This is a genomic window from Dyella caseinilytica (assembly GCF_016865235.1).
GTDB lineage: Bacteria > Pseudomonadota > Gammaproteobacteria > Xanthomonadales > Rhodanobacteraceae > Dyella_B > Dyella_B caseinilytica.
The window spans coordinates 1,886,938-2,809,683 of record NZ_CP064030.1; the positions used below are offsets into that span (position 1 = coordinate 1,886,938).

Below are 922,746 nucleotides of genomic sequence, written 5' to 3' on the forward strand. Positions count from 1 at the left end.
CTATTGGATCGGGCCTGAGCCGGTACATTGGTGTCCGCAGATTGATGTGGTCCGACATGCTTTTGCTAAACGCCGATTCGATGTTCTGGCCGTGGTGATGTGGGCAATAGTGCTGGTACCGGTGACTTACGTGTCTGCGTGCAGCTATCGATCCCATAGCGCGAATGCCGTGTTCGATTCGATACACATTGGGGACGCAGAAGCGACCGTGCGTAGAGCTATGGGGGAACCGTTGGCACATGAAACGAATGGCGGGCCGCGTGGCGTGCCCTTCTCGAATGGCTGTAAGGGTCGCTGCGCCGAAATCTGGTGGTACGAAAACCGTCTGGCGCTTGATGGTGAATCGTGGTCGATCACGTTTGACGATCATCGTCGCGTTATCGACAAGGTTGCGTGGCATTCGCCGTAGATTTGCTTATTTGTCGCTGTAGTGGGCAGCTAAAAAAGTTATTGAAGCGCCCCTATCGCGGCCCGCGCCAGCCTGGGAATGGGTGAAGCTGAAGCGTCCTCGTTCCTTTGAGTCATTCAGAAGTAGAGGTTAAGGCTGATAATGCCATGGCGTAGTGGACGGGCGACAGCCCGCCCAATGAGCGATGGGGTCGATCATGGTTGTAACGGTGCCGCCAGTCTTCGGTCATGCGGCGCACTTCATCCAGCGTGGTAAAAACATAGCGGTCCAGTACTTCGGTTCGTAAGGTGCGGTTGAAACGTTCGATGTAAGCATTCTGAGTGGGTTTGCCGGGCTGGATGTGCACCAACTCGATGCCGTGTCGCTGCGCCCATTGGTGCAAGGCGGCGCTGATAAATTCCGGGCCATTGTCCAGACGTAACCTCCGAGGTGAGCCACGCAGTTCAACCAACTCGTCCAAGGCCCGAATCACTCGTTGGGATGGCAAGCTGGTGTCGATCTCGATACGTAGCGACTCACGATTGAAATCGTCGTTGACGTTGAAGGTGCGAAAGCGTCGGCCTGACCAGAGGGCGTCGGCCATGAAGTCAGCCGACCAGGTGTGATTGGCCTGCAAAGGGACCTCCAACGGCTCGCGAATGCGATCGGGCAAACGTCGCTTGCCGCGACGAGGCAAGTTCAGTTTCAGCGCCACATAGACACGCCAACTGCGGGTTTTGCCGAAGCCTTGGGGTCGCAGTGCCTGATCGAATAAAAGGCCAAAGCCATGGCCGGGATTGTCCTTTAGATGCCCTTGGATGACGTCGATCAGCGGACTGTCGTCGTGTGGCCGAGGCCGATAGTGCCGGGCCGAGCGCGACAACCCTAGCGTGCGATCGGCACGCCGCGCACTGAGGCCATGGTGGGTTTGCATTGCCAGACTCAGCTCTAATCGCCGAGCCTGGCTCAGAGCTTTCGCGAAAGAACGTCCTTCAGAGCGTGATGCTCCAGCGCTAGGTCCGCGTACATGCGTTTGAGTCGGGCCAGTTCGGCCTCGACGTCCTTCAGGTGACGCAGCTGCGACACCTCCATGTTGGCGTACTTGCTCTTCCAGACGTAGTAGGTCGGTTCGCTTATACCGTGCTTGCGGCATGTCTCGGCGACCTTGGCGCCCGACTCGACCTCTTTGAGGATCCGGACGATCTGTTCTTCGCTGAATTTTGACTTCTTCATGCAGAGCTCCTTGGGATGGGAACTCTACTTCTAACTGGCTCGAATCGGCGAGGACGCTTCAGACGCTTCACAGGTTCACTTCTCAGGCCACAAAAAGTGAATCTGGCCTCTCTGAGACCTTATCTTTCCGCGTTGCCAAAGTGTACAGCTGCATTCGTCCGGAGCTTTATAAGGTCACTGGCTTTACGAAGTCACCGCTATGGGGAATGGCGACCACCTCTAAATAAAGTTGACGATAGGCTTCGACCAGGCCGTCGAGAGTGAATGCACGATTTCTTCCGCTGGGATTGGGAAGGACCCAAATTGCGGCGCCCTGCATGGAGACCGGCTGCAATCCCCAGGTGATGTCTCGTTGGCGCGAAAGTCCGGAGTACGCTGCTTTACCTAGAAAGGCGACAAAGCGTGGCGCATGACGTGCGATCTTCTGCTCGAATTCGGCGGCGGCAGAGATAAATTCTTCTGGCGAAAGTTGGTCGGCACGTGCAGTGGGTCGTTTCACTACCGACGTCAGGCCGTATCCGTATTTGAGTATCGAGTGGTCTTTCTGCGGCGAAATTTCCTCGGGGGTAAAGCCCGCGAGATGTATGACTCGCCAGAAGCGATTATTTCTTCCAGCGAAATGATGTCCCGTCGCAGCCGCTGTCATTCCGGGATTGATTCCACAGAACAGTACCTTGAGCCGTGTGGCAATGATGTCGGGAAGCTCGTCAGTCAAGACATACCTCGTAAACTCGGACAGCGCCAAGCTCGATCGGAAAAAGGCCATGCTACTCCCTTCGCGGATACAGATCGCCTATTGGCCTTCGCAGCAATTCCAGTGATGCTTTCGACCAGAGAGTGGCGTACCTTTAGAAACAACGGACGTCCGGTTGAGTGCCTTTCTCCAGCATCTCGACGAGTTGCGCTATAAGTCGTCCAATGCCGTGAATGGCTTACGACAAGAGAGCATAAATATGCCTGCTTCAGAGAGTCTTCGCGATAAGAAAATCACTCTCAACCACGGCGGCGGCGCAATCCCAGTCGTTGGATTCGGTACGTTGATTCCCAATGCCGTCGCTGCGAAGCCTGCGATTAAGGCCGCGCTGGAATTCGGATTCCGTCACATCGATGGCGCAGAGGTCTACCGCAACGAAGACGTGGTCGGTGATGCGATGCGGGAGGCTTTTGAAGTCGGCACGGTCAAGCGCGAAGAGCTCTTCGTTACCACGAAGCTATGGAACAACAATCATCGGCCCGATCGCGTCAAACTCGCGTTCGAAGCAAGCCTACGTCGTCTTCAGCTCGACTACCTTGATTGCTATTTGATCCACACGCCTTTCGCCTTCCAGCCGGGCGACGAACAGTATCCGATGAACGAACGTGATGAACCGATCTATGACACGGGCGTAACGCTGGCTGAGACATGGCGTGCGATGGAGCGTCTCGTGGACGAAGGTCGGTGCAGATCCATTGGGTTATCCGATATCACTCTGGATAAGGTAAAAGAAATTGTTGCGATTGCGCGTATCAAACCCTCCGTAGTACAGGTCGAGTGCCATCCTTATCTTCCAGAATGGGAGCTGCTTGAGTTCTGTCAGCGACATGGAATTGTGTTACTTGCATTCGCGCCGTTGGGTCACGGCATGGAACCGAGAATAACGGACGACCCGGTGATTAAGGCCATCGCCCAACGTGTCAACAAAACACCGGCGCAAGTTGCGCTGGCTTGGGCTGCGCAGCGCGGTACAGCATTCCTGACGACGTCAACCAATCCTGCGCATATCGCAGAGAATTTCGACATTTCCCCGCTGCCCGAAGACGCGATGCAGGAGATGAAAAATCTCATCACGACAAGCATCCGATTGAACGCGGTGGTGGAGACGGGAGTGCCCGGGTTTGTTCCTCGGGGTGCGTAAATGGGGTGACTCGAAAATCATTCTTGCGGCTGTGCTATCGAACTAATTGAGCATCTGCCAGAAATAGTCCATGGCTTTGACTTGCTGAGTACCGTCGCTTTCCTCAGCTTCTCGGCACTCATTGTCGACGCTCGCGATCGGCCAAGATGGCGGCGAGCATGAACCCGCCGATCAGCCCAATGTGCTCGAAGAAGGCGTTGCGATCATCAAATCGCATGACCGGGTCGGCCACGGCCCAGAAGGGATACGCAACCGTCGCGGCAAAGAAGGTGAAGATGGCCTGTGCGCCTGTGGCAAGCCAGGTCAAGCGACTGGTGATTACCGCGAGCGATCCGCCCAGTTCGACCAATAGGGTTATCGCTAATATCAACCAGGCCGGGTGTAGGGCGAAGGCCTTTACTTCGTTTAACGAGCTCCTGATGTAGATCAGCTTTACGATACCGCTCGTCCAATAGGGGAAAGTGAGTGTTACGCGAGCTAGCACTCCAAACCACGGACATTCGAGAAGCGCGATGATGGGTTTAGGCGCCATAGGGAATGGGGCGCTTCGTCACTTGCTATAAGCCTGAGCGACTTGTCCGACCAATTTCGCCCAGGCCATGTCCATCGCTGCATAGACTTCGAGGGCTTCCGGTCGCGCGTTGTCCTTCAGTATTTCGACCATCAGCGTTGCATAGTCAGAAAGGATGACGCCTGCTTGCTGCATACGCATCAAGCCAGCCTGGCGCTTCGTTTCGGAAAATGTGCCGGACGCATCGATAGCGACGTAAGCGTCGAGTCCTTTTGCCACCGCCGTCATGGCCGGAAACGCTGCGCAAACCTCCAGAGAGATGCCTGCAAAGATGAGCTTCTTTCGACCCGTCGCTAAGATGGCGTTGGACACCGCAGGATCGTCGAAAGCGTTCACTGACGAGCGATCGATGATCAGCGTGCCCGGCAATGCTTCCACAAGCTCCGGGAAAGTTGGTCCCCACATGCTGTCTCGCGCAGTCGTCGTGACGACGATCGGCAGCTTGAGCGCCTTGGCCGCTTTGGCAAGGGCAACAACGTTGTGCTTGAGCTCACCCGTGGAATAGTCGCGCACGCCAGTCATAAGGCCAACTTGGTGGTCGACGAGCACCAATGCAGCATTTTCGGATGTCAGTGGGCTGTAGGCATTTTTCACGTCAGACATGACAGTCTCCTTAGGCGGTGAATGGGCTAAGGCGATGGCCGCTGGCACTACGCCCAACATGGTTGCGGTGGTAGCAACCAGACCCGATCGATAAAACTCACACGGCTTCATTGGCTCTCCCATCGCGAACCTGCGTGATCGCTCCAATGAGCGACCGGCGCTTATCACCGCTAAATGCCATCCTAGGCATTGAACCTATGGACAAGAAGTAGGTAAATATGGAATTCAATGTCCAATCCATTGGACAAAGGAGTTCCTCGTGCTGGATCTGAATGATCTTTTCCTTTTTGTGCACGTGGTCGACCGGGGTGGTTTTACCGCGGCGAGCCGAACGCTAGGTATTCCCAAGTCGACGCTCAGCCATCGCATGCAGAAATTGGAGTCTGACCTGGGCGTGCGCTTGCTAAATCGCACCACGCGCCAGTTCGGGACGACCGATGCGGGCGGCGAAATTTTTACCCATGCGATGGCGATGCTGCGCGAGGCCGAGCGTGCGGAAGATTCCATCAAGCAGCGGCTGATTGAGCCGAAGGGGACGGTCCGGTTTACCGCGGGTCTGGTCACCATGCAGTTCGCGCTGGATGAATTAGTGTCGGGCTTTCTGCAGCGTCATCCAAAGGTCAACGTGGTTGCGCACGCGACCGACGACTATGTCGACATCGTCGGGGAGAATTTTGATGTGGCGATTCGCGGTCACTCCGATCCGCTACCGAGTTCGACGATGATCCAACGAACCCTGGCGCCCGTTCCGTGGTACCTGTTTGCAGGCGCGAACTACTTCGATGCGCAAAAGCCCCCGCAATCTCCTGCGGATCTGCACAAACATCCCTCCCTCTTTATGATGCGCGGTGACGTATCACCGGTGTGGCACCTTCGTCATTCAACCAAAAGGGGAGAGGCGGCAACCATCAAATTGGCGCCACGGCTCTTGAGTGATGACATCACAGCCCTGAAGCGGGCAGCCGTAGACGGCGTCGGCATCGTTGCGCTGCCGGGCTATTCATGCCGCGCGGAATTGAGATCGGGCGCGCTTCGCCGCGTATTGCCGACATGGATCGCTGGCGACTCCACACTCACGGCGGTGATGTCCTACCGACATGGCCGATTGCCTTCGGTGAATGCATTCCTCGATTTTCTTGCGGCCGAGTTGCCGGCAGCCGTGTCTATTTAGAGCAACGATACGTCGTGCACCCAGGTGTCCCAGCCCAAGAGCCGAACTACGCTTTAGCGCGAGGTCTCAGAGCGAATTCGGTATGCTTATCCCGTGCAGTATTGACCGGCCGTGTCAGCCACGCGGCAAGCGTAAAAACTTGAGACTCACTCATATCATGATTCGTAAATTTGTGATTGCCTCCCTGCTCGTCGCGGGAGTAGCTCTTTCCGGTTCGGTAGTGGCCCAGCAAACTCCGTCCGCTCCCGCTTCCGGGACCCCGGCCACCGCAGCGAGTGCCGCCTCCAGGGCCGCTGCTAAAGCCCAAGCCAAAGCTGCCAGCAAGGCCGCCAAGCAAGCCGCAAAGGCTCAAGAGCATTCTCAAAGGGAGGCGAAAAAGGCCACCAAACAGGCCGCGAGTGCCAGCAAGCAAAAGGCAAAAGCGGCGGAAGGAAAAAATTCAGGCTCCCACAAGAAGGCACAAGCGAAGCCTCCCAAGGAGTCGGCAGCCGCCAAACAGGCCGCGAAGGTTGCCAAGCAAAACGAAAGAGCGGAGAAGACACAGGCTAAAGCCGCCCGCAAGGACAAGAAGTCGCACAAGCATTCAACAAAGGCTAGCGCTGAGATCCCCACTAGCACTCCAGCCGGTTCAGCGGCTTCTAGTAACTCTGCGGGCGGCGAACCCTAAAACATGTGTGCGAGTGGTTTAGGTAAGTACCAGATCCGACGGGCGCGCCAGGGATGCCAAGCGGATCACACGTGACGGTAGATTTGGCGGTAACTTAAAAACGCAAAGTTGAAATCGTTGTGTGCCGAGTTTTTTTAAGTCGCTTGAAGTATCTGGGGCAGGACAGGCGCTTCTCGGTTCGCGCTAAGACGCGATAACTTAGTAAGTCGATTGTCAGCACTTACGGAGGGACGTCTCATGAAGCAGATCCAAGTCCTCGGCGCCATGGTTGCCATCGCAACGACCCTCGCGAGTGCCACGCTGTTAATGGCAGCCGATAACGGCTACGACAGCACCCAGATCTTCGGAGGGAAACTCCCTGACGGATACCGTGACTGGAAGTTGATTTCCGTTGCTCACGAAGAAGGTAAGCTCAACGATATACGTGCGATTCTCGGCAACGACATCGCCGTCAAAGCGTATCGCGAAGGAAAGCTTCCGTTACCGGATGGAGCAATCATCGCCCGACTCGCATGGGCATATGGACCGTCCGACGTAAACAACAAAGCATTTGGCCGTACTCAATCGTTCGTGCCTGGCGCTCCGACGAATGTCCAATTCATGGTCAAGAACTCACGCGCATACGCATCGACCGGGGGGTGGGGGTTCGTGCAATTCGAGAACGGAAAGCCCGATCACATCGATGTACAGGCCTGTTTTGCCTGCCATACACCCGTCAAAGATCGCGACTACGTCTTTACCCATTATTCGCCCTGAATATCGACGGGTGAACTCCAAAGCTTGTAGATGGGTCGTTGAAAAAAAGTTCGGGATGTCTGCTTTCGATTGCGGATTCAGCCGGTGGATGCAACACACTGAAGACTGCGCGAGCAGCAGGAGTGTTGCAAGATGTCCCACCGACCACAGATCCATTACAGCCAGACTCAGAAGGCACGGATGTGGGATCGCTGGCAAACATGACCCTATTTCAGCGTCGCACCCTGTGCTCACTTGCCGCCAGTGACATCGAGGAATGTGCCGGTGATAAAGGAAGCCTCGGTGCTTGCTAGCCATAGGACCGCCCGCGCAACTTCTTCAGGCTGACCGCCTCTCCCCATGGGGATCGAGTCTTTGACGCGATCCACCCGTCCCGGCTCGCCACCGCTAGCATGCATGTCAGTGTAGATGTGCCCAGGGCGAATGCAGTTGACGCGTATCCCCTCCCGCGCGACTTCCTTGGCGAAGCCGGTGGTGAATGTCTCGAGAGCACCCTTCGACGCAGCGTAGTCGACATATTCGTTTGGACTGCCGAGCCGGGCCGATGTCGACGAGATGTTGATCACAGCGCCACCTCGCCCGTTGTAACGATACGACATGCGTTTCGCTGCCTGCTGTGCACATAGGATAGGGCCGATCGAGTTGACCGCGAAGATACGCTGCATACGCTCGAATTGGAGATCCTCTAGCCGAGAGTGCCGCGCAATGATCGCGGCGTTGTTAACCAGTACATCGATCCGGCCGAATTCCTGGTCGATCGCGGCGAATAATTGAGCGACCTGCTCTGGATCTGCGCTGTCTGCGCGCACGGGTAAGGCCCGGCGCCCGGCGGCTTCCACGTCAGCCGCCACCGCAAGTGCGGCAGGCTCGTTGGAGACGAAACTGATCGCCACATCGTAACCTTGTGCAGCAGCAAGCCGCGCAGTCGCTGCGCCTATGCCACGACCTCCACCTGTTATCAGAATCAGCGGTGTCTGCGGAACGGTATCCATTTGGCGAAACCTTCATGTGGTGGCGGGATCAGGCGGACCTCTTGCATGATCCCACAGTGGAGTTGCGCAGATGGGGCCGCAGCGTCAGTACAAGCGGAACGATCAGAGCGGCGGTCGCCGCCGAGGCCAGCATGCCGATAGTTCGATTGCTGTGATCGGCAACCGTGCCGTAGAGGATCGGCGCGATACCTCCAGAGCCGATGACGCTCGTATAAAAGATCGCGAAGGCGCGGCCCGTATCGCCATCGGAAAGCTCCGGCACAGTGCCGTAGAGCACCGAAGAGGTACCGTTGAGCACGATGCCGAGCAGCGGCAACAGCATGAGCGTTGGCGTCAGTGGCGTGAACAGTGTCGCCACGATCAGCAAGGCTGTTGCGGCTTCGGTCACTATGACGCTCGCGATAATACCCAGCCGCTCCCCGAGCCAGCTACACGTCGCCTTTCCGAAAGCACCGCCGATGAACAGCAGGGCGAGCGCGATTCCAACCGTCGGCGAGTCCCCGCCCCTCCCATGGATGAGGAAAGGTAGAAACAGCAGATAACCCATACGTGTTGCCGTATCGAGCGCACCGACCGTCGTTAGAATGCCAAAGCCGCCGCGGGCACGGCCAGAAGCTGCTTCTTGCGTGGCATTCCTGGTGATGGGAGCCGCTGGTGCCAGTGACATCAGGGCCACCGCCAAAGCGATTCCAAGCACCGCCATCAGGCCCAGTACGGGGCGCCAGGCGAGGATCGGCAGCAGTACTGCAACGAGCGCCGGCAACACGGCTTTCCCTAGATCGCCTGAAAAATTGTAGATGCCCAGTGGGCGTCGCGACGCTTTGCCATAACTGTCGGTGACGAGCGTCGAGCCACGTGGGTGCTGGATGCTCGATCCGATGCCGGCCACGACGAGGCCAACGCAAAGACCCACAAAGCCAAACGGCAGCGCCATGATCAACAAGCCCGTCAACGCGACGACAGTCGACAGGATGAGTGCCGCTCGTGGCGACAAGCTGCGAAGGGCTCGGTCGGCCGGGATTTGAAGACCTCCCATCGTTCCGAAATAGAGCGCGCGAACGACGGCAAGCGCCGCATAGGAAAGGCCGAACTGCGCCTGCCACCCTGGCAGGAAGGCATAGAGACTGTCGGTGTAGCCGTCATGAAGTGCGTGCGTGAGGCATGCGGCCAGCAGACTGCGTGATTGGGTCGCAGCAGACGAGCCTGGATCATCCATTGTCGGGTGAAGGGTGGTCGAGGTTGCCATCGCGCTATGATAATAAGCGAGAAATTTTCAACAAGACGACCATTGCTCACGATATACGTTAGTTTTACTCACGGAATTTATGCGTCGCCTGCCATCTCTCAATGCACTACGGGTATTCGAGGTTGCCGCTCGAACGGGTAGTTACGCCGACGCAGCGGCGCAGCTCGGCGTCACCCATGGCGCGGTGAGCCGGCAAATCGCTGCGCTCGAAAGTTGGTTAGGGCAGAGGCTCTTCACGAAGGACGGCCGCCGCATGGTCGCGACGCCGATGGCGAGAATCTTCGCAGCGGAAGTCGGTCTTTCGTTCGATCGCTTGGCTGTTGCGGCGGAAGCGTGTGGCCGGCCCGGTGCGCGCCGCATCCTGCGCGTAAGCGCCCCGACCAGCTTTGCGATGCGCTGGCTGATCCCGCGGCTCAATCGCTACCACGCCGATCATCCGCACGTCGAAGTCGCGGTTACGACGGTTTCGACGGTGTTCGAAGAATTGCGTGGCGGCGTCGATGTGGCGATCCGACGTGGCGCTGCTCGGGAGCATGCGTGGCCTCAGCATCGCGTCGTTCCGGTGCTGGATGATGTGGACACGCTGATCATGAGCCCTGCGCTGTTCGCGCATCGGCCGATCCTGAAGCCAGCCGACATCGAGGGACATACGTTGCTTGCAAGTGAGACTCGCGCCGGCGATTGGGCGGACTGGCTTGAGGCGGCAGGGCTCCAACACCTTGCCGGACATCCCCGCCAGATATTTGATCATTTCTTCGTGACGCGACAGGCGGTGGAAGATGGGCTTGGCGTTGGAATCGGCCCACTGCCGATGCTGGAGATCGACATTGCCAACGGAAGGCTGATGACGCCGCTGCCAGACATCCGGGTTCCGCGGACGGGTTATGTCGCGATCATCCCTCGTCACGCTGATGCTGGAGACTTATTTACCGGATTCGTTGATTGGCTTGTCGGTGAGACGCGCGGATCCACTGGCGCTAATTCAGGAGGCGCATAAGCGGAAGTAGGGTCGATCAGAATGCCAGCTTGCTGCACCGGGCTGATGTTTTGACGTGGTCCGAAATGGCTTGGATTTTCCCGCAAGCTTTTATCCCTCGCCAGAAGATGCAATCGCGTGCATGCTTGCTGATCTTGTTCCAAGTCGCCGCAGGAAGATCTACATGCACTACCTGATTCGCCCGGGCCTTATCCTTGCACTGGCCTTGTCGAGCGCGGCCATCGCTGCGCAAACGTCGCCCGCCGTAGGCGATCATGGCGTCGCTATTGCCGATGCGCCGGTACCGCGTCCCGCTGTCACGCCCTGCATCGCCAACCTGTATACCGATGTCGCATTCGATGATCACGGCGAAGCCACCTCGCGTGAGGCGAAACCCCGCGAATGGACGTACGCACCGCCTGCGCAATGCGCAGGTTCATGGTCGAAAGTGGTGCTGGAGGCGGATTTTTCGGTAACTGCCGGGCGGCAATACGACCGCACGGTCAGCCTGTGGCTCAAAGGCGTAAATCTCTTCTATGGCACTACGCAAGAGCCCGCTGCCAAGGTCAGCCCGCGCTGGCACGTCGAGCGCGACGTGACCGATTACGCCAGTCTGTTCCGTGAGGCCGGGCATGGCCAGACCATCCTCAACAATTGGATAGATACCACGCGTAGCGGCGTCATCCACGGCAGCGCGCGATTGGTGTTCTATCCGGCAACGCCGAACAGCAAGGCCGCGTCATCCGCCGATCTCGCCATGGGTCTGGTCGGCGATAACGACGGGCATCCGGTGGATGTACAGAACGGCAATGAAACGCTTTCGCGCATCATCACCTTGCCGCGCAACGTTGAGCGTGTGGCATTGGATCTGATCGCGCAGAGCCAAGCCGTGGACGAACAGTGGTACATGTGCATCGACGATGCCGATATGGAGCCCACGCGTGAATTCTCTCTGGGACCGCCGAACGCGGGCGATCCACTGGAGCAATGTCCTGGTGGCAACTTTCGCGAAGTGTCAGTGAGCATCGACGGCCAGCCGGCGGGTCGCGCGCCGGTCTATCCGTGGACTTACACCGGTGGCGTGGATCCCAACCTGTGGCGGCCCACGACGGACATCCAGACACTCAATTTCACGCCATATCGCGTGGATCTGACACCCTTTGCCGCGCTGCTTGACGACGGCAAGCCACACACCGTGGCGGTGCGTGTGCTGGGCGCACACGACTTCTTCAGCCTCGCCGCCAACCTGCTGGCTTGGCGCGACCATGGACGTGACGTGCTTACCGGCAAACTCACGCAAAATACGCTCGCCACGCAGCAGAATGGCCAACAACCGCCAGTACGGCGCAACTTCAAACAGGGTGCGGACGGCACGCTGCATGGCGAGGTCGATACCCTGCAAAGCAGCCACTATGTGATCGCTGGCGAACTGCAGACCTCGCACGGCAAAGTCGTCACGCGCATCGAACAACAGGCGGATTTCGCCAACCGTCAGGGCTTCGATCATCCGTCGAAGGACCTCTACAGCCAGCGCATCGACATGCACACGCAAGTGGTCGATAACATAAGCATTATCACCGCCGCCGGCACCGTGCAGGACATGCATAGTCTCGATTATCCACTGCTGATCGACATTCGCAAACAGGTTCACGCGAATGGCGATTTCACCGCAGATATCACCATGCAACAGGGTTACCTGAGCAAGCGCCAGCGCATGGAGGACGGCCGCGTAAGCTTCTGGTCCACGCTGGACAACCATCTAATCAGCCACAGCAACACCGATTTTAATGCTGGTGGGACGGGCATCATCGGTTCGCGCGACCAACACGGGAAGCAGTCGTACCGCTTCAGTGATTCATTGGGAAGTTGCTACGCGCGAAGCGTGGAAACGCGTGACCAGGCTGTCGTCGCTGTTGAGTCAGGCGAAGGTTGCCCGAACCAAGTCAATCATTGAGATGGCCATTCGGCGCTTTGAAGCGTATGTCGTGTGCACGAACTTGGCGGCCTGAATCTATTGCCGCTAGACCTATTTTTCATGCAGTGAATGTTGCGGACGCACTTGTCCGCAACTGAACGCGACACGGATTCAGTACGACAAGTTAAGGCGATGCGTATTGTCAAGTGATGTGTTTGTTTAATTTTGACGCTAATTGGATCTTTCTCCATAGTCATCCGAACGGCAGTCTTCCCGGGGCGCGTAACGCCCGCGATATACATTTCACTTGACTACAATGAGAAGCACATGCCAACACTTGAAACACTTGAGCGTTTCATCACTCGCGTTGAACAAAATGAGCATGCGGAAGCTTGCGAAGAATTTTATGCACCCGATTCTTCCATGCAGGAGAATCAGGGGACGCCGAGAATAGGGCGGGACGCACACGTGGCGAATGAGCGAATGGTGTTCGCCAGAGCCAGGTCTGTCTCTTCAAAATGTATCCGGCCGGTATTCGTCAACGGCGATCGGGTGGTTGTACGCTGGATTTTTCGCTTTGAGTGGCTCGATGGCACCGTTACACAGATGGAAGAGCTGGCTTACCAGCGCTGGGACGGTGAGCGCATCGCGGAAGAACAGTTTTTCTACGACCCCGCCCAGCGAGTGCCCAAGAAAGTTTAAACGTGGCTAGATGTGCAAGCGTTGCCCAGACGCTTCGCTTGGATAGCTTCGCGGAACGCCAATGGGTACTTCGTGAGCTTTTTCGTCTACGAAAAAGCCTGACTTCTTCGTTTAGAAGAATTTGCGTGCTGCGCAGATTTTGCATCGCAGCGTGCATGCGAGAGCGCCTTGCAATATGTTTTCAGCAAGTTGGAATTAGATCGATCTAAATGGCGTGAAATTCGCGTGTACGAATTTCACGCATGATCTTTTTACCAACGGGGAACGGCGAAGCCACACTATCGATGGAAGTAGGCATGGCAGGCGAGAAAAGCCGCGCCAGGGATCCTTGCGTCGCTAGTTTTTGTAGAACGCTTCGGGCTTCGACGTCAGCGCATACGACTAAGCACCCACCGGAGTACGACTTATGGATCAAGCATCTTCGCGTCACCGCAATCGGACATTTTCCCGCTTGGCAGCAGCTTTGCTCGTTTCGTTTGTTGGCATCACCACTGCATCGACCGCATCCGCCCAATCGACGGGTTATACCGGTATTTTTGGCGGCGGACCTATTTATAAAAATCTCAACAACAATATTACGGAGCTGAGCAATTCGGGCTTCACCGAAGTCATTGTCTGGAGTATCGAAGTCAGTTCGACCGGCAACCTGAATTTCAACGGAGAATTTCCGCTGGTGACCAATGGGGCCTATGTAGGTAACCAGACTTATCCAGATTTTCCTTCCAATCTGGCCGCGTTGAAGAGCGCCGGGGTGAAGCGCATTACTTTCAGCATCGGCTCTTCTAATTACGGTGACTTCGAAGACATCAGTGCGTTGGTGAACAGCACCGGTTCCGGCGGTGGTACGGGGCCAAACAGCATCCTTTACAAGGATTTCCAGGCTTTGAAAAAAGCCATTCCGTCGCTCGACGCCATCGATTTGGATGACGAAAACGGCTACGACGCATCGACCACCGAGGCATTCGCGGTGATGCTCGGTAATCTTGGTTATCACGTGATGCCGGATGCGTACACGAGTGCGAGTTATTGGACATCACTGGTAACGAGCATTAATACCGCACTTCCCGGCACGGTCGACGGCGTGCATCTGCAAACCTACTCCGGTGGCTCGGGCAACAGTCCCTGTTCCGGCTGGAATTTCGGCTCGGTTCCCGTCTATCCCGGCATAGCCGATTCCAGTGTTTCTGGAGGCGTCTCGGTATCGGGCGCACAAAGTACGGTGGGTGGTTGGGAACAACAGTGCAGCATTACCGGTGCTTTCCTGTGGCTTTATGACGATGTCGCGGGTCAGACGTACGGTAGTGAGTCTTTGACCGCTGCCTATGCAGGCGCGATCAATGCGGGTTTGAGTTCCACCGAAAGCTCAAGTAAAGCCAAGCCTTAAGGCAAATGGAGGGGCAGGGTCTCTTTTTGCTCATGCCAGAATGAAAAGAGCACTCTGTCCCCTGGACCGACATAAAGGGAAAGAACACTTTTCTACGACGCTTAGGGTCGGGAAAGGTGTTCTTATCCTTTTCGCTCTATCAAGCAGGCGCGACAGATTTCATATAGTCAATGAATGCTCGCATGGGAAGCGGCACGTGCTTTCGCGAGTAATAGTAAATGACCGGACCATTGAATTCGGGCAGCCAATCCCGCATCAAGGCGACCAGTCTTCCATCGCGGATCCATCGCGATACATAGTCTTCGAAGATAAGAAGAAATCCGGTTCCGCGTAGCGCTGCGGAAACTGCGACGCGTGGGTTGTCGGTGATGAGACGGTTGTTTGGTTCAACCCTGATCAGTTTCCCCTTCCGCGAAAATTCCCAGGGAAGCAGCGTGCCGCTTGGAAAGCGGTGACGAACGGCAGGGACACGCGACAAATCGGTAATGCTCGATGGCGTTCCTGTTTTATCGAGTAACGCCGGAGCCGCTACGAGGACATAACGTTGTTTGCTCCCAATCGGGACACTGATCATATCGGCCGATAGGTTTTCGGCGTAACGGATGCCGAGGTCGAATCCTTCGCGCACGATGTCGATTAATGCATCTTCGACGGTGAGTTGAATATCGATGCCTGGATATTGCGCCAGAAAGCCCGGAAGGTGAGGGGCCAGGATCAGCTCGGCGGCAGGAGGCGCTGCGTTGATCTTCAGTATTCCAGACGGCTCGCTATCTCCGGCTGTGGCAACTTCTAAAGCATTGTCCAGTGCGGCCAGCGCGGGCTCAACATGCGTAAGCAGCGCCAAGCCCACTTCGGTCAGGGCCATACTGCGCGTGGTGCGGTGAAACAGTCTTACCTGCATCTGTTCTTCAAGAGCCCGAAGGCGGTCGCTCATCCGGGAAACAGGTACGTTGTACTTGGCCGCGGCGCGTCTCAATCCTCCCTCTTTGGCGATCGCGATAAACAAGTCGAGATCGGTTTCCGTGCGCAATTTTGTTCGCATTTTCGGACACCTTGTTCGAGATTACTAAGATTGTCCGATCACTGTGCCAGGCGCAAGATGCGTGAACCTCAAAAGGAGCAGGCACCATGTCCGAGCCAGTGTTCAGCAATCCCGATACGCTGTTTCCACCACCGGGATATAGTCAGCTTGTCGAAGTCACGGGTGGGAAGCTTGTGTTCGTGGCGGGCCAGGTGGCTTTAGACAAAGGCGGATCCCTGGTCGGCGCCGGGAATTTCGCGCGACAGGCCGATCAAGTGTTTCAAAATCTGCGCGCAGCCATTGAATCGCGCGGAGGGACGTTGAAGGACATCATCAAATTCACGATGTTCGTCACCGATATCACGCAGCTCCCAGCTTTACGAGAAGTCAGGGACCGACATCTCGTCGGCGTCAAGAATCCTCCAGCAAGCACACTGGTGCAGGTTTCTGGACTATTTCGGCCTGAATTCCTGATCGAAATCGAAGCCGTGGCGTGGTTGGGCGCTTGATTGCCTAGGTATGCGAATAAAGTCAGCGCGGCTAGCTACACAGCGCTGGCATTTTCATGTGCGAGAGTCATTCGGCTCGCGAGTGGCGGCTTGCCAAGCGGTCGCATAGGGACTGGCCGCAATCATGCGTCAGCTGTTGACCTTGCCGAAGCGAATGACGTTGGTCGTCGTTCCTCGTTTGAGACCGATTTGCTTTGAACTGTATATGAAGCGTTTCTTTCGCATGACTGTCGTTGTGGTCGGCAATGCGACGATGCTTCGTTATGCATACACTTCTCTTTCGCGCGCGCTTCAACCTACGTACACGGTGATGAAAAGCGGCTAAACGTCAGGCTTTTTTCACGTTATCGAACACGCGATTTTTGACAGCGCATTCACTGTTTTCATCTCTAAGCTCGCTATCTGGGGGAGATCCACGCGTATTGCGTGGCGTTTTGTAACGAGTGATATCTCATAAACCTATGTGGGGAGTCGTACATGAAAAAGTGTAATGCACGTTATATGGTGTATGTCGCGGTGACATCCATGCTCGCGGGTGCCGCTACGCTTCCATCCGCATTTGCCGCTTCATCGTCGCCGGATCTTGAGGCTCAGTTTCACGCGGCTTGGCGTCAGACCATGCAGCACACGTCAGCACCGGCTAAAGGCTGTTATCACGCCAGTTATCCCAGCACGGTCTGGGCAAAGGTCGACTGCGTCAAGGCACCGAATCGCCTTTATTTGCCGCGGCATAAGCCCGAGGCGCAAACGGTCGGCAATGGCAACGATTACGCTGCGGAGATTTCTTCTGGCGTGATTTCGCAGACGGTTGGAAGTTTTCCAAGCGTATCGGGCGTCACGAGCGAAAGCGATGATGGCGAAAGCAACGATTATTCGCTACAGCTCAATTCGAACTTCATGAGCACCGACGCTTGCAATGGCGTATCGGGTTGCCAGGCCTGGGAGCAGTTCGTGTATGCCTCGGGCGAAGGCGAAGCCTTCATGCAATATTGGTTGATCAATTACGGTGACACCTGTCCAAGCGGCGGTTGGATGTCGTATCAAGGGTCCTGCTACATGAACAGCGCCGCGGTATCGGTACCCGACGACGACATCAGCGACTTGGGAAACATGACGCTCACTGGCACTGCCGTGGCCGGCGGTAGTGACACGCTGACCTTCACCGACGGCACCGAAGCCTATACCACCAGCGGCGACGACAGCGTGGTTGATCTGGCGACGGCCTGGCAGGCTTCTGAATTCAACATCATTGGCGATGGCGGTGGATCGGAGGCTGATTTTAATTCGGGATCTTCGGTCACGGTGAATGTCTCCTTGACTGATGGATCAAGCGACGCACCGACTTGCGCTTCGAACGCAGGAACCACCGGCGAGACCAACAATCTGAATCTTGGCTCGTGCTCCACCTCCGGCGGGTCGACACCGTCGATCCAGTTCACTGAATCGAACTGAGCAGGCGCTTCACCCTTGACCGGGAGTTATCCCGGTCAAGGGGCGCTCGTGTCTGGTTCTTCTTAGCAACCGCGTATACGTTCCGAAGTAGCGTTGTCCGTGTGTTGTCCGGACAACGCGGACACCTGTCCGCGGACAATGTGGCTCAATCCAGCCATGCCGAGAAAATGTCGCTGTGATGCGGTTTTTGGAGCATCGATGCTGTTGGCATCGACTTTGCAACACCTCTCTCGAAGACCTCATTCACTCATCGAACGGAGAGCCACCATGAAATTCGAAACCTTGATGCTCAATAGCTTCTTCGCCGCCTGCGTTGCGATCTGCGTGTCGACTCTGGCTGCCATGCTGACGTAAGTCGTCGCTGAAGTTTGTACTCGCTGCTCGCACGGCTTTATCAGCACCTATAACAACCTCGCACTCTTCTTTATAAGGAACGGTCATGTCTCGACGGAGGGTGCAGAGCAAAAAATCTGCAGCGTGGATTAAATATTGGTTTAGGAATGCTCTGACGCTTCTTTGCGCGACCCTCGCGACGTCGGCATTCGCTTTGGCGACAAGCGTACCCAGTGACAATCCGCATCACTCTGCGTTGGATGACGCCGTCGATAAGGCGGCCAGCAACTACTTCCGCAATCAGTGTCATGTTGGCGTCTCTATTGCGGTCGTGAAAGCAGGTCATTCCTACTTCTACGACTATGGCAGAACGTCTCGCAGCAAAGCTGTGGTACCAACCCCGCAAAGCATCTACGAGCTTGCATCGGTCACCAAGACGTTTACCGCGGCATTGGCGGCGCGCGCGGTCGTTGATGGTCGTATGACCATGGATGGTGATTTCCGCGATAACTTACCCGGCGACTACATTAATCTCGCCTGGAACGGACAACCGATCACTTTGCGTACGCTGGTTACGCACTACTCCGGCATGCCGCGTGACATTCCCGACACAGACGCGCTCTTTTCCAACAAGAGGGCGCCCGACTTCAATGCACGCATGATTGCCCTCAACCAGGGCTTTGGTCGTGAGCAATTCGCGGTGGCACTGCATGACACTAAGCTGCGTAGCGCTCCCGGTGAAAAGCAGGTTTACTCCAACGCTGGTTTTCTGGTGATTGGACTGGGTTTAGACAAGGTCTATGGCAAGCCGGTCGATAAGCTGTTGCGTCAATACATCACGCAACCGTTGGGCATGACATCTACCGGCTTTGAGCTCGATGGCAGCGAGCGATCGCGCCTCGTCAACGGCTACGATCACTTCGGGCGCCTTGCACCGTATCATTTCAAGAACGCCGGCGCGGCGTGGGGGCTCTATGCCTCTGCCGAAGACATGGCGAAATATGCCAGCTGGCAGCTGGATGATAACGATCCTGTCATCCATCTATCGCATCAGACTTTGATGGGAAACACGAGTGATGGCGATGCCATGGCCTGGAACCTGGGGAGCGACCAGGGCCAACCTGTTATTTGGCATGGCGGTGGCAGCTTCGGTATGTCAAGCCAGGTGGTGCTTTATCCCAAACAGCACGAAGGCTTCGTACTGTTGGCCAACGATGCCTGTGACGGCACCGAGAGTGCACTGAAAGCCATTGCTGCGGCAGTTCATGAGCACCCAACTAACTAGATAGTCTTCTTTGTGCTAGCTCGCCATCCTGGCCATGGCTGACTTTGAATCCGTCATTCCAGCTGAGAAGCGGCGTTATGCGATTTAGCTGCTAAGTGCCGGTTCTTAGATGGGATCTCAAAGCAGCAATGTCGCGCCTTGGCGGTGCGCCAAACATGCGCGCGTACTCGCGGCTGAATTGCGAGGGACTTTCATAACCGACCTGAAGCGCTGCCGTTTCGACATTCGCGGCGCCAGCGGCGAGCAGGTGACGTGCCTCCAGCAGGCGAAGCTGCTTCTGGTATTGAAGCGGCGTCATGGACGTCAGTGCTTTGAACTGGCGGTGGAAAGCGGAAGCGCTCAGTTGCGCGATGGCGGCGAGGTCTTCGATGCGCAAGGTTTCCTTGAACTGATCGCGCAGCGTGTAGATGGCGTTGATGACTCGATGCGTGTGGCTACTCGCGAGCGCGATCTTGGCGATCTCGCCACCGTGAGGGCCGGTGAGAAGCCAGTAGTAAATCTCGCGCATGATCATCGGTGCGATCATGGGGATGGCTTTGGGGGTATCGAGCAGGCGCACCATGCGCAGCACGCAATCGGCTAGCGGGCCGTCGAAGTCGGTGACGAAGACACCTTGCCCCACATGACCGACCACCTCGGGCGGCACGTCGAGTTCCTCCAGGACTTCGCTCATGATCTTCAAGTCGAATTCGATGATCACGCCAAGATAGGGCTCGGTCGGACTGGCTTCCGCCACTCGGCTGAAAGCGGGCATTTCGACGCTTACTACCAACGCTTGTCCTGCCCGGTAATCGAATCGCCTGTCACCGAATATCGTCCATTTGGCGCCCTGTACGACGACACAAAGCGCGGGCTTGAAGATCAGGTGTGAGGGAAGCTTCTCGTGATCCGAACGCAGCATGTAAAGACCGTCGACGGCCGTTGCCAGCGGACTCACCCCTGGGTGTGTGTCGGTGTGGTGCCTGACGATCTCTAGTAAAGCATTCGGCATATCGAAACCCGCGCTGTCGCTACGCTCGGATCCTACGGGTATTTGCCCCGCTTTATAGGCCCCGGAGCAGGATTAGGCAAGAAATGGGAGAGTTCGGACATTCAGCTCCTGACGCGGCACCGATAGCCTTTCGCTCATGCCTTATCGCTCAGGAGCGCAGTATGTCGAAAGAAAATCCCACCGTTTCCCCAACCAAAATCGCGATTGTCACGGGCGGTAGCCGCGGGCTTGGGCGTAACACGGTGCTGAACCTTGCCCGGCGTGGCGTCGATTCCATCTTTACCTTCAATGCTAATCAGGCAGAGGCCGAAAAGGTGATTGGACTGGTTGCCGAGACCGGTCGGAAGGCTATCGCCTTGCAACTCGATACGGGAGACATCGGTTCGTTCGACGCCTTCGTGCATCATGTGCGTGATGCGCTTTCAACGTGGGGCGCGGAGCATTTCGACTATCTCGTCAACAATGCGGGAACCTCCAATCACACTCCATTTGAACAGACGACGGAAGCGGAGCTGGACAGTTTGTACAACGTCCACTTCAAAGGCGTTTTCTTCCTGACCCAGAAGCTACTGCCGCTGATCAATGATGGTGGACGCATCGTCAACATTTCCTCCGGCTTGACGCGCGTTGCCGTGCCGGGAAGCTCTTCCTATGCGTCGATGAAAGGCGCCGTCGAGGTGCTTACGCGTTATCTGGCAAAGGAGCTTGGGCCGCGCCGGATTGTGGTCAATACCGTGGCCCCTGGTGCCGTCGCGACGGACTTCAGTGGCGGTATGGTTCGTGATAATCCCGAGATCAACAAGCGTGTTGCCGAATTTACGGCACTTGGCCGCGCGGGTTTGCCCGATGACATCGGCCCGATGATTGCGTCGTTGCTTTCCGAGGACCACCGCTGGGTCAACGCCCAACGTATCGAGGTTTCAGGCGGTATGTTGGTCTAGTCGTAGAAACACACCCAACCGCGGGCGTGGGCACCGCGAAGCTCAGCAACAAATCGAGTGGCGGGTCATTTGCGGGGTTTGACCTTCGTGCGCTTGCTATCTGGCATTTTTCCACTACTCGCCACAGGTTCCCGTACCTTGCTCGATGATGCTCCCATGTACCCCACCAGCTTCTGGCGCAGTTGGTTGATATCGCCAAGTCGATCCATCACAACCTCGCCCTTTTCCTGGACGACGGACGTCGCCAACAGGCTGAACAGCGTCATGTAGGCACTGTAGCTGTGCCATACCCAACTGGCCTGGATCATCAGCACGTGCGGAGTGAGCTCGCGTGCCCAGTAGCAGTCGGTGTCGGTAATCATGATCAACGGAATGCCGCGCGCGACAACTTCTTCAGCCAGCGCACGGAATTGCTTGAAGTAGCGGCGCATGTCGATCAACACGATGCAGCTGTTGCGGGTGGAGTCGAGCAGCATGTCGACGTAGGCGCCGTCAGTGCCGGTGTTGCAGAAAACGTTCGACCTGAGCTGCTCCAGCGTCTTGGCGAAGGACAGGCCGAGAAATGCTGCGTGCTGGAAGCTGGCTACCGAGACGCGATCGGCCGAGACCAACAGCTTCACGACCGATTTCCATTCCTTGCTGCCGGTCAGCGCATGCACATCGGTCAGCGCACGAATTTCCGATTGCAGGTGCGCGGCGATGGCATCGGTGTCTTTCGGCTGCTCAGGCTCCTTGTAGAGCTGTCGCCAGGTTCCTTCGCCGCGCAGCTCTTCCTTCAGATCGCCAACGCCGTCGTAACCGAGGTTGCGCAGGAAGCGTCCTACCGTCATCTGACTGACGCCGACATGCTTGCTCAGCGAAGCCGCCGTCTCGAACGGTAGATCGCGGATGTTGCGCAACAAATAATTGGCAATCTTTTGCTCGGATGCGGTGAAGCTATCCCAGTGATCCTTGAGCTTTTGTTGCAGGTCCTTGGTCATCGTCGTTCTTCATCTGGAGAGCATGGTAGCCAGCCCTGTATTCTCGCGCTTTTCCACATGTCCCATGCGCAGGCCCAGCGCGTATAAAAGCGTAGCGGCAATGCCGGCCACGCAGCCAATCAGTACGAAAAACCATCCGTGCGTCAGTGGGCTCCACAGGGTTCCCAGCGCGCCCGCAAGCAGATTGCCAAAGAATCCGGCGAAGAACCAGATCGCGATACTGGTGGCGCGAAATCCCTCCGGCGCCATGCGGCCGAACAAACCCAGGCCTACCGGCAGAATGTACAGCTCGCCCAGCGTCATCAGCACGAACCATCCGGCCAGCCAGGCCCAGTTGGCGCGCGCGCCATGCGTTTCAGCCCAGGCGGCCACGCCCGCGAGCAGCAGGTAGGACAAGCCCACCGTGGCGGCGCCAAAAGCCATCTTGAGCAGCCACGGCGTTTCAATCCCGCGTTTGGCCAGGCGTGTCCAGCGCGCGAGCAGCAGCGGTGTCGCCGTAAAGACCACCAGCGAGTCCAACGACTGGAACCAGGTCATGGGGATGCTCCAGCTGGCTGTGACGTGGCGATTCACGCCTTCATCCGCCCACAAGGCAATCGTATTGCCCACTTGTTCGTAGGCCCCGCGAAAGACCACCACGATGGCGGCAACGCCGACCAGGAAGGCGAGCCGTCGGAAGGTTTCACGATCAACAGGCTTGGATGCGGATTGGCGGGTATCGATGCGCACCGTTTCCGGCGGCAGATAACGGCTGCCGCGCAAGTAGATCACCAGCGAGATCAGCATGCCGATACCGGCGGCCGTAAATCCCCAGTGCCAGCCGTACGCTTCGCCAAGGCTGCCGCATATCAGCGGTGCGATGAATGCGCCGAGGTTCACCCCGACATAGTAGACGTTGTAGGCGCTCTTGCTGCGCGGATCACCCTCGCGATAAAGCCCCTCGATCTGGCTGGCAAGGGTGGGCAGGAACAAGCCGTTGCCGAGCGCGATGGTCGCCAGTGCCGGATAGAACAAGGCCTCCGATGCCATCATGAAATGACCCAGCGCCATCGTCACGCCGCCGATGATCACGGCCTTGCGCTTGCCCAGCCAGCGATCCGCCACGACGCCACCGAACACTGGCGTGAAATAGACGAACGCGGCATACACGCCGTAGATCAGTGAAGCGTGTTCCTGATGAATATCCAGCCGCTTGGTCATGTAATAGACCAGCAGCGCGCGCATGCCGAAGAACGAGAACATCTCCCACATTTCGGTGAGGAACAGAATGGTGAGGCCGGGAGGGTGGCCGAACCAGGTTCGTTCGCGTGGTGGGTTGTCGACTTCGGACATGCACGCTTTCCTATCGGTACGGAAGTGAGGTGTCGCTCTTGAACGGCGTGTTACAAAGCGCGATGTCATTCCCGCGCAAGCAGGAATCCATGTTGTTCCTTGGCGAAAAGCGAAAATGGATTCCCGCTTTCGCGAGAATGACGTCGCCGCCCTTGTCGACGCTACGGTAGGTCAATGGAGTCATCATGCGACTGCAGTAGTTGGGCCGCCCCATACGCTATCCGGACACCATACATGCCCATCCTGATAACTGACTGACGGTGTGCGATCACTCAGCATATAGATCGGACCGTCCAGATCCACCACCGAACACAGTGAGCCAAGCACGAACGCCGGTGCCATCGACCAGGATGTGCCGCCCATATTGCCCACCATCAGCTTGAAGCCAAGATCACGTGCCTGACGTGCCATCGTCAATGCCTCGGTGAGTCCGCCGCATTTATCCAGTTTGATGTTGATGACCTGCACGCGACCGACCAGATGTTCGAGATCGGTGTGATCCTGCACGCTTTCGTCTGCAGCGATGGGAATAGGGGCATTCAAACCGTCCAGCCAGGCCTCGCAGCCGATCGGAAAGGGTTGCTCCACGACGGCGACCCCGGCTTCCACGAATGCCGGCATCGCTGCCGTCAGTGATTCGCGGGTAAAGCCCTGATTGGCGTCCACCATCAGCCATGCGCCGGGGCGTGCTTCCCGTACGGCACGCACGCGCTCGGCATTGTGGTGATCGTTGGTGAGCTTGAGCTTCAGGGCGCGTGCGTCGTTGAGCTGGCGCGCGTAGTCGGCCATCACCTCGGGATCGTCGGCGCTCAAGGTGAACGTGGTCAGCAACGATTGCGGTGCGGACATGCCAGCCAATTGCCACACCGGTTGGCCGTGCCGTTTGGCCTCCAGATCCCATAGCGCGCAGTCGAGCGCGTTACGCGCGCCGCCAGAGGGAAGGAGTTCCAGCAGCTGTTCGCGTGTTGTCCCACGTTCGATGTGTTCGCGTAAGGCTTCAATCTGATGGAGCATCGAGTTTGGCGTGTCGTGGCGGTAGTAGACACCCAGCCCTTCACCACGCCCCGTCAGCTCCCCATCTTGCAGCGTGACGACCAGCATCGCGCACTCGGTAAAGGTGTAGCCAGTGATATGGAACGCATGGGTCAGTGGCCGTTTTTCGATCGCGGCACTCAGCTTCAACGGTGCGTCTGATAGTTTTGTCATGATGGTTTCCTGTATCAGTAGCTCACGCTGAAGCTGACCATCCCGAAAGCCAGGATGAACCAGGCCAGATAGATCGCTGCGAGCGCCAGCAGGCTTTCACCGGTGCGCACCAGCCAGCCGCGTTGCGCTGGGTACCAACTGCGCCATGTGTGCACCACGATCGCCACGACGCCGAGCAGCGCGATCACGCCAAGCGCATAGAGCACGTAAAGCCAGGGCGTTGCCGAGCCATGCAGTATCACGTTCTCATCAACCGCTGTGGCGACTAGCAGCAATACCCAGCCCAGAACGTCAGCCAGCAAGATCAGCGCGCCGAGTCGTGACAGCAGCCGGGTGCGATGCAAGGCCGTCGGAAGATCGAGCGATGTGTGATAGTGACGGCGCGTCAGCCAGCCGAACAGCCAGATCAGCAGCGCTACCAGTACGATCAGTGTGGCAATGCCGGCTAGCAAACCTGCGCTGCCAAAACTCTTGTAACTGGGTACACGTTGGAACACCTCGACGGCAGGAATCCAGTCGGTAGCCCAGTAACGGATGCTGCCATCCGGATTGGTGACGAAGGCAATCCGGTCTTGTCCGTTCACTTCGCGATATTGCAACGGACCCACTTCACGCCAGTGCAGAGGTTGCCCGGCGTAATCGGTGAGCATGGAAACGGTGAGCGTACCATCCGGTTGTGCGGCGACGCTGGTTTGCCCGGCAAGGTAAAGCACGCGCATCGCGCTTTCATTACGGCGGCTGGCCTGATACCAGCCGGCCACCCGTGCCGCATCTGCCTTGGCGGTCGACGAGGTCGCTTGCGTTGGCAACGTATACGGGAAATAGCGATCGAGGAAGGCATCGAAGATCGCCGTGCGCACCATCAAGGTGCCGCCCGCTTCACTACTTCCAGCGCTGTTGAACGACATGAAAACGCCGATGTTCTTGTCGAGCAGCAAGTGCAGGTCGCTGTGAAAAAATACGGTGTCACCACCATGGCCGATAATGCGCAGGCCATTGCGGTCTTCCTGGTAGAAGCCAAGGTCGAAACCAGGCATGCCGGGTGCCGGTGTGTATTGCGGGCTGTGCATCAACTCAGCCGTCGCTGCCTGCAGGATGCGCGTATTGCCATAGGCACCGTTCTGCAACTGCGCAATCATGAAGTGCGACATGTCCATGGCGCTGGTGCTCATCGCACCGGCTGGCGCTGGATCGACCAGTTCGAAAGGCTGCGGCACGCCATCGGACGCGCTCTTGTAGCCTTTCGCCATCAATGGCGCGAGCGAAGGTGGCAGTGGTTGCGCGAACGTCGAATGCGTCATATCCAGCGGTTGGAAGATGTGATGCTCGATGTAATCTTCGAAGCGCTCGCCGGAAACGCGCTGCACGATATAACCGGCCAAACCACAGCCATAGTTGGAGTAGGCAACAATTTCTCCCGGCGGGAAGATGCGCTCGGGAAGATGGGTTTTCAGATAGCGCTCCAGATCGACGTCTGCAATCGATGCGGGCAACAGCCCTTTGCCTGAATCCTCAAATCCCGGCGTGTGCGTCATCAGGTTGCGCAAGGTAATCGGTTTGCCCTGATACGGCGGGATCTTGAAATCGAGGTAGTCGTTGATATCGCGATCCAACTGCAGCTTGCCTTGCTCGACCAACTGCATTACGGCCGTCCAGGTGAATAGCTTGGACGTTGATCCCGGCCGAAACAGCGTGCTGTCCGGCGATACGGGCGTGCGCTGCGCGAGATCCGCATAGCCATAGCCCTTGGCGAACAGCACGTTGCCATCCTTCACCACCACGATCACACCTCCGGCGATGTCGCTGCGCCGGAGGGCAAAAGGGATAAGGCCATCGAAGAACGAGCCGAGGTCTTGTTGCGTCAGCGCCGGTGTCGATACTTCGACGCTGCTGTCGGATTGCGATGCGGTGGTACCTGACGGCGACGACGGCAATCCCTGCGCTGCGGCGAGATTGGCGGTAAGGCCGGCAATCAGGGCCACCAGGCGTTGGACATGGCGGTTCATGCGGACACTCCGTGCAAAAGAAGCTTAGAAATCCACGGTGGCAGACATGCCGATCGTGCGTGGCGTCTGGTACGTGGCTTGGAACGGGCTGGCGATCGAACTGAGCGTTTCCGGCCACATCGAGGTAATGCCGCGCTTGTTCGCCAGGTTCTTGGCGTACAGTTCGACAGTCCAGTTGTCGTAGTTCACGCCTACGTGCATATCGACGTTGTTGTAGCTGGGCAGGCGAAAGCGTGGCGCGGGAACCGTATTGAAATCCGCGTAGCGCGCGCCGATGTAGCTGATATTCCCGCCCACGAAACCGGACCAGCCACCGCCTAGCGGAAAGTCGTAATCCGCCCCCAGGTTTGCATTCCATGTCGGCACGTAGGGCAGGGGATCGCCGTTCAGGCCGTAGACGCCGCCGGGTGGCGTATTGGCGGCCAGTTCCGCCTTGGTGTACGTCGTATTCGCCCACAGCGTGAGTCCAGCGAGCGGCGTGTAGCGCCAGCTGACTTCGGCGCCCTTGCTGGTGGCTCTGCCGCCATTGCCAAGGAAGCTGAAGCCACCCGCCGTCGTGGTGAGCTGCACTTTGCTCCAGTCGATGTAAAACACATCGGCTTCTACGCTCATGTGCTTGTCGAGCATGAGCGACTTCAGGCCCAACTCGTAATTCACCAACCTGTCTGGCCCGAAGGTCAATGGCGCCCCTAAGCCTGGCGGCACGCCAACATTCGGGCCGCCAGGACGAAAGCCCGAGGCGACACGTACATAAGCCATCAGATCGTCGCTGAACTTATAGCTGGGATTGAACAGGTAAGTGACCGGATGGTCGTGTCCGCGCGTGGTGAAGTCGGTCGTGCCGGTCAGCAGGCCAGTGGTGGTCTGCGTATACGATGTGCTGTCGCTGCTGTAGCGTGCGCCGACCATGATGCTCAGTTGCGATGTGGCATGCCAGGTGAGATCGCCATAGCCCGCCCATTCACTGAAAGTGGCAGGACCGACGACCACATTGCCCAGCGTCGGCAACGCGATGGGAACGCCGGTGTTGTAGTTGAAACTCAGGATGTCCTGATTATCGGTAGTGTGTTCGTGAGTAAAGAACGCACCAGCGCGCCACTCCCAGGTCTGATCCGCGGGTGATTGCAGACGCAGCTCCTGCGTCACCTTGTTCAAGGCGATGGGTTGGTATTCCGAATAGCCGCCGTTGGTCAGGCCGAAGATCGGGTTCAGCACGGGACCGTAGAGGTCGGTAATGTCGGTGTTTTCATTGAAACGCAGCGTGCCGTAGCTGGTGGTTGAAACCAGTTTTGCCCAGCCGAAATCCGCATTCACCGATAAGTCGTAAAGGCGATATTTGATCTTGAACATGCCCGTGCCAGCTGCGCGCGCCTGGTTTGGCCAGCCGTAGATCGGCTGCAGTGTCGCCGGATTGATGTCGATGCCCTGGTTGGCAAGGCCGTCGCTGCGCAGGTTCTGCGCCAAGGCCGAAAAGCGCACCGACACCTTGTCGTTGGGCGTCCACAACAACTGCGCACGGCTGCCGCTGACCTTGGCTTTGTCGATATCCGACTGACCGGTGGTGATATTGCGGATGTAGCCGGGATCGTCGCGGTCGTAGACGTTGACGCGCAATGCCAGCGTATTGGCGATCAGCGGGATATTGACCGTGGCGTGGGTGCCGTACCCGCTACCGCCGCCTGCGATGCTGCTGGTATCGACACCGACGCGAGCGCTGGCTTGGGTGGTATCGGGCGGTGCGGTTACGAATTTGACCAGGCCGCCAAGCGTATTCGATCCATACAACGTGCCCTGAGGGCCACGCAGCACTTCGATGCGCTCCAGATCATTGGGATCGATATCCGGCGTGAGCATGCTTCCTGCGGCGTAAACGGTGCTCGATCCGTAAGGCGTGTCATCGATGTAGGTGCCGACCGTGGCATTGGGCTGCCTGCTGCCGGAAGTGATGCCACGCAATACCAGCTGGGTCCAGCCTTCGCCGGAGGAGATGATATTGAGCCCCGGTACCTGCGAGGCGTAATCGGTAAAGCTGGTGGCGTTCTCGCGTTCGAGCTGCGTGTCGCTCACTACCGATACGGCCATCGGCACGTCCTGCAGGCGCTCTTCGCGCTTGTTCGCCGTAACGATCACCGTGCCAAGTTGCACCGGTGCCGAACTGCCGCTTGCGGGTCGCTGGGCATTGCCCGATTGCCCCGCGTTGGATGCGGGTTTTTGTTGCGCTTTGCTGTCAGTACTGCTGGTTGGACCTGGCTGGCTGCTGTTGTCCTGAGATTGTGCGTTGACCCATAGCGGACAGCCCAAGGTCAAGGCAATCGCCGCGCAAACACGACGGCGAACGTACGGTGAGCGACACATATCCACGACACCTCCCCCGAGATACCGGTAGCTTGTGGGTGGATTGTTATCTCAATAACATTTATGTGTCAATGATATCTATATAACATTTTGGCCTGTGGCGCTGGGGCAGCTCCCAAAGTGCAAAGTAAAGCTGCCTATATAGATGAAGAGTCTTGCCTCGCCGTCATCCCGGCCTTCGTCAGGATGACGATTCGCGCTGATGGATGCTCAAGGAAAACAGATGCGTCATGGTTTATGCGAGGACGTCGCGTAATGACGATCGTTTAGCGCCGCAGAATGGCGATAACAATCTCCACCACAATCAACACAATGATCGCCAGTTCCAGCAGTTCAGCACGCTTGCCAGACGCTTCCTCATAAAGTGCCGCATACGTATCGCGAATAATCGATAGTTTGCGATCCACCGCAGCACTCACATGGCGAACACGGAACAGATCCAGTGCTGAGGTATAGACGCGCGCAAGGTAGACGTCTTCGGTCACCTGCAGGGCGTTGTCGACCTTTTCGGTGATTTCCGTAACTTCTGCCACCAGGGTATAGAGCTTGCGCGCAAGGTCAGCGAAGTGGCGGGCGGCGAGTGGGTTGCCCGCGTGGTGGGCGACTTCCACCATGTCGTACATGCTTGGCAGTTCGGCGTCGAGCAGTTCGTCGTAGAAGCGCATTTCCAACAACTGCGCGTTGGCGACTTCCAGGATGTCCACCACGTCGGAATCACCGCGTGGCTCGTAGATGAAGGCGCGATCCCAGGTCAACACGACCAGATCATCGGCGTAGTAGGAGAAGCGTTGCTGTAATAAATCTCTGCGGGCTTGTTCGGATAGCGGGCGCTGCTCGCCGGAGAGCAGGGGGACCAGGTCGATCCGTTCGTGCATGGAAGCGATCGGTATGGGCTCGTCGAAGTTGTGCACGATGCCAAGCAGATAATCCTCATGCAATGAGGCAGGGCTGGGGCGCGTCAATGCAGGCATAAGCACGGTTCGCACATGTTGCAGCAACTGCGCCCAGATCGGACTGTCAGCGCTTGGGCCCAGCAATGCGTCCACCGCGTTCACCAGTTGCGAGAACAACGCCCAGTTGCAGCTCGTCACCGGCACGTGGACGGAAAACGCGGCGGCGCCGAAGTCATACAACCGCACGGTGACGTACGCCCGATAGGACTGTCCAAGCAGTGAAAGCTCTACCTCATCCAGCCTCAACAGCACCGGCGGCACACCGAAGGTGACGGCCTTCGGCGGCGTGCTGCTCAGCTTGCTGCGGATACTGGCCGGGCGGCTTTGCTGTGCCCACAGCGCTTCGACGTTGGCAAGGTCTATCGCATCGGCGATATCAACCAGGTGCATGGCGATGACGACGGCCGATTGAACTGTAGGTTGCTCATACGGCATGAATGCGACACCCGTTGCGAATGCCGGAATAGGGTATCAGGGATTGGGGTGTTTCCGTGCTTTCAGACAGATGGCATTGATTAACGTGTGGCGTTTTTTACGCGGCGTTTGCGCTGGCAGGACGTTGTCTTAAAACCTCATCCATCGAGCGAGGCAGCCGCAGCGCAGCGATGGCGGTCGCGGCGTGCAAGACGCAAAGCAAAGCGAACGCAAAGGCATAAGGTGTGAGCGATGCGTGAGCTGTTGGCTGCAAAGCCAGGCGCCAGCCCAGAAAGGTGGCACACAATGTGGTGAAGGTCGGACCGCCAAGGCGCTGAACGATGTTGAGTGTAGTGGTCGCCATGGGCAGCTCGCTGCGCTTCACCGACGCATACGCTGCGGACATCGAGGGAATGCCGACAGCGCCCTGGCCGACGCCGCGGATAAACAACGCGACAGCCAATACGGTGAGGCTCAGCGCGTGATTGGCGAGGTAGAAAAGAGGCAGCGTGCCCGCCAGGGCGAGCAAAGCGCCGCTAGCGGAAACGTTGCGGATGCCGAAGCGGTGGGTCAGTGCGCCCATCAAGGGATAGGTGCACATCATGCCCAGGCCCAGCGGTGCCAGCAGCCAGCCCATTTCGCCAGGCGAACGGCCGCAATCGCGGATCAGGTAGAACGGTATCAGCATCTGTCCTGCGAACAGTGCGCCGTTGGACAGGAATTGGGTTAACGCTGAGGCGGGAAACACTTTGCCTTTGAACAACTGAAGATCTACCAGTGCACGGTCGCCCTTGCGATGTGCGCTCCAGAAGAACAGTCCCAACAATGCAATCGCTGCAAGCATGATGAGTTGCCCAGTGCGCTCGCCAATGCGATCCGATCCGTAAAGAAAGATCACCAACCCAGGCGAGAGCAGGGTGAGGCCGACCCAGTCCAGTTCGCGTGGTCGGATATCTTCGTGATCGTTAGGCAAAAAGATCGCGGCCAAGGCAATGGCCAGTACGCCAAAGGGCAGGTTGATCAGGAACAGCCAGCGCCAGGACGCATGTTGAAGAATCATGCCGGCCATCACCGGCCCGAGGATCGGTGCCAGCAACACGGGCACCGCGGCATAACCCACCACGCGTGCCATGTGTTTGCCGGCGGCGCGCGCCATCATCATTTGCGCCATCGGTGCCAGCAACCCGCCGCTGATGCCCTGGATCACACGGAACGCGATCAACGATTGAGCCGACCACGCCAATCCGCAGAGAGCGGAGGAGAGCGTGAACGCGGCAAAGCACCACAGATACACCGGTTTGGCGCCGATCCGGTCCACCAGCCAGCCGCTCATGGGCAGTGCAAGGGTGAGCGCCAACAGATAGCCGCTGGTCACCCATTGAATGGTCGAGAGACCCGTATGCAATTCGGTGGCAAGGCTCGGCAGCGACACATTGGCAACCGTCGCGTCGAGCTGCGCAAGGAACGAGCCGAGCACAGCGACAGCGGTGATTTTCCAGATCGCCGGGTCGAGCTGATCGGACGCGTCAAGCTCACCGGATTTTGTTGGAGCATTCATGACCGAATCACTGCTGCAGGTTGCCGCCGTGGAAGCGTCCGAAGTGCGTCGCCGCAAACAGGCTGAGCAGCAGTGCGCCAAGTCCCAGTGCGATCATCGGTTCGGCGGCGTGGATATTGAAATCACCTACGCACACGAGCAACAGGTAGGCGCCGATAAAGTTGATGAAGCCCCAGATCACATTGAGCGTCGACGACGACAGTCCTTCCCCGGGCGGCTTCGCAAAGGGTGTCTGGAAAGGACGCCCCATGCTGCCGCTGACGAAGTGAGGGATCGCGTTGGCCAGGAACGCGCCGCCGAAGAAATAGGAGAGATCGTGCAGCCAGTTCACCATGATGAGTCCTTCTTGGGATGCGTTGTCGTGCCAGTGGTGACATCACGCGGCTGTGCGTGGCCAGTGTGTGATGCGATGACAGGTCGATGCCATGAAATCTGCGGTTAGGGCTCGCTCAGGCGTTTGATCAGGGGAATGGCGGCGATGAGTGTCTGCACTTCCGCGGGTTCCAGCTTGTTGATGGCCGCGAGCAACCATTCGCGTTTGGCGATGCTGCGTTTACGGCGCAATGTCGCGCCCACAGGTGTGAGTGCAAACAGAATCTGTCGTCCGTCGGTGGGGTGCGGGTGTCGCTCAACCAAACCTTCTTGTTCGAGGCCCGCCAGAATGGTGCCCATCGACTGCGGTTTCATCGTCTCGGCACGCGCCAGATCCGCTGTGGTCATGCTGCCGTGCTGATCCAGCCGCGATAGCACGCTGAGTTGCGAAAGATTGAGTTCTTCCGAGTTGGCTTCCGAGCGCAGGCGGCGCAGCAATTGGCCAATGCTTGCCGTGAGTTCGCTGATAGCGGTTTCGAGCTCGGCCTGGGGGCGGACGGGTTGTGTCATGGGGCGCACCTTACATTTTAGAAGTTCAACTTGCAAGTTAAACTTTCTAATTTGCCGTGGCTTTTGACAGGAGAGGCGGTGAGATCCGGCGTGATAAAAAGCCATGCCCATCAACGGGCGATCCGGCACGGTACGGTTCTTATGGCTATCGCAGATATCCGTCATGCGGAATTTCCACGTGACGCCGACGTGGTTCGCACACTTTTCCAGGAATACGCTGAAGGTCTGGGAGTCGACCTGTCATTCCAGCGCTTCGATGACGAGGTGGTTGCCTTGCCGGGTAAGTACGCGGTGCCGGAGGGGCGTCTGTTGCTTGCCTGGCACGGCGAGCAGGCAGTCGGTTGCATCGCCTTGCGCCGAATTGATCAAAGCGTTTGCGAGATGAAGCGTCTGTACGTGCGGCCCCAGGCGCGCGGCGAGTCGCTGGGGCGCCGGCTAGTGTTGCGTCTTTGCGACGAGGCGCGGCTGGTCGGTTACTCGCGCATCTATCTGGATACGCTGGCCTCGATGGCATCGGCGCAAAAACTCTACGAGTCCCTGGGTTTCATGCCGATCGACCCGTACGTTTACAACCCGCTTCCCGGCACGAAGTTCCTGGCGTTGGAGCTGGGCCAGGCTGAATGCTGAAACGCTGGCGTCACGAAAGCTGTTGGCGGCGTGTCACGAGCGGGTCACCTCAACACGTTCTACTCGATGCCGCCGGTCAGGTTCACCGACCTCGCTCACGGAAGAGGGTGCACCATGGTGCTTCATCGTATTCAACAGTTGGCGATACTCGGATGCATGATCGGCCTGGTGACAGGCTGTGCCACCAAGGGTGTGCCTGCTAGCTCAACGGATCCCGCCGCTTCATCGACGACGGTTACGTGCACGATCAATGCGCCTAGCGCGATGCCATGCGCCGATCAGGCGAGGCAGGCTTGCAGCAGCGATGTCCGCTTGCAGACGATTCGCTCGCGCAACGAGATTCCGGTCACAGAGGGCGCGCCGCAATATAGCGCGCCCTTATATCAATACACCGCGACCTATGCCTGCCACCGCTGAGGTGCGGTAGCAGGCAACCTGGCTGGAAAGCGGGATTACGCTTCTTCTTCCGTTTCCTCGGCACCTTCGGCCGTAATCTCGATCACGTCTTCATCGGCAAAGCCTTCGCGCACGATCACCAGTGCATTGGGATTGGTGTAGCAGAAGATCGGCGCGATATCGTCCGCGTAGCCATAGGTTTTGCACACCTCCAGCCATTTGGCGTGGATCTGCTGCCATTCCGTGTTGCCGATCTCGTCCGCGCCGAGCCACATGCATGCGCGGTCCCAGCGAATCGTGGCGGAGCCGTTCAGGAAAAGGGATTCCATGAATTGCGTAAATTCGATCTCGTGATGACGCTGCATGGTGGTTCCTTGATGGGGAAGTGAGGAGCTGGCGATTCTAGATGGCTTGTGTTGCGCTGTCCTGTCTTGACGGCGCGAAGCCACTTCGATCTGCGTTTGCGTTACTGCAGGATCATCAACCAACCTTTACCTGGCTCGACAGGAATGGCGTCGCCGGGCTTGAAGGTTGCCGCAGGCTGAAAGCCCGGGATGGCTGGTGCCACGAGCGTGGCTGAATCGCGCTTGATGCCGAGCGCTTTCCAGTCGATATGCAACGTCACGCTGGTATTGCCTGGCGCCCACGAAGCGAGAGCGATCATGGTCTTGCCTTGGCGCACATAGCTGGTGGCGAGCACATCATCACGATGGGTTTGTACGGGCGTGTCGTGCACCCACCAGCCGATCATGTCGGCTTGCTCGATGCCGAAGCTGTCCCACAACTTCCACAGTTCGCGTGGATCGCCACCCGTCCACGGCAAGCGGTTCGTCATGCCAAACAGCATGCCGCGCCACGGATTGCCGCCGTCTTGCAGCATCTCGCCCATCAAGCCATAGGGAATGCCAGAGATCTCGGTGAGCCAGTAAGCGGGAGAGGTGTGCTGGTAATCAAACTCTTCACCGAACCACAGGCGATCGATATACGGAAACAGTTCCATGTACAACAGCGTGCTGTTGATATAGCCATCGCGCGGGTTGTACTGATTGGCCGAATGCAGATCGATCAAGGGATGTGGGCGGTGCGCATCAAGCACCTTGCGCACGCGTTTCATCGTGGTGCGGTCATAAGCCACATCGTCGAGATAGAGGCCATCGATGCCGATGTTGCGCGCGAGCCAGTCCAACCCTTCGATGTAATAGTTGTGCCAGCGGCTTTGGCCGGCGTCGATCACTGCCGCATCGCGATTCTCGGGTACGTGCCAGGCAGCGATATAGTCGCCATCCAAGTGTTCCTGCAGCCATGAAAAACCGCCACCCGGACCAGCGCTAATGATTTCATGCCCCAGGCTTTCCAGTGCCGGCAGTTCCGGCGCGCGATCGGACAGCTCGCGAATCGTGTCGTAGATCTTGACCTCCATGCCACGCTGATGCGCAGCATCCACATAGGCGCGCATCTTCGCCGGTTCCAGGAACGGGTAATTGATCCACGGATTGATCGGCGTGGCGTGATGGATGTTCACTACGTTGGCGCCTTGTGCCTTGATCGTGTCCAGATCGCCGTAGGCGTGGAAATAGCGTTCGGCGAAATGCTCCGCCGGATGGATCGTCTTGAACGGCGTGACGCGCATGACGATGTCGTAATGCAGCGTTTGCCCCGTCGTCATGGTGCGTGGACCACTGAACGCCGTGACCAGATAACGCGTGCCATCGTGCTTGAACGTCACGCCGCCGTGCCCGTCGTTGTCCCACGAGGTGGGCATGACCAGAGGCTGGTCGTGATAGAAGTTGGTATTGAGTGGACGGCGGTAGTGTTCATCGCGAAGATGAAATTCCAGGCCGCCGTTCACGGCGCCGATCCATGCGCCGTCCTGATTGTTCTGCACGTTCCAGCGCCAGCTGAAATCGGCCGGAGCGTGATCGCCGGTCCGGCCAAGGCCAAGCTCATACTGCGCGGCGTTATCCCGCAACGGAATCTGCAGCCGGATGTCACTCAGCGAAACCGGTTGGGTGGCGGTCAGTGCGATGGAGTAGGTCAGCGTACCGTCCGCTTCCAGGCTGGCTTCGACAGTGCTCTGCAACGGGCCCGCTGTGCCGGCGGTTTGCCAATGGACTTTGGCCGGTCCGTCGATCTGCACGTTTGGTTCAGTGGATGAGGTCAGTGCATGCGCGCCGCCAGCATCCTCCACCAGCAACTGCATGGGAGCGGCAAGCAGCGATAGCGGCGTCTTCGCAAAACCCGTCATGCGTTCGTCGAAATGGCTGTCGATTTGCGCTGGCAAGCCGCCATGCGAAAGCGTGATATCGCGCCCGAGAATGCCCAGCTTTTCACCCTGCACCGTCACTGCCGTGAAGGGCTTGACGAGGTTGTTGTCCTGCGCGAGCGTGGAGTTGAGCCAGCGCAGGCGGGTGAGTTTGAAGGGATCATCGTCACCATGCGCCACGGCTTCTGCGCTGCCCACGGTAATGGCCAGCGGTATCGTTTGTGCGGGCACCCCATCTGCGCGGAGTGTCACGTTGCCGCGATACATGCCGGGTTTGGCCGTGGCAGGGATGTCCAATCCCATCCATAGCGGTTGAACGCGGCCCTGTGGAATGTCCAAATGCGTGACGAAGGGCTGGCCGGTGTAGTCGGTGCCGCCGAGGTTGAAGCAGGTAAGTGCCGAAGCGGCGATCACTGAGCCATCCGGACCTTGCAGATCGGTAAAGCTCACTTGCACGTTGTGCACGGCTTGACGAACTGCCCAGGCGCCAACCTGGAAGCTTAGGTATTCGTCACGCAGCGCGTTATCGGCGAACGTGCCGCCTGCACCGCGTTGTGCCCAGCGTTCGGGGATCTGGTCGAACATCCGAACCGGATGCTCGCGCGTTTCCGGAAACAGCAGCCAGGGCGCGTCAGGATGCACTGCAAGCACGGCCTTGATTTCCTGCGGCGTAGCGGTGCGTTCCATATCGGTGTAGGCATCAAAATCATCCACCGCCTGATAACCCAGTAACTTGGCTTGAGGCAGTTTTGCTTCGTGCGCAGGATCGTTTGCGCCACTGGATCGCAGCCATGCGGCGTCAGCGGTATCGCGCGGCGCCAGATAAGTCACCATTGGGTAATTGGCGCGGCCGCTTGTTACGTAGGGCTGATAATAGATGGCGTAAACGCCTGCCTGCTTTGCCTCGAAGACCAGTTCGCCCGTTGCCTGATCGATATGCACGCGCGCCATGTTGCTGACGATCTGTCCATCCGGACCGACGACGATGATGGCGACCTGGTCCGGGTGCGCGTCGCGCCTGCGCCAGGGTAGGGTGGCGCGTACCGCTGCTGCGGGTTTGTCCACCTGCACGGTGTAGCGATGATTGCCGAAGCGATCCGCATTCCAACGTAGTGGTACGGGTTGGGTTTCTGCCCTGAGGCTTGCCGTAAAGCTCAATGTTGCCAGTGCCAGCATGCAGGGCACGAACCGCTTGTCCATCGTTTTCTCCAACCAGCCATCGATATATGGCCTGTCTAACGCGTGGAGAAAATGCAATCAAGCACTGAAAGTCACGAATGAACCACAATGACTTTACGCTTATGCATGACAACGATGGTCATGCATAAGCAGCACGAGTAATTACTTCGCCGGTGGAAACCACAAGTGCTGAATTTTCCCTTGGCGCACTTCGTACACCGCAAAGGCTTCCGGTTGTCCTTTGCTGGCGGGCAGTCCGATGACGCGCTCGTGATCGACCACAATCGGGCCGCTGGCCGAGCGCTGCACAATCTCGACATGAAAATCTTTGGGCACCTTGGCTAGAAACGCAAAAGTGGTTTTCAGGGCGGCGATGCCGTGGACAGGCGAATCTTTGCCGCTCAGATCGGTGATGGTGACATCGTCGGCATAACAGGCTGCAAAGGCTGCAATGTCATGGGCATTGTAGGCATCCACCTGAGCCTGCACGACCTGGACGGGGTCGCTGGAGTGGCCGCAGGTTTGTGCCAGTAGCGCTGCTGGCATGCATGCCAGGCACAGGGCTGCGACGTTCTTCGATAGGAACATAGATCCTCTCAACGCTGTGCTGGGGTGAGAGGATGATAATCACGTTGCAAGCCGCTTGTTGGTATGACTGATGGCATCCCTACGATGCTTTGTGCTTCCCTGCATCGTGCCAGCTCATCAGCAGCGTGCGCGTCTGCTCATGCACGGCAGCTTTGATCATGACGGCCTTGGCGGCGTCGATTTCCTTCCATTCAAGCAGATCCAGGCAGGCGCCGGGTGGATAGTAGAAAGCCAGCACCAGACCCTTCAGGGTAAGCAGTCGGATGCGAGTGATGGTGTCACCGGGACGGGTGTGCATGATGTTTGCGAGCAGCGAAAGCATCAGCTTGTTGATCGGCCGCTTCATTTTCTTCTGCAGCATTTCCGAGGCAACGTTGGGGGATTCGCCCGCCAGTTCCCGCCCGACCAGGCGCCCTTTGGAAAGATGCGGTTGTACCAGCACGCTATCGAGGGTCAAGGCCTGGATACGCAAGTAGGCATCGATCAGTATGTTGACGTCAGCGTTGTTCTTCAGCGCGTCGCGGATTTGCTTCATGACCGGTGCGTAGCGAGCCTTCAGGTCATCGGTGATGTACTCGGCGCAGGCTTTGTACAGGCCTTCCTTGCTTTCGAAGTAGTACTGCAGCGCTGGCGCATTCACGCCGGCGGCAGAGGCGATATCGCGCGTCGAAGCGCGTTCGAAGCCGTGTTCCCCAAACAGCTGAATGGCCGCATCGATGATGCGCTGGCGGGTTTCGTCGCCCCGGGCATATCCGCCGGCGGATGGGCGGCGAAGGCGCTTGGCTTGAGTCATAGGGTTCTCCATCTCTGCCACCAAGATAGCATTTGACAAAAATATACCGATCGGAATAAATTTACCAGATGGAATAATTTCGGGGTCGATGGGCATGCCTGCTTCCAATACAAGCGCATCGGGTGATGCGCCGAATACTTCTGCCGCCGCACCGGCGCGGCGTAATGTGCCGCGTTTTCTGTTGCCGGTCGGCCTTGCGCTGGCGGTAGTGGCCGTGGTCGCACTGGCCTATTGGTGGATCGTCGGCCGCTTCATTCAGAGCACCGACGATGCGTACCTGCAAGCCGACAGCGTCACCGTGGCGCCCAAGGTCAGCGGCTATGTCACGGATGTTTACGTGGGCGATAACGTGCCGGTGAAGGCGGGTGACCCGTTGGTACGGCTGGACAGCCGCCAGTATCAGGCGGCGCTGGATCAGTCCAAGGCGACGGTCGATGCGCGCAGGGCGGACATCGAGCGTGCCCAGGCGGGCATCCAGCAACAGCAGGCGGCCATCGAGCAGGCCAGGGCGCAGCTGCAGGTCGCGCAAGTCAGTGCAAAGCACGCGGAAGACGAAGTACGCCGCTATAGCCCGCTGGCGAAAACCGGCGCGGAGAGCGGCGATCAATTGTCGGTGTTGATCAGCAACCGGGATCAGGCGCAGGCCACGCTGACCGCCGACAAGGCTGCGCTGGATCAGGCAGAAGCCCGCATTGCCGATCTCAATGCGCAGATCGCGCAGGCGCAAGCACAGCTGGAAGCTGCGCAGGCTTCTGCCAAGCAATCACAGCTGGATCTGCAAGACACCTTGGTACGCAGCTCACTGGATGGCCGCGTCGGCGATCGTACGGTTCGCGTGGGGCAATATGCCCAGCCGGGTACACGCCTGATGACGGTGGTGCCGGTGCAGAGCATTTATCTCACCGCCAACTTCAAGGAAACCCAGATCGGCCGCATGCGCGCGGGCCAGTCGGCCAAGGTGCATGTGGATGCTCTGCCCGGTGCGGATCTGCATGGGGTGGTCGACAGCTTTGCACCGGGTACCGGTTCGGAGTTCGCGCTGTTGCCGCCGGAAAACGCGACCGGCAACTTCACCAAGATTGTGCAGCGCGTGCCGGTGCGCATTCGGATCGACACCGATGAGCAGACGCGCAAGCGGCTGGTGCCGGGCCTGTCGGTCACGGTGGACGTGGATACCCGTTCGGAAGGCAGCAGTGTGCAACAACAGGCTTCGGTGGTAGGCCAGCATGGCTGAGACCGTCGCCAATCCGGCCCAACATCCGGAGCGCGCCAGTGTCGGTGACTGGATTGCCGTGGCGGCAGGTTCGCTCGGCGCGCTGATGGCGACGCTGGATATCTCGATCACCAATTCGGCCTTGCCGCAAATCCAGGGCGAAATCGGTGCCACTGGCACCGAGGGTACGTGGATCTCGACCGGCTACCTGATGTCGGAAATCGTGATCATCCCGCTTGCGGCCTGGCTGTCGCGCGTCTTCGGGCTGCGCAACTTCCTGCTCGGCTGCGCGGTGCTGTTCATCCTGTTTTCGATGATGTGCGGCATGTCGCACACGCTGACGATGATGATCATCGGGCGCATCGGACAGGGTCTTACCGGCGGCGCAATGATTCCGACCGCGCAGACCATCATCCGTACGCGCTTGCCGATGTCGCAGTTGCCCATCGGCATGACGGCGTTCGGACTGATTGTGTTGCTTGGCCCGTTGCTCGGTCCGGTGCTCGGCGGCTGGTTGACGGAAAACATCAGCTGGAGCTGGTGCTTCTTTATCAATCTTCCGGTTTGCATTGGCTTGATCACGTTGCTGCTGGCCGGTTTGCCATCGGCGCCGCTGCATCTGGAGGCGCTCAGACAAGCCGACTGGCTGGGCATCATCGGGCTGTCGGCGGGACTGAGTTCGTTGACGGTTGTACTGGAAAACGGTCAGCGCGAGCGCTGGTTCGAATCGGACATGATTGTCTGGCTCAGCGTGTTGTCAGCGATCGGCATGGTGTTGATCGCGATCTCGCAGTTCACCGCCAAGCGGCCGGTGATGCGACTGAGTCTGCTCAGCAACCCGCGCTATGCGAGCGTCATTTTCATCGTATTGGTGGTCGGCGCGGCGCTGTATGGCGTGATCTATCTGATTCCGCAGTTTCTCGGCTTGATCGCGGGTTACAACGCGGAGCAATCCGGCTGGGTGATGCTGGTATCGGGTGTGCCTGCCTTCATGATGATGCCGATCCTGCCGCGCCTGCTCGGCCGGGTGGATTTCCGCATTCTGGTCATCACCGGTCTGCTGTGTTTCGTGTTCAGCTGCATGCTGGACATTCATCTGACGGCGCAAAGCGTGGGCCACGATTTCTTCTGGTCGCAGCTGGTTCGCGGTGCCGGGCAGATGTTGGCGATGATGCCGCTGAACCAGGCGTCGATGGCGGCCGTTTCACGCGAAGAGTCGGGTGATGCAGCCGGTATCTACAACATGGCGCGCAATCTTGGTGGTTCGATTGGTCTGGCGATCATCGGCACGGTCATCGATCGGCGCAATACATTCCATGTCGCAGCCATACGCGAATCGCTGACCGCCAATTCGGTGCTGGGGCAGGAACGTATTGCCGCCAATGCGGGGAGCTGGTTCGCGCGCACCGGCGACATGGCGTATTCACAGATGCGTGCGCTGGGTCAGCTTGCCGGCCAGATCGAGCAGCAGGCCATGGTGATGACCTTTTCGGAAGTCTTTTATCTGCTGGGAATCGCTTTGCTGTGCTGCATTCCGCTTGCGTTGTTGCTCAAGACGCCGCGCTATCACGCGCCGGTTAGCGAAGGCCATTAAAGGTGTTTGTTATGTCCATTTCTTCCTTGCGCTACGCACGCATCTCTTGTGCAGCGCTGCTGACCGCAGTGGCGGGGCTTTCCGGATGCACGGTGGGGCCTGATTATCGTGGTGCCCCGGATGTCGCCCACGGCGCGGCGCAGGCGGGAGCGTTCGTGCGCGCGCCGTCCGCTGGTGTGACCTCGGCCGGGCATGCGCCAAGTCGCTGGTGGGAATCGCTGGGTGATCCGCAATTGAACGCATTGATCGACGCGGCGTTGCAGAACAATTCGGATCTGCACGCGGCTCAGGCACGCCTGCGCGAATCACGCGCCCAGTTGCAGCAGCAACGCGCGGCGGATATGCCGAAGGTATCGGCGGACGCTGCAGCGATGCGTATGCGCGAGCCGGATCTCTCCGGTTTGCAATCACTGGAGCAAAATTCCGGCAATACGCAGAACAGTGGACAGACTGCCAGCACCTCGCACGGACAGGGACCGCTGCAGCTGTATAGCGCTGGATTCGACGCGTCCTGGGAAATCGATCTGTTCGGCGGAACGCGCCGCGCCATCGAAGCCGCTTCGGCACAAGCCGAGGCGGTCAACGCCGATCTGGCTGACACGCAGGTGTCGCTGGCCGCGGAAGTGGCCCAGGCCTATATCGATTTGCGCAGCCAGCAGCAGCGCCTCGTACTGGCCAATCAGTCCGCGCAGCTCGAGCAGAAAACGCTGGATCTGATCCGGCAGCAGCGTGAGCGTGGTGTGGTCACCGACTCAGATGTCGAACGGCAGACCACGCAAGTGGAAAACACCAAGGCCACCCTGATCCCGTTGGACGAGCAGATCACCGAATCACTCGACCAGCTTGCCGTGCTGACCGGTCAGGCGCCCGGCGCATTGGATAGCGAACTTTCCTCACAGGCTTCACTGCCTTTGCTGCCGGCATCGGTGCCGGTTGATGATCCGGCGACGGTGTTGAAGCGTCGTCCGGATATCCGTGCCGCCGAGCGCCGCCTTGCTGCAAGCAATGCGCAAATCGGTCAACACGAGGCGGATCTGTTTCCCAAGGTGACGATGCTTGGCTTTATCGGTTCCAATGCCTCCGATCCGGGACATTTGACGCGCAAGAGCGCGCTTACCTGGCTGGGTGTGCCTTATTTGCAGTGGGATTTGATGGACTTCGGCCGTACGCGCGGCAGCATTCGCCAGGCAGAGGCGAGCCGTGATGAAGCGGCCGCCCATTACACGCAAACCGTGCTTGCCGCCTTGCAGGACGCCAATAACGCGCTCTCGCGTTATGGCCATCAGCGTGAGAGCGTGGCGCGTCTGCAGCTGATTGAAGCATCGGCGGACCGTTCCGCTACCTTGATGCGCCAGCGCTACGAGGCGGGTGCCTCATCGTTGATCGATCTGCTGGATACGCAACGGGTGCAATTCAGCGCCCAGCAGAATCTGGTCCAGGGCAGGGCGGAGCTGCTCAATGATTTTGTATCGCTGCAAAAGAGTTTTGGACTCGGTTGGGCTTCCGCGCAATAGACATCTGCGCCGCCAACATGACGGTTTGAGACGTCAAAGCTTTTGCAGTCAGCCCTTATTTGGGGAGCTTCACTAGGCTGCAGCGGCTTTGTGGTCAATCAGATCGGTGGTTATCTCGACCAGGCTGGCTGCGGCAACCGAAGCCAGTCGCTGCGGCCAGCAGTCATGAATGTGTTCGGCGACCAAGCATGGTTCGCCCACGCTGCACTGAGGGCAGGTGCGGTTATGCAACATCAGTTCTTCGATGACGGATTCGGTCATGGCTGGATTCCCCATGGACGGCTCGGCATGAATGGCCGCGCCGGTTGATGGCTTGCCTTGGTTGTATCGGCCGGCTGGCGCATGACTTGAGTATCAAGTCACCGCATCGGCGCCCCATAGGGCTTCCATGCTGACGCTCAGATCCAGCTCGTCCAGATTGACCGCCTCGCTGATGGCGTGCGCACCCACATCGCCGCGCCGGCGTATGGGTGTGGTGACACGCAGGCCGTCATGGGTGGTGATGGAAGACACTTGCGGCGTCAGGCTGTCGTTACCACGGTGCGTCACGACGGCGATGCTGCCATTGCGCAGCCGTACGCCGGTGCCAGGCGGATAAATACCCAGCGTCTTGATAAAGCTGGTGGCAACTTTGTCGTCGAGCCGCGCGCCTTCGTTCAGATAAAGCCGGCGTAGGGCGATGTGAGCCTGGAGCGGTGGCCGGTAGTTGCGACCCGTGACGCGAGCGCAATACACATCTGCCGAGGCGAGCAGGCGTGCGGGCAGGCCGATGGCGTCGCCGCGCTTGCCTTCAGGGTAACCGCTGCCGTCCGAGCGTTCATGGTGATCCAGCACCACCTGCAACCATAGTTCATCGGTAACGCCATACTCACGCAGCAAGGCTACGCTGTGCGCGCAATGTTGGCGCACTTCATGATGTTGATCGTCGTTTAGCGGGCCATCCACGGTCAGCAATGACTGCTGCAAATCCAGCATTCCTACGTTCATGGTCAAGGCTGCAGCCATGATCGACATGTGTTCCTTAAGCGGCAGTTCCAGCGCAGCGCCGACCAGCTCGCAAGTGATTGCCACGTTCACCATATGCCGCGTGGCGTAATGCCCTTCCCGATTCAGGAGGATGGAGGCGAGCGAGAGATCGGCATTGGTCTGGCACGCGCGGCGAAGCAGCTCCGTTATGCGCTTTATTTCGCTGGGAAAGTCCGTGGATTCGGCATCTGTAAGCAGAATATGCAATCGGCTTCGCGCCGAAAGAATCTGGTTCAGCGGGCGATTGGCCAACGCGCTGTCGTCAAACATGCCCGACCGTTTTGCCGAAGAGGTCGTGTCATCGAAATAGGCGACGCGCACCAGGCGTTCCACCGATGCCTCGCTGGTCAGCACATGGCCGGCACGGAGCAGCAGTTTGCCACGCTCGTCATAAGCGTCAAAAGGCAGAGCCTGGCCCACTTGCAACTCGCCCGACTGAATCGGTCGCATGGATGCCAGCCCCTCCCGCCAGCATGATCTTTGGTGGCGGTCGTTTGCCGCCTCGCACAACTGAGTGTTGTGACGCCTGCGTAGAACTGCGCAGGGCATCCCTACCTCTCAGCAGGAAGATCGGCAGCGGACGGCGAAACTTTAGGGTGGCGCAAAAGCGGACGTGCCCGTTCGTATACAAAGCCATCGCGAAACTGAAATGTCGCTGTACGTTATCTGTACCGGACATGTCGCTGAGGCTCAGTAAATCGCGCTGACAGGGCTTCAGTCAGCGCTGATTCGTCTGCGATCCCTACCATCGAGTTGCAGGATCCTTGCTATGTCATGCGCACGGCATGCCATTCACTCGCCAACCGGAGTTACGACATGACCAAGTTATTGCTGGCTACGACACTAGTAAGTCTTTGTCTGTCTCTTGCCGCTTGCGGCGGATCAAGAGCCATCGCCCAGAACAGCGGTACCTGCGGCAAACAGCTGACTGACCTGCAAACGGCGCTCAACTCGGGCGCGATGACCCAGTCTGAATATGACAGCGCACGCAGGGAGGCAATCAGGCGGTGTAACGGTGATGAGAACTGATTGCACAGGTTCTGCGCTGGTACACCGGCTGATGGGCACAGAATATGCATGCCATTTCCCGGGGATGTGAATCCGGGAAATGGTATGACGTTCGCACGTATTGATCAGATAACCCGAAGCGTGATGGCGCTTTGTCTGTGGCTGGCGGCGGTGACGCTGAATATGGGTGCTGTGCTGTGGCTGGGGTTCCAGATACTGCGCTGGCTGCACGACGGCTATTGGACAGATCAGCCCACCGTGATGTTCTGGTTGCGGGATTTCTTCCCGGACGCGTCCGCTTACCTGAATAACCCGCATTCCTGGTATGGGGCGGCCAAGGCGGCGTTGGTGTTGTCCAGGATGCCTTCCGGCTTTGCTCTGGTGTGCATCGGGACCTTCTTCGCTGTGCTGAATGTGTCGGTTAGCGATCGGCGGCCGGAGGCGCCCATGGTCACAAAGTCACGCGCTGCGGCATCTTTTTAACGCGGTCCGTAACAGGCGGTTTCAGATCTCAACCCGGTTGCGTCCACTCAGCTTGGCCCGGTACAGCGCTGTATCTGCGGCCTGCAGCATGCTGTGCGGGTCGCCGGCATGGCTGGGTACCTGGCTGGCAATGCCAATACAGACGGTGCTGGTGATATCGCCGCCTTCCACTTTGAACAGCACGGTTCTGGCAATGGCGCGGCGTATGGATTCGGCGAGTTGCTGCGCGTGTTCCGATGACGTATTTGGCAACAGCACGGCGAATTCCTCGCCGCCATAACGCGCCACCACATCACCAGCCCTGGCGGCCATCGTTCGCAGCACCAGGGCTACCATTTTCAGAGCATCGTCACCGCGCAGGTGGCCGAAGTCGTCGTTGATGTGCTTGAAGTGATCGACGTCGATCAGCAGCAGGCTCAGCGCGGTCTTTTCGCGAGCGGCACGTCGCCATTCCGTTTCGAAGATTTCATCGAAGCGGCGGCGATTGAGCGTGCCGGTCAAGCTGTCCGTGGAGGCTAATATCTGAAGTTGGTGATTCAGAACCTCCATTTCCGCTTTGGCAATACCGAGCTGCACGTTCATGTGAATCAATTGCAGATGTTGCTCGATGACATCGCGGAACTGCATCAGCAGGTTTTCATGCAGATCGGAATAGGCGTTTGTCTTGTTGTCCAGCACACAGATCGTGCCGAAAGGGGTTCTATCTGGCCAGCGAATCGGAAAGCCCAGATAGGAAATCATGTTGAGCTTGATATCCGGGTTGTTCTTCCAGTCGTCGTCCTCCAGCGCATTGGGGACAAGCAAGTGGTGATCGCTGCGGATGACCGTTTCGCAATAAAGCCCGGACTGATGCAGGCGCTCGCGGTCGCCAACACGATAAGGATTGCCAGCGGTTTTACTGGAAACAAACACCTGGATATCGTTGTCGACCACACGCATGATCAAGCTCGCCGGCGCGGCGATTAACTTGGCCATGGTGTCAACGATGTTCTGCCATTTCTCCAGTACGTCGTCGGGTACGTCAATGCGCATACGCCCCACCGACCAGGATCAGGCCAAGACAGGCCAGCACAAACAGGATGGTTGCCGCGGCCAGCAGCACGGGCTCGACGATGGCCGGATTGGCAAGTCTCGTCAGCAGCGCATGCCATACATGGTGGTGCAGGGCGCGCAGTTCGGAAGCGAGTTGGATGGCGCCATGGTCACTAAAGAAATGAGTGGTCTGCCACATCGGAATGACCCCCTAAGCAGTCGTCGCTGAATTCCATTCCGGCGAGGGATGTACGTAGTGTCCAAGCGATGGGCCTCGGTCTGTATCAGAAAACTCCGAAAATAGCCGGGCGCCGCCGGAAAGGGCGCAGATCCAGGCGTTCGCCGTGAGCGTTGCGCGCCGACCGGCAACGCGCTTGGCGAGATATGGCATCCGCTTTTGTCCCCGTTTACGGTCTTAACGGGTAAAGTCGGGGTTCCATCATCTTGAATGACGAAGGAAGCGTGGCGCATGGGGAAGAGTGTTGCAGGCAAGCAGGCCGCCTTATGGCTGCTGATCGGTATGGCGGGTTGTTCACAAAATCTTTGGGCAGACGCGTCGCCGGCTCAGCCGGTCACCTCGATGGCGGTGACGAGTCGTCAGCTCGATGAACCCCAGCCGCAGCCAGGACCGGGCCCCAGCACGGAAACCATCAAAGCCTGGCAGGACCGCAAGTTCGGTATGTTCATCCACTTCGGCCTGTATTCGCTGGCTGGCGGGATGTGGAACGGGCAGCGCGTGAACAACGGTTACAGCGAGCAGATTATGGCCAACGGCCCGATTCCGATGAAGGAATACGAAGCGTTGGCATCGCATTTCGATCCGGTGCACTTTGATCCGGATGCGATCGTGGCCTTGGCCAAGGCGGCGGGCATGAAGTTCATCGTGATTACCGCCAAGCATCACGATGGATTCAATCTTTTCCACACCGCGCAGACGCCTTACAACACGGTGGATGACACGCCTTATCACCAGGACATCGTCAAGCAGCTTGCCGATGCTTGCGCGCGCGGTGGCCTGAAGTTTGGCGTCTACTACTCCACCATCGACTGGCATCATCCGGGTGGCAATACGTATATCGACGGCAACAGCAATCCGATCACGCCGGGGCAGGAGGCTTTCAACGTAGCTCAGCTTAAGGAGCTGATGAGCCATTACGGACCCATCTCCGAAATCTGGTTCGACATGGGCAAGCCCACGCCTGCGCAAAGCCGGCATTTTGCCGAAACGGTGCATGGACTGCAGCCGCAAACCATGATCTCCGGGCGCGTGTGGAACTACGAAGGGAATTTTGCCGTGATGGGCGATAACGCCGAGCCCAACGTGGCCATGGAAATGCCGTGGCAAGCGCCCGCATCCATGTTCCCGGAAACGTGGGGCTATCGCTCATGGCAAGTGCGCACCGATTTGCCGGGCAAGATTCGCGAGAACATCACGCGACTGGTCAGGGTGGTCAGCCAGGGCGGTAATTACATTCTCAACATCGGGCCGGAAGGCGATGGCTCGGTGGTGCCTTACGAAGCGCAAGTGCTGCAGGGCATCGGCGAGTGGCTGAAGCACAACGGAGAAGCCATTTATGGCACCCGCAAGCAACCCTTTGCTGCGCTGGATTTTGGTTATGCGACGGTGGGGCCGCACGCGGTCTATCTGTTTATCGCAAAGATGCCGGCGGATCACCAGCTTCATCTGCCCGGTGCCGCGGATACGGCATTTGGCCGTGCGTACCGGCTGGGATCGTCTGAATCATCGGTCGCGATTCAGCGTCATGGCGATGATGTCTCCATTGCGCTGGATCAGCTCGCAGGCTGGCCCAAGTCCGATTCGGATGGTGGCAACATCGACACATTCATGCCGGTCATCGTGTTGCCCTTCGATGGCGCACTGCGTGTTCGCCCTGAGGCCATGGCCGCTGCGAAGGATGGCAGCTTCCATCTGCAGCCGGCACAAGCAGAGCACTATCTCAATTACAACGGCGAGGGTTATGAGGCCCCTTCCACGCTTTATAAGCTGAGCTGGCAGCTTGATGCGAATGCAGCGAACTATTCGCTCACGCTGCACTACACACCACCGCAACAGCGCTCGACACTGGATCTCTGGGTCGACGGGCAACGTTATGCTTTGAATCTGGACAGCGCCACATCGGGGCAAACGAGTACCGCCAGCAAGACCGTCCGCATTCGTCGTGATCGCTCAACCCATCCTTATGCGATGCAAGTGGAGCTGACACCCGCCGCGCCTTTTGTGCAGGGCACCCCGTTGCCGGTAACGATACAGAATCTGGAATTGCTACCGCAGCCATGAAGTAAGTCACTTGTCACCCATCCACAGGCTGCGCATCATGTTAAGCCTGTGATGGTCCCGGACGTCTTGTTTGAAACATGCTTGCCGGGGACAGGTGCTTTTTTGATGCGGAGCATTGATGTATGAGCGCGAATCAGCAAGACGACGTGTTGAAACTTCAAGGTGGTTGCTATTGCGGCGCGGTACGCTATATCGCCGAAGGGAAGGCGGTGATGAAAGGGCAGTGCCATTGCCGCGAATGCCAATACATCAGCGGTGGTGCGCCGCAGATGTTTTTGCTTATGCCGCGTGAGGGCTTCCGCTATACGCAAGGCTCGCCAAGGTCGTTCACGCGCAGTGACCTTGAGCATCCGGTGACACGGGAGTTCTGTGGCGAATGCGGCACTCACCTGGTCACGCTGCGCAAAGACCTGCCCACCTTGGTGGTGTTGAAGGCTGGACCGCTCGATGATCCAGCCCTATACGGCCATCCGCAGATGGCGATTTTCACCGTCGACAAGCAGCCTTTCCACCATGTGCCGGATGGACTGCCATCCTTCGAGCGTATGCCGGTGCGGTGAGCGGCAAGTATCAGTGCCGGATTATTCGGGCGCTGTCGGTGCTCCGTGGGACTTTTTTGCCAGTTGCTTTCGGAATTCGGGGACTGGCAAGCCACCCCATCCGAAATTTTCCAGTTCTACTTCTTCAATGACGACAAAGGTCGCGTCGAGCGGCTTGTTCAGAACGTCGAGCAGCAACTGGCTGGCGCCCTTGATCAATGCTGCCTTTTCTTCAGCCGTGGCGGCATTGCGGCCTGGGCCGGACCCTTCGCGGGTGATGGTGATGTGGACGATAGGCATGATGGTTTACCTCGTGGCTATAGCTATCGGGTAGGGATCAGTGACCGGCGCTCTGGCCACCATCGACATGCAGGATTTCGCCCGTGACGAAGCCGGCCGATTCCAGATAAAGAATCGCTTCGACGACGTCGCTGATCTCGCCCATGCGGCCGACCGGATGCAATGAAGCGAGCGCAGCATGTGTTTCTGGCGAGTGCATGGGCGTCTTGATGACGCCAGGAGCGACCGCATTGACGCGAACGCCACGCTTGGCGTACTCGATCGCCAATGACTTGGTCGCTGCGTTGAGTCCACCCTTGGTCAACGATGCCAGCACGGAGGGCACGCCTTCGATCGCGTAGTCAGCCAGGGTGGTGGTGATGTTCACGATGTGGCCGCTGCCTTGCTTCACCATCTCCGTCGTGGCCAATTGCGTGATATGGAAAAAGCCATTGAGGTTGATGGCCAGAGTGTTGGCGTAATCTTCTGCCGTGTAGTCCGTGAAAGGTTTGGCGACAAAGACGCCGGCGTTGTTGACCAGTGTATCGATGCGGCCGAAGTGCGACATGGCTTCGCGCACAATGCGCTCGGCAACCGAGCGGTCGGTAATATCGCCAGGTATCGCCAGCACATCCGGATCGCTGAATGGTTTGATCGAACGGGAATTGGCGATAACGCGATAATCGCGATCGCGAAATGCCTTGACCAGCCCTGCGCCGATGCCTTGCGATGCGCCGGTAACAATAGCGACTTTGCGTTGCGTGTTCATAGTGTGTGACTCCTAGAAAAGATTTAGCGATGCCGATCGGGCCCGGTGGCGCCGACGTGTCTAATCTAGGAGCGAGGACGGGATTAGCGAATCCCTGCTATTCGGCAAACACTCTTCCGCGCCGCGGTGGAATCGGCGCATCAGGCTTGGTTTCAGCATCCTTGATCAGGCACGCAAATCGCGCACGCAGGCGCGGCAATGCGAAATCGACAAAGGCGCGCACCTTCGGTACGGACAGACGCCCATACGGTGAAACGAGATGGACTGGAAATGGGGGCAGTTCTGCATCGGCAAGAACAATGCGCAGCTGATCCTGTTTGATTTCGGAGGCCACGTGATAGGACAGCAGGCGCGTAACGCCGTGTCCTTCCACCGCCGATCCGACGGCTGCACGTACGTTATTGACCACCAGCCGCGGCGTGAAAGAAACGGCACGAGGCACCGAGGACCCTTCAAGCGGCGGAAAACTCCAGGAATCCTGACCCATGTGCTGCATGGCGATGATCGAATGCTTGGCCAGATCGGCAGGCTCCACGATACGTGGATGCGTCGCCAGATAGCGCGGTGACGCGACGATAACCCTGCGCACTTCGGCAATGCGTTGAGCGACCAATGTCGAGTCAGCCAGATGCGTGATACGCAAGGCCAGGTCCATGCCTTCGTCGATCAGGTTAACCGGGCGCTCGAGCAGATACATGCGCACGCTGACGGTGGGGTATTCATCCATGAAGGCGTCCACGATGGGGCGCAACAATTCCACGCCCGCGAAGACGGTCGCTGTGATAGTGAGCGTGCCGCGTGGCACGGACCGTTCGCCCGCCGCGTTGCGGTCGGCCTCCTCAAGGTCCATCAGTAGCTTTCGGCACGCGGTTGCATAACGTTCGCCGGCTTCGCTAAGTTTTATCGAACGCGTTGTCCGGTGTAGCAAAGGCACACCGACATGCGCTTCCAGAAAGGCAATGGCGCGGCTTACTGCGGCGGCCGAACGTCCGGTTTTGCGACTCGCTCCCGCAAGACTGCCCTCATCAAGGGCAGCCACAAAGACTTTCATGGCATCGATGCGGTCCATAGGAGCCTCGCGTGCGTGCAGCGTCATTGCCTGCAGCAGTGTGCTACAGGTGCGGGGGACCTTGAAAGGTGTGAATCGTCTCGCGGGACCGTGTGGCGCGTGAGGCCGAAACAGCACAACGCCTGCACTGCACACGCGGGCACACAGCACGCCGATGCAAAGTAGGAAAGGGGCGGGTATCAGCTCAGCGCGTGGCCTGGTCCAGTTCGGCCTTGAGTGTTTGCATCAATGCTTGCGTGGTCATGCTACGGGCCAGCGGAGCCCCCTGACCAGCCCACTGCGCCCCGTATCCACTTTGGCCGGCGGCCTTGCCTGCCGCGTTGAGTGATTTGCCAGCGTCGTAGGTTATCGGGTAGTCGGGCACGTCCGCGTCGGGCACGGTAGCGCCCCAGCGCGTGAATGCGTTGGCGAGACAGCGGGCCGGGCGTCCAGAAATCACGCGCGTCATCACGGTGTGATGCGCGGCGTCGCTGAAAAGGGTTTGGCGGAAACCAGCATCTGCCAGTGATTCATCGGTGGCTATGAAGGCCGTACCCAATTGCGCGGCGCTCGCGCCCAACGCCAATACTGCGGCAATGCCTTTGCCATCCATGATGCCGCCTGCAGCAATCACAGGGACCTTGACTGTTTTTGCCAGCACGCGTGTAAGGGCAAACGTGCCAAGACGGCTGTCTTCGGCGTCCGGATTAAACATGCCGCGGTGGCCGCCTGCTTCGTAACCTTGAGCGACCACAGCGTCGATACCCGCGGCTTCGATCGCCAGCGCTTCTTCCACGTTTGTCGCGGCGGCCATCAATGTGATGCCAGCCTTGTGCAAGGCTTCGATCTGGTCTTGGTGTGGCAGCCCGAAGTGAAAGCTTACAACGCTTGGTTTTTCCTCCAGCAGCATCGTCAACATGTCGTAATCGACAAGAAAGGACGTGTAAATCTCGCGCAAGGCTTGCGGAGGCTTGGCACCGGTTCGTGCAAATTCCGCGCTCAATCGCTGCAGCCACGCCTGTTCTTTATGCGGATCGGCCTGCGCCGGGCGATGGGTGAACACATTGATATTGAGTGGCCCGCTGCTCAGCGCCCGGAATTGATGGATGGCATCCCTGGCCTGCGTTGCTGTCATGGCGCCTACACCCATCGAACCAAGGCCGCCTTGGTTGCTCACCGCCGCGGCCATCGCGGGCGACGATACACCTGCCATCGGTGCCTGAATGATGGGGACCTGGATTCCAAGCAGATCGAGTGCGGACGAGTGATGAGTCGGCATGACCAGTGATTCCTGTGTCGGTGGGAAGCGTAACGAACCACCGTTAGCTGGGGATGCATACAACTGTAATGCCGAAGCCGTCCCCGGCGAAGCTATGCCATGCGGTCATCAGTCTTTCACGGCATGCAAGAATCCTTCATGACACGCGCGCTAGCGTTATTCCGCTGTGTTATTGGCAAGAAGAGCCACAGCGCTGTCGACGCGCTGGGCGAGATGATCAAAGCAATGGGCGAGCGTGTTGCGGCAGATCAGTACTTCCGGATTGCGCGCCGCCTGTCGTGCGGCAACGGCGGCGAACAGGCGCAACTCGTCGCGGACGCTGCAGAGGCCTGCATACGCCTCCTCGGTGACTACGTGGCGACCTGATCGAGATGTGTGAAGGGAGGCAGTGGGCTTGTTGGTCATGATCATATCACTTTGAAATAGAAGGGATATTTCATTGGTTGCCGGATCCTGCCTGCCGGTGGTCGGCTTGGCGAACCTGCATGTCGGTCATACCAGTCTAGTTCTTTTTGTAATCGTAATACAGGTAAAAAACTGACTTTCGCGTAACCGTAAGGCGAGTAATAACGTCGTCGCCGACCTGAAGAAGGACGGTTATGAAGCGAAAGGGCATTCATTCAGCGGAACATCGCGAGCTGGTGACCCTGCTTTTCGATTTGCGCCGCGAGGCTGATCTCACTCAGGCGGAAGCCGCCAAGGCCTTGGGCCGGCCGCAGACTTATGTGTCGGCGGTGGAAGTGGGACGACGCGGTGTGGATCTGGTGCAGATCCGCGAGTTCTGCGCCATCTATGACGTGAGCTTCCCTGAGTTTGCCGAGCATTACGAAGAGCGTTTGAAAGCAGTCACCAGTGAGGCGCGTCCGCCGCGGCTCTCCACGCGCAAGCGCGCTGCGGCAAAGAAGACGGCATCCAGGGCCAAAGCGGTCAAAGACAAAACGAAGCCGAAGTAATCGTTGATGACTATCAGCACTCGTATCGAGCCGGATCGGTGCTAGCGTTATCCGATCTGTGAGCACGGGCGTCCCATAGGCACAGCCGTTCTGTATGTTGCTTTGTCATTGCTGACGAGGGTGATATGACGGTCGCAGTGGTTGATGTGTCCCAGCGCAAGGCTGCCAGGATAGCCGGTGCCCTATACATGCTACTGATGGTATGTGGTGTCTTCGGCGAATTCGGCGGCCGCGGCAGTCTGATTGCGAACGATGATCCTGCAAAGACAGCCAGCAATATTCTCGGGTCCTTACCGCTTTTCCGGCTTGGCATTGTCAGCGACCTGGCCGCCTTTACCGGCGATATCGCCATCGCTGTTGCTCTGTATGTGCTGTTGAGGCCGGTGGGCCGCAATCTGGCCTTGCTGGCGGCATTCTGGCGTGTGGCGGAAGCAGCCGTGCTCGGCGTCATAACGCTCAACAGTTTCACCATGTTGCTGCTGCTGACCGATCCACGTTATGCAAAGGTGTTTTCCAGCGAGCAGTTGCAGGATCTGGTCTGGCTGTTCAACGACACGCACGATGCTGGCTACAACATTGGCATGATCTTTCTGGCGTTGGGCTGCCTTGTCTTTAGCTGGCTGTTGTTCAAGTCGCGCTACATTCCGCGGCTGCTGGCTGGCTTTGGCGTGTTGGCGTATGCCGCGATGCTGATTGGAAACATTTTGACCATCGTTCGTCCGGATTATCCGATCGGCACGAATTTTTATATGCCGGCCGGCATCTACGAGATTGTCATCGGCTTATGGCTGTTGGTACTAGGGGTACGCGGACCCGCCCGCGCATAGACGGAATTCGCGCGATCGGGCAATTTTTCCGCAGCATCGGGCATCGTTCTGTCATGCTTGTGGTCCGACAATTGGCGGATGTATCGGGCGGTTCTGAGCATAGCGGCTCCCGCACCCGATACAGCAGGTTTCAAGACAGGGATAGCGTCGTTACCGTTTTCATTGCAGCAAGCAGAGAAAGGTTATGGCCAAGCACGCGTTCATTAGGTTGTCCTCGTTTTCTCCCCTATGTGTTGCGTTTGTCGCAGGCCTTTCCGGCTGGGCTGTAAGTGCTGCTTGTGCTGCGGCCGATACGACCGCGTTTCATGATGCGCCCAGTGCAGCATCCTCGGTGGTGAATCCCTATCAAGGCCAGCCGGCGGCGATCAGCGCTGGCGGTCAGCTGTATGCCGCGCATTGCGCCAGCTGTCATGGCGGCAGCGGGCAGGGTAGCGGCAATATTCCGGGGCTGGCGCATGGCGCCACTCAGCAGGCGACTGATGGTGCTTTGTTCTGGTTCATCACCCGGGGCGCGGTCAATAATGGCATGCCGTCATGGGCGGCCTTGCCCGCGCAACAGCGTTGGCAGATTGTTGCTTACCTGAAAACCTTGCCGACGGCGAAAGCGGTGCCCGTGCAGCAAACCGCGGCGATAGCATCCACCATTACGACACCGCCGCCACAGCCGCCGTTTACCGACTTCCGTTACGAATCACCGGGCAAGGTGCGAAAGATCACCGTGAACGATCTGCCGCCGCCCTATGCCACGGAATCCGCCGGCAATGGGCCGACCATGGCACCGCGTCCTGATGGCGTGATGCCGAAGGCGCCCGAAGGCTTCAAAGTCAATCTGTATGCAGAAGGCCTGGGCACGCCACGCGTCATCCGCGTGGCACCGAATGGCGATATCTTCCTGGCGGAAAGTGGTACGGGCCAGATCCGTATCTTTCGCGGCATGACCGCAGACGGCAAGCCGCAGCAGACATCGGTGTTCGCAACGCATCTCAACCGGCCCTATGGCATTGCGTTCTATCCGCTGGGGCCGAATCCGCAGTGGGTTTATATCGGTGATACCGATGCGGTAGTGCGCTTCCCTTATCACAATGGTGATCTACAGGCGCGGGGCAAGGCGGAGCATGTGGTCGATCTCCCGCATGGCCCAGGCCATTGGACGCGCGACGTCGCGTTCTCACTCGATAACAAGACCATGTATGTCGCGGTGGGATCGGGTTCCAATGTCGACGATCCTGATACCACGCCGGCCGAGAAGAACCGCGCGGACATCCTGGCGTACGATCCGGATGGCTCGCATATGCGCGTTTATGCATGGGGCATACGCAATCCATCCGGTATCGCGATCGATCCGCAGAACGGACAACTGTGGACCACCGTGAACGAACGCGATGGCCTAGGTGACAACCTGGTACCCGATTACATCACGTCAGTGCGTGAAGGTGGTTTCTACGGTTGGCCGTGGTGGTACATGGGATCGCACCAGGATCCGCGCCACGCGGGCAAGCATCCGGAACTGAAGGACAAGGTCATCACGCCGGATGTGATCTTGCAGCCGCATAACGCATCGCTGCAGATCACGTTCTATGAAGCGAACCGCTTTCCTGAGTCTTACAAGGGAGATCTGTTCGCCGCCGAGCACGGTTCCTGGAATCGTTCCACGCGCGTTGGTTACGAAGTCATTCGCATTCCTCGGCATCATACGAGCAAGGCTGGCGGGGAATACGAGGATTTCCTGACCGGCTTTGTCTTGCCGAATGGACAGGTATGGGGAAGGCCGGTGAGCGTGACAGCGGCACCGGACGGTTCCTTGCTGGTCACGGACGATGGATCGAACTCGATCTGGCGGGTCGACTACGTTGGTGCAAAGTAGAACCTGTCTACAACACTGAAACTATCGTCATTTAGCTTCGTAGCCCCGGCAAAAGCCGGGGCTTGGTGACGACTGGTCGCGCGGTTTTATCGCTTGTTAGTGTCCTGCTTGTCGTCATCCACTTCGCCCAGCACCCACTTGCGCCATTTGGGCGGAAGCGCAGCGGTCTGTCCTAGCGGTGGCGATCCGGGTTTCCCGCGGTGTTGCCAGACGCGCCACAAAACGATGCATGAGCCCACTGCGGTGGCGGTAAGCCAAAGCGCCAACATGGCCGATTTAACCAGCGGCGAATGGGTGTTGACGATCAAGGTCAGCACGAACAGTGCCATGCCCAGCTCCGCAAAAGCACGCGGACTACCCCATGAACTGCGTTTGGCTGGCTTGTTCATTGAGCGAGTCTAGCATTCCGAAAGAAGCACCATAGACGAGTGCGCCACTGGCTTGCCCGAAAAAATCCATAGGACTGGCCGCTGCCAAGCCGAGACGGCGTGCAGAATTGCAACAGGGGTTCTACCTGATTTCCTGTCTCGATCTTGCGATCTTGGCCGCGCGCCAACATGGAGGAGCGTTATGAAGCTGTGGACGATTGCCCTGTGTCTGCTGGCTGTATGGGGAAGTGCGTATGCGGAGACGGTCGTTTGGCAGCCCGCCGCCGGACACTCGCAAATACCGATATGGCCGGGAGCAGTGCCTGATGCCAAGCCCGTGCCAGGACCGGAATACGCCGAAACAGATGCCAAAGCGCTCATCGCTGGCAAGCCTTTGATTGCGGTAAGTAACGTCTCCCAGCCCACGATGACGGTCTATGCCCCTACAGGTAAGAACACTGGAGCGGCGGTTGTTGTCTTTCCAGGTGGCGGTTTCCAGATTCTGGCTATGGACCTCGAAGGTACCGAGGCGTGTGACTGGCTGACATCGAGAGGCATCACGTGTGTGTTGTTGAAGTATCGCGTCCCGGGTGTGCCTTACGTCTGGCAATGCGATTGCCGTCCGCACGATTTTGAGATATCGGTGCCGTCGTTGGAGGATGCCCAAAGAACGTTGCGGCTGGTGCGCTTTCATGCGACGGAGTGGCACATCGACCCCCACAAGATTGGCGTGCTCGGATTTTCAGCGGGAGGGTATCTGGTGGCGGAAGTGAGTACGCATTTCAAACGCAGCTTGTATAAGCCGGTCGATGCGGCCGACAAAGAAAGCAGTCGTCCTGATTTTGCCCTGGCGATTTATCCGGGACATCTGGCAACCGATAATGGGACGTTGAATCCCAACGTTCCGATTTCTCATGAGACACCACCTACGTTTTTAGTACAGGCAGAAGACGACAGCACGGATGGTGTAAACCAATCGCTGGTTTACTACGCCGCGCTGAAGAAGGCTGGTGTGCCGGTGGAAATGCATCTGTACGCACACGGAGGGCATGCCTTCGGCTTGCGGCCGACGCAGCTTCCGATTACGCGGTGGCCTGAACTGGCCGAGGCGTGGCTGCGGACGATCGACATCGTCCATGAGTGAAAACGTGTTTGTATCGCCGCCTACGCATGTGAGATCTGTTTGCCACGACACCCTAGTCTTTGGCATATCTCGACACGATCCAAAGCCTGATTCGTGTCGTTGCAAACATCACCAAGGTGAGCGCTGACAGACCGATCAGAATGCCGAGCAAGCGCAACGCTGGCGCCGTCGCATCGGTGGACCAGCGTTCGTCCTGCACAAAGGTCATGATGAAGCCGATACCGAACTGGGTGCCCAGGTAACTGGTATTTGTTGAGCCTGCCTGCACGTGCGCGGCAAGCCATACGCCCGCTGCGAGGGTCATCATGCAAAGCCAGGGCTTGTTGCCGATAAACGGCAGAAGCACGATCGCCAGTAGTGCTGCGGCAAGACAGCCAAGCGCGCGATTGGCCATGCGCAAACTCACCAGGTCATCTTCCCCCTGCTTGCGCAGCAGCGCAGGCAGCGGCACCAGCAATACCGCGGTGATGGAAATAAGGGTCTGCGGAAACGACGGCAAATCGTGGTGAAAGGCAAACAAGCCAAGTACGCCTATGGTGATGGCACCTTGCGAGGCCTGCAGGGCGCGGAGTCGGCGCATTTTCCAGCTGTGCCGATCGAGGCCCGTGGTTGTACCAACTTGCGTGGCGGCGGAGCTTTGCATACTTGCCGGCACTTCTTCTTCCTCGTGCGGCAGCAGACGACGCATGAGTTCACGTGCAAGATGCACGGCGACAACCACAGCCATCGATGCGCTGATGCCGACCGCAACGTCACAAACACGGCGCAAGGCAAGTTCGTAGACGCTAAGACCCTCTAGCTGGTGCGCCTCACTCATCACCAGCAGTGCGGTCACCGTGCCAAGAATCCAGGCGTAGCTGCGCGGCGAGCCGATAGCCCGATACAAGCCGAGCCCGGCGAACAGCGCCAACAGCAGCACAAACCATGCTTCGTCATGGGGCGTCAGGCTGATCGCCAAGGCACTCAGCGCGGCGCCGACGAGGGTTCCGGCGATGCGGTCGAGGCTACGCCACAGAGAAACTTTCAAGCTGCCGCGGACAACGACGTAAGCGCTGATCGCCACCCACCAGCGATCCTTCAAATTGAATGCATCGGCAAGCAGTAGCGATAGCACCACGGCGCCGACTGTTTCGGCACAGAGCAGGGCACGCGGGCCGCGGAGGCGCAATTGCTTCAGTTCGTCGCGCAGGCCGAGTGCGCTAAGGCGAAAGAAGCGAGCGATGCGAGTCTTTACGGTCGTGTCGAGCATCATGGCCGTGGTAAACCCCGGAGGTTGCCTATCATAGGCTGAGGCCAGCCATGGTTCGTACGGGTGTGGTCTCCATGGATAATGAGCAAGACGGTAGCCGGTTCATGGGTCGCTGGCAGTCTAAGGCGCTGCCAGGGTGCCGCCAACATTATTGAGGATAGACTTGTCACATCTTGCAGGGTGATGGGGGACGCGTGGAATCCTTGGACAATGTGTCGCTGAGTGATACCCGTTCCCTGCGCCGCACCGACGTGTGGGTGGGGCTTTGGTTTGGCGTGGTCACGCTGATCGGCTTGTTGAATGCACTGCACCGTTACCTCAACAACGTCGCAAACGGCATCCCCGCGTCGTTTACCTTTAACCTGATCGAGGAGCTAACCGGCAGCCTGAGTTTCGGGTTGATGCTGCCCGTGCTGTTCGCCGCGATCAGGCGCATCCGGCAGCTCACACATCGATGGATGCGTTATGCCTGCCATGTTCTGCTGGTACTGCTGCTATCGGTGCTGCATACCAGCCTGACCTGGGGCTCGCGTATATGGCTGTTCCAGCTGGCGGGCCTGGGCCACTACGACTATGGCGTCATGTTTTGGCGCTACGTGATGGAGTTTCCCAGCGATGTTTTCTACTACCTGCTGGTGGCCGTGGTGCTGTGGCTGATCGACCGCTACCGTACGGCGCAGCGGCGTGAGCTGCGCGCGGCACAACTGGAATCGGCCCTGTCGGAAGCACGCCTGGATGCGCTGCGCCTACAGCTCAATCCGCATTTTTTGTTCAATGCGCTCAACGCCATTTCTTCCATCATGTACGAACACCCGCGCGTCGCCGATGAAATGCTCGCGCGCATCGGTGAACTGCTGCGCGCGACACTTAGCGCCAAAGCGCAGGAGCACAGCTTGTCGGAGGAATGGCGGCTACTGGCGTTGTATCTGGATATCCAGCGTGCAAGGTTCGGCGAGCAACTGATGGCCCATATCGACACGGATCCCGCCCTCGGTAAAGCTCAGGTGCCTTTTCTGGTATTGCAACCGCTGGTGGAGAATGCGATCGAACACGGTGGCGGTGATATACGGAAGGTCGAGATAACAGTGCAACGGTGTGACGGAAACCTGGAGTTTCGCGTAAGCAATCCTGTTGCGCTCGGTGGCGGAAATACGCATAGCGGCCATGGCATTGGCCTGAGCAATATCGAAGCGCGGTTGAAACACCTGTACGGCAGCCATGCAGGCTTGCGCCTGGCGCGCGACGAAGGGCAGGAGGCCAGCGTGCGATTGTGGCTGCCTTATCGTGAAGGAGCGTCCGCGTGAGCCTGCGTCTGGTCATTATCGATGACGAAGCCCCCGCCCGAGACAAGCTTCGACGTTACCTGGCCCATTATGAAGATGTGCACATTGCAGGCGAAGCGTCGAATGGCCGTGATGCCTTGACGCTGATCTCCCGCGAGCAGCCGGATGTGGTGTTGTTGGATATCAACATGCCGGACATGGACGGCTTTGCCGTGTTGCAGGCACTAGGCGAGCCACTTCCCGCAGAAATCGTCTTTGTGACAGCTCACGATGATCGGGCGTTGCAAGCTTTTGACGTGCATGCCTTCGACTATTTGCTCAAGCCGGTAAGTCCGGACCGTTTCGACCGCCTGATACAGCGGCTGCGCGAACGGCTGATGCCACGGCAGGATATCGGTAAGCGCCTCGACGGATTGCTCGAAGCCTTGCCAGCGCCGATGCATTATCTGGAGCACCTGCTGGTGCAGGCTGACGATAGCGCTCAGCTTCTTCGCATCGATCGCATCAGCCGTATGGAGTCCAGTCGCAACTACCTGGATGTGTACGCAGAGGGGCATTGCTATCGCTTACGTGGCACCCTGGAAAACATGCTTTTGCGCCTGAATCCCGTACGCTTTGCCCGCATCAACCGCTCCACGCTGGTACGCCTGGATGCCATTCGGGAAGTACAGCCCTGGCCGGAGGGGGAGTACCGCTTGCTGCTCGACGATGATGCTCGTGTCACCTGGACGCGGCGCTACTTGGAAAACCTGCCGCCTGGTTTGTTGTTGCGGCTTTGATGCGCATTTGCCGGATAACTCCATCAAAATTAGAAAACCTTTCATGCTAGCTGTGATCTTTCTGGGCGCCTTATCGTCATCCCAGCGAAAGCTGGGATGACGAGCGAAAAACGAGCTAAGGCGTAAGCGGTTGATGCCTCTTCGTCCCAGGCCTGCCAGCTTTCGTCCCAACACCACGCCAATGCCTTGGTAGCCATGGCACGCTGCGATGCAGGTGCATTGACGGCGGGGATGACGACATGATGAAGCGCGTGATGGTAGTAACGGGTGTGGGGCTGCTGGTTGTCGTTGTCGCGTTTATCGCGATCCGCCGCCCAGGCCGGGCAGCATTGGTCGGGGCTGGCATGGCGGCGCATAACCTGTGCTCCGCGACTTTCGTGGCCGGCCTGGATCCCGACGCGACGCTGCAGGAATTGGTGCGTCCTGTGATCGGCGAACCCTTGGGACGTTTCGTGCATTACCGCATCGATCGCGCCGATCAAAGCGTGGAAACAACGTTCCTGGGCGTGTTTCATGCACACGCGCATTTCACGCCGGGTTATGGTTGCCGGATGGTGTTTGCCGACACGCCACCGGCACCGGCGCCGCGCGCGTTGTTGCCGGCTGAGGTATCCGATGGGTTTGCTCCTGCGGGCCCTGTTATGAGCACCGATCCGTCGCTCAACACCGCACTGGACCATGTGTTTGATGAACACCCCGGAGAACCGATCAAGGACGTCAAGGCGGTGGTGATCGTCAAGAATGGTCACGTCATTGCCGAACGCTATGCGCCGGGATTCGGCGTGAATACGCCCCTGCTGAGTTATTCGGTAGCCAAATCGTTCACCAACGCCTTGCTTGGCGTGCTGGTGCGGCAAGGGCGCTTGCGGGTGGATCAGCCGGTGGGCGCACCGGAATGGCAACGCACCGGCGATTCGCGCGCGCACATCACCATCGAAGATCTGTTGCGTATGCGCAGCGGTCTGGATATCGAGGAGAGCGATTCGGGTTTCGATCCGGTCGGACGGATGGAGTTTCTGCATGACGATATGGCTGGTTATGCCGCGCAGCAGCCCTTGCGCGTGCCGATCGGTAGCGAATGGGATTACACCTCAGGCAACACTCTGATAATCGATCGACTGATGGGACAGACCGTCGGTGGCGGTGCCAAGGGCATGCGCGATTTTGCCGAGGAGGAGTTGCTGGAGCCGGCTCACCTGAGCAACCTCACGATGGAGTTCGATGGCAGCGGTGTGTTTTTCGGATCGTCGTATGTCTATGCACCGGCGCGTACCTATGCGCGCTTTGGCGAGCTTTATCTCCATGACGGTGTCGCGCCGAATGGACAGCGCATTCTTCCGGAAGGATGGGTTGCCTGGTCCCGGCGCTCGACCTTGGGAACGCCTTATGGCGCGGGTTTCTGGACCAACGACGGGCCCAGCCGGGTCGCGGCGTGGCGCGTTGCACATGGATTTCCCAAGGACGGCTTCTTTGCCAGTGGTTTTCTGGGACAACGCATTTACATCGTGCCGTCCGAACAACTGGTGGTGGTGCGATTCGGCTATTCGCGCCCGCCGGATTTCGGTATTGAGGACGACGTGGCTTTGATTGCCGCGGCGATTCACGCGACGCATGGGCAGGTGAAGGATGTGGCAACGCAGCGCTAAAAGCCTGTCGAACAGTACTTTCGACCCTGCCACTGCATCGGTCAACTTGTTAAGGTCATTCTGCCAAGGTGCCAGGGAGTCCGGTTATGCGTCGCTATTGTCTTTGCATCGCCATTGCCATGCTCGGTTGGAGTTCGACAGGCATGGCGACGGAAGCGTTCGGTATTGTGCTTCATCGACCGTTGGTCACGCAGGAGTGCCTCAAGCGGCAGGATGCTTATCTCTCCGATGATCATGAGCAATGCTACAAGTGGCCGGATGGTGCGGCGGTTTCGAACACGCTTCCTAGAGACGGACAGATCATCGTCAATATTCCCTTGCAGGATCGGCCGGGTTACATGAGCGGCAGCGATGTGATGGTGGGCTTGAAGGATGGTCTGGTGGTGAGCTTGTCGGTAAGAACGCACAGAGGCGAAGAAAATCTGCACGATTACCGCGCGCTGGTGGATGAGTTCGGCGAGCCGCCGGGTGCGGCCTCGCAGCAAGCCGCCCTTCCCAACGAGTTCCATTCCCTGTTGGCAAACTGGACGCTGCCAGACGGCGCGACCGTCTATTACAACAGCACCGAGTGGAACGCGGTTGCCGGATTGGTACGCGTGCAATGGCCGACGGCCAACGCGCATCAGTCAGGCGCATGGGATTGAAGGTCATCGTGTAACGCGGTGATAGACGCATCGATATCTGCACTTTCCGGTTTTGCCATGAACCTTTCCGGCGTTGCGATATCGATAACATTGCGTACGTGTTGCTGAAGATTTGTCATCAAGCCGGCAACAAAGAAATTCAAGCCGCACTGCACCATGTGTAGAGCGTGTGAATGCGCAAGAAATCAGTTGACCTGCAGCATTTTCTTGCACTATACGGTTGCGGCGGTGTCGCAATGACACTGCGTTGTGTGGGGCAATCGTAGCAACGTTTCTATTCCTTCTAACTAGAGCAAGGAGAGAGTCATGCTTAATGCTTCGCAAGAGCAGATCAACCAATGGCGCCATCACGCGGGCGAAGATAGCCCGGCCGGTCCGCTTTTCGTGAGCGGCCAATTTGCCGAATCCGACATCGTTTCCAGCACGAATGTGCTTACGTTGGGCGCGGTTTGTTCGGGCCGTTGCGGTTCGGCCTGTAGTGGCTCGGCTCACGCTGAATGCTGCTGAGCGAAAGTGGCTTCGGTCGCTTTCACTGATAATTTCATCGAGTCGCTGGGTTGTCTGCTGGCCCCGTCGTTGGGAAAGCTGGCAACCCAGCTCATTCTTATTCCGGAACTCTCTTCGCGCGAGCGCGAGGTAATTCTCGAAGAAACCCGGGAATCGCTCTCAGGCGTGCTGCACGCGAAGCTGACGCGGTTGCTGCTGGTTGAATTGAATGCAGCCCGTGTCGGCGAACGCTTGAGCGGCGAGGATAGTGCGGAGCGATGGAACGAGTTTATTGCCCTGGCGTCGCAACGTTCGTTCTGGGAGGAGCTCTCTGAGCACTATCCCACGTTGCTGCATCGCGTGGAGCGCCTGATTCATCATCGCTGCGAGGCCTCCTATCTTTTTGCGCAGCGGTGGGTGGCTGATCGTACAAAGCTTGCGACGCTGTGCGACGGCCCTGTGGGCGAGTTGCAGGCATTGAGCTTTGGTGCCGGAGACAGCCATCGTGGCGGTTTGACCGTCGCGCTGCTTCGGTGCGAGGGCGGCCGGGTGGTGTACAAGCCTCGCTCGGTGGCTGTGGACGCCGTGTTGCGGGATTTCATCGCGGTGCTTGCAGATGAGCATGGCGCTGACCTCAGCATCCAGGTGCCGCGCGTCATCAATGGCATCGATTACGGCTGGGCCGAGTTTGTCGAGCATTGCTATGCAGCCGGCGAACATGAGCTGAGCTGTTTTTACACGGGGATCGGGCATCTGTTGGCGATCATGCACGTGCTTGGCGCCAGCGATCTGCATGCCGAAAACCTTATCGCACATCGCAACACGCCCGTCGTGGTGGACTGCGAAACCCTCTTTACGCCCAAGCTCGCCATGCCGCCTTCGGGTTTCGGCAATGCGCTGGATCGTGCGGCGGAGCTTGTTTCCGGCACCGTGTTGCACATTGGTTTGCTGCCGGGGCGTGCACAAGCATTGGGCTGGCGCGGTATCGATTATTCCGGTGTTGGTTCGCTGCCCGGTCAGCAGCCGATGATGTCCCGGCCGGCGATTCTCAAGGCGGGCACCGATGAGGCGTACCTTGGTACAACGATGATGCCGGTGCCGGTTGCAAAGAATCATCCCAGTCCCGAACCCGCGCTGGCGACGTATTGGCCCAATGCGCTGGAAGGGTTCGACAGCCTGACTGCTACCTTGCGTCGGCTCGACGCCGCCGGCTTGCTGTCGCCGCGACTGCAGGCCTTTGCCGATTGCCGCGTTCGTGTAGTGGTGAGAGCGACCGAAGTCTACGCGGAGATCGGCCGCATGCTCTGGCATCCAGTGTCGTTGCACAATGAGGCACAGGCGAGGCAGCGTGCGCATGAACTGTTCGCCAAAATGGCTGCGAATGTCGTGCTCGCACCCAGCGATCCGTTAGTGATCGAGAGCGAGATCGAGGACTTGCTTGTTGGTGACATTCCGTTCTTCAGTACCCTGGTGCGCGACGGACAGCTGCATGGCTCTCGCGGCGTAAACTGGCTACCACCGGGCAATCTGGCCGACGCGGCGTTACAGCATTGGCGCGCGTCAGACTTTGCATTCGAGCGCAATGTGATTCGCGCCACGATGGTCAGCGCCTATCTCAACGATGGCTGGACATCGATGGGCACGACGCTTGTACCGCAAGTGATCCGTGATGGCGATCTGGATCAGCGCCGGCGCAAGCAAGCAGCACAAATCGTGCAAGGTTTGGTCAGCAACGCCATCCGTGGCAATGATGGAAGCGTGGCCTGGATTGCGCCGGTGCTCAATGTGACCGGTTGGTCAGTACAGCCGCTGGCGGTGGATTTATATGGCGGCCTGTCGGGTGTTGCTTTGCTGGCGGCTGCCTATGTGCGCGAAATGCATGCGGGCCGGGCCGATCCTGTGGCAGGTATCGAAGCGTTGTCGCAGGCCATCCAATACACCTTGCGGTTGGCTGAAGTGAAACTCGCGGCGACCTTGCACGGCAATATCAAGACGCGCCCGCCTACGATCGGCGCGTACATCGGGTTGAGTGCGCAGATCTGGACCTTGCTGATGCTGGCGCAATGGAATCGGCAACGTGGCGACGAACTCGATCGTGCCATGGCACTGGCGGACGGCGTGCTGGACGCAGCCGCCGAGGATGAGACGAATGACATCCTTACTGGCAGGGCTGGCGCGATTCCCGTTGTGCTGGCGCTTGCGAAACAGACGGGTGAACAGCGTTATCTCGACATCGCGGTTCAGCTGGGTCAGCAGCTGTGCGATCTGGCACGGCACGATGGTGACAGGGCGTATTGGGTGCACCCGCAGATGTGGCCGACCGGACTCGGCGGCTTTTCGCATGGTGTCACCGGCGTCGGCTGGGCGCTGACCCACTTGGCGCGCGCAACGGGTGAGACTCGCTTCGAGGAAGTGGCGCAAGCGGCGTTCCGCTTCGAAGATGCCGCATTCGACGAAGGTGAACAGGGCTGGACGGATCTGCGCAACCTTGGCGGTCCCAAGACAGCATCGGTGTGGTGTCATGGAGCGGTCGGTATCGGCCTGGCGCATCTGGATCTTGACCCGCGCATGGAACAGGCACGGACGCGAGCGCTGTTGCAGCATGCCGTGCGCGCGACAGCCAGCAAAGGATTGGGATGGAACCATTGCTTGTGTCATGGCGATCTTGGCGCGTGGGAACTGCTGCACCAAGCCGTCCCGCTGGGCGTTGCGCCGGATGGGATGACGCGTGAGAGCTTGCTGGCGCATATCCTGAGCAGCCTGGAGGAGTATGGGCCGTCCTGCGGTTTGACCAAGGGCGTATTTGTGCCGGGGTTGATGCCGGGTCTGGGCGGCGTGGCGTATCAGCTGCTGCGGATACATCCGGAAAGCCGCTTGCCTTCGGTGTTGCTACTTGGGAACAGTTAATACCGTTCGAACACCGTTACGCAGTCTCTTTGGGAAAACTCAGACGCGCCGTCAAAGCGAGCGTGTCCGTATGCTTGCCCAGCTTGGATAGTCGGTTTTTAACCACTTCTCAGTCGCTTCGTTACGCATGCCTAACAAGCGCAAGCGCACATTGATGATCCGGGCAGCGCAAACTGCCCCCCGCCCACTATCCTGCAATGCGGTCGAGGCCATTCATGAACACTCAAGGCACACCACATGCTCGTTCGCCATGGCAACTCAGCACATGGTCTGATTATTTCGCCCGTTTCGTTCACCTTACGGGGAAAGACTCCCGCCAACAGGCGCCCGTGCGTATAACGCGCCGGCAGGAGTTGCTTGCTGCGCAGGACAAGAAACGGCAGGAACATCGCGCCCACGTGCTGGAGTTGTTGCGTGAAGTGCGAGAGAAGCACCAGCACGCGCCGTAACCGTCTTTAGACCACCGCTACAGCCAGTGATCGATCGGCCCAGGGTGGCCGAGCAGATAGCCTTGTCCCATTTCGCACCCCATGCTGAGCAGGGTGTCGAATTGCGCCTGGGTTTCGATGCCTTCGGCGATCACCTGGATATTCAACGCATGCGCCAACGCCAGGATGGCGGCGACCACCGTGGTGCTGTTCTTGCTGCCGACCTTGTCGAGTTCGTGCACAAAGGCGCGATCGATTTTCAGCATGCGCATGGGCAGCGAATGCAGGTAGCTGAGCGATGAATAGCCGGTGCCGAAGTCGTCGAGCGCCGCGCCGACGCCGACGCTGCGCAGGCGATCGAGCATGACGCGCACGCTTTCCGGATTATCGAGCAGGGCGCCTTCAGTTACTTCGGTCACGAGCCGGGAGGGTGAAAGTCCCGTGCGCTCGAGCATCTTCAGGATGCGCGTGTCAAAATCGGAATGACGCAGGTGCAGCGCCGAGACATTGAAAGTGACGAACGTTTCGGACGAACCTCTTTGCGCCAGCATGCGGCAGCTGATTTCAAACAAGCGCCAGTCGATGGCTTCGATCAGGCCGCTATCTTCAGCAATGCGTACGAAATCCATCGGCCTCAGCAATCCGCGTTGCGGATGGTTCCAGCGGATCAGGGCTTCGTAACCCATGATCTTGCCGTCGTCGAGCCGGAAGATCGGTTGGAAGAAAGGCTCGAATTCGTTCTGGCGCAGCGCTTTGCGCAACTCGCTTTCCATGGTCAGCACGTCGACCATGTCCTTGGCCAACGCTTCATCGAATATGGCAAAGCGTTTGCGACCTAACTGTTTGGCCTGATAAAGCGCCATGTCTGCATCGCGGATCAATTCATCGGCGTCCAGGTAGCTGGAGTCGCCGCAAGCGATGCCCACGCTGACTGAGGGTTCAAGTTCTTTGCCGGAAATGCGCAGTGGTGTCGCCACCGCTTGCAGTACACGGTCGGCGATCGCTGTGGCATTGGCGGTCACTTCGATGTCTTCAAGCAAAATCGCGAATTCGTCGCCGGAGAGCCGCGCCACCATATCCGGCTCGCGGACATGGGTAAGCAGCCGCATGGCGATCGCTTTCAGGAATTCGTCGCCGGCCAGATGGCCCAGGCTGTCGTTGATCACCTTGAAGCGGTCGACGTCCAGGTAGAGCAAGGCGCAACGGCGGTGTGGTTCGTGCTGAATGGCGGTGAGGATGGTGTCGAGTCGTTCGCGCAGGTAGCCGCGGTTGGGCAGGCCGGTTAACGGGTCGTGCATGACCTGATGATGCAGCTGTTGTTGCATTTGCTCGCGGCGGGCGATTTCCGCGCGCAATTCGCGTGTGCGTTCCTCGACGCGATGTTCCAAACGCAAGTTGGCCATATGCAGGGCGGCAGCGGAGCGGCGCCGGTAAATACTGTTGGCGATCTGCAGCGCGACGAAGCTCAGGAGTTCCTTTTCCGCAGGCCCATAACTGGCATTCTGGTCATAGCTCTGGACCACTACCACGCCGATGGTGGATTCGTCCACTTTCAGTGGCACACCCAGCCAGCAGGCACACGGTTCGCCGATGCCGTGCCGTACTACTTCACCGTCGCGCATCAAGGCGATGATGTCGGCCTGTTTGCCCGACCACGGTTCACCCAGCCTGATCACGTATTCGCTCAAGCCGCGCCCCACCGGCCGGCTTATCGTGTGATGGACGCCAGTATCGATGTAATAGGGAAAATCCAGCTTGCTGCGATCGTCGCTGAGCAAGGCAATGAAGAAATTCCTTGCATCCAGCAGGCCCCCGACAACGGTATGGACGCGTTCGTAAAAGGCGCTTTCATCGATATCGGCAGTGGCCAGCTGCGCCAGCTGGAACAGCGCCTCCTGCAAATGTTCCGCACGCTGACGTTCGCGCACTTCCTGCCGCAATCCGCGGTTGACCTCGGCAAGCTCTTCGGTGCGTTGGCGAACGCGGCGCTCCAGTTCGTTCTTGCTTTCCTTGCGTTCCAGCGCGGTGAGGATGTGACTGCCGACAAATTCGAGCAGGGTCAGATCGTCGCGCGAATACACCAGTCCGGTACTGTAGTTTTGCACGACCAATGCGCCGTGCACGCTGCCGTTGTGCAGCATGGGGACGCCAAGCCAGTCATCGCTGTCTGGTCCGGAAAGGATCAATGGCCCATTGACCTGTGCGATCAGTTGTTCGTCACTGCCCATCAGCGGCTTGCCTTGGGTCAGCAGGTACCAGGTCAGCGTATGGCGACGGTCTTCGAGCTGGATTTCGCGTGTTGTGTCGGGCTGGTCCTGGTCCTGGATGTCCGCGTAGTACAGAAAGCGCATGGTGTCGCGCTCGGGGTGATAGCGCACGATGAAGAAGTTCTCGGCGTACATCAGCCCGCTGACGATGCGATGGATCTCGTGAAGCATGTCCGGCATGTCGAGATTGGAGCCGGAAAGGTCGGAGATCGCGAATAGCGCGCGCTGCAGGTTTTCCGAATGTTCGAGCTGGGCGTGGGAGTCGTACAGGTCGGCCAGCTTCATTGCGTGATAAAGCTGCCGTACGCCAAGCTGAAGATAAGGGCTCATGCCACCCAGCAGGGTCTTGGCGGCGACATCGCCAGTCAGGCCAAGCAGCACAACCACCTGTTCCTGGCTGAGCAAGGTCAGTGCGTAATGCTTGCCATCCGGAGAGAGCAGACCTTCGCCTGCCTTCAGGGTGTTTCGCGCAAGCTCCACGACGCCGCCGTCGGGCAGGGGCGTATCCGTGGCGTGGTGGTGACCATACGGGTTCAGCCACAGCACCTGCGCACGAGCACAGCCGGGCTGCTTCATGGCCAGCGCCTCGATCAGTGCCCCCACTTCCTCAGGCGTGGTGGCCTCGATAAGACGGCTTAGCCAGGCCGCATGGTCCGGCTCCTCGACGGGTCGTGCTTGGATAGGGAGAGTTCGGCTCATGGCCACCCAGCTATCGATGAGACACCTATCAACGAGTACCTGTTGTGTAGAAAACGTGAAATAGCACGGATAAGGCTAAATCCATCGATACATTGCGATATGTATCGGTCAAGTCGGTCTCTCGCTTGAGCCTGTTCAGGTGTCACATCCCCTGTATGCGGGGCCAGCATAGCGTGAATTCAGCGCGTTATTACACTGGCTGCGGTGGTGACGCCGATACTGCACTGCAAAAGAGACCAATGGCCATTTTTGGCGGGTCAAATGGCTCTTGGCGATGATCTCAATTTCAGCAACATGGGGACGCTTGATGGAGTGACTTCAGGCAGGGGCCGGTGCGCCCGTTGCAGGGGGATGATGCTTGCAGGGAGCGGGCCTTTAAAGAGCAGGGCCTACAGGGACTACACAGGAGGGTAGTGATGAAAAAGGGTATAGCAGCGGCGATGGCCGCGTTGGTTTTTGCAGGTTGCGCCACGACTGGCGTGAAGGTCGTCGACAAGCAAGCCCTGGATACGCTCAAGCCGGGCGTCACCACGATTGCCGATGTAAAAGCAACTTTTGGACCGCCGTTTCAGGAAACCAAAGAACCTGATGGCACTGACCAGATGCAATACATAAGCAAGATCCGGGTGCGGGACGATAGCGGCAATACGGGTCCGGTGGTCGGCTCGAATATTCCCAGGCAGATCGAAAAAAACGTTTCGGCCATGCTGGTGTTCGACCAGGCAGGCCACTTTTTGCATGCCTGGACCGCCGATAAAACCGTGGATGAAAACGTGCCGGGCAATCTCGGCAAAACGCAGGCGGGTGATGTCACCCGCGGTTCCCTTGCCGGGCATGGCATATAGCCTGATGCACTGGAATCCAGCGCGAAAGCCCGCGATAACGCGGGCTTTTGCTTGATCGGCGTTGCGGCAACGCCCAAGTGCTTCGTGGTCTTCAGTCAGCCACCACGGTGCCTTGATGGTAAACGATCTTCCAGCCTTCCACCGTGCGCCGCCACAGCGTGGCCCGGCGTGTCAGGCGTTCGCCTTGCTTGAGGGTATAAGTCAGCAGATAGTTGTCGGCGGCGATTTCGCGGCAATGAAAATTGCTGGCTTCCCATGCGTCTTCATCCGGATGTTTGAAGCGTTCCTCAAGTACATCGAGCACATAGGCGCGGCTGTAACGCTTGCCGGAGGCGCCGACTTCCCAGAAGTCAGGTTCGGTCATCGCTTCGAAATCCTGACGAGTGGTGCCGAATTCAGGACGATGAAAAATCGGTTCGCGTTGCTTCAGTTCATGGAGAACCGGGAGCAGGGCGGGATTGGTGACTAGGCTGGGTTCCATGTGGCTGGGCGTGAGTGGGCCTGTCATGGAGCATATCGAATGCGGCCTGTCAGGACAGGCTTGCCGGAAACTGTTTGTCATCCCAGCTTTCGCCGGGATGACGAATGGGAGAAGTCACGTGATGAACTTCAAACCGGCGGCGGATTGCGCTCGTCAAAACCACGCTGATGCCAATACGGATAAGCCGGTGTCACAACGCTGGCAACATCGAGCTTGGCGACTTGTTCGGCGGTAAGGTTCCAGCCCACGGCGCCAAGGTTCTGCCGCAGTTGTTCCTCATTGCGCGCGCCGATCACCACGGTGGAAACGGTAGGACGTTGCAGTAGCCAGTTCAGCGCGATCTGCGGTACCGATTTGCCGGTTTCCTGGGCGACTTCATCCAGTGCATCAATGACGCGGTAAAGGTACTCATCGTCTACCTGCGGTCCCATATCGGCCGTCTTGTGCAGGCGGCTGACCGACGGCAGCGCCTGACCGCGACGAAGCTTGCCGGTAAGGCGTCCCCAGCCCAGCGGACTCCAAACGACCGCACCGACGCCCTGGTCCAGACCCAATGGCATCTGTTCCCATTCGTAGTCGCGGCCGATCAGTGAGTAATACGCCTGGTTCGCGACATAGCGCGAATAGCCGTAACGATCCGCGACAGCCAGCGACTTCATCAGATGCCAACCGGAAAAGTTGGACACACCCAGGTAGCGGATCTTGCCCGCGCGCACCAGGTCATCCAGGGTGGAAACCGTTTCTTCCACCGGCGTCATGGCATCGAAACCGTGCAACTGAAACAGGTCGATGTAATCCGTGCCCAGGCGTTTGAGCGCAGCATCGCAAGATTGAATCAGGTGGTAGCGCGAGGAACCGACGCTGTTGGGTCTGTCATCGAAGCGGAAGGTAGCCTTGGTGGAAATCAGTACCTGATCGCGACGCCCTTTGATGGCTTCGCCGAGCACTGATTCGGCGGCACCGGACGAGTAGATATCCGCGCTGTCGAACATGGTGACGCCCGCTTCCAGGCAGATATCCACCAGACGCCGTGCTTCCGCCACATCGGTGCTGCCCCATTCTTTGAAAAAATCGCCTTTGCCACCAAAGGTGCCGGTACCAAAACTCAGCACGGGCACTTTGAAGCCCGATGCGCCCAAACGACGGTATTCCATTGCAACATCCTCTCGATGATGGGGAAGGTCGATAACGATCAACCTCAAGTCATAGCAGCACCCAAGTCAATTGCAAGCGCGACAGGATTGTTCTGGAGCATCGTGCAAAAAAACAGGTCATCCGGGCAGCGTCGGCAAAAAGAAAGCCGCCATTGCGGCGGCTTGGTCGGAAGACTCTCGGAGCAGGGGAACCCCGGGAGGCATTGTCGCCCGACGGTGTTTTTGTCGCATATCAAATGTGATGATGGCGCAAAGAAATGCGACAGCGTTTATGTCAGTGGGTAATGACAGTCCAGGTCATTCCTACGTTGTGATGGATGCGTGAAAACAAAGTAGCGCCGTCACGCACATTAGATTTTTTATCGAACTTGTGTGGTGCGTGAAGGTGAAAAGAATACGAGACAATCTCTCCTTCACATGTAAGCCCGACATCCAGGCTGCGGCGTATCAGGTGTAGGGGATGCTGACCCAGCCACCACCTTGTGTGTATTGGATGGTGTCTTGGTTCCATCGCACGCGCAGCGGGACATTCGGCGTTTGCACCCAGGTCTCAATCCCCAGGCGTTGCATCAGCGAAGTGAAAAAGTTGCGCACTTCGGCCGACTGGTTGGCTTGCCAGAAATCGATGCGCCCGAGGCAGGCCCGGAAATTACCTGTGCCTTGCATGATGCCGTCGATCTGAGTGACGACGTTCGAATCGGGATCGTAAATAGGCGTGCCATCGCCGCTGAATATGGACAGGTGAATGGCGCGGATAGAGTTTGCCGTGTCGGGAGCCTGCTCGACCAGCGTGATGCAACTGGTGATGGCTCCGAAATCGATCTCCGGCGCGTCACCCCAAAAACGCTCGCCAACCAGCAACGGGACGGGGCCGTGCGCGTGTTGAATGATGTAGGGCATAGCTTCCTCGTTCAGATCAGGTGATTGATCCAGACACGCAGGTGTCAGGGAATAAGCGGCCAACGCTGCATTTGGGCGGTACTTGGCACGACGGGAGAATCGGGAGCCAAGCCGGGGTAGGCGGGGCAGCGCTGGCCGCCTCCTGTTGAACGTTGGAGCTGCGGCGTTGTGAATCTGCAGCCGCTGCTGGACAGGGGCGGCGACGTATGGGGAGGTTGATGGGTTTATCAGTGGTGCGGGCTAGAATAAAGGCATGGCCTTCAGGTTCATGATTCAGCGACCACCGTGGTACGCAACGCGTAAAACGATATGACGAAGCCAGAACAACGCTGGCGTCCCATTACCTATATGCCAGCGTTCAAATTTGCCGTCAGCAGCGCCGCCGAGACCGCGCACGAGCAAGCGGAGCATATGCGCCTGGCTATTCACCAGCCGGGGCTGATCAACCGAGTTGAACTCGCACGCATGCGGCTTGTTTATCAAGATACGGCGCTCTATGCGGACATGTGCTGCGAGCAATTGAGGCGCTGGCGCGTAGAGTGCACGACATCGGAAGAAGCAAAGCTTCTGGATCAGCTGGATGTTCTTACCCAGCAATGGGTTGAAGATACGAACGCCGTTATTGATGCGGTGAAGACGTTGCTGGATGAAGGGAAGGGTAAGGCGTTCAAGCCTTCTTGAGAAAGCGAGTCTTGAGTACAAGCCCCCGAAAAGAAACATGCCGCCCGAAGGCGGCATGGTCGGGGCGTCGGCTTCCTTGATGCGGCGGGCCCACCGCGGACGCCAAAGGACTTCCCAACGACACATAGTGTGGCGGTAGCTCACGAGCATACCAAGTGGCGATCATTCAGCCGTTTGGATGTCTGTCAGGAAAAAGCTGCTGCGGTGGCTTGTTGGACCCAGTTCTCATGAAAGATGGCTTTGAAGGCCATGGAGTGGCCCAACGGGACTGGTTATTACAGAGTGCTCGTGATGGCTGCTTTCACAATCGATATCTCAGTTTGCAATGTGCGCCGCTTCACCCTCGCACGAGGAGGTAAGATGTTCGCAGGGGAGTAGGGGGGCAGACTTCACTTGCGTTTCACGGCCGACCCCGGATCTTCACATCCTTTATTCCAAGCGTCATGGATCCACCTGGGGAGTTGGAGACGATGCAGGAACTTATGAGGTCGTGGGCAATGCGTGGATGGCGACATGTCGCCGTTGCTTTAGCTTATGCGGCAGCACTTTGGTTGTTTCGACAATTCATCATTCCCCACTATGTGCTTCTGACTGGGCTGCGCATGGTGGTGTTGATTCTGGTGCCGTATCGCTATTGGCCAGCGCTCTTCGTGGGCGAAGAGTTCGCGCTGGTTCCTATGACCATCGCGTGCTGGACGGAACTGGGTCCTGTATGGAGTGTGTTGAATCTTCTGCCGGCCACAGCGTTCAGCGCACCAGTGATTTATGTCGCGCGCCAACGCGGTCCTTTAGTTGGACGGACGGGCTATGTCCATGTCGGTGTGCTGCTGGCGGCCGCGCTGGCGGTGTCTATCGTTTGCACCGCTTACAACTTGCTGATGGCGTTCACCGCCAAACTCCCTCAGAACTACCCCTCGATCCATTACGACCAATTGGCGGCCGAGTGGCTGCTGGGCAACTTCTTGGGGATCTTGACGCTGGCGCCTGCTGTCTTGGCCATCCATCGGGCCGTAAAACAGCACGGATGGAAAGGGCTGCTGCATCATGCGGGCGAAAGCCGCATCTTTTTTGAGAGTGCCTGTTTGACCGTGCCGATGCTGGCGGTCTTGTTGTGGATCGGCTTCACCTTGCCGCATGTGAGGGAAGTCGCCCAGGTCTGCATGTTCCTTCCGGTCGTGTGGCTTGCGTTGCGACATGGCTGGCAAGGAGCTGCCATCGGCGGCACATTGGGCAGCCTAGCCGTTGTGGTGTTGATGCCGGAAAAGTTCGACCACGGCACGATGCAGGCTGAAGTCATCGTTGCATTTGCTATCAGCACCATGCTTCTGGTCGGCGCACGCATCGGTGCACTCAACCAGCAGGCCGAGAAGGAACGGGCCGATGTCCGACTGGCGCTTGAACTGGCCCGCAGCAACTTCCAGATGGGAGAGCTCCAGATGCGGGCCACCTCCCATGCCTTGGACCAAATCCGGGAAACGGTGCGGGGCGGCTACGCGATGATGCTGGGGCGCCTTCGACACCTGCAGCCGGCTGTGGATGACGTGGGCTACCAGCGGATGGCTCTGTCGGCCCAGGATCAAATCCTTCGCTTGGCGGACAGTCTGCACCCGATCTCGTGGCGGGAACGCGGATTGCCCGCTGTGCTCCGTGAAGGACCCATCGCACGGATGCTGACGGAGGCCGGGGTGCGCTACTTCTGCGATCTGCATGGCCCGATCAGCCAGTTGTCCATGGTGCTGCACCTGGTCATCTACCGGACGGTCTGCGAATCCATTGCCGAGGGATGCGGTCGCCAGGACATCAGCGACGTACATGTGCGCGTGCGCAGCGGGCGCATCGCCGGGCGACGGGTGGTGGCTATCCGGGTTGGGGTTTATCGCCGACATGCGATGGATCTGGCCCACGTGCGTTGGAACGAATTGATGCCTCGCTTGAAGCGATCGAGCACGGGTTTGGGGATGAAGGCCTTGAAGGATCGCGTCGCGAGTTTTGAAGGCGTAGTCCGAGATCGGGATCGACCCGACGGGCGCACCATCAGTTGCCTGATGTTGGACCCCTGAAAAAGAAAGCCCGGCAGATGCCGGGCTTTCTCGTCATAGAGTATTTGTCTTCAGGAACCGTGCGTGCTGCATGTCACGACATCACAATCGTCTGCGCTAAGCGCAGGCGTGGCTTGAAGTTGAGTGGTGCCATCAGACATCGGGGTGGCGCTGATGGTGGTGGTGCCGTCGTTGTAGACCTGTGTGGGCGCAGCCGCCGGCTTGGCGCTGGTGGTAGCCGCTTGCTGCGGAGTGGTCACCAGCTGCGAGTGGCCGATGGGTAAGACGATGAACTGTCCCCCCGCAGCGCCGACACTTCCCAACACGTTCCCATTCGCGTCGTTGATCTGGATGTATTGAACCCCCGCCAGAACAAACACATAGGCGTGATAGTTCGGATTTACGGAAACGTCCGGAGCATTGGGCCATGCCTGACCCAACCCGGTGGATGGAGGCTGGGCAAACGCAGTTGCTGAAAGCAGGCCAGTGGCCAACATTGCTGCTAAAACGGCACGACGAGACATCCTCTGCATGGTTTTCCCCTCAATGGTGTGTTGGAAGTGGGCACTCCTTTGCATCGCCGAATCTAACATCAGACAAGCCAACAAAACGTCAGCTCGTCCGGCGGCGGTACGAAGGTGGTTAAGCCCAACGCTGGCACTGTGAGGGTGGCGTGAAGGCTTGCACAGGGGGATTTGGACTCGTGTGCGTCTTCAGGCGCAGGCTCGACTGCCACCACCTCCACCAATGAAGCAAAAACGCCCGGCGATAAGTCGCTGGGCATTTTTGTTTGGGTCTGTTTGCGGCATCTAAGACGGTTGAGAAATTGAACCCGCCACCGTTATTGAGTGGAAGGGTTAAGGGACTAGGTGTTCATTCCTGATAATCGGGAAAGGGTTTGGACACAACCGGGCGACACATTTTATTAAGCAGCACACCGTGTTTTCCTAGATGCAGCACTCCATGTGAGTAGATGGAGTTACCAAAAAAGATAGGGCTCTTCCAAACGATACGGCATGTTTTTGTATCCAATGCGTACATTGTCCGTTCGCTACCCGAGTAAGTGGCCACGTATAAAACATCGCGCCCCAACAGCACGGGGTTTTCCACAATAGAGACAGACTCACTAGCTGTGCATGCAGGCTGTCCGCCTACGGAAATCTTCACGGGCCCTACCCATGCCTGAGGGTTATCCACGTTATATGGCACGTTGTCTGGTTCATCTTCTATTGTCACCGTAACGCTTCCGGCGGTCGCCGAATTTTTAGCGAAAGTTAAATAGATAAGGTTGCAATCACTGGCGAATGTTTGCGTCGAAGCCAGCAGCGCCGCGTACAACAAAATGTGTAAGCGCATGATCGGCCATCCTATGGTATCTGCCGGGCAAAGTATTGCACCGTGGGAAGGTCCTCAGGTCTCCACGCCTTAGTGATTCTCTCGTTCTTCATGCCCGTTCCACCGTATTGCCCCCAGTAACCATATGGGTATTTCACGGCATGTGATACCGGAACAATAATCACGACGTGACCATGACTTTTAGCCTTGGTTCCAGCAATAACAAGGTATCCCTTATTGGCATAGTCCTGTGCTTTCTGCGGGTCGTTACCCAACACGGTCCATCCACTCCCGGGTACATTTAAATCATCCATCATTTGATTGGCGGTCCCCGTTATCGGAATGCCAAGGTCCGTCGTCACCGCATTCACAAAGCCACTGCAATCATGCTTCCAGTGATCCCAGTTTTTTTCACAAGCAGCCACAATATCCATCAGCTCTACAAGCTATTCCACGCATCACGGAATTGCAGATTGCCATCCAGATAGCGCCATGTGATTTCTTCATAACGCAACTGGATCTGCTCGATATGATTTTGGGTTGCGGATGATGGTTCTTTGATATTCGTAACGCGAGGTGTTATGGCTACAACCTTGACGTTGCGCATCATCATGTTGAAGTACTCGACCTCTCGGCCAGAGTCATCGATGCGGTACCACTTAATCTCGGCGGATTGCAAGGTTTGCGCGCGAGCAATCGTCATGTAGAGCACGGGGGACGATCGGTCGATTTCTTTTTCCATCATCACGGGCCAATGTACGCGGCTACCCAACAATTTCCCTGAAACTCCGTCTGTGGGGGAAATCATGCCGTGTTTGAAGCTCAAAACTTCGATACTTCCTTCGCGGCCAACTACTTGGCTTGAGCCACGAATATCACTCCCGCTGCTGTCCTTGAGCCATAGATGCAATGGAATCGACACGTAGTATCACTTGGGGGGTTGATGCAACCCAATGTGTACTTCCGCGAGATCGTTTAAGAAATCAGGCGACTCGGAATAAATCGGTAAGGTTTTCAGCCGTATATGGAGTGGGAGTGGCGACAAAACACGATTGGCTTACTTCTGAAGTTGGAATGCCTTCGATGTACGTTTCTTCTAATCCTGGAAAAACAAAAACGCCCGACGATTTCTCGCCGGGCGTTTTGCTTTATTGGGGTGGCGTCTATCTAACTGTCTCTTGAAAGCTTTGTGTGCCAAGGCCTTCCGAATTTACTGGCTTAGAGTTACCCCCAAAGTTACCCCCATCAGAACTTAGTTGCTCTCCCCGGACGGCGTGGCCATCGTATCGTTGGTCGTGGCATGGTTTGCCTGAGCATTGGTCCGTTGGCGGTTATCAGGAGCGCCTGACGCCACCTTGACGTATGAGATGCCCGACTTGCCATTGGAGGGCGACGGTGCCGGCTGCAAGGCAACAACTTCGGCCTGCAACTGGGCGAGATCGACGTGGAGCTGGTTCAAGGCTGTTTTAGCCGCCGTAATATCACGACGATCCTGGTTAGCTTGATCCTTGATCGTTGCCGATACTGTGTCTTCGGGTGGTTTGGGCGGCCAGACGTGTTGTACGAACGCCTGCCCCAATACAACCAGAAGGCCACTCAAGCCGACCGTGCCTATCCAGCGCAATGCCGTCCAGCGATGCTCCGTCCATTTGCTGGGTTGCCATATCCCGTTGTCGGAATGTCGGCCAACGTAACGGAGCCTGCGCACACGCCATTCCGTTGCTCGTGTTGGGCATCCGGCGGCCCACCAGACCTGCATATAAGCACTTAGGGCCCGCCAATGACGCTTCAGCACGGGGTCGGTGAGGCCCTCTGCTGTAGCCAGGGTTTCGAGTTCGATTGCATGTGGCATGAAGGATATCTGACTCAAAACAGGATCGACGAGCACGACCTCAACCTCACCAGAAGGGCGCACTTGATAGCGAAGGCCCACGGCGCGTCGACGATCCGCGTCTAATCGTGCTGGACCCAAAATACCTTCAGGAATGATCTGCGCGAATCCAACTGTGAGCGGTGTGGGTGGTGTATCAGTTCGACCAAATACAACGATTCCCAGTGGTTCGCGAAAACTTGCCAACCCGAATCGCTCGAGCAGATAGTCAACGCGATCGTCGTTCCGGTCGGCCATGGCCAGCTCCGAGAGACGTTTTACCGCATTTTGCTCAAATGTCCGGTAAGCCTTCAGCGCCTCGGCGCGGGCCTTCAACATAACTTCGTTTGGCTTGTCATCAGCCATATCCATATCCCCTGTGACATCTTGATTGACCTACGGGGATCGATTTTAACGGCCTCTGCCAAGTGCCATTGTCAGAGGTGGAAAAATTTTCAGCTCGCCCGGTATGCCACTCAGGCCGCCGCCATGCTCATAGCGCTCCATCAGCTCGGCGTGCACGCGTGCCATGGCGTATCGAGCTTAACCCTTCAATTTCACGATTCTTTCACAGTCTCGATGAAGTAATCCACACGCTGCTTATGGTTGATCGGAACCCTCCAGTAAAGGTTTGGAGCTCCGGTGTTAACGCGTGGCTCGCAGAAACAAGGGGACAATATGAAGCATGCTGAACTCACCGTCGCGAAGGCCTCCACGGCAACGCCCAAGCCTTTCAATTTCAATGGTCGCTGGACCAACGAATTGACCTCATACATGGATCTTGTAGTTCAAGGCTCTGCAATCTCAGGGACCTATCACAGCGCTGTAGGTGATCCGTCTGCGCCACCGAAAAAGCCTCTAACCGGATCGGTCAGTGGTGATCTCATCAGTTTTACGGTGAATTGGGGAGACTCGATTACAACATGGATAGGTCATGGGGTTATTGATGATCAGGGTCATGCGCAAATTGAGACACTTTGGCAAATCGCCTTGGCAGTCCAGGATGAAACAAACCCACAGGTCTCGTGGAAAACCGTATTAGCAGGTGCCGATCAATTCTCGCAGTAACCAAGGAAGTGCAGTCATCACCGCCGGCAGTCAAAGCCATTCGCGTACGCGCGTGCTGGGCAAGAAATCCGGATAAGCGTCGTACTCCTCGGAGCGATCAGGACGATTGCCCATAACTCATTCGCGCGCACACGCGTGCGCGAAGTGGGATGGATGGATTATATCTCTCGCCCCTTTTTTACCACTATCACTATGGTTCGCCGAGGAAGTGAGACTACTTCGTCTGTGGGATTTCCTTCGGAATCCAATACCACTGCATGAACTTTGTCTTCCAAGCGGAGCCTTTGCTCATTCGCACCATCTTGGGGGGCAGCGCTCTCCAGCGTATATGCGTCGCTATTAGCCTCACTCTCATGAGATTCCGAGACACCTGTAGAATCTTCAATATGCTTCTGAACGTCAGTCCCGCTTTTCCTTTGATTCATATCTCCACCTATTTTCAGCGTTGCCGGCTTAAGCGTATTAAAAAAGTGGATCAATAGACGGTGAAGAACCTAATTGATCACGCAGAGGAAAAGTTTGTGCGGGAGAGGTCTGAAGCTATCTCAAGTTCCCCCCTTTGCTGCCGATGCACTATCCACATCCATGAAAAAGGACGCCTCATGAAGCCACTGTTCGCGCTGCTCATTTCCGCTTTGATCGTCACTGGCGCTCATGCTGCCGATCAAAAATCCGTGGTGACATCAACTAACCCGGATCTGTTGTCTGTAAGTGACAGTAAGCCCGCGGGTTATCCGAAGTCATACGTAAAAAAGGACCCCTTAGGAAATTGTACAAAGTACGACGAGGACTATGTACCGGGACCTGTTGTTAAAACCCATAAGACCTGGCGGAAGATTACTCATATTCAATCCCTTGGTACTAAATGCCCCCCAGATGCTTCAACCCCGTAAGGGAAGCTAGATCACGCATATGAGCTGCCTGGTCGGTTAGTCGGAAAACTTCGTCATCCATTTGTTCTGCTTATGCAGTACGCGAGCCAGTGTGCGGAGCATTGGCCGCTTACCGCCCTTCCAGGCATTACGGCTGGCGCTTGCCTTGCCGGTGTCGGTCCGCGGGCCTGTGGAGAACCGCCATGGTTGCCATCGTCTTATTGCTTCCGCTTGCCGTGCCCGTCGCTCCGGTGTCCATCCGTTCGCCATGGTTATATCCCAATAGTTTGTTTGGCTTGTTTTCAATTTGCCCCGCGTGCGCATGAGGCGTGCCGTTATTTACCTGCTGGTGCCCATGCGCGATGTTGGCCTGCTTGGCAAACACTACAGGCGGATTCTTAATGGCGGCCAGAGTCTCCAGCGTCATTCGACACTGATTCTGTGCCTTCAAGGCCAATCGAAGGTTGGTGTCGAATTGATTCAGGTAGTCCTGTGCAAGCGCCCTGCAGGACAAGGCTGAGAACATGGCATCCAAGGCGTTCGCCTGCGAAATAAGTAACGATTCAGCGGCGCGCGTGTCCCCGCTGAATACCAGTTTGCACTTATCCGCCAATTCGTCGTGAATGGCTTGGAGATCGAGTTCACCCCATACCTTTCTTCCATACGCCTCCACCACCAACGTGGAGTTACTGACCGAGTTCGTGGCGCTGTGTGATTGCTTCCTTCTTCGCTCTGCCGCTCTCTGGTCGGCTTCCTGCATTGCTACAAGATCCGCTTCTGATACCGCTTTCGCCGGCGCTTTCGTTTCCTTTTTTAGTTTCGACTTTGTCATCCCTGCAGTCCTCCTGTGTCAGTGGGCGTGCCGCGTTCGAGCCGATGCGCGATCGGCGGCGAGATATCGATCGCGCAAAGGTTTGTCATGGCATCATCATTTCTGTGGTTACGAATCAACTGAACTCGTAGACGATGACAACGCCTGCGTTGCCTGCATGACCGGCAACACCCGTACAAGAAGGACCGCAAGAAGAACCACCCGCGCCAGCACCGGGGCCAGCGCCTCCTTGCCCAATATCGCCTGCTGCCGCTCCGTTGACCGTCTGACTACCGCCAATTCCGAACAAGGAGTTTCCGCCGTTAGAGCCGATTCCGAATGCGGCGCCGAATGTAAAAACGTATCCACTGGATGAGCCGTTAGCGTTGAACATGTTTCCGCCACTTCCCACACCGCCCATTAGGGCGCCCGTTTGGAACGTCGAGGTAGCAAAGGCAACTGCTGCACCTGCGCCACTTCCCGTGCCGCCGGTGGCTTGCAGGACGGAACCGAAAGACGTCGTCCCGCCATTGCCACCGGATGTACTGGTGGTGCCTGCCGTGCCTGCTGTGCCAATCGTGACGGTGACACCAGAGAAACCACTCGTCAGATAACTTTCTGCTGTTCCGCCGCCGGAGCCGCCTGCAGATGCGGACACCTGGCTAGATGTCGTCGTAGCAACACCACCACTTCCGCCGCCTCCGCCAACAACATAGACGACGACTTTGTTCGTTCCGGCATCGGGCGTATAGGTGCCGGTTGTCGTGATGACGACAACGTTGATAAGGCGCCCAGGGAAACCAGTGAGCGTGCCGGACGCAGATAGATTGGTGAAACTGCCGGCCGCGGCGGTCGTTCCGCCAATAGCCGGTGGGGATGCAAGATAATTGCTGAAACCGATTCCGCTAACCGTACTGCTTGCAGACAGCGTCGTGAATGCGCCAGTGCTAGCCGTCGATGCACCAATGGTGGTTCCATTGATGGAGCCAGCAGGGATCGTTACTGAGCCCGTAAAGGTTGGCGATGCAATCGGCGCATAGGTGCTTGCAGCGCCACTTGTCGTAAGCAGCGTGCCGCTCGTTGGCAGCGTGACACTGGTGGTGCCCGTCGTGGTCAGGGTAAGTGAGCTGGATCCAGATGTGGCGAAAGGACCGCCGAGCGTGATTGTGGAGCTGTTCGCTACACCTGTTCCGCCGTAGGTCGAAGCAAGCGGCGCTTGTAGTGTGATAGAGCTAAATGTCGGCGATGGGTAGGTTTGTGCGACTGCGAGTGTGGGAGAGAGAAGCGCGATCAGTGAAAGACGCTTAACGATATTCTTAATCATGATGTGTAATCCAATGTGATCTAGTTGAAGTTGATGGCTGCGCGATTACCATTGCAGGACGAGGATTCCGCCTTGTCCGTTACCTCCCGCTCGAGCGAGACCGCTAAAAGCAATGTCATACGCGCCACCGCCGCCGGATCCATAGGCGGTTCCACTGATGCCACCGTTATTGCCGGAGCGCCCGCCACCTCCCCAATACGACGCGCCACCCGCTGCGGTGAGCAAAAAGGTGCCTTGCTGCCCATCGCATCCATAGCCGCCAACGATGTTGATTTGCCCGCCCGATGCACCACCGCCCTCGCCACCGGCTTGCGATGTTGACGTGTTGAATTGACCGCCCTGTCCGGCAGAGGCAATGAAGAAGGTGCTGAATGAGGTATTGCCACCAAATGCGCCAGATCCGGGGCCAACGATTCCGTCTCCGCCAGCGCCGACCGTGACCGTGTACTCCTCGCCAGGCATGACGTCGTAGAACCCCATGCACGTTCCACCTGCGCCGCCACCGCCACCGCTAAAGGTTTGCGATGAACTCGTGGCTTCGCATCCCGACCCACCGCCACCGCCAGCCGTTCCGATTGCGAAGACTTTGTAGACATTGGCTGGCGCAGTGAAGGTATATGTTCCAGGTGTCGCGTAGATCTGTTGATTGGTGAAGACGCCTGCAGGTGCAAAGTTTTCCATTTGCCCAGCAGTGATGCCGCTATACGCGAAGTCACCTGTATTCCAGGAGAGAGCAGCAGTGCCTTCCTGCGCACGCAGAAGATTCGAGCAGGTTGCACCACTTATGGATCCTACGTAGATGATTTCGCTTTCTTGCCCCGTCGCGGCGTCTTGCAGCGAAACAACCCAATATGCGCCAGAAGGAATCGAAGTCGGAACATTGAGCGTGCTAGATAGATTGAATTGGGTCCCCGTACTCGATAAAGGTCCGGCGAGTGTCGTGTTGACGTTGTTCGCGTAGATGAAGGTGAATGACATACAAAGCACCTGATTTATCAATTTATGTGAGAGTTAAGAATTTCTACCTGGAAATGGTGGATGCCGGATCTCGTTTGGTTGTTCTTCTTTTCGATATCGTCCCGGTATTTCTTAGCCAAGATGCGCTGGTATTCGGGATCTTTCATGAGCTCGTCAGGGGTGGGATTACTGCGGCCTTTGTTTGAGGCCTCGCTTCCACCCGTGGTCTTCTCATTGGCGTTCTCGATTACTCTGCCATCCAAATGCGCAATGGTTCCGTCGGGGCGAAGAACCACCAACGTATCGCCGTCACGGATTTTCGTGGTCACTTCGCGCGTGCCGACTTCCGTGTTGATCTTTGCCACGAAGCCGCGGTGCTTAAACTGCCCCCATGCAACCTCGGGGTCGCCCTCGTAAACTGTTTCCATATAGCCGGGATTGGTGCCTCTCGTATGGGCAAGAAGAAATCCTTTTCCCACTGATTTCTCGCGCGCTTGATCGATGGCCTTGCTTTCCATGAGGTCAAAAGCTGCAGGTTGTTCCAGCAGTTTCGGGAAGTCCCAGCTTTTATCGACGACACCCAGTCTTTGCAGCTTCATCAGCTTGTGCGCGCGGACCAGCGGTGGGCCTTCCCCATCCATCAAGTTGCCATTGATGATCCGGGGATCGTTGACTTGTGGTCGCTCGGTTGCGAATTTGGTCGGGCCGTGTTTTGGCATGGTTGATCTCCTCGGTCCTTAAAGTTGCGATACCGATACAGCACCGCAGGTGCCAGGCTTGATGACCAGGCCACCCGGTCCAGGCCATTCGTATTCCAGCGTCGTGCCCGTTGCCGGATAGTCGGACGTCTTTTCGAAGAGGGCATTCGAGCTGGATGCTCCGGCGACCGACGGCGCGGCATAGACGCCAAACGTTCCTGCAGTGGCGGCTGCTGTGATGACGATGCGAATCGGACGCCCTGGAATCGGTTTGATCAGTTCGGGAAACTTGATTCCGACGGCGTGCTTGTCGCTTATGCGTTGGGATTTGTATTGCGGCATGATTGATCTCCTGTTGCGATTTTTGGCTGTCGTGACTCAAACGGGGCGCTTTTGTCTAAGGCCCGCGGGCTTGCGGTTACTCTCCCAGTCGAAGGCCAGGAATGTGGCTTCCTCTGTGAGTCGATCAAAAAGACGCTCGCCGACGATGCCCTGCAGCGCAGCCCTCGGATGGTTCGTGGCAATCACCACCGGAAGGTTGTTTGCATAGCGGGTATCGAGGACTTCGAAGACAAGGCGATCGGTATGTTCCGTGCTGCCGGCGCCGAGCTCGTCGAGCAGCAGCAGCGGCACCTGTGCGTAGTGGTCGAAGAGTTCCGATTCAGATCGGTCGGATCCGCGCTGATAGGTGGCGCGAAACTCACGCCCCATTGCTGCCTGCGTGGTGTAGTGCGATCGGACCTGGGCATTGGCGAGTGCCACCGCCATGCAGGAGACGAGCATGCTTTTGCCCGTCCCAGGACGACCGGAGAGCGCCAGCCAACCTGGATAGTTACCTGAAGCGATGCTGCTTGTGTAACGCTGGCACAGCTCCAGGATTCGCTTCTGCGCAGGCGAGGTTGCGATGTAGTCGGCGAATGTAATTCCCCGGTAGCGCAGCGGCAGGCAGGCGCTGTTGATGAAATATTCCACCTGCTCCAACTTGCGGCGCTCTTTTTCCTCGCGCTCCTTCGCAGCGCTCCGCTCGGCACAGCAGGCCGGGCATTCGGGCGCCCGATTGACATTGAATTCAACTCCGTCGATTGATTTGATCCGCCGCACTGTCTGCTGCCCGTGCTCCGCGCATTCCACTGAAAGCTCCACCTGCTGAATGTCGATGCTCATGCAGGACTCCTGAGCGATTCGGGCAACTCTTCGTCGGACGAGCTCTCATAGCTGGTTTTGGTGAATTGGTCCGTGACGGACGGGCGGCGGTTCACCGGCTGCACTGGATCGTTCCAGCGCTCCTGGTTGAGATACGTCAATGCGTTGGGGACGTAGCCATCGAGCCAGCGGCGATCCCTCTCGGATTTCGCGGCTATGTCGGCAAGCATCAGGTCGACATGCTCGTCGAGACCATCGGCAATCCATTTCTCAGCGCACTGCCGTTTTTCGGTCTTCGTCGGGTATGCGTTCCAGAACTCATCGAATCGAGTCCCGGACATATCCGGCGTACGTTTGCGCTGATGGTTGCTCTTATTGAGGGTTAATGATGGTTCTTGATGGTTAGTGTCCGCCTGGCGGACCTCGTTTACCGTCTCCCGGACCTCGTTTACCGCCAAACGGACTAGTCCGCCGTCATCCAAACTAGTTCGCGTCGCGGACTGGTTCGTATCAAGGACTAGTCCGTTAGGCGTGAATAGGTCAGGAGTGACGGTGTACGAGGTCTTGTAGCGATTGGATCGATCGGCCTTTACCACGCCATGTGCCTCCAGCCATTTGATGGCTTCGATGACTGCCGTTTTGCCAAAGCAGGTTCGTTCGCAGATCTTGGTCAATGAAGGAAAGCAGGCGCCTTTGTCGCTTGCGTTGTCAGCCAGCGAGATCAGTACCGCTTTCGGTGTTGGTGGCATCTGCAGAGGCCAGCAGGCGTTCATGACGGCATTGCTCATGCCAAGGCCCCCAGTCCGATCAGGTCGCGTACCGCGGCTTTGAACGGCAGGCCACGAAGGCGCATGTGGAAGCCCACTAGGTCACCGCCACCGCAGAGGCCGCTGCAGCGCCGGTGACCGCGCTCGCCGGTGAGGTTCACCGACAGGCTGCCAGGAGCTGCGCGTTGACCTCATCCAGCGGCCGGTTGCTACCGCTCATGCCGCGGCCTGCTGGACCAATGCGCGAATATCCTCTACGCGCCAAGCTGTGATCCGCTCACCCAGTTTCACCGGCCGGGGATAGAGGCCAGTGCGAATGCCAGCGAACCAGGTTGATTTGCTAACCGGAATGATCGCCGGAAGACCGGGATCGCCTTTCTCGATATTGGGCTTTTTGCCAATAATCTGCGGAAGACGCAGATAGCCAGTGGCAGGTAATGCGGGGGTGTTCATTGCGGCGTTTCTCCATCCATTGCGGGATGGAGAAAGTCTAGGTCGATCTTTAGAAATACTACGGGTAATCAACCATTGTCTAAATTGACGGAACTATACCCATCTCGCATGGACTTTCGATATGCGCTGCCATTGGTGTTTGCGTCGTAATCGGTGTAGGTGGCTGCCTCGTCAGAATTGACTATGCCAACTGCGCCCTTGAGGATTTGAAATACATCGACGGCTTCATTTGCAGTCGGAATATCGAACCTCATGTCTCCGAAACGCCGCCCTAGCATGAAGAGAAAGCTGATATTTCCAGCATGCCTGTCATAAAGGATGATGGTCTTGCGCAAATCGATTGCCATCTGTGCCAGCGATGTTATGGCACGTACAATACATCCCGGCCCGTTGACGCCTCTCATAAGGCTCAGAAAATGTGGGCTTACTAGGTCCAAGTCTTCTTGTGTCATACGGTCTAAAACATAGTCGCCAGTTATGCGGCCTTTCATTCCGAGAACTTCAAGTGCTCCCTCAAGTTTTTCAGCCTGTTCGCGATAGTGAGTGGCGGCATCATTGTTTCCGTATCTAAGGAAATCCAGGCAAGCGTTGCGAAAAATCGATGCGACATGCACGCCCGCATACAGAACGCTGTCGAGGCTTTTGCGTTTCACATAGCGTTCTGCAATAAGCTCGATGCGGTGATCGTGATTTATGATTCTGAAGGCCGATGTGATTTCGGATTCTTTCACTGGCGCTCCTTCAAGCGCCCTTCAAAGGGAGCCGCGCCAGCCACGGAAGGTGCGTGGTTTTCGGATGGCCGTCCTAGGCGCGGCGTAAAGTGTTAGACGCGACCGATGAGATCATGTGCCCAGTCAATCATGTTCTCTATTGCCTATGCTACGTTGGATCGGGTCGTCCTGTCTTCGATGTGTTGCAAGGTGCATGCGATCGCGGCCGCCTTGACCAACAAGTGGCTGGCGTCTGTCCATGCTTCTTCGGAGATGACGTGCTTGCTCATGCGTTTGTCTCCAAAGCTACGGCTTCGGACAGTTGTGAGAGAATGATGATCGAATCTGCAATGTCCCCAATGGGCAGCATGGCAAAGCTGGTGTCGATGCTGCTGTCATTTTCGGCGCGGTAAATTACCGCTTTCGCTGCAATCGCCAAGCCTTGAATCATTTTGTTCAATTGGCTGCAGTGATCGATGGTAGGTGGAAACTTTTTGCTCTGTTGATCAATGGCAATGGTCAAAACATCGTGCTCGCCTATCCATAAGCCGTGCTCGCTTCCCTTCATCGGATTGGCGTTTGCTGGAGTAATTGCGGCGTTTTCCGGCTTCATGTTCATGCGCTACCTCTGGAAGATTTGGGGGTTTCTATATCTGGAGTCCAATTAAGTTAGACGGTCCAATCTATCGACAATGGACCTAGCAGTGATCAGGTCCCAATGGGCACGCGATAGCTCGCGACCTCTTCGGCCGATGTAAAGAGCTTTTCGGCTTCTTCGATCTGATAAAGCACGCCATAGAGCGCGCGCGTGACAACTTCAGGATTTGCACTCAAATCACCGCCGCCGTCCAACCCGATGATGAGCGCATGAATCATTCCTCGCAGTCCCTCAAGGCGACAGTTGCCTTTGCTGAGCAGATCATTGAGGTCATCACCCGCGGAGATTTTCCTCGGATTAATAGCTCGGGTCGCATCGCCTTGAACGTGTTTATCGTCTTGGCAAAATGAGTGAGTAGCTTGGCTCGCGTTAATGGTGGTATTCGCACGGGCGTTCATATGTTCACCTCGCTGGACTTGCATGGTTACAGTCCCTTCTGGGTCAGTTCGTCCATGTAGGCCGTGATCGGGACGCCACCCTTCACCAGCGTCCAGTCTCCCTGCTGCGTGCAGGGTCGGCGCATGAAGTCGAGCATCGCCGAGGCATATGCTTCGCTGTGTCCGCCGTCGACGAATAGATTGAAAATCTCGCGTTCGGTGTTGGCCAGGTGACGATCGCGCGCCGAGGTGGTGTTCCCGGAGGAGGCATCAAAGACGCGCGCGTCATCGCCTTCTTCGTCCCAGTGCTGGAACACCAGGCAGAACAGGTGATCCGCCGGCTGCAGGTTGCCTCTGGAGTTTGCTTCGTTTGCCATAGCTCAGCCCTCAGGTGAGCCACCAAAGCCATCGCAGCAAGGGTGGCGGACGTGCAGGGTTGGCGAACCGGTTCAGAAGGTCACCGGCCAGCCCGAAGGCTGCCCCACACGTCCGCCATAGAAGCGGGGTGCTACGCAACGGGCACAAAAAAAGCGCCTATCGGCGCCGTTGCGCCTTCTGAAAGTCAGGTCGCCAAACCTGGTCCCCGAATTGGCGGGGACGGGCGCACAGTGATACTTTGCCCCAGCCGTGTCAAGGGATGCGATTGCTTAACACTACAGTACCAGGGGGAGCGATGAGCATAGGATGGGCGACGATCGTGCCGGGCACAGAAATGCCGGCTGGCGCTGGTACTACCGGTGCTGTGCGGTGCATATTGGCGTCATCTGGTCGGCCAAACTTCGCAGCAATAGTTAAGCGGGATGCTGTCCATCAGGTAATTGCTGAGGCCTTTTGCGCTCTCTTGCTCCGTGGGTGGGGAATCCCGGTGCCTGATCCGTACTTGGTTGTTGATGCTGAAAACGTAGCTTTTGGGAGCGCCGATGCTACATACCCAAACCTCAGCCAGCGATTAGGTATCGCAGGGCTTGAGACTTCGAGTCCAGAATATGAAGCCGCCGTGAGGCTTGCAATGCGGGTGGCAAGTCAATTTTCATCCGCGCCTCTTGTAGCTGCCGCAGATGAGGCGATCGACAATCGCGATCGAAATCTTGGAAACATTCTCTGGGATGGCACAAATGAGGCATGGATTGATCACGCTTTCGCCTTGGGGAATGGCGCACAACTTGATGATGTGAACAAGCTATGCGAAATGGCCGTCTACAGTGGACTGTCTGAAGAAATGCGTTCATCCAGCACCACTCAATGGATGCTCATGGATCGAAACAAGCCTGATATGGTGAAAGAGGAGCTTGACACCGTCATAGATACAAGCACTCAGGCACGCTTTGTTGCTGATCGGTTGAATCAGTTAGGTATGCGCCTCTTAGCTCGATTTCCTTCACCTCAGGATTTATTATCAGTTCCATGAACGCGATCATTCCGCCGCCTATAGCTAGCGTCATTGGCGCTGCGCGCTCACCATGGCGTCCTCTTTTTTGGGAGCCTGTTAATGGAACAGGCGAACGCCTCATGGCTGGCGCCATCTATATGCATGAGGGAAGGATTGGTGCCACTCGCATCATTCGTGATGATGTTTTGGACAGCCTTTATGGAAAGCAATCTGCGGGTGCAAAAAGGATCATTGAACATGGCCTCGCTGTCTTCTGTGAAGCAGCGGGAGCAGCCAACTCACTAGAAAAGTTGAGTGCGCCCATAATGGGGCTGATTCCTGGGGATCTGCGCATCACGGCTGCCCGATCCCTCCCAGAGCTGCTGCGAACGATTGCGATACTACATTCCAGCCTGGCCAATCTCGACAAACTGGAAGAGCTTGAAGAGTCGGATGCGCCAATGCAGGAAGAGGTCAATCGCCGGTTCAGTACGGAGGTGCGCGACCTCATTGTCAGGGAAAGGCCAGACCTGATGCAGTACTTCGGAAGAGAAGCTAAGTTGGTGGATGGAGGCCAAAATGTACGTTTTGGTTTCTGCTCACCTCGTGTTGTAGCTCACTTCAACGTGCTTCACCCCATCAGGGTCAGTGCAAGTTTACGCGATGCGCGCGCACGCCTTTTTGAACTTCAGCGCGTCCAAGCAATGATCAGTCTGCCAAAAGCAGCGCTTATCGGCGCAGTTACGCGCGATGATGATGCCACTTTGAGCGCAAAGCAGATCAACAATCTTCTTGAGGCGCGCAGAGAAATCACTGAGGAGGCACTGGCTGCAGGCGTGGAGTATTTCCCAGTTACGAATGCGTCAGATGGTGCCCAGCGCGTTCTTAAGCTGGCCGCTTGAGTCGTTTAACTAACTTTGCTCTTAAACGCGACCACTTTGCCGCCAGCGCGCAAGCCATCCAGATAGTCCGCCCACGCCTGCATCATCTTCTTGCGCTCGGTTAGATGTGCAGTGCGGTTGTAGGCACGCCCGTTCGGGTCACGTACGGCATGCGCAAGCTGGTGCTCGATGTAGTCGGGACGGAAATGCAGTACTTCGTCTAGCACAGTGCGCGCCATAGCCCGGAAGCCGTGCCCGCTCATTTCATCAGTGGCGTAACCCATTCGGCGCAGGGCGGATAGCACAGCGTTGTTGCTCATAGGGCGCTGCGGGCTACGTGCGCTCGGGAATAGATAGCGGCCACGTCCAGTCAAAGCATGCAGTTCGCGAAGGATCTCGACAGCTTGCGGCGCCAGCGGCACGAGATGAGGTTCGCGCATTTTCATCTTCTCAGCGGGCAGGTTCCATTGCGCTTTATCCAGGTCGAACTCTGTCCATTCCGCTTGTCGGAGCTCACCGGGTCGCACGAACAGGAGCGGTGCCAGCTTGAGCGCGCACTTAGTGACGAACGAGCCTTGGTAACCATCGATCGAACGGAGCAGGGCGCCAATAGCATTGGGATCAGTGATAGCGGCGAGGTGAGTTTGCTTGACGGAGGGCAGCGCACCGCGAAGGTCTGCGGCAGGGTTGCGCTCGGCACGTCCGGTTGCGATTGCATAGCGAAACACCTGGCCGCAGTTCTGTAGCACACGATGAGCGGATTCCGCGGCGCCGCGGTCAACGATGCGATTTAGGGTGGCCAGTAGCTCCTTGGCAGAAATGTCTGCGATAGGTCGAGTGCCGAGCCAAGGAAAGATGTCGTTTTCTAGGCGAAGCATGATGCGGCTCGCATGCAGCTCCACCCACGACTTGGATTGCTTGGCGTGCCACTCGCGCGCAACGACTTCGAAGCTGTTTGCTGCGCGCTCTTCGCCGGCCGCTTTCTCCGCTTTGCGGTGGGCGCCTGGATCAATGCCTGCAGCGAGTTGCTTGCGTGCAGCGTCGCGCTTCTCGCGTGCGTCGGCGAGGCTTGTATCGGGATACGTGCCGAGTGATAGCAGTTTCTCTTTGCCGGCGTAGCGGTACTTGAAGCGCCACCACTTCGAGCCGTTCGGATTGAGCAACAAATACAAACCACCGCCGTCAGCCAGCTTCTTAGGCTTGTCGGGGTGAGGGGCTTTGCGGATGCCGGTGTCAGAAAGCGCCATGGGGGTAACACCCTGTGGGGGTAGGCCAGTTACCCCGAAAGCTACCCCCAGTTACCCCCGGATTTCAATGGATGGGGTTGGACTACATTGGACAAGAAAAAGGCCGGAACCCTTGCGATGCTTAGGTTTACCGGCCTTCGTTGGACTTGCTTGGACTACTAATTGGTGGAGGTGGCGGGAGTCGAACCCGCGTCCGAAGGCGCTTGACGCCCAGTACTACATGCTTAGCTCACCGTTAGATCTCGTCCCGCGACAGCACGATGTGCGAGGCGCATCGAAGGACCAGCCCGCTTGATTTAACCCTGGCCGGCAGGCGGCAGCTTTGGGCGATCCCGTGATAATGACCCTACATCCACTAGCACAGGCACACGTGGGTTCGGGGCTAGGCCTTAAGCGGCCAGAGCGTAGTTGTCGTCGTTGGCAACTATAAGTTTGCTGCTGGATTAACGAGGAAAGCTGCCCCCTCGGCATGCACCAAGCTATCTCACTACCCCCGTCGAAGCCAGGACACCCCCGGGGAAAAAAGATCGCTGAAGCGTTATCGATTATACACGCTTGATTCGTTTTGATGTTTGGTGGGGTCTGAGCATCAAAACGGTGTTGTGGTTTGGTTGTCTTGCTTTGCTGGTCCCAATCAACGCTGATTGACGTCACTGGGTCCCGGCCTGCGCCGTGACGACGGGATTGGGGGATTTGCGCGGGGTTGGGTTTAGGCGTCGCGGTTGTGTGCGCGCATGGTGCGTTGCTTTTCGCGCTGCCAGTCACGTTCTTTTTCGGTGTTGCGCTTGTCGTGTTCCTGCTTGCCGCGCGCGAGGCCCACTTCCACCTTCACCTTGTTGCCTTTCCAGTACATGGCGATGGGCACCAAGGTGTAGCCCTTGCGTTCTACGGCGCCGACGAGCTGGTCGATTTCCTGTTTGTGCAGGAGCAGCTTGCGGGTGCGACGATCGGCCGTCACCACGTGGGTGGAGGCACTGATCAGCGGTGGGATGGACGTGCCGACGAGGAAGATCTCGCCTTTCAGCACGACAGCATAGCCGTCACCGAAGTTGATCCGGCCGGCGCGCAAGGCCTTCACCTCCCAACCCTGCAAGGCGATACCGGCCTCATAGCGCTGGTCGATGTGGTATTCATGCCGGGCGCGCTTGTTGAGCGCGATCGTGCCGCCGGCATTTTTCTTGTCCTTGTCCTTCGCTTTGGCCATGTCCGTTAAACTTTGGGCTCGTCGCCTGGTGCGCGTTGCTTGCACACGGGTTTGAGCTGGATTCTTGAAAAGAGGCTACTGTGATCGAAATCCGCCGCAGCGCCCTGGTGAAATATTCGCCGGCGCAAATGTTCGACCTGGTGAATGAGGTCGAAGCATACCCAAAGCGCTTCGCTTGGTGTGCCAACGCCGAGGTCATCGAGCGTGGGGATAACATGCTGGTGGCGCGGCTCGATCTCAAGTTTGCCGGCTTCCATCACAGCTTTACTACCCGCAATACCATCGACCGTCCGCGTCGCCTGCAGGTGAGCCTGGTGAATGGGCCGTTCCGCAGCTTGGATGGCTTTTGGGATTTCATCCCGCTTGGTTCGGACGGTTGCAAGATCGCCCTGGAGCTGGATTTTGACTACGCCGGCCGCTTGGGTGGGGCAGCGTTGAAACTAGGCTTTCAGGGGTTGGCCAATCGCATGGTGGACGATTTTTGCCGTGAGGCGGAACGTGTCTACCGATAAGCCGATTACCGTGGAAGTGGTGTGCGCCACGGCAGATCGACAACGGTTGCATCGATTGACCTTGCCCGCTGGCAGCACGGTGATCCAGGCCGTGCTGCAGTCGGGCATTTTGCAGACGATGCCGGAGGTCGATTTTGATCCATCGCGCCTGGGAATTTTTTCCCGTCGCGTGGCACCGAATGACACATTGCAGGACGGCGACCGGGTGGAAATCTACCGGCCGCTTACCCTCGATCCGAAAGACGCCCGCAGGCGCCGGGCGGGCTAGGGCAGGTCATACCTCCACCGAGGCTTGACGCTGTCGATCAGTTGCCGCCGTTGTTGCCGCCGCTGTCGCCACCGTTATCACCGCCGCTGTCGCCACCATTGTCGCCACCGCCGTTGTCACCGCCACTGCTACCACCGGAGCTCTTGTCGCCGGACGTGTCGTTGACGTTGTAGTTGGTCTTGTACTTGTTGCTCTGCTGGACCAGCTTCTGGGCATCCTGGAAGTACAGAGTGCCTTCGGTGCGGACGAGCACGTCGTTATTGAAGAACAGGCTCATCGACTGGAGCTTCATCTTCTCGCCACGATGCGAGTAGGTGGAAACGTAGTCCCAGCGGTTCTGGTCGAACGGCGAAGCGACGGACGGCGTACCCAGCAGCACCAGTACCTGGCGCTTGGTCAGACCCGGTTTCAGCTGATCGGCAAGGTTTTTGTCGATGGTCTTGTCGAACAGATTGCCCTGGGCCACGTCGGGGGTATACACGAGATGGCAGCCGGCCAGAGGAAGTGCCAGCGTGGCGAAGCCCAGCGTGCGAATCAGCTTTTGCATTCGTATTGCGTCCGGATCGTGAAGGTAACGGATGATACACTAATGGCTTGATTCCACCGCGTATCGGGAGCTTGCCATGGAGCAGGAAACCCAAGAACTCCGCAAGGCCGGGCTGAAGGTCACTCACCCCCGGATGCGTATTCTCCAGATCTTCGAGGAAGACGGCGCCCGGCACATGACCGCCGAGGACGTCTACAAGAAGCTTCTGGGCCATCAGGAAGATATCGGCCTGGCTACGGTGTACCGGGTGCTGACCCAGTTCGAGGCCGCCGGCATCCTCAGCAAACACAACTTCGAGGGTGGCCAGGCGGTTTACGAGCTGGATCGCGGTCAGCACCACGATCACATGATCGATGTGGACAGCGGAAAGGTGATTGAGTTCGTCAGCGAGGAGATCGAGCGCCTTCAGCGCGAGATTGCCGCCCGCCATGGCTACGAGATCCAGGACCACAGCCTGGTGATGTACGTCCGGCCGCTCAAGGGCGGAAATCGCAAGTAGGGAGTTGGAAATGGGAGGGGCACCCCGGCTCGCGGGTGCTTGACGACTCCCGATTCCCAACCTTCAGGCATAAAAAAAGCCGCGGGAGGACTCCTGTCCGCCCGGCGGCTTACCGTTGTCTCTTGACTGCTTGGGTATCCGAGTTGCTCGAGATACACGCGTTTGTCCAGACTCCGGCGGAATGGCGTCCTGCCATTCTTCGGGCCTGCCGTCCCCACGGCTGGCCCGTGCTCACCATCTTGCGATGGCGGCTCCCCCACATCGATGAGCTGATCCTAACGAACCCTTTACAGGGTCGGTATTGGAAAATTTCCTAGTTACAGTGTCACAGGTCACTTGTTTCGCGGCGTGCAATGGTGCTACGCAGCAAAATACGCAGGTGGACGCCTTGCTTATCGGGGCGCAGTCGGAAAAGCCCACCCAGTGATGTCACGCGGTCGCGCATGCCCTGCAGGCCCCGGCCGCCGCGCGGTACGCGCTCGGGCAGGCCGACGCCGTTGTCGCGGATATCCAGCAACGCTAACGCCGTACCCGTGCGCTCGCCGATGCGCAGGCGCAGACGGAATTCGCTGGCCTGGGCATGTTTCACCGCATTGGTGGCGCTTTCTTGTGCCAACCGGTAGATCGCGGTGCGGATGTCTTCTTCCAGCAAACGCGGATCGCCGTGCAGTTCAGTGTGATAAGCCATGCCGGCGGTGGCCATCAAGTCGCGGATCGGGCCTTCGTCCAGTGCGCGCATCAGGCCGAATTCGTCGAGCACCGCAGGACGCAGATCGTCCAGCAGTCGATGCAGGGCGCGTCGCATGTGGCCAAGAATGCTGTTGATCGACGTGACAATGTCTTCCATGCCGGCTTGCAGCAGGCGAGTCTGTGCGAGCTTCACGTGCGTCTGGATGGCAGTGAGGTTCTGGCCCAGTTCGTCATGCAGTTCTGCGGCCATGTGGCGACGCTGGTTTTCTTCAGCCTGCATGTTGCCGCGGGCAGCGTCGCGCAATTGCCGCGCAAGATGATCAAGACGCCGGTTTACCGCAGCCAGGTACACGTTTTGTTCTGCCACGCGTGCACTGCTGCGTCGAAGTGCATCGGTGGCCGAGCCAAGCATCAGGGCACCGGTGCCGGCGACAGCAAGGAACATATGCGAGGACGCGGTAGGTATCACATGGGTAAACACCCGGTCGACCAAGGCCATGCCCAAGCTGGAAACCAGCATCGACAGACTGGCGCCACGCCAGCCATGACGGAAGGCAAAAAACAGCACTGGCGCCAGCGAAAGCACACGGGCGAATTCGCGTTGCGGTGCAGCCTGTTCGGTGAGAATCAGCAGGATGATCAAGGCGGGCAGCATCACCAGCAGACCATCCATCAGCAGCTCGGACATCTCCTGCTTCGACGGCCTTGCACGCCAGATCATGATCAATGGTGGCACCAACAACAGCAGGCCTACGTAGTTGCCAAGCAGTTCGTCGCCCAGCGCATGCAGCAAGCCTACCGGCGGTAGCTGATGGACCAGGGCCAGCATCAAGGCATCGGTGGCGGTTGCCGCGACCACCGTGAAGCCGGCCGATAGCAGTAGCCGCGACACTTCTTCCGGATCGCGAAGCGCAGGTCGCAAGTTGGCGCGGCGCAACAGGCCCAGACACAGCGCCACCACGATCGGTTGCGGCAGATCGCCATAGACAAAAGCGCGCCAGCCCATCGAATAGCCGTGCAGGTAATCGATCAGACCTGCGGCAATCAATTCACCGCCAATCAGCCAGCCCCAGTAACGCACGGGAGAAAGCAGTAGCACGCCGAAGCGCAGGCCGAATTGCAGGGTCCAGTCCGGCTGCGCCGTGGGCCATAACAGCGCCCAGAGCAGGGCATAACCGAGGCCGACGAGCGGGCCTGATGTAAGAGTAAGGGCAGATTTGAGTTGCATTCGGAGATGGTACATGCGGACCGCTTCCGTCCGCCGCGCAGGCTGCTACAGTGCATCCATGCACAGCATAGTTCTGGTCGACGATCACGCTATCGTCCGCGAGGGGTTCAAACGGCTTATCGAGATGGAGCCCGACCTGGAGGTCGTGGCCGAGTGTCGTAATGCCGATGACGCGGTGGAAGCCATCAGCCAGCGCCGGCCGGATCTGGTCGCGCTCGATCTTTCATTGCCCGATGGCAGCGGCTTGCCGTTGATCGAACACCTGCGCAGCGTGGCTACCGGAACGCGCATCGTGGTGCTGAGCATGCACGATGGCGAACCTTATGTTTCTGAAGCGCTGCGCCGTGGCGCCAGCGGCTACGTCACCAAGGGCGCTGCACCGGAAGAGCTGGTGGCTGGCTTGCGTGCGGTGATGCGTGGCGAGCAGTTCCTCAGTTCCGACTTGCGTCAGCGTCGCGCCGAGCGGCCGAACGATACGCTGGATCCAATCGACCGCCTTACCGCACGCGAGCACGAGGTATTTCTGCTGCTAGCGGCGGGGCGTGCCCCAAAGCAGGTGGCGGCAGAGCTGGGGATCGGGCAGAAGACGGTTTATATCCATCGTGCCAGCTTGATGGGGAAGCTGGGAGCGGGGTCGGAACTGGATTTGTACCGGATTGCCAGTGAGCGGGGATTGCTGCCGATTCGTGGATGAGATTGCAGCGTGTTGGGTTTCCCCCAGGATCGAATCTGGAGTAGCCCAACCTACGATACGTATCTCACCGCATCGTCATTCCGGCGAAAGCCGGAATCCATCGTCGGCTATGCGTCATGGGTGGACAAGAAACGGTTTTGCGTGCTTTACGCAAGTATAAAAATGGATTCCGGCCTTCGCCGGAATGACGGCGCGGTAAGTCAGGTAATTGGAAGGCGTGGTTTCCCGGCTAAATAACGAAACAGAAGCTCAAGAAACGCGAGCACTCAAGCTGTCTGCGCCTGCTCCAACATCTTCTTTGCATGCGCCCTGGTTTCTTTCGTGATTTCCACGCCGCCGAGCATGCGCGCCAGCTCATCGCGTCGCCCTTCGGTATTCAGCGCCTCGATCCTCGTATGCGTCGAGTTGCCTTCACTGTGTTTGCTCACCCGCAGATGCGCATGACCTTGTGCAGCAACCTGCGGCAGATGCGTGACGCATAGCACCTGGCAACGCGAACCGAGCGCACGAAGTTTCTGGCCGACGACTTCGGCCACGGCGCCGCCGATGCCGGTATCGACTTCGTCGAAGACCATGCAGCCGATGGTGTCTTTACCCAGTGTGGCAACTTCGATGGCCAGGCTGATGCGGGCGAGTTCGCCGCCGGAAGCGACCTTGCGCAGCGGGCGTGGTGGCTGACCGGGGTTGGCGCTGACCAGCAGTTCGCAGCGTTCGCGGCCTTGCGGATCCGGATCGCTGTTTTCAGCCGGCTCGAGCGTGACTTGCAGTACGCCGCCGGCCATGCCGAGTTCGCTCATCAACGCGCTGACTTCTTTGCCAAGCCGTTTGGCGGCAGTCTGGCGGGATTTGCTCAAGGCATCGGCGGCCTTGGCGTAATCGCGTTGCAGCTGATCGCGTTGGGCAGCGAGCCGTTCGAGCGCATCGCCTGCGTTTTCCAGCTCGGTGAGCTCGGTCTGCATCGCGGCGCGCTTGTCGTCGAGTTCGGCCGTTGGCAGGCGATGTTTGCGGGACAGTTCGTGCAGGCGCATCAGGTGCGTATCGACTTCGGCATAGCGCTCCGGGTCGAGATCGACGTCTTGCGCGTAATGTTCCAGGCTGTCGACCGCTTCGTTGAGCTGGATCTGTGCGTTGTCGAGCAATTCCAGCATCGGTGCCAGGCGATCATCGAGCGCGGCAAGCCGACCCAGTTCGGCGTGTGCACGGCCCAGGGCCTGACGCAGTGCGAACTCGCTATCGCCGTCGAGCAGTTCGACCACGCCCGTGATGCCTTCGGTGAGCTTGCTGGCATTGGCCAGGCGCTTGTGGCTGGCCTCCAGCTCGGTCAGCTGAGCGGGAGGGAGCGCCCACTTTTCCAACTCGGTGAGTTCGTGGCGCAGCAATTCGAGGCGGTGCTCGCGATCGTCGCCGCCGCTCAGCTTGCGGATGCGCGCACCAATCTCGCGCCACTGCTGGGCCAGATCGCGCACCTGGGCGACCTGCTTTTCATTTTCCGCATAGGCGTCGAGCAGGTTCAGTTGATGTGCGCGTTCCAAGAGTGCCTGGTGTTCGTGCTGTCCATGGATCTCGACCAGCAGCGCCGCCAGCTCGCCCATCTGGCCGATCGTGGCGGGGCGGCCATTGATCCACGCGCGGGAACTGCCTTCGGCACGGATCACGCGGCGCAATTGGCAGGCGCCGTCCTCGTCCAACTCCTCCCGCTTCAGCCAGCCATGGGCGTCGGGCAGCTGTTTCAGGTCGAATTCGGCTACCAGTTCGGCGCGGTCACTGCCGGCGCGCACGATGCCACTGTCAGCGCGGGCGCCGGCCAGCAGCATCAGGGCATCGACCAGCAGCGATTTGCCGGCGCCCGTCTCCCCGCTGACCACGGTCAGACCAGGGCCAACGTTGATGTCGGCTTCTTCAACAACGGCGAGATGGCGGACGTAGAGGGAGGTGAGCATGGTCAAGGGCGGCAGTGGATCGGACGATTGTAAGGTGGAGCAGGGCATGCGGGGAGGCCACACTGATATGGTCGGCTTTCCTAGTTCCCCCACGCTCAGAGGAGCGAGAACAGAGAATGCCCGGACGCCGCAAGCCGCGCGTTCCCGGGTCCCTTGCTCCTTTCTTGCATTCTCTGCGCGCAAACCTTATTTCTTTACCGTCTCACGGATTGCCACAGCGCATGCCCCATCATCACGATCTCGATATTCGCGCCCGCCGCCTGTTGCGCACCTTGATTGCGCAATATCTGGCCGATGGCGAGCCCGTGGGGTCGCGTACGCTGTCGCGTTCGTCCGGGCTGGACGTGAGTCCGGCCACCATCCGCAACATCATGGCCGACCTGGAAGAGGCCGGGCTGGTGGCGTCGCCGCACACCTCAGCCGGGCGCATTCCCACCCCGCGCGGCCTGCGCCTGTTCGTGGACAGCCTGATCGAATTGCAGCCGCTGCCACGCGACGAAATGGTCCGCCTGCAGCGGGAGCTGCCGCCTGGGCCGATGACCGTGCGTGACATGGTGGGCAATGCTTCGGCGCTGCTTTCGGCGATGACCCACTTTGCTGGCGTGGTGACTGTGCCGCGCCAGACCGATTTCCCGCTGCGCCACATCGACTTCATGACCTTGCCCGATGCCCGGGTGCTGGTGATCCTGGTGTTTTCGGACAATCAGGTACAGAACCGCGTGATCCAGCTGGCCAAGCCGCTGGATAGCCGCGAACTGGAGCAGGCGGCCAATTACATCAACGAGCACTTCGTTGGCTTGCGCGTAGACGACATCCGCGCGCATCTGTTGCTCGAGTTGCGCGAGGCCAGCAGTGAATTGCACCAGTTGCTTTCCAGTGCGGTGGAACTGGCCGCGGCCTCGTTCGCGCCGCAAAACGAGGATGTGCTGGTTAGCGGCCAGACCAACCTGATGGCCTATTCAGAGCTGGCCAATCTGGACCGCCTGCGCGAGCTGTTCGAGGCGTTCCAGAAGAAAAACGAGTTGCTGCAGTTGATGGAGATCTGCGCCAAGGCGCCAGGCGTGCGATTATTCATCGGTGAGGAATCGGGTTTTGCCGCTCTGGATGGTTGCAGTGTGGTCACGGCCAGTTATGGTGCGCAGGGCAGGTTGCTTGGGGCCGTCGGGGTGATCGGTCCGACCCGGATGGCCTATGAACGTGTGATTCCGGTGGTGCAAGCCACTGCGGGTTTACTCAGCGAAGCCTTGAATCGCGCGGCTACGGCCTCATAAAACGCCACGGGAGGCTGAGAGCCTGCTTATGGCCCCTGCGTGGCTCGCGCCGGGAGCTGTTTGCTCGCACGGCAAGGATGAGCGAAGGAGTGTATGTCGATACACGACTGAGCGAAGACGCAGGCGTGGGGGCAAACGGACCCGGCCCGGAGGGTTGCGATTGAGCAATCACCATATGGCAACGCGCGGCTTGACCTGACGGTAGGTCAGGCGCTGTGCCACGCGTTACCATCTGCCGGTTGCTCAATCACAACGCGGGCTACGCAGGGGCCATAAGCAGGCTCTTTTGCCCGCAAGTTTTGACGGTCGGTACAGCGTGCCGGCCACGGACGATGTTTGGAGTTATTCATGCACAACAGCAGCGATTCACCGTCGCCGAACGAGGCGCCTGAGCACGGCGCACAGGCCACTGCTTCGGGCCATGAGCTTGAGGGTTTGAAGGCCAAGGTTGCCGAACTGGAGACCAGCAACAAGGAGTTGCGCGAGACCGTGCTGCGCGAGAAGGCCGAGCTGGAGAACCAGCGTCGCCGCCTGCATCGCGATCTTGAGCAGGCCCGCCGTTTCGCCAACGAGAAGCTGCTGAACGAGTTGCTGCCGGTCTACGACAGCCTCGAACGCGGCCTGACGGTGGAAGGCGGCGATGTGAGCGCGATGCGCGAGGGGCTCAACCTCACGCTGAAGGAATTGCTTCGCATCGCCAGCAATAACGGGTTGGTGCAGGTTGATCCGGTCGATCAGCCGCTCGATCCGGAGCGTCATCACGCAGTGAGCATGGTCGAAGCGCCGGGCAAGGCACCGGGCACCGTGGTTACTGTGCTGCAGAAAGGTTATGTGTTGAACGATCGCTTGTTACGCCCGGCATTGGTGGCCGTGGCCAAGGACGACTGAACGGCGCCTGCAAATTCAGTACTGCAGGGTTTAGCTGATATTGAACGCCTTTCAGCAAAACCCCATCTGATAGCCATTCGCGGCCGAGGGGCCGCTCACGAGATTCCGGAGCATAGACATGGGCAAGATCATCGGCATTGACTTGGGCACGACCAACTCGTGCGTCGCCATCATGGATGGCAGCACCACCAGGGTGATTGAAAACTCGGAAGGTGATCGCACCACGCCATCCATTGTGGCGTTTACCAAGGATGGCGAAGTGATGGTTGGCGCACCGGCCAAGCGCCAGAGCGTCACCAATCCCAAGAACACGTTCTACGCGGTGAAGCGCCTGATCGGCCGCAAGTTCACCGATGCCGAAGTGCAGAAAGACCTGCATATCGTGCCCTACGGCATTGTCGCGCACGATAACGGCGACGCCTGGGTGCAGACCTCCGACGGCAAGAAGATGGCGCCGCAGGAAATCTCCGCCAAAGTGCTGATGAAGATGAAGAAGACCGCCGAAGATTATCTCGGCGAGCCGGTCACCGAAGCGGTGATCACCGTGCCGGCCTACTTCAACGACAGCCAGCGCCAGGCGACCAAGGACGCCGGCAAGATTGCCGGTCTGGAAGTGAAGCGCATCATCAACGAGCCGACCGCTGCTGCGCTGGCCTATGGCCTGGACAAGAAGGGTGGTGATCGCAAGATCGCGGTGTATGACCTCGGCGGCGGCACCTTCGACGTGTCGATCATCGAGATCGCCGAAGTCGACGGCGAGAAGCAGTTCGAAGTGCTGGCCACCAACGGCGACACCTTCCTGGGTGGCGAAGACTTCGACATGCGCGTCATCGATTACCTGATTGAAGAATTCAAGAAGGATCAGGGCATCGATCTGCGCAAGGATCCGCTGGCGCTGCAGCGTCTGAAGGATGCGGCCGAACGCGCCAAGATCGAGCTGTCTTCGGCGCACCAGACCGAAGTGAACCTGCCGTACGTCACGGCCGACGCCTCCGGTCCGAAGCATCTCAACATCAAGCTCACCCGCGCCAAGCTCGAAGCGCTGGTGGAAGATCTGGTGAAGAAGACCATCGAACCCTGCCGCACCGCGCTGAACGACGCTGGCCTGCGCGTGTCCGACATCGACGAAGTGATCCTCGTCGGTGGTCAGACCCGTATGCCGAAGGTGCAGGAGTCGGTGAAGGACTTCTTCGGCAAGGAACCGCGCAAGGACGTCAATCCGGATGAAGCGGTCGCCGTGGGCGCCGCAATTCAGGGTGGCGTGCTGGGTGGTTCGGTGAAGGACGTGCTGCTGCTCGACGTCACCCCGCTGTCGCTGGGTATCGAGACGATGGGCGGCGTGATGACCAAGCTGATCGAGAAGAACACCACGGTGCCGACCAAGGCATCGCAGGTTTTCTCCACGGCCGACGACAACCAGACCGCGGTGACCGTGCACGTGCTGCAGGGCGAGCGTGAACGCGCCAATGCCAACAAGTCACTGGGCAAGTTCGATCTTGCTGGTATCGAGCCTTCCCCGCGCGGCATGCCGCAGATCGAAGTGACCTTCGATATCGACGCCAACGGCATCTTGCACGTGTCGGCCAAAGACAAGAAGACCGGCAAGGAACAGCGCATCGAGATCAAGGCCGGTTCGGGCCTCTCCGAAGAGGAGATCCAGCGCATGGTGGCCGACGCCGAAGCCAACAAGGAAGAAGACCGCAAGTTCCATGAACTCGTCGGTACGCGCAACAAGGCCGACCAGCTTGTACATGCCACGCGCAGCGCGCTGAAGGAGCACGGCGGCAAAGTGCCTGGTCAGCTCAGCGAAATCGAAGGCGCTCTGTCCGAACTGGAAAAGGTGAAGGAGAGCGACGACAAGGCGGCGATCGAGTCGAAGATCCAGAAGCTGGAGCAAGTGGCGCAGTCGCTGTATGCCGCTGCCCAGGGTGGCGGTGCCGCTGACGCCGCCGGCGCACAGCAGCATGGCCCGAGCGGTTCGGCACAACCCGACGATGTGGTCGATGCCGAGTTCACTGAGGTCAAGAACGACGGCAAGGCGTCCTGATCGACTAATCAGGTGGAAAACGAGCGTCCGCTTTGCGGGCGCTCGTTGCCTTTGGAGGGAAGGCGATGGAAAAAGGGCGGCTCGAGGCCTTCAGTGATGGCGTACTCGCCATCATCATTACCATCATGGTGCTGGAACTGAAGGTGCCGCACGGCGACGGCTGGGATGTGCTTGTCCAGCAGTGGCCGGTATTCCTGAGCTATGTGCTGAGCTTTATCTACGTCGGCATCTACTGGAATAACCATCACCATTTGCTGCATGCTGCCGAAAAGGTGAATGGCAGTGTGCTGTGGTCCAACCTGCATTTACTGTTCTGGTTGTCGCTGATGCCTGTGACGACCGGATGGATGGGCGAAAACCACTTTGCCAAGGTTCCCGTGGCGATCTACGGTATGGTGCTGCTGATGTGCGCCATTGCCTGGCAGCCACTCCAATACAGTCTGATCTGCGCTAACGGGGGCAAAACCTCCATGCTGGCGCAGGCGCTCGGCAGCGACTGGAAAGGCAAGGTGGCCGTCGCCATATATCTGAGTGGCATTCTGCTGGCGTTCGTGGCGCCGTGGGTGTCGTGTCTACTTTATGCCACGGTGGCAGCGATGTGGTTCATTCCCGATCGCCGCATCGAATCGCGGATCAAGCATGAGCAAGCGTGACTATTACGAAGTCCTGGGTGTCGAACGTTCGGTAGCCGAGGTCGAGCTGAAGAAATCCTTCCGCCGACTTGCGATGAAATATCATCCAGACCGTTGCCCGGACGATCCGCACGCGCAGGAAAAATTCAAGGAGGCCAAAGAGGCCTACGAAGTCCTGTCCGACGCTCAGAAGCGCAGCATGTACGACCAGTACGGTCACGCTGCATTCGAAGGTGGCATGGGTGGTGGCCGTGGTGGCGCTGGCGGTTTCGGCGACATGGGCGATATCTTCGGGGACATCTTTGGCGACATCTTTGGTGGCGGTGGCCGCGGGCGTCCACGCCGTGGTTCCGATTTGCGCTACATCATGGAACTTGATCTCGAAGAAGCCGTATTCGGCATCGAGCGGAAGTTCGACGTTCCCACCCAGGTCAATTGCCATCACTGCAACGGCTCCGGCTCGGATGACGGCAAAACCGCGCAGTGCAAGACCTGCGCTGGGCATGGTCGCGTTCGCATGCAGAATGGCATTTTCTCGATCCAGCAGACCTGCCCGCATTGTGGCGGCAGCGGTCGCGCTATCGAAAAGCCGTGCAGACAATGCCATGGCGAAGGTCATTTGGAAGAAACCCGCACGTTGTCGGTACGCATTCCTGCTGGTGTCGACAACGGCGATCGCATTCGCCTGACCGGGCAGGGCGAAGCCGGTCCGGCCGGCACCGAGCCGGGCGATTTGTATGTGGAAGTGCGCGTGCGCGAGCATGCGATTTTCCAGCGAGAAGGTAACAATCTGTATTGCGAATTGCCGATCCGCTTTGCGCAGGCAGCGCTGGGCGCGGAACTGGCAGTACCGACATTGGAAGGCGAGGTAGGTATCACCATTCCACCGGAAACGCAGACCGGCCAGCAATTCACCTTGCGCGGACGCGGCGTCAAATCCGTACGCGGTGGCCGCACCGGCGACTTGGTATGCCGTGTGGTGGTAGAAACGCCTGTGCGTCTGACGCGTGAACAGCGCGAGTTGCTGGAAAAACTGGAAGCTACCTTCGCCGACAGCGATGCCCATGAACATACGCCGCGAGCCAAGACCTGGGTGGATGGCGTGAAGCAATTCTGGTCGCGTGTGACGTCCTAATCCGCCGATTGTTTGCTCCCTCTCCCCACAGGGGAGAGGGAACAAGAGCTTTAGGAAGTGCGTACATGCCCCAACCAATCCGCCTTGCCATCAACGGCGCTTCCGGTCGCATGGGCCAGGCTCTGCTTGCGCTGCTGCGCGAGGATCGCCGCTTTGAACTCGTGCACGCGGTGGTTTCCGCAGGATCCGAGCACAACGGCACCCCCGTTTTTGCAGGTCTTTCGACTTCGTTGCGCTATTCGCATAACTGGGAAAATGCGCCGTCCATGGATGTCGTCATCGACTTCAGTGGTCCGGAAGGACTGGCTGTGGCGTTGGCACATTGCACCGCAAACGGTATTGCGCTTGTCACGGGCACAACCGGTATCGACGCAGCGCTTGAAGCGAAGCTCGATGATGCAACCAACAGCACCGCTGTTTTACGTGCAGCCAATTTCAGCCTTGGCGTCGCGGTATTGACGCGTTTGCTGCGCGAAGCTGCTGCAGCATTGCCCGACTGGGATCTGGAGATTGTCGAAGCACATCATGGCCGCAAGGAAGATGCGCCTTCCGGCACGGCGCTAGCACTTGGCCACGCTGCTGCTGATGCGCGCAGTACCACGCTAGCAAAGGATGGCGTGTATGTGCGCGAAGGCCGTCCCGGTGCGCGACGCAGCGGCAGTATTGGTTTTGCGGTCGTGCGCGGCGGTGATGTTGTCGGCGAACACACTGCCTTGTTGCTTGGCCATGGCGAACGCGTGGAGCTGAGCCATCGCGCCACGGATCGTTCGATCTTTGCGCGCGGCGCGCTGGAAGCGGCGGCGTGGCTGGTAGCTCGCCAGCCTGGCGCCTACAGCATCGACGACATGCTGCAGGAACGCAGTCGCAAAGCCTGATTGCTGGGAACCCACACTCCCCTGCGAGGCAGGGGAGTGCCGGGTCGGGTTTGTTCAGGGTATTACTCAAGATTTGGCGATGGCTTGTCCGCAAACCTTTGCGCCTGTACCATCCGCCGCAACGTCATTGGGGAGTAGCCATCCTCATAGCATCCAGCCGTCTGGCGATGTCATGAGGAATTCGCGTCAACATACTTGAAGCCTCGTGCTTCATGGCGCGAATGGTTATCGCAGAGGATCTCTCTGCGGTGGTCCGGCGAGACCTTTGGCCACGACACGACTCACCCTGGCCGGGCGAGCTGCGTGCGTGCGCCAATGGTTTTCTCGCTCGCCCGGCCCGGAATCTTTCATGCTGATCACAGCGCTGCTGTTCCTGCTGTCCGCCGGAATCATCTATCTGGCGTGCGAGTACTTCGTCAACGGCATCGAATGGCTGGGACAGAAGCTGAACTTCGGTGCCACAGCGACCGGTACGGTGCTGGCGGCGTTCGGCACGGCGTTGCCAGAAAGTGCAGTGACCTTTGTCGCGGTGATGCTGGGTCGTACGCCGGAAATCCGCGATATCGGTGTCGGTGCGGCGCTCGGCGGCCCTCTGGTGCTTGCTACGATCGCGTACGCCGTTGTCGGCGTCGCCCTTTGGTTCAATCGGCGTCGATTGGGACGTCATGACAACCGCGTGCGTGTGGATCATGCGCGGTTGGCACGGGATCAGTCGTGGTTCCTGTCGATTTTCGTCGTGAAGTGCGGGCTTGGCCTCATTGCCTTTGCGTTCAAGCCGTGGCTTGGGGTGCTATTCCTTGTCGCCTATGCACTCTACGTCTGGCGCGAATTGAGGGGCGAAGATAGCGCCGAACATGACGAAGCGTTGGAGCCACTGAAATTCCAGCCACGTTCGGCGGTGCCATCGCTGGTGATGGTGATCATCCAAACATCGGTATCGCTATGGGTGATTGCCTACGCTTCCCACATTTTTGTTTCGCAGATCGAAACGATTGGCGTGGCGTCGCACATGCCGCCACACTTGATCGCACTGGTGCTGAGCCCGGTGGCAACGGAACTGCCGGAGACGATGAACGCGCTGATCTGGGTAAGGCAGGGCAAGGAGCGTCTTGCATTGGCCAATATCTCCGGTGCCATGATGATTCAGGCCACTATTCCCAGTGCGCTGGCATTGTTTGCGACACCGTGGATGTTTGATGCGCCGTTGATCGTGGCAGGTGTTTTGACTGCCGTCGCGATCATCTATCTAGGGTGGCTGTTCCGCCGCGGCGATGTCGATGGCCGCAAGCTCGTTCCGGTCGCTTTGCTTTATGCAGTATTTGCGGCTTTTGTCGCCTGGTATATCCGCTAAAGCCAGTCTGCGGTTTTCGTCTGGCGCGTAGATAGGCTCTTACGCGTCACGGGTCTTATGCGACGCGTTGCGATCCCGGTCGGCACCCAGCTTGCGGTCGAGCACTCCGAACAGTTTCTTGAATGCACGCGAGAATTTGCCGCGCTTGGTCTTGCGCAGTTTTTCCTCTTCGCTGGTAAGCCAGGCCACCTGGATCACGCGGCGTTCGCCTTCGTACGGCAAGTGGCCATGGAAGGAGTTGTCGCAACGCTTGAACACGGCGAACTCGCCATAGAGCGGCTTGAGCTCGGGCGCAGCCAGATCGTCGATGTTGTCGATCTTGTTGAGAAAGCGCAGGCAGCCATCGCTGGTATCGGGCCATTGCGTGTTCAAGTAGAGCAGGGCTGTGGCGACCTTGGAGCGGCTGTCGGTGTGGATGGTGCCGTGGCGCTTGTTCAGGGCGCGGCACAGGGTGACCAGGGTGGGGTATTGCCCCAGGTTGTCGATTCCGAGGTGACGACCGATGGCGACGGCGAATTGGGGCGTGGTCATCTGCTCGACCAGCGCGTTCACGGATGGGCCGCAGTCGGCAGGATCGTACGGAAAGAAGCCGGCGCTGGCGTACCTGGGGAAGTCGCGCTCCAAATCGGTGCGCGCTTCGTCGGGCAGCTGGCCGTGAGCGATCATGAACGGGAAGGGCTCTTTCCGTATATCAGTATCCGGGCGGTCCAGCCGGACGGGATCGAGCAGAGCTGTTGCGTTCATGGAGCTTCGTAACTTTGGGAGCCAAGTTATTGTCAGTCTAGCGCGAGGTTGTCGCGCATGCGGCGCCACGGTGGAATTTTTCATATTCGTTTCGGTGGACAGAAAGCTCCTTGCCGCCTATCATTTCAACCCGCCCGAGACTTTCTTTGACCCAAGGTCCACAAGCCTGCTTGATGCGGCTTGCGGACCTTGCTGCACCTAAAAGGCGGCCCCATGCCCATTTCCGCTCTGCTTGCCCTCGAAGACGGCAGCGTGTTTCACGGCCAAGCCGTGGGCGCGACTGGTGAGACCGTTGGCGAGGTCGTTTTCAACACGGCGATGACGGGCTACCAGGAGATCCTTACCGATCCTTCCTATGCCCGACAAATCGTCACCCTGACATACCCCCACATCGGCAACACCGGCTGCAACGTCGAGGATGAAGAATCCGCCGCCGTGCACACCGCCGGCCTGATTGTCCGTGACGTGCCACGCCGCGCGAGCAATTGGCGCAGCACCGAGAGCCTGCCCGATTACCTCAAGCGTCATGGCATCGTGGCCATCGCCGGCATCGACACGCGGCGCCTCACCCGCATCTTGCGCGATAAGGGCGCACAGAACGGTTGCATCGTCGCTGGTGAATCGATCGACGTCGATGCCGCGCTAGCCAAGGCACGCGCATTCCCCGGCTTGAACGGCATGGACCTGGCCAAGGTGGTCAGTGTCGACAAGCCCTATAGCTGGAACGAAGGCGTCTACAATCTGGACAGCACGTCGTTCAACCAGCCGGCCAAGCGCTTCAAGGTGGTGGCGTACGATTTTGGCGTGAAGCGCAACATCCTGCGCCTGCTCGCCGAGCGCGGCTGCGAAATCACAGTGGTGCCGGCGCAGACCCCGGCGGCCGACGTACTGGCGATGAAGCCGGACGGTGTGTTTCTGTCCAATGGCCCCGGTGATCCGGCGGCCTGCGATTACGCGATTGCGGCCACGCGCGAATTACTCGCCGCGAAGATCCCTCTGTTTGGTATCTGCCTTGGTCACCAGATCATGGGTGCTGCGGTGGGCGCGAAGACGCTGAAGATGAAGTTCGGCCATCACGGTGCGAACCATCCCGTGAAGGATCATGACGACGGCCGCGTGCTGATCACCTCGCAGAATCACGGCTTCGCGGTGGATGGCGCAACGCTGCCGTCCAACGTGCGCGTGACGCACACCTCGCTGTTCGATGGCTCGCTGCAGGGCTTCGCACTTACCGACCGTCCTGCGTTCTGCTTCCAGGGTCACCCGGAGGCAAGTCCAGGGCCGCACGACATCCGGTATCTATTCGAACGTTTCGCCAAGCTGATGCAGGAGGCCCGCTGAGATGGCCAAGCGTACCGATATCAAGACCATCCTCATCATTGGCGCGGGTCCGATCGTCATCGGTCAGGCCTGCGAGTTCGACTACTCCGGCGCACAGGCCTGCAAGGCGCTAAAGGAAGAGGGCTACCGGGTCATCCTGGTGAACTCCAATCCTGCGACGATCATGACCGACCCGGAAACGGCAGACGCGGTCTACATCGAGCCGATCAACTGGCAGACGGTGGAACGCATCATCGCCAAGGAGCGCCCGGATGCGGTGCTGCCGACGATGGGCGGCCAGACCGGCCTCAACTGCGCGCTTGATCTTGCCGACAATGGCGTGCTCGAAAAGTACAACGTCGAATTGATCGGCGCATCCCGCGAAGCCATTCGCATGGCCGAAGACCGCGAGCTGTTCCGCGTGGCGATGTCCGAGATCGGACTGGAATGCCCGAAGGCGGCGGTGGCGCGTTCGTTCGAACAAGCGGTCGAGATCCAGACCACCGTCGGTTATCCGACCATCATCCGCCCCAGCTTCACGCTCGGCGGTTCGGGTGGCGGCATCGCGTACAACAAGGAAGAATTCGAAGAGATCGTCAAGCGCGGTCTGGAACTGTCGCCGGTGCACGAAGTACTCGTCGAAGAGTCCGTACTCGGCTGGAAAGAATTCGAGATGGAAGTGGTCCGCGACAAGGCGGACAACTGCATCATCGTGTGCTCGATCGAAAATCTCGATCCGATGGGTGTGCACACCGGTGACTCCATCACCGTTGCGCCCGCACAGACGCTCACCGACAAGGAATACCAGCGCCTGCGCGATGCTTCTATCGCGGTGCTACGTAAGATCGGTGTGGATACCGGCGGCTCGAACGTGCAGTTTGGCGTGAATGCCGAGACCGGCCGTGTGGTAGTGATTGAGATGAATCCGCGCGTGTCGCGTTCGTCCGCACTCGCTTCCAAGGCTACCGGTTTCCCCATCGCCAAGATCGCAGCCAAGCTTGCCGTGGGTTACACGCTGGATGAGCTCAAGAACGACATCACCGGTGGCCTGACGCCGGCATCGTTCGAGCCGACCATCGATTACGTAGTCACCAAGATCCCGCGCTTCGCTTTCGAGAAATTCCCGCAGGCGGACGCGCGCCTCACGACGCAGATGAAGTCGGTGGGCGAGGTGATGGCGATCGGCCGCAGCTTCCACGAGTCGCTGCAGAAGGCGCTGCGTGGTCTGGAAATTGGCAAGACAGGCTTGAATCCGACGGGTCTGGATATCGCTAGCGAAGCCGGTTTGGCCACGCTCAAGCGCGAACTGCGCGAGCCCCGCCCGGACCGCGTGTTCCATCTGGCAGATGCATTCCGCGCAGGCTTGAGCCTGGAAGAAGTGTACGACCTCAGTCGCGTCGATCCGTGGTTCCTGGCCGCATTCGAAGACATCGTGGTGACCGAGAAGGACGTGCAGGAGCAAGGTATCACCGCGCTCGATGCAGCACGCATGCGCGAACTGAAGCGCATGGGCTTCTCCGATGCGCGCGTGGCCGAACTCATCAAGACGGACGAAGCCGCCATTCGCCACCTGCGCCGTACGTTGGGCGTGCGCCCGGTGTACAAGCGGGTGGACTCCTGTGCCGCCGAGTTCGCCACCACCACGGCGTACATGTACTCGACCTACGAGGAAGAGTGCGAGGCCAATCCGACCAGCCGTGACAAAATCATGGTGCTGGGCGGTGGTCCGAACCGCATCGGGCAGGGCATCGAATTCGACTACTGCTGCGTGCACGCTGCATTGGCGCTGCGCGAAGACGGGTTCGAGACCATCATGGTCAACTGCAATCCGGAGACGGTTTCGACCGACTACGACACTTCCGATCGCCTGTACTTCGAGCCGCTGACCCTGGAAGACGTGCTGGAAATTGTCGACCTGGAAAAGCCCAAGGGCGTGATCGTGCAATACGGCGGCCAGACGCCGCTGAAACTGGCACGTGCGCTTGAAGCGGCCGGTGCGCCGATCATCGGCACCTCGCCGGATTCGATCGACCTGGCCGAAGACCGTGAGCGTTTCCAGCAGATGATCACCAAGCTGGGCCTGACCCAGCCGCCGAATCGCACGGCACGCAATGCCGATGAGGCGTTGGCGCTGGCGCGCGAGATCGGTTATCCGCTGGTGGTGCGTCCGAGTTACGTGCTGGGTGGTCGTGCGATGGAAGTGGTGTACGACGACGCCGATCTGTCGCGCTACATTCGCGAAGCGGTGCAGGTGTCGAACGATTCACCAGTGCTGCTCGACCGCTTCCTCGATCACGCGGTGGAAGTCGATGTCGACATCATTGCGGACCAGGATGGCAACGTGCTGGTTGGCGGCATCATGGAGCATATCGAAGAAGCCGGCGTGCACTCGGGCGATTCGTCTTGCTCGCTGCCGCCGTATTCGCTCACGCCAGCGGTCCAGGATGAACTGCGCCGCCAGGTTGGCCTGATGGCGAAGGAATTGAAGGTGATCGGCCTGATGAATACGCAGTTCGCCATCCAGGGCGACACGGTGTTCATCCTGGAAGTGAATCCGCGTGCTTCACGCACCGTGCCGTTCGTATCCAAGGCCACCGGCGTGCCGCTGGCCAAGATCGCCGCGCGCAGCATGGCTGGCCGCAGTCTGATCGAGCAGGGTACGACGCGTGAGGTGATTCCGGCCTACTACTCGGTAAAGGAAGCGATCTTCCCGTTCCTGAAATTCCAGAACGTCGATCCGATTCTGGGGCCGGAAATGCGCTCCACCGGTGAAGTGATGGGCGTGGGCCGTAGCTTCGGCGCCGCGTTTGCGCGCGGTCATGATGCTGCCGGCATCAAGACGCCGCCGAAGGGCAAGGTGTTCGTGTCGGTGCGTGATGCCGACAAGGATCGCCTGCTGCCGGTCGCCAAGGGCATCGCATCGCGCGGCTTCACGTTGGTCGCTACAGCCGGTACGGCAAGCTACCTCACCGAACACGGCGTGACCTGCGAACGCATCAACAAAGTGGCTGAAGGCCGGCCACATATCGTCGACCTGATCAAGAACGGCGAGATCGTCTATATCGTCAACACCACCGAGGGCAAGCAGGCGATTGCTGACTCGTTCTCGATCCGGCGCGAGGCCTTGCAGCACCGCGTTACGTACTCGACCACGGTCGCAGGTGCCCGTGCGTTGGTGCATTCACTGGATTTCCACGATACCGGCGAAGTCCACAGCCTGCAGGAACTTCACAAGGAGCTGAGCGCATGAGTCGCGCCCCCATCACCAAAGTTGGTTCAGAGCGTTTGCGGGGTGAATTGGATCACCTCAAATCGGTCAAGCGCCCGAAGGTCATCGCGGACATCGCCGAGGCACGTGCTCATGGCGATCTGAAGGAAAACGCGGAATACCACGCCGCGCGTGAGCAGCAGAGCTTTATCGAAGGCCGCATTGCCGAGCTGGAAGCGGCGCTGTCCACCGCGGAAGTGATCGATGTCTCGCGGCTTGCTGCGGGCAACAAGGTGGTCTTTGGCGCCACAGTTGCACTGGAAGATGAAGACAGTGGCGAGTCGGTGACCTATCAGATCGTGGGCGACCTGGAAGCCGACATCAAGCAGCGCCTGATTGCGGTGTCCTCGCCCATTGCTCGCGCCTTGATCGGCAAGAGCGCAGGCGACAGTTTCGAGTTCAAGGCGCCCAACGGCGTCAAGCGCTACGAAATCACGGGCGTCAGCTACGAGTGATCAGCAAGATCCGCCAAACCGGCGGGTCGTTCAAAAGATAAGCCGGGCTTCGATATCGAAGCCCGGCTTTTTTGTGGTCAGTCGGATCGGGGATTGAAGCCTCTGATGAGAGCTTGAGCATTCGCCGGATCATCTTCCGCAGGGTTGTAGATCAGCAAGATCCGCAGATCGACCACGATATGTATCAGGATCGGCAGGATCAGGTTTCCGGAGAGAATGGCGAGCATGCCGAACACCAGGCCTGCAGTGGTTGTTTCGATCACGCCTTGCTTGCCTTGGTAGATATGCCCGATACCGAAAGCCAGAGAACTAAGCAGCCAGGCGGGCAGCAAAGCGAGGGAAGGGCCCTCTGCAAGATGCCCGCGCAGATATTGGAGCAGGAAGCCCCGGTACAGCAGTTCCTCGCATGCACCTGCCGTTACGCTCAACAGCACCCACCACGCTCGCTCCCGACGGGAGACGGGCAGCATGAAGCGAATGAACGACGACCGGTAGGCCTTGAGATAGGTTTTGCGAGTGCCTTTATCGAACAGGCATTTGATGCTGGGCCACAGTATCCAGAGGAAGAGCAGGGCAATGACCGCTACAAGCGGCGCGAAGACGAGTGGCCGGCCATCCAGCCAAGGAAGATCGCCAGGATGCCGTGGAGTCACCAGCAACGTGTCGAGCGGCGCTAGCGATACAGTCACCCCGGTAACTATCCAAGTCCCAATGACGCCGCGCCGATAAAAGGCCAGGCGCGCGGATTCGCTGCTGAAGCGCTTGAGGCGCTGCAGGGTCGGCAGATCGATCAAGGGAAATACCACGACCAGCGCAATCGCCAGGACAACCTGTGCTGTGCCGATGTATGGATGCAGATCCATTGAAATCTCTGGAAAGTAAATGTAAATTTACATTTACATATTTGCGATGCCGTTGTCCAGAACACGCCGATGCCTAGAGCTGTTACGCACCACGAACCCAAGCAGCAGCGCAGCCGGGACACCCTGGAGCGCTTGCTTGCAGCCACCCTGAAGATGCTGGAAGAAGAGGGGCTGGATGGCGCTACCGTTCCAAAGATCGCCAAGGCTGCCAAGGTGGCACCGGCCAGTGTCTATCGCCGGTTCGTAGACAAGGAAGCACTTCTGCGTGCCACCTTCCTGCACGTCCTTAGCCAAAGCAACGACATGAATCGCGACGCCATCGCCAAGGCGGTGCAATGCGAGACCTTGGAAGCCACCGTGGCGAGGGTGATCAGTGCCCTGTTTGAGCAATACCGACATCATCCGCGTTTCTTGCGGGCCCTGGTGCGATTCATGGACAACGACAAGGACGAGGCATTCGTCAGGGAGGCGCGGCTACATATTGCCGAAAACATCAACGTGATCGTCGACGCACTACTGCCTTTCAGTGCAGCGATTCGGCATCCATCTCCGCGTCGGGCGCTACAGTTTGCGTTGCTTTCGGCGGGTAGCGCCATGGAAGCTTATGCGCTCGACAGCAACTCGTTATGGCATACCGTGCTGCCGCTCTCCGGGAAGGAACTCAAGGCCGAGTTGACGCGCGGCTTGGTGGCGTATTTGCAGCAAGCTGGATGATGATTCCTGAGCATGAAAAAGCCGCCTTGCGGCGGCTTGATACAGCCATAAAAAAAGCCGCTGTTAAAGCGGCTTCTTTTAGGTCTTCGCGATAGCAATCAACGCTGACGCGCCTTGAAGCGCGGGTTGCTCTTGCAGATCACGAACACTTTGCCGCGACGGCGCACAACCTTGCAGTCACGGTGCCGCTGCTTGGCGGACTTCAAAGAGGAAAGCACCTTCACGGCAGGCTCCTGAAACGAGATGAGTCAAAGACAGCGCGCAAGTATAACGATTTGAATCACTTATCACAAGCCCAGGGAAGCCTTGGCGTCGGCGACCGTTTCGAGAAACTGCGAAACCACCGGCGAGGGGCTTTCGGCCCGGCTGGCTACTGCAAGCAGGAGATAGGCATCCGGATCGGCCAGGGGCACGTAGCTGACACCTGCCAGTTTGACGGCCTGCATGCTCGCTGGCACCAAAGCCATGCCGATACCGGCCGCGACCAGCGCCAGCAAACCGTTGAGCTGCTGGGCCTGCTGGCGAACCACAGGATGGAATCCGGCTTTGGCGGCCAGCCGGACCAGGCGATCGTATAGCGTTGCGGCTAGCTCGCGCGGCTGGATCACGAACGGCTCCCCAGCCACCTCGGCCAGTTCCAGTTGCTTGCGGCTGGCCAGGCGATGACCTTCAGGCAGGGCGAGCAGCAGCGGTTCGCGGTCGATCACGTCTATCCGCAAGGCGTATGCGTCATCTTCGTGATTGGGCACATCGCGCACCAGGCCGACATCGATCTGGCCCTGGCGGATCGCGGCAAACTGGGGCTCGGTATACATCTCGCTCAGCCAGATCCGGACATTGGGCGCGTTCTGGCCCATCCGGATCAAAATTTGGGGCAGGGCAGGATGGAACGACACCGAAACCGTATAGGCCAGCCGCAGATGGCCGCTGTATCCGGCCGCAGCCTCGGCCACCTGGATGCGGGCGTCATCGGCCATGGCCAGGATCTGCCGGGCATGTTCCAGGAACAGCTTGCCGGGCTCGGTAAGGGTGACATTGCGCTTGTCGCGTTCCAGCAGGCGGATACCCAGGTCGTGCTCAAGTGCCTGGATTTGCTGGGAGAGCGGCGGCTGCGAAAGGTGCAGGCGCTGTGCCGCGCGGGTGAAGCTCAGCTCCTCGGCGACGGCGATGAAGTAACGCAGTTGGCGAAAATCAAACATATATGACTTTCGTATAAATGGGGCCTCAAATATATATTTGATTCTGTATCGCGTCGATCATAATATAGTCCCTGTCGCGGCACTTACCCCCCTCCCCCCGAGTGCCGCTGACCCTCGCCCCGCAGCGACGCTACCCCCGCGGTATTCGGCATCCCTCCCCAGAGCCAATACCGACGCGTCGCTAGCGGGGCGCTTCCTTTTCTGCTTCCCAGATAACGACTTATAGCGCTTTGTTAAAGCGCTGCAGCCAGTCGTGTGCCTTGAGCGATGGCGCGTTTGGCGTCCAGTTCGGCCGCTACGTCAGCCCCGCCAATCACATGCACGCGTTGTCCCTGGGCGATCAGTGCATCGGCCAGCGCCCGGTTTGGCTGCTGGCCGGCACAAATGATCACGTGATTGACGGGAAGGACCTGAGCTTCGCCATCCACCGTGATGTGCAAGCCGTCATCGTCAAAGCGTTCGTAGGTGACGTTGCCGAGCATCGTGACTTGCTTGTTCTTCAGTGTGGCGCGATGGACCCAGCCGGTGGTCTTGTTCAGGCGTGCGCCGGGACGTCCTTCGCTGCGTTGAAGCAACCACACTTGCCTCGCCGGTGCTTCCGGTTGTGGCGAGGTCAAGCCACCGCGTTGCGCCAGTTGCATGTCGACACCCCATTCGCGCGTCCAACGTTCCACGTCCATGGTGGGCGAAGGTGCGTGTTCGGTCAGGAATTCGGCCACGTCAAAACCAATGCCGCCAGCGCCGACGATGGCGACGCGATGTCCCACCAGCTTGTTGTGGGCAAGGATGTCGAGATAACTCAATACGCGTGGATCGTTGCTGCCCGGAAAGCTCACTTTGCGCGGCGTGATGCCGGTTGCCACGACTACGTCGTCGAAGTTCGACGCGGTAATCGAGGCGACATCGGCTATTTCGCCCAGACGCATGCGCACGCCGACATCCGCGAGCCGATTGCGGAAGTAGCGTAGTGTTTCGTGGAACTCTTCCTTGCCGGGAATGCGCTTGGCGTAATTGAATTGGCCACCAATTTCGCAGGCGCCATCGAATAACGTCACATCGTGGCCGCGCTCGGCAAGCGTCGTTGCGCAAGCCAGACCAGCAGGGCCAGCGCCGATGACGCCGATACGCTTGCGCGTCTGTGTCGGGGCAATCTGCAGTTCGGTTTCATGGCAGGCGCGCGGATTGACCATGCAACTGGCGCGTTGATTCTGGAAGACGTGATCAAGGCAAGCCTGATTGCACGCGATGCAGGTGTTGATGCGCTCACTGCGACCGTTTTTTGCCTTGGTCGCCCAATCCGGATCAGCAAGTAGCGGTCTTGCCATCGAAACCATGTCAGCTTCGCCGCCGGCAAGAATCTGCTCAGCCACCTCAGGCATGTTGATGCGATTGGTGGTGATCAGCGGAATCGATACTTCGCCTTTCAGCTTCTTCGTCACCCAAGCGAAGCCAGCACGCGGCACGCTGGTGACGATGGTGGGTACGCGCGCCTCGTGCCAGCCGATGCCGGTGTTGATGATGCTGGCGCCAGCCGCTTCGATAGCCTTGGCCAGCGTCACGATTTCCTGCCAGTCCTGTCCACCTTCGACCAGATCGAGCATCGACAGTCGATAGATGATGATGAAGTCCGGACCGACCGCAGCGCGCATGCGACGCACGATTTCGGTGGGAAAACGCATCCGTCGTGTTGCATCGCCACCCCATTCATCACTGCGCTGATTGGTGCGTGCGGCGATGAACTGATTGATCAAATAGCCTTCCGAACCCATCACTTCGACGCCGTCGTAGCCCGCATCTTGGGCGAGCTTCGCGCAGCGGACGAAATCGTTGATGGTGCGTTCGACGCCGCGCGCACTGAGCGCACGTGGTGTGAACGGCGTGATGGGTGATTTGATCTTCGACGGTGCTACCGAGAGCGGATGGTAGCCATAGCGTCCGGCGTGCAGGATCTGCATGCAGATGCGGCTGCCTTCGGCATGCACGGCATGGGTGATCTTGCGGTGTCGCGGCTTGTGCCAGGGCATAGTCAGGCGGCCGCCAAATGGCTTGAGCCAGCCTTCGATGCTCGGTGCGATGCCACCGGTCACCATCAGGCCCACGCCACCGCGGGCGCGTTCGGCGAAATAGGCGGCCAGCTTGTCGAAGTCGGCAGCTTTGTCCTCCAGCCCGGTGTGCATCGAACCCATCAGGATGCGGTTGGGCAGGGTGATGCGGCCCAGCGGGAGAGGAGCGAAGAGGTGGGGGTAATCCATACGGTGCCGTCTTCAAACGATCGTATGAATGTGCCTGCTATGCGCCTTGGGCGCAAGTGGTCCCGGGAGGGCAGGTGAAGCTCAGGTCAGCAATTGTCGTACCAGTGCAATGTATTGCCGCCGGGCTTCGTCCTGCGACATGCCTTTCAACAACGTCCAGGCTTCCTTCTTGGCGGTACCTATGAAATCGAAGAAACCTGGATCGCAGCCATGGACATCGCCACCGTTGCCCTGCTTGTAGAGCGCGTAAAGCCTTAGCAGCGTGTCGTTGTCCGGGCGTTCGTGCAGTAGTTGTTTGATGTCCGCAGCGGCTTGCTCGAACTCGCGTTGGAGATCATTCATGGCAGGTGGCTGGTACGGGAGAGTGGTCGGTTGAGAGCTGGAAAGCATGCGCTTGGAACCCCTGTAAACGCGTTAAGCTAAGCACTTCCCGTGCCATCAGGTCACTCCATGCAAACACGTCCGCCTGCGCCCGTACTCACCATCGACGGACCATCCGGATCTGGCAAAGGCACCATCAGCCGGCTGGTCGCCGAACATCTTGGCTGGCGGTTACTGGATTCGGGGGCGCTTTACCGTGCCGTGGGCTATGCGGCAGGGGCGGCCGGACTGGATCTGTCCGATGCCGAAGCAGTCACCCGCTGCGCCGAATCCACCCGAATCCACTTCCGGGCGGCGCCTAATGATGGCGAAACGCGGGTAATCGTCAATGGCCATGATGCCACGGATGAGCTGCGGACCGAGACCGCCGGGGCGGCAGCGTCCGCGATTGCATCGATCCCTTCCGTCCGCAAAGCCTTGGTAGACCTGCAGTTGAGCTTCCGCAAGGCGCCCGGGCTGGTGGCCGACGGGCGGGACATGGGGACGGTGATCTTTCCCGATGCACCGTTCAAAGTGTTCCTGACCGCCAGCGCCGCCGAAAGGGCAAAAAGACGCTATAAGCAGTTGAAGGAAAAGGGACTGAGCGTTACACTTGCATCCCTTCAGAGCGAAATTGAAGCGCGTGACACCCGCGATGCCTCGCGAGCTGTTGCGCCGCTCAAGCCCGCCGCCGATGCACTGCTGGTCGATACCACCGGCATGGGGATCGAAGACGTGGTCGCTAAAGTTCTGGCCGTCGTGAAGCCGTAAAGCGGTCACGGCGGCTTTGGTGCTTCATGTCGCGGCATGAAGTTTTGGGTCAACGGTGCCAGGGAGTAATCCCGAAACACCCACAACCGGTGGGCCTTCCCTTGCGCAAACATCCGACGGCGCGCAACGGGGCTAGGGCCTTTTCTTATTTACGGAATCAACATGACTGAAAGTTTTGCCGAGCTGTTTGAACAGAGCCAACAGGCCATCTCCAAGCTGAAGCCGGGCGCCATCGTCACGGGTATCGTTGTGGAAATCCGCAACGACGTCGTCGTGATCAACGCCGGCCTGAAGAGCGAAGGCATCGTCCCGATCGAGCAGTTCAAGGACGAGAAGGGCGAGTTGGAAGTGCAGGTGGGTGACGAGGTGAAGGTTGCCCTCGATGCACTCGAAGACGGTTTCGGCGAGACCAAGCTGTCCCGCGAGAAAGCCAAGCGTTCGATGGTGTGGGACGACCTCGAGCAGGCGTTCGACAAGGAAGAGACCATCACCGGCATGATCTCCGGCAAGGTCAAGGGTGGCTTCACGGTCGACATCAAGGACGTCCGCGCATTCCTGCCGGGCTCGCTGGTTGATGTGCGTCCCGTGCGCGATCCGGTTTACCTCGAGGGCAAGGCGCTCGAGTTCAAGATCATCAAGCTGGACCGCAAGCGCAACAACGTTGTCGTCAGCCGCCGCGCCGTCGTCGAGACCGAGTTCTCCGAAGAGCGCGAGAAGCTGCTGGAACGCCTGACCGAAGGCGCAGTGGTCAAGGGTACGGTCAAGAACCTCACCGACTACGGCGCGTTCGTGGATCTGGGCGGTATCGACGGCCTGTTGCACATCACCGACATGGCGTGGAAGCGCGTGCGTCATCCGTCCGAAGTCGTCAACGTTGGCGACGAGCTGGATGTTCGCGTGCTGAAGTACGACCGCGAGCGCAACCGCGTGTCCCTGGGCCTGAAGCAGCTGGGCGACGATCCGTGGGTCAACATCTCGCGTCGTTACCCGGTCGGCAGCCGTCTGTTCGGCAAGGTCTCCAACGTCACCGATTACGGTTGCTTCGTTGAGATCGAGCCGGGCGTCGAAGGTCTGGTCCACGTGTCCGAAATGGATTGGACCAACAAGAACGTCAATCCGGCCAAGGTTGTGCAGGTTGGTGACGAGACCGAAGTGATGGTGCTGGACGTGGATGAAGAGCGTCGCCGCATCTCGCTGGGTATCAAGCAGACGCGTTCCAATCCGTGGGAAGCGTTCGCAGCGATGCACAAGAAGAACGACAAGGTGTCCGGTCAGATCAAGTCGATCACCGACTTCGGCATCTTCATCGGTCTGGACGGTGGCATCGACGGTCTGGTTCACCTGTCCGACATCTCCTGGCAGGCTTCCGGCGAAGACCTCGTTCGCAACTTCAAGAAGGGCGACGAGATCGAAGCCGTGGTGCTCGCCGTTGATCCGGAGCGCGAGCGCATCTCGCTCGGCATCAAGCAGATGGAACAGGATCCGTTCGGCCACTTCATGGCCGTCCATACGCGCGGCACCATCGTCAACGGTACCGTGAAGGAAGTGGACGCCAAGGGTGCGGTGATCGACCTGGGCGACGGCGTCGAGGGTTACCTCCGCGCCAGCGATATCGCCAAGGAGCGCATCGACGATGCCACTCAGCATCTGAAGGTGGGTGACAAGGTCGAAGCCAAGTTCACCGGGATGGACCGTAAGGGCCGTCAGCTGTCGCTGTCGATCCGCGCCAAGGACGAGGAAGAGCTGCAAGACGCCATGGCCGAGTATTCGTCCGCGTCGGGTGGCACGACCAAGCTTGGTGCGCTGCTGAAAGAGCAGCTCAACAAGGCTGATTGATTTAGTGCCTGCAGCGGGGCGGCGGTTCGCCGCCCCGCCTCGTTCCACGTCACGGACATTGGGGACCCATGACCAAATCCGAGTTGATTGAGGCGCTGGCTAGGCGCCAAACCCATCTTGCGTTTAGCGACGTTGAGCTGGCGGTCAAAAACGTGATCGAACAGATGAGCCAGGCTTTATCTACTGGCGAGCGTATCGAGGTGCGTGGTTTTGGCAGCTTTGCCTTGCATTACCGGCCGCCGCGTATGGGTCGCAACCCCAAGACTGGCGATGCCGTGGCTTTGCCCGGCAAGCATGTGCCGCACTTCAAGCCCGGCAAGGAGCTTAGAGAGCGCGTTAACATGCATCTGGAACAACAGCAGGAAGGCTGATCTTTCCTCGCTCAATGCTTATCCGACAGGCAGGCGGCCTTGGGCCGATCCTGCCTTTTCTTTTACGTGGATTGCGCAATGACGCGATCCTGCCTGAATCAATCTGCAAAGACCGCCTGTGCCACCTACGGGCAATCGGGTAAAGTTTCCCGATGCGACTGATCGTCATGCTGCTATTGCTGTTGTTCATCGCCGGGGGAGTAGTACTCGGGGCGCTTAATGCGGACCTCATCGGGTACGACCTTGGCTTTGCGCGTGTCCAGGTGCCAAAAGGCGCTGCCTTGCTGGCGGTGCTTGCACTGGGCTGGATTCTGGGTGGTCTGACCGCCTGGCTAGGTGTCACTACGCGGCATCGGCGCGAGCGACGACGCGCTGAAAAGGCCGTGGGCACGAAGGCATCGAAAACCCCATGAGCGCTCTCTATCCGCTGCTGGCTTTGCTTATACCGGCGGCTTTTCTAAGCGGCTGGTGGACAGCTCGGCGCGCTGGCGTGCGCCGCTCGGGTGTGCAGGTCAGCGAATTGTCCTCCGATTACTTCCGTGGCCTGAACTACCTACTCAACGAAGAACAGGACAAGGCCATCGAGGTGTTCCTCAAGCTGGCCGAATACAACCGCGACACCGTAGAAACGCACTTAGCGTTAGGTAATCTTTTTCGGCGGCGTGGTGAAGTGGATCGGGCTATTCGGCTGCATCAACATCTTGTTTCCAGGCCAGGCTTGTCCGAGGGGATGAAAACCGTCGCCCTGCTGGAACTGGGGGAAGACTACATGCGTGCCGGTCTGCTCGATCGCGCTGAAGCGCTGTTCTCGGATCTGGTGGCGATGAATGCGCACGCGCCATCGGCCCTGCGTCACCTCATCGCGATCTATCAGCACGAACGCGATTGGCATAAAGCGATAGAGCACGCTCGCCGCCTTGAAACCATGACGGGTGAGGAAGAAGTCACCAACATCGCACAGTTCTATTGCGAACTGGCCGAGCAGTCGCGCCAGCATGGTGCGCGCGCCGAAGCGCGCGAATATCTGCAACACGCCTTCGCATGCCAGCCCGATTGCGTGCGCGCATTCATGCTGACGGGACGCCTGCATGCGGAAGAAGGGCAGCATGCCGAAGCTGTCGATATCTACGAGCGCGCCGTCGAAGCGGACATCGCCTTTGTGCCAGAAATTCTGCCGCCCTTGTTGGATAGCTATGCGCGCTCAGGGCAAATGGAGCGCGCTGAGCATTTTCTGCGCGATATCCTGGCTCGTTATCACGGTATTTCGCCCGTGTTGGCGTTGACGCATCTGTACCAGAAGCGCGACGGCGAAAAGCCGGCGATCGAGTTCCTTACGTCGCAACTGCGCCAACGTCCTTCGGTGCGCGGTCTGATGGCCCTGATTGACGCCACCATGGACAAGATCGAAGGTGAGGCGCGCGAGAACTTCCTCATTCTGCGCGATCTCACGCACAAGCTGCTCGAAGGGCAGGCGATGTATCGCTGCAGCCATTGTGGCTTCGGTACCAAAGCCCATCACTGGCAATGCCCAAGCTGTAAAGGCTGGAGCACGATCAGGCCGATTCATGGTGTCGCCAATGAGTGATGCCGTCGTGGCCAGTCTCGCCCCGATCGCGTTCGCCGTTCTGATTGCTTTCCTGATTGCCTTGTGCGCGGTTCGCACAGCCATCGCTTACGCGCATCGCCGGGGCATGTACGACCAGCCGGGGCAACGCCGATCCCACAAGATCCCCACGCCGCGTGGAGGTGGTATCGGCATCATCGTATCCGTGGTGATCACGGTGCCAACATGCTTGTTGTATATGCAGCCTGCATGGCCTCGCACCATTGCGTTGGCTTTGCTGGTGGCGGTGTTGCTGGTGGCATGGATCGGGTGGTGGGACGACCACAGCCCCCTGCCTGCGTTGCCGCGATTCGGGGTGCAAATTCTTGCGACGGCACTTTTCTCAGTGGCCTTGATCGCTAGCGGGTTGAGCTGGCTGTGGCTGCCGTTGCTGGTGCTTGCCGGGGCGTGGAGTATCAATCTGCATAACTTCATGGATGGCATCGACGGCTTGCTGGCTCAGCAAGGCGTATTCGTCGCCTGTGGCCTGGCGCTGCTCGCGGCGCTGGCCGACCAGACCGCCCTGGCTGCTGGGTCGGCGTGCGTCGCGGCGGCCTGCCTGGGCTTCTGGTGTTACAACCGCTCGCCGGCCCGGATTTTCATGGGGGACGTAGGCAGCGGCAGTATCGGATTGCTGCTTTTTGCCCTGACCGCCATGCTCTGGCGCGTTGAGACGTGGCTGCTATGGCCCGCTCTGATCCTCAGTTCAGCTTTTGTGACGGATGCGACCCTTACTCTGCTCAACCGAGTCCTGGGTGGGCGTCGCTGGTACACTGCGCATCGCGAACATCTTTATCAATGGATTGTGCGCAGGGGCCATACACATGCCGCAGGGGCGGCGTGGTATGGGGGATGGAATCTGCTAGTGGCAACTCCACTGGCGGCGCTGGCATGGAAAAGGCCAGGGTTGGGGCTAATAGCCTGCATCGTCACCTACGCGATCGGTGCGGCGATATGGCTGATAACCAAACGCCGCATGATTCGCCGAGATCGATACAAGGTTCATCATGTCGATACGTAAATGGGTAGGGATCGTTCATCCTCGCATCGCAGTCGTCGTGCACGACTTGCTGATCACTGCACTCGCCTGGTGGGTGGCTAAGGAACTGCGCTATGCGCTGGATCCGCAGCTACCCGTCACCTTCGAGTTGTTCGAATTTCCCATCGTGCTGGCGGTGCAGGGCCTGGTCTACGCATGGACGGGGCTTTACAAGGGTGTATGGCGCTTCGCCAGCTTGCCGGATTTGTGGAATATCTTGCGCGCCGCCATCGTCGGCACCGTCGCGATCGGTGTGGCGTTGTTCCTCTACGGCCGTCTGGAAGGCGTGCCGCGTTCGGTCCTGTTGTTGTATCCCTTCGTACTGGCGTTGTTCCTTGGCACGCCGCGTCTGGCCTATCGCTTCTGGAAGGACAGTCGCATCGATTTGTTCATGAACGCCAAGACTCAGCGTGTGCTGATCGTTGGCGCGGACCGGGCAGGTGAGGCGCTTGCGCGCGATCTGCATCGCGACTCGCGCTACATGGTCGTAGGTTTTGTCGATAATCAGCGCTCGCTGCGTGGTGCTCGGATCAACGGCAAGCCTGTGCTGGGCACCCTCGAGCAGCTCCCTGATGTGGCCAAAGAAGCGGCGGTGCAGATGCTGCTGATTGCGTTGCCGGGCGCAAGCGCGCGGGAAATGCGTCAAGTGGTTGAGCTGTGCGACCGTACCGGATTGCCTTATCGCACCGTGCCGAAGCTTGAAGATGTCGTTGCCGGCCGCGCCCAGTTCAATCAGATCAAGGAAGTTTCGATCGAAGATCTGCTCGGTCGCGATGCGGTGGAGCTCGATTGGACCCGCATTCGCGAGACCCTGACCGGACGTCGTGTGCTGATCACCGGCGGTGGCGGTTCGATCGGTTCCGAACTTTGCCGGCAAGTTGCGCGATTGGGCGTGCATGCGCTCACTATCGTCGAGTCGTGCGAGTACAACCTGTACCAAATCTCGCAGGAACTGCGCGCGGCTTATCCGGAACTGCTGCTCAACAGCGTGCTGGCCGATGCGGGCGATCGCGTTGCCATGCGCAGGCTGTTCACCGAAGTCATGCCGCAGGTGGTTTTCCATGCGGCGGCATACAAGCATGTGCCGATGCTGCAGGGGCAATTGCGCACCGCGGTGCGCAACAATGTCCTGACGACACGCACGGTGGCTAACTTGGCCAGCGAGATGCGGGTGGAATGCTTCGTGCTGATTTCCACTGACAAGGCCGTGAATCCCACCAGTGTGATGGGGGCCTGCAAGCGTATCGCCGAGATCTGGTGCCAGAATCTCAACGCGCACTCCAATACGCATTTCATCACGGTGCGGTTCGGTAACGTGCTCGACTCTGCCGGCTCGGTCGTGCCGCTGTTCCGCCAGCAGATTCACGCAGGTGGTCCGGTTACCGTGACGCACCCGGAAATCTCGCGCTATTTCATGACCATTCCGGAAGCCACCCAGCTCATTCTGCAGGCGGCCGCGCTGGGCAAGGGCGGCGAGATCTTCGCGTTGGATATGGGCGAGCCGGTCAAGATCCGTGATCTGGCCGAACAGATGATCCGTCTCGCCGGCAAGAAGCCAGGGACCGAAATCCCTATCGTCTACACCGGGCTGCGTTCGGGCGAAAAGCTGTTCGAAGAGCTTTTCCATCCGCTGGAGAACTACAGCGCCACGACGCATAACAAGATCTTCCTGGCCCAGCACCGGCCCGTGTCATGGGATCTTTTGCAAGTGCAGATGGACAAGGCCACCGATGCCGTACACCAGTACGACGAAGAGGCGCTTCGCAGCTGTGTGTCCAGTCTGCTTCCATCATTCTGCTGGAGCGACGTTGCCCAACAATCGGATAACGTAGTCCCGCTTCGCCGCAACGACATTGGAGAGAAGTGAGTGAGTAAGCCATTGCGCAAGGTGGTGTTCCCTGTAGCCGGCCTCGGTACGCGTTTTCTGCCGGCAACCAAGGTCGTCGCCAAGGAAATGCTGCCGGTTCTGGATCGGCCCCTGATCCAGTACGCTGTCGACGAAGCGGTGGATGCTGGCGCAGACACGCTGGTGTTCGTCACCAACCGTTACAAGCACGCCATTGCTGATTACTTTGACAAGGCCTACGAGCTTGAAGCCAAGCTGCAGGAAAAGGGCAAGGACGAATTATTGGCGATGGTGCAGGGAACGCTCCCGCGCAACGTGCGCGCCATCTTTGTCACCCAGCCGGAAGCACTTGGCCTGGGACATGCCGTGCTCTGCGCCAAGGCGGTGGTGGGCGATGAACCCTTTGGTGTGGTCCTGCCTGACGACTTGATCTGGAACCGCGGCAAGAGCGCCCTGCGGCAGATGGCCGAATTGGCTGATGCTGAAAACGCTGGCGTCATCGCGGTGGAGGAAGTGCCGCATGATCAGACCGACAAATATGGCATCGTCGATGCCGAGCCGATCAACGAACGCAGCGCACGCATCCGCTTCATGGTCGAAAAGCCCAAGCCGGCGGACGCCCCTTCCAATCTTGCCGTGGTCGGTCGCTATGTGCTGCCGGGTCGCATCTTTCAACTGCTGGAACAGACCAAGCCAGGCGCCGGCGGTGAAATCCAGTTGACCGATGCCATCGAGGCGTTGTTAACGGAGCAGGGCAAGGTCCTGGCCTATCGCTTCGAAGGCACGCGTTTCGATTGCGGCAACAAGGCCGGTCTGGTTCGGGCCACGATGCATATGGCCATGCAGGATCCAGTACTGGCCAAGACCGTACGCGAGTTTGCGGCTCAGCTTTGAAGCCTGATTGAACAACACCCGGCCGCCCGTTTGGGCGGCCGTTTTGCTGTCTGCCACACGGCTGCCTTTCGGCGTCAGCTCGTGCCAGAATCGTGACCGCAGACTGCCATTTTTCTCCGGCAGCATGCGCATGGGGAACTCTGTTCGTAATCGCTTGCGCCGCTCGGCGCGAGCGTTCCCTGTAGGGTCGCGAACACCATGGCGTGCAATGTGCCATGGGCCATTAACGGATTAAGTATCGGGAAGCATCATGGACTTGCTGCGTTTTCTGCTTCTGTTGCCCGTGCGCCTGGTACGCGGGGTGCTCGCTGCCTTGGCCTGGCTACTTAGGCCCCTGGTCGGCCAAGTTAACTGGTCAGCGCCAGGCTGGATGCATTGGGTGCGGCGCCGCCCGCTGCATTCGGCAGGTATCGTCCTGGTGGCAGCGTTGTTGGCGACAGGCGGCTGGTTCGGCTGGCACTGGTACAAGAACCGACCGCGTCCGCAGGAGCCGCAACGAATCACCTGGGACGTGCATGCGCCAGACATTACCGATTACAGCAAGTTGCCTGTGGTGGTTCATTCGCTCGAACTTGATTTTTCCGCTTCGGTGGCGCCGATCGAGCTGGTCGGCAAGCCGGCCACTGCCGGTATCACCATGCAGCCGGATACCAAGGGTCAATGGAGTTGGGTCGACGACAAAACGCTGCGTTTTACGCCAGCTTCCGATTGGCCGATCGGGCAGCATTACAAAGTCCGCTTCGATGCTGCGCAGGCTTTCGCACATCACGTTCTGCTGGCCGATGATCATTTCGAGTTCGATACCGAGTCGTTCAAAGCCACCATCGGCAAAGGCGAGTTCTACCAGGATCCGCAAGATCCGACCGCCAAGAAGACCATTATCCAGGTCGATTTCAATTATCCGGTCGATACCGCTCAGTTCGAGAAGCGCATCGCGCTGAGTCTGGCGGGGCGCGGGGACCATTCGTCGACGCCGCTGAAATTCAGCGTGACCTACGATCCGTACAAACTCCACGCATGGATCCACTCACAACCGCTGGATCTACCGCGAGACGATGGTGCCGTATCGTTGAAACTCGACAGCGGCGTGCGAAGCACGCGCGGCGGCGATGGCACGAATGCCGAGCTGGACACCAGCGTACGTGTGCCCGGCCTGTATAGCCTTACTGTGCAGGACATCAGCCCTACCTTGGTCGATAACGATAAGTACGAGCCCGAACAGGTGATGGTTATCAACCTGAGCGGTGCCGTGCGTGACAGCGAACTGGCCGGGCTGGTGCATGCTTGGGTGCTGCCTGCGCATAACACGGATACCGAGAGTTCGGATAATTCGGATAACGCACAAGATCAGCCTTATGACTGGAGCGCCGGCGAGGTCAGCGATAAGTTGTTGCGCAAGTCGCAGCAGCTCTCGCTGCAGGTCGTGCCCACGGAGAACGATTACCAGCCGTTGCAGAGTTTCAAGTTTCATGCCGATCCCGGGCAGCGCATCTATGTGCGGATCGACAAGGGCCTGAAGTCGTTCGGTGGTTATGTGCTGGGACAGCCGACGGCGCAGGTCGTCACCGTGCCGGACTATCCCAAGCTGTTGCACTTCATGGCGGATGGTTCTCTGCTTTCGCTTAGCGGCAGCAAGCGTATCTCGGTGGTTTCACGCAACATGCAGGGCATGCGGCTGGAAATCGGGCGGGTGTTGCCGGACCAGTTGCAACATCTGGTCAGCCTGAACCAGGGTGATTACAGCCATCCGCAATTGCTGGACGGCTTTGGTGAAGAGCACATCGTCGATCGCTTCGAGGTCAAGCGCGCATTTCCCAGCGGTGATCCCGCGCATGCGCATTATGAAGGCGTCGATCTGAGCCAGTATTTGCAGGAAGGCAAGCGTGGCGTGTTCTTGCTGCATCTGTACGATTTCGATCCGGCAGCGGCCAAAAAACAGGCGGACGAAGCCGCCAAGGCCAAGGCGCTGGCACAGCAGGGCATCGCTCCTCCGCCACCAGGTTCGCAGCCCGATGCCGATACCTCCCATGACGACAGCGCTGGCGATACGGATGATTCGGGCGATTCGCCACAGGATACCCGCCTGATCGTCGTCACCGATCTGGGCATGCTGGTAAAGCGCGCGCTTGATGGCAGCCAGGATCTGTTCGTGCAGTCGATCCGCACGGGTCAACCCGTCGCTGGCGCTAACGTGTCGGTGCTGGCAGTCAACGGCCAGACGCTCTTCAGCCAGGACACTGGTGCGGATGGCATGGTGCACTTCCCGACCTTCAAGGGCCTGGACCGCGAAAAGAAACCGGCACTGTATGTGGTGAAAAAGGGCGAGGATCTGTCCTTCCTGCCGATCGGCGGCAATGATCGACAACTGGACTACTCGCGTTTCGATATCGGCGGCGAAGCCAGTGCCGTCAATCCCGGCACGCTGTCTGGCTATCTATTCTCCGACCGAGGCATTTATCGTCCCGGCGACGATATGCACATCGGCCTGATTGTTCGGGCCGCGAGCTGGACGCGTGATGTAGCGGGCATTCCGTTGCAAGCGGAAGTGGTTGATCCGCGTGGTGTGACGGTGAAGCAGATCCCGCTGAAGATGGACGACTCCGGCTTCGGCGAATTGATGTATACGCCCTCCGAAACAGCGCCCACGGGCACCTGGACGGTGAATCTTTACATCGTGCGTGATGGCAAGGCAGATACGCAGATCGGCAACACCACCGTGCAGGTCAAAGAGTTCCTGCCCGATCGCATGAAGGTCACCGCCAAACTGTCCAGCCAGGTTGCGGAAGGCTGGGTCAAGCCGGATGGGCTCAAGGGCCTGGTCGATGCGCAGAATCTGTTCGGAACGCCTGCCGCCAATCGCCGCGTAGAGGCGACGCTGACCTTGCGTCCTGCGTGGCCGGCGTTCCATAGCTGGCCCAATTACCACTTCTACGATGTTCATCGCGCCAAGGATGGTTACGACGAAGCCTTGCAGGATGGCAAGACCGATGACAAGGGCCATGCCGAGTTCGACCTCGATCTGAAGAAATACGCCGACGCCACCTATCAACTGTATTTTCTGGCCAAGGCGCATGAAGCAGACGGCGGCCGTAGCGTTGCGGCTGCCACGCAAACGCTGGTGTCGAGCAACGATTGGCTGGTCGGTTACCGCAGCGATGACAATCTTGACTATGTCGATCGCAATGCTGTGCGCAAGGTTCATCTGGTAGCCATCGACAATCAGGCGAAGTCGATCAAGCTCGATGGCCTAAAGGCTCAGCTGATCGAGCGCCGCTACGTATCGGTGCTCACCAAGCAGGATTCGGGTGTCTACAAGTACGAGTCGCGCCTGAAGGAAATTCCTGTCAACGAACAGCCCTTGCTGATCCCAGCCGGTGGGCTCGATTACGCGTTGCCCACGGATAAGCCAGGCAACTACGCCCTGGTCATCCTGCGTGGCAGCGATCGCGTCGAGGTGAATCGTGTCAGTTATTCGGTGGCTGGCGACGCCAACTTGTCACGCTCGCTCGATCGCAATGCGGAGTTGCAGCTGAATCTGGAGAAGTCTGACTACAACCCGGGCGATACCGTGAATATTTCCATTCATGCGCCTTATGCTGGCAGCGGCCTGATCACCATCGAGCGTGACAAGGTCTACGCCCACGCGTGGTTCCATGCCGATACCACCAGCTCGGTGCAACAGATCACGATTCCCAAGGACTTCGAAGGCAACGGCTACATCAATGTGCAGTTCATCCGAGATCCGTCATCGGATGAAATCTTCATGAGTCCGCTGAGTTACGGCGTGGTGCCGTTCTCGGTAAATCTGGATGCACGCCGTGATCCGGTGACGGTCGATTCGCCTGCGCTGGTCAAACCCGGCGACACCGTCACGTTCAAGCTGCACGCCGCGCATCCGGCCAAGGCTGTGGTGTTTGCGGTGGACGAGGGCATTCTTCAGGTTGCCCATTACAAGCTGGGCGATCCGCTGAGCTTCTTCTTCCGCAAAAAGATGCTGGAAGTGCAGACTTCACAGATCCTCGATCTGATCTTGCCGGATTTCGAGAAGTTGATGGCAAGCGCTGCCGCCCCCGGCGGTGATGCTGATGCAGCGATCGGTCGCCAGTTGAATCCGTTCAAGCGCAAACGAGACAAGCCCGTCGTGTTCTGGTCCGGCATCGTCGACGTGGATGGTGATAAGGACTTCACCTACACCGTGCCCGATTACTTCAACGGCAAGCTGCGCGTGATGGCCGTAGCGGTGTCATCGGATCGCGTCGGCACGTACGAAAGCAGCACCACGGTGCGAGGTGATTTCGTACTGTCGCCCAATGTACCCACCACCTTGGCGCCGGGCGATGAGACGGATATCAGTGTTGGCGTCGCCAACAACCTCACCGGTCTGAATGGCAAGCAGGTACCGGTGGCGGTGAGCTTGCAGGCGGGTCCGCAACTGCAAGTGGTCGGGGCGGCAACGCAAGACGTCAGCCTCGGCGAAATGCGCGAGGGTGTGGTGAAGTTCCGCGTCAAGGCCACCGGCCAGCTCGGTTCCGGCCATCTTGCATTCACGGCAGCGTACGCGGGCAAATCGGCGCACCAGGCGGTGGATGTATCGGTGCGGCCGGCGTCTGCTTATCGCACGCAGTTAGATGTGGGGCAGGTGGCGACACGCAGCCAGGCCGAACTGTCGCCGCTGCGTCCCATGTTCGACGCCTATGCCTCCCGTGATGCGGCCATCTCGCCGTTGCCGGTTGTGTTGGCGCAGGGTATTGCCAGCTATCTGGTCAACTACCAGCACTATTGCAGCGAGCAGGTGGTCAGTATGGCCATGCCTCGCTTGATCTTGGCCAAGTGGCCGCAAGTGCCGGTATTCGCGCACGCCCTGCAGCCGGCTTTTGCCGATCCGGATGAAAAGAAGATCAGCAATGATGAAGCCATTTCCAAGCTGCTGGACGTGTTGCATGCACGCCAGAACAGCGAGGGCGGTTTCGGGCTGTGGGCAGCAACGCCTGATGCCGAACCGTTCGTGTCCAACTATGCGATGAACTTCCTGCTCGAAGCACGCGACCGTGGCACCACGGTGCCGCAGGATATGATCGATGCGGGCAACAAGTACCTGCAGCAATTGGCCAATGACGATGGCATGGATTCGCTGGAAACATTGCGCCAACGTGCCTATGCCGCTTATCTGCTGACACGTCAGGGCAATGTCACCACCAATGCGCTGGCAGCGATACAGAAGCGCCTGCAGGACGCTTATCCGAACGTCTGGAAGAACGATCTGGCGGCGGCATGGCTGGCTGCTTCCTACAAGCTGCTGAAGCAAGACGACGAAGCCAATCGCCTGATGGCAGGTCCAGAGCAGGCGCTGACGCGTTCGAAGGCAAGCGAAGATTTCAGCTATGGGTACTACTACGATCCGCTGGTTCGCGACGCCAGCGTGCTCTATGTGCTGTCCAAGCATTTCCCTGAGCGCGCCAAGGCCTTGCCGGCACGCGTGTTCGAGAACATTGCCTGGCCGCTGGCGCACGACGACTTCAATACACTCTCATCGGCCATGACGATTCTCGCCCTGGACAGTTACGCCAGCCAAAGCGCCAGCGAACTGGACAAGCTGGGCATCGAAGCGGTGCATGCCGATGGCAGTACCAAGTCGATCGCGAACGTTGAAGGAAATCTGCTGCAGGCGGGTAGCTGGGACGCGTCCGCGACCAAGCTGCGCTTCATCAACCAGAGCAGCCTGCCAGCATGGCGCGTGGCCAGCCAGGGTGGCTATGACAGCGCACAGCCACACGATGCGATCAAGAAGGGCATCGAGATCATCCGCGAGTACACGGATGCGCAAGGCAAATCGCTCGACACCGTGACCCTGGGTCAGGAGATCGACGTGCATGTGCGCATTCGTGCCACCGGCGATGAAGGCGTGGGCAACGTTGCAGTCGTCGACCTGCTGCCAGGTGGTTTCGAGCCGGTGATCCAGCCACCACCGGCAGCGACGGACGCACAGAACACGGACAGTTCAGGCGCAGGCAGCAACAGCAACGCCGATAGTGGCAATAGCAGCGACAGTAACAGTGGTAGTGGCGAAGGCAGCGGGGATGCCAGCAGCGCCGCATCAAGTGCGCCGGCCTGGCGTTCGACGATCGGCTTGCCGCAATCCACCTGGCAGCTGGACTATGCCGATGTCCGCGAAGATCGTGTTGTGATTTACGGCACTGCCACGCCGGATGTGCATGAATTCGTGTACCGCATCCGTGCCACCAATGCCGGCAAATTCGCGGTGCCACCGGCTTATGCGGAATCGATGTACGACCGGGCGATCCAGGCACGCTCCGCAGGCGGAGCGACCTTGACCGTGGTAGACAAACCTTGAGTGGATCGCTACCCGCCTGCCAAGGCAGGCGGGTAGCCAGGCGAGTGTTCGTGGATATGGCCGGCTACCTCCGTTCGCTGCTGCACGCGCTGCTTCGCTGGATTCAGCGTTGGCAGAACTGGCTGGCGGCACTGGGCATTCTGTTCGCGGTGCTCGCCGGCTGCAGGCTGTGGCCCCATGCGCCGCTGCGCAGCTGGCTGTCGTCCTCTACAGCGGTCTATGACGATCGGGGGAGGCTGTTGCGGCTGACGCTGGCCAGCGACCAGCAATACCGCCTGTGGGTGCCGTTGCAGGACATCTCGCCTCAACTGGTGCAAGGCGTGCTGTTGCACGAAGACCGCTGGTACGCCTGGCACCCCGGCGTCAACCCGTACGGCCTGCTGCGTGGCGCCTGGATCACTTATGGCAGGCACGGTGCGCCACAGGGCGGCTCGACGATCACCATGCAGTTGGCGCGTTTGCTGTGGCGGCTCAACACGCGCACGCCGATGGGCAAACTGCGGCAGATTGCCCGTGCCGTGCAGCTGGAATTGTTTTATTCCAAGCGCCAGATTCTCGAGGCTTATCTCAATGCCGCGCCTTATGGCGCCAACGTGCAGGGCGCTGGCACTGCCAGCCTGGTGTATTTCGGCAAACAGGCCAGCCAGCTCACATTGCCTGAAGCTTTGACCCTGGCAGTGATCCCCCAGAACCCCTCACAACGCCTGCTGGCAGGACAGAGTGTGAGCAATAGGGTGCTCATCAGCCGCAATCTGGCCGATGCACGCAACCATCTCTGTGAGGCCTGGCTGTCGCAGCATCCGCAGGATGCTTCGCTCAAGCCCCTGTTTGCCCTGCCGCTGACACTTCGTCCGCTGAACCGGCTGCCCTTCGAGGCGCCGCATGCCGTCGAGCAGGTACTGGCCAGCCAGTCCTTGGACAATGGCCAAAACAGCGCCGCACTCACCACCACCATCGATCTCGATCTGCAGCACAGTCTCGAACGGCAGCTTTCGCTCTATGTAAAGCGCAACGCTTCACGCGGCATCGTCAATGCGGCAGCCATCCTGGTCGACACCCGCGACATGGGGATCCGGGCGCTGGTCGGTTCCGTGAACTATCGGGATGCATCCATCCAGGGACAGGTGAACGGCACGCTGGCCAAACGCTCGCCGGGTTCCACCTTGAAGCCTTTCATCTACGCGCTGGGCTTCGATCAGGGCGTCTTGCAGCCCCAGACCGTACTGCGCGACGTACCGACATCCTTCGGTCCTTATACGCCGGAAAACTTTGACGGCAATTTCCTCGGCCCGATCACGGCAACGCAGGCCTTGATCCGGAGCCGCAACATCCCCGCGGTATGGGTGGCGTCCCAACTGCACGAGCCAAGCCTCTACGATTTCTTGCAGCAGGCCGGTGTCAGCCGCATGGCCAGTGAACAGCATTACGGCCTGTCACTGGTATTGGGAGGTGGGGAAGTGAGCATGCAGGAGCTGGCAAGCCTCTACACGATGCTCGCCAACCAGGGCGTCTTGCGGCCGCTTCGACTGCGAACCGATGATCCTCCGGTGCAGGGGACGCGTCTGCTGAGCGAGGAAGCGAGTTTCATGGCGATGGATATCCTGCGCCAGAATCCGCGTCCCGACGATGCGATCAGCATGCAATCGATGCGCATGCCGGTCTACTGGAAAACGGGCACGTCGTGGGCCTTCCGCGACGCGTGGACGGCGGGCAGCTTTGGGCCTTACGTGCTGGTGGTGTGGGTCGGCAATTTCGATGGCAGCAGCAACCCGGCTTTTGTTGGCGCTGACGCGGCTGCGCCCTTGTTCTTTCAGGTTATCGATGCGTTGCATGCGGAGCATGTGCGCCTGGACGAGCCGGTCAGGCATATGCCAGGCAATCTTCGACGCGTGGAAATCTGTCTGGCCAGCGGCAATCTACCCACCCAATGGTGCCCGCAAAAAGGCATGACCTGGTTCATACCGGGCAAATCCCCGATCCGTGTGGACGATATCTATCGCCCTGTCGTGATCGACGATGCGACAGGCAAAGCCGCTTGCCCACCGTTTGACGATAAGCGCACGCACATCGAGGTGTACGAATTCTGGCCGTCAGACCTGCAGCGCGTGTTCCAGCAGGCGGGCATGCCGCGCCGCAAACCGCCCGTCAATCCGGATTGCGGCAAGAGCGAAAGCACACTGGGCAATGCTCCAAGCATGACCTCGCCCTTGCGTGGCAGCGCTTACACGCTGCGCTTGAAGCAGCTGGGCGAAGAGCGCATTCCCTTTACCGCGACCAGTGACGCGGATGTGCACACGCTGTACTGGTTTGTCGACGACGCCTACGTAGGGCGTAGCGAGCCGAACGAATCGATGTATTGGCAACCGCATAGCGCCGGCCAGTACACCATTCGCGTGGTCGATGACCATGGACGCACCGACCAGCGCCTCATGCAGGTCAACCTGATCGAGTGAACCGACGGCTTCAATCCGCGTTATGCTCGGCCGTCCAACCGCCCCGTGTCATCCTCACGTACAGGTATGAAGCAGTCACCGGTTCCGTCCTATTACCGCGCCACGGCGACACCGTATACGCCTTATGAGCCCCTGCAGGGGCGGCATGAAGCGCGCGTGGTCATCATTGGCGGGGGCTTTGCGGGACTGAATATCGCCCTGGGGTTGGCCGAGCGTGGCGTGCGCGATGTGGTACTGCTGGAGCGGCAACAAATTGGATTTGGCGCTTCGGGGCGCAACGGCGGCTTTGTGTTCGGCGGCTATTCGCTGGGCGAGGAAGCTTTGCGCCGTCAGCTCGGTGGCGAACGCGCGCGAAGCATTTTTGAGCTGACTACGGCCGCCGTCCAGCGGATACGAGAACGCGCAACGCGTTATGCGATTCCCTGTGACGTGGTCGACGAAGGGATCATCTGGGCCAACTGGTTTCGCGATCCGGAAGTGTTGCGCAAGCGACAGCGTCTGCTTGCCGATCATTACGGCGTGTATTGGGACTGGTTGCCCCAGGAAGAGCTGCGTGAACGGGTGCGCAGCGAGCGCTATACCGACGGCCTGTATGAACGCAACGCGTTGCATCTACATCCGCTCAATTACGCGATCGGGCTCGCTGCTGCCGCGGCAGAGCAGGGTGTACGCATTCATGAAAACAGCGATGTATGGCGTCTGCGCAAGGAAAACAGTCACTGGCTGATAAGCACGCCTCAGGGCGAATTGCAGGCCGAGCACGTTGTGCTGGCTTGCGGGGGATATCTGGCCGGTTTGCGTCGCCAAATTGATCGCTCGGTATTGCCGATAGCCACCTATGTCATGGTGACCGAGCCGCTCGGCGATCGTCTCGATGAAAACTTGCAAACGCGCGCTGCGATCTACGACACGCGCTTTGCCTTCGATTATTACCGCCCCTTGCCTGACAAACGCTTGTTGTGGGGTGGGCGCATCTCGATCCGCAACCGTTCGCCGGCTGCCGTGCAGCGATTGCTGACGCGGGATCTGCTGCGCGTGTTCCCGGCGCTGAAAGGCGTCCGCATCGATTACGCGTGGTCGGGTTTGATGAGTTACGCACGGCACCAGATGCCGCAGATCGGAAGCAGCGGCGACGGCTTGTGGTGGGCGCAGGCATTTGGTGGCCATGGTCTGGCGCCCACGTGTGCGGCGGGAGAACTTCTTGCCGCAGCGATTGCCGAGGGCGGGGAAGGCTGGAAGCAATTTGCCGAGTATGGCCTTGCTCATGCCCACAAACCGCTAGGATTCATGGGCGCGCAAGCCAGCTACTGGTGGTATGAATTCAACGATTGGTTCAAGACGAGTCTCGAAGGATGAGTGAACAAGCAGCGGTCGAAGAAATCAGCTGGGCTGATTTCCAGAAAGTGATGATCGTGGCCGGTACGGTCACCCGGGTAGAGCCTTTCCCCGAGGCCCGCAAACCCGCCTGGAAGGTCTGGGTGGATTTTGGTCCGTACGGCGAGCGCAAGACCAGCGCGCAAATTGCGGCCTTGTATACGCCCGAATCGCTGATCGGCCGACAGATTGTCGGCATTATCAACTTTCCGGAAAAGCAGATCGGTCCGTTTCGTTCCCAATTCCTGTTGACCGGGTTTCATACCGAACAGGGCGTCGTGATCACAACGGTGGAACGTCCGGTGCCGAACGGTGCGCGACTGTCCTGAGATCATCCGCCGATGAAGCTGCGCAAGGCCGGTATCGACGATGCGCCGGAAATTGCCCGGCTGGCTGAGGAACTGGGTTATCCGGTGTCCCCCGAAGCCATGTGGGCTCGTTTGGCTGCGCTCCTGTCGCACCCGGATCATCACATCAGCGTCGTGGAAGATGATGACGCACTGCATGGCTGGATTGCCGTGGAGCATCGTCGGACGCTGGAATCCGGCGATCGCATGGAAATCGTAGGCTTGGTGGTTGATGCGAGCCGCCGCGGTAGTGGGGTAGGACGGATGCTGGTGGCGGATGCCGAGCAATGGGCGCGGCAATGCGGGTTCCATGTCATTTCGGTGCGCTCCAATATCGTGCGCGAGGCCTCGCACCCGTTCTACGAGCATCTTGGCTACGCACGCCGTAAAACTCAGCATTACTACGTCAAGCCGCTAGCGAGCGCCTAACGTCGTTCGCGATCCAGCCACACGCCCAAACCTTGCGCGTTCAGTTCGATATCCGTGCCCAGCCAATGCATGAGCGCGGCGCGGTCGCCGTGCCAGCCGTGCTCGGCCAGACGCGTGGCATAGAGATCGGCAAGGGCTGTTGTAAGCTGTAAATGTCGATCCTGCGCGTCATCATTGGCATGGGTGGCAACGTTGACCATCGCATCGATCATTTCGTGCAGCCTGGCGGCAAGATGTTCGACGTTTTCCACGCGGCCGTAATGGGTGAGATACATCGCCTCCGGCTTCAGCGCCAGCAGACGATCAATGGAAGCATGCAACGCTTCGGGATCGAATTGAACCGGCGTTGTCGTCGGCAGGATGAAAGGGCCTTTGGCCGTATCGAGTTCGCGATAGGAAAGGCCAAACGTATCGCCGGTGAAACATACCTTCGCGTACTCATCGTAGATGGCCATGTGATGCTTCGCGTGGCCTGGTGTATCCAGGCAGCGTAATGAGCGGCCACCAAGGTCAATAACGAATGGGTCGTGTGCTTCCACCACGCGTTCCGCTGGTATGGGACGCAGTCTGCCATAGGCGCTTTCCATGACTTCAGCGCCATACACGGCCAAGGCACCTGCCCAAAGCTGTGAGGGGTCGATCATGTGCCGGGCGCCGCGAGGGTGTACCGCGAGTCTGGCGTTGGGTAGTCGTGCCATCAGCTCACCGGCGCCGCCGGCATGGTCCAGATGAACGTGGGTGAGGATCAGCCAATCCACCTGTGATGTTTGCATACCCGCTGCAGCCAGGCCCTCCAGCAGACGCGGAACGGCATGGTTGGTGCCGCAATCGATAAAAGTGGCGTGTCCGGCGTGGACGAGCAGATATGCCGCGTCGAATTGCGGCCGGACGAAGCCGGTGTCAATCGTATGAATGCCTTGCTGGGTCATGGCGAGTGTCCGATGGCGGCGTCAATATGGATCGTTCCAAAAGCCATTCTGATCGTTCTCGCGTCCATTTTTAAGATGAGTCCGATATTTATGAAATGGGGCGGCTCTTACGATCATCAAACCTGTGTTCCCTCCAACGGTGTTGTCCTTCAGGCCGTTAAAGCCTGAGGGGTTTTTCTTACATGGGGGCCCGGGTCTCGCGATGCCGACCGACTTTTTCCCTTGCGCAGCTACGCCATGACAGATGGTGATGTGCCCAGGATGTGCACGGCTCGACATTTTTGCACTTGCTTCGCCGAACTTTTGCCATCGCGCGACGCGTTCAGCTTGATTGCCTTTCAAGAATCATCGGACGAATAAGATGACGATGCCTGAGCCTGTTAAATATAAAGACCTTACAGGCCAGCGGGATATTTCTGCGTTGGAGAGGCATCAACGGCACTTGCTATATGGTGGCGGCGCGTTTCTTTCCGTGATCATTCTGCTGATCATGACGGCGTCCATTCTGCTCACCATCGACGACTACAAATCCGATCAGCTGGACAGTTTCCGCAAGGCCAAGATGGCGCTCGACTCCGCGTTCATTCAACGCGACGCAGGTTATATCCGCACCCTTAACATGATCGAGTACGTGTGGAAAAACAAAGCGAGCGATTTGGTTGAAAAGGGGGATGAGGAACTTCCTGGCTTCGTCACCCATGACAATGAAGCTGTCATTCGGGGCAGCGAAGAAGGTGTGCCGTGGTTGGTGCTTGGGCGTAATGGGAAAGCCTTGCCCAAGGAGAAAGTGGAGCGTTATCTCGGCTTGATCCGGGAGATGTCCATCATCAGCAGCACCTCCCTGACGATACGTAGCGATCAAAGCGGAAGCAGGCCCTCAACGGCCGTTAATTTCTACGATCCGAGTGAGATGCTGTTCGCCTTTGGCGTGGACGCCCGGGCGACCGGGCTGGATACGGTTGCCCAACACGGTGACCGCGCCGACCTGTTCGACAAGTTAGTCGTGCCCAGCGTCGATTTCCATGATACCCACGCACTCAATGATATGCGCCGGGGCAATCCGCGGCTGTTGTTCTATGGCAAAGGGTTGCCGCAGATCCTTACCTCTTTCGGCAAGAATCCGTTGACGGAGGAGCCAGCCATTCTCGGCACGATTGTCGCCATGGATGGCGACGAGCCCATTGGCGCCTTTGTGGCTTACGAGCCGGTTCAACCGTTCGTGGACGAGGTGCATCGGATTTCCTCGCTTGAGATGACGGTTGTCTCAGACGATGGTCAAGCTATCTTTGGAACAGGTTCTGCCGTGCACAGCGAAGCGGTGGCTCGTGCCGTTAAGCCCTTTCTCGTGCTGAATCCGTCGAAAAGCGATGTGTTGACGTACCGCAAAGGCGGCATGTTCTTCGTCGCCGAGCGCATTGCCGGTACACCCTGGACGCTGGTTCGCGCATATAGCTGGTCGGACATTTTGCGAAGCGAGTCTGCGCCGGTGTTGGTCGCCATCACCTTGGCCATTTTGCTGCTGGGAACATTGTGGCTACTGTTGACCCGTCAGGATCGCGGTGTTTTTGCTCCTGTACTTGCACGGGCAAAACAGGTTTATCAGAGCGAAGTTCTGAATCGCACCATGATCGAGACATCGCCGGTCGGCTTGTGCGTGATTGCGGCGAATAACGCTATCCCTTTATTGCAAAACGACTTGGTCAAGGGGTACGCCGCCGGGGTTCCCGATCCTGATAATACGTTTTATAAGCAATTGCTGCAGGACTTCATGCATGCAGAAGGCACGCTTAGTGGTCGTCCGGACGCTCGTGAGTTCAATTTTTCGCTGCAGGGCGATGATGCGGAAGGCCTCCGTCATTTATTGGTTGCGGCGATGCCCATCGTTTATCAGGATCGCCATGCGATCTTTTTCGTACTTCGCGATATCACGGCGCGGACAGAAATCGAAGAGAACCTGCGCCGCGCGAGGCAGGACTCGGAAGAGGCACGGCTGGCAGCGGAATCCGCCAGCCGTGCTAAAACCTCATTCGTAGCCATGATGAGTCACGAGATCCGCACGCCGCTCAACGGCATTCTCGGGCATCTGGAATTGTTGGGACGTTCGCGGCTGGAACCGGAGCAGTGCGAAAGGTTGGAGCGCATTCGCCTTTCGGCCGACGCCTTGTTGGCCGTCATCAGCGACGTGCTTGATTTTTCGCGCATTGAAGCGGGTCAGTTGGATATCGACCCGGTTCCATTTGAATTGCGGCCCTTGATTGAGCAAACGGCATTGCTTTACGCACCGGCGGCGCAGCGCAAAGGACTGAAGCTCTATTACGCCACGGAGCCCGGCTACACGCCATGGTACGTGGCGGATGCGCATCGCATCCGGCAGGTGCTCAACAATCTTGTCAGCAATGCGGTGAAATTCACGGAATCAGGACGAATCATTTTGCGCGCCAGGCAGGTTCCGCCGAAAGCGGATGAATCAGCACGCCTGCGCTTTGAAGTCATCGATTCCGGCATCGGCATGACGGAGCAACAGCGGGAGCAAGTGTTCCAGCCTTTCTCGCAAGCAGATGCCAGCATCTCGCGTCGCTTTGGCGGAAGCGGGCTCGGCTTGACGTTGTGTCAGCAGATCAGTGAGCTGATGGATGGCGAGGTGGATGTGCAGAGCACGCCGAACGTGGGAAGCGTGTTTTCGCTGGAAGTGCCAGTTGCCGTGGATGAGCCAGTGCGGGCGCATGAACAGGCCAGGCTCCAAGGGAAGCGGATTGCTCTGCTTTCCGCTGCATCGGAGTGGCGTAACGAGATTTCGGCGCTGCTGGCTGGCTGGGGTGCCGAGGTCATGACGGCGACCCTTCCATCTGAGCTGGACCCAGATTGGGTCCAGCAAGCCGATGTTTTGATTATCTTTGGTACATGGCGTTCGTGGCTTGATGATGACGAGCAACTTCTCGTCATGCGTGCAAAACGCACTGTAAAGGCGATTGGGAATGGGCCGCTGCTGCCGGAGCTTCGCGACGGCATTCGCTTTATCACGTGCTACTCCAGCAAGGCGTTGCTCGCTTCGATTCTCGATGCGGAACCTGTTGCGGGAGGACATGCGGTAGATCTGTCGAGGCGTGACCACAACCATCCGGCGGCGAAGCAGCGGCGTACGGTATTGCTAGTCGATGACAATGAGGTCAATCGCGAACTCATCCAGCAACAGCTCGAAACACTTGGATACATGGTGGATACCGCTGAAGATGGCTTGGCGGCTTTGCGGCTGTGGCAGGACGGGCGCTATGAGATGGTGCTCACCGATATCAATATGCCCAATATGAACGGTTATGCGTTGACGCAACGGTTGAGGGCGCAAGGTGTCACGGTGCCCATTGTCGCAGTGACGGCTACGGCGTTGGCAAGCGAGAAGGTGCATTGCAAGCAGGCAGGTATCAACGATCTCTTGCTTAAGCCCTTGTCGCTGGAACGACTTGGTGAAGCCATGGTGCACCATCTCCGTGCGGAAGCGCCTTCGACGGGCTCGTGCGTGAAACCGGCGTGGGCTGGCAAATACCCTGAAAAGGTATCCCGTATCTTCGTGGAATCGGGCACGCGTGATCTGCACGCCATTCTTGCCGCTGCTCGTGCGCAGGATCAGGAAGCAATGCTCGCGCGTATCCATTCCATGAAGGGTGCACTGCTCATGCTTGGCGAAAAGGACGCCGCGACGCAATGTGCGTCGCTGGAAAAACACATCGACGCCGAAGGCATCGACGCTGCGCTGTCGAGTCTTGAACAGCTCGAGGCCACGATGTGTCGCTTACTGCAATCCTACGCGGAATCGCTCTGACTCTTGCGGGTTTCTGCTGCGTATGAAAATGGGGCGCGTGGATGCTTACCACCTGGACTCACACCAGGGTCAATAGCCGTGACGCGTAGCATTTTCTGGCAGGGAAGCGGCAGCGCCGCGCTGTTGAGCCCTGGCGCCCTACGGAGCTATGCTTGCCAGTATGCCTGCCGTGATATCCATGCGTCGCCTGCGTTCCTCGCGTTTTCTGCGAGTCATGGCGTTGTTCGCGTGGGTGATGCTGGTGGCGGTATCCATGCCTGCGACCGCCGCGAGCACAGACGGCAGCGCGGCGTATCACGCGATGCCCGCAGCCATGGGTTCGATGATGGGGCATAGCATGCAGCACGCTGCAGCCGCTGGTGGTCATCACGATGGCTGCTGCGGCAATCCTTCTCATCCTGCCTGCCAGTGCGATGCCATGTGCGGCAGCGCATTGCCTCCTGCGTTGCCAGCCATGTCAGGTGCGGGAATACCTGCGGCCCGCTATGCCATGCTTCGGGGCATCGACGCGCCGACCGTCGACCCCATTCCTCCTTTGCGGCCACCGGCCACCTGATTACTCCACTTGATGAATCGTCCCGGCTGCCGCGTGTTCTAGCGCGAGTAGCTGGGGGTTTTTCGCGTTGCATGGAGTAATTCCCATGAATAGGTTCGATCCGCTGTCTGCGACGCATCTGTCGCGGCGGCGATTTGTCCAGGGCATGGCCCTGGGCGGTGCCGTGGTTGCGCTCGGCGTGCCACGGTCCTCCCGTGCACGGGCAATGGCCCGTGTCAACGAAACCAGCAGTTTGAGCGGTTCCGATTTCGCATTGGACATCGCAGAAACGGCAGTCAATTACACCGGCAAACAGGTCGTGGCCACGACCGTCAACGGCAGCTTGCCCGGTCCGGTCTTGCGCTGGAAAGAAGGCAGCACGGTACGCATTCGCGTTACCAATCGCCTGCGTGTGCCGACATCCATCCACTGGCACGGCATCGTGTTGCCATTTCGCATGGATGGCGTGCCTGGTATCAGTTTTGATGGCATTCCCGCGGGCGAGACGTTCGTCTATCAGTTTCCAGTCAAGCAATCGGGCACTTACTGGTATCACGCGCATTCGGGTTATCAGGAGCAGACCGGCCTGTTTGGCGCCATTTTGGTGGACCCGGCTGCTGGCGAGCGGACTCACGTTGATCGCGACCACGTAGTGATGCTCAATGACTGGACGGACGACAATCCAGGCAGCATCTTCGCTAGGCTAAAAAAACAAAGCGATTACTACAATACCGCGCAACCCACGGTGGCCGATCTGATTCGCGATGCGCGACAGGTCGGCCTGAGCGAAGCCTTGCGCATGCGCAGGATGTGGAATGCCATGCGCATGAATCCCACCGATCTTGGCGATGTTTCTGCTCTCACTTACACCTATTTGTTGAATGGTCAGGCGCCCGCTGGCAACTGGACGGGCCTGTTTACGCCAGGCGAAAAGGTGCGGTTGCGTGTTATCAACGGCTCAGCCATGACCGTTTTCGATGTACGCGTACCTGGCTTGAAAATGACTGTCGTCAGTGCCGATGGGCAGGATGTGGAGCCGGTCGAGGTCGATGAGTTTCGCGTCATGCCGGCAGAAACCTACGACGTGATCGTTACTCCGCAGGAAGATCGCGCATATACGCTGTTTGCGCAGTCCATCGATCGCAGTGGTTATGCAAGAGGTACGCTGGCGCCGCGTCCTGGTATGGAAGCCGATGTGCCCACTATGGATCGTCGCGTGTGGCTGGGCATGCAAGACATGATGGGATCCATGGATGTTGATCAGCATGCAGTCCATGACAAGCACGATATGGCGGCCATGCAAGGCATGTCTGGCATGGCGGATTCGGATATGCCGATGCATGACATGCCGGCTGCCGCTAGCAATCTCAAAACAAGCCCCGGCGTGGATACGCGTACCGCGCATCCACGCACCAGTCTCGACGATCCCGGCGTCGGGCTGCGCGACAATGGGCGCCGTGTACTTACTTATGCCGACCTGCACACGATCGGCGGAGCCATCGACCCGCGTGCGCCGGAGCGGGATATCACACTGCGCCTGACCGGCAACATGGAACGCTACATGTGGTCGTTCGATGGCGTGAAATTCTCAGACGCCGAACCGATACGTTTCAAGATGGGCGAACGGTTACGCATCGTGCTCATCAACGACACCATGATGAATCACCCGATTCATCTGCATGGCATGTGGAGCGAACTGGAAAGTCCGGACGGACATTTTCAGGTACGCAAACACACGGTCAACGTGCAGCCTGCGCAGCAGATCAGCTACGCGGTAACCGCTGATAATCCGGGACGTTGGGCCTACCACTGCCATATGCTCTTTCACATGGAAGCGGGCATGTTCCGCGAGGTGGTCGTGGCATGAATGCGTACTTACGTCATGTCGTGATCACGAATCGCTGGCGTATGGCAGCTGCATGGTTGTTCATACCGATGGCAGCTACCGCACAGGATGCGGGGATGACGATGCCCATGCCGGATATGCCATCCATGCAGCAGATGGCTGCGCCGGCATCATCGTCGAACGACGCGTTGCCGCAAGCGGCCTCGATGCAAAGCATGGACATGAGCGACAATGCTTCTCACAGCATGTTGTTGGTCGATCAGCTGGAGTATGCCCACGGGTACGGCGGCAATGGTCCGATGTGGGAAGCCGAAGCCTGGTATGGCAATGACAGTAACAAACTGTGGCTGCGCAGCGAAGGCGAGGGCAGTCGTGGACAACTCGATGATGGCGATATCGAAGCTTTCTGGAGTCATCCTGTTTCCGCCTTCTGGAGCACCCAACTCGGCGTGCGGCACGATCTGGGTATTGGACCGCAACGCAACTGGGCGGCCTTTGGACTGGAAGGGCTGGCACCTTACTGGCTTGAACTGGAGGCCACCGCCTATGCGAGTGAATCCGGCCGGCTTGCCGCACGTTTGCGGGCGGAATATACCCTGCGTTTCACCCAGCGCTGGATACTTCAGCCGGAATTCGAAACCAATCTCTACAGCCGGGACGATGCCGCCCGATATGTGGGAAGCGGTGTTTCCAATGCTCAGTTGGGGCTGCGACTTCGTTACGACGTGACGCGTCAGTTCGCCCCGTACCTGGGCATCGTCTGGACCCGCCGCTTCGCTGCCACCGCCGATTTTGCGCGCATGGAGCGCCAACCTGTTTTCGACCGGCAATTCGTGGTCGGCATTCGTATCTGGCTATAGGAAATCTCATGAAACGACGTATCGAATATCGCACCAGCATCGTCGCCGGCATCGTGGTGCTGGCCGTGCTGGCTTTTGCCTATGCCTGGTCCGGCTTCTACAACATCGGCGCTGATTCGCCGCATGATCCGTGGACCTATCGTTTCCTGACCATGGTAAGGGAGCATTCCGTACAGCGCCATGCGCGGGGTGTCGACGTTCCGAAGCTGGACGATCCGACGCTGATCCTCAAAGGGGCTGGACAATACGCAGCCATGTGTACGGGCTGCCATCTGGCACCGGGCATGCATGATTCGGAAATTCGTGCAGGTCTGTATCCGCAGCCACCGAACCTCTCACAGCAACGGATCGACCCGCGCGAAGCGTTCTGGATCATCAAGCACGGCATCAAGATGAGCGGCATGCCGGCCTGGGGCGCCACGCATGACGATCAGACCATCTGGAGCATGGTCGCCTTTCTGCAGCAGCTTCCCAGTATGACGCCTGCGCAGTACAAGGAGATGGTTGCCAAGGCGCCACCCGATGACGACATGGGTGATATGGATATGAGCAAGGACAATGATCAGGCGCATCCGGACAGCGACGGAAAAGCGCATTGAGTACCTGCTAGGGTGCGGCCCCCCCGGGTATGGTTTATGGGGGCGTTTTCGTTAAAGTGCTTCGCCATGGGCCTTCTTTCATTGCATGACTTGCTCGCCGTTCTTTGTGGATCGGTCGTCGGTTTTTCCTTGGCGCTGATCGGCGGTGGTGGGTCCATCCTGGCGATGCCGTTGTTGCTTTATGTCGTGGGATTGCACGATCCACATAGGGCGATTGGTACCAGCGCATTGGCTGTGTCAGCGAATGCTTTTGCGAATTTGCTGCCGCATGCCCGGGCCGGACATGTGCGCTGGCCGGCTGCTTTCATGTTTGCGGCTACCGGCGTTGTTGGCGCTTTTCTTGGCTCAAGTCTTGGCAAGGTCATTGATGGGCATCACCTGCTTGTCTTGTTCGCGCTCCTGATGCTGGTCATTGCCGCGCTGATGCTGCGCGGCAGGGGCGGGCACGACGGCACCGGCTATCCGCGCAGGCACATGTATGCGCGTCTGGGGCTGGTGGGCTTGGGGGCAGGCATCCTGGCCGGATTCTTCGGCATTGGTGGCGGTTTTCTTATTGTTCCGGGGCTGGTCTTTGCCAGCGGCATGGCCATGATCAATGCGATCGGCACCTCGTTGTTCTGCGTGGGCACCTTCGGTTTGACGACGGCGATCAACTACGCCGCGTCCGGCCTGGTGGCCTGGCCAGTGGCGCTGGAGTTCATCGCAGGCGGTGTCGCAGGAGGCTGGCTGGGCATGTCCGCTGCTCAAAGATTGTCCAGAAAGCGCGGGGCGCTATCGGTCCTTTTCGCGGCTGTGATCGTGGCAGTTGCCATTTTTATGCTGGCAAAAAGCTTGCTTCCCTAGTGTCCCGGGCATGCCAACCGCCGCTGAACGCATTTTTTATAGGTTTTTTTGCGTTTGCTAGTTGGCGACGCCACAAATTTCCCCTACATTTCAGCACGCCGATGAGGCATTTCAATAATCCAATAACGATGGGGTAGTCCATGGCAAAGAAGGCAGCAAAAGGCAAAACGGCATCCAAGGCCGCCGCAGCTCCGAAGCCGATCAAGGAAGCACTGAGCAAGTCCGCTCTGGTTGCCCACCTGGCTGAGGTCACTGAAGTTGCGTCGAAGGACGTGCGCGCGATTCTTTCCGCGCTGGAAGGTGCTGCACACGCATCGATCCACAAGAAGGGTGCCGGCGTGTTCACCCTGCCGGGCCTGCTGAAGATCACTGCCGTCAACGTTCCGGCCAAGCCGAAGCGCAAGGGCATCAACCCCTTCACCAAGGAAGAGCAGTGGTTTGCTGCCAAGCCCGCCACGGTGAAGGTGAAGATCCGCCCGCTGAAGAAGCTGAAGGACGCGGCGCTCTGATCCACCTGCCGGGCCGGATGCCTATGCTCCGGCCCGGCAAGCTCGGGATGCGTTACTGCAAGGCGGCGCATCCCGCTCCTGCGCATCCAACGCCAATGGCCGTTGCAGCGCCTAAGCGTTTTGCACGATAAAGATGACCGATGCCGGTTTGCTGGTAACCGGATGCAGCGGTTCACGCATTTCGCAAAGCCGCCAGCCGGTGTGCGCAAACAAGGCAACCCAGCTCGCCAGCGTTCGGAAATACCACGGTGCGGGCGAGGGGAATGTTGAGCCGAATCCCGTCCATTCCTCTGTTCTCCAGCCGTCCATATAGGCCTGCTCGCCGCAGGCGGCAAGCGGATGTACCGTTTGTACGATCAGCCGGCCTCCTTCTTCCAGCAAGCCCGGCAGCGACGTCAGCAGTTGCTCTACCGACTCCTTGCCCAGCAGGGCGAAATTGCAGACCAGCGTGTCCGCCTTGAGCTGCAAACATCCCGTGGCGATCTCCTCGTAAGAGGCAAGCTGGAACTCACCCCCTGCGTCGCGTGCTTGCGCGATCAGTGCCGGCACGGCATCCACCCCCATGGCGCGAATGCCCTGGCTTGCCAGGGCACGCACCAGCCACCCCTCACCGCAGCCTATGTCCAGCACGGAGCGCGGCTGTGCATCGCATATCGCGTTGACTATCGCGTGGTCAGTAACCAGGCGCCGGCTTTCAATATGGCCACCGCGTACCGTCTGTGCCCATGCTGCGGCATTGTGGTGCCAACTCTGCAGGACTTCGTTTTCAGGACTCTGGTGGCGATAGGTCATTGGCGTGGAGGACTCAGCGAACGAGCAGGTGGGTAAGCATGGTAGCGACTGTAAATCGCCTGTTGCGCATGCCCAGCAAGGAGATCATCACATGCAGATACCTTCGTGATTTTCACCGTTTGCTCACGTACGCAGAAGACGTTTCCTATGATTTGAGTGCCAAGGCTTTCGTATCATCACCGCTCGTGGTATTACCAGCTCAGCCACCGCGATGGATCGCAGCGTGGCCTCCGGGGGACGCAAGCCGTCGCAATAAAGAAAGTGCAGCAAACCTCGCTTTGCGTGATTCGCTCATCATTTCTATCGATCGGAGACAACCATGTTCAAACGACTCAGTGCCGAGTTTTTCGGGACCTTCTGGCTAGTACTTGGCGGCTGTGGCACAGCGGTTTTCGCCGCTGGCTTTCCAGGGCTCGGCGTCGGTTTCCTTGGTGTTGCGCTCGCATTCGGGCTTACCGTAGTCACCATGGCCTATGCATGCGCGGGCATTTCCGGTGCGCATTTCAATCCGGCCGTGACGGTGGGCTTGTTCTTTGGCGGCCGCTTCAGCGGCAAGGATGTGATTCCATACATCGTGGTGCAGGTCATTGGCGCTATCGTCGCGGCCGCTGTGATCTATGTCATCGCCAGTGGGAAGGAGGGTTTTGACGCCACGGCCACTGGTTTTGCCTCGAACGGCTACGGTGCGCACTCGCCGGGCGGTTATTCGCTATTGGCCTGCATGGTGAGCGAATTCGTACTGACCGCGATGTTCCTGATCGTGATCCATGGTTCCACCGACCGCCGCGCGCCTGCCGGTTTCGGCCCGCTGGCCATTGGCCTGACCCTGACGATCATCCATCTGATCAGCATTCCGATCACCAATACGTCGGTGAATCCTGCCCGTAGCACGGGTGTTGCCCTGTTCCAGGGAACCTGGGCGATCCAGCAGCTGTGGATGTTTTGGGTAGTGCCGCTGATCGGCGGCGCGGTGGGTGGTTTGATCTTCCGTACCCTGCTGGCCGAAGACTCGTCCAAATAGGGCAGCGGACACCGTTTTAGCAGGGGCTGGTGGCTTGGCCATCCAGCCCTTTTTTCTGCTTGCAATTGATGCCGATTGCCCCAACGATGCGGACTGCCGACATGGCGGAATTCTGATCGAGGGTCACTCCGGTGGCGCATGCGATTATCGAACTGATCGCGGAATACGGCTTACTGCTGGTCTTCATCAATGTATTGGTGGAGCAGGCGGGCGCGCCGGTTCCGGCGGTGCCCACCCTGGTGGTGGCCGGTGCGCTCGCCTCCGCCGGTAAGTTGCCGCTGGGTGCGGTGATCCTGGCAGCGCTGCTTGCCTGCCTGATCGCGGACTTGGCGTGGTATTGGGCGGGACATCGCTTTGGTGCGGCTGTGATGCGCACCCTGTGCCGTATTTCGCTGTCGCCGGATTCCTGCGTGAAGCAATCGGAACTGCGCTTTCAGCGCTGGCGCGGGGGGATTCTGCTGGTCGCGAAATTTATCCCCGGACTATCCACCATCGCACCGCCACTGGCGGGAGCGATGCGATTGAGTCCGCTGGTTTTCTTGCTGATGGATGCGCTTGGCTCGCTGATCTGGATCGGTGTGGTCGTCGGACTGGGTTATGCCTTTGCCCATCAGATCGATCATGTGCTGTTCCTGTTTGCCAGCGCCGGCACGGTGGCGATCGAAGTTATCGTCGCGGCGTTGATCGCCTACGTGCTGGTGAAATGGTGGCAGCGCCGCAAGCTGCTGCTTTCGCTGCGGCTGGCGCGTATCACTGTCGATGAACTGCACCGGCTGATCGAGCTGGGCGACAGGCCGGTGGTGGTTGATGTGCGTTCTCCTGCCGGGCGCATGGTGGATACGCGTGTGATTCCTGGCGCCGTGATGGCGGATTTGCGCACGGTCGAACGGGATATGGAGCAGGTGTCGATCGATCAGGAAGTGGTGATCTATTGCAGCTGCCCCAACGAAGTTTCAGCCGCCAAGGCAGCGAAGGGGCTGATGATGCTGGGTTACCGCCGTGTCCGCCCCTTGCACGGCGGGCTTGATGCGTGGGCGGATGCTGGTTACGCCATCGAACGGCTGACATTGCCGCAAGAGGTGTCATTGAATCCTTCTCCGGCAGCGACGGGCCACGCGCACTGACGCTGTCGTAACGGGAAGTCAGTTTTCCAGGATCGTCATCCTATGTAATGGCGATCGTCAGCTCATTTCAGGCCTTGCAGTTTGCGCTCCTCGACGAGGGGAGCATGCAGACACGGCCGATGAAGACACCGTGTGCTGGTGGCCGGCAAGCAAGTGGGTACGCGTGCACAGGTGACGGGAGGGCAACCCTCTGCCATTGGTCACGTTGTTATGTTGTAACATCGATCTCATACTCAAGGCCTTGCAAAGGTCCACGGCGGACCTTTGTTTCCAGAGGGAGACCGCTATGAAGCAGATATTTGGTTTGGCCTTGGCCGGTCTGTTTGTGGCCGGAACCGGGGCCGCCATGGCTGACGAAGGCATGTGGACGATGGATCACTTGCCTGTGAAGCAGATGCAAGAGCGCTACGGTTTTACGCCCACCCAGCAGTGGATCGATTTGGTGCAGCACGCGTCCCTGCGATTGGCGGAGGGCTGCTCGGGTTCATTCGTGTCGGCCAATGGTTTGGTGATGACCAACCATCATTGCGCCAACAGCTGTCTCTCACAGCTCTCCAAGGGACATCAGGACTACATGTCCAACGGTTACATCGCGCTCAAGCAGGAAGACGAGCCGAAGTGCCCGGATGTCGAGCTCAATCAGCTTGAATCGATCACTGACGTAACCGCGCAGGTCAATGCCGCTACTGCCGGCAAGAGCGGCGCCGATCGCGTGAAGGCTGAGCGTGCTATCGACAGCAAGCTGGAACAGGAATGCGTCAATGGCGATGCCAAGACTTGGCGTTGCGATGTGATCACGCTTTACAACGGTGGCAGCTACTCGCTGTATAAGTATCGCCGCTACCAGGATGTGCGGTTGGTGTTCGCGCCCGAGCAAAGCATTGCCTTCTTCGGCGGCGATCCGGACAACTTCAACTTCCCGCGCTATGACCTGGACGTTACCTTCTTCCGCGCCTATGTCGACGGCAAGCCGGCGAATACACCCCAATATTTCAAGTTCGATACGCAGGGACCCAAAGCGGGCGACATGACTTTCGTGGTGGGCAATCCCGGTTCGACTCGCCGCGGGCTCACCTGGACCCAGCTCTCCGCATTGCGCGATTTCCAGATTGTGCCGGGATACGCACTGCTATCCGAACTGCGTGGCATGTTGTGGGAATACGCCCGTGGTGGCGATGAGCGGGTCAAGGAATCGCAGGAACTGCAGTTCGGTATCGAAAATTCGATCAAGGCCTACAACGGTTGGCTGCAGACACTGGCCGATGACAAGTTTGTGGATCAGAAGCGTGCGCAGGACGCAGCGCTGCGCCAGTGGATGCAGGCGACACCCGAGCGCCACACCAAATACGGTGATCCGTGGACGGAGCTGGACAAAGCACAACAGCGCGGCAAGGAGCTTTCATCGCGCTACATGATGCTTGAGCGCGGCATTGGCTTTGGCCAGTTCGGTGAGTTGTTCAGTGATGCGCGCACCCTGGTACGTGCTGCAGCCGAACGAACCAAGCCGGATGCCGAACGTCTGCCGCAGTACCGTGATGCGAACCTGCCTGCCGTGCAGCAGACGGTGGAATCGGATGTGCCGGTTTATCCGCAATATGAGGAAACTTTGCTGGCCTGGTCGTTGGGTAAGTTGCGGCAGGTGTTGGGTGCGGATGATCCCACCGTGCACGAAGTGCTTGGCAAGGATTCTCCTGATCAACGTGCAAGTGAGCTGGTCAGCGGTACCAAGCTGGCCGATCCGGCCGTGCGCAAGCAGTTGTGGGATGGCGGCGAAAAAGCGATCGAAGCGTCCAGCGATCCGATGATTGCGCTGGCTCGCCAAGTCGACGCGGAGTCACGCAAGATCCGCAAGGCCTATGAAGATGAAGTGATGGCGCCCACCGACAAAGCTAATGAAGTCATCGCCAAAGCCCGCTTCGATCGTGACGGTATGTCCAGCTATCCGGACGCCACCTTCACCCTGCGCCTTTCCTATGGCAAGGTCGTTGGCTGGAATGAAAACGGTGAGCCGGTGCCGCCATTCACGCATGTCGATGGCTTGTACAAGCGTGCAACCGGTGCCGATCCGTTCAAGCTGCCAGAGAGCTGGGTGAAAGCGCAAAGCCAGTTGAATATGTCTACACCGATGGATTTTGTCACCGACAACGACATCATCGGCGGCAATTCTGGTAGCCCGGTGATCAATCGCGAAGGTCATGCTGTGGGCTTGATCTTCGACGGCAATATTCATTCGCTGGGTGGCGACTTCGTTTATGACGGAAGCAATAACCGCGCCGTTGCGGTGGATACCGCCGCGCTGGTCGAAGCGGTGCGTAAGGTCTATGGCTTGCCGCGGTTGGCGGACGAATTGACCCAAGGCCACCTGTAATAGTTGCAGTTCCGCAAACGCCTCGTCCCGACTATGGGGCGGGGCGTTTGCGTATCCGGCGCAAGGTCTCGTGAATCCTGCGACGACGTCTTGTTCATGAGTTTGTTATGCCATTTTTCACAAATGTGAAAGAGACGTTTAGGTGTCCATATTTATTTTGCTTTTTTATTTTTAAGTTCTACAATCAAAACCGCTTCATGTGTGGCAATGTATTGAATTTTCGCAGATTTATTCAGTTTCCTTGGAGGCCATGTCGGGGCGTGGTCTGACTAGAACAACAGCTTGGCGTTGAGACTCATCACCACAAGCCTGTTTGTTGCGGGGAACGTGTCATGGCAACAAGTGGGAGAGTTCCCACGGTGTGTCCATGCAGGGGGAGTTGCTGGCAGAAACCATATGCCGGTTTTCGTTCCCTTTTGTCTATTTGGCGACAGGTGTTCAATCACCTCTGTGTTGTAAGCGCGCATCCGCGCCTCGGCGACGCTTTCTCGTCGTTCGTCTTTCGCTCATCGGTAGCTCATTTCTTCTCGGACCGTGACAACGCGTGCCGTTTGAAAGTGCGCGTGCTCCGGAATCTCTCCTGTGCCGGTGCTCTGAGCCATGAATCACATCTATCGTCTTTGCTGGAATTCCGTTCTCGGGCAGTGGGTCGTTGCGTCCGAGTTGGTAAATCGTGTGGCGCCGGAAGCTGCACCACGTAGGCGTCCAGCTGGCCGTCGAATATGGGCGCTTTCTGCGCTAGCGGCGTCCTTGTGTGCGGCGGGCATCGCATACGCCGGCAACGGCGTTGTTGGCGGGCAGATCGTGTCAGGAACTGGACAGATCCAGCAGATCGGGAATGTGACCACGATCGTGCAGAGCAGCCCCACGCTTAACCTGAACTGGCAAAGCTTTAACATCGCACCCAATCAGACGGTGGATTTCCTGCAGCTCGGCAGCAGCGCGATCGCCATCAACCGCATTTTCAGCAACACACCCAGCGAGATCTACGGTCACCTGAATGCCAATGGCCAGGTGTGGCTGATCAATCCCAACGGAATTCTGTTCGGGCAGAGTGCGCAGGTGAATGTGGGAGGGCTTGTTGCTTCCACGCTGGATCTCGAAAACAACACGCTAACCTCAAGCAGCCGTGTGTTTAGCGGCTCGGGCAAGGGCAGTGTCATCAACGAAGGTTCGATAATCACCGCCAACGGTGGTTATGCGGCCCTGATCGGCAACCAGGTTTCCAATCGCGGTGTGATTCGCGCGCAACTGGGCACGGTTGCCCTGGGCGGTGGTAGCGCGGTCACGCTTACCTTCAGTAACGATCAGTTGCTGCACGTGCAGGTTAATCAGAGCACCTTGAACAATCTGGCGGAGAACCGTCAGTTGATCGTCGCCGATGGTGGCCAGGTGATCATGACTGCTGGTGCGAGGGATGCGTTGCTGGCCAGCGCGGTGAACAACACGGGTATCGTGCAGGCGCAGACGGTCGAGAATCACAACGGAGTCATCAGCCTGGTCGGCGGTATGACGGCCGGTACGGTGAATGTCGGTGGCACACTGGATGCGAGTGCACCAAATGGGGGTAGTGGCGGTTCGATTGAAACCTCGGCGGCCAACTTCAACCTGGCTAGTGATGCGCACATCACGGCGGCTGCACCGCAAGGCAGTGCGGGTACCTGGTTGGTCGACCCTACTAATCTGACCATCGACGCCGCATCGGCATTGACGATTTCAAGCACGCTCAGCGGCGGCACCAATGTTACCGAGCAGACTACCGCCACTGGCGCCTCGGGGATCGGCGTGCAATCGGCGGGTGCTGGCGATATCAATGTCGACGCAGCAATCAGCTGGACAAAACCTGCAACGGGGTCGGCAGGCAATCTCACGTTGCTGGCGTATCACGGCATCAACGTGAATGATTCCGTGACTGGCCCTGGCAGCATCACCATGCAGGCGCAAGGCGCCAATCTGACGATTGCTTCTGGCGCCACGATTACCGGCGGTGCCGGTGTCACTCTTGCTACCGGCGCGAATTTCGTCAACAGCAGCGGCGCATCGGCGGTTTCAACAGGAACGTCAGCTCCATGGCTGATCTATTCCACGAATCCGACGCTGGACACACCAGGCGGCCTTACTCCTGGCTTCATCCAGTACAACGCACCGTACGGAACCGCTTTGACCGCGAACGATACGGGTAACGGTTTCCTGTATAGCCTTGCGCCGGTGCTGAAAATCACCGGCCTTACCGGCACCGTCAGCAAGGTCTATGACGGCACCACCGCGGCAACCATTGCGGGCGCCAACATGACCTCGACCGGCCTGGTAAACGGCAACAAGATCGTTAGCGCGCCTGGGACCTACGGAACGTCGAATGCTGGTACCGGCATTCTGGTGACGGGACCGAATTCGATCGCCAACTTCGTGATGTCGGACTCCACCGGCACGATCCCGGTCTACGGTTACAGCTTTTCTGGTTCTGCTGTCAGCGCAAACATTGGGACGATTACACCAGCGGCCCTCACGGTCTCTATCGTGGGTGATCCTACCGAAGTGTATGACGACACCGTGCAAACGACGGTGGCGTCCGCTAATTATCAGATAGCCGGTTTCGTGTCAGGGCAGGGTGCAACGATCAGTTCGCAAGCGCCCAATAGCTATGCAACACCCGATGTCAGTAATCACATACTGATTACCGCAACGATTTCAAGTTCGGACTTCATCCTCAATGCCGGTACCAGTCTCAGCAATTACACCTTCAACACCACGGCGACGGGTTATGGCTCCGTTACGCCAGCACCAGTGTCGATCAGAAGTGTGCTGGCGAACAGCAAGGTCTACGACGGCACCACGGCCGATACGCTCAACGCGAGCAATGCGAGCCTATATGGCGTACTTTCAGTTGATGCAAGCTCGGTGTCACTGGATACGTCTGGTGCGGCTGGCACATTCAGTCAATCGAACGTCGGCAATGGACTTGCGGTAACGGCCAGCGGTTTCACGCTCACTGGCAGCAAGGCCTACGATTACGCCTTGATCCAGCCAACGAGCCTGACCGCCAATATCACGCCGGCCAACCTGATCGTTATGGGTGTGACGGCCAACGACAAAGTCTACGATGCCACCAACACAGCCACGTTGAATCTCGGCGGTGCGACCCTGGGCGGTTTGGTAGCAGGCGACAATGTCACGCTGTCTGATTCGGCTGCGGCGGCAACGTTCTCACAGTCGAACGTCGGCAACAACCTGGCAGTGACTGCCACCGGCTTCACCATCAGTGGTACGGCGGCGGGCAACTACACGCTCAGTCAGCCTTCGGGCCTTACCGCAAACATTACGCCCGCACCGTTGACGGTGGCATTGACCGGCAACCCGACCAAGATCTATGACGGCACCAATGCCGCTACGCTCACGACGTCTGATTTCTCCGTCAGCGGGTGGGTAGGTGGGCAAAGCGGCACGATTGCGCAAAGTGCCACGTCGACGTACGCCACGCCCAATGCGGGCAGCAACATTACAGTGACGGCGACGCTGGAAGCATCTGATTTCACGACCGCCTCCAACACCTTGCTATCGAACTACAGCTTCCCGAACGCCGTGACGACCACCGGCACGATCAACCCGATCGTGTTGACCGGTTCCATCATCAACAACCCAACCAAGGTTTACGACGGCACAACGATCGCCTCGCTCGATAGTTCCAATTATGCGCTGAACGGTCTGTTGTCCGGCCAGAGCATCACCGTCACACAGACAGCGGGTACTTATGGATCACCCAACGCAGGTGTGGAGACAGTCAGCGCGTCGCTCGATGCATCTGATTACAGTGCCGGCGCGGGCACTTTACTGACCAACTATGTACTGCCTGCGCTGATGAGCGGCTACGGGACCATTACGCCGAAGCCTGTTGGCATCGCCATCAATGCGGCGATCACGGGTAACCCGACCAAGGTTTACGACGGGAACGACGTCGCGACGATTGCGGCCAATGATTTTACCCTGACCGGATTCCTGCCAGGCGATGGCGCTTCGGTAAACCAGACCATTACCGGGCAATACGCGACCGTCAATGTCGGCTCGCAACCGATCACCGCCAACATGGTAGAGGCCGATTTCACACCGAACGCTGGCACCAATCTCAATAACTACACATTCCCGATCACGGCTTACGGCACCGGTACCATTACACCGGCGCCATTGACGGTGGCCATCGTTGGCAATCCCACCAAGGTGTACAACGGTACGACCAGCGTCACGTTGGGGGCATCCAACTTCCAGATCAGTGGCTTCGTCAATGGCGAAGGTGCTTCGTTTACGCCAACGGCGACGAGCAGTTATGACAGTCCAAACGCGGGTACGGAAGGTGTCACCTCCTACCTCGCCATCAGCGAGTTCACCGCCAATCCGGGAACCTTGTTCAGCAACTACACTTTTCCAACGGTTGCAACGGGCACAGGCACGATTACGCAGGCTCCGCTATACATCACCGGTGTCTATGCGACCAATAAGGTCTACAACGCCAATACGGCGGATACGCTCAACGTTGCCAATGCTGCGCTCGCCGGACTTGTTTCCACCGATGCAGGCAAGGTGGATCTGACCTCGGCGACCACAGGTACGTTCTCGCAGTCAAATGTGGGCAATGATCTTACAGTGACGCCTGATGCTTTCAGCATCAGCGGTTCGGAAGCTTCCAATTACACGTTGGTGCAACCGACAGGACTGACCGCCAACATCACGCCCGCAACGCTGACCATCTCGGGTGTCATCGCCAATAGCAAGATCTATGACAACACGACCGCCGATACGCTAAATACGACTGATGCGGTGCTGGATGGTGTTTACAATGGCGACAATGTCACGCTGTCATCCAGTGGCGCGACCAGTGTATTCGGCCAGACCAATGTGGGTAATAACCTGGCTGTTACTGTCGGCGGATTCACTATCGGCGGCACGTCTGCGTCGAATTACATCCTGTCGCAACCGAGCCTCACGGCCAACATCACGCCCGCACCTTTGACGGTCACGGTTACGGGTAATCCCACCAAGACGTATAACGGCAGCAGCAGTGCCACGCTCGTCGCGTCCGATTACACCATCGGTGGCTTCGTGGCAGGGCAGAGCGCCACGCTGCCGCAGACGGCGAGTGCCAGTTATGCCACGCCCAACGCGGGCACGGGTATTGCGGTCAATGCCACGCTGGCGTTATCCGATTATCTGGCTGGGGCGAATACTGATCTTTCAAACTACATCCTGCCTACGACGGGCACCGGTACAGGTACGATCAACCCGATTGTCCTGAACCTTACCGGCCAGCGCGTCTACGACGCTGCCACCGATGCCTCGTACACCTTGTTCGGCAACAACGGCGTGCTCACAGGCATCAACGGTCAATCGCTGCAGTTGGGCGGAACGGGTGAATTGTCGACCAAGAATGTCGGTGTGCAGCAACCTTTCGCGACCGGCGGCCTGGACGGGTTTACGCTGACCGGCATCGGCTCGACCATCTCCAGCAACTACACCCTGGTTGGGGGCACCGATTGGGTGACGATTACGCCGGCCACTTTGACTGTCTCCGGCACAGTCGCTTCCAACAAGATCTATGACGGGACCACCGTCGCGAGCCTGAGCGGTTCGACCCTGGTGGGTTTGTTGGGTGATGACAGCGTGACCCTGGGTAACGACACTACCGGTGCGTTCAACAACAAGAACGTGGGCACCAACAAGCCGGTCAGCACCAGCATGACGATCAGCGGCACGGATGCCAGCAACTACATCATCGTGCAGCCGACGGCGATCACCGCCACTATCACGCCGCTGGGGATCACCGTCGCAGCCGCCGGCAACAACAAGTATTACGACGGCACTACGGCAGCGAACGTCAACTTGACCAGCACCGGCGTGTTGACTGGAGACAGTGTGTCTTTTACCGACAGCTCGGCGCTTTTCAGTCAGAGCAATGTCGGCAATGGTCTGGGCATCGACGTGTCAGGCATTACCGCTGGCGGCAGGGACGGTGGCAACTACACCATCCTCGACCCCACGGCCACTACGAATGCGGACATTCTGCCACGAATCATCAATCTCACCGGGACGCGTGTCTACGATGCGGCTACCGACGCTGATGCGAGTCTGTTTACCAGCAGCGGCTCTATCAACGGTGTGGATGGCCAGACTTTGACGTTGTCCGGGGCGGGAAGTGTATCGAGCAAGAATGTCGGCACCTATACCGGTACGGCACAATTCAACCTCGGTAGTCTGGTGCTCGCGAATGGTACGGGATCGGCCAGCAATTACACGCTGATCGGCGGTACCGATACGTTGACGATTACGCCCTATCTGCTGGCCATCACCGGTGCGACGGCCGAAAACAAAACTTACGATGGCACCACGGCAGCGACGATTACTGGTGCAACGCTTCAGCCTTCCCCGTTCGCCGGAGACAATGTCAGTCTGACCAATGACACCACGGGTACGTTTGCCACCAAGAATGTCGGCAACGATATCACCGTGACGAGCGATATGAGCCTGACCGGCACCGATGCCGGCAACTACAGCATCACGCAACCGACGTTGGCAGCAAACATCACGCCGCTGGGAATTACCGTGGTTGCTGCGGGGCAGAACAAAACCTATGACACCACCGATACGGCCACTGTCAGCTTGAGTAGCAGCGGCGTCATTGCCGGCGACAATATCAGCTTCACCGACAGCTCGGCGCTCTTCACCAGCCCGAATGCGGCCAACGGTGTCCAGATCGATGTCTCGGGCATCAAGGCTGCCGGCACGGATGCCAACAACTACACCATCCTCAACGTCAACGATGCTGCGACGACCAGCGCGAACATCATGCCAGTGGTCATCAATCTTTCCGGCACGCGTGTTTACGATGCCAATACCGACGCTGATGTCTCGCTGTTCGGTCCTGGTGGGGTGGTAAACGGTATCAATGGGCAGACTTTGCAATTGTCGAGCACCAACACCAATGCGCTGCAGTCCAAAAATGTCGGCTCGGAATCGTTCGCTGCGGGTGCCATCGATAATTATTCATTGGGTGGCCTGGATGGTTCGCTGGCTAGCAACTACACGCTGATAGGCGGCACCGATGTCGTCAATATCACGCCAGCCACATTGACGGTGAGCGGCACGGTAGCTTCGAACAAGGTGTACGACGGTAACACCACGGCATCGTTGAGTGGTTCGACCCTGGTGGGTGTGCTTGGCAGCGATGACATCACGCTTGGCAACGACGGCACGGGCACCTTCGCCACCAAGAATGCTGGCAACGGTATCGGCGTTACCACCGATATGACCGTCAGCGGTTCGGATATCGGCAACTACATTCTTGTTCAGCCCACGGGCATTGCCGCCGATATCACGCCGCTGCCGATTACGGTTCTTGCCAGCGGTAACAGCAAGACCTATGACGGCAACACAACCGCCACAGTAAGTTTGAGCAGCACTGGCATCCTGACCGGTGACACGGTGAACTTCAGCGATACGTCGGCCAATTTCAGTACGGCCAATGCTGGCAACGCTATCGGTATTACCGTGGCTGGTCTTTCCGCCAGCGGCGCCGATGCCGGCAACTACACCATAAGCAATCCCAATGATACGGCGACCACCAGCGCCAATATCATGCCGGCCGTGATCAACCTGGCGGGCACACAGGTCTACAACGGAACCACGACTGTCAACGCCAGTTCCTTCGGCTCTAATGGCGTGATCAATGGCGTTGACGGGCAGACGTTGGCATTAAGCGGTACGGGCACTGCATCGAGTAAGGATGTTGGCACGTATTCCCCCTTCGACCTGAACACATTGAGCCTGAATAGCAACGACGGATCGCTGGCGAGTAACTACACGTTGGTGGGTGGTACCGATTCTGTGACGATCACCCCCTATGTGATCAACCTTACCGGTACGCGTCCGTACGATGCCAATGAGGATGCTGATGCCGGTCTGTTCGGCCCCGGCGGCGTGGTGCAAGGTGTCAACGGCGAAACACTGAACGTGGGTGGCTCGGGCATCGTGTCCAGCGCGAATATCGGCACTTATACCGGTACCAGCGAGTTCAATCTCAGCACGCTTGCGCTTTCGAATGGCACCGGCTCGGCCAGCAATTACACGCTGGTGGGCGGCGTCGATACGCTGACCATCACACCCTATGTGCTCAATTTGAGCGGCATACGCGAGTACAACGCCAGCACGGATGCAAGCGCCAGCCTGTTCGGCAACAGCGGCGTGTTGACGGGGGTGGGCGGGCAAACACTGACGCTGGGTGGTGCAGGGACGGTGACGAGCAAGAATGTCGGCACGTATACCGGGCCGGATTTCAGCACGGATGGCTTCACTCTCAGCGGCAATGGTTCGGCGCTCGCCAGCAATTACACGCTGAGCGGCGGCACCGATACCATGCAGATTGTCCCGCTGCCGATTACGGTCACTGCGACAGGTGGCGACAAGACTTATGACGGTACCGATACCGCTTCCGTCGACCTGATCGGTCACGGTTTGCTTGGCGGTGACGTACTTAGCTTTACCGACAGCTCCGCCACCTTCAGCCAGTCCGATGCAGGCAACGGTTTGCAGATCACGGTCAACGGCATTACGGCTGTCGTGGGATCGGGTGATGTTGCTTCGAACTATTCGTTCAATACGACCACTACGACCACTGGCAGCATCAATCCCGCTGTGCTGAGCCTTACTGGCACGCGCGTGTACGACGCGACGACTGGCGCCGATGCCAGCCTGTTCGGCAACAACGGCGTGATCACCGGTGTGGACGGACAAACGTTGACGTTGACGGGTACCGGCACGCTGAGCACCAAGGATGTCGGCCAACGGCAGGCGTTTGCCGTGGATGGCCTGAACGGCTTTACGCTTGCCGGTAACAGCGGGGCCAATCCCAACAATTACACCTTTGTGGGTGGCGACAACTGGGTGAACATCCTGCCTGCGACGTTGTATGTCACCGGCACCACCGCCACCAGCCGTGTGTATGACGGCACCACCACGGATGCGCTGACCGGTTCGCAGCTCTCAGGCCTGTTTGCGGGCGATAGCGTCGCGCTGGGTGATGACACCACGGGGACGTTCGCCAACAAGAACGTGGGCAACGACAAGGCCGTCACGACCAACATGACCATCAGCGGCGCTGACGCAGGCAACTACATTCTGGTGCAGCCAACCGGCCTGACGGCGAATGTCACACCGCTGGCGATCACCGTCTCCGCCACTGGCACCGACAAGGTCTATAACGGCAATACGCTCGATAGTGTGGGCCTGGACAGTGCCGGTGTGATTGCCGGCGATCAGGTGAATTTCGCCAGCACCTCGGCCAACTTCTCTGACAAGAACGTCGGCAATGGCAAGACAGTAACGGTAGACGGCATTAGCGATAGCGGGGCGGATGCGGGCAATTACATCCTGCTCAACACTACCGCGACCACCACGGCCAATATCACCCCGCTGGCCATCACCATCGGGGCCACGGGCACCAACAAGATCTTCGATGGCAACAGCCTGGATACGGTGTCGCTGTATGCCACCGGCGTGCTGCCAGGCGATCAGCTCAGCTTCGCCAATGAATCCGCGCTGTTTGGTAATCCGAATGTGGGCAACGGCAAGACGGTGACTGTGTACGGTATTACGGGCAGTGGCACGGATATCGGCGATTACATCTTCAACACCTCAACGACGACGATCGCCAATATCACCCCCTTGCCGATCACGGTGATAGCCATCGGTACCAACCGTACGTACAACGGTACCGACAACGATGCGGTTCTGCTGAGCGGCGTCGGCCTATTGCCCGGTTACCCGGTCAGCTTTGCTGACGCTTCCGCGTTGTTCGGCAGCCCCTATGTCGGTAACGACAAGCTCGTGACTGTCTCTGGTATTGATCCTACCGGACCGGATGCTGCTGATTACATCGTGACAGACCCCGTCACGACCACAGATGCCGATGTCACCGATCTGGGCACGTTGGGTTCGGGCGTGCAGGGCAGCTGGCTGGCGGCGATTGATGGCGGCGCAGGCATCCAGCCACAGGCGATCGCTACGCCTTATGGCACTGCCGACATGTCCGCCGTCGGCGTGTTTACGGGCAACCAGAAGAAGCGGCATCGCCCGATCGAGCGCAACGTGAATCGCGCCGATTTCCATTCCGGACTTCCCATCAGTGTGCAAAACGGGGGTGTACGGCTTCCCAGTGACGCCTCTCCATAAAGAGCAAGCAACCACGTGGCGCGCGCTTGGGCGCCGTCCGACAACAACAACTTGTGCCGGTGCCCCATGAAACCGATATGCCGAACGGTTCCCCAGCTCAGTCTGCTTTGTCTTGCTCTTTCTCTGGCGCTGACCGCGAATACGGTCGGCGCACAGACACGCGGCACCCCACCACCCAACAGCGGTCAGATCCTGCAGGAGACTCAGCCGCCGAACACGCCAGCCCCGCCTTCGGACAATCTAAAATTGAAAATCCAGCGTCAGCGCCGCAATGCCGCTGCGAGCAGTCAGGCATTCCTGGTGCACGAGATCCATATCACTGGAAATACGGCCATGCCCACGGCAACGTTGCATGCGATCGTGGCGCCAGACGAAGGCAAGAATCTCACACTCGGTGACCTGGACGATCTCGCCGATCGCATCAGTGATACCTATCATGCGCATGGCTATCCGCTGGCGACGGCGTATGTGCCAGCACAGACGCTGCAGAATGGTATTGTGCAGATTGCTGTGGTCGAGGCGCATTATGGCAACGTCACCCTGCAGAATCAGAGTTCGGTCGCCAATCATGTATTGAACGCCACGCTTTCACCGCTGCAATCCGGACAGCAGGTGAGCGACTACACACTGGAGCGCTGCCTTCTGCTGCTTTCCGATGTGCCTGGCGCCGTCGTCAACTCCGTCATGAAGCCAGGCACCGAGGTCGGTACGTCCGATCTGGTGGTTGATGTGACGTCAGCGCCGCGCTACACCGGTACGCTGGGGTTGGACAACTACGGCAATCGTTATACCGATGCGGTGCGCCTGAGCGGCACCTTCGCCGTCAACGGCTTGTTCCATCAGGGCGATATACTGGATTTCAGTGGCGTGAGCTCGGGCGCGGGCATGAATTACGGCCGTATCGGTTATCGCTATCTGTTGAACGGGCAGGGCACGGTGCTTGGCGTGGTGCTGACCGACCTGGACTATCACCTGCGCAACGGCTTGCAAGATCTGCATGCCCACGGTTCCGCACAAGTGGGCAGCATCAACCTCACTCAGAACTTCATTCGAAATACGGCAGGCAATCTTTACGCGCAGATCGAATTCGATCACAAGCGCCTGCGCGATGATATTGATATCGCCGATATCGAAACCAATCGGCACATCAATGCGTGGACTTTGACGGTGGCCGGCGACCAGCGTGATACCACTGGCGTGACCAACTACAACGTAAGCGGTACACACGGTCGTCTTTACTTCGATAATCCCTTTGCCGAGTTCCTCGACTATATTGGAGCGAAGACCGCGGGCAGTTACACCAAATTTGATTTATCCGTCTCGCGCCTGCAGCAGCTCGATCGCACCAATGCTTTGTATGTCGGCTTTTCGGGACAGCGTTCCAACAAAAACCTGGATACGTCGGAGCAGTTTTATCTGGGCGGACCGACGTCGGTGCGTGGCTATGACGTCGGCGTGATATCAGGCGCACAGGGCAGTCTGGAGACCATCGAATACCGCCACGACTTCAACGTTTCACTCTTGCCTGGCCCCTGGCAGGCCTCGGCATTCGTCGATAGTGGTCATGCGCAGGCCTATAAGATTGCGTTTATTCCCGGCTCCAATAGCGCACGCCTGAACAGCGTTGGGCTTGGCCTTCATTGGGCTGCGCCTCATGACTGGATAGTGAGTACCAGCGTAGCCAAGCCGGTGGGCAACCGGCCCGCGTTGCTCAGCCCGCAGGATGCGAGCGGCGTGGCGCGTTTTTGGTTTCAGGTGCAGAAGGGCTTTTACTGAGCTTCGAGGACTGCACCCCTTCCACGATGGGAAGGGGTGTGCTTTGACACGATCGCCTACATCAATGGAATCCACGCCGCGCTGTGAATCCAGAATTCCTTGCGTGACTGGATCCAGCCAGCGGCATCTTCATAGATCAGCCAGGCATCGACCACGTCGGCAAGATCCTGGTCGCCCAAGCGCACTGCGAAGGCATGCGCTGTCTTGCCGTAGGTGCTTACATCGAGCGTGTGCAACTGGTCTGGATAGGATTGCGCGAGGGCCTCCGGCAGTGGTTGCTCTGCAATCAGGCCATCCAGCGCGCCATTGCGTACATCCTGGATCGCCTTGCTTTCGTCATCGACTTCCACCAGATCGCTGTTGCCAAGGTATTCTTTGGCAGTTGCAGCGGTCACCGTTCCCGACAGTACGCCGATCTTGTGTTTGCCTGCGCCGGTTTCCAGCGTAAGCAGATCATCCTTACCTAATGCTTTGCGATTCACGACCAGCCCCAGCGCAAAGTTGCCGTAGGGGTGGCTGAATTTGATCAATGTGGCGCGTTGCGGCGTCACGCTCAGGCCCGCCGCCAGCAGATCAAAGTGGCCGGCGCGAAGATCGTCGATGCCGCTGGCCCAAGTGGTTGGCACCAGTTCGATCTGCCAGCGCATTTCCTGCGCAAACTGCCGGGCCAGATCGACATCAAGGCCGATCCATTGGCCGTTCTTGTCGCGCAGCACCCACGGGGCGTTGACCGCGACGCCCACACGTATCACGCCGCGTTTCTGGATGTTTGAAAGCGTGTCGCCCGAGGCCTGCGGCTCGTGGGCTGATTTGGCTGAAGCGCCAGAAACCATTGGCGTGTTCGCCAATGCACCCACCAGCACAAGTGAAACCAGACAGCCCATTACCTTAAGCAATCGCATGTCTATCCCCAATTGTCGGCGACAGTGGTGTCAGTCCGTTGGGCCGATATTCATGCCAAGTCCCATTCTGTGCAAGCCCCGTATTCGTGGATGTAATGCGCTTTTTCACGGATTTTGCACGTTAAAAGTTCAGGGGTGGCATACTGACCCGACTGCGAGCCGAGCGGCCTGCGCTGTGGTAGTCCTTGCAGTTCGCGGTATGTGGCTCGAAACAGGCAAGCGCAGCAGCGAAGCATGCTTAGCGCGGCGAACACCATCTGGACATTTATCTGTGAACCAAGCCGTAGATACATCCTCCACCGTATTCCTGCTGGACGTCGACAACACCCTGTTGGACAACGACCGCTTCGCGGCCGATTTGCGGGCCCACCTCACACAGCAATTTGGCCAGGAAGAGTGCGACCGTTACTGGTCGGTGTACGAACAGCTGCGCGATACGGTCGGTTACGCCGATTACCTGGGCGCTTTGCAGCACTTTCGCCGTGACAGCGATGCACGCCCGGGTCTGTTGGCGACGTCGGCGTGGCTGATCGACTACCCCTTCGAGGAGCGCCTGTTTCCGCACGCGCTTTCGACCATCGATGCATTGAACGAGCTTGGCCGTACGGCCATCTTGTCCGATGGCGATATCGTCTTCCAGCCGCATAAAATCGATCGCGCAGGCATCTACGGTGCCGTGCGCGGCAACGTGCTGATCTTCGTGCACAAGGAGCTTTCGCTGGATGCGATGCAGTCGCGCTTTCCCGCACCGCATTATGTGATGGTGGATGACAAACCCAATCTGCTGGCCGCGATGAAGCGCCAGCTGGGCGAGAAGCTGACGACGGTGTTCGTGCGCCAGGGGCACTACGCCGGAAAGGCGGATCTGGCCACGATTCACCCGGCACCGGACTACACCATCCAGGTGATTGGCGAGCTGAAAGCCTTGGCGGGTGAACTGGTCCGCGGCGAAGCTTCTTCGGTGGCCTGAACGGACCACGACCGGCTGAGACAGCGAGGCACAAATCATTGAGGTCCAGTCACGGATAATGCGCAGCGACATCCACGGTTGAGAGCAGTGCATACGTGAACGCCAAAGTTGACAAGCTGGCCGGCAAGCTCGCGCCGGAATCCATCCTGATCGACGTGACCCAACTGCTGGATGCCTATGCAGGCCTGCGGCCGGACCCGAAGGAACCCTCCCAGCGAGTGGCGTTTGGCACCTCCGGGCACCGCGGCTCGTCGTTCGAACGCAGCTTCAATGAATGGCATGTGCTGGCCATCAGCCAGGCTATCTGCGATTACCGCCAACACAAGGGCATTGACGGCCCGCTGTTCATCGGCATCGATACGCATGCACTGTCGCGTCCGGCGCTTGAGAGTGCGCTGGAAGTGCTGGTTGCCAACGATGTGTCGGTGATGATCTCCGCCGGTGACGAATTCACGCCAACGCCTGCGGTATCGCACGCCATCCTGGTTTACAACCGCGGGCGCCAGAGCGGACTTGCCGATGGCATCGTGGTCACGCCTTCGCATAACCCGCCCGGTGATGGCGGCTTCAAGTACAACCCACCCAATGGTGGACCCGCCGACACCGATGTCACCGGCTGGATCCAGCAGCGTGCCAATGCGCTGCTCGAAAGCAAGCTGGATGGCGTGAAGCGGGTCAGCTACGCGCAGGCCAGGAAATCCAGCCTGGTGAAGGAACACGATTACCTGGCGCAGTACGTGGGTGACCTGCAGCAGATCATCGATTTCGATGTGATTCGTAGTGCGGGCGTGCATATGGCGGTCGATCCGCTGGGCGGCGCAGGCGTGCACTATTGGCAGCCGATTGCGCAGCGTTACGGCATCGACCTCACCGTGGTCAGCGACGCGGTCGATCCCACGTTCCGCTTCATGACGGTGGATTGGGATGGCAAGATCCGCATGGATCCTTCCTCGCCATACGCCATGCAACGCCTGATCGGGCTGAAGGACCATTACGACGTGGCGTTCGGTTGCGATACCGATCACGATCGCCACGGCATCGTGTCTCGCAGCAGCGGTCTGATGCTGCCGAATAATTACCTTGCCGTGATGGTGGATTATCTGTATCGCCATCGCCCGCAGTGGAGCGCGCAGGCCGGCGTTGGCAAAACGGTGGTCAGCAGCTCGTTGATCGACCGTGTCACGCAGCGGCTCGGCCGCCGCCTTTACGAGGTGCCTGTCGGGTTCAAATGGTTTGCCGATGGCCTGTTTGAGGGTTCGCTGGGATTCGGCTGCGAGGAGAGTGCGGGCGCCTCGATGCTGTGCCATGACGGCACCGTCTGGTCCACCGACAAGGATGGCATCGTGCCAGCCCTGCTGTCTGCCGAAATGACCGCGCGTACCGGCAAGGATCCAGGTCAGCTCTTCACGGCCTTGACCGAGGCGCTGGGTCGGCCGTATTCCAGCCGGATCGACGCTCCGGCAAACGGCCAGCAGAAGGCCAAGCTCTCCAAATTGTCGCCGCAGCAACTGCAGAGCCAGGAACTGGCCGGCGAGAAGATCGAGCAGGTGCTGGACCGCGCGCCAGGTAACAACGCGGCCATTGGCGGTATCAAGGTGATGGCGGCCAGCGGCTGGTTCGCGGCGCGCCCCTCTGGCACCGAGGAGATCTACAAGATCTACGGCGAGAGTTTCCGCAGTGAGGCGCACTTGCAGGACATCCTCAGCGAAGCGCAGAAAATCGTGGATGCTGCCTTAGCTGACTGATTCCTTGGGGGTTGCAGTAGCACCTTACCGTCATTCCGGCGAGGGCCGGAATCTATGGCACGTTGGAACATGGATTCCGGCTTTCGCCGGAATGACGGTGAGGCAAGATTCATTCTTGCAGCGAGAAGAGCGATGTTCATGTCTTGAGGGGGGCTGAACACGGAATGCCCCCCAAATCCCTCGACCGCGTCCACTCCGCCACTACATTTTCCGCGCTAAGCTGGATCGCTGACGGGTAAACCTCCCGGGCTGCGTCGCGAGGGGAAGTCATGGCTCAAGTCGAACTGACGCCGGTGGTCCATGTCGATAACGAATGGCGCCGGTGGATCGCGGAAAACCTGCTACTGGATGGGCCGCCGCAGAGCATCTACGAGCAGATGATGCGGGCGGGTATTCCGCACGAAGAGGCTGTCCAGGAGTTGCAGCAGGCGATGACGAGCCCCTACATCGCTGGTGCGCAGCGGTTGCGCAATCGGCTCGGCAAGCATGACTGGCTGCTCGATACGCAGCGGCGCATGAACCGCTTGCGTGCTGCCGAAGTGCCGCGCCGCGATAAGTTGTCGCGCGAAGAATTTCTCGACGCGTATTACACCGCCGGTCGACCGGTGATCATTACCGGCATGATGGAAAATTGGCCGGCGATGACGACGTGGAGTCTGGATTATTTCAAGCAGCGTTGCGGCGATCGCGAAGTGGAAATCCAGCTCGGCCGCGACTCAGATGCACAGTATGAGCTGCGCAAGACGGCGCATCGCCAGACGATGTTGTTCGGCGATTATGTTGAGCTGGTGCGTAACGCCGGCCATAGCAACAACTTCTACATGACGGCTTACAACGAAGGGCAGAATCGGAAGGCCCTCGATGAGTTGTGGCAGGATATCGTGCAGATTCCCGAATATCTGGACAGCAGTGGACCCACACAGGGTTTTCTGTGGTTCGGGCCGGCCGGTACGATCACGCCGTTCCATCATGACCTCACCAACAACTTCATGGCGCAGGTGATCGGACGCAAGCGTATCCTTCTCATGCCCGCGTGCGAGATCGCCAACGTCTACAACCATGAGCATTGCTTCACACATGTGGACGGCAGCCAGATCGATCTGCAGCGTTATCCACGCATGCACGATGTGCAGGTGCTTTCCTGTACTTTGAATCCCGGTGAAGTTTTGTTTTTGCCCGTAGGCTGTTGGCATTTTGTGGAAGGCTTGGAGATCTCGGTCACCGTATCGTTCACCAACTTCCTGTGGGATAACGATTTCACGGCGCAATATCCCCAACAGTCCGCGTTCTGAGATATTCGACGGCTGGGATTATTAAAACTTGCCCCCAAGATAAGGGCCTCACCACCGAGGCCCCGGCATGATTCCTTTTTCCGTACTCGATCTCGCGCCCGTCACCGAAGGCAGCACACCCACCCACGCGTTTGCCAATTCGCTGGATCTCGCCCGATGGACGGAACAGCTTGGCTATACGCGCTACTGGCTGGCCGAGCATCACAATATGCCCGGCATCGCCAGTGCAGCGACCGCGGTGCTGATTGGGCATATCGCCGGTGGCACCTCGCGAATCCGGGTAGGGGCAGGCGGCATCATGCTGCCCAATCACGCGCCGCTGCAGGTAGCCGAGCAGTTCGGCACGCTGGCGTCGCTGTATCCAGGGCGCATCGATCTTGGATTGGGGCGCGCACCCGGTACCGATCAGCCGACTGCGCGTGCGCTACGCCGTTACTACGAAGGCGCCGAGACGTTTCCGAATGATGTGAGCGAATTGCTCGCCTATTTCGAGCCTGCTACGCCAGTGCAAATGGTGCGGGCGGTGCCGGGAGCGGGCATCGATGTGCCGGTATGGCTGCTTGGATCGAGCCTTTTCAGTGCGCAGCTTGCCGCGGCACTTGGGCTGCCGTTCGCCTTTGCTTCCCACTTCGCGCCCGATGCGATGGATGAGGCACTGATGCTTTATCGCCGCGATTTCAAGCCATCTGCGCGCCTGAGCAGGCCGCACGCCATGCTGGGAGTCAACGTCGTGGGGGCTGAAAGCGATCACGAAGCGAAGCGCCTGTTCACGACCCAGCAACAGAGTTTCATCAACCTCCGCCGAGGCCGCCCCGGGTTGATCCCGCCGCCGATCGACGACATCGAAACCTATTGGTCGCCGACAGAGAAGTATGGCGTGGAGCGTGCGCTGGCCTGTGCGATCGTGGGTAGTGCGGATACGGTAAGGGAAGGGCTGGCAGCCTTTATCGAGCGGCATCGACCGGATGAGTTGATGCTGACGGCCAACATCTTCGATCACGCCAAGCGCAAGCGTTCTTTTGAATTGGCCATGCAGGCTCGAGAGCAGCTTGCTGCCAATGCCTGAGTGGATGCTGTTGCGGTATAGCGGTGCTGCGTAACCTGGGGTCGACAACGATCAAGGTAACGTGACTCGGACCCTTTAGGGTCCGAAAGCGCCGCAGGCCATCGCTCAATTCGCGGACACAGGACGACGGTGAAAGGTGACCACTCCGGGTGGGCGGTGCTTCTTTACAGTTAAATATTACATTTATATAATATCCATAACTGAAATAAATCCCTGGCCTTGCGGAGAGTCCCATGGCTGATTTTGCGTCAACCGAACAGCGGCTGGCCGTGACCTGTCACCGCTATCCCGACTTTCCCCGCCGCCCGGCAACCGTCGTGCGGCTGATAAAGCACATCTACAAACTGGTGCACGACGAAGCTAACACAGTGCTCAAGCCGTATGGCATCAACCATCCGGAATACAACCTGCTGATGATGTTGTACGGTACAGCCAGCGGTACGATGTCGCCGTCGGAATTGGCGGATGCGGCTGGTGAAAAGTCGGCCAACATCACCCGGTTGACCAATGAGCTTTGCGAGAAGGGATTGATCAGCCGCACAGCCAGCGCCGATGACCGGCGCAAGCTCGAGCTGAGTTTGACGGCACAGGGACTGGCCTTGATCGAAAGTTTTCTTCCCGATATCTGCAAGTTGTTGTTCCGAGAGACGAGCGAGCTAACAGTCTCCGAGCAGGTCCAGTTCGAAAAGCTGTTGAAGAAGTTCCTTGGCGGGTTGGCTGAGTAAGGAACGCGTCGTCATGTCTGTCACTGAAGCCAAAGCGGTCGCCTCCAGCCGGCGCGAGCTCATCGCGGCGACCCTGCGTGAGGAAACGGCGACCTGGTTGTTCGTACTCAAGTCACTGCTGGCGTTCTACATCACCGGCTGGCTGGCCATGCGCCTGGAGCTGCCGCAGCCGTCCACGGCGATGCTCACCACCATCATCGTCGCCAACCGGCAGACTGGCATGGTGTTGGCCAAAAGCTTCTACCGCGGCATCGGCACGTTGGTCGGTGCCTTGGCGGGCTTCTTGATCGTGGCGCTGTTCCCGCAGCAGCGCGTGCTGTTCCTGACGGCCATGTCGTTGTGGATCGGCCTGTGTGCCGGCGGCGCCACGCTGTATCGCAACTTCAAGGCCTATGCCTTTGTGTTGGCCGGTTACACGGCGGCCATCGTCGCGCTTCCCGTGATCGATCACCCGTTGGAAGTGTTCAACTCGGCCGTGTTTCGCATGAGCGAAGTGTTGCTGGGTCTTGGCGTGTCTGGTGCGGTTCACGACCTGATCTTCCCTCGTCGCATCCGCGATGACATGCGCCGACTGGCCCGTACGCAGTTCGCCAACTTCATTGATTTCGTGCAGCGGGCCATGGCCGGAAAGGTGGCACGTCCGGACATCGAAAACGCGCATCTGCGTTTCGTTCGTGATGCCGTCACGCTGGAAGACTTGCGCAGTTCGGTGATTTTCGAAGATCCCGAAGCCCGCGCACGCAGCGGCCACATCATGATGCTGAATCAGCGCTTCATGGCCGCATCGACAAGCCTACAATCGCTGCATCATCTGATCAATCGTCTGAAGCGCAAAGGCCATGACGTGCCTGCGAATGCGCTGATCGAACTGTATGGGCCCATCAGCGAGGCGCTGGATGCGCCGATCGAGGCGGGTGCTGCAGCGCGTGTCCTGCTTCCGCGCCTGCAAAGCGCGCGCAAGGCCATGGATCTGCATCGGCCGGCATTGCGTGCAGGCCTGCGCTCCGACAGCGACCTGCTGGATTTCGACACGGGCGTGACCTTGCTGGACCAGTTCGCCGGCGAGCTTTACGACTACGTGGATATCTCCTCTGCATTGCAGGCACCCACGCTGGTCGGTCCGGCCGAACGCGTGCATTTCGAGCGCGGCAACGATTACATCGGCTCCACGATTGCCTTCGTACGAACTACGTTGGCCATGGGTGCGTTGAGTCTGTTCTGGATCGGTTCGGCATGGCCCTACGGTTCGTCGGCCATGCTTATCGCCACGGTCTTTGCGGGTCTGTTCGCCGCGGCGCCAAATCCATCGCTGGCGGTGAGGGAAACGTTCACCGGTTATCTGCTGGGCATGGCGGTCTGCTTTGTCTGTCTGTTCTACGTGCTTCCCGAAATGGATGGCTTTTCGTTGCTGATTGCGGGCAGCGCACCGTTCCTGATGGTGGGCCTGGCGCTGATGGCCGCTCCGGCAACCACCCGCGTCGGCGTGGGTTATTGCATGGGTTTTGCGTACATCCTGGGCACGAAGAACCAGATGGTTTTCGATGTCATGAATTTTCTCAATGACATGATCGCCCAGCTGATCGGCGTGGCATCAGCGGGTATCTCTTTCGTCATCATTCCTCCGGCCATTGGCAGCATATGGTTCATCCATCGCCAGTTGGATCGCCTGCGGCGCCAGGTTGGTTCGGCGGCTACCGCGCCTCTGACAGGCTTGCGCAGCCGCTTCGAAAGCATGAATCATGATTTGTTCGGCCAGATCGTGGCGCAGACCGAGCGCGGCAGTCAGGCATCGCGCAACCTGCTGGCCTGGGCGCTTTCCGTGCATGAAATGGGTCGCACGCTGATCGAGTTGCGCAACCAGATGGCGAACCGTTCATTGCCGGGCGAAGTTCACGGCGCCATCACACGTGCTATCGACGCATTGGCCCGGCTGTACGAACAACCCAGCGTCGTCAGCTACGAACATGCACTGCATGCGCTGAGCGCCGCTACCGTCATGACCAGCCGCGATCCATCCATGCACACACTGATGGATTACCTGCATCTGTTGCGCCTGGCGCTGGTCGACGACCAATCTGTACTTGCCGAATACATGCGATCCAAAACTCTTGCCAATGGAGCGACCCATGCCGCGTGAAATTGCCATCGGAGGCGTTCTGATACCGGGATTGCTGGTGTGGTTCCTCCTTTCCCTGGCGTTGTTGCTGCTGTTCGACTGGGTGGTTGGCCGTTACGGCCTCTATCGCTTTGTCTGGCATCCGGCGCTGTTTCGCCTTGCCTTCTTCGTCTGTATTTTCGGCAGCGTTGCGCTGCTGCTCTATTGATCAGCGACGACTGTTTCCACCAAGAATCCTATGAAAACTGCCCAGTACATTCGCATAACCCTGACCGTCGTCATCGTCCTTATCGCGGCGCTTGTCGCGACAGCCATGTGGCGGCATTACATGTATTCGCCGTGGACGCGCGATGGCCGCGTGCGTGCCGAGGTGGTGCGCATCGCGCCGGACGTCGCCGGCCTCGTCACCCAGGTCAATGTGATCGACAACCAGATCGTGAAGAAGGGTGACGTACTGTTTGTGATCGACCCAGCGCGCTACACCGACGCCGTGGAGCAAGCCAAGGCTAATCTGGCTGCCGCGCAGGCCGCCGTGAAATCGGCCGAGGCGAATATTGACGCGGCCAAGGCGGGTACCGTGCAAAGCAAGTCGAACTTCGACATGTACGCGGCGCAGGCCAAGCGTCGTCAGGATCTGAAAGACGTCGTGTCCAACGAAGACCGCACCAACGCCACGGCAACCGCCGATGCCGCGCGCGCTACCCTGAACAAGGCGCAGGCCGGTCAGGAGCAGGCGCTTGCCGCCAAACTGCAGGCAGATGCGGCTGTGAAGCAGGCGGAAGCGGCGCTCGCCACGGCCGAACTCAACCTGCAGCGCACCCAGGTGCGCGCGCCAGTGGATGGCTACGTGACCAATCTGCTGGTGCGCGTAGGCGACTACGCCAGTGCCGGTGCGCCGCGGCTTGCACTGATCGACAGCCACTCGTTCTGGGTGGATGGCTATTTCGAGGAAACCAAGCTGCCGCACATTCGCATCGGCGATGAAGTGGATATTCGCCTGATGGCCGGCGGCGTGCATCTACGCGGCACTGTCGAAGGCATCGCGCGTGGCATTGCCGAAGCGGTCGATCCCACCAGCAACGATCTGCTGGCCAACATCAATCCCACCTTCAACTGGGTGCGTCTGGCGCAGCGCGTGCCGGTGCGTGTGCACATCGACACGGATCACATGCCGGCCGGCACGGTGCTGGTGGCAGGCCAGACGGCCACCCTGATCCTGCATCCGGATCAGAAGTCCGATAACAACGGCACGTCACGGTGAGCCGGCCATGCGTTCGGACATGATCAAACTCAAACGTTTTTCCGCTGCTGCGGTAGCGCTGGCTGTCAGTTTTGCGCTGACCGGCTGTGTCACGCCCGGTGGTCTGCATACCACCGGCAAAACCATCGATGCGGGCAGCCTCAAGAGTGAGCAAAGCCTGGCTGGCGTCACGCTCAGTCCGACGGCATGGCCGACGCAGGACTGGTGGGAAGGCTTCAGCGATCCGCAGCTCAGTGCATTGATCGATGAGGCGTTGAAGAACAATCCCAATCTCACTGAAGCGGAAGCGCGTGCACGCCAAGCCGAGGCCGTGGCGGCAGGTGTCGATGCAGCACGCATGCCGCAGGTAGCGTTGGATGCTGAAGTCATCGGCGCGCGTTATTCCGAGAAGGATCCCGTTTATCCGTCCTATGCTCTGGGCACATTCGCGTGGGGCAAGGCAGTCACGGCGGGTCTGTCGTGGGATCTTGATCTATGGGGCGGCAAGCGCGCCGCGTGGGAGGCGGCTCTGGGACGCAGCCGCGCGGCGGAGATCGACGTGCATGCAGCGCGCATCCAGTTGTCGGTCAACGTAGCCCGTGCGTATGTCAACCTTGGTTACGCCTTTGCCGAACAGGACGTCGCGGAAAACGAATTGCAGCGCACTTCCAAGTCGCTGGCGTTGACACGTCGTTTAGTGGCCGGTGGCTTGGGTACGCCGCAACAGGAGGCGCTGGCCGACTCACAGGAGGCCAGCGCAGAACAGCAGAAAGCGCAGGCCGATCGTGCGATCGATGCGGCGCGCAGTGCATTGTCGGTGCTATTGGGTGAGGGGCCGGATCGCGGCTTGAGCATCACCCGTCCGCAAATGCTCAATACCGACCACCTTGCGCTGCCAGATCAACTGCAAGTCGATCTGATCGGTCGCCGCGCCGATCTGGTGGCCGCACGTTGGCAGGTCGAGGCGGCATCCAAGGACATCAAGGCGGCTCGCACGGAATTCCTGCCCAACGTCAATCTCAGTGCCATGGCCGGTTTCGTGGCCGTAGGCGGCAGTACCAGCGTGTTCCAGTTACCTGCGCGCACCTATCAATTCGGGCCTGCTTTGAGTCTGCCGATTTTCGACGGTGGCCGCCTGCGTGCCAATCTGGCGGGCGCCAATGCCGTCTACGACGAAGCCGTTGCGCGCTACAACGGCCTGCTGATTCGCGCTGTGAACGAAGTGGCCGACTTGGTATCCGCACTTAATTCGGTGCGTATCCAGATCGCGCTGGAAGAACGCGCCCAACGTGACGCCCAGAAGAGCTGGGACGACGCCATGGCTGGCTACAAGGGCGGCATCAGCGGGCAGCTCACCCCGCTCACCGCGCGCCAGCAATTGCTATTGACCGAACAGCGTCTGGCCGCGTTGAAGAGCCAACAGGCGGATCTGTCGGTTCGCATGATCGATGCATTGGGCGGCGGCTACAGCGCAACGGTAACGGCCAGCCGCTAAGGCAGACTTAAAGCAAGACCAGTCCCGGACATCATCCGGGGCTGCGGCCGTAGGTGTTTGTACGAACATTTTCACAACGCGAAACGGGCGGCGTCATGCCATGCAGGCCCGTCACTGGAAGCGTGAAAATGAATCAGACAAGCGCCAGCAAGCGCTTCTTTTGCCGCATGCTCGCATGGCTCATGCTCGTGCCAAGGATGATCGCCAGCACAAGGGACAAGAAGCGTAGCGAGCCCATCATCAACTATGGGAGCTATAAAGTAAGCGATGCAGGCGTTCGCCTTGTGTTGGAGCGCATTGCAGTCGAAACAGGCCGCGCGGTGAAAGTTACTAGCGGTGATCGGGACTGGGTGCCATCAGGCGGGGCGCGCAACAGCCTTCATCTGAACAAGCGTGCGGTTGATTTTCATGTGGAAGGCTGGCCGGACGCCCAGGTCTTCGACCTGCTGCTCGCCAAACGGGCAACCATTTTCGGAGAGTCGAAGGGCAAGGCCTTTCGCTATCAGATTATCCAGCACGGGCCGGACACCATCACCGGTGGCGCGCATATCCATATGGGCATCGTGCCGGAGCCTGGCGAGGCATACGGCCGCGGTTTTCTGGTGGAAGGCATGACGGCTGCGACGCGAGGGCGATACAAAGTCGTCGACCCGCCTTGAGTGCTGTATCAAAACGCGATGGCGCGGCGTAATCCAACACGAGCTTTGCGAATAGGTTGGATTACGCCGCAGTGTCTCAGAACTTGTACATCGCACTCAGGTTGACCTGATTACCGCTGGTCGTCGTACGGTTGCTGCCGTTGGTGGTGCTGTTGAGAATGGCATGAATCCATTCAAGGGCGAACGCATAGCTGCCCACGGTGTATTGCAGATTCGCTGCGCTCATGCGGCTCTGCAGATAACCGGTTGAACCATTATCGAGCCAGCGAATCACGTCCTGAGAGTTTGGTTTGCTTGTTGCGTAGAACAGGTTTGCACTCCAGTGCGGTGTGAATTTGTAGCCAGCCTGCACGTAGCCACCCTTGTCCTCGATGTCGCCGAACTGGGTCAGGTCGCCGAAAATCTCACCGATACCTTTGCCGGTGAAGAGCACGCTCTTGAATGTCCACGGACCGGGTGTCCATTGCGCGCCAAGGTCTACCGCCTCGCTGGAGAATTGACGCTTGATCGGCGTGGGTTCGGCGTCGCCTACGCCGGCAAGATTGATCTGGCTCCAATGCCCGGCAAGAAACAGCATCCAATCCTTTGCTTGCTGCAGACGCAGGCGCGCTTCGATCTGAGGACGGAAGCCGGCGTTGCCCGCGCTTATGTAATTGACCGGGTTGCCAGGGCCACTCCAGGTTCCTTCGAATGCGCCCAGATCCAGGTACCACAAGGGGCCGGTCGAACCGAGATTGAGCGCCTGGAAGTATTCGATGCCAGGAAAGCGCCAACCGATGATGCCCGAGCCATAGCTAAGCGGGAACGCAATATGGCTGAGCGAATCGGGCAGGATGCTCAGCGGGAACATCAAGTCCCATTGCTGGCCGATCTGGATCGTGCTGCCGGTTACCGGGTTCTCCAGCACCATATAGGCTTGGCGTAACCTTGGTAGCGGCTGCTGCTGCGAATACGCACCGGTGCCGTTGTTGCCGCCGAAGAAATCCATTTCCAGGTGCGCGCCGCCGGTCCAATTGCCTGCGATCTGCGCGCCGGTCATGTCGAACCAGAAGCGCGTGTTGCGGATATCCACGCCACTGAGACTACCGTTCGACCCGGGCAGGGGATATTCAAAATTCTGACCGTTGCCGAAATAGGCATTCCTGGTCTGACTGAATGCAGTGGCGTCGATAAAGCCATGGAACGCTACCTGCAGGCCCGGGGCGCTGGTGAAGACTGGCTTGGCGCTCGGTGCTGCCGCGATAGCTTGTGCCTGCGCTTGCTGTGTCTGCTGCGTTTGCTGGATCTGCGTTTGTTGCTGTGTCTGCTGGCCTTGCAACTGCGTCAGTGCAGCATGCAGTTGTTGCAGGTCCTGTTGCTGTTGATTGAGTTGCTGTTGCTGTTTTTCGACTAAGGCCTTGAGTGCCTTGATCTCGGCATCGCGGCTACTGTTGGTTTGCGCAAAGCTGGGTGCGGTTACAGTCAGGCCCAGGGCGGTAAGGGCCAGAAACAGGGCATGTCGTTTCATGGTTTTCTCCCTTCTTATGCGTTAACGGGCAGCACTCGGGGCGCCAATGGGCAGCACCACGCGCTTGTGCGCTTCATTGATGACTTCGGCGGCTGACAGATAGAACGCCAGTAGCGCTGTGATCAGACCGACGTAACCACCTGCGACATGCAGGCTCCCCATGCCCGTCCATTCGGCGGCGGCCAGCAGGAAGAAGGTGATCCACAAAGCGAGGAAAACCAGTTGCAGTGCACGTGCTGCTGGCAGCGAACCTATCCACATGTAGAACGTAAACACGCCCCACATAAAGAGATACCAGCCCACGAACGCACTCGGCACTTTGTCATGCAGAAACAGCACAAACAGCGCGAATGACCACCAGAACGCGCCATAGCTCAAAAAGGCCGTCACGCCGAACGTATTGTTGCGTGGCAGCTCCATGATGCCGGCAATCATCTGCGCGGTGCCCCCGTACGCTAAGGCGACGGCCAGCACCATGTTCATGCTGTCGCCGGTAAACCAGCCGGCATTGATCATGCTCAACAACCACGTCGTCAGTGCGAAACCGGCCAATCCGAGTGGTGCCGGATTCGAAAATCGCGCTTGTACCTGTTCGTTGCTCATTGCTGGAACCTCCCCAAAGATGGATGGAGTGCGTGCTCCATAGAGTCCGCAGCGTGTGGCTCCCTGGTTTTCATGTGCCGGCGATGTGCTGTCTCCCCACACACAGGCCGGTTGTTGAATGGCATCGGGAGGCCGTTTTCGCGGCTCCCGGCATGGTCATGGGCTGGTTGGTGCGGAAGTGAGCGTCAGGCGCGCAGGACAGCTAGCGCGAAGCGCCAGCAGATTTGCTGTCGTTGCAAGGGGTCGCACCAGCCTTGACATGGGCCCTCCCTTCGGATGAACAAAAAAGGCAAAGCTTTTTCGATCCGTTGCGCGGGTGTTCCTGTTGCAAAGCAGCAAGGTCACCACCCGGCGAATGGGCAGACTTTACCGAATTGCAGCAGAAAAAATAGGCCCTTTCGGGACAGAATCACCGAGAGGTGTGTATTTTTTGTGAGGACCGCGACGGTCAGCGTGTGGAAGCGGTCTGGGCGGCTGGCGTGGGACCCACGGAGGTTGCTGGCGCTGGAGCAGGTGCTTCCTGCTTTGGCAGCGTCAGCGTGGGATTGGATTCTTGCTCTTCCAGTGCGCGAATGCGTTCCTGCACAGCATCGAGTTCGTTGTTGGACGCGCGCAGATCCGCGGTGAGGGAAGAGCTCTGTTGCTCGGCCTGTTGCTGCTGCGCGGCGACCTGTTGCGCCTGCTGACGCTGGTATTCGGCATCCCGTTCCAGGTTCTGCAAATGCTGCTGGTTCATCTGCACCACGTGATCGGTGTACTGCTTGGTCGCCTGCAGGCGCAAGGTATCGATATCCACCTTGGCCAGCTCTTCCGTTTGCGACACGAAGGTGTGATAAACGTTTTGTGCCTCATCGTAGGAACCCGTGCGAATCACCCGCCAGAAATCCTTGCCGTGGAACAGCGCCACGTAATAGTTGAGCTTGTCAGGCTGGAACAGCAGGCTGGCGCCGTAGCTGCTGTTGTACGTGGTACGCAATTCAGTCAACTGGTGGCTGTCGATCAGCTGATGGAAGTCATCCACGATGCTGGCCGGTCCCTGTGCAGCGGGCGCACTGGTCGCGGGCGCGGGATTGTCTGCTGCAGAAGCGGCGGCATACACAAAGATCATCGCAAGCATGGGCAGCAGGTACAGCGGCTTGGCGGCACGACGGGTCACGAAGCTCATCCTGGTATTCCTTGTCGGTTGCATGCGTAGGAATGGAAAGGTCAATAAACCAGCTGTACGTTGTGGCATTGCAGAGACTGCAGGTTCACGGTGTTTTCGCCGAGTTGCAGACCCGTAGAAGAAAGGATGGGTGTCAGCACTTGAGAGCCCACGTCGTTGAGCGGTTGTTGCAGCGCTTGCAACAGGAAGCCGATCAGCCCGACAAAGGCGTTTGAATTGGTGCCAGTCCCGCTCCCTCCGCTGTTCAGCGCACCTTCGATCACATTGATGCATGCGGTGGAGCTTCCTGCAGTGCAGACCAAATCGCCCACTATTCCTAAAAGAGTATTTGTAACGCTACCAAGCAGATTGCCCACATCACCAAGAAGGCCAGTAACATTCAGCGTTACCGTATTGCCGAGCAGGTCGGTGACACTGGATGTAACGTTGCCGAGAGTCCCTTGAAGACCCGTTGAACTGGTCTGGATGCTGTTCAGTGCAAGCGAAAGACGAGTTGCGTTGATGTCACTGGAAGGGGTCTGATTCCACAGGTCGGTTGCGGTTTGAAGAGCCGTTTGTGACGAACTGGCCGAGGTTTGGGACGATGAGTTCGCGATCAGCGCGGTGGTGAGCGCAGTGACGAGATTGTTGACACTGGTGCCGATATTGAGCGTATCCCCAGTCGTGGCTGTTTCTCCCGGTGTGAGGGTGACGCTGCTGTTGCCTGTCAGGGCATTCGTGGCGAAGGAAGTGGTGAGGCTGGCGAGGTTGGTGCTGCCAACCGATAATTTGAATAGTTGTTCAGGCGTGCTTGCGTTGGGTATCTGGTCGCAGCTTTCTGTCGTTGAAAAGGCATTAGCTTGTGTAAGGTTGCCTACACACATTTTCAGTACAGAAGAGGTGACGGCAATGGTCGCTTCCGATGTTCCTGAGCCGCTTGTCGTATTGCAGAGACTGGTCAATTCCGCTTGCGCATTGGCAACATCGATGGCGATGGGGAGGTTTAGGTCCAGGTTGATCGCGCCGCCAAGTAGTGAGAACCCATTATTGGGCGTGGTGATATCGAGGAAGATACGAATCTGCGCCGTATAGGCCGTGGTGCCGACGCCGCCTATTCCGATCGAGGGTGGCTCGATCACACTAGCGGCCGAGGTAAGCGTAATGAGCGGGTTCGAGGTGGAAGGGAGGCTCAGGTTTAACGATTGTGCATTGATCGCATGTCCCGTCGTCGCAACGCCAATGGCCGTTTCCAGCAACTGCAACGCATTCACCTGCGCATTCAGCGCATCATTGACGGAACTATCTGGCCCAATAATCTGCGCGAACAGCCCACTAGGCGTGCTGCCGGACGAGCCAAGCGTCACATTGAGCGGGATATTGCCCACTGCCGCGTCGATCGTGCTGAGCAGGGAGACGTTAGCGCTCGTCAGCGCCTGCTGATTACCAACGACAACGATCGCGTTCAGCACATTGGCCAGGGTTTGCACGTTCGTCTGTGCCGCCAGCAGCGTATTGAGGCCGCCGACTGACAGATTGGTGGGCACTGTTACACCAAGCTGTTGCAGTAGGCCGGATGGCGTGATGTAGACGTTGGCGAGACCCTGATAGCCAACCAGTGACGTGCCGCCGGGGTTGATGCCGATGCCCGCAAGGAACTGCTCCAAAGGCGCTGCGCCGTTTACCCCCACCAAGGTTGTGCCGATGGAAAACACGGCGGTTGGGTTGGTATTGGTGGCAACCGCCTCAGCACTGACATTCGGCAACGCTGAGGTGAAAGCAAAGAACGGCGTCACCGGCCGCGATGCCACCACTTTTACCGCGCTTGGCGTCGCGCCGGCGGCGGAAGCCGTAAAACCATCTGCATTGCCCGTCGTCGCCGCCGCGCTCCACGTGCCGCAGGCGATGTTCAGCGTGCCGCTGAAGCCGTTTTCAGAAGTGGCGTTACCGAGTGCGGCGGAATTACCCGTATTGGCTGCACTGCAATCCTGCAATTGCTGTGCGCCCGCCAGCGAGGCCAGGTCGGCCACTTTCTGGGTGTCGCGCTTGGCCCAGTAGAGATAGCCGACTTCGACCAATCCAAGCATGCCGATCAGACCAAGCAATATCAGCATCATGTTGATCGCCATGGAGCCTGCCTGATGTTGTTGGCGGGGCTCACGCATCGAAGCATGGATGTGAATGGTCCGCATGGTGCTATCTCACCGTGTCGCTGTTCTTGCTAAGCGTGGTGTCATAGAAATCAGGGATCGGATGCTCGAAGCTCTTCAGGTAGCGACGATACGCGGCAGTGGCTTCGTCGCCGAGCATCGGCAGCGGTTTTCCTGCTTGCGTGCCGTCTGCCTGTAGTTGCAACACGTAGCGCGTGGTGTCACCGACTTGGCTGGCATGAAACGGCGGCGCTGATTCGGCGGGCGCAAAGCCGGGTGTCGGCGTATTCGGTGCAGTGTTTGGTGCTTGCTGCGCAAGTGCAGAAACCGGCATCAACACCGCCAGGATGAGAGTCTGTACAAAGGTGTGCGGAGTCTTCATGGCTGTGTCCCGCTCGAAGAGGTGCTGTCCAGACGATTGAGCAGCGTGGAGGGAATGCCTTGTTGCGTCGGCGTAACAAGCGCAGCCTTGTCGTTGGTGGCCGATGGCAGCGCATCGGCGGTGGCTTTGGCCTGCATGCGCATCTGCAGCGCGAGCTTGTGCACGGCGTCGCGTGTGGCTGGCGGCAGGTTCGCGCGCTGCATGATGGCGTCGGCCTGAACCTCATCGCCTTGCAGCGAAGCCCACAGCGCAAGGTTGGATACCACCTTGGTGTTGGCCGGCTCCAGTTCGGCCGCTTCCGCCAATGGCTCGTGCGCGGCGTCAACGTTGCCTGCGGCCAGCCGCGAATAGCCCAGGTCGTTCAAGTAGGTCACGTTGACGGGTTCCAACTGGGTTGCCTGCAAAAGGCTCTTTTCGGCTTCGGCATAGCGCTGCGCATTGGCAGCGATCAGCCCAAGGCCATGCCAGGCTGCCGCAGCTTCCGGGCCGCGCAACATGCCTTGATAGACCTTGCCAGCGGCTGCGTCCTGACCGGTTTCGCGCAGGGCGTCGCCCTGCAGGCGCTGCAGCTCCGGCGGATCGCCGTAACGCAAGCGGAAGGCATCGATGTGAGCGAGTGAAGCGTAATAGGCGCCTTGCTGCTGCATCTGGCGGATCAGGTCCAGATACATCGCCTTGCTGTCAGTCGATGGCTTTGATGGTTCGTTGAGGCTTGGCGTCGATGCGTGGTTCGGAAAGCCGTTGTGGAAGGTGCTGCAGGCAGCCATTAGCAGGCAGACGCTTCCAACGAACAGGGATCTCACGCGTAAACTGGTTGCAGCGTTCATGGTCAATGTCCTCGTAGCTTGGCCAAGGTACTGACCAGGGAAATCGCAGCGGGGCCTGCCAATACCAGCATCAAGGCCGGCAGCAACGTGAGCATCATCACCAGGGTCATCTTCACCGACAGCTTGCCGGTGCGTTCCTTCATGCTCATCTTGCGTTGTTCACGCAGGCGTTCTGCAAATTGGCGCAGTGGTTCCTGCACTGCACCACCATGCTCATGCACTTGCACGATGATCTGAACCAGACTCTGCAAGTCTTGATTGCCGAAAGACTCCGATAGCCGCCGCAGCGATTGCGCACGTGGCCGGCCGTGGATATAGGCAACATTCGCATCGTGGATTTCGCGTCCAAGCACCGGAATCACCGTGCGGAAACGTTCGGCAATGATCTGCAGACTCTGGTCCATGCTGACGCCGACGCCTTGAAGCAGGCGCAGCAGATCGATCAGCAGCGGTAGTTCATCATCCACACGCTTGCGCAGCCCGTTGGCCCACGCACTCAGTATGAACTTCGGCAACAGAAGGCCTGCTGCAAAGGCTGCTGCCAGATTAAGCAGCAGACGGATGCCACCGCCAGACAGCCACGGCAACAGGAAGATCGGCAACCCCATCGCCAGTACCAGGCGCAAACCAAGAAAGATGGCGCGATCCGTTGGCGTGTTTCGGTTGGCTTGATCGAGCAACAGGCGATCTTCCGGTGTCAGCAGCGCCTGTCCAAGCCGTCCACTTTCAAAATGCCGGCCGACGGATGCCAGCGTGTCGAGTGTGCGGCGCCAGAGTGACTGATCTGCATGAGCTGCAGCGTCTTGCGCGGCGCTGCTCGGCTGTTGCTGCAGGGCGCGATCGATCACGTGCACTACGTGTCCGCTTTGCCGCGATCGCTGCAGCCAATGGGCCCCGGCTATGGCCAGTCCGAGCAGCAGCGCAATCAGCGCACACGTGAAGAGAAGGGATGCGCTCATAGCGAGCGAGCCAGGCGGTAGAGCAGGACAGCGCCGAGCGTTTCCATACCAAGCGCCATCAACAGGAATTTGTGTCCCAGCGGCTGAGTGAACATCGGCGTGAAAAAGGCCGGATTGGTGATTGTCATAAAGACGGCCGTAGCTACCGGAAGCAGGCCGATCACCCAGGCGGACATGCGTGTTTCAGCCGTGATGGCTCTCAACTCCTGCCGAGCCTGGCTGAGGTCGCGCATGAAATCGCTCATGCGTTGCAGGATCAGGTCGGCGCGCCCGCCCATGCGCATGCCTGTGCCGAGCACTACATGCAGGAGTTCCAGTTCTTCCAGGCGATAGGGTTTTGACGCCAGCTGCAACGCACGATCCAGATCCAGCCCAGCCCGTACTGATTGCATGGCGCGATCCAGCACGACGCGCAGTGGCGGTTGTATCGACGGCAACGTGGCCTGGAATGCCATCGGCAGGCTGTTGCCGATGTTGGACATGCGCACGATGCCATCGAGGAAATCCGGAAGCTGACGAACGAACTGCTTCTGCAGTTTTTCCATGCGCATGCGCAGCCACAGCCAGACTCCCGCCGCATAGGCCCCAAGCAAGAGTGGCACCATCCACACGCTACCAACGCGCCACCATCCGACCAGAACCACGGCGAGACCGGCGACGCTGAGTATCACTGGCATGCGCCATCCTGCCGGCAAACCGGCACGCAGCATCAGTGCATCGGAACGTAATTCGTCCTTCGTCTGCGTTGCCGCGAGCAGGGTGGGAGGGCCGGGGCGATGAACGTCCACCGTGCCTGCAAGACTTTGTTCGATATGCGCAAGACTTTTGCGCGCCTGCCTGCGAGCAGCCGTGCCCCACCACAGTTCGACTGCACCGGCGAGCATCAGCAGAGCCATGCTAAGGAGGGCGAGCGTCTGGATCATGGCAGGCCACTGCCTGCATCGAGCAGGAATTGCCGATAGGGCTCCAGCTTGGGTGTATGCGGATGGAAGCCCAGGCCGGGCCAGCGTTCGTGCTCTACGCCATCCAGGTCGATCGCCGCTTCATAGCGGTAAAGTTCCTGTGTGGTGATCACTTCATCACTGGCGCCGATCACTTCGGTAATGGCGGAAATAACGCGTCGCCCGTTGTTGAGACGTGCGATCTGGATGATGAAATCGATGGCGCTGGCGATCTGCCTGCGCAAGCTGCTTTCCGTGCCCTGGAAGCCGGCGAAGCCGCACAGCATTTCCAGACGATACAAGGCATCGCGTGGTGAATTGGCGTGGATGGTCGACATCGAGCCGTCATGGCCGGTGTTCATTGCCTGCAGCATTTCCAATACTTCCGAGCCGCGCACCTCGCCGACAACGATGCGATCCGGGCGCATGCGCAAGCTGTTGCGAACCAAGTCGCGAATGGTGACCGCGCCGTCGCCTTCGAAGCCGCCAAGGCGGCTTTCCAGTCGCACGACATGCGGGTGATTGAGCGATAGCTCCGCCGTATCCTCGACAGTGATCACGCGCTCGGTGTGCGGTATGAAACTGGCCAGCGCGTTGAGCAGTGAGGTCTTGCCGCAGCTGGTTCCGCCGGAAATCACGATATTGCAGCGGCCCATCACCGCTGCGCGAAGCAGGGCGTGGATGGGCTTGTCGAACATCTTTCGCGCAAGCAGGTCGTCCGGTGTAAACGGGTCCTTGCGGAATTTGCGGATCGACACGCACGGGCCGGAAACCGACAGTGGCTCGATGATCGCATTCAGACGGCCGCCATCAGGAAGGCGTGCGTCGACCATCGGATTGGATTCATCCAACCGGCGCCCGATCGGTACCAGGAAGCGCCGCACAATGCGCAGTACGTGACGGTTATCGGTAAAGCGTGCCGTGCAGTGTTCCAGCACACCGCAACGCGATACGTAAACCTCCTTGTAGCCGTTGATCAGGATATCTTCCACTTCAGGGTCGTGCAGCAGGTCATCCAGCGGGCCGAAGCCGGTCAGCTCCTTGACCAGTGCAGCAGATACTTTGCGCATTTCGGCTTCGTTGATGGGAATGCGCCATTCCTACACGAAGTTGGCCGTTTCGATCTCGGCGTATTTGGTGATTGTGTCCTGCGACCAGGACGTAATGTCCAGGTGCTGTTCTTCGATGCGATTGAGCAAGAATTCGTGCGCGCCTGAAAGCACGTCATGAAATTGCTGGGTCTGATCGAAGGGTATGTTGCGGCGAGGGGCGGTGGCGTCGTCAATGCGGCGCAAAACGTCCGACAAGTCGCTATCGGCGTGTTTCAGGGCGTTTTCCATCGATGCTCTCCCTTACGGTTGAACAATCTTTTCCATCGGGACGAATCGGCACTGTCTTTCACGCCGATATGCAACTTGGCCTGCAGCGGAGCCAGTGCGCGTATGTACGCGTCATGCGGCGCCACCTGGTGCAACAGCAGACCCTGGTTGGCACTACTGCGCAGGACGCGTCCGCGATCGGGCAGGGTGGCAAGCAGTGGTAGTTCGAAGCGTTCGGCGATCTGGCGTGCGTTGATGCCACAGTCTTCGTCATGTCGGTTGATGATCAGCGATAGGCGCTTATCTCGTGCATTGAGTTGCGCAAGCTGGCGTAGGCACAGGTCCAACGACACCATGGATGCGATGCCTTGGTCGGCGACCAGCCAAATTTCATCGGTGGCTTGCAGCAATCCCTGCGGAAGATGCCGCAACGGCAGGCCGCCGGCGTCGCACAGCACCAGCTCGAACAGGCTCAGCAGGCGATCGATCAGTAGTGCAGCATCGGACCCGCCGGAGGATTCCTGTGTTTGCGAAAGGATCGCCAGACGGCTGGCGTGACGCGGCATCGCCGTGCGAATCAGTGTCGCATCGATGCGCGACGCATTGCGCAGCGCATCTTCGTAATGAAAATCACCTTTCGCGCCGAGATACAGGGACGCATCACCGTGTGGCGATCCCAGGTCGAGCAGCAAGCTGTGCGGTGCGACCGTATCGCCAACCGCGTCGTTTTCGAACTTGGCGGTTGGCATGGACAGCGCACCGAGATGTGCCGCCAGTGTGCTGGTGCCGACACCCGGACGCACGCCAAGCAGCAGCACCAATTGCCCGGGCTTACGTGATGCGGCGACGGGAGCTGCCTGCGCTGTGGCGGCATGTTCCAGCGCATGATTCAGCAAGGTGCGGATCTCGTCGTCCGACGCATCCATATCGATGAAGTCGCGTACGCCGGCGCGCAGCGCGGCGAGCACACCAGTCGCGCGATCTGCCGCTGTGGAGCCGACGCCGATCAGTGGAATATCCGGCGTCAAGGCATGGATATCGCGTGCCAGGGTGGTGGATGCATCGGCGGTTTCACAGGCGTAGTCGAGTAGCACCATGCGATGCTCGCTGCGCAACACTGCCCAGTGTTCGGGCGTAAAGCGGCGACTATCTTCCCAATGCACGGTTGCCACATTGCGCAAACGTGCAGCAAGCCGCTGAGCGCGTTGTTCATCCATTGAGTAAAACAGCAGCTTCACGCCAAGCTCCAGCTTGCCGAAAGGAATGATGGAGGCGACCGTCTGCATCTCACGGCCCCTCTAGCGGGAAAACCCGGGCAGTTGGTCGGAGCCGGCCGGATTGAGCAGGAACGATCCCCACACCGGCATCGCTTGCTGCTGCTCTCGCTCGCCCGGCAAAGGTAGCTTTACGCCGCGCGCCACGGCATGCACCAGGTGCGGTGTCACCATGATCACCAGCTCCTTGTCCTGCTTGCTGTACTGCATGTCACGGAAGAACGCACCGATGATCGGAATATCGCCAAGCAGCGGAATCTTGTTCATCTGGCTGGTGATGTCCTGGCTCACCAGTCCACCGATGACGAAGGTTTCGCCATCGCCAAGTTCCACCGTGGTATCGGCGCGTCGCGTCGTAATGGCGGGCACCGAGACGCCGCTGATCACCAGCTCATTGGTGTAGTCCAGCTCGCTGGCTTCCGGCGCCACTTTCAGCGCAATGCGATCCGGCGCGAGCACGGTGGGCGTGAGGGTCAAGCCAACGCCGTAGGGCTTATAGACGATGGCGACCGTGCCCAGGCCTTGCGGTTCGGGGATGGGCAATTCACCACCTGCCAGGAAGCTGGCGCTCTGTCCCGAAAGCGCGACCAGTGTCGGTTCGGCCAGCACGCGGGCCAGACCATCGCTTTGTAGCAGGCTCAGGTCGCCGAAAAGATTGTTCTTGTTGAAGATCAGATTGAACGCAGAGGAAATCGGCTGGGTTGCCGTAAACGTGACACCGCCGACGGTGGAGCTGCTATTGGTGCTGCTGCTGTTCTGCGTGCTGCCGACCTGCACTGAACTCAGTGTGGTGGGCGCAAAGGTGCCGAAGGTGAAGCCGCCATTGCTCTTGATCAGATTGAGCCCGATCTCGCTCATGGCCGTCTTGTCGAACTCCACCACTTTCACGTCGACCTGTACTACCTCGCCGCTGTCGATGGTCGACATGTCGGCGACAGCGGCTTTGGCGTCGCCTGACGTGGCGGCATTCAAGGCTTGCTGATGGTCGAGCAGGCTGGGTGCTTCGCCACGCAACAAGGCGGTGCCGTCCTGTTGGTCGACCTGGGTGCCGGCATCGTTTTCCAGTTGCGATTGGATGGCGCTGCGCACCACGACAGTCAAACGCTGTGGCTGAGACTGGCCGTGATGCCAGAGCAGCAGCACGGTTTCGCCGGCCTGCTTGCCGACCAGCAATACTTCGCCGCGACTCTTCAAGGTGACGACATCGGCAACGCCGGGATCGGCAATGGCGATGCGTTCGAGATCCGCGGGCAGGCGCCATGGCCGTTGCTCATGCGTCTGCAGGACAACGTCCGCAGTCGCGTCGCTGGCGATGCAGGGAACCGTTATCAGTGCCAGCGCACCCAGGCAGTACAGGTAGCCGTATCGCATCATGGTGAATGGGTTCCTGTGCTGTCGCTGCGTTGTGCGCCGCGAATGATCTCTATGCCGGAGGCGAGTTCGACGTGGCGGCCGGTGGTTGCCCGCGGCAGCGCAACGATCTGGCCGGCCAAGCCGGAGCCATCAACGCCGGCAAAGGCATCGTTCTCCGGCGAATTGAGCTGTTCATGCTGCTCGCCGGACAGGTACGCCAGCGGCGCAAGTACGACAGGTGGCTGCGGGAACAGTCGGTTGTCCGGTTGGCTGTCGTCACCGGGGTAGCGCAGTGCCAGCGTGAGCTTTCCATTTTGCGCACCCAGCAGCAGTTCATCGATATCCGCTAACGGCACCGCCAACACGGCGGTGCGAGCCTGTTCTGCCACGTCGTTTCTGACTGTGGACTGTTCGGCCGTCGAGGTCGCAGGCTTGCCAACGGAAGCTGCGGGAACAGGAAGATTGCGATCGCCATAAGCGAGCACGCGCAGGCGTGAAAGCAGCAGTCGTGTCTGGCTCTGGTCGCGGTTCGGTCCGGGGCCGGTGTTTTGCGGACTCTTCAGGCTCAGGAACACATCAACGTAGTCGCCGGGAACGATGTGATTACCGACGGCGGCGACTTCATCCACCGGCACAGCCAGTGCGCGTTCGCCCGGTATCAGCTGCATTGCCATGCCATGTGCAAGCAAGTCGGCAGTAACCGGTGTACCTGCAGGAATCCCGACCAACGGCAAGTGCCCGGCGACCGCGTCCACATTCGTGAAGCTGCCCTGGGGTGGCTGCGCTTCGTTGGTGAGGCGCAGCGACGAAAACGAAATTGCTTGGCCCGCAGGCAGTGCATCGGCAGCGACCACGACTGGTACGCCGTTACTTTCACCAGAGGATGCGGGCGTGGTGCCAACAACTTGGGATGGTATGGCCGTGTGTTGCGTATTGTGCCGCCCCAGGCTGAGCGCCAGCACAGCCAGCACGAAGGCCAGTACTACCAGCAGGATCGCCGCGATTCGAGTAATTTTCTGCATGAATGCTGTCTCCGAGTCGCGGGCCTGGGCCCTTAATCGCCGGTAAGGTCCAATTGCACCGTGGCCGAACTGCTCATCACTGCACCCATCACCCAGCCGTACAGCGTCTTCGTGCCAGGAAGGAAGGGATAAGCGTTGTAGTTGTAGGAAGCGATCACTGTCATGCACGACATCGCCGGTGTGCTGGGGCAGGCTGCAGGTGCCGATACGGCAATCGCCGTATAGGTGCTGCTAGGTCCCGAGGGCGAGGCGCAATTCGGTGTCTGTCCGGAAAAATTCAGCAGCCACGTCATCGATTCCTCTGCCGCGTTGCAGGCATTCGTTTCGCGCTGGGCAGTGGTGCCGTAGTGCAGCGCCGCGCGGGCGCCTTCTGCTGCGGCGAGACTGAGGGTTTCTTGCGCGGCGAAGATCATGACGCCTGACAAGGTAAGCAGCAGCAGAGGTAGCACGCCGAACAGGAACACCAATGCGAACTCGATCGCCACTACGCCATGCTGCCAGCGTCGGCCGGAATGTTTCGCAAGATGATGTCGAGTTGGCGGTGAGCGCATGGCGATTCGATCCTCACCAGTACGTCAGAGATGGATTGAAAAGCGTGATCAGCGCGCCGGCTGAGAGAAAAGCAGCATAAGGTGTGCCACGGCGAATCCTTTCGCTGGTGAGTGCATGTGTGGTGCTGGCATCGAGCCATCCCTGCGTGGCATGGCGCAGCCGATAATTCGACGCTAATAGGTAGATTGCATGGGCTCCCGCCAGCAAGCTTGCGATTACCCAAATCGGCAACAGTGCTTTGGCTCCGAGCAGGAAGCCAAGTGTGGCAAAGAGCTTGACATCGCCAGCTCCCATCCAATGAATGACATAAAACGGGAGCAGCGAAATCAAGCCCACGAGCAAGCCGATCATCGATGGCGACGGCGCCCCCGTCTGACCCTGCGCCCATTGAGCACAAAGAAGGAGAGCCCCCAAAATCAGCACGATGGCAAGCAGTGAGTTAGGCACGCGTCGTGCGGAAATGTCGCTGATCGCTATCAGTGCGCAAAAGGGCACAGCTAGTGCAAATAGGAGTGTGGGCATCATTGAAGTCCCGTTCGTCACAGGTCAGGCTCAGTAATGGGTGCGCAGGGCGCATGCCTCCACAGCGCGCCATCCTTGAATGGCGTGTTAGCTGCTAACTAAGGCCGCAATTAATTCAGTACGAGCCCAGCCAAGATTTAAGGCGAACTGCTTTCCTAAGTCGTGGCCGATGTGACTGCAGTGGTGAGTGCAGTCATGATGTCGTTGTAAATCGTTTTGATGTTGGTCTGGAATACGCTAATCAGTAGAGCGGCAACAATGCACGCCAAAATGCCGTATTCAAGCGCGGTAACGCCATCTTCCTCGACGAGGAAATTGCGAATCGAAGCGTTCATTTGAATCCCCCTATGGGCTTAATGCCCATGAGCCATGCCAATATGGCCAAGACACATGAAGTCACAAGACACACACTGACCGATGACCCGCGACAACGCGTCGTGGGCTGACCTTTAAAGGCCTGCGGAAATACCTAGCGGTAGGATTCCCGCCTTTCGGATTGTTGAGGGTTATTACTGGATTCACCCAATTCAGATGCTAATCATCAACCTGTCGATGGCATGTGAAGAATTACTTGCTGTTTTTATTAAACTTCTACGTTTCAAGAAATGGCGTTTTCAGGAAATCTTGCCGAGTTGCGTCGAAAATTTGACGCCTGAAAATACGTCTGCCGGCGATGCTTGCACGTACCATCATGTTGCTAGATAGGAAGCATTTATCGGGCCATCTCTATCCAGGTCATATTTATCGATTTAAATGCATCGGCTTGATGATTTATTTGTTATTGCTGAGTGAATGGCGCCGGAATAATGGCGGAATTAGCCATATTTTGTCACTCGAGAAAATGAAAATTAAAATGCTTTTCGCACAAATAGCGGGTTTCATCAGCTTCGTAGGCCATGTTGAAGGTCATGCGTGGGTCATTTTTCATGACCTGGTGCTCGGCAAATTTGCCAATCGCTCGCGTGCTTTTCTCAAGTCTTCTTGTGTGTCGACGTCGATAGTGTCATTCGACGCAAAAAGCTCGACGCGCGATGTTTCCTGCTCAATGATTTTGCGCGCGCCATGTGATCCGGAAAGCGTCATCAGCGCGGCGAAGCAATCGTGGGGAAATAGCGCGGGAGGTCCCGAAACGCCTGCATGTTCCGTTGCCAAAATGTGATCAGGCACTGCAACGTGTCGCTGAAGCATCGCCCGCAAGAACGATCCTGCGAGCAATGGTTGATCGGCCAGACAGATCAACACGGAGGACGCGTGCGGATAGGCGCGAATCACTTCGCGCATGCCGGCGGCGAACGAGTTGCCCATGCCAAGTGCCCATTCTTCACAGCGAACCAGACTTAGCGGCAAATCGTCGAGCACTGCTTCCACCTGTTCGGCGTGAGCGCCGGTGACCGCGATGACGGGAACATCCAGTTCCAGCAGGCTTCGTGCGATGCGCCTTGCCATCGGTTCGCCAGCGATATCAGCGAGTTGTTTGGCACCACCGAAACGGCTACCTTCGCCCGCGGCGAGCAGCAGGATGACAGGCGATGTGCTCATCCGTGAATCGTGCCGTTGTTATTGCGCAGCGAACTGCCGCTACGACGATTGATTACGGCCATGATTTCGGCGGCAATGGCCAGCGCGATTTCTTCAGGCGTTTCCGAGCCGATATCCAAACCGGCAGGCGCGTGCAGGTGCAGGCCATCCAGTGCCATGTCGTTGCGCATGCGTGCCACTCGTTCGCGCGAGCCCAGCGCGCCGATGTAGGCAGCCGGGGCACTTTTCAGCGCTTTGAGGTAAGCAATGTCGTGTTCCAGATTGTGCGTCATCACCACCACGGAGCTGTGTGCATCCAATGACAGGGCTGCGGGTAAGCTCGTAGGCGTTGCGCAGATCGTGTCGAGTCCGGCGGGCAGATCGTTAGCTTGCAATCGCGCGGGGTCGCTGTCGACGAGCGTGGTGCGCCAGCCAAGCGCTCGCGCCAGCGGTAACAGCGCGCGTGCTGCGGCGCTGCTGCCGATGACGAACAGAGCATGTGGCGGTGAAATTGCCTCGACCAATGCATCGGCTTCACCGAGTGCGGACGGCAGACTAAGTACGGTGGCTCGGCGCATGGTGATAGGCGGCGTGCGGGCAATAATGGCCGTTACCAGAGCCGGGTCCTGAAGCGAATCGTGCAATACACCATGAGCGTTCCATATCAGCCGGCGCGGCGTGGTAACGGCATGGCCGATGGCAAATAGCGTGGCCAAGTAGATGTTCTGTCGCTCATCGAGGTTGCGCGACAAGGTATCGATGAAATCGGTGTCGTGCGTTGTCAGAAGTGGTTCGATCAGGACTTCCAGTTCGCCACCGCAGCCCATCTCGATCAGCACATCCAGTGCGGATTCCGCGTTGTAGCTGACCAATCGCGGTTCGCCATCGGCGATCACTTCCAGCGCGCGCGCCACGATATCGCGCTGCGGGCAACCACCGGAAAGTTCGCAGACCACGCGGCCGTCACCCAATACCAGCATGCGCGTACCAGGGCGACGAAAGGTTGAGCCGCGCGTGCGGGTCAAGGTTGCCATAGCCGCTTTCGGCGATCCTTCATCATGAAGGGTGCGCAACGCGGCGATTAGGGTGCTTAGCTCATGTGCCGAGTTCATGGGGCAATCGTCGCATGCCTTTTCTGGATCTGCGATTCGGTGTTGGGGCCCGTGCAAGTGATCCGTCGTCCCGGGGAAGGCCGGGACCCAGCGTCTTTAAGCAGCCCCGAAGTCACTGGGTCCCGGCCTTCGCCGGGACGACGAGCGTGCATTTGCCGATCGCATAGCGTCATGGTGTCAGCTATATATCGCTCAATGTCAGAATGGGGCAATGGCGGCGTGCGGAGGTTCTGATGCTTTCCTTGTCCGTGAACGGTCAGTCGCATGCTGTTGATGTTCCCGACGACATGCCGCTGCTTTGGGTGCTGCGCGACGTCATCGGCCTGACGGGCACCAAGTTTGGATGCGGCATTGCGCAATGCGGCGCCTGCACGGTGCACCTGGATGGCCAGCCGGTGCGCTCTTGCGTGCTTCCGGTCGGCGCCATCGGCGACCGCTCCATTACCACCATCGAGGCTGTCGGCAATACGCCGGCTGGCCAGAAGATCCAGCAGGCATGGCTGGATGTGGACGTGGTGCAGTGCGGCTACTGCCAGTCCGGACAGATCATGTCTGCCGCGGCGCTCCTGCAGCGGACCCCCAACCCCAGCGATGCGGATATCGATGCGGCCATGTCCGGCAATATCTGCCGTTGCGGCACCTATGTGCGCATCCGCGCAGCCATCAAGCAGGCTGCAACGGGCAAGCAGGAGATCCTGCAGACAATAGTAAGCGCGCCGGAGGGGACTGCGCCATGAAGAAGCCTGCCGATCACGCGCAGCACGGGTCCGAGATTGTCGACCTTGGCCGACGTCACGCGTTGCAGGCCAGCGGGCTGGCGATTGCTTTTCTGTGGCTGGGCACTACCGGTACGGCTTCGGCGATGATCAATGCGCGCCGCCAGCCGGGCGATGCCGCCGCCGCGCAGGCCGATGGCAATCCACCGTTCGCGCCGAATGCCTTTATCCGTATCGACACCACCGGCAAGGTGCGCCTGGTCATGCCCACTGTTGAAATGGGGCAGGGCATCTACACCGGCTGCTGCATGCTGCTGGCTGAAGAACTGGGCGTCGGCCTGGATCAGATCACGGTGGAGCATTCGCCACCGAGTGATGAGCTGTATGGCATTCCGTTGCTGGGCGGCCAGATCACAGGCGGTTCCACCAGTACACGGGCGACCTGGCAGGTGCTGCGCGAAGCGGGCGCGGTGGCGCGCAGCATGCTGGTGAGTGCAGCTGCGTCGCAGTGGCACGTCGATCCATCCACTTGCACAGTGGATCGCGGCGTCGTGCATCACGCGGCGTCGGGGCGCAGCCTCGGTTTTGGCGCATTGTCTGTGGCGGCTGGCAAATTGCCGATGCCCGATAAGGTGTTATTGACCGATCCCAAAGACTTCAAATTGATCGGCAAGCCGATGCGACGTGTCGATTCGCCGGACAAGATCAAGGGCGCCACGCAGTTCGGTATCGATGTGCAGGTGCCGGGGATGAAGATTGCCACCGTGATGGCGTGTCCTACCTTTGGCGGCAAGCTCGTTGCCGTTGATGATAAAGCCGCACGGGCGGTACCCGGCGTGGTCGATGTCCTGCGACTGGACAATGCCGTGGCGGTGGTCGGTGATCATTTCTGGGCGGCGAAACAGGGCTTGCATGCATTGAACGTCACGTGGGACCGTGGCGAAAACGCCCATCTCACCACCCAACAATTACGCGACACTTTGGCCGATGCGGCACGCAACGGCAAATCCGTCGCCGCACGCAACGATGGCGACCGTCCGCAAGGCACGCTGGTCCAATCGGAATACCAGTCACCGATGTTTGCGCATGCGACGATGGAGCCGATGAACGCCACGGTGCATGTCACTGCGGATCAGTGCGAGATCTGGGTTGGCACACAAGTGCCTGCGCGCGCGGTAGACGAGTCAGCGAAGATCACCGGTCTGTCACCGGACAAAGTCATCCTGCATAACCAATATCTTGGTGGCGGTTTCGGCCGCCGGCTGGAAACCGATTGGGTCGAGCAGGCGGTGGCGTTCGCCAAGCAGGTGTCTTACCCGGTGAAAGTGGTATGGACGCGTGAGGAAGATATTCGTCACGACCGCATGCGGCCGATGTATCACGACGTGGTGTCTGCCGTGGTCGACGCGGATGGAAAACCCGTCTGGTACGGTTATCGCACCAGTGGCAGCTCCGTGTTGGCCCGTTTTGCGCCGGCTGCCATGGGCAAGGATGGCATGGATAGTGATGCTGTCGAATGCGTGGCGGAAATTCCCTACGATATTCCCAAGGGCAAAGTGGAGTGGATTCGTCACGACATGCCGACGGGATTGGTCACTGGCTGGTGGCGCGGTGTCGGCCCTACCCACAATTTGTTCGTGTTCGAAAGCTTCATCGACGAACTGGCTCATCATGCCGGCAAGGATCCGCTCGAGTATCGCCGCGCTTTGCTGCAGAAAAGTCCACGGGCGCTGGGTGTGCTGAATCTTGCTGCCGAGAAAATCGGTTGGGGCGGTCAGCCGTTGCCTGCGCGAGTCGGACGCGGTATCGCACTGGGTGAACCCTTCGGCAGTCACGTCTGCGCGATTGTGGAAGCGGAAGTCACACCACAAGGCGAGGTGCGTTTGCGTCGTGCCGTGGTGGGTCTCGACGTGGGTGTCGCCGTCAACACCAGTTCCATCGAAGCACAGGTGCAAGGCGGCATCATCTTTGGCTTAAGTGCAGCGATGTACAGCGGTCTCACTATCAAGGATGGCGCAATCGAGCAGAGCAACTTCAACGACTATCGCGTACTTCGCATCAACGAATCGCCCGTTGTGGAAGTGCATCGCGTGGTCAATGCCGAACCGCCTGGTGGCCTCGGTGAAGTCGGCACGGCCATTGCCGCGCCTGCGTTGGCCAACGCGATTTTCGCAGCGACGGGCGTGCGGCTTTACAAGCTGCCGGTGGATCGCGATCTGCTGGTGCAAAGTCCCGATGCGCTCAAGTCGGCCGCGTCCGGAACGGCGAACCAGGGGAGGAACGTGGCATGACTCGCCTCCTCGTCATCGTGGTGGTGTTGGTGCTGCTGGGAGCCGGCGCCTACGTCTATCTCAATCGCCCGGATACTTCCGATGGCACAGCGCCGGCAATAGCTGGTGCACCTCCCAGTTCGGATGTGCTGGCACGCGGCGAATACCTCGCCAAAGCAGCCGACTGCACGGCGTGCCATACCGTACCCGGTTCCGGCAAGGCATTTGCCGGTGGCGTGGCATTCAAGATGCCGTTCGGCACGATTTATTCGTCCAACATCACCGCTGACGAAACTACCGGCATCGGTAGCTGGAGCGATGATGATTTCGTGCGCGCGGTGCGCGAAGGTGTGCGCAGCGACGGACAGCATCTGTATCCGGCTTTCCCCTACACCTCTTACACTCAGCTCAGCCGCAGCGATGTGCTGGCGATCAAGGCCTATCTTTTCAGTCTGCCCAAGATCTCGCAGGCTGATAAGGAAAACCAATTGTCCTTCCCCTTCAACCAGCGCTGGGCGATGGGCTTCTGGAATGCAGCCTTCTTCAAGAGCCAGCGCTTCCAGCCAGATCCTGCGCAATCGCCGCAATGGAACAGTGGCAAATACCTGGCTGTGGCGCTGGAGCACTGCGGCGAGTGTCATACGCCGCGCAACTTCGCTTTTGCGATGGAACATGGTGATGAGTTTGCCGGGCAGGAGCTGCAAGGTTGGCGTGCCTACAACATCACGTCCGATCAGGCGCATGGCATTGGCGCGTGGAGCGACAGCGACATCAGTAGTTATCTCAGCACCGGCCATGCGGATGGCCGCGGCACAGCCTCTGGGCCGATGGCTGAAGCGGTCGAAAACAGTCTGCGCTATCTCAACCCTTCGGACGCGGCATCGCTGGTGGCTTACCTGCGCAGCGTGCCGGCGCGCGAAGGCAAGGATCCGATCACCATCGATGCCCAGGCTGCGCCGGCTGTTGCTTCCAGCAACGCAGCGCCTGGTGGCGACAGCGCCAGCGCGGACAATCCCGGCCTGAAACTCTTCGAAGGCGCCTGCGCAAGCTGCCACCAGTGGAACGGCAAGGGGCAGGAGACGCCCTATGCATCTTTGCTGGGCACACGCGGCGTCAATGACGTGCGTGGCGCCAATCTCACGCAGGTGCTGCTACATGGCTCCAATTTGCGCGCGCTGGGGCCAAACGTTTTCATGCCCGAATTCGGCAATGCGTATTCGGACACGGAGATCGCGCAGTTGGCCAATTACGTGATTGCCCATTTTGGTAACAAACAGGGCACGGTCACGCCGGACGATGTGGCGCAGCGGCGCAAGCAATTCTGATAAAGAGCGCTTACGCCTTGCTTCCAGCTTCGTGAGCGCTGACCGCGTCCATCACTCGCGCCGAGTACACCAGCGCCGCACCAGCATTGAGTGCAATCGCCACGCCCAGCGCCTCGGCGATTTCCTCGTGCGTGGCGCCGTGTTTCAATGCTTCGCCGGTATGCACGGTGATGCAGCCGTCACAGCGGGTCGTCACCGCTACGGCCAGCGCGATCAGCTCGCGTGTCTTGGCATCCAGATGGCCGGTCTTCTGGCCTGCCTTGGACAAGGTCTGGTAACCGGCCACGGTATCGGGACTGAGCTTGCCGACTTCGCCAATGCGACCCATCAATTCTTTACGGTATTCCAGCCAATCCATCATCGGAGTTCTCCCGGTTGTTGGGCGATCATCATGCACCGCAAGTGTGCCCCGGACATAGCCCTTGTTCCCGCGCAGGTGCCGGCGATGGGCCAGAAGTCATGCCCATGGCGGCCCCAAATTGGGGCTGCATCGGATTATTGTTCCAAGATTCATTTTCTGGGGAAGGGCGATGCAAACGTTCCGACGAGTTCTTGCAATGGCTGTGCTGGGCGCGCTGGCCGTGGCAGCCGCCACACCTGCCGCGATCGCAGCAAATACCGTTGCCGATAACAGCGGCATTGATCTGAGTGGCATGGATCATGCGGTAAAACCGGGTGACGATTTCTTCAGCTATGCCAACGGCACCTGGGTGAAGAACACGCAGATTCCAGCAGATCGGTCCAGCACTGGTCCGACCCAGGATCTGGAGGAGTTGACCGAGCAACGCACGGCGGACCTGATCCGCAACATGGCCAAGACGCATCCGGCGCCAGGCAGCAACGATCGCAAGATTGCCGATTACTACACGGCTTTCATGAATGAAGCTGCGATTGAAAAGAATGGTCTTGCATCGCTGCAGCCGGAGCTTGATCGGATCGCGGCCATTCGCACGCGCGATGATCTGGCGCGCGTGCTGGGCGGCGAATTACGCGCCGACGTCGATCCGATCAACGCCACCAACTTCCAGACCGAAAACCTGTTCGGCTTGTTCGTGACTCAGGCGCTGGAGGATCCTGCGCACAACATGGCCTATCTGCTGCAGGGCGGACTGGCCATGCCGAGCCGCGATTACTATCTGTCGCAGGATTCGGACATGGCCGGGTTCCGTGCCAAGTATCAGGCCTATGTGACGTCGTTGCTGAAGCTGGCCGACACACCCGATGCCGAAGCGCAGGCCAAGGCGATCATCGCGCTGGAAACCAAGATCGCGCAGGCACAGGAGAACCTGGTCGATAGCGAAGATGTGCACAAGGCTTCTACCGTATGGAGCGCAGGCGAGTTTGCGCAGAAAGCGCCCGGCCTGAACTGGAACATCTATTTTCAGGCTGCGCACCTGGGTAACCAGAGGCAATTCGATCTGTGGCAGCCCGCCGGCATCATCGGCCTTGCCGCGCTGGTTGGCAGCGAGCCCATCGACGCCTGGAAGCAACTGCTGCGCTATCACGCGATCGACAACGCGGCATCGCTGCTGCCCAAGGCTTACGCCGATCTGCGTTTTGATTTCTACGGCACCACGCTGGAAGGAACACCACAGCAAACCGAGCGCTGGAAGCGCGCCGTGGACGCCGCCAGCGACGATCTGGGCGACGCGGTGGGGCAGGTATACGTAAAGCACTATTTCCCGCCGTCGTCCAAGGCCAAGGTGCAGGCGATGGTGAAGAACCTGCTCGCTACCTTCGACGAACGCATCGACACGCTGGCATGGATGACGCCAGCAACCCGCGCCAAGGCGAAGGAAAAGATTGCAACCCTGCGCGTGGGCGTGGGTTATCCGGATACCTGGCGTGACTACAGCACGCTGGTGATTCGTCCGGATGATGCGCTAGGCAACCACCAGCGTGCGATTGAGCTGCGCTTCCAATATGCACTGGCGAAACTGGGCAAACCCGTCGATCACGGCGAGTGGTGGATGACACCGCAGACCGTGGATGCGGTGAATTTGCCGTTGCAGAACGCGCTGAATTTCCCCGCGGCGATTCTGCAGCCACCCTTCTACGATCCGAATGCAGACGACGCAGCCAACTACGGTGCCACCGGCGCGACCATCGGCCACGAGATCAGTCACAGCTTCGACAACACCGGCGCTGACTTCAACGCGCAAGGCAAGCTGGAAAACTGGTGGACGCCGCAGGATGCAGCGCATTTCAAAGCCGATACGCAGAAGCTGGTTGAGCAGTACAACCATTACGAAGCCTTGCCCGGCCTGTTCGTCAACGGCCAGCAGACGCTAGGCGAGAATATCGCTGACGTGGCGGGTTTGGCCGTTGCTTATGCGGCTTATCACAAATCGCTGCATGGCAAACCGGCACCGGTCATCGATGGACTGACGGGTGATCAGCGTTTCTTCCTCGCTTATGCGCAGAGCTGGCGTGCCAAGACCCGCGATGCGGAATTGCGCCAGCGTCTTGCGACTGATGTGCATGCACCGGACAGCCTGCGTGCGCAGACGGTGCGGAATATCGATGGCTGGTATGACGCGTTCAAGGTGCAACCTGGCGAGAAGCTTTATCTGACGCCGGATAATCGGGTGAAGATCTGGTAGTAAGCACGCATTTGCTTCCTCCCCTACGTGCCATAGGGGAGGGAGTGTTTATGCAGGTTCGCGCATTACGTAACGAACCATCTCACTCAAATCCTTCCCAAAGCAGGTCGGGAAGCTCAACGGTTCGTATCCTGTTTGGCCGCATCAGCGGCCATCTCCGGCGGCGCGGGCACCTTCTTGCCATTGCCAGGCTTGGTCCATACCGCGACGTAATCCACCACCATCGGGTGGCCCGGTTCGGTTTCCGGTGTCGGCGTGGGTTTCCAGCCGGCCATCACGAATGAGAAGCCGCCGCCCACCGCGACATCGAGCAACATGAAGTAACCGCGCTGGTCGGTTAGCTCGTGCCAGGTTTCCGCGGACATCTGGTTCTCGGCCACCTGGTTGACTAACTGTCCATCCACGAACCAGCGCAATTGCTCCGGCGTGACGCTGCGGTTCCATTCGAAGGTAAACGTGTGCGGGCCGGAAGTGCAGGCTTCATGCGGGCAAGGCAGGCGGCTGCCGATGCCGATCGGTTCGGCACAAGGGCCGCCCGGATTGATACCGCAGTGCAGGATGCCCCACACCGCGTCAAGCCCGTTGACGCTCTCCATGATGTCGAATTCGCCGGATTCGGGCCATTTCCCGTTAGCGCGGAAGTTGCTGCCCAGCGCCCAGAACGCAGGCCAGTAACCCAACGCTCGCGGTCCGGTAATGTCCGGCATCTGGATGCGGGCTTCCATGCGCAACATGCCGCCTTCGGCGACGGTGAAGTCGTCACGAATGGTTTCGAGGCGCCCGGAAGTCCATTCGCCGTCCGCGCTGCGCTGCGGTGTGATCAGCAGGTGCCCTTTTCCGTCCAGGCGGATATTCGCCGGATCAGTCGTATAGCGTTCGATCTCGGACGTGCCCCAGTTGACTGGACCATTCGGGTACGAATGGCCGGTGTCGATGCGCCAGATGCTGGTTGATGGCAGCGTGCCTGCTTGCCCGGCGAAATTATCGCCCCAGGTAAGCACCCAGCCCGGCGGTGTGGGGATGTCAGTGGCGAGCGCGGGATGGGCAAAACCCGTCATACCCACCGAGATGGTCAGCGCTGCGACGGCAGCAGGGCGGGAGACGATTTTTTTAATCTGCATAAACTTCAGGCTGTCATGGGCCTTGAATACAAAGGCCAAAAAGCAAAAATTTGGGAAGCCCCGTGCGCATGTTTAATCAGTTCGGCACCGGGAAGCAAATCTGTAGTGACGGGATGGTCCTCCCGTCATGGCTGTAACACGTCTGTCAGCGGGGGCTGGTGCGCCGCAGGCAGCGAAATACCGAGAATTTTTGCGATGGTCGGCGCCACCTGCAAGTTGGTGATGTGGCCCAGGTCGACACCTTTCCGAATGTGCGCCCCCGAGGCGATGAAAAGCGCCTGCATATCCGGATTGGTGTTCAGGTAGCCGTGCGCGCCCCTGGCGGGATCGACGTCTTTCACAATGGGCGGCTCCGTGCCACCCGAGAAGGCATAGCCCGGTTTGGCGAGGAGATAGAGCTGGGGCGCCTGATCTGTGGTGCCGGCTGTGGGAAGCCCGAGCTTTGGCGCATCATCGGCCGTGTAGACCGCCGCGATACCGGGCTGGGTCTCGAAATAGGCTTTGAGCTTTGGTGTCAGCGTGGCGCGCTTGGACGGATTGCGAATAAACAGCGACGCCTCGCCGCCTTCGGGAAGAATCCATACATCGCCTTCGTAGCTTCCATTGCGCATCTGCAACAGACCTTGTTGCACCAATGCCACATTGGGGCGAATGGCGTGTGTGTAGTCCGTGAAGCCATGATCGGATGCAACGACGAAGGTGATGCGATCCAGAATGCCGGCCGTGCGTGCGGCATCGATCAGGCGTGCGATGCAGTTGTCCGCGTCGGCGAACGCGGCGTACCCCGCTGGCGACAGTGCACCGTATTGGTGTTGCAGCGTGTCGGTCTGAAGCAGATGGAACAGCAGCAGGTTGGGCGTGTGGTGGGTGAGGATGTCGATTGCGGCGTCAGTCCATACCTGGTCGTGCCAGGCTGCACTGCCGCCATCAAGGAAGCCGGTGACCTGCTCTGGCGTTACCTTTCCTTGCGCGATCAGATCCTGCGCAATCGGGCTGTTGATGTCCGGCTTTTCCGCGAATGCCCAGCGCACATTTTTCGCACCGTAGATGGCAACCCAGTCCACCTGTCCCGTACTCATGCCGCGTTCGGCCAGTGCGTCATAGAGCGTGGTGGCATGAACCAGTTGCTCTTTGGGAACCCAGGGCTTCACCGCCACTTCGCTGCCATCGGTGGGAAGCGTGATCAGGCCGTTGGCCATGACGTGATGTTCGGCAGCCGTGACGCCGGTGATCAGCGTGGTGTGGTTCGGCCACGTCACCGAAGGATTGATCGGCTGCATGGATTGCGCATAGGCACCCGCGGCCTGCAACTTGCGCAAGGTCGGCATGGGCAGGCGTGGATCGTCGAGGGCGCGGGCGGGAAAGCCATCGATGGTGATCAGCACCACGATCGGCCCGTGCGTGGCTGCCGTGCCGTCATTCGAAACGGCTGCTGCGTCGCTGGCGTGGGAGGTTGTGCTGCCGGCCAACAACGTGACCAGCAAAGATATGGAAAACAGGATTTTTTGCATGTGTCGCGGATGAAACGGGGCAGTGCCCGGACACTAGCACCCTTTTCGGATTAACCGCGATAAAGGCGGCAACCGCGGCCTTTGACACCATCCGGCCAGCTGCTTAACCTTGCGGCAGCCATCGCGCTTCCGGCCTGTATTTCCTGTAACGATCGCTTCGAGTGACGGAGGGAATGCCATGCAGACGACTGGTGTGTTGGCATGGGTCCGCAAAGAGCAGTTTCTCGGGCTCAGTATATTGACCACGATTGCCTTCTACGGCTTCGGCGACTCGATGTTCAGCGGGCTTTCCAGCCTGTATCGCCTTGCAGTGGTTTTCTTCTGGCTGTTTGCTGTGGTGCTGGGTTCTGCCCTGGCCGTGGTACGCCATGCCGAACATCTGGCGGTGCGATTGGGTGAGCCCTACGGGACGCTGATTCTCACGCTCTGCGTGACGTCCATCGAGGTGGTGAGCATCACTGCAATCATGCTGCATGGGGCTAACAACCCTACACTCGCGCGCGATACGTTGTTCGCTGTCACCATGATTGTCCTCAACGGCATGGTGGGACTTTCGCTGTTGCTGGGTGGCTGGCGCTATCGGGAGCAGTACTACAATCTGCAAGGCGCCAACACCTATCTGGGTGTGATTATTCCACTGGGCGTGCTGAGCCTCGTGTTGCCGAATTTCGTTTCCGCGCCGGCCGGTGATCCGATGCTGTCGATGCCGCAGAAGATCTTTGTGGCTACTGTGTCGTTAGGTCTTTATGTGGCTTTTCTGGCCTTGCAGTCCAGCAGGCATCGCATGTATTTCGCCGTTCAGGGTGATGTTGCCGCGGCCGGGCACGATGAGGTTGAAGGTTCGTCCGGCTCGCCCATGAGTCTGCACGTTACGCTGCTCGTGATCTACATGGCGCTGGTGGTGTATCTGGCTGAGAAACTGGCACCGCCGGTGGATTACGTAGTCGAGACGATGGGCAAGCCGGCAGCGCTGGCTGGATTGGTGATGGCGGTGCTGGTCGCCACGCCCGAAATCATCGGTGCCGTGCGCGCTGCGGGCACGAACAACCTGCAAAGATCCATGAACATCTTCCTCGGCTCGGTGCTATCGACGATCGGTCTGACCATTCCGGCCATCATCGTCATCAGCGAGTTGACACAACACCCGGTTCGCCTGGGGTTGGAACATACAGACCTGCTGCTGTTCGTGCTCACCCTGGTGTTATGCACGGTGACCTTTTCCAGCGGACGCACGAATGTCCTGCAAGGCGGTGTGCACCTGATCCTCTTTCTGGCCTATCTGTTTCTGATTTTCGAAGGTTAAGGTTGCCGAGGAAAAAGCGTCACGGTGATGCGCCGATCACGACGATATCTTCCTTGTGCAACACCCGGCCATTGCCGTCGCTGAAGGTGAGATGGTATTTGCCTGGACGCAGATAGAGATTGCCGGAAGGCGCGTCCTGATTGCTGGTGTATACGTTGATGCGATAGCCAGGATCGATCTGAGACACTCGATCCAGCATCAGGCGATCTGCGGGAATGGCATCGGGTCCCTCGTCACTGTAACGCGCCTCGATGAGGCAGGGGTAATCTCCCTGGCAGCGATCGGCACTGATGAAATACGGAACGCGCAGGCCGCCAAGGCTCAACCATTCGGGGCGGTCGCGATCGATTCTCTCTCTCGGGAAGAACACGCTCACATCGTAGTTTGAACGCAGCGTCCACGGCTTGCCGTCAGTATTGACAAATACAATGGGCGACGTTGGCTTCAGCGTTTTCATCACGGCGGTGTAATAAGGATGATCGCCACTGCTGGACGGGCGCGGATACAACATGGTCTGTTCGACCGACAGCATCGGCAGATGCGTGAGCCGGGAAAGGTGCTCGGCCATGGATGAACCATCCAGATAGACGCCCGACTTCACAATGTGGTCGTAGCCGGCATTGACCACCAACCGCGCCGCAGGATCTTTTTCGAATACCTGCTGATAAAGATTACTGGCCTGCTCGGTTTCGCGTACATCGGTATTGCCCGTTGGGGTGACTGCTTCATAGGCAACCACCTTGAAGCCAAGTTTGAGCGCGGTACGCACCATCTCCGCGTAGATCGGTTCCTCGGTATAGAAGCCGCTGTGGTCAGTGGGATAGCCACGTGTTGACAACCCAGTGTCGGAGGCAGATAGCGTCTCTGCGGCAAAGTAATCGAAGCCCTCCTGTCGCAGGCGGCTCAGCAACTGCACGGTCAGGCTGCGTGTGAGCGCCACGTTATGCGCTTCATTGAACAACACGATGCGATAGTTTTTTGCCAGCTCGGGAATCGCGTCGAGCGCGGGTTGCGCGGTATAGCCACTGTTGGCGGCAAGTGGCGAGGGATTGTCCTCGGGATCGGGCGGCTGCGAAACGGAGAAGGTGCGCACGGCATCGGGATAGTTGCCGAGAAAACTCAAGTACCAACTGATGTATTGGCCGAAGATCAGCTGGAAAGCTTTGGAGTGATCACTGTCGTAGGCATGATGCATGGCCAGGTACTGCGCCAATAGTCCCTCATGCTGCATGGCTTGGGCCATGATGCGATCGGATTTGTTGCCTGCCGCTTCTTGTTGCGCCTCCCATTCGGCTGCAGTCTGGGCATGTGCGGCCCATGGAAAGCAGGCAAGGCATGCCACGGCGAATGCGGTCATCCATCCGATTTTTGCATGTTCGCGCATGGCTCATCCCCGTACACGCTGAAGACACGCTACGCCAGTTGGATCGTTGCCGAAATGACCACTTTCGCTCCGCGTAAAGTAGCCATTTCCGGTGACACCTGCTCACAGATGTTAATCTTCGCGTTTACGTTGTATTGCTTTAGGAGAGCATCATGAAGTCACGCGCCGCCGTTGCCTTTGCGCCGGGCAAACCACTGGAAATCGTTGAGATCGACGTTGCGCCGCCGAAGGCGGGTGAGGTGCTGGTGAAGATCACCCACACCGGCGTGTGCCATACCGATGCATTCACGTTGTCGGGTGACGATCCGGAGGGCATCTTTCCGGCCGTGCTCGGACACGAAGGTGGCGGCATCGTGGTGGAAGTGGGTGAGGGTGTTACCACGCTGCAGCCCGGCGATCATGTGATTCCGCTGTACACGGCCGAATGCGGCAAGTGCAAGTTCTGCCTTTCCGGCAAGACCAACCTGTGCCAGGCCGTGCGCGCCACGCAGGGCAAGGGGCTGATGCCGGATGGCACCACACGCTTCTCCTACCAGGGCAAGCCGATCTACCACTACATGGGCACCAGCACCTTCAGCGAATACACCGTGGTGCCGGAAATTTCGCTGGCCAAGATCGATCCGCAGGCACCGCTGGAAAAGGTGTGTTTGCTGGGTTGCGGCGTCACCACCGGCATTGGCGCAGTGCACAATACGGCCAAGGTCGAACCCGGCGCAACGGTTGCAGTGTTCGGGCTGGGCGGCATTGGTCTGGCGGTGATCCAGGGGGCAGTACAGGCCAAGGCCGGACGCATCCTGGCGGTCGACACCAACCCAGCCAAGTTTGAATTGGCGCGAGCGATGGGCGCGACTGACTGCATCAATCCCAAGGATCACGACAAGCCGATCCAGGAAGTGATCGTCGAGATCACCGACGGCGGCGTTGACTACAGCTTTGAATGCATCGGCAATGTGGACGTGATGCGCGCGGCGCTGGAGTGCTGTCACAAGGGCTGGGGCGAAAGCATCATTATCGGCGTGGCCGGAGCGGGCAAGGAGATCCGCACCCGTCCGTTCCAGCTTGTCACTGGCCGTGTATGGCGTGGCAGTGCGTTCGGCGGCGTGAAAGGTCGCACTCAGTTGCCAGGCATGGTGCAGCAGGCGATGCGCGGTGAGATCCATCTCGATCCGTTCATCACGCACACCCTGCCGCTCGATCGCATCAACGAAGCCTTCGATCTGATGCACGAAGGCAAGTCGATCCGCACGGTTATCCACTTCTGAGCACAACGATCATGCAGTTGGAACGTATCGAGCACCGCGCCTGCTTCGGTGGTTGGCAGGATGTCTATCGCCATCGCTCCGCGGCCCTCGATTGCAACATGCAGTTTGCGGTCTATCTGCCGCCGCAAGCCGCGAGCAGGGTGGTGCCCGTGCTGTACTGGCTTTCCGGCCTGACCTGCACCGAGCAGAACTTCATCACCAAAGCCGGAGCGCAGCGCTATGCCGCCGAACACGGCGTGGCGCTGGTAGTGCCGGATACCAGTCCGCGTGGTGACGATGTCGCGGATGTGGATAGCTACGACCTGGGCAAAGGCGCTGGGTTCTATCTCAACGCCACGCAGGCACCGTGGTCGCAGCACTACCGCATGTATGACTATGTTGCCCAGGAACTCCCTGCGTTGATTGAAGCGCGGTTTCCCGTGACCGACGCACGTGCGATCAGCGGCCATTCCATGGGCGGTCATGGCGCATTGAGCGTTGTGCTGAAAAACCCGGGGCGTTATCGCAGTGTCTCGGCGTTTTCGCCCATCGTCGCGCCCAGTCACGTACCGTGGGGCGAAAAAGCGTTCTCGGCTTATCTGGGCGACCACCGTGAAACGTGGAAAGCCTATGACGCCACCGAGTTGGTGAAGGCGGCAAGCGAAAGGCTACCACTGCTGATCGATCAGGGCGAGGCGGATGAATTCCTGCACACACAGCTGAGGCCTGATCTGTTCAAGGCGGCAGCCGATGCGGCGGATTATCCCATTACATTACGTATGCAGCCCGGATACGACCACAGCTATTACTTCGTGGCGAGTTTTATTGGCGAGCATGTTGCGCATCACGCCAAGGCGCTTTTGTAGGTTGAGGGGATACCCAACCCGCATGCTTCGTGCCGGATCGACCAGGGTGCCGATCCGGCACATGTGACGCATATCAATGCCCCAGCAATCCGCCCAACTTGCTTCCGGATGATGACCCGCCGCCCACGAGCGACTTGCCCTGGTTGAGCACGACGCCGCAGGCCTTGGTGGTGAGCTTGGACTTCATGTCGCTATTGCCGCCGCCGATGCTGTTCAGGTCGGTTTTCTGGCCGTCTTTGCCTTGCAGGATGCCGCTCGCACCATTCTGGTAGTCAGAGTTACTGCCGCCGCCCTGGGTTTTGCCAAGCAGCTTGCCGGCGATGCCCGAGGCACCCGAGTCGCCGCCGAGATAATTGTTCTTGACGCAGTACTGCAGGATGCCGGCCACGTTCCCCGTGCTGCCGGAAGTGCCGCCGCCAGGGAGCATGTTGCCCAGGCTGCTGCCACCCAGCTTACCGCCGAGACTGCCCAGATCCTGCGCGCTTGCCGCGCTGCCGGCGAAGCCGAGGATCATGGCTGCTGCGCAGGCCGTTGCGATACCGCCGATTCGGGTCTTCATGAGCGCATCTCCTTATGGAAGTGTGCGCATTCAACAACGAAGCCCGTTACGGTTATGTCAGGGTGACCCGTGGCAGCTGAATGGCCTAGTGGATGGAGCCTTTCAATGCTTTGGCGACTTCGCTGGCGATATCGTCCTGGATCATCAGCTTGTCGTCCCAGGAGCGATCGTAGGTCTGCGACCACACGACGAAACCATCATCGGCACGAACCAATCGTGCTGCCACTCGCAGCGTATTACCGGACTTGCGCACGCTGCCATCCAGCAAATAGGCCACATCGAGCGCCTTGGCGATCTGGGCGACGGTGACCTGCTTGCCCTTGAAGTAGAACGATGACGTGGGCGAGGCGACGTGCAGCTCCCTTGATTGGCTCAGTTTGTCGATCAGCTCTTCCGTCATGCCATCTGCAAACGGTTCCTCGTTCATGGCATCGGTCATATCCAGGAAGGGCAGCACGGCAATGGATCGTGGATCCGGTGCGGGAGCGGTGACTGCCGTCGATGATTCGAGCGGATGCGGCCGGGTCACAAAGTAGAAGGCGATGCAGGCGACAACTAGCAGGCCGCCAATCATCAGCAGCCTGAGGTAGAGGCGGCGCGAGCCGGAATGGGGTGCTGCCGTTTCGCGTTGCGGCACGAAGTCCTCATTGGCCGCCGAAAGCGCAGCCGCGGACGATACCGGCATATCGCCGGTACTGACCGGGGCGACCATGCGGTAGCCTCGCCGCGGCACCGTAGCGATGTAGACGGGTTGCTTGGGATCATCGCCGAGCAGGCGACGCAGCGATGTTACCGCTTGGTAGACCGAGTCGGGCGTCACCACCACGCCTTGCCACACCTGTTCCAGCAAATCGTCGATGCTGACCACATGATCGGCATTCTCGGCCAGACACAGCAACAACCGCATGGTGCGTGCTTCCAGGCGGACGGTCTCGCCATCGCGCGTCATCTGACCTGACAAGGGGCTGACAACCCAGTCGCCGATGCGCAAGGTGGCCTTGGACGATTGATCCAGCCCGGATGACATATAAACCTTTGTTTGTATAGGCGAACGGTTCGCCCTGAGATCTTCGCATCTGGTTCTGCGTGCGGCAACTACGCGTGCGATTCAGAGATCTTCAGGGTATTTCAGGCTCCGTTTCAGGACTTCCTGCGGTAGCACTCGCAGAGTGACGGCTGTTCACACCACAGGAGTTGCCCGCATGATCCGCCGTCTGGTTTTCGCCGCATCGCTGATGCTCGCTTGTGCGCCGCTATACGCCACCACCTACATTATTGAGCCGCAACATAGCGAAGGCATCATTCGCTGGAGCCACCTGGGCTTCTCCAACCCTACGGCGCAGTTCACCATGGTCGAAGGCTCGCTGGATTTTGACCCGGCCGATCCGACGCGCGCATCGGTTTCGGCCACCATCAAGCTCGCCAACCTCAGCAGCGGTGTGCCGGACCTGGACGACAATTTCCATTCGGTGGATTTCTTCGATGTTGCCAAATACCCGACGGCCATCTTCAAGAGTACCCGGGTCGAGCGCGGCAGTGCGCCCGACAAACTGAAGGTAACGGGCAACCTGACCGTCCATGGTGTGACCAGGCCGATCATGCTCGATGTCACCATCAACAAGGTCGGCACGAATATCCGCGACAACTTGCCCAATGTGGGCTTCGATGCGACCACCACCTTCAATCGCTCCGACTTCGGCCTGGGCTTGTACGTGCCGCAGGTGAGCGATGAGATAAGCATCCACATCACCTGCCAGGCGGATGAGGCGAAGGGATATGTGAAGCTGTTGAAGGAAGAGGCCGATGCAGCTGCCAGCGATGCCAAGGTGGCGGCGAAGAAAGCGACAGATGCGGCGGCGACTGTGCAGCCGTAGTTTCGGCTGTTGCACTAACAAGACTCATTATTGCGTCAAATCTACACACCCGTCGTCCCGGCGAAGGCCGGGACCCAGTGTCTTTGTGCACTCGTTAAGTCGCTGGGTCCCGGCCTTCGCCGGGACGACGGGTATAGTTTTTCGCAAATTGATTAATGCAAGGGATTACGACACGTCAAGAAAATTTTCCGATTAGCCATTGACCAACACGTGATACACCGCCGTAACACGAAAAGGTGTTTAATGATGCAAGGGGAGGCTAATCAGGAGAACAGCTGTCATGACTGAAGTGGTTGCATCGGAATGGGAAACGCCTCTCAAAACGCATCTTACCGGCTTCGATCTTGTTACCAAGCCGATGTTGAACAAGGGCTTGGCCTTCAGTCTGCACGAACGCGACGTGTTTCGTTTGAATGGTTTGCTTCCGCCTCATGTCGCCACGATCGAGGAACAGGCTGAGCGCCGCTTGCGCGTGCTGCGCGCCTTCAGTACCGACTTTGAGCGCTACGCTTTTCTGCGCGACCTGCAGGACACCAACGAAACCCTTTTCTATGCCGTGCTGGTGCGGCATATCGAAGAATTGCTACCGCTGGTCTACACGCCCACGGTGGGCGAGGGCTGTCAGCATTTCAGCGAGATCTGGCGCAAGCCGCGCGGCCTGTTTCTGAGCTATCCCAACAAGGGGCGTATTCGCGAAATTCTGGCCGATCCGCGCTATGACCGCGTGCGGGTGATTGTAGTCAGTGACGGTGAGCGCATTCTGGGGCTTGGCGACCAGGGTGCCGGTGGCATGGGCATTCCGATCGGTAAGCTTTCTCTGTACACCGGATGTGCGGGTATTCATCCGGATCTGACGCTGCCTATCCTGCTGGATGTGGGCACCAACAATCGTGAGCGCCTGAACAATCCGCTTTATATCGGCTGGCGTCATGAGCGCATCGTGGGTGCTGAATACGATGCGTTTGTCGAAGAATTTGTCAGCGCCGTGATCGAGCGTTGGCCGAATGTGCTGCTGCAATGGGAAGACTTTGCCGGTTCGAATGCCAGCCGCTTGCTGGCCAAATACCGTGATCGTCTGTGCACGTTCAACGACGACATCCAGGGCACCGCTGCGATTGCCGCGGGGACTTTGCTGGCTGCCGTCAACGTGACTGGCATCAAGTTGACCGAACAGCGCATTGCCGTGCTGGGTGCGGGTTCGGCCGGTTGCGGCATCTCCGCGCTGTTACTGCGCGCCATGGTGGATGCCGGTCTCAGTGAAGAGGAAGCTCGCGCTGCGTTTTACCTGGTTGATCGCAACGGTTTGCTGGTCGATGGCATGGAGGGCATCACGCCCGCACAAACGCCTTTCGTGCAGAAACGCGAAGCGATCAGCGACTGGGTACTGGATGAGCCGGGAGATATCGGCCTGTTGGAAGTGGTGCGCAATGCCAAGCCAACGGTACTGATTGGTGTCTCCGGCCAAGCAGGCGCATTTACCGAGCAAGTCGTGCGCGCGATGGCGGAGGGCGTCGAGCATCCCGTTATTTTCCCGCTGTCCAATCCAACCTCACGCAGCGAGGCCGTGCCGCAGCAGGTCATGGAGTGGACGAACGGACGTGCCTTGATCGGTACGGGCAGTCCGTTTTCCCCGGTGCAGTGGCAGGGCAAGGATATTCCGGTCGACCAGACCAACAACTCCTACATTTTCCCTGGCGTTGGCCTTGGCGTGTTGGCGGTGAACGCAAAGCGTGTAACGGATGCCATGTTTATGGTCGCCGGCAAGGTGGTGGCTGCCATGTCGCCGACCGTGAAGGATCGTAATGCGCGCTTGCTTCCGCCGGTGGATCAACTGCGTGAGGTATCACTTGCGGTGGCGAAAGCCGTGGCGATTCAGGCGCAGGCAGACGGTGTGGCGGAATCCTGCGATCAGGCGACGCTCGACCAACGTTTGAAATCACTGGTGTGGGAGCCGACGTATCGCCCTTACGAGCTTGTGAAGTGACAACAGGGCACGTGCAGGATACCTGATGGCTACACAACGTGACGCTGCATTACTCTTTATGTAGCGTCATGGATGGCGTATGTATCTTGTCGAAGCGCCGGATGCATATGCGTAGCGCTGCGCTGGATCCAGCCACAGCGAAGACCACCGGAAACAAGTAATCGTGATCGACGCGCGTAAGCTCGACTGCCATCACGATGGCGGTGATCGGCATGCGCATGGATGCCGCGAGAAAAGCAGCAGCGCCGACGATGGCGTAGGCACCCGGTGGTACGACAGGGAAAGCATGGTTCCACAAACCGCCCATGACGATGGCCAGCATGGCACCCAGCGACATGCCCGGCGTCAGTAATCCACCGCCTGCGCCAGCACGCAGACAGATCAGCATGGCAAGCGCTTTCAGGATCAGCAGGATGGCAGCCATCTGCAAGCTGACACCGTCGTTGAAACCCAACTGGATGGGTCCTTTGCCGTTGCCGAGCAATTGCGGATAGAAAATGGCCGCCAGGCCGATCAGGAGAAACGCCAGCAGGCAACTTGGCAGCAAACGCCAGTCGCGTGGCGCATGGCTGCGTGCCATGTTGACCAGACGCGAAAACCCGTAGGCCGCAAAGCCGAAAATCGGCCCGATCAGCATCGACCAGGCCATCAGCGAATCGCTCAGTTCAAACGTCGGCACAGTGTACTGCGCATCGTTGCCGAGTCCGATCCAGGCGACCGTGGCGGCAATCACGGACGTGAGCAGGGCAGGGATGGCCGCCGCCGTGGTGAAGGTGCCGAGCAACACCTCCAGCACAAACAGCGTGCCACTCAGCGGTACGTTATAGACCGCAGCCAGGCCGGCGCCCGCGCCGCAGGCAACCATCACGCGGCTTTCTTGCGGCGTCAGTCCGATGCGGTGCGACAGCCAGCCTGCAAGCGTGGCGCCGACTTCCCTGGGCGCACCCTCGCGGCCAAGCGGCGATCCCAGGCCGACGGTGATGATTTGCAGCAACGCATTCACCACTGTCGAAACAACCGGTGTGCGCGGGTCATCTGATTTCAATGCTTTGTCGACGCTGACCAGTGGCTTGCCAAACCGGTACATCGCCCACCAGCCCAATCCTGCAACGACGCTGCAGACCAACAACGCTTCGATGCGCCGTTCAGGCGTGGAGTTGGTGACGCCCTGCAGAAAACTCTGCGTACTGAGCAAGCGATGCATGCTGTAGCCATAGGCCACATGCTGGATGTAATGCAGCAGTAGCCCCAGACACATGCCTCCCGCGCCCGCAACGACACCCACGCACACGGTGACCGCCATCAAGATGGGCATGGCCGTGCGGCGTTGCGGCAAGCTTGCTTCCAGGGGCGATGTTGCGTCTGTCACGATGCTGGCTTCCTGTCGCCGTTCTTGCTGGTCGTGACGTTCGCATAAATGTTTTGGCAAAACAATCGATTATCGCGTTCATTTCGCCTATAACGATGGGTGGCGGCACACGTCGCGATCAGCTCGTCTGCCGCCGGGAAAAAGTGACATCATGGATGGCCCGTGGCGTATCCACCGCTGCATGAGGTTCAGCCGCATGTCGTGTCGTACGCAGTGCTCGCGTATCTGCTCAGGCTTGCTGTTGCTGGCTGCATTGTTGTTGCTGCACGCGTGCACCACCTTTGCGCCTTCTGCCCGGATGCCCGGCAATTATTCCGGTTTGTCTGCCAAGGATGCATTGCACAAGGCGCAAGAGTGGGCTGCCCGTGCACCGAACCAGATGGACGATGGCATGCGTGCCGACGCCTGGCTAAACTGCGGCGTGCTGGCCCATGACGCCATGGTGGCGACACAGGAAGCGGATGAGATTGCCGCGGCATCCTTGGCGACGCGTTGCAGTCGCGCGTATATCGAGATGATGTCGCAAGGGACGACCTTGAACGTGCATGCCGGTCAGATGACCTTGAACGGCCGCATTATCGAGGTGCAGTTTCGTCGCTTGCCAGATAGCCTCGGCGATCACCTGCATCTGGAATTGGCCGATGGTCTGACGATGCAGGTGCTGGATGGTGTACGACATCGGCAACCGGGGTTTGGCGTTCCAGTTGTCGCAGCTGCACCGCCATGCATGCATAGCGCGATCTGTACGCTGTATCCACCGGAAGGTGTCTTCCGGCCTGCGACCGTTTGGCTGGAGGGCGAGCCGGGCGCCCTGCATCATGACGAAGAGCCAGTACTGGTTGTGCAAAATCCGACAGCCCAACCCGTACACGCAGTGGGTAACGCCAACTATCAGCTCGCCGAGGACCTTTCAGCACCCTATGAGCAGTTGCTTGAGCGCAGCAAACTGCGGCGGCTTGGATGGTGGGGGTTGATTGGCGGTCAGGCTATTGGCCGACGTTCGGGGTTGTTCCTGCTGGAAGATTACGACCCGACAAAAACGCCAGTGATCATGATTCATGGGCTTGGCAGCAGCCCCATTATCTGGGCGCGGTTGAGCAATGCCATCCTCGGCGATCCTGATTTGAATCGCCGTTATCAGATCTGGCACATGGTCTATCAAACCAATGCGCCGTTGCTGGTTGAGCGTTATCGCGTTCAGCGTTATCTCGACACGGCGTGGAAGATTCTGGACCCTGCCGGCAATGCGCCAGCCAGGCAAGGCGTGGTGTTGATAGGGCACAGCATGGGTGGCGTGATCGCCCGGTTGCTATGCGCACAAAGCACGCCCGCGTTGTGGAATGCAGCGTTTACCGTGCCCTTTGACCGCCTGCATGGAAGTGCAGAGGATCTGGCGTTGCTCAAGAACGTTTTTGATTTCAAGCCTTATGCGGGGATAGACGAACTTGTTTTCATGGCATCCCCTCAACATGGCAGTCCCGTGGCGGGCGATTGGTTCGGCCGGTTGGCGCAGGATCTGGCGTGGCGTCACATTCCGGAGATGGACAGGCTGGAGCGGATCAGCGATGAAAACCCAGGCGCCGTGCAGGCCGGGCTGATTTCCGGTACCTACCGCATCAGTCATCTGAGCAGCGTGACCAGCCTGATACCGGATGAGCCGGTTTCGGCGGTGGACGAAACGCTGATGCCGGCTGCGGGTGTGCGCTATCACAACATTGCCGGCTCACTGCCGGGCGAACATCCGCCTAGCGATGGCTATGTGCCGTTGAGCAGTGCCGTGCTGCCTGGTGCGGCATCGACGCTGATCGTGGATGCGGATCACCACAGCGTGCCACGCGATCCGAAGGCAATTGCAGCCGTGCTGGCCATTCTTCGCCAGCACGATGTGTCATCCGCTGCAAACCTGCCATAGAAGAGGGCAGTCGCTGGCTACGCTAAATCAGACGATCGAACGCACCACGCCGCCATCCACACGCATGGCAGCACCCGTAGTGGCCGAGGCTTGCTCCGAGGCGAGATACACGCACATGTTGGCAACTTCTTCCACCGTGGCCAATCGCTTGATCACTGTAGACGGACGATGCGTCGCAATGAAGTCACGTTCGACGTCCTGCTGCGAGATACCTTTGTCGGCCGCGATCTTGCCGAAGAAATCACCCACGCCTTCCGAGCGCGTCGGACCGGGCAGCACGGCATTGACGGTCACGCCGGTACCGGCAAGCGTTTCGGCCAGGCCGCGCGATACGGCGAGCTGTGCAGTCTTGGTCATACCGTACTGGACCATCTCGGCCGGAATCTGCACGCCGGATTCGCTGGAAATGAACTGGATACGGCCCCAGCCGCGCTTGGCCATGCCCTGCGCGTAATGGCGCGACAGGCGCACGCCACTCATGACGTTGACTTCGAAGAAGCGCAGCCAGTCTTCGTCCGGAATATCGAAAAACGCTTTCGGCTCGAAGATGCCGAGATTGTTGATCAGGATATCCGCCTCCGGCACCTGCTTGATCAGATGCTCGGCGCCTTCCTGCGTGCCCAGATCGCCGGCAACGCCGCTCAAGCTTGCGCCGGATACGTCCTTGGCGATGGCTGCGAGCGCTTCATCCACGCGGGCCTGCGTACGGCCTGTAACGACCACGTGCGCGCCGGTAGCGGCAAGGCCGCTGGCAATAGCGAGGCCGATGCCGGCGGTCGAGCCGGTGACGATGGCGCGGCGATTCTTGAGATGGATCTGCATGATGTACTCCAGCAACTCAGGTAAGCGAAGTGCTTCGAGTTGGCGTCGAACCGGACGGGTTCAAGCCGGTGGCATTGTCCGATGCTACAGAAAGCTTGCCTGATCAAGCGTGGAATTTATGTTTCGCAGTGTCTTGCCACGGCAAGCCGGTAACGGTCCAGGCTATGACATGGCTCAGCGAGCATTTGCCAACCATTCCAAAAGAGCCATTGCCGCTCGTTGCGGGTAAGCTCCACTCATGAACGTTTGGTCTGACACCGGAGCTGTACTGCCCAGGGCATTTTATCGACGCGATCCGTTGGTGCTGGCGCCCCTCTTGTTGAACAAGGTACTGGTGTGCCGTCACGACGGCCGTGCCGGCCGCATCGTGGAAGTCGAGGCTTACCACGGCAGCGATGATCCCGCCGCACACTCGTATCGTGGCAAGACGCGGCGCAACGCGGTGATGTTCGGTCCGGTCGGGCATTTGTACGTGTACTTTACCTACGGCATGCATTGGTGCGGCAATGTCGTCTGCGGCGACGACGGGAATGGATGGGCCGTGTTGATCCGTGCACTGCAGCCCGTGGCCGGCCTTGACCTGATGTATGCCGCTCGCTCCAGGGCAAAGAACGATCGACAGCTATGCAATGGACCGGCACGTCTCGCTCAGGCGATGAGCATCAATGGTGCACAGGATGGTGGGGATCTTGTGAATGGCGACGCCTATGTCTTGGTCGATGATGGTACGCCTGCACCGAAACGGCCCGTGCAGACGACGCGCATTGGCCTCAGCAAGGCGGCGGAATATCCATGGCGCTGGTATGTGGCTGACAGCCCGTATATTTCCAAAAAATGACGCGCCTGAATGTCTCATATGCTTATGGCATGCAGTCATGATTCGCGATTGCATATAGGGCGCTTATAAATTTCGTGTTCGAAAAAAGCGCGACTTTGCTTAACCCAATACGAACACGTTCCTCGATAAGGTGAAACCTCGCGACAAAGACCGAGGGGCCCTTATGACAGCTACGAGCCTTGATGCGATGTTTGATCACGTGGAACCGCGTTTTGACGTTCGGCGTATGTCGCCTGATCCGTTGGAGGGATACGTACTCGATCCCTGGTCCGGGTTGTATCAGGAGACCGAGTCTGCCTACAGGGACCGTTTACGCACTCACGAATCAAGCTTGGCCTAATGCCTTTAAAAGAAAACCCCGCCCAGTGCGGGGTTTTCTTTTAAAGGCTGCTGTCTTGCTACGCCCTCGCGCTACACGCATGCATGTCTTTATTTTGTGAAATACATGGTGTGTGTATCCGCTAACGCACTACTTTTTCGTAGAAAGAACCCGTGGCGTTTTCGTTCTTCGTCAAGAAGGATGACGATGTAACCCAAGTAACAGCCCACGGCGTTGCTCATCGCCAATCTCCCCGCGCATGTCTTGCACGGGGGGAATGGAATGAACCGGAACAACGCTGCGCCGCAGCTTTCACCGCAAGTCTGCTTCCACGGATCCAATCAAGGCGACGCTTTATTCGAGCGCGCCTGGCGGGTGATCAAGTTCGATCTTCAACGCCGTGCTTTGCGTCTTGTGCGCGGCGATCGCGCGGCGGCCGAAGAGCTTGTTGCCGATACAGCTCTCAAAGCGTTGATCTACATGCGTCGCGTGCCGCAGCGCATACGCAATCCTGAAGGCTTTTTGTTCGTTGTGCTGAATCACGTGTTCCTGGACAGCGTCCGTCACCTCGATCGCGAGGAACGCGTGTTTCGGTATTCCGCAGACTTCGATGACGATCATTGGTCCGAAGCGGTTGCGCCGACACTGCAGCCGCCAGATGTGGTCGAGTTGAACGAATCCCTGTCATCCATCGCTGATGCGATCGAGCATTTGCCGCGCGAATCGCGGCAGTTGTTCGCGCTGAAATTCGAGCAGGATCTTCCGTACGCGGTGATTGCCGAGCGCTTGCACATAAGCGAGGCATTGGCGCGAAAACGCGTTGAATTGCTGCGACGTCGATTGCGGCAGAAGGTTGGCTAAGGATGCTTTTGAATGATCTTCACGGAATGTTGACCTGCTTTTTTGACCGAATCACATTCACGAAACATCGCTCGGTTCGTTCCTTTATCTGTTCGCTTCCATCCATTCCACTTCCTTCGAGGGAAATCTCATGGCGGATATCACCGCAGTCAACGCGCAGATCACCGATGCGGTTACGCAGACCAATGTCAAGGTTGTTGCCGAGGCGCCGGCGCAAGCCATTGCTTCGCTTTATCAGGTGGCCAGCCATTCGGCCGGCCTGTCGATGCAGAACGCCGTACAGAGCCAGCAGTCGCTCAACCAGATTTCCACCGCTGTGGTGTCGAAAGCGGCGGCTTTGATCATGGCCATTGGCGAATCCTGATCTGGGTGATGTCGACATGTTCATCAAGCAACCAATAGGGGTATGAGTCGATGGCTCTCTGGGATAGGTTGAAGAAGGTTGCGCGCGCGGCACCTGGTGCCAAAGGCACGGAGTCAAACATGAAAGCCCCCGCTAACGCGGCGCCGGGTGCAGTCGCAGCAGCACCAGCGGCTGCCCCCGAGCCCTCGCCGACACCAACACCAACACCAACACCAACACCAACACCAACACCAACACCAACACCAACACCAACACCAACACCAACACCAACACCAACACCAACACCAACACCAACACCAACACCAACCCCCATCCCTGCACCTGCACCTGCACCTGTTGCGTTGCCACCGGAAACGACGCTGTCCCGGATGAACAACCTCATGGTGTCGCAGCTCGCGGCGGCGCCGCCGCCGACGGATGCGCTGAACAGCCAGATTGTCCAGGCAGTCACGCTGACCAATACGGAGACGGCCAGCTATGCGCCGTCGCAGATCGCGACAGCGCCGGACATGATGATCAGTCAGGCGGCGGGATTGGTGGCGCAATCGGCAGCGAACTATTTCGATGGCATCAGCAAGGTGGCCATGGCGAGTCAGGCGGTACTGCTCAAGCAGATGACCGAGAACATTGCCAAGCAGAACCTTCCGGCTGCCGCGGAAGACGCACTGGGCGCGCTGGTGACGGATCTGCTGATGGGCGCGGCAGCAGCAGTGGCTGCGGCGGCAGGTGCGATTGAAGGCGAAGCGGCGAGCTTCGCTATCGACAAAATCGATCAGAGCATTTCCAAGTACAGCAGTCTGCTGGCCAACAGCAAGTCGAGCTAAACGTCATTCGGGGTTCGTGATGAAGAGAACCTCGTTTCCATAAACAGGGCAACGTCATGACACAGTCAGATCCGGATGTATCCGCTGCGCTTCGCAGTGTCGCCGTAGCGTGGTTGAAACGACCACTTACTCCGCAGGAAGAGCAGGAACTGGACGCCTTCCAGGCAGGGTCGGGAGCGGCTTCGGGTGGCGCATCCGATCAGGCGTCCGGCGATCCCGCTGCGTACGCCAGGGCACAGGCAGAGCAAGCCGTGAAAGAAGGGCAGGCGCGCACGGATACGGCGATCCGCGACGTCCTGCAAAAGATCCAGAGCACGACAACACAGGCTTTGCAGGCGAACGACCGCGAAACGCAGGCCATCCTGAAAGTGGTGGAGGCTGCGAAAACCCTGGCCGATTTGCGGCCGTCGGCCCTGAACACGTCAGGGGCGAGTGCGCCGACCAACAGTCGCATCGCGATGTCACAGATCGCCGACCGCCTGGCTAACCTGGTCAAGACCGAAGTCGAGCAGAGCTTCAAACAGAATTTCGGACGTTTGCAGCAACAGCTGGAACAAGCCATCGGCGAGATCAACGCCGTGCGAGAACAAGTGCAACAGACCTCATCGGTCACCAACAAGCCGCAGACCCCGAATCCACCGCAGGCGGCTACGCCGTCCGCATCAGCGCCGCAAGGCGGCATCTCGTCGGGTTAGGAAAGCCGTTCACGCGTTTCCTCGTTCGACGTTCCAGCACTTAGCGCGACATATGCCGCGCACCCACTTCAAGGAGCAAAAGATGGCTTTTCCTACCTCAGTCAACGATCAGATCACTGATGCGGTAACCCAATCCAACGTGAAGGTGGTCGGCGAAGCACCCGCCATGGCACTGGGTTCCATTTATCAGAGCATGGCGCACTCGACCGGCATCCTGTTCCAGAACGCGGTTGCCGCTCAACAGCAGCAGAACACCCTGACCCAGGCCGCCACCAATCAGGGCGTGATGCAGATCTACAGTGTCGATACCACGGCGGCAGCGGGCGCTTCGGAGAAGGTGGCGCAGACGGGTGTGGCTGACAACCTCACCAGTCTACTCACCGTTCTCAGTGCGTTCCGCCAGTAGTAATAGAACCGGTCATTCGGTTTCTTGATCTGCTGTCTTTCCATTCCAAACATACAGGAGCACAACAATGGCTTTTCCGACCTCTGTCAATAACCAGATCACCGATGCCGTCACCCAATCCAATGTCAAGGTGATCGGCGAAGCGCCAGCGATGGCGATGGGTTCGATCTACCAGACCATGGCACACTCGACCGGTATCCTGTTCGAGAACGCGGTATCGGCACAGCAGCAGCAGAACACGCTGTCGCAAGCTGCGGCCAACCAGGGCGTGATGCAGATCTACACCCTGGATACGACGGCTGCCGCCGGTGCCACCGAGAAGATCGCGCAGACCGGCGTGGCCGATAACCTGACCAGCCTGCTGACAGTGCTCAACGCTTTCCGTCCGGCTCAGGGTTGATCCGTGCTGTCGTGGTGATCATGCGCCGGAGATATTGCATCTCCGGCGCAATTTTTTTGACCCGAACTGCTGGGTGTTCAAGTAAGTAGGGTTACTTATTCCGGATCAAGCCACGGGGTAACTCAAGCTATGCAATATCGAGCGCCATGGTCCGCAGTTGATCGACATCCGTGATCAGCAGGGAGCCCTGGGTCCAGCTCACCAGGCCGCTGCGGCGCCACGCTTGCAGCTGGGCGTTGAGCTTGGGGCGGCTTGCATTCACCATCGCAGCAAGCACGCTCTGGCTGGGTGGCAAGGGCACGAGCACGCCATCGGGTGCTTCGAGTCCGCATTCGTCCACCGCAGTGACAAAGTAGCGGGCCAGGCGGGATTCAAGCCGATACAGGCATACCGACTCGATCAGCGCGGCAACATCACGCAAGCGTGAGCAGAGCAGCGCCAGCAGACGATTGAGGAATAGCGGTTCCGCGGTCAGCGGTTCGAAGTGATGGCGGCGGAGAATCAGGATGTGCGTAGGGCCGCAGACGAAAGCGGTTGTATCGCGTCTTCGGCCATCGATCAGTGCAGTTTCGCCAACGACATCGCCGGATTGAAAGTTGTTGACGATCAATTCTCGCCCATCGGGTCCGTAGACCATGGCGTAGACACAACCGGAGACGACCAGCGCGAGGAAATCTTGCGGGTCATTTTTCAGGAAAAGCACTTCGCCGCTTCGCAGGCGGCGTTCAGTGGCATGCGTTGCCACATGGTGAATCAATGCATCGGGCATATCCCGGAACAGACGCGATCGCCTGGCGACGGCGGCACGACGCTCCCATAGCACGGGCGCGCAATCGCACCCGACGGAACATTCCTTCGTTTCCACTGTGATCCCCCTGATCAGCGCTTGCGCGAAATATCCTTGAACGTTTTCGCGGTCATCCCGTGAACGGTGATGGCGGCACTGGTATTGACTAAGCGGGAAATCATCGTGGCGAAGTGGCGCCGTGAACAGATAACCACGGCTGAAAAACGCATTGATTAAGTCATTGAGGAAACTTGTCGACAAAAAATTCACGGTTTGTCGACGTGACGAGTTTCCAGCCATCTGCTCGATGTGGCTTCATGGATGGTGCCTATTCACGCGCAATATCCAGGGTCGTCCATGCATGAGCCTGTTTGCATGCAAGCGCTGCAGAAAAATGGCGCGTCACGTAGCTATGTGTTCGTACGCCGCCATGGTGATGTTTTGCCGTTTATCATTATCAACCAGGGACTTTTCGTCATGCCGAGACTGCGTAACTTTCCTTGTGAAAAACAGGAGTCTTTGTTTTCATCCTGGGCGTGTGCGGCGAGAGAAATCATCAATTGGTACGACACGCTTGCCCAGTCCAATGGCCAGTCTTATGCCAGCGACGAGGCGTTGGCACAGGCCTGGATGACCCTGACCTGGAATCTCTGCAATGGAAGCATTTACCAGCAGCAATCTGCCGCCGCTGCGCTAAGCGAACTGGGTTTTCCGAGCATGGTTGATGATCATCCGCTGCCGACGCCCAACGAAATCATCATTGCCATCGACAGCAACGAGCCTTTGCTGGCAACCGTTGGCGATGCCGATCCTGGCGGCGCTCCCAATTGCGATTTTCAAGATTGCCGCTGGGTGGTGATTGTCGGCATCGAAGAAGGTGAGGGCGCCGGAGAATTTGTCCTTCAGGTGTTCGATCCGCAGGATGGCCAGATCCATGAAGTGCTCTATGACGCGGCCGAGTATCAGACGGACGTGTATTGGCAGAGTACGTCATACGTGGATCCCTACGATCCGGCGCCCAGGTAAGTCACTTTAGGGGCGCGTAAAGCGTCTATCGGGCGGCGCGGAGGCGCTCGCACAACGCCCGTGCCGCCTGCCGCGGATCTGCGGTTCCGCATATCGCGGAAACCACGGCTACGCCATCCGCACCCGCGGCCAATACGCGTTGTACGTGCTCCTGTTTCAGCCCGCCGATGGCCACGGTGGGAACAGGACTTGCGGCGACGACCTTGGCAAGTCCATCAAAACCGAGCGGTTTTTCGTGGTCCGGCTTGGTGGGTGTCGCAAACACTGGGCCGACGCCGACATAGTCGATGATGGCCGGATCGATCAACCGCGCTGCGCCTTCGGTATTCACCGAAAGGCCAAGTATCAGCTCTGATCCAATGCGCGCGCGCGCCAGGGAGGGCGTCATGTCGCCCTGACCGATATGCAGGCCATCGACCCCCGACTCGATGGCGGCGGTCACATCGTCGTTCATGATCACAGTGGCGTTGCTGCCGCGCAGGGCTTCCATCAGGCTTCGACCCAGCGCAATGCGCTCATCGGTCGAAGCTTGCTTGTGTCGCACCTGCACCATGGTCGCACCGCCTGCAACGGCTTCGCGGGCGGTTTCTATCATCGAGTGACGCTGGCAGAGATCGGGATCCAGTACCAGGTAGAGCGACAGGTCGAACGGCTTCATGCGATCACTTTATCCGTTTGCGCCTGAAGCGCACGTGCATCGAGCGCGGCAAGCGCGTCGGTAAAGCGCCAGGCGAAAGAACCCGGACCGGATGATTCCTGCTCGGCGCGCGATCCGGCGGCACTGAAGCAGGCAAGCGCGGTGACGGTGGCAAGAAACGGGGTTTCGGGTACCGCAGCGGCAAATGCGCCAACCAGGCAGGTGAGTGCACAACCCATCGCGGTCACGCGCGGCATGAGTGCGGAGCCGCCGCCGATTCGCACAGCCTGGCTGCCATCGGTCACAAAGTCGGACGCGCCGGTGACGGCCACCACCGCATGCGTGCTGCGTGACAGTGCGAGCGCTGCTGTTTCGGCCTCTTCGACACTGTCGCCTGCATCGACGCCCCGGCCTGCACTGACAAGGCCGGCGAGCGCCATGATTTCTGAAGCATTGCCGCGGATGATGGTGGGACGAAGCCCAAGCAGATCCTCCACAGCCTTGCGGCGGAAGCCGGTCGCAAAATGTGCGACCGGATCGAGCACCCACGGCTTGCGCGTTTCATTGGCGGTTCTTGCCGCAGCGCGCATGCCTTCGAGCCAGTGTGTGGACAGCGTACCGATATTGATGGTGACGGCATCGGCGAGCCGGGCGAATTCGCCGGCTTCTTCCGGCGCATGCACCATCGCCGGCGATGCACCGGCGGCGAGCAGAATGTTGGCGGCATAGTTCATGGCGACGTAGTTGGTGATGCACTGAACGAGCGGCGAGGCGTGGCGCATGCGCTCAAGCAGATCTCCGTACGCGACCGGCGCGGCTGAGGCAGAGGTGGATGTATCGATGGCCATGAACACGGTCCTGGTCTTGCTGCAGGGATGACCCGGAACAGGCAGGCGTGAGGCGAGCGTCAGGGCGGGCAATAGCCGCCACCGGTATCCGCACCATCCCTACGCCAGCATGAACTGGATCAGGTTCAACGGGTTGCTGCACCGTGCAGACCGCACCAGCAGCATCTCAGTCCCTCGTCGGGACACCCCGGGTGAAGGGCGCAAGGTGCCGCCAGGGAGGCGGGTTGTCAAGCCGAATGTCCCCACTGTGTCGTCATCGGATGCCGTCGCAGTGCGCCGGTGCATGTCTTTCGGGCAACGGAAAGCGTAATTTAGAAGCATCGGCACACGTGGATGCCGCCGAATCACTGATCAGGATGCACCCATGCCCATCGACCCCGCGCCGCCGCAAACTGTCGCCAATCAACGCGCGATGACCATCATCGCGACGGCGGCGATCCTGGCGCTGTTGTACTTCGGCAGGGAAGTGCTGGTTCCGGTCACGCTCGCGTTGATACTCGGCCTGCTGATGGCGCCGGTGATGCGTGGATTGCGGCGAATCGGGTTTGGCCACACGCCCTCGGTGTTGATTGCCGTACTGCTGCTGACCTTTCTGCTAGGCGGGTTGCTGACGATCATCGGCTCGCAGGTGGTCCATCTAGCCCGAAGCTTGCCGCAATACGAGGCGACAATTCACGCCAAACTGCAGGTGCTGCACGACGATACGCTCGGACGGATGGAGGCCGTTTCTGGCGAGGCAGGCAAGGTCATCGGCCTGGACGACAACTACGCCACGTTGCCGAATGCCCAGGGTGTGATGACGGTTTCCACGGCAGCCGTACCTGCGGCCACGGCAACCAGCAACTCACTCAAAGCGGTGACCAAGGTGCTGTCCTCCATCTGGACGCCGCTGGAAACCGGCGGCATCGTGCTGGTGGTGTTGATTTTCGTGCTGCTGGAATACGAATCATTGCGCGACCGCTTTATCCGCCTGATCGGCGGCAAGGATCTGCGTGCTACCACCGCGGCCATCAACGACGCAGGTGAGCGCCTGTCGCGCTTTTTCGTATCGCAATTCTCGGTCAACTTTGGCGTGGGTGTGGTGATCTGGCTGGGCCTGATGATCATGGGTCTGCCCAATGCGCTGCTGTGGGGTGCCTGCACGGCGGTGTTGCGCTTCGTGCCATATGTCGGTGTATGGCTGGCGGCGATTCTTGCCAGTCTGCTGGCGGCGGCGGTGGATCCTGGTTGGTCGTTGTTGCTGATGACGGTGGGCTTGTTTGCAGCGGTAGAGATCATCGTCAGTCAGATGGTTGAGCCGCATCTATATGGACATACCACTGGACTGTCGCCGCTGGCGGTGGTCGTTGCCGCCATTTTCTGGAGCTGGCTGTGGGGCGCAGCCGGGTTGATTCTTTCCACGCCACTCACACTGTGCCTGGTGGTCGCAGGGCGGCATGTGAAGGCGTTGTCGCTGCTGGAAATCCTGCTTGGTGACCGGCCGGCGCTGTCGCTGCCTGAGCGGTTCTACCAACGCATGCTTTCGGGTGATTCACAAGAAGTGATCGCAGCAGCGCGCGAATTTCTAAAACGCAAATCGTTCGCCAAATATTGCGATGTGGTGCTTTTGCCGGCCTTGCAGCTGGCGTATATCGATGTCGTGCGAGGCGCGATCGGCCCCGAACAGCGGCTCAAGGCGCGGCGCTCGATCGTGAGGGTGATCGAAACGCTGGGCGGTGAGCCGCACGGGCGCTTCAGCTGGTGGCGAAGTCACTCCGTACTGGGTGACGGTAGTCTGGCGATGAGTCTTCGCCAGCAACGTGAAAATGTCAGCGGACGCTGGCAAGGCCCATTGGCGGTGGCGCCAAAGTCGATCGTGCTCTGCGTGGAAGCCTGCACGCAGGACGACGACATGGTGACTGAAATACTCGTGCGCGTCCTGCGTGACCTCAATATCGACGGACGCCATTTTTCGATGGACGACATCAAGGCTTTCGAATCCGAGGCGCATCCCGAGGCCACACCCGACGCGGTGTCCATGGTTTATGTCGTCAGCAGTGCGGCCGGCAAGGAAGAGGAACAGATCAATGCCACTGCCAACGATATGCGTCACCGCTTGCCCGAAGCGACCATTGTGGCTGTGATGCTGCCCCAATTGCTGGAAGCGCCTGAACAGATAACCGTTGGCGGCTCCATAGACCGCGTGGCCAATTCGTTCGAAGAAGCGGCGCAGTTTGCCATTGCTACCGTGCCCGTGCTTTCGTCGACGAAGGTGGAGACGAAGGGCGACAAATCTGCCGCTTAGTTCGTCCTATCCACGCTTACTCGCATTTATTCAATGCGGGTGACACGGTTTTGCCTCATTGCAAATCAGTCAGCTCGGTGCGCGTCAGTATCCGTTGGATCGAGCCAGCCCGCATCACGGCAGCGCGGTCGCACATATGCGCCACGACGCCGGCATCGTGACTGACCAGCAGCATGGTCATGCCGTAACGCGCCTTGAGCTGGTTGAGCAGATTCAGAATTTCGGCCTGCACCGAGACATCCAGTGCCGAGGTTGGCTCATCCAACAGCAGCAATGTCGGTTGCAATAGCAAGGCGCGCGCAATGGCGACACGCTGCCGTTGCCCGCCTGACATCTGGTTGGGATAACGCTGCTCGATACCCGGCGGTAAGCCGACATCATCCAGCGCCTGGCGCATCCGCTTTAAAGGTTCGGGGACGCGATTGATCTTCAGTGGTTCGAGCAAAGCGCGGCCGACGGTATGACGTGGATGCAGAGACGCGTAGGGATCCTGAAACACCATCTGTACCAGACTGCGCATCGTGTCGTGTGGATAGCGCTCGGGTTGCAGCGCATGGCCGAACACCGAAACCTTGCCGTTCCACTGCGAGTGCAGTCCAGCCAGAATACGCAGCAGGGTGGATTTGCCGCAGCCGGACGGACCGATCAGGCCAAAGGTTTCGCCGGGTGTCACCTGCAGATGCACGGACGCAAGCACTTGCGTGGCGCCCCTTCTGCGCGTATCGAAACCGGCGCTGAGCGCTTCGCACACGATGGCGCTCATGACGGGTTTGTCTCCAACGATTCGGGACGGAACACTGGCAGCATTTGTCCGTAGGTATGTCCATCGGGACGGCAATTCCACAGCGCGCGCGTATACGGCGAGGCGGATTCATGCAGTGCGCCAGTGGAGCATCGGTCCACCAGTTGACCGCGATACATCACCAGCACCTGCCGGCAATGGCGCGCTACCAGTGGAAGGTCGTGGCTGATCAACAGCAGACTCATCTTGTGCACATCAGCCAGCGCCATCATCAAGTCGAGCACCTGATCGCGCAGGCTGGCGTCCAACGCAGAAGTGGGTTCATCGGCAATCAGCAATCGCGGGCGATTGACCAAGGCGATCGCCAGCATCACGCGCTGCCCCATGCCGCCGGACAATTGATGCGGATAGTGTTTGATCAGTTGGCTTGGCTGCGGCAAGCCGACTTCGTTCATGCTGTCCAGCACACGCTCAAGGCGCTCACTACGGTTCAGTCGGGTATGCAGGCGCAACGCTTCGCCAATCTGCTCGCCGATGGTCAGTCGTGGATTGAGCGCGTGCCGTGGATCCTGCATGACCATGGCGATACTTGCACCACGCAATGCCTGCCATTCACGGTCATCCAGGGTGGAAAGCTCGCACCCGTCAAAACGCATTTCCTTGCTGTGCGCCTGCAGATTGGGCGGCAACAGGTTCATCAGCGCGCGCGCGGTCAACGATTTGCCGGAACCGGATTCGCCCACCAAGCCAGTGGCACCTGATTCGATCTCAAAGGAAAGTGGACCCGCCAACGGTGCTGCGTTGCCGCGACGATGCAACACTTCGAGTTGTTCCACACGCAATAGTGGACGCTCAGCCATGCCGCGGGTCTCCCAGATCGCGCAGGCCATCGGCCAGCAGGTTGAACGCAATGCAGACGATCAGGATCGCCGCGCCTGGGACGGCGGCCACCCACCATTGATCGAAAATCACCTTGCTGCCATCGGCCACCATGGCGCCCCATTCCGGCGTCGGTGGTTGCACGCCGAGGCCGAGAAAGCCGAGGCTGGAAAGCGAAAGTATGGTCGCCGCCATATCAAGCGCCAGGCGTACGTAGACGAAAGGCAGGCACATCGGTAGCACGTGTCCCCACAACAGCCGGCCGCCGCGGATGCCAAGCATGCGTGCGGCGGCAAGGTAGTCGCTGTCGCGCATGGCCAGCGTTTCCGCGCGCGCTTGGCGTGCATAACTGGGCCAGAGGGTCAGTGCAACAGCCAGTGCGCCGTTGAACGCGCCAGCGCCAAGCAATCCGGCGAAAGCCAGCGCGAGTACGAGTTGCGGGAAGGCCAGCACGATGTCCGTAAAGCGCATCAGCACGCGTTCCACCCAGCCACCGGCGTAACCGGCGACGATCCCGATCAACAGGCCCACTGGCGCGGCAGCCATCATCACCAGCGCAGCAATCCCGAGCGTGGCGCGTGAGCCATAGATCAAGCGGGAAAGGAGATCGCGACCCAGCGCATCCGTGCCCAACCAATGTCCGGGGCCGGGTGGACGTAAACGCAGGGCAATATCTTGCTGCAGCGGATCCTTGGGTGCGAGCCACGGTGCAAACAGGGCGATCAGAATCAACAAGAGCAAGACAGCTGCGCCAAGCGTCGCAGCGGGCGAGCGCAAGCCTCGCTTGAGTCGCGGGCCGATATGAAGGAGGAAAGATGTATTCGCGCTAAGGTTCATCGCAAGCGAGGATCCAGCAAGCGGACCAGCATGTCGGTGATCCCGTTGATCAAGATAAAGGCGACGCCTAGCACCAGCGTTGCGCCGAGAATGGCCGGCACGTCACCGTAAAACAACGCATTGGTCAGATAGCGTCCAATGCCGGGCCGGGCGAATACGGTTTCGGTCAACACCGCGCCTTGCAGCAGGCTGGTATACGCCAACGCAATCACTGTCAGCATCGGGCCCATGCAGTTGGGCAGCACATGGTGTACCAAAATCCATGATTGACCGGCGCCCTTGGCTCGCGCCAGTGTGACGTATTCCTGATGCAACTCGCCGAGCAGTGATGTGCGTGTGAGGCGCGCGATGCTGCCAAGCACGTAACTGGCCAGCAACAGCGCCGGCAATAGCATGTGCTTGATCGCGCTGTCGAAAGCGCCAGGCATGCCGCTGCGCCAACTATCGATCAACACCAGGCCGGTGGGCATATCTATGGTGTATTCGTAAGCATCGTCGAGTCGGCCTGGTCCGCCAGCCCAATGCCAGTGCGCATAAAACAGTGCCAGCGAGACCAATCCCAGCCAGAAAATCGGCACTGATGAACCGATCAGTGAAATCACGCGGATCACACTGTCGACCCATCCGCCCGGCCAGCGCGCGCTGAGCAGGGCAAGGCCGATACCGGTTATTGCACTGATCAGCAACGCAAGCGTGGAAAGCTCGAAGGTCGCGGGAAACACCTCGCGCAATTCTGCTGCCACTGGCTGGCCGGTGGCCGTGGAAAGACCAAGATCGCCGTGACCCAGCCGGACCAGATAATGTCCGAACCGTTCGGGCAACGGTGCATCCAGGTCCAGCGCATGCCGGGCTTGCGCATAGGTTGCAGCGCTGGCGTGATCGCCAACCTGTTGCAGGGCAGGGTCGATGGGCGAAAAGGCAGACATCACAAACGTGATCGCCAGCAGGCCGGCCAAGGTCAATGTCAGACTCAGCAGGCTGTTGCGGATCGCACGCAAAGGCGCCGCGATGCCTGACGACGTGTTGAACAACGAATGCGCAGCCATCGGTTACTTGGTGACCTGATCGTAATAGACCATGTCCGCATCCAGCCCCTGGCGATAGCCCTGCACATTGCTGCGCATGGCGAGCTGGCTGCGCTCCTGCAGGGAGATCACGAACGGCGATTCACGTTGCACCTGGCGCTGGATGTCCTGGTAAAGACGCACGCGTTCGGCTGGATCGCTGATCATCACTGCTTTTTGCGTTTCTGCCGTCAGCGTGGGCATCGACCAACCGGCACGCCACGCCAACGTATGGCTGCCGTTGTCCGGATTGGAGGCAAACGCGCTGGCCGTGGAGTGCGCGTCGAAGTAATCGGGTATCCAGTACAGCCACGCGGCCTGATAGGTGCGTGCACGCAGGCGCGTGTACACTTGCGCGCCTGCTTCGATACGCAGATGCAGACGCACGCCGGCCTGCGCGAAACTCGACTGCAGGGATTGCGCGATATCGATAAATGGTTCCTCGTTGAACACGTCCAGGGTGATGTCGATGCCATGATCCAGACCGGCTTTGGCCAGTATCGCTCTGGCCCGCGCAGGGTCAAAATGATAGGGCGTGTCATCCAGCGCACCCGGAAAACCATCGGCCAGAAAGGCCTGATGCACGCTGAACTGCCCTTGCAGCAAACCCTCAGCCAAGCCGTGATAATCGACCAACCAGCGTGCTGCTTCCCATAACGCCGGATTAGCGAGGGCAGGGTTGGATGTGTCCGTCGTGTTGAACAATAGATAGCACACTGTCGCCGACGGGAACTGCGCGATGCGGATGCCGGGCTTGCCCTTCAACGCGGTGAATTGGTCGGGACCAAGATCGCGTGCGATATCGGCATCACCCACTTCAAGCAGCAGACGGCGCGTCGCTGCGTCCGCGATGTTTCGGATGATCAACGTTTTGATGCGGGGTCCACCGCCGGGCGAACGCGGATTGGCATCCAGTACCAGCGCTTCGCGCGGCACATAGCGTCGGATGCTGAAAGGGCCGCTGCCGGAAGAGTGGGCTCTCAGCCAGCGGTTACCCTGGTCGTCATTCTGCTGGTGGGCGAGCACATCGCGCTTGTCCACGATGGAAGCGACCGTGGTGGTAAGAATGTGCAGCGCAAAATTTGTGCTGACCGACGCGGGCCAGCTGATGCGTACATGCTGCGCGTCGACCGCAATCAGGCTGGCGTCGACATTGTCTGCATTCCAGCCCAGTTCGTTGAGAATGAAGGCCGGCGACCGATTGAGTTTTACGGCACGCGACAACGAGTAAATGACATCATCGGCGGTGACCGGGTCACCGTTGGCGAACGTGGCGTTAGGCCGTAGCGTGAAGGTGACGCTGCGGTCATCGCTACCCACCACCCAACTTGCCGCAAGCACCGGTTTGAGCACGCTGGGATCATCCGGATCCGCCTGCACCAGCCGCTGATAAATACTGCCAAACAACTGTTCGCTGGACAGCTCGAAACCTTCCGCTGGATCGAGACTCACCAGGTCATCCATGGCCTGCACCACCACCAGGATGCCTGGCGGGGTGTCTGCGTGTGCAGGCCATGCGGATAGAGCCAGGGCAAAGCCAAGCAGAATGCTCGCGTATCGATGGAGGGTAGGGTGGATCATCCTGAGCATGTTGTTGTTCTTTTTCCAGCTAAACGAGACGGCTTGCCTGGTACCAAGGCTTGACGCCTCATTGTGCACAGACCTCTGTAGTACCTCACCGTCATCCCGGCGAAGGCCGGGATCCATCTGCAATACAACGCGAAAAGTGTTCAACAGCGGTATTGTCACTTTCGGAGATAGTGTTAATGGATCCCGGCCTTCGCCGGGATGACGGTGAGGCAAGATTTGCACTTACGTTACTCAAAGAAACCGATACGTAGCGCCCACTTCCACATAACGTCCCTCATCGTTATACAGCGACGGGTCGTAAGGCGTAGCCGTCGGATAAGCCAGCCACATCGGATCGAACGGCGGCGCCCGGTTCAACAGGTTCTTTACTGTGGCATACAGCGTCCATCGCTTGAAGCCCGTGTAGCTGACGTTGAGATTGAACTGACTGTACGACGATACGTGTCCCGGCGCCGATTCCAGTGCCAACTGATAGGGACCGATGTACTGGTAGCTAAGCGTGGAATGCACGTCGCCCAAACTCCAGCCCAGCGCCAGATTGCCTTTCCAGCGCGGGAAGCTCGCGCCGTAGGGCGTATTCAGCGCGCCGTCGTTGCCGGCAAAGTCGACGGCCTCGCCACCGCTGTTCTGAGTGAAATGCCACACGTAAGCCCAATCGCCATTGAGGCTGAAAGTGCCGACCGAAGTGGGCTGGCTGCGATTGAACGTCAACTCGAAGCCATCGGTGCTCACCTTGTTGAGGTTTTCGTAGTCGATATTGACGTAGGCAATCGTGCCGTTGGCATTACGCACCACCACGGAAGGATTGTTGGTGTCGACCAGCGCCTGCATATTGCCGGTGCCGATCGCGTTGTTGACCACGATCTTGTACCAGTCCAAGCCTATGCCCGTGTTGGCATCCGGTGAAAGCTCGAAACCGGCGTTGTAATTCTGCGTACGCTCGGGCTTCAGATCTGGATTGCCGCGTGTGAGTACAGCGTAGGTGAGGCTTTGCGGATTGGCAGGATTGTAGGTAGGGCTGTAGGGATCGATCGCTTCCTGGATGCCGGAAGTGGTCGATTGCGAATTCTCCGCCAAGGTCGGTGCACGGAAACCGCGTGAATACGACGCATACGCCGTGATCCAGGAGGCAGGTTGGAAGCGCAGCGCAAAGCGGGGCGAAAACGCCTGGCCAAAATCGCTGTAATGATCGTAACGTCCAGACTGACTGAAACTCAGCGTGCGCGTGATCGGCACTTCCAGCTGATAGTAGGCCGCTGCAACGTTGCGCTGGCCATCGACCGATTGCAAGTTGAAGGGAATCACCAGGCCATCGGCCTGATTCGGATAGGCCTCGATCAGGTCGCTTTCATGCCGGAATTGCGCGCCAAGTCCAAGACCGATGTCACCTGCAGGAAGGCTGTAGAGACTGTCGTTGTACGCGGTAAGATCCAACGTATCCAGCTTCGATATCGCGCGATTCTGGTCGCGGCCATACAGACCGTCCAGGCCGTTGGGCGTCGCGGATGGGTTGGCGAAATCGAAGCTGCCGTTATCGACGATGTTTTGCACGGCCGCCACATTCAGCAGTCCGGTGACTGTATTGCTGACGCGGTCTTGCGAATGGCCTACTGAAGCCGACCACGCCCAGTCACCCAGTGCGCGCGTATCCAGTACGCCGTTGATGCCGGTCGACAGACGGAAGAAATTCGACACCGCGCGTGTTTCCTGCGGCTGTACAAGGAAGGCATACGTAAGTGGCGTTGCAGCCTTGTACGGGTTATAGGGATTGCTGGCAGGTACCAGGTTGGACACCTGAGTCAGGCCGCCATTGAGCGGATCATAGGCTTCAGTGCCATCGTTGATGCTGTTGTAGCCCTGGAAAATAGTGGTTGTAGTGCGGCTGCCCCATAGATCGACAAAGGCCTGCGTATGGTCATCCAGCTTGAACGTCGCATGGATCTTGGCATTCGCGCGTTCCTGGTCTGGCAATACCGTATAGCCATTCGCGGTTGACGCAGCGCAGGCCTGGCCGCTCGATGGCCCGTTCAGCAGGTTGCTGGCAGACACGGTTTGTCCGCCATAAGGGCACGTAGTCAACGCTGCGCCCGGATTGCCGACGCCGCCCGGCTCCCAGTAACTCGCACCGCGGCTGTCTACGCCGAACGGGCGATTGCTGTAATCCTGACCGGCCGTATTGGAGCGGTCCGCCAGAGTGAAACCGTTCTGATGAAAGTAATCCGCGCCAAACGTGATGTTGTAGCGATCCCGATCCAGGTCGCCAGCACCACCCAGCACGCTGAAGCGCTTGGTTGCCGCGCCACCTTGCGTGGCATTGCCGAAGCCACCGCTGACCTGCAGTCCCTGGAACTGCTTTTTGGTAATGATGTTCACCACCCCGCCGATCGCATCCGAACCATATTCGGATACGGCGCCGGTTTTTACGATCTCGATGCGCTCCACCATATTGAGTGGAATCGAGTTCAGGTCGACAAAGCTATCCGTACCGTTGGAAGGAAATGCAAACGGCGCAACGCGTTGCCCATCCACCAGCACCAGTGTGTATTTCTCGCTGAGCCCGCGTAGCGCGATACCGGAGCCGCCGGTGGCGCCGTAATCGAAGTTATCGCCCCAACTGTTGGCGGAATCCACGGCAGTACTGCGTAGGAATTCGTCGACCGTCGTTGCGCCGCTGGCTTGAATGTCGGCTGCTGTGATGGTCTGCACCTGGTTGTAGCCGACCTTGTCAGTGCTGGGGATCAGCGATCCGGTCACTTGCACCTTTTCCAACTGGGTGGCTTGCGGCGACGTCTGATCGGTGGTGTTGCTGTCCTGGGCTGCGGCGATTTGAACATGCAACGCAACGGCAATAAGCAGCGGAAGCAAAAGCGGCGAACGGGTCGGTAAGTGTTTCATGGCGTTAATCCCGATAGCGGGTATGCGGAAGGGCGAAAGGGTTCATTCGTCGTCCCGGCGCAGGCCGGGATCCCGTGTTTTTGAGACACAACGTCACCCAATCCCGGCTCTCATCAGGGGATAACGTCAGTCCAGGGTGTTCAGCCGCCGATAACGACTAACTGATTAGTTAATAAGGCGATGCCGGCAAACCGGCTGTCAGCCGCAACAACAGTTCATTTTGGATCCCTCATTCGCCGCGATGGATGCGGGGCAGGTTCTAGTTAATCTAAACCACTGCCGGGCAAAGGCTTCTGACCAAATGGCATGTGTATATGCGTACTTGAACGGTCACTCGAGGGTGTAGGCGGCGAGAATGGCTGCCTATTCAAGAACGACAGGGACGCCCAAGCGTGAGCAAACCGATGACATATGCGCAAATGGAGCGAGCAGGTGGCGAGCGCGAAGGATGCAGTGCGATGAAGGAAACACTGCTTCGCAACAGCGCAAAATTGTTTGCGGTGCATGGTTACCACTCGGCGAAAATTGCCGATATCGTGCGTGCCAGCGGCGTCACCCAGGCTACGTTCTACTGGCACTTCCCGAGCAAGCTCGAGGTGGCGCTGGAAATCATTACCCGGGGGCGCGAGCAGATGCTGGAAGTGATCCGGCATGGTTATCGGCCGCATGCTGTGTCGGTAGAGGACATGCTGACCAACACTGAGCGATGGCTATTGCAGTTGCTCGATTTCGCGGATCGCAATCGTTATTTCATGGCAATCCTGCTTAGCAGGCTGAAGGGCGCCGACACGCAGATCGATCAAGCCATCGTCGAAACGCGCAACGCGCTGTTTAACGCCTTGCATGTCAATATCGAGCAGGCAGTAGCGACGGGCATGTTGCCGGCCGGTGCGGGTGAGGATTTGCGTACAGCATTTGTGTACCGGTTGATCGAAGGCAGTATCGAATGGTGGTTGTTCGGGGCGTCCTACCAGCTCGATCACGTTTCATCGATATCGAGCAGGGATATGGCTGAGAAGTTGGCCCGTTTTGAGTTTTTTGGACTTCTAAACGCAAATACATCCCTTTGAATTCGACGGAATTTTGCATTGCAGCAAGATTTTGCTTTCCGCACGCAGTAGAGTCCGCCCGGGGAAATGGATGTCCGGCTTGTGGCGATGTTGGCCACTGGCGCGGCATCTTTTTTTTGCCACAAAATTTAGATCGATTGAAATAAGGGTTTTAGCCTTTATATCCCATCAAGGTGGCGGATCGAATGGACGTTTCGCAGCGGTACAACGGGCTCAAATTCAAGCTGTATCTCGCGCTCTTTTGCGTTTCCATGTCGATGTTGGCGTACGCGGTTACGCCACCGCAGGATGCTACGCCGGCCGATGCCGTCAATCCGTTGATCGGCAGCAGCAACGGCGGCGATACCTTCCCTGGCGCGGTTGTGCCATTCGGCATGCTGCAATGGAGCTCGGAGAACACGCGCGGCAAGCACACGCGCACGGCTTCACCCAGCGGTTATCAGTTCGATGCAAAGCGCATTCGCGGTTTCAGCCTGACGCACCTTTCAGGCGCAGGATGCGCGGGTGCAAGCGGGGATATTCCAATTATGCCTGTAACGTCGGCGATCACCACATCGCCTTCGCTGGATGGCAAGGACGAGCGCTATGCGTCGGACTTCACCCATGCCGACGAACAGGCGACCGCTGGCGATTATCGGGTGAAGCTTGCCAACGGCGTGGCGGTGGAATTGGCTGCGGCAACACGCAGTGGTATGGCGAGCTTTGCATTTCCAGGCGGATCGCCTGCCAATTTACTCATACGCACTTCCGATTCGGAAGTGGGTAGCAGTGATGCCAGCGTGAAGATCGATCAGGCCAAGCAGACGGTGAGCGGCTCTGTCACTAGCGGCAACTTCTGCGGTTATCTCGCGAAGGCTGATCAGCACAGCTATTACACGCTTTACTTCGTGGCGCATTTCGATCGCCCTTTCGTGACCATCGGCGCCTGGCAAAACGATGCTGTGAAACCGGGCGCGCAGACCGCACAAGGTGGCACGGGCTACGACGCCAAAGGCTTTCCGCAGGCAGGGAAGGGATCGGGTGCGTGGCTGGGTTTGGATCCGTCCAAGGGGCCGGTGCTGGTGCGGGTCGGCATTTCCTACGTCAGTCTGGATAATGCGCGTGCCAACTTGGACGCCGAGATTCCTTCCGGAACGACGCTTGCCCAAGTGCGCGACAACGCGCACGACGCGTGGAACAAGGCACTGTCACAGATTGAGATTAAGGGCGGCACGCCGGATCAGCACAGTGTGTTCTATACCGCGCTCTATCACTCGCTACTGCATCCGAATGTCTTCAGCGATGTGAATGGCGAATATTGGGGCTTCGACCAGAAGGCTCATCGCGTCGAAGCTGGTCAGGATGCGCAGTACGCCAATTTTTCTGGCTGGGATGTGTATCGCTCCGAATTGCAGTTGGTCACTTGGCTGATGCCCAAGCGCGGCAGCGACATCGCGCAATCGCTGTACAACCAGGCGAAACAAAATCAGGGTGAATGGGATCGCTGGACACACAACAGCGGCGGTACTCATGTGATGAGCGGTGATCCCGCTGTGCCAGCGCTTGCCGATATCTATGCCTTTGGCGGGCGCGGTTTCGATCTGCGCGGCGCTTATGCCTCCATGCTCAAATCGGCCACCGTGCCAACTGCGCATGATCTTTCCGACGATGGTTGCAATGTCGAGTGCGTGGGTGAGCGCCCATCGCTCGATCAGTGGCTGACTCTGCATTACATCGCAACGACTTCGCATTCCTGGGGTGGAGCAGCGGAAACGCTGGAAGATGCAACTGCCGATTTTGCGTTATCCCAGCTGGCAACGGATGTGGGTGACAGTGACAACACCAAGCGCTTCCTGGAGCGCTCCGGTTATTGGCGCGATGTGTTCAATCCCAAGGCGACGCCGCAGGAAGGCTATATCCAGAATCGCAACGCCGACGGCAGTTGGCCGAAGTTTTCGCCAGACTCGGACGATGGCTTCGTCGAAGGCAGTGCTGCTGTCTATGTGTGGATGGTGCCATTCGACGTGCACGGCCTGTTTGCGCAGATGGGCGGTAACAAGCAGGCTGTCGCGCGGCTGGATCGCTTCTTCCATAACAAAGATGGAAGCTGGGCGGTGACCAACGCGGGTCCGCTGCATGCAGAATTGAATAACGAGCCCTCGGTGGAAACGCCGTGGCTCTATGATTTCGCCGGTCAGCCCTACAAGACGCAGGACACAGTGCGAACCGTGCTGGATCGTTATTGGAAGAATACGCCCGATGGCATTCCGGGTAACGACGATCTGGGTGAGATGTCTTCCTGGTACGTCTGGTCGGCGCTTGGCCTGTACCCGGAAATTCCAGGGCGTGCAGAACTGGTGATCAGCAGTCCGTTGTTTCCGCACGCTGTGATTCATCGCACTGGCGGTGATGTCACGATCGATGCGCCAGGTGCATCCAGCGAAAATCGCTATGTGCATGCCTTGTCACTGGATGGTGCGACGCGCGGACAACCGTGGCTGCCTGCCGATTTTTCTGCGCATGGCGGCCAGCTGATTTTTACGTTGCAGTCTTCTGCCGATCCGGCATGGGGTAGCACGGCGAAGAACACGCCGCCTTCGTTTTCACCTTTGGGTAGCTGAGTGCTGAAGCGCTCGGCTGGGCTTTTTTCGACTCTGAAATTGGATCGATACAAATAGGCACTTTTGCTCGCGTCGGGGAGGCGTGAGCGCAGGGACGGAGCCAGGCGTCTGGCCTGGCTGAGGGTTCAGGAAGCGCGACCGGCCATGTTCGAGAAGAGGGCGGACGGCAATTGCGTGCGCCAGAGGTCGCTTTTGACAAAGGAGAGTCGGCATAGCCGCTGCAAGCGGGCGGCAAATTCCATCGTTAGGTAGGGGAGTACCAGTTCGATGAAGAATCAATGGATGTACGCATTCGCTTTATCACTGCTTGCCTGTTCCATTGCGCAGGCGCTCGCGCAAGACACAACGCCACAGCAATCTTCGGGCAACCCACCCACAAACAACACGTCGTCCAATACGAATCAACAGAGTAGTAGTGCCACCCAAAGCAAACCCAAGAAGCTGCAGATGGTGCAGGTCACCGGTTCGTTGATTCCACAAGCGCAGATCGAAGGGGCATCGCCCATCACCACGGTCACGGCCCAGGATATCGACAAGAAAGGCTTTGTGGACACCTATGACGCCTTGCGTTCGCTGCCGATCGCCAATGGCTCCGTAGAGGATCCACAGTTCACCGGCGGGTACACACCGGCAGCGAAAACCATCAGCCTGTTCGGCCTCAGTCCGGATTTCACCCTGACGTTGCTCAACGGACGTCCGATGGCCAGCTATCCACTGGCCTATAACGGCAGTACCAACATCACGGATATTGCCAATATTCCGGTCGGCTTGATCGATCGTATCGATGTGCTGACCGGCGGCCAATCGTCCATCTACGGCTCAGCCGCCATTGCCGGTGTGGTGAACATCGTGCTGAAAGACCATATCGAAGGCACTCATGTGGACTTCCGCTATGGCGGCTACTCAGATGGCGGCGGAGAAAGCAAACGCCTGCAAATAAGTTCAGGTCATCAATGGGGAGACTTCAGCATCAGCGGCGGCGTACAGCTGTCCAAGCAAGACCCGATCTGGGCCTATCAGCGCAGCTATATCCAGTCGGTCGATGATTCCCCAGATCCGGATGGGCGCGTCAATTCGCGTACTTTCCTGCACGCGCTCGCTATTCCTGATCAATACATCGATCCAGGCGCGGCGACCTGCGCGCCGCTGAGCTACATGTTTGGCAACAGCACGACCTACAGCTATCGCCCGGGTCATGGGTATTACTGTGGCAGCCCTGACACGGTCAGTGACGCTACGCTTGCCAATCAGGAAACGGATGCCGATGGCCTGCTGCAGCTTCGATACAAGTTGAACGACCACACTGAGCTTTATTCGGACACGCTCTTCAGCTACAGCAACCCGACTTATGTGGGTGGCCCTCCGTCCTGGAGTCAGACGTTCTACAACCAAACTACAGGGCAATACGAAGACTGGGGGCGCACCTTTGCACCGGAAGAAGTCGGCACCGCCGCAGCGGAGCAGCACGTGTTTACCACCACGTATAACGTGAGCATCGGGGTGCGCGGTTCAATCGGTGATTCCGACTGGAATTACGACGCCTACTACAACCGCTCACAGTCTGATGTGATGCGCAAGGCGCAGGACTTCACTACCAATAATGGTATCCAACAGTATTACCTCGGCCAGCAATTGGGTACGGATGCCAATGGCTATCCAATCTATGCTCCCAACAGCGTTTCCCGCCTGTATCAGCCGCTGACACCGCAGCTCTTTAACGAATTCACGGCGGACAACAGTGCTTCGTCGGTTTCATGGACGCAGAACGAAACCATCACGGCCAATAATACCGATCTGTTCTCCTTGCCGGGTGGTGACGTCGGTGCGGCACTCATTGCACAGACCAGCAACCAGCGCTTCTCCAATGCATCGGCGAATCCGCTGGCTGCAGAGGGCTACTTCCTCGGCCAGACCGGCAGCACCACGGCAGCGGGCCAGAGCGAACAGTATGCACTTGGCGGTGAAATGCAGCTTCCGCTGCTGAAGTCGCTTACTGCCGACGTGTCGGCGCGTTACGACAAATACTTGTATGGCGGCGGCGAACACGGCAAGCCTACCTACAAACTTGGGCTGGAATACCGTCCGATCGACACGCTGCTTATTCGCGGAAGCTATGCCACGGCATTCCGTGCGCCCGATCTGTTTTACCTGTTCTCTGCACGCAGCAGTGGTTATTCCACGGCCACGGATTATTACAAGTGTCGTCTCGCCGGTTACAACTCGTCGGACTACACCAATTGTCCGATCGGCGATCAATCCATTTACGCCGTGACGTCTGGCAATACCGCGCTGAAGGACATCACCGCCAAAACGTTCACCTATGGCTTTGTCTGGTCCACCTCGGATAACCATCTCAGTCTGTCGCTGGACTATGACGACATCAGGATTTCCAACGAAGTGGTGACGCTCAGTACGGATGAAATCCTGCAGGAAGAGGCCGATTGCCGCTTGGGCAAATCGGAGAGTGGGGTGGCTTATGACATCAATTCGCCAACCTGTCAGGAAGTGCTCGGCGAAGTGGTGCGTTATCCCCAGTCGAACCCGGTCAACCCGGGTGGCATCGAGCAGGTGGATACGTATCCGATCAACGTGGCCTCCGAGCATCAGACCGGCATCCAATCCGCTCTCAAGTACAAGCTGCAGACGGAGCACCTGGGAGAGTTTGATTTCGAGGCCGATTATTACGATGAGTTCAAGCACACTTACCAGGAGAAGGCAGGCGACCCCACCCTTAACTATCTATGCTGCGGCAACAACGATGAGTTCAAGAGCCGTATCAGCGGCAGTGCCACGTGGACCATCGGCAAGTTCAGCTCGACACTCTATGGAATTCGTGACGGAAACACCTGGAACTCTCTGGGTAGCAGTCCGGACATCGGGCCGTGGATCACCTTCAATGGCAGCATTGCTTACAAGGTGACGCCCAAGGCCACCGTTGCAGTCACGGCGAACAATATCTTCAACAAGCGTCCGCCGATGGATTACACCAACAGTGGTTGGCCTTATTACGATGTGACTGACTACAACGCTCTGGGGCGAGCAGTGTTTCTGGATGTCGGGTTTGATTTGGGCATTTGATGTGATTTGCAGTTAGCGTGAATGAAAGGCGGAGACTTTCCCTATCGTCGCCCCGGTGTGGACCGGGGCCTAGCGGCTTTTGGTGATCAATAAGTCACTGGGTCCCGGCTTGCGCCGGGACGACGAATTTTCCGGCCGTTGCGCAAGAAAGGTACGAAACTTCCGTTGCATGTTCGAGGATCTTTACCAAAGAGTGCTGTTATGTTCAAACAACTATCCCTGATTACATTCGCCCTCGTTTTCGTCGGCCATCCGATTTCATCCACGGCCGCGACCGCGCAAGCCAATACCTTGACGCCTCAAGAAAAAGCCCAAGGGTGGCAATTGCTTTTCAATGGCCAAAACCTCGAGGGCTGGCATTCCTATCTTCAGAAAGCCCCCGGTAAGGACTGGAAGGTTGAAGACGGTGCCATCATGCTCGAGCGATCACGCACGGGCGACGAGAAGGACTTCGCTGACCTGGTGACGAATGCCGAATACAGCAATTTTGATCTAAAGCTTGAATGGAAGATGACGCCATGCGCGGATAGCGGAGTCATGTTCTATGTGCACGAATCACCCAAGTACTCCGAAACTTACGAAACAGGTCCGGAAATGCAGATTGCCGACCTGGTCTGCACCAAGCCGGACAGCCAAGTGCTTTACGAGCGTTCCGGCGATCTTTTCGACCTCATTTCATCGGATGTCGAGCGAGTGCAGGAGGCGGGCAACTGGAACCAGTTCGAGATCATTGCCGATCATGGCCATATCCAGTTCTTCCAGAATGGCTACAAAGTGATCGACACGTATTTCTGGAATGATGATTGGCGCAAGTTGATTGCGCGCACCAAGTTCGCGCAGTGGCCGGATTTCGGTACGTTCCAGACGGGACATATTTCCCTGCAGGGTACCGAAGACAAGGGCGAGCTGCCCATCCGGCTCTGGTTCAGGAATATCAAGTTGCGGCAGTTGTAATGGGATCTGGTTGCTGGCAATACCGGTCACTATGTCAATTCGTTTGTTGACGATAGTCCTTCACGATGTCCAGCAACGGCTCAAGGTGCGTTTCAAAGTGTTTCCAACGTGCGACCGATGATTTGTAGACCGGGCGCCGCACTTGTGCGGCGCTGGCGGTTCGTACAATCCGCTTGTTCTCATGAAAGTTCAGGCAGCGTGGATCCCACGGCAGTTCCAGATAATCCAACAGTCGGCGCGCCTGGCCTTCGGTATCCGCCACCATGTTTTCATAGCGAAGTTCCAGTATCGATCCAGGTGGAAGCACTTGCTGCCAATGCTGCATCAGCTGGATATAGCGAACGTAATAGCGACCAAGGCTGCCAAGTTCATAGGCGAAGTCGAGGTTGTTCTTGGCAAACAGCGTGGCGTAACACGAGAAGCAGGAATCCATCGGATCACGCATGGCATGAATGATCTTTGCGTCGGGAAACATCTGCCGGATCATGCCGATGTGCATGAAGTTCGACATCATCTTGTCAGAGATGCGGGTGGCGCCCGGAGCGAGTTTCCAGACCTGTTCGGTATACACATGACCCAGGCGCAGGAATGCGTCTTCTGACATGGCCGCGGCGACTTCCGGATAACGCTCGGTCGGTAATCCAGCTTTGGTGGCAATGGCAAAGATAAGATTTTCCAGGTCCGACAGTTCGCCAGCACCGTGAATGTCGGGGTGCGTGGAAAGGATCTGTTCGATCAGCGATGTGCCCGAGCGCGGCATGCCCACAATAAAGATCGGCGACTTGCCCGGCAAAACCGGCGCAGGTCGGCTGGTGAAGAATGGCTTGTTGAATACTTGGCGTACGTTGTCGACCAGGGTGATTCTGCTGGTCTCATTAGGTGAAAGTTGCGCATGTTTCAGAAGATTGCCCTGCGAGTATGCCGCGAATGCGTCGTCGTAGCGTCCGAGGTCTTCGCGCATCTTGCCCAGAGCAAACCAGTAGCGAATGCGGGAGTTTTCGGGTAGGGAGGGAAGTTTGGATGCCAGTTTTTCCATGCGCTCAGGCTCGACCTGTCCGGGCGAGAAACTGCGCAGTGATGCCACGTTGAAATAGGCCTCTACGGAATCTGGATTGATCGCCATGGCCTTTTCGAAATACTCGCGAGCATCTTCCAGGCGTCCTTGCCTTCGAATGCTTCGACCGAGGTTGTTGCACGCCTCGACGTAATCGGGCTTCAATTCCAGCGCGCGACGATAACTTTGCTCGGCTTCGACAAAGCGCTCCTGCGTATACAGCAATCCGCCTAGGTCGAAATGCCCCCGCGCAAACTGGCTATTGAGTGCAATCGAGCGACGATAGTTTGCTTCGGCTTCGGTGTGCATGCCCATCTCGCGCAAGGCGTTGCCGAGATTCGCATGCGCTTCGGCATCGGTAGGCATCAGTGCGACGACGCGACGAAAGCTGTCAGCCGCTTCGTTCATGTGAGACTGCCCATACTGCACCACGCCCATCGCATTGTTGATGGGTGCGCTATTGGGATAGGCACGCAATGCTTCGCGCAGGTGCGTTTCGGCGTCGGCATAATGGCCGGCGCTCATCAGGGTGAAGCCAAGATTGGCGTGTGCCTCATTGAAATCCGGGCGAAGCGCAATCACGCGCTCATATGCTTCAGCCGCTTCGCTGTATCGATTCTGTACGGCAAGCGCATTACCAAGCTTGAAATGTGCTTCGACAAATTCAGGCTTGATCGTGCGGGCGCAATGAAAACTTTCTGCGGCGGCTGCCGGCTGCTGTAAGGCCATCAAGCTATCACCCAGTACGTAATGTCCCGCTGCATCCCAGGGTGAAAGCGCGACAGCACGTCGTTGTGCTTCGATTGCTTCGGCCAATCGTCCCTGCGATCTCAGCGACGCGCCAAGCGCCTGCCATGCTGCGCCGTGCGACGGATGTTGATCCGTGAGTTTGCGGGCAAGGGCTTCCGCCTCGGCATGCTGCTTCTGGTTGATCAAGGCGATCAACGTCTGGATATCCCGGTTGTCGGGAGCTTGGTCCGTGCTTGGCATGACGTTCTGTGACATGGATCCGGCACCATCGTGGAAGTGACGTGGCAGGCGCGAGTTGCTGATATCGGGTGCGAATAAGCCGTGTGCTTTATTACGCAAGGCGTGAAGTGCATGTGTATGCACATGCATGCCTTACGCCTTGCTTACGTTAGCGTAAGCCGTGCCGGAGCGTGTGATGCGCTGCGCACGAAATATTTTTCGCGTCATCGAAATTTCACGCGCCCCCTCTGTATAAGAGACGGGCCACGCAAACGGGGCTGCCGGAAACGAAGCACAGGGGACTCAACCTTACGGCACGGAGCAAGCACATCGTCACCGGGATGGCGTGGAAGGTAAGGGCTATCCGTGTCCAACCATTTAGGGAGATTGGAATATGCGTTTGTCGTCTTCTGTTGCTAAGTTGTCTTCAGTAAGCAAGCTGTCGTGCCTTAAGCGCACTTTGCCGGTTCTGTTGATTGCCGGCGCCCTGGCGGTAGGAACTCAAAGCAGTTATGCAAGCGCCACCACCGGCGCTTTTTCTTTGTTGACGCAGGATCATGTGCCAGCAGCTGTGCGCACCGGGCAGGCCGCCACCGCGCAGGCCGTGAGTGCCGACAAGCAGCTGAAGCTGGGACTGGTGCTGCCGCTGCGCAATGAAAGCCAGCTCGATAGCCTCATCACTCAGCTCTACGATCCAAGCAGTCCGCTCTATCATCATTACCTTAGTTCGAAGGAATTTACCTCCCGCTTCGAGCCAAGCCAAGCCGATTACGACAGGGTCGTCGCATGGGCGAAGGCCAATAACCTCACTATCACCGCGACGACTGCGAATCGCCATATTGTCGATGTGCAAGGCAAGGTGAGCGACATCAATCGCGCCTTGCATGTGACCATGCGTCAATATCAGCACCCGACCGAGAACCGCCAGTTCTTTGCGCCAGACCGCGAGCCCACGCTGGACCTTGGCGTGCAGTTGCTGCACATCAACGGGCTGGACAACTACGTGCGTCCGTTCACGCATATGCGTCATCGTCCGGCTTCCGAGCAGACGATGGTCGCACATGCTTCGGGTGGTTCGGGCCCGAGCGGCAACTTCCTGCCCAGCGATATCCGCGCGGCGTACTACGGCTCAGGCTCGCTCACCGGCAGCGGCGTGACTGCGGCGATCTTTTCGTACGACGGTTATCAGAGCAGTGACCTGAGCGGTTACTACTCCGCGACCGGAGCCACCGATCCGGGTGTGCCGGTCAACAACGTGCTGGTGAACGGTTTCAGCGGTGCATGCACCAACCCGAGCACCGGTTCCAGCTCTTGCAGCGATGGCGAGCAGATTCTTGATATCGCCAATCTGGCCGGCATGGCGCCGGGCCTTACGCAGATCCTTTTCTACGAAGGCAGCAGCGCTGGCGACATCCTTAACCAGATGGCGAGCGATGACAAAGCGTCGGTGATTACCAGCTCCTGGGGCGGTGGCGACTTCGGCAGCAGCGATGATTCCATCTACAAGGAATTCCAGACGCAAGGCCAGACGTTCGTCAATGCGAGCGGCGACGCGGGTTCGTACACCACCAGCAACTGGGCGCCACCCTCGCTGGATCCGTACATCACCGATGTCGGCGCAACGGATCTCACCACCAGCGGCCCCGGCGGTTCATGGGTGTCGGAAACGGCGTGGTCCGATAGCAGCGGCGGTTATCTGTCGTCGGCAGGCTATTCGATTCCCAGCTATCAGCAGCTGGCTGGCGTGATCAACAGCAGCAACAAGGGATCGACCACCTACCGCAACGATCCGGATATCGCGCTCGAAGGTAACTTCGACAATCCCACGTATAGCAACGGGCAGCTTGAAACCGGCGTTGGTGGTACCAGCTACGCGGCACCGCGTCTGGCCGGTGTGATCGCGCTGGCTAACCAGCAGGCGGCGGCCGATGGCGTCGGCAATATCGGCTTTCTCAATACGGCGCTGTATAACTTCGGCGTGGGTTCCAGCTACCGCAGCTACTTCCACGACATCACCAGTGGCAGCAACGGCGGCTTCAGCGCAGTGGCTGGCTATGACCTGGTGACGGGTTGGGGCAGTCCGATCGGGCCGGCTTTCATTTCGGCGCTGGTGGGAACCAAGTAAGTTGAGCATGACAAGCCCTTCCCCTGTAGCAGGGGAAGGGTTTCATGAGTGGCTTCACCGCGGTCTCGTCCGCCACAGCATTCGACGTACCATCACCGCCGTCGTCAGGATGGCTGCAAAGGCACCGTAACCGTAGAGTGCGGGCATGACCTGTTTCCAGATGCCGCCGCTTTCCCGGCCGAAATTGCCGACCTGTTGGATAGCAACGTCATCGTAGGCGCTCAAGGCAAAACCCGCTGCAGCGATCAGGGCAAGCGTAATGGCCATCGCGTCATAGAGGCGGCGTTGCCAGGTGACATGAAACGATCGCGACCAAGCCCAGAAGGCCCATGCCAGCACGAGCAACCAGGGGCCGAGTAGCAATAGGGACAGATAACGCATCGCGATAATGCCTGGTCACATGCAGCCATGTCGGCTGAAAATCTGGCGTGGAGGCATTCTATTGGTCTTTTGCCAGCCTTCACGCACTGTGGCGGGGAGGCGTATTGCCGCAGACCATTAGCGAGCGGCGCGCAGGAGCGGCATGCCGCTCCTGCGCGCACGATTGGATCAGCCCGCGAATTTCAGTGCGTTGGTGAGGTCGCCCATGGGCGCTTGCCCACGGGCCATCATGGCCTTATCGCGATCGCGGATGCCGTCGAGCGTTTCCAAATCAAACACGCGGGTAATCAGGCGAAGGATGGAAGCGGTGTCGTACACCGTATGATCGACATGCCCCTTATTCGCGAACGGCGAAATAACGATTGCCGGAATACGCGTGCCCGGTCCCCAGCGATCGCCGCGCGGCGGCGAAACGTGATCCCACCATCCACCGTTTTCGTCGACGGTGACGATCACCACCATGTTGTCCCACTGCGGGCTGCCGCGCAGCATTTTGACGGCGTGCACGATGTGACGGTCACCGGATGCGACATCCGCATAACCCGCATGCATGTTGAGGTTGCCCTGCGGCTTATAGAACGTTACCGCAGGCAGCTTGCCGGACTTCGCGTCGGCGAGAAAGTGGTTGGTGCTTTCATCATCGCCCAGGCCGCCGTCGCGCAGGCGTTTTGTACGCGCCGCCGTGCCCGGTGCCAGATCTTTGAAATAGTTGAACGGCTGATGGTGATACTGGAAATTGGGCACTACGGGCGTGCCGTTTGAAAGATTGGTGCCATCCGTATCCAGCGTTTCCTGGAACGCGCCGGCATACCATGCCCAGTCGATGCCACGCTTGTCGAGCTTGTCGCCAATGTGCTCGTGCGCCTGCGGCGGCAATGCCATGGCGTTGGAAGGCTGGGTGAAATCCACAACGCCATCCGCACCCAGCTTCATCGGTGTCGGCGCGTAGGGTGGCAGCATGGTGTTGACGGCGTAGCTCAGGCGCTTGCCATCGGGCAATGTTTCGGTTGGCGTCAGGGCGCTGGGGCCGAACTGCGGCGGACCATCCATAGCGCTGCCTGGCGAATGTTCCCGTGGCTTGAGGCGAGGGTCATCCGGCTGGCCGCTGACCGTCTGAGCGATTTGCGATTGCGCAATGCTCGTGTCCGCATCGGGGTAGCGCGGCACGGCAGCAGAGATCAAGTACTGATGATTGAGGAAGGAGCCGCCAAACGCGCCCTGGAAGAAGTTGTCGCACAGCGTGAACTCACTGGCGAGGTCCCATAGGCGCAAGCTGTAATGGGTATTGGCGTAATGTCCCATCGTGAAGGCCGACGAATCGGCCCAGGCGACGAACATGTTGTTCTTACCACCATTGATCTGCATCTGGTTCTGATAGAACACGTGCCACAGATCGCGCGTGATCAGCGACAGCGGCAAATGCTCGCCCTTGGGGCCTTTCAGTTCGAAAGGCGCATTCGGCAGATTGGTTTGATACTGCTGGCCAGCCGGGTAGCTGATGCCGTCGATGGTCTGGTCGCTGAGCAGCCAGCCGCGAGGTACTTCCGGCAATTGCGGCAATACAGTCTTGCCGTCGCGGTCGAGCTGCAGGTAATCCTCCGGCTTGAGCGACGACAGCGGTTTCTCAAGGCCCGGGAAATCCGCGAACAGATTGTTGAAGCTACGATTTTCCGCAAAGATCACCACGACATTCTTCACTTTGTCGCGCAGTACGCGATCCAGCTCGGCGCCACCGACCGGCGCTGGCGCGGCCTGATCATGTTCCCCGGAGGTGCCGCAGCCACTGAGTCCGCCGCCTACGGCAACGGCAGCGACGCCGAGTCCGGCCAGGAACGTACGTCTGCCAAAATCGGGCGTTTCATCGGATGCTGCTTGGGTGTCAAGCGATACGTCAGGCGGGGAAGGCGGCTGTTGCTTCATGTCGGTTCTCTTGCGGTGTTCAAATTCGCGCCAGTGTAGCGTCCGGCTACCTGTTGCGCGAAAGGGTTGGAAGCCAGCGCAGCATGCGCAAGCTGGTCGTGCATTGTCGTTACGGCATTAGACGCTGGCGTGACAACGGTGTGGCTTGTCGCGTATCCACAAGATTGGTGTTAGATATGTTCGCGTGTGGACGCCAGCTCCTGCGTCACCCAGTCGATGAATACGCGGACACGTGGCGAGAGTTGTCGGCTATGCGGGTATAGTAGTGATACCGGCGTCGGCGAAGGTGGGGAATCGGGAAGTATGGCGATCAGCGTTCCCGCAGTCAGGTCTGCTTGAACGTGGTACCGCGGCACCTGGATCAATCCGAGTCCGAGCTTGGCCGCCGCGACATAGGTTTCCGCGCTGGTAACGGTCACCGTTGACGGCAGTGCGGCGTGTCGCGAATCGCCATTGATCGTGAACTCAAGCGGCAATGCCATGCCACTGGCAGACGAGATGAAGCCGATGCTGATATGGCCAGCGAGATCATCGATGCTGGCAGGGTTGCCGTACTGCGCAACGTAGGCGGGACTGGCGCACGTCACTTCTTCGAGCAGGGCGACGCGTCGTCCGATCATTGCGCTGTCTTGCAAGTCGCCGACGCGCAGTACGCAATCAATGCCTTCACGGACCAGATCGACGAGGCGATCGCCTTCGCCAATGTGAAGTTGCAGGTCCGGATACTTGGCAAGAAAAGCCGGAAGTGCCGGCAGCACGAAGTGACGCGTCAGCGTGCCGTGGACATCGACCCGCAATAGACCCCGTGGCTTGGCGTCGCTGAAAGCTGCTTCAGCATCTTCGACGTCACCCAGAATCGCCACGCACCTTCGGTAATACGCCTCGCCGTCCAGCGTGGCTTTTACATGGCGGGTGGTCCGCTGCAGTAGTCGCACACCCAGCCGCTTTTCCAGATCCTGGATGACTTGTGTGGCGGTTGAGCGCGGCCATTCGAGATCCTGCGCGGCCAGCGTGAAGCTCTGCCGTTCGACGATCCGGGTGAATAACCGCATGACATCCAGGCGATCCATATCAACCCCATTGTTCGTTTGCAGCGAATTATGTTGCCAATGTAGCACTGATTATTTGCTTCGGTGGAAAGCCTAGAGTTCTTCCAACCCGGCATGGTGCCGGTCCCGGAGAGAACCCATGAGTAAGCAAGGTCAAAAAGTCGCCCTGGTGACGGGTGCTTCGCGTGGCATCGGTGCCGCCATCGCTCAACGCCTGGCAGCCGACGGTTTCACCGTTATCGTCAATTACGCGGAAAACGCCGCGCCGGCCGAAGCGCTGGTGCGCACTATCGAGCAGGCCGGTGGCCATGCCCTGGCAGCAAAGGCCGACGTCAGCGATACCGCAGATGTCCGCCGACTTTTCGATGCCGCGGAGACCGCTTTCGGCGGTGTGGATGTGCTGGTCAACAACGCTGGGATCATGAGCCTCGCGAGCATCGCCGATGCCGATGACGCTTCGTTTGATCGCCAGATAGCCGTCAATCTGAAAGGTACGTTCAACACGCTTCGCGAAGCGGCAACGCGTCTGCGCACAGGTGGCCGCATCATCAACTTCTCTTCAAGCGTTGTTGCATTGCTGCAGCCGACTTATGCGGTGTATGCCGCAACCAAAGCCGGTGTCGAAGCGATGACGAGCGTGTTCGCCAAGGAGTTGCGTGGGCGCGACATCACTGTCAACGCTGTTGCACCGGGTCCGACTGCGACGGATCTGTTCCTGAAAGGCAAGCCGCAGGAAGTGGTCGATCGTCTGGCCAAGCTGGCGCCGCTCGAGCGGCTGGGACAACCCAGCGATATCGCCAGTACCGTCGCCTTCCTGGCGGGTCCGGACGGTGGCTGGGTCAACGGTCAGGTGCTGCGCGCCAACGGCGGAATCATCTGATGACGCGCGATATCGGCGCAAACAATCACGCACGTTCCAACTTCCGACATAAGGAATCCGCATCATGAAACAAGTTATCGTCATCACCGGCGCATCCAGTGGTTTTGGCGCGCTTGCCGCACGTGCCCTCGCTCATGCCGGGCATACCGTCTACGCAAGTATGCGTGAAACCACCGGCCGCAATGCGCCCCAGGTTGCCGCTGTGCAACAGTACGCGGCTGAGCATGCTGTCGATTTGCATGCAGTGGAACTGGATGTCGCCTCGGAGGCATCCTGCGAGAAGGGCATTCAGGAGATCATCGCGGCACAAGGAAGGCTTGATGTGATCATTCACAACGCTGGCCATATGTCGTTCGGCCCTGCCGAGGCTTTTACGCCGGAGCAGTTCGCCCAGCTTTACGACATCAATGTGCTCAGCACGCAGCGTGTGAATCGCGCGGCACTTCCACAGTTGCGTAAACAGGGAAGGGGCCTGGTGATCTGGGTTTCCAGCAGCAGTGCGCGTGGTGGTACACCACCTTATCTTTCACCTTATTTTGCTGCGAAGGCAGCGATGGATTCGCTCGCCGTCAGCTACGCCAGCGAGCTATCGCGCTGGGGCATCGAGACCTCGATCATCGTGCCCGGAGCGTTTACGAAAGGCACCAATCATTTCGCTCATTCGGGCTCTCCTTCCGATAAGGCTCGTGCTGCCGAATACGATCAAGGCCCTTATGCCGGTCTTCCGGAGCAGAGCCTCAAGGGTCTTGCTTCACTTGAGCCAGCCGACGCTAATGTAGGCGCCGTGGCGGACGCGATCGTGCGTGTTGTGGACACACCATTTGGCAAACGTCCTTTCCGTACGCATATTGATCCATCACAGGACGGTTGCGAGATCGTCAATAGTGTCGCTGATCGCGTGCGTGCGGAGATGTTCCGGCGCATCGGGTTAGAAGATTTGCTTCACCCGCGGGACATGGCACATTCGGCGAGCTGAAAGGCAAGGCGGGGTGGCATGGACTCGATGCCGCCCCGCATGCCGCCGAGAGAAGGTGTTTCGAGTGAATCATCGGGCTTCTATGTGGCTGCCTTACCCGAGTCGTTCCTTGAGAAATTCGATAAAGCGTTGCGTCTTCGCAGGAAGCAATCGGGTTTCAGTTAGCGCATAAACAGGCGTGGGTTTGCCATGCCAGTGATCAAGTACGCGAAGCAGCCGTCCAGCGGCCAGATCATCCATGACAATGGCTTCAGGCACCAGCATGATGCCCATGCCGAGCGTCGCCAAACGGCGGATCAAGCCGACGCTATTGATCGTAAATCGGCTGCTCGTGGAGACCTGGATCGATGCCGATGCTTTGTGCAACGTCCATGTATTGGCCTTGAGAATGTTCAGGCATTCATGTTGCTCAAGGTCGGCCGGTTCTTTGGGTTCACCCGATCGCTCAAGGTAGCGTGGCGCTGCATAAAGACGAGGCACGAGCGATGCGAGTGGACGCGCGATCAAGTGTGAGCTCTCCGGCTCGCCCATACGAATCGCAATGTCGTAGGGTTCGCTGACCAGATCGACGTGGCGCGGCGTGAGATCAAAGTCGAAACCGATGCCGGGATATCGCTCCGCAAACTCGGCGATCAATGGCGCCATATAGATCACTGCGAAGTCCACCGGTAGCGACACGCGCAATACGCCGCTGGGCTGGGCGAGCATTTCGCCCAACTGTTCATGAGCCAGTCGAGCCTCATCGACGATGCGCTTGCAACGCTCGAAGTAAATCTGGCCGGCCTCGGTCAGCTCGACCTTGCGCGTTGTGCGATGCAGTAAGCGCAGACCAATGGCCTTTTCCAATGCGCTGATTCGTCGGGAGAGGGTTGAGTTCGGAACGCCGGTCGCCTCGGAGGCGCCTCGAAATCCCTTGGCTTTGACGACCTCAACGAACAAGGCCATGTCATTCAGGAGTTCCATGGAATTGCTCCATATATGGATCAATGTTATCCACTATACCGTATTTATTCCATGAGTGGCATGGATCACCATTTCCTCGTCCAGACAAGACCGTCCAGATAAGACTTGGTCTCGTCATCACGAAGCTGGCTCCCGCTATCACCACTTCCGAGGGTTTCATCATGAATCAGCTATTCACCACCGTTCGCGTCGGCCAGTACACCCTGCAAAACCGCCTGGCCATGGCGCCAATGACCCGCAGCCGCGCCGAGTTTGATGGCACGCCGGGAGAGCTGGCCGTCGAGTACTACGCCCAGCGCGCCGAGGTTGGTCTGATCGTTACCGAAGGTACTCAACCTTCGGACGATGGTCAGGGCTACCTCACCACACCGGGCATCTATACCGACGCGCATGTCGCCGGCTGGCGGAAGATCACGTCGGCGGTGCATGACAAGGGCGCCGGCATCTTTATCCAGCTTATGCATGCAGGACGCATGTCGCATCCCGACAACACCCCACATCATCGCCAAGGTGTCGCGCCTTCCGCGATCGCGCCAGGGGCGCCCATGTTTACGGTAAAGGGCATGCAGAACATTCCTGAGCCGCGCGCTTTGACTACAGAAGAAGTGCGTCAGACCGTGGCGGACTTTCGTGTCGCGGCACGTCGAGCCATCGAGGCCGGCGCCGATGGTGTGGAGATTCACGGCGCAAACGCCTATTTGATTCAGCAATTCCTGGCTCCTAGCGCCAACGTTCGTACGGATGAATACGGTGGATCGATCGAGAATCGCGCACGCTTCGCTATCGAGGTGGCTGCCGCTATTGCTGAAGAGATCGGTGCGGACAGAACGGCCATTCGTCTGTCGCCGGGTACAACGATGTGGGGCATCAACGAAGGCGCTGAAGGCCCGGATCTTTATCGTTATCTGGTCGCCGAGCTGGACAAGCTTGGTCTCGCTTATCTGCACATTGCGCATCAGGGCGACGAGTTGCTGCTGGCCGACCTACGCAAATCTTGGAAACAGACATTGATCCTCAATCGAGCGGGTCGCCCGCGCGAGCAGATCGGAGTAGATATGGCTTCGGGGCTGGCTGACCTGGAATCCTACGGTCAGATGATTTTGGCCAATCCGGATTTCGTAGCCAGGCTGAAGGCCAATGCACCGCTGAACGAAGCGGACCGCAGTACATTCTTCGGTGGTCATGCACGTGGCTACATCGACTACCCAGCGTTGAGCGAAGCAGCAAATGCGTGAACGTTGCGGATTTCCATTGGCATCGCATCGATATGCGGTGTCAATGGACTCGTTTATAAATATCAATTTGAGCTATACAAACGGTGCCTGTAAGTTTGCTTAAAGGGCAGACGCCTTCAGCATGCTGCCAAGGGAATCGAGGATTCACTCATGCAGCGCCATGCTCATTTGTTCTTGAACGGCACTTTAGTTGTATTGGGCTTTACCGCATTTATTGCCAGCGCACAGGCACAAACTGTGCTCGATCGCGACAATAACGCCACGGCCAGCGATCGTTCCTATTTAGAGGTAACTGGCCTTGAAGGCCCGACGCCACTTCAACACGCAACATTGCTGCACTTGAGCGGCGAATGCGCGACGGAGTGCCCAGCGCAGACAGGCGGTATCCATGTGTCCGAAGGACGCGTTTCTGCCCGCAATATCGGCGATCTGAAATCTGCTGCGCCATCCTCGGAAACAGCTACGAAAACTTCACTGCCGTAAACCACACACGCTTACGGCAGCGACTGCTGCGGTGTGTGTCAATCCTTGAGTAACAAGTCTGAAGTGGCTCGGTTGACATCACTGCATCCGGTCAGAATCATGCCGACTCTGAGCTCCTCTCTGAGGATGTCCAGCATATCTCTCACTCCTGATTCGCCGGCCGCGCCCAATGCATAAGCCCATGCCCGTCCTACGAAGCATGCCTTGGCACCAAGCGCGAGCGCTTTCAATACATCCAGACCCGAGCGAATACCGCCGTCCATAAACACTGGAACGCTACCTTGAACGGCATCGACAACTTTCGGTAAGGCACGAATTGTTGATGTCACGCTATCGAGCTGCCTGCCGCCGTGGTTTGACACCACGATTCCGTCGATATTTGTCTGTACAGCGCGCTTGGCATCCTCCGGATCGAGAATGCCTTTTAAAATAATCTTTCCGGGAAAGATCGATCGTATCCACTCGATGTCTTTCCAGGTAGCCGATGCATCAAAATTGTCGTGAACAAATTTCCCATACGGGACGCCTTTGGGCATGGCTTCTGCCACGGTGCCGAACTTCAGTGGCCTGCCTTTGATGACGATATCGAGCGCCCAGCGGGGATGTGTCGCGCCTTGGGCGACGAACCCCAGCATCCCAAGCAGCGTCGGATCTTTCTCCATCCCGTCATGGACCTCGCTGTACCGGCGCCCGGGGGTCGCAAGATCAACGGTGAATACCAACACTTTCGAGCCTGCGGAAACGGATCGTTCGATCACACTCTTCACGAAGCCGCGGTCTTTGAGCATATAAAGCTGGAACCAAGGAGGGGTGCCGGTCTTTTGCGCGACTTCGTGCACATCGCACACGCCCATGGTCGACAGCGTAAACGGAACCCCAGCCGACTTCGCCGCATTGGCCGCTTTGACTTCGCCGCGGCTTGAGTACATGCCGGCCATACCAACAGGCCCGAGGACGATGGGCATGGACATGGCCTGGCCCCACAGATCAATCGATAAGTTGAGCCGTGATTCGTCCACCATCACACGTTGACGCAAAAGCGTGGCTTGTAACTCCGCAATATTCGCGCGCAGTGTGTTCTCTTGGTAAGAGCCGCCGCTGATGTAGTCGTACAGAAATTTTGGGAGTCTGGCTTCGCATTGTTTGCGATAGTCGTCAACGTTCGCGATGATCACGCTTGTCTCCCATGTGGTGACTGATATGTATGAATCCCGCGTTGAAAGAGACGGACAGGTCAATACCATGTCCCGTCCGTCGCTTGTCGATACGTCAGAAGTTCTCGCGCACGAGTTCCAACACTTCTCCACCCCGTCCGTGCAGAATGGCTCGTGTCGTATAAAGCGCCATGCCGAGAACAGGCTTCAGCTCAGTAAAAGGTGGCTTGACAAGTTCCATCGGACTTACGTGAACGTTGAGAAGGGCGGGTCCGGGTTGCGCCAGCCATTCTTGTACAGCCGCCTCAATTTCCGATGCCTTGCTGACGGTCTTACCCCATAGGCCGACGGCTTGAGCGACTTTTCCAAAGTCCGGGTTCTTCAGGCGAGTAAAGGTGTCGAGCATGCCTTCTGCCTTCTGCTCAATTTCCACGAAACCTAGTTTTGCATTGTCGAAGACCGCGATCTTGATGGGCACGTCCTCCTGGATGACAGTCAGCAATTCACCCAAAAGCATGGCGAGGCCACCATCACCGCACATGGCAATCACCTGTCGATCAGGCGCTGCCTTCTTCAAGCCGATGGCATTGGGAAGGGCCGTCGCCATGGTTCCATGCAGGAAGCTTCCGAAGATCCGGCGCTTGCCATTGGCGGTGGTGTGGCGAACTGCCCATACGATAGGCGTGCCGTCGTCGCCGGAGATAAGTGCATCCTCATCGGCGTACCGATCAATCAAGGAAGTAAGGTAAGAGCCGGGTATGGTGTCATCGTGCCCTGGAACCAGATGGCTTTTCCACGATGCCAGGGCCTTGGTGAATTTCTCAACATACGCTTGTTGAAACGATGTGTCGTTATGTTGCTCTAAGCGAGACATGAGCGCACGCAATGTGGGCTTGATGTCCCCGACTGCTCCAAATGTGACGTGATGACGTCGTCCAAGATGAGTGGGATTGATGTCGATCTGGACAATCTTGGCGTTGTCTGGATAAAACTGGCGCCAAGCGAAGTCCGCACCAAGTAGCAGCAACGTGTCGCAATCGAGGATGGCTTTGTAACCGGCTTCTGTGCCGAGAAGGCCAGTCATTCCAACGTTGTAAGGATTGTCGTGCTCCAGGAAGCTCTTTGCCCGAGAAGTGTGGGCGATAGGTGCTCCGAGCTTTTCCGCTACGACCTTGATTTCGTCAAGCGCATTCTCGCAGCCGCTGCCTGCGTAAATGGTGATCTTTTTTCCGGCATTGAGGATCTTGGCGATCTCGTCGAGTTCTTCGTCGTTAGGGACGGTGACGGGTTTGCTATGGTGAACTCGATAGGGAAAATCATCTTTGATTTCGCTATGAGAGATATCCACGGGCACGATCAGGACCGCCACGCCTTGCTTTGTCAGAGCGGTTTGGCAAGCCATCACGGCTTTTTTTCTGGCCTGTTCGGGGGACAGAATCATGTCGCAATACACAGTGCAATCTTTGTACACCGTTTTGAAATCGACTTCCTGGATGAATTCAAATCCCATGTCATTCGTCATGATCTGACTGGCGATAAGCACAACAGGTGCACGATTTCGATTTGCCTCATAGAGCCCGTTGATAAAATGCAGACTGCCCGGTCCGCAGCTCCCTGCACATGCCGTCAGATTGTTGGTAAGTAGTGCTTCGGATCCTGCGGCAAAAGCACCGGCTTCCTCATGCCGAACATGTACCCACTCGATGGGGCTGCGCTCTAAGTGCTCGGCGAATAAGTTGAGTGTGTCACCCACGATGCCGTAGCAACGCTTTACACCGGCTTGCTCAAGAACCTCAACGAGGATTTCTGCAACTTTCTTACCCATGGCTTGCTCCCGATCGTGAAGGTTGGGGTTGTTGGATGATTGCCGGCGCTAGTGCGAGGAAGGCTGTCGCCCAATGGCTAGATTCAGTGCTGCTTGCGCGATACTCACACTCGCGTTGGCGTCTTCCTGACTGGCTTCGGCTTGGGCGAGCACCGCTTCGTTGCTTGTCAGTTCGGTAACGCTGGTGAGGCCTCGCCGATACGAGTCGAGTGAGGCTTGATAGGCGACTTCGGAAGCATGGGTATAGGCAAGCGCCTGATTACGGTTGTCCAGGCTGGTTTTCAGATTGTTGTAAGCCTGGACCACTTGCTGGGAGGCCGTATCCTTGGTTTCCGCCAAAGCGTCTTCGGCTTCTGTCTTTTGGGAGACCGCCAGCGAAACGTTGGTGGCTCGCGCACCGCCATCGAACAGCGGCCAATCGAACGATACAAACAACGCATTGCCGGTCCGATTGATGGAGGAATAGGGGCTTCCGTCGCTGCTGATTTCTCCGATGTTCTGGAGCACTTGTGCTGAAAGACTGATCGTTGGACGGTAAGCGGCGCGCGCGGTGTCGATCTTGGCGTCGGACGCGGCCACCTTGTCTGTTGCGGCCAGTACGTCCGGGCGCGATTGCAGCGCTTCGTCGAGCAACTCACGTAGCGGTGCGAGGGTGCCGGCTGCCGGCGCTTCCGAGGAAGGGGCAACCTCAAAGCGCGTTTCAGGCGGCAGCCCGATCGTAGCCACCAGTGATGCAAACGCTGTGTCTGCTGCGCCGGTGGTTTTCGTTACGGCCAGGTGCATGGCTGCTGTCTCGCGCTGCGCTTCGGCAAGCTGCACCACGGTGGCACGGCCATGCTTTTTCTGATCGGCGACAGCCTGTTCGGTTAACTGCGCGGCCTCCAGTGCTTTTTGCGCAGCGCGTACCTGGCCTTGAGCAGATGTTGCTTCGAAATAGGCTTCTGATACATCGAAGACCAGCTTTTCCTGTGCGCCGAGCAGGCCCGACTGAGCGGCGGAGGCGTTGTGCCTGGCTTCCTCAATTTGTCCCTTGCGGCGGCCGAAGTCGAACAGCAACCACTTCAATTCCAGGCTCGGAAAGACTTCCCTCGTGGAGGAGACGAAATAACCCTTCGCCGAGACGATCTGTGGAATAGCCGCCGGTGTGTGCTGAATGCCGCCCAATGCTTTGACATCAAGCTGTGGTGAGTATTGGGTCTTGGCAAGCTGGACGGCCAGGTTGGCTTGAATAGCTTCCTGCTCGACTTCACGTGTGCCGGGATTGATATCCATGGCGATAGTAAGGAGTTCGGGCAGCGTATATACGCGGTCTTCAAGCGTCGGTGTGTCGGCCTGACGGGTCGTGTCCAGGGTATTACGAGGCGAGGTCGCAGCCCATGATGCCGATTGCGCATTGGCCGAGCTGTAGTGCGCGAACAGTACGGTCACGAGCAAAAACATCGCGCATGCAGACACAGATGATTCAGATCGTGCGCGATGCATGATCGATCTCCTCGTCAAGGTGTCGCCTGGCCTGATACAGAAGCGTGGATGGGTTTGAGTCAAGGTGCCCACCTGGTGCGTCAATCTCGGCCCCTTTTGAAAGCGCTACCAAGCGCTGCGAGGCGAGCTCATCTACAGCGTCATCGGATGAAAGCAACGCAGTACTTTCCTTGAGCCGAACGACGACAAAGACAGCCGATGCAAGTCGTTCCACGCGATGTGCTTCGGGAGTGGGGTGCTCTGACTGATTTCCGGGTGAAAGAAGGCGCCGCTCGAACAGACCGCGTGCGTTCAATGCAGCGGCTTCGGAAGCTTTCTTGCAGACCTCTTCTTTCATCGATGTAACGGTTGCCTCGTCCTTGGCGATGAGCAGCTCGCCAAGCTGTTTGAGGATGGAGGCCCACTTGTCGCGCGCCTCGCCGAGCGAACTGACGGGCCAGAGGGTCGTAAAGAAAATCGTGATCCAGATATTGCCAATGACGATCCCGACCAGGCGATCCCGCAGTGCCGTGAGGTCATTGGCGGGGCTATAGCCTTGCAGTACACCGAGAAAGAAAGCGAAGGCGATCTGCATGCCGGCATAGGCGATCGTCTCGCTACTGGTGGAAATCCATGCGCAAAAAGCCGATACGGCCGCCACAAGCAGACAAAGCTGGCCGATGTCGGTCAGAGACGGCAGGACAAAAGCGATGCAAAGCCCGGCGAGCAGTCCGCCAATGGCTGCACCGGATAACCGCAGGGTCAACTTGTGGACGCTTTCCCCAACGGTGGTCAGCGAAACGAAGAAGCACGTGGTAACCGCAGTGCGGATACCCGGCCAGTCAAGCAGCGTGTACGTCGCATAGGAGGCCAATACTGCGCACATCACCTTGAACGCAAAGCGCGCGTGCAAACGGTTGGTCAGTGCGGCTTCCGCAAGCGGCCTTTTCGGATGAGGCGTGGATTGGTGCGACGCGGGTGCTGGTGCGTTGCCGGAGGCTTCTTCGAGCAGTTGCTTAAGCGTGCCGCGAAGGGCGGCCTGTGCGGGATCCGTATCGGCCGATACCAAGCCGAACTCGCCGTTCTGAGTATCCACAGTAAGACCGCGGCGCTTTAAAAAATGGTTCCGGCTTTGTCGGAGTGTGGCGGCCAAAGAACGTCTTGCATCAAGCGAAACACTGGTCGGGAGGTGTCGCGCTATCTGCAGCACTTCCAACAGGATGGCGATCAGACGGTTGTCTTCCTGTGCGAATGTCTTGATCTGCTTGTTCCAAAGAAAGGCCTTGTTCTTGAGCTGGCTGAGTGACAACAGCTCATCGCGAAGTTGCGAAGGGTTCGCGGAGTAGGGGTTTTCGATATAGGAGGCGACAGCGTCCATCAGCTGTGCCGCCCGTTTTCGGGCAAGCGCAACGGGGCTTTCACCTGCCAGCAGATTGGCGAGAACCGTGACGCCAACCGGCAACGCGACCACCACCCATAGCCACAGCACCGAATGGGTCACAAACTCCGTGGTTGGCACATCGTCCAGCAGGGTCTGCGACAGCACCAAGACAAACCCGGCCAGAAAAACAATCGGGCCCAATGGACTGGTGCGCGCGAGATAGGTTCCGGCCAGCGTGCTGAATGCCAGAAGGGGAATTCTCAACGCAGGTTCGGAAGCGTCGAACACATAGAACAGCAAGGAAGCAGCCACTGCAACGGTCACCGCCACCAGTCCGCCTACTGAGGAAACAAGGGTGGAGGCTGCATCTTCATGGCTAACCAGAAAGACGAGATAGGCGACGTACGCGGGCAGCGGAATCTGAAACACCATGGCGATGGCGACGACAATCGCCGTGCATACGGTGATGCGCACCATCGTGCGAATGCGGGTATCGTTCAGCGCGAGTTCGCGCTGAAGCAACCCAGTCAGGCCCATCCGATATGGAAGTTCAATCGGTGCTTGCATGGCTCACCTTTACGGAGGCGGTTGCACCGATACGCAAGAACGATGGCGATGGTTCACTCAAGCGCACCCATACCGGGAAGCGCTGCGCTACGACCACCCAGTTCAGATTTCGATCGACTTGGGGTAAGCCAGGTCCGGCTTCACCTTCGGGCGCAACACCGGCACCCAGGCTTTCCACCACGCCGTGCAGCGGCTGGCCTTCGTGCCCCATGACCCAGACCGTTGCGTCACTGCCGGCATGCAATCCAGGCAGATCCGTCTCGCGGAAATTGGCAACGGCGTACCAGCTGTGATCGTCGATCAGCGTGAAAAGGGGGTGTCCGTCGACAGCAAACGATCCTAACGCGAGGTTGAATCCGACCACCTTGCCGTCGACCGTCGCGCGAATGACGGTTTCGCGCAGATCACGAGCTGCCAAGGCCTGCGTTGCCTGTGCGCCAAGCAGTTGTGCCTTCAGGCTTTCCACATCGCCGATGGCTTCCTTGGCCTGCGCCGCTTGCTGAATCGTCGCGGCCAACTGCGACGCTGCCGTGCGTTCGTTAGTGCGCGCCTCATCGATTTGCTGGCTGGTGACAAAGCCCTTGGGTAGTAGCGGCAACATGCGTTCGAGCGTGTCATGAGCCAACGCCAGTTGTTGCCGTGCACGATCGACTTCTCGTGCAGCGGCTTCCGCACCGGATCCCTGTGCGTTCACCTGCCGACCGGTGAGGTCGATGTCTGCCTGCAGGGCGGCAACTTGAGCATTGGCTTGCTCAAGCTTTAGCTCGAAAGGCTCCGGATCGATGTTCAGCAGGACGTCGCCCTTATGGACGAACTGATCGTTGCGAATGTGGATCTCCACGATCCGTCCACTGACCTCGGGTGTGATGCCTGCGCTGTATGCAAAAATGTAGGCATCGTGGGTTCTTGGACGTTTGTCCACGACGATCATCGAGACCACGATCAGCACCAATGCCGAAGCAATGGAAACGATGGCGACGATACGGCCCAGTGCGGTTTTGGCCTGCATGGATGCGGTCTCCACTCAGCCTAGCCACACAAGCCAGACGGCAAGCGTTGCTGCGGTCCACATGCACAGGTAAACGACGACCGGAGCGGGAAGCGCCGCATCTATGCCGGTTTTTAACAGCACGGCACGGATGACGATGACGAAGATGATGCCGAGGAGCGCGCACACCATCCAGGTTGGGAAATAGGAGCCAAGAATGTTTCGCGATGGCGAAGCGCTGCACGCGGTCATGGCCATCGAAGCGAACGACGTCAATGCCGCATAGAGGCGACCATGTCCACGTGCTAATCGATGTGATTGCATCGTCAGAACCTTCTCTTATCAAATGAATCGGGTGAGATGGCTGTCAAGCAGCCTCTACTCGCCTGGTATTGGCCTGCGACTTCCGCCATGCGCCCGGTGCAACGCCCATCTTTTGTGTAAAGACGCGGCTGAAATGGCTTTGGTCGGAAAAGCCTGCGTTGAAAGCAATTTCCGCTAGAGACATGTCGGGATCAGCCATGAGTTCAAGCGCTAGGTCGACTCGTCGGGACAACAGCCACTGATGTGGTGACATGCCGGTGCTCTTCTTGAAGCCGCGTGCCAGCGCGCCAGCGGAGAGACCACAGGCTTCTGCCAGTTCGTTGATGGAAATGCCCTCAAAGATCCGTTCACGCATCATTTGCGTGACGAGTCTCTGCTGCCATGGAGCCAACGTTCCCTTGACGATATCGGGACGGGCCGAAGATCCACTGTAGGTGGATGCCATGTAGGCGCACATGCCTTGCAGGAGATGGTCGACGAGTGCCTGATTGACGCTGGTTGCTTTGTCGAAGATGGGCAGCAATGTCTGCCCAATGCTGCCTATGATGGCATCCAGAAAGCATTCGCCTGGATCGAAGGCGAGACTGGCAATGTTGTTACTACCGAGCTCCTCGCTGGCTTCCACAATGGCACTTCGTGGCATGTAGAAGTACAGCGAATGCAATGGATCGCCAATGTATGCGATGGGATCGCGTCGCAAGTCAAGAATGTAAGTCGTACCACCTTCATAGGACGTCGAGCACACAGAATGGCCATCACACCAAAGCTCGTGTGTGCTTTGCTTGCGCAAGTTGAGGCAGACAAGGTAGGCATCTTCGCGTCCCATCGGAGACGTCATGCCGTAACCACCCCGGTCGATGCGTAGCTCAGTCACTGCGAGGCATATTCCTCGCCTGGTTCGACTATAAAGAACCGGCGGGTTGTTCAGGCGAAATGAATGGCCAAGCCGATCGCCATATGCGCCGTTATACATGAGCGTCTCTCCGAGCCTGATGGCCGTCGAGTGATCCTCGATGGAATATCGTCCTAGATGGAAAGTACGCGCATGCATCCCCAGCCGAAGCCTTCGTGAGGGTACACTTGCTGACACAAAAGGGATTAAACGAATTACCCGAAAGGGTAGGAATGTCCCTTGTGACAGTGATGCTGCAAAACGTTCGCCTTTGTTGCAGACAACAGCACTGAGCGTGCGCGCTCATTCCATTTTTTTAATGTTGATTCGGTTTGAGCCCCGCGCGGTCAACGCAAAGCTCTATTTGATCTTGGATCGATCCGATCCACACGCCTATCCCCCGCTCGGGGGACAGTGAGGCGAAGAAGGCTGTTTTTATGCCATGAGGTGAGCAAAAGTCTCCTGCAGGCGATGGCCAGCAGGGAGGCTCTCGAGAAGACGTTGTGCCTTCTTGTTGAAGAGTTGCTCATGGAGTGCGGCGTGTGTGCTGTCGCCTTGCATGCGTGACAGTTGAGCGGCGGTTCGGTGAACTCGCCACTCGGCCATCGGTGCGCCCATCATCTCGATCAGGCGCAAGGCATCGTGAATGAGTAGGGCAGCGCGTTCTAGGTCGTTTTCGGTCATGGCGATGCGGCATCGCAATTCTCGCGCCATGGCTCGCCATGTGATCTCGATGGTTCGTTCGGAGCGATCGAGCATGCGATCGCCGTATAGACGCGCCTGTACGATATCGCCGGATCGAAGGAGGGCATCGGCAAGCCACCACTCCAGCACGAATAGCCAATACCAGTCGGTGATAACGGGTTTCTCAAGCATCTCACGCTCGAGCTTCTTCAGGATTTCGATGCCCCCATCGAGATTTTCGAGTCGGGTCTCTGCCACACCTGCAAGCAGCGTGCAGTGCCGGATTTCATTGGTAAGCATCGGGGTGTAAAGCGCGGCCGGTTGATGACCTGTCTTATCTTGATAGAAACCGAGTTTGCCACAGATATCCTTGATGGCCTGAAAGTCTCCGGCCATCATGTAAAGAAATCCGCGCAGCGTTTCCAAGGTGCAAATGCTGTAGCGATTGGCATTGCCGACGAAGAGCGCTTCGCTGGCGTCGAATTCTCTGAGAGCGTGGCCCCACTCACCCAATAGCGTGTACGCCCACGGCCTTCCGAGATGGGCCATCCATATGGCACGAAAGATATTGAACTCTGGACGGTCTGCCGCATGCCGCACCAGGATTTGCAGATTGGTGTCGACAGTTTCCAGGCATTCGCGATATCGGCTGGATATCAGGCAAATCATGCTGTATTCGATCAATCCCCAGGCCGTGATCTGACGATCGAGACCATTCCTCAGGGGAATCAGGTTTTCCTCGCAGACCTTGGCCAGTTCAGGATCCCATCCACCGATCCAGATCCGCCATATGGCGCTGCTCGATTTGATACGCGCCTTGAGCTGAGGCTCCGTTTGCTCATCGCTTAAGCGAGCGGCGTTTTCCAGATGCGAGACAGCTGTAGCCGCATCCCGCCAACTCAAGGCGAAAGCCAGACCAAGTTCCGCGCGTGCCTGGACATCCGGTAGGCGTAGTCGTTCGGCCAGTTCGGCCAGGCCGGAAAAGGTCTGCTGGGCGCGCATATCGTGATTGGCCGCGTAAATGGAGGCGCGATCTTCCAGCAGCGTCATCTGCATAAGTTCTCGCTCCCCATCGGAAAGACGGGTGGCGATTTCATCGGCCTTATCCAGGATGGCCAGTGCATCCTGGTGCGCGAAACGGCGTTTTGCAGTTTGCAAGGCGATCTTGAGGTAAGTCAGTCCCTTGGACCATTCGTGGGCGTTGGAAAATTGTTCCGCTAGCTCGAACGAGGCATGTGCACTCAACTCGCTCGGATACGACCTCTCCAATTCCTTGCCGATCAATGCATGGCTTTGCGCCAGTCGAAGGGGGCCCTGGCGATTCAGCAGTACTTCTCTGAGCAGCGAGTGATTGAATCGATAGAGCCGGACGACCTCACCACCCTCCAGCTTGTCCACGTTGTGGCGGTGAATAAGGGTTCTGGTTCGGCACAGTGTCTCGCATACTTCTTCGAAACGGCGCGCGCTAACGCCCGCTGCCGCCGCAGGCACGACAGGATTGAAGATATTTCCCACTGCGCTGGCGGCCTCAAGGACGCGCTGCGTTTCGTCATCGAGGGCACCAATTTTTGTCTCGACGACATGGCTGATCGTTTCGGGTATTTCGAAGTGGATCTTGGCGAGTGGCACATTATTTTTCCATCGCCCGTGATCGTTCGATACCAATTGTGTCCTATGCAAATGGTCCAGGATCGTGCCAAGGAATAGTGGATTTCCACTGGATCGATGTAAAAGAAGCTGCACAAACGAGCGCTCCTCATCCGAGTCATCCGCCTGGACATACTCGGCAACATCCCGTTGCTCCAAGCCAGTCAAATGGATGGAATCGCACAGCCTGTGCAGCATCAATTCGTTGACCAGCTGTTTGAGCGCCGGTCCGCGCGCCGCCCATTCGTCCGAACGATAGGTGGCAATGACCATCACCTTGACGGACGATTTGCGCCTGGCGAATGCCGAGATGAGGTCGAGCGTAGAAAAGTCGCTCCAATGCAGATCCTCCAGCAGAAGCACGAAAGCTTCGTCTTCGGCGATGACTTCAAGCAGATCGCAGAATTCGCCAAGCATGCGGCTGCGAGCGGAGATGTGCGCCACTTTCTGCAGCAAGGCGCGATGTTCACGCGACAGGATGCCAGCCAGCTGGTAGGCCCAGGATGGCGCTACAGTGATCAAGGCATCCTGAACTTTGTTGCCGTTTGCTCCCTTTATCAATCGGGACAGCGCCTCGATGATCGGATAAAAGGGCTCGGCGCCACTGAAGCCTTCGATACAGCGACCAAACGAGAGCGACGTGTGCTGATTGGATAAGTCACGGCAAAAGGTTTCAACCAACGTTGTCTTGCCGATGCCGGCTTCACCATGTACGAATACAATCTTGGGCTGACCCTTGCGCGCGTGGGTGAGCGCTTCGCGTAAAATACCCAACGGCATGGCTCGGCCAATCAGCGATGGGGCCGCCACATGCGTCAGACGGTTGTCAGTCTTTTGCGTAGTGGTTACGTCGGCAATAAAACGGTATCCACGCCGTCGGTGTGTTTCGATATAACGAGGGCGCTGTACATCGTCACCCAATGCATTGCGTATCGCCAGTACGTGTCCTTTCAATACCTCCGGTTGAACGGCGACGCCAGACCAGAGCGCTTCAAGCAGCTCTTCATGTGAGATGAGGCGCCCGGCGTGCTCGACCAGATAGCGCAATACATCGAACGCTTTCGCGGTGATGGCGACGGGCGCGGATTCGCCCTCGTCGGAAATGCGCCACAGGCGGTGATTGGCCGGATCGAGCCGAAAGGATCTGAACTCCTTCATTCGATCACCGCGAGCATAGGTATGAGTGTCGTGTGTTCAAATGAGCCCCAACTCCGTAGCCCTGGATGCCGCCTCGGCGCGATTTTTGGAAGCGAGCTTGATAAAGATATGTTTGGCATGCGACTTCACGGTTTCCGGCGTAACCTGCAGCTCGCGAGCGATGGATTTATTGGACAGTCCCAGGCTCATCAAGCGTAGGATAATCGTTTCCCGTGTGCTTAGTGATTCTACAAGCCTGTGATTTGTCCGGAATTTTTTTCGAGCAAGGGGAGGCGCCATGGACGCCGCGAGAAGGCGCCCGACGTAGGGGCCAAGATGTCCCAGGCTCCTGGCTTTGGGAGATCGCCAAAGGTGTTTGAGGCCGGCCTCGATGAACGGCATGTCGTCAAGAAAGCTGCGAAACAGTCCCGTGCTGGCGCCTTGGTGCAGGGCCGCCAATAATTCTTCCTGGGCTCGCGTTACCTGACCCAACGAATGAAGCGCACTCGAGAGCAGGATCGTGAGTTTGACGACCAAGGTCGGGTGATTGCGGCGCAGAGCGGCGCTGCGTAGATCGTCAAGTGACTGGACCGTGCTGATGCTCGGGCCGTTGGCTATCTGCAGACGAAGATCCGCCGCGAGCAGCGGCCATGCGTCGACATCCTTGTTGCGGCTTCTTGCATCGAGCTCGCAAAAGAAGTTCTTCATTTGCGCCAAGGCAATCTCGGCCAGATCGGCACGCGCGTCATGAATACGTAAGGCGACTTCTTCCGCCTTGCAGTGAAGAACCAGTCGAGACCAGCGTCGTCGAACACCGATTTCTTCACCCCTATGCAAAAGAAGCAGCGCTACATTTTGATTTCCTCTTGCCGCTGCAATTTTGGCGGAGAGGATATAGGCGATGAGTGCGCTTTCGATCGCACCACTGGCTTCGATGGCGGCTAGGCGGCCCCTGAGCAGGGCATCGGCTTCGTCCACTGATCCGGCCTCATAATGCAATTGAGCCAGCACAGAAGTAGGCAGCAGCGAAGCCTGCGCTTCGATCTCCCCCGACTTGTTGCATAGGAGCAGCGCATCCCTGGCCAGATGCTCGGCCAGTTTGAAGCGAAGCTGTTCGGCTTCGGCCGCGGCTTCGACCGAAAGATTGACGATCGCCGTCAGTAGCGACATGGCATTGCCATGAGGCGCTTTTCCCCTGGACAACTCATAGAACGGCATGAAGTCACGCGTACGCCAAAAACCCAGCTTCATGATCGTTGCAAGCACCGGGCGATACCGAACGCCGGTGCCCCGTGCGGATACCGTTTGCGCACGGCGCATCGCTTCATCAACATCGTCCTCCCAGAGGCTTCCCAAGGCCAGAAGCGTTTCTACTTCGTCGCAAGGGAAACCGTGACGGAAACGATCCTGTTGCAGAAAGGCTTGACGCAACATCGCTGCAGCCGCGACCACCTCGGTTCCTCTCAAGGCACTCGCCGATTGCCACGCCGAATCCAGCAACGCCCGGAGCGCTCCGTCGGGGTTATCGAGATCGCGCCAGTGCTTTACCCATCCCGTTTGGGCGGGGGCGGTTGCGCTATGCGCAACAGATATGAGATTCATGGATCCACCTCCGGCCGTCGTGAAGAGCACTGAAGCGGGCCAATGTTGCTTCAGTCACGTACGCTGCTCGGATGGCTCCTGGTACACGCGCCCTGCGAAAAGTACGTATCACCCAATCCACTCAGCGGACCATTGGCCCTTACAACGTGTGATTCGTTCTTTTGATGAAGACATTAGGGGAGCCGAGGGTTTCTGTCGTGAAATCTCGGTTTTCGTTCGGTCTTCTTTTGGTTTTTTGGGTGAACAGGGGCGCTGCATCGTGACCTGGAACACGAAATTTTAATGGCTGTCACTTATATGCCAGTGACGGTCAGTTGCTCATACAGGTCAGGGTCGGGCGTCCATGAAGCCGCGGCGTATCGCGATCATCACGGCGTGCGTGCGATCCTCGGCACCGAGTTTTCCCATGATGCTTTTCATGCGGGCTTTGACCGTATCTTCTGAAATACATAAGGCATCAGCGATATCGCGGTTGCTGAGGCCTTCGGCGACCCGCTTCAGTACTTCGACTTCCCGTTCGGTCAGATTTTCGTGCCCGGCGTGGCAAGCGATTTCCTGTGCGACTTCCGGCGCCACGGTGTTTCGTCCAGAAAGTGCACCGCGGACGGCTTTGATGATTTCATCGCGTCGTGCTGTCTTGAGCAGATAGGACGTCGCGCCAAGCGTGAGGGCGCGTACCACACGCGCATCACCAGGAAATGTCGTAAGCACGATGATGGTCGCATCGGGAAACCCGTTGCGAATGGCTGTGATAGCTTGCAGGCCGTCGACATCCGGCATTTGCAGATCGATCAGCATGACGTCAGGTAGCAATCGCTGGAATTGCTCGATTGCCTCTCTACCATCGGAAGCTTCTCCCGCGACCTCCATATCAGGCTCTTGCTCAATGACAGCCCGAAGGCCATCCCGCATCACCGGATGGTCGTCCACGACGAGAATCCCATATCTTTCGTTCTTCTCGTTCAAGCGACTCACCTGAAAAATAGCGACTTAAAATCAATAGGTTAGAGCTATTCTGGTCGCATGCAAGCTTGCCCGCGACTATGCGCTGGGCAGAGAGGGACTTCAATGCTCGAAAGAGTAATTCGGCTCCCGGGGCATGTACACACGGTGTCAGGGGGGCTCATGGATCTACCTGCCTGGTCCATGTTCAGGGCCCAGTGTGGAAACGCACATCCCCGCGCAAAAAGATGCAAGAAAACCGGGCGGCGGCCGGCGTAACGTAGCCTTTGTCCACGTTACAAGAGCAAGGCCGTGACTATGAGAGGCATTGGTGTGCCTTGGCCACCACGAAGGACGGGTGCGTCGGCCTTGAATCCATTGACCGATGTCAGCTTCGTCTACATTTCGCGGCTGGCCTCCATCATCGAGAGCGATCCCTTTCGCGTCGAGGAGTGGTATCGGTCTGCGTGTATTCGAGAACTCGGAGGAATGACCGCGAAGGAACTTGTCAAACAGGGCAAGGCTGGTCTGGTGATCAAGTTTTTATATTCCATCCGGCGCGGTGAGCGTGATTGAAACAAGGCCACTAGCATGCGTAACGTAGATCCATTTGAGGATATGGGTACACAGTTGCAGGAGCTTCAGGCCAGGCGCGAACAAATCGCGCTCAAGGCATTTTCTGTGCTGGAAGAGCGGTTGGCCGATTTCTCCAGCATGCTGGTTATCGGCCTTGGCGACAGAACGCGCGCTGTCTTGTGGATGTGCATGCGCCACCGGAGCCTGGAAGGCAGAAATGCCTATCAGGTCATCGCCGATGGGGAGAAAGATCGCCTCTGGGAGATTTTGGAAAGCTTGTGCAGTACACAGGAAGCCTGATCGACCTTCCATAGCACGATATCCGTTTCCGGCTTTTGCGATCACATTCATCCAAGATCAGTCCAACGAGGAATGCGATAGTCATTTCGATCGTGGTCATGCCATCCGCGTTGTTGCATCCGTCCGGCGGCCATGAGACCGATGCCATCTTGTCTGACTTCATCCGGGAATGGTCAAATGAAAAGTAACTTTTTCGTCCCCTTGACGCCGCGTGGACTCTCCAACATCTCACCGCCGCCGCCATGGCACTACGCCGGTGATTTTCTGGTGATCGATTTCTGGGCCAAGCCGGAAGCCGTTGCGTCCCTTTTGCCCGCAGAGTTGCAGGCGGACGCCAAGGCGGAAGGACATGCCCAGGCGTATTTTATCGATTGGCAGTTCACCGGCGAGCATGACGAGTTTCTCAATCCAGCGCGATACCAGTACCGGGAGTTCTTCGTTCTCGTTGACGCTTTGTTCAACGGCAAGCCCGTCGCATACTGTCCTTATATCTTCGTCGACAATGACGCGGCTATGGCGCGTGGTTGGGCGCAGGGATTTCCCAAGCGGCTGGGCTTGGTTTTTCAGACGCGCACGTTTGCCGCCAGTGGTCCGGCTTCTCCGAAGCTGGCACCTGGAGGTCGATTTGGTGCGAGCGCCTCGGCGGACGGGCAGCGGATTGCACGAGGCATCGTCACGCTCGAAAAGGCCGTGACCGATCCTGCTGCCCTGGGTTCGCGTCCAACCATCAATATGCGCCATTTTCCGAGGCTGGCAGCAGGGCAATGGGAGCGTCCTGCCGTGCATGAACTGGTCGAGTCCATCATGGACAACTTTAAGGTGGCCGATGCATGGATGGGCAAGGGCGAACTGACGCTTCCTGAGTGCGAAAACGAAGAGCTGTCCGATCTTGCGCCCGTGCGCTGCGGCAATGGCTATCGCATGTCGGTCTCCTATGATGTGACTGATCTGAAGACGCTTGTGGATCATTCCGTTAAGTGACATCGGTCTGTGTTGTAACCATTGAGGGGCTTTCGGCCCCTCAATGAAGAGCCGCCCTTGGGATGAATACGTAACCGACCATGTCAACGCGGTCCGCCAATTGGGTAGCGCTGCGCGCGATGGCATGGATAGCCATCGCGCTTCCGCTTTGCCGTGGCGTGATGCAGATACAGGCAGACTACTTATTTGCCAGTGTTTGGTTGGTGCCGAGTGTCCTCGCACTGGCCATGGCGGCGACGTGCTTTGTGCTGCAGTACCAGCGCATGATTCCTGGGTCATTGGCGCGCTGGCGACGTCCAAACTGGTTTGAGAATCCCCTGGCACGACATCAACCCTTGCAATGGAGCTTGCTGCTCGGCGAAGTGCTTATGCTTGCTGGCTTGGGATGTGCCTTCGTGGACGTGCTGGCCGCAACGCATCAATGCAGATGGGAATTGCCCATGGCATCGGGAATAGGGGTGTGGCTGGGTACTTACCTATTCGGCGAATTTTGTAGCGGAAACGCGCATCGCTGATGCCATTGGCATCGAAAACCGTCGATGCCGCGAAAAAGCGCAATTTTTCCGTGTCGTCATTCCCGCGAAAACGGGAATCTATGTTGCTCTGATTTCGAAAGGGAAAATGGATTCCCGCTTTCGCGGGAATGACGGTACGGTAAATCAAAGCCCTTCGCGACGAGCCGGTCTTCTCGAACGGGAGAACGTATGGATCGTCAAACCGATTTGTCGTAGATCAGCGCAACAAATTCACCTTCGCCAGATCCACCAGCTGACCGCCGCGTCCATCGAGGACCGCTTTAATCATGAATAGTCCGAACTTGTAGGCCTCGTCGAACGTCGTCTTGGGCGGCATGGCCAGTTCTTGCCTTGCGCTAACCACATCGACCAGAGCGGGGCCATCATGCGAAAACGCTTCAGTCAGAGCCGCCCGGAGGTCTTTGGCCTTTTCCACGCGAATGCCTTTGACTCCCACGGCGCTGGCCATTTGCGCGAAGTTGGGGTTCACCAGGTCGCAGCCGGAATCGATAAAGCCGTTGGCTTTCATCTCCATCTCGACAAAGCCCAGCGTGCCGTTATTCAGCAGGACGATCTTCACTGGGAGATCAAGCTGCGTCAGCGATAGAAACTCACCCATCATCATCGCAAAGCCGCCATCGCCGGACATGGAGATGACCTGGCGATCGGGGCAGGCGACTTGCGCACCGATGGCATGCAGCATGGCGTTCGCCATGGAGCCATGATTGAACGAACCGACAATCCGGCGCTTGCCGTTGACCTTCAAGTAACGTGCTGTCCACAAGATCGGGGTGCCCACGTCGCAAGTGAAGATGGCGTCATCGGTCGCCAGCTCGCTGACCAGCTTCGTTACGTATTGTGGGTGAATGAGATCGCTTCCATGCCTCGGTTCAGCCAGATCATCGAGCCCTTCGCGCGCCTCTTTGTAATGGGCGAGTGCTGCATCAAGATGGCTGGAGTCCGTCTTTTCGGGAATGGACGGTAGCAGCATCTGCAGTGTTTCCCTGACATCTCCGATCAGGCCGAGGTCGAGCGGACAGCGGTTGCCAAGCGCCTCGGGGCGTACGTCGAGCTGGGCGATCTTGGCATGTGCTGGAAAGAACTGACGGTACGGAAAGTCGGTGCCGAGCAACAGCAAAGTGTCGCAATCCTTCATCGCGGCGTAGCCAGACGAAAAGCCAACGAGCCCCGTCATGCCGACATCGTAGGGATTGTCATATTCCATGTATTCCTTGCCGCGCAGCGTATGCACGATGGGCGCTTTCAGGCGACGCGCCAATTCCACCACCTCGTCGTGAGCACCCGCGCAGCCAGCGCCGCAGAAGATGGTGACGCGTGTAGCATCTTTCAGCAGATTGGTGAGTCGCTTCAGATCCTTCAGGGATGGATGAATGATCGGCTTCGTCGGTATGATCCAGTGCGGAACGTCTGCAACGGCGTCTTTCAGGGAAACATCCCCAGGGATGACGACGACAGCCACGCCGCGTCTGGCAACAGCTGCGCGCATGGCGCGACCGAGCACCTGCGGAAGCTGGTTTGGATTGGATACCAGTTCCACATAGTGACTGCATTCCCTGAAGAGGATCTCCGGATGCGTCGCCTGGAAGTAATCGATACCGACTTCGCTGCTCGGTATATGCGATGCGATGGCCAATACCGGTACGCCACTACGGTGGCAATCAAATAAACCATTGATGAGGTGCAGATTGCCGGGTCCGCAGCTGCCGGCACAGACGGCAAGCTCTCCGGTCAAATGAGCCTCGGCGCCGGCGGCAAACGCCGCGGCTTCCTCATGGCGCATATGCAGCCACTCAACGGAGCTGCGGCGAAAAGCATCAGTCAGGCCGTTCAGCGAATCGCCGACGACACCGTACACATGTTTGACACCTGCCTGCTCGAAGACTTTAGCGACGTATTCGGCGGATGACATGGCCATGGTGATGGTCTCCCTGGTTATCAAGCTTTGGCGCGTAGTGGGGTAGGGAACGCGATAAGTGAATTGGCTTATGGCGATCGGCGATCACGAGCATGCCGATGAGTATTCAGACGTTAACGCTAAGAAGAGCCGCAGGCTTGTACGTGTCTGACAGGCTATGGACAAAATCCATGTCTTGCCATCGAACCCATCAGTACTACAGAAGATCCGAAGAAAGTTCTGAAAGCGCGTGATTTGGCGTCGCATCCGTTCCTTATCGAACATTTTCGTCCAAGACCGCTCGGATGCCATTACTTATCGTTCACTTGCCTCTCACCATCACGTGATGTGGCTCTTTGCGTCTCGGGCTTTGACACGCGGAGTCCGTCGATACCCTTTTGCACCTCAATGGATCAGCGCGTTGGTGTGCGGGGATTTATATGGCCGAGTTTCGGAGATCGAGCATGTCGTTGCCAAATTGGCCAAGAACAACATTGAGAACAGGTGTCGCCGTCGCATGTGCATCGCTATCGGCCTGCGCCGAGGGAGTTTTGGATCCCAAGGGGCCGGTTGGAGCACAAGAAAAACAATTGCTTCTTGAAGCGCTCATCCTGATGTTGATGGTCATCACACCGATCATCCTGCTGACGTTGTGGTTTGCGTGGTGGTTCCGTGCTTCCAACGCACGCGCAAAATACCGTCCCCGATGGGAATATTCGGGCTATATCGAATTCTCGATATGGATGATTCCGCTGCTTGTCATCCTGTTCCTTGGCAGTCTCGCCTGGGTTGGGGCGCACCAACTCGACCCCTATAAACCGCTCACTTCCAGCCGAAAACCCTTGACGGTTGAAGTGGTGGCGCTGGATTGGCGCTGGCTGTTTATCTACCCCGATCAGGGGATTGCCAGCATCAATGAATTAGCCATCCCGACCGGCACGCCCATCTCCCTGCAATTGACCTCGGCGACGGTGATGAACTCTTTCTTTGTTCCGTCGCTCGGCGGACAGATCTATGCGATGCCAGGTATGCAAACAACATTGTCGCTGTTGGCTGATCAGTCGGGTAGCTATCGAGGACTGTCGGCGCAATTCAGCGGAAATGGTTTTTCCGACATGCACTTTCAGGTGCTCGCGACAGACGACAAGTCGTTTAACGCCTGGGTCGATCATGTCAGGCAAGCAGGAACACCCCTGGATGATGCCACTTACAACCAACTCGCTGATGAGCACGGCACGGGTGGTATCACCTATTACTCGTCGATGACGCCAGATCTTTTCAACCACGCTATGGATATCGCAACGAGACGGCCCTCCGTTGCACGAGTCACATTATCCGCTCATTCCGGCACGACGCTTACTGCAGCCTCCACGGAGCACTGATATGTTTGGGAAGCTGACGCTTCAGGCTATTCCTTTCGATCAACCGATCATCATGGGCACGTGTATGGTGATCATCATCGGTGTCCTGGCTATTCTTGGCCTTATCACGTACAAGCGAAAATGGCAGTGGTTGTGGACCGAGTGGTTGACCACAGTAGACCACAAGCGCATCGGCATCATGTACACACTGCTGGCGATGGTGATGCTTCTTCGCGGCTTTAGTGACGCCATCATGATGCGTTCCCAGCAGGCATTGGCCAGCGGCAATGCGCATGGTTTTCTGCCGCCGGAGCATTACGACCAGATCTTCTCGGCGCACGGTACCATCATGATTTTCTTTATGGCCATGCCGTTCGTGGTTGGCCTGATGAATTTCGTCGTGCCCCTGCAAATTGGTGCGCGCGACGTTGCTTTCCCGGTGCTCAACTCGGTCAGCTTCTGGCTGACTGCCGCAGGTGCGCTGCTGATCAATATCTCTCTGGGCGTCGGTGAGTTTGCCCGCACTGGTTGGTTGGCTTATCCGCCGCTGTCAGAGCTCTCATTCAGCCCCGGGGTGGGGGTTGATTACTACTTGTGGTCGTTACAAATCTCTGGCGTCGGCACGTTGCTGTCTGGGGTAAACCTGATCACCACGATTTTGAAGCTGCGAGCGCCTGGCATGACGATGTCAAAAATGCCGGTGTTCACGTGGACCGCATTGGCCGCCAACATGCTGATCGTTGCGGCCTTTCCCATCCTGACAGCAACGTTGGCGATGCTTATTGCGGACAGATATCTGGGGATGCATTTCTTCACCAATGACGGTGGCGGCAACCCCATGATGTACATCAACCTGATCTGGACGTGGGGTCATCCTGAGGTCTATATCCTGATTCTTCCGCCTTTCGGTGTCTTTTCCGAAATTATCGCCACCTTCTCGCGTAAGCCATTGTTCGGCTACCGGTCCATGGTCGTGGCTACGATGGCGATTACCTTGTTGGCCTTTACCACGTGGCTGCATCACTTTTTCACCATGGGATCCGGCGCTGACGTCAACGGATTCTTTGGTATTACAACGATGGTGATCGCCATACCTACGGGCGTGAAGATCTTCAACTGGCTGTTCACCATGTATGGCGGCCGAATCCGTTTCGCTTCACCAGTGCTGTGGACCATCGGCTTCATGGTGACATTCACCATCGGCGGCATGACCGGCGTGCTGATGGCGGTGCCCCCCGCTGATTTTGTTTTGCACAACAGTCTGTTTCTCATTGCGCACTTTCACAATGTCATCATCGGCGGCGTAGTGTTCGGTTGTTTTGCCGGCCTGACGTACTGGTTTCCCAAGGCTTTTGGATTTCAGTTACATGAAGGACTTGGCAAAGCGGCTTTCTGGTGCTGGTTCGTTGGCTTCTATCTCGCCTTCATGCCGCTTTATGCATTGGGTTTCATGGGTATGACGCGCCGCATGAACCATTACGACAATCCGGCCTGGCTGCCTTATCTGCTGGTTGCCGAATGTGGCGCGGTGTTCATCCTGATAGGCATTCTTCTGCAGATCACTCAGCTGGTGTGGAGCATCCGTAAACGCGATCAGCTCAGCAAGGATGCGCGTGATCCGTGGGATGGCCGGACACTGGAATGGTCTACCACATCGCCGCCGCCCGCCTATAACTTTGCGCTGCTTCCAAAAGCGAATGAGTTGGACGCCTACTGGGAGGCAAAACAAAGCGCAGACGCGTCGTCACAGAAAGTCTACGAGTCGATCGAGATACCTAAGAACTCCGGGCTCGGTTTCATGATGAGTTTCTTTGCCGTGATTGGTGGATTTGGAATGATCTGGCACATCTGGTGGATGGGCATATTGGCCCTGCTCGCATTTATTGTGCTGGTGGCTTGGCGCTCATGGGATGAGGATGACGAATACGAACTAACCCCTTCCGACATCGCGCGTCTTGAACGCGTCAGTGTCTACGCCAGGTAATTTCAGAGGCCACCCATGTCAGTCGATGCAACCACAGTGGATTCGTACCCGGAAGACAGCGCTGCGTTGCCTACACGGCAGCACGTGACGGGTTTTGGCTTCTATATCTATCTGCTCAGCGACGGAATATTGTTTGCTGCACTGTTTGCCGCCTTTGCGGTACTTCGCGGCGCGACTGACGGAGGCCCGGACAGCCATGCACTTTTCAGCGCAAGGAACGCCCTGATCGAAACCGCATGCCTGCTGACCAGTAGCTTCACTTGTGGCATTGCGATGCTGGCGTGCGATCGCCGCAACCGCTTTGTGACGCTGGTGGGTTTTCTCGTGACCGCGTTGCTGGGGGTGATGTTCCTTACGTTGGAAGTGCGCGAGTTTTCGGAGTTGATCGACAGAGGGGCAGGCCCTGATCGGAGTGCCTTTCTTTCGGCATTTTTCACACTGGTAAGCACGCACGGTATTCACGTGACCTGCGGATTACTGTGGCTGTCCGTGCTGCTTATCCAGTTTCTCGGACGCGGTTTCACACCAGCGATGGTCCGGCGTTTTCTCTGCTTCAGCCTGTTCTGGCACGTGCTTGATGTGGTGTGGATTGGGATCTTCACCTTTGTGTATCTGATAGGAGGCTACCTATGACGAACCAACTGCATGATCCGCGGCGCGCAAACCGGTGGACGCCAGGCCTTGAGACGCAGGAGAGTCATGGCACATGGCGTGGCTATGTCATTGGCTATGGTCTGGCGATCATCCTGACCCTGGCGGCCTTCGCCATCGCGCCGTCGAAGAATATGGCACCTTTCAGTATTGAGGCAGCCTTAGTGGTACTGGCCATAGCCCAGATGATCGTCCACTTGATTTTCTTCCTTCATATCAACACAGCGCCGGAACAGAAAACGAACGTCCTGGCTTTTGCCGCCACGATCCTGATCATCACTATCGTTATGGTGGGGTCGTTGTGGATCATGTCGCACCTGGCATCCAACATGGTGCCCATGGATCGGGTGATGAGCATGCAACGCTAGTGACCGTGCATGGATGCCACCATGAATACGGCCTACATATCTGCTCTGGCGGGGCTTACCGGTGCGGGAATCGGTGGCCTCACCTCCTTTGCGACCTCCTGGCTGACTCAACGCACACAGCTTGCGGTTCAGTATCGCGAGGCTGAGCGAAAAAGGCGCGAGACGCTCTTTAATGCCTTTATCGCAGAGGCTTCAAGGCTTTATGGTGACGCCCTGGTGCACGGCGAGGACGACGTCACGCAACTGGTGAAATTGTATGCGCTGGTCACTCGCATCCGTCTTACGGCCTCGCCAACCGTACTGATGACCGCAGAGCGTGCCATGGACACGATTGTCGATACGTATCTAAAGCCGAACAAAACACTGCATGAGTTGAAGATCTTTGCGGAGCAGGGCGGCATGGATTTTCTGCACGACTTTGGTGAGGCATGTCGGGCTGAACTCGCCGAAGTGATGCTGTATTCATTCCCTTCGTAGACGGCAATCGGGCGGTTTGGCGTCAATCTCAATCTCAGCGATCACGGAGAGCGTCTTCATAGTCGGCGAAATGTCGGCGACGCCTTATAAACGCTCGGCTTGCCTGGATGGCTTGCCAAGGCAGAACCAGTTCGACTTTGGTGCCTCTTGGACTGGCACCTCGGATGGTTAGCTGGCCACCAAGTTTTATCGCACGCTCGCGCATGCCGGCGATTCCCCAATGCCCCTCTTTTTGCTTGTCATGGATTTTCTGTTCGGTGACGCCGATACCGTTATCCGTGACATCGACGGTAAGGGTGTCATCGGTGTAGTTGACAGACACGACTACCCATTCCGCTTGAGCGTGCTTGAAGGCGTTGATGACGCTCTCCCGGACAATGGCGATCATCTCTTCGCAATGCATGGTGCAAAGTGGCCGTGGCTCGCCGTCAACGAGTATCGAGAGGCGAGTATCCGAATGAACTGCCGCATCAGCGCCAATGGCCTTCAGTTTTTCCATCAGGTCTGCATGGTCGGAATCGGCCTGTCGAAGCGCGCTGATGGCATCGCGTCCTTCGACGAGGGATTCGCGCATCTTTTCCTCTATTCTGGTGATCCTTTGCCGTTGCGTATCCGATAGATCACGGCTTTTGGAGAGCATCTCAATTTGCAGGAGGATGCCTTGCATGCCTTGAAGCAAGGTATCGTGGAGATTGCGCGCAATGCGCTCGCGCTCTGAGTGGCGTTCTATCCTAAGTAGTCGATAGCGCCGCTCGACAAAGCGGAGGCGAAGCATATAGACAAGCCAAAGGGCAACGCCAACGACACAGGCTACTAGCGCCTTGAACCATGTCGCCTGGTAAAAGGCTGGCGTGATCGTAAAATTCAACGTAGCGGTTCGCCCGCTGACAACGCCATCTTCGTTGAGTGCAATCACCTCGAAGTGGTAGCTCCCAGGCTGCATATTGGTATAGAAAGCCTCGCGGCGACCTCCGTCGTCTTGCCAATTTTCATCCACTTCCTTCAGCCGATATCGGAAATGTACGCGCTCCGGCATCGACAGCGCGGGCGCTGTATAGGCAATGTGGATGCTGCGCGTCCCCGGTGGTAACGAAGGAACGGAGGATGCAGGCCAGCTGGAGTCGGCCGATGCAAGCGTGTTGATCGTAACGTCCGGTGCAACCGTATTGCGCCGGATATGAGCCGGGTCGATCCAGGAAAGATTTTGCTTGGTCGCTACCCAGATGCGTCCATCCGTGCTTTCGATCATCGTTGGTCCCGGACGAATGGGCAGCGGAGCGCCGTTGATGCCATCCGCCTGGGTGAAAAGCTCATAGCTCGGCGTAAAGTCGGGCCGCTTGAGCCATGTTGCTATCTCACTTGCGCCAATCCTGTAGACGCCATCCGGCCCGTTAAGCCATAGCTCGCCGGCCTGCGTCTGGACGACGCCTGATACACCGCGAAAGGTGTTGTCACCTTTGCCTATCAAATTCTTGAATACGCCTGATGGCGATAGGTACGCAACACCATCGTCACCGGTGGCCCAGACGTGGGTGCCATGCGCATACAGACCGAATACATTTCCGACGCTCAGGCCGTTGCTGCTGTTGTATAGCGTTACGTGATCATGGTCGACGACTGCAATACGGTTGCCAGGATAAGTCAGCCAGATGCGCCCGGATTCATCATTGATGACGCGAATGGCGGGCCCTTCCGGTAAAGCCTTGAGGCCACCGTTGAGGGTCCAGGTTCCGTTGGCCAGTCTGAAAACGCCTACTTTGACGATGGATATCCATGTGTCGCCCGCTGCATCGACTGCGATACCTTGACAGGCCTGAATCACTTGCTCACCACGCTCATCAATCAGAGTGCCGGGTGGCGGTGGAACGTGAGCTATGTGCAAACCGTCGTACATTTCTACATCATTTCTTCCTGGCATCCATACAAAGCCATGGCTGTCCACCGTCGAGCAATCCGCACCCAGTCCAAAACCAGGGATACGAATAGGCGATTGATCACCCTTGATGTACAAGCCATATTCCCGAGGGCTGCCTACCCATATGCCGCCACGTGCATCGGCAGCGATGGTGACGTTGGTCACTTCGTTAGGGAAGTTGCTTGGCAAGTGAACGGGCGTAAATTTCCCGACTGAAAAGCGGTCAATGCCACCTTCTGTCGCCACCCAGATGTTTGATTCGCGGTCCATGAAGTAAAAGAGCGCGAATTGGCCCGACAATCCGTCGCGTCGATCGAAGTGTTCCTCGGAGGAGGGGGAGCTGTTTCCATCAGTCCAATGCTCTCGAGTAATGCCTTCCTGATCTTCGCGGGTGTACCAGATGGCACCTGACGGATCGCGCAAACTTGCCCAGTAGGGGTTGCTTTTCTTCAAGTCTACGCCAGCGGGAAGCCCGATAAGATCGCCCGTGGCTCGCAGATAATCGATAGGTCGCCATTGATTGCTGTGTTCGTCGAGCACGTAAGCGGTGGCGATATCGAAGAGATAGATCTTTCCGTTGACTTCTGCAAGCGCTTGCGGTCCATGCCCGAGATAACCTTGAGCAGTGCCGGCGGTTTCCCAGTGGCCTTCTTTTTGCCAGGCAATGCCGCGTGTCGTCGCAATCCAGAGTGTTCCGCGCCTGGTCCTTGCAAAACCTATGACACTTCCACCCGGCAGGGCGGCGGATGGGACATTTGATACTTTCCCATCATGTAGCAGGCTCATTCCGCCGAATGTGTAGCCTATCCACAGGTCGCCATTGGGTTCCGCATAAAGCGAAAAGATGTTCGTACTCGGCAACAAACGGGTCACACTGTTATCAAAGTGGACGCCATCAAATCGGTACAGGCCGTTTTGTGTCCCAATCCATAGAAAGCCATCCGGCGCCTGAGCGATCCAGGTCGCGTTGGATGGAGCACCATCCCGAGATAAATAGGCGTGGTGCTGAAGCTGGCTCAGCAGCAATCGGTAAGGTGACTGCGACGAGAGGGGTGAGACGAGGTGCGAGGGTTCGGCAGACCAAACCATACGCGCGGAGCCGAAGGACACCAGTAGTAAGCACGCGAAACACGCGCGCACGTACCCGCTTCGGCCGCCAATCCATCGCGCAGCTAATAGAAGGGCGTTCTTGCCGATGGTATTTGTACCCATGGAGCAACATGGAAGAGGGTGTGAGTACCTATTAGGCAACACGCCAATCAAAGGTCGCAAGCCAAATCCAATTTAGTGGTGATAGGAAGCGTGAGGGAAAATCGCGTTTTTCCCCATGAAAACGCCGCTTACTTGAATAAGCATGCTTCATATTGAACAAAGCTGTCATGACATGAGACGCATAACTACCCATTTGGGGGACGAATAGCCAAAGGGCGCAAGATAGAGTACGAGTAACCTGGGTAAACGGCCAAGGTAAACCGATGAGCGCCAGACCTGCAGTCGTTCAAGCGCCTCGAAGGGCAGAAACTGCCTACGCCATAGCGTGGGGATTCGCCGCCGTCTTCTATTTCCTGGAGTACGCCTCACGCTCGGCGCCAGCCGTGATGATCCCTGAGCTGTCTCAGGCGTTTAGCGTCACGGCGCTCGGGGTCAGTACCATCTTGGGCCTGTACTACTACACCTATTCGACCACCAGCTTGGTGGCGGGCATCCTCCTGGATCGCTTTGGTGCCAAATATGTCGTACCCACTGGCATGGTGCTGCTCGCGATAGGCTGCCTGCTATTCGCGATACCCCAAGATTCAGTGGGAAGCGTCGGCCGCCTTTTGCAGGGCGCTGGCTCAGCGTTTGCCTTCACTGGTGCGGTATATCTTGCATCGCATGGTTTTTCTGCGAAGAGCCTGGCCACGGCGATCGGATTCACTCAGTGTTTCGGTATGTTGGGCGGATCCATGGGGCAGATTGCCGTAGGGCCGCTCATTCATGGCTTCGTCAACATCCATCAATTCTGGATGGGATTGGGCGTCGTTGTGTTGCTGGTTGCAGTGGGTTTGCTGCTCGTGACGCCGAGCGAGAAGCACGTGGTCACGGCCGGCGAAAAACGCAATTTCCTCACCCCCTATAAAGTTGTTCTCAGCAATCCACAGTCGTACCTTTGTGGCATTGTGTCGGGTCTGCTGTTTGCGCCAACCACCATTGGCGATATGGTCTGGGGCGTTCGTCTGTTTCAGGAAGATAAACTATTCAGTTATCACGACGCTGTCTTCGCCATTTCCATGGTGCCTTTTGGCTGGGTCTTCGGTTGTCCACTCTTCGGTTGGCTGGCCGATGTCTTGCACCGTAGAAAAGTCGCGCTACTCATTGGGGTAAGCGCGATGTTGGTCTGTGCCTTGCAGCTGACGTTTCTGCCAAGTGTGTTACCCAATTGGGTAACGCTGTTTGTATTCGGCATTTCGTCCGGCGCGGCCATGATTCCCTACACGATCATCAAAGAAGCCAATCCGGATTACGTGAAGGGAAGCGCGACAGGTGCCATCAACTTCATCACCTTCAGCATTACGGCACTGCTTGGCCCTGTTTTTTCCAAGCACATCGGAAAGACGATTGGTTCGTCCATGATCACTCCAGAGCACCATTTTTTCGAGTCGGGCATTTTCTGGATTGCAGTCATTGCACTGGCTCTTCTGGTGTCGTTTGCGTTGCGCGAGACGGGAAAGTCGACGTGAGTCGAAGCTAACTCAACTATCCAAGGGTCGATAAACGAATGCCACTCTATACACTGGTTACGCAGAAGGGGACGCTTGACCGTCAGGCCAAAGCTCACCTGGCGAGACAATTGACATCCTTCCATTCCGCATACGCTGGTGTACCGGAAAATTGGATACATGTGGTATTTCATGACTTTCAGCCGGGTGACGGTTTCACCGCCGGCGAAGAAGCACCTGCTGCGGCGCTGACGGTACTGATTCGATCCGGAAGATCCTCCGAATACAAGAAAGGGATGCTGACTGAGCTATGGAAGATGTTTCAGACCGCGACTAGTGCGCCCGATGACCAAATCGTCATTGGTATACAAGAGGTCTCTCCCAGCCAGGCGATGGAGATGGGGCAGGTGATGCCAGAGGTCGAAGAGGAAAAATAATACGGGCCCACTGCTATGGTCTCGTTTTCGCTCGTTGATTCCAGCAAGATCGGAGAGTGATTCAAGTCAGTCGTGATCCTGGGAATCACTTGGCTGTCATTCCGGCGGAGGCCGGAATCTACGCTTCGCGCTGGTCATGGATTCCGGCCTTCGCCGGAATGATGTTTGCGCGAGAATGCGCTTTGGGGCAATAAAAAGCTCCTTGTCGTAAAGCTCAAAAAATTGGCAAATATCAGACACAGACCCTGTCTACAAAGAACGGCGCGTCTGGCGGAAAACGTTTTTCTTGCGGGTGTTACGAGGCGAAATCTCATTCTGGAGGTGTCGCGATGGATCTTGGAATTAGAGGCAAGAAAGCCTTGATTTGTGGCGCGAGCCAAGGACTTGGCCGCGCTTGCGCAGATACCCTGGCCGAAGAAGGTGTGAATCTAGTCTTGTTGGCGCGAACTCAGGCAACTCTTGAGAAGGCTGCCGACGAAATCCGACAACGTTACGGCGTCGAGGTCTTGGCACTGCCTTGTGATGTCACCTCGGTCCAGGGGCGTCATGACGCCATCGCGGCATGCGAAGACCCGGATATTTTGATCACCAACGCAAGCGGCCCACCGACCGGGGACTTTCGGAATTTTTCACTGAACGATTGGGAAAAGGCCGTTAACGCCAACATGCTTGCTCCGGTGGAGCTTATCCGTATGACCGTGAGCGGTATGATGGAGCGTGGCTTTGGCCGCGTCGTCAATATTACGAGTTGGGCAGTGAAGATGCCCACCGACGCCTACGCCCTTTCCGCTGCGCCAAGGCTTGGACTGACTGGATTTTCAAGCAATGTGGCGCGTGCGGTTGCGTCGCATAATGTTACCGTCAACAGCTTGCTTCCTGGTGTATACGACACCGATCGGTCCAAGTCATTGTTGGCTGCGCATGCCCAACATCTGGGGCTTTCGGTTGAACAACTGGAGAAAGATCAGGTTCAAACGATTCCTGCCAAACGTTTTGGAGATCCGTCGGAATTCGGCGCGGCATGCGCCTTTCTTTGCAGCGTCTATGCGGGCTACATAACAGGGCAAAATCTGCTGATGGATGGCGGTCGTTATCCAGGAATTTTCTGATCTTGTGAAAGTTCTGGAACGAACAATGGTTGGCATTTACGTCCAATAAGTAAACGTGTCTCTTGGTTAGGCTTATCTCCATGCGGAGAGATTGTCGACTGGAGACCGCATGAAACTTGTACGTTTTGGCGCACCTGGCAGTGAGAGACCAGGATTGATCGATGCGGAGGGAAAGCTACGCGACCTTTCGTATCATGTTCCCGACATCACGGGCCATCATCTGTCCGACGAGGCGCTGGCACGCATCGCCTCCATCGATGTCAAAACTTTGAGCCTCATTGAGGAGGAGGTTCGTTTTGGGCCGCCGATTTCTTCGGTCGGAAAAATGATATGCGTAGGTCTCAACTACACGGATCATGCCAAAGAAGCCGGACTTGCCATACCGACCGAGCCACTTTTATTCCTGAAGGGCTGTTCCCCAACGGGGCCCAATGACGCTATCGCAATGCCTCCCAATGCAACCCACTGCGATTGGGAAGTGGAGCTCGCCATCGTCATTGGCAAGCATGGGCTGCATATCGATCAGGCGCACGCATTGGAGCATGTCGCTGGCTATTGCGTGTTGAATGATTTTACGGAACGCGAATTCCAGCTCAATCGTGCTGGTCAATGGACAAAGGGTAAGAGCTTTCCAGGTTTTTCTCCTCTGGGCCCGTGGCTGGTAACTCGCGATGAGGTTCGAGAACCCGGAAAACTTCGGCTGTGGCTCGACGTTAACGGAACACGCCGGCAAGACGGTTCCACGCAGAACCTGATTTTTGATGTGCCTTTTATGGTCGCCTACCTATCTCAGTTTATGGCGCTTAATCCGGGCGACATCATCGCTACCGGCACGCCGGCGGGGGTTGGCGCCGGACATAAACCCGATCCAATTTTTCTCACTGATGGCGATTGCATATCGCTAGGCATCGAAGGGCTCGGTACGCAAACGCAACATATCGTCGCTTGGGAAAAGCGTCCCAAGCCATGGCTCTGACCACACGGTCGAGTTTTAAGGAAATGAGGTTATCCGTTCTGTCCCTTACACCGTACTGGAGCGCGCAGGCATGTCAAAGATTAATTTTCAGCAAACGCAGGTCGTATTGCCGGAGTCCATCAAGTGGACGAAGCAGGAAGGATTTCCCGATTTCAGCTTAGAAAACGCCTCATTGTTTGGTGACATCGATGGTGGCGGACTCTACTTTTCGCTTTTGAGATGGTATCCGGGCTATATGAGTGCGCCACATTTTTATCGTACGGATCGGATTTGCGTTGTCGTCTCCGGGACGTGGTGGGTAAACAGTGGTGCGGACTTCGATCCAAATAATTGTATTCCAACAACACCAGGCAGCTACATTCATCGCGCCGCAGGAACACCTCATTACGACGGCGTCATCGCGGGCGCAAAGGAGCCTACGGTGATAGCCATTTGTGGCATCGCTCCCGTCGAAGTTGGATTGGTTGATCCCAGCCAGCCGGGTTGGCGCCAAGTTTGAGATCGTTTCGCCAATTCTCTAACCATGGAGCAAGCAATGACCACGTTGACACTCGGCAAAGCCCACGACGCTGTAAGTTCGGTGCTTGCTTTCGCGCGCGAAAAGTCGTTCGCACCGATGACGGTCGCATTACTCGATGCAAGGGGAATGTTGAAAGCCTTCGCAGCCGAAGATGGCGTGCCGCTGGGCCGCGCTGACATCGCGATTGGCAAGGCCCATGGCGCGCTCGCGATGGGAGCAAATTCGCGCGCGTTGGAAAAGCGTGCCCAGCAACAACCCTATTTCATCGCTGCCGCGGCACTGGCGATCGGCGGTTCGTTGATCCCGGTTCCCGGAGGTGTCTTGATTCAGGAGCCTGACGGTGGCATTGCCGGTGCGATCGGAGTAACCGGCGACACGTCCGATAACGATGAAGCTGCTGCGTTTGCGGGGTTGGCCAAAGCGGGTCTGGCTGCGCATTCGAGTTAACCATTGCTGGCCGTTTCAACAGATGTGTGCAGGCTGGCTACTCTGTCCAGCCTGCGCATTGCCAGGATCAGTGCACAAATCAACCGATCCGCTCAGGCTTTGATGCAAGCTCTCTTGTTCTGATCGATAGCGTGGCAGAACGTAATGGGTGTTCGGCTGGTTCGTCTTCAATGGCCTCGATCAAAATCTGGCCTGCTTTATCGGTCGATTGAATGATGACCTGGGCCAAGCCATTGAATAGCGATCGCTTGGGCTCCTTGTCGCTTTCCAGGCAGTTGGGATTGCCATTGCCAACGCCGATCAGCTGGCCAGCTCCCGAGATCCGGAACGCGATCTTGTTGTTCGCCGTGGGCACCAGTCGGTCATGTTCGTCGAGTGCCTCGACAGTGACGATGACTATGTCCTGCCTGTCGGCCGTGATCTCCGGGCGATCGGCGGTCAAGCGGATTTTTTGCGCAGGGCCGGTGGTTTCGCGCCGCTCGATCAGGACGGTTTGGCCGTTGCGACGGCCGCGCGCCTCGATGACTCCAGGTGTGTAGACAACCGGCCACTGCACATGCCCTAGATGAGGCACTTTCTTGATGCCGAGGCTTTTGCCGTTGAGCAGCAATTCGACTTCATCGAGATTGGTGTACACCCAGACTGGGATTTCCTGACCTTCCTTGCCTTGCCAATTCCAATGCGGGAATACGTGCAGGCTGGGCGTCTTTCCCCACCAAGCTTTGTAATAGTAGTAATAATCCTTGGGAAAGCCGCACATATCGACAATCCCGAATTGCGAGTTGATCGAAGGCCAACCGTAAGGTGTCGGCTCGCCGCGGTAATCGAAGCCTGTCCAGGCGAAGCCACCTGCCAGCCAGTCGCGGCTGCCGTAGAAGCTCCACCATTGCTCGGGTGTTTGTCCCCAGTCCACGACGCCGTCGTAGCTGTTGACCGTGTTCTTTGTCGCGTCGGAGGTATATTCGCCGCGGGTAGAAATAGCGCTGGATGTTTCCGATCCGAATACAGCACGGTTCGGATGCTTCTTGTGGAAAGCGTCGGGATATTCCGTGTGGTAATTGAAACCGATGATATCTAGCGCATCCGATACGCCTTGCTCGTTGTCTCCATTGACCGCCGCGGAAACGACACGAGTGGGATCGAGTTGGCGACAATGCGCGACCATGGTTGCTGCGATGCGCGCACCTTCTTTCGCCATATCGCCCTTTTGAAGCGCCCATTCCTCATTGCCGATCGACCAGATGATGATCGAAGGCGAGTTGCGATATCGCTTTACCATGAGTTCCAGTTGCTGCAGGCCACTGGGGTTGGAGCTCATCTGGCGCGTTTCGCACATCATCATCATGCCCATGCGATCGCATGCCTCGACCCATTCGGGTGTCGGCATGTTGTGCGAGGTGCGCACCGCGTTGCAGCCCATTCCTTGCAGTACTGATATCCGGAACGATTGCAGCCGGTCGGGCAGGGCGGCGCCCACCCCGGCATGGTCCTGATGGTTGCAAGTGCCTTGAATCTTGAGCGGCTCGCCATTGAGCAAAAAGCCGCGGTTGGGATCAAATATCGCCGTACGAATGCCGAACGGAATCTGCTCTGCGTCGCGCAAGGTGCTGTCGACGAAAACTTTGACGAGCACGGTGTAGAGATGAGGCTCATCAGGCGACCAGAGTGCGGGATGGCTGACGGTTGCCGTGGCCTGATAATCCATCGACGCATTCGCGGCAATCGCCTGCGCCGGTGATGTTACCTGCGCAACCACATGACCGGCAGCATCGACGATGGTCCAATCTAGCGAGGCATTCACCGGATGCTCGCTCTCATTCTCGACAATCGTGGCAAGGGCGAGCATGGCCGCATCGCCTTTGACGTCAGGGCGCACGACGCTTTCCCATTTGCCCAGGTGAACCGGGTCCATTTTGGTCAGCCACACGTGGCGGTAGATGCCAGCGCCTTCGTAGAACCAGCCGTCGCCGAAACTCGCGTCGACACGCAAGGCTATGTAATTCTTGCCGCCATAATTGAGGAAATCAGTGAGGTCGAAGCGGAACGGTGTGTAGCCGTCGTCGTGACGGCCGATGAAGCAACCGTTGACGAACAGCATGACGTTGCGCATCGCGCCGTCGAATTCGATCCAGATGCGGCGTCCGCGATCGCTCTCGGGGATCTCGAACATGCGCCGGTACCAACCGACGCTGGTGGCTGGGTAGCGTCGCCCGAGTGGTTTATAGCCATGCGAGAGCAGCCGACTCTCTTCTTCTCCCTTGTCATCGTGAACGAATGGGAGCTCGACGGCCCAGTCATGCGGCAGATTCAGTGGACGCCAGCCAGCATCTTGGAAATCGGACGTGGCAATCTTGAAAGCCCCCGTCTTTGAAAAATCACTCTGGCCGAATCCATATCCGAAATCCTTGGTGGGATCATCGCCATTGCCAAGCGCGAACCGCCAGTCAAAATCGAACGGCAACTGTTCGCGTGGTGCCATGGCTGTCCTGCTTTGCACCCGAGGCAAAGGCTGCTTTCCGCGTATTTTCCCTGTGCTTTCCGCCCATGCGATACGCGGCAGAAGGGAGTAGCTAAACAGTCCAATACCTGAGATGACAAAGGTGCGGCGCGTGATATCGACCATGGGAATCGCAATCTCCAAGTGATTTATGCGGCATGCGCTTTTGAGCAAATAAAGAACTTGTCCTGATTTCCCCAAACATCAGCATCGGCATGTCCATCTTTCGCCATGTCGCTTGCCAGGATGGATGCTGTATCACCCCGGTGGACTTGCACAGCCATTTAGATCGTGACAAATTGTCGCTGGGAGTAACAGCCCCTATGCCGCAAAAACCATCGTAGAGACGTCGCCGGGGAGGGCAGCCATGGATATTTTGGGTTGGATTCGCGATCAGCTGACTGGCTTCTTTGGCTTAGAGCCTTGGCTGAAGGTGTTCGCCTCTGGCGATTACCGGAGTCTGCTCACAGTAGATGGTTTCGGCGGCCTGATCGGGCCCATCATCCCGCTGTTGCTGGTATTCGAACTCGTGCGCGGCATCGTGTTGCGTCGCATCAGGCGCGAGGATTACCAAGTTCCATTGCTGGTGATGGTGCTGAACCGTTTCATCGGCAACTTTCTCACTATTGCCATGGTCGGCTTCTGCATCGGCCTGTTCAACCGCTTTGCCCCATTCCAAGCCGGACTCACCTGGTACGGATTGCTCTATGGCTATGTGGTGTGGGAGCTAGCCCACTTTGTGTATCACTTCCTGGCACACAAGGTCCGCCTGTTGTGGTGTTTGCATTCCACTCACCATGCGCCCGTGGCGATGAATCTGTCTGTGAACTTTGCGCACATTTTTCTCGAAGGCCCTTATGCCGACTTTGTGCGCACAAGCATCTGCATGCTGCTGGGAGTGAGTCCACCACTGCTGTTCCTGATCATGATCATTGACAGTTTCTGGGGCAGTTTCATCCACCTCGGCGAGAATGTGCTGTCGCAAGGGAAGCTTGGCGTGTTTTATCGTGTCGTGCTGACGCCCTCACACCATCGTGTGCACCACGCACGCAACGTGCTCTACATGGACACCAACTTCTGCAACCTGCTACCCATCTGGGATCGCGTCTTCGGCACTTATATGGAAGTGCATGAGGATGTTCAGATTGAATACGGCATCACTCGACCGGTTAAGCGTTACAGCGTGCTTGATGCCTATCTGGGTGAACTCTGGTTACTAGGGCGCGACGTATGGCGTGCACCGGGGTTGCACAACAAACTGCTATACCTCGTCATGCCGCCAGGATGGAGTCACGATGGTGATCATCACACCGCCAAAGTGGTCAAGCAGGCGTTGCAGATGCAGCAGCAGGGATCTGCAACGCATGTAGAGGCTGGCATTTAGATAGGGCCAGGAGCCTTTTGCCAGCACCGTTCTGTCATCCTCAAGGCGTTTGGGAATGCGCTTGGGAAATCGCCGTTTTAGCCAGCTCGCTCATCACGGCATAGCCGGCCGGATTCGGATGGACGCCATCGATAGCCAGCTTCGCCTTGAATCCGCGATGACCGTCATCCAGCGGCGTGAAGTAATTCACGTAGACCAGGCCTTCCTTATCTGCGTATGCCTCGATCCAGTCGTTTAGTGCTTTTATCGATTCGATGGGCGTAACGGAAGGCCGCCACGGGTAACGAGCCACCGGCGTAAGCGAAGCCAGAATGACGCGGATGTGGTTGGCGCGCGCAAGCTCCACCATGGTTTTGATATTGTTTTCGATCGCACCGAGCGAGGTCGGGCCAGTATTGCCGGCGATGTCGTTCGTACCAGCGAGGATGTGCACAACAGCAGGCTTCAAATCGACCACATCCGCCTGAAAGCGCAACACCATTTGCGGCGTGGTTTGTCCGCTTACACCACGGTCAATCACATCATCGGTAAAAAGCTTTGGATCACCGGTACCCCATGCCTCGGTAATGGAGTCACCCATAAAGACCACGCGATGAGAGGATGCCTGGGGAAGCGCGGCGTTTGCATCGCGATAGCGACACAAGTCACCGAAATCCTGCAACCTTCTTTCGTCCTGCCACATTCTTGACGCTGCGCTTACCTCCGCACTGGGCTGAGGCAACGGTTGATGAAGCGCTTTTGCCTGGTCCGATTGCGCCATGAATGCCTGCACGATTGCAGGCGCCGGCAACAAACTGGCGCATGGATTCTGCACGATGCCGACTGTTTGGAGAGTTTTCGTGCTGGAGGATGGACCTGCTTTTGACGGGGATTGCGCCATGGCTGCACCACATGCGAATGCGCCGATCAAGACAGATACACCCCAAGCTTTAGCTTTCATCATCGGCTTTCTCTCTTCATGGTTGTTCGACAGCGAAGTACTGCAATGACGGCTGGACCATCATGGCATGCTTTCATTTCGCAGGTCATGACTGTTCTGGCAATCACTGCCGATTCACCGACATCGAGGGCGGTGCATCAGCCGGGTCGGCGCCCCACGCCTTGTTGGGTTCGGGTCCCATGATGAGCACCAACGTGGCACCGTTCGCGACGTCGGCATGACTGAACCAGGGCTTGGTCCACGGCTTGCCGTTGAGCGTCGCGGATTGGATGTACATGTTCTGTGCCGAGTTGTTGCGCGCGATGATCTCGAAGACTTTGCCGTTCTCCATGTGCAAGCGGATCTTGTCGAAGATCGGGCTGCCGAGGATGTAATCAGGGCTGGAAGGATCGACTGGATAGAAACCCATCGCACTGAGCACATACCAAGACGAGGTCGAGCCTTGGTCATCCATACCAGGAAAGCCGTAGCCGCTGGCGTCGCTGCCGTATAGATCGGCAAGGATGCGGCGTATCAGCGCCTGCGTTTTCCAAGGCTGACCACTCCATGCGTAGAGATAGGCTGCCTGCTGGTCCGGTTGGTTACCTTGCACGTATTCCCCGATCATGCCGGTGCAGTCGCGGCAGATGCCTTTGGCGCGATAGGGTGTCGAGAAGAATGCGTCGAGCTTGGCGTTGAACGCAGCGCGCCCGCCGAGCAGATTCATCAACCCTTGCACGTCATGCGGCACCAGCCATAACGTGGACCAGCCCGAGGCTTCTTTCATCATGAAGTTGTAATACGGCTCGCCCGGATCGAACGGCGAAATCCACTTGCCGTCCGCAGTGCGGCCGCGGACGAAGCCCACTGACGGATCGAACACGTTGCGGTAGTTCGCCGCGCGGCGCAGGAACATCTGCGCGTCTTCCGTCTTGCCGAGCCGGCGTGCAACATCAGCTAGCGCGTGATCATCCCAGGCGTATTCAAGCGTAGTGGCGGCACCGGCTTTGCCGCCAGCATAGGGCGGGCTGGGATTTTCCGGAGGGATGATGTCGGAGATCCAGCCGTTCTTCATGTACTCGGCCAGATAGTTGCGCGGCCCGTTGGGATCGGTCGCGTTCTTGCGCAAGTACGTGTAGGCGGCAGCGTAGTCGAACGGGATGCCGCGCTGCCACGCGCCATCGTAGAGAAACACGGCGTGGTCGCCGTGGAAGGAGGTGTCCATGTAGTCGTGTTCGCGTGCCCGGTCGAGCTCAGAACGCATGATGCCCTGCACGACCTGCGGCTCAAGCAGCATCAGCAGCGCAATCTGATTACGGCCGGTATCCCAGAAAGGCACCGGTCCGTAGCGGTTGTAGTCGGCGACCTGGACATGGCCGTCCATATCGGTGAAGCGCTCGCCCTTGCGTGCTTCCAGCCGCGGACTGGCGAAGGAGTGGTATAGCGTCGAGTAGAACAGCATGCGTTGCTTTGGCGTGCCACCGGTTACTTCGACACGGTCGAGCAACTGCGCCCAGGCTGCACGCGCCTGAGCGTGCACGCGCTCGAAATCCCAGTCCAGGTTTTCGGCGTGCAGTCGTTGTTCGGCTTCGTCAGCACTGTGGCCATGGGCGATCTTCACCAACACCTGCTCGCCAGCCTGCGTGTCAAAGGTGACGTAAGCGCCCGCGTAGCTGCCGGACACGGTGCGCCGGCCGGCCTGCACGTCTTCGTCGCCGATCCCGTAACCCTGGTTCTCGTGGATCGCGCGGAAAGTGCCGAAGCTGGCGAACGGCCGCGAGAACTCAGCGACAAACCAGGGGCCATCCGAGTCGTCCTTCGAACGCTCACCGGTGGCAACGCCGCGAAGCGTGTGATCGCCAACCACTTCCACATCACCGCCAAGGCGGCGCAGATTGACGACGATGTTCGAGCGATGGCTCGCCGGAAAGGTGAAACGCATCAGGCTGGTCCACTGCGTCGCCGTCAGCTCGACGCGCGTGTGGAACGTGGCGAGATCGACGGTGTAGTAGCCAGGCGATGCCTTCTCGCTCGCTTTGTCGTAGTACGACTGCGCATAGTCCGGCGGCATGGTCCAGTCACCGACCACCGGCATGATCATCGGTCCGGCGCGGCCACCATAAGTTGAACCGCCGCCACCGGTGAAACCGATCATCGTCGGGTTGGAGTAGTAGTAAGGCGCGGCCACGCCCGTGGGATAGCTGAGATCAACGTTGACGTTGACCGGTGCCGTCTCGGTCGAGCTTTGCGGCAAGCTGGCACCGGGCGAAGTCATGCCCGAATACAGCGGCTCGCCTGGGGGCGGTGCGTTGCCGATCAGCGCCTGCTGATCCAGCGGCGCGGTGCCGACCAGCGGATTGGCTTCATCGACAGCCGTCGGCGTTGTGGATGGCGATGCATTGCCGTTCTGAGCATGCGCGCCGATGCCTCCAATCGTGAAGGTTGCCAGCGCGATGGCTAGAACAGTGTGCCGCTTGCGGATCGATGAGGTACGACGCCGAAAGCGTTCGAGAGATGAATTCATGCTTTCCTCCAGTGCAGCGATAAGGACGCGCCCGCGTCCGTGCGGGCGGCAATCTTTCTCTTTTTTCCCGGCGGGAGAAGAGAGCAGGGCAGAAGGTTCGGTCGCCGCGGAGTCAGGCGAAGAACCTGACCTCGCTCGTTTTCTTTCAACCGCCATCTCCGAACTTGTACGTGAGGCCCAGGTAATACTGGCGTCCGGCATATTCAAGTTGGTACAGCCGCTGTGTGGTGTCGCTGCCCAGATATTCGCGAGACGTGGCACGCGTGAGATTGATGATCGACGCGGTCACCATCAGATGCTTGGTGAACTCGTAATCTCCGTTCAGATCGATCTGGTTGTAGGGTTGCATATAGTAGGGGAGGCCGGCCGAAAGCCCCTCCATGGTGCGGCCCGTCCAGTTGCTGGTGGCGCGCAGCAGGAGCCCGTTTTTTTCGTAGAACAAGGAAATGTTCACGGCATACTTTGCACTGCCGATCAGTTCTGATTTTCCGACTTGCGTGTTGTCGAGCGAAACAGCGGTTTCGTTGGTCTTGTTGAGCGTGTAGTTGGCGATATAGCCAAAGCCCATATCGAACGTGTGCTGTGTGTAGAGCTCCACACCTTTGGACGTACCCGAGCGGCCGTTGGCATTGGTGCTGTACTGCATGAATGGCGTGGGCGTGCCGTTGACGTCTACCGTCGTGTTGTTGACGGTGACGGGCACGACGAAATTCTTCACCGTCTTTTGGAACAGATCTACGCCGACCACCGATTCAGGTGCGTAATACCACTCGCTGGCCAGATCGAACTGAGTGGCTGTGAAGGGCTGCAGATTTATGTTGGCGCCGCTGCCATACCAGCCCGGCAGAGGCGCGCCGAACTGCTTACGGTCGTTGTAGTAAGCCTGGGTGTCATCGGTGAGACTGCCCAACTGCGCCAGATCGGTGTAGTTGGCGCGGGCCATCGCCTGCGAACCGGCAGCGCGCAGCACCACGTCATCGGCAACGGTCCACGCGACGTTGAAGCTGGGCAGCGCCTTGTTGTAGCGCCTGCTCATGGAGGCGTTGGTAAATGATTCCACCACCGCTTGTTCTTGCGGTAGGTACTGGAAATCACCTGGCGCACATGGTCCGCCTGCGATGTTCACGCCGGAGCTCGGACAGATCAGGATAGCGCCCTGCGGCGAGTGGTAATACACCGCATTATTGGTAGTAATCAGGTCGGCAACGGTGAGGTTTTGCAGCGTGCTCACAAAACGCAGGCCGACGTTGCCGCGCACCGTGCCCGTATCGAAGTTGGCCTGGACGTAGGCCGCCGAGATCGATTCGCCGAGGAAGGATTGATCTTCCGGGTGATGAAAGACCGTACTGGTGTAAGTCTGGTTGAGGTAGTTGTAATAGGCCGGAAAATTGATCGCTGGGAAGATGTTGTCGTTGAACGCCGGAGTGTGGCCATCAAGCAGATACGGTTCCAGGAAGTTCGCGGGCAAATTGCCGGCATTCGGGTCGCAGGTCTGGAACTGTTCCGTGGTGCCGGGGCAATACCAGCGAATCTCGTTGTTTTCTTGATGAGCATGGTTGTCGCGGTACTTGAGGCCGAATTGCAGTGATTGCATCCAGCTGGAATCAAAGGCCAACGTGAAATCGGTCTGCAGGAAGTTCTGCGAAGTATCGGTATTGATGAAATTGGAGCTGGTGGAGCCGAGATCCACCTGTCCCTCACCAGCCAGCATGTTCTGCAGTGTGTTTGGCGAAGCCGTAAGCGTCGGCGTGCCATTGAGGGTCCACTGGCTTAATTGGCTACCGTCCACCCATTGCCCATTGACGAAGTTACGCGGCTTGGCCGCCATGCCAAACTCCACCGACGGGCCACCTGTTGCCCAAGTGCGACCAATGTTGAATGTTGCGCTGAGGTTGCCGTCACCATCCCATTCCCCTTCGATGTTCATCGACTGCGAGGTCGCTTTTTCGATGGAGTAATTGCCCGTCAGCCATGGCGTCTGCGAGGAACAAACATCCACCGCCTGCCGTTGCGCACCGGTGACGGGGTTGGTAAGCGAATTGCATCCCTGGCCAGCGTTCGGAAGGACGTAGCTGGCACCAGTGACAATCGTGTGCGATGGATCGAACGTCAGTCCATTGGGAGCGAGCAGATTGCCCTGCTGGTCCGCATAGCTGCCGGTGGGCAGGCCCCACTCGGGAATCTCCACCGTGTTCGTGATCTGGTCTTGCTGCCGCTGGAAGCGGAAATAGTTGCCAGTTAGCAGCAAATTCTGGGTAGGTTTGAACTGCAAGGTGACCTGGGCGCCTTTGGTCTTCAGATCCAATTGCGATCTGCTGGTGCTGAACTGTTGCGGCATCCAGTAGCCCGAATAGCTCTTGCCGGCCTGGTCGGTCACACCACCGCCGGGCCATAGGTCGATGTTGGGTTCCACGGAACTGCCGAACTGCTGGCCATGCACGTTCACCGGCGGCGAGGTACACGTTGCGAACGAAGTGCAATTGTTGTCCCACCAGTGCCAGTTCGAAGCACTGGCGACGTCATCGGTATCCTTGCGCTCCTGATATGAGCCCGCGACCAGCATGCCGAAGGTCTGCGCTTTGTTTTTCCATGACCACAAGGCCGAAACCTGCGGTTTGATCTGGCTGTTGTTGTCGGCGCCTGCGGCATTCACGGAAATGAAGCCATCATTGGCGGGCATTTCCAGCGGGCGGCGCGTGTGCAGATCCACCACGCCACCGATGCCACCTTCATCCAGGCGCGCTTCCATGCTTTTGTAGAGCTTGATGTCCGAAAACATGTTGGCCGGCATCAGCGTGTAGTTGAACGAGCGCGACAGTCCGTCCGAGGTATCGGCCGAGGCCACGTAATTGCCGTTCAATTCTGTCAGCGTGAGCTCCGGCGACAGGCCGCGGATACTGACCGTCTTTCCCTCGCCGTCGTCGCGACTGATCACCACGCCGGGAACATGTGCAAGGGCGTCGGCGATGTTCTTGGCGGGAAACTGGGAAATGTTCTGCGCGTTGATAACCTCGACGACCGCATTGGAATCACGCTTGTCCTGCATGTTCTGGTCGATCGATTGGCGAAAGCTCGAGACGACGACCGTCTGGAGGGTAGTGGGGTTGGTGGCGTCCCCGGTTTTTTTCTTGTCGTTCTTATCGTCCTTCTTCGCCTTTGCATTATCGGATGCTTGTGCCGGCGGCGATGCTGTCGTTGCAGCTGCTGCAGGTGGAGCTGTCTGCGTGGCAAAGGAAACTGTGGGTATTCCCAGGCAGCCGCTCAATGACACCAAAGCGAGCGCGGCATACAACGGCTTGCGTGTAAACACGTGTGGCAGATAAGTCATCTTTTTTGATTCCCCAATGCTGGTGTGCGCGCTTCTGGAGTCGGCGCGGTCATCCCCCGTTTGATCACGTGCTGCGGGTGCGTAATTGGCTGCTGTCGTCTTCCTCCTTGCTCGAATTAGATCGATCTAAATTTTTGGGTGCGACGAATGCTCGACGCGTCAGTGGCAGGTGCTTTAAAGCGCTGAATGCGCTGTTGCGAGCGCCCAGGTCTGGGGTCGCCGAAGCGGCAAGTCGCGGCTCGCCCTGGGGCTGGCGGAGCCAATCAGATGGACAAGAACAAAGCCGCGAACGCGCGCGTTGCCGCCAAAACGGCAGCTATCCTTGGAGCGGGCAACAGTTCTCGCGGACATGTGCACGCGTGCTGCGCACAGGCCTGTCATCACGGGATTGCGGACGGTTTCTGGTTTCATGCGGCGGCTTTCAACTCCCCTCGACCTGTCTGGCGGGAAGTAGCGACATCCGGGACGGCGTCCTCATGCGCGCGTCCATAGCCACTTTCCACCCCTATCCAAGTCGTTCAGATCCTTCGCAACCGCGATATGACCCGAATCACTTTCGACTTGGATCGATCTAAATTTCCCCGGGGCAAATTAATACGCTGAAGACGCAACATGTCACGCTGCATCGCAAAAAGATGCAGCTTCCAATCGATGGGCTCAGGGGATTTCGCGCCGGCTAGTTCGTCATGGCTGGGTAGGGCAGCTACCACGCGTGATGTAGGAGCGTGCTGCGACGAACCTTCGTTTAATCGTCATGCCTGTTGTTTTCGAGCATGACGGTAGGGCTTGGACATTTGTCGGACAATTAGCCATCCTACCGTGATGGCGGTGCTCGACACCGCTCCGAGCGAAGCCGATAAGGGAAGGGTGGATGACGGGCAACATCAGAGTGCGGCGCGCGGGCGCCAGGATGAGCATGGTTGTGATCATGGCCTTTGCTTCGATCGCCGTGGCGGCGCCGGATCAGTCGACTGTCTGGAACGGAAAGGCCCCACCATTGGCGACGCCGTGGACGGCTGAGGTGTCGCCCAACAACGCATTGCCCGACTATCCACGCCCGCAGCTGGCACGTCCGTCGCTGGAGCATCCGCAATGGATAAGTTTGAACGGGCTGTGGCAATACGCTTCGGATAACGGGCAAGGCACGCCGCCATTCGGCCACACACTGAAGGATCAGGTGCTGGTGCCGTATCCGATCGAGTCGGTGCTCTCGGGCGTGCAAAAGCATTCGGATTTCATGTTCTACCGTCGTCTTGTGGACATTCCCGCTGCCTTCACCGCGCATGGCCAGCACGTGCGACTGAATTTCGGCGCGGTGGATCAGGACGCCACGGTGTACGTCAACGGTACACAAGTGGTGCGCCACGTCGGTGGCTATACGTCGTTCGATGCGGACATCACGCAGGCGCTTCGTCCGCACGGTCCGCAGGAAATCATCGTCGCTGTACATGCGCCGGTGGACAGCGCCAACGTGATGGTCGGCAAGCAGCGACTGAAACCCGAAGGCATCTTCTACACCGCGGCCTCAGGAATCTGGCAATCGGTGTGGCTGGAACCCGTGCCGGCGACCAGCCTGGCGCAACTGAATTTCACACCGGCGAGCAGTCTGGACGCTTTCACCGTCACTTCGAAACTTCACGGCCGCGACGATGACGCCACGCTCCATGTCACCGCTTACGCGGATGGCACAGCAGTGGGTGAGGCGAGTGGGCCGGCCAGCCAACCGCTGCATCTAGCTATCGCGCATCCCCATCTGTGGAGCCCACAAGATCCCTTCCTGTACACCTTCAAGGCCACGCTCACGCAAGGCGATCAACGCGACGAGGTGACCAGTTATGCCGGCCTGCGTACCATCGCTGTCGAGAAAATTGGCGGACGCAATCGCATCGTGTTGAACGGTAAACCGACCTTCTTGTTGGCGACACTGGACCAGGGCTATTGGCCGGACGGCATCTACACCGCACCCACCGACGCGGCGCTTAAGTTCGACATACAAAAGACCAAGGATCTGGGCTTCAACACCATTCGCAAGCACATCAAAGTGGAACCGGCGCGCTGGTACTACTGGGCCGACCGCATCGGCCTGATGGTGTGGCAGGACATGCCAGCGCTACCAACCGGGAGCAACGACAAGCTCAGTGACGCCGACAAGGCCGGATTTCGCGCTGACGTCTCTGCCATCGTCGAGCAGCTCAAGGGCGAAACATCGATCATCGGCTGGATCCCATTCAACGAAGGTTGGGGCCAGTGGAATATTCCGGCCGCCGCCGAGCTGGCTGCACAGATCAAACAACTCGACCCTTCGCGTCTGGTCGATGCGCGCAGCGGCGCCAATTGCTGCGACACCAAGGGCGACCCGCACGCTGGCGACGTCTACGACGTGCATGATTACCAGGGTCCCGGCCTGCCCAGCCCGGATGCACAGCGTGCCGCGATCGACGGTGAGCACGGAGGTCTGACGCTCGGCATTCCCGGCCATATCTGGCCCAACACGCCGATCAATCCCTACGGTGCAGTGAAGGACCGTGAGGCATTGACCGCCGGTTACGTTGCCAACACTGCCGTGTTGCGCGACAAGGGCGTCGCCAAGGGCATGTCCGGTAGCGTCTACACCCAGATCACCGATGTTGAAGGCGAGCACAACGGGCTGTTCACCTACGATCGCAAGATTGAAAAGGTGGATGAGGCCCAGGTTCGCGCGATCAATGAGGCGACGATACACGCTGGCGCGCAGCCCTGATGCCTGCGCATAGCAGGGTGATGAGGTTGAAATTTGCTACAACAATTAAAATGCCGATGTCACAACCTATCTGACGCCGCCGCCTGTCGGTCGCGTTGAATAATAAATTTATATCAAACCACCATACTCGCGACATAGGATGTATGGTGTCTTCACACGACACTTCCCACTCATAGAGTAGAAGTAACAGATTGGATCGACGATGCCTCGGTATCGGCGCGATAGCCTTTCTTTTGCCTCGTCGCTCTGCTTGATCTCTGAAGGGAAGATGACTTTTGAAGATCGGCAATCCGTTCAACGCATTTCAGCTTCATCGCCTCCAGGCCGCTTTTCGTCGCTATTCCCCATGGCGGCGGCACATCGAGCACACGCCCGAGCCGGCTCTACGTTCGGAGCTGTTTAGCGCCGACCAGATGGATCAGTACGGCGCGGCGCTGGCCCAAACGCACCGGTTCAGTGCGCATTCCCGGGCCAATGCGCTATTGGCGCGCCTGGCAGACAACGAGGTCGCGCTTGAGCATGCCTGCCAGATGCTCACGCAAGCCCATCGTGCAGATGGCCGCATCACGCCTGCGGCGGAGTGGCTGCTCGACAACTACTACCTGATCGAAGAACAGATCCGCACCGCACAGCGGCATCTGCCCAAAGGCTATAGCCGTGAGTTGCCGCGATTACTCAACGGTCCATCAGCCCGGTTGCCACGCGTGTACGACATTGCGCTGGAAACGATCTCCCATGGTGACGGGCGCGTAGATAACGAAAGCCTGAGTCGCTTCGTTGCTTCGTATCAGACCGTCAATGCACTCACGCTCGGCGAATTGTGGGCGATTCCGATCATGCTTCGGTTGGCGTTGATCGAGAACCTGCGTCGTGTGGCATCGCGTGTCATGGTCGATTGGAATGACCGCAATCTGGCAACCCAATGGGCTGACCGGATGACGGAAATTGCGGAGAGTGATCCGAAAAGCGTGGTGCTTACTGTGGCTGATATGGCCCGCTCCAATCCGCCGATGGCGAGTTCCTTCGTGGCAGAACTCACGCGGCGATTGCAAGGGCAGGGCCCGGCGCTGGCGTTGGCGCTTAACTGGATCGAACAGCGTCTTGCCGAATCAGGCTTGAGCATTGAACGCCTGGTGCAGATGGAGGCGCAGCAGCAAGCTGCTGATCAGGTTTCCATCGGTAACAGCATCGGCAGTCTACGCATGTTGTCGGCCATGGACTGGCGTGAGTTCGTTGAGCACATCAGCGTCGTCGAGCGCATCCTGCACGAGGATCCTACCGGCGTGTATGGCACGATGGATTTCACCACGCGTGACCACTATCGCCACGTGGTGGAGCGGTTGGCGAGGCACAGTGCCTTGTCTGAGGCCGAGGTGGCGCAAGCGGCTATCGCACTTGCCCGCGAACACGCGCTGATGGATCGCGGGAGCGTCGAGGCGCATGTGGGTTTTTACCTGGTCGATAAAGGGTTACTTGCGCTGGAGCGACGCGTTGCTGCGCGGCTTCCCTTTGCGGAGATCTCGCGGCAACTCATTCATAAGGCGCCGCTGACGGTCTACCTCGGTGCGACGGTGTTGATCACGGCCTTGCTCGCATGGCCTCTGTTGCATGCGGTCGAGGGCAGCGGGGTGCATGGCTCTGCACATGTGCTGATCGCCCTGCTAATCGCGCTCGTGGCCAGTCAACTGGCGATAAGCCTGGTGAATTGGTTGACAAGCATTGTCGTGACGCCGCAAATGCTGCCTCGCCTGGATTATTCGGAGGGCCTGCCGGAGCAGATGCGTTCCCTGGTGGTCATTCCGTCCATGTTCTCCGATGCGCAAGACGTGGAAGATCTTATCGAGGGCCTGGAAGTACGCTTTCTTGCCAATCGCGACGAGCATCTTCATTTCGCCTTGTTGACCGATTTCACGGACGCCAAGGCCGAAGTGCTGGAACAGGATGCTTTGCTGCTGCAGATGGCGCAGCGGCGAATCGATGCGCTCAACGAAATCTATGCCGCTCCCGGCCTGGATCGCTTCTTCCTGTTCCATCGCCCGCGACGCTGGAACCCTGTTCAAAAAGTATGGATGGGTTACGAGCGCAAACGCGGAAAGCTGGCGGATCTCAATGCGCTGCTTCGTGGTGGAGATGCTAACCGGTTCTCGTTGATTGTGGGGCGCATTGATGCGCTGAAAGACGTGCGGTATGTCATCGCACTGGATGTGGATACCCAACTGCCGCGTGGTACGGCGCGCCAATTCATCGGTGCCATGGCGCATCCGCTCAATCGTCCTGTTTACGATGCCCGCAAGCGACGGATTGTTGCCGGTTACGCTATTTTGCAGCCGCGGGTAGGCATCAGCTTGCCAAGCGCAACGCGATCGATGTACGCACGTTTGTTTGGCAGCGACGCGGGCATCGACCCGTATACTCGCTCCGTATCAGATGTCTATCAGGACCTGTTTTACGAAGGTTCGTTTATTGGTAAAGGCATTTATGACCTGGATGCGTTCGAGCAGGCCATCGATGACCGCTTTCCGGAAAATAGCATTCTCAGCCATGACCTGGTTGAAGGCTGCTATGCGCGATCCGGCTTGATCAGTGACGTGCAGCTTTACGAGGAATATCCGTCCCGCTACAGCGCAGACGTCAATCGCCGCCATCGTTGGATTCGCGGCGACTGGCAGCTTTTGCCCTGGTTGTTGCCTTGGGCTCCGACACGAACCAGGGGGCAGGCATCAGGTCCGTTGTCCGCGCTGTCGCGCTGGAAAATCTTCGACAACTTGCGGCGTAGCCTGGTGCCGTCCGCTTTGCTTGTGCTGCTCGTGTTTGGCTGGCTGGTCATTTCCCCGGTTGTTTGGTGGACAGTGGGCGTATTGGCTGTGCTGTTATTGCCGCCATTGCTGACCTCGTTGCTGGGTTTGTTCCAGAAGTCGCGCGATGTGCCGCTGAATCAGCACCTTCGTGAGGCCCTATATTCCACGGGGCAGCATTTTTTGCGCGCGTTGCTCATGTTGGTGTGGCTGCCTCACGAAGCGTTGTACAGCCTGGATGCGGTGGTTCGCACGCTGTGGCGAGTGATGATCAGTCGGCGACGCCTTTTGGAATGGAGCGCTTCGCGGGAAATCAATCGCACCAGCACGACGACGTTGCGCGGGCTTTATCGTTTGATGTGGATTGCGCCATGCCTTGCAGTGTTTGTGTTGCTGGCGTTGGTGCTTTGGCGGCCCTTTTCGTTGGTCGTGGCGGGGCCCATTCTGCTGTCATGGCTGGTGGCGCCAGCCATTGCTTGGCGGTTAAGCAAGCCGCCAGCACGCGTCACCTATGAGCCGGCCGCCGGCGAATTGCGTTTCCTGCGTACCTTGGCGCGCAAGACCTGGGCCTTTTTTGAAACGCATGTCGGGCCGCAGGAGAACTGGTTGCCGCCTGACAATATTCAGGAAAAACCATCACTGGTCATCGCGCACCGCACGTCGCCGACCAATATGGGTTTGTCACTGCTGGCCAATCTGGCGGCGTACGATTTCGGCTATCTGACGGTGGCGCGTTTGTTGGAGCGCACGACTGGAGCCCTTCATACCATGCAGCGCATGGAGCGGCATCGCGGGCATTTCTATAACTGGTATGACACGCTTTCTCTGCAACCACTGCCGCCGCGCTACATTTCCGCGGTCGATAGCGGCAATCTTGCTGGACATTTGCTGACGCTACGTGCAGGCCTGTTGGCGCTGGTCGATGCTCCGCTATTCGATAGACACCTGCTGGATGGCGTGGGCGACACGATCGACGTTTTGCGTGACACCTTGAAAGCGCGCAATGCAGATGCGGGCGTACTTGAGAACTTCCAACATCAACTGGATGCTGCGCGGGCGGCAGTGCCTGAAACGCTGGCTGAAGCGGAAGCTTGCGTGAGACGGTTACTCGAGCAAGGTGAGGCGATCTCAGCATTGCTGGACGTTGATGCCGAAGACGATATCGGCTTCTGGTTATCGTCCCTGCTGGTGCAATGTCGTGATCTCAGTAGCTATCTTGGCCGTTTCGCATCCGCTGCACCTATCAATGAAGGTGTGGGGCAGCACGGCATCCCATCGTTACGCCGATTGGCCGCTGCGAGCACGGAGTTTCGTGCTGACTTCACCTCATCTGTCTTCACCGAAATTCAGCGTGATGCCGCCGAATGTATCGATGCCATCGGGCAAGCCGCGCAGCAGCTGGGCGAGCTGGCCGTCATGGAATATGGCTTTCTCTATGACGCGCACCGCGACTTGCTTGCCATCGGCTACAACCTGGAAGAACGCCGGCTCGATAATGCGTTTTATGACCTGCTTGCTTCCGAGGCGCGACTCACCAGTTTTGTCGCGATTGCACAGGAGCAACTGCCGCAGGAGAGCTGGTTCACGCTTGGCCGGCTGTTGACCACCACGGGCGGCGGCCCGGTGCTGCTGTCGTGGACCGGCTCGATGTTCGAGTACCTGATGCCGATGCTGGTGATGCCCAGTTACGAGGGAACCTTGCTCGATCAGACTTGCCGTGCTGCCGTGGCCCGGCAGATCGAATACGGCAACCAGCGCGATTTGCCGTGGGGAATATCGGAGTCCGGATACAACACGGTCGATGCCCATCTGAACTATCAATACCGCGCCTTTGGCGTTCCTGGCCTGGGTCTCAAACGCGGGCTCGGTGAAGAGATGGTGGTGGCGCCTTACGCTACGGCGCTGGCGTTGATGGTGACGCCCGAAGCGGCCTGCGCCAATTTGCAGCGACTGGCTTCTGACGGGCTGGAAGGGCGCTTTGGCTTGTATGAAGCGGTGGATTACACGCCGGCGCGTTTGCCACGCGGACAGAGTTCGGCGGTGATCTGTTCGTTCATGGCGCATCACCAAGGCATGAGTCTGTTGGCGCTGGATCACGTGCTTGGGCAACAGCCGATGCAGAAGCGCTTTGTTTCCGACCCCAGTCTCCAGGCAACCCTGCTCCTGCTGCAGGAGCGCATGCCCAAGAGTGCCGTGGAATATCTGCATACCGCGGAGTTTCCTACTGCCAACGGATCGACGCTCACCCCGGAAACCACGCTACGCGTCTTCACCGATCCCGATCGGGCCAGGCCCGCCGTGCAGCTGCTTTCAAACAGCCGCTATCACGTCATGGTGAGCAGTGCCGGTGGTGGTTACAGTCGCTGTCGAGACATGGCTGTCACGCGTTGGCGTGAAGATTTCAGCTGCGATAACTGGGGCATGTTCTGTTATCTGCGTGATGTGGCCAGTGGCGAATACTGGTCTGCCACGCATCAGCCAACGCTCAAGAAGACAGGGCATTACGAAGCGATTTTCTCCGATGCGCGTGCCGAGTTCCGCATACGCGAGCGTGACTTCGATGCGCATACGGAAATCGTGGTGTCTCCGGAGGACGACATCGAGCTGCGCCGCATTCGACTGACCAATCGCGGACGGACGCGCCGCACCATCGAGATCACCAGCTATGCCGAGGTGGTATTGGCCCCGGCCATCGCTGATGCGCTACATCCGGCCTTCAGCAATTTGTTCGTGCAAACCGAGCTGATTCGCGCCTTGCAAGCCATCGTTTGCACGCGCCGGCCGCGTTCGAGCAACGAACACGTGCCATGGATGTGTCATCTGATGGCCGTGCATGATGCCGACATCGACGAAATATCCTATGAAACCGATCGCGCGCGCTTTATCGGACGGGGCCGCAGCGTGGCTCATCCCGCAGCGATGGATCAGGGCGATAATGGTAATGGTCGCCTTTCCGATAGCGAAGGCTCGGTGCTCGATCCGATCATCGCCATTCGCTGCCGGATCACGCTTGAGCCGGAGCAGTCGGCATTGGTGGACATGGTTACCGGCGTGAGCGACAGCCGCGATGCCTGCGTGCACTTGATTGAGAAATATCGCGACCGCCATCTGGCTGACCGTGTGTTCGATCTGGCCTGGACGCACAGCCAAGTCTTGCTGCGCCAGCTCAACGCCAGCCTTACCGATGCTCAGCTCTACGAGCAAATGGCAGCTTCGATCATCTACGCCAACGCATCGTTGCGTGCAGAAGCCAGCGTATTGCGCGCCAACCGGCGTGGCCAATCCGGACTGTGGGGGCAGTCGATCTCCGGCGATCTTCCCATCGTGTTGCTGCAGATTTCCGATCTGGCGAATATCGAGCTGGTACGCCAACTGGTCAAGGCGCATGCGTATTGGCGACTCAAGGGTCTGGCGGTGGATCTGGTGATCTGGAACGGTGACCACGCCGGTTATCGCCAGCAACTGCAGGACATGATCATGGGCATGATCGCGTCGGGCGTCGAAGCAAGCCTGATCGAGCGGCCCGGCGGCATCTTCGTACGTTCGGTTCAGCAGATTTCCAGCGAGGATCGCATCTTGATGCAGGCTGTCGCGCGCTTGGTGCTGGCTGACAATCGCGGCAGTCTTGCCGAACAGATCGGCCGACGCCAACTGCAGACAAAGCCTGCGCTCTTGCCGATTACCGAGAGTCGCATCCCCGAGTTCGCTCGAGCTCAGGAGACACCTGAAACGGTGCCGGACACGCTCCTTCTGAGCAGCCCCTATGGCGGGTTCAGTGCCGACGGTGCCGAATACGTGATCACCTTGGCGCCAGGACAGGCCACGCCAGCACCGTGGGTAAATGTGCTGGCCAACGCGCAATTCGGCAGCATCGTGTCCGAAAGCGGAGGGGCTTATACCTGGGCCGAGAACGCGCACGAATTTCGCCTGACTCCCTGGAACAATGATCCGGTCACCGACACGTGCGGCGAGGCCATCTACCTGCGCGATGAGCAAACCGGACGCTATTGGTCGCCCACGCCCCTACCGCGACGCGGCGAGGGCGTGTATGTGACTCGCCATGGGTTCGGCTACAGCGTGTTCGAGCACACCGAGGACGGTATCCGCACGGAATTGTGGATCTATGTGGGCTTGGATTTGCCCGTGAAGTTCATGGTGCTGAAAGTGCGTAATGGCTCCGGTCGTCCGCGGCGCCTGTCTGCCACCGGTTATGTCGAATGGGTGCTGGGCGATCTTTCTTCCCGCACGGGCATGCATGTGGTTACCGAATCAGATCCGATGACCGGGGCGCTGTTTGCGCGCAACGCTTACAACATGGAGTTTCCCGAACGGGTGGCGTTCTTCGATGTCGACAATCCCGCGCGCAGCATCAGCGGTAATCGCAGCGAATTCCTGGGTCGAAATGGCAGCGCGCGTGCGCCCGCGGCCATGGCGAATGCGCGTCTTTCGGGTCAGGTGGGGGCGGGGCTGGATCCTTGCGGGGCGATCCAGATTCCGTTTGATTTGGATGACGGCGACGAATACGAAATTATCTTTCGGCTCGGCATGGCCCATGGCACCAAGGCAGCAAGTGATCTGGTGCAGCGATGCCGTGGGCTTGGCACCGCCGCCGCCACACTCGATGTCGTGCGACTTCACTGGCGCTGGATGTTGGGCAAGGTGCAAGTACAAACGCCGGATCCAGCGGTCAATGTTTTGGTCAATGGTTGGTTGATGTACCAGACCATCGCCTGTCGCTTCCTGGCACGCAGCGGCTATTACCAGTCCGGCGGCGCCATCGGTTTCCGCGACCAGTTGCAGGATTCCATGGCGATGGTGCATGCAGCGCCCTACAGCGCACGTCAGCATCTGTTGCTTTGTGCTGCGCATCAGTTTCCGGAAGGCGATGTCCAGCATTGGTGGCATCCGCCGCTGGATCGCGGGGTACGCACTCGTTGTTCCGATGACTATCTGTGGCTGCCATTGGCAGTCAGTCGTTATGTCGTTGTGACGGGGGACAGCGCTGTGCTCGATGAAGTCGCCGGCTATATCGAAGGACGGCCGGTCAATCTCGATGAGGAGTCCTATTACGATCTTCCGGCGCGTTCTGAGTTGCGGGAAACGCTTTACCAGCATTGCGTACGCGCGATCGAGCATGCGGCTCCGCGTGGCGTGCATGGATTGCCGTTGATCGGTTGTGGTGATTGGAACGATGGCATGAACCGGGTGGGCGAGCACGGCCGCGGCGAAAGCATCTGGCTCGGCTTCTTTCTCTACGACGTGCTGCTGCAGTTCGCACCCATGGCGCGCTTGCACGACGATGCGGTTTTTGCCGCGTATTGCGAGTCCGAGGCCGTGAAGTTGCAGGTAAGCCTGGAGCAGCACGGCTGGGATGGTGCCTGGTACCGCCGTGCGTATTACGACGATGGAACACCTATGGGCTCGGCCGGCAGCAACGAATGTCAGATCGACTCGATCGCACAAAGCTGGTCGGTTCTGTCCGGTGCAGCAGGCGATGATCGGCGGCGACAGGCGATGAGATCTCTGGACCAGCGCCTGGTGCGGCGAGACATCGGGCTGATTCAATTGTTGGACCCGCCATTCGATCGTTTCGCATTGGACCCCGGCTATATCAAAGGCTATGTGCCCGGTGTGCGCGAGAACGGTGGTCAATACACGCATGCTGCCATCTGGGCGTCGATGGCTTTCGCACGGCTGGGCGATGGTGAGCGCGCATGGGAACTGTTGCGCATGATCAACCCCGTCAACCACAGCCTGTCTGACGAGACCATGGCTATTTATAAGGTCGAGCCGTATGTCGTTGCGGCCGACGTCTATGCAGCAGCCACGCACGTGGGACGCGGTGGATGGAGTTGGTACACCGGCTCGGCGGGCTGGATGTATCGGCTGATCGTCGAGTCGCTGCTGGGTCTGCGCATGGAAGGCGAGCATCTATGTATTGCGCCGGTGCTGCCAGCCGACTGGCCGTCGTTCAAGCTTGATTATCGGCATGCCGAGACGGACTACCACATTACCGTGTGGCGATCGGATGGGGATGAGGTTGGCGATCAAGTCAGGTTGGATGGCGAACTCCAGGCCGGCCAATGCATCTTTCTTATCGACGATGGCCGGGATCACTACATCGACGTGCGCTGCTGAATGACGACGTGGATGCAAGTCGACGCAAGCGTAACGTGACAGCAAGGTCATTCATGCCCGGTCTTAACGTGGCGTGGGTCATGCTCGCTACTTGTATCAGCCGCCGACTTACCTTGCTGTTATGGGCCGATTTACCTTGCCGTCATTCCCGCCAAAGCGGGAATCCATGTTGCTCTGATGCCTGGAGCCGACAATGGATTCCCGCTTTCGCGGGAATAACGACATCTTGCGGGAGTCACATCCATGAGCACCGCTATAAACCCGCTTGCGGGAAAACCAGCGCCGCCATCTCTGCTGGTCGACGTATCCAAACTGCTGGATGCCTACACGGAACTCCGTCCCGATCCGTCACTGCCAGCGCAACAGGTCGCCTTTGGAACCTCCGGCCATCGCGGCTGCTCGTTCGATCGAAGCTTCAACGAGTGGCATGTGTTGGCGATCAGTCAGGCGATCTGCGAGTACCGCAAAAGCAGGCAGATCGATGGTCCGCTGTATATCGGTATCGATACCCACGCATTATCGCAGCCGGCTTTCGAAAGTGCGCTGGAGGTGCTGGCCGCGAATGGTGTCGAAACGATGATCGCGAGCCACGCAGAGTTCACTCCGACGCCCGCGGTGTCCCATGCCATCCTTGGCTACAACCACCGGCGCAGCACTGGATGGGCCGATGGCATCGTAATTACGCCCTCGCACAACCCGCCTGACAATGGCGGTTTCAAGTACAACCCACCCAGCGGTGGACCTGCCGACATCGATATCACGGGCTGGATTCAAGATCGCGCGAATGCCTTGATGCGAGGTGGCCTGAAAGAAGTGCGGCGAATGCCATTCGCGCAGGCTCGTCATGCCTCGACCACGCATGAGTTCAACTTTCTCGACACTTATATTGGTGATCTCGGCGGCATGATCGATTTCGATCTAATACGCAGTGCCGGCATCCATATGGGTGTCGATCCGCTTGGTGGCGCTGGCGTGCACTATTGGGCGCCGATCGCGGAACGCTACAAGATTGATCTCACTGTGGTTAGTGAGGTGGTGGATCCGCAGTTTGGCTTCATGACGGTCGATTGGGATGGCAAGATCCGCATGGACCCGTCATCGTCCTATGCGATGCAACGATTGATAGGCTTGCGATCCAAGTATGACGTGGCCTTCGCGTGCGATACGGACCACGACCGCCACGGCATCGTCACGCGCAGTAGCGGTTTGATGGAGCCCAATCATTACCTCTCGGTGCTGATCGACTATCTCTTCCATCACCGTCCGCAATGGAGCGCCACGGCGGCGGTTGGCAAGACCCTGGTAAGCACCGCGTTGATTGATCGCGTCGCCAAACAGTTGGGGCGCCGGCTCTACGAAGTGCCAGTGGGCTTCAAGTGGTTTGTGGATGGGCTGCTCGACGGCTCGCTGGGTTTTGGTGGTGAGGAAAGCGCGGGTGCCTCGTTTCTGCGTCGTAATGGTGCGGTGTGGACGACGGACAAAGACGGCCTCGTCCCTGCATTGCTGTCGGCGGAAATCACGGCGCGCCATGATGGCGATCCTGGTGAGTGCTATCGGGCACTGGTACAAGCCTTGGGCGAACCATTGGCTGATCGCGTCGAAGCACCTGCGACGCCTGAGCAGAAGGCGCGGTTGTCCAAACTCTCACCAAAGCAGGTGCAGAGCGCCACGCTGGCCGGCGAAAAGGTGGAACGCGTGATCGATCGCGCACCGGGCAACGATGCTCCTATCGGAGGCATCAAGGTGTCCACCGCCAGTGGCTGGTTTGCCGCGCGCCCTTCCGGTACCGAAGATATTTATAAGATTTACGCGGAGAGTTTCAGGGACGACGCGCATCTGCAATTAATCCTGCAGGAAGCGCAGCAGATCGTCGATGCTGCACTCAAGGGCGATGCCCCCTGAGTCCCGGCAGCCATCCTTATTGCGACATTATCGAGCCAGCCAGCGTCTGGCCCTGGCCTGGATGCTTGGCGTGAAACGCGTACGGTAATAGGCCTGCGCAGCTTTCTGGATGGCCGCAGCCTGGGTGGGGTAGGCATGAATGACTCTGGCGAGTGTGCGCAATCCGATGCCGGCCACCATCGCCAGGGTGACCTCATTGATCATGTCCCCGGCATGGCGGGCAACGATGGTCGCGCCAAGGATCTTGTCGGTGCGGCCCTTGACGTGAATTTTCACGAAGCCATCTTGCTGGCTGTCCGTCGCTGCACGATCGATTTCGTGCATGGGAATGGTGAACGTCTTTATCGGAATCTCCAGTCGATTGGCTTCGCGCACATACAGACCCACGTGTGCGATTTCCGGGTCGGTAAACGTGCACCAGGGAATGACCAGTTCGCTCAGGCGCTCCCGACCGCCAAACAGTGCGTTCTCCACCACGATATGTGCGGCAGCCTCTGCAGTATGGGTGTACTTGTGTTCCAGGCACACGTCACCGGCAGCATAGATGTTTGGATTGCTGGTGCGAAGGAAGTCGTCGACGTGTACGCCGTGGATGATGTCGTAATCAACACCGGCCACTTCGAGACCGAGTTGCCGGACATTTGGCAAATGACCAATACCGGTGAGGATGGCATCAACCGCTACCTTATTTCGATAATCGTCACTAACGAGGTCGATCAGCTTCTCGCCATTTTCCATGCGCACGGCAACCGCTGTGGTGTTCAGGCGAACCTCGATGCCATCGCGCGCAAACGCATCGGAAAGAATCTGAGCGGCATCGCGTTCTTCCTTGCCGAGGAATAGTGGCTTGTCCTGCACGATGATGGTCTTTGAACCCAGTCGACAGAACGCCTGGGCGAGTTCGCAACCGAGTGGTCCGCCGCCAATGACCAGCAGTCGGCGTGGCAGCTCCGTCAGGTCGAACACATTCTCGTTGGTCAGGTATCCCGCTTCGGCCAATCCAGGAATGGGTGGGATTAAGGGATGGGCGCCGGTCGCAATCAGCGCCTTCTCGAAGCGAAGAATTTCTCCCTTGATCATCAAGGCATCCGGTCCCGTGAAACGGGCATCGCCGAAGAATAGATCGATGCCTTCCTGGGCCAATCGTTGAGCCGAGACACCACCACTGAGGTGGGTGCGAATGCGCCTGACGCGTTCCATGACGGCAGGAAAATCAACCGTGATATCACTCGGCATCTCGGCGCCGTAGCGCCGTGCGTCGCGCATTTCGGCGTACAGCTGCGCGGTCCGGATCATGGTTTTCGAGGGTATGCAGCCATTGGTGAGGCAGTCGCCGCCAATCATGTCGCGTTCGATTAATGCGACCCGCGCACCGAGGGCATTGGCCACTTCTGCTGCTGCGACGCCAGCGGGGCCGGCACCAATAATCACCAATTGGTAGGGCGTGGTCGGGGGCGGATTGTTCCAGGTATGCGGACGAACATTGGCGATGCGCTCGCGCTCATACGCATCCTCGGGTGTGATAAATGATAGCGACATCAGTTTGACTCCCTTTCATGAGCGGCAAGCTGCTGCAGCCAGCCGCCACGAAATCCAGCGCGATGCAGTCCGTCGTTGATGTAAGAACAGTCGCGCATCAACTGCCAGATGCTTCCTGTGCGGTGGTTCTCGATCATCATGAATACGATGCCCTGGTCGAGCCCGTAATGTCCTGCCGATACCCACGGACGGCCCTGAGCATCAGGGAGGGATGGATTGAAGCTGGTGGCCAGGCGACCATCCGTCATCATGTCCGGATACCGATCGATCATGTTGCGTATCGAGTTCATGACGGTTTCGGGCGCGAAGGGCAGCGATGCCAGCACCGCGGGCGCGGACAGCGTGCCGTCGTCGGGACCATACGGTACCCCGCGCGCGGCATAGCCAAACACCCGATGTGGCGCATGGGACAAGTCAGGCCGCGCGTCCGTTGGGCCATCGCAGGCGGAAAGGCCCCAGCAATGCTCATCGTAACCGACATACTCATGGGGATTGCGTTGCGTGTACTCGCGCTGGATATCGACAGCGCGCTGCGTGTTCTCGAAGTAGTCTGAGCGCGCCTCGCGCATGAAGCGGTCGCGGATACCACGGAAATCGATCCACGCATGTGAAAACTGGTGGACGAACAAAGGACCCGCATAGAGATAGTCGTGGTCGTACAGGTTTTCCCATTGGTAGGTGGCGGTCCATGATTTGTAGCAACTGGCGGTAATCGGATGGTCGGGTGACGCCATGGCCAGCACGTAGAGCAAGATGGCCTCGCTGTACCCCTCCCAGCCGTAATGCAGGAAACTGCATTCGGGCTTCCAACCTTGCCGAATCGTGTCACCGCCACCCTGGGACCAGCGCCAATCGATACGTTGGTAGAGAAATTCAGCCAGTTCTCGCAACTCCGTCTCATCCTCGGTCTGCGCCGTGAAGTACATGCGTGCAGTGAGTACACCAGCGATGAGCAGTGCGGTATCGATCATCGACAGCTCCGAATTCCACATGCGGGCACCGGTCTGGATGTCGAGGAAATGGAAGTAGAAGCCTTTGTAGCCGGTGGCCGTGGGGCTGCCACTCTGGTCGCTATCACGAAAGAAGCGTAACGCCGCAAGGCTGCGGCGAACGGCATCACGCCGATCCAGCCAGCCTCGCTCGACGGCGGCTGGATACGACGAGAGCGCAAAACCCACCACGGCGATACTCACCGGTGAGCCAGGACGCGAGGTATCTGCTACCAGGCCATTGTGTGAATTTGCGTTTAACAGGAAATAATCGAACGCTGCGCGCTGCAATTGGTCCAGCATGGCTTCGTTCGTAACGGCGGTCGCTTCTGCCATCGTATGAATCCCGAGCAATGTTGCTGGGCCAGGTGGAGCCTCTTTCATGTCGGGCAAGGCCTTGATGTGGAGTGATGTCGGGACACGCTGTGCCTCTGATCGTCCTTGTTGCTTCCCGTGCGATGAATTCATATGAAAACATCGCTCACCTTGAGTTCCTCATGCGGAGCGATTCGTGGGCAAGCTTAACCATGATGCCGCACCACGTGCATGTGCCGTGTAAGCGCTGCGCATACAAAACGTTAGCTTCACACAACATTACGCCCACAGGGCGGTATGCTTGAGCGCTTGAGATGCGATGTCATATCGCATCGCGTGCACGCGAGAGTTTCACGCCTCATGCCGCCCCAGTCTTCATTGCAGATAGATCCTCCATCACGCGTGCAACTGCTCTCGAATGGGCATTACACTGTGATGTTGAATGACGCAGGCTCCGGCTATAGCCAATGGCGCGGGCTTGCCATCACACGTTGGCGTGAAGATCCCGTAGGTGATGAATGGGGCAGTTACCTGTTGTTGCGGGACGAAGAGAGTGGTGAGGTCTGGTCGCCAAGCACGCAGCCCTACGGCATAGCTGGTGACAACGATGCGACGACGTTATATGACGATCACGTCAGCATGACTCGCCAGCGCGGCTCGCTAACCGCCAAGTTTGATGTGGCGGTGGCCGGCGATCGCGATCTCGAATGGCGACGGATCACACTCAGCAATGAAGGGGTGAGTGAGCGCGAGATCTCGCTGACTTCGTATGCGGAGCTTGTGTTAGGGCCGGGCGTTGGCGATGCAGCGCACCCCGCCTTCTCCAAGATGTTTGTCCAGACCGAATGGGTGGAGCAGGGGAGCACCCTGCTGGCGACACGCCGTCGTCGCTCATCCAGCGAGCCGGAAGTATGGGCAGCGCATAGGGTGATGGTCGAGTCTGATTCTGATGGCAAGTGCGATTATGAAACCGATCGCATGCGCTTCCTGGGGCGCGGCCGCACGCTGCGGCATGCACAGGCCATGCAAGGTGGTGTTGTGCTCTCGAAATCCTCCGGTTGCGTACTGGATCCGATTTTCAGCCTGCGCCGCCGCGTGCGGGTACCGCCTGGTGCCAGCGTGCGGGTAGTGTTCTTGACTGCGGTCGCCAGCACACGATCGGATGCGCTTACGCTGATAAGCGCATTGGACGAACGTGGCTTGGGCGACGATGTCCTTGCGGACGCGAAGGCGCATGCGGATGCGCAACGAACACGCCTGGGAATCAGCGCAGCTCTGGCTTCGCGTTTCGATGGCCTTAACGCAGCGTTGCTTTACGCTGATGCGGCCTTCAGGCCATCGGGCGAACTGCTCGCCATCGGTGTTGGTGGTCCGCCCGTTCTATGGAGTTGCGGCATTTCCGGTGATCGGCCCATCGTTCTGCTGCGCATAGGCGAAGCATCCAACATGGCGTTTGTGCATGAATTACTCCTGGCCCAGTGTTACTGGCAGGCAAAGCAATTGGGCGTCGACATCGTTCTATTGGATACGACTTCCGGTGATGACGGCGCATTGTTCGCGGCGCTGAGTGAACGAGCGAAGACTCAGAGCGATCGACTCAAGGCCGATTCGTCGGCTGTCACGGCGCAAGCATTTGTGCTCCGTGATCGCGATATTTCCGACGCCGTGCGGGCAGGCCTGATCACCGCCTCTCGTATCTTGCTGGACGCTTCCACAGGCTTTCCTGAAACAGCAACGCAACGCCAAGAAAGCCATGCTCATACATCCACCACGGCCGCTCATCAAGCTTCGCCTGGCATTTCGCGGATGTTCCGCTCAAAAGCTTCGACGTCGGCTGGCGAGTTCGGTAATGGTCTGGGGCGATTCAGTGACGCCGGGCGTAGCTACATCATCAACCTCAAGAGTGAGCAACACACGCCGCAACCGTGGATCAATGTCATCGCCAATCCCGACTTCGGATTTTTGGTGTCGGCAGAGGGTGGTGGCTACGCCTGGTCGAGCAATAGTCAGCAGAACCCACTAACGCCCTGGCCGAACGATCCGGTCAGCGATACACCGCATGAGGTGCTGTATCTGCGCGACCTGGACAGCGGCGAGCTATGGAGCGCCACGGCTGCGCCGATTCGCGTCCCAACGGTGAACTATGCCTGCGAGTACGGTAAAGGCTATTGTCGCTTTACGCACCATGCGCATGGCATCGAGGTCGATCTGCTGCAGTTCGTGCCTACCAATGATCCGGTCAAGCTTTCGCATCTTTCGTTGCGCAATGACTCGGATCGCAAGCGACGCTTGTCGATCACTGCTTACGTGGAGTGGGCACTGGGTGCGAACGGCACCGTGCCGGCACCATTTGTGGTCACCTCACGCGACCCCGTGACGGGCGCGTTGTTGGCGCGCAACGCATGGCGGGCCGAGTTCCACGAGCGCGTTGCGTTTATGGATCTTGGCGGCTTGCAGCATTCGATGACAGGCGATCGGCTTAAGTTTCTAGGGTGCCACGGCGCCGTTGATCGACCTGCTGCGCTGACTGGCAATTCACCGCTATCCGGGCAGATCGGAGCCGGGCTGGCTCCCTGTGGTGCGTTGCAGACATCCATCGATCTTTCGCCTGGCGAGCAGTTCGATATCACCTTTCTGCTTGGCGAGGCCAGATCGCCCGATCAGGCACAAGCCCTGGTAGAAAAGTATCGTACGGTCGATCTCGACGCTGCGTTGGATGATGTTCACACGCAATGGAACGATTTGCTCGATACCATTCAGGTAAGCACACCAGATCGTGCGATGGACATTCTTCTCAACGACTGGCTGCTGTATCAGGTGCTGGTTTGCCGCATGTGGGCGCGCACTGCTTATTATCAGGCGAGCGGCGCCTATGGATTCCGCGATCAATTGCAAGATTCGATGGCCTTGTGCGTGGCGCGCCCGGATCTCGCGCGCGAGCACTTGCTGAGAGCAGCGGCGCGACAATTCGCACAAGGGGACGTGCAGCATTGGTGGTTGCCGCCATCCGGGCAGGGGATTCGCACACGGATTAGCGACGATCGTATATGGCTTGCGTATGTCGCTTCTCACTACGTTAAAACCACTGCAGATACTGCCGTTCTGGATGAGATGCTGCCATTTCTTGAAGGGGCGGCGATCAAGGATGGCGATACCGACGCGTTTTATCTGCCCGGGATCGCCAATGGAAAAAGCAGTTTATACGAGCATTGCGCACGGGCGATTGACTCGAGTTTGACGTTGGGCGCAAATGGCTTGCCCTTGATGGGCGCGGGTGACTGGAACGACGGCATGAACAACGTCGGCGCCAAAGGCCGCGGTGAAAGCGTCTGGCTGGCCTGGTTTCTGCTGTCGGCCATCCATGCTTTTCTGCCGTACGTCCGTGCTCGTGATGAGCAGGCGCGCGCCTATCGATGGCAGACATATGCCGATGCCCTGCAGAAAGTGCTTGAAGGGACGCCGGGATGGGATGGGGAATGGTATCGGCGCGGCTATTACGATGATGGTGCGCCCCTTGGATCACACGAGAGCCTGGAGTGCAGGATCGATGTGATCGCACAGTCGTGGAGCCTCATGTCCGGGGTGGCCGATCCTGCCCATGCAGCGTTGGCCATGAAATCCGTTGAGAAATATTTGATAAAGCGCGATGAAAAAATTGCGCTGCTGTTCACGCCGCCGTTTGATCACACGCCACTGGATCCCGGCTACATCAAAGGCTACCCGCCAGGCATCCGCGAGAACGGCGGCCAATACACGCATGGCGCGACATGGTCGATCTTTGCCTATGCCATGCTTGGTCAGGGTGATCACGCAGCGGCATTGTTCGATATTCTCAACCCGATCCGCCACAGTGAAACCGTGGAGGCGGTGGCCCGCTATCAGGTGGAGCCCTATGTAGCCTGCGCTGACGTTTATTCGGTAGATCCGTATATCGGCCGCGGCGGCTGGACCTGGTACACCGGCTCGGCAGGGTGGCTATACCGAGCCGGTCTGGAGGCCATTCTGGGCTTTCAACGACTGGGCGACCATCTGCTGATCAATCCATGTGTCCCGACGTCGTGGCCGCGCTTTGAGATCACCTATCGTCATCGCGGCGGACATCGTGGCATCACGCACTATCTGATCGCGGTCGAAAATCCTGATGGCGTAAGTTCCGGTGTGGCCTCCGTCGAGCTCGATGGCAAGACGCTCCATACGGAACAAATACCACTTGTTGATGACGGTCAGAAGCACAGCGTTCGCGTGACACTTGGCGGCTCACGCAAGCGGAGCTAACCGAACGTTCCAGCAGTCTATTCGGTCGATCGGCTGAAATCGCAATCCAAGGCGTACATAAGCCAAGCTTTTTATTACCACAATGATTCGACAACGAAAAAGTTCATGTTGGCAGTGTTACACCTGAAATTTCTGCGCAAATCGCTGCTAGCCGGTCTTGTAGTGCCACGTCATAGGCCTGTGGATTCGGCTTCATCCGTTTGAGGTGATAGAAATATTTGCCTGTGACTTGCGCCTCAGGATTGTCGCTCACCGCTAACCACGCCTGGGTGATATGCGCCTTGCCCAGGTCGTCGGGCGCGCCAGGTCCGCCCATCTTGGTCGGCACCCAGCCGGGCTCCAAGGCATTCGACAGAACACCTGTCCAGCGTCGTGCGGCAGCGAAGGCAAGCATGGCGTCGTGGAGCTTGCTTTCGGCGTAAGCGGAAGAGCCATTCCAGCGACGCTCTTTCCAGAGGATGTCGTCCAGATTGGCATCGACATGGTGGTGCATGCCAGAGCTGAGATAGACGAGTCGCTTGGGGCGCTCAATGAGTGCGGTGAGCAGGTAAGCCGAACCAAGCGCTGGAAATACAAGCGCGCAGCCAAGGCCTGTGACGAACGCACCGACGAGTGCGACGACTTCATACGGAGCTGTCCAAAGCATGGCCTGACCGATAGCCTCGACAGCGAACGACGCATGTCGGTGATTACGCGAGTGGTTGTTCATAAACCACCGTTCGGGCTGGAAGCCCTCGTAAACTAGCCGAGGTCCCGGTTTTGCCGCCGGGCGTTCCATCAAGGGAACCCTTGACGGAAGAGCCTGTCTACCCAGGCTGGCCGCAACACGCGCTGATGGTATGCGTAAGTTTTTGCGCGGGTAATGGGCTTGAATGAGGCTGTGTCATCGAAGGAACGCGCGAGATCTTGGGTCGTAAGCACTGGAGGCAGCTGGCGCTGACACGCGAGACGCGGGTACTCGTGTTGGCTTTGGTACTGGCACTGCACGTGCTGTTCGCGCTGATGCTGTGGTCTGCGATGCAGTCCAAGTCGCAGCATCTGGCGGTCGTGCCCGTCGATGGCGATCAGATGTTGATCGTGCATTTGCCAGATGACACCCACATGCCGCGTGCCGCGCCACCGCCTGCGCCACCCACGCTGCCCGAATTGGTGCCGCCGCAGCAGGCGGCGCCCTCACGCTTGCGCCCCGTGTCGCACGAGAAGCCACGTCCTGATGCCATGGTCGTACAGGATCATGAAGCGGCGCCTGCGCCGGCGACCTCCGTGGCTTCGCCTGCCGCCTCCAGTTTATTTGCCCAGGATGGCTCGATACGGCTACCTCCCTCGCTGACGAATATCCCGATACCAACAAGCGCCGGGACCAAACCGGCAAAGCCCACGGACGATAGTCAGATCATGCGGCACGACATCAATCCCATGCACTTCAAGCCCACGCGTTTCGATAAATATTTCCCGCCTCCGAACGAAACAGCGGGTGGGGCGGTGGGTCGTCATATAGGTGATGCGATCCAGGCGATCACCAAAAGCATGTGCGATCCGACCAAGCGCAGTACGGCTACCAACTTGCTGTGCGGCGCGCCTCCCTTGCCACCGTCGCCCAAGGATCGCGACGAACGCCTCAATCTACCGTCATCGTCGTTGGCCGGCGACACGCAGCCGATCAAGCCCATGCCACTGTCGACCTGCATCGCTGAATACAACGACGGCAAGCCGCTGTCGTATGGCTGCCCGATAAACACGCCCGACTTGGCATTCCAGGCAGAAATGCGTGAATGCATCGATCTGTTCCGCGCGGGCAAGCGCCTTAAGACGTGGTGCCCAGCTGACACGCCCAAGCGTGCAGCCGCCGAGTCGTCCACGCCGGCGGCTTCCTCCAGCGTGGGTTCGCACTAAGCCCTGTATTGGACTTTCTACGACGTTATGGACTTGGCACGGGCGTTTCCTGGCGTACAACATGAAAACGCAGATCCGACCAGCCCTGGCCTTTGCCCGGTCCGGATTTGCGTGCGAGCCACACAGCGGTAAGCTCTCCTGAACTCGCCAAGTTATTAGCCGAAGCAGTTAACGCGCTAGCCCATCACGACTCCGCCTTCGATCCAACGGCGGGCTTGCGGAACTTCAACACGAACTTGTCTGTGTGACCTTTGATCTTCGGATCAAACACCGATTTGTCGTGCCCATCCCGCGGATTGCTGAGCACGTCACTGGTTCCCTCCAGTTCGAAACCTGCGGCCTTCGCTTGAGCGATGACCGTCGCCGGATCGATACGATGCAGCGTGGAGGCGTCCCTACCGCCGGAGCCGGGGGCGGCTGCATGATCGACGACGATAAAAACGCCACCTGGCTTTAGCGCTTTGAACGCGGCGGCATCGAGCTTGGCTGCCTGCTCGGGGCCAGTGCTTCCGCTAACACTGAAAACAGGCACGGCGCCGTAAACGTCGTGGTAATTCTGGGATGTCCAAACGACGTCCAATGGCGCACCGACATCGAGTCGATCATAGGGCCGGACCGCGAGACTGGTGTTACCGCTGTAGGCGGGATCGGCAACCAGCGCATGGATGGGCTTGAACTTTTCCGGCGGCACCTTGGTGGCCAGGCTCTCCGGGATGACGGCGTACACATGACCTTTTGCGCCAACTACCTTGCTGAAGATGCGAGTGAAGTAGCCGCCACCCGGCATCACGTCAGCGACGTTATCACCCGGCTTGATGCCGGCGAACGTAACCAGCGCAGCCGGCTTGCGATCATTGTCGACTTGCTTATCGGTGGCCGGACGCGCGGCATCGGCGACTGCATCGGTTATATAAGCCGGGGGAGATAGTGTCTGGGCATGCAACAGCGTTGCAGTGCCGAGGAAGAGGAGGGCGATCGCTGAATTCTTTTTCATACAGTGTGATGATTCCTGGAAATGCGAGTGAATGGGGGACCGTGGTGTCAGTCGCGCCATTTACAGATATGGCTACGATGAATGTCGCTGCGTTATCCACCTCGGCATCGTTTGAAAGCCCTATTCGAGTTTCGGGATGTTTACTTTCAGTCGGAAGCGGACTATCGATGCTTTGGAGCGCCTCCAGGTGTACGCCGGCAACTCTAGGCGTTTCGGTCCCTCTGATTGCTTATCGAATGACACGATAATTGACTGCTTTGGGCAGACATTTCTGGAGATGCGGGCCATGCCTTGCGTTCGTTGCCCAGTCTGGCGAAAGCGGTATGCATCTGGCCAGACCACTGGCTGCGCCAAACCAGCCGTTCGCTGCAGCATCGGATTTTTGCGATGACTTTGGTGTAGCGTGACAGCCATGACCAACATTCGCCCGGATACCCACTCGACCCGCTGGATTTGGATCGCGGCCATCTGGTGCGCGGGGGCGCTGTTTGATGCGAGTCAGACCATCCTCACCATGCATGCCATGGGCGCGCGAGGAGCGTGGCTGTCCCCGTTTGTTATCGAGTTCGTGTGCTGGCTGCCCTGGGCGTTGGCGACACCCTTCATCGTCGAACTGGCGCGAAGGCAGCCGATCGTTCGTGGGGCAATTGTGAAGGCGGCGATCGCACATCTGGTGGCCTTCGCCATCGTCAGCACGGTCGCTGAGGCGTGGTCGGCCATGCTTCAGGTCATTTTTAATCCGTGGCACCACAAGTCGCCGCCCATCTTCATTGATACGTGGTACGCATTGCTCTCCGACCAGATCCTGACATTCGTGATCGCCTACGCGCTGATCCTGACCGTCACCTACGTCGTAGACTCGCGTGAAAAGGTGCAACGGCAGATGAGCGAGACCGCGCGGCTCAATGGGGAGCTGTCTCGAGCCCAGCTTGCTGCGTTACGGAGCCAGATGGATCCACACTTCATGTTCAACACGCTCAATTCGATCGTTGGCCTTGTACGAGATCAGCGCAACGATGCAGCGATCGGGATGATCGTGGGCTTGAGCGAGTTTCTGCGCCGCGCGTCCGAAGACTCTCACCGGGCACAGGTGACCCTGACGGAGGAGATTGAGTACCTGCAGCGCTATATCGACATTCAGAAGGTCCGCTTCGGGGACCGCCTTCGCGTGAGTTTGAACATCCCCGTTGAGCTCGGGGATGCACAGGTTCCGAGTCTTCTGCTGCAGCCGCTTGTGGAGAACGCCATCAAACACGGTGTATCCAAGCGCATTGCTGGAGGTGAGATCCGCGTCGCAGGTGCACGCTGTGATGACACCCTTCGTCTGACGGTTTACAACGATGGCCCATGGGTTCGGGAAGATCTGGATGCGACGTCCGGTGGTGTCGGCCTGGGCAATCTGCGCACCCGATTGCAGATCTTGCACGGAGACCGATCCGATCTGCTCCTGAGGCCCGCCGATACGGGCGGCGTGGAGGTTGTCGTGACGCTGCCATTCCTGGAGGCGTGAATGGCAGCGTCTGAGAACCATTCCCAGTCGATCCACGTCCTGGTCGTCGATGACGAGGCTTTGGCGCGGCGCAATCTCACGCTTTTGTTGCGCAACGATCCCGACATAGCATCGGTGACCGAATGCGGATCAGGCCTGGAGGCGATCAAGGAGATCAGGCGATCGAGACCAGATCTCGTGTTCCTGGACGTGCAAATGCCCGAATGCGATGGCTTCGACGTACTCGAGCTGCTCGGTGCGGACATGCCTGAGACCGTCATCTTCGTGACGGCCTACGACGCGTATGCGCTGCGCGCTTTCGAGGCTGGAGCGTTGGATTACCTCTTGAAACCCTTCGACGATGCTCGCTTCCATCGTGCCCTCGCGCGCGCCAAGGAAAAGCTCGTACGTTATGCGTCAACACAACGCCGCTCGATCAGCAGGATCGCAGTAAAGAGCCGAAATCAGACCTTGTTCCTTAACGTCGCAGATATCGACTGGATCGAAGCGGCAAGCTACTACGCCTGCATCCATGTCGGTGCGGAGATGCACATTCTGCGCCGTACGCTGCAAGAGCTCGAACAGGATCTGGATGCCCGAATGTTCGCGCGCATCCACCGCTCGATCATCGTCAACCTCGAACGGGTTCGAGGGCTGGCACTGCAAGACAATGGCGAATACGAGGTCGTTCTCGATTCCTTGGCTCGTCTCCATTTGAGCCGCCGCTACCGTAAGCGCATCCAGGATCGCCTGGAAGAGCTGTCAAGCAGTCACTGATACCAAGGCGGTGTTGCCGCCAAGCGACTGGAACTTTCGGCAAAGCAAAAAAAGCTGCCCATGCCAGCCGGGATGGCATGGGCAGAGGATTGTTGCTCTTTTTAATGCTGCGCGGTGTCATTTCCCGCGGTGTTTTGGCTCATGTTGTCCTTCATCGCATTGTTGCTCTTGGCGTCCATGGACATGGCATCTTTTGCCATGCTGCCTTTGGACATCGCGTCTTTCTTCATCGCGTTTTGACCCATTGCGTCCTTCTTCATGCCATCGTGATCCTTGCTGGTTTGGCTCATATCATCATGGCTCATTGTGTCCTTGGCCATTCCGTTATCTTGGGCAAAGACGCTGCCCGCACCGAGAGCCAGACACACGACAAGCGCTACGAGTTTGATGTTTTTCATGGGTAACTCCTTGCTCTACTTGGGTGAGAAAATGCACAGGTTGGTACCGTGCGGGATGAACACAGGACGGGCAAATCGACGTCACAGAAGATCCGTGGTGATGTAAGCAAAGACAGTCCGCGGTGGCGGCGACTGGAAAAAACCGGGCGTATATTGGGTCGCCCATACCTTGGCCGCCAAAAGATTCTGGATCTGTAGACGAAGGCTGCTCTTCTTACCGAAGGTAGTGAACTGATATCGGCCACCGAGATTCACTGCCGTGACTGCGGGAAAATAAACACCGTTGTCGATCGTGGCTGGCGCTCTGCCAAAATGGTTGGCTGACACATCCAGCGACGCCGCCGGCAACCACGGAAGGTCATAGTTGGCACTGGCTACATAGGTCAGAAGCGGTTGGCCGACAGCGACCAAACCGACCCCTTCAGCAGCAAGGTTTGGCCCCGCGATGCTGACCTTGCCCTCGAGAACGCCGATATTGACGTGCACGTGCGCGACCGGTTCGCCCGCAATCGAGAGCTCGACACCTTTGGCTCGCTGCACGCCGAGCTCTCGATCGACGTTGTTCGTATCCAGATCGAAGTAGGGCTTCTGAAGCTCGAACACGCCCGCGATGATCTTGAACTTGGGCGTGACGACATAACGTATGCCCGAATCGATTTGCCACGTCTTGGAAGCCGGAAGAACCGCTCCGCTGTTGGCTGCGAAGTTGGGTGCGGCTCCGGAGTTCTCGAGCCCCTGGGTGTATCCGGCGTACAGCGTCCATTGACGAGCGAGCGAAAACGCTGCGTTGCTATAAACGCGAGGAAGATGCGCGGACATCTCGGAATCGGGCGTTCCCGGGGCGACGACGGTTTCGCGATAGTTTTCATTCTGAATGCCGATTTCGAATTCGGCGCGTTGGCGCCAATCAACGCGATAAGCCGAGCCCACACTCCACAGTTCGGTATGATCATTCGTGGTCGCCGAATACGTGAAGTCCGGTTTGGGTAACTCCACGGGCACGCCGATGACGGCGGGTCCCTCGTCGACAACATCCTCGCCGCCGTAGCGCGCCACTGTGTCCCGGCCGCGAGCCATGAAGATGAGTTGCTGACGCCAATCACCGCCCACGAAGGCGCCTGTCACGCGCACTTCACCGGAGTTGGAAGACGTGTTCTGATCGGGGTATCCCACGACCAGATGCTCGGACTGGCCATTCGGCTGGATGTCGATGTACTGATCCGCAAAGCTGACGGGATAGTCGTTTGTCGAGCGAAAAACTCCCGCCTTTAGCTGCCACACCTTGGTCAACTGCGCAGACACGATGCCGCCCAGATTCATCGTCACATTGCGGCCTTCCGCCCAGTTTTGGCCAAGATAGCGTGCGGAAATAGTGGGTGGCAGGAAATCACCCGCTGTGAAGTACAGCGGAAATGTCCTTGCGTTGCTGGTTTGCTGCCAGTCAACAATCCCGCGCACAGTGATTTTGTCGTTCGGTGACCATAGGGGCGTCGCGCCTATGCTCGTTATATTCGACGTGTATCCGGGAAAGTTGCCGTAAGCTGGCGTCTGCGTGCTGACTTGCGTGCTTACTCCTATCGGCAGAACGAGTTCACTGCCGATCAAGGGCAGGCTACCGTCGATACTGACGCCGCGGCCTTCATCGGGACCGACATTTGCAATGACCGTCGCACTAGGCACGTCGCCTCCGGCGTGACGGAGGTCGTAATCCACGATGCCTGTCGGTGCGGGAAAGGCATAGCCAATTTCACTCACACCGACCTTGATGGTCGAATCCTCGATGACACGATTAGACAGCGCACCTTGTTGATCGAAGTAAAGACCGTCGATCCGCACATTGCCGGCTGTTTGTGGATCGAATCCGCGCACCTGGCCTGGTCCATATAGGCCCACGGACTCCAACCCGAGCGTTAAACCATAGGCGTCATCAGCGGCAGAGATGGGATTGTCAGAGGCGTGTTGAGCGCTCACTGCGGTCACCTGGAAGGCCGTGGCGGCGGCGATAACGACAGGGAACGTCCGACGCTTCTTAGATGTGACGCGCATAATGTCCGCTTCAGATTCAGGCATCGAACGTGCGTGATGTTGCGAACACGAGTGTAGGTGTGCGGGTCAGACCGACACATACCGCTTGCTGCAAAAAAGCGACCGCTCACTGCAAGAACGTGCAGACAAGTCCATCTTTGGAGACGGCTCGCTGCGTAGGCTCAGCAGTTAGCGACTACCATCATCTAAGCGGGACATTGGTCAAGTTGGAATTAACTCCTTGATCGACATCGAGGGCATGATGATTAGGGACTGTCGTTGGGGTGGGTGGTAGGCACACGGAATCTACTTAGTTGGGCAACAAAATCACCATGTTCACCCAGGTCGCTTGAGCTATCAGAATTGCCATCCAGATTAGGACTGCGGCGCAATGACTGCGGATAATGTCAGGGCGCAAGGCCTGGAGTGGAAATATTTGAACGGGTGACGATTTGTGATGCGAACATCTAAAATTTCAGTGGTTTGCCCCATACGCAAGACGTTCGACACTTCCTGTGCACTCCGGTAAAACGGTATACAAAGCTATTCGCTGTAACGATTCCCGGGCGGATAGTCCATCATCGCAAGGTTACGACACGTGGCCCGTATCCAATCATCGACGGAAATTGCAGATAAGTTTCGTCGCAGATATGGACGGGCAACTTGCGCTAGCCTGACGTCGATATCCCCGGCGCTTGGTGGCCGGCGAGGACGCGGGTGGCGTCTGGCGCTCATTGGCTGGCTACTGCTGGGTTGGCTGATGTTGCCCCTGACGCTGTTCGCAACCCAACTTCCGCTTACGGTCTACGATCAGAGCAGCGGCCTGACCAGCCTTTCGGTGGTTCGCATCTATCAGGATCGCGAGGGTTTTGTCTGGGCAGGTACGGAGAAGGGTCTGTATCGATTTGACGGCGTCGCCTTCAATCAGGTTGGTGCCGAGCAGGGCTTCCAGATTTCCGAAGTGATCAGTTTCGCGGAGGACACCAAGGGACGTTTGTGGGTGGGATCTCGCGCGGGCCTGCAGTTGCGTGAGAACGAACGCTTCGGTTGGGTTCGTCCGCAGGACAAGCCATTAGTGACTGACCGGGGACAGACGCTCGCCGCAGACGAAGACGCCGGCATGTGGCTGGTGAGTGGCAATCACCTGCTGCTGCTCACAGTAGACGCCCAGGGGCATTGGCGGGCCAGCTCACCTTTCAGCAATGAGCAACTACGCAATATCCCCGGGCTCAGCCAGGTCAACGCGGTATTTCATCGCTACGGCATTACCTGGTTCGGTTGCGGCACCGAGCTGTGCAGCCTGCGTGATGGACAATTGCACCGCTATGGTCCGGGAGCCAATGTTCCGGCGGACAAGTGGGTCGGATTCCTCGGCGCCAGTGACGGCAGCCTATGGGTGCGCGGCATCCATACCGTGCGGGTGTTGCCGCAAGGCGGTCATGCATTTATCGCGCGCGACATGCCGGCGAACAGCGCGGACGTAGCCGCCTCGAGCATCGACATCGTGCAGGACCGTGAAGGTCGTGTGCTGACCCGTAGTTCGCTTGGCTTGGCGCGCTGGAGTGGGCAGCGCTGGGAGTTGTTTGGTGCCGACGACGGTTTGCCCAAGGTGGGCGTGTCATCGTTGATCGTCGATCAGGACGACACAATATGGATCGGCACCTATGGTCGCGGCCTTCTGCACTGGAACAGTCGTGACGCGGTGGAGAATTGGACGACGGCCCAGGGCTTGAGCGGTTCATTGATCTGGTCGATCACACGTGCGCGCTCAGGTTTGGTGTGGGTGGCTGACGATCAAGGTGGAAGCGTGATTGCGTCATCCCAGGATCACGCTCAGATGTGGCCCATGACGGTGCCTCCTCCGCAGCAGACACGCACGTTGCTGGCTGCCGCGGACGGCTCAGTCTGGTGCTTCCTGTTCGACGGACGTGTATTGCGTTATGAGCCTGCGAGTGGCGCTACCCGCGTGATGGCGACGTTGCCTTTCCTTGTACGTGGTGCTTTCCAGGATAGTCACGGTCGATTCTGGGCTTACACCTTGGGCGGCCTGTACGGAGTCGATGTGCAACATGGCCAGGTGGAGAGGGCCGCGCCAGACCTGATTCCCACTTCGATGTGTTCGGATCTGGCGGAGGACGGCGATGGCCGTCTGTGGCTGGCTTGCAGCTCGGGATTGTTTCGCTATGCCGCCGGGCGCTGGAGCCGGGTGCGCGTCTTGCCGCAGGAGAGCCCGAGCGGATTCGAGAGCGTCCAGGTCACACCTGACGGACGGCTCTGGCTCAGTACGCTGCAGCCGGGTCTGTTGGTTGGCAACGTGAGCGATGCGGACAGCGTGAACCTGGCTTCCGTCGCTGATCCGCTGCTCGCCGATTCACGCGTGTACTTTTTGCGTACCGATCGTCGTGGGCGCTTATGGGTAGGCAGCAACAGCGGTGTGGACATGCTGGACGGGGAGCGCTGGACGCGCCTGGACATGCGCGACGGTTTGCTCTGGGACGAGACCAATCACGGCGCCTTCTACGCGGACGAGGACGGATCGGTATGGATAGGTACGCCGATCGGTCTCTCTCATTTGCTCAAGCCGGAGGAATTGCTGGCACCGCGCCAGATTCATCCCAGGCTGGTATCGGCCCAGTACGGCACGCACGAACTTGACGGGCAGGGACCGCAGGTGGATTTCAGCTCGGGCAGCGCACTGGTGCTTCGCTTCGCGGTGCTTGGAAACAGTTCGGGCAGCCCGGTGCGCTTCCGCTATCGCCTGTCTGACATTGATAGCGACTGGGTGGAAGCGTCCTCGCGGGAGTTGCGTTACGCCTCGCTGCCGCCTGGAAGTTATCGCTTCGAGTTGCAGACCATCGATGAGAACCAGCGCCGCCTGTCGGCACCCATCAGCCTGACCTTCACGCTCAGTCCTCCGTGGTGGCGCAGCAACCTCGCTGGTGTGGCCGCTGTCTTATTGGCGCTGGCTGCGATTGTGCTGGCCTGGCGTTGGCGTGTGCGGCTTTTAGTGAGGCATGCCCAACGTTTGGAACAAGCTGTGGCGGTACGCACAGGACAACTGCAGAATGTCATGCGCGCACGCAGCATGTTGCTGGCGCGCATCAGCCACGATCTGCGTTCGCCGCTCAGCGGGATCATTGACAGTGTGCGTCGATGGCGCGGGGGAGATACGCAGCGCGACTACCCGGGTCTTATCGAAAGCAGCGTTCGCCAGCAACTGGACCTGATCGACGAACTGCTGGAATTTTCCCGAGACGAACTCGCCGATTTTGAGCTGGTCGAATCACCCGGCTACCTGCATGCCTTTTTGCAAGGTCTGGTCGAACATGCCGCATTGCACGCCGAGAAGCATCGCAATCGCTTTGAATACCGCTACGCCGAAAATCTGCCTGCACTGGTAAAGCTGGATTTCCGGCGGCTGCGCCAGGTGCTGATGAATCTGATCGGCAATGCCGCCAAGTTCACGAACGACGGCTACATCGTGTTCACGGTGACGGCGACACCGTTGCAACAGGGGAATGTGCAACTTCATTTCATGGTCGAGGACAGTGGCATCGGTATTGAGCCGTCTGATCGCGAACATCTGTCGCTGCCTTTTGCGCGCGGCAGTAATGCAGCGCCCTACAACGGCTATGGCTTGGGGCTAGCGATCGTCACGCAGATCCTGGAGCGCATGAAAAGCCGCCTGACTATCGAGGCCGCCCCCAGCGGTGGCAGTCGCTTCGGTTTTTTGTTGGACGTGCCACTAGCCGAGGAGGACGAGCTTGAACAGGACCTGTTCGAAGACGATGGCGTTTTGGGTGAGATCAACGCTGCGGGTCACACGATCATGGTGGTTGACGACCATGCGCAGGGCCGAGAAATGCTTTGCGATCTGCTGGATGGTTTTGGGTTCGAGAGCCTTTCCGCTGCCGATGGGGAGCAGGCACTCGCATTGCTGGGTCAGCAATCAGTCAGTTTGATCGTCACCGACCAAGTAATGCCAGGCATGGGTGGTTGGGCGCTATTGCAGAGAGTGCGGCATCATTATCCCGAACTGCCTGTGCTGCTCTATTCGTCGCTGCCGCCTCGGCGTCCGGAAGGTTTCGAGGCGTTGGAGTTCGACGATGCGTTGCTTAAGCCGGCCAGCGGGAAGCAGTTGCTGGTTTGCATTAGTCATTTGCTTGGACAGCCGTCGGAGCTGAGTGCGTATTGAGCTTTTTATCATTCACGGCAATGCTTCAGCTTTGCTGCCGTCATGTCCGCGAAAGCGGGAATGACGGCATCTCCTGACTCGGAGATCGCTTTCAATCAAGCTTATTAACCGGGGTGATACCTGGCGCCTGTGAAAGCGCAAGATGCCGCCGCGCAAACTGCACGAAGCTCACGGCGGCCTGGCTCATCGCCCGTTCCTGTAAGGTCAGCGCATGCAATGGCAGCGACGGCGGATCGTGCGATTCGAATGCCGTGCGCAGGGAGCCTTCCTGGAGATCGGCGTAGCAGAGATAGAGGGGTAACTGCGCGTAGCCCATGCCGGCCCTGGCTGCTGCCAGCAACGTTGATGCATTGTTGCTAACGAAGCGTGGAGATGGCCGCCGGCGCGACGTGAGAGTCTGTTGCCGTGACGGTGTTGCGGCGACATGGCTAAGGTAATGCTGATCAGGTATCAAGTCCGGATGTTCCGGCAGGTCCGCTTGTGCCAGCAATCGAGGACTGGCCACCACCACGTGGCGCACGCTACCCAGTGCACGCGCGACGATATCGGCACTATCAGGTAGTGCGTCGTCCATGCAGAGCACGACGTCCGCGCGCTGTTCCAGCAAGGCACCGATGCCATCATCACTCTGTGTGGCGCTGATCCTGGTGTGCGGGCGCTGACGCGAAAATCCTTCCAGCATGCCCTCCAGCAATGGCAACAATCGACTATCTGCATGGACGCGTACGTGGCCGCCGGGAGAGTCTTTTATTTCACTGGCGGCGGCTTCTGCGGCAGCTGCAGCTTCACGAATCAATAAGGCGTGCCTATAAACTTGTTCTCCGACTGCTGTGACGGAGAAGCGGCGTGCATTTCGATGCAGGAGTTGCGCGCCCAACCGCTCCTCCAGTTCGATGATCCGGCGGCTAAGTCTCGACTTGGTGGTGCCTGCGCGTTGCGCCGCGGCAGAGAAGCCGCCGGCTTCCACCACCAGCGTCAATAGATATAAGTCCACCAGATTGTCTGCGTTATCCACTTGCGGCCCCTGTCTTGCATTCACGTACGTCACGCCAGCCGGACCGATAAACGGTGGTAGCGCGAGGTGGCGAAAGCTTAGTCGCGCCCCACGGGACGATCTTTTGAAGGAACCGACGCGACCTTTGCAGGAGGGGAGCGTGACCTATAATGCCCATTCACACAGCTGACGCACGCCGCAAAGGGCTTGCCGTGCGCCGGTCAGGGGGTGGCGGCACGATGTTGGCGCAAAATCAACCACTTATTTTGGTTATTGATGATCGGCCCGAGGAAATTCGCGCGGTGACCGAGTTGTTTCGTAACGAGCAGTTACGCGTTAGCGTGGCCACCGATATGCGGCAAGGTTACGAGCGCGCTGTGGCACTGATGCCCGATCTGATCCTGTTGGACGTGCGAATGCCACATGTCGACGGCCTCGCCGGCTCTCGTCTGTTGAAGGAATCGCCGCGGACACGCGACATCCCCATCATCTTCCTTAGCTCTGCGGGTGCACAGGATGAGCGTCTGGAGGGGCTGCTGCACGGCGCTGTCGACTACGTACTCAAACCATGCCTGCCTGCCGAGGTGCTGGCGCGCGTGCGCATCCATCTGCGGCGGGCACCGCGTACCGTCGTGCCCGAACCATCTACGCCGCCGGCACTGCTCTCACCGGACGAGGTGATCCTGCGCGCGGCGATGCGCTTCATTGGCGCGAACCTCGCCAAGCTGCCGTCATTGGCCGAGATCGCGCATAAAGTGGGAACCCACGACAAGAAGCTCTCGGCCATTTTCCGCCAATACCTGGGTATGACGGTGTTCGCCTGGATCAGGGACGAGCGGCTGCGTCGTGGACGGGAGCTGTTGGCCGATTCGCGTATGAGCATGCAGGACGTCGCCGAGCAGGTCGGATTCCGCAGCGCCTGCAATTTCACCACGGCTTTCCGTGAGCGCATGGGGGTTACGCCGAGTGCCTTCCGGCAACGCCAGCGAGAGCGCAGCGTAGATACAGCCGATTGAGTGGCCACGTGATGCTGGAAGCGTGACCCAGGCGACAAAAAATATTCCGCCCGGCCGTCACCCGGCATCCGTTGCGGCAAAGCTTTGCATGCAAGGACTCATCACCCGTGCACGCTGCCATGGTTGTGGAAAGAGCGTGCTACCACGAGAAAAAAGCCGGGTACGCGGCTTTGCCAAAATGATCTTTCGTCGCGCGCAGCATGACGCAATTTCCTGAGTTTGTGCCTTTGGTGTCAGCGTTTTCTCACCTAGCATACCCACACGCTAGTGGGTCCGGATAACGGATTACGCGTCGTTTATCGAATAAAAAAGTCATGCTGTTGTCATTGGAATGGCATCTCGCATGGCGCGCCGTTCGGGTGGATATCCCGAACGGAGGGGGTCGTAACTTTCGCATCAATGACCAATCCACTCGCCATTACGCGGGCAGCGTGTCTGCCTGCCGCATGCATTGGGTGTGCGGGGGCTACGCGTGTCCGAGCTATTCACCAGGGGGTGTTGGTAGTGGACAGGCGACATGACGTGAACTTCCAGGATCGTTCAAGGCGACGACGCTGATTGCGGCGACGCCCTCGGTGGCGTGCGCGAGCGCAGTCGCGTAGGTAATGCGGGTTTGGGGTAACTCCCAACACTTCGAAAGCATCACCGCACGGCTAGATCAATGACCGTCCGAAAGCGCCTGGGCGTTTTCGTGTCGTGTCTTGATGCGCGCGTCATTCGCTGTCGTGGCTGCTCGCTGGCCATTGATGGGGCAGAGGCGGTTATAGCGACCGCCTCTGCCCAATCATAGGAAAAGGCTTCCATCGCGCGATCTGACGGGCCAAGCGAGCGCTGGTCATTCCTATCGTTCACACATGTCGAAGTCGACGCGTGCAATGCCAATGCATTGCATCGCTGTCGCACGCCACCACCCGCTCTGATGGTTCTGCATTGCCGGTACGAATGCGGCTTGACCTTGCAATTTATTTCTTTAAAGGCGCGTTGAACTTATGAACCACATCTACAGGTTGTGCTGGAACCGCTCCCTTTCCCAATGGGTGCCGGCCTCAGAACTGGCGCACACCACGCAAGTGGGTGGTGGCTCGCGCAAGCGCAGTGTGACGGGCCAGCGCAGCATGGCGCTCTCGCTGCTAGCCATGTCGCTGAGCATGGCCGGACTTGCACATGCAGGCGCTGCACCGACGGGTGGCCAAATCGTGTCGGGCTCCGGCCAGATCCAGCAGGTAGGTCATGTCACCACGATCCGGCAGGACAGTTCGACGCTGATGCTGAACTGGCAGAGCTTCAACGTTGGATCCGATCAGACGGTGGATTTCTTGCAGCCGGGCAGCAGTGCGATTGCCATCAATCGCATCTTCAGCAATACGCCCAGCGAGATCGATGGACATCTCAATGCCAACGGTCAGGTATGGCTGATTAATCCGAACGGCGTATTGTTCGGTCAGAGTGCGCAAGTGAATGTCGGCAGCCTGGTGGCGTCGACGCTTGATTTTGATGACAGCACGCTCGACACCAACAATCGCAGCTTCAGCGGATCGGGCAAAGGCAGCATCGTCAATCGCGGAACTATCACCGCGGCCAATAGCGGCTATGTCGCCTTGCTCGGCAACCAGGTTTCCAACCAGGGCACCATCACCGCACAGCTCGGTACGGTGGCGCTGGCCGGCGGTAGTGCCGTCACGCTTACCTTCACCGGCAGCCAGCTCGTGCATGTGCAAGTGGATCAGAGCACGCTCGACAATCTGGCTGAAAACCGTCAGTTGATCGTCGCCGACGGTGGTCGCGTGATCATGACCGCCGGAGCCAAGGATGCTTTGCTTGCCAGTGCGGTGAACAACACCGGTGTGGTGCAGGCGCAGACGGTGCAGAACCACGGCGGTACGATCACGCTGTTAGGTGGCATGACGGCGGGGCAGGTGAACGTGGGCGGCACGCTGGATGCGAGCGCACCGAACGGCGGCAGCGGTGGCTCCATCGAAACTTCCGCCGCCAATTTCAATCTGGCGAACGATGCACATATTACCGCCGCCGCACCGCACGGGCAGGCGGGTACGTGGCTGGTCGATCCGACTGATCTCATCATCAGCAGCACCGATGCCACCACGATTTCCAACACGCTTCAGGGCGGTACCAGCGTTACCGAGCAGACCACGGCGAACACCGTAACCGGCGTCGGCACGCAAAGCGCTGGCCTGGGTGACATCACCCTGGCTGCGGGTGCGCAGGTGAGCTGGAGCAACCCGGCTAGCACGCTGGCGTTGGAGGCTTACAACGGCATCAACGTGAACGGGCAGATCAGTGGTTCCGGCAAGGTGTTTATGCAAGCCACAGGCACCAGTGGTGGTGGTATCACCATCGGCTCGGGTGGCTCGATCCAGGGCGGTGCTGGCGTCACGTTGGTGACGGCGACCAAGTTCGTCAATAACGGCAGCAGCACCGCCGTAAGTACTGGCACCTCGGTGCCGTGGCTCATCTATTCAGTCGATCCGACCGAAGACACCACCGGCGGCCTTACGCCGAATTTCATTCAGTACAATGCGCCGTATCAGACCGCGCCCGCGGCATCGGGCAATGGCTTTCTCTACAGTGGCGTGGCGCCCACACTCACGGTGACGGGCCTGAGTGGCAGCGTATCGAAAAGCTATGACGGCACCACCAACGCTACGCTCAGTGCATCGAATCTCACCGACAGCGGGCTGATCAACGGCGACACCATCGCTTCGGCAACGGGCACGTACCAGTCGGCCAACGCCGGCTCGAACATTGGCGTGACCACACCCGGCACCATCGGCGGTTATGCCATCACCACCTCCGCCGGCATTCCTGTCTATGGCTACAGTCTGTCCGGCACAGCCAGCGCAAATATCGGCACGATCAACCAGGCGGTATTGACGGCGACGATCGTCGGCGATCCTACCAAGGTCTACGACGGCACCACCACGGCGACGCTGAGTTCCTCCAACTACCAGCTCACAGGTTTCGCCACGGGACAGGGCGCCACGGTAAACCAGCCCAGCTCTGTCGCTTATGCCGGCGCGGATGCCGGCTCGCAGCAGGTGAACGCGACGTTCACCATCACCAACTTCGTTGCCGGCTCCGGCACCAATCTTTCCAATTACGTGCTACCCACCTCTGCCAGCGGCATGGGCGCGATCACGCCGGCACCGGTACTGCTCAGCGGCCTGCTGGCCAATAACAAGGTCTACGACGGCACCGCCACGGATGTGCTGAACCTCAGCAACGTTGGCATCTACGGCGTGATCTCGGGGGATTCCAGCGACGTCACGCTGAGCACCGCGGGTGGCACTGGCACCTTCGCCAGCACCAATGCTGGCAACAATATCGCGGTCAGCATCAGCGGCTTCACGCTTACCGGCAGCAAGGCTAGTGATTACGAGCTGATTGATCCGACCAATCTCACCGCGAACATCACGCAGAAAGCGCTGACCATCAACGGCGTGACGGCAACTGACAAAGTGTACGACGGCACCACCTCCGATACCTTGAACGTCGGCAGCGCCACGCTCGATGGCGTGGTAGGCGGTGATAACGTTACATTGCTGACCAGTTCGGCCACCGGCAATTTCAGCCAGTCTGATGTGGGCAGCGATCTGGCCGTGACGGCGAGCGGCTTGAGTCTTGCCGGTTCGGCAGCAAGCAATTACACGCTGACAGAACCGACGGGTCTTACGGCCAGTATCACGCCACGGCCGTTGACCGTTTCGTTCAACGGCAGCCCTGCGAAGACCTATGACGGCACCGATGCGGCCACGTTGACGCAAAACGATTTCAGCGTTACCGGCTTTGTGGGCACCCAGAGCGTCACGGTTTCGCAGAGTCCAGCGATTTATGCCTCGTCCAACGCCGGCACCAACATCGGCGTGACGGCCACCTTGCAGCCATCGGATTTCACGGCCGGCTCGGGTACGTCGTTGTCCAACTACAGCTTTAACAGCATCGTGACAGGTACGGGCACGATCAATCCGGCGCCGCTGGTTGTTTCGATTGTCAACAATCCGACCAAGGTCTACGACACCAATACCAATGCCACGCTCGGAGCCGGCAATTACACCTTGTCCGGCCTGATTGGCGGCGACAGCATCTCGCTGACCAATACGCCGACCACGGGCATCTACGCTTCGGCCAACGCGGGTATCGAGGGCGTAACTACCACGCTCAATAGCAGCAACTACAGCGCGACCGGCAGCACGCTGTTATCGAACTACGTGCTGCCGACGCTGGCCAGTGGCTTCGGCACCATTACCCCGGCGGCGCTCGGCATAAGCATCACCGCCAGCCTCAATCAGCCAGTCACGAAGGTGTATGACGGCACGAACACCTACTTGCTCAATGCCACGAGCGGTAGCGGGACCACTTATACGCAGGAGTTCAACCTGACTGGTTTTCAGGGCAGCGACAGTGCCTATGTCGATGCCAACATCACTGGTTACTTCGCGAGCAAGAACGTCGGCAGCAACCAGCCCTTCCAGGTCACGCTGAACGCTTCGGATTTCACCTTCACCAGTGGCAGCGCAAGTAATTACACCTTCCCCACCTATGTGTTCACCACCGGCAGCATCACGCCCGCGCCGCTGACGGTAAGCCTGGTTGGCAATCTCAACAAGGTGTATGACGGCACCACGGTTGCACAGCTCACCTCGTCCAATTTCCAGGTCAGCGGTTTTGTCAGTGGCGAAGGCGCAACGATCACGCCAACGACGTCGTTCAACTACACCACCGCCAACGCCGGCAGCAACATAGCGATCAACGGTACGCTGACGGCCAACAACTACACCGCCAACAGCGGCACGCTGCTGTCCAACTACACGTTGGCGAGCAGCGCTTCGGGACTGGGCAACATCGCGCAGGCGCCGCTCTACATAACGGGCGTGTACGCTACTAACAAGGTCTACGACACCACCACCAATGACACGCTCAACGTCGCTTCCGACGGCCTGGCGGGATTGGTGGCTTCCGACGTAGGCAATGTCACGCTGACCAGCTCCACCTCGGGTACGTTTGCGCAATCCAATGTCGGCACTGGCATTGGGGTCACGGCGAATGGTTTCTCCATTTCCGGTAGCGCCGCGTCCAACTACAGCCTGCAGCCAATCACCGGCCTGACCGCCAATATCACGCCCGCGCAGCTCACCCTCAGCGGTGTCACCGCCGCCGACAAGATTTACGACGGCACCACCGACGATACGCTCAATACTGGCAGCGCCGCGCTGCAGGGTGTGCTCGGCAGCGACAGCGTGACGGTGAATGTGAGTGGCGCCGCTGGCACGTTCAGTACTGCTAACGTTGGCAACAACCTCGCGGTCAGCACCAGCGGCTTCACTTTGGGTGGCGCGCAGGCGGGCAACTACACACTGGCTCAACCCGGTGGACTTACGGCGGACATCACGCCCGCGCAACTCACTGCAGTGATCACTGGCAGCCCGACCAAGGTGTACGACGGCACCGATTCGGCCACGCTCACTGCGTCCGATTACACCTTGACGGGTTTCGTCAACGGGCAGGGGGCCTCGATTCCGCAGTCAGCTACTGCCAATTACGTGACGCCCAATGCCGGCACCGGCCTGGGAGTGCAGTCGACCTTGGTGGTTTCGGACTTCGTGGCCAATGCCGGCACGCTGTTGTCCAACTACATCCTGCCGACGTCCGCGACCGGCAATAACGGCGTGATTACGCCGTACGTGCTCAACCTCAGCGGCACGCGCGTGTACGATGCCGGCACGGATGCGCTGGGCAATCTGTTCGGTACAGTGACCGGCCTCAACGGTGACACGTTTACTTTGAGTGGACAGGGCTCGACGTCGAGCAAGAACGTCGGCACGTACACCGGCACCGGCGCGACCTCGGGCTCGCAGCCGTTCAATCTCGGTTCGTTGGCCCTGACTGCCGCCGGCAGCAGCGGCTCAGGTACGGACCTCGCCAGCAACTACACGTTGGTCGGCGGCGCGGATGCGTTTGTGATCACGCCGGCGGTGCTGACCATCACCGGCACCACGGTCAACACCAAGACCTATGACGGCACCACCACGGCGACTTTGGGCGGCACGCAGACGCTGCAAGGTGTGCTCAGCGGTGACAACGTCACCGTCGCCAATGACGTCGGCAACTTCAGCTCGCCGAATGCCGGCACCAACATTCCGGTTAGCTCCGCCATCACGCTAGGCGGCACCGATGCCAGCAATTACATCCTCACCGAGCCGACCGGGCTCTCCGGCACCATCACCCAGGCGGTGATCAACCTCGCCGGTACGCGCCAGTACGATGCGACCAACAATGCCAATGCGAGTGCTTTCGGCAGCAACGGTGTGATCAGCACGGGCGTGGATGGTCAAACGCTGACGGTGACAGGTGCGGGCGCGGTGTCGAGCTCGGATGTGAACACCTACACGCAGACCGGCGGCACGTTCAATCTTGGCTCACTGGTCTTGGCCAATGGCTCTGGCCTGGCCAGCAACTACACGCTGGGTACTAGCAACACGTTCACGATCACGCCCTATGTGATCAATCTCTCCGGCACGCGCCAATACGACACGACCACCAACGCCGACGCGAACCTGTTCGGCAACAGCGGCACGATCACTGGCGTGGGCGGCGAAACGCTCACGCTGAGCGGCGTGGGTGGGGTATCAAGCAAGAATGTAGGCACTTACAACGGTACTGGCTCGAGCACCGGCTCGCAGGGGTTCAACCTCGACACGCTGCAATTGAACAGCGGCACTGGCACTGCCAGCAACTACACGCTGATCGGTGGCGCGGACCAGTTGACCATTACCAAGGCGCCGTTGACCATCACCGGCACCACGGTCGACCCCAAGACCTATGACGGCACCACCACGGCGACTCTGGGCGGCACGCAGCAGTTGCAAGGTGTGTTGGGCAGCGACAACATCACCATCGCCGACGACGTCGGCAACTTTGCTTCGCCGAATGCGGGCACGAACATCGCCGTCAGCTCCGCCATCACGCTGGGCGGCACCGACGCGGGCAATTACACGCTCACGCAGCCGACCGGCCTCACCGGCACCATCAACCAGGCGGTGATCAACCTCAGTGGCACGCGCCAGTACGACGGCAACATCGATGCCACCGCCACGGCTTTCGGCAGCAACGGCGTGATCAACACCGGCGTAGCTGGCCAAACGCTTACGCTGAGCGGCGCGGGTACGGTGACGAGTGCAAACGTGGGCAGCTACACCGGTGCGAACTTCAACACCGGCACGATTGCGCTGAACAACGGCACAGGCCTGGCCAGCAACTACACGCTCGTCGGCGGCACCGATACGTTTGCCATCACGCCCTATGTGCTCAACCTGATCGGCACTCGGGTGTACGACACTACCACCGGTGCCAATGCGAGTCTGTTCGGTAACGACGGTGTGCTCACCGGCGTCAATGGCGAAACGGTGAATCTCAGCGGCTCGGGCGTGCTTAACGGCAAGGACACGGGTACGCAATCGTTCGCCAACCTGGGCACGCTGAGCTTGGCCAGCGGCACGGGTTCAGCCAGCAACTACACGCTGGCCGGCGGCACGGATCAGGTGACCGTTACGCCTTATGTGCTCAACCTCAGCGGCTCGCGTGCGTACGACGGCACCACTGGAGCCAATGCCGCACTGTTCGGCGCGGGCGGCGTACTCACCGGCCTGAATGGTGAAACGCTCGCGCTGAGCGGCTCGGGCACGGTATCGAGCGCGAATGCGAGCGTGAACCCCTACACCGGCACTGGCGCGACCAACGGCTCGCAGGGCTTCAATCTCAACACGCTGCAATTGGGCGACGGCAGCGGCCTTGCCAGCGACTACACGCTGATCGGCGGTACGGACTCGCTGACGATCAACCAGGCCGTGATCAACCTCAGTGGCACGCGTCAGTACAACGGCGGTAACACTGCGAATGCCAGTGCGTTCGGCAACAACGGCGTGATCAGCACCGGCGTGAACGGCGAAACGCTCACGGTGACCGGCTCGGGCTTGGTGACGGGCACGAACGTGGGTAACTACACGGGGGGTAACTTCAACGATGGCACGCTGGCCTTGACCAATGGCTCGGGCTCGGCCAGCAACTACACGCTGGTTGGAGGCAGCGATGCCTTGGCGATCACACCGTACGTGCTTAGCCTCACCGGCACGCGCGTGTACGACACTACCACCGGTGCCAATGCAAGCCTGTTCGGCAACGGCGGCATACTCACCGGTGTGCATGGCGAAACACTTACGCTGAGCGGCGCTGGCGTCCTGTCCACCAAAAATGTAGGCCTGCAGCAGTCCTTCGCCGCCAACGGCCTGACGGGTTTTACGCTCACCGGCAATGGTTCGGCACTGGCCAGCAACTACACGCTGACAGGCGGCACGGATTGGGTGACGATCACCCCCTACGTGCTCAACCTCGGTGGCTCGCGCGCGTACGACGGCACCACGGGCGCCAACGCAAGCCTGTTCGGCAACGGCGGCGTACTGACCGGCTTGAACGGCGAAACGCTCACGCTGAGCGGCTCGGGTACGGTGTCGAGCGCGAATGCGAGCGCGAACCCCTATGCCGGTATCGGCTCAAGTACGGGCACGCAGGGGTTCAACCTCAACACGTTGCAATTGGGGGATGGCACCGGCCTGTCCGCCAACTACACGCTGATCGGCGGCACTGACGCGCTGACGATCAACCAGGCCGTGATCAACCTCAGCGGTACACGCCAGTACGACGGCGGTGTGGGTGCCAGCGCCAATGCCTTCGGCAACAATGGCGTGATCAGCACTGGCGTGAACGGCGAAACGCTGACGCTGACCGGCTCGGGCTCGGTGACGAGCGCCAACGTGGGTAACTACACGGGGGGCAACTTCAATGATGGCACGCTGGCGCTGACCAATGGCTCGGGCTCTGCCAGCAACTACACGCTGATCGGCGGCATCGACTCACTGACGATCAATCAGGCCGTGATCAACCTCAGCGGTACGCGCCAGTACGACGGTGGCGTCGATGCCGGCGCGAGTGCCTTTGGCAACAACGGCGTGATCAGCACCGGTGTGAACGGCGAAACGCTCACGCTGACAGGCTCGGGCACGGTGACAGGCGCCAATGTAGGTGGCTACTCGGGATCTAACTTCAACACCAGCACGCTGGCTCTGGGCAATGGCTCGGGCTCGGCCGGCAATTACACGCTGGTCGGTGGCAGCGATACCTTGGCGATCACACCGTATGTGCTTAGCCTCACCGGCACGCGTGTTTACGACGGCACCACCGGCGCCAATGCCAGTCTGCTCGGCAACAACGGCGAACTGACCGGCGTGAATGGCCAGACGCTTACGCTGAGCGGTACTGGCGTGCTGTCCAACAAGAATGTCGGTCAACAGCTGCCCTTCGCCAGCAGCGGCTTGAATGGCTTCACGCTCACTGGCAATGGTTTGACGCTGGCAGGCAACTACACGCTGACGGGCGGCACAGATTGGGTCACCATCACGCCTCTCGCTATCAACGTCAGCGCCACCGGCGAGAACAAGATCTACGACGGCAACACCACCGCCGGCGTGACGTTTGCAAGCCATGGCGTACTGCCGGGCGACACGGTGAACTTCAGCGATGGCGCGGCCAACTTCAGTTCGCCCAATGCTGGCAGTAACGTGTCGATCGCTGTCTCCGGCATTACCGCATCCGGTGCCGATGCCGGCGACTACACCTTCAACACGACGGCCACCACCAGCGCAACGATCAGCCCGTACGTGCTCAGTCTCACCGGTACGCGCGTCTATGACGGCAGCACCGATGCGAACGCGGGCCTGTTCGGCAACAACGGCGTGCTGACCGGCGTCAATGGCGAAACAGTGGCGCTCAGTGGCTCGGGCGTGCTTACCAGCAAGAACGTGGGCACGCAGCTTGCGTTCGCCAATACCGGCTCGCTGGTGCTGAGCGACGGTACCGGCTTGGCCAGCAACTACACGCTGGCCGGCGGCACCGACTGGGTGACTATCACGCCACTGTCGATCGTGGTCGACGCTACCGGTACCAACCGTTCGTACAACGGGCAGGTGGGGGATGTGGTTTCGCTCACGGCCGAGGGTGTCGTGCCGGGAGATCAGTTGAGCTTTACAGATAGCTCGGCCAACTTCGCCAGTCCCTTTGTTGGGAACGGCAAAACCGTCACGGTCAGCGGCATTACGGCGATCGGCACGGATGCGGCCGATTATGTGATCACCGACCCGATCACCATCACCACGGCCGACATCACCAGTGCGGGCTTCGTCGGCAGCGGTGTGCAGAGTAGCTGGATCGCACAAATGCAGGGCGGCTTGCAATCGACGCCGATTGCGACGCCGTACGGTTCGACCGATATGGATACGGTCGGCGTCTATACCGGCAACCAGCAGTTGCGCCATCAACCGATTGAACGTAACCGCGCGCGCGTCGACTTCCATTCCGGCCTCGCCTTGCAAATGCAGAACGGCGGCGTGCGTCTGCCCTCGGATGCCTCGCCGTGATCGATCACACCAAGCTGCACCACAACAAGCTGTCCTACCGCCCCGGTGAATTCATGAAAAAAGAGCCACAGACGGCTGCGTTGCGTCTTTCCCTGCTTTGCTCGGCGCTTGCCTTGTGCGCGCCGGCCGTGCACGCGCAAACACATGTCACGACGCCGCAAACCAACAGCGGCCAGTTGCTGCAGCAGATGCAACAGCCACCGCAACAACCGTCATCCAACCTGGATCTGGACATACAGAAACAGAAAAGCCAACGTTCGGGAGACAACAGCAAGTTCTATGTGCGCACTATCCAGATCAGCGGCAACCAGCTACTGCCCACCAATGCCCTGCATGCGCTGGTGGTTTCCGGCGAAGGACATGAGCTAAGTCTCAACGATCTGGATGACCTGGCGGACAACATCAGCACCTACTACCACGATCACGGCTACCCGCTGGCGATCGCCTACGTACCGGCGCAGACCCTGCATGATGGCGTGGTGCGCATTGCGGTGGTCGAAGCGCGTTACGGCAAAGTCCTGCTGCAGAACCAGAGTGCCGTCGGCCACTATCCGCTCAGCGCCACCTTGTCGCCGCTGCAACCGGGTGATCCAGTGAGCGATTACAGCCTGGAACGCAGCTTGCTGCTGTTATCAGATATTCCCGGCGCGCTGGTCAATTCCGTCGTGCGTCCCGGCGAAGCGGAGGGCACTTCCGATCTGGTAGTGAACGTCACCTCCGCGCCTCGCTACACCGGCACGCTGGGCCTGGATGATTACGGCAATTCGTATACCAATCGTGAGCGCCTTTCCGGCACCTTCGATGTCAACGGTCTGTTCCATCAAGGCGACCTGCTTGATTTCAGCGGTGTCAGTTCCGGTGCAGATATGGATTATGGCCACGTCGGCTACCGTTATCTGCTGACCGGGCAGGGCACCACGCTGGGCCTGGGAGTAACCGGTCTCGATTACCGGCTGGGCAATGGCCTGTCCGATCTGCATGCGCACGGTACGGCCACCACCCAGAGCGTCAACCTCTCGCAGCCGTTCATCCGCAACACCCGCGGTAACCTTTATGCGCAGCTCGAGTTCGATCACAAGCACTTGTATGACGACATCGATCTGGCCGGATTGGAAACCCATCGCCATGCCGACAACTGGGTGTTGACCGTGGCAGGTGACCAGCGCGACAGCACCGGCATCACCAACTTCAACGTCAGCGGCACCTATGGCCGTTTGCATCTGGACAACTTCCAGACCCTGTTCTACGACTACTTCGGCGCGCGTACGGCCGGCAGTTTCGTGAAATTGTATTACTCCGCATCGCGCCTGCAGCAGCTCGATTCCACCAATGCGCTGTATTTCGGCTTCTCCGGACAACACGCCAACAAGAACCTGGATACCTCCGAACAGTTCTATCTGGGCGGCCCGAACACCGTGCGTGGCTATGACGTCGGCGTGGTATCCGGCGCACAAGGCAATCTCGCCACTATCGAATATCGCCACGACTTCACCATCTCGGCCATGCCTGGCCCATGGCAGGCGTCGGCCTTTGTCGATAGCGGACACGTGCAGGCGTACAAAGATCCATTTCTTCCAGGCACCAACGGCGCGCGCCTCAACAGCGCAGGCTTGGGACTGCATTGGTCTGCGCCGCACGATTGGGTGATCGCCACCAGTGTGGCCACACCCATTGGCAACAAGCCGGTGCTGGCAGGTCCACACGTCAGCACGGCAACGCGGTTCTGGTTCCAGGTGCAGAAGGGGTTTTACTGAGGAAGGGTGGGGAAGGGCATGCCTTCGACAAACCTTCCTTATCCTGATTAGAGCGAAGATCCTTATGTAATTTGCTGAGCGCGGGGATTTTCGTCAGCGCGCCATAGCAACAAACAATTAGATGAATTACGAAGGTTGCCGCACTTCGACACCTTCCATTTTATGCATTAAAGATGGGCGCCGAAGTCAACCCGTTTCAGAAACTCGTATCGTGCCGCACCTTGATCGACAGTGACGTGCGTATCCACACCAATCACTTGGCGCAAGATGCCATGGTCTTTGCTCGTGGCCGCGGGCCAGTTCGGAAGCTCCCGGGTATTGGGGTTGCCTGTTTTAATGAAGCTGGCCCAGTAGCCTTCCATGATGCTTGAAACATGGTCGTCTGCAGCAGTCCAAGCATAGACTTGGTTGCCAGATAGATTGCCCAAGGCATATTCAATTTCACCGCTATGCACTGCGCCAGCATCGAGGGCTGCGCTGCCATCGCGCTTGGCCGGACGAGCTTTGGTGAAATAGTAGTAGTACACCGGCGCACCACCTGTCCGGCGCTGCAGGTCCATCCAGCACCACGTTGAAAAAGCAATGAACTGGTCGCTGGCAAAGGCCGTCGCAGAGGCTTTGACTTCGGTTTCGGTATCGCCTGGATACAGTTTCAGTGCGTCAATGGCTTGCTTGCCCAATCGCCGCTTCATGGCATCGCGATAGTTTTCCGGCGTCGGAGCCAGGTCTGCGAGCACGCTGGTGTAATAGCCTTCTTGCGAATTGGAGCCGACCAGCAATGGAATGTGTGCCTGTTCCCCCGCTGCGTAGATAGATTCGGGCGAACGTGACAGGAAGTAGCCGTCAACGGTTGGCTTGAAGTCGGGAACTCCCTTCTCACCAGCAATCTCGAGCAGTTTGTCAGCACTCGTTTCGCGCAATTGATCCAGCGATGTTGCTCCGGCGCGCTTCTCGAAGTTTTCACCTTCGCGTTCTGCCAGTGTCAACGGCCCGGGTTTGAGATTGCCAAGCATGGCGCCACTTTCGCCTATCGCGCGTTGCATCAGGCCCTTGGACAACGGCGAGGCCATCTGGGCCGAAACTGACATGGAGCCAGCCGATTCGCCGCCTATAGTCACTTGACTCGAATTTCCACCAAACGCAACGATGTTGCGCTGAACCCAACGCAACGCGGCATTTTGATCAAGTAACCCATAATTACCAGTGGCATGTTCGGGCGACTCGTCGGCTAGAGCAGATAGGGCCAGAAAACCGAACACGTCCAATCGATAGTTCACGGTGACCACCACGATGCCATGTTGAGCCAGGCTGGCGCCGTCATATCGATGCTCTGAACCGTCACCCTCGGTGAAGCCGCCGCCGTAGAAATACACAAGTACGGGCAACTTTCCGTTGGTCGGCTGTGCAGGCGCCCACACATTAAGGTAAAGACAATCTTCGCTCATGCCGTCAGAGCGGAACACCATGTCTTTATATATCTCACGCTGCATGCAGCGTGGCCCGAAATGATCGGCCGGTCGCAGGCCGGTCCACGACGCAACGGGTTGCGGCGGCTTCCAGCGCAACGGGCCGAGCGGTGGCGCAGCATACGGAATGCCTTTGAACTCGTTCAATCCTGTCTTGGCGTCATAGGTGCCCGAAACCTGCCCCGAAGCGATGCTTGCGACAGGAGGTGGCTCAGAGGCCAGAACAGAGTAGGCCCCAAACGCTGCGGCGTTGATGATAAGGACACGAAATACACGTGTGAACGCAGTGAGCATGATTCAATGGTTCGTCGAGTTCGTAGAGATGACCAGCATGTTGAAGCAACGTGCAAAGCTTACTTTGTTGCTTAGTTAACTCTATATAGGAAACATCCATGCGGCGGCAAGCTGATTGTCAAGCGATCGGACGCGTCCAGAGAATCGCCGCTCCATAGCTCGTGTGCTGCATGCGCGCCTGGAGTCATGCCAAGCTCCTCCCAACTCGCAATCCATGTTGTTGGCTTGTCGTCCAGGTTGAACACGGCCAGATAGCGTTCGCCGGCTTTACCAGAAGCCACCCATACGCGCACCTGTTCGATGCCAACCGGCAGGTGTTCCACCGGATGATTGTCGTGGCTGTATTGATCAACTGCGATGACACCTCTATTGGTGATCAATGCACGCGTGACGTCATCCATCTCGGTAAGATTGGCGCCGAGAATCAGCGGCGAACGTGCCATGGCAAGTAAGGTCAGCTGCGTGCGTTCTTCATCCAGTGTGAGACGTGTATGACGTGGTCCGCCCAGGCCAGGATGCGGCGCGAGCATGCCGAACGGCAGCATATCGGCATCGGGCCAGCGGCCGTCGTGGGCTTGCCCTACCCATGGCAGCAGGCGATCGAAGATATTGCGCAAACCCGATGGAAAATCGTCGGAAGGATGGTCGTGCTTGAATATCCAGCCATCCCATATGTCGTTGGAAATGCGCCACATCTCGCCGTATCGGCGAATTTCCGCAGCGTGCGAAGGCTGGGTCGGTCCGGGCGATAGACTCAGCACAATCGGGCGCCCGGTCTTTTTGATCGCTGCGGCGATTTGGCGAATCTCGCTGATCCGGTAAGGATTATTGGCAATGCAATCGACTTTGAGAAAGTCCACGCCCCAATGTGCGTATAGCGCCAGCATGGCATCGTAATAGGCTTGTCCCGCCGCGTTGTCGCGAATACCGTAATCGCCGTCGTCCCACGAACAGGTGTCGGCCTTATCGGCTGCATCCTGTGCATGGAAGTTGGAACCAGCGATCGGCAGATTCGCTTCCACGGCCTGTTTGGGAATCCCGCGCACAATATGGATGCCGAACTTCAACCCTTGCGCGTGCACCCAATCTGCGATGGGTTTGAAGCCTTGTCCATCAGCGGAAGAGGGAAAGCGCTTCGGTGCGGGAATCAACAAGCCGTTCCCATCCATGGCGTAGTTGCGATGTTGCAACGTGTCGCCGAACGGATTGCCCATGTACCAGCCTTCATCGATGACGGCATAGGTCCAGCCGTAAGCGTGCAGCTTCGCGAGTTCCACGGCGTTGGCCTTGAAATCGCCTTCGTCGATGGTGAGGCCATAGGAGTCCCAACTGTTCCAGCCCATGGGCGGAGTAAGGGCGATCTCCTGGGCGCCGGCTGACGTGGCAGCGGCGAGCAGGATGGGCAGCAACAGTGCACTTCTTAGCCAAGGTGACATGGAGTCATTCATCCCTTTTTCGAATATTGAAAAATCATGTTTATTCGATGACGTAGCACTACGCCGCATCAGCCAAGCCGTGCCCCATGATCTTGAACGCGATGGCATGCTCACCCGACACGTTCTGTGGAAGTTCAAGGGTAAGCCCCAGCGCGTCACGCTTGAACTGCAGTGGTGCCCACGAGCCGATCACTTCCACGCGGTCGACGCTGCCGATCACGTTCGACGCAAGCGACTTCAGCGTCAGATGCGATGCAGTAGGGCGCCCCAATACGATGGCGAAGAGCGTGTCGCCCTTGGTGGTGAATCGGATGTCGGTTGTCGAAGTTATCGTGGTGATTGGCCAGCGCCACAAAATATTTTGCGCCAGCGGCCTTGTACAAGCGCATAAGCGCGTCAGGATCCCAATGTTCGGCTTTCCACAGATTGTCGATCTCCATGAATCCGAACTTGGACGGATGTCCATAAGTGCGGCAGTGGTAGTCGTACTGGGGACTACCTTGCATGTACATTCTTCGCGCGTACCAATCGCCTTGCTCGGGCACACATTGCGCTGTCCAGTGCGCCCAGATGCCGAACTTGGCGTCACGAAACCACGATGGCGCAACGTAGCCTTGCAGCGAGTCCCACGTAGGCTGGAATGATGCGCGAAGGGTCGAAGTTGCTCGACCCATGCGCGGTAACCAAGAGGACGAGGAAAGCCCGAGAGCCATTCCGGAGAGAAATGATCGGCGAGAAAGAGGCATCGTTGTTCCGCGTGATGTACTGGTGTGCAAAAGTCGCTGGACATCATGAGTCACGCCAAGCCTAGGCAATGCCCTCGATGCGAGGATGTCTGACGACAAAATTCGTAACGCGTACTGGCAAAAATCATGAATACCTTTCGCAGACTTACTTCATACGGCCGATGCATGGCATGCATGTTTTCGAATCGGCACAGGCCGGGATGAAATCAGCGCTTTCACGTACATGGCGATGCCGGTATTTCATCCCAGCACACTAGGCGCCAATCCCTCCCCGTAAGCAGGGGAGGGATTGCCATGCACGCATCAATTCGACGACATGCCGTAAATGATCCCCCTCCCGCCACTCGTGCCGAGATACACCCTGCCAAACGTGCGAGGATCCCCTACCACTCGTGACACGCCACCCCACTGATGCTGCGCGTCGTTGATCTGCGCCCAGGTCGCACCAGCGTTGGTGGAGCGGAACAGGCCGGTCACACCATTCACCGTGCCAGAGAGGTAGATCGCCGGGTAATGCGCACCTGCGGCGGCTTTACCGAAACCGATCGATGTTGCGGCGGTGACGGTAGAGGCGTCGATCTGACTCCAGTTCCAGCCGGAACTCTGGCTGCGATACAGGCCAGATGGTGTGGCGAGCCAGATGTCTCCCTGTACGCCGGTAACTGACACCGCCTGGCTGGTCTGCCATGACGCCAGCACGGGCAGGCCGGAAGTCGCCGACGCATACCAGCTCACGCCTTTATCCGAGCTGCTGAAGAACGTACCGGTGGCCTGATTCCACGCGTAGAATAGGTTTCCGTTCGCGCCGTCGGACAGCACTTGTACACCGGTAGGCAGGTTTGCCGTACCGCTGCTGGAGGGATACGTCAAGGTCGTCCAGCTTGAGCCGTGATTGGTGGAGGCCACCGGCGTGACATCCGTTGGCGCCCACACGATGGTGCTGCCATCGGCTGAAATCGCTACCGTGCCGCCACCACTACTGGAACCGGCCTGGTCGGCAAACGCCGTCCAGGTATTGCCGCCATCACTCGACACAGAGCCGAACACATTGTTGCCACCGGTGCCGACGCGCACGATGGTCGATGGCGCGCTCTTCGCGAAATCCAGTCCGGTGCCGTTGCTGCAAACCGGGTTGGTCACCTGCATTGCGGGCGCGCCAGTGAGGCTGGTGTGTACGAAACCGCAAACGTCGCCAAGACCGCTGATCAAGGGTACGCCAGTCGTCGGCGAAATCATGGCGAGCACGGCTGTTTCCTCGATGCCGCTGGCACCCACACTCCAGTGAGTTGCTTGCCCGGCATCGGCGGACGTGAGATCGGAGGTGCTCCAGATGCCGCCGCCAAAACCATACATCGCGTGTGCCGAATTGAAGGGATCGATCACCGCCTCGCCCCAATTGCCGAACGATGCCTGCGTCTGTCCTTGCGGCACGATCCACGGCGACAGGCTTGAATCGCGCACGGCATTCGCTCCCACATCTGTCCAGGTCGAACCGCCATTGGTCGTGCGATACATGGTGTCGCTGGGCCACCAGTGGTCCATTGTCATCACGATGACGGCACCGGCTTTTTCCGGATCTACCGCCAGGCCGCTGTAACCGGATGGGTAGTTGTACGGATCGGTCGGTGTGATGTTCTGCCAGGTATTCAAACCGATGCTGTATTTCCACACCTGACCAGCTGTCATGCCGTTGGGGCCGATGGCATTGCCGTAAGTGATGTACAGATCGCCATCCGGACCGATCAGGCCGCGCTGCGGTAGCATGCCAGCGGCGGGGCCGCCGGAAATAGGGGCCCAGGTGACGCCGCCGTCCGTGCTCTTATATAGCGACGATGCTGCTGTGCTGGTGGAGACACCAGCAAAGATGGTCTTGGTCGGCGAACCCGCGCCGCTCGATGGTTTGTAGAAAGCAATGAAAGCCACACCCGCGCCGGTGCCATCGCTGGACAGTGCATTGAAGCCGCTCACGTGACTCCAGGTACTACCGCTGTCGGAGCTGGTCCACAAGCCATTGGTGGTCGGTTGAGAGGCATCGTTGAACGTGCCGTAGAACAGAATCGAGCCTTTGTTCGGGTCCACTTGCAAACGCTCACCCACGTTGCGTCCATCTTCATTGCCACCGACGCGGAAGCTGAGCGGATACGCGGTGAAGTGCGCACCCTGGTCGGACGACACCAGCATCGCGCCATTGGAGCCCCACGATGGTGTGTACAGGCCAGCCACCATGTAAAGCATGTTTGTATTGTTCGGATCGATAGCGATGCTTTCGATGCCCATCCATTGCGAGTCGGCAGGGGGTGTCCAGTCGTTCAACGGTACCCATTGCGCGGTGGTGGCGTTGTAGCGATATGCGCCACCCACGTCTGTGCGTGCGTAAAACAGTCCTTGCTGTTTCGGATGCGCAATGATGCCGTCGACATAGCCGCCGGCGACGATTCTTACGTTGTTCCAGGTATAGGACGGCCCGCTTTGCGCAAAGGCTGCAACAGGTGATGCCGAAACAGTGGCGAGTGCGCCGCAAATCAATCCGTGGGCAATGGCCCGGTGCAAACGTGTCTTCATGGTCCCCTTCCAATTTTTTGCATGGTGGATTTTGTGGTGTATCTCCGCCTCTGGCCTATCAGGATATGACTGCAGGCGGACGACGCATTGTGCTGTCGTTATGCAACAAAAACGTCTCTTTGTGGCTTTGCTGAGTTACGCGGGACTTTGTGTCGCGCCTTCATTCCCTGGCAATACAGCGACAAGGCTTTGCTTGCTTCATGCTGACGTAGGACGTGATGCGTGCACTGCGTTGTGTCTGACAAAGGACTTTATCGCTCCTTGTCAGATGCGGCATTGCGAAGAACGCAAGGGATGCTTGCGAAAATTGAAGCTGCTTAGCAGCAATTTCATTGCGGCATGGATTTTTTGCATTGCTATACAACCAGTCATGCAAGGAGATCGCATTTTGCGATGCGCATCACAATCCATGCATCGGTTCACTTCGCCATGAATATCGATATAGATATCTGATGGGCAGAATTTTCTACTGGTCTCATTCGATGGTTACTTTTCCGCCTGAATAACAGGGATGAAAAATACTTTCGACGTTCCATAAATGATCGCGTGGCCCGAACTGACATTGAGTTGTCCTGGGGAAACATACTCATGAACTGTCTTTTTCCGCATGATGCGCCTGAAAAATGAAGGGTTTTTAATTGACTTTATGTGAGCGCTTTAGATGCGAAATAGTCGCGAGACAAAATGTCATGCTGGTTTGTAGGCACCAACTCTCACCGAATAAGGTGGTGGCGTGACGGAGTAAATGTTCTTGTGTCCGTCATCGATTCGTTTTCTCGCAAGCAACTGCTCATCAAACAAATGAAAAATAAACGAGCGAAGATCATGTAAGTCATGCGTCAGCTTTTGACGAACGCGGATAGGTACACTTCGGTGAAATGCTTTGCCTCGCGATGGAATGCAAGGGGGCTTTATCGCGTGGATCCGCTGATCGTATTAGTGACCGGAGATCCATCCATGATTTCGCAATGTCGTCAAGCCAGGACAGGCACATTCCGTCTCAATGGGCGAGTCATCGCCCTCGCTCTCGGCCTTCTTTTATGCCCTATGTCGACGCTCCGGGCCGCGACCGAAACCTTGCCCACGCTCGGCACCGATGCTGAGAGCATCGCGCAATATGACGGCACGGTGGAAGACGCCGGCCGCCCGTTGCGCTGGAATATGAACTACATGAAATACGACCAGGCGCCGAACATAAAGATGTTCGATGCGTTGGTGCAAAGAGGCGTTACGCATATCGTGGTGACGATCGGCCTCAATCACAGCCTCGTGGAGGTCGAAAGCGGTATGCTCGACAGCGATTTGCAAAAGATCGCTGTCCAGCTATACCAGTGGCAGCGCGCAAACCCGCAAGCGCAGATCATCGTACGCCCATTCCATGAGATGAATGGCGACTGGTATCCGTGGGGATTCAAAAACGAACACAACGGGAATCGGGTCACCCAGTTCAACCCCGCGTGGAAACATGTGCGTAGCGTGATGCGCAGCCGTTTCCCAGGCTTGCCGTTTATGTGGTGTGCCAACGTCAACCAGGGCAACCATTTCATGTCCTTCTATCCCGGCAACGACCAAGTGGAGTACCTGGGCTTCGACGGATACAACCACTCCACCTCGCAAGGCGGATGGCAGAACATGGAGAAAATATTCCATGATTCGATGGTTGCTCTTCGCCAAACCCCAGGCATTGACCCCAGGAAGCCGCTGGTGATTGGGGAGACGGCGACGACGGAGCCGAATGCCGCCGCTGCGGCGGCCGGGCACAGCAAGACCGAGTGGTTTGGACGGTCCTACGGCAACATGGGCTGGTGGCTTCACAGCGAGGCACCCAAGTTCGGCGTCACCACCGTGCTTTATTTCAACTACCCCGATCTCTACACGGGCAAACCCCTTCCGCCCAGTGCCTACAAAAACGACTACCTGATCCACGACCCAAAACTGCCGAGCGCCGATGAAAGCCGTATTGCGTTCCGCGCATCCGTTCGAGACTTGCCCTGATCATGCGAGAACCTACTTAGTCACTGGGGAGTGGTGTGATTAGGGCAAGTTATCGAAGGTGGCGGGAAGTGCTCGAGCTGGGAGGTGGTGCGATGCCCTGCGGAACCACACTTGCCAATATTTCAATCGGATAGCCATTCACTTTTCCACTGTACTTCTCAATTTCACTAGTTCTTCATGGAGGCTCGTGAAGTCGCTGCGTAACCGCGGTGGATACTCCCATGCCACCGCCCGAGCACCGAAAAATACCGTGATAAGATCAAATATGCCGCAATCCAGTGGCATATCTAATCGATGGAGTCTGCACATGAAACAACGTGACGTTGTTATGCTCGACTCGAACGAGAAAGTGAATAATCTCTTCGCGATCGATATGGATGGACCGTTGCCGAATCAAACGGTCATGCAGAAGCGCGCACCCAAAAATATTGGGGTCGATGATACAGGCGGCCACCGGGGCATTCTCGGTTTCGACCAGACCTGAGAAGATTTGAATTCTTTGGCTTGAAAAGTATTCACGATTGATGCGAAGCCGCCTCTTGACCAAGAGGCGGCTTTTTGCGGATAGGGGGCAATCATGCTCAAAGCGCGTATCGCGTTGTCCGATCTTTCGCTGGATGCGCAGTGGAGAGATGGCTGCATCGTATTTGGGAATAGTCGAATCGAGCCTTGTGCGCACACCATGCTCGAAACTTTATTGGTGCGTACAGAAAATCAGTGGTTTGTCACGGTAAGGGAACGCCTGGCCTCATCAGCGCATGTTGGAGTCATGGCAAGCAGGGATGTTGATGCTGAACAGTTCAATCAGCTCTATCAACAATGCATATTGTGGCGACTCGATTACCTGATGATCGAGGTCGCCAAGACAGGACACCGAATGAGGGTGCGAGCCGGTGTGCTCGGCTCGGTGCCGGTTTATTGCCACGCCATTGACGATCACATAACCATTTCCTGGGATTTTGCAGATTTCACTGCGATACCTTTGGCGATCGATCCGGAAGTCGCCAGCCATCGTCTTACACTCAATACGGCGTATTCGGCGCGGCAACTCTGTGTCGGCGTGAATATGCTGACGGAGCGTGCCTCGTTTCATGTTGAGCCAGGCAAGGCAAGTTACCGATACCCCGTACCGGCTGCCGATACCACGCCATCACCGTTGCCAGCAGGCCGTGATGCTTTGACGGCATTCAGCGAACTTTTGCAGCACGTCGTGTCATTGCGCCCGATTACGGCAGAGCGGATCGCCATCGAACTGAGCGGAGGCATGGATTCGGCTACCGTGGCCAGCGCGATGGCTATACGCCACGAACAGATGATGAGTTTGGGAATATTGCTGGATGGTGATGTTCGCCTGCCACAGATGCAACGGCGGCAGCTGATAGCTCAGCGACTGAATCTGATCGACCAGACCGTTGATATTGCCGCGTTTCCACCCAGCCTCGATTTGCGGCCGCGGCCTGATCAAGCCAAAAACCTGCATTGGGAATACTACCTGGAGGCAGGTGCCGCACTATGGGATTCCGCAATAGCCCGAGGTCGCGATGTGCTTTTCACCGGCATTGGCGGTGACGAGCTGTTTCCAGCCTATATCGATGAGATACAAGAACACAGCGGCCATGAATCCGGTGGTGTGGGCGAGGCACGCCATTACGCGGAGCAGTTGTTGACGCCACGTGCCTTGAGTGCGGCGCGCACGCATAGCGGCTTCGATGCTCCAGCAAGTCCGGTGCCCGTAACGTCGCTGCTGTCGCAAGCCTGCCGGGGATCTGATCAGTTGCGGCACGGCCAGTGGCCGGTGAATCTGTTGAGCGATCCAAGCCTCGCTGCTTTCTGTCACCGCTTGCCTCGCGATGATCGGCTCGGGCGCGCGGTCATGCGGCAATACCTGCAAATGCGCCTTGGCAGCGACGTGTTTCCGCGTGGCTACACGAAAGAAACCTTTGCGCGTGTATTGCCCGAACTGATCTCGAAGCATGTCCAAACCGTTACCTCGCAGCTGCGCGAATGCGCTCTGGCCGATCTTGGCTTGGTCGATCAGCGGGCGGCGCTTGAGCTATTGAATACGGTGGCTGCTACACGAGCACGAGCGCCGATGTCGGCGCTGGCTTCATTTCTTTGGCTTGAGCGCTGTGTGCGGCAAGTGAGCTGAGCTTGGTTCGCGCTGCAATGCAAGTTCTTGTGCCGTTTTTGAGACGTCGGGATAAGAGACCTATCGGCATGCGAGCATCCGAATTACGATGGTCCATACTTTGTCGGCCGCCGGTTGAGAGCGAGCTTCCACGCATGGAATGAGACGATCTATGGTCCGACGTTTTGTAGCCATTCTCCTGTTGGCAGTCGTCGGCGCCTCTTTGGGACAGACTCCTGGCACCAAAAAGATCAAAGTCGCTGCAGCAGCGATACGGGTCGACGAAACGGTATATTCGCCATTTGCCAGCGCCAAAACGGAATATCGGCACGCGGAAGCAGGCGCTATTCCATTTAATTTCTTGGATATCTGCTATGACATCTGTATCACCGGCCAAGCCCGCAGACTCGGAACCGCGCGGTAGCATCGCCTGTGTGGGGTTGGGTATGACGCTGGGTTCACATCTCTCGCCGCTGGCGCGCAGCCATATCCAACAGGCCGACGTGGTGTTCGCGGCGCTTTCCGACGCCATTGTGGAGATGTGGCTGGAACACCTGCATCCGGACGTGCGCAGCTTGCAGCCGTACTATGGCGATGGCACAAACAAGTCACGCGCAGTGACCTATCGCGAATGGGTCGAGGTGATGATGGCCGAGGTGCGGGCCGGCAAACGGGTCTGTGCCGTGTTTTACGGCCACCCCGGCATCTTCGCCTGGTCGCCGCATGAAGTGATCAGGCTGGCCCGTGCGGAAGGTTTCCGCGCCCACATGGAGCCTGGTATCTCCGCCGAGGACTGCCTGTATGCGGACCTTGGCATCGACCCGGGGCGTCTTGGCTGCCAGCATTACGAGGCCAGCCAGTTGCTGTTCTACGAGACGCCCATCAATCCCTGCGCCTGCCTGGTGCTATGGCAGGTGGGCCTGGTCGGCGACCGCTCGATGACACGTTTTTCCACCGGGACCGAGTACCGGCAGGTGCTGGTGGACGTGCTAAGCCGGGATTACCCGCTGGACCACGAGGTCATCATTTACCGCGGTGCCACCTTGCCGATCGAGCAGCCGCGCATTCGCCACGTGGCCTTGCGGGATTTGCCGGCGACGGAAGTGAGCAGCGATGAAACCGTGGTCCTGCGCCCGGCTGTGCCACTGCGCGTCAATCACGCGGTACGCGAGCGGTTGGCTGCGCTGGATCGGGGCATCATGGTGCCGCCGAACTAGGGCCATCGGGGTCATCGTGCGGCTTGCCGATCGGTGGTAGGCTGCATAGTGGCGCTGGGGGGCGCCGAGCTGTGATGAAATTCTGAACTGTGCGCCCACCTGCATGCAGCGTCGTCACCCTGGAGATGCATTCCATTGCGTCCAGCAGGCTGAGCGATTCATCCACAACAGGAGCAGGGGGTAAAAACATGTCCAAGACGATCGAGCTGCTGGAACTCATCGGGCAGGACGCATCGTTGCGTCACGCGTCTCAGGAAGACTTGGCGCAGGCGCTCGACGCACTGAATGCCAGCGAGGGTCTGAAAGTGGCGGCGGCATCTGGCGACAAGAGTCGTCTCGGGGAGGAGCTTGGGCACAAGCATCACCCGGTGCGCGTCAACCACAACAATGGAGGGTGCGACCCCGACGAAGACGATACGCAAAAGGAGCCAGGGCGCGAGGGTGGCGAAGCGGATGAAACGCATCCACCTTCGGATCGAAAGCCATGACCGGCTAGCCATTCGATGGCTCGCGGATTGTCGTTTCGTCTGACAGGAGCCGCCGCCATGGCGGTTTTCCTGTTATGCACCGCAAAGGCCGGCGTTCCATCGACTGATGCAGCGCCGGTCACGGCATGGTTGACGCAGGCTGATGATGCGTGGCCGGATGATGCTTTCCGTTTCCGGCACATTTTGGCGCAACTTCATCAGCACGAAGATCAGTTGAGCGCAGCGCAGCGCTGGCACTTGCGACTGCTGGATACGCGACTGCCTGTAGACGAAGGTGACTACGTCAAAGCCGAGGCCGCCCTGTACGACATCATCGATCACTCGGGTGATGAGTCCCTCTCCATCCGCGCCATGGCGGCGTTGATCCGGGACAAGTTCTTTAGCCGTGATTATGTGAGCGCTTATGCGCTGGCCAACACCTTGATGGCCGAGCTCCCCAAGGTGGCCGACCCGCAGGCACACCTGGAAGGGATGAATCAAGTCATCCAGATGTTGAACCAGGAGGCTGTGGGGCAATATGACCTAGCGTTGGATTATGCCCAGCAGATGAAGACCTCGCTTACTTCGAGCAGAGGGCAATGTTACGCCGATGTGCTCGAAACGCAGTCGTTGCTGTATGCAGGCAAAGTAATCTCGACCGATCCCGCTTTTCAGGTCGCGACCAGCATATGCCTTACGGCAGGGGCGCATCGCCAAGCGAATGCACTGCGCCTTGATCTGGCCAGTGAGATGATCGACGAAGGCCATGCCGATCAGGCCATTGCCTTGTTGCACAGCATTGCCCCCGAGATTCAGGGCATCGGATACACACCCCATGTTGCCTCCCTGCTAGTCACCCTGGCCCAGGCATATCTCAGGCTCGGCGACGCGCCAAAGGCACGAAAGTTCGCCCAGGACAGCATTGCCATCACGGGACCGGACAGTTCGCTGTGGACAGTGCAGGCCGCCTATGAGGTGCTCTATAAGGCGGAAAAGAAGGAGGGGCACGATACCGCAGCGCTCAACTATTACGAAAAGTACGGCGCCCAGAAAACCGCCGCTATGGACAACGCTAGGGCCATCGCCTTGGCCTACCAGACGGTCAGGCAGCAGGTCTTGTCCGAGAAGATGAAGGCGGAGGCCCTCGGCAAAGAGAACAAAATCCTCCAACTTAGCCAGGCCCTGGCGAACCAGGCGCAGAAAAGCAGTCAGTTGTTCAACGCGCTGCTACTGGCGGTGATCGCCTTCTTCGTTCTGGCGATGCTGTGGCTGTGGCGTTCCTGGCGACGTTTCCGTTGGATGGCGCGGCACGATGGCCTGACCCGGGCGTACAACCGCGAACACTTTTTCGTTGAAGCGGGGCGAACGCTGCGGCATCTGCACAAAGCAAGGGTCGATGCCTGCTTGATCGTGCTGGACCTGGATCATTTCAAGCGGATCAATGACACGCACGGGCATGCCGCTGGCGACCAGGTATTACGTTCTGCCGCAGCGATCATTGGGCGCGAACTGCGCCCCACTGACCTACTCGGCCGCTTGGGTGGCGAGGAGTTCGGTATCCTGATATCGGGCTGTTCGTGCGACCAGGGATTGGAGGTGGCAAATCGCATCCGCAATGCCTTAGCCACTACGCCGGTGACACTGGATTCCCAGGTCACTGTCATGGTGTCGGCCAGCTTGGGGCTCGCCTGCGCCACCAGCTCGGGCTACATGTTGCGCCTGTTGCTGATCGACGCCGACGCCGCGCTTTATCGGGCCAAGGAGGGTGGCCGTAACCAGGTCGTGGTGGACAGTCGTGCCGAGGTGCCATCAGTTGTTCCATCGGACGATCGCCAGCTACCTCTCGACGCCTGATACGGCTTGGCTCACACGTTCAGCACCGTTTCTTCAAAAACGTGTTCCAGGAAAGTTGCATGAAGCATTTCCAACGCGCACTGGCCGTTTCGGGCTCTCTGTCGATCATGTTTTCAGTTTCATCGATTGCGCAAACTCTCAACATTGTACGCGTCAGTTGATGGCCACGAGCGGGAGTTGAACAAGGAAATTTTTGAAGAGGTCGCATTCATCTAACGAATGATGGGTTAAGCGATTAGAGAGGGGCATCGAGGGTAGGGCAGACGCGCCTCCAGATTCCAGGCGACGATTTATGCTCTTTCAATGTCGTTCTTCGATGTTTCTGAGTAGCAGTCCAAATAACCCTATCTGGATTCGTATTGTCATGAGCCATGGTGCTCCGGTGCGGCATTTACGGGTTTAGGTTATAAAGGCTGCACATGTAGCGAGCTGGCGAGGGTACGGCAGGCGCATGCAGACATCCGCGCAATCGGCGACGACCGTTATCTTGCCGCGCTGGAAGCGGCGACTGTCCGTGGCAGCCGTCGTGGCGGCTGCCACGACGTTTGGGCTTACTTATAGTCTCTCCGCACCGTTGATCGCGATGAGCCTGATGGCGCGCGGTCACTCCAGTCTGTTCATTGGCGTCAACGCTGCCATGCACGCCTTGGGCGTGTTGTTGGCAGCCCCTTTGCTGCCAGGTTTGGCGGCGAGGCTGGGTGCTCGACGTCTGACAGTATTGGCCCTAGTCCTGGCCGGCGTGCTGCTTTTTCTATTCCGGCTTTGGCCGATAGTGTGGGTGTGGTTTCTCTTGCGCATTGCGCTGGGCGCGGCGGCAGAGGTGCTGTTCGTGATGTCTGAGACATGGACCAATGTGCTGAGTGACGAAACTACACGCGGGCGAACTATGGCGATTTATACCGCGGCGTTGTCATTGGGCATGGTACTTGGTCCTGCTTTATTGTCCCGTATCGGCGTGAACGATCGCGCTTTCGTCATCGGCGCGGTAATCAGTGTTTGTGCTGTGTTGTTCGTCTTACCACCGTGGGTGCTTGCGCCGGCGCGCAGCGCACCTGAACCAGCGCAACCGCTGCGCTACCTGAAACTTGCACCAGTTGCGATTGCCACTACCATCCTGAACGCAGGCGTGGAAACAGCGGGATTGTCATTTATCGCGTTGTACGCCACCGGCATGGGGTGGAGCGAGCAGCGTGCCATGCAGCTGATTTCCACATTGATGCTCGGCGCAATCTTGCTGCAGCTACCTATCGGGTGGCTCGCCGACAAAATGGATAAGCGGCGTCTGGCGCTGATACTTGCGTGGATTTCCGCAATAACTGCGTTGCTATGGCCTTTCGCCTTGCAGGAAACACCATTGGCTTTCGCCATGGTCTTTATCTGGGGCGGTTTGTTCGTGGGCATCTACACCACCATGCTTGCCATGGTGGGCAGCCGTTTTCAGGGCAATAACCTGGTGGGTGTGTATGCAGTGATGGGGTTGGCCTGGGGCGTTGGCGCGCTGGTCGGACCGAGTGCGGTGGGCTTGGGCATGATAGGCAGCGCAAGGTTTGGCTTACCCGGCGTGATTGCGTTGGCGTGCGCCTTGTTCGCGCTTTTCATGATGCGTTCGCGGAGCCGAACATGAGCGCGACAGGTCAAATGATGAACGAGGCAGCATCATGATTCGGTTGATCCTGCTGCTGCTCGGTCACGATTTTATTCGGCGCCGCTGGCCTATGCTGGCCGTGGTAGGTCTGGTGTGGACCGTGCTCGGTGCAGCCATCTTTATCGATGCGCTGGATGGCGTCATGTATTTTCCGATCCATGTTTTCGGCTATTTGTTGTTGATCGAAGCTGTCGTCACACTGATCGTGACGCCCACTGGGGCCGATACGCGTATCGTGCTACGCAAGGCGCGCGGCGTGGTATTTCTTTTGCTCGGTTTGCTGGTGGTCGATGCTCACCATGCGGCTAGCGTGATCCTGGCCATGATGTTCGGGCTCGCTTTCCTGGCTGACGGTATCTTTCGCATGGCGGCTGCGGCCGTCGTGCGCTTCGTCGGCTGGCGCTTGTCGTTTTTGACAGGATTGCTCGAGCTGGGCTTTGCCATCTTTATGTTCGAGCCGTACCCAACGTTCTACGCAGGTACGGTGCCATACTGCATTGGCATGGGCATCTTTCTCTCCGGCTGCGGCTTGTTGCGGCAGGCCTTTCGGCTTAAACGCCTGCCACAGCATGCTGCGGCTTCGCTATGGTTGTCGCGTGATCCGGGGGGTGACAGTGCGGTACTTCCCGTTGAAGAGGAGGGCGCCTTCGAACCGGTTGGCGATCTGATCGTGCATGTATGGACACCGACAGGTTCCGCCGAGGATGTCGTGCCACAGCCGATAGTCGATCGCTACATTGCAGCAGTCGATAGCAAGGGAGTGATCTCGACCGGTCATGCAGCGATGGAAGCACCGCCCGACATCTACATCAGCCATTATCCTAAAGTAGAAATCGATCGTTCGCAGACCGACTTCGCACGCATATTACGCGCCAGTGCGGACAACGATGTGCCAGGGCGTTTCCAGCCAAGCTACGCCATCGAGTCGGCAGGCTGGTGCGATTCCACGGCACAAGTGCATTTCGAGCATTACAACAGGGGGCGTCTGGTCGCGTTTTGGCGCCGCTATCGCGTCAACGAAATCTATAACCTCACCAATCGCAATTGCTCCAGCACCGTTGCCTACGCCTTGGAGGCTGCCCTAGAGGGATCCCTGGCCGAACCGGGGCTTGGCCTTCGCGCTTTGTTGCGTGCCATGTTCAATCCAGAATTATGGGTGGCTGCGCAATTGCAGCGTCGTGCCGAGGCCATGGCATGGACGCCTGGCCTGGTGCTCGACTATGCGCGCACCTTGCGCGCGGCGATCCAACCAACACCGTTGGGCTGGTCCACGCTATTTGCCCAGAGTAGCCGTTTTTGGCGTTACGCGCGCATGGTTCAACGCCGCGAGCCTATGCGTAACATCGAAACCATCCGTGATGAGGTGAGTCGGCGCAAGACCAGGGGTGCCAAGCCACATCCATGAGGGTCATCCATTATTTTACATAATATACATTATGCGCAATTACGGGCCCAGCCCTAGCCAAGTGTCGTGTCATTTTCAGAAGTTCTGTAGACAGATGTCGAAAGTCCTGTTCACAACCCCATTGCGCTAACGTGTGACTCAGTCGGATTGGCGGTCGCTCTGCTTGGTCCGCAATATCCCGTCCAACCTGGCTAGTACTTCATGGGTATCGAAATACTTTCCCGTACGCTGCGCTTCATCTCGGCTCGCAATGCCATACGCAAGAAATTCTCTCTGCTGCTGACGATGCGCGATGGCTTGACGGAGTGACGCTTCAATAAATTGTGAAAGACTTTCGCCCTTGCTTAAGACCGCTTCGGCTGCCAGCTGGAGCTCTGAATTAATGGGAATGAACTTGGATTTCATAGTGATACCCATCCTTACTATTGCTACACACGGCATGTGTAGCGTACACCGTGTGAGAGCATAGCCAGCAAGTCGAGTTAGACTCAGCTGCGATCTAGTTGGCCCAGGGTCAGGTGTTACTTGCCTGTTCGAACGATAGCTCGCGCGACAAGCCGAGTACCATCGCGCCGTCCCAGCTCATGCTTAGGCAGCCATTGACCAAGATTCTCAAGGACCTTTTTGTTGCGAACCTGGGCGGCGATCTCATCAAATTTTCCCTTGCTTGCACGCTGCCGCTCGTATCCAAAGTCATTTAGGAACGCTTGGATCAAAAGATGAAGCGCAATGAGCCTATCCCAGCGAAGACGTGCTTCGTTACGTGTCAATCCTTCTATAAACCTGAGTACTGGGAAGAATTTTGGATCAGTGTACGGACCTGAAGTAAAACCATCGAAGGTCAGCTGGTCATCCGTCGAAATACAAAGCTCACTGTAGCGGCGAAATTCGTCTGCAAAGAAATGATCGCATTGCGACTCATGAGCATAAGTTAGGCCTTCGAACAATGCAGTGTCCGTCATGACCCAATGAAACACGTCGATGTAATTTAGGAACAGGTAATCCTTCTTACTTGCTATCCGTCCATCTAAAAGTATGGCTTCCTTTTCGGCGCTGCGAACAATCGCAAAGAAATTCATTAGGCGATAGGCCGTGCTCTTGAAGTAGTATCCATCGTCATCACTGTCGCGCTCTCTCGAAAGCCAGCCACGATCGCAATTGGCATATAGATTCCACATCCGATAGCCAAGAGTATTGGCAGCTGAAATCAGTCGGCCATAGTGCCTTCCAATTACTTCGTGCTGTTTCTTACGTTGCTCATACCGATACGCGATTTCCGCGGTATCGCGAGTTTCCAAGTGCTTCGAAATCAACGTTACGGTGACAGAGATTAAAAGAGAAACGATCGCCGCCGGCAGAACGTCTGTCTTTGTCATCTCTAGCCAAGTGAGTATTTCCGACATGCCCTCCCCCTTTTGGACTGTCTATTAGGTTAAACGCCGGCCATGTGATCACATTAGTGGCGACGTCTTATCCTATGGAGTAAGTGTGGCATCAACTTATTTGTCAAACATTTCGCCAACTGTTTAGCCGTCTTTTCGTCAAGTTCCTGGCCAGGATGAAGGCCAAGTTCTATACAAGCGTCTTCCAATGCTTGTCCAATAGCCTGCTGATTCTGTTTTGCACGTACAACACTGAAGACGATGGGCATGGCGTATTCGAATGCAGCCATACGTGCCTCAAACGAAGATGCTGCCTCATTGTTTAAAACCAAGCTGTGCTCGCTCTCAGACAATGAAATCAAGTCGACTTGAAGCTCGATTTCCTCTCCGGTGGTTGGATCGAATGCGTAAGATTGCTGGATCGAGTCGCCAGAATAGTCCAAGCTCAGGTGAACTACGAATCTGGCCAAGCCAAAATATTCCACATACGCAAACAAGCGCTTATGAACAGGATCACCCGCTATAGCGACAACATGAAATATCTTGGAGTCGGGGCGGTCAACAATAAGGTCGCGCGCTAAAAATTCACCGAATGCCGGTGTCGCGTTCTCGTTTCGCAAGTAGCGAACTGCATAGTCGCATTGCCACTGCGGGATGCCAATGGAATGAGCCATAGCAATTGCCGTCTTGACGATCGATCGCCCTGCAAACTCCCCGCCAAATGAAAACTCAGCTTTAAATACTCCCGGTGTCGTCGACTCGATTACTAACCCTTCGGCCATCGAGCTAAAGTCATGCTCTGGGTACTTGCACTGGAGGCCGCGAAGTATCCGCTTAGCCTCTCTCTCCGTTCGTGCGCGGAAAGAAATTTGTCGGCCACCTTCAGGGAGCGCCACATCTTCGAATGTGGGCTTTGTCAGTTCCAGCCGGCCACCTGCATGAAGATATACCTCTTGCTGATCGATGGTCGTAATCTTTACTTTTGGCGCCGGTGTGCCTGACTCGCGCTTAATGTCAAGCACTGCAGAGAACCAGCTAAATTGTTTAGCTAATTCTGCATCCCATTGGTGCCCCGCCCTGTTATTGCAATCACGGCAGATGAAATTGCGCACCTTTCGACGCCCGCCGATGGCGAGCGGAACGATATGCTCCTTGGAGTCATTCTCCATGGCAATCGATTCACCGCAAAGTGCACACTGATACACCGGAAGCTTATCCATCGTCAGTCCACATGCTTCATTCTGTAAAGAGTTACAAGACACAGAGCCACCAAAAACCACGACAAACCTAAAACCCAGGCTGTACTCATGTGAGATGCCGCTTGCTCGTAAAGCGAGTAATGTCTGGAATCTAGGCATTTGGCGAGCGCGTCGTCCTTGCCGCCTTTACACAACGCAGAAATCGCCGCAGCAGTCTGACCTTGTTCCTTTCCAAACTGCGCCGCCATCGACAGCGAGGTCGACATGACACTGGCGACGAGACCCGTTCCCAGGGCCACCTCCATTCCATAGGACGCACGGCGGCGCTCTTTAACGTTTTCGAAGACGTTTTCAAACCGATGAGACCGTCTGGACAACTTGCTGATGTAGTTGGCTGAACTGCGATTGGGAATGTAGTGCAGTGCTGATATCTGACTTAAGCGCATCAGCTTTCGGAGGTGAGTGCGAACACGACCTTTGCCGGCGACGCCAGCAAGGTCATACGACGATCTCAATATATCGATGATAAAATGTGACTCATCGAGTCGCGCAGCTGAGCTTGCATGCGGATACAACGTAACAAATATTGATCCATTATCGGTGATCGAGTAGCAAAGAGAACTTGGTTTTTCTGACGGATTCTCGCCCTTGGATCGAAATGAACCAACGAATGGACTGGTGACATTGAGCTGCACTTTTTCGCTGTTTTCGAAGGATGAGTCGATGACGCAAAACGTATACGGGCCACCTGTCTGATCTTCGGCGATTTTATTCAGCACTGATGCAACGTTACCTCGCACGTCGCACCTCCAATTCAATTTGGACAAATATGCCTTTCGCATAGCGTCGTGCGTTGACGCTTGGTACCTAGCAATGCGCCTTTCGTAACGCTTTGTAAACAGATTAATGAGCCTGAGCCACCGCTTTTTCAGCCAATGCATCACGTGTTTAATCATGCCCCTTCCCTGCTCCTTGGAAATCGCAATAAGAGCCGCTTCTATTGAACGCATACAGATTACGTGCCGTCACACAACACATGTGGGTAGCGCTAGCGGCATTGTTTACGTGTGCATCACATAGTACCCATTGGCGTCGCGCTCTAGGCCTTCCCTGCGGAAATAGCTATCTAGACGCGGGTTGAGTACCGATTCGTAATACGTGGCGTCCCACGGATTAACAGCTTCCACGATCCGCCGAAAATTTCGAAACCAACCCCGTCCCCGGTCTTTTTCTGGGATAGAGATGCGCGCGACGTCCAGTGTGACAACAAGGCGGCCATCGAGGTAGCGATCTGAACGTCGTACGTAAACCTTGGCGCTACCTCGGCCAAGATCGAGGTTGCGATGTACCAAATCTTTGTCCACGGCGTCGATCCACGCGATGAGTTGCGTTTCCAGCGTAGGGAGTCGCGTGATGAGAACTTCGTGGTCGCGCTTGGATACTGGCGGTATGACCAATTTTCTAGGCATGCTCAGCTCGTCCTGATCTTTTCGCTCGGGTTTTGGTTTTCTTTTTGGCCGCAGTTTTCGTTTTCTTAAGTGGCAGTGCGCCGCGGAACTGTTTCAAGGTAGCTTCCAGAGCCAGCACGCGTCCGGCTTCACGGGCTGTGGCTTGCTCAGCGGTGTGTACGGCTTTGTGGAGTTGCTCTGCCTGATCTGTCAGCTGGGCGATGCGTTTACTCGTTTCGCGTTCTTCCCGCTCCCAGCGAGCCTGCAACGCTTTTGCATCTAGTCTTGCCTCGTCTACGAGGCGGTGCGCGCGATCTTCAGCTACACGAACATGATCCAACGCCACCGTGCGCTCGGCCTGTAACCGTTCGATATCCGTTTGGTATTGCGCAACCGCAGCTTGCATCAGATCGCGTTGCTGCATCAGGTCTGCTTGTTGAATCTTAAGCTGCTCCAGGAGTGCATCGCGTTCCATCAGTTGCGTCTGCACGTGCGTCCATTTAGACGCGGCTTCCGCCGTTTCCCGTTGGGCGGCTTCCACCGCAATTTGCCAGACCTTGGCCTCTTGGTTAAGGGAGGCTCGGTCGGCAGCGATGGCGTTCTGCTCCTTGATGAGCGCTTCGTTCGCCGCTGTTTTAGCGTGCTCGATGGCGAGTCGCCACACTTCCATGAAGGCCACACCCACAGGTCCGGGAACATCGGGAAGCGAGATCATCTGGGCCATGCGTTGAGCCAACTCCTCTCGCCAGGTTTCCAGCATCCGGGTGATCGTGTTTGGTGATCCTGTCCCCAAGACCTGTCGTACCTTCTCAACCGTAGGTTTGTTGCCGGCGGCGACAAGTTGATCCGCTGCAGCGTTGACCTGGTCCTGGCTGATTCCCGTCGGCATTTTCGCACCTCCTCGATCGGCGACCTGAGATCTTGGCAACGTACCCACGATAAGAGATAGTTATCGCAGGTATGTTGCCTTAAGTGTTATAAAATATATGTACAACATATGAAAAATAACCCTATTTTGCCAGTGCCCGCCGCCCTTCCCGCGGTGTCGCCTGAAACGCTCGCGTCCACCGCCGCCGCCGCAGTGCGCGACATCCTCGAGGAAGCGGCATCGGCCAACACTACCCGCAGTTATACGAGCGCGCTGCGCTACTGGGCGGCATGGTTCTACGGGCGATTCGGGCAATCACTGACCCTTCCCGTGCCGGAGGCGGCGGTCGTGCAGTTCATCGTGGATCACGTAGCGCGCCGGACCCGGGAAGGACTTCAGTGGGAACTACCTACTCCGCTGGATACCGACTTGGTCGCGGCGGGTGTTAAGCAGAAGCATGGCCCCCTTACACTCGCCACGGTGGGCCACCGCGTGGCCGTCCTATCGGCCGTGCATCGTCTTAAGAAGCTGGCCAACCCGTGCGATGGTCAGGCCGTCCGTCACCTGTTAAGTCGTGCGCGCCGTGCCGCGGTCAAGCGGGGTGAGCGGCCAGCCAAGAAGACCGCTATCACGCGCACGGAGCTGGAAGCCATGGTGGTCACTTGCGACGACTCCCTGGAAGGGGTGCGTGATCGCGCCCTGCTCTATTTCGCCTTTGCCAGCGGCGGCCGGCGCCGTAGCGAAGTGGCTGACGCTGACTTGGCAGACCTGACCGTCATCGGTCCGAATGAATATGTCTACCGGTTAGAGCGCAGCAAAACCCAGCAGGCGGGACCGCGCCCTGCCGATACGCCGGACAAACCCGTGGTCGGGGTGGCAGGGGCGGCCCTGACCACCTGGCTTGCGCGCAGTGGGCTTACAGATGGCCCCATCTTTCGACGACTCTGGAAGCAGCGGCTCGGACCGCGCCTGTCGCCGGCAGCCATCGCCCAGATCGTCCAGCGGCGCGCTGCGTTGGCGAGCCTAAAGGGTAGCTTTGGTGGGCACAGCTTGCGCTCGGGTTTCGTCACCGAGGGCGCTCGGCAAGGCGTGGCCCTCCCCGCGCTCATGGCCATGACCAATCACCGTTCGGTCGGCAGTGTCATCGGTTATTTCCAGGCCGGCGGGGTCGCCCAGAACCCCGCGGCCCACCTGCTAGATCAGCCAGGCATGGACGAGCCCAACGACGCCGGGGCGTCTCCGGCCCCTTGAAACTGGGAGGCGAATCACCATATGTGGGACATATGGGAGTTTCTTTTCGCTACCCGTTGAGTTAGTCGTCGCGAAGAATGAGACATCCCTGGGGCAAGCTACTTGGGTGGGGAGACCCGAGCAGCCGCTTTTCTACATGGGAGGATGTATGCACGTGACGTATCGTAAGTCTGTAAACGGCGGGCGTATGGGTGCCGGCGTGCGCCTGTGGCACGGAGGTGCTGCATGAGCGCCCGGAAATGGGATGAAACGCGGGCCGCCGAACGCATTCAAAGCGCGATCGATGGGCTGCCGCTGAAAGACATTGAGATCAAGCCATACGTACGCGAGACGAGCTTGGAGAATATTCCCAACGCGGTCGCGTATCGCGTGGACGGTGTTCACCTCTACGCGGACATCCTCAATATGAAGGACATGCTGCACGTGACGGATGTCGAGGGTGAGATCTGTCATCGCCGCACGCTGCGCTTCCTCAATCTGCACTACCGCGCCGTGCACCGCATCCTGCAGAAGGAAGATGTCGTACGCGTTGACTTTCATAATCAGCGGCTGCACGCGGTCATCACGAAACCCTATGACGAGGAGGCTAAACGCATCCATCGTGCAATCGCGGTTGGTCAACTCATTATTGATGTGCTCGCGCGAACTGGCGAGGATGCTGATCACCCACCCGCCAAGGTGCGCATCGGCATCGATACGGGTAAAGCCCTCGCCGTGAACAACGGACGCCGCGGTCATCGTGAGCCACTCTTTTTAGGTGAGCCCGCTAATCATGCGGCCAAGCGCGCTGGCGGTGGCAACGCCACCGGAATCTACCTCACTAATGCGGCACGCCTTGCAATCGGGTTGAAGTCGGTGGCGGACGAAGATACCGCCGCGCTCACGCGCGAGGAGATTGCCGTGAGTCAACAGCTCGCCCAGCTCAGCAGCACCGTCGATGGCGTTGTAAAGGATTGGAAAGAGGATTTGGGCAATCTTCCTATCAGCCGTTTTGAATTCAGCGGTCATACCCCGCCCTTCGCGGATCTGGATATTGAGACGCTGACCGCCAGGAACTCGCGGCGCCAGGACGCCTGCACCATCTACGGTGACATCGACGGGTTCACAGCCTACGTTGGGCGCAATATCAACGACGACACCAAGGCCAAGCACGTGGTGCGCGCGTTGCGCGTTTTGCGTAGCGAGCTCGATGCCGTGCTGCACGAGGACTTCAAGGGGCGAAAAGTCCGCTTCATCGGCGACTGCATCCATGGCTTGCTGGTGGAGGGTACTGCGCAAACCACCGATACAGATTCGACCATTCGCAACATGGTGCTTAGCGCCGGCGGCATGCGTAGCAGCTTCAACCTGGCGATTCGCAAACTCAAGGATGCGGGTACGGACGCGACATCGCTTGGACTGCAAATCGGGTTCGAGTACGGACCGATGACTGTCACGCGATTGGGCGTTAAGGGGGAACTGATTCGCTGCTCCGTCAGTCGTGGCGTTCTAACGGCCGAGGCAGAACAAGGTCGTTGCAAGGGAGACGAAACGGCGATTGGTGCACTGGCGTATAAATCGGGTGCCGACGCGGTACGTACCCTCTTCGGGGAGTCGCGCAAGCGCAAAGGACTCGATTACGACACGGCCGTTAAAGAGCTCAACGCCAAGAGCGAAAAGAATGCGAGCGATGCGCGTTCCAGCAGCAGTTTGCTGAAAGCACCCTCCACCGCCGCCGCGCCGTACTTGTTCTCTAACAATCGTTCTGGACCGGCGAAACCCGATGGCTTCGCATGATTGGTGGTACTTCGACGACCCTGCGCGATTCAAGCTCGAACGCGAAGAACTCAATGAACTGGCCGCGCGATCCGAATGGCTGACCCTGGGCGAGCTCAGGGTCAATGGCAACCTACGTCTGGAACAAGAGTTCGAGGTTAACCTGGGGCATCGCCAGGTCGCTTTCATCCTGCGTTATCCCGACAGTTTTCCGTTTTCGCCACCGTCGGTGTTTCCGCGCGACGAGCAATACCGCTTGTCGGGTCATCAGTACGGTCCCGGCGGCGAACTATGCCTGGAGTATCGCGCGGACAATTGGTCGCCAGAGTTCAAGGGCTGGCAACTCGTCCAAAGCGCCTACAACCTGCTGTCGGGAGAAAACCCCGCGCCCGGTGAGCGGGGTGAAGTGCCCTCCGCGCACGCCCTCACTGAGGGGCAGCGTACGCGAACGTCGGCATCCCGGTTGGTGATGAATAGCAATCTTGCCGTGGTTTTCGAAGCGTTGCCAGAAGGCTTTCCAATCACGGGCGACGCGTACGTCAATATACGTTCGCAGAACCGCGTTTTCTTCATCACCTCCTTGGGGGAAGCAGGACGTTTCTATAACGATGAGAGTGTTCCTGCACTGATACGCGAGGATGGGCTCCAACGGACCGTCCGCATTACTCGTGTCGATGCGGCCGCCATGTTGCCTGATACGGAGACACGCGAAGTTTTCGTTGCCACCGCCGCGCCGCTTGGATGGCAGCCGGAAGATCAACTCTTTGTCGTACTCCAGGATGGGGAGATCGTGGTGTATCGTGTCTATGACACCTGGGTGGATAACGTGACGGTTCTGCCTCCCGAGCCGAACGTTGCCCGAAGCGGTCACGACCATGAACCGCTCAATGCAAAACGTGTCGGCATGGTCGGCTGTGGGTCGCTAGGGAGCAAGGTGGCGGCGATGCTCGCGCGCGTGGGCGTCGTGGACTTCGTACTCGTCGACGATGATCTGTTTTTGCCCGGCAACGTTGAACGCAACGATCTGGATTGGCGCGACGTCGGATTGCATAAGGCGAGCGCCGTCGGCGAAAAGCTCCAACGCATCCGCACGGGAGTCAAGACGAACGTTCTACGTCGTCAACTGGGTGGACAGGAGTCTTCAACCGCATCCGAAGGCACCATGGCAGCGCTCAGCCATTGCGACTTGATCTTTGACGCCACCGCTAATCCTGTGGCGGCCAACATCTTGTCGCAGTTTGCGACGCGGATCCCAGTTGTATGGGCGGAGATCTACGCCGGTGGTGTTGGGGGCATGATCGCGCGACATCGGCCAGGGAAAGAACCGCCGATGGACTTGATGCGCCGGGCCGTGGACAACTGGTTTAGGGAAAAGGATGTTCCGGTGCCTAGGGCCGACGTTGACTATGGGCAGCGCCAGGGCGACGTCACGATGATCGCCGATGACGCGGATGTCTCCGCCATCGCGGCCCCCGCGACCCGCCTCGCCATTGACACGTTATTGGCACGCGAGCCTTCTTATTTTCCGAACTCGATGTACATCATCGGCCTGTCACCCTGCCCGCTCTTCGAACAGCCCTTTGTCACCTATCCAATCGATTTGCCTGAGCCGCCTCCGGTGGCCGAAGCACCCGCGTTGTCCGACGACGAACGACGAGAGGAACTCACTCGTATCGTCGACATGTTTCAACGGTTGCGTAACGCATGAAACTCATTGTGACCATGGCCCACATTCAGTTGCTTGTGCAAACGCTCAAGCAGGCAGGCAGGTGCGAAACGGGTGGAGTGCTCGTCGCCGAGCACGTCGGCGACGATACGTTTCGCCTCGCGGACCTGTCCGTTCAAGCCACCTGCGGAAGCACCACGCACTTTGTGCGCGACCCTGCAGAACATCGCGCCTTTTTGGATGCTTTCTTTGACCGAACGGGACACAACTACGCACGTTACAACTACTTTGGCGAATGGCATTCCCATACGATCGTGCCGCCCATTCCGAGTACGGAAGATTGCGACACGATGGATCGCATTGTGCGTGATCCCAATACACGCGCAACGTTTTCCGTACTGCTGGTTGCACGTTTAGGCATGTGGCGAACGCTTGCCATTTCCGCCACAGCTTTTCGCGATGGTCACGCTCCCGATCCCGTTGACGTACTGGATGAGGACGGCCGCATCCACCCGAAGATTCGCCACCTCCGCATCGGTCGACGACGGCGGTTGATTGCTATTTGATCGATCCACTCTGTGCTGATAGGAACTCAGTGCGGCCACCACTTACCTTGGATTTTCTCCATGAAAGAACGATTTGAAGATCGCAACGTACTCGTCGACAGTCTGCTATCACAGACGATCGTGCAAGGCAACACCGCGTTGGCCGAGCTGCTCGCGTCGCGAGGAGAGTTGGTCGAGTGTGAAGCCGGCGAGAACTTGATCGAGCAGGGTGCATCTGACCAAGACGTCTACTTCCTGCTGAGCGGCAAGCTCCGCATCATCATCAACAGCTCACGACTTCATTTGCGCGAACCGGGAAGGACAGTCGGTGAAATGTCGATGCTAAGCCCCGGTACACCGCGTTCTGCAACGCTCAACGCGGAAGAGATCTGTGTGGCACTCAAGCTAACGCCGCAGGCTTTCGCCGAATGCCTGGATGCTCATCCCAAGAGCTGGCGGCTTTTGTGCCGCGATTTAGCGCAACGTATCGAACAGCGAAACCAATACGTGAACCGCTCGAACATGCGTCCGCGCGTCTTCATCATCTGCTCGAAAGAGGCCTTGGATGTTGCTGAGGAGATCCGCCTTGGACTGAGTTTCTCCGATATGGTTGTCGTCCTTTGGAGCGATGACATGATCTTCCCCGCCGGCTCCTACCCCATCGAAGCGCTGGAACAGCAAGTCTTGGCGGCCGACTTTGGCATCGCCGTCGCAAGCCCCGATGACCTGGTCCGCGCACGTGATCGAACGGAGAAAGCACCTCGCGATAACGTGATCTTCGAGCTTGGCTTTTTCATGTCGCAGCTTGGAAAAAACCGCACGTTTCTTTTGGTTCCAAAAGCAACGGACGTAAAGATTCCCTCTGACTTTAAGGGCATCACGCCACTTCATTACGACCTGGCAGAGCCCGATCGCGAATTATCGACCGCCTTGGGGCCCACCGTCACGCGGCTCAAGAAACTTATTGCCGAGCGCAAAGTTCGGTCTTCCTTTGCACAGACGAAGTAACCGGCAGAGACAGAGGCCATATGGCGAAGGACAATCTCGATAGCGCTAGAAAACAGCTCGATCTTACCCTGGGCTTCTTCCCACGTGTGGATACAAAGCTGTCCATCGTGCTCGGCATTGATCTTGGCATGTTGGGACTCTTGCTGAGCAAGGTGCCGGACGACTTGAGTAAATTGCCCTCCTGGGTCTGGATCGCCGCGTCATTTTTTGGCGCGGCGATGATCCTAAGTTTGTTTTCCCTCTATTTCGGTTCATTTCCGAACGTTAACGGAGGCAACAAATCCCTCGTCTTCTTCCGCACCATCGCCAAGAAGCAAGCCAATCTTTTCGTCCGCGAATACCAGGCGCTGACTGAAGAGTCGCTTACGGAGGACTTGCTGCATCAAGCATGGCGAAATTCCGTGATCCTGGACAAGAAGTTTAGCCATCTCAAGTCGGCGTACATCGCGACGGTTCTTAGCCTCATACCCTGGTCCATCAATCTCTTCGAATTCATCCGTGCTGCCAGCCTCGTTAAACATGGATGACGAGTCGCTTGAGATATAGGTCGAATTGACCGCTCATACCATCAGTACGGTCGCGCTTGAACAGGAGGCATTTGCGCCATGGGGCTTAAGGACGAAATAGCTCAGGACATCAGTGCAATTTTTCGTTATTCATGGCCAACGACGGCCGCTCGTGTCGTCCCTCAACCCAGCGATATACAGTTGGGCGACGCCGCCAGAGAACTTACGGATGCGGTCGTGCTGTATGCGGATCTGGAGGGATCGACCGCGATGGTGGATGGCATGCCGTGGCAATTCAGCGCCCAGGTTTACAAGAGCTTCTTGCGCTGGGCAGCCAGGATCATTCGATCCGAAGGCGGTGACATCACCGCTTACGATGGTGACCGGGTCATGGCGATTTATACCGCAACCGGCGCAAGTGATCGCGCCGTGCGCACGGCCCAGAAGATCTACTGGATGGTGCGACACATCATCAATCCAACGATAACGACCTTGCATCCTCGCACAGCGTTTAGGGTGCAGCACAGCGTGGGAATCGATCGTTCGCGCTTACACGCGGTGCGTACAGGTATCCGGGGCGACAACGATATTGTTTGGGTGGGGAGCGCTGCCAATCATGCGGCCAAACTGACAACACTCGGCGCGAATCCACCCACTTGGATAACAAAGGCTGTCTATGATGCACTGAATGCCCAACTTCGTTGGGGATTGGACGGGAGCCCCATATGGGAGGCTCGTCTTTGGACCGAGAGACAAAATCGACCGATTTATTGCTCCGGCTGGGAGCTCTCCTTGTAAGCATTTCCATCGCCAAGCGCATGAGGTGGCTGCAGCAGACCAGATTATCGGGCACGCAATGTAAGGACGGCATATGTTGCCGTAGCGTTCCCTACCATATTTGTCGATATTTTATGGCCTAAACGGGGCTTTACCAATTATGTTCAACATAGATCCTTACGCAAAGCGCATCTATATCCGTGATGCGCAGGACCACGACAAGTACTCGTGCTCAAACATCGTTCGTGCGGTCCTGAATGACAAACATTGGCAGCCTTATGAGAACAACATAGGCTACGGCGGCACCCTAAATCTCGTCGCCATTCAAAATGAACAAGTGGTGGGCTTCGCCACGACACTACTTCCACCTCTTCCGAGCTTTAAGCCCCGTGGTATGTATGACGTACTTCGCCCTTACATTGGTTTTGTCGGGCGGCTGCCTCAGGATAAAGGTCAAAGTATTGGGATGAGCTTGGTGGAAGAGGTTTGCCAACGTTTGCTGGAGAAAGGGGCGCATCGAAATGTATTTTTGGAGTGCGAAAACGGACTCAAGACCTATTACGAACGTCTTGGGTTTCGCTATATCGGTCCAGAGAAAGTGGCAAGCGAACACAACGTGCAGGTCGCTCGCGGTCTATATCGACGTCAATGCTTAAGACACGATGCCATGAGCGATTTTCTCACATAGTGACGCAGAGTTTCGAGCCTTCATTGCACGGCCTTCAGTCAAGATCAATCGACGACGCGTGGCAAAACCTCGCCGCAGCCTCCAACCTGTCCCACGCCGATGCAGGCGGCACCAAGATCTGCGCATGTTTTCCTGAAGTTCGCATCTGATGATGCTGGATGCGTGCGAGAACATACGCCACCGCTTCGAGGACTCTTTTCACCTCTCGCATTTCCATGTGCTCGAAAACATCGCAGGGAAAGAATGGAATTTCGATCGATTCAGTCTCGTCGAACCAATCGCTCCAGCCCCGCTCATGATGCTTGAAGCAAGTCTCTTCAATCAGACATCGCAACATGCACAACCATTCTGCAACGCTCACCCGTCGACGTTTCAAATCAACGTAGCCTTGCGTCCAACCCTGCCAGGTCAAAGCATCCATCAAGCGAATCGCAGGAGTTGCCAACTGCGGCCCATCTACCCACCTGGTTTCTTCACCGGAAAAAACGGCACGTTCCAGTAACTGTCCATGGATGGGACAACTACGGAGCATTGGTAAACGCCAAATCAAGCGGTAGAACCCTTCCCCGTTCTCAGCGACACATTCACGGCATGCGAACAAGATCCACCGATCGGGCCGCCAAGGCTGCCATCCATTGTAGTGGTGAGGTTTTTGTGTTTCATCTGAGAACAAAATTTCGTAGCGGCTTAAATACTCTTTCGGTGTCGGAACGGTGGTGTCGGTGAGCAAGCGATCCCATTGGCCGGCCAGAGTCATTAAACGAATATCTGAAGCTGGAACGCCCGTTTTTGCTGAAAGACCTCGAATCACCCAATGAGGAATCTGTGTATCGGCGTCGACATATGTCGTATCAGGCCATCCAAACGTCCGGTGTAAAAGAACATCCCATTCCGTTCCATACTGACGCGCGATTCGCACAATCCAAGACGTAATTGCCTCCCCTTCTAGGGGAAGCGGATGTAATGGCCAACGCCTGGCGTGCATTACAAAACTCGCTCAAAAGCTCGCCGCCGATCGCTCGGTGATTCGTAAGGTGTCTGTAGCAGCGTTTTGCGATTGATTGATTCCTCACCCGTGCTGATAGCGGTCTCTGCAGCAGCACTCAACAAGCGTGCGATTTCACCGATCGTACCCTCGCTTCGTTCGAGAAGATATTGCGCCATATCCACTTGCTGCAAATTGGAAGGTTGCTTCAACGGTAAGGAGGCGGCGAAGGAAGCCAGCAGCGACTGCAGCTCTTCACCTTGCACCCACCGGGGCAACGGGATAGGTTCGAAGCGGTTTTCCAGTTGGGGATCTGAACGGATTGCCAAGTGCGCCTCTTGGATGCCTACGCCGACAATCGGAATGCGCAAGCTATTCCCCAAATAGCGAAGTAGATTCAGAAATTCGAGTCGATGATTACGCTGTCCGGCGAGGATGTTATGGATTTCGTCGATGATCAACATCTTTGCTCCCACTGCCTCCAGAAGCTTGATCGCCGACAACTCCAGCTCGGCGATTCGCGCACGAGGATAGGCAGGTGGGGCTCCTAACTCGAAGAGAAGCATGGAGTAAAACCGCGAAATCGTTGGATCGCTCGGCATTTGCAATGCCACTACTGGGAGCTTTTCGATTGCACTGTAACGCTTATGCACCACGTGGTTTTTACGCCGGAAGCGTTCGATGATCATCGATTTGCCATTATTTGTTGGCCCGATCAGCAGCATGTTTGGCATGCGTTGTTTGGGCGGCCACGCGAGCAAATCGTCCAAGCGTTCAAGAATGTGCAAAGCCTTCGTATAACCGATCCAGCGATCGGAACGTATATGCTGAATGCGCTCGCTATCGGGCAAAAGCGCAATTTTTTTTGCATGTGTAGTGAGATGGGGTAAGTCTGCGGCTGCAGCGCGCATAAATCACCACTCTTCTATCTCTGCAAAGGGTGGCACTTCTTTTGCCGCCGTCATGTCGGGTGGCGGGGGCGATTTGTGATGATGCGTTGAACGGTTGAGATGGCCAATTCTTGCGTTATCGCGCTTTGCACGGCGTTTTTCTTTCATGGCAGTTGCCACGATCGTTCGCATGCGTTCAATTGTTTGAAAGATCAGCTCTTCATTGACTTGGGCATAACCTTTTTCGCGCAGTACAGTGATCGCGCGACGATGTTCCCACAGCGCTATTGGGGGCGCGGATTGTGTGCGATACGGTATTTCCTGGTAGTTCCGGTTAACGGGATCGAGCACCCAAATTCGACTCAGATCACGCGGATCACGGCGAATAACAAACCGATCCAGTTGATCGCGCTGCGCGATCCAAGGTTGCAACGCATTGCTGAAATAGGTGATGTGATCGATGACGAAGCCGTGGCGCCCTATTCTTCGACGGATTACGGGGAGAAAATCGATCAGGAACTCCGTGGGTTTGGCTACGGTAGCAGGCTTGTTTTCCTCTTCGATTGCTTGAGCCCACACGGCCGCTGGCGGCGCATGTACGCCCGACTGAATGCTTGCGTGATAAACCCCGCAGATCGCATTGACCAACCAGCACTCTAGCTCTTTAAGCGTCAATGCTGCTTGCGCTTGCGAATCGTAGGCCCCCTTTTGAGCCGGATTGGAAAAGGTCGTCCCAGGTAGTTCATGGGTCATTTGCATCACGGTGCCAATTACGCGTTCAACGATGCCGCCGTAGTTGGGTTGGCCTGGAGGCCGGTAGACAATTTCGATACCGTGTTGAGCGCAGCCGCGTCGGAGTGCCTCGCTCTTAAATTCGGCTGCGTTGTCGAGATGGAGTTTCTGCGGTTTCCCATACATCGGCCAAGAGAGACTGAGCCCAAGCCGTTCCAAATAGGCGACTTTGCTGGAAACGACATGGGTAAGACAAAGAGCAACGGAAGTTGCCGATGGCGCTTCCAGCGTCACTAGCATGCCCACGATGCAACGACTGAATACGTCGATAGCCACCGTAAAGTACGGTCGTCCGATTGGCGAACGGTCGCATTCATCGACAACCATCACATCCATAACCGTGTGATCAATTTGAACGACTTCCAGCGGTGAACTGACTTTCAGCGTTGACTCTCGAGACGCATAAAGTGGCCGTGTGGCGTCTTGCCCTTCTCGCTTACTTTTAACAACAATCTGGTCGAGCGCCTTGATTCGTGCCTGGACGGTGTTACGAGCAGGGGAAGCTATTTTTGCCGCTCGGCATCTGTTCTGAATTTTGCGCATTACAGCCGACAGGCGTCGACGTTGCCGCGATAGATATAATGAGCGGATCGCTTCCGCGATGATCGTTTCTTGCTCTCGTGAGAGCCGCGTTTGTCCACGCCCGCCAGATGAGCGATGACGAACTACATCAGTAACGAGTTGCTCTTTCTGCTGCCAACGAGCGACGAGTCTATAGAACAAGCTTTTTGAAATACCGAGCTCATTCGCAGCCTCAGCTGCTGCACCTCGACGCGGCTTATTCTGCCGCAAATAATTGCGAATAACGCGAGCGCGCTGCTCGCCTTCGTCCCAATCTTGCTGTGGAACGGTATGCATGCCGGATTCTTTTGGAACCCCCGTCGGACCCATGGCGTCCTCCGGTTTTAGGTGGTCTCATATGCTGCGCGTGAAGGCGGCTTCTGACAAGAGCCTTTCAGAAGTCATCTCCACAGCCCTGATTTTTCCTCAAATTTTGTCCATAGAACTTCTGAAACTCACAGTCGTTATCCACTTAACCTTGTCACCCAACCAGTTAACCATGTCACCCCGCATAACCGTGTCACCTTTTAGCTAGCCAAGCCCTTTTACGACTCGGTGATGCACTTCAGAGCCGTCTCTCCCGGCAACCTAGTTAGTTTGCTTGGAGCTGATCCAGTCGCATGCGAGAACGGACGATAGCGTTCCCGGCCATGAGGAATAGCAAAGCCGCCGTCACAAAGAGCATTCTGGTGCCCATGACTTGGTAGGCCACCACGCCGGCCACTCCACCTGCCAGGAACGACAGGACGGTTTGGGCATGAAGGCGTAGCTTGGACTGGTAAGAGGTTGCATCATCCTGGGGTTCGCGGCCCCGGGCGATGTCAAACAACATGCTTAACTCGATGCCGATATCCGTGGACATGCCCGAGACATGGGTAGTGCGCACGCGCGCATCCGAAATACGGGTCACCACGGCGTTCTGGATGCCCATCAGAAAACTCAAACCCAGGATGAGGATGGATCCTCGCTCCATCGTGGGCATTAGGAGTTCGAAAACGCCCAGTACGACCATCAGAATGGCTTCGGCAAGAATGCCGATGGCGTAGATGCTCCGGATATTTCGACGGCGCCCTGCGTTAATCAGTAACGTTGAAACCCCTGCGCCAAAAACAAAGGCGAGCACAATGGAAAGGTAGAACGCACTCAGCCACCACTCGCCAGACGCCGCGTGATCCGACAACGAGGAAACATTGCCTGTCATGTTGGCGGAAAAGAAGCCAACAGCATGAAACGCCGCTGTGTTCAGTGCGCCGGCAATCGCGGCGAGTATGCAAGCAAGGCGCCGATCCACGGCGTGACTGCGGGCCTCACCTTGTCGTAGCAGCATGATCAAAGAGCCTTGTAAGCCTTGGGCAGCAATGAATAGTCATTGTAGGACCTGTTATGAATGCAACCGTTATAGTGGCGGCTTGTGGGATCGGTTTCGCGACCGCGATCGCGGCCGATGTGCTCCGCCATTGGTTGACCGTGGCTTCTAGTGCAGCCACGCGCCCTGCCTGATGTGCGGCGGCCTGTTCCGCAGTCCGCAAGGCTTTCTGCAGCTCCTTGTTATGATTCCTCCATTACCCTCCTCAGATGCGAATTTTTCGAGCCAGGATGGCGAACTAGTCGTAGCGCTCATTAGTTTTTTGCTCCAGTGCGAAAAATATAAGTGAAGCCAACAGCAAGAGCCGCAAAACTCAGGGAAAAACACGAAAACCAGATCATATTATCGATTCTCCAGGCGCTTATGACTTGCGTGGGCGTTTGGACAAATACTTCCCTGTCCATAGATTTTATGCTCATTGCCATCGGGATATCGCGTCTCATCGTTTTTAATTTAACGAATTTAACGACGACTGATGCCCCTCTGACTAAATCACCAGTGTGTCCAAGACACGGATAGAAACTAAAAGCTCCAGCACCGCAAAAAATTAGGGTGTTATCCACCCAGGTAGCGCTGCCACCACGAGATGCTCGATTATATTTATACTGCCCGAACATTTCCTGTTGAGTATTAAAATCCTTCACGTCTGGCGTCGGTGCATATCGATTAATAACTAGAGTTAAAGCCAGAAATGCCAGAATGAAAGTGCTGATACCTAACAGCACATAGCTTATTATCTTGCTCAGCACAGTATGTCCCTCTGCATGATTTTACTTTATTAAAAATTTAGCGTTTCGGCGACCGCGGCCCCTTTGACCATGTCACCTATTTCAGAATCTCCGCATAACCATGTCATCTTTTTACAGCGCGACGCTAGACGCCGTCACGGATTAACCTATAAGTATTCGTTTGTAAATAATTTATTCACCAAGTCAGACGAGTGACATGGTTAATTGGCTAACGAAAGCTCTCCACACCTACTAGATAAACGCATTCCCCAGAAGTTAATTGCTCTGACGCCAGAGGATTAGTGCAAACACACCACTGGCTTTTTGCAGCAGCATCAGTACCTGCGGTATTGAACCAAGCGCCCCTAATACCTCGCATCGGATAGATCATCATGCAGCTAGTTTCGAGGCACTTGCGCGCTTATGCCCCAAAGACGAAAAGCGTCCCAAGGGACGCTTTTCAAGGAAGGCACCCGGGGTGCGTCACGGCGAGCCGCGCTGCCCACCTGATCCAATGTTGCACTGGCGACATTATCCTCTTAGGTCCTTGCATGCAACGTGACTTCTTGGAGCTCCCCTAATTTCACGGAATCCTGCAGTCGGAGCTATTATTTTCGCAACTCCCTCGCCAAGTAATAGCGTGATGCCCAAGGCCGTCGAGCTGACTGTACAAATGGCTGCTGACCTTCTAAACGTCTCGCAGCCGCACCTCGTATCACTTATCGAGCGTGCGCAGATCCCGTGCCATCAAACCGACACTGGTTGCCAGCTTCTCTACGCCAGTGACGTCTTTGAATACAAACAGAAGCGTGACTCTGAGAGCTTGGCTGCTTTGCAAGAATTGGCAGCTCAGGCACAAGAACTCGACCTGGGGTACCAACTGCCCCTGAGAGAATGCTGAGCAGATAAAGCTATGTATCGAGGCACACGATAAACCTCACCTCAGCGATGCACATGGTTGCTGGGCCTCATTTGATCGCTTTCTTTGCGCGATGTCTTGGTTTGGCCTTTGCGGTCGGTGCCGGTTTGCCGGCTGCGCGTTTAGAAGATCCCGCCTGGCTGCGCCAGTGGTTGAGATTGGCTTCCATGGCGACCACTTGGCCGGCGTGATGAGCCGCTTGTTGCTCTGCTGTACGCACGGCAGTCAGCAGTTCCTCTTGCAGGGCTATTAGTTGAGTGATGCGTTTGTCGTGCTCTCGCTGCTCTCGTTCGATTCGCTGCTGCAGCACTTTGATCTCCTGACGCGCATGATCCACCTGCTGATGGGCTCGGTCTTCGACAAGACGTAGATGTTCGTGCGAGGCCCCGCGTTCGGCATGCAATGAGGCCAGTTCGGCGTTTCGTTGTTCAAGCTGATGCTGCAGCCGATTGCGTTGTTCCAATAATGAGAACCACTGTGATCTATGTGCCCGGCTACCGCCTGTACTGATCACTGGCTGGTAACGCTATCCGCTTGTGCCAGCTTATCCAGCCGACCACGAGTGAGAATGTTGCCGCGATGAGGGGTGGTATCGCATGCCCATATTCGCTGTGGACAGTAACGGTCACGAGCGCAGCGAGCATGACAGTGAAGCCAAGGGCCGATCCAAACACGCGCGTCGACGCGCGAAAAAGCAAAATGGCAGCTGTGAGTTCCAGCGATCCGGTCACGAAATGGAACCAGCTCGGATACCCCCATTTCAGGTACTCCGCGTATATAGGCCCCGGGGCGAAAATGTTGCTGAGAGAACCGACGACAAAGAAAGTTGCTAGGACCAACGGTAAGATTTGGCGCCAGGAGATTTTAGACATTTGTCCGACCTTCGATCTTGAGTTTGCTGCCGAAAATGGCGTGACCGCCCAATCGACAAGCGGACCCACGTACGATGAATGTGGCGGAAACGATGATCCGTGCGACCAGCACTCACCACAGAAGTAAGGGTGTCTGTTTCAACCAGGTGTTGGTCACCAATTGCTCCACCACGAACCGAGCGACATCGGCGCGTGCGACCTTTCCGCCCTTGATACTGGCGAGGTCAACGATGGCTCTGACGCTTCCGCGAGCTGGGTCGTTGGTGAGCATGCCGGGCCGGACGATGATCCAATCAAGTGAACTGGCCCGGATCGCGGCTTCCTGCCCGTTCTTGTCTTTGTAAGCTTGGCTAAGCAGCAAAGGCTGAAAGAGCTGGTCGAACACGAAGGCACCACGGCCCCGGCTGTCTCCCACGCCTAGAGCGGAGATGCAGACCAGGCGGCGCACGTCGCTACGCGTCATTGCCAGAATCAGCGCGCGCGTCACTTCGGTCAGCAGGCTGACCCTGCGGAAGCCCATGCCGGTGCCCAGTGCACTGATGACGGCACGACAGCCGTCCAGGGCGCGCCTAAGGGTGACTTCATCGCGGGCATCGCCCTCGATCAATTCTGCTCCCGGCAGATCGGCACCTGCCGTTGAGCGAACCAGCGCCACGACGGAATGCCCTTTCTCCAGCGCGTCGCGGACGATTAGTCGTCCGGTTCCGCCCGTTGCACCCAAAACAAGAATTTTCATATTCGATCTCGATCTTTGTTCGTAATGGACGCCGCACTCCACAAAGAAGCGGACTCTTTCGGCTGTCCTGCCAGAATCTCGATCGGATGCGAATCTTCGGAGTGAAGTCCGAAGTCGCATCGATCGCTGATCCGAGTATTTAAGCTGTAGCGGCCTTCTGAGCTGCCGCAAAAACATCGCGAGCAGACGTTGCGCCGGTGACGTGTTCCGTACCCACAACCCCGATGTCCATCGCTCCGGCGTTGACGGCGTCATACATGGTTTCGGCCGGCCCGGACTTGTCCTTCGGAATGCCGAACTGCTCGAATGTATTTGCCCAATCGGCTCGCGGGACGGCAATGGCTTTCACGTCACGCCTCATCACTTCACCTAATTGCGCCGCGACTTCATCGGCGCTCACCATTGAACCGAGTTCGATGACCCGATGCCCCAGCCAAGCCGGTCCGCTCAGCAGCGCTGCGATCACCGCGCCGATGTCGTTTGTCGCCACCATGGTCGATTTCCGATCTGTCGGGTTATAGAAGACGGGTAGCGTGCCGCCCTGAGCAACCTGAAAGCCGTAAAGGAAGTTTTCGAAAAACCCACCGGCTCGCGCGTAGGCGATCGGCAAGTTAAGGTCGCAAAAACCCTGCTCCATCAGCGACAGGGCGGTGATCAGTCCCATCCCGCTGGTTTTGTTCGCGCCCATCGACGAAAGCGCGACGACCCGCGGCACTGGCACCTGCTTGAGAGCCTCAACATAGTTCGCGATGACACCCTTGGCTTCTCTAAAATCCGGCGATGGGACCCAGATAGGCGGCAACATGACAAACGCGCCTTCGACGCCTCTGAGCGCCCGCTTGATGGAAGCCGCGTCGTTCCAGTCGCCTTCCACCAGTTCAACACCTTGGTCAGCCCAGCTCGACGCCTTCGCGGGGTCACGAACCAGCGCACGCACCGTCTTGCCCTGCTTTAGCAAATGAGTGGCCGTCGCACCGCCAACTTTTCCCGTAATGCCCATAACTAAAAACACGTGCCTTCTCCTAGATGAGTTCGATGGGCTACGGTACCCCGTGCGCTATTATTCGAATACGAGGCATATTCGGAACGGGCCGTGTAGATGAACTTAACAATCGCTCGAACGCATCTGGATGGGCTGGTCATCTTTTTGACCGTGGCGGAGTACCGAGGCTTTCGCGCTGCGTCACGGCACCTCGGTATCACACCGTCGGCGGTCAGCCAGGCGATACGCAGTTTGGAAGAACGAATTGGTGCGCCGCTGTTCTCCCGTACGACACGAAGTGTCAGGCTGACCGAAGCGGGCGACCGCCTGCTTGCTCACGCGCGCCCGGCCGTCGACATGCTCACAGCAGGGTTGGACGCCGCGAGTGGTTTAGGCGGCGAGATTACCGGCCGACTGCGCATCAATGTGCCCAGGCCGATTTTGCCGCTGCTCGTGAATCGCTTGCTGCCCGACTTTCTCGATGCTCACCCAAACGTTGAACTCGAACTGGTGGGCGAGGATCGCCCGATCGATATCGTCGAAGAAGGCTTCGATGCAGGGATACGTTTCGGAAACTTCGTCCAGATCGACATGGTCGCGATGTGGCTAACGCCACCGGAGCGCTTCGTTGTCGTTGGCGCCCCGGCATTGTTTAAGAAGTATGGCCTACCGGCGTCTCCGTACGATTTGCAGAACTTTCGTTGCATCCTGCTTCGTCAATCCGTGCGAGCTCTCGATCATTGGCAATTTGTCGTTGATGGCAAGCGCATCACAGTGGGTGTAGCGGGGCCTCTCGTGATTAACGACATCGAGGCCTGCGTTCGTTCAGCACTAAGAGGTGTTGGGCTCTTCCAATTACCAAAGTCGCTCGTGATGTCACATCTTGAACGTGGCGACCTGCAGACCGTGCTCGAACCTTATTGTGAAGAGGTTCCCGGTCTTTCTCTCTACTATCCAAGCCGAAGTCAGTCACTGCCAAAGCTTCGCGCGTTTGTCGATTTCGCCACTCAGCGAATGCGTAGGGAGTTCAAGCCGGATGACTACCTCCCGAGGCCCATGCCCTAGCCCCGATAACGCGCCCTAATCACCTCACTATGCCGATAGTGAGCGTTTCTTATCTGACTGCAAGCCTTCACGTCAGGTAGTGGAAAACGTCTGAGCGAGCTACTGCGTATCCGACACTGCTGGCTTTGACGGGTATGGCGATCTGGAGGCAGATATCATCGACCCCAACCCGGTCAAGTTTTTTATAATGCGCTCGACTCGAAACCTTATACGAACGGCGCCCTCCGCCGCTTTGAGTGGTCGAATGGCTTAGAGCCCGGGGTCACTTTGACCTAATCCCCGTATTTGTAGCGACCAAGGTAAAGCTATGGGCCGTTGGAAAGTCGTCCGCGTCATCTCAGCCAACACCGCCAGCGGGCCATTTTCGAGCGCTGAGTGTCGGTGAAAATGATTATAGTTGTGCCTCCATGATTCGATCTTTTTGCAGGCATCTTTAAGCGACAGAAACCAGCGCGTATTCACGCATTCGTCACGCGATGAGCCATTAAAGGATTCAATAAATGGGTTATCGGTCGGCTTGCCGGGATGGAAGAGATTGTTGAAGCGGCCAGGCATCCGCTCAACCCCATGATTAAAACTAAAAGCTGTACCGAAGGCCCGCGCTAACGCGCCATCCACCTGCAACCGCATCCGTCCTGGACGCGCGATCCACTTCAGCAAAAGCACGCCATTGGCCTTGGAGCTCAATTTGCCCGCCTGCTGCAAGTTCACCGGTGGTGGCATGCCGTACTGGTAAAACTACCGGTAAAGAACCACCATCCATCGAAGCGGTGAGATTCGGGCGGTCACCTACGGTGTGAATCATCGATGCTCGGGCATACACATCGCCGCTGATCGCGGTTGAAAGCGAAAAGGTCTGGCCTGCTAGGACGCCGGCGCGCGTGAAGAACGTATGGTTCTTGTTGACGTCGAAACGCACGTCATTGCTGGCACTGTAGCTGCTGGAGCCCATTGAGCCGTATGCCGCTTGTACCTGTGGCTCGATATACCTGCCATGCTCGCCCCGGAAACGTTTGCCTGCGCGTACGGACAGACTGGAGGATGACGGGCGATAACGGCCGGAGGAAGTTCCGAACGAGTCTGTGGATACATAGCTGTTACGTAGCTGCCCTACCCGCGCCACGACATCCGCGAACATGCCCTGGTTGGATACCCAGGTGCTGTATAGCCCCACTGAGCTACCTTGCAGATCGGCGGTGCCGTTCTGCAGATCGGCATGGGACTGGTCGTGTGTGTAGACGAGTCCTGTCGTGTTGTAGCCCAGATCAACGTTTGTGCGTCGATCCGCACCTATCGATACGCTGGTCTCGCTCTGCCGGTAGGTTCGGCCATCTACCGTACTGCCCTGGAGCGAGCCGCCATTTGTATCCACCCAAAGCGCGGACGCATTGGCATCTTCGTCCAGTCGCAGCGATTCACTGCGACGATCGATCGGCTCGTCGTCCACTTGCCAGATGTTCGAAAGCACTCGGGCCGCGTCGGCAGCCACCATGACTCCCGTTGAAGGCGTAATGACAGCGGCAACGCCCAGCGGCACCTTTTCGCTGCCTGTCGTGCTTAAGCTACTTTCATTGCCAGTGGAGCTGGCGCTCCCACTACCAGTGCTGTTTGAATTACCGGTGCCTGAATGGGAAGTAGTGCTTCCTGAGGCATGGTTGCCAGGATCGCTGCCAGAAGATGTCGAGGTAGTGCTGCCCGAAGAACCGGATCCATTGCCGATGATGTTAATACCTGTCAGGAGCACCTCTTTATGGTTCGAGCTCACACTGACATTCGGTACATATGAGAAACGCACCAATGCGTTCTCGTACGTTGTACTCCATTGACTGGTCAGCCCTTGAACCGTCTGGAAACTGGCATTGCCACCATCGGCCGTGCTTGCATCGATAATGACGATGGGCTTCGTCGCTTCGATGGTCGTGCCGTTTTGAAGTGTCGAGGTATTGACCCATGATGTGCTATTGAGCACCGGGTCATACGCAATGCGGATGCCGAGTGTTCCCTGCGCCTTGAAGGATGTGATGCTGCTTCCGAATACCACCTCGTCCGCACGGTCATTGCGAATATCGCTCAGCAGCGTAAACACCGCGCCATCGGCAAGATTCACGCTTGCTCCGCCGCTGGCGCTGCTGCCGATCTGCAGAGTTCTTAAGCTGTAGCTTGGAATGCTGTCGGCAGAGAAACTACCCCAGCTTGCCGCCATATCGATCGTGCTACCGGTGCCGACAGTGAGACTGCCTGAACCGAAATCCGTGACCAGCGTGCCAGCACCGGTAGGTATCCAGCTTGCGCCATGGGCGAAGGATAAGTTCGCCGTGCCTGTCCCGTACACCGCATTGCCCGATGAACCGGAATCACCCAGCACCAGACCCTTGAGATAAGACGCGCTGTCATCGAAATTAAGCGTAGTGACGCCGCTATAAGCATTGGAGCCATCAGTCACACTGCCAGTCAACACATCGCCAACGATCTTTACTGACTGGTTGCCTGCTTGATTGACGTTGAGCTGAGCGCTATCCCCGTCTGTCGCCGCATTCCAGATAGCGTAAAGATGCCCGGTTCCACTGCTTGATTCGGCCACATCAAGACCGCCAGCCAGGGTGATACTACCGCCGCTGTTCGCTATCCCATAAACATCACAAGTCGAGCAGCTTGTACTTGCTCTCAGTGTGGTTGTCTTATCAGCATTAGTGAACGAAATGACGCCATTATTGTTGATTGCGTAACTGTCGGTCACTGCCGTGACACTGACATTTGCCGTGCCCCCATAAGTCATGGAGCTTCCCATGCCATACAGGTTGCTCAACCCGGTAGGCGTACCAAAAGGAATGTAGCCAGTGGTATTCGTGACGGACACCGTCAGATCACCACCCACGTACAGGCGAGAAGTGCGAAAAGTGTTATCGATACCGAATGCAGATCTCGGGCCCGATGCAGTAATGGAAGCATTGCCGGTAACGCTTAAGTTACCTTGATTGCGAATGCCCATCACCGTCGAGCCATTCGACGTGGCAGTCAGCAAAAGATTACCGTTGATGGCGAGCTTGCTGTTGACATTGTCGTTATAAATGCCATGCACGTCGTCACTGGGCCAGATGCCGTAGGACACCAGTGTGACGTTACCGTTCATGACGATACTGCTGCGGCCACCGCCCGAGTTGTAAATAGCGTCCGTGGACGAACCGCGCGCCTGGGCGGTGATGGACGTATCACCATTGAACGTGACTTGCCCTTGATAAACCTGTAAACCTTTCGAATAACCAGGCGTGTAAGTGACAATGGAAGTAGTGCCATTGAAGGTGGCCGTAGCCTGGTAAACATTGACGCCTACGGACGAACTGTTCGGCACCGCGTCATTGGACTGGGCGTATACCGAGGTATTGCCGTTGACGGTCAGGCTGGCGCCGCCTTGCACGTTGATGGCTGTCGCCACCCCATACGTGCCGGAATCGGGTCGCAACGTAGAGATACTGAGCTGCCCCGCCCCACCGGCACCCGCCTGCAGGATCACCTTCGGGCTGTTGGTTTGCAGGTCAACGCCAAAGGTGTTTTCGGTTCCGACGCCCGTCGTACTGATGCTATCTCCGCTGGCGAAGTGGTAGACCAGGTTACCGTTGGTATCGGTAGACGTGTTGTATGCCGTATCCGAACTGGTGCCGGTCAGTATGTTGGTATAGACCGTGGGCGCGGATTTCGCCTTGGTAGCGGTCAATGCCACCAGGCTGGCCAGGATGGAGATGGGCAGCGCACGATGACGCTGCCGCAGCCGCTGCCTTTTCATGGCATCGTCGTAATGCTGCTTGATGGACAGCTGCCAGGCTTGGGGAAGTTGTGCAAATAATTGTGGTTCTCTGCGGTAATAGTGCCAGCGCGTAATGCTCGCAGTATCCGACTCTTTATTCACGATACTTTCCCCCAAAGAAAGTACGGCCGCCGACAGCGTGCATGACGCAAAGGCCATGTACGATCTTCATGGTGAAGAGGTGGCACCGAACCATGTTGACAGATAGTCAACACGCGACATTTTGTTTGGGGGTCAGCTGCCGGTCATGGTCATTTTGGGACAAGCTGCGTCGATGCTGACAGCCGCGTCTCTAAGCGTGACCGATGTCACGAGCATGGCGTGACGCGCGAAATATCGGTTGCACGCGTGCGGGAACGTCTGGTGCAGGAAATCTCAGTACATCCATACCGAGGCATCTTCCGGCAATACACGGTCACCGGCGAGCTCCCTCGCCTTTTGCCGATATTGCTCCCACGACGACGTCTGCCCTAGCGCACGATACACACATGCCTGTGTCCATGCCGCGCGCCAATCCAACTGACTCCATGCAGAAAGCTGGCCACTGACGGCCGCGGCGTCATCCACTTTGCCGACTGTCACGAGAGCCTGCGCGTAAACCTGACCGACATCGACCATAAGTTCCGGTACGCCCAATTTATCGGCCTTGTTCATAGCCAGCTTCAGCTGGCTCAGTGCCTGGTCGCGCTGGCCCTGGCTCCATGCTCCGGCCGCTTGCGCCCGCAGCAACAGAATGGCAATCCAATCGTCATCACCCGACAAGGTGGCCACCCACGTTTGCATGGCAGCCACGGCGCGCTTCACGTCTTCCGGCGTGCCGGTACGCTGGGTCACTATCACATTCGTGAGCCATGCATCGGCATAGTCGTGCTTGTCGCTATCCCACTCCAGCAGTTTTCCGCTCAGTGTCTTGGATATCCAGTCCAGGGATACCGGGATATCGCCTCGTTGCAACGCGAGTTTGGCCAGCAACGTTTCGACACAGCCCTGCAAGCCAGGCTCGCCCTTGGGGTCCAGCTTGATCTCCTCAAGCAGTTGCTCGAGCAACTTGCTTCCTTCGGTGGTGCGACCATTGTCAGCCAGTGCATGCGCACGCTCAAAGACGAGCAAGTGACGCATGACGTTCTCCGGGACTTCCCAATGCTTTTGCTCAAACGGCCAATAACGATCAGTGACGGCCAGTTCGTCCGTGTACTGCAATAGCATTCGCCGTGAAGTCACCATGTCCTGCAATAAATCCGGAAGAAACTGCCGCATGCCCATGCGCTGATATTGCTCGTAAGCACGTTGGATGATAGGAAGCGCCTGCGCGAATTGCCCGCGCTGCATCGATAGATACGCAAGGGATTCATCCACGCCGTACGCGCCAGCGGTGTCACCGGCCAACGTATAGTTGACGCGGGCGAGGCCGAAGTCCGACGCTGCCTGGTCGAACTTTCCATCGAGAATTTCCAGTTCGGCAAGCTGTGCGTAGGCGAATGCCAGGTACCCGGTGTCCTTTTGCTTTTGTAGAAGTTGCACTGCCTCGCTCAGTACGGCTTCGCCTTCGGCATATTTGTGCTCACGGAAATAGATGTACCACTGCTGCGCAAGCGTCCTGCCACGCAATACGGGGTACTTGTCGGCAGGCAAGCGCTGCAACAAGTCGGCCAAGCCAAGCTTGCAAGCCTCATATTCGCCTTGATTGCAGTGAAAGACGGCTTTCGCATAGCCAAATTCAGGTGTTTCGCGAAGATCGGGCGGCGCCTTGTCGAGTAGTTCGCGCACAGCGTCGGCGGAACCGGCGTACGACGCTGCGTCGATACGCATCAGGTATTCCTCCTTCGCGTCACTGGCAGCAGGTTTGCCGGGTTCTGTCGTAATGCCCATTTGCGCCAGCAGCAGATCGTTTGCCGAGCGAGTCGCGTTCAGCACGTTATCGGACGACGACTCTGCCTGCCATGTGCGGCCATCGGGGCTGTTCGCGTCCAGATGGACGCGCCAGAGATTGTCAGCCAGCGTGACGTGTGGATGAATGACCAATGCGAACGAAGCAAATCGTGAACTGTCTGTCGCGTTCGTCTGGTTGAGCAGGTCGAGCACGGCTTGGCTACTTTCGACGGGAACCCTTGCTTGACGTAAATCGCCAGCGATCAGATCCATCAGCCCCAGCTGCAGCCATTTCCAGTCTTCCGGGGCATCCACGTCGGCGGGCAACACGATGGAGGTACCCTGGCTAAAAAATATGGGTTTGCGATGGTCAGTCTGCCATCGCCAGTAACCGAGCGCGGCAGCAAGTATCAACAGCGGCGCTATCCACAGCGCACGTCGCAGCCATGGCCTACGCATCGCTGCCACGGCGCCCGCCTTGGTCTGGGCACCTTCTATTCGAACTGACGCTTGCTCGGCAGTATCGTTGGTGGCATTAGAAACGATGGTCGTGTCCGCCACCCAGCGGTAACCCACACGAGACATGGTCTTGATACAGCGTTGTTCATCGCCCCCATCGCCGAGTGCACGACGGAGACGCACGATGGTTTGCGCAAGCAGGTTTTCGCTGACGTCGGCCCGCCCCCACACAGCAGAGATCAGTTCGTCCTTGCCTACCGGGCGTTCGCGGTGTTCGACCAGATAGACCAGGCAATCAAAAGCGCTAACGGCAAGCGTTACCGGCACCCCGTCGCGGGTCAACTCTCTTGCAAGAGGGTCGAGGCAAAAATCATCAAAGTGGTAGGTCGGACTTCCCATGCGTGGATCTCTACCATCATCGGAGATTTATGCGGTGCTGCTCACATCTGCAGCAAGCCATGCCAGTCGCGGAGACCTGTTCAGTGAAAACGGCAGTGGGTTGCCAAAACCTACCTTCGCGGGGAGATGGACGATGGGCCAGATTGACGCCATCCGCCTGGGCGACTGGGTTTATTTTGCCACAAGTGCATGATAATTATTGCAAAAATAGCCAATTCCATCTCGCCATGCACGTTGTGCACTTTCAGCCTCCCGAAAGGGATGCCTGGATGTGACGCGCCATCCACACAACCGAAATCCCTCAAAGGCGAACTAACGGTAACGCCTCTCCGCGGCAATTCCCTGTACTGGAGATTCCTCCATTAGACCTTATATATGGGCGGGTTGTGAGCAAATACGAATCAAATCGCGAGAACCAAATCATGACCGCTCCATGTGCGCACGTTATCCCGCTCAAGGACACACCATCCGTGCGCACCGTTGCGCAGCTCCCGATTCATCTGGCTGATGGCCGTGAGGCTTCCAGCACGATCTACAGCTTCCATGGACTTTCCGATGCCAAGGAGCATGTCGCACTTCGATTCGGAAACCCCGATTCCGAGGCGCCTCTGGTCAGGCTGCACTCCGAATGCATGACGGGTGATGTCTTTGGATCGGCGCGCTGCGACTGCGGCCCGCAGTTGCAAGAGTCGCTTCACCGCCTGCATGAAGACGGCGGTTACCTGCTGTATATGCGACAGGAAGGCCGCGGCATCGGGTTATACCGCAAGCTGGATGCCTATCGCCTTCAGGAACAGGGGCACGACACCTTTGCCGCCAATCGCGCCCTTGGCCACGGTGAGGATGAGCGCGATTACGCAGCAGCCGCCGAGATGCTCAAGGCACTGGGTGTAACGCGCATTACGCTGATCACCAACAATCACGACAAGTGCACCCAGCTGCAAGCCCTGGGTATCGACGTTGTGGCGGTTGAGCCCACAGGCGTTTTTTCCGGAGAGCACAACCTGCGTTATCTGGAGGCCAAGGTTCGTCACTCTCGGCATACCCTTGCTTTACCTGATACAAGTCAGGAAAACTGACCAATTCGGAGCGGCTTACGCCGATCCTTGATGCGCCTTTTGCATCAATGCCTGATCCATGGCGCCCGGATCACCCAGAAACAGGCAATGGTCCGCAATCTCCGCGACGCTGCGTCGATGCGACACGACGATCATGATGCTTTGCGGAAGCCGTCGCTTGATCGCCAAAAGGACCGACCGCTCGGAACCAGCATCGAGCGCACTGGTCGCTTCGTCCAGCAGAGCGAGAAAGGGTTGCCGCAGAATAACCTGCGCCAAGAGCAAGCGCTGCAGTTCGCCGCCTGAAAAACGGCTTGAAGAGCTGTCCAGCGTCGTATCAAGCCCATCGAAGGATTCGGCCAGACGCTTGTCGAGGCCGACGTCCGCAAGCGCCTCCAGCATTGTACTTTCGGTCGCACTGGCATTCGCCCAGAGCAGGCACTCGCGTACCGAACGATGCCAGGGACGCACGCCCTGGCTCACATATGCGCCCCTGCCAACCAGCTTTCGATATTCATCAAAGCCCATGGGTCGCCCTTCCATACGTGCGATGAATACATCCGGGACTGCCATGCCGCCCAGCACATCGATCAGACTGCTCTTGCCAATGCCGGAGTCGCCAAAGATGAGCATCATCTTGCCGGGCATTAGCTGTAGATCGCGAATATCAATGGCCGCGAGCGGTGGCGCCAATCGTACGCGTTTGATATGCAATGAATCCGACACGCATGCAGTTTGCGGCGTCATCGGTGGTGTGTGGCTTGCGTCCAGTTTTACGTATTGCTGCCACAGTTCGAACGCAGGCCCCGCCGAGCGAAGCTGCTGGAAGCTTTGTCTTGTCAGTAAAAGGTAAGGCAGTAACCGCCCCAGCAACACGCACACGGCGATCAGGGTCGCCTGATTCACACCCTGCAGGCGACACGCGAGCATGAAAATGGCTGCAATACCTACAGCGGCGAGAAGCTCAAACGTCAATCGTCCCGATGCGATCAGCTCCAGTTGGCGGCGATAGCCCTGCCCTAGTCGTGCAGAAATCGTATTGTAAGCTGCCTTTTCCGCATCCTCACGACCAAACGAACGGACGTGGCGCAAACGTCTGGGAAAATCCTCACTCATCCAAAACAATCGGGTCATGTCTGCCACATATTGACGGCTGACACGTGACTGCTCACGGCTACTGATACGCGAGGCAGCAAGGGCAAACAACGCAAGCAGAGGCGTCGCCAGCATCAGCGTCGGCGACAGCCAGAATGCAAAACCAAGGCTCACGATTGCCGTGACGCCGGCCACCAGCAATTGCAGCAAGGCATTAAAGCCCTGGGTGATGATCTCTACGTTGTACGTCAGCACGTTGGCGATTTCCGCCGACGTGGCATCGGCCAGGGAAGTCAGCGGCGCATCCATCAGGCGTGCATGAACGGTGCGCCGCAACTCCATGCCATAACGACTGGACAGACTTGCGCCCAACCGCGCCGCCTGCCAGCGCAACAGGGCGAAGACCATGGTCACGGCTGCGAATACCGTGGCATGCGCGTCCGTACTGCCGGGCATATCGAAGATTCTTCCACCCAACACCAGCGCGTGACCGGGTTGCACCAAGGTCACCAACAACACCGCCACGATGCTGCCGGCGAGCGCACTGCCCAGCGACAACATCACGTAGACCGACATGTGCCGTAGATTGACGGCCTTCAACGTAACAAAGAATCCCCTCCACTGTTGATGGCCAAGGCGTGGCGATTCGTCTGAATGGTTCATGCGCTTGCGCGGCTGACCGAACATTTCCATTCCCTGTAGGTCATTGTCGCTGCCTGCGCGTCAACGCAACAACTGCCGTAACGCTTCAACTGCAGCGATGGGATGATTGCCGCGACGAAGCTCGTAAGCACCCATTTTCACTAGCTGTTGCTGGAAGCATGACCAACCCGGCAGGCTGGCGGCATAGGGTTGATCTGCACTCAGTTTTGCAGCGATGTCATACTTGGGAATCGGTCGCAGCAGTGCACCAGGATCATCGGCAACCTGCCTGGAAAGGAACACAGTGGCCACTAATTGCAGCGGCGCGTCTGCGCTTTTACCTGGCCCGTAACGCAGATCCGCTTCGAACTTTTGCACACCGCTGCGGCGCCGGATCGTTGGCGCCTCGCGAATCCAGCATTCGGCCTCTTTATCCTCGATAAAGTGCAATGCATCTTCTGTCACGTGCAAATAGTTGGCGACGCCGGTAGCCAGCAGGTTATCTGACTGCACCAGCACGGCATCTTCCGCCACGAAATCCAGACCCTGCAAAAAGCTGTGCAAGGCCAGAGTCGACTTGCCCGCGCCACTGCCACCCAGCAGCAGGACGCCGCGCCCAGCCCGGCCAACACAGGCGCCGTGCAAAGGCGTCAAACCCAGGCCACGTGTCGTCAGGATATAGACAGCGAATTCGATGAGCTCATAACGCAGGTGGTAGGGAAAACTCAGCATATCTTCCGAGGCAACCACCAATGCGTAATGCTGGTGAGGCGACACGATCACATAATTGGATGCGTCCATAACACCGCAAACCAATCTCTCTCCCCACTGCATCCGTACCGACGGTGGTTCATCCACATACGGAACCCCCAGTCCAGGCACGCACTGCAAGTCGATACGAAATGGCGAGGTGGTCTTCGGCAAATGATGACGTGGCAATCCGCCATAGGCTGCCTCAACCAGATCCAGTAGCGCCACGCTGTTGCTTCTAAAGTGAAAACTTCCTCCCATCAGCTGCTTGTGTAAAGACATTGGCATCGGTGACGTTTCAGCCCGGGGCTCAGTGTTAACGGCGTGAACGGCGGTCTCGTAGTTGGCTGCCATGGTGATCGGGCGCGAATGTCCTGAAGCTAAGCTCGGTTAGCTGTGAGTGTGGCCCATGGAAAGAAAGGTTGCTCTTCATAGTCATCCGGATTGCCTTGATGCGAAGGCGTGTACTTCGACGCATATGACGGCCAGGCAACCGAACCTTCCTCATCGAGCACTCACGGCCATGCAGCAGCAAACCCTTGCCGCCTGCTCATGGCTACGATTGAGGCTCCATCGAGATGCTAAAGATTCAGGTCGGCCACACCTATTTCCTTCGCTATGATCGCAAGCAATGGGACCGTGGCAAGCCTTATCCACCGCTCGCAACCATCCAGGTGGCCGCCCTGTTGCGCGACATGGGGCACGATATCAGCGTGTTCGACGCGATGCTTGCCGAAGGCGTTGAGGACTACGCAGCGTCGATCGAGGCCGCCCAACCTGATCTGGTTGTGCTCTACGAGGACAACTTCAACTACCTGACCAAGATGTGTCTTGGACGGATGCGCGAAGCGGCGTGCCAAATGATTGGCGAAGCTCGCGCGAAAGGCGCCAGGGTGATCGTGGCAGGGTCAGATGCCTCCGACCAACCCGACGCTTTCCTCGCGGCAGGCGCGCATGCCGTGCTTATCGGCGAAGGTCTGGCGGCACTCACCGAGTTGATCCGGCGTCTGCAGGCAAGTCAGGAAATCGAGATCGCCGATTGGGTCGCCGGCATTCCCGGTATCGCCGCACGCGTCAGCCAGCAAACCCATGTCGCACGCATTGGCGTGATGCCACCCGATCCACGACTGACCGTGCGTCCCGCGTGGGATCTGCTCGACATCGAACGCTATCGCTGCCAGTGGCTTGAACGGCACGGCTATTTCAGTCTCAACATGGCCGCTTCGCGCGGCTGTCCGTTCCGATGCAACTGGTGCGCCAAGCCGATCTGGGGCAATCACTATCGCCAGCGCAGCGCGCTCGATATCGCCACCGAGATGACTTATCTGAAACAGACCTTCCAGCCCGACCATATCTGGATGGCCGATGACATCTTCGGCTTCCATGTTGATTGGGTGACTGAATTGGCCAGACACCTGGAGGCTGCTGATGGCTCGATCCCTTTCACGATCCAGACTCGCGCCGACCTCATCAGCGAGCGCATGGCCGACGCGCTAAAACGCGCCGGATGCACGGAAGCCTGGATTGGCGCGGAAAGTGGCAGTCAGCGCATCCTTGATGCCATGACCAAAGGCACCACGGTGGCGGAGTTGATTACCGCACGCCAACGTCTGGGTAGGCATGACATTCGTGTTGGCTTCTTCATCCAGCTGGGCTATCTCGGAGAGCAACTGGCCGACTTGCTGGCTACACGCGAGCTGGTCGTGCTGGCTGCACCGGACGATATCGGTGTCAGCGTGTCCTACCCTTTGCCGGGCACAAAGTTCTACGAACAGGTGAAGGCACAACTCGGCAAAAAGACACACTGGGATGACAGCGCCGATCTGGCCATGATGTTTCGTGGCGCCTACGACTCGGGCTTTTATCGGCGCGTACGCGATCTGCTGCACGAACAGGTCACGCTGCAGCAATCCAAAAATAACCAGCCGGCCGAACGCTACGACGAGACCTCCGCCGCGCTGGAAGTGCAGTGGAATGCATTGATCGCCAGCGAATACGCGCATCGCACCGAACACGCCACATCATCCGCAACGGCACTACAGCCTCATGCACACCTCGCTTCCGCCGCTCAAAATCGTTAGGGATGGCTTGCACCGTGCCACCGAAGCGCTGGCCCGCGAGCTGGCCAGACCTGGCAGCACCACGCCCGAATGGAGTGATATGGAATGGCAATTGGCTGCGGCCGCTGCCGCAGCGCACGGTGTTGCTCCTCTGCTTTCGCGCTACCTGCCCTGGCAAGAGCCTGCATGGCGTGCATTCGTCAGGAGTCAGAGCGAACATGTCGAGCTGCGTCACCGGCGCATTATCGAGCTACTTGCCAGCATCGACGCCAGCACTCGCGCCGCCGGGATAGCCGTCATCCCATTGAAAGGCTGCGCCCTGCATGCGATAGGCCTTTATGCGCCAGGCGAACGCCCCATGGCCGACATCGATTTGTTAGTGCACGAAGAAGACTTGGAGCAAACCGGCGCACTGCTGTGCGCATTAGGTTACGTGCAATCGTTCACGCAGTGGAAGCATCAGGTATTCAAACCGACGGCCAGCACTTTCTTCGCTGGCCTTGGCGAGCATCGCGACACACCCATCAATATCGAGTTACACACCCGCATCCAGGAGCGCCTTCCCATCGCCGTGGTGGACATCACCGAACAGGTGTATCCAGGCACACCCACGCCGGGCCTGAACGCGTATCCCTCCTCGGGCGCCTTGATGGCTCATCTGCTGCTACACGCTGCCGGCAATATCTGTGGCCATAGCATGCGCTTGCTGCACCTTAACGATATTTCGCTACTTGCCACGCGCATGACGCCTCGCGACTGGAATGTATTGTGGGAGGCCAATTCCGGCAAGCCGCCGTGGTGGGCGCTGCCACCGTTGTATATGGTGTCCCGCTACTACACCCATGCCGTGCCCCGATCCGTACTTGCGCGCCTGCAGCGAGACTGCCCAACCTTGCTGCAAACACTGTCGCGTCGCCGGACGCTGACGCATGTCTCCTGCTCGGCGCTGTGGCTTAATGCACTACCGGGTATTGAATGGTCACGTAGTCCGAGCGAAGCAATCCGCTGCATCATCCAACGCTTTCGCCCAACCGCCGAGTCGGTCAAGGAACGCGCCGACATGGTGCGAACACAGCTCTGGCTGCAGGGCCAAAACTGGGTGACCGCCAGTCATGCACGCCGCATTCTGACGCGATTGATTCGACCCGTGCCGCGCATGGACACACTCTATGCCGTGCGCGCTGCGTTCGAGCACTTTGGCAACAACCGATCCTCGCCTGACGCATCTACTCCATCGGCTGGTTGAATATCGCCTCAGGCTTGGCACAGCCTTCCGTACAGCGCATCGAACATGCGGGCGGTGTAGTCCGCATCTTCCATCACCGCGCGTCGTTGCGCCTCCACGGCCAGCCTGAGGCGCAGATCTTCGTCGGCCAATACTCGTTGGATCGCTAACGCGATGCCGGCCGAGTCGCCCACCGGAACGGCCAGAGCGGCCGATGGCGACCACTCTGCCATATGCCCTACCGCTGTACCCACTGTGGGCACGCCGACGGCTGCCGCCTCCAGCAGCACCAGCGGCCCGGCCTCGTGCATGGACGACATCACCAATAAATCCGCCGACTCCATGATCGGACGCAATTCGTGCTGCGTCTTGAAGCCGAGAAAACGGACATGTCGTTGTAGGTTCAACCGATGAGCCAGCGCCTCGATCTCGCCGTTCAAGGTGTCTACGCCAACGATATCCATCCGGAACGCCACGCCGGCCTCAGCGACCGCAGCCAGCGCATGCAACAACGTGGATTGATCCTTGACGCGATTGAGGCTGGCGACGTGCAGCAATTGCGCAGGTCCGGTCTTGCGGGTGCGCGGCGCCATGGGCGTCCATGTGCGCAAATCCACCCCCAGAGGGACGCGTCTCGCCTCTAGCCCTAATGCCTGGAGTGAATCAATGATGGGGTTGCTGGCCGCGGTGATCATATCCGTGCTGCGTAGTATCAGCGCCTCACGCAGCCTTCCTTTCCACTTGCGCCGGCCGCCGTAGCCGATCTCACGCAATGAGACCAGTTCACCGCCTGCGATATGTACTGCACTCCTCACGCGTAGCAGCTTTGCAGCAGTGACGGCTATCAAACTGCAGGATCCGGAAAACATTGCCTGGACGAGGTCGAACGGCGCGCAGCGATGCTCGGCACGGATGGCCGCGATGGCGCGCAGGCGTGTCCTGCCTTCGCCAATATTGTGGATGTGGGCGCCAAGCATTTCCCAGCGCGCGGGTGCCGCTTCCTGATGCAGTACGAAGACGTGCAGCTCGTGTGTTCGCGCCAGCCGCTCTATCAGCGCAAGAAAGACGGGAATGACCTTGTATTCGCCGCTACGATCCACGCCTCCGGGAAGCACCAATGCGAGTTTCATCGTATGCCACCCCGGTGTTGAAGCACGTGTTCATAGGCACCTGCCCATTTGCGGCCGACCGCGTGAAACGATAGTGCTTCGTCAAAATGAGCGCGTATATGTGCACGCTTCGGTCGGCTATGCGACGCTCGCAGGAGCGCCTCGGCAAGCTTTACCGGATCACCACAAGGATAAAGCTCGCCTATACGACCGCCACCTGTGAGAGTGCGAAACGCAGGAATATCGGTCACGACCGGCAGTGCGCCACAGGCCATTGCCTCCAGCAAGGCGTAGCCGCAACTTTCGGAAAGGCTGGCGGACACAAATACGTCCGCCGCCTGCATCAACCGCTCAACCCGCGCATGAGGGACATTGCCCAGCAAATGCACGCGCCCGTGAAGTCGCAGATCACTCGCAATGCGTCGCTTGACGTCGTCCATGAGTGGTGAGGTACCGAAGGCGCACCAGAGCTGCAGGCCGGGACGTTGCGAAGCAGCTCGCGCCACGCCATCGAGCATGGTCAACGGATCCTTGCCGGGAGTGAGGTGACCTACCCAAACAATGCATGGATCACCATAAAGGCCGGTATCAGCGCGTGCGCCGTGGTGATCACCCAAGGTAAAGCGGCTGCTGGATTCCGGTACCTCGAACAGTGGTGTCGATGGGGCGAACACACCCGCATCCATGAAAGGCCCCGCCATGTCGGCCGCGGTAAACGCCACACCAGCGGCGCAACGGTACCAGCGTCGCCAGTGCAGCCTTCGCCACCAACGAGGTACATGGTCGGCGTGATCCTGAAACAGAATTGGCAGCTGCGGCAGATGGTGCGCGATGGCAAACACGTCCTGCGGGAATCCCAGGCCATGCACGTGCAGGACATCTGCTTTGATGTCATTCAACAGGCGGGCGAAACGATGGCCGCGATCGATCACCGCTTTCAAGCTGCTGACATCGTTGAAGTGATAGTCGATGCCCTGACGCGTCATCTGCTCCGTATGCCCTGCCGCCTGGATGAACGACATCCGGATGCCGGAGCTGGCTGCCGCTTCCGGAATATCCGCCATGGAAGGCCACAGCTTGAACACCTCTTCCGCGGTCAAACCTTGCGGCGACGGCAGGATATTGATCTGTGCAACGTGCAAGCCGGTCTCCGCTTAAAGACCAGACACTTGCGGCATACGCAACTTCACCAGCCGATTGGCCAAGTTGAGTTCCCACGGTCGGTCGTACCGGCGATGGCGATAGCGCCATGCCGCCATGGCACTGAGGCTGCGCTTGGCCCATGGCGGTGAACGCAGGTCTTGCACGGTGGGAAAACGGCAGCGCAGCACGGTCACGAAGTCACGAATGTGCTGACGCAGCTTGTCGCTCAGCCATGGTGCATCGGCATGGCAGGCATAGTTCACCCACTGTGGCTGTGTCCATTCTTCAGGCGTGCGTGGAAAAACGACGGGTTCGCCGTTCAGATCAAGCAGCGGAGTCGATGCTCGCTTGCCGCGATCCTTCTCGTGGCGACTGCTCTCCGGCAGCGGCGTGTAGATGTAGACGATGATTTCCGATTCAGGATTGATGCGCTTCAACTCGCGAATGAACTCAAACGTCTGCGCGGTCTCGTCTTCCGTGTTTTGCGGTGGTGCCACCATGAAAGAGAGCTCAGGGACCACACCGTGGCGCCGGCACAATTCGGCCACCTGCAGGGTCTGGTCGGGCCGTGTGCCCTTGCGGATTTCCTTGAGCATCTGGCCGCTTGGCGATTCCGCGCCGATATAGGCCATTTTCAGACGGCTCTTGCGCACCAGCTTCCACGAACTTTCCGACAGCTTCAGCAAGGCGTCCGAACGGGCATAGCACCACCACGGCAACTCCAGTTTCGCCATCACCTCGAGCAGCGGGATCATGTCTTCTTCGCGGTCGAAGAAATTGTGATCGAAGAACTGGATCGAGTCGGCGCCCAATTCGTACTTCAGATAACTCAGCTCGCGCTCCAGCCGCGTCGCGGCCGGCAATATGGTGGTGCCGCCGAACATCGCTGCCACACCGCAGAAAGTGCAACGAAAACGGCAACCAATAGCTGCTTGATGCGCGGCAGTGCGGCGCCCCAGAAAGGTAGAGGCAAGATAGCGACGCGGGTCGCCCAATTTGTCATACGGCAACACAAGGCCAGTATCGCCAAGCGAAATGCGACGGCTCGGATTATGAACAATGGTATCGCCACTCTTCCAAGACAAACCGCCGATATTCGCCAGTGCATGTTCGGGTTTGCCGAGTGCCGCGACCAATTCCGGCAGACTTTCTTCGCCCTGTCCGCGAATGGCGTAGTCCACGTAAGGCGCGGCAAGCGCCGTATCGGTATACAGCGTAGGGAAATAACCGCCCCAGATGATAGGCACGGATGGAAAGTGCTTGCGCAGTGCCTGGGATACTTCGATCGATGGCGCCATTTGCGGGCCGCCCATTACGCTGATGCCGACAGCATCGAATTTGCCTTGCTCCATCCTGCGCAACGTTTCGTTAACCAGGTCGCGATCGATATTGCCGTCGAGAATCTCGCTACTGCCCTGACGGTCCAACGCGGCAGACAGATGCAGCAGCGACAGCGGGAACCGCGCGCTGGAACGCGACGTGATGGTGGGATTGATCAACAGTGTGTGAGGGGTTCGGTTCATGAGTCGTGGCAATGGGTATCAGCTTGCGCGCCGCAGTTGAAAGACCAGTGCTACCGGTACTTCCAGCGCGATGCGATCGAAATGTGCGTCAGTGGAAATGTCGGCCTGATTCAGCATGGGTTCCAGCACGCGCTCGATCGTCAGCCCCAGCGCAGCGCACGCCGCATGCCAGTGGCTGTAAAGATGTTGCGTATGCCTGATGGCATAACGCTGCCCGCCGGCTTTGAAATCGCGCAGCCAACCCAGGGCCGGACCGATCGGATGCACATCGCTACACAACACGATGCCACCAGGCTGGGTGACACGATGAAGCTCGCGCAAAGCGTCGTGCAATCGCTCCACATGACCGATCACCAGACCGCTCACTGTAAGATCCGCCCACGCGTCCGGCAGCGGCAGTGCCGTGAGATTGCCTTGCGCAAGTGCGATATCCGCACTGAACTCGCCGGCCGTCAATTCGCCATCTGCACGCAGCAACATGTCCGGGGAAATGTCCACGCCCACCACCTGTGCCGCATGGCGCCGTAATGCATGCCGCATATAGCGTCCACTACCGCAACCGGCATCGAGCACGCGCCGCCCTTCCAGATTGGCCGGCATCAACGCAAGCATGGCGCGCTCCTCGGCCTGCATCACTGGATTGTGCGCATGGGCAGGATAAGTAGATGCCCACAATGCGTACGCTTCCAACGGAGAAAGAAGGGGTGGCCGCAGCATCAATCCACTCCACTCGCGGCAGCACACTTATGTCTTCCTGCTTGCCCGGCGACCAGCTCCAACCCTGGCTCAAGCGCTATACATGCTGGTTCGGCGAGCGATTTTGCGAGCAGCTTTGGCCTACCATCAAGCATCACCGGCACCGTCTCTATGCCGGCTGCGGCAAACCATTCGGCGAAATCGGGATCGGCAATGCGCGGTACGCCATCGCGCACCACGGCTCGCAGTTGACTTCGATGCAAGCCAACCAGGCTGCGGGCTTCGACTCCGCCTTGATCCTCCACAATCACCATATCTGCGACCGCACCCGGCGAAATGAAGCCTCTCAAAGGCATGCGCAGAATGTGTGCAGCGCGACTCGTGACCAGCTCCAGCAATTGCCACGTGCCTAGCTCATAACGATCGACAACCCCGTTCAGCTCTTCCAGCAGATCCCGCGCACCGCTCAGCCGCGAATCGCTGCCCAACGCAAGTCGGCCGGCCACGCATAGGCGACGAGGATCGAGCGTTTGCCCGAGCAACACGAAATTGCTGGACGGACACCAGACAACGGCTGCGCCAACCGCCAGCACGCGCTCAATATCCTGTTCGCGCAGGCCCACGCCATGGATCAGCACACTATTGCTCGCCAGACAGCCTGCTTGATCCAGCTGGGCAAGCTCGGCCCGTGCGATCGCATCGGTACCTTCTGCAAGATGGATCATCCATGGACAGTCGTGTGGTGTGGCGGCAAAACTCGCCACCATCGGCGGGCCGTAGCCAGGCCAACCCGGCGCATAGCTCCAGCCGTAGTCGCGCAGCAACGCCACCGGAAAATCTTCCGTATCGAGCGCCGGATGCCATGGATCGTGGTGCGCAACGCAAGTCGTACCGGCCAGCAGGTTTTTCATCGCCCCATGCCGCAGCCGCAGTGTCTTCGGCACCTGCAAGGCGGCGATCACCGCGGGATCTTCGAAATGTGCCTGGAATGCATCGATCCAGGCATAGCTGTTGGAGAACGGCGTAGTTGCCTTCAGCGGTGGCACCGCATTGACCTGCAGGTGCTCGTGCGCATTGATCAGCCCTGGGAAAATCAGGTGATCGCGAAGATCCATCCGATATCCCCGCGGTGTTACTGTGGTATCGATACGCCCCGCCCTGATTGGCAATGGCGCCCGCGAAATGCCTTCAGGCGTGATCGTCGCCGCATGGCATAGCGTGGCATTCATCCCGGACGGAATAGCGCCCATGCGCTCAACGCCGATGCATCACGATCAGGAAGTGGTCACCCATATCGCGCAACAGCGGCAACGAGCCAAGGCGATCGTCGATCTTGCCCAACTGATCACACCAGCCGCGGCGACGCCGGTAATAGTCCACCAGGTAGGGCGGCGGCAGAAACAGGCTCAGTGCGCGATAGCTGGCCAGCGAAAAATGGGGAGCGAAAGCGCGGTAGAACTCGCGCGGAAGGTAGTAATACGTCCAGATGGTATGACGGTTCATACCGACCGCAGTGGCTCCACGTGTGGCTCGCACAGTGGCGCGCCGGAAACGGCCCTTCAGCGCGTAGTAGCCCAGCTCCCAGGGGCAAACCCGGCCCATTACCGAAAACACCAGTTTGCCGCCGGGTCGCAGCAGTCGTGCGCATTCGTTCGCGACAGCCTCCAAGTCAGGCGCGCAATTCAGAGGACCGAAGTTGGAGTAGATACCGTCGAACGTGCCTTCAATACGTTCAAGCTGATGCACGCCAACGTGAACAGCTGATACGCGGGAACTCAGGCCGATTGTATCGGCGCGCATCCGTGTGCGTTCCACCATCTGTGGCGACCAGTCGCTGGCAACCACTTGATACCCACGCTGCGCAAATTCAGCCGCGTCGATGCCGGTGCCGCAGCCAAGGTCCAGCAAGCGTGAGCCAGGCACCACTTCGCCAGTCACCGTATCCCACAGCGTAAGCCGCATGCGCTGGATCAATTCGTTGTTGCCGCGGGGGCCGTCGTAATCAGCAGCCACACTGTCGAAGGCGCGCTGCGTGTCGAGCAACTGCGTCTCATCCAGCGCGACTGCGCGGCTTCCCGTGCCTGGCTTGTATACGTTGCTCACTCCGACCTCCACGCGACCGACATGCGGTACATGCATGAGTGCCGACAGGGGGCATTTTGGTTGTGCCACCTATTTGGCGAGGAGCTATGTCGGCGCCCGCGCCCGGCACAAGGCATCCCTGGCAATGGCCACCAGCATCCCGAAGAACAATCCCAACAGCAGTCCTGCCCCCCAGATCAGCGCGGCATTGGGAAACGCCTGATTAGTTGGAACATAGACCGGCCACACGAGCGACGTGTCGTAGGTGTAGTTAGCGCCCAGTCGGACGAGCAGTTCCCCGCGCGTTTGCTTCAGGGTCTGAATCTCTTCGTCTACGCTGACCAACAAGACACTGGAAAGACGATCCCTATCCTGCGATGCGGCCTGCAGCAAACCATCTCTTTCGGCCGTGGCTTTTTGCAGATCGGCCTGCACCTCGTCCAGCCGCGCATGAGCAAGTTGCAAGGGTGCCGCCTCCAACTCACGGTGCACCGCCTGCAGTTGCGCAACCGTTGCTGTGGCCAGTTCGGCGGCTTGTTGCGGTGATTGGGCGCGTACGCTGAGCTTTACCAACGGCCCGGCATAAGGCATCGGCTCCAGCTTGAGGCTCTTGCGGTAAAGCGCACCTTCAGGCGTATCCGACGACACACCTATGCTGCTCAACACCTGATCCTGGAACGGTATCAGTTGCAAACGCTCGATCACACGCAGTAACGGCTCGGCCTTAGGGTCCTGTCCCGTTGGTGCATTGCCAACCTGGCCGATCTGAATCCATGCCGTGGCTTGCCACTGGGGTTTCACGGCATGCAGAAACGCGAAGGTGACAGCCAGCGTCACAATCAATGTGGCGGTGAACCATCGCCATTGCCGGGCAAGCATGCGCCATAGGTCGATCAGATAGATTTCATCTCGTTGCATGGGTGTCTGACTCATAAGAAAGCATGCGGATGGGCAGTGCGGCATTCCTGTTCGGCAGCCAGGCTGCAAGCACCTGCATGACCAGACAGAGGCCGATGAAGCCGAAGTTGGTCCAGGTGTAGGCCTGTGGTGCAAAAGGCGACATGACGCAGACGTAAGTTGCCCGTAGAAAAATGAGCAGCGAAAACAACGACACCGAGGCGGCGACACGCCGCACGCTCCACGCCATCAATCCATACAGCACCAGGATCGAAGCGACCGCCCCGTACGCGCCCCACGCCATCAAGAAAGGAAAGAACTCGGTGCCAACGTTGATATTGGGCGCATCCAGCGGGATATCGGTGCCGGCTGTGGCGATGGAGCCGCTCAACGGCACCAGTTGATTGACCAGGAAGCTGGCGTTGCCGTAATGCTTAGCCAGGATGGCACCGAAGTTGTACGGACCGGCGCTGATATATAGCAGCAGCCACTTGATGCCTTCCGGCGCAGCACGGTACATGGCGCTGAACGGCAAGCTGACCGTATCCAGCGAACCCGACCGCAGCATGCCGAGCACCGAAAACGCGCTACCACCCAGGAGCCCAAGAAAGACGATGAGCTTCCAGGGCAGCGGCCTTGCTTCGTCCCGACGCAGCGCGGCTACAAGGGCAAGCGAAAACAACGAAGCGAAAATCCGGTTGCGATCGATCACCAAAATGGGAAAAGCGATACCAGCAAATATCAGCAGATTGCGCAGCCACCGACTCCGTACACAAAGCCAGCCGATGGGCGGCAAGGTCCAGCACATATCGGAAATATGCCGAATATGTTCATGCCCACCTTCGATCGTGGCGTAGGAAGACGGATTGTCCAGCAGTGGAACCGGAAACAGCGTCAGATCCAGCAGACAGAAAAGCAGCACCATGCCGGCATAGCCCAATCCCACCAACGATTCGCGCGTACCGACATAACTACGCAGGCGGAGTAGCTGGGGTGTCGGAAGGCGTGGCCCCGCAATACCGTCGAAAAACAAGATGACCAGTGCAACTGCAGCCAGCAACAGCACACCTTGCCAGTAATCATTGGGCAAATCGTAGGTGAGTACGGTTACCCCGCAGGCGAAGAGAATCGGCACGCTCAGATAGGCAGACGGCCAAAGCAACAACCGCTTCATGCTTTCTCCAGCGTTGCGCCTGTCCAGGGCAGACGGATCTTCGAACTCCATCGCAGCAGCACAAAAGCAAGCATATGAACGGCAAGCGAAAATGGTTGCTTTTGTAGAAAGGCGATCTTGGCGCTGATGTAATGCACTTGTGCCTTGAGCAGGCTGCGATAAGGCTCCTCGAACAGCCCCGCCCGGCGCAGCGCAACCTGCCGGGACTCGCTCAGGTTGACGATACGCGTGGCAGCATGACGGGTCTTGCTAACATTATTGCCATGCAAGCGATAGGCGCAGACACTGACATCAATAAAGCCAAGCGCATCGCAAGCTGCGAGGCGCAGGAAAAAGTCCCAATCATCGATTCGCAGCCCTTCCGTCCATCGATCGACTGTTTCGAGCGCATTCTTGCGAAGCAAGGCAACCGGGCCGCCGATCGCCCACCGGCTGATGACGGCACGCTTGATGCCTTCATCGGAATCATAAAGACGCTTGTCGGCGCCATGCAGGTCGCGCATACCGCTGTCGTGCAGCTTGTTGCCTTCGGCATCCACCACCATCGAATCGCCGATGACGGCACGCTTCAGTGGACGTGAAAGCAGGTATCGGACGAGGGCTTCTGTGCCGCCGGGAAGCAGATAATCATCGCTGGCGCCCAGGCGCAGGAACTCCCCTCTCGCGCGTGCCGCCAGTTCGTTCAAGGTGGCGCTGATACCCCGGTTTCCCCGTCGCACGAATTCCACATGCAATTCGTGACCATGCCGCGCAAGCCAGTCAGCAATGCATGCAGCCGTACGATCGGTCGAACCATCATCAATGACGATGATTTCCTTGGCGGGATAAGGATCTTCCAACACGCTGTCCAAACAACGCTGCACAAAACGTTCATGGTTGAACGCAGGAATCAGCACAGACACCAGCGGCAATTTCCCGTGCGCACTCATAACGCCTCCAGGTAGCGTCTCGCCACCCACAGATTGAAGGCCAGATACAGCACATAATTGACCGCAAACGCGTACATCGCGCCAATCAGGCCGAATGACGATGTAAATGCATAAACCAGGGCCAAATAGCTCAGTCCGAACACGCATTCACTAATCACGAACACACGCGTCATGGCCTTCGCCAGCATCAGATAGGAAAGCAAAAACGAGGTGATCTTGATCACGTCTCCGGCCAACTGCGGCGCATAGAGGGAATTGGCTGCGACGAAGTCCGCGCTGAACAGCAGTCGGGTCAGCCATTCACGTAAAACGTAGATCGTCGCCGCCAACATCATCACTGCCGGTAACAGATGGCGACAGGCATTGCGCAGCTCGAGCGTCAGCGAAGCCCGATCATTAATGGCCGCGAGCCTGGGCAGGTAATAGATATTGATGGCGGTGGTAAGAAACAGCAGGTACGCGTCGGACACTCTGCTCACGGCCTGCCAATAGCCCACGTGATCCCAGCCAAATTGCCGCGCAAGGTGATCCCGAACCGCGATATTGATCAGCAGTGGAAGCAATGACGAAGTCAGCGTCATCACGGAAAAGGCGGCCAGCCGCCGGGTCATTTCGGCATCGAACCGGATACGCAGCATGCTGCGCTGAAAATAAGGGCTGCGCCACCATGCAGGCACGCCGACCATCAGCAGCAGCACCTGGCTCAGCACCAACGCCAGCAAGGCGCCATACAAGTGCAGCCACCAGGATAAGCCAGCCACCATAACCACGCTAAGCAACGCTCCCAACACCTGGATGAAAGCTAGCCGGCGCACGTCCATAAAACCGTTGATCACAGCCAGGATGTAATTAATCAGTGCAATACCCAGTTGTGCAGCTGCTAGCACGCGGACCAGATTTTCGTAATGCACGTCGCCGAGCAACCACAACGTGATGGGATGACTGAACAACAATGCCGCGCAGCCGATCAGGCACGAGGCTGCGAGCGCATACCAGAGAGCCGCTGCCAGCAGGCGCGAAAGCCTTTCCGTGTCGTGACGGTATTCTGCGACATATTTGACGATGCCTGAGCTGATGCCGCCACCAGCCAGCACAGCAAGCAACGACATCAAACCCATGAACTGCCCCAGCCTGCCCACACCTTGTGGCCCTGCATACCAGGCAACCAGCTTGATCACCGTCAATCCCGCGACGAGTCTGGCGGCCGTGGCGAGGCTCGAGTAAAAGCCAGTGCGGACGATGCTCATGCCGGACACTCGAAGCTCTGGCAGGCGGCGATGACGCGATCGGCATCTTCGTCGCGCAACGCCGGGCTCATTGGCAGGCTCAGCACTTCGTCGTGCAATTGCTCGGTCAGCGGCAAGGTAAGCCGATGCAAGTCCGGATAGGCCGGCTGCCGGTGCGGCGGCACGGGATAATGCACCTGGCTATGCACGCCCCGCGTCTGTAGATGGCGTTGCAATGCGTCACGCCGCTGGCAACGCACGACGAAAAGATGCCAGGCATGACTCTCCTCCTGCCGTACTTGAGGCAACAGGATCGAAGGATGGCAGATGCCTTCGCGATAATGTCGTGCGATCCGGCGCCGCTGCGCCGTATCTTCATCCAGATACTTCAGCTTCACTCGCAACAAAGCCGCCTGCATCTCGTCCAGCCGTGAATTGATGCCCTGATTGAGATGGCGATATTTCACTTCGGAACCATAATTACGCAGTGCGGCGACACGGCCTGCCAGCACGCTGTCACTGGTCACGACAGCGCCACCATCACCCAGGGCACCAAGATTTTTGCCTGGGAAAAAGCTGAAACCGGCAGCATGACCGAACGTGCCAGCCTTGCGGCCCTCGCGCATCGCACCATGCGCCTGCGCGGCATCCTCGATCAGCAGCAAATTGTGCTGTCTGGCCAGTTCAGCCAGAGCTGACATATCCGCCAACTGGCCATACAGATGCACGGCCATGATGGCGCGCGTGCGAGGACCGATCGCTGCCTGTACGCATGCCGGATCAAGATTGAAACTGGCCGGGTCAGGCTCGACCGGTACCGGCACCAGTCGGTTTTCGGTGATGGCTAGAAAACTGGCGATAAAGGTATTGCCAGGGACGATGACCTCATCGCCGCTTTCAAGTGCGCCAAGCTCTTGGTAGGCGCGCAAGATCAGCGTAAGCGCATCAAGCCCGTTACCTACGCCAACGGCATGGCTTGCGCCGCAATAATCGGCAAATTCCCGCTCGAATGCGGCCACCTCCTGCCCGAGCACGTACCAGCCCGAATCAATGACACGCGCGGCAGCGGCCTTCAGCTCGTCAGCATGACGAGCATTGATATCTCGGAGACTGAGGAATGGGACGTCCATCAAAGCCCCCATTCGTAGAAATCATGCACCACGGCGCGCGCGCCGAAATGTTCTTTCTGCGTGACTAAGCCACTGTTGAGCCACTGCCCTTCCCGCTCGGTGGAAATGCCGAGCGAAAAATAGTGCCGGTCCGCGTACGTGTTTTCGATCAGCTCGGCCAGCAGTACATTAAGCGCATTGCTGTCCCGCCCTTGCTCCGAAGTGGCCAGGTACTGCGTGTGCACCGTTCGGCCAAAATCGTAGACCAGCACGCCTGCCAGCAAAGTATCACTGTCCCTCGCCTCATGTAGCACGATTTGCGTGGGGTAGCGCTCACGCAACAGGCAAAGCTCCGGCAAGCTGTGCGTTGGGGTCGCATCGTGGCGGCTGAGCAACATATCGGAAAGCAACGCATGAAAAGCAGCCAGATCGTTACTGGCGTGCAGACTGATTGCCGACTTCTTTGCTTTGTTGACGCCGCGCCTGCGCCCTTCGGAGAAACGAAACGGCTCGCGCAAGGCAATCACCGAGGATACGTCGCGCCGTTTTAGTCGGGCACCGAGCCGGTGCAGTGCGTACAAGTCTTCTTCCGCAGGATAGTTGTGGAACACATGCGGGATAGCCTTGTATAGGAGACGCTCCACGCCCCGCAGCCGATAGTGTTCACCGATCAGCTCGAAGACCTCCAACGCCCATTCGGCGCGCATGGCCTGCGTGGTGATCAGCCCGGCATAGGTAAGTCCGCCGTGACTGGTTACCACGCCGTCCTTGATGCTTGCAGGGAGCACGGCGATTGCCTGTCCATCCCGCTCCACGATCAGCGAACAATCGATGAAGCGGTCTGCGTGGTAATCCATGTAACCGCGCCGATGGAGCAGATTGCCATTCCTGGAGCACGCCACCACGTCATCCCAGGCTGCCGCATCGGCAGGTGCGTATGGCTTAAGCGAAAGCATGCGTAACGCCCTCATCTGCCATGCCGGCTTCGGCCACCCCAAAACCGTCCACACCCATGTCATTGCCGTTGTAGAACATCAACAGCTTGTCGCGCTGACGGATCAGCGCGGGATAGCAAAGTGTTCTGGAATCCCAGCCAGTGCTTGAGAGACTGATGCCGAGCGACTCATCGCGGCGTTCCCAGTAGATACCATCGTCGCTGCAAGCAAAACCAGGAAAGTATTCACCGGTGATGCGACCGCAGGTGAAATACATGACGTACTTGCCGCCGATCCGGTAAACGCGCGGACGGCCGATGCGGTATTCCTTGCCGCGCGGTAACAGACAGACATGATCCTCGCGCGGTATGGCGCCAAGATCATCCGTTTCCACATAACGAATGTGATAGCGCGGATAAGGCTGACCATGGATGTCTTCCCAGTCATCGCCCACGACGTACCAGAGACGCCATCGTCCGTTCTCGCGCATCACCGAATGCACAGCTGCAATCGTGCTCCGCCCCGGACCGCGGTCAAGGATGGGCGTTTCCTGCATTCGCTGGAAATGGTTGCCACCATCCGTAGAGATCGCCAGTCCCGTGAAAGCCAGGAACTTGGCCCTGGCCACACGCTGAAAACCCACGTAGAACATGTGCAGTCCACCGGGCGCATCGACCACATCGCCCAGGATCATGCCATTATCGTCGAAGCAACCGCCTCGCCCGATATCCAGCACTGGCTCGGCACTGACCCCTACCACCGCAGTCGGATCCTCTGCCCGTACATCGACATAGCCGATACGGCTGATACCCTCGGCATCGCGAAACCCGGCATAGACCCGAATGGTTTCTTCATCGATGCGATAAGGCGTAGGCGTGAGCGCGGAGTGTTGCATCCAGCTGCCTACGGCATACCGTGCGGTCTCGAAGACAAGTCCTCGCTTGTTCCACGCGAGCATAGGTATCAGAGACTCACGTCAAGGCTGGAGCGATCAGGTAGCGCACGTGCCGGGGACCCGACGTAGACGCAGCCGGGCTCTGTATCCCGCACCACCAGCGCACCGGACCCAATCACGCAATCTCGGGCAATCTTCACGCGATCATTGAATGTCGTATTCACGCCAACAAAGCTCGAGTCGCCGATCTCGCAATAACCGGAAATCACCGCATGCGAAGCAATGAACACGTTGTCGTGCACAACCGTTCGATGTCCAACATGATTGCCGCTCCACAGAATACAGTTATTGCCAATGTGCACGAATGGCTGGATTACGTTGTTTTCAAAGATGAAGCTGTTTTCACCGAACTCCGCATTGCGCCATACGAAAGCACGTGAGCTGATATATGTGGCAAAGCGATAGGATTTGCGTTTCGCATCCTGATAAAAGCGGGTGCGCAGCCGATTGAGCTGACTTGCCGGAATGGCGACAAAGACATCGACCTGCGCGGCTGGATACAACTGTTCCAGTGCTTCGTAAGCCACCACCGGACGATCCGCCAGCATCGGCCGGGTGATGTATTCGCGTTCCACACTGAAAGCGACTACATCGTAGTCGCTGTCGTGCTGAAAGTACTCACAGGCGATCTGCGCAAATTCGCCTGCGCCGATAAGTACCAACGGCCTTGTCATGCCGCCACGTCCCCGTCATAAGCGGCCATTCGCAGACCCGCTCTGGCCTCGCGCAGGAATTCGTCGTAGTTGGTGATGTAATCGGCCGCGTCGTAAAACTGGTCGGCCAACACCATCAGTACGCAGTCTTCGCTGAAATTGTAAAGTTCGCGCCAGACCATGCGGCCGAGCAGCAGGCCCTGCGACGGATCGTCCAGCTGTACCTCGGTAGGCCCATCGCCGTCATCGAGCAGGATCGTGACTGAGCCGCGCACCGTCACCACCAGTTGACGCAGGTGACGGTGCGCATGCCGGCCGCGATGAACTTCGCCGCGCGTGGCAAACATGTAATAGACGCGCCTGATGTCGAAAGGCACGTTGCGATCCTTCTCCAAGGCAATGAGCATGCCGCGATCGTCGCCATGCTGCTGCAACTGGATGCGTTCGATTTGCATGTGCCAGGCGCCCATGAATGTTCGAAAGAAACGGTTCATGGGTTAAGTGCCGCTGGACTGGTGAAAGGTTGCGCCGATAAAAACTGCCGCAGTCCGGCTAATGCAACCTTTCATCGAACACCCAGCACTCAGCCCAAAAGGTCCCTTTTTTCAGTTGGCGTAACTGTCACGACACGGACCGGAATCAACTTGGGGTGGAGAGGATGGCGCCGGCAAGAAAAAACGCAGCTGATGACAGGGTTGTTTCGGCATCACGCAACAAAGTGGCATTTACGCCGGGTGCTGATACACAGCTGAAAATCGAGGATACGGCACTACGGCATCCGCGAAAGATCGTGCTGCTGCACTGGCTGACCGTGTTCTGCCTGTGCGGTGCGGCTGGATTGATTCTGCTTCGCGACGAAGTCAGCGGGCGGGCGTTGCGCCAATGGCTGCTTGAAGGTCATCGCCACTTCGGCCTGTTTGTGTTGATGCTGTTCGTGATACGGATCACTGTCCGGTTGCGGGTAGGTCGTCTGGCCAGCACTGCGAACATGCCGGCATTCACCCGTGCCGCTGCTGCGCTGACACACATTGTGATGTATGCCCTATTACTTGCCCTGCCTTTGCTGGGCTGGGCACTGAGTAGCGCTCAGGGCAAGCCTGTGCACCTGTTCGGCGCCACGCTACCCGCCCTTGTCGGTGCAGACGACGACCTGGCGGACAGCTTGCAAACCTGGCACGTGGACGCTGCATGGCTATTGCTTGCGCTGGTCATTCTGCACGTTTCAGCGGCGCTCTGGCATCACTTCATTCTGCGCGATGACATCTTGCGCAAGATGCTGCCGGGCCGCCGCCGATGAAGCTGTCTATGCCGCTACGCCCCATCCGGCCGACACAAGGAAACCTCATGTCACCTGCTTTGAACTGGCGTGCAAGCTGCCGGCCCAGGAACCTCCACCTATGGTACGGCTTGGCCGCCATCCCCTTGCTTGCCAGCACTACCGCGCATGCAGTGCCGGCTTATGCACGCCAGACAGGCGCAGCCTGCGCCGATTGTCATGCGGGCTCCTACGGCCCGGCGTTGACGCCTTATGGCATGCGTTTCAAAGCCAACGGGTATACCGACACGGATGGCAGCGGGTTCAAGATTCCGGCAGCCATGCAGATTACCGGCACGCGCACGGTACCCACACAAGGTCAAAGCACGAATGAGCTGAGCGAGGCCGACCTGTATTTGGCCGGACGCGTCACCGACCAGATCGGTGGCTATGTGAAGGTAGCATCCGTCAATGAGGGTAATAACAAGTTCAACACCCAGCTGAGCGATATGGATCTGCGTTTTGTCGCCAAGGACCTTAAGCTCGGCGGCAAAGAAGCGGCGATCGGCGTTACCGTCAACAACAATCCCGGCTTCAACGACCCGGTGGACGCGTTGCCGGCCGCCACGGAAAACGGACCGCCAACGGTATCCGGCACCCTGCTCAACCCATCAAGCTCCAACACGCTGGCGCATCGCGTTATTGGTGCCAGTGTCTACGCACTGTATGGCAACGACTGGTACGGCGAAATCGGCACCTACAACGCGCTGCCGACTTCCATGCAGGATCACCTTGGTTATTCCATTTCCGGTGATCCGGGCAAGCTTAGTGACACCGGCTACGCACGCTTTGCGTACATGAAGGATCTCAAGCGTCAGTTCTTCTCCGCCGGCCTGGTCGGCCTGACCACGCGACGGCAGCTTCCGCGCACAGGCCCCACCGAGGAAGTGACTGATCTTGGTTACGACCTTACGTATCAATACCTGGGCAATCGCGAAAACATCCTGCAGCTGGCGTACGTGAACATTCTGGAGCGGCGCAAATATGCCACCACGCCTATCGGCTCGCTACCCGGCCTGATCGCTCAGCCCAACGGCACCGTCCATGATCAGACACTGACCGTGAGCTACACGTTCAAGCAGAGCTATGGCGTGGTCGTGTCTCACCTGGTGAGTTCGGGCACGCACGACATCGTGCGCTATGTGCCGTATGGCGATCCGGATACCACCAGCAATTCATTCACCCTGTTCTGGGCACCGTTCGGCAAGGATGATTCGCTTACTTCCATTGCCAACATGAAACTCGCCGCCACCTGGTTCCGATTCACCCGGTACAACGGCAGTGTCACGAATGTTTTTGGTGTCGACCCTGAATCGGGCGCCGTAATTACCGATGCGCGGGATCTCGATGCTTTCCTGCTTTCCGCAAGCGTTGCGTTCTAAACCATATCAACAGGAGTGAGTGCGTGAGCAAGTGGATTTCGGGGCGGTTTTTACGTGCAACTTTCATGATGGGTCTTTTCGCCGGCTGGATGCTTGTGCTCCCCGCTGTACAGGCAGGCGATGCCAGCGCCGGGGCGGATGTCTTCAAGGCCGAGTGCGCCGATTGCCACAGCATCAAGGAAGGCCGCAACAAAAAAGGTCCTAGCCTTTTCGGTGTCGTGGGCCGCACGGCCGGCACGCTCCCCGACTACGCTTATTCGGACGCCATGAAACAGGTTCACTGGGTATGGTCACCGGAAAAACTGCATGACTACCTGTCACAGCCAGCCAAGCAGGCGATTCCCGGTGCCAAGATGAAATATGACGGCCTGGATGATCCGAAACAGCTGGATGATGTCATTACCTACCTCGGCACCTTCCACTGAAGACATGTCCTTGTCTTGAAGGGTCAACTATAAGCATAGTGGGATCTTTGCAAGGCAGAACTGCCCTGAAACACAGCGACGCACGGTTATTCGAATCATGAAGTGATGTCACACAACGGCCCCCAGCGATCAATCAAGGGGTGCAACTCGCCGTGGCCATGGCGCTTTCACGGCGCCGTTCTCGTGCGCCAACACAAGCAAGATCTATGACGCCGCCGCATCTGTCTTGTGCAAAGGCCATCTGGCGCCGACATCGTTTCACGTTCGGACTTGCGTTCGTGATCGCCTGCATGCCCTTGCATGCCCAGACGAGCGGCCTGAACGCGACGGTGGGCCTGAGTTCGCAACTAGTCGACCGAGGCATCGCGCTCACCCCGGTAACACCCATCCTGCAAGGCGCCGTGTCCTGGGCCTCTTCCACCACAGGTTGGGCGCTTGGCCTGTCCGCGAGCACCGAGACGCGCGACCCGGGACACGCTGCCGAGGCACAGGCCCTGGGCGCCTACTATTGGTCGCTTTCCGATGATTGGCGTCTGCAGGCCGGGGCAAGCTACTACGCCTATCCGGGCAACAATGCTGCGAGCAGCTTCGATCGCGCCGAAACCAGCGTGAACTGGATGTACCGGGACGTAATGACCTTCGGTCTCTCGGCGATCTACCTGACCAATGGCAACGACCACCAACCCAGAGGTGCCGCCGACGTGGACTTCCACTGGCCGCTGCCCTGGCACCTCTCCTTCTCTGCGGGCGCTGGAGTCACCCAGCCCCTGCTCATCCGGGGGTATGGAGGCTATGCCTATGAATACCGCGCCAGCCATCTAGGTTCATACTACGGCTACGGCCATGCCGGCCTGATCTGGGATGAGGCTCCCTGGCGGGTAGAGCTTGAGCGGATCGCCACCTCCCCGAATATTGGACGGCAGGCAAACGGGGTGGCGGCCGCCCCATGGGTGGCCACGATATCGTGGTCTTTCTGATGTAAAGGCAACCTTTCGGCACCCATACGGCACCAAATAGCGAACCGAATGCCATTGGGCCACCTCGCCTTGATCCCATGAATGACGCCGATATCCACTCCGATGCCACTGACCGCCTGCTGTTGCAACGCATGGCAGCCGGAGACCGCGCCGCACTAGCCACGCTTTATCGCAGCTATCACGGCCGACTATGCCGCTTTCTGTCGCGTCAGACCCGGCGCGCCGATGTCATCGAGGAAGTGATTAACGACTGCTTCTGGATTGCCTGGCAAAAAGCCGGTGAATTCCGTGGGGAATCGCGCGTTTCCACCTGGATCATGGGTATCGCCTACCGCTGTGGATTGAAAGCCCTGCGGCAACGTGGCGATGAGCCCGTCGACGATAGCGCCATACCGGAAGAACGCATCCCCGCCACGGATCCGAATGAAGACCGTGAATTGCGCGACTGGCTGGGCAAAGGGCTTGAACGCCTGTCCGCTGACCAGCGCGTGGTGATCGAACTGGTCTATGGCACAGGCCACACGCTCGATGACGTCGCCACCATCATGCAGTGCCCGGTAGGCACCATCAAAGCACGGCTGTTCCATGCGCGTGTCAAACTTCGCAACGTACTTCCCGCCCTGGCCGAAGGCTCGTCCACCTTCAAAGAGAGCGCGCCATGACCACTTTACCGACCTACTCCAGCCCGGATTGCCCGCGTGCATGGGAAGCCATGCCATGGGTTCTACAAAACAGCGCCACGCAAGAACAAAACGACTGGCTGATGAAGCATCTCGCCCATTGCGAAGCATGCAGAGCTGAATTCGCCCAGCAGACCCGCCTGCGGACCGCCATGTCGTTGCCATCGGATATCCCAGTTGATGTCGAAGCTGGTCTGCAGCGCCTGCTTGGCCGGCTCGACACCCCCACACCTGAACAGCAACCCTTGCGTACACGCACCGGAGGCTGGCTGACTCGCGCGCTCGTAGCTGCGGTGTTACTGCAAGCGATTGGCATTGGGGCCATGGGACTCAAGCTCGGCTTGAGTAACCAGAGCGCTTCCTATCGCACGCTCAGCCAGGAGCCATTACAGGAGGCGGCGGGTGCGATCCGCGTCGTACCCGATGCAAGCATGACGCTGGCCGACTGGAATGCCCTGCTGCATTCGCTGCAATTGCAGGTTGTCGGCGGCCCCAATGATGTGGGTGCGTATACGCTTGCTCCGACAAATGCCACGCCACTGGCGCAGAACACCTTGCAGCAGTTGCGAGCATCGCGCGGCGTTCGCCTGGCGGAGCCTGTCAGCGATACGCCATGAAGCATGCTGCTCTTGTTTTCTCGACCCTGGTTATCCTTAGCTCATGGTTGCATCCGTCCATGGCGGCCGCATCGGATCATCAGGTCGCAGCATCGGCCGCGTCCGTGTCATCCATGGACAGTCAGCGTGACATCGTGCTGGCGGTCGCCAACCCGATCGAACCGCCATCTACGCATGCTGGCTCCAGTCTGCTGGGCTATGCGCCACCGGGTTATTACGGTGCGGGGCAGCGTGCGGCCTCCGCGCTTACTGACCTGAAACAAAGCTACGGACTGCGCCAGGTCGCCGGCTGGCCAATCAAGGCGCTTGGCGTCTATTGCGTTGTCCTGGAAATACCGCCGGGTGTTGTACGCGATGACATGCTGAAAAAGCTTGCCAAGGACAGTCGCGTTCAACTTGCGCAACCGCTTCAGGATTATGCCGTCTACGCGGATGCAACCCAGGACACGCATCACTACAACGATCCCTATGTCAATCTGCAACGTGGATTCGTGCAAACCGATGCTGCACTGGCGCAAACCGTCAGTCAGGGTGATGGCGTGCATGTCGCGATTGTCGATACGGGTGTCGACACCGCGCATCCGGACTTGCAGGGCCGCATCCACGATACGCACAATCTGGTGGATGACGACGCCACGGCGTTCAATCATGACCACCACGGCACGGAAGTCGCCGGCATCATCGCCGCGGATGCCGACAATCACCAAGGCATTGTTGGCATTGCGCCCAAGGCGGAACTCAGTATCTACAAAGCTTGCTGGTATGCGACAACACCGGGCTCCGGCGCACACTGCAATTCCTTTACGCTGGCCAAAGCATTAGCGGCCATCATTGATACCAATGCCCGCATCATCAATCTGAGCCTGGGCGGTCCTGCCGACCCGCTGCTCGACAAGCTCCTGACCCAATTACTGGATCAAGGACGCATCGTCGTGGCGGCGTTGCCACCAAATGGCGATCTTGGCGGCTTTCCCGACAACGCACCAGGCGTCATCGTTGTACGTATGAGCGGCGCATCATCCGCATCACCAGACATCTTGAGTGCACCCGGGGAAGATATTCTCACCACCCAACCGGGTGGCAGATACGACTTCACCTCCGGCTCATCCATGGCCGCTGCGCACGTTAGTGGTATCGTCGCGTTGTTGTTATCACTGGCCCCGAAGCTCGACGCGCATACGGTGCATCAGCTGCTGCTTCAAAGCAGCAAGGTCAGCAACGGAACGTTGCAGGTTAATGCGGCCGCGGCATTGACCGCCTTGCATAGCAAGATGAAAAGCTCGCCTTAAGTTATCCAGAACAACTCTTTTCCCTGCTTGCCCCACGGTGACAAGCAGGGAAAGAGCGTCAATCAGATAGGCGAATCCGACAGTACACTGCTCATCGGAACGAAGGCGTCAGAACAATCGACAGGACTCGACGATGCGTTCACTGAATTGGTGACGACGTCACCTGTTCCCTGCTTTGTCTCCAGATTGCCGGCAAAGCTCACTGGCGTTGGCCCAAAACTGAAATCGGTATTGGCAGGCAGTTGGCTCGGACTGCCGTTATGCCCCTTCATCGCCAAAGTGGGCTGCTCGCCATCGAACTGCACGTTCTGCATGCTGATTTGTAAAGGATATTTGGCGTATGCCGCAAACACGAGTTCTCCGCCGCCATAGCTCACGCTTCCGGTATCGTGAAATCCGTTGATGGTGATGCCCTTGAACCAGGGATAAGACTTGCCCTTGGCGGCACTGTAAAACGCGTCGAAAGCCATCGGTTCATGCACGTTGCGCATGCAAATGTCCTGATAGCTCACCGCGCTGACCACGCCACCTCGCGAGGCATCGGACTTGATACGTATGCCTACGCCATTGGGGCTGTCATAGCCGTCCACCGAGAGATCTTCGACCGCGACGTTGCTGACACCAGTATTGGTTTCGCTGCCGATCGACAGGCCATGTCCATAGTAAAGATGGTTGTGCGCAAACATCAGATCATGCGAACCGGCGCCTGATCCCGCCTTGACCGCCACATGGTCGTCACCGTCGCTGACATACGAGTATGCAAGCAGCACGTGACTTGATTCGCCCGGATCGAAACCATCCGTATTCTTGACCGTGTCAGGCGTAAAACAGGTGGCCGGTGTCACTTGATCAGGCGTAGTGCCTTTGGGACAGGCGTAGCCGGGCTTGCTATAGACCAAGCTCGGCGACAGGATCTTGATGCCCCATGCAATCACGCCATCCATAGCATCCAGCGCGATGTGAAAATTGGGTGCGTTCTCAAACGCAACGCCGTACAGCACAAAACTGCCACCACCATTCGCGTTCAACAGACGCGGATTCTGCTGGTTCACGTTGGAGGTTTTCGTCTGGTATGCCACATCCCACCAACTGCGCCGGCCAGCATTAGGTCCGCTGGTCAGCAAGCTGCCGCCGCGGCCATCGATGACACCACCACCCACGATGCCGCTGTGGGTGACGTGATCGAGACGGATCAGCGCATTACATGACGGCGTGCTGTTCGCGGTAGCCGTACCGCAGGCCCCTACCCCGTTGTCGTAGTCGGCCGGATTGCGTGATGCAAACAGCGTGACGCCGCTATCAATCCAAAGGGTTACGCCAGATTTGAGATTGATGGGACCCATCAGAAAACCAGACTGCCCTGCACCGCCCTTCACCAGGTGCACGGCTTGCCCTGCCGGACAGTTGTCGAGGGCCTGTTGGATCTGAGCCGTATCCGGCGCAGAGTTTGCAGGATTGGCATCCACCGCATCCAGCGAACCGTTTACCGGTGTTTGTGTGGCGAGCAAGGTTTTGCATACGAGCGTAGGCAATGAGGGCTCAGCGATCACACCCCAACTGGTGGTCACGCTGGCAGTCGTCTGGGCCGCGCAACCCAAGGCGCTCATCAGCGTTGCAGCCCCGAGCGATGCTCTTAGGGCGCGGGTCAATGACGCAGGGCGAGACAGCAATAAGGCAGTACGAGACATGGATTCCCCAGCTTTCATGGATAAATCGGCAGGGCAACGGACGAGTCCGCGCCAGTGAAATTCGCGTGAAAGTCTAGGCTGCCAACAACGAAGCCGATGCTGTCTGATCAGGCTTATTTTTCAGTCAATAAAGGTCGCGCCGATGTTTTCGTGATACGCACTAACAATGCCATCAAAGCGTCATGACCGCACTGGAGGATCATTCGCACGGCAAGCGAAAATGGCCCGATTGAACCGAAGCTTGTGCTCTTGCTGACAATCAAATAGCCGTCCGTAACATCTAGCATGCGTGCTGCATATCACGTTCTTCGACGGCCCGTCGAGTTGGTTCGCAGCGGTTCGCGCTACCTGTGTTATCAACGTGCAGGGGGCACGGAAATGCTATGCAAGACGATCTCGTTACTCCGCGCGGGATCGTTGGCAAGCCCGGTGGCGCCGACGATGCCCTTCACATCGTCGGCGCCATTTTTATGCCACAATGTCTGTTGTCACCACGCCATGGCAGCGCCGACACTCGCGCCTGCATCGCCACGCGAATTATCCGTAAGGTTCAGCTTGTAAACCCAGCGGCCGCCTTCCGAGATCGTCGACATACCGACCGCAATCCCGGTCTGCCCATGAAAGGTTCCAAGTGCGACTGCAGCGGCATTCTGGTCAGGGCGATAGGCTTGCGGCAATCCCGCCATGGCGATGGCTGAGGCAATGCCCGCATTGGCACGGACGGCCACGGCGTTGAGACTCTGGCTGATCGCCTGGAATTTCTGATCGGTGTAATTCTTCGCCCAGTCCTCAGCTGTCTGCACGCCGGCGTTCAACTGACCAAGATTGACCGCATCATTAGTGGCTGCGCCGTTGGCCACATCATGGATCTGCGTGGCTGCTCCGTCTTCACCAAGCGTGACACTGCTGTAATCAATACTGCCATCGCTGTTGTGGTCGTATTGAACCGAACTTTCCTGCACCGCGCTGAGCTGACTGACGTTGACGGCATCCGTGGCAGCGGTTCCATCCGCAACATTGGTGATACGGCGCTGCTCGGTGGCGGAACCCACCGAGACCACATTGGCCTGCCCACCGTCCGTTGCATTGGTGCCAATGGCAACCGAGTTCTTGCCACTTGCGTTCGCACCCGTACCAATCGCCGTGCTTTCCGCGGCCGTCGCTTGGGTGCCACCGCCCTCAGCGATGCTGCCATTGCCACTCGCCACCGCCGCGGCACCTTCCGCTATGGCATTGGCACCCGTGGCCGAACTCGCCGCGCCGGTGCCATTCACCTGGTAGTACCTGTTGTTGGCGCCGCCATTGACGACGTTTTCGACGGTGTTATTGAGGTTCTTGATCGCTGCGGCATCTGCATCCACGGCTTGATTTGTCGCATACAGCTCCGAGCCATTTACCGCATCCGTACTGGTCGCGCTGATCTGTCCCGCTGCCACATGGGTAATAGTGCGCTCGCTGCCTGTCGCGCCAACACTGACGGTACTGGTAGGATCAACTCCGGCAAAAGCATAGGATGTGCCACCGATCGTCGTACCAGCGGTGGCTGTCACGGCCGATGTACTGGAACCGGCCCCCAGTGCCACATCGCCTGTATTGGCATTGGCAATCGCCCCATTGCCGATCGATACCGCATTGGCGGTGCCGGCCGTTGCAGCAGGACCGACAGCAACACTGTTGACTCCGGCAGCAGACGAATCGGCGAGCGCAGAATTCACGTGCAGATACTTGATACCGCCACCGTTCACCGAACCACTGATCTGGTTCAGCACCGCCTGTATCGAACTGTAGCTGGCACCGCCGTAATTGAGTGACGTAGTCAGAATTCCGGTGGCGCTGTCATAGGCGCTTGCCCCGCCTATACCGAGCGCTACGCTACTGCCAAGATTCGTCGACGTGTTGCTTACTGCGGTGATCGCTGCATCCGCGGCGTAAAGCTGACTGCCATTCACCGCATCCGTACTGGTGGCGCTCACTCGCCCAGCGGCAACGTTGGTAACGGTGCGCTCGTTACCAACACTGCCGACGCTGATGGTCGAGGTGGGTGAAACACCGGCAAGCGCATAAGTATTGCCGTTGATAACCAGGCTGGACGTCGCCACGGCGGCTGATGTCACCGAACCTGCGCCAAGCGCGACTGCATTGGCTTGCGTGGCGCTTGCACCCAAGCCGAGAGCAACGGCGCTTTGCTGAGTTGCCGTTGTGGCGGTGCCGATGGCAATGGAGTCACGCCCTGTTGCCTTTTCGCCGCCATCCCACGCATCGCCGATAGCAATGGACCCAGCCTTGTCCGCCTGCGCGCCCGATCCAACGGCAACCGCCATGTTAATGGCAGACCCATCGCCCGACGCGAATGCACCTGATCCAATGGCAACGTCGTAGCTGTTATTCGCCACTGCACCGTTACCAAGCGTCGCCGTATTGGTAGTGCCCGCAGCATAAGCCAAGCTCGACGAAACAGTGCCAGCGATAATCGCAATAAAACGAAGTAAATAATGAATACTTTGAATTTTCATTTTGATGCCTCTCTAAAGGCGTGCACGACAAAGCACTGGCGCAGTAGTGCGCCATTGCAAGTAATTCCAGATCCCGGGATCAGTAGAGAGGCAACGACAACCGTTCAGCCCGTTCATGCGGCAATCGCATTGAATGCTTCCGGCTATCTATGAATACCAAATAATAATGCTATGCCGATAGACCCTATGCCCAGGCATGGACCGTATGATCATCGTAATAATGTGGCCCGTTAAATGGCATGGGATGATATGGCCTAATATCTGTCCACACGGGACAATTATCGTGATACGTATCACGAAAGCCATGACAGACCAGGCATAAGCAGGCCATCTGCAAGTCATTTCAGGACGAAAGTTATGCCGCAGTTGATAACGCACCCATGGATAAGATCCCACCCCACATTCAGCCGATCAGTGGCCTTAAATGAAAGCGATTTAGCCTTGCCCGAGATTTTGTCGCATGGTATCGACCGCTATGCTTGAGGCTTGTTTCGAAGCATTCCCTTAATTCAATTCATGTGCACGGATTGAATTCCGTACTGAATCCGTAGTGACCGTTAAAGCAGACATGATGAAACAAGCGCATAACCATCTGATCACTATTGACCAGGAATCCCGCTGCATCCGCATTTTTCGGGTCATGTCGAACGGAGAGCACCAGCCTTACGCCATGCTCGCCATTCCTGGCAATGGCAGCGACAAAAAGCGGTTGCAAATGTTTGCGCAAATGCTCGGCGAGGACATTCTTGTCGACTCTCCAGTCACCCAGCCGCTGTTTGGCTAACCGATTCGTCTACCGCGTCATCAGCACCACTTTTCAGCAGATTGACCCAACGAGACTGAAATTTGACCCTTCCTGCCATGTGCATGCGGGGCCATGCTGCACACACTGGACCTGCATCCATTTTTACCAACGCTGACAGTCTGACGCAGTACTGAAAAGCAACGTTTTCATCCAGTAAAGAGACATGGCATGTACAACGGTTAATTTGTACCCCCGTTGTAACCGTTGTTTTGGACTGGCGGCGCCGACGGATGTTCCCGCCTACATTCCCGGCGCCGTTTTTTTACCACTACTACTTAAGTCGCCCCGGAAGATCAGGCAATGGCCGGTCACCCGCCAGTTGTTGCGTCCTGGTCCGTGCAGCGTTCCAGGAATCTGTCTGACCCAGAGCGCGGTAGACACACGCCTCCAGCCAGGCTGCACGCCAATCCGTATTGCTCCAGATTGACATGCGGCCGCTCACCGCCATCGCCTCATTGAGCTGCCCTGTATCCAGCAATGCGATGCCGTAGGCCTGCCCGATGCTCACCATCACTTCCGGCACGCCCAGCTTTTCGGCCAGGTTCATGGCAAGTTTCAGCTGTTCGACCGCACCATCATGGTTGCCATCGCTCCACAGCAACGCTGCCTTGGCATGGATGACATAAACATTCACCCAATCGTCCTTGAAAGAAAGATGATTGTTCCACGCGTCCATGGCTGCCACTTCCCGTCTCGCATCATCGATTCGGTGCAGCCGCAACAGCGCCTGGATGCGGGTCAGCCAGGTTGACGCATAGTCCCGCTGATCGCCTGATTCCAGTGCAGGGGTCAATGCCTTGACCGCCAACGCTGACGCACGCTCATCATCGCCAAGGGTGAGTGCGATTTCCGCCAGCAGTTTGTTGGTCTCGGCAAGCAGTGCCGCGTCGTCATCAGGCTGGACATCGTTCACCAAACCATCGGCCAACGTAGTTGCTTCCGTCGTACGACCGTTGTCGGCCAGCGCGATCGCCCTCACCATGGTCAGTTCGCGCCGCGCCTGCCGGTCCATGAAGCCCAGATCATGAGCATCGAGCGGCCAGAAACGATCGGTGGTCGTCAGCTCATCGCTGAATTTCAGCAACATCTTCTGCGCATCGGCCATGCCGTCCAGCACTGTAGGCAACATGGAACGCATGCCCATGCGTTGAAACTGATCGTAGGCACGCTGTAGCAAGCTGATTGCCGCATCCAGCTGGGCCCGACGTTCCGCCAAGAGCCCCATTTCAAAATCTGCCTTGGCGGCACCCACGGCGTCACCCGCAAGCGCATAAGTAACACGTGCCCGCCCCAGGTCAGCCGTGGCCTCATCCAGCTTCCACTGCACTTGTTCAAGGTAGGAACGGTCCAGGAGGGCATTCGCAAGGGCCTCGGTGGCATGACCGTCCAATGCATGAATAGCGTCAGTCAGCGTCGCCAGGCCCTTGGCCAGATCGCCCTCTTGCTGGTAGATCTGGCCCAGCGTGGTGAGAACTTCGCCGTACAGCCCTGGATTTCGACTGCCATCCAAACCCTTGAGCAAGTCGAGCATCTCCTGCTTGCACGTAGCAGCCTTTCCCTCATCACAGTCAATCGAGGCAGAAACGTAAGCTATCTCGGGATCGCTCCGCAGTGCTGCAGGCGCCTTGTCGATCAATGCCCTGGCCGCCGCCGGCTGTCCGGCGAGCCTTGCCGCATCGATACGTTGCAGGAATTCAGATTTGGAGATGGCCGAATCGCGTTCACCGACACTCTTCACGCCATACCCCAGTTCAGCCAGCAATACGTCACTCGCGCCACGCACCGCTTTCAAGACATCCGTGGACGAGGAGTCCGCTTTCCACCTACGGCCACCCTGGCCTTGAGCATCCAGATGCACCTGCCAGTTATCGCCACTGAGCGTGACCTGCGGCCGAACCACTAGCGCAAAACCCGTCTGAGAAGGAAACTCCGAACCTGATGCGTCCATGCCATCCTTGAGCAGGTCCAGCACGGCCTGACTGTTTTCCGTGGGAATGCTTGCATCACGCAAGCGATTCGAAATGAGATCCATCAGGCCGAAATGCAGCCAATTCCAGTCTTCGGGCGCATGCACATCCGCCGGCAGCACAATGGCGGAGCTTTTATCGAAGCGAATCGCTGTCTTCGATGCAGAAGGATGAAGTTCGCGCCAGGTCGCGTAACCCCCGATTCCGGCGACGACCAGCGCACCTGCGAGAACAAAGTAACGCAAGCGTCGGAACATACTTACAGTGCGCAGCTCCGCGACAGATGACGATTCAGCGTCATCGCCCTCACCAGCTGATATCTCCGCAACTATCGCAGGCAGATCTGTCGGCGCGATGGCCGACTGTTCCGTGGCCTGGGTCTCCAGCATCCAGCGATAACCAACGCGGGCAATCGTCTTGATGCTGTGCTGTTCATTACCTGCATCACCGAGCACGCGGCGAAGACGAACAATAGTTTGAGCCAGCAGGCTATCGCTGACATCTGCGCGTCCCCACACAGCAGAGATCAATTCGTCCCTTCCGACGGGACGCTCCCGGTGCTCAACCAGGTATACCAGGCAGTCGAACGCGCTAGCCGATAAGGCAACCGATTGCCCGTCCTCGCGCAGCTCCCGTGCCAGCGGATTCAGGCTGAAACGACCAAAGTGATAGATCACGTTCCCCATGACGCAGATTTTAGCATTTCCCGCCAATTCACCTCTTGTCTTAAGGCGTTGGGAAGCTTATGAAATGCGCCAATACCACCCCGCCCTACCCGACCGGCTGACGCGCGTCATAGATAGCGGGTCCATTGGATCGTGCTGTTATTGTTCGCAGAGCCATTCTGACTGGTCGCTGCGCAGTTCTGCATGCACGGCACGATTCCGGGACTATAGGTACTTGGCAGCTGGCTGAAATTGAGCAGCGTGGCGCCGCTCAACGTTACGGGAGATGTATCGCTGGTATTTTCCGCCGCGGAGGTGATGTATCCATTGATCGTCGTGCTGCCGCCCGTGTTGAGGTCGTTACCAGCAAGTACGCTACCGTTTATGACCGAGCTTGCGCCAACCGTGATGTTTCCGCCGGAAAACACACCGTTGACATAACCACCGGCAAGCAACGCGACATTCCCAATCGGATTGGCAATCAAGGATTGGTTGGAGAGATTGCAAAACTCGGCCGGATAGATGCTGCTGAAATCTGCGACCTGCACAGGAGCTAGCGTCATGCCTGAAGGCGTGCTGTTTGTGCACATCTCCGCATAACCCGCATAGTTCGGCGAATCGATACGGAAGCTGCCGCTGGTGGTGATATTGCCGGTGGCAATGGCCGTATCCAGATAATAGCCATTACTTAAATTGAGATCCCCCTGGAACCACAGCACGCCACGCGCAAAGCTCAACCCGCTGATCGTCCACGCACCATTACTATAGGAAAGACAGTCGTTCTCAGTAGATTGACCCTGGCAGAGGGTCTGCGATGGCGTCGCTGGTGTGCCGCACTGTCCCACACCATTGGAGTTCAACGTTCCTGTTATCAGTTGCGTACACAGGAAGTCCTGATAGCCGCGACCGTTCGCGAACGGATACGATCCCAGATAGTACGTACCGGCTTGTATGCCAGCCACATTGCTCACCGTCACCTGCACAGCACCATTGACCATTGTGAACACATAGTTGGCTGATGACTGCAGTGCGTACGCGTCAATGGCCGGCTGGCTGACCGTGACTTGCTGCAGCGGTGACAGGGCTATAGTCGGAACAGACACCGTATATCCAGGCGTTACCTGGATGTTGGCCGGCATATACGAACTGGATTTGTTGAGCGTGCCGCCGATCGTGCCAGTTACGCCACTCCACGAATTCAGGGTGAGATTTCCTTGGGCTTGCAGCGCGGCAACGCTGGCGAAGCCTCCCATCGTCACGTTGCCCGATGTGGTGACATTTTGAGCGCCCGCGCCGGTCAGATTTACATCACCCTGCGAGGTGATCGATGTGGAGCCGGTATTGCTGCCAGCATAGGTGACCGTGCCGTTGGCCTTGATGGTCGTCGCGCTACCGCCGCTACCGGTCCAATTAACGTTACCTTCCGTCGTAATGGAGCCAATAACAACGCCGCCGGCATTGACATTGACATCGCCAATGGCAGTTACCGATGTAGCACTGCCGCCATCGAACGTCACCGTCCCATTGGCCGTGATGACAAACGGGTTGGCACCGCCGTCCACCTCGACATTGCCCAGCGCGCTGATCTGATTGACGCTGGCGCTGCCGGTCACGGTTACGTTGCCGTTGGAATAGACCTGGTTGACGTGAATGCCGCTACCGATGCTGACATTGCCAGTCGCATTGATCGAATTGACGCCGGTAATCGATGCATTATCGAGTGTGACATTGCCCTGAACATTGAGGTTTGCGTTGTTACCACCGAGCACCGTAATGCCCCCGGTCATATCCAGGTTCTTGTAGATATTGATGGTGCTGATGTTGACAGACGGCGCTGCGGAACCGCTTCCACCGGGCGTACCACCCGAAGGATTGGGTATAACGTTGTAGACCACCTGCAGGGTTGCTGTACTCGCCGCGCTAGTCGAGGTTGCAGCAGAACTAGCGATGTTTGCCACAACACGATAAACCACCGTACTGCCGGAGGTGGCGCTCGAGACGCTCACGATATTAACGGTTAAACCGGACAGCCCTGAAACCGCAAGCGGCCCCGAAAGGTTAGCGATGGTCGACGCACTGGCTGCAACCAGATAGCGGCGAACCAGCTCTGCTCCAGTCCAGGCGGATTGCTGCGCCGGCGTCATCGAATGCAGGCTCAGCTGACCTTCTTGCGAGCTGCGTACAACATGCACCACACCAATCGAAGTCACCGTCATGGCCAAACCGATCATCAGCACCAGCAGCAAATTCATTATGCCGCGCTGCCGAAAACGTGAGGTCAAAGCGCCTTCAAATGACGTACGCATGGTCGATTCTCACAAATTGAAGTTCGGCAGACAGATTGAATAAAACGGGATCGCTTCGAACTGGGCGGTCGACGCGGTCGATCCTGAAGCCGGAGTGGGTGCCGTCGTGCCGGTTTGCGGATACTGGTAATAGCTGACCTGGAGGCTGCTGATAGCCGTCGTTTGCCCGTAGGGCCAGCAAGTGGCTGGCGTCACCTGAAAATTCAAACTCGTGCCTATGCTGGCAGTGGGAATCGAGGCCAGCTGATTGCCTTGCCAGTTGACGCTTTGCCACTGCGCCGCGTTGCTGCAGCCGACAGGTGACAGCCATTGCAGGACGCTCCTGGAAACGCCATTGATAACGCTATTGGTAACGATCAAGCCCTCGCAGAGGTAACCCGAAGGATTCGGCGTGCCGGAGATGCCGGTTGGGTTGTAGCCCCAAATAACCGCATTACCCGTGACCGTCGCGCCATAGGAGGCAGCAGCGGTTCCACTCAGCTGACCTTTTGCCAGCGCTGCGCCAGTCAGTACCACCAAGTCCGTACCAGGCGCGGCGCTACTGATACCGAAACCCGCTTGTTGCAATTGCTGCTGGGAAACCAGCGAGCTGGTCGCGATCTGGCCATCGTTGGCAGCTTGCGTATTAATCTGCTGGGCAGCCGTGATCAACGAGCGGTAAAGCACAAGCATGGCAGCAATGCTGAGTACGCCGATCACCAATCCCACCAACATGCTGATCAGCGTAAATCCGCCCGAGCGCTGTTTCGCTGCATGCATCAGCACGTCACCGCGGAATTGCTTCCAACCTTCACGGCCACCTCAAAGGAATTGCCAACACTGGCTGCAGCACAAAGCACCACGCTTGTCGGCTGGCTGACCGATATACCACCCACAGCGACGGTATTGGACGTCGAACACTGCACGTTGATCTGCTGGATGCTGAGGCTTCCCGGCAGGATGACCGTTGCCATGCTGTTATCAGAGGCGCCACTGCACAGGCCTGGGCCATATTGTTGAAGCAGCATACGCATCTGCGTTACGGCAGCGCCGTTGACGCGAACATTCTTCGCGCTCACCGCCATGTGGGCGCTGATATAAGCGGTGCCCGCGCCGATAATCGACATGACAAGAACGCTTATGAGCGCCTCCAGCAGAACATCGCCGCGCTGGCGCTTCACATTACGGCAACGGCACATTGAGCGCATTCAGATCTCCGTCATTGATGTTTAGCGATGACTGCGTATTGTTTAGCGATGACGGAGTGCAGGTCATATTTCCGACGGAAACGGCCAGCGCGATGCCTCGTTCGTTATAGGCAGCACACTGAAAGACCAACCCATTCCCGGCCTGCACCACCGAAGCATCAGTCGGAAGCTGCGCATCCCAGTCGCTTGTCTGACTGCAATCCACACCGCTTGTGCCAACAGCCACAACACTGATCTGCCCCGCCACGAGACAAGCCACCGCAACAGGCAAACTCTGATTGGTGAATCCTTGCGGGTTGCGCATCGCCAATGCCTTGGCGCGCCCCAGGCCTTCGATCAACATGCCGGACGCATCCCGCTGATGCGCGGACTGGACCCATGCGCGAGTCAACGGCAGGCCGATAAGCATCAAGAAAGCAAAAAGGGCCAAGGTGACCATCAATTCCACAAGGGTCAGGCCATGCGCCGAATGCGTCCGCAGCTCGTTCATGATCCCTCACCAGGTCGTGATTGACCCGCACCCGTTGACCGAGCCGGTGGCATTCGGGCTGATGGCTTGCTGTTCGCTTTGGCTGGGAAGCTTAAGCACGCAAGTTGAAAGCGAACTGCTAACACCGGTGGCTATCAGCACGTACCCGCCAGAGCTCGAATTGACCGTATAGACAAAATCATTGCCTTCGGCAGGCCTCCACATCGGATAAGCCGCTTCTGTATCGTTCGTCGTTGTGGTGTTGTGTGTACCGTAGGCAAGCTGAGCTTGAAGCTCGTTCTCGAGATTGAGAGCCAACGCACTCAGGTCGCCTTTTGCCGCCTGAATTTTGCCGCGGGTTATGTAATTGCTATACGTACTCATGGCGATTACCGAAAGAATCGCGATAATCACGATGACCGTCATAAGCTCGATAAGTGTAAATCCGCCAGCCTGGCTGGAAAGCGATCGGGTAGATCGACTCTTCACGATGTTTGCCCCTGTGAATAATCAAAGCCATCCAAAACAACGCCGGCGTGACAGAAAGCTGCCAACACCGGCGCCCTAGGACTGCGCGATATGCCAGTGCGGCACGACTTTTCGCGGATGTGCTTTGCGTCAATAAATTTGACGTCGATGGCATCGTAATATGTGACTGGTAACTCAAAACATGGCACGAAGTGACCCATTTCTTGTCCGTATGGGCCTTGCCTATTCGTGGCCAGTATCCCCTCGTCAAAGTCCTCAACTGACAGGCAAATGGCCTTCCTGGCCATGGTTGCCGTGATGGCGTGCCGTGATCATTTTGCCAAGATCAACGAAATCGCATCTGCCATAACGAACGGCTCTGCAGTCGATCCGATGCTCGCCGCAGGCAGCGTCTTTGTTCTTATCCGGATGCTGCGAGTTACAAATTACTTATGGATGATTCCCTGGTTGCCTTTGGCGCGAACCCCATCAGCGCGTCGGACATTCGTTCCCTTTGTGACAGCGCGTTACTAAAGCTCTGCGACAAGCATCCCGAAATAAGTCTGGCCCTGGTGACAACCGCAGATGCTTGGCTGATCAGCCACCGGTTTTTGGAAAAAATGGATGCGCATCGCCTTTCTGCCATGACTGCTTCGCTGCTTGCACTGTGCGAATCGCTATCAAAAGAGCTATCGGGAGGCAGTTGCCAGTCGGCACTGCTGTCCATGGACAGCTACACCTGCGTCATCGTTCACATCAACAGCGCACAACAATCGCTAGTGCTAGCTATCGGAGTACGGCAAAACGTCATGATCGCGCTGGCTCGACGATTTGCACTGGATCTTGCCGAGCGCATTTCACTGTCGCTGCGCGCACTCGAATCAGGCGCAGACCTGTCCGCCTGATGTCGACGCTTTCTTTCACACCTCCACTGGAACATTCATGAATCATTTCAGCCTTGAATCCTTGCGCAGCATCGATGGCTACATTGCCGGCGCACTGGTCGACTGTGACAGCGGCATGCTGATGGCGGGCGACAGCAATGCCCAGATCGACCTGGACCTGGCTGCCGCCGGCAACGCAGAGGTCGTGCGAGCCAAGCGGAAAGTCATTGAAGCGCTAAAGATCAACGAAACCATTGAAGACATCTTGATCAGCCTGGAACGCCAGTACCACCTGATTCGCCCACTCGAATCGAACAAAGGTGTTTTCCTTTACGTGATTATCGATCGTTCCCGTTCGAACCTGGCAATGGCCAGGCATCACCTTAAGGGCTTCGAGAAGTCTCTCGATTTTTCCTGAGACCGGCTCATGTTTTTCTGGTAGGCGCAGTTTCATGAATATCTTGATTGGCGTAGCGAGTGTTCCTGAAGACATCGAACTGCGTCTTTCGCTTGCCTGCGGATTGCTGGCAGCGTCGCAGCTTCACGTGCAAGTGTCGCCATGGAAAGGACAGCCATGCGACGTACTCGTCGTGGACATGGAAAGCGGTTATGGACGGCTCGCTCGGGAAGTCGGCAAGCGTCGCAACCTCACGATGCTTGGTTTTGGCCGTTCCGGAAGTACAGAAGACATCCCTGGCCTGCGCCGCCTGGATCGACAGGCTCCCGCCGCGGCCATTGCGAAAACGTTGCAGGAAATACTTGTTCCCTCTAAAGGATTCGTGGCGGGCGACATACAGGGCTTGCTGGGCATTTGTCTGCACGAGAACGGAAGTGATGAAGCGATCCTGGCCAGGCACGGCAGCACGTCGGTTGTGTTGCGCCCTGACGCTGGCCGGATCCACGCGCGCTCGATGAGCGACCTGCTGGCTGCGGAGGCGCGTCTTCTGGATCTGTCCTGGCTATCAAGCACGCGAACACAAAAGGACGCGCACGAAAGCGAATGGCTGGTTTCGCGCAGCATTGAAAGCTTTCTGGTCGTTGCCTGCCGTCGTCATCAAGCTTATCTTCCCATGCTCGGGGAAGCTCCTTATCGACTGAATCATTGGCCTGACTTGGGTGGCATTTCCGATGATCTTCATTCGCTGCGTCTGGCTGCCCTGCTCTATCTCACCCCCTGGTCCGTTGGAGCATTGGCGAAACATCTCGGTCTGCACGAAACGCAAGTCAATGCATTTTTCTGGGCGACCCTGGCAAGCGGCGCGCTCCTATGCACCGATGAAACCGCAACCGGAACGGCGATACCTTCCGCGCCGACATCGGCTTCCTCCATTCTCCAACGGGTTGCCCGTCATTTCGGATTGAAGATCGGCCATGCACATGCCTGACTATGACCGTGCCATAAAGCTGCTTTTTGTCGGCCCTATCGGTGCAGGCAAAACCACGGCTATTCGTACCATTTCGGATGTGCCTCCTATTTCCACTGATGTACCTTGGACGGAAGCCACAACCGGCGGGAAAAGCACAACCACCGTCGCATTCGATTACAGCACGATACGCCTCGACCAGGACGACGTGCTGCATGTCTATGGCCTTCCTGGGCAGGAACACCTCGACTTCATGGGCCCGATCATTGGACGCGGCGCGCTGGGGGGCGTACTGCTTCTGGACGCCTCATCCTCCGTATTGCAGGAAGATTGCGCACAGGCTATCCATGGGCTGAAGCGAATCAGCCCGAGTCTCAAGTTTGTCATCGGCATTACAAAAACCGACATCTCGCCGAACTTTTCCATGAGCACCATGCGTCGACTCATGCAGCAAATGCATCTCTCGGTACCAATCTTCAGCATCGACCCGCGTAATCGCACGCAGGTCACCCAGCTCATCCGCACATTGCTGCTGGTGTTGTAGAAAAGAGATATTCGACAGTGTCAGGCAGCCATTTCGGCGCGCTCGAGCCGGAACGGCAACTTGGCGCGGTACTGGCTCGGCGATTCACCCGTCCAACGTCGGAACGCGCGAGTCAGATTGGCGGCGTCCGAGTACCCCCGGCGCTCGGCAATTTCGTCGATCGTCATGGCTGTATTGAGCACATCGCGCAACACTTCATTTTTGCGCGCATCGTCGATCAATTGACGGAAGTTCAGGCCAAGCTGGCGCAATTTTCGCTTCAAGGTGCGACTGGACATGCACAACGCCTGGGCCACGTCTTCCATGCCGGGATAGGTTCCATTCTCCAGCGGCAGCAGATTCTTGATACGCGCAATCAGACAATCATTTTGCCCATGCTTAAGACGTTCGCTTTCGCATTGCGCCTTCACCTGTCGCAGCACCAAGGCATTTGCCGTCGGGATCGGCAAATCCAGATAGCGATCCGGCATGCGCACCATGCACATACCGGTGCCGTATCGTGTTTGCGCCAGACGGTGGCGATAGCGGGCGAAGTATGCCGGCTGGTCATCGGTGAACCACATTTCCAGTTCTGGCAGCGGCTGCTGTGTCAGCTGCCCTCCAAGGCACGCCGTCATGGTCGCCAGCCTTTCCAATGCGGACCGGCGCATGGGTGCGCCTGGTGAGAGATCCTGGATATGCAACTCCACCCGCCCATCCCGCTTCTGCACGGACAGGCAGAAACCCGCCGTACGCAAGTCGAGATACTCCGCCCAGAGCTCCAGCGCCTGCCCCAAAGTGGCGCAGCTCATCAATCCAAGACCGAGAAGCCCGTGCCAAGTCAGCGTGGCGCGTAACCCAAGCTCGAAGCCCATGCCCGGGTCCCCTGCAAGGCTGATGGCATTGGCCAACAGGGCCGCGTCCTGCTGGGTCGTCAAACGGAGGTTGCCCTCGAGTTGGGCTGGCCCAATACCGGTATCCACCAACACGTCTTCGATGGGAATGCGGCGCTGCTCCAACCACTGCAACAGACCCACAGCATATTCAGCCGAGACATCGGCTCTGTACCAATCATTCATCTTTATCTCGCCCCTTCAGCAAGACCTGGGGCCACTCCACAACTGCCGCGGAGCTAGATAGCCACCATTGAGGGCGATACTTCAGAGTCACTCGCTTGTGCGCATGCGTTTTACCTATACGCAGCATGCACTTGTCATGACATTCTTTTAAATCAATGGCTTATGAATTTCATCTGACGAGTGTAGCAAGCGCGACGACTCGTTCTCCATGCCTGGTTCACGGCTAAAGTCGTCGAGAACGTTGAAGGTCTGGAAGGTTGCCGGGGTCGTTAATCAAAGCCTAACAACCCGGGTGCATGCTGTCGGCTCCACCCCGCGTTTCCAAAGAACTTTATCCGTGAATCTGTTATTGGTCGAAGACGATACGATGCTTGCCGAAGCCATTTGCGATGGTGTGCGGCAGCATGCATGGGATGTTGACCATGTTGGCGACGCTGTTGGGGCAAAAACGGCACTGGTCGACCACGCTTACGCTGCAGTTTTGCTGGATATTGGCCTGCCGGGCGATTCTGGCCTAACGGTTCTACGCTTCTTGCGCGAGCGCTATGACACGATCCCTGTCATCATCCTGACGGCACGCGGACAGCTCAGCGATCGCATCCGCGGACTGGACGCCGGTGCGGACGACTATCTCGTCAAACCCTTCCAACTCGGGGAACTGCTCGCGCGCGTGAGAGCCGTGACTCGGCGTAGCGAAGGCCAAGTCGTCGCCACCCTCATCCACGGCGAAGTGGTGCTGGATCCAGCTAAACGCCGGGTCACCAAAGCAGGCGAGCCGGTTGCCCTCAGCGCCCATGAGTATCAGATCCTTTTTACGTTGCTCAAACGCACGGGACGCGTGGTGACGCGGGATGACCTTGAGCGCGCCATTTACGGCGACCGGGCTGCCGTGGGCAGCAACACGATATCGGTGTTCGTGCATCAGCTGAGGCGAAAGCTCGGCGATGACGTCATTACGACCGTACATGGCCACGGCTACACGATAGGTGCAACAGTATGAGGTCCTTGCAATGGCGCATGCTGGCGGGGCTGGGCTTGGTGGTCGCGTTGGTTTGGAGCATCTCCATCGCCATGTTGATTTCCTATTTGAATGCCGGCCCTTCAACGGCGTGGCGTGGCAACCTCGGCGCGCTGAGTGACACGCTCGTCAAGGCATTACCTCGCGAATGGGTCCGAGTGCACGAACCTTCTGAAGCCCAAGGGGTAAGGGGAATCGCGCCTCAATCAACCCGCATAAGTGAAGAGAAAGCGCTGGCCGCGCACCCACAGAGGGTTGTGCAGCCCAACAACGATGTTGGCGGCATGCTTACCGCGATGCTCCTCAATACCATTGAGCTGGCCGTGGTTGGCGTGGTGATGTGGTGGATCGTCGTGGCCTCTTTGCGACCCTTGCGAGCTTTATCCGAAGATATCGCCAGACGCAAAGCCTTCGATTCCGAACCGCTTTTGATCGACCAAGTTCCCGATGAGCTTCGCCCGCTCATTCTGGCTTTCAATTCACTCCTGCGGCGCGTGGACACCGCCATGCGTGCCGAACGTCAGTTCATTGCCGATGCCGCCCACGAACTTCGCACACCATTAGCTGCTCTGCACATGCAAGGAGAGGTCGGACTGCGTGCCGATACGGTTGAACGCAAGAATGAGGCATTAAAGAAGCTTTTGGTCGTTTCTCATCGCACCCATCGTCTGGCCGAACAGTTGCTGGACTTGGCGCGACTCGACGCAGGATTGCATGCAACAGGTCTTCACTACACCGATCTGCTGGACCTTTCCCGCCACGTCATCAGCGAATTCAGTATTCAAGCCGGAGCACGAGGCACACGCCTGCTTCTCTCCGGAGCGTCATGCTTAGTCAAATGTGATCTTGATGAGATTGGCATTCTGCTCCGCAACCTGATCGACAATGCCATTCGACACGGCCGTGACTTTGGCACTGTCGAGATCCGCTGCGGATATATCATTCGTGAGAACGGCCGCCATCCTTTGCTGGAGGTACGCGACAATGGACCTGGTGTTCCGGAAGAGGAACGGACGGCCATTTTCAACCGTTTCTATCGCGCCAAGGATGTCGAGGTGCGAGGAAGCGGCATCGGTCTTTCGCTCGTCGCTAGCATAGCCAGGCTTCACGATGCGGTGATCGAGACGGGACAAGGCAAGAACGGTCAAGGCTTCCTCATTCGGTTCATTTTTCCAGCCGAAACACTTGGCTCGTAAGAAAAATGGACGTCGCGAGGCCATTCCACACAGATGCTTTGATGCAGCAATATGCTCTGATAAAACAAATCTTCCACAGCTACAAATCCTAATCAATTCTTAAAAACCGTTCCCTAGCATGGTCAATAAGGAGCCACATGCTCCTGTCATCGACCTCTCCCTGGCGCCGTAGCGCCCACCCGAAGACTAGGAACGTATCCATGCAAATCACCACCAAGGCCTCGTGCTTACTGTTGCTCAGTATTGCCGCTGCACTGACAGGTTGCGCCTCCACACAACCCAAACCGTATCAAGGGATCGAATCGTCCACTTATCTTCGCCCGAATGACCAGAGCAAGCGCGGGCACGAACCTTATGCATATACCTCCAACGCGGACTGGAAGCGCTACAGCCGCTTCATAATGGATCCTGTCACGATTTATAACGGCGCTGACAATCAATTCGATGCAAAGATTACCGACGAAGATAAGGCAGAGCTTGCGACCTACATGCAACAGCAGTTTGAAGACAAGCTCGAACAACGCTTCAAAAAGGAATCCTTTCCAGCGGACGGTACGTTACGTATTCATGTAACGCTCACCGGCGCCAAGCACACGACCAAGTTTTTCTCCACGTTCACGCGCATGGATCTCGGCGGAATGCCGATCAACACCGTGCAGGCCATCCGTGGCAAGGAAGGGTTGATGACAGGCTCCGTAAGCTACGCCGTTGAAATCTACGACGCATCCACGAATCGCTTACTGAAAGCCTATGTGGACAAACAATATCCGAATGCGCTGAACATGAAGGCGACTTTCGGCAAACTCGGGGCCTCTAAACGCGGTATCGATAAGGGCGCCGACAGCTTGCTTGCAGGTCTTCAGTAAGCGAACCCTCCCGCTGTTGCTACCGGGAGTGTTTAGCGCTTACGTGATCCTGATAATGTTCGCGGCTCACGGTTTCAATTCTCGCCTGATCTGGGATGATAGGGAGACTCGACCTTAATCAAATACTAAAACAAGTATGGAATGCTCCCACTCGCCCCCGCAGGCGATCCGCCTGCGAATCTACTGCGGGCAGTAGATACAACCCCTCGTCTGGTGGATTGTCTGCGGAGGCGTCTTTCAACACCATCAAGTTCCTATGCCCTAATGGGTAGATAATTGAACACCTTCGAGGTCAGGAAGCCGCATCATCAAACCCCAGCCGAAGTGCTGTACGCCGCCGCCAAAATTATCATCCAGCAGCACATCAATCTCATTCCTGCCCTTTTTAAGCGGCAAGTCAAACGCCCCGTTGTCAAGCGACAGTCGCCCATCTGGCATCTTGCTTGCGCCCGGAACGCCGTAGAGATTCTTATCGGCATAGACAAGTTCGCCATTTACGAAAACCCATGCTTCGCGCGTCCAGCCGATAGAAACACGCTTAACCTGTGCATGCTCGGACGTCACCACTGTCTTGAGCCAAGTCGCGACGATCGCGTTACCTTTTTGCGCCTCGCCCAAGGCTGCCGTCACGTTGATAAGACCCGTCGGATCCGCATACAACACGTGGCCGAATGTATCCGTGGCGGGAAGAGATTCGATAGACGGGGCGACGCCTATGTTCTGGCCTAGCTTCGCATCGAAGGTGGATGGCATGATGAATGCACTGGACGCCAGCCAGCGCGTAACGAAATGGGTGTCGCCTGCCGCAGCACTCGCCGAGCGTTCCGGATTATCTGTAGGGACGGCTGGGGCAATCGTCAGATGCGCGTAGGACGCGGGTCCGTGAAGTTTGATGGTTCCGCTATCGAATGCCCCCACCAGAAGATTGTCTCGTGGCGCAGATACCAGTGTACCGTTAACCCACACGTGCATGGATCGCCCATTTACGGACAGCTTCACATGATTCCAGACATTAGCGCCAAAAAGCGCTCGCGCCTGATTGTCGCCAAACAAATCCCATTCAAAGATTCCGTGATCGATACGCATGTACTGGACACAGTCATTCGAGGTCGCACAGTCGGCGGAAGGCCGAAAATAAAGCGCCTCGCCCGTGTCGCCTCGCATATGAAAAGTCAGGCCAACGTTGCCGCCCGGCGACTTCATATCAAATTCGATCGTCCCGCTTGAAAAAGTCGTCGCATTGAGCTCAGCACTGCCTCCTTGGGCGATAACGATGGCACTTCTATCAGGAAGAAATGTGACATTTCCTTTTGTCGTCCAGGCACTCGCGATCATGGAAGCTGTGCTCGGCGCATGATTGGCAGCCTTTAGTGGCACGGTTGAAACAAGCGCAAGTACGGCCGCAATACTCAGCCTGAGACACCCTGTCCGGAAAGAAATGCGGGGCGTGAATGTGGCGCGATGCATGATGATTTATGTGGCTAGCGGCGTATGCCTGGATAGTCAACATAGGCATCGATGAACCGAATGAACAGCACAAATGTTGTCAGCCGGACTAATTACGTTGCGAAACGGGAAAGAACTCCAGCCAAATGGATTCGCACTTCGAAATCGAGATATCCGTCTTGGATCAAAATGGGCGTCGGAATCAGAGATGTATCTTCCAAAAAAACCGGCAGCTCAAGACTGCCGGCTCAACCAGGAAAATAATCCGCTCGCTTTGTTGTCGTTACCACCCATAGCTCATGCCAGCACCCACTGACGTGTCATTCGCGGAGGCTGCGCCACCAAACGATATGTTCAAATTTGGCTTGATCTGGCGGGAGTAACCCAACGCGATCGCAGGCTGACCATTCATGTTACCCACACCCACACCAACCTTGTTCGGCGTGTTGATACCTTGGGCGCTGAAGGCCATCTGACCGTAAGCTGCGCTCATTGCGCCCATACCATTGATGCGCCGATTCACCTGGGTGAACTTTTGATTCGCCCAATCCTGCACCCCGCTAACCGCAGCCTGCACCTGTCCCACGTTAGCCGCGTCCGTAGGGCGGGTACCCGCTGCGACGTTGGTGATTTGACGCTCGTTACCGGCTGAGCCGACGGACACTGCGTTATCACGGTCAGCTACCGAGCCCGAGCCCAAGGCCACTGAATTGTTACCTGTGGCGCTTGCGTTAGACCCCAGCGCGGTGCTGTTGCTACCTGACGCGTTCGCGCCGGAGCCATTAGCAGTACTACCGTTGCCCGACGCTGTCGCACCAGCACCCGTTGCGGTACTGCCCGAGCCAGATGCCACGGTGCCATTACCCACCGCGGTACTGTTCTCACCGGAAGCGCTGGCACCGTTGCCGACTTGCGTGCTGTTTTGACCCGAGCCGCTGAAATCAGCTGCAACACCACTGCCTGCTGCGTTATCACCACCGCTCGCACCTCCGCCAGCCGGCGGCGACGCAGGGGCGCCTTGCTCAATCGCACCCACACGACCGTCGAGACCGGTGTAGTAGTTGTTGAGCTGATCGAACTGATTCTGGATGCCTTGCTGCATATCAAACAGCTGGCCGCCATTCACCGCCTGCATGCTGCCCGATGCAACCTGACCGGGCGCCAGATTATTGATGATGGTGCCGTGCGCGCCGCCCAAGGTCGCCGAGTCCAACGACAGATCATCATAGGTCAGTGCTAACAGCTCGTTGCCAGAAGGATCCACTAAGCCTGCTGCCCTCAACTGCGCCACCGTGGCCGCATCAGAATCTGCTGTACCATTCGCCACGTTGGTGATCTGACGCGTGTTGCCCACGGAGCCGACCGAGACGCTGTTGTCGCGATCCGTGACAGAGCCCTGGCCGAGAGCCACTGCATTGTTGCTCGATGCGTCAGCTAAGCGTCCAAGCGCAACCGAATAGTCGCCTGTGGCTGCCGCGCCTGAGCCCAGCGACGTCGAACGGTCACCCGACGCCACGGCCCTGTTGCCAAGTGCCGTGCTGGCCACTCCGCTTGCATTGCTGTAGTAACCGAGTGCCGTGCCGGAATCTCCCGTAGCGTATGCAAAGTAACCCACTGCAGACGAAGCGATGCCGCTGGCCGTACTATTTCCACCAATGGCAACTGCATTTTGTTTAGTGGCTGTTGCGCGCAGACCTACCGCCGTGGACGTGCCACCGCTGGCCACACTTTCACCGCCGATTGCGACCGACGACTGACCAGGCGCCCGCGCGCTTGCCCCCATGGCGAGCGAACCGTCACCAGCCGTTGCTGCAGCATCTTTTGCGTACTTGCCGCTGTTGACTTTGATGTATTTGTTGTTGGCAACAACACCGCCCAACTGGCTGTCGATCGTCGTGATGTCACTGGTGTTCTTGGCTACTTGCTGATTGGTGGCATACAGTTGCGAACCGTTCACTGCATCGGTGCTGGTCGAAGACAGCTCGCCATTGGCCACCCCGGTCAGCGTACGTGCGCCGGCCGTGCCAGTGAAATCCACCGAGTTGCCGCCCGTCGCGGACGCGACCGTGACGTTGCCTGTCGTCGCATCCTGCTTTACCAGCCCGATCTCGCCATTTGTGACTTGATTCGTCAAATCGGTGAGATTGTTGGTGTTGGTGGTTACACGGCCGTCCAGATTGGTAACCGCACCTTCAACGGTGTTAACTGAGGTTCCGCCCACGGTGTAAGTGGGGCCCGTCACCGCCCCTGTCTTCGGGTCGATGGATGCACCGCCACCCAACGCGTTCACCACCGGAGCCAACTGGCCCACGATAACCGCATCGTTAGTCTGTGTGCCGGCGCCAACACTTACGACCTGGCGCAACGTCGTACCATCGCTCACAGCAACGGTATTTGCCCGGTTTGCCACACTGCCATTGCCGAGAGACACAGCGTTACTGGCTGAGATGGTTGTGTTGTTGCCGAGCGCCACACCAGAGCCGCTACTCGTGATCGTTGCGTTGGTACCGAGTCCAACGCCACTACCCGTTAGCGTTGCACCAGAGCCTATCGCTATACCACCCGAATGACTGACTTTCGCATTCGCACCCACGGCAATCGCACTGCCGCCATAAATGTTTGCGCCGTCGCCCATGGCAATGGAACCCGCGCCGGTGACCGCAGGATTTCCGCCGGTGCCCTGAATCGTTGCATTGCGACCGAACACGATCGAACCGGCGCCGGTGTTCTGATTTTTTGCGTTCGAGCCGATGGCAATGTTGCCATCAGCAGTGCCAGCGACGTTCGACTGTGCGCCGTTGCCGATGGCAATGGTATTGGAGCCCGTTGCGGATGATGCGGTGGAGCCATTGACCTTGATGTAGGTGTCATCCAGCGCCGCCATCGTGCCTACCGACTGAACGCCCATGCTACCCGCGCCGCTGGCTGCACAGGTATTGAACGCATCCAGCGTACCCGCCTGCCCGCCGGTCGTCGTACACGACGCACCCACCATCTTCGTGTCTTGTGCGATGGCGGTGTTGCCGCCAAAGCTCAAGCCGAACACAACCGTCGCGGCCAGTCCGACGATGGTCTTGGCTTTCTTGCGGCCATTGGCCAGTTCAGATGCGACCACCCACTTGTTCGTGGTGGCATTCCAGATGACACGATAAATGGTGTTCATTCGTCTTCTCCAAAAGTCGAGCACTAGGTTCGGCTCAGGGTGCAAGACGCCATCACGCAACAGGCTGCGTGCTTCAATGTCTTGCGGGATAGCGCGGCGTACACAATGTGTGACGCTTGGACCACTCGCGGCCTTTCCGGCCGCCATACCTCCTTGGAGGCGCCACGCATAACTCTGCGTCGGCATGCCCGGCACTACTTCACTGGGCACACGCAAAGATTAGGATGAGGGAGGAGGCCCTGATACCTGACAAAAACGAAAAGGCCCGGGCGGCCGAATGAACGGCCGTTCAGCATGCGAGCGAGGCCGAGAAACCGCCGATGGCAGTGCGGTCAAGGCTTGCCCGGCTGTTCCTGCTCGTGATCCAAGGCAATCTGAGACGCTTGGATCATGCCGGTTGATATGGCGTAACGAAATAGCTCCGCGTCGCGCTCGATGCCCAACTTTCTCATCGCGGAATATTTCTGCGAGCTTATCGTGGTGGGACTGCGCGAAAAGCGTGCGGCGATGTCTTGGATCGACAAGCCTTCGGCAAGCATCCGCACCACTTCCGTTTCGCGCTTGGTAAGGCGCGGCACATCGCTTTGTTGTCCTGCAACGGTATCGTTGCTCTTCAGCAGCATGTCGACGGTCGGCGAGACAAAAGGCAGTTGCTCACACACATGCCGGATCGCCGCGCTGACGTATCCATAGTCATCCGTTTTACTGACGATAACGTGGACATCGCTTTCTTGAATGCTCTTAAGGATTTCGGCGCTCAGCACGCTGGTCAACACGACGATGCGCAGATCGGGAAAGTGCCGGCGCAAGAAGCGCAGCATGGTGATGCCATCGCCATGCCTGCCCTCCTTCATGACAAAGTCGGTCAACACGACGTCGACCGAATTGACGGCCAACAGATCGACGAGTTCCGTGGAGTTCTTGCAAGTGCCCACGATAAGCAGGTCGCTTTCGTTGGCGAGCGTGCGCTCGATACCGAACAGCGCTGCAGGGTGATCGTCGACGATAGCAACCCGGATGGTCATGACCTGCCCTTTTACTGCCTCGGGTTGCTCTTCGATGCGGACGAGATCATAGTGTCTAGCCGTAAGAACTTCCAGCAAGCGCCACATGGAGTCGGATAAAGACGAGCATGGACACCAAGCGCATCCGCATTGTCATCGCGGACGACCACCCCATCATACTGCTGGGGATTCAGGCGTGCATCGAGGAGATCTTCTCCTACCAGATCGTCGGCACAGCCCAGAACCCCGATGAGCTGATTCACGTGTTGAACACGACACTGTGTGACGTGGTAGTAACGGATTACGTCATGCCAGGCAGCCATGTGGGCGATGGCCTGGAACTCATCGACGTTCTGAAACGCGACTACCCGTCGATCGGCATCGTGATGGTGACCGCCATCGACAAGCCCGCCATCATCGGCGCCATGATGGCGCGTGGTGTGGAAAACATCATCAGCAAGACAGACGATCTGTCGCACGTCGTACCGGCTATTCAGTCTGTGCTAGTCAAGCGGCGCTACCTGTCACCGTCCATCGAGCGCATGCCAAGGGAGCACTCGACGTCGAATACCACCAAGTTGTCGCCGCGCGAGCGCGAGGTCATCGCACTTTACTTGAAGGGAAAAACCATTACGGAAATCGCTGCGACTCTCAATATCCGCAAACAGACGGCCAGCGGTCAGAAATCCAGTGCGATGAGCAAGCTGGGTTTCATGAGTGATGCCGACCTATTTCAGCATGCGGCCGACTTGGAGCTCTGGGCATTGGGAGACGATGATTGAGTGACTGCTTACTGTGCCAGTCCCTCGTCATAACGGTCCACCACCTGCTTCAAGGTAGCGGAGAGTTCGGAAAGGTCCCCTTCCAGATCTTTTATATCGGTGGTGTCTAGCTTATCGCGCAGGCGAGAACACTGTTGGCCGGTTTCCCTTTCGCCAAGCATGAACAATATGCCCATGAAAGAGTGGATGGTGTCTTTCAAGGATTGTACATCGCCCGTCGCCCGCGCATGCGCCATGTCTTGCAGATCGGTACGCCCACGCTCCACGAAGCCGCGACGCGCCTTTTCGTGCACGTCACGGTTGCCGCCCCTATCCGCGGAAACCGATTCGCGCGGAAGACGGGTGAAGGTCTCGAAAGCCTTTCGGAGACTCTCCAGCGACAGCGGCTTGAGCAGAACCGCGGTGATGCCTGCTTCCTCGCAACGCTTGTTTTCATCCGCCATGGCGCTGGCGGTGATCGCGAAGATCGGCTTGTCCACGCCACGTTCGCGCAGCGAGCGCGCCAGGTCATAACCGCTCATGCCGGGCATGTTGATATCGGTCAGCACGACGTCATGGGTGTCGTCCCATATACGCAATGCCGATTGGCCACCTTCAGCGCTATCCACCTGCAGGCCGATCACTTCCAACTGTTGTTGAATGAGCACGCGGTTGCCGGGGTGATCCTCGATCAGCAATGCCCGGCCGCGATACATCTTGTGCGGCGCTCGTTGCTGGGGCTGCGTGGTGGAAGGATCGACGGAATGCCCCATGACGGCGGAAACCAAGGCAGCGCCGAGATAACACGATACGTGCGTGATGCGACCCTTCCGCTCTGGAACGAGAGGCCCATTGGACGAAGCAGCCACGATTCGTTCAAAAGCGCCATCGTCCACGGCGGTTTGCAGGTCACGTTCATCGTCAACGACGATCAGCGTTGTCACCTCATGGTCCGTGGGCAGCTTACCCAGCGAAGTGGCAGTGCTCACAGTCGCGCCATGCGAGCGCAGCAGCCGACTTATCTCTTGCATCCATTCGGGCGAGGATGAAACCACCGCTAAGACCCGGCCTTTGAGCGGCGGCTCTGTCGCTGCGTGAGGCGCGACCCTCGTTGTGGGAATATCGAGCGTGAATACGCTTCCCCTGTCTTTGGTGCTTTCCGCCTCGATAAAACCGCCAAGCAATTTGCTCAATTGCCGACATAAGGCCAGGCCTAGCCCGCTTCCGCCGAAACGTCGTGCAGTACTGGCATCCGCTTGTGTGAAGGGCTCGAACAGCTGCTCCAGCTTTTCGCGTGCGATGCCGATGCCGGTATCCGCCACCTCGAAACGCAGATGCTCCGGGCCTTCCACTTGCCTTGACGATACGCTCAGGACGATTTGCCCTGACTCTGTGAATTTCACCGCGTTGCTGAGGAGATTATTGAGGATCTGCCGCAGACGATGTTCGTCGGAGACATACGTTTGGCCGAGGTTATCGTCGAGGCCGTAGTAAAGCTTGACGTCCTTGCGCAATGCCTGCGGCGCATACAATAGCGCTGCCTGTTCCACCAGATCACGCAGATTGAAGGGAGCCAATGCGATCGTCAGCTGCCCTGCTTCGATGCGCGAGAAGTCCAGCACGTCGCTGATGATGCCAAGCAACGAATCGGCCGACAGGCGAATTTGCTCCAGGCGCTCTTTTTGGGTTGGACTGAGCGGCGATTGAGCGAGCAACTCAAGATGACCCAATACACCGTTCAATGGCGTGCGTATTTCATGGCTCATAGTGGCCACGAAGGTTGTTTTCGCCTGGCTGGCCTGCTCGGCATCTACTCTTGCCTGTTCGGAATCGCGCCGGGCCTGGACCAGACGCTCGTTGAGCTCCACTTCCGAGGTGACGTCACGAATGACACACAGCAGCGACTGCTTTTCGTGATGTGTGGTCGGCGTCGTGATGACACGCAAATGCCGAGGCTGTCCGTCGTGTTCGAACGTGTATTGGAAGTCGTGCGAGGCGTCGACACCCTTCGGTTTCGATTCCCGGCAGATCGCCTGGTAGAGGGTGTCGACATGCGCCTCGTCGCCTCCGGCAACTTGCTCGACCACCGCGTTCTGCATCACCGGCCGGCTGGTGTCGCGATCCAGCAGTGAGAGGCCGATGGGCGACGTTTCCACGATGGCCCGGTTCAAGGCATCGCTTTCGTATACCCGCGAAGCGTCACTCAGGGCTGGCGCGAATATCCGGCGGTCCATCCGCAAAAGCAGCGCCCACAGCGCCGCAAGAATAATCAGTGTCGCCAGAACAGCAGCCGTCAGGAACCGGCCCTTTGCCGCCAGCATGTCGTGCACGGAATAAGGGTGTATGGCGATCCAGTCGACGCCATGCAGTGGCGATGCGACCATATAGACGGTCCCTTCCCGGAGTCGGACCGAACTTCTTGCCTCCTTCCGCAACGTGTCCAGAGTGGCCGCGTTTAGATGGAGATCGGAAGGCACTTCGCCTGCGTGTGCCAGTATGTCTCCACGAGGCGAAACGATGACAAACGCTTCACGGGTCGCCTGCTCCAACCTCGCCTGGACGATGCTCATCGACTCAAACGTTACACGTGTGAAGTAGGGTTTATTCTTCACATCAAGTGTCAACACAGTCACCAGCGACGGCTCGCCATTAAACGGATTTCGATCGAAGTAGTAGGCAATTTTCTCAAGCGGCATGAACATCCCGCTGACGCGCGTGGCGGATTGCAGCCGCCGATCGCTAATCATTAAGCGCGAGATGGCTTCCACCCGGGTCTTGACGTTCAGATCGTGCAGAATCGATTGCTCGTCCTTGATGCCAGTGATGGCCAGGAGCGAGCCCGATGGATCATAGCCGTAGACGATGATGGGGCCCGTCGACTGCGTTGCCGCCACGGACGCTTTCGTGTAAGCCGAGTATTGCTCGATCATGCCGAGGTAAGCAGGAAGCAGATCGCCGAGTTGTTGCGATGCATGCTGACCCAGCACGATCCACGGCGCGGAATCGCCGGGTGCCAGTATGGTCATCGCCTCATCGCGGGACTGGAACTCGGTCAAGAACGGCGCACCCCAATTCTTCAACAAGGCCGTCTGTTCCCACAACGCGTTGTTCGTGTACAAGCTATTGACGTAGGCGCGATCGCGTTGTGTGAGGTATTCGTCGATGGTTGCGCGGCCTTGCTCAAAGGCCTGCATTTGCGCAGCATGAAAATCGTTGATGCCCGACAAGACGCTCGCCAATCCAGCCAGCACGATCAGCAAGCTGACTAAGCCACCGCCCCCGTAGAGCAGCCGCCGCTGATGACGTTGCAGCGAAGTGATTCCTTGTTTGCGATCCTCCCCGCGCTGCTTTGCAACGTCGCTCATTGGTGTCGCACTCTTATCCATAAGCACCTCGACTGAATATCCGCCTATCTTGTCGATCGGAGCCCTACCCGATAGGTTTCGTACCCGTGGTACGCGAACGGCTCGATGGGTCAATCATCTCACCAAGATGAATTCGTCCTGCTCTTTGACAGGCGCTACGGCTAATCGCCCTGCCCTCGTCCGCTTGCAGTGAAAGATAGCCCTTGATATTGAAGCTTTGCGTCGATGCGCAGACCCCATGGGTTTCGGTGTACATGACTCCGTCCTTTCGTAATGCCACAAGCATCACGCCGCAAAAGGGGATTACAGTGGCATTGGGTTCGGGCATCGACCGCTGAGTGTTCGAACACTGGGTCCATTGCGTCATGGGCTTTTTTTAGACGAGAATTTTAGATCGATCCAAACACATTGGGAGGAGACATGGCCTTTCCCTTCGCGGGCATCCGAGAGGAGCGCTTCCGATCATGAGTTTCGAAGCAATACACGCACGATTACGCACGCTGCTGGCCGTGGCAAGCCTGATGATCCTCGGCGTCGCCTTCCCTTCCATGGCAACCGAACAAACGTACCCAGCCAGCCCACGAATCGACAACCCGACGGCGATCGCACGTGCGCGAATGGCAGCAGAAGTGTTGATGCACTCCTACGACCCCAACAAGGCCTGGTTTCCGTCCAGCTGGTGGAACTCGGCAGTCGCCCTGCAAACCATCGGCGACTACATGCAACGCACTGGTGACCGTCGCTATCTCAGCCAATTGAACAACACCTTCGAAAAAAACAAAGGTGTGTTTCCGGCCGGCGTCTTGCCGGACCATCCTTCGCCGGGCAACTTCACCAGCCGGGCTATCGACGACTCCGAATGGTGGGGTCTGACCTGGGTGGAAGCCTATGACCTGACCCGCAACCCGAAGTACCTGGACATGGCAGTCACCATCGCCAATTACGTGTACGGCTACTGGGACACCAGCACCTGCGGCGGTGGCGTCTGGTGGAGTGCCGAGCGCACCTACAAGAACGCCGTCACCAACGGATTGTTTATCCGGCTCACCGCCGAATTGCACAGCCGGATCCATGGCGACACGCAGTGGTTGGCGCGATCCCGCACGGCCTGGGCGTGGCTCCAAAGCAGCGGCATGATCAATGCTGATGGCCTGGTCAACGACGGCCTCACCCGCACCTGCACCAACAACAGCCAGACCGTTTGGACCTATAACCAGGGCTTGGCCATCGGTGCGGGCCTGGAACTGTGGCGCGCGACCCGGGACCCGCAGATTCTGGCCACCGTACACCGCCTGGCTGACGCCGCGATGGGTTCCAACTCACTTGTGACCGATGGCATCCTGACCGAGCGCTGTGATGCCTTGGACCAGACCTGCAGTAACGACGCCAAGCAGTTCAAGGGCATCTTCATGCGCTACTGGACCGACCTTGTCGACACCACTCGTGACCCCCACTACGCGGCATTCCTCGACCGGCAAGCCGATAGCATCTGGAACAACGATCGCGACGCCGCTGGCCGACTCGGTACCCGTTGGTCCGGCGCTACCAGCAACGACCACCCGAACGAGTTCGACTGGCGCACCCAGGCTAGTGCGCTCAGTACGCTGATCGGCGACGTCAGAGGACGGTGACTCGCAACTATCTCGTGGCGGCTGACTGCCCCCACGATGATGGCGCATCACCAAGATGGAACTCGAGCGTGCCGCCGTTCCCTACCCGGTCAAAATCTATCCACGTCGATGTCAAGGCGCTGCCATTGAGCGTAACGTCCTGGACATAAGTCGAACCTGCATGGTCTGCGTTGATCTCGAGGATTTTGCCGTCAGCAAGTCGGATCGTCACATGACTGAAGAGCGGGCTCGACAGTGTGAAGCCTGAAACAGCTGGCACTTCCGGATACAGCCCAAGTGCCGCCCACACGAACCAGCCAGAGGTGGCACCTTCGTCATCATTGCCCGGCAACCCCGACGCAGCAGTGGTGAACTGCTCGTTGACGATTCGACGCACAAGAGCTTGCGTCTTGTCCGGCCGACTAGTCCAGTTGTAGAGCCATGGCGTCGCGAACGATGGCTCGTTGCCAATCCATAGGTGCGGGCTGTGCGAGCCGGCATTCAAGTAAGCGTTGAACGTGTCGAGCCTCGGCAGCACGGCAGCATCGCCGCCAAGCGTATGGATTAATCCGGGGATGTCGAACGGTACCATCCACGTGTATTGCTCGACATTCCCTTCAACCTCATCGAATGAGTTAGCGACCCAACTGCCATTGCTATCGCGATCGGAAAGCCGTGGCGGCGTCGCGCTGAACGCGGGGCGAATGACATTCCTCCAGTTCGCCGATCGTGTCCGCATTTTCGCTGCATTCGTGATGTCACCGAGCGCCAGTGCATAACGGGAGATCGCGTAGTCAGTGGTCGCGTATTCAAGCGTCGTCGACGCGGTACCACCGTTGTGGCTGCTATCGATCCGAATGTTCGCATCGGCAGGCAGATAGCCAAGCTGTTTGTACAAGACGAGTCCGGGCAGCGCGGTTACGTTGCGGCACGTCGTGGCAGCGCCTGACGCCGTGCGGAGCATGATCGACAGCGCCTTTTGGGTGTCGAAGCTGGTGGCGCCGTACATATAGCTCTGCGCAACGACAATCGGCACATTGTCACCCGGCATCACATCGCTGTTCGTGTTGCCCTCCACCCATTTGGGAAAGGCACCGCCACACGTACTTGCATCATCGACGAGCGACTGCATCATGTCGCTGGCAGCGGCCGGCTTGAGCCACGCAATGAGAGGCATCAACGAACGATAGGTGTCCCAGCTCGAGAACGTGGTGTAGTGCACGTGACCGGCCCCAGCGTTGATGACCTTGCCATTCATGGCCACATAGTCGCCGTTGGCATCACTGAACACGCTTGGGGCAAGCAACGCATGATATAGCGCCGTATAGAACTTCTTCACGTCGTCCGTATTGCCGCCTGTCACCTCGATCGCACTGAGTTCCCGATTCCATGCGGCGTCGGCTCGTTTCGCAATTTCATCAAAACCGAGTGTGCCGGCCTCCCGTTGCAGATTGTCCTTCGCATTCTGGATGCTGACGTATGAGACGCCCACTTTCATATTCACTGTCAACGGCGTGCGGAGCGTCGACGTGAACGTGAGCAGTGCATTTCCGGCAGACAGTTTCGTGGTGAACGGCTGATCAAGCTGTGCGTAGAAGTAGATCTTGTACGTTTGTCCGCTGCTGCAGAAGTCGCCGCCATTCATCGATCCAGACAGTGCTTCCGGATCGTTCGGGTCAATCGTGATCGTGCCGCCCTGCGATGACGCGTTGGTGCTTGCGGCCACGTTGAGCTGACCAGCCTGGCCGACGGGCCAGGTGAAGCGCCCGGCGCCGCTGCGCAGCGTGGCAGTCAGTTCTGTGCGGATGCCGTTGTCGAGCGTTACGCCGTAGTAGCCTGGTCTTGCCGTTTCGTTTGTGTGCTTGAACGACGCAGCGCCCATTTGCCCTGCGACGATTGGCAACACTGGCAGAGCACCTCCACCGGGGCAGCCAACTCCACTCAGGTGAGTGAGGCTGAAACCGGTGATGCTCGTCTGGCCGTAGTGATACCCAGGCGGACTCCAGGTATGTGTCACGGAAGGTGTATCAGGCCCCCATTGCACCATGCCCGCTGGCAGCGTTGCGGCAGGTGTTGTGAAACCGCCGCCCAAGTCTTCCGGTGGCGACTCGGTCTGCGCGATAGCCGGAACGAGGGGTGGCGACTGGTCCGTGCCAATCATCGGATCGACGTACTGTGTCAGCGCGAGACCTCTTCCGCCTGTAGACGCGCCGGTATGAGAGGCCGACATGATGGCCTCATGCGAATGGCCGACACATCCCGCATTCAATAGCCCGACCACCACGGCGCCCATCGCCCAGCATGCACGTTTCGTCACTTGGAGCCTTTTCCTTTTTGTGCTTTATCGCCGGTAAGCGCAGCTGGTGTTGAATGATGAATGAGCAACGCCGTGATGTGAAGACTGTCTTTGCCACACCATCATTGGCTATCGCTTGCTGCGTGATTAAACCACACGCCAGATAGATAAGTTGGCAGCCGGCATCCCGCCAAGATCAGGATGCTGGCATTTCCAGCGTGACTTCCAGCCCACCCTCCAGACGATTGCAGGCATCGACATGACCCAGATGCACCTGCATCACCCGCTGAACGATGGATAGGCCAAGGCCATTTCCCTTCGCCAGCTTGGCATTCCCTCCACGGAAGAACGGTCGAAACAACATGCCCAATTCATCCTGCGGAACGCCAGGACCATTGTCGGCCACTTTGATGGTAGCGACGTTGCCCTGATGGCCGACGGTCACTTCAACCTTTCCGTCCGCCGGACTGAACTTGATGGCATTGGTGATGACGTTGTCCATGGCACGCTCCAGCAATATGCCACTGCCCTTCACTTGTACCGAACCATCAATGATGGTTTGTATCGCTACGCTTTTCGCCTGCGCCTCGACACGGGCTGCTTTCACACGTTGCTCTGCCAGGTCGGCAAGATCGATCGACTCCTGCTCCATGCCTGGCAATCCCGCTTCCAGTCGCGACAAGGCCAGCATCTCGGAAGTCATGCGATCCATACGCTCGATCTCCTGTTCCGCGCGCCTAAAATACGCGGTCGCCATATCCCGACCCGCATAGCGCTCAGCCAGATTCAGCAACAGATGAAGCCTTGTCAGCGGCGAACGGATCTCGTGGGAAAGGTCCTGCAAGACACCGCGCTCGTGGGCGACAAGCTGCTCGATTCGCTCGCCCATACCATTGAAGTCGCGCGCCAGTTGACCCAATTCATCATGTGCGTCGCTCCAGCGCGGCTGCACACGCACAGCAAGATCACCTTCGGCCATTTTTCGCGTAGCATCGCGTATCGCGTCGACTGGGCGCGACACACGACGTGCAATCCACCAGCCAATGGCACCGATGAGCAGCAGTGAAAGCATCATCTGCATGCCGAGCAACAGTCTTTCCTGAGCATCCCGCGAAAGGCGCCCACGAGAATCGGTATAGCCCACCAATTCCCTGGTATGCCCATCGTCACCGATCACCGGCCTGATTACTAAATCAGAATCCCGTGACAGCCTGAGTTCCGTGCTGCGGCCATCAGCGAGTGAAGCAGGCAGCGAATGGCGAACGGAAGACGGCACGCGCCATTTGTGCAGTGACTGTCCGTCTTCGTACAGATTGACTTCGATTCCTTCTTTACTTTCTTTCTCTATCCAGTCATCAAGTGCACTGCGGCCGCCACTGTCGTAGACGTGCTCGGCCGTATCGGCCAGTGCGCTCCAGTCAACGCGCCGATGGGCCAAGTAATGGATAAATCCGGTAGTAAGCCAGCCAGCCAGCAGCATCACCAACAGAGTGGCAGCGCAAAAGGAAATCAAAATCCGCCAAAAGATCGGACTGCGGAATGGGGTATGCAGGCCTTTCATGACGGTAGCGCGCCGGCAGGCAGAAGCACATAACCGGAACCGCGAATCGCGTCGATCCGCGGCGAATGAGGAGAAGCTTCGGTCAGCTTGTGACGGAGACGGCTTACGCGCATGTCAATGCTGCGATCGAAACGCTCCAACTCCCGCCCAAGCGAGGCGCGGGTCAGTGCAGGCTTGTCGATCACCTCGCCTGCGCGCTGCATCAGCGTCAACAAGAGCGAGAATTCCGCACCGGTGAGGTTGAGCTCGCGCTCTTCCACATAGGCACGTCGTTCGCCGGGCAACACGCGCAACACGCCCATAGTCAGTTCGCCGACGCCTTCCAACGTGTGCCGCCGCAGCTGCGCGCGTACACGGGCGAGCAGCTCGCGCGGCAGGCAGGGTTTGGATAGGTAATCGTCCGCTCCCAATTCCAGCCCCACGACCCGGTCAACTGGCTCGCCTCGACCGGACAGCATGATGACCGGCAGTCGATGCTGTACCCGCAGTTCCCGCAAAGTATCGAGGCCATTGCGCTCCGGCAGCATGACGTCGAGAACCAGCACGTCGGGACGGGACGTCTGATCGCGCAGTCTGGCCAGCACCGCCTCGCCGTCATAGACCACGTCCACGTGCAACCCTTCGAGGCGCAAGTACTCGCCTAACAGCTCGCAAAGTTCACGATCATCGTCGCCAATGAGCACTTTGAACATCGTTACCTCTCCACGTTCATGGGGGCGATCATGGCGGCCTCGGCCACTCCCCATACAACTTACAGCCAGGCAAGACCGAGCGGGATCAAGGTCCCTGCAACCAGCAAGGTCCAGGCGGTGCGCTTTCGACGGACATGCGAAAGACCTATCCACACCCCAAGCAGGGTCGAGGCCACCAGATTAAGCGCGACGAGTAAAAAGAACCACTTCAGCGCCTGGGTCGGCAAGGACACGGCATCGTCATCATCGGGTGGCGGCGTTGCGGCCTTTCCTTCGCTAGTCGGTGCCTGCGACTGGTGTTCATGGTGATCCAGGGCAAACACCTGATCCTTATGCATCCTGCCCAGCTTTTCGATCAGGGCTGGGGGCTGGTAGTTGCCGTGTTGCTCATGCAGATCGAATAGCTGGAGCGCCCCCGTGAAAGCAAAGAAAAGAATGGTCGGCGCACTGAACAAACCGACGTACGCATGCCATAACCGTATCTTGGACACTTATTCTTCCTCGTTGGCTGATCTATACCCACCCGGCGTCACGCACCCGTCGCACGCGCCGGCTTTGCGTTAATTAAGCCTTAGCCCTGTGACGTTGAAACCTGGTCACGTATCCGGACGTCGCCGGAAGGTAAAGAAAGGTAACCGTGCTGCAAGCGAGGCCTTCTGAGGCGTGAATCTTCGTCTTCAGCATGTTTCCAGAACGATTTTCATTCATGCCTTCAATGTCCCATTAACCTCCATCGTCATTTTCGCGTAAGCGAGAAGGACGGCGCGAAGGTGATGGCAATTACCTTTCTTTACCTCGCAAGGACGGCCGAATACAGGGGTGTGTTTCAGCATCTCTCCACGCTGTTTCACCCCAACACACGAGTCACGAGGTAGTAACCATGTACAAGAACCTTTCATTCCGTCTTCTGCTCGCATCGGCCATGGCCATGGCTACAACATTTGCCGTGGCAGCCCCGCATGACGGCGATGGCCGGGACAATGGCGGCAGCCATCATAGCGATAGCGTGCGCGGTCTTGGGCTGTCGTTGACACAACTGAACGCTACCGATGCACAGCGTGCGCGCATTACACAAATACTGAGCGCAGATTCCGCACAAATGGATGCGCAGCGTCAGGCCGTGCAAAAGCAGCGGACCGCCCTGGATGCCATGACACCGACCGACACTGGCTACCAGGCAGCCGCAGCCCGATTGGCGCAAGCCGAAGCGAGCGAAACACAAATGCGTGTTATCCAGCACGCACAAAACGAAACGCAGATCTATGCGGTGCTTACGCCCGCGCAACAAGCTCAACTGGCGACGGTCAAGGCGCAACGACAAGCACGAGAGGCGGCATGGCAGCAGCTCAAGGCCAAGTATCCGGTTGCATCCGACGTCCAGGACGGCCGTTGATTCAACCGAATCCGAGTCCTACGCAGTCTGTGACCCGCAAAGAAAAAAGTATAGGCTGACTGTGTGTTAGCCGGCGTCCGCGTCCGGCCCGGGGTGAACATGCGTAGTGCTGAGCGCGTCCCGGGCCACCTTTAAAGGGAATGTGGCATGACAGAAACCTTCATATCCAGGCTCAACTACGTTTTTCGACAGCGCAGCCTGTACGTTGCATTACTTCTTTGGATAGCGCTATGTGTTGCCGCTTATACACTTGCCCCGAGCATGCCTAGACTCGAAGGCGCACCAAACTTGCGAAGCATGCCGATCGGCAGTTCTCACTATCTTGTACTTGTCATCATCGGCATTGGCATCGCCTCTTTGCTGGCAGGGCGCCGCCCTTTTCCGGACCTTGGTCAACGCGCGCCGGATCGCTCCATCGCCTTGCGCGAAGTCATCGGCTTATGGATGTATGTCGCCGTTGTTCTCGTGGCAGGTCAGCTTATTGGCCAGCATTTTTTCGACGCAGGCATTTCGCTGCACTTGAACGGCTCACTTATGGGGGCGACGCGTGTGCAATCGCCGACGGAAGTCTTCACGTGGGCGGCTTATAACGGCTTTTTTCTTGCACTGGTGCCTTATGTTTTTTTCCGCTTACGAGGCTATTCCAATGCATCACTCAGCCTCACGTCGACGAACCTGAAGAATGATGTATTGATCATCATCGTCTTATTGGCACTTGGTTGCGCACTGGATCTTCGAGGACACCACACCATTCTTCAGCTCACACCGCATCAGCAAATAATCGGTGGCGCGCTGTCGTTCGTGGTTCATCTGTTTGGTACGGATCTGCCGATCATGATCTTTATTTACGCGATCCTCATGCCACGCTACGCGAAACTCGCATCGCCGATGACGGCCTATCTGCTCGGTGCGGCGAGTTATCCGGCGTCCCACATCTTCGAATCATGGACACAATACGGCTCCGTGACGCAAGGTGTGTCGTCCGTGATGCTGGTGTTTCTCACCTTCTTCCCTGCAGGAATAATGAAATCATTCCTGACTGTACGCACCGGCAACGCCTGGGCGCATGTATGGGCCTATCATGCGATATCGCCTCATGTGACCATTGACACGCCTCTTGTCGTGCAAGATTTCAATATCAAATAAGGGGTCGTGTCGCGGATTTACTCTTTTCCATCGAGTGAATGGGCGCCCGCTGTCGCGGGCGATCCCATCGGCACACCGTTTGCACTATCAATTGTATTTCGTCTCAATATCCGACACTTTGCCGTCGGTGATGATGATGTACACCGTCTTACCGTCCTGCAGATATTGCCACTGCTCGCTACCTGAAACCTGGTTGTTCGTCAGGCCGCCATTCTGGCCGTCCAGTAATGTGCGCACCACCGGCTGCCCCAGCAACTCCTGCACCTTCGCTGCGCTATCACCTAATGACAGCACGCGGTCACCCACACGCAAGGAATCCTCGGCATGGACCGCAACGCCAGTAAACAACAAAGCCAGCAACAGATAACGACGCATCGTGATTCTCCTTGAATCGAATACCGACCAACCACCCCGCCAATTTGCCCTGAACAGCAATGGCCGCAATGTGCCGAAGATCATGGAGCGCCTTCGCCATGATGACCATCACCGCGGCATCGACGACTTATCCCGCAGTCATCTTTTCGGATGGCCGGCCAGCCTCAATGGCTTTGCAAGTGGACAACGGCTCCATGTGGGTCAACCACCGCTAGACCTGGTGCACGACGGGGCATTGCAGACCACCGCGACAGCAATGGCATCTATATGAAATATATGGATTTTATATAGCAAGATAAATGAAGGAATTGTCGGAACAGTAAATCAAATGGCGCGTCGCAAATGGCAAGCCGACTGTACACGTTTGACGAGGACTGGCCATCATCCCGTCGCCTTACTCAATGACTGGCCACGCGTAGCGAGTGATGATCTTGTCGGATGGGGTCGGCGATGCAGCGCTGTGCTTACGAGAGCGTTTGACCGCGCTCATCGCGGCGTCGGCTCTATTGAGAAGCCCTTGGGCGTCGAGACAGCGGGGTTCGGCCACGACCACGCCGACGCTTGCACCACCGTAGTCGATAAGCGCCGAGTCCAGCTTGAAGCGCCCCTTCGTTGCATTCTCCAATCGTCGGGATAACGCCGCGGCGGCCTCGCTGGCCTTCGCCCGCTGCTCTACGGCCAACACCACAAACTCATCGCCACCCATGCGTGCAGCCATATCGCTGTCGCGCAACATTCGTCGGAGTCGCTTCGCCACTGCCTGCAGGAATTGGTCGCCAATGTCGTGTCCAAACCGATTGTTGATTGGTTTGAAGTCATCCAGGCCAACAGAGGCCACGATCAATGCCTGATCTTCTTGCTCGGACGTAAGACGCCGATGCATTTCCTCCAGCAATGCCCGCCGATTGGGTAACTCGGTCACCACATCGGTCAGGGCCGTCGTTGTCAGGGAGCTGTTGGCCTGCTGTAACGCCGCAAGCAGCCGCTCCCGCTCAACCTGCTGGCTGATCAACTGAGCGAAGAGTGTCAGGAGGTGGCTGGCGGTATCGGAGAGTCGCTTGCGCCCGTCGCTTGCGGCGCAAAGAGTGCCAAAAAGCTCCCCGCCCTTCCCGCGGACCGAGGCGCTCGCATAGGTGACTAAACCTAATGACCGGGCCATTTCGCAGTCTCCCCAATGGCCTGCGACATCATCCGTATAGAAACGCCCCTGATCCAGGGCGCGTTTGCAAAGCGTGCCCTCCCAGGGGGTGGACAGACCTTCCGGAACAGTCAGGCGATAGGTGTTGCGGGCGTACAGGACAACCAGGGCACCGGCTGACTCGTCAAGCCTGGTCAGATACGTCGATTCCATCCCCGTGGCCGTCTGCAGCAGTTCCAGGAGTGGCCGGGCCAGCCCCTCCAGGGTATGCGCATGAGTCACGGCAGCGGCCCATGCGCCGAGGAAGTTGGACGGAACCGTCATGAAGGGAGCGTGATTCATACGCATAGATATCGGCAGCTTGCGGAAGCGCTAAAACCCGCCCTGCCTAGGGCAATCGCCCGAATGTCGCCCCCGCTCAGTAGCACACTGCCGGTCATTGAGCTAGGTTGCCCGGGTACTGCCCGTTCAACGATATGTTTGCGTTCCAACCGCAGTTTGCGCTGCAAACGGCCGGATGCGGAAAAGTGACCAGAGGCGTTGCATGAAACCCTACCTTAGCCCAGCGCTTGTTGCATTGTTCGGCCTTGTTTGGATGCCGCTGGTGGCGCACGCGCAAGACACTTCCCGCGTCATAGCGGGCGATGCCCGTTTCGAGTTCCTTACGCCATCGCTGGTGCGGATGGAATACGCGCCGTCCGGCACATTCGTGGACGTACCCACCGCCGTGGTACAGAAACGGAACTGGCCCAAGGTGACCATCCGGTCTGCACAGGAAAACGGGTGGCTGGTGGTGCGCACCTCAAGCCTCACCTTGCGCTACCGGCTGAAATCCGGACCTTTCAATGCTGACAATCTGCAGGTGAGCTGGAACAACCCGGACAGTGTGCCGCACACATGGCATCCCGGCCAGGTCGACGCGCAAAATCTAGGTGGCCTCACCTACTCGCTCGATCACGTCAGCGGCAGCAACCTTACGCAGGACGATCGGCAAAGCCCGGTCAATGACATCATCCCCGGCATCGATATACCGCTTGAACCGGCCAAGCCCGGCCTTTTGAGCCGCAGCGGCTACGCTCTCATCGACGACAGCCGGACACCGCTGTGGGACGCGAAAACCGACTGGATCACGCCCCGTACCCAACCCTATGGACAGGACTGGTATCTATTTACCTACAACCGGAACTACCGCAGCGTGCTGCAGACCTATGCGCAGCTGTGTGGCAGTGTGCCGATGATTCCGCGCTACGCGCTGGGCAATTGGATCACCGATTTCAATTTCGAATACTTTCCTGATACCGCAGACGCACACGAACCGGATTTCCAGCGCTACAACCAGCAATACCTCGAAGGCGAGCTGTCACGCCTGCGCGAGAACCATATTCCATTCGATACGCTGGTGCTGGATTTCGCCTGGCATAACTACGGCTGGCAAGGCGGTTACGACTGGAGTCCGCTGATTCCGCATCCCGGGCAATTTCTGCAATGGCTACGCGAGCGTGGCATCAAGCTCAGTCTCAACGATCACCCGGGCTATGCCGGTACTGAGGAAAGCATTCTTTCCTATAACGACAGCCATGCCGCGGACGTATTGAACGCCTTGGGCAAGCCGTTGCCACCGAAGCCATCATTCGAGCTGGATATATCCAAGTCGTGGACATTCGCCATCGACCCGCATGACCAAGGCATGAGCCAGCATTGGTTTGCAGTCGATTACGATGACCGTACCTGGAAACCCATCCGCACCGACCAGTCCTGGCTGCAACAGGGCTACGCGGATTACCAGGGCATTGGCTGGTATCGCACGTCACTGACATTGCCGGCCAAGCTGCCGGACGCGCTCTATCTTTATCTTGGCGAGGTCGGCCAAACCTATCGCATCTTCGTCAACGGAAAAGAAACCACACACAGCCAGGTCCAGTGGCCCCGGCGGCTCACCTATACCGACATCAGACCCTATATCAAGCCGGGGCAGCGCAATGAAATCGCCCTGCGTGTGGTGTCGGGCGAAGACGGCGGCGGCATCATCCGCGGACCGGTGCAGCTGACGAATGTGCTACCGCCGGATCGGATCTATTTCGATCTTTCCAACAAGCAGCAGGCAGATGTTTTCATGCACGACCTGCATGCTCCGCTGATGCAGTCCGGGGTAAACGTGTGGTGGGTCGACGGCGGTGGCGGTGCTGCCTTCATGCCTGGGTTGAATCCGCAGCTGTGGACGAACAAGGTGTTCTACGACGCGTCACAGCAGATCACCGGCCAACGCGGCTTCATCCTCAGCCGCTACGGCGATTGGGGCAGCGAGCGTTATCCAGGCTTCTTCACCGGAGATACGTATTCGGAATGGCCAGTGCTGGCCTATGAAGTCGCGTTCACCGCGCGCGGCGGCAATGTGCTGGTGCCGTACATCAGCAACGATATTGGCGGCTTCCACGGCGCGAAGATCGATTTCGATCTGTATGCGCGCTGGATCGAGTTCGGTGCCTTCAGCCCGATCCTGCGCATGCACAGCGCGCATGCCAATCCGCGCGAAGGCAACATGCGTATGCCCTGGCTGTACGGTGACAAGGGCATCGCGCTAATGCGCAAATACTTCACGCTACGCACGCAGCTACTCCCTTACATCTACACCTACAGCTGGCAGACACACACGCAGTCCATGCCGCTGCTGCGCCCGCTGTACCTGCAATACCCGGATCTGGATGAGGCCTATCAGCACTCGCATGAATATTTCTTCGGCGAGGAAATACTGGTCGCGCCGGTGCTCGATGCCAGTGGCAACTGTACCTTCTACTTGCCGCCTGGTTCGTGGATCGATTTCTTCACCGGAAAGCACTACGACGGCGACCACTCCTTTACCGTGCATTACGAAACGGATGAAACGCCGGTGTTTGTACGCGATGGCTCGATCATTCCCGAGCAGGAGCCCAGCGATTATTCCGATGCCAAGCCACTTGAGACGCTAATCCTCAATGTCTATGGCACCGGTACAGGCAGCTTCGAACTTTATGAAGACGACGGCCGGTCGCTCGGCTACGCCAAAGGTGAATACGCGTTGACGGCGATGACCTATACAGCGAACGCTGACGGCTCGCACGCCTTAACCATTGCCCCCACCAAGGGCACGTACCAAGGCCAGCCGTCGACGCGTTCTTACGTGGTGCGCATCTATGGAACCGGAAAACCGCAAGAGATCAGCGCCAATGGCAAGCCGCTCACGCAATGGAGTTGGCATGATCAGGATGCAACGATCACCATCACTCTACCGAAGCAGAGTATTCGTGATGACGTCATCCTGACCTGGCGATAAGGAACCTGCAGTTAGCCGCCGCTCAAACGCGAACCGATGGCACTAGTCACGAAGATAGGTCACGATCTCGACACGCCGGTTGGGTTGCAGGCATCGGATAAGCGCATCACCGTTCGGGCCCGAGCAATTCACGACCGGATCCTGACTGGCCAGCCCTTCGGCGCGGATCTTCTCCGCGGGCACGCCCTGCTGGATCAACACCGCTTTCACAGCATCAGCACGACGCTGCGACAAATTGATGTTGTAGGCATATGTGCCGAGTCGATCGGTATAACCGCGCACCTCGACATGCCCGAACGGCTGCGCTCTAAGCCTCGCGGCAATCTGCGCGATATCGGCGATGCCTTCTGGACGGATATCGCTGACGTTACCGCGATCAAAAGGAAAGAGCGCATCGGCAGACAGTCGCTCGACACGGGGCGGTGGCGGTGGCGGCGCGACGATCACCTGTTGATAGTAGGCACCGGGTTGCACCACAACGGGAACCCAGACACCCGGCGCCCAAACATAGGCACCATGCCACCATCGCCAATAGCCGGGATGCCATGCCATTCCGTGGCGCGGCGGGGGAATGGGCTCATAGCGAGGTCCGGGTGGCGGCACCAGGATGACTTGCGCGCTTGCTGCAACAGGAGCCAGCAACGCAACACCGATCAGTGGAGCGAGAAAAGGAGTGAGCCATCGTTTCATATAAATCGCTTAGTCCGTTAAAAGATGGTTTGGTCGCACCTTGCCCTGCGCGGGATTAACCATGGGTGCCGGCGGTCGACAAGATGTTCACGGGACTAGCTAACGACAGTGTTGTCGGCGTCGTTGACGTGCCATGCATGACTTCACGATCCGAATTTACGAAGCGTTAGAAAATGAGCAGGCTTCCCTCCTGCAGCCTTTCACGCCCTATGCAAGCTGCAGCCTGCCCCGTTCAGGATCAAGGTACAGCAAAGACCGTGGCCAGCCCATCCTTGGTTCCAGGGATCCGCGCGAGATGCGGATATCGCAGTGCCCCGTGATACGGAATCTCGACAGTGGAATCTCCACCATCGGCCTCTATCGCAAGCTGAATAGCTTGGTGATCGGAAGCCGTGATAGCCGCCTTCAGGTTGACGACAGAGAATGCCGCTCCATCAACCATCTGGATACGCGTGCCAACGCTCACGCCGGCACGAAATGCTGGACCCTCCCATGCGACCGAGCGCACGACGCCCTTTGCATCGACCGTGAGTCCAATGCTGAAACTGAGATCAGTGACGCCATTTTCTTGCTCGTTCTGCAAAAAATAAGTGGTTGGCGTTGCATCGAATACCAGCTTGTATCCGTTCTTTGTGAGGCCATCCAGCAACCCTTGATCGTCATGACTGTCGAGCTTCTGCTTCAGCAGCCCGGCCCAATCATTGGGCGTAATGCGATTGAGCGCCTCGCACAAGTCAACAAACGTATAGGTACTGGTTTCGTCTGGGTTCGTGCCGCCGAAAAAGCGCCTGGCCAGGTCATTGAGCGAGTACTTGCCGTGACTCCTTTGGCGCAGTTCGGCGTCTATATCCAGCCAGAACAGCGGACCCTCCAGATAGTAATCCTCACGTCGCTGCCAGTCTTTCCAGGTGACATGATGGCCCGCATCGAAAACCGGATCGAGGCTGCTGTCGGCCAGCGATTTCCAGGTCCTTGCAGGCAACGCTTGCATCGTCGCCGCCTCGAACGCCCATTGATCCAATGTGTCCTGGCGCGAGCGTTCGCCATAACGGGCCGCCAGCACCTCGCCCCAGAATTGCGTCTGGCCTTCATAGACCCACAATAAACTGTCATCGGCGGGCATGTTGAAATCCGCAGTCCACAGACCCTGCGGGACGCGGTGTTTGCCATTCCACGCATGCACGAGTTCGTGCCAGATCAGGTCGCTTTCAAGCACATGCTGATGCTCGTTGGTGAAGAAATCCGGTGCGAGATTATTTTCAGCCGACGACAGATGCTCGGTGCCGCCCGGACCAGGAAAGTCATCACTCAAGCTCACCAGCATCTCGTAGCGCTGCCATGGCGGCGTGCCAAAAAGTTGCTCGGTCCCCTGCACGGTTCGGGCAAAACGGGCAATGGTGTCGTCGCTAACGGCCAGCGAAGGAGACGTATCGGCCAGCAAATCGAGAAACACGGGGTGTGCATCGTGGGTAAGCTGAATCTGTCGTGTGTGCATGCCGGCGTAGACAGGCGAGTCCACCAACGCCTCCAACGATACTGGTGCCATCTGCAACAAGCCGTCGGTGGCATGCATCACCGTCAGCGATGTGAAGGCTGAAAATTTCGGTGGCAGCTTCAACGTGGCGGCAAACGGAATATCGCGCACATAGTAGCCAGCGGGGTACATCAGCATCGATTGCCATTGCACGTTGATCAGCGCCGGCGTCATCGACAAGGCACCCTCGTGCGCGGTCGCTGGCGACAGATACTGAAAGTCCAGATCGAGGCTGTGCACAGCGCTCGGGACATGCACGTGAAAAGCGAACGGGTTGTAGGGATCCCGTGACCAGCTCACTACGTCGCCATCTGCGCGAATCATCAATCCTGCCAAACGACTGACCAATCCAGTGGGCGCGTGCGAAGCTGTCTCCCATTGCGGATACAACAATGTCACATCCGATCCGGCGACGACGGGTAGCTTTTCGTGGACGTGAAACACCTTGTGCCGTGTATCACTGGCATCCACCGCAAGCAGTACCGTACCTGGGAAAGCGCGGTCGATCGCCTGCGGCACCGTTGATGTCATTGGAGCAGCCGTTGGGCCGGCACTACCAAAAACCGGACCAGCCAAGAGGCATGCCAGCCCCAACCCGTAACGCTTGATCATGACGTACGCCGGCCTTGAATAAACAAGCACGCTATGACGGACATGCGCGGTTGTCATCCATGCCATTGGTAACTGTTTAGCAAACGTTAGGGCCGAGTGCGCCAAGGTTTTCGCTGATCTACACCCTCATCTCCTTGAATACGGGTCAGTCTTCACTCAGTTGTCTTCAACGCTCAACCGAGATTTGACTGACCCGTACACGTTTCCAACAGCTTACCAGCCGATACCAAATCCCATATGTTCCGGCTGTTGCGTCACGATGGTTGTGCTCTGATTGTTGTTGTCGTCATACGAGAAGCCGTACGCCAAACCACCCACCGAGTGTTGATGCCAGAACCACGAATAGAAGTTAGCGGGCGCGGATTGGTAGTAAGTCGAGGCATTCGTCCAGTTTGCGGGAGCGAGCAGTACGCCACGGTTCGTTGCTGCGCAGATCTGGTTTTCCAGCTGCAACTGAATGGCGTTCTCGTCCTGTTGCTGGGGTGTACTTCCCGCAACGCCAGTGGCCATTGTTCCGGCGCACTCCAGGATGTCCTGCGTGGACGGCTGCTGGACAACAAAGGTCTCTCCGACATTGGCTGCAGCCGGATTGACCTCGGTAAAGGTCAGAGTTGATCCGGAGGCCGTACCCGTGAACTGGCGGCCGTTGACGGTTATCGTCACGGGCGAGCCGCTGTACTGCATCCATGTGCTCGCAATGTAACTGTCGAAGTAGTTCCCGTTCGCCCCACCCGCATTGAAGGTGGTTTCCGCCGGCGAAAGAATACGCAAGTTGGTCGGCGCCGGTGTATTGAATGCTGCCGGCGTTTGATTGACGTATTCCTGGTCAAGGTTCGCGATCGATTCGTTGATACCCACCTGCATGTGGTAGGTCTCGTTAGATCCCCACACATCCAGCAGAAGCGGTAAGCCGAACTGATTGACCTGGGTGGTGTTGATAAAGATCCCACCGGTCGAGCTGTACGTGAATTCGTACCAATCGTAGTGGACGTTGATATTGGGGTCCGTGTTGTTGAGCGGATTGGGGCCAGCGTATCCATTGGAGCCGCCGTTCGCGCCCGCCACGATCGACATATAAAGCGGACTGCCTTCCGAAACGTAGATACGTCCGGCGGTCAGCGGCGGCAGATTCAGTTGATGATTAGCCTGGGCAAGCGTAAACGCGTAGTTGGGATACGTCTGTCCGTTCGGCGCGACCAGCGCGTTGGACGCGGTGTTGTCCGCCACATTGGCCGGCGTAATGGTGCCGTTGTAGTTGACCCAGGAAAGCACGCCAGTGGTCGGATCGTTGCCAAGGATCTCGACGTAGATCTGATCGTCGGTCCATGCGCCGTTGGTGTTGTTGTTGAGATCGGTAACGATAACGCCCGGAACAACCGTATAACTGGGCGAAAGGTTGACGCTCAGCGTTGCAGCTGAAGACGTAGCAGACCCTGCGGAGTTGGTGACCGTGACGGTGAAGCTGCTGGCGTTATCGCTGGCCGTGGTTCCCGGCGTGGCGTAGCTCGCGCTGGTTGCCCCAGCAATAGCAGTGCCATTCTTGTACCACTGATAACTCAGCGAGCCGCCGCTGGCCACTACCGAGAAGGCGGCTGTCCGTCCGATCGTAACCGTTTGGCTTGCCGGTGCCGTAGTAATGACGGGTGCCGTCACGGTCCCTGAGCCAGACGCCGACGTCGTTGTGATAGCGGTATTGGAAGCCAGAGACGTGCCAGCCACATCGACGGCTTCGACGACGTAGGAGTACGTGGTCGAGGCCGTCAGACCCGTATCGCTGCAAGAGGTCCCAGTGAGGCCGTTCGCGACGGCGGTGCCGTTGCGAAGGACCGTATACGTCACGCCGGACGTGGCCGATGCGGTCCAACTCAGATTGACTACGGTGGAGGACGCAGCTGTTGCTGTCAGGTTCGTCGGTGCAAGCGGAATAGCCATGGTGCTGGCGCTGGCTTGCGGCGTCGGCGCCGACGTCCCGGCGGTGTTGGAAGCCTCGACCACGTAGTAGTACGTCGTGTTCACAGCAAGGCCGGTGTCCGAATAGCTGATGCCGGTTGCGGTGGCAATCTGATTGGCGCTGGAAGGCGTAAAGCCGGACGTCGTGCTGCGGAAGACGTCGTAGACCACACCGGCCGCTGAAGATGCCGTCCAATTCAGGTTGATCTGACTGGCCGAAACAGATGTTGCAGTCAGGCCGCTCGGTGAGTTGATGGGAGCAGAGACCACTTCGATGCCATTGATCTCGGCGTTATCCGTGATCGTGGTGAACTGAAGCACGATCTGCCCTTGCGCATTGGCCGTCGCTGTAAAGGGCTCGACGATCGCCATGTCCTGCCCTCCCGCTGTCGCGATGATGTCGAAGTTGCTCAGCACCTGTGTGCCGTTGATGCTGACGTTGAACACGCGCTGCCCCGCTTGAGTCCAGTAGAACTCGTCGAAATGCAGGCGCACCGTGTAGCTCGCACCGGCAGTCAGGCCCGCAAGCGTATAGGTGAAGTTGTTGCCGACGCGTTGATGCTGATAGACCGACTGCGGCGCGGGATTTGTCACCCCGGAAATATTGATCGTCGCACCCGTATCCGATGCCGCGCCGCCGTTGAAGTCTTCATCGGCGACATAGTCGCCTGCTGCAGGACCACCAGCACTGATCGCAAGCACGTCCGAACCACAGCCCGAGGCGCAGTTGACATCGAAGGTCGTGGCCGTGGCGGTGTTGGAAGCCATCGACGTGCCCGCCGAATCGACCGCCTCAACCGTATAGGAGTACGTGGTGGAGGATGTCAGGCCGGTATCGCTATATGTCGTTCCGGTCAGGCCGTTGCCCACCGCGGTTCCGTTACGGAAAACCGTGTAAGTCACGCCCGACGTCGTCGGACCCGTCCAGCTCAGGTTGATCTGACTGGATGAAGCCACCGTCGCCGCCAAATTCGACGGCGCGTTGGGCGGCGTATTCGTCGCCGTCGCATTTTCAACTTCGATGCCGTTGACCGCGGCGTTGTCCTTCACCGAGACAAACTGGAGGACGATCTGCCCCTGCGCATTGGCCGTCGCTGAAAACTGCTCGACCACTGCAATATCCTGCCCGCCCGCTGCGGCGAAGATATCGAAATTGGTCAGCACCTGTGTGCCGTTGATACTGACGTCAAACACACGCTGCCCTGCTTGCGTCCAGTAGAACTCGTCAAAATGCAGGCGCACCACATAGTTTGTCCCTGGCGTCAGGCCGGGAAGCGTATAGGTGAAGTTGCCGAAGCGTTGATTCTGGTAGACCGATTGCGGTGCCGGATTGGTCACACCGTTGATGTTGATCGCGGCATTGGTACCCGATGCCGTGCCGCCATTGAAATCTTCATCGGCAGCGAAGTAGCCCGCTGCCGGGCCACCTGCGCTGATCGCAATGGCATCCGGACTGCTGCAGTTGGTCGTGCAGGTAGAGACGGGCGTGGTCACCGTGGCGACGCTGGAAGCCGCTGAGGCACCCGCTGCATCAGTGGCCTCGACGATGTAGTAATAGGTGGCGGCCGGAGCGACGCTCGTATCCGAATAGGTCGTTCCGGATGTCGTGGTGACCTGATTCGCACTGGAGGGGGTGAACCCTGCCACCTCGCTACGATAAACGGTGTAGCTGACAGCACAGCCACTCGCCGCCGTGCTTGCGCCCCACGTCAGACTCACCTGGCTGGCACTGTTGGCCACAGCAGTCGGTGCTCCCGGGGTGCTTGGCACTGTAGTGCAACTGTCCTGCTGCACGGTGAGTGTGGCGGGATTGCTGGTAGTCGTACCAAACACATCGCCAATGGCGACGCTAAAGATCGCGCCATTGTTGGCAGCTGTGGTGGCTGGTGTCGTGTAGGTGGACCCGGTTGCTCCGACGATGGGGCTTCCGTTTTCAGACCACTGGTACGTCAAGCTGCCGAGACCAGTCGCCGTCACACCAAAGGTCGCCGTCTGCCCAACGGTGACGACCTGGCTGCTTGGTTGCGTCGTAATGGCAGGTGCCGCCCCAGCGTCGGTGCCGGCAGTACACAACGTGGCACCAGGGTAGTTGTTGGTGACCTGGTAGGCGGAAGTGCCATCGAAGTTCACCACCGCGGTTTTCGTGGAATCATTCGGATCAACCGTTGACGTCCACGTGCTCCAGGTGCCCGAAAAAGCACAGGTGGCATTATTGACGCCGCCGATGCTTTGCGCTTCCGATTGCGTGGGCAGACGCATATTGATGCCCGCGCAATAGTTTTGCGCATTCACGCCGGTGAACTGCGAACCCGGTGCCGTGTCGGTCATAACCGTGCGGGTCCAGGTCAAGCCAGTCAGATTGTCCGTCACCAGGCTGGCATTGGACGCATTAACGGTATACCGCTCCGTTGCGCCACCGCATTGGGGCACGTTGTAGACCTGGAACTCATAAACCGAGTAGCCATACTGTGTGGCACGCTGTATCCCGTTCAATCGGATATAGCGCCCACTCACCGTCGGGAAGTTGAGCGTCTCCGTCCCACCCACACCAGCGTTGTTGGTATAGGCCACGTTCCAGGTCGGATTGGTTGAAGGGTCCGCGTTGGTATAGAGAATCTGATACTGCGTCGCGTAAGCATTTTCCCAGTTGATCACGACCGTATTGAAGGACTGCACCGAGCCCAGATCGATCTGCAGCCATGAGGGATCGACACCAGCAACGGCTGGCGTGGGTGGCGCATTGGCGACCGCTGAGCCCCACCGCGTGGAAAGATTACCGTCAACCGCGTTTTCCGCCCCCAGGCAGTTCGTGCCCGAGTACGGCGGCGTGGTTGTTCCATCGGTGCACGCGTTCTGCGAGCTACTTGCGGTTGCGACCGTATCCAGGGCCAGATTGACGCCCGGAGGTGCGAGCGTGATTTGCGCCGTGTTGCTGGTGGCGGGTGCGCCGGCAGCATTATTCACCGTGACTGTGTACGCACCAACATTCGCAGCACTTACGGCCGGAATGGTATAGGTCAGCGTATTGGACTGCTGCGTGCCACTGGTAAGAATGGTGGCGGTACCCCCAGGAGGGGTGAACTGCCATTGATACGTGTACGGCGCAGATCCGGCAACGACAGCCGTAAACTGCACAGGCTCATTGATGGGTACGATCGTACTGGCTGGCTGCGTGGCGATGGATACCGGTGTTGCAGCATCGACCGTCACCACGGCCGTCGAGGATTGAACCGAGCCGAGTTCGTTGGCAACCACCACATAGAAACTGGTGCTTCCCGCCGCGGTAAAGACAGGCGTGGTGTATGTGGCGCTGGTCGCGCCAGAAATGGCGCCCGAGCCAATCTGATACCACTGATAGGTCAGTGTCGGTGAGCCCGTCGCCGCCACGGTCAGTGTAGCCGATTGTCCGTCCACCACCGATTGAGAGGCTGGCTGCGTGGTGATGGCCACGTTGGCGGGCGCATCGACACTGAGGGTGACTGGCGTCGACGTCACCGTACCGAAGCTGCTGGCAATCGTCACCGTGTAGGTGTCGCCGTTGTTGGCGGCAGTCGTCGGAGGCGTGGTGTACGTGGCACTGGTGGCACCTGCAATGGGACCGCTCGCATCAGACCATTGATAGCTGAGTGTGCCCGAACCTGACGCCACCACGCTGAAGGTCGCGGTGTAGCCCGATGTGGTTGCCTCACTTACCGGCGGAACGATGATGACCGGCGCTTCCGATTGCGAGGAAGCAGGTGGCGTCACCGAGGTCAACGTCACGCTGCTGCTTTGCAGCCCGGGCGCACTCGCGGTCACGGTCACGGTTCCGGGTGTAAACGTGCTGCGCAAGGCGATTTTCTGCAAGCCGCCTTCGAAATTCAGTTCCGGATCGCCAGGTGAATGGAAGAACGCATAGGGCACGCCCGCAATCACATTGCTGTTCGCTTGAGAGAACGCATCCTGGTAGTAACTGGTCCACGAAGGATCGGCCACCAACTGCTGTGTGCCGCCCATGTAGGTGGCCGGCCCGCTGACGGAGAACGTGACGTTGTCTGCCGCCGTCGGCACAAGATTGCCATCAGCATCCTCGACTTCTGCAACCACAAAAGCCGCGTCCGAGCCATTGGCGGTCCATTGGAAACTCGTCCCGTCCGGCCTGGTTACGTCGGGAACAACGCTCAGAACAATCTTGCTTTCAGCGCCTGCTGTTGTGCGTGTATCGCTCACGCCCTGAACCGGATTGCCATTCGCATCCAGACATTCCGCGGTGACAGTGCCGGGAGCCCAGTTCACCATCCAGTGAACCTGCCCTGGCATGACTGTCGTGTTCTGCGCCAGATTCGTACTGGAATCGACGTTCCACGGATTGGGTGTCTGGTCTTGAAGTGGCGTACCGGTGACCGGATCGCTGGGAACGCCGTTGATAAGAAGGCGCACACCCGGACAATTGCTGAATGCATTCTCCTGGATGGGTGTTCCTGCAGTGTATTCGTAGGCGCGATTCCAATGATGCGCCAAATGAACCACTGGCTGGACCGTATACGGTATCCAGTTGGCCTGATAGATGTAATAAAGCAAGCGAGGAAAACGATTCGCGTCAGTCGAGGAGTAACCCAGCGAGCGCACAAAGTTCGACATGTTGGGCTGGTTCTGGTACTCGGCCCACAGACTGACCTCACCCGGCGACTCGGCGAAATACCACTGCGCCATGCCAAACGCATTAGCCGCCCTGCCCCGACGCCAGTCATCAAGATACGGCGCCGCAAAGGCGAGCTCATAGTCATAGGCCAGACCGCGGCCCGTGCCCATGTTGTCCCAATACTCCGCGCCAAACGCGGGATTGTTCGGATTCTGCTGCTTGTTGCCGACTTCACAGCCGGCGCCATCGCATTCGTCAATGAAACCGTAGGAAGAGCTATACGTACGGTCGGCGCTTACACGCGGATTGATGTTGTCCCATGTTGTCTCGATGGTCCCGAGTTCATCGGCAAGCGTCGGATTCATGCCGCCGTTATCGCGCTCCCAATCGAGGACAGACGGATGACTGCGGTCGCGGATGATCATGTCGCGATGCAGTTCCTGCTTCAACTGCAAATCGTCGGCAGTTGGATTGGAACTCGCATTCCAGTAGCCCTCGCCGTCGCCGCTAGGCTGGTCGATCATGATGCCGTACGCATCAGCCGCCGCCACCAACTCTTCACTACTGGTCGAATGACCGGGCCGCCATACGTTGCCGCCCTGCGCCGCAATCTGCGCCATGTCACGCCACACCTGTTCGTCGGGAACCGAAGATCCCAACGCTGGATAGTCGTAGCGGCCCGATCCACCCCAAAGATAGACAGCGTGGCCATTGAAATAAGGGAAGTTCGCATCCCACGTAATTGTGCGAATGCCCAGCGTGTCCTGTGTTGAATCGACCACGACGCCGTTCACGCTGACTATGTGGTAGACCTTGTACAGATAAGGCGATCCGCACGACACCGGCGGCGTTCCACAGGTCGCGTTATTCGGATACCACAGCGTTGGATTGGGTACCGTAATCTGCTGGTCAAACATGGGGGTCGTGCCGGACGGGAACGTACTTGGCGTCATCGCTGGCACGGACTGCGTAACCGGCGGCGCGGTGGCAACGACGTTGCCCTTTGCGTCCACAATCTGGGTCGTCAACGTGACCTGCTGTGCCGTAGCCGTCTCATTCAGCACATTGGTTTGCACATCCACGACAGCTGAAGCGGCCGCTGCAGTACCTTGCGCAGCGGCAACTTCAGATACCGTGCCGACATAGGTGCCCCAGGTCTTCTGATTCGAATAAACGTTCGGTGGAATATGAACGGGATTGGTGACGTACAGCTTCACATTGCGGAACAGTCCTGCCATGGCCTGACCGAAACGGAACGCACCCGAAAAGTTGGGCGTCTCAAACCAAGAGCTACCACGCGACACATCGATGGCAATGACATTGTCCGTCTTGCCATCGGCGGTGATGTATGGCGTCAGGTCGACGATCACAGGAATGAAACCCACCACGTGGGTCGCCTGTGCGTCGGCAGCCACGGCGCTGACGCCTTGCAGCAACGTACCGTTTATAAAGATCTGGACGCCGGTATGCGATCCTTCAAGCTTAAGCAGGAACTTCTGCCCCGCATACGTGGGATCCACCTTGAAGTGCAGACGGTACCAGTTGTTGTTTCCCGTCAAAGAACCCTGCCCACCACCAGAAGTCTGATTGATGAAGGTGCGTGGGATATTGGCATCGTAGGGCAAGCCCACTTGCGTCCAGGTAGCGGTGGTGTCGGAACTCTCGCTAAAGCCGGGCGTCGAATAGGCCGTTGAATTGTTGGTGTTCTCGAACCACCAGTTGTTCTGCGGGGCATTCGACGTCGAGCTTGCGTTTCCAATGTACTGGGGAACACCCGCGGCAAGATTGATCGTCTGACGTTGCGAGATGGGCAGTGTTGGTTCCACCTGCTGACCATCCGCATAACCCGCACTGAGCAACGCCAGCAATACAAGAAGCGTCACGAAGAACGTTCGCATTCTGCCTGCATTGATTGAACCTTCGCGCTTGATGCCGCGACCACGGGCATCAAGACCGCACCTTGAAGCAACACATTCCCAATAAGCATGCATTTCCACGGTTGTCCCCCTGTTGGACATCCAGAGCCTCGGAATCAAGAATTGCCCTATTCCAGCCAATACGACGCACAGTCCCACGCGGCGCCAGTCCTGCGATTAGGCGCGCCAACTGTTATTGCATCGATTTAAAAATCCGCCACTATCGTCAACGAAAACCATCCATGAGATGGAGATCTTCATCACGTTGACTAATACTCATGCGCCTATATTTCGAAGTGGCATAAATACCAACGAAGTATTCGTCGCATGACACATTTCTTACTGGAATATGCATATACGTTTCTTACACAAAATATCTGGCATCGAACGTATTTTTTATTCAAAAATTGCAAGCTTTATGAAAGACATTTGGCGAATGTCTCGATGCTTTCCTCGGGCTTGGCGCGTTTAAATCTGCCCGACAATCGGAATTTCTACCGCCCAGCCTATTCGATTCCGGACTGATGCAGCCGCGCCTGCTACCGGCGATTGCTAGCATGGCGTTACGTGGTTTAAGGGCATGGGATTTTGCGCACTCACCTTTGCGCAAACCTCGGCCGGCTGAGCAGCCGGCATAACGAACCATCCGATTCGTCGAGCGGCATGCCCGTAGGGACATGCCGCTTGCACACAGGATCAAGCCTGGATTACGGGGCCTTGCCAGCCTGCAACTGCTGCACGATCGCCAACGACTTCTTCACGTGATCTTCGGGATGAAGGTGATCCGCTTCCGAAGACAGCGTGGCAACGATCTTGCCATCACGATTGATTACAAAAGTAGTGCGTGAAATGAAAGCGTGATTGATCGCAACGCCGCGCACATCGGTCACACCGGCTTGCGCGGCTTCTACTTTGAGATCATAAGAGGCCGCGATCTTGCCGGTCGTGTCGGAAGCTACCGGGAACTTGCCGGCACAATAACTCGGATCGGAAGAAAACGTATTAAGCCGGTCGAGGCTGTCAGCCGAGACACCGATGATGGTGGCGCCAGCCGCATCGAACTTGGCCTTATCAGTGGCGAAGGTGTGCGCCTCGATATCACAGCCGCCCGTATACGCCGATGGGTAGAAATAAACGACAACCGGACCTTTCTTCAGCGCATCCTTGAGAGAGAAAGTGAAATCCTTGCCGGCCAGGCTGGCCTGGGCAGTAAAGTCAGGCGCTGCAGTACCTGGGGCAAGCGCAGCAATGGCAGGAGCTGCCAACAACACCGCGGTCGTCGCACCTGCCGCAAGCAGCCATTTGGACGGGTTCTTCATATCTGCCTACCTCTTTGAAAATGCTCTATGGAGTGGGGAAGCTCTTCTACGCTACCAGATCCCGCCCCCTTAACCTATGACTGAAAAGCCGAATATCACGCAGCCATGGCGACCCTGCCCACTGCAACCTTTCCCGCCCAAAGCGGCACTCAGGGCAATTCCCAGGTGGCGAATTTTGTAAAGCTCGCACGCAAATTAGTTAATTCCCCTTCTGTTATATGTCCCGGCACATCTTCATGAATCAGGGACCAAACCGTGCCTTATCGTCCAATCAAAATGGTTTTATTCATTGCATTATGTGGTTTCATGGCCACGGCAAGCGCTGCAGCCAGTAACAGTTGGGTCGATACATGGGGCTGCGCGCCAGATTCGGCCGGCCCTTTGCTGAAGACGCAGACCGTGCGGCAGATCGTTCGCGTCAGTACCGGCGGTTCGAAACTGCGCATTCGCCTGTCCAACTTGTTTGGCAGTGCGCCGCTTACGGTTGGACCGGTGCATCTTGCCCTTCACGCAAAAGATGCAGATATCGTTGCAGGCAGCGACCATACCCTGCTGTTCAACGGCAAGCCGGAGGTCACCGTCCCTAAAGGCGAAAGCGTATGGAGCGATCCGGTCGCTATGGATGTGAAAGCACTGCAAGAACTGGCCGTGAGCTTCTATGTGCCGGCTAACGCCGTAGACAGCCCCTCCACCCTGCATAACGCCGGCATGACGACGGCGTATATCAACGAGCAAGGCGACGCGACCTCGGCAGTGCAGTTCCCGGCCGATGAGAACAGCGGCAGCCGCTATCTGCTGACCGATATTGCCGTGACGGGTCCGGAAGCCCGCGATGCCGTCGTAGCCTTTGGTGACTCCATTACCGATGGCGTTGGCTCTACACAAAATGCCAATCAGCGTTGGCCGGATTATCTGGCCGCGCGCCTGCAACAAGATTCAAAGCTTTCCGCCATCGGCATCGCCAATTCCGGCATCGGCGGGAACCGCGTCCTGCATGACAACTTCGGTCCCAGCGCACTGTCGCGCTTCGACCGCGACGCTCTGGATAAACCCGGGGTGCACTGGATCGTGTTGCTGGAAGGCATCAACGATATCGGCGGCTCGGGTTACGCCATCGCCGCAAAAGACAAAGTCAGTGCACAGCAGATCATCGACGGCATGAAGACCTTGATCGCTCGCGCGCACGCCAGGCACATCAAGATCTACGGCGCCACGCTCACACCTTATGGCGGCAACAACTGGCCATATCACAGCCTCGTCGGCGAACAGGAACGCGAAGCGGTGAACGCATGGATTCGCAGCCCAGGTGCCTTCGACGGCGTGGTGGACTTTGACAAGGCTGTTCGTGACCCGGCACATCCCCTGCAGATGCTCGCCGCTTACGACAGCGGTGATCACTTGCACCCCAACAGCGCCGGCTATCAAGCCATGGCCAACGCCATCGACCTGAACCTGTTCAAGCCATGACGACGGTTCCGGGATGCCTCTGCACGAGGCATCCCGGATAATCCGGCAGTCAAATCACTCGGCGTCGACCGAGAACCAGGTGGTGGACACCCAGCCATCGCCACGAACAATTTCGCAGCCAGCCTCGACCACGTCCAGATACATCGCCGTGCTGAAGTACTCACGCCCGTTTAGCACATTGAAGAAGTGCATGATGTCGACGTTGGCGCTGCCACCAGTCGGAAGACTGGCTGGGACGCTGCTGCGCTGAGGCAAAAAGGTATAGACGTAATAGCCGGCAGCGGAGTTGTCGCCACCCCACAGATCGTAAGTCACACCATTTTCCGTGATGGCGCCGGTGGCCAGTGGCGTGCCGATCGGATAGGAGTTGTTACCCGCCCAGATCATCACCTCCAATTCCGGCGTGGAGGTCTGGCTGTCGTTGCGCAGGAACATATCGTAAGTGAAATCGCCGGCCATGTTGCTGCCGCCCGAAGCATAGGAAAATGCCGCCGGAATCGTGTGCGTCGCCGAGATCTGCTTGGGAAACAGGGTATCGCCAGTGGGATTCCAGCCGTAGTGCCAGCCGCGGATGCTGGCAGGGTAACCGTACAAGCTGTTGCTGGAGAAATTGAATGACGCTGTCCACTGCGGATACGACCCGGTGGATGAACTCCATGAAATGGCACCGCTGTTGAAATTGTTATCCCAGGTGAAATAAGGCAGATACAAGTTGTAAGTACCCGCATGAACGATGGTACTGGCCCCCATCAAAAACAATGCACCCACCACCAAAGCGGAAGACTTCTTCATAGGTGTTATTCCTTCACGACCAGAAAATCCATAGACAGCAAATTGCCGCGCCGCACAGATACATGACCCCGGCTTTGCATCATCGATCACGGCCTCGCCATCCCCTCTCCCGACGAGATCTTGCATGCTCGCGGAGCAGGTATATCGATAAATCAGCGATCTGCGCTGGTCAAATCAAATATCGCGAATATGCGTTTGAACAATGGATTTCGCAACCGCAAATTTTTTCTTTGATAAAAAGCGTGAAGAACGCAAATACAAACATCGAAGAGCCATAAAAAAAAGCCGACCAGGGCTGGGAATTCCTGATCGGCACGGGCTCAAGCAACGGTTTTTCTGGGGAAGGAAGATCGACCATTACTTGCAACGCAAAGCTTACCGAAAAAAATGATCCGTCATTGCTCAGTCGCGCTTTGCTCCTGACAGCACATCGCGATCCACGCAGCAATCACCAGAATCGACGCAGCACATTGAACTAACCCTCCATGTCTTCCAGTTCCTTGCCACGGGTTTCATGTACATAGCGTTGCACGAAGAATACCGACACTGCAGCGGCCGCAGCATACAGGCCGTAGGCGCCGGCCAGGCCGATGCAGGCAAGCAGGATCGGGAAGGTTACGGTAATGAGAAAATTCGATGTCCACTGAGCGGCTCCGGCCACGGCGAGGCCGGAGCCACGAATCTGATTGGGAAACATCTCGCCGAGCATCACCCACATGACGGGTCCCCACGACATGTTGAAGAAGATCACGTAGAGATTCGCTGCCACCAGCGCCAGCGTTCCCATCGAAGGAGAGAGCACAAGCTTGCCGTGGATATCAACTCCCGCCTCAGCGAATGCGAAAGTGACCAGGATCAGAGCGATCGCCATACCAAGCGAACCGATCCAAAGCAGCGGCTTGCGGCCGATCCGATCGATAAGCACGACGGCAATGAGACACGCACCGATACTCAATGCGCCGGAAAGAACGTTGATGAGCAGCGCATCGTTCTCGGAAAATCCCACTGCCTGCCAGAGAACCGCACCGTAGTAGAACACCACATTGATGCCAACTAGCTGCTGAAACGTGGCGAGGCCGATGCCAACCCAAACAATGGGCCGGATTTTTCCGCTGGCTTTATTCAACAGATCGGACATTTTCGGGCGATGTCGGTCCCCCGCCAATGAAGCGCCAATGTCGGCCAGCTTGGCTCGCGCCTCGCTTTCACCATAAAGCTTTTCCAATACCGCGAAAGCGTCGCTATCACGACGTTTCACCACCAGATAACGCGGACTTTCAGGAATAAACATGAGCGATGCAAAAAACAGCAATGACGGCAAAGCCATCATCCAGAACATCCAGCGCCATGCAGCCTGATGCAGCCAAAGAGTACCGGTCGACACGCCAGCCGCTTTCGCCAGCAGGTAATTGCTCAGGAACGCGCAAAAGAGACCGCTGATGATGGCAATCTGCTGCACGGTTGCCAATCGGCCACGGTATCTTGCCGGGGCGACTTCGGCGATGTAGGCAGGTGCCATGACGCTGGCGGCGCCGACCGCGAAACCGCCCATGACACGCGCGGCAACAAAGAACCAGGAACTCCACGCCGCACCCGCGCCCAGTGCCGAAAGCAGGAAGAGCACAGCGGCGATGATCAATACGGAGCGTCGCCCCCAGTAGTCAGCCACGCGCCCGGCGAAAAACGCCCCGAGTGCGCAACCAAGCAGCATGGAAGCGACTTCGAAGCCGACCTGACTGGAGCTGGAATGGAATGTCGTCTTGAGTCCGTCGACAGTGCCGTTGATGACACCGCTGTCGAAGCCAAAAAGGAAGCCTCCGAGCGTTGCTACGCAACTAATCTGCACGATAAGCCGAGTGTTCTCCTCTCCTCGTGCAAGAAGAGCATTGTCCATCGAGATGTCATTCATATCGCATACCCCATGGTCTTGTTCATGCTTGCGCATCATCAGCGCGATACATCGCAGCAAGCTGACGATACAAGGCACGAAACTTCGGTTGCCGACGTTCGCGTAAATACGCATGACGCGAAGCATCAGGCTCGCGCACCGCTACAATGTCCGGCATACGGCAGACTTCATCGATATTGGCGCCAGGCTCGGCCGCCAGATGCGCGAGTCTTGCTGCGCCCAAGGCCGCGCCCACTTCACCACCGACCCGCAAAGTCAAAGGCCTACCAATGATGTCGGCCAGCATCTGCATCCAGTATGCGCTGCGCGAGCCGCCACCGATCACCGTAATGTCGTCAACTTGCAAGCCGGTCGCATCGACAGCCTCGATACCATCGAGCAGACCCAGCCCAACCCCCTCCAGTGTGGCATTGGCCAGATCGGCACGCGTGCTGTCCACCCGTAATCCGGTAAATGCGCCGCAGGCATGCACGTCGTTGTGTGGTGTGCGCTCACCACTCAAATAAGGCAGGAAGATCGGGCCGTCGTGGCGCAGCCCTACCCGCTCGGCATCGGCCAGCATGGCAGCAACATCCGGATAGCCACCCAAGCTTGCCGTGAAATCCAGGCAGCTGGCGGCATTGAGCATTACCGACATCAAATGCCAGGTATCGGGCAACGCATGGCAGAAGCTGTGTACAGCATCTTCCGGCCGGGCGCGATAACCGTCGGAAACTGCGAAATACACACCGGACGTTCCCAGCGACAGCATCGCCTGACCGTGCCTGACGATGCCGACACCTACTGCACCTGCGGCGTTGTCACCACCACCGGCAGCAACCGGAACACGCCGCATGCCCCAGCGCTCGGCCAACGATGCACTGAGATGGCCGCTTACAGCACTGCCTTCATGCAACGAAGGCATGGCCTCCTGCGGCAAGCCGCAGGCATCCAACATGGATTGGCTCCAGCGGCGTTCCTTGATGTTCAACCACAAGGTACCTGCCGCATCGGAAACATCCGTTCCGTACTCGCCAGTCAAACGCAGGCGTAAATAGTCTTTGGGCAACAACACCTTCGCAATGCGTTCGAATATCGCAGGCTCATGCTCACGTAACCACAATAGCTTGGGTGCGGTAAAGCCGGGCATGGCGAGATTACCCGTGGTCTCGCGGAAATCCGGCCATGCTTCCATCTCACGGCATTGCGCATCGCTGCGTCCGTCGTTCCACAGAATCGCCGGGCGTAGCACGCGGTCCGCCTTATCCAGAACGGTGGCGCCGTGCATTTGTCCACTAAGACCGATCGCGGCAATGCGGCGTGGCGATATGTCTTGAGCCTTGGCCGCATTGAGCAATTGTTCGATCGATGATTGTGCGGCCTGCCACCAGTCTTCCGGATCCTGCTCCGACCAGCGCGGCTCCGGATGGGAAATGGGCAATGCATGCGAGGCCGTCGCTTGCACCGTGCCGGTCTCATCGACCAGCACGGCCTTCACCGCCGAGGTACCCAGATCAATACCAAGAAACATGCGGGCGCTCAACGATACAGATAGCGATTGATCAGGTTTTCCAGATACTCCTGCTTTCCGGATACGTGCGCGGGACGCAAATCGCGACGAACCGCTTCCTCGGCCAACGTTTGCAGGCTGAAATCGCCGCCCAAAATTTGCTTGCCGAAGGACCCATCCCAACCGGCGTAACGCGAGGCTTTGAATTCCGCCAGCAGATCGCGCTCGATCATCGTTGCGGCGCGTTCCAGCGCGAGCGCAAGAGCATCGATAGCGCCGATATGGCCATGGAACAAATCTGCCGGATCGCTGCTCTGACGACGCACCTTGGTGTCGAAATTGAACCCACCGGTAGTGAACCCGCCGTGGCGTAGGATTTCGTACATCACCAACGTCAGTTCTTCGATGCTGTTGGGAAACTGATCAGTATCCCAACCATTCTGCGGGTCGCCACGATTCGCATCGATGCTGCCGAACAAGCCCAGTGAAATAGCCGTAGCGACTTCGTGATGGAAAGAATGGCCAGCCAGGGTCGCGTGATTAGCTTCCAGATTCACACACACTTCGTTTTCGAGACCAAACTCTTTCAAGAAACCGTAGACCGTCGCGGTATCGTAATCGTACTGATGCTTGGTCGGCTCCTGCGGCTTGGGTTCGATCAAGATCGTGCCCTTGAAGCCAATGCGATGTTTGTGTTCCACCACCATCTGGAAGAAGCGGCCCAATTGCGCGCGCTCGCGGCGAAGGTCGGTATTGAGCAGGGTGTCATAACCTTCACGACCGCCCCACAACACATAGTTCGCACCGCCCAGGCGCTGTGTCGCCGCCATGGCGTGGAACACCTGAGTTACTGCACAGGCAAACACTTCCGGCTGAGGATTGCTGGCCGCGCCTGCCGCGTAACGCGGGTGGCTGAACAGGTTGGCGGTGCCCCACAGTAGCTTGAGGCCGGTTTCCGCTTGCTTGGCTTCCAGTACGTCCACCATGGATGACAGGTTGCGTACGTACTCGCTCAAGCTGTCGCCCTCAGGCGCGACATCGGTGTCATGGAAGGTATAGAAGGGTACGCCCAGACGCCGGAAGAAATCGAAGGCTGCATCCGCTTTCAGATGCGCCAATTTCATCGGATCGCCATGGCCTTGCCAGGGGCGATTGAAGGTGCCGCTGCCAAACATGTCGGTGCCCGGCCACACGAAACTGTGCCAATAGCACGCAGCCAGGCGAAGGTGCTCGTCCATGCGCTTACCCAGCACGAGCCGCGCCGGATCGTAGTGTCGGAAAGCCAGGGCGTGTGGGTCGTCACCCCTCGCCAGTTGAATCGGGGGGATGTGCTCGAAATAACTCATTGCTAATGCTCCTGTTCACCCGTAAAGCGTGCTGTGTGGCCTCTTAGGCCTGCAATTGCGAAATCCGCCAGCCGCACTGGGTTTTTCTTTGTCGCGTTGCGTCATGTACCCGGGCGATTGAGCTGTTAGCGTCCCCGACGACAGTAAATGCTGCTAAGTGGTACGACATGTCGCCTCATCGCATCGCACTCTTGTTTAACGCCAACAAGGTCTATGACCGGCAGGTGATCTCGGGTATTGGGCAATATCTGACCTCCACCCGGGTCACGTGGGACCTTTTCATGGAAGAGGATTTCCGCAGCCGCACGGTGGGCATCCATCTCTGGCGCGGTGACGGCATCATTGCCGACTTCGACGACCCACTGGTATGCGAGGCACTGGCGTCATCGCCCATCCCGGTTGTCGCAGTAGGCGGATCGTACGCGGACGATTCGCAATACCCGGCCAATACACCTTACGTGGCGACCGACAACCATAAACTGGTGCGATTGGCCTACGACCACCTTATCGAACAAGGCCTACAACGCTTTGCGTTCTACGGCCTGCCGCCCGCACCCGGCAACCGCTGGGCTTGCGAGCGTGAGCTGGCATTCAAGCGCATGATCGATGCTGATGACCTGGAAGGCATCGTCTACCGTGGCTCTTCCACCAGCGCCGGCGGCTGGGGCCGCGCCCAGGAAGAAATGGTCGAGTGGGTGCGCTCGCTACCCAAGCCGATTGGCATCATCGCTGTCACCGATGCACGCGCACGCCAACTGCTGCAAGCCTGCGTCGTGGCTGATGTGCCGGTTCCCGAACAGATCGCCATCGTCGGCATCGACAATGATCCGATTGCACAGTTATTGAGCCGTATTCCGCTGACGTCGGTCATCCAGGGGGCGGAGGAAATGGGCCGCATGGCGGCGCAAGTGCTGCATCAGATGCTGCACGGTGGCGATTGCTCCACTACCCGCATCCTGGTGCCGCCGGTCGGTATCAATGTTCAGGCCACCAGCCTGCACCAGCCCATGAAGAGCGCCTATGTGATGCGCGCCAGACACTACATCCGGCAGTATGCCTGCCTGGGGATCAAGACCGAACAGGTCGCCGATTACGTCGGCATCTCTCGCACCTTGCTGGAAGAGCATTTCAAGCGCGAGCTGAAACAGTCCGTGCATCAGACCATACTGGAGCACAAGCTAGGTATTGCGCGCACCATGCTGGCCGATTCTTCGATCCCGCTGACTGACGTGGCGATACGCAGCGGATTTACCTCGCTGCAGTACATGTATGCCGTGTTCCGGCGCGAGTTCAACTGTACGCCGCGGCAGTTTATGGAGAACGTGCGGAGTCATTGAAGGCTGGCGTTCAACGCTTCCCAACCATCCGCACAGCTGTATGTGAGCCTTGGGCGTCCACCAAACCGATCGCCATCCCGGCGACGGCCGGAGGCGCTGTGATGACAGTGGGCGAGATAGCGTTCTCTGGCCTGCATTAAGTTCGGATCGTCGCTTCGAGCCAAGGTAAGAAATTCACCACATCGCATTCCCTTTTTTCAAAGACGCGAACGAAACGCCGACACGATCGGCGATTATTGCCCGCTATCGCCCGGATTTGCGGCAAGGGGCGGCACCTTTACCCGAAACAGGGGATCGACATGGCTGGCAAGACCAAGCAAATCGTCTTCAATAAAAGATTGGGCAACGCGCACGCGCGCCTGGCTTGCGCGATTGCGCTGAGCCTGTGCGGAGGGAGTGCCCTTGCCGCTCCATTGGCAGTGTTGAATCACAACGGCAGCTATGTCGTTGTCGAGAGCTACGCACCCAATATCGTCCGCGTCACGATCAGCGATAACGCATCAAAAGCGGAGGCAGCCCCTGGCTACGGCTTCGTCGGCACCCCCGATGAAAGCGGCTGGACACACCAGGCCAATGCCAGCAGCGACCGCTTCGTTTCCAAGGCACTCACGCTGGAAATCGTCCAGCCCAAGCAAGGGCCCATGGACACCATGGCGCGCTATTTCGCGCCAACCCTGCCTCCGGTCGCGTTGAAGGTCAGCAAGCCCGACGGCGAAGTGATCCTCGATATGACGGGCTGGGAAATGTCGCCGCACAAGGTGAACGGCGAACAGACCTATCGCGTGGGCGCCAGCTTTGTCGCACCGGCGGACGAGCATTACTACGGCCTGGGCCAGAATCAGGAAGGCATCCTCGATTACCGGGAGCGCACGGTCGAGTGCAAGCACGACTATGATGCACCGGCCGGCGAAACGGTCTGTGTCCCCTTTCTGGTGACCAACAAAGGCTACGGCATCCTGTGGGACAACCCATCGGCCACCCGCATCTCCGCAGCGGTGAACGGGCGCACTTTATGGCAATCCAATGTTGGTGAGCGCGTATCGTTCTTCATCATCACTGGCAACACCACCGACGACATCTATGCCGGCTACCGCAAGCTCACCGGTGCCACGCCGTTGCCCCCCAAAGCCGCCTTTGGATTTATTCAAAGCAAGGCGCGTTACGAAAGCCAGCAGCAGATTCTCGACGCTGCCGCGGGCTATCGCCAACGCGGCTATCCGCTCGACATTATCGTGCTTGACTGGTTCTACTGGACCAAGATGGGACAGTTCGACATCAATCCCGCCGAGTTCCCCGATCCTGCAGCCATGAACAAGACGCTGCATGATGAAGGTATACAGACCATCATCAGCGTATGGCCACGCTTCGAGCGTACATCGCGATTCTTTTCATTCCTGGCCAGCCATGGCTGGCTTCTGAAGGATGCCAACGGCCAGCCGGTTGATGGCTTGCCATTTCGCAACGACCGCGCCGGCGCACTGATCGACAGCACCAACCCGCAGGCACGTGCCTGGTACTGGGGACAGATACGCGACAATCTCGCTTCGAAAGGTTTCGACTATTTCTGGCTGGACGAAACCGAGCCAGATCTGGTGCCCGACGGCTCGTTCTACAGTATCGGTTCGGGCGATCGCTATCACAATGTGTTCCCGCTGCTGCACACCGAGGGCGTGTCCGAAGGCTCGCGCCGCGACCGGCCAAACAAGCGCAACCTGATTCTGGCCCGCGCCGCCTATATCGGCGCGCAACGCAACGGTGCGCTATTCTGGTCCTCGGATATCCAGCCAACCTGGGAAGCGCTTAAGCGCCAGGTACCTACCGGCCTGGATTTCACTGCTTCAGGCCTGGCCTACTGGGGCAACGACATCGGTGGTTGGCAGCCGCTCCCACCCGAGCACACGCCAGCGCACAAACCGCTACTCGATCCATCCGATGCACGCACAGTGGTCGGCGGTTACGACGATTATCCGGAGCTATTCGCGCGCTGGTTCCAGTACGGCACCTTTACGCCCACGTTGCGCGTGCATGGCATGCGCAAGGCGGTCGAGGTATGGGCGTACGGCAAAGGCGCCGAGCAGGTGGTCGTGAAATACCTGAGGCTTCGCTACAGCCTGATCCCGTATACCTACGCGCTTGGCAAGCATACCTATGACAGCGGCGCACCATTCATGCGCGGCCTTTTCATGGATTTCCCGGACGATCCCAACGTTGCCACAATCGGCGACGAATATATGTTCGGCCCGGCTTTCCTGGTCGCGCCGGTCACCGACCAAGGTGTGGAGCACCGCAAGGTTTATCTACCGGCGGGAAGTGATTGGTACAACTTCTGGACCAACGAGAAATTCACCGGTGGCCAGACGATCGACGTATCAGCACCTATCGACACCATTCCGTTGTTCGTACGCGCCGGCTCAATCATCCCGATGGGTGAGCAGATTCCCAGCACCGCCACCCCGCAGAAGTTGGCCTCCATCCGTGTTTATCCCGGCAAGGATGCGGATTTTGTGCTCTACGACGATGATGGCGTCAGCTACAACTACGAGCATGGCTCTGGCAAGAGCACCCGGCTGCACTGGAACGATAAGCAGCAGACGCTTAGTGCGAGCGACGGCATGGACGTCAGCAAGCTGATTCAGGTGATGGGACGGTAAACAGACAGCTGTGCGAGCTGTTACGCCCTCCCCAGCTCACCGGGGAGGGCTGGAGTGAGTTGAACACTTGCCAAAAGCTCTCCCTCCAGCAAGTGTTAACTCCGCCCCCTGCCCACAGAAGCTAGCCTTGCGCCGCAAGCACAAGCAGGGGGAGGAGCAAGTATCAGTGAGTCAACGTCAGATCCGCTTCCAGCGGCGTATGGTTGGACGCATCACCGACATACACCTTGAATGAACCTGGATCGACCTTCCAGCCATGCGCGTTCACGTCGTAATACGCGAAGGCACGACGATCCAGATGCAGGCTGACATGCTGCGTCTCACCAGGCTTCAAGCGCACCTTGCGGAATGCCTTGAGTTCGCGTTCCGGACGCGGCACCGTGGCGGAAGGATCACTCACGTACACCTGTGCCACATCAGCAGCTTCACGCCCGCTGGTATTGGTAATGTCGAACGAGATCTCCGCCTCTTCGTTGGGTAGCTGTTTGGCCGACATATGCGAGAACTGGAAACTGGCATAGGAAAGCCCGTAACCGAATGCAAACAACGGCTGTGGCTTGTCGGGATGGCTGGTATACCAGCGGTAGCCGAGGAACACGCCTTCACCATACGTCACGCTTGGATGGGTGCCCTCCGGATGCGGCTTGGCGTCGTACCAATCGTGCACTGGGTTATCCGCCCACTGACGCTCAAAACTGATAGGCAGCTTGCCTTCGGGTGAGTGCTCGCCAAACAGTACCTGTGCGATCGCCGTACCGCCTTCCTGGCCCGGATACCAGTTCTGCAACAAGGCGGGCACGTGATCAAGCCAACCTTCGGTGGCGTAGCCTCCGCCCGATGTCACCGTCACGATGGTATTGCGATTGGCAGCGGCAACGGCCTCGATCAAGGCTTCCTGCCCCCACGGCAAGTTAAAGGTGCGGTCGTAGGCTTCGCTCTCCGAACTTGGATCGAAACCGACGGCCACCACGGCCGCATCCGCCATCGCCGCCATTTTTCTGGCATCGGGTGCGATCAGGTCATCAATGGCGATAACGCCAAGACCCATGCGGCTGTAATCGACATCGGGCTTGTAATCCAGGCGAACCGATACAGACTGGTTGGCGCGGAGCGTCAGCGTCGTATAAAGCGGCGCCTGTCCCTCACGATGAGGCTGCGCGGTCACTGGTTTGCCGTCGACGTAAAGCACGTACGTGTCTTCGCTCGCCGCGGCTGTCAGGAACAAATACTTGCCATCATGTTGCGGTACGAATTTGCCGCTCCAGCGAATGCTTTGCCGGTGTGTCGCGGGCGTGGTCCACAGCTCCGGTTTCCATTGATCGACATGCTGATCCACCAGCGCACTGGTGGGCTTTCCTTCGAAAGCATCGTTATTGAAGGTTTCCTTCAGCAGGCCTTGCTGCCCATCGGGCGTGGCAAAGGTTGATTGCTTGAATACCTCCATAGCCGACGGCAGGCCGCGACTGTACAGCACGTGCACCTTGTTGCCAACCAGGCGCGTGATACCGGTCAAAATACTCTGTGCCTGGAAAGTGTCGACGTGCGAACTACCACCGGCGCTGGCAATGGCCGGATCCGCATTGGGACCGATTACAGCAAGCGTTTTGATACGAGATGCATCCAACGGCAGCAACTGGTGTTCGTTCTTCAGCAACACCAGACCTTCCAATGCACCGTCAAGCGCAATCTGATCGTTTTGAAGACTGAACAACGATAGCGATAAATCCTTTTGCGGGCGGTCCAAAAAGCCGAAACGCACAGCAGTGCGCAGAATGCGGCGTACCTTGTCATCGAGCATCACCTGGGAGAGCGTTCCATCGCGCAAGGCCGGCAGCAGATGCTCGGCGCTGAACGCATCAGGCGCAGGCATCTCCAGATCGAGGCCCGCGTTGAATGCCTTCATCCAGTCGTGGCCGGGGCCGGATGTGGCGCCCCAGTCGGACATGAAGATGCCGTCGAAACCCCAGCCTTTCTGCAGAATGTCATAGCCGAGCATGCGGTTCTCGGCCGGATAATCGCCGTTGACCAAGTTGTAGCTACTCATTACGGCACCAGCATGCCCCTGCTTCACAGCCATCTCGAACGCAGGCAGGTAGATCTCGTGCAAGGTGCGCTCGTCGATATGCGTATCGAGATGGCGGCGATCGTATTCGGAATTGTTCGCAGCGAAGTGCTTGACCGTCGCCACTACGCCCTGGCTCTGTACGCCGTCGATCAAGCCAACCGCCATACTGCCGGCGAGAAACGGATCCTCACCGTAGTACTCCATATTGCGGCCATTTTGCGGCGCACGATACATGTTCACACCGGGCCCGAGCAGAAAATGAATACCGCGCGCACGCGCATCGCGACCCATCGCCTCGCCCACTCGCTCGGCCAGTGCCGGGTCCCAGGAAGCCGCCAGGCCAATGCCCGCGGCGTAGGCGGTCGATGGACCCGCACCGCGGACGCCATACGGACCATCGGACATCGTCATGGCGGGCAAGCCCATCTGCGGTTCGGCGTGCGTGGAGAAATTATCGACGCCGCTGAGCAGCTCAACCTTTTGCTCAAGCGTCAGCCTGCTCAACATGCTGTCGACGCGTTGTTCAACCGCGGGGCTATCAGGGAGTGGCATGGTGCTGGCGTACACTGAGGCTGACGCAGCAAGCGCTACACAGAGAGACAACACCATACGCTTCAACGGCGGTTTGTGCATCGTGAATCCTTTGCTTGTTTTCAAAGTCTGTACATCATTTCTTGCCGTCATTAACCAGCTTCAGCGCCGCTTCGTCATCTCAGCTCTCACTGGGATGACATCAGAGCAGGATTCCGTATGACGCGAATTGCAACTTAATAAGTCGCTAGCTTCACGTGCAGAATCTGCGGCACGCTGGTGAAGTTGAGCCCGTAATCGGTCTCATCGCCGTTCCACAGGCGCATGAAATGCCACTGCCCCTGACTGTCGTAGGTACCCTCTTCCACCCGGTCGAGCAGGAAATGCTGCTGCGCGTTGACCGATGAAAAATCGACGCGCGCGTGGTAGCCGGTGACCAGATACTCATCCTTGCCAATTTCGGCGATTAGCACTCCGCCTTGCGGAGGCGTATTGCCGGGCGCAGGCGTACCGCTGCCGAACTGCGACATGCCGTAGGACACCGTCGCCCGCCAAGCACCCAGATCCAGCGTCTGTTGATGCGTATGCTCAGGTTCGGACACACCCCATACCTTGCCGGCATAGCTGAGCGCCGCAATCAGCTCACCCATCGGCCGCAGCAAGCGGTTGTTCATGGCGAAGGGTTCGAGCGAGTCAGCGTCTGTCTTGTGCGCGCCGAGCGGCCAGTTTTCATAACCGGTGTAGTCGATGCCAAACGGCGCAAATCCCAAGCCTTGCTTACCCAGCGCAGCGAAGATGTAACGGGCGTAAGCCTGGTCGTTGCCGGTCTCAGCCACGATCAGCGGGTTATCCGGGCGTGAATAGTGATCGAGCACCGTGGTGTAGTACGCGTAATCACGGTGATAGATGTCCGGCCCCAACAGATCCAGTGCAGGCGCGGCCACTTTCCAGATGAACATTACGTTATCAGTCGGACCGCCAGTGGAGTAGCTGCCGGGCGGCGGCGGGTGCAACGGATCGCGCAGGGCCGCATTCGCATACATCGGCAAGGGATAGACCGCCTTACCGGCTGCGGCGACCTCGCCGATGAAATGGGCCACCGACCAGGCATGGAAGTATTCAGCGGCATCCCTGCCGAACACCTGGGTCCAGGTACCCGCATGCTTGCCCGTTGCCTTCAGTAGGTCTGCAGGCACCTGTTCGACGAACTGCGCATTGGCGGCTGCGGAATAATCGCGATCCGTGCCATAGGTGCCGGATTCGTTTTCCACTTGCACCATGATCACGGTGTGCTGCGTGCCATCGATCTGGCGCAGATGCGTCATGAATTGCACGAAGGCGGTGCGATCGGCCTCCAACGTGGCGGGCGCAAGCGGTGACAGCGAGTCGAGCAACTTGCCGTCACGCGTCTGCACACGCGGAAAGCGCCGGTTATCCAGCTTTACCCATGAAGGCGTATAGCTTGGGCCATTGTTCTTCCATGTGCCGAACCATAGCAGCACCAATCGTACCTGGTGCTGGCGCGCTTGGTTGACCAAGATGTCGAGAAAGCTGAAATCGAATTTACCCTCAACGGGCTCGACCTGCTCCCACGCCATCGGCACCATCACCGTATTGGCTTGTATCTCAGCGATGGCTGGCCAGACCTGATCAAGCATCGCTGGCCAGTTGCTGGAGTTGTTGACTTGTGCCCCCAGTAAGAGGAAGGGTTTGCCATCCACCGACAAGGCATGCCGACCGTGATCGGTGACGATGTGCGGCAGGTTGTTCGGTGCGTCCGCACCGGAAGCCGGCAGAGATACACCTGCTAAAAATAACGCAGCAAGCAAAGCGAACAGACAGATCACGCGGCGACGTAATGCGACATGCATGAGAAGCCTCATATCGATCGATTGCCCATCTCTAGCGGAATGTTCAGCACTAACGAGCCGTCGTACCGGCGCAGGTCGGGGCGACGAGCGCTTTCTCGCATTGTTGACAGAAACGCTGATCATGGTTGCTCCGCCCCGACGGGATCGCCGTACAGAATGCCTCGCCCGCTTCCGGCGAAATACACCCTGCCGAAAATTCGTGGGTCGCCGGTCACGTGGGTAACCTGTCCAAATCGGTGCTGATCATCATCGATGCGCATCCAATGCGAACCGCCATCAACCGAGCGATATAGACCCTGAACATCCCCGCGTTGCCCTGCGGCAAACAGTGTCGGCATGCTCTTCTCCGGTGCGGGACAACCAAAGCCAAAGCTGTCGACATCAGTAAGTTCGCCCATATGCGCCAGCAACAAACCGTTATCGTTGGCGCGCAACATCCCTTGCTTTCGGCTGCCCGCGTACAACACCCCGGCGTTATCGGGGTCGGCACGCAGCGACAGGTGATCGCGAGGCTTTGTTCGGTAATCCAGCGCGCCGCCAATGACGTGGAAATGCATGCCGCCGTCGCGACTGACGAACACCTCACCTGCAGCAGCGTCGTAGGCATAGAACCGCTGGGGATCCACGCGATCACTCAGGACATGCGCATGTGCCGATAGCCCTTCAGCAGCGAACCAGTGCTGGCCAAAGTCACGCGTGAGATAAGCCGTGGATGCGCCGTTCGGAAACCACAATACGGCACTAGCATCCGCCGCGATGGCGATGGTGCCCGCACCCTCGGTCGCGCCCTTTTCCGGTTCGCTGGCAAAAGCCTTCCAATGTGTGCCGCCATCTTGCGAATAGGCAGCGCGCATGGCTGTACCAAATGGATAGCGAAGATACCCGCTGCGTACGATCCACGCAGGTTTTCGTCCGGCCTCATCCAGACTTTCTGAATTGGCGTAACGAGGCGGGGCCGTAAACTGAAGTGGCGCGGTGCTCAGGTCATCATGCCGATAGCCATCCAGATCCCCGACCGCACTGATCAGATGCGCGCCTTGTGGTGGACTGACCAGATCCAATGCCACGGTTTCTTCAAGACCTTGATCCTGGAATTGCCAATGCACATCACTGCCGTGATCGGCGTTGCGCATATCCACCGACATCCACACACCATAGCCGGTGACGAACCACACATGATCGGAATCATGCGGATCGATGGCGATCGAAGCGATCCAATGCGGCGTGTGCTCACGTGTCCACGCCGTTTGACTGACATCGAACTGCGAGTGCGCAAAGATTTCCTGCCAATGCGCACCGCCATCGATGCTGCGGAACAACTCGTCTTTCGGCGTGTAATGCGCGAACGTCGCCGTCATCACAACGTCTGGATGATTCGGATCGACAGCCACTGCACCCCAGCCATACCCGCTGGGCTGGCCACTTACATGCGGCAACGGCGTAATGTCGCTCCACTGATTCGACGTCGGCTCGTATTTCCAGACCGCACCGTCGTGCATGCTGTCCGGCCCGGGTTCGTCGCCATAGCTGAGGTAATAAACGCCATTGCTGGCCCTTGCCATATGGTTCGGGCGTAGACCGAGCGGCTGGCTGGGCACTGCACTCCAGGTGCGGCCACCATCCGTAGAACGGAACAGGCTGGTCTCCCGGGAGGAAACGCCGGCATAGAGTGTGGTTGATGCCCGGCCCGGCGAGCCGCTGGAAGGATCGAAGACCACGAACACGATGCCGATTGCCTGACGGCGCCAATTGTTCTGCGCTGTCGCCGAAAGCGAGGTGGCTGCAGCAGGAAAGCTATCCACCCGTGACCAGTGCGCACCGTGATCATTGCTGCGCCACAGGCCCGCATCACGCGAACCGAAGAACAGAATGCGGCCATCATGGGGATCAACCGCAAGGCGCTCTCCGTTGCCTCGCCCCAACTCATTGCCGCCCAGCTTGAACGGCAGATCGCTGCGTTGGAAATGAACGCCGCGATCCTCCGAGCGGAGTATGGCGGCGTTACCGGCAGACGCCGTGTCATACATGCCGGCGGCCAGGTACACACGATTCGCGTCACCCGGATCGACAGCGAGACTGTCGATGCCGAACAGATTGTCGTCCGCTGCGCTGAGCCAATCAGTCAGCGGCGTCCATTGCGCACGTGCCTGATCCCAGCGGTAGGCGCCACCGACGTCAGTACGCGCATAAAGCAGCCCCGGTACGGTCGGCTGGAACACCAACCCGCTGACGAAACCGCCACCACCGATGTGCACGCTGGCGAAGCGATAGGAGGCGGAGGTGGCTTCACTGGCGTGAAGGCTTGCAGCAAAGAGCCACATGCAAGCAGCTACGCAAATGTGCCGGAACAATCGGAAGAAGTATGTTCTCGCATTGCCGTCATTCCGGAGCAGGAATGACGGCATCAAGCTACGCCGCGAGGTTTCCCCCTCTCGCCGGTACTTTACTGGATGGCGAGAGGGTGCAAAGAAGCGCCCCTCTCCGGACCAAGGAGAGGGAGTCGCACTTTGCTTCATCAGAAGGTGCCTCGCAATACCAGTTCTGCGCGGCGATCGGTGGTAAACCAGCCACGTGGATACAAGTGATAGTCAACGACACCGTTGCCGTAGCTGGTCGGACCCATCAGGGTTTTCACGGTCGAATTGGTGAGGTTGTTCAAGGTCAGACCAACCTGCAGGTGCGAGTCGATCTTGTAGAAGATCGAGGCGTCGAGCTGGCCGTAGTTATCCGACCAGGTCGGCAGACTGGTAGAAGCATCGCTGGTGGTAAGCAGATAGCGCGAACGGTAGCTATATGCGACACGTGCCTGCCAAGGACCGTACTGGTACATGCCAGCGAGGTTGAAGCTGCGCGGAGACAAGCCCGTCATCGGCAGCGAGAACCCAGGCACTGTCTGGCCACTATACGGGTTGGTGGCTGTGTTGACGCCGCCCTCGCTGTGCACATAGGTGAAGTTGGCCTGCATGCCCAGGCCTTTCAGCGCGCCCGGCAGGAAATCGAAGAACTGGTTGTAGCCGATCTCGGCGCCGCGGATCATGCCGTTGCCGATGTTGTAAGGACGGGTTATCGCCCACTGCTGATTGTTGTAGACCTCGGTTTCCGTTTCCTCGGCGATGTAATTGCCGATGTCCTTGAAGAAAGCAGTGGTGTACAGCAGACCAGTGGGTGCGAAGTACCATTCCAGCGCGGTATCGTACTGGTCGGCGACCATCGCCTTCAGGTTGGGGTTGCCGGCCGTACCGCTCCACCGCAACACCTCGGTATTGTTGGTGTTGAGCGTGGCACCCAGCTGCAGGTAGGGTTGCAGCTCGCTGAAATCCGGTCGCGTCATCGCCTTGGAAGCGGCAATTCGCCATTGCAGATCGTCGGTCAGTTTGAAACGCAGATTGAAGCTTGGCAGCGCATTCTGATAGTGCTGGTTGGCAGCGATCGGGAAGTATTGTCCGTAATACGCTGTCTGCAAGGGATCGGAAAGACCAGAGTAGGCCGCCAGGTTCGGGTATACGCCTTCACCGGACGTACTGACGTCGGTACGCACCAGGCGCACGCCGATATTACCGTCGAACGGAATGCCCAGCGCATCGTCATTGCCGAAGTACAGGATGCCATAGGCGGTCTTGGTCTTCTCGCCCTGGTCGTTGATGTCGCCAGGTGTGAGCTGAACCGGCTTCCAACCGCCGGACGCTTCGATAGTCTTCAAGATCGCGTAGGCTGCCGGGTAGCTCTCTGCCAACGCAGCGTTGGGGAAGTACAGCGATGGTACGTTGACTTCGCCGCGATAGAAATTTGAGAACGAATACAGCGAGGACTCATTCGTCAGGTAGCTGTTAAGGCTGGCCAAACCGCTCGGCGACGAACTGATGGTCGCCCAGGGTTCGGTGATCGCACCCCAGTTATAGGGGCTGCTGTTGTTGTTTTCGTCGCGATCGGTATAGCGGATGCCGAACTTCACGTACTGCAGCCACTTGTTGTCCGCGAAGTCGTCTTCCAGATCGAGGCGGCCAGCGCGCTCCATGCCGGTTTCGTTCTCGAAATGGTCCATCGCCGCTGACCAGAAGTAGTTCGCGGGGTTGTTGACGAAGCTCGCGGGATTGACCGTGATGCTGGGCATGCCATGGTTGCCGACGGTATTGAGGTACAGGCCTGGCAGATAGGTTTCGTCGAAAATGGTGAAGTCCGTTTCGTCGCTGGTGGATTTCACCAACTGCAGACTACCGCTCAGGATCATGTGATCGTTGAGGTTGTACTTGAAGCCGTTGGTCCAGTCGGTGGTCACCGTAGTCTGCACCTGGTAGCGGGTGTCCCCATTCATTGCCACGCCGTCGGCGCTACCTGCGTAGTTCGTATAGTTCGCATCCGAGTTCATCCAGCCGCTCTGGAAGATGCCCTGAGAGTTGTACTTGAACGTAGTTCCGGGCGCCGGCGTCATGTCATACGCGCTATCGGCGTAAATGGCGCCGCGCTCGAGCCAGTCCATGTTGTAAATGGAGCGCATGAACCGCGAATAGAACTCCAGATTATTGGTCGGCCGCCATTGGAATGCGCCGGAGATGCCGATGCGTCGACGATTGAAATCCAGCGTGCGCCACTGCGCACCGCCCGGCACGTATACCTGTTTGAAATCGGTGCCTGCCAGCGCTGCTGAATCGGTGCGCAAGGTGAACGGCTCGAGCTGAATACCATCGGTCTGGCTGGCCAACTCCGAGTAGGAGACGTCGACCAAGGCGCCGAATTCGCCAAAGTCCTCGGTCTTCCAGCGATTGCTGTAGAGGAACGACGCGGATGGCTTGCTCTTCTCCGCGATGTCGCCTTCATTGACGCCGGTGGAGAAACCGACCTGCTGTCCCGGCGCATCGAACGGCATGCGCGTGCGCAAGTCGACGGTACCGCCGATGCCGCCTTCGATGATCTCCGCGTTGGGGTTCTTATACACGTCCACACCGGCCATCAGTTCAGCCGGCACATCTTCGAAGCTCAGGCCGCGTCCGCTATTGGAGGAAAACGAGTCGCCGCCGTTCAGCAAAGTACCCACCATGGTCAGGCCGCGGATCGTGACATTGCTGCCCTCTGAAGACGGGTGATCCGGATCATTGGGCGAGATGAAGCGATCGATGGTGACGCCGCTGATGCGCTGCAGGGTTTCGGTCACGCTGCGGTCTGGCAGCGCGTTGATATCGACGGCGGTGATCGAATCGACAATCTGGTCGGCGTTCTGCTTCAGCGTCTGCGCCGATTCAAGGCTGGCCCGGATGCCGGTGACGTTTACCTGAGCCAGGTTCTTGGCGCTCTTCTTGTCCTTGTCCGCCGCGGCATTCTTCTTTTCCGGGGCCGCATTGCTGGTGCTCGTTGTTTGGGTTCCGCTGCCATTACCGGATGCGGCACTCGTATCCTGGGCGGCAGCCACAGGGCCGTACATCAACGCCAAGCCGATCGCCACCGCAGCAGCCAACTTCGCGCTGGAGATGGTTGCAGATACCGATGGGCGCACTACGCCATGCATCCTGGATGCAAGCACTTCGCTACTCATGACCGACGTTCTCCCCACAAATTCCCGTGCCGAAGGCTCATGGCCTGTCAGCTGTTGTTGTCAATTCGGGCCACTAGCCCGTCTGAAGCATCTGGCGGCATGTCCCCTAAAAGCGCTATCAGCCGGCGATGCTTGGCAGTGCGGATGCTGAGACCTTGCCTATTTGTGCACAATTACGAAATTAATGGCGGGGATTAATGTTTCTTCATTTGCGGTCGCGACAAGACTTCGCCCACTCATTCATGCGGCACTTTTCCCACACAAGGGCTGAAAACCCTTACTGCGCCTCATTTTTCGCGCTTCGATCGAGAGTCGCCAATGAGGCGCGATCGCGCCTAACTCGGCGCAGCTCATTTCGCAGGACTGAAATCCGGCTATCCGCGCCGACTCACGCAGCGCTCTAATCGCTCAGGCCAGCATTAGAAACACGCGTGATCAGCTCATCCACCTGCGACAGGAACATCTTCAGCATCGGAGAACGGTTGGATTTGCTGTACCCAATGACTAGACCGATGGTGGGTACCTTGCCTGCCAGCGGACGGCTCACCACGGACCACGGCATCAGACTCTGGACATAAGCGGGAATCAGCGTGACGCCACGTGTCGACGCCACCAGCGACATGACCATCGCGGGATTGTCCACCACCTGCCCCGGCGTCATCGCGACGCCAGCCTTTTCCAGGTAGGCATCGATCACGGCACGCAATACGGTGGCCTTGCTGCCCATGCCGATGAAGGGCTCGCCCACCAGATCCTTCGGATGAATCCTGCTTTGTGAGGTCAGAGGATGATCACTGGGCATCAGCACTACCAGCGGTTCCTGTTTGACTGGACGATACACAAGATCGTAATCGGGCTCCGCGCGCAGGAAAGCGACATCCAGTTTTCCGCGCGCCACAGCCTCGGCCAAATCCGGTGAATAGTCGCTGGACACCGTCACATCGATATTCGGCAATTCCGCGCGAAGCAGGCGCATGGCCTCCGGCAGCCAGGTCATTTCCTGCCCGGTGAGAAAGCCCATCGCGAAACGCTGCTTATCCGGCTGTGCGGCCCTGCGCGCCGCATCAATACCGGCATCTACCTGGCTCAACGCCATGCGCGCGTAATTGAAGAACACCTTGCCGGCCTCGGTGAGCGTGACACCGCGCGCACTGCGAACAAGCAGATCTACGCCTACCTGATCCTCCAGATCCTTGATCTGGCGGCTTAACGATGGCTGCGACGTGTGCAGGCGCCGTTCCGCTGCCACGGTAAAGCTTCCGGTTTCGGCAACCGCCACGAAATACCGTAGATGGCGCAGCTCCATAGGCACTCCCAAGCCATGCCTCAAAGGCATGGCTACCAGCTTACAAAGTCTTTTTCCAATCCGCCACGCAAGTCTAGATTTCGCCCCATGGCAACACCATCTGATGTAAAGCAATGCCCTGTGAGCCTCGCTACGAGGCTCTGTACCATTCAACTTTTCTTATCAGGTGCACAAGCCCACCACTGTCATCATCCTTGAAGGAAACTCGACGTGACTCAGCCAAACTCCTCTACCAACAGACCCGTCAAGCAACCCGGGCCGGACCACCCCATCACCATCGAGCGCAATCCGCAACGCGTCGTAGTGAAAGTTGCCGGACGCATCTTGGCGGACACACGCGATGCGCTGGTGCTGAAAGAAGCAAACTATCCGGCGGTGCATTATCTGCCGCGCAAGGACGTCGACATGACCTTGCTCGCACGCACCGATCACGCAACGTATTGCCCCTACAAAGGCGACTGCAGCTACTACAGCATTCCCGCCGGCGGTGGCCGCTCCATGAACGCTGTGTGGAGCTACGAACAGCCCTATGAATCGGTCGCCGCGATCAAGGATCACCTTGCTTTCTATCCGGACCGCGTTGACGCCATCGAACTGCTCGACACCTGATCTCTCTCACATCCTTTTACGATTGGAGCAGTATCGTGAGCAAGCTCACTGGTAAAACCGCGCTGGTCACGGGCGCATCTCGCGGCATCGGACGTGCCGCTGCGCTCGCACTGGCCAAGGCTGGCGCGCAGGTATTGATTCACTACGGCAGCGCGCAGAAGGAAGCTGATGCCGTGGCCGAAGACATCCGTAAGGCCGGCGGACGTGCTGAAAAAGTCGGCGCCGACCTGAGCACACCCGACGGCCCGCATGAGCTGGCCCGTCAAGTGCGCAGCATTGTCGGTGACCGACTCGACATTCTGGTCGCCAACGCAGGCGTCTCGAAAGCCGCGACGATTGAAGAGACCACTGTTGCCGACTTCGACCAACTGTTCGCCGTCAATGTGCGTGCGCCGTACTTCCTGGTGCAGCAGTTGCTGCCTGCGCTATGCGAAGGAAGCAGCATCATTTTCACTTCGTCGCTCGCCGCACGCGCGGCCGTGGGCAACCTCTCTGCCTACGCATCGACCAAGGGCGCTATCGATACGCTGGTGAAGCACTTTGCATCGGCACTCGGATCACGCGGCATTCGTGTAAACGCCATCGCACCGGGCGTGGTGGAAACGGATATGTCCAACTTCACCAAGACCGAAGAAGGCCGCAACGTGACGCTTGGCATGCAGGCACTGAAGCGGTTGGCGCAACCCGACGATATTGCAGGATCAGTGGTATTTCTGGCCTCTGACGATGCACGCTGGATCACTGGCGACACCCTTCGTGTGGACGGTGGATCACGCGTCTAACCGACGTATGCAGGCCTTCACGACACACACGTGAAGACCTGCCAAACGTCACTGGTTTGAGCTTGCGCTAAAGCTCGACGAGCACGACGCCTTTCAAATTACCCGCACAGGCTTCCGACAAAGCAAAAGGCCCCTGCTCAATACCCTGGAAGCGAGAACTCGGCGAGATGATCTTTCCTTCATGTTGCCAACGGGAAAGCCACCTCACCCATTCCGCGAATCCATCGCGATCGTCTTCACAGGCGCTATAGCCACGAAGCGTGACGCCTCTGACAATCAGCTGGAACGTATCCAGCTCCACAGGCGCCAGCTTCTCAGCCCCTTCGGCCGCCAATTCGGCACTCAGCGCGCCCAGCAAAACGAAACGTGCACCATGACGGGCGAGCGAAGCAGCCGCCTGCAAGGGCTCACCACCCACCATGTCGACGTAGACATCGATACCGTCCGGCGCAGCCTGAGCCAATTGCTGCGTGATGGGCGTGGCTCCGCGGATAACGACCTCGTCATAACCCAACTCAGCCTTCATCCAGCGCGCCTTTTCCTCGGAACCGGTGCTACCGATGACTCGGCCGGCACCAAGCTTGCGTGCAATCTGTCCAGCCATGGAACCAATCGCACCGGCGCCGCTTGAAACAAACACAACATCGCCATCGTGCACTTGCACGCCGTGTGTCAGCGCCGCGTAAGCAGTCCAGCCATGACCGAGATAAACGGCTGGATCAACGCCCCGGGCATCGATCCGGACGCAATCCTGTTGCGGCACTGTCGCGTACTCACGCCAACCGAATCCGTGCAAAACCAGGTCGCCCGGATGAAGATCGCTCTCCGCCGGCGCCTGTACCACTTCACCAATGGCGCCATCTGCAAGCGTGTCGCCCAGATTAAGCGGAGGAAATGGAATACCCTTGATGCTTTGCGCTCCCTTGCTGGCCATCAAACGCGTGGATATCGAGACGCGAAACCAACGATTACATACCAGCACCTCATTCGGAGTCGGCGGTTGCACGGGTACTTCGGCGATTTCAAAATGCTCAGGTCGCAGCGCGCCATCTGGATGCGCCACGAGTCGGACAATACGAGAAACAGAAGGCAATACCAGCATGATCAGATCCTTGCAGAAACGATTCGCGCCATTGGCGCTGAAGAAAAGAGCGTGCGCGCACACCCGTCATTTTCTGGACGGTCTGATTTAATGGCTACTCGCATTCTGCGTAACGAAAAATTTACGCGCAAAACACCACTGCAGCAGCGCTCACGCAGCACTGTAGCCGCCCTTGTCGAAGCCGGCGCCCGTGTTCTTGTACAACATGGCTGGAGTCGTTTTACGACCAATCAGGTGGCGGAGATCGCAGGTGTCAGCATCGGCTCGCTTTACCAATACTTTCCGGACAAGCTTGCACTGGCCGAGGCGATCCGACAACGGCATCTCGATGAAGTATTGAAAGTATTGACGCCAGCATCGATGCACGGCGATGGCGTGCCAAACGACACGTGGATCGCACCCTGGGTCGACGGCATCATTGCCACGCACTCGAAGAACCAGACACTGCACCGCATCCTGCTGGATGAGGTTCCCCTCTCCACACGTAGCGCCACCGATACATTCGAAATGGAATATCAGCGCCGCTACCAGGCGCTAGTGAGGGCCAGTGCGCGTGCTCGCCAGCGATCATGTCACGGCATGGCGGGACACGTGCTGGCATCGGCCGTGGAAGGCATTGTGCACACCGCTGCACGGCGTGGCGAACTTGAACTTCCGCCGCTACGGGTCGAACTCAACAACTTGGTTCGCGCGTACTTGCAGACGCTTTGATCCACGCTTAGGTAAGCGCGGCTCCCCGCTCGATTTACGAAACGGATTCCGGGCTGTAGCAATGATTTCTCACCAGTGCCGGATCGACTTCAAGCGGCTGGGAGAAATCTGCCATCAGCGAACCCTTCGGACTGAAATGCTCACGCTCGATGCCTTCCCAGGTCATCCACACGCCAACCTCTGTTTCCGTGGCTAAGCTGGATTGTTGCGAACGATGCCGACAAGGATAGACCGTCAACGTATGTTTGATGCGGGTGTACATACATGCTCCCGTGCACGGAAAACACATTCCCATGGCCAGTGCGGAAAATTTCCGCCCCTGCATCCCACTGACCGCAGGCTATTTAGTCTATCTATCTTGTCATCTTGATGACTGCCGCATCCAGTGGCACCGAAGCATTTTTACAAATGATTGATTTTATTAAAAATATCACGAAACACTCACCCTCGGTTTCGCGTGGAGCGCCATTAAACAGCGGAGCAGCCAAGGTCCTGACAATCCAGCAGCGGACTACAACACCGACGAAGGAAGCGCCTACAATCACTGCATCGATTTCAAGATTGCCGATGCGCAACGAGACTTGCCGCGTGAAAGTATTGTGATGCGCTCATCATCCAGTGTAGAAACCAGCAATACAAAAAATCGCCAGATCATGCGCGTCGGCATACGACATTCCGCCGCGAATATGAGATAAACATTGCGCCGGGAAGTCAGGCGCCGAGGAGGGGCCCCTCCTCACCATGGATGACCGATGCCCGACCAAGCCGCCGCCAAGGCGGCTTGTTTCTTTTTTGGACACCTGAAATACGAAAGTGCGTATAGACGGATGGATGTCTAAATAAGTTCTCCGTCCTATGCAAAAGGGCGGCTTAATCCGCGCCTCTTCCGCTGGAAGAGGCCAGTCCTTGGCAACTCAAACACTGCACATACCGTCAACCAGGATCGGCCGATAGCGCCTCTCTTAGTCGCGCAACCTCCTTATACAAGACATCCAGTTCCTGACGTAACGAGCGGTTGACATCCATCAGCTGCTGTATCTGTGTGCATTGCGCCACCACTGTACGCAGCATCTCCGTACTCACCACGACATGGCGTTTGCGATAAGCGCGCATACGTTCAGCCGCGGTTTTTGCCCTGCCCGTTGGCGGTCTGCCACGGCGAGGCTTTATGGGAAAAGTCATAGCAATGGTGCCGGGATCGCGTGGGTCGACCATGGGATTCCTCCTCGTTCCTAAAACCATTTTATCGTAACGTTACTTAAATTACAAGTAATTTACCCAAAAGCGGTGTTCTGGCTGAAAGAAAGGGCGATAAGCGCGTTAATACGCGACGTGACTGCGCGCATTGCGCGATCGCACGCAAGCGCCCTGCTCCGCGCAGATGCAGCAAGTCGAGAAATGGGTAACATAAAAAGATTGGGTGTCCCGGCTTCTACAGGAGTGGCCGGTAAAGCGGCGCGCCAGCCCTCAGGGAGGGCGCTGTCATTGAAATGCGTTAACGCTGCTGAGCATTTCGTTTCGCTGCGCGAAGTCCCCGATCCGCCGCGGCGTAGCATTCACAATCGAGCGTTACGGATCATCCACGCAAGCGCTTGCCAATGCCGGCGTGCCAGCATTAGCAATGCTGATTACAGTCTTCGAATGCAAAACAGGGCGGAAAGCGGCAGCAATATCAACAGCGATACCGTCGAGAACAAGGCCGGGACCGCGCCGTAATGGCCGGATATTTCGCCACCTCCGAAGAAGCCGAAATAGAAATAGCTTACGAGGGCGGAAACCAACACCAACCGATCCGTACTGCCCCCAAACAGTTGGTGCTTAGCCATCGCAAACAGTTGGAAGAAGAAACTGTAGGCGATATAGACCGCGGCTGCCGTCACGAATGGAAACAATAACCACGTCGATATACCCAGCCCTCTGGCCGCCAGCGCCATATCGGCATGGGTAGTGATGGTCCGGGTCGGAGCATAGCCCCAGACGTTGCCTGCACACATCAGCGCCAACCAAAAAAAGAACGTTGCGAGCATTCGGCGATCTATGGAAATCGCCCACCGAAATACCCAAAGGCAAATGAAATAAAGAAAACCATTCCCCATGCCAGGACCTGCCAGTGCAATCAAGGCCGCACTGAAACCCTTATGCGCTGCAAATAGGGGGTCGTAATCGACGTTTTCATCGATATCCTGCTGGAACAGAATATTCGCAACGCTTTTCTCTCCGTAATTCAAGGCCAGCGGATTTTGCTTATAACCAAGCATCCACGCAGTAAATGCATGGCAATACTCATGCGCAAGATATGCGACTGCATGAGCCAGCAAGACCATCAATGCCGTCGACACCAGAAAATACGTCAGACCGCGATAGCCATCATCCCACTTTGTATCCGACATGCCGCCCCTCTCCCGTATGCCGATGGTGTCAGCAACGACACGCACATGGATTACCGGATGCGTCGGCAATCCATCACCTGTCAGTTACTGTAACGGGAGAGTCATGCTCATGCCTATGTCTCGTCGCGATTTTCCTGGTCATGCCATCAAGGCAACAGGGGCGGCAGCCGTTATCGGCTTGCCACCCCGTACCAGCGATTTTTCCGCGCTCGTCGCAAAGCGACCTTACCGGGTAAAGGCATGGATGCAGAACAACGTAGGCCAGCGCGATTCACGCACGCTTCCGGATCACGCCTAGACGGCATTCACGATGCCTGCAGGAGCGCTCTCGACGCGGGCACAGCATTACTGCACGATGATTTCGTCAGTAAACAGCCAGATATTCTTGGCTCCGTCAGGAAACGTTGCTGGCAATGCTGAAGGCCTCAGTGCATCAACACGGATGTAGCGTGCCGTCACTGGCTTGGCTGCCCTGAAGTCGATCGATTGCAGTCGCAGGGGCGATGTGACATCCATATCCGGCGCACCGTCATAAAGTTTCGTCCAGTGCTGGCCATCCGACGACACCGAAAAAGTGACTTGCCTGGGCGGTACGATCCTGGATTGTGGTGAAGACAAGAATTCAGCTCTGATGGAGCGAAAGGTTTGTTCATGCTGCAGATCGATGGTGGCGCTCACATCATTGTCATTCCACGCCACCCAACGCCCATCGTGAAAATCCGTACTGCCGATGACACCATCGACCAGGGCATCACCTGGCGCATAGTCCGTTGAGGGCGGCTGTGCAAATGCGATGGGATGCCCTGTTGCCAGATTGTCGACCAATGTAAAGCTGATCGCGTTGTCATAACGGAGACCGTGGCGGAATGGCACCACCTTCACAGTGCCGGCCCGCTTGATATTCACTTCGTCGCCAAATGCCGGTGACTGCGGCGTGGGCTCCGATCCATCGACCGTGTAATGGTTCTGCACGTCATCGAAGCCGCGCTTGGCTTGTAGCTGCCATCCTCCATGCTGTGTGTCGACAGTCAGCTTGTACTGAACTACGGCATGGTCTTCGGGGCCATAGGCCACCTGCTGCGCATCGAGCCAGGGATACTGCGCCTGCAGCCGCTGTTCGAATGCCGTGTAACGGGCTTCGTCATGTGCACCGTTGGTCCACAGGTTTTCGGCGAAGGCGAGCATGCGCGGGTAGATCTTGGATTCCGCATTGAACGGATTGGCCCGCTCGCTCCACAGCGGCGCCTCGGCACCGAGTATCTGCGCCCGGTGTGCGGCGAACACGGCATCATCCGGCGCGCCAGCGACGTCGGTCTGATAAATACTTTTGACCGTCAGACGCTCCGCAGGCGAGTCCAGATAGAACGGCCCAGCCATGATGATACGGTTACCATTGACCAGTGCCTTGCGTGCTTCGTCATCACCACGCCAGATTTCGATGATCGCATTCTTGTCAGCGCCACCCTCAAGAATCTCGTCCCATCCAACCAGGGTCTTGCCCTTGCTGGCCAGATAGGACTGGATCTGCCGGATGAAATAACTCTGCAGTCCTTCCTCGTCCTTCAGGCCCTGCGCATGCATCAGCGCCTGACAAGAGGCGCAATCCTTCCAGCGATCTTTGGGCGTTTCATCGCCGCCGATATGTACAAGCTGCGACGGGAAAATCGTCATCACTTCCTCGAGCACATGCTCGAGGAAGGTAAAGGTATTGGGATCGCCCACACAGTCGATATCTTTTAAGACACCCCAGGTCGTGGCGACGGGAATCGACTGTTTGGTGCAGGAAAGCTCCGGGTAAGAAGCCAGCGCGGCCACACTGTGGCCTGGCATTTCGATCTCCGGAATGACCGTAATATTGCGCTGCCGCGCGTATTCGACCACATCACGCGCCTCTGCCTGCGTGTAGAAGCCGCCGTAGCGGCTACCGTCGGCCTCGGTACGCCATGCACCCACGCCGGTGAGCTTCGGATAACGATTGATCTGCAGGCGCCAACCCTGGTCTTCAGTGAGATGCCAGTGAAAGATGTTGATCTTGTAATAGCTCAATAGGTCGAGCTGCTTCTTGATGAAAGACACCGGATAGAAATGCCGGCCCACATCAAGCATGAAGCCGCGATAGGCAAAGGCCGGAGCATCCTGGATCTGGACGGCAGGAATCGCGACTGATGAACCATGTTCAAGTGGCAACAGCTGACGCAAGGTTTGCACGCCCCAGAACAGCCCTTTGTCGGTCGATGCCTGGATAATTACGCCGCGTGACGTAACGGAAAGTCGATAGGCTTCATCGCCTATGACGGAGGGATCGATCGCCAGCGCGATGCCATGCGCATGCACGCTTTCGGAAAGCCGGATGCCGGTCTGATTGCGAATGGCGTCGCGCAGAAAGGAAACGATCTCGCGTGCCCGTGCATCGTCCGGCGCGTCGATGCCGGTATTTGCGTCCAACTTATAACTGCCCTCGCCCGCTTCCATGTGTTGGGGCTCCGGGATGATCGAGATCTCGGCAGAGGCGCAGAGGCTCGTCATCAGGATCGATACACCGAAACAGCAGGCAAGAAGCGATTTCAACATCCTCAAAACTCCATCTGTTCAAACATATGTCTCTAAGCAAACGAGCCCGGCTTTTGGCCGGGCTCGTTGGAGTTACTTACATCAATCGAGCTTGTAATCGAACGTGAGGAATATCTCGCGACCGTTGTATTCGCTACCGGTCTGTCCTGTCGTAACGAACTCGAAATTACCGGCGTAGTACGGGATCGCACCGACCCTGTTGAAGATGTTGGACACGGTAAGCTTCAGCTTGGTCATATCGTTGATCTGCCAGGCAACCGAGGTATTCCAGGTGATCCACACCGGCGTCCTGCCCCAATACACGCTATCGGGAATGTTCGTCGCGACGCCATTGAGTGTCACCTGGCAGATACCGGTACTGATCGACTGGGCACCATTAGGTACCGTCAGCATGCTCGGCTGGATGCCATTGGGCAGTACGTTGCAGTTACCGTAGTTGGACGCGCGCATGCTGCCATCGCGCACACCGGAGACCGACACGTTCCAGTCGCCCTTGTTCCAGTCGGCTATCCACGAGATCCTGCTCGCCACATAGTTGTAGCGGGTGTTTAGCAATGGATCGGAAGCCAGCACGCGCTGCTTGTACGAGAGGTTGTCGGTGTAGTTGATGGTGCCAGTGAAATCGCCGTACTCGGTCTGCTTCTTGTAGTCCAATGAAGCATCGATGCCGCTGACGTACAGCGAAGCCTCGTTGAGCGGGCCGGACTTCACCGAGACGAGCTGGCCAGACGCATTGCGCACAACCCACGAATTGACCAAGGTGCAATACGCCGAATTCGATGCGTGCGCCGTATACGGCGACAAACCGGACGTACCGTTGGCCTGCTGGCCGGTAAGGCAGCCAGCATTGTCGAGCAGCACCTGGGCGGGGCTGAGGTACTCGATGGCGTTGTCTACGCCCATGTGCCAGTAGTCGGTGGAAAACGACAGGCCCTCCACGCCCGGAATCTGCCATACGAAACCATACGTCCAGGAGTGACCGGTCTGCGGTAGCAGTGCGGTGCTGCCACCCGTATTGTTGAGGTAATACTGCGACGTCGGCCTCTGCACCAGCGAGCACCACGTGCTGTTGTTCTGGCCAGCCTTGATGGCATTGATACATTGCAGGGGGTCGATGTAATCACCCACCGGCACGACAGAACCGGTCTGGTAGATCGCCTGCATGTCCGGCGCCTTGAAGTTGGTGCCGTAGCTGCCGCGAACCAGCAGACCGCTATACGGGCGCCATTCGATACCGGTACCCCAGGTGCGAGCCACGTCGGCGCGGCTGGCGTCGTGGTACTTGTCCAGGCGACCGGAGATCGTCCATGTCACCGTATCCAGCAGCGGTACACGGAACTCGTTGCCAAGCGAGTAGCGCTGGCGGGTGCCGCCACCGGTGTTGTACTCGTCGAACGGATCCTGGAACGTAGTCGAGTTGGCTTCGCGCGGATCCGGCGAAAGCTGGAAGCCATTGTGCGCAGCTTCGAGCACCGCCGCCCAACCGATCGGCTGATCGGCCACCCATGGAAGCGTGAACAGGTCACCGTTCATGCGGAACTGCGCCTGGTCCAGCCACGACGACGACGTGTTTTGGCCACCGACCGCGAACTGACTGTATTGCTGCGGCGTAATCGGGTTCCAGAACTGTTGCCAATTCATGTTGTAAACGGGAATGGTGTTGCCGTTGCTGTCGGTCGTGGTGCCCTGCTGCTTGCCGAGGAAGAAGTTGTTCATCGCGGTCTGGTCGAGGCCCGTGAAGTCCTCGTGCACGATGTACTTCTGAGCGTTGAGGTTCAAATCCCAGTTGAACCGGCTGTCGTCGAAGCTGCCGCGCAGGCCGGTCTGGAGGTTCCAGTTCTGCTCGTGGTCAGTAGTATTGCCGGCCGTACCCATTTCCTGTGACGTCAACTGGCGCTCAGCCTGATTGATGACTTGCCCCGTCGACTGGTCATAGAACTCACCGCTGGCGAATACGGGCAACTGGGTGTTGGAGATGCCCACGGTGTCATACAGCGCCATCGAGCCGTAAACCTGCAGACCGTTGCTGAAGTCGTACTCACCTGACAAATAAGCGTTGTTGCTACGACTGCCCGGTGTCAGTACCCAGTCCTTGAACAGGGCGGGCTGCGAGCAAAAAGAACCGTTGTCGGTCACGCTGGTGATCTGAGTGCCATTGGTGTTGACGGTGTGCGAGTTGCTCAGCGCAAAGTTGTTCCCGAACTTCGAGCACGTGCCCGTTGGCGGCGTAATGTATTGGCCCGCCGCGTTCGTCGCGGAGAGGCCGATAGCGCCGGCCGCGTCGTACTGGTAGCCGAACATGCGGTCAGCCGGGCCCCACGCGCCGTATCCCGCATCGGACACCGAGTCCTGATACGGACGATCACTGCCCCACAGCGCCGAGCGGTTGGATTTCTCCACGTTGTAGAGAACGTGCCAATTCTCGCCGGACTTGCCACCGAAGAAGTTGATGTCGCCATACGCGCGGCCACCACGCGTGGCGCCGCCACCGGTGACCTGCAGTTCGTCACCCTGATAGTTCTTCTTCAGGATCACGTTGACCACACCCGCCACCGCATCCGAGCCGTAGATCGACGACGCACCGGAGGCCAGGATCTCGATATGATCGATCATGCCGGTGGGAATGTTGTTGTAGTTCTGGAAGTTGCTCTGCGCGCTCAACGGCTGTGGATAGTCCACGATGCGATGCCCGTCGATCATCAGCAGGCTGAAGCCAGGGCCGAGGTTGCGCAGGTTGACCGAGCGAGCATTGACCGAAGTAGAACCCCAAGCGGCCGGGTCCTCTGACTGCTGACCGACCTGCGGCAGCGAATCCAGGAATTCCCACAGCGTGGTGAAGCCCTCTTTCTTGATCTGCTCACCGGTGATAGTGACCACCGGAGCCGGTCCCTCGATCTCCGTGCGGGGGATCATCGAACCGGTGACCGTGACGGTCTGCAGCTTCGTTGCCTTTTGCTGGTCGGCCGACTGTCCGCTGGATGAGGTGCTCTGCTGGTTTTGCTGATTCGTCTGCGAATTGCCGGAAGTCGTGCTCGATGTTTGTGCGAACGCGCTCGGCGCGAACAATGCCAGCGCCAGCGAACTGGCCAGCACACCACGGCGTACTCGTATGTTGCTCATGTTACTCCCCTACAGTTGAATGCGGTGTCTATGTCGCAGCCGGCCCCCTAATTAGCCGACAACGATGTTTTTCGGTTTGCCTTTATCCCAACGATTCGAGCGCAAACCGGAAGCCTTCTTGCTCTTCTCGATAGGCAACGATTTATGATTTAGGAGCGTTGCCCTCCCTTATGGTTTTAGAAGAATCTTGTTGCACGTCCACGCGATAGGCATACACGTGCACACCCGCAGGTTGCGTAGGCAAAATGAGATGCAGACCATCGGCCTGTTGATCGAACGAAACTGCACTGCCGGTAGCCAGTAACGTTACCGACTTCACCTTCATCGACGAGGTGATGGAATGAATCAAAGCGTGCCCCGAGGACGGCCACGCCATTTCGATCGCGTATAGACATCCGTCCTTGGTGGTGAAACGGAAGTCGTCTGCGGTATACGGCTTGGTCTTGGTGTCCTGCATGGTGCCCGCCGCGACCTGCGTAGGGCCTTCGCCGAAGCGATGCCACGGACGCGTGCCGTAGATGGATTCGCCATTGGCGTGCATCCATTGGCCTATGGCGTGCAGGATGTTTTGCGCCTGCTCGGGAATCGTGCCATCCGCCTTCGGACCGATGTTCAGCAACAAGTTGCCGTTCTTGCTCACGACATCGGCGAGCAACTGCACGATTTCATCCGGCGACTTGTAGGTATCGCCTTCCGCATAGCCCCAGGAATCGGGACTGACCGACGTTTCGGTTTGCCACGGTTGCTCGCGGATATCCGCCGCCTGACCGCGCTCGATGTTCATCGTGCCGGTGCCTGGCCGCATGTCATTCAACTTGTAGTTGAGCACCACGCCCTGCCCGTGCGCCGCAGCCTGGTTGTAGTAGAACGCGGCAAATTCGGCGAGTACTTGACGGAAGCGCGGCTGGCCGACCCACCAATCGAAATACATCAGGTCCGGGTGGTAGTCCTGCACGATTTCGGACGAGCGTGCGAGCCAGTCATTGAGGTAGGCGTCGGAAACGAATGTCCAGTCCACATCCTGGCCGTCTTCGCCCTTCGCCCCCTCCAGCGGATGCGCGGGCCCGTACAGCGCCGCATAACGCGGATCGTTCACATCGGAATTGAAAGTGCGGCCGTATTCGTAGAACCAGTCGTGCTCGGCGCGATGCGAGGACAAGCCAAGCTTCATGCCCTGTGCGCGGATCGCCTTGGCCAGCTCGCCGATGACGTCGCGATGCGGCCCCATCTTCACGGCTGTCCAGTCCGACAGCTTCGAGTTGTACATGGCGAAGCCGTCGTGGTGTTCGGCCACCGGCACGACATAGCGTGCACCGGCTTCGCGAAACAGCTTCGCCCAGGCATTCGGATCGAAGTGCTCTGCCTTGAATAACGGAATCAGATCTTTGTAGCCCACTTGCGGCATCGGGCCGTACGTTGCGATCTGGTGCCGGTAACGGTCGGAGTTTTCACCCGTGCGCTCATACATATGGCGTGGATACCACTCACCCTCGAACGCCGGGACCGAATACACACCCCAGTGAATGAAGATGCCGAACTTGGCATCCCGGTACCACTCAGGCGTGGTGTAGCCGGTAAGGCTCTGCCAATCCGGCTGCATCGGCCCTTGCCAGGCAGTCTTGAGCGCCTGCGCCAGAATGGCCTGGCGAGCAGCGTCATAGGGATGATTCGCCGCTACCCATTGCTGCTCGACAGTGGCGGCATCTGGAGGCGTAACGCTGTGCGTTGTATCGGCAGCGACGGAGGGCACGCTGTGCAACGCGATCACCGTCGCGATCCAAATACCGGTACGACGCCATGAGGAGGTATGCGCAGCCATAGGTCCTGTCAGGTTTGAGTGCAGTGATGCGAGGAGCGATCCATCAGCCAGCTTGCTGCGCCAATCACGGCGAGCTGGGCATGGTCCACCACATGCACTGGCACCGTCTGCAGGAAAGGACGCACAACGCCTTTATCCAGAAAGCGCTCGATAAAACGGCTCTTGATTATGAAATCGGTGATGCGCGAAAGAAAACCGCCGGCGAGATAGACGCCGCCCGTCGCACCGTACAACATGGCCAGATCACCGATGTAGGAACCAAGCCAGCCGCAAAATAGCTGCAGAGTCTCCAGCGCTTGCGCATCGGTGCCTGCGCACGCCGCTGCCGTGATGGCAGAAGGATCTTCAAGCACCACCGGAACGCTTTCCAGCCGACACACTGCGCGATAAAGGCGCAACAGCCCCGGACCAGAAAGCACATCATCGTAGGGAACATGGGTATCAGGCGGCGCCAGCTCAGCGAGCACTTGTTGTTCCCGCCCCACACGTGCAGCCAGTTGGATGTGTCCCGCTTCCGTCGCCAGCACTTTCGGCTGGGCGTCGGGCAAGCGCACGGCTACGCCAAGCCCCGTACCTGGACCGACAATCACCACCGGCCCCTTGCCTGCATGCTCGCGCCGCGCGGGCGCATGCAGGGTTTGAATGCTGCTTGCATCGAGATACGCCGTGCCATAAGCAAGCGCTTCGAAATCGTTGAGCACCTCGACGTCGGTCAGCGCGAGCGCACTCTTGAGGTCGGCCGGTACGATCGGCCATACCAGATTGTTGTTGACGACATGCCCTTCGTGCAGAAAGCCTGCGCAAGCGAGCACAAGTCGGCGCGGCCGCACCGCGAATGCGTCGCAGAAAGCGCGCACGATGGTATCCAGGCTGGCAAACTCCGCGCACTTGTAGACGCGGTACGCAAGCATGACGGGAGCGTCCTGATTTGGCCGCTTCACGAGCAATCCCAACCGAGCATGCGTGCCGCCCACATCGGCAGCGAGAAAGGCGCCTTGCTCCGCAGAAAGCGGGCTCACCATGACAGTCGCCGAAGCATCGGCGCGCAACGCCACAGTGCCGACGTCATTCGCGGATGGCTCTGCATGATCTGCATCACCATAGAGGTGGTAATCGGCTTTCATGTGCAGCACGCGCTCCTGCCTGCAAACGGCAGCGTCACCGCGCTACAACCCAACTGGATTGAGCCTTGCATTTCCCCTCCCGGCAGTCACTACACCCATTCCGCGAATCACTTGCCTGGCGTCGTCAATTCATATACGAACGCCTGTTTTATATTTATGTGCACACAGCTTAAACGGCACATTTAGATCGTGGCAAGTCGCATCGCAGCAGTTTTTTTACGATCGAGTCAGAAATCTCAAATCCGTTCGTAAGTCATTGTTTTATCTAGGCACAAACACCTGCCTAGGCAGGCATGACAGAGCACTGGAAAACGGGCCAAGCAAAAATCTGCGTCCGGGCCTGAACAAGGCCGTGAATCCAGCGCGAAACATTGCAAGAAACCCTGTCATCAACGCGGCAACGACTGATCTCCGACAATGACGAATGTGCCAGCAACGCCATCTCCGTTCCCCGGCTGCGCTCCACCTGCGAATAATTGGTAATGCCCCGCCTCGACTGCGCGGCCGCCTTGCGCATCCACCTGACTCAACAGGCGCGGCGTCAGCTCGAAGCGAAGGCTGCGGCTTTCACCCGCAGCCAGATGGACGCGACGGAAACCCGCCAAGGCATGCCGCGGTGCTGAAGGCATGTCTGGTGCGTCGAGGTAAACCTGCACGACTTCATCGCCTGCCCGCTTGCCGTCATTACGAACCGTAACCGTTGCCTGCAGCGATTCGCCTGCCTGCAACCGAGACGCCGATAGCTTCAAGTCGCTATAGGCAAAATGTGTATAGCTCAGGCCGTAACCGAACGGATAAAGCGGTGTACCTGTGAAATAGCGATAGGTACGTCCCTGCATCGCGTAACTCACGAACGGCGGCAGATCGCTGGTGGCGTGATAGAACGTCACCGGCAGACGGCCACCGGGGTTGTAGTCACCCGCCAGTACTTGCGCGATGGCATCGCCACCCTCTTCGCCGGGATACCACGCCGCCACGATGGCATCGGCATGCGCCTTGGCCCAATTGAGCGCGACGGCACTGCCCGACATCAGCACAACCACCAGCGGTTTGCCGCTGGCAGCGACACGCTCCAGCAAGGCCTGCTGAGACGCCGGCAGCCCGATGTTGGTACGGTCACCGCCATTGAAACCGGGCACATCGATTTTCAGCTCTTCGCCTTCTACATCCGGCGACAACCCGACAAAAGCGACGACAGCATCCGCCTGTTTCGTAGCAGCTTCCGCTTCAGCCAACTGCGCATCAGCGGGCGCGAGCCACTGCAGCCGCACACCCTGGTCCTGGCCGCCATGGACTAGTTCAAGCCGAATACTATGGGCGCGCGTATTCTCGAAATGCAGGTTGGCCGGCATCGTCGCGTCACTGCCGCGGCCATCGATCACCAGACGGTCATCCACATACAGACGCACCGTATCGTGACCGGCGCAGTCGAAACAGCGGTCGACATGCACGGCCAGAGTGTAATCCCCAGCTCCCGGCGGCAACAGTTCACCGCGCCAGCGCACGGCATAACGACTTGCATGCAAGCTATCGGTCGGCGCGACATGATCCCAATCGAAATCGATCAGGCGATCGTTGCGAGTCAACGCAGGCGCGCCGCTGAAATTCAGCGTATCGAAATATTCGCCGGTCAAGCCAGCGTGCGCACCATCCGGCGTGCGCAGCGCGGTTTCCGGAATAGGCACCGGTACGCCGCTGGCAATGGGAGAACCTTGCGCATAGCGAATCTGCTGCGCGCCGAAACGCTCGCGCAATCCCAGCAATGGCGTCACTGGCGCGCGTGCCGTGCCGTGATAGTTGGCTTCGAGTGTTTCCAGCGTGTCGGCGTTCGGCCCCACAACTGCCAGGCGCATGCCTTGTTGCAACGGCAACAGGCTGTGTTCGTTCTTCAGCAGCACCATCGATTCCAGCGCAGCTTGCAATGCGAGCTGGCGATGGGCCGAACTGTCTACCTGATCCATGCCGATCGTTGCATAGGGATCATTGGCCGCTCCCCATTCGCCGAATTGTTGGCGTGCTGCGAAAAGCCGCGTCAATGCCGCATCGAGTGACGGTTCGCCAACGTAACCCTGATGCACAGCATCCTGTAACCGGGCGTAAGCGTCGCCACAGTCCAGGTCAGTCCCGGCGCGGATGGCGGCAGCGGAAGATTGGGCATTATCCGGTTTGAAGTAATGAAATTGGGTCATGTCATCGATCGCATCGCAATCGGAAACGACATATCCCTTGAAGCCCCAGTCGTGACGCAGCAACGTCGTCAGCAGGCGGTCATCGGCGCACACGGGGGTGCCGTGCAAAGCGTTGTAGGCGCACATGATGGATGCGGCCTGCCCTTCGACGATTGCTGCACGAAAGGCGGGCAGATAAGTCGCTTCCAGGTCATGCGGGGAAACATCCACATCGAAACCATGGCGCCCCGATTCAGGGCCGCTATGCACGACAAAGTGTTTGGGTGTGGCAATGGCGCGCAAATGCACCGGATCATCGCCCTGGATGCCGTGGATAAAGCCCACTGCAAGTTGGCCGGTGAGGTAGGGATCCTCGCCATAAGTTTCTTGGCCACGTCCCCAGCGCGGGTCACGGAAAATATTGATATTCGGGGACCAGATGCTGAGCCCCTGATAACGTGCGTGATCGTGCCCGGCGCCTACCGCGTTGAACTTGGCGCGAGCCTCGGTCGATACGACCGTGCCGACTTGATTGAGCAAGCCGACATCCCAGCTTGACGCAAGCCCGATCGCTTGCGGAAACACAGTGGCATAGCCATCGCGCGCATTGCCATGCAGGCCTTCGCTCCACCAGTCATAAGCGGCGATACCAAGCCGGGGAATGGCCGGCGCTCCACTCTGCAACTGTGACACTTTCTCAGGCAACGTCATGCGCGCCACCAACGCGGAGACCTGCGTGGGTGCATCCTGCGCTGTGACACAGGCGGCAACGGCCATCCACAGCCATGCTGTCACCAGCATGCCTGTTTTCGAGATGGCGAAAACCTGTCTCATTAAGACCGCTGCCTTTGAATGGCGCATGGTTCAGCGCTGCGCAACAGGCAGCTCATCCCACACCTTGGGACCTTCCGCACCAAGCACCCACGCGCAAAAACCTTCCAGCCCATATTGCTTCACCACCGCATAGCGATCGCGAAAGCTGTGTTCATCGGGCATGAAGACCCATTCGCGCATATCGTCGCGGTAGAAGTAATACCAGGACTCATGCTCGACCGGATCCCATTGCACGTTTGCCTGCTGTTCTTGCGCCAACGGAATGGATTCATCAGCGTCGATATAGTCGGCCTTGATATTGGAAGCTTCGGTGCCGTCATCACGCACCGGATCCCCGGTATACCAGTGATAACCATACAAGGCGATGCCCAGCGACAGTTTCTCCCTGGGCACCAGGGTCAATGCATACTTCAATTGCGCCATGACCCACGGCATGCCATCCACCGGGCCCGGCACCGTCCAGCGCGTGTGCTGGTCGTAGGTCATCAGACAGATCAAATCTGCATACTTGCCCAACTCGGCGAGATCGTAAGCACCACGCCAGTACTGCCACATCCACTTGGAAAAGCGTCCCTCCCCAGCGTGCCCTGGCGCGTTGGGCACTACCGCGATCGACAACTTCAGGCTGTGCTTGTGCAAGGCTTCTGCGGTTTGCTTAACCAGCAAGGTATAAGCATCGCGGTCGGTCCAGGAAATGCTTTCGAAGTCGAACTGGAATCCGGCGTAACCGTATTGCGTGGCCTGCTGCAGCATCGCGTCGATCATGTGCCGTTTGGCGGTTTCATCGTGCAGCAGTTCATGAAAACCGTTACGTCCGGCTGACATGGATATGATCGGCTCAATCGGAAGCCGGTGTTCCTTCGCCATATGCAGGACGTACGCATTCGGTCCCCCGTTGACCAGACCTTGGTTGTCAACGCCGTACCACGTGGGAACCAGTAGACCAATCTTGTCGACATGAGCAACAAAGGAGTCGACGGACTTTTGCGTGCCCATCAAGTAGAACAACGCATCTGGCTGCGCAGCAAATGCGGTGCCGCAGGCAAGCGTCGCACCCAGTGCGCAGACCAACTTCATTACTCGCTTCATCATGGAGCCAACTCGATCTGGTAAACGTAAGCGTAATCTCCCACCGGTTTCGCAGGCAGCGAAAGGTGGAGGCCGTCTGCCTGCTGCTGCCAATCGACGCGTTTTCCATTCGCAAGCAGGCTCACTGCGCGCACATGGTCACCCGGTTTGATCGAATGGATCACCGTCTTCCCACCGGCAGGCCAGCCAAGCTCGATGGCGTAGAGCACACCGTTCTTGGTGGTGAAGCGGAAATCCTGCGCTGTATACGGTTTGGTCTTGGTGTCCTGGAACGTACCGCCCACGACTTCGGTAGGTCCTTCACCGAATACGCGCCATGGCCGGGTCGCGTAGATGGCGTCGCCATTGGTCTTCAGCCAGCCTCCCATGGCGAGCAGAATTCTCTGTGCGTCTTCCGGAATGGTGCCGTCCGCACGCGGCCCGATATTCAGCAACAGATTGCCATTCTTGCTGACCACATCCACCAGCAAGTGGATGAGCTCTTGGGGCGACTTGTAGGTGTCGTGCTCGACATAGCCCCACGAAGCGTTGCTGATCGACGTATCGGTCTGCCAATGCTCGGGATAGATGCCGGTCAGCTGTCCGCGCTCGACGTCCAGTGTCCCTGCGCCAGCTACAAAATCACCCTGCTTGTAATTGACCACCACACCGCCACGCTGAGCGCCCTGGTTGTAGTAGTACGCCAGCATCTTCGGCAGCGTATTGCGGAAGGTGGGATGGCCGATCCACCAGTCGAAGTAGATCAGATCCGGGTGGTAATCGTTGATCAGCTCTGTGGTGCGCGCGAGCCAGTCATCCAGCCAAGCCTGAGAGACATAGGTCCAATCGTTGTAGAGATCTTCGTCTTTTTTGGCGAGATGCGCTTCGGCCGGTCCGTACAATCCAGCGTAGCGCGGATCGTTCACATCAGAATCGAATTGCCGGCCGCCGTCAAAAAACCAATCGTGCTCTGCGCGATGCGACGACACGCCAAAATGCATACCTTCCGCGCGAACGGCTTTCGACAACTCTCCCACTACATCGCGATGCGGGCCCATTTTGGCCGCTGTCCATTCCGACAGTTTCGAGTCGTACATGGCAAAGCCATCGTGATGCTCGGCGACGGGTACGACATAGCGTGCGCCCGCATCATGGAAGAGCTTTGCCCAGGCCTGCGGATCGAAATGTTCGGCCTTGAACATCGGAATGAAATCTTTGTAGCCGAATTTCGATTGCGGTCCGTACGTCGCCACGTGATGAGCGAATTCCGGCGTACCCTGCTTGTACATCAAGCGCGAATACCATTCGCTGCCAAACGCGGGCACGGAGTACACACCCCAGTGGATGAAGATGCCGAACTTGGCATCGTCGTACCAACCCGGCGCTTGATAGCTCTGCAACGAGGTCCAGTCAGCGCGAAAAGGCCCTTGGCTGATGCCCTTGTCCACGTCCGACAGGAGCGCGCGGCGCTCGGGTTCGAATTTCGCCGTAGCCTTCTGCCAGATCAGATCCGCATCGTGCGGCGACAGCGTCGCGGCGGTAGGTGCGGTCGATTGCGCAAGACTGGCCCCGGCCATGGCGATGCCGGTGGCACAGATGGTCAGCGCAACAAAGGAACGTTTCAGGCTTTGCCGCCGCACCTGCGCGGGTCGACTCTCATTGAGCAGGCCCTGGCAAGCACCCGGTTTTCCCGCCTCTCCAACCTGCATCTGCATGAGTCCCCTCCCAGTAAGAGCTACGCGCTGAGCTGCCCCATTCGCATATTCATTAGCGAAACAATCATTCATATATGTTTAGATCGAGCCAAATCGAAATGCAACCTCTTTTTTCCTGGGGAGTCGACCCGCCCTTCAGTCACATATAAACCACATGTTTATATATACACGGGCAAATGAATGCGTCATCATCCGCCTAAGGGCCGTGGCGACGGGGTCCGGTACGTCCGTCTGCGCATACCGAAGGCACCCGGAGCTGCATGACACCAACCACGAACCAAACCCAATCGGGCTCAGCCAGAACCGAGCTGCAGCATGGACTCAGGTCTCGCCTGGCATTCGGTGGTGCGCCGATCGGCAATCTCTACGAATCGGTGGATGAGGAAACAGCCACCCTGACCCTGTCGCGCGCATGGCTGCGCGACATCCGCCATTTCGACACCGCGCCTTATTACGGCTACGGTCTCAGCGAAAGCCGGATCGGCGCGGCCCTTTCGGGCGTGCCCCGCGACAGCTTCAGCCTGTCGACCAAGGTCGGGCGGCTGATCGAAGCGGATGCGGGCCAAACGCAGCATGCCGATGGCTTTATCGTCGATGGACAACGTGCCCGCTTCGACTACAGCCGCGACGGTGTGTTGCGCTCAGTCGAAGCAAGCTTGCGACGCCTGCGTACCGATCACGTCGAAGTGCTGTTGTTGCACGATATCGGCGCACTGACGCATGGCGAACATCACGCTGCCGTACTGCATCAGGCGCTGAATGAAGCGTTGCCGGCTATGGAAGAACTCCGCACCCAGGGCGTATGCCGTGCCATCGGCCTGGGCGTGAATGAAGAAGCCGTATGCCTGGAAGTGATGCCGCGCTTTTCGTTGGACGTGATCATGCTGGCCGGTCGCTACACCTTGTTCGAACAGGCGCACAGCATCGGCGTGATGGCGCAAGCGAAAGCTCGCGGCATCGCGATACTTGCTGCCGGCCCCTACAACTCAGGCCTGCTTGGTAACAATGAGGGGCCGGGCCATTTCTACAACTATGCACCTGCCGACCAGACCGTGCAGCAGCGTGCGCAACGTTTCTACGATGTGCTCGGCGAGACACATACCGATGTCGGCGCAGCCGCGCTGCAATTTCCCCTCGCCCATGCTGCCGTTGCGAGCGTGGTATGCGGCCTGCGCTCTGTCGACGAAGTCGACATGGCCAGTAAACGCATGCAAACGCCCATTCCGAATGAAGCCTGGCGCGCCTTGCGTCACGCCGGCTTACTGCAACAAGACGCGCCCACGCCATGATCATCGTCGATGCACACCAGCATTATTGGCAGCCTTCACGCGGCGATTATGACTGGCTGGCGGATGCGCCCGCATTGCTGCAGCGTGCGTTTCTTCCAGCGGACATGCGCGCAGAACGGAAAGCTGCCGGCGTGACCTTCAGCATCCTGGTGCAAGCCGCACCCAGCGAAGAAGAAACGCGTTACCTGTTCGAGTTGGCCGAGCTTGATCCCGCTGTCATCGGCGTGGTCGGCTGGGTCGATATGGAGGCGAACGATGTTGAGGCGCGCATCGACGCACTGATTCGTGACGGCAACGGTTTGCTGCGTGGCCTGCGTCCCATGGTGCAAGACGTCGCCGATCCAGCATGGCTGTCCCAACCGTCGCTCGACCGCGCCTTTGACTGTATCGAAGGTCGCGGCCTGAGTTTTGATGCACTCACGAGCACGCCGCAATTTCCGGCACTGTTTCAGCGCCTGCAACGGCATCCTCATCTTAAGGTTGTGCTCGATCATGCCGGCAAGCCAGCCATCGGTGCAGCGGATACGGCTCTGTGGTCCGACTGGATCGACAAGCTGTCGCAGCATCCTCAGCTCCACTGCAAGTTATCAGGTTTGCTCACCCTGCTTGGCAAGGCTGCAGGCGAGCAGCTGATCGAACCGTACGTCGCACATCTGTTCGCACGCTTCGGCGCAGAACGCTTGATGTGGGGCAGCGACTGGCCTGTGCTCACGACACACGCCAGTTTCAGCCACTGGCTCGAACTCGCCCTGGAGCTAACCGGACGCTACGCGCCCGGCTCACAGGCCGATGTTTTTGCCGCCAACGCGGCGCGCTTTTATGCACTGGATCTCGGTGTCGCCCAATCATGAGCAGCGCCTTCTTCCATCTTCACTTTGATCGCAAAGGATTTATCGCATGAGCGGACGCTTGTCAGGCAAAAAGGCCCTCATCACCGCAGCCGGTGCCGGCATTGGCCGCGCCACCGCCCTCGCCTTCGCCAACGCCGGCGCGCAAGTACTGGCGACCGACATCGATGCACAGGCACTGGCCTCGCTCGCCGCCGAACATGCGTCGATTACTACCCAGCCGCTGGATGTGACACGAGCGGACGATATCGATGCGCTCGTAAACGCCTCTGGGCCATTCGATGTGCTGTTCAATTGTGCCGGCTTCGTGCACGCAGGCACCATTCTCGATACCGATGAAACGGGCTGGCGGCGCTCCTTCACCATCAATGTCGACAGCATGTTCCATCTATGCAAAGCCGTGCTGCCTGGCATGCTGGAGCGCGGCAAAGGCAGCATCATCAACATGTCGTCGGTGGCGTCCAGCGTCAAAGGTGTACCGAACCGCTTCGCCTATAGCACGACCAAGGCCGCCGTGATCGGCCTCACCCGCTCGATTGCCGCCGATTTTGTCGCCCGCGGCGTGCGTTGCAATGCAATTTGTCCCGGCACGGTAAAAACCCCTTCGCTCGGCGATCGCGTGCGTGCCTTGGGCGGTGACGAAGCCGCCAACTGGCAAAGCTTCATCGCGCGCCAGCCGATGGGCCGTTTGGGTGAACCCGAGGAAATTGCCGCGCTGGCGTTGTACCTCGCTTCCGACGAATCCGCCTTCACGACCGGCACCATCCACGTTGTGGATGGCGGCTGGTCCAACTAAGCAGGAGCAAGCATTCCATGAAACTGGTCCGTTATGGCGCCGTGGGCACGGAGAAGCCCGGCCTGATCGACAGCGCCGGCGCGCTTCGCGATCTTTCTTCCGTCATTCACGACATCGACGCAAAAGCGCTCGGCCACGAAGGCCTGGCTCGCTTGGCAAACGTCGACCCGCGGCAATTGCCGCAAGTGGAAGGCCAGCCACGTTACGGCACACCTGTTGCTCATGTCGGCAAGATGATCTGCGTCGGCATGAATTACGCCGAGCATGCAGCGGAAACCAACGCCCCCGTTCCACAGATGCCGGTGATCTTCATGAAAGCCACCAGTGCGATCGTGGGGCCCAATGATGATGTGATCATTCCCCAGGGCTCTACGAAAACCGACTGGGAAGTCGAGCTTGGTGTGGTGATTGGTGAAACCGCACGCAGTGTCAGCGAAGAAGAAGCGCTTTCATACGTCGCCGGTTATCTGGTGGTGAACGATCTTTCCGAACGTGACTTCCAGTTCGAACACGGCGGCCAGTGGGTCAAGGGCAAGAGCTGCGATACATTCGGACCGCTCGGGCCCTGGCTGGTCACAGCCGATGACGTTCCCGATCCGCAGAATCTGGGACTATGGCTGGAAGTAAACGGCCACCGCTATCAGAACGGCCATACGCGTACGATGATCTTCAGCGTGGCCAAGCTGGTCAGCCATATCAGCCGCTATATGACGTTGCAGCCCGGCGATGTGATCAGCACGGGCACACCCGCTGGTGTCGGCCTGGGACAAAAGCCGCCGATTTATCTGCGAGATGGCGATGTGATCGAGCTGGGTATTGAAGGACTCGGCCAGCAGCGCCAGCAGGTACACACTCACGCCTCCAGCGGGAATGTCACTGCATGAGCAGAATCATCGCGCTGGACACCTACGACGTCCGCTTTCCCACCTCGCGCGAACGGGATGGCTCGGATGCCATGAATCCGGATCCGGATTACTCCGCGGCTTACGTCGTCATGCGCACCGATCATTCCAGCCTGTCCGGGTACGGTCTGGCCTTTACCATCGGCCGCGGCAACGACGTGCAGAAAGCCGCCATCGATGCCTTGAACCATCATGTCGCCGGACTGGATCTGGATGAAGTCATCGATGATCTGGGCGGTTTCGCCCGACGTCTGATCGGCGATTCGCAGTTGCGCTGGCTCGGTCCTGAAAAGGGCGTGATGCATATGGCTATCGGCGCGGTCGTGAATGCCGCGTGGGATCTCGCCGCTCGCGCCGCAGGCAAGCCGCTGTGGCGTTTCATTGCCGACATGACGCCGGAACAACTCGTCGCCACCATCGACTTCCGCTACCTCAGCGACGCGTTGACGCCTGAAGAAGCATTGACGATGCTGCACGCAGCAGCACCCGGCAAGTCGAGACGCCTGCAGCAACTGCTTGCGGAAGGCTATCCGGCCTATACCACCTCACCAGGCTGGCTGGGCTATAGCGATGAAAAGATGCAACACCTGGCTCGCGAAGCCGTTGCCGCGGGCTTCCGCACCATCAAGCTCAAGGTGGGCATGAACGTAGAGGATGACGTACGTCGCTGCCGACTGGCACGCGAAACCGTCGGACCGGACATCGCCATCGCCGTAGACGCCAACCAGCGCTGGGATGTGCCCGACGCTATTGCCTGGCTGCACCACTTGTCGGACGTCAACCTCGCCTGGGTGGAAGAACCCACCAGCCCTGACGACATCCTCGGTCACGCATCCATTCGCCGCGCTGTGTCCCCGGTGCCTATCTCGACCGGCGAACACACCCACAACCGCGTGATGTTCAAACAGCTGTTCCAGGCCCAAGCGATCGACCTGGTGCAGATCGATGCGGCTCGTGTTGGCGGTGTGAATGAAAACCTGGCCATCCTGCTGATGGCGGCCAAATATGGCGTTCGCGTCTTCCCTCATGCCGGCGGTGTGGGCCTGTGCGAATTGGTGCAACATCTGGCCATGGCCGATTTCATCGCCATCAGCGGCAAGAAAGATGATCGCGCGATAGAATTCGTTGACCATCTGCACGAACATTTTGTTGATCCGGTAGTCATCGCCAATGGCTGCTACATCGCGCCGAATGCACCCGGTTTTTCCGCGCAAATGCATACAGGTAGCGTGGAAGAGTTTCGTTACCCGGACGGCCAGGCGTGGTGTGAGCCTGCTCACACTGCGAGGGCATCATGAGCACACCCATCACCAATGTTGCCGACTTGCGGGCCCTGGCCAAGCGCCGGGTGCCTCGCGCGTTCTTCGAATACGCTGACCGCGGTTCGTACGACGAAACTACGCTGCATGCGAACCGCTCCGCGCTGGAACGCATCGCTTTGCGGCAACGCGTGATGTGCAATGTCGACCAGCGCTCGCTGGCGACAGAAATCATCGGTCAGCCTGTATCCATGCCGCTGGCCATCGCCCCCACCGGACTCACTGGCCTGCAGCATGGTGGCGGTGAGATCCTCGGTGCCCGCGCTGCAGCCAACGCCGGCATCCCTTTCTGCCTCAGCACCATGTCGATCTGCTCGATCGAACAAGTGCATGCCGCCGTCCCGACCCCCTTCTGGTTTCAGGTTTACGTGATGCGCGACCGCGGTTTCACCCGCGAACTGATCCAGCGTGCCAGAGCAGCGCAATGCAGCGCCCTCATGCTCACCGCCGACCTGACTGTGCAAGGCCAGCGTCATCGTGAAATCAAGAACGGCCTGTCTGTGCCACCGAAAATCACCCTGCGCAACCTGCTCGACATGGCCAGCAAACCGCGTTGGGCGTGGAGCATGCTGCGTGCACCCAGCCGTTCGTTCGGAAACCTGCAAGGCCGTATCGACAACACCGACAGCCTCACCACCCTGGCGCAATGGATCGCCAAGCAGTTCGATCCAACCCTGGAATGGAAAGACCTCGAATGGATCCGCGAGCTATGGCCCGGTAAGCTGATCATCAAAGGCATTCTTGATCCGCGCGACGCGCGCATCGCCGCCGATCACGGCGTGGATGCCATCGTTGTTTCCAACCACGGCGGCCGCCAGCTGGATAGCGCGCCCGCAAGCATCGACGTGCTGCCTTCGATCGTGCAAGCCGTGGGTGATCGCATGGAAGTATTGTTCGATGGCGGCATACTCAGCGGGCAAGATCTGCTGAAGGTGCTAGCCAGTGGCGCGCGCGCCGGGTTGATTGGCAAGGCGTTTCTTTATGCGCTTGGCGCGCTCGGTGAAGCAGGAGTTACCCAGGCGATCGAGCTGATTCGCCGAGAGTTGAGTGTGAGCATGGCGCTTACGGGGCAGACAGATGTGCGCAATCTCGCGTCGGATGTGATCTGGCGCAAAGCGCCGGAGGGTGCGCTCAACATCATCAGCACTCAGTTTGATGGCGTGCCTTGTCGGCGGTGATGAACACCGTTGGTTGGGTTAGCGCAGCGTAACCGACTCATCAAGCGCAAAGCTCATGATTCGGCCAACGAAAAAATCCGCCGCATCGGCACCCACTTCTGCCCTACTTCCGCCCACGGCAAACGCTGCTGATACCCATCCATCAACGCCTCCCATTCCAGCGTCTTCGCATTCGCCGCATCCCTTTCGCGTGACACCTCATCGCCATCAACCATTTGCACAACCATCACCAAACGGTTGCCGGTGCGAAAAATCTCCATCTCCTCAACACCTGATGCGCGAATAGAGGCGATGATCTCCGGCCATACATGTCCAGGCTGGTGCCAACGCTCGTATTCTGCAATCGCTTCAGCGTCATCACGCAAATCCAGCGCATAGTAGTGGCGAGCCATCAACCGATTACCTCCACGACAGAAACATTTCGCCGCCATGCGAACAGCAAGATCACCGCAAAGCTGCATGCGGGCACACTCATGGCCGTGGTAATGCTGAAGTGATCGGATACCAGGCCCATCAGCGCCGTCAACACCGCGCCGCCGATAATGGTCATCACCAGCAAGGCCGCGCCTAATTTGCGTTCGTCATCGCTGCGGCCTTCCACGCCTAGCGCAAAAATGGTCGGATACATGACTGACATGAAGAAGCTGCATGCCACCAGCGCATAGGCGCCTGAGCTACCCGGCTCCAACACGGCATACAAGGTCAACGCGATGTTCACTGCGGCAAAAACCAGCAACAGGCGAACAGGAGCCAGATATTTCATCAGGGCTGCGCCAGCGAAACGCCCGAGCATGAAACATACCAGTCCGGCGGTAAGAAAATTGGCTGCCTCCTTGGCGGACGTACCCGGCATGTTCGCCTGCACGTAACGGATGGTGTAGCTCCATACACCGACTTGAGCACCGACATAGAAAAATTGCGCGAACAAAGCGCTTATAAAGCGGCGATCGCCCAACAGTTTGCGCAACACGCCCCGCCCTGTGCTGGAAACTTTCGCAGTGCCGAGGCTTGGGAAGCGCGTGATGACAATCAAGCAGGCCCAGGCGAGCACGACCACGCCTATCACCAGATACGGCCATTGCACAGCATGCGTTTCGCCCTGGAAATACGCTGCTCGTTCCGCCGCGCTCATGGCGGCGATCTGTGCGCTTGATCGTTCGACGCCGGTAAAGATGAAATGTTGCCCGATCAGGATGCCTGCGATGGAACCCAGTGGATTGAAGGCCTGTGCAAGGTTTAGGCGGCGTGTGGCCGTTTCTCGCGCCCCCAGCAAGGTCACAAAGGGATTGGCGGAGGTTTCCAGAAAGGCCAGGCCGCTGGCAATCACGAACAAGGCGAACAGGAACAAACCGTAAGCCGCCATCGATGCTGCCGGCCAGAACAGCAGCGCTCCTGTGCCATAGAGCACCAGACCGAAGACCACCGCACTCTTGTAGCCAAAACGGCGCATATACATGCCTGCCGGCATGGCGACCAGAAAATAGCCGAGATAAAACGCGCTCTGTACCAGACCTGCCCCAAAGTCGCTGAGCGCGAAGGCTTTCTTGAACTGAGCGATCAATACATCGTTGAGGTTGTTGGCGGCGCCCCAGAGGAAAAACAGGCTGACCACCAGGATCAACGGCAACCATGACGTCCGCTGCTCTTCGCCCTCCGCGGGGGCCGCGGCCGAAGTCGGTTCTTCCGTTACAGACTGCACACTCACCCTCTTCTCCAATGACGCGCCAGAGCGCGAATCTGAACGTGACGACCTCGCTCGTTTGTGCAAATATGAAACCGTTATTCATGGATACTACAAGACGCGCCGCAGCATCTTGTAGTGATCTGTGAGCACAAGGGCTTGTGATATGCCACCGTCAAGGGTGTGCACCTGCAAACCGGGGAAGGACAACCATGCCAACCGTTACTCCCAAATACCGTGCGCCTGCGCTCGATAAGGGTCTGGATATTCTCGAATTGTTGGCCGGTTCGAGCCGGCCGCTCAGCATTGCTGAAATTTCAGAAGGCGTCGGCCGTTCCCGCGGCGAAATCTTCCGCATGCTGCAGGTGCTGGAAGAGCGCGACTACATTACGCGCGGCGAGGGCGATGTGGGTTATTCGGTAACGCCACGGCTGTTCAGGCTGGGCATGGAGCAGCCGCCGGTCAAAACCGCGATCGAAGCCGCCCTGCCGGTGATGCACCAACTGGCCGATGCCAGCGGCCAAGCTTGTCACCTGGTGGTGCCATCGGGTGAGCAGATTGTTGTGGTGGCGCGTGTCGACCCCCCCGGCGAAGTAGCTCTCGTCGTGCGCGTGGGCCATCGCCGCCCAATGTCGCAATCAACCTCTGGCCACATTCTGCTGGCCTTCCAGGAAGAACAGGTGCGCAAGCGTTGGCTGGACATGATCTCCCGCTACGAACCAGCACTGGAGCGCAACAAACTTACCAAGTTGCTGACACAGCTGCGCGCCCGCGGCTACGCCAGCGAGGCCAGCCATGTCGTGGATGCGGTGACCGACCTTTCAGCGCCGGTCATGCAACACGGCAGCGCCGTATGTGCGCTCACCATTCCCTATATCGAGCAGCAGAATTCCGCGCAGACGATGGATGACGTCGTTGCAGCCCTGCTGCGCGCCACCAGGGAGATTTCCGAAGCGCTGCAATTTGGCGCACCGACGCGCTCGGTCTAACTACCACTTAGTGCCGCTTCGCCGGTTATCCGGCGCTTACAAACCGCTGCAAAGGCTCTTGAAGAAATGCTGCTATATCGACGTATTCTCTGCACTGCCATGTTTATGGCTGCCGCCATGGCTGGCAGCGTATCCGCCCAAAATTTCGTCGACGTAAAACCATCTCCTCAACAGGTCCATTGGCAAGACCTGCAATTCGGCGTCATCGTGCATTTCGGCACCAATACCTTTCTGGATCGCGAATGGGGCGACGGCACCGCTGATCCGAAGGTATTCAACCCGGATCATGTAGATCCCGATCAATGGGTGCGTGCGGCCAAATCCGCTGGTGCGCAATACCTGGTGTTGGTCGCCAAACATCACGACGGCTTCGCGCTATGGCCGACTGAGCAAACGGATTACTCCGTCAAACGCAGCCCCTGGATGGGAGGCAAAGGCGATCTGGTGCGCATGACCGAGGAGGCCACGCGCAAGGAAGGCATGGAATTCGGCATTTACCTCTCGCCCTGGGATCGTCACGAGCCGCGCTACAAAGATACCCCCGCCTACGACCAGTACTATCTCGCCGAAATGGACGAGCTTGTGCAGGGTTACGGCCCATTGGTGGAATGGTGGCTGGACGGCGCCGGCAGCGCGGGCCATGTCTACAATTTCAAGAAATACATGGAAGAACTGCGCACCTATCAGTCCAACACGATGGTCTTCGCCGACGTGGCGCTGTTCGATTACGGCGACATCCGTTGGGTTGGCCAGGAAGACGGCCATATTCACGGCGAAAACTGGAATGTCATCGACCGTCACGGCGAATTGCGTTGGCGTCCGGTGGAAGTGGATACACCGCTGCACAAACTGCAATGGTTCTGGCATCCGAATAGCGACCAGACCTTGAAGAGCGTCGACGAACTGGTCGATATCTGGGAAAACAGCGTCGGCCGCGGTGGACAATTGATGCTCGGCATCGCACCGAACCGTCATGGCCAGTTGCCGCATGCGGACGTGAAGCGTTTGAAGGAATTTGGAGAAGCCCTGCAAGCGCGTTATGGCATCGACAAGGATCTGGCACACCAGCACATGGCTACCGATGCAAACACCGCGGCCGCACTCGATGGTGATCGCGATACCTTCTGGTCAGCACCGGAAGGCTCGCATCACGCGACGCTTGAGGTCGACTTCGACAAATCGGTGACTATCGATCATGCCCTCAGCATGGAATGGCTGAATGAGGGTCAATGCGTACAGAAGTATGCCGTCGAAGCGTGGATAAACAGCACGTGGACACCTGTAGCCGAGGCCGAAGCCATCGGTCATATGAAGATCGACCGTTTTGCACCCGTCACCACCTCCAAGGTGCGCCTGAATATTCTTTCCAGCACCTGCACGGCGCGTATCCGGGAATTTCAGCTGTTCAATGTTGGCGATGCCCGCTAGGAATACTTGGCAAGATTTGGCGGCTCGCTGATCTGCAGCCGCCTCGCTCACGCTCCAGCCGCCAGGGACCTCGAAATAGCGCCCCCTGTCACCGCCTCGCGGCATTAATTAAGAATTCTTTGTGAACAATCGTGCTCGATAGATTTTCTCGCGCGTAACCAAAGCACAATAACGTCCTGACGGATCGCACAGCGTCACTCTTCCCGAAAAACACGCCGAGGCAGCACGCCAAACGCGAGGCTAACGCCAGAACGAAGATGCCGCTGGTTGAGGCATGGCCACGCTACGACGGTCAACAAAGCATTGACCCACGCGTTTGCCATGAGGGGCGTTTTTTGTCATGGCGTTTCGCACGTGTACCTAGCACAAATTCCTGCGGTCAAAATTATCGAGGCACCAAGATCCTGCGGCTGCACTGAACCCGATTCATTGCCGGTACTTTCTATCGTCATCTGCACACTCGATGAGCACGAGGCGATCGACAGTGTATTAAGTGAACTGGGTGAACACCTGCAGGACATCCAGCACGAAATCATTGTCGTGGACGATTCCTCGGATGAGCGGACTGGCGACGCAGTCAACGCCTATGCAGCGGGCGATCCTCGCATACGCCTGGTGCGCCGGTACAACGCCAACGGTCTGTCGTCTGCAGCGATCACCGGCTGGGATCTGTCCAAAGGAAAATTTCTCGCCATCATGGATGGCGACGGACAGCATGATCCGTCATTGATGCGCGGGCTGCTGGACAAGCTGGCATGTAAAGATGTCGATGTCGCTATCGCCAGCCGCTATCTGGACAACTCCCGCTCCGGCCTTCCCGGTTTGCGCCATATCCTGAGCCGTACCGGCATCCGATTGACCGACACGACCCTTGGCATCCCCATGGCCGACCCGTTGAGCGGCTGTTTTGCCATGACACGCGATTGGTATATGCAGGCGCGCAGCCGGCTTTCAGGGCTTGGCTTCAAGATCCTTATTGACGTGGTTGCATCCGGACCGCGGCTGCCGCGGATGGCGCAAATTCCTACCGTGCTCCGGGCGCGTGCCGGAGGAGCTTCAAAACTCGATACCCGCGTTATCGTCGACCTCATTACGCTCTTGATCGAGAAGCGCACCCACGGGCGATTCCGGGCCGAGAGCGTGATGCATGGCGCAACCATTTGCGCAACGCTCGTCGCACAATGGCTCTCCGCAAGCATCTTGCTTACACTGGCCTGCCCGCTACGGATCACCCTGCTGTTGTCGGCGGGCCTGGGGCTGGCTGGCCATTTATGGATCAAGTATCTGATGACATCGCGATCGCTCCGTCCACATAGCTTGCGCGACTTCGCGCGGCAGTGGATGGGTTTCTATGCCAGTCGCTGGAGCGACCTGCCACTGAATGCAGGCGTGGCCATCACGCTTTGCACCTTGCACTGCCCGTGGCCACTGGCCATCACCGCCGGTGTGCTGCTGCTCGAAGCTCACTACCACACAACCGATAAAGGGAGAGTTGTAGCGTGAATGTATCCGTCCGGGCTCCCGCCCGCTGGCAGGCGATGGTCTTCGGACTCGTTGCGCTGATCACTTGCTGCGGCGCCTTTGTTGGCTTGTCGACGAGCGGGCTATGGATTGATGAACTCTTCACCGTCCATCTGATTCATCATCACGGCGGTCTTGGCGAAGTGTTTCGTCGCGTACTCACCGACACGCATCCACCCTTCTACTACTTCTTTCTTTACGACTGGGCCCGACTTGCCGGTATGTCAGAGTGGGCGTTGCGCTTACCGAGCGCCGTCTTCGCCGTGCTCGCCATCGCGATCTTTGCCGCAGGAACACGGCGTGTGCTCAGCCCCGTTGCGATTACATTTGCCTGCGCCACGGCAGGACTTTCCGAATTCTGGTTCCAGCAATCGCAGAACACTCGCAGTTACGCGCTTTCCATGGCCTTCGCTTCGGGATTGCTATGGCTGGCTATCGCATTGCGCAAGCGCGCGCGTGAAAGCAACGGCTTTCCACTGGCGCACTGGCTCGGACTAAGCGTTCTCGGATTCGTGGCAAGCTTTACCCACGCCTACCTGCTTCTCGCGCTTGGCATGACGCTGCTGTTTCTGCTCATTAGCCTGCCGTCTTGGCGTGTGCGTACGGCGTTGGTGATTACCGGCTTGGTGACGCTCGCCTTCAATGCCGCGTATTACAAAATGATGATCCACTCCTCTGCGCAGGACCTGCAGAACATGTGGTTCACCAATAGCGCCGGTTTTTTCAAACTCGAGACAAGGCAGGCCTTCTACGATCTCATACCAAGCCGCATCGCCCTGGTCATCGGGGTACTGCTTTTGTTTGGGATCCAGCGAAAATTCGCGCGTACCCCCTATTTCACGTTCAATGAACTCGACACGCGCTGGACCACTTCGCTGGCCGCTTTTGTCTTGCTGGGCGTGATTTGCTGTGGCATCGGCGTATCACTAGCGGTTGCGCCGTCGTATTCGGATCGCAATCTGCTGACGTGTGCACCGTTTGCCTGGCTTTTGATCGGACGTCTTTACGATGCGGTGGGGCCACGTGGCGATACGCCAGGCAGCAAGATCCTTGCGGCACTGATTGCGCTGTTGATTTGCGCGCATCTCATCACGCTTCGGGGGCGCGAACTGTCGCGGACGGAGAGCTGGCGCCCATCTGCGCATTTCGTTGAACAGTTGCCCGGCTGTAGCTCGCAGTTGCTGCCGGTGATGCTTCCCTACCGATTTGGCCACTCCACGCCGTACTTTCGTTCGCTGGCCGAACGCGAATTCTTCGGCTACTACCTGCCGCAGGATATCCATGCACAGGCCTACATGCCGGCAGAATTGGCGGCCAGACATCCTGTCGATGGCTTGCCCGAGGTGCTCGCTTCACGTGCCGCCAACGCCGACACCGGAAGCGGATGCACGTTGCTGGCCTGGGGCATCCATGACCTGAATGAATCCTCTGCCTTGAGGGTTGCGATGGACCTTGCCCGCCAACCAGGTGTCGCACCACGCCGCGTGCTTATGCAGGAATTCATGACTTACCAATTGCACGGACTAAGTTGGCAGCAAGTACCGGAAGGTTATGTGTTCCTCGCCGAGCCTAAGGCCTCCGGTACGCAGGTGTTGCCGCCCGAGTTGCCACCGGTTCGTTTGGCAGCCAACGACGCAGCCACGCTTGGTGATCACGTCGTCGTCGATTATCTCAGCAGCTATAACGGCGCCAGCGGTCCGCCTTATGTGGTAGATGTCTATGGCATTCAGCGCTGGACCGCCGGCAAGCCCCCGCGCGAGGATTTTTTGGCTGTACATCGTCTCACCTGCGACCCGCCAACGTCCAAGTCCAATTGGGATGTCTGGCCCGATCCGGAGATTCCCGGCTGCAGCGATCGCCCCTTGCCGACCCATGCAGGCGCCACCATCGACGGGCGGCTATGATGATGCACAGGCAAGGTTTGAGGTTCCTGGTGGCCATCTGGCCGGATGAAAAAAACCAAGCGTACGCGTGAACAGAATCTTGGGATGGCGCTGGGTGCACTAGCGTCCAGGGAATGTCGTTCTCTGCAACGGGCGCTGGCCAGACACAACGACCACCATGGCGGCATTCACGACGCACGCCGATCATGCCGGCGATTGCGCAGCCTGCTCGCCTTCATGGCCGCATCGCTCGATCCGCAGCCCACAGCCAAGGCTGACAAGACGCTCAGGCAATTGACACACAGCTTTTCAGGATTGCGTGATGCTCATGTAGCCGCGCGCACGGCACGCCGGTTGGCTGCCGCGCATGCATCTACTATCACGCCTGTGCTGATTCAGCAGCTTGAAGAACGCAGCGAGTCATTGCTGGCTGATGCGCTAGAGCAGGACCCTGCCTGGAAAGATCGTCGCAGCAAAGCGGAGCGGATTGCCAAACTCATTGACGCGCTCGATTGGCAAGCCATTACGCCATCACTGGCAAAAGATGCACTCAAACACAGCGTCAGGCGCATGAAGAAAGCGCGTCGCGTGGCTTTGGAGCAACGTGAGGATGAAGCATTCCACCTTTGGCGGCGACGCACGCGTCAACTGCGATATCAGCTTGAGTTCCTGCGCAGGACCCGCCACATCGCCGGCATGAAGAAGAGCTACACCCGGCAATATGGCAGTCGCATCAAGCAGCTCAGCCTCATCATCGATCGGCTCGGCTGGCGCCAGGATTTCCAGGTATTCCTGCAAACACTGGATCAATTATCTGCTTCGGTTGAAATCACCGCCCTGCGCACGACGCTTGCGAAAACATCCAGCAGGACTGCAAAAGCATCGGCAAAGCGCGCGGCCGATTTACAGACTTAGTGACACACCAGCACGGGAACATCACAACAGCCGAGCACCCGGCTCGTTTCACTGCCAAGCAACATGCGATCGACCGTAGCATAGCCGTGCGTGCTCATGACAATCAGATCGCAATGCTGCTGCTTGGCTGCCCCAATGATGGCGACGTAAGGACGCCGATCGAAGGCATAGCCGCCATCGGAAGCGACCCCGGCGTTCTTCGCCATATCCTGTATGTCGCCAAGATGCACCTGGGCACGCGCTATCGCCCTGTCTGTATAGGAATCCTCAGCGTGCCGGATCACATCTGAGAAATACGCCACCGCCGCGAGCGGCGCCAGTACGTGAAACGCATAGATGCGCGCGCCGACTCTTTGCGCGAGTTCAATACCGACGTGTGCCGCATGCAGCGCATATTCGGAACCATCTGTCGGTATCAGGATGTGCGAGAACATGATGCCTCCTCAGGTCCTTGGACCTTTCTTGAATGCACCGTATTCGATGAAATGAACATGACATCGCGACAAGCATTACGCCTGCCTCGCTGATTTGTGTTGATTTTACTCCCGATAAAATGAACTACGCAGGTGTGTTTTGCTGCAACGCATCGTCAGGCCGGAATGCTTTGAGCCAGAGTGCGGATGTCCCTGCTTTCAAGCACGGCCTTCGGCGCGCCGCGCCTGACCGCATTCAACATCGCCTGCCCCATGATCTGTGTGGAGAGTATGGCGTTCGGGAATAGCTTGCGCAGCGGCGTGAGCAACGGTTGAGTGAGACTGTAGAAGAACTGGTAGGAAGACGTTTTGGAACGAATGCCATGCAAGGGCTGGATAATGCCTGGGCGGAACAGATACACCGCCTTGAAAGGCAGCTGTCGCAAGGCATTTTCAGTACGGCCTTTGACCCTCGCCCACATCTGCCGCCCTTGCCCGGTGCTGTCCGTCCCCGCACCGGAAACGTAGACAAAGGTCATCCCGGGATTGAGCGACGCTAGCATCCGGGCGACCGACAGGGTCAGGTCATAGGTGAGCCGTTCATAGTCGATTTCCTGCATACCCGCTGACGAAACGCCAAGGCAGAAGAAGCAGGCGTCGAAGCCTTTCAGGTCGCCGGCGATAGCGTCGCAGTGGAAAAGGTCGGCCAGAACGATCTCTCGCAGCCTGGGATGCTGCTGACCGGCCGTTGTACGACCTACCGTCTGGACCAGCGCAACATCCGGGGCCGACAGGCATTCTCGCAAGACACCTTGTCCAACCATGCCCGTGGCACCAAATAGAAGGACATTCATGGCAGCTCCTGCTGAAAAACGAGGTAGAAAGGCCACGTTGTAGCGGCCGCCGGCAGCATTTCAACGCAAGCCGTAAAACCGCGCCAGCATGGGCCATTCCAGACGCGAGGTAAAACGTGGCGTTTCACCCTTTCCCTATCGCGGGTATGCCCGCCGAAACAGGTAGCCCGATGCTGCGCGAATTCATAGAGCGGCACCGCCGCCTGTTTGTGCTGACCGGCGCCGGCTGCAGCACGGACTCCGGCATTCCGGATTACCGCGATGCCGACGGCAGTTGGAAGCGCTCCCAGCCGGTGACCTATCAGGCCTTCATGGGGGAAACACTGACTCGTCAGCGTTACTGGGCGCGCAGCCTAGTCGGCTGGCGCCGTTTTGGACACGCCCAGCCCAACGATACCCACCGCGCACTCGCCCGTCTTGAGCAGCGTGGCAACATGGAACTGCTGCTCACCCAGAATGTGGATGGCCTGCATCAGCGCGCCGGCAATACAAAGGTTCTGGACATGCACGGCCGTCTGGACACCGTACGCTGCATGGACTGCGAACAACGCTCACCCCGCCACGCCTTGCAACAGCGGTTGCTGGACCTCAATCCGGCGTGGGCCGCATTGGATGCCGCCGATGCGCCCGATGGCGATGCCGATCTGGAAGGTCACGATTTCAGCACTTTCGTCATTCCGCCCTGCCCGCAATGCGGTGGCATCCTGAAACCCGACGTCGTGTTCTTCGGCGAAAACGTGCCGCGTGACCGCGTAGCTACCGCCATGCAGGCGCTGGAAGCGGCCGACGCGATGCTGGTGGTGGGATCTTCGTTGATGGTGTTTTCCGGTTACCGCTTTGCACACGCCGCGGCGAAAGCCGGCAAGTCGATTGCCGCCGTGAACCTGGGGCGTACGCGTGCCGATCCGCTGCTCAATCTGAAAATCGAGCAACCCTGTGCGCAGGCGCTGGCATTCCTGCTGGAAGCCTCAGCGGCGGGCGCGGAAGAACTCGCGTAGCAGCACGGCCGATTCCTCGGCCAGCAATCCACCCTGTACGTCAATGCGATGGTTATGCCGGTCCGAGATCAGCGTGTCGAATACGCTGCCGGCTGCGCCGGTTTTCGGATCGATCGTGCCATAGACGACACGCCCGATGCGCGCATGCACCAACGCCATGGCGCACATGGCGCACGGCTCAAGCGTCACATAAAGCGTCGCCCCAACAATACGGTAATTGGCGAGCTTTTCGCCCGCCGCACGCAAGGCCATGATCTCCGCATGAGCGGTGGGATCGTGCAAGGTGATGTTGCGGTTCCAGCCCAGGCCGACAATCTGGCCATCCTGCACTAGCACGGCGCCGACAGGGACTTCGTTCTCGGCATCGCGGGCATGGTGGGCCAATTGCAGGGCGCGACGCATGTACGCCTCGTCATCGGCGCTGAACACGGGCAGGATGGGATTGCTGTTCAGTTCGTCAGCCATGTAGCGAGTCAGATCATCTGAGCTTGGTGCCGGCAGCGTAAAGACGGGGCAAATCACGAGGCAGGCGGTTGAATGTCTTGTTCTTGCTACGATGATTTCGCACCGTAGCAACAGGTGAAATTCTAGCCGATCTACTGATTTTCTAGTGAGTTTCGCTAGCCGAGCCCAACGATGGCAGCCTCTGCAGTCAAAAACACCCCTGCCCCAACTATGGCGACGCCCATGACTTGCGCAGTGCGCTCGCCACGCGGTGCCAGACGTTCAAGGGTAATGGTTGCCGTTACCAGGGCCATCGCGCGTAGGTCCATAAGCCCCATGATCAGAAGCAGCGCCGTCAAACCCGCGCAACAGTAAACGCAATGAACGCCAAGGCGCAGACCATATAGCCATGCTGTGCCAGCGTCTGCTGCAAATGTACGGCAACACCCCAGGTCCGCCCGGCAGCTGGCAAGGTGACGCGCCTTCCATGCTGTGAACTGGAGTGCACCTATCATCACGATCGCCACACCTGTCAAGAACGGAACGGCGCGTGCCAACGACGGGTATGTCATCGCAATCGCCGTCAGCACCACAGCTGCGGGGAAAACTGCTATTCCCAGCAATGTCCACACAAAGAAATATCCTGCACCAACGCTCACAGTCAGTCGGGCCAGAGGCGCTTCACCCGCCCTCACCACGGCTTCCCGGTAACGCCACAGCATCGGCACCAGGGAAGGCAACATCATCGCCATCATCATCGTGATCCACATGCTGAGAAACGACAGTGCGGCGCCGAACCATGTCTGCCCGGGCATACGCATCCATGCCATCGACATAGTCCAGTCACCTGGCATCGGCATATCGTCCATGGTCGACATGGGTGCGCCCCAGATGATTGTCATCGCAGCGCTGCCGATGAAGAGCAGCGCCACGATGCCGACGAAGGCATGTCTGGAAGCTCGCAGGGAAAGCATGTGCTGTGACATCTCTCGTCTCCGCTGGTGCCGATGACACTTATGCAGCCACTCAGGTTTTGTCGTATTGGTCGTGATGGCGCCACCAGACACCTTCGGCCTCGTTGCGTCCTTTAGGTGCACGATCGAGCCATTGATACGCGCCCCAAAGTCCGTCCAGTCCACGCGCGTAGGTGGAATACGTGTGATAAACAACGCCGTCTTCCAACACAAAGGCGCTCATGCCTGGCCGATCATGGCGATAGGTCGCAGTGTCGGTTCCACACATCGTGGCGAACTTGGACGCCGCGCCACCACCTTCTTCACCGGGATGCCGCTCGAGCACCGGCTCGTGTCGATAGTTGTATTCGACGTTGCCATGGCGCTCTTGCTCCTCGGTGAACCAGACGCTGAAGTCAGCGTTGAAATCGCTGGAGAACGAGGATGCCCAAGGAAAACTCCAATCCATGCGCTTTTTGAAGGCCTGCAATGCCGGCAACGGTGCTCGCGAAACCGCCCAGAGCATCACGTCGTGGTGCGCCAGATGAACATCCAGCCCATTGAAGCCATCCGCGATCATCGAGCAGGAGGGGCAACCTGCCTGGTAATCCGGTCCGAACATGAAGTGATAAACAAGCAGTTGTGAGCGCCCTTTGAAAAGGTCGACCAAGCTGGCACTCCCCTGATCGGTGTCGAATCGATAATCCTTGTCGACGCGAACCCATGGCAGCGCCTGCCGCCGTTGTGCCAGCTCGTCGCTTTGCCGCGTGAGCTCCTTTTCAGCCTGGAGCAGCCCGATCCGGGCAGCCAGCCATTCTTTACGTGTTCCGGTGATGTGCGTGCTCATACTCATTTCTCCCGTAGAGACGACGTTCGTATCGCCACCAATTCGACATGCTTTTCGGCGGCGTTGAGCTAGATTAGGCTCCGGGTGTCCGGGCATGGGAGTGACAAATGTGGCGGGATTTCCATGGACTCACTGATCACGGCCGCGGCACGCGCGCTTGCCGCGGGTGATCCACTTTGTGCGTTGAACTGGGTCGCCTTGCGGGAAGATGCTCCGGCACTTGCTCTTCGTGGCATCGCCATGGCGCAACTTGGCGAGCTTGATCGCGCGAGGGTATTGGTGCGGCGCGCCGCGCGTGCATTCGGCCCCAAAGAAGCCGTGGCTCGCGCAAAATGCATCGTCGCCGAAACCGAAATCGCACTGGCCTCGCGTGACTTGAGCTGGCCCGCTGCCCCGCTCGACGCTGCACGTGTAACGCTCGAACAACACGGTGACCGGTTGAATGCCGCGCATGCACGCTATCTGGAAATCCGGCGGCTGTTACTGATCGGACATCTGGACGAAGCCGAGTTTACGCTCGCCGAATTTGATCCAGACCTATTTCCACCCGCTTTGAGAACTGCCCACGAGCTAGTCGTTGCCGGCATTGCCATACGCCGCCTGCATGCAAAAACTGCACTCGCAGCACTTGCCAGAGCGCAACAGGTGGCACATCGCGCCGCGATACCCGCGTTGACGGCAGAAGTCGAAAACGTATCGCGCACGCTGAATGCTCCCGCCGCGCGATTGCTGGCCAATGGCAAGGAACGCATGCTGCGATTGGAAGATGTCGAAGCATTGCAAACATCGAACGCCTTCCTGGTGGATGCGTGCAGTCACGCCGTGCGTGATGAGCACAACGCCGTGTCACTCGCAAAGCGCCCCGTACTGTTCGTTTTGGTACGTGCGTTGGGCGAAGCATGGCCCGCCGATGTGCCTCGCGATACGCTGATTGCCGTGGCGTTTCGCGCAAAGTTCATCGATGAATCGCACCGCGCACGTTTGCGCGTGGAAATCGGACGCCTGCGCAAGGCGCTGCGAGCGCTGGCTAAGATAACCGCCACACGACGTGGCTTTTCACTGCTCCCGCACGATAAACGCTTGGTGATGGTGCTCAAGCGCCCTGTCGACGAACGGTATGGGGCGGTGCTTGCCCTGCTCGCCGATGGCCAATCATGGTCGAGCTCTTCGCTCGCCCTTGCGCTCGGGGCCAGCCAGCGCACCGTGCAACGGGCACTGGATACCCTCGCAGCCAACGGCAAAGTGCAATCCCTGGGTCACGGACGAGCCCGCCGCTGGATGACTCCGCCGATACCGGGATTCACGACGGCCTTGTTACTCCCCACCCCCTTGCCTGGCGATTAGGATCAAGCCCGAAACGACCATCAGCCGAAGGTGAAGCCATGAAACGATCGTCTGCCGAAATCGTCAGGGAATACGGCCCCTTTCCCGGTGTCGAGCAGGTGGGTGGCGTAAGCTTCGACGGCCAGTGCGTGTGGTTTGCTGCTGGCGACACCTTGCAAGCCATGGATCCCGTCAGCGGAAAAACCGTGCAATCGATCGATGTTCCCGCACATGCAGGAACTGCCTTCGACGGCCAGTACCTGTACCAACTCGCCGACGAACGCATCCGTAAAGTCGACCCGAAAACCGGCCAAGTCCTCGCCACCATCCCCGGCCCACCCGGCGGCGGGTCCGGCCTGGCCTGGGCCGAAGGCTCGCTGTGGGTCGGCCAATACCGCAACCGCAAGATCCACCAGATTGATGCCGAGACCGGCGCGATTCTTCGCACCATCGAATGCAGCCGCTTCGTCACCGGTGTTACCTGGGTCGATGGTGAGCTGTGGCATGGAACCTGGGAAGGTGATGAAAGCGATGTAAGACACATCGATCCGCAGACCGGCGAGGTGCTGGAACGATTGGAAATGCCGCCCGGCACGGGTGTGTCGGGGCTCGAATCCAATGGCAGTGATCAGTTTTTCTGCGGGGGCGGAGGCAGTGGCAAGATCCGGGCGATTCGTCGACCCAAAAGGGTTTGAGCGGCCGCAACAAACCCTGCCTCTTCCATTTTATTTGAGTAAGTCAGGACATTTTCCTGAGGTAATCCAAGCTGTTGACTGCGCGAGCTTAGGAACTAACTCAAGGTATGTCACTTCTTGCAGCTTGGCTGCTTGTCCTGCCCCACACCCGGTATCACCCGCTGGTATTCACTGACCGTCTCCGTCCTGGGCGGGCTTCCGTCATAGGAAGCCGTGACTTCCTCGTGGATGCAGTTATGGTCCGATGTCATGCTTGCACGGATGGTCGTATGCACCTTCTTGCCGTCGGCAACACCGTCCAGCTCCGTGGACCAGGAACTCCCTTCGATCACTGTGGTGAATTCCGAACAGCCCTGCTGATTGTCGCACCAGACGCTTTTATAGGACTTCGAAGAAACGTCCCACCAGGTATAGCTTTGACCGACTTCGTCACCACCATCACCGTGTGATGAAAAGTCCTGCACCACCGAATATCCGCCAGGGCCCGACGTGATCGTCGCAACACCCTTGTCGATACCACCTTGGGGCAAGCCAGTGCCCGGCAGCGTCCGGATGATGACTTGCCAGTGGCCAATCCGTGGATAGAGTTTGGACATTTCAGCCGGCGCTTTGCCGTTTACGGCTACCGGTGAATCCGCCGCCTTGGTGCCCTGAGAACCCGCCGGCGTCGCGATCATCAGGCAACCCGGCACAAGCAGGAGGCAAAGCCACATCGGGGAAGTCTTCATGGGTGCCCTTGAACGCCATTGTCGTCGGCGAGATTGCCCGCGGTCGAACGCCGATACATGTGCCTAATCGGCTGTCCTAATCGACAAACTTTGAGAGAACGCCAAACTCAAATGAGAACGCCCACTCAAAGGTGGGCGTTCTCGTATTAGTCACAGGGGAATTCACTCCCACTCAATAGTCGCCGGCGGCTTGCCACTTATGTCATAAACGACACGAGAAACACCACGCAACTCATTGATAATGCGATTAGAAACCGCACCAAGAAAGTCGTACGGCAGGTGCGCCCAGTGGGCGGTCATGAAGTCGATGGTTTCGACGGCGCGCAAGGCGATGACCCATTCGTAGGCGCGGGCGTCACCGACGACGCCGACCGATTTCACCGGTAGGAACACCGCGAAGGCCTGGCTGACGCTGTCGTAGAGGTCTGCCTTGCGCAGTTCCTCGATAAAGATGGCGTCGGCGCGTGCCAGCAGTTCGGCGTACTCGGGCTTCACTTCGCCGAGGATGCGTACGCCCAGGCCGGGGCCGGGGAACGGATGACGGTAGACCATTGCGCGCGGCAGGCCGAGTTCCACGCCGATCCGGCGCACTTCGTCCTTGAACAGTTCGCGCAGCGGTTCGACCAGCTTGAGCTTCATGTGCTCGGGCAGGCCGCCGACGTTGTGGTGGCTCTTGATGACGTGCGCCTTGCCGGTCTTGCTGCCGGCGGACTCGATCACATCCGGATAGATGGTGCCCTGCGCCAGCCACTTCACCTGGCCGTGACCGGCTGCGGTGACTTTGGCCGATTCCTCGTCAAAGATTTCCACGAACAGGCGCCCGATGATCTTGCGTTTGGCCTCGGGATCCGCCTCGCCTTCCAGTGCCTTGAAGTAGCGCTCGGCGGCGTTGACGCGGATCACCTTCACGCCCATGTGCTCGGCCATGGTGGCCATCACCTGGTCGCCTTCCTGCCAGCGCAGCAGGCCGGTGTCGACGAACACGCAGGTGAGCTGATCGCCGATGGCACGATGCAGCAACGCGGCGACGACAGACGAATCCACGCCGCCGGAGAGGCCGAGCAGGACGTGATCCTTGCCGACCTGTTCGCGCACGCGGGCAATCTGGTCGTCGATGATGTGCGCTGCCGTCCACAGTGTCTGGCAACCGCAAATTTCCGTCACGAAACGCTTAAGCAGGACGTTGCCCTGCTTGGTATGCGTCACTTCCGGATGGAATTGCACGCCGTACCAGCGCTTGGCTTCGTTCGACATGGCCGCGACCGGGATGCGGTCGGTGACGGCGGTAACGGTGAAACCCGGCGGCGCCTTGGCGACGTGATCACCGTGGCTCATCCATACATCGAGCGCGTGACTGGATTCGTGGTCGCTCAGGCCGGCAAACAACTGGTCCGTGGCGATCACGTCAACGCACGCATGCCCGAACTCGCGTGCGTCGGCGGCTTCCGTCGCGCCGCCCAACTGCGCGGCCATCGTCTGCATGCCGTAGCAAATGCCGAGAATCGGTAAGCCCGAATCGAACACTTCCTGCGGCGCCTTCGGTGCGCCGTGCACCGTGGTCGATTCCGGGCCACCGGACAGGATAATGCCCTTGGCCCCGAACGCTGCGATCTCGGAAGGGTTGTGGTCCCAGGCCCAGATTTCGCAGTAGACACCGATCTCGCGAATGCGCCGCGCGATCAACTGGGTGTATTGCGCGCCGAAATCGAGGATGAGGATTTTGTCGCTGTGGATGTTGGTGGTCATAGCGCTGGGAATCGGGAATGGGGAGTCGAAAATCGGGAAAGCAAAAGCACGGCATCTTTGCGGATCTGGAAACGAAACCGGGAATCGCTTTTGACGATTCCCGATTCACTATTTCCCATTCCCGGCCTTTCAGGAATTCAACCGGTAATTCGGCGCTTCCTTCGTGATCTGGATATCGTGCGGATGCGCTTCGGTCACGCCGGCCGAGGTCACCTTGACGAACTGCGCCTTGTTGCGCACGTCATCGATGGTGGCAGCGCCCAGATAACCCATCGAAGCACGCAGGCCACCGATCAGCTGGTGAATGATGTTGCGCAGCGGACCTCGGTACGGCACACGGCCTTCGATGCCTTCCGGCACCAGCTTGTCGGCGTCGGCTTCGTCCTGGAAGTAGCGATCCTTGGAACCCAGCGCCATCGCGCCCAGCGAACCCATGCCACGGTAGCTCTTGTAGGAACGGCCCTGGAACAACTCGACCTCGCCCGGCGACTCTTCGGTACCGGCGAACATGGAGCCGAGCATCACGGTGGATGCACCAGCCGCCAGCGCCTTCGGGATATCACCCGAGTAGCGGATGCCGCCATCGGCGATCAGCGGAATTTCGTCCTTCAGCGCGGTGGCCACCATATCGATGGCAGTGATCTGCGGCACGCCCACACCCGCCACGACACGCGTAGTGCAGATGGAGCCCGGGCCAACACCCACCTTCACCGCATCCACACCGGCATCAAGCAAGGCACGCGCAGCTTCACCGGTGACGATGTTGCCGGCGATCACCTGCACCTGCGGATAGTGTTTCTTCACCCATGCAGCACGCTCGATGACGGCTTGCGAATGGCCGTGCGCGGTATCGACGACAATCACGTCTACGCCGGCGTCCACAAGCGCTTCGACACGCTGCTCGGTATCGCCGCCCACACCGACGGCAGCACCGACCACCAGGCGCTCATGCCTGTCCTTGGCAGCGTTCGGGTTGTCGCGGGCTTTCTGGATATCTTTGACAGTGATCAGGCCGCGCAGCTGGAAAGCGTCGTTAACGACCAACACTTTCTCGATGCGGTTTTTGTGCAGGAGCTGCAGCACTTCATCCTGGCTGGCGCCTTCACGCACGGTCACCAGTTTGTCCTGGCGCGTCATGATGTTGCGCACCGGATCGTCATGCTTGCGTTCGAAACGCAGGTCGCGGCTGGTAACGATGCCGACCAGTTGCTCATCTTCCACCACCGGCACGCCGGAGATGTTGTGCGCGCGCGTGAGTTTCAGCACCTCACGGATCGAGGTATGCGGACCGACGGTGATAGGGCTGCGAATCACGCCGGCTTCGAACTTCTTCACCAGACGCACTTCGGCGGCCTGCTGATCGGCGGTCATGTTCTTGTGGATGATGCCGATGCCGCCATTCTGCGCCATGGTGATGGCAAGACGCGCTTCGGTCACGGTGTCCATGGCAGCGGACACGATGGGGATATTCAGTCGAAGGTTCCGCGTGAGTCGCGTGGAAGTGTCCACGTCGCGCGGTAAGACTTGGGAATGGGCCGGGACGAGGTAGACGTCGTCGTAGGTGAGGGCCTCGGCGAGGATACGCATGCGAAAAGTCTCGCTCCAAAGAGGAGATTATACGCGGGAGCGGACCATGATGCGAATTTGCTCTTTTGCGTTTGTCTCCTCTCCCCTTGAGAGGAATGTGGTGAGGGGGCCAACTTGCACCGATTTCCAGCGGAGCGCGCTTCTACCAAGCTTTATCGAAAGAGTGTCGCTTGCCCCACCTCGCCCGCGGGTAAGGGAAAAATCAAGGATCACGCGCCTCAGCCGCTTCCAACGTGTTTTCCATCAGCGTGGCCACGGTCATCGGCCCCACCCCACCCGGTACGGGTGTGATCCAGCTGGCACGCTGCGACGCCACGTCGAAATCCACGTCACCGACCAGGCGACCATCGTCCAGGCGATTGATGCCGACGTCCACGACTACGGCACCCGGCTTGATCCAGTCGCCCTTCACCAGCCCCGGCCGGCCTACCGCCACGACCAGGATGTCGGCCTGTCGCACGTAGCTTTCCAGATCACGGGTAAAACGATGGCAGCACGTTGTGGTGCAGCCGGCGATCAACAGTTCCAGCACCAGAGGACGGCCAACGTGATTGGATACGCCCACCACCACCGCATGCTGCCCGCGTACCGGGCGATCGGTGTGGCCCAGCAAGGTCATCACACCCTTGGGCGTGCACGGCCTCAGACCAAAACGGCGCAGCGCCAGACGGCCGACGTTGACGGCTTGGAACCCGTCCACATCTTTGTTCGGATCGATGCGATCGACTAGGGCGTCTTCGTCGATATGCTCCGGTAACGGCGACTGCACCAGGATGCCGTGCACGGCAGGGTCGGCGTTGAGCCGGTCGATCAGCGCGAACAACTCATCCTGGGTGGTGCTGCCCGGCAGATCGTAATCGAAGGAGCGGAAACCAATCTGGTGACAGGCTTTGCGCTTGTTACGCACATAGACGGAAGACGCGGCATCATCGCCCACCAGCACCACGGCCAGCCCGGGCTCAACCTTGCCTTGCGCCTTGCGCTCGGTTACCCGCTTGCCGATGCGGTCCAGCAGTTCCTGCGCAATGCGTTTGCCGTCGAGGATGCGAGCGCTCATGGGTTTTCCTGTCTTACAAAGCACGACATTATCCCGACTACCCTCTGGCCGCACAAACGCATCATCTATGACCACCCTGCTCCACCCCAGTCCCCAGGCGCTCGACACCCCACTGGTATCGCTGCGCCCCTGGCGTGAAGATGATGCGCCAGCCTTGCATGAAGCCGTACAGGAGTCGCTGGATCAGGTGAGCCGCTGGCTGCCTTGGTGCCATGCCGGTTATGACTTGGCAGAGGCGCTCAACTGGACCACCTTGTGCAAGCAGCACTGGAACGATGGCGAGCACTACGACTTTGCGATCCTGGATGGGCACGGCCGGCTGGCCGGTGGCATGGGACTGAACGAGCTTAATGAGCGCGATCTGCGCGCCAACCTTGGATACTGGCTGCGCACCTCAGCGACGGGCCACGGTTATGCCAGCCATGCAGGACGCGCTGTAGCCATGTTCGGATTCGAGGCGCTTGGGTTGCGGCGGATCGAGATCGTCGCGGCCGTTGACAACCTGGCAAGCCAACGCTGTGCGGAACGAATCGGCGCAAAGCGCGAAGGCATCGCGCGACAGCGCATCTTTCTGCACGGGCAATCGCAAGATGCCGTGATCTACGGCTTGCTACCCGGCGATCTTGCCTAGCCCGCCGCCGCACACAGGCGCGCAATGTCCTCGTAGCCATTGAATACTGCGTGTGAGCTACAACCAGGACAGGCCGGATCGCGTGGCAACCGCGTCTCGCGAAAATGCATGCCGAGCGTATCGAAGGAAAGCAGACGCCCGACTAGTGGTTCACCGATGCCGAGTATCAGCTTCAAGGCTTCCGTTGCCTGCAACAGACCGACGATGCCCGGCAACACACCCAGCACGCCAGCTTCGCTGCAATTGGGCGCATCCTCCGCAGCAGGCGGCTCGGGAAACAGGCAGCGATAGCACGGCGAATCCGCGCGGCGAGGATCGAAGACACTGACCTGTCCGGTGAAGCGCTCGACTGCGCCGTAGACCATCGGCATAGTCAAGCGGCGCGTCGCTGCCGCCAGCAAATAGCGTGCAGGAAAATTGTCCGCACCATCGATAACCAGATCGTTTCCGCTTAGCAAACGCTCGACGTTGTCCGCACGCAGACGTTCGTTGCGAAGCTCCACCTCGATGCGTGGATTGAGTGCCGCCAATGTCATACGCGCCGATTCGGTTTTCGCCATACCGACACGCGCATCAGCGTGAATCACCTGCCGGTGCAGGTTGGAGCGCTCGACGCGATCATCATCAATCAGGGTGAGTTGCCCTACGCCGGCCGCAGCCAGATACAGCGCAGCCGGCGCGCCCAAGCCGCCCGCGCCGAGCAAAACCACCTTCGCCTGACTGAGCTTGAGTTGCCCAGCTTCGCCAACTTGAGGCAGACGTAACTGGCGCGCGTAGCGTTCCGCAGCATCCGCATCGAGGCTGCCGCTGGTGATCGGCAAGCCTTCGCTTTTCCAGCGTTCATAGCCGCCTGCGACGGAAACGACATGGCGATAGCCCATGCGTTGCAACGCTTCGGCCGCAAGCAGCGAACGCCTGCCGCTGGCGCACAAGGCAAGGATGGGACGGTCGCGGTTGGGCTCGTTGTCTTCGATGCGCAGCTCGAGGAAGCCGCGGGACAGGCCCAAGGCGCCTGCTGGTAACCCCGCGGCGCGTTCGTTGTCCTCGCGCACGTCGATCAGGAGCGCGCCTTGCGCCTGCTGGGCAAAGGCCTCGGCAGGAGAGATTTCGGCTACGCGCTGGCGGAGGGTGGCCAGCCAGGCATCACGATTGAGGGGCGTGTTCATGAAGCTAGTTTAGCTCGCTGAAGACCGTCGCCTACGCAGCCCAGGTAAACAGCAATGGGGAGTGTTTCTGCGGCGTCTTTCCGGCTGTCGCCGGAATGACGCTGAGTAGAAAACGGGTCTACCGACCAAGCTGAAGCCCATTGCCAAGTAGCAAAGACAACCTCAGCGCTTACTTACGCCGCTTCATCTCACGAATCATCCGCTGCCGCTTGCGCTGCTGTGCTTCAGTCAGCACGTTCCTCTTGCCCGCAAAGGGATTCTCACCTTCGCGGAATTCAATGCGAACCGGCGTACCTTCCAGCTTGTAACGCTGACGGAAGAAGTTTTCCAGGTAGCGCCGGTAAGCCGGCGCAATGTGCTTGGTGCGGCTGCCGTGAATCACGATAGTGGGCGGATTGCTACCACCCGGATGGGCGAAGCGCAGCTTCGGCGCATGGCCGCGTACCAGCGGAGGCTGATAGCTTTCGTAGGCCCGCTCAAGTGTGCGGGTGAGGTCGGACGTGCCGAGTTCGCGCATGGCTGCGGTATGCGCCCGCACGATGGCCCGCATCAGTTCGCGCATGCCTGAGCCGTGCAAGGCGGAAATGAAAACGTGCTTGGCCCAGTCGACAAAAACCAGCCTGCGTTCAAGTGCTCGCTGGCATTGCTCGCGCTGGTAAGTGTCCATGCCATCCCACTTGTTGATGGCAATCACCAGCGCTCTGCCCTCGTCGATGGCATGACCGATGAGGGTGAGGTCCTGGTCCGCGAGATTTTCGCGCGCGTCGATCATCACTACGACCACTTGTGCCGCGGCGATCGACTGCAGCGTCTTGATGACACTGAACTTCTCGATACCTTCTTCGACACGTGCCTTGCGGCGTACGCCGGCGGTATCGATCAGGGTGTAACGCTTGCCGTCGCGTTCCAGCGGCACGCGGATCGGATCACGCGTCGTTCCGGCGACATCCGAAACGATCAGGCGATCTTCGCCAAGCAGGCGATTGATCAAGGTCGATTTACCAGCATTCGGACGGCCGACGATGGCGACGCGGATGCTGCCATCGTCTTCCGGCACCAGCTCTTCATGCACGTCTTCCGGCAACAGCGGCAGAACGACAGCGATCAGGTCTTCCGTCCCACGGTTGTGGGCGGCAGAGAGCGGCAAGGTCTGGGCGATGCCGAAGACGGCGAATTCCGCCAGCGCATTCTGCTCATCCAGACCATCGGTCTTGTTGACGGCCGCGATGATAGGTTTTCCGCTGCGGCGCAGCTCGTTGAGGATGGTGCGATCCTGCGGCAAAAGACCATCGCGCGCATCCACCACGAACACCAGCACCTGCGCTTCGTCGATGGCGAGGCGAACCTGCTGCGCGGTAAGTGCATCGAGGCCTTCGTCGACACCGGATAAACCTCCGGTATCGACCACCACGAAAGGACGCTCGCCAGTACGGCATACACCGTAATGGCGATCACGGGTGACGCCCGGCATATCAGCCACCAGGGCATCACGGCTACGCGTCAGCGCATTGAAAAGGGTCGATTTACCGACGTTGGGACGACCGACCAGGGCGATGACGGGAAGCACGACTCATAGTTCCCGGTATTACTTGCCGCCGAGGCGATAAGCCGCGACATGGCCTTGCACATCTTCGACGTACACCAGATCACCGGCAACCACCGGCTCCGCGCGAATCGCCTTCTTGGAAAGACGCTGACGACCAGCCAAAGCACCGTCGCCAACCTGCAGCCAATGCACGTAGCCTTCGATATCGCCGACCACCACGTAATCGCCCTGAACCGCCGGTGCGGTCACCCAGCGATACTTGAGGTTTTCGTTCTTCCACATGTCAGCGCCGCTGCTCTTGTCGAACGCCCAGACCTGCGAATCGATATTGGCACCGAACAGACTGTTGCCGCTGATCGCCAGGGAGGTATAGGTGGAGAACGGACGCTGCCACAACGGACGACCGCTGGGGCCATCAATAGCGGTGAGGTTGCCGTGATAGGCCGACGCATAGAGCGTGCTGCCGTCGAGCAATACGGTGCCGTCGGCATCGTTCATGCGCTCAATGTCAGTACGGCCTTCGCCGCTGGCCAGCTTCTGTTCCCACAACTTGTCGCCGTTATCCAGGCGCAGTGCCGTGAGCTTGCCGTCGTCGCTGCCAAAGAAGACCACGCCATTGGCCACCAGCAGCGGACCATTACCGCGCAGGCTGAGCAAGGGCACGTTACCTTGGTCGTTCACCCAGCGGCGCTCGCCGGTGTTGCTGTCCAGGCCATACACGCGACCGTCCTGCGTACGCACGATGGTAAGCGCACCGGCGACGGTCGGGGAGTCGATCACTTCCGACGGCAGCGTGCTATCCCAGCGCTGGCTGCCATCTTTCACGTTCAAACCGTAGACGTGGCCGTTGAGGGTGCCGATCACGAGCAGATCGCCGGACACGGCCGGGCCACCGGAATAGAAAGCATCCTTACGCTTCTTATCGCCCCAGCCGAACCAGCCTTTGACGCGTGTCTTGTTTTCCCAGATGGTCTTGCCGGTGGCCGCATCGTAGGCGCCGATCACACCATCGGTACTGGCCGCATACAGCACGCCACCGACCACAGTCGGCTCCATGCGCACGCCGCTTTCGCCAGCGCCATGCCCTACACGGATCTTCCACACCTGCGTCGTCTGGACGGTGGGTTTGAAATTCTTGTCCAGCGGAGTCGGCGGCTGGATGTTTTCTTTTTTGAAGGAATGACAGCCTGCGAGAGCTACCAGCGAAGCGGTCAATACGATCAGCCCAAAACGTTTCATGCACCCTGCTTCCCGGCCGTGGCCAGATCGTCGATTTTCAATTGCACTTCATTGCCCTGCTGCACATTCGGGCCCATGGCTTTCACGGCCGCCTGATATGCCTTGAGAGCATCATCGCGCCGTCCTAGCTTGACCAGTGCATCACCGCGTAGTTCCTGGCTGACGATGGCATAGCTGTCGGCCGGCATGCGATCCAGTGCGCTCAGCGCATCCTGGGCACTGCCCTTGGCCAGCTGTACGTGCGCCATGCGCAGATCCACCAGCGCCTTGAGTTCCGGACTGGGCGCATGCTGTTCGGCCCACGAGAGCGATTCCAGCGCCTTGTCGTACTGCTTGGCTTCAACCTGGTGACGCGCGCGATCGCTGACAGCGAACATCGCGTAAGGCGTGTCGGCGTAGCTGTTCATCAATTCCTGGACCAGCACGTCGCTGGCATTGCCGCTATCGATCACCGATTGCAATTGCTGGTACAGACCTGAAGCGGCCAGTTGATGCGAAGCCCGATGATTGCGCCACTGCTGGTAGCCGAAGATAGCAATCAGGCCGATGACGACACCCACAGCGATCGACAGGCCATTCTGCCGCAGCCACTTTTGTACGCGTTCGCTCTGTTCGTAGTCGTCGTATGCATCAAATGCCATGCAATCACCGTGTCGCAAGCGACGCCCTAAGGCGCCAGAAAAGGTGTTCTTGGAGCTACCGCGACCCGGCGGCAGCCGGCATTGCCCGCCCTGCCGGCGGACAATGCGCAAGCATAACCGATCAAGGATGACCGAGGGGGCTGCGGCGGCGGCCCAGCCCCCTGCGCTTCAGATCAGGCGCCCGCCGGTGCGGCCTTGCCGTCCTGGACGTCGACGCGGAAGTGCGCCACGTTGGCATGGCGGTACGGGTCCAACGTTACCGGCTGACCGTCGATGCTGACCTGTGCGCCAGCCGCGTTGCCGATGCGCACCTCGATCGGTTGGTCGCTGCGATAGGTCTTGGCAGTGCCTGCAGGCAGCAAGCCATACTCCAGGCGCGAGCCATCCTTGCCGATCACTTCCACCCAACTGCTATTGGGCAGGTTGAGCGTAAGGCTGTGACTACCGCTACCCACTGTGGCGGCATCGGCCGCATTGGCGGGTGCTGGCGTGGCGTTCGCATCACTATCCAGATTCGGCACCGGCACCATCGAAGCCAGCAGTGGTTGTTGCTCCACAGCGCGCGCCGCCGATTCGGCAGAAGCCGGGGCCGGATTGCTCGCCTGTGCCAGTCCCGCCACATTGCTCGCCAGCGCTTTGGCTGCACTACCGGAAGCTGCCGGTGCGGGCGGAGGCGCATCCTGCTGAGCGACGGGCGCGGCATCCAGCGGAGCGAGATGGCTCATGTCATGGGTCAGCGTGCCGCGCATGCCGAGCCATACCGTCGGCACCGCAATCACCAGCGTCAGCACCACATAGGTGGCCGCCGTGGCGTAGCGATCGAGTAGATAACGCGAATGCGACACGCCGCCGGTTGCCACCAGCGGCGGCTGGCTCGGCTTCAAGCGGCTGATGGCGAGTTCGATTTCAGCGTCATCGATCTCCAGATAACGCGCGTACTTGCGGATGTAGCCGCCGAGATAGACCTGGTAGTCGCCATCGAACTCGTTGTTCTCGAGTTCGCGCAGCACACGCACCGGCAAACGCAAGGCGTGACCGCAGGTCTCAAGGTCCAGTCCACGCGCCTCGCGTACTGCGCGCAAACGCGAACCAAAACCAGATGCTTCGTTGAAGCGGAATTCGGCAGCGTTCTCATCCATGTTCACTGCCGTCGTGGCGGGTGCACTGGAGGTCGTTTCCTCCTGCCCGGCCGGATTGGACTGCTCGGAAATCATGGGCGTACGGTTTGATTGAGGGCTTGTGCCTGTTCCGAGTCCGGGAACTGGCTGACTAGCCGTTTGGCGTAATTCCGGGCGGCATCCGTGTTGCCCAGGTGAGCTTCGATTTCAAAGCCAAGCTTCAGCGAATCGGGGCTGGGTTGCCCCAGCGCATCGAAGCGCTGCAGGAAAGCGCTGGCGTCGAAATAACGATGATTGAGATAAAGCACATTGGTGAGCTGCAGCAGTGCCATGGCATTGCTCGAATTGCGCTGCACGGCTTGGCGGAAACTGCTTTCTGCATTCACGCGATCATTGATTTGCAGTTGGCAAATACCCTGATTGGTAAGTGCCACGTCGGGCGTCTGGTAGAACGGATCGGCCACCGCCTTGGCAAAATACGGCAACGATTCCTGCACTTTGCCTTCGTGGCAAAGAAACTGCCCGAGATTGTTGTTCGTGTCGCCCTTGTCCGGCTGCAGTTCGACCGCACGGCGGTAATGAATTTCCGCATTCGGCAGATCGTTGATGCGCTCGTAGATGTAGGCCATCACGGTCTGCGCTGGCACATAGGTGGGATCTTCGGTGACAGCGATCTTCACCTTCTCCAGTGCACCCTGCAGATTGTTGATGTCGATGTAATGCTGCGCCAAGCGCGTATGGACATCCGCCGCACCCTGCGCCTTCTGAGCCTTCGTTTCCTGAGGCAGCTTGGGATCGGCGGGCGGAGGCGGGATCGTGGGAGAGCTATGACAACCCGCGAGTACGAGGGCAGCACAGACACCGAGCAGGAGACGATCACGCCGCATGTGCTGCATCCTCGGCCAGGCGTTTCTGGAATTCGGCCTGACGGCGCGTGCGATCGAGCACCTGGCCTTTGAGCTGGCCACAGGCAGCATCGATATCGTCGCCGCGAGTGCGGCGCAACATGGTCAGGATGTTGGCGTTGAGTAGCTGCGTCTGGAAGGCGCGAATCACTTCCATGTCCGAGCGCTCGAAGCGCGTGCCGGGGAATGGGTTGAACGGAATCAGATTGACTTTGCAGGTCGGCAGACGACGCATGAACTTGATGAGCTGGCGCGCATGCTCGGGCTGATCGTTCACACCCTTCATCAGAGTGTATTCGAACGTGATCGAAGTGCGCGGCTTGCGCGCAATCCAGCGCTGGCAGGCTGCGACCAGATCGGCAATCGGGTAACGCTTGTTAAGTGGCACCAGTTCGGTGCGCAATTCGTCGTTCGCGGCGTGTAGCGATACGGCCAACGACACGTCGATGGTTTCGGACAATTTGTCGATCATAGGCACGAGGCCAGCGGTCGACAGCGTGACGCGCTTGGAGGCGAGACCAAAACCAAGATCGTCGCGCATCAGGCTCATCGCTTTTACGACGTTGTCAAAGTTCAGCAGCGGCTCGCCCATACCCATCATCACGACGTTGGTGATGCGGCGATTCTGGTGCGTGATGTTACCGAGGTATTTGGCGGCAACCCACATCTGGCCAATGATTTCCGACGTCGCCAGATTGCGATTAAAACCCTGGGTGGCCGTGGAACAGAACTGGCAATTCAAACCGCAGCCCACCTGCGAGGACACGCACAGCGTGCCGCGGGTAGGCTCCGGGATATAAACGGCTTCGACGGCGTTGCCGCCATCCATGCCGAGCAGCCATTTATGCGTACCGTCGGCGGCGCCCTTGTCGAACATCGTCTTGGGCGGACCGATGTAGCACGAGGCTTCGAGCTTGGCACGCAGTGCCTTGCCCACATCGGTCATGTTTTCGAAGTTGTCTTCCAGGTGATGGTAGATCCACTTCATCACCTGCTCGGCACGATACGGCTTCTCGCCGAGCTGCGCGAAAAATTCGCGCAGCCCTTGGCGATCGAAGTCGAGCAGATTGACTTTTTCCACCTGGTTCACTTCCATCACATCTCAGCGCGGGAAGACTTCGGTCGCAGCGAAGAAATACGCGATTTCGACCGCAGCCGTTTCGGCGGCATCGGAACCGTGCACGGCATTCGCATCGATCGAATCGGCGAAGTCAGCGCGGATCGTGCCTTTGGCAGCATCCTTCGGATTGGTGGCGCCCATCAGTTCGCGATTCGTGAGAATCGCGTTCTCGCCTTGCAACACCTGAATCATGACCGGACCGGAAATCATGAATTCAACCAGCGCATTGAAGAACGGACGTTCACGGTGCACCGCATAAAAACCTTCCGCTTCTTTACGCGAAAGATGCTTCATCTTTGCGGCAACAACTTTCAGCCCGGCCTTTTCGAAGCGAGCGTAGATTTCACCGACGACATTCTTGGCAACAGCATCGGGCTTGATAATGGAAAGGGTGCGCTCCAGCGCCATACGGTCTGCTCCGGGTATACGGATTATTTTAGTGGGCGGCCATGACGCGGACGTCAGTGGAATTTAGAACTAAATGCTCCGCGAAATGCGGGCTTAGCGCACGAAAGTTTGACAGATTCTAGCCCATAAGCAACCCCGCCCCGCGGTAGGGAAGTCCCCCGGAACGGCCGTGGGATGCCGGCTGCCCCGGGCGTACAAAACGATCGTTTGACTCTCCCCGATCCCCGCGCGTATCCTCAAACGATCGTTTGATTCGATTGGATAGGCGGTACCCGTGAACAGCTCCGCTTCCACCAAGGAACGCATCCTCACTGCTGCCGAGGCGCTGTTCGCCCAGCGCGGCTTCGAGGGCGCCTCGCTACGCCAGCTCACGGCCGCCGCGGGGGTCAACCTGGCCGCCGTGAATTACCATTTTGGCTCCAAGGACAACCTGGTCGAAGAGGTCTTCAGGCGCCGCCTGGACCAGCTCAATGCACGCCGGCTGGCAGCTCTCAAGCAGGTTGTCGGACAACCCGACGCGACCCTGGAAGACGTGCTGGCGGCCTTTATCCGCCCTGCCCTGGATCTGTCCCACGATGGTGGCGGCAGCCTTTTCATGCGCGTGCTGGCCCGGGCCTTCGCGGAGCACGACGACAGCCTGCGCAAGTTCCTTTCGGACAACTACGGCCATGTGATGCGGCAGTTCACCGCTGAATTCGCTCGTCTGCTGCCCCAGCTCAGTAAAGAGGAGCTCTATTGGCGCATCGACCTGGTAACCGGCGCCCTGACCCATGCCATGTCCGGCTTCGGCATCATCCAGCGCAAGAGCGACGTCAGCGAAACCACCCATCGCGAACAGACCGCCGCCCATCTGATCCGCTTTTCCGCGGCAGGTCTTAAGGATGCTCCGGGTGATTGGGCGTAGGCGGCATGATGTCCATAAGGCCTGCAGGGTGTGTCGCGCGGCACAGGGAAGACTGGCGGTCTTTTCAAGCCGCGCGGCGCAGGCTGCAGGCCTTATGGACATCACCCTTCGGGCCGCCCCTGACTGCCCACATCCCTTCGGCCCGCCGTCTCGGCAGACGGCCAGTTTGCCTTCGCCGACGGTCCTGTGGCCTGTGGGCAGTCAGGGACGGTGACGCCTGCGCCCAAGCACCCGGAGCATCCTTTACCCCCTGATTTCCTGTCACGGGCCGGCCACGGCCGTCCCCCAATCTTTGTTCACCTGTATTTGCATTCGTACCCACGGAGAAGCCAATGACCGCTCCATCTTCATCGAAGCCAGCGCTACGCATCCGCAAGGCCGCGGTGCTCGGCGCCGGCGTCATGGGCGCGCAGATCGCCGCGCACCTGACCAACGCAAATGTCGAGACCGTGCTGTTCGACCTGCCTGCGAAGGAAGGTCCCAAGAGCGGCATTGCCCTGAAGGCGATCGAAAACCTGAGGAAGCTCTCCCCGGCCCCGTTGGCTGACAGCACCCGCGCCGCCGCCATCATCCCGGCCAATTACGACGACGATCTGGAACACCTGAAAGATGTCGACCTGGTGATCGAGGCGATCGCCGAACGGATGGACTGGAAGCTGGATCTCTACAAGAAGATCGCTCCCTATGTCTCCAAGACCGCCGTGCTGGCCAGCAATACCTCAGGCCTGTCGATCAATAACCTGGCCGAAGCGCTGCCGGAGGAAATGCGCCACCGCTTCACCGGCGTGCACTTCTTCAACCCGCCGCGCTACATGCACCTGGTCGAGTTGATTCCGACCAAGCTGACCAATCGCGATGTGCTCGAAGGTCTGGAAGCGTTCCTGACCACCACCGTCGGCAAGGGCGTGGTGTATGCCAAGGACACGCCTAACTTCATCGGCAACCGCATCGGCGTGTTCTCGATGCTGGCCACCATGTATCACACCGAACAGTTCAAGCTTGGTTTCGACACGGTCGACGCGCTGACCGGCCCGGCGGTGGGTCGTCCCAAGAGTGCCACCTACCGCACTGCGGACGTGGTCGGTCTGGACACCATGGCGCACGTGATCAAGACCATGGCCGACACCCTGGCCAACGATCCCTGGCACGAATACTTCAAGGCGCCCGCCTGGCTCAGCGGCCTGATCGAACAAGGCGCACTGGGCCAGAAGACCGGCGCAGGTTTCTATCGCAAGGCCGGCAAGGACATCGTGGTGCTGGACGTCGCCAAACGCGATTACCGCCCTTCCGAGCAGAAGGCGTCGGATGAGGTGTCCGCCATCCTCGCTATCAAGGATCCGGCCGAGAAGTTCGGCAAGTTGCGTGCATCCAGCGATCCGCAGGCACAGTTCCTGTGGGCCACTTTCCGCGACCTGTTCCACTACACCGCCTACCATCTGGCCGATATCGCTGACACGGCACGTGATGTCGACTTCGCCATCCGCTGGGGCTACGGCTGGAAGCTCGGCCCGTTCGAAACCTGGCAGGCAGCCGGCTGGCAGCAAGTCGCCGGCTGGATCGCTGAAGATATCGCGGCAGGCAAGGCCATGAGCAAGGCTCCGCTGCCGGCGTGGGTGACTGATGGCCGTACCGGCGTGCATAGCAAGGAAGGCTCCTGGTCCGCTGCGTCAAGCGCCTACAAGCCGCGCTCCAAGCATCCGGTCTACCAGCGCCAGCTGTTCCCTGATCCGATCCTGGGTGAGAAGTTCGACCAGGGCACCACTGTTTGGGAAAACGACGGCGTGCGTCTGTGGACGTTGGGCGATGACGGCGTCGGCATCATTTCCTTCAAGACCAAGATGAACACGGTCAACGATCAGGTGCTTGATGGCGTCCAGCATGCGATTGGCGTTGCCGAAGAAAAACTCAAGGCCGTGGTGATCTGGCAGACCGGCGAACCGTTCTCCGCTGGCGCCGATCTGAAGGGTGCGCTCGGCCTGCTCCAGGCCGGCAAAATCGACGACTTCGCGAAGATGGTGGCCAACTTCCAGCGCACCAGCATGCGCGTCAAACATTCGCTGGTGCCGGTGGTGTCGGCAGTGCGCGGCCTGGCACTGGGTGGCGGATGCGAATTTCAGATGCACTCGGCACGCACGGTCGCCGCGCTGGAAAGCTACATCGGTCTGGTCGAGGCCGGCGTAGGTTTGCTGCCAGCCGGCGGCGGTTTGCATGAACTGGCAATCCGCGCTGCACAGGCCAATCCTGCCGATCCGTTTGAAGCCTTGAAGAAGGTGTTCGAGACGGTGGCGATGGCCAAGGTGTCCGCCAGCGCGCTGGAAGCCAAGCAATTGGGTCTGTTGCGCGACAGCGACGTGGTGGTGTTCAACGCTTACGAGCTGCTCTATATCGCCAAGCAAGTGGCTCTCTCGCTGGCCGAAAGCGGTTATCGCCCGCCGCTGTACGACCGCAACATTCCGGTTGCTGGCGACGTGGGTACCGCCACGTTCAAGGCTTCGCTCGCCAACCTGCAGGCCGGTTATTTCGCCTCCGAGCATGACGTCGCGATCGCCACGCGCATCGCCGACACACTGTGCGGCGGCCAGATCGAACGCGGCTCGCTGGTCGACGAGGAATGGCTGCTGGATCTGGAACGCAAGCACTTTGTGGAACTGGCGCAGACCGAAAAGACCCAGGCGCGTATTGCTCACACCATGACCACCGGCAAACCGCTGAGGAACTAAACGCTCGTCGCCCCGGCATAGGTCGGGGCCCAGCGACTTTCGCACGCACCACCAAAGACACTGGGTCCCGGCCTTCGCCGGGACGACGGACAAACCAATCGGCGTCGCTGCACAGTGCGCGACGCCACGGAGCAAAGACCATGAGCAAGCAAGTGCAAGACGCCTACATCGTCGCCGCCACCCGCACCCCGGTAGGCAAAGCGCCGCGCGGCGTATTCCGCAACACCCGTCCGGACGACATGCTCGCCCACGTGATTCGCGCTGTGATGGCGCAGGCACCGGGCATTGACCCGCATCGCATCGGTGACGCCATCATCGGCTGCGCCATGCCGGAAGCCGAGCAAGGCATGAACGTGGCACGCATCGGCGTGCTACTGGCCGGCCTGCCCGACACCGTCCCGGGCGTCACCATCAACCGCTTCTGCTCCTCCGGCCTGCAAGCCGTGGCGATGGCGGCCGATCGCATCCGTCTGGGCGAAGCCGACTTGATGCTGGCCGGTGGCACCGAAAGCATGAGCATGGTGCCGATGATGGGTCACAAGGTGGCGATGAATCCGGCCATCTTCGACAACGAACACATCGGCATTGCCTATGGCATGGGCATCACCGCCGAGAACGTGGCCAAGCAATGGAAGGTGTCACGCGAAGCACAGGATGCGTTCGCCGCACAAAGCCATGAGCGTGCGCTGGCTGCGATCAAGGCGGGCGAATTCAAGGACGAAATCACGCCATTCAAGCTCGATGACCGCTACCCCGACCTCGCTTCGCGCAGCATCAAGACCGATAGTCGCGTGATCGACACCGACGAAGGTCCGCGCGCCGGCAGCACGCCGGACGTGCTGGGCAAACTCAAGACCGTGTTCCGCAACGGCCAGTTCGGTGGCACGGTGACGGCTGGCAATTCCTCGCAGACTTCTGACGGCGCTGGTGCCGTGCTGCTGGCTAGCGAACAGGCGATCAAGGATTACGGCCTCACCCCACTCGCTCGTTTCGTCGGCTACTCGGTGGCCGGCGTGCGTCCGGACATCATGGGCATCGGTCCGAAGGAAGCGATTCCGAAGGTGCTCAAGCAGACCGGTATCACCCAGGATCAGCTGGACTGGATCGAACTCAACGAAGCCTTCGCCGCCCAGGCGCTCGCCGTGATCGGCGATCTGGGCCTGGACACTGCCAAGGTCAATCCGCTGGGCGGGGCCATCGCCCTTGGCCACCCGCTGGGCGCCACTGGCGCGGTCCGCGTTGCGACCCTGTTGCACGGCCTGCGCCGCCGCAAGCAGAAGTACGGCATGGTGACGATGTGTATCGGTACGGGCATGGGGGCGGCGGGTATTTTCGAAGCGGTCTGATCGCCTCGGCTCAAATCAGACAGAAAGAAACAAAGGCGTCGTCTTCGCACGACGCCTTTTTTCATGAATCGATGACGACGACCTTCACCACCCTCTCTTGTAACGACTTTCTAACAGGCGAATAATAGGCATGTTGCGACGCACAACCCAATGCGCCGCTGTTTCGAGTGCTCTCGTTGATCCTGGTGTCGATCCGACGCAGGCGAGTGTGCGCTCGTCCAGGAAGTCGACGTGTCCGTGTTGCTCGAGGAAAAGGTTGAGGCGCCGGTGGTATCGCAGCCGGTGTATCCCGATTACCGCATCATTTCCTTGATTGTTGGCTGTGCGATCTTCCTGGAGCAGGTCGACGGCACAGTGCTGGCCACCGCACTCCCCACCATGGCGCGCGATTTCAGCGTCTCCGCACCCGCCATGAGTGTCGCGGTCACCAGCTATCTGCTGGCGCTGGCCATACTGATTCCCGTAAGCGGCGCCATCGCCGACCGTTTTGGCGTCAAGCGCGTCTTCAACGGTTCGATTGCCGTCTTCATCCTCGGCTCGATTCTCTGCTCGCTGACACACAACCTGCCGATGATGGTCGCCGCACGCCTGCTGCAAGGCATCGGTGGCGCGATGATGACGCCGGTCGGGCGCCTGGTGATTTTGCGTACCGTCGATCGCAAGCACCTGGTGTCGTCGATGTCGTGGACGCTGATGCCCGCGATTCTGGGCACCATGGCAGGACCGCCGCTGGGCGGCTTTATCGTCGAATACCTCGATTGGCGCTGGATCTTCTACATCAACGTGCCGATCGGCGTGCTCGGCTATTGGCTGGTACGGCGCTATATACCTGTCGTATGCAGTATGGCGCGTCCGTCGCGCTTCGACTGGCTGGGCTTTACGCTCTGCAGTGTCGGCCTGGGATGCGTGCTGTTTGGACTGGAGTTGTTCGGTGAGAACACCAATGTGTTCAACGCCGTGTGCCTGGTCGCCCTCGGCGCCTTTGCACTGCTCGCTTATTTCCTGCATGCGAAACGCCGTGTCGACCCCGTGATCGATCTCACGCTGATGCGCATCGATTCATTCCGCCTGTCGGTGATTTCCGGTTCGCTGATGCGCATCACCCAGGGTGCGCAGCCATTCCTGCTGCCTTTGCTGTTCCAGATCGGCCTCGCCTTCTCAGCCGTGCGCAGCGGCCAACTGATCCTGGCGATTTCGCTTGGGGCACTGCTCTCGCGCAGCTTCACCACCCGCTTGCTGCGCTGGTTCGGCTTCCGTCGCGCCATGGTCTACAACGGCGTGCTAGCCAGTCTGGGCTACGCGGTCTGCGCGTTCTTTCGGGCGGACTGGCCCTTCTGGTTGATGTTCGGCCTGCTGGTCTGCTGCGGCGCCTTCATGTCGTTCCAGTTCGCGGCTTACAACACGATCGCCTACGAGGCCGTGCCGACCGAGCGCATGAGCGCCGCCAACAGTTTCTACTCGACCTTGCAGCAGCTCATGTTGTCAGTCGGCGTGTGCTGCGGTGCGCTGATCCTGAAGCTCACCATGGCACTGACCCATAACGTCGAGCCGAGCCGGCTGAACTTCTCGGTCGCCTTCCTGATCGTTACCCTGATTTCACTCAGCTCCACCCGCTGGCACCGCGCCTTCGCGCACGATGCGGGTCATGAACTGAGCGGGCACCGGCACCGGACGGACGATCACCAGCACTGAACACGCTCGCTCGGAAGAGAGCGGGCCGGAGCTGGCGACACACTGTTTCCCTGACGACAGTTCTCTAACGCCACCTGCGGTCTTATGTTGTGCGCCATCCGAACTTCCCGCAGGTGCCCTCATGATCGAACGTCGTTCTTTCGACAGCCTTGGCGGAGCCGATCACGGCTGGCTCAAGGCCAAACATCATTTCTCGTTTGCCGGCTACAACGACTCCAGGCGCATGGGTTGGGGCGCTCTGCGCGTCTGGAACGACGACACCATCGCGTCCCAGACCGGCTTTCCGCCACACCCGCATGCGGATATGGAAATCATCACCTATGTGCGCGAAGGCGCCATTACGCATCGCGACAGCCTGGGCAACGAAGGCCGCACCGAAGCCGGTGACGTGCAAGTGATGAGCGCCGGCAGTGGCATCACACATAGCGAATACAATCTGGAACCGGGCAACACGCGTATCTTCCAGATCTGGATCATTCCGGACGAGCGCGGCCGCGCACCTTCGTGGGGTGCCAAGCCGTTCCCCGCAGGAGAGCGCGCGGGACGTTTCGTCACGTTGGCCAGTGGCTTTAAGGAAGACAACGACGCCCTGCCCCTGCGCACCGATGCGCGCGTGCTCGGAGCTACGCTGAAAGCCGGAGAAACCACGCGTTACACACTGGGTCATGAGCGTTACGCGTATCTCGTTCCTGCCAAGGGAAGCGTGGAAGTTAACGGCGTGCATCTCGACGCTCGCGATGGTGCTGCGATCCGCAACGAAACCACACTGGAAGTCAAGGCACTCGAAGATGCGGAGCTGGTGCTCGTAGACTCTGCTCCTTGAGATTTCAACAAGGAGCAAGGCGTGTCAACCATGCGAGCGATCGAAATCAGTCAGCCAGGCGGCCCGGAAGTGTTGCGCCCGGCCATACGGCCGATACCACAGCCCGGCCCTGGCGAGGTGTTGATCAAGGTCGCCGCATCGGGCGTCAACCGACCCGATGTATTCCAGCGCAAGGGCGACTATGCACCGCCACCGGGCGCATCCGACATCCCCGGACTGGAAGTGGCCGGTGAATTGGTGGATGGCGATTTCAGCAGCCAGAACCCGTGGGGACTGCAGCGCGGCGGCCAAGTTTGCGCATTGCTGGCCGGCGGCGGCTACGCGGAATACGCGGTAGCGCCGCTGGGCCAATGCTTGCCTGTGCCGCACGGACTGAATCTGATCGAGGCTGCGTCGCTACCGGAAAATTACTTCACGGTCTGGAGCAACGTATTTGATCGCGGCCACCTTGGGCAACGCGAAGATGGCACGCCGGAAAGCCTGCTGGTCCAGGGCGGCTCCAGCGGCATTGGCGTCACCGCCATCCAGTTGGCGCATGCATTAGGGCATCCGGTATTTGCGACTGCTGGCAACGACGAGAAATGCCGCGCCTGCGAGGCACTCGGTGCACGCGCCATCAACTACAAGACAGAAGATTTTGTTGAGCGCGTAAAAGCATGGAGCGACAACCGCGGCGTTGATGTCATCCTCGACATGGTTGCCGGCGATTACGTGTCTCGCGAACTCGATGTCCTTGCCGACGATGGACGCTTGGTCATCATTGCGACGCTGGGCGGCAGCGCATCCAGCATCAACGCCCACACCGTGATGCTGCGCAGACTGCATATCACCGGATCAACGCTGCGCCCGCGTCCAGTCACCTTCAAGACGGCCATCGCCAGCAAGCTCTATCAGCATGTATGGCCGCTATTTGCCGAACAGCGCCTTCGCCCGGTGATCCATGAAGTATTGCCAGCTCAGGACGCAGCGCGCGCCCACGCACTGATGGAAAGCAGCACACATATCGGCAAGCTGATGTTGCATTGGTAATCCGAAGCATGGCCATGCGGATTGTGCTGCTTGCGCAGACATCACTTCTTTGTGGATTTTCGGCCCTTTTTATTACCTGCCAGATAGGTGGCCGCCGATTCCGCAATCCGCTGGACGGAAGGATCGGCCGAGCTTTGACATAGCCGCAGCCAAGCGTCCGCGATCCGCCGCTGTTGCTGAGGCGACACGAACATGAACTGATTTAGCTGATCCATGAAGACACTGCGCTGGGTTTCACTGAGCGTACTGTACCCAAGCAGCACGGCAGAGACGGCGGCGGCGTGCGACTCGTCCATAAGTCCCTTTGTACGTGAAACGCTGATTGAAGATCGGCCTCGACTGCACAGAGGCTACCGCCATGCACAGCATGGTGCTATCGGACTAAGCTGATCGAATACAACACTTATCCCGACATAATGTAGGTTTATTCACGCATCACTGTCATCGTGATGAGCATTTTTTTGTGATGTTTGGGATGCCTGTACGAGGCCATTGGCCTGCGCATACTTGAAAATATCGGCATCGTGTTTCAAGCCCAGCTTCTTCATGGCGGCCATTTTCTGAGCACTGATGGTTTTACTGCTGCGTCCGGCACGCATACCGATCTCCGATACGGTCAACCCTTCCGCATACATACGCAGCACTTCGGTTTCCCGTTTGCTGAGCTTCACCGCTGGTTCGGCCTCCCCTACAGCCGGTGATACCAGCTCCGCCAGCTGACCGCTTTTGATCGGCGACACGTATCGGTTGCCAAGGTGTGCCATGCGAATAGCCGTCTCGACGTGGCCAAGATCATCCGCCTTGCTGACCAGGCCCAAGGCACCGATGTCCACGATACCCTTCATGACTTCGCTGTTTTCGATACTGGTGAGCACCACCAACCGAACATTGGGAAAGCGACGCTTGAGAAAACGCAGCAGAGCGAGCCCGTCGCCATAACGCCCCCCCGGCATCGAAAAATCCGTGACGACCACGTCGCACTCCGACTTCCCAAGCAACTCGACAAGTTGTGTGGAATCGGTCACCAGACCAATCAGCGTGATGCCCGCTACGTTGGAAAGCAGGTGTCTGAGCCCCGCCAGCAAGGTGGGGTGGTCATCCGCTACGGCTACCCTAATGGTCAACGCAGGCTCCTTGGATTCATACCCCGTCGTACGGCGCTTAAACTAGCACAGCACATGATGTTCGGCCTGACCGGTTGTATTACGATAACTTCACAGGGCAAGACTTTTCTGTCGATTTTACAAGCAGGCACGACCAGGATGGATAACCATATTCGTGTCGCCTTGGCTGACGATCATCCCGTGATCCGGTTGGGGATCGAGGCCACGCTCGACGATATCTCCACCGTCAGGCGGATTGGCTCCGTCGTTGACTCCACGCAGTTAATTGCGCTGCTGGACTCCCAGCCATGCGACATGCTCGTCACCGACTACGCCATGCCGGGCGGCCAATACGGCGACGGACTGGAATTGGTGGGGTTTCTCCGCGAACGTTATCCTGACCTCGGTATCATCATCATCACGAGCATGGACAAGGCAGTACTGATCCGCAGCCTGCTGGCTTGTGGCGTCGATGGCATTCTCAGCAAAGGTGACGACATGTCGCATTTGCGCAACGCCATCCAGGCTGTGCATAGCAAGCGCAAGTATTTCTCACCGCGCGTTGCCAAGATGATGAAATCCCTGCCCTCCACGAATTCTTCACGCCTTTCGCCGCGCGAGCTGGAAGTGATCAAGCTCTACGTGGGTGGCGTCAGCATCAATGGCATCGCGGAAAAGCTCGATCGCAGCAAGCAGACGATCAGCACGCAAAAGGTCAACGCCATGCGCAAGCTTGGCATTGAGACGGATGCGGATTTGTTCAAGTATGCGATTGAGCTGGGGTTGACGCAAAAGCGGGAATGACGGTGAACTTACATGGAATGAATCAGAGCATCGCTAGGGAAGTCGATCACCCGACGGCATCCATCACGCCTGAGAAAACGGAAACGCCAGCACATCTCCGATCCGATCCGTTCCTGATAGACACATCAGCAGCCGCTCGATGCCAAGCGCCACGCCGGCACAATCGGGCATCTTGCCCAGCACTGCCAGCAACTGCTCATCGATCGGCATTTCCCGCAAACCGCGCTCGCGCCTGCGCGCGTTGTCTCGCTCAAAGCGAGCTCGCTGTTCTTCGGCATCATTGAGCTCGTGATAGCCGTTGGCTAGCTCATAAGGCCCCAGATAAAGCTCGAAACGCTCGGCAAGCGGCGGATCGCCGGGGCGGATGCGCGCGAGTGCGGATTGGCTGGCAGGATAATCGTGGATCACCGTGATGCGGTCGTGCGGAAAATGGGGCTGCAACTTGTGCGTGATCAACAAGTCGAGCCAGTCGTCACGGGTAAGCCCTTCCGGATCGATGTGATACTGAGCCAGTGGCGCGCGCAACTCATCGATCGGCGCATGCAATGGATCGAGCCCAAGCTCATCGATGAAGAACTGGCGGTAGCCTTCGATCAGAACCTCGGAGCGCCGGCTTACTGTGGCCAGCGCCGACTCGACCAGCGAAATGGTTTCCTCCATCAGCTGCCGGTGCGTCCAGCCCACGCGATACCACTCAAGCATGGTGAATTCGGGATTGTGTCGCTCCCCTGCTTCGCCATTGCGAAACACGCGTCCGAGTTCGTAGCAATCACCCACACCATCGGCGAGCAGGCGCTTCAACGGGTATTCCGGTGATGTGCGTAGCCAGCGCTCGCGTGCACCGGCGTCAATATGTCCGTGGAAAGGAGCACTGAAGCTTTCGATGTTCGGGTCCGTGTTGCCGGCCGCTGACAGGATCGGTGTTTCCACTTCCAGCACACCACGCTCGGCGAAGAAGGCGCGAATCAGTGCATTGAGCTGCGCTCGTACGTGGAGACGCTGTCGGAAAGGCGTGACGGTGTTGGCCATGACGAGTCAGATTCCGTGCTGTTTAAACAGATCCAGCAAGCGCGCTTCGTCCCATACCTCGACGCCCAATTCCTGAGCCTTGTCGAGTTTGGAACCGGCTGCTTCGCCTGCGACCACAAAACTGGTTTTCTTGGATACGCTGCCAGCCACTTTTGCACCGAGCGCTTCGAGCTTTTCCTTGGCCTCATCCCGCCCCATGCCGGAGAGTGTGCCGGTAAGCACGGCAGTCTGTCCCGCGAGCGGCAGCGCCGTCACCACATCCGCCTGGGGAGCGGCAGCAAGCAGGCGATGCATGGCGGCTTCCGCTTCCAGCAAGGCGGATCGTCGTTCCGTATCAGCGAAAAATTCGTCAAGACTGACCGCCGCATGCTGCGGCAAACCTGCGGTGATCCAGTGCGTGCTGCCACTCGAATACAGTTTGCCCATACTGGAGAAATGTGTCGCCAGCAGTTCGGCGTTACGTTGCCCGATGCCATTGATGCCGGCGTTTTCCAGCAACACGGCCTGGCTCAGTTTCTGGTGAAGACGCGGTGAAGGCTCCGACTCATCGCTCAACGTGATGCCTTCAGCGAGCAGCGCATCGACTACCGCACGGTTACCATCCTGTCGAAAAAACGCGGCGATCGAGCCGGCAACCTCGTCACCGATATCCGGCAGCTCGCGCAAGATCGGCGCCGGCATGCTGCGCACCCATTCCAGACGCCCCAACCAGCTGGCCAGCGTCTTGGCCGTACTTTCGCCGATATGCACGATGCCCAGCGCATACAGGAAGCGGGACAGCGTGGTCTTCTTGCTGGCTTCAATCGCCTGCAACAGGTTTTCCGCCCACTTGGTGGCGATCTTGCCGGCCTTCACGGTCTCCGGCACGGTGCCATCGCGCTCGTCGGCGCGCTGTTTCATTTCCAGGAAATCATTGAGCGTGAGTTTGTAGAGATCCGCCGGTGTGTGCACGTAGCCAAAATCCACCAGGGCATCGACAAAGCGCTCACCGATACCCTCGATATCCAGAGCGCGACGCGAGGCGAAATGGATGAGGGCTTCCTTGCGCTGTGCTGCGCAGATCAATCCGCCCGAGCAGCGCCACGCCGCCTCACCTTCCTCGCGCACCAACGCCGATCCACAGACCGGACAATGCGTGGGCATTTTCCAGGCATGTGTTTGGGCTGGGCGATGCTCGGGAATCACGCGCACCACTTCGGGAATCACATCACCCGCGCGGCGCACGATCACCGTGTCGCCCACCCGCACATCCAGCCGCGCCACTTGATCTGCGTTATGCAAGGTTGCATTGGTGACCGTCACGCCAGCCACCTGAACGGGTGCAAGCCGGGCTACAGGCGTGGCCGCGCCGGTGCGGCCGATCTGGATCTCGATAGCCTCGACGGTGGTGCTTTGCTCCTGCGCCGGAAATTTGTGCGCAATCGCCCAGCGCGGCGCACGCGCGACAAAGCCCATCTCGCGCTGACCGGCATAGTCGTCCAGCTTGTAGACCACACCATCAATGTCGTACGGCAGTTTGTCGCGCTTGGCGCCGATGCGCCTGAAATAAGCGATCAGACCATCGAAACCTGTCGCGACATCCACCTCTCCGGAAACGGGAAACCCCCACTCGCGCAATTTCTGCAAGGTCTTCGAATGTGTGTCCGGCAGCTCGCCGCCTTCCACTGCACCCACCGCATATGCGTAGAAGCTCAGCTTGCGCTTGGCTGTGATAGCAGGATCAAGCTGCCGCAGCGAACCGGCCGCGCCATTGCGCGGATTCGCCAGCGGTTTTTCACCGTGCTCCCGTGCGTAAGCGTTGAACGCCTCGAAATCCTTGCGAAGCATGATCACCTCGCCGCGCACTTCCAACACACGTGGCCAACCTTCGCCACGCAGGCGTAGCGGAATAGCACGGACCGTACGCAGATTGGCGGTCACCTCTTCGCCGGTTTCACCGTCGCCACGGGTTGCGCCCTGCACGAACACACCGTTTTCGTAGCGCAAGCTGATCGCCAGGCCATCCAGCTTGGGCTCCACGGAAAACGCCGGTTCGCGGCGTCCCAGCGTCTGCTCGATGCGGCGCTCGAATTCGGACACATCGCGATAGCGTTCGCGGTCGTTGCCGCCATCCTGCTCGAAGGCGTTGCCCAGTGACAGCATGGGCAACGCGTGCCGCACTTCGGCAAAGCCGCCCAGCGCCCGCGCGCCAACGCGGCGTGTGGGCGAATCGGGCGTGATCAGCTCTGGGTGATCGGCTTCCAGCGCTTCAAGCTCGCGCATCAGGGCGTCGTAATCGGCGTCGGGGATCTCTGGATCGTCGAGTACGTGATAACGGTAATTGGCGTGTTCGATCTGTTTGCGCAGTGTTTCTGCACGCAGGGCCGACGAAGGGGAGGCTGACTGTTTACTCATGCCGGAAGTGTAACGATTCACGGGTGACGGATAATGGGGCAGATGGCACCGGAGCCTGCGCGGAAGGGTTTCACGCGTGACGACCGTCGCCACCCTGCATGAAATCCCGCTAACTGCGGCACCGCTCATACCCGGCAAATAGCTGCCATAGCAGGTATCATAACGTCATGTCCCCGTCCTCTTCCGTCGCCACCGCCACCGCTGATGCGGCCGTAGCGGACGGAAGCGGTCTGTCGTCGCGCGAACGCTATCGCGGCCTGATCTGGCTGGTTTCCGCCGCCTTCTTCATGCAGGCGCTCGATTCCACCATCGTCAACACCGCCGTACCGGCCATTGCCACGGCGCTGGGCGAAACGCCGCTGAACATGCGCAGCGCGCTGACCAGTTACGTGCTGACCTTGGCGATACTGATCCCCGCCAGTCCCTGGCTGTGCGACCGCTTCGGCACACGCAAGGTATTCGGTGTGGCGATCAGCGTGTTCGCCATCGGCTCCCTGCTCTGCGGCATCTCCCAAACGCTGCCCGAACTGGTGATGGCACGCGTACTCCAGGGTTGTGGTGGCGCGGCGCTGATGCCGGTGGGCCGATACGTGCTGGTGCGTACCATCGAAAAGCGTGACTTTGTGCAAGTCATGAGTACGGTCGCTACCTTTGGCTTGTTGGGTTCGGTGCTGGGTCCGTTGCTGGGCGGTGCACTGGTGGAATACACCAATTGGCGGCTGATTTTTCTGCTCAACGTGCCGGTCGGCATCGTTGGCCTTTGGCTCAACCAACACGAGATGCCGGAATACCGCTTATCGACAGCCAACCGCTTCGACCTGCTGGGATTCCTGCTGTTCGCCGCTGCTTCGGCTTTGCTGCTGGCCGCTTCCGAATTCGCGGCCGACCAGAACATTCGCTGGAGCTGGATGGGTTCGCTGGTTGCCATGGCCGTGCTCTTGGGCGGTGCCTACATATGGCATAGCCGCCGCACTGATCACCCGGTAGCGGACCTCAGCCTGATGCGGGTGCGCAGCGTGTGGGTGGCATTGTCCGGCAATCTGCTGACCCGCCTTGGTGTCAGCGGGATGTTCCTGCTGATCGTGCTGTTCCTGCAGGTCGGCTGCGGCTGGTCGCCGCTGATGGCAGGCCTGATGATGGTGCCGCAGGCGCTCGGTTCGATCACCGCCAAATGGGCCGTCAATCGGACGCTGATACGTCTTGGCTACCGCCGCCTGCTGTTCGCCAATACGCTGATCGTCGCCGCGCTGCTGGCCATGTTCGCCTTGCTCGGACCGCACACGCCGATGCTGCTGATTGCTCTGCTGGTGTATGTGTATGGCGGCTTCATGGGCATGCAATACACCGTCATGAACACGCTGATCTACTCCGACCTGGATGTGAAGTATGCGTCGATGGCCTCATCGATGGCGTCCACCACGCAATATCTGTCGATGAGTTTCGGCATCGCATTGGCGACCATCCTGATGCAGACACTGCTGCATGGCCAGGGCAGTGACGCCTATGTGGTGGCGTTCCGCTGGACGGTCATCGTGCTGGCAGTGATCACAGCGGTTGCCAGCCGTGTCTTCGCCAGACTCGAAAAAATCCCAAAGGCGACCGCTACAGTGTGATCTGCTTCGTGAGCAGGTAGGATGGCAAAGATGCTCATGATCGATGGATGCCGACCATGCACCACGCCAACGAAATCCTGTTCTCGCTGTTTATCGTGTTCGTCGCCGCGCAGATCGGCGGTGAAATCGCGCAACGGCTGAAACTTCCTGGCGTGGTCGGCGAAATCGCCGCGGGCTGCGTGATCGGCCCTTCGCTACTCGGTTGGATCACACCCGAGCAGATCGCCACAGGTACGCCGCTGGATGTGCTCTCGGAAATCGGCGTGGTGTTGCTGCTGTTTTCCGTGGGCCTGGAAACGCGGCTTGAAGATTTGAAGAAAGTCGGGCGGGCGGCCTTCCTGGTCGGCGTGCTCGGCGTGCTGTTGCCATTCGGCATGGGTGTCATGTGGGCGCACGCCAGCGGTTTCGACTGGGGCAAGTCGCTGTTCGTCGCTGCGGCGTTCGTCGCCACGTCGGCCGGTATTACCGCGCGCGTGCTGCAGGAACTGGGCGTGCTGCAACGTGTGGAAAGCAAGGTCATCCTCGGCGCCGCAGTGATCGACGACATCCTGGCCATGCTGCTGCTCGGCGTCGTGGTGTCGCTGCAGGGCGGCGGAGGTTTCGACCCCACGCATCTGGTGATGGTGCTGGCTGGCGCGATCGGCTTTATCGCCGTCATTGGCTGGGGCGGGACGCGCGTGATGCGTTGGAATTCGACCTGGCTCGAAAAGCCAAGCAATGTGCACTCACCCCTGCTGATCGTGCTGGCCTTGTGTCTGGGCCTGGCTTACGTCTCCACGTTATTCGGACTCGCCGCCATCATCGGTGCTTTCCTGGCAGGCATGATCGCTTCCGAAACGCGCCAACAGCACACGTTGGAACAACAGTTCCAGCCACTGCTGGCCCTGCTGACACCCTTCTTCTTCGTGCTGACAGGCAGCAAGATCAACCTGCATCTGCTTGCCAGCGCTGACGCGCTGATCGCGTTGGGCGTAGTCACACTGATTGCCATCGTGTCCAAGTTGCTCGGCGGCTTTCTCGGCGCGCTGTCACTGGGACGTGCCAGTGCTGCCATCGTGGGCTTCGGCATGGTGCCACGCGGTGAAGTGGGCGTGGTGATTGCCAGCCTGGGTCTGGCGGCAGGCGTATTCAATGACCAGATGTACGCCATCATTGTGGCCATGTCGCTGCTGACGGCGATGGTTACGCCGCCCATTCTGGCGTGGTTGTTGAAGCGAACGGTGAAGGCGGAAGTTTCAAAGGCTTAAGCTGGCAGCTCTGCTTTAGCTTGGTGTCTCAATATTGCCTCACCGTCATTCCGGCGAAGGCCGGAATGACGATGAGGCAAGTCAAACTTCGCAGCTACTCACCTCGCCTGAGGCTCTCTGCGCGACCGCATCAGCACGGCATATAGCACCGGCATCACCAGCAACACCAGCGGCACCTGCACCAACAAACCGGCGATGATGGCCACCGCCAACGGCTGCTGCATTTGCGAACCGGTACCCAGCGCCAACGCCAGCGGCGCCAGGGTCAGGATCGCTGCCAAGGTAGACATCAAGATCGGCCGGGCACGGTGTTGCGCAGCGATCAACAACGCATCGTGCAATGGCAGCTTGTCCGCCACGTCTTCCAGTTCGGAGAAGTAGAAGATCGCTACTTCAGTCACGATGCCGACAATCATGGTCATGCCCATCATGGCCGAGATATTCAGCTCGATGCCGGTGATCCACAGTCCGACGAACACCGCTCCCATGGCCAGCAACGGCATAGCCAGAATCGTCAGTGCCACGCGGAAACTTTCATACAGAAACAGTAGCAGTGTGAAGACCAGCGCGATCGCCGCCAACAGCACCACCGTGAGGCCACGGAACGCCTCCTGCTGCTGCTGATATAAACCGCCGAGCTGGTAGTACATGCCCTTGGGCAGCAATCCCGGCTTGGCGAGCATGGCTTTTACATCGGCAATGGTCGCGCCCATGCTGCGCCCGCTGATGCGTCCGGTCACCGCCACCATGCGCTTGAGATTATTGCGCGTGATCTCCGGTTGCCCTTGTACGACCTGCAAGCTCGCCACTTGCGAAAGCGGGAGCAGATGACCGTCTGCGGCACGGATCGGCAACACAGCAACCTGTTCCAGATGCTGGTATGAAGTCGTCGGCAAACGTACCCTTACGCCCATCACCTTGCCTTCTGCTGGCAGTTGCGCAGCGACCGTGCCGTCGATGGCTGCCGTCACCTGATCGGTAATGCTGGACGGATCGAGTCCCTGCAGCGCCGCCTTGGCTGGATCCACGGTCATGGTCAGCGCATCACCCGCGGGATTGATGCCATTGAGCACACCGTTGACGCCACCGATCTTGCCCAACGCATCGGCGACGTTCTGCGCCGTCGAGTTGAGCTCGTCGGCGTTATCGCTGTAAAGCTGGATCTCGATCGGTTCCGGCACAGCGACCAAATCGCCGATCATGTCTTCCATAAGCTGCGACACATCCACGTCCAGGCCCGGCACTTTGGCTTGTGCTTCCTGGCGAATATCGTTCATGACCTCTTCGGTGGAAGGACGCGAGCCATGCTTCAGGCGGACAAAGATATCGCCCGTGTTCGCTTCTGTCAGGCCGTCGCCGAGTTGTAGACCCGTGCGGCGCGAATACGTGTCTACATAAGGATTCTCGCGAATGATCGTTTCGACCTGATTGAGCAGCCGACCTGTTTCTTCCAGCGATGTTCCCGGCTTGGAGATGTAATCAAACGTGAAACCACCTTCATCCATCGCCGGCATGAAGCCGGTACCGACCTGTCCGTAGGCCAGCACTCCCACGCCAATCAGCGGCAACACTAGCAACAGTATCCAGACCGGGCGCTTCAACCATCGTTGCAGCCATCTTTCATAAACACGCGCGACTCGCTGTGAAAGCCGGCCGGGCGCACGATCGGCACTGTGACGCTGATCGAGCAAGCGCTCCGCCAACAAAGGCACCACGATCCAGGTCAACAAATACGAAATCACCAATGCACTGGCCATGGTGAGCGACAGCGCCTTGAAAAAGGCGCCGGTAACGCCGGTAAGAAACGCCAGAGGCAGAAAGATCACTACGGTGGCCGCGCTGGAGCCCGTCAGGGGACGAGTGAATTCCCACGACGCGCGCGCAATACGTTCGCTGACTTCGCCGCTTGCGCCATGCAGACGGCGCATGATGTGTTCCAGCATCACGATCACGTCGTCGATGATCAGACCGACGGCGGCCGCCATGCCACCGAGCGTCATCATGTTGAAGCTCATGCCAAGTACGCGTAACAGCAGCACGGTGATGGTCAGCACTGCCGGCACCACCAGCATGGCCACCAGAATCACTCGCGTGTTACGCAGGAACACGAACAGCACCAATCCCGCCAGCACAATGCCGACCAGGATCGCGTCACGCACGCTGCCGGCCGCACCCGTCACGAGCTGCGACTGGTCATACCAATTGGCCACATTCACGCCTGGCGGCATCTGCGGCGCGTAATCTTGCAGGCGCTGCTTCACGTCACGCGCGATCTGTACGCTATTACCGTCCGGCTGCTGGAAAATCTGCATCAGCACGGCATCCTGGCCGTCCGCGGTAACACGAATCCATTGCGGTACATGACTGAGCGACACATCCGCAATATCGCCCAACCGCACGACACCATGACTATCCGCTCTCACCACGATATTGCGCAGCGTCGCGACCGTACCTGGCTGGTTGTCCGCCAATAGCAAGTACAGCTTGTAGTGATCGGAAACATGGCCCATGGCCTGGATGGTTGCCGCGTGGCTGACTGCCGTTGCCACGTCGACCAGGCTCAGATCCTGCGCGCGCAGGCGATTCGGATCGACATCCGCGTGAAATTCGGCAATTTCACCGCCCTGCACGCCGACGTGTGCAACGCCCGGGATGCTGCTCAGCAAGGGACGCAGCTGGTATTGCGCAAGGTCGTACAGCGCGCTCGGCGACAAACTGTGCGAGCGCAGACTGTACGCGAGCATAGGATAAGTGGTCGGATCCATGCGCCGACTGCTCAGCCGGGTCTCGGCGGGCAGTTCCGGCAATACCTGGCTCGCCGCGGCGTTGATATCGCCGAGCGCCCGACTCATGTCCGTACCCCAGTCGAAGGTCACTTCGATGTCGGCGCTGCCACGGCTGGTCGTCGAACGCACATCGCGTACGCCGGGTACACGGCGTAGCGCATCCTCGATCGGCGTGGTCACTTCGATCGCCATCTGGTCAGCCGGACGATCACCGGCATCGAGCGCAAGCTGCACGCGTGGAAACGCGACGTTCGGGAACAAGGCCACCGGCATGAAGATGGCGCTGGCTATACCGCCAACGGCGAGCATGAGCACCAGAAACAGCAGCGAGCGCCGATGACGCTGCATCCATGCGGCAATACTCACTTGCTCGGCTCCTGCTGCTCACGTACCGCATCGCCATCGTCCAGCTCATAGCTGCCGAGCACGATGATGCGCATCTTGCCGTCAAGCGCGCCGTCCACGCCGACCGTATCGCCTTCGGGATGCTTCAGGCTCACGTCGACGCGCTTGGCGTGATCGTGATCCGCGGCAAAGACATAGTCGCCCTTGTCATCATGCAACACAGCGTCACGCGGCAATGCCCAGGCGGTGTAGCTGGCCGTGTCGATGTTGGCCTGCACAGCCGCGCCAGCCACCAGGGAGGAACTGGCTTCCGGAGGCAACGCCACCTGCAGTGGTAATAGATGCGTCTGGGCATCCACTGCCTGCCCCACCATGTCGATGCGACCATTGAATGCGGTGGCATCGCCATACACGCCCTGCACCTGCACAGGCATGCCAATCTTCAGACGCGGGCCGTCTTCGGGCTGCACGCCCAGACGTGCAATCAGACCATGCGAAGGCGTAAACGTCAGCAAGCCAGCATCGGCCTGGAAGCGATCCCCAAGATTGACGCTAAGCGCCGTCACCACGCCATCGGCAGGCGCGTTGATGGTTTCTTCGGCATCGCCACCGCCAAGCGCGCGTTGCGCGTCCAACGCGGCTTGCGCATCGTCTAACGCTTTGCGTGCGGCCGCCAGCTGCGATTGGGTGGCCAAATGTTGCGCCGCCATCTGTTCGGTGCGTTTCAATTCGCCGCCAGCGAGCGTCAGCGCGCTTTGCGCCTGTCGATAGGTGTTACGTGCGACCGGATCTGGTGCAATATGCAACAACACCTGTCCACGCTTCATAGCCTGTCCCGCCACCACTTCGGCGCCAATCACCTGGCCACCATGACCGAGGCTGATGACACTGGCCCGATGCGGATCGCCCACCGCCGTACCCCAAGCCTGAATGGTGTCATGGAAGGTCTGACTCACCGGCGACGTTGTAGTGATCAGCACCTTCCCGTTGACGTCTGGTTTGTCGTCATCGTCGGATGCACCGCCACTACCGCATCCGGCCAGCAAGGCAAGTAGCGCCACCAGCGTGGCGCGAGTCAAGAGCAATCGATTCATGGCGTGGCTGCTACGGAAGGCGGTTGAAGGTCGGTATCGCCAAGCAGGGTTTCCAGCGCGATCGCCTGTTGCGATTGCTGGTCGCGTGCCGCGATGAAATCCATATCTGCACTAAGCGCATTGGCACGAATGGAAAGATAGGTGGGCCACTCAAGCAGTCCTTTTTGCCAGGCGACTTCCGCGGCGTCACGCGCTTCATCCAGGCGTGCCGACTGCGATTGCAGCAGATCACGCTGCCGTCCCAGCGTTTCAAGATCGGCCATCAGCTGCTCGATATCGCTGCGTGTGGTGAGGACACGATTTTCGTAATCATCTTTCAACTGCTGCCGCGTCGCGCGTTCGATGGCGATGTTGCCGCGGTTGCGATCGAACAGCGGCAAGGTCAAGCCAATGGTGAACCCGTTGGTAAGCACATCGCTGGTATCGCGCTGCCGGTTGATCCCGAGATTGAGCGCGGGAAATTGCGCCAGGATCGCCGCGCGCAACGTCGCTTCCTGCGCTTTGTAGCCCGCTTGCAAAGCGAGCAGATCCGGACGCCGCTGCGGCAAGCTAGCCAACGCGAACTGCACCTGCTCTTTCGTCGGCGATGCCACGAACGGTTCTTCCACCAAATGGAGCGGCGCATCGGGTGAAAGTCCTAGCAGCAGGCGCAAGTCATGTTCGGCCTGATGCCATTGGACGGTGCAGTCCGACAAGCGCTTGTTGGCATCTGCGTAAGCGTTCAAACCAGCGCTGGCACTGTCATAGGTGAGGTTGCCTTGCTGCAAGGCATTGCGTACATAACCATCAACGGGCGCTAGCGCATGCTGCTCGGCGGCCAACTCCTGATGTTGCGCACGCAGAGACAGCACCTGATTGAAGAGCAGACGCGCCTGCGCAATGGTCTGCCACTCGGCCCACAGCAGATCCAGGTTGACTTGATCAGCTTGACGCTTCGCCGCTGTTTTGCGTGCTGAAAGCGTCAAAAGGCTGCTTACGTCCTCGCTGATGCCATAGTTGAACGCGCTGGTGAAGCCTGGTTGCTTGTGCGCGAGAAAATCCTTGCCGAAGGCGATTTGCGGATCCGGCAGCAGCCCCGCGGCAAATGCCTGGGCGCGGGCAATGCCCAGCTGATCGCGCAAGATCTTCAGATCAGGATTGTTGGCGACCACCAAGATCGCCACGTCCGTCGAGTCCAGTCCCTGCGAGGGATCGAAACGGTGCGTGCGCAGCGCCGGCAGCGGCATGTCCGCAGTACTTGCGGACAGTTGCGACACATCCTGGACACCGTGCCCTTCACCCAATGGCTGCGGCGCATACGTGGCGCAACCCGCGCACAGCGACAAGCACGCCCACGCACATGCGCGCCACAGACGCGCATGTGACATCATTTTGTAATGTAACGCCAGCTGGAACAACCGCACCCGCAAGCCTCAAGTCGTTATTGAGCAATGCGTAAGGCTAGCGGTTTTGGCTTAGCAAATACTTTGTACGCAATCGCTCAGGGATCACTCCTGGAGTGCATCGATTGAGCACGTTGCCAGACCGATACGGCCACCGTGTCGCTTCCTGGCTGCTTGGGCACCTGGTAGCTCAGTTCATCGGCGGACAGCATGTAAGGCCGCACCTGCTCGGTACCGTTCCAGCGCAGGTTGTACGCCCGCTCGATCTTGAACGTGACCATGTGGGTGGCCGAGTCCAGATGGACTTCGCCGTAGTGCGTGCTGGCGATTTCCGCAGGTTTGAATTCGGTGCGAACACCCTTCGCATCGGTCGCATAAGTGGGTTCATTGCTGCGGTAGATCTGCAGGGAATAGCGCCCCTCGTGATCGATCATCAGCAGGCCAGCCGGCGCGGAGCCGAATCCAAAGGTTTTGCTGCCGTCCTTGTGCAGGTCGTAGGCGGCCTTGAGGGTCCAGGTTCCCTCCAATGAAGGCGTTGCATCCGCAGCGAGGCTGGCCTGGCTCCCGATCATGACCGCCAGCAGGGAACTGCACACGCTAAAGATGGCATGTGGACGCATAAAAACACCTGATCCGATGGGGAAGAGGCAAGCCTAGTCCACCCCCTGACATGGGTAAATCGAATTAATGTATATTTCAGTCATTACAAAATGACATGACTGAACTCATGAGAGCCCTGGATCTCGATGCCGTCAAAGCCTTTGTATTGATCGCCGATCTGCAGAGCTTCACCCGCGCGGCGGAAGCGCTCGACTCCACTCAATCGGCTGTCAGCCTGAAGGTACGTCGGCTGGAAACGCAGCTCGGCCGGCGCCTGCTCGAGCGCACCCCGCGACAAGTACGGCTATCAGTAGAAGGCGCCGTATTTCTCGATGCCGCGCGTTCCCTGGTCGGCGCGCATGAGCGTGCAGTGACTTCTTTCCAGATCGAACAGCGCCGGTTGACCATCGGCATCAGCCAGCAGATCGTCGGCAGCGAACTACCTGCCCTGCTTCGCCGCATGAACGAACACGACCCGCAATTGCTGATCGAAATGCGCATCGCCGGTTCACGCGAAGTGATGCAGGCGTACGAGGAAGGCTCACTCGATGCCGCCATGGTGCTGCAACAGGAAAACCGCAGCAGCCAAGGCGAAACCATCTTTACCGAAAGCTTTGCCTGGATCGGCGCAGCACATTGGCAGCCAAAGGCAGGCCAGCCTCTGCCGTTGTCGACACAAGGCGAGTCGTGCAGCATTCGCACGGCGGCCGTACGTGCGCTCGATCAAGCCGGCATACCTTGGATAGAAGTGTTCATCGGCAAGGGAGCCGCTGTCGTCGGCGCTGCTGCCGCCGCCGGACTTGCCATCGCGGTGATCGCTCGCCGTACTGCGCCTACCGGCACCATCGATGTAGGCCCGACCTTGTCACTGCCGTCGCTACCCAGCCAGGACGTAGTGCTTTATTCCGCGCTCAACGATCGCCGTTCGCGAAATGCCTTGCGGACTTTGGCTACGGCCTTCAAGAGTCTTTCCGCAGCGTAACGCGACTTACCCCGATCACCCTGCTGACGGATCTCAGCACTCAGTTCTTTGAAAGCCTTCCTCACCTTACCGGCATAGGAAGCAAGATCCACTTCCGGATCCAGTTCGACTTGCTGGTGGATGACCTTTTCCGACAACGTCAGGGCTGGTGCAGTCGTCATCACACGCATCTTCAGCCCCGCGCCAACCTGCCGGAGTTGTTTTGCACACTTGCTTCCGCCATGACCGCCATAGCTGATGATAGCGGTGGGCTTGCCACGCCACTCGCTGTAAAGATGATCGATGGCATTCTTCAGCGGTGCGGGATAACCCCAGTTGTATTGCGGCGTCACGAACACCACGGCAGCCGCGCTCCGGACTTTCTCGCTCCAAGCGTGAGTGTGGGATTGAATGTATTCCCCGGCATGCGGAAGTCCAGGCTCGTCGTCCATGGGAAGCGACCAGTCCGCCAGGTCAATCACTTCATAGGCGAGATCAGTGCTTGCATGCCCAATGCGGGCGGCCCAATGGGCGATCCGAGGGCAATTCCGCCCCGCACGGACGCTTCCCATGATCAGTAAAACAACGGGTTTCTGCTCGTCAGGCATGTCTTTGCGTTCATTTGCATGTACCATACACATAATATAGGTCACGCCTTTCGGAAAGTAAAGCATGTACGGTACAAATAATGTTGATGCACTCGCCGCAGCCCTACTCGACCTGATGGGCTGCATGAACAGTCCTCGTCAGGACGAGATCCTGCTGCGCGAAGCGGGCGTAACGCTGGATCGGGCCTTGTTTCCGCTGCTCGTGTGCCTGAATCACGCCCCGGCCCTGGGTGTCGGAGAACTGGCGGAACTGGTCGGCCGGGATGCATCAACTATCAGTCGTCAAATCGCAAAGCTCGAAGAACTCGGCCTGGTGAAGCGCCGCCCAAGTAAGGAAGACCTGCGCATCAAGGAAGCCACGATTACTCGATCCGGCGCGCGTACGATCGAAGCTATCGTCAATGCGCGCAGACGTCTGCTGAGCAAGCTTCTGCAAGACTGGACAGAAGAAGAACGCACCAACTTGCCCCGGTTGATGCAAAAACTTGCCGATACCATGCGCGAAGGCACAGCGATGATGGCAAGAAGTCATTAGGTTTTGAAACAATCTTCCATACTCAGGCAGGAGCAAATCATGGCTCGCGAATTCACCTCGGCAGATGCCAAGGCTCATGCATGTTCTTATCTTCTCCTGTGCTTGCTTCAACGCATGGATCAGAACGAGCCCGGCCTTATCGATGAGCTGCTAGCCGGCGCGAAGGGAGATTTTGAGGCATCACGCCAGCAACCCAATCTGCCAACTCCGGTACCTATGATCTACCAGGAAGCCATCGCGATCCTGGAACGCGCGAATGCTTATAAACTGAATGCCTCAAGTCGACCGGAGGATGGCGTCACCCACCCGTAACAACAGCAAACAAATTCTCGTCCGCTTTTCGTTGGCATCCAGTTACCTTGGCCTGCAAAACGCCAGACTTGACCTGCGAAATGCCAGAGTTGAGTACGCGATAAGCCCGACTGGGCGTCAATCCTGCCCCTCTCCAAGAAAAGGATTGCCGTATGCGCGTGTTGATAACGACGATTCTTGTCTCCGGGTTGATCGCGCTAAGTGCGTGTACGCAACCGTCCTCGACAGGGCAAGTGAACACAGCGGATGATTTTTCATGTGCGAACGATCCCTCATGGACCACTCCGCAGGAACCGCTTCGCATCTACGGTAATACTTGGTATGTCGGGCCGCGCGGCCTCACCGTCTTGCTTATCACCGCCCCTACGGGCGATGTTCTGATTGACGGAGGCGTGCCGGGGCACACGTCACTGATCGAAGCCAACATCCAAAATCTCGGCATCCATCTGCGCGACATCAAATGGATACTTAATTCGCACGCGCACTGCGATCATGCCGGGGGCATAGCGCAACTCGCGCACGATACGGGGGCGCAGGTGATCGCGAACGCCGAAGATACTCCGTTGCTGGCGCGCGGCGGTCATGACGACCCGGAATACGGCGATAGATTCCGGTTCCCACCTGTGGATGTGTCGCGCTCGGTGACTGATGGCGAAAGCCTGCACTTGGGCAATCTGGTGCTGACCGCATACTCGACACCCGGCCATACCAAAGGCAACACGACGTGGACTTGGACATCATGCGAAGGCGGTCGCTGTCTACATATGGTCGATATCGGCAGCCTGTCAGCACCCGATTTCAAATTGATCGGCAACCCGAAGTATCCAGATGTCGTCAAGGATTTCGAATCCAGCTTCGCGAAGGTCGCAGCGCTATCTTGCGACATCGCGCTCGGTCCGCATCCGGAAATGGTGAATTTCTGGGAGCGTGTGACCAAGCGTGAACAAGGCGATGCGGATGCGTTGATAGATCCCACGGGATGCCGCGCTTATGCGGCAGATGCACGCGAAAATTTCGAGGCACAACTGGCGAAGCAGCGCGCAGATGCAGCTTTGAAAAAATAGCAGCGAACCTCAGCTTAAGGGCGGAATCCACCCCAACGAAGCAGGACGTCGATATGAAACATCACAAAGTCTGACGCGCACCTGCGACAGGCGTGAATCCATCGTCACGCCAAGCTTCGCTGCCCACGCCATGGTGAATGACAAAAAGACCAAATGGGTCATAGCGCTGCTTGATGGCAGCCAATCGAGGATAGTTCGTCCCCCAGAATCGGCTTTGCCAATCACGCAGAAAGTAATCGCTTTCCGAGAAATAACTTCCGGCGTCAGGCACCAATCGATAAATAGCATTCATCGCCTGGTCGAGATCGTGGATGTCACGACGCGCTTTTTCGGTATCGATGCTCCCGCCTGGCATGCCTGGATAAGCCGGATGATCAGCATCCGCCCCCAGAATTGCCAGTGCGAAGGCATCCAGCACTTGAGGATTCATCGCCGTATCGCGCGTGCGCAAAAGCGCATCTGACGGACCACCCGCGAGCCCTTTGCCAAAGTACAACTCAATGCTGCGGCTGCGCGATGCATCAAAAAGTGTATCGATCAGACTGTCGCGGCGGTCAGGCTGCAAAAGTGCCGCCGGCAGCCACGCTGAGCGATAGCCATGGATAAACCGGCCTACTTCGTTCTGTTCACCATCCCAGAGCATGTTCGAGGCGGGTGCACCAGGACGATCGTCGAACCGCACATGGCCTGGAAAGTGCTTCTGGAAATACGCGCCATCCCACAGATGTTGTGCTGGGAGGGTCAGCACGCTCACATCACTATCGAAACGATACGACTTATTGGTGCGTACCCATTCCAGGAACGGCGCCCAGATGTGTTCAACGGTGGATGCGTCCAACCCTTGGAACATCATCGTAAGGCTAAGCACGTTATCCGAGCGCAACGTAATATGTTCGCCCCAGTGCGGATTAAAGAGTTGCGACTGGTAAAATGTGAAGAAGCGTGCGATCAGCTCGCGATAGGCACCATCGCTCGGAGCACGTATCTCGCCGCCGACACCACCGAAAAAGTTCGGCAACTCGAAGGTGCGCAAGGTCACTCGCGTGACGATGCCGAGGCTGCCACCACCACCGCCTTTCAACCCCCAGAACAAATCAGGATGGCTGCATGCGTTGGCAATGCAGATCTGTCCATCAGCCGTCACCACTTCCGCCTCCAGCAGGTTGGAGGCAGCGCTGCCGAAGGTCTTGGAGTAATGTCCGAAACCGCCACTTTGTACAAGTCCGGCAACACCCACCGTTGGACAGCCGCCACCCTGGACATACCGACCGCCTAGCGTAGTGACTGCCTCGTAAGCATCCATCCATAGGCAACCCGCACCAAGCGTGACCGCAGGCCGTGGTTCGACGTGCCCTTCGCATCCCTGCCCGACAAAGGCCGAATGGTGTTGGATCCCTCGCATACGGCGTGTCCATACCAGCAACGAGTCTGGCGCGTCAGATGTACCTTGGTAGCTATGGCCGCCGCCTTTAACGACGAGGCGCAGGCGATGTTTGCGCGCAAAATTCACCGCGGCCACCATATCGCCTGCACCCTCCGCAACCACCGCATAGCGGCTGGGTTGGGAAGTCCATGCACCGAACCAGCCGCTGGTTTGCGTCAGGCCAGGCTCATCGCCCACGTAATAGGGATTGTGAATGTACTTGAGCGCTTGCGCCGTTGCCGCGCCACCTTGAGCAAAGGGTGATTGGGGCACGATCAGGCGTCCACCGACCTGCGCTTTCAGCTCTTCCCAATGTGCAGGCTCCGGCCAATCGGTATCTCTGGGACGAACGCGCGGTTTGAGCAAAGATTGCTCAAACCGCATTTTCGTATTCGAGGAAAGCGCCAGGGGCAAGATGGGTGCAGCCAATGCAGCCTTGAGTAGATCGCGACGACGCACGGCAAAGCCTCTTGAAATCGTTGGATCGACATACTCAATGATCGTCGCTTGCTAAGCCATACGGCAGGTGATGAATGGACAGAGCGCAGGGACCAGTGGAGGACCGACAGGGACGAATCGCGGCAAGCTTCCTTCACGACGATAAGGTGAGGAAAGTAGTCGGCGGGTAGGCATGAGGATGCCCGCATTGACTCAAAGGCGTATGCTCGGGCGCGTCACCGCGAACTCGCATCGAAGGCCGCATGAAGCATTATCTTCTTACAGCCACCATCCTCATTGCCGCCCTTGTTTTCTATGCCGCCGGCATGACTGGCTACGGCGCGGCACTTTTCATGGCGGGTATCGCCTGCGAGTGCTGGTTCTGGATGCGTATCCTCCGGCGCCACGGAAAGACGCCATCACCCATGCAAACGGCAAAGAGATAGCCTGATTTTGTGACCGCCCCTCATCAACGCGAGATTGAGAGCCATGCGGATCCAATATCTCGAAATCGTGACAAAGGACGTTGACGCAGTATGCGCGGCATACGCGTCAACTAACGGGGTGCAATTCGGCGAGCCTGACGCAGAACTCGGCAACGCACGAACCGCCGCGTTGGCTGGCGGCGGGCTAGTCGGCGTACGTGCCCCCTTACGCGAGACCGAGGCGCCAGTGGTACGGCCCTATTGGCTGGTGAAAGACATCGAAGCAGCCATCATCGCTGTCGTTCAGGCAGGTGGTGAGATCGCTCACCCACCCCTGAAGATACCCGGTCACGGCACATTTGCCATCTATATCCAGGGTGGCAATGACCACGGGTTATGGCAGATCTAGTCAAACGAGTCTGCGCAGCTATGGCCTAGCCATATCTGCAACACAGTCCGTGTCCGGCTGTCCGTGCGAATGTCCGCGGACACCCAACTTCTCTAAGGCGCCGCATACATCGCCTTGATATATAGACATCTTCTCGAGGTCTGTTCCCATGGCATGCGGTTTGCTGGCTCCCATCGGGGGCCAATGCGGCGGGTTGTCAGGACATGCCATCAGATCGCATATGCGTTTGCCTGGTCGACCTGGGCCAGGCTCGATGGAAGTGCTGCAAGCGGCATGAGTCGTGGATGTGGGGAGAGGAGCATCGATGTTCGGTTACTACGTGCTATTGGCGTTTCAAAGTCTGAAACGCAACACAGTGCTCACTGCGTTGATGATCCTGGCGGTCGCCGTGGGCATCGGCGCGAGCATGACCACCCTCACGGTCATGCATATCCTCACCGGCGATCCGCTTCCCGGGCGCAGTGCGCAGCTCTTCTATCCGCAGGTGGATCCAGATCCTGACGATAAAGATGATCATGAACCTCGCGACGTGATGGATTACCGTTCCGCCGTCGACCTTTGGGCCGCGCACCGCGCCGATCGACAAGCGCTTATTGCGAAAGGCGACGTTCGAGTCGTGGCACCAGACGTCAATATCCCCGCGCTAAAACTGCGCATGCTGGCGACCACGTCGGATTTCTTCCCCATGTTCGGTGTCCCTTTCCAGTACGGTCAGGCCTGGGCGGGAACAGATGACGAAGCTCGGACAAGAGTGGCGGTCATTTCCAGTGATCTGAACAACAAGCTATTCGGCGGAACAAACAGCGTTGGCCGCACCTTGCGTATTCGCGACAGCGATGTGCGCATCGTGGGAGTGCTCAAACCATGGCGCCCTTCACCGTTGTTTTATGACGTGGCTGGCGGACGCTTTTCGGACGGAGATACCGCGGACTTCTACACAAAGCCCGAGGACGTCATGATCCCGTTCTCCACCGGGCAAGACATCAATCAGGATCACTTTGAGCAATTCACCTGCTGGCACGTTCCTGATCTGAATGGTCACCAGCAAGATTGGCCGTGTTTATGGGTGAGTCTGTGGGTGCAATTGGACGATGCATCCAAGGTGTCTGCGTATCGACGCTTTGCGGCCGACTATGCCGCACAGCAAATGACGCTTGGACGTTTCAACCATGCCGGCAATACCCGGATGAGAAACCTGATGGCGTGGCTGGATTTCAATCACGTTGTACCGAGCGACGTGAAGCTTCAGACCTGGCTCGCCTTCGCCTTCCTTGTCATCTGCCTGTTCAATACCGTGGGACTCCTGCTGGCCAAGTTCCTGCATCGCAGCGGTGAAATTGGTGTGCGCAGGGCGCTGGGCGCGACACGCACTGCCGTCTTCACGCAATGCCTGGTGGAGGCGGCAGTGATCGGATTACTGGGCGGCTTCGGCGGCTGGCTGCTGACGTTGCTGGGACTGTGGATCGTGCGTCGGCAGCCAACGGCATACGCGGACTTGGTGCATCTGGATCTTCCCATGTTCATGGCGACGTTTGCAGCCGCAATCGCAGCAACGCTTTTTGCCGGACTACTACCGGCCTTTCGAGCCAGCCGTGTAGCCCCTGCCCTGCAGTTGAAGACGCTATGAAAATGCTGACGATGCACATTGCGCCCATTCTTTCCGCCCTTCGCCGCCATCGCCTGGCAACGATGCTCATCGCCCTGGAGATCGCATTGGCCTGCGCGGTGCTATGCAATGCCTGTTTTCTCATTGCCTACCGGCTCGACCAGATGCGCATCAACAGCGGCGTAGACGAGGCTTCTCTGGCGCAGATCAAGGTGGATTGCGATGACTGCAACGCCTCCGATCTAAATGCGCGCATTTTGTCGGCAATCAACCAGATTCCGGGTGTGCAATCGGCCAGCGTAATCAGTGCAGTGCCATTTGGAGAGCATTACGGCAATGCGGGTATTCATCTGGATGCTGCCAATCAAAGGCCCGGAGGTGTGGTCGAGTTCTATGTCGGCGGACCGGGCAGCTTCAAGGCATTGGGACTGAAACTGGTGCAAGGTGCCATGCCTCAGGCGGATGACTACCGCCCCGTGCACGACTTCATTCCAGCTGAAGCGCCTACATGGGTGACGCAAGCATTGGCTGACCATCTTTGGCCCGGTACCGATCCACTTGGCCAGGAATTCTGGATGGACAAATTCCACTATCGCGTCGCTGGCGTCTTGGCACACCTGGCACGGCCCGGCGGCGGTGAAGGCGGACCGGCGACTCGGGAGTGGTCGGTATTTGTACCAGGCATGCCAGGCAAGCATTTGGCCGGCAACTATCTCATTCGCGCCCAGCCCGAACAGTTATCACGAGTGTTACGCGACGCACGGACTGCTGTCGTAAAAGCCGCCCCCGACGCCGTACTCGATTGGGAACAAAGTCGTTCGATCGGTGAACTGCGGAAAAGTTATTTCGAACAAGACGTGGCAATGACCGGCATCCTCCTGGGAGTGATTGGCGCATTATTGCTGGTCACTGCACTCGGTATCGTCGGCCTTGCGAGTTTCTGGGTGGCCCAAAGGCGAAGGCAGATAGGCGTGCGCCGCGCACTAGGTGCAACCCGGCGCGACATTCTTCACTACTTTCAGACCGAGAATTTTCTGATCGTAAGCATAGGTGTGATGCTCGGCATGCTGCTTGCGTATGGCCTGAACATTTGGCTGATGCTGTCTTACGAGCTGCCACGTCTGCCCGTTTATTACCTGCCCATCAGCGTGGTGGCGCTCTGGCTGCTCGGACAACTGGCCGTGCTTGCCCCTGCACTCCGTGCTGCGGCGGTACCACCGGTCGTCGCAACGCGTACGGAGTGAGCGTTGCGATGACTTCCTATGCACTGTGCAGGTCGTACATCAGCAAGTCTTCTTTTGAGCGATGCCGTGTGAAAACAGAAAGCGCGAATTTCGATGACGCAGTTTTACCCGAAATAAACATCGGTCCTCGTCATCTTGTCAGCGCTCTTGTACACCCTGCAGTTGCTGCCAGCCGGCACAATCAATGCCTTTCGCGATGAACCAAAATGCCATGCTTGCCATGGCGATCAACATGGGTAACACCATCAGCGCAGAGTCGCATTGCGGCATCAGCACTGCGGTGAAGTTTTTAACTATGAAGCTGGCGCCGCCCAGCATTATCAGTGCGCCGAGCACACGCGGAAGATAGCCCGAGCGGAAGATCAGGTAACCTCGCAACATGACAGCGATACCATAAAAAGCAGCAAAGATACTGAAGACGTAGCCATACACGGTGAGGCAAAGATAGATGAATGCTGTACGGGCATCCGGTGTAAGGGCTTTAGCAACATCCGAATCGATCACCGGCAACGCAGCGGAAAAGTAGAAGATCTCGCCCGCAGCGAATGTGGCCGTCGACAATATCCCGAAGCAAACAACGATCAGCGATAGGGGGCGACTGACCGGTCGCAGCAAGATGTAGAAAATCGCTGTCAGGGTGACATCGCACATCGCCTCGATGAGGTAGACAGCGAAACTGGCGCGAAACAATCCAACGGAAGCCGCCATGGTGCGTGCCACCTCCACTGGGTCGTTTGCGGCCATCAGCTTGTCCGGCACATAAGACTCACCGAATCCGCCAGCAACAAGAGAAACAACCAGCAGGATTCCAGCCACTCGCGCGTAGAATTGGGCATCGCGTGCGTTCATCCCATTTACTCCCTGGATCTCGTGGAATAGCGATCAACTTCGTTCAAGTCACCCTATGCGGGACGCATCACGACACACGCGCACGGGCCAATGAAATATCCGCACCACATTGATCGAATTGACCCACCATTGCCAGCATTACCGGCACGAAAAGGGCGCTCAAAAGCGGCCTTTTCTGGCTTGACGCAGCGAGCTCTCTTTGAAAATCTCATCCGGCAACATTCCCAGAATTTGAGCCGCTGCTTTGCTAAATTAACGTAATGTCCGATTTCAACCCGTAGCAGACCTTCCCTACCGGCAAAGAAAAAGCGCCACAAGGGCGCTTTTTCAAATTTCGCAATGGAGGCCGAGGTCGGAATCGAACCGGCGTACACGGCTTTGCAGGCCGCTGCATGACCACTCTGCCACCCGGCCATTGCTGGAACCCTCAATCTTACCGGATCAAGACTTCCCTAAAAAACAAAACCCCGGTAGGCCGAGGTTTTACATGAAACTGGAGCGGGAAACGAGACTCGAACTCGCGACCCCGACCTTGGCAAGGTCGTGCTCTACCAACTGAGCTATTCCCGCATCGGAGCGTGTAACTATAGCAGAACCTGTTCCGATGTGAATAGTCGGCCCTGCTTTTTTTCAGTAATTCAAGCTACTTGCCGTACATACTTGAAGTACTGATACAACAAGGCCCCGGGCGTTGGCCTGGGGCCTTGTCTGGAATCTGGAGCGGGAAACGAGACTCGAACTCGCGACCCCGACCTTGGCAAGGTCGTGCTCTACCAACTGAGCTATTCCCGCATCGGAGCCGCGCATTTTAACGTGTGAAACGAAACCGTCAAGCGTTTTTGTCCTGCTCGATAACCGGAATCGGATCGTCGTGCAGGGCCGGCCAGGCGGCACGCAGGTAATACAGGCCCGACCAGATGGTGAGGATTCCGGCGATCACCAGCAGGCCCTCGCCAATGTGGTAAAGGCGCAAGGCTTCGGCGTCTTTTTCGTGCTGCAGGATCAGTACGATCAAAGCAAGCATCTGCATGACGGTTTTGAACTTGCCCAAGAAGGCCACACGCACCGTGGCGCGCATGCCGATCTCGGCCATCCATTCGCGCAAGGCCGAGATGCTGATCTCGCGACCGACGATGATGGCGGAGGTCACCGCCATCACGATGCCGGGCCAGCCACCGCGGTGCGTTTCCACCAGCATGAACAGGGTGACCGCCACCATCAGTTTGTCGGCAACCGGGTCCAGGAAGGCGCCAAACTTGGAGGTGAGGTTGAGCCGGCGCGCCAGATAGCCATCGAGCCAGTCGGTGATGCCGGCCAGAGCAAAAACGATGGCAGCGGTGATGTTGTGGCCCCTGAATGGCCAGTAGAACGCCATCACCATGACCGGCAGCAGCGCTACGCGGAACAGCGTGAGCCAGGTCGGCAAGTTGATGCGCATCGGTTGCTTCCGTTTTTCCTCAGTGTCGCATGTTGGGGGAAAATACATCACGTGAGTTTTCGCAAGGCTGGCCCCCTCACCCCAACCCCTTCCCGACGGGAGGAGGCAGAAAAGCTCGTTAGTGAGTGTGCAGCGTCAGGTGTGAAGTGCGTCATAAATGCGTTCGGCCAGGCCGCGATCAATCCCTTTCACTTGCATTAATTCTTCGACGCCGGCCGCCTCCACTCCTGCCAGACCACCAAAAGCCTTCAGCAAAGCGGTTCGCCGGCGTGCGCCCACACCCTGCACGTCTTCGAGCACACTGCGTTCGCGTGCTTTCTCGCGGCGTTTGCGGTGGCCGCTGATTGCGAAACGGTGCGATTCGTCGCGCACCGCCGCCACCAGATGCAGTGCCGGCGAACTGGGCCCGGGATGGATCTCGCGATTCGAGCCGGCCAGGATCAGGGTTTCCTCGCCAGCTCTGCGACCGGGCCCTTTGGCCACGCCGATCACCTCGATGCCGGTAACGCCCAGTTCCTGCAGTACATCCAGTGCCTGGGCGACCTGTCCGCTGCCACCGTCGATCAGCAGGATATCCGGCCGCGCACCCTCGCCTTCGGCCACTTTGCGGAATCGACGGGTCAACGCCTGGTGCATGGCGGCGTAATCGTCGCCCGGTGTAATGCCGGCGATGTTGAAGCGGCGATAGTGCGACTTTTCTGGCCCTTCCGGACCGAACACCACGCAGGACGCCACGGTCGCCTCGCCGCGCGTGTGGCTGATATCAAAACATTCAAGGCGGCGCGGCGGTTCGTCCAGGCCAAGCAGATTCTGTAGATCTTCGAACCGGGCCCCCAACGTCTGACGGCTGGCGATGCGCGAGGTGAGCGAGGCCTGCGCATTGCGTTCTGCCATCTGCAGGAACTGTGCGCGATCGCCGCGCACACGCGTCTTGATCTCCACCGCATGCCCGCATTGCTGAGTCAGCACCTCGCTGAGCAATAGTTCGTCCGGGATGGCCTCGCCAAGGATGATCTCGCGTGGCACCGGGCGATCCAGGTAGTACTGGGCGATGAATTGCGCCAACACATCTGCCGGCTCGGCATCCAGAGGCAAACGCGGATAGAAATCGCGGGTGCCCAGGCTGATACCATTGCGGAAGAACAGCACGCTCACACACGCAATGCCGGCCTCGATGCGGCACGCGATCACGTCCATATCCGCCGTCGCGCCTTGCACGTGGTTCTGCGCATGCAGTTTGCGCAACGCTGCGACCTGATCGCGCAACGAGGCTGCACGTTCGAAGTTCAGCGCGGCACTGGCCTGTTCCATCGCGCTGGCGAGTTCGTCGATCACCACACTGCTGCGGCCATTGAGGAACATCTCCGCATAACGCACATCATTGCGGTAATCCTCTGGACTGATCAGGCTCACGCACGGCGCTGTACAGCGGCCAATCTGGTATTGCAGGCATGGTCGCGAGCGGTTGCGGAAATAGCTGTCCTCACATTGCCGCACCTTGAACAGCTTTTGCATCAGGTTGAGGCTTTCACGCACCGCAAACGCGCTGGGGAACGGACCAAAGTAACGTCCCGGCTGATTGCGTGCGCCGCGATGAAACGCAAGACGCGGATATTCCTCGCTGCCGGACAAATAAATATATGGATAGCTTTTGTCGTCACGCAGCAGAATGTTGTAGCGGGGCTTGAGCGCTTTGATCAGCTGCGATTCCAGCAGCAGCGCTTCAGCTTCGGTGCGTGTGACGGTGATTTCGCAGCGGGCAATCTGCGACACCATCGCGGCGATGCGCGGCTCCATGCGCGGCTTCAGGAAATAACTGCCGACGCGCTTCTTGAGGTTGCTGGCCTTGCCAACGTAAAGCAGTTCGCCGTCTTCGTTGAAATAACGATAGACGCCGGGCGACGTGGTAAGCGTGCTGACGAAGACCTTGCCATCGAAGGCCTGGAGGGATGCGGGCTGCATACCGCAGATTTTAGCTCGTTTGGGGTGATTCCCGCGCTATGGAGCGTGTCTACAGTCTCTGCACAATTCGGGCTGTGTGTCGGAGGCAGGCTGAGGGTTCAGTCTGTGCTTAGGCGCTGGATCAGCCCGCGCACGCCCTGTTCGGCAAGCACAATGGACTGTACGAAACCGGTCAATTCCCCATAGTAAGGGTCGGGAAATTCGTGCGGCGGCTCCAGCCCCGCCCATTCCAAAAACAGCGCAGCGCGCTTGGCCGCTTCGGGTGCCACCATGCGCTGCATTTCCCGCAGGTTGTCGCTGTCCATGGCGAGCAGCAGGTCGTAGCGCTCGAAGTCCGCAGCCGTAAGCTGGCGTGCGCGATGCGTGCCAAGTTCGTAACCGGCACCCGCTGCCGCCGCACGCATGCGCGGATCAGCCTGCTCGCCGGCATGCCAGCCACCCGTACCGCATGAGGCCACCGGGATCTTCAAGCCTGCTTCGGTCAGACGCTTGCGCGCCACTGCCTCCACCAAAGGCGAGCGGCAAATATTGCCCATGCAAACAAACAAAATGTTGCGAACATTCACGACTGACTACTCACCCATGCTTCCGCGCGCTGCAGATCGGCTTCGGTATCGATGCCCGGCGGGAAAGGCTCGGGCGTCAGGCGCGCAGCAATAGGATAGCCGTGTTCCAGCACGCGCAACTGCTCGAGCGATTCGGCGTGCTCCAGCGGCGTGCGCGTCAGCTTGGCGTATTGCTGCAGAAAACCGGCACGGTAGGCATAGATGCCGATATGCCGCAGGAATGGCAGGTCTTTCGGCAGCGTGTCGCGGTTCGCGGCAAAGGCGTCACGTGCCCAGGGCAACGGCGCGCGGCTGAAATACAAGGCACGGCCATTCGAGGCACGTACCAGTTTCACCACGTTCGGATCGAACAACTCGTGGGCATCGGCAATTGGGGTAGCAAGGGTCGCCATCGGCGCATCATCCTCGACCAGAGCCTGAGCGACTTCGCGAATGCCTGCAGCGGGCGCAAAGGGCTCATCACCCTGCAGGTTCACCACGATAGTGTCTGCCGACCAGCCGTAATGGGCGGCGCATTCCGCCAAGCGGTCACTGCCGGAGGCGTGGTCGCTGCGGGTCATACAGACATCCACGCCCTGCCCCGACAAGGCATCGACGATACGCTGATCATCTGTCGCCACCACCACTTGCGAGGCACCGGCGAGCAAAGCGCGCTGGGTCACGCGCACCACCATCGGCACACCGGCAATGGGACGGAGTGGTTTGCCGGGCAGACGGGTGGAGCCGTAGCGGGCCGGGATGGCGACAATGAAATGAGGGGTGGATGGCATAAACGACCTTTACCCACCACCCGCAGGAGTGAGGGTTCAATCTGGCAATAGGGCCGATTGTTGCGGAGTGGAAGGGAAAATGAAAACGGCGTGGGCTGCCACTCGGGCATCCCGGTTTCGCCGTGATGGAGAACGCCGCCTCACCGCTGTCCCGGCGAAGGCCGGGCCCCAGGGACTCGAAGAGCTCCAAAGACACTGGGTCCCGGCCTTCGCCGGGACAACGGGCGTCTAGTTAAGACTGTCCTGGAAAGGGTGTCAGCTCAACGCAAACCCGCAGCTGTTCGCCAGCTCCATAAACCCTGGAAACGATGTAGCCACATTGGCGCAATCACCAATCGTCACTTCACCCTTAGCCAGCAAACCCGCCACAGCGAAGCTCATCGCAATGCGATGGTCCCCATGGCTATCCACCGCGCCAGCGCCGATAGCGCCACCATCGATGATCGCGCCATCCGGCGTTTCCTCGATGCGAACGCCTAATGCCCGCATACCGGTTGCCATGGTGGCAATGCGATCGGACTCCTTCACGCGAAGTTCGGCTGCACCACGCACTACCGTGCGCCCTTGCGCTACCGCTGCTGCGATAAACAAGGCCGGGAATTCGTCGATCATGTCCGGCACCAACGTCTCGGGCAGTTCAACGCCGTGCAGCGGCGCGTGCCGGACGATGAGATCCCCGATGACTTCGCCACCGCTCTGGCTCTGGTTCTCGATGCTGATATCGGCCCCCATCAGACGCAGCGCTTCGAGCAACCCTGTGCGGCGGGGATTCAAGCCAACGGACGGCAGACGCAAGACCGAACCGGGCACGATGCTCGCCGCCACCAGGAAAAACGCCGCCGAAGAAAAATCGGCCGGCACCACGACATCCGTTGCGCGCAGGCGATGCCCACCTTCCAGCTTCGCGTAGCCCGGCGAAAACACAATCGGCCAACCGAAGGCAGCAAGCATGCGCTCGGTGTAGTCGCGCGTGGGATGCGGCTCGATCACCTCCGTGCTGCCTTCGGCATACAAACCGGCAAGCAACAAGGCCGATTTCACCTGCGCACTGGCCACCGGCAATTCGTAGCGAATGCCATGCAACGGGCGGCTACCGTGCACACGCAACGGTGGCAGGCCGTCTTGCGTGTCGATTTGCGCACCCATGCCCGCCAGTGGATCGGTGACGCGGCGCATCGGACGCTTGGATAGCGACTCGTCGCCGATCAAGGTGCTGTCGAAGGATTGTCCCGCCAGCAAGCCTGTCAGCAAGCGCATGCCGGTGCCGGCATTGCCGCAATCGAGCGGTTTGTCCGAACCGCGCAAGCCATGCAGCCCGACGCCACGCACAGTGCGCTCACCCTCGGAAGGCGCTTCGATCGATACGCCCAACTGTGCAAGCACCGCGGCTGTCGCGCGTGTGTCTTCGCCTTCCAGAAAACCTCGGATATGCGAAGTGCCTTCGGCAATCGCCGACAGCATCATCGAACGATGCGAAACCGATTTATCGCCAGGCACGACGACATCGCCGTGCAACGATGCCGCAGGCCGGCTGACCCAATCCAGACGCTTTGCACCACTCATGGCAAGGCCACCGGGTAGGAGCCAAGTACCCGCACCTGTGTGGCGACCGGCCCCATGTCCTTCAACGCAGCCTGCAGCGGCGCGTCGTCAATGTGACCGGAGACGTCGATGAAGAAAGCGTATTGCCATTTACCGGTATGTGACGGGCGCGATTCGATGCGATTCATACTTACGTCGTGCTTGGCGAACGGGTTCAGCACGTCGTAGAGCGCGCCGGGTTTATCGTTGACGGTAATCAGCAGCGAGGTGCGGTCGTTGCCCGATGGTGGGAACAAAGAGCGACCAATCACCAGGAAGCGCGTGGTGTTATCAGCACGGTCTTCGATAGCCTTGGCCACCATCTTCAGGCCGTAGATCTTGCCCGCGGTTTCACCCGCGATCGCTGCCGTGTCGTCCGCATGCCGCGCCAGGCGCGCGCCTTCGGCATTACTGTGCACGGCAATGCACTCGGCATTCGGCAAATTGACGCGCAGCCAAGTCTTACATTGCTGCAGCGATTGCGCGTGGCCGTAGACGCGCTTGATACCTTCCAACGCATCCCGCTGCGAAAGCAGGCACTGGTGAACGCGCAGTTCCACTTCACCGCAGATGCGCGCTTCGGAAGTAAGGAACATGTCCAGCGTGACCTGGATCATGCCCTGCCCGGAATTCTCCACGGGCACGATGCCAAAGTCTGCATGGCCGGCAACGACCTCCTGAAATACTTCTTCGATGCTGCCCAGCGGCAAGCCGTAGGCAGCATGACCGAAGTGCTTGCGCACGGCTTGCTCGCTGAAAGTACCTTCAGGCCCCAGGTAACCGACCTTGAGCGGATCTTCCTGTGCGAGGCAGGACGACATGATCTCGCGGAACAACCGCACCATCTCCGTATCCGAAAGTGGACCGTGATTGCGGTCTACCACCATGCGCAACACATGTGCTTCGCGTTCGGGTCGGTAATAGTCGATCGCAGAAAGCCCCTCGCCTTTGACGCGGGCGACTTCGCGTGCCCAGTTGGCGCGTTCAGAGATCAGCTCCTGGATCTGCCGATCAATGCTGTCGATGCGTTCGCGCACCTGTGTCAGCGATGACTTGGGGTCGTTCATGCGTTGGATGTCCAAGCGTAAAGATGTCTGAAAACCGGCACATAGTGCCTGAAATCACGGATGCCGGCGAGCAAAGTCGTGCATGAAGGCCACCAGCGTCTGCACCGCTTCCAGCGGTACGGCGTTGTACAGCGAGGCGCGCATGCCGCCCAGCGCCTTGTGTCCCTTCAGCGCCAACAAACCGGCCGCTTCCGATTCCTGCAGGAATGCGGCGTCGAGCGCACTGTCGTGCAGCGTGAAGGGCACATTCATACGCGAGCGCACGGCCGGATCGATGGGATTGCGATAGAAACCGCCGGAGCCGTCGATGGTCGCATAGAGCAAGCTGGCCTTTTGGCGGTTGCATTCGGCCATTGCGGACAATCCACCGTTCTCCTTCAGCCATTGGAAGGTCAGTCCGGCGAGATACCAGCCCCAGGTGTTAGGTGTGTTGAGCATGGAATCGTTGGCGGCGTGTTCCGCATAACGGAAGATGCGGGCCATCGGGCGGCCGGGCCGGGCCAGCAAATCACGGCGAACGATGATCACGACCAGGCCGGAGGGTCCGATATTTTTCTGCGCGCCTGCGTAGATCAAACCGAAGCGGCTGACATCGATGGGGCCCGACAGAATGTCGGATGACATGTCGGCCACCAAAGGAACGCCGCCGACATCCGGAATATCCTGAAACTCCACGCCGTGAATGGTTTCGTTGGTTGCAATGTGTACGTAGGCGGCGGACGGATCCAGCTTCCACGTCTCGCGCGCGGGCATGCGCAGATAGTTATCGGACTTGCTGCTTGCCGCCACATTGACACGCACATAGGGTGCTGCTTCGCTGGCGGCCTTTTCACTCCAGTGACCCGTGAGGATGTAATCGGCACTGTCGCCTTCGCTCGCCAGGTTCATCGGAATCTGCGCGAAGTGCTGAGTCGCTCCGCCCTGTTCGAACAGCACGGCGTAATCGGGCGGAATGCCCATCAGTTGGCGCAAGTCGGCTTCCACTTGCTCAGCCATGGCGATAAAACGCTTGCCGCGATGAGATTGCTCCATCACCGATGCGCCACTGCCGTTCCAATCCAGCAGTTCGCGCTGCGCGCGCTCAAGCACCGGCAAAGGCAACGCCGCCGGACCTGCACTGAAATTCCATACCCTGCTCACGCACCGGTTCCCCGTCATGGATGATCGATGCATTATGCCGCGCCGCAGCAACACATCGTCAACGGGATCCGTGTAAATGCCTCGGATTTGTCAGAAGTGCAGCAGCAGCATCAAGGCAATGCCCAGGGCCAGCACGGCTGCAGTCACGATCAGCCACCAGACTTCACCGCGCGGGCCAGCGGTATCTTCCGGCAAAGGCTCAGGCTTGGGCTCGGGAATCACGATTTCCGGCTCAGGCTCCAGCCCTGGCGCATCGATCAGGAAACGGTGCATGCCGATGCCGATCTGGTCACCGGGCAGCAGCACGGTCTGCTGGACGGCGATACCGTTGACGCGAGCCGGGTAGCGGCCATCGATCATCTGTTCGGTTTCCATGCAAAGTCGTCCGTCGCGCCAAAAGATCGTAAGCGTGACGATTTCGCCTTGCGGAAGATCCAGTGGTGCCCTGCCCTTTGGCCCGAGTTCCAGACGCTCATCCAATGGCAACACCTGGCCGGACAACGGTCCGGCAACAGCGCGCAGCGCCACTGTTGAGCGTTCCAATTCCGGCATCGGCGTGGATGTGCGGTTGGCAGGATCCTCGTCCGCGCAGAGCTGCATGCGGCAATCACCGACGCTCAGCACGTCGCCGGGACGCAGGATCGCCCGCTCACGGACCGGGCGGGCATTCACATAGACCCGGGTGGTTTCCGGCAACACTTCGAGCACCCAGCCACGGCGGTCAAGACGGATAAGCAAGTGGTGCGGCGCAGCCTGACTCGCCGCCAAAATCAGATCATTGCCGGGGTCGCTGCCGATGCGCAGGACCGCCTGGTTCCATTGGAAACCTGCCCGGTTGGAATGGGGAAACTCAATGCGCATGAAATGACCGACGGCGTGACGGCGCGACTCTAACAGAAGCGTAGGAACTATCGGCAGGGATTACGCTTTATCATGCGCAGCTCGTTTTCTGAGATTCACCATGGCAAGCATCGATATCCGTCGCCCGCACCGTCTTCCCCTGTCCGACGCCCACGCTCTGATCGATAAGGTCGCCGCGCGCATGCGCGAGAAATTCGAGGTGAAGACGCAATGGCAGAACAACGATGTACTGGCTTTTGAGCGCTCAGGCATCAACGGCAAAATTGCTATTGGCGACGATGAAATCCATGTGAGCGCCCAGCTCGGCATGCTGTTTTCCCCACTCAAGGGCATGATCGAGCAGGAAATAAGGCGCAAGCTGGACGAGCACTTCGCCTAAGGTCATGCGCCTGCTCAAGCTCGGAGTGTGCCCAGGAAACGTTCCGCCCCTAGCTCGACCCCAAAATGCCGAGCTGGGGTTCAGCACTCCCTGGTTGCCGATTCGCAGACATGAATGCCCCCATCGAGAGGTGGAGAAGGCTCGAGTAAGCGTCATTCTCCTTAACACTTCTTTGACCGGGCCCCGATCCGTGGCATAATCGACGGCTTACGCGGCCATGGTGGCCTGCGCGAATCCGGAACGCATGGCCAAAGACGACGTCATTGAAATGGAAGGCACGGTGGTGGAAACCCTGCCTAACACCATGTTTCGTGTGCAGCTGGAAAACGGCCACATCGTGATCGCCCATATCTCGGGCCGCATGCGCAAACATTACATTCGCATCCTGACGGGCGACAAGGTGAAGGTGGAAATGACGCCTTACGACCTCACCAAGGGCCGCATCACCTACCGCATGAAATAACTTTGGTTGCAGCGCGTGCCGCGCTGACCATGAAAAAGCCGCGCGGTGCGCGGCTTTTTTCGTCTTGTCGATTTAGCCATTCCTGGCCTCGGATCTACATTTGTCCGTCACCCCGGCGAAGGCCGGGACGACGGACAACATTGACAGCCAGACAGAAGTTCACGACTGACCAGCTTTCCCGATGGTTGCGTCTCAGGACACCGCCGCCGGCATCGGTTCGGCTGCCTCAGTATTCACCTGTAGCTCGCCATCGCGCACGCTCAGCATCACCTTGCCACCCTCGGCCAACTTGCCGAACAGCAGTTCGTCGGCCAGCGAGCGCTTGACCTTCTCCTGAATCACGCGGGCCATCGGGCGGGCACCCATCTGCGGGTCGAAACCGTGCTCGGCCAGCCAACGGCGAGCGTCGGCATCGACATCCAGGCTGACATGCTTCTCACTGAGCTGCGATTCCAGCTCGATCAGGAACTTGTCGACCACGCGCAAGATATGGTCGAAGTCCAGCGCATTGAACTGGATGATCGCATCCAGACGATTGCGGAACTCCGGCGTGAAGCTGCGGCGAATCACTTCCATCGCGTCCATCGAATGGTTCTGCTTGACGAAGCCAATGCCACGGCGTGAAGCCTGCTGTGCACCGGCGTTGGTGGTCATCACCACGATCACATTCTTGAAGTTGGCTTCGCGGCCGTTGGTGTCGGTAAGCACGCCACGATCCATTACCTGCAGCAGGATGTTGAACACATCCGGATGCGCCTTCTCGATTTCGTCCAGCAACAACACGGCGTGCGGGTGCTTGGTGACGGCCTCGGTAAGCAGACCGCCCTGGTCGAAGCCAACGTAGCCTGGAGGTGCGCCAACCAGGCGCGAGACGGAATGCGCTTCCATGTACTCGGACATGTCAAAGCGGATCATCTCGATGCCCAATTGCATCGCTAATTGCTTGGTGACCTCGGTCTTGCCCACGCCGGTGGGGCCGGCCAGCAGGAAGCAACCGATCGGCTTGGACGGATCGGCCAGACCCGAGCGCGCCATCTTGATAGATGCAGCAAGCGCTTCGATCGCCGCATCCTGACCAAACACCACCATCTTGAGGTTACGTTCCAGGTTCTTGAGCACGTCACGGTCAGAGGCCGAAACCTGCTTGGCCGGGATGCGCGCCATCTTGGCGACGATGTATTCGACTTCAGGCACATCAACCTTGCCGGTGCGCTGATCGACCGGCAGCAGGCGCTGACGCGCACCGGCCTCATCGATCACGTCGATGGCCTTGTCCGGCAGCAAACGATCCGGAATGTGCTTGACGGACAGATCCACCGCCGCCTTCAGCGCTTCCACCGTATAGGTGACGCCGTGATGCTCCTCGAAGCGTGACTTCAGACCCTTCAGGATTTCCAGGCTATCGGCCACGCTCGGCTCGACCACGTCGATCTTCTGGAAGCGACGGGCCAGCGCACGGTCCTTCTCGAAAATGCCGCGAAATTCCTGGAAAGTGGTCGAACCGATGCAGCGCAGCTCGCCCGAGGCCAGCATCGGCTTGATCAGGTTGCTGGCATCCATGGTGCCGCCAGAGGCGGAACCCGCGCCGATGATGGTGTGAATCTCGTCGATGAAGAGAATCGCACCGGGCTGCTTCTTCAGCTGATTGATCACCGCCTTGAGGCGCTTCTCAAAATCGCCGCGATACTTGGTGCCAGCCACCAGTGCGCCGAGATCCAGCGCCCAAATGGTGGCGTTTTCCAGCACCTCGGGCACTTCGCCATCCACGATGCGCTTGGCCAGGCCTTCAGCCAGGGCGGTCTTGCCCACGCCGGCCTCGCCGACATAGAGCGGGTTGTTCTTGCGGCGACGGCACAGCACCTGAACGGTGCGCTCGATCTCGTCCTGGCGACCGATCAGCGGATCGATCTTGCCTTCCAGCGCCAGCTCGTTGAGGTTGGAGGCGTATTCGCTGAGCGGATTGCCCTTGCCCTCGCCACCTTCCTCGGCTTCCCGGTCAGCGCCGGACATGCCCGGGGACGGCTCGTCGCCAATTTTGGCAATGCCGTGCGAGATGTAGTTGACCACGTCCAGCCGCGTGATTTCCTGCTGATGCAGGAAGTACACGGCGTGCGAATCCTTCTCACCGAAGATCGCCACCAGCACGTTGGCACCGGTGACTTCCTTACGGCCGGAAGACTGCACGTGGTACACCGCGCGTTGCAGCACGCGCTGGAACCCGAGCGTGGGCTGGGTATCGCGCTCGTCGCCGTGCGGCAGTACCGGCACGGTCTCGGCGATGATTTTTTCCAGCTCATGGGTGAGTCGCGGAAGATCCGCGCCGCAGGCTCGCAGGGCGCCCAGCGCCGACTGGTTCTCGGTGAGGGCGAGCAACAGGTGCTCGACCGTCATGAACTCATGGCGTTGTTCGCGGGCCTGCTTGTAGCACTGGCCGATGGTGACTTCGAGATCCTTGCTGAACATCCGGACCTACTCCGCTGCGATGGTGGGGCGGCTCTACCGCGTTGGATGCAAAATGGGGGCCAAAAACGCCTGATCAATATCTACACATAACGGCTGTCATGCAGAAATGTTGAACAGATTTCAAACCTTTTCCATTGTGCATAACAGAGGATGCTGGTTGGCACGTGAATACTCGTTCACCTGCGTGACTTTGGTTTCAGCCACCTCGCGGGTAAACACCCCGCACACGCCCTTACCGCGGGTGTGTACGTGCAACATGATCTGTACGGCTTTTTCCTGGTCCATCCCGAAGAAACTGCGCAATACCTCGACTACAAAGTCCATCGGTGTGAAATCGTCGTTCAGCAGCAACACCTGAAACAGCGGGGGGCGCGCTACTTCAGGCTTGGATACTTCAACGGCAAGACCATGTCCACCGTTGTGTTGTTCTTGTTCGGATTCGTTCGCCATGCTTGTAAGGATGCTCTGATCAATTCTGCGTAGGTGTCACCGGTTCTGTCCGTTCGCAGGCCACAGGACCATCGGCGAAGGCAGACTGGTCGTCTGTCGAGACGATGGACCGAAGGTATGCGGACGGACAGAACCGGTCCCACATACAAATTTTAAATGATGGGGTGATGTCCAGAAGGCTCTCACGCCGTGCCGCGCGGCTTGAAAAGGCGCCCGGCTTTCCCTGTGCCGCGCAACAAACCCTGAGAGCCTTCTGGACATCATGCCACCCACACAGAATTGATCAGAGCATCCTTTCGGGTTTGCGTTTGCTCAAGTGCAGTATACGCCCAGGCGAACGATCCTCCTCGACGGCCGCACTTGAGGTAATGGCACAATAACGCCATTTCCAGTACCTCCTTTGGGCCAAATTGACCCCTGATGACAGAAGCTGACAGTTCCAGTAACGACGTGTGGCGCCCTCACGTCACCGTCGCGTGCGTGGTTGCCGATGGCGACCGCTACCTTATGGTGGAAGAGGAAGTTAACGGCCAAGTCGCCTACAACCAGCCAGCCGGCCATCTGGACGATTGCGAGAGCCTGCTGCAGGCCGCCGTGCGCGAGACGCGCGAGGAGACCGGCTGGACCGTCGCCCTCACCCACCTGATCGGTATCCATCAGTGGCGCAGCAAGGAACATGGCGATGTGGTGCTGCGTTTCAGCTTCGCCGCCAAACCTTTAAGCCATGATCCTCAGCAACCACTGGATACTGGCATCCGCCGGGCACTGTGGCTCACTCGCGGTGAGATTGCCGGCCTTGGCGACCATCTGCGCAGCCCGATGGTGCTGATGAGCATCGATGACTGGCTGGCCGGCCAGCGCCTGCCCCTGTCGCTCGTCGCCAATCTGATGCCAGGCGGTGGGCAGCCATGAAGGTGATGCTCGGCATCTCCGGCGGCGTCGATTCATCGGTCGCCGCGCTGCTTCTGCAACGGGCCGGTTACGAGGTTGAAGGTCTGTTCATGCAGAACTGGGAGGAGGACGACCGCAGCGGGCCATGTACCGCCGACGCGGACCGCAAGGACGCCGTGGCCGTCTGCGGGCGGCTGGGCATGCCCTTCCACGCCCGAAATTTCGCTGCCGAGTATTGGGACGGCGTGTTCGAGCACTTCCTGGCTGAGTACCGCGCCGGCCGTACGCCCAATCCGGATGTGCTCTGCAACCGCGAGATCAAGTTCAAGACCTTCCTGGACGAAGCCCGCGCCCTGGGCGCGGAGAAGATCGCCACCGGCCATTACGCCCGGGTCGACTGCCTGGATGGTCGCTACCGCCTGCTGCGCGCCGTGGATAACAGCAAAGACCAGACCTACTTTCTGCACGCGCTCGGGCAGCAACAGCTGTCTGCGACCTTGTTCCCGGTAGGTGACATCGAGAAATCCCGCGTACGCGAGATGGCTCGCGAAGCCGCCCTGCCTACACACGCCAAGAAGGACTCCACCGGCATCTGCTTTATCGGCGAGCGCGATTTTCGGCAATTTCTGACCCAATACATCCCTGCCCGCCCTGGCGAGATGCGCAGCCCCGACGGACAGCTCATCGGCGAGCATCAGGGCGTGATGTATTACACCCTGGGGCAACGCAACGGCTTGGGCATTGGCGGCCGTCAGCATGCCGGCGGCGAGCCCTGGTACGTGGTCGGCAAGGATGTCGCAGCCAATGTGCTGTTCGTAGCCCAAGGCGGCGAAAACCGGTGGTTGCACTCGCAACGGCTGGTTGCCGAATCGCCGACCTGGACGGCTGGCGCACCGCCCGCATCCGAATTTCGCTGCACCGCCAAGACCCGCTACCGCCAACATGATCAGGCCTGTGTCGTGTCTATCCACGACAATCAGGTGGAGGTGCATTTCGACCAGCCACAGCGCGCCGTCACCCCAGGTCAATCCGTGGTGTTCTACGCCGGCGACGAATGCCTGGGTGGCGCAGTGATCGCCGCTACGGATGCCGCCTATGGCGGTCTGCCACAAAATGAAATAACAAGAGTGACGCAGCGTGTTTGAAACTTTTGCCATCAATGAGGAACGTGTCCTGGCGCTGGCCGGTCTGTTCCAGGCCTCTGCCATCGCCCATCAGCTGGCGAACGAAGGCCGTTGCGACGACTTGGCGCTGGACGCCAGCCTTGCCAGCGTGTTTCGCATCGATGCGCCATCGGTGATTGGCGTGTATGGCAACGTATCAGGCTTACGTGTCGGCCTGCGCACCCTGATCGGGCAACTGGACGAAAACAGCCGCGACATAGCAGTCACGCGTATGGTGGTGACCGTCATGCGCCTGGAGCGCAGCCTGGCGCATCACAAGGATCTGCTCGACGAACTGCAACAAGGCATCGTGTCAGCCAAGCGGCAAGTTGACCATTTTGGCTTGAATTCGCCGCAGGTTTTCAGCCGCTTGGCCGAACTTTACGCAGGTACGCTTTCGACGTTGCGCCCACGCGTAATGGTCACCGGCAATCCGCAGTGGTTACAGCAACCGGTGCTGGTCGAGCGGGTGCGGGCAAGCCTGCTGGCTGCCGTGCGCTCAGCGGTGCTGTGGCGGCAGATCGGCGGACGGCAATGGCAGCTGCTGTTCCATCGACGCCAGTGCAGCATGCTGGCTCGCGGATTGCTGACAGGTACTACGCTCGATAATCGCTAACTGGTGGTAGGTCGGGTCCCTGCATCAGTGCAGTTTGAGCAACGGACGCGTGTTTTTGGCGATAAATCCACCGATCATCAGTCGCGTGGTGCGCCAGCGACCATACAACGCCGATTGATGCATCCGATACAACGACGCATAGAAAAAATGCGCCACCCAGCCTTCGATCACGCGGTTGCCCAGCAGACTGCCGAAGGTGTTGTAGGAGGCGAGCGACACGAGCGAGCCGTGATCGTGATACTGAAAATCCAGCAATGGCTTCCCTTCAAGCCGCAAGGCGATGTTCTTCGCCAGCAACTCGGCTTGCTGGTGTGCGGCTTGCGCACGTGGTGGCGTGTTGCCGACAGCGCCATCGCCTAGCGGACAAGACGCGCAATCACCCAAGGCAAAGATGTCCTCATCGCGGGTCGTCTGCAGCGTGGATCGTACCAACAGCTGATTGATGTGATTGCTTTCCAGGCCATCAAGATCGTGGAGGAATTCCGGAGCACGAATGCCTGCCGCCCATACCATCATGTCGGCGTCGATCTTGTTGCCCTGCGCGTCGAAAAGGCATCCCGTCTCGACACGTTTCACCGCCGTACCGGTCAACACACGAATGCCAAGCTTATTACGCAGCTCCTTTTCCACCGAGAGTCCAATCTGTTCGGGCAAGGCGGGGAGCAGGCGCGGTCCTGCTTCGATCAGCGTGATATCCAGATCCTCAAGTGGGCCACGCTGGTGGTGATATTGCGCGAGCTTGCGATTGGCGTCGCACAACTCTGCGCTGAGTTCCACGCCAGTGGCTCCACCACCGATCACTGCTACACGCAGCTTATGTGAGCGCCCTTCGGCGACGGCGGCCAAGCGGCGCTCCAGCATTTCCCTGCGTAAGCGCTCAGCGTCATGACGCGAATCGAGGAAGATGCAGTGCTCGCGCACGCCGGGTGTACCGAAATCGTTGCACACGCTGCCTACGGCCATTACCAATGTGTCGTAACGCACCTCGGTTGGCGGCACGTCATCCGGTGCATAAAGGCCCTTCCATCCTGCCAATTGGATGATGTGACGACGCCGATCCAGACCCGTCATGCGCCCGTAGATGAATTCGAAATGATTCCACTTGGCCTGCGCAAGATAGCTGAGCTCATCGTTGGCAGCATCCAGCGAACCGGCCGCCACTTCATGCAGCAGCGGCTTCCAGATATGCGTGAGATTGGCATCGATCAGCGTGATTTTGGCGCGCCCACCACGTCCAAGCGTCTTGCCCAGCTTGGTCGCCAGTTCGAGACCACCAGCGCCGCCTCCAACAATAACAACGCGATGCATCGAGCGCTTATTCCTTGGCCAACGTAATGACTATTCCGATCGGTGATCTGCCTGGAACATCCTGCATAGACGACCCAGCAGACCCATGGCGGTTATACCGAATGGGCGGCGTTGCAATGCGTCATTGTACGAAATGCCACATCAATCAGTCATCGCCGATCAACTTGAGCCCGGGACGCTGCTGCGCCAACTTGCGCAGCAAGCCGGCAAAAACTTCCAGATCGTCGTGCCACGGTGAAGCTTCGCGCCAATACAGTGCGATATCGCGCCCGGGTATTTGCTGACCTTTGATCTTAGCCAGCGCAATGTTCGGCATCGATGCCAGGCGATCGTGCGCAAGCGCCGGCACCAGCGCATGCCCCCCACGCAACGTCACCAGCGCAGCCAGACTCTCCAGGCTCACATCCTGTACATAGCCCTCGCCATCGGCATGGCTTTCCGCCATGAAAATCGCTTCACCGGTCTTCAACTGATCAAGTGAAATGGTGCGCTTACCTGCCAGAGGATGATCGGCACGCAGCAGCACTTCCCAAGGCTCGAAGAACAACGGCTGCATGCTGATGCCACTCACTGCCGTCGCCGGTGGTGCAAGCACCGCATCCAGCTCGCCTTCATGCAGGCGACGCAGCAAGCCGCGCGGCTTACCTTCCGAAAGACTGAGGCGCGCACCGGGGAAGTGTTGCGGAAATGGTGCAATCAGATGCGGCAGCAGATAAGGACCGAGCGTCGCCAGCACGCCCAGCCGCAATTCGCCGCCGAAAGCGGTTTCTCCCGCACGCGCAGCCTGTTGCAGATGATCGGCGGCCAACAACACCGCATCGATCTGTTCCAACAAACGCTGCCCACCTGCCGTAGGAACCACACGCCGGCCACCGCGCTCAAACAAAGGCGTGCCCAGCGCCTGCTCTACTTTCTGCACCTGATGCGACAAACCGGACGGGCTGATGTGCATGGCCCGCGCCGCGCTGTTGAAGCTGCCGTGACGGTGCACGGCCTGCACCAGGATAAGGTCGCGGAGCGAGACTGCCGATAAGTGAGTCGAAATCATCCGTGTGCCTGTGGCTATCGCTTTACGCACAGCATAAACGACGAAGCCCGGCGCGAGGCCGGGCTTCGTTCTATCTATAGCCCTTCTCCCGAAGGGAGAAGGGAAAAAGCGCTCAGGCTTCGACCGTATCAGCGACGTCCTTGAAGTCCTTGATCTTGTCGAAGTTCATGTAGCGATAGATCTTGTCGCCATTGGCGTTGATTACGCCGATGGCAGCCATGTACTCCTGCTTGGTCGGGATGCGGCCCAGACGCGAGCAGATGGCGGCCAGTTCAGCCGAACCCAGGTACACGTTGGTGTTCTTGCCCAGGCGGTTCGGGAAGTTGCGGGTGCTGGTGGACATCACCGTCGCGCCTTCGCGTACCTGCGCCTGGTTGCCCATGCACAACGAGCAGCCCGGCATTTCCATACGCGCACCAGCCGTGCCGAGTACGCCGTAATGGCCTTCCTCGGTGAGCTGCTGCTGATCCATCTTGGTCGGCGGAGCGACCCACAGACGGGTCGGGATATCGCGCTTACCTTCCAGCAGCTTCGAGGCTGCGCGGAAGTGACCAATATTCGTCATGCACGAACCGATGAACACTTCGTCGATCTTGGCGCCGGCCACGTCGGAAAGTGTCTTCACATCGTCCGGATCGTTCGGGCAGGCGACGATCGGCTCATGCACGTCGGCCAGATCGATGTCGATCACGGCGGCGTATTCGGCATCGGCATCCGGCTCAAGCAGCTGCGGATTGGCCAGCCACTCCTCCATCTTCTTGATGCGGCGCTGCAGGCTGCGGACATCCTGGTAGCCCTGGGCGATCATGTACTTCAGCAGCGTGATGTTGCTGTTGAGGTATTCGATGATCGGCGCCTTGTCCAGACGCACGGTGCAGCCGGCGGCGGAACGCTCGGCCGATGCGTCGGACAGTTCGAACGCCTGCTCCACCTTCAAGTTAGGCAGACCTTCGATTTCCAGGATACGGCCAGAGAAGATGTTCTTCTTGCCTTGCTTGGCGACGGTCAGCAGCCCCTGCTTGATGGCGTAAAGCGGAATCGCGTTGACGAGGTCACGCAAAGTGACGCCCGGCTGCAGTTCGCCCTTGAAGCGGACGAGCACGGATTCGGGCATATCCAGCGGCATCACGCCGGTAGCAGCGGCAAAGGCCACCAGACCCGAGCCGGCCGGGAACGAAATGCCGATCGGGAAACGGGTGTGGCTGTCGCCGCCGGTGCCAACGGTGTCGGGCAACAGCATGCGGTTGAGCCAGGAGTGGATCACGCCGTCGCCCGGACGCAGACTGATGCCGCCGCGGGTAGAGATAAACGCGGGCAGTTCATGGTGGGTCTTTACGTCCACCGGCTTGGGATAGGCCGCGGTGTGGCAAAACGACTGCATCACCAGATCGGCCGAGAAGCCCAGGCAGGCCAGATCCTTCAGCTCATCGCGGGTCATCGGGCCGGTGGTGTCCTGCGAACCGACCGAGGTCATCTTCGGCTCGCAATAGGTGCCCGGACGCATGCCCTTGCCTTCCGGCAAACCGCAGGCGCGACCGACCATCTTCTGCGCGAGGGTATAACCCTTGCCGGTGTCGGCCGGGTTTTGCGGCAGGCGGAACAGCGTAGACGGCGCCAGGCCCAGCGCTTCACGGGCCTTGGCGGTAAGGCCGCGACCGATGATCAGCGGAATGCGCCCACCGGCGCGCACTTCGTCGAACAGCACGTCGGATTTCACCTGGAACTCGGCGATCACCTGGCCATTCTTCAGCGCCTTGCCTTCATAGGGACGCAGCTCGACCACGTCACCCATGTCCATCTTGGACACGTCGAGTTCGATCGGCAGTGCGCCGGCATCTTCCATCGTGTTGTAGAAGATCGGGGCGATCTTGCTGCCCAGGCACACGCCACCGAAGCGCTTGTTGGGGATGAACGGGATGTTTTCGCCGGTCCACCACAGCACGGAGTTGGTGGCGGACTTACGGCTGGAGCCGGTGCCGACCACGTCACCCACATAAGCCACCAGGTGACCCTGCTTGGCGAGATCCTGGATCTGCTGGATCGGACCGCGCTTACCGTCTTCTTCCGGCTGGAACGGTGCACCTTCGCGCTTGTTCTTCAGCATGGCCAGCGCGTGCAGCGGGATGTCCGGGCGCGTGGTGGCGTCGGGTGCAGGTGACAGGTCGTCGGTATTGGTTTCGCCCGGCACCTTGAACACGGTGATGGTGAGGCTCTGCGGCACTTCCGGGCGGCTGGTGAACCATTCGGCATCGGCCCAGCTCTGCAGCACGGCCTTGGCGTTGGCATTGCCCTTGTCGGCCTTATCCTTCACGTCGTGGAAGGAATCGAACATCAACAGCGTTTTCTTCAGCGCTTCGGCCGCAATCGCGCCGACCTGCGCATCATCCAGTAGCTCGATCAGCGGATGGATGTTGTAGCCACCCAGCATGGTACCCAGCAGCTCGGTCGCCTTCTCGCGGCTGATCAAGGTGCACTTCTCGGTGCCAAAGGCCACAGCGGCCAGGTAGGAGGCCTTGACCTTGGCAGCGTCGTCCACGCCAGCCGGCACGCGGTTGGTGATGAGGTCAACCAGGAACGCTTCTTCGCCAGCAGGCGGGTTCTTCAGCAGTTCGATCAGGTCGGCGGTCTGCTGAGCCGACAGTGGCAGCGGGGGGATACCCAGCGCGGCGCGCTCGGCGACGTGTTGGCGGTAGGCGTTGAGCATGTGATCTCGTCCTGTGGCTGGTTGTTTTGCTCCTCTCCCTGCGAGCAGGGGGAAGTCGGGAGGGGTGAGGCCCTTGCGGGAAACTTGTAGGCAAGTGCCTGCCCCCTCCCAACCCTCCCCCGCGAGCAGAGGAGGGAGCTAGTGCATGGCTTGCGGGAGCAAATCGCGATGAAAGCGGTTCTGTCAGCCCGCTATTTTGCCAGCCGTCCCATAAACCCAGCAACGAAAACGTGTTTCCGGCAGCATTCGAAATCTTGCAATGCAAACGTCGCGAAATGGCTCGATAGTGGGTTGCGGCCCCTTCGATTTGTCCCAAACTTTGCGACATCCCCACGATGGACCAGAACCTCCTTGCAATTCCCCTAACGTTGGCTGGTCTAGCATTGCCCTGCTAACGCGCCCGTCCGATTTCACGCAACAGGAGTTATTCCCATGCTGGATTCATTCGCCACCCGCGACACCGTCAACGTCAACGGCAGCTCGTACCAGATCGCCAGCCTGACCAAGCTTGGCCAGCACTTCAACATCAAGCGCCTGCCCTACTCGATGAAGATCCTGCTGGAGAACCTGTTGCGCCACGAAGATGGCGTAAATGTCACCAAGAAGGAAATCGAAGCCGTCGCCAACTGGAACGCGAAGGCCGAACCGGATACCGAAATCTCCTTCATGCCGGCCCGCGTGGTGCTGCAGGATTTCACCGGCGTACCTTGCGTGGTGGATCTGGCCGCGATGCGCGATGCGGTCGTGAAGCTGGGCGGTGATGCCAAGCAGATCAATCCGCTGGCGCCGGCGGAACTGGTGATCGACCATTCCGTGCAAGTTGACGTGTACGGTTCTGAATCCGCGCTGGAGAAAAACGTCGAGATCGAGTTCCATCGCAATCAGGAACGCTACTCATTCCTGCGCTGGGGCCAGAAGGCGTTCAACAATTTCAAAGTCGTGCCGCCGCGCACTGGCATCGTGCATCAGGTGAATCTGGAACATCTGGCACGTGTGGTGTTTGCGAGTGAGAAGGATGGCCAGAAATGGCTTTACCCGGACACCGTGTTCGGCACTGACTCACACACCACCATGATCAACGGTATCGGCGTGCTGGGCTGGGGTGTCGGCGGCATCGAGGCGGAAGCGGCCATGCTGGGCCAACCCTCATCGATGCTGATTCCGCAAGTGGTGGGCTTCAAGCTCACCGGCAAGCTTTCCGAAGGCGTCACGGCCACCGACCTGGTGCTCACCGTCACCCAGATGCTGCGCAAGCTCGGCGTGGTGGGCAAGTTCGTGGAATTCTTCGGTGATGGCCTCAAACACCTGCCGCTCGCTGACCGCGCCACCATCGGCAACATGGCGCCCGAGTACGGCGCGACCTGCGGCATCTTCCCGATCGATCAGGAAGCGCTGAATTACCTGCATCTGTCTGGCCGCAGCGAAGATCAGATCAAGCTGGTCGAAGCCTATGCCAAGGCACAAGGCCTGTGGCACGACGAAAACACGCCGGCGGCTGAATTCACCACCACGCTGGAACTCAACCTGGCCGACGTGAAGCCGTCGCTGGCCGGTCCCAAGCGCCCGCAGGATCGCGTGTTGCTCGAAGGTGTCCAGAAGAGCTTCCTCGACGCGGTGGGGCCCCTCACCGCCAACCGCAAGACGAAAAATGGCGATGCGGCTAGCTTCACCAATGAGGGAGGCTCCACCGCCATCGGCAACCCTGCCAACGACATTACTGACTCGGGCGTCCGCGTGGAAAAGGACGGCGAAAGCTTCAAGCTCGGTGACGGTTCGGTGGTGATTGCCGCCATCACATCCTGCACCAATACTTCCAACCCGGCCGTGATGCTCGGCGCCGGTCTGCTGGCGAAAAAAGCCGCTGCAAAAGGTCTTAAGGCCAAACCGTGGGTGAAGACCTCGATCGGCCCGGGTTCGCTGGTGGTCACCGATTATCTGGAAAAGACTGGCCTGTTGAAGGAGCTGGAGAAAGTCGGCTTCTATATCGTCGGCTATGGCTGCACCACTTGCATCGGCAACTCTGGGCCACTGCCGGCCGAGATCAGCCAAGGCATTGCTGAAGGTGATCTCGCTGTCGCATCGGTGCTGTCTGGCAACCGCAACTTCGAAGGCCGCGTGCATCCGGAAGTGAAGATGAACTATCTCGCCTCGCCGCCGCTGGTCGTGGCTTATGCCCTGGCCGGCACGCTGGACGTCGACCTGACCAAGGATCCCATCGGCCAAGGCAGCGACGGCAAGCCGGTCTATCTGAAAGACATCTGGCCGAGCAACAAAGAAATCTCGGATGTCATCGCCGGCGCCATCAATCCGCAGATGTTCGAGAAGAACTATGCCGATGTATTCAAGGGTGACAGCCGCTGGAACAACATCGCTTCACCGGATGGCTCGGTCTACAAGTGGGACGATTCCACCTACATCAAGAACCCGCCCTACTTCGACGGCATGACGATGGAGACGGGCAAGATCGAAGATATCCACGGTGCGCGCGTGCTGGGTCTCTTCGGCGATTCGATCACGACCGACCACATCTCGCCGGCCGGTTCGATCAAGAAGGACAGCCCCGCGGGCCGCTTCCTGATCTCCAAGGGTGTGGAACCTAAGGACTTCAACTCTTACGGTTCACGCCGTGGCAATGATGACGTGATGGTGCGTGGCACCTTCGCCAATATTCGCATCAAGAACCTGATGCTGGACGGCGTGGAGGGCGGATACACGCTCTATGTGCCGAGCGGCGAGCAGATGGCTATCTATGATGCGGCGATGAAGTACAAGGCCGGCAAGACGCCGCTGATCGTGGTTGCCGGCAAGGAATACGGCACCGGCTCCTCGCGCGACTGGGCCGCCAAAGGCACCTTGCTGCTGGGGGTGAAGGCGGTCATCGCGGAGAGCTTCGAGCGCATCCATCGCTCCAACCTAGTCGGCATGGGCGTGCTGCCGCTGCAGTTCAAGGACGGCGAGAACGCCAAATCCCTGGGGCTCACCGGTAAGGAAACCTTCGAGATCACCGGACTGAAAGATGGTGAGTCGAAGGAAGCCACCGTGATCGCGAAGGGCGATGGTGGCGAAAAGAAGTTCACGGTGAAGGTGCTACTGCTCACGCCAAAGGAACGCGAGTTCTTCCGTCACGGCGGCATTCTGCAGTATGTGTTGCGTCAGTTGGCGAGCAAGAAAGCCGCCTGATGCGTTAAGCCCCTCTCCCCAAGGGAGAGGGGCTCACGTGTTGCTGTATCCCCCACGCAGCCCAAACGTCACAGCTGCTGCGTCCACGTCGCCTCGTAGCATCGCCAATCGTGCCCTTCCCTGCGCCACGCCGTTTCCACCTTGTACACACCGATCTGCGAGGGAAACACCTTGCCGCCACGGGTCAGGGTGACGGTGAAGCTGGCGACGTAACGCTCGCCGCGCGGCTCTATGTCCACCGGCCCGAGCATCGCATGCAGCGTTTCACCGCGAAAACTTGCCAGGCGCAGCAGGTTGCCGATGTCCTGACGGCGCATCGTACCGTCGTCGCCATCGAAATCATCCGTAAGCTGGCTGAGCAGTGCCGATGCATCCACCTTCTCAGTGGCCTGAGTCGCGGCGTCGATGGACTGCCGGATCAACACGTCATCCGGGGCGCGATGGCAATCCGCCAGAACCAGCACCAGCGCGATAATCCAGTATGCAAATGGGAGCGTCCGTTTCATGAATTACCTGACAGAAATCTCGTTGCAACGCGGCTTGCCGCTATACGCGCGCGTATGCTCCAATGCCTCGCCCGCATGATGCACGATGCCCGCTATCGTCACCATCGGCATGTCACTAATGGAGGTTGGGATCGAACATGAGCAATCAGCGTCCTTGGCTGAATCACTACCCGGCTGGCGTATCCGCAGAAATCGATATCAATCAATACGCCTCAGTCACCGCGGTGGTGGAAGAAGCATTTGAGCGCTTCGGCCAGCGCCCCGCCTTCCATAGCTTCGGCAAGCAACTTACGTACGCGGAAGTCGACAAGCTCAGCCGCGACTTTGCCGGCTACCTCACGGGCGAGCTGAAACTGGTCAAAGGCGATCGCATCGCGATCATGATGCCCAACTGCCTGCAATACCCGATCGCGCTATTCGGTGCACTGCGCGCCGGCCTGACAGTGGTCAATACCAACCCGATGTACACCGCGCGTGAGCTCAAGCATCAGCTTGAGGATTCCGGCGCCAAGGCGATCCTGGTGCTGGACAATTTCGCTGCCACCTTGCAACAGGTGGTGGCCGAGACCGAGGTCAAGCACATCATCACCACCGGCATCGGCGACCTGCTGGGCGCCAAGGGTGCCGTGATGAACCTGGTGGTCAAGCACGTCAAGAAGATGGTGCCTCCTTTCCATCTGCCACATGCTGTGCGCTTCAACGATGCCTTGTCCCGTGGCGCGCGTCACTCGTTGACGAAGCCTGTGATCGGTCACGATGACATCGCCTTCCTGCAATACACCGGCGGTACGACCGGTGTCGCCAAGGGCGCGATGCTGACCCACGGCAACATGGTCGCGAACATGCTGCAGGCAGGCATGTGGATCGGCGCGAATCTCAAGGAAGGCCAGGAAGTCGTCATCACCGCGCTGCCGCTGTATCACATCTTCTCGTTGACGGCGAACGGCCTGGTGTTCATGCGCCTGGGCGGTCTGAGCTGGCTGATTACCAATCCGCGCGACATGCCGGCCTTCGTCAAGGAACTGCGCAAGTCAGGCTTCACCGCACTGACTGGCGTCAACACCTTGTTCAACGGCCTGCTCAACACACCAGGCTTCAGCGAGCTGGATTTTTCCAAGCTGCGCCTGAGCCTTGGTGGCGGCATGGCGGTGCAACGCGCTGTCGCGGAACGCTGGAAGAAAGTCACCGGCTGCACGCTGGCGGAAGCTTACGGTCTTACCGAGGCATCGCCGGCCGTGTGCATCAATCCACTGGATCTGAAGGATTACAACGGCTCCATCGGCCTGCCGATTCCGTCCACCGATATCGCCATCTGGTCCGAAGACGGTCAAGCATTGCCGCAGGGTGATGTGGGCGAACTGATGGTGCACGGCCCGCAGGTGATGAAGGGGTATTGGCAGCGTCCGGATGAAACGGTGAAGGTGCTGACGCCGGACGGCTGGCTGCATACCGGCGATATCGCCAGGATCGACGAGAACGGTTACGTCTATATCGTCGACCGCAAGAAAGACATGATCCTGGTGTCCGGCTTCAACGTGTACCCGAACGAGATCGAGGACATCGTGATGAAGCATCCGGGCGTCGCGGAAGTCGCAGCCATTGGCATTACCGACGAGCACTCCGGCGAAGCCGTGAAGCTGTTCGTGGTGCGCAAGGATCCGACCCTGACGGTGGAACAGCTCAAGGAGTTCTGCCGCGAGAACCTTACTGGCTACAAGCGTCCGAGGGTGATCGAATTCCGCGATGCGTTACCCAAGAGCAATGTGGGCAAGATCCTCCGGCGCGAGCTGCGGGATGAGAAGAAGCAGGCGGTCGCCGGTTAACGGGAATCGGGAATCGGGAATCGGGAATCGGGAATCGGGAATCGGGAAAGCATAGCGATTAGCGCTTTTTACTTTCCCGATTGACGACTCGCGATTCCCGCTATTCGTTGTGCCACATCTCAAGGATATCGGCGTAACCACCCAGCAGGTTCCATAGCGGCACCTGCTTGTCTTCCGGAATGCGCGTGTAGGCAAAACCGATATGCCGCTCCGACACGCGGGCGACCTTCGCCTCCAGATGGATGTGCAGGTCCTCACCGAAGATCATATCCAGCACCCAACTCTCACCAGCCTTGCCGTTCCATTGGCTCGGACGGCGCAGCAGCACGCCGGTGGCAGAGATGTCGATCAGATCGGTGGGATGCGATTCGTCGCCGTGACTCATCAGCACCGTGGTCTTGATGCGCATGCGCGCCGGGCGCAGATGCTCTTTATCGGAACCATCCATGGCGTCGTCACCCATTGTGGTCATACCTTTTTATCTCCCCGCACAGCATCCCCGCCACACGCCCAGATCCGACCTGCTGGCAACGAAGCCTGTGCCTTCCCGCGACACGTCCCTCTGTGCCCGTCAGCACCGGCCCATTCGTGCCGATGTCCCCCGGATAGCCCCGTATGATGAAGCAAGCGACATGCCACTGCTACAACTACATTGCAGCTATCTGTGTGACGTGTTTCAGACGACACTGGCGACGCTATAGGTCACATGCTGCCGTGGCGGTTCATTTACCCCATGTGCCATACAGGTGACTCAGGAGGGCGCGGCTCGCACTGGTGCAGCAGGGATTGGTAAACCCCATTCCGGCCCCTCCCCTACACTCCGAAGCAGTGCCCGTGGACTTCTTAGGAAGGGAGGCTGCCGTGCAGGGATGGGGGATCCCTCGCTGCATAAGCATTCTTTAAAGCTTCACATGCCCTTACGGAAGCTGAAGCGCTTACTGGACATGCCGCCATACTGCAGTTAATCTGTAACCCGCGTGTGGAGCCATACATGGATGGCCGCCGGGAGCCCCGGTAGGGATGGCCTCCACCCGATGTACCCAGCCGACCTTTACGAATCGCGGGCGACGCCAGCGGCGTTACGCATGATTCCGGCCTGATCGTTTTCAGCGATATCGCCCGGCATCCAGCGACCGCACACCTGACCGAACCGCATCGTGTGGCTTCATCGGGGTTTGATATTGGCGGGAAAGCCGCATCTCCCGGCTGGGCATCGTGCAGATTGAGTGGCTTCATTGGGGGCGCCTCAGCAATCGAAGGCATCCCAGGCATGAATCTTGGTTCGATCGCGCATCGAAAAAAGGTTTTGATCGTCAACAGAACGAATCGCCAGCCCGAATCGGGCGGCCTAATGACATGCATTGATGAGCACTGAGTCAACCGAGTCTCAGCCGGTACAAGCAACGCACGATGCGTTTGCTGGGGTTCCGCAGCAGCAGGAAATGCCGCTCGCCGTCGTGCGCGGTGAGCCGATTCTGCAGATGCCGCAGGACCTCTACATTCCTCCAGATGCGCTGGAAGTTTTTCTGGAGGCGTTCGAAGGACCGCTGGATCTGCTGCTTTACCTGATTCGCCGGCAGAACCTCGACATCCTCGATATTCCGATTGCCGAAATCACCCGGCAATATATGGAATACATCGACATGATGCGCGACGTGATGCGCCTGGAACTGGCGGCGGAATACCTGCTGATGGCCGCGATCCTGGGTGAGATCAAATCGCGGTTGCTATTACCGAGGCCGCCCACGGAAGAAGGCTTGGAAGAAGATCCGCGTGCCGAACTGGTGCGCCGCCTGCAGGAATACGAGCGCTTCAAGAGGGCAGCCGAGGACATTGATGCCCTGCCGCGCCTGGAACGCGACACGGCCGTTGTGCAGGCTGATACCGGCGAGCGCAGTGTGGTGAAGCTGCCGCCGCCGCTGGATCTGAAGGAAATGCTGCTGGCCCTCAAGGATGTGCTGCACCGGGCCGAACTGTTCGGGCATCACGCCATCAAGCGCGAGGCGCTGAGTGTGCGCCAACGCATGGGCGAATTGCTGAGCCGCCTGGAAGGCGATCAGTTCTACCGTTTTGAGAACCTGTTTGATGTAAGCGAAGGACGCCTGGGCGTGGTGGTCACCTTCCTGGCCATGCTGGAGCTGGCCAAGGAGTTCCTGATCAACATTGTGCAGGAGGAACCGCTGGCACCGATTTACGTGAAGGCCAATGCCGGTTCGGCCCGCGAAGAAGCCGAGCTCACCGCCAGCGACAACGCCTTCGAAGAACAAAACGCCGCGTTTGGCACCGAATAAGCGGTCGCTGAGACAAGGGCGCACCACCGTCATGGATACCTGAATCCTAAGACCATGCAGATCGAGCAACTCAAAGCGATTATCGAAGCCGCACTGCTTGCCGCCAGCCAGCCTATGACGGTGGCGCAACTGGGCGAACTGTTCGTCGAGGAAGATGAAGTCGACCGGACACACATCGCCATGGCACTGGAAATGCTGGTGGAAGACAGCCAGAACCGTGGTGTCGAGCTGAGGGAAGTCGGCTCCGGTTTCCGCTATCAGGTACGCCAGGATGTGCATCCGTGGGTATCACGCATGTGGTCGGAAAAGCCCAGCCGCTACTCGCGCGCCCTGCTGGAGACGCTGGCGTTGATCGCCTACCGTCAACCGATCACGCGTCCGGAAATTGAACAGATTCGCGGCGTGGTGGTCTCATCCAACATCGTCAAGACCCTGGAAGAACGCGAATGGGTTCGGGTAGTGGGACACCGCGACGTGCCGGGCAAGCCCGCCCTGTACGGCACCACGCGCAGCTTCCTGGACTATTTCAACCTCAAGTCGCTCGATGAGCTGCCGCCGCTCTCGGAAATCCGCGACATGGAAGACCCCCAGCTGCGGCTGGACAACGAGCCGTTCCCGCCGCGCGTCATCAAGGATCTGCCGATTGATCCGGACGCTGAAGCGGAGGATGAAGCGGCAGCAGGCGAACACGCCGAAGAAAAGCAAGCCGAAGACCAGGTACACGCTGAAGAAGCACACACTGGTGAAGCGGCAGCCCACGAAGACCAAGCCGACGAAGCGCCTGCTAACGAAGCGATCGTCCACGAAGAACCGGCAACTGAAACATCGGTTGCTGAGGAAACACACGAAGACCCTGCTCCGCAGCACCACGCGGACAGCCACGAATCCGAAAACACTGCATCCGCCATTGAAACGGATGCCGTCACAGAACCCCCTTCCACTGCCGACGAGGCAGCGGACCATGCGGACGCCGCTGAAAGCTCCGCTGAGCAAGACACCGAGGAGTACCGCGCATGAATGCGCCACAAAAATCCGTATTGAGCCTCAAGCGCTCCGCACCGCCTGAAAACGCCCCCCAGATCGAAGAACGCCTACACAAGGTGCTGGCCAACGCCGGTCTCGGCTCGCGACGCATGCTGGAGCAACGCATCCAGGCAGGCGATGTCGAAGTCAATGGCAGCGCCGCCAACATCGGCGCAAGCGTCCGTGCTGGCGACCGCGTCACGCTCGATGGCAAGCAGTTTGTTGTCGCCACCGACAATCGCGACGACGCCGAAGTGCTGGTCTACCACAAGCCCGAAGGCGTGGTGACTACACGCGAAGATCCCGAAGGCCGTCCCACCGTGTTCGAACAGCTGCCGCGACTGAAAGGCGCGCGCTGGGTCGCCGTAGGCCGCCTCGACATCAACACCACCGGCCTGCTGTTGCTGACCACCGATGGTGAACTCGCCAACGCGCTGATGCATCCGCGCAGCGGCCTGGAACGCGAATACCTTTGCCGCGTACACGGCGAAGTGCCCGATGAAATGATCGAGAAACTGAAAGCGGGCGTTGAGCTGGAAGACGGCCCTGCCCGCTTTGACGAAATCGCCATCATCAGCCGCGGCGGTAGCCATAGCTGGTTCCGCGTGGTGATCCGCGAAGGTCGCAATCGAGAAGTCCGCCGCCTGTGGGACTCGCAAGGTTTCCTGGTCAGCCGTCTCAAGCGCATCCGCTACGGCAACATAGAGCTGCCGCGCATGCTCCGCCGTGGCGACTGTGAAGCACTCAACGAAGACTTGGTGAAAGAACTACGCAAGGTCGCCGGCCTCGGCGCCCCGCAGCCAGTGCTCACGCTCAGCCCCGTGCTGCATCAGCGCCGCGCGCCGCGCAACGTCACCGAATACCGTCCTGAGAAAGGCGCCGGTACCGCATGGAGCGGCGGCTATCACGACGAAGCCCGCGAACTGCGTGCTTTCGATCGCATTCGCGAGGAGCCCGCACGCGGCAAGCAACAACGCCGTCGCAATCCGAATCGCGAAGTGAACGGCAATGTTGCCAAACCGGATCGCTCCACCAAGCCGCCACACAAGAAGAAGCGTGGTATTGGCCCGGGCCAAGAGCTGCCGCCGGCACGCACCTGGTTCGCAGGCGACAGCCGCGAGGGTGGTCGTAGTGGTGGCGGTGCCAATACCTCCAGCAATCGCCGTGGCAGTGGTGGTGGCACCGGCAGCGCAAACCCGTACGGCGGCTTCAACGCCGGTGGCAATGCCAAACGCAACAATCGCGGTGGTGGCCGTCCTGGCCAAGGTCAGGGGCAAGGTCAAGGCGGTCGTCCGCAAGGTCGTGGCAACCGCCCCCATGGACATGGCGGCGGCCGTTCCCCCGGTGGTGGCAATCGCTCTGGCAATCGCTAAACACCAGCGATGATCCGCATCTATCACAACAGCCGCTGCTCGAAATCGCGCAGCGCGTTGGCACTGTTGGAACAACATGGCAAGCCTTTCGAGGTGATCAACTACCTCGAAACGCCACCGAGTGCCGTCGAGCTGAAAACCTTGCTATGGCAGTTAGGTATTACGGCTCGCCAGCTACTACGCAGCGGCGAAGATATCTACAAAGCGCTGCATCTTGATGATTCATCGCTGGATGATGCGATGTTGATCGATGCCATGACGAAGCATCCGCGGCTCATTGAACGTCCGATTGTGGTGGCTGACGACAAAGCCATCATCGGACGTCCGCCGGAAGCGGTGCTGGAAATTCTCGCGTAGTCGATCCAACGCCTGATCCCCATTGCCTTATCGGTTGGGTTGAAAATTGCAACGGACGATCAGGCTCACCAGCCAGCAAGCTACACGCCCATATCGATTTCCGACAAAGGCAATAGCCGCGAATCTTCAAGCGCGGCTATCCGGTGCCCCATTCCGGCCAGATAAGCTTCGTGGCTGGCAAATGCCAGAAAGGATCCCGCACTGTGCTGCCGCACCAGCATTGCCATATCCCAGCGCTCGTTGGCTGGGCCGATCAGGAACGAACCGCCCTCACCGAGAAACATCACTTCACCACCTGATTCATACAGGTATGGCAAGGTGTGCTCGATATAGCGGTAAAAGGCGGCAGCGCCGCTGATCGGTACATCAGGCGACAGTTCCGGCGACAGTGAGTAATCGGCCGTTTTGCGAAAACGCAGCAGATTCAGCATCACCACCGGGCCTTGTACGCCGCGCATGACAAACGCGCGTCCGGATGCCTGCGTTGGCTCGAGATAGCGTGAACTAGAATCAGCCTGCATCACACCATCCCCTCTTTCGCATCATCACCATATGCCAGCCAGGCAGCATGTCTACGCACGTCGGCCGGCCATGCTGCGATCAGCTCGCGGAACGTCGCTTCATCGTTAGCAAACAAGGCGCGACTCGCTTCTTCAAAACCGGGCATATCGCCCGCCATCGCCGACATGAAGTGATAGGCGCGCTCCTGCCATACGCGCGACTTGTCGCGCTTGCTGTAGCGATGCCTCGCTTCCTCCACCAGTTTACGCAGGGCCACCGACGGCCCACCGGGTTGCGACGCAAGCCATTCCCAGTGTCGGGGCAGCAGAGTCACCTCCCGGGCGACAACGCCCAGCTTGGGCCGTCCCCGCCCCCGTGGCGCGTCTGGCGCCCCCGCCTGGCTTTCCTGGGTAACCGCCTTAGTCTGATAGCGAGCAAGAATGTCTTCGTCCGTACCGCGCGTGTCGACATCGATGGAACGGCCGGTGCTGTCGTCAAAGATCAGGATTGGCTTCATCCGATCGCGGTCTGCGGTCAACTTGACGGCCAGGGCCACTACGTGGAGCGGCCCGGACACGAGGCGACGATCGCCCTGGAAACTGGTGTAAGAGCAGGATGGATCGGGGCTGGTCATGGCGTATCCCTGTCAAGTCGACAAATAATACCCGGATAAAATTCATATGGCAATATTACCCGGATAAAATTTAGCCGCCGATCCGACAACAAAAAGGCCGCCCGAAGGCGGCCTTTTTTCCAGCAAGCCTGCTTGGGCTTAGATCCGGCTTTGCGTGGCCGGATCCCCGACCTTGGCTCCGGCATCCCCACGCGGCGGCGGAGGCGGCGGTACCGATGAGCCGGGCGACGATGTCTTGGACCAGTCAGCAGGCGGCCCTGGAATGCGGCCAGCCATGATGTCGTCGATCTGGCGAGCATCGATGGTTTCGTACTGCAGCAAGGCGTCGGACATCATGTGCAGCTTGTCGATGTTGTCCGTCAGGATTTCCTTGGTGCGGGCATAGGCGCGATCAAGGATCTCGCGCACCACTTCGTCGATCTTGCGCGCGGTTTCGTTGGACACGTTCTTGTGCTGCGTGACGGAACGGCCGAGAAACACCTCGTCCTCTTCCTCACCGTAGGTCACCGGACCGAGCTCATCGGACAGACCCCACTTGGTGGCCATGTTGCGAGCCATCTTGGTGGCGCGCTCGATGTCGTTGGACGCACCGGTGGTGACCTTGTCGGCACCAAAAATCAGCTCTTCCGCCACACGGCCACCGTACAACGAGCAAAGCTGCGATTCGATCGCAATTTTGTTCATGCTGTACTTATCGCCTTCCGGCAGGTACATGGTGACGCCCAACGCACGGCCACGCGGGATGATGGTGACCTTGTAGACCGGATCGTGCTCAGGCACCACGCGGCCGACGATGGCGTGACCGGCTTCGTGATAGGCGGTGAGCTTCTTCTCGTCTTCGCTCATCGCCATCGAGCGGCGCTCGGTACCCATCAGAATCTTGTCGCGAGCCTTGTCCATATGGCCCATCCGTACTTCGCGCGCGTTCTCGCGCGCAGCAAACAGTGCCGCCTCGTTGACGAGGTTGGCCAGATCCGCACCCGAGAAGCCCGGCGTACCGCGTGCAATCACCATGGGATCGACGTCGCTGGCAGTCGGCACCTTACGCAGGTGCACGCGCAGGATCTGCTCGCGCCCCTTCACGTCAGGCAAGCCAACCACGACTTGGCGGTCGAAACGGCCCGGACGCAGCAGCGCCGGATCGAGCACGTCTGGACGGTTGGTAGCGGCGATGACAATGATGCCTTCCGTGCCTTCGAAACCATCCATCTCGACCAGCAACTGGTTGAGCGTCTGCTCGCGTTCGTCATGTCCGCCGCCGAGGCCTGCGCCGCGATGACGACCGACTGCATCGATTTCGTCGATGAAGATGATGCACGGTGCGTGCTTCTTGGCTTGGTCGAACATGTCGCGCACGCGGGATGCGCCGACACCGACGAACATTTCCACGAAGTCCGAACCAGAGATCGAGAAGAACGGCACCTTGGCTTCGCCGGCGATCGCCTTGGCGAGCAAGGTCTTGCCGGTGCCAGGCGGGCCGACCATCAGCACGCCACGCGGAATCTTGCCGCCCAGACGCTGGAACTTGCCCGGATCGCGCAGGAACTCGACCAGTTCGCCGACTTCTTCCTTGGCTTCGTCGCAACCGGCGACATCGCTGAAATTCACCTTGACCTGATCCTCACCCTGCAGCTTGGCGCGCGAACGGCCGAAGCTCATCGCGCCGCGGCCACCACCGCCCTGCTGCATCTGGCGCATAAACCAGATGAACACGCCGACGATCAGGATCACCGGCAGCCAGTTGATAAGCAGGCCGATCAACGAAAAACCGGTGCCGGAATCCTGGGTCACCGTGACGTTTTTATCCTGCATCTGCTTGACCACCGAATTGGTGGAGAAGCCGAGCACCGGTGCAACGGTACGGTAGTTGCTGCCATCCTTCAGCTTGCCGCTGATGGTGGCGGGGTTTTCGGCGCTGATGGTGGCGGTGGCGACGTTGCCGCTATCCACGCTTTGCACGAAGCTGCTGTAAGGCAGGTCCGAAGAGGCGCCACCGTGCTGGTTGAAGCTCTGGAAGACGGTGATCAAAATCACCGCGATGATCAACCAGAGCCCCAGGGTTTTCCATGTCTCGTTCATGCGCGGTTCTCGCCAGTTTGCCGGCCAGCCGGTTTGAACCCGGTAGCCAGCGCATATACCTCTCGCGAACGCGCGCGGGAGGCCTTAGGTTTACGCATACTTACGCGTGTAAATTCCGTGCGCAAGCCACGTAGGTAATCGTCGAAGCCTGTTCCCTGGAACAACTTGATTAAAAACGCTCCGCCCGGTTTGAGCCAGTGCCTTGAGAAATCAAGCGCCAGTTCGGCCAGATCCATCGCCCGGATCTGGTCGGCCAGTGCCACACCACTCATATTGGGGGCCATGTCCGACAGCACAAGATCGAGCTTCTTTCCATCCAGTCGCGATTCCAACTCCCGCAAGACGCTTTCTTCACGAAAATCGCCCTGCAGGAAATCGACCCCGCCAATACCTTGCATAGGCAGGATATCCAGCGCTACCACCGTACCACTATCGCCCAGCCGCTGCCGGACCAATTGCGACCAGCCACCCGGCGCAGCCCCTAGATCGACCACGCGCATGGCGGGCTTTAGCAAGTTGTCGCGTTCGATCAGCTCTTCCAGCTTGAAGACGGCACGCGAACGCAGGCCCTCGGCTTGGGCTTTCTTTACGTAAGGGTCGTCAAAATGCTCCCGCAGCCAGCGGGAACTGCTCTTGCTGCGAGGCATGGTGGCAACGGCCGGGAACAGGGGTGTCCATGATACCCTTTACGGTCATCCTGCCGCGAATCTGAAACTGAACACATGGCCATTTCCCCGTCGCAACGGCGCTATATGCGCAGCCTCGCCCACGACCTTCACCCAGTGATCCTGCTGGGCGCCAAGGGCGCGACCGAAGCCGTGGTGAAGGAACTCGACCTGGCGCTGTCGCATCACGAGCTGGTGAAGGTGAAACTTTCCGGTGGCGACAAGAAAGAGCGTGAAGCGCAGATCAGTACCTTGATCGATGGCACCGGGGCTGAAAACGTGCAACAGATTGGTCATATCGTGGTGCTGTTCCGGCGCAACGAAGACGATCCTCGTCTGGCATTGCCGCGCTGAGGAATTGCCATGGATTTGTCGCTGGACCGGCCGGGTGACTTTCTTTTCGTACGCCGAGTCACTCCCCATGCCGTCACCGTGGTGGATCGCGAACTGACCGCCAGCTTCCTGCTGGCGCCCGAGCGTGCCGTGGAACAGTGGCCGGTTACCAATGCTGCGCATCTGGACGAAAGCCACGTCGAAGGCATCCTGGAATTGAAACCCGAGGTCGTGCTACTGGGCACGGGCAACCGGCAACAGTTTCCTCCGGCGGCCTTCATGGCGGGTTTCCTGCGCCGGGGCATCGGCATTGAAGTGATGGACAACGCTGCCGCCGCACGCACCTACGGCTTGCTTGCTGGCGAAGGTCGACGCGTCGTCGCCGCATTTATCCTGCCGTAGTCATTAGGGCCCGGCCTCGGGCCCTCGCCTCTTTCATCAACGCGACGGCAGGTAATCGAGCGGATCCACGGGACTACCGTCCTTGCGGATCTGGAACTGCAATTCATCGCGCGCGCTGCCGCTCGAACCCATCTCGGCAATTTGCTGGCCTGCCTTCACCTGTTGTCCTTCGGTCACCAGGCGTTTGCGGTTGTGACCGTAAGCGGACAGGAAACTGTCGTTGTGCTTGATGATGATCAGCTCGCCATAGCCAACCAGGCCATTGCCGCTGTACACCACCACACCATCGGCCGCCGCGACCACTGGATCACCTTCCTTGCCCGCGATGTCGACGCCAGGAATCGCTGCGCTGGCCTGGAAACGACCCACCACAGAACCGGATGCCGGCCAGCGCCATTTCACACCGCCAGCTGTGCGCGTACCGCCAGCAGCCACGATAGGTGTTGCCGCTGCAGCCACTACCGGTGCAGCCGGCGGTGGCGTAGAAACACCAGCGACCGGCACCACCGTGGTGGTGGTCGCCGCCGACGGCGGACCGGGCGGCGGAGGCGTGGTCACTGGCGCAGTTTGCACAGTCTGGAACACGGGCGCCGGAGCGCCAGCAGGCGGCGGGGGTGGCGCGGGCGGCGGTGCTTTGGCGATCACCACCACCGGCGGCGCATGTCCAGGAGCCGGGCCACCATTCCCAGGCAGTTTCAGCACTTGCCCCGGCCAGATGGTGTACGGTGGGGCGACCCCGTTTAGCTGGGCGACCTCACGAAAATCCGTGCCGTTGCGGAACGCAATCGAATAAAGCGTATCGCCCTTGACGACGGTGTAGGTGCCGGGCGCATTACCGGCTTGTATCGGCCGCACGATGGCTTGCCCGCCTGGGGGCTGCTGGACCACAACCGTGCGAGCACAACCGGTCATGAGAATCGCTATCGTGATAAGTGCAGACCATCGCATCAATCCATTCATGCGAGGCAGCATAACGGGGTCGTACAGAGTTTTCATGCGGCCTGATCGTAAAAGATGGTAGGCCGTTAATGGGTCGCTCGGAAAACTCATATGCGTTTTTTCCAACCCCCACCTTGCCCAGTGAAGCATGCCTGGAAAACCTGGGTGCGCTAGTGCTTGAGAACCCACCATCCAGCCAGCACGGCAAGCACCACCAGAGCAGCCCAGCCAATCCACTCGATGTGCTTGTGCAGGATGCGTTCGGCACGTTCGCCGAATAGACGGATCAGCAACGCCAGCAGCCATACCCGCTTGCCGCGGCCAAGCAGTATGCAGACGAGGAAGGGAATGATGGGCACGCCGACGATACCTGCCGCCCAGGTGACGAACTTCATCGGCACCACCGGTTGCAGTGCAGCTAACATCAGCACTAGCAGCAATTCCAGCCAATGTTGATTCATCTGCGTGCGCAGGTTTTCCACGCCGGTCTGGATCGGATCATAGAGATGCAGCGACTGCAGCAACGGAGTCAGCGCATGGAAAGCCCAGTGCCCCAGCGAGTAACCGACGATTGAGCCCAGCAGCGAGAACAGCAGGCTGATGTTGGCGTAGAAAAAGGCTTTATGTCGCTTGCCGAGCATCATCGGCGCCAGCATCACTTCCGGCATGATCGGAAAGATGAAGGCTTCGACGAAGCTCAATCCGCACAGGTAATAGATCGCCCTGGAATCGCGCGCCCAGACCAGAACGCGCGCATATAACTTTCCGAACAGACGCATCAGCCGATGCCGCCCAGCAAGGGTACGAAACTCACCGCGGCCAATTCTTCCTGCACAAAATCTCCTTTGCCATCGCCGCGCATGCGGATCAGTGTTTGGCTACTGGGGGAGCCGACCGGCGCGACCAACACGCCATCGGGACTCAGTTGATCAAGTACCTGGGTAGGAATGGCGTCACCAGCGGCAGTCAGCATGATGGCGTCGAACGGCGCCTCCGCCGCCCAGCCAAGCTTGCCGTCATCGTGACGCGAGCGGATGTTCTCGATGCCCAGCTGGCGAAAGCGCCGACGCGCCTGGCGCAGCAGCTCTTCGATGCGCTCCACGGTAAAGACCTGTGGTACCAGGTTGGCGAGCACCACCGCCTGATAACCCGAGCCAGTGCCGATCTCCAACACTTTCTGCGGACGACCGGATTTTGCTTCAAAAGGCTCCAGCAATGCCTCGGTCATGCGCGCTACCACCCACGGCTGGGAGATAGTCTGGCCGTGGCCAATGGGCAACGCTGTGTTTTCATAAGCGCGCGAATGCATGGCCTGATCGATAAAGTGGTGACGCGGAAGATTGCGCATCACATCGATCACACGCTGATTGCGGATGCCTTCTTCCTTCAACTTGGCAACAAGACGATCGCGTGCGCGCTGCGAGGTCATGCCCTCGCCTTTCAATGCCGATGGCGGCAACGGATGCATCATGCTGCTTTACCGTCCGCTTTATCAGTCATGCCTTGAGTCAACGTCTGCACCCAGCTGCTTACCTTTTCCAGTGCCTGGAAGCGGGTGAGATCCACATGGATGGGCGTCACGGAAACGTAGCCGCGCTGCACGGCGTGGAAATCGGTGCCAGGGCCGGCATCGTCCACGTCGCCGGCCGGACCAATCCACCAGATGGTCTTGCCGCGCGGATCGGACTGCTTGATACACGGCGCGGAACGATGACGTTTGCCCAGCCGGGTGACTTCAAAACCCTTGATCTCTTCCCAGGGCAGATCCGGCACATTGACGTTGAGGATGGTGTCGGCCGGCAGCGGATCGACCAGCAGGCGCCCCATCAACAGCAGTACGGCCTTGGCTGCCGAATCGTAATGTTCGCCCTTGTGATCCTTGCTGACCAGCGACACGGCAATGGCGGGCAAGCCGAGAAAGCGCCCTTCCATCGCGGCGGAAACCGTGCCGGAATAAATCACGTCGTCGCCGAGGTTGGCGGAATTGTTGATGCCTGAAACGACGATGTCCGGCTCTTCCTCCAGCATGCCGGCCAGCGCCAAATGTACGCAGTCAGTCGGCGTGCCGGCGACACGGTAATAACCGTTTTCCATACGCAAGGCACGAATGGGCGCGTCGAGCGTGAGTGAATTGCTGGCGCCGGAGCGGTCCCGATCCGGGGCCACCACCGTTACCTCACCGACCGCGCCAAGGCGCTCGGCGAGCACGCGGATACCCGGGGCATCCACGCCATCGTCGTTGCTGACAAGAACTCGCATCATGATCCGTTCAAAACCAATTGCCAGCGTGCGGCCCGCAGGTGGCCAAGCACACTCCCTGGATCTTGGAGTCTAACCGAGCAGACCGCCGGTTTCACGGCCGCTCATCTATCCGTCCTATTCGCAAGATCCTCGCCGGCACCATCCGTCATTCGCTACGATCGCCGCATGAAGCGCCGCACGCCCACCACCGTCAATGAAGAGGACAGCCAGCTGTTTCGCGAGGCGATCGGCGAAGTAAGAAAATTTGATCCTGTCGCACCGGCTCCTGCGATGCCCAAGCCCGAACCCCGTCCACGCATGTTCGAAGCAGATGAAGCCGCGGTGCCGGGAGAATTGCTCGACATGGCCTTCGATCCGGCCTTGATGGAAGTCGGCGAGGAGCTGAGTTACCTGCGCGATGGCTATCCACCCAAGCTGCTACGCCAGCTCAAGCGCGGCCAGTACAGCGTGCAGGATGAGATTGACCTGCATCAGATGAATGCCGCGGCGGCGCAAGCAACGATCTCGGCTTTTCTTGCAGAGGCTGCCGACCATGGATTCCGCTGCGTACGCATCGTGCACGGAAAAGGGCTGCGTTCAAAGGCGGGCGGCCCGGTGCTGAAGATGCTGACGGATCGCCTGCTGCGCCGCCGTGACGATGTCGTTGCCTTCGCTTCTGCGCGTCCCATGCAGGGTGGCACGGGTGCGGTGGTCGTACTTTTGAAGTCCAGAGCCTAATTAATAGCTCGCGATGCCAATTTGCAGGCGACCCCGAATGCCTGACGAACACCGCGAGCTTGTAGCAAAACCATTCAGTACAGCCATTGCATGATCGAAGGTGAAAAGCAACCGTTGATCATAGGGGGATCTATGGATAGCAGGATCACAGCTACGTTGTTTACGGCGGCTCTGGCGCTCACGACTCAGATCGCAGCCCAACAAGCCACTCAGCCAACTGCATGGCATGACGGTTCGCCCACCTTCCTGGCGGCGAATAAGCCGGCGAAGGCTCCCTTCCCTACTTGGTATCTGGCTGCGCCATCCGCAAACGTTAGCGGACCTGCGCCAACCATCGCTGGCAGGCCGCTCGTCGACGACACTGCAGCCATTCCGTTCCAGGCGGATGCATGGAGAAGCAGTCGCCTACCTAATCGCGACAGCATCCAGCTCGCCAATTCATTCAGGACGGAGCCTTTAACGACGACGCTCACTAAGCGTCTTCTTTATGTGACTACGCCTTTCTGGCTACCGCATAGCCGTCCATTTCCCAACAGCAGCAACCTGGCTGCCAACAATGCGCCAATCAACAACAGTGCCAGTCTGACCTGGTCAGCGTTTAAAGAATAACGACCTGTTTTGCCGACGCGTGGCCAGGCGTGGAAGCTCAGGCGATCAATTCGCGTACCACCACCGTGGCATAAGCTCCCGCCGGCAATTCGAAACTGAGTTCGAGCGTTTCATTATCCAGCCAGCGCCAACGCAGTTCCTTGGGCAGCAAACGCAGCGGACGGCGTTCCTGGTCCATCCGTGCAGCGGCAAGACCTTCGGCCAGATCGCTGGACGCGGCGGCAATCGCCCGCTCCAGTTCGCCAGCCTCGGCTTGCGTCGGCGGCTCACCCTGCCCCCACAACGGACCCGACGGATGAATGTCGCCTTGCGCCAAACGCGTGGCAAGCGTGTCATCGAATGGCTCCGGTCCGAACCAGGAACGTGAGCCGGCCAGTGACCAGATCTCGCCATCCAACGGTTTGCTCCAGGCATCACGCTCGACACGTGCAGCCAGCACACTATTGAAGATGTGTGAGCGCGCCGCTGAAAGCAGGATGGAACGCTTCTCGCGATCCACGCGACGGCCCGAGAACATCGCTCTAGCCTGCGCCACGTTGCCGCCTTCGCGTCCGAAACGTTGTTCGCCGAAGTAATTGGGCACGCCATGCAAGGCTATCGCCCTCAGGACCTCCTCCGCACGCTCACGATCACCCTGTACATCACGCAGGACCAACACAAAGCGATTGCCGCGCAAGGCACCGCGCTTGAGTTTGCGCTTGTGTCGGGTGCTCGCCAGCACTTTCACATCGTCATGTGGAAATGCAGACCAATCCGGATCGGGTTTGCCTGCAAGCTGCACTGTAAAGGCCTGCCGCGTCACCGCGTGACGATCCTTCAGACCCGCAAAACCCACATTGACAGAAGATACCTCCGCAAACTTCGCTAGCTCGCGCGCGACCCAGTCCGTATTCGCGCCACGCTTTTCCACCCACAGCAAGGCGTGCTCGCCCTCGCCATCGGCGTCGTAACCGAGAATTTCATCGACGCGGAAATCTTCCGGCGCACGGCGCAATTCGGCGGTCAGCGGTGAAGCGCCGTAGGCCTTGGGAAGTTCGAACTCGGTTGACGCCATGAGTGTTCAATACCCTTGAAGCTGGAGTCGCATAGGTTAGGTCACTCCGGACTTGATCCGAGGGTAGCCCAACTGCCTACGGACCTCCGCCGGCATGGCGGCTTGGCCATTTAATTACTGCTGGTACTCGAAGACGCCGGGTCGGCCGCACTGGATCCAGACTTCGGCACCACCTGATAGAAGGTTTCGCCAGGCTTGATCAGCCCCAGTTCGGCACGCGCGCGCGCCTCGACAGCCTGCTCACCGTGCTTGAGGTCGCTTACGTCCGCGGCCAGCGCCTGATTGCGCTGGGTAAGCTTGTCGTTTTCGTCACCCTGCTTCTTGACGGCCGCACGCAGGCCGGCCACCTCGGACATGCCGCCATGATCGGACCACAGTTTGAACTGCAATCCGATCAACAGCAGTAGCAGGACCAAGGCGACCCAGCGCAACATGATCTCAACCAGGCAGGTGAGTCAGGTTCGGAAAGGCGTTGCGGCCTGCGTAACGCGCTGCAGAACCCAACTGTTCCTCAATGCGCAGCAGCTGGTTGTACTTGGCAACGCGGTCGGTACGGCACAACGAACCGGTCTTGATCTGGGTTGCCGTGGTCGCGACAGCGATGTCGGAAATCGTGGTGTCTTCGGTTTCACCCGAGCGATGCGACACGATTGCAGCGTACTTGGCGGCGTCGGCCATGGCGATGGCTTCCAGCGTTTCTGACAACGTACCGATCTGGTTCACCTTGATCAGAATGGCGTTGGCGATCTTCTTGTCGATGGCCTCGCGGAAGATCTTCGGATTGGTCACGAAGATATCGTCGCCGACCAGCTGCACCTTATTGCCAATCTTGTCGGTGAGCAGCTTCCAGCCGTCCCAGTCGCCTTCGGCCATACCGTCTTCGATGGTGACGATCGGGTACTGCTGCGCCCAACTGGCCAGCAAGTCGACGAACTGGTCCGGTGCATAGACTTTGCCTTCGCCTTCCAGGTCGTACTTGCCGTCCTTGAAGAATTCGGAGCTGGCGACATCCAGACCAAGCAGGATCTCGCTACCGATCTTGTAGCCGCTCTTGTTCACGGCTTCGAGAATGGTGTCGAGCGCTTCAACATTGGAGCGCAGGTTCGGTGCAAAACCGCCTTCATCGCCTACAGCGGTGTTGAGACCTTTGCCCTTGAGCACGCTCTTGAGCGTGTGGAAGATTTCAGTGCCGGCGCGGAGCGCTTCGGAGAAGCTCGGCAGGCCAACCGGCAGAATCATAAATTCCTGCACGTCGACGTTGTTGTCGGCATGCGCACCACCGTTGATGATGTTCATCATCGGCACCGGAAGCGCACCGGGCTTACCGTTGGAGAGGTATTTCCACAGCGGTTCACGGCGCGAGGCAGCGACAGCGTGTGCCGCGGCCATCGAAACACCCAGGATGGCATTGGCGCCAAGACGACCTTTGTTCGGCGTGCCATCGAGCTGGATCAGCTTTTCATCGAGGCCGGCCTGATTGACAGCATCGAAACCCTTCAGCTCCTGGAAGATCTGGCCATTGACGTTGGCCACCGCATTCTTCACACCCTTGCCTTGGTAACGCGACTTGTCACCATCGCGCAATTCCACCGCTTCACGCGTACCCGTGGACGCGCCGCTCGGCACCGCTGCGCGGCCGAAGGCACCATCGGCCAGCGTTACTTCTGCTTCGAGCGTGGGATTGCCGCGGGAATCGAGAATTTCACGGGCATGGATGCGGGTGATTTGGGTGCTCATGGCCAATCCAGTTCAAGGGGTGAAAGAAGGGGGGTGCTGCGCGACACGCGCGCAGCAAGGTCAAACAGACTGCTCGAGGAAACCGTGGCGCTTGGTCACGGCATCCAACTCCAGCAGAGTGTGCAGCAAGGCTTCCATCTTGCCGAGCGGCCACGCATTCGGTCCATCACTGAGTGCCTTGCATGGATCCGGATGGGTTTCCGCGAACAGGCCGGCGATACCCACGGCCACGGCAGCACGTGCCAGCACAGGCACGAACTCGCGCTGACCACCCGAACTGGTTCCCTGTCCACCCGGCAGTTGCACGGAGTGAGTGGCGTCGAACACCACCGGGCAGCCGGTTTCACGCATCACACTCAACGAGCGCATATCGGAGACGAGGTTGTTGTAGCCGAAGCTGGCGCCGCGTTCACAGACCATGATGTCGTCATTGCCGACATCCTTGGCCTTGGCGACCACGTTCTTCATGTCCCAAGGCGCGAGGAACTGGCCTTTCTTGATATTCACCGGCTTGCCGGCCCTCGCCACCTTCTGGATGAAATCGGTCTGGCGACAGAGGAACGCCGGCGTCTGCAGCACATCCACAACCGCGGCGACTTCGTTCATGGGCGTGTATTCGTGCACGTCGGTCAGCACGGGCACGCCAAGCTGGCGCTTTACTTCGGACAGGATCCGCAGCCCCTCTTCCATGCCCAGACCGCGGAAGCTGCCGCCTGAAGAGCGGTTGGCCTTGTCGAAGCTGGACTTGAAGATGAAAGGAATGCCCAGCTTGCCGGTGATTTCCTTGAGCGTACCGGCGGTGTCGATCTGAAGCTGTTCGGATTCCACCACACAGGGACCGGCGATCAGGAACAGCGGCTTGTCCAGACCGACTTCGAAACCGCACAACTTCATGCGACAGACTCCTTGGCTAGCTTCTGGCCGTCACGCACGGCCTTGAACTCGCGTGCAGCACGCACGAAGCCGATGAACAGCGGATGGCCATCGCGCGGCGTGGAGGTGAATTCCGGATGCGCCTGGCAGCCCAGGAACCACGGGTGCTGCTGCAGCGGCAATTCGACGATTTCCACCAGCAGATCGTCCATCGACTTACCGGAGATCACCATGCCCAGATCTTCGAAGGGCTGGCGATAGCGGTTATTGAATTCGTAGCGATGGCGATGACGCTCGCGCACCACGTCCTGACCATAGAGCTGGCGTGCCAGGGTGCCGGCCTTGAGGCGGCATTCCTGCGCGCCCAGGCGCATGGTGCCGCCCAGGTCGGAGCGCTCGGTGCGCTGCTCAACTTCGCCGGACGAGGTGGTCCACTCCGTGATCAGCGCAATCACCGGGTTGGGCGTGTGGCGATCGTTTTCGCTGGAGTCGGCATCAGGCAAGCCCGCCACGTTACGGGCGAAATCCACCACCGCCGCGTGCATGCCGTAGCAAATGCCAAAGTACGGCACGCCATGCTCGCGGGCGTATTTGGCCGCCAGCACCTTGCCCTCGAAACCACGCTTACCAAAACCGCCTGGCACCAAGATCGCATCCGCGCCGCCCAGCACCTTGGCAGCACCTTCGGCCTCGATCTGCTCGGAATCGATCCATTGCAGGTTGACGCGCGTCAGCTGCTTGATGCCGCCATGGCGCAAGGCCTCGCCCAGGGACTTGTAGGCGTCCTTGTGTTCGACGTACTTACCGACGATGGCGACGGTGATCTCATCCTTGGGATGCTCTACCGCCTCGACCGTGCGCTGCCATCCGGACAGGTCGGCCGGCTTGGCGTCCAGGCCCATCTTCTTGACGACGATGTCGTCCAGGCCCTGCTGGTGCAGCCACAACGGCTGCTTGTAGATGATGTCCACATCGGCCGCGCTGATCACGGCCTGTTCGGGCACGTTGGTGAACAAGGCGATCTTGCGACGCTCGCCGTCCGGCAGCGGCTGCTCGCAACGGCACAGCAGGATGTCTGGCTGGATACCGATGGAGCGCAGTTCCTTGACCGAATGCTGGGTCGGCTTGGTTTTGATCTCGCCAGCGGCCTTGATGTATGGCACCAGGGTCAGGTGCATGAACAGGCATTTCTCCGGGCCATGCTCGATACGCAGCTGGCGGATCGCCTCCAGGAAGGGCTGGGACTCGATATCGCCCACCGTGCCGCCGATCTCGACCAGGGCCACGTCGAAGCCGCGGGTGGCCTCGTGGATGCAGTGCTTGATCTCGTCGGTGATGTGCGGGATGACCTGAACGGTCGCGCCCAGGTAGTCGCCGCGGCGCTCCTTGCGGATTACCGATTCATAGATCTTGCCGGTCGTGATGGAGTTCTTGCCGGTCAGGCGGGTATGGACGAACCGCTCGTAATGGCCCAGGTCCAGGTCGGTTTCCGCGCCGTCGTCGGTCACATAGACCTCGCCGTGCTGGAAGGGACTCATCGTGCCCGGATCCACATTGATGTAGGGATCGAGCTTCATCATGGTGACCGAGAGGCCACGCGCCTCAAGAATGGACGCAAGCGAGGCCGCTGCGATGCCCTTGCCAAGCGAGGACACCACACCGCCAGTGACGAAAATCAGGGGGGTCATGGAAGGCAGCCAGTGCTGGAAATCGGCATTTTAGCGGCAGATGGCTTCTGCTGCGAGATGATTATGCCGAACGGAGCTGAAAAAAATTCAGCTGCGGCTGCCTGGAGGCGAACGGACGACCGAAGCAAGGTCCGTGGCGGAGCGCCCCGGAGGAGCCCGCTCCCGCCCGGTTGTGCGGGCGGGAGCGTAAAACAAGCGTTTCAGCCAATGCTTGAGGACGTGGACTGCATCACCGGCTGCATCATGTGCACGTTCATGTTGTGCATCACCCAGACGGAACCAACCACCACGATGGCGATGATCAACAGCGAGAACACGCCGATCGACAGGTTGTCACGCTGTTCCGGGGCGGTACCCATGTGCAGGAAGAACACCAACTGCACCAACAGCTGAATAACGCAGAACACCACAATGCCCGGCACCACCAAATGCTGCGGCACCGCGCCGCTCATTACGCAGCCGAACGAGAGCAGCGTGAGGATCAGCGACAGGGCAAAGCCGACCGTGTAGGACTTCAGGCTGCCATGTGCATTGGACTTGTGGGCGTCAGAGTGACCATGCTGGCTCGACATCTCAGAGCACTCCCATCAGATAAACAAAGCTGAACACGCAGATCCACACCAGATCCAGGAAATGCCAGAACAGGCTCAGGCACGACAGGCGACGCTCCACCGCGTCGTTGAGCCCGAACTTGCCCACCATATGCATCATTACCGCCAGCCAGATCAGGCCGCAGGTGACGTGCAGGCCGTGCGTGCCGACCAGCCCAAAGTAGGCCGAAAGGAAGGCGCTATGGGAGGGACCTGCGTTCTCGACCGTAATCAGGTGATGGAATTCGTAGACTTCCATGCCCACGAAGCCCGCGCCGAACAGGAAAGTCACAAACAACCAGACGATCACCTTGTTACGGTGACCGGCATGCATATTCAGCATCGCCAAGCCGAAGGTGAAACTGCTGATCAACAGCAGCATGGTTTCACCAAACACGTACTTGAGATCGAACAGTTCCTTGGCCGTGGGGCCACCGGCAGTAGCATGACCCAGCACAGCGAAGGTAGCGAACAGGCCTGAGAAGATCAGGCAGTCGCTCATCAGGTAGATCCAGAAACCCAGCAGGGTCTTGGAGCCGTCGTCGTGATGCTCATGAGCGCCGCCGTGTGCAACGGCGCCATGGTTAGCGGTGATAGCGGTACTCATGGATTAAGCCACCTTCTGGCCGGCCGATGCCGGATCCACGTTTTCGATCAGCTTGTGCAGCGGCACCAGGCGTGCGCGTTCGATCTTCTCGACTTCGGCGCCGGACACGTAGTAGTCCACATCCGTGTCGTAGACGCGGGTGATAAACGTGCCAATCATGCCAACCAGGCCAGCGATGGCGAGCCACCAGATGTGCCACACCATGGCGAAACCCAGCACCGTACCGAACGCAGCCATGATCAAACCTACGCCGGTGTTGCGCGGCATATGGATGTCATCGTAGTGCGCGTGCTGCGGGTAGGCGCGCTTGTGTTCCTTGTCGGCCCAGAACTGATCCAGTTCTTCCACCTGCGGCAGCACAGCGAAGTTGTAGAACGGTGCCGGCGAGCTGGTGGCCCACTCCAGCGTGCGGCCGCCCCACGGATCGCCCGTGAGATCGCGGTTCGACGCGCGATTGCGGATGCTCACCACGAACTGCAGCAACATGAAGCCAATGCCCAGCGCGATGATACCGGCACCACAGGCGGCCACGATCAGGTAGGGCTGCCAAGCCGGGTTTGCATAGTGGTTCATGCGGCGCGTCATGCCCATCAGGCCCAACACGTACAGCGGCATGAAGGCCATGTAGAAGCCCACCACCCAGCACCAGAACGAAGCCTTGCCCCAGCGCTCCTCCAGCTTGAAACCGAAAGCCTTCGGGAACCAGTAGTTGATCGCCGCGAAGCAGCCGAACAACACGCCGCCGATGATCACGTTATGGAAGTGCGCGATCAGGAACAGACTGTTGTGCAGCACGAAGTCGGCGCCCGGCACCGCCATCAGCACGCCGGTCATGCCGCCGATGGTGAAGGTCACCATGAAGGCTACTGTCCACATCATCGGCAAGGTGAAGCGGATGCGGCCGCGGTACATCGTGAACAACCAGTTGAACAGCTTCACGCCGGTCGGCACCGAGATGATCATCGTGGTGATGCCGAAGAAGGCATTCACGTCGGCGCCCGAGCCCATGGTGAAGAAATGGTGCAGCCACACGAGGAAGGACAGCAGGCCGATGCACACGGTGGCGTACACCATCGACTTGTAGCCGAACAACGGCTTGCCGGAGAAGGTGGAAACGACCTCCGAGAACACGCCGAAGCACGGCAGGATCAGGATGTACACCTCGGGGTGGCCCCAGATCCAGATCAGGTTGATGTACAGCATGGCGTTGCCGCCAAGCTCATTGGTGAAGAAGTGCATATCCAGGTAGCGATCAGCCGCCAGCAATGCCAGCGCAACCGTCAACACCGGGAATGCCGCCACGATCAGGATGTTGGTGACCAGCGCCGTCCAGGTGAACACCGGCATCTGCATCAGCTTCATACCCGGCGTGCGCATACGCAGGATGGTCACGATGAAGTTGATGCCGCTCAGCGTTGTACCAAGGCCTGATAGCTGCAAGGCCCATATGTAGTAATCCACGCCCACCGTAGGACTGAATTTCAGCTCCGACAGCGGCGGGTACGCCAGCCAGCCGGTGGCTGCGAAATCGCCCACGAACATCGACAGCATGACCAGCACCACGCCCGAAGCGGTGAGCCAGTAGCTGAGCGAGTTCAGGAATGGATACGCCACGTCGCGCGCACCAATCTGCAGCGGCACGACCAGGTTCATCAGGCCCACCACGAACGGCATGGCCACGAAGAAGATCATGATCACGCCGTGGGCGGTGAAGATCTGGTCGTAGTGATGCGGCGGCAGATAGCCGGCTGCATCCGCCGAGGCGATGGCCTGCTGGGCGCGCATCATGATGGCGTCGGCGAAGCCGCGCAGCAGCATCACCAGCGCGAGGATGATGTACATGATGCCGATGCGCTTGTGGTCCACCGTGGTGAACCACTCGCTCCACAGATAACCCCACTTGCGCTGGTAAGTGAGCCAGCCAAGCAGCGTCGCGCCGGCCAAGGACACCATCAACAGGGTGCCCATGATGATCGGCTCATGGAAAGGAATGGCCGATAGAGAAAGTTTTCCGAACATGGCCTACTCCGAAGCCTTGGCGTGGTCGTTATGCGAAGGGATGGCGCTGGCTTGCGCAGGCTCGGAGCCGATCTTGTCCATCTTCATGTCGCCCATGTACTGGGCGATGATGCTGTTGAACAGGCCCGGCCTGACGTGGGTGTAGTACGTCACCGGCACCTTCTCGCTCGGCTGCACCAGCGCGTGATAGGTCTGGTCGTCAAGCGTGAGCTGGCTGGTCTTGGCCTTGTTGATCCAATCCTGGAAGCCCTGCTCCGACGTCGCGATCGCGGTGAAATGCATGTCGGAGAAGCCCGCACCACTGTAATTGCTGGACAGGCCCGCATAGTTGCCAGGCTCGTTCGCAATCAGGTGCAGCTTCGTTTCCATGCCCGCCATGGCGTAGATCTGGCTACCCAACTGTGGAATGAAGAAGGCGTTCATCACCGAATCGGACGTGATCTCGAAGTCCACCGGCACGTTGGCCGGGAACGCAAGCTCATTAACGCTCGCCACGCCATAGTCCGGATAGATGAAGACCCATTTCCAGTCCACTGAAACAGCCTGGATGGTGATCGGCTTGGCTTCGTGCGCCAGCGGCTTGTACGGATCCAGAGCGTGCGTGGTGCGCCAGGTGATCGTCGCCAGGATCGCGATAATGATGCACGGGACGGTCCACACCACCACCTCGATCGCAGTCGAGTGCGACCACTTCGGCGCGTAGGTAGCTTTGGTATTGGAAGCGCGATAGCGCCAAGCAAAGATCAGAGTCATCGCGATGACAGGGATCACAACCAGCAACATCAGGCCGGTGGCGATCAGGATCAACGATTTCTCTTGCATGCCCACATCACCCTTGGGTGACAGGACTTCCAGATTGCAGCCGCTGAGAAATACGACCAAGCCTGCGCACGACCAGCGCAAGGTGGAGACGAGGGAACGCTTGTTCACGAACGACTCTTATCAAGAAGGCAAATTGGGATTTGTCGTGGGGACGACTTCACAAGGATATCGCGCCGCAGCAAGTCGTGACTAGCCCGAGGCAGAATGTCGCGGCTGTCATGGCCGCGTCATATGCCGCGCTTGACATCGAACGTCGACTTCGTTCTGGAACGAAAAGTGTTCGAGAGTGAGAACGCAACACGTTGAATTTCCGCTCGCGCGTAGCCCGCGCCGAGTGCTGCTACCATGCATCAATGAGCCCGTCTATCCCTGCCCGCATTGCCGCCCTGCGTGAGGCGATGAGCCGTCACGGCATCGCCGCCTGCCTCGTTCCCACTGCCGATCCGCATCTTTCCGAGTACCTGCCCGCTCATTGGCAGGCACGCCAGTGGCTCTCCGGCTTCGATGGCTCGGCCGGCACGCTGCTAGTCACCGCGACCGAAGCGGGGCTATGGACCGATTCGCGCTACTTCTCGCAAGCGGAGGCGCAACTGGCCGGCAGCGGTATCGCCTTGATGAAGCAGCGGATTGCGCATGCGCCGGAGCATCTGATCTGGCTGCAGCAACATCTACACCAGGGCGACGTCATCGCCATCGCGGGCGACAGCGTGTCAGTGGCGACGCAGCGACAGATCGAGCGCCAGCTTGGCAGCGCCGGCATCGCGCTGCGCGTGGATCTGGATCTGCCAGGCATGATCTGGCCCGAACGCCCTGCCCTGCCTAAGGCTCCAGTGGTCGAACACCCGTTGAATTACGCCGGCACCTCGCGCGCCGAAAAATTCGACAAGCTGCGTCATGCCATGCGCAAGCAACACGCCTCACACCATTTAGTGTCCAGCCTCGACGATATCGCCTGGCTCACCAACCTTCGTGGCAGCGACGTGGAATGCAATCCTGTATTCCTCGCCCACCTGCTGGTTGGCGCGTCGGGCACCTCGACGCTGTTCGTTGACCGCGCCAAGCTCAGTGACACCCTCGTTGCCGCGCTCGCCGAGGATGGTATTCGTGTGGCCGCGTACAGCACGCTCAACGATGCGCTAGGGGAGCTTGGCGCTACGGATACGCTGCTGTTCGATCCGGGTCGCGTGGTCAGCGCGGTTCTGCAATCCGTCAAGCCCGACGTGAAGCGCATCGAAGGCACCAATCCTTCGACTGTCTTCAAGGCATGTAAGACCAAGACCGAACTGGAACACATTCGCGAAGTGATGCGCCGCGACGGCGCTGCCCTGGTGCGCGCCTTCCGTCGGCTGGAGGAACGCCTCACTGCCGGCATGGCGCAAACCGAGCTGGACGTGGATACGCTGCTGCGAGAGGAGCGCTCAGCCCAACCGAATTTCGTTGGCGAAAGTTTCGCCACCATCGCCGGCTACATGGAAAACGGCGCCCTGCCGCACTACCGCGCAACACCAGAATCGCACAATACCTTGCAACGCCACGGCCTGCTGCTGATCGATTCAGGCGGCCAGTACCTTGGCGGTACCACTGACATCACTCGCGTACTCGCGCTGGGTCCAACCACCACAGAGCAACGACGCGACGCCACCCTGGTGATGAAGGGCATGATCGCGCTGTCGCGTGCCCGCTTCCCGAAAGGTGCAAGCGGCCCGCAACTCGACGCTCTGGCTCGTGCGCCATTGTGGGCGGCCGGCATGGATTACGGGCATGGCACCGGCCACGGCGTGGGCTACTTCCTTAATGTGCACGAAGGTCCGCAAGGCATCCGTCCGCCGGTGGCCGGCGGGGCGCTGGTAGCGCTGGAGCCAGGCATGATCAGCTCGATCGAACCTGGTTTATATAAGCCTGCGCGCCACGGCATCCGGCATGAAAACCTGGCCGTGGTGACCGAGGCTGACGAGACTGAGTTTGGCGAATTCTACGCTTTCGAAACCCTCACCCTGTGTCCGTTCGATCGCCGCGCCCTGGAGCCAAGCCTGCTCAACCCGGAAGAACGAGCGTGGCTGGACGATTACCACGCCTCCGTGCGTGCGGCGCTTGCGCCGCTGCTGGAGGATGCGGATCTGGCGTGGCTCGAAAAACACTGTACGCCGCTCTAGCTTTTGCGCCCTCTTGCCATGGCAGGAGGAAATCGGGAGGAAGTCGTGCGAGCTTGCTGCAAGAGTGGACGACTTCACCCCACCCCACACCAACTCTCCCTGCTGCAACCCGAAGGTAGTCCCTGCGGGAACACCTAAGGGAGGGGACAAAGAGCGCAAACCCTTGACCTTCCCCTTTCATCAACCCATTCTCCCGCGCCTAACTCCTTCGCCGATTCCCGCATGAGCAGTCGCTACAACGCCGCCGATATCGAAGTCCTCTCCGGCCTTGACCCCGTCAAGCGCCGCCCTGGCATGTACACCGACACCACGCGCCCGAACCATCTGGCGCAGGAAGTGATCGACAACTCGGTCGACGAAGCGCTGGCTGGCCACGCCAAGTCGATCGAAGTGATCGTGCATACCGATGGCTCGGTGGAAGTGACCGATGACGGCCGCGGCATGCCGGTGGACATCCACCCGGAAGAAGGTATTCCCGGCGTTGAACTGATCCTCACGCGCCTGCATGCAGGCGGCAAATTCTCCGGCAAGAACTACAACTTCTCCGGTGGTCTGCACGGCGTGGGCGTGTCGGTGGTGAATGCGTTGTCGAACAAGGTGGAAGTGACCATCCGCCGCGATGGCAACGAATACCGCATGACGTTCGCCAACGGTGACCGCATCAGCCCACTGGAAACCATCGGCACGGTACCGAAGAAGAAAACCGGCACCACAGTGCGCTTCTGGGCCGACCCGAAGTATTTCGATACGCCCAAGATCTCCCTCTCCAAGCTCAAGCACTTGCTGCGCGCGAAAGCGGTGCTGTGCGCCGGGCTCAACGTCAAGCTCACGGACGAAGCCACCGGCGAAGTCAGCGAGTGGTACTACGAGGACGGTCTGCGCGATTACCTGCGTGGCGAGCTTGATGGCGCCGAATGCCTGCCTGCCGACTTGTTCGTGCACCACATCGCACGCGACACGGAGGGCCTGGATGTCGCCCTCACCTGGCTGCCCGAAGGCGAACTGGTGCAGGAAAGCTATGTCAACCTGATTCCCACCGTGCAAGGCGGCACACACGTCAACGGCCTGCGCACCGGCCTCACCAACGCCGTACGCGAATTCTGCGATATCCGTAACCTTCTGCCGCGCGGCGTGAAGCTGGCGCCGGAAGATGTGTGGGAGCGTCTGGCCTTCGTGCTATCGGCCAAGCTGCAAGATCCACAGTTCGCCGGCCAGACCAAGGAACGCCTTTCCTCGCGCAACGCCGCCGCATTGGTGGAAAGCGTGGTGCACGATGCTTTCAGCCTTTGGCTCAATCAGCACGTCGATCTCGGCGAGCGCATTGCACAGCTGGCGATCGAGCGCGCCAGCGCGCGCCTCAAGGCGGCCAAGCAGGTCGTACGCAAGAAGATCACGCAAGGCCCCGCCCTGCCCGGCAAATTGGCCGATTGCACCGCTACCGATCTCACCCGCACTGAATTGTTCTTGGTGGAAGGCGACTCGGCCGGCGGCAGCGCCAAGCAGGCGCGAGACAAGGATTTCCAGGCGATCCTGCCGCTGCGCGGCAAGATCCTCAACACGTGGGAAGTCGAGTCCACCTCGGTACTCGCCTCCGAAGAAGTGCACAACCTCGCCATAGCGATCGGTTGCGATCCGGGTAAGGATGATCTCAGTGGCTTGCGCTACGGCAAGGTGGTCATCCTCGCCGATGCCGACTCCGACGGCCTGCACATCGCTACCCTGCTCAGCGCGTTGTTCCTGCGCCACTTCCCGGCACTGGTGCGCGAAGGCCACATATTCGTGGCGATGCCGCCGCTGTTCCGCGTCGACGTGGGCAAGCAGGTGTTCTATTGCCTGGACGAAAACGAAAAGGCCGCCATGCTTCAGCGCATCGAGCGCGAAAAGATAAAAGGCCAGATCACGGTCACGCGCTTCAAGGGCCTGGGCGAAATGAACCCGTCGCAGCTGCGCGAATCCACCATCTACCCCGACACGCGTCGCCTGGTGCAGCTCACCGTGGACGACAGCGAAGGCACGACCAAGCTGATGGACATGCTGCTCGCCAAGAAGCGCGCCAGCGACCGCAAGCATTGGCTGGAAGAAAAAGGCGACCTCTCCACGCTGGAAGTCTGAGCCGATTTACAGCCATTGCCTTCACCACGTGTGGGCAATGGCTAGTCGGCGTTACCGACCTACTATCTAGGTTCACGCCGACTTGAGCGGCGTTTTTTGTATCCATGGATGGAAACGTTCGGTCGTGCCGTGATCGGCTATGCGCAGAGTTTCTTCGGCGGACAGTTCCTGCCGGTGGGAACGATTTCCAATGCCATATCTTCCCAGTAGCGCCGTATCGGCGTTATCGTGGCGGCCTCGCCCGTTGGATTCGCCGCATGTCCCTGCTGCCGCCCTTCGATCTTCAGCGCTGGATTGACGAACACCGTCATCTGCTCAAGCCTCCGGTGGGTAACAAGTGCATCGTTGACGGCGATTTCATCATCATGATCGTTGGCGGCCCCAATGCGCGCACCGATTACCACTACGACGAAGGTCCGGAGTTTTTCTACCAGATCGAAGGCGAGATGGTGCTGAAAGTGCAGGACGATGGCGTTGCACGCGACATTCCCATCCGCGCGGGCGAAATCTTCTACCTGCCGCCGCGCGTACCGCATTCGCCGCAACGCATGCCCAACTCCATCGGCTTGGTGATCGAGCGTCGCCGCCTTCCCCATGAGAAAGACGGCCTGCTGTGGTTCTGCGAGCAGTGCAATCACAAGCTGTACGAGGAATTCTTCGTCCTGCAAAGCATCGAGGCGGATTTCCCGCCGGTATTCGATCGTTTCTACGCGTCACATGAGAAACGCACCTGCAGCGCGTGCGGTCATGTGAATCCGGCACCAGCGCGTTACGGCTAAAGAAGCCCTGATTAGCGCCACTATAAAGGCCAGCAACAGCCAAATTGTCATTCCGACTTTCGCCAGAATGACAATCCAAGCATCAAGGGTCTCGTTAGCTGTGCTTGCTCAAACCTTCCTTATGCACGCGCCAGCCATTTGCGCGCCATGCGGCGCAAGGATTCGTCCGTATCAGCCGCATCGGCAAGTTGGTGAATCGACACCCATGCCAACTCCAACGATTCATCGCTGACCACGAACGCTTCATTCAACGTCGCCCACACCACATAGCGGACATCATGATGCCAATGCCCAGGCTCACTCTTGCGCTCTGGAATCCAGTGCCTGTCAACGTCGAAGATGTTCGGCTCCACCCGTAACCCGGTAAGCCCTGATTCTTCATGCGCTTCGCGCAAGGCCACTGCGGCGAGATCACTGTCACCGTCCGCATGGCCACCCAGCTGCAGCCATCGATTCAACTTGCGGTGATGCGTAAGCAACACCTTTTCACCATCGGCGCTGACCAGCCACGCGGATCCGGTGAAGTGCCCTGTCAGGTGCTCGCGATCAAACGGGTGTTCCGCCTCATCCAAAAACGCGATGCACGCCGCAGCATGTACGTCATCCTCATGATGATCTGCATAATCATTCAATGCTCTGCGTAAATTCACAGGCATGGTTTTTCCCAATCATTCCGACGCATAGACACGTTATTCGTCACCTCAAATCCAAGTAAATCTTTTGGATCTCCAAAAAAATAACCACAACCATTTCGTCACGAAAGCAGCTTTAAGAAATATACGATAGATCGTTATCGGGGCAATCATTAACTTGAGTCCCAACGCCGATAGCTGCGCTCAACATGACGCCCTGATCAGTCCAACAGGGAAAACACGTCTCTACGCAAGTGCCATCTGACTTCATACAAAAATGATGCCGCGCTAAAGGCTTGCGGGAGTCCGGTCGCGGATCCGGCAGCCTAACCGCAATGCAGCTTGTCCCCCCGGCCTTCGCTAGGCTATGGTTGGAAGATGACTCTGCTTGTCATGTTCCATCTCTGGCATTCCCGATAAGCGAAGCGCCGGCCCTCACAGAGAGCACTCAATGCTATTTAAACGCGTCAAGCCACTCGATCAAATTATTGCGACAGCGGAAAAAAAAGCCCTCACGCGACAGCTTGGTGCACTGCAGCTGACCCTGATGGGCGTTGGCGCGATTATCGGCACCGGCATTTTCGTATTGACGGCTGAAGCAGGCCAGAAAGCCGGTCCAGGCATGATGCTCTCCTTCGTGATCGCCGCCGTGGTTTGCGCACTCGCTGCTCTGTCCTATGCCGAATTGGCATCGATGGTGCCAGTGGCCGGCTCCGCCTATACCTACACCTACGGCGTGCTCGGCGAGGGCGTGGCCTGGATCGTCGGCTGGGCCCTGGTACTCGAATATGCGATCGCCGCCGGCACTGTCGCCGTCGGCTGGTCCAACTACATGAACGGTCTGCTGTTAAATACCGATCTGTTCGGGTTGGTCCATCCCGGCGCACTGTCGCTGCCAGAGTTCTTGCGCACAGGTCCACAGGACGGCGGCATCTTCAACCTGCTGGCCTTCCTGATCTCGCTGGTCATCATGTTCCTGTTGATCATCGGCACGTCGAAGTCCGCCAAGGTCAACGCGGTGCTGGTGGCCATCAAGATTGTCGCGCTGACCGTATTCATCGCCATCGCCCTTCCGGCAACGAAGCATTCGAACTTCCAGCCGTTCCTGCCTAACGGTTGGGGCAGTCCACTCGGCGGTATTGGCGTACTGGGCGCTGCGGCATCCATCTTCTTCGCCTACGTCGGCTTCGATGCGGTCTCCACCGCCGCCGAAGAAACCAAGAATCCCAATCGCAATATCCCGATTGGCCTGATCGGCTCGCTGGCCGTTTGCACCATTTTCTATCTGCTGGTGGGTTATGGCGCGGTCGGCTCAGTCGGTTCGCAGCCCATGCTGGGAGCCGATGGCATCGCGATCCATCCCGGCACACTGGAAATGGCCAATGCATGTAAAGGCTCCGAAGCGCTGGTATGCAGCAAGGAACCGCTGGCGCATGTGCTGCGTCTGCTGGGCTTTGAAAGAATCGGCAATCTGGTCGGCCTCGCCGCCGTGCTGGCGCTGCCTTCGGTGATCCTGGTGATGATGTACGGCCAGACCCGCATCTTCTTCACCATGTCGCGCGATGGCTTGCTTCCGGCTGGCCTGTCGAAGCTGCATCCCAAGTTTCACACGCCGCACGTGCTGACCCTCATTACAGGCATCGCCGTATCCTTGTTCGCCGCGATGTTCCCTGTGGGTGTGCTGGCGGATATCGTGAATTCGGGGACGCTGTTTGCCTTTATCATGGTCTCCATCGGTGTGATGGTGCTGCGTGTACGTCAACCCGAACGCCATCGCCCGTTCCGCACGCCTGCCGTGTGGCTCATTTGTCCGCTGGCGATCCTGGGCTGCTTGCTGTTGTTCGTGAATCTGGGCGTGCATACTCTTGTACTGTTCTTCGGTTGGGCGATTGTCGGCCTGGTGGTGTACGCGCTATATGGCTATCGCAAGAGTCACCTGGCCAATGGCACCGAGCCTGCCTGAGGCCGTGCACACACTGATCGCATGAATCCTGTCCGGCACGGTGTCCACACCGTGCCGACTTTCTATCAGGCAGCCCTATGCTCAAGCAGCTATTCGCCCGCAAGACCGATTTTTCCGACAACCTCGACGATTCGCATGGCCCCGCCCTACGGCGCTCGCTTGGTCCATGGGGCATCACAGCGCTGGGTATCGGCGCCGTCATCGGCACCGGCATTTTTGTCGTCACGGGCCAGGCTGCGGCAGATCATGCCGGGCCGGCAGTACTGATCTCCTTCATTCTCGCGGCTATCTGCAGCGGCTTCTCCGCCTTGTGCTACTCGGAATTCGCCACGCTGATCCCGATCTCGGGCAGCTCCTATTCCTATGCCTACGCAACACTTGGTGAAGGGGTCGCCTGGTTCATTGGCTGGAACATGGTGCTGGAATACGGCATCTCGGCCTCGGCCGTCGCGACCAGTTGGACCGGCTACTTCACCAGCCTGCTCGATAATGTGGGCATCCATTTGCCAGTCGCGCTGACTGATGCACCTTTCGCGTACACCAATGGTGCACTGGTCTCGACCGGGCACGTTATGAACCTGCCGGCCGTCGCCATCGTGATGGCGCTGACCTGGCTGTGCTACGTCGGCATCCGTGAATCGGCCGGCATCAACCTTCTGATGGTGCTGCTCAAAGTCGGCCTGATCATCATCGTCGTGGTGGCTGGCTACCGCTATGTGGATCCCGCCAACTGGCACCCCTTCATCCCCGCAGCGCAAGGCAACCATAAATACGGCTGGGACGGCATCATGCGTGGCGCCGGCATGGTGTTCTTCGCGTACATCGGTTTCGAAGCCACCTCGACAGCCGCACAGGAATGCAAGAATCCGCAACGCGACCTTCCGTTTGGCACGCTGGTATCGCTGGTCATTTGCACCGTACTTTATCTGGCGATGGCTGCGGTACTGACCGGCCTCATTCCGTATACCCAGCTGGGTACGGACGAACCTGTCGTCACCGCGATCAAAGTGCACGCCGAACTGGGTTGGTTACGCTGGGTCGTCGAGATCGGCGCGCTGATCGGGCTGTCTTCGGTGATCCTGGTGATGATCATCGCGCAACCGCGCATCTTCATGATCATGTCACGCGATGGCTTGCTGCCGCCGGTGTTCAACCGCATTCACCCGCGTCACCGCACACCGCACATCAACACGGTCATCACCGGTGTCGCCATTGCCGCCCTCGCCGCTGTGTTTCCGCTGGATCTGCTGGCGAACCTGACCTCGATGGGCACCTTGATCGCATTCACCGCCGTTTGTGCGGGCGTACTTATCCTGCGCTACACCTCACCGGAGTTGCCGCGCACTTTTCGCGTGCCGTGGGCGCCGGTCATCTGCACGGCCGGCGTACTCAGCTGCATGGCTCTGCTGGCAACCATGGACTGGTTCAACTGGACGCTGATGATCGTCTGGACCCTGCTCGGCTTTGCGATTTATTTCACCTATGGGGTTCGCCATAGTCGCCTGCGTCTCGCCAATGGCTCCGCGAAGCGCTGATCTTCGGTAATTTCCGCCGAAAAGTCAGGAAAAGTGCCCAACTGTCGATAATGTGCAGCGAACGGTCTTTTAATGATTCGAACAACCCACTTTGAATTTTTCGTGTAAATCGTTGATTTATAAAGATTAATAATTCGCTTCGCACAAATTTTCTATCGCGGTTCGCCCCACTTCGAGCAACCGGAGTATCATCATCAGCCCGTGGGTTGATCACTTGGCAGTGGGCCCCGGATCGCGACCCGGCACGTCAGGCGAGTCAGCTCCTCAGCCTGACGTGTCCGGGTAGCACTTTTCAGCAATACCCCTTCGTTCTCATCAAACGCCTGCCTTGTGCAGGCGTTTTTTTATGCCGCGTATACGTGCGCCAACAAAAAAGCCGGCACATGGCCGGCTTGATGACTTGTACACACGGTGCTCTTGTCAGGCTTGCTTCACCGTATGCGAAATACACCAGCCCTTCGCACTCACAGCCTTGCCGGGGAAAAGCTGGCACGGTCCGAAGCCCGTCGCACCGCCGGAGTAAAACTGACAATTAGCGCAGGTATCACCAGCCTTATGCTTGGGATCCTTGGTGGCGGACGCATCCTCAACATAACCCAGCGCCTTGGCGGTGGGATCGGATTCGGAAACATGCGGGAGGTCGTCAGCACGTGCGACGCGCGACAAACCACCCGCGAGCACCGCTGCGGCAGCCGTACCAGCTGCGAGCTTCAAAAAACGACGACGTGAGGGAATATCTTCATGCCTGGACATAACAATCCCTAATATCAATGCGTTCGCCGCGGGATTACGACGAATCTCCGCGCATCTTACCCCCGAGACCTTAACAAGACCCTTTTCGCGAATAACTCGCATTTCGCTGCATCACCCCCATGCTATAGTCACACCTCATTTGGACGTCCATTTCCCATGAGCCAAGAACTGCCCGCCACCATTCCCGCAGCGCTGTTTTACGAGCGCGCAGACGCTATTGCCGATGCCGCACGCGAACTTGCGCAACATGGTTGGACGCCAGCCACCAGCAGCAATTTCTCCATGCGTGTGGATGCCGATCACGCCGCCATCACAATCTCGGGACGCGACAAGGGCAAGCTCGGCCGCGACGACATCATGCTGGTGGACATGCAAGGCAAGGCCGTCGGTACGCCATCGCGCCCAAGCGCCGAAACGGAATTGCATACCCAGGTCTATCGTCGCTGGCCAGATGTGAACGTCGTGCTGCACACGCATTCGCGCACGCAGAGCGTCGCCTCGCGACTGTTCGCCAAAGACGGCGTGATCCGATTGGAAGGCTGGGAATTGCAGAAGGCAATCCGCGGCCACACCACGCACGAAAGCACACTCAATATTCCGGTGTTCCCCAATACCCAGCACATGCCCGAGCTGGTGACCCAAGTCGACGCCTGGATCGATGCCGGCAAACCGTTACATGCCTACTTGATCAACGGCCACGGCATCTATACCTGGGGACATGACATGGCCGAGGCACGCCGCCATCTGGAGGCGCTGGAATTCCTGCTCGGCTGCGAACTCGATCTGAGGAGACTGAACGCATGAGCCGCCTGCGCATCTTTGAAGCGGAACAGCCGCAAACCCCGTCCTCAGTTCACGAGGATCACGCCGCGATCGCGCGCGAACTGGCCAAGGTCGGCGTGCGCTTCGAGCAGTGGGAAGCCAGCCAGGCGGTCGCCCCTGGCGCCAGCCAGGACGAAGTGATCGCCGCCTATCGCAGCGACATCGACCGCCTGATGCGCGAAGAAGGCTACCAATCAGTAGACGTTATCAGCCTGAAGCCAGATCATCCGGACCGGGCTGCCCTGCGCCAGAAATTCCTCAGCGAACACACCCACAGCGAGGACGAGGTGCGCTTTTTCGTCGCCGGCGCGGGCCAGTTCACCCTGCACATTGGGGACAAGGTCTATGACGTGCTGTGCGAGCAAGGCGATCTGATCGGCGTGCCCGACGGCACCCGCCACTGGTTCGACATGAGCGAAGCCCCCTACTTCATCGCCATCCGCCTGTTCACCAACAAGGACGGCTGGGTCGCCAGCTTCACCGGCTCCGACATTGCCCTGAGCTTCCCGCGCATGGTCCCCCTGGCCACGGTCACCGCCTGAGCTTCCGACTTACCTAAACCGGCTTTAAGCGCATGCCCGGACAACCTGTCCGGATACGGCGCTTTGCACACATTTCAAGCACTTGGCGCTTGCGCGTGCCTGGGGGCAGGTTAAGCTTGAGGACCGCTTAGCTTATTACCCTCATGACAGCCATCCGCGCCATCGTCACCGACATCGAAGGAACTACCAGCTCGATCAGCTTCGTCAAGGACGTGCTGTTTCCCTACGCCCGTCGGCGCCTGCCTGCCTACGTCGAAACACACGCGGACAAGCCTGAAGTGCAGCATTGGCTGCATGAAGCGGCCAGGGAAGCCAACCTGATCGAGGCCAGCCGCCAGGAAGTGATCGTGCTACTGCTGCGCTGGATCGACGAAGATCGCAAGTCCACGGCCCTGAAGGCCCTGCAGGGCATGATCTGGAAAGACGGTTACGAGGAAGGCGAATACCGCTCGCACATGTACCCAGAAGTAGCTGCGCGACTGCATGCATGGCGCGGCGAAGGGTTGCACCTGTATGTGTACTCTTCCGGTTCCGTGCCAGCGCAGAAGCTGCTTTTCCGCTACAGCGAATCCGGCGATCTCACGCCGCTGTTCGCCGGCTATTTCGACACCGAGACGGGTCCCAAGCGTGAGACTGAATCGTACCGCCGCATCGCCGAAGCCATCGGTGAACGCCCCGAGCACGTGCTGTTTCTCTCTGACGTGGTGGAAGAACTGGATGCCGCCCATGAGGCAGGCATGAAAACCGGTTGGCTGCTTCGTCCGCCGCAGGACATCCCGGCTCAGCCACGCCATCCCGCCTACACCAGCTTCGACGCCATCAAGCCCTGATTCCGAGCCGCACGCATGCGCACCGTACTGACTGCCCTGCTCGCCTTCGCCGCCGGTGTGCTGCTGATGCTGCTGGTCGTGCGGCACCCGGCCGCCCCCGCCCAGCCCGCACCCAGCGTTGCATCGGCCAGCACGTCCGCACCGGCCAGTGCCAGCAGCACTGACTCGGACGATAGCGACGACAATGACAACTGGCCCAATCAGGCCCCTTCGCCAGAACAGGTCATCTACGCTCAACCTGGCATGGTTCGCCAGGCGATCTCGCAGCTGACGCCGCGCGTCGCTGACAAGACCAATCTATACCTAGTGACCTTTGCCGGCGACGGTGGCGAAGACGTGTTCCGCAACGAAGCCGAATACGCCGGGCAACTGTTCACCAAACGCTTCGGCCCTACCGCTCACGCCGTGGTGCTGGAGAACAATCCCAGCACCCTGCAATCGCATCCGCTGGCAAACTGGAGCAATCTCGAAGATGCGCTCGATCAGCTCACTCACGTGATGAAGCCGGATGAAGACATCCTGGTGCTCTACATGACGTCGCACGGCGACGAAGACCACAACCTGCTGGTCGACATGGATCCGTTGCCGCTGGATCAGATCGGTGCATCCGACTTGGCCAGCATCCTGAAGAAGCGCTCCTTCAAGTGGAAAGTAGTGGTCGTCAATGCCTGCTACTCCGGTGGCTTCGTGCCGGACCTGCGCAGCTCAGGCACGCTGGTACTGACTGCGGCACGCACTGACCGTAGCTCGTTCGGTTGCGGCAGCGATTCCGACATCACTTATTTCGGCAAAGCGTGGCTGGTGGATGCATTGAACAAGACCGACAATTTTGTCGATGCATTTCAGTTTGCCAAGAACGATATTGCCGGTTGGGAGAAGGAGCAGAAGCTGACACCTTCCGAACCGCAGATGGATGTCGGCGCAGGCATTGCGCAGCAGCTTGCTGCGTGGCGCAAGGAAGTCACACCGGGACCTGCCGTACCCTTTACGCCACCGCCGCCGTCGACCAATAGCACGCCAGCGGGTTCGCAGTAAGACTAAACCCCAACAGCATCCTTAGGCATCGTAGGTTGGGTTGCCCCGGACCTGATCCGGTAGTAACCCAGCCTACCTGTCTCGCTCAGGCATGGCGCTCGACCAGCACTCGCGTCACATCAACCAGTCCCAAACCTCGCGCGCGCAGCAACACGGTAAGGTGAAAGATCAGATCCGCCGCCTCACCAAGCAACTCATCGTCACTCTGCGCCACCCCAGCCAGCGCTGTCTCCACGCCTTCCTCGCCGACCTTCTGCGCAATCCGTCGCGTACCGTCCTTGAACAGACGCGTGGTGTAACTTCCTTCAGGCAGCAATGCTTTGCGCTTTTCCACCAGCGCATCAAGCTCGGCCAGAAAACCGAGCGGAGGACGCACCGCGTCGCCGAAGCAACTGCTGGTGCCCAGATGGCAGGTAGGACCTTGCGGATCAGCAAGCACCAGCAAGGTGTCTGCGTCGCAATCTATCCGGATCGATTTCACATCCAGCGTATGGCCTGAGCTTTCGCCCTTCATCCACAAGCGCTGCTTGCTACGGCTGTAGAACGTCACCTTCCCGATCGTCTGCGTCTGCGCCAGCGCTTCGGCATTCATGTATCCAAGCATCAGCACTTCGCCGGACAACCAGTGCTGCACGATCACCGGCAGCAGCCCACCTGACTTAGACCAATCGAGCCGCCCCAGATCAACTCGGCTCACATCTGTCATGGCGCTACTCATCACACACTCTCCTGCAGGCGAACCACCACACCCTGCTGCTGCAGATAACGCTTGAGATCCGTTATCGCGATGACGCCGCTGTGAAAAACACTGGCCGCAAGTGCGCCATCAACCCGCGCATGCCCAAATGCGTCAAGGAAGTGATCCATCGCGCCCGCGCCGCCCGAAGCAATCAAGGGCACGCTGCATACCGCTCGCGCAACCGCCAGCTGTTGGAGATCGTACCCCTTTCGCACACCGTCACTATCCATGCAGTTGAGCACGATCTCACCAGCACCACGATTCTGCACCTCGATCATCCAATCCAACGTGCGCCGTGGCAACGAACGCGTCTTGGAGGGATCGCCCGCGTACTGACGCACGCGCCATTCGCCATCTTCATCCCGCAACGAGTCGATGCCGACCACCACGCATTGCACCCCGAATGCAGCGGCCAGTTCGTCGATCAGCTCCGGGCGTTCCAGTGCAGGCGAATTCACCGAGATCTTGTCGGCGCCAGCGTGCAGCACCTCGCGCGCTTCCTCGACCGAACGAATGCCACCTGCCACGCAGAACGGAATATCAATCACCCGTGCCACACGCTCGACCCAGGTGCGGTCCACACTGCGGCCTTCCGGGCTGGCCGTGATGTCGTAGAACACCAGTTCGTCGGCGCCTTCATCGCGATAGCGCAAGGCTAGGTCGACGATTTCGCCCATCACCACGTGATCGCGAAAACGGACACCCTTCACAACCTTGCCGTCGCGCACGTCCAGGCAGGGAATAATGCGGCGACTCAACATGCCAATGCGTCCTCCAGCGTAAAACGGCCTTCCAGCAAGGCGCGGCCAAGAATCACGCCGTGCGCACCCGCTTCACCAGCAGCGCGAATATCGTCCAGCGAACGTACGCCACCGGAAGCCTGCACCGCCAGCTGCGGTACGGTGCCTGCCAGGTGCCGATAGAGATCAAGATTGAAACCCGCCAGCATGCCGTCGCGCTCAATGTCCGTGCATAGAAGATGGCGCGCGCCACGCTGGGCATACCAGGGAGCGAGCTCGTCCAGCGTGCGCGCCTCCTCCTCAATCCAGCCTGCGCTGGGCAAGGTCCAGCGCTCTGCGCGCCGGCGTGTGTCGAGGGCGATGGTAAAGCGTTCGCCGCCGTGACGGTGCAACCAGCCAGCCACCTGCTCCGGATCGCGAATCGCCACGCTCCCAACCACCACTCGCGAAACACCTGCGGCGAACAAGCGGCGTACATCTTCCTCGTTACGCACACCACCGCCGGCCTGCATCTGCATGCCGGCCTTCGCCAACGCTTCGATCACGGCCAGGTTGGCCAGATCGCCGGCACGCGCACCATCGAGGTCCACCACGTGCAGCCAGCGCGCGCCGGCTTGCGCATAGCGCGCTGCCAGATCGCGAGGATCGCTGGTGTAGCGAGTTTCCTGTGCGTAATCACCCTGCTTCAGGCGAACCACCTGGCCGCCGCGCAGGTCGATGGCGGGTATTACTTCAAAGTTCATGCTGGTCGATTCCAAAATCTATCCACGCTTTAACAACCCCATCTCAGCTCGCCGTCATTCCCGCGAAAGCGGGAATCCATCTCGCGTATACACGAAATGCAACATGGGTTCCCGCTTCCGCGGGAATGACAATGTTTCCGAACCAATAACTATTACAGCTCGATCAGAGCTCCAAAAAATTCTTCAATAGCTTGGCGCCGACGCTGGCCGAACGCTCGGGATGGAATTGCATGCCATGGAAATTGCCGCTGGCAATGACGGCAGAAAACGGATCGCCGTAATCGCTACTGGCCAGGGTGTAGGAACCCATCGGCACCGCGTAGCTATGCACGAAATAGGCCCAATCGCCTTCTTGCAGGTTTTTCAGCAACGGATGAGTTACCCGCGGCGAAAGCCTGTTCCAGCCCATATGTGGCACGCACAGATCGGGAGCCTCTTCAAAACGATGCACGTGCACAGGAATAACACCCAGGCAAGTGGTATCACCTTCCTGCGAATGCGCGCAAAGTAGTTGCATGCCCAGGCACACGCCAAGCACCGGTTGAGTCAGCGAACGAATCACATCGACCAGTCCCAGCTCACGCAGTCGCGCCATACCCGGCCCCGCCGCACCAACTCCCGGCAAGATCACTTTGTCCGCAGCACGAATCTTCGCGGCATCGGAAGTAAGCGCCGCATCAACGCCAAGGCGCTGCAGGGCGTAACGCACGGAACCAATATTGGTGCCGCCAGCGTCGACCAGCACCACGCTCATTACAAAGCACCTTTCGTACTGGGCAATTCATCACCTTCACGGCGGATCGCCTGACGTAACACGCGAGCGGTGACCTTGAAGCAGGCCTCCACCATGTGATGCGCATTCTCGCCCTTCACAACGAGATGCAGATTCGCGCCCAACGCGTCGCACAGCGAACGGAAAAAGTGCGGCACCAGTTCGGTTGGCACATCGCCCACTCGTTCACGCGGAAACTCACCTTCAAAGACGAAATACGGACGCCCGGAAAGATCCAGTGCCGCGCTGGCTTGTGACTCGTCCATCGGCAAGGTAAAGCCGTAGCGGCCGATACCGCGCTTGTCGCCTAGCGCTTGACGCAAGGCCTGGCCAAGCGCGAGCGCGCAATCCTCGATGGTGTGGTGTTCGTCGACTTTGGTGTCGCCGTCGCATTCGATCTGCAGGGCAAAACCACCGTGCTTGCCGATCTGCTCCAGCATGTGGTCGAAGAACCCCAATCCAGTGTGTGCAACCGGCTCAGCCTGACGGTCCAGATCCACGCGTACCTTGATGCGTGTTTCCTTGGTATGGCGTGTCACTTCCGCTATGCGTGGCCGATCCAGCAGCTGATGGGCAATATCCTCCCAGCTGATACCTTGCAGCCCGACACGAAAACCGCGCACACCCATGTTTGCTGCAAATTGCAGATCGGTCTCACGATCACCGACCATTGCCGAATCTGCGCGTGTCCAGCCGTCATCGGCCAGGTACTGACGCATCATGCCGATGCCGGGCTTGCGCGTGTCCAGACCGTCATGCGGGAAACTGCGGTCGATCAACACTTCGCGAAAGCGGATGCTCTGCGACGCAAGAATACGCATCAGCAAGTCGTGCGGACCATCAAAATGTGCCTGCGGAAAGCGTTCCGTACCCAGTCCGTCCTGATTGGTGACCATCACCAGTTCGTAGCCCGCACCAACAATGCGCTGCAAGGCAGCTACCACGCCCGGAAGCAGATCAAGCTTTTCGTAACTGTCGATCTGCTCGTCGGCTGGCTCGTGAATAAGACAACCGTCGCGGTCGACAAAGAGAATCTTGCGGCTCATGCCACACCTTTCTTCAACATGATTTCATTCAACACAGCGAGCACGCGCGCATTTTCCCTCGGCGTGCCAACGGTAATACGCAGCGCATCCTGCAGCATCGGATAACGCCGGATATCGCGCACCACGATGCCTTCCTGCTGCAATTGCTGATACACGGCCCCGGCATCGTCGAAGCGCACGGCAAGAAAGTTGGCGTCCGAAGGCAACACTTCGCGCACACCCGGAAGTTGGCCCAGGGCTGATTGCAGCATCGCGCGCTCCCCTTGCACGATGGCGACATTCTCCCGCGCTGCCGCCTGACCCGCGGGAGACAATGCGGCGAGCGCCGCGGCTACGCAGGGCAAGGGCAGCGGATATGGAGGCATGATCCGGCGGATCAAAGCGATCACCTCGGGACTGGCCAGCAAGCTGCCGATGCGAGCGCCAGCTAGCGCCCAGGCCTTCGACAAAGTGCGCAGCACAGCAAGATGTTCATAGCGATCGATCAGATCGACGACACTCGCCTGACTGGAGAATTCCACGTAAGCCTCGTCCACCACCAGTAGCGCTCGGCCAGCCAGCGCCTGCGCAACGTGTTCAATGTCCACGCGAGAAATCGATTTTCCGCTGGGATTGTTCGGCGTGCACAGGAAAACCAGCTTTACTGCGGGCGTGACCGAGGCCAGTAAAGCATGCGCATCCAAACTAAAATCCTGAGCAAGCGGCACCTCGATCACCGCCGCGTTCTGGATACGCGCACTCATCGCATACATGCCGAAGGTAGGCGGCTGGATCAGGATCGCGTCTTCGCCTGCGCGACAAAATGCACGCACCAGCAAATCGATCGCCTCATCACTGCCGCGCCCCACAAACAATTGCTCGCGCTTTACGCCATAAAGCGCAGCCAGCGATTGCAATAGAGCTTCAGGCTGGGGATCGGGATAGCGATTGCAACCCAGTCCGCCATCACCGTTCGGTGCCCATGCCGATTCGTTGGCATTGAGCATGATCTGGCCCCCACCCGCTTCCATGCGCGCCGAGGAATAGGGCTGCAAGTTGCGGATGTCCGGCCTGGCGAGATCAAGCACGCTCATAGCTGCACACCCAATGCAGCCAGACGCAAGGTCACGGCACGACGATGTGCCTCAAGCTGCTCGGCTGCAGCCAGCGTGGCCGTGCACGGGCCAATTGCACGCAGACCGTTAGGATCAAGCTCTTGTACGGTGATCTGTTTTTGATAACTGGCCACCGACACGCCGCTATAGCTGCGGGCATAGCCGTAAGTGGGCAGAACGTGATTGCTGCCGCTGCAATAGTCACCGACGGATTCCGGCGTCCACGCACCGACGAAGACCGAGCCGGCACTTTCGATGTCATCGAGCAGATCACGTGCCGCACTAACTTGCAAAATCAGGTGCTCCGGCGCATAGCGGTTGCTGACGTCCACCGCTTGAGCCAATGATTTGACTTCGATCAGGCGGCTCTGCGTCAGCGCTTGTTCCGCAATCGCTTCACGCGGCAGTTCGGCGCACTGACGATCCACTTCCGTCGCCACCTTGTCGAGCAAGGCAGCCGACGGGCTGACCAGAATCACCTGCGAATCGGGGCCATGTTCGGCCTGCGACAACAGATCGGCAGCGACGAAGACGGGATTGGCATCAGCATCCGCGATCACCAGCACCTCCGATGGACCCGCCGGCATATCGATGGCTGCACCTTCGGGATCGCCGGATACCTGCAGCTTTGCCTCGGTCACCCAAGCGTTACCGGGGCCAAACAATTTGTCGCAACGGGGCACGCTTTCCGTGCCGTAAGCCATGGCGGCAATGGCCTGCGCGCCGCCCAGTTTGAAAACACGATGCACCCCGACCGTACGCGCAGTAAACAGCACGGCTTCATCGCACGTACCATCCGCACGCGCCGGAGAGCACAGCACGACTTCGCGACAGCCGGCGATGCTTGCCGGCACACCAAGCATCAATGCTGTCGACGGCAACGGCGCACTTCCGGCCGGGACATAAAGCCCGACCCGGTTGATAGGACGCAGCACACGTTCGACGCGCACGCCGACAGCCGTATTCACACCGACCGGCTGCGGTGCTGCCGCGCGGTGAAAAGCCTCGATGCGCGCCGCAGCTTCGCGGATGGCAGCTTTCAGCTCCGGTGCAAGTTTCAGTTCAGCCGCAGCAAACTCGCCTTCGCTGACTTCGATCACGTCCAGCGTGCAACGATCGTAGCGGGCGGAAAGTTCGCGCAATGCCGCGTCACCCTTCGCACGCACCGTGGCGATGATGTCTTCAACACCACGTCGCAACGTCTCTGCGCGCGATTGCACCGGCCGCGCCAGCGCGTCGGTACGCTCGGATTCGCTCAGGTTGTTCCAGTCAATACGTTTCATGCCATGACTCTTAAGCAAGCATCTTTTCAACTGGCAGCACGAACATCTCGCGCGCACCGGCCTTCTTGATTTCTTCCAGTTGGCGCCAGCTCACCTCGCCGGCGCACAGCGCCTGCAACATCAGCTGATCGGGCTGACCCGCAACGGGCAGCAAGGTAGGTTGGGGGCCACCCGGCAGCAGTCGCGTCACCGCATCGAGCGAGGTCCGCGAGGTCTGGAGCAGCAGCAGGCGCGATTCGCGCACCTGGATCACACCGTCCAGGCGCTTGAGCAACAGTTCGATCATGTCGCCGCGTTCATCGCTGGGCAGCGCATCCGGCCCCGCCAGCACCGCTTCGCTCTGCAGCAACACATCGGTTTCACGCAATTGATTGGCAATCAGGGTGCCACCGCTCTGCACCAAGTCGCAGATAACTTCGGCCGTGCCCAGCTTCGGCGCGATTTCCACCGAGCCCGCGAGCGTCACCACGGCCGCATCAACGTTCTTCTCCTTAAGCCATTGGTTGAGCAGCCCCGGATAGGAGGTGGCAATGCGCAAACCCGACAGATCCTGCGGCTGGCTGTAATCCATGTCCTGCGGCACGGCAATCGAGAGACGGCAGCGTCCGAAACCCAGTGGGCGCCATTCGGTCAGCGTAGCCGCGCCATCGCCGACTACGCCCCGGAATTCGTTCAACACGTTGCGGCCGACGATGCCCAGGTCGCAAACACCCTGCGCAATCAGGCCAGGAATATCGTCGTCGCGGACCAACAGCAGGTCCACGGGCTCGCCTTCGCCAAAACAAAACAGTTTGTCGCGGCTCTGCCGAAAGGTGAGGCCACAGCGGTTGAGCAGATCCAACGCCGGCTCGGTCAGGCGGCCAGACTTCTGCATGGCGATACGCAAACGATCCCTCGGCTTCATGCCCTTGCCCTTTTTGCGGCGGCGCGACTACGCGCAGCACGCGCGGCGGCGGCAAGATAGCCGCCGCTGCCTTGATTCAGATAGCGCGCCACGCGCCCGATGGTGGTGATGCTCACGGCCGTGCGCTCGTGGATTTCGCGGTAGGACACACCTTCCAGCAGATAAGGCACCACCCGCCAGCGATCGACCAGCACCTCCAGTTCGGCCGGCGTACACAGATCGTTGAGGAAGGCGTCCATTTCTTCGGTCGTTTTCAACGAGAGCAAGGCGCGGCAGAGGCTGGCCTTGGCGGACTCATCGGGGGTCTCAGGATCGATCGATCGACGCTTCATAATGTACTAACGCATTAACACAGTGGAGCGCATCATACGCGAGGCTGACGGCAGTGGCAAGTCCGGCCAGACGCAAGTCAAAGACCTGCGAATTCGCAGGAAAATCCGGCAAACTCACCCACCCGGCTCGCACGGCATTCGTCGGGCGTCCCGTCAGCCGCACGCGTGTTCGTCCGTTATCCCCCAAAGAACTCAAACGGTGCAGCCCGGCTTGCACGCCCATTGCCCCTACTGAAGGCGCTCATGAACAACTCCCCTGCCGTTCGATTCGCCCCTCGCTTGATGATTTTCGCGGTCATCGTTTTTGCAGCCGTCTGCACTGCGGCACAGTTCTGGCGAACCGATCTGAACTGGATCACCATCCCGCTAAGTACGTATCTCGCGGGCCCCGGCAGTACCTATGTGCGCTCGGTGTATTACCTGATGGCGATCGCGCTGCTCGCCTTTGCCTGGGTGACTTACATCGCGACCACACCTGCATTGCGCAGCGTGCTGGGATCTGGCCTGTTCGCAGCAGCGGGACTCATCCTGCCTATCGTGGCCATCACTGAACTGTTCCGGGGCACGCCATACCAGGCGCTGGCCCACGTGACCCACAAAGTCACGTCTCTTGCCACCTTTCTGTGGCTCAGCTTCGGCATGCTGCTCGTATCGAGCCGCTGGCGGCGCGACTCAGGTATGCAGTCAGGCAGCCTGCCCGGTGTCGTGCTCGCTTGGGCAGCCACCTTTGTGCTGTGGTTTCAGGTGCTGATATCGGTGTTTCCGAACGGCCTGATGGAGAAGCTCGCGATCGTGCTTATCCTGTTGTGGCTGGGCTGGGCCGCGCGCCACATTCTCGCCGCAAGCAAACGCGGGCTGGGGTAAGCCAACGCACTTGCTTAAAGCCGATCGAGTTACCCCGGATGACGTTCGGGGCAACCCAATCTCTATCCACGATGCCGCGGCTTCAGCCCGCAAATACGCGCTGCTGCACCAATTCGCATACCGTGTGTACATCGCTATCCATCGCACGGTCGCGATGCATGAATCGAATCTGCTTACGCAGCGCTTCGTGCGCTTTGCGCACCGCCTCGCCCGCATGGAAATCACCCACGTCGGCCAATGCTGCAGTGAGCTGCTTCACTTCCTCGACGAACTGGGCGTAATGCGGATTGTCTTCGCGTGGCGCGTTGGCAACCTTGGAAGCCAATGCCTGCCAGTCGCCGCGCGCAGCGAGACGGCGGGCGGCGTTGAGCATTTCCTGGCGGTAATCCAACGCCTGCGCCGCAGTGTAGAGCTCCAGCGCCAGCACGTGGCTGAGATCGTCCATCATCTCCAACACATGGCGCGCTTCGTTGGCGCCCATGGAAACGTGATCCTCGGCGTTCGCGCTGGTCGGCACGGAATACACGCTGGCCGGATGCGCACGCGTGGCCAGATCGTTCACCAATGCCGCGGCGGTGTATTGCACGATCATGAAGCCGGAATCGGTGCCATCTTCGTTGCCGGTGAGGAAGGCCGGCAGGCCGTCGTTGGTGGCCGGATCAACCAGCTTGTTGAGACGGCGCTCGGAGATCGAGGCCAGCACCGGAATCGCGGCCTTCACATAGCTCATCGCCAACGCCAGCGGCATGCCATGGAAGTGGCCGGCGGAAATCACCTGCTCTTCAATATGTGTGGCATCGGTGTTGTCAGGGAAGATCAACGGGTTGTCGGTGACTGCATTCAATTCAATGTCGATGACGCGACAAGCTTGCGCCCAGGCATCGCGCACCGCGCCGTGCACCTGCGGCATGCAGCGCAGGCAGTAGGCGTCCTGCGGCTGATGCTTCTTGCCACCCTTGAACGGCAGGAAGCGCTTATAGAACGCTTCACGGCCATGGCGCTGGCTCGCCGGAACCCAGTCCCAGCTGATGTCGAAGCTCAACGCCTGATCTTCCGGCGTATTCCACGCCTCGGCGCTCCACTGCTTGAAGCGCGGCACCAAGTGATAGGGAATGTCGACCAACGTGGAGCTGGCCAGCAGGCCACGTACATGCCCCGCAACCTCCACCTGACCAGGATGCGGACGCAAGGCATGCACTTCCGGGCGCATGGCGCCACTGCGGCCTGCAAATGCATCCAGAGTCATCGAAGCGGACAAATCAGCCACGTTGAGCAGATATTCCAGCTTATCCAACGCCAGCACGGCGGTGGCCAACATCTGTGCCGTTCCGTTGTTCAGCGCCAGGCCTTCCTTGAAGGAAAGTCGGATCGGCTGCAGGCCGGCGCGCTTGAGCGCTTCCGCACCCGACAGACGCTCGCCCTTATAGAACGCTTCACCGCCGCCGAGCAGCACGATGGCCAAATGCGACAACGGTGCCAGATCGCCACTCGCACCTACCGAACCCTTCTCCGGCACCACCGGGATCACATCGTGATTCAGCAAGGCGGTGAGCGCCTCCAGGGTCGCGACACGAATACCGGAATGGCCGCGCATCAGCGTATTGATGCGGATCACCAGCATCGCACGCACCACTTCGGCGGAGAACGGCTTACCCACGCACACGGCATGGGTGGTGATCAGGTTATGCTGCAGCTCTTCCAGCAGCGTGCCTTCCGGCTTGTGCGGATTACCGCCCGGCAGCTCGTCACGCAGGCGATAGGCGCCGAGCAGCTTGTCCGCGTTGCTGCCAAAGCCGGTGGTGACACCGTAGGTCGGCTCACCGCAGCTCACCTTGTCGGCCAGGAAATCCGCCGCGCGCTGTACGCGCTTGAGTTGTTCTGAATCGAGGCGAACACCGTAACCCTGGCGTGCCACGGCGACGAGTTGTTGACGGCTGAGGCTGTTGCCGTCGAGGAGAATAGTTTGGTTCACAAAAGCTCCAACGTTTTGTCAGTTCAGCCCCGCGTAAGCGGAAAGCTATGGCTCAATCCAGCAAATTCCCCCAGAGATCACACCATGTGGGGTTGCTTGTCTCGATCAATTCCAGCTTCCATGCCCTGTTCCACTTTTTAAGCTGCTTTTCGCGTTTTATCGCTGAAGGAAAATCTGAATGGCATTCGAACCCACACCAGGCGCTTGACGTCATAGCGCTGAGTGAAGCCCTTCACCAAGTCTTCGCGATGTTCCCAAACGCGCAGCTTAAGGTTTCCTGTTACACCGATATACAACGCGCCACGCTCCGCGCTGGCCATGATGTACACGGCGGGTTGTTTCGGAGCCATCCATGTCTCCCTACTTCATCCTTCCTACCTCAGAGCCGTCATTCCCGCGCAAGCGGGAATGACGGCGAGGACTTTTGCATCACTCGGTATAACCTCACCGACTCAACTAGCCACTAATCTCAGCCTGCGCCAACTCCACACGCAAGGTCTTGATCAGCTCGCTGCGCGACACCTCGAACTGGTCCTCGCGGCGCAGATCCTTCACCGTCACGACGCCCTTGGCCAGCTCATCCTCGCCTAGCACGATGACAAAGCGGATACCCGCCCGGTCGGCGTACTTGAACTGTTTGCCCAGCTTGCCGCCATCCAGCACCACCTCGGTGGCGATGCCCGCGGTGCGCAGCTCGCCAGCCAGCGCCAGATAAGCCGGGAGCTGTGCCGCATCCATCTGCGTGATCAGCACGTCCACCGTGCTGCGTGCGGTACCGATCAAGCCTGCGTCGCGCAGCTGCCAGTAAAGGCGCGTGAGGCCGATCGAAATACCGACGCCCGGCAGATGCGACTTGGTGTACTGGCCAGCCAGATTTTCGTAACGGCCGCCCGAGCAGATTGAGCCAATCTGCGGATGATCGTTCAGCGTGGTCTCGTAGACCGTGCCGGTGTAGTAGTCCAGGCCGCGCGCGATAGACAGGTTCAACGCGTAGTGCGTTTCCGGCACGCCGAACGCATGGATCAGGCCAAGCACTTCCTTCAGCTCCGCCCGACCCTGCTCCATCACTTCCGGACCGGCACCCAGTGCGTCCAGCTTGTTGTAAGCATCTTGCAGCGAAGTGGAGCGTACCTGCACGAAATCGAGGATCTTCTGCGCCGCTTCCGCGCTCAAGCTGAAGGCCTCGCCAGTGAGCGTCTCGCGCACGTAATCGGCGCCACGCTTATCCAGCTTGTCCACCTCGCGCAGCACCAGCGTCTGCTGCTCCGGATCGGTCACGCCCAGGCTTTCAAAATAGCCGCGCATCAACTTGCGGTTGTTCAGCTGAATCGTGAACGCACCGATGTTCAGCTCGCGGAACACGCTATAAATCACGGCCGGGAGTTCGGCGTCATAGCGGATCGATAGACCATCCTTGCCAATCACGTCGATATCGCACTGGTAGAACTCACGAAAGCGACCGCGCTGCGCACGCTCGCCGCGATAGACGCGCTGCATCTGGTAGCGACGGAAAGGGAAGCTGAGATCGTGCTCGTGCTCGGCCACGTAGCGGGCCAGCGGCACGGTGAGGTCGAAGCGTAAGGCCAGTTCCGGCTTCTCGCCTTGCTCCAACGCGCCGGTCGACTGGACGAAATACACCTGCCGTTCGGTCTCGCCGCCGGTCTTGGTCAGCAGCACGTCCGAATACTCCATCACCGGCGTCTCCACCGGCAGGAAACCGAAGCGCTCATAGTTGCGACGGATCACGTCGAGCATGCGCTGGAAAGCGATCTGGTCGAGTGGCAGTAGCTCGAGCACGCCGGGCATGGTACGGGCCTGGGTAAGCGCCATGGAATCCTCTTAAACGTTGGAAAAAAGCCGTGTCACGGCAGCCGCATAGGGTAACAGATGCACCGCCCGGCCCTCCCTCGGCGTCCAGCACGAAATCCCGTCCATCAACCACGCCCCACCTGTTGCCAAGCCCATCCAGCCCCGTTAAGATACGCGGCTCCCGCGGGGTGTAGCTCAGCCTGGTAGAGCGCTACGTTCGGGACGTAGAAGTCGCATGTTCGAATCATGTCACCCCGACCAAACTATTTATGAAAAAGCCGGCCCAGCGTCGGCTTTTTTGTTATTGACGCGGCTCGTGGCTGCCATCGGATAGCATGGATACATGCTGATCTCCGACTTGGAACATGGCCCATTGGAAACCGTGGTTGCCGAGTTGCGCGACTACCCAGAGTGGCACCGGCACCGAAAGCGGTATGGCGTTTGGCTTATCCCTGTCGATGAGCCAGCCTTGCTTGATTACATCGACGCCGCACGGCAACAGCTTGCAGACTTGCTGCACCCGGCACAGCAGCGCCAACCGCATTTGACCTTGTTCGTCTGTGGTTTCGAGCAGCCAATACGCACCGCGGATGATGATTTTTTACCCGCGCAACGACAGACTCAAATCAAATCGCTTCAGGACTTGCGAGACGCGGCATGCTCACTACCCCTGGGCGCACCCGACAGCTTTGCCACTGCCGCGTTTATTCCCGTGCATGACCCAGCCGGACAGTTGGCTCAATGGCGCCGGATCCTGGGACAGTCAGCCAAGGAAATTCGCCAAGCCGCCTACGTGCCTCACATCACCCTGGGACTATACAAGCGCAAGGTCACGGCAGCGGAAGTTCGTCAGCGGCTACGTGAACTCGATGCACCATCGACATCGCTGCAAATCAGCCAGCTTCAGTACGCCACCTATGACGTCCAACTTCAGTTCGGTCCGTTGGAGACTCAGCACGCTGTCATGCTGAAAACCTGACACCGAAGATGCGCGAGCGCCAAGCAACTGAAACTTCGGCGCGTCCTTACGCGTACTTTCTGATGATCGGGTCCCAAAAACCTTTGACCTTCGGGTCATAGAACCTGTGGCAGGCAAACGGCAACTTTCCGCGATTCAGTTGCAATGCAAGCTTGGGCCGCCTGTCAACGCAAAAGTCGACGGCTTCCCGATAATCGGGAATCTTCATATCGACAAGCGTCGGCGCGACCAACGAGAAATATAAATCTTCAATATGCAGATTCTGGGGCTGCCACTGAGCCAGTGAAGATGAAGCATCCGTCATGCATTCGTTGCGTCGCGAAACAGCGCGCAGCATGGTGACGGTCTTTCTGAGCGAGAACCCGCCATTGCCCACGCGGAAATAGTGCTCGTTACTTTTCTTCCGCTTCCTGAAAGTGTTATTGATCTTGAAAAGCAGTCGGCTTAAGAACGTTTGCTTCGAAGCCAGCCAGGGCGCACCGATATAGTCGTAGCCCTTGCTGCACCAGTCGTCCAGCTTGTCCTCGAAAACGAAGACATCCATCTGGCAGATCAGGATATAAGCGTAATCCTCGAACGCTTTGTAGAACGCCTCCGACAGCATCAACTGGTTGTAGCCGGAAAGTCCCTTGAAGTAGTCCGCAGGAAAACGCTTTACGGTGTAACTCACCGACTGCAGCAACGGAACCAATGGATCAAGATCCAGACCCTCAGGACATGCGATGGCAAAGTCATGCCGCGCGAGCACTTGCAGCGAGCGCCTCAGCGACAGCAACTCATTCTCGTGGAGGTTGGTCTTATAGACCGGAATAACGATGACCGCGTTCTTCATCATTTACGACCTTCAGGCTCGCCGGTGCCGAACAGATAACGCCATCTTGAGGCCAGCAGCCACCGGCAAAACCCAGCACGTTGCAGGCCCAATCAGCGCGGCCGCACATCGTACAAGGTATCTGAAGGGTGTACACGCCTGCGCTGCATAAACAGACCGCCACGAATGTAAAAAAAGGCCACGCAACCCGCCGGCTGCGCAGCACCTATCCTATACACCTGAGCCGTTGACCGTGCTCCATTATCTGGAGCGAGGCTCTAGTCGTTATCCTTGCCCTTGATGGTATGCATGGGACGACATTGGCCGCCATCACAGTCGATCAACACACTGTAGCTGCCACAAGCCGCTACAAACGTGGAACCGCCATTGGCTTGAACCGCACCGCAACCGATTTGCGTTGCGGCGTCCTGAGCCATCGCCATGGAGGCGGTGCTGGCATCAGCCGTGGATGACGCTATCGGTGCAGCAGGCACGGCAGGCACGGCGGCGGCGGTCGGTTCAGGCGCTGTCGCAGGCACCTCGGATGTTGCGGACATCGGAGATGATGCTGGTGCCGCGCTATTTGCTTCAGTCATCGGCTGCGCTGGTTGAGGGGGCGTCGCGACAGCTCCTGTAGATGGCACTGGAACAGCGTTTGCCGCCGTCGCTACGATCTGGGCGCCTTCACCGCCTTGCATCCGATGTAACACTTCGGCGCGGTAGGCATCCAGTCCCTTGCCCACGATGCCTATCCAATCGTCATCGGTCGCCACCGCATGCTTGTCTTCAACGTGGGTGCTCACCACCACCGGCGCCCCGGCACCATTGAAGACGAGATCGGTCGCAATGTTGTCGCTGAGTGTGATGGCGAAGAAACCAGGGGTGAACCAAGCCCAGAACTGCTTGATATGAACATCCACCACGAGCGGAGATGGGCCCGCATCGCCTGCGTCCTTTACCTGATAGCCAGCCTGTTGGAATGCCGCAGTAAGGTTCTCGCGAATAACGCTCTCTACGGTTTGCCCCTGCTGCAATAGAACATCGCCCAGCGCCTTGCCATAGGTATTGCGTTTGCGTGCAATGGCTTGCGCCTTAACGTCATCGGTCGCCTTGCCTACTCCACCGAAACCCAGCGATGGCGTGCTTGGATCGTCCGACCCATCCTCAAAAACGCGCTCGTCGGTGATCTTGCCAATTACTATCACAGGCTGTGCGCCTGTTGCTGTCGTCGCTGGCGCGACAATCGCCGGGCTCTGCAGCTTGATCTCGCTACGTGATGTGGCGCAGCCAGTCATCAGCAACGCCGCGGTCAGCACGACCGCAGTCAACAAATTCCGAAACATGTTTCCCCCTTTCCTGTGCAGTTCGGATAACTCCCATGCTCATGATAGCTACAAAAAACTGCGGGGAAATCCGCGTCATGTTTTTGCGAATGCGCATATTCTTGCGACTCCTCGCGCAGGCCATTCAAAGATAGCTGGCAAGGTTACGCAGAAAAGTGTTCTGACCCCGTTGTTCCTACGTGAAGCCTGCGAGCAACAGCAATGCCTGATTCACGCTTATGTGCTTATGACTAATCATGTGCACCTGCTCGTTACGCCGAGCGCAACAGGATCGCTTTCCCTTTGCATGCAGTCACTTGGTCGACGATACGTCACCTACTTCAACAGCACCTACCATCGCACCGGTACATTATGGGAGGGCCGCTACAAAGCGAGCCTTGTCGATAGTCAAATATATCTATTGACGTGTTACCGCTATATCGAACTGAATCCCGTAAGGGCAGCCATGGTTGTCGCACCCGAAGACTATCTGTGGACGAGCTTTCGCGCCAACGCACCCGGGGCGCACGACCCACTGATACATCCGCATGAGGAATACCTAAGGCTTGGGACCGATCCCGAACAACGCCAAGCTGCGTACCAAGCATTATTCAGAGAGGCCATCAGCGATGACCAATTGAATGACATCCGCGAACATCTTCAACAACAACGAGCACTAGGGACAAACCGCTTTCAAGCAGCTATAGAAGCGGAACTAGGCCGCGTCGCTCGAGTTCGTCCACCCGGCCGACCTAGGGCGTGTTAACACTATAGGCGTCTGATCTTATACTTAGGCGATGGAAATCACGGAAGAACAATTTCAACGGATCGAACACTGCTTGCCGCAACAACGCGGCAACGTCAGCATGACGAACCTGCAGGTGTTGAACGCGATCCTTTATGTTGCCGAGCATGGCTGCAAGTGGCGTGGCTTGCCAAAGCGTTTTGGCAATTGGCACACGATCTATACGCGGATGAATCGCTGGTCTAAGCACGGCGTGCTTGATCGCGTGTTCCAAGAGCTGCAACGTGAGCAGATCGTTCGCATCAAAATCGAAGCGGTCTCACTGGATAGCACCGTGGTCAAGGTTCATCCTGACGGTACCGGAGCGTTAAAAAAAACGGCCCCCAAGCCATCGGGAAATCGCGCGGCGGCTGGACTACCAAGATTCATATGGTTGCCGCGGATGCTCGAACAGCCCTGACATTTGCGCTATCTCCTGGGGAGGCGGGTGACGCACCGATGGGACGTGCTCTGCTGCAAAGTCTGGGATCGATTGACGAGCCGCTGCATGTATTGATGGACAAAGCTTACGAAGGTGATGAGACGCGCCAACTGGCACTCGACCTTGGCTTTATTCCCGTGGTTCCGCCTAAAAGCAATCGGCTCGAACCATGGGCGTATGATCGAGAAATGTACAAGCGCCGCAACGAAGTGGAGCGGCTATTCCGGCGCTTGAAAGGCTTTCGCCGCGTCTTTTCCCGATTCGATAAGCTGGACATCGTGTTTCTCGGCTTCGTCCATTTCGCGCTCATCATCGATGGACTCAGGTGGTAGTGTTAACACGCCCTAGAAAAGTGTTCTGACCCCTTAGTCATGTTAGTCATGTTAGTCCTTTAAAGGTGATCGGCACTGACAATCGAGTCGCCAGCTTTGAACTCAACAGGAATTTTGTATTTAGCCACGTACCGGTTCATTACATTTAAGAGTCTTCCCGGCATATCAACATCCTTACCAAATCCCATATTGCGCAATTTTCGCCCAGACTTTGTTTCAATCGGAATGATTGCCATCACGGTGCGCTCTTGTATTGCCCCAGAAGCCTGCACATTGATGACCCTTATTAAGCCGATTTCACTCCATAAAAGACTACGCCACACCCAACCGAGCAGCCTCCTAGAGATCCCAGCTTCGTCTACTATGACATCTGAATAGCCAAGAATCACAAATAGTCCAAGCGTAGAAAAAAATGGAACAAAAAGTAAAAAACCTAAAATACCATATAGATACCCATGCTTTTGACCGGTATAGAGAGAGAGTGCAATAAGGGAAAAAATAAGTATTAAAAATATGGTGGAAAAAATTGGTAGGCTACCGTATTTAAATACGGTAGCCTTGGATACTTTTCTTTGCTCGTCGCTCATTATTTAGGTCTCTTTGCGCCGCATACCGGCACCCGGTTTCACCACTGATTATGTCCCATAATCAAGATTATTTGTGCTGATTTACTGCCGAATTGGAGTCCGCGGCTATTCCTAGTGAACTTAGCACCCCGGTATAAGAATTGAAAAGTACGGTGCTTCCTCCTGTTTCACCTGCGGCTGCAACTAAAGCTTCACCGCTCAAAAGAGGAGCGGTCGCTCCGATGAAGGTTGAGTATCCAACATCCTTGAAAGGGTCTGTCTCCCCGTTTATTTCGTTGTTCAGGTAAGTTGAGGCGCCTGCAGTCAGTCCATCGCCTGTTACCAACAAACCTGTCTGTGCCGTGCCTGTAGCCAATGCACTCCATGAACCGGCCGCAGCATATCCGGCTAGCAAAGAACTACTCGCGCCAAGTCCCACGCCAGCAAGAGATCCAAAGGCTATGCCATTAGGCACAGATCCCCATCCGCCACTTAAAAATCTAAGGGGTCAGAACACTTTTCGCACAAGCCCTGACGGTGTTGACCGACTCCATTTCTGCCTCATAACCGCCAAGCTGCCATCTTGATCCTCTCCGGCAGCAATTTCCCTATGCCTCGCCAACCTCGTCTCGATATACCTGGCTTGCCGCAACATGTGATTCAACGCGGAAACAATCGACAACCGTGTTTTCTACGTGACCAAGATTACCGATGTTATCTGCAGTTACTACGTGAAGCCTGCGAGCAACAGCAATGCCTGATTCACGCTTATGTGCTTATGACTAATCATGTGCACCTGCTCGTTACGCCGAGCGCAACAGGATCGCTTTCCCTTTGCATGCAGTCACTTGGTCGACGATACGTCACCTACTTCAACAGCACCTACCATCGCACCGGTACATTATGGGAGGGCCGCTACAAAGCGAGCCTTGTCGATAGTCAAACATATCTATTGACGTGTTACCGCTATATCGAACTGAATCCCGTAAGGGCAGCCATGGTTGTCGCACCCGAAGACTATCTGTGGACGAGCTTTCGCGCCAACGCACTCGGGGCGCACGATCCACTGATACATCCGCATGAGGAATACCTAAGGCTTGGGACCGATCCCGAACAACGCCAAGCTGCGTACCAAGCATTATTCAGAGAGGCCATCAGCGATGACCAATTGAATGACATCCGCGAACATCTTCAACAACAACGAGCACTAGGGACAAACCGCTTTCAAGCAGCTATAGAAGCGGAACTAGGCCGCGTCGCTCGAGTTCGTCCACCCGGCCGACCTAGAAAAGTGTTCTGACCCCTTAGTCATGGACCCCTTAGTCATGACCCCTTAGTCAAGACCCCTTAGTCAATAGTCAAAAAGCCGAGCTAGGACGCGTAGCGATCGTTCGCAAACAATGCCGGCCTAGAAAAGCACTCTGACCCCTTATTTGCGCATTCGATCAGTACACCACGATGCGATATCTCGCATCCTTGGCAACCGGGCGCAGTGACCTGCCCGACGGCCATAAATCCACCAGGCCATAGCGCGACAGGGTGTGCAGTGCCCGCGATACACGGCGGGATTTCTTCCCTGTCTCGGCGGCCAATGCCGTGATCGAGGCCGGCCTGGTCTCGGCAATCGTGCGCAGCAGGGCGCGGTTTTCGTCACTGAGCACGTCCGCCGCCGCCTTCATCGACGTGAACCAGATTTTGGGGTCGCGCGCCTGCGGCCGGTAGTCACCGCGAGCAATGGCAAGCACGCGTTCGCGCAGCTTTGCTTGCGGCATGACGCCTATCGCGATGACTTTCGTGGCCTTCATGGCATTGCGCCCCATTTCATCATGACTGGCCAAACACAAAGCGGAACCTGGAGCCGTTATCGCGGCAAACCGCCAATGAGAAACAGCGCAAGACAGATGCTTTCAAAGATGCTACTGAAAGAGGATCGGAACACCTTTCCGAATACTTTTTTCAGCTAGACCACGAAGCCGATCCACCAAAGGCTCTCCATCTACATCAAAAAAGCAGTCGAGTAAGCTCTTTGGTTTCAAACCAAGCGAAGAAGCCACCTTCCCCTTCCATGGAGAGTTAAATTCCACCGGCGGCAACTCACTCAAGGCCTTCCCTATCAGGTCGAACTCGCCAATAAGGCGCGAGGCTTCTTCGGGAGACCATTCACCATCACTGTCATGATGACTTACCAGTGTTGGGCATCGACTTCCACGCTCTCCTTCCTCCACCGCAGCAATAACCGCGTCCCTGAAGAAATTGAAATCTGCGTAAGAACCCACCTCAACGCCGTCAATCTCTTCGTCGCCGTCAAATGCGCACAAGTAAAGGCCCATCAGTAGTTCTCCCTTGCCACAGACTTGCCGCACTTCTTTATCAGCTCGTTTAGGGAATCGTCGAAGACGCACGCTTCTGGAACGCGCAAAATTAGCTGCATACCTTTTTCGACAGCCCTAAACGCAAGCAACCGTATCTGATAGGTGGATCTAAGTCGCGTCACATTCTTGATCAAGTACATCCTGTTGAATGCCTCTGCATCAGGCATTGCACTCCGAGCAACTTGGTGTTTTGTAACTTTAACTTCCATAACAGTCACCTCAATACGGCAAGGGTTGAACAGACACTCCCCAGTTATTGAGGTAGTTCTGGAAAGTTGGATTGACCGGTCGGCTTGTATAGATCGTCAACGGCGTATCGTTAACAAGCGCCCCATATGTCTGCAACCTCAGTTGATAAGAAGAGTCGAGCGTACTAGATCCAGTCTTGATCTCTGCAAGACCATCTGCATTCAAACCATCGTAAATCGTACTCACCAGATCACCACTGGCCGTGTACTGAGCTGGACCTACGATTACCTGGAACGCCGCGCTGTTTACTTGATCTGGCGTTGGGGTAAAAGGAACCTTCCCTGTTGAATTCAACGTTGCAAGCTGCTGAGCCTCGGCTGCTTGACCACTGACCAACTGCGACGGAGATCCAGATCCACCTGCCGTCGCATCAACTGCACTGTTTGGAACAACAAAAATTCAGGGCATTTACGCAGTACGTCAACGCACTACTTCGGCCTCTTCCATGCCTTGGGCCAATCGTTGAAATGCAATACTTCCTTTGCATCAATGAATAAGGTGAAGAGCGGCTCGTCTGGAAAATTATTCATGCGCAACTTCCAGTCCGAAGAGGACGCCTTTGCTTCATAAGCAAAGGCGCCTTGATGGCATTTCGACCACTCAACGTCAACATGGTCATAACGAGAGACATCTTCCCAGTTGTCTTGCTTAGAAAAGTTCATGGATTGCTCCCAGGTGGAGTCACACCTAGGCTTTGGTTGACTCCAGGATTGGATCGTTGCGACGCATTGATAATTTGTTGCCATACCTCATCGCCCGAGTATTGTCCCGAGTATTTCTGGACCGTCTGGTCCCAAGTCATATTGGGATTTGTTTCCATTAGTTGCTGGGCAAGATCCTGATCTGCCATGGCATCACGCGCACCCGTGCGGAAGTAATTTCTTAACGCCCACGCTTGATTAGCTTGGTTTTCAAGCGACTGGGAAGTATCGAGCATGCTCGGAATTTGTGACTCTTGATTTAAATACCAATTTCTAGCATCAACGTTTGACAGCGAGCCCTGAGCAGGCAGTTCCACACCCTCTGCCCCAGGTGGAACATTGGCAGTAACGGTTACCGGTGAGAGTTCGACGGCGTTTGCAGGGTTAGCACCTCCTGCAGCTCCCGCGTTTGGAACAACAGGATTAGGTACAACTTGCCCATTAGCGTCCAACGTTACCACGTCTGGCGCTTCTGATTCACCAGCAAATAGCGATGGAAGGCTGGTGCCATACAGGAACAGGCCCAAACCATTAAGCTGATTCTGTTGCGCCTGCTGAGCGAGTAGCGAAGGGGTCGAATCCTCCACCGTCGGCATTGGGCCATAATCCCCCGTCAATGGATCAATCACCGAAGGGGTGCTCTCCGGCGGAAGTGTCAGGCTCGGCAGCGGATTGAGCGCACTGCCCGAAGAGTATGGATCCTGTGACGAAACACCAAGGTTGAAAGCAACATCGACATTGGAACCGCCTGAATCATCGACGGCACCACTACCTGACGGTGTAACCGTCAGCCCCTCCAGATTGGTCACATCAAGGCCATTAAGAGAGTCATACTGACCTGTTTGTGAGTTGTAGAGCCCTGGCTGACCATTGGCATCCGTGTAGGTCTGAGTTGATGTGCTCAGGACGCTGCCCGTCGATGAGTAAGTGGACGAACTCTGACCAGCACTCCACGCTGTGGTCTCTGCACTCCCCGTTACACCCGCGAGCGATGCTGAAGTATCGGCAGGGACGTCCACCGTCGGCATATTGTCCAGCACATCGGATGATCCATCACTTACACTCAACGCCGTCGGCTGTATCGTCAGATCCCCACTGACATCCACACTCGTGGCGATGGAAGGCAGCGTACCCCCCGTATCGCTCTCCTGGCCGAGCTGCGCATCGGACTGCGCCACCTGGGCCTGCGCCTGCTGGACATCGGCGTTGGCCTGCGCCGCCTGGTCGTTCGCCGTCTGGTAGTCCGCCTGCGCCGTCTGATAGTCCGTCTGCGCGGTCGCGTCATCCGTCTGTGCCGTCTGGTAGAGCGACTGGTCTAGTGTGGCGGTCCCACTCAATAGGTTGTACGACGTCTCGTCGTTGGTGTATTGCGTTTCCAGATCGGTGTACTGCGTGCTGTCGCTCTGGTAGGTATCGCCCAGCCCCTGCCACTGGGCCAGCGTGGCAGGATCGATCTGCGACGACAGCCCGCCGAGGTTGTTCCACCAGTCGCCGTCGTCCAAGTCGCTGCCGCCGTCGCCTACCCCCGTGCCGGCGGTCGCGAGGCTGTAGTTCGACAAGTCACCATCCCAGCCACCCGTCAGATAACTCATATCCGGATCATTACTGCCGCCGGAGGTCCCACTGCCTGAGCTACTGCCGCTGCTGCCGCTATTGCCACTGCCGTTGGCAGCGCTATTGTCGTTGGTGACGCCACCGCCCGAAGGGAGGGTGTAATACTGCGATGAATAAGTAGTAGTACCGGGTGGCGGGAGACTGCTGTACGCCATATCCGGACTCTCATAACTGATATCCAGACTAATACCGCCGACGGGGCCTCCCAGCCCACCATAACGGTCAAAAATAAGACGCTGTTCGTTGCTCTCCATTTCGACGTAATAAGCGTTCAACGCCGCCTGCGCGGTACCGTGCGTGGCGATCTCGTTGATGCCTTGCTCCTTGCCTAGGGCGGCCAGGAAAGCATCCGGCTCGGCATTCTCAAGGGCAGCTTGCGCTTGTTGCTCGCCCGCCTTGGCGGTAGCAGCATCGGCCTGCGCGTCGGCTGCCTGCTGCTGGGCGTTCACTGCCGCTTGCTCGGCCGCCGCAGCCTGTACCTGGGCGGTTTCCACGGCTTGCGCTGCTGTGGTCACCGCCTGTTGGGCGGCATTCTTCGCCTTCGCCTGCTGCGAGAGATTCGTTGCCGCTTGCTCCGCCTGCTCCTGTGCCTGTGCGGCTTGCTGCTCTTGCGCCTCGATTTGTGCCACCGTCTGCGCAATGGCCGACTGTTGGTTGAACATCGCATCGATCGACAGGGCAACCATGTCGGCCAACGTCTCCAGTCCTGCCGCACTGCCGCTGACGGCGTTACTTGCCGAATACGGCTGGTAGGTGTTGTAGGCGTTGGCGGCAGTGGTGACCTGCGGGATGTGCAGCACCATGCCGGCGGTCAGCGTGGCGGTGGGTGACAGACCATTGGCCTGCGCCAGGATGTAGTAGTAGTTGCTGTCGCCGTAGATCTCCTGCGCCAGGGATTGCAGCGTGTCGCCCGCCTGCACGGTATAGCTTTGCGTGCCGGTGGTGCTGTTGCTGTAGCCGCCGGTGGTGCTAAGCACGTTGATGGCGCCGGCCGTGGTGGTGCTACCTAGTTGTTGCTCGTTGACCGATTCGTAATACGTAGTCGTAGTGGTGCCGTTGCTGGTCGCGCTCTTCTGCAGGATCTGACCACCCGCGGTATAGGCCAGATCCTGAGTTTGGGTGGCACCATTGACGAGGCCGGTGGTGGCGGCCAGTTCGCCCAAATCGTTGTAGGTATTGCTGGTGGTAACGGTGTTGCTGCCCGACGTTGGCACTTGTATGGTCGTACTTAGCAACAGGCCGTTCTGTTCGACGTAGGTGTTCTGGTAGCCCACCGTGCCGCCAGTAGGATCGGCGTTGAGGATGGTGCCGCTGGAACCGGTGATGGTGTGGTAGCCCAGTACACTGCCGTCGGCATCGTAGCCATAGCCGGTTGATGCGGTGTAGCTGTTCTCGCTGTATAGATACAGCGCCGAGCCATCCATCGCGGCACCGACGGTGGGCAGACTGGTTGGCGCGGACTGGTCTTCACTCTCGTAGATACTGGTGTCGACGTTGCTGCCGTAGGCGTTGATCAGATTCTGCGCGGAGTCTTCGGCATATTCGCTTTGATCGGCCAGTTCACCGTCGGCGTTATACGTGTAGACGGTGTCCGTGCGCACCCAGCCGGCATCGCTGTAGGTCACCAGGGTGCCGCTGCTATTGTCGGCCGCTTCCGTACTGCCGGGCGCATTGAAAATGACATCCTGAGTTAGACGGCCGTCCAAGTCATAGCTGCGGCTTTCGTATTCACCGAAGGTGGTGCCACTGGGTGCCGTGCTGTACACCGTCGTGAGCTGACCCTGGGCGGTGTAGTAGTTCTTTTGGATCGTTTGTGCATTGGAGCTGTTGAGCGAGGTGTATTGAATGACGTCACCGGCCGCGTCGTAGGTGTTCTCGCCAGAGTTGGTGTTGGTGTCGTTGATGACGATCTGCGCGTTGGACTGCCCTGCATTCTGCAATGAGCCGTCGGCAACCAATACGCGGCTGTCAGCGTCGTAGGTGAACCAGTCGGCCTGCACGTTGGGGGTGGACGACGGAGCAGGCGTCGCCGCCGGCGTGGCGGTTACGGCCGCCGACGGCGCGGGGGAAGGTGTTGCCGCTTGCGCCACCGAGCTGGCTGACACCGCGTCGCTATCCGACATATACGAATACGCAATGGTCACACTTATCGACACCGACAGGCCATCGACGGGATCAGTCGCCGTTAACAAGGGATAGAAGTACTCGGTGACTTCATGCGACCCGCCTCCTCCTGGTGGCGCCTGCATCGGCGATGCCACGCCTGCCTGCAGCGGGGACGCCACAACGTCCGGTGCCGATGAAGGACAACTGATCTCACCGGTCGTACTGTTAAACGTCATGAAGTCCGGAAAATTGCCAGGTGGAGTGTTCGGATTGGTGGTCATGGTATACGTGAGTGCTCGCCCCGTAGGATTGCTGAAGGCGTTACTCGGCATAAACCAATTCTGAGCCGCTGTAAGCGAGATCGTGCCAATGCTGCCGCTGTTGTAGGTCGGCGGCGACGCCGCGTTCACCGTGATCGTAAATGTCGCGGATGCCACGGTCCCGGTGCTGGCCGTTGCCTTGTAAGTAATGGTGTAGGTGCCCGCCGTGCTCGGCGTGCCGCTGAAGACGCGTGTCGAGGCATTGAAGCTGACGCCCGATGGCATGCCGCTCGCGCTGTACGTGATGCTGGCGCCATTGGCATCCGTGGCCGCTGGCGCGGTGTACGACGTCATCGCCACGGTCGTCATGGCGGTTTGATTGGCCATACCGCTAGAGAACACCGGCGTGACGGCAGGCACCGTGATGTCGAACGTCTGCGACACCGCCGTGCCTGCGCTGGAGGTCGCCGTATACGTCACCGTGTACATGCCATTGGTGGTCAACGAACCACTGAACGTGCGCGTGGACGCATTAAAGCTGATCCCGCCGGGCAATCCGCTGGCACTGTAGGTGATGCTATAACCGTTGGCGTCGGTGGCCGCGGGCGCCTGGTAACTCAAGCTGGCGCCCGGCTGCAGGGTTTGTGTGCTGGCACTGCCGCTAAACACCGGTGCCACATTCGGCACGGTGATGGTGAAGGTGGTCGAGGTGGCTGAACCCGTACTGGGTGTGGCGGTATAGGTCACCGTGTAGGGGCCGCCGGTGGTGGGCGTACCGCTGAAGGTGCGCGTGGCGGCATTAAAGCTGATGCCCGGAGGCATGCCGCTGGCGCTGTACGTCACGCCATAGCCGTTCAGATCCGTGGCGGCGGGCGCAACATAGCTCCACGCCGCACCCGGTTGCGCAGTCTGCGCAGCGGGTGTGCTGTTGAACACCGGCGCCAACGTCGGCACCGTCACCGTAAAACTGTCACTCACGCTGTTGCCCAGCACATCCATCGCCGTCACGGTGATGGTGTAACTGGTGGGTGCAGTGGGCACGGGCGGTGTGCCGCTGACCGTGCCAGTGCTGCTGTTGATGCTCAGCCAATTCGGCAAACCCGTGGCCGTATAGGTCAGCCCCATGCCGAGGGGATCGGTAAAGTTGCCGGCCACGCTGTAACTCAACGCTGCAAAGCCGGTACCACTCTGTGTAACCGTTTGGTTGGCGAGCGCGGTGTTGAGCGTCGGTACGGTGATGTTAGTGGCGGGGTTGTTGTCCAACGGTATCGCCGTGGCCGCCACGCCATCGGTGTCGTAGGCGCTGCTGGCAAACACGGCACGACGATTGCCGTCGGCGTCATACACGTACGCGGTGCGCATCGTGGCCACCGGCGTACTGCCGGAAATGTTCTCGACGGTGACCTCCTCGATCCGGTTATGCGTGTCGTAAGTGATCACGGTTTGCGTATCCACCGAATTACCGCCACCGTCCTTGGTGCTCGCCGTCTCCAGCGTTTCATTACCGTTCGCGTCGTAATCGTACCCGTAGGTGGAGGTGACCGCGCTGCTTCCCGTTCCCACCACTTCGGTCAACCCGGCCATTTGGCCGCCGGCCTCGTAGCTGTAGGTGAGCGTGGAGGTGATCGCACTGGGCGTGGACGTGCCATTCCAGTTGCTGGTTTCCTGGGTCAACAACCCCGAGTTGGCATCGTAGGTGTAGGTGTAGGTCGCGTTACTTTCATCGACGTGACTCTGCACTTGACCAAAATAGTTGTACACCCAGCTTTGCGTATTGCCATCGGCATCGGTTTCGTGGATCAGGTTGCCGTTGATGTCGTAAACGTAGGTGGTGGTTTCGTTGAGCGGCGTGGTGCTGGTCAACACCCGGTGCTGGCTGTCGTAGGTATACGTGATGGTATTGCCGAGCGCATCGGTGGTCTGGAGGCGATCGCCGTTGGCATTGAGTACGTAGGTTTCTTGCGCCACCTGTGTTCGCGCCGTACCGCCGCTGTTGGGCTGGAAGTAGCCCTGCCCCGTGACCTGGTTGAGATTGTTGTAGGTGGTGGTGGTGATGTTGTTGACGGTGGTGCTGGCGCTGTTCTGCACCGGCGGTGTTTCAGTGGCCACCGCGCGGCCCAGCGCGTCGTAGCCGGTATACGTGATGGCGTCGGTGCCGTCCTCGACCACGGTCTGATTGCCCGCCGCGTCGTAACTGTAAGTGGTGACGTTGCCGTTGGCGTCCGTGCTCTGCGTCAACTCACCATTGACATTGTAGGCCCATGTCTCGGTCGGCTGGGTCCAGGTGTACACACCCGTGGCGGAAACCACCAGCACATCGGCTTCGGTTTCCTCGATCAGGTGATTCTGGCTGTCGTACTGGTAGGTGGTGACGTTGCCGTTGGCATCGGTTTCGGAGATCACGTTGCCCCAGCGGTCATAGCTCTTGCTCACAGCGCCGCTGTTCTCGCCGGTGGCCGCGTTCGTCGTTGGCGTCAGTTGCGTGATGGCCTGGTTACCGAGGTTGTAGGTGTTCTCGGTATACGCCGTGGCGCTACTGCCGGTGACCGTGCTGGTATCGAGCACCAGGTTGCCGACCAGGTCGTAGGCGTAGGTATGGATGGCGCCGGTGGTGGTATTGGGCGAGCTGGTCTGCTGACCGGCGTTGTTGTAGGTGTAGAGAGCTTCGTAGCCGCCATTCGCACCGCTTGCATTGCCGTCGCCTTTGGCAATCGCTTCACCAAACGCGTTGTATTTCTGCTGCGTGTAACTATCGTTGGTGGTCGCATTGCTGCGCTGGACCGCCGTGCTGAGCAGCTGGTTATCCGCGTCGTAGGTATTTGTCGTGGTGACCGTGACGCCGGCCGTGAGCAGGTAGCTCGTGGTGAGCACGTTGCCGTTAGCATCGTAGGTGGTGTTGTGCACGTTGCCATCGGCGTCGATGCTTTCGGTCTGCTCGCCCAGCGCGTTGTAGACACCGTAACTCTGCTGGGTGAGGCCGCCACCTGACACGGTGGTGCTGACCGTATCGCCTAGCGCGTCGTAGACATACGTCGTGACCGGACTGACCGAGGTATACAGCGAGGATGTGGTCAGATCGTCGGACGGCGTATTTTCCAGAATCGATTGCCAGTTGCTCACCAGCGCCTCACGCGCGGGCGCGGTGACGCTGATGACGCGGCCCAGCGCGTCGTACTGCGTGGTGGTGGTGGCACCGTTGACGGTTTTGGTGAGAACCTGGTTTTCACCGTTGTAGGTGTAACTGATCCCAATGTTGTTGGTGGTGTAACCGGTGTTGGCGTTATAACCACCGGCGTCGACTTCGGTGCTGACCCGCCCGATCGCATCGTAGGTATAAGTGGTGACACGGTTGGCACCGCTGACCTGGGTCGCCGCCCCCGGCAACGCCGGCGGCGTGGTGGTCGTGATACCACTGGTGCTGATCGCCTGCGCGTACTGCGTGCTGCTGCTGACCTGACCAAACGTCGTGTAGCTGGTGGTGGTGACGTAACCTTGCGGGTTGCTGGTGCTGCCGGTCGGCGTCACGACCATCACCGCACGATTGAGCGCGTCGTAGTAGGTATAGCTGGTTTCCCAGATCGCCGGGCTGGTGGTGCTGCCGGAGGTCAGCGCGCCCTGCACCAGTTGCGCGGTGCTGATGACGTTGCCATAGGCGTCGTAGGTGTAGGTCGTCGTCGGCGAACCCGTGGTAACACTGCCGGCCAGTGGGCCCATCGACAGCACGTAGCTGATCGTGGGTTGAACCACCTGGGTCTTCTGGTTGAGCTCGTTGTACGTCGTCGTCGTGGTGCGATCGCTGCTGGAGGTGACCAGGCCCTGCTGCAGTTGTGCTGCGGTAAGCGGCTCGCCTGCACTCCAACCGGTGATCGCGCTGGTGCTGAGCGCGGTGGCGTACTGGGTGGTGGTGAGCACGTTGCCGTAGGCGTCATACGTCGTGGCGGTGACGTACCCATTGCCGTCGACGCTGTCGATCAGCTGCCCGTCGGCGTTGTATACGCTGTAGCTGTGATTGCCGTTGGCATCCGTGCTGACCACTGCCTGGCCCAGCGCGTTGTAGATCGTGCTGGTGCTGTGACCCAGGGCATTGGTGGTCTGCAGGGTGTGGCCCAGCGCGTCGTAGACGTACGTCGTGGTCGACGCGTTGGTGATGCTGCTGGTGCTCGTCCCATAGCCCTGGCTGGTGCTAAGCACATCGCCGAAGGCATCGTAGGTATTCGTGGTGTAGAGGTACTGGCTCGTGCTTGATTGCAGTGTGCCGGTACTGGTGTTGTAGCTGCCTACCGTCACCGGCGGACTCTGCGTCTGGATCAGGCGCCCCGCGCTGTCGTAGCTGTAATGCGAGGTATCACCATCGCGGTTGGTATCACTGATCTTCTGATCGAGCGTGTTGTAGGTGTACGTGGCATTTACACCCTGCGCATCGCTGGTGGTCAGCACCTGGCCCTGGCTGTTGTAGGTGGTGCTGGTGAGGCGCTCGCCGGTGCCGCCACCCGCCGCGGTCACTGCCGCGGCGATCGTGCTGGCGTTGATGGTGGCCGGCAGCGTAATCGGGGTGGCGTATTGCTGCGTTTCGATCAGGCGACCCACACCGTCGTAGCTGTTTTGCGCGACATTGCCCAGCGCATTGATGGTGTAGAGCGCGCGGTTATCACCGTCGTACACCGTGGTGGTGGTTTCCTCATGGGTGATGCTCGCGACAGCGCTGGTGACGCTGGCGGTGGTCAGCTGGGCACTCAGTGATTCGCTGGTGCTCAACGCCAGCGTGCTGCCATAAGCCGTCTGGCTGGTGACATTACCGTTCGCGTCGTAGCTGTAGCCGGTGACCTGCCCGACGGTGCCGCCGTCGTTCTGCTGCACCGTGAAGACTTGACGGCCGGCGGCGTCGTACAGCGTCAGCGTCGCTTCGGCGCTGCTATCAGGGTTCGTGCCACTGGTGCCGCCGACCTGGCCGCTGACCCAACTGAGCGCCGTACCCGCTTGCAACGCGCTCGTTTCACTCGCGGTACTGATCGCGTTGGCGTAGGCCAGCGTTTCGATCACCTGCCCTGCCGCGTTGTAACGGGTTTCCTTCACGTAGCCCATCGGGTCGATGCTGTAGCGCGGCTCGCCCGCCGCGTCATACACGGTGTAGCTCACTTGATCAGCGCTGCCGGCCGTGACCAATGCGCTGATCTGCGCGGGCGTGGGATTCGCACCAAGACTCGTCAGCTGGCTGGTCGTAAGGGCCGTCGCGTAGACGTGCGTGCTGGTGACACGGCCGTCCGCGTCGTAGGTAGTTTGCGTGACGGTGCCGAGCGCATTGATCGTATCCACCGCGCGGCCGGCAGTGTCGTAACTGGTCGTCGTACGGCGATCGTTGGCGCTGGGGGTGATCAGTGCGGCCACTTGCGCCGTGGTCGGCGTGCTGCCCAGGCTGGCCAACTGCGCAGGGGTCAGTTCGGTGGCGTAAGCCGTGGTCTGGGTGATGCGACCGGCGGCGTCGTAGGTGGTTTGCGTGACCGCACCGTCGCCGTTGATCGTGTACACCGCTTCGCCGTCAGCGTTGTAGACGGTGGTGGTGACCAGGTCGTTGGCGCTGGTCGTCACCAGGCTGGCGATCGCGGATGATGTCGCGGTTTGGCTCACGTTGGTACTGGACAGCGCCGTGGCGACCTGGCGCGTTTGCGTGACTTGTCCGGCGTTGTTGTAGGTGTATTGGGTGACGTTGAGCGTGGTGCCGCTCAGCGTGTAGATCACCTGGCCGTCGGCGTTGTACACGCTTTGGGTGTAACTGTCGGAAGGGCTTGTCGTGAGATCAGCGGTGACGGCCGCGATCGTGGGCGTGCTGCCTAGCGCACTCAGTTGGCTGGCGGTGAGCGTGGTCGCATACGTGCGCGTGGCAGTCAGACGGCCATCGGCATCGTAGGTGGATTGCGTGACCGCGCCGGTCGGATCGATCGTGAAGATCTTCTCGTCGGCCTGGTCATACACATAGCGGGTGACGTTGCCGTTGGCATCGGTGCTGGCGATCAGGTTGTTGTTGGCGTCGTAGCTGTAACTGGACGTGAGATTGAGCGAGCCGGGATTGACGATGGTCTGGCTGAGGCGTTCCAGATTGTCATAGACGTATTGCGTGGTGACGGCCGCGCTGGTGCCCGCACCGGTGGTGACGGTGAGCGTTTTGCCGTCACCGTCGTAGGTGTAGCTGGTCACATCACCCACAGCATTGGTCTGCGTGAGCTGGTTGCCGTCGGCGTCGTAGGTGGTGGTGGTCACCGCGCCGGTGGGATCGGTGATGCTGAGGGTGCGGCCCTGCGCGTCGTAGCGATAGCTCGTAGTGAGGTTCAGGCCGTTCGGATCGACCGTCTGGGTGAGCACCTTACCGCTGGCGTTATAGGTATACGTGACCACATGACCGGTGGCATCGGTCGTCTGGATCAGATCGCCGTCGGCGTCGTATTGGTCCGTGCTGACCTCACCCAGCGGCGTGGTGGTGGTGAGCAGGCGGCCATCGGCATCGTAGGTGTACGTCGTGGTGTTGCCGCCGGCATCGGTCACGCTCACCGTGTCGCCGTAGGCGTCCTTCACCGTGGTGGTGGTGAGGCCGTCGGGGGTGGTCAACGTGGTGGTGTGGGTGGCGACGTTGTAGCTGTACGTGGTGGTGTTACCCAGCGCATCGGTTTGGGTCAGCACATGGCCGAAGGCGTCGTAGGTGGTCTGGGTGGTGCGTGCGCTGCCCTGCACGGTCTGGCTGGTGCTGACTTGGCGGCCGAGGTTGTCGTAGCTATACGTGAGGGTGTTGCCATTGCCATCGGTGGTGCTGGTGACGCGGCCGAAGGCATCGTAGGTGATGGACGTGGTGCGGGCCACGCTGCTGCCCACGCCGTCGGTCTCACTCAACTGCTCGCCGCGATTGTCGTAGGTGTAGTCGGTCAGCGTGCTGTTCGTGCTGCTGAGTGCACTGCCCGGCTGGCTCAGCTGCTGCTGCACCGAGAGCACGTCGCCGAAGGCGCCATAGGTGCTCGCGGTTTGATAACCGTCACCATTGGTCACCGTGGCCACCTGGCCATCCAGCGTGTAGGTGGTGCTGGTGGTGGCGTTGGCATCACCGCTGATCGCGCTGAGTGCCGCGATCGCACTGGCCACCTGCACGACCGTGGCGCCGGTCGGATCGATGGTGGTGCCGCTGTTCGTGCCGCTGGTGATCAGCGTGAGCGGCGCGGCATAGGTGGTCGTGCTCACCACTTCGCCAAAAGCGTTGTAGGCGTAGGCGGTGACATTGCCCTGGGCATTGAGCGTGCTACCGCTGGGCTGGCCCTGGATCGTGTACAGCAGCGTGCCGTCCGCGTCGTAGTAGGACCAGATGCTGTTGCCGTCCGGATCGGTCGCTTCGACCTGCTGGCCAAGCACGTTGTACTGATACGTAGTGGTCTTGCCTGCGGCGTCGGTCGCCGTGAGTTCGTCACCGAAGGCGTCGTAGGTGGCGCTGGTGGTGCGCGCGGCACCTTGTCCACTGGTCGGCGTGACGGTGGTGCTGAGCACTTGGCCGGCGGCGTTGTACGTGTACGTCGTCACGGTGCCGTCCACCGCGGTCTTGCTCACCACCTGGCCATCGGCGTTGGTGGTGGCGCTGCTGGTTTCGTTGGCGGTGTTGCCGCCGAGCAGACCGACCAGGGTGGCGACGGTTTCCGTGCCGGTGAGCGCGGCGAGCTGCGTGCTGGTCAGTGCGGTGGCGTAGCGCGTCGTCGTGACGGTGTTGGTCGTCTCGTCGTACGCCGTGGTAGTGAGATAGCCGTCCGCATCGATGCTGGCCACCACGCGACCATCACCGTCGTAGTACGTGCGTGCAGTCTGATCCTGTGCGCTGGCCGTGAGGTCTGCCTGCAGCACCGCAAGCGTCGGCGTGTCGCCCAAGTTGCTCAACTGGCTGGGGGTGAGCGCTGTCGCATACGCTGTGCTCAGCGCGGCATCGCCGGCCGCGTTGTATGTGGTGACGGTGACATAACCCGACGCATCGATGGTCGCCACCGCATGGCCGTCGGCATCATAGATGGTGAGTGCAGTGCGGTTGGCAGCGTTGCTGCTGAGATCATTTTGCAGTTCGGTTAGCGTGGGAGCGCTGCCCAGCGCACTGCGCAAGGTGCTGGAGAGCGGCGTGGCGTACTGCGTGGTGGACAGCACCTCGCCAGCACCGTTGTAGCTGGTGGTGGTGACATTACCAGCCGGGTCGATGGTGGCCACCACCTCGCCTGCCGCGTTGTAGATCGACGTGGTGATGCGGTCGTTGGCGGTGCTGGCCGGGATCGGCAGGCTCGCCGGATAGCTGCTGGTCAGCGCGCCGTTGCTGAGCCAACCACTCAATGTCGACGACGCGATGGGTGTGGCGTACTGGGTGGTGCTGAGCACATGGCCATCGGCATCGTAGGTGTAAGCGGTGACGTGGCCGGCACCATCGACCGTGCCCGTTACCTCACCATCAGCGTTATAGAACGTATACGTGACGTTGCCATCTGGATCGATCGCAGCAATCTGCTCGCCATCGGCGTTATACAGGTAGCTACTGACCTCGCTGGTTTGCTCCGTCCCCGACTGCGTGCTGCTAACGAGCAACCCGGCGCTGTTGCGCACCTGGGTCGTGGTGAGTCCGTTGGCCTGGGTGATGGCAATCGTGTTGGCACTGTCGGTGTAGACATAGCTGGTGACGTTGCCAAGCGGATCCGTCTTGCTGATCACCCGGCCCAGTCCGTCGTAGGCGTAGCTGGTCGTTTGCAACGTCGTGAAGTCTGCGCCCGTTTCCGTGCTGGTTTGCAGCAACTGGCCTTGGGCACTGTAGGTGGTCGTGGTGATCACCGTGCCGGCATCGACCACGCCCACACCGCTGCTGTTAACCGTGTCGTACTGCGTTTGGGTGGCCAGCTGACCGCGTGCATCGTAGGTGTAGTCGGTGCGCGTGCTCTGGCTGAGCGTGCTCTGCACCGCGCCGCTCTGCACCCACGCCTGCAGCTCGGCCAGGGTCGGTGGGCTGCTGGGGCTATTGCTGTTGCTGCTCGTGCTGTAGGTAGCACCGAGGTACTGACGACTGGTGGTCAACTCGCTCAGCCCGTTGACCGTGATGTAGTCGTTCTCGCTGACGTTGCCCAGCGGATCGACGGTGTACGCCAGTTGATCGTTGGCGGTGTAGACGTAATAGGTCGTCTGCGCGCCGCTGGGCGCGACATACCCGCTCTGCCCCACTTCGCCTTGCGCCGGCACCGTGTACGTGGTCTTGCTGGTGACCTGGTCGTTGGCGTTATACGTGTAGCTGACCGTGTTGCCCGCGCCGTCTTCGACACTCAACAGGTTGCCGTTGGCGTCGTAGCTGTAACTCGTCACCGCCCCATCCGGATCGGTGCTGGTCAGCAGGTTGCCGCTGGTGTCGTAGGTATAGGTGGTGGTGGGCGATACGCCGTTGACGGCCGGGGCGATCACCGAGGTCAGTTCGCCCGCGGCGTTCGTCTGGTATTGGGTGACGTTGCCCAGGCCGTCGGTGACGGTGGTGCTGTCGGTGCCGTAGCTCAGGGTGACGCTTTGCGCCGCCGCACCGCTGCCGGTGGTGACACCGGTCACCTGGTACACGCCTTGCGCATCCTCGGTGTAGGTGTAGCTGACCGTGGTGCCGTCGCTCTGTGTCACTGACGCCACCAGGTCCGTGGTGCCCTGGTAGGTGTAGGTGGTGGTGTAACTGGCCGTGGTGCTGTCGGTATCGGAGCCCAGGCTGGTGGTGACCGTACTGAGGCGGCCCTGGCTGTCGTAGCCGTAGGTGACGGCTTGGCGCGTCACGGCACTCGTCTGGCCCGGCGGCACTTCCTGGATCGACAGGCTGATCAGCTGGTTGCTGGTGTTGTAGCCGAAGATCAGGGTGTCGCCGTCACCGGCCACGATCTGGCTGAGCTGGCCGTTGCTGTAGCTGAAGCTGTAGCTCGCGCCGGTGGCCGTATCGGTCAACGCGGTGAGCTGGCCGTTGGCGTTGTAGGTTTCCTGTTGGCTGTCGGCCGCGTCGGTCCAGGTCCAGCTGGCGCTGGTGGCGTTATAGCTCAGGGTGTCGACCGCCCCGCTCTGGTCGGTGCTGACGTACTCGCCCAGCGTGGCGTTGTAGGTGTAGACGACGCTGGAGCCATCATCATCGGTGCGCGTGATGGTGCTGCCGGCGGTGTTGACGGTGCCGGTCAGGCCGTTGAGGTTGCGGCTGAAGCCGTAGCTCCAGCCGTTGCCGCTCAGCTGGCCCAGGCTGTTGTAGGTGCGCAGTACGTTGAGCGGCAGGCCGTCGAACAAGAGGCCTTCGTCGGCGCTTTGCAGCACCAGGTTGCCGGTGGCCGTGTTGACGTAGCTGCTGTTGGCCGCCTGCCCCAGTTGTGGTGACCCGCCTTGCGTTTGGCCCAGTTGTGTCAGTGAGGTGTTGCCAAGACCCAGACCGTTACCACTGATCACTGCGACCATCGTCCCGCTCCCGAATACAGGGCATGCCACCACGGCAGCCCCTCCTAGGAGTACTAATCTGGGATTTTCAGAAAAAGTTTAGGGGTAGAAGCCATTTTTTGATTTATATCGATATGAATCACTACCTTCATAGGACTGACGTCATGTCAACGAAGCTTAGCGTCGCCGCCTAACATTCCGTCATCACCCGCTCGCGTAAGCGACATCGCAAGTTCTCAAGCGCACGCTTGTGCAACTGGGAAATGCGCCCTTTGGTCACGCCCAATTGCTCGGCAATGTCCACGAAGGAAAGTTGGTGGTAATAATGCAAGACCACGATGGCGCGCTCGCGCTCGGCAAGCTGATCGAGACTTTCCGACACGGCAGCGCTCAGCTCCGCCTTTTCCAATGCTGCATAGGCATCGGCAGATTGCATATGGCTGGGCATCGACTGCATGTCCAGCAAGAAGCCGATACCTAACCCTACGGTGGTGGCAATAAATGCTTCGAGCGGGTCTTCATAACCCTCTTCGTGAAGAGATTCCGCGCGATCCTTCGCCAACGCCGATCGATGAGCCGCATCGTAGCCCAGCTCCAGATGCACATTGCGCAATACACGCAGGCCGTCGAACACGGCACCGCGCACGCGAAGCCGTGCAAAGGGCTGAAAAGCCACACCGCGGTCCGGATCAAAACGTTCGATTGCTTCCATCAGGCCCATCAACGCGTTCTGCACGCAATCATGCCAGGCGTCACGCATCAGGTAGACACGCATGAAAACGTCGCGCGCAACCTGTCTTGCCCACGGCGAGTAATGAACGATCAACGCGTCGCGAACGTCAGGAGTTCGCGCCTGACGCCAGCGTAGCCACAAGACTTGCTCGTCGCTATCCACGTTGACGATGCCTGCAATCAGGTGTGATACCCGCTCAACAAGGCCTGTGCCAACAGGGTCCAGCCATTGATGAGCAGGAACAGCAGGATTTTCAGCGGCAGGCTGATCGTGGTCGGCGGCAACATGATCATACCTAGCGCCATCAAGATGGCCGCCACGACCAGGTCGATCAGCAAAAATGGCAGAAAGATCACGAACCCGATCTGAAATGCGGTTCGCAATTCGCTCAACATGAATGCCGGGATCAGTTGCAATGCACCGATGTCCTCCACGGACTTCGGGGTCGGCACCTTGGCCATGCGCACGACAGCAAGCAAGTCGTCTTCGCGTGTCTGCCGGATCATAAAGAGCTTGAATGGCTCGAAAGCGCGGGACATCGCAGTCTGTATCGGTATTTCATTGTGCAGATAAGGATCCAGACCCGCCTGCTTCGCGCTCTGGAATACCGGACTCATAGAAAACAGCGTCAAAAACATCGCCAACGTCAGCAATACGCTATTGGGCGGTGTCTGCTGCAATCCTAATGCGCTGCGCACCAGCGAAAGCACCACGACGATGCGCGTGAACGATGTCAGCGCTATCACCATCAAGGGAATGAACGAGAGCAGTGATAACAGGAGGAACGAACGCAGGATGGGCGAATAATCCTCGCTGGACGCACGCGCAATCGCGTCTTGAAACGGATCGGCACACCACCCTGAAACGGGCAGCAATAACCCCATAAGCAACAGCAGCGGCAGCAAGACCTTGCCAGACTTCATGGCGCACCCTCGCCTTGCTGATCCGGATCGATACGGGTGATCGCAGCCTGCGCACCACGACTACTTTCAACAATCATGTAGGTGTGGCTGCCATAGCTCACCACATAAGCCGTGGTCGTCATGCTCAAGCGACGCGAACCGCGCAGTTGAATGAGCTCTTGCGACGGCGTGTTGCGTGCAACCATCGGCAATGAGAGCCACCCGCGTCGACGGATGAAGATCAGTACGAAGACAAGCAGGGTTATCAGGCACAGAGTAACCAACAACGCAGTCGCGAAGGTTCCCGCCGATACCGGCGCATCAGTGCGATAAGGGATAGCCGGCGCCATTAATGCGGCCCGGAGAAGATTTCGTCTGCCATCCATTCTGAGGAATCGCAAGCTCACAGGATCTCGGTAATCTTCAGGCCAAAGCAATCACCCGCGGCAATCAATTGCCCCCGCGCAATGGGCTTACCGTCCAACTGCAAGGTCACCGGTGCATCGAGATCAGTATCCAAGGCTACCGTGTCACCCTTGGTCAGCCCGAAGAGCTTTTCGACATTGAGTTCTGCAGCGCCCAACACGACATTAAGCCGCACATTGACGTGGCCCAGCATGGCCAGATTGCGCCGAATCAGCGGATCGCCGCCTGTTGGCTCATAGGCGGCCTCTTCCAGTTGAATGGGAGCGACGACGATTTCATTCATGACTGCTGTTCTCCTGCGGTTTTAGACCGTCCACTACGACGGCACGCTGCTCGCCCAGACGCCGCAGATAACCTGAGGCGACTGCGCCATGGCCTTCCAGATGAATCTGCAAGGCCTCATCCAATTTGCGATCTCCCACAAGTATTTCGCCAACGCTGAGATCAGAAAGATGCGCGAGATCGACCGAACCAAAATCCATCATCGCGACCACGCGAAGAGGTGCATGCTGGATAGCACTCTGTCGCGAAACCAGATTGGCGCTCCCAGCAACGGCAGGCGGCGCGAGGCGATCTGCCATCTGACGATCGATCGCCAATTCCATCTGCAGACGACCGATCGACACCGATACGCCGAAAGCACCAAGGCTCGCACGCTCAAGGCTTAGCGACGCGGTGCCGCGGGCAACGCCGCTTGCCTTGCCTATCCCGGCGCGGCGCTGAATGCGCGCAGCCAGATCTTTCAGCGCATCCTCGCCAATGCGATAAGCGAGTTCGGAGTCAGCGTCGCTGCTGGTGCCGGCCAGGAATCGCCCGATGGCATCAAAATCCTTGGCGCCTAGATGGACGGCAAGCGAACCCGCCTCGTGCGATGACAACAAAGGCAGGCTGCGCTTGTCATGTCCGGCGATGCTTTCCAACGGCTGCACCTCGATGGCACCATCGGCCGAACCGATCCACCACTCCCGCGCCCAGTCATTGACCTGCGCGGCAAGCAATGCGTGCAGTGCTTCACGACGGGTTTCCCCGAGCCAGCCGAAGCGAACGTCTTTCACCATGGATCAGTTACCCTGCACAGAACTGTAGAGTTGCTGCAGCATCTCGCTGGCAACGTTCATCACCTGCGAACTCGCCTGATAGCCGCGCTGGAGCACGATCATGTCCGCCAGTTCCTGCGTGAGGTTCACGTTGGACATTTCCAGGCTGCTGCCTTCGATCTGTCCGAAACTTCCGCTACCGGGCTGACCGATCTGAGCGGTTTGGCCGGGAGGCGGCAGATAAAGATTGCCTTGGACCGTCTGCAGCGAACTCTCATCGGCAAACGAGGCAAGCGCTAGTTGCGGACCGGCTTTCGTCGTTCCGTTCGCGTAGGTCAGTTGCAGGACACCACTCGTGTTGAAGGCTTGGGAGGAGAGTCCGATGACACCGTTGCCGTTCTGCACCTGCGCAGCAATATTGGTCGTAGTGCCTGGAATATCCGTCGCACCACTAAGGCTGCCCGCCGTACCGAAATTGAACACCACACTTTGCGATTGACCACCCAGGGTGGTGGTCATGGTTACCTCATTGGCGCCGGCTTCCGGAGCACCGGTGCCGTCGAAGCTGACCTGGCCGCTTCCCAGTGTTTGGTCGCTGCTATTGGTAATCACCACGTTCCAGGACTGGGAGCCAGTCGGGGTCGGCGTGGTAGAACTGCTTGCGCTGGTCATCGTAACGGTGAGTTGATAGGAGGTGCCCTGCGCGTCGTAGATTGTGACGTCGCTGACCGTATAGGGCGAACTGCCGGTAACGATATTGCCGACCATGTTTACCGAGGTCGTCGCCGACGCCGGTAGCGTCTGCAGATTACTGATATCGATATTTCCCATGCTGCCGGTGGAACTGTACCCCTGTACGAGATACTGGTTAACCGAATCCACCAATTGGTTGGATGAATTGAATTCGAACTGACCGTCACGCGTGTAATACAGATTGCCTTCGGAATCCTTGAGGATGAACAACCCTTGACCTTGAATAGCAGCGTCCGTGGTAGTGCTGGTCTGCTCGATATCCCCTTCGCTGGTATCGATGCCGGTGCCGGCGACTTCGGTGCCGTCCTCGTCCATCATGTTTTCGAAGAAAGAATCGCTACCGCGAAAACCCGGTGTATTCATGTTGCTGACATTGTTGCTGATCGTATCCAGAGCATCCGAGAACGCGTTGAGCCCGGAAACGCTGGTATACAACCCCTGCAGGATGTTGCTGCCCATGGCTTGCTCCTTATGGCGTTACGAGCGTGATTTGCGAGAGATTGACGTTGGTCATGACGCTGCCGCTGGATGGCGTCACCGTTAGCTGTACGCCATTTGTGCTGTACTGGATGCCAGTGACTTCGCCGGTCGTGGTTGAGCCGTCGGCATTGCTGACCTGGACGGTTTTTGACAGCAGGGCCACCGTTTGGTCGGAGGAATCCAGTGTTGCGAGATTGTTGATACCTGTGACCTCCTCGCTTTGCTGCTCGATACCCACGAACTGCGCGAGCTCGGTCAGAAACTGGCTGTTGTCCAGCGGCTGAGTGGGATCCTGGTATTGCAGTTCGCTGACGAACAGCTGGATAAAATCCTGTTCGCTGACGCCGTCATCGGGCAACGAAGCAGAGTTCGCCGTCGTCAATGTGCTACCGATCGCTTGAACCGACATCGTTCTCTCCTTAATGACTAGTAGGCGAAACCCAGACTTCGCCGCCATTCAACATGATTTTGCTCAACGCCATGCCCTTGGCCTTGGCGTCGTTCAATACGAATTGGACGAGATGGGATGCTTCCGCATCGCTTATGCGAAAATCGCGCAACCAAGCGATGCTGGAACCATCACGCTGACGCGTAAAACGGATGGAACGCTCCGACCAATAGCTGTTTGCCGCGGTGTCAGTCGCCGCCAGCTCCGTGATATTTGGTGAGGCCGTATCCTCCGATGCCTGGCGCGTCTTCACAGGCTCCACGTACTCCGCCTGAGGCGCCGCCGTAGTCGTTTCTGCCACGACCATGTCCACAGGCGCGTTCTCAGCCGACACCAACGTATCTTCGATCGTTGTCGTGCTGGTAGAAGCCTCCTGCTCCTTCGACAGCGCATGTTGATCAGCATCGCCATCAGCCGTGGTCAACTCCGACAAATAAGCCTGCGCCATGGCGTGCCAGCCGAAGACACGTGCGCCAAGAAGAACCTGCGTTACACCGGTTGGCGTTACGGTCGCTTGTTCAAGCTGCAACGTCTCAGCTTGAACGATCGTTCCGGCCTGACTGATCGATGCCGTGGTCTCGCCCGGCATCGTTTCCTCGATACCTGACCGCTGCTGATTAGCGAATTCGTCGTCCTGACCCGCTTTCTCAACATCCTCCTGCTCAGGTTTGGCCTGCTCATCGCGCTTGGCCAACTCGTGCGCAAAATCTTTGGCAGGTGACTGACCGTTGTTGAAAGGTTGCCATGTCTGAGACGTCGCATCGATGCTGAAGATACTGGTCATGACGCTTCCTCCCGGCTTCCCAGCCAAAGTTCGATACCGTCTTCCTGCGCCTTCGCCGCCCGCGACTGTATCCACGCGAGCTCAGCACTATCCAGATGTTCGCCCACCAATTCGCGGTGACGCTTGGCCACAACATTTTCAGATGCACTTTCGATGCGCCGCTGGGCAGCATCGTCAAGCGCATCGTTAGCAAGCTTCCATCGATGAGAAAGCGCGGCATCGAGCCGCGTAAGCAATTCATAACGAGCAAGATCCATCGATCGCCCGTCCACAACACAAGTATTGCTTGCCTTTGCTAACGATTGCCGCGCGGCCTCAACGGTATTCACATGTTCCTGAGCTGCCGTCTCCTTATCGACGGCACCGGCCAGCGCCACCTGAGCGCGAAGCTCCTTCACCTGGGCCATGCGCAAAGCCACGGCGTAGGCGTGCCGTTTGCGCGAGTTCATACGCCTCCTCCCGCTTTGGCAGCCAGCACTTTCTCCAATCGTTCAACGGTTTCATGCAGCGGCGTCGATTGAGATGGCGTCTGCTTCAAGCAATCGATCAATTTAGGGTGCAAGGCAATGGCTTCGTCCAACGCAAGATTCGTACCTGCCTGGTAAGCCCCCATATCCACCAAGTCGCGCGAGGATTCATACGTCGAAATGATCGACTTGATGCGCGTCGAAAGCTGCTGGTGTCGCGCATCGGCGACGCGCGATATCAGTCGACTGACACTGGACAGGAGATCAATGGCCGGAAGCTGGCCTCGACTGGCCAATTCTCGCGACAGAACAACGTGACCATCCAGAATCGCGCGCATGTGGTCAGCGACGGGCTCATTCATATCGTCGCCCTCCACCAGCACACTGTAGATCGCCGAAATGGAACCGCCGTCGCGCACACGCCCACCTCGCTCAAGAATCTGAGGAAGGAGGTTGAAAACGGAGGGCGGATAGCCGCGCGAGGTAGGCGGTTCGCCTACCGCCAGACCAACCTCACGCTGCGCCATGGCAAAACGCGTAATCGAATCGACAATCAACAGAACATCCAGGCCCATGTCGCGAAAGTACTCAGCTACCGCATGGGCAGCATGCACAGCATGCGTGCGCACCAACGCGGACTGATCGGCCGTGGCGACCATCATCACCGAACGCCGGCGCCCCTCCACACCTAAAGACTCCTGCAGAAAATCACCGACTTCACGACCACGTTCGCCGATCATGCCCACGACCACCACATCAGCTTTGACGTGGCGCGCCATCATCCCGAGCAAGGTGCTTTTACCCACACCGCTGCCGGCGAACACGCCGACACGCTGGCCTTTTGCGATTGGCATGACGCCATCGATCGCACAAACGCCGGTTTCCAGTGGCTGATCCAAGGGAACCCTACGCAGGGGATTGATCGGTGCAGGCTGAACTTCACGATAAGCCTCGGCAATGATCGCCGGCCCGCCATCCAGCGGCTCACCGAAAGCATCCATGACGCGACCGATCATGGCTCGCGCCACCGGCACACGCAAAGCACGCCCCAATGATCGGACCCGCGCTCCCGCTGCGATGCCGCGGAGATGACCAAACGGCATCAGCAATACTTTCCCGTCGCGGAAGCCAACGACTTCCGCGTTTACTTTCTGACCTGGCGCATGACCATCGATTTCGCACAACTCACCGATTTTCACGTCCGGCCCGCTGGCCTCGATAACCAGGCCATTGAAGCCAAGGAGATGGCCGTACTCGCGAGTCAGAGCTTTACGCTCCAGCGCCGCAGTAAAGCGATCGAGGGCCCCCACCGTGCTCATGAGCGGATCACCCCAACGGCTTCGAGCATGCTGTGATGAATCGCGTCCAGACGCGAAGCGATGGAACTTTCCGCGTAGCCGCGAGCTGTCACAATCCGGCATTCGCCATGCAACAGACCGTGTTCGACATGAATTTCAAGCCCGTCTATTTGCTCAGGCAAATGGGCCCGGTCGGCGGCTGAGACTTCCAGCCTTACCACTTTGCCGCGATATTCATCGGCCATCTGCTGGCACAGGCGCTGAAGCAACTCGCCATCACCCTGTGCAAGACCAAATGCGCGCGCGAGGCTGGCCAAAGCCAACTCAAAGGCGAGCTGCTCCATGGCTTCACCCTGAGTGTGCAACTGTTCGTTCAGGCTTGTAACGAGCACGGCGAGATTTTCTCGCTCCTGGACCAGCGCACGGTATTCCTCTTCCAGCCCTTGCTTGATGTCCTGTTCCCAGGATTGTTGATAGTGCTCGGCTTCGCGTCGCCCATCCTGCTCACCGGCCTGGAAACCTTCCGCGTAACCTTGCCGATAGGCCTGCGCATCCTGTTCGTCGGCCTGCGTTACCTCTTCTTGCAACACCACATGGGCGACTCGGCCACCATTGACTGAACGCGGCGTAATGCTTTCGAGCAACCCTTCATGCGGCAAGCGACGGATCATGGCGCAGCCCCGGCACGAGCGGATGGCGCAGCGCTGTCCAGATAGCGCGCCAGCGAATCCGCCAAAGCAGATGGGAATGGATCAGGCATGCGACTGAGCTCATGCCGAACGGCATGTGCGCGTGTTTTTTCACAGGCAGCAAGATAGATATCGGCGTGATCCGGTGCTGCAGCGGCCAGCACTCGCGCAGCCCAAGGCGGCGATAGGCGGTCTAGTACCACAATGAGCACGTCCGGCGGCGGCACTTCGCGCGCCAGATAAGTAGGCTCGTCCGCAAGCACCGCCTGCAACAGCTCAGCATCGAGTGTGGTGTAACGCTGCGCCTCATTGATGAGGGGATTAAGCGCACTGCGCCACGCTTCCGGTAGGCGTGCGAGAACCCAGCGGCGATCTGCCGGATGCATGGTGGCAAGCGCCAGGGCCGCTTTGCGGGTGCCGGCCGAATTCACCGTTCCACCTCGGTCGTTTCAATCCACTGACGAAGGCGAAGCAACGCCGCTTCGCGCTCGGACATGGTCAGACGGCGCGGCGTCGCCGTGCGAGTAGCCATCAACAAAGACCCAACGAGTACTAGCACCAGCGCAGCAATAACCGGATAGATCCACCAGTACTTGCTCGCCACCACAGAGGAAGTGGTGGTTTCGTCCGTCGCAGAAGCATTGGTTGCGGTGGCATCGAGACGCGATACCGCTGAACCATCCGTATTGGCTGCGACGGTGCTAACAGGCTCGGGTGGCGCAATGGCTGCAATATCGACCTTGTCGCCGCGCGATGCATCGAGCCCAAGCGCCGCCGAGACCACATCATTCAGCTTGCTGATCTCGCTCGGTGGCAACACCGCCGGAATGACGATACCGACCGAAATGCGGCCGATCCGACCAGGCGCCTCGTCGACCTCTTCCTGCTCGCGACCATGCGCGTATTCCACTTCACGATCACTGCTGGTGGAGCCACTCTTGGCATGGTCAGGATCGGAATCGTCAGCACCGTGACCGGTGGCGTTGACTTTTTCGTGCACCAGCAAGCCGTTGCCATCCTTGCCCTGCGCAATCAGTTGCTCGCGAACCTGTTTCACATGGTCGTAATTGAGACTGACGTCCACCGAAACAGTGAAATTGTCCGTACGCAAAACACGATGCAGCAACTCGCCCACCCGAGCGCGTAGCTGATTTTCCATCTGAGTCTGCGCATCCAGGCCATCGGAATTGAGTGCACCGTTCTGCCCTTCTGCCGAATACCCGGACAACACCATGCCCTTGTCATCAAGCACCACGACTGCTTCTGGCGCAAGGCCGTCCACCGCAGAGGCGACCAAGCGCTGAATGCCCACCACCTCACGCGCATCCAAATGCTTGCCCGGACGCAGATTCAAGGTGACCGATGCTTTGGACGGGTCCTGGTCGGGCGCAAACAGATCCGTGCGTCGAATGGTCAAATGCACCCGCGCAGAAGCCACTTCATCCAGTGCTGAAATGGTTCGTTCCAGCTCACCCTGCAGCGCACGCTGGAAGTTGATCTTCTGCGCGAACTCGGTCACCCCGTAGTCGGAATCCTTGAATAGCTCAAAACCGACGCTGCCACCCTTGGGAACACCCTGCGAGACGAGCTTCATGCGCGTTTCGTAAACCTGAGCATCCGGCACCATGATGGTTTTGCCATCGTCGGCCAGGTGGTAGGGCACCTGCATCTGGTCAAGCGCGGTGCTGATTTCCGCCGCATCGGATTCACGCAGGTCGCGAAACAACACGCCATAAGGTGGATGCATGATCCACCACGACGCCACGCCGACGATGCCAGCGATCAGCAAAATTCCTATGGCGAACGCAAGGCGCGCGCGATTGGACATGGACGCAAAAAACTGCCGCATACCTGCTCCGATATTCCCCTGTTGCGATTCCCGTCATTACCTATTGCGGCGTTAAAGCTGCATATTGGTAAGGTTCTGATAGGCGTCGACGACCCGGTTGCGCACTTCCACCGCCATCTGCAACTTAAGACGCGCATGCTCCATGGCAATCATCACATCGTGCACGGGCACATCCTCTCCAGCTGCCAGTGCGCGTGCAGCCTGATCGGCCTGATCGAGGCTGCCGTTGAGCTCGTTGACCTGCGAACCCAACATCTGGATAAAACCTTGGCTGCCCTGACCGACCTCATCCATCCGGGTTTCCGGAATATCAATCGGTTTGATCTCGATGGCTGCCGAGGCACCTTCAACAGGCATGACGTTCACGAGTCACCTCCCAGGTCGAGCGCGTGCAAAGCCATGCCGCGCAGCGTGTTGAAGGCGCGGACATTCGCTTCATACGCACGACTGGCATCCATCAACGTGCTCATCTCGGAGGCCATGTCGACGCGCGGATAACTGACCATGCCGTTCTTGTCGGCAGCCGGATCGGAAGGATCGTGCTCTTCGCGCACACCCGCGTCGGTGGCCAGCATCACCGGATCGGAAGGTACGCTGTGCCCGGTTTCACCCAGCATGGCGTCGAAGCTTGCGGCATAAGGTGCACTGACATGCATCAAACGCGCAGGATGGCCTGCCTGATTGGGTGTGTTGGCAATGGCAATGTTGTGACTGGCCGCTTCAAGACGAAGCCGCTCGTATTCAAGGCCAAAGCGTGTAGCAGTAAAAATCTGGTCCACGACCATGTTCAATCCCTCCCGGCCAAGGCCAGTTGCATCAGTGCAAAGCGCCGCGACATCACGGTCGTCAGCGATTGAAAATCCACGCTGGAGGTTTCCAGCTCCGCTACCTCATCATCCAGATTGACCGGTGCATTCAGATCCGGATCGGCCGCGCGCACAGATTCGCCCAGCGTGTGCGGAGTAATCGCCTGCAAGCTGTCCACATCCGTTCCCGATTGATCCGCAGCTTCACGCAGCAGGCCAGTGGCCTGGGCGAAATCGGCGCGTTGCGGCCGGTAGCCCGCCACATCGACGTTGGCGATATTGGTACTCGCCACTTCGGCGCGGATGCGGGCCATGCTGATGCCGAGCCGCAGGGCTTCGGTAGTCAAATCCATAAGAGCCTGCCTATGGTCTGGGCGTTGCCCGCGTCGTCACGAAGCGGTCGCCAGGTGGTAGTGTGTGGCGCAGCGCTTGACTGGCCGTCATGCCAAGCCACGCGCTGCCGCATGGCGGCCGCTCCGTGGCAACCCGAAGGGCTGGGTCTGTTTGCCCGCCGGGTGGTGTCCTCACTCAGTTGTGTATCGACATACACGCCTTCGTTCCTCCTTGCCCGACTGGCAAACAGATCCCAGCGCGGGCCACGCCCAGGCCATAGGCAAGCTCTAAGCTTCCTCATTGAATCACCAGCTCGCCGCGCAACGCGCCGGCGTCCTTGATTGATTGCAGAATGGTGATGACATCGCGCGTGGTCAGATGGATCGCGCGTAGCGCGGCGATCAAATCCGATACGGTGGCACCGTTGGGTATGGTCACCAGCTTCGCTTCAGGATCCTGCACGTTGATATTGGCCTGCGGCACCACTGCTGTACCGATGTTGCGCGAGGGGTTGACCAGCACACCATCAGGCTGCGAGACGAGATAGTCGGTCTGTACCTGGATGCGCAGATCACCCTGTGAAATAGTCACTGCGCCCAGGCGAACATCGCCGCCCGAAACGACCGTGCCCGTACGCTCGTTGACCACGACGCGCGCGACCTGGTCGGGCGTCACCGGCACGTTTTCGATCATCGAGATCGTTTGCACCAGGTCCAGCGGTGGAGCGGTAAAGGTCACACGCACCTTGCCAGCATGTTCGGCCACCGCCGTTACACCGGCATTGCGGCGTAGTGATTCGGCAATACGTTCGGCCGTCGTGAAATCCGGTTGATACAGCACGACGTCAAGCGTGCGCCCGTCTTCGCCAAGACCGATCGGTGCTTCGCGCTCCACGGTCGCCCCATCCGGTACGCGACCCACAGTCGGGTGATTCTTCTGCTCCATGCTACCGAATGCGCTGACTTCGTAGCCGCCTACCGACAAAGCGCCCTGCGCCAGTGCGTAGAGCTTTCCGTCCGGACCGTTCAGCGGCGTGAGCAGCAAGATGCCACCGCTCAAGCTGCGCGCATCGCCAAGCGAAGACACTGACACGTCCATCTTCTGGCCAGATTCCGCAAACGCCGGCAAGGTGGCCGTCACCATTACCGCAGCGACATTGCGGCTGTTCAGATCGTCAGGACCGATATTTACCCCGAAGTGGCTCAAGGTATTGGCGACCGATTGCACAGTCAGACGGTTTTTATTGGTATCGCCGGTTCCGGCCAGACCGATCACCAGGCCGTAGCCAACCAGCGCGTTGTCCCGCACGCCTTGCACACGGGCAATCTCTTTCAAACGGACGCTGTTGCCCTGTGCCAGTGCAAGCGGGCTGGCAAGCAAGGTCAACAACAGTGCGACGAGAACACGTTTCATATCAGCCCCAGCCAGCGTGTGATGCGATAAAGGATGCTGTGGCGTTGGGCAGTGGAAATGTCCCCCTTGCCGGTGTAATGAATGTCAGCCTCGCTGATGCGATTGGAAAGAATGGTGTTGTTGGCGGAGATGTCCTCTGCGCGCACCAGTCCGGTAAGCGCGAACTGCTGCTTCTCGCCGTTGATTTCCACGCTTTGGTCGCCATGGATACGCAGCTGGCCATCGGCTTCCACCGCCACTACGCGCACGGCGAGCTCTGCCTGCAAGGTACCGGCACGCGTGGTGTTGCCCTGCCCGTTATCGTCTCCGTTGAGGCCAAGACCATAGTTATGGGTACCGTTACGGTTCTGCGTATTCGCACCGAGCTGCACGCCACCGCTGGCATCGGTGTTGGCGCTTGCCGTAGCACGCGCGGTTTCGGTGACGAGCACCGTCAGCGTGTCACCAACCTGATGCGCACGGCGGTCGGCTGCGAGCCCGCGGTAGTTGTCCGGATCGATCATGGAACCATCGGAAGTCTGCGCATGCGCAGTCATGCCGACGCTGGCCAGGATCAGGACGGTCATCAGTAAAGATCTAATCGACAACTTGCACTACTCCCTTGTCGGTAACGCGCGCATGCACGGGGGTTTCGGCACCATCGACCAACACCAGCACGGTATCGCCGGTGTTGCCGCGACCGATCGCCGTGCCCTTGGCCTGTAACTTGATGACGCCGTAGCTGGCCATGACATCGACGCGCTGCTGACGGTCGACATCGGGAATGCGCTCAAAATCCTCGAGCAAGACCGGACTACCAGCCAACACCGCATGACGTAAACGCATGCCATTGATCTGACTGGGATCGGTCACGACAGCACTCTGCAGCATCGCGATATCCGCATCGTGCGGTGTGAATTTCAATGTGGAAGCGACCGTGCCCATGGCAGCGTCGGCTGCATAGCCCGGGATGTCGTGATGCACGCTCACGGCAAACCAGACCGTCGCCGAGCGCACGACCTGACCATTCACGCTGATATCCACGGGCATGCCGACCCTCGCTCGCGGCCAGCGGCCTTCGGGCTTACGCGCCTTGATCACAAGCCCGCCGGACAACACCTGCACGTCTTCGGGTTTGCCCACGACATCAACCTGCGCCACCGCCTTGTCGTCGCCGAGACAGGCATCCAGTTCTGCGCGTGCGATGTCCACAATGCGCGCAGACGCGATCGTCTGCAGCGTCGGCGATGCCGATGCATACAGCGAAAACACGAGCAACAGGACGGCGGGCAGCAGTCGTCGCATGATTACTGTCGCAGGTTATTGATGGTGTCGAGAATCTGGTCCGACGCCTGCAACACGCGTGCATTGAGCTGATAAGCACGCTGCGCAATCACCAGCGTCGCCATTTCGCTGACCATATCGACGTTGGAGCTTTCCAATGAACCCTGCAGGATGGCGCCCACGCCGCTATCGTTCGGCTTACCCGAACTCGGATCACCCGACGCTTGCGTCGGCACGTAGTTATTGCTGCCGACTGACTGCAAGCCCTCCGGCGACGGAAATGTGCTCAACTCAAAAGTACCCAACAGCGTCTGGCTGGTGCTGCCACCCACTTGCCCGTAGATCTGGCCATTCTGGTTGATCGTGATGTTGCTGGCATCGGGCGGTATCTGGATGTCCGGCGTCACGCGGCTGCCGTCGGCAGTCGCCAGATAACCGTCACTGTCCACATGCAGCTGACCATCGCGGGTGTACAGATGATTGCCGTTGGAGTCGACGACTTCCAGGAACCCCTCGCCCTGGATGCCGATATCCCAGGTATTGCCAGTCTGATTCATGGTTCCTTGCGAGAACACGGAACTGGTGGATAACACTTCGGTGCCCGCGCCGGTCTGGCTGGGCGTGAGGCCCGCCTGCACCTGGGACGGCGTGATTACCGCGATATCACCGAAATTTGTCCGCTGCGACTTGAAGCCCGGCGTCTGCATGTTGGAAAGGTTGTTCGACAAGGTGTCGATCTGGCTCTGCGTAGCTTGCAGGCCGGACGTGGCGATATAGAGAGCGTCGATCATGGGATTGCGTCCTTAAGAGTTGTCGCCGATATGATTGATACCTTCCTGCAAGGTGGCGTCATACGCCTGGATCGCGCGCTGCACCGATTGCGCATGACGCGACAGCGCCATCAGGCGCACCATTTCCTCACCCGGATCCACATTGGATTGCTCCAGCGCACCCTGCTGGATACGGCCGATGAACTGGCCGCTGTCATTGCCTTTGAAGCTGTACAGCCCGTCACCCATGTCACGCAGGGCGCTGGCCTTGTCGACATTCACAATGCGCAACGTGTCCACGTTGTCGCTGCCATCAGTGATAGCGCCGCTGGCATCGATATGCACGTTGGCGTGATTGAGCGTGATCGGCCCGGATTGACCCAGCACCGGATTGCCGGCTGAATCCACCAACTGCTGATCCGCATCGATATGGAACTGGCCGTTACGTGTCAGCATGGTCTGGCCATTGACATCCACCGCAAAGAAACCCGTTCCACGAATCGCAAGGTCCAGCGGATGCCCGGTGGTGGACAGACTGCCATCGGCCAGATCAAGGGTCGGCGTGTTCTCCAGCAGACCGGTCTTGAAATCCGTCGCCAGACGCTCGGCGCGATAACCCGCCGTGCGCATATTGGCGACGTTCTGGCTCAGCACGTCGAGCGCGTCGACATCGTTGCTGAGATAACGCGCGATACCGGGAATGATGTTGCTCAAGCAGATCCCTCCTTATGCAGCGGCGGCGGTGGATGCGGTGACAGTGCCAAACGCCTTCACCATTACGGTTGAAGGCACTTCGTTGATGCCCAGCACGGTGACGTGCGGTAGGCTGCGTTGAATCAATGCGCGCAGATGACGGCGCACAACACTGGGACACAGCAGCACCGGCAGATGGCTGCGCGCCATCATGGCTTCGGATTGCTTGGCCAAGCCGCTCAGCAGTGCTTCGAGCTGTGCCAGATCCGCAATCAGGCCACCGGCAGCGCCTTCGCGCTGGCGGATAGCGGTAACGATGGAACGTTCCAGTTCCGGCGCCAGAGTCAGCACATGCAGTTCGCCCTGGGCGTTACTGACGCGCTGACAGATGGACGGCCCCAGGCGTTCGCGCACGCGCTCGACCAGATCCTCGGTCTGCTTGTGGGTTTTGCCAGCATCGACCAGCACTTCAAGAATGGTCTCGACATTGCGGATGCTCACCTGCTCGCGCAGCAACTGTTGCAGCACCTTCTGCACATCGGTGTACGACATCACACCCGGAATCAATTCATCGACCAGCGAGGCCTGCTGCTCACGCACACGCGCGACCAACCGTTCGGTCTCCGCGCGGGTCAGCAATTCTGGTGCGTGTCGCTTGGTGACTTCACCCAAATGCGTAATCAGTACCGTTTCCGGATCGACCAGCGTGTAACCTGCGCCGCGCGCGTACTGGCGCTGGTCAGGACTGATCCACTGAGCCGGCAAGCCATAGGCGGGATCACGCGTTTCACGCCCTTCCAGCTTGGGCCGCTTCCCACCTGGGTTGATCGCCAGCAAGGCATCAAAGCGCAGCTCACCTCGACCGACCCGGGATCCTTGCACCTGGATTTCATAGGCATCCTCTGCCAGCGGCGATCCCTGTACGAGCTTGACCTTTGGCAGGATGAAACCGAAGTCCATGGCGAACTGCTTGCGGAAAGTGCTGATGCGGTCGCCCAGGTCGAGATTTCTCGCCTTATAGGTGGCGGCAATACTGCTGCCGAGATGAACTTCGACGGGTTCGATAGACAACATGCGATAGAGGTCTTCCTCTTCGCGCTTTGCCAGTGGCTCGGATGCGTCCTCTTTCTTCTCAGCAACCGGAGTACCGGAACGGGAAGCGAAGAAGGTCAACGTCGCGACGCCCACTAGCACCAACAGCACCGGCCATGCCGGTAGGCCCGGCAACACCAGCAATCCGGCCAACGCCAGCGAAACGATCAGCAAGGTACGCGAACTGGAAAGCACCTGTCTGGCGATTTCCGTGCCCAATTGTGCGTCCGTCGCTGCGCGTGTGATGATGATGCCGGTCGCCACGGCAATCACCAGCGAAGGAATCTGCGTGACGATGCCATCGCCCACGGTCAGAAGCGTGTAGCGATGCACGGACTCCGTCCAGGGAAGCCCTTTCTGCACCATGCCGACCGTAAGGCCACCGATGATATCGATCAAGATAATCATGATGCCGGCAATGGCATCACCCTTGACGAACTTGGTCGCACCATCCATGGCGCCGTAGAAGCTGGCTTCCTTTTCGACATGGCTGCGCCGACGCTTGGCCTCATGCTCGTCAATGAGACCCATGTTCATGTCGGCGTCGATGCTCATCTGCTTGCCGGGCATGCTGTCCAGCGTGAAACGTGCCGCCACTTCGGCAACACGCTGCGCACCGTTGGTCACCACCACATACTGCACGACAACCAGGATCAGGAAGACAACCAGGCCAATGACATAGTTGCCGCCAACGACGTAAGAACCGATCGCATTGATGACGCGCCCGGCGTTGCCCTTGTCCAAAATCAGGCGTGTAGCGGAGATGTTGAGCGCCAGTCGAAACAGGGTCGTAATCAGCAACAACGACGGGAAAGTCGAGAAGGCGAGCGGCGTATCGGTAAAGAAAGTGATCAACAGCACCAGTAGCGCCGCAGTGAAATTGAGCACCAGCAGAAAATCGAGCAACGCCCCTGGAATCGGCGTGAACAGGATGACCAGAATGCAGATCATCCCAAGCACGAGAATCACGTCGCGCTTGCCCGTCCAAAGTTGGCCAAAGAGCCCCGTCATGGTCTCTCCGTGGCCCGCGCTGGGTCTGTTTGCCCGCACGCCTGCGTCATCACTCGTTTATGTATCGACATACACCTCACTCGTTCTTCCTTGCCTTGCACGCAAACAGATCCCAGCGCGGGCCACGGAGAGACTATGACGGGGCTCTGCGTATTCAAGAGAAAATCCTGTTGCCGGGACGCTTCATAAGCCAGCGATAAATAGGCGCCAAAGGTTTGTACAAATGAGCAGGAACAGCGCGGTCGATCTTGCACTCGCGGTACAGCGCACGCGCCAGCTCTGGTGAGCGAAGACAAGGCACGCCCGATTGCGCAGCCAGCATGCGCATACGTGCTGCGACCGCGTCGCTACCTTTTGATAGCACCACAGGCGAACGCATTGTCTTAGGCCGATATTTCAGGGCTATGGCCAGATGGGTGGGATTGGTCAACAACACATCTGCCTCCGACACACGCCGGACAGAGCGCGAATGCTTGAGCAATTCGGCCATCAGCCGGCGACGCTTCTGCCGGATATCCGGATCGCCTTCACGGCGCTTGTGCTCATCCTTGATATCGCTCCGGCTCATACGCAATTTGCGAATGTAGTCGCGCCGCGTGAATAGCAGATCGAGCAATGCAATCAACCCGAGCAGACAAAGCATCCACGTCGTGACCTGGATATAGGTCGAACGCAGCAACATGCCCACGCTGGATGGCGCGGCAAAAGCTGCCGCCTGTACCTTTTGCCCAATGTTTCCTGCCAGCACCCACGCCAAGCCACCCAGTACACCCAACTTCAGAGTGAGCTTGAATAGCTCCCACAACAGACGCAGCGAAAATAGACGCTTGGCGCCCTGTGCGGGATTGAGGCGGCTGAAGTCCGGCTTCAGCGGGTCCGTGCTGAAGACGGGGCCGGTTTGCATCAGATTGCCGACCACCGCTGCCACCAGCATGGCCATGACGATCGGCAGTATGGCTTGCCACGCGGGATGAAAAGTTCGCTGCAGCCAATAGAACAAACTCACCGATGGTGCCGGCGCGTTTCCAGCCATCAGAAGCGTGCGGCTCATCGAGCGCGCCAGTGCCGCAGCGACATTATAGGAAGCCGCCGCAAGCGCCACGCTGAAAACGATTAGCACGATGACGCCGCTCATGTCCGTACTGCGCGGCACCTGCCCCTTCTCGCGCGCTTCTTGCAAGCGGAATGGCGTGGGTTGTTCGGTCTTACTCTGGTCGTCGGTAGCCATCAATGCACTCCCGGCACCGGTAGCACCACAAAAGCATCGCGATACATGCGCTCGATCAACGGTGGCGCATAACGCAACGATCCTGCCAAAAGGACAATACCGGCCATCACTTTGATGGGCAGCGAGACGAAATACATGTTGGCTTGTGGCATCGAGCGGCTCGCATAGGCCACGGCCAGATCGATAGCGAACAATCCCAACATGGCAGGAGCTGACACCATCAGCCCAAGCAAAAACTGTGAGGAAAGCCTGGCGAGAAACATCTCCGGCGTCACCAGCAAGCGACCACTGCCGAGCGGCACGAGCTTGACGGACTCAACCATCCCTTGCAGCAACAGCAAATGCAGACCGAGCGAAAAGAACACAAGCATTCCGGCCCATTGCACGACTGTCCCAGCCAGCGCTTCCGAGGCGTGAGTAGCCGGATTGAGCAGGCTGGCAGCGGCAACGCCAGACTGCATGTCCAATACACGCGCGGAAAAACCCAGCGCCGCAATGGGCAAAAACACTGCCAGGCTCAACGTAAAACCGAGCACGCACTCCGCTGCCATCGCCAAGAGCAGAGGCAAAGGATTATCTGGATCCAGACGCACTGCTGGAACGGGGCTCACGCCGACTGCCATCATGGTCAGCGCCAACAGCACACACATGCGCACCGTTGCCGGCGCCCAATTAAATGGCGTGAATGCCGGCACCATCAGCAAAGGTGCAAACCTCGCCATGGCCAGCAAAAACGCTCCGATTAGCGGATCGACAGCTCCCACCCTGTTACATCCCTGCAATAAGACCAAACAAGCGCTTCGAAAATTCCACTACCACCGCCATCATCCAGGCGCCGGTCATCAGGAACATCGCTACGACGGTAATCAGCTTCGGAATAAAGGTCAGCGTCATCTCCTGGATCTGCGTCACTACTTGCAAAATGGAGATCACCACGCCGATCACGAGCGTAGCCAACAGAATCGGTGCGGAAACCTTCGCTGCTGTCAGCAATGTCTCCGACAACAGATGCATCGCGGTATCGCTATCCATGCCTACCCCCTCGGACGCACCAATTCACGAAGCCTGAAAATGAAATCTGCCGAAACGACACCTAACCCAGGTGTGCGCGTGATGATGTTATCGATGATGGCGCGCGCCTCCTCGACGCGTCCCTCATCCAACAGCAATACACTTTGGGCGTAACGGGCCGAACGTCCTTGTGGATCCAGTCGCGTGGCGCGCTTGATCGATTCCTCCGCCTCTTTGCGCTCACCGCGCAGCGCATGGACCAGCGCGAAACCACCGTGGGTTTCACCGAAGGTACGGTCCAGCGCAAAGGCCTTATCGAAGCTGTGCTTGGCGCCGGCAAGATCGCCTTGCATCAACTGGCACCAGGCTAACGTATGCCAAGTGCCGATGTGATCAGGCATGTATCCCGACGCGCACTCCAACAGCGCGCGTGCTCCCGGCACATCGCCACGCAGCATCACGTCCTGACCAAGGCCAAACAATGCGCGACCTGATTCAGGATGCTTGGCGAGCACACGCTCAAACACCGCAGTGGATTCCTGTACCTGCTGAGACCACAAAGCCACCGTGCCACGCACGATGCCAGCTTCGTGTTGATCGGGATCGGCCGTCAACGCGCGCTCCGCCTCTGCCGAAGCGCGAACCGTGTCGCCGATATCCAGCCAGAGCAAAGCGCGCATACCTTGCACTTCAGACAAGCGCGCTCCGCCATCAATGGGCGCAAGCACTTCAAGCGCCGCTTCCAGTTGCTTCTGGCGATGAAGAATCCTTGCCTTCAGCAAAGAGCAGGCAACAACTTCTTCGCCTTGCGCTTGTGCATGACTCAAGGTTTCCAGCGCATCCACCGGCTTGCCTTCCAGGAGCTGCGCGTAGGCCAGGTCATGCACAACGCCGAACGGAACATCCTGCATGTCCGCTAACAGCGGTTTCAGCAATCCAATAGCCATGGCGGCATCACCACGCAACAGCGCGCAACGCGCCTCCCTGAAGCGCACACCAGGCAATTCACGCAATGCACGAGGAGCCGTAATCAGCCGCGCGGATGCCTGCTCGACGTTTCCAGCCGAGAGCCATTCGTCGAGCAGATCGCACAGCAGAATCGAATTTCCGGGATCGCCATCGGCGAGCACGGACAACTGGGATGCGCGATTCACAGCGCCCCCCTAAACTTTTTCGACAAATCCCCGATAAGACACACAGCAGAGACCAAGCAGGACTCTGCCAGTACTGCATCCCACTCCACGGCTACTACTCCTTGCGCACGGACAATATGCCCGCGCGCCCCCTGTTAATCCCTGTAGCTTCCGTACGACGATGAAACGTGTCGTTTGGTCCTTCGCGCTTGTCTTGCGCTGCCCCTTACACCGCACTTGACGCAAATCAAAGGCGTTGTGCAATTAATCTAGAGTCGAATTTCACCGACTGTCAACAAACTTCTCACGCGATTTCGATAACACCGAATAGTGCATAAACATACGACAAAATCGCAAATTCTTAGCGAGCAAATTTTGATGGAACTCATTGAAATCGCTCGCTTCTCAATGACCTGAACATCTTGCACCCGAGCTCATTCATACATGTGAAGAAGACGTGATTAAAGTAAAAATCGGGCTACACTCCACCTTGTTCGCCGCCAAGTTGAGCCAATGGATACCGTTACATGGGCACCGATCGCATTACCCCATCGTCGTCGTTGCTTGAAACCTTGCGTGCACTCGCACGCGATCGCACACAGGATGTGCAGCGCGGTACGCCAGCAGGAAAATCCATCCCCAAAGACGGGCAGATCCCAGTAATAGCCAAGCACGATGTGCAAGCCTTGCGCAGTCGTCTACACGAGCTTGCCGCTGAAACCGACCTCTCCGATACACAATCGATGTTGCAGGCTAGAAGTCAGGTATTGCGCGAAATTCTGCTGTGGGAATTTGGCGGTGACTTCCGCATGGATTCCCAGTTCCTGCCGGTGGTGGATGCGATCGGCAAAACGCTCGATGCGGACCCTAACTTGCAGCAGCGCTTCATGGATTTGATGACAGATCTGCGCAAAGCTTGATCTGGTTGGCGTCGAATCTCGGGAAGAGGCTTACCTCGAAGCCGACGCCATTAACATGCCTCACCGTCGTCCCGGCGAAAGCCGGGACCCAGTGACTTTGACTTTTGACGTCACGCTTAGGCGAGGTTGAAAGGCGCTGGGTCCCGGCTTTCGCCGGGACGACGGTGAGGAGACATAGAGGGAGATCATGCCGAAAGGCTACGAATGGTTACTTGACGCGACAACTCCACAGACCGAGTCTCGCAACACTTCTCGTCCTACCGGCTACCGGCTAATTTTTTCCCGGACAGCAGTGCACATTCGCGGACATAACGGCTTCTTTTGCGACAATCTATCGCAATCGTTATTGCACTAACCACTTCTATAGTTTTCAAAAGTGACTGGGGATTTGCCAGCTCGCCGATGTGAGGCCATTTGCAGCAGAACGTCTTCAAAGTCCCGTGCAAACCCCTTTATGTCGAACAAAGGTGATCTCGAACGCTGCCCGGCAAGCTTTACTTTGATCCTCGATCGGTACGCTGCATCGCGTCCATAACGCACGGCCTTCATGACAAACGCCGCATCGTCTTCCGCATTCATTTCCGACATACCAAGGTGGTGATTCAAGCTGCCAGCCACCCGACTCGCAAATGTGTCACCCGGTCTGGTGAGCACCGGACATCCTGCCCACAAGGCATCAGAAGCAACGGTATGGGCGTTGTAATCTTCCGTATCGAGAAACAGGTCCACATGCCGGTAACGCGCAAGATAAGCCTTGTGCGGCAACTTCTGCATAAAGATCAATCTTGATGGAGCAACCCCCATAAGCTCGGCCTGCTCGCGCAATCGCTGCGCCCCTCCACTGCCAGGCTCCAGTAGCCAGAGCACGCTTCCCGGCACCGCCGCCAACACCTGCAGCATGCGCAAAACACTGCGCGGATTGAGTTTGAAGCTGACATTGAAACACGCAAAGACCACGCCGCTTGCGGGCAATCCACAAGCTTCGCGCGAAGGAGGATCACCTACGATCCGTGTGGGATCGGAACTCTGATAGCACCGCGGCAAATAAACGACTTTTTCTGTGAAATGCGGCTGCAAAGACGGCGGCAGCACAAAGCGATCGGCAATGATGTAATCCATGTAATCGGCACCGCTTGTGCCAGGATAAGCCAGCCAGTTCACTTGCACTGGAGCGGGACGATATGCAAACACCTCCGGCAGCCTTACCCTCGAATAACCATCCAGATCCACCAATATTTCGACACCCTCCGCCTGGATACGTGCTGCTATCTCGCTTTGCGGCACGCTCGGAAGCTCGTGAAAGGCATGAGCAGCGGCAACCAAGCGTTCGCGCGATTTACCACCATCATCGCGGGTGGAAAACAAATGCACTTCCAACTGGGAATCGCGTAACTGCTCGAATAGCGCCGATGTCAGAATCGATGTTGGATGACGGCCAAAACCTTGAGAAACAAAGCCTACCCGCAAGCGAGGTACCACGGGTTCGGATATAGCGATCCGCTCGATAGGCTGGCATTCGACCAACCGCTTGATATGTTCCGCCTGCCGCTGTGCGCACAAAGCTTGTTGCGCTGCCGTAGCCTGCTCGGCCAACAGGTCAAACGGCGGCAGCACCGCAAACTCTTCGTCCAGCGCCTTCAGCAGCCGCGAACTCAAGGCATCCAGGTCTTGCCATTGGCACAGGCAGCGCAGATAGAAAACCAGCTGCCCCAGGCTGCCAAAATCGTCGGGATGCTGCTCCCATACAAGCCGAAAACCACGTGCTGCGGCATCCGGATCCTTACAGCGTACCGCCAACTCGGCCCAGTCACGGGCTAGCGCCGCATCTCCGCCGGACAGTTCCACCGCGCGTTCCGCTGCTTCTTTTGCTTCCATCATCCGGTGCTGTGCGATCAGCGACTCGCTGAGTAGCTGCCAGCCCACGAACCGCTGCGGATGCTGACTGATCAAGTCGCGCGCACGCAATTCGGCAACATCACCCCGCCCCAAGCGAATTTCGCAGCGCCCCAGATTTACTTGTGCACCCAGGGCGCGGGCATCCTGCGCTGCCACGGCGTAGCAAGAGGCAGCATGGGCGAAAGCGCCCGCATGGAACAGCTGATTGCCCAGATCGTTAAGCGCTACGACATCCCATGAGGCAAGCTGCAACGCCGTGTACAGACTGGAAGTAAAATCTTCCGGTGACAGCGCAAGTGGCGAAGCTCCCTCGCCCGCCACAGCCGATCCCAATGCCCCCCAATCCCGATCCAGCATTTCCATACCCGATAACCCCTACTTCCGATTGACTCGAAAGAACGAGGACGCTTCAGCGTCAGCCTGACCTCAGTCTCTCAATTACCTGTCAAGAAAGACCAAAGCCATGCCTTAAGTTTGGCATTTTCAAACAATTCAAAATTAGTATCATCTCTATTTCTAATTAGAGAAAAAATGCCATCACCCTTCGAAATAATCTCAACCACAATATCCTTATAGTTTACAATTTCCATATAACCATCAAAAACACCCTCCAAGTTATCGACTTCTTTCTCGACAAAATCATATTTTTCAAGTATGTAATCATCTCCTGTTCCACTTCGAGATTTAGGATTGTCAAATCTAATTCTTATTTTTGGACAAACACTTCGATCCCAATCAAGAGTTGGAACTATATTTTTTCTTAAATAATAAAATTCATCAATTGTTTCATTTCCAGAAAATTCAGATCTAAATATTGGAAGACGCAATACGAGATTACCTCTCTTTGCATCAAGGCGACCTTTAAAGTAAGAATGAAACTCAGGTGGCGCCATCAAAAAATCGGTAAACCCTCGACCATTCCCGGAAAGACCAGACAAAACCAGCTTGTTTTTGTCAAAACTATTCGCGGCGCTGCCGAGAACAAAGGCGGCGAAACCATCATCCTCTATATTCTCTGACACAACCAGAAAATCACACTGCCCTATGTTAGAGTCAGCAAATTTCAAATAGTAATAATATGTAACTTTCGGCAACACATCCCTAAAACCGATAATTCCGTCACCAAGGTCCCTGACATTTGAAAAGTTTGACACCAAATCGTTAAGAGTCAGCACACTCTTTCTCCAAATCTACTTAATTACCAGGAATATCCATCACCAACGTCTTGCCTATAACGAATACCTTGACTTGACATTAAACCACCTTCTGAACTATTCGCGCCACGAAGTAGAATGCTCATGTTGCTCGTATCGTTATAGAAATCGTTTCTTACCGCCCTAGATGAATTGTAACCAACATCATTCCAATGCTGGACCACAGACGTATTGTGCTCGATCGTTATTGCCGGATCATCTCGTGAAACGATCTCACCATCTGCCGTTAAAATCTTTCCAGCATTCGGCCCATCCTGAATGGTGTTTGCATCAAGAACAGCATCCCTCACACCTGCTCGGTAACGGCCTGGGTATTGCGTATCGCGATTATAGACCCTAGGTCCATTGCTACTTGAAGCAAATCTACCGTCTGGTCCACGAACTGGGCCACTACCGGTTGAACCCGACTGACCCGGCGCCGGAGCACTGGGAGCACTGGGAGCACTGGGAGCACTGGGAGCACTGGGAGCACTGCGAGCACTGGGAGCACTGGGAGCACTGGGAGCATCATCCGGGATCTTCGGAACATCCTTCCAGGAAATTGTTGGCTCTACGCGCCCACCTGGCGTAGCGGTAGTTTCACCTCCTCCTACCTTTCCAATGAGAGCCCCTGCCGCCAAACCACCAAGCTGTTGTTCTATTCCTTTTACATCACCCTTCGATATAGCAGTACCCAAATCCCAGCCAGCAACCGCCGAACCCGTTATCGGATTGGAAGACAAAATGTTCCGAATCACGTGCGCATTTGCTGGATTGGCTGCAGCTTCCTGACCAGTATTGCTCCAGTAGTTAGGCTGATACAGCTTACCGGTGAATAGCGAGGAGCCCAATCCATAAACGATGGCTCCAAGATCGTGTACCTGAGCGATCGGCTGATAAACCATATTGAAGGTAGACGATATAGCACCTGCCAGTATGTTACCTATGGCATCGCCAACAACGTCACCTAAAGACGCAACATTACCAATCGGGCCAACAGGTACATCCGGAGTTGGAATCTGAGGCAACGGGGGCAGTGGAATAGGTGGTTGGAAATCGACCGGAGGCAGAACTCCGCTTGCCGCATTCCCGCTTCCAGTCGCTCCTTGGCCACTACCAGATCCGTTGCCAGTTGCCCCCACCCCACCCGATCCATTACCGCCCGCCCCGCCAGAATCGTTGTTAGTAGTGTTAGCTCCAGAAATGTTAGTTCCAGACTGGTTGCCGGTGTTAACGAACTGAACCGTTTGCTGAATGCCATCAGCATCCGTGTACTGCCATACACGAGTGCCGTTAGGCGTAATCATCGCCTGTACGTTCGTCTTGTCGTCCCAGAAAGTAGAATCAGCTGGACCAGCAGGAAGCGGACCACTGGTGAGTGGCTTAATACCCTTGGCGCTTCCGTAACCTACGACCTCGTGCCCGTCTACGATCGGATTACCGTCAGCCGCTTGCTGGCTATCCGGCTGCATCCAGTAGAATCCTGGCGCATATCGATTCCCATCTTCTCCAACACCACCCGGGTAGTAGCTGGAATAGGATTCGCTTTGCGGAGTGACCTGACTGAATTGGCTATCACCGGTGACTGTTGCGGTCACCGTGACAGCCCCCAGATTCTGGGCATTCGCAATTTGTGCGTTAGTGCTGGTATCCCCTGTTGCACTCCATTCTAGTGAGGCGGGATTGTAGGGCGTGGTGCCAGTCCCTTGCGCCGACGTTCCAGGGATATTCGCTGCATTTGATGCGGAATACTGAGCGTTCGTACTTGATCCACTGCCACTCAATTCATCGCCATTGCCTGCTTGCGTCGTACTTCCCGACGCGTAATTGCTTGATGACGACGATGGCGCATAGCCAGTCAGACTAAACGGTGTAGTTGGTCCTGCATTGTTGCCAAATTGCCAAGCGGTACTCAGCGCTGTCGACCCATTATTGGACTGACCAATACCATTCAACAACTGCGTGGACACAGACGACGAGTTGCTACCAAAAATGTAGTCTCCATTACCTTCCCCTCCGCCATTTGAGGCAGTAGCACTTGATGCAGGTTGAACGGCTTGTTGATTTTGTCCGCTCTGCTGAGATGAGGTCTGACCTTGGTGCGATGAGTTTGGCGGGTTGAAGTAAGCGTTCAACGAACCACCAATAAAGCTGCCGGCCACTTCAGCGCCGACCTGCGCCCAACTTGGCACATGTTGATCGCCCAAAGCCTCGGTAAGTTCGCGATTGACAATGTCGCCCACGGCACTGCTGGCGGCTTGGTTAAGGCCTGCTTCAAGAGGTCCACTCGAGGGAAGGTTCAGGGCGATTTCACCGCCGATTCCTGCACCGACTGCAGTGGCCACCAATCCCGCCCAGCTAAAGTGGGCGGGCTGATCGGTGATCTGCGCTGCCAGATCATTGCCGGCATACGATGCCGCACCAACTACCGCGTCACCCCATGCGTTCAAGATGGGAGTACCAGAGCTGGTGTAGCCCGCAACCAAGGTGTTAGTTGCCCCTAATTCACCCGCAACCCCTCCAGTAATCGCCCCACCTAGCGCAGCCTCACCGACAGCACCCCAATTGATACCGTTTTCAATACCCTCCACGTTGCCAGTGACTTGCCCAGCCAGACTGCCTGCGACACCGGCTATCGTCCCAGCCGCAACATCTCCACCAAAGGTGCCCAACTCAGCAACGAGCGCATCGCTGGTACTGCCGTAGGTCAGAACGGTCACCACAATCGTGACCACTACCACCAAAATTTCGGCAGCAGAGCAGCCACCGCTTTGAGCTGGCGGAGGCGGAGGCGTAATCGACGGCAGATTCGGGGTGGTGCTGCCTACGATACTGGTTGGGTCATACGGCGCGAACGTCGTCGCCGTATTGCTGTGCGTTGTCACCGCCGGGATCTGCAAGCGCTGCCCCAGCACCAAGTCGGTGCTGCTGCTCAGATCATTCGCCTGGGCAATCACGTACCAAAGATTCGAGTTGCCATACTCGGCTTGCGCGATGCTCTGCAGCGTGTCTCCCGACTGCACCACATAGCTATCGGGGCTATCGTTGTTGCTGCTGAACGCCGTCACCTGATCGAGCACGTTCAACTGTGAGCCGTCGTTGTTGAAGCTGGCCAGCTGCTGGCCGTTGACGTAGGTGTAGTTCTGCACCTCAGCTGCGGGGTCGCTGCCCTCGTTCAACGTGGTGCCGGTGTCACCGGTGCCGCTTTGCTCTTCGATGATTTCGCCTTCGCCGTTATAGGCAAACACATGCACGGTGTCGGCGATATTGCCGTACGGGTCTTGGGTGTGCTGTTCCAGCGCCACTTCGTCACCGCGGGTGTCGTAGATCGTCTGATCGGTAGCCGGTTGCACGTTGGGCGTGTTGGAGACACCTTCTGTTTCGGCTTGCAGGTAGGTGTCTTTCTTGAGGTAGGTCACCTGGTATTGGTCGACCAGCCCGGTGTTGTCGCGGTATTGGTAGCCCACCACGTCGCCATCAGCGTCGTAGCCGCTGGTGCCGTTGGGACCTTGGTACACCACTTCGCTATCAAATTGCAGACCGCCGTAGGTGGTGGCGTTGGGGTCGAGCGGACCGGTGGGTGGCGGCGTGTTATCGACGCCGTTCCAGTCGCTGCCGTTGTCAAATGTTTGCGATTCAGCCAGCAGGCCGCCCACGTTGTAGAAGTTGACCGTCGCGCTTTCCAGCATGCCGCTTACGTCGACTTCTTCGCTTCCCTCCGGAGCGCTGGAGTTACCAGGAGCACTGCCGTTGGGGCGATAGGTGATGGTGCTGCCATTCTCATAGTAGGTGCTGGTAACCAGGGAGTTGCCATCGGCATCGTAGGTAGTGGTGGTATCCACGCCCATGAAGGCGGCGCCGGTAGTGACGTCGACGGCGTAGTCGGTTTCGATCAGCTCGTTTTCCTGGTTGTAGCTTTGCGATTGCGACATGGTGTCGCCGTCGCTGCTCTGAGTGATGATCCGGATGACATTGCCGTCGGCGTCGTAAACGTTCTCGTAAGATTCGGGGTTGGTGGTGACGTCATTGGTGACGACGATCTGGTTGCTGCTATTGAGCGCACCATCAGAGATCAGTACGCGGTTGTCACCGTCATAGGTGTACCAGGCATCCTGCGTGCTGCCATTACTGGTGACCTCCACATCACGGCGGTTGCCGGCAGCGTCGTAGCCGAAGCTTTCCTTCAGCATCGGGGCGCCGGTCACTTCGTTGGTTTCGGTGACGGTGCTGATGCGGTTGTGGCTGTCGTAGGTGGTCTGGGTCAGTGTGTTGACGAGGTTGTTGTTGCCGTCGTAGGTGATGTCGTCTTCGCTGATCAGGTTGCCGTCGGCATCGTATTGGTAGTTGTAGCTGCTGCCATCGGAGAAGGTCTCCGAAGCGATCTGACCGTCGGCGTAGTACGTAAGCGTTTCGCTGTTGGGATCATTGATCGGGCCGGTGACATAACTCGGCGCGATCTGGCCTTGCGCCGTCGCTGACCAGTCGTCGCTTTCGCTGGTTTCCGCACCGGTGTTGGAGTCGTAGGTGTAAGTGTAGTTAGCCCCACTCAGGTCGGTATGCTGGACTACCTGGCCGTATTGGTTGTATTGCCAGCTTTCGGTGTCGCCGTCAGCGGTGGTTTCGCTGACCAGATCGCCGTCCATGTTGTAGACGTACGTATCCTGCACTACGCCGGTGGGAGCTTGCGGGATGTATTGATAGTTCCATTGCGCGTTGCACACACTCACCGAACCGATGCCGTTAGCAGTGCCCACCACGGCCAACGACGCGTAAGCCGCACCAACAGGTGCGGTGGAGGTGATGTATGAGGTCTCCCAGGCAGCGGCTCGATCGTTATTGACATAGGTGCCGGTGTCGGTGGTGATCAGTACACCGTCGGCGTTGTACCAGTTAATCGCAACCGCGCCACCTGCTGCGGCGCCATCGGGTGCCAGGTCCAACGCTAGTTGCATCGAGGCGCTGATGGTCTGCCCCGCGACTACCGGCACTTGATCCTGGTTGACCATCACCGCCGTGCCGTTGCCGCCAAAGCTGGCTTCCCAGCCAGTGGGAGCGTTGCTGGCGGAGTGGATGGTCCACCCGTTGGTATCCCAGCCGGTATTACCCTGGTTGAAGTTGGTGTTGGTCGCCTGGTCGGTGAAGGAGCCGGTGGGCAGTTGCACCACTGCGCCGGTATTGCCCTGACCGAGCACGGTGATACCGGCGGGTGGCGTGTAGTTCCACCACACACCGGAGCACACGACGCCTGGGTAACCTTCGTTGTAGTTGGAGCAGCCAATGGCGATGGATGCGTACGCTGCCCCTGCAGGTGCCGTGCCTGTTACAGAGTTGACACCGGAACCCTTGCCGCCGGTGATACCCGGGCCATTATCGGACTGCCCGATCATCTGGCCTTCGGCGTTGTACCAGTTGATGAACATCTCGCCGTTGCCGTTATCGCTGAGCACTTCGAATTGACCGTTGGCGGTAATGCTCTGTCCTGGCACCACCGGCACGCGATCATTGTTCACCGCACCGCCGGCACCTCCATTGGCGTTGTCTGAGCCACTGAACATAAGCGGCCAAACCTGATCGTTGTAGTCGTAACTTCCGGCTGAGTAACCGGGATCGAAGGTCCAGCCGGTCAAGCCGTCGGCGAAGTTGGCGTTGGTCGGCGTCTGCGTCCAGTTGCCAGCGTAGTTCTCGTGATCCTCTGCCGTGCTGGCCGCATACTGTGCGGGATCCTGGCTCCAGATCACTCGGCCCTGGCTGTCGTAGCCGTCGTAGTTGGCGTTAAGGGCTGCGTCGGTAGTGTCGCCGCTTTGCAGGTCGGCGCTGCCGATGCCGTCGTAGCTGACGATGCGGTCGCCATTCTGATCAAGCACGTAAGCTTGCTGCCAAACTGCGTTGTAGGTGCCCTGCCCAGTGGCGATGAACTCGCCGGTGACTACTGCACGGCCGAGCGCATCCACATTGGTGAAGAAGATATTACCGTTGCCGTCCTGCGTGGCCACCGCATTGCCGAGCGCGTCGTAGCTGGTGTACAGCGTGTTGAGGTCGCCGTCGATGCTTTCAATCTTCTGGCCGAGAGCGTTGTAGATGTTCTTGGTGACGTTGCCGTCTTCATCCGTGCTGGTGACCACGTTGCCTTCGATATTGTAGGACGTGGTCGTTACCGGTGTTTCGGTTGTGCTCTGGCCATCGATGCCCACCACCGAAACGGTGGCTTCGGTTTCCGTGACAACCTGGTTGCGCTCGTTATAGGTGTAATACGTGGTGTAACCGTTGGCGTCAGCAGAGCTGAGCACGTTGCCCCAGGCGTCGTATGTTGCCTTCAGAATGCCGCTGTTCTCGCCAGTGGCCGAATCGGTGCTGGGTGCTTGTTCGGCAACAATGTGGCCAGCCAGGTCGAGCGTGTAGATGGTACTGACGGTGGCGCTGGAACCGGTGACCGGCACGGTGTCGCTGACCAACTCCCCGGCCAGGTTGTAGCCGTAGGTGTTCAGCTCACCGGTGGTGGCGTCGGTGCTGGTGAGTTTGTCGCCGGCGTTGTCGTAGGTGGTGACGACGTTGTTGGTCACGCCATCGCCGCTGGCGATGACTTCGCCGAAGGCATCGTAGGTGGTGCTGGTGGATACGTCAGGCGACGGGATGCCTGCGCGCCAGGTCTGGCTGAGCGTCTGTTGGTTGTCGGCATCGTAGGTATTCTGGATGGTGACCAGCGTGGTGCTGCCCTGATCGCCGGTCAGCGTGTACCACTCGGATACCAGGTTGCCATTGTTGTCGTAGGCATAGAACTTGGCTTGGTCGGATGTCCAGTCTGCACCGCTATCGTCGAGCGGAGTGAGCTGCGCGACCATGTGGCCGGCATTGTCATACTGGTAATACGTGGTCACCGACGACGAACCGACCTCGGTGGAACTTTGCGTCTGCTCCAGCTTGTCACCGAAGGCATCGTATGCATAGCTGACGACTTGCGAAGCCATCGTGTAAAGCGACGGACTGCTCAGCGTGAGCGAAGAATTCGCCTCCAGCAACGACTGCCAGTTGCTGACCAGCACCTCCACCTCCGGTGCGGTCACGCTGGTGATACGGCCCAGTGCGTCGTACGTGGTAGTGGTGGTGCTGTTGTTTTCGGTGACGGTGGTGAGCTGATTGTCGGCATCGTAGCCGTAGGTGGTGGTATCCCAGCCGACCGTAGCATTGCCTGCGTCGTCGATATAAGAGCGCAGCACCGATTCGCTGGTCTTGTTGCCGTCGTTGTCGTACGTGTAAGTGGTGACGCGATCCAGACCGGTCGTGGCCGCATTGCCAGCCGGCGGATCATCCGGCATCGGGCCACCAGCAGTAAGCCCGCTGGTGGAAATAGCGGCTGCCCACTCCTTGGTGCAGAGCACATCACCGAATGCGTCGTAGGTATTGGTGGTGACATAGCCCATCGGATCGGTGTAACTGCCGGTTGGTGTCACCACCATCACCGCCTGATTGAGCGCGTTGTAATAGGTGTAGGTGGTCGCCCACACCGCGCCGCTGGTTCCCGGAGCACCTTGTACCAACACCGATTCACTGGTGACATTGCCGTAGGCATCGTAGGTGTACTGCGTAACGGGCGAGCCCTGCGCCGTGCTGCCATCGCTGTTGGTATAGGTGATTTCAGGCTCGGTGACGCTGATCTTGTTGCCCTGCGCGTCGTAAGCCGTGGTGATGGTGCGATCGGAGGACGACGTAACGAGTGCCGCCTGTAGCGCCGCCAGACTGGGCGGGTTGGCAACGCTCCATCCCTGCCCCGCCGGATCGATGCCAGTGGCATAGCGGGTTACGGTGGTTTGCTGACCGTAAGCGTTATAGGTGTAACCGGTGACGTAACCATCGCCATCAATGGCGTATAGCAAATTGCCATCGTTGTCGTAGACGTTGTAGGCAACGTTGCCGTTGCCATCCTGGCTGGCTACCGCCTCGCCGAAGGCGTTGTAGGTCATGGTGATGGTGGGATTGGAACCGGTGGCGGTCAGCAAGCCCGTTGATTCGTCGATGATGCCTGGATCCGGCTGGATGGTCTGGATCAGGTTGTTGGCTGCGTCATAGACGAATTGAGTGGTGCGTGGCTGCGAGGTATTGCTGCCGTCGACTTCCTCAATCCGGTTGCCGACGTCGTCGTACTCGTAGGTGGTGACGATGGACTCTGTCGTCGTGCCTTCATAGGCACCGGTGCTGCTGTAGCTGGCCACTGCAACCGGTGGACTGGTCTGCGAGACCAGGTTGCCATATCCGTCGTAGCTGTAATACGTGGTGTTACCGTTGCCGTCGGTGGAAGACAGCTTCAGGCCGCGTTCGTCGTAGGTATACGACATGACGTTGCCATTGCCGTCAATTGTCTTGATCAGGTTGCCGAAGTCATCGTAGAAGTTCTGCGTCTCGCGTACATCGGTACTGGCGCTGTTTGTCGCTTGGACGGCTGCGGCTACATCAGCCTGGGTCCAAGCTGCTGGTGTGCTAATGGCATTGGCGTATTGCAGAGTAGCCGTAACACGGCCATCGGCGTCGTATTCAGTCTGCGTGACATCGCCGGCGGCGTTGATGCTGTAAATCGCACGTCCCGCGGCATCGTAGACGGTGCGTGTCACATGCATGCCAGAAAGACCGGCCAGGTAAGTTTCGACCGTTGCAGTGCCGGGCGTACCGGCTGGTAGCGAAGCCGGAATCAAGTCGCCGTACTGAATCTGCGCAATGACATTGCCGTCGGCGTCGTATTGCGTCTGGACAGCCAGATAGCCGGATTGTCCGTTGAGCGTGGCAGAGGTCAGCGTACAGGCCACACGGCCCATATCGTCGTAATAGGTATAGGTGATGCGGGCATTGCTGCTGTTGTCGCTCGCCGCACTCAGGGCCGCCTGCACATCGGTGATGGCAGCGGCGCTGCCAGCTTGCAGGGCTGCGATATCGGATGAGGACAATTGCACCGGCGTGGCATAGGCCAGTGTCTCCACCACCTGTCCCAGATCGTTGTAGATCGACTGGGTCACGTTGCCATTGGGATCGATGGTGTAAGCCAGCTCGCCGGCGCTGTTGTAGACGCTGTAGGTGGTGCGGTCGTCCGGGCTCGTGGTCACCATCGCTGCGACGCCATCGGCGGTTGTCACCTCACCGTTTGACAGCCACTCAATATCTGTCGCGGTCAGCTCGGTGGCGTATTGCGTGGTGGATACAACCTGGCCATCTGCGTTGTAGGTAGTCTGGGTTACCGCTCCAGTGGGCGCTTCATAACCCGATTCCCATGGATACGGCGCAGCATCGGTACCACCTGTCGGTGTAACGGCGTAGATCTGCTGTCCAGCTTCGTTATAGAAATAGTAGGTCGTGTAGTCGTTGGCATTCGTCTCTTGAATCAGATTGCCGTCTGGATCGTAGGTAAAGTCGGTATAGGACGCATTCCCCGTATCCAGCGACTCGTAGGTCATACGACCTAGCGCATCATATTGGTAGTCATTTTGGTAATTCTCGTTGTCACCATTGACAACCTCTTCCGTTGCGGAGTTCGTAACCTCGTTGAGATCGTTGTAGTTGTAATAAGTGGTGATGTTCGACTCACCGGAGGTGGAACCCGCTTCCTGCACTTTTACGCTAACGTTGCCATTGCCGTCATAGGTATAGGTCGTTACGGCTCCGGTGGGGTCGGTCGTGGATATATCCAGGCCACGCCCGTCATAGACATAGGTCGTAACCAGGTTCAGACCGTTGGGATCGACCGTTTGTGTCAATACCTGGCCAGCTGCGTTATAGGTATAGGCCGTAACGTAGCCATCGGCATCGGTACTTTCGATCAGGTTGCCCACGGCATCATACTGATCGGTCGTGGTACTGCCGTCGGGATTGGTTGTTTCGATCAGGCGCCCATCTGCGTCGTACTGATACGTAGTGGTGTCGCCCGCTGCATCGGTAACCGCAATTTTCTGGCCTTCGCGGTTATATGAGGTGGTAGTAGATACGCCACCGGGCGCGGTGACGGTGACCGAATCGTCAGCATCGTTGTAACTGTAGGTGGTGACCAGCCCCATGGCATCGGTCGTGCTCAGCACGCGGCCATAGGCGTCATAGCTCGTCTGCGTCTCTCGCACTTGTCCGGAAACGGTAAGGCTCTGCGATATCTGCTGATCCAGGTGGTCATAGCTGTAGCTGGTAGTCGCGCCATCGCCATCCGTATAGGTGGCCATATTGCCGAAGGCATCGTAGGTCCACTCTTGCGTGCGCAGGATGTCCTCGTTACCGGCCACCGTGGACATCGGCGAGACATCCGCACCATATTCACCGCAGCACCCCTCGGGCACCTCGTCCACCTCGCTGGTCATGTTCCCCATCGCGTCATAGGTGTAGACGCTGGTCAGGCCCTCGTAGGCATTCTGTACTTTCGAGATGAGTTCGTTAAAGCCGTCGTAGCTGTAGTCGGTTTCGTTACCGTTGCCATCGGTCTCGGTGATGACATTTCCTTCAAGGTCATATTGGTAGGTCACCGTTGCATCGGTATCGGGTCCCTTGTTGGCGATCGTCGCCACGGCGCTCTGCATGCTGCTGAATGTGGGCGAGAAATTGGCGCCCAAAGTCATCAAGTCCGAATAGGCGTCGGTTTCCGTCACATCGCCGAATGCGTCGTACGTATTGGCGCTCACTTCGCCGACCGCGTTTTGCACTCCATTCTGGGTCATGCCGTGGATCGTGAAGGCCAGCCGATTGTCTGCGTCGTAGACATACCAGGTGGTATTGCCCAAGGCATCGGTCATCGAAGTCTTGTTGCCCGCCAGGTCGTAGGTATACGTGGTGACGTTACCCATACCATCGGTGGTGCTTACGACATTGCCGAAGGCGTCATACATGGAACTGGTCGTGCGTGCGTCGCTGGTTCCGGCCGCCACGGTGGCCTGTATGACATTGCCCAGATCGTCATAGGTGTATTGCGTGACGGTGCCTTCATAGTCCTGCGTGGTCAGGACATCGCCGTAGGCATCGTAGGTGTTGGTGGTCTGATGATTGGCGGTACCCGCCAGCGCGGTGGTGATGGCTTCCAGGCTGCCCACCATGTTCGACGGCAGCGCTGTGGCATAGCGCGTGGTCGCCAGCAGATCGTCGTCCTGATCGTAGGTGTACTGGGTGAAGTAACCATCGGCATCCAGGGTGCCGACCTTGTCACCCAGGGCATCATAGTAGTTCGTGGTGATCTGGTCATTCGCGCTGGAAACGGGGACCAACTGCGCAAGCGTTCCCTTTGCGCGCAACTTGGCCGTCACCGCTGTGGCGTAAGCCACGGTCTGTACGAGATTACCGGCCGCGTCGTAGCTATTGGTGGTCAGATAACCATCGGCGTTGAGGGTGGCGATGGTGTTGCCGTCCGCGTCATAGAAGTAACGTGTGGTACGCGTAGGAGACCGCGTGAGACCTAGCGACGAAGCAGATTGATCGAGGTCAACGTCCGTGGTCTGGATGACGCGCGACGCCGCATCATACGTATAGATGAGTCTGTCGCCATCGAGATATTGCAGTTCGCTGTTCCACGATCCGGTGGTGGGATCGTAGACATCCTCGTACTGCACATTCGAATAACTCGTAACCGTCGACACTCGGCCGAGCGCGTCATAGCTGGTCACGACGACACGATCGGTGGTGGGGCTGGTTCCGGTCGGAATGGCCTGCGCGGCCGTCACCGTAACGACGCCGTTGCTGAGCCATCCAGCGGTATTGACCTGCTCGGCGTACGATGTCTGCTTGACGACGCGCCCCAAGGCATCGCGGGTGTACTGCACGACGGCTCCGGTGGCGTCAACCGTTACCGACACCTGCCCGTCTTTGTTGTAGAACGTATAGCTGACGTTGCCGTCGGGGTCGATCTGCGCAACTTGTTCGCCGGCACCGTTATAGACATATTGCGTGCTGCGCGTGGTGGCTGCGGTGTTGATCTGTGCCACAGCTTGCGCAATCGATGCCGTGGTGGAGCCTGCGCCCACGTCATCCATGGGCAGCGGCACGCCATACGCAATGTTAGCGATCACATGGCCAGCGGCATCGTATTGAGTTTGACTCACCACCGCGCCAAGCACGCCATCTACCAAATTCGGCGTAACCGTGTAGGCCACCCGGCCATCGGCGTCGTAATAGGTATAGGTAACGCGTGCGCTGGTGCCGCTGTCACCTGCGCTGCTCAAGGCGGCCTGAATGTCGCTGGCCTGGGCAGTGCCGGCCTGCAGCGCATTGGCCAAGGTGCTACTGACGGTAATCGGCGTGGCGTAGGCGAGCGTCTCGGCAACCTGTCCTAGTGCGTTGTAAGAGGTCTGCGTGACATTACCCAACGGATCGATCTGGTAGATCAGTTGACCATCGGCGTTGTAGACGCTGTAGCTCACGGCATCACTGGAGCTCGATGCCGTTCCGGCCAAGGCGGCACCGATAGCAAGATTGGCACTGATGCTACCGCCGCTTAGCGCACCAAGGCCGCTCGTGCTGACGGCATTGGCGTAAACGTGCGAAGCAACCAGGTGTCCATCCGCATCATACGAATTCTGGGTGATGGCACCTTGACCTGCACCCTGCGCGCCCGTCGGCGTGACGGTGAAAACCGCTTCGTTGGCTTGGTTGTAGATCGTATAGGTGCTGTTGCCGTCGGGGTCGGTACTCTGCACGACGTTGTTGTCGGCGTCGTAGACGTAGCTGGTGGTCAACGCCAGGCCCGTTGGGTCGACGATCTGCTGGGTAAGCCGCCCTAATGCGTCATAGACGAATTGCGTGGTGGTCGCCACGCTGGTGCCGGGACCACTGGTGACGGTTAGAACATGACCTTCACCGTCGTAGGTGTAGGCGGTGGTGAGATTGAGCTTGCCATTACCCGTGCCCGCATCCTGCGCTACCGTCAACGCATTTCCGTCAGCGTCATAGGTGTAGGTGGTAACAACACCGATGGGATCGGTGACGCGTACCTGGCGACCTTCGCCGTCATAGGCGTAGGTCGTCACCTGGTCCTGCCCGGTGGGGTCAACCCGGCGAGTCAAGATCTGACCGCTCGCGTTGTAGGTATACGTCACCACATCTCCGGTGGCGCCGGTAGTACGGATCAGCTCGTCATCCGCGTTATAGGCGTTCGTACTGACATCGCCGAGCGCATCGGTGGTCGTGAGTAGATTGCCATCCTTGTCATACGTGTAGCTGGTGGTGTTGCCGGCCTCATTGGTGACACTGACGACATCGCCGAATGCGTCCCTAACCGTCGTCATGGTCACGCCGTCAGGCGTTGTCACGATGACCGTATGCGTGGACAAGTCGTACTGGTAGCTGGTGACATTACCCAATGCATCGGTCTGGGTAAGCACATTGCCATAAGCGTCATAGGTCGACTGCGTGGTGCGCACCACGCCCTGCACAATCTGACTGCTGCTGACCTGCCTGCCGAGATTGTCGTAGCTGTAGGTGGTCGTATTGCCATTGCCGTCGGTGGTGCTGGTCACCCGCCCGAATGCGTCGTAGGTGCTGGATGTCGTGCGCGCTACGCTGGTGCCTACGCCATCTGTCTCGCTGGTTTGCTCGCCGCGTGCATCGTAGGTGTAATCGGTAATCGTGCTGTTGCCGGTGGTCAACGCCTGCCCGGCTTGACTCAACTGTTGCTGTGTCTGGATCAGGTCACCAAACGCGTCGTAGGTGTTAGCAGTTTCGTAGCCGTCACCGTCCGTCGTCGTCGCGATCTGGCCATCGGCGGTATAGGTGGTGGACGTCACATCGTTCGCATCGTTGATCGATGCCGGCAGCGACGCCACGGCTGCTGCGAGATCGCTCAGGCCCGCGGTGGCGGGATCGAGCAACGTACCGCTGCTCGCCTGATCGGCGGTCAGTGTTACTTGCGAGGCATAACTGGTTACGCTGGTGACGTCGCCGAACGCATCGTAGGTATAGGTGGTGACGTTGCCGACAGCATTGAGCTGGCCGCTTGCCGAAGGCTGCCCTTGAACGGTGTAGATCAATTGCCCATCGGCGTCGTAGTAGTACCAAGTGCTATTGCCGAGCGCATCCGTCGATTCGATGCGTTGTCCCAGCACGTTGTAGGCATAGGTGGTCGTATGACCATCCCCATCCGTGCTGGTGAGCATGTCGCCGAGCGCATCATAGGTAGCGCTAGTGGTGCGTGCCGTACCTTGCCCGGCGACGGGCGTGATGGTGGTGCTTAGCAGGTCACCGTCGTTGTCGTAGGTGTAAGCGGTGATGGTGCCGTCGGCTGCGACACTACGTATCAGCTGCCCTTCAGCGTTGTAGGTTGCACTGGTGGTTTCCGTCGTCGGATCCGTTCCCAGGAGCTTTTCCAGCGCACCGACACTCTCACTTGCTGTCAACGTCGAAAGTTGTGTGGCAGTCAGGGCCACGCCATATCGTGTACTGGATGTCTTGTTGCCGGCCTCGTCGTATGTGTTGACGGTGAGATAGCCGTCAGCATCGATCTGCGCAACTAACTGCCCTTGCCCGTTGTAATAATTACGGGTGGTCTGGTCTTGCGCACTTGTCGTGATATCGGCCTGCAAGGCCGCGAGACTCGGCGTGGTGCCCAGCGCGGCAAGCTGCGCTGCGTTCAAAGCCGTGGCATATGCCGTTTGCAATACGATGTTGCCATCGGCGTCATAGCTATCGACGGTGACATAGCCAGAGGGGTCTATCGTGGCAACTGCGTCCCCGTCAGCATTGTAGATCGTCACGGTCGTGCGATCGTCAGCGCTTGCGACGATGTCTGCCTGCACAGCGGCCAAAGTCGGCGCAGTGCCCAGGGCGGCCAATTGCGCTGCCGTCAGCGGTGTCGCATAAGCCGTCGTTGAAAGTGCGTCGCCCGTGGCGTTGTAGTGGGTGGTGGTGACGTTGCCTTCCGGATCGATCGTCGCGACGACCTCGCCAACCGAGTTGTAAACCTTGGTGGTTGTACGGTCGCTGGCGCTTGCCGATGGCGTGGGCAAGCTGGATGGGAAACTGTCGGACAAGTCACCACTGCTATCCAGCCAACCGGCTGTGCTGATCAGCGTTGCATATTGTGTGGTTTGCGTGAGATTGCCGTCGGCATCATACGCGTACGTCGTCAATGCGCCGTCCGCATCCACGGTACCAACAAGTTCACCGGCATTGTTGTAGAAGTTGTAACTAGCGTTGCCTTCCGCGTCGATCGTCGCGACCGGCTCACCGGCAGCGTTGTAAATTACCCGGGCGGTGGGATCGACTAATGTCTCCAGCTGCGCCAAGGTCGGCGCATTACCTAGGGAGGCCATCTGCGCGCTGGTGAGATTGGAGGTATAGGTCGTGGTGGTAGCCACGCTTCCGTCAGCGCTGTAGGTCGTCAGCGTAACCTGTCCGTTGCTGGAGATCGTTGCGACAACTCGATTATCAGCGTCGTAGATCGTACGCGTAGTGATATCGCCAGCACTGGGCTGCACGATGGACAGCAGCTCCGACAGCGTTGCGATATAACCGTGGCCAGCAGGCAGCGGCTTGGCGTATTGCGTCGTCGCGGTGATATTTCCAGCGGCGTCGTAAGTGGTGATGGTGACCTGCCCGCTGGCGCTGATGGTGGCGACAGGCTGGCCGGCAGTATTGTATATCGTCTGGCTTTCGCTGGCGCCGCTGTCGATACCCAGATCGATCTGCAGCATTGCGAGGGTGGGTGCGGTGCCGAGTTCAGTGATCTGCGCCTGGCTCAACTGCGTGGCGTAGTAGACCGTTTCGATCGGATTACCCGCCGCGTCGTAATTCGTGGTGGTGACCGCGCCACTTGCACTGACCGTCGCCACCACCTGCTCGTCAGCATTGTAGATCGTCAGACTGGTGTGATCGGCGGTGCTGATGGTCAGCACGTTCTGCAGTTCGGCCAGCGTGGGCGCCGTACCCAGAGTAGCGACTTGCCCAGCCGTGAGGAGCGTCGCGTATTGCGTCGTGGATGTAACGTTGCCGGCAGCGTCATAGGTCGACGTTTCAACCGCACCATCGGGCGCCACCGTAGCGATGACGTCGCCGTTGGCATCGTAGATGGTGAGGCTGGTGTGATCGTCGCCGCTGGGACTGAGATTGGCCTGTAGCGTAGCGAGTGTGGGCGATGCGGCCAGGGCTTCCATTTGAGCCAATGTCAGCGGTGTCGCGTATTGCGTAGTGGCCGTGACATCACCGTCGGCGTCGTACTCTGTGGTGGTGACATCACCATTGTCTGCAATCGTGGCCACAACGTTGCCATTGGCGTCATACAGAGACAACGTAGATGGCAGGCTGACCACGTCGCTGACGCTTGGTGTGAGGATGGCCTGCAACGCCGCCATGCTCGGGGCGCCAGCCAGCGCCGCGATCTGGGCGGAAGTCAGAAGGTTGGCGTAGCTCACCGTGGCTATCACATTGCCGTCGCTGTTATACGTCGTGACGACGACTTTGCCGTTGGTGCCGACGCTCGCCTCGCGGTTGCTGGTCGGATCGTAGATGGAAATGCTGGTCTTGTTATTGGCGCTTGGCTTCAGATCGGCCTGCACCTGCGCCAATGTGGGCGCGGTACCGAGCGCGGCCACTTGAGCCGCAGTCAAACGGATTGCATACGCCGTCGTGACCGCGATATCGCCGGTTGAATCGTAGGTCGTCAAAGTGACATAGCGGTCCGCATTGATAACGGCAACCGGATTTTCATCGGCATCATAGACGGTCAGCGAAGTCTGATCGCTAGAGCTGGGCACCAGATCTGCCTGCACCTCAGCCAGCGTTGGGGTGGTACCCAGTGCCTGAATTTGCGCCGTCGACAACGGGTTGGCGTATTGCGTCGTAGCGGTGATGTTGCCGGCAGCGTCATAGCTGGTCACGGTAACGTAGCCACTTGAAGTGACCGTTGCCACCGGAAGCTCGTTGGCGTTGTAGACGGTCAGCGAGGTCTGGTCGGCGGTGCTCGGCGTCAAGTCTGCTTGCAATGCTGCGAGGGTTGGCGACGAACCCAGGGCTTGGAGCTGCGAGCTGGTCAGCGAATTGGCGTATTGCGTTGTAGCGGTGACGTTTCCTGCCGCGTCGTAGGTCGTGATGGTGGCGATTCCGCCCCACGTATACGTTTCCGTGCTCGGGTCGTAGTACTGCTCGGGTGTGATCTTGGCGACGGGCTGTTCGTTGGCGTTATAGATCGTCAACGTGGTCTCTGGGAAAGGCAGCGACGCCATCTCGCTTTGCAGCGTAGCCACCGTCGGGCTCGCCTGGAGCGCCTGCATCTGAGAGATGCTCAAAGGCGTCGAAGAGTACGCCGTCGAGGTGACGTTACCCGCCGCGTCGTAGGTCGTGGTGGTGATCGAGCCGGTTTCGTAATAACCACCGAAGTATTCGGGATTTTCGTCCGCGACAACAACCGCCACGGGCCGTTCGTTGGCGTCGTAGATCGTTATCGTTTGGGAATTGGGAACGATAGTCCCAAGGTCACTCTGCAATGTCGTGATTGATGGACTCGCGGCGAGCGCGGTGACCTGCGAGTAACTCAGCGTGTCCGAGTAATTGGCGCTATAGGTAGGGTTGCCCGCAGCGTCGTAACTGGTGAGAGTGACGCTTGTGTCGTAGTAATAGCCGTAATACTCGTAGTTGTCGTAGTACCCGTATTCTTCTTGGCCACTGATCGTCGCGATCGGACGTTCGTTGACGTCGTAGATGGTCACGGTCGTGTGATCGGAGCTGCTCGGACTCAGGTCGGCCGTGACAGCCGACAGGGTGGGTGCTGTGCCCAGTGCGACGATCTGAGCGTGTGTCAGCTCACTGGCGTATTGCGTGGTGGCGGTCACATTGCCTGCGGCGTCATAGGAGGTCACCACCACCACGCCACTGCTGCTTACCGTGGCCACCGCCTGCTCGTTGGCGTTGTAAACCGTGAGATTGATGACGTCACTGGCGCTTGGCGTGAGAACCGCTTGCAATGCGGCCAACGAAGGATCTGCACTGAGTACCGATATCTGAGCCGCGGTCAATGGGGTGGCGTACTGCACCACTGACGTGACATGCCCAGCACTGTCATAGGACGTCACTGTGACACTGCCGTTGGCATTAATAACGGCGACCGGCTGCTCATTAGCGTTATAGATTGTCAGCGCCGTTTGCGCGCCGGCATTCAACGCCAAGTCGGCTTGTAGCTCAGCCAGTGTCGGCGTGGCGCCCAGCGCAGCCAGCTGAGCTGCCGTCAGCGGTGTCGTATAAGCGACGCTGGCAATGACGTTGCCATCGTCATCGTAAGTTGTGGCGGTAACGTCGCCATTCGGGCCGATGGTTGCGATGGCCTGATTGCTGCCGTTGTAGATCGTGAGCGTAGTGAGATCGCTCGCGCTGGGAATGAGATCGGCCTGCACATCTTCCAGCGTCGGCGTATCACCCAATGCAGTCAGGTCAGACGCGGTTAGCGGCGTCGCGTACTGGGTGCTGGCGACGGCGTTGCCGTTGCTGTCGTACGTAATGATCGTGACACTGCCGTCGGGACTGATCGTCGCGACCGGTTGGTTGCTGGCGTTGTAAACCGTCAGCGTGGTTAGATCGCCTGCGCTCGACGTGATATCACTCTGTACCGCGGCCAGCGTGGGTGTATCGCCAAGGGCCGCAAGCTGGGTTGCGGTCAACACGGTGGCGTACTGCGTGCTCGCGACAACATTGCCGTTACTGTCGTACGTGGTAATGGTGACGCTACCGCTGGAACTGATGGTGGCGACCGGCTGATTGCTGGTGTTGTAAACCGTCAGTGTGGTCAGATCGTCTGTGCTTGGCGTGATGTCGGCCTGCAACGCCGCCAACGTTGGTTCGCTGCCCAACGCAGCCAACTGAGCCGCGGTGAGCGGTGTGGCGTATTGGGTGCTGGCGACGGCATTGCCGTTACTGTCGTACGTCGTGATCGTGACATCGCCGTTGGCGCTGATGGTGGCGACCGGTTGATGATTCGCGTTGTAAATCGTCTGCGCAGAAGAACTCACATCGCCCAGCACTGCTGCCAGTGTTGGCTCATTGCCCAGCGTGGAAATCTGCGCGGCGGTAAGCGCCGTGGCATACGTTCTGCTGGCGACAATATCGCCGACACCATCATAGGTCACCGTGCTTACAATGCCTTTCGGATCGATCACCGCTACCGCGCGATTGTCGGCGTCATAGATGGTTCGGGTGGCTTCGTCCTTGACGCTGGTGGTGATGTCAGCCTGCAAAGCCGCAAGCGTGGGCGCCGTACCCAAGGCCGTTCGCTGGGTAGTGGTCAACGCCGTCGCGTACTGCGTGGTAACAACGGCGTTGCCGGCGCCATCGTAGGTCGTGATGGTGACGTCGTTCGTTGCGCTGATGGTGGCAACGACATTTCCGGCGGCGTCGTAGATCGATGATGTCGTGCTATCCGCCGCGCTGGCGGCCGGAACCGGCAGGGTGGCTGGCAGCTTTGTCGTGAGTTTGCCGCTATGGATCCACGTGCTCGTGTTGACCGTGTTGGCGTATTGCGTGGTGCTGATGACCTGTCCATCGGCATCGTAGCTGTAAGCGGTGACGTGGCCGGTACCATCGACCGTGCCCGTTACTTCACCGTCAGCGTTATAGAAGGTGTAGGTGACGTTGCCATCTGGATCGATCGCAGCAATCTGCTCGCCATCGGCGTTATACAGGTAGCTACTGACCTCGCTGGTTTGCTCCGTCCCCGACTGCGTGCTGCTAACGAGCAACCCGGCGCTGTTGCGCACCTGGGTCGTGGTGAGTCCGTTGGCCTGGGTGATGGCAATCGTGTTGGCACTGTCGGTGTAGACATAGCTGGTGACGTTACCCAGCGGATCCGTCTTGCTGATCACCCGGCCCAGTCCGTCGTAGGCGTAGCTGGTGGTCTGCAGGGTGCTGCGGTTGGCACCGGTCTCGGTGCTGGTTTGCAGCAACTGACCTTGGGCACTGTAGGTGGTCGTGGTGATCACCGTGCCGGCATCGACCACGCCCACACCGCTGCTGTTAACCGTGTCGTACTGCGTTTGGGTGGCCAGCTGACCGCGTGCATCGTAGGTGTAGTCGGTGCGCGTGCTCTGGCTGAGCGTGCTCTGCACCGCGCTGCTCTGCACCCACGCCTGCAGCTCGGCCAGGGTCGGTGGGCTGCTGGGGCTATTGCTGTTGCTGCTCGTGCTGTAGGTAGCACCGAGGTACTGACGACTGGTGGTCAACTCGCTCAGCCCGTTGACCGTGGTGTAGTCGTTCTCGCTGACGTTGCCCAGCGGATCGACGGTGTACGCCAGTTGATCGTTGGCGGTGTAGACGTAATAGGTCGTCTGCGCGCCGCTGGGCGCGACATACCCGCTCTGCCCCACTTCGCCTTGCGCCGGCACCGTGTACGTGGTCTTGCTGGTGACCTGGTCGTTGGCGTTATACGTGTAGCTGACCGTGTTGCCCGCGCCGTCTTCGACACTCAACAGGTTGCCGTTGGCGTCGTAGCTGTAACTCGTCACCGCCCCATCCGGATCGGTGCTGGTCAGCAGGTTGCCGCTGGTGTCGTAGGTATAGGTGGTGGTGGGCGATACGCCGTTGACGGCCGGGGCGATCACCGAGGTCAGTTCGCCCGCGGCGTTCGTCTGGTATTGGGTGACGTTGCCCAGGCCGTCGGTGACGGTGGTGCTGTCGGTGCCGTAGCTCAGGGTGACGCTTTGCGCCGCCGCACCGCTGCCGGTGGTGACACCGGTCACCTGGTACACGCCTTGCGCATCCTCGGTGTAGGTGTAGCTGACCGTGGTGCCGTCGCTCTGTGTCACTGACGCCACCAGGTCCGTGGTGCCCTGGTAGGTGTAGGTGGTGGTGTAACTGGCCGTGGTGCTGTCGGTATCGGAGCCCAGGCTGGTGGTGACCGTACTGAGGCGGCCCTGGCTGTCGTAGCCGTAGGTGACGGCTTGGCGCGTCACGGCACTCGTCTGGCCCGGCGGCACTTCCTGGATCGACAGGCTGATCAGCTGGTTGCTGGTGTTGTAGCCGAAGATCAGGGTGTCGCCGTCACCGGCCACGATCTGGCTGAGCTGGCCGTTGCTGTAGCTGAAGCTGTAGCTCGCGCCGGTGGCCGTATCGGTCAACGCGGTGAGCTGGCCGTTGGCGTTGTAGGTTTCCTGTTGGCTGTCGGCCGCGTCGGTCCAGGTCCAGCTGGCGCTGGTGGCGTTATAGCTCAGGGTGTCGACCGCCCCGCTCTGGTCGGTGCTGACGTACTCGCCCAGCGTGGCGTTGTAGGTGTAGACGACGCTGGAGCCGTCATCATCGGTGCGTGTGATGGTGCTGCCGGCGGTGTTGACGGTGCCGGTCAGGCCGTTGAGGTTGCGGCTGAAGCCGTAGCTCCAGCCGTTGCTGCTCAGCTGGCCCAGGCTGTTGTAGGTGCGCAGTACGTTGAGCGGCAAGCCGTCGAACAAGAGGCCTTCGTCGGCGCTTTGCAGCACCAGGTTGCCGGTGGCCGTGTTGACGTAGCTGCTGTTGGCCGCCTGCCCCAGTTGTGGTGACCCGCCTTGCGTTTGGCCCAGTTGTGTCAGTGAGGTGTTGCCAAGACCCAGACCGTTACCACTGATCACTGCGACCATCGTCCCGCTCCCGAATACAGGGCATGCCACTGCGGCAGCCTCACTCGGTAGAGCTAATCTGGGATTCGCAAAAAAAGTTTAGGGGTAGAAGCAAAAAATCTGCACGAAAGTACTTGCTATATTTTCGGCATGACGCATTTTTTTACGAAACAGTTCAAGCTGTACATCAAAGGCAGGTTGCAAGCTTGCGCATGCCTTCGCGAAGCTCGTGCACATTCGCGCCTGAATACCCAAGGATGATTCCGCTCCGGCCCGTACGTGCCGCATAACTGATGGACAGCGGTCTGGCGGCAATGCCCAGCTTGGCGGCTTCGATCGACAAGGCGACATCATTCACACCCGGCGGCAGCAGCGCTGCCAGTTGCATGCCGGCCTGGGTGCCGATCACTTCGAGCTTGTCGCCCATGTAGGTGTCGATGGCTTCGAGCAAAGCATTGCGCCGTTCCAAATAAAGTGTGCGCATGCGGCGGATATGGCGCGCGAAATGTCCTTCGCGGATGAAATCGGTCAGTACCACTTGGTAAAGCGTCGAGGAAAACGTATCGAAGGCGTCGCGTACGGCGGCGAAGGCGGGAACCAGGTCTTTGGGCACCACGAGATAGCCCACGCGGAGCGCAGGAAACATCACCTTGCTAAAAGTGCCGACGTAGACGACACGACCTTCCGTGTCCATGCCCTGCAACGACGCCAGCGGACGGCCACCGAAGCGGTATTCGCTGTCGTAGTCGTCTTCGATGATCCATGCACCACTGTTTGATGCCCAGCTGAGCAATTGCATACGTCGTGCGGCGCTCATCGTCACGCCCAACGGAAATTGGTGAGATGGCGAAATATAGGCCGCACGTGCGTGGCGATTCAGGCGTATGCCAGCTTCGACATCGAGCCCTTCGTCGTCGACCGGAACGGGAACAATATCGGCACCCAGGGTTCGCAACGCTTGGCGTGCACCGGGATAGCCGGGATCTTCCATCCAGACACTGTCGCCGGTATTGATCAGCGCGTGTATGCAAATCTGCAAGCCATGCTGAGAACCGGTGGTGATGAGAATCTGCGAGGCATCGCAGCGTACTGTACGTACAGTGCCGAGGTATTCGGCGATCGCTTCGCGCAATGGCAGATACCCCATCGGTTCACCGTAGACCATCAGCTCCATCGGTGGCTTGCGGGCGTGATGGTTGATCAGCTTCGACCAAGTGGTGATCGGAAAGTGATCGATCGCCGGCAAACCCACGCGAAATGCGCCTTGCGTATTCGCCCAGGTCTGCGGCGGAACGCGCAAGTCGGCCACACGCTGCGCCACCGTGCGTGGCGTGGCTGAGGGCACCGGGTCATGACGTTCGCGTGTGTCATTGGGCTTTGCCGCTTTCCCAGGAATGGCACGCGCAACGCAGGTGCCGGCGCCGACAAAGGTTTCCAGATAGCCTTCGGCGTAAAGCTGCTCGTAAGCACTGAGCACCGGCACGCGGGAAATCCGTAACTCTTTGGCGAGACTGCGTGTGGAGGGGACACGCTGGCCTGGCCGCAAGCGACCTTCAAGGATGGCGCGCCGAAACCACTCCGATAGCTGGTCGTACATGGGCGTGCTGCCCGCCATATCGAGCGCGACCGGCGGCAGGAAACCCGTGGATATCCGTTTCATGCGATTGGCCTCAAGTGGTCATATCGAATCATACCCAAGTGGCTATTTTCGCCAACCACTGACAGGCCTAATTTTCACCCAGGGCGGCAACAAGCCGCGTCGGGAGGTTCTGCCATGACACGGTTCCAGAGAACTTTTTTTCGCAGCGCACTCATGGTGATGGCGGCGGCCAGCTTCATGCCGCTGGCAAGCGCCCAAAGCGCGCAGTCCCAGACCCCAGCCTATCGCGACGGCTCGCACGACTTCGACTTCAACATCGGCACCTGGCACACGCACATCAAGACGCTTCAGCACCCACTGACCGGAGACAAGACCTGGGTCGAACTCAACGGCACGGTAACGGTGAGAAAAATCTGGGACGGCAAAGCATCGATAGAAGAGATCGAGGCAAACGGCGCCGATCAACATCTCAAAGGGTTGACCCTCTATTTCTACAACCCGCAGTCGCACCAATGGACCCAGACCTTTGTCGACAGCAGCGACGGTGTGATCGAACCCTCGGCCATCGGTGAATTCAAGGACGGACGCGGCGAACTGATCAATCAGCAGCCTTATAACGGCCGAACCATCCTTGTACGTAATGCGTGGTCGGATATCCAACCGAACTCACATCATTTCGAAATATCGTTTTCGGATGACAACGGCAAGACTTGGGAACCGAATTTCGTCGCTGACCTGACGCGGGCCCAGTGATGAATGCGAGGCGGCGCGCTGGTTTTGTGTGGCTGTTGTGCCTGCATGGCTGCCTAGGGTGGTCATTCCCCGCAAGCGCGCAGACCGTACCAACGCCGCCACCCGCTGCTGTCACCGAAGAATCGATGAGCGATGCGTGGTGGACCGGGCCGATGCTGGCTAACTCGGCTGAAACATTGCCACCCGGACACTTTCTATTCGAGCCTTATCTCTACGACATACGCAGCCCGAATACCGATAGCTTCGGATCGCGCACTTATATCCTCTATGGGCTAGTGAATCGACTCTCGATCGGCATCATTCCGGTTTTTGGTTACAACCGCGTCGTCAACGGCACAAACAGTTCCGGGGTGGGTGTCGGTGACATCACGTTGCAAGCGCAATACCGCCTGACGGAATTTCGTCCCGACAGCTGGATACCAACCACCGCGATCCAACTGCAAGAAACCTTTCCTACGGGCAAGTACGACGAACTTGGCGACCGTCCCAGCAATGGCCTTGGCGCCGGTGCTTACACCACGACACTGGCGATCAATTCGCAGATGTACTTCTGGATGCCGAACGGGCGCATTCTTCGCATGCGCCTGGATGTGTCGGACGCCTTTTCGCAAAGCGTCAATGTGAAAGGCGTCAGCGTCTATGGCACGAGCCAGGGATTTGATGGCAATGTCAAACCAGGCAACAGCTTTTTTGCCGATCTATCGCTCGAATACAGTCTGACTCAACGATGGGTGCTGGCGCTGGATGCCACTTATGGCCGTAACGGCAATACACACATAGCCGGCGAAGATTTGCTGGATCCCGGCAACATCCCCTATCCGCAGAATATTCGGATCAATTCAGGCACCAGTACGGCATTCGGCCTTGCGCCAGCCATCGAATACAACTGGTCATCGGCCATTGGCGTGTTGCTCGGCACACGCGTCACCTTCGGCGGACACAATTCCGTGAACACCGTGACACCAGCCATCGCCATCAATTACGTGTACTGAGATCGACTCAGAGATCGAAGCGGCGTCATACTGATGCGTGGCATGACGCCCCTGAGGCCCGCGTCCCGAACTCGCGCCATTGGGTGTGGTCGTATCCTGATGATGGCGGCAAGGTTCGCAAGTAAGCGGGACAGCCATTCACGCACACATTTCCGCCACAGCACATCAGCCACTCTGAATACCTCACCGATTCAAGGAGGTCGTCGATGAAACTCCATACTTTTTTCGCTGCTGCCGTCGTTTCAGTGGTTTTAGCCGGTATCCCTGCCCTGGCCGGGCCCGCATTGCCTTCCTTTATCGCCCTTGCCGTCGCCGATCCCAATCGGCCAGCTGACCAACGGGCGATGGATGCCGAGCGCAAACCGATCGAGGTGCTGCAGTTCGCAGATTTGCGGCGAGGCTACAAAGTCGTCGACCTGATGCCTGGCGCGGGTTATTACACGCGCCTGTTCAGCAAGATCGTCGGCCCCAACGGAGCTGTCTATGCATTGCTGCCCACGGAAATGGACAAGGCAGCGCCCAAGAACCTGCCAAGCTTACGTAGCTTTGCCGGCACACCGGCTTATCCCAACGTGACGGTGCAGGTGCAGCCGATCGCAAATCTGGATATCCCCAAAGGCGTCGACATGGTCTGGACATCGCAGAACTATCACGATCTGCACGATCCGTTCATGAGTTCACCGGACATGGCGCGTATCAACAGAGCGATCTTTGACGCACTCAAGCCGGGCGGCACTTATATCGTGCTTGATCATGCTGCTGCCGCAGGAACGGGTGTATCGAAGACCAATGATTTGCATCGTATCGATCCCGCCGCAGTGAAAGCTGAAGTGACGGCAGCGGGGTTTGAGTATGTGGGCGAGAGCGATGTACTGAGCAATCCGGCGGACAACCACACGTTGCCGATTTTCGATGCGTCGATCAAAGGCAAGACGGATCGGTTTATCTTGAAGTTCCGCAAGCCGGTCAACTGACACGTGCCGATGCGGTGTTGTAGTTGGATGACCCCGGACTTGATCCGGGGCCATCCAACTTACGAAGCAAGTGCGAGCGCAGTGAGCTGGTCAAGCTCGTCATCGTCAAAACCGGCTTCCAGACGCGCGGGACGATTGAATGGTCCGCGCAGGTTGCGGCCCATGTAATCGCGCAGCAGATCGAGGAAAGTTTCGCGCGAATCCAGACCATCGCGCTCGCAGCACCAGCGGAACCAGCGTGAGCCGGCGGCAACATGCGCGACTTCTTCGCGCAGGATGATTTCAAGAATGGCGATGGTGCGTTCGTCGCCTACAGCACGCAGGCGCTCAATCATGCCGGGCGTGACATCCAGCCCACGCGCTTCCAGTACGCGCGGCACCAATGCCATGCGGGCGGTGTCGTGATGCGCGGTTTTTTCGGCCATTTCCCATAGGCCATTGTGGGCATCGAAGTCGCCGTAGGTATGGCCAAGTTCGCCTAATCGTTCGGCAAGCAGCGCGAAATGGCGGGCTTCGTCATTCGCGCAGCTAGCCCAGTCGCGGTAGTAGTCCGCAGGCATGCCGCGGAAGCGATATACCGCGTCCCAGGCCAGATTGATGGCATTGAATTCGATATGTGCCACCGCGTGCACGAGTGCTGCACGGCCTTCCGCCGAGCCCAGGCCGCGATGTGGCACTTGGCGTTGCGGAACAAGATGCGGGCGATCGGGACGACCGGGGACGCCGATTGGCTCAGCTGCAGGTGATGTGGCGTCGGCTTGCAATTCGCCAGCCTGGAATGCGGACCAGGTGGTGTGGGTCAAGCGCAGCTTTTCTGCAGGATCGCTGGCATCAAGGCAGCGTTTGGCGGCGGCGTGGAGATTGTTCATGGAAATTTATAGGGCGAACATCCCCGGGGAAATATCGTCTTGCGTCGCTGTCATTCCCGCTTTCGCGGGAATGACAGCTAGGAACACACGTTGGTTAACGTATAGCGCAAATGCGTCCGTCAAGCGCTACGTCGCGCCGCCTTCGCATCATCCGAGCGCAACATTTCAATCTGCTGCAAATAATGCTGATCGAGACCGGTGATGTATTCGCCGTTGAAGCACGAGGTATCGAAATGCTTCAGGTTTTCGTTGCCATCCTGCACGGCCCAGATCAGATCCTGCAGATCCTGGTAGATCAACCAGTCGGCGCCGAGCATTTTCTCTACTTCCTGGACCGTATGGCCTGCGGCCACCAGTTCGGAAGCAGCCGGCATGTCGATGCCGTATACATTCGGATAGCGCACCGGCGGCGCAGCGGAGGCGAAGAACACATTGCGGGCGCCGGCGTCGCGCGCCATCTGGATGATCTGGCGTGAGGTGGTGCCGCGCACAATGGAGTCGTCCACCAGCAGCACGTTCTTCTTGCGGAATTCCAATTCCACCGGATTGAGCTTGCGACGCACTGATTTCACGCGCTCGCCCTGCCCCGGCATGATGAAGGTGCGGCCGATGTAGCGATTCTTCACGAAGCCTTCGCGGAACGGCACACCTAACGCCTCCGCCAGCGCACTGGCGGCAGTGCGTGCGGTGTCGGGAATGGGAATCACCGCTTCGATACCGTGATCGGGACGTTCGCGCAGGATCTTCTCGGCCAGCTTCTGGCCCATGCGCAGGCGCGCCTTGTAGACCGACACGTTTTCGATCATCGAGTCGGGACGCGCCAGATACACGTATTCAAAAATGCACGGCGAGTGCACGGCGCTCTCGGCGCACATGCGGGTGTGCAGCTGACCATCAACGGTGATGAACACCGCTTCGCCAGGCGCCACGTCGCGCAGGCGCTTGAAGCCGAGAATGTCCAACGCCACCGACTCTGAGGTCACGGCGTATTCACGACCTTCCGGCGTCACGCGCTCGCCCAGTACCAGCGGACGAATACCGTTCGGATCGCGGAATGCCAGCAAGCCATAACCCAGCAGCAAGGCAAGACAGGCATAGCCCCCGCGTGCGCGGGCATGAACACCGGCAACGGCCTTGAAGATGTGATCCGGCGTAAGCGCCATGCGGTCCTGGATCTGCAACTCGTGCGCGAGCACGTTCAGCAGCACTTCCGAATCCGAATCGGTATTGATGTGCCGCCGATCGTCCTCGAACATCTCGCGGCGCAGCGTTTCGGTGTTGACCAGGTTGCCGTTGTGCGCGAAAGCGATGCCGTAGGGTGAGTTCACGTAGAACGGCTGCGACTCAGAGGAGCCTTCCGAGCCCGCGGTGGGATAGCGGCAATGCCCGATGCCGATGCGTCCACGCAGGTGGCTCATCGACGTCTGGTTGAACACATCACGGACCAGGCCGTTCTCCTTGTGCAGCCGCAAGCGCGCTCCGTCCACGGTCGCGATGCCCGCCGCGTCCTGCCCACGATGCTGCAGGACGGTGAGCCCGTCATAAAGCGCCGATGCCACTTCAGTGGTACCGACAATACCGATGATTCCGCACATGGTGATGCTACCCGTTACTGTAATGCGTTGCGTCGGCCGCGCTGGAAGCGGCAGCCGGAGGATTGGATCCGTGCGGCGGCAATCCGGCCGGCAACACGTTTTTCAGGTTTTGCAGACGCTCCGGGAGATTTCCCGGCTGCAGGTGCTGGCGAACATCCGGCGGCATTTCCTGTTTCAGCCAATCCGCCATGCCCTTGAACTGCGGCAGCAACGTCGATTGTTGCCACATGGCTTCGCGCGCCAACGAGGTTTGACCAACCAAGAACACCATCAGCGTCACCAGCAGCACGCCGCGCGCAAAACCAAAAATCATGCCGAGCAGGCGATCCGTGCCGCCCAGGCCCGTGCCATCTACCAGCTGGTGCAACACGAATCGCACCAGCGCACCGAGTATCAGCACCGCGATGAAGCAGGCACCGTAGCCCACCAGCAAGCGCAGTACCGGCGTTTCGATGGTCCGGTCAAAATGCGCCGAAACCGCCGGACCATACGTCCATGCCACCCAGAATGCCGCCACCCAGGTAGCTAGCGCTAACACCTCGGATATGAGGCCGCGCCAAAGTCCTACAAGGACCGAAAGCGCCAATACGGCGATGATGATCAGGTCGATCGCGTTCATCCCGTGGCTTCCGGTTCTTTATGCCGTTCAGTTAGCGCTGACGACGTTGCCGTCCAGCCCGAGTTTGGCCTTGATCTGATCACGCAGGCTCACCGCATCGGCACGCTGGGTCTGTGGACCGGCGCGCACGCGCCAGAGCTGCTTGCCGCCCGCATTGACCGAGTCCACGAAGCCGTCGAAGCCGCTGGCGCGCAGCTTGTCACGCAGCGCCATGGCGTCCGCCTTGCTGCCCATGGCCGCCACCTGCACGGCCCAGGCGCCTGCGCGCGCGGGACCGGCCGCGGCCACCGGTGCGGGAACATCGCCCTGAGGCGTGGTGGCGCCGCTTTCCAAGCGCGCCGGAATGCCGGGCACGGTCTGCGCGATCTTCAGGCGCGCGGCTTCAGCCGCCGCACGGGTTTCGAACGGACCGGCGCTGACCAGGGTCAAAGTTTTGCCGGCACGCTGGATCGGCTCGCTACGAACCGGGTAGCCCATGCTGCGCACGCGCTGCATCAGGCGATTGGCACCGTCCGGCGCGTAGGCACTGAGATTGACGCTATAGATACCGCGTGCCGCCGTGGCCGGAGGCAGCGCAGGCTCGGAGGGGGGCGCTACCACGGGGGCGGGCGGCGGCGCGATCGCCGGACGGCTGGTCGCCGCGACAGCTCTCGTCGGCGGGGTCGGAATGGCTGGTTGTTGTTGGACAGGCGGCGTGGCAATAGCCGGAGCACTCGAACTGACAGCCGGCTGCGCGCTGGTGTTCACCGTGCTCATGCCAGTGGCGTTGGGCGCGGCGGTGGTCGCGGGCGCCACGCTGCTGGCCGGGGACGGCTGGCCCGCCAGGCTCATCGTCTTGGTCTGCAAATCGCGATCTGGCGCCGCGGGAATGGCCAGGCTGACCGATTGATCGGTGTTGGTGCTGGTTGACGGCGCTTTGCTCGAGAACATCATCGGTACGAACAGGACAGCCAGCGCAACGAGGACAGCGGCTCCCAACAGGCGTGTGTTCAAGATCGACTCCAGACAACCACTTGTGCGTGACGGCGGCGATTATACCCGGCCCCGCAGGTTTACATGACGGAATCGACACGAAGGTTCAGCGGGCCGTTTCTTCCAGCACCGCGGCGGCGACGAAAAACGAGCCAAAGGCGAGAATGCGGTCACCAAACCGGGCGCTTGCCCGCGCTGCAGCCAATGCATGCCGCACATTTGGATACGTATCAACCGCTGCACGGGGCAATACCTGATGCAGCACGCCCGCCAGAACCGATGCAGGCAAGCCGCGCGGCGTGTCCTGCTCCAGCCCGGCCAGATGCCAGTGCGTGATGCGCGTACCGAGTGCGGCCATCACTCCGCCGACGTCTTTATCCGATAGCGCGCCATAAACCGCATGTACGCGCCCGCCAGGCTGGGCATCCAGCCAGTCGGCCAGGGCACGCGCTGCTTGTGGGTTGTGCCCTACGTCAACAATTAGCAGCGGATCACCGCCCAAAGGCTGCAATCGCGCCGGCGCCCGTGGCTGGTGCATGCCGGCGGCCGCGATGCGCTCCAGCTCGGCCAGTTCCACCAGTTTCAGCGTATGCACGGCGGCGATGGCCGACGCTGCGTTGGCGTATTGCACGGGAGCGGCCAATTCGGGATCCGGCAAGGTCAACCGGGTGTCATCGCGATGCAGCCACGCCCAGTGATGAACGGAACGCTCCACCCAGAAATCCTGCCCTGCCCGTTCGACGCTGGCGCCATGTGCCGTCAGTGCCTCCAACAGGCCACTCGGCGGATCGAGTTCGCCGACAATCGCCGGACGGCCGCGGCGGGCAATACCCGCTTTCTCGCGGCCGATGCTGTCGCGATCCGGTCCCAGCCATTCCACATGATCCAGATCGACCGTGGTGATGATCACTGCATCCGCGTCGATCAGGTTGACCGCATCGAGGCGGCCGCCAAGACCTACTTCCAGTACAGCGACATCAAGACCCGCTCGCGAAAACAGATCGAATGCGGCCAGTGTGCCGAACTCGAAGTACGTCAGCGGAATCTCGCCACGGGCAAGTTCAATGCGCTCGAAACTTTCGATCAGCGCCGCATCGCTGGCATCCACACCGGCGATACGAATGCGCTCGTTGTAGCGGAGAAGATGCGGTGAGGTGTAACAGCCGACTTTTTGTCCGGCCGCCGTGAGCATCGCCTCCAGAAACGCAACCGTCGAGCCCTTGCCGTTGGTGCCGCCGACCGTTATCACGTGACGTGCCAGCGGAGGCGCATCCATGCGTTCCCAGACGGCCCGTACGCGATCAAGTCCCAGGTCGACGCCAAGCGCGTGGACGCCCTGTTGGTAATCCAGCCATTCGGCAAGGGTTCTTGGTTTCACGCAGGGCTCCGGGTTCAGGCCCGCGCACCATACGGGCATCACGCCCGCCGCACAATCCTTCAGAAATGCATACCGGAGGCGTGCACGGCCCAGTACATGGCAAACAACGTCCAGAAAGTGCGTTTCAGTGCCTTGCCGGCCAGAAAGGCGACCAGCAGGCCGACCAGCAACGGCATGTATTTCTCGAGCGTACGGCGAGTGTCGTTCACGGCGTTCATGGCTTTCTCCTCCCGCACCGGGTGTGGTGTGGGAGAGATCATCGGCCTCAGGCCACGGCCGTGGCAGACACAGGCGTCATTCATCGGATCTGACAGACGTCACCTAGCTTGTTTTATCGAGCAATGGCTTGAGCAGATCCAGCGGTAGCGGAAATACAATGGTGCTGGACTGCCCGCTGCTGGACATGCTGGCCAAGGTCTGCAAATACCGTAACTGCAGAGCCTGCGGTTGCTGGGACAGCATCGCGGCGGCGTCGCGCAGCCTTTCCGACGCTTGCAGTTCGCCGTCGGCGTGGATCACCTTGGCCCGGCGTTCGCGTTCCGCTTCAGCCTGACGGGCAATCGCACGCACCATGGTTTCGTTGAGATCGACATCCTTGATCTCGACATTGGTGATCTTGATGCCCCAGGGATCCGTTGCCTCATCAAGGATTTGCTGCAAGCTGTGATTGATCGAATCGCGCTGCGAGAGGATCTCGTCCAATTCGTGCTGGCCAAGCACCGAGCGCAGGCGTGTCTGCGACAGCTGACTGGTGGCCTGGAAGAAGTCCGCCACTTTCAGCACCGACTTGTCCGGTTCCATCACGCGGAAATACACCACTGCATTGACGCGTACCGAAACGTTGTCACGGGAAATGACATCCTGCGGCGGCACATCCATCACCGTGACGCGCAGATCCACCCGCGTCATTCGCTGCACCATCGGCACCAGAACGAACAAACCCGGGCCCTTGGTGCCGGTATAGCGACCCAGCGTCAGCACCACACCACGCTGGTATTCCGGCAGCACCTTGATCGACGAAAACAATAGCGCAATCACGACAAGCACGATAACGCCCATGAAACCGATCATGAAGATTCTCCTTCGCCTGCCTGCGCAGTCGTCACCTGCAGCAACAAGCCATGACGACTGACCACACGCACAGACGCACCGGCGGGAAGCGCCGCCTCGCATTGCACGCGCCAGCGTTCACCGCCGATACGCGCCCAACCCTGGCCGCCGGCTGCGACGGCCTGCAGCAATTCGCCCGTACTTTGCAGCATCTGCGCATCGCCGTTGAAAGCACGTGCACGGCGCGCTCGCATCACCAACCGCAATAGCAAGGCCAGTAGAACAATCGCGCAACAACCTATGCCGACGATGACGCCAAGATCCACCTGGTAACCCGGCACGTCGGTGCGAAACAACATGACCGAACCCAGCACGAAAGCGATCACGCCGCCGACGCCCAGCACCCCTGCCGTCGGCACGAATGCCTCCGCCAGCAAGAGTGCTACGCCAAGCGCCATCAAGATCAAACCGGCGTAGCTCACCGGCAGCAATTGCAACGCATACAGGCCGATCAGCAAACAAATACCGCCCGTCACACCGGGGAAGAAACTGCCGGGATGGAAAACTTCAAGGATCAGACCGTATATGCCAGCCAGCAGCAGCACATACGCTATGGTGGGATTGGTGATGATTCCCAAAAAGCGCGCACGCCAGTCCGGTGGATAATCGTGTATCGGTAGATCACGCACGGCCAGCGTCACGGATTGCTCTCCGACATGCACCGTTCGGCCATCGGCTTGCGCCAGCAGGGATGATGAATCGGCCGCAACGAAATCGATGACATGCTGTGCGGCCGCTTCGCTCGCCGTAAGTGTTGCAGCGCCGCGCACCGCCTGCTCTGCCCACACAGCATTGCGGCCATGCATCTGCGCCAGCGAACGGATCATCGCAATGGCATCGTTGAGTATTTTGTTGGATTCGGCATCACTAAGTGGGTTATTGCCGGAAGTCGCTTTATCCGTGGACTTGCTGGACGACGGTAAACCGTTGCCCAGCGGCGATGGCATGGGCGTACCACCACCCAGATCAACCGGTGTCGCCGCACCCAAATGCGTCGCGGGTGCCATGGCCGCAATGGGACATGCGTAGAGAATGTACGTGCCAGCAGACGCCGCACGCGCGCCGGACGGCGCCACATAACCGATGATGGGCACTTTTGACGCCAGGATATCCGACACGATGCTTCGCATGGATTCAATCAATCCGCCTGGCGTATCGAGTTGCAACACGATGGCCTTGGCGCCGTCATCGGTTGCGCGCTGGATCGCGCCATCGACGTATTCCGCTGCGGCGGGGCCGATCGGACCGATCAATTCGATGCGTGCCACAAAGGGCGCATTGGCGGGTGTTACCGGCGCGTCCATGGCGGGCGAAGCTGCAAGTAGCGCAGCTGCCGCGCAGAAGGCGGCACTCCACACGACCCATCCTCTCCGTGACATGGCATTGGCCTCCCGGCCGGCATGATCACCACGTAGCCGTCGCGTGTGACGGCTGCGGAGGAGATTTTACGCCTCGACGAGGCTTTTTGTGTGCGCGCCCCTTTCCGAGGTATCCGACATTGCCTCACGGTCATCCCGGCGAAGGCCGGGATCCATGCAAGTTGTGGAAATGGATCCCGGCCTTCGCCGGGAGGACAGCAAGGTAAAACAGGGCATCCAGAAAGTCATTCAATCGCCCTGCCAAAAGATCAAAGCAGGCAGTTCAATCACGCCGTCTTTCGCAACCGCAACGCATTGCTAACCACCGACACCGACGACAGACTCATCGCCAGCGCCGCCACCATAGGCGACAGCACGATGCCAAACAACGGATAGAGCACACCCGCCGCCAGCGGCACCCCCAACGCGTTGTAGACAAACGCAAAGAAAAGGTTTTGGCGAATATTTAGCACCGTCGCTTTCGACAGCTCGCGCGCATGCAAGATGCCCAGCAAGCTACCCTTCACCAGCGTCAGCTGCGCACTTTCCATCGCGACATCCGTGCCCTGTCCCATGGCGATGCCGATATCGGCCACGGCCAATGCGGGGGCATCGTTGATGCCGTCACCCGCCATCGCCACGCATCGGCCTTGCTTGCGCAAAGACTCGACCACGGCGGCTTTATCTGCGGGTGAGGCACCGGCATGGATTTCACTGATACCGAGTTCTTTCGCCACATGACTTGCGGTGATGACGTTGTCACCGGTCAACATGACAACGTGCATGCCAGCACCCTTGAGCGCAGCGATGGCTTGCAGTGTATCCGACTTGATGCGATCGCTCACGGCAAACAGTCCCGCAAGCTTGCCATCGGCAGCGAGCATCATCACGGTGGCGCCTTCGCTACGCAACGCATCGACCTTGGCTTGAGCGTCCTGTCTGATCGCGATGCCGGACTGCTCCATCAATCGCTCATTGCCAAACACCACCTGGTGGCCTTGCATGCGTCCGCTTACGCCACTACCCGCATGAACACGGAAATCATCGGTTTCAACGAACTGCAATTGTTCTTGCTTGGCGGCAGCAAGGATGGCTTTCGCCAGCGGATGCTCGCTTGAACGTTCAAGGCTTGCCGCCCACGTCAGCAATCCATCCCGCTCCTGTTCACCCCATGTCACGATCTCCGTCAACGAAGGCTTACCCTCAGTCAGGGTGCCGGTCTTGTCCACCACCAGCGTATCGGCCTTGCGCAGGGATTCGATCGCTGCAGCATCCTTGAACAGCAAACCCTGGCTGGCACCGCGCCCGCTCGCCACCATGATCGAAATCGGTGTCGCCAAGCCCAACGCGCAAGGACAGGCGATGATAAGTACCGAGACTGCCGCAATCAGCCCATGCGCAAGGCGTGGATCCGGACCAAGCCACACCCAGCCGGCGAATGCCAACGCGGCAGCCACGATCACCGTGGGCACAAACCACGCAGCGACTTGATCGGCCACACGCTGCAGCGGTGCCTTGCTGCGCTGCGCCTGCGCCACCTGCGCCACGATCTGCGCCAGCACAGTTGATGCACCGACTTTTTGCGCGCGCATGGTCAGCGCACCATCCCGATTCACGGTACCACCCGTCAGCGCATCGCCCTGCTTTTTCGTTACCGGCATCGGCTCACCGGTGAGCATCGACTCATCGACCTGGCTGCCGCCACTCAGCACCACGCCATCTACCGGCACTTTCTCGCCGGGGCGAATGCGCAGCACATCGCCGACACTGACGTCACTCAGCGGCACATCGTGTTCTTCATGGCCTGATACTCGCCGCGCTGTTTTCGGTGCAAGGCCCAGAAGCGCTTTGAGCGCTTCGCCTGTACGCCGGCGCGCCCGCCATTCCAGAAAATCACCCAGCGTCACCAGCGTGACGATGACCGCCGCGGATTCGAAATACACCGCGACACGTCCATGCATGTCGCGAAAGCCTGGTGGAAAAATCCCGGGCAGCAAGAAAGCCAAGGCGCTGTAGATCCAGGCCACGCCGGTGCCAACGGCGATCAGCGTGTACATGTTCGGCTGCCATGGTTTGAGCGAACGCCAGCCGCGTGCAAAAAACGGCGCCCCACCCCACAGCACGACGATGCTGGCAAGCGCGGCTTCGACCCGGGCTGCCGCACGACTCCATGCATCCGGCAGAGACATGCCCGCATGCGGTAACATCGCAATGACAAACACCGGCAGTGTCAACGCCACCAACGACCACAATCTGCGCTGCATGGCGCGTACTTCGCCGCTGTCATCCTCATCCAGGCTCGGCATCGTCGGTTCCAGTGCCATGCCGCACTTCGGGCAATCGCCGGGACCGTCCTGCTGCACCTCCGGATGCATGGGACAGGTGTACGTGGCGCCGGGCACCACCGCTGCGGGAGCACGGTGTTCCTGCAAATACAGTGCGGGATCGGCCGTGAATTTCTGCTTGCAACTTGCGCAGCAGAAATAATACGTTTGACCCTCATGTTCGGCGCGATGCGATGCGGTCGCTGGATCGACGCTCATACCGCACACAGGGTCTTTCACTGTCGCCCCAGCATGGTTCGCACCATGCTCGTGGTGTGCCATCGGCAATACATTCAAGGTATGCACCGGCACAGCGAAGTTTGCAGGTTTCGCCTGCGTATAACGCGCAGGTTCGGCATCGAACTTCGTCTTGCAGCCCGCACAGCAGAAATAAAATGTCTGGCCGTTGTAGTCGCTGCGATGCTTGGCATTCGCCGTATCGACATCCATCCCGCAAATGGGATCACGCGCTTTGTTACCGGCGGCGTGGCAGCACGATCCTTGTGCACTCATGCTTGCACTTCCTCATCGGAAAGCGCCCGCAGAATGGGACATTGCTCCGGGTGACCGTGACCGGGACAAGCTTCGATCAACTGCTCCAGTCCCTTGCGGATACGCATCAACTCGGCAATACGCGCGTCGATACTGGCCAGCCGCTGCTCAGCGCGCTGTTTCACTTCTTTCACGCCACGATGCCGGTCCGCCGACAACGCCAGAAGATCACGGATTTCATCGAGCGTGAAACCCAGATCTTTCGCACGACGGATAAAACGCAACCGGCTGATCGCCGATTCGTTGTAGCTGCGATAGCCGGACGCTCGCCGTAGCGGTTCGGGCAACAGACCTTCGCGTTCGTAATAACGAATGGTGTCGATGGCTACGCCGGCGCGCTTGGCAACGGTACCGATGGTCAGGGAGGCTGGTTGACTGTTCATGGGCAAAGTCTAGACCTTTGATCTAGGTCTAGAGTCAAGCGGTACGCCATGTCCGTAAAAACCTTCGGTTTTCCCGTTCATTTTCCAGCCAGCTACGGACCCGCCATCCCGGTAACCTTGCGCCACCTTAAGGGAATCCCTGCAGTGCATAACGAAAACGCCGAGCAACACACACGCGCGTCGCTCCCGCTCGCCCCCTCGCTAGACCCCACCCTTGCCGCCGCCCACATGCCCCGGCAATTCCGGCCGCTGGATGGCCGCGTGTTGTGGATCAGCTTTGTGGCGATGCTTCTGGGGGCTGCCGTGGCGGGCGTGGCGAAGCTGCTGACCGCGCTGATCGGCCTGTTTACGAATCTGGCCTTCTATGGCCGTTGGAGCACGGACTTTGTGAGCCCGGCCGGCAGCCACCTGGGCAAATGGATGATCATCGTGCCGGTGATCGGCGGCCTGATCGTTGGTGTCATGGCACGCTGGGGATCCCGCGCCATCCGTGGCCATGGCATTCCGGAGGCCATGGAGCAGGTGCTGCTCAATGAAAGCCGCATCCCTCCCCGCATCACCTGGCTCAAACCCGTGTCGTCGGCGGTAGCCATCGGTACGGGTGGCCCGTTCGGCGCGGAAGGCCCGATCATCGCCACCGGCGGTGCGCTCGGCTCGCTGATCGCCCAGCTCATGCATGTGACTGCGGACGAACGCAAAACGCTGCTTGCCAGTGGCGCTGCCGCAGGTATGGCGGCCGTGTTTTCGGCGCCGATTTCCGCTGTGCTATTGGCGATTGAACTGCTTCTGTTCGAACGCCGCGCACGTTCGCTGATCCCGGTGGCGTTGGCGGCAACTGTCGGCACGGGCATCCGCTACCTGCTGGAAGGTAACCAGCCGATGTTCCCGATGCCGAACATCCCCACACCAACCCTGCCCGCACTTGTGGCTTACATCGTGCTGGGCATGCTTGTCGGCGTGATCAGCGTAGGTATCACCAAGCTGACCTACGCCATTGAAGACGGCTTCGAAAAACTGCCGATCCATTGGATGTGGTGGCCGGCGCTAGGTGGTCTGGTGGTAGGTATCGTTGGCTACTTCATGCCTCTGACGCTGGGCGTGGGCTACACCAATATCGCCGCCGTGCTGACCGGACAATTCACGCTCGGCACTATGCTTGCGCTGTGCCTGCTGAAACTGGTGTCGTGGTCGATCGCGCTGGGTAGCGGCACATCCGGCGGTACGCTGGCACCGCTGTTCACCATCGGTGGCGCGATGGGCGGCGTGTTTGGGTTAGTGCTGAGCCAAGCCGTTCCGTGGCTGCAGATCGATCCGCATATGGCTGCGCTGGTGTGCATGGCGGCCATCTTTGCAGGCGCATCCCGCGCATTTCTCACCTCGGTGGTGTTCGCTTTTGAAACCACGCAGCAGCCACATGGTCTGCTGCCACTGCTCGGCGCCTGTGCCGCGGCTTATCTGGTCTCCGGCCTGCTGATGCGCAACACCATCATGACCGAGAAGATCGTGCGCCGAGGCGTGCGCGTTCCTTCTGATTACTCAGCCGATTATCTCGACCAGATCTATGTGCGCGATGCCTGCAGCCGGGAGATCGTGAGCCTGCAGGCGGACCAGACGATTGGCGAGGTTCGCGCTTGGCTCGCATCGGCCGGGTCCAAGACCAAGCATCAGGGCTTTCCGGTGATCGGCAACGACGGAAATGTGCTGGGCGTAATCACACGCCGACAGCTCTATGACGACTCGCGATCGGACAACACCGCCGTGCAATCGCTGATCACGCGAGCGCCGTTGGTCGTGCGCGAAGATCACACCCTGCGCGAAGCAGCCGATCACATGGTGGAGTCGCAGGTTGGCCGGCTCATCGTGGTCAACAAGCACATGCCTCATCGCATGATCGGCATCATTACGCGCGGCGATTTGCTCGCTGCCCATGCCAAGCGCCTCAAGGAAGCCCGCGAAGCGTCCCGCCATCTGGGACAAAAGACGACTGCTGCGCCCTGACGTCAAAGCATTGATCTGACTTTGGCGGGATAACCCGCCGATGCGAGAGCGTTCCCGCTCTCGCATTTTTTTATAGGCCTTGTGCGCATTGCCGCGTCATCCGCCAACAGACGGATTACACAAGCGCATCGTCAGCTGCCACAAAGCCACCCGTCTGCCGTTGCCACAGCCTGGCGTACAAGCCGCCATGCGTAATCAATTGCGCATGCGTGCCGGTTTCCACCACCAATCCCTTGTCCATCACCACCAGACGGTCCATGCGGGCGATGGTAGATAAACGGTGCGCAATGGCAATCACCGTCTTCCCTTCCATCAGCAATTCCAGACTTTCCTGGATCGCAGCTTCCACTTCTGAATCGAGCGCGGAAGTAGCTTCATCAAGCACAAGGATCGGTGCGTCTTTCAACAGCACGCGCGCGATAGCGATGCGCTGACGCTGACCGCCGGAGAGTTTCACGCCGCGCTCGCCGACATGCGCATCAAGGCCGAGACGTCCTTCGCCGTCGACCAGGTTGGGAATGAATTCGTCGGCGCGCGCCTTGCGTACCGCTTCCCATAGCTGCACTTCGTTGGCATCGGGACGGCCATAAAGCAGGTTGTCGCGTACCGAGCGGTGCAACAGTGAGGTGTCTTGCGTTACCACGCCGATCTGCGAGCGCAGGCTTTCCTGCGTAACCTGCGAAATATCGGTGCCGTCGATGCGGATGTGGCCGTCTTCCAAGTCGTACAGGCGCAGCATCACGTTCACTAATGTCGATTTGCCGGCACCGGAGGGACCGACCAGGCCGATCTTTTCACCCGGTCGCACAGCCAGATTCAACCCGGCAATCACACCGCCCTGCTTACCGTAATGGAAGTGGATGTCTTCGAAGCGCACTTCGCCAGCCACCACTTCCAGCGGCATCGCCCCTTCCCTGTCCTGCACGGTGCGCGGCTGAGAGATGGTGGTAATGCCGTCCTGCACGGTACCGACGTTTTCGAAAATGCCGTTGACCACCCACATGATCCAGCCGGACATGTTGTTGATGCGAATCACCAGCCCCGTGCACAGTGCAATGGCGCCCACGGTAATCCTGCCCTCGCTCCACAACCAGACGGCCAGCGCGGAGGTGCCGACGATCAGGAAACCGTTGAGCGTGGTGATGGTGGCATCCATCGCGGTGGTGAGCCGCGTCATGCGGCGCAGTTTCTGCGTCTGCTCCTCCATCGCTTCGGCGACATAGGCTTCTTCGCGCTGGGTATGTGCGAACAGCTTGAGCGTGAGCACGTTGCTGTAGCCGTCCACGATACGGCCCATCAGTTTGGAGCGCGCCTCGGAGGCCAACCAGGAACGCTCGCGCGTGCGTGGAATGAAGATGTACAGCGTGCCGACATAAAGGAACAGCCACACCACCAACGGCATAGCCAGCCAGAAGTCGGCCTGCGCGAACATCACGATCGCGCTGCCGGTATAGATCGCCACATACCAGATCGCATCCACGATCTGCACCGCCGATTCGCGCAGCGATGCGCCGGTTTGCATGATGCGGTTGGCGATGCGTCCGGCATAGTCGTTCTGAAAGAAGCCCAGGCTCTGGCGGATCACATAACGATGGTTTTGCCAGCGGATGCGATTAGTCAGGTTGGGCACCACCGCCTGGTTCACCAGCAGATCGTGCACGCCGATAAAGAGCGGGCGCAGCACCAGGGCAACAAAACCCATCCACAGCAACTCACGGCCGTGAACCTGGAAAAAGGACTTTCCGGGCTCGCCTTTGGCCATGTCGACAATGCGGCCGATAAAGCCGAACAGCGACACCTCGACCAGGGCCACGCCCAAGCCCACCACGATGGCCGCGGCAAATACCGGCCATACCTGACGCAAATAGAACACGTAGAACCGCCACACGGACTTCGGCGGCATGCTGTCGACGGGCTCCTTGAAGGCGTCGATCAGGGATTCGAACCAGCGAAAGATCATGGCGTCCTGCCCGGCTGCGGGCCATCGGGGATGGAGGATCGAGCCGCCACACTATACAGGCTATGCCAATGCCTACGGCTCATCACGCCTTCTGCGCACGACCCTCAACCCTGAACGCCGACTGCCTCGGAATGGCTCATATCCGCAATAACAATTGACCGTCTGGCATGTCATTCGGATCATGCAGGACATGCGCATTCTTATTCGTCAGCTTTTCATCACGTCGCTTGCACTGGGCGCACTCGGCCTTGGGGCATCCTCCGCATACGCGCAGAGCTCACTGCAGTCGAGCAGCGCACCGGCCAGTGCAAGTTCCACGCAAGACCCAGCCCAGGCGCTGATCGGACTCAACAAGCAGCTCGACACCATCAAGACCACGCTGAGCAGCAAGACTGCCACCGGTACGCCGTTGAATGATCTGCGCAGTCAGGCCGGCACTGTGCAGCAACAGGCCAATCAGTGGCTGGAGACGCTGACGCCCCAGATGGACAGCGTGCAGTCGCGGCTGACCGTGCTCGGCCCTCCCCCGGCGGCCGGTGCCCCGCCGGAAACCGCCGCGGTCAGCCAGCAGCGTCGCCAACTGGAGCGCGACAAGAGCAAGTTGGACAGCGAGATCAAGCAAGCGCAACTGCTGAGCCAGGATGCCATCAAGCTGACCACGGAAATTGCCGAGACGCGCAACGAGCAATTCCAGATGCAACTGGCCATGCGTGCCAATTCGCCGCTCAGCCTCCACTTCTGGTCAGATATTGCCAATTCGTTCCCCGACGACACCGACCACCTCAAGCGCATCGGCGGCTTGCTGGCCGACGGTGTCAACGACGCATGGCAGCCCGGTAACCGCACACCTTTCCTGCTCTGCCTGCTCGGCGCGGTGCTGTTGATCGTGCCCGGCCGCTGGCTGGTGGAACGGGCGGCGCTGGCGGTGGTCATCCGCTTCATGCCGGAAGGGCATTTCCGACGCAGTGCCTTGGCGGTGATCTTCACGCTAACCGTCACGCTATCGATCGGATTGGCCTTTTGGCTGATTCATCAGGGCCTCAATTGGAATGACACGCTGGACGAGGATCTGGAGACGCTGGCGCAATCGATCGTGCGCTCGGCATTTTTCTCGGCGTTTATCGCCGGACTTGGGCGCGCGCTGCTCTCCTACCATCATCCTTCCTGGCGCCTGCCCGTACTGATGGACGGCACGGCGCGTGCGCTGCGCTGGTTTCCATGGTTGCTGGGCGGCGCGTTTCTGCTGCTTGGCGTGCTTGAGCACGTCAACAGCGCAGCTGGCAGCAGCCTGCCTGCCACTGTCTGCACGCATGCTTTCCTGGCGCTGCTGATCAGCGGACTGATCGGCACGGCATTGGTGCGCATCAAACGGATCAAGCGCCATCACGATCACGAAAAGCAGGTCAAGCATTCGCTATGGGTCGGTGCACTCGCGGGTGTAGCTACCTTGGCGGTCGCGGTGGCGTGGCTGGCCGTACTCAGCGGGTACATTGCATTTGCCTTCTTCATCTCCTGGCAGATGCTGTGGGTCGGCATGATCGTTGCCTCGCTCTACATGCTCATCCATCTGCAGCACGATCTGTTCGAGACACTGCTCACGCCCAAGGGACGCAGCGGCCAGAAGCTGCAATCGGCATTCAATATTTCGCCCAATGCGCTGGAACAGTCCTCGACCATCTTGTCGGCGATCTGCCGCGTGCTATTGCTGCTGGTGGCGGTGGGCACCTTGCTGATGCCGTTCGGCGGCGGTCCGAATGATCTGTTCTCGCACATCGGTAATGTATTCGTCGGACTCAAGGTCGGCCAGCTGACGATCAAGCCCGGCGCGATCTTCAATGCGCTGATCGTGTTCGTGGCAGGCATGTTGGTGGTGCGCATCATCAAGCGCTGGCTGGCCGAACAGTTACTGCCCAAGACCAGGTTCGACCTCGGCATGCAGATGTCGATCATTACGCTACTCAACTACGTGGCGGTGGTGATCGTGTTCGCGCTATCACTGAAGACCGCCGACGTCAGCCTGGAAAGCCTCACTTGGATCGCCAGCGCCCTGTCGGTGGGTATCGGCTTCGGCCTGCAAGCGATCGTGTCGAACTTCATTTCCGGCCTGATCCTGCTGGCCGAGCAACCGGTGAAGGTGGGTGACTGGGTCAGCATGTCCGGCGTGGAAGGTGACGTGAAACGCATCAATGTGCGTGCCACGGAAATCCAGCTGTGGGACCGCTCCACCATGATCGTGCCGAACTCGCAGTTCATCACCCAGAACGTGCGCAATGTTACGCACGGCAACGCGCTTGGCCGCGTCAAGATCACCCTGCCGATGCCGCTTGGCACCGATGCTGCGAAGATGCGCGAGATCATGATGGAGGTGCTGACGGGGAGCGAGGTCACGCTCGAAACGCCAGCACCTTACGTGCGACTGGATGATGTCACCAGCAGCGCCATGACTTTCAGCGGCGTGGCTTACGTGCACAGTCCGCGTGATGCGTCGGCAGTGAAGAGCGATCTGCTGTTCGAGATGCTGTCCAGGCTGGAAAAGGCACAGCTGCCGTTGTCCACGCCGCAGAGCATGATCGTGCGCAACTTGGGCCCGCTGGGCGAAGACAGTCCCGCCGCACCCGGATAATCATCATGGCCCTGCTGCGCATCGTTCCTGGTCCGCCACTGGCCTCCATCATCGAGGCCATCTGGGACTGGGACATGCCGGCAAGCGAATTTCGCTACGAGCGTATTCTGCCGGACCCGTGCACCGGCCTGATCATCAACCTGCTGGAAGATGAGACGCGCGTCTATCGCGATCACGATACGCGTCAATGCAGACGTGCCTCAGGGAGCGTGATCGGTGGTCCTTACCGGCAAAGCTGGATCATCGATACCGCCGAACAGGTGCGCGTAATCGGCGTGAATTTCCGCCCTGGTGGCGCGCATGCCCTGATCGGCCTGAGTGCGGAAGATCTCGCCCAGCGCGATATCAACCTTGAAGACATGTTCGGTGCACGCGCACACCAATTGCGGCAACGCCTGCTGGAAGCGGTGACGCCAGCGGAGCGGCTGGCGCTGATGGAACAATGGCTGCGGCGACTGTCAGAACAACCCTCCTGGGATGCAACCATCCTGCATGCCGTTGCCACGCTGGCCCGCGTGCCGGATGTACCTTCCATCGGACGCCTGCAACGTGACAGCGGTTATTCGGCACATCGTTTCGGGCTGCTGTTCCGCCGTCATGTCGGTATGACGGCCAAGCAATACGCGCGCCTGATGCGTTTCCGTGCGGTGGTCGACATGGCCTATCCGGCACAGCAACTGGATTGGGCACGCATTGCTCTGGACGGTGGCTATTGCGACCAGGCGCATCTCAGTCATGAATTTCGCCGTTTCGCGGGTATCACACCCACCGAATTCGCCGCACTGCGCGGGCCTTATCTCAACCATTTGACGCTCTAAGCCATTCCCGCGAAGGCCGGAACGACGGTGTGGCAATGGCGGTATCCCAAGGCGCGCTGCACTTCACATGGTTCAAAAAAATCTACAAGACGCCATCACGCCGCAGGCTTAGGCTATCCCCACCTTCCCGACGAGATGCCTTGCCATGAGCAACCCTGTACACGGCAGCACCATCATCCCTGGCATGCGCTATCGCAACGCCCACGCCGCCATCGACTGGCTGTGCAAGGCCTTCGGCTTTGAAAAGCATGCCGTCTACGAAGATGACAAGGGCCGAGTCATGCATGCCCAGCTGATCTACGGTGCAGGCATGATCATGCTCAGCGATGTCAGCCAGGATGGTTTTGGCCAGCATATGGCGCAGCCTGATGAGGTCCATGGGCGTGAAACGCAATGCGCTTACATCACCGCGACCGACTGCAAGGCGCATTACGAGCGCGCCAAGGCGGCTGGCGCCGTGATCATCGACGATTATGCGGAGAAGGATTACGGCGGTGCCGGCTACAGCTGCCGCGATCCAGAAGGCCACCTCTGGTCGGTTGGCAGTTACGATCCGTGGCATACGCCATAAAAAAACGGGCCGATATGCACCGGCCCGTTGTCGAAATCTACCCGTTGTTACGTCGTATTACGAACACTTCTCGCCTTTGGCAGCGTGATAACCGGCGGCTTGCGCATCCGACGTGCTCATGTACTTGCCTTGCTTGGTGGTGCCATACCACTTGCTACCCTGGCAGTGATAAGCCTTGGTCTTGGAAGCGGTATTGACCCACACCTGGCCAGGACCGCCACCCGCTGCCGGCGTGGCAGCCGGAGCGGACTTCGAAGCGGCCGCAGTCTTGCCGCTCGCAGCAGCGGCTGCGGGAGCCGCAGCGGCGGCGGAAGAAGCGGACGTATTGCTGGTTGCGCTGGAACCGGTGGAGCCGCTCGCCGACTTGTTGATGCCCTTGTGCCCGCGGCAGGCGCCCTTGGTGGTCGCGACGGTCTGCGTGGTGCCGTCGTTGCAGGTTACGGTGGTGCTGCTACCGGCGGCCGGCGCGGCTGACTGCGCATAGACACCCGGGGCAGCCATGAATGCGGCCGCCAATACTGCGATCAACCCAAATGATTTCATTGTGATTCCCTCCAGCTTGAAATGCCCCGATACAGGAAGCGCGCCGCCCTTGATGAACGGGGTTCCCGCTGCCGCCTCAGCATGAGACGACACTCCCAAACGCCAGTCACCAGCAGCGTTTGCGGCGGTAACTATGCCTGAAAATCAGGTTAGCTGACACGCCGCAGGGCAAAATTCCGTCACGGCTTGGCGGATTGGCTTACAGGAGATTTCAGCTTGGCGTCCGGCCGGGCTACAGCGTACATGGCCCAGCTGATCGATTTGAGCAGGCCATAAGGATCATCACCTTCCTTATACAAATCGAAATGGGTGCGGCCAGGTATGAAGCGGATGTCAGAGTTCGCCTGCAGGCCATCCAGTACGGCCTTCAGGCGATGGGCCGCGCCATCCAGATAGAAGGTGTCGGCGGTGCCCACATAAAGGTGGATCTTTCCATCCAGGTCCGGCTTCAGTGCTGGCCAGTTGTCCTGCAGCCGATGGGCAATGTCGTAATGGTCGCGCCAATAGGCCACCACTGACGGATCGACGTCGCCGGTATCACGATTGAACATCTGCTCCGGCCGGCCATCCTTGTCGCGCGGCGAGAACACCCATTCAAACGACGCCATCTGCCCGCCGTAAGGGCCGATCACCTGCTCCATCTTTGCGAACTGTTCGAAGGTGCCCAACACCTTGCCTTGATCGCGCACCAAGGGCCACGGTGTGCCGTCCGGCTTGTGATAGACATTGGCATGCGGCGCGTACAGATCCGGACCGGTGAAATCGTGAAAGTCGCTGGGATCGGGCGAGGTCGACCACGTGCCGCCGAAGACCTTCGGATAGCGCGTCTGCAGCCACAGCGTCGCCCAGCCACCGGAAGAGTGACCATTGAGGAAGCGGCCACTTACATCCGCGTCCATCTTGTAATGCGCTTCCAGGTAGGGAATCAGCTCGGTGGTGAGCGCTTGTCCCCAGGGCCCGTTGTTCACGGAATCGGCAAACTCGTGCGTGCCGGTAGCACTGGATTCGTCGAGGAACACCCAGATCATCGGCGGCATCTGCCCACTGACCATGCCGTTTTCGACATACGCCATCATGCGTGCGAAGCGATCGATGTTGCCGCCAAATCCGTGCGTTTCATACACGACGGGGTAACGTTTGTCTGCCGACGCGTCATAACCCGGCGGCAGCAACACTCGCGCGAACATGTGGATCGGACGCCCCCAAAATGCCGAGAGCGACGGGCTGGTGAAGTCGACCGGTTGCGAATGATCGCGTGCAGCAATCGCCCCCTGGCGCAATGCCTGTGGCATGGAATCCGGCAATTGCCATGGATCGTGGCTCGGCACCGTCTCATCGAGCGTCAGCGTGGGTATGCCGTTGCTCGGCAGATGCACCGTCACAACGTTGCTAAGGACATCACCGGCGCTGCGTCCCAGATAGTTGTAGTTGTGATGCACGTCCAGCACAGCCTGTACGACATAGTCACCTGGCGGCAGTTTCGACCATGCCGAGGGGAACGCCTGCCGGTCGGCATCGATATCGATCATCTGCCCCGGTGCAATACGGTCCACATCGTCGTCGGCGATCGCGGTCTGGCTGGAACGGAACGGGTTGGCGTCGACTTCCGTCACTGCACCACCCTTCGCCTCAGCCTTCGCGGTTGCCGCATCCATCGCAAACAACAGCAAGCGGCCTGACAAAGGCTGTGCTTCATTCGCGCCAAGTTGCACGTGGAAGAAACGATGCGTCGGAACGCTTTGCACATCCGGTCGTGCCCAAACGCCGACGCCACCCAGCACACCGAGGCCAAGCAGCGCAGTTAAAGCAAGTTGACGGTGACGCATGAATATTTCCCCATGGATTCGCACAACACTTTGCCAAATTATCTCAACCCGTCGTCCCGACCTGCGCCGGGACGACGGCCAATGTAGCAACACGCGAGCTCAAGACTTACTCCGCCTTTGCCTCCGCATCCTTCAGCGGCACCAATCGCAGATCCTGGAAATCAAAACTGAAATCGGTCAGCGGCGAGATCGGTTCCATACGCACTTCGCGCACGTGCCCATCCACATCAAGCGCAAAGTTGACGAAAGCATCGGCGTTCAAGGCTCGATCGTCCCAGCGCACGATAAAGGTATCGTGCTGCCAGGGTTCCATCGTCCCGACCAGCTGCTTGGTCTTGCTGAAACGCAGGCGCAACTTGCCACCTTCGTTGCTGATGATGATGTCGCCGTACCACGGATCGCGATAGGTACCCGCATAGTTGGCCAGCGGCAGCGATGGTTTGCTGTTCGGATCGCGCGCAGCTTCGTGCTTCTTCCAGCTATCGTCTGAATCACCGTGCGCGTGCTGCACCGCCTTGTCGTAGATAGCGGCCCAATCCGTTTTGCTACCGGGATTGAGGTAGGCATCAAGCACGCGGTAAGTGACCGCATTGAACGCGGCACCGGATTCCTGGTTGGTAAGCACCACGACGCCAAGCTTCTGCCCCGGCACCAGGGTCACGCGCGAGACCATGCCAGGCCAGCCGCCGGTATGCCATACCAGCTTCTGGCCGTGGTAATCGCTGAGGAACCAGCCCTCACCGTAGCCGGAAAAATTCGGCATCAGTGGCTGCAGTTCGGGAACCGGGGGTTTGCTGACCGGAATGGGCGTCAGCATCGTCCACATCTGGTTCTGACTATCCTGCGAGAACAGCCGGCGCGACTTGCCGTCCGCGCCGTTGCCCGGCAGCTCGCCACCGGCCAGTTGCACATTCATCCATTTGGCCAGGTCATGCACGCTGGCATAGATGCCGCCCGCGCCCGGATCATTGAGCCAGGCCATCGGCGGCACCGGTTTCAGATCTTTGAAATCGTACAGCGCGTGGCCCGTCGCATAGTCCATGCCCGGCTTCAGATAGGTCATGTCGACCAGCGACTCATCCATGCCGACCGGCTTGAAAATGTGCTCGCGAAGGTATTGGGCATACGACTGGCCGGATACCTTCTCGATGATCAGCGTGGCGACGGCGAACAGAATGTTGTCGTAGGCATAGTGGCTGCGGAAGCCGTTGGTCAACGGCACCTTGGCCAGGCGCTCCACCACATCCCTGGTGGTATAGCTGGTCGGCGGCCAGTACAGCAGGTCGCCCGCACCCAGGCTCAGGCCGCTGCGATGCGCCAGCAGATCACGCACGCGCATCTCGTGCGTCACATAGGGATCGGACATCTGGAACCACGGCAGATAATCCGTAACCCGTCCATCCATATCCAGCTTGCCCTGCTCGGCCAGCATCTGCAGCGCTGCGGCAGTGAACGCCTTGGTATTGGAGGCGATCGCGAACAGCGTATGTGCATCCACCTTGTCCGGCTTGCCGGTTTCGCGCAGGCCATAGCCCTTCTCGAACACCACCTTGCCATCCTTCACGATCGCCACGGCGATGCCGGGTACGTTGAAGGTCTTGCGCACGCCGTCGACGTACGCGTCGAAGTCCTGCAGCATGGGCGGCAAGCTGGCCTGCTCCGCTTGTTGCGCGGCCGGTGTTGCGGCCTGTTCGGGAGCGGCCGGCATGGACCACGCCGGCACGGCCGAGGCAAACACCAGCAACGCGCTGCATCCGGCCAAACGCAAGGACAAGGGTGAAAGGGGCATGAGGATTCCTGGCAAAACAAAGCCGCAGTCTAGCTTGCCTGCTGTGCTCGGTAACCAGCGCCGGAAGTCACGCAAAACGCGTCGCACTGCAGCAGGCGGCGAGCAGGTCGATGGCTACGCGGCTGCCCGTAGCGGAACGCATCACCTATCGACAAGCTTGCCTGCGTGATGCCTGCGCGAACTCAACCATGCAAATACTTGCCGCGGAACGCACTACACTGCGCTATCGCAAGCAAGGAGTCCGCGATGTCGAGTTCACGTCTCATTCCCCTGTTGCTGCTGGTCATCCTGGCCGGCGCGCTGATCTATTGGAACCGTCACCCGGCCCAGCCGCCGGACATGGTTGCAAATGGGAATGTCACGTTACCCAAGGACAATTGCCCCGCCGCGGGCGCGAACCTGCCTTCCTTCATGCCGCCGGAGGCCTGCGATACGCTGGTGCGCATCATGCACAACGGTCCGTTCCCGTACTCCCAGGACGGCGCGGTGTTCGGTAATTACGAGGGCTTGCTGCCGCAGGAGCCGCGCGGTTTCTATCACGAATACACCGTCGACACGCCGGACGCACGCAACCGCGGCACACGGCGCATCATCACCGGCGGCACGCCGCCGACAGTCTTGTATTACACCGGCGATCACTACCACAGCTTCCAGCCTTTCCAGGTGCGCCCATGAGCGCAGAAGGCTCCCTCGATCTGACTCAGGCGCATGATGGCGGCGTGTATTTTGTCGAGGCTGCCGATCTCGACGCGCTTGCTACCGCGGCCAAGGAAGGTCATCTGTACGTTTGCCGTGCCGATCTGGCCGGCTGCCACGACAAGAGCGAATTGCTCAAGCGCCTGGCCGCGGCACTGAAGCTGCCATCCGGTTTTGGTCACAACTGGGATGCCCTGCTGGACAGCCTGCGCGATCTCGGCTGGCTGCATGGCGTGGGCCATGCGTTGCTGCTGGATCACGCTAACGATCTACGCCAGGCCGCGCTTAAGGACTTCGACACACTGCTCAGCATCCTGCACGAATCGGCCAGTTTTGCCATGGATCAGAACCGTCCGTTCTTTGCATTCCTGAGCCTGCCCGAACATCCCATCGCCTTGCCTACTCATCGCTAATAAATATGCAGCACATCGATTTTGAACTCGAAGGCGACTACGTCGAACTCAACCAGCTGCTGAAGCTGGCTGGCCTGTGTGACAGCGGCGGCCAAGGCAAGCAGATTGTCGCCAGCGGCGCGGTTTACGTGGATGGCCAACAGGAATTGCGCAAGACCTGCAAGATCCACGCAGGGCAAACCGTGCAACTGGATGATGTGGCGATCCGGGTACAGGGCTAAGCGCCATCGGGAGTAACCTCCGGGTCAGTACGGGCGAATACCAGGCATCAGCGTGCCTTTGGAGGCTCTGTGAAACCGCTCCGATTGATCTATGCATTCGCCCTTGGCAGCCTGACTGCCTGTACCGCCGTGGCCGGCAACGCCAACCTTCCAGACCCCAGCCTCGATGCACCCAAGACCACGTCGCACAGCACGGAAACCGCTGTGCTGTCTGGTGGTTGCTTCTGGGGCATGCAGTCCGTGTTCGAGCATGTGCGGGGGGTTCGGCAGGTCTGGGCTGGTTACAGCGGCGGCGACGCCAGCACCGCCCATTACGACGATGTCAGCGAGGGCAACACCGGCCATGCTGAGTCGGTAAAGATTGCTTTCGACCCTGCAGTGATCAGCTACGGTCAGCTGCTGAAAATCTATTTCGCGGTCGCGCATGACCCGACTGAACTCAATCGGCAAGGGCCGGATGCCGGTACGCAATACCGCTCCGAGATTTTCTATGCCGACGCGGAGCAGCAGAAGATTGCGCGAGCTTACGTTGCACAGCTCGACGCTGACAAAGTCTTCGACTCGTCCATCGTGACGCTGGTACAACCGCTAAAGGCGTTCTATCCGGCTGAGTCCTATCATCAGGATTACGCACGCAATCATCCAGATGACGCCTATATCGTGATCAACGATGCGCCGAAAGTGGCGAGGTTGAAGCAACTGTATCCCGCGCTGTATCAACCAGAGCAGCAAGTGGTCGACGTACAACTCTAGGTTGAACCAGCCGTGCAGGTTGCCCCCTATTTCGGGGGCACCAAGCGAAGGCGCGACGATTCATGCCGCGGATTGGGCGACAACATCCGCTCGATCTCCGTGGCCGGCAATCCGCGCGAGTAGTAATACCCTTGCCCTTCCACGCAACCGGCGCGCAGCAGAAAATCATGCTGCGCTGCGGTTTCAATGCCTTCGGCAATCGTGCAGATACCCAGACTCCTGGCGATGGCGAGCATGGCTTCCACGATGGCCACGTCGTTGGTGCTGTCTGGCAAATCGGTAACGAAGGAGCGATCGATCTTCAAGTAATCGATGCCCGACATCTTCAGGTAGGCCAGGGACGAATAACCGGTACCAAAGTCGTCGATGGCAATACCAACGCCCAGTGCATGCAGAGCGTGCATGGTTTGCTCAGTGGCCTCACCCAATCGCAGGATCGCGCTTTCGGTAATTTCGAACATCAGGCGCTTGGGCGATATCTGACTGCTCTGCAGCGACTGTTTCACGCTTTCGATAAAGCCCGGGTGGCCGAAAGTAGCCGCCGATGCATTCAGCGCCACGCGGATGGATGGCAGCTTCAACTGGTCCCAATGGCGTACTTGCGCACATACGGCACGCATCGTCCATGCGTCGATGCGGCGGATCAAACCCAGGCTCTCGGCCAGTGGGATGAACTCGTCCGGCATCAGTTCGCCGCGTTCGGGATGCCGCCAGCGCAAGAGCGCTTCTACCGCTACGATGCGGCCAGTACGCAACTCTACGCTGGGCTGGAACACCAGATGGAATTCGTCGCGCATCAGTGCCTGCCGCAAATCCGCGCCCAGCATCAGGCGCATGCGTGCGTCGGCGTGCATCAGCGGCGTGTAGAAACGGAAGGTGTTGCGCTCCTGGGTTTTGGCGGCGTACATGGCTGCATCGGCATTCGCGATCAACACCACCGGATCACTGCCATCCAGCGGATAACCGGCAATGCCGATGCTCGCGCTCATGACGATTTCGTAGTCGCCGATCAGCATCGGCTCGGACAAGCTTTGCAGTAATCGGATAGCGAATTGCGCGGCCTGCTCGCGCGTGCGCAGCCCGCCGAGCAACACGGTGAATTCGTCGCCACCGATACGGCTGGCCACATCGTTTTCACCCAATTCGCGGCGGATACGCTGCGCCACTTTCACCAGCAAACGATCGCCGATCGCATGACTGTAGCTGTCGTTGACCGCCTTGAAGGCATCGAGGTCGACAAACAGCACCGCAGCTGCGCCGTTCATGCGTGCCGCGGCCTCGATCGCATGCGCGCAATGGCGTTGGAATTCACTGCGATTGGCCAGGCCGGTCAACGGGTCGTGCGCCACCATGTATTCCAAACGCTGGCGGTCGGCCTTGCTGCGCGTAATGTCGGTAATCACCGCCACGTAATGCTGCACGTGACCATCGCCGTTGCGGATGGCGCTGATGCTGAGCAGTTCGGGATAGGAAGATCCATCCGAACGCCAGCTCTGCACCTCGCCGACCCAGTTGCCGCCCTCAGCCACCATGTCCCAGATCGAGGAAGGCAGTGACGAGCCGTCCGGCATGCGGCGCAATTCGTCGAAGCGATGATGTTGCAGGTATTGCAGCGTGTAGCCAGTGATACGCGTGTGCGCCCCGTTGACCGTGGTCACTCGGCGTTCGGCGTCAGCAATGATGATGCCTTCGGCCACGCTAGCCATGGCCTCTGATGCAATGCGGCGCTCCTGCTCCATCGCCACGCGATCGGAAATATCGCGCATGATCGCCTGGCGCACGGGTAAGTTGCCCCAGGTGGTGAGGCTGCTGTGCGTTTCTACCGTGCGGACCACGCCATTGACGGCGCGCAGCAGGCCGATGGTCGATGTGCCGGCCGCGCGCAGGCTACCTTCCGCAAACAAACCCAGGAAGTTCATGCCGACCAGTTCTTGCGGATCGCGTCCGGTCCACACGCTGGCGGTGCGGTTGACACCGAGAATCTTGCCGTGTGTTTCATCCACCATCACGATGGCGTCAGCGGCGCTGTCAAACAGTAGCCGGTATTTTTCTTCCGTACCGCGGATGCTGGCGAGAATGCGCTGCGCCATGCGGAACCACAGCAGTGACGCCACCAGCGCCGCGGCCAGCGTACCCGCAAACAGCACGCCACCCAGCCATGCCGCGCCGAGTGCAATGTCCAAAGAGAATTCATCGCTGCGCGGCTGGATATAGCCGTTGAGGTTATCGATGCGCGAGCTCTGGCGCGCCAGTTCTTCTTCCGATGGCTTGCCGTTTTGATAGGCCTGCTGCAGCTCACCGGCAATGGTGTTGAGTTCTTCGATCGAACTGTCTACCGAACGCCAGTCGGTGATGGCCTGCCCCATATAGGGCGCATGGGAGAAGTGATCGAGAATGAAAATCATCCCCGGAATCGCCGCGGGGATCACACCGCCGCGCTTGAACGCGTTGGCGACTTGCTGCTTGTCGTAATGGCCTTTGGCGATCGCGTCACGCGCCCAGCGATCCGAGCGGACCACCTCATAGTTGCGTTTGAAACTTTCCAGCCGTGCGGGGTCACCACGCTGCGCGTAGGCATAGAGATCGATGACCGTCTGCTTCTGGGCCTTCGACCACAGGCTTTCGCCGTTCAAGAAACCAGCAAGCGTTACCTGGACCTGGAGTGCCCCCCAGGTCAGGCATAGAACCAGACCAACGACCGCCGCCAACCCATATGCCAGGGGCATAAGGCGCCGGGACAGCGGTCGTTGCTGGACATTCCGGGCGATACGCATTGTGCCTCTTTAAGCCAAAATCAGCCCACACTCTGCATGAAGACGCTGCTGATGTGTATCGCCCTACGGCTCAAATTACTTAAGCAGCCGCCTCGTTCGCCACGACGCGCTCGTCAAAAACGGGCTCGCCCAATGCAGGCTCACTAAGCAGCCAAGGGTCACGACGCACATCCAGGCACCGATCCAAGGTAATCCTCATGCTTACGTAACTCCGTTTGACGCATTCCTGCAGGTATGCAACCTCGTCTGCGCGGGGAGAGGTTCCCACTAAGGTGCATACGATCTCAAGCGCCTCCCACGGGTGAGTATCATCATAAGCTGCATGAAGCTGAAGCCAACGCAGGCTATGCGCCCTGACTTCCTTGGGGAAACTTTCGGCATAGGCCATGCTCTCATAGACCTTCTGCGACCACTCCCCGGTTGCTCCTTCCACCGCGTAGTTGGTGGCGATCATGCCTGCCGCCAACGGCGCGCTCCGACTTACCTCTTCACACCAGCTCGACAATGCCTCGGTGCCGTAAGGGGCTGCACCATTAAGCACCTCGTCCTGTGAAACGCCAGCGCCTTCGGCCCAGTTGAGCCAATATTCGGCATGATTCTGCTCCACTCGGATGTTACGTACCAGCCAGCGCCGGGCCATGTTTTCGCCCTTGCTGCGGCCATAACGCGTCTTCAACAGATTGAGCGCCATATAACCGGGAAAACGCTCGATGACGGGCCAGACGCCTACCATGAAATCGCGCGTTCCCACGGCGTCCAGACGCGCTTCGCGCATCAGCGTCCAAGCTTCATGATCAACCACGGCTTGCTTGGTGGGCGCGCAGGCCGTTACCAGGTCCTGGGCCCATTCCGGATAGCTGGTCAGTTCGGTCAGCGGGCCGGTGCGTTCGAAATGTGCGTGCATGTGTCTTCTCCACTAGATATTAACAACAGGGTCATTCCAGTTGCGGACGCAACTGGCACCAGGGCCTTTGGCGCGGTCCTGGCCCCTCCATAGTGGGCGCGCGAGGAAAGGGTTGCGACTGCTGCCCGGGCGGTTATTTCCCTGCCGCGTTAAGCGCATGATTGGCGGGCAATTTCCGGATAGCCGAGACAGGCTGGGAGGGTTTCATGAGCTACGTGGATGGATTTGTTGTGCCGGTTCCCTTGCACAACTTGCCGGTTTATCGGCGAATGGCGCGCCTATGCGGAAAGATCTGGATGGAACATGGCGCAATCGCCTACACCGAATGCCTGGCCGACAACGTGAAGTCAGGCAAATACACCTCGTTTCCGCAAAGCGTGAAACTCAAGCCGGATGAAACGGTAGTGTTCTCATGGATCGTGTATGAATCACGCAGGCATCGCGATCGTGTAAACAAAGCGGTGATGAACGATCCGCGCATGAAGCCGATGTTCGACGCCAAGGCATTGCCGTTTGATGGCAAGCGGCTGATCTTTGGCGGGTTCAAAACGATGCTGAGTCTCTAGCGACACAGCATCGCTGGGAAGACAGGATGCAAGATTGAGCAACCCTCCCCTGCTTACAGGGGAGGGCGTTACGCTCAAAAGAACGATTAGTGCCAGCCTTCGTGAAGGTCGGTGCCCGGCGTAAACGACACGCCGCGCAACACTTCGCCGAACTTTGCCGAACGCAATGTTACGAAGTGTTCGTTCGCAACATCGGCCGCCGTGGTGTTGGAAAGCACGTCGCGAATGGCTACCAGCTTGTCAGGATCGGCGCCGGTATCGCCACCGCCGCTGATCGTGGAGGTGACTGCCCAGATGGTGACTTTGCCGTCCTGATCGACACGGCCGGTGATCTGGCGCAACCCATCGGTGGCCGGCGCCCACGGCAGATTGGTGGCGGTATTGGTGCCCGTCGGATAATCGCGCACGGTGTACGGCTGACCAATATTCAAACCGGTCTGCAGTGTGTAGGCCAGGTTCCAGGTCTTGGTCGTGGCGTCAAAGACCCATTTCTGCAAACCGGCCGTGGTCTGTGCAGCAGCATGCGTGTAGAGATCCGTACCACCGACGTAACCATCGCCTTCATCGGCCACGTACAGCGTATTGGCATCCGCAAACCAGATGCTGAAGGGATACGACACGGTCGTTGCCGTCTTCACCGGCGTGCTGGGGAAACCGGCAAGAATGCACATGTTGGTTGGCAGCCCATCCTTCTGCAGCGTCGCTGCGTTGAAGGCCAGTGACGACGATGGCAGTGCAGCGCCCGACACAGGAACACCAACGCCATTCGGGCAGGCCGTGCCGGTGGTATCGACGAAGTACACCGTGTTGACACCGTTGCTGCCGCTGCCCTTGGTGTAATACACAACATTGTTGTAGACCGTCATGCCACGGAAGTTGTCATCCTTACCAACCTTGTCCGCCTTGTCGCCCAGTGCCGTGACGGAGAAGCTTGCCAGCGGCGTGGTAGCAGCCGGGGTCTGCAATGCTTCCGGCAAGTTGGAAGGCACGATCCACTGCGCACCCGTGCCCTGGATCACACCCACCGGCTGCGGATTGCTGCCATTGCCGCCATTGCCGGAGGTGTAGAACACATTCGCGCCATGGACGTTGTTGTAGATCGCCGCGCGGCCGTTGTTGCCGCTATAGCCATTCGTTTCCGTGAACTGGAAATGGCCAGCGCCGTCGACCAGCGCCACCGCCCGATAGTAGGAACCGCCATCCGGATTGGTGGGATCCACCGCCAGCGGCGTGTTTGAGTTGGAAACGTCGAGGGCGTTGACCGGCGCGACGTAGCCCATGAAGGTGAGGTACCGTCCATCAAGCGACAAATGCAGACCCAGTTCCGACTTGGAACTGAAGCTGGTGACCAGTTCACCTTCACGCGCAGCCGGACGCAGGCTGTTGGGCACTTCCAGCGAATTGATCACCCAGCCGTTCGTCGTCATCTGATCAAGATAGATGCGCGAGGTGATACCGAAGCTGCCGTCGTAGATATCGTTGTTAAACACATACGGATAAGTACCATCGTACTGCGCACCGGGCGCCGCACCGCAAGCACCGCTGCTGGTCGGGCAATTGGGCGGCAGTAATTCGCCTATCTGCACATTGCTGGCGTTGTTGTCGTACACACTACGACTGACCACCAGGTTGCCTGGCCAGAAATGAAAATCGCGGTCTTGCGAGAAATCGTTGGCATACGCTGCAACACCAGCAGCAAGTGCCGTGACAGCAAGCGCAGTAACCGCATGCCAGCGGCGAAAGCGGTAAGACGAAGTCGTGGTCATCGTGATCTCCGGGAAGGTGTGTGAACGGAGTTACAGGGCACAACCCGACCACGGTAATCACCGCAAATGAAGAATTCTTGACAATCCCACGCAAGTTACTTCAGGTGTAACAGGTCTGTGACAACTATCACCGCCTGACACGAAAGGCACAGGACGCTAAGCTTTTCCTAAGCTTTGCGTCCGTCGTGCGGCGATCTCAGGTCAATCGCGTAAAACCATCCGCACTCCAGCCTTCGCTGCCCACACCGTGATGCACGAAGAACAATCCATGCGGATCGTATGTCTGCTTCGCCGCTGCAAGCCTTGGATAATTCGTTCCCCAGAATGCTGTCTGCCAATCACGCTGGAAATAATCACTCTCCGACACATAAGCACCCGCGCCAGGCGCAACCTGCAATAACGCATCCATCGCAGCATCAACCCGTTCGGCATTACTGCGCGCCGCGGCGAGATCGGGGCCCGGCATACCGGGATACGCTGGATCACCGGCATCAGCAATGATGGCCAAGGCAAACGCATCGAGCACCTGCGGATTCATCGCGGTATCGCGCGCCCTGGCAATCGCTTCCGTCGGAGCACCCGCCAAGCCCTTGTTGAAATGAAATTCCATTCGATGATGACGACTGCCAGCAAAAATCGCATCCGCAAGGCGGGATTGCTGATCTGCTCGCAATAGCGACGCTGGTAGCCATGCCGATTGGAACGCCTGAATAAACCAGCCGACCTGCCCTTGATCGCCCGACCACAACACATGGTTGCGTGGCGCTCCCTGACGATCATCATCCACCATCGCGCCTGGCAGGTGCTGACGGAAAAAATCTGCGTCCCAGAAATGCTGCGCCGGCAAAGCGAGAGCCTGTACAGGTTTCGGGAAGGAATACTCCTTGCGCGCACGCACCCAATCCAGGAACGGTGCCCAGATATCCGTGGCCTGCTGCTCGCTCAACCCCTGGGACACCATGGAAATATGCAACTGGTTATCCGGGCCGAAGGCCATCTGTTCACCCCAGTGCGGATTCATCAGAGCGGATTGATAGAAATCCATCGCCTTGCCGATCAAGGCGCGGTATGCCTGATCCGAGGATGCCTTGATCTCGCCAAATGCACCGCCGAAAAATTCCGGCAACGCGTGCGTGCGCAAAGTCAGCCGCGTCACCACGCCCAGACTGCCGCCACCACCGCCCTTGATGCCCCAGAACAATTCCGGATTTGTGCAGGCATTGGCAATACGTGCCACACCATCGGCCGTAACGATCTCTGCCTCAATCAAATTCGAAGAGGCAGTACCGAAGTTCTTGGAGAAACTGCCAAACCCGCCGCTCTGAAGCAGCCCCGCGACGCCAACCGTGGTACAGCCGCCGCCTTGCACGTAGCGCCCGCCATGAGTGGTCACGGCATCGTAGGCATCGATCCACATCGCCCCGGCCTGTACTGTGACAGCAGGTTGCGGCGGCTGGGTGTCCGTACAGCCTTGCGCGACAAAGTTGTCATGCAGGGTCACCTTGTTCATGTGCCGCGTCCATACCAACAGCGAATCAGCAGAATCGGACGTCCCCTGATAACTGTGGCCACCGCCTTTCACGACCAGTCGCAGATGGTGTTCACGGGCGAAGTTCACCGCTGCGACCACATCTGCCGTGCTTTCAGCGGCGACCGCATAAACGCTAGGTTGGGACGTCCACGCCTTGGCCCAGCCACTGGTCTGGGTCAGCGCCGGCTGGTCGCCGATGAAGAATGGATTCTTGATGTGCTTGAGTGCTTCGCTGTACGCGGCGCTGGCGCGATCAGCAAACGGCGAAACGGGCGCCAGCAGACGCCCACCCACCTGCTGCTTCAACCCGTCCCACTGTGCCGGCGAAGGCCAGTTTGGATCGCCCGGCCGCACCCGGGAACGAAGCCCGCTGGCGGTCTTGGCGATAGACGCCGCCAGCGTAGACATCACCCCGCCACCCGTCGCCAATGAAAGAAACGGTATCGCCAACGCTGCCTTCAACCATTCGCGCCTATTCATCGCCCGCTTCTCCGCTCATGACGTCCTGGATGGCTTAACTGTCCGTCACGCATAGGTGCTCGGATAGCTTGAGGGGATGGATGGTGGCCGATTTGGGACGAGTGGCGGACGTTGAGGGATGAAAAGCTGCCGCCATTCGCAAAGGGCCGCGCTTTTATCCGCGGCACTCCGTGGGCGACCAACGCCTTTCATCTAGTTGGAAGCTCACCCGAGCTTTGCATGACTCCGCCGCGCTTCATACGCCTTCAGATGCGCATAGGTCACGCGCAGCATCGGCAAATCCAGCCCGGCCGCTTCGCCACGCGCCAGCATGTCACCGATGATGTGATCGGCCTCGACCTGACCACCCTGCTCCAGATCACGCATCATCGACGCGCTGGTGCTGGAATCGGCTTCGGTCAACACCGATCGTGATCGCTGCAGCGCCGCCTCGCTTGGTGCGTGGCCACAGGCTTCGGCTACACGGCTGCACTCTTCCAGCAATTGCAGAGTCGCTTGCGTTCCGCCCTGTGCAGCCACGATGTCGCCGATCGGCGCACGCATCAAGCAGGTAATCCCGGCCAGCGACGCCAGGAACACCCATTTGTCCCACATGTCCTGCAGGATGCTGCTGCTCAGAAACGATTCGAAGTTCGCCTTGAGCATGGCTTGCTCGATGTGTTCGACGCGCTCTGAACGTGAACCGTCGCGTTCGCCATAAGTAAGCCGATGCGGCTTGCCGAGATGGTGCACCACACCCTCCGCATTCAATGTGGAGGCAATGAAACAAGAGCCGCCCAACACATGCTTCGCGCCGAAGCGCGCATCAAGCAGATCCAGATGCTGCATACCGTTGAGGATCGGGAGAATCGCCGTATCCGGCCCTACTGCCGGCGCGATGTCGTCGATCACCTGGGCCAGGTGATAGGCCTTGCAGCTCACGATGATCAGGTCGAAAGCATGGTTCAGGGTGCTGGCCTGCACAGTGGAAGGCGACGGCAACGCGGCATCGCCGGCCGGGCTGCGGATCAGCAAGCCGTCGCGCGCCAGCACCGCGGCACGTGCCTTGCGCACCAGGAAGGTCACATCCTGCCCTCTTTCCAACAAACGGCCACCGAAATAGCCGCCCGTCGCCCCTGCACCAACCACCAGAATCTTCATGTTTGCGTCCACCTTTGCCAGAAACAACAAGCGTTCAAATGTGGCCAAAACCGCCGGATCCAACCGGGAACGAAAGGTTTCTCCAAACCGCAAGACCATGCGGGATGGCGTGGCGTGTGAAATAGCCGCTCACCCGGGCTTCACAATGCGTGCGCACATCAAACAACACTTGCGTGTAACTTACCGGCCTATCGGGAACAGGGACCATGTCCGGGCACGCTAGACGTGCCCGGACATGTCTTTATGGGTCAGTGATTGCGTGCCGGCGGGTAATTCTTGCCAGGATCCAGCGTGGTCACATACGGACCGTTCCAGTCGCGGTCGAAGATATGCGTCAGCGTCTTCGCTGGCCCGCTGCCCTGCACGAACACGGATGCATCCACCGTGTTGTTGAAGTAACTCCACTCCCAGTTGCCTGTGCCGATATAGACGCTGCGGTCGTCGGCCACGGCGTACTTGGCATGCTCGACGCGAGCATAAGGAATGAATCCGCGCGAGGACAACGGCAACTGGCTGAACTTCACCGTGATGTTCGGCAATACCGCCAGACTCTTCAGGTACGCCTGCATCGGCTCGCGCAAGGCCCAATCAGCCACGATGATGCGCACCTGCACACCACGCGCGGCGGCGTCGCGCAAAGCCGTGTCGATCTCCGGCCACCAACCCTTCGGGCCATATTGGCGAATGGCCGACAAGGTCATCACCTGGATGCTCAGCGTGTGCTGGCTGGCGTCGATCATATGCACCAGTGCCGGTTGTTCCGCACTGACCCAATGCGGCATCAGCGACGGAGGGCTGAACGCTGGAAAAGCCACCAGCGGATCGGTACTGCCGCCGTCCAGTAACACAGGATCGGTGGCCGTCGCTGGCGCGAACGAAGGTGGTGACATCGCCTTCTCGGCTGCCTTCGGCAGATTCGGGTCACCTGCCAGTTGCCAGTCGAAATCGAAGGCCGCTTCGAATGTCTGTGCAAAGCGATCATTGGTGACACGCGCGCCAATCTCGTGAATCTGGCTCAACGCACGCCAGTCCCAGTTCTGGCTACCGACGAACACACTCTCGCCATCGATCACCATGTACTTGGCGTGCAGTACGCCGCCGGTCAATGTGTCCACAGGCAGCACCCGCACATCCATGCCTTTCACGCTGCGAAAACGGTTGACGCTGTCCTGGTTATCCTTGAGGAAGGTCTGGTCGACCAGCACACGAATCTTCACGCCGGCTTTTGCCCTCGCGACCAACGCATCAAGCACCGGCGACAGCGGCTCACCCGGTTGGTCTGCGATATAGAACGCAGCGATATCGATGCTTCGCTGCGCATGCTTGATCATGTCCAGCCACACATCCTGGGTACGTGGCACGCCAGGCTCGCCGTAGATCGTTGCCTCGGGCACGCTCTCAACAATCTGGAAATTAGATGCCGGTGCCGCGGCGCCAGCGTGAGCGGCCCATGTCATCACCATCAGCGCGCCGGCAATGCCGGGCCGTATTTTCTTCATCATCAAAACCCCTTCGAGCGACGCTTTTATTCGCTAATAGTCAGCTGGCCGACCATGCCTTCCTCATAATGGCCTGGCAAGTGACAGGCGTATTGCAGTTCGCCCGCACTCGTGAAGGTCCAGACCAGATTGCCCGTGGTGCCAGGCGCGATGGTGACACCATTAGGGTCATTCATCGGCATGCCAGGCATCGATGCCATTTCCCGCTCATGCTCAGCTTGTTCGGCGGCATCGCCAAGCACAAATTCGTGCGCGATCCGGTCACGATTGGTGATCTGGAAACGTACGGTTTCGCCACGTCGTACCGTCATGTTCGCCGGTATGAAACGCGATCCCTGCATGACAACGACAATCGTACGCGTCGCCTGCGACGGCTGAGCGCGATGGCCAAACCAAAAGCTCTCCATGCGCTCCTGCACGGCAGCCGCCATGCTTTCATAGGGAAGGTTTGCAAGTGCGCGCGAAGGCCATGCCATCAGCACAATCGCGGCAAGCAATGATGTCAACGCATAACGCATCGGATCCTCCATTATCGGTAAGGCATGCAGGCTGCTTCAGCGCCGGTGCTCCAACGCCGCGGCAAACCACATGAAAACCACACCGGCGGTAGCTCCCACCACGGGTGCAAAGCGATGCTGCCGGCCGAGCGTTGGCCACATGCCGGGTAGCAGATCTCCGCAAGCGAGATAAAGTGTGGTGCCTGCCGCCAGCGCCAAGCTGCTGCCAAGCAGCCACGGCCATTGCCCGGTAAGCGTGATCAGCAAGGCTCCCATCGGCACAGCAAGTGTGGTGCCGATCGACCACAGGAACGCGCGGCGCGGTGCATAGCCGCCAGCAACCAGCACGCCAGCGTTACTCATTTCGCGCGGCAATTCGTGCGCCATGATGGCCAACGCCACGACAAAACCAAGCGCATGATCGAGCGCAAACGCCGCGCCAATCACGATGCCATCGACGAAGTGATGCAGCGTGTCGCCGATGATGTCCATCCGCGCGAAGGTTGCGGTTGAAGATGATTTGCCTAGTGCCCGCACGGCACACTCGATCGCCACGAAAGCGAGCACACCTGCAACAACCCGTTCACCTGCCTGTTGCGCGGACATTCCTTGCGCTATCGCATCGGGCAACATGTGCAACATCGCTTCCCCGATCAGTAAACCGGCAGCTATGGCCTGCAGCCATGGCAAACACGCCCGCAGGTAACGCGGCGGCAGCCATACGACCAGCCTTGCCGACAACGACGCCATGGCCACCAGCATGCTGGCGAACATCACGCCGGAAAGATCGAGTCCTTGCCGCATAATCATCTCGATACTTGATTTAGCAATGTTATAACATTACATTTTTAGCGACGCCACCGCAAGCTGCCTCGCATGGATAACCGCCATCGCTATGCAAGAACGGGCACGGCACATGCCAACGTATGCACGACGCTTGCGCGTAAGCCAACTCACGCAATCCGTCGTCAAAGCACCACCCATGCACACGCCGTGACACGCTGTCGCATGACGTTTTCGTACTTTGATGTCATCATGTATGGACCCTGCTCCAGGGTTGTACGACTGCAAGGGATTCGAGCGTGTTGAAACGCGCGGCACAACAACGATTCGTCGCCTGGATGGCTCTGGCCGCCATGGCGCTGCTCGTGTTGATGCCAGTGCTCGCGCGCACCATGCCGGCCGATGCCCCGATGATGGGTATGACGGCAGACTGCGGCATGGACATGGGCCACGCAGGTCATGGCCATCCCGGCATGCCGGGGCACCCCGACGATCCCACTGCGCGCTGCGGATATTGCGTACTGCTTACGCACATGCCGGTGGTTGGCATGGGTGTCGCCGTGCTACTCGCACCGGCCAATCTGCCCGCGCTTTCGCCGCAAGCCATCCTGCCTCGCAACACCGCATCGACGCTGTTGCTGAGTGCTCGTCCCAGGGGACCACCGTTGGTGTTCAACGCCTGATCCGGCGCCTTTCTCAGGCGTCGTCATCCCTGTCAATGCATCCGGAAACCAGCGTGCTGGCGTCATGCCTGTACGCGTAACGTGTTGTCGGCAACGGTTGCGTTGACGCGCCCCCAGCTCTTTGCGCTGCTCACGGAATGGCAGCGCTGCCGATTGGAATCATCATTCAATGCGCACCATTTCCCGTACCAACGCCTTGGCTGCGTTGCCGTTGGCTGTTTTGGCGTCGTCCATCACCATGGCCCAAACCAGCCCGAGTACACCTGCGTCGTCTACGGCTCCCACCAACACGGCAAAAAAGCCCACGACACTGGAAGCAGTCAGCGTGACGGCCCAGGCCAATCAAACGCCCACTACAACGCCAGCTTTTCCCGCCACCCAAGTCACGGTGACTGCCGCGCAAATGGAAGACAGCGTGAACGCGGTGGATGTGGAGGACGCCGCCAAGTACATGCCGAGCGTCTTCATCCGCAAGCGCAATGAAGGCGATACGCAACCGGTGCTGGCGACACGCGACTGGGGCGTCAATTCCAGCGCGCGCACGCTGGTTTATGTCGACGATATTCCGATCTCCGCGCTGATCGCCAACAACAACACCATCGGAGCCCCGCGCTGGGGCATGGTGTCGCCGGATGAGATCGACCACATCGACATGCTGTATGGCCCCTATTCCGCGGCCTATTCCGGCAATGCCATGGGCGGCGTGATGCGCATCGTCACCCGCACGCCGGACAAACCCGAAGTCACTATCGAACAGACAGAAGCTTTGCAGACGTTCAACCTGTACGGCACCCGCGGCAACTACGCCACCAGCAAGACCGCCGTGACAGCCAGTGGACGGAACGGCAAGTTCTCCTGGTTCGTGGGTGCCAATTCGGCCAACAGTTTCAGCCAGCCGCTGACCTTCATTACCAGCGGCTCGACACCTGCCAACACCACCGGCACGATTCCGGCGCTTAACAAGGTTGGCCAAACAGCCAATGTCCTGGGCGCGGGGGGGGTGCTGCATACCCGTATGCTTAATCTCAACGGCAAGTTTGCCTATGACATCACGCCATGGCTGCAAGCGGCCTATTGGGTGGGTTATTGGAGCAACGACGGCCAATCGCGCACGCAGACGTATCTGACCAACGCCAGCGGCGCACCGACTTACGGCAAGGCAGCAGGCTTCGCCAGCAACACCTATGCGATCGTCGAACATCACCTGATGCAAGCGGCGTCGCTGAAGACCGATACCAAGGGCGACTTCGACGGTTCGCTGGTCGTCACTCACTACCACTTCATCAAGGATGACCAATGGTCACCGTACGGCGTGGGCGCAGGTACGGTTTTCACGCCAAATGGTTTGCTTGCCAGCTACGCCGGCACTAACTGGTCGACCGCCGATCTGCAAGGCATCTGGCGCCCTGATGGTTACGGCGGCGCGCATGAAATCTCCGCAGGTTTGCATGCCGACGAATACACGCTGGCCAATCCCACCTACAACACCAGCGTCTGGCAGGATCCGGACAGCGCGACCAGCCTGTATTCCGCCGGCAGCGGCAAAACCCGCACGAATGCCATCTGGCTGCAGGACGCCTGGCAATTTGCACCGGATTGGCTGGCGACAATCGGCGGTCGCTACGAACAGTGGAAGGCCAGCGATGGTTTTAACTTCAGTGGCAAGACAGCGATTTATCAACCTACCGAGAAAGCATCCGGCTTCTCGCCCAAGGCCACGCTACGCTGGGATATGGCGCCCACCTGGCGGCTCACGGGATCAGTAGCAAAATCCTTGCGCTTTCCCACCGTCGGCGAGCTCTATCAGCTGGTATCCACCGGTTCCACGTTTACCTCGCCCAATCCCAACCTTAAGCCGGAGCGCGACCTGAGCGGTGAGCTGGCGCTTGAGCATGCCATCGGTGATGGCTCGGTGCGTGTGTCGCTATTCGATGAGAACACCCGCAATGCGTTGATCTCACAAACCTCGACGCTGCCCAACTACCCGGTGCCGGTGACCTACACCATGAACGTGGGCGAGGTACGCAATCGTGGCATCGAGCTGGCAGCACAACAGAACAACGTGCTGATTAAGGGTCTGGAGCTTTCCGGCAGCGTCACCTTTGTCGACTCGACCACGCTTTCCGACCCGAGCTTTATCAGCGCCGCCGGCACCACCGCCGATGGCAAGCACGTGCCCTACGTGCCGCGCTGGCGAGCAACCGCCGTGGCCACATATCGCCCGACCGCAGCGTGGGCCTTTACGCTGGCCGGCCGCTACAGCGGCAAGCAGTACTCGACGCTGGACAACACCGACAACACACCGAATGTCTTTGGCGCTTTCGACAAGTTCCTGGTGTTCGATGCGCACGTGAACTACCAGATCAACGAACAGCTGTCGGCTTCGGTCGGTGTCGACAACCTCAATAACGAGAAGTACTTCCTGTATCACCCATTTCCGCAGCGTACGTATGTCGCCAGTCTGAAGTTTCGGTTGTAGTCGTCGTGATTTACCTCGAACACCCTTCTTGCCTCACGTCATCCCGGCTTTCGCCGGGATGACGTGAGGTGGAATGAAGTTCAGAGGAAAGACAACGTATCGCGAGTCACCAAGCCATGAATCAAAACCCCGCACCCTCAACACGCAAACAAAATGCCTACCGCCTGATCTGGCGCTGGCATTTCTACGCCGGCCTGTTCTGCCTGCCGTTTGTGCTGTGGCTGGCGACAACCGGCTTGATCTATCTGTTCAAGCCGCAGCTGGAACCGTTACTGGAACGGCGCTATGCGCACGTCAGCACCGCACCAGCCCAACCAGCTTCCGCACAAGTAGCTGCAGCTTTGCGCGCAGTGCCGGGCTCGGTGCTCAATGCGTATGTATTACCGGAATCGCCCGAAGCCGCCACACGCATTCTTGTCGGTCACGGCAGCGAACTGATTCGTGTATTCGTCAATCCAGCTACCTTGCAAGTACTGGGCGTGGTGCGCGAGAACGATCGTTTCATGAAGGTGATTTTCTACCTGCACGGCGAGTTGTTGCTGGGTAGCGGTGGCTCGATGGTGGTGGAACTGGCAGCGTCGTGGACCATCCTGATGCTGATCACCGGGCTATACCTATGGTGGCCGCGCAACGCACGCTTGGGTGGCACGCTGTATCCCAGGTTGCGTCAGGGGAAACGCATTTTCTGGCGTGACTTGCACGCTGTTATCGGCATGTGGATTTCGCTGTTCGCACTGTTCCTGCTGCTATCGGGATTGCCTTGGAGCAAATCCTGGGGCGGCATGCTGCACACGATCCGGCAAACCTATGCCGCAAATACGGCAACACAAGACTGGACGACGGGCAGTGCGTCGGAGCGTGCGCAGATCAAGGCGGAAAACACGCCTGCCTCGGGCGAACACGCCATGCATATGGCCATGGGCATGAACATGCCAGGTATGGATATGGGTGACACCCAAGGCGGCATGCTCGAGGATTATTCGCCCATAGACCGACTTGTTCCCATCGCCACCGCGCAACACCTCGCACCACCGGTGTTGATCGCGCCGCCCTCACAGCATGCACCGCACTGGACAGCACGCTCTGACGCGGATGATCGTCCCAGCCGCAGCACCCTGACCCTGGATGCAGCCACCGGCGCGATCCTGCAGCGCACCAGCTTCGCTCAAAAACCGTTGCTCGACCGCATCATCGGCTACGGCATCGCCATTCACGAAGGTGCACTGTTTCCGCCGATCAACCAGATCCTTGGCGTGTTCACGGCGCTGGGCCTCATGACGCTCTGCACCAGCGCCATCGTGATGTGGTGGCGGCGGCGTCCTATCAGCACTCTGGGCGCGCCGCCGGCGATGGCAACGGCGCGATATCCCTACGCATTGATCACCTTTCTGGTATGCCTGGGCGTCTTTTTGCCGCTGCTGGGCATGTCGATGTTACTGGTGTGGTTGATCGAATGGTTGTGCCTGCGCAGGATCGAACGCGCGCGCGTGTTTCTTGGCTTGTCTGCACAGGCGTGAGCATGCAGACAGCTGACCGCGTAAACGGGAACCCGCTCTCAGTGCTCTGAAACAGCCACGGCTTTGGCGCTAAGCTAGCGCTCAAAACAAGCCTGGGATCGCGATGATGAGAAAACGACAGGCAAGCGCCATCGCCGTGCCGATCGTGATGGCTGCCGTGCTGGGAACGGTTTCGGGGTGGGCTTCCGGCCAGCAAGGCACCACCCCAGCCGTGCTGCATGTTTCCAGCCTCAGCTTTGCGGATGGCCAGACCATGCCGCAGAAGTTGACCTGTGACGGAGCCGACCAGTCGCCGTCGCTGCAGTGGCTGACGCCGCCGGCCGGTACCCAAAGTTACGTGATCGTGATGCATGATCCGGATGCTCCCGTGGATTTCACCCACTGGCTCGCCTACAACATTCCCGGCATGACGTACGCGCTGCCCGAAGGCGCGTCCACACCTTCACAACGGCTTGATCATGCCGTGGAAGGTATCAACAGTTTCGGCCGCATCGGTTACGGTGGCCCGTGCCCGCCGACGGGCAAACCGCATCACTACGTATTCCGGGTGTATGCGCTGGACGTGAATCCCGGCCTGCCCGCCGGGCAAGGCACAGATCAGGTGATGGCTGCGATCAAGGGACATGTGCTGGCGGAAGGGGAAATCACCGGCATGTACGAACGAGGTGGCATGTAGGAGTGCATCTGGTTCCATCGCCCCGGAGACGCCGAATCAACTAAGACCTCTGGAATCGCAGCTCCTGCCATGCGTTCAACTCTCAGCAATTTCTGTCAGGCAAGCCTCTGCGCCAATGCGTAACCTCTCGCTCGCCAAGGAGATACACCATTGACTGCACGATCCGGCGACGCCTATCTCGCCCGCTTCCACAAGGTGCTCGACTATATCGACGTTCATCTGTCGGAAGACCTCAACCTCGACAGGCTCAGCGAGGTCGCCACGTTTTCGAAGCACCATTTCCTGCGGCAATTTTCCGAATTGTTCGGGATTGGCGTCTATCGATATATCCAGATGACCCGGCTGAAACGAGCCTCGCATCAGCTCGCGTTCCGCGGCGGTCAAACCATTACGGATATTGCGCTGGACAGCGGTTACGACAATCCCGAATCGTTTTCCCGTGCTTTCAAAAAAAGCATTGGGCAAACGCCGACCGAGTTCCGAAAGCAGCCGCAATGGGCACCTTGGCATGCCACCTACCAACCTCTTGCCGAGCTAAGGACCCTGCATATGCAAAACACTCCGGACACACACCCAGTCAAGCTGGTCGACGTTAAGGAAACACCGGTCGCCGTACTCGAACATCGCGGCGACCCGAGGCTTATCGGCGACTCGATCCGCCAGTTCATTGCCTGGCGCAAGCAGCAGCATCTTCCGCCGACTAAGAACGCTACGTTCAACATTCTCTACAACGATCCAGAGGAGATCGACCACGCTGATTATCGTTTCGACCTGTGCGTAGCGACGGAACAGGACATTGAAGATAATCACTACGGCATTGTTAGGAAAACCATACCCGCTGGCCGCTGCGCAGTATTGCGACACATCGGTTCCGACGAGACGTTGCGCCAGTCCGTGTCTTACCTCTATTCGGAATGGCTGCCGCAAAGCGGTGAGGAACCACGCGATTTTCCGCTTTATGTACAACGCGTGCGCTTCTTTCCCGATGTACCGGAGCACGAAGCGATCGTCGATATCTTTCTTCCGTTGAAGTAATTCGACAAGCATCGGGGCATAGTGCGCAGGCCTCCGCCCCGCCATCACCCGCTGCAAGTCCCAACTTTGCCACTTTTTTGTGCCACCTTCGCCCGGCGCTTCAACCGTCATCAAGGAACTGATCGATGAAATTCCCCTCGGGCCGCACCTCGGCGCTGGCAGCGACATTATTCGCTCTTACCTCAGCAGCGACACCTTCAGGCGCGAACGCTACCGATCTGCACGTAACCGCAGCATCTCAGACCAACTTGCAGACCCAGTTGGAGATGCTTGCGCGGCGGGCACGCCCCGGCACCCTGGGCATTGCCGTGCTCGATCTCGACAGCGGTAAAACGTGGCGCGTCAACGCTGATCAGTCTTACCCAATGATGAGTGTGTTCAAGCCAGCGGTAGCGGCTGCCTTGCTGGATCGGATTGAACGTGGACAGAACAACTTCGATCAGACGGTGACTCTGACGCGCGCGGATCTGGAAAACGGCATCATCCGCAAACAGTTTCAGGGTACGCAGATGACGTTCACGGTGCGGCAGCTGATGAGCTACATGGTGAGCCAGAGTGACAACACCTCCGTCGATGCCTTGCTCAAACTCATGGGCGGTCCTGCCGTGGTGGCGAGCTATCTGCATGCGCATGGTATTGACGATCTGCGCGTTGACCGGGGCGAAGCGGGCAACGCGCAATTGTTCGAAGCCCTGCGTCCTGGTGAAACCCTACCTGCCAACGAAACCGACGCGCAGCAGGACCAGCGCTACCTGCGTGGCTACCATATGTTTCTCGCCGATCCCGGCAATCGAAGCACACCGGATGGCGCCGTATTGTTTCTGCGCAAACTCTGGCAACGCCGGCTGCTTTCGTCAGCATCCACCCAGTACCTGCTCGACCTGATGTACGCACAGACCATGCCCAATCGCCTGATGTCCGGTCTGCCTGCGGGTGTAAAGCTGGCGGACAAGTGCGGCACATCCGAGACTTGGGATGGCCTCACCGCCGCCTACAACGACATCGGCATCATGACCTGGCCCGATGGGCATACGGTGATCGTGGCAGCCTTCCTTACCGCCTCGAATGCACCGGAGGATCAACGCCACGCTCTGTTCGTGGAGCTGGCAAAATCGATCTCGGCGGCGTTGCATCCGTCGCCATGATCCCTGCCCTTTCTCACGTGCTACGCCATCGCGCTGATAGCGCCGCGCTCGCCTTATGATTTCGGTACGTAGCGCAACACAGCACAGCCAGACTGATAGGTATGCGAGCCAATCAACGAGAGCTGCTGCATTGAAACACCCTGCTTGAACAGCGGATTGCCGCTACCGAGGATGACCGGCACGAGGCCGATGCGGTATTCATCGAAAAGATTTTCCTCGATCAGCGTCTCAGACAGATTGGCGCTTCCAAAGACATACAGATCTTTTTTCGCCTGCTGCTTGGCCTCACGCACGGTGTCGGCAATGTTCTCGCTGACCAGACCGGTATTGTTCCAGTCAGGCTTTCGGAGTGTCCGCGAAGCAACGAGTTTGGGCAGGTTGTTCATAAAGTCGGCCACTGTGCCTTCGGCGGTTTTCCAGTAGGCTGCCATGCCCTCATAGGTGATCCGACCGAACAGCAGTCCTTCGGCCGATTCAAGTTGTTCGATGGCGAAGCGTTCCAGATCATCGCCCCACACGTGCTGATGAAATTCCAGATCCCAAGACTTGGGACCTTCGAAATACCCATCTAGCGTGACCAGATTCCACATGATCAGCTTGCCCATGGCGTCACCTCGCAATGGCTCTGAATCTCATTTCAGCGACGAACGCTTGCGATCTACATCGACGTCTGCATATCACCCGTGAAGTGTCGCCGCAATCAGCCGCTCCGCTGGCGCGAGATTGGCGAGCAGCGCCTCCGGTAACGCATGTCGCTTTATGACGTAAGCACTAGTATTCATGACAACCTCCACGCTGCCGGATGATGGTTCAGTCACCCAAACTTTCAGCGGAAGATCGATGCCCGACGACAGGTTCGCAAGCATCACAGGCGTACCTGCCTTGGGATTGCCAAACAGAATCAACGTCGCCGGTGGCATCGACAGGCCAACCGCCAGTGCCTCCGCACGCTGATCGATGGTCGCAAAGACCTTGATGCCGTGATCCGCCAGCGCGGCGAGCAGCCGTTGCACAGTATCTGCAAAGGGATAGGGACTTTGCAGGACGACAAGTCCTGCAGATTCGTCAGTGCGAACCTGGGAAGACATCATATGCCGCATCCTCGTTGAACCACATGCATGGCAGATGCCCACCGTTCCAGCATGCACCGGAACGGCAGGCACCATTTTACGCGCCAATCATGCCTCGAAAGAGAACGCGGCGTACATCCTTGAAGTGGTCTGCGACCGACTTACACCCCGTTCTTGAGGTGAACCAGTACCGTCGTGTCCTTGTCCGTCACCTGGAAATTTGCCTGATCAAACGAAGGCTTACCCATCAGGGTGAGATTGTTGCTGAAGCCATACCCGCCCCGGGGCTTGCCGAACAAGCCGGTCTGCATCTTGCCGCTGCCATCGGTGTCCTGGAACACATCGATGCTGTAGACACCCGGTGTGACATCGTTGAACGTATACGTCACCGAGCCCGGCGCGGCCTTGACCGTGCCCGTCGCAAACGGCGGCGCCTTATCTTTCCACGATGCTTCAGAATTATTCAGATCGATATGGATAGTGCCATTGGTGCTACGCACACCGTCCACGGTGACGACAAGCGTGGAAGCTTGCGCAGATACGCACAACATACCCGCCATGACGCCTGCTACGACGACAGATTTTCGCAAAAACTTAGCAAGTTGGTTTTCCATATGCACTGACCTCTTATGTGTTGAAGTGGGGATAGCGCACATGTGATGCCACAACCCGAAAAAGGGTTGCATAGGCTGAAAGTCGGTTGCACTTCCTGCACAAGTATGGATTCGGCTTGAATCAAGCACATGGCGAAACACGCACAAAACATCTGTGCCGTCAGTCATGCATGCATATCTATGTCCTTCGGCATGGTGTGCCGTGCAAACAAGCGCCAAGGTGCAATTAAAAACTTTCGTCAAACTGACATCTAGCGATTTCGCTCGTGACATCAATGGCCGTGTTTGGGAATGACAGAAGAACGCTTTCTTCGCATCCTTACATTTAGCTCCGAGTCGGAAATCGGCGATTGACGTAGACGCAGATCCCTCGCCCTAGCACACGCGCCACTTCGACATTAAGCCCAAGGCCGAAGCAACCTCGGTTTGTGCAAACGTAAGCTGATACCGAACTTCCAAATCGGATCGATGGCATGTTGGTATGGCTGGCAATGACGCTCGCGGTTGTAACGAGCGCGAATAACCCTCCGATAGACACTGTTTACCTTGCCCTGCCGAATGCTCCTGGAGAGCACCTTGCACTGCATTGCGTACATCCATCGCAAGCCACCCAGGCGGCGGTGCTTTTCATCCACGGCGCGAGCTTTCCAACCCTGCTGGCATCGGGCTTCCAATTCAGTCCGGGAGACTCCTGGATTCACGATGCGGCAAAGCACGGCTACCTGTCGTGCGGACTGGACTTCCTAGGTTTCGGTGATTCCAGCCGCCCACCGGCAATGCTCCGTCCCGCTGAAGGCGCCGCGCCGGTCATCCGTGCAAAGGAAGCCGCTGATGAAATCGCCGCGGCCGTCGACTACCTGCGATCCAAGCAAGGCATGACAAGCATCCACGTGGTGGCGCATTCCTGGGGAACGATTCCTGCCGCAACGTTTGCAGCAAATCATCCTTACGAGTTGACTTCGCTTACCTTGTTCGGCCCGGTTGTTCCCGTCAAAACACCCGCTGACGATGACCCAACGCATATCGCATGGTGGAGCATCACGGCCCAGCAACGTCTTGAGCAGCTACGCTTCAAAGATATATTGCCGCGCAATCAATATTTACTCGAACCTGCCGTCGATCAGCGCTGGACGGCCACCTTCGCAGCGTCCGTTCCCCACGTACCCGGTGACAAAGACGACATGCTGCGTATTCCCTCAGGTCCGCTTGTTGATATCGACACCGTTTCCGCCGGCACCTATCCCTATAAAGCCAGTGATGTCTGGGTTCCGGTGTTCGTGGTCTATGGCAACTACGACAATGTGGTCAACGACGAAGGCGCCACGCGCTTCCTGGCCGGATTCACCCACAGCCCGCTGCGTTGGCGGTTGCGCATCGACGATGGCACCCATGTCATGCACCTGGAGAAGAATCGCCATTCGCTCTATGAAAGCGTAAATGCCTTTATTCACGCCGCCGAATCCACCGAGCGTTGAAGAAGGTCGATATCGCCATGAAAGATCGCATGTCTGTCCTCTTCGCACTCATCTTCCTCGCACTTACCAGTGCCTCGACCATCGCCATGAGCATGCCCGACTCGCCCTCACCTGCTTCCGTTTTCAATGCAAAGCGCTCGCTTTTCGCCGTCGTGTTCGAGGTCAAGCCCGATGAGGCACGTGGCGCGGACTATCTGCGCATTGCTAAAGGCTTGCGACCGGAGCTGACTCAAATGCCGGGCTTTCTGGAAAACGAGCGATTCCGCAGCCGATCTCGCCCAGGCTATCTGCTGTCCCTGTCACTGTGGGATGACGAAAAGGCATTGGTACGCTGGAGAACCGTGGAGAAACACCATCAGGCACAAGTGGAGGGTCGGCAAGGTGTACTTGACGACTACCACATACGCGTCGGCGAAGTGACGCGGGTTGCCGGGCGTTATACCGATCAGCCGGTAGGCTGGATGCGTCAGGACCAAACACAGGTTGGACAAGCCGCTGCCCTCACTATCATCGATGGCGTTGTACCGCCCAGCTCAAGCCTTTGGAAATTCGCCGGCAGCATTGCGCCCGGCCACGGTGATGTCGTCAGTGAAGATATTTTCGACCATCTCACCACACCTGGGCGCATGGCCATGCTTGTCGGTTGGCGTACTCAGCAAGAAGCGAACGCGTTTGCAGAGGACGCTATCCGCCACAACGATGTACACGCGCAAATCTACGCCATAAGGGTGATTCGGGATTACGGACTGAAGGATCGGCGTGAAGCACCGCAATTCTATCCCGCTCAATAACGGCGCATAACGACTGCATTGTCGCGAATGCCTGACGCCTGGTTTAAGCGGCACCGGCGGCATCCGCCCTAGGCGGGCAGCAAGATCAATACGCAAAGTCTGCTTGCGCCTGCGAAGTCCAAAAGGCCGAACTAACTCATATATGGACTCACGTGTCCGGCGATACATCTTGCTCCATCGGAAGCAGCACCCTCGCGACATCGGGCCTGCTGGCGTCCCTCCTCTTTGTGAACGACTTGGCTAAAGGGTCTGATTTGCCATGAAGGCACGATCAGTATCCGCTCAGGCAAAGATCGCAAGGATCACGCTGAACAGCACACCATCGCGCAGGCGTAACGACCCAACCACCATGCTTTTTTAGTCCCTGTCCTACATTCGTTTGTCTACATATTTTTTAGTATTCATTCCAAGTCCTTCGTCACACCAAGACGCATGAGTTCACGACGCTGATCCATGTCGTGACGCCGTAGCGAATGCATCAATCATCTAATTCCAACGACCTCCATACCAGGTCGAAGGATTTCTGCGCGCTAAACATTCGTCAGCTCAGACATGACGCGGATGACCCGGATCAACCAGATCATCTACGGAGTAATGCCAAATGAACGCTGTCTATCGAGTTGTATGGAACGCCGCCATCGGTCGTTGGGTAGCCGCCCCGGAGCTGGCTAAAAGTCGCACGAACGGCGGTGGGCGCCGCAATGCGAAAGTGCCGATGCGGCCTCGACCTGCACTCACTCCGCTGGCAGCCAGCTTGCTGCTAGGCGCAGTCACGATATCACCGGCGCATGCCGATTCGATTCAATTCCCAACCGGTTCCACCGTCGACATCGGCAGTGAAACAAGAACCATTGATACTTTGACCGTGAGCAATGGCGCTACTGGCATCATCACAGGGTTGGACGGCACACTGATCTATAACGGTGGCAATTTCCGCATTGGCGGTACGGCCAGCAATACCGTACAGAACCTGGACATGAGTGGTCTGACGAACTTCGTGTTCGATAGCCCCACCGCCGTTTTCAGTGCGAGCGGCCGAGCCACGGGTGGTCCAGCCAATACGACCGGCGTCAGCAACACAACGCTCAACCTGGCCTCGGGCACCAACACCATCACCGCCAGCTCGTTTGGTGTTGCGGATACTGCACGTAGCGTCTCGGGGCCGGCGACCAACCAGGGCACGGTTGGGCTTGGTCAGACCAACACCATCAATGCCGATCAAATCACCATTGGCGTCAACCAAACCGTCGGCATGCTTAATTTCCAGGACGGCATTGCCGGCGGTACGGTGAAGATCCGTGGCACCGATGGTGTTAGCGCCGTTAGCAACTGGAATATCGCGGTTGGTTCGAACAGCAACTACAGCGGCAGCGTAGGCACAGCAGACTTCAGCGCGGGTACGCTCGACGCAAAGGTCGATGCGCTGACCATTGCGACCTCGCTCTACGGCAGTCAATCGGCAACCGGCACATTCACCATGGGTGCGGGTGTGTTGGATGCGAACACGATCTTGCTGGGACAGAATGCGCGAACCTCCGGTGCTGGCGGCACGACAGCCAATTTGAACATTGGCGCGGGTGGCACCGTATTGGCAAATACGGTCACGATGGGCGATCGCACCGGAACCACCGGCACATTGGCGTCTTACGTCAACCTCGACGGTGGCGCTCTACGTGCGGGTTCCATTTCTACGGGTGCAGGAAGTGCCACCCGATCCATCAATTTCAATGATGGTGTTCTCGGCAATTACGCCGACGGCCAAGACATGACGGTGAATGTGCCTATCGCACTCGCCGCCACGGGTACACACACCTTCCAGGTCGATGGCGCCAATGCGCTGATGACCGTCAGCGGCCTGGTTAGCAACCTCGGAAGCAACGCCAATGGCACCTTGAACAAGGCGGGCAACGGCACGCTGACGCTGACGGGCAACAACACCTACAGCGGCGGCACCACAGTCAACGGAGGCCTCATCCTCTTTCAGACTGGCGCCAATCTGGGCACTGGCAACATCACGCTCGATGGCGGTGGTTTGCAGTGGGCCTCAGGCAACGCGCTGGATATCTCCTCGCGCCTCAACGCGCTGGGCAGCAACGGTGCGGTGCTCGATACCAACGGCAACAACATCACGCTGGCCAGCGTGATGACCGGCGACGGCGGACAGTTGATCAAGCAAGGCGCAGGCACGCTGACCCTTACCGGCAACAACACCTACAGTGGCGTCACGCAGATCAACGCGGGCGATGTCGTCATAGGTAACGGCGGCACATCAGGCGGCATCAGCGGCGACATCATCAACAACACGCAGCTGACGATCAACCGCTCCGACACCGCGACCTTGCCGGGTACGATTTCCGGTGCAGGCACGCTGGTACAGGCTGGTGCGGGCACCACGATCCTGACCGGCGACAACACTTACACCGGCAATACGCTGGTCAATGCCGGCGGTTTGCAACTCGGCAACGGGGGCACCAGTGGCAGCATTGCAAGCAATGTGTCACTGGCCGCGGATACCACGCTGGCTGTCGATCGTTCGGACAGCTCGCTGTTGCCGGGCATCGTGTCTGGTGCAGGCTCTTTCGAGCAGATCGGTACCGGCACCACCGTGCTGGCCGGTGACAACACCTATACCGGCGGCACCACCATCAGCAGCGGCAGTCTGCGATTGGGCAACGGCGGCACCAGCGGCAGCGTCGTGGGCGATATCGTCAATAACGGCACGCTGGAATTCAACCGCGCCGATGACTTCAGCGTTGCGAATGCGATCAGCGGTAGCGGCGGACTGACCCAGCTGGGCTCAGGCACGCTAAGCCTCGAAGGCGATCAGACTTACACCGGCACGACGCTGGTGCAGAACGGCACGCTGTCGATCGGCGGCTCGATCCAGTCCGATACCACCGTGGCATCGGGCGCGACACTGTCGGGCATCGGCACCATTCATGGCAACGTGGTGAATGCGGGCATCCTGTCCCCCGGCAGTGCTGTCGCTGGCAATACCGGCTACGGCACGCTGACTATCCATGGCGACTATGTCGGCAATAACGGCGTGCTCGCACTCAACACGTTCCTCGGCGATGACAATTCTCCGTCGAGCAAGCTGGTGATCGACGGTGGCAACGCCAGCGGCCAGACCAACGTGATCGTGCACAACACCAGTACGACGCAAGGCAACACATCCAGCGACGGCATCTTGGTGATCGCTGCCGTCAATGGCGGTACCACCGATACCGGCGCATTCGCTCTCGGCAACTACACACGCGACGGCGCGCTCAACTATCGCCTGTTCCGCGGAGACCTGGCTGGGACGAATCCGGACAACTGGTACCTGCGTAACCAATTCGTCGTGCCACCGGATCCGGGCACCATTACCCAACCTGGCGATCCGGGCACACCCATCCAACCGGTTGATCCGGTTGATCCGGGTGGCGATGCCCTACCCGCCCTGCCGATCGATCCGCAGAAGCCGCTGTTGCCAGGTTCGTATCCGATCATCGGACCGGAACTGGCCACCTATGGCGTGGTGCAGCCCATCGCACGCGAGCTCGGCATGTTGACGCTCGGCACCATGCATCAGCGCGCCGGCGATGACGCCTCGACGCTGCCGACCTCAGCCGGCATCGACGCTCAGCCATCAGTGTGGACGCGCGCGTTCGCCAGCAATATCGACAATACGTACCGCGCGTTTGCCGCACCGCGTGCTCGCGGCAACTTGACAGGTTTTCAGGTCGGTGCAGATCTGTGGCGAGGCGATTCGTTCAACGGCCACAGCGACCGTTTCGGCGGCTATCTGGCGCACAGCAATACAGACGTGCGAGTCGATGGCGCCGTGACCAATCAGGAAGCCACCGGCTACGTCACGCAACGTACCGGCTCGGTCAACCTGCAAGCCAATTCGGCTGGCGTGTACTGGACACATTACGGTCCGCAAGGCTGGTACCTCGATGGCGTATTGCAAGCGACGACCTATGGCGGCTCCGCCAGCACGGACACGGCGCGCCTGAACACGCGCGGTGTGGGTTACATGGGTTCGCTGGAGTTCGGCTATCCCTTCGCCATGCCGCAGCTCGGTTCGAACTTCGTACTTGAACCGCAGGCGCAAGTGGGGTGGCAGAAGGTGCGCTTCAGCGACGGACAAGATGCGGAAGGCTCCGTTGCATTGGGCTCGACCAATGGAACCACCGGCCGCGTCGGTGTGCGTGGCAAGTGGCAGATCGACACGAAGGGTGGCGCTCGACTGGAGCCGTTTGTGGCGGTCGACTACTTGCACGATTGGGGCGGAAGTGCCACGACGGTTTACTCAGGCACAGACCACGTTCCGCTGCTTTCGGCAGCCAGCCGCGTACAAGCTTCCGGCGGATTGACCGCACGTCTGACCTCAAACCTCAGCGTCAATGCGTCGGTGGGCTACCAGGTCGGCGTCGGCGCGACGGAGTACGCCAAGCGCGACAGTCTCACTGCCAACGCTGGCTTACGCTTTACGTGGTAAGCGCGAGCGACAACAAGGCACATCACTGCGCATCATTTGATGCGCAGTGATACTAGGGCGTGTTAACACTATAGGCGTCTGATCTTATACTTAGGCGATGGAAATCACGGAAGAACAATTTCAACGGATCGAACACTGCTTGCCGCAACAACGCGGCAACGTCAGCATGACGAACCTGCAGGTGTTGAACGCGATCCTTTATGTTGCCGAGCATGGCTGCAAGTGGCGTGGCTTGCCAAAGCGTTTTGGCAATTGGCACACGATCTATACGCGGATGAATCGCTGGTCTAAGCACGGCGTGCTTGATCGCGTGTTCCAAGAGCTGCAACGTGAGCAGATCGTTCGCATCAAAATCGAAGCGGTCTCACTGGATAGCACCGTGGTCAAGGTTCATCCTGACGGTACCGGAGCGTTAAAAAAAACGGCCCCCAAGCCATCGGGAAATCGCGCGGCGGCTGGACTACCAAGATTCATATGGTTGCCGCGGATGCTCGAACAGCCCTGACATTTGCGCTATCTCCTGGGGAGGCGGGTGACGCACCGATGGGACGTGCTCTGCTGCAAAGTCTGGGATCGATTGACGAGCCGCTGCATGTATTGATGGACAAAGCTTACGAAGGTGATGAGACGCGCCAACTGGCACTCGACCTTGGCTTTATTCCCGTGGTTCCGCCTAAAAGCAATCGGCTCGAACCATGGGCGTATGATCGAGAAATGTACAAGCGCCGCAACGAAGTGGAGCGGCTATTCCGGCGCTTGAAAGGCTTTCGCCGCGTCTTTTCCCGATTCGATAAGCTGGACATCGTGTTTCTCGGCTTCGTCCATTTCGCGCTCATCATCGATGGACTCAGGTGGTAGTGTTAACACGCCCTAAGACAGTTTCGAATCTCATAGTTTTGCGCTTGGAGAAAATCGCATGGAAATTGATTTCTCGATCGGAAACATTCCCGCAAAACTACGCCGCGGCTGATCGCATGCGGATGCCGTTTGCATCCAGATGCACGGCAAGTGCTCGAATTGACCTTCCAAGCCAAAATTTTCAGGCTGGTACTAATAAAGATTAAGTCTGATCCGATGGGTTCGTCCCAAGCGTCTTTCTAGCATTCCTGATGAGACCTCGCGAGATAACGGCGAGGACGTCGCACTTCAAGGAATAACCAAACATCGAATGGATGTCGTTGCGCGATCGCAAGACCACGCAACGAAAAGTGCGTCCGAATCTTTGACTGACTCACCAGGAAACCAGTATATGAACACCATCTATCGCATTGTCTGGAACGCCGCCACTGGAAAGTGGGTAGTGGCATCCGAACTGGCCAAGGGCCGTAAAAAGAAATCCACTCGTACATTCATCGCTCAGGCGATCACATCGATCGTGCTTGCATCAGGCGCGGCTTCGGCCATGGCGCAACAGACTTGTATGTTGCCCGATGGCACGAACGGTACGACCAACGATCAAGGCATCTGTGCAGCCGACTTTGCCATCGGTGGCGGCACCGCAACAGGTACCGACGTCAGTGCTGCGACGGCCGTTGGACACCAATCCACGGCCAATGGCGCTGGTGCTGTCGCAGTAGGCGATACGGCCAATAGCCAAGGTACCGGTGCGGTCGCGATAGGTGGCAATACAAACGCTCTGGCCGATTACTCGATCGCCATCGGTGGCGCATCGACCCAAGGCAACGCCGCAATGGCTTCCGGTTTGAGGTCCATCTCGATGGGCGTACTTAGCCAGGCAAGTGGCGATTACTCCATGGCCCAGGGCAGCAACGCCACGGCGTCAGGCACGTATTCCATCGCCCTGGGCGGTGCTTCCACGGCAGGCAATGGCGCGCAGGCCACCGGTGAAAACTCCGTGGCCATGGGTGTGGCGAGCAAAGCCAGCACCACCAATTCGATGGCATTGGGTCCGTATTCAACCGCGTCTGGCAGTACTTCTACGGCACTTGGCTACAACACCAAAGCGACCGGAGCAAATTCCGTTGCATTGGGCGCGGGCTCGGTGTCGGAACGCAGCGGCACGGTTTCCGTTGGCAGCGATGTCGCCGGTTCATCCTTCACACGACAAATTGTGAATGTCGGCGCAGGTACGCAAGCTAACGACGCGGTGAACGTAAGCCAGCTGGCACCCGTGGTGGCCGGTTTGGGTGGCGGCGCGTCGATCAACTCGACCACGGGTGCTGTCACGGGTCCGACCTATAACGTGCAGGGCCATGCGCAGACTACCGTCGGTGATGCACTCAGCGCACTCGATGGCAACTTGACCACGGCGCAGAGCAGCATCACCAACTTGCAAAACAACACGAGTGCCGCTTCGCGTTATTTCAAGGCCAATGGCTTAAACGACGGTACTGACGATGCCAGCGCTGCAGGCACCGGATCGATCGCGATAGGACCCAGCGCATTGGCGCAAGGAGCAGATGGCAACGTGGCCATTGGTAATCAAGCAGTAACCGGGGCTGCTGCAACCGACGCTGTTGCTTTCGGTAGTGGTGCGCATGCCTCGGCCGCGTCGACCACAGCCATCGGCGCCGGTGCGTTGGCACAAGGCAACAACTCGACAGCGGTAGGCCAAGGTGCGGTGGCGAATCTGTCGGGTACCGTAGCCTTAGGCCAAGGAGCTATAGCGTCTTTGGCGAATAGTGCGGCTCTGGGTCAGAACGCTCAAACCTACGGCACCAACTCCGTTGCCTTGGGTACCAATAGCGTGGCCGACCGCGCCAATACCGTTTCGGTGGGTTCGAGCACCGCACAACGTCAGATCGAGTACTTGGCTGCTGGTACGCAGGTCACCGACGCGGTGAACGTCTCGCAGCTCAATGGCGTGGCTTCCTCGCTGGGCGGTGGCACGGGCGTTGCGGCCGACGGCTCTATCACGTCGCCGACCTACACCGTGCAGAACGGTACGCAGAAAACGGTTGGCGATGCGCTCGACGCACTGGATGGCGGTTTGACGACGGCCCAGGGCGACATCACCCATCTGCAAGGTCAGATGGCTGATGCCGTTACGTATGACGACAACACACATGGCAGCGTAACCCTGGGTGGCACTTCAGCAACTTCGCCGGTGACCCTGCACAACGTGGCACCGGGTGAGGTTTCCTCCACCAGCACTGATGCAGTGAACGGTTCGCAGCTCAATGCGACCAACCAGCAAGTGGCACAAAACACCAGCAATATCGGTTCGATCAACACCAGCGTCACCAACCTCAATGGTCGTGTGACCACCAATGAAAATGACATCACCAATCTGCAGACCGGTCAGGCCGACGCGGTGATGTACGACGACAGCACGCACGGTAGCGTGACGCTCGGCGGCACTTCAGCGACTGCGCCGATCGCGTTACACAACGTAGCCGAAGGTGAATTGTCCTCGACCAGCACCGATGCTGTGAACGGTTCGCAGCTATATGCAACGAACCAGCAAGTTGGCCAGAACACCACCGACATCACCAACCTTCAGAACAACTTTGATAACGGCACGATTGGTTTGGTCCAGCAGGATCCCGCCACGGGCAACGTCACGGTAGCTGCGGGCAAGACCGGTACTCTTGTCGACTTCACTGGCACCGAGGGCGCGCGTCAGCTAACGGGAGTAGCTGCGGGCAACGTATCTGCGACCAGCACAGATGCTGTAAATGGTTCGCAACTGTACGCCACTAACCAGGAGGTTGAGCAGAACGCCGGTGACATCTCCAACCTCGATGGTCGTGTCACCACCAACGAAGGAAACATCACCCATCTGCAAGGGCAGATGGCCGATGCCGTCATGTACGACGACAACACGCATGGCAGCGTGACGTTGGGCGGTGCCTCGGCGACCGCACCGGTGGCGCTGCACAACGTTGCAGCGGGTGAATTGTCGGCAACCAGCAGGGACGCCGTGAACGGTTCGCAGCTGTATGCGACCAACCAGCAGGTCAGCCAGAACACCACTGACATCACCAATCTGCAGAACAACTTTGACGACGGCACGACTGGTCTCGTCCAGCAGGCTGCTACGGGTGCCAATCTGACCGTGGGCAAGAATACCGACGGCGCAGCCGTGGACTTCGCCGACAAGGACGGCAACACCCGCACGCTGAGCAACGTCAGTGCCGGCACCGCCGACACCGATGCGGTGAACGTATCGCAGCTCAAGTCAACAGGCCTAGTCGACGCCAATGGCAACACCATCGCCGCGGTGACCTACGATCAAAACACCGATGGCACGTCGAACTACGGCAGCGTGACGCTGGGTGCCAGCAATGCCAGTGGTCCGGTGGCGCTGCATAACGTGGCAGCCGGTACGGAAGACACCGACGCAGTGAACATGTCGCAGCTCAATGCGACCAACGCGCAGGTGGCGAACAACACCACCAATATCACCAATCTTGATGGCCGCGTGACAACCAACGAAACCAACATCAGCAATCTGCAACAGCAGATTGGCGCAGGTTCAGTGGGTCTCGTGCAGCAGGATGCGACTAGCCGCAACATCACGGTGGCCGCAGACACTGACGGTACGACGGTTGACTTCGCCGACAAGGACGGCAAAACCCGTACGCTGAGCAACGTCAGTGCCGGCACTGCCGACACCGATGCGGTGAACGTGTCGCAGCTGAAGTCGACGGGCCTGATCGATGCCAATGGCAACACCATGGCCGCGGTGACCTACGACCAGAACGCCGACGGTACGCCGAACTACAACAGCGCGACAATGGGCGGTGGCAAGTCCGATGGCCCCGTGACGATTCACAACGTTGCTGCGGGCACCGAAGATACCGATGCCGTAAACGTTAGCCAGCTGAAGTCAGCCGGACTGGTCGATAACAATGGCAACACGATGGACGCCGTGGTTTATGATCCGGGTTCCAACCGTGGTCAGGTGACGCTGGGTGGTGTCGGTGCAGCAGCACCGGTAGTGCTCACCAACGTAGCCGATGGCGTGAACCAGTACGACGCGGTGAACTTCGGCCAGTTGTCGGGTGTGCAATCTGATCTTCAGTCGCAGATCAACAACATGGGTGGTCAGGTAACCAACATCGATGGCCGTGTTACGAACATCGAGGGCGCCAATTCCACGCCTGTTAGTGGTTCATCCGGATCTATTTCGGATGACGGTAGCAATCTCGCCGTGGGCTCTGGCTCGAATGCTTCCGGTGGTGGCAGCTCGGCGGTGGGCAATAATTCGACTGCGACGGGCAGCAACAGCACTGCGGTAGGCAACAACGCTTCGGTGACTGCTTCCAACGGCACGGCTGTAGGTCAAGGTGCAACCGTTCAATCGGGTGCGACGAACTCAGTGGCGCTGGGCGCAGGCTCGGTGGCGACGACCGCGAACACAGTATCCGTGGGCTCTGCAGGTAACGAACGCACTATCAGCAATGTAGCAGCTGGTGTGAATGCCACCGACGCAGCGAACGTGGGACAGGTGCAGGCGGCACAGAACTGGGCCCAGAGCTATACAGACCAGAAGGTTGGCCAGCTGAACAGCCGTATCACATCTGTTGGCCAGCATGCGGATGCAGGTACCGCCGCAGCGATCGCCATGACCAATATCCCGCAGGCGTATCAGCCCAACCAGAGTTCGCTCGGTGCAGGTGTCGGCGCGTTCAGGGGCCAGGCCGCCGTCGCGGTGGGTATGTCGACCATAACGCCGAATGGCCGCTGGGTGCTCAAGGGCAGCATCACCGGCAACTCGCAGGGCGACATCGGCGTGGGCATGGGTGCTTCGATGGTGTGGTAAACAAAAACAATGTGTGCGTGTGACGAAGGTTTGCTTCCTGGTGAGCCTTCGTCACTCCTCTCGGGCGCTTCGGCGCCCGATTTTTTTGCGGCGAATGTAGTGAAGAATCAGCCCTCAGGTTCGTGGTAAACCACTTCGATGTTGTGCCCGTCCGGACCAATGACAAAAGCGGCATAGTATCTCCCGCTGTAGTTCGGACGCAGACCAGGTGCACCATTGTCTTTGGCACCCGCATCCAGAGCCGCTCGATGGAAAGCCTCGACTTGCTGGCGATTTTCAGCCGTAAACGCCAAGTGAAGATGCGAAGGCTTCTCCTCGGCTCGGCGGATGCACAATGAAGACTTACCGTCCGCACTAAGCTCGATGCCGAGCGGCCCCTCCGAGACTACGACTATGCCGATCGGTTCGAGTGCCTTCAGGAAGAATGCCTTGCTCGCTGCATAGTCACTGGCTCCGAATACGACGTGATCAAACATGAGTTCTCCTGAAGTATGTCGGCCTGCGCTGGGTTGACCGTTTGACTTAAACCGACCGTGTGAGTGGGTAAAACCTGCCGGAGCGATTCAACTTGAAGCAATGGTTAGGCAGCATCGCCCGAGCGTTTAGCGTTCCGCAGTTGGTCTGGAAGTCCGTCATGGGCACCGAGCTTTCTCAACGGCGCATCGTGCCACCAATCCGCCGCGCTTAGATCCGTTTGACGTGATGGATTCAGTGGATAGATAAGGCGGTTGCCACGCTTTGCTGCTTCACCACCAACCAGGAGCAGCGCCTCCATCGTCGAGTTGTTGATAAAGCAGTGGCTAATTCCTGTGCCAGCCGGAAATGCCGCAAAGTCACCCGCGACCATGCGATGAAGTTCTCCATCGATCCAGGCATCAACGTCACCGTCAATGACGTAAACGAACTCCTCCTCATCCGACTCAGCATGAGGCCATGAAGACCGCATGCCGGGCGGTAGACGCTGCAAGTTAATACCAAGGCGAACTAAACCCGCCGCGCGGCCGACACTGCGAGTCGGCCCCATGGCCTCCTCGCTTTGCGGATACACGTGGCTATGCTCTGGCAACTCACTGGCCGATACGATGAATGGTGGTCGTGTACTCATGACTCTTCCCATAAACCAAATGTAAGTGTGGCGTCTAAGGCCCCAATTAAGCCGTACCGTGAAGCGCGCATCAGCTCGAATGAATTGTTAAGCGACATGCTTCACCCATTTCGCAATTTATTTCAGCTGTGCTGCCTCAAGGCCCGGTATGAAAATCAGGTTGCCGCCGTCCGTAAGTTCGTCAATGCGTTTCGCTTTCAATGGCGCATATCCCGGAGACTCATACATGGCGGCAGCCGCCTCCTTGGAAGGAAACCGAATGATGGCAGTGAAATTTCCGCTCGACTGACCTTCCTTGACGTCAACCTCACGCGAGGCCGCGAGAAACTGACCGCCAAACTTTGCCACCTCCGCACTCATCAGTGAACCATAGTGCTCGAAGTACTCCGGAAAGTCCTTTACGTTGAATTGCACGAGGACAAACAAGGGTTGTGCCATTGATATCTCCAAAAGCCAACTGGACGAAAGCGGATGACGTCCAACGCTTGAGTTAAGCGCCGTACGTTTTTCCGCGCATCCACTTGGACGAAATGTCAGGCCTCAAGCTCGGACCAAACCGCAAATTCATTGCCACTTGGCTCGGTGAAGTGGAACCTGCGGCCACCGGGAAACGAAAAAATCGGCTTTACCACCTCACCGTGAGCAGCGATGACCTTGGCAAGCGTACCCTCAAGATGCTGGCTGTAGAAGACGACGAGAGCACTACCCTGGCTAGTGCGTGCGGCCAACTCAGACCTAAAGAAGCCACCATCGAGACCCTGATCAGAGAACGCAGCGTAATCAGGGCCATAGTCCACAAAGACCCATCCAAATGCTTCTTCAAAAAATCGCTTCGTCGCACCCAAGTCTCGCGCGGGGTATTCGACGTAGTTAATCTTCTCGTGTGCCGGCATACCTGACCTCCTTGGCCCAACGTCTGAGTTAAGCGGTGCGCGGCGTACACGTCCGCTTGGATGAATAATTAGCCACCACCTGAATATTGCAAGATGGCCTTTAAGGACCGTTGATCAATTGGTGCGGACGTGTGTTCGTGGAGGACTTTCCATGACTCGCCGGTGCGCTTTAACCCTATGGTTATGCGGTTGCTAAGTGACCGTAGCTCTTTTCCCTCCGCTGACACCGCAGTGTATGTAAGGATCGCGTGCCCAATAGCCAACTCTCCGACCAAAGTGGATTGAGCATCTTTGACATCCACGATAACGCGTTCACTACCGAGGGAAGAAAACCACTCGACTGCCATGTTTCGCCACGACGCGATGCCGTGAAGCGACCACGCTCCCCACATGTCAAAGATATGCACATCATCGTCATAGAGAGTTGCGAACGCGTCAACGTCTTTGGCAAAGACAGCCGCCTTGTAAGAGTCGAGCATCTGTACAAATGGGTCGATCCGTTCATTCATGCGAGATCTCCTGTGACGGCTGACGCCTGAATTAAGCCGCACCGCGAAGTGGCGTCGGCTTAAATGAATTGTTAGGCCTGCATGGTGCATCCAGGCAGCCCGACTCACAAGCAAAGTGCACGCTACCGCAACGCAGCCCGGAGAATAGCCGCCAACTCAATTCGCCCCTCGGTCGTGTAGGGCACTTTCTGCCCCGCATGCAGCCCGTCATTGCAGTAGCGAGGAAATACATGAAGATGGTAGTGCCACACATCTTGATTGCCGGCCGGCCCGTTGTGTTGGCGAGTGGATATTCCTTCACACGCGAAGGCATTCCGCATAGCATGCGCTAGGCGACGCGTAGCACGAAAGAAGTCACTGCCAAGGTTATCCGGAATATCCAACACGTTCTCATAGTGGCTCCGAGGCACCACCAAGCAATTGCCTTTTATTCCAGCGTAGTGGTGAGTCGGAACCAAAGCGAACACATTGGTATCCACCAAGACAACGGCTGATTCTGGAGCAGGCGATGGAAGCGTCTTAGCAATACCGCAGAACGGACACTCGTATCCGGGTGGAGCATTCTTCATAAAGCCTAATGCCTGAGTTAAGCGGCGCCAGAGGCGTCTGCTTGGATGATTAGTCAGGTGCCATTGTGCGCAGGTGCCACCAAGAAGTCTGCCACAGGCTCCAGAGTAATCTCCGGATATTTCTCGGCAATGGCACGCTCCATCTGCACGCTGGCAACGGGATCAACAGAGCCGGCGGAAAACGCGTCTTTTCGAGCCTGTTCGCTTGGCCACTGTGCGTAGCTGTACCAAAGTCCGTCACTACCGCAGTGCAAGCGAGAACCTAACGAGCCTCTTTCCGATCGCAGCAAGTCCGACAAGCGTGCCCAAGCTTCGATGAACGATGACTCCATGCCTGGATGAAGACGCCATCTATACAAAACCACGAATCCGGGACTATTTGTTCTCAATTCTGCAGACATGTGTAATGACACCTAACGCCTGAGTTAAGCGGCGCCGAAGGCGTCCGCCTTGGACGAGTTGTTAGGGCGCATCTTCACAAGATGTGGGCTGAAAAAAGACCCCAGTAGGCCAGCGAATGGGAGCATCTTTGTTGTCCTTGGAAACGCGGGTAGCCCAACAAAAGAATGGCGGCAAGCCAATCACCTTTCTACGGTGATCCAGCTGAGAAGGAGTGACGATGTCGTAGAACTCGATTACTCCGTCAGCATTGGAAAAGAACTGCATGCCATATACCTGAGGTTGATCATTTAGCCTGCGGTTGCGGTCAACGAGCACGGCAAGGTCCCAAGGTTCAGCCTCTTTGGCGAGGACAGCGTACTTCATTTGTTGGGCCGCCAAGACTTGGTATTGAGGATCCATATCAGCATGTTGCGTAAGCAGCCAGGCAGCCTTCGCCGCCTCCGGTCCAACGACAGACTTCTTGGGCCAACCGCATCGTGCGAGAACACGGCGCATGTACGCAGTATTGTCTGCGTCCGTTTTTAGCGTGGCATCAAGAGCATCTTTTGATGTAGGCGATGCCTGCAGAGCGTTTCGGACCTGCTGATCGGTTGTCGCGCGTTGAAGCAGTTCCTGCTTTAGTTTTTGACCACAATCTTGGGCGTGCGTTGCCGAAGCGACGGCGAACAAAACAATAAGATATGCCACATACTTCATAGAGTCCCCTAACGCCTGACTTAAGCGGCGCGCGGATAGCGCGTCCGCTTGGATGATTAGTTAGGCTTCAGTCGAAGCCATACTCCTCGACCCAATTGTCTTTGTCTAGTTGATGCTCTGCTAAATAAAAACCCTCTGTTTCGTCGTCAACCTCCGGATCAATGATCTTTGGGTGGTCGCGAAAGCCGGGCTGACCTTTGAGCCGCTCGATTGCAGCGTGAGCAGCATCTGCTGAGCGATAGACACCAATAAATTTGATGTCCTCTTGCTCGGGAGCTATTCCATTCAAATGCTGGACAATGAATACGATTTCCATGTTGCCTAACGCTTGAGTTAACCGGCTGCGGCCGGCGTGCACAGCATACTTCTGCGATCAACACGCCGCAGTCCGGTTGAACGAATAGTTAGGCCGCACTGCCGTCAAAGCTGAGTCGAGCGGCGGCTGGACAAAGGAAAGCAAGAACTGCTGCGACCACAAAGAGGGCCAAAACGTCGCCGTATAGATGGCCCATATTCTCGGGGGCGCTAAATGACTGTACCGTCATGATGGCGCCATGAACAACGCTCGACCAAATTGCAAAAGATATGAGGCTGATGTGCCGTGTGGGATCTTTGGCCGCGAGAAACAAGAAAATACCCAGCGTGGCATAGATTCCGATAATCATTTGAAGATAGTGCGATTGGCCTACATACCACGACCAACCACTAGGCCATACAACTGTGAGCGGGTAGACACCGAAGATAAAGACGAGACCAATGGCGCGCAGAGCGAATTGCAAATACCGCAGACGTGTCGCGTTGTCCATGGAACCTCTCCTTGCGGCAAGATGATATTTCTAAGCGTCGAGCGCCTCTGTGGCCTAACTCCAATTCGACCCCAAAATGATGTGTTACAAAGCGCGAAGCCCGGAGCCAGCCCACTCTTCCGACTAGAATATCTTTAAAAATTCAAAGATTTACCAAAAAGAAAAGCCAAATGACACATCGCCCTGCTCCGTGTTTATACGACAAATCCGCCCCATAGAAAATTACACCCTCAAAATGAGGGTGTAATGATTTAGCGATGGTTTGTGGTCGATGATTCAAATCATCGGCAATTTAAGCCCCTGCTCCTTCGCACACTGCACAGCAATGTCATAACCCGCATCGGCATGACGCATTACGCCGGTACCCGGGTCGTTCCACAGCACGCGTGCAATGCGCTTGTCTGCCGCTTCGGTACCGTCGCACACGATCACTACGCCGCTGTGCTGGCTATAGCCCATGCCGACGCCGCCGCCGTGGTGCAGGCTGACCCAGGTGGCGCCGCCGGCCACGTTGAGCATGGCGTTGAGCAGCGGCCAATCGGATACGGCGTCGCTGCCGTCTTTCATCGCTTCGGTTTCGCGGTTGGGGCTGGCGACGGAGCCGGAGTCGAGATGGTCTCGGCCGATGACGACTGGTGCTTTCAGTTCGCCCTTGCGCACCATTTCATTGAACGCGAGGCCGAGCTTGTGGCGCTGACCCAGGCCAACCCAGCAGATGCGCGCCGGCAGGCCCTGGAAGCTGATGCGTTGTTCGGCCATATCCAGCCAGTTGTGCAAATGCGGATCGTCGGGGATCAGCTCCTTCACTTTGGCATCAGTCTTGAGGATGTCTTCCGGATCGCCGGAGAGCGCCACCCAGCGGAACGGACCCACGCCGCGGCAGAACAGCGGGCGCACGAAAGCGGGCACGAAGCCGGGGAAATCGAAGGCATTGGCGCAACCTTCATCCTTCGCCATCTGGCGGATGTTGTTGCCATAGTCGAAGGTGGGAATGCCCTGCGCGTGGAAGGCGAGCATGGCTTCCACGTGCTTCTTCATGGACTTCTTGGCGGCATCGCGGGTGCCGTTCGGGTCGCTCTTGCGGCGCTCGAACCACTGTTCCACCGTCCAGCCTTGCGGCAGGTAGCCGTTGACCGGATCGTGCGCGCTGGTCTGGTCGGTGACGGCATCGGGCTTCACGTCGCGACGCACGAGTTCAGGCAGGATGTCGGCGGCGTTGCCGAGCAGCGCGATGGATTTGGCTTCACCCGCCTTGGTGTATTTCTCGATGCGCGCCAGCGCGTCATCGATATCGGTGGCTTGCTCATCGACATAACGTGTCTTGAGGCGGAAATCGATGCTCTTCTGTTGGCATTCGATATTGAGTGAACAGGCGCCGGCGAGCGTGGCGGCCAGCGGCTGCGCACCACCCATGCCGCCGAGGCCTGCAGTAAGAATCCACTTGCCCTTGAGGCTGCCGTTGTAATGCTGGCGACCCATTTCGACGAAGGTTTCGTAGGTACCCTGCACGATGCCCTGAGAGCCGATGTAGATCCAGGAACCGGCCGTCATCTGGCCGTACATCATCAGGCCTTTGCGATCGAGCTCGTTGAAGTGTTCCCAGTTGGCCCAGGCCGGCACGAGGTTGGAATTGGCGATCAGCACGCGGGGCGCGTCCGGATGGGTGGGAAACACACCGACCGGCTTGCCGGATTGCACCAGCAGGGTTTCATCGTCATTGAGATCGCGCAGGGCACGCAGGATGGCATCGAAGCACTCCCAGTTGCGCGCGGCGCGGCCGATGCCGCCATACACCACCAGCTCCGCGGGGTTTTCCGCCACGGCCGGGTCCAGGTTGTTCTGGAGCATGCGGTAAGGCGCTTCGGTGAGCCAGCTCTTACAGCTCAGGGCCGTGCCGTGCGGGGCGCGGATGGTGCGAGTGGTGTCGATGCGGGTGGGGGCGTTCATCGGAATACCTGCGACTGCCATGGGGAAAGACCCCCATTATGGTCGTCCCGTTTCATGGTCGCCAACTGCAGTGCGGCAAAGTCGGGGGATTCGGAGATAGACGTAGCAAAGATGCATGCTCAGTGGGCCACCGCAGACTCACCTGTGTTTGTTGATAGATTTGGGTTGATTTGCGCGAAGCTTGCGGACTTAAAGCCGCTAACAAGCCCGACTCGGCCAAGCCGTCATTCCGGCGAAGGCCGGAATCCACGCTCCGTACTTGCCATGGATTCTGGCCTTCGCCGGAATGACGGCTTGAGACATCTCAAGGGTTTTGTCAGTCCCCTACGCCCTGCCTTTGAATCGATGTAACCCGCCGAGATCTTCGCGCGAATCACACGACAACGCGGCTGTACTGGAGGAAGATGGCCCAGGGATGGCCGGCGTCTCGTCGAAGAGGATCCGCTTGCATGAATGTACCGTCCGAATTCCCTCCTTCCGCCGCATCATCAGATGGCAAGGCTCCCCTCAGTAACCGGAGCGTGTTGCTGCGCTTTGCGCTGATTGGCGCCGTGCTTCTGCTGACTGTGTTCGCCTTTGGCTATGTGGGCGGTTGGCTGGCACCATCGCGGCTCACGGCACAGCGGATGATCAATCAGCTCCAGGCCAACGCGGGTGTGTTTCCGGGTTATCGTCGCAACCACGCCAAAGGCGTATGCGTCGCAGGCTATTTCGACAGCAGTGGCCAGGCACAGACGTTTTCAGCAGCGCAAGTGTTCGCACCCGGCCGCACTCCTATCGTTGGGCGCTTTGCCATTCCCGGCGGTAATCCTTATGCACCCGACGGCAGCGTACCGATCCGCAGCATGGCGTTGCGTTTCAGTCAGGCGAACGGCCAACAATGGCGTACGGGCATGAACAGCATGCCGGTGTTTCCAGTCGCAACACCACAAGCGTTCTTCGAACAATTGCAGGCCCAGCAACCCGACCCGGCGACGGGCAAGCCGAATCCGGCCAAGATTGCTGCCTTCTTTGCTGCGCATCCGGAAACAGCAGCCTTCCTCGCGTGGGTGAAAACGGCGAAACCATCGGCCAGCTTCGCCACGGAAAGCTATTGGAGCTTGAATGCGTTCGTCCTTGTCGACGCGAATGGCGAGAAGCATGCGGTGCGCTGGCGCATGGTGCCGGAGAATGGTGAAACCGCCACTGGCGGCAGCGACCCCAATTACCTGGATGCCGATCTGACGCAACGGCTTGCGCAAGGCCAACAGCGTTGGCACCTGATTATCACGCTGGCTAGTCCCGGCGATCCCACCAACGACGCCACCAAGACATGGCCCGCGGATCGCCGTGAGATCGACGCTGGCACCTTGGTACTCACCAGCACCACGCCACAGGAAAGCGGCGCATGCCGCGATATCAACTACGACCCGCTGGTCTTGCCTGATGGCATTCAAGCCTCGGACGATCCGCTCCTGCCCGCACGCTCAGCCGCCTACGCCACCTCGTATCTGCGCCGCACCAGCGAAGAGGCGCATCTGCCCGGCACCGCTACCAGCCAGACGGAGGCCAAGCGATGACACGCTCGACGACACAATTCGTGCTTGCCGCACGCGTGCTGCATTGGCTGATGGCGGCGATGATCCTGTCGATGTTGTTTATCGGCATCGGTATGGTCGCTTCCGTATCCGAACGGCACGAATGGCTGATTCACATTCACAAGCCACTGGGCATCGCGATACTGCTGCTCGCCGTGGTGCGCCTGATCGTGCGCCTGCGCAATCCACCGCCGCCGCTGCCAGCCGATCTGCCCGCCATCCAGAAGTTCGCCGCGCATGCATCGCACTGGCTGCTGTACGTGTTGATGCTGGTGATACCGCTGGTCGGCTGGGCCATGCTATCGGCGGGCGGCTATCCAGTGATGCTCAGTGATTCCCTGCGCCTACCACCGATTTTCCCGGCCAGTGCCGCCGCATTCGCCATTTTTCGGCATGCACACGCATGGCTGGCGATGCTGCTGTTTCTGACCTTTCTCGCACATCTTGGTGCTGCGCTTTATCACGGTTTGATTCGCAGAGATGGCGTGCTGTCCAGCATGATCGGCACAAGACGCAGGTAGCGGGTGAATATCAGTGGCACCTCAACCCATTAGCGCTACTTCGCGCTAATGGGTTGAGCCGATGACGCAGACCCGGCCTGCGTCAGCAATTCATGCATATGATCGATCTGCCATTTCATCCGCGGATCATTGCTGAAGTGCGCCAAGAAATACTGGTAAGTGTCTTGCAAACCTACACGTGGCTGGTTTTCTTGAATGGTGGCCCGTATCACCCATCCGCCCGGACTGTCGGGGTATTTCCGGATAATACGATCCGCAATGTCCCAAGCTTTATCCCATTCGTGCGTTTGATTCGTATAGATGTTGCCGAGCATACCCAGCACCTCATCATCGTCGGGATTGATGGCGAGCGCGGTTTCGAGATCCTGCACGCCACGCCGGGTGTCACCCGTGTAAACGTACGCGTAACCGCGTGCTTGGTAGTTGCCCGCGTCCTTGGGTGCCTCTGCAATCAGTTTATTGGCTTCATCCATTGCCATCTGCCGCTCACCAACCAGCGCCAATTGCGCCACACGCTGCTGGCGGAGTCGCTCTGTCTTCGTCTCGAAGCGCATAGCCTCGGAAAGATAGACTACGGCCATAGACGCTGCGCCTTGATCAGCCGCCGTACGGCCAACGACAGCAAGCTCTCGGCTATTTGCCAACTCATCTAGCGCTGAGGGGAAGTTGAAAGCTTGCGGGGGCGGCGCACAGTCACAGCCACCCGCGTTGGCTTGATACTGCGCGACGGCATTTTTCTCGATCCACAACAACGGATTCTGGTTCGCGTGCTTTACGGCGGCATCAGCCACACGTTGCATGGTTTCAAGCGAGCCAAACCATTGCGGCTGCATCAGCCACATCATCTGGGCGTAAATGGACCAGTTAGCGGGATCAACACGCAACCCGAGAGCGATTGCTTGTCTGGCGTACCCCTCCCCAAACGCGAGACCCGCCGCGTGAATCATTGCGACGTAAACGGGTGTAATGCGGGGGTTTAAGCTGATCGCGTGTCGTAAATCTGCATCGGCCTGCCGCAGGAGACGCCCCATCGCATCCATCTTGTCTTGCGACGTATCCCGCGCAAACTTTCCACCGCGCTGTTCATGTGCCATGGCTACGTACGCATAACCGCTTGCCGCGTAGGCATAGGCGCTGTTTGGCGACCCCCGCTTCCAGGCATCAAGCAACTCGCGAGTCGCGAAAGAACCATCATCGAAAGCATTAATGAAAATGTGATCAAGCTGGCCACGCGCGTCAGGCTGCGTCATCTGCGCATGCAACGCCTCATCCATGCGGCGATCCAACTCGGCTGTCTTGCCTTGTTCGATGAGGTCTTTAACTTCGCCAAAACTGATCGTCGGCTGGAAGCGATAGTGGCAATACGCGACAACGGCATCGTGTGTCCAATGGCTGCCAGGTGGATCCGGGTACGCCAGGCAGCGCTGCAGCGGATCGGACTGCTTTTCTGCATTACGCACAGCCGAGGCAAAAGCCGGGATGTCCTCGCTAAAGATGCCGTTTATGGGGCGGGCATGACGCGCTTGGGCAACCGGGTGATGAATCGGAGCCGGGATCGCTGAGGCCACCGGTGCAACGGAAAGCGCTGTCGCGCCAGCATGAAGATAAAGATATACAGCCCCCAACACCAACACCCCCGCCAAGCCCGCGAGCAGCGCTTTCTTCCGAAAAGTCATAATGCGTCCTTTGCATGGTCCCCTGCGGGAAGATATAGCAAACATGCCAAGAGCTGTCGCCTGCCAGACGGCGATCCTGTAACGACGCCCTGTCGTGAGGCATCCATGGTGATGCCCCATCAGCATACTCAAGGGTCACTCGCCGCCTGCCTGTGTAATTCAATGTGCGCAGTGGTTTGTCTGGAACAACCATGCTTCTGCCGCATTCAGCACCGCATCGGTTTTCGAATCGGAGGCGTCGACAGGTTGGTCCGGTGCAATCTTTTCGCCATAGACATGACCGTTGCGGTCAAGATCAATGGATGTTGCCAGGATGATCATGCTTCCATCCGGCAACGGGAAATCCACACTCGACGTCGTGAGGCCAGCGGTCGGCGCGCCAAACGAACGCGTATTGGCACGCCCTCGAAGCGAAATGGCCATGACTTCGCCGGAGCTGGCCGTATGCTCGCCGGTGAGCACCGCCACGCTTGCATGGCTGAGATCCGGTCCCTTCGGGACATTGCCCTTCATGCCGTAACCCACCTGCCACGCGGTCAGTCGACCCTGCGCGTCGCGAAAGCTGCCCAGCGTATCGCCACCCAGTAGCGGCCCCAATCCAGCCAGCATGGGGGCCATGCTTCCACCCGTATTGGATCGAAGATCCACCACCCAGCCACAGCGAACTTGCGGTGCCAGCTTGGTGATGGCCTGCACCATGTCGTCTGCAAAAGATTCGCGCGCCTGCGGATCTTTTCCGTTGTATCCGGGCATCGATATATAACCCACCCCGTTTGGCTTCAGTTCCACAACGGAAGGCGATTGCGGGCCGCCTTGTGTGCTGAGCAACTCGGCAAGCGATGGCTCCTGGAAGTAGCTGTGATGGTCGTCAAGATCGGCAAGCAACGCGCGAATTGCCGGGTAGACATCCTGTGACACCTTTGCATTCGCCGCCATGGCCCGGATTTGCGGCTCAACCGTCGCCCAATCGACCTTGCTCGTGTTGAACGCATACTCACGAACGATGGTGATCGCCTTGTCCAGCACGAGTTGCGGCGGCACTTCCACAATCGGCGCCGCGGCAATCAGGCGTATGTGCTCAGCGTCCACCGTGCCGTTGCCATGCAGCACCACGCCATAGCTCAAGCGTGTGGCAGCACTGGGCACGCCGATCTGAATCTGGCGTTGTGCCGATGTGACATCGCCCAGCACGGGAACCCGGTCGGAACTGATGAAGCCCAACGATCCATTCGGCCCGTACATCGCCAGGAAAATCGTCACGCCTTTATCGGCATTGCGCGTCGACAAATCAGCCTGCAGTGAAACCATTTTTCCACGGTAAGGCGCAGCATCGCTCACCGCCATGACTACGCCGGACATGTCGCTCTGCGCGCTGCTCGACGTAACACTGGCTTTGGCGCCTTGCGCAGTGGTCGGATCACCGGTGCCCTGAACCTGGTAGCCGGTCTTTGCACCGCTTTGTATCCAAGACACGGGCGCTGTCTGTGCCTGCGCCAAGGCCAGCCCCAGACTCGCCAGCAACGCCAACATCACCTTCATCTTCATGACGATCCCTGGGCACGAAAGTGGGCCACGCTAACGTGTCGCCGCTACGCAGGCAAGACAGCGAACGGCACGGGTATTGATGTCCGAAAACGGCGAGTTTCCAGCCGGCAACAGTGCTAGCCTGCGCGCATGTCCGAAGCTACCGCCCTCCCCACGCTCGACCTGCGAACCTGCGAACGAGCCCGTCTGAGCCGCGATGCTCGGTTTGACGGTTTGTTCTTTATCGCCGTGAGCAGCACCGGCATCTATTGCCGTCCGGTCTGCCCTGCACCGACTGCGAAGAGCGTGAACGTGCGTTTCTTCGGGACGGCAGCGGCAGCCGAAGCAGCCGGATTCCGGCCCTGCCTGCGCTGCCGGCCGGAACTCGCCCCTGGCAATGATGCGTGGCAGCGCGGCGATCATGTTGTGACGCGTGCGCTGAAGCTGATCGAGGGTGGCTTGCTGCAAGAGCATCCCGTCGAAGAACTCGCGCAACGAGTAGGTGTTGGCGCACGGCAACTGCGGCGACTGTTTGTCGAGCGGCTAGGCGCTCCACCTATCGACGTGCACACCACACGCCGCCTGCTGTTCGCCAAGCAATTGCTGACGGAAACGCGTATGCCTGTGACCGATGTTGCGCTGGCGTCAGGTTTTGGCAGCCTGCGTCGCTTCAATGCGGCGTTTGCGCAAGCCAACCGGATCGCGCCGCGCGAACTGCGCCGTCATCCGCATGCCGGCAATGACGACAGCCTCAGCCTGAAGCTGAGCTATCGGCCGCCTTACGATTTTGCGTCGCTGTTGACGTTCCTGCGCGGTCGCGCGTTGCCCGGCATCGAATACGTCGACGACGATAGCTATGCACGTGTCTTCGGAACCGCCCAAACACCGGGATGGCTGCGCTTGAGCGCTTGGCCGGGCGATGAACATGCCTTGCGCCTGCAATTGCACTGCCCGCAGCCCGCACAAATGCTGGCGGTAGTGACACGAATCCGCCGCATGTTCGATCTGGATGCTGATCCGCAAGCCATCGGTGCGGCTTTGCAAACGACACCGCAGATGAAGGCACTCGTGCGCAAGCGCCCCGGCTTGCGTCTGCCTGGCAGTTGGGATGGCTTTGAAGTCGCCGTACGCGCCATTCTCGGGCAGCAAGTGAGTGTTGCCGCCGCGCGTACGCTGGCCTCGCGTATCGTGCATCGCTACGGCGAGGCACTCCCCACACCAGTTTTACCAGGGTTGGAGCGCTTGTTCCCAACACCGGAAACACTGGCCGATGCAGACTTGCGTTCCTTGGGTGTCACTGGTGCGCGCGAGGAAACCATTCGCGGTGTAGCGCGCGCATTACTGGGCGGGCGCGTGGATTTCCGTGTCGAGCAATCGCTGGATGAATTCGTGCAGCGCTGGGTTGAACTTCCCGGCATCGGCGAATGGACGGCGCATTACATGGCAATGCGGGGGCTCAGCCATCCTGACGCATTCCCTGCCGCCGACCTGATCCTTCGTCGCGCCGCCGCACAAGATGACGTAATGCTCAGCACCCGAGCGCTGACGACGCTTGCCGAAGCATGGCGCCCATGGCGCGCATACGCCGTCATGCACTTATGGCGCAGTGTGAGCGACCCCACCCAATCGCCGCGCGCCCGATCTCGCCAGGAAGCTACCGCATGACGATCTCACACGACACGATCTGGTACGACTATTTGCCCACACCGATCGGCTCGCTGCTGCTTGCCGCCGATACACAGGGCCTGCGCGACGTGTGGTTCGAAACCGGCAAACACCGGAAAGATCCCGATCCACGTTGGCAGCGCAACGCCGCCAAGCTGGCATTTGCTCGCCAACAACTCGAAGAATATTTTGCCGGCGAACGGCAAACCTTCGACCTGCCACTGCATCCGCTGGGAACGCCCTTTCAGGTACAGGTGTGGCACACCCTGGCCGACATTCCCTATGGCACCACCATCAGCTACGCCGAACTGGCGCGGCGCATTGGCCAGCCGCTCGCGGTACGTGCTGTCGGGGCGGCAAACGGGCGCAATCCGCTACCGATCGTACTGCCCTGTCATCGTGTGATCGGCAGCGACGGCAGCCTTACCGGTTTTGGCGGCGGCTTGCCGACCAAACGCTTCCTGCTAGCGATGGAAGATCAGATTGCGCATGGCGATCTATTTGGTCAGCAGGCGACGTAACACATCCATTCGCCATGCTTCATCCGTCGTCCCGGCGCAGGCCGGGACCTAGCGACTTATATAAAGTTTGTTCAAAGCGAAAGACACTGGGTCCCGGCCTGCGCTGGGACGACGGCTGTTGGCAGCGCGCCGATTCGTGACCCTTTCCAGATAACATCGCGGCTTTGCCATAAGGGGATAGGCCATGGATCGCCGCGTGCTGCGTCATATCGCATTTGCTGCTTGTGCGGTGTTCGCGCCAAGCCTCGGCCTTGCGGCCGAACATCCGCTGGAAGACGCAACGCGTGCAGCCGAACAACATATGTTCGCCGACAGCGGCGCACGCGGCATGGTGATCGCGATTGTCGACGGCAACAGCGTTTCCATTGACGGGTATGGAGAAACGCGCCCCGGCAGCAAGACCTTGCCCGACGCCCACGCCCTCGTGCGTATCGGCTCGCTCTCCAAATTACTTGCGGCCGATCTGATGGTAAAGCTGGCCGGCGAAGGCGACTTGCGCCTGACTGATCCGCTACAACGTTACGCACCCAACGACGATCGGGTACCTTCGTCCTCGCGGCCGATCACGCTGATCGATCTGGCTACGCACACCAGTGGTCTTCCGCGCCAAGCCAATATTCCCTCCAAAGGCCGAACATCCTACACGCAAGCGCGCTGGGAATGGCTGCAAGAACAAAACAAGCTACCTGCTCCGGGGCACATTGCGCTCTATTCCAACCTGGGTTTTGACTTGCTCGCCGATGCTCTGGGTAACGCTGCTCATATGCCGTACGACCAAGCCCTGCAGCACTACATAACGCAATCACTCGGCATGCACGACACCACGGATGCGCCTTCGGCTGACCAGTGCGCCCGATTGATGGATGGCAGCAACGCACACGTGTCGTGCGCTTCCCAAAGCGACAACGCTGGCAGCGGTGGTATGTACTCCAGCGCTGCGGACATGGCGGCATGGATGCAGCAACAACTCGGTGTTGGCGGATCTGGCACCGATCCGCAAATGGCCATCAGCCAGGCGATCTATTTCCAGCGGCAATCACTGATCGACGTGCAAGGCATGGACAATGGAGGTCACGCCGATGGTATTGGCATGGGCTGGGTACTGCTCTCTGCCAACGGTCAAAGCCCGGCGATACTCGAAAAAACCGGCGGGTTCGGCGGATTCATGTCTTACATGGCCCTGGTGCCGGGGCGGCACGTCGGTGTGTTTATCGCCGTCACACGCATGGACCTGCCGATGTTGCAAACCCTTGCAAAACAGGTGAACGCACTGGCGTCGACCTTGGCCAAAGTGGATGCGCGTCATTCTGCATCGGACCATCCCATGTGACCCCAGTCACACTGTAGTTATATTTATCGGCAGATAACGTTCTGCATGCGGCCTTTCGACAAAAGCTGACTCAATCTTTACCGACGTCTGGTTTGTGTCAGGAGCTTGCGTGTTTCCGGCTCCTTTTTGAAGCGACCCGCCATGGAGGTCTCAATGACCGTCGATCCGACTTATATCGATCGCTTGATCCAAAGGCTGTCACTGCAGCCCCATCCCGAAGGTGGCTGGTACAACCAGACCTATCGCAGCGAGGAACGCATTCTGCGCTCCCGCCCGGATCAGGCGCGCGAGGAACGGCGCGCTTCCACGGCCATTTATTATCTTCTGCGTGATGGCGATTACTCATCCTGGCATCGAATCGATGCCGACGAGCTATGGCACTTCTACGTTGGCGATCCGCTGTTTATCCATGTGCTCAACCCGCATGGCGAACTCGTTACGCACATACTTGGTAACACGCTGGAACAACCCGATGGCGCGTTTCAGATCATGGTTCCCGCAGGCCGCTGGTTCGCCGCCGAGCGAACCGGGCCGCGTGGCTTCTCATTGGCAGGTTGCACGGTGGCGCCGGGGTTCGAGTTCGAAACCTTCGAGCTGGCAAACATCTCCGAGCTGCAGATGCATTATCCCCAGCACAAGGCTGTGCTTCAGCGGCTAGCACCAAAGAAGCCGCCCGTTCCGGACGAAAGAACGCCACAGGCATGACCGCCGGTTGATCCAGCCGCACACAGGACAGCTGAGGACCTACAATGCACGGCTCACAACCGTGTCAGAACATGTCCTCAGCAGCATTCCACCATCCAGGCGTAGTGATTATCGGCGGCGGCCCGGCGGGTCTGATGGCTGCAGAGACGGTGCGCGCGCATGGTATCGCCGTGGATCTGTATGAGGCCAAAGGATCGGTCGGACGCAAGTTTCTGATCGCCGGCAAAGGTGGCATGAACCTCACCCACGGCGAGCCGCGACCCGATTTCGACCAGCGTTATGGCGAACGCGTAGCAGCCGTCGGCAGATGGCTGGATGCGTTCGACGCGGATGCGTTGCGCGCCTGGGCGAAGGGCCTTGGCATCGACACCTTTATCGGCAGCTCTGGCAGAGTGTTTCCGCATGACCTCAAAGCGGCACCTTTGCTGCGTGGCTGGGTGCACCGGCTGCGCGAAAGCGGTGTGCACTTTCATGTGCATCATCGCTGGCTGGGTTGGGACGATGAGGGCGCCTTGCGCTTTGCCACGCCTGAAGGCGAACGCATCATTCATGCACGCGTCGTGATTCTGGCGCTCGGTGGCGGCAGTTGGCCGCAGTTGGGTTCCGACGGCGCATGGCAGTCCGTGCTCGCGGAGCGAGGTGCGGATGTCGCGCCGTTGCGGCCCTCCAATTGCGGCTTCGATATCGGCTGGAGCGAGCACCTGGCCACCCGCTACGCCGGCGCGCCTTTGAAGCCGGTAGCGGCGCACTGGCGCGACGCTACCGGCCACGGGCATATGCGCCAGGGCGAGTGCGTGATCACCGCCACCGGCATCGAAGGCAGCCTGATCTATGCGCTATCGGCGACCTTGCGCGATACGATCGCAAGGCATGGCACCACCATGCTGGAACTGGATCTCGCACCTGATCGCACACTGGATCGCCTGCAACACGATCTTGCCAAACCACGCGGCAGCCGTTCGTTTAGTGAACATCTGCGCCGGCAAACCGGACTCAGCGGCATCAAGGCAGCCCTGCTACATGAAGTGCTGAGCAAAGACCAGCTCAACGACACCCACACGCTGGCCCGCACGATCAAGCGCCTGCCTTTGCGGCTGAAGCAGGCGCGCCCGATCACCGAGGCCATCAGCAGTGCGGGGGGCCTGCGGCTGGAAGGCCTGGACGATGCGCTGATGCTGACCACCCTGCCCGGCGTCTTCTGCGCTGGCGAAATGCTGGATTGGGAAGCGCCGACAGGCGGCTATTTACTGACGGCGTGTTTCGCTAGCGGCTATCGCGCGGGACATGGCGCTACGGCCTGGCTGGCCAAGGCAGGTGCGCCGGATTAATCCAGCGCACCGCGCGGAGACTACAAGCCAAGATCGCTCAAGCCGGGATGATCATCCGGACGCCGCCCCTGCGGCCAGTGGTATTTGCGTGCGGCAGCTGCAATCGGCACATCGTTGATGCTGGCGTGACGCTCGGCCATCAGACCATTCTCGTCGAACAACCAGTTCTCGTTGCCATAGGAACGAAACCAGTTGCCGGAATCGTCATGCCATTCATAGGCAAAACGCACGGCAATACGATTTCCTTCAAACGCCCATAATTCCTTGATCAGCCGGTAATCCAGCTCACGCACCCACTTGCGGGTCAAAAAATCAACGATGGCGCCGCGGCCTTGCAAGAATTCGGCGCGATTGCGCCAGCGGCTATCAAGGGTGTACGCCAGCGCGACACGCGATGGATCGCGGGTATTCCAGGCGTCTTCGGCAAGGCGCACTTTCTGGATGGCGGTTTCACGGGTAAAGGGCGGCAGAGGGGGACGCTGTTCGATCGAGGACATGGCTGCTCCGACATGGATGACACATTGCATCGTTCGCCCCGTGCGCCAGTGCGCACGGAAGCGAATACGCCGCATATTCCACGAGTAATCTGGCATGCAGCTTACACGCCACCTCCTTCACAAGATCTACACACCACCGCGCCGCTAGATAACCACGCCCTGCCCGCGGTCAAGAAGCAAGCCGACCGCCTGCACACGATCCTCCCGTAGCTCAATCCGACAACCTGGATGGAGGCATACCATGTGTGATCATCCTTCGCATTCGCAGCAGTCTCGACGTCAGTTTCTCGGAGCAGGACTTGGATTGCTTGCCCTCGGCGCTCTCGCGCCAAGACATCTGCTCGCCGATGCGGCACCTACCCAAAACGCCATTTCTCCCGACACCGCGCTGCGCCGCCTGCTTGATGGCAACGCGCGCTACGCTGGTAACAACCTCGATGCCAAGGATTTTTCAGCGGGTCGCGCCACCCGCGTCAAAGCGCAATATCCCATCGCTGCGATATTGAGCTGTGCCGATTCACGCGTCGCCCCGGAACTGGTGTTCGATCAGGGACCGGGTGATTTGTTCGTGGTGCGGGTGGCAGGTAACTACCTGAGCGGCGACAGCCTGGCCAGCCTCGAATACGCGGTAGGTGTGCTGAAAGTACCGCTGATCGTGGTGCTTGGTCACACCGAATGCGGCGCGGTCAAGGCTACCGTGGCCGAGATTGAGGATCCGCATCCATTGCCGGGACATATCTGGGATATCGTCGATGCTGTACGTCCGGGCGTGGAAAGTGTCGTGAAAGCGGGAGGCGACCAGGTCATCCGCAACGCGATCGGTGCAAACGTGGATTACAACGTATCGCGCATTGCCAGCGCGCAACCGGTGATATCCGAGGCAGTCAAGCACGGCAGTGTAAAAGTGGTCGGCGGCGTGTATGAGTTGTCCACCGGGAAAGTGGCCATGCGGCAGTCCGCCTGATCACACGCCACCCAACCACCCGCTGAGGGTAGTTGTTGCGGCCTGAGCAGCGCTGGAAACCATCGGCGCTCAAGAACTTGCGCCCGCCATATTCTTTCAGCTGAATTAGTCACACAACTGCGCCATCATTGGCAGGCTGTCTATCGTTCAAACGGATCTTCTTCATGAAACACCTGCCCCGCTTGCTGCTTTGTTCGCTGGTCGCACTCAGCACCGGCTGCGTCTTCCATCGTCACGCCAATGAACCCACGCCGCCACCGCCCGAGACCAAAGCGCAACAAGCCAAAGCCGTTGCCACGACACCGTTGCTGCTGATCTCGATCGACGCCTTCCGCGCCGACTACATCGACCGCGGCGTAACCCCGAACCTGCAAGCGATGGCAGCGAGCGGTGTACACGCCGATTCCATGCAGCCTTCGTTCCCCTCGCTGACCTTCCCCAACCACTACGCCATCGTCACCGGCCTGGTGCCGGACCATAACGGCATCGTGAATAACTCCATGGTCGATCCGGAACTGGGCAAGTTTTCGCTGAGCGACCGCAAGGCAGTGAGCAACGGCTTGTGGTGGGATGAAGGCACTCCGCTATGGGAGAGCGCGGACGCCGCTGGCCTGCGCACCGCAACGATGTTCTGGCCCGGCTCCGAAGCGGATATCCAGGGCAAACATCCGGATTTCTGGAAGCCCTTCGACGGCAAAGTAACGGCGAACCAGCGCGTGGATCAGGTTCTGGCATGGCTGGATATGCCGGCCGACCAGCGCCCTACTTTTGTCACCCTGTACTTCGATGCGGTCGATCATGCCGGTCATCAGTACGGTCCGGATACACCGCAGGTCAATCAGGCGCTGAGCGATACCGATGCGGCCATCGGACGCTTGGTCGATGGCCTGCGCCAGCGCGGGCTCTACGACAAGATCAACATCATTGTGCTGGCCGATCATGGCATGGCCAGCGTGCCGCCGGATCACAAAATCCTGATCGATAAGCTGATCGACTTAAAAGACGTCGAACTGGTGAACCTGGGAGAAGTCGCTGGCTTCAATCCCAAGCGTAAGCACGACTTCAACGCTGTCGAAGAACAAATGGAACAACCGCAGCAACACATGCACTGCTGGGACAAGACGCGTATTCCAAAACGCCTGAACTACGGCTCCAATGCACGCGTGCCGCAATTGGTCTGCCTCGCAGACACGGGCTGGCGCATCACCACCACGGATTACCTCGCCAAGCACAAGGGCCCGATGAGCCTGGGTGAACACGGTTACGACAATGCCGACCCGCTGATGCAGGCTTTGTTTATCGCGCATGGCCCAGCCTTCCAAAGCGGCATTCGCTACCACAGCTTCCCGAATGTGGATGTCTATCCGCTGATGGCTCACCTGCTGAACATTGTGCCGGCATTCAATGACGGGCACTTTGAAGATGTGCAGGGCATGTTGAAGCCGGAACCGGCGACGACTACGCAGTAAACACTGCAGCACGTAGGTAGGGTTACCCCGGATTTGATCTGGGGTAATTCAACGTCGTGAATCAATGCTTCACGGAAGGCTCAATGGGCTGCATGACCGTGTCGATCATATGAATGACGCCATTGCTTGACGCAATATCCATCCCAATCAGGTTGGAGCCATCGATCCTAATCTTGTCTCCTTCCTTGGTGATGATGGCTGATTGGCCTTGCAACATTTTGGGGCGCGACATGGTGCCCACGTCAGCGGAAGATGCAAGGCCAAGAAAGATGTGATACTTGAGCACGGAAAGCAATTCGTCCCTATTTTCCGGCTTTAGCCAATCATCAACCGTGCCCTTAGGCAACTTGGCGAATGCGGTGTCGTTCGGAGCAAATAATGTGTAGGGACCTGAGGCACTCAGCATCACCGTAAGCCCTGCTACATCCAGCGCGTTTCGTAATACGCCGAATGATCCGAGCGAATCAACTGAGTCGACAAGGTTGCAATTCGAAGTATGGTCGTTGACATAAGTACGCATAACGTCTCCTGCGAAAATGGTCCGCCTGCGGCCCCGATGCCTTAAGTCAGCAGACGAAACCGCAGCTCCGACGTAAACATCGGAGAAATACTCAGTTGACGTTAGGGAATAGGACCGCGTGGCTGAGACGCCTGCCAAGGAAAAGGGTTTATTTTCCCAGCGCTAGAGCAGCATGCGCCTACAGTTGTTAGTTAAGGGTAATGCGTCAAGCAGGCGATCCGTAGCAAAGTGATTCGTTGAGCATCCTTAAGGATCGGGTGCCTCTCATTTCTACCGATCGCCATGATTCCCGGCGCAATCGCAACAGGGTCGAGGCTTGGCCCAACGCATTCAAACTTGGGTACACGTCTTGGTTCCCATAAAGGACTATGCTGGGGTCACGACTATCCCAAGGGTGGAGATCATGACAAGCATTTCTGGCAAGACGAAGAACGGATTTACGTACGAAGGTGACTACGAACAGGCAAGTTCAGATCGAGTCACCTGGACCGCCACCTACAGACAAAGCGGCCATTTCTACGGGATGCGGCATGGCCGAATCAACGAGCTTGCGGGTGCGTCCGTGGCAGAGGTCGATGATGCTGTCAAAGATGACATCGAATCGACGTGGACTCGGCCCTCCTAGATGTAAATGACGCCTCTTGCTTTACATCGAAAACCAGCGATATCCCAAAGATGATACGAATGGCTCGTTGATTGATTAGTCGCCTATACGTGACCGACGCACCCACCAAGGTGACCCATCTAGATAAGAACACCAAGGGACTTGAGCATTGCGTGGCTTGCCGCCAAAGTAACGGCATGAGCATCGAACTACGCCACCTGCGCTACTTCGTTACCGTCGCAGACACCCTGCACTTCGGCAAAGCCGCAGAGCGGCTCGGCATGTCCCAGCCACCGCTAAGCCAACAGATCCGCCAGTTGGAAGAGACCGTAGGCGCACGCTTGCTCACGCGTACTAACCGCCGTGTGGCACTGACCGAACCCGGTCGCCTGTTCCTGCAGGAGGCGCGTGACATCCTGACCAAGGTGGAGCACGCCGCCGAGCTGGCCCAGCGCGCACAACGCGGCGAACTGGGAGAATTGCGCATCGGCTTCACCCGCACCACCCCGCTGTCGCAGAACATTCCTCGCGCGATCTTCGCCTTTCGCCAGCGCTACCCTGCCGTACACCTGCAACTGGAAGAGATGAATTCGCTGCAGCAGATCGATGCGCTGCTTGAGCGCAAGTTACATGTAGGTATTCTTCGACCCGGCGTATTGCCCAAGGCGCTGGTGTCCAAACGGCTGTTTCGTGATCCGCTGGTGGCGGTGCTGCATGCGAATCATCCGGCGCTGAAAAGCGTGGGCGCACGCGGAAAGCTGCCCACCAAGGCGCTGGCGCAGGAACCATTCGTGGTGTTTGCGCGCAGCGCCGGCGCAGGCGTCTACGAACATGTGTTCTCGCTGTGCCGCACGGCAGGCTTTGCGCCGCGCATTGCACAGGAGGCACGCGAAGCCTCCACCATTATCAGCCTGGTAGCGGCCGGCCTGGGCGTTTCCATCCTTCCCGAATCTTGCAGTCACATCAACGTGGATGGCGTCCGTTATGTGCCGCTAGCCGATTCCAATGCGATGTCGGAAATCCATGTGGTGTATCGCGACGATGAACGCCTGCCACTGCTGCCGCACTTCATCCAGATGATCTTGAACAACACTAAGCCGAGTAGTTGCTGACTTCGACCAAGTTGCCATCCGGATCACGGCAATACACCGATTGAATCGGGCCACGCGCACCCGTACGCCTCACCGGCCCCTCTTCGATCGTGACGCCGCATTGCCTGATGTGTTCGATCACCTGCTCCAACGGCACGGACGTAATGAGGCAGAAATCGCCTGACCCTGGCGTGGGCTGCGTGGCCTTAGGCTCGAATTCATGGCGATACTCGTGCAGATTGATCTTCTGGATACCAAATGCCAGCGCCTTGCGTCCCTCGCCAAAGCTGACGATATCCATACCAAGCACACGTGAATAGAAATCGCAGGTAGCGTCGATATCCATCACGGTCAGAACAAAATGGTCTACACGATCAATTTTCATGGCATCGCGCCCTTGCTCATGGGGGTTGGAGGAGTCACCAGTTGCGGCAGCGGCTGCAGCCGATACAGTCGCAGTGCAATCAGCAGGCCAGCCAGCACCATGGCGCCCACGAACAACGCCACGCCTAGCCAACCATCTGCGGCATAAAACAGTCCCCCACTCGCGCCCGCTACGCTCGACCCCATGTAGTAACTGAACAGATACATCGACGATGCTTGCGCCTTCGCCACGCCCCCGCGGCGACCGACCCAACTGCTCACAATGGAATGGCCGCCAAAGAAACCGAAGGTGATGGTCGTGATGCCAAGGATGATGAGCCACAGCGATGCCAGCATCGTGCACACGGTGCCCATCAACATCAGCGCAAAAGCCGTCCATAACACCTTGCGGCGCCCCAGCTTGCCGGCCAGATGCCCCATCCACGCCGAACTGAAAGTGCCGATGAGGTAAATGCCAAAAATCAGGCCGACTACTGTCTGGCTGAGGTTGTAGGGCGGCGCCAGCAAGCGATAACCAAGATAGTTATAGACCGTGACAAACGCGCCCAGCAGCAGGAAGCCCTCAACAAACAGCCACGGTAACCCGGGATCGCGGAACATGCCTGCAAAGCGTGCATACAACGCGCGCCACTGCAGGGGCTTCGGATAAAAGTGACGCGATGGCGGCAAGGCTTGCCAGAACACCAGTCCCGAGATCAGACCCACCACGCCTACTACACCAATGCCGATGCGCCAGCCGAAATAATCGGCGACCACGCCGGAAATCAGCCGACCACTCATGCCACCCACGGCACTGCCGCTGATATACAGCCCCATGCCCAGGCCGATCGACTCGACATGCATCTCTTCGGTGAGGTAGGTCATGGCAACCGCGGGCAAACCGCTTAGTGTCAAACCGAGCAAGGTGCGAATCGCGAGCAAGGCGTACCAGTTCGGCATCAATGCGCTGAGCAACACCAGCACCGCGGAAGAAAGCAGCGACGCAACCATTACCGACTTACGCCCCAAGGCATCCGAAACGCCACCGGCAAACAACATGGCGAACGCCAGCACACCCGTCGTCACCGAGAGCGACAAGGCACTGGCAGCGGCACTGATGCCGTAGTGCTGACTGAACAGCGGCATGAGCGGCTGCACGCAATACAGCAAGCCAAACGTGGCAAGGCCCGCTGCGAACAGCGCAAGGTTGGTGCGCTTGAAGGCAGGCGTACCGTGGCGGATCAGGTCTTCCTCGGACCATGCCACCGGCTTTCTGGTCGATTGAGTGGGAGTACTGGCGTCCATCGCGGGAAGATCGGGGTGAATGGCGCAAGCATAATCGCGGGTGTGCAGGTGATCGATAGCTTGGTGAGTCCGGCTTGATAGCTGGGGGATATCAATGGGTCAGATGGATGCTCCGGGTACACACAATCTGTCGCCCCGTGCTGATCAGGAAACGCCACAGATTCGTCATCCCAGCTTTCGCTGGGATGACGGGCCTAGCATTACGCGGCGCTTTGGGTTTTCAGCCTCAGCACATTCCGTATCTCCGCCAACACCTGCGCCGGCGCTTCCATATTGGCGTGATGCCCGGCCCCATCCATCACAAGCGCACGCGCATGGGCCATGCCCCGGGCCAATTCCTGCGTCAAGTGGCGTACTTCCATCTGATCCTCGCTGCCGACTATCAACACCACCGGCACGTCAATCTCGTGCAGACGCTCCAGCGCCGAGGGCTGTGGCACCTGCTGATCCTGCGCAGCGCGTGTCCAATAACTGGTTTCCCGCTTGAATAGCCGCGTGGTCATCGCTTCAGTGTGCTTTCGCACGGCAGGGTCAACCTCATTCGGAGCGCGACACGGCCCATCTGTGAACGCACGCAACGAACTGTCGATCAGGCCATTGGCATCCATGGTGCTCAATGCTTGCAAGAACGCGCGGGCAGCCGGCGTGCTATCGGCAAAGCGTCCCCAGTAACCGGCCCCTACCAGTATCAGTGCGCTGACGCGTTCGGGGTGTGCCAGGGTGAAATCCAGCGCCGTCGCTGCCCCGCCGGAACAGGCCAGCAGAGCAGTGCGCCGAATGCCACGGGCGTCCAGCACGGTAGCAAGATCTTTGTGATGCGCGTAACGGCCGGACTCAATGGTGGAGCGGCCGAAACCGCGCGCGTCGTAGCGCAGCACACGATGTGTTTTGGCCAGTGAGACGAATTCGGTATCCCATTGACCGCTGTCGACCAGAAAACCATGCAGCATGGTGATGGCATCGCCTTCTCCGGCTTCTCCGGCTTCTTCGGCGTAGAGGCGGGCGTGGTCGACATCGATCCAATGTGTTGTTGACGTAGTCATATATTTTTCCTTGGGCTCGATTCGGTTGCGAAAGCGCTTACCCAACCTACGCGGCTCAGCGCGATGTCGTGAACGACTGCGCCTGTACAGCAGGAACGAAAACACCAGGTGCGTATCCGGCAGGTTTGTCGCCCACCGCCACCCCACCGTGTATGCGCGTCTGCTGGATATCCGCAAACATGTAATAAGGGAACGGTTTATCGGTGGCACTGACTGCATCGAGCCGAGCGCGCAACACCGCCGGTAACTGGAACGAGAGTGCAGCGAGATTGGCATCAAGCTGTTCGAGCTTGGTGGCGCCGATAATCACTGAAGCGATACCCGGCTGCGTAGCCACCCAGTTCAAGGCGACGGCAGCCATGCTCTGCCCTGCCTCCTTGGCCACCTTTTCCAGTTCCGCGACGATCGTCCAGTTGCGTTCGGTAAAACGTTCAAAGCCAGGGGCAGATGTCACCTTCGCAAGGCGTCCCTCGCCTTCGCCACCGGTTTGGCTGGGTTTGTACTTGCCGGAAAGCATGCCCATCGCCAGCGGACTCCACGCCGTGATGCCCATGCCCAGGTTCTGTGACAGCGGCACATATTCGTGTTCGATGTGGCGCTCAGCCAGCGAATACTCCAGTTGCATGTTGATGAGCGGCGTCAATGCATGAGCTTCGGCGAAGGTCTGTGCGCGGGCTGCATACCAGGCCGGCACATCGGAAAGGCCTGCATAACGAATCTTGCCGGCACGCACCAGGTCGTCGAACGTGCGCACCACTTCTTCGGCCGGCGTGACGCGATCCCAGGTGTGCAGCAGGTACAGATCGATGTAGTCGGTGCGCAGGCGGCGCAGTGACGCCTCCACTGCACGCATGATGTTCTTGCGGCCATTGCCGCCCGCATTGGGATTGCCCGGCTGCCCGTTGTAAGTGAACTTGGTGGCGAGCACCACGCGATCACGCGTACCGCTCTGTTCGATGAACTGGCCGAGCAGGCTTTCGCTGGAGCCTTCGGTATACAGGTCAGCGGTATCGATGAAGTTGCCGCCAGCATCCAGATAACGGTCGAACATGGTGCGTGCCGTATCGGCAGCAGCGCCCCAGCCCCAGTTCTCGCCGAAGGTCATGGTGCCCAGAGAAAGACGGCTGACGCGCAGGCCGGAACGGCCGAGGGTGAAGTATTGGTCGAGCGACATGGCGATGACTCCGTCGGTTGAATGTGGAGCGCAGTGTGCGCCCCCTGATTCCGAGGAAAAATCACCATTTGGTTGATGCATTATTTAGAAAAACTAACTAATGTACATTCCGTCGCCCCGGCGCAGGCCGGGGCCCAGTGTCTTTGCTGCACAAAAGTCGCTAGGCCCCGGCCTGCGCCGGGGCGACGAACCAAGGGAGCCTAACCAACCATGCGCGACCACTACGCCCTGCGCGCTTTCCGCGCCATCGCCGAACATGGCAGCTTCACCCGCGCCGCCGCCACGCTCGATGTCACGCCGTCGGCGCTGAGCCAGACCGTGCAACAGCTCGAAACGCAGCTCGGCACACGCTTGCTGCAACGAACAACGCGTCGCGTCGGCCTGACCGAAGCCGGGCAGGAAATGCTTCAGCGCATTGCGCCAGCCCTGAACGAGCTGGATCAGGCCATCGACGCGATCCGCCAGCACGCTGACCGGCCACGCGGCACCCTGCGGATCACGGTGCCGGTCGTGGTGTCGCAAACCATCATCGAACCCATGCTGGGCGAATTCATGGCGCGCTGGCCGGATGTGCAATTGGATATCCGTGTGGACAACGGTTTCAGCGATCTGGTCGCCGAAGGGCTGGATGCCGGCATCCGGCTTGGCGAGCGCGTGCAGCGCGACATGGTGGCGGTGCCGCTCGGCAGCGCCATGCGCGGCGTGGTCGTTGGGTCACCCGCGTATTTCAAGCGCTGCGGCTACCCCAAAACACCCAAAGATTTGCAAAACCACCAATGCATCAAATACCGGATGGCCAGCAGCGGCGCGATCTACCGGTGGGAGTTCGCCCATCGAAGCGGCCCCAAGAAAGGCTGCTGGTATGAGATTGCCGTTGACGGAAGCCTGACCGTCAACGACATCTCGCTGGCCTTGCGCGCCGCTGAAGACGGCATCGGCATGATTTCCATACTGGAAATTTCTGCGCGCGCTGCACTCGATGCAGGGCGCCTGGAAAGCGTGCTCGACCCCTGGCTGCCGCCATTCGAGGGCTTTTACCTCTACTACCCGAGCCGATTCCAGGTGCCACCCAAGCTGCGCGTATTCATTGACTTCATTCGCGAATGGACACAACGCGGAACAATGGCCTCTACATTGTCCCGCGCCTTGCCCTAGCACTCAGCGGTAACGCCAGTAGCCCCCTACCCAGACATGGCTCGGACCCCAATAACCCGGCACCCACACACGGGCCGGGCGCGGCGCAACGACAATGCAACCCGTCTGCGCCAGGGTGCCACCCAGTACGGCCAATGCGATCAGAAAGACGGAAAGATAACGACGCATGATGCTCTCCTCATGAGCATGAAACTCACATCGGAGAACGCAGCCTGGAATCATCGCGATGACGACGCGAATCTGAACTGATGCCGATGGTTCAGCCCTGGCGTCAGGCAAATGAAAGCCAATGGGCTGTCCATTGATTTCCTTAAATGCGGCGCATTAAAAATGCGTCCCAGCCTGCGCGCTCACTTGACGATGCAGAGATGCATTAGGTTCACCCCAACCTACACACTTAGGTGCCCGCTCTTCTTTGCTCGTCATCCCAGCGAAAGCTGGGATCCAGCGTATTGATTACATCGAAGGCACTGGATCCCAGTTTTCGCTGGGATGACGGCAAAGTAAGCGCGCCGGAAAACGAACGTCGCCTAACCCAGGACCGACGCAACGAATCAGCGAGAAAGAAAATTACGCTTTCTCTACGCCCTCGCCCGGAACCTTTATCCGATTTCTATATCAAAACCACCATCCTACGCACCGCGTTGAACACGTCACTCAAACAACAATAAGAACACGTCAATCCATTCCCCTTGGAATACATTCCGATGTTCAGAAGGCTTGCAGCCGGAGGCCGCCACGCGAGGTAGCGGGCAGCAGCCTCCCGATGATCCGGCTCCGGCTGCAAACCTTCTCAACAGCGCACAGCTTGGCCAAGCGTCACAGCCACATATCAACCAAATAACGTAAAAAAAGCTTTTTATTTGGACGTCTATTACCTTCATCCATCAATAAAATAACACGTCATTCTATCAATCATTCATTTTTCATCGACTTCAAATACATTTTTCGCGGAAACGCTCATAAGCATTGACCGCACATTCACCAAAGCCAATGTACACCCCTGGCTTACCAGTGAGCGGCCCTTGCTTATGCAAACGGTACATACCCACTGGCAAGGGGTCTTTAATTGAGGATGCGTGTTTAGCATTCGACGCGTGACAAAAGTGGCACTCCGTCCTTTCACTCTTAGCCAGCTGAATAGTTATTTATTTTGTTACCAAACTCTGGCTTCCGCTCACAGTTGCACGCGTCGGCGCACCATCTTCACACCGCTCTAAAGACTCCGATCAAAGGGCTCATGACACTACTTTGATTGCGGAGGCGCCACGTGAAAAATCTGAACCGGCCACATTTCTCATCATCTCTATTCACCCCAATTGCCGTCGCATTGGCATTCGTGCTTGCCACCCCTTTGCTAGCACAAGACACCGGATCGGTGCCTTTTGATGCGACCGAGAACGCTCTTTCGGGTACCTATACCTGTGATGGCGGCTCTCAAGTGACGATCAATTCGGTGGACACTTCGACTACCGATGTAAGCGGCAGCAGCGACGCCACCGGGTCTAATCAGAGCGCCACTGCATGCGGTCTACCGCTTTACTCTATTGCGTCAGCCGACGACACCACGAATGCAGCTGACACGACGACGCAAGACGATGGCGACGGATCGAGCACCCTGTCGCAGGTTAGTTTGCTCGGCGGCGTAGTAAGTTACACATCAAAATCCGAGTCAGACAGTTGCCAAGCGGATGCTACCGGCCAACCGACCTGTACTGGCGCTGTAACTATTCAAGGGCTGACGTTTGCAGGCCAGCCAATCACGGGAACTTTCACCCAACCCACGACATTTCAGACCACGGATTTACAGGTTGACGTTGGGAGCTCTTGCACCGGCGCGGCGCTTTTTACGGGTCAATTGACGATTGGGGACTACAGCATTCAGCAAGATGGAGATACCGGCACACTTGATTTCGCAGCCATTCATCTCGTTGGCACCCTTACTTGCGCCGGCCTTCCATTGACTTCCGTTACTGTGGATCTTAAGGACGATTATCAAGTAGATGATGAATCATATAAAGAGATCCTTTTTGAGTTCGAAGCCAGGGACACGCTCTAGCTTAAGAGTCGGATTTTGTACGTGCTCGCCTAACCAGAGTCGACTCGCGCTGAAAAACCTTGAGGTCACGAGACCGCAAGTTGCATTAGCCAACATCGCAACTGGCTAGCCAATTTGAGCGAATCAACGCCAAGCTCGACGGGCGAAACCCGGCCGAGCTTGGCAGATGCATCCAATCATCATGCTCATAACGGTGCCAGGTTGCGCTCTTAACGGTACCAGGTTGCGTTAATACGTCATCACATTTAGACGTCTATACGCCATAAATAATTTCTACAAATACCTTCTCTTGCGTTTATGCGAGTCTTTTCACCGACTTCGCGTCATCATCTTCAATCAACGCAAAAAGCATCGACCCGCCATTCACCCCATCAGACCTATAAAGCCTCGTCCATCGCTCGACGGGCAATGCAAGCAAGTCATATCCACCACTAATGAGGGGAATTGCCATGCATGCAACACGCAACAACCGGGGTACGAAAACATTTGCCGCAACTTTGCTTGCGGTGGCTATCGGCCTGGCCAGTACAGGGTATGCGCAAGCGCAAAGCGTCCAGTTCAGCAGCGAGGCGGATTCCGATAGCGGCACGGCGACGCAAACACTATTGGGACTGCTGCAGTCGCCTCAAAACTGGGGCCCCGATGATCAAAGCCAGACAACCACGTCGGGAAGCAATGATCAGACGGCGCCATCTATCGACGAAGACATCAGCGGCGTAGACGTCTTCGAATCCGAAGACGCTGACAACAGTACCGATGCCGGAGCCACTGGCGACCAAGCTGATGCCAGCTCCTCTTCCGGAAGCGGCAGCGCCTTAGGCGGATTGATCTCGTGGAGCAATCTTTCCATCCAACTGAGCTGCCTTCCGGACGGCAGCATTAGTGATCAGATTGATTGCACAACGTATGAATCCGTCACCAACCTCTTGATCAACGGTCAACCCGCAGCGAAGGCAGGCAGTTTTGCTGCTGGAACATCCATCCCCGTATCCGGCAATATCCCGGATACGAACTGCCCGCTCGGCACGGATAGCTTCACCGGAAACGTTGTTCTGGATAATTCAATTCTCAACAGCGGAGGCGAACAGGGCTCCGACAACGAAATCGGCATGCAAATAACCGGAACCGCCACCTGTGACACCTTGGGTCTTGTGCCGCTTTACACCACCGCTTACAACGAGCAGATTGGTGCACCGCGAATCAGCTATGAATACACTGCACAAAAGTACATTGTCGAAAAACAAGTAAATTATTACTACTATTAGCAACCATCAGCGAGCGTCCTCAAAACAACAGGCCTCGACGAAATCCGGCGAGCTCAAGCTCGCCGGATTCCAACCCAACAACCGGAGTCAGTGCGCAGAGGATGCCTCCACATCGCCAAGCTCAAGCCAGCGACAATTGCTTCAACGCCTGCTTGTACCGCGAAGTAATCCCTGCCTCGCTACGATGCTGAAAATCACGCACCGCCCATTGCCCGCCCGCCATCACATGGCGCACCAGTGGTGTGTTGCCGGCGAACAGAAAGCTATCCATTGCCGATCGCTCGTCACGCGCGGCGAGCAGCGGTGAATCACCGTCGAGCACAACAAGATCTGCGCGCTGGCCTTCGCGAATCGCACCGATCGGCAAATCTGCTGCTTGTGCGCCGCCCTTGAGTGCTGCACGCCAAAGCGTTTCACCTACGCTATCCCCGGCATGGCGCGCAGCGACATTGCGATGGCGCGTACTGAGACGCTGACCGTATTCCAGCCAGCGCAGCTCTTCCACGGGTGATATCGAGATATGCGAATCCGAGCCGATGCCCAGCACGCCGTTGGCGTCCAGATAGTGCGCCAACGGAAACAGACCGTCACCGAGATTGGCTTCGGTGGTAGGACATAGCCCAGCAATCGCACCACTACGCGCCAGCTGCAAGGTTTCCGCGTCGGTAAGGTGCGTGGCGTGCACCAGGCACCAACGCTTGTCCACTGACGCATGATCGAACAACCATTCCACCGGTCGTGCACCGCGCGTTGCAAGGCAGTCCTGCACTTCGCCGATCTGTTCGGCGATATGAATATGGATCGGGCCAGTCTTTAACGCCTCGCTATCGATCACGCTGCGCCAGGCGTTTTCAGGAATCGCACGCAGCGAATGTAAAGCAACGCCCACGCGCAGCTGGTCATTTTCCAGTTTGCGCAGGTTGGCGAGCAGGCGCAGGTAGCTATCCACATCGTGGCCGAAACGGCGCTGACGCTGCGATAACGGGCGTCCGTCGAAGCCACCGCTCATATACAGCACCGGCAGCAAAGTAAGCGCGATGCCAGCCTCGCGCGCCGCTTCGATCAAAGCCAGCGACATCGCTTCGGGCTGTGCGTAAGGCGTACCGTCGGGCTGATGATGCAGGTAGTGAAATTCACATACATGGGTGTAGCCGGCCATGAGCATTTCCACATAGAGCTGGGCGGCAACGGCCTGCAGGGTTTCCGGATCGATGCGGGCGGCGAAGCTGTACATGGTTTCGCGCCAGGTCCAGAACGAATCGTCGCCAGGACCGCGCCGCTCGGCCAAACCGGCCATGGCGCGCTGGAAGGCATGGGAATGGAGATTAGGCATGCCGGGCAGCACCCAGCTATCGAGGTGTTGCGGCGACTCGCCAGCCGCCTTGGTAACGTAACCGCGATCATCGACGGCGAAAACGGCGTCAGCCTGCCAAGCCGCGTCCTGCCAGAGTTGCCGTGCCTTGAAGGTGTGGACTGCTGCGGTGTTGCTCATGAACCATCTCCGTGGGAACTTTGCGGCGCACATTGGCAAGCTTTTCGCCCCGCTGCGATGCTGGGGCAGTTGGGAGGGGTTGCCCGCCCTTGCCTCAATCCAATGCGAGCGTGGACAACCCACCCCAACCCTCCCCTGCCAGCAAGGGAGAAAGTTGTCAGTGCCAGGCATGATGCATATGCCTGCCTTAATGAGCGCCATGGTAAACAGCCGCTAAAGTGTAGCTGTCTTGCTCGCATTCGCTTCACCTTGTTTACGAAAGGATGAAGATATGGCCAGGAAGAACGAAAACGCGCCTAAGCTGACCTTGCGCCAAGCCGTGCCCGCCGATGTGCCGGCTCTGGTCGATCTCACCGCCCGCGTCTACACGCCCGAATGGGGCCATTCGGCGGAAATGCTGCGCTCCCAGCAGACGCATTTCCCGGAGGGCCAGTTCGTGGTGGAGTACGAGGGCCTTATCGTCGGCTACTGTGCCACTTTCCGCATCGACGAGTCGTTGGCGCTGGCGCCGCATACCTGGATGCAGATCACCGGCGGTGGCATGGCCTCGCGCCACAATCCGGATGGCAACTGGCTGTATGGCATGGAAGTGGTGGTGCATCCGGATTACCGCGGCATGCGCATCGGCCAGCGCCTGTATCAGGCGCGCAAGCGCTTGTGCATCGACCTGAAGTTGCGCGGCATCACCTTTGGCGGACGCATTCCGGGGTTGTCGCGGAACATTCAGCGCTTTGGCAACCCGGAAGCCTATGTGCAAGCGGTGATTGAAGGAAAACGCCGCGACCCCACGCTGAGCTTCCAGCTTACCAACGATTTCGAATTTATCGGCCTGCTGCGTGCCTACGTACCCACGGATTATGAGTCGCAGGGTTACGGCGCGCATCTGGTATGGCGCAATCCGGCGCTGCTGAATCAGCCGGATATCCCGGCGGTGAAATCGCCGCAGCACTTGCCCGATTCGGTGCGAGTGGCCACGGTGCAATATCTGCAGCGGCGCATCAGCTCGTTCGAGGAATTTGCCACGCATGTGGAATATTTCACCGACATCGCCGCTGATTACAACGCGGACTTCGTCACTTTCCCCGAATTGATCACACTGCAATTGCTGTCTATCGAGAACGAGGAGCTTTCGCCCGTCGAAACCATCCGCAAGCTCAGCCATTACACGCCGCAGGTGAAGGACCTCTACAGCCGCCTGGCGGTGCACTACAACATCAACATCGTCGGCGGTTCGCATCCGACCGAACAACCGAATGGTGATATCCACAACGTATGTTATGTATGCCTGCGCGATGGGTCTATCCACGAGCGCGAGAAGCTGCATCCCACACCCAGCGAGCGCGTGGTGTGGAACATCACCGGCGGCGACAGCGCCGCGACGGTCCAGACCGATTGCGGCCCGATCGGCGTGATGATCTGCTATGACTCGGAGTTCCCGGAAGTGGCGCGGCACCTGACCGATCAGGGTGCGTTGATCCTGTTCGTGCCGTTCTGCACGGATGTGCGCGAAGGTTATCTGCGCGTGCGCTATTGCTCGCAGGCGCGGGCGATCGAAAATCAGTGCTATGTGGTGCTATCCGGCAATGTCGGCAACCTGCCCGGCGTGAACAATTTCGATATCCAATACGGGCAAAGCTGCATCCTTACGCCCAGCGATTTTCCGTTTGCGCGCGATGGTATTGCGGCGGATTCCACACCCAATATCGAAACTGTGCTGTTTGCCGATCTGCGGTTGGAAAGCCTGGCACGGGCGCGCAATGCGGGGGCCGTGCAGAATCTGAAGGATCGGCGGTATGACCTTTATGAGACGCGGTGGTTGAGCAAGTCGCGATAATGCGTGCGGTAGTTTCTGTGCTGGATGCCCCCGTCGTACCGGCGAAGGCCGGGACGACGGTGAGATGAGATATCCCGGATCGGAACATCCGCCAACGAAAGGCGCTCGGCTGATCTGCCATAATTGGCGGATGTCCGCCGAATCACCCAAAGCCTCCAATCCCCGCCTGCGCGCCGTGCTCGGCCACGAATTTTTCGCCCCCTATCAATGGAAACGCCGCATCGCCTTATGGAGCGGCGCCATATTGGTTGCACTGGCGGCGATCCTGTTCGCCAAGACCAGTGACTTGGCTTATGCGCTGTTCCAAAAAATTCTGGCGCATGGCATCTGGATTCCCCTGATTCTTACGCCGGCGGTGTTCGGCCTGCTGTCCTGGGTCACTTCCGGAAAGCTGCGCGCCTCGCGGGGCAGCGGTATTCCGCAGGTGATCGCCACCATCCATATCGATGATGAGGGATTTCGCTCACGCATGCTGGCCTTGCCGATCGCGATCAGCAAGATGGTGCTGACCCTGCTGGCATTGATGGTGGGTGCATCGATCGGCCGCGAGGGGCCTACCGTGCATGTGGGTGCGGGCTTGATGTATTGGCTGGGGCGCCGTTTTGGTTTTGATGATCCCAAGGCACTCTCGCGCTTCATTCTTGCCGGCGGTGCGGCCGGTATTGCGGCAGCGTTCAATACGCCGCTGGCGGGCGTGGTGTTTGCCATTGAGGAACTGGCCGGTACCTTCGAGCATCGTTTCAGCGGCTTGCTGCTAACCGCGGTGTTCGTAGGCGGCGTCGTGTCGCTGGGCATTACCGGCAATTACGCCTATTTCGGCACCGTGCAGACCAGCCTGCCGCTGGGGCACGCGTGGCTGGCGGTATTGGAGTGCGGGATTGTCTGCGGCCTGCTCGGCGGGCTGTTCGCACGCCTGATCCTGCTGAGCCGCAACGGGCCGCTGGCTGCGATAGGACGGCTGCGCGATCGTTATCCGGTGTGGTTCGCCGCTGGCTGCGGTCTGTCGCTGGCGGTACTCGGCGTGCTGTCGCATAACGCGGTGTACGGCACCGGCTACGAGCAGGCGCGCGCCTTTGTGCAGGATGCCTCGGCAACGCCAGGGCATAGCTTCGGTTTCGTCAAACTGCTGGCCAATGTGGTGTCGTACTGGGCCGGCATTCCCGGCGGCATCTTCTCACCGGCCCTGGCGGTGGGAGCGGGTCTGGGCCACAACATTGCCCTGCTGCTGCCGCACGCGCCCGAGGCGGCAGTGGTGCTGCTGGGCATGAGCGCGTATCTCTCCGGCGTGACCGGTGCACCGCTCACCTCCGCCGTGATCGCGATGGAGCTCACCAACAATCAGGACATGGTGATTCCGATCATGGCGGCTTGCCTGCTGGCGCGCGCGGCTGCCTCGATCTTCTGCCCCACGCCGGTCTACAAGGATTTCGCCGAGCGCATGATCCAGGATTTCGAGCGGCAGCAAGCCGAGCGCTCCAAAGTGGATGACGAGGCGTCAAGCGTGGAGCAGATCGGTCCCACCAGCACCTATGGCGAGCCAGCCGCCCCCACCGAGCCTCACTCGACGGACGAACCCAAGCCATGAACTGGGATCTTTTGCTGACGCATGCTTCGCTGGCCACTTTCGTGGGGGAAGCCAGCTATGGCCTGATCACGGATGCGGCGATCGCCTGCCAGGACGGGCAGATCGCCTGGATCGGCGCCATGCGGGATTTGCCAGCTGCTTCGGCGGCCACTGCTCGTGACGTTCACAACCTGGATGGCGCGCTGGTCACGCCCGGCCTGGTCGATTGCCATACTCACCTGGTTTTCGGCGGCGACCGTGCGCAAGAGTTCGACTTGCGCCTCAACGGTGCGAGTTACGAAGAAATCGCCCGCTCCGGAGGCGGCATTATCTCCACCGTGCGTGCCACGCGAAACGCCAGCGAGGACGAACTGCTCGCGCAATCGCTGCCGCGTGCACGTGCGTTGCTCGCCGATGGTGTCACCACGCTGGAAATCAAATCCGGCTACGGTCTGGAGCTGGAAGCGGAACGCCGCATGCTGCGTGTGGCGCGGCGCATCGGCGAAACGCTGGGCATGCATGTGCAGACCAGCTTCCTCGGTCTGCACGCGCTGCCGCCGGAATACAAGGAACGCCGCGACGACTACGTGGCACTGGTCTGCAACGAACTGCTGCCCGCGCTGGCCAATGAAGGACTGGTCGACGCCGTGGATGCCTTTTGCGAAGGCATCGGCTTCACGCGCGCGGAAACGCAACGTGTGTTTGAGCATGCACAGCAGTTGGGTCTGCGCGTGAAGCTGCATGCCGAGCAACTATCGGATCTAGATGGTGCGGCGCTGGTGGCCGAGTTCGACGGCTTGTCGGCCGATCACCTCGAATACCTCAGCGATGCGGGGATTCAAGCAATGGCGCGGGCGGGCACCGTTGCGGTGTTGCTGCCTGGCGCTTTCTATGCGCTGCGTGAGACCAAGCTCCCGCCGATCGAAGCATTGCGCTCGCACGGCGTGCCGATCGCCATTGCCACCGATTGCAATCCCGGCACCTCTCCTCTGCTCTCGCTGCGGTTGGCGGCCAACATGGCGTGCACCCTGTTCCGTTTGACGCCTGAGGAAGCGTTGCGTGGCGTCACCGTGAATGCTGCACGCGCATTGGGGTTATCGGATCGCGGCACACTTGCGGTGGGCAAGCGCGCGGATTTGGTGGTGTGGAATGTGAAGCAGCCGGCCGAGCTGTGTTATTGGATCGGCGGCGGGCTGGTGCGACAGATGTGGTTGGGTGGTGTGGCGTTATGAGTGGCAGTGCTGCTCAGGCTTAATGTTTTACGCGAGTACGAGAAATGGATTCCGGCCTTCGCCGGAATGACGGCGAGGGAGTATGAATATTCCAAGATGCCGAGCGTTGCCCCATCGTCATTCCGGCGAAGGCCGGAATCCATTTTCCACCCTTGCGCAAAGCCTCTTCCGAGCGCCCATAAAAAAAGCCCCGGTAACCACCAGGGCTTTTTTCATAACGAGCCAAAAGCTCAGGCCGACTTCTTCTTCGGCGCAGCAGCCTTCTTCACCGGGGCCGTCTTGGTGACGGTCGCCTTGGCGCCGGCCACGGCGGGCTGCGCGGAATGCGCGCGCGTGTTGCCGTAGCTGCCGCGATAGGTCTTGCCGCGACGGGTCTTGCGATCGCCCTTACCCATGGGAAACTCCTTGATTCGTAACTGCTGTGAACGGCTAATCATCCTAGCAGCGGCAGGCCAAAGCGCAAGCGCGGTCCGGCCGGCTGTTAATGATGGTGATGGTGGGCGGAGGAAGGCAGGTGCTGGGCGTTGCAGTCCGGGCTGCCGTCCGGGCAGTCGCCCGGATCGATCTGCACGGTGGTGTGCCGGATACCGAAGCGCTCCAGCAAGATGCGGTTGACCGCCGCCAGGGCCCGCGCGCCGTCGCCCTGTTCATGCAATTCCAGGTGCAGGGTCGCCATGCGCGAACCGGATGCAAGCTGCCAGACATGCAGATGGTGCACATCGCGGATCGAGGTATCCGAATCGCGCAGCGCTGTCTCGACATCGTTGGTATCCATGCCCTCGGGAACGCCTTCGAGCAGGATATGAGTGGAACGCCGTAACAGTGACCATGCACTGCGCAATATCAGCAGCGATACCAGCAACGAAAGCAGCGGGTCAGCCCAGTTCCAGCCCATCCAGCGCACCAACAGCGCGGCCACGATGGCGCCCACGGAGCCCAGCAGATCACCCAGCACATGCAGGCTGGCGGCACCAATGTTCACGTCTTCGTGCGCGTGGCCATGCAGGCTGCGCAACACGATCAGGTTCACCAGCAGGCCGACGATGGCCACGCCCAGCATCACGCCAGAAAGAATCTCCACGGGCTTGAAGAGGCGATCGATGGCTTCATACGCAATGAAACCCACCAACACGAATTGCGTAAGCGCATTGACGAAACCAGCCAACACTTCCATGCGGCCATAGCCGTAGGTGCGCATGGCATCTGCGGGACGGCGTGCCATACGCGCAGCGAATAAGGCGAGAATCAGCGCAGCACAATCGACCAGCATATGGCCGGCGTCGGCCAGCAGTGCAAGCGAACCCGACCACCAGCCACCCACCACTTCCGCGACCATCATGCCCGCGGTGAGTACAACGGCGATCAGCAGTTTGCGCTCGCGCCCGTCCGTTCCCGCTTCGCGGGAATGATCATCGTGATGCTCGCAGGCATGGCTATGCGCGTGATTCATACGGCAATGCTAGGAAGCGCGGGGGCCGTTACACAATCACCGTGCAACGCAGGAGAACTCAATGCGCGCAATGCGGACCGTGTGCGTGGCCGTGCTGGCGATCGAAACGAAGATTCACAAAATGGCCACTGGCCACCAGCATGCCGCCGCAGGTCACCATCACGCTGTGCAGGATAATGGAGAAGTTCTCGGCAAAGGTCACTCCCATCACCAGCAGCGCAAGACCGGGCAAGGCCAGCCGCAGCGGCAGGGACCGATGGTGCCGCCGATAACCGTTAACCAGTGCGAACAACGCCAGTGCACTGGCGCACAGCACGAAACCGCGCTCGAAAGCGTGATCGGCAAGGAAGCTCAGCCCCAATAGCGGCAGGATGGCCAGCACGAACGGCAGTGCCGCGCAGTGGATAGCGCACAGGAACGAAGCGGTCGCGCCAAGGCGATCAGCCAGGTTCCACCAGCGGGACGTTTGCGGCGTTGGCGTGGATTCCATGGGGATGGGACGACACCAGGGGGTGATGCCGGCTCGGCCGGCAAGACAAGTGAATTGGTACAATATAACATGAACCATCACCACGCAAGCCACGCCCTCCTCGTACACCCCACGGGGCGAGCCGCGTTCATGTGAACCAACTCGCCTCCCTGGATATGCTCATGCCTCGATGGTTCTACGCTCTGGCAGCCCTGGCCTTCGTGCTTGCTCCGATCACCTGCGCTGCTTCTGCCACGACTGGACGTGTCGTTGAGCTGCCGCTGCATGATGGCAGTCATCAACGCCTGTTGTATGTCGCGCCTTCCGCTCCGAAAGCGACCATCGTGATGCTGCCCGGCGGCGCAGGCGACGTTGGTATCCAGCGCAACGGTGAGCTGCGCCATGACGACAACTTCGTCGTGCGTACACGCGACCTGTGGATCCGTCGAGGATTCGCCGTCGTGATTCCTGACGCCATCGATGGCGACAATTTGCGCGGTCTGCGCAGTTCACCCACCTACGCGGCACTGGTGAGCGATCTGGTGCAATTCGCGCATCGCCAATCGGCAAGCCCGGTTTTCCTGCTGGGCACCAGCCAGGGCTCCATTGCCGCGATGAATGGCGCTGCTCACATCGATCCTTCGCAGTTGGCTGGCGTGGTGTTGACCGAGTCGGTATCCGTCATGGGCGGCAGCCATGAAACCGTGTTCCAGGCGGATCCACAAAACGTGCGCGTGCCGGCGCTGATCGTCGCCAATCGCCAGGATCAATGCGATGTTGCGCCGCCAAGCAACGCACCACGCATCGCCGCTGCGATGTCAGCGTCACCGTCTGTGAAGCTGCTTTATGTCAGTGGCGGGGTGCAGCGCTCGGCCGATGCATGCGACTCGCTGACGCCGCATGGCTACTACGGCATCGAGCAGGAAGTGGTGAACGATATTGCCGGCTGGATGGATCAGCAGCTTTCGCGCTGAACAGCGCGAATCAAGCCTTGAGGCAGTTCTTGCAGATACCGTGCACTTCCAGGGTTTGCGCCTGCGGGCGGAAACCGAAGGCCTTGGCTTGCGCTTCGATCAGTTCCGCGACGCGCTCGTCACACACTTCCTGCGCGCTGGAACAGACATCGCAGATCAGGAACGGCACCTGGTGCGCCTCGGCCGGGTGATGGCAGGACACGAAGGCGTTGATCGACTCCAGCTTGTGGATGAAGCCGTGCTCGAGCAGAAAGTCGAGCGCGCGATACACGGTAGGCGGCGCGGCGTTGCCGTGACGCTCACGCAAATGATCGAGCAGGTCATACGCCTTCACCGGTTTGCCGGCGGCAGCGATCAGCTCCAGCACTTCTTTGCGCAGCGGCGTCAAACGCAGGCCACGTTCCTCACTGGCGTGTTCTACCGCAGCCACGAACTCCTTGGGGCCTTCGTGGTGGTGATGGATATGCGCTTTGGCGGAAGTCGTGCTGCTCAACGGAATTCACCTCGTCATCAGGATCATACACCCCGCAAGCATGCTGTCAGCGTGGCAGCGGCGGCGGCTTGGCTGATTTGGGGGCAAGCAGCACGATAATCCAGCCGATCGGCCCCAGCGCTGCTGCCCAAACGATACCGGCCAGCAAACGCCCGCGCCACCAGCCGAGCAAGGCGCCCACCGCAACGAACACCAGATTCCACCAGAACAGTGCAGTCCAGGGAATCATGTTCATCAGGTTGAAAAAGATATGGAAGAACGCGCCGGGTGCATCCGGATCAACGCCTTGGGTGGCTTTGGCGATCAGTTCTTCCATGGAAGGCGCGGGAGCGTGTGCATAGGTTGGGTTAGCGCAGCGTAACCCAACGGCTTTGCTGAACATGTGAGGGCGGTTGGGCTATGCGCACAGCGCTAACCCAACCTGTCTCACCCCTGCGCCAGCGCAATGGCGTCATCAATGCGCTTTAACGCCACGTCGCGTCCGGTCAGATAAATCGTGTGATCAATCGACGGCGACACCTGCGTGCCGGTCATCGCCACGCGCAGCGGCTGGGCGATCTTGCCCATACCCAGTTCCAGCTTGGCGGCCACTTGCTCGATCACCTGATGGATCGGCTCGGGCTTCCATTCGCAGCCCACGAGCAGTTCGCGCGCGGCCTGCAGCACCGATACGGCGCTTTCGTTTTTCAGATGCTTGGCGACAGCCTTGTCATCCCATTCGGTGATCGGGCCGTACCAGATCTTTGCGCGCTCAGCCATGTCGCTCAGCGTTTGCACGCGATCGCGCAGTGCGACGATCACATCCGCCGGAGCCGGCCCTTTGCTGGTGTCGATACCTGCGCGCGCCAGATGCCAGGCAAATTCAGGCACCAGCGTCTGCGGATCGTCGGTCTTCAGATAATGCTGGTTGAGCCACAGCAACTTTTCGGTGTCGAAGCGCGAGGCCGCCTTGTTGACGTCGCCAACATCGAACAACTTGATCATTTCCTCGCGCGAGAAGATTTCCTGATCGCCGTGCGACCAGCCCAGGCGTACGAGGTAGTTGAGGATGGCGTGTGGCAGAAAGCCGTTTTCGCGGTATTCCATCACGCTGACGGAGTTGGTGCGCTTGGACAGCTTCTTGCCGTCCTTGTCCAGGATCATCGGCAAGTGTGCGAACTCCGGCACCTTGGCGCCGAGCGCTTGATAGATGTTGATCTGGCGCGGGGTGTTGTTGACGTGGTCGTCGCCGCGAATCACCTCGGTAATGCCCATGTCGATATCGTCGACCACCACGGCGAAGTTGTAGGTTGGCCAACCATCGGAGCGGAAGATCACCAGATCGTCCAGCTCGGCATTGGCCCATTCCACCTTGCCCTTCACTTTGTCTTCGAACACCACCGAGCCTTCCAGCGGGTTCTTGAAACGGATGACGCGGTTGGGATCGTCGCGATACGGCTCGTTACGGTCGCGGTAGTAGCCGTTGTAGCGAGGCTTTTCGCCACGCGCCATGGCAGCCTCACGCATGGCTTCGATCTCTTCCTTGGATTCGTAGGCGTAGTAAGCCTTGCCGGCGGCCAGCAGTTCATCGGCCACTTGCTGGTAGCGGGCCAGGCGGTGGGTCTGGTAGATCGGTGCCGCATCGGCACTCAGATCTAGCCATTGCATGGCGTCGAGGATGGCTTTCACCGCTTCATCAGTGGAGCGCTCGCGATCGGTGTCCTCGATGCGCAACAGGAACTCACCGCCGCGGCGACGTGCCTCCAGCCAGCAATACAGCGCGGTGCGGGCGCCGCCGATGTGCAGGAAGCCGGTGGGGCTGGGAGCGAAGCGGGTGCGGACGGTCATGATTCGGAGAAGTCGACGGGAAACGTGAAATTTTACCCGATCGCGATGCCTTACTCCCCCTCCCCGAAGGGGAGAGGGGATTTAGATGACGCTCCGTAATTACTTCACATGCACCGTAATCGGCTTGGACACCAGCGGCGGATCGAACGGGATGTGGTTGGAATCGCCCAATTCCAGCTGCAGCGTGTGCGTGCCGGGGGCGAGTTTTAAGGTGGTTTCGGTCTGACCGCCGCCGAAGTGGATGTGCTGTTCGTCCTTCGGAATGGGCTGGCCAGCCACGGGTAGTACTTTGACGTCCACCAGCAGGTGATGGTGTCCGGTGTTCTCGTGGACCACGCCCGCCGGCGCAACACCCATGCCCTTCAGCCCGAAACGGACGGTGAAGGTCTGGGAAACGGTAGCGCCATCTTGCGGTGAGATGATGTAGACCTCCGCCCCGGCCGTGGCCTTGGTGACCGGCAGGGCCGGTGCATCGGCAGCCAGTACGTAGCCAGTGCTGGTTACCAACGCTAGAGCAAGCAACAAACGTTTCATGAACGGTCTCCTGATTCAGGGACAAAGAGCTTGTCCGGCGAATCTAGCCCAATTGAGTGTTCTCTTCGAGACAACATTTCCGCATTTCGTCATACACGTAACCACCTTGTCACGTGACCGCCACCTGTACGAAATCACGCCAGCGCAAGCTATCGCCGTACAAGACGAGGATGCGCCATGCGTATCGGCATCATCAGCGAGACGTATCCGCCTGAGATCAACGGTGTTGCCCTCACCGTCCATGGTCTGGCGACTGGTCTGGCCGCTCGCGGCCACGAGATCGACCTTATTCGTCCTCGTCAAAACGCCAGCTATACGGACGAGCCCGGTTTCCATACCCTGGAGACGCGCGGCGCCGCCCTTCCCCGCTATCCCGGCCTGCGCTTCGGGCTGCCAGCACCGCGCACATTGCGAAAGCGCTGGACAGAGAAGCGCCCGGATGCCATTTACGTGGCGACCGAGGGCCCGTTGGGCCGTTCCGCGGTGAAGACAGCCGTTCGGCTTGGCATCCCCGTCGCCACCGGCTTCCATACCCGGTTCGACACCTATGCCAATCATTACGGCGTCGGCTTTCTCACTCCGGTGGTGCATGGTTATCTGCGCCGCTTTCACTGCCGCGCCAATATCACCCTGGTGCCCACCGATGCGCTCGCTGCGGAACTTGCCGCGATGGGCGTAGATCATGCGCGGCTGCTGCGACGCGCGGTGGACACCAAGCTGTTCAGCCCATCGAAACGCGACCCGTCTCTGCGCGAAACCTGGGGTGTCGATGCCAACACTCCGGTCGTGTTGTATGTGGGTCGCATCGCACCGGAAAAAAATCTGGATCTGGCGGTATCAACGTTCCGCGCCATCCAGCAGAAAGCGCCGAACGCTCGCTACGTGTGGGTGGGCGATGGCCCGGCCCGCGCGGGGCTGCAGGCGGCGCATCCGGATTTCATTTTTGCAGGCATGAAGCGCGATGAATCCCTGGCGGCGCATTACGCTAGTGCCGATCTGTTCCCCTTCCCGAGCCTCAGCGAAACCTTCGGCAATGTGATCCTGGAAGCGCTGTCTTCCGGTCTGCCGGTGGTGGCTTACAACGAGGGCGCGGCGCGCGAGCATCTGGCCGACGGCGTCAACGGCTTCCGCATCGATTCCGGCAACGCTCAGGCATTCACCGCCGCCACCGTGACGCTGGCCAGCGACATCGACCTGATCCGCCACATGGGTCACGCCGCCGTGGCGAGTGTGGAACGGCTCTCACCGGAAGCGGTGATCCGCGAATTCGAAAGTCAACTAAGCCAACTGGTCGAGGAGAACGTGCATGAGCGCCATGTCACCATCGCACCTGCCTGACCAGGTTGCACTGCCGCGCCTTGCGTTCGATCGGCGCATGTGCATCGCCGCCAATCGCTGGGGCGCACGTCACGCTGTCGGTTTGTTCTTCGGTGCCATCAGCCGGCTTGGCGATGGCATCTTCTGGTACGCGCTGATGCTGGTGCTGGCTTTGGTCGATGGCCGCCGCGGCCTGGAAGCCGCCGCACACATGGCGATCACCGGCCTGGTGGCGCTGCTGCTGTATCGCATCCTCAAGCGCTGGACACGTCGTCCGCGTCCATTCCGCACCTGTCCCGGCGTGATCGCACATGTGCCGCCGCTGGATGAATTCAGTTTTCCTTCCGGGCATACCTTGCAGGCCGTGGGTTTCACCATCGTCGCGCTGGCCTGGTATCCGGTGCTGGCACCGCTGCTGCTGACATTCACCGCGCTGGTTGCCGCATCACGCGTGATTCTCGGCTTGCACTACCCTAGCGACGTGCTCGCCGCGATCGCCGTTGGCAGTGGCCTCGGCACGCTGTCGCTGTGGCTGGTACACAGTGCGCCGCAATTGCTTGTTTGATGCATCAGCGCTGCGTTGATCACTGCTTGCGCTGATCACTCACTCATCACGCTGTGCGCATACGCTTTGCGTTCAACGACATAGCACATCTATCCACAAGCTTTACCGGAGGCTTTCCACAGTTGCTGTGGAAAAAGCGGCGTGCGTGTTGCCAAGTTTCGTAACGGTGCATTGCAACGGCTCGCATGATTGATCATTTATTGCACTGATCAATCATTCACCACGCCGTACTCACATGCTTTGCACTCAACGACATAGCGCATCTATCCACAGGCTCTACCGGATACTTTCCACAATCGCTGTGGAAAACTACGCGCACTTTCTGCGCAACCTTTCATCACTGCGTGCCAAGTGCTTGATCGCAAAGTTGGGTATGGGGGTTGTCCACAGGCTTTTCCCGAAGGCATCCACATTTGTTGTGGAAAACGCGCTGCACTTTTCTCCTCTCTTCTCGCGTATCGAGATCTACACATCTCCACCAACGGCGCCTCTTGCTTTACTGTCATTCCGGCGAAGGCCGGAATCCACGCATCATCTTGGACATGGATTCCGGCCTTCGCCGGAATGACGGTGAGGCCAGTGTGAGATGCTTCGGTGTGTGTAGAAACCCGAGCACAAAAAATGCCGCCCGAAGGCGGCATTTTTTGCATCACGTTCAATGCGACACGCTCAGGCAGCGCGCGGCACCTTGCGAAGGATGTTCAACACATCAGCCAGCTTGTCGCGCATCTGGCGACGGTCGACGATCATGTCGATGGCGCCGTGTTCAAGCAGAAACTCGGAAGTCTGGAAGCCTTCCGGCAATGTTTCGCGCACGGTCTGCTCGATCACGCGACGACCGGCAAAGCCGATTTGCGCTTTCGGCTCGGCGACATTGATGTCACCCAGCATGGCCAGACTTGCCGACACGCCACCGGTGGTGGGATCGGTGAGCACGCTGATATATGGCACACCGGCTTCGCGTAGACGCGCCAATGCGGCGGATGTCTTGGCCATCTGCATCAGCGAGAACAGTGCCTCCTGCATGCGTGCACCACCGCTGGCAGAGAAGCACACCAATGCACTGCGCTCGGCCAGGGCGCGTTCCGCGGCACGGGTGAATTTCTCGCCGACTACCGAACCCATCGAGCCGCCCATGTAGGAGAACTCGAACGCCACGGCCATCAGCGGCTGGTCCTTGAGCTTGCCACTCATTGCGATCAGCGCGTCTTTTTCGCCGGTGTTCTTTTGCGCGGCGGTGATGCGGTCGCGGTATTTCTTGGAGTCGCGGAATTTCAGCGGATCGGTGGGCTCCATATTGGCCCAATATTCCTGCGTCGTACCTTCATCCAACAGCGCCAGCAAGCGCTCGCGAGCGCCGATGGCGTGATGATGGCTGCACTTGGGGCATACCATCAGGTTGCGTTCCAGCTCCGGGCGGTACAGCACCGCACCGCAGCCCGCGCATTTCTCCCACACACCTTCGGGTACCTTGCCCTTGCCGGCCGGGGCACCTGGCGTCCGTGCGCGGGGGGACATGATTTTTTGCAGCCAATTCATTGCATACGCCTCAATCTGGAAACAAGCGCCGCCTGTTTGGCGCGCCTGGTCTGGCGAACCTTCACGCGTCCCTTTGCCGTATCGGGCCAACTCCTTTATGGAGCTTGTACCGAAAAGATAAAGGGCGAGGATGACCCGGCCTCGATCCGACTCTGGGACAGCGAAGATCCCGAGCCGTTCCACGGTTAGTTTTTTGCGAACCCTGGCGCCTCACCCTTACCCCCTCAAAGGGAGAGCGAGTCATCACGCTTCGTCGAGCGCCTCACGGATGGGACGAAGAAAATCTCCAGCCCGCGCCGCGATGTCCTGCGCACTTTCCGCGCCATCAAGCCGCTCGACCAATGCACTGCCGATCACAACCGCATCGGCAAATCCGGCAATGGCTTTCGCGCTCTGCGCATCCTTGACACCAAATCCGACAGCCACTGGCGCTTTGGCTTGAGCCCGGATGGTCGCCACACGTGCGGCGATGTCCTGTGTACTCAAGCGTCCTGCGCCGGTAATGCCGGCGAACGATACATAGTACAGGAAACCCTCCGCCGCTTCGCACAACTTCACCATACGCTCGGGTGCGGTGGTTGGCGCTGCCAGCAGGATTTGCTGCAGGCCTGCTGCGCGCAAAGGCGCGAGCACATCGGCTTCTTCCAGCGGGCAATCGACCAGGAGCACGCCATCCACACCGGCGGCAACAGACTCCGTAGCGAAGCGCTCGTAGCCGTGAATCTCCACCGGATTGAGGTAACCCATCAGCACCACCGGTGTGTCGTTATCCCGCTCGCGGAAGGTGGAGACCCAGGCCAGCACGTCGGCCAGACCGACGCCTTTGGCAATCGCACGCTCGCTGGCGTGCTGGATTACCGGACCATCAGCCATCGGATCGGAAAACGGTACACCCAGTTCGATCACATCCGCACCGGCTTCAACCAGCGCATGCATCAGCGCCACGGTGTGCGCTGGCGCAGGATCGCCTGCCGTGACAAACGGAATCAGTCCGGTACGGCCGGCAGCTTTCAGTGCAGCAAAACGGCGGTCGATGCGGCTCATACCTGGACTCCTTCGCGTGCGGCTATCGTGTGCACGTCCTTGTCGCCGCGGCCGGAAAGATTGCAAAGCACGATGCCGTCCTTCGGCAGTTCACGCGCCAGCTTCATCGCCTGTGCCACCGCATGGCTCGATTCGAGCGCAGCGAGGATGCCTTCGGTACGCGCCAGCAGATGGAACGCCTCCAAAGCTTCGTCATCGGTGACACCGACGTATTCGGCGCGACCTGCATCTTTCAGGAAAGCGTGCTCGGGACCGACGCCCGGGTAATCGAGCCCCGCGGAGACAGAATGCGTCTCGGTGATCTGGCCGTTGTCGTCGCATAGCACGTAGGTGCGATTGCCATGTAGTACGCCCGGCCGTCCCGCAGCCAGCGATGCGGCGTGATGCCCCGTGGCGATGCCCTCGCCCGCTGCTTCGGCGCCCACCATGCGCACTTCGCGATCGTTGAGGAACGCATGGAACAAGCCGATAGCGTTGGAACCGCCGCCGACGCACGCCGTCAGCACATCCGGCAGACGCCCGTATTGCTGCAGCATCTGCGCACGCGCTTCACGCCCGACGATGGCGTTGAAATCACGCACCATCATCGGATACGGATGCGGGCCGGCGACGGTACCGATGATGTAGAAGGTATCGGCGACGTTGGTCACCCAGTCGCGCATCGCTTCGTTCAGCGCATCCTTCAGCGTCTTGGAGCCGGAAGTTACCGGCACGACTTCGGCGCCAAGCAGCTTCATGCGGTACACGTTGATCTTTTGGCGCTCGATATCGACCGCGCCCATGTACACCACGCATTTGAGTCCGAACCGCGCCGCCACCGTGGCGCTCGCCACACCATGCTGACCCGCGCCGGTTTCCGCGATCACGCGCGGCTTGCCCATGCGCCTGGCCACGAGTGCCTGGCCGATGGTGTTGTTGATCTTGTGGGCGCCGGTGTGATTCAGATCCTCTCGCTTGAGCAGGATGCGTGCCCCGCCGACGTGCTTGGACAGGCCCTCGGCGTGATAGATCGGGCTGGGGCGACCCACGTAATGGGTGAGGTCCCGGTCCAGCTCGGCCAGGAACGCCGGATCCTCGCGCAAGCGCAGGTAAGCCTCGGTCAGCTCAGCCAGGGGCGCCATCAGGGTTTCGGCAACGTACTGGCCGCCGAAATCGCCAAAACGTCCGTGGGCATCCGGCCAGTTCTGGAAATCCTGGATCGTGGGCATTAGTCAAAAATCCTGTGAAGACAGCCAAGATCACTGGCAATCACTCGTCGCCAGAGGGCCAAAATAGCGCGATTCGGGCGATCAAAAAAGCGATATGATCGCCATAACTTGTCAGAAAAACTCACAAGACGCTTGAGCCGCGACCTGCCCTCACTAAACGCCCTTCGCGCCTTTGAGGCCACCGCCCGATTGGGTAGCGTCAGCCGTGCCGCTGAAGAACTGCACGTCACTCACGGCGCCATCAGCCGCCAGTTACGGGTACTGGAAGAGGCGCTGGATCAACCGTTATTCACCCGTCTTGGGCGTGGCATAGCCCTGACAGCGACTGGCGAGCAATTGCGTGATCGCGTTGCTGGGGCCTTCGATCAGTTGCGTGATGGCTGGGCTGAACTGCGCCGTCAACGTAGCGAGTCACCCTTCGTACTCGGCTGCCCCAGCAGCCTGCTTGCCCGCTGGATGATTCCACGCCTGGAGCGGCTGGAACGTGATCTGCCAGCGCTACGGCTGCATCTGTCGCCGGAAGAAGATCCGCTCAACCCTTCGCATGCTCAACCTGACGCTGCCCTGGCCATCGCCACACCGCCCTGGCCGGCCGGCTGGCAAATCCATGAGCTGGCGCCGGAACGCATCGGGCCAGTGGTCAGCCCTGGCTACGCGGGCCTCAAGCCATTGTTGGAACGCGGGTTGCCTGCGTTGCGTGATGAAGCCTTATTGCACACCAGCTCGCGCCGGCAGGCATGGCCTACGTGGGCAAATGCCAACGGCTTGCCCTTGGACGCATTGCGCTATGGCCAAGGGTTCACGCGATTGTTCTACCTGCTCGAAGCTGCCGTGGCCGGACTCGGTGTGGCGATTGCGCCAGCGCAACTCGTGCAAGATGACATCGAAGCAGGTCGCCTGCTTGCGCCGTGGGGCTTTGTACAAACCGATGCAAGCTGGATATTGGCAACACCTCGCCGCCTGCATGACAGCCGCATCGATGAGCTGGCCACATGGCTACGCCAAGCGTTGATGTCACGGGCAGACGTGTGGCCTGCTATGAACCCGGAAACGCGCAAAGCGCGTTCCTTCACGCAGCAGCGCGAACCGCCGCGATGAAATCGCGTAGCTTGATGGGGTCCTTGATGCCTGGTGCGGATTCAATGCCGCTTGACACATCCACGGCCCACGGCTGCGCAATACGAATCGCCTCGGCGACATTCGCTGCCGTCAGTCCACCGGCCAGGATCAAGGGCTGTTTCAGATCACGCGGCATCAGCGACCAGTCGAAGCTTTTGCCGCTGCCACCAGGCTCGCCCAGGCCGTGGCCATCGAGCAACAAACCCGCCGCGTGCGGATGATCCCGCAATTGATAGAGCGCTGCAGCGCCTTCGCCCATCGCGATCGCTTTCAGATAAGGATGGCCGAACTGTTTGCACCATTCGTCGCTTTCCGTACCGTGGAATTGCAGCAGCGAGGGGTGCACGACATCGATGACTTCCTGTACGAAGCCGGCATCATCGTCCATGCACAGTGCCACCGTGGTGACGAATGGCGGCATGGCGTCAACGATGGCCTTGGCCTGCGCCAGTGAAACCTGTCGCTTGCTGTGCGCGGTCATCACCACGCCAATGGCATCGGCGCCGAGTTGCGCAGCAAGCAAGGCGTCTTCGACGCGGGTCATGCCGCAGCATTTAATACGGGTCATTCGCTCACCTCTGCTGGCAACTGCCAGTGCCGTTCATAACGTGGACCGATAAAGGTCAGCCCGGATGCCGCGGCAGTGGGACCTGCCACTTCGCGATTGCGTCCTTCCAACAAGGCTTTCACCCAGTCTACCGGCTGCTCGCCACGGCCGACCGGCAGCAGCGAACCGACGATGTTACGCACCATATGATGCAGGAAGGCATTGGCTTCGATCTCGATGATGACATGATCATCGTCGCGCCAGACCTTCAACGCCTTTACTTCGCGCCGCGCGTGAGCAGCCTGACAGGACACGGCGCGGAATGCGCTGAAATCGTGTTCGCCGATCAATACCTGCGCCGCTTCGTGCATGCATCTGGCATCGAGCGGATGACGCTCCCAGGTGACATAGCGCGCATCCAGCGCAGGACGCACATGGCGATTGAGAATGGTGTAGCGGTAGCGCCGGCTACGCGCAGAGAAGCGCGCATGGAAGTCTTCGGCAACGGGCTGCGCCCACAGTACGGCCACGCTGATGGGCAGATTCGAACACGTACCCAGCACCCAGCCACGCATGTCACGCTGCACCTCAGTGTCGAAATGCACGACTTGGCAGCGTCCATGCACGCCCGCATCGGTACGGCCAGCGCACGTGACCTCTACCGGTTCAGCGGCGACGAACGAGAGTGCGCGCTCCAGGTTTCCTTGCACAGTGTTGCCATGGCTGAGCCGTTGCCAGCCAAGGAAGTCGGTGCCGTCGTATTCGATGCCCAGGGCGATGCGCATGGCGTTCAATGAAACTGCGAAGCGGATAAGGGTAACAGGTGGCATGGCCCGCAAAAAAAACGGGCCGGCATGGCCGGCCCGATCGTGTCTACGCGAAGGCGATAGCCGTCAGCGAACCTTGGCCATCAAGGTTTGCGCCATGTCCTTCTGTATCTGGCTGCCTTCATGCATCACCTCTTCCAGCATGGCGCGTGCCCCGTCCGGGTCACCCATGTCGAGATAAGCACGGGCCAGATCGAGCTTGGTGTCGATCGGATCGTCATGCAGTTCGCCGAAGTCCTCTTCCTGGACAGCGGAATGAGCAGTCTCGTGCGCCGCTTCGTGAGCGGTTTCCGCCGGCTCGTCGAATTTCCAGGTGGAGAGGGATTCTTCCTCATGCTTCGGTGCTGGAGCCTGACTGCCCAAGATGTCCGCATGATGCGGCGTCAGGTCGAAGTCAAAGTGGTACTCGCTAACCTTGGACGGCGGCAGCGGCGGCGGTGCCTGCTTGGCCGATGCCAGATCAGGGGTTGCTGTCTTGTCGCCGGCGTAGCTGTCCAGATCGAAGCGGTGCAGCGGCGATTGTTCGTCGTGGGTCGACGTCGGAATCGCGGCCTCTGCGAACAGCGGATGGCCCGGTGCCAGATCCTGCCCCATGTGCATGACATCCTGCCATTCCGGCTGGTCAGCGGCAGTGATATGGGCATGCATGGCTTCCGCAGCGGCTTCGAAGTGCTCCACATCGCGGCGGGTGTAGTACAGGCTGACCAGTTCCAGGTGCGACGCGATGTCGTCCGGATGTTCGGCGAGTTGATCCAGCAGCTCATCCTGGTCGGGATCGGAACCGTGCGAAACGTCGTCGAAATTGTCTGCGTCGACCGTGCCGAAATGATCCGCCAGCGATCCCCTGTTGCTAGGTGCAGCGGCTTTGGACTTGGCCGGCTTGCTGCCCGACTTGCCACGGCGGGCCAGCAAGCCCAGCAGAAGAAGCACGATCACGCCACCGCCCGCGGCCAGTGCCCAGGTCTGCATATACCAGGGCTGCTCGGCTGCAGCTGGCGCCGGAGCACGATGCAGTGGCGGGTGCACCACCGGCTTCGGCTTGGCCGGCGCAGTGACAGGCGCTGCAGCCACCGGGGCCGAAGCGCCGGACGCAGGATTGGCGGCTGGCTTGGCCGCAAGAGCCTGGGTCGTCGCGGCCGAATGGGTAGAGGCTGTGGCAGCCGGCTGTACAACCGGTACTGGTGGTGCTGCCGGAGCGGGAGTTGCTGCGACCGGCGCAGCTGGCATACCCGCCGCCTTGCGCGCATCGGCAAGCTGCTTTTGCAGATCAGCGATTTCGTTGTCCTTGAGGGACAGCAGGCGCTGGTTCTTGCCGTTGATGTCTTCCAGGTCCTTCAGGCGCGACTTCAACTCGTCGCCCTGTTGCTGCAGCGAGGCGAGTGTTTCCTGGCTGCGCTGCAGTTCCTGGCGAATCGCAGCGTTGCCCTTGCCGTTTGTGCCACCAGCCGACTGGCCTTCACCAGACGCCGGCACCAAGGCGAGCTTGTCGGCATTGCTGGTCTGGGTAGGTGCTACCGACGCGTTGGAACGCGTACCGCCCGTTGCAACGGCAATCGGAGCGCTGGTGCCGTTGCGCCAATCACTGTTCTGCTGGCGCACGGCAGCCAACGCCGCGGCTGCCGCGGTCGTCAGGGCATCGTCACGCGAGGGAACGCGCAGTACGACGCCTGCTTTGAGAGCGTTGATATTGTCGCGATAAAAGGCATCCGGATTGGCTGCCTTCAGGGCCAACATCATCTGGTTGGTATCGACACCAGCTGGCGCGGTTTGCGTGGCGATATGCGAAAGCGTGGCGCCCTTTTCTACCGGGCCGAACTGGCCGTTGCTGATCGCAGCCCGTTGAACGGGTGCAGCCGCAGTCTGACGAGGAGCCGGCGCAGATTCGGCGGAGGCCGGAGTACTGGCCGGCGTGCGACGGCGAGCTGGGGCGCTGCTCGTCGCGCTCTGCGCTACCTTGTTAGCGGGGTCGAGCAGGATGGCGAACTCGCGCACGCTGCTGCCGGTGGTGCTGGTGACTTCGACCAACAGGTCAAGATAGGGATCGTCCACCGGCGCACTGCTGGTGACGCGGATAATCTTGTGGCCGCCTTCGTCTGCCACGGTGAATTGCAACGGGATGGCCGGCCGCTCGCCACCCACCTTGGCAAAGGCATCATTGGGGGCCAACTGGGCGCTCAAGCTTTGCAGCTCGGCCGGGCTGGCCTGCGTGACCGGGATCTCCACCAACAACGGCTGGCCCAATACCGATTTCACATGGGCCTGGCCCAGTTCTACGGCTGCCGCCTGAGTACTGCCCAGCGCAAGCGCCATCAGTATCGACAGCTTCAACGAACGATTCATCGCGTGCTCCCCCGAGACAACCCGGACGCTTTACCTAAAGACTACCGCAGCTTGCGGCAACTTTCTCTGAGAAGGCGTCACTTTAGTTAGATAACCATCAATCAACAATACCAGAATTGCCTGTCAGCCCTCTCCATGGGCGATTTTTTTGCCCGGCGTGACGGCCATCAATGCCCGACCGCAGGTGCCTTGGCCGCCTGCTGCGCGGCTTTCAGCTGCTCGCGCAGTTGGGCGATGGTACGGTCCTGTTGTTGCAAGCGCTCAGCAGCCTGGCGACTGGTCGATTCCTGCTGGCCGACATCCTGCTGCAGGTGGTCGACTTCGGCCTGGTGCTGGGCGATGCGCTGGTTCAGGTGCGTCACCGCTGGCGAGCTGGTCGATCCGGAGGACGGCGGATCGGCCCAGACGACGGCCAAAGGCAACAGGCAAGCGATAAGAACCAGCGCACGGCATTGCATTACAGGTAATCCTCGATCAGCAGTTCCGCAATCTGCACGGCATTCAGCGCCGCGCCTTTGCGGATGTTGTCAGCCACGATCCACAGATCCAGACCGCGGTCGTGCGAAATATCCTCGCGGATGCGGCCCACGAAAACCGGATCCTGCCCGGCCGCATCGCCCACCGGCGTGGGATAGCCGCCCGGCTTGCACTCGTCCTGCACCACCACGCCGTCGGCATTTTCGAGCAACTCGCGCGCCTGCTCGGCGGTGATCTTGTCGCGGGTTTCGATATGCACGGCTTCGGCATGGCCGTAGAACACCGGCACGCGCACGGCGGTGGGATTCACTTGGATCGACTCGTCTTCCAGGATTTTGCGCGTCTCCCACACCATTTTCATTTCTTCTTTGGTGTAGCCATTGGCCTGGAATTCGTCGATATGCGGAATGACGTTGAAGGCGATCTGCTTGGGGAATTTGCTCTTTTCCACGTCCTGGAAGTTGAGCAATGCGGCGGTCTGCTTGCCCAGTTCTTCCATACCCGAACGGCCGGCGCCGGACACCGATTGATAGGTGGCGACGTTGATGCGCTCGATGCCCACAGCGCGATGGATCGGCGCCAGCGCCACCAGCATCTGCATGGTGGAGCAGTTGGGATTGGCGATGATGCCTCGCGTGGTGTACTGCGCGATGGCGTGCGGATTCACTTCGCTGACCACCAGCGGGATGTCGTCCTGATAGCGGAATTCGGAGGTGTTATCGATCACCACCGCACCCGCTGCCGCAGCGCGCGGTGCATGCTCGCGGCTTACCGAGCCACCGGCCGAGAAGAAAGCGATGTCCACGCCGCTGAAGTCGTAGTCGGCCAGGTTTTTCACGGTGATCTGTTTGCCGCCGAACGCCACATGTCCACCAGCGGAACGTTCGCTGGCCAGCGGCACCAGCTCGCTGACGGGGAATTCGCGCTCGGCAAGAATGCCCAGCAGGGTCTCGCCCACGGCGCCAGTCGCGCCCACCATGGCTACCTTGTAACTACTCTTCTTGCTCATCTCGGGTCACTTGTCAGGGGGTTGGGGATGTCTCCGTACTGGCTCCGAAACCCCGAACGGGGCAATCTAGCCTGCGCGGCTTGCAAACGACACAGCTCGGCCTTCTCGACGTGAGGCCGGTCACGTTTCACCATCATGCCCGCTTCGCTACTTCAGGATTCAGCCATGAAGGAGGATGGCCGGCATGAGGTCCATACCCCAGCGCGGCCAGCAGATTATCAGCAGCGAGCTGAGCCATCGCGCGGCGCGTGTCGGCGCTGGCGCTGGCAATATGCGGGCTGAGCACGGCGTTCTCGAGTTCGCGCAGGGCCGGATTAACCACCGGCTCGCCCTCGAATACATCCAATCCCGCCGCGGCCAGCTGGCCTTCGCGCAACGCTACCGCCAGCGCGGCGTCATCCACGATGCCGCCGCGGGCAATATTCACCAATACGGCCGTTCGCTTCATCTGCGCCAGCTCAGCAGAACCGATCGCATGATGGTTCTCCGCGCTGTACGGCAACACCAGGATCAGGTGATCGGCACGCCGCAATAGCTCGGCTTTGTCCACCCAGGTGGCGCGACATTCGCGCTCAACGGCTTCAGGCAGCCGCGAACGATTGTGATAGATCACCGGCATGTCGAAACCGCTGGCGCGACGTGCCACCGCCTGCCCGATGCGGCCCATACCGAGGATGCCCAGCGTCTTGCCGTGAACATCGACGCCAAGCCAATCATCAAAGCGCATGCCGCCACGCCAGCGTCCCGCACGCAACCAGCGCTCGGCACTGCTGACCCGGCGTGCGGCGGCAAGCATCAAGGCCCAGGCGTAATCAGCAGTGGTCTGGGTCAGCACGTCCGGCGTGTTGGTTGCGATGATGCCTGCTGAGGTGAGCGCAGGAATATCCAGATTGTTGTAGCCGACGCCCAGGTTCGCGATCACGCGCAGGCGGCGATTGCCCGCCAACACCGCCGCATCGATGCGATCGGACAAACCAACGATGACGCCATCGACATCGGCGAGCTTGGCGTGCAATTGCTCTGGTGTTCGCTTGGTCTCTTTGGTTTCCACGCGCACGTCGACGTACTGGGCCAGACTGGCCAGCACCTCTGGAAATAGAGGGCGCGAAACCCAGACGCTTAGTTGTTTGGTCATCATGACTAGATCGAAAAACGGGACTGCTTACGTCTTAACTGGCCGTCATTTCCGCGAGGAAACAGGAAAGCTCGCCGGGATATGTGAATACGTAGTCTGCCAGCTGGAAAAATACTCCGATCAGGTAATACGCGGTTTTATTTCGCCAACGTCGCCACACTGCGCACGGTGGCGCAAGGCGTGATCCATCAGCACCAGCGCCATCATCGCTTCCGCGATGGGCGTGGCACGGATACCGACGCAGGGATCGTGACGCCCCTTGGTGACCACGTCGACCAGCTGCCCGGCCAGATTCACGCTGTGACCGGGAATCAGGATGCTCGACGTTGGTTTGAGCGCGATCGACGCGCGCACCACCTGCCCCGTGCTGATGCCACCGAGAATGCCACCGGCATGATTGGACGTAAAGCCGTCCATCTGCATTTCATCGCGATGCTCGCTACCATGCTGGGCGACCGCAGCAAAACCGTCACCGATTTCCACGCCCTTGACGGCATTGATCGACATCAGAGCCGCCGCGAGATCGCCATCGAGCTTGCCATAGATGGGCTCACCCCAACCCGGCGGCACGCCCTCCGCCTCGACGTTCACGCGTGCACCGACTGAATTACCAGACTTGCGCAGCGTGTCCATGTATTTCTCCAGCTCCGGCACCTGGGCTTCGTGAGGCCAGAAGAACGGGTTCTGCTCGACGGCATTCCAATCGAAACCTTGCGGCACGATCTCGCCCAGCTGAGCCAGGTAGCCACGCACGCGCACGCCATAACGCTCGGCCAGCCATTTCTTCGCGATGACCGCCGCCGCTACGCGCATGGTGGTCTCACGCGCGGAGGAGCGTCCGCCACCACGCGGATCGCGGATACCGTATTTCTGCCAGTAGGTGTAATCGGCATGGCCCGGACGAAAGGTCTCGGCGATATCGCCGTAATCCTTGCTGCGCTGGTCGGTGTTGCGGATCAACAGCGCGATCGGCGTACCTGTCGTAAGGCCCTGATACACGCCGGACAAGATTTCGACCTCATCGGCCTCACGGCGCTGCGAGGTATGACGGCTGCGCCCCGTGGCCCGGCGTTCGAGGTCAGTGCGGAACGCTTCCGCATCGATCGGCAGGCCCGGTGGGCAGCCGTCGATCACGCAACCGATGGCCGGACCGTGGCTTTCGCCGAAGGTGGTGACAGTGAAGAGCTTGCCGGTGGAGTTGCTGGACACGATAGAACCGATAGCGATAAGAGAGGACTGAGCGCTGACAGCGCCAGATTTCCCATCTTGCCACGCTTGAACGTTCTGCGCCGCAGCAACCGCTTAACGGCCAGTGTCAGTCAAAGCCCATTCGCGGGCCAGCAGCGCGAAGATCACGTCATCCACCCATTCATCACCCACTTTCAGACTCTCCCGAAAATGCGCTTCCTGGCGCATGCCCAGCGAACGCAGCAACGCTGCACTGGCCAGATTGCGAGGGTCGATCGAGGCATGCACGCGACGTGCATCCAGCGTGAGGAACAACCAGGTCAACAAGGCCTGCACCGCTTCACGCGCATAACCGTTACCCTGATGAACGGGGGCGATGGTGATGCCGAACTCATACGAGCCATCTGCCTCGGCCGGGATATGCAGACCGAGATCACCGATCAACGTGCCATCGGTGGACAGGCGAATGGCGAACTGCAGCCAGCTATCGGGAATGTCGAGCGAGGCTCGCTCCTGGGATGCGATGAAGTCGGAGGCCTCGTCGCGCGAAACCGGGCGCCAGCCTTGGTAGCGCGCCACCTCAGGATCGGAGCGATAGTGGAAAAGCATATCGGCGTCGTTTTCGCGAAGTGCGTCCAAACGCAGCCGTGTCGTGGTCAGTTCCATCAACTATTCCCAATAAACCTCAATATTCCGAATAAACCTCAAACCGCATCCCGTCATCCCGGCGCAGGCCGGGACCCAGTGACTTTGGGTTTACCGAAAAGCTCCCCAGTGAAGAGTTTAAAGACGCTGGGTCCCGGCCTTCACCGGGACGACGGAGTGGAAGCATTCGGAAAGGTCAGAAGCTTCCCTGCGAGTTCACATCAACGCCGAGCGGCAGCCGTCTCGCGAATGATCGCTGCATGCTCCACCAGCTCCCGCCGCTCCAGCGCAAACACGCCCATCTGGCCGACCTTGAACTCGATCCACACAAACGGCACTTCCGGCAGCAAGGCATTGAGTGCGTGCTCGCTCTCACCCACTTCGACGATCAGCAGGCCGTCTTCCGTCAGGTAATCCGCCGCTTCGTCAAGAATGCGCAAGCAGATGTCGAGGCCGTCCTCGCCCGAGGTCAGACCGAGCTTGGGCTCGTGGCTGTATTCGCCCGGCAGCGCGGCGTATTCGTCTTCGGTGACGTAGGGCGGATTGGAGACGATCAGGTCGTACTTACGCCCTTTCAGCCCACCAAACAGATCAGATTTGATGGCGTCCACGCGATCGCCCACGTGTTGGAAAGCCACGTTCTCGCGCGCCAGTGACAAGGCGTCGTCGCTGATATCAACGATATCGACCTGCCAGTGCGGGTTGTACTCGGCGATGGCGATGCCGATGCAGCCGGAACCGGTGCACAGATCCAGCGCGCGCTCGACATGGCGTCCATCCAGCCAGGGCGTGAACCCGGATTCGATCAATTCGGCGATCGGCGAACGCGGCACCAGCGCACGGCGGTCACTCTTGAACTTCAGCCCGGCAAACCAGGTTTCACCCACCAGATAGGCAACTGGCAGACGCTCGTTGATGCGCCGCTCGATCAGGTTGATCACGCGCAAGCGCTCTTCGGCGGTGAGCTTGCCGGCGCCGTAAGCCGGCGGAATGTCCGGCGGCAGGTGCAGGCTGGCCAGCACCAGGTGAGTCGCTTCATCGATCGGGTTGTCGTGGCTGTGGCCGAAGGTCAGCCCGGCAGCGGAGAAGCGGCTGGCACCGTAGCGGATAAAGTCGATGATCGAGGTGAGTTCGGCAGTCACGTAGGCACGGTCCGGCTTAGGGGCTGTGAAGTATAGCGACTGCTCGTCATTAGCCTCACGTTGATTCATGCATTTGCCGCACGTCGCCGGCCCTTCAGGCCGCCTCGCCCCCGCTCGGTCCGTAGTACATCACCCAGGCGCTGAAGTCCTTGCTGAAGTCCTCGAAGTGGTGCGGCGTGCCAGCGGGCACGAACAACAGCTCGCCGGGGCCGAACGGCTGACGGGTGTCTCCGCACACAAAGTAGCCTTTGCCGGAAATCACCATGCACAGCTCGTCGCGACGATGCGGCGTTTGCCGGTCGATGCTGACCGGCTGGAACACCTCCACCTCCAGCGTGCCGTGCCTGAAAATGCCGACCGATGTCTTCCTGGCCTGGTCAAGCGCGGCCAGCGCGATGGCCGGGGTCATTCGTTGTTGCATATTGCCTCCCCGGAGGCGATCTCAGCCCCCATCCGAGAATCGCTTCCTTTTCCTTATACTTGCCTGATGACTTTCAAGGTATTCCTGCAATACATCCTTCCCCATCGGGCGTTGTCACGCGTGGTCTACTGGGCTACACGCTGGACACTTACGCCGTGGAAGAACTTCCTCATCGGCCAGATCGTGCGCCGCTACCAGGTCGACATGACCGAAGCTGCACAACCCGATCCGTTCGCCTACCCACACTTCAATGCGTTCTTCACACGCAAGCTGCGCCCTGATGCCCGCCGTGCGGATCTGTCTCCCGCCGCCTTGCTTTCGCCGGCAGATGGACGCATCAGCCAAGCGGGCCCTATCGTCGACGGACGCATATTCCAGGCCAAAGGCCAGTCCTACACCGCCGCCGAATTACTGGGTGACGAAGCCGCCGCCACGCCGTATCGCAATGGCCGTTTCGTCACCATCTACCTCTCGCCACGCGACTACCACCGTGTGCACATGCCCCTGCGCGGCGAGCTGAAGGAAACGGTGCATATACCGGGCCGGATCTTCAGCGTGGCTCCGTTTGCGGTGGAGGCGATCCCGCGTCTGTTCGCGCGCAACGAGCGATTGGTCTGTCACTTCGACAGCGAACGCGGGCCGTTCGCCGTCGTCATGGTGGGTGCGATCCTGGTGTCCTCGGTGGCGACCGTGTGGGATGGATTGGTGATTCCACCCTATGCACCATCGATTCGCCGCAAGTCGTTTACAGGACAAAACATCTCGCTGGAACGCTTCAGCGAGATGGCGCGCTTCAACATGGGCTCCACCGTGATCATGCTGCTGCCCGAAGGCACCGCAGATCTGGATGACTTGATACCGCAGCAGGCGATCAAAGTTGGACAGCGATTAGGTGAACTGCATCACACTTAGTTCGTCAAAGCAGCTTCTTCGCTTAGCCCAGAGCGCCGAACTCTGACGCACATCGTCATTTTGTGACGTTTTCGGCGCAACCGTCTTGGACGGGCCGCTATCCTCCGCGCCTAACCCGCGCAGTCGTGCGGCACTGTCCAACGAGGGGTCTTATGCAGATCGTCACCCGCCTGATCGCGATGACTCGCGCCCGGCAGTTGCAGCGCCAGTTCCAGCAGATTGAACGCAGCATCGCTTCGTTGCCCGCACGCACGCGTTCGCGTCTGGCCATCATGACGCTGCGGGAAATCGGCCAAGCCTCCAAGTGCGAATTCCCCCACCTGTACAGCACCGCGCCGGACCAGCGCTACGCACCATGGGGCCAGGGCACGGAAATCGGCTTCAGCCGCGCGCAATCGGAAAACCCCGAAGTTGCCCTGCGTGGCATCGCGCTATGGCTCGCCGTGGCCTATCACGAAACCAAGGAAACCCCGCATACCAGCCTGCAACCACAGCATCGCCAGTTGCTGCGCGTATTGCGCGAACTGCGCGATGCCGGCAGTGAGCCGGCAGATGCCACGACGCAGTGGATGCGTTCCGGAGCCGCGGCGTAACAGCAGCCCCAGACTTGCGTCTCGACACGACCGCAGGGACGAGAAACGAGTAGCGAGGGCGTCAACGCCCAGACCTCCTCCTCACAGAAGGAACGGTACTTGACGAGGCGACTTTGTAGCGGGCTCCAGGCGGCCGGCTATTAGGGGAGCACCCTCGCTGCTCGTCTCTCGTCCTCGCAACCCACGTTGGGTCTCGCTGACCCAACGCGGCGACATCGCTAACGGCAGCTCGGCAGCTTCAGCACCTGCCCAACCTTCACATGATTGAACTTGAGGTTGTTCATGCGCGCCACCTGGGTTTCGCTCGAACAACTGACGTGGTTGCGCACAATGCTGCCGAGCGTATCGCCACGCCGGACGGTGTAGCGCACCACGGGATCGACCGCAGCCGGCGGCGGATCGGGGAATACCGGCACCACAGCGTTATGCAAGTCTGCCGCGAGAATCGGCCAGGGGCCGTTGACGCAACGCACCGCATACACCTGTTCCAGCGATTTGGGCACCTGCAGCGCTGTGCCGACAGGCTGTTCCTGTTGCGGATCGAGCTTCGGATTGAGATTGCGCAGGGTGCGGAACCAGCCGTCAGGCATGTCGTTGGCCGATCCCAGGCAAACTGTCAGCTCGGAAATTGACGCCGTACGCTTCAACGTAACGGTGCTGGTCAAGCCATCGACTTTCGGGAAGCGCAGGTTGTAGCTGTCCGGATGCAGGAACAACCACGCGGCCGCCAGCACAGACGGCACGTAATCGCGCGTTTCCTGCGAGACCTGGCCGTAGATGCGCGGATCGTAGAAGCTCACCGACGTGTCATCGCCGACCAGACGCTTCATGCGCCCTTCTCCGCCGTTGTAGGCGGCCAGGGTGAGTTCGAGGTTGTCGTTGAACACCTTCAGCTGTTCGTCCATGTATTCGGCGTTGGCGCGCGCCGATTCGGAGGGATCGAAGCGGGTGTCAAAACCATCCTGATCGCTCAGGCCAAAACGCAAACCGGTGGCATACATGAATTGCAGCGGGCCCGCCGCGCCGGAACGCGACACAGCGTGGACCTTGCCGCCCGACTCCTTGGCCAGGATGCCGAACAGCAGCGCCTCGGGCAGTCCTTCCTGCTGGTACTTCGGCCACATCTCCTGGCGCAGGTATTGATAGTTCACGTACGCGTCCATCAGGTTGCCGCGCCATTGCGTCAACCACATCTCCAGTGCGGCTTTGACCGGTCCGTTCATCGCTATCAGCTCGGACAGCTGGTGGCCGCGCAGCAAGGTCACGCTGCGCTGAACCTCGGGCACGCTGCCAGCAGCGCCTGCCTGCCCGGCTGCCACGGGAACGGAGGATGTCTCGCCGGTATCTTCTTCACCTTCGCCTGGCGTTTCGTCACCAATAAAGCTGCCATCCTTCAAGCGCAGCAGGTGATCAAACACCGAGAAGAAGCGCTGCGGATCGCAACCCGGCGTGTTGCCGCAACGCGCCGACGCGTCCTTGAGCTGATCAAGTGCACCATCCAGGGTTTTCTGAGCCGCCTGCATATCGCCAGCGCGAGTCTGCTGCAGCGCCGTCTCGTAATTCTGGCTGGCCTGGTCGAGCTGGCTATAGAGTGCATTGACTGAAGCCGGCTCGGGCTTGGCCGCCTTGCTCCCCGACGCGCACGCCGCCAATTGCGCAAGCCCCGCGGCTATCAGAACCAGACGAAGGGATCGGGCAGCGGGACGATTCAGCATATCGGCAATACACCTGCAATGAAGGCGCAACCATAACGGGCAGCGCGGCCAGACTCAAACAACTTCTTTCGGCGCCGCTACAATGCGTCACCGGACGACACCTTTCGCGCCAACGTCCCGACACGTCTCTCGTCCCACACCGAAATCTCATTCATTTCGCAGCAAACGGCCTCTCGCATCACCATGACCCGCTGGCGTCCACCCGCTCCACGCTCCACCGCCATCATCACGCGCGAGGGCTTCGAAAAGCTCAAGAGTGAGCTGGACCACCTGTGGCACACACTGCGCCCGGAAGTGGTGAAAGCACTCGCCGCCGCCGCGGCTGAAGGCGACCGCTCGGAGAACGCGGAGTACACCTATCGCAAGAAGCAACTTGGCGAGATCGATCGTCGCGTGCGCTACCTCAGCAAGCGCATTCCCTCGTTGAAGGTGGCCGAAGGCGCGCCCTCCGATCGCGGGACAGTGTTTTTCGGCGCCGTGATCGAGCTGGAAAATATCGACAGCGGCGACACGCTGCGCTATCGCATCGTCGGTCCAGACGAAACGGACGCCAAACGCGGCTGGATCAGCATCGACTCCCCGCTGGCCCTCGCCGTGATGAAGAAAAAGCTGGACGACGAGTTCGAGGCCGAACTGCCCAGCGGGCGGACCCGTTTCGCCGTGATTGCCGTCGAATACCCCGAATAAGCACCGCTCCGCTTCCCGCACCCACCCATCCGTTTCTTGCGCGAACCCTTCGCCGGGTGTCAACCAACCCCGTTTCGACACGTTTCTGTCTCGAAACTTACACGTTGGCGCCTCGCACGGGGAAGCGGTTCCGTAAATGTCAGCCCATCCACAACGTCCCAGGGCATTGCTCATCCTGGGTATGCATCGCAGCGGAACGTCCGCTGTCACGCGCGTCGTCAATCTGCTTGGCGCCAATATCGGTAAAAACATCCTGCTGCCTGGACATGGCAACTCGGAAGGCTTCTGGGAGCACTTCGAAGCCGTCCATGTCGATCACGATATGCTGCTGGCATTCGGGCACACCTGGTTCGACATTCGGCGTCTGCCTGCGGATTGGCAGCAACAAGCCGCCGGCCGGGAAGCGCTTGAGCGCATCAAGGGCATTATTCAAAAAGAATTCGTCGGTCAGCCGCTGGTGGCGATCAAAGATCCACGCATGTGCCTGACCGCACCGCTGTGGATCGAGGCGTTCGAAGCCGCTGGCTTCGAGGTGCAGTGTTTGTTCGTAGTGCGCGACCCCAGGGAAGTGGCCGATTCACTGCAGGCGCGCGAAAAATGGCCGCGCGAGCCGATCTTCCTGCTGTGGGCGCACTACATGATGGAAGCCATGCTGGCGACCCGTCAGTGCAAACGTTCACTGATCACCTACGATCAATTGCTCGATGACTGGCGTGGCACCCTGCACCGCGTCACCAGCGAGCTGCAACTAGCGTGGCCACGCGGCGAGGATGCGACAGCATCCGATATTGATGCTTTCCTGCACAAAGGCCACCGCCACCACACCGCGGCAGGCGACATCGGCGCCAAAGACTCCGCCAAGGATATGCCGCCCTTTGTGGCGGAGTTCTACGCAGACTGCCTTGCTGTGGCCAATGGCCACGACGATTGGAGCAAACTGGACGAAGCCGCCCTCACCTTGCGCAAGATCTCGGATCTTTTCACGCCCCATCTGGACAATTTAGCGACCCAGCACGAGGTTGCGCAAAATCAGCTGACAGCAAAAGTACAGGCGTTCGAGAATCTGTTGAAGACCATCGTCTCAAACATTCAGCCGAAGTCCTGAGTGCGATATCGGCAAACATCATCCCCGTCATCTTTGCCCCTGCTGCACTTCGATCGCGCAGCCAACATCGCTATCGAGCGACCACTCAAGTGATTGGTAACAGCGTCGGATAGTACCGGCCTTCGCGCAGGGGCTGATAACACTCGGCGGTCAGATGGAAGGCCTCGCTATCGCTGCCTGGATGCCAGCCTGGAATACCCGACAGCGGCAAAGGGCGCAGTTCCTGTGGATCGCGCAGCAGCCGCCCTGCCGAGATAGCCTCGGCACATTGCTCGATGATTTCCTGGCGACACGCCTTCCCCGGAGCATGTACCGCCAAAGCCTTGCCCACCAGGAGCTTGCCGGGCGCCAGAGCATGTTCCAGCAAGGCGTGGCCAAATACTTCCACGGAGATCAATCCATCGTTCCACGCGCTGCGATGACGCCAGAACAGGCCATACCAATCATGCGCATTCCATAGATCTATCAGATCAGGATCACGCAAAACAGCAATCACGCCAGCTTCGTCAAAATGCGTCTGCGCACACTGTGGCCGCGAACGCTGACGTGGTCCCAAACGCACGATATCTGCCACTTGCTGCCGGTTCAGTGCACGCTTCAGCGACGGATAGCGCAACCAGATCATGGCGTTGAACAAGTCGTGCCAGTTTTCTTCGCGTGTCGCGATCAAACTGCGCTCAGCAATACGCTCTTCGTAATGCAGCCCGTCTTCGAGCAATTCTCGCGTCTGCGCCACAAAGCGCTCGTTGGCCCCTTGCGACCAGCGTGCATTGAGATCGTCGATGGAAGGCCAACCTGAACCGTACAGCCATTCACCGTATTCAAGCCACTCACACAACGGCGCATAGCCAAACACGGCAGCATCGACATTTTCACGAGCGGGCGCGACGTAGCGCATGTCACGCCGGATCAGTTGACCAGGCTGGCGTGCAGATCGTGTTCGTCGGCTGCTTCCACCACCACGTCGACGAACTGGCCCGGCTTCAGAGCCTGTCCATTGGCAATGCGCACCACGCCATCGATCTCTGGCGCATCAGCGGCCGAACGCGCCACCGCGCCATCAACACCGGCTTCATCAACCAGCACCTTGATCGTGCGGCCGATCTTGCGCTGCAGTTTGGCGGCGGAGATTTCCGCCTGCACCGCCATGAACTGCTCCAGGCGATCTTCCTTCAATTCCTCAGAAACCGGGTCGGGTAGCTCATTGGCCTTTGCACCGTCCACCGGTGAATAGGTAAAGGCGCCCACACGATCCAGTTCGGCTTCACGCAGGAAGTCGAGCAACTCTTCGAACTCCGCATCCGTCTCGCCCGGAAAACCGACGATAAAGGTGCTGCGCAAGGTGAGATCCGGCACCAGCTTGCGCCAGTTCTGAATGCGCTCCAGCGTCTTGTCGATATTGCCCGGACGCTTCATGAGCTTGAGGATGCGCGGGCTGGCGTGCTGGAACGGAATATCGAGATACGGAAGGATCTTCCCTTCCGCCATCAGTGGCATGATCTCGTCCACATGCGGGTACGGATACACGTAATGCAGACGTGTCCACACGCCAAGTTCAGACAAGCCTTCGCACAGCTCAGTCATGCGCGTGCGGTAACTCTTCTCGCGCCAGGTGCGTTCGGCGTATTTGATATCCACGCCATAAGCGCTGGTGTCTTGTGAGATCACCAGCAATTCCTTTACGCCGCCCTTCGCCAGCTTTTCGGCTTCGATCAGTACCTCGTCGACTGGACGCGAAACCAGATCACCGCGCATCGACGGAATGATGCAGAAACTGCAGCGATGATTGCAGCCCTCGGAAATCTTCAGATACGCATAATGCTTGGGCGTGAGCTTGATGCCCGTATCCGGAATGATGTCCAACAGCCGATTGCGCTTGGGCGGCAACGCCGAATGCACTGCATTCATCACGCTGCTGTAATCCTGCGGCCCGGTAATCGCGAGCACGTCCGGATAAGCCTCACGGATCAGCTCCGAACGCTTACCCAGGCAGCCGGTCACAATCACCTTGCCGTTCTCATGCAGCGCCTCGCCAATGGCATCCAGCGACTCCTGCACGGCCGCATCGATAAAGCCGCAGGTATTCACCACCACCGCATCAGCCGCGCCGTAAGTAGGCACGATCTCATACCCCTCGACCTTCAGCTGGGTAAGGATGCGCTCCGAATCGACCAGCGCCTTGGGGCAGCCGAGGCTGACAAAACCGATTTTCTGGGTGGCCTTGGACATGACCTGGGGACCGTTAAGGGATTGGCAAATCGGCAATTATAGCTGGAACCCGGAACCACGGGCGGCTGATCCCGCGCCTGCCCTAATTCAAGCTGATGGACAGGCGTCCCTGTTCAGCCTACCGACTCTACGCCTGCTCGCGACTTAGACGCAGACTCAAAATCTAGCTTTTGCAACCTTATCCGGTTGAGTCGCAAACGCAGGCTTACCGACGACTGTCGGCTCGAACGACCGGTCAGGTATCGGAATCTGGATTCAGGTACAGAACTCACAGCCCCGGCGGTGGCTGCCAGAGTTCGACCTTGTTGCCCTCTGGATCCATAACCCAACCAAACTTCCCGTACTCCGAATCGTCTGTCTTCTCCAGGACGTTACATCCTTCGTCCCGAAGCGCTTGAAGTAAAGAGGCCAGGTCTTGAACGCGATAGTTGACCATGAAGGTGGATTTGCTTGGCGCGAAGTGCCCGCCATCAGCGGCGCCGATAGACCACGCGGTGGTTCCCTTTGTCGGATTGCCCGATGCGTCGGACCACGTGAACGCCGCACCTCCCCATGCCTGGACGTCAATGCCCAGATGCTGCTTGTACCAAGCGCGCAGTGCGACGGGGTCGTTCGCGTTGAAGAAGATTCCTCCGATACCGGTAACTCTCTTCATTTGAGCCTCCGAGGTGCGATGAAGTCCATGAGCGATAGTAACGCTGCGATCACTTGGCTGGCATTTTGCGCCGTCTTCAATGACGCCACTTTTACACCCAGGATGTGGCGCTCGAACAGGCGAAGTAAATCAATTTGCACGACGTTGCCGTTCATCGGAATAACGCCTGAGCTAGCCTCTCCCTACGTAGCTGCTTCCCGCCTGTTTGACAGCCTTGGCACGCCCATCTTGAACCAGGCTTTGGCAATCTTGCCGTCGACGATCTCGTAGATGGCAAGTACGTCGATGCTTCCAGGACCTTCCGGAAAGGTCCGCGTCACTTCTTCGTGATCGACAACGATGTTGCCAACCACACTGCGATGAAGAAGCTTGCCGAACAGATTAGGCTCCTGGAAGCGCATCACATGTCGCTCGCGGATCTGCGCGGCACCACGCGCCAGCAAGCGCGAAGGAAACTCGTAGTATTCGCAATCCTCTGCCCAGCACGCCATGAATGCATCGATATCGCGCGCGTTATAGGCCTCAAGCTGTTGTTGCGCAGGAAACGCAGTCGAATCAGGGGCAAGGACTTCAGCGGCCATGGTTTTCCATCAGGTTCATAGATCGATACCGAACAAGACCGGTTTGCAGGGAAAAACGTCAGCTCGACGTGCAGCGTTTAAACTCTGGGAACACCCTGAACCGGATATTCAGTCATGGGCAAGCATATCAATCTTCCAACCAGCGGCACGCAATGCATCAGCGCCTATCTGGCCGAACCCGCCAGCAAACCCAAGGGTGGCATTGTCGTGATCCAGGAAATATTCGGCGTCAATGCGCATGTGCGCAGTGTGGCGGATCGCTTCGCTGCAGCCGGCTATACCGCAGTCGCCCCAGCGTTCTTCGATCGTCTGGAAACTGGCGTGGAACTGGATTACACCGATGCGGGCATGCAACGCGGCCGCCAGTTGGTGATGGAACTCGGCCTGGATCGTGCCGTGGAGGATGTTGCCAGTGCAGCGGAAGCCATTGCCTCTGCCGGAAAAATCGGCACCGTGGGCTATTGCTGGGGCGGCACGATTGCCCTGCTTTCCGCCATTCGCCTTGGATTGCCATCAGTGAGTTACTACGGCGCACGCAATGTGCCGTTCCTTGGTGAAGCACCCAAGGCACCGGTCATGTTCCATTTTGGCGATACCGATGCGTCCATTCCGCCGGAAACCGTGGCGAAACATCGCCAGATGCTGCCGCAGATGGAGGTGTACAACTACGCGGGCGCGGGGCATGCGTTCAATCGTGATATCGATCCGCATCACTATCACGAAGCCAGCGCGAAACTGGCCTGGCAGCGCACGTTGGCGTTTTTCGAGAAATATCTGGACAAGGCATGAGAACGATCGACTTCAATCTGGATGCGCGCCTACAGGCCGACACACACCACGTGGCCTCGCTGCCGTTATGCGAAGTGTTGCTGATGAACGACGCACGCTATGGATGGCTGATCCTGGTACCGCGTCGCAATGGCTTGATCGAAATCATTGACCTGCCCGACAGCGCGCAGCGGGAATTGTGGCAGGAGATCAACCAGGTAGCCGTCGCGCTGCGTGATGTTGCGCCTTGCGACAAGCTCAATATCGGCGCATTGGGCAATATCGTTCGCCAATTGCATGTGCATGTAATCGCACGCAGGGAAGGTGATGCCGCATGGCCTGGACCGGTATGGGGTCACAGTCCGGCACAGCCTTATACGGATGACGAACTGAAATCGCGTATTGCACTGCTGCAACATCACCTGGCTAAGAATATTTCCTGATTTGAGCCCCATCTTGTCCGGACGTCATTCCGGAAAAATAGAGCTTCATTAGGTGAGCTGCATATCGAACAGCAAAGAAGAATGAAGCGCGCTGTTTGGTGAGGAGCAAAGCTCAGGGCCAAGTCCTAAAACAAAACGCCCGCACAAAGCGGGCGTTTGTTTGGCTGCAAAACGCTTGGATTAATGGCCGCCCTGCTGCGAGGAATCTCCACCGCCACCACCGCCGTAAGCGTTGCCGCTGGCATCCTTGGCACTGTCGCTGCTGGGCGCCGCAGCGGGGGCATGATAATCCTCCAACACACGAGCCTTGGTTTCGACCGGGTTGATACGCGCGAGCTTGCCACCGTCGTCGTAATACGCGACGAAACCGTAATCGAGCTGCAGGCGCGCCATGTACTCCAGGTGCTGCTTGCGGATCTTGGAATCGTCACTGGGCAGCAGCAGCACCGTCTTGGGCAGCTTGCCGGTTTCTTTCAGATAGGCGAAATGGCTGCCAGCGTCCAGCGCGGACAGCACGGCGCCGTCGATCAGGAACTGACCGCTCTTGTACGCCTTCATCGTCATATCGAACTGACTCTGCGTCTGCGCAGTGGGGACCGTGTCGTCCTTGGATGCGCCGCGATGGCAACCGCCAAGCACCAGCAGGCTGCCGATCAGGAGCACGGCGGCGCCGCGGCTCGGCAACGTGGAAAAACGGATCATGTGGATCTCCTGCAACTGTTTCGGTGAGGCCAGCGAAGTGTAGCGCCGCCCCGCAAGGGTGGATGAGGTAACGGAATCGGGCGTTCAGGTCCGCGGCAAGGTCACGCCTTGCTGGCCCTGGTACTTGCCGCCGCGGTCCTTGTAGCTGGTCTCGCATTCCTCGTCGGATTCGAAAAACAGCATCTGCGCCACGCCTTCGTTGGCATAAATCTTGGCGGGCAGCGGCGTGGTGTTGGAGAACTCCAGCGTCACGTGGCCTTCCCACTCCGGCTCCAGCGGCGTGACGTTCACGATGATGCCGCAGCGGGCATAAGTGCTCTTGCCCAGGCACACGGTAAGTACCTGACGAGGTATGCGGAAGTATTCCACCGTGCGGGCCAACGCGAAGGAATTGGGCGGGATGATGCAGATATCCGCTTCCACGTCCACAAAGCTGGACGGGTCGAAGGCCTTCGGATCGACGATGGTGGAATTGATATTGGTGAAGATCTTGAATTCGCGCGCGCAACGAACGTCGTAGCCGTAGCTGGAGGTGCCATAGGAAATGAGTCTGTTGCCATCGCGCAGCTTGATCTGGCCAGGCTCATACGGCTCGATCATGCCTTGCTGCTCCGCCATACGGCGGATCCACTTATCGGATTTGATGCTCACGCGGACTCCGGTGCTCCAGGCTGTGCGCCAGGCTCCCCCGGACGCAAAGGGTTAAAAATACATGGTTGGCGGGCATCTTTGCCATATCCAGGTTTGACTGACGGCAGCGATTCCGGCATGTGACTGCCGGCAGCCGAGGCGCCTGTCATCAGAGACAAGTTCCTGAATGGAAGTTCAGGATGCCAGCCCGCCGCAGTGATCCAGGCCCGCATCAAGACAAGCCAATGCCGTATTCAACGCCACACAACGCTCTGGACTCGCAAGGATCTGCGCCACACTGCACCCCGAACCCGGCAACGCCACGCCAAACGGCTCCGGTGACAGCAGCCGCGCCGACATGGTGCGCAGGATTTCGCACAACGCATCCTGCGCATGATGCGAACCACGCGCCGAGGTGTTGAGCAGCAATACGGGCTTGCCAGGAAATTCGAGACTCCCGACCAGCCAATCCAGCAGATTCTTGAACGCACCAGGCACGCCGTGGGCGTACTCGGGGCAAGCAATCAACAGCGCATCGCTGCGCCCGACAGCATCACGCAGCACCTGGACCGCATCCGGCACGTTTTCGCTTTCGTCGTCGGGATTGAACAGCGGCAAGGTGCCGAGGCCATCGTACAAGGTGAGTACCAATCCCATCGGCGCCAGCTGCTGCGCCGCCATCAGTGTGGAGGTATTGGATGACACCCTGCGCAAACTGCCGCTTAGACACAGCACCCGCCGCGCCACACTCATGCCCCGGGCGTACCCTGCACCACGATCTTGCCCAGGCCCAGCGACTTGTTACGCGGCTGGCGTGAAAGCCGGCCTGCGGTGTTGCGAGCAATATCGCGATAGCGCGCGGCGAGATCCGAATCCGGTATCGCCGCCACCGTAGGCAGGCCGCCGTCCGCCTGCTCACGAATACGGATATCCAGTGGCAAGGAGCCCAGGTACGGCACGTGATACTGCTCAGCCATACGCTCGCCGCCGCCAGCACCAAAGATATGTTCCTCGTGCCCGCAGTTCGTGCAGACGTGCGTGGCCATGTTCTCGACGATGCCGAGCACTGGCACTTCCACTTTCTCGAACATCTTGAGCGCCTTGCGCGCATCCAGCAGCGCGATGTCCTGCGGCGTGGTGACGATCACCGCGCCCGCCACCGGCACTTTCTGCGACAGCGTGAGCTGGATGTCACCGGTACCCGGCGGCAGGTCGATGATCAGGTAATCGAGCATGTCCCAACGCGTGTCGTTGAGCAGCTGCATCATGGCTTGGGTGACCATCGGGCCACGCCAGATCATGGGTGTTTCCTCGTCCACCAGGAAACCGATCGACATCGCCTGCAGGCCGTGCGCGGTCATCGGGGTGATGCTTTTACCGTCGGGTGATTCCGGCTTGCCCTGGATACCCAGCATGCGCGGCTGGCTGGGACCGTAGATATCCGCGTCCAGGATGCCGACTTTCGCGCCTTCCGCGGCCAGCGCCAGCGCCAGATTGGCCGATACGGTGGACTTGCCCACCCCACCCTTGCCGGAAGCTACCGCGATGATGTTCTTCACGTTGCCTAACGGCGCCAGCGTGCCTTGCACCTTATGCGCATGGACACGGCTGCTGATGGAAATGGCCGCGGAATCGATCGCCGGATCAGCCTCCAGCGCCTGCTTTGCCTTCGCAGCCAACGGTTCGCTCGCCCCCGCTGCTGGATAACCGAGCTGGATATCTACCGACACCCTGGCGCCGTCCACGCCTACAGCACGAACGGCATCGGCTAGCGGAGCGCCGGTATGGGAATCGATAAGGTCGCCGAGAATTCGGCGTACCAGGGCTTCATTGGCCTGCGTCATGGGGATGGAATGGCTGTCGGGATTGGTAATTATGCCAGCTTGGTCATCCCGCCCGCCGCCCGGGCGATGGTTTGCGCAATGCAGCTTGACCCTCCCCTGGGGGCTGGGCAGGCTCCCCATACGCCAACGTAGGGAGTGTTTCACGATGACTTATCTGTCCAAAGCGAGCCTGCCTCGATTTGCCATCGCCGCGTGCCTGCTATTCGGCTCCGCGGTGGCCTGGGCCGCCAACGACACCCCGGTGGGTACCTGGCAGCAGGTCGACGACGAAACGGGCAAGGTGAAATCGATCATCCAGATCACCAGCAACAATGACGAACTGCAAGCCAAGGTGCTGCAGGTGCTGATCTCCGAAGACGGCCCGCACCCGGTTTGCAAGAAATGCGATGGCGACAAGAAAGATCAACCCATCGAAGGGATGACCATCATGTGGGGCGTTCACGCGGACGGCGATGTGTGGGACGGCGGCAAGATCCTCGATCCGAAGAGCGGCACGGTCTACAAGGTCAAGCTGAGCATGGCCGATCACGGACAGAAGCTCGATGTGCGCGGCTATGTGGGTTTCTCGCTGATCGGTCGCAGTCAGACGTGGATTCGCCAGCAGTAATTGTTTTTGTGTGAGCGACTGAGTTTGCCAAGAACTTCAAAACCACCTCACTGTCATTCCGGCCAAGGCCGGAATGACAGTGAGGTAGCTGCAGCACCTCTTAAGAAAATCCGAACATCCGAGCTTCACAACTTCATCACGCACGTCATCACGCTCTTCACAGAAAAAGCCCGCGCTGTCATCTGATCGTCGCGATGTAGCAATCACTCCCCTGCAATGTCTCGCGCATTCAATCACCCACCTGGGGCGGAGGGAGTGTGCATATGCGCGCAAAGCGTGGATCGATCCTGCTTGGAACTTTGGCGGCTGCTTGTCTTGGCGGCTTGTTTTCGACTTCGGCACTGGCCAGCAACAGCAGCAACTTGCTGGTCGATGGCGACGGCGAATCCGGAACGTGCACCACCGATTGGTCAGCCGTGAATACCGTGCCGGGCTGGACGGTGACACAAGGCAGCCCATCCATCGTTTGCTATTCGATCGGCAGCTTCAACCTGCCGAGCGGCGGTTCGGGCGGTAACGCATTTATCGCGGACGGTCCTTACGGCGACTCCGCCCTGCAGCAGAATGTCAATGTTGCGAGCGCGGCATCGGCCATCGATGGCGGCAATGTCACCTATAACCTGTCCGGCTGGCTGGGCGGCTACACCGTCTACAACGGCCAAGCGGTAGTCACAGCTACCTTCCTCAATGCCAACGGCCAACCGCTTGGCACGCCTGCGCAACTGTCTGGCGTGAATGCATCGGCACGCAGTAGCGAGAGTGGCTTCGTTGCGCAGTCCGCCAGCGGCAATGTGCCGGTCGGCACGCGCTCGATCTCGGTGCTGCTGCAGTTCACCGACACGGGCGCTTCCTACAATATCGGTTACGCCGACAATCTTTCGCTGACGCTGTCCACGCCAGTCACCGCGTCGACGCTGCAGGCTCCCGCTTCCAGCGTGCCAGCCTTCGATCACGTGTTCGTAGTGATGATGGAAAACACCGATTACAGTCAGGTGATCGGCGACACCACCGATGCGCCCTTCATCAACAGCCTGGCCAATCAGGGCACGCTGCTGGATAACTACAGTGGCGTCTATCACCCCAGCGATGAAAACTACCTCGCCATCGCAGGCGGCAACACCTTCGTGCAGGGTGCCATCTATTATCCGAACATCAAGGTCACCGCGCAGAACATCGGCGACGAACTGGAAGCCGCCGGCAAGACCTGGAAGGCCTACGAACAAGGCATGGGCACGCCCTGCAATACCAGCAACAACAACGACAGTTACTACGAACCGGACGACGCGCCATTCATCAATTTCACCGACGTCGCACAAAACGCCACTCGTTGTGCCGCGCATCTGTTTGACACCACACAGCTGACCACCGATCTGCAATCGGCCTCCACCACGCCTAACTTCGCGTGGATCGCCGCGGATGACTATTACGACGGCGAAGCATCCGGCAATGGTTCGTCCAAGAGCCTGCAGGTGCAGAACGGCTGGCTGCAGCAGACGCTGCAACCCATCATGAATTCGCCGGCGTGGACGCAGCAGAAGTCGCTGATCGTGCTGACCTGGGATGAGTCGTCCACCGAAACCGGCAACCATCTCGCCACCATCCTGATCGGCTCGCCAGGCACGGTGCAGTCGGGCTACATCAGCAACGCCAGCTATAACCACTACAGCACCGGCCGCACGGTCGAAAATGCGCTGGGTATCGCACCGCTTACCCACAACGACCAGTACGCGCAGCCGGTCAACGACGCCTTCGTGGCTACAACCGCCATCACCACGCCGACGCTCACCAGCACCATGCCGAGCGTCACCCAGGGCACGTACGTCTATTTCAACTACGCCACACCAGCCAGCAAGCTCAATAGCACCAATTGGATCGGTATCTATGCTGCAGGAAGCAGTCCAGGCAATGGCTCTTCCGCTACCTGGCAGGTAGCTCCGAATGGCAGCGGCACGGTGACATTCGACACCTCCAGTCTCGCTCCTGGCACTTACAGCGTGTGGTACTGCTACGACAACGGCTATACCGAACTGGCCGGACCGGTGACGCTCAACATCACCAGCCCGTAATTGGCCAGCCTCGCGCCATCAACAAGCCATGTGCGATGACGTTGATGGGCGCATGCTTGTGACTCCAAGGACGGAGTCACCATGCCCACGCTTTTCACCCACGCTGTCGCTCCTTTGCTGCCCGGCATTGCTGCCGGCAAAAATCGCATAAGCCGATCGCTGTTACTGGCAGGTACCGTTGCCGCAGTCTTGCCTGATATAGATGTTTTGAGCTTCCGCCTTGGCATACCCTATGCCGCCGCGCTCGGGCATCGCGGGGCGATACATTCCCTTTTGTTTGGCATCGGCATGGCCGTGTTGGCCGCCCTGTTGCACAAACATCTTCGTACCAACGCTGCGCGCGCCTTCGCCTTTGTCGGCATGGCCGCGTTATCGCATCCATTGCTGGACATGCTTACAGACGGCGGTCTGGGTGTCGCCATTGCCTGGCCACTGAGCGAGCAGCGCTATTTCTTTCCCTGGCATCCCATCCACGTGTCCCCCATCGGCATGCGCTTCTTCAGCGCACAGGCCTGGACGGTGATCGGGTCGGAACTGCTTTGGATCTGGCTGCCAGTAAGCGCATTCGCACTGATCGTCTGGAAATGGCGTATCGCCATCGATCGTCAGCACTCACAAGGTGTCAACCCGATACCGCTTCCGCCCGATGCACCATGACACCATGCGTAGAGAAAGCCGCGCGCGTGGCGCGGTCTGCCGAGTGCTCGACCACCAGATGCTGGACGCGCGTCAATTCAACCACCTGATAAGCAGCCACCGCCCCCAGCTTGTCGTCGGTGGCCACGACCACGGTTTCGTCACTGGCTTCGATCATCGCGCGCTTGAATAACGCCTCCTCGCTGTCAAAACCCCATAGGCCGTGTGCGGCATCGATGGCGCAGGCACCGGGAAAACAAAGGTCCGCGCGCAGCCTTCTAACCTGCTCCACCGCCTGCGCGCCGATGACACCGCCGATGGAAGGATTGATGCGTCCACCGACCAGCAGCACTTCGAAATCCTCACGGTCCAACAGCAATTGCGCGATATGCGGCGCGTTGGTGATCACGCTGAGGCCCGCACCGACTGGCAGCGCTGCTGCAATGGCGACATTGGTGGTGCCTGCATCGATCAGCAGTGTCTGTCCCGGCTTCACCAGGCTCACGGCCTCGCGTGCAAGCGCCTGCTTGCGCAGCGGATGCTCGGTGCGCCGCTGTTTGAGTGGCGTGAGCGTGATCGCCGGCAACAGCGCGCCGCCATAAACGCGTTTGCACAAGCCCTGCGCTGCAAGTTCACGCAGATCGCGCCGGATGGAATCCTCCGATACTTCGAACGCCTCAGCCAGCTCGACCGCCACGACGCGTCCTTCGCTGCGCAGCCGCGCGAGAATCCGCTGTTGACGCTCCTGCGGGAGCGCATTGCGATCATCGTTTGAAGGTGAGGGCTTAGCCATGACTCATCACTCGCGTTCCACTTTCGAGCAAGCCGAGTTCCACCAGGCGCTCGCGCAAACCAACGGGATCGCGGAACCACCAGCCATGCATACCCAGCATTTCGGCCGCCGCCACGTTACGCGCGGAATCGTCGATATAAAGCGCCGTGGCAGGATCGACCGAATAGCGTTTCAGTAGCAGCTGGTAGATTCGCGGATCGGGTTTCACCAGGCGTTCCTCGCCGGACACCACGATACCTTCGAACCATTGCAGGAATGGATAAAGCTGCCGCGCAACGGGAAATGTCTCCTGCGACCAGTTGGTGAGCGCCAACAGACGCACACCGCGCGCCTTCAGCTCCGACAACAACGCAACGCTGCCTTCGATCGGGCCGAGCAGGGTTTCCTTCCAACGCAGATGATAGGCATCGATCAACCCGGCATGCTCAGGAAAACGTGCGCGCAGGAGCGCCGTGGCTTCGGCCCACGGACGCCCTGCATCCTGCTGCTCGTTCCATTCGCTGTTGCAGACTTCGCGCAGGAACCATTCCATCTGCGCTTCGTCTTCAATCAATTGACGGTACAGGCGCCGCGGATCCCAACCGATCAGCACGTTCCCAAGATCAAAAATCACTGTATCGATACGTTTGCCCGTCACCGCACCATCCTCGCCGACAAACCCACCAGCACCAGCAGTCCGGCCACCGCGACGAACGCGACGGACAAGCTGCTGGCATGCGCTACGAAACCGATCAAAGCCGGACCACTCAGCAAGCCTACATAACCCAAGGTGGTCGCGGTGGCGATCGACACCGCCGGTGGCGTGCCGGACAGACGCCCAGCCGCACTGAACATGACCGGCACAATATTGGAAGCGCCCAAGCCAATCAGCACGAAGCCGAGCAATGCCGCCGCCGTCAGCGGCACGCTGGCCACCAGAAGAAAACCCGCGACCGCAAGACCAGCGCCCACACGCACGGCCCACGCCGGCCCGTGACGTGCGATCAACCGGTCGCCGGAAAAACGTCCCGCCGCCATCGCCACCGAAAAACAGGCGTAACCGAAACCGGCCGATGTCGATGCAACACCACGCACATCACGCAGGAATACGGCGCTCCAATCCAGCATCGCCCCCTCCGCCATGAAGCTGACGAAGCACATCAGGCCCAGCAACCAGGCGCGCGTGTGCGGCATACCGAGCCGGCTTCTCTCCCCGATATCCACGTCGGTCGCAGAGACATTGTCGTGTAAACCGTTGCGCAGCCAAAGTACGGTCAACGCCAGCATGATCGCGACCATAATGGCAGCGCCAGGCAACGCCAGCCCAAGCGCCAGCAAGGCGCTCAGCAAGGCCGCTCCCGACAGACCGCCCACGCTGAAAAGCCCATGAAAACCGGACATCAGGCGATCGCCGCTTCTGCGCTCCACTTCGACGGCATAGGCGTTCATGGCCACGTCCACCGCGCCCAGCATCACCCCGAAATAGAGCAAAGTGCCGACCAGCATCGCGACGCTGGACACCTGCGCGAGCACCGGCAACGCCAGACACATCAGCAGTCCAGCCGACATGATCACCGTGCGGTTGCCGAGCCGGTGCGCCAGCCACCCCACGAACGGCATCGACAGCATCGAACCGCCCCCGAACGCCAGGAGTGCCGCGCCTAACTGCGCATCGTCCAGTCCAAGACGCACCTTGACGTACGGCACCATCGGCGCCCAGGTCGACATGGCTATGCCGGAAACCAGAAAGATCAGCCGCGTCGCCCGCCGCGCGGCGAGGAGCGAAGCTGCGCCGCCGCTGGCAGCGACGGGATCAGAAGTCATTTTCACACGTTGCCCGTCTCAGCCACAATGTGTATAAATATATACAAACGTGCATAAACGTGCAAACGGTTCATCGCTCCCAGTCAACGCGAAGTACAGTCGACGCTGCGTGCCATAATGCACGGCCCACCCGAGCCGATGCCGCCCATGAGCCGACGCCTTCTCGTTACCCACGCCCTGCCCTATGCCAATGGCCATCTACACTTGGGCCATCTGCTGGGCTACATCCAGACCGACATCTGGGTCCGCGCGCAGCGAATGATGGGCAGCGAGGTTTATTTCGTGGCGGCGGACGATGCCCACGGCACGCCGATCATGCTGGCCGCTGAAAAAGCGGGCCTGTCTCCGGAAGCCTTCATCGACGGTATCCGTGCCAGCCATGAAGCGGACTTTGCCGACTTCCATTTCAGCTACGACAACTACTACACCACGCACTCGGAAGAGAACCGCGAACTGGCATCGCTGATCTACACGCGTCTGCGTGACAGCGGCTACATCGCCAAGCGCAGCATCCAGCAGCTGTTCGACCCGGACAAGCAAATGTTCCTGCCGGACCGCTACATCAAGGGCACCTGCCCGAAATGTGGCACGCCGGATCAGTACGGCGACAACTGCGAAAACTGCGGTGCCACCTATGCGCCGACCGATCTGATCAACCCGTATTCGGTGATGTCCGGCGTCACGCCCGTGCTGCGCGATTCGGAGCATTACTTCTTCGAACTGGGCAAGTTCGAAACACTGTTGCGCGACTGGTTCGGCGGCAAGCTGACTAACGGCGCGCCGGTGGCCAACGCCGGCGTGGTGGCCAAACTGAAAGAATGGCTGGATGGCGGCCTGAAGGATTGGGATATCTCGCGCGATGCGCCCTACTTCGGTTTTCCGATTCCCGACGCACCCGGCAAGTTCTTCTACGTGTGGCTGGATGCACCGGTCGGCTACCTCGCCAGCTTTCTCAACCTGTGCAACCGCACCAGCTTGAAGTTCGACGATTTCCTCGCATCGGACAGCGATGCCGAAATGCATCACTTCATCGGCAAGGACATCATCAACTTCCACGGCCTGTTCTGGCCGGCCATGCTGCACGGCGCGAAGCTCCGCACGCCGACGGCGCTACACGTCAACGGCTATCTCACGGTGAATGGCGCGAAGATGTCCAAGTCGCGCGGCACCTTCATCCAGGCACGGACCTATCTGGATGCCGGACTGCATCCGGAATTCCTGCGCTATTACTTCGCCACGATGCTGAGTGACACGCCGGTCGATGTAGATCTGGATCTGAAAGCGTTTGAAGAACGCGTCAACTCGCACCTGATCGGCAAATGGGTGAATATCGCCAGCCGTACCGCAGGTTTCGTGCACAAGTTCTTCGACGGGCGCCTGGCGCCGCAATTCTCCGAAGAGCAGAACGAGCTGTGGCGCGTGCTGATCTCCCACTACGAAGGCGTGCCTGCGCTGTATGAAAGCGGCGAGTTCGCCGAAGCGATGCGCCGTTTCGTGCTGATCGCCGATCTGGTCAACGGCCACATCGCGGCCAAGGCGCCATGGGTAATGGCCAAGAACGAAGATCAGCGCGAAGAGCTGCATCAAGTCTGTTCGTTCTCGCTGGCGGCCTTCCGTTTGCTGGCGGGCCTGCTGAAGCCAGTGCTGCCGGCGACGGTGGAAGCGGCCGAACACTTCCTGGCCGCGCCGATTGCCGACTTCGATTCGGCCTGCGCCACCTTGCACAACCACACCATTCAAGCTTTCGAGCCCCTGCTCTCGCGCATCGATCCCAAGCGCATCGAAGCGATGGTTGAGGCCTCGAAGGAATCACTGGGCGCCACACCGGAGCCCGAAAGCACCAACAAGAAACCCGCCAAAAAAGACAGCAAGCCGATGACCGATAACACTGCCACACCGCAAGACGCCGCCGTCATTACTATCGACGATTTCGCCAAACTCGACCTGCGTGTGGGCAAGGTGCTGGCCTGCGAATTCATCGACGGCTCGGACAAATTGCTGCGGTTCGAACTGGATGCCGGTCCGCTGGGTAAGCGTCAAATCTTCTCCGGTATCCGCGCGGCTTATGGCGAACCGGAAAAGCTGATCGGCCGCAACGTGGTGTTCATCGCCAACCTGGCACCGCGCAAGATGCGCTTCGGCCTGTCCGAAGGCATGATCCTTTCTGCCGGCGACGGTGGCAGCGATCTGTTCCTGCTGGACGCCGATCAAGGAGCAAAGCCCGGCGCTACAGTGCGCTGACATCCTTACTCCCTCTCCCCTTCGGGGAGAGGGTTGGGGTGAGGGGCCACCCTCGCCGCAGATTTTAAAGATTAACGATTGCGACTGATATGTTTGAGGCGACTTTAAAGCTCATGGCAAGAGTGGCCCGTCACCCCGGCCCTCTCCCCGAAAGGGAGAGGGAAAAAAGCAAATCGCCGTGACCCCTTCGCTCACCGATCGCATTGATGCCTTGCTGCCGCAGACGCAGTGCGAGCAATGCGGCTACCACGGCTGTCGTCCTTACGCAGAGGCGGTTGCCAGCGGCGTGGCAGAGATCAACCAATGTCCACCTGGAGGCAGCGAAGGTATCGCCAAACTCGCTGCCCTGCTTGGCCGCGCACCGCTGCCGCTGAACCCGGAAAACGGTGTCGAAAAGCCGCGCACGCTGGCACGCATCATCGAAGCCGATTGCATCGGCTGCACCAAATGCATCCAGGTATGCCCGGTCGATGCCATCGTCGGCGCCAACAAACTGATGCACACGGTGATCGCAGACGATTGCACCGGCTGCGAACGCTGTATACCAGCCTGCCCGGTTGACTGCATCGTGCTGGAACCAATGCCGCTGATGCAGGCAAACGATCAAGATCACGCGGATATCGCGCGTCAGCACTTCCAGCGTCGCGAAGCGCGCCTTGCGGTACAGCAAGCTCAACGCGAAGCGGAGCTGGCATCGCGCAAGGCACACGTAGATAGCGCCAGCCAAAGTGTGTTGGATGCGCTGACACGCGCCAAAGCCAAAAAGCAGGAGCCCAAAGCGTGAAGAAAGCCGATGTGGTCGAACTGTTCACGCGGCTGCGCGAACTCAATCCGCACCCCACCACCGAACTGGTCTACACCACACCGTTCGAACTGCTCGTGGCGGTGGTGCTTTCGGCGCAAGCCACGGATGTTGGCGTAAACAAGGCCACGCGCAAACTTTATCCTGTTGCCAACACGCCACAGGCCATCCTCGATCTTGGCGAGGAGAAGCTCAAGCGCTATATCAGCACCATTGGCTTGTTCAACGCCAAGGCCAAGAACGTCATCGCGCTATGCAAGATCCTAGTCGAGCAGTACAGCAGCGAAGTGCCGGATAACCGCGAAGCGCTGGAAGCCTTGCCCGGCGTCGGACGCAAAACCGCGAATGTAGTGCTTAATACGGCGTTCGGGCATCCCACCATGGCGGTGGACACGCATATCTTCCGCGTTTCCAATCGTACCGGCCTTGCGCCGGGTAAAGACGTGCGTGCTGTCGAAGACAAGCTCGAAAAAGTGGTGCCTCCGGAGTTCAAGCAGGACGCACATCATTGGCTCATCCTGCATGGACGCTATGTGTGCAAGGCTCGCAAGCCGGATTGTCCGCAGTGCGTGATTCGGGATCTTTGCCGATACAAGGACAAAACTCCGGCGTAGTGAGTCATCGCAGCACCGTCGCCACAGCGCAAGCCGGGGCGACGGGCATTGAAACATCCTGGCGAGCAGCTACGCCGCCTTGCGCAACCCCTCTACACGCCGATGCAAGGCATTCCAATCCACCACCAGCTCACAGCCGCGAGTCGGAGCATTGCGTCCCCAATCGGCGAGTAGTTCCAGACATGCCTGATCGACATGATTAAGGCGGTCCACTTCCAGCATCAAACGCGTGTTTGGTGGTACGCGTTCAAGCGTACGTGCCAGTGCAGGCACCTTCAGGAAAGTGGCCGAACCATCAAGCTGCAGCAACACGGTACCCGGTTCATCATGTTTCCCCAGATCCACCTGGAGCCGTGATGACTGCACCGCCAATCGCAGCAATGACATCGCAAATCCAATCAACACGCCCGTCAACAGATCCGTGGCAACAATAGCGAGCGTGGTGACCAGATAGATCAGCGCCGTACCGCGTCCATACGCGGCGAGGCTGTTTATCTGCCTGATGTTCACCATCTTGATACCGGTGTAGACCAGGATACCGGCCAGACAGGCGATGGGTGTCATGCGCATCAGCCACGGAAGCAGCATCGCAAACACCAGCAACCAACCGCCATGCAGGATCGTCGCCATGCGTGTCGCTGAGCCGGCCTGCACGTTGGCAGCGCTGCGCACGATAACCCCGGTCATGGGCAACGCACCCAGCATGCCGCAAAGCACGTTGCCCACACCTTGCGCGGTCAGTTCGCGATCGTACTGGGTCCGTGCGCCGTTGTGCATGCGATCGACTGCAGCGGCCGAAAGCAGTGTCTCCGCACTGGCGATCAACGCAAAGGTCAGCGCCGCCACCAGCAGAGACGGTTGCGACAAGGCCGCCAGACTGTCCCATGTAGGCAACGAAACAGCCGCAAACAGGTTCGAAGGCACGTCCACTTTCTTCACGCCCACACCAAACCACTGCACCGTCGCGGTAACGACCACCACGGCCAGCAATGCACCGGGGACAAATCGCAATGACTGCGGACGCAGTTTGTCCCACCCCAGCATAATCGCCATCGTTACAACACCCACCGCTAGCGCCGCCATGCTGCCGCCCTCTCCACTTATCGCATCCATCGTGGCACCCGGCAACGCAGCAAAGTTTTCCAATCCCCGTGCCTTGGGAATCGCATCCATCAACACGTGCAACTGCGAGGCGACAATCAGAATACCGATGCCCGACAACATGCCTGCCACCACGGCAGGCGACACCATGCGAAACCACACACCTACCCGTCCCAGACCGGCAAGGACCTGAATCAAGCCAGCGAGAAGTACAACCGGCCCCAATGCAGCAACGCCGTATTCGCGTACCAGTTCAAATACCAGCACCGCCAAGCCAGCAGCGGGGCCGCTGACCTGGAGGGGCGATCCAGCGATCGCCCCCACTACCACGCCACCGACGATGCCGGTGATCAAACCTGCCGCTGGCGGCATACCCGATGCAATGGCAATACCCATGCACAGCGGCAACGCCACCAGAAACACCACGATCGAGCCGAGCAGATCACGGCCGAACAATCCTTGCGAAACATATCCTCGTATCACGACACGCTCCTCAGGCCGCCGACACTGTGGCAAAACGCATGTGCGGCGTCGCTTCGGGCAAGTTGTCCATACCGTGCCTGAGCGCGACAAAATGCCCTCGCCGCGCATCGAACGCTTCAATCTGCGCATGGGCGATGTCGTAAACCCAGCCATGAATGCATAGGCTGCCGCTCGCCATGGCTGCCGCGACCGCTGGCAACGTGCGCAGATGCTCAAGCTGTCCGACCACGTTCTCGCGCGTCAGGCAGCTCAAGCATTCATCGTCCGACAGCTTGGATGCGCTCTGTTCCACCACATAACGGGCCACATCGGCATGCCTGAGCCACGCCGCGACGGACGGCATGTCACGCATCAGTTCCGGTTTGCGCAGCGCCTTCATGGCGCCGCAGTCGGAATGGCCGCAGATGACGATGTGCTGCACCTTGAGCACCCGCACAGCGTATTCGATCGCGGCCACCACTCCGCTTACGTGCTGTGCGTAGGGCGGCACGATGTTACCGATGTTGCGATAAACGAAAAGCTCGCCAGGCTGCGCGTTGAACATCAATTCGGGCATGACGCGCGAATCGGCGCAGGTGATGAACATGGTGCCCGGGCTCTGACCGGCGGCCAGCTTTTTGAACAGGTCGCGCTGATGCGGAAAAACCTGATGACGAAAGTGTTCGAAACCCTGGATCAAACGCTTCATAAAAAAACCTCACGGTGCAATAGATCGCGGTGGTCATCACCACCGTTCGAATAAGTGACGCGATAGCGGCAGCGCGCGGACATGCCACGCGTCGGACGTAGGCCGATGCGCTTATCGGTTGCGCAGGAAAACGGCGGCAAGCATGCCGCCACACGCATCACGCGAGGTTTGGAGGCCGCAGCAACGAAGTGATCGGTGCAGGATAAGAAGCAGCACTGGCGCTTAAAGGCACAGCACAGAGGACATAGTCCAACGAAACACGTAAGGGGAGAAGCAGTGCCGGCTCATCGTCGGCATCGTTGTCGTCAGCGAGGACGTTACGGCTGCCGGACGCATCATCGGCCACTGTCTGCAACGCACTGTCGCTGCTTGCAGCATTGGCAAGCAAGGTGCGTTGCGCTACGCCGTGCAATAAGGCACCTGCGCGAACATGTGTACTGACGACCGCACCGCCATTCATCAGCAAGAGTGCGATGAATGCGCAGAGCGTGCGCAGTAATGATCGAGTGCGGTTGCACGACAACATGGCGTAAAGCTATCGGATCGCGATGCTGCGCTGCAAGTCAACATGCGTTCGAACATGAATGCACAACATGGCCGCCATTCACGTTGATGTCTTTTCGAAGGCGATCACGCAAAAAGCAAACGGCGGGCCTTTGCCCGCCGTTTTTTCCATCCTTGGGTCGAACTCCGTTGCGATAACTGTTGCAGCTATTCGTTTCTCGCCGATCAGAACGGGTAGTAACGCAAGCTGGTGAAGAACATGTTGTCCGAAGTGCTCGGAGCATTGCCCTTGCTGTCGGTGAACAGCTGACGCGAAGCATGCGAGAACTGCGTACCGAACTGCACGCGACCGAACTTACCCTGGTAGAACTTCCACCAGAAGCCGATCGACTGCTCGGAGATCTGGCGGGTCTGGCCAGTGCAATCGCTGGGCGCGCCGTAGATCAAGCAATCGCTGTTGTTGTAGCCGAGCAGCGGCGAACCATAACCGAACGGCAGGCCATTCGCGCCGGAGGTCAGGTAGCTGTCTTCCTGCTCACGACCACCTTCCACGTACAGATCGAAGGCGTCGGAGGCATGCCACGTCAGCGTACCGAGCGCCATGTTTTCCTTCAGCGGATGCGGCGAGCCGCTCGGCGTGTAGGTGATGTCGTTCAGCTGAGCCGAACCGTAACGGCCAATGCCCTTGCCGCTCATGCCCGAAATCTGCAGGTCCAGGACCTTCGGAACCAGCGGCAGCAACATGCCGATACCGAAGCCACTGCCATGCGCAGTCTGATTGGTGGTGGCTTCCGGACCGCCGGCGGCGGTGGTCGGCGTCACGCGCGTGGTGAATTCACGCGAAATGCCGAACAGTTCGTAGTGACCCCAACCCGGATCAGCCGCAGCCTTCACGATGATGTCCGGAATATCGTTCAACGACACCGTGTTGAGGGTGTCATAGGTATTGCCCGCCTGGATCGTAGCCGTCGACGTTGCATAGCCCTTGGTGCCTGCACCCGCCACCGAGCCGATGCCGGCCGTCTGCGGATTTTCCAACGACAGCGCCAACCACCACTGCTTGTTCCAATCCTTCACGATGCGAAGCTGGGTCTGACGAGCCCACGTAAAGCCGGCGTTGTACTGTGCGTCGATGGTGGGCGGCAGCACTTCCTTGCCGGGGGTGATACCCGTGCTTTCCAGAGTCAGCAGCGACCATGCCTGACCAGCCAGGAAATGCAGGCCGTAGGTGTCCCAATCCAGGTTCGTCCACAACTGACGGACGCGCGGGTTATACGAGTTGCTCTCGTTCATGTTCGCCGTCTGGGCGCCACCGAGGAAGTCCATCTCGTAGTAGCCGGTCACGTGCGTAACATCGTTGATGTCGGCCTCTGCCTTGATCGACAGACGGCTCTGACGCGAGCTTTCCAGCCACTGGTCATTACGAGCGTTGGTGACCGGATAGGTGGTGGTAGCACCGCTGCCGGTGTTGATCGGCGCCGTGCTCGTGCCACCCGGGAACGGAATGTTGGAGAACTTGCTGTTGATGTCATCGCCCGTATCACGTGAGCGATACACCGATTCGGCCGCCAGGAAGCCACCGAGGGTCCACTTCACGCCGCCGAGGCCGCCGAAGGTGTCACCACTCTTGGATGCAACCTGCTGAGCAGCCTGCTGTACCTGCGCCTGCGTCGCTGCCACCTGAGCCTGGGTAGCCTGCACGCTCTGCGCGGTCTGCTGCTGAGCCTGCGTCTGCGCCTGAGACTGCGACTCCAAATCCTGAACCTTCTGCTCCAGTGCCGCGATCTCGGCCTTCATCTGCGCCAGTTCGGCGGCGCTGACGGTCACTTTTTGGGACGTCTGAGCAGACACAGCGGTAACGCTGGTCAAGCCCAAACCGGCAGCGATGGCCACCGTGAGCATCTTGGAACGCATGTAATTGTCTCCGCTTTATTGATGAATCCACCGGCGTCTCTAGATTTCCCCTGGAGGGTCACCGGTGGGTTGGGCGCATCATCGGGCGGGAGGTTTACCGTTAGATGGATGTTATGTGACAGAACGAAGACAAAACCATACGGTTGGTCATTCAGGTGTTACGGAAAGCGCAGAGCGTCAGCGCAGGGCAAGCAACACGGCCTCACGTGCCTTTGCCAATCCGGCGCCTGTCACACAGCTGTCGATACGGCTGAAATAAAGGTCCCGCGCCCACTTCTTGCCTGTATTTCCGCTCTCCGTTCCCCGCTCTTGTATGCTTTACGGATGGAGCAACTCAATAACAGTCTGGCGGCCCGACTGGCCGACCGTTTCCGCGGCTTCCTGCCAGTGATCGTGGATGTAGAAACCGGCGGCTTCGACGCCGAACGCGACGCACTGCTGGAAATTGCCGCCGTCATCATCGGCATGGACCAAGAGGGCAATCTGTACCCTCACCCGGCCGTTTCCACGCATGTAGAGCCTTTCCCCGGCTCCAACATCGATCCGCGCGCACTGGAGATCACCGGCATCGATCCGGACAATCCGCTGCGCGGTGCGCTGGATGAGCGCATTGCACTGGACCATATCTTCCAGCCGGTGCGACAGGCGATCCGCCAGAACGAGTGCCAACGCGCCATCCTGGTCGGACACAACGCAGCGTTTGACCTCGGCTTTCTCAATGCGGCTGTGCGGCGCGTCGGCCACAAGCGCAATCCGTTCCATCCGTTTAGCTGCTTTGATACGGCCACGCTGAGTGGTCTGGCCTACGGACAAACCGTGCTAAGCAAAGCGGTGCTGGCATCGGGCCATACTTTTGATTCCCGCGAAGCGCATTCGGCGGTGTATGACGTTGAGCGCACTGCGTTGCTTTTCTGTCGCATCGTCAACCGCTTGCGTGCATTGGAAGTACTGGAGCTGGAGCGGGTTGGTACGGTGCTTCCGGAGTAGAAATATCAAGTTTCTGACGCAGCTAAACCTCAAGATTTTGCGATTGTCATCAAGCTGCAATATTCATCTCATCTCATTGCAACACCCAGACCCTGCAATAGCGGCACTTGGCATTCATCGATCCGCCACTGCCCGCTCATAAGGAGCCTTTGTGTTGACCTCTTTCAAACTTCCGTCCCGCCTCGGCACGCTCGCCTTCGCGGTTGCCGCATCCATGCTCGGCATGACGACGGCTCAGGCCACCGACATCACCGGTGCTGGCTCCAGCTTTGTTTACCCGGTCATCTCCAAGTGGTCGGCGGCTTACGCCGAGAAGACCGGTAATCACATCAACTACCAGTCGATCGGTTCGGGCGGCGGCATTGCGCAGATCAAGGCAGGCACCGTGGACTTCGGCGCTTCCGACAAGCCGCTTGATCAGGATGACCTGGCCAAGTTCGGCCTGGGTCAGTTTCCTGACGTGATCGGCGGCATCGTACCGGCCTTCAACGTTGCCGGCGTTACCCCGGGTTCGCTGGTGCTGGATGGCCCGACCCTGGCTGACATCTACCTCGGCAAGATCACCACCTGGAACGATCCGGCCATCGCCAAGCTCAACCCGAGCCTGCACCTGCCGAGCTCGCGCATCACCGTGGTGCATCGCTCGGATGGTTCGGGTACCAGCTTCAACTTCACCGACTATCTCTCCAAGGTCAGCCCGGATTGGAAGTCGAAGGTGGGCGAAGGCACCGCCGTGAACTGGCCGGCCGGTATCGGCGGCAAGGGTAACGAAGGTGTGTCCGCTTACATCAAGCAGATTCCGAACTCCATCGGCTATGTCGAATACGCTTACGCCGCGCAGAACAAGCTTGGCTACGCGAAGATGAAGAACGCCGCCGGCAACGTCGTGGAGCCGACCATCGCCAGCTTCCAGGCCGCCGCCAACACGGCTGACTGGAAGAGCGCCAAAGACTTCAACCTGCTGATGACCAACGCTCCGGGCGCGCAGGCGTGGCCGATCACTGCTACCTCGTGGGTGATCATGTACAAGACGCCGAAGAATGCCGTCAACACCAAGGTTGCCTTCGACTTCTTCAAGTTTGCGTATGAACACGGCCAGGATTCGGCCCGCGCACTTTATTACGTGCCCCTGCCCGATTCGTTGGTACAGCAGATCGAAAGCTACTGGTCCAGCGAATACAAGATGTAAGCTGCACGCTGTCGCAAGGACAGCCAGCAGCATGACCACCTGCGACGCGCGCAACGAACGGTTGCGCGCGTCGTTCTGATTGTTAAAGACAACTGCGGAAACGCCTCAGCATGCAAGCGACAAGCGCCGAACCGCTCGCCCGTGATACCGAACATCGTTCGCGCGCCGATGCCCGTCACGACCTCATCTTCCGATTGCTGCTTCGTTGCTGTGCGCTGGTCGTATTAGCCACGCTGCTTGGCGCAGCCATCTCCACCCTGTGGGGCGGCCGCGATGTACTGCTCAAGGATGGACTCCACTTCCTGTTCAGTTCTGACTGGGATCCGGTCGGCGATCGCTACGGCGCGCTCGCGCCGATTGTTGGCACGCTGGCGACATCGCTGATCGCATTGATCATCGCCGTGCCGATCAGTTTCGGCATCGCCCTCTTCCTCACCGAGATCGCACCGAACTGGATGCGCAGCCCGGTCGCCACCGCGATCGAACTGCTTGCAGCGATTCCTTCGATCATTTACGGCATGTGGGGATTGTTTATCTTCGTGCCCTTCATGGCTGCATACGTCGAGCCCTGGTTGGGCGACTTCTTCGGCAATACTTCGTTGAGCGGCGGCGAAGAATTCTGGCGCACTGCCGTTGGCACCGTCATTTTGCTCATCCCGATCTTGCCGATGTTCCTTGGCCTGCTGCATCGCTGGGTGCAAGGCATGGCCTTGAACATCCTTGCGTTCATCCTTGCGCTTGCCGTGAGTGCATCGCTGTCTTACGTGTTGATGCTCAGTGTGTTGCCGAATTTGTTCAGCGGGCCGCCACTGGGTCTTGGCTTGCTTACCGCGGGCATCGTGCTGGCGGTGATGATCCTGCCCTTCATTTCTTCGGTGATGCGAGAAGTGTTCCGGACCGTACCCGCACGGTTGAAGGAGTCCTCGTACGCGCTGGGCTCCACCACCTGGGAAGTGGTGTGGGACATCGTGCTGCCCTATACCCGCTCGGCCGTGATCGGCGGTATCTTCCTGGGACTGGGCCGTGCGCTCGGTGAAACCATGGCAGTCACTTTTGTGCTGGGCAACTCGTACAACATCACCGCTTCGCTGCTGATGCCGGGCACGTCCATTTCGTCCAGCATCGCCAACGAATTCAACGAGGCGGTGGGTCTGCATCGTTCCGCGCTGATCGCGCTGGGCTTCCTGTTGTTTGTCGTGACCTTCATCGTGCTGCTGATCGCCCGCCTGATGCTGCGTCAGCTGGCTCGCAAGGAGGGACGCTGATGTCCGCCGTCTATACTCGCCGCCGTATCACCAACGTTATCGCGCTGGCGCTTAGCGGCTGCGCCACCCTGATCGGCTTGGTGTTTCTGGTGTGGATCCTGTGGATCACCGCGCAAAGCGGCTTCGGCGCACTGAAGCTGACCCTGTTCACCAAGATCACGGCTTACGGCGCCGATGGCGGTTTATCCAACGCTATCGTCGGTAGCTTGATCATGGATCTGATGGCCATCCTGATCTGCGCGCCGATCGGCATCATGGCTGGCACCTATCTGGCTGAATATGCCAGTTCCACGCGCCTTGGATCGACGATCCGTTTTCTCAACGACATTCTGCTCTCCGCGCCGTCGATCGTGCTGGGCCTGTTCGTGTACGTGATCGTGGTACTGCCGATCAACGAACTCACGCACGGCGCCATTTCCTTCTCCGGCTTCGCCGGCAGCGTGGCGCTGGCATTGATCGGCTTGCCTGTGATCGTGCGCACCACCGATGAAATGTTGCAACTGGTGCCCGGCACGTTGCGTGAGGCGGCATTGTCGCTTGGCATTCCGCAATGGAAATTGACCGTGCAGGTGCTGATGCGTGCGGCCTTCTCCGGCATCCTCACCGGCATCCTGCTGGCGCTGGCGCGCCTGGCCGGTGAAACCGCACCGCTGCTGTTCACTGCCTTCGGCAACATGTACATGACCGCGCACCCGCTGGACAAAATGGCCAGCCTGCCGCAAACGATCTATCAGTACACCAACGATCCTGACCCGGCATTGCATGCGATTGCCTGGGCTGGTGCGCTGCTGATCACCCTGTTCGTGCTGGCACTGAGCCTGCTGACCCGCATCCTGTTTTCGCGCAAGAAGGTGAGTTATGAATGACCTCGCCGCCGCCACCGCGGCGCCCCTGACCGGTGCTGCGGCGCCTGCCAAGATCAAGGTGCGCGATGTGCACTTTTATTATCACGGCTACCATGCGCTGAAAGGCATCAACATGGATATCCCCGAGAAGCAGGTGACTGCGATCATCGGGCCGTCCGGTTGCGGCAAATCCACCCTGCTGCGCATCTTCAATCGCATCTACGCGATCTATCCGAAGCTGGAAGCCAAGGGCAGCATCGAGCTCGACGGCGAGAACATCCTCGATCCGAGCTACTCCATGAACCGCCTGCGTACCAAGGTCGGCATGGTGTTCCAGAAGCCGGTCCCCTTCCCGATGACCATCTTCGAAAACGTAGCCTACGGCATCCGCCACCACGAAAGGCTGTCGCGTGCCGACATGGATATCCGCGTCGAGCAAGCGCTGCGCAGCGCCGCGTTGTGGGATGAGGTGAAGGACAAGCTCAAGCAAAGCGCACTCGGCCTTTCTGGCGGTCAGCAACAGCGCCTTTGCATTGCGCGCGGCATTGCATTGCGTCCGGAAGTGTTGCTGCTGGACGAACCCACTTCCGCACTCGACCCGATCGCCACCGGCCGTATCGAACAATTGGTGGAAGAACTCAAGCACGAGTACACCATCGTCATCGTCACCCACAACATGCAGCAGGCGGCCCGTTGTTCCGACCGTACCGCCTTCATGTACCTGGGCGAGCTGATCGAGTTCGACAACACCGAAAAGATCTTCACCAAGCCCGGCAAGAAGCAGACCGAAGACTACATCACCGGTCGCTTTGGTTAATTCATTTCACTCCCTCTCCCCTGCGGAGAGAGGGATGGGGTGAAGGGTCAACCTCGCGAGATCCAACCAGCGAGCGCCCTTCCCTACCAACTTAAACGAGGCAACACCCATGAGCGGCAGCAGCAAGGAACACATCATCAAGAGCTACGACGACGAACTGATGCGCCTGACCGGCGAACTCGTTCGCATGGGTGAGCTGGCAGTGAGCCAGCTGGAAGCAGCCATCGACGTGGTGGACCGCCGCGACGAACGCGCTGCACAGCATGTCGTCAACAATGATGACGCGATCGACCAGCTCGAACAGGAAATCAGCCACGACGTGGTGCGCTTGCTCGCGCTGCGCGCGCCGATCGCTGGCGACTTGCGCAACGTTTTCGCCGCGCTGCGTATCGCTGCGGACATTGAGCGCATCGGCGATTACGCCGCCAACGTCGCCAAGCGTTCCATTCCCTTGTCGATGGCCGCACCGTTGACCCCAACCGGTGGCCTGGCCCATCTGGCCGAACTGGCCGCCGAGGAAGTGCGTGAAGTGCTGCGCGCCTATCGTGACCGCGACGCCGAGCGCGCCTACAAGGTGTGGCAGGACGACGTGGAATTGGACGAAGCCTATACCGCCTACTTCCGCGAACTGCTGACCTACATGATGGAAGATCCGCGCGTCATCACGCCGTGCACCCATCTGCTGTTCATGGCCAAGAACATCGAACGCATCGGCGATCACGCCACCAATATCGCTGAAAACGTATGGTTCCAGGTGAAGGGCGAGCCGCTGATCGGACAGCGCGACAAGCGCGACCTCACCTCCAATCCGGAACCTGTGAAACTCGGTGATCGACCGGATTGATCGGCGACCTCGTAGCTACGTAGGTTGGGCACCCCAACCTACGCAGCGTTTCATCAGGGTTGCATCTTATGGCCGGCTTCACGCGCCTCACGACGCAAACGTGCACCGCGCCAAATACCATAAACACCAATAAGCAACCAAGCCACCTGCATGAAGAATGCTGAGGCGTTGAACGAACCAAATATCAGCGACAGCATGACGCCCACCGCACCCAGCACATTCATCAGCTGATAGATCAGCCCGTTGCCATGCAGCTTGTGGGCTTGCAGCAGCAAAAAGGCCAGCAGCACCAGAACTACGCCGATATAGCCTGCCCAGTCATGCCAATGAAAAGTCATTATCGGCTCCTTTGACGCAAGGCTTCAAACAAAACGATGCCGGTAGCCACCGACACGTTCAAGCTTTCCATCGTACCCGGCATCGGAATCTTTGCCGCGAAGTCACAGGTCTCGCGCGTCAGTCGGCGCATGCCTTCGCCTTCGCTTCCCAACACCAGAGCTACCGGCCCTTTCAGGTCGATATCGTAGATGGATTGCTCGGTATCGCCTGCAAGGCCAGTGATCCACACGCCGGCGTCTTTCAAGGTACGCAATGCGCGCGCCAGATTGGTGGCCGCAATCAGTGGCACGCGATCGGCGCCGCCAGCCGAAGCGCGGCGCACCACGGGTGTGAGTCCCACCGCACGATCTTTGGGCACAATGACCGCCGTGACATTGGCTGCCGCTGCACTACGCAGACAGGCACCCAGATTGTGCGGGTCGGTGACGCCATCAAGCACCAGTACCAGCGCATCGTTGCCGGCTTTCTCCAGCAGGCCCGGCAAATCGTTTTCACCGGCCATGGGTGGCGCCTGATACAGCGCCACAATGCCTTGATGCCGTGCTTCGCCAGCTACACGATCGAGCTGCTCGCGCGGCCGATGATGCACCGGAATCTTCAGTGACTTCGCACGCTCGGCCAGCTCATGCACGCGCGCGTTGCGCTGGCCGTTCTCTACCAGCACTTCGCGTACGCGCTCAGCGTCGTTGCTTAGTGCGCCTTCGACCGGGTTAATCCCGACGATCCAACTTTCGCTCATCGTTTGCCTTTCGGTTTCTGAGTGCGGGCCTTGGTGGCTCGCGTCTTGGCTTTGGTGACAGCGTTGCCGGCTGCCGGCTTGCCTTTGCGTTTGTCTGCCACGGCAATCGGCCGACCGGCCGTCGCTTTCTTCGTGGGTTTGCCAGTTCCATGCTTTGCCGCCCGATCACGTCCTGGTAATGGCGGTAACGATGGCAACGGTGTGCGGTTAGCAGGCAAAGAATAGCGCTCGCCCGCTGCGGGGTAATCGTAGCGTTTTGCCGCTGTCCCTGGCGCCGGTGCTGGCGCGCCCTTCTTGCCAGGCGGCACCAACCGGAAATCGATCTTGCGATCCTCCAGGCTGGCTCGTAGCACCTGCACACAAACGTGATCGCCAAGGCGGAACTGCAAGCCGGTACGTTCGCCCTTCAATAGGTGACGAACCGGATCGAAGTGATAGTAGTCGTTCGACAGCTGGCTGATATGCACCAAGCCGGAGACTTTCGATTCCTCCAACTCCACGAACAAGCCGAACGAGGTGACGCCGGTCACCGTGCCTTCGAATTCTTCACCGACATGCTTGGCCATCCACGCGCAGCGGAAACGCTCATCCACATCGCGCTCTGCCTCTTCCGCACGACGCTCACGCTGCGAACAATGCACGGCCATCGCCGCCATGGCGGCGTCCGTGTATTCGTACGCAGAAGGTTTGCCGCCCGTCAACGCATAGCGGATTGCGCGATGCACCAGCAGATCGGGATAGCGGCGGATCGGCGAGGTGAAGTGCGCGTAGGCTTCCAGCGCCAGGCCGAAATGCCCGCGGTTGTCGGGTTGGTAGGCCGCCATGCTTTGCGAGCGCAACAGCACCGACTGAATCAGCTCGCGTTCGGGGCGATCTTGCACCATGCGCAGCACGTCGGCGAAATCGCCGGGCGTTACTTCTTCCACCGGTGGCATGCGCAGCTTGAACTCGCGCAGGAACTGCTGCAGGTCTTCGTATTTCTCCACCGGAGGTGGTTCGTGCGCGCGATACAGTGCAGGGATCTTGCGCTTGGACAGGAACAGCGCCGCCTGCACGTTGGCGGCGATCATGCATTCCTCGATCAACTTGTGCGCATCGTTGCGTTGGACGGCGCCAACGGCTTCCACTTCGCCGGTCTGGTCGAGCCGGAACTTGACCTCGGGCGTTTCGAAATCGATCGCGCCACGGCGGCGGCGTTGCTCGGCCATCGCTTTGTATAGCGCGTGAAGGTTTTCCAGTTGCGGTAACACGTCGGCCACTTCGTGGCGGGCGTCTGCATCCTGCAAGCCAATCGCTTGCCACACCTTGTCGTAGGTGAGGCGTGCATGCGAGCGCATCACCGCATCATAGAATTTGGATTTCACCACCTCGCCGCTGGCATCAACTTGCATGTCGCAAACCATGCACAGGCGCTCGACCTTCGGATTGAGCGAGCAGATACCGTTCGACAAGGTCTCCGGCAGCATCGGCACCACAAAGCCGGGGAAATAAGTGGATGTGCTGCGCTCGTAAGCCTCCTTGTCCAGCGCGCTACCGATGCGCACGTAATGCGACACATCGGCAATCGCCACTACCAACCGCCAACCGCCGCCACGCTTGGGCTCAGCATAGACGGCGTCGTCGAAATCGCGAGCATCTGCGCCGTCGATGGTCACCAGCGGCAGCTTGCGCAGATCCGTGCGGCCTTCACGCTCGGCTGCCGTCACTTCGGGCTCGATCTGCGCCGCGTCACGCAGCACTGCCGGTGGCCATTCATGCGGCAGGTCATGGCTGGCAATCGCCATTTCCACCAGCAGCGAAGGCTGCAGGCGTTCACCCAGTACCGCGCGAATCGCCCCCAGCGGGCCGCGATGGGGAGTGGGCGGCTCCGTGATCTCGGCCACCACGATCTGTCCGGAACGCGCACCCTGTTCCTTGCCGGGCGGAATCATCACGTCCTGGTGCAGCCTGCGATCGTCCGGCACCACCACGGTGACGCCGTTGTCGATCACCACACGCCCCACCAGTCGCGGTGAGCGGCGCTGCAACACCTCCACAATGGCACCCTGCCGGCGGCCACGCCTATCCAGACCCACCACACTGGCCAGCACGCGATCGCCGTGCATCACACTGCGCATCTGGTAGGGCGACAAGTAGAGATCGTCGCCGCCTTCGTCCGGGCGCAGGAAGCCATAGCCTTCGGCGTTAGCTAGCACCAGACCAGGAATCAGATCCAGTTTGCGCGCCGGGGCATAACCACCACGCCGGCCCAGCAGCAACTGGCCATCGCGCACCATGGCGTTAAGGCGCTTGGCCAGGGCGGTGATGCTGTAGACATCATCCAACCCCAGCGCCTCAGCGATACGCGCCTCGGTCAGCAGTTCACCACGCTCTTCCAGTAGTGCGAGGATCGCCTCACGGCTGGGGATGGGGCGCTCGTAGCGCTCCGCCTCCCGCTTGGCGAACGGATCGGCCGGTTGTGCTTCGCCACCCGCCACCGCGCTGCCGCGTCGACCGCCTTTCGGCTCACCGCTGCGTACCTTCGAAGCCTTTGCCACCTTTCGTGGCGCCTTATCCTTGCCTGGATTTTTCTTGGTCATGCGCTAAGTATCGCCTCAGATGAACGGTTTCGATAAGCACCAAACCGAAATCGCATCGTCGCGATAGACGCCGTGAAGAAATAGTTGACAACTCGCCTGACGATCCCTACTCTACGCGGCTCACACCGGCTGAATATCGATGTGACACCTGCCCAGGTGGCGGAATTGGTAGACGCACTAGTTTCAGGTACTAGCGGGTAAAACCGTGGAGGTTCGAGTCCTCTCCTGGGCACCAATGGATAATCTAAAGACTGTCCAATCCGATCCAAGAGATCGAGAAATAAACCCGCTAAAAGCGGGTTTTTTTATGCCTGAAGTATCCGAGGGTGTCCATTCGAATCTAAGGATGGATCGTTAACCTGTGTCGGTCACAAGCGCCTTTCGTCCTTCGTGAGTTCCTGTCGAACTGTTCAAGATTCAAGTCCCACTGGTGGGATTCGAATGAATCAGGCTGTGCATCGTCAGCGGGCCACCGAATTGTTGCAGCAAACCGCCTTCTGCCAGGCGCCCCAGAATGATGGGACTGAAGCCAAGCTTGGCGACGAGCGATGCAACCTGCTCGTTGGCATCAGCGTGATCGCCCGAAACGAAGATCGTGCGATGACCCTCGGTCCGACGCGGCTCATCCGCGAGCACTGCCGCCGGCAGCGTATTGAACGCCTTGACGACTTTGGCGCCCTTGAATTGCGCCGCCACCACCTGACTGGAAGGCCGTCCACCAAGATCCAGCGGTTTGAAGGCGGGAAACTCGATGGCGTTTGTGGCATCCACCACGATCTTGCCGGACCAGTCACTGCGCGACTTGGCGACCTCCTCCACCGCCCCGAACGGGACGGCGAGGATGATCACTTCCGCAGCCAGTGCGTCGGTGGTTTCTGCGGCACTTACGGTAGGACCAAAGGCTTGCAGTGCATCTTTCAGTGAGGCAACTCCGCGACGATTGGCGATGACAGCCTTGATCTTGCTCTGGGCAAACTGTTTGGCGAGGGCGCCGCCGATGGCGCCCGATCCGATAATGGCGTAGCTCATGAGATGTCTCCTGTTGGACGATCGATGCGAGGGATCAATGCAACTTGCTGTCGAGACTGATCCGCCCTGCACCACGTGCAGTCAGCAGCAGGAAGCCGCCGGCGATCGACACGTTCTTCAAGAACATGATCATCTGGATCTGATCGGCGAAGTTGGTATGGGCCACGAGTGCCGTCAGCAGCGAAAAACCCGCCAGCAAGAACGCTGCTACACGCGTCTTCCAGCCGAAGGCGATGGCCAGGCCGCCAAGAAGCTCGGTGGCAATCACCGCCGGAAGCAAAACATTGGGAACGCCCAGCGAGGACATGTAGGCCATGGTGGCGGCGTAAGCGGTGATCTTGCTCAGGCCGGAGAGCACAAACAGCGATGACAGAAGGACGCGGCCACCGAGTTCAGCCGTATCGCTGAGCTTGATGCTGGAAGACGTGGTGCTCGTGTTGGTTTTCGTAGAAGCAAAAGTTGACGTGTTCATAGCAATCTCCAGTGGTTGGGTGGGACGATGTGTGCATACTAAGAATCCCGAATTGGTGGATAAATAGCTTTTTGAGGTAGTATTTATCCCGAATAAAGGGACAATCCAATGGACCGATTCCTATCGATGCAGGCGTTCGCGAAAGTGGTCGAGGCCGGCAGCTTCGTACGCGGCGCTGAGAAGCTCGGCATGTCGACAACGTCGGTGTCGCGACTGATCGCCGAGCTCGAAGAGCATCTCGGCACTCGCCTACTGCAGCGAACGACGCGCCGGCTCCATCTGACGGATGCCGGCCACCGCTTCATCGAACGCGCGACACAGTTGCTTACCGATCTGCAAGAAGCGGAAGCCGAGGTCGGTTCAGCAACAACGACACCACGGGGGCGGCTGCGCATCAGCGTGCCGCTCACGTTTGGTGTTCGCCATCTGGCCGAACTATTTCCCCGATACCGCATGACGTATCCGGAGGTGGAACTTGAAGTACATTCCACGGATCGACGCGTCGACCTGATCGAAGAAGGCTTCGATCTTGCCCTGCGTCTATCACTGGAAATTCCTCCCACCTATGTCGCGCGGCCACTGACGGTGGTGCGGCTGGTGGTTTGCGCGGCGCCCGACTATCTCAAGCGCCACGGCACACCGCGCGCACCGCAGGACTTGGCGGAACACAACTGCTTGACCCTGCCGAGCGGAGGATTCGAGGGGCGCTGGCCACTCCAGGACGCAGACGGTGTTGTTACCACCGTTCGTGTTCGCGGCGACTTTCGTGCCGACAGTGGCGATCTGCTTCGCAGCGCCGCGCTGGCGGGACAAGGGATCATTCTGCTGCCTACATTCATCGTCGGCGACGATCTTGCGCGCGGCGACCTGGTGCCGTTACTGCCGACATGGCGACCACCGCATACCGACGCCATGATCATCTACCCGACTCGCCGATTCGTCTCCGCGAAGGTCCACACATTCACGGAATTCCTGCAACAGCAATTCGCCGGTGATCCCCCGTGGGATCGCTGGATGACTGTCCGGCATCGCCCGGATAAAGCGGCTAAGTGAGGCATGCAGTCGTCAGTGAAAATTCAATGCAATGCGAAACCGAGCAAAGCGACCCATGTAGATGCTTCCATAGCAAGCAGAACATCTCTCGTCAGCCGAATATCTCACCCGTCGTCCCGGCGCAGGCCGGGACCTAGCGACTTTCATACTGCGTGTCCGCATAACGTGACATCGCTGTAGAAACGCAAAGTCACTAGGTCCCGGCCTGCATCGGGACGACGGATGGTGCATTGCGAGTAAGCAGAGTGACGCCTCGGCGTGAATTACAACTCGCGCAAAATGCGAAAACCCACGCGCCCGCTGCGAACGCTCGCATCAGCCCCTTGGCGATACGCCGAGTTGGCCTGTTCCGGCGAGCTGCCCCATGAGCCACCACGCACCACGCGCACTGAGCAACCAGGATTCACCCAAGCACTACCATCAACGGGCGCGCGAATGTAGTTGTCGTGCCAGCAATCGGTCATCCACTCCGAAACATTGCCGTCCATGTCGTAAAGACCAAATGCGTTGGGTGCAAAGCTCATCACGGGCGCGGGTCCCCAGTAACCATCGCCATAACCCTGAAACGCATGGCTCCAGCGCCGTCCGCTCGGTGAACGGTCAAACGATCCGGTGAGATTTTCCACCTTGCTCTTGGGCGTGCCACTGCCCCACCAATAGCGCGTGGTGCTGCCAGCACGCAGGGCGTATTCGAATTCCGCCTCGCTCGGCAGACGGTACTTTTTACCGGTGCGCTGGCTCAGCCATTGCGCATAGGCATTGGCGTCGTTCCAGGAAATGTTCACCACCGGCAGATCGTTGGCGGCGGAATGCCCAGCGTAATCGTCATCCCATGTCGCGCCAGAATCGTCGCGCATCACGCCGGTGCGCTCATCGTAAACACTGGAACCATTGCCGACCGATTCGGGTTTGTAACCGCTGGCGCGGACAAACTCGCGGAACTGACCCACGGTGACATCCGTCTGCGATAGAGCAACGCCCTTGCTGATGGTGATCTCATGTTGCGGTATCTGCACATCGGTGCGGCCTGGCTCGCCATCCGGCGCACCCATCATGAAACTGCCCGTAGGCACGACCAGCATGGTCGGTGACTGGCCGTTCATGTCCACAAAGCGATCGGTGAAAACCTGACCGGGCTTGTAACTGGCATACAGGCGCGCGTTGGTGAGCTGTACTTCAAACGCATCGAGGCCCTCCAGTTGCGGACTGATCGACTGCGCCTGCCCTGCCAATTGCTTGGCGAGTGCAAGATTGCCGGCATCCAGTGCCGAACGTGCCTGCGCCAGCACGCCCACCGCACGTTGTTGGCGAATATTGTCGACCTGCGTGCGCACATCCTGCAGTTGCGGCGAACCAGGCTGGATGGTCTGCGCTTCGGTAATTGCCGCCTCGGCACCGGCAAAATCATTCTGCGCTACGGCTGCCAATGCGCGGTCGAGCACCATGCGCTGCACCTGCAAAATCCCTTCCGACGCCACGGTGTTTTCCGGATCCAGTTTTTGTACCTGGCGATACAGGTCCAGCGCATCATCGCCACTCGGTTTCTCACCCTTTCCTTGCTGCAGCAAATCCGCCGCCTTCGCCAACATAGGGCGCACCGTGATCAGCGTCTTCATGCTGGCTTCCAGCGGCGGGATATCGGTTGCGGTGTTGGGCATGACCTTGAGGTATTCCAGCAAGGTGCCGGCGGCCTCGGAATCACCGATGGCGATGTCCTGCGTGATTTCGGCAATCAGGTGCGTGCGCACCTGATCCAGGCCTTGTACCGCGGCGCGGCTGTCTGGCTTGAGCTTGACGGCCTGCTCATACAACGCCGCCGCACTGCTCTTGTCGCCCGCAATATGACCGGCCAGGAACGCCTTGTTCGCGCGCTCGATCAGCGCCCGTATCGCCGGAGGATCGGCCGTCAGCTGCTCCGGCAAGTGCACATTGGAGCGGCTAAGACGTGCAGCAATTACGGCGGTCGGCGCCAGTGTCAGCGGCGGCCCGGCGTTGAGCTCATCCTGCGCTGTCGGTTGAACATTGCCCGCCCCCGCGGTCGCGGCGCGCGTCAGGCGGGTCGCTGGCGACGGTGGATTCGCCACTTCCTCGGGGCTGACGTGGAAGATTTCCGGGAAAAAGTGATACGTGAGGCCAAATGCCAGCACGAGCACGCCGAGCGCCCCGCCAAATGCGCGTTGACGTTGTACGGTTTCCTTGCTCGGCATGTTGGGCGTTCCGTGGCTGGCCTGCTATGGTTCACTGCTTACCTTATGGCACCCATGATGATGGGGCAATCGTGAATCGCTTGGCCCCTCATCCCAAGGAAAATAATGACCCTGCCCGCACCGCCGCCCCAGGCAGACTGGATTGACCAACGCAGCCAGCTTGAACAATGGCTGACCCCACTCTCGTCCGGCGCCGTGCTTGCGCTCGATACCGAGTTCATGCGCCGCAATACGTTCTACCCCCAACTTGCACTGCTGCAATTGGGATGGAACGAGCGTTATGCGCTGATTGATCCGCTGGCCTTCGACATCGCCAAAGCACTGCAGCCGCTTGAAAGTGCAAATATCGTCACACTGATGCACAGCGCCAGCGAAGACCTGGAAACCCTGGCGCCATGGTTGCCGGAAGGGCCGCGCGTACTGTTCGACACGCAGATTGCCGCCGCCTTCGTTGGCATGGGATTGGGTATCAGCTATCGCGCTCTGGTGGCCGAACTGGCTGGCGCCGAGCTCGACAAAGGCGAAACACGTTCCGACTGGATGCAACGGCCGCTCACCGCCTCGCAACGCACCTACGCCACGCTGGACGTGGTCTATCTGCACACCATCCACCAACAGCTGGCCGAACGCCTCGCGCAACGTGGTCGCACCACTTGGCATGCGGAAGACTGCGAACGACTCAAACGCAAGAGCTGCCAGCGTTCCGGCGATGCGCAGCCACAACTGGCCTTGCGCGGCGCTGCCGAGTGGCCGCGTGAACAGCAGGCCCTGCTACGCCGCATCCTGCTTTGGCGCGACGCTGCAGCACGCCGACTGGACCGACCGCGCCCATGGCTGCTGGAAGACGCGCTCACCCTGAGCCTGACCCAGCAACCACCAAAACATCCCGACGAGCTGGAGCAGCGCAGCAGCGGCCAACGCGCCCTGCGCTCCCAGCAACGCACCGAACTGTTCGAATTGCTGGCTCCACCTGTCAGCAGCGAAGAAATGGCCGCCACCACACCTATTCCGCCCTTCCCGCAGGGCAAGGCCAAGCAGGCCCTGAGCGCCATGAAGGACGCCGTCGACACCCTAGCCACCGAACTGGACCTGCCCCCCGGCCTGCTCTGCTCCCGCAAGGTGCTGGAGGAATACGTCGTCACGCGCACCTGGCCCGAAACGCTGGAAGGCTGGCGCCGCGAAGTGCTGCACGACCGCCTCAGCGCCCTGCTGCCCGGCTAGGGCAAGGGGCTTGGCTCCCTAACGGCTCCGCTGCTACCATGTGTTGCTTACGTGGGGCGGTAGCTCAGCTGGGAGAGCGTCGCGTTCGCAATGCGAAGGTCGGGAGTTCGATCCTCCTCCGCTCCACCAATTCAATACCCCGATGCATTACAAAAAACCGCGCTACAGCGCGGTTTTTTGTTTCTTCGAATCCAGCGTATTTCCCGGATGTCCCTTGGTGGAAATCCTGCTTCCAAATGGCTCAAGTCAGAGATGCCGTGCATGGGCCTTGTGCAGCCGATGCCACTCACCGCCTCCCCGGCTTCGGGGATTTCTCTTTAGGCGTCTAAACGTTGTCTTAAGCGGTGCGCCAAGGGATGGTTACCGTATGCGGCCTGAAAACTCAGCGAGTTGCTTCAAGGCATTGATAGCTCTGATTAACGCTAACATCCCTGCAACCTCTGCCATACGTATTTCCATGCTCCGATCCAGCTGCGCGACCGGTATGAAGCCTGCGGGCTTCCCTTCCGGGACAATCTCCACAACCACCAGCCAGCGCAGCCATCCGTGAGCGTGCCCGAGTCCTTGACCCGCAACCCGATCGAACCCGGCCTGATGGTGATTCATGGCAATCGCCAGGAGGATCTGCGCGATCTGCTGGTGGCCTGGTTACAGCGTGCGCCGCTGGAGCCGCTGGAAAACGAAGTGATGCTGGTGCAAAGCAACGGCATTGCGCAGTGGCTGAAGCTGGCGCTCGCGCGTCCCCTGGATGTGGGGGGCTTGGGTATCAGTGCAGCGGTGGATACGCAGTTGCCGGGCCGTTTTCTGTGGCAGGCCTACCGCGCTGCGCTTGGCGAGGCGGCGGTACCTGCGACCTCTCCGTTCGACAAGAGCCGGCTTGCCTGGCGCTTGCTCCGCTTGCTGCCGCAACATCTGAATGAAACAGCGTTTGCCCCCTTGCGCAGCTTGCTGGGGGATGTTCATGACTGGCGAAAACAGTATCGGCTTGCCATGCAAGTGGCCGATCTGTTCGATCAGTACCAAGTGTTTCGTGCCGATTGGCTGGAAGACTGGGAGCATCGCAACGATGTATTGCGTGACGGTCTGCGCCAGCGCGTAACAGAACTCCCTCCTGCACAGCGCTGGCAGCCCCGGCTCTGGCGGCTTTTGCTCGATGATGTTCCGGCTGCCCAACGCGATAGTCATCGCGCAGCGGTCCATCGTCACTTCATGCAGCAGATGCAGGCGCCGGACTTCCAACCGCGAGATTTGCCGCGCCGCATTGTGGTGTTCGGTATCACCTCATTGCCACAACAGGTGCTGGAGGCACTGACCGCGCTATCGCGCTTCAGCCAGGTATTGCTGCTGGTCACCAATCCTTGCCGGCATTACTGGGCCGACATCATCGAAGACCGCGAACTGCTGATGGCAGCGCAGCGGCGCCATGCCGGCAAACCGGGGCTGCCGCCGGAACCGCGTTACGAAGATCTGCATCTGCACGCCAACCCACTATTGGCCGCGTGGGGCAAGCAGGGACGCGACTTTATCCGTCAGCTCGATGCCTTCGACCAGCCCGAGCGCTACCGCGACACCTTTGCTGCCATCAAGCGCAGCATCGATTGGTTCCAGCCGCTGGGCAGCGACTCGCTGCTGCACCAGGTGCAGCAGGCCGTGCTCGAACTGGAGCCTGTCCCGGCTGATCCGGCCTTGCGCAAACCCCTGCCGGATAAACGCTCGCTCCACTTTCACATCGCGCACAGCCCGCAACGCGAGGTGGAGATACTTCACGATCAGCTGCTCGCTCTGTTCGAGCAGGCTGCGCGCAAAGGCAAACCGCTATCACCGCGCGACGTGATCGTGATGGTGCCGGATATTCGTACCTATGCACCGCACGTGCAGGCGGTGTTCGGACGCATCGCGACAGACGATCCGCGTTACCTGCCCTACAGCCTGGCTGACCAGCCTGGCCGCGGCACGTCCCCGCTACTGTCGGCGCTTGAGCGTCTGCTGAACCTTACCGAGTCACGCTTTACGACCAGCGATATCCTCGACCTGCTCGACGTGCCGTCGCTGCGCCGGCGCTTCGGCGTGGCCGAAGACGATCTGCCTACATTACGTAGATGGATCGCCGAATCTGGCATCCGCTGGGGCCTGGATGGCAAACACAAGCAAGCCTTCGGCCTGCCACCCGACGAGCAAAACAGTTGGCGCTTCGGTCTGCGCCGCATGTTGCTCGGCTATGCAACGGGCGACGGACCGTCGCTTGACGGCGTAGCACCCTATGCGGATATCGGCGGCCTGGATGCCTCGCTGCTCGGCCCACTGAGCCAGTTGCTGGAAACGATGGAGCACTACTGGCAACTGTTCTCCGCGCCGGCTACGCCACTGAAGTGGAGCGAACACTTGCGCCAATTGTTGCGCGATTGCTTTGACCCTCGCGGTAACGAGGACGATGCACTGCGCATCGATCGCCTGGACGATGCGCTCGATAACTGGCTGGATGCCTGCCAGGAAGCAGGCTTCACACAGGCCATTCCGCTTTCGATCGTGGGTGAGGAATGGCTCCAGGCGATCGATCAACCGCATCTTTCCCAGCGCTTCATGGGTGGCGCCGTGAACTTCGGCACACTGCTTCCCATGCGTGCCATTCCCTTTCGCGTGGTGTGCTTGCTCGGCATGAATGATGGCGATTACCCACGTCGCATTTCGCCACCCGACTTCGACCTGATGGCGCTTGCGAAACAGCACCGCCCCGGTGATCGCTCACGCCGCGAGGATGATCGCTACCTGTTCCTGGAGGCCCTGCTTTCTGCGCGCGACGTGCTGCACATCAGCTGGCTGGGCCGAAGCGTGCGTGACAACAGCGAGCAGCCGCCCTCAGTACTGGTCGCGCAATTGCGCGATTACCTCGCCACGGGCTGGCACCTGCCCGACGACGCTGAAACGGACAGCGAGTCCCGCGAGCACCTGTTGGATGCCATCACCACCGTGCATCCCTTGCAGGCTTTCAGTGAGCGTTATTTCGAACGCGATGTGGCTTCGCCGCTATTCACTTATGCCTCGGAATGGGCACATGCCCGCCGTGCAAAGCCAATCGTGGAAACGGCGCCGCTGTCACCGTGGCAAACAGAGCCTGTACTGGATCTGGGCGCCTTGCAGCGCTTTCTCGCCAGACCGGCAACATGCTTCTACAGCGAACGCCTGAAAGTACGTTTCGAAGACATCGACACCAGCCTTGAAGATGACGAGCCTTTCGCGCTGGACGGGCTGGAAAACTACGCCGCCGTGCAGACGCTATTGCAATCGGCATTGAGGACTGAAGAAGCCGAATCCGGATTGGCCAGCGCCGCGGTGCGATTGCAGCAGCAAGGCGTGGTGCCGTCTGGTGGTTTCGGCGCGTTGGCCGTGAACAACGTCGGCGGCAACGTTGAACGCATCCTGCGCCGTTGGCACGCCTCCATCGCCCATTGGTCCGAACAGCTGCCGGTGCAGGAACTGCGTCACACGCATGACGAGGTCTCTGTCGAAGGCTGGCTCGATGATCTGCGCACCAGCGCGGATGGCACGTTAGCGCGGTTGCTTCCTGTGGCCGGCAACCTGTGCCAGGACAGTGCCATCCGCTACGACAAGCTGCTGCAACCGTGGGTGTTGCAGCTCATGGCGAACGCAAACGATATCCCCATGTCCACCCGTTTCCTGGGGCCGGATGCAACGATCGTGCTGAAGCCGCTGGAGCATGCTTACGCATCTGAATTGCTGAACGCACTGCTCGACGCATGGAGGCATGGCATGCAGCAACCGCTGCCCATCGCTCGCCGCACCGCCTATGCATGGCTGCTGACGGAGCGAAATGAAAAAAGCAAAAGAGACCCTGCCGAAGCTGCCGAGAAATGCTACGAAGGCAGTGACGGCTATTCGGTGCAGCAAGGCGAAATGCACCAGGAGCCTTGCCTGGCTCGCACATGGGGGCGCTTTTCCTTGCTGTATGCCGACGGCTTCGAGCATTGGCTACCGCTCTATCGCCCGTTGCTCGACGTGGCAGAAAAGGAGGGCGACGCATGAACGAGATTGCACCGCTCGATCCGTTGCGCCTGCCTCTGCAAGGCATCCGTTTGATCGAAGCCAGCGCAGGCACCGGCAAGACCTGGACGCTGGCGGCCTTATACGTGCGGCTGGTGCTGGGCCACGGTGGTCAACCACCGCAATTGCCAGCACAGATTCTGGTGGTGACATTCACCCGCGCCGCGACGGCGGAGCTGCGCGAGCGCATCCGCGAACGCCTTGCCACTGCTGCTGCGTCCTTCCGGGGACAACGGTCAGCAGACGATTTCCTGCAACGCCTGATTGCTGAATATCCCGGCGCAGAAGAACGTGCTGCTGCCGCGAGACAGTTGGATCTGGCCGCGCAATGGATGGACGAAGCCGCCATCTATACCATCCACGGTTGGAGCCAACGCATGCTGGCGCAGCATGCATTCGAAGGCAACGAGGGCATCGATGAGGTTGCCGACGAAAGTGCGCGGCTCGCCGAAGCTGTGCGCGACTACTGGCGCCGCTTTTACGCGCCGATCGATGAAGCAGAAGCAGCCTGCATCGCCACGCAATGGCGCAGCCCGCAGGTGTTGCAGCGTGCCGTGCGGCCACTACTGCGCCAGCCGATCCAGCATGTGCGTATTCAAGGCCAGCCATTGCCGCCGGTCGAAGATCTCGCCGATGCCTTGCGAAAGCACCACGCGCCACGGCGCGAGGCGGAACAGGTGGCACGTGGCTTGTGGCATGCAGACATCGACGGCATCGAGTCCTTGCTTCGCACCGCCGTGCAAACGAAGGCGCTGAAGAACAATATCTTCATTCCGAAGACGGTGGAACGCGAACTGATCGCACTGGCCGAGTGGGCGCAGGGTTACGCCATCGAGAAGACCGTGCTCGTACGTTATACGCAGAAAAAACTCGATAGTGCAGTAAGCAAAGGCAGCACCACGCCTACTCATGCCGCCTTCGATGCCATCGAGACGTTGCTCGATACGTGGGAAGCCGAACCACCACTCAAACCGCTGCTGCTCGCTCATGCATTGCCATGGATAGCAGCGCGCGTCGACCAGATCCGCCAACGTCAGGCCAAGCCCGGCTTCGACGACATGCTGCGCCAGCTCGACGCCGCCCTGCACAGCTCACATGGTGCCCAGCTTGCAGACACCATCGCCACACAATATCCAGTCGCATTGATCGACGAATTTCAGGATACCGATCCGCTGCAGTGGCAAATCTTCCAGCGCATTTACGCGGACCGGCCCGATACCGGCTTGCTGCTGATCGGCGATCCCAAGCAGGCCATCTATAGTTTCCGCGGCGCGGACATCCATACCTATCTCACCGCGCGTGAACAGGCGCAATCGCCCACCTGGACGCTGACCGCCAACTACCGCTCCACCTCGCCGCTGGTCGATGCGGTGAATCGCGTTTTCCGATATGCCGATCAATGGCCATCCGGCGCTTTTGCATTCGGCAAGGGATCGCACGGCTTGCCCTTCCAGCCCGTGATGGCCGCGGGTGCAAAACGCACCTTGCAGTACGACGGCCAGCCCGTCACGGCCATCCAGTTGGAGGTATTTCCCAGCGACAAGCCGATGAACATGGGCACCTACCGAGATACAGCCAGTGCCTACGCTGCAGCCCACATCGTCGATTTGCTGGAGGCCGCGCAATCAGGGCGCTGCGCGTTCGTCGACGAAGACGGCAAGCAAACTTCGCTGCGCCCACAGGACATTGCTGTGCTGGTGCGCGATCGCAGAGAAGCTCTCTGCATACGCAACGCGCTGTGGCAGCGTCGCGTGGCAAGCGTCTATCTGTCGGAGAAAGATTCGGTCTACGCCACCGAAGAAGCCATCGACGTGCTGCGCTGGTTGCAAGCCTGCGCCATGCCGGCCTCCGACCGCCTCATGCGCACAGCGCTAGCCACCGCCACCATGCAGCGCAATCTGGTAGAACTGGATCGTCTGAATAACGATGAAGCGTACTGGGATGCATGCGGCCAGCGATTCCGCGATCTGCAGATTGTGTGGCAACGGCACGGCGTGCTGGCGATGCTGCACAACTTACTACACGCGTTCGACCTGCCCGCGCGCCTGCTCGCCGCCCCGGGTGGCGAGCGCGCACTGACCAATCTGCAACACCTGGCGGAACTGCTGCAACATGCAGCGACGAATCTGGATGGCGAGTACGCCTTGATCCGCCATCTTGCTGCGCACATCGCGCGCGCCGACGAGGACGATGCGGAAACGGCCGAGGAACAGGTGGTGCGGCTGGAAAGCGAAGCCGACTTGGTGAAAGTGATCACCATCCACAAATCGAAGGGCTTGCAGTATCCGATCGTGATGCTGCCTTTCGTCAGCCGCTTCCGGGATGTTCCCAAGGGTGCTCAGCCATGGCACGACGAACAGGGACGCACCTGGGTCGACCTGGAACCCGATGAAGAAGCCAGGGAACGCGTGGATCATGAGCGCCTGCAGGAAGATCTGCGCCTTTTCTACGTTGCCCTCACCCGCGCCGAACATGCCTGCTGGCTGGGCGTCGCATGCGTCACCGAAGGGCAGAGCCGCGCCGCGGGGCTGCACCGTTCCGCACTCGGCTACGTGCTTTCGGGTGGCGAGCCGATCGAACCGAGCGATCTCCCGGGGCGCATCGACGCGTTGCGTGGGGATTCGCCCGATATGCAGGTGCATATCGCAGACGAGCCTGCTGGCATACGCATGTACCATCCGTTGCATCGCCCACAAAGCGAGCGGCAAGCGCGCATCTATACCCTGCCTCCACCCGAACCCTGGTGGATCGCCAGCTACAGCGCACTGACACACAGCGAAAGCGGGCACGCCGCACAGGTTGCGCCAGACACTGCCATCCAGGATGTACTGCAGGAAGCCGCTCGCGAATCCCTTGAGTGGATCGCTCCTGCCATCGATTACGGCATGCACGCGTTCCCGCGCGGCGCAGAAGCTGGCACCTTCCTGCACGACTTGCTGGAATGGATCGCCGAGGCCGGCTTTGCCGCAGTCGCCAAAGATCCCACGGCACTCGAACAACAAATCGCACGCCGCTGCCAGCGACACGGCTGGCAAGCGTGGATATCGCCACTCGGCCAATGGTTGCCAGCCTTGCTGCAGACACCACTGGCATTGCCCGATGGCCACACGCTGGCGCTTGCGGATCTTGATGCTCGCACGCGCTACCAGGCGGAATTGGAATTCTGGTTCGAAGCGCATCACGTCGATACGCAGCAGCTCGATCAGGTGGTGACACGTCACACCTTGAACGGACTATCCCGTCCTCCGCTTCCGACCAACCGCCTCAATGGCATGCTCAAAGGCTTTATCGACCTTATCGTCGAACAGCGTGGCCGTTATTACGTGGTCGACTACAAATCCAATTGGCTGGGTGAAACCGTAGCGGCTTACACCCCGGCAGCAATGCGCGATGCCACGCTGCAATCACGGTACGACTTGCAGTACGCCATCTATACGCTGGCTCTGCATCGACAATTGCGCGCTCGCCTGGCCGATTACGACTACGAACGGCATATCGGCGGGGTGCTTTATCTGTACTTGCGCGGCATCGACCACGCTGGCCATGGCGTACATGCGGAACGCTTGCCGTTTGCATTGATCGATGCAATGGATCGCCTGTTTGCACAAGGAGCACGCGCCAATGTCGCATAAGGCGATGCTCACGATGTTGACCGATGCCGTCGAACGGCATTGGCTACGACCGCTCGATCTGGCCTTTGCGCAGTTCCTCAGCGAGCGCGATCCGCAGGCCGACTCGCGCCTGTTGCTTTTGGCGGCGCTGACCAGCCGGCTGCTTGGCGATGGCCATCCGTGCCTGGATTTGAACGCGCTGGAGGCACTTGCTGCAGAACACACCTGGCCGTCCCATTGGCTGGACCTTCTCGCAGATATTTCACTCTCTGAATCGCCTTTGCTGGCGCGTTCCGATGGCATGCCTGCGAATGCTCCGTTGGTCCTGGATCGGCACCGACTTTATCTCCGCCGGTATTGGCGCTATGAATGCGACGTAGCACAGGAAATTCTTGCCAGATTGTCATCCCGTCCTGTCGATGAAGAACGCTTGCAGACGGAGTTACAACACTTGTTCCCTACCCTTCGTGCAAGTCACATCGAGTGGCCGCGCGTAGCCTGTGCGCTATCGTTGCGTGGGGGCTTCAGTGTCATGACGGGTGGACCAGGCACGGGCAAAACGACCACGGTCGTGCGCTTACTCGGCTTGTTGCAAACCTTGCAATGGCGCCAGCAAGCCGCCCCATTGCGCATCAGACTGGCAGCACCGACTGGCAAGGCTGCCGCCCGGCTGAATGCATCCATCGCCCGTCAAATCGCACAACTGGACGTGGATGAGTCAGTACGCAAAGCCATTCCGCAACAGGTGGAAACGCTACATCGCTTGCTAGGTGCGCGCCCCGACAGCCGCCGTTACACACACGATCGCCGTCGACCGCTGCATCTGGATGTACTGGTGATCGATGAAGCCTCGATGATCGACCTGGAAATGATGGCAGCCGTACTGGAAGCTTTGCCCTCACATGCCCAGCTGATTCTTCTTGGTGACAAAGACCAGCTCTCGTCGGTGGAAGCCGGTTCCGTACTCGGCGATCTATGCCGCCGCGCAGAAACGGGCCATTACACACCAGCCGTGGCAGATTGGCTTCGGAAAATCAGTGGCGACGACATTGAAGCTTTCGTGCGCAACGACGCACAGGCGCTGGATCAGCATATCGCCATGTTGCGTCACAGCCATCGTTTCGGTGCCACCAGTGGCATCGGACGACTGGCCGCCGCGGTCAATGCCGGTCATATCGAAGAAGTGCATGCTTTACTGGCGTCACGGTCTGGTGATATCGCATGGCTATCCACCGACGCGGAGCGCACCCCGTTGGCAACCATCGCTATGGATGGCGATACGGACCGCTTTGATCTCGACGCATCCGGCGCGACGCCACAAGGCTTTCGCTTCTATCTCCAGCGCCTGCGGGAACTGCGCCCTGGCTCGAGTGAAGATGTCGTAGCCCATCAAGCCTGGGCTCATAACGTGCTGGAGGCCTTCAACCACTTCCAACTGCTGTGCGCCGTGCGCCAGGGACCCGCTGGCACCGAACGACTCAATCGCGAGATTGCCTCCAGCCTACATGCCGCGGGCTGGACCGAGTCGGATCGTGGCTGGTACGAAGGTCGTCCCGTGATGATGATTCGTAACGATTACAGCCTTGGGCTGATGAACGGTGACGTCGGCATCACCTTGCGCATGCCTGGTTCGGACGGAGTCGTTCGCCTGTATGTGGCGTTCCCGGTAACACGTGCACCCCAGGCAACATCCGGGCAAGAAGAAAGCGCACATGTGCGCTGCGTCTTGCCATCGCGGCTCGGCGACGTGGAAACGGTATACGCGATGACCGTACACAAATCGCAGGGTTCGGAGTTCGAGCATACGGCGCTGGTTTTGCCAGAGGAAGAATCCCTTATCCTCACGCGCGAACTTCTATACACCGGCATCACGCGTGCGCGCCGGTGGCTGACCCTGGTAGGAACCCCCGGCAGCATCGAGCAGGCGCTCGCACAACGAACGCGTCGCTATTCGGGATTGACCGAGCGACTTTTGCATCAACCATAGCGATGCTCATGGGTTGCGATTTTCCAGCGCTTTTCTCGACGACTTCAATGAAATCACGAAGCCACCCAGATTGGCCGCAATCTTTCAGACCACCCAGTCGTCATTCCGGCGAAGGCCGCAATGACGACTCAGACCTCTTGTACTCCAAGGTAAAATTGCAGCACAAGGCTGCCAAACTATCACCAGCACTTGCCATTGGCATTGGCTTGCACATCATCTCGTGCGGGCGTCTTTGCGCCTCTGCTGTCGATGGACAGATTTCCGCACAGGTCCTTGGCTTGAGTGCGGATAGGCAACGCCACCGCTGTAAATGACTGTGCTGTATCACCATCCACTTCGAGCACCAGCTCGTAATAGCCATGTGGTGATATAGCAGGATCAGCAAAGCCGAATTGCGCCAGATCATCCGTGTATCGATTGTAGGTGGCATACCAACGCTCTTCACCATTGGCAATCGCCATCAAGGCTTGATGAGCATCCGCACGATGCGCGCGGAACACATAGCGGCTGTAGTTGGTGATCGCCATGGCGGCAAGCACGGCCGCAATCGCCGCCACCATGATCATTTCCGGCAAAGTAAACCCACGTGAGCGATCCATCGCTTTTCTCCATCAATCATCGGGATTCAATGCATACCAGGAGCGGCGGCGCCATAGAGGGCTAGCGAGCCGTAGAGGTATATCCAGGCCACCCGTTTGGGATTTCAAACCGATACCCGGAAAAACCAGCCGCCCACCACCGATCGTGGCAGCCATAGGCAAAGTCCCGGTGGTACGTGCCTGATTCACGACGCCACCTGCGTACGAAACACCCCCAACCGATACCGCATTCCCCTGACCACCGGTCGCAGCATCAATGGCGATGACAGCGCTTTGAGGCATGCCGCCGGCATCGACGGCGGGGATCAGCGTATTGACCAGCACGGAGCCGCTATTGAACAAAGCGGTGGGTGCAGACACGACTCGCTCACCAGCCATAACGTCAAGATCGATGTGCCAACCTCCTGCCGCCAGCGGTAACGCACTGGCCGTGAGGCTGCGCAACGTGGCATCCGCTTGGATGGTCTGAGTCAAGATCTGCGCCTGCAAGCTGTCACGTGTCACGGTGACCGGATTGCCCTGCTTGTCGATGGTGTCGCGAATGCCATAGACCGACTGCACCGGGATATCGACCGTTTTGTCACCCGTTCCGAGATATTTTCCGGTGCCAAATACGACGATGAAACGATTCGTTGCCGGGTCGGGAAACAGCCGAGGCATGACTGTGATGGGTTGTGCATAGGGAGCAGATGGACGATAGGCCAGCGACACTCGCCAATGGGCTGGATTCGGGGCCGACAGATCGAAACGCCATAGATTACCGGCCAAATCACCCGCAAAGGCCACATCATCGATCTGATTATTGTTGTAGTCACCAAGCACAGGGGTAGCGAGGCCATACCCGTCAGCACCCCGCGTAGCCGAAGCTGTTCTCAGCTCACGAATCACTTCACCCGTTTGCGCATCCAACACGAACAAGGCGCTGCTGTTTGCCTGCGCCTGCTTGGCGGCTTTCTCACAGTGAGACGGCTTGTCGGGCTCGCTGCAATCCGGAAAGTACCCGCTCGGCACCAACACAGCCCAGCGGCCGTTCGCTAGCCGCGCAATAGCTGGCTGGCCATAAGTGTAACCAAGGTCTGCGGGATCATAGCTATCGCCAGTGCTCGAGATACCGGGAGGCGTATCGGCGTCGAACTCCCACAGCACAGTGCGCCCTGGAAACACCTCATTCGCTGCTTCCGGGCGCGTCACGTCCAGCGCATAAATACCGCGGCCACCGAACCCCAGACCACCAGCCAGCAAGGTATGCCATTCGTGATGGCCATGCTCACTGAAAAACACATCACGCGTCACCGGCGTGGCATCGACCGTTGGTTGGAATTGGAAATCGCTGGCATGCGTCAGATTGCCGAGGTTCGCGTAAGCTGCACGCGGCACATACGCCCAAAGCTCCTTTCCGCTGTTCGCAGGCGCGATACACGTATTGCCAAGTGCTGTTCCATCACAGCTGAGAGTGGGTGCATGGAACGCATGCAGCATGCCGTCGTTCGTGCCTAGATAGACCACTGGCATCCGATCCGCATCCTTCTCGACAAAACGCGCATATGACTCGGCACCGGCAGCCATTTCGGGAGCAGGCACCGACACGCCGTGGATGCGTGTTGGCCAATTATCGGTGTAACGGCCCGTGGGATAACCCACATACACGGTCTGGGAATGAATGACCGCGCCAAGCAGGCTTCCACGTACCCGCATGAGGCCATCGCGTTCATCAGAGCGTGCGCCTCGCAGATAGTTGACGCGGGCCACCAGGGTATCGCGCTCGACAAGCTCTGGTTTCGGCAACATCAGTCCAGACTTTTCGCTCGCATCGAACGCCGACGAGGGTTCGAAGGCCATGCCCGTGATCATGCCCGCAGCGCTCAGGCCGGCAGTAAGAATGGTGCGGCGATTGGGCGGTGTTACCAGCTCATCCGTAAGCAGCGTGCCGGCATCCCAGACCAGGCGATCATGCGTACCGTCCGCTTTCAAAGTGACCGCTTGCAGCACACCCGACCAGTCCAACGGGTCATAGCCACCTTCAAACGCAAGCAGTCCTGCGCTCAGCACACTGCCATCCAAACCGAGCACCGCCAACGATGGCACTGCCTGCGTGCGATCCAGAGGCAAGGGGCTGAGTTCCACCGTTCCGGGAAGTTGGTGCTGCGATGCCAGTACGTTCGTCGCAAGCAAAGACATGGCAAACGTGTATGCAGCGCTCAGACCTAGTCGTTTCGTCATATGCAACATCCAAACTCAGGGACTGGCCGGTGCATCGAAGGTGCTCTGCACAACGCGTACGATATTTGGATTGCCACCAGTGCCGCGCGCTGTGATGCGATAGATGTGAACATCCACTTCGCCAACACCACCATTGTTTGGCCCTGTGTTGCCCGATTCATGCAGGCTACCTGCACCGGGCGGCCGCATACTGCCGAGATCTTCGATGATGTACACCGGATTCTTGGCGAGGGCGGCCGTGGGCTGTCCCTTGCCACTGGTGTAACCCCGTCGCTGGGAGCCGATATAGCTTTTGCCGATACCCGTCACCCAACCCGATGCAGTCTGAAATCGTGTGACAGTGCCATTCGCGCTGTAAGGAGCGCTCAGCGGACGGTACATGACGCAGCCGTCGTCTGAAGAGATTCGTCCATCCTGGCAATGCAAGTGAATACCGGCCTGGCTCGCGATCGACCATATCCTGTATTCGGCACCTCGAAGTGCCGTCTCGGCGCTGAGGCGCGCCTGCTGTGCGTTACGCAAACTTCCCGCCATGCGCTGCTGCAGCAAAGCGTGCTGCGCAGTGCCCATGGCCAGCATGGTGATCAGCAGCAGGAAGATCAGCACCATGATCAGCGCGAATCCACGTTGCCGTTGCAGTGCTCGCGCCGATAAAAGGAATGTGCCGTGTCGTGACGACGTGCCGATGGACTTGCTACACACGAGCATGGCTATGGATTCACGTTGCGCAAGGCGACCACCGTCGTGAATTCACGTCGCAACATGGGTAAGGGAAAACCTTGCTGCAGCGGAGTCACCTTACGGCCCTTTGCAGTGGGCGATGCAGGTGTGACTAGCCCGTCTGCCGCATACGTGTAGGCCAGCTCATCCTCCGTGAGCGAGTAAAGGGGTTGTTGCCCGTCCATCAGCAGAGTCACTTCGATCAAACTTACCGAATGCCACAGGCAACCACGGTCCTGACCGCCACGTATCGGTAATGACACCGAAGAACAATCCCTGCCTGAGCTGTTATCGACCTGTTCGGCGGTGTAATAGCGCACTCTGCCATCGCTCAGCTGCACACCGTATTTGAAATCGAGCCGCTCGACCCCGCGCGCGACTTCTTCGGATGAACCGTCACGTGATGCCGTGCTGCCACCATTGACGCGGCGTATCAAGCTGCCAGTGGTGTGTCCCATGCCATCGCCGTTGTCCACGACCTTGAGAAAATAGGTAACGGTTCGCCAATCGCGACTGAGATTGAACAACTTCGGCGCGACCATGTTCTCGAACACTGCCGGCTGGGTGAAATTGTTGCCGGTGGACGTGAGCTGGCTGCTGCCCTGCCCCGATACCGCGAAAATCTGCCCCTGTGAGCAATCCGCGAGCAGGGCTAACGGATCACCCACCGCAAAATCTTTGGCGCTCAACTTGCTGGTGGCGGCACTGATATCAATCGACAAGGAACCATCTGCATTCACAGTTATTCCATGGCCATCGGGCGAAAGAGACCAGCCGCCGGATGGGTCGAGATAGCGCACAGTGAGCACTGATGCGCCGACGACGCGATCATCTACGGACACTCCCATCGCGGGAATGCTGAATCCATGTCGGTTTCGCTTGTTGCTGGGATCGACTGGCTTGCAATCGCTCGCCGCACAATCGTAGCCGCGCATGGCCAGAAAGGATGGCAACGAATACGGCTCGGCGGGTGCAGAGGGATAAGGGCTACCCCACGGCGTGGTGGCATCGCTCAAGGCCGCCATGAGTGCGCCTGGCTCGCTGGCGTAGACGGTGGGCATGCGCAATTGATCCAGGTAAATACCGGCGGCGCTGAGGTGACCATTGCCACCGGAGCCGGCGCAGTACGGGGCTCCACTCAACATGAGATCGTCGCGAATCTGCGTGATCGCGAAGCGCCCCTCCTCCTGCAGACGGGCGAGCTGCTCCTGGGCAAGACGGCTGCGGGAGGAAGACGTGAACACCGCCATTACGCCCGCACTCACCAGTAAGCCCAGCAGCATCGCGATCATCAGTTCGATCAGCGACAGACCCCGCTGATAACGCAGACGGCCGCTCATGGCTGAAATTCCCAGGCGAACGTCTGCCGGGCACCGTCGTTCGTATCGGAGGCAGCCAGACCGATGCCTTGCTCGGTCCAACTGATCGTCATCGTGCAGCTTCCGCCATAGGGTGGCCGCATGCCCAATTCGTCCGAAGCCGGGACATTGGCGAGACCACGGCTTTCGCAGGAAATGTTCGCCTGCGCATCCGGAGGCAGGAAGGTTTTGAGCTGGCCACTCCAGGCGCCTTTGTCGTGCATGGCCAGTTGCCGGGGCGTGCATCCTCTGGCGCAGTCCTGGCGCATGGCATTGGGGTAGGCACCGTTGTAGTCCCCCATCCAGACGCCCATCGAGTTGGCCTGCATGCGATCGGCCATGCCCTGCGCAAGAAACGTCACCTGGCTACGCAGGTACGCGGAGTGGGTGGAGCGTGCGGACACCACCAGCAGCCCCGCCACGCCGATCAACCCGACGCTGAATACCAGGATGGCAACCAGAACTTCGATCAACGAGACACCCAATTGGGACGGGCGATAAGGCATGGATGACATTCCTTGTTATCCCTGCCGATACTTTGGCCATGACGGCAAGGCAGCGGAAGTCGTCCGCCGCCCCAAGGCCGAGTACGGGTGATAAGCCAGCGCACGCCGCAGGCTAAGCCGGCTACTCATCAGGACATTCCGACAAGCGTCCCGGTTTCGGCAGGCACCGGCTTGCACCGAACCATAAGCCCCCCTAAACTAAGCGGCTCCGCCGGAATAGCTCAGTTGGTAGAGCGGCGCATTCGTAATGCGTAGGTCGTAGGTTCGATTCCTATTTCCGGCACCAGATAGTCATCCAAGCAAGTCCAAAAAAGGCCAGAAACCTCTCGAAACTAAAGGTTCTGGCCTTTTTTATTGTCCGCTGGTGTCCTACCCCATCCATTGAAATCCGGGGGTAACTGGGGGTAGCTTTGGGGGTAACGGGCCCACCCCCATCAGGCGTTACCCCCAATGTCCCTCACCGACACCGGCATCCGCAAAGCCAAGCCTAGCGATAAGCCACAGAAGCTCGCAGATGGTGGCGGGTTATATCTGCTACTCAACCCGAACGGCTCTCGCTGGTGGCGCTACAAATTCCGATTCGAGGGCAAGGAAAAACTGCTGTCACTTGGCACGTATCCTGAAACCAGTCTGGCTGAAGCACGCGACAGGCACGCCGCTGCGCGCAAACAACTGCAGGCCGGCATAGACCCAGGCGCACACCGCAAAGCTGAGAAGGTTGCCGGCGTGGAGCGTGCTGCCAACAGCTTCGCTGTCGTCGCGGAGGAATGGCTCGCGAAGCAACAGAACATGTCCGCCGCGACACTTGAAAAGGCTCGCTGGACATTCGATAGCCTAGTCAATCCATGGATAGGTAGCCGGCCTATCTCCGAGATTGATGCCCCAGAGATGCTCAAAGTGCTCCAGCGGATCGAAGAGCGGGGCGCACACGAAACCGCACATCGGACCAAGCAACGATGTGGGCAGATTTTCCGCTACGCGATTGCCACAGGACGCGCTCGGCACGACCCTACTGCGGACCTAAGAGGTGCCTTGACACCTGCGAAGGTTAAACATCGTGCAGCGATCACGGACCCTGCCAAAATGGGCGAGCTGCTGCGCGCCATCGACGGCTACACCGGCGGCCTAGTCGTGCGCACTGCCCTGAAGCTGGCGCCCTTGCTATTCGTCCGCCCTGGTGAGCTAAGACAAGCCGAGTGGAAGGAGTTCGACCTAGACGTCGGCCAGTGGCGCATCCCGGCCAACAAAATGAAGATGCGGGAACCACATATCGTCCCCTTGCCCGACCAAGCCGTATCCACGCTCCAGGAGCTGCAACCACTGACGGGCCGCAGCCAGTACGTCTTTCCTGGTGAGCGCAGTCGGCAGCGTCCCATGTCCGATGCGGCAATCAACGCCGCTCTGCGCCGCATGGGGTTCGATAAGGACACGATGACTGGCCACGGTTTTCGTGCCATGGCATCAACCCGGCTAAATGAAATGGGATGGTCTGCTGACGTGATCGAGCGCCAGCTTGCGCATGCTGAGCGAAACAAGGTTCGCGCTGCCTATAACCGCGCCCAATATCTGACTGAGCGCAAGAGCATGATGCAAGCATGGGCAGATTACTTAGATGGCCTGAGAGCTGGCAACGTAGTAGGAATCCACAAAAAAAGATCGACTAACGGGTGAAACCATCTGCCCTTATGACTACATGCTCGGATCAGCGATACTGCTGCTTAATGCCCCACTGATTCTTCACCACACACTTCTGCGTCATCGAATGTAGCTATACACGAGAAAAAGCACTAGTAAATAGCCTTTTTCTCTCAACACTTGATACTAGTCCAGTACACCTTGCAAACCAGATCCCCGTTGTAACCAAACCTGCTCTAGCTTGATGAACAAAGACGTACCCTGGCGAGTCATGCATACTAAATGAATGGATACCATCTTCGCTGAGTGCCGGTTGGCCGAAATCCAATCGCGCTACCCGCAAAACTTGTTCTCTACCGAGTTCATCTTTAGCAACGATCCGGAGTTCACGCGCCTCCGGAATCAACCGATCGCCAAAGGCCCCACCGGCCCGCTCACTCTGTTGAGCGTAATGCTTCGACATGGCCTAGACGAGCAACGGCGCGCGCATCTGTTTTCAAGCCCTTTTGACCTTGGGAGCATGAAATCGATCGCGAAGAATCAACTCTCGCTCTCCGATCTCGCCGCAAAGGTTAGACGGGAAAAGAAGCTACCTGACGATGTGGCCACACGGAAAAAGGAGTTTGAAAGTATCACCGGCGCCATCAAAAAAATGACAGGCAAAGGATTCAGGGAATACAAGGACAAACAGAATTCGCTGAGGGTTATCTATTTGCTTGACAGGCTCATGAATGCCCCAGGTTCCAGCAAAGAGGGCCGGAACGAACGTATTCTTACCTTTATCAAAACACCCGCAAAGACATTTGCCTTTGAGATGCGCGGCGCTTACCCGACTGCCGACAGTGAAACCAATAGCTTCCTGCTGAACGACTTACGGGCCTATCTCGGCATTGAAATCGATCTCGACACCTTGACCGATGTCGACAGCTTCTTCTGTTCGCTCATTGATCGAGTCGATTGCATACATCACCTGTTGGACCAGGCCGCTTATTCGGCAGGAACCCACGAGGGCATCATCAGTAGCTACCAGCGCCTGATTTCTCATATCGACCACTTCGATGTCCCACGGTCGAACATGCCCCTCCAGTCCCGGCTAGATCTGGAACTGTATCTCCATCTCCATAAAGTGGAATTCATGCACTTTGCCGGAGCGCTTCGCAACGTTTACACAAAAGCGGCACCGCCGTCCTCGATTCATCCCATTCGGGAGGACATGATCCTTGCTTTTAGCCAAATAACGAACCATCAACAAACCTACCGCAACATCACTCTGCCCTATTTTCGTTTTGATGCCTTCGAGGAGATCGCAAAGGCAAACAGGGATTATTTCCTTGAACTCATCCACACCTCCATGGGATTGAGACTTAGTGATCGCGACTACGAGCGTTCAACCACTCTTGCGGAAGAATTGCTATTCCGTGTCAAATTTTTCGCCAGCGAAAGCCCCATCGACCGTTGCGACATCCGCGTCAACTTCCGGGAAATCACGAGTTCCCTATGCGCCGTCGCCCAGGCCCTGCAGTTCAGGACCGAATATCGATCCAATATCTTCCGAGACACGGGGCAGACCCGATCTATCATCACACCCCTTGAGCGCCGGCTCGATATTGAAAACCTGGATCCAAAGTACGCCATTCAAGAGGGCTATCTACAACTTTGGCACCACCGGCGAGAGTGGGTGCAAGATGCTCTGGAGGGTCATTCAGCTATTGCATCGCTGAAATTTGAGCTTCGTAAAAAGCTATTGGACAAGGTCATTGATTGCCTCAACCTGAACGACATCGAGGCCATCCGCGATGCATTGCGCACACTCGAAACGAGGTTGTCAGATATCCGCCTTGGCTAGCCCCCGGAGCCGGAGCCTTGTCCCGTCATTCGGCACCTTGTCCGGCACCATCCAGGAAAGTCCGGACTTTACCCCTGCCTATACCCCTAATGATTAGGTCCGCCAGGCGCTTTGGCTTGGCGATCAATCCATTAGGAGTAACCCATGAACCTCAGCGATACACCCCATACACCTCCAGACCAGCCCCATTTCGAGTGGGTGTTTCTGGCTTTGCAGCGCATTTTTGCTGCAGTGAATGCGGCCGACAACCGCCATGGTAAACCCCGCCGCCAAGCCGTTCGCGCCAAAGCCGCTTGCGAGATTGTCGGCCTGGGGCGCAGCAATTTCTTCGCACGCCAGAATCCCAAAGATTCCGCTTGGGACCCCACCTTCCCCCGCTCGTTCAAGTTGGGCGCCACACCGCATAGTCCTACCGTGTGGTTCGTCGACGAGCTGGAAGCCTGGCTCGAACAACGCGCTGCGCTGCGCTCGCGCTAAGGGGGCGATATGGCAACCCCTTCCGAACCAGCCAATACGGCAATGTCCGCCAACGAAGCCATTTCGATGTTCGAAGACATGGTTCCGAGCAAAGAGGTCGTGATGCGCCGCGAAATGGAACAGATGTTTCCGTCCATCTGCGCCGCCAGAAAGCGCGACGTCAGCGAAGATCAGATCATCGCAGGTCTTCGCAAGAAATGGCCGGATGCCCACGTAGCGACTATCGTCAAACTGCTGAATTTCGAACATGAGCGTCGCTTGGAAATCGGCGAGCACATCGACTGCAAACCCTTTGGCTCGCCGCGTAAGCCCAAGAGTCGCACAGCAGCCATGAGCGGCGTGGCCTGCGGCTCCGTATCAGCCTCGCAAGCCGTATCTTGCGCAACGAAAGGCGATCAGCTCGAGGTGCCTGCATGAATCAGGCGTTCAATGCGAAGATCCCAAACGTCCTTTTTGGCCCTAAGCATCCGAAGCAGCAGATCGTCGAATTGGACTTCGAGGCGCTGTCCGAGCAACTGATGGGAGATGGCCTTCTCGGCCATCTCCTTCGAGTTGGTGAGTGTCCTGTCTGGGCACTGTCTATTGGCGCGCGTGACGCCTTCCTTGAATTTCAGAAGAACACCAGCGCACCTCCCGCCGTCATCCTGGGCGAATTGTTGGCAGCCATGGCTGCCGCCCTCCAACTGGCCTATCGCGTCAAGAAGTTGGACGGCGTAATTGATCTGCTCTCGCTGTTCATCATCGTGGCATCAGAAACTGGGAGTGGCAAATCGCTCGTGGATCGCCCCTTGATTAAAGCATTCATGAACCACCAGTCAGCCCTATCCCAAAAATTCAACGATGCCAACTTGCGATATAAGCGCGAGATGGCTAAGTGGAACGCAAAGAAGAAGGGCAAGGCTCAGCGCGTAACCAATCTAACCGTGCGCGGACTTCAGGAAGACGACCCCGACCTTGCTGATGCCGATAAGGCGCTGGACGACCACATGACCGGAGAACCGATCAAACCAAAAGAGCCGGACATGCTGAAGACCGACGCATCCATCAGCGACATCCTCGACACGATGCATCATGGCGAGAAGGCCATTTTCCTCATTAGCGACGAAGGCGAGTCCTTGCTTAAAGGCACGATTAAGGACGGTCAACCGGATCTGAACCATATGCTGGATGGCAAACCTATCCGTCACGGTCGGAGGAACTTCAAGATCCGCATTGATCAACCGATCATATCCATGGCGGTTGCCACCTATCCCAAGGCACTTGAAAAGTTCATCGCCAAATACGGCGAAGAAGCCATTGAAAGGGGGTTCTTAGGTCGTTGCTTAATCGCTCTGGTTGACCAGAAGGATGTCACGATGCCCGAACCCATCACCAATCCTCCCTGGACGTATGTAGACCTCTTCTGCGATACGCTTGAATGCAAGCTCAACGAAGGCAATACGTCGGCATCTACCGACGGCTTCACGCCGACGGTACTTCATTTGAGCCCTGATGCATCTCGCATACTCACCGAATGGATGGAGATGATTCAGCCACTTATGGCGCGAGATGGATTGTGGCGCGCTGCCAAGCTTCTCTCCAAAAAGTCACCACAGCTCATCACTCGTGTTGCCGGCATTCTTCACGTATTCGACGGTAGCAACGAGACGGAGATTCCCGCCGACACCGTAAAACGTGCCATTCAGATCGTAGAATGGTATTTATCCCAAGCGTGTCGAATTTTCATGGTGAAGCCCCTGGCTGAAAAGCTCAAGAAGATCGTCAAGATCCTGCATACGTGGTGGAACGATGGTCACGACCCTGTGACTGGCTATCCCTACGAAAACCGGGCAATGGTTCCAAAGAACTATGTTCTTCAACATTCCCATATGCCGGTCGAAGAGCTTGACGCTCTGCTTGAGATGTTGCGCGAGTTTAAAATCTTCACCTTTTATCGTCCCACGGGGAAAACCTATTTGGACCTCAACGTCCACCTTTTTCCCTACGGCCCGGTACTTTGACAAAGCCGCCCCTGATCGGTCGCGATAGCGACCGATCAGGGGCGGCTATTACGCGACACGAGCGGTCCAGAACAACCTCCATCTGACAGGCATAGAACGTGCCCGCGAGAGCACAGCACAGAAGGTTCTGATCAATCTTGCCCAGGTGCACCGTACTAGTGGCGCACAAATACTCTACAACCCGGCAAACACGACTCTACTGCTACCACCTTCTGAAAACCACGCTACAGACGTTACTGTAGCGCCAGTAGCAGCTTTTTCGCGGTATGCAATAGCAATTCCTTGGCACTCCCTGCCCCTCCTACAGACGCGCAGGCATATGGCAACGCCGCGCTACCCTCTGGCGTCCAACAATGTCAACCTACCCATCCTATCGTTCGGGACATGTCACGACCGCTAGGCAAACAAACGTCGCTGCTATCCAACATATTTTGACATGGCCATTCATATCGTTCCGGCCAGCTCACATGCACTAAAAATGCACTAAGTCCACATCATATGGTGCAAACCGACATGCTGGCATTTGCGGTGATCTTGCACAACATCATCCCGTGCACGCGCGCACATGTATGTCGCCAACATTACGGTTACTTATCTAATTGCAACAAACATCAATAGCAATAGAACAAATAGCAATAGACGATAGATGGGTAATCCATAGCAAGTGCAGCATACGACTAGATTGCCAGAAGATGGATAGAAGCCGTCATATCGGCCAGATGACAACTCACCGGCAGAAGGTCAAATACATACAGCTTCCGTCTGCCATGGCGTAACGAAGCAGTAACCGCCCTTCTTCACCAAGCCTCCGATAGCACACAGACCGCTCATCACATTCAGACCAACGCGTCCATGCGCCTGATGATCGGCGTCGTTCCCTCACAACCACTGTCAAAGCAAGAGATGCTCATGAATTCCTTCATTGATCCACAAGCCAGTCCATTCGATGCGAACGCCCCGATACAGGAAATGGAGAACGAGATCGAAGTGCGTGAAAGAAACTATCAACGAGTATCCAAGGGCCGCGTCCACATCAGCAGTGACCGGGCAGTTGTCACCCATGAGCAAGATTGCCTTCTGTGGCTAAAACGCATGGAGAAGCTTTCCATGCGTATCGCGCATAGAAACGAAACAGCCACCAGGGCAGTCAAAAGGCGCACCCTGTCAGGTTTAGTCATAGGCGTCACGCATGAGCTCACCTCACTGGGTGAAGCCGTGTGGGGCCTTTGCCGTGAAGGCATTCCCCTAATCGAAATGAAATGCCCGAGCAGTCGCCATAAGGGAGTGCATTCATCACCGGTACTGCCATTGTCCGTAATCGACGAATTGGCCCACACGGAGCCCATGCCGGTTCAGTTCAATCCGTTCATCACCGTGATACTAAGGGCCTGCCAGCGCGCCATCCCGACACTGAGAGCCTATGGCGATAACAGCCATACCCTCAACGTCACCAACGAACAGGTTCGACATAAGCTGCACTGGGTGGTTCGCTTTGTACGACGTGTCGCGCACACAGCACGCTTCAAGCAGATCGAATCGAACCGCATCAGACTTGAGAAACAGAACTTTGAGCATTGCTGCCAGTACATGGCCTCAGCATTCGCAGAGTACTCCAAACTTCTTGTACTGCGTGTAGACCTGTATATCCGCCAAACTGAGAATACGTGGGCAGATACCCGGCTGGCTGAACAGTGCATGGAGCGCTATCTACGGGCACTGGATGAAGGCCGCATCGTGCCGGACGTGAAGCGTCGCATCTGGAAGCGCGAATGCGGCTTTGACCGTGGCATCCATTACCACCTCTTGGTCGCCCTCGATGGTCATAAGCACCAGAGTGCCGGCGCTCTGACAAAGCTCCTCGGTGATACGTGGGTAGAGCGATGCGGTCCATTACGAGCAAGCTACTTCAATTGCTACGTACGTCGGCACGAATACCTCTACAACGGACTTGGTTCCGTCCACATCAGCGACTGGAAGATGCTAATGGGCATTCGCTACGCCATCCGCTACGTGGTCAAAGGCGATGGCTACGTCATGACCGGATTTACGCGCAACCTTCGCAAGGGCGACACGCCAAAAGATAAAAGCCAACCGAAGCGAGGTGCGCCACGCAAGGATGGGCATGACATGTGGCTAGTCAACGCCGTCCTTGGGAACCCCATGACCAAGAAAAACCTTAAGCTTCCCGCTCCTGTGGCAAAAAGTATTAACGCGCCAGGCTACAAGATGCGGCTCGATAGCAGGGGAGATCGACCATCAATCAACCAGCAGCATAAAAGGCCGCACCTTTCGTAGCGTCCTCGACCTTGAAGTTCAACTTAGCACCCGGCGGATTATCTGATTGCAAAGACGGCAACCTCATCTTTGATCATCCTGGCTAAAGAGGGATTACTCTTTAGCATAAGCATGGTCCGCAATAATTACCGCCAGAACTTCCATCACTTATCTGCCGCCCCCGTTTTATGCCTCTTAATCGCCAATTAAAGGGCATCGGCACATCGATTTAAATTTGGGCCAATCAACTAGTGGATGGCAGATAGGTCATCCATCCTTAGTTGAGTCTGGTGTTATCGAACAGTGCCCCTGGGATTCCACCCCGGTAATCGCCCATTATGCGCGATAGCAGTGACCGGCCTGATCACACAAGGCACCGGCCTCGGCGAGCAAGCTCCGTTGATTCCAAGATCTTAGAACGCCTCAAGTGACGGCAATTCGCGCCGATAACCTCTTGGCAGACCTTGTCCCGGCAACACTACCTTCCCTATGAAACGGTCAGCATGGAACTGCTCACTATTGACTCTATCGCGCAAGTCGTACGCGGTCGCCATGAAAGTGCGTCCGCGATCGATTCGCGTAGACGAATCGACCTTTGCGAACCGTCATCCCCAACGCTTGGCAAGGCCTACATCCAGCGTTGTTTCAGCGAAAACCGGATGTCGATAAGTGTATGTTCGTTCATGTTGTACAATTCGATGAATTGAAGGCGTAAGCACCGGCCATACACAGGGATGACATGACTTCGATAACTAACCGCACATTCTCCGAGCTTCATTCCCCCGGGCCCACTAGGTCATGACAAACAAGCCCGGACAACGCTATCGCGTGAAAGCGTCCGTGAGGGAATGGAAATCTGGGCGTTATGGAACGTGGGCAGCGGTACAAATTCATTCGGAAGCACCTACAACCTCCGCCATCTTCGGTGTCAATAAACTTGGCGCCCAGCCCGCGCCCGGTGAAAACTTCAAATGCGAGATTGCTGAGGAAGGCGGTCGCTGGCGTGTCGTCGCAATGATCACGGACGAACTTCCTTTGATCCTTGAACCCTTCATTGCCATTGTGGACGAGCAATCGGGTTCTGGACGCTCGAAGGGCTATTCCCTTATGCCCTTAGATCCGTCTATCACCAGTGGGCTTCGTACATGGTTACCACAGTCATTGCTCGACAGTGCCAACATCGCACGACTTGTAGTTAATAGCCATGTGGTTGTTAGCGCAAAGAAGGTGACATCCGGTTACGAGGCCGATGGCCTACAGTCGCCACATGCAGGCATGGCATTTCCCGACTGGCAGTCATCCGGCGCATCGCCGTCACAGCCCGTCATAGCACTTGCTCTGCAAGACTGGTCGCGGGACCGGCCGGCCAAGGCCGTGCTATTCGCCGTCCGTGCGCCTGATGCGCAAGTTTATGCAAGCGTATGGATCGATGCGAAAGCGCTGCGTGCGGTCGGCATCCGAGCGCTGTATCGTGCAACGCTACCGGAAATCCAAACCGAAGTTGAAAGCATCAAATGTATCGAGCAATGGACAGAAGTGCTGCGGACGGGTACGACGGAAGCCATTAATGCACTGCACATCGATCGAGTTTCTGTATTGATTGAATCGGCCAGGGAAGGTAAGGCTTGGAAATTTCATCATCTTCTTGCTCCGCGCGCGTTGCGTGAACCACATAAAGATGGCGAGGTGGTCGACTGGGTTCGCGGCGATATCTTGTCGATCAAGGAAAAGAATGGTGAAGAAGATACCCGAATAATCTCCATCGCCTTCGATGACCATCGACTAGGGCGAGGCGAAGGTCGCGCTTTTCTTCCCGCTTCTGTAGTGACGGGCGCAGAACTCGATACGAATGTGCCTGTCATCATTCGCCTCATATCGCGCCTGCCTTACTGGAACATCTCACACGTACACCGCGCCACTCCTGCCCTTCGAGCGCTCGACGATGATTCGCAACCGGCTCAGTAAATTTCTGATTGCTCTCGCCGATATGGTCGGCGGTAACGCCGCAGTAAAAGTCCAGGCAAAGAGCGTTTCGGAAGATCGTCCTTCGCCGCCGGTGCCAAAGAAAATGCCGGAGCCAGCTGAGCCGGAACGCACGTACTTATCGGTCGAAAGCAGCCCGCGCATGCCGCCCGTACCACCCGCCGATCTCGCCATGTACTGGCAGGCCGCGCTCGACTTCGTCTCCTTCCGAGAACTCGGCAAAAAGAAGCCAACCCTTATTTGTCGACCAGACGAAGTACAGCGCCGTGGCGCAAGCGAAGATGAGCAGGGGCAGATGCCAACAGGCAAAAATGTCCATGTGGTTCTTACGCTGCAGGAGCAGCATCGACGCAAGCAGAGCGACAAAGGGCGGCGGCATCACCTCATGGCAGTGCCAGCACTGCTCACAGGGGACGGCTACCTGGTACCACGCACGGATGCTCCACCTGTGCTAAATGGTTCGTATCTCGCTCCTGATGTCGGCCCTTATGCGTTCTGCATTGCTCAGCGCGATGTCGCGGACGACGCGATGACATCCAAGCTACGTACGATGACGACCGACCGCACGATGTCGCTCGGCTGGGAGACCTGGTGGTGCACCGCGATGTCTGTCCTGCGAGAGCTGCTCGAGGCGGGCAGCGATGAGGCGATGTTGGCACGCATGTTGGAGTTACTGCCTCCCGACAAAGGTGGCAAGCCGACGCAGTGGCAGCTCATAGCCGCGGTATTCCCTACTGATGACGGCGGTCGGGGCCAGATTGCAGCGACCTACGAGGCAACGTTGCAGGAAATGCGCAAGGGCGAAGGCCGCGTGCCGTTGTTCGAACGCCTCGGCGGGACCGAGCATGCGACTGACGTCGAACGGATACCTCCTGAGGCCATGAGTTTGATCATGGGTCATATCGACGAATATGAAGAAAGCTCTCAGCGTCGCAGCTTGTTTCCCCTCGACGATACCCAACGCATGGCGGTCACTGCGATCTTGTCCTTGGCGGATGGTGAACTACAAGCGATCAACGGCCCACCGGGAAGCGGCAAGACCTCCATGCTGCGCGCCGTTGTGGCAAGTCAATGGGTGAACGCCGCACTACGCCAGGAACCCTGTCCCATCACCCTCGCCTGTGGTGCCACAAACCAGTCGGTCACCAACGTCATTGAGGCCTTCGGCAAGGCGCCACACCCTGATGACTCTCTTCCCCATGCGCAACGCTGGATCGCCGATGCCAGCAGCTATGGCGCCTATCTTCCGGCGAGCAGTCGCCTCTCGAACGAAGAACTCGGCGCAGAGAACGAGCGCTTCGTATGCCTGCAAACTGCCTTCGGAGGCGGTTTCCCGTATCGTTACTGGAAGCGCGCTGATGCGCTCGATCCATTGCATGCACTGGAATACGAAGAAGTTTACCTGTCCCATGCACGCCGTGCCCTTGGCGACGAGTCCTTAGGAACACTGGAAGTTGCCATCAAGGTCGTCTGGCAGCGTCTAGCCAGTGTCGAACAGCGCCTGAAGCGATTCGACAGCGAATGGCGTTCCGGCGGTAACTGGCAAGACAGCGTGAATGTGCATCTCGACGCCAGGGAAACAGTGTGGGCATCGGA

750 protein-coding genes, 7 tRNA genes, 1 other RNA gene, 3 pseudogenes and 2 riboswitches (1 of these 763 only partly in view) are annotated in these 922,746 nt (G+C 58.8%); of the genes and pseudogenes, 335 read left to right on the forward strand and 426 right to left on the reverse strand.

The window, feature by feature from the left end; genetic code table 11:
- Positions 1-521: 521 nt before the first annotated feature.
- Both ISN74_RS08315 and mug read right to left on the reverse strand, forming a co-directional pair.
- Positions 522-1,621 (reverse strand): IS3 family transposase gene (locus ISN74_RS08315; protein WP_188798877.1). Its coding sequence is split into 2 segments (ribosomal slippage): positions 522-1,366 and positions 1,366-1,621, totalling 1,101 coding nucleotides; the frame shifts between segments, so codons are not numbered across the junction.
- A gap of 166 nt (positions 1,622-1,787) precedes the next feature.
- Entirely contained in the window at positions 1,788-2,336 is a 549-nt protein-coding gene (gene mug / locus ISN74_RS08320) for a G/U mismatch-specific DNA glycosylase (protein WP_188798883.1), read from the reverse strand.
- 154 nt (positions 2,337-2,490) lie between these two features.
- Between mug and ISN74_RS08325 the strand changes: the two genes are divergently transcribed.
- Positions 2,491-3,516: an aldo/keto reductase gene (locus ISN74_RS08325; protein WP_229679083.1), complete on the forward strand. Its 1,026-nt coding sequence runs from the start codon at positions 2,491-2,493 to the stop codon at positions 3,514-3,516.
- A 118-nt stretch (positions 3,517-3,634) separates the two neighbouring features.
- Here the strand turns inward: ISN74_RS08325 and ISN74_RS08330 are convergent, their stop codons facing one another.
- Together ISN74_RS08330 and ISN74_RS08335 are read right to left on the reverse strand one after the other, a co-directional pair.
- The gene (locus ISN74_RS08330) at positions 3,635-4,048 is read right to left on the reverse strand and encodes a DoxX family protein (RefSeq protein WP_188798884.1); all 414 of its coding nucleotides are present in this window, start codon (positions 4,046-4,048) and stop codon (positions 3,635-3,637) included.
- A gap of 18 nt (positions 4,049-4,066) precedes the next feature.
- The gene (locus ISN74_RS08335) at positions 4,067-4,738 is read right to left on the reverse strand and encodes an isochorismatase family protein (RefSeq protein WP_203546724.1); all 672 of its coding nucleotides are present in this window, start codon (positions 4,736-4,738) and stop codon (positions 4,067-4,069) included.
- A gap of 211 nt (positions 4,739-4,949) precedes the next feature.
- On the opposite strand from ISN74_RS08335, the gene ISN74_RS08340 reads away from it, so the two are divergent.
- The 3 genes from ISN74_RS08340 to ISN74_RS08350 all read left to right on the forward strand — a co-directional run bounded on the left by ISN74_RS08340 (position 4,950) and on the right by ISN74_RS08350 (position 7,284).
- Entirely contained in the window at positions 4,950-5,861 is a 912-nt protein-coding gene (locus ISN74_RS08340; protein WP_188798885.1) for a LysR substrate-binding domain-containing protein, read from the forward strand.
- Between the two features lie 157 nt (positions 5,862-6,018).
- The gene (locus ISN74_RS08345; RefSeq protein WP_188798886.1) at positions 6,019-6,528 is read left to right on the forward strand and encodes a hypothetical protein; all 510 of its coding nucleotides are present in this window, start codon (positions 6,019-6,021) and stop codon (positions 6,526-6,528) included.
- Positions 6,529-6,765: 237 nt separating this feature from the next.
- Complete coding sequence (locus ISN74_RS08350; RefSeq protein WP_188798887.1) at positions 6,766-7,284, forward strand: cytochrome P460 family protein; 519 nt, start codon at positions 6,766-6,768, stop codon at positions 7,282-7,284.
- A 230-nt stretch (positions 7,285-7,514) separates the two neighbouring features.
- On the opposite strand, the gene ISN74_RS08355 is transcribed toward ISN74_RS08350, so the two are convergent.
- Both ISN74_RS08355 and ISN74_RS08360 read right to left on the reverse strand, forming a co-directional pair.
- On the reverse strand, positions 7,515-8,276 hold the full coding sequence (locus ISN74_RS08355) for a glucose 1-dehydrogenase (RefSeq protein ID WP_188798888.1): 762 nt from the start codon (positions 8,274-8,276) through the stop codon (positions 7,515-7,517).
- A 28-nt stretch (positions 8,277-8,304) separates the two neighbouring features.
- On the reverse strand, positions 8,305-9,522 hold the full coding sequence (locus tag ISN74_RS08360) for an MFS transporter (protein WP_188798889.1): 1,218 nt from the start codon (positions 9,520-9,522) through the stop codon (positions 8,305-8,307).
- A 79-nt stretch (positions 9,523-9,601) separates the two neighbouring features.
- Here ISN74_RS08360 and ISN74_RS08365 point away from each other — a divergent pair, with 79 nt between their 5' ends.
- From ISN74_RS08365 to ISN74_RS08380, 4 genes are all read left to right on the forward strand, one after another.
- On the forward strand, positions 9,602-10,519 hold the full coding sequence (locus ISN74_RS08365; RefSeq protein WP_188798890.1) for a LysR substrate-binding domain-containing protein: 918 nt from the start codon (positions 9,602-9,604) through the stop codon (positions 10,517-10,519).
- Between the two features lie 163 nt (positions 10,520-10,682).
- Positions 10,683-12,452, forward strand: coding sequence for a peptide-N4-asparagine amidase (locus ISN74_RS08370; RefSeq protein ID WP_188798891.1), 1,770 nt, complete (start codon positions 10,683-10,685; stop codon positions 12,450-12,452).
- Between the two features lie 288 nt (positions 12,453-12,740).
- Positions 12,741-13,115 carry a nuclear transport factor 2 family protein gene (locus ISN74_RS08375; RefSeq protein ID WP_188798892.1) on the forward strand — a complete coding sequence of 125 codons (375 nt, stop codon included), beginning with the start codon at positions 12,741-12,743 and terminating at the stop codon, positions 13,113-13,115.
- A 406-nt stretch (positions 13,116-13,521) separates the two neighbouring features.
- Complete coding sequence (locus ISN74_RS08380) at positions 13,522-14,499, forward strand: hypothetical protein (protein ID WP_188798893.1); 978 nt, start codon at positions 13,522-13,524, stop codon at positions 14,497-14,499.
- A gap of 139 nt (positions 14,500-14,638) precedes the next feature.
- On the opposite strand, the gene ISN74_RS08385 is transcribed toward ISN74_RS08380, so the two are convergent.
- Positions 14,639-15,541, reverse strand: a complete 903-nt coding sequence (locus tag ISN74_RS08385) for a LysR family transcriptional regulator (protein ID WP_188798894.1) — start codon at positions 15,539-15,541, stop codon at positions 14,639-14,641.
- An 86-nt stretch (positions 15,542-15,627) separates the two neighbouring features.
- Between ISN74_RS08385 and ISN74_RS08390 the strand changes: the two genes are divergently transcribed.
- Both ISN74_RS08390 and ISN74_RS08395 read left to right on the forward strand, forming a co-directional pair.
- A complete protein-coding gene (locus tag ISN74_RS08390) occupies positions 15,628-16,029 on the forward strand; it encodes a RidA family protein (protein ID WP_188798895.1) in 402 nt (133 codons plus the stop codon).
- Positions 16,030-16,506: 477 nt separating this feature from the next.
- Complete coding sequence (locus ISN74_RS08395; RefSeq protein ID WP_229679085.1) at positions 16,507-17,481, forward strand: hypothetical protein; 975 nt, start codon at positions 16,507-16,509, stop codon at positions 17,479-17,481.
- A 243-nt stretch (positions 17,482-17,724) separates the two neighbouring features.
- On the opposite strand, the gene ISN74_RS08400 is transcribed toward ISN74_RS08395, so the two are convergent.
- The gene (locus ISN74_RS08400; protein ID WP_188798896.1) at positions 17,725-17,922 is read right to left on the reverse strand and encodes a hypothetical protein; all 198 of its coding nucleotides are present in this window, start codon (positions 17,920-17,922) and stop codon (positions 17,725-17,727) included.
- A gap of 106 nt (positions 17,923-18,028) precedes the next feature.
- Between ISN74_RS08400 and ISN74_RS08405 the strand changes: the two genes are divergently transcribed.
- Positions 18,029-19,099 carry a serine hydrolase domain-containing protein gene (locus ISN74_RS08405; RefSeq protein ID WP_188798897.1) on the forward strand — a complete coding sequence of 357 codons (1,071 nt, stop codon included), beginning with the start codon at positions 18,029-18,031 and terminating at the stop codon, positions 19,097-19,099.
- Positions 19,100-19,190: 91 nt separating this feature from the next.
- Here ISN74_RS08405 and ISN74_RS08410 read toward each other — a convergent pair whose 3' ends face one another.
- The gene (locus tag ISN74_RS08410; RefSeq protein ID WP_188798898.1) at positions 19,191-20,090 is read right to left on the reverse strand and encodes an AraC family transcriptional regulator; all 900 of its coding nucleotides are present in this window, start codon (positions 20,088-20,090) and stop codon (positions 19,191-19,193) included.
- A gap of 161 nt (positions 20,091-20,251) precedes the next feature.
- Here ISN74_RS08410 and ISN74_RS08415 point away from each other — a divergent pair, with 161 nt between their 5' ends.
- Positions 20,252-21,031 carry an SDR family NAD(P)-dependent oxidoreductase gene (locus ISN74_RS08415; RefSeq protein WP_188799569.1) on the forward strand — a complete coding sequence of 260 codons (780 nt, stop codon included), beginning with the start codon at positions 20,252-20,254 and terminating at the stop codon, positions 21,029-21,031.
- A 65-nt stretch (positions 21,032-21,096) separates the two neighbouring features.
- On the opposite strand, the gene ISN74_RS08420 is transcribed toward ISN74_RS08415, so the two are convergent.
- The 9 genes from ISN74_RS08420 to ISN74_RS08460 form a co-directional block, all read right to left on the reverse strand.
- Positions 21,097-22,011: a MurR/RpiR family transcriptional regulator gene (locus ISN74_RS08420; RefSeq protein WP_188798899.1), complete on the reverse strand. Its 915-nt coding sequence runs from the start codon at positions 22,009-22,011 to the stop codon at positions 21,097-21,099.
- A 9-nt stretch (positions 22,012-22,020) separates the two neighbouring features.
- On the reverse strand, positions 22,021-23,343 hold the full coding sequence (locus ISN74_RS08425) for a peptide MFS transporter (RefSeq protein WP_188798900.1): 1,323 nt from the start codon (positions 23,341-23,343) through the stop codon (positions 22,021-22,023).
- A gap of 183 nt (positions 23,344-23,526) precedes the next feature.
- Positions 23,527-24,549, reverse strand: coding sequence for a dipeptide epimerase (locus ISN74_RS08430; RefSeq protein WP_188798901.1), 1,023 nt, complete (start codon positions 24,547-24,549; stop codon positions 23,527-23,529).
- A 14-nt stretch (positions 24,550-24,563) separates the two neighbouring features.
- Positions 24,564-26,555, reverse strand: a complete 1,992-nt coding sequence (locus tag ISN74_RS08435) for a serine hydrolase domain-containing protein (protein WP_188798902.1) — start codon at positions 26,553-26,555, stop codon at positions 24,564-24,566.
- 24 nt (positions 26,556-26,579) lie between these two features.
- Complete coding sequence (locus tag ISN74_RS08440; protein ID WP_188798903.1) at positions 26,580-28,910, reverse strand: TonB-dependent receptor; 2,331 nt, start codon at positions 28,908-28,910, stop codon at positions 26,580-26,582.
- 266 nt (positions 28,911-29,176) lie between these two features.
- The gene (locus ISN74_RS08445) at positions 29,177-30,298 is read right to left on the reverse strand and encodes a hypothetical protein (RefSeq protein WP_188798904.1); all 1,122 of its coding nucleotides are present in this window, start codon (positions 30,296-30,298) and stop codon (positions 29,177-29,179) included.
- A 97-nt stretch (positions 30,299-30,395) separates the two neighbouring features.
- The gene (locus tag ISN74_RS08450) at positions 30,396-31,835 is read right to left on the reverse strand and encodes a DHA2 family efflux MFS transporter permease subunit (protein ID WP_188798905.1); all 1,440 of its coding nucleotides are present in this window, start codon (positions 31,833-31,835) and stop codon (positions 30,396-30,398) included.
- 7 nt (positions 31,836-31,842) lie between these two features.
- A complete protein-coding gene (locus ISN74_RS08455) occupies positions 31,843-32,169 on the reverse strand; it encodes a hypothetical protein (protein ID WP_203546725.1) in 327 nt (108 codons plus the stop codon).
- Positions 32,170-32,273: 104 nt separating this feature from the next.
- Positions 32,274-32,717 (reverse strand): MarR family winged helix-turn-helix transcriptional regulator, encoded by a 444-nt coding sequence (locus tag ISN74_RS08460; protein ID WP_188798906.1) that lies wholly within the window; start codon positions 32,715-32,717, stop codon positions 32,274-32,276.
- 141 nt (positions 32,718-32,858) lie between these two features.
- Between ISN74_RS08460 and ISN74_RS08465 the strand changes: the two genes are divergently transcribed.
- Both ISN74_RS08465 and ISN74_RS08470 read left to right on the forward strand, forming a co-directional pair.
- Positions 32,859-33,344 (forward strand): GNAT family N-acetyltransferase, encoded by a 486-nt coding sequence (locus ISN74_RS08465; protein ID WP_203546726.1) that lies wholly within the window; start codon positions 32,859-32,861, stop codon positions 33,342-33,344.
- 114 nt (positions 33,345-33,458) lie between these two features.
- Positions 33,459-33,761, forward strand: coding sequence for a hypothetical protein (locus tag ISN74_RS08470; RefSeq protein WP_188798907.1), 303 nt, complete (start codon positions 33,459-33,461; stop codon positions 33,759-33,761).
- A gap of 35 nt (positions 33,762-33,796) precedes the next feature.
- Here ISN74_RS08470 and ISN74_RS08475 read toward each other — a convergent pair whose 3' ends face one another.
- From ISN74_RS08475 to ISN74_RS08490, 4 genes are all read right to left on the reverse strand, one after another.
- On the reverse strand, positions 33,797-34,105 hold the full coding sequence (locus tag ISN74_RS08475) for a hypothetical protein (RefSeq protein ID WP_188798908.1): 309 nt from the start codon (positions 34,103-34,105) through the stop codon (positions 33,797-33,799).
- A gap of 101 nt (positions 34,106-34,206) precedes the next feature.
- Positions 34,207-37,203 carry a glycoside hydrolase domain-containing protein gene (locus ISN74_RS08480; RefSeq protein ID WP_188798909.1) on the reverse strand — a complete coding sequence of 999 codons (2,997 nt, stop codon included), beginning with the start codon at positions 37,201-37,203 and terminating at the stop codon, positions 34,207-34,209.
- Between the two features lie 141 nt (positions 37,204-37,344).
- Positions 37,345-37,770, reverse strand: coding sequence for a nuclear transport factor 2 family protein (locus ISN74_RS08485; protein WP_188798910.1), 426 nt, complete (start codon positions 37,768-37,770; stop codon positions 37,345-37,347).
- A 79-nt stretch (positions 37,771-37,849) separates the two neighbouring features.
- Entirely contained in the window at positions 37,850-38,563 is a 714-nt protein-coding gene (locus tag ISN74_RS08490) for a CerR family C-terminal domain-containing protein (protein WP_188798911.1), read from the reverse strand.
- Positions 38,564-38,657: 94 nt separating this feature from the next.
- Between ISN74_RS08490 and ISN74_RS08495 the strand changes: the two genes are divergently transcribed.
- From ISN74_RS08495 to ISN74_RS08505, 3 genes are read left to right on the forward strand one after another with little or no spacing between them, the layout of a single operon-like run.
- The gene (locus ISN74_RS08495) at positions 38,658-39,797 is read left to right on the forward strand and encodes an HlyD family secretion protein (protein ID WP_188798912.1); all 1,140 of its coding nucleotides are present in this window, start codon (positions 38,658-38,660) and stop codon (positions 39,795-39,797) included.
- Entirely contained in the window at positions 39,790-41,370 is a 1,581-nt protein-coding gene (locus tag ISN74_RS08500; protein WP_188798913.1) for an MDR family MFS transporter, read from the forward strand. The genes ISN74_RS08495 and ISN74_RS08500 overlap by 8 nt, the downstream gene beginning before the upstream one ends.
- An 11-nt stretch (positions 41,371-41,381) precedes the next feature.
- Positions 41,382-42,884 carry an efflux transporter outer membrane subunit gene (locus ISN74_RS08505; RefSeq protein ID WP_188798914.1) on the forward strand — a complete coding sequence of 501 codons (1,503 nt, stop codon included), beginning with the start codon at positions 41,382-41,384 and terminating at the stop codon, positions 42,882-42,884.
- Between the two features lie 72 nt (positions 42,885-42,956).
- Here ISN74_RS08505 and ISN74_RS08510 read toward each other — a convergent pair whose 3' ends face one another.
- Positions 42,957-43,145 (reverse strand): hypothetical protein, encoded by a 189-nt coding sequence (locus ISN74_RS08510; protein ID WP_188798915.1) that lies wholly within the window; start codon positions 43,143-43,145, stop codon positions 42,957-42,959.
- Positions 43,146-43,238: 93 nt separating this feature from the next.
- Positions 43,239-44,360, reverse strand: coding sequence for an HD-GYP domain-containing protein (locus ISN74_RS08515; RefSeq protein ID WP_188798916.1), 1,122 nt, complete (start codon positions 44,358-44,360; stop codon positions 43,239-43,241).
- Between the two features lie 366 nt (positions 44,361-44,726).
- On the opposite strand from ISN74_RS08515, the gene ISN74_RS08520 reads away from it, so the two are divergent.
- The gene (locus ISN74_RS08520) at positions 44,727-44,939 is read left to right on the forward strand and encodes a hypothetical protein (RefSeq protein ID WP_188798917.1); all 213 of its coding nucleotides are present in this window, start codon (positions 44,727-44,729) and stop codon (positions 44,937-44,939) included.
- A gap of 84 nt (positions 44,940-45,023) precedes the next feature.
- Positions 45,024-45,401 carry a hypothetical protein gene (locus ISN74_RS08525; RefSeq protein ID WP_188798918.1) on the forward strand — a complete coding sequence of 126 codons (378 nt, stop codon included), beginning with the start codon at positions 45,024-45,026 and terminating at the stop codon, positions 45,399-45,401.
- Between the two features lie 21 nt (positions 45,402-45,422).
- Here ISN74_RS08525 and ISN74_RS08530 read toward each other — a convergent pair whose 3' ends face one another.
- On the reverse strand, positions 45,423-46,433 hold the full coding sequence (locus tag ISN74_RS08530) for a sensor domain-containing diguanylate cyclase (protein ID WP_188798919.1): 1,011 nt from the start codon (positions 46,431-46,433) through the stop codon (positions 45,423-45,425).
- Entirely contained in the window at positions 46,423-46,632 is a 210-nt protein-coding gene (locus ISN74_RS08535; protein ID WP_188798920.1) for a hypothetical protein, read from the reverse strand. The genes ISN74_RS08530 and ISN74_RS08535 overlap by 11 nt, the downstream gene beginning before the upstream one ends.
- Before the next feature lie 270 nt (positions 46,633-46,902).
- On the opposite strand from ISN74_RS08535, the gene ISN74_RS08540 reads away from it, so the two are divergent.
- Entirely contained in the window at positions 46,903-48,732 is a 1,830-nt protein-coding gene (locus ISN74_RS08540) for an alpha-L-fucosidase (RefSeq protein WP_229679087.1), read from the forward strand.
- Between the two features lie 122 nt (positions 48,733-48,854).
- Entirely contained in the window at positions 48,855-49,292 is a 438-nt protein-coding gene (locus ISN74_RS08545) for a GFA family protein (RefSeq protein ID WP_203546727.1), read from the forward strand.
- Between the two features lie 21 nt (positions 49,293-49,313).
- Here ISN74_RS08545 and ISN74_RS08550 read toward each other — a convergent pair whose 3' ends face one another.
- From ISN74_RS08550 to ISN74_RS21330, 5 genes are all read right to left on the reverse strand, one after another.
- Complete coding sequence (locus ISN74_RS08550) at positions 49,314-49,571, reverse strand: tautomerase family protein (protein WP_188798921.1); 258 nt, start codon at positions 49,569-49,571, stop codon at positions 49,314-49,316.
- A 37-nt stretch (positions 49,572-49,608) separates the two neighbouring features.
- Complete coding sequence (locus tag ISN74_RS08555) at positions 49,609-50,319, reverse strand: SDR family NAD(P)-dependent oxidoreductase (protein ID WP_188798922.1); 711 nt, start codon at positions 50,317-50,319, stop codon at positions 49,609-49,611.
- Between the two features lie 97 nt (positions 50,320-50,416).
- A complete protein-coding gene (locus tag ISN74_RS08560) occupies positions 50,417-51,388 on the reverse strand; it encodes a LysR family transcriptional regulator (RefSeq protein ID WP_188798923.1) in 972 nt (323 codons plus the stop codon).
- A 184-nt stretch (positions 51,389-51,572) separates the two neighbouring features.
- Positions 51,573-52,646: an NAD(P)H-dependent flavin oxidoreductase gene (locus tag ISN74_RS08565; RefSeq protein ID WP_188798924.1), complete on the reverse strand. Its 1,074-nt coding sequence runs from the start codon at positions 52,644-52,646 to the stop codon at positions 51,573-51,575.
- Between the two features lie 156 nt (positions 52,647-52,802).
- Positions 52,803-53,057 carry an XAC0095 family protein gene (locus ISN74_RS21330; RefSeq protein ID WP_425488834.1) on the reverse strand — a complete coding sequence of 85 codons (255 nt, stop codon included), beginning with the start codon at positions 53,055-53,057 and terminating at the stop codon, positions 52,803-52,805.
- A 188-nt stretch (positions 53,058-53,245) separates the two neighbouring features.
- On the opposite strand from ISN74_RS21330, the gene ISN74_RS08575 reads away from it, so the two are divergent.
- From ISN74_RS08575 to ISN74_RS08585, 3 genes are all read left to right on the forward strand, one after another.
- Positions 53,246-53,599 (forward strand): helix-turn-helix domain-containing protein, encoded by a 354-nt coding sequence (locus ISN74_RS08575; RefSeq protein ID WP_188798926.1) that lies wholly within the window; start codon positions 53,246-53,248, stop codon positions 53,597-53,599.
- A gap of 125 nt (positions 53,600-53,724) precedes the next feature.
- The gene (locus tag ISN74_RS08580; RefSeq protein ID WP_188798927.1) at positions 53,725-54,426 is read left to right on the forward strand and encodes a DUF4386 domain-containing protein; all 702 of its coding nucleotides are present in this window, start codon (positions 53,725-53,727) and stop codon (positions 54,424-54,426) included.
- A gap of 334 nt (positions 54,427-54,760) precedes the next feature.
- Positions 54,761-56,290, forward strand: a complete 1,530-nt coding sequence (locus ISN74_RS08585; RefSeq protein WP_229679089.1) for a PQQ-dependent sugar dehydrogenase — start codon at positions 54,761-54,763, stop codon at positions 56,288-56,290.
- Positions 56,291-56,376: 86 nt separating this feature from the next.
- Here ISN74_RS08585 and ISN74_RS08590 read toward each other — a convergent pair whose 3' ends face one another.
- Positions 56,377-56,679: a hypothetical protein gene (locus ISN74_RS08590; RefSeq protein WP_188798929.1), complete on the reverse strand. Its 303-nt coding sequence runs from the start codon at positions 56,677-56,679 to the stop codon at positions 56,377-56,379.
- Between the two features lie 181 nt (positions 56,680-56,860).
- Here ISN74_RS08590 and ISN74_RS08595 point away from each other — a divergent pair, with 181 nt between their 5' ends.
- Entirely contained in the window at positions 56,861-57,802 is a 942-nt protein-coding gene (locus tag ISN74_RS08595; protein WP_188798930.1) for an alpha/beta hydrolase, read from the forward strand.
- A gap of 52 nt (positions 57,803-57,854) precedes the next feature.
- Here the strand turns inward: ISN74_RS08595 and ISN74_RS08600 are convergent, their stop codons facing one another.
- A complete protein-coding gene (locus ISN74_RS08600) occupies positions 57,855-59,054 on the reverse strand; it encodes an FUSC family protein (protein ID WP_188798931.1) in 1,200 nt (399 codons plus the stop codon).
- A 191-nt stretch (positions 59,055-59,245) separates the two neighbouring features.
- On the opposite strand from ISN74_RS08600, the gene ISN74_RS08605 reads away from it, so the two are divergent.
- The 7 genes from ISN74_RS08605 to ISN74_RS08635 all read left to right on the forward strand — a co-directional run bounded on the left by ISN74_RS08605 (position 59,246) and on the right by ISN74_RS08635 (position 67,245).
- Entirely contained in the window at positions 59,246-60,355 is a 1,110-nt protein-coding gene (locus ISN74_RS08605) for a sensor histidine kinase (RefSeq protein ID WP_188798932.1), read from the forward strand.
- Positions 60,352-61,113 (forward strand): LytR/AlgR family response regulator transcription factor, encoded by a 762-nt coding sequence (locus tag ISN74_RS08610; RefSeq protein ID WP_188798933.1) that lies wholly within the window; start codon positions 60,352-60,354, stop codon positions 61,111-61,113. Before ISN74_RS08605 ends, ISN74_RS08610 begins: the two co-directional genes overlap by 4 nt.
- Before the next feature lie 239 nt (positions 61,114-61,352).
- Complete coding sequence (locus ISN74_RS08615; protein WP_188798934.1) at positions 61,353-62,759, forward strand: serine hydrolase domain-containing protein; 1,407 nt, start codon at positions 61,353-61,355, stop codon at positions 62,757-62,759.
- Positions 62,760-62,845: 86 nt separating this feature from the next.
- On the forward strand, positions 62,846-63,403 hold the full coding sequence (locus ISN74_RS08620) for a hypothetical protein (protein ID WP_188798935.1): 558 nt from the start codon (positions 62,846-62,848) through the stop codon (positions 63,401-63,403).
- Positions 63,404-63,709: 306 nt separating this feature from the next.
- Positions 63,710-63,910 (forward strand): DUF6229 family protein, encoded by a 201-nt coding sequence (locus tag ISN74_RS08625; RefSeq protein ID WP_188798936.1) that lies wholly within the window; start codon positions 63,710-63,712, stop codon positions 63,908-63,910.
- A gap of 6 nt (positions 63,911-63,916) precedes the next feature.
- On the forward strand, positions 63,917-66,796 hold the full coding sequence (locus tag ISN74_RS08630) for a type 2 lanthipeptide synthetase LanM family protein (protein WP_188798937.1): 2,880 nt from the start codon (positions 63,917-63,919) through the stop codon (positions 66,794-66,796).
- A 215-nt stretch (positions 66,797-67,011) separates the two neighbouring features.
- Positions 67,012-67,245 carry a hypothetical protein gene (locus tag ISN74_RS08635; RefSeq protein WP_188798938.1) on the forward strand — a complete coding sequence of 78 codons (234 nt, stop codon included), beginning with the start codon at positions 67,012-67,014 and terminating at the stop codon, positions 67,243-67,245.
- A 17-nt stretch (positions 67,246-67,262) separates the two neighbouring features.
- Here the strand turns inward: ISN74_RS08635 and ISN74_RS08640 are convergent, their stop codons facing one another.
- Entirely contained in the window at positions 67,263-70,190 is a 2,928-nt protein-coding gene (locus ISN74_RS08640) for a bifunctional diguanylate cyclase/phosphodiesterase (RefSeq protein ID WP_188798939.1), read from the reverse strand.
- Positions 70,191-70,606: 416 nt separating this feature from the next.
- Between ISN74_RS08640 and ISN74_RS08645 the strand changes: the two genes are divergently transcribed.
- The gene (locus ISN74_RS08645; RefSeq protein WP_188798940.1) at positions 70,607-71,035 is read left to right on the forward strand and encodes a hypothetical protein; all 429 of its coding nucleotides are present in this window, start codon (positions 70,607-70,609) and stop codon (positions 71,033-71,035) included.
- Between the two features lie 91 nt (positions 71,036-71,126).
- Here the strand turns inward: ISN74_RS08645 and ISN74_RS08650 are convergent, their stop codons facing one another.
- From ISN74_RS08650 to ISN74_RS08660, 3 genes are all read right to left on the reverse strand, one after another.
- Positions 71,127-71,543 (reverse strand): nuclear transport factor 2 family protein, encoded by a 417-nt coding sequence (locus ISN74_RS08650; protein ID WP_229679091.1) that lies wholly within the window; start codon positions 71,541-71,543, stop codon positions 71,127-71,129.
- A gap of 101 nt (positions 71,544-71,644) precedes the next feature.
- Positions 71,645-72,670, reverse strand: coding sequence for an aldo/keto reductase (locus tag ISN74_RS08655; protein ID WP_188798941.1), 1,026 nt, complete (start codon positions 72,668-72,670; stop codon positions 71,645-71,647).
- Positions 72,671-73,117: 447 nt separating this feature from the next.
- A complete protein-coding gene (locus ISN74_RS08660; protein WP_188798942.1) occupies positions 73,118-73,570 on the reverse strand; it encodes a hypothetical protein in 453 nt (150 codons plus the stop codon).
- 309 nt (positions 73,571-73,879) lie between these two features.
- Here ISN74_RS08660 and ISN74_RS08665 point away from each other — a divergent pair, with 309 nt between their 5' ends.
- Both ISN74_RS08665 and ISN74_RS08670 read left to right on the forward strand, forming a co-directional pair.
- Positions 73,880-74,251, forward strand: a complete 372-nt coding sequence (locus tag ISN74_RS08665) for a hypothetical protein (RefSeq protein ID WP_188798943.1) — start codon at positions 73,880-73,882, stop codon at positions 74,249-74,251.
- Positions 74,252-74,721: 470 nt separating this feature from the next.
- Complete coding sequence (locus tag ISN74_RS08670; RefSeq protein WP_188798944.1) at positions 74,722-76,311, forward strand: MASE1 domain-containing protein; 1,590 nt, start codon at positions 74,722-74,724, stop codon at positions 76,309-76,311.
- 50 nt (positions 76,312-76,361) lie between these two features.
- Here the strand turns inward: ISN74_RS08670 and ISN74_RS08675 are convergent, their stop codons facing one another.
- The 5 genes from ISN74_RS08675 to ISN74_RS08695 form a co-directional block, all read right to left on the reverse strand.
- The gene (locus ISN74_RS08675) at positions 76,362-76,823 is read right to left on the reverse strand and encodes a hypothetical protein (protein WP_229679092.1); all 462 of its coding nucleotides are present in this window, start codon (positions 76,821-76,823) and stop codon (positions 76,362-76,364) included.
- A 340-nt stretch (positions 76,824-77,163) separates the two neighbouring features.
- The gene (locus ISN74_RS08680) at positions 77,164-77,646 is read right to left on the reverse strand and encodes a hypothetical protein (protein ID WP_188798945.1); all 483 of its coding nucleotides are present in this window, start codon (positions 77,644-77,646) and stop codon (positions 77,164-77,166) included.
- A gap of 11 nt (positions 77,647-77,657) precedes the next feature.
- Positions 77,658-78,059, reverse strand: a complete 402-nt coding sequence (locus tag ISN74_RS08685; RefSeq protein WP_188798946.1) for an NlpC/P60 family protein — start codon at positions 78,057-78,059, stop codon at positions 77,658-77,660.
- A gap of 5 nt (positions 78,060-78,064) precedes the next feature.
- Positions 78,065-78,547 carry a type VI secretion system tube protein TssD gene (gene tssD / locus ISN74_RS08690; protein ID WP_188798947.1) on the reverse strand — a complete coding sequence of 161 codons (483 nt, stop codon included), beginning with the start codon at positions 78,545-78,547 and terminating at the stop codon, positions 78,065-78,067.
- A gap of 330 nt (positions 78,548-78,877) precedes the next feature.
- The gene (locus ISN74_RS08695; protein ID WP_188798948.1) at positions 78,878-79,861 is read right to left on the reverse strand and encodes a hypothetical protein; all 984 of its coding nucleotides are present in this window, start codon (positions 79,859-79,861) and stop codon (positions 78,878-78,880) included.
- A gap of 312 nt (positions 79,862-80,173) precedes the next feature.
- Between ISN74_RS08695 and ISN74_RS08700 the strand changes: the two genes are divergently transcribed.
- Both ISN74_RS08700 and ISN74_RS08705 read left to right on the forward strand, forming a co-directional pair.
- The gene (locus ISN74_RS08700) at positions 80,174-80,563 is read left to right on the forward strand and encodes an avidin/streptavidin family protein (RefSeq protein ID WP_188798949.1); all 390 of its coding nucleotides are present in this window, start codon (positions 80,174-80,176) and stop codon (positions 80,561-80,563) included.
- Between the two features lie 602 nt (positions 80,564-81,165).
- Positions 81,166-81,456, forward strand: coding sequence for a hypothetical protein (locus tag ISN74_RS08705; protein WP_188798950.1), 291 nt, complete (start codon positions 81,166-81,168; stop codon positions 81,454-81,456).
- A 127-nt stretch (positions 81,457-81,583) separates the two neighbouring features.
- Here the strand turns inward: ISN74_RS08705 and ISN74_RS08710 are convergent, their stop codons facing one another.
- The 13 genes from ISN74_RS08710 to ISN74_RS08765 form a co-directional block, all read right to left on the reverse strand.
- Entirely contained in the window at positions 81,584-82,267 is a 684-nt protein-coding gene (locus ISN74_RS08710; RefSeq protein WP_188798951.1) for a hypothetical protein, read from the reverse strand.
- 115 nt (positions 82,268-82,382) lie between these two features.
- Positions 82,383-83,570 carry a glycine-rich domain-containing protein gene (locus ISN74_RS08715; protein WP_188798952.1) on the reverse strand — a complete coding sequence of 396 codons (1,188 nt, stop codon included), beginning with the start codon at positions 83,568-83,570 and terminating at the stop codon, positions 82,383-82,385.
- A 45-nt stretch (positions 83,571-83,615) separates the two neighbouring features.
- Positions 83,616-84,548: a glycine-rich domain-containing protein gene (locus ISN74_RS08720; protein WP_188798953.1), complete on the reverse strand. Its 933-nt coding sequence runs from the start codon at positions 84,546-84,548 to the stop codon at positions 83,616-83,618.
- A gap of 17 nt (positions 84,549-84,565) precedes the next feature.
- Positions 84,566-85,246 carry a hypothetical protein gene (locus ISN74_RS08725; RefSeq protein WP_188798954.1) on the reverse strand — a complete coding sequence of 227 codons (681 nt, stop codon included), beginning with the start codon at positions 85,244-85,246 and terminating at the stop codon, positions 84,566-84,568.
- Between the two features lie 18 nt (positions 85,247-85,264).
- On the reverse strand, positions 85,265-85,567 hold the full coding sequence (locus ISN74_RS08730; RefSeq protein ID WP_203546728.1) for a hypothetical protein: 303 nt from the start codon (positions 85,565-85,567) through the stop codon (positions 85,265-85,267).
- Positions 85,568-85,603: 36 nt separating this feature from the next.
- Positions 85,604-86,389, reverse strand: coding sequence for an ATP-binding protein (locus ISN74_RS08735; RefSeq protein ID WP_188798955.1), 786 nt, complete (start codon positions 86,387-86,389; stop codon positions 85,604-85,606).
- Complete coding sequence (locus ISN74_RS08740) at positions 86,386-87,156, reverse strand: helix-turn-helix domain-containing protein (RefSeq protein WP_188798956.1); 771 nt, start codon at positions 87,154-87,156, stop codon at positions 86,386-86,388. Before ISN74_RS08740 ends, ISN74_RS08735 begins: the two co-directional genes overlap by 4 nt.
- Positions 87,157-87,351: 195 nt before the next feature.
- Positions 87,352-87,588, reverse strand: a complete 237-nt coding sequence (locus tag ISN74_RS08745) for a helix-turn-helix transcriptional regulator (protein WP_188798957.1) — start codon at positions 87,586-87,588, stop codon at positions 87,352-87,354.
- A gap of 68 nt (positions 87,589-87,656) precedes the next feature.
- On the reverse strand, positions 87,657-88,319 hold the full coding sequence (locus ISN74_RS08750) for a hypothetical protein (protein ID WP_188798958.1): 663 nt from the start codon (positions 88,317-88,319) through the stop codon (positions 87,657-87,659).
- A 143-nt stretch (positions 88,320-88,462) separates the two neighbouring features.
- Positions 88,463-88,588, reverse strand: coding sequence for a hypothetical protein (locus ISN74_RS21235; protein ID WP_268235691.1), 126 nt, complete (start codon positions 88,586-88,588; stop codon positions 88,463-88,465).
- Positions 88,585-88,917: a hypothetical protein gene (locus ISN74_RS08755; protein WP_188798959.1), complete on the reverse strand. Its 333-nt coding sequence runs from the start codon at positions 88,915-88,917 to the stop codon at positions 88,585-88,587. Before ISN74_RS08755 ends, ISN74_RS21235 begins: the two co-directional genes overlap by 4 nt.
- An 89-nt stretch (positions 88,918-89,006) precedes the next feature.
- A complete protein-coding gene (locus ISN74_RS08760) occupies positions 89,007-89,354 on the reverse strand; it encodes a hypothetical protein (protein ID WP_188798960.1) in 348 nt (115 codons plus the stop codon).
- A 26-nt stretch (positions 89,355-89,380) separates the two neighbouring features.
- Positions 89,381-89,710, reverse strand: a complete 330-nt coding sequence (locus ISN74_RS08765; RefSeq protein ID WP_188798961.1) for a hypothetical protein — start codon at positions 89,708-89,710, stop codon at positions 89,381-89,383.
- 488 nt (positions 89,711-90,198) lie between these two features.
- Between ISN74_RS08765 and ISN74_RS08770 the strand changes: the two genes are divergently transcribed.
- Positions 90,199-90,741, forward strand: coding sequence for a hypothetical protein (locus ISN74_RS08770; RefSeq protein ID WP_188798962.1), 543 nt, complete (start codon positions 90,199-90,201; stop codon positions 90,739-90,741).
- Positions 90,738-91,604, forward strand: a complete 867-nt coding sequence (locus ISN74_RS08775; protein ID WP_188798963.1) for a hypothetical protein — start codon at positions 90,738-90,740, stop codon at positions 91,602-91,604. The genes ISN74_RS08770 and ISN74_RS08775 overlap by 4 nt, the downstream gene beginning before the upstream one ends.
- 5 nt (positions 91,605-91,609) lie before the next feature.
- On the opposite strand, the gene ISN74_RS08780 is transcribed toward ISN74_RS08775, so the two are convergent.
- From ISN74_RS08780 to smpB, 3 genes are all read right to left on the reverse strand, one after another.
- Complete coding sequence (locus tag ISN74_RS08780; protein WP_188798964.1) at positions 91,610-92,830, reverse strand: tyrosine-type recombinase/integrase; 1,221 nt, start codon at positions 92,828-92,830, stop codon at positions 91,610-91,612.
- A 163-nt stretch (positions 92,831-92,993) separates the two neighbouring features.
- Positions 92,994-93,345, reverse strand: a transfer-messenger RNA (tmRNA) gene (ssrA, locus tag ISN74_RS08785).
- A 194-nt stretch (positions 93,346-93,539) separates the two neighbouring features.
- Complete coding sequence (smpB, locus tag ISN74_RS08790; protein ID WP_188798965.1) at positions 93,540-94,034, reverse strand: SsrA-binding protein SmpB; 495 nt, start codon at positions 94,032-94,034, stop codon at positions 93,540-93,542.
- Between the two features lie 80 nt (positions 94,035-94,114).
- On the opposite strand from smpB, the gene ISN74_RS08795 reads away from it, so the two are divergent.
- Both ISN74_RS08795 and ISN74_RS08800 read left to right on the forward strand, forming a co-directional pair.
- Positions 94,115-94,546: a type II toxin-antitoxin system RatA family toxin gene (locus ISN74_RS08795; protein ID WP_188798966.1), complete on the forward strand. Its 432-nt coding sequence runs from the start codon at positions 94,115-94,117 to the stop codon at positions 94,544-94,546.
- On the forward strand, positions 94,533-94,814 hold the full coding sequence (locus tag ISN74_RS08800) for an RnfH family protein (protein ID WP_229679094.1): 282 nt from the start codon (positions 94,533-94,535) through the stop codon (positions 94,812-94,814). The genes ISN74_RS08795 and ISN74_RS08800 overlap by 14 nt, the downstream gene beginning before the upstream one ends.
- Positions 94,815-94,851: 37 nt before the next feature.
- Here the strand turns inward: ISN74_RS08800 and ISN74_RS08805 are convergent, their stop codons facing one another.
- On the reverse strand, positions 94,852-95,361 hold the full coding sequence (locus ISN74_RS08805; RefSeq protein ID WP_188798967.1) for an outer membrane protein assembly factor BamE: 510 nt from the start codon (positions 95,359-95,361) through the stop codon (positions 94,852-94,854).
- Positions 95,362-95,437: 76 nt separating this feature from the next.
- On the opposite strand from ISN74_RS08805, the gene fur reads away from it, so the two are divergent.
- Entirely contained in the window at positions 95,438-95,860 is a 423-nt protein-coding gene (gene fur, locus ISN74_RS08810) for a ferric iron uptake transcriptional regulator (protein WP_188798968.1), read from the forward strand.
- A gap of 325 nt (positions 95,861-96,185) precedes the next feature.
- Here the strand turns inward: fur and ISN74_RS08815 are convergent, their stop codons facing one another.
- The gene (locus ISN74_RS08815; RefSeq protein ID WP_188798969.1) at positions 96,186-97,793 is read right to left on the reverse strand and encodes an MASE1 domain-containing sensor histidine kinase; all 1,608 of its coding nucleotides are present in this window, start codon (positions 97,791-97,793) and stop codon (positions 96,186-96,188) included.
- A gap of 43 nt (positions 97,794-97,836) precedes the next feature.
- Here ISN74_RS08815 and ISN74_RS08820 point away from each other — a divergent pair, with 43 nt between their 5' ends.
- Positions 97,837-98,472 (forward strand): response regulator, encoded by a 636-nt coding sequence (locus ISN74_RS08820; protein WP_188798970.1) that lies wholly within the window; start codon positions 97,837-97,839, stop codon positions 98,470-98,472.
- A 266-nt stretch (positions 98,473-98,738) separates the two neighbouring features.
- On the opposite strand, the gene recN is transcribed toward ISN74_RS08820, so the two are convergent.
- A complete protein-coding gene (gene recN, locus ISN74_RS08825; protein ID WP_188798971.1) occupies positions 98,739-100,412 on the reverse strand; it encodes a DNA repair protein RecN in 1,674 nt (557 codons plus the stop codon).
- Positions 100,413-100,633: 221 nt separating this feature from the next.
- Here recN and hrcA point away from each other — a divergent pair, with 221 nt between their 5' ends.
- The 7 genes from hrcA (at position 100,634) to ISN74_RS08860 (ending at position 108,611) form a co-directional block, all read left to right on the forward strand.
- Positions 100,634-101,683, forward strand: coding sequence for a heat-inducible transcriptional repressor HrcA (hrcA, locus tag ISN74_RS08830; RefSeq protein WP_188798972.1), 1,050 nt, complete (start codon positions 100,634-100,636; stop codon positions 101,681-101,683).
- A gap of 348 nt (positions 101,684-102,031) precedes the next feature.
- Complete coding sequence (grpE, locus tag ISN74_RS08835) at positions 102,032-102,571, forward strand: nucleotide exchange factor GrpE (RefSeq protein ID WP_188798973.1); 540 nt, start codon at positions 102,032-102,034, stop codon at positions 102,569-102,571.
- Positions 102,572-102,689: 118 nt separating this feature from the next.
- A complete protein-coding gene (dnaK, locus tag ISN74_RS08840; RefSeq protein WP_188798974.1) occupies positions 102,690-104,618 on the forward strand; it encodes a molecular chaperone DnaK in 1,929 nt (642 codons plus the stop codon).
- Between the two features lie 65 nt (positions 104,619-104,683).
- Positions 104,684-105,271, forward strand: coding sequence for a TMEM175 family protein (locus ISN74_RS08845; protein ID WP_188798975.1), 588 nt, complete (start codon positions 104,684-104,686; stop codon positions 105,269-105,271).
- Complete coding sequence (dnaJ, locus tag ISN74_RS08850; protein ID WP_188798976.1) at positions 105,258-106,385, forward strand: molecular chaperone DnaJ; 1,128 nt, start codon at positions 105,258-105,260, stop codon at positions 106,383-106,385. Before ISN74_RS08845 ends, dnaJ begins: the two co-directional genes overlap by 14 nt.
- Positions 106,386-106,450: 65 nt before the next feature.
- Positions 106,451-107,260, forward strand: coding sequence for a 4-hydroxy-tetrahydrodipicolinate reductase (gene dapB / locus ISN74_RS08855; protein WP_188798977.1), 810 nt, complete (start codon positions 106,451-106,453; stop codon positions 107,258-107,260).
- A gap of 117 nt (positions 107,261-107,377) precedes the next feature.
- A riboswitch (yybP-ykoY riboswitch) is annotated at positions 107,378-107,504 on the forward strand.
- Between the two features lie 105 nt (positions 107,505-107,609).
- Positions 107,610-108,611, forward strand: coding sequence for a sodium:calcium antiporter (locus ISN74_RS08860; protein WP_188798978.1), 1,002 nt, complete (start codon positions 107,610-107,612; stop codon positions 108,609-108,611).
- Between the two features lie 39 nt (positions 108,612-108,650).
- Here ISN74_RS08860 and ISN74_RS08865 read toward each other — a convergent pair whose 3' ends face one another.
- Positions 108,651-109,355 (reverse strand): 2OG-Fe(II) oxygenase, encoded by a 705-nt coding sequence (locus ISN74_RS08865; RefSeq protein WP_188798979.1) that lies wholly within the window; start codon positions 109,353-109,355, stop codon positions 108,651-108,653.
- A 213-nt stretch (positions 109,356-109,568) separates the two neighbouring features.
- On the opposite strand from ISN74_RS08865, the gene carA reads away from it, so the two are divergent.
- From carA to greA, 3 genes are read left to right on the forward strand one after another with little or no spacing between them, the layout of a single operon-like run.
- Positions 109,569-110,696, forward strand: a complete 1,128-nt coding sequence (gene carA / locus ISN74_RS08870; protein ID WP_188798980.1) for a glutamine-hydrolyzing carbamoyl-phosphate synthase small subunit — start codon at positions 109,569-109,571, stop codon at positions 110,694-110,696.
- A 1-nt stretch (position 110,697) separates the two neighbouring features.
- The gene (gene carB, locus ISN74_RS08875; protein WP_188798981.1) at positions 110,698-113,925 is read left to right on the forward strand and encodes a carbamoyl-phosphate synthase large subunit; all 3,228 of its coding nucleotides are present in this window, start codon (positions 110,698-110,700) and stop codon (positions 113,923-113,925) included.
- Complete coding sequence (gene greA / locus ISN74_RS08880; protein ID WP_188798982.1) at positions 113,922-114,398, forward strand: transcription elongation factor GreA; 477 nt, start codon at positions 113,922-113,924, stop codon at positions 114,396-114,398. Before carB ends, greA begins: the two co-directional genes overlap by 4 nt.
- Before the next feature lie 77 nt (positions 114,399-114,475).
- Here greA and ISN74_RS08885 read toward each other — a convergent pair whose 3' ends face one another.
- Positions 114,476-115,192, reverse strand: coding sequence for a CPBP family intramembrane glutamic endopeptidase (locus ISN74_RS08885; protein ID WP_188798983.1), 717 nt, complete (start codon positions 115,190-115,192; stop codon positions 114,476-114,478).
- Positions 115,193-115,330: 138 nt separating this feature from the next.
- Here ISN74_RS08885 and ISN74_RS08890 point away from each other — a divergent pair, with 138 nt between their 5' ends.
- The gene (locus ISN74_RS08890; protein ID WP_188798984.1) at positions 115,331-115,975 is read left to right on the forward strand and encodes a TetR/AcrR family transcriptional regulator; all 645 of its coding nucleotides are present in this window, start codon (positions 115,331-115,333) and stop codon (positions 115,973-115,975) included.
- Positions 115,976-116,073: 98 nt separating this feature from the next.
- Here ISN74_RS08890 and ykgO read toward each other — a convergent pair whose 3' ends face one another.
- The 4 genes from ykgO to ISN74_RS08910 form a co-directional block, all read right to left on the reverse strand.
- On the reverse strand, positions 116,074-116,199 hold the full coding sequence (gene ykgO, locus ISN74_RS08895) for a type B 50S ribosomal protein L36 (RefSeq protein WP_008215056.1): 126 nt from the start codon (positions 116,197-116,199) through the stop codon (positions 116,074-116,076).
- A 63-nt stretch (positions 116,200-116,262) separates the two neighbouring features.
- On the reverse strand, positions 116,263-117,174 hold the full coding sequence (locus ISN74_RS08900; RefSeq protein ID WP_188798985.1) for a LysR family transcriptional regulator: 912 nt from the start codon (positions 117,172-117,174) through the stop codon (positions 116,263-116,265).
- A gap of 233 nt (positions 117,175-117,407) precedes the next feature.
- Positions 117,408-119,426: an NADPH-dependent 2,4-dienoyl-CoA reductase gene (locus ISN74_RS08905; protein WP_188798986.1), complete on the reverse strand. Its 2,019-nt coding sequence runs from the start codon at positions 119,424-119,426 to the stop codon at positions 117,408-117,410.
- Positions 119,427-119,507: 81 nt separating this feature from the next.
- Positions 119,508-119,768 carry an acyl-CoA-binding protein gene (locus tag ISN74_RS08910; protein WP_188798987.1) on the reverse strand — a complete coding sequence of 87 codons (261 nt, stop codon included), beginning with the start codon at positions 119,766-119,768 and terminating at the stop codon, positions 119,508-119,510.
- A 108-nt stretch (positions 119,769-119,876) separates the two neighbouring features.
- On the opposite strand from ISN74_RS08910, the gene cmk reads away from it, so the two are divergent.
- The 13 genes from cmk to ISN74_RS08975 all read left to right on the forward strand — a co-directional run bounded on the left by cmk (position 119,877) and on the right by ISN74_RS08975 (position 139,101).
- The gene (cmk, locus tag ISN74_RS08915) at positions 119,877-120,557 is read left to right on the forward strand and encodes a (d)CMP kinase (RefSeq protein WP_188798988.1); all 681 of its coding nucleotides are present in this window, start codon (positions 119,877-119,879) and stop codon (positions 120,555-120,557) included.
- Positions 120,558-120,719: 162 nt separating this feature from the next.
- Positions 120,720-122,393: a 30S ribosomal protein S1 gene (rpsA, locus tag ISN74_RS08920; protein ID WP_188798989.1), complete on the forward strand. Its 1,674-nt coding sequence runs from the start codon at positions 120,720-120,722 to the stop codon at positions 122,391-122,393.
- 8 nt (positions 122,394-122,401) lie between these two features.
- Positions 122,402-122,764 (forward strand): integration host factor subunit beta, encoded by a 363-nt coding sequence (locus ISN74_RS08925; RefSeq protein ID WP_188799578.1) that lies wholly within the window; start codon positions 122,402-122,404, stop codon positions 122,762-122,764.
- A 152-nt stretch (positions 122,765-122,916) separates the two neighbouring features.
- Positions 122,917-123,177, forward strand: a complete 261-nt coding sequence (locus ISN74_RS08930; RefSeq protein WP_188798990.1) for a lipopolysaccharide assembly protein LapA domain-containing protein — start codon at positions 122,917-122,919, stop codon at positions 123,175-123,177.
- Positions 123,174-124,349, forward strand: coding sequence for a lipopolysaccharide assembly protein LapB (gene lapB, locus ISN74_RS08935; protein WP_188798991.1), 1,176 nt, complete (start codon positions 123,174-123,176; stop codon positions 124,347-124,349). The genes ISN74_RS08930 and lapB overlap by 4 nt, the downstream gene beginning before the upstream one ends.
- Positions 124,342-125,388 (forward strand): glycosyltransferase family 4 protein, encoded by a 1,047-nt coding sequence (locus ISN74_RS08940; RefSeq protein WP_188798992.1) that lies wholly within the window; start codon positions 124,342-124,344, stop codon positions 125,386-125,388. Before lapB ends, ISN74_RS08940 begins: the two co-directional genes overlap by 8 nt.
- Positions 125,372-127,273, forward strand: coding sequence for a polysaccharide biosynthesis protein (locus ISN74_RS08945; RefSeq protein ID WP_425488846.1), 1,902 nt, complete (start codon positions 125,372-125,374; stop codon positions 127,271-127,273). The genes ISN74_RS08940 and ISN74_RS08945 overlap by 17 nt, the downstream gene beginning before the upstream one ends.
- Entirely contained in the window at positions 127,274-128,146 is an 873-nt protein-coding gene (gene galU, locus ISN74_RS08950) for a UTP--glucose-1-phosphate uridylyltransferase GalU (RefSeq protein WP_188798994.1), read from the forward strand.
- A gap of 250 nt (positions 128,147-128,396) precedes the next feature.
- Positions 128,397-134,498 carry an alpha-2-macroglobulin gene (locus ISN74_RS08955; protein ID WP_188798995.1) on the forward strand — a complete coding sequence of 2,034 codons (6,102 nt, stop codon included), beginning with the start codon at positions 128,397-128,399 and terminating at the stop codon, positions 134,496-134,498.
- A 56-nt stretch (positions 134,499-134,554) separates the two neighbouring features.
- The gene (pbpC, locus tag ISN74_RS08960; protein ID WP_188799579.1) at positions 134,555-136,951 is read left to right on the forward strand and encodes a penicillin-binding protein 1C; all 2,397 of its coding nucleotides are present in this window, start codon (positions 134,555-134,557) and stop codon (positions 136,949-136,951) included.
- Positions 136,952-137,017: 66 nt separating this feature from the next.
- Positions 137,018-138,307, forward strand: coding sequence for an NAD(P)/FAD-dependent oxidoreductase (locus ISN74_RS08965; protein ID WP_188798996.1), 1,290 nt, complete (start codon positions 137,018-137,020; stop codon positions 138,305-138,307).
- Entirely contained in the window at positions 138,304-138,654 is a 351-nt protein-coding gene (locus ISN74_RS08970) for a tRNA-binding protein (RefSeq protein ID WP_188798997.1), read from the forward strand. The genes ISN74_RS08965 and ISN74_RS08970 overlap by 4 nt, the downstream gene beginning before the upstream one ends.
- Positions 138,655-138,666: 12 nt before the next feature.
- Positions 138,667-139,101, forward strand: a complete 435-nt coding sequence (locus tag ISN74_RS08975) for a GNAT family N-acetyltransferase (protein WP_188798998.1) — start codon at positions 138,667-138,669, stop codon at positions 139,099-139,101.
- Here the strand turns inward: ISN74_RS08975 and ISN74_RS08980 are convergent.
- Positions 139,098-140,030, reverse strand: a complete 933-nt coding sequence (locus ISN74_RS08980) for an MBL fold metallo-hydrolase (protein ID WP_188798999.1) — start codon at positions 140,028-140,030, stop codon at positions 139,098-139,100. The genes ISN74_RS08975 and ISN74_RS08980 overlap by 4 nt on opposite strands.
- Before the next feature lie 361 nt (positions 140,031-140,391).
- On the opposite strand from ISN74_RS08980, the gene ISN74_RS08985 reads away from it, so the two are divergent.
- From ISN74_RS08985 to ISN74_RS09015, 7 genes are all read left to right on the forward strand, one after another.
- On the forward strand, positions 140,392-143,847 hold the full coding sequence (locus ISN74_RS08985; RefSeq protein ID WP_188799000.1) for a response regulator: 3,456 nt from the start codon (positions 140,392-140,394) through the stop codon (positions 143,845-143,847).
- 178 nt (positions 143,848-144,025) lie between these two features.
- A complete protein-coding gene (locus ISN74_RS08990) occupies positions 144,026-144,403 on the forward strand; it encodes a hypothetical protein (RefSeq protein WP_203546729.1) in 378 nt (125 codons plus the stop codon).
- An 85-nt stretch (positions 144,404-144,488) separates the two neighbouring features.
- The gene (locus ISN74_RS08995) at positions 144,489-146,249 is read left to right on the forward strand and encodes a copper resistance system multicopper oxidase (protein ID WP_188799002.1); all 1,761 of its coding nucleotides are present in this window, start codon (positions 144,489-144,491) and stop codon (positions 146,247-146,249) included.
- Positions 146,246-147,088 carry a copper resistance protein B gene (locus ISN74_RS09000; protein WP_188799003.1) on the forward strand — a complete coding sequence of 281 codons (843 nt, stop codon included), beginning with the start codon at positions 146,246-146,248 and terminating at the stop codon, positions 147,086-147,088. The genes ISN74_RS08995 and ISN74_RS09000 overlap by 4 nt, the downstream gene beginning before the upstream one ends.
- A gap of 8 nt (positions 147,089-147,096) precedes the next feature.
- Positions 147,097-147,687: a c-type cytochrome gene (locus ISN74_RS09005; RefSeq protein WP_188799004.1), complete on the forward strand. Its 591-nt coding sequence runs from the start codon at positions 147,097-147,099 to the stop codon at positions 147,685-147,687.
- A gap of 66 nt (positions 147,688-147,753) precedes the next feature.
- Positions 147,754-148,530 carry a sulfite exporter TauE/SafE family protein gene (locus ISN74_RS09010; protein ID WP_188799005.1) on the forward strand — a complete coding sequence of 259 codons (777 nt, stop codon included), beginning with the start codon at positions 147,754-147,756 and terminating at the stop codon, positions 148,528-148,530.
- Positions 148,531-148,670: 140 nt separating this feature from the next.
- On the forward strand, positions 148,671-149,039 hold the full coding sequence (locus ISN74_RS09015; RefSeq protein WP_188799006.1) for an HU family DNA-binding protein: 369 nt from the start codon (positions 148,671-148,673) through the stop codon (positions 149,037-149,039).
- A 111-nt stretch (positions 149,040-149,150) separates the two neighbouring features.
- On the opposite strand, the gene ISN74_RS09020 is transcribed toward ISN74_RS09015, so the two are convergent.
- On the reverse strand, positions 149,151-149,831 hold the full coding sequence (locus tag ISN74_RS09020; RefSeq protein WP_188799007.1) for a class I SAM-dependent methyltransferase: 681 nt from the start codon (positions 149,829-149,831) through the stop codon (positions 149,151-149,153).
- 319 nt (positions 149,832-150,150) lie between these two features.
- On the opposite strand from ISN74_RS09020, the gene aqpZ reads away from it, so the two are divergent.
- The 5 genes from aqpZ (at position 150,151) to ISN74_RS09045 (ending at position 166,332) form a co-directional block, all read left to right on the forward strand.
- The gene (aqpZ, locus tag ISN74_RS09025) at positions 150,151-150,852 is read left to right on the forward strand and encodes an aquaporin Z (RefSeq protein WP_188799008.1); all 702 of its coding nucleotides are present in this window, start codon (positions 150,151-150,153) and stop codon (positions 150,850-150,852) included.
- 131 nt (positions 150,853-150,983) lie between these two features.
- Entirely contained in the window at positions 150,984-151,976 is a 993-nt protein-coding gene (locus ISN74_RS09030) for a DedA family protein/thiosulfate sulfurtransferase GlpE (RefSeq protein WP_188799009.1), read from the forward strand.
- Positions 151,977-152,262: 286 nt separating this feature from the next.
- The gene (locus ISN74_RS09035) at positions 152,263-154,344 is read left to right on the forward strand and encodes a S46 family peptidase (protein ID WP_188799010.1); all 2,082 of its coding nucleotides are present in this window, start codon (positions 152,263-152,265) and stop codon (positions 154,342-154,344) included.
- A gap of 600 nt (positions 154,345-154,944) precedes the next feature.
- Positions 154,945-164,556: a YDG domain-containing protein gene (locus tag ISN74_RS09040; RefSeq protein ID WP_188799011.1), complete on the forward strand. Its 9,612-nt coding sequence runs from the start codon at positions 154,945-154,947 to the stop codon at positions 164,554-164,556.
- A gap of 66 nt (positions 164,557-164,622) precedes the next feature.
- Positions 164,623-166,332 carry a ShlB/FhaC/HecB family hemolysin secretion/activation protein gene (locus tag ISN74_RS09045; RefSeq protein ID WP_188799012.1) on the forward strand — a complete coding sequence of 570 codons (1,710 nt, stop codon included), beginning with the start codon at positions 164,623-164,625 and terminating at the stop codon, positions 166,330-166,332.
- A 56-nt stretch (positions 166,333-166,388) separates the two neighbouring features.
- Here the strand turns inward: ISN74_RS09045 and ISN74_RS09050 are convergent, their stop codons facing one another.
- On the reverse strand, positions 166,389-167,234 hold the full coding sequence (locus tag ISN74_RS09050) for a substrate-binding periplasmic protein (protein ID WP_188799013.1): 846 nt from the start codon (positions 167,232-167,234) through the stop codon (positions 166,389-166,391).
- A 271-nt stretch (positions 167,235-167,505) separates the two neighbouring features.
- On the opposite strand from ISN74_RS09050, the gene ISN74_RS09055 reads away from it, so the two are divergent.
- The 10 genes from ISN74_RS09055 (at position 167,506) to ISN74_RS09100 (ending at position 178,542) form a co-directional block, all read left to right on the forward strand.
- Positions 167,506-168,204, forward strand: coding sequence for an HAD family hydrolase (locus tag ISN74_RS09055; RefSeq protein WP_188799014.1), 699 nt, complete (start codon positions 167,506-167,508; stop codon positions 168,202-168,204).
- Between the two features lie 95 nt (positions 168,205-168,299).
- Entirely contained in the window at positions 168,300-169,949 is a 1,650-nt protein-coding gene (gene pgm / locus ISN74_RS09060; RefSeq protein WP_188799015.1) for a phosphoglucomutase (alpha-D-glucose-1,6-bisphosphate-dependent), read from the forward strand.
- A gap of 269 nt (positions 169,950-170,218) precedes the next feature.
- On the forward strand, positions 170,219-171,241 hold the full coding sequence (locus tag ISN74_RS09065; RefSeq protein ID WP_188799016.1) for a cupin-like domain-containing protein: 1,023 nt from the start codon (positions 170,219-170,221) through the stop codon (positions 171,239-171,241).
- A 67-nt stretch (positions 171,242-171,308) separates the two neighbouring features.
- Positions 171,309-172,307 (forward strand): LLM class flavin-dependent oxidoreductase, encoded by a 999-nt coding sequence (locus ISN74_RS09070; protein ID WP_188799017.1) that lies wholly within the window; start codon positions 171,309-171,311, stop codon positions 172,305-172,307.
- A 233-nt stretch (positions 172,308-172,540) separates the two neighbouring features.
- Positions 172,541-173,032 carry a MarR family winged helix-turn-helix transcriptional regulator gene (locus ISN74_RS09075; RefSeq protein ID WP_188799018.1) on the forward strand — a complete coding sequence of 164 codons (492 nt, stop codon included), beginning with the start codon at positions 172,541-172,543 and terminating at the stop codon, positions 173,030-173,032.
- A 13-nt stretch (positions 173,033-173,045) separates the two neighbouring features.
- Complete coding sequence (locus ISN74_RS09080; RefSeq protein ID WP_188799019.1) at positions 173,046-175,169, forward strand: FUSC family protein; 2,124 nt, start codon at positions 173,046-173,048, stop codon at positions 175,167-175,169.
- Positions 175,159-175,356, forward strand: coding sequence for a DUF1656 domain-containing protein (locus tag ISN74_RS09085; RefSeq protein WP_188799020.1), 198 nt, complete (start codon positions 175,159-175,161; stop codon positions 175,354-175,356). Before ISN74_RS09080 ends, ISN74_RS09085 begins: the two co-directional genes overlap by 11 nt.
- Positions 175,357-175,386: 30 nt before the next feature.
- Complete coding sequence (locus ISN74_RS09090; RefSeq protein ID WP_188799021.1) at positions 175,387-176,409, forward strand: HlyD family secretion protein; 1,023 nt, start codon at positions 175,387-175,389, stop codon at positions 176,407-176,409.
- A 19-nt stretch (positions 176,410-176,428) separates the two neighbouring features.
- Positions 176,429-177,883, forward strand: a complete 1,455-nt coding sequence (locus ISN74_RS09095) for an efflux transporter outer membrane subunit (protein WP_239004488.1) — start codon at positions 176,429-176,431, stop codon at positions 177,881-177,883.
- 197 nt (positions 177,884-178,080) lie between these two features.
- Positions 178,081-178,542, forward strand: a complete 462-nt coding sequence (locus ISN74_RS09100; RefSeq protein WP_188799023.1) for a D-Ala-D-Ala carboxypeptidase family metallohydrolase — start codon at positions 178,081-178,083, stop codon at positions 178,540-178,542.
- Between the two features lie 76 nt (positions 178,543-178,618).
- On the opposite strand, the gene ISN74_RS09105 is transcribed toward ISN74_RS09100, so the two are convergent.
- From ISN74_RS09105 to ISN74_RS09185, 17 genes and pseudogenes are all read right to left on the reverse strand, one after another.
- Positions 178,619-180,049, reverse strand: a complete 1,431-nt coding sequence (locus tag ISN74_RS09105) for a porin family protein (protein WP_229679099.1) — start codon at positions 180,047-180,049, stop codon at positions 178,619-178,621.
- 21 nt (positions 180,050-180,070) lie between these two features.
- Positions 180,071-180,652: an acetate uptake transporter gene (locus tag ISN74_RS09110; protein ID WP_188799024.1), complete on the reverse strand. Its 582-nt coding sequence runs from the start codon at positions 180,650-180,652 to the stop codon at positions 180,071-180,073.
- A gap of 448 nt (positions 180,653-181,100) precedes the next feature.
- Positions 181,101-181,817 carry a DUF2968 domain-containing protein gene (locus ISN74_RS09115; RefSeq protein ID WP_229679101.1) on the reverse strand — a complete coding sequence of 239 codons (717 nt, stop codon included), beginning with the start codon at positions 181,815-181,817 and terminating at the stop codon, positions 181,101-181,103.
- Between the two features lie 41 nt (positions 181,818-181,858).
- Complete coding sequence (locus tag ISN74_RS09120) at positions 181,859-183,985, reverse strand: TadG family pilus assembly protein (RefSeq protein WP_203546730.1); 2,127 nt, start codon at positions 183,983-183,985, stop codon at positions 181,859-181,861.
- 4 nt (positions 183,986-183,989) lie between these two features.
- Entirely contained in the window at positions 183,990-184,325 is a 336-nt protein-coding gene (locus ISN74_RS09125; protein WP_188799026.1) for a DUF3613 domain-containing protein, read from the reverse strand.
- Positions 184,322-185,152, reverse strand: coding sequence for a tetratricopeptide repeat protein (locus ISN74_RS09130; RefSeq protein WP_188799027.1), 831 nt, complete (start codon positions 185,150-185,152; stop codon positions 184,322-184,324). The genes ISN74_RS09125 and ISN74_RS09130 overlap by 4 nt, the downstream gene beginning before the upstream one ends.
- Before the next feature lie 2 nt (positions 185,153-185,154).
- Positions 185,155-186,111, reverse strand: a complete 957-nt coding sequence (locus ISN74_RS09135; protein WP_188799028.1) for a type II secretion system F family protein — start codon at positions 186,109-186,111, stop codon at positions 185,155-185,157.
- A complete protein-coding gene (locus tag ISN74_RS09140; protein ID WP_188799029.1) occupies positions 186,108-187,034 on the reverse strand; it encodes a type II secretion system F family protein in 927 nt (308 codons plus the stop codon). The genes ISN74_RS09135 and ISN74_RS09140 overlap by 4 nt, the downstream gene beginning before the upstream one ends.
- A pseudogene (locus ISN74_RS09145) lies at positions 187,031-188,392 on the reverse strand (TadA family conjugal transfer-associated ATPase). Before ISN74_RS09145 ends, ISN74_RS09140 begins: the two are co-directional and overlap by 4 nt.
- Positions 188,377-189,657 carry a CpaE/TadZ family protein gene (locus ISN74_RS09150; RefSeq protein WP_188799030.1) on the reverse strand — a complete coding sequence of 427 codons (1,281 nt, stop codon included), beginning with the start codon at positions 189,655-189,657 and terminating at the stop codon, positions 188,377-188,379. The pseudogene ISN74_RS09145 and the gene ISN74_RS09150 overlap by 16 nt, the downstream one beginning before the upstream one ends.
- Positions 189,658-189,669: 12 nt before the next feature.
- Positions 189,670-191,019 carry a type II and III secretion system protein family protein gene (locus tag ISN74_RS09155; RefSeq protein ID WP_188799031.1) on the reverse strand — a complete coding sequence of 450 codons (1,350 nt, stop codon included), beginning with the start codon at positions 191,017-191,019 and terminating at the stop codon, positions 189,670-189,672.
- Positions 191,016-192,020, reverse strand: a complete 1,005-nt coding sequence (cpaB, locus tag ISN74_RS09160; RefSeq protein WP_188799032.1) for a Flp pilus assembly protein CpaB — start codon at positions 192,018-192,020, stop codon at positions 191,016-191,018. The genes ISN74_RS09155 and cpaB overlap by 4 nt, the downstream gene beginning before the upstream one ends.
- A 32-nt stretch (positions 192,021-192,052) precedes the next feature.
- Positions 192,053-192,571: a TadE/TadG family type IV pilus assembly protein gene (locus ISN74_RS09165; RefSeq protein WP_188799033.1), complete on the reverse strand. Its 519-nt coding sequence runs from the start codon at positions 192,569-192,571 to the stop codon at positions 192,053-192,055.
- A gap of 13 nt (positions 192,572-192,584) precedes the next feature.
- Positions 192,585-193,019, reverse strand: a complete 435-nt coding sequence (locus ISN74_RS09170; protein ID WP_239004489.1) for an A24 family peptidase — start codon at positions 193,017-193,019, stop codon at positions 192,585-192,587.
- Between the two features lie 230 nt (positions 193,020-193,249).
- Positions 193,250-193,429 (reverse strand): Flp family type IVb pilin, encoded by a 180-nt coding sequence (locus tag ISN74_RS09175; RefSeq protein ID WP_188799034.1) that lies wholly within the window; start codon positions 193,427-193,429, stop codon positions 193,250-193,252.
- Positions 193,430-194,018: 589 nt separating this feature from the next.
- A complete protein-coding gene (locus ISN74_RS09180) occupies positions 194,019-194,633 on the reverse strand; it encodes a nucleotidyltransferase family protein (protein ID WP_188799035.1) in 615 nt (204 codons plus the stop codon).
- Positions 194,630-195,646 carry an XdhC family protein gene (locus ISN74_RS09185; RefSeq protein WP_188799036.1) on the reverse strand — a complete coding sequence of 339 codons (1,017 nt, stop codon included), beginning with the start codon at positions 195,644-195,646 and terminating at the stop codon, positions 194,630-194,632. The genes ISN74_RS09180 and ISN74_RS09185 overlap by 4 nt, the downstream gene beginning before the upstream one ends.
- A gap of 311 nt (positions 195,647-195,957) precedes the next feature.
- Between ISN74_RS09185 and ISN74_RS09190 the strand changes: the two genes are divergently transcribed.
- The 3 genes from ISN74_RS09190 to ISN74_RS09200 are packed head-to-tail and all read left to right on the forward strand — an operon-like array spanning position 195,958 to position 200,035.
- A complete protein-coding gene (locus ISN74_RS09190; protein ID WP_188799037.1) occupies positions 195,958-196,461 on the forward strand; it encodes a (2Fe-2S)-binding protein in 504 nt (167 codons plus the stop codon).
- Positions 196,458-198,731 carry a xanthine dehydrogenase family protein molybdopterin-binding subunit gene (locus ISN74_RS09195; RefSeq protein ID WP_188799038.1) on the forward strand — a complete coding sequence of 758 codons (2,274 nt, stop codon included), beginning with the start codon at positions 196,458-196,460 and terminating at the stop codon, positions 198,729-198,731. The genes ISN74_RS09190 and ISN74_RS09195 overlap by 4 nt, the downstream gene beginning before the upstream one ends.
- Entirely contained in the window at positions 198,728-200,035 is a 1,308-nt protein-coding gene (locus ISN74_RS09200) for a c-type cytochrome (RefSeq protein WP_188799039.1), read from the forward strand. The genes ISN74_RS09195 and ISN74_RS09200 overlap by 4 nt, the downstream gene beginning before the upstream one ends.
- A 10-nt stretch (positions 200,036-200,045) precedes the next feature.
- Here ISN74_RS09200 and ISN74_RS09205 read toward each other — a convergent pair whose 3' ends face one another.
- The gene (locus tag ISN74_RS09205; protein ID WP_188799040.1) at positions 200,046-200,396 is read right to left on the reverse strand and encodes a carboxymuconolactone decarboxylase family protein; all 351 of its coding nucleotides are present in this window, start codon (positions 200,394-200,396) and stop codon (positions 200,046-200,048) included.
- Between the two features lie 169 nt (positions 200,397-200,565).
- On the opposite strand from ISN74_RS09205, the gene ISN74_RS09210 reads away from it, so the two are divergent.
- On the forward strand, positions 200,566-202,638 hold the full coding sequence (locus tag ISN74_RS09210; protein WP_188799041.1) for a M13 family metallopeptidase: 2,073 nt from the start codon (positions 200,566-200,568) through the stop codon (positions 202,636-202,638).
- 116 nt (positions 202,639-202,754) lie between these two features.
- On the opposite strand, the gene ISN74_RS09215 is transcribed toward ISN74_RS09210, so the two are convergent.
- Positions 202,755-203,759, reverse strand: a complete 1,005-nt coding sequence (locus ISN74_RS09215; protein ID WP_229679103.1) for a glycoside hydrolase family 16 protein — start codon at positions 203,757-203,759, stop codon at positions 202,755-202,757.
- A gap of 125 nt (positions 203,760-203,884) precedes the next feature.
- Positions 203,885-205,270 carry an alkaline phosphatase family protein gene (locus ISN74_RS09220; protein ID WP_188799042.1) on the reverse strand — a complete coding sequence of 462 codons (1,386 nt, stop codon included), beginning with the start codon at positions 205,268-205,270 and terminating at the stop codon, positions 203,885-203,887.
- Positions 205,271-205,448: 178 nt separating this feature from the next.
- On the opposite strand from ISN74_RS09220, the gene ISN74_RS09225 reads away from it, so the two are divergent.
- Positions 205,449-206,573, forward strand: a complete 1,125-nt coding sequence (locus ISN74_RS09225) for a calcium:cation antiporter (protein ID WP_188799043.1) — start codon at positions 205,449-205,451, stop codon at positions 206,571-206,573.
- 19 nt (positions 206,574-206,592) lie between these two features.
- Here ISN74_RS09225 and ISN74_RS09230 read toward each other — a convergent pair whose 3' ends face one another.
- Positions 206,593-207,957 carry a hypothetical protein gene (locus ISN74_RS09230; RefSeq protein WP_188799044.1) on the reverse strand — a complete coding sequence of 455 codons (1,365 nt, stop codon included), beginning with the start codon at positions 207,955-207,957 and terminating at the stop codon, positions 206,593-206,595.
- Positions 207,958-208,109: 152 nt separating this feature from the next.
- Between ISN74_RS09230 and ISN74_RS09235 the strand changes: the two genes are divergently transcribed.
- Both ISN74_RS09235 and fghA read left to right on the forward strand, forming a co-directional pair.
- On the forward strand, positions 208,110-209,219 hold the full coding sequence (locus ISN74_RS09235; RefSeq protein WP_188799045.1) for an S-(hydroxymethyl)glutathione dehydrogenase/class III alcohol dehydrogenase: 1,110 nt from the start codon (positions 208,110-208,112) through the stop codon (positions 209,217-209,219).
- A 17-nt stretch (positions 209,220-209,236) separates the two neighbouring features.
- Positions 209,237-210,064, forward strand: a complete 828-nt coding sequence (gene fghA, locus ISN74_RS09240; RefSeq protein WP_188799584.1) for an S-formylglutathione hydrolase — start codon at positions 209,237-209,239, stop codon at positions 210,062-210,064.
- Between the two features lie 73 nt (positions 210,065-210,137).
- On the opposite strand, the gene ISN74_RS09245 is transcribed toward fghA, so the two are convergent.
- Entirely contained in the window at positions 210,138-210,623 is a 486-nt protein-coding gene (locus ISN74_RS09245; protein ID WP_188799046.1) for a DUF2501 domain-containing protein, read from the reverse strand.
- Between the two features lie 85 nt (positions 210,624-210,708).
- Positions 210,709-211,650, reverse strand: coding sequence for a winged helix-turn-helix domain-containing protein (locus tag ISN74_RS09250; protein WP_188799047.1), 942 nt, complete (start codon positions 211,648-211,650; stop codon positions 210,709-210,711).
- Positions 211,651-211,825: 175 nt separating this feature from the next.
- On the opposite strand from ISN74_RS09250, the gene ISN74_RS09255 reads away from it, so the two are divergent.
- On the forward strand, positions 211,826-212,497 hold the full coding sequence (locus ISN74_RS09255) for a YceI family protein (RefSeq protein WP_188799048.1): 672 nt from the start codon (positions 211,826-211,828) through the stop codon (positions 212,495-212,497).
- Between the two features lie 280 nt (positions 212,498-212,777).
- Positions 212,778-214,481 (forward strand): NAD-dependent malic enzyme, encoded by a 1,704-nt coding sequence (locus ISN74_RS09260; RefSeq protein ID WP_188799049.1) that lies wholly within the window; start codon positions 212,778-212,780, stop codon positions 214,479-214,481.
- Positions 214,482-214,530: 49 nt separating this feature from the next.
- Here the strand turns inward: ISN74_RS09260 and ISN74_RS09265 are convergent, their stop codons facing one another.
- Positions 214,531-215,850, reverse strand: coding sequence for a chloride channel protein (locus tag ISN74_RS09265; protein WP_203546731.1), 1,320 nt, complete (start codon positions 215,848-215,850; stop codon positions 214,531-214,533).
- A 196-nt stretch (positions 215,851-216,046) separates the two neighbouring features.
- Here ISN74_RS09265 and ISN74_RS09270 point away from each other — a divergent pair, with 196 nt between their 5' ends.
- Positions 216,047-217,762 carry a lipase family alpha/beta hydrolase gene (locus ISN74_RS09270; RefSeq protein ID WP_188799050.1) on the forward strand — a complete coding sequence of 572 codons (1,716 nt, stop codon included), beginning with the start codon at positions 216,047-216,049 and terminating at the stop codon, positions 217,760-217,762.
- Positions 217,763-217,789: 27 nt separating this feature from the next.
- Here ISN74_RS09270 and ISN74_RS09275 read toward each other — a convergent pair whose 3' ends face one another.
- Positions 217,790-218,584 (reverse strand): SDR family NAD(P)-dependent oxidoreductase, encoded by a 795-nt coding sequence (locus ISN74_RS09275; protein WP_188799051.1) that lies wholly within the window; start codon positions 218,582-218,584, stop codon positions 217,790-217,792.
- Positions 218,585-218,822: 238 nt separating this feature from the next.
- On the opposite strand from ISN74_RS09275, the gene ISN74_RS09280 reads away from it, so the two are divergent.
- The 3 genes from ISN74_RS09280 (at position 218,823) to ISN74_RS09290 (ending at position 220,966) form a co-directional block, all read left to right on the forward strand.
- Positions 218,823-219,422 (forward strand): DNA-3-methyladenine glycosylase, encoded by a 600-nt coding sequence (locus ISN74_RS09280; protein WP_188799052.1) that lies wholly within the window; start codon positions 218,823-218,825, stop codon positions 219,420-219,422.
- Between the two features lie 601 nt (positions 219,423-220,023).
- Complete coding sequence (locus ISN74_RS09285; protein WP_188799053.1) at positions 220,024-220,602, forward strand: RNA polymerase sigma factor; 579 nt, start codon at positions 220,024-220,026, stop codon at positions 220,600-220,602.
- 130 nt (positions 220,603-220,732) lie between these two features.
- Complete coding sequence (locus ISN74_RS09290) at positions 220,733-220,966, forward strand: RebB family R body protein (RefSeq protein ID WP_188799054.1); 234 nt, start codon at positions 220,733-220,735, stop codon at positions 220,964-220,966.
- Between the two features lie 132 nt (positions 220,967-221,098).
- Here ISN74_RS09290 and ISN74_RS09295 read toward each other — a convergent pair whose 3' ends face one another.
- Complete coding sequence (locus ISN74_RS09295; RefSeq protein ID WP_188799055.1) at positions 221,099-221,314, reverse strand: hypothetical protein; 216 nt, start codon at positions 221,312-221,314, stop codon at positions 221,099-221,101.
- 20 nt (positions 221,315-221,334) lie between these two features.
- On the opposite strand from ISN74_RS09295, the gene ISN74_RS09300 reads away from it, so the two are divergent.
- From ISN74_RS09300 to ISN74_RS09315, 4 genes are all read left to right on the forward strand, one after another.
- On the forward strand, positions 221,335-221,790 hold the full coding sequence (locus ISN74_RS09300) for a hypothetical protein (protein ID WP_188799056.1): 456 nt from the start codon (positions 221,335-221,337) through the stop codon (positions 221,788-221,790).
- 56 nt (positions 221,791-221,846) lie between these two features.
- Positions 221,847-222,485: a hypothetical protein gene (locus ISN74_RS09305; protein WP_188799057.1), complete on the forward strand. Its 639-nt coding sequence runs from the start codon at positions 221,847-221,849 to the stop codon at positions 222,483-222,485.
- Positions 222,486-222,567: 82 nt separating this feature from the next.
- Positions 222,568-222,891 carry a RebB family R body protein gene (locus ISN74_RS09310; protein WP_188799058.1) on the forward strand — a complete coding sequence of 108 codons (324 nt, stop codon included), beginning with the start codon at positions 222,568-222,570 and terminating at the stop codon, positions 222,889-222,891.
- 67 nt (positions 222,892-222,958) lie between these two features.
- Entirely contained in the window at positions 222,959-223,291 is a 333-nt protein-coding gene (locus ISN74_RS09315; protein WP_188799059.1) for a RebB family R body protein, read from the forward strand.
- Between the two features lie 127 nt (positions 223,292-223,418).
- Here ISN74_RS09315 and ISN74_RS09320 read toward each other — a convergent pair whose 3' ends face one another.
- On the reverse strand, positions 223,419-224,036 hold the full coding sequence (locus ISN74_RS09320) for a Crp/Fnr family transcriptional regulator (RefSeq protein WP_203546732.1): 618 nt from the start codon (positions 224,034-224,036) through the stop codon (positions 223,419-223,421).
- A gap of 519 nt (positions 224,037-224,555) precedes the next feature.
- Between ISN74_RS09320 and ISN74_RS09325 the strand changes: the two genes are divergently transcribed.
- The gene (locus ISN74_RS09325) at positions 224,556-225,104 is read left to right on the forward strand and encodes a hypothetical protein (RefSeq protein WP_188799061.1); all 549 of its coding nucleotides are present in this window, start codon (positions 224,556-224,558) and stop codon (positions 225,102-225,104) included.
- 25 nt (positions 225,105-225,129) lie between these two features.
- Here the strand turns inward: ISN74_RS09325 and thiE are convergent, their stop codons facing one another.
- Positions 225,130-225,762 carry a thiamine phosphate synthase gene (thiE, locus tag ISN74_RS09330; RefSeq protein ID WP_188799062.1) on the reverse strand — a complete coding sequence of 211 codons (633 nt, stop codon included), beginning with the start codon at positions 225,760-225,762 and terminating at the stop codon, positions 225,130-225,132.
- The gene (gene thiM / locus ISN74_RS09335; protein ID WP_188799063.1) at positions 225,759-226,589 is read right to left on the reverse strand and encodes a hydroxyethylthiazole kinase; all 831 of its coding nucleotides are present in this window, start codon (positions 226,587-226,589) and stop codon (positions 225,759-225,761) included. Before thiM ends, thiE begins: the two co-directional genes overlap by 4 nt.
- A 78-nt stretch (positions 226,590-226,667) precedes the next feature.
- Positions 226,668-226,789: riboswitch (TPP riboswitch) on the reverse strand.
- A 164-nt stretch (positions 226,790-226,953) separates the two neighbouring features.
- Here thiM and ISN74_RS09340 point away from each other — a divergent pair.
- The gene (locus tag ISN74_RS09340; RefSeq protein ID WP_188799064.1) at positions 226,954-228,873 is read left to right on the forward strand and encodes an AI-2E family transporter; all 1,920 of its coding nucleotides are present in this window, start codon (positions 226,954-226,956) and stop codon (positions 228,871-228,873) included.
- A gap of 55 nt (positions 228,874-228,928) precedes the next feature.
- Here ISN74_RS09340 and ISN74_RS09345 read toward each other — a convergent pair whose 3' ends face one another.
- From ISN74_RS09345 to ISN74_RS09370, 6 genes are all read right to left on the reverse strand, one after another.
- Positions 228,929-229,636 carry an ABC transporter ATP-binding protein gene (locus ISN74_RS09345; protein ID WP_188799065.1) on the reverse strand — a complete coding sequence of 236 codons (708 nt, stop codon included), beginning with the start codon at positions 229,634-229,636 and terminating at the stop codon, positions 228,929-228,931.
- Positions 229,633-230,475 (reverse strand): ABC transporter ATP-binding protein, encoded by an 843-nt coding sequence (locus ISN74_RS09350; protein ID WP_188799066.1) that lies wholly within the window; start codon positions 230,473-230,475, stop codon positions 229,633-229,635. Before ISN74_RS09350 ends, ISN74_RS09345 begins: the two co-directional genes overlap by 4 nt.
- Positions 230,468-231,331: an ABC transporter permease gene (locus tag ISN74_RS09355; protein WP_188799067.1), complete on the reverse strand. Its 864-nt coding sequence runs from the start codon at positions 231,329-231,331 to the stop codon at positions 230,468-230,470. Before ISN74_RS09355 ends, ISN74_RS09350 begins: the two co-directional genes overlap by 8 nt.
- Positions 231,328-232,377 (reverse strand): ABC transporter permease, encoded by a 1,050-nt coding sequence (locus ISN74_RS09360; RefSeq protein ID WP_188799068.1) that lies wholly within the window; start codon positions 232,375-232,377, stop codon positions 231,328-231,330. The genes ISN74_RS09355 and ISN74_RS09360 overlap by 4 nt, the downstream gene beginning before the upstream one ends.
- A gap of 3 nt (positions 232,378-232,380) precedes the next feature.
- Positions 232,381-233,985: an ABC transporter substrate-binding protein gene (locus ISN74_RS09365; RefSeq protein WP_203546734.1), complete on the reverse strand. Its 1,605-nt coding sequence runs from the start codon at positions 233,983-233,985 to the stop codon at positions 232,381-232,383.
- Positions 233,986-234,216: 231 nt separating this feature from the next.
- Positions 234,217-236,880, reverse strand: a complete 2,664-nt coding sequence (locus tag ISN74_RS09370; RefSeq protein WP_188799069.1) for a TonB-dependent receptor — start codon at positions 236,878-236,880, stop codon at positions 234,217-234,219.
- Positions 236,881-237,272: 392 nt separating this feature from the next.
- Here ISN74_RS09370 and ISN74_RS09375 point away from each other — a divergent pair, with 392 nt between their 5' ends.
- The 4 genes from ISN74_RS09375 to ISN74_RS09390 all read left to right on the forward strand — a co-directional run bounded on the left by ISN74_RS09375 (position 237,273) and on the right by ISN74_RS09390 (position 244,582).
- A complete protein-coding gene (locus ISN74_RS09375; RefSeq protein ID WP_188799070.1) occupies positions 237,273-237,950 on the forward strand; it encodes a TetR/AcrR family transcriptional regulator in 678 nt (225 codons plus the stop codon).
- Positions 237,951-238,135: 185 nt separating this feature from the next.
- Positions 238,136-240,550: a GH92 family glycosyl hydrolase gene (locus ISN74_RS09380; RefSeq protein WP_188799071.1), complete on the forward strand. Its 2,415-nt coding sequence runs from the start codon at positions 238,136-238,138 to the stop codon at positions 240,548-240,550.
- 267 nt (positions 240,551-240,817) lie between these two features.
- On the forward strand, positions 240,818-243,628 hold the full coding sequence (locus ISN74_RS09385) for a TonB-dependent receptor plug domain-containing protein (protein ID WP_188799072.1): 2,811 nt from the start codon (positions 240,818-240,820) through the stop codon (positions 243,626-243,628).
- Between the two features lie 201 nt (positions 243,629-243,829).
- Positions 243,830-244,582: a 3-keto-disaccharide hydrolase gene (locus tag ISN74_RS09390; RefSeq protein ID WP_188799073.1), complete on the forward strand. Its 753-nt coding sequence runs from the start codon at positions 243,830-243,832 to the stop codon at positions 244,580-244,582.
- Positions 244,583-244,616: 34 nt separating this feature from the next.
- Here ISN74_RS09390 and ISN74_RS09395 read toward each other — a convergent pair whose 3' ends face one another.
- Positions 244,617-246,755 carry a tetratricopeptide repeat-containing sulfotransferase family protein gene (locus ISN74_RS09395; RefSeq protein ID WP_188799074.1) on the reverse strand — a complete coding sequence of 713 codons (2,139 nt, stop codon included), beginning with the start codon at positions 246,753-246,755 and terminating at the stop codon, positions 244,617-244,619.
- A gap of 244 nt (positions 246,756-246,999) precedes the next feature.
- On the opposite strand from ISN74_RS09395, the gene ISN74_RS09400 reads away from it, so the two are divergent.
- Positions 247,000-248,730, forward strand: coding sequence for a S53 family peptidase (locus ISN74_RS09400; RefSeq protein ID WP_188799075.1), 1,731 nt, complete (start codon positions 247,000-247,002; stop codon positions 248,728-248,730).
- A gap of 54 nt (positions 248,731-248,784) precedes the next feature.
- On the opposite strand, the gene ISN74_RS09405 is transcribed toward ISN74_RS09400, so the two are convergent.
- The 3 genes from ISN74_RS09405 to ISN74_RS09415 form a co-directional block, all read right to left on the reverse strand.
- The gene (locus tag ISN74_RS09405) at positions 248,785-249,111 is read right to left on the reverse strand and encodes a hypothetical protein (protein ID WP_188799076.1); all 327 of its coding nucleotides are present in this window, start codon (positions 249,109-249,111) and stop codon (positions 248,785-248,787) included.
- A gap of 168 nt (positions 249,112-249,279) precedes the next feature.
- Positions 249,280-251,031 carry an acid phosphatase gene (acpA, locus tag ISN74_RS09410; protein WP_188799077.1) on the reverse strand — a complete coding sequence of 584 codons (1,752 nt, stop codon included), beginning with the start codon at positions 251,029-251,031 and terminating at the stop codon, positions 249,280-249,282.
- A 170-nt stretch (positions 251,032-251,201) separates the two neighbouring features.
- Positions 251,202-252,101 (reverse strand): LysR family transcriptional regulator, encoded by a 900-nt coding sequence (locus tag ISN74_RS09415; RefSeq protein WP_188799078.1) that lies wholly within the window; start codon positions 252,099-252,101, stop codon positions 251,202-251,204.
- A gap of 118 nt (positions 252,102-252,219) precedes the next feature.
- On the opposite strand from ISN74_RS09415, the gene ISN74_RS09420 reads away from it, so the two are divergent.
- Positions 252,220-252,960, forward strand: a complete 741-nt coding sequence (locus ISN74_RS09420; RefSeq protein WP_188799079.1) for an SDR family oxidoreductase — start codon at positions 252,220-252,222, stop codon at positions 252,958-252,960.
- A 64-nt stretch (positions 252,961-253,024) separates the two neighbouring features.
- On the forward strand, positions 253,025-253,936 hold the full coding sequence (locus ISN74_RS09425; RefSeq protein WP_188799080.1) for an SDR family oxidoreductase: 912 nt from the start codon (positions 253,025-253,027) through the stop codon (positions 253,934-253,936).
- 93 nt (positions 253,937-254,029) lie between these two features.
- Here the strand turns inward: ISN74_RS09425 and ISN74_RS09430 are convergent, their stop codons facing one another.
- Positions 254,030-254,899 carry a LysR family transcriptional regulator gene (locus tag ISN74_RS09430; RefSeq protein WP_188799081.1) on the reverse strand — a complete coding sequence of 290 codons (870 nt, stop codon included), beginning with the start codon at positions 254,897-254,899 and terminating at the stop codon, positions 254,030-254,032.
- A gap of 161 nt (positions 254,900-255,060) precedes the next feature.
- On the opposite strand from ISN74_RS09430, the gene ISN74_RS09435 reads away from it, so the two are divergent.
- Positions 255,061-256,134: an alkene reductase gene (locus tag ISN74_RS09435; RefSeq protein WP_188799082.1), complete on the forward strand. Its 1,074-nt coding sequence runs from the start codon at positions 255,061-255,063 to the stop codon at positions 256,132-256,134.
- Between the two features lie 150 nt (positions 256,135-256,284).
- Positions 256,285-256,617 (forward strand): hypothetical protein, encoded by a 333-nt coding sequence (locus ISN74_RS09440; protein ID WP_188799083.1) that lies wholly within the window; start codon positions 256,285-256,287, stop codon positions 256,615-256,617.
- Positions 256,618-256,655: 38 nt separating this feature from the next.
- Here ISN74_RS09440 and ISN74_RS09445 read toward each other — a convergent pair whose 3' ends face one another.
- The 10 genes from ISN74_RS09445 to ISN74_RS09490 form a co-directional block, all read right to left on the reverse strand.
- Positions 256,656-257,792: an L-lactate dehydrogenase gene (locus tag ISN74_RS09445; protein WP_188799084.1), complete on the reverse strand. Its 1,137-nt coding sequence runs from the start codon at positions 257,790-257,792 to the stop codon at positions 256,656-256,658.
- Between the two features lie 94 nt (positions 257,793-257,886).
- Positions 257,887-259,596 (reverse strand): thiamine pyrophosphate-dependent enzyme, encoded by a 1,710-nt coding sequence (locus tag ISN74_RS09450; protein WP_188799085.1) that lies wholly within the window; start codon positions 259,594-259,596, stop codon positions 257,887-257,889.
- Positions 259,597-259,644: 48 nt separating this feature from the next.
- On the reverse strand, positions 259,645-261,036 hold the full coding sequence (locus tag ISN74_RS09455; protein ID WP_188799086.1) for a TolC family protein: 1,392 nt from the start codon (positions 261,034-261,036) through the stop codon (positions 259,645-259,647).
- 22 nt (positions 261,037-261,058) lie between these two features.
- On the reverse strand, positions 261,059-263,005 hold the full coding sequence (locus ISN74_RS09460) for an FUSC family protein (RefSeq protein ID WP_188799087.1): 1,947 nt from the start codon (positions 263,003-263,005) through the stop codon (positions 261,059-261,061).
- Positions 262,989-264,014 carry an HlyD family efflux transporter periplasmic adaptor subunit gene (locus ISN74_RS09465; RefSeq protein ID WP_188799088.1) on the reverse strand — a complete coding sequence of 342 codons (1,026 nt, stop codon included), beginning with the start codon at positions 264,012-264,014 and terminating at the stop codon, positions 262,989-262,991. Before ISN74_RS09465 ends, ISN74_RS09460 begins: the two co-directional genes overlap by 17 nt.
- 15 nt (positions 264,015-264,029) lie before the next feature.
- On the reverse strand, positions 264,030-264,251 hold the full coding sequence (locus ISN74_RS09470; RefSeq protein WP_188799089.1) for a YtcA family lipoprotein: 222 nt from the start codon (positions 264,249-264,251) through the stop codon (positions 264,030-264,032).
- Between the two features lie 109 nt (positions 264,252-264,360).
- Positions 264,361-265,290: a helix-turn-helix domain-containing protein gene (locus tag ISN74_RS09475; RefSeq protein ID WP_188799090.1), complete on the reverse strand. Its 930-nt coding sequence runs from the start codon at positions 265,288-265,290 to the stop codon at positions 264,361-264,363.
- A gap of 354 nt (positions 265,291-265,644) precedes the next feature.
- A complete protein-coding gene (locus ISN74_RS09480) occupies positions 265,645-268,698 on the reverse strand; it encodes an ATP-binding protein (RefSeq protein WP_268235693.1) in 3,054 nt (1,017 codons plus the stop codon).
- Positions 268,699-268,734: 36 nt separating this feature from the next.
- Positions 268,735-270,279 carry a LuxR C-terminal-related transcriptional regulator gene (locus tag ISN74_RS09485; protein ID WP_188799092.1) on the reverse strand — a complete coding sequence of 515 codons (1,545 nt, stop codon included), beginning with the start codon at positions 270,277-270,279 and terminating at the stop codon, positions 268,735-268,737.
- Between the two features lie 327 nt (positions 270,280-270,606).
- The gene (locus ISN74_RS09490) at positions 270,607-271,245 is read right to left on the reverse strand and encodes a response regulator (RefSeq protein ID WP_425488835.1); all 639 of its coding nucleotides are present in this window, start codon (positions 271,243-271,245) and stop codon (positions 270,607-270,609) included.
- A 345-nt stretch (positions 271,246-271,590) separates the two neighbouring features.
- Between ISN74_RS09490 and ISN74_RS09495 the strand changes: the two genes are divergently transcribed.
- From ISN74_RS09495 to ISN74_RS09510, 4 genes are all read left to right on the forward strand, one after another.
- Positions 271,591-271,797, forward strand: coding sequence for a hypothetical protein (locus tag ISN74_RS09495; RefSeq protein ID WP_188799093.1), 207 nt, complete (start codon positions 271,591-271,593; stop codon positions 271,795-271,797).
- Positions 271,798-271,812: 15 nt separating this feature from the next.
- Entirely contained in the window at positions 271,813-272,097 is a 285-nt protein-coding gene (locus tag ISN74_RS09500) for a DUF2384 domain-containing protein (RefSeq protein ID WP_188799094.1), read from the forward strand.
- A gap of 177 nt (positions 272,098-272,274) precedes the next feature.
- Positions 272,275-273,078, forward strand: a complete 804-nt coding sequence (locus tag ISN74_RS09505; RefSeq protein ID WP_188799588.1) for an acetoacetate decarboxylase family protein — start codon at positions 272,275-272,277, stop codon at positions 273,076-273,078.
- 80 nt (positions 273,079-273,158) lie between these two features.
- Positions 273,159-273,593 (forward strand): hypothetical protein, encoded by a 435-nt coding sequence (locus ISN74_RS09510; RefSeq protein WP_188799095.1) that lies wholly within the window; start codon positions 273,159-273,161, stop codon positions 273,591-273,593.
- A gap of 217 nt (positions 273,594-273,810) precedes the next feature.
- Here ISN74_RS09510 and poxB read toward each other — a convergent pair whose 3' ends face one another.
- Positions 273,811-275,529: a ubiquinone-dependent pyruvate dehydrogenase gene (gene poxB, locus ISN74_RS09515; RefSeq protein ID WP_188799096.1), complete on the reverse strand. Its 1,719-nt coding sequence runs from the start codon at positions 275,527-275,529 to the stop codon at positions 273,811-273,813.
- Positions 275,530-275,972: 443 nt separating this feature from the next.
- Here poxB and cyoA (ISN74_RS09520) point away from each other — a divergent pair, with 443 nt between their 5' ends.
- From cyoA (ISN74_RS09520) to ISN74_RS09540, 5 genes are read left to right on the forward strand one after another with little or no spacing between them, the layout of a single operon-like run.
- A complete protein-coding gene (gene cyoA, locus ISN74_RS09520; RefSeq protein WP_188799097.1) occupies positions 275,973-276,890 on the forward strand; it encodes a ubiquinol oxidase subunit II in 918 nt (305 codons plus the stop codon).
- Position 276,891: 1 nt separating this feature from the next.
- Entirely contained in the window at positions 276,892-278,853 is a 1,962-nt protein-coding gene (cyoB, locus tag ISN74_RS09525; protein ID WP_188799098.1) for a cytochrome o ubiquinol oxidase subunit I, read from the forward strand.
- Positions 278,854-278,868: 15 nt separating this feature from the next.
- Positions 278,869-279,486 (forward strand): cytochrome o ubiquinol oxidase subunit III, encoded by a 618-nt coding sequence (cyoC, locus tag ISN74_RS09530; RefSeq protein ID WP_188799099.1) that lies wholly within the window; start codon positions 278,869-278,871, stop codon positions 279,484-279,486.
- Positions 279,483-279,872 carry a cytochrome o ubiquinol oxidase subunit IV gene (gene cyoD / locus ISN74_RS09535; RefSeq protein WP_188799100.1) on the forward strand — a complete coding sequence of 130 codons (390 nt, stop codon included), beginning with the start codon at positions 279,483-279,485 and terminating at the stop codon, positions 279,870-279,872. Before cyoC (ISN74_RS09530) ends, cyoD (ISN74_RS09535) begins: the two co-directional genes overlap by 4 nt.
- Before the next feature lie 21 nt (positions 279,873-279,893).
- The gene (locus ISN74_RS09540) at positions 279,894-280,349 is read left to right on the forward strand and encodes a hypothetical protein (protein ID WP_188799101.1); all 456 of its coding nucleotides are present in this window, start codon (positions 279,894-279,896) and stop codon (positions 280,347-280,349) included.
- A 34-nt stretch (positions 280,350-280,383) separates the two neighbouring features.
- Here the strand turns inward: ISN74_RS09540 and ISN74_RS09545 are convergent, their stop codons facing one another.
- Positions 280,384-283,290: a sensor histidine kinase gene (locus ISN74_RS09545; RefSeq protein ID WP_188799102.1), complete on the reverse strand. Its 2,907-nt coding sequence runs from the start codon at positions 283,288-283,290 to the stop codon at positions 280,384-280,386.
- 449 nt (positions 283,291-283,739) lie between these two features.
- Here ISN74_RS09545 and ISN74_RS09550 point away from each other — a divergent pair, with 449 nt between their 5' ends.
- From ISN74_RS09550 to ISN74_RS09575, 6 genes are all read left to right on the forward strand, one after another.
- On the forward strand, positions 283,740-284,984 hold the full coding sequence (locus ISN74_RS09550; protein WP_188799103.1) for an MFS transporter: 1,245 nt from the start codon (positions 283,740-283,742) through the stop codon (positions 284,982-284,984).
- 38 nt (positions 284,985-285,022) lie between these two features.
- Positions 285,023-285,400, forward strand: coding sequence for a tautomerase family protein (locus tag ISN74_RS09555; RefSeq protein ID WP_188799104.1), 378 nt, complete (start codon positions 285,023-285,025; stop codon positions 285,398-285,400).
- Between the two features lie 329 nt (positions 285,401-285,729).
- On the forward strand, positions 285,730-286,509 hold the full coding sequence (locus tag ISN74_RS09560) for an SDR family oxidoreductase (RefSeq protein ID WP_188799105.1): 780 nt from the start codon (positions 285,730-285,732) through the stop codon (positions 286,507-286,509).
- A gap of 109 nt (positions 286,510-286,618) precedes the next feature.
- Positions 286,619-287,485: a fumarylacetoacetate hydrolase family protein gene (locus ISN74_RS09565; RefSeq protein WP_188799106.1), complete on the forward strand. Its 867-nt coding sequence runs from the start codon at positions 286,619-286,621 to the stop codon at positions 287,483-287,485.
- A gap of 70 nt (positions 287,486-287,555) precedes the next feature.
- Positions 287,556-287,984, forward strand: coding sequence for a cupin domain-containing protein (locus ISN74_RS09570; RefSeq protein WP_188799107.1), 429 nt, complete (start codon positions 287,556-287,558; stop codon positions 287,982-287,984).
- 36 nt (positions 287,985-288,020) lie between these two features.
- Positions 288,021-288,452 (forward strand): GlcG/HbpS family heme-binding protein, encoded by a 432-nt coding sequence (locus ISN74_RS09575; protein WP_188799108.1) that lies wholly within the window; start codon positions 288,021-288,023, stop codon positions 288,450-288,452.
- A gap of 79 nt (positions 288,453-288,531) precedes the next feature.
- On the opposite strand, the gene galA is transcribed toward ISN74_RS09575, so the two are convergent.
- The gene (galA, locus tag ISN74_RS09580) at positions 288,532-290,931 is read right to left on the reverse strand and encodes a beta-galactosidase GalA (protein WP_203546736.1); all 2,400 of its coding nucleotides are present in this window, start codon (positions 290,929-290,931) and stop codon (positions 288,532-288,534) included.
- Between the two features lie 385 nt (positions 290,932-291,316).
- Here galA and ISN74_RS09585 point away from each other — a divergent pair, with 385 nt between their 5' ends.
- Entirely contained in the window at positions 291,317-292,333 is a 1,017-nt protein-coding gene (locus tag ISN74_RS09585) for a sterol desaturase family protein (RefSeq protein WP_188799110.1), read from the forward strand.
- A 40-nt stretch (positions 292,334-292,373) separates the two neighbouring features.
- Here the strand turns inward: ISN74_RS09585 and ISN74_RS09590 are convergent, their stop codons facing one another.
- Positions 292,374-292,976 carry an SGNH/GDSL hydrolase family protein gene (locus tag ISN74_RS09590; protein WP_203546737.1) on the reverse strand — a complete coding sequence of 201 codons (603 nt, stop codon included), beginning with the start codon at positions 292,974-292,976 and terminating at the stop codon, positions 292,374-292,376.
- Positions 292,977-293,091: 115 nt separating this feature from the next.
- Here ISN74_RS09590 and ISN74_RS09595 point away from each other — a divergent pair, with 115 nt between their 5' ends.
- Positions 293,092-293,322, forward strand: a complete 231-nt coding sequence (locus ISN74_RS09595; protein ID WP_188799112.1) for a hypothetical protein — start codon at positions 293,092-293,094, stop codon at positions 293,320-293,322.
- A 54-nt stretch (positions 293,323-293,376) separates the two neighbouring features.
- On the opposite strand, the gene ISN74_RS09600 is transcribed toward ISN74_RS09595, so the two are convergent.
- On the reverse strand, positions 293,377-295,776 hold the full coding sequence (locus tag ISN74_RS09600; protein WP_188799113.1) for a GH92 family glycosyl hydrolase: 2,400 nt from the start codon (positions 295,774-295,776) through the stop codon (positions 293,377-293,379).
- A gap of 145 nt (positions 295,777-295,921) precedes the next feature.
- Positions 295,922-299,104 (reverse strand): TonB-dependent receptor, encoded by a 3,183-nt coding sequence (locus ISN74_RS09605; protein WP_188799114.1) that lies wholly within the window; start codon positions 299,102-299,104, stop codon positions 295,922-295,924.
- Between the two features lie 910 nt (positions 299,105-300,014).
- Between ISN74_RS09605 and ISN74_RS09610 the strand changes: the two genes are divergently transcribed.
- The 3 genes from ISN74_RS09610 to pgm (ISN74_RS09620) all read left to right on the forward strand — a co-directional run bounded on the left by ISN74_RS09610 (position 300,015) and on the right by pgm (ISN74_RS09620) (position 312,679).
- Positions 300,015-301,844: a glycoside hydrolase family 2 protein gene (locus ISN74_RS09610; RefSeq protein WP_188799115.1), complete on the forward strand. Its 1,830-nt coding sequence runs from the start codon at positions 300,015-300,017 to the stop codon at positions 301,842-301,844.
- Between the two features lie 275 nt (positions 301,845-302,119).
- Positions 302,120-310,777 carry a glycoside hydrolase family 94 protein gene (locus tag ISN74_RS09615; RefSeq protein ID WP_188799116.1) on the forward strand — a complete coding sequence of 2,886 codons (8,658 nt, stop codon included), beginning with the start codon at positions 302,120-302,122 and terminating at the stop codon, positions 310,775-310,777.
- 243 nt (positions 310,778-311,020) lie between these two features.
- Positions 311,021-312,679: a phosphoglucomutase (alpha-D-glucose-1,6-bisphosphate-dependent) gene (gene pgm / locus ISN74_RS09620; RefSeq protein ID WP_188799117.1), complete on the forward strand. Its 1,659-nt coding sequence runs from the start codon at positions 311,021-311,023 to the stop codon at positions 312,677-312,679.
- 27 nt (positions 312,680-312,706) lie between these two features.
- Here pgm (ISN74_RS09620) and ISN74_RS09625 read toward each other — a convergent pair whose 3' ends face one another.
- Positions 312,707-314,218 carry a mercuric reductase gene (locus ISN74_RS09625; RefSeq protein WP_188799118.1) on the reverse strand — a complete coding sequence of 504 codons (1,512 nt, stop codon included), beginning with the start codon at positions 314,216-314,218 and terminating at the stop codon, positions 312,707-312,709.
- On the reverse strand, positions 314,218-315,543 hold the full coding sequence (locus ISN74_RS09630; RefSeq protein ID WP_188799119.1) for a glucoamylase family protein: 1,326 nt from the start codon (positions 315,541-315,543) through the stop codon (positions 314,218-314,220). Before ISN74_RS09630 ends, ISN74_RS09625 begins: the two co-directional genes overlap by 1 nt.
- Before the next feature lie 339 nt (positions 315,544-315,882).
- On the opposite strand from ISN74_RS09630, the gene ISN74_RS09635 reads away from it, so the two are divergent.
- Positions 315,883-319,797: a GH36-type glycosyl hydrolase domain-containing protein gene (locus ISN74_RS09635; RefSeq protein ID WP_188799120.1), complete on the forward strand. Its 3,915-nt coding sequence runs from the start codon at positions 315,883-315,885 to the stop codon at positions 319,795-319,797.
- A gap of 103 nt (positions 319,798-319,900) precedes the next feature.
- On the opposite strand, the gene ISN74_RS09640 is transcribed toward ISN74_RS09635, so the two are convergent.
- Entirely contained in the window at positions 319,901-320,506 is a 606-nt protein-coding gene (locus ISN74_RS09640) for a Rossmann-fold NAD(P)-binding domain-containing protein (protein WP_203546738.1), read from the reverse strand.
- A 197-nt stretch (positions 320,507-320,703) separates the two neighbouring features.
- On the opposite strand from ISN74_RS09640, the gene ISN74_RS09645 reads away from it, so the two are divergent.
- Positions 320,704-321,690 carry a hypothetical protein gene (locus tag ISN74_RS09645; protein ID WP_229679110.1) on the forward strand — a complete coding sequence of 329 codons (987 nt, stop codon included), beginning with the start codon at positions 320,704-320,706 and terminating at the stop codon, positions 321,688-321,690.
- Positions 321,691-321,874: 184 nt separating this feature from the next.
- Here the strand turns inward: ISN74_RS09645 and ISN74_RS09650 are convergent, their stop codons facing one another.
- A complete protein-coding gene (locus tag ISN74_RS09650; RefSeq protein ID WP_188799121.1) occupies positions 321,875-322,684 on the reverse strand; it encodes a class I SAM-dependent methyltransferase in 810 nt (269 codons plus the stop codon).
- Positions 322,685-323,096: 412 nt separating this feature from the next.
- Here ISN74_RS09650 and ISN74_RS09655 point away from each other — a divergent pair, with 412 nt between their 5' ends.
- Positions 323,097-324,194, forward strand: coding sequence for a sensor histidine kinase (locus tag ISN74_RS09655; RefSeq protein WP_188799122.1), 1,098 nt, complete (start codon positions 323,097-323,099; stop codon positions 324,192-324,194).
- On the forward strand, positions 324,195-324,950 hold the full coding sequence (locus ISN74_RS09660) for a LytR/AlgR family response regulator transcription factor (protein WP_188799123.1): 756 nt from the start codon (positions 324,195-324,197) through the stop codon (positions 324,948-324,950). It begins immediately after the preceding gene.
- Between the two features lie 101 nt (positions 324,951-325,051).
- On the opposite strand, the gene ISN74_RS09665 is transcribed toward ISN74_RS09660, so the two are convergent.
- Both ISN74_RS09665 and ISN74_RS09670 read right to left on the reverse strand, forming a co-directional pair.
- On the reverse strand, positions 325,052-325,348 hold the full coding sequence (locus tag ISN74_RS09665) for a pentapeptide MXKDX repeat protein (RefSeq protein ID WP_188799124.1): 297 nt from the start codon (positions 325,346-325,348) through the stop codon (positions 325,052-325,054).
- An 81-nt stretch (positions 325,349-325,429) separates the two neighbouring features.
- Positions 325,430-327,394: a porin family protein gene (locus tag ISN74_RS09670; RefSeq protein WP_188799125.1), complete on the reverse strand. Its 1,965-nt coding sequence runs from the start codon at positions 327,392-327,394 to the stop codon at positions 325,430-325,432.
- Between the two features lie 739 nt (positions 327,395-328,133).
- Between ISN74_RS09670 and ISN74_RS09675 the strand changes: the two genes are divergently transcribed.
- Positions 328,134-331,568, forward strand: coding sequence for a two-component regulator propeller domain-containing protein (locus ISN74_RS09675; RefSeq protein ID WP_188799126.1), 3,435 nt, complete (start codon positions 328,134-328,136; stop codon positions 331,566-331,568).
- Between the two features lie 91 nt (positions 331,569-331,659).
- Here the strand turns inward: ISN74_RS09675 and ISN74_RS09680 are convergent, their stop codons facing one another.
- Positions 331,660-332,583 (reverse strand): LysR family transcriptional regulator, encoded by a 924-nt coding sequence (locus ISN74_RS09680; protein WP_188799127.1) that lies wholly within the window; start codon positions 332,581-332,583, stop codon positions 331,660-331,662.
- Positions 332,584-332,732: 149 nt separating this feature from the next.
- Between ISN74_RS09680 and ISN74_RS09685 the strand changes: the two genes are divergently transcribed.
- The 3 genes from ISN74_RS09685 to ISN74_RS09695 all read left to right on the forward strand — a co-directional run bounded on the left by ISN74_RS09685 (position 332,733) and on the right by ISN74_RS09695 (position 345,816).
- The gene (locus tag ISN74_RS09685) at positions 332,733-333,578 is read left to right on the forward strand and encodes a response regulator transcription factor (RefSeq protein ID WP_229679114.1); all 846 of its coding nucleotides are present in this window, start codon (positions 332,733-332,735) and stop codon (positions 333,576-333,578) included.
- A 989-nt stretch (positions 333,579-334,567) separates the two neighbouring features.
- Positions 334,568-344,062 (forward strand): YDG domain-containing protein, encoded by a 9,495-nt coding sequence (locus tag ISN74_RS09690; protein ID WP_188799128.1) that lies wholly within the window; start codon positions 334,568-334,570, stop codon positions 344,060-344,062.
- Positions 344,059-345,816: a ShlB/FhaC/HecB family hemolysin secretion/activation protein gene (locus tag ISN74_RS09695; protein WP_229679116.1), complete on the forward strand. Its 1,758-nt coding sequence runs from the start codon at positions 344,059-344,061 to the stop codon at positions 345,814-345,816. The genes ISN74_RS09690 and ISN74_RS09695 overlap by 4 nt, the downstream gene beginning before the upstream one ends.
- Before the next feature lie 167 nt (positions 345,817-345,983).
- Here ISN74_RS09695 and ISN74_RS09700 read toward each other — a convergent pair whose 3' ends face one another.
- The 5 genes and pseudogenes from ISN74_RS09700 to ISN74_RS09715 form a co-directional block, all read right to left on the reverse strand.
- A complete protein-coding gene (locus ISN74_RS09700; protein ID WP_188799129.1) occupies positions 345,984-347,576 on the reverse strand; it encodes a carboxylesterase/lipase family protein in 1,593 nt (530 codons plus the stop codon).
- A gap of 71 nt (positions 347,577-347,647) precedes the next feature.
- Positions 347,648-349,024 (reverse strand): glycoside hydrolase family 27 protein, encoded by a 1,377-nt coding sequence (locus tag ISN74_RS09705; protein WP_203546739.1) that lies wholly within the window; start codon positions 349,022-349,024, stop codon positions 347,648-347,650.
- Positions 349,025-349,070: 46 nt separating this feature from the next.
- Positions 349,071-349,367 (reverse strand): alpha-L-fucosidase C-terminal domain-containing protein, encoded by a 297-nt coding sequence (locus tag ISN74_RS09710; protein ID WP_203546740.1) that lies wholly within the window; start codon positions 349,365-349,367, stop codon positions 349,071-349,073.
- Between the two features lie 22 nt (positions 349,368-349,389).
- Positions 349,390-349,758: pseudogene (locus ISN74_RS21335) on the reverse strand (alpha-L-fucosidase); the annotation flags it as partial.
- Positions 349,759-350,061: 303 nt separating this feature from the next.
- Positions 350,062-352,320: a beta propeller repeat protein gene (locus ISN74_RS09715; RefSeq protein WP_188799132.1), complete on the reverse strand. Its 2,259-nt coding sequence runs from the start codon at positions 352,318-352,320 to the stop codon at positions 350,062-350,064.
- A 918-nt stretch (positions 352,321-353,238) separates the two neighbouring features.
- On the opposite strand from ISN74_RS09715, the gene ISN74_RS09720 reads away from it, so the two are divergent.
- The 8 genes from ISN74_RS09720 to ISN74_RS09755 all read left to right on the forward strand — a co-directional run bounded on the left by ISN74_RS09720 (position 353,239) and on the right by ISN74_RS09755 (position 363,031).
- Complete coding sequence (locus tag ISN74_RS09720) at positions 353,239-354,315, forward strand: glycoside hydrolase family 26 protein (protein WP_188799133.1); 1,077 nt, start codon at positions 353,239-353,241, stop codon at positions 354,313-354,315.
- 307 nt (positions 354,316-354,622) lie between these two features.
- On the forward strand, positions 354,623-354,799 hold the full coding sequence (locus tag ISN74_RS09725) for a hypothetical protein (protein ID WP_188799134.1): 177 nt from the start codon (positions 354,623-354,625) through the stop codon (positions 354,797-354,799).
- Between the two features lie 93 nt (positions 354,800-354,892).
- Complete coding sequence (locus ISN74_RS09730) at positions 354,893-356,464, forward strand: asparagine synthase-related protein (RefSeq protein ID WP_188799135.1); 1,572 nt, start codon at positions 354,893-354,895, stop codon at positions 356,462-356,464.
- A gap of 353 nt (positions 356,465-356,817) precedes the next feature.
- Positions 356,818-357,660 carry an SAM-dependent methyltransferase gene (locus tag ISN74_RS09735; protein WP_188799136.1) on the forward strand — a complete coding sequence of 281 codons (843 nt, stop codon included), beginning with the start codon at positions 356,818-356,820 and terminating at the stop codon, positions 357,658-357,660.
- A 188-nt stretch (positions 357,661-357,848) separates the two neighbouring features.
- Complete coding sequence (locus ISN74_RS09740) at positions 357,849-358,148, forward strand: hypothetical protein (RefSeq protein ID WP_188799137.1); 300 nt, start codon at positions 357,849-357,851, stop codon at positions 358,146-358,148.
- Between the two features lie 57 nt (positions 358,149-358,205).
- Positions 358,206-359,981, forward strand: coding sequence for a tetratricopeptide repeat-containing diguanylate cyclase (locus ISN74_RS09745; protein ID WP_188799138.1), 1,776 nt, complete (start codon positions 358,206-358,208; stop codon positions 359,979-359,981).
- 451 nt (positions 359,982-360,432) lie between these two features.
- The gene (locus ISN74_RS09750) at positions 360,433-361,605 is read left to right on the forward strand and encodes an MFS transporter (RefSeq protein WP_188799139.1); all 1,173 of its coding nucleotides are present in this window, start codon (positions 360,433-360,435) and stop codon (positions 361,603-361,605) included.
- 34 nt (positions 361,606-361,639) lie between these two features.
- On the forward strand, positions 361,640-363,031 hold the full coding sequence (locus ISN74_RS09755; RefSeq protein ID WP_188799140.1) for an HdeD family acid-resistance protein: 1,392 nt from the start codon (positions 361,640-361,642) through the stop codon (positions 363,029-363,031).
- A 138-nt stretch (positions 363,032-363,169) separates the two neighbouring features.
- On the opposite strand, the gene ISN74_RS09760 is transcribed toward ISN74_RS09755, so the two are convergent.
- The 6 genes from ISN74_RS09760 to ISN74_RS09785 all read right to left on the reverse strand — a co-directional run bounded on the left by ISN74_RS09760 (position 363,170) and on the right by ISN74_RS09785 (position 367,949).
- Positions 363,170-363,436 carry a YlcI/YnfO family protein gene (locus tag ISN74_RS09760; RefSeq protein ID WP_188799141.1) on the reverse strand — a complete coding sequence of 89 codons (267 nt, stop codon included), beginning with the start codon at positions 363,434-363,436 and terminating at the stop codon, positions 363,170-363,172.
- A gap of 116 nt (positions 363,437-363,552) precedes the next feature.
- Positions 363,553-364,434, reverse strand: a complete 882-nt coding sequence (locus ISN74_RS09765) for a hypothetical protein (protein ID WP_188799142.1) — start codon at positions 364,432-364,434, stop codon at positions 363,553-363,555.
- A gap of 53 nt (positions 364,435-364,487) precedes the next feature.
- Entirely contained in the window at positions 364,488-365,633 is a 1,146-nt protein-coding gene (locus tag ISN74_RS09770; RefSeq protein WP_188799143.1) for an HNH endonuclease, read from the reverse strand.
- A 2-nt stretch (positions 365,634-365,635) separates the two neighbouring features.
- Positions 365,636-366,412, reverse strand: coding sequence for a hypothetical protein (locus ISN74_RS09775; RefSeq protein ID WP_188799144.1), 777 nt, complete (start codon positions 366,410-366,412; stop codon positions 365,636-365,638).
- Positions 366,413-366,673: 261 nt separating this feature from the next.
- Positions 366,674-367,081, reverse strand: a complete 408-nt coding sequence (locus ISN74_RS09780) for a hypothetical protein (RefSeq protein WP_188799145.1) — start codon at positions 367,079-367,081, stop codon at positions 366,674-366,676.
- A complete protein-coding gene (locus tag ISN74_RS09785) occupies positions 367,074-367,949 on the reverse strand; it encodes a DNA-binding protein (protein ID WP_188799146.1) in 876 nt (291 codons plus the stop codon). Before ISN74_RS09785 ends, ISN74_RS09780 begins: the two co-directional genes overlap by 8 nt.
- A gap of 108 nt (positions 367,950-368,057) precedes the next feature.
- On the opposite strand from ISN74_RS09785, the gene ISN74_RS09790 reads away from it, so the two are divergent.
- The 8 genes from ISN74_RS09790 (at position 368,058) to ISN74_RS09825 (ending at position 376,124) form a co-directional block, all read left to right on the forward strand.
- Entirely contained in the window at positions 368,058-369,179 is a 1,122-nt protein-coding gene (locus ISN74_RS09790; protein WP_188799147.1) for a site-specific integrase, read from the forward strand.
- Positions 369,180-369,404: 225 nt separating this feature from the next.
- Complete coding sequence (locus tag ISN74_RS09795) at positions 369,405-370,955, forward strand: adenylate/guanylate cyclase domain-containing protein (protein ID WP_188799148.1); 1,551 nt, start codon at positions 369,405-369,407, stop codon at positions 370,953-370,955.
- Complete coding sequence (locus ISN74_RS09800) at positions 370,942-372,642, forward strand: ThiF family adenylyltransferase (protein WP_188799149.1); 1,701 nt, start codon at positions 370,942-370,944, stop codon at positions 372,640-372,642. The genes ISN74_RS09795 and ISN74_RS09800 overlap by 14 nt, the downstream gene beginning before the upstream one ends.
- Before the next feature lie 14 nt (positions 372,643-372,656).
- Positions 372,657-373,166: a Mov34/MPN/PAD-1 family protein gene (locus ISN74_RS09805; RefSeq protein WP_268235701.1), complete on the forward strand. Its 510-nt coding sequence runs from the start codon at positions 372,657-372,659 to the stop codon at positions 373,164-373,166.
- Positions 373,167-373,226: 60 nt separating this feature from the next.
- Entirely contained in the window at positions 373,227-374,153 is a 927-nt protein-coding gene (locus ISN74_RS09810; RefSeq protein WP_188799151.1) for a TIR domain-containing protein, read from the forward strand.
- A gap of 20 nt (positions 374,154-374,173) precedes the next feature.
- Positions 374,174-374,680 (forward strand): Pycsar system effector family protein, encoded by a 507-nt coding sequence (locus ISN74_RS09815; RefSeq protein ID WP_188799152.1) that lies wholly within the window; start codon positions 374,174-374,176, stop codon positions 374,678-374,680.
- Between the two features lie 78 nt (positions 374,681-374,758).
- A complete protein-coding gene (locus tag ISN74_RS09820; RefSeq protein WP_188799153.1) occupies positions 374,759-375,457 on the forward strand; it encodes an adenylate/guanylate cyclase domain-containing protein in 699 nt (232 codons plus the stop codon).
- 139 nt (positions 375,458-375,596) lie between these two features.
- A complete protein-coding gene (locus ISN74_RS09825; RefSeq protein ID WP_188799154.1) occupies positions 375,597-376,124 on the forward strand; it encodes a GNAT family N-acetyltransferase in 528 nt (175 codons plus the stop codon).
- 34 nt (positions 376,125-376,158) lie between these two features.
- Here the strand turns inward: ISN74_RS09825 and ISN74_RS09830 are convergent, their stop codons facing one another.
- From ISN74_RS09830 to ISN74_RS09850, 5 genes are all read right to left on the reverse strand, one after another.
- The gene (locus ISN74_RS09830; RefSeq protein ID WP_188799155.1) at positions 376,159-377,109 is read right to left on the reverse strand and encodes a TniQ family protein; all 951 of its coding nucleotides are present in this window, start codon (positions 377,107-377,109) and stop codon (positions 376,159-376,161) included.
- Complete coding sequence (locus ISN74_RS09835; protein ID WP_188799156.1) at positions 377,109-378,020, reverse strand: TniB family NTP-binding protein; 912 nt, start codon at positions 378,018-378,020, stop codon at positions 377,109-377,111. Before ISN74_RS09835 ends, ISN74_RS09830 begins: the two co-directional genes overlap by 1 nt.
- Before the next feature lie 3 nt (positions 378,021-378,023).
- Positions 378,024-379,649 (reverse strand): Mu transposase C-terminal domain-containing protein, encoded by a 1,626-nt coding sequence (locus ISN74_RS09840; protein WP_229679122.1) that lies wholly within the window; start codon positions 379,647-379,649, stop codon positions 378,024-378,026.
- Positions 379,650-379,944: 295 nt separating this feature from the next.
- Complete coding sequence (locus ISN74_RS09845) at positions 379,945-380,643, reverse strand: YoaK family protein (RefSeq protein ID WP_203546741.1); 699 nt, start codon at positions 380,641-380,643, stop codon at positions 379,945-379,947.
- Positions 380,644-380,972: 329 nt separating this feature from the next.
- Complete coding sequence (locus ISN74_RS09850; protein WP_188799159.1) at positions 380,973-381,467, reverse strand: hypothetical protein; 495 nt, start codon at positions 381,465-381,467, stop codon at positions 380,973-380,975.
- A 622-nt stretch (positions 381,468-382,089) separates the two neighbouring features.
- Here ISN74_RS09850 and ISN74_RS09855 point away from each other — a divergent pair.
- Entirely contained in the window at positions 382,090-382,347 is a 258-nt protein-coding gene (locus ISN74_RS09855) for a MerR family transcriptional regulator (protein ID WP_188799160.1), read from the forward strand.
- A 67-nt stretch (positions 382,348-382,414) separates the two neighbouring features.
- Here the strand turns inward: ISN74_RS09855 and ISN74_RS09860 are convergent, their stop codons facing one another.
- The 4 genes from ISN74_RS09860 to ISN74_RS09875 all read right to left on the reverse strand — a co-directional run bounded on the left by ISN74_RS09860 (position 382,415) and on the right by ISN74_RS09875 (position 384,985).
- A complete protein-coding gene (locus ISN74_RS09860; RefSeq protein WP_203546742.1) occupies positions 382,415-382,879 on the reverse strand; it encodes a hypothetical protein in 465 nt (154 codons plus the stop codon).
- Positions 382,860-383,237 (reverse strand): DoxX family protein, encoded by a 378-nt coding sequence (locus ISN74_RS09865; RefSeq protein ID WP_188799162.1) that lies wholly within the window; start codon positions 383,235-383,237, stop codon positions 382,860-382,862. Before ISN74_RS09865 ends, ISN74_RS09860 begins: the two co-directional genes overlap by 20 nt.
- 112 nt (positions 383,238-383,349) lie before the next feature.
- Complete coding sequence (locus tag ISN74_RS09870) at positions 383,350-383,973, reverse strand: NAD(P)-dependent oxidoreductase (RefSeq protein ID WP_188799163.1); 624 nt, start codon at positions 383,971-383,973, stop codon at positions 383,350-383,352.
- Between the two features lie 139 nt (positions 383,974-384,112).
- Positions 384,113-384,985 (reverse strand): NmrA family NAD(P)-binding protein, encoded by an 873-nt coding sequence (locus ISN74_RS09875; RefSeq protein ID WP_188799164.1) that lies wholly within the window; start codon positions 384,983-384,985, stop codon positions 384,113-384,115.
- A gap of 87 nt (positions 384,986-385,072) precedes the next feature.
- Here ISN74_RS09875 and ISN74_RS09880 point away from each other — a divergent pair, with 87 nt between their 5' ends.
- On the forward strand, positions 385,073-386,020 hold the full coding sequence (locus ISN74_RS09880; protein WP_188799165.1) for a LysR family transcriptional regulator: 948 nt from the start codon (positions 385,073-385,075) through the stop codon (positions 386,018-386,020).
- Between the two features lie 249 nt (positions 386,021-386,269).
- Here the strand turns inward: ISN74_RS09880 and ISN74_RS21115 are convergent.
- The 3 genes and pseudogenes from ISN74_RS21115 to ISN74_RS09895 form a co-directional block, all read right to left on the reverse strand.
- Positions 386,270-386,545: pseudogene (locus ISN74_RS21115) on the reverse strand (integrase core domain-containing protein); the annotation flags it as partial.
- A 52-nt stretch (positions 386,546-386,597) separates the two neighbouring features.
- Positions 386,598-389,924 carry an autotransporter outer membrane beta-barrel domain-containing protein gene (locus tag ISN74_RS09890; protein ID WP_188799166.1) on the reverse strand — a complete coding sequence of 1,109 codons (3,327 nt, stop codon included), beginning with the start codon at positions 389,922-389,924 and terminating at the stop codon, positions 386,598-386,600.
- A 273-nt stretch (positions 389,925-390,197) separates the two neighbouring features.
- Positions 390,198-392,492, reverse strand: a complete 2,295-nt coding sequence (locus ISN74_RS09895) for a winged helix-turn-helix domain-containing protein (protein WP_203546743.1) — start codon at positions 392,490-392,492, stop codon at positions 390,198-390,200.
- A 479-nt stretch (positions 392,493-392,971) separates the two neighbouring features.
- Here ISN74_RS09895 and ISN74_RS09900 point away from each other — a divergent pair, with 479 nt between their 5' ends.
- Positions 392,972-393,628 carry a GTP cyclohydrolase II gene (locus ISN74_RS09900; RefSeq protein WP_188799168.1) on the forward strand — a complete coding sequence of 219 codons (657 nt, stop codon included), beginning with the start codon at positions 392,972-392,974 and terminating at the stop codon, positions 393,626-393,628.
- Between the two features lie 15 nt (positions 393,629-393,643).
- Here ISN74_RS09900 and ISN74_RS09905 read toward each other — a convergent pair whose 3' ends face one another.
- The gene (locus tag ISN74_RS09905; protein ID WP_188799592.1) at positions 393,644-395,365 is read right to left on the reverse strand and encodes an ATP-binding cassette domain-containing protein; all 1,722 of its coding nucleotides are present in this window, start codon (positions 395,363-395,365) and stop codon (positions 393,644-393,646) included.
- A 60-nt stretch (positions 395,366-395,425) separates the two neighbouring features.
- Complete coding sequence (locus tag ISN74_RS09910) at positions 395,426-396,448, reverse strand: phosphoenolpyruvate carboxykinase (ATP) (RefSeq protein WP_203546744.1); 1,023 nt, start codon at positions 396,446-396,448, stop codon at positions 395,426-395,428.
- A gap of 224 nt (positions 396,449-396,672) precedes the next feature.
- Between ISN74_RS09910 and ISN74_RS09915 the strand changes: the two genes are divergently transcribed.
- Together ISN74_RS09915 and ISN74_RS09920 are read left to right on the forward strand one after the other, a co-directional pair.
- Positions 396,673-398,175 (forward strand): B12-binding domain-containing radical SAM protein, encoded by a 1,503-nt coding sequence (locus tag ISN74_RS09915; RefSeq protein WP_188799170.1) that lies wholly within the window; start codon positions 396,673-396,675, stop codon positions 398,173-398,175.
- Positions 398,141-399,400, forward strand: a complete 1,260-nt coding sequence (locus ISN74_RS09920) for a nucleotidyltransferase family protein (protein WP_188799171.1) — start codon at positions 398,141-398,143, stop codon at positions 399,398-399,400. The genes ISN74_RS09915 and ISN74_RS09920 overlap by 35 nt, the downstream gene beginning before the upstream one ends.
- 8 nt (positions 399,401-399,408) lie before the next feature.
- On the opposite strand, the gene ISN74_RS09925 is transcribed toward ISN74_RS09920, so the two are convergent.
- The 15 genes from ISN74_RS09925 to ISN74_RS09995 all read right to left on the reverse strand — a co-directional run bounded on the left by ISN74_RS09925 (position 399,409) and on the right by ISN74_RS09995 (position 414,265).
- Positions 399,409-400,509, reverse strand: a complete 1,101-nt coding sequence (locus tag ISN74_RS09925; RefSeq protein WP_188799172.1) for a glycosyltransferase family 4 protein — start codon at positions 400,507-400,509, stop codon at positions 399,409-399,411.
- A complete protein-coding gene (locus ISN74_RS09930; RefSeq protein ID WP_229679126.1) occupies positions 400,506-401,630 on the reverse strand; it encodes a glycosyltransferase family 4 protein in 1,125 nt (374 codons plus the stop codon). Before ISN74_RS09930 ends, ISN74_RS09925 begins: the two co-directional genes overlap by 4 nt.
- Before the next feature lie 12 nt (positions 401,631-401,642).
- The gene (locus ISN74_RS09935) at positions 401,643-403,154 is read right to left on the reverse strand and encodes a B12-binding domain-containing radical SAM protein (protein ID WP_188799173.1); all 1,512 of its coding nucleotides are present in this window, start codon (positions 403,152-403,154) and stop codon (positions 401,643-401,645) included.
- A gap of 18 nt (positions 403,155-403,172) precedes the next feature.
- Positions 403,173-403,871, reverse strand: a complete 699-nt coding sequence (locus tag ISN74_RS09940; RefSeq protein ID WP_188799174.1) for a class I SAM-dependent methyltransferase — start codon at positions 403,869-403,871, stop codon at positions 403,173-403,175.
- On the reverse strand, positions 403,871-405,079 hold the full coding sequence (locus ISN74_RS09945; RefSeq protein ID WP_425488847.1) for an amidohydrolase family protein: 1,209 nt from the start codon (positions 405,077-405,079) through the stop codon (positions 403,871-403,873). The genes ISN74_RS09940 and ISN74_RS09945 overlap by 1 nt, the downstream gene beginning before the upstream one ends.
- A 25-nt stretch (positions 405,080-405,104) precedes the next feature.
- Positions 405,105-405,953 carry a class I SAM-dependent methyltransferase gene (locus tag ISN74_RS09950; protein WP_229679128.1) on the reverse strand — a complete coding sequence of 283 codons (849 nt, stop codon included), beginning with the start codon at positions 405,951-405,953 and terminating at the stop codon, positions 405,105-405,107.
- Positions 405,954-406,037: 84 nt separating this feature from the next.
- Positions 406,038-406,850, reverse strand: a complete 813-nt coding sequence (locus tag ISN74_RS09955) for a Wzz/FepE/Etk N-terminal domain-containing protein (RefSeq protein WP_188799177.1) — start codon at positions 406,848-406,850, stop codon at positions 406,038-406,040.
- Positions 406,837-408,003 (reverse strand): hypothetical protein, encoded by a 1,167-nt coding sequence (locus ISN74_RS09960; RefSeq protein ID WP_188799178.1) that lies wholly within the window; start codon positions 408,001-408,003, stop codon positions 406,837-406,839. The genes ISN74_RS09955 and ISN74_RS09960 overlap by 14 nt, the downstream gene beginning before the upstream one ends.
- Positions 408,000-408,932, reverse strand: coding sequence for a glycosyltransferase family 2 protein (locus ISN74_RS09965; protein WP_188799179.1), 933 nt, complete (start codon positions 408,930-408,932; stop codon positions 408,000-408,002). The genes ISN74_RS09960 and ISN74_RS09965 overlap by 4 nt, the downstream gene beginning before the upstream one ends.
- On the reverse strand, positions 408,929-410,179 hold the full coding sequence (locus ISN74_RS09970; protein WP_188799180.1) for an O-antigen translocase: 1,251 nt from the start codon (positions 410,177-410,179) through the stop codon (positions 408,929-408,931). The genes ISN74_RS09965 and ISN74_RS09970 overlap by 4 nt, the downstream gene beginning before the upstream one ends.
- Positions 410,176-411,288, reverse strand: a complete 1,113-nt coding sequence (locus ISN74_RS09975) for a DegT/DnrJ/EryC1/StrS family aminotransferase (RefSeq protein ID WP_188799181.1) — start codon at positions 411,286-411,288, stop codon at positions 410,176-410,178. The genes ISN74_RS09970 and ISN74_RS09975 overlap by 4 nt, the downstream gene beginning before the upstream one ends.
- Positions 411,288-412,223, reverse strand: coding sequence for a GNAT family N-acetyltransferase (locus ISN74_RS09980; protein ID WP_188799182.1), 936 nt, complete (start codon positions 412,221-412,223; stop codon positions 411,288-411,290). The genes ISN74_RS09975 and ISN74_RS09980 overlap by 1 nt, the downstream gene beginning before the upstream one ends.
- Complete coding sequence (locus ISN74_RS09985; protein WP_188799183.1) at positions 412,210-413,160, reverse strand: glycoside hydrolase family protein; 951 nt, start codon at positions 413,158-413,160, stop codon at positions 412,210-412,212. The genes ISN74_RS09980 and ISN74_RS09985 overlap by 14 nt, the downstream gene beginning before the upstream one ends.
- 5 nt (positions 413,161-413,165) lie before the next feature.
- Positions 413,166-413,831 (reverse strand): acetyltransferase, encoded by a 666-nt coding sequence (locus ISN74_RS09990; RefSeq protein WP_188799184.1) that lies wholly within the window; start codon positions 413,829-413,831, stop codon positions 413,166-413,168.
- Complete coding sequence (locus ISN74_RS09995; RefSeq protein ID WP_188799185.1) at positions 413,828-414,265, reverse strand: sugar 3,4-ketoisomerase; 438 nt, start codon at positions 414,263-414,265, stop codon at positions 413,828-413,830. Before ISN74_RS09995 ends, ISN74_RS09990 begins: the two co-directional genes overlap by 4 nt.
- Before the next feature lie 332 nt (positions 414,266-414,597).
- On the opposite strand from ISN74_RS09995, the gene ISN74_RS10000 reads away from it, so the two are divergent.
- The 7 genes from ISN74_RS10000 (at position 414,598) to ISN74_RS10030 (ending at position 420,495) form a co-directional block, all read left to right on the forward strand.
- Complete coding sequence (locus ISN74_RS10000) at positions 414,598-415,107, forward strand: cytochrome b (RefSeq protein WP_425488848.1); 510 nt, start codon at positions 414,598-414,600, stop codon at positions 415,105-415,107.
- 47 nt (positions 415,108-415,154) lie between these two features.
- A complete protein-coding gene (locus ISN74_RS10005) occupies positions 415,155-416,507 on the forward strand; it encodes a cytochrome C (protein WP_229679132.1) in 1,353 nt (450 codons plus the stop codon).
- 65 nt (positions 416,508-416,572) lie between these two features.
- Positions 416,573-416,932: a c-type cytochrome gene (locus ISN74_RS10010; RefSeq protein WP_188799595.1), complete on the forward strand. Its 360-nt coding sequence runs from the start codon at positions 416,573-416,575 to the stop codon at positions 416,930-416,932.
- A 206-nt stretch (positions 416,933-417,138) separates the two neighbouring features.
- Complete coding sequence (locus tag ISN74_RS10015) at positions 417,139-417,909, forward strand: TorF family putative porin (protein WP_188799187.1); 771 nt, start codon at positions 417,139-417,141, stop codon at positions 417,907-417,909.
- Between the two features lie 77 nt (positions 417,910-417,986).
- Positions 417,987-418,571, forward strand: a complete 585-nt coding sequence (locus ISN74_RS10020; protein ID WP_188799188.1) for a sigma-70 family RNA polymerase sigma factor — start codon at positions 417,987-417,989, stop codon at positions 418,569-418,571.
- Positions 418,568-419,206, forward strand: a complete 639-nt coding sequence (locus ISN74_RS10025; RefSeq protein WP_188799189.1) for an anti-sigma factor — start codon at positions 418,568-418,570, stop codon at positions 419,204-419,206. The genes ISN74_RS10020 and ISN74_RS10025 overlap by 4 nt, the downstream gene beginning before the upstream one ends.
- 59 nt (positions 419,207-419,265) lie before the next feature.
- Positions 419,266-420,495 carry a S8 family serine peptidase gene (locus ISN74_RS10030; RefSeq protein WP_229679133.1) on the forward strand — a complete coding sequence of 410 codons (1,230 nt, stop codon included), beginning with the start codon at positions 419,266-419,268 and terminating at the stop codon, positions 420,493-420,495.
- 62 nt (positions 420,496-420,557) lie between these two features.
- Here ISN74_RS10030 and ISN74_RS10035 read toward each other — a convergent pair whose 3' ends face one another.
- Complete coding sequence (locus tag ISN74_RS10035) at positions 420,558-422,183, reverse strand: glycoside hydrolase family 28 protein (protein ID WP_203546745.1); 1,626 nt, start codon at positions 422,181-422,183, stop codon at positions 420,558-420,560.
- A 488-nt stretch (positions 422,184-422,671) separates the two neighbouring features.
- Positions 422,672-424,696, reverse strand: coding sequence for a YadA family autotransporter adhesin (locus ISN74_RS10040; protein ID WP_188799191.1), 2,025 nt, complete (start codon positions 424,694-424,696; stop codon positions 422,672-422,674).
- Positions 424,697-425,246: 550 nt separating this feature from the next.
- Between ISN74_RS10040 and ISN74_RS10045 the strand changes: the two genes are divergently transcribed.
- Positions 425,247-425,480, forward strand: coding sequence for a hypothetical protein (locus tag ISN74_RS10045; RefSeq protein WP_188799192.1), 234 nt, complete (start codon positions 425,247-425,249; stop codon positions 425,478-425,480).
- 292 nt (positions 425,481-425,772) lie between these two features.
- On the opposite strand, the gene ISN74_RS10050 is transcribed toward ISN74_RS10045, so the two are convergent.
- From ISN74_RS10050 to ISN74_RS10075, 6 genes are all read right to left on the reverse strand, one after another.
- Positions 425,773-428,154, reverse strand: a complete 2,382-nt coding sequence (locus ISN74_RS10050; protein WP_188799193.1) for a winged helix-turn-helix domain-containing protein — start codon at positions 428,152-428,154, stop codon at positions 425,773-425,775.
- Positions 428,155-428,261: 107 nt separating this feature from the next.
- A complete protein-coding gene (locus tag ISN74_RS10055) occupies positions 428,262-430,439 on the reverse strand; it encodes a beta strand repeat-containing protein (RefSeq protein ID WP_188799194.1) in 2,178 nt (725 codons plus the stop codon).
- A 9-nt stretch (positions 430,440-430,448) separates the two neighbouring features.
- Positions 430,449-431,198, reverse strand: coding sequence for a hypothetical protein (locus tag ISN74_RS10060; RefSeq protein WP_188799195.1), 750 nt, complete (start codon positions 431,196-431,198; stop codon positions 430,449-430,451).
- Positions 431,198-431,545 (reverse strand): hypothetical protein, encoded by a 348-nt coding sequence (locus ISN74_RS10065; protein ID WP_188799196.1) that lies wholly within the window; start codon positions 431,543-431,545, stop codon positions 431,198-431,200. The genes ISN74_RS10060 and ISN74_RS10065 overlap by 1 nt, the downstream gene beginning before the upstream one ends.
- 55 nt (positions 431,546-431,600) lie before the next feature.
- Entirely contained in the window at positions 431,601-432,116 is a 516-nt protein-coding gene (locus ISN74_RS10070) for a pilus assembly FimT family protein (protein WP_188799197.1), read from the reverse strand.
- A gap of 6 nt (positions 432,117-432,122) precedes the next feature.
- Complete coding sequence (locus ISN74_RS10075) at positions 432,123-432,584, reverse strand: type IV pilin protein (RefSeq protein ID WP_229679135.1); 462 nt, start codon at positions 432,582-432,584, stop codon at positions 432,123-432,125.
- A gap of 431 nt (positions 432,585-433,015) precedes the next feature.
- On the opposite strand from ISN74_RS10075, the gene ISN74_RS10080 reads away from it, so the two are divergent.
- From ISN74_RS10080 to ISN74_RS10095, 4 genes are read left to right on the forward strand one after another with little or no spacing between them, the layout of a single operon-like run.
- Positions 433,016-433,468 carry a roadblock/LC7 domain-containing protein gene (locus ISN74_RS10080; RefSeq protein WP_188799198.1) on the forward strand — a complete coding sequence of 151 codons (453 nt, stop codon included), beginning with the start codon at positions 433,016-433,018 and terminating at the stop codon, positions 433,466-433,468.
- A gap of 37 nt (positions 433,469-433,505) precedes the next feature.
- Positions 433,506-433,865 (forward strand): roadblock/LC7 domain-containing protein, encoded by a 360-nt coding sequence (locus tag ISN74_RS10085; RefSeq protein WP_188799199.1) that lies wholly within the window; start codon positions 433,506-433,508, stop codon positions 433,863-433,865.
- Positions 433,866-433,899: 34 nt separating this feature from the next.
- Positions 433,900-434,832 carry a hypothetical protein gene (locus ISN74_RS10090; protein WP_188799200.1) on the forward strand — a complete coding sequence of 311 codons (933 nt, stop codon included), beginning with the start codon at positions 433,900-433,902 and terminating at the stop codon, positions 434,830-434,832.
- The gene (locus ISN74_RS10095) at positions 434,819-435,355 is read left to right on the forward strand and encodes a GTP-binding protein (protein WP_188799201.1); all 537 of its coding nucleotides are present in this window, start codon (positions 434,819-434,821) and stop codon (positions 435,353-435,355) included. The genes ISN74_RS10090 and ISN74_RS10095 overlap by 14 nt, the downstream gene beginning before the upstream one ends.
- A 20-nt stretch (positions 435,356-435,375) precedes the next feature.
- Here ISN74_RS10095 and ISN74_RS10100 read toward each other — a convergent pair whose 3' ends face one another.
- A complete protein-coding gene (locus ISN74_RS10100; RefSeq protein ID WP_188799202.1) occupies positions 435,376-436,413 on the reverse strand; it encodes an AraC family transcriptional regulator in 1,038 nt (345 codons plus the stop codon).
- Positions 436,414-436,750: 337 nt separating this feature from the next.
- Here ISN74_RS10100 and ISN74_RS10105 point away from each other — a divergent pair, with 337 nt between their 5' ends.
- From ISN74_RS10105 to ISN74_RS10115, 3 genes are all read left to right on the forward strand, one after another.
- Positions 436,751-437,413 carry a response regulator transcription factor gene (locus ISN74_RS10105; RefSeq protein WP_188799203.1) on the forward strand — a complete coding sequence of 221 codons (663 nt, stop codon included), beginning with the start codon at positions 436,751-436,753 and terminating at the stop codon, positions 437,411-437,413.
- Positions 437,410-438,627 (forward strand): ATP-binding protein, encoded by a 1,218-nt coding sequence (locus tag ISN74_RS10110; RefSeq protein ID WP_188799204.1) that lies wholly within the window; start codon positions 437,410-437,412, stop codon positions 438,625-438,627. Before ISN74_RS10105 ends, ISN74_RS10110 begins: the two co-directional genes overlap by 4 nt.
- Positions 438,628-438,827: 200 nt before the next feature.
- On the forward strand, positions 438,828-439,493 hold the full coding sequence (locus tag ISN74_RS10115; RefSeq protein ID WP_188799205.1) for a DUF3313 domain-containing protein: 666 nt from the start codon (positions 438,828-438,830) through the stop codon (positions 439,491-439,493).
- Between the two features lie 261 nt (positions 439,494-439,754).
- Here the strand turns inward: ISN74_RS10115 and ISN74_RS10120 are convergent, their stop codons facing one another.
- The 3 genes from ISN74_RS10120 to ISN74_RS10130 all read right to left on the reverse strand — a co-directional run bounded on the left by ISN74_RS10120 (position 439,755) and on the right by ISN74_RS10130 (position 445,127).
- Positions 439,755-440,828: a 3-keto-alpha-glucoside-1,2-lyase-like domain-containing protein gene (locus ISN74_RS10120; protein ID WP_188799206.1), complete on the reverse strand. Its 1,074-nt coding sequence runs from the start codon at positions 440,826-440,828 to the stop codon at positions 439,755-439,757.
- 394 nt (positions 440,829-441,222) lie between these two features.
- Positions 441,223-444,102 (reverse strand): ESPR-type extended signal peptide-containing protein, encoded by a 2,880-nt coding sequence (locus ISN74_RS10125; protein ID WP_188799207.1) that lies wholly within the window; start codon positions 444,100-444,102, stop codon positions 441,223-441,225.
- A 332-nt stretch (positions 444,103-444,434) separates the two neighbouring features.
- Positions 444,435-445,127, reverse strand: coding sequence for a response regulator (locus tag ISN74_RS10130; RefSeq protein WP_188799208.1), 693 nt, complete (start codon positions 445,125-445,127; stop codon positions 444,435-444,437).
- A 107-nt stretch (positions 445,128-445,234) separates the two neighbouring features.
- On the opposite strand from ISN74_RS10130, the gene ISN74_RS10135 reads away from it, so the two are divergent.
- Entirely contained in the window at positions 445,235-445,888 is a 654-nt protein-coding gene (locus ISN74_RS10135) for a response regulator (RefSeq protein ID WP_188799209.1), read from the forward strand.
- 8 nt (positions 445,889-445,896) lie between these two features.
- Here ISN74_RS10135 and ISN74_RS10140 read toward each other — a convergent pair whose 3' ends face one another.
- Entirely contained in the window at positions 445,897-449,232 is a 3,336-nt protein-coding gene (locus ISN74_RS10140; RefSeq protein ID WP_188799210.1) for a hybrid sensor histidine kinase/response regulator, read from the reverse strand.
- 464 nt (positions 449,233-449,696) lie between these two features.
- Between ISN74_RS10140 and ISN74_RS10145 the strand changes: the two genes are divergently transcribed.
- Positions 449,697-450,863, forward strand: a complete 1,167-nt coding sequence (locus ISN74_RS10145; RefSeq protein ID WP_229679137.1) for a glycoside hydrolase family 76 protein — start codon at positions 449,697-449,699, stop codon at positions 450,861-450,863.
- A gap of 7 nt (positions 450,864-450,870) precedes the next feature.
- On the opposite strand, the gene ISN74_RS10150 is transcribed toward ISN74_RS10145, so the two are convergent.
- The 4 genes from ISN74_RS10150 to ISN74_RS10165 form a co-directional block, all read right to left on the reverse strand.
- Positions 450,871-453,159, reverse strand: a complete 2,289-nt coding sequence (locus ISN74_RS10150) for a GH92 family glycosyl hydrolase (RefSeq protein WP_188799211.1) — start codon at positions 453,157-453,159, stop codon at positions 450,871-450,873.
- A 175-nt stretch (positions 453,160-453,334) separates the two neighbouring features.
- A complete protein-coding gene (locus ISN74_RS10155; protein ID WP_188799212.1) occupies positions 453,335-454,699 on the reverse strand; it encodes a sensor histidine kinase in 1,365 nt (454 codons plus the stop codon).
- On the reverse strand, positions 454,696-455,391 hold the full coding sequence (locus ISN74_RS10160) for a response regulator (RefSeq protein ID WP_188799213.1): 696 nt from the start codon (positions 455,389-455,391) through the stop codon (positions 454,696-454,698). The genes ISN74_RS10155 and ISN74_RS10160 overlap by 4 nt, the downstream gene beginning before the upstream one ends.
- Positions 455,392-455,450: 59 nt before the next feature.
- Positions 455,451-455,882 carry a PepSY domain-containing protein gene (locus tag ISN74_RS10165; RefSeq protein ID WP_188799214.1) on the reverse strand — a complete coding sequence of 144 codons (432 nt, stop codon included), beginning with the start codon at positions 455,880-455,882 and terminating at the stop codon, positions 455,451-455,453.
- 389 nt (positions 455,883-456,271) lie between these two features.
- Between ISN74_RS10165 and ISN74_RS10170 the strand changes: the two genes are divergently transcribed.
- Positions 456,272-456,784, forward strand: coding sequence for a Spy/CpxP family protein refolding chaperone (locus ISN74_RS10170; RefSeq protein ID WP_188799215.1), 513 nt, complete (start codon positions 456,272-456,274; stop codon positions 456,782-456,784).
- 147 nt (positions 456,785-456,931) lie between these two features.
- Positions 456,932-457,930 (forward strand): hypothetical protein, encoded by a 999-nt coding sequence (locus tag ISN74_RS10175; RefSeq protein ID WP_188799216.1) that lies wholly within the window; start codon positions 456,932-456,934, stop codon positions 457,928-457,930.
- 87 nt (positions 457,931-458,017) lie between these two features.
- On the opposite strand, the gene ISN74_RS10180 is transcribed toward ISN74_RS10175, so the two are convergent.
- Complete coding sequence (locus tag ISN74_RS10180; protein ID WP_188799217.1) at positions 458,018-458,305, reverse strand: DUF2845 domain-containing protein; 288 nt, start codon at positions 458,303-458,305, stop codon at positions 458,018-458,020.
- Position 458,306: 1 nt separating this feature from the next.
- Between ISN74_RS10180 and ISN74_RS10185 the strand changes: the two genes are divergently transcribed.
- Complete coding sequence (locus tag ISN74_RS10185) at positions 458,307-458,576, forward strand: hypothetical protein (RefSeq protein WP_188799218.1); 270 nt, start codon at positions 458,307-458,309, stop codon at positions 458,574-458,576.
- A gap of 123 nt (positions 458,577-458,699) precedes the next feature.
- Here the strand turns inward: ISN74_RS10185 and ISN74_RS10190 are convergent, their stop codons facing one another.
- Positions 458,700-459,785 carry a GGDEF domain-containing protein gene (locus ISN74_RS10190; protein WP_229679139.1) on the reverse strand — a complete coding sequence of 362 codons (1,086 nt, stop codon included), beginning with the start codon at positions 459,783-459,785 and terminating at the stop codon, positions 458,700-458,702.
- Positions 459,786-459,987: 202 nt separating this feature from the next.
- Here ISN74_RS10190 and ISN74_RS10195 point away from each other — a divergent pair, with 202 nt between their 5' ends.
- Entirely contained in the window at positions 459,988-462,753 is a 2,766-nt protein-coding gene (locus ISN74_RS10195; protein ID WP_188799219.1) for a TIM-barrel domain-containing protein, read from the forward strand.
- Positions 462,754-462,795: 42 nt separating this feature from the next.
- On the opposite strand, the gene ISN74_RS10200 is transcribed toward ISN74_RS10195, so the two are convergent.
- From ISN74_RS10200 to ISN74_RS10215, 4 genes are all read right to left on the reverse strand, one after another.
- Positions 462,796-463,443, reverse strand: a complete 648-nt coding sequence (locus ISN74_RS10200) for an OmpA family protein (RefSeq protein ID WP_188799220.1) — start codon at positions 463,441-463,443, stop codon at positions 462,796-462,798.
- A 238-nt stretch (positions 463,444-463,681) separates the two neighbouring features.
- Positions 463,682-465,508 carry a M61 family metallopeptidase gene (locus tag ISN74_RS10205; protein WP_188799221.1) on the reverse strand — a complete coding sequence of 609 codons (1,827 nt, stop codon included), beginning with the start codon at positions 465,506-465,508 and terminating at the stop codon, positions 463,682-463,684.
- Positions 465,509-465,802: 294 nt separating this feature from the next.
- Positions 465,803-474,058: a beta-1,3-glucanase family protein gene (locus ISN74_RS10210; protein ID WP_203546746.1), complete on the reverse strand. Its 8,256-nt coding sequence runs from the start codon at positions 474,056-474,058 to the stop codon at positions 465,803-465,805.
- 725 nt (positions 474,059-474,783) lie between these two features.
- Positions 474,784-475,395, reverse strand: coding sequence for a peroxiredoxin (locus ISN74_RS10215; RefSeq protein WP_188799223.1), 612 nt, complete (start codon positions 475,393-475,395; stop codon positions 474,784-474,786).
- A 306-nt stretch (positions 475,396-475,701) separates the two neighbouring features.
- On the opposite strand from ISN74_RS10215, the gene ISN74_RS10220 reads away from it, so the two are divergent.
- Complete coding sequence (locus ISN74_RS10220; protein ID WP_188799224.1) at positions 475,702-476,862, forward strand: SGNH/GDSL hydrolase family protein; 1,161 nt, start codon at positions 475,702-475,704, stop codon at positions 476,860-476,862.
- A 54-nt stretch (positions 476,863-476,916) separates the two neighbouring features.
- Here the strand turns inward: ISN74_RS10220 and ISN74_RS10225 are convergent, their stop codons facing one another.
- From ISN74_RS10225 to xylA, 4 genes are all read right to left on the reverse strand, one after another.
- Complete coding sequence (locus tag ISN74_RS10225; protein WP_188799225.1) at positions 476,917-477,654, reverse strand: GH12 family glycosyl hydrolase domain-containing protein; 738 nt, start codon at positions 477,652-477,654, stop codon at positions 476,917-476,919.
- A 475-nt stretch (positions 477,655-478,129) separates the two neighbouring features.
- Positions 478,130-479,548 carry a sugar porter family MFS transporter gene (locus ISN74_RS10230; protein WP_188799599.1) on the reverse strand — a complete coding sequence of 473 codons (1,419 nt, stop codon included), beginning with the start codon at positions 479,546-479,548 and terminating at the stop codon, positions 478,130-478,132.
- Between the two features lie 37 nt (positions 479,549-479,585).
- Complete coding sequence (gene xylB / locus ISN74_RS10235; RefSeq protein ID WP_188799226.1) at positions 479,586-481,073, reverse strand: xylulokinase; 1,488 nt, start codon at positions 481,071-481,073, stop codon at positions 479,586-479,588.
- 8 nt (positions 481,074-481,081) lie between these two features.
- The gene (xylA, locus tag ISN74_RS10240) at positions 481,082-482,398 is read right to left on the reverse strand and encodes a xylose isomerase (protein ID WP_188799227.1); all 1,317 of its coding nucleotides are present in this window, start codon (positions 482,396-482,398) and stop codon (positions 481,082-481,084) included.
- Positions 482,399-482,565: 167 nt separating this feature from the next.
- On the opposite strand from xylA, the gene ISN74_RS10245 reads away from it, so the two are divergent.
- Positions 482,566-483,735, forward strand: a complete 1,170-nt coding sequence (locus tag ISN74_RS10245; RefSeq protein ID WP_188799228.1) for a XylR family transcriptional regulator — start codon at positions 482,566-482,568, stop codon at positions 483,733-483,735.
- Between the two features lie 299 nt (positions 483,736-484,034).
- The gene (locus tag ISN74_RS10250) at positions 484,035-486,386 is read left to right on the forward strand and encodes a glycoside hydrolase family 31 protein (RefSeq protein ID WP_188799229.1); all 2,352 of its coding nucleotides are present in this window, start codon (positions 484,035-484,037) and stop codon (positions 486,384-486,386) included.
- A 163-nt stretch (positions 486,387-486,549) separates the two neighbouring features.
- Here ISN74_RS10250 and ISN74_RS10255 read toward each other — a convergent pair whose 3' ends face one another.
- The 5 genes from ISN74_RS10255 to ISN74_RS10275 form a co-directional block, all read right to left on the reverse strand.
- Positions 486,550-488,958: a glycoside hydrolase family 3 C-terminal domain-containing protein gene (locus ISN74_RS10255; RefSeq protein ID WP_239004491.1), complete on the reverse strand. Its 2,409-nt coding sequence runs from the start codon at positions 488,956-488,958 to the stop codon at positions 486,550-486,552.
- Positions 488,959-489,218: 260 nt separating this feature from the next.
- The gene (locus ISN74_RS10260; RefSeq protein ID WP_188799230.1) at positions 489,219-490,853 is read right to left on the reverse strand and encodes a DUF5597 domain-containing protein; all 1,635 of its coding nucleotides are present in this window, start codon (positions 490,851-490,853) and stop codon (positions 489,219-489,221) included.
- Between the two features lie 119 nt (positions 490,854-490,972).
- Positions 490,973-493,174, reverse strand: a complete 2,202-nt coding sequence (locus tag ISN74_RS10265) for a WD40/YVTN/BNR-like repeat-containing protein (protein WP_188799231.1) — start codon at positions 493,172-493,174, stop codon at positions 490,973-490,975.
- A 194-nt stretch (positions 493,175-493,368) separates the two neighbouring features.
- Positions 493,369-496,380 (reverse strand): TonB-dependent receptor, encoded by a 3,012-nt coding sequence (locus ISN74_RS10270; protein WP_229679143.1) that lies wholly within the window; start codon positions 496,378-496,380, stop codon positions 493,369-493,371.
- Between the two features lie 400 nt (positions 496,381-496,780).
- Positions 496,781-497,686 carry a LysR substrate-binding domain-containing protein gene (locus tag ISN74_RS10275; protein WP_188799232.1) on the reverse strand — a complete coding sequence of 302 codons (906 nt, stop codon included), beginning with the start codon at positions 497,684-497,686 and terminating at the stop codon, positions 496,781-496,783.
- A 210-nt stretch (positions 497,687-497,896) separates the two neighbouring features.
- On the opposite strand from ISN74_RS10275, the gene ISN74_RS10280 reads away from it, so the two are divergent.
- Both ISN74_RS10280 and ISN74_RS10285 read left to right on the forward strand, forming a co-directional pair.
- Positions 497,897-498,295 carry a DUF427 domain-containing protein gene (locus ISN74_RS10280; protein ID WP_188799233.1) on the forward strand — a complete coding sequence of 133 codons (399 nt, stop codon included), beginning with the start codon at positions 497,897-497,899 and terminating at the stop codon, positions 498,293-498,295.
- Positions 498,296-498,330: 35 nt separating this feature from the next.
- Positions 498,331-499,077, forward strand: a complete 747-nt coding sequence (locus ISN74_RS10285) for an SDR family NAD(P)-dependent oxidoreductase (protein WP_188799234.1) — start codon at positions 498,331-498,333, stop codon at positions 499,075-499,077.
- Positions 499,078-499,144: 67 nt separating this feature from the next.
- Here ISN74_RS10285 and ISN74_RS10290 read toward each other — a convergent pair whose 3' ends face one another.
- Complete coding sequence (locus tag ISN74_RS10290) at positions 499,145-500,179, reverse strand: MDR family NADP-dependent oxidoreductase (RefSeq protein WP_188799235.1); 1,035 nt, start codon at positions 500,177-500,179, stop codon at positions 499,145-499,147.
- A 90-nt stretch (positions 500,180-500,269) separates the two neighbouring features.
- On the opposite strand from ISN74_RS10290, the gene ISN74_RS10295 reads away from it, so the two are divergent.
- Entirely contained in the window at positions 500,270-500,890 is a 621-nt protein-coding gene (locus ISN74_RS10295) for a TetR/AcrR family transcriptional regulator (protein ID WP_188799236.1), read from the forward strand.
- A 34-nt stretch (positions 500,891-500,924) separates the two neighbouring features.
- On the opposite strand, the gene ISN74_RS10300 is transcribed toward ISN74_RS10295, so the two are convergent.
- Positions 500,925-501,152 carry a hypothetical protein gene (locus tag ISN74_RS10300; RefSeq protein ID WP_188799237.1) on the reverse strand — a complete coding sequence of 76 codons (228 nt, stop codon included), beginning with the start codon at positions 501,150-501,152 and terminating at the stop codon, positions 500,925-500,927.
- Between the two features lie 107 nt (positions 501,153-501,259).
- Here ISN74_RS10300 and ISN74_RS10305 point away from each other — a divergent pair, with 107 nt between their 5' ends.
- Positions 501,260-501,493, forward strand: coding sequence for a hypothetical protein (locus ISN74_RS10305; RefSeq protein WP_203546748.1), 234 nt, complete (start codon positions 501,260-501,262; stop codon positions 501,491-501,493).
- Between the two features lie 330 nt (positions 501,494-501,823).
- Here the strand turns inward: ISN74_RS10305 and ISN74_RS10310 are convergent, their stop codons facing one another.
- Together ISN74_RS10310 and ISN74_RS10315 are read right to left on the reverse strand one after the other, a co-directional pair.
- Positions 501,824-502,105 carry a hypothetical protein gene (locus ISN74_RS10310; protein WP_188799238.1) on the reverse strand — a complete coding sequence of 94 codons (282 nt, stop codon included), beginning with the start codon at positions 502,103-502,105 and terminating at the stop codon, positions 501,824-501,826.
- Positions 502,106-502,518: 413 nt separating this feature from the next.
- Positions 502,519-503,280, reverse strand: coding sequence for a hypothetical protein (locus ISN74_RS10315; RefSeq protein ID WP_188799239.1), 762 nt, complete (start codon positions 503,278-503,280; stop codon positions 502,519-502,521).
- A gap of 109 nt (positions 503,281-503,389) precedes the next feature.
- Here ISN74_RS10315 and ISN74_RS10320 point away from each other — a divergent pair, with 109 nt between their 5' ends.
- Positions 503,390-503,578, forward strand: a complete 189-nt coding sequence (locus ISN74_RS10320) for a hypothetical protein (RefSeq protein ID WP_188799240.1) — start codon at positions 503,390-503,392, stop codon at positions 503,576-503,578.
- A gap of 47 nt (positions 503,579-503,625) precedes the next feature.
- On the opposite strand, the gene ISN74_RS10325 is transcribed toward ISN74_RS10320, so the two are convergent.
- The 7 genes from ISN74_RS10325 to ISN74_RS10355 form a co-directional block, all read right to left on the reverse strand.
- Positions 503,626-505,851, reverse strand: coding sequence for a glycoside hydrolase family 20 protein (locus tag ISN74_RS10325; RefSeq protein ID WP_188799241.1), 2,226 nt, complete (start codon positions 505,849-505,851; stop codon positions 503,626-503,628).
- A gap of 81 nt (positions 505,852-505,932) precedes the next feature.
- Entirely contained in the window at positions 505,933-508,971 is a 3,039-nt protein-coding gene (locus tag ISN74_RS10330; RefSeq protein ID WP_188799242.1) for a TonB-dependent receptor domain-containing protein, read from the reverse strand.
- Positions 508,972-509,113: 142 nt separating this feature from the next.
- Complete coding sequence (locus tag ISN74_RS10335) at positions 509,114-510,790, reverse strand: alpha-L-fucosidase (RefSeq protein ID WP_188799243.1); 1,677 nt, start codon at positions 510,788-510,790, stop codon at positions 509,114-509,116.
- An 8-nt stretch (positions 510,791-510,798) separates the two neighbouring features.
- Positions 510,799-511,914 carry a glucokinase gene (locus ISN74_RS10340; RefSeq protein ID WP_229679145.1) on the reverse strand — a complete coding sequence of 372 codons (1,116 nt, stop codon included), beginning with the start codon at positions 511,912-511,914 and terminating at the stop codon, positions 510,799-510,801.
- A 389-nt stretch (positions 511,915-512,303) separates the two neighbouring features.
- On the reverse strand, positions 512,304-514,916 hold the full coding sequence (locus ISN74_RS10345; RefSeq protein WP_188799244.1) for a glycoside hydrolase family 3 protein: 2,613 nt from the start codon (positions 514,914-514,916) through the stop codon (positions 512,304-512,306).
- Between the two features lie 30 nt (positions 514,917-514,946).
- Positions 514,947-516,008, reverse strand: a complete 1,062-nt coding sequence (locus tag ISN74_RS10350; RefSeq protein ID WP_188799245.1) for a glycosyl hydrolase family 18 protein — start codon at positions 516,006-516,008, stop codon at positions 514,947-514,949.
- The gene (locus ISN74_RS10355; protein WP_188799603.1) at positions 516,005-517,561 is read right to left on the reverse strand and encodes an alpha-L-fucosidase; all 1,557 of its coding nucleotides are present in this window, start codon (positions 517,559-517,561) and stop codon (positions 516,005-516,007) included. The genes ISN74_RS10350 and ISN74_RS10355 overlap by 4 nt, the downstream gene beginning before the upstream one ends.
- A gap of 398 nt (positions 517,562-517,959) precedes the next feature.
- On the opposite strand from ISN74_RS10355, the gene ISN74_RS10360 reads away from it, so the two are divergent.
- From ISN74_RS10360 to ISN74_RS10385, 6 genes are read left to right on the forward strand one after another with little or no spacing between them, the layout of a single operon-like run.
- Complete coding sequence (locus ISN74_RS10360; protein ID WP_188799246.1) at positions 517,960-518,988, forward strand: aldo/keto reductase; 1,029 nt, start codon at positions 517,960-517,962, stop codon at positions 518,986-518,988.
- The gene (locus tag ISN74_RS10365) at positions 518,985-519,839 is read left to right on the forward strand and encodes an amidohydrolase family protein (protein ID WP_188799247.1); all 855 of its coding nucleotides are present in this window, start codon (positions 518,985-518,987) and stop codon (positions 519,837-519,839) included. Before ISN74_RS10360 ends, ISN74_RS10365 begins: the two co-directional genes overlap by 4 nt.
- Before the next feature lie 46 nt (positions 519,840-519,885).
- Complete coding sequence (locus tag ISN74_RS10370; RefSeq protein WP_188799248.1) at positions 519,886-520,632, forward strand: SDR family oxidoreductase; 747 nt, start codon at positions 519,886-519,888, stop codon at positions 520,630-520,632.
- A 17-nt stretch (positions 520,633-520,649) separates the two neighbouring features.
- On the forward strand, positions 520,650-521,516 hold the full coding sequence (locus tag ISN74_RS10375; RefSeq protein ID WP_188799249.1) for a fumarylacetoacetate hydrolase family protein: 867 nt from the start codon (positions 520,650-520,652) through the stop codon (positions 521,514-521,516).
- Positions 521,513-522,832 carry an enolase C-terminal domain-like protein gene (locus ISN74_RS10380; protein ID WP_188799250.1) on the forward strand — a complete coding sequence of 440 codons (1,320 nt, stop codon included), beginning with the start codon at positions 521,513-521,515 and terminating at the stop codon, positions 522,830-522,832. The genes ISN74_RS10375 and ISN74_RS10380 overlap by 4 nt, the downstream gene beginning before the upstream one ends.
- The gene (locus ISN74_RS10385; protein WP_188799251.1) at positions 522,829-524,031 is read left to right on the forward strand and encodes an alpha-hydroxy acid oxidase; all 1,203 of its coding nucleotides are present in this window, start codon (positions 522,829-522,831) and stop codon (positions 524,029-524,031) included. Before ISN74_RS10380 ends, ISN74_RS10385 begins: the two co-directional genes overlap by 4 nt.
- Positions 524,032-524,084: 53 nt before the next feature.
- On the opposite strand, the gene ISN74_RS10390 is transcribed toward ISN74_RS10385, so the two are convergent.
- Both ISN74_RS10390 and fucP read right to left on the reverse strand, forming a co-directional pair.
- A complete protein-coding gene (locus ISN74_RS10390; RefSeq protein WP_188799252.1) occupies positions 524,085-524,423 on the reverse strand; it encodes an L-rhamnose mutarotase in 339 nt (112 codons plus the stop codon).
- On the reverse strand, positions 524,423-525,736 hold the full coding sequence (fucP, locus tag ISN74_RS10395; protein ID WP_425488836.1) for an L-fucose:H+ symporter permease: 1,314 nt from the start codon (positions 525,734-525,736) through the stop codon (positions 524,423-524,425). Before fucP ends, ISN74_RS10390 begins: the two co-directional genes overlap by 1 nt.
- Before the next feature lie 188 nt (positions 525,737-525,924).
- On the opposite strand from fucP, the gene ISN74_RS10400 reads away from it, so the two are divergent.
- The 5 genes from ISN74_RS10400 to ISN74_RS10420 all read left to right on the forward strand — a co-directional run bounded on the left by ISN74_RS10400 (position 525,925) and on the right by ISN74_RS10420 (position 532,448).
- The gene (locus ISN74_RS10400) at positions 525,925-526,701 is read left to right on the forward strand and encodes an IclR family transcriptional regulator (RefSeq protein WP_188799253.1); all 777 of its coding nucleotides are present in this window, start codon (positions 525,925-525,927) and stop codon (positions 526,699-526,701) included.
- A 105-nt stretch (positions 526,702-526,806) separates the two neighbouring features.
- On the forward strand, positions 526,807-528,129 hold the full coding sequence (locus tag ISN74_RS10405; RefSeq protein WP_239004481.1) for an alpha-L-fucosidase: 1,323 nt from the start codon (positions 526,807-526,809) through the stop codon (positions 528,127-528,129).
- A 303-nt stretch (positions 528,130-528,432) separates the two neighbouring features.
- Entirely contained in the window at positions 528,433-529,632 is a 1,200-nt protein-coding gene (locus ISN74_RS10410; protein ID WP_188799255.1) for a glycosyltransferase, read from the forward strand.
- Positions 529,629-531,554: a glycosyltransferase family 39 protein gene (locus ISN74_RS10415; protein ID WP_188799256.1), complete on the forward strand. Its 1,926-nt coding sequence runs from the start codon at positions 529,629-529,631 to the stop codon at positions 531,552-531,554. Before ISN74_RS10410 ends, ISN74_RS10415 begins: the two co-directional genes overlap by 4 nt.
- 84 nt (positions 531,555-531,638) lie before the next feature.
- Complete coding sequence (locus tag ISN74_RS10420) at positions 531,639-532,448, forward strand: CHAD domain-containing protein (RefSeq protein WP_229679226.1); 810 nt, start codon at positions 531,639-531,641, stop codon at positions 532,446-532,448.
- Here ISN74_RS10420 and ISN74_RS10425 read toward each other — a convergent pair.
- Positions 532,445-532,882, reverse strand: a complete 438-nt coding sequence (locus ISN74_RS10425) for a universal stress protein (RefSeq protein ID WP_188799258.1) — start codon at positions 532,880-532,882, stop codon at positions 532,445-532,447. The genes ISN74_RS10420 and ISN74_RS10425 overlap by 4 nt on opposite strands.
- A gap of 155 nt (positions 532,883-533,037) precedes the next feature.
- Positions 533,038-533,715 carry a Rossmann-fold NAD(P)-binding domain-containing protein gene (locus tag ISN74_RS10430; protein ID WP_188799259.1) on the reverse strand — a complete coding sequence of 226 codons (678 nt, stop codon included), beginning with the start codon at positions 533,713-533,715 and terminating at the stop codon, positions 533,038-533,040.
- Between the two features lie 146 nt (positions 533,716-533,861).
- Between ISN74_RS10430 and ISN74_RS10435 the strand changes: the two genes are divergently transcribed.
- On the forward strand, positions 533,862-534,713 hold the full coding sequence (locus ISN74_RS10435; RefSeq protein WP_188799605.1) for an NAD-dependent protein deacetylase: 852 nt from the start codon (positions 533,862-533,864) through the stop codon (positions 534,711-534,713).
- On the opposite strand, the gene tadA is transcribed toward ISN74_RS10435, so the two are convergent.
- From tadA to ISN74_RS10450, 3 genes are all read right to left on the reverse strand, one after another.
- A complete protein-coding gene (tadA, locus tag ISN74_RS10440) occupies positions 534,684-535,178 on the reverse strand; it encodes a tRNA adenosine(34) deaminase TadA (protein ID WP_188799260.1) in 495 nt (164 codons plus the stop codon). The two genes, ISN74_RS10435 and tadA, sit on opposite strands and share 30 nt — an antisense overlap.
- 155 nt (positions 535,179-535,333) lie before the next feature.
- Entirely contained in the window at positions 535,334-536,143 is an 810-nt protein-coding gene (locus ISN74_RS10445; protein ID WP_188799261.1) for a DUF2182 domain-containing protein, read from the reverse strand.
- A 40-nt stretch (positions 536,144-536,183) separates the two neighbouring features.
- Positions 536,184-536,957: a DUF899 domain-containing protein gene (locus tag ISN74_RS10450; protein WP_188799262.1), complete on the reverse strand. Its 774-nt coding sequence runs from the start codon at positions 536,955-536,957 to the stop codon at positions 536,184-536,186.
- A gap of 123 nt (positions 536,958-537,080) precedes the next feature.
- On the opposite strand from ISN74_RS10450, the gene ISN74_RS10455 reads away from it, so the two are divergent.
- Positions 537,081-538,301 carry a helix-turn-helix domain-containing protein gene (locus ISN74_RS10455; RefSeq protein WP_188799263.1) on the forward strand — a complete coding sequence of 407 codons (1,221 nt, stop codon included), beginning with the start codon at positions 537,081-537,083 and terminating at the stop codon, positions 538,299-538,301.
- A 38-nt stretch (positions 538,302-538,339) separates the two neighbouring features.
- Entirely contained in the window at positions 538,340-538,975 is a 636-nt protein-coding gene (locus ISN74_RS10460; RefSeq protein WP_188799264.1) for an outer membrane protein assembly factor BamB family protein, read from the forward strand.
- Between the two features lie 110 nt (positions 538,976-539,085).
- Here ISN74_RS10460 and ISN74_RS10465 read toward each other — a convergent pair whose 3' ends face one another.
- The 4 genes from ISN74_RS10465 to folD all read right to left on the reverse strand — a co-directional run bounded on the left by ISN74_RS10465 (position 539,086) and on the right by folD (position 544,093).
- A complete protein-coding gene (locus ISN74_RS10465) occupies positions 539,086-539,652 on the reverse strand; it encodes a hypothetical protein (RefSeq protein ID WP_203546587.1) in 567 nt (188 codons plus the stop codon).
- Positions 539,653-539,865: 213 nt separating this feature from the next.
- Entirely contained in the window at positions 539,866-541,449 is a 1,584-nt protein-coding gene (gene guaA / locus ISN74_RS10470) for a glutamine-hydrolyzing GMP synthase (RefSeq protein ID WP_188799266.1), read from the reverse strand.
- A 129-nt stretch (positions 541,450-541,578) separates the two neighbouring features.
- Positions 541,579-543,036, reverse strand: a complete 1,458-nt coding sequence (gene guaB / locus ISN74_RS10475) for an IMP dehydrogenase (RefSeq protein ID WP_188799267.1) — start codon at positions 543,034-543,036, stop codon at positions 541,579-541,581.
- Between the two features lie 202 nt (positions 543,037-543,238).
- Entirely contained in the window at positions 543,239-544,093 is an 855-nt protein-coding gene (folD, locus tag ISN74_RS10480; RefSeq protein ID WP_188799268.1) for a bifunctional methylenetetrahydrofolate dehydrogenase/methenyltetrahydrofolate cyclohydrolase FolD, read from the reverse strand.
- 67 nt (positions 544,094-544,160) lie between these two features.
- Here folD and ISN74_RS10485 point away from each other — a divergent pair, with 67 nt between their 5' ends.
- Positions 544,161-544,724, forward strand: coding sequence for a GNAT family N-acetyltransferase (locus ISN74_RS10485; protein WP_188799269.1), 564 nt, complete (start codon positions 544,161-544,163; stop codon positions 544,722-544,724).
- Here the strand turns inward: ISN74_RS10485 and moeB are convergent.
- From moeB to ndk, 8 genes are all read right to left on the reverse strand, one after another.
- Positions 544,721-545,890 carry a molybdopterin-synthase adenylyltransferase MoeB gene (gene moeB, locus ISN74_RS10490; protein WP_188799270.1) on the reverse strand — a complete coding sequence of 390 codons (1,170 nt, stop codon included), beginning with the start codon at positions 545,888-545,890 and terminating at the stop codon, positions 544,721-544,723. The genes ISN74_RS10485 and moeB overlap by 4 nt on opposite strands.
- 169 nt (positions 545,891-546,059) lie before the next feature.
- Positions 546,060-547,457, reverse strand: a complete 1,398-nt coding sequence (der, locus tag ISN74_RS10495; protein ID WP_188799271.1) for a ribosome biogenesis GTPase Der — start codon at positions 547,455-547,457, stop codon at positions 546,060-546,062.
- 18 nt (positions 547,458-547,475) lie between these two features.
- Positions 547,476-548,675 (reverse strand): outer membrane protein assembly factor BamB, encoded by a 1,200-nt coding sequence (bamB, locus tag ISN74_RS10500; RefSeq protein WP_188799272.1) that lies wholly within the window; start codon positions 548,673-548,675, stop codon positions 547,476-547,478.
- Entirely contained in the window at positions 548,672-549,316 is a 645-nt protein-coding gene (locus tag ISN74_RS10505; protein ID WP_188799273.1) for a YfgM family protein, read from the reverse strand. The genes bamB and ISN74_RS10505 overlap by 4 nt, the downstream gene beginning before the upstream one ends.
- Before the next feature lie 173 nt (positions 549,317-549,489).
- On the reverse strand, positions 549,490-550,530 hold the full coding sequence (locus ISN74_RS10510; RefSeq protein WP_188799274.1) for a RodZ domain-containing protein: 1,041 nt from the start codon (positions 550,528-550,530) through the stop codon (positions 549,490-549,492).
- Positions 550,527-551,321 carry a type IV pilus biogenesis/stability protein PilW gene (gene pilW / locus ISN74_RS10515; protein ID WP_188799275.1) on the reverse strand — a complete coding sequence of 265 codons (795 nt, stop codon included), beginning with the start codon at positions 551,319-551,321 and terminating at the stop codon, positions 550,527-550,529. The genes ISN74_RS10510 and pilW overlap by 4 nt, the downstream gene beginning before the upstream one ends.
- Entirely contained in the window at positions 551,311-552,435 is a 1,125-nt protein-coding gene (gene rlmN, locus ISN74_RS10520; RefSeq protein ID WP_188799276.1) for a dual-specificity RNA methyltransferase RlmN, read from the reverse strand. Before rlmN ends, pilW begins: the two co-directional genes overlap by 11 nt.
- 6 nt (positions 552,436-552,441) lie before the next feature.
- Positions 552,442-552,867 carry a nucleoside-diphosphate kinase gene (gene ndk / locus ISN74_RS10525; RefSeq protein ID WP_188799277.1) on the reverse strand — a complete coding sequence of 142 codons (426 nt, stop codon included), beginning with the start codon at positions 552,865-552,867 and terminating at the stop codon, positions 552,442-552,444.
- Positions 552,868-553,141: 274 nt separating this feature from the next.
- Here ndk and ISN74_RS10530 point away from each other — a divergent pair, with 274 nt between their 5' ends.
- The 6 genes from ISN74_RS10530 to ISN74_RS10555 all read left to right on the forward strand — a co-directional run bounded on the left by ISN74_RS10530 (position 553,142) and on the right by ISN74_RS10555 (position 561,381).
- Positions 553,142-553,771, forward strand: a complete 630-nt coding sequence (locus tag ISN74_RS10530) for a TetR/AcrR family transcriptional regulator (protein ID WP_188799278.1) — start codon at positions 553,142-553,144, stop codon at positions 553,769-553,771.
- 332 nt (positions 553,772-554,103) lie between these two features.
- The gene (locus tag ISN74_RS10535) at positions 554,104-556,491 is read left to right on the forward strand and encodes a 3-hydroxyacyl-CoA dehydrogenase/enoyl-CoA hydratase family protein (protein ID WP_188799279.1); all 2,388 of its coding nucleotides are present in this window, start codon (positions 554,104-554,106) and stop codon (positions 556,489-556,491) included.
- A 140-nt stretch (positions 556,492-556,631) separates the two neighbouring features.
- Positions 556,632-557,837 carry an acetyl-CoA C-acyltransferase gene (locus ISN74_RS10540; RefSeq protein ID WP_188799280.1) on the forward strand — a complete coding sequence of 402 codons (1,206 nt, stop codon included), beginning with the start codon at positions 556,632-556,634 and terminating at the stop codon, positions 557,835-557,837.
- A 231-nt stretch (positions 557,838-558,068) separates the two neighbouring features.
- Entirely contained in the window at positions 558,069-559,529 is a 1,461-nt protein-coding gene (locus ISN74_RS10545) for an MDR family MFS transporter (protein WP_425488837.1), read from the forward strand.
- 121 nt (positions 559,530-559,650) lie between these two features.
- A complete protein-coding gene (locus ISN74_RS10550) occupies positions 559,651-560,352 on the forward strand; it encodes a pirin family protein (protein ID WP_188799281.1) in 702 nt (233 codons plus the stop codon).
- A 30-nt stretch (positions 560,353-560,382) separates the two neighbouring features.
- A complete protein-coding gene (locus tag ISN74_RS10555) occupies positions 560,383-561,381 on the forward strand; it encodes an NAD(P)H-quinone oxidoreductase (RefSeq protein WP_188799607.1) in 999 nt (332 codons plus the stop codon).
- A 41-nt stretch (positions 561,382-561,422) separates the two neighbouring features.
- Here ISN74_RS10555 and ISN74_RS10560 read toward each other — a convergent pair whose 3' ends face one another.
- Both ISN74_RS10560 and ISN74_RS10565 read right to left on the reverse strand, forming a co-directional pair.
- Positions 561,423-561,677 (reverse strand): hypothetical protein, encoded by a 255-nt coding sequence (locus ISN74_RS10560; RefSeq protein ID WP_188799282.1) that lies wholly within the window; start codon positions 561,675-561,677, stop codon positions 561,423-561,425.
- Between the two features lie 132 nt (positions 561,678-561,809).
- The gene (locus ISN74_RS10565) at positions 561,810-562,505 is read right to left on the reverse strand and encodes a response regulator (protein ID WP_188799283.1); all 696 of its coding nucleotides are present in this window, start codon (positions 562,503-562,505) and stop codon (positions 561,810-561,812) included.
- A gap of 54 nt (positions 562,506-562,559) precedes the next feature.
- On the opposite strand from ISN74_RS10565, the gene ISN74_RS10570 reads away from it, so the two are divergent.
- Positions 562,560-563,288, forward strand: coding sequence for a response regulator (locus ISN74_RS10570; RefSeq protein WP_229679152.1), 729 nt, complete (start codon positions 562,560-562,562; stop codon positions 563,286-563,288).
- A gap of 63 nt (positions 563,289-563,351) precedes the next feature.
- Here ISN74_RS10570 and epmA read toward each other — a convergent pair whose 3' ends face one another.
- Positions 563,352-564,317, reverse strand: a complete 966-nt coding sequence (gene epmA / locus ISN74_RS10575; protein WP_188799284.1) for an EF-P lysine aminoacylase EpmA — start codon at positions 564,315-564,317, stop codon at positions 563,352-563,354.
- A gap of 6 nt (positions 564,318-564,323) precedes the next feature.
- Positions 564,324-566,711: an NAD-dependent DNA ligase LigA gene (ligA, locus tag ISN74_RS10580; RefSeq protein WP_188799285.1), complete on the reverse strand. Its 2,388-nt coding sequence runs from the start codon at positions 566,709-566,711 to the stop codon at positions 564,324-564,326.
- A gap of 167 nt (positions 566,712-566,878) precedes the next feature.
- Here ligA and ISN74_RS10585 point away from each other — a divergent pair, with 167 nt between their 5' ends.
- Complete coding sequence (locus ISN74_RS10585; RefSeq protein ID WP_188799286.1) at positions 566,879-568,324, forward strand: MFS transporter; 1,446 nt, start codon at positions 566,879-566,881, stop codon at positions 568,322-568,324.
- A 56-nt stretch (positions 568,325-568,380) separates the two neighbouring features.
- Entirely contained in the window at positions 568,381-569,571 is a 1,191-nt protein-coding gene (locus ISN74_RS10590; protein ID WP_188799287.1) for a cation:proton antiporter, read from the forward strand.
- A gap of 98 nt (positions 569,572-569,669) precedes the next feature.
- Here the strand turns inward: ISN74_RS10590 and ISN74_RS10595 are convergent, their stop codons facing one another.
- The 4 genes from ISN74_RS10595 to ISN74_RS10610 all read right to left on the reverse strand — a co-directional run bounded on the left by ISN74_RS10595 (position 569,670) and on the right by ISN74_RS10610 (position 575,798).
- Positions 569,670-572,723 (reverse strand): efflux RND transporter permease subunit, encoded by a 3,054-nt coding sequence (locus ISN74_RS10595; protein ID WP_188799288.1) that lies wholly within the window; start codon positions 572,721-572,723, stop codon positions 569,670-569,672.
- Positions 572,720-573,796 carry an efflux RND transporter periplasmic adaptor subunit gene (locus ISN74_RS10600; protein ID WP_188799289.1) on the reverse strand — a complete coding sequence of 359 codons (1,077 nt, stop codon included), beginning with the start codon at positions 573,794-573,796 and terminating at the stop codon, positions 572,720-572,722. The genes ISN74_RS10595 and ISN74_RS10600 overlap by 4 nt, the downstream gene beginning before the upstream one ends.
- Positions 573,793-575,052 (reverse strand): TolC family protein, encoded by a 1,260-nt coding sequence (locus ISN74_RS10605; protein ID WP_229679153.1) that lies wholly within the window; start codon positions 575,050-575,052, stop codon positions 573,793-573,795. The genes ISN74_RS10600 and ISN74_RS10605 overlap by 4 nt, the downstream gene beginning before the upstream one ends.
- Before the next feature lie 224 nt (positions 575,053-575,276).
- Complete coding sequence (locus ISN74_RS10610) at positions 575,277-575,798, reverse strand: lipocalin-like domain-containing protein (RefSeq protein WP_203546588.1); 522 nt, start codon at positions 575,796-575,798, stop codon at positions 575,277-575,279.
- 107 nt (positions 575,799-575,905) lie between these two features.
- On the opposite strand from ISN74_RS10610, the gene ISN74_RS10615 reads away from it, so the two are divergent.
- Entirely contained in the window at positions 575,906-576,760 is an 855-nt protein-coding gene (locus ISN74_RS10615) for a LysR family transcriptional regulator (protein WP_188799291.1), read from the forward strand.
- On the opposite strand, the gene ISN74_RS10620 is transcribed toward ISN74_RS10615, so the two are convergent.
- Positions 576,679-577,413, reverse strand: a complete 735-nt coding sequence (locus tag ISN74_RS10620; protein WP_203546589.1) for an NADPH-dependent FMN reductase — start codon at positions 577,411-577,413, stop codon at positions 576,679-576,681. The two genes, ISN74_RS10615 and ISN74_RS10620, sit on opposite strands and share 82 nt — an antisense overlap.
- On the opposite strand from ISN74_RS10620, the gene ISN74_RS10625 reads away from it, so the two are divergent.
- From ISN74_RS10625 to bla (ISN74_RS10635), 3 genes are all read left to right on the forward strand, one after another.
- Positions 577,412-577,882 carry a MarR family winged helix-turn-helix transcriptional regulator gene (locus ISN74_RS10625; protein ID WP_188799292.1) on the forward strand — a complete coding sequence of 157 codons (471 nt, stop codon included), beginning with the start codon at positions 577,412-577,414 and terminating at the stop codon, positions 577,880-577,882. The two genes, ISN74_RS10620 and ISN74_RS10625, sit on opposite strands and share 2 nt — an antisense overlap.
- Before the next feature lie 39 nt (positions 577,883-577,921).
- Positions 577,922-578,194, forward strand: coding sequence for a hypothetical protein (locus ISN74_RS10630; RefSeq protein WP_188799293.1), 273 nt, complete (start codon positions 577,922-577,924; stop codon positions 578,192-578,194).
- 152 nt (positions 578,195-578,346) lie between these two features.
- Complete coding sequence (gene bla, locus ISN74_RS10635; protein ID WP_188799294.1) at positions 578,347-579,258, forward strand: subclass B3 metallo-beta-lactamase; 912 nt, start codon at positions 578,347-578,349, stop codon at positions 579,256-579,258.
- Positions 579,259-579,319: 61 nt separating this feature from the next.
- On the opposite strand, the gene ISN74_RS10640 is transcribed toward bla (ISN74_RS10635), so the two are convergent.
- Positions 579,320-581,140: an FAD-binding oxidoreductase gene (locus tag ISN74_RS10640; RefSeq protein WP_188799295.1), complete on the reverse strand. Its 1,821-nt coding sequence runs from the start codon at positions 581,138-581,140 to the stop codon at positions 579,320-579,322.
- 242 nt (positions 581,141-581,382) lie between these two features.
- On the opposite strand from ISN74_RS10640, the gene ISN74_RS10645 reads away from it, so the two are divergent.
- The 4 genes from ISN74_RS10645 to ISN74_RS10660 all read left to right on the forward strand — a co-directional run bounded on the left by ISN74_RS10645 (position 581,383) and on the right by ISN74_RS10660 (position 584,803).
- On the forward strand, positions 581,383-581,565 hold the full coding sequence (locus ISN74_RS10645) for a hypothetical protein (RefSeq protein ID WP_188799296.1): 183 nt from the start codon (positions 581,383-581,385) through the stop codon (positions 581,563-581,565).
- A 43-nt stretch (positions 581,566-581,608) separates the two neighbouring features.
- Entirely contained in the window at positions 581,609-581,953 is a 345-nt protein-coding gene (locus ISN74_RS10650; RefSeq protein ID WP_188799297.1) for a VOC family protein, read from the forward strand.
- Positions 581,954-582,257: 304 nt separating this feature from the next.
- The gene (locus tag ISN74_RS10655) at positions 582,258-583,580 is read left to right on the forward strand and encodes an ABC transporter permease (protein ID WP_188799298.1); all 1,323 of its coding nucleotides are present in this window, start codon (positions 582,258-582,260) and stop codon (positions 583,578-583,580) included.
- A gap of 11 nt (positions 583,581-583,591) precedes the next feature.
- Positions 583,592-584,803 carry an ABC transporter permease gene (locus tag ISN74_RS10660; RefSeq protein ID WP_188799611.1) on the forward strand — a complete coding sequence of 404 codons (1,212 nt, stop codon included), beginning with the start codon at positions 583,592-583,594 and terminating at the stop codon, positions 584,801-584,803.
- 138 nt (positions 584,804-584,941) lie between these two features.
- Here ISN74_RS10660 and ISN74_RS10665 read toward each other — a convergent pair whose 3' ends face one another.
- The 12 genes from ISN74_RS10665 to ISN74_RS10720 form a co-directional block, all read right to left on the reverse strand.
- Positions 584,942-585,652, reverse strand: coding sequence for a DUF4386 domain-containing protein (locus ISN74_RS10665; protein WP_188799299.1), 711 nt, complete (start codon positions 585,650-585,652; stop codon positions 584,942-584,944).
- Between the two features lie 340 nt (positions 585,653-585,992).
- Positions 585,993-586,066 (reverse strand) — tRNA-Cys (locus tag ISN74_RS10670).
- 80 nt (positions 586,067-586,146) lie between these two features.
- Positions 586,147-586,222 (reverse strand) — tRNA-Gly (locus ISN74_RS10675).
- A gap of 146 nt (positions 586,223-586,368) precedes the next feature.
- A tRNA-Gly gene (locus tag ISN74_RS10680) sits at positions 586,369-586,444 on the reverse strand.
- Between the two features lie 37 nt (positions 586,445-586,481).
- Entirely contained in the window at positions 586,482-587,090 is a 609-nt protein-coding gene (pgsA, locus tag ISN74_RS10685; RefSeq protein ID WP_188799300.1) for a CDP-diacylglycerol--glycerol-3-phosphate 3-phosphatidyltransferase, read from the reverse strand.
- A 135-nt stretch (positions 587,091-587,225) separates the two neighbouring features.
- On the reverse strand, positions 587,226-589,052 hold the full coding sequence (gene uvrC / locus ISN74_RS10690) for an excinuclease ABC subunit UvrC (RefSeq protein WP_188799301.1): 1,827 nt from the start codon (positions 589,050-589,052) through the stop codon (positions 587,226-587,228).
- Between the two features lie 98 nt (positions 589,053-589,150).
- Entirely contained in the window at positions 589,151-589,618 is a 468-nt protein-coding gene (locus ISN74_RS10695) for a low molecular weight protein-tyrosine-phosphatase (RefSeq protein WP_229679154.1), read from the reverse strand.
- Positions 589,615-590,388, reverse strand: coding sequence for a 3-deoxy-manno-octulosonate cytidylyltransferase (gene kdsB, locus ISN74_RS10700; protein ID WP_188799302.1), 774 nt, complete (start codon positions 590,386-590,388; stop codon positions 589,615-589,617). The genes ISN74_RS10695 and kdsB overlap by 4 nt, the downstream gene beginning before the upstream one ends.
- Positions 590,389-590,643: 255 nt before the next feature.
- Positions 590,644-591,951 carry a 3-phosphoshikimate 1-carboxyvinyltransferase gene (gene aroA, locus ISN74_RS10705; RefSeq protein WP_188799303.1) on the reverse strand — a complete coding sequence of 436 codons (1,308 nt, stop codon included), beginning with the start codon at positions 591,949-591,951 and terminating at the stop codon, positions 590,644-590,646.
- Positions 591,948-593,036: a prephenate dehydratase gene (gene pheA / locus ISN74_RS10710; RefSeq protein ID WP_188799304.1), complete on the reverse strand. Its 1,089-nt coding sequence runs from the start codon at positions 593,034-593,036 to the stop codon at positions 591,948-591,950. Before pheA ends, aroA begins: the two co-directional genes overlap by 4 nt.
- 54 nt (positions 593,037-593,090) lie before the next feature.
- Complete coding sequence (gene serC / locus ISN74_RS10715; protein ID WP_188799305.1) at positions 593,091-594,176, reverse strand: 3-phosphoserine/phosphohydroxythreonine transaminase; 1,086 nt, start codon at positions 594,174-594,176, stop codon at positions 593,091-593,093.
- A gap of 90 nt (positions 594,177-594,266) precedes the next feature.
- Positions 594,267-595,037, reverse strand: coding sequence for an FHA domain-containing protein (locus ISN74_RS10720; RefSeq protein ID WP_188799306.1), 771 nt, complete (start codon positions 595,035-595,037; stop codon positions 594,267-594,269).
- A 100-nt stretch (positions 595,038-595,137) separates the two neighbouring features.
- Between ISN74_RS10720 and ISN74_RS10725 the strand changes: the two genes are divergently transcribed.
- Together ISN74_RS10725 and infA are read left to right on the forward strand one after the other, a co-directional pair.
- Positions 595,138-595,416 carry a polyhydroxyalkanoic acid system family protein gene (locus tag ISN74_RS10725; protein WP_188799307.1) on the forward strand — a complete coding sequence of 93 codons (279 nt, stop codon included), beginning with the start codon at positions 595,138-595,140 and terminating at the stop codon, positions 595,414-595,416.
- Positions 595,417-595,660: 244 nt separating this feature from the next.
- Entirely contained in the window at positions 595,661-595,879 is a 219-nt protein-coding gene (gene infA / locus ISN74_RS10730; RefSeq protein WP_115476254.1) for a translation initiation factor IF-1, read from the forward strand.
- Positions 595,880-596,071: 192 nt separating this feature from the next.
- On the opposite strand, the gene clpA is transcribed toward infA, so the two are convergent.
- Together clpA and clpS are read right to left on the reverse strand one after the other, a co-directional pair.
- Entirely contained in the window at positions 596,072-598,342 is a 2,271-nt protein-coding gene (gene clpA / locus ISN74_RS10735) for an ATP-dependent Clp protease ATP-binding subunit ClpA (RefSeq protein ID WP_188799308.1), read from the reverse strand.
- 120 nt (positions 598,343-598,462) lie between these two features.
- Positions 598,463-598,792 carry an ATP-dependent Clp protease adapter ClpS gene (clpS, locus tag ISN74_RS10740; protein ID WP_188799309.1) on the reverse strand — a complete coding sequence of 110 codons (330 nt, stop codon included), beginning with the start codon at positions 598,790-598,792 and terminating at the stop codon, positions 598,463-598,465.
- A 420-nt stretch (positions 598,793-599,212) separates the two neighbouring features.
- Between clpS and ISN74_RS10745 the strand changes: the two genes are divergently transcribed.
- From ISN74_RS10745 to hflD, 3 genes are read left to right on the forward strand one after another with little or no spacing between them, the layout of a single operon-like run.
- Entirely contained in the window at positions 599,213-599,704 is a 492-nt protein-coding gene (locus tag ISN74_RS10745) for an NUDIX hydrolase (protein WP_188799310.1), read from the forward strand.
- Positions 599,701-600,828 carry a tRNA 2-thiouridine(34) synthase MnmA gene (gene mnmA, locus ISN74_RS10750; protein WP_188799311.1) on the forward strand — a complete coding sequence of 376 codons (1,128 nt, stop codon included), beginning with the start codon at positions 599,701-599,703 and terminating at the stop codon, positions 600,826-600,828. The genes ISN74_RS10745 and mnmA overlap by 4 nt, the downstream gene beginning before the upstream one ends.
- A 10-nt stretch (positions 600,829-600,838) precedes the next feature.
- Positions 600,839-601,462, forward strand: a complete 624-nt coding sequence (gene hflD / locus ISN74_RS10755; protein ID WP_188799613.1) for a high frequency lysogenization protein HflD — start codon at positions 600,839-600,841, stop codon at positions 601,460-601,462.
- 24 nt (positions 601,463-601,486) lie between these two features.
- Here hflD and ISN74_RS10760 read toward each other — a convergent pair whose 3' ends face one another.
- From ISN74_RS10760 to acnB, 3 genes are all read right to left on the reverse strand, one after another.
- Positions 601,487-602,770 carry an NAD(P)/FAD-dependent oxidoreductase gene (locus tag ISN74_RS10760; protein ID WP_188799312.1) on the reverse strand — a complete coding sequence of 428 codons (1,284 nt, stop codon included), beginning with the start codon at positions 602,768-602,770 and terminating at the stop codon, positions 601,487-601,489.
- Between the two features lie 145 nt (positions 602,771-602,915).
- A complete protein-coding gene (locus ISN74_RS10765; protein ID WP_188799313.1) occupies positions 602,916-603,818 on the reverse strand; it encodes a LysR family transcriptional regulator in 903 nt (300 codons plus the stop codon).
- Between the two features lie 112 nt (positions 603,819-603,930).
- Positions 603,931-606,522, reverse strand: a complete 2,592-nt coding sequence (gene acnB, locus ISN74_RS10770) for a bifunctional aconitate hydratase 2/2-methylisocitrate dehydratase (RefSeq protein WP_188799314.1) — start codon at positions 606,520-606,522, stop codon at positions 603,931-603,933.
- A gap of 432 nt (positions 606,523-606,954) precedes the next feature.
- Here acnB and acnA point away from each other — a divergent pair, with 432 nt between their 5' ends.
- Positions 606,955-609,702, forward strand: coding sequence for an aconitate hydratase AcnA (acnA, locus tag ISN74_RS10775; RefSeq protein ID WP_188799315.1), 2,748 nt, complete (start codon positions 606,955-606,957; stop codon positions 609,700-609,702).
- Positions 609,703-609,770: 68 nt separating this feature from the next.
- Here acnA and ISN74_RS10780 read toward each other — a convergent pair whose 3' ends face one another.
- Positions 609,771-610,208 (reverse strand): hypothetical protein, encoded by a 438-nt coding sequence (locus ISN74_RS10780; RefSeq protein ID WP_188799316.1) that lies wholly within the window; start codon positions 610,206-610,208, stop codon positions 609,771-609,773.
- A 137-nt stretch (positions 610,209-610,345) separates the two neighbouring features.
- On the opposite strand from ISN74_RS10780, the gene ISN74_RS10785 reads away from it, so the two are divergent.
- Complete coding sequence (locus tag ISN74_RS10785; RefSeq protein WP_188799317.1) at positions 610,346-612,031, forward strand: AMP-binding protein; 1,686 nt, start codon at positions 610,346-610,348, stop codon at positions 612,029-612,031.
- A gap of 100 nt (positions 612,032-612,131) precedes the next feature.
- Here the strand turns inward: ISN74_RS10785 and ISN74_RS10790 are convergent, their stop codons facing one another.
- The gene (locus ISN74_RS10790) at positions 612,132-612,503 is read right to left on the reverse strand and encodes a PilZ domain-containing protein (RefSeq protein ID WP_188799318.1); all 372 of its coding nucleotides are present in this window, start codon (positions 612,501-612,503) and stop codon (positions 612,132-612,134) included.
- 970 nt (positions 612,504-613,473) lie between these two features.
- Between ISN74_RS10790 and ISN74_RS10795 the strand changes: the two genes are divergently transcribed.
- From ISN74_RS10795 to arsC, 4 genes are read left to right on the forward strand one after another with little or no spacing between them, the layout of a single operon-like run.
- Positions 613,474-614,322, forward strand: a complete 849-nt coding sequence (locus ISN74_RS10795; RefSeq protein WP_229679231.1) for a segregation and condensation protein A — start codon at positions 613,474-613,476, stop codon at positions 614,320-614,322.
- A gap of 54 nt (positions 614,323-614,376) precedes the next feature.
- A complete protein-coding gene (scpB, locus tag ISN74_RS10800; RefSeq protein ID WP_188799320.1) occupies positions 614,377-615,339 on the forward strand; it encodes an SMC-Scp complex subunit ScpB in 963 nt (320 codons plus the stop codon).
- On the forward strand, positions 615,336-616,718 hold the full coding sequence (locus ISN74_RS10805; RefSeq protein ID WP_188799321.1) for a pseudouridine synthase: 1,383 nt from the start codon (positions 615,336-615,338) through the stop codon (positions 616,716-616,718). The genes scpB and ISN74_RS10805 overlap by 4 nt, the downstream gene beginning before the upstream one ends.
- A gap of 9 nt (positions 616,719-616,727) precedes the next feature.
- On the forward strand, positions 616,728-617,075 hold the full coding sequence (gene arsC / locus ISN74_RS10810; RefSeq protein WP_188799322.1) for an arsenate reductase (glutaredoxin): 348 nt from the start codon (positions 616,728-616,730) through the stop codon (positions 617,073-617,075).
- Between the two features lie 80 nt (positions 617,076-617,155).
- On the opposite strand, the gene ISN74_RS10815 is transcribed toward arsC, so the two are convergent.
- The 4 genes from ISN74_RS10815 to rlmE all read right to left on the reverse strand — a co-directional run bounded on the left by ISN74_RS10815 (position 617,156) and on the right by rlmE (position 620,936).
- Positions 617,156-617,596: a DUF1330 domain-containing protein gene (locus tag ISN74_RS10815; RefSeq protein WP_188799323.1), complete on the reverse strand. Its 441-nt coding sequence runs from the start codon at positions 617,594-617,596 to the stop codon at positions 617,156-617,158.
- Positions 617,596-618,210, reverse strand: coding sequence for a DUF2239 family protein (locus ISN74_RS10820; RefSeq protein ID WP_188799324.1), 615 nt, complete (start codon positions 618,208-618,210; stop codon positions 617,596-617,598). Before ISN74_RS10820 ends, ISN74_RS10815 begins: the two co-directional genes overlap by 1 nt.
- 138 nt (positions 618,211-618,348) lie before the next feature.
- Positions 618,349-620,289, reverse strand: coding sequence for an ATP-dependent zinc metalloprotease FtsH (gene ftsH / locus ISN74_RS10825; protein WP_188799325.1), 1,941 nt, complete (start codon positions 620,287-620,289; stop codon positions 618,349-618,351).
- Positions 620,286-620,936, reverse strand: a complete 651-nt coding sequence (gene rlmE, locus ISN74_RS10830) for a 23S rRNA (uridine(2552)-2'-O)-methyltransferase RlmE (protein ID WP_188799326.1) — start codon at positions 620,934-620,936, stop codon at positions 620,286-620,288. The genes ftsH and rlmE overlap by 4 nt, the downstream gene beginning before the upstream one ends.
- Before the next feature lie 75 nt (positions 620,937-621,011).
- Between rlmE and yhbY the strand changes: the two genes are divergently transcribed.
- Together yhbY and ISN74_RS10840 are read left to right on the forward strand one after the other, a co-directional pair.
- On the forward strand, positions 621,012-621,308 hold the full coding sequence (yhbY, locus tag ISN74_RS10835) for a ribosome assembly RNA-binding protein YhbY (protein WP_188799327.1): 297 nt from the start codon (positions 621,012-621,014) through the stop codon (positions 621,306-621,308).
- A 9-nt stretch (positions 621,309-621,317) separates the two neighbouring features.
- A complete protein-coding gene (locus ISN74_RS10840) occupies positions 621,318-621,689 on the forward strand; it encodes an Mth938-like domain-containing protein (RefSeq protein WP_188799328.1) in 372 nt (123 codons plus the stop codon).
- A 36-nt stretch (positions 621,690-621,725) separates the two neighbouring features.
- On the opposite strand, the gene ISN74_RS10845 is transcribed toward ISN74_RS10840, so the two are convergent.
- From ISN74_RS10845 to surE, 4 genes are all read right to left on the reverse strand, one after another.
- Positions 621,726-622,601 carry a peptidoglycan DD-metalloendopeptidase family protein gene (locus ISN74_RS10845; RefSeq protein WP_229679155.1) on the reverse strand — a complete coding sequence of 292 codons (876 nt, stop codon included), beginning with the start codon at positions 622,599-622,601 and terminating at the stop codon, positions 621,726-621,728.
- 197 nt (positions 622,602-622,798) lie between these two features.
- On the reverse strand, positions 622,799-623,407 hold the full coding sequence (locus tag ISN74_RS10850) for a YqaA family protein (protein ID WP_188799329.1): 609 nt from the start codon (positions 623,405-623,407) through the stop codon (positions 622,799-622,801).
- Positions 623,407-624,099: a protein-L-isoaspartate(D-aspartate) O-methyltransferase gene (locus ISN74_RS10855; protein WP_425488838.1), complete on the reverse strand. Its 693-nt coding sequence runs from the start codon at positions 624,097-624,099 to the stop codon at positions 623,407-623,409. The genes ISN74_RS10850 and ISN74_RS10855 overlap by 1 nt, the downstream gene beginning before the upstream one ends.
- Positions 624,096-624,887: a 5'/3'-nucleotidase SurE gene (surE, locus tag ISN74_RS10860; protein ID WP_188799616.1), complete on the reverse strand. Its 792-nt coding sequence runs from the start codon at positions 624,885-624,887 to the stop codon at positions 624,096-624,098. The genes ISN74_RS10855 and surE overlap by 4 nt, the downstream gene beginning before the upstream one ends.
- A gap of 168 nt (positions 624,888-625,055) precedes the next feature.
- Here surE and ISN74_RS10865 point away from each other — a divergent pair, with 168 nt between their 5' ends.
- Positions 625,056-625,607, forward strand: coding sequence for a Smr/MutS family protein (locus ISN74_RS10865; protein WP_188799330.1), 552 nt, complete (start codon positions 625,056-625,058; stop codon positions 625,605-625,607).
- 132 nt (positions 625,608-625,739) lie between these two features.
- Complete coding sequence (locus ISN74_RS10870) at positions 625,740-626,216, forward strand: hypothetical protein (RefSeq protein ID WP_188799331.1); 477 nt, start codon at positions 625,740-625,742, stop codon at positions 626,214-626,216.
- 37 nt (positions 626,217-626,253) lie between these two features.
- Here ISN74_RS10870 and truD read toward each other — a convergent pair whose 3' ends face one another.
- From truD to cyoA (ISN74_RS10915), 9 genes are all read right to left on the reverse strand, one after another.
- Complete coding sequence (gene truD / locus ISN74_RS10875; protein WP_188799332.1) at positions 626,254-627,270, reverse strand: tRNA pseudouridine(13) synthase TruD; 1,017 nt, start codon at positions 627,268-627,270, stop codon at positions 626,254-626,256.
- 110 nt (positions 627,271-627,380) lie between these two features.
- Positions 627,381-627,704 carry a cell division protein FtsB gene (gene ftsB / locus ISN74_RS10880; protein WP_188799333.1) on the reverse strand — a complete coding sequence of 108 codons (324 nt, stop codon included), beginning with the start codon at positions 627,702-627,704 and terminating at the stop codon, positions 627,381-627,383.
- A 4-nt stretch (positions 627,705-627,708) separates the two neighbouring features.
- Positions 627,709-629,007, reverse strand: a complete 1,299-nt coding sequence (gene eno, locus ISN74_RS10885) for a phosphopyruvate hydratase (protein ID WP_188799334.1) — start codon at positions 629,005-629,007, stop codon at positions 627,709-627,711.
- Between the two features lie 60 nt (positions 629,008-629,067).
- Complete coding sequence (gene kdsA, locus ISN74_RS10890; protein ID WP_188799335.1) at positions 629,068-629,901, reverse strand: 3-deoxy-8-phosphooctulonate synthase; 834 nt, start codon at positions 629,899-629,901, stop codon at positions 629,068-629,070.
- The gene (gene pyrG / locus ISN74_RS10895) at positions 629,898-631,568 is read right to left on the reverse strand and encodes a CTP synthase (protein ID WP_188799336.1); all 1,671 of its coding nucleotides are present in this window, start codon (positions 631,566-631,568) and stop codon (positions 629,898-629,900) included. The genes kdsA and pyrG overlap by 4 nt, the downstream gene beginning before the upstream one ends.
- Before the next feature lie 200 nt (positions 631,569-631,768).
- On the reverse strand, positions 631,769-632,140 hold the full coding sequence (gene cyoD / locus ISN74_RS10900; protein ID WP_188799337.1) for a cytochrome o ubiquinol oxidase subunit IV: 372 nt from the start codon (positions 632,138-632,140) through the stop codon (positions 631,769-631,771).
- 1 nt (position 632,141) lies between these two features.
- Positions 632,142-632,765, reverse strand: coding sequence for a cytochrome o ubiquinol oxidase subunit III (gene cyoC, locus ISN74_RS10905; protein ID WP_188799338.1), 624 nt, complete (start codon positions 632,763-632,765; stop codon positions 632,142-632,144).
- Positions 632,766-632,768: 3 nt separating this feature from the next.
- On the reverse strand, positions 632,769-634,784 hold the full coding sequence (cyoB, locus tag ISN74_RS10910; protein ID WP_188799339.1) for a cytochrome o ubiquinol oxidase subunit I: 2,016 nt from the start codon (positions 634,782-634,784) through the stop codon (positions 632,769-632,771).
- A gap of 3 nt (positions 634,785-634,787) precedes the next feature.
- Positions 634,788-635,714, reverse strand: coding sequence for a ubiquinol oxidase subunit II (cyoA, locus tag ISN74_RS10915; RefSeq protein ID WP_188799340.1), 927 nt, complete (start codon positions 635,712-635,714; stop codon positions 634,788-634,790).
- Positions 635,715-635,959: 245 nt separating this feature from the next.
- Here cyoA (ISN74_RS10915) and ISN74_RS10920 point away from each other — a divergent pair, with 245 nt between their 5' ends.
- The 3 genes from ISN74_RS10920 (at position 635,960) to ISN74_RS10930 (ending at position 640,650) form a co-directional block, all read left to right on the forward strand.
- On the forward strand, positions 635,960-637,759 hold the full coding sequence (locus tag ISN74_RS10920; RefSeq protein ID WP_188799341.1) for an aminopeptidase P family protein: 1,800 nt from the start codon (positions 635,960-635,962) through the stop codon (positions 637,757-637,759).
- A gap of 222 nt (positions 637,760-637,981) precedes the next feature.
- Complete coding sequence (gene parE / locus ISN74_RS10925; RefSeq protein ID WP_188799342.1) at positions 637,982-639,871, forward strand: DNA topoisomerase IV subunit B; 1,890 nt, start codon at positions 637,982-637,984, stop codon at positions 639,869-639,871.
- 257 nt (positions 639,872-640,128) lie between these two features.
- Positions 640,129-640,650 (forward strand): 3-hydroxyanthranilate 3,4-dioxygenase, encoded by a 522-nt coding sequence (locus ISN74_RS10930; RefSeq protein WP_188799343.1) that lies wholly within the window; start codon positions 640,129-640,131, stop codon positions 640,648-640,650.
- Positions 640,651-640,769: 119 nt separating this feature from the next.
- Here ISN74_RS10930 and ISN74_RS10935 read toward each other — a convergent pair whose 3' ends face one another.
- Entirely contained in the window at positions 640,770-641,306 is a 537-nt protein-coding gene (locus ISN74_RS10935; RefSeq protein WP_188799344.1) for an NUDIX hydrolase, read from the reverse strand.
- Positions 641,307-641,733: 427 nt separating this feature from the next.
- Between ISN74_RS10935 and ISN74_RS10940 the strand changes: the two genes are divergently transcribed.
- Positions 641,734-643,245: an amino acid permease gene (locus ISN74_RS10940; protein WP_188799345.1), complete on the forward strand. Its 1,512-nt coding sequence runs from the start codon at positions 641,734-641,736 to the stop codon at positions 643,243-643,245.
- A 77-nt stretch (positions 643,246-643,322) separates the two neighbouring features.
- Entirely contained in the window at positions 643,323-644,780 is a 1,458-nt protein-coding gene (locus ISN74_RS10945) for an amino acid permease (protein WP_188799346.1), read from the forward strand.
- A 420-nt stretch (positions 644,781-645,200) separates the two neighbouring features.
- Here ISN74_RS10945 and ISN74_RS10950 read toward each other — a convergent pair whose 3' ends face one another.
- Entirely contained in the window at positions 645,201-645,533 is a 333-nt protein-coding gene (locus ISN74_RS10950; RefSeq protein WP_188799347.1) for a high-potential iron-sulfur protein, read from the reverse strand.
- A gap of 156 nt (positions 645,534-645,689) precedes the next feature.
- Here ISN74_RS10950 and ISN74_RS10955 point away from each other — a divergent pair, with 156 nt between their 5' ends.
- The 4 genes from ISN74_RS10955 to ISN74_RS10970 all read left to right on the forward strand — a co-directional run bounded on the left by ISN74_RS10955 (position 645,690) and on the right by ISN74_RS10970 (position 648,762).
- Positions 645,690-646,337 carry a methylthioribulose 1-phosphate dehydratase gene (locus ISN74_RS10955; RefSeq protein WP_188799348.1) on the forward strand — a complete coding sequence of 216 codons (648 nt, stop codon included), beginning with the start codon at positions 645,690-645,692 and terminating at the stop codon, positions 646,335-646,337.
- Entirely contained in the window at positions 646,334-646,897 is a 564-nt protein-coding gene (locus ISN74_RS10960; RefSeq protein WP_188799349.1) for a 1,2-dihydroxy-3-keto-5-methylthiopentene dioxygenase, read from the forward strand. Before ISN74_RS10955 ends, ISN74_RS10960 begins: the two co-directional genes overlap by 4 nt.
- 143 nt (positions 646,898-647,040) lie before the next feature.
- Positions 647,041-647,727: an acireductone synthase gene (mtnC, locus tag ISN74_RS10965; protein ID WP_188799350.1), complete on the forward strand. Its 687-nt coding sequence runs from the start codon at positions 647,041-647,043 to the stop codon at positions 647,725-647,727.
- A 15-nt stretch (positions 647,728-647,742) separates the two neighbouring features.
- Positions 647,743-648,762, forward strand: a complete 1,020-nt coding sequence (locus tag ISN74_RS10970) for a C13 family peptidase (protein ID WP_188799351.1) — start codon at positions 647,743-647,745, stop codon at positions 648,760-648,762.
- Positions 648,763-648,847: 85 nt separating this feature from the next.
- On the opposite strand, the gene hisIE is transcribed toward ISN74_RS10970, so the two are convergent.
- The 9 genes from hisIE to ISN74_RS11015 form a co-directional block, all read right to left on the reverse strand.
- On the reverse strand, positions 648,848-649,480 hold the full coding sequence (gene hisIE, locus ISN74_RS10975) for a bifunctional phosphoribosyl-AMP cyclohydrolase/phosphoribosyl-ATP diphosphatase HisIE (protein ID WP_425488839.1): 633 nt from the start codon (positions 649,478-649,480) through the stop codon (positions 648,848-648,850).
- Positions 649,480-650,262 carry an imidazole glycerol phosphate synthase subunit HisF gene (gene hisF, locus ISN74_RS10980; protein ID WP_188799352.1) on the reverse strand — a complete coding sequence of 261 codons (783 nt, stop codon included), beginning with the start codon at positions 650,260-650,262 and terminating at the stop codon, positions 649,480-649,482. The genes hisIE and hisF overlap by 1 nt, the downstream gene beginning before the upstream one ends.
- Positions 650,256-650,984 carry a 1-(5-phosphoribosyl)-5-[(5-phosphoribosylamino)methylideneamino]imidazole-4-carboxamide isomerase gene (gene hisA, locus ISN74_RS10985; protein ID WP_188799353.1) on the reverse strand — a complete coding sequence of 243 codons (729 nt, stop codon included), beginning with the start codon at positions 650,982-650,984 and terminating at the stop codon, positions 650,256-650,258. Before hisA ends, hisF begins: the two co-directional genes overlap by 7 nt.
- Positions 650,985-651,147: 163 nt before the next feature.
- Positions 651,148-651,738, reverse strand: coding sequence for an imidazole glycerol phosphate synthase subunit HisH (gene hisH / locus ISN74_RS10990; RefSeq protein WP_188799354.1), 591 nt, complete (start codon positions 651,736-651,738; stop codon positions 651,148-651,150).
- Entirely contained in the window at positions 651,738-652,802 is a 1,065-nt protein-coding gene (hisB, locus tag ISN74_RS10995; protein WP_188799355.1) for a bifunctional histidinol-phosphatase/imidazoleglycerol-phosphate dehydratase HisB, read from the reverse strand. The genes hisH and hisB overlap by 1 nt, the downstream gene beginning before the upstream one ends.
- The gene (gene hisC / locus ISN74_RS11000; protein ID WP_188799356.1) at positions 652,799-653,875 is read right to left on the reverse strand and encodes a histidinol-phosphate transaminase; all 1,077 of its coding nucleotides are present in this window, start codon (positions 653,873-653,875) and stop codon (positions 652,799-652,801) included. The genes hisB and hisC overlap by 4 nt, the downstream gene beginning before the upstream one ends.
- Complete coding sequence (gene hisD, locus ISN74_RS11005; RefSeq protein ID WP_188799357.1) at positions 653,872-655,179, reverse strand: histidinol dehydrogenase; 1,308 nt, start codon at positions 655,177-655,179, stop codon at positions 653,872-653,874. The genes hisC and hisD overlap by 4 nt, the downstream gene beginning before the upstream one ends.
- 10 nt (positions 655,180-655,189) lie before the next feature.
- Positions 655,190-656,083: an ATP phosphoribosyltransferase gene (hisG, locus tag ISN74_RS11010; RefSeq protein WP_188799358.1), complete on the reverse strand. Its 894-nt coding sequence runs from the start codon at positions 656,081-656,083 to the stop codon at positions 655,190-655,192.
- A complete protein-coding gene (locus ISN74_RS11015) occupies positions 656,080-656,415 on the reverse strand; it encodes a YerC/YecD family TrpR-related protein (protein WP_188799359.1) in 336 nt (111 codons plus the stop codon). The genes hisG and ISN74_RS11015 overlap by 4 nt, the downstream gene beginning before the upstream one ends.
- A gap of 243 nt (positions 656,416-656,658) precedes the next feature.
- Here ISN74_RS11015 and ISN74_RS11020 point away from each other — a divergent pair, with 243 nt between their 5' ends.
- Positions 656,659-657,279, forward strand: coding sequence for a DUF998 domain-containing protein (locus tag ISN74_RS11020; protein ID WP_188799360.1), 621 nt, complete (start codon positions 656,659-656,661; stop codon positions 657,277-657,279).
- Positions 657,280-657,361: 82 nt separating this feature from the next.
- On the opposite strand, the gene ISN74_RS11025 is transcribed toward ISN74_RS11020, so the two are convergent.
- The 3 genes from ISN74_RS11025 to hisS form a co-directional block, all read right to left on the reverse strand.
- Complete coding sequence (locus ISN74_RS11025) at positions 657,362-659,251, reverse strand: HAL/PAL/TAL family ammonia-lyase (protein WP_188799361.1); 1,890 nt, start codon at positions 659,249-659,251, stop codon at positions 657,362-657,364.
- Positions 659,252-659,388: 137 nt separating this feature from the next.
- Complete coding sequence (locus tag ISN74_RS11030; RefSeq protein WP_308420758.1) at positions 659,389-659,601, reverse strand: GIY-YIG nuclease family protein; 213 nt, start codon at positions 659,599-659,601, stop codon at positions 659,389-659,391.
- 106 nt (positions 659,602-659,707) lie between these two features.
- On the reverse strand, positions 659,708-661,081 hold the full coding sequence (gene hisS / locus ISN74_RS11035; RefSeq protein ID WP_188799362.1) for a histidine--tRNA ligase: 1,374 nt from the start codon (positions 661,079-661,081) through the stop codon (positions 659,708-659,710).
- Positions 661,082-661,244: 163 nt separating this feature from the next.
- On the opposite strand from hisS, the gene ISN74_RS11040 reads away from it, so the two are divergent.
- A tRNA-Pro gene (locus ISN74_RS11040) sits at positions 661,245-661,321 on the forward strand.
- Positions 661,322-661,403: 82 nt separating this feature from the next.
- A complete protein-coding gene (locus tag ISN74_RS11045) occupies positions 661,404-662,039 on the forward strand; it encodes a 2'-5' RNA ligase family protein (RefSeq protein WP_188799363.1) in 636 nt (211 codons plus the stop codon).
- A 46-nt stretch (positions 662,040-662,085) separates the two neighbouring features.
- On the opposite strand, the gene ISN74_RS11050 is transcribed toward ISN74_RS11045, so the two are convergent.
- Positions 662,086-662,874, reverse strand: a complete 789-nt coding sequence (locus ISN74_RS11050; protein WP_188799364.1) for a DUF5672 family protein — start codon at positions 662,872-662,874, stop codon at positions 662,086-662,088.
- A gap of 254 nt (positions 662,875-663,128) precedes the next feature.
- Positions 663,129-664,193: a hypothetical protein gene (locus tag ISN74_RS11055; protein ID WP_188799365.1), complete on the reverse strand. Its 1,065-nt coding sequence runs from the start codon at positions 664,191-664,193 to the stop codon at positions 663,129-663,131.
- On the opposite strand from ISN74_RS11055, the gene ISN74_RS11060 reads away from it, so the two are divergent.
- Positions 664,192-664,938, forward strand: a complete 747-nt coding sequence (locus ISN74_RS11060; RefSeq protein ID WP_203546590.1) for a transposase — start codon at positions 664,192-664,194, stop codon at positions 664,936-664,938. The genes ISN74_RS11055 and ISN74_RS11060 overlap by 2 nt on opposite strands.
- Positions 664,939-664,969: 31 nt before the next feature.
- Positions 664,970-665,730, forward strand: a protein-coding gene (locus ISN74_RS11065; protein WP_188801399.1) for an IS5 family transposase whose coding sequence is annotated in 2 segments (ribosomal slippage) — positions 664,970-665,285 and positions 665,285-665,730 — 762 coding nt in all. Because the reading frame shifts where the segments join, the coding sequence is not laid out codon by codon here.
- A 59-nt stretch (positions 665,731-665,789) separates the two neighbouring features.
- Here the strand turns inward: ISN74_RS11065 and ISN74_RS11070 are convergent.
- A complete protein-coding gene (locus ISN74_RS11070) occupies positions 665,790-666,317 on the reverse strand; it encodes a hypothetical protein (protein ID WP_188801397.1) in 528 nt (175 codons plus the stop codon).
- A gap of 589 nt (positions 666,318-666,906) precedes the next feature.
- Between ISN74_RS11070 and ISN74_RS11075 the strand changes: the two genes are divergently transcribed.
- Positions 666,907-667,596 (forward strand): transposase, encoded by a 690-nt coding sequence (locus ISN74_RS11075; protein ID WP_203546591.1) that lies wholly within the window; start codon positions 666,907-666,909, stop codon positions 667,594-667,596.
- A gap of 145 nt (positions 667,597-667,741) precedes the next feature.
- On the opposite strand, the gene ISN74_RS11080 is transcribed toward ISN74_RS11075, so the two are convergent.
- The 30 genes from ISN74_RS11080 to ISN74_RS11225 form a co-directional block, all read right to left on the reverse strand.
- Positions 667,742-668,101, reverse strand: a complete 360-nt coding sequence (locus tag ISN74_RS11080; RefSeq protein ID WP_203546592.1) for an HVO_A0114 family putative DNA-binding protein — start codon at positions 668,099-668,101, stop codon at positions 667,742-667,744.
- A gap of 111 nt (positions 668,102-668,212) precedes the next feature.
- Complete coding sequence (locus ISN74_RS11085; RefSeq protein WP_188801370.1) at positions 668,213-668,626, reverse strand: Imm70 family immunity protein; 414 nt, start codon at positions 668,624-668,626, stop codon at positions 668,213-668,215.
- A 719-nt stretch (positions 668,627-669,345) separates the two neighbouring features.
- Positions 669,346-669,579: a hypothetical protein gene (locus tag ISN74_RS11090; RefSeq protein ID WP_188801368.1), complete on the reverse strand. Its 234-nt coding sequence runs from the start codon at positions 669,577-669,579 to the stop codon at positions 669,346-669,348.
- Entirely contained in the window at positions 669,576-684,053 is a 14,478-nt protein-coding gene (locus tag ISN74_RS11095; RefSeq protein ID WP_203546593.1) for a DUF6531 domain-containing protein, read from the reverse strand. The genes ISN74_RS11090 and ISN74_RS11095 overlap by 4 nt, the downstream gene beginning before the upstream one ends.
- A 169-nt stretch (positions 684,054-684,222) precedes the next feature.
- Positions 684,223-684,927: a sigma-70 family RNA polymerase sigma factor gene (locus ISN74_RS11100; RefSeq protein WP_188801364.1), complete on the reverse strand. Its 705-nt coding sequence runs from the start codon at positions 684,925-684,927 to the stop codon at positions 684,223-684,225.
- A 17-nt stretch (positions 684,928-684,944) separates the two neighbouring features.
- A complete protein-coding gene (gene fliP, locus ISN74_RS11105; protein ID WP_188801362.1) occupies positions 684,945-685,688 on the reverse strand; it encodes a flagellar type III secretion system pore protein FliP in 744 nt (247 codons plus the stop codon).
- Positions 685,685-686,017: a hypothetical protein gene (locus tag ISN74_RS11110; RefSeq protein WP_188801361.1), complete on the reverse strand. Its 333-nt coding sequence runs from the start codon at positions 686,015-686,017 to the stop codon at positions 685,685-685,687. The genes fliP and ISN74_RS11110 overlap by 4 nt, the downstream gene beginning before the upstream one ends.
- A gap of 53 nt (positions 686,018-686,070) precedes the next feature.
- Positions 686,071-686,376 carry a FliM/FliN family flagellar motor switch protein gene (locus tag ISN74_RS11115; RefSeq protein ID WP_188801358.1) on the reverse strand — a complete coding sequence of 102 codons (306 nt, stop codon included), beginning with the start codon at positions 686,374-686,376 and terminating at the stop codon, positions 686,071-686,073.
- Complete coding sequence (locus tag ISN74_RS11120) at positions 686,369-687,151, reverse strand: hypothetical protein (protein WP_188801356.1); 783 nt, start codon at positions 687,149-687,151, stop codon at positions 686,369-686,371. The genes ISN74_RS11115 and ISN74_RS11120 overlap by 8 nt, the downstream gene beginning before the upstream one ends.
- A 3-nt stretch (positions 687,152-687,154) precedes the next feature.
- Positions 687,155-688,342, reverse strand: a complete 1,188-nt coding sequence (gene flgF, locus ISN74_RS11125; RefSeq protein WP_229679410.1) for a flagellar basal-body rod protein FlgF — start codon at positions 688,340-688,342, stop codon at positions 687,155-687,157.
- Positions 688,343-688,352: 10 nt separating this feature from the next.
- The gene (locus ISN74_RS11130) at positions 688,353-688,772 is read right to left on the reverse strand and encodes a flagellar hook capping FlgD N-terminal domain-containing protein (protein ID WP_188801354.1); all 420 of its coding nucleotides are present in this window, start codon (positions 688,770-688,772) and stop codon (positions 688,353-688,355) included.
- Positions 688,773-688,782: 10 nt separating this feature from the next.
- Entirely contained in the window at positions 688,783-689,595 is an 813-nt protein-coding gene (locus ISN74_RS11135; protein ID WP_188801352.1) for a hypothetical protein, read from the reverse strand.
- Positions 689,592-690,002, reverse strand: coding sequence for a hypothetical protein (locus ISN74_RS11140; RefSeq protein WP_188801351.1), 411 nt, complete (start codon positions 690,000-690,002; stop codon positions 689,592-689,594). The genes ISN74_RS11135 and ISN74_RS11140 overlap by 4 nt, the downstream gene beginning before the upstream one ends.
- A 38-nt stretch (positions 690,003-690,040) precedes the next feature.
- Positions 690,041-691,381: a FliI/YscN family ATPase gene (locus ISN74_RS11145; protein ID WP_188801349.1), complete on the reverse strand. Its 1,341-nt coding sequence runs from the start codon at positions 691,379-691,381 to the stop codon at positions 690,041-690,043.
- Positions 691,378-692,031 (reverse strand): FliH/SctL family protein, encoded by a 654-nt coding sequence (locus ISN74_RS11150; RefSeq protein WP_188801347.1) that lies wholly within the window; start codon positions 692,029-692,031, stop codon positions 691,378-691,380. Before ISN74_RS11150 ends, ISN74_RS11145 begins: the two co-directional genes overlap by 4 nt.
- The gene (locus ISN74_RS11155) at positions 692,028-692,480 is read right to left on the reverse strand and encodes a hypothetical protein (protein WP_188801345.1); all 453 of its coding nucleotides are present in this window, start codon (positions 692,478-692,480) and stop codon (positions 692,028-692,030) included. The genes ISN74_RS11150 and ISN74_RS11155 overlap by 4 nt, the downstream gene beginning before the upstream one ends.
- Complete coding sequence (gene fliF / locus ISN74_RS11160) at positions 692,477-693,898, reverse strand: flagellar basal-body MS-ring/collar protein FliF (RefSeq protein WP_188801343.1); 1,422 nt, start codon at positions 693,896-693,898, stop codon at positions 692,477-692,479. Before fliF ends, ISN74_RS11155 begins: the two co-directional genes overlap by 4 nt.
- Before the next feature lie 51 nt (positions 693,899-693,949).
- Positions 693,950-694,255: a flagellar hook-basal body complex protein FliE gene (fliE, locus tag ISN74_RS11165; RefSeq protein WP_229679411.1), complete on the reverse strand. Its 306-nt coding sequence runs from the start codon at positions 694,253-694,255 to the stop codon at positions 693,950-693,952.
- Between the two features lie 5 nt (positions 694,256-694,260).
- Complete coding sequence (locus ISN74_RS11170) at positions 694,261-694,683, reverse strand: flagellar basal body rod protein FlgC (RefSeq protein WP_188801339.1); 423 nt, start codon at positions 694,681-694,683, stop codon at positions 694,261-694,263.
- A 2-nt stretch (positions 694,684-694,685) separates the two neighbouring features.
- Complete coding sequence (locus ISN74_RS11175; protein ID WP_188801336.1) at positions 694,686-695,057, reverse strand: flagellar basal body rod protein FlgB; 372 nt, start codon at positions 695,055-695,057, stop codon at positions 694,686-694,688.
- A 277-nt stretch (positions 695,058-695,334) separates the two neighbouring features.
- Positions 695,335-696,450 carry a flagellar basal body P-ring protein FlgI gene (locus ISN74_RS11180; RefSeq protein ID WP_188801335.1) on the reverse strand — a complete coding sequence of 372 codons (1,116 nt, stop codon included), beginning with the start codon at positions 696,448-696,450 and terminating at the stop codon, positions 695,335-695,337.
- On the reverse strand, positions 696,447-697,016 hold the full coding sequence (locus ISN74_RS11185; protein ID WP_188801333.1) for a flagellar basal body L-ring protein FlgH: 570 nt from the start codon (positions 697,014-697,016) through the stop codon (positions 696,447-696,449). Before ISN74_RS11185 ends, ISN74_RS11180 begins: the two co-directional genes overlap by 4 nt.
- Before the next feature lie 10 nt (positions 697,017-697,026).
- On the reverse strand, positions 697,027-697,734 hold the full coding sequence (gene flgA, locus ISN74_RS11190; RefSeq protein ID WP_188801332.1) for a flagellar basal body P-ring formation chaperone FlgA: 708 nt from the start codon (positions 697,732-697,734) through the stop codon (positions 697,027-697,029).
- A 2-nt stretch (positions 697,735-697,736) separates the two neighbouring features.
- Entirely contained in the window at positions 697,737-698,504 is a 768-nt protein-coding gene (gene flgG / locus ISN74_RS11195) for a flagellar basal-body rod protein FlgG (RefSeq protein ID WP_188801329.1), read from the reverse strand.
- A gap of 12 nt (positions 698,505-698,516) precedes the next feature.
- Positions 698,517-699,197, reverse strand: a complete 681-nt coding sequence (locus ISN74_RS11200) for a flagellar hook-basal body protein (protein ID WP_188801327.1) — start codon at positions 699,195-699,197, stop codon at positions 698,517-698,519.
- A 12-nt stretch (positions 699,198-699,209) separates the two neighbouring features.
- Positions 699,210-701,279, reverse strand: a complete 2,070-nt coding sequence (locus tag ISN74_RS11205) for a flagellar biosynthesis protein FlhA (protein WP_188801325.1) — start codon at positions 701,277-701,279, stop codon at positions 699,210-699,212.
- A gap of 154 nt (positions 701,280-701,433) precedes the next feature.
- Positions 701,434-702,507, reverse strand: a complete 1,074-nt coding sequence (locus tag ISN74_RS11210; RefSeq protein ID WP_188801323.1) for an EscU/YscU/HrcU family type III secretion system export apparatus switch protein — start codon at positions 702,505-702,507, stop codon at positions 701,434-701,436.
- Positions 702,507-703,271 (reverse strand): flagellar biosynthetic protein FliR, encoded by a 765-nt coding sequence (locus ISN74_RS11215; RefSeq protein ID WP_229679409.1) that lies wholly within the window; start codon positions 703,269-703,271, stop codon positions 702,507-702,509. Before ISN74_RS11215 ends, ISN74_RS11210 begins: the two co-directional genes overlap by 1 nt.
- Positions 703,272-703,275: 4 nt before the next feature.
- Positions 703,276-703,539: a flagellar biosynthetic protein FliQ gene (locus tag ISN74_RS11220; protein ID WP_188801320.1), complete on the reverse strand. Its 264-nt coding sequence runs from the start codon at positions 703,537-703,539 to the stop codon at positions 703,276-703,278.
- A 2-nt stretch (positions 703,540-703,541) separates the two neighbouring features.
- On the reverse strand, positions 703,542-704,672 hold the full coding sequence (locus ISN74_RS11225; RefSeq protein ID WP_188801318.1) for a tetratricopeptide repeat protein: 1,131 nt from the start codon (positions 704,670-704,672) through the stop codon (positions 703,542-703,544).
- 506 nt (positions 704,673-705,178) lie between these two features.
- On the opposite strand from ISN74_RS11225, the gene ISN74_RS11230 reads away from it, so the two are divergent.
- Positions 705,179-705,571, forward strand: coding sequence for a hypothetical protein (locus ISN74_RS11230; protein ID WP_188801316.1), 393 nt, complete (start codon positions 705,179-705,181; stop codon positions 705,569-705,571).
- A 351-nt stretch (positions 705,572-705,922) separates the two neighbouring features.
- On the opposite strand, the gene ISN74_RS11235 is transcribed toward ISN74_RS11230, so the two are convergent.
- The 4 genes from ISN74_RS11235 to pdxR all read right to left on the reverse strand — a co-directional run bounded on the left by ISN74_RS11235 (position 705,923) and on the right by pdxR (position 731,829).
- The gene (locus tag ISN74_RS11235; protein WP_229679408.1) at positions 705,923-707,830 is read right to left on the reverse strand and encodes an O-linked N-acetylglucosamine transferase, SPINDLY family protein; all 1,908 of its coding nucleotides are present in this window, start codon (positions 707,828-707,830) and stop codon (positions 705,923-705,925) included.
- A 71-nt stretch (positions 707,831-707,901) separates the two neighbouring features.
- Positions 707,902-708,642 (reverse strand): hypothetical protein, encoded by a 741-nt coding sequence (locus tag ISN74_RS11240; protein ID WP_188801314.1) that lies wholly within the window; start codon positions 708,640-708,642, stop codon positions 707,902-707,904.
- 23 nt (positions 708,643-708,665) lie between these two features.
- Positions 708,666-730,190, reverse strand: coding sequence for a LysM peptidoglycan-binding domain-containing protein (locus ISN74_RS11245; protein ID WP_203546594.1), 21,525 nt, complete (start codon positions 730,188-730,190; stop codon positions 708,666-708,668).
- A 166-nt stretch (positions 730,191-730,356) separates the two neighbouring features.
- Entirely contained in the window at positions 730,357-731,829 is a 1,473-nt protein-coding gene (gene pdxR / locus ISN74_RS11250; RefSeq protein WP_188801311.1) for a MocR-like pyridoxine biosynthesis transcription factor PdxR, read from the reverse strand.
- 153 nt (positions 731,830-731,982) lie between these two features.
- Between pdxR and ISN74_RS11255 the strand changes: the two genes are divergently transcribed.
- From ISN74_RS11255 to ISN74_RS11265, 3 genes are all read left to right on the forward strand, one after another.
- Positions 731,983-732,522, forward strand: a complete 540-nt coding sequence (locus ISN74_RS11255) for a DUF1579 family protein (RefSeq protein ID WP_188801309.1) — start codon at positions 731,983-731,985, stop codon at positions 732,520-732,522.
- A complete protein-coding gene (locus tag ISN74_RS11260) occupies positions 732,522-733,514 on the forward strand; it encodes a transporter family protein (protein WP_188801307.1) in 993 nt (330 codons plus the stop codon). Before ISN74_RS11255 ends, ISN74_RS11260 begins: the two co-directional genes overlap by 1 nt.
- A gap of 206 nt (positions 733,515-733,720) precedes the next feature.
- Positions 733,721-734,488, forward strand: a complete 768-nt coding sequence (locus tag ISN74_RS11265; RefSeq protein WP_229679407.1) for a class I SAM-dependent methyltransferase — start codon at positions 733,721-733,723, stop codon at positions 734,486-734,488.
- Positions 734,489-734,547: 59 nt separating this feature from the next.
- Here the strand turns inward: ISN74_RS11265 and ISN74_RS11270 are convergent, their stop codons facing one another.
- The 10 genes from ISN74_RS11270 to ISN74_RS11315 all read right to left on the reverse strand — a co-directional run bounded on the left by ISN74_RS11270 (position 734,548) and on the right by ISN74_RS11315 (position 745,648).
- Positions 734,548-735,357, reverse strand: coding sequence for a ferritin-like domain-containing protein (locus tag ISN74_RS11270; protein ID WP_188801305.1), 810 nt, complete (start codon positions 735,355-735,357; stop codon positions 734,548-734,550).
- 119 nt (positions 735,358-735,476) lie between these two features.
- Positions 735,477-736,952 (reverse strand): amidophosphoribosyltransferase, encoded by a 1,476-nt coding sequence (gene purF, locus ISN74_RS11275; protein WP_188801303.1) that lies wholly within the window; start codon positions 736,950-736,952, stop codon positions 735,477-735,479.
- 7 nt (positions 736,953-736,959) lie between these two features.
- Positions 736,960-737,571, reverse strand: coding sequence for a CvpA family protein (locus ISN74_RS11280; protein ID WP_188801301.1), 612 nt, complete (start codon positions 737,569-737,571; stop codon positions 736,960-736,962).
- 27 nt (positions 737,572-737,598) lie between these two features.
- Entirely contained in the window at positions 737,599-738,564 is a 966-nt protein-coding gene (locus tag ISN74_RS11285; RefSeq protein WP_188801299.1) for an SPOR domain-containing protein, read from the reverse strand.
- Between the two features lie 85 nt (positions 738,565-738,649).
- On the reverse strand, positions 738,650-739,960 hold the full coding sequence (gene folC / locus ISN74_RS11290) for a bifunctional tetrahydrofolate synthase/dihydrofolate synthase (RefSeq protein WP_188801388.1): 1,311 nt from the start codon (positions 739,958-739,960) through the stop codon (positions 738,650-738,652).
- A 20-nt stretch (positions 739,961-739,980) separates the two neighbouring features.
- The gene (locus ISN74_RS11295) at positions 739,981-740,139 is read right to left on the reverse strand and encodes a hypothetical protein (RefSeq protein WP_188801297.1); all 159 of its coding nucleotides are present in this window, start codon (positions 740,137-740,139) and stop codon (positions 739,981-739,983) included.
- A 103-nt stretch (positions 740,140-740,242) separates the two neighbouring features.
- On the reverse strand, positions 740,243-740,992 hold the full coding sequence (locus ISN74_RS11300; RefSeq protein WP_188801295.1) for a slipin family protein: 750 nt from the start codon (positions 740,990-740,992) through the stop codon (positions 740,243-740,245).
- Positions 740,989-742,410 (reverse strand): NfeD family protein, encoded by a 1,422-nt coding sequence (locus tag ISN74_RS11305; protein WP_308420782.1) that lies wholly within the window; start codon positions 742,408-742,410, stop codon positions 740,989-740,991. Before ISN74_RS11305 ends, ISN74_RS11300 begins: the two co-directional genes overlap by 4 nt.
- A 266-nt stretch (positions 742,411-742,676) precedes the next feature.
- Positions 742,677-745,226 carry a heavy metal translocating P-type ATPase gene (locus tag ISN74_RS11310; protein WP_188801292.1) on the reverse strand — a complete coding sequence of 850 codons (2,550 nt, stop codon included), beginning with the start codon at positions 745,224-745,226 and terminating at the stop codon, positions 742,677-742,679.
- Positions 745,223-745,648, reverse strand: coding sequence for a heavy metal-responsive transcriptional regulator (locus ISN74_RS11315; RefSeq protein WP_188801290.1), 426 nt, complete (start codon positions 745,646-745,648; stop codon positions 745,223-745,225). The genes ISN74_RS11310 and ISN74_RS11315 overlap by 4 nt, the downstream gene beginning before the upstream one ends.
- 228 nt (positions 745,649-745,876) lie before the next feature.
- Here ISN74_RS11315 and ISN74_RS11320 point away from each other — a divergent pair, with 228 nt between their 5' ends.
- Complete coding sequence (locus ISN74_RS11320; protein ID WP_188801384.1) at positions 745,877-747,646, forward strand: chloride channel protein; 1,770 nt, start codon at positions 745,877-745,879, stop codon at positions 747,644-747,646.
- Positions 747,647-747,761: 115 nt separating this feature from the next.
- Here ISN74_RS11320 and ISN74_RS11325 read toward each other — a convergent pair whose 3' ends face one another.
- The gene (locus ISN74_RS11325; RefSeq protein ID WP_188801382.1) at positions 747,762-749,603 is read right to left on the reverse strand and encodes an ABC transporter ATP-binding protein; all 1,842 of its coding nucleotides are present in this window, start codon (positions 749,601-749,603) and stop codon (positions 747,762-747,764) included.
- Positions 749,604-749,796: 193 nt separating this feature from the next.
- On the opposite strand from ISN74_RS11325, the gene ISN74_RS11330 reads away from it, so the two are divergent.
- From ISN74_RS11330 to ISN74_RS11340, 3 genes are all read left to right on the forward strand, one after another.
- Positions 749,797-752,229, forward strand: a complete 2,433-nt coding sequence (locus ISN74_RS11330; protein WP_188801289.1) for a DUF3772 domain-containing protein — start codon at positions 749,797-749,799, stop codon at positions 752,227-752,229.
- Between the two features lie 5 nt (positions 752,230-752,234).
- Positions 752,235-753,047: a helix-turn-helix domain-containing protein gene (locus ISN74_RS11335; protein ID WP_188801286.1), complete on the forward strand. Its 813-nt coding sequence runs from the start codon at positions 752,235-752,237 to the stop codon at positions 753,045-753,047.
- 145 nt (positions 753,048-753,192) lie between these two features.
- The gene (locus ISN74_RS11340) at positions 753,193-753,618 is read left to right on the forward strand and encodes a VOC family protein (RefSeq protein WP_188801284.1); all 426 of its coding nucleotides are present in this window, start codon (positions 753,193-753,195) and stop codon (positions 753,616-753,618) included.
- Positions 753,619-753,675: 57 nt separating this feature from the next.
- Here ISN74_RS11340 and ISN74_RS11345 read toward each other — a convergent pair whose 3' ends face one another.
- From ISN74_RS11345 to ISN74_RS11355, 3 genes are all read right to left on the reverse strand, one after another.
- Positions 753,676-754,161 (reverse strand): hypothetical protein, encoded by a 486-nt coding sequence (locus ISN74_RS11345; RefSeq protein ID WP_188801282.1) that lies wholly within the window; start codon positions 754,159-754,161, stop codon positions 753,676-753,678.
- A gap of 179 nt (positions 754,162-754,340) precedes the next feature.
- Positions 754,341-755,987: an alpha/beta hydrolase gene (locus tag ISN74_RS11350; protein ID WP_188801280.1), complete on the reverse strand. Its 1,647-nt coding sequence runs from the start codon at positions 755,985-755,987 to the stop codon at positions 754,341-754,343.
- 106 nt (positions 755,988-756,093) lie between these two features.
- Positions 756,094-757,776, reverse strand: a complete 1,683-nt coding sequence (locus ISN74_RS11355; RefSeq protein WP_188801278.1) for a serine hydrolase — start codon at positions 757,774-757,776, stop codon at positions 756,094-756,096.
- A gap of 246 nt (positions 757,777-758,022) precedes the next feature.
- On the opposite strand from ISN74_RS11355, the gene ISN74_RS11360 reads away from it, so the two are divergent.
- From ISN74_RS11360 to msrA, 4 genes are all read left to right on the forward strand, one after another.
- Entirely contained in the window at positions 758,023-758,451 is a 429-nt protein-coding gene (locus tag ISN74_RS11360; protein ID WP_188801276.1) for a guanyl-specific ribonuclease, read from the forward strand.
- Positions 758,448-758,885, forward strand: coding sequence for a barstar family protein (locus ISN74_RS11365; RefSeq protein WP_188801274.1), 438 nt, complete (start codon positions 758,448-758,450; stop codon positions 758,883-758,885). The genes ISN74_RS11360 and ISN74_RS11365 overlap by 4 nt, the downstream gene beginning before the upstream one ends.
- Before the next feature lie 5 nt (positions 758,886-758,890).
- On the forward strand, positions 758,891-759,106 hold the full coding sequence (locus ISN74_RS11370) for an RNA-binding S4 domain-containing protein (protein ID WP_188801272.1): 216 nt from the start codon (positions 758,891-758,893) through the stop codon (positions 759,104-759,106).
- Positions 759,107-759,175: 69 nt separating this feature from the next.
- Positions 759,176-759,859 (forward strand): peptide-methionine (S)-S-oxide reductase MsrA, encoded by a 684-nt coding sequence (gene msrA, locus ISN74_RS11375; protein ID WP_188801270.1) that lies wholly within the window; start codon positions 759,176-759,178, stop codon positions 759,857-759,859.
- 26 nt (positions 759,860-759,885) lie between these two features.
- Here msrA and ISN74_RS11380 read toward each other — a convergent pair whose 3' ends face one another.
- Together ISN74_RS11380 and ISN74_RS11385 are read right to left on the reverse strand one after the other, a co-directional pair.
- Positions 759,886-762,585 carry a putative bifunctional diguanylate cyclase/phosphodiesterase gene (locus tag ISN74_RS11380; protein WP_188801268.1) on the reverse strand — a complete coding sequence of 900 codons (2,700 nt, stop codon included), beginning with the start codon at positions 762,583-762,585 and terminating at the stop codon, positions 759,886-759,888.
- Between the two features lie 127 nt (positions 762,586-762,712).
- Positions 762,713-763,537 (reverse strand): iron-containing redox enzyme family protein, encoded by an 825-nt coding sequence (locus tag ISN74_RS11385; RefSeq protein WP_188801266.1) that lies wholly within the window; start codon positions 763,535-763,537, stop codon positions 762,713-762,715.
- 206 nt (positions 763,538-763,743) lie between these two features.
- On the opposite strand from ISN74_RS11385, the gene ISN74_RS11390 reads away from it, so the two are divergent.
- Positions 763,744-764,103 (forward strand): DUF1428 domain-containing protein, encoded by a 360-nt coding sequence (locus tag ISN74_RS11390; RefSeq protein ID WP_188801264.1) that lies wholly within the window; start codon positions 763,744-763,746, stop codon positions 764,101-764,103.
- Positions 764,104-764,189: 86 nt separating this feature from the next.
- Here ISN74_RS11390 and ISN74_RS11395 read toward each other — a convergent pair whose 3' ends face one another.
- The 6 genes from ISN74_RS11395 to ISN74_RS11420 all read right to left on the reverse strand — a co-directional run bounded on the left by ISN74_RS11395 (position 764,190) and on the right by ISN74_RS11420 (position 771,820).
- The gene (locus tag ISN74_RS11395) at positions 764,190-765,869 is read right to left on the reverse strand and encodes a hypothetical protein (RefSeq protein WP_188801262.1); all 1,680 of its coding nucleotides are present in this window, start codon (positions 765,867-765,869) and stop codon (positions 764,190-764,192) included.
- A 196-nt stretch (positions 765,870-766,065) separates the two neighbouring features.
- Entirely contained in the window at positions 766,066-767,880 is a 1,815-nt protein-coding gene (locus ISN74_RS11400) for an FAD-binding oxidoreductase (protein WP_188801260.1), read from the reverse strand.
- Positions 767,881-768,084: 204 nt separating this feature from the next.
- Positions 768,085-769,020 carry a 2-dehydropantoate 2-reductase gene (gene panE, locus ISN74_RS11405; RefSeq protein WP_188801258.1) on the reverse strand — a complete coding sequence of 312 codons (936 nt, stop codon included), beginning with the start codon at positions 769,018-769,020 and terminating at the stop codon, positions 768,085-768,087.
- Between the two features lie 248 nt (positions 769,021-769,268).
- Entirely contained in the window at positions 769,269-770,522 is a 1,254-nt protein-coding gene (locus ISN74_RS11410; RefSeq protein WP_229679405.1) for a phospholipase D-like domain-containing protein, read from the reverse strand.
- A 23-nt stretch (positions 770,523-770,545) separates the two neighbouring features.
- Entirely contained in the window at positions 770,546-771,037 is a 492-nt protein-coding gene (locus ISN74_RS11415) for a cupredoxin domain-containing protein (RefSeq protein WP_188801256.1), read from the reverse strand.
- A 36-nt stretch (positions 771,038-771,073) separates the two neighbouring features.
- Positions 771,074-771,820 carry a ZIP family metal transporter gene (locus ISN74_RS11420; RefSeq protein WP_188801254.1) on the reverse strand — a complete coding sequence of 249 codons (747 nt, stop codon included), beginning with the start codon at positions 771,818-771,820 and terminating at the stop codon, positions 771,074-771,076.
- Between the two features lie 278 nt (positions 771,821-772,098).
- Here ISN74_RS11420 and ISN74_RS11425 point away from each other — a divergent pair, with 278 nt between their 5' ends.
- The 6 genes from ISN74_RS11425 (at position 772,099) to bla (ISN74_RS11450) (ending at position 779,334) form a co-directional block, all read left to right on the forward strand.
- Positions 772,099-772,482: a DUF2946 family protein gene (locus tag ISN74_RS11425; protein WP_188801252.1), complete on the forward strand. Its 384-nt coding sequence runs from the start codon at positions 772,099-772,101 to the stop codon at positions 772,480-772,482.
- 169 nt (positions 772,483-772,651) lie between these two features.
- Positions 772,652-774,961, forward strand: a complete 2,310-nt coding sequence (locus ISN74_RS11430; RefSeq protein ID WP_188801250.1) for a TonB-dependent receptor — start codon at positions 772,652-772,654, stop codon at positions 774,959-774,961.
- Positions 774,962-775,077: 116 nt separating this feature from the next.
- A complete protein-coding gene (locus ISN74_RS11435) occupies positions 775,078-776,478 on the forward strand; it encodes a PepSY-associated TM helix domain-containing protein (protein WP_188801247.1) in 1,401 nt (466 codons plus the stop codon).
- Between the two features lie 103 nt (positions 776,479-776,581).
- On the forward strand, positions 776,582-777,154 hold the full coding sequence (locus tag ISN74_RS11440) for a YbhB/YbcL family Raf kinase inhibitor-like protein (protein WP_203546595.1): 573 nt from the start codon (positions 776,582-776,584) through the stop codon (positions 777,152-777,154).
- 195 nt (positions 777,155-777,349) lie between these two features.
- On the forward strand, positions 777,350-778,189 hold the full coding sequence (locus ISN74_RS11445) for an AraC family transcriptional regulator (RefSeq protein WP_203546596.1): 840 nt from the start codon (positions 777,350-777,352) through the stop codon (positions 778,187-778,189).
- A gap of 125 nt (positions 778,190-778,314) precedes the next feature.
- Positions 778,315-779,334, forward strand: a complete 1,020-nt coding sequence (gene bla / locus ISN74_RS11450) for a class A beta-lactamase (RefSeq protein WP_188801243.1) — start codon at positions 778,315-778,317, stop codon at positions 779,332-779,334.
- Between the two features lie 53 nt (positions 779,335-779,387).
- On the opposite strand, the gene ISN74_RS11455 is transcribed toward bla (ISN74_RS11450), so the two are convergent.
- The 3 genes from ISN74_RS11455 to ISN74_RS11465 all read right to left on the reverse strand — a co-directional run bounded on the left by ISN74_RS11455 (position 779,388) and on the right by ISN74_RS11465 (position 780,964).
- Positions 779,388-779,939, reverse strand: a complete 552-nt coding sequence (locus tag ISN74_RS11455) for a dihydrofolate reductase family protein (protein WP_188801241.1) — start codon at positions 779,937-779,939, stop codon at positions 779,388-779,390.
- A 72-nt stretch (positions 779,940-780,011) separates the two neighbouring features.
- The gene (locus ISN74_RS11460; protein WP_203546597.1) at positions 780,012-780,425 is read right to left on the reverse strand and encodes a DUF302 domain-containing protein; all 414 of its coding nucleotides are present in this window, start codon (positions 780,423-780,425) and stop codon (positions 780,012-780,014) included.
- A 140-nt stretch (positions 780,426-780,565) separates the two neighbouring features.
- On the reverse strand, positions 780,566-780,964 hold the full coding sequence (locus ISN74_RS11465) for a DUF2141 domain-containing protein (RefSeq protein WP_188801239.1): 399 nt from the start codon (positions 780,962-780,964) through the stop codon (positions 780,566-780,568).
- A 527-nt stretch (positions 780,965-781,491) separates the two neighbouring features.
- Here ISN74_RS11465 and ISN74_RS11470 point away from each other — a divergent pair.
- The 5 genes from ISN74_RS11470 (at position 781,492) to ISN74_RS11490 (ending at position 793,498) form a co-directional block, all read left to right on the forward strand.
- Entirely contained in the window at positions 781,492-782,493 is a 1,002-nt protein-coding gene (locus ISN74_RS11470; protein WP_188801237.1) for an alpha/beta hydrolase, read from the forward strand.
- 29 nt (positions 782,494-782,522) lie between these two features.
- Positions 782,523-783,284 carry an antibiotic biosynthesis monooxygenase family protein gene (locus tag ISN74_RS11475; protein ID WP_188801235.1) on the forward strand — a complete coding sequence of 254 codons (762 nt, stop codon included), beginning with the start codon at positions 782,523-782,525 and terminating at the stop codon, positions 783,282-783,284.
- A gap of 601 nt (positions 783,285-783,885) precedes the next feature.
- Positions 783,886-787,770 carry an autotransporter outer membrane beta-barrel domain-containing protein gene (locus ISN74_RS11480; RefSeq protein WP_188801233.1) on the forward strand — a complete coding sequence of 1,295 codons (3,885 nt, stop codon included), beginning with the start codon at positions 783,886-783,888 and terminating at the stop codon, positions 787,768-787,770.
- Between the two features lie 97 nt (positions 787,771-787,867).
- Positions 787,868-788,628, forward strand: a protein-coding gene (locus ISN74_RS11485; protein WP_188801399.1) for an IS5 family transposase whose coding sequence is annotated in 2 segments (ribosomal slippage) — positions 787,868-788,183 and positions 788,183-788,628 — 762 coding nt in all. Because the reading frame shifts where the segments join, the coding sequence is not laid out codon by codon here.
- Positions 788,629-789,019: 391 nt separating this feature from the next.
- A complete protein-coding gene (locus ISN74_RS11490; protein WP_188800773.1) occupies positions 789,020-793,498 on the forward strand; it encodes a YadA-like family protein in 4,479 nt (1,492 codons plus the stop codon).
- Positions 793,499-793,605: 107 nt separating this feature from the next.
- Here the strand turns inward: ISN74_RS11490 and ISN74_RS11495 are convergent, their stop codons facing one another.
- From ISN74_RS11495 to hutU, 11 genes are all read right to left on the reverse strand, one after another.
- On the reverse strand, positions 793,606-793,974 hold the full coding sequence (locus ISN74_RS11495) for a VOC family protein (RefSeq protein ID WP_188800776.1): 369 nt from the start codon (positions 793,972-793,974) through the stop codon (positions 793,606-793,608).
- Between the two features lie 104 nt (positions 793,975-794,078).
- Positions 794,079-794,603, reverse strand: a complete 525-nt coding sequence (locus tag ISN74_RS11500; protein WP_188800777.1) for a cupin domain-containing protein — start codon at positions 794,601-794,603, stop codon at positions 794,079-794,081.
- A 117-nt stretch (positions 794,604-794,720) separates the two neighbouring features.
- Positions 794,721-795,041, reverse strand: coding sequence for a DUF1330 domain-containing protein (locus tag ISN74_RS11505; protein WP_188800779.1), 321 nt, complete (start codon positions 795,039-795,041; stop codon positions 794,721-794,723).
- 95 nt (positions 795,042-795,136) lie between these two features.
- Positions 795,137-795,496: a VOC family protein gene (locus tag ISN74_RS11510; protein ID WP_188800781.1), complete on the reverse strand. Its 360-nt coding sequence runs from the start codon at positions 795,494-795,496 to the stop codon at positions 795,137-795,139.
- 68 nt (positions 795,497-795,564) lie between these two features.
- A complete protein-coding gene (locus tag ISN74_RS11515) occupies positions 795,565-796,005 on the reverse strand; it encodes a YybH family protein (protein ID WP_188800783.1) in 441 nt (146 codons plus the stop codon).
- A gap of 122 nt (positions 796,006-796,127) precedes the next feature.
- A complete protein-coding gene (locus tag ISN74_RS11520; RefSeq protein WP_188800785.1) occupies positions 796,128-796,574 on the reverse strand; it encodes an HIT family protein in 447 nt (148 codons plus the stop codon).
- Between the two features lie 53 nt (positions 796,575-796,627).
- The gene (locus ISN74_RS11525) at positions 796,628-796,975 is read right to left on the reverse strand and encodes an antibiotic biosynthesis monooxygenase family protein (RefSeq protein ID WP_188800787.1); all 348 of its coding nucleotides are present in this window, start codon (positions 796,973-796,975) and stop codon (positions 796,628-796,630) included.
- Positions 796,976-797,036: 61 nt separating this feature from the next.
- Complete coding sequence (locus ISN74_RS11530) at positions 797,037-797,672, reverse strand: DUF6624 domain-containing protein (protein ID WP_188800789.1); 636 nt, start codon at positions 797,670-797,672, stop codon at positions 797,037-797,039.
- 67 nt (positions 797,673-797,739) lie between these two features.
- Positions 797,740-797,988 carry a DUF7336 domain-containing protein gene (locus ISN74_RS11535; RefSeq protein ID WP_188800791.1) on the reverse strand — a complete coding sequence of 83 codons (249 nt, stop codon included), beginning with the start codon at positions 797,986-797,988 and terminating at the stop codon, positions 797,740-797,742.
- A gap of 88 nt (positions 797,989-798,076) precedes the next feature.
- A complete protein-coding gene (locus tag ISN74_RS11540; protein ID WP_188800793.1) occupies positions 798,077-798,478 on the reverse strand; it encodes a DUF6632 domain-containing protein in 402 nt (133 codons plus the stop codon).
- A 276-nt stretch (positions 798,479-798,754) separates the two neighbouring features.
- Positions 798,755-800,425 carry a urocanate hydratase gene (hutU, locus tag ISN74_RS11545; protein WP_188800795.1) on the reverse strand — a complete coding sequence of 557 codons (1,671 nt, stop codon included), beginning with the start codon at positions 800,423-800,425 and terminating at the stop codon, positions 798,755-798,757.
- A 449-nt stretch (positions 800,426-800,874) separates the two neighbouring features.
- Between hutU and ISN74_RS11550 the strand changes: the two genes are divergently transcribed.
- Both ISN74_RS11550 and ISN74_RS11555 read left to right on the forward strand, forming a co-directional pair.
- Entirely contained in the window at positions 800,875-801,984 is a 1,110-nt protein-coding gene (locus ISN74_RS11550; protein ID WP_188800797.1) for a catalase family peroxidase, read from the forward strand.
- Positions 801,981-802,523 (forward strand): cytochrome b, encoded by a 543-nt coding sequence (locus tag ISN74_RS11555; protein WP_188800799.1) that lies wholly within the window; start codon positions 801,981-801,983, stop codon positions 802,521-802,523. Before ISN74_RS11550 ends, ISN74_RS11555 begins: the two co-directional genes overlap by 4 nt.
- A 35-nt stretch (positions 802,524-802,558) precedes the next feature.
- On the opposite strand, the gene ISN74_RS11560 is transcribed toward ISN74_RS11555, so the two are convergent.
- Complete coding sequence (locus ISN74_RS11560) at positions 802,559-804,199, reverse strand: tetratricopeptide repeat protein (RefSeq protein WP_188800801.1); 1,641 nt, start codon at positions 804,197-804,199, stop codon at positions 802,559-802,561.
- Positions 804,200-804,358: 159 nt separating this feature from the next.
- Positions 804,359-805,744 carry a S41 family peptidase gene (locus ISN74_RS11565; RefSeq protein WP_188800803.1) on the reverse strand — a complete coding sequence of 462 codons (1,386 nt, stop codon included), beginning with the start codon at positions 805,742-805,744 and terminating at the stop codon, positions 804,359-804,361.
- 129 nt (positions 805,745-805,873) lie between these two features.
- On the opposite strand from ISN74_RS11565, the gene ISN74_RS11570 reads away from it, so the two are divergent.
- From ISN74_RS11570 to ISN74_RS11590, 5 genes are all read left to right on the forward strand, one after another.
- Positions 805,874-807,388 carry a DNA-3-methyladenine glycosylase 2 family protein gene (locus ISN74_RS11570; protein ID WP_188800805.1) on the forward strand — a complete coding sequence of 505 codons (1,515 nt, stop codon included), beginning with the start codon at positions 805,874-805,876 and terminating at the stop codon, positions 807,386-807,388.
- Positions 807,385-807,909, forward strand: a complete 525-nt coding sequence (locus ISN74_RS11575) for a methylated-DNA--[protein]-cysteine S-methyltransferase (RefSeq protein ID WP_188800807.1) — start codon at positions 807,385-807,387, stop codon at positions 807,907-807,909. Before ISN74_RS11570 ends, ISN74_RS11575 begins: the two co-directional genes overlap by 4 nt.
- Positions 807,910-808,093: 184 nt before the next feature.
- Positions 808,094-809,239, forward strand: a complete 1,146-nt coding sequence (gene ampH, locus ISN74_RS11580; protein ID WP_188800809.1) for a D-alanyl-D-alanine-carboxypeptidase/endopeptidase AmpH — start codon at positions 808,094-808,096, stop codon at positions 809,237-809,239.
- A 153-nt stretch (positions 809,240-809,392) separates the two neighbouring features.
- Positions 809,393-809,944 (forward strand): cupin domain-containing protein, encoded by a 552-nt coding sequence (locus tag ISN74_RS11585; protein WP_188800811.1) that lies wholly within the window; start codon positions 809,393-809,395, stop codon positions 809,942-809,944.
- A 71-nt stretch (positions 809,945-810,015) separates the two neighbouring features.
- Positions 810,016-811,272: a TIGR03862 family flavoprotein gene (locus ISN74_RS11590; RefSeq protein ID WP_188800813.1), complete on the forward strand. Its 1,257-nt coding sequence runs from the start codon at positions 810,016-810,018 to the stop codon at positions 811,270-811,272.
- Positions 811,273-811,292: 20 nt separating this feature from the next.
- On the opposite strand, the gene ISN74_RS11595 is transcribed toward ISN74_RS11590, so the two are convergent.
- Positions 811,293-811,769, reverse strand: coding sequence for a nuclear transport factor 2 family protein (locus tag ISN74_RS11595; protein ID WP_188800815.1), 477 nt, complete (start codon positions 811,767-811,769; stop codon positions 811,293-811,295).
- A 241-nt stretch (positions 811,770-812,010) separates the two neighbouring features.
- Between ISN74_RS11595 and ISN74_RS11600 the strand changes: the two genes are divergently transcribed.
- Positions 812,011-812,733: a carbonic anhydrase gene (locus ISN74_RS11600; RefSeq protein ID WP_188800817.1), complete on the forward strand. Its 723-nt coding sequence runs from the start codon at positions 812,011-812,013 to the stop codon at positions 812,731-812,733.
- Between the two features lie 164 nt (positions 812,734-812,897).
- Complete coding sequence (locus ISN74_RS11605) at positions 812,898-814,202, forward strand: alkaline phosphatase family protein (RefSeq protein ID WP_188800819.1); 1,305 nt, start codon at positions 812,898-812,900, stop codon at positions 814,200-814,202.
- Positions 814,203-814,263: 61 nt separating this feature from the next.
- Here ISN74_RS11605 and ISN74_RS11610 read toward each other — a convergent pair whose 3' ends face one another.
- Positions 814,264-814,722 (reverse strand): fasciclin domain-containing protein, encoded by a 459-nt coding sequence (locus ISN74_RS11610; protein WP_188800821.1) that lies wholly within the window; start codon positions 814,720-814,722, stop codon positions 814,264-814,266.
- An 801-nt stretch (positions 814,723-815,523) separates the two neighbouring features.
- Between ISN74_RS11610 and ISN74_RS11615 the strand changes: the two genes are divergently transcribed.
- The gene (locus ISN74_RS11615) at positions 815,524-816,438 is read left to right on the forward strand and encodes a LysR family transcriptional regulator (RefSeq protein WP_188800823.1); all 915 of its coding nucleotides are present in this window, start codon (positions 815,524-815,526) and stop codon (positions 816,436-816,438) included.
- On the opposite strand, the gene ISN74_RS11620 is transcribed toward ISN74_RS11615, so the two are convergent.
- From ISN74_RS11620 to ISN74_RS11635, 4 genes are all read right to left on the reverse strand, one after another.
- A complete protein-coding gene (locus tag ISN74_RS11620) occupies positions 816,419-816,802 on the reverse strand; it encodes a VOC family protein (protein WP_188800824.1) in 384 nt (127 codons plus the stop codon). The genes ISN74_RS11615 and ISN74_RS11620 overlap by 20 nt on opposite strands.
- Positions 816,799-818,085 carry an MFS transporter gene (locus ISN74_RS11625; RefSeq protein WP_188800826.1) on the reverse strand — a complete coding sequence of 429 codons (1,287 nt, stop codon included), beginning with the start codon at positions 818,083-818,085 and terminating at the stop codon, positions 816,799-816,801. Before ISN74_RS11625 ends, ISN74_RS11620 begins: the two co-directional genes overlap by 4 nt.
- Before the next feature lie 200 nt (positions 818,086-818,285).
- Positions 818,286-819,128, reverse strand: coding sequence for an alpha/beta fold hydrolase (locus ISN74_RS11630; RefSeq protein WP_188800828.1), 843 nt, complete (start codon positions 819,126-819,128; stop codon positions 818,286-818,288).
- Positions 819,129-819,183: 55 nt separating this feature from the next.
- Complete coding sequence (locus ISN74_RS11635; RefSeq protein ID WP_188800829.1) at positions 819,184-820,302, reverse strand: aldo/keto reductase; 1,119 nt, start codon at positions 820,300-820,302, stop codon at positions 819,184-819,186.
- Positions 820,303-820,512: 210 nt separating this feature from the next.
- On the opposite strand from ISN74_RS11635, the gene ISN74_RS11640 reads away from it, so the two are divergent.
- Positions 820,513-821,457 (forward strand): LysR family transcriptional regulator, encoded by a 945-nt coding sequence (locus ISN74_RS11640; RefSeq protein WP_188800830.1) that lies wholly within the window; start codon positions 820,513-820,515, stop codon positions 821,455-821,457.
- Between the two features lie 3 nt (positions 821,458-821,460).
- Here ISN74_RS11640 and ISN74_RS11645 read toward each other — a convergent pair whose 3' ends face one another.
- Positions 821,461-821,625, reverse strand: a complete 165-nt coding sequence (locus ISN74_RS11645; protein ID WP_158543188.1) for a hypothetical protein — start codon at positions 821,623-821,625, stop codon at positions 821,461-821,463.
- Positions 821,626-822,727: 1,102 nt separating this feature from the next.
- Between ISN74_RS11645 and ISN74_RS11650 the strand changes: the two genes are divergently transcribed.
- On the forward strand, positions 822,728-823,516 hold the full coding sequence (locus ISN74_RS11650; RefSeq protein ID WP_188800831.1) for a hypothetical protein: 789 nt from the start codon (positions 822,728-822,730) through the stop codon (positions 823,514-823,516).
- Positions 823,517-823,965: 449 nt separating this feature from the next.
- Complete coding sequence (locus tag ISN74_RS11655; protein ID WP_188800832.1) at positions 823,966-824,781, forward strand: hypothetical protein; 816 nt, start codon at positions 823,966-823,968, stop codon at positions 824,779-824,781.
- Between the two features lie 121 nt (positions 824,782-824,902).
- Here ISN74_RS11655 and ISN74_RS11660 read toward each other — a convergent pair whose 3' ends face one another.
- A complete protein-coding gene (locus tag ISN74_RS11660; protein ID WP_188800833.1) occupies positions 824,903-826,273 on the reverse strand; it encodes a formimidoylglutamate deiminase in 1,371 nt (456 codons plus the stop codon).
- Between the two features lie 271 nt (positions 826,274-826,544).
- Here ISN74_RS11660 and ISN74_RS11665 point away from each other — a divergent pair, with 271 nt between their 5' ends.
- The 3 genes from ISN74_RS11665 to hutI all read left to right on the forward strand — a co-directional run bounded on the left by ISN74_RS11665 (position 826,545) and on the right by hutI (position 830,903).
- Positions 826,545-828,107: a bifunctional GNAT family N-acetyltransferase/carbon-nitrogen hydrolase family protein gene (locus ISN74_RS11665; RefSeq protein ID WP_188800834.1), complete on the forward strand. Its 1,563-nt coding sequence runs from the start codon at positions 826,545-826,547 to the stop codon at positions 828,105-828,107.
- A gap of 130 nt (positions 828,108-828,237) precedes the next feature.
- Positions 828,238-829,692 carry a chloride channel protein gene (locus ISN74_RS11670; RefSeq protein WP_188800836.1) on the forward strand — a complete coding sequence of 485 codons (1,455 nt, stop codon included), beginning with the start codon at positions 828,238-828,240 and terminating at the stop codon, positions 829,690-829,692.
- Positions 829,689-830,903 (forward strand): imidazolonepropionase, encoded by a 1,215-nt coding sequence (gene hutI / locus ISN74_RS11675; protein ID WP_188800837.1) that lies wholly within the window; start codon positions 829,689-829,691, stop codon positions 830,901-830,903. Before ISN74_RS11670 ends, hutI begins: the two co-directional genes overlap by 4 nt.
- A 230-nt stretch (positions 830,904-831,133) precedes the next feature.
- On the opposite strand, the gene ISN74_RS11680 is transcribed toward hutI, so the two are convergent.
- From ISN74_RS11680 to ISN74_RS11690, 3 genes are all read right to left on the reverse strand, one after another.
- Positions 831,134-831,298, reverse strand: coding sequence for a 30S ribosomal protein THX (locus ISN74_RS11680; protein WP_188800839.1), 165 nt, complete (start codon positions 831,296-831,298; stop codon positions 831,134-831,136).
- Positions 831,299-831,384: 86 nt separating this feature from the next.
- Entirely contained in the window at positions 831,385-832,353 is a 969-nt protein-coding gene (locus ISN74_RS11685; protein WP_188800841.1) for a cation diffusion facilitator family transporter, read from the reverse strand.
- 58 nt (positions 832,354-832,411) lie between these two features.
- Positions 832,412-832,843 (reverse strand): MerC domain-containing protein, encoded by a 432-nt coding sequence (locus ISN74_RS11690; protein ID WP_188800843.1) that lies wholly within the window; start codon positions 832,841-832,843, stop codon positions 832,412-832,414.
- Positions 832,844-833,004: 161 nt separating this feature from the next.
- Here ISN74_RS11690 and ISN74_RS11695 point away from each other — a divergent pair, with 161 nt between their 5' ends.
- The gene (locus tag ISN74_RS11695; protein ID WP_203546598.1) at positions 833,005-833,796 is read left to right on the forward strand and encodes an alpha/beta hydrolase; all 792 of its coding nucleotides are present in this window, start codon (positions 833,005-833,007) and stop codon (positions 833,794-833,796) included.
- A gap of 10 nt (positions 833,797-833,806) precedes the next feature.
- On the opposite strand, the gene ISN74_RS11700 is transcribed toward ISN74_RS11695, so the two are convergent.
- The 4 genes from ISN74_RS11700 to ISN74_RS11715 form a co-directional block, all read right to left on the reverse strand.
- Positions 833,807-834,289 (reverse strand): transcriptional repressor, encoded by a 483-nt coding sequence (locus ISN74_RS11700; protein WP_229679392.1) that lies wholly within the window; start codon positions 834,287-834,289, stop codon positions 833,807-833,809.
- A 46-nt stretch (positions 834,290-834,335) separates the two neighbouring features.
- Positions 834,336-834,605: a hypothetical protein gene (locus tag ISN74_RS11705; RefSeq protein ID WP_188800845.1), complete on the reverse strand. Its 270-nt coding sequence runs from the start codon at positions 834,603-834,605 to the stop codon at positions 834,336-834,338.
- A 110-nt stretch (positions 834,606-834,715) separates the two neighbouring features.
- A complete protein-coding gene (gene gltX, locus ISN74_RS11710) occupies positions 834,716-836,116 on the reverse strand; it encodes a glutamate--tRNA ligase (protein WP_188800847.1) in 1,401 nt (466 codons plus the stop codon).
- Positions 836,117-836,215: 99 nt separating this feature from the next.
- Positions 836,216-836,650, reverse strand: coding sequence for a DUF4399 domain-containing protein (locus ISN74_RS11715; RefSeq protein WP_188800849.1), 435 nt, complete (start codon positions 836,648-836,650; stop codon positions 836,216-836,218).
- Positions 836,651-836,827: 177 nt separating this feature from the next.
- Here ISN74_RS11715 and ISN74_RS11720 point away from each other — a divergent pair, with 177 nt between their 5' ends.
- Complete coding sequence (locus tag ISN74_RS11720) at positions 836,828-837,988, forward strand: glycosyltransferase family 4 protein (protein WP_188800851.1); 1,161 nt, start codon at positions 836,828-836,830, stop codon at positions 837,986-837,988.
- Positions 837,957-838,532, forward strand: a complete 576-nt coding sequence (locus ISN74_RS11725; RefSeq protein WP_188800853.1) for a phosphatase PAP2 family protein — start codon at positions 837,957-837,959, stop codon at positions 838,530-838,532. Before ISN74_RS11720 ends, ISN74_RS11725 begins: the two co-directional genes overlap by 32 nt.
- 669 nt (positions 838,533-839,201) lie before the next feature.
- On the opposite strand, the gene accD is transcribed toward ISN74_RS11725, so the two are convergent.
- From accD to trpB, 3 genes are all read right to left on the reverse strand, one after another.
- A complete protein-coding gene (gene accD, locus ISN74_RS11730; RefSeq protein WP_188800855.1) occupies positions 839,202-840,071 on the reverse strand; it encodes an acetyl-CoA carboxylase, carboxyltransferase subunit beta in 870 nt (289 codons plus the stop codon).
- Between the two features lie 243 nt (positions 840,072-840,314).
- Positions 840,315-841,115, reverse strand: a complete 801-nt coding sequence (gene trpA / locus ISN74_RS11735; protein WP_188800856.1) for a tryptophan synthase subunit alpha — start codon at positions 841,113-841,115, stop codon at positions 840,315-840,317.
- Complete coding sequence (gene trpB / locus ISN74_RS11740) at positions 841,112-842,323, reverse strand: tryptophan synthase subunit beta (protein WP_188800858.1); 1,212 nt, start codon at positions 842,321-842,323, stop codon at positions 841,112-841,114. Before trpB ends, trpA begins: the two co-directional genes overlap by 4 nt.
- 132 nt (positions 842,324-842,455) lie before the next feature.
- Between trpB and ISN74_RS11745 the strand changes: the two genes are divergently transcribed.
- The gene (locus ISN74_RS11745; protein WP_188800860.1) at positions 842,456-843,421 is read left to right on the forward strand and encodes a LysR family transcriptional regulator; all 966 of its coding nucleotides are present in this window, start codon (positions 842,456-842,458) and stop codon (positions 843,419-843,421) included.
- Here ISN74_RS11745 and ISN74_RS11750 read toward each other — a convergent pair.
- The 10 genes from ISN74_RS11750 to ISN74_RS11795 all read right to left on the reverse strand — a co-directional run bounded on the left by ISN74_RS11750 (position 843,393) and on the right by ISN74_RS11795 (position 853,173).
- A complete protein-coding gene (locus tag ISN74_RS11750; RefSeq protein WP_188800862.1) occupies positions 843,393-844,010 on the reverse strand; it encodes a phosphoribosylanthranilate isomerase in 618 nt (205 codons plus the stop codon). The genes ISN74_RS11745 and ISN74_RS11750 overlap by 29 nt on opposite strands.
- Positions 844,007-844,774, reverse strand: a complete 768-nt coding sequence (truA, locus tag ISN74_RS11755) for a tRNA pseudouridine(38-40) synthase TruA (protein ID WP_188800864.1) — start codon at positions 844,772-844,774, stop codon at positions 844,007-844,009. The genes ISN74_RS11750 and truA overlap by 4 nt, the downstream gene beginning before the upstream one ends.
- 108 nt (positions 844,775-844,882) lie before the next feature.
- The gene (locus ISN74_RS11760; RefSeq protein WP_188800866.1) at positions 844,883-847,156 is read right to left on the reverse strand and encodes a FimV/HubP family polar landmark protein; all 2,274 of its coding nucleotides are present in this window, start codon (positions 847,154-847,156) and stop codon (positions 844,883-844,885) included.
- Positions 847,157-847,323: 167 nt separating this feature from the next.
- A complete protein-coding gene (locus ISN74_RS11765) occupies positions 847,324-847,614 on the reverse strand; it encodes a hypothetical protein (protein ID WP_188800868.1) in 291 nt (96 codons plus the stop codon).
- Positions 847,614-848,642, reverse strand: a complete 1,029-nt coding sequence (locus ISN74_RS11770; RefSeq protein WP_188800871.1) for an aspartate-semialdehyde dehydrogenase — start codon at positions 848,640-848,642, stop codon at positions 847,614-847,616. The genes ISN74_RS11765 and ISN74_RS11770 overlap by 1 nt, the downstream gene beginning before the upstream one ends.
- A 133-nt stretch (positions 848,643-848,775) precedes the next feature.
- Complete coding sequence (locus tag ISN74_RS11775; protein WP_188801207.1) at positions 848,776-849,777, reverse strand: 2-hydroxyacid dehydrogenase; 1,002 nt, start codon at positions 849,775-849,777, stop codon at positions 848,776-848,778.
- 120 nt (positions 849,778-849,897) lie between these two features.
- Positions 849,898-850,986 carry a chorismate synthase gene (gene aroC / locus ISN74_RS11780; protein ID WP_188800873.1) on the reverse strand — a complete coding sequence of 363 codons (1,089 nt, stop codon included), beginning with the start codon at positions 850,984-850,986 and terminating at the stop codon, positions 849,898-849,900.
- Between the two features lie 93 nt (positions 850,987-851,079).
- The gene (locus tag ISN74_RS11785) at positions 851,080-851,631 is read right to left on the reverse strand and encodes a GNAT family N-acetyltransferase (RefSeq protein ID WP_188800874.1); all 552 of its coding nucleotides are present in this window, start codon (positions 851,629-851,631) and stop codon (positions 851,080-851,082) included.
- A 200-nt stretch (positions 851,632-851,831) separates the two neighbouring features.
- A complete protein-coding gene (gene prmB / locus ISN74_RS11790) occupies positions 851,832-852,752 on the reverse strand; it encodes a 50S ribosomal protein L3 N(5)-glutamine methyltransferase (protein WP_229679402.1) in 921 nt (306 codons plus the stop codon).
- A gap of 94 nt (positions 852,753-852,846) precedes the next feature.
- Positions 852,847-853,173, reverse strand: coding sequence for a cupin domain-containing protein (locus ISN74_RS11795; protein WP_188800881.1), 327 nt, complete (start codon positions 853,171-853,173; stop codon positions 852,847-852,849).
- A gap of 66 nt (positions 853,174-853,239) precedes the next feature.
- Between ISN74_RS11795 and asd the strand changes: the two genes are divergently transcribed.
- Both asd and ISN74_RS11805 read left to right on the forward strand, forming a co-directional pair.
- A complete protein-coding gene (asd, locus tag ISN74_RS11800) occupies positions 853,240-854,085 on the forward strand; it encodes an archaetidylserine decarboxylase (protein WP_188800882.1) in 846 nt (281 codons plus the stop codon).
- Between the two features lie 152 nt (positions 854,086-854,237).
- Positions 854,238-854,678: a hypothetical protein gene (locus ISN74_RS11805; protein WP_188800885.1), complete on the forward strand. Its 441-nt coding sequence runs from the start codon at positions 854,238-854,240 to the stop codon at positions 854,676-854,678.
- Positions 854,679-854,896: 218 nt separating this feature from the next.
- On the opposite strand, the gene ISN74_RS11810 is transcribed toward ISN74_RS11805, so the two are convergent.
- Complete coding sequence (locus tag ISN74_RS11810) at positions 854,897-856,393, reverse strand: transglycosylase SLT domain-containing protein (RefSeq protein WP_188800887.1); 1,497 nt, start codon at positions 856,391-856,393, stop codon at positions 854,897-854,899.
- Positions 856,394-856,576: 183 nt separating this feature from the next.
- Here ISN74_RS11810 and greB point away from each other — a divergent pair, with 183 nt between their 5' ends.
- Both greB and ISN74_RS11820 read left to right on the forward strand, forming a co-directional pair.
- Positions 856,577-857,080: a transcription elongation factor GreB gene (gene greB / locus ISN74_RS11815; protein ID WP_188800889.1), complete on the forward strand. Its 504-nt coding sequence runs from the start codon at positions 856,577-856,579 to the stop codon at positions 857,078-857,080.
- Positions 857,081-857,216: 136 nt separating this feature from the next.
- Entirely contained in the window at positions 857,217-858,185 is a 969-nt protein-coding gene (locus ISN74_RS11820; RefSeq protein ID WP_188800891.1) for a sulfotransferase family protein, read from the forward strand.
- Between the two features lie 85 nt (positions 858,186-858,270).
- Here the strand turns inward: ISN74_RS11820 and ISN74_RS11825 are convergent, their stop codons facing one another.
- From ISN74_RS11825 to ISN74_RS11845, 5 genes are all read right to left on the reverse strand, one after another.
- A complete protein-coding gene (locus tag ISN74_RS11825) occupies positions 858,271-859,083 on the reverse strand; it encodes a DUF3025 domain-containing protein (RefSeq protein ID WP_188800893.1) in 813 nt (270 codons plus the stop codon).
- 11 nt (positions 859,084-859,094) lie between these two features.
- A complete protein-coding gene (rimO, locus tag ISN74_RS11830; protein ID WP_188800895.1) occupies positions 859,095-860,414 on the reverse strand; it encodes a 30S ribosomal protein S12 methylthiotransferase RimO in 1,320 nt (439 codons plus the stop codon).
- Between the two features lie 268 nt (positions 860,415-860,682).
- Positions 860,683-861,069 carry a VOC family protein gene (locus ISN74_RS11835; RefSeq protein WP_188800897.1) on the reverse strand — a complete coding sequence of 129 codons (387 nt, stop codon included), beginning with the start codon at positions 861,067-861,069 and terminating at the stop codon, positions 860,683-860,685.
- Positions 861,066-861,224: a hypothetical protein gene (locus ISN74_RS11840; RefSeq protein WP_188800899.1), complete on the reverse strand. Its 159-nt coding sequence runs from the start codon at positions 861,222-861,224 to the stop codon at positions 861,066-861,068. The genes ISN74_RS11835 and ISN74_RS11840 overlap by 4 nt, the downstream gene beginning before the upstream one ends.
- 27 nt (positions 861,225-861,251) lie before the next feature.
- Entirely contained in the window at positions 861,252-861,650 is a 399-nt protein-coding gene (locus ISN74_RS11845) for a nuclear transport factor 2 family protein (protein ID WP_188800901.1), read from the reverse strand.
- 114 nt (positions 861,651-861,764) lie between these two features.
- Here ISN74_RS11845 and ISN74_RS11850 point away from each other — a divergent pair, with 114 nt between their 5' ends.
- Both ISN74_RS11850 and ISN74_RS11855 read left to right on the forward strand, forming a co-directional pair.
- Positions 861,765-862,439: a dienelactone hydrolase family protein gene (locus ISN74_RS11850; RefSeq protein ID WP_188800902.1), complete on the forward strand. Its 675-nt coding sequence runs from the start codon at positions 861,765-861,767 to the stop codon at positions 862,437-862,439.
- Positions 862,436-862,861 (forward strand): HIT domain-containing protein, encoded by a 426-nt coding sequence (locus ISN74_RS11855; protein ID WP_188800904.1) that lies wholly within the window; start codon positions 862,436-862,438, stop codon positions 862,859-862,861. Before ISN74_RS11850 ends, ISN74_RS11855 begins: the two co-directional genes overlap by 4 nt.
- A 180-nt stretch (positions 862,862-863,041) precedes the next feature.
- Here ISN74_RS11855 and ISN74_RS11860 read toward each other — a convergent pair whose 3' ends face one another.
- From ISN74_RS11860 to apbC, 4 genes are all read right to left on the reverse strand, one after another.
- Positions 863,042-863,563 (reverse strand): hypothetical protein, encoded by a 522-nt coding sequence (locus tag ISN74_RS11860; protein ID WP_188800906.1) that lies wholly within the window; start codon positions 863,561-863,563, stop codon positions 863,042-863,044.
- A gap of 84 nt (positions 863,564-863,647) precedes the next feature.
- Positions 863,648-864,214 carry a dCTP deaminase gene (dcd, locus tag ISN74_RS11865; RefSeq protein ID WP_188800908.1) on the reverse strand — a complete coding sequence of 189 codons (567 nt, stop codon included), beginning with the start codon at positions 864,212-864,214 and terminating at the stop codon, positions 863,648-863,650.
- Positions 864,215-864,388: 174 nt separating this feature from the next.
- Positions 864,389-864,946 carry an NADPH-dependent FMN reductase gene (locus tag ISN74_RS11870; protein ID WP_188800910.1) on the reverse strand — a complete coding sequence of 186 codons (558 nt, stop codon included), beginning with the start codon at positions 864,944-864,946 and terminating at the stop codon, positions 864,389-864,391.
- A complete protein-coding gene (gene apbC / locus ISN74_RS11875) occupies positions 864,943-866,037 on the reverse strand; it encodes an iron-sulfur cluster carrier protein ApbC (RefSeq protein ID WP_188800912.1) in 1,095 nt (364 codons plus the stop codon). The genes ISN74_RS11870 and apbC overlap by 4 nt, the downstream gene beginning before the upstream one ends.
- A gap of 145 nt (positions 866,038-866,182) precedes the next feature.
- Here apbC and ISN74_RS11880 point away from each other — a divergent pair, with 145 nt between their 5' ends.
- The 3 genes from ISN74_RS11880 (at position 866,183) to ISN74_RS11890 (ending at position 869,367) form a co-directional block, all read left to right on the forward strand.
- A complete protein-coding gene (locus ISN74_RS11880) occupies positions 866,183-866,644 on the forward strand; it encodes a DUF2147 domain-containing protein (RefSeq protein WP_188800913.1) in 462 nt (153 codons plus the stop codon).
- 263 nt (positions 866,645-866,907) lie between these two features.
- A complete protein-coding gene (locus ISN74_RS11885) occupies positions 866,908-868,710 on the forward strand; it encodes an alkaline phosphatase family protein (RefSeq protein WP_188800915.1) in 1,803 nt (600 codons plus the stop codon).
- Between the two features lie 81 nt (positions 868,711-868,791).
- On the forward strand, positions 868,792-869,367 hold the full coding sequence (locus ISN74_RS11890) for a metal-dependent hydrolase (protein WP_188800917.1): 576 nt from the start codon (positions 868,792-868,794) through the stop codon (positions 869,365-869,367).
- On the opposite strand, the gene ISN74_RS11895 is transcribed toward ISN74_RS11890, so the two are convergent.
- From ISN74_RS11895 to ISN74_RS11905, 3 genes are read right to left on the reverse strand one after another with little or no spacing between them, the layout of a single operon-like run.
- The gene (locus ISN74_RS11895) at positions 869,333-870,139 is read right to left on the reverse strand and encodes a DeoR/GlpR family DNA-binding transcription regulator (protein WP_188800919.1); all 807 of its coding nucleotides are present in this window, start codon (positions 870,137-870,139) and stop codon (positions 869,333-869,335) included. The genes ISN74_RS11890 and ISN74_RS11895 overlap by 35 nt on opposite strands.
- A complete protein-coding gene (locus ISN74_RS11900; RefSeq protein WP_188800921.1) occupies positions 870,132-870,776 on the reverse strand; it encodes an HAD family hydrolase in 645 nt (214 codons plus the stop codon). Before ISN74_RS11900 ends, ISN74_RS11895 begins: the two co-directional genes overlap by 8 nt.
- Positions 870,773-871,942 carry an MFS transporter gene (locus ISN74_RS11905; protein ID WP_188800922.1) on the reverse strand — a complete coding sequence of 390 codons (1,170 nt, stop codon included), beginning with the start codon at positions 871,940-871,942 and terminating at the stop codon, positions 870,773-870,775. Before ISN74_RS11905 ends, ISN74_RS11900 begins: the two co-directional genes overlap by 4 nt.
- A gap of 147 nt (positions 871,943-872,089) precedes the next feature.
- Between ISN74_RS11905 and metG the strand changes: the two genes are divergently transcribed.
- The 3 genes from metG to nth all read left to right on the forward strand — a co-directional run bounded on the left by metG (position 872,090) and on the right by nth (position 875,599).
- The gene (metG, locus tag ISN74_RS11910) at positions 872,090-874,183 is read left to right on the forward strand and encodes a methionine--tRNA ligase (protein ID WP_188800923.1); all 2,094 of its coding nucleotides are present in this window, start codon (positions 872,090-872,092) and stop codon (positions 874,181-874,183) included.
- 178 nt (positions 874,184-874,361) lie between these two features.
- Positions 874,362-874,967, forward strand: a complete 606-nt coding sequence (locus ISN74_RS11915; RefSeq protein WP_229679393.1) for an RnfABCDGE type electron transport complex subunit B — start codon at positions 874,362-874,364, stop codon at positions 874,965-874,967.
- The gene (gene nth, locus ISN74_RS11920) at positions 874,964-875,599 is read left to right on the forward strand and encodes an endonuclease III (protein ID WP_188800924.1); all 636 of its coding nucleotides are present in this window, start codon (positions 874,964-874,966) and stop codon (positions 875,597-875,599) included. Before ISN74_RS11915 ends, nth begins: the two co-directional genes overlap by 4 nt.
- 69 nt (positions 875,600-875,668) lie before the next feature.
- On the opposite strand, the gene ISN74_RS11925 is transcribed toward nth, so the two are convergent.
- The 4 genes from ISN74_RS11925 to ISN74_RS11940 all read right to left on the reverse strand — a co-directional run bounded on the left by ISN74_RS11925 (position 875,669) and on the right by ISN74_RS11940 (position 880,289).
- Complete coding sequence (locus tag ISN74_RS11925; protein WP_229679394.1) at positions 875,669-877,183, reverse strand: SulP family inorganic anion transporter; 1,515 nt, start codon at positions 877,181-877,183, stop codon at positions 875,669-875,671.
- Between the two features lie 10 nt (positions 877,184-877,193).
- On the reverse strand, positions 877,194-877,871 hold the full coding sequence (locus ISN74_RS11930) for a carbonic anhydrase (RefSeq protein ID WP_188800925.1): 678 nt from the start codon (positions 877,869-877,871) through the stop codon (positions 877,194-877,196).
- 157 nt (positions 877,872-878,028) lie between these two features.
- Positions 878,029-878,397 carry a hypothetical protein gene (locus ISN74_RS11935; RefSeq protein WP_188800926.1) on the reverse strand — a complete coding sequence of 123 codons (369 nt, stop codon included), beginning with the start codon at positions 878,395-878,397 and terminating at the stop codon, positions 878,029-878,031.
- A gap of 203 nt (positions 878,398-878,600) precedes the next feature.
- Positions 878,601-880,289: a hypothetical protein gene (locus ISN74_RS11940; RefSeq protein WP_188800927.1), complete on the reverse strand. Its 1,689-nt coding sequence runs from the start codon at positions 880,287-880,289 to the stop codon at positions 878,601-878,603.
- A 324-nt stretch (positions 880,290-880,613) separates the two neighbouring features.
- Between ISN74_RS11940 and rnt the strand changes: the two genes are divergently transcribed.
- The 6 genes from rnt (at position 880,614) to phoU (ending at position 886,236) form a co-directional block, all read left to right on the forward strand.
- On the forward strand, positions 880,614-881,276 hold the full coding sequence (rnt, locus tag ISN74_RS11945) for a ribonuclease T (protein ID WP_188800928.1): 663 nt from the start codon (positions 880,614-880,616) through the stop codon (positions 881,274-881,276).
- 151 nt (positions 881,277-881,427) lie between these two features.
- Positions 881,428-882,465, forward strand: a complete 1,038-nt coding sequence (gene pstS, locus ISN74_RS11950; protein WP_268235718.1) for a phosphate ABC transporter substrate-binding protein PstS — start codon at positions 881,428-881,430, stop codon at positions 882,463-882,465.
- A 110-nt stretch (positions 882,466-882,575) separates the two neighbouring features.
- On the forward strand, positions 882,576-883,730 hold the full coding sequence (locus ISN74_RS11955) for an ABC transporter permease subunit (protein WP_229679395.1): 1,155 nt from the start codon (positions 882,576-882,578) through the stop codon (positions 883,728-883,730).
- On the forward strand, positions 883,730-884,596 hold the full coding sequence (gene pstA, locus ISN74_RS11960) for a phosphate ABC transporter permease PstA (RefSeq protein WP_188800930.1): 867 nt from the start codon (positions 883,730-883,732) through the stop codon (positions 884,594-884,596). The genes ISN74_RS11955 and pstA overlap by 1 nt, the downstream gene beginning before the upstream one ends.
- A complete protein-coding gene (pstB, locus tag ISN74_RS11965) occupies positions 884,589-885,392 on the forward strand; it encodes a phosphate ABC transporter ATP-binding protein PstB (protein WP_188800932.1) in 804 nt (267 codons plus the stop codon). Before pstA ends, pstB begins: the two co-directional genes overlap by 8 nt.
- A 109-nt stretch (positions 885,393-885,501) precedes the next feature.
- Positions 885,502-886,236: a phosphate signaling complex protein PhoU gene (gene phoU / locus ISN74_RS11970; protein ID WP_188800933.1), complete on the forward strand. Its 735-nt coding sequence runs from the start codon at positions 885,502-885,504 to the stop codon at positions 886,234-886,236.
- A gap of 53 nt (positions 886,237-886,289) precedes the next feature.
- On the opposite strand, the gene ISN74_RS11975 is transcribed toward phoU, so the two are convergent.
- The 3 genes from ISN74_RS11975 to rnr are packed head-to-tail and all read right to left on the reverse strand — an operon-like array spanning position 886,290 to position 889,893.
- Positions 886,290-886,574 (reverse strand): CBU_0592 family membrane protein, encoded by a 285-nt coding sequence (locus ISN74_RS11975; protein ID WP_188800935.1) that lies wholly within the window; start codon positions 886,572-886,574, stop codon positions 886,290-886,292.
- Positions 886,574-887,314, reverse strand: coding sequence for a 23S rRNA (guanosine(2251)-2'-O)-methyltransferase RlmB (gene rlmB / locus ISN74_RS11980; protein ID WP_188800937.1), 741 nt, complete (start codon positions 887,312-887,314; stop codon positions 886,574-886,576). Before rlmB ends, ISN74_RS11975 begins: the two co-directional genes overlap by 1 nt.
- Positions 887,311-889,893: a ribonuclease R gene (gene rnr / locus ISN74_RS11985; protein WP_188800939.1), complete on the reverse strand. Its 2,583-nt coding sequence runs from the start codon at positions 889,891-889,893 to the stop codon at positions 887,311-887,313. The genes rlmB and rnr overlap by 4 nt, the downstream gene beginning before the upstream one ends.
- A 150-nt stretch (positions 889,894-890,043) precedes the next feature.
- Here rnr and ISN74_RS11990 point away from each other — a divergent pair.
- Positions 890,044-890,128, forward strand: a tRNA-Leu gene (locus ISN74_RS11990).
- Positions 890,129-890,310: 182 nt separating this feature from the next.
- Here the strand turns inward: ISN74_RS11990 and ISN74_RS11995 are convergent.
- Positions 890,311-890,997: an NADPH-dependent F420 reductase gene (locus tag ISN74_RS11995; RefSeq protein WP_308420780.1), complete on the reverse strand. Its 687-nt coding sequence runs from the start codon at positions 890,995-890,997 to the stop codon at positions 890,311-890,313.
- Entirely contained in the window at positions 890,957-891,394 is a 438-nt protein-coding gene (locus tag ISN74_RS12000) for a DoxX family protein (protein WP_188800943.1), read from the reverse strand. Before ISN74_RS12000 ends, ISN74_RS11995 begins: the two co-directional genes overlap by 41 nt.
- 108 nt (positions 891,395-891,502) lie before the next feature.
- On the opposite strand from ISN74_RS12000, the gene ISN74_RS12005 reads away from it, so the two are divergent.
- On the forward strand, positions 891,503-892,447 hold the full coding sequence (locus ISN74_RS12005) for a LysR family transcriptional regulator (protein WP_188800945.1): 945 nt from the start codon (positions 891,503-891,505) through the stop codon (positions 892,445-892,447).
- Between the two features lie 263 nt (positions 892,448-892,710).
- On the opposite strand, the gene ISN74_RS12010 is transcribed toward ISN74_RS12005, so the two are convergent.
- Positions 892,711-894,654, reverse strand: a complete 1,944-nt coding sequence (locus ISN74_RS12010; protein ID WP_188800946.1) for an SUMF1/EgtB/PvdO family nonheme iron enzyme — start codon at positions 894,652-894,654, stop codon at positions 892,711-892,713.
- A gap of 105 nt (positions 894,655-894,759) precedes the next feature.
- Here ISN74_RS12010 and ISN74_RS12015 point away from each other — a divergent pair, with 105 nt between their 5' ends.
- The 5 genes from ISN74_RS12015 (at position 894,760) to recD (ending at position 905,532) form a co-directional block, all read left to right on the forward strand.
- A complete protein-coding gene (locus tag ISN74_RS12015) occupies positions 894,760-895,875 on the forward strand; it encodes a ribonuclease D (RefSeq protein ID WP_188800948.1) in 1,116 nt (371 codons plus the stop codon).
- A gap of 53 nt (positions 895,876-895,928) precedes the next feature.
- Positions 895,929-896,004, forward strand: a tRNA-Ala gene (locus tag ISN74_RS12020).
- 417 nt (positions 896,005-896,421) lie between these two features.
- Positions 896,422-899,916 carry an exodeoxyribonuclease V subunit gamma gene (gene recC / locus ISN74_RS12025; protein ID WP_229679396.1) on the forward strand — a complete coding sequence of 1,165 codons (3,495 nt, stop codon included), beginning with the start codon at positions 896,422-896,424 and terminating at the stop codon, positions 899,914-899,916.
- Positions 899,913-903,566 (forward strand): exodeoxyribonuclease V subunit beta, encoded by a 3,654-nt coding sequence (gene recB / locus ISN74_RS12030; RefSeq protein ID WP_188800950.1) that lies wholly within the window; start codon positions 899,913-899,915, stop codon positions 903,564-903,566. Before recC ends, recB begins: the two co-directional genes overlap by 4 nt.
- Positions 903,556-905,532, forward strand: coding sequence for an exodeoxyribonuclease V subunit alpha (gene recD / locus ISN74_RS12035; RefSeq protein WP_188800952.1), 1,977 nt, complete (start codon positions 903,556-903,558; stop codon positions 905,530-905,532). The genes recB and recD overlap by 11 nt, the downstream gene beginning before the upstream one ends.
- A 179-nt stretch (positions 905,533-905,711) precedes the next feature.
- Here recD and ISN74_RS12040 read toward each other — a convergent pair whose 3' ends face one another.
- The 5 genes from ISN74_RS12040 to pilV are packed head-to-tail and all read right to left on the reverse strand — an operon-like array spanning position 905,712 to position 910,935.
- A complete protein-coding gene (locus ISN74_RS12040; protein WP_188801218.1) occupies positions 905,712-906,131 on the reverse strand; it encodes a type IV pilin protein in 420 nt (139 codons plus the stop codon).
- Between the two features lie 12 nt (positions 906,132-906,143).
- Complete coding sequence (locus ISN74_RS12045) at positions 906,144-908,351, reverse strand: pilus assembly protein (RefSeq protein ID WP_188800955.1); 2,208 nt, start codon at positions 908,349-908,351, stop codon at positions 906,144-906,146.
- Between the two features lie 15 nt (positions 908,352-908,366).
- On the reverse strand, positions 908,367-909,059 hold the full coding sequence (locus ISN74_RS12050) for a pilus assembly PilX family protein (RefSeq protein WP_188800957.1): 693 nt from the start codon (positions 909,057-909,059) through the stop codon (positions 908,367-908,369).
- A gap of 2 nt (positions 909,060-909,061) precedes the next feature.
- Positions 909,062-910,411 (reverse strand): PilW family protein, encoded by a 1,350-nt coding sequence (locus ISN74_RS12055; RefSeq protein ID WP_188801219.1) that lies wholly within the window; start codon positions 910,409-910,411, stop codon positions 909,062-909,064.
- The gene (gene pilV / locus ISN74_RS12060; RefSeq protein WP_203546599.1) at positions 910,408-910,935 is read right to left on the reverse strand and encodes a type IV pilus modification protein PilV; all 528 of its coding nucleotides are present in this window, start codon (positions 910,933-910,935) and stop codon (positions 910,408-910,410) included. The genes ISN74_RS12055 and pilV overlap by 4 nt, the downstream gene beginning before the upstream one ends.
- 210 nt (positions 910,936-911,145) lie before the next feature.
- Between pilV and ISN74_RS12065 the strand changes: the two genes are divergently transcribed.
- The 9 genes from ISN74_RS12065 to ISN74_RS12105 all read left to right on the forward strand — a co-directional run.
- A tRNA-Thr gene (locus ISN74_RS12065) sits at positions 911,146-911,221 on the forward strand.
- 164 nt (positions 911,222-911,385) lie between these two features.
- Positions 911,386-912,606: a tyrosine-type recombinase/integrase gene (locus tag ISN74_RS12070; RefSeq protein ID WP_188800961.1), complete on the forward strand. Its 1,221-nt coding sequence runs from the start codon at positions 911,386-911,388 to the stop codon at positions 912,604-912,606.
- Positions 912,607-912,856: 250 nt separating this feature from the next.
- Positions 912,857-914,416 carry a hypothetical protein gene (locus ISN74_RS12075; protein WP_188800962.1) on the forward strand — a complete coding sequence of 520 codons (1,560 nt, stop codon included), beginning with the start codon at positions 912,857-912,859 and terminating at the stop codon, positions 914,414-914,416.
- Positions 914,417-914,560: 144 nt separating this feature from the next.
- Positions 914,561-914,893, forward strand: coding sequence for a helix-turn-helix transcriptional regulator (locus tag ISN74_RS12080; protein ID WP_188800964.1), 333 nt, complete (start codon positions 914,561-914,563; stop codon positions 914,891-914,893).
- Positions 914,894-914,902: 9 nt separating this feature from the next.
- Positions 914,903-915,310, forward strand: a complete 408-nt coding sequence (locus ISN74_RS12085) for a hypothetical protein (RefSeq protein WP_188800965.1) — start codon at positions 914,903-914,905, stop codon at positions 915,308-915,310.
- The gene (locus tag ISN74_RS12090) at positions 915,307-916,893 is read left to right on the forward strand and encodes a DUF3987 domain-containing protein (RefSeq protein ID WP_188800967.1); all 1,587 of its coding nucleotides are present in this window, start codon (positions 915,307-915,309) and stop codon (positions 916,891-916,893) included. Before ISN74_RS12085 ends, ISN74_RS12090 begins: the two co-directional genes overlap by 4 nt.
- Before the next feature lie 852 nt (positions 916,894-917,745).
- Positions 917,746-919,188 carry a YagK/YfjJ domain-containing protein gene (locus tag ISN74_RS12095; protein ID WP_188800968.1) on the forward strand — a complete coding sequence of 481 codons (1,443 nt, stop codon included), beginning with the start codon at positions 917,746-917,748 and terminating at the stop codon, positions 919,186-919,188.
- Between the two features lie 777 nt (positions 919,189-919,965).
- A complete protein-coding gene (locus ISN74_RS12100; RefSeq protein ID WP_188800970.1) occupies positions 919,966-921,132 on the forward strand; it encodes a hypothetical protein in 1,167 nt (388 codons plus the stop codon).
- Positions 921,110-922,746, forward strand: the beginning of a protein-coding gene (locus ISN74_RS12105) for an AAA domain-containing protein (protein ID WP_188800971.1). Its footprint extends 3,142 nt past the window's final position; 1,637 of the gene's 4,779 nt are visible here — the first part of the coding sequence; the start codon lies at positions 921,110-921,112; the stop codon falls past the right edge of the window. Before ISN74_RS12100 ends, ISN74_RS12105 begins: the two co-directional genes overlap by 23 nt.

Coding starts and splice junctions, on each gene's coding strand:
- ISN74_RS09285 (WP_188799053.1), top strand. CDS start 220,024: ATGAACCGGAACAACGCTGCGCCGCAGCTTTCACCGCAAGTCTGCTTC.
- ISN74_RS08600 (WP_188798931.1), bottom strand. CDS start 59,054: ATGATGCTCGACACGACCGTAAAGACTCGCATCGCTCGCTTCTTTCGC.
- ISN74_RS10660 (WP_188799611.1), top strand. CDS start 583,592: ATGCACATTGCGCCCATTCTTTCCGCCCTTCGCCGCCATCGCCTGGCA.
- guaB (WP_188799267.1), bottom strand. CDS start 543,036: ATGCGTATCCTCGCCGAGGCCCTCACCTACGACGACGTCTACCTCGTC.
- ISN74_RS11855 (WP_188800904.1), top strand. CDS start 862,436: ATGAGAACGATCGACTTCAATCTGGATGCGCGCCTACAGGCCGACACA.
- ISN74_RS10645 (WP_188799296.1), top strand. CDS start 581,383: ATGAAGCATTATCTTCTTACAGCCACCATCCTCATTGCCGCCCTTGTT.
- ISN74_RS11015 (WP_188799359.1), bottom strand. CDS start 656,415: ATGAAGCGTCGATCGATCGATCCTGAGACCCCCGATGAGTCCGCCAAG.
- ISN74_RS11535 (WP_188800791.1), bottom strand. CDS start 797,988: ATGGAAATCGTATTCATTGTCCAGCATTTGAATGGAATAGCTCCCGAG.
- ISN74_RS08680 (WP_188798945.1), bottom strand. CDS start 77,646: ATGCGCTTACACATTTTGTTGTACGCGGCGCTGCTGGCTTCGACGCAA.
- metG (WP_188800923.1), top strand. CDS start 872,090: ATGAGCCGACGCCTTCTCGTTACCCACGCCCTGCCCTATGCCAATGGC.
- ISN74_RS09560 (WP_188799105.1), top strand. CDS start 285,730: ATGGATCTTGGAATTAGAGGCAAGAAAGCCTTGATTTGTGGCGCGAGC.
- ISN74_RS11115 (WP_188801358.1), bottom strand. CDS start 686,376: ATGAATGAAATCGTCGTCGCTCCCATTCAACTGGAAGAGGCCGCCTAT.
- ISN74_RS21330 (WP_425488834.1), bottom strand. CDS start 53,057: ATGATCATGACCAACAAGCCCACTGCCTCCCTTCACACATCTCGATCA.
- lapB (WP_188798991.1), top strand. CDS start 123,174: ATGAGCGCTCTCTATCCGCTGCTGGCTTTGCTTATACCGGCGGCTTTT.
- ISN74_RS08865 (WP_188798979.1), bottom strand. CDS start 109,355: ATGAACGCAACAGCTCTGCTCGATCCCGTCCGGCTGGACCGCCCGGAT.
- ISN74_RS09210 (WP_188799041.1), top strand. CDS start 200,566: ATGCAAACGTTCCGACGAGTTCTTGCAATGGCTGTGCTGGGCGCGCTG.
- ISN74_RS10210 (WP_203546746.1), bottom strand. CDS start 474,058: ATGCGAACGTTCTTCGTGACGCTTCTTGTATTGCTGGCGTTGCTCAGT.
- ISN74_RS08735 (WP_188798955.1), bottom strand. CDS start 86,389: ATGAGCATCGACATTCAGCAGGTGGAGCTTTCAGTGGAATGCGCGGAG.
- trpA (WP_188800856.1), bottom strand. CDS start 841,115: ATGAGCCGCATCGACCGCCGTTTTGCTGCACTGAAAGCTGCCGGCCGT.
- ftsB (WP_188799333.1), bottom strand. CDS start 627,704: ATGTTGCGCTGGGTCGCCTTGGTCCTGCTACTGCTGTTGATCGGATTG.
- ISN74_RS09175 (WP_188799034.1), bottom strand. CDS start 193,429: ATGAACGCTTCGATTCGCAATTTCCTCGTCGAGGAAGATGGCGTTACC.
- ISN74_RS08720 (WP_188798953.1), bottom strand. CDS start 84,548: ATGTCATTCACCTTCATCTACGCGAACAACGTCAACACGACACTCGCC.
- ISN74_RS10935 (WP_188799344.1), bottom strand. CDS start 641,306: ATGCCTGTGAATTTACGCAGAGCATTGAATGATTATGCAGATCATCAT.
- ISN74_RS09750 (WP_188799139.1), top strand. CDS start 360,433: ATGCAGACATCCGCGCAATCGGCGACGACCGTTATCTTGCCGCGCTGG.
- ISN74_RS10790 (WP_188799318.1), bottom strand. CDS start 612,503: ATGACCACAATGGGTGACGACGCCATGGATGGTTCCGATAAAGAGCAT.
- ISN74_RS11940 (WP_188800927.1), bottom strand. CDS start 880,289: ATGCGTTCCAAGATGCTCACGGTGGCCATCGCTGCCGGTTTGGGCTTG.
- ISN74_RS11845 (WP_188800901.1), bottom strand. CDS start 861,650: ATGGCCGCTGAAGTCCTTGCCCCTGATTCGACTGCGTTTCCTGCGCAA.
- rlmN (WP_188799276.1), bottom strand. CDS start 552,435: ATGGAAGTGAACCAGGTGGAAAAAGTCAATCTGCTCGACTTCGATCGC.
- ISN74_RS08700 (WP_188798949.1), top strand. CDS start 80,174: ATGAAGCATGCTGAACTCACCGTCGCGAAGGCCTCCACGGCAACGCCC.
- ISN74_RS09180 (WP_188799035.1), bottom strand. CDS start 194,633: ATGAGCACATCGCCTGTCATCCTGCTGCTCGCCGCGGGCGAAGGTAGC.
- ISN74_RS10815 (WP_188799323.1), bottom strand. CDS start 617,596: ATGCAGGCTGATTCTAGTTCACGCTATCTCGAGCCAACGCAGGCATCC.
- ISN74_RS09855 (WP_188799160.1), top strand. CDS start 382,090: ATGCCCAAGGCCGTCGAGCTGACTGTACAAATGGCTGCTGACCTTCTA.
- ampH (WP_188800809.1), top strand. CDS start 808,094: ATGGATCGCCGCGTGCTGCGTCATATCGCATTTGCTGCTTGTGCGGTG.
- ISN74_RS09995 (WP_188799185.1), bottom strand. CDS start 414,265: ATGCAAATCGAACGCATCCAGTTGCAGCAGCATGGCGACGATCGCGGC.
- ISN74_RS11205 (WP_188801325.1), bottom strand. CDS start 701,279: ATGACGGGGCTCTTTGGCCAACTTTGGACGGGCAAGCGCGACGTGATT.
- ISN74_RS11720 (WP_188800851.1), top strand. CDS start 836,828: ATGCGTATCGGCATCATCAGCGAGACGTATCCGCCTGAGATCAACGGT.
- ISN74_RS08455 (WP_203546725.1), bottom strand. CDS start 32,169: ATGGTGAACTGGCTGCACGATCTCTCCTATTTCTTCGGCGGCGCGTTC.
- ISN74_RS11555 (WP_188800799.1), top strand. CDS start 801,981: ATGACACGCTCGACGACACAATTCGTGCTTGCCGCACGCGTGCTGCAT.
- ISN74_RS11270 (WP_188801305.1), bottom strand. CDS start 735,357: ATGAACAATCTCCACGCCGCCGCCAAACGCTGCCTTGATGCCAGCGAT.
- ISN74_RS11075 (WP_203546591.1), top strand. CDS start 666,907: ATGCCTCGCCAACCTCGTCTCGATATACCTGGCTTGCCGCAACATGTG.
- uvrC (WP_188799301.1), bottom strand. CDS start 589,052: ATGCAGCCCGCATCCCTCCAGGCCTTCGATGGCAAGGTCTTCGTCAGC.
- ISN74_RS09980 (WP_188799182.1), bottom strand. CDS start 412,223: ATGCTTTCGCTTAAGCCATACGCACCTGCCGATGCGGCAGCCTGGGAT.
- ISN74_RS09130 (WP_188799027.1), bottom strand. CDS start 185,152: ATGAACGCTGCAACCAGTTTACGCGTGAGATCCCTGTTCGTTGGAAGC.
- ISN74_RS10465 (WP_203546587.1), bottom strand. CDS start 539,652: ATGATCGCGACGCCGGCGGGTTCTCAGGGCACCAAGGCGGCGGATTCA.
- ISN74_RS09065 (WP_188799016.1), top strand. CDS start 170,219: ATGGCTCAAGTCGAACTGACGCCGGTGGTCCATGTCGATAACGAATGG.
- ISN74_RS10570 (WP_229679152.1), top strand. CDS start 562,560: ATGATGTTCGGCCTGACCGGTTGTATTACGATAACTTCACAGGGCAAG.
- ISN74_RS10385 (WP_188799251.1), top strand. CDS start 522,829: ATGAGCACACCCATCACCAATGTTGCCGACTTGCGGGCCCTGGCCAAG.
- ISN74_RS11280 (WP_188801301.1), bottom strand. CDS start 737,571: ATGAACGCGATCGACCTGATCATCATCGCCGTATTGGCGCTTTCGGTC.
- ISN74_RS09985 (WP_188799183.1), bottom strand. CDS start 413,160: ATGCTCGCGTGGAACAAGCGAGGACTTGTCTTCGAGACCGCACGGTAT.
- bla (WP_188799294.1), top strand. CDS start 578,347: ATGCGCGTGTTGATAACGACGATTCTTGTCTCCGGGTTGATCGCGCTA.
- ISN74_RS08910 (WP_188798987.1), bottom strand. CDS start 119,768: ATGAATGATCTCCAACGCGAGTTCGAGCAAGCCGCTGCGGACATCAAA.
- ISN74_RS09205 (WP_188799040.1), bottom strand. CDS start 200,396: ATGATGGATTGGCTGGAATACCGTAAAGAATTGATGGGTCGCATTGGC.
- ISN74_RS08745 (WP_188798957.1), bottom strand. CDS start 87,588: ATGAACACCCCCGCATTACCTGCCACTGGCTATCTGCGTCTTCCGCAG.
- ISN74_RS09755 (WP_188799140.1), top strand. CDS start 361,640: ATGATTCGGTTGATCCTGCTGCTGCTCGGTCACGATTTTATTCGGCGC.
- ISN74_RS08635 (WP_188798938.1), top strand. CDS start 67,012: ATGAACACTCAAGGCACACCACATGCTCGTTCGCCATGGCAACTCAGC.
- ISN74_RS08845 (WP_188798975.1), top strand. CDS start 104,684: ATGGAAAAAGGGCGGCTCGAGGCCTTCAGTGATGGCGTACTCGCCATC.
- ISN74_RS09200 (WP_188799039.1), top strand. CDS start 198,728: ATGACTCGCCTCCTCGTCATCGTGGTGGTGTTGGTGCTGCTGGGAGCC.
- ISN74_RS10005 (WP_229679132.1), top strand. CDS start 415,155: ATGTCACCTGCTTTGAACTGGCGTGCAAGCTGCCGGCCCAGGAACCTC.
- ISN74_RS11475 (WP_188801235.1), top strand. CDS start 782,523: ATGTCTGTCCTCTTCGCACTCATCTTCCTCGCACTTACCAGTGCCTCG.
- ISN74_RS08480 (WP_188798909.1), bottom strand. CDS start 37,203: ATGGACAAGCGGTTCGTGCCCTGCATGCTGGCACTGGCAACATTGAGC.
- ISN74_RS09415 (WP_188799078.1), bottom strand. CDS start 252,101: ATGGATCGCCTGGATGTCATGCGGTTATTCACCCGGATCGTCGAACGG.
- ISN74_RS11665 (WP_188800834.1), top strand. CDS start 826,545: ATGGCCAGGAAGAACGAAAACGCGCCTAAGCTGACCTTGCGCCAAGCC.
- ISN74_RS09600 (WP_188799113.1), bottom strand. CDS start 295,776: ATGAATTCATCTCTCGAACGCTTTCGGCGTCGTACCTCATCGATCCGC.
- ISN74_RS11210 (WP_188801323.1), bottom strand. CDS start 702,507: ATGGCTACCGACGACCAGAGTAAGACCGAACAACCCACGCCATTCCGC.
- ISN74_RS11150 (WP_188801347.1), bottom strand. CDS start 692,031: ATGATCCGTCGCTTGCCGCATGAAGGGTTGCTCGAAAGCATTACGCCG.
- ISN74_RS10065 (WP_188799196.1), bottom strand. CDS start 431,545: ATGTCGATTATCGGCGCGGGCACCGCTTATATCAGCGCCCACATGGCG.
- ISN74_RS09425 (WP_188799080.1), top strand. CDS start 253,025: ATGAAACAAGTTATCGTCATCACCGGCGCATCCAGTGGTTTTGGCGCG.
- ISN74_RS10160 (WP_188799213.1), bottom strand. CDS start 455,391: ATGTTCAAAGTGCTCATTGGCGACGATGATCGTGAACTTTGCGAGCTG.
- ISN74_RS09395 (WP_188799074.1), bottom strand. CDS start 246,755: ATGCATGTGCATACACATGCACTTCACGCCTTGCGTAATAAAGCACAC.
- ISN74_RS11560 (WP_188800801.1), bottom strand. CDS start 804,199: ATGACTTTTCGGAAGAAAGCGCTGCTCGCGGGCTTGGCGGGGGTGTTG.
- ISN74_RS11935 (WP_188800926.1), bottom strand. CDS start 878,397: ATGTTGTCGTGCAACCGCACTCGATCATTACTGCGCACGCTCTGCGCA.
- ISN74_RS10110 (WP_188799204.1), top strand. CDS start 437,410: ATGAGGTCCTTGCAATGGCGCATGCTGGCGGGGCTGGGCTTGGTGGTC.
- grpE (WP_188798973.1), top strand. CDS start 102,032: ATGCACAACAGCAGCGATTCACCGTCGCCGAACGAGGCGCCTGAGCAC.
- ISN74_RS10245 (WP_188799228.1), top strand. CDS start 482,566: ATGTCGCCTCATCGCATCGCACTCTTGTTTAACGCCAACAAGGTCTAT.
- acpA (WP_188799077.1), bottom strand. CDS start 251,031: ATGAAGCAACAGCCGCCTTCCCCGCCTGACGTATCGCTTGACACCCAA.
- ISN74_RS09140 (WP_188799029.1), bottom strand. CDS start 187,034: ATGATCCAGACGCTCGCCCTCCTTAGCATGGCTCTGCTGATGCTCGCC.
- ISN74_RS09360 (WP_188799068.1), bottom strand. CDS start 232,377: ATGGCTGCGCATTCGTTGTTCAACACGTCGTCAGGCATCGCGGCGCCT.
- ISN74_RS10720 (WP_188799306.1), bottom strand. CDS start 595,037: ATGCGCATTGAGTTTCCCCATTCCAACCGGGCAGGTTTCCAATGGAAC.
- ISN74_RS09125 (WP_188799026.1), bottom strand. CDS start 184,325: ATGAAGACTCCGCACACCTTTGTACAGACTCTCATCCTGGCGGTGTTG.
- recB (WP_188800950.1), top strand. CDS start 899,913: ATGAACGAGATTGCACCGCTCGATCCGTTGCGCCTGCCTCTGCAAGGC.
- ISN74_RS10125 (WP_188799207.1), bottom strand. CDS start 444,102: ATGAACACCATTTATCGTGTCATCTGGAATGCCACCACGAACAAGTGG.
- ISN74_RS09795 (WP_188799148.1), top strand. CDS start 369,405: ATGAGCGCCCGGAAATGGGATGAAACGCGGGCCGCCGAACGCATTCAA.
- ISN74_RS08995 (WP_188799002.1), top strand. CDS start 144,489: ATGAATAGGTTCGATCCGCTGTCTGCGACGCATCTGTCGCGGCGGCGA.
- ISN74_RS10100 (WP_188799202.1), bottom strand. CDS start 436,413: ATGAATGATTGGTACAGAGCCGATGTCTCGGCTGAATATGCTGTGGGT.
- ISN74_RS10225 (WP_188799225.1), bottom strand. CDS start 477,654: ATGAAGAAGTCTTCCGCTTTGGTGGTGGGTGCATTGTTTTTGATGGGG.
- thiE (WP_188799062.1), bottom strand. CDS start 225,762: ATGAAGCCGTTCGACCTGTCGCTCTACCTGGTACTGGATCCCGATCTC.
- ISN74_RS10555 (WP_188799607.1), top strand. CDS start 560,383: ATGCGAGCGATCGAAATCAGTCAGCCAGGCGGCCCGGAAGTGTTGCGC.
- ISN74_RS11645 (WP_158543188.1), bottom strand. CDS start 821,625: ATGCGTCGTTATCTTTCCGTCTTTCTGATCGCATTGGCCGTACTGGGT.
- ISN74_RS09830 (WP_188799155.1), bottom strand. CDS start 377,109: ATGCACGCCAGGCGTTGGCCATTACATCCGCTTCCCCTAGAAGGGGAG.
- ISN74_RS09480 (WP_268235693.1), bottom strand. CDS start 268,698: ATGAAGGAGTTCAGATCCTTTCGGCTCGATCCGGCCAATCACCGCCTG.
- ISN74_RS11705 (WP_188800845.1), bottom strand. CDS start 834,605: ATGGAAGAACTGATCGCCAAAGCCACCCAAGGCGTTGATCCGGATGCA.
- ISN74_RS11460 (WP_203546597.1), bottom strand. CDS start 780,425: ATGATGTCTTCCCAGGTTCGCACTGACGAATCTGCAGGACTTGTCGTC.
- ISN74_RS11810 (WP_188800887.1), bottom strand. CDS start 856,393: ATGCTGAATCGTCCCGCTGCCCGATCCCTTCGTCTGGTTCTGATAGCC.
- ISN74_RS09595 (WP_188799112.1), top strand. CDS start 293,092: ATGAATGCCTGCACGATTGCAGGCGCCGGCAACAAACTGGCGCATGGA.
- ISN74_RS09430 (WP_188799081.1), bottom strand. CDS start 254,899: ATGGAACTCCTGAATGACATGGCCTTGTTCGTTGAGGTCGTCAAAGCC.
- ISN74_RS09975 (WP_188799181.1), bottom strand. CDS start 411,288: ATGGACGTCCCATTCCTCAGTCTCCGAGATATCAATGCTCGTCATGCT.
- ISN74_RS11365 (WP_188801274.1), top strand. CDS start 758,448: ATGAGCGCAGAAGGCTCCCTCGATCTGACTCAGGCGCATGATGGCGGC.
- ISN74_RS09540 (WP_188799101.1), top strand. CDS start 279,894: ATGAATACGGCCTACATATCTGCTCTGGCGGGGCTTACCGGTGCGGGA.
- ISN74_RS11350 (WP_188801280.1), bottom strand. CDS start 755,987: ATGCGTCACCGTCAACTTGCTTTAACTGCGCTGCTTGGCCTCGGTGTG.
- ISN74_RS08805 (WP_188798967.1), bottom strand. CDS start 95,361: ATGCAAAAGCTGATTCGCACGCTGGGCTTCGCCACGCTGGCACTTCCT.
- ISN74_RS09935 (WP_188799173.1), bottom strand. CDS start 403,154: ATGAACCGAACCCCTCACACACTGTTGATCAATCCCACCATCACGTCG.
- ISN74_RS11420 (WP_188801254.1), bottom strand. CDS start 771,820: ATGCGGCAAGGACTCGATCTTTCCGGCGTGATGTTCGCCAGCATGCTG.
- purF (WP_188801303.1), bottom strand. CDS start 736,952: ATGTGCGGAATCATCGGTATTGTCGGTACCACTGAAGTGGCATCGGCG.
- ISN74_RS08595 (WP_188798930.1), top strand. CDS start 56,861: ATGAAGCTGTGGACGATTGCCCTGTGTCTGCTGGCTGTATGGGGAAGT.
- gltX (WP_188800847.1), bottom strand. CDS start 836,116: ATGACCGTCCGCACCCGCTTCGCTCCCAGCCCCACCGGCTTCCTGCAC.
- ISN74_RS11400 (WP_188801260.1), bottom strand. CDS start 767,880: ATGAATAGGCGCGAATGGTTGAAGGCAGCGTTGGCGATACCGTTTCTT.
- ISN74_RS11590 (WP_188800813.1), top strand. CDS start 810,016: ATGTCCTCAGCAGCATTCCACCATCCAGGCGTAGTGATTATCGGCGGC.
- ISN74_RS12075 (WP_188800962.1), top strand. CDS start 912,857: ATGGATACCATCTTCGCTGAGTGCCGGTTGGCCGAAATCCAATCGCGC.
- ISN74_RS11315 (WP_188801290.1), bottom strand. CDS start 745,648: ATGAACAGTCAACCAGCCTCCCTGACCATCGGTACCGTTGCCAAGCGC.
- hisB (WP_188799355.1), bottom strand. CDS start 652,802: ATGAGCCGCAAGATTCTCTTTGTCGACCGCGACGGTTGTCTTATTCAC.
- ISN74_RS11840 (WP_188800899.1), bottom strand. CDS start 861,224: ATGAACGGCAACGTCGTGCAAATTGATTTACTTCGCCTGTTCGAGCGC.
- ISN74_RS09780 (WP_188799145.1), bottom strand. CDS start 367,081: ATGCCTAGAAAATTGGTCATACCGCCAGTATCCAAGCGCGACCACGAA.
- ISN74_RS09390 (WP_188799073.1), top strand. CDS start 243,830: ATGTTCAAACAACTATCCCTGATTACATTCGCCCTCGTTTTCGTCGGC.
- ISN74_RS10070 (WP_188799197.1), bottom strand. CDS start 432,116: ATGAACGAGCTGCGGACGCATTCGGCGCATGGCCTGACCCTTGTGGAA.
- ISN74_RS10510 (WP_188799274.1), bottom strand. CDS start 550,530: ATGATTTCCGAGCAGTCCAATCCGGCCGGGCAGGAGGAAACGACCTCC.
- ISN74_RS10230 (WP_188799599.1), bottom strand. CDS start 479,548: ATGGACAATGCTCTTCTTGCACGAGGAGAGGAGAACACTCGGCTTATC.
- ISN74_RS08505 (WP_188798914.1), top strand. CDS start 41,382: ATGTCCATTTCTTCCTTGCGCTACGCACGCATCTCTTGTGCAGCGCTG.
- ISN74_RS11850 (WP_188800902.1), top strand. CDS start 861,765: ATGGGCAAGCATATCAATCTTCCAACCAGCGGCACGCAATGCATCAGC.
- ISN74_RS09870 (WP_188799163.1), bottom strand. CDS start 383,973: ATGAAAATTCTTGTTTTGGGTGCAACGGGCGGAACCGGACGACTAATC.
- ISN74_RS09565 (WP_188799106.1), top strand. CDS start 286,619: ATGAAACTTGTACGTTTTGGCGCACCTGGCAGTGAGAGACCAGGATTG.
- ISN74_RS11455 (WP_188801241.1), bottom strand. CDS start 779,939: ATGGGCAAGCTGATCATGTGGAATCTGGTCACGCTAGATGGGTATTTC.
- ISN74_RS10650 (WP_188799297.1), top strand. CDS start 581,609: ATGCGGATCCAATATCTCGAAATCGTGACAAAGGACGTTGACGCAGTA.
- ISN74_RS08460 (WP_188798906.1), bottom strand. CDS start 32,717: ATGACACAACCCGTCCGCCCCCAGGCCGAGCTCGAAACCGCTATCAGC.
- ISN74_RS12000 (WP_188800943.1), bottom strand. CDS start 891,394: ATGAACACGTCAACTTTTGCTTCTACGAAAACCAACACGAGCACCACG.
- ISN74_RS09045 (WP_188799012.1), top strand. CDS start 164,623: ATGAAACCGATATGCCGAACGGTTCCCCAGCTCAGTCTGCTTTGTCTT.
- ISN74_RS08545 (WP_203546727.1), top strand. CDS start 48,855: ATGAGCGCGAATCAGCAAGACGACGTGTTGAAACTTCAAGGTGGTTGC.
- ISN74_RS08500 (WP_188798913.1), top strand. CDS start 39,790: ATGGCTGAGACCGTCGCCAATCCGGCCCAACATCCGGAGCGCGCCAGT.
- pgsA (WP_188799300.1), bottom strand. CDS start 587,090: ATGCGCATCAACTTGCCGACCTGGCTCACGCTGTTCCGCGTAGCGCTG.
- ISN74_RS08360 (WP_188798889.1), bottom strand. CDS start 9,522: ATGGCAACCTCGACCACCCTTCACCCGACAATGGATGATCCAGGCTCG.
- ISN74_RS09500 (WP_188799094.1), top strand. CDS start 271,813: ATGCGTAACGTAGATCCATTTGAGGATATGGGTACACAGTTGCAGGAG.
- ISN74_RS11465 (WP_188801239.1), bottom strand. CDS start 780,964: ATGGCGGGTATGTTGTGCGTATCTGCGCAAGCTTCCACGCTTGTCGTC.
- guaA (WP_188799266.1), bottom strand. CDS start 541,449: ATGACCACCAACATCCACAGCGACAAAATCCTCATCCTCGATTTCGGC.
- ISN74_RS08650 (WP_229679091.1), bottom strand. CDS start 71,543: ATGACAGGCCCACTCACGCCCAGCCACATGGAACCCAGCCTAGTCACC.
- ISN74_RS09470 (WP_188799089.1), bottom strand. CDS start 264,251: ATGGCCATGACCGCGTGCAGCGCTTCGCCATCGCGAAACATTCTTGGC.
- ISN74_RS10360 (WP_188799246.1), top strand. CDS start 517,960: ATGACACCAACCACGAACCAAACCCAATCGGGCTCAGCCAGAACCGAG.
- ISN74_RS11860 (WP_188800906.1), bottom strand. CDS start 863,563: ATGATCCGTTTTTCCACGTTGCCGAGCCGCGGCGCCGCCGTGCTCCTG.
- cmk (WP_188798988.1), top strand. CDS start 119,877: ATGCAAACACGTCCGCCTGCGCCCGTACTCACCATCGACGGACCATCC.
- ISN74_RS10310 (WP_188799238.1), bottom strand. CDS start 502,105: ATGGTCGACCCACGCGATCCCGGCACCATTGCTATGACTTTTCCCATA.
- ISN74_RS10610 (WP_203546588.1), bottom strand. CDS start 575,798: ATGCGTCCACATGCCATCTTTAGCGTGTGCAGTTCCCTGCTGGCGGTC.
- ISN74_RS10040 (WP_188799191.1), bottom strand. CDS start 424,696: ATGAAAATTCAAAGTATTCATTATTTACTTCGTTTTATTGCGATTATC.
- galA (WP_203546736.1), bottom strand. CDS start 290,931: ATGGCACCACGCGAACAGTTGCCGTTCGATTTTGACTGGCGGTTCGCG.
- pilV (WP_203546599.1), bottom strand. CDS start 910,935: ATGCCTTATCGCCCGTCCCAATTGGGTGTCTCGTTGATCGAAGTTCTG.
- ISN74_RS09035 (WP_188799010.1), top strand. CDS start 152,263: ATGAAGCAGATATTTGGTTTGGCCTTGGCCGGTCTGTTTGTGGCCGGA.
- cyoA (WP_188799097.1), top strand. CDS start 275,973: ATGTCGTTGCCAAATTGGCCAAGAACAACATTGAGAACAGGTGTCGCC.
- ISN74_RS11820 (WP_188800891.1), top strand. CDS start 857,217: ATGTCAGCCCATCCACAACGTCCCAGGGCATTGCTCATCCTGGGTATG.
- ISN74_RS10765 (WP_188799313.1), bottom strand. CDS start 603,818: ATGATTTCGACTCACTTATCGGCAGTCTCGCTCCGCGACCTTATCCTG.
- ISN74_RS11055 (WP_188799365.1), bottom strand. CDS start 664,193: ATGTTTCGGAATTTGTTGACTGCGGTCGTGCTGACCGCGGCGTTGCTG.
- fur (WP_188798968.1), top strand. CDS start 95,438: ATGGAGCAGGAAACCCAAGAACTCCGCAAGGCCGGGCTGAAGGTCACT.
- ISN74_RS10840 (WP_188799328.1), top strand. CDS start 621,318: ATGGATTTGTCGCTGGACCGGCCGGGTGACTTTCTTTTCGTACGCCGA.
- ISN74_RS12080 (WP_188800964.1), top strand. CDS start 914,561: ATGAACCTCAGCGATACACCCCATACACCTCCAGACCAGCCCCATTTC.
- bamB (WP_188799272.1), bottom strand. CDS start 548,675: ATGAAACGTTTTGGGCTGATCGTATTGACCGCTTCGCTGGTAGCTCTC.
- ISN74_RS10535 (WP_188799279.1), top strand. CDS start 554,104: ATGACCGCTCCATCTTCATCGAAGCCAGCGCTACGCATCCGCAAGGCC.
- ISN74_RS10600 (WP_188799289.1), bottom strand. CDS start 573,796: ATGAATCGATTGCTCTTGACTCGCGCCACGCTGGTGGCGCTACTTGCC.
- ISN74_RS10795 (WP_229679231.1), top strand. CDS start 613,474: ATGCCGCTCGCCGTCGTGCGCGGTGAGCCGATTCTGCAGATGCCGCAG.
- ISN74_RS09225 (WP_188799043.1), top strand. CDS start 205,449: ATGCAGACGACTGGTGTGTTGGCATGGGTCCGCAAAGAGCAGTTTCTC.
- ISN74_RS08955 (WP_188798995.1), top strand. CDS start 128,397: ATGGACTTGCTGCGTTTTCTGCTTCTGTTGCCCGTGCGCCTGGTACGC.
- ISN74_RS08485 (WP_188798910.1), bottom strand. CDS start 37,770: ATGTTCCTATCGAAGAACGTCGCAGCCCTGTGCCTGGCATGCATGCCA.
- fliP (WP_188801362.1), bottom strand. CDS start 685,688: ATGAAGTCTGGCAAGGTCTTGCTGCCGCTGCTGTTGCTTATGGGGTTA.
- ISN74_RS11620 (WP_188800824.1), bottom strand. CDS start 816,802: ATGAAAATTGATCGTGTAGACCATTTTGTTCTGACCGTGATGGATATC.
- ISN74_RS09945 (WP_425488847.1), bottom strand. CDS start 405,079: ATGAATGCCACGCTATGCCATGCGGCGACGATCACGCCTGAAGGCATT.
- ISN74_RS11520 (WP_188800785.1), bottom strand. CDS start 796,574: ATGAAGAATGCTCCACCCGGATACGAGTGTCCGTTCTGCGGTATTGCT.
- ISN74_RS12100 (WP_188800970.1), top strand. CDS start 919,966: ATGACAAACAAGCCCGGACAACGCTATCGCGTGAAAGCGTCCGTGAGG.
- ISN74_RS10375 (WP_188799249.1), top strand. CDS start 520,650: ATGAAACTGGTCCGTTATGGCGCCGTGGGCACGGAGAAGCCCGGCCTG.
- ISN74_RS11530 (WP_188800789.1), bottom strand. CDS start 797,672: ATGAAGTATGTGGCATATCTTATTGTTTTGTTCGCCGTCGCTTCGGCA.
- ISN74_RS11785 (WP_188800874.1), bottom strand. CDS start 851,631: ATGGAACTGACCACGACACGGCTGCGTTTGGACGCACTTCGCGAAAAC.
- ISN74_RS10295 (WP_188799236.1), top strand. CDS start 500,270: ATGGCTACTCGCATTCTGCGTAACGAAAAATTTACGCGCAAAACACCA.
- hisH (WP_188799354.1), bottom strand. CDS start 651,738: ATGAGCGTGGTGCTGGTCGACGCTGGCGGCACCAATATTGGTTCCGTG.
- pbpC (WP_188799579.1), top strand. CDS start 134,555: ATGGCCGGCTACCTCCGTTCGCTGCTGCACGCGCTGCTTCGCTGGATT.
- ISN74_RS11050 (WP_188799364.1), bottom strand. CDS start 662,874: ATGATGAAGAACGCGGTCATCGTTATTCCGGTCTATAAGACCAACCTC.
- ISN74_RS09370 (WP_188799069.1), bottom strand. CDS start 236,880: ATGAAACACTTACCGACCCGTTCGCCGCTTTTGCTTCCGCTGCTTATT.
- ISN74_RS11605 (WP_188800819.1), top strand. CDS start 812,898: ATGAAACACCTGCCCCGCTTGCTGCTTTGTTCGCTGGTCGCACTCAGC.
- ISN74_RS11415 (WP_188801256.1), bottom strand. CDS start 771,037: ATGCGTTATGCGTTGACATCATTGCTTGCCGCGATTGTGCTGATGGCA.
- ISN74_RS10275 (WP_188799232.1), bottom strand. CDS start 497,686: ATGGAGCTGCGCCATCTACGGTATTTCGTGGCGGTTGCCGAAACCGGA.
- ISN74_RS08695 (WP_188798948.1), bottom strand. CDS start 79,861: ATGGCTGATGACAAGCCAAACGAAGTTATGTTGAAGGCCCGCGCCGAG.
- ISN74_RS12070 (WP_188800961.1), top strand. CDS start 911,386: ATGTCCCTCACCGACACCGGCATCCGCAAAGCCAAGCCTAGCGATAAG.
- ndk (WP_188799277.1), bottom strand. CDS start 552,867: ATGGCGCTGGAGCGCACCCTTTCCATTATCAAGCCCGATGCTGTTGCC.
- ISN74_RS09460 (WP_188799087.1), bottom strand. CDS start 263,005: ATGCAAGCACCGATTGAACTTCCATATCGGATGGGCCTGACTGGGTTG.
- ISN74_RS09095 (WP_239004488.1), top strand. CDS start 176,429: ATGATCAAACTCAAACGTTTTTCCGCTGCTGCGGTAGCGCTGGCTGTC.
- ISN74_RS09635 (WP_188799120.1), top strand. CDS start 315,883: ATGCCGCCCCAGTCTTCATTGCAGATAGATCCTCCATCACGCGTGCAA.
- ISN74_RS09120 (WP_203546730.1), bottom strand. CDS start 183,985: ATGCGGACCATTCACATCCATGCTTCGATGCGTGAGCCCCGCCAACAA.
- ISN74_RS08520 (WP_188798917.1), top strand. CDS start 44,727: ATGACCAAGTTATTGCTGGCTACGACACTAGTAAGTCTTTGTCTGTCT.
- ISN74_RS09070 (WP_188799017.1), top strand. CDS start 171,309: ATGATTCCTTTTTCCGTACTCGATCTCGCGCCCGTCACCGAAGGCAGC.
- pyrG (WP_188799336.1), bottom strand. CDS start 631,568: ATGACCCCCCTGATTTTCGTCACTGGCGGTGTGGTGTCCTCGCTTGGC.
- ISN74_RS09280 (WP_188799052.1), top strand. CDS start 218,823: ATGAACGTTTGGTCTGACACCGGAGCTGTACTGCCCAGGGCATTTTAT.
- ISN74_RS10025 (WP_188799189.1), top strand. CDS start 418,568: ATGACCACTTTACCGACCTACTCCAGCCCGGATTGCCCGCGTGCATGG.
- ISN74_RS10170 (WP_188799215.1), top strand. CDS start 456,272: ATGTACAAGAACCTTTCATTCCGTCTTCTGCTCGCATCGGCCATGGCC.
- ISN74_RS10120 (WP_188799206.1), bottom strand. CDS start 440,828: ATGATCGCGAGTGCCTGGACGACAAAAGGAAATGTCACATTTCTTCCT.
- ISN74_RS10450 (WP_188799262.1), bottom strand. CDS start 536,957: ATGAGCACGCACATCACCGGAACACGTAAAGAATGGCTGGCTGCCCGG.
- ISN74_RS09835 (WP_188799156.1), bottom strand. CDS start 378,020: ATGCGCGCTGCAGCCGCAGACTTACCCCATCTCACTACACATGCAAAA.
- ISN74_RS10425 (WP_188799258.1), bottom strand. CDS start 532,882: ATGTTCTCGCACATCCTGATACCGACAGATGGTTCCGAATATGCGCTG.
- ISN74_RS09765 (WP_188799142.1), bottom strand. CDS start 364,434: ATGTCGGAAATACTCACTTGGCTAGAGATGACAAAGACAGACGTTCTG.
- ISN74_RS08555 (WP_188798922.1), bottom strand. CDS start 50,319: ATGAACACGCAACGCAAAGTCGCTATTGTTACCGGCGCATCGCAAGGC.
- ISN74_RS11320 (WP_188801384.1), top strand. CDS start 745,877: ATGCCCCGGCAATTCCGGCCGCTGGATGGCCGCGTGTTGTGGATCAGC.
- ISN74_RS09315 (WP_188799059.1), top strand. CDS start 222,959: ATGGCTTTTCCGACCTCTGTCAATAACCAGATCACCGATGCCGTCACC.
- ISN74_RS08815 (WP_188798969.1), bottom strand. CDS start 97,793: ATGTACCATCTCCGAATGCAACTCAAATCTGCCCTTACTCTTACATCA.
- hisS (WP_188799362.1), bottom strand. CDS start 661,081: ATGGCGCTTACCCAGGCCCGTACCATGCCCGGCGTGCTCGAGCTACTG.
- ISN74_RS10190 (WP_229679139.1), bottom strand. CDS start 459,785: ATGAATCACGCTCCCTTCATGACGGTTCCGTCCAACTTCCTCGGCGCA.
- flgA (WP_188801332.1), bottom strand. CDS start 697,734: ATGCGACGACTGCTGCCCGCCGTCCTGTTGCTCGTGTTTTCGCTGTAT.
- ISN74_RS09660 (WP_188799123.1), top strand. CDS start 324,195: ATGGCAGCGTCTGAGAACCATTCCCAGTCGATCCACGTCCTGGTCGTC.
- ISN74_RS09700 (WP_188799129.1), bottom strand. CDS start 347,576: ATGCTCACTGCGTTCACACGTGTATTTCGTGTCCTTATCATCAACGCC.
- ISN74_RS11335 (WP_188801286.1), top strand. CDS start 752,235: ATGGCCCTGCTGCGCATCGTTCCTGGTCCGCCACTGGCCTCCATCATC.
- ISN74_RS10305 (WP_203546748.1), top strand. CDS start 501,260: ATGACTGCCGCATCCAGTGGCACCGAAGCATTTTTACAAATGATTGAT.
- thiM (WP_188799063.1), bottom strand. CDS start 226,589: ATGGCCATCGATACATCCACCTCTGCCTCAGCCGCGCCGGTCGCGTAC.
- ISN74_RS10260 (WP_188799230.1), bottom strand. CDS start 490,853: ATGCATGTCGCATTACGTCGCCGCGTGATCTGTCTGTTCGCTTTGCTT.
- ISN74_RS08715 (WP_188798952.1), bottom strand. CDS start 83,570: ATGATTAAGAATATCGTTAAGCGTCTTTCACTGATCGCGCTTCTCTCT.
- ISN74_RS08755 (WP_188798959.1), bottom strand. CDS start 88,917: ATGAACATGAAGCCGGAAAACGCCGCAATTACTCCAGCAAACGCCAAT.
- ISN74_RS11895 (WP_188800919.1), bottom strand. CDS start 870,139: ATGGCTAAGCCCTCACCTTCAAACGATGATCGCAATGCGCTCCCGCAG.
- ISN74_RS11565 (WP_188800803.1), bottom strand. CDS start 805,744: ATGAAGATGAAGGTGATGTTGGCGTTGCTGGCGAGTCTGGGGCTGGCC.
- ISN74_RS11085 (WP_188801370.1), bottom strand. CDS start 668,626: ATGGGCCTTTACTTGTGCGCATTTGACGGCGACGAAGAGATTGACGGC.
- bla (WP_188801243.1), top strand. CDS start 778,315: ATGAAATTCCCCTCGGGCCGCACCTCGGCGCTGGCAGCGACATTATTC.
- ISN74_RS10330 (WP_188799242.1), bottom strand. CDS start 508,971: ATGAGCAACATACGAGTACGCCGTGGTGTGCTGGCCAGTTCGCTGGCG.
- ISN74_RS09190 (WP_188799037.1), top strand. CDS start 195,958: ATGCTTTCCTTGTCCGTGAACGGTCAGTCGCATGCTGTTGATGTTCCC.
- ISN74_RS09715 (WP_188799132.1), bottom strand. CDS start 352,320: ATGAAGACACGTTTGCACCGGGCCATTGCCCACGGATTGATTTGCGGC.
- ISN74_RS09705 (WP_203546739.1), bottom strand. CDS start 349,024: ATGAATGACTCCATGTCACCTTGGCTAAGAAGTGCACTGTTGCTGCCC.
- ISN74_RS11975 (WP_188800935.1), bottom strand. CDS start 886,574: ATGACTTTTCATTGGCATGACTGGGCAGGCTATATCGGCGTAGTTCTG.
- ISN74_RS09420 (WP_188799079.1), top strand. CDS start 252,220: ATGAGTAAGCAAGGTCAAAAAGTCGCCCTGGTGACGGGTGCTTCGCGT.
- ISN74_RS11385 (WP_188801266.1), bottom strand. CDS start 763,537: ATGCACGCACATTTCGAACGCACCGGCCCGCTGACCGAACTGACCAGC.
- ISN74_RS09215 (WP_229679103.1), bottom strand. CDS start 203,759: ATGCAGATTAAAAAAATCGTCTCCCGCCCTGCTGCCGTCGCAGCGCTG.
- ISN74_RS11090 (WP_188801368.1), bottom strand. CDS start 669,579: ATGAACTTTTCTAAGCAAGACAACTGGGAAGATGTCTCTCGTTATGAC.
- ISN74_RS12010 (WP_188800946.1), bottom strand. CDS start 894,654: ATGCCGAGCAAGGAAACCGTACAACGTCAACGCGCATTTGGCGGGGCG.
- ISN74_RS09135 (WP_188799028.1), bottom strand. CDS start 186,111: ATGAGCGCATCCCTTCTCTTCACGTGTGCGCTGATTGCGCTGCTGCTC.
- ISN74_RS08975 (WP_188798998.1), top strand. CDS start 138,667: ATGAAGCTGCGCAAGGCCGGTATCGACGATGCGCCGGAAATTGCCCGG.
- ISN74_RS08425 (WP_188798900.1), bottom strand. CDS start 23,343: ATGTCCGAAGTCGACAACCCACCACGCGAACGAACCTGGTTCGGCCAC.
- ISN74_RS11410 (WP_229679405.1), bottom strand. CDS start 770,522: ATGATGAAGAAAATACGGCCCGGCATTGCCGGCGCGCTGATGGTGATG.
- ISN74_RS09650 (WP_188799121.1), bottom strand. CDS start 322,684: ATGAAAAAGAATTCAGCGATCGCCCTCCTCTTCCTCGGCACTGCAACG.
- ISN74_RS10095 (WP_188799201.1), top strand. CDS start 434,819: ATGCACATGCCTGACTATGACCGTGCCATAAAGCTGCTTTTTGTCGGC.
- hisG (WP_188799358.1), bottom strand. CDS start 656,083: ATGAAGCCGAGGGATCGTTTGCGTATCGCCATGCAGAAGTCTGGCCGC.
- ISN74_RS11095 (WP_203546593.1), bottom strand. CDS start 684,053: ATGGTCGCAGTGATCAGTGGTAACGGTCTGGGTCTTGGCAACACCTCA.
- rnr (WP_188800939.1), bottom strand. CDS start 889,893: ATGACCAAGAAAAATCCAGGCAAGGATAAGGCGCCACGAAAGGTGGCA.
- ISN74_RS09915 (WP_188799170.1), top strand. CDS start 396,673: ATGCTAAAGATTCAGGTCGGCCACACCTATTTCCTTCGCTATGATCGC.
- ISN74_RS10145 (WP_229679137.1), top strand. CDS start 449,697: ATGAGTTTCGAAGCAATACACGCACGATTACGCACGCTGCTGGCCGTG.
- ISN74_RS09100 (WP_188799023.1), top strand. CDS start 178,081: ATGATCGCCAGCACAAGGGACAAGAAGCGTAGCGAGCCCATCATCAAC.
- cyoB (WP_188799098.1), top strand. CDS start 276,892: ATGTTTGGGAAGCTGACGCTTCAGGCTATTCCTTTCGATCAACCGATC.
- ISN74_RS08420 (WP_188798899.1), bottom strand. CDS start 22,011: ATGACCAAGGACCTGCAACAAAAGCTCAAGGATCACTGGGATAGCTTC.
- ISN74_RS12090 (WP_188800967.1), top strand. CDS start 915,307: ATGAATCAGGCGTTCAATGCGAAGATCCCAAACGTCCTTTTTGGCCCT.
- epmA (WP_188799284.1), bottom strand. CDS start 564,317: ATGGCCAACACCGTCACGCCTTTCCGACAGCGTCTCCACGTACGAGCG.
- ISN74_RS11120 (WP_188801356.1), bottom strand. CDS start 687,151: ATGGTGAAAGACGTTCGCTTCGGCTGGCTCGGGGAAACCCGTCGTGAA.
- ISN74_RS09585 (WP_188799110.1), top strand. CDS start 291,317: ATGGATATTTTGGGTTGGATTCGCGATCAGCTGACTGGCTTCTTTGGC.
- ISN74_RS08765 (WP_188798961.1), bottom strand. CDS start 89,710: ATGGCAAACGAAGCAAACTCCAGAGGCAACCTGCAGCCGGCGGATCAC.
- ISN74_RS11135 (WP_188801352.1), bottom strand. CDS start 689,595: ATGACCAGTATCTTCAGCATCGATGCGACGTCTCAGACATGGCAACCT.
- ISN74_RS10010 (WP_188799595.1), top strand. CDS start 416,573: ATGATGGGTCTTTTCGCCGGCTGGATGCTTGTGCTCCCCGCTGTACAG.
- ISN74_RS08375 (WP_188798892.1), top strand. CDS start 12,741: ATGCCAACACTTGAAACACTTGAGCGTTTCATCACTCGCGTTGAACAA.
- ISN74_RS08345 (WP_188798886.1), top strand. CDS start 6,019: ATGATTCGTAAATTTGTGATTGCCTCCCTGCTCGTCGCGGGAGTAGCT.
- ISN74_RS09800 (WP_188799149.1), top strand. CDS start 370,942: ATGGCTTCGCATGATTGGTGGTACTTCGACGACCCTGCGCGATTCAAG.
- ISN74_RS11715 (WP_188800849.1), bottom strand. CDS start 836,650: ATGAAACGTTTGTTGCTTGCTCTAGCGTTGGTAACCAGCACTGGCTAC.
- ISN74_RS09770 (WP_188799143.1), bottom strand. CDS start 365,633: ATGGATAAGCTTCCGGTGTATCAGTGTGCACTTTGCGGTGAATCGATT.
- hutI (WP_188800837.1), top strand. CDS start 829,689: ATGAACTGGGATCTTTTGCTGACGCATGCTTCGCTGGCCACTTTCGTG.
- ISN74_RS09790 (WP_188799147.1), top strand. CDS start 368,058: ATGAAAAATAACCCTATTTTGCCAGTGCCCGCCGCCCTTCCCGCGGTG.
- carB (WP_188798981.1), top strand. CDS start 110,698: ATGGCCAAGCGTACCGATATCAAGACCATCCTCATCATTGGCGCGGGT.
- ISN74_RS09965 (WP_188799179.1), bottom strand. CDS start 408,932: ATGAGTGCGCACGGGAAATTGCCGCTGGTGTCTGTGCTGATTCCTGCG.
- ISN74_RS09900 (WP_188799168.1), top strand. CDS start 392,972: ATGACCGCTCCATGTGCGCACGTTATCCCGCTCAAGGACACACCATCC.
- ISN74_RS08985 (WP_188799000.1), top strand. CDS start 140,392: ATGACGATGCCTGAGCCTGTTAAATATAAAGACCTTACAGGCCAGCGG.
- ISN74_RS08540 (WP_229679087.1), top strand. CDS start 46,903: ATGGGGAAGAGTGTTGCAGGCAAGCAGGCCGCCTTATGGCTGCTGATC.
- ISN74_RS09235 (WP_188799045.1), top strand. CDS start 208,110: ATGAAGTCACGCGCCGCCGTTGCCTTTGCGCCGGGCAAACCACTGGAA.
- accD (WP_188800855.1), bottom strand. CDS start 840,071: ATGAATTGGCTGCAAAAAATCATGTCCCCCCGCGCACGGACGCCAGGT.
- ISN74_RS10435 (WP_188799605.1), top strand. CDS start 533,862: ATGCCCGCCGAAACAGGTAGCCCGATGCTGCGCGAATTCATAGAGCGG.
- ISN74_RS09350 (WP_188799066.1), bottom strand. CDS start 230,475: ATGGCTGAGCGTCCACTATTGCGTGTGGAACAACTCGAAGTGTTGCAT.
- ISN74_RS10950 (WP_188799347.1), bottom strand. CDS start 645,533: ATGTCCAGGCATGAAGATATTCCCTCACGTCGTCGTTTTTTGAAGCTC.
- poxB (WP_188799096.1), bottom strand. CDS start 275,529: ATGGCCATGTCATCCGCCGAATACGTCGCTAAAGTCTTCGAGCAGGCA.
- ISN74_RS09080 (WP_188799019.1), top strand. CDS start 173,046: ATGTCTGTCACTGAAGCCAAAGCGGTCGCCTCCAGCCGGCGCGAGCTC.
- ISN74_RS09165 (WP_188799033.1), bottom strand. CDS start 192,571: ATGCGCTCACCGCCAACTCGACATCATCTTGCGAAACATTCCGGCCGA.
- ISN74_RS10805 (WP_188799321.1), top strand. CDS start 615,336: ATGAATGCGCCACAAAAATCCGTATTGAGCCTCAAGCGCTCCGCACCG.
- ISN74_RS11220 (WP_188801320.1), bottom strand. CDS start 703,539: ATGGATAGCGATACCGCGATGCATCTGTTGTCGGAGACATTGCTGACA.
- ISN74_RS08905 (WP_188798986.1), bottom strand. CDS start 119,426: ATGGATTACCCCCACCTCTTCGCTCCTCTCCCGCTGGGCCGCATCACC.
- ISN74_RS10445 (WP_188799261.1), bottom strand. CDS start 536,143: ATGTCACAGCACATGCTTTCCCTGCGAGCTTCCAGACATGCCTTCGTC.
- kdsB (WP_188799302.1), bottom strand. CDS start 590,388: ATGCCATCCACCCCTCATTTCATTGTCGCCATCCCGGCCCGCTACGGC.
- ISN74_RS09865 (WP_188799162.1), bottom strand. CDS start 383,237: ATGTCTAAAATCTCCTGGCGCCAAATCTTACCGTTGGTCCTAGCAACT.
- pstB (WP_188800932.1), top strand. CDS start 884,589: ATGAATGACCTCGCCGCCGCCACCGCGGCGCCCCTGACCGGTGCTGCG.
- ISN74_RS11060 (WP_203546590.1), top strand. CDS start 664,192: ATGTTTCCCCCTTTCCTGTGCAGTTCGGATAACTCCCATGCTCATGAT.
- ISN74_RS11505 (WP_188800779.1), bottom strand. CDS start 795,041: ATGGCACAACCCTTGTTTGTCCTCGTGCAATTCAACGTAAAGGACTTT.
- ISN74_RS10485 (WP_188799269.1), top strand. CDS start 544,161: ATGACCACCCTGCTCCACCCCAGTCCCCAGGCGCTCGACACCCCACTG.
- ISN74_RS10050 (WP_188799193.1), bottom strand. CDS start 428,154: ATGGGGAACGTGATCTATCACTTTGGTCGTTTCAGCCTGAATCCGCTG.
- ISN74_RS08400 (WP_188798896.1), bottom strand. CDS start 17,922: ATGACCGTTCCTTATAAAGAAGAGTGCGAGGTTGTTATAGGTGCTGAT.
- fliE (WP_229679411.1), bottom strand. CDS start 694,255: ATGCCTGTTGAAGGTGCCTCGGCAGCCATCGAGATCAAACCGATTGAT.
- ISN74_RS11760 (WP_188800866.1), bottom strand. CDS start 847,156: ATGAATCGTTCGTTGAAGCTGTCGATACTGATGGCGCTTGCGCTGGGC.
- cyoC (WP_188799338.1), bottom strand. CDS start 632,765: ATGAGTACCGCTATCACCGCTAACCATGGCGCCGTTGCACACGGCGGC.
- pstA (WP_188800930.1), top strand. CDS start 883,730: ATGTCCGCCGTCTATACTCGCCGCCGTATCACCAACGTTATCGCGCTG.
- ISN74_RS09020 (WP_188799007.1), bottom strand. CDS start 149,831: ATGACCTATCGCCACCAGAGTCCTGAAAACGAAGTCCTGCAGAGTTGG.
- ISN74_RS08705 (WP_188798950.1), top strand. CDS start 81,166: ATGAAGCCACTGTTCGCGCTGCTCATTTCCGCTTTGATCGTCACTGGC.
- ISN74_RS10380 (WP_188799250.1), top strand. CDS start 521,513: ATGAGCAGAATCATCGCGCTGGACACCTACGACGTCCGCTTTCCCACC.
- ISN74_RS11955 (WP_229679395.1), top strand. CDS start 882,576: ATGCAAGCGACAAGCGCCGAACCGCTCGCCCGTGATACCGAACATCGT.
- ISN74_RS08930 (WP_188798990.1), top strand. CDS start 122,917: ATGCGACTGATCGTCATGCTGCTATTGCTGTTGTTCATCGCCGGGGGA.
- ISN74_RS09010 (WP_188799005.1), top strand. CDS start 147,754: ATGGGCCTTCTTTCATTGCATGACTTGCTCGCCGTTCTTTGTGGATCG.
- ISN74_RS11080 (WP_203546592.1), bottom strand. CDS start 668,101: ATGAAGGCCACGAAAGTCATCGCGATAGGCGTCATGCCGCAAGCAAAG.
- ISN74_RS10255 (WP_239004491.1), bottom strand. CDS start 488,958: ATGTTGAGCAGGCTGACGCTTGAGCAAAAGGTTGAGCTGCTCAGCGGC.
- aqpZ (WP_188799008.1), top strand. CDS start 150,151: ATGTTCAAACGACTCAGTGCCGAGTTTTTCGGGACCTTCTGGCTAGTA.
- ISN74_RS10140 (WP_188799210.1), bottom strand. CDS start 449,232: ATGAGCGACGTTGCAAAGCAGCGCGGGGAGGATCGCAAACAAGGAATC.
- ISN74_RS08780 (WP_188798964.1), bottom strand. CDS start 92,830: ATGGCGCTTTCTGACACCGGCATCCGCAAAGCCCCTCACCCCGACAAG.
- folC (WP_188801388.1), bottom strand. CDS start 739,960: ATGCCCGTATGGTGCGCGGGCCTGAACCCGGAGCCCTGCGTGAAACCA.
- hisC (WP_188799356.1), bottom strand. CDS start 653,875: ATGAGCGTGCTTGATCTCGCCAGGCCGGACATCCGCAACTTGCAGCCC.
- ISN74_RS08470 (WP_188798907.1), top strand. CDS start 33,459: ATGGTGCTTCATCGTATTCAACAGTTGGCGATACTCGGATGCATGATC.
- ISN74_RS09960 (WP_188799178.1), bottom strand. CDS start 408,003: ATGAAGCGGTTGTTGCTTTGGCCGTCTGCCTATCTGAGCGTGCCGATT.
- pheA (WP_188799304.1), bottom strand. CDS start 593,036: ATGAACGACCCCAAGTCATCGCTGACACAGGTGCGCGAACGCATCGAC.
- ISN74_RS09325 (WP_188799061.1), top strand. CDS start 224,556: ATGCCGAGACTGCGTAACTTTCCTTGTGAAAAACAGGAGTCTTTGTTT.
- ISN74_RS10785 (WP_188799317.1), top strand. CDS start 610,346: ATGAGCAATCAGCGTCCTTGGCTGAATCACTACCCGGCTGGCGTATCC.
- ISN74_RS09110 (WP_188799024.1), bottom strand. CDS start 180,652: ATGAGCAACGAACAGGTACAAGCGCGATTTTCGAATCCGGCACCACTC.
- ISN74_RS10270 (WP_229679143.1), bottom strand. CDS start 496,380: ATGAGTAGCGAAGTGCTTGCATCCAGGATGCATGGCGTAGTGCGCCCA.
- ISN74_RS11295 (WP_188801297.1), bottom strand. CDS start 740,139: ATGAACGCCGTGAACGACACTCGCCGTACGCTCGAGAAATACATGCCG.
- moeB (WP_188799270.1), bottom strand. CDS start 545,890: ATGAACACGCCCCTCAATCGTGATGCCTGGCTGGCCACCCTCCGCCAG.
- ISN74_RS08660 (WP_188798942.1), bottom strand. CDS start 73,570: ATGCCCTACATCATTCAACACGCGCACGGCCCCGTCCCGTTGCTGGTT.
- ligA (WP_188799285.1), bottom strand. CDS start 566,711: ATGAGTAAACAGTCAGCCTCCCCTTCGTCGGCCCTGCGTGCAGAAACA.
- ISN74_RS11145 (WP_188801349.1), bottom strand. CDS start 691,381: ATGAGCACGGTGGGGGCCCTCGATCGCTTTACTGCGGCGCTGGAGCGT.
- ISN74_RS12050 (WP_188800957.1), bottom strand. CDS start 909,059: ATGCTCGTGTGTAGCAAGTCCATCGGCACGTCGTCACGACACGGCACA.
- ISN74_RS11585 (WP_188800811.1), top strand. CDS start 809,393: ATGACCGTCGATCCGACTTATATCGATCGCTTGATCCAAAGGCTGTCA.
- acnB (WP_188799314.1), bottom strand. CDS start 606,522: ATGCTCAACGCCTACCGCCAACACGTCGCCGAGCGCGCCGCGCTGGGT.
- ISN74_RS11435 (WP_188801247.1), top strand. CDS start 775,078: ATGAATCAAAACCCCGCACCCTCAACACGCAAACAAAATGCCTACCGC.
- ISN74_RS08685 (WP_188798946.1), bottom strand. CDS start 78,059: ATGGATATTGTGGCTGCTTGTGAAAAAAACTGGGATCACTGGAAGCAT.
- ISN74_RS09805 (WP_268235701.1), top strand. CDS start 372,657: ATGGCCCACATTCAGTTGCTTGTGCAAACGCTCAAGCAGGCAGGCAGG.
- pdxR (WP_188801311.1), bottom strand. CDS start 731,829: ATGAAACGGATATCCACGGGTTTCCTGCCGCCGGTCGCGCTCGATATG.
- ISN74_RS10930 (WP_188799343.1), top strand. CDS start 640,129: ATGTCCCTGCTGCCGCCCTTCGATCTTCAGCGCTGGATTGACGAACAC.
- xylB (WP_188799226.1), bottom strand. CDS start 481,073: ATGTTTCTTGGTATTGATCTGGGTACCTCGGCGGTGAAGGCCGTGCTG.
- ISN74_RS11685 (WP_188800841.1), bottom strand. CDS start 832,353: ATGAATCACGCGCATAGCCATGCCTGCGAGCATCACGATGATCATTCC.
- eno (WP_188799334.1), bottom strand. CDS start 629,007: ATGAGCACCCAAATCACCCGCATCCATGCCCGTGAAATTCTCGATTCC.
- arsC (WP_188799322.1), top strand. CDS start 616,728: ATGATCCGCATCTATCACAACAGCCGCTGCTCGAAATCGCGCAGCGCG.
- ISN74_RS09155 (WP_188799031.1), bottom strand. CDS start 191,019: ATGATGCGATACGGCTACCTGTACTGCCTGGGTGCGCTGGCACTGATA.
- ISN74_RS09305 (WP_188799057.1), top strand. CDS start 221,847: ATGACACAGTCAGATCCGGATGTATCCGCTGCGCTTCGCAGTGTCGCC.
- ISN74_RS08625 (WP_188798936.1), top strand. CDS start 63,710: ATGCTTAATGCTTCGCAAGAGCAGATCAACCAATGGCGCCATCACGCG.
- ISN74_RS09300 (WP_188799056.1), top strand. CDS start 221,335: ATGAACAACCTCATGGTGTCGCAGCTCGCGGCGGCGCCGCCGCCGACG.
- ISN74_RS10215 (WP_188799223.1), bottom strand. CDS start 475,395: ATGAAGAACCCGTCCAAATGGCTGCTTGCGGCAGGTGCGACGACCGCG.
- ISN74_RS09115 (WP_229679101.1), bottom strand. CDS start 181,817: ATGAGCTTCGTGACCCGTCGTGCCGCCAAGCCGCTGTACCTGCTGCCC.
- ISN74_RS10505 (WP_188799273.1), bottom strand. CDS start 549,316: ATGGCATTTGATGCATACGACGACTACGAACAGAGCGAACGCGTACAA.
- ISN74_RS11630 (WP_188800828.1), bottom strand. CDS start 819,128: ATGACTACGTCAACAACACATTGGATCGATGTCGACCACGCCCGCCTC.
- ISN74_RS09450 (WP_188799085.1), bottom strand. CDS start 259,596: ATGGGTAAGAAAGTTGCAGAAATCCTCGTTGAGGTTCTTGAGCAAGCC.
- ISN74_RS10320 (WP_188799240.1), top strand. CDS start 503,390: ATGCCTATGTCTCGTCGCGATTTTCCTGGTCATGCCATCAAGGCAACA.
- ISN74_RS11130 (WP_188801354.1), bottom strand. CDS start 688,772: ATGTCGGTTCAAGCGATCGGTAGCACATTGACGACGGCGAACTCTGCT.
- ISN74_RS09675 (WP_188799126.1), top strand. CDS start 328,134: ATGTTGCCCCTGACGCTGTTCGCAACCCAACTTCCGCTTACGGTCTAC.
- ISN74_RS11185 (WP_188801333.1), bottom strand. CDS start 697,016: ATGACCGTCCTGATCCTGGCCAGCGTCGGCATGACTGCGCATGCGCAG.
- folD (WP_188799268.1), bottom strand. CDS start 544,093: ATGAGCGCTCGCATCCTCGACGGCAAACGCATTGCGCAGGAACTGCTG.
- greA (WP_188798982.1), top strand. CDS start 113,922: ATGAGTCGCGCCCCCATCACCAAAGTTGGTTCAGAGCGTTTGCGGGGT.
- ISN74_RS10195 (WP_188799219.1), top strand. CDS start 459,988: ATGAAACCCTACCTTAGCCCAGCGCTTGTTGCATTGTTCGGCCTTGTT.
- ISN74_RS10250 (WP_188799229.1), top strand. CDS start 484,035: ATGGCTGGCAAGACCAAGCAAATCGTCTTCAATAAAAGATTGGGCAAC.
- ISN74_RS09640 (WP_203546738.1), bottom strand. CDS start 320,506: ATGAACAACCACTCGCGTAATCACCGACATGCGTCGTTCGCTGTCGAG.
- ISN74_RS11110 (WP_188801361.1), bottom strand. CDS start 686,017: ATGGCGCCGGCTATCCCTTATCGCACTGATGCGCCGGTATCGGCGGGA.
- ISN74_RS09365 (WP_203546734.1), bottom strand. CDS start 233,985: ATGCTCAGGATGATCCACCCTACCCTCCATCGATACGCGAGCATTCTG.
- ISN74_RS09605 (WP_188799114.1), bottom strand. CDS start 299,104: ATGACTTATCTGCCACACGTGTTTACACGCAAGCCGTTGTATGCCGCG.
- pgm (WP_188799117.1), top strand. CDS start 311,021: ATGAGCACCGCTATAAACCCGCTTGCGGGAAAACCAGCGCCGCCATCT.
- ISN74_RS11140 (WP_188801351.1), bottom strand. CDS start 690,002: ATGGCCCAGGTGAAGGAGCTTCGCGCTCAGGTGGCGCTGGCCGGTGCC.
- ISN74_RS12095 (WP_188800968.1), top strand. CDS start 917,746: ATGCGCCTGATGATCGGCGTCGTTCCCTCACAACCACTGTCAAAGCAA.
- kdsA (WP_188799335.1), bottom strand. CDS start 629,901: ATGAAGTTGTGCGGTTTCGAAGTCGGTCTGGACAAGCCGCTGTTCCTG.
- ISN74_RS09630 (WP_188799119.1), bottom strand. CDS start 315,543: ATGGCAGAAGCGACCGCCGTTACGAACGAAGCCATGCTGGACCAATTG.
- ISN74_RS11235 (WP_229679408.1), bottom strand. CDS start 707,830: ATGGAAATGCTGGATCGGGATTGGGGGGCATTGGGATCGGCTGTGGCG.
- ISN74_RS09785 (WP_188799146.1), bottom strand. CDS start 367,949: ATGCCGACGGGAATCAGCCAGGACCAGGTCAACGCTGCAGCGGATCAA.
- ISN74_RS09745 (WP_188799138.1), top strand. CDS start 358,206: ATGGCGGTTTTCCTGTTATGCACCGCAAAGGCCGGCGTTCCATCGACT.
- ISN74_RS09550 (WP_188799103.1), top strand. CDS start 283,740: ATGAGCGCCAGACCTGCAGTCGTTCAAGCGCCTCGAAGGGCAGAAACT.
- ISN74_RS09920 (WP_188799171.1), top strand. CDS start 398,141: ATGCACACCTCGCTTCCGCCGCTCAAAATCGTTAGGGATGGCTTGCAC.
- ISN74_RS09825 (WP_188799154.1), top strand. CDS start 375,597: ATGTTCAACATAGATCCTTACGCAAAGCGCATCTATATCCGTGATGCG.
- ISN74_RS11690 (WP_188800843.1), bottom strand. CDS start 832,843: ATGGAATCCACGCCAACGCCGCAAACGTCCCGCTGGTGGAACCTGGCT.
- ISN74_RS08965 (WP_188798996.1), top strand. CDS start 137,018: ATGAAGCAGTCACCGGTTCCGTCCTATTACCGCGCCACGGCGACACCG.
- ISN74_RS11600 (WP_188800817.1), top strand. CDS start 812,011: ATGTGTGATCATCCTTCGCATTCGCAGCAGTCTCGACGTCAGTTTCTC.
- ISN74_RS11870 (WP_188800910.1), bottom strand. CDS start 864,946: ATGAGTGTGGCGCGGCGGGTGCTGTGTCTAAGCGGCAGTTTGCGCAGG.
- ISN74_RS11725 (WP_188800853.1), top strand. CDS start 837,957: ATGAGCGCCATGTCACCATCGCACCTGCCTGACCAGGTTGCACTGCCG.
- ISN74_RS11670 (WP_188800836.1), top strand. CDS start 828,238: ATGTCCGCCGAATCACCCAAAGCCTCCAATCCCCGCCTGCGCGCCGTG.
- ISN74_RS10455 (WP_188799263.1), top strand. CDS start 537,081: ATGGACTCACTGATCACGGCCGCGGCACGCGCGCTTGCCGCGGGTGAT.
- ISN74_RS11525 (WP_188800787.1), bottom strand. CDS start 796,975: ATGTCTGCAGAATTGAGAACAAATAGTCCCGGATTCGTGGTTTTGTAT.
- rpsA (WP_188798989.1), top strand. CDS start 120,720: ATGACTGAAAGTTTTGCCGAGCTGTTTGAACAGAGCCAACAGGCCATC.
- ISN74_RS09385 (WP_188799072.1), top strand. CDS start 240,818: ATGAAGAATCAATGGATGTACGCATTCGCTTTATCACTGCTTGCCTGT.
- ISN74_RS10220 (WP_188799224.1), top strand. CDS start 475,702: ATGGCCACGGCAAGCGCTGCAGCCAGTAACAGTTGGGTCGATACATGG.
- ISN74_RS11390 (WP_188801264.1), top strand. CDS start 763,744: ATGAGCTACGTGGATGGATTTGTTGTGCCGGTTCCCTTGCACAACTTG.
- recD (WP_188800952.1), top strand. CDS start 903,556: ATGTCGCATAAGGCGATGCTCACGATGTTGACCGATGCCGTCGAACGG.
- ISN74_RS10090 (WP_188799200.1), top strand. CDS start 433,900: ATGAATATCTTGATTGGCGTAGCGAGTGTTCCTGAAGACATCGAACTG.
- ISN74_RS09840 (WP_229679122.1), bottom strand. CDS start 379,649: ATGCATACCGTTCCACAGCAAGATTGGGACGAAGGCGAGCAGCGCGCT.
- panE (WP_188801258.1), bottom strand. CDS start 769,020: ATGAAGATTCTGGTGGTTGGTGCAGGGGCGACGGGCGGCTATTTCGGT.
- ISN74_RS11635 (WP_188800829.1), bottom strand. CDS start 820,302: ATGTCGCTCGACCAATACTTCACCCTCGGCCGTTCCGGCCTGCGCGTC.
- hutU (WP_188800795.1), bottom strand. CDS start 800,425: ATGAACGCCCCCACCCGCATCGACACCACTCGCACCATCCGCGCCCCG.
- ISN74_RS08710 (WP_188798951.1), bottom strand. CDS start 82,267: ATGACAAAGTCGAAACTAAAAAAGGAAACGAAAGCGCCGGCGAAAGCG.
- ISN74_RS08740 (WP_188798956.1), bottom strand. CDS start 87,156: ATGAGCAATGCCGTCATGAACGCCTGCTGGCCTCTGCAGATGCCACCA.
- ISN74_RS09555 (WP_188799104.1), top strand. CDS start 285,023: ATGCCACTCTATACACTGGTTACGCAGAAGGGGACGCTTGACCGTCAG.
- ISN74_RS08560 (WP_188798923.1), bottom strand. CDS start 51,388: ATGGACCGCATCGATGCCATGAAAGTCTTTGTGGCTGCCCTTGATGAG.
- ISN74_RS11515 (WP_188800783.1), bottom strand. CDS start 796,005: ATGAATGAACGGATCGACCCATTTGTACAGATGCTCGACTCTTACAAG.
- ISN74_RS10205 (WP_188799221.1), bottom strand. CDS start 465,508: ATGACATCAACGGTGCCGCAGGCGATCGACCGCGCTTTCCCAGGTACG.
- ISN74_RS08410 (WP_188798898.1), bottom strand. CDS start 20,090: ATGCCGAATGCTTTACTAGAGATCGTCAGGCACCACACCGACACACAC.
- ISN74_RS10550 (WP_188799281.1), top strand. CDS start 559,651: ATGATCGAACGTCGTTCTTTCGACAGCCTTGGCGGAGCCGATCACGGC.
- ISN74_RS10540 (WP_188799280.1), top strand. CDS start 556,632: ATGAGCAAGCAAGTGCAAGACGCCTACATCGTCGCCGCCACCCGCACC.
- ISN74_RS08980 (WP_188798999.1), bottom strand. CDS start 140,030: ATGACCCAGCAAGGCATTCATACGATTGACACCGGCTTCGTCCGGCCG.
- ISN74_RS11310 (WP_188801292.1), bottom strand. CDS start 745,226: ATGAGTGCACAAGGATCGTGCTGCCACGCCGCCGGTAACAAAGCGCGT.
- ISN74_RS09405 (WP_188799076.1), bottom strand. CDS start 249,111: ATGCGTTATCTGTCCCTATTGCTACTCGGCCCCTGGTTGCTCGTGCTG.
- aroA (WP_188799303.1), bottom strand. CDS start 591,951: ATGAGTGGTGCAAAGCGTCTGGATTGGGTCAGCCGGCCTGCGGCATCG.
- ISN74_RS09905 (WP_188799592.1), bottom strand. CDS start 395,365: ATGAACCATTCAGACGAATCGCCACGCCTTGGCCATCAACAGTGGAGG.
- ISN74_RS09230 (WP_188799044.1), bottom strand. CDS start 207,957: ATGCGCGAACATGCAAAAATCGGATGGATGACCGCATTCGCCGTGGCA.
- ISN74_RS08615 (WP_188798934.1), top strand. CDS start 61,353: ATGATGAAGCGCGTGATGGTAGTAACGGGTGTGGGGCTGCTGGTTGTC.
- fliF (WP_188801343.1), bottom strand. CDS start 693,898: ATGCGGCAGTTTTTTGCGTCCATGTCCAATCGCGCGCGCCTTGCGTTC.
- ISN74_RS08445 (WP_188798904.1), bottom strand. CDS start 30,298: ATGCCGTATGAGCAACCTACAGTTCAATCGGCCGTCGTCATCGCCATG.
- ISN74_RS08970 (WP_188798997.1), top strand. CDS start 138,304: ATGAGTGAACAAGCAGCGGTCGAAGAAATCAGCTGGGCTGATTTCCAG.
- ISN74_RS11360 (WP_188801276.1), top strand. CDS start 758,023: ATGTCGAGTTCACGTCTCATTCCCCTGTTGCTGCTGGTCATCCTGGCC.
- ISN74_RS08890 (WP_188798984.1), top strand. CDS start 115,331: ATGCCTAGAGCTGTTACGCACCACGAACCCAAGCAGCAGCGCAGCCGG.
- ISN74_RS10590 (WP_188799287.1), top strand. CDS start 568,381: ATGCACCACGCCAACGAAATCCTGTTCTCGCTGTTTATCGTGTTCGTC.
- ISN74_RS09440 (WP_188799083.1), top strand. CDS start 256,285: ATGCAGCGCCATGCTCATTTGTTCTTGAACGGCACTTTAGTTGTATTG.
- ISN74_RS10400 (WP_188799253.1), top strand. CDS start 525,925: ATGCCAACCGTTACTCCCAAATACCGTGCGCCTGCGCTCGATAAGGGT.
- ISN74_RS10430 (WP_188799259.1), bottom strand. CDS start 533,715: ATGAATGTCCTTCTATTTGGTGCCACGGGCATGGTTGGACAAGGTGTC.
- ISN74_RS08525 (WP_188798918.1), top strand. CDS start 45,024: ATGACGTTCGCACGTATTGATCAGATAACCCGAAGCGTGATGGCGCTT.
- greB (WP_188800889.1), top strand. CDS start 856,577: ATGACCCGCTGGCGTCCACCCGCTCCACGCTCCACCGCCATCATCACG.
- truD (WP_188799332.1), bottom strand. CDS start 627,270: ATGGCGTCAACCGAGTTCGAACTTCCCAAGGCCTACGGCGCTTCACCG.
- parE (WP_188799342.1), top strand. CDS start 637,982: ATGAGCAGTCGCTACAACGCCGCCGATATCGAAGTCCTCTCCGGCCTT.
- mnmA (WP_188799311.1), top strand. CDS start 599,701: ATGAAGGTGATGCTCGGCATCTCCGGCGGCGTCGATTCATCGGTCGCC.
- ISN74_RS10745 (WP_188799310.1), top strand. CDS start 599,213: ATGACAGAAGCTGACAGTTCCAGTAACGACGTGTGGCGCCCTCACGTC.
- ISN74_RS11490 (WP_188800773.1), top strand. CDS start 789,020: ATGAACACCATCTATCGCATTGTCTGGAACGCCGCCACTGGAAAGTGG.
- ISN74_RS09290 (WP_188799054.1), top strand. CDS start 220,733: ATGGCGGATATCACCGCAGTCAACGCGCAGATCACCGATGCGGTTACG.
- ISN74_RS10870 (WP_188799331.1), top strand. CDS start 625,740: ATGGATAGCAGGATCACAGCTACGTTGTTTACGGCGGCTCTGGCGCTC.
- ISN74_RS10035 (WP_203546745.1), bottom strand. CDS start 422,183: ATGTCTCGTACTGCCTTATTGCTGTCTCGCCCTGCGTCATTGACCCGC.
- ISN74_RS09910 (WP_203546744.1), bottom strand. CDS start 396,448: ATGGCAGCCAACTACGAGACCGCCGTTCACGCCGTTAACACTGAGCCC.
- ISN74_RS10850 (WP_188799329.1), bottom strand. CDS start 623,407: ATGCGTCTGTTCGGAAAGTTATATGCGCGCGTTCTGGTCTGGGCGCGC.
- ISN74_RS09690 (WP_188799128.1), top strand. CDS start 334,568: ATGAACCACATCTACAGGTTGTGCTGGAACCGCTCCCTTTCCCAATGG.
- ISN74_RS11070 (WP_188801397.1), bottom strand. CDS start 666,317: ATGAGCGACGAGCAAAGAAAAGTATCCAAGGCTACCGTATTTAAATAC.
- ISN74_RS09760 (WP_188799141.1), bottom strand. CDS start 363,436: ATGAAATCCAAGTTCATTCCCATTAATTCAGAGCTCCAGCTGGCAGCC.
- ISN74_RS10290 (WP_188799235.1), bottom strand. CDS start 500,179: ATGCTGGTATTGCCTTCTGTTTCTCGTATTGTCCGACTCGTGGCGCAT.
- ISN74_RS10030 (WP_229679133.1), top strand. CDS start 419,266: ATGGCGGCCGCATCGGATCATCAGGTCGCAGCATCGGCCGCGTCCGTG.
- ISN74_RS09730 (WP_188799135.1), top strand. CDS start 354,893: ATGCTCAAAGCGCGTATCGCGTTGTCCGATCTTTCGCTGGATGCGCAG.
- ISN74_RS10115 (WP_188799205.1), top strand. CDS start 438,828: ATGCAAATCACCACCAAGGCCTCGTGCTTACTGTTGCTCAGTATTGCC.
- recN (WP_188798971.1), bottom strand. CDS start 100,412: ATGCTCACCTCCCTCTACGTCCGCCATCTCGCCGTTGTTGAAGAAGCC.
- ISN74_RS11440 (WP_203546595.1), top strand. CDS start 776,582: ATGATGAGAAAACGACAGGCAAGCGCCATCGCCGTGCCGATCGTGATG.
- ISN74_RS11615 (WP_188800823.1), top strand. CDS start 815,524: ATGAGCATCGAACTACGCCACCTGCGCTACTTCGTTACCGTCGCAGAC.
- ISN74_RS10970 (WP_188799351.1), top strand. CDS start 647,743: ATGCGCACCGTACTGACTGCCCTGCTCGCCTTCGCCGCCGGTGTGCTG.
- flgF (WP_229679410.1), bottom strand. CDS start 688,342: ATGGGCAGCAACATCCTGCAGGGGTTGTATACCAGCGTTTCCGGGCTC.
- ISN74_RS11020 (WP_188799360.1), top strand. CDS start 656,659: ATGAACAACTCCCCTGCCGTTCGATTCGCCCCTCGCTTGATGATTTTC.
- ISN74_RS10200 (WP_188799220.1), bottom strand. CDS start 463,443: ATGAAACGATGGCTCACTCCTTTTCTCGCTCCACTGATCGGTGTTGCG.
- ISN74_RS08860 (WP_188798978.1), top strand. CDS start 107,610: ATGCTGATCACAGCGCTGCTGTTCCTGCTGTCCGCCGGAATCATCTAT.
- ISN74_RS09485 (WP_188799092.1), bottom strand. CDS start 270,279: ATGAATCTCATATCTGTTGCGCATAGCGCAACCGCCCCCGCCCAAACG.
- ISN74_RS08490 (WP_188798911.1), bottom strand. CDS start 38,563: ATGACTCAAGCCAAGCGCCTTCGCCGCCCATCCGCCGGCGGATATGCC.
- ISN74_RS08590 (WP_188798929.1), bottom strand. CDS start 56,679: ATGAACAAGCCAGCCAAACGCAGTTCATGGGGTAGTCCGCGTGCTTTT.
- ISN74_RS10370 (WP_188799248.1), top strand. CDS start 519,886: ATGAGCGGACGCTTGTCAGGCAAAAAGGCCCTCATCACCGCAGCCGGT.
- ISN74_RS10420 (WP_229679226.1), top strand. CDS start 531,639: ATGGCGCTGGGTGCACTAGCGTCCAGGGAATGTCGTTCTCTGCAACGG.
- ISN74_RS10350 (WP_188799245.1), bottom strand. CDS start 516,008: ATGATGAAGCGAGTAATGAAGTTGGTCTGCGCACTGGGTGCGACGCTT.
- ISN74_RS08435 (WP_188798902.1), bottom strand. CDS start 26,555: ATGAACCGCCATGTCCAACGCCTGGTGGCCCTGATTGCCGGCCTTACC.
- ISN74_RS08535 (WP_188798920.1), bottom strand. CDS start 46,632: ATGTGGCAGACCACTCATTTCTTTAGTGACCATGGCGCCATCCAACTC.
- ISN74_RS11245 (WP_203546594.1), bottom strand. CDS start 730,190: ATGGTCGCAGTGATCAGTGGTAACGGTCTGGGTCTTGGCAACACCTCA.
- ISN74_RS10625 (WP_188799292.1), top strand. CDS start 577,412: ATGTACGGTACAAATAATGTTGATGCACTCGCCGCAGCCCTACTCGAC.
- ISN74_RS10865 (WP_188799330.1), top strand. CDS start 625,056: ATGAAGCGCCGCACGCCCACCACCGTCAATGAAGAGGACAGCCAGCTG.
- ISN74_RS09250 (WP_188799047.1), bottom strand. CDS start 211,650: ATGTCATCCGGGCTGGATCAATCGTCCAAGGCCACCTTGCGCATCGGC.
- ISN74_RS12040 (WP_188801218.1), bottom strand. CDS start 906,131: ATGGATCGCTCACGTGGGTTTACTTTGCCGGAAATGATCATGGTGGCG.
- ISN74_RS11680 (WP_188800839.1), bottom strand. CDS start 831,298: ATGGGTAAGGGCGATCGCAAGACCCGTCGCGGCAAGACCTATCGCGGC.
- ISN74_RS10155 (WP_188799212.1), bottom strand. CDS start 454,699: ATGAAAGGCCTGCATACCCCATTCCGCAGTCCGATCTTTTGGCGGATT.
- xylA (WP_188799227.1), bottom strand. CDS start 482,398: ATGAGTTATTTCGAGCACATCCCCCCGATTCAACTGGCGAGGGGTGAC.
- cyoD (WP_188799337.1), bottom strand. CDS start 632,140: ATGTCGAGCCAGCATGGTCACTCTGACGCCCACAAGTCCAATGCACAT.
- cyoC (WP_188799099.1), top strand. CDS start 278,869: ATGTCAGTCGATGCAACCACAGTGGATTCGTACCCGGAAGACAGCGCT.
- ISN74_RS08665 (WP_188798943.1), top strand. CDS start 73,880: ATGACGAAGCCAGAACAACGCTGGCGTCCCATTACCTATATGCCAGCG.
- ISN74_RS10615 (WP_188799291.1), top strand. CDS start 575,906: ATGAGAGCCCTGGATCTCGATGCCGTCAAAGCCTTTGTATTGATCGCC.
- clpS (WP_188799309.1), bottom strand. CDS start 598,792: ATGGCGAACGAATCCGAACAAGAACAACACAACGGTGGACATGGTCTT.
- ISN74_RS09670 (WP_188799125.1), bottom strand. CDS start 327,394: ATGCGCGTCACATCTAAGAAGCGTCGGACGTTCCCTGTCGTTATCGCC.
- ISN74_RS11230 (WP_188801316.1), top strand. CDS start 705,179: ATGGGCACCGATCGCATTACCCCATCGTCGTCGTTGCTTGAAACCTTG.
- ISN74_RS10855 (WP_425488838.1), bottom strand. CDS start 624,099: ATGATGCATCCGTTGCCGCCATCGGCATTGAAAGGCGAGGGCATGACC.
- ISN74_RS08385 (WP_188798894.1), bottom strand. CDS start 15,541: ATGCGAACAAAATTGCGCACGGAAACCGATCTCGACTTGTTTATCGCG.
- ISN74_RS09725 (WP_188799134.1), top strand. CDS start 354,623: ATGAAACAACGTGACGTTGTTATGCTCGACTCGAACGAGAAAGTGAAT.
- ISN74_RS09570 (WP_188799107.1), top strand. CDS start 287,556: ATGTCAAAGATTAATTTTCAGCAAACGCAGGTCGTATTGCCGGAGTCC.
- ISN74_RS08475 (WP_188798908.1), bottom strand. CDS start 34,105: ATGCAGCGTCATCACGAGATCGAATTTACGCAATTCATGGAATCCCTT.
- ISN74_RS11330 (WP_188801289.1), top strand. CDS start 749,797: ATGCGCATTCTTATTCGTCAGCTTTTCATCACGTCGCTTGCACTGGGC.
- ISN74_RS11045 (WP_188799363.1), top strand. CDS start 661,404: ATGCTGATCTCCGACTTGGAACATGGCCCATTGGAAACCGTGGTTGCC.
- ISN74_RS11305 (WP_308420782.1), bottom strand. CDS start 742,410: ATGTCACGGAGAGGATGGGTCGTGTGGAGTGCCGCCTTCTGCGCGGCA.
- ISN74_RS11395 (WP_188801262.1), bottom strand. CDS start 765,869: ATGACCACGACTTCGTCTTACCGCTTTCGCCGCTGGCATGCGGTTACT.
- ISN74_RS11695 (WP_203546598.1), top strand. CDS start 833,005: ATGCCTCGATGGTTCTACGCTCTGGCAGCCCTGGCCTTCGTGCTTGCT.
- ISN74_RS09040 (WP_188799011.1), top strand. CDS start 154,945: ATGAATCACATCTATCGTCTTTGCTGGAATTCCGTTCTCGGGCAGTGG.
- ISN74_RS11765 (WP_188800868.1), bottom strand. CDS start 847,614: ATGCAATGCCGTGCGCTGGTTCTTATCGCTTGCCTGTTGCCTTTGGCC.
- ISN74_RS10180 (WP_188799217.1), bottom strand. CDS start 458,305: ATGCGTCGTTATCTGTTGCTGGCTTTGTTGTTTACTGGCGTTGCGGTC.
- ISN74_RS11265 (WP_229679407.1), top strand. CDS start 733,721: ATGAAACTCCATACTTTTTTCGCTGCTGCCGTCGTTTCAGTGGTTTTA.
- yhbY (WP_188799327.1), top strand. CDS start 621,012: ATGGCCATTTCCCCGTCGCAACGGCGCTATATGCGCAGCCTCGCCCAC.
- ISN74_RS11500 (WP_188800777.1), bottom strand. CDS start 794,603: ATGAGTACACGACCACCATTCATCGTATCGGCCAGTGAGTTGCCAGAG.
- ISN74_RS09195 (WP_188799038.1), top strand. CDS start 196,458: ATGAAGAAGCCTGCCGATCACGCGCAGCACGGGTCCGAGATTGTCGAC.
- smpB (WP_188798965.1), bottom strand. CDS start 94,034: ATGGCCAAAGCGAAGGACAAGGACAAGAAAAATGCCGGCGGCACGATC.
- ISN74_RS11885 (WP_188800915.1), top strand. CDS start 866,908: ATGCGCGCAAAGCGTGGATCGATCCTGCTTGGAACTTTGGCGGCTGCT.
- ISN74_RS09075 (WP_188799018.1), top strand. CDS start 172,541: ATGGCTGATTTTGCGTCAACCGAACAGCGGCTGGCCGTGACCTGTCAC.
- ISN74_RS08355 (WP_188798888.1), bottom strand. CDS start 8,276: ATGGATACCGTTCCGCAGACACCGCTGATTCTGATAACAGGTGGAGGT.
- ISN74_RS10940 (WP_188799345.1), top strand. CDS start 641,734: ATGCTATTTAAACGCGTCAAGCCACTCGATCAAATTATTGCGACAGCG.
- ISN74_RS09575 (WP_188799108.1), top strand. CDS start 288,021: ATGACCACGTTGACACTCGGCAAAGCCCACGACGCTGTAAGTTCGGTG.
- ISN74_RS09955 (WP_188799177.1), bottom strand. CDS start 406,850: ATGCAACGAGATGAAATCTATCTGATCGACCTATGGCGCATGCTTGCC.
- ISN74_RS09735 (WP_188799136.1), top strand. CDS start 356,818: ATGACATCTGTATCACCGGCCAAGCCCGCAGACTCGGAACCGCGCGGT.
- ISN74_RS11495 (WP_188800776.1), bottom strand. CDS start 793,974: ATGTTTGATCACGTCGTATTCGGAGCCAGTGACTATGCAGCGAGCAAG.
- cyoB (WP_188799339.1), bottom strand. CDS start 634,784: ATGTTCGGAAAACTTTCTCTATCGGCCATTCCTTTCCATGAGCCGATC.
- ISN74_RS11770 (WP_188800871.1), bottom strand. CDS start 848,642: ATGAGCAAGAAGAGTAGTTACAAGGTAGCCATGGTGGGCGCGACTGGC.
- ISN74_RS09990 (WP_188799184.1), bottom strand. CDS start 413,831: ATGACAAGGCCGTTGGTACTTATCGGCGCAGGCGAATTTGCGCAGATC.
- ISN74_RS08380 (WP_188798893.1), top strand. CDS start 13,522: ATGGATCAAGCATCTTCGCGTCACCGCAATCGGACATTTTCCCGCTTG.
- truA (WP_188800864.1), bottom strand. CDS start 844,774: ATGCGCATCGCCCTGGGCATCGAATACGACGGCACCGACTTCCTTGGC.
- ISN74_RS10560 (WP_188799282.1), bottom strand. CDS start 561,677: ATGGACGAGTCGCACGCCGCCGCCGTCTCTGCCGTGCTGCTTGGGTAC.
- ISN74_RS12005 (WP_188800945.1), top strand. CDS start 891,503: ATGGACCGATTCCTATCGATGCAGGCGTTCGCGAAAGTGGTCGAGGCC.
- ISN74_RS10130 (WP_188799208.1), bottom strand. CDS start 445,127: ATGACCATCCGGGTTGCTATCGTCGACGATCACCCTGCAGCGCTGTTC.
- ISN74_RS08515 (WP_188798916.1), bottom strand. CDS start 44,360: ATGCGACCGATTCAGTCGGGCGAGTTGCAAGTGGGCCAGGCTCTGCCT.
- ISN74_RS09270 (WP_188799050.1), top strand. CDS start 216,047: ATGTCGTGTCGTACGCAGTGCTCGCGTATCTGCTCAGGCTTGCTGTTG.
- ISN74_RS09345 (WP_188799065.1), bottom strand. CDS start 229,636: ATGAGCGCCATCGTGTGCGAAGCGCTCAGCGCCGGTTTCGATACGCGC.
- ISN74_RS08730 (WP_203546728.1), bottom strand. CDS start 85,567: ATGCCGCAATACAAATCCCAACGCATAAGCGACAAGCACGCCGTCGGA.
- ISN74_RS09245 (WP_188799046.1), bottom strand. CDS start 210,623: ATGAAGACCCGAATCGGCGGTATCGCAACGGCCTGCGCAGCAGCCATG.
- ISN74_RS08330 (WP_188798884.1), bottom strand. CDS start 4,048: ATGGCGCCTAAACCCATCATCGCGCTTCTCGAATGTCCGTGGTTTGGA.
- ISN74_RS08640 (WP_188798939.1), bottom strand. CDS start 70,190: ATGAGCCGAACTCTCCCTATCCAAGCACGACCCGTCGAGGAGCCGGAC.
- ISN74_RS11470 (WP_188801237.1), top strand. CDS start 781,492: ATGTTGGTATGGCTGGCAATGACGCTCGCGGTTGTAACGAGCGCGAAT.
- infA (WP_115476254.1), top strand. CDS start 595,661: ATGGCCAAAGACGACGTCATTGAAATGGAAGGCACGGTGGTGGAAACC.
- ISN74_RS11260 (WP_188801307.1), top strand. CDS start 732,522: ATGAATGCGAGGCGGCGCGCTGGTTTTGTGTGGCTGTTGTGCCTGCAT.
- phoU (WP_188800933.1), top strand. CDS start 885,502: ATGAGCGGCAGCAGCAAGGAACACATCATCAAGAGCTACGACGACGAA.
- ISN74_RS11370 (WP_188801272.1), top strand. CDS start 758,891: ATGCAGCACATCGATTTTGAACTCGAAGGCGACTACGTCGAACTCAAC.
- ISN74_RS11300 (WP_188801295.1), bottom strand. CDS start 740,992: ATGATCGGTTTCATGGGCGTTATCGTGCTTGTCGTGATTGCGCTATTG.
- ISN74_RS11775 (WP_188801207.1), bottom strand. CDS start 849,777: ATGACCAAACAACTAAGCGTCTGGGTTTCGCGCCCTCTATTTCCAGAG.
- cyoD (WP_188799100.1), top strand. CDS start 279,483: ATGACGAACCAACTGCATGATCCGCGGCGCGCAAACCGGTGGACGCCA.
- ISN74_RS09665 (WP_188799124.1), bottom strand. CDS start 325,348: ATGAAAAACATCAAACTCGTAGCGCTTGTCGTGTGTCTGGCTCTCGGT.
- ISN74_RS09510 (WP_188799095.1), top strand. CDS start 273,159: ATGTCAACGCGGTCCGCCAATTGGGTAGCGCTGCGCGCGATGGCATGG.
- ISN74_RS11030 (WP_308420758.1), bottom strand. CDS start 659,601: ATGGCTCCGAAACAACCCGCCGTGTACATCATGGCCAGCGCGGAGCGT.
- ISN74_RS10945 (WP_188799346.1), top strand. CDS start 643,323: ATGCTCAAGCAGCTATTCGCCCGCAAGACCGATTTTTCCGACAACCTC.
- ISN74_RS09925 (WP_188799172.1), bottom strand. CDS start 400,509: ATGAAACTCGCATTGGTGCTTCCCGGAGGCGTGGATCGTAGCGGCGAA.
- ISN74_RS11805 (WP_188800885.1), top strand. CDS start 854,238: ATGCAGATCGTCACCCGCCTGATCGCGATGACTCGCGCCCGGCAGTTG.
- ISN74_RS08990 (WP_203546729.1), top strand. CDS start 144,026: ATGCGTCGCCTGCGTTCCTCGCGTTTTCTGCGAGTCATGGCGTTGTTC.
- ISN74_RS11540 (WP_188800793.1), bottom strand. CDS start 798,478: ATGGACAACGCGACACGTCTGCGGTATTTGCAATTCGCTCTGCGCGCC.
- ISN74_RS11795 (WP_188800881.1), bottom strand. CDS start 853,173: ATGCAACAACGAATGACCCCGGCCATCGCGCTGGCCGCGCTTGACCAG.
- ISN74_RS12085 (WP_188800965.1), top strand. CDS start 914,903: ATGGCAACCCCTTCCGAACCAGCCAATACGGCAATGTCCGCCAACGAA.
- ISN74_RS11175 (WP_188801336.1), bottom strand. CDS start 695,057: ATGGATTTGACTACCGAAGCCCTGCGGCTCGGCATCAGCATGGCCCGC.
- ISN74_RS10655 (WP_188799298.1), top strand. CDS start 582,258: ATGTTCGGTTACTACGTGCTATTGGCGTTTCAAAGTCTGAAACGCAAC.
- ISN74_RS08450 (WP_188798905.1), bottom strand. CDS start 31,835: ATGAATGCTCCAACAAAATCCGGTGAGCTTGACGCGTCCGATCAGCTC.
- ISN74_RS08725 (WP_188798954.1), bottom strand. CDS start 85,246: ATGCCAAAACACGGCCCGACCAAATTCGCAACCGAGCGACCACAAGTC.
- ISN74_RS09355 (WP_188799067.1), bottom strand. CDS start 231,331: ATGAACCTTAGCGCGAATACATCTTTCCTCCTTCATATCGGCCCGCGA.
- apbC (WP_188800912.1), bottom strand. CDS start 866,037: ATGACGCAGGCCAATGAAGCCCTGGTACGCCGAATTCTCGGCGACCTT.
- ISN74_RS11640 (WP_188800830.1), top strand. CDS start 820,513: ATGCGCGACCACTACGCCCTGCGCGCTTTCCGCGCCATCGCCGAACAT.
- ISN74_RS09260 (WP_188799049.1), top strand. CDS start 212,778: ATGACTGAAGTGGTTGCATCGGAATGGGAAACGCCTCTCAAAACGCAT.
- ISN74_RS11570 (WP_188800805.1), top strand. CDS start 805,874: ATGTCCGAAGCTACCGCCCTCCCCACGCTCGACCTGCGAACCTGCGAA.
- ISN74_RS10085 (WP_188799199.1), top strand. CDS start 433,506: ATGAATCATTTCAGCCTTGAATCCTTGCGCAGCATCGATGGCTACATT.
- ISN74_RS11180 (WP_188801335.1), bottom strand. CDS start 696,450: ATGAAACGTGTTCTCGTCGCACTGTTGTTGACCTTGCTTGCCAGCCCG.
- ISN74_RS08365 (WP_188798890.1), top strand. CDS start 9,602: ATGCGTCGCCTGCCATCTCTCAATGCACTACGGGTATTCGAGGTTGCC.
- ISN74_RS09880 (WP_188799165.1), top strand. CDS start 385,073: ATGAACTTAACAATCGCTCGAACGCATCTGGATGGGCTGGTCATCTTT.
- ISN74_RS11345 (WP_188801282.1), bottom strand. CDS start 754,161: ATGAAATCATTTGGGTTGATCGCAGTATTGGCGGCCGCATTCATGGCT.
- ISN74_RS08900 (WP_188798985.1), bottom strand. CDS start 117,174: ATGTTTGATTTTCGCCAACTGCGTTACTTCATCGCCGTCGCCGAGGAG.
- ISN74_RS08820 (WP_188798970.1), top strand. CDS start 97,837: ATGCACAGCATAGTTCTGGTCGACGATCACGCTATCGTCCGCGAGGGG.
- flgG (WP_188801329.1), bottom strand. CDS start 698,504: ATGATCGACGCTCTCTATATCGCCACGTCCGGCCTGCAAGCTACGCAG.
- ISN74_RS09475 (WP_188799090.1), bottom strand. CDS start 265,290: ATGTATAACGGCGCATATGGCGATCGGCTTGGCCATTCATTTCGCCTG.
- ISN74_RS10665 (WP_188799299.1), bottom strand. CDS start 585,652: ATGAACGCACGCGATGCCCAATTCTACGCGCGAGTGGCTGGAATCCTG.
- ISN74_RS10340 (WP_229679145.1), bottom strand. CDS start 511,914: ATGAAAGCCGATTACCACCTCTATGGTGATGCAGATCATGCAGAGCCA.
- ISN74_RS10355 (WP_188799603.1), bottom strand. CDS start 517,561: ATGGCCGGGGCCAGTCTTGCGCAATCGACCGCACCTACCGCCGCGACG.
- ISN74_RS08620 (WP_188798935.1), top strand. CDS start 62,846: ATGCGTCGCTATTGTCTTTGCATCGCCATTGCCATGCTCGGTTGGAGT.
- ISN74_RS10955 (WP_188799348.1), top strand. CDS start 645,690: ATGAGCCAAGAACTGCCCGCCACCATTCCCGCAGCGCTGTTTTACGAG.
- ISN74_RS11825 (WP_188800893.1), bottom strand. CDS start 859,083: ATGCGCTACGTCGCGCCCGCTCGTGAAAATGTCGATGCTGCCGTGTTT.
- ISN74_RS09740 (WP_188799137.1), top strand. CDS start 357,849: ATGTCCAAGACGATCGAGCTGCTGGAACTCATCGGGCAGGACGCATCG.
- ISN74_RS09000 (WP_188799003.1), top strand. CDS start 146,246: ATGAATGCGTACTTACGTCATGTCGTGATCACGAATCGCTGGCGTATG.
- ISN74_RS10055 (WP_188799194.1), bottom strand. CDS start 430,439: ATGCGTACGTCATTTGAAGGCGCTTTGACCTCACGTTTTCGGCAGCGC.
- carA (WP_188798980.1), top strand. CDS start 109,569: ATGCCCATTTCCGCTCTGCTTGCCCTCGAAGACGGCAGCGTGTTTCAC.
- ISN74_RS09185 (WP_188799036.1), bottom strand. CDS start 195,646: ATGGCAACCTTGACCCGCACGCGCGGCTCAACCTTTCGTCGCCCTGGT.
- ISN74_RS08440 (WP_188798903.1), bottom strand. CDS start 28,910: ATGTGTCGCTCACCGTACGTTCGCCGTCGTGTTTGCGCGGCGATTGCC.
- ISN74_RS10620 (WP_203546589.1), bottom strand. CDS start 577,413: ATGCTTTACTTTCCGAAAGGCGTGACCTATATTATGTGTATGGTACAT.
- ISN74_RS09435 (WP_188799082.1), top strand. CDS start 255,061: ATGAATCAGCTATTCACCACCGTTCGCGTCGGCCAGTACACCCTGCAA.
- acnA (WP_188799315.1), top strand. CDS start 606,955: ATGCTGGATTCATTCGCCACCCGCGACACCGTCAACGTCAACGGCAGC.
- ISN74_RS08940 (WP_188798992.1), top strand. CDS start 124,342: ATGAGTGATGCCGTCGTGGCCAGTCTCGCCCCGATCGCGTTCGCCGTT.
- dnaJ (WP_188798976.1), top strand. CDS start 105,258: ATGAGCAAGCGTGACTATTACGAAGTCCTGGGTGTCGAACGTTCGGTA.
- clpA (WP_188799308.1), bottom strand. CDS start 598,342: ATGTTCAGCAAGGATCTCGAAGTCACCATCGGCCAGTGCTACAAGCAG.
- ISN74_RS08565 (WP_188798924.1), bottom strand. CDS start 52,646: ATGCCGACTCATCACTCGTCCGCACTCGATCTGCTTGGAATCCAGGTC.
- hrcA (WP_188798972.1), top strand. CDS start 100,634: ATGCCCCATCATCACGATCTCGATATTCGCGCCCGCCGCCTGTTGCGC.
- rlmE (WP_188799326.1), bottom strand. CDS start 620,936: ATGCCTCGCAGCAAGAGCAGTTCCCGCTGGCTGCGGGAGCATTTTGAC.
- ISN74_RS09005 (WP_188799004.1), top strand. CDS start 147,097: ATGAAACGACGTATCGAATATCGCACCAGCATCGTCGCCGGCATCGTG.
- rnt (WP_188800928.1), top strand. CDS start 880,614: ATGGAGCAACTCAATAACAGTCTGGCGGCCCGACTGGCCGACCGTTTC.
- ISN74_RS10845 (WP_229679155.1), bottom strand. CDS start 622,601: ATGACCGGTTGTGCTCGCACGGTTGTGGTCCAGCAGCCCCCAGGCGGG.
- hisD (WP_188799357.1), bottom strand. CDS start 655,179: ATGAAACGTATTGACTGGAACAACCTGAGCGAATCCGAGCGTACCGAC.
- ISN74_RS10585 (WP_188799286.1), top strand. CDS start 566,879: ATGTCCCCGTCCTCTTCCGTCGCCACCGCCACCGCTGATGCGGCCGTA.
- ISN74_RS10020 (WP_188799188.1), top strand. CDS start 417,987: ATGAATGACGCCGATATCCACTCCGATGCCACTGACCGCCTGCTGTTG.
- ISN74_RS08655 (WP_188798941.1), bottom strand. CDS start 72,670: ATGGAATACCGTCGTTTGGGCGCATCGGGCTTCAAAGTGCCCGTGCTG.
- rimO (WP_188800895.1), bottom strand. CDS start 860,414: ATGTCCAAGGCCACCCAGAAAATCGGTTTTGTCAGCCTCGGCTGCCCC.
- tadA (WP_188799260.1), bottom strand. CDS start 535,178: ATGGCTGACGAACTGAACAGCAATCCCATCCTGCCCGTGTTCAGCGCC.
- ISN74_RS10060 (WP_188799195.1), bottom strand. CDS start 431,198: ATGCATGCAGCGAAACAGCGCTCGGGCGGATTTACGCTGATCAGCATG.
- hisIE (WP_425488839.1), bottom strand. CDS start 649,480: ATGAGTAGCGCCATGACAGATGTGAGCCGAGTTGATCTGGGGCGGCTC.
- ISN74_RS10135 (WP_188799209.1), top strand. CDS start 445,235: ATGGACACCAAGCGCATCCGCATTGTCATCGCGGACGACCACCCCATC.
- ISN74_RS08390 (WP_188798895.1), top strand. CDS start 15,628: ATGTCCGAGCCAGTGTTCAGCAATCCCGATACGCTGTTTCCACCACCG.
- ISN74_RS08670 (WP_188798944.1), top strand. CDS start 74,722: ATGCAGGAACTTATGAGGTCGTGGGCAATGCGTGGATGGCGACATGTC.
- rlmB (WP_188800937.1), bottom strand. CDS start 887,314: ATGAGCGAAAGTTGGATCGTCGGGATTAACCCGGTCGAAGGCGCACTA.
- ISN74_RS10780 (WP_188799316.1), bottom strand. CDS start 610,208: ATGAAACGGACGCTCCCATTTGCATACTGGATTATCGCGCTGGTGCTG.
- ISN74_RS08575 (WP_188798926.1), top strand. CDS start 53,246: ATGAAGCGAAAGGGCATTCATTCAGCGGAACATCGCGAGCTGGTGACC.
- ISN74_RS11750 (WP_188800862.1), bottom strand. CDS start 844,010: ATGACCCGTATTAAATGCTGCGGCATGACCCGCGTCGAAGACGCCTTG.
- ISN74_RS08430 (WP_188798901.1), bottom strand. CDS start 24,549: ATGACAAAACTATCAGACGCACCGTTGAAGCTGAGTGCCGCGATCGAA.
- ISN74_RS09400 (WP_188799075.1), top strand. CDS start 247,000: ATGCGTTTGTCGTCTTCTGTTGCTAAGTTGTCTTCAGTAAGCAAGCTG.
- ISN74_RS09085 (WP_188799020.1), top strand. CDS start 175,159: ATGCCGCGTGAAATTGCCATCGGAGGCGTTCTGATACCGGGATTGCTG.
- ISN74_RS09940 (WP_188799174.1), bottom strand. CDS start 403,871: ATGCTGCGGCCACCCCTTCTTTCTCCGTTGGAAGCGTACGCATTGTGG.
- ISN74_RS10300 (WP_188799237.1), bottom strand. CDS start 501,152: ATGTACACCCGCATCAAACATACGTTGACGGTCTATCCTTGTCGGCAT.
- ISN74_RS10725 (WP_188799307.1), top strand. CDS start 595,138: ATGGCAAGCATCGATATCCGTCGCCCGCACCGTCTTCCCCTGTCCGAC.
- mtnC (WP_188799350.1), top strand. CDS start 647,041: ATGACAGCCATCCGCGCCATCGTCACCGACATCGAAGGAACTACCAGC.
- ISN74_RS11625 (WP_188800826.1), bottom strand. CDS start 818,085: ATGGACGCCAGTACTCCCACTCAATCGACCAGAAAGCCGGTGGCATGG.
- ISN74_RS11880 (WP_188800913.1), top strand. CDS start 866,183: ATGACTTATCTGTCCAAAGCGAGCCTGCCTCGATTTGCCATCGCCGCG.
- ISN74_RS10630 (WP_188799293.1), top strand. CDS start 577,922: ATGGCTCGCGAATTCACCTCGGCAGATGCCAAGGCTCATGCATGTTCT.
- ISN74_RS10325 (WP_188799241.1), bottom strand. CDS start 505,851: ATGTTGAAATCGCTTCTTGCCTGCTGTTTCGGTGTATCGATCCTGATG.
- ISN74_RS08760 (WP_188798960.1), bottom strand. CDS start 89,354: ATGAACGCCCGTGCGAATACCACCATTAACGCGAGCCAAGCTACTCAC.
- ISN74_RS10335 (WP_188799243.1), bottom strand. CDS start 510,790: ATGGCTGCGCATACCTCCTCATGGCGTCGTACCGGTATTTGGATCGCG.
- ISN74_RS11255 (WP_188801309.1), top strand. CDS start 731,983: ATGGTGATGGCGGCGGCCAGCTTCATGCCGCTGGCAAGCGCCCAAAGC.
- ISN74_RS09015 (WP_188799006.1), top strand. CDS start 148,671: ATGGCAAAGAAGGCAGCAAAAGGCAAAACGGCATCCAAGGCCGCCGCA.
- ISN74_RS11905 (WP_188800922.1), bottom strand. CDS start 871,942: ATGACTTCTGATCCCGTCGCTGCCAGCGGCGGCGCAGCTTCGCTCCTC.
- dapB (WP_188798977.1), top strand. CDS start 106,451: ATGCCCCAACCAATCCGCCTTGCCATCAACGGCGCTTCCGGTCGCATG.
- ISN74_RS21235 (WP_268235691.1), bottom strand. CDS start 88,588: ATGAGCAAGCACGTCATCTCCGAAGAAGCATGGACAGACGCCAGCCAC.
- trpB (WP_188800858.1), bottom strand. CDS start 842,323: ATGCCCACGATCCAGGATTTCCAGAACTGGCCGGATGCCCACGGACGT.
- ISN74_RS09150 (WP_188799030.1), bottom strand. CDS start 189,657: ATGCAGACGGTCGCCTCCATCATTCCTTTCGGCAAGCTGGAGCTTGGC.
- ISN74_RS09090 (WP_188799021.1), top strand. CDS start 175,387: ATGAAAACTGCCCAGTACATTCGCATAACCCTGACCGTCGTCATCGTC.
- ISN74_RS10405 (WP_239004481.1), top strand. CDS start 526,807: ATGGCTGCCGCCATGGCTGGCAGCGTATCCGCCCAAAATTTCGTCGAC.
- ISN74_RS08530 (WP_188798919.1), bottom strand. CDS start 46,433: ATGCGCATTGACGTACCCGACGACGTACTGGAGAAATGGCAGAACATC.
- pilW (WP_188799275.1), bottom strand. CDS start 551,321: ATGCGGCGTGATCGTCTCCTGCTCGGTGTCTGTGCTGCCCTCGTACTC.
- ISN74_RS09255 (WP_188799048.1), top strand. CDS start 211,826: ATGATCCGCCGTCTGGTTTTCGCCGCATCGCTGATGCTCGCTTGTGCG.
- ISN74_RS10315 (WP_188799239.1), bottom strand. CDS start 503,280: ATGTCGGATACAAAGTGGGATGATGGCTATCGCGGTCTGACGTATTTT.
- ISN74_RS09275 (WP_188799051.1), bottom strand. CDS start 218,584: ATGCAGATCCATCTCAAGAATCGCCGCGCCATCGTCACCGGCTCGACC.
- ISN74_RS08550 (WP_188798921.1), bottom strand. CDS start 49,571: ATGCCTATCGTCCACATCACCATCACCCGCGAAGGGTCCGGCCCAGGC.
- ISN74_RS08415 (WP_188799569.1), top strand. CDS start 20,252: ATGTCGAAAGAAAATCCCACCGTTTCCCCAACCAAAATCGCGATTGTC.
- ISN74_RS08510 (WP_188798915.1), bottom strand. CDS start 43,145: ATGACCGAATCCGTCATCGAAGAACTGATGTTGCATAACCGCACCTGC.
- ISN74_RS09105 (WP_229679099.1), bottom strand. CDS start 180,049: ATGAAACGACATGCCCTGTTTCTGGCCCTTACCGCCCTGGGCCTGACT.
- ISN74_RS11510 (WP_188800781.1), bottom strand. CDS start 795,496: ATGCCGGCACACGAGAAGATTAACTACGTCGAATACCCCGCGCGAGAC.
- ISN74_RS09970 (WP_188799180.1), bottom strand. CDS start 410,179: ATGAGCATCGTCCGCACTGGCTTTTACTCGAGCCTCGCCACGGCCGCC.
- ISN74_RS09655 (WP_188799122.1), top strand. CDS start 323,097: ATGACCAACATTCGCCCGGATACCCACTCGACCCGCTGGATTTGGATC.
- ISN74_RS12055 (WP_188801219.1), bottom strand. CDS start 910,411: ATGAGCGGCCGTCTGCGTTATCAGCGGGGTCTGTCGCTGATCGAACTG.
- ISN74_RS12015 (WP_188800948.1), top strand. CDS start 894,760: ATGACCCTGCCCGCACCGCCGCCCCAGGCAGACTGGATTGACCAACGC.
- ISN74_RS08465 (WP_203546726.1), top strand. CDS start 32,859: ATGGCTATCGCAGATATCCGTCATGCGGAATTTCCACGTGACGCCGAC.
- cpaB (WP_188799032.1), bottom strand. CDS start 192,020: ATGCAGAAAATTACTCGAATCGCGGCGATCCTGCTGGTAGTACTGGCC.
- ISN74_RS08580 (WP_188798927.1), top strand. CDS start 53,725: ATGACGGTCGCAGTGGTTGATGTGTCCCAGCGCAAGGCTGCCAGGATA.
- ISN74_RS08495 (WP_188798912.1), top strand. CDS start 38,658: ATGCCTGCTTCCAATACAAGCGCATCGGGTGATGCGCCGAATACTTCT.
- hisF (WP_188799352.1), bottom strand. CDS start 650,262: ATGTTGAGTCGCCGCATTATTCCCTGCCTGGACGTGCGCGACGGCAAG.
- dnaK (WP_188798974.1), top strand. CDS start 102,690: ATGGGCAAGATCATCGGCATTGACTTGGGCACGACCAACTCGTGCGTC.
- ISN74_RS08775 (WP_188798963.1), top strand. CDS start 90,738: ATGAACGCGATCATTCCGCCGCCTATAGCTAGCGTCATTGGCGCTGCG.
- ISN74_RS11550 (WP_188800797.1), top strand. CDS start 800,875: ATGAATGTACCGTCCGAATTCCCTCCTTCCGCCGCATCATCAGATGGC.
- ISN74_RS10080 (WP_188799198.1), top strand. CDS start 433,016: ATGGATGATTCCCTGGTTGCCTTTGGCGCGAACCCCATCAGCGCGTCG.
- surE (WP_188799616.1), bottom strand. CDS start 624,887: ATGCGAGTTCTTGTCAGCAACGACGATGGCGTGGATGCCCCGGGTATC.
- ISN74_RS08395 (WP_229679085.1), top strand. CDS start 16,507: ATGAAAAAGTGTAATGCACGTTATATGGTGTATGTCGCGGTGACATCC.
- ISN74_RS10175 (WP_188799216.1), top strand. CDS start 456,932: ATGACAGAAACCTTCATATCCAGGCTCAACTACGTTTTTCGACAGCGC.
- ISN74_RS09050 (WP_188799013.1), bottom strand. CDS start 167,234: ATGCGATTGCTTAAGGTAATGGGCTGTCTGGTTTCACTTGTGCTGGTG.
- ISN74_RS09340 (WP_188799064.1), top strand. CDS start 226,954: ATGCCCATCGACCCCGCGCCGCCGCAAACTGTCGCCAATCAACGCGCG.
- ISN74_RS09810 (WP_188799151.1), top strand. CDS start 373,227: ATGAAAGAACGATTTGAAGATCGCAACGTACTCGTCGACAGTCTGCTA.
- ISN74_RS11340 (WP_188801284.1), top strand. CDS start 753,193: ATGAGCAACCCTGTACACGGCAGCACCATCATCCCTGGCATGCGCTAT.
- ISN74_RS08675 (WP_229679092.1), bottom strand. CDS start 76,823: ATGCAGAGGATGTCTCGTCGTGCCGTTTTAGCAGCAATGTTGGCCACT.
- ISN74_RS11890 (WP_188800917.1), top strand. CDS start 868,792: ATGCCCACGCTTTTCACCCACGCTGTCGCTCCTTTGCTGCCCGGCATT.
- ISN74_RS11380 (WP_188801268.1), bottom strand. CDS start 762,585: ATGCCCCTGGCATATGGGTTGGCGGCGGTCGTTGGTCTGGTTCTATGC.
- ISN74_RS09815 (WP_188799152.1), top strand. CDS start 374,174: ATGGCGAAGGACAATCTCGATAGCGCTAGAAAACAGCTCGATCTTACC.
- ISN74_RS09455 (WP_188799086.1), bottom strand. CDS start 261,036: ATGTTTTTGCTCGTGACCGTACTGTTCGCGCACTACAGCTCGGCCAAT.
- scpB (WP_188799320.1), top strand. CDS start 614,377: ATGCAGATCGAGCAACTCAAAGCGATTATCGAAGCCGCACTGCTTGCC.
- ISN74_RS10365 (WP_188799247.1), top strand. CDS start 518,985: ATGATCATCGTCGATGCACACCAGCATTATTGGCAGCCTTCACGCGGC.
- ISN74_RS11575 (WP_188800807.1), top strand. CDS start 807,385: ATGACGATCTCACACGACACGATCTGGTACGACTATTTGCCCACACCG.
- ISN74_RS11610 (WP_188800821.1), bottom strand. CDS start 814,722: ATGCGTACTTATGTCAACGACCATACTTCGAATTGCAACCTTGTCGAC.
- ISN74_RS10390 (WP_188799252.1), bottom strand. CDS start 524,423: ATGGCTCGCCACTACTATGCGCTGGATTTGCGTGATGACGCTGAAGCG.
- ISN74_RS09610 (WP_188799115.1), top strand. CDS start 300,015: ATGAGCATGGTTGTGATCATGGCCTTTGCTTCGATCGCCGTGGCGGCG.
- ISN74_RS11595 (WP_188800815.1), bottom strand. CDS start 811,769: ATGTCCTCGATCGAACAGCGTCCCCCTCTGCCGCCCTTTACCCGTGAA.
- ISN74_RS10920 (WP_188799341.1), top strand. CDS start 635,960: ATGAGCCCGTCTATCCCTGCCCGCATTGCCGCCCTGCGTGAGGCGATG.
- ISN74_RS10015 (WP_188799187.1), top strand. CDS start 417,139: ATGACGCCGCCGCATCTGTCTTGTGCAAAGGCCATCTGGCGCCGACAT.
- ISN74_RS11430 (WP_188801250.1), top strand. CDS start 772,652: ATGCGCACCATTTCCCGTACCAACGCCTTGGCTGCGTTGCCGTTGGCT.
- ISN74_RS11170 (WP_188801339.1), bottom strand. CDS start 694,683: ATGGTCGTGGACCAGATTTTTACTGCTACACGCTTTGGCCTTGAATAC.
- ISN74_RS10460 (WP_188799264.1), top strand. CDS start 538,340: ATGAAACGATCGTCTGCCGAAATCGTCAGGGAATACGGCCCCTTTCCC.
- ISN74_RS10960 (WP_188799349.1), top strand. CDS start 646,334: ATGAGCCGCCTGCGCATCTTTGAAGCGGAACAGCCGCAAACCCCGTCC.
- ISN74_RS09505 (WP_188799588.1), top strand. CDS start 272,275: ATGAAAAGTAACTTTTTCGTCCCCTTGACGCCGCGTGGACTCTCCAAC.
- ISN74_RS12045 (WP_188800955.1), bottom strand. CDS start 908,351: ATGACGAAACGACTAGGTCTGAGCGCTGCATACACGTTTGCCATGTCT.
- ISN74_RS10760 (WP_188799312.1), bottom strand. CDS start 602,770: ATGCATCGCGTTGTTATTGTTGGAGGCGGCGCTGGTGGTCTCGAACTG.
- ISN74_RS09820 (WP_188799153.1), top strand. CDS start 374,759: ATGGGGCTTAAGGACGAAATAGCTCAGGACATCAGTGCAATTTTTCGT.
- ISN74_RS09380 (WP_188799071.1), top strand. CDS start 238,136: ATGGACGTTTCGCAGCGGTACAACGGGCTCAAATTCAAGCTGTATCTC.
- ISN74_RS11660 (WP_188800833.1), bottom strand. CDS start 826,273: ATGAGCAACACCGCAGCAGTCCACACCTTCAAGGCACGGCAACTCTGG.
- ftsH (WP_188799325.1), bottom strand. CDS start 620,289: ATGAACGAGACATGGAAAACCCTGGGGCTCTGGTTGATCATCGCGGTG.
- ISN74_RS11655 (WP_188800832.1), top strand. CDS start 823,966: ATGCATGCAACACGCAACAACCGGGGTACGAAAACATTTGCCGCAACT.
- ISN74_RS08350 (WP_188798887.1), top strand. CDS start 6,766: ATGAAGCAGATCCAAGTCCTCGGCGCCATGGTTGCCATCGCAACGACC.
- ISN74_RS08645 (WP_188798940.1), top strand. CDS start 70,607: ATGAAAAAGGGTATAGCAGCGGCGATGGCCGCGTTGGTTTTTGCAGGT.
- ISN74_RS09465 (WP_188799088.1), bottom strand. CDS start 264,014: ATGCAGGCCAAAACCGCACTGGGCCGTATCGTCGCCATCGTTTCCATT.
- ISN74_RS11930 (WP_188800925.1), bottom strand. CDS start 877,871: ATGAAGCGTTTGATCCAGGGTTTCGAACACTTTCGTCATCAGGTTTTT.
- asd (WP_188800882.1), top strand. CDS start 853,240: ATGACTTTCAAGGTATTCCTGCAATACATCCTTCCCCATCGGGCGTTG.
- ISN74_RS10345 (WP_188799244.1), bottom strand. CDS start 514,916: ATGAGACAGGTTTTCGCCATCTCGAAAACAGGCATGCTGGTGACAGCA.
- ISN74_RS11480 (WP_188801233.1), top strand. CDS start 783,886: ATGAACGCTGTCTATCGAGTTGTATGGAACGCCGCCATCGGTCGTTGG.
- ISN74_RS10820 (WP_188799324.1), bottom strand. CDS start 618,210: ATGACCAGCCCCGATCCATCCTGCTCTTACACCAGTTTCCAGGGCGAT.
- hisA (WP_188799353.1), bottom strand. CDS start 650,984: ATGAACTTTGAAGTAATACCCGCCATCGACCTGCGCGGCGGCCAGGTG.
- ISN74_RS09310 (WP_188799058.1), top strand. CDS start 222,568: ATGGCTTTTCCTACCTCAGTCAACGATCAGATCACTGATGCGGTAACC.
- ISN74_RS11355 (WP_188801278.1), bottom strand. CDS start 757,776: ATGCCCCTTTCACCCTTGTCCTTGCGTTTGGCCGGATGCAGCGCGTTG.
- ISN74_RS09625 (WP_188799118.1), bottom strand. CDS start 314,218: ATGTCGCTATCATTTATCACACCCGAGGATGCGTATGAGCGCGAGCGC.
- ISN74_RS10265 (WP_188799231.1), bottom strand. CDS start 493,174: ATGTGGCTCTTTGCTGCAAGCCTTCACGCCAGTGAAGCCACCTCCGCC.
- ISN74_RS11835 (WP_188800897.1), bottom strand. CDS start 861,069: ATGAAGAGAGTTACCGGTATCGGAGGAATCTTCTTCAACGCGAACGAC.
- ISN74_RS09220 (WP_188799042.1), bottom strand. CDS start 205,270: ATGCAAAAAATCCTGTTTTCCATATCTTTGCTGGTCACGTTGTTGGCC.
- ISN74_RS08370 (WP_188798891.1), top strand. CDS start 10,683: ATGCACTACCTGATTCGCCCGGGCCTTATCCTTGCACTGGCCTTGTCG.
- ISN74_RS09685 (WP_229679114.1), top strand. CDS start 332,733: ATGCCCATTCACACAGCTGACGCACGCCGCAAAGGGCTTGCCGTGCGC.